The 833,317-nt window shown below is 54.4% G+C and carries 718 protein-coding genes, 6 tRNA genes and 5 pseudogenes; 350 read left to right on the top strand and 379 right to left on the bottom strand.

What is annotated here, in order from left to right:
• Nucleotides 1-14,770: DUF5801 repeats-in-toxin domain-containing protein (locus tag ACOSDM_RS03645; protein WP_420723119.1), on the bottom strand; the 14,770-nt coding region annotated here is incomplete at its 3' end.
• A gap of 689 nt (nucleotides 14,771-15,459) precedes the next feature.
• On the bottom strand, nucleotides 15,460-17,340 hold the full coding sequence (locus ACOSDM_RS03640) for a TolC family outer membrane protein (protein WP_420723118.1): 1,881 nt from the start codon (nucleotides 17,338-17,340) through the stop codon (nucleotides 15,460-15,462).
• A 564-nt stretch (nucleotides 17,341-17,904) separates the two neighbouring features.
• Here ACOSDM_RS03640 and ACOSDM_RS03635 point away from each other — a divergent pair.
• From ACOSDM_RS03635 to ACOSDM_RS03615, 5 genes are all read left to right on the top strand, one after another.
• Nucleotides 17,905-18,681, top strand: coding sequence for an ABC transporter ATP-binding protein (locus ACOSDM_RS03635; protein ID WP_420723117.1), 777 nt, complete (start codon nucleotides 17,905-17,907; stop codon nucleotides 18,679-18,681).
• 152 nt (nucleotides 18,682-18,833) lie between these two features.
• Complete coding sequence (locus tag ACOSDM_RS03630) at nucleotides 18,834-19,595, top strand: ABC transporter substrate-binding protein (RefSeq protein WP_420723130.1); 762 nt, start codon at nucleotides 18,834-18,836, stop codon at nucleotides 19,593-19,595.
• Nucleotides 19,596-19,680: 85 nt separating this feature from the next.
• Nucleotides 19,681-20,373 (top strand): ABC transporter permease, encoded by a 693-nt coding sequence (locus ACOSDM_RS03625; protein WP_420723116.1) that lies wholly within the window; start codon nucleotides 19,681-19,683, stop codon nucleotides 20,371-20,373.
• Nucleotides 20,374-20,382: 9 nt separating this feature from the next.
• Nucleotides 20,383-21,099: an ABC transporter permease gene (locus tag ACOSDM_RS03620; protein WP_420723115.1), complete on the top strand. Its 717-nt coding sequence runs from the start codon at nucleotides 20,383-20,385 to the stop codon at nucleotides 21,097-21,099.
• Nucleotides 21,100-21,359: 260 nt separating this feature from the next.
• On the top strand, nucleotides 21,360-21,716 hold the full coding sequence (locus tag ACOSDM_RS03615; protein ID WP_420723114.1) for a hypothetical protein: 357 nt from the start codon (nucleotides 21,360-21,362) through the stop codon (nucleotides 21,714-21,716).
• 1 nt (nucleotide 21,717) lies between these two features.
• Here ACOSDM_RS03615 and ACOSDM_RS03610 read toward each other — a convergent pair whose 3' ends face one another.
• The 3 genes from ACOSDM_RS03610 to ACOSDM_RS03600 all read right to left on the bottom strand — a co-directional run bounded on the left by ACOSDM_RS03610 (nucleotide 21,718) and on the right by ACOSDM_RS03600 (nucleotide 24,295).
• A complete protein-coding gene (locus tag ACOSDM_RS03610; RefSeq protein WP_420723113.1) occupies nucleotides 21,718-22,899 on the bottom strand; it encodes an MFS transporter in 1,182 nt (393 codons plus the stop codon).
• 39 nt (nucleotides 22,900-22,938) lie between these two features.
• The gene (locus tag ACOSDM_RS03605; protein ID WP_420723112.1) at nucleotides 22,939-23,649 is read right to left on the bottom strand and encodes a FadR/GntR family transcriptional regulator; all 711 of its coding nucleotides are present in this window, start codon (nucleotides 23,647-23,649) and stop codon (nucleotides 22,939-22,941) included.
• 94 nt (nucleotides 23,650-23,743) lie between these two features.
• Nucleotides 23,744-24,295, bottom strand: a complete 552-nt coding sequence (locus tag ACOSDM_RS03600) for a hypothetical protein (RefSeq protein WP_420723111.1) — start codon at nucleotides 24,293-24,295, stop codon at nucleotides 23,744-23,746.
• Nucleotides 24,296-24,403: 108 nt separating this feature from the next.
• On the opposite strand from ACOSDM_RS03600, the gene ACOSDM_RS03595 reads away from it, so the two are divergent.
• From ACOSDM_RS03595 to ACOSDM_RS03585, 3 genes are all read left to right on the top strand, one after another.
• Nucleotides 24,404-25,222: an N-formylglutamate amidohydrolase gene (locus ACOSDM_RS03595; RefSeq protein ID WP_420723110.1), complete on the top strand. Its 819-nt coding sequence runs from the start codon at nucleotides 24,404-24,406 to the stop codon at nucleotides 25,220-25,222.
• 13 nt (nucleotides 25,223-25,235) lie between these two features.
• Nucleotides 25,236-26,393, top strand: a complete 1,158-nt coding sequence (locus tag ACOSDM_RS03590) for a carboxylate-amine ligase (protein WP_420723109.1) — start codon at nucleotides 25,236-25,238, stop codon at nucleotides 26,391-26,393.
• Between the two features lie 352 nt (nucleotides 26,394-26,745).
• The gene (locus ACOSDM_RS03585; protein ID WP_420723129.1) at nucleotides 26,746-27,042 is read left to right on the top strand and encodes a DUF1244 domain-containing protein; all 297 of its coding nucleotides are present in this window, start codon (nucleotides 26,746-26,748) and stop codon (nucleotides 27,040-27,042) included.
• Nucleotides 27,043-27,052: 10 nt separating this feature from the next.
• On the opposite strand, the gene ACOSDM_RS03580 is transcribed toward ACOSDM_RS03585, so the two are convergent.
• From ACOSDM_RS03580 to ACOSDM_RS03570, 3 genes are all read right to left on the bottom strand, one after another.
• A complete protein-coding gene (locus ACOSDM_RS03580; protein WP_420723108.1) occupies nucleotides 27,053-28,372 on the bottom strand; it encodes an MFS transporter in 1,320 nt (439 codons plus the stop codon).
• Nucleotides 28,373-28,478: 106 nt separating this feature from the next.
• Nucleotides 28,479-29,924 carry an aldehyde dehydrogenase family protein gene (locus ACOSDM_RS03575; RefSeq protein ID WP_420723107.1) on the bottom strand — a complete coding sequence of 482 codons (1,446 nt, stop codon included), beginning with the start codon at nucleotides 29,922-29,924 and terminating at the stop codon, nucleotides 28,479-28,481.
• 117 nt (nucleotides 29,925-30,041) lie between these two features.
• The gene (locus ACOSDM_RS03570) at nucleotides 30,042-30,392 is read right to left on the bottom strand and encodes a DMT family protein (protein WP_420723106.1); all 351 of its coding nucleotides are present in this window, start codon (nucleotides 30,390-30,392) and stop codon (nucleotides 30,042-30,044) included.
• Between the two features lie 599 nt (nucleotides 30,393-30,991).
• Here ACOSDM_RS03570 and dapD point away from each other — a divergent pair.
• Genes dapD through ACOSDM_RS03555 form a run of 3 tightly spaced genes read left to right on the top strand, consistent with a single transcriptional unit; the run spans nucleotide 30,992 to nucleotide 33,591 of the window.
• On the top strand, nucleotides 30,992-31,837 hold the full coding sequence (gene dapD, locus ACOSDM_RS03565) for a 2,3,4,5-tetrahydropyridine-2,6-dicarboxylate N-succinyltransferase (RefSeq protein ID WP_420723105.1): 846 nt from the start codon (nucleotides 30,992-30,994) through the stop codon (nucleotides 31,835-31,837).
• Nucleotides 31,838-31,843: 6 nt separating this feature from the next.
• Nucleotides 31,844-33,016, top strand: a complete 1,173-nt coding sequence (dapE, locus tag ACOSDM_RS03560; protein WP_420723104.1) for a succinyl-diaminopimelate desuccinylase — start codon at nucleotides 31,844-31,846, stop codon at nucleotides 33,014-33,016.
• A complete protein-coding gene (locus tag ACOSDM_RS03555; RefSeq protein ID WP_420723103.1) occupies nucleotides 33,013-33,591 on the top strand; it encodes a hypothetical protein in 579 nt (192 codons plus the stop codon). The genes dapE and ACOSDM_RS03555 overlap by 4 nt, the downstream gene beginning before the upstream one ends.
• Here ACOSDM_RS03555 and truA read toward each other — a convergent pair.
• From truA to ACOSDM_RS03540, 3 genes are all read right to left on the bottom strand, one after another.
• The gene (gene truA, locus ACOSDM_RS03550; RefSeq protein WP_420723102.1) at nucleotides 33,588-34,331 is read right to left on the bottom strand and encodes a tRNA pseudouridine(38-40) synthase TruA; all 744 of its coding nucleotides are present in this window, start codon (nucleotides 34,329-34,331) and stop codon (nucleotides 33,588-33,590) included. The genes ACOSDM_RS03555 and truA overlap by 4 nt on opposite strands.
• Before the next feature lie 65 nt (nucleotides 34,332-34,396).
• The gene (locus ACOSDM_RS03545; RefSeq protein ID WP_420723101.1) at nucleotides 34,397-34,903 is read right to left on the bottom strand and encodes a copper chaperone PCu(A)C; all 507 of its coding nucleotides are present in this window, start codon (nucleotides 34,901-34,903) and stop codon (nucleotides 34,397-34,399) included.
• Between the two features lie 451 nt (nucleotides 34,904-35,354).
• Nucleotides 35,355-36,275, bottom strand: a complete 921-nt coding sequence (locus ACOSDM_RS03540) for a homoserine O-succinyltransferase (RefSeq protein ID WP_420723100.1) — start codon at nucleotides 36,273-36,275, stop codon at nucleotides 35,355-35,357.
• Nucleotides 36,276-36,512: 237 nt separating this feature from the next.
• Here ACOSDM_RS03540 and ACOSDM_RS03535 point away from each other — a divergent pair, with 237 nt between their 5' ends.
• The gene (locus ACOSDM_RS03535) at nucleotides 36,513-37,397 is read left to right on the top strand and encodes a chorismate mutase (RefSeq protein WP_420723099.1); all 885 of its coding nucleotides are present in this window, start codon (nucleotides 36,513-36,515) and stop codon (nucleotides 37,395-37,397) included.
• Nucleotides 37,394-38,491, top strand: a complete 1,098-nt coding sequence (hisC, locus tag ACOSDM_RS03530; protein WP_420723098.1) for a histidinol-phosphate transaminase — start codon at nucleotides 37,394-37,396, stop codon at nucleotides 38,489-38,491. The genes ACOSDM_RS03535 and hisC overlap by 4 nt, the downstream gene beginning before the upstream one ends.
• A gap of 12 nt (nucleotides 38,492-38,503) precedes the next feature.
• Here the strand turns inward: hisC and ACOSDM_RS03525 are convergent, their stop codons facing one another.
• Nucleotides 38,504-39,670, bottom strand: a complete 1,167-nt coding sequence (locus ACOSDM_RS03525) for a DUF2125 domain-containing protein (protein WP_420723097.1) — start codon at nucleotides 39,668-39,670, stop codon at nucleotides 38,504-38,506.
• An 82-nt stretch (nucleotides 39,671-39,752) separates the two neighbouring features.
• On the opposite strand from ACOSDM_RS03525, the gene ACOSDM_RS03520 reads away from it, so the two are divergent.
• Together ACOSDM_RS03520 and ACOSDM_RS03515 are read left to right on the top strand one after the other, a co-directional pair.
• Nucleotides 39,753-40,409, top strand: a complete 657-nt coding sequence (locus ACOSDM_RS03520; RefSeq protein ID WP_420723096.1) for a gamma-glutamylcyclotransferase — start codon at nucleotides 39,753-39,755, stop codon at nucleotides 40,407-40,409.
• Entirely contained in the window at nucleotides 40,406-40,699 is a 294-nt protein-coding gene (locus ACOSDM_RS03515; protein WP_420723095.1) for a cupin domain-containing protein, read from the top strand. The genes ACOSDM_RS03520 and ACOSDM_RS03515 overlap by 4 nt, the downstream gene beginning before the upstream one ends.
• A gap of 3 nt (nucleotides 40,700-40,702) precedes the next feature.
• Here ACOSDM_RS03515 and leuD read toward each other — a convergent pair whose 3' ends face one another.
• The 8 genes and pseudogenes from leuD to ffh form a co-directional block, all read right to left on the bottom strand.
• Nucleotides 40,703-41,326 carry a 3-isopropylmalate dehydratase small subunit gene (gene leuD, locus ACOSDM_RS03510; protein ID WP_420723094.1) on the bottom strand — a complete coding sequence of 208 codons (624 nt, stop codon included), beginning with the start codon at nucleotides 41,324-41,326 and terminating at the stop codon, nucleotides 40,703-40,705.
• Nucleotides 41,327-41,343: 17 nt separating this feature from the next.
• Entirely contained in the window at nucleotides 41,344-41,514 is a 171-nt protein-coding gene (locus ACOSDM_RS03505) for a hypothetical protein (RefSeq protein ID WP_420723093.1), read from the bottom strand.
• On the bottom strand, nucleotides 41,511-42,917 hold the full coding sequence (leuC, locus tag ACOSDM_RS03500) for a 3-isopropylmalate dehydratase large subunit (RefSeq protein WP_420723092.1): 1,407 nt from the start codon (nucleotides 42,915-42,917) through the stop codon (nucleotides 41,511-41,513). The genes ACOSDM_RS03505 and leuC overlap by 4 nt, the downstream gene beginning before the upstream one ends.
• A 255-nt stretch (nucleotides 42,918-43,172) precedes the next feature.
• Nucleotides 43,173-43,571 carry a 50S ribosomal protein L19 gene (gene rplS / locus ACOSDM_RS03495; protein ID WP_420723091.1) on the bottom strand — a complete coding sequence of 133 codons (399 nt, stop codon included), beginning with the start codon at nucleotides 43,569-43,571 and terminating at the stop codon, nucleotides 43,173-43,175.
• Between the two features lie 33 nt (nucleotides 43,572-43,604).
• Nucleotides 43,605-44,336, bottom strand: coding sequence for a tRNA (guanosine(37)-N1)-methyltransferase TrmD (gene trmD / locus ACOSDM_RS03490; protein WP_420723090.1), 732 nt, complete (start codon nucleotides 44,334-44,336; stop codon nucleotides 43,605-43,607).
• A 4-nt stretch (nucleotides 44,337-44,340) separates the two neighbouring features.
• Nucleotides 44,341-44,877: a ribosome maturation factor RimM gene (gene rimM / locus ACOSDM_RS03485; RefSeq protein WP_420723089.1), complete on the bottom strand. Its 537-nt coding sequence runs from the start codon at nucleotides 44,875-44,877 to the stop codon at nucleotides 44,341-44,343.
• A 201-nt stretch (nucleotides 44,878-45,078) separates the two neighbouring features.
• Nucleotides 45,079-45,435, bottom strand: a pseudogene (rpsP, locus tag ACOSDM_RS03480) (30S ribosomal protein S16); the annotation flags it as partial.
• A gap of 86 nt (nucleotides 45,436-45,521) precedes the next feature.
• On the bottom strand, nucleotides 45,522-46,985 hold the full coding sequence (gene ffh / locus ACOSDM_RS03475) for a signal recognition particle protein (RefSeq protein WP_420723088.1): 1,464 nt from the start codon (nucleotides 46,983-46,985) through the stop codon (nucleotides 45,522-45,524).
• A gap of 302 nt (nucleotides 46,986-47,287) precedes the next feature.
• Here ffh and ACOSDM_RS03470 point away from each other — a divergent pair, with 302 nt between their 5' ends.
• The 4 genes from ACOSDM_RS03470 (at nucleotide 47,288) to ftsY (ending at nucleotide 51,024) form a co-directional block, all read left to right on the top strand.
• Entirely contained in the window at nucleotides 47,288-47,674 is a 387-nt protein-coding gene (locus ACOSDM_RS03470; protein ID WP_420723087.1) for a helix-turn-helix domain-containing protein, read from the top strand.
• Nucleotides 47,675-47,821: 147 nt separating this feature from the next.
• A complete protein-coding gene (gene dapF, locus ACOSDM_RS03465) occupies nucleotides 47,822-48,646 on the top strand; it encodes a diaminopimelate epimerase (protein ID WP_420723086.1) in 825 nt (274 codons plus the stop codon).
• Nucleotides 48,643-49,929, top strand: a complete 1,287-nt coding sequence (mtaB, locus tag ACOSDM_RS03460) for a tRNA (N(6)-L-threonylcarbamoyladenosine(37)-C(2))-methylthiotransferase MtaB (protein WP_420723085.1) — start codon at nucleotides 48,643-48,645, stop codon at nucleotides 49,927-49,929. Before dapF ends, mtaB begins: the two co-directional genes overlap by 4 nt.
• A gap of 162 nt (nucleotides 49,930-50,091) precedes the next feature.
• Nucleotides 50,092-51,024 (top strand): signal recognition particle-docking protein FtsY, encoded by a 933-nt coding sequence (gene ftsY / locus ACOSDM_RS03455; protein ID WP_420723084.1) that lies wholly within the window; start codon nucleotides 50,092-50,094, stop codon nucleotides 51,022-51,024.
• Here the strand turns inward: ftsY and ACOSDM_RS03450 are convergent.
• Nucleotides 51,021-51,488, bottom strand: coding sequence for a GNAT family N-acetyltransferase (locus ACOSDM_RS03450; RefSeq protein WP_420723083.1), 468 nt, complete (start codon nucleotides 51,486-51,488; stop codon nucleotides 51,021-51,023). The genes ftsY and ACOSDM_RS03450 overlap by 4 nt on opposite strands.
• A 108-nt stretch (nucleotides 51,489-51,596) precedes the next feature.
• Nucleotides 51,597-52,616 (bottom strand): ketol-acid reductoisomerase, encoded by a 1,020-nt coding sequence (gene ilvC, locus ACOSDM_RS03445; protein WP_420723082.1) that lies wholly within the window; start codon nucleotides 52,614-52,616, stop codon nucleotides 51,597-51,599.
• 234 nt (nucleotides 52,617-52,850) lie between these two features.
• Here ilvC and ACOSDM_RS03440 point away from each other — a divergent pair, with 234 nt between their 5' ends.
• Entirely contained in the window at nucleotides 52,851-53,897 is a 1,047-nt protein-coding gene (locus ACOSDM_RS03440; protein ID WP_420723081.1) for an alcohol dehydrogenase family protein, read from the top strand.
• An 11-nt stretch (nucleotides 53,898-53,908) separates the two neighbouring features.
• On the opposite strand, the gene ACOSDM_RS03435 is transcribed toward ACOSDM_RS03440, so the two are convergent.
• Nucleotides 53,909-54,169, bottom strand: coding sequence for a hypothetical protein (locus ACOSDM_RS03435; protein WP_420723080.1), 261 nt, complete (start codon nucleotides 54,167-54,169; stop codon nucleotides 53,909-53,911).
• 99 nt (nucleotides 54,170-54,268) lie between these two features.
• Here ACOSDM_RS03435 and ACOSDM_RS03430 point away from each other — a divergent pair, with 99 nt between their 5' ends.
• The 25 genes from ACOSDM_RS03430 (at nucleotide 54,269) to ACOSDM_RS03310 (ending at nucleotide 85,201) form a co-directional block, all read left to right on the top strand.
• On the top strand, nucleotides 54,269-54,877 hold the full coding sequence (locus ACOSDM_RS03430) for an inner membrane-spanning protein YciB (protein WP_420723079.1): 609 nt from the start codon (nucleotides 54,269-54,271) through the stop codon (nucleotides 54,875-54,877).
• Nucleotides 54,878-54,902: 25 nt separating this feature from the next.
• Nucleotides 54,903-56,018 carry a methyltransferase gene (locus ACOSDM_RS03425; protein WP_420723078.1) on the top strand — a complete coding sequence of 372 codons (1,116 nt, stop codon included), beginning with the start codon at nucleotides 54,903-54,905 and terminating at the stop codon, nucleotides 56,016-56,018.
• A gap of 42 nt (nucleotides 56,019-56,060) precedes the next feature.
• A complete protein-coding gene (locus ACOSDM_RS03420; protein WP_420723077.1) occupies nucleotides 56,061-57,848 on the top strand; it encodes a tetratricopeptide repeat protein in 1,788 nt (595 codons plus the stop codon).
• Nucleotides 57,849-58,260: 412 nt separating this feature from the next.
• Entirely contained in the window at nucleotides 58,261-58,731 is a 471-nt protein-coding gene (locus tag ACOSDM_RS03415; RefSeq protein WP_420723076.1) for a division/cell wall cluster transcriptional repressor MraZ, read from the top strand.
• The gene (rsmH, locus tag ACOSDM_RS03410) at nucleotides 58,728-59,702 is read left to right on the top strand and encodes a 16S rRNA (cytosine(1402)-N(4))-methyltransferase RsmH (RefSeq protein WP_420723075.1); all 975 of its coding nucleotides are present in this window, start codon (nucleotides 58,728-58,730) and stop codon (nucleotides 59,700-59,702) included. The genes ACOSDM_RS03415 and rsmH overlap by 4 nt, the downstream gene beginning before the upstream one ends.
• On the top strand, nucleotides 59,699-60,079 hold the full coding sequence (gene ftsL, locus ACOSDM_RS03405; RefSeq protein WP_420723074.1) for a cell division protein FtsL: 381 nt from the start codon (nucleotides 59,699-59,701) through the stop codon (nucleotides 60,077-60,079). The genes rsmH and ftsL overlap by 4 nt, the downstream gene beginning before the upstream one ends.
• The gene (locus tag ACOSDM_RS03400; RefSeq protein ID WP_420723073.1) at nucleotides 60,076-61,860 is read left to right on the top strand and encodes a peptidoglycan D,D-transpeptidase FtsI family protein; all 1,785 of its coding nucleotides are present in this window, start codon (nucleotides 60,076-60,078) and stop codon (nucleotides 61,858-61,860) included. The genes ftsL and ACOSDM_RS03400 overlap by 4 nt, the downstream gene beginning before the upstream one ends.
• Nucleotides 61,861-61,900: 40 nt before the next feature.
• Nucleotides 61,901-63,352, top strand: coding sequence for a UDP-N-acetylmuramoyl-L-alanyl-D-glutamate--2,6-diaminopimelate ligase (locus tag ACOSDM_RS03395; protein ID WP_420723072.1), 1,452 nt, complete (start codon nucleotides 61,901-61,903; stop codon nucleotides 63,350-63,352).
• Entirely contained in the window at nucleotides 63,349-64,797 is a 1,449-nt protein-coding gene (locus ACOSDM_RS03390) for a UDP-N-acetylmuramoylalanyl-D-glutamyl-2,6-diaminopimelate--D-alanyl-D-alanine ligase (protein ID WP_420723071.1), read from the top strand. Before ACOSDM_RS03395 ends, ACOSDM_RS03390 begins: the two co-directional genes overlap by 4 nt.
• Nucleotides 64,798-64,801: 4 nt before the next feature.
• The gene (gene mraY / locus ACOSDM_RS03385) at nucleotides 64,802-65,887 is read left to right on the top strand and encodes a phospho-N-acetylmuramoyl-pentapeptide-transferase (protein ID WP_420723070.1); all 1,086 of its coding nucleotides are present in this window, start codon (nucleotides 64,802-64,804) and stop codon (nucleotides 65,885-65,887) included.
• A 4-nt stretch (nucleotides 65,888-65,891) separates the two neighbouring features.
• The gene (gene murD / locus ACOSDM_RS03380) at nucleotides 65,892-67,256 is read left to right on the top strand and encodes a UDP-N-acetylmuramoyl-L-alanine--D-glutamate ligase (protein WP_420723069.1); all 1,365 of its coding nucleotides are present in this window, start codon (nucleotides 65,892-65,894) and stop codon (nucleotides 67,254-67,256) included.
• The gene (ftsW, locus tag ACOSDM_RS03375; RefSeq protein ID WP_420723068.1) at nucleotides 67,256-68,371 is read left to right on the top strand and encodes a putative lipid II flippase FtsW; all 1,116 of its coding nucleotides are present in this window, start codon (nucleotides 67,256-67,258) and stop codon (nucleotides 68,369-68,371) included. The genes murD and ftsW overlap by 1 nt, the downstream gene beginning before the upstream one ends.
• Nucleotides 68,368-69,519, top strand: coding sequence for an undecaprenyldiphospho-muramoylpentapeptide beta-N-acetylglucosaminyltransferase (gene murG, locus ACOSDM_RS03370; protein ID WP_420723067.1), 1,152 nt, complete (start codon nucleotides 68,368-68,370; stop codon nucleotides 69,517-69,519). The genes ftsW and murG overlap by 4 nt, the downstream gene beginning before the upstream one ends.
• On the top strand, nucleotides 69,519-70,919 hold the full coding sequence (gene murC / locus ACOSDM_RS03365) for a UDP-N-acetylmuramate--L-alanine ligase (protein ID WP_420723066.1): 1,401 nt from the start codon (nucleotides 69,519-69,521) through the stop codon (nucleotides 70,917-70,919). Before murG ends, murC begins: the two co-directional genes overlap by 1 nt.
• Nucleotides 70,916-71,848, top strand: a complete 933-nt coding sequence (gene murB / locus ACOSDM_RS03360) for a UDP-N-acetylmuramate dehydrogenase (RefSeq protein WP_420723065.1) — start codon at nucleotides 70,916-70,918, stop codon at nucleotides 71,846-71,848. Before murC ends, murB begins: the two co-directional genes overlap by 4 nt.
• Entirely contained in the window at nucleotides 71,845-72,750 is a 906-nt protein-coding gene (locus ACOSDM_RS03355) for a D-alanine--D-alanine ligase (protein ID WP_420723064.1), read from the top strand. The genes murB and ACOSDM_RS03355 overlap by 4 nt, the downstream gene beginning before the upstream one ends.
• Entirely contained in the window at nucleotides 72,738-73,637 is a 900-nt protein-coding gene (locus ACOSDM_RS03350) for a cell division protein FtsQ/DivIB (protein ID WP_420723063.1), read from the top strand. The genes ACOSDM_RS03355 and ACOSDM_RS03350 overlap by 13 nt, the downstream gene beginning before the upstream one ends.
• An 85-nt stretch (nucleotides 73,638-73,722) precedes the next feature.
• Nucleotides 73,723-74,955: a cell division protein FtsA gene (ftsA, locus tag ACOSDM_RS03345; RefSeq protein ID WP_420723062.1), complete on the top strand. Its 1,233-nt coding sequence runs from the start codon at nucleotides 73,723-73,725 to the stop codon at nucleotides 74,953-74,955.
• Between the two features lie 149 nt (nucleotides 74,956-75,104).
• The gene (ftsZ, locus tag ACOSDM_RS03340) at nucleotides 75,105-76,880 is read left to right on the top strand and encodes a cell division protein FtsZ (protein ID WP_420723061.1); all 1,776 of its coding nucleotides are present in this window, start codon (nucleotides 75,105-75,107) and stop codon (nucleotides 76,878-76,880) included.
• Between the two features lie 463 nt (nucleotides 76,881-77,343).
• Nucleotides 77,344-78,267, top strand: coding sequence for a UDP-3-O-acyl-N-acetylglucosamine deacetylase (gene lpxC / locus ACOSDM_RS03335; protein ID WP_420723060.1), 924 nt, complete (start codon nucleotides 77,344-77,346; stop codon nucleotides 78,265-78,267).
• 129 nt (nucleotides 78,268-78,396) lie between these two features.
• On the top strand, nucleotides 78,397-79,221 hold the full coding sequence (locus ACOSDM_RS03330) for an outer membrane protein assembly factor BamD (protein ID WP_420723059.1): 825 nt from the start codon (nucleotides 78,397-78,399) through the stop codon (nucleotides 79,219-79,221).
• An 11-nt stretch (nucleotides 79,222-79,232) separates the two neighbouring features.
• Nucleotides 79,233-80,906: a DNA repair protein RecN gene (gene recN / locus ACOSDM_RS03325; RefSeq protein ID WP_420723058.1), complete on the top strand. Its 1,674-nt coding sequence runs from the start codon at nucleotides 79,233-79,235 to the stop codon at nucleotides 80,904-80,906.
• Nucleotides 80,903-83,068 carry an NAD-dependent DNA ligase LigA gene (ligA, locus tag ACOSDM_RS03320; protein WP_420723057.1) on the top strand — a complete coding sequence of 722 codons (2,166 nt, stop codon included), beginning with the start codon at nucleotides 80,903-80,905 and terminating at the stop codon, nucleotides 83,066-83,068. Before recN ends, ligA begins: the two co-directional genes overlap by 4 nt.
• Nucleotides 83,065-84,318 carry a S8 family serine peptidase gene (locus ACOSDM_RS03315; protein WP_420723056.1) on the top strand — a complete coding sequence of 418 codons (1,254 nt, stop codon included), beginning with the start codon at nucleotides 83,065-83,067 and terminating at the stop codon, nucleotides 84,316-84,318. Before ligA ends, ACOSDM_RS03315 begins: the two co-directional genes overlap by 4 nt.
• A gap of 85 nt (nucleotides 84,319-84,403) precedes the next feature.
• Nucleotides 84,404-85,201: a L,D-transpeptidase family protein gene (locus ACOSDM_RS03310; protein WP_420723055.1), complete on the top strand. Its 798-nt coding sequence runs from the start codon at nucleotides 84,404-84,406 to the stop codon at nucleotides 85,199-85,201.
• On the opposite strand, the gene ACOSDM_RS03305 is transcribed toward ACOSDM_RS03310, so the two are convergent.
• Nucleotides 85,202-85,489, bottom strand: a complete 288-nt coding sequence (locus ACOSDM_RS03305) for a DUF2312 domain-containing protein (protein WP_420723054.1) — start codon at nucleotides 85,487-85,489, stop codon at nucleotides 85,202-85,204.
• 138 nt (nucleotides 85,490-85,627) lie between these two features.
• Between ACOSDM_RS03305 and hemN the strand changes: the two genes are divergently transcribed.
• Nucleotides 85,628-86,974, top strand: a complete 1,347-nt coding sequence (hemN, locus tag ACOSDM_RS03300; protein ID WP_420723053.1) for an oxygen-independent coproporphyrinogen III oxidase — start codon at nucleotides 85,628-85,630, stop codon at nucleotides 86,972-86,974.
• 5 nt (nucleotides 86,975-86,979) lie between these two features.
• On the opposite strand, the gene ACOSDM_RS03295 is transcribed toward hemN, so the two are convergent.
• The 5 genes from ACOSDM_RS03295 to ileS form a co-directional block, all read right to left on the bottom strand.
• Nucleotides 86,980-88,380: a M16 family metallopeptidase gene (locus ACOSDM_RS03295; RefSeq protein WP_420723052.1), complete on the bottom strand. Its 1,401-nt coding sequence runs from the start codon at nucleotides 88,378-88,380 to the stop codon at nucleotides 86,980-86,982.
• Nucleotides 88,377-89,747 (bottom strand): M16 family metallopeptidase, encoded by a 1,371-nt coding sequence (locus tag ACOSDM_RS03290; RefSeq protein ID WP_420723051.1) that lies wholly within the window; start codon nucleotides 89,745-89,747, stop codon nucleotides 88,377-88,379. Before ACOSDM_RS03290 ends, ACOSDM_RS03295 begins: the two co-directional genes overlap by 4 nt.
• 200 nt (nucleotides 89,748-89,947) lie before the next feature.
• Nucleotides 89,948-90,550 (bottom strand): DUF3035 domain-containing protein, encoded by a 603-nt coding sequence (locus ACOSDM_RS03285; protein ID WP_420723050.1) that lies wholly within the window; start codon nucleotides 90,548-90,550, stop codon nucleotides 89,948-89,950.
• A gap of 73 nt (nucleotides 90,551-90,623) precedes the next feature.
• On the bottom strand, nucleotides 90,624-91,097 hold the full coding sequence (lspA, locus tag ACOSDM_RS03280; protein ID WP_420723049.1) for a signal peptidase II: 474 nt from the start codon (nucleotides 91,095-91,097) through the stop codon (nucleotides 90,624-90,626).
• Nucleotides 91,098-91,123: 26 nt separating this feature from the next.
• Entirely contained in the window at nucleotides 91,124-94,006 is a 2,883-nt protein-coding gene (gene ileS / locus ACOSDM_RS03275) for an isoleucine--tRNA ligase (protein WP_420723048.1), read from the bottom strand.
• 361 nt (nucleotides 94,007-94,367) lie between these two features.
• Here ileS and ACOSDM_RS03270 point away from each other — a divergent pair, with 361 nt between their 5' ends.
• On the top strand, nucleotides 94,368-94,691 hold the full coding sequence (locus ACOSDM_RS03270) for a hypothetical protein (protein WP_420723047.1): 324 nt from the start codon (nucleotides 94,368-94,370) through the stop codon (nucleotides 94,689-94,691).
• On the opposite strand, the gene ACOSDM_RS03265 is transcribed toward ACOSDM_RS03270, so the two are convergent.
• Nucleotides 94,683-95,675, bottom strand: a complete 993-nt coding sequence (locus ACOSDM_RS03265) for a succinylglutamate desuccinylase/aspartoacylase family protein (RefSeq protein WP_420723046.1) — start codon at nucleotides 95,673-95,675, stop codon at nucleotides 94,683-94,685. The two genes, ACOSDM_RS03270 and ACOSDM_RS03265, sit on opposite strands and share 9 nt — an antisense overlap.
• Nucleotides 95,676-95,843: 168 nt before the next feature.
• Between ACOSDM_RS03265 and ACOSDM_RS03260 the strand changes: the two genes are divergently transcribed.
• On the top strand, nucleotides 95,844-96,371 hold the full coding sequence (locus ACOSDM_RS03260) for a PAS domain-containing protein (RefSeq protein ID WP_420723045.1): 528 nt from the start codon (nucleotides 95,844-95,846) through the stop codon (nucleotides 96,369-96,371).
• 7 nt (nucleotides 96,372-96,378) lie between these two features.
• Here ACOSDM_RS03260 and betA read toward each other — a convergent pair whose 3' ends face one another.
• Nucleotides 96,379-98,085, bottom strand: coding sequence for a choline dehydrogenase (gene betA, locus ACOSDM_RS03255; RefSeq protein WP_420723044.1), 1,707 nt, complete (start codon nucleotides 98,083-98,085; stop codon nucleotides 96,379-96,381).
• A 237-nt stretch (nucleotides 98,086-98,322) separates the two neighbouring features.
• On the opposite strand from betA, the gene ACOSDM_RS03250 reads away from it, so the two are divergent.
• A complete protein-coding gene (locus ACOSDM_RS03250) occupies nucleotides 98,323-99,591 on the top strand; it encodes an MFS transporter (RefSeq protein WP_420723043.1) in 1,269 nt (422 codons plus the stop codon).
• Nucleotides 99,592-99,608: 17 nt separating this feature from the next.
• Here the strand turns inward: ACOSDM_RS03250 and ACOSDM_RS03245 are convergent, their stop codons facing one another.
• The 14 genes from ACOSDM_RS03245 to epsC form a co-directional block, all read right to left on the bottom strand.
• On the bottom strand, nucleotides 99,609-99,959 hold the full coding sequence (locus ACOSDM_RS03245; RefSeq protein ID WP_420723042.1) for a HesB/IscA family protein: 351 nt from the start codon (nucleotides 99,957-99,959) through the stop codon (nucleotides 99,609-99,611).
• 50 nt (nucleotides 99,960-100,009) lie between these two features.
• Nucleotides 100,010-100,471, bottom strand: a complete 462-nt coding sequence (locus ACOSDM_RS03240; protein WP_420723041.1) for a DUF59 domain-containing protein — start codon at nucleotides 100,469-100,471, stop codon at nucleotides 100,010-100,012.
• A 10-nt stretch (nucleotides 100,472-100,481) separates the two neighbouring features.
• On the bottom strand, nucleotides 100,482-101,735 hold the full coding sequence (locus ACOSDM_RS03235) for an aminotransferase class V-fold PLP-dependent enzyme (RefSeq protein WP_420723040.1): 1,254 nt from the start codon (nucleotides 101,733-101,735) through the stop codon (nucleotides 100,482-100,484).
• Nucleotides 101,732-102,952, bottom strand: a complete 1,221-nt coding sequence (sufD, locus tag ACOSDM_RS03230; RefSeq protein ID WP_420723039.1) for a Fe-S cluster assembly protein SufD — start codon at nucleotides 102,950-102,952, stop codon at nucleotides 101,732-101,734. Before sufD ends, ACOSDM_RS03235 begins: the two co-directional genes overlap by 4 nt.
• On the bottom strand, nucleotides 102,949-103,704 hold the full coding sequence (sufC, locus tag ACOSDM_RS03225) for a Fe-S cluster assembly ATPase SufC (protein ID WP_420723038.1): 756 nt from the start codon (nucleotides 103,702-103,704) through the stop codon (nucleotides 102,949-102,951). The genes sufD and sufC overlap by 4 nt, the downstream gene beginning before the upstream one ends.
• Nucleotides 103,705-103,837: 133 nt before the next feature.
• Nucleotides 103,838-105,304 (bottom strand): Fe-S cluster assembly protein SufB, encoded by a 1,467-nt coding sequence (gene sufB, locus ACOSDM_RS03220; protein ID WP_420723037.1) that lies wholly within the window; start codon nucleotides 105,302-105,304, stop codon nucleotides 103,838-103,840.
• Between the two features lie 6 nt (nucleotides 105,305-105,310).
• Nucleotides 105,311-105,799 (bottom strand): SUF system Fe-S cluster assembly regulator, encoded by a 489-nt coding sequence (locus ACOSDM_RS03215; RefSeq protein WP_420723036.1) that lies wholly within the window; start codon nucleotides 105,797-105,799, stop codon nucleotides 105,311-105,313.
• Between the two features lie 78 nt (nucleotides 105,800-105,877).
• Complete coding sequence (locus ACOSDM_RS03210) at nucleotides 105,878-106,717, bottom strand: phosphodiesterase (protein WP_420723035.1); 840 nt, start codon at nucleotides 106,715-106,717, stop codon at nucleotides 105,878-105,880.
• 204 nt (nucleotides 106,718-106,921) lie between these two features.
• Nucleotides 106,922-107,125 carry a cold-shock protein gene (locus tag ACOSDM_RS03205; protein WP_420723034.1) on the bottom strand — a complete coding sequence of 68 codons (204 nt, stop codon included), beginning with the start codon at nucleotides 107,123-107,125 and terminating at the stop codon, nucleotides 106,922-106,924.
• 415 nt (nucleotides 107,126-107,540) lie between these two features.
• Nucleotides 107,541-107,858, bottom strand: coding sequence for a ferredoxin family 2Fe-2S iron-sulfur cluster binding protein (locus tag ACOSDM_RS03200; RefSeq protein ID WP_420723033.1), 318 nt, complete (start codon nucleotides 107,856-107,858; stop codon nucleotides 107,541-107,543).
• A gap of 88 nt (nucleotides 107,859-107,946) precedes the next feature.
• Nucleotides 107,947-109,110 (bottom strand): cysteine desulfurase family protein, encoded by a 1,164-nt coding sequence (locus ACOSDM_RS03195; RefSeq protein WP_420723032.1) that lies wholly within the window; start codon nucleotides 109,108-109,110, stop codon nucleotides 107,947-107,949.
• Between the two features lie 9 nt (nucleotides 109,111-109,119).
• On the bottom strand, nucleotides 109,120-110,253 hold the full coding sequence (locus ACOSDM_RS03190; protein WP_420723031.1) for a cysteine desulfurase family protein: 1,134 nt from the start codon (nucleotides 110,251-110,253) through the stop codon (nucleotides 109,120-109,122).
• A 66-nt stretch (nucleotides 110,254-110,319) separates the two neighbouring features.
• The gene (locus ACOSDM_RS03185; RefSeq protein ID WP_420723030.1) at nucleotides 110,320-110,778 is read right to left on the bottom strand and encodes an Rrf2 family transcriptional regulator; all 459 of its coding nucleotides are present in this window, start codon (nucleotides 110,776-110,778) and stop codon (nucleotides 110,320-110,322) included.
• 211 nt (nucleotides 110,779-110,989) lie between these two features.
• Nucleotides 110,990-111,745 (bottom strand): serine O-acetyltransferase EpsC, encoded by a 756-nt coding sequence (gene epsC / locus ACOSDM_RS03180; protein ID WP_420723128.1) that lies wholly within the window; start codon nucleotides 111,743-111,745, stop codon nucleotides 110,990-110,992.
• A gap of 260 nt (nucleotides 111,746-112,005) precedes the next feature.
• Between epsC and ACOSDM_RS03175 the strand changes: the two genes are divergently transcribed.
• Nucleotides 112,006-112,656 carry an alpha/beta hydrolase gene (locus tag ACOSDM_RS03175; RefSeq protein WP_420723029.1) on the top strand — a complete coding sequence of 217 codons (651 nt, stop codon included), beginning with the start codon at nucleotides 112,006-112,008 and terminating at the stop codon, nucleotides 112,654-112,656.
• On the opposite strand, the gene ACOSDM_RS03170 is transcribed toward ACOSDM_RS03175, so the two are convergent.
• Nucleotides 112,653-113,738: an anhydro-N-acetylmuramic acid kinase gene (locus ACOSDM_RS03170; RefSeq protein WP_420723028.1), complete on the bottom strand. Its 1,086-nt coding sequence runs from the start codon at nucleotides 113,736-113,738 to the stop codon at nucleotides 112,653-112,655. The two genes, ACOSDM_RS03175 and ACOSDM_RS03170, sit on opposite strands and share 4 nt — an antisense overlap.
• A 104-nt stretch (nucleotides 113,739-113,842) precedes the next feature.
• Between ACOSDM_RS03170 and tyrS the strand changes: the two genes are divergently transcribed.
• Nucleotides 113,843-115,093, top strand: a complete 1,251-nt coding sequence (tyrS, locus tag ACOSDM_RS03165; RefSeq protein ID WP_420723027.1) for a tyrosine--tRNA ligase — start codon at nucleotides 113,843-113,845, stop codon at nucleotides 115,091-115,093.
• Between the two features lie 24 nt (nucleotides 115,094-115,117).
• Here tyrS and ACOSDM_RS03160 read toward each other — a convergent pair whose 3' ends face one another.
• Nucleotides 115,118-115,708, bottom strand: a complete 591-nt coding sequence (locus tag ACOSDM_RS03160; RefSeq protein ID WP_420723026.1) for a TetR/AcrR family transcriptional regulator — start codon at nucleotides 115,706-115,708, stop codon at nucleotides 115,118-115,120.
• 138 nt (nucleotides 115,709-115,846) lie between these two features.
• Between ACOSDM_RS03160 and ACOSDM_RS03155 the strand changes: the two genes are divergently transcribed.
• On the top strand, nucleotides 115,847-118,084 hold the full coding sequence (locus ACOSDM_RS03155) for a xanthine dehydrogenase family protein molybdopterin-binding subunit (RefSeq protein WP_420723025.1): 2,238 nt from the start codon (nucleotides 115,847-115,849) through the stop codon (nucleotides 118,082-118,084).
• Nucleotides 118,085-118,172: 88 nt separating this feature from the next.
• On the opposite strand, the gene ACOSDM_RS03150 is transcribed toward ACOSDM_RS03155, so the two are convergent.
• The 7 genes from ACOSDM_RS03150 to panB all read right to left on the bottom strand — a co-directional run bounded on the left by ACOSDM_RS03150 (nucleotide 118,173) and on the right by panB (nucleotide 124,301).
• Nucleotides 118,173-118,970, bottom strand: coding sequence for a sterol desaturase family protein (locus tag ACOSDM_RS03150; RefSeq protein ID WP_420723024.1), 798 nt, complete (start codon nucleotides 118,968-118,970; stop codon nucleotides 118,173-118,175).
• Between the two features lie 110 nt (nucleotides 118,971-119,080).
• Complete coding sequence (locus ACOSDM_RS03145) at nucleotides 119,081-119,950, bottom strand: phytanoyl-CoA dioxygenase family protein (protein ID WP_420723023.1); 870 nt, start codon at nucleotides 119,948-119,950, stop codon at nucleotides 119,081-119,083.
• A 37-nt stretch (nucleotides 119,951-119,987) separates the two neighbouring features.
• Nucleotides 119,988-121,331, bottom strand: coding sequence for a TRAP transporter large permease (locus ACOSDM_RS03140; protein ID WP_420723022.1), 1,344 nt, complete (start codon nucleotides 121,329-121,331; stop codon nucleotides 119,988-119,990).
• A gap of 4 nt (nucleotides 121,332-121,335) precedes the next feature.
• Nucleotides 121,336-121,857 carry a TRAP transporter small permease subunit gene (locus tag ACOSDM_RS03135; protein ID WP_420723021.1) on the bottom strand — a complete coding sequence of 174 codons (522 nt, stop codon included), beginning with the start codon at nucleotides 121,855-121,857 and terminating at the stop codon, nucleotides 121,336-121,338.
• 80 nt (nucleotides 121,858-121,937) lie between these two features.
• Nucleotides 121,938-122,999 carry a TRAP transporter substrate-binding protein DctP gene (gene dctP, locus ACOSDM_RS03130; protein WP_420723020.1) on the bottom strand — a complete coding sequence of 354 codons (1,062 nt, stop codon included), beginning with the start codon at nucleotides 122,997-122,999 and terminating at the stop codon, nucleotides 121,938-121,940.
• Nucleotides 123,000-123,086: 87 nt separating this feature from the next.
• The gene (locus ACOSDM_RS03125; protein WP_420723019.1) at nucleotides 123,087-123,395 is read right to left on the bottom strand and encodes a DUF6166 domain-containing protein; all 309 of its coding nucleotides are present in this window, start codon (nucleotides 123,393-123,395) and stop codon (nucleotides 123,087-123,089) included.
• Nucleotides 123,396-123,431: 36 nt separating this feature from the next.
• Nucleotides 123,432-124,301 (bottom strand): 3-methyl-2-oxobutanoate hydroxymethyltransferase, encoded by an 870-nt coding sequence (gene panB, locus ACOSDM_RS03120; RefSeq protein ID WP_420723018.1) that lies wholly within the window; start codon nucleotides 124,299-124,301, stop codon nucleotides 123,432-123,434.
• 125 nt (nucleotides 124,302-124,426) lie between these two features.
• On the opposite strand from panB, the gene ACOSDM_RS03115 reads away from it, so the two are divergent.
• The 18 genes from ACOSDM_RS03115 to ACOSDM_RS03030 all read left to right on the top strand — a co-directional run bounded on the left by ACOSDM_RS03115 (nucleotide 124,427) and on the right by ACOSDM_RS03030 (nucleotide 139,616).
• Nucleotides 124,427-124,801 carry a hypothetical protein gene (locus ACOSDM_RS03115; protein ID WP_420723017.1) on the top strand — a complete coding sequence of 125 codons (375 nt, stop codon included), beginning with the start codon at nucleotides 124,427-124,429 and terminating at the stop codon, nucleotides 124,799-124,801.
• 34 nt (nucleotides 124,802-124,835) lie between these two features.
• Nucleotides 124,836-125,024, top strand: coding sequence for a hypothetical protein (locus ACOSDM_RS03110; RefSeq protein ID WP_420723016.1), 189 nt, complete (start codon nucleotides 124,836-124,838; stop codon nucleotides 125,022-125,024).
• Between the two features lie 118 nt (nucleotides 125,025-125,142).
• The gene (locus ACOSDM_RS03105) at nucleotides 125,143-125,841 is read left to right on the top strand and encodes a GntR family transcriptional regulator (RefSeq protein WP_420723015.1); all 699 of its coding nucleotides are present in this window, start codon (nucleotides 125,143-125,145) and stop codon (nucleotides 125,839-125,841) included.
• Nucleotides 125,842-125,939: 98 nt separating this feature from the next.
• A complete protein-coding gene (locus ACOSDM_RS03100) occupies nucleotides 125,940-127,160 on the top strand; it encodes a threonine synthase (RefSeq protein WP_420723014.1) in 1,221 nt (406 codons plus the stop codon).
• A 109-nt stretch (nucleotides 127,161-127,269) separates the two neighbouring features.
• Nucleotides 127,270-127,500 carry a hypothetical protein gene (locus ACOSDM_RS03095; RefSeq protein ID WP_420723013.1) on the top strand — a complete coding sequence of 77 codons (231 nt, stop codon included), beginning with the start codon at nucleotides 127,270-127,272 and terminating at the stop codon, nucleotides 127,498-127,500.
• 148 nt (nucleotides 127,501-127,648) lie between these two features.
• Nucleotides 127,649-128,062: a hypothetical protein gene (locus ACOSDM_RS03090; protein ID WP_420723012.1), complete on the top strand. Its 414-nt coding sequence runs from the start codon at nucleotides 127,649-127,651 to the stop codon at nucleotides 128,060-128,062.
• Between the two features lie 184 nt (nucleotides 128,063-128,246).
• A complete protein-coding gene (locus ACOSDM_RS03085; protein WP_420723011.1) occupies nucleotides 128,247-128,843 on the top strand; it encodes a TetR/AcrR family transcriptional regulator in 597 nt (198 codons plus the stop codon).
• A 171-nt stretch (nucleotides 128,844-129,014) separates the two neighbouring features.
• Nucleotides 129,015-130,052: a hypothetical protein gene (locus ACOSDM_RS03080; protein ID WP_420723010.1), complete on the top strand. Its 1,038-nt coding sequence runs from the start codon at nucleotides 129,015-129,017 to the stop codon at nucleotides 130,050-130,052.
• A gap of 30 nt (nucleotides 130,053-130,082) precedes the next feature.
• Nucleotides 130,083-130,544 (top strand): CoxG family protein, encoded by a 462-nt coding sequence (locus tag ACOSDM_RS03075; RefSeq protein WP_420723009.1) that lies wholly within the window; start codon nucleotides 130,083-130,085, stop codon nucleotides 130,542-130,544.
• Nucleotides 130,545-130,549: 5 nt separating this feature from the next.
• Nucleotides 130,550-131,422: an FAD binding domain-containing protein gene (locus tag ACOSDM_RS03070; protein WP_420723008.1), complete on the top strand. Its 873-nt coding sequence runs from the start codon at nucleotides 130,550-130,552 to the stop codon at nucleotides 131,420-131,422.
• Entirely contained in the window at nucleotides 131,419-131,889 is a 471-nt protein-coding gene (locus ACOSDM_RS03065) for a (2Fe-2S)-binding protein (protein ID WP_420723007.1), read from the top strand. Before ACOSDM_RS03070 ends, ACOSDM_RS03065 begins: the two co-directional genes overlap by 4 nt.
• Entirely contained in the window at nucleotides 131,886-134,207 is a 2,322-nt protein-coding gene (locus ACOSDM_RS03060; RefSeq protein WP_420723006.1) for a xanthine dehydrogenase family protein molybdopterin-binding subunit, read from the top strand. The genes ACOSDM_RS03065 and ACOSDM_RS03060 overlap by 4 nt, the downstream gene beginning before the upstream one ends.
• The gene (locus ACOSDM_RS03055) at nucleotides 134,197-135,027 is read left to right on the top strand and encodes an alpha/beta hydrolase (protein ID WP_420723005.1); all 831 of its coding nucleotides are present in this window, start codon (nucleotides 134,197-134,199) and stop codon (nucleotides 135,025-135,027) included. The genes ACOSDM_RS03060 and ACOSDM_RS03055 overlap by 11 nt, the downstream gene beginning before the upstream one ends.
• A 69-nt stretch (nucleotides 135,028-135,096) precedes the next feature.
• Complete coding sequence (locus tag ACOSDM_RS03050; protein WP_420723004.1) at nucleotides 135,097-136,263, top strand: amino acid ABC transporter substrate-binding protein; 1,167 nt, start codon at nucleotides 135,097-135,099, stop codon at nucleotides 136,261-136,263.
• Between the two features lie 74 nt (nucleotides 136,264-136,337).
• Nucleotides 136,338-137,225 (top strand): branched-chain amino acid ABC transporter permease, encoded by an 888-nt coding sequence (locus tag ACOSDM_RS03045; RefSeq protein ID WP_420723003.1) that lies wholly within the window; start codon nucleotides 136,338-136,340, stop codon nucleotides 137,223-137,225.
• Entirely contained in the window at nucleotides 137,222-138,163 is a 942-nt protein-coding gene (locus ACOSDM_RS03040) for a branched-chain amino acid ABC transporter permease (RefSeq protein ID WP_420723002.1), read from the top strand. The genes ACOSDM_RS03045 and ACOSDM_RS03040 overlap by 4 nt, the downstream gene beginning before the upstream one ends.
• The gene (locus ACOSDM_RS03035) at nucleotides 138,160-138,906 is read left to right on the top strand and encodes an ABC transporter ATP-binding protein (protein ID WP_420723001.1); all 747 of its coding nucleotides are present in this window, start codon (nucleotides 138,160-138,162) and stop codon (nucleotides 138,904-138,906) included. Before ACOSDM_RS03040 ends, ACOSDM_RS03035 begins: the two co-directional genes overlap by 4 nt.
• On the top strand, nucleotides 138,903-139,616 hold the full coding sequence (locus ACOSDM_RS03030) for an ABC transporter ATP-binding protein (RefSeq protein ID WP_420723000.1): 714 nt from the start codon (nucleotides 138,903-138,905) through the stop codon (nucleotides 139,614-139,616). The genes ACOSDM_RS03035 and ACOSDM_RS03030 overlap by 4 nt, the downstream gene beginning before the upstream one ends.
• Before the next feature lie 55 nt (nucleotides 139,617-139,671).
• On the opposite strand, the gene ACOSDM_RS03025 is transcribed toward ACOSDM_RS03030, so the two are convergent.
• Nucleotides 139,672-139,746: transfer RNA gene (locus tag ACOSDM_RS03025), tRNA-Gly, on the bottom strand.
• Nucleotides 139,747-139,952: 206 nt separating this feature from the next.
• On the opposite strand from ACOSDM_RS03025, the gene ACOSDM_RS03020 reads away from it, so the two are divergent.
• The 5 genes from ACOSDM_RS03020 (at nucleotide 139,953) to ACOSDM_RS03000 (ending at nucleotide 142,953) form a co-directional block, all read left to right on the top strand.
• Nucleotides 139,953-140,468: a prolyl-tRNA synthetase associated domain-containing protein gene (locus ACOSDM_RS03020; protein WP_420722999.1), complete on the top strand. Its 516-nt coding sequence runs from the start codon at nucleotides 139,953-139,955 to the stop codon at nucleotides 140,466-140,468.
• A gap of 92 nt (nucleotides 140,469-140,560) precedes the next feature.
• Nucleotides 140,561-141,484, top strand: a complete 924-nt coding sequence (locus tag ACOSDM_RS03015; protein ID WP_420722998.1) for a tetratricopeptide repeat protein — start codon at nucleotides 140,561-140,563, stop codon at nucleotides 141,482-141,484.
• A 118-nt stretch (nucleotides 141,485-141,602) separates the two neighbouring features.
• Nucleotides 141,603-142,268: an LON peptidase substrate-binding domain-containing protein gene (locus ACOSDM_RS03010; RefSeq protein WP_420722997.1), complete on the top strand. Its 666-nt coding sequence runs from the start codon at nucleotides 141,603-141,605 to the stop codon at nucleotides 142,266-142,268.
• A 50-nt stretch (nucleotides 142,269-142,318) separates the two neighbouring features.
• Entirely contained in the window at nucleotides 142,319-142,546 is a 228-nt protein-coding gene (locus ACOSDM_RS03005; protein ID WP_420722996.1) for a Trm112 family protein, read from the top strand.
• Entirely contained in the window at nucleotides 142,543-142,953 is a 411-nt protein-coding gene (locus ACOSDM_RS03000; protein WP_420722995.1) for a gamma-butyrobetaine hydroxylase-like domain-containing protein, read from the top strand. The genes ACOSDM_RS03005 and ACOSDM_RS03000 overlap by 4 nt, the downstream gene beginning before the upstream one ends.
• On the opposite strand, the gene ACOSDM_RS02995 is transcribed toward ACOSDM_RS03000, so the two are convergent.
• Nucleotides 142,937-143,581, bottom strand: a complete 645-nt coding sequence (locus ACOSDM_RS02995) for a glutathione S-transferase family protein (RefSeq protein ID WP_420722994.1) — start codon at nucleotides 143,579-143,581, stop codon at nucleotides 142,937-142,939. The two genes, ACOSDM_RS03000 and ACOSDM_RS02995, sit on opposite strands and share 17 nt — an antisense overlap.
• 243 nt (nucleotides 143,582-143,824) lie before the next feature.
• On the opposite strand from ACOSDM_RS02995, the gene ACOSDM_RS02990 reads away from it, so the two are divergent.
• Nucleotides 143,825-145,120, top strand: a complete 1,296-nt coding sequence (locus ACOSDM_RS02990; RefSeq protein WP_420722993.1) for a GAF domain-containing sensor histidine kinase — start codon at nucleotides 143,825-143,827, stop codon at nucleotides 145,118-145,120.
• A gap of 21 nt (nucleotides 145,121-145,141) precedes the next feature.
• Here ACOSDM_RS02990 and ACOSDM_RS02985 read toward each other — a convergent pair whose 3' ends face one another.
• Nucleotides 145,142-146,371, bottom strand: coding sequence for a UbiH/UbiF/VisC/COQ6 family ubiquinone biosynthesis hydroxylase (locus tag ACOSDM_RS02985; RefSeq protein ID WP_420722992.1), 1,230 nt, complete (start codon nucleotides 146,369-146,371; stop codon nucleotides 145,142-145,144).
• A gap of 397 nt (nucleotides 146,372-146,768) precedes the next feature.
• On the opposite strand from ACOSDM_RS02985, the gene ACOSDM_RS02980 reads away from it, so the two are divergent.
• The 5 genes from ACOSDM_RS02980 to ACOSDM_RS02960 all read left to right on the top strand — a co-directional run bounded on the left by ACOSDM_RS02980 (nucleotide 146,769) and on the right by ACOSDM_RS02960 (nucleotide 153,036).
• On the top strand, nucleotides 146,769-147,107 hold the full coding sequence (locus ACOSDM_RS02980; RefSeq protein WP_420722991.1) for a P-II family nitrogen regulator: 339 nt from the start codon (nucleotides 146,769-146,771) through the stop codon (nucleotides 147,105-147,107).
• Nucleotides 147,108-147,121: 14 nt separating this feature from the next.
• Entirely contained in the window at nucleotides 147,122-148,432 is a 1,311-nt protein-coding gene (locus ACOSDM_RS02975) for an ammonium transporter (protein WP_420722990.1), read from the top strand.
• Nucleotides 148,433-148,692: 260 nt separating this feature from the next.
• Entirely contained in the window at nucleotides 148,693-149,928 is a 1,236-nt protein-coding gene (locus ACOSDM_RS02970; RefSeq protein WP_420722989.1) for an aminotransferase class I/II-fold pyridoxal phosphate-dependent enzyme, read from the top strand.
• A 23-nt stretch (nucleotides 149,929-149,951) separates the two neighbouring features.
• The gene (locus tag ACOSDM_RS02965; RefSeq protein WP_420722988.1) at nucleotides 149,952-152,336 is read left to right on the top strand and encodes a DNA translocase FtsK; all 2,385 of its coding nucleotides are present in this window, start codon (nucleotides 149,952-149,954) and stop codon (nucleotides 152,334-152,336) included.
• Entirely contained in the window at nucleotides 152,281-153,036 is a 756-nt protein-coding gene (locus ACOSDM_RS02960; RefSeq protein ID WP_420722987.1) for a LolA family protein, read from the top strand. Before ACOSDM_RS02965 ends, ACOSDM_RS02960 begins: the two co-directional genes overlap by 56 nt.
• 9 nt (nucleotides 153,037-153,045) lie before the next feature.
• On the opposite strand, the gene ACOSDM_RS02955 is transcribed toward ACOSDM_RS02960, so the two are convergent.
• Nucleotides 153,046-153,852, bottom strand: a complete 807-nt coding sequence (locus ACOSDM_RS02955; RefSeq protein ID WP_420722986.1) for a DODA-type extradiol aromatic ring-opening family dioxygenase — start codon at nucleotides 153,850-153,852, stop codon at nucleotides 153,046-153,048.
• Between the two features lie 494 nt (nucleotides 153,853-154,346).
• Between ACOSDM_RS02955 and ACOSDM_RS02950 the strand changes: the two genes are divergently transcribed.
• The gene (locus ACOSDM_RS02950; protein WP_420722985.1) at nucleotides 154,347-156,365 is read left to right on the top strand and encodes an aminopeptidase P family protein; all 2,019 of its coding nucleotides are present in this window, start codon (nucleotides 154,347-154,349) and stop codon (nucleotides 156,363-156,365) included.
• A 6-nt stretch (nucleotides 156,366-156,371) separates the two neighbouring features.
• On the opposite strand, the gene ACOSDM_RS02945 is transcribed toward ACOSDM_RS02950, so the two are convergent.
• The 6 genes from ACOSDM_RS02945 to ACOSDM_RS02920 form a co-directional block, all read right to left on the bottom strand.
• Complete coding sequence (locus ACOSDM_RS02945) at nucleotides 156,372-156,932, bottom strand: DUF6980 family protein (RefSeq protein ID WP_420722984.1); 561 nt, start codon at nucleotides 156,930-156,932, stop codon at nucleotides 156,372-156,374.
• Between the two features lie 184 nt (nucleotides 156,933-157,116).
• Nucleotides 157,117-158,094 (bottom strand): colicin E3/pyocin S6 family cytotoxin, encoded by a 978-nt coding sequence (locus ACOSDM_RS02940; protein ID WP_420722983.1) that lies wholly within the window; start codon nucleotides 158,092-158,094, stop codon nucleotides 157,117-157,119.
• A gap of 236 nt (nucleotides 158,095-158,330) precedes the next feature.
• A complete protein-coding gene (gene thpR, locus ACOSDM_RS02935) occupies nucleotides 158,331-158,891 on the bottom strand; it encodes an RNA 2',3'-cyclic phosphodiesterase (RefSeq protein ID WP_420722982.1) in 561 nt (186 codons plus the stop codon).
• Between the two features lie 45 nt (nucleotides 158,892-158,936).
• A complete protein-coding gene (locus tag ACOSDM_RS02930) occupies nucleotides 158,937-159,989 on the bottom strand; it encodes an NADP(H)-dependent aldo-keto reductase (protein ID WP_420722981.1) in 1,053 nt (350 codons plus the stop codon).
• A gap of 44 nt (nucleotides 159,990-160,033) precedes the next feature.
• A complete protein-coding gene (locus ACOSDM_RS02925) occupies nucleotides 160,034-161,182 on the bottom strand; it encodes an FIST signal transduction protein (RefSeq protein WP_420722980.1) in 1,149 nt (382 codons plus the stop codon).
• Nucleotides 161,179-161,793 carry an arylesterase gene (locus ACOSDM_RS02920; RefSeq protein ID WP_420722979.1) on the bottom strand — a complete coding sequence of 205 codons (615 nt, stop codon included), beginning with the start codon at nucleotides 161,791-161,793 and terminating at the stop codon, nucleotides 161,179-161,181. The genes ACOSDM_RS02925 and ACOSDM_RS02920 overlap by 4 nt, the downstream gene beginning before the upstream one ends.
• Before the next feature lie 88 nt (nucleotides 161,794-161,881).
• Here ACOSDM_RS02920 and ACOSDM_RS02915 point away from each other — a divergent pair, with 88 nt between their 5' ends.
• The 4 genes from ACOSDM_RS02915 (at nucleotide 161,882) to ACOSDM_RS02900 (ending at nucleotide 167,445) form a co-directional block, all read left to right on the top strand.
• A complete protein-coding gene (locus ACOSDM_RS02915) occupies nucleotides 161,882-162,613 on the top strand; it encodes an ABC transporter ATP-binding protein (protein WP_420722978.1) in 732 nt (243 codons plus the stop codon).
• Between the two features lies 1 nt (nucleotide 162,614).
• Nucleotides 162,615-165,134 carry an ABC transporter permease gene (locus ACOSDM_RS02910; RefSeq protein WP_420722977.1) on the top strand — a complete coding sequence of 840 codons (2,520 nt, stop codon included), beginning with the start codon at nucleotides 162,615-162,617 and terminating at the stop codon, nucleotides 165,132-165,134.
• 177 nt (nucleotides 165,135-165,311) lie between these two features.
• Nucleotides 165,312-166,046, top strand: coding sequence for a Bax inhibitor-1 family protein (locus tag ACOSDM_RS02905; RefSeq protein ID WP_420722976.1), 735 nt, complete (start codon nucleotides 165,312-165,314; stop codon nucleotides 166,044-166,046).
• Nucleotides 166,047-166,227: 181 nt separating this feature from the next.
• Nucleotides 166,228-167,445, top strand: a complete 1,218-nt coding sequence (locus tag ACOSDM_RS02900; protein WP_420722975.1) for an MFS transporter — start codon at nucleotides 166,228-166,230, stop codon at nucleotides 167,443-167,445.
• On the opposite strand, the gene ACOSDM_RS02895 is transcribed toward ACOSDM_RS02900, so the two are convergent.
• Nucleotides 167,442-169,403: a KAP family P-loop NTPase fold protein gene (locus ACOSDM_RS02895; RefSeq protein WP_420722974.1), complete on the bottom strand. Its 1,962-nt coding sequence runs from the start codon at nucleotides 169,401-169,403 to the stop codon at nucleotides 167,442-167,444. The genes ACOSDM_RS02900 and ACOSDM_RS02895 overlap by 4 nt on opposite strands.
• A 668-nt stretch (nucleotides 169,404-170,071) precedes the next feature.
• On the opposite strand from ACOSDM_RS02895, the gene ACOSDM_RS02890 reads away from it, so the two are divergent.
• Nucleotides 170,072-170,602 carry a class I SAM-dependent methyltransferase gene (locus ACOSDM_RS02890; RefSeq protein WP_420722973.1) on the top strand — a complete coding sequence of 177 codons (531 nt, stop codon included), beginning with the start codon at nucleotides 170,072-170,074 and terminating at the stop codon, nucleotides 170,600-170,602.
• Between the two features lie 18 nt (nucleotides 170,603-170,620).
• On the opposite strand, the gene pobA is transcribed toward ACOSDM_RS02890, so the two are convergent.
• Nucleotides 170,621-171,817 (bottom strand): 4-hydroxybenzoate 3-monooxygenase, encoded by a 1,197-nt coding sequence (gene pobA / locus ACOSDM_RS02885; RefSeq protein WP_420722972.1) that lies wholly within the window; start codon nucleotides 171,815-171,817, stop codon nucleotides 170,621-170,623.
• 153 nt (nucleotides 171,818-171,970) lie between these two features.
• Here pobA and ACOSDM_RS02880 point away from each other — a divergent pair, with 153 nt between their 5' ends.
• The 7 genes from ACOSDM_RS02880 to ACOSDM_RS02850 all read left to right on the top strand — a co-directional run bounded on the left by ACOSDM_RS02880 (nucleotide 171,971) and on the right by ACOSDM_RS02850 (nucleotide 180,324).
• Nucleotides 171,971-173,305, top strand: a complete 1,335-nt coding sequence (locus ACOSDM_RS02880) for a Rieske 2Fe-2S domain-containing protein (RefSeq protein WP_420722971.1) — start codon at nucleotides 171,971-171,973, stop codon at nucleotides 173,303-173,305.
• Nucleotides 173,306-173,313: 8 nt separating this feature from the next.
• Entirely contained in the window at nucleotides 173,314-174,738 is a 1,425-nt protein-coding gene (locus tag ACOSDM_RS02875) for a glutamine synthetase family protein (RefSeq protein ID WP_420722970.1), read from the top strand.
• Nucleotide 174,739: 1 nt separating this feature from the next.
• Nucleotides 174,740-175,516 carry an IclR family transcriptional regulator domain-containing protein gene (locus ACOSDM_RS02870; protein ID WP_420722969.1) on the top strand — a complete coding sequence of 259 codons (777 nt, stop codon included), beginning with the start codon at nucleotides 174,740-174,742 and terminating at the stop codon, nucleotides 175,514-175,516.
• Between the two features lie 290 nt (nucleotides 175,517-175,806).
• Nucleotides 175,807-176,412, top strand: a complete 606-nt coding sequence (locus tag ACOSDM_RS02865; protein WP_420722968.1) for a helix-turn-helix domain-containing protein — start codon at nucleotides 175,807-175,809, stop codon at nucleotides 176,410-176,412.
• Between the two features lie 56 nt (nucleotides 176,413-176,468).
• A complete protein-coding gene (locus ACOSDM_RS02860; RefSeq protein ID WP_420722967.1) occupies nucleotides 176,469-177,668 on the top strand; it encodes a glycine C-acetyltransferase in 1,200 nt (399 codons plus the stop codon).
• A 24-nt stretch (nucleotides 177,669-177,692) separates the two neighbouring features.
• Nucleotides 177,693-178,721, top strand: a complete 1,029-nt coding sequence (gene tdh / locus ACOSDM_RS02855) for an L-threonine 3-dehydrogenase (protein ID WP_420722966.1) — start codon at nucleotides 177,693-177,695, stop codon at nucleotides 178,719-178,721.
• 46 nt (nucleotides 178,722-178,767) lie between these two features.
• On the top strand, nucleotides 178,768-180,324 hold the full coding sequence (locus ACOSDM_RS02850; protein ID WP_420722965.1) for a trimethylamine methyltransferase family protein: 1,557 nt from the start codon (nucleotides 178,768-178,770) through the stop codon (nucleotides 180,322-180,324).
• 24 nt (nucleotides 180,325-180,348) lie between these two features.
• Here ACOSDM_RS02850 and dgcA read toward each other — a convergent pair whose 3' ends face one another.
• Complete coding sequence (gene dgcA, locus ACOSDM_RS02845) at nucleotides 180,349-181,332, bottom strand: N-acetyl-D-Glu racemase DgcA (RefSeq protein WP_420722964.1); 984 nt, start codon at nucleotides 181,330-181,332, stop codon at nucleotides 180,349-180,351.
• Nucleotides 181,333-181,336: 4 nt separating this feature from the next.
• Nucleotides 181,337-182,332: an N-acetyltransferase DgcN gene (gene dgcN / locus ACOSDM_RS02840; protein ID WP_420722963.1), complete on the bottom strand. Its 996-nt coding sequence runs from the start codon at nucleotides 182,330-182,332 to the stop codon at nucleotides 181,337-181,339.
• Between the two features lie 151 nt (nucleotides 182,333-182,483).
• Here dgcN and ACOSDM_RS02835 point away from each other — a divergent pair, with 151 nt between their 5' ends.
• Nucleotides 182,484-183,851 carry a DUF1800 domain-containing protein gene (locus ACOSDM_RS02835; protein WP_420722962.1) on the top strand — a complete coding sequence of 456 codons (1,368 nt, stop codon included), beginning with the start codon at nucleotides 182,484-182,486 and terminating at the stop codon, nucleotides 183,849-183,851.
• A gap of 7 nt (nucleotides 183,852-183,858) precedes the next feature.
• Entirely contained in the window at nucleotides 183,859-185,067 is a 1,209-nt protein-coding gene (locus tag ACOSDM_RS02830; protein WP_420722961.1) for a DUF1501 domain-containing protein, read from the top strand.
• 7 nt (nucleotides 185,068-185,074) lie between these two features.
• Here the strand turns inward: ACOSDM_RS02830 and ACOSDM_RS02825 are convergent, their stop codons facing one another.
• The 7 genes from ACOSDM_RS02825 to rfaD all read right to left on the bottom strand — a co-directional run bounded on the left by ACOSDM_RS02825 (nucleotide 185,075) and on the right by rfaD (nucleotide 191,538).
• Nucleotides 185,075-185,521 carry a VOC family protein gene (locus ACOSDM_RS02825; RefSeq protein ID WP_420722960.1) on the bottom strand — a complete coding sequence of 149 codons (447 nt, stop codon included), beginning with the start codon at nucleotides 185,519-185,521 and terminating at the stop codon, nucleotides 185,075-185,077.
• 105 nt (nucleotides 185,522-185,626) lie between these two features.
• Nucleotides 185,627-186,502 (bottom strand): hypothetical protein, encoded by an 876-nt coding sequence (locus ACOSDM_RS02820; protein WP_420722959.1) that lies wholly within the window; start codon nucleotides 186,500-186,502, stop codon nucleotides 185,627-185,629.
• 81 nt (nucleotides 186,503-186,583) lie between these two features.
• On the bottom strand, nucleotides 186,584-187,735 hold the full coding sequence (locus tag ACOSDM_RS02815; RefSeq protein ID WP_420722958.1) for a M24 family metallopeptidase: 1,152 nt from the start codon (nucleotides 187,733-187,735) through the stop codon (nucleotides 186,584-186,586).
• An 11-nt stretch (nucleotides 187,736-187,746) separates the two neighbouring features.
• A complete protein-coding gene (gene pgeF, locus ACOSDM_RS02810; RefSeq protein WP_420722957.1) occupies nucleotides 187,747-188,553 on the bottom strand; it encodes a peptidoglycan editing factor PgeF in 807 nt (268 codons plus the stop codon).
• Nucleotides 188,554-188,556: 3 nt separating this feature from the next.
• Complete coding sequence (locus tag ACOSDM_RS02805; RefSeq protein WP_420722956.1) at nucleotides 188,557-189,705, bottom strand: class I SAM-dependent methyltransferase; 1,149 nt, start codon at nucleotides 189,703-189,705, stop codon at nucleotides 188,557-188,559.
• Nucleotides 189,706-189,713: 8 nt separating this feature from the next.
• Entirely contained in the window at nucleotides 189,714-190,538 is an 825-nt protein-coding gene (gene lgt, locus ACOSDM_RS02800) for a prolipoprotein diacylglyceryl transferase (RefSeq protein WP_420722955.1), read from the bottom strand.
• Nucleotides 190,539-190,554: 16 nt separating this feature from the next.
• Complete coding sequence (rfaD, locus tag ACOSDM_RS02795; RefSeq protein WP_420722954.1) at nucleotides 190,555-191,538, bottom strand: ADP-glyceromanno-heptose 6-epimerase; 984 nt, start codon at nucleotides 191,536-191,538, stop codon at nucleotides 190,555-190,557.
• A gap of 163 nt (nucleotides 191,539-191,701) precedes the next feature.
• Between rfaD and ACOSDM_RS02790 the strand changes: the two genes are divergently transcribed.
• A complete protein-coding gene (locus ACOSDM_RS02790) occupies nucleotides 191,702-192,058 on the top strand; it encodes an accessory factor UbiK family protein (RefSeq protein ID WP_420722953.1) in 357 nt (118 codons plus the stop codon).
• Here the strand turns inward: ACOSDM_RS02790 and ACOSDM_RS02785 are convergent.
• Entirely contained in the window at nucleotides 192,055-192,672 is a 618-nt protein-coding gene (locus tag ACOSDM_RS02785) for a LysE family translocator (RefSeq protein WP_420722952.1), read from the bottom strand. The genes ACOSDM_RS02790 and ACOSDM_RS02785 overlap by 4 nt on opposite strands.
• A gap of 85 nt (nucleotides 192,673-192,757) precedes the next feature.
• Between ACOSDM_RS02785 and ACOSDM_RS02780 the strand changes: the two genes are divergently transcribed.
• Nucleotides 192,758-194,287: a trimethylamine methyltransferase family protein gene (locus ACOSDM_RS02780; RefSeq protein ID WP_420722951.1), complete on the top strand. Its 1,530-nt coding sequence runs from the start codon at nucleotides 192,758-192,760 to the stop codon at nucleotides 194,285-194,287.
• An 8-nt stretch (nucleotides 194,288-194,295) separates the two neighbouring features.
• Here ACOSDM_RS02780 and ACOSDM_RS02775 read toward each other — a convergent pair whose 3' ends face one another.
• Nucleotides 194,296-195,204 carry a helix-turn-helix transcriptional regulator gene (locus ACOSDM_RS02775; protein ID WP_420722950.1) on the bottom strand — a complete coding sequence of 303 codons (909 nt, stop codon included), beginning with the start codon at nucleotides 195,202-195,204 and terminating at the stop codon, nucleotides 194,296-194,298.
• Between the two features lie 170 nt (nucleotides 195,205-195,374).
• Here ACOSDM_RS02775 and ACOSDM_RS02770 point away from each other — a divergent pair, with 170 nt between their 5' ends.
• The 6 genes from ACOSDM_RS02770 to ACOSDM_RS02745 all read left to right on the top strand — a co-directional run bounded on the left by ACOSDM_RS02770 (nucleotide 195,375) and on the right by ACOSDM_RS02745 (nucleotide 199,777).
• Nucleotides 195,375-196,055 carry a hydrolase gene (locus ACOSDM_RS02770; protein ID WP_420722949.1) on the top strand — a complete coding sequence of 227 codons (681 nt, stop codon included), beginning with the start codon at nucleotides 195,375-195,377 and terminating at the stop codon, nucleotides 196,053-196,055.
• 61 nt (nucleotides 196,056-196,116) lie between these two features.
• On the top strand, nucleotides 196,117-196,401 hold the full coding sequence (locus tag ACOSDM_RS02765; protein WP_420722948.1) for a XapX domain-containing protein: 285 nt from the start codon (nucleotides 196,117-196,119) through the stop codon (nucleotides 196,399-196,401).
• A 29-nt stretch (nucleotides 196,402-196,430) separates the two neighbouring features.
• A complete protein-coding gene (locus ACOSDM_RS02760; RefSeq protein WP_420722947.1) occupies nucleotides 196,431-198,296 on the top strand; it encodes an amidohydrolase in 1,866 nt (621 codons plus the stop codon).
• A complete protein-coding gene (locus ACOSDM_RS02755; RefSeq protein ID WP_420722946.1) occupies nucleotides 198,277-198,720 on the top strand; it encodes a DoxX family protein in 444 nt (147 codons plus the stop codon). Before ACOSDM_RS02760 ends, ACOSDM_RS02755 begins: the two co-directional genes overlap by 20 nt.
• Nucleotide 198,721: 1 nt before the next feature.
• A complete protein-coding gene (locus tag ACOSDM_RS02750; protein ID WP_420722945.1) occupies nucleotides 198,722-199,408 on the top strand; it encodes a YoaK family protein in 687 nt (228 codons plus the stop codon).
• Nucleotides 199,409-199,600: 192 nt separating this feature from the next.
• The gene (locus tag ACOSDM_RS02745) at nucleotides 199,601-199,777 is read left to right on the top strand and encodes a hypothetical protein (RefSeq protein WP_420722944.1); all 177 of its coding nucleotides are present in this window, start codon (nucleotides 199,601-199,603) and stop codon (nucleotides 199,775-199,777) included.
• Nucleotides 199,778-199,850: 73 nt separating this feature from the next.
• Here ACOSDM_RS02745 and ACOSDM_RS02740 read toward each other — a convergent pair whose 3' ends face one another.
• On the bottom strand, nucleotides 199,851-202,193 hold the full coding sequence (locus ACOSDM_RS02740; RefSeq protein WP_420722943.1) for a sulfotransferase: 2,343 nt from the start codon (nucleotides 202,191-202,193) through the stop codon (nucleotides 199,851-199,853).
• A gap of 362 nt (nucleotides 202,194-202,555) precedes the next feature.
• Here ACOSDM_RS02740 and ACOSDM_RS02735 point away from each other — a divergent pair, with 362 nt between their 5' ends.
• Complete coding sequence (locus ACOSDM_RS02735) at nucleotides 202,556-202,975, top strand: Tat pathway signal sequence domain protein (RefSeq protein ID WP_420722942.1); 420 nt, start codon at nucleotides 202,556-202,558, stop codon at nucleotides 202,973-202,975.
• 25 nt (nucleotides 202,976-203,000) lie between these two features.
• Here the strand turns inward: ACOSDM_RS02735 and ACOSDM_RS02730 are convergent, their stop codons facing one another.
• The 3 genes from ACOSDM_RS02730 to ACOSDM_RS02720 are packed head-to-tail and all read right to left on the bottom strand — an operon-like array spanning nucleotide 203,001 to nucleotide 207,169.
• Nucleotides 203,001-204,149, bottom strand: coding sequence for a PepSY-associated TM helix domain-containing protein (locus ACOSDM_RS02730; RefSeq protein WP_420722941.1), 1,149 nt, complete (start codon nucleotides 204,147-204,149; stop codon nucleotides 203,001-203,003).
• 47 nt (nucleotides 204,150-204,196) lie between these two features.
• Nucleotides 204,197-204,877, bottom strand: coding sequence for a Fe2+-dependent dioxygenase (locus ACOSDM_RS02725; RefSeq protein ID WP_420722940.1), 681 nt, complete (start codon nucleotides 204,875-204,877; stop codon nucleotides 204,197-204,199).
• A gap of 57 nt (nucleotides 204,878-204,934) precedes the next feature.
• On the bottom strand, nucleotides 204,935-207,169 hold the full coding sequence (locus tag ACOSDM_RS02720) for a TonB-dependent receptor (RefSeq protein WP_420722939.1): 2,235 nt from the start codon (nucleotides 207,167-207,169) through the stop codon (nucleotides 204,935-204,937).
• A 304-nt stretch (nucleotides 207,170-207,473) separates the two neighbouring features.
• Between ACOSDM_RS02720 and ACOSDM_RS02715 the strand changes: the two genes are divergently transcribed.
• From ACOSDM_RS02715 to ACOSDM_RS02700, 4 genes are all read left to right on the top strand, one after another.
• Nucleotides 207,474-208,178, top strand: a complete 705-nt coding sequence (locus ACOSDM_RS02715; protein WP_420722938.1) for a Crp/Fnr family transcriptional regulator — start codon at nucleotides 207,474-207,476, stop codon at nucleotides 208,176-208,178.
• A gap of 113 nt (nucleotides 208,179-208,291) precedes the next feature.
• On the top strand, nucleotides 208,292-208,504 hold the full coding sequence (locus ACOSDM_RS02710) for a YgaP family membrane protein (RefSeq protein ID WP_420722937.1): 213 nt from the start codon (nucleotides 208,292-208,294) through the stop codon (nucleotides 208,502-208,504).
• A 17-nt stretch (nucleotides 208,505-208,521) separates the two neighbouring features.
• Nucleotides 208,522-209,406, top strand: a complete 885-nt coding sequence (locus tag ACOSDM_RS02705; protein ID WP_420722936.1) for an MBL fold metallo-hydrolase — start codon at nucleotides 208,522-208,524, stop codon at nucleotides 209,404-209,406.
• Nucleotides 209,407-209,420: 14 nt separating this feature from the next.
• Nucleotides 209,421-209,753, top strand: a complete 333-nt coding sequence (locus ACOSDM_RS02700) for a TIGR01244 family sulfur transferase (RefSeq protein ID WP_420722935.1) — start codon at nucleotides 209,421-209,423, stop codon at nucleotides 209,751-209,753.
• Nucleotides 209,754-210,009: 256 nt separating this feature from the next.
• Here the strand turns inward: ACOSDM_RS02700 and ACOSDM_RS02695 are convergent, their stop codons facing one another.
• Entirely contained in the window at nucleotides 210,010-210,192 is a 183-nt protein-coding gene (locus ACOSDM_RS02695) for a HigA family addiction module antitoxin (RefSeq protein ID WP_420722934.1), read from the bottom strand.
• Between the two features lie 242 nt (nucleotides 210,193-210,434).
• Here ACOSDM_RS02695 and ACOSDM_RS02690 point away from each other — a divergent pair, with 242 nt between their 5' ends.
• The 8 genes from ACOSDM_RS02690 to ACOSDM_RS02655 all read left to right on the top strand — a co-directional run bounded on the left by ACOSDM_RS02690 (nucleotide 210,435) and on the right by ACOSDM_RS02655 (nucleotide 221,061).
• The gene (locus ACOSDM_RS02690; protein ID WP_420722933.1) at nucleotides 210,435-210,947 is read left to right on the top strand and encodes an RNA polymerase sigma factor; all 513 of its coding nucleotides are present in this window, start codon (nucleotides 210,435-210,437) and stop codon (nucleotides 210,945-210,947) included.
• 112 nt (nucleotides 210,948-211,059) lie between these two features.
• Nucleotides 211,060-212,037 carry a FecR family protein gene (locus ACOSDM_RS02685; protein ID WP_420722932.1) on the top strand — a complete coding sequence of 326 codons (978 nt, stop codon included), beginning with the start codon at nucleotides 211,060-211,062 and terminating at the stop codon, nucleotides 212,035-212,037.
• A gap of 159 nt (nucleotides 212,038-212,196) precedes the next feature.
• Nucleotides 212,197-214,575 (top strand): TonB-dependent siderophore receptor, encoded by a 2,379-nt coding sequence (locus ACOSDM_RS02680; protein WP_420722931.1) that lies wholly within the window; start codon nucleotides 212,197-212,199, stop codon nucleotides 214,573-214,575.
• A gap of 221 nt (nucleotides 214,576-214,796) precedes the next feature.
• Nucleotides 214,797-215,612 (top strand): ATP-binding cassette domain-containing protein, encoded by an 816-nt coding sequence (locus ACOSDM_RS02675; RefSeq protein ID WP_420722930.1) that lies wholly within the window; start codon nucleotides 214,797-214,799, stop codon nucleotides 215,610-215,612.
• A 44-nt stretch (nucleotides 215,613-215,656) separates the two neighbouring features.
• The gene (locus tag ACOSDM_RS02670) at nucleotides 215,657-216,574 is read left to right on the top strand and encodes an ABC transporter substrate-binding protein (RefSeq protein WP_420722929.1); all 918 of its coding nucleotides are present in this window, start codon (nucleotides 215,657-215,659) and stop codon (nucleotides 216,572-216,574) included.
• Entirely contained in the window at nucleotides 216,465-218,579 is a 2,115-nt protein-coding gene (fhuB, locus tag ACOSDM_RS02665; protein WP_420722928.1) for a Fe(3+)-hydroxamate ABC transporter permease FhuB, read from the top strand. Before ACOSDM_RS02670 ends, fhuB begins: the two co-directional genes overlap by 110 nt.
• On the top strand, nucleotides 218,576-219,397 hold the full coding sequence (gene fhuF / locus ACOSDM_RS02660) for a siderophore-iron reductase FhuF (protein ID WP_420722927.1): 822 nt from the start codon (nucleotides 218,576-218,578) through the stop codon (nucleotides 219,395-219,397). Before fhuB ends, fhuF begins: the two co-directional genes overlap by 4 nt.
• The gene (locus tag ACOSDM_RS02655; protein WP_420722926.1) at nucleotides 219,394-221,061 is read left to right on the top strand and encodes a cyclic peptide export ABC transporter; all 1,668 of its coding nucleotides are present in this window, start codon (nucleotides 219,394-219,396) and stop codon (nucleotides 221,059-221,061) included. Before fhuF ends, ACOSDM_RS02655 begins: the two co-directional genes overlap by 4 nt.
• 27 nt (nucleotides 221,062-221,088) lie before the next feature.
• Here the strand turns inward: ACOSDM_RS02655 and ACOSDM_RS02650 are convergent.
• From ACOSDM_RS02650 to ACOSDM_RS02635, 4 genes and pseudogenes are all read right to left on the bottom strand, one after another.
• Nucleotides 221,089-221,151: pseudogene (locus tag ACOSDM_RS02650) on the bottom strand (hypothetical protein); the annotation flags it as partial.
• 276 nt (nucleotides 221,152-221,427) lie between these two features.
• Nucleotides 221,428-221,601 (bottom strand): hypothetical protein, encoded by a 174-nt coding sequence (locus tag ACOSDM_RS02645; RefSeq protein ID WP_420723127.1) that lies wholly within the window; start codon nucleotides 221,599-221,601, stop codon nucleotides 221,428-221,430.
• Between the two features lie 251 nt (nucleotides 221,602-221,852).
• Nucleotides 221,853-221,928, bottom strand: a tRNA-Gln gene (locus ACOSDM_RS02640).
• Between the two features lie 107 nt (nucleotides 221,929-222,035).
• Nucleotides 222,036-222,323 (bottom strand): hypothetical protein, encoded by a 288-nt coding sequence (locus tag ACOSDM_RS02635; RefSeq protein WP_420722925.1) that lies wholly within the window; start codon nucleotides 222,321-222,323, stop codon nucleotides 222,036-222,038.
• Between the two features lie 237 nt (nucleotides 222,324-222,560).
• On the opposite strand from ACOSDM_RS02635, the gene dnaG reads away from it, so the two are divergent.
• From dnaG to ACOSDM_RS02600, 7 genes are all read left to right on the top strand, one after another.
• Nucleotides 222,561-224,489, top strand: coding sequence for a DNA primase (gene dnaG, locus ACOSDM_RS02630; protein ID WP_420722924.1), 1,929 nt, complete (start codon nucleotides 222,561-222,563; stop codon nucleotides 224,487-224,489).
• Between the two features lie 50 nt (nucleotides 224,490-224,539).
• Nucleotides 224,540-226,642, top strand: a complete 2,103-nt coding sequence (gene rpoD, locus ACOSDM_RS02625; protein WP_420722923.1) for an RNA polymerase sigma factor RpoD — start codon at nucleotides 224,540-224,542, stop codon at nucleotides 226,640-226,642.
• 331 nt (nucleotides 226,643-226,973) lie between these two features.
• The gene (locus tag ACOSDM_RS02620; RefSeq protein ID WP_420722922.1) at nucleotides 226,974-227,240 is read left to right on the top strand and encodes a helix-turn-helix transcriptional regulator; all 267 of its coding nucleotides are present in this window, start codon (nucleotides 226,974-226,976) and stop codon (nucleotides 227,238-227,240) included.
• Nucleotides 227,241-228,530 carry a type II toxin-antitoxin system HipA family toxin gene (locus tag ACOSDM_RS02615; protein ID WP_420722921.1) on the top strand — a complete coding sequence of 430 codons (1,290 nt, stop codon included), beginning with the start codon at nucleotides 227,241-227,243 and terminating at the stop codon, nucleotides 228,528-228,530. It abuts the gene before it with no gap.
• Between the two features lie 154 nt (nucleotides 228,531-228,684).
• Entirely contained in the window at nucleotides 228,685-229,812 is a 1,128-nt protein-coding gene (locus ACOSDM_RS02610; protein WP_420722920.1) for a peptidase C39 family protein, read from the top strand.
• A 23-nt stretch (nucleotides 229,813-229,835) separates the two neighbouring features.
• Nucleotides 229,836-231,311, top strand: a complete 1,476-nt coding sequence (locus ACOSDM_RS02605; RefSeq protein ID WP_420722919.1) for a RimK family protein — start codon at nucleotides 229,836-229,838, stop codon at nucleotides 231,309-231,311.
• Nucleotides 231,312-231,396: 85 nt separating this feature from the next.
• Nucleotides 231,397-231,473: transfer RNA gene (locus tag ACOSDM_RS02600), tRNA-Ile, on the top strand.
• 294 nt (nucleotides 231,474-231,767) lie between these two features.
• On the opposite strand, the gene ACOSDM_RS02595 is transcribed toward ACOSDM_RS02600, so the two are convergent.
• Complete coding sequence (locus ACOSDM_RS02595) at nucleotides 231,768-232,619, bottom strand: IclR family transcriptional regulator (RefSeq protein WP_420722918.1); 852 nt, start codon at nucleotides 232,617-232,619, stop codon at nucleotides 231,768-231,770.
• A 151-nt stretch (nucleotides 232,620-232,770) separates the two neighbouring features.
• Here ACOSDM_RS02595 and ACOSDM_RS02590 point away from each other — a divergent pair, with 151 nt between their 5' ends.
• From ACOSDM_RS02590 to ACOSDM_RS02560, 7 genes are all read left to right on the top strand, one after another.
• Nucleotides 232,771-233,538 (top strand): enoyl-CoA hydratase/isomerase family protein, encoded by a 768-nt coding sequence (locus ACOSDM_RS02590; protein WP_420722917.1) that lies wholly within the window; start codon nucleotides 232,771-232,773, stop codon nucleotides 233,536-233,538.
• Between the two features lie 3 nt (nucleotides 233,539-233,541).
• Complete coding sequence (locus ACOSDM_RS02585; RefSeq protein ID WP_420722916.1) at nucleotides 233,542-235,149, top strand: AMP-binding protein; 1,608 nt, start codon at nucleotides 233,542-233,544, stop codon at nucleotides 235,147-235,149.
• Nucleotides 235,150-235,361: 212 nt separating this feature from the next.
• Nucleotides 235,362-236,252 (top strand): TauD/TfdA dioxygenase family protein, encoded by an 891-nt coding sequence (locus ACOSDM_RS02580; protein ID WP_420722915.1) that lies wholly within the window; start codon nucleotides 235,362-235,364, stop codon nucleotides 236,250-236,252.
• 68 nt (nucleotides 236,253-236,320) lie between these two features.
• Nucleotides 236,321-237,385, top strand: coding sequence for an ABC transporter substrate-binding protein (locus ACOSDM_RS02575; RefSeq protein ID WP_420722914.1), 1,065 nt, complete (start codon nucleotides 236,321-236,323; stop codon nucleotides 237,383-237,385).
• A gap of 40 nt (nucleotides 237,386-237,425) precedes the next feature.
• Nucleotides 237,426-238,526, top strand: coding sequence for an ABC transporter ATP-binding protein (locus ACOSDM_RS02570; protein ID WP_420722913.1), 1,101 nt, complete (start codon nucleotides 237,426-237,428; stop codon nucleotides 238,524-238,526).
• A gap of 2 nt (nucleotides 238,527-238,528) precedes the next feature.
• Nucleotides 238,529-239,401, top strand: a complete 873-nt coding sequence (locus tag ACOSDM_RS02565) for an ABC transporter permease (protein ID WP_420722912.1) — start codon at nucleotides 238,529-238,531, stop codon at nucleotides 239,399-239,401.
• Between the two features lie 12 nt (nucleotides 239,402-239,413).
• Nucleotides 239,414-240,190, top strand: a complete 777-nt coding sequence (locus tag ACOSDM_RS02560) for an ABC transporter permease (protein WP_420722911.1) — start codon at nucleotides 239,414-239,416, stop codon at nucleotides 240,188-240,190.
• Nucleotides 240,191-240,245: 55 nt separating this feature from the next.
• Here ACOSDM_RS02560 and ACOSDM_RS02555 read toward each other — a convergent pair whose 3' ends face one another.
• From ACOSDM_RS02555 to ACOSDM_RS02535, 5 genes are read right to left on the bottom strand one after another with little or no spacing between them, the layout of a single operon-like run.
• Nucleotides 240,246-240,683 (bottom strand): MaoC/PaaZ C-terminal domain-containing protein, encoded by a 438-nt coding sequence (locus ACOSDM_RS02555; protein ID WP_420722910.1) that lies wholly within the window; start codon nucleotides 240,681-240,683, stop codon nucleotides 240,246-240,248.
• Nucleotides 240,676-242,235 carry a class I adenylate-forming enzyme family protein gene (locus tag ACOSDM_RS02550; RefSeq protein ID WP_420722909.1) on the bottom strand — a complete coding sequence of 520 codons (1,560 nt, stop codon included), beginning with the start codon at nucleotides 242,233-242,235 and terminating at the stop codon, nucleotides 240,676-240,678. The genes ACOSDM_RS02555 and ACOSDM_RS02550 overlap by 8 nt, the downstream gene beginning before the upstream one ends.
• A gap of 17 nt (nucleotides 242,236-242,252) precedes the next feature.
• Entirely contained in the window at nucleotides 242,253-243,203 is a 951-nt protein-coding gene (locus tag ACOSDM_RS02545) for an NAD(P)H-dependent flavin oxidoreductase (RefSeq protein WP_420722908.1), read from the bottom strand.
• Between the two features lie 4 nt (nucleotides 243,204-243,207).
• Complete coding sequence (locus ACOSDM_RS02540) at nucleotides 243,208-244,071, bottom strand: SDR family oxidoreductase (protein WP_420722907.1); 864 nt, start codon at nucleotides 244,069-244,071, stop codon at nucleotides 243,208-243,210.
• Nucleotide 244,072: 1 nt separating this feature from the next.
• Nucleotides 244,073-245,293, bottom strand: coding sequence for an acyl-CoA dehydrogenase family protein (locus ACOSDM_RS02535; RefSeq protein ID WP_420722906.1), 1,221 nt, complete (start codon nucleotides 245,291-245,293; stop codon nucleotides 244,073-244,075).
• Between the two features lie 283 nt (nucleotides 245,294-245,576).
• Here ACOSDM_RS02535 and ACOSDM_RS02530 point away from each other — a divergent pair, with 283 nt between their 5' ends.
• The 15 genes from ACOSDM_RS02530 to bktB all read left to right on the top strand — a co-directional run bounded on the left by ACOSDM_RS02530 (nucleotide 245,577) and on the right by bktB (nucleotide 261,736).
• Entirely contained in the window at nucleotides 245,577-246,359 is a 783-nt protein-coding gene (locus ACOSDM_RS02530) for an enoyl-CoA hydratase-related protein (protein WP_420722905.1), read from the top strand.
• A 5-nt stretch (nucleotides 246,360-246,364) separates the two neighbouring features.
• The gene (locus tag ACOSDM_RS02525) at nucleotides 246,365-248,215 is read left to right on the top strand and encodes an acyclic terpene utilization AtuA family protein (protein ID WP_420722904.1); all 1,851 of its coding nucleotides are present in this window, start codon (nucleotides 246,365-246,367) and stop codon (nucleotides 248,213-248,215) included.
• Entirely contained in the window at nucleotides 248,212-248,919 is a 708-nt protein-coding gene (locus ACOSDM_RS02520; RefSeq protein WP_420722903.1) for a TetR/AcrR family transcriptional regulator, read from the top strand. Before ACOSDM_RS02525 ends, ACOSDM_RS02520 begins: the two co-directional genes overlap by 4 nt.
• 2 nt (nucleotides 248,920-248,921) lie before the next feature.
• Nucleotides 248,922-249,713 (top strand): ABC transporter ATP-binding protein, encoded by a 792-nt coding sequence (locus ACOSDM_RS02515; protein WP_420722902.1) that lies wholly within the window; start codon nucleotides 248,922-248,924, stop codon nucleotides 249,711-249,713.
• Nucleotides 249,710-250,474: an ABC transporter ATP-binding protein gene (locus ACOSDM_RS02510; RefSeq protein WP_420722901.1), complete on the top strand. Its 765-nt coding sequence runs from the start codon at nucleotides 249,710-249,712 to the stop codon at nucleotides 250,472-250,474. The genes ACOSDM_RS02515 and ACOSDM_RS02510 overlap by 4 nt, the downstream gene beginning before the upstream one ends.
• Nucleotides 250,475-250,476: 2 nt before the next feature.
• A complete protein-coding gene (locus ACOSDM_RS02505; RefSeq protein ID WP_420722900.1) occupies nucleotides 250,477-252,318 on the top strand; it encodes an AMP-dependent synthetase/ligase in 1,842 nt (613 codons plus the stop codon).
• Nucleotides 252,319-252,328: 10 nt separating this feature from the next.
• The gene (locus ACOSDM_RS02500) at nucleotides 252,329-253,201 is read left to right on the top strand and encodes a branched-chain amino acid ABC transporter permease (RefSeq protein WP_420722899.1); all 873 of its coding nucleotides are present in this window, start codon (nucleotides 252,329-252,331) and stop codon (nucleotides 253,199-253,201) included.
• Nucleotides 253,201-254,247, top strand: a complete 1,047-nt coding sequence (locus tag ACOSDM_RS02495) for a branched-chain amino acid ABC transporter permease (protein ID WP_420722898.1) — start codon at nucleotides 253,201-253,203, stop codon at nucleotides 254,245-254,247. Before ACOSDM_RS02500 ends, ACOSDM_RS02495 begins: the two co-directional genes overlap by 1 nt.
• Before the next feature lie 50 nt (nucleotides 254,248-254,297).
• The gene (locus ACOSDM_RS02490) at nucleotides 254,298-255,473 is read left to right on the top strand and encodes an ABC transporter substrate-binding protein (protein WP_420722897.1); all 1,176 of its coding nucleotides are present in this window, start codon (nucleotides 254,298-254,300) and stop codon (nucleotides 255,471-255,473) included.
• Between the two features lie 70 nt (nucleotides 255,474-255,543).
• Complete coding sequence (locus tag ACOSDM_RS02485) at nucleotides 255,544-257,034, top strand: acetyl-CoA carboxylase biotin carboxylase subunit (protein ID WP_420722896.1); 1,491 nt, start codon at nucleotides 255,544-255,546, stop codon at nucleotides 257,032-257,034.
• A gap of 4 nt (nucleotides 257,035-257,038) precedes the next feature.
• Entirely contained in the window at nucleotides 257,039-257,533 is a 495-nt protein-coding gene (locus ACOSDM_RS02480) for an acetyl-CoA carboxylase biotin carboxyl carrier protein subunit (protein WP_420722895.1), read from the top strand.
• Nucleotides 257,526-259,133, top strand: coding sequence for an acyl-CoA carboxylase subunit beta (locus ACOSDM_RS02475; protein WP_420723126.1), 1,608 nt, complete (start codon nucleotides 257,526-257,528; stop codon nucleotides 259,131-259,133). Before ACOSDM_RS02480 ends, ACOSDM_RS02475 begins: the two co-directional genes overlap by 8 nt.
• A 10-nt stretch (nucleotides 259,134-259,143) precedes the next feature.
• The gene (locus ACOSDM_RS02470; RefSeq protein WP_420722894.1) at nucleotides 259,144-259,755 is read left to right on the top strand and encodes a 2-hydroxychromene-2-carboxylate isomerase; all 612 of its coding nucleotides are present in this window, start codon (nucleotides 259,144-259,146) and stop codon (nucleotides 259,753-259,755) included.
• The gene (locus ACOSDM_RS02465) at nucleotides 259,752-260,522 is read left to right on the top strand and encodes an enoyl-CoA hydratase/isomerase family protein (RefSeq protein WP_420722893.1); all 771 of its coding nucleotides are present in this window, start codon (nucleotides 259,752-259,754) and stop codon (nucleotides 260,520-260,522) included. Before ACOSDM_RS02470 ends, ACOSDM_RS02465 begins: the two co-directional genes overlap by 4 nt.
• Before the next feature lie 29 nt (nucleotides 260,523-260,551).
• Nucleotides 260,552-261,736 carry a beta-ketothiolase BktB gene (bktB, locus tag ACOSDM_RS02460; protein WP_420722892.1) on the top strand — a complete coding sequence of 395 codons (1,185 nt, stop codon included), beginning with the start codon at nucleotides 260,552-260,554 and terminating at the stop codon, nucleotides 261,734-261,736.
• A gap of 15 nt (nucleotides 261,737-261,751) precedes the next feature.
• Here the strand turns inward: bktB and ACOSDM_RS02455 are convergent, their stop codons facing one another.
• From ACOSDM_RS02455 to ACOSDM_RS02440, 4 genes are all read right to left on the bottom strand, one after another.
• The gene (locus ACOSDM_RS02455) at nucleotides 261,752-263,779 is read right to left on the bottom strand and encodes a DEAD/DEAH box helicase (protein ID WP_420722891.1); all 2,028 of its coding nucleotides are present in this window, start codon (nucleotides 263,777-263,779) and stop codon (nucleotides 261,752-261,754) included.
• A gap of 206 nt (nucleotides 263,780-263,985) precedes the next feature.
• Entirely contained in the window at nucleotides 263,986-264,714 is a 729-nt protein-coding gene (gene pxpA, locus ACOSDM_RS02450; RefSeq protein ID WP_420722890.1) for a 5-oxoprolinase subunit PxpA, read from the bottom strand.
• A 21-nt stretch (nucleotides 264,715-264,735) separates the two neighbouring features.
• On the bottom strand, nucleotides 264,736-265,500 hold the full coding sequence (locus tag ACOSDM_RS02445; protein WP_420722889.1) for a pyrroline-5-carboxylate reductase dimerization domain-containing protein: 765 nt from the start codon (nucleotides 265,498-265,500) through the stop codon (nucleotides 264,736-264,738).
• Nucleotides 265,500-267,269 (bottom strand): cobalamin-dependent protein, encoded by a 1,770-nt coding sequence (locus ACOSDM_RS02440; RefSeq protein ID WP_420722888.1) that lies wholly within the window; start codon nucleotides 267,267-267,269, stop codon nucleotides 265,500-265,502. Before ACOSDM_RS02440 ends, ACOSDM_RS02445 begins: the two co-directional genes overlap by 1 nt.
• A gap of 295 nt (nucleotides 267,270-267,564) precedes the next feature.
• Here ACOSDM_RS02440 and ACOSDM_RS02435 point away from each other — a divergent pair, with 295 nt between their 5' ends.
• Nucleotides 267,565-268,365, top strand: a complete 801-nt coding sequence (locus ACOSDM_RS02435) for a phytanoyl-CoA dioxygenase family protein (protein WP_420722887.1) — start codon at nucleotides 267,565-267,567, stop codon at nucleotides 268,363-268,365.
• Here the strand turns inward: ACOSDM_RS02435 and ACOSDM_RS02430 are convergent.
• From ACOSDM_RS02430 to ccoN, 9 genes are all read right to left on the bottom strand, one after another.
• The gene (locus tag ACOSDM_RS02430; RefSeq protein ID WP_420722886.1) at nucleotides 268,349-269,017 is read right to left on the bottom strand and encodes a TetR/AcrR family transcriptional regulator; all 669 of its coding nucleotides are present in this window, start codon (nucleotides 269,015-269,017) and stop codon (nucleotides 268,349-268,351) included. The genes ACOSDM_RS02435 and ACOSDM_RS02430 overlap by 17 nt on opposite strands.
• A 68-nt stretch (nucleotides 269,018-269,085) precedes the next feature.
• On the bottom strand, nucleotides 269,086-269,247 hold the full coding sequence (gene ccoS, locus ACOSDM_RS02425) for a cbb3-type cytochrome oxidase assembly protein CcoS (protein ID WP_420722885.1): 162 nt from the start codon (nucleotides 269,245-269,247) through the stop codon (nucleotides 269,086-269,088).
• Nucleotides 269,244-271,472, bottom strand: a complete 2,229-nt coding sequence (locus tag ACOSDM_RS02420; RefSeq protein ID WP_420722884.1) for a heavy metal translocating P-type ATPase — start codon at nucleotides 271,470-271,472, stop codon at nucleotides 269,244-269,246. The genes ccoS and ACOSDM_RS02420 overlap by 4 nt, the downstream gene beginning before the upstream one ends.
• Before the next feature lie 80 nt (nucleotides 271,473-271,552).
• Complete coding sequence (locus ACOSDM_RS02415; RefSeq protein WP_420722883.1) at nucleotides 271,553-272,059, bottom strand: FixH family protein; 507 nt, start codon at nucleotides 272,057-272,059, stop codon at nucleotides 271,553-271,555.
• Between the two features lies 1 nt (nucleotide 272,060).
• Nucleotides 272,061-273,614: a cytochrome c oxidase accessory protein CcoG gene (ccoG, locus tag ACOSDM_RS02410; RefSeq protein ID WP_420722882.1), complete on the bottom strand. Its 1,554-nt coding sequence runs from the start codon at nucleotides 273,612-273,614 to the stop codon at nucleotides 272,061-272,063.
• Nucleotides 273,615-273,624: 10 nt separating this feature from the next.
• Nucleotides 273,625-274,500 carry a cytochrome-c oxidase, cbb3-type subunit III gene (ccoP, locus tag ACOSDM_RS02405; RefSeq protein WP_420722881.1) on the bottom strand — a complete coding sequence of 292 codons (876 nt, stop codon included), beginning with the start codon at nucleotides 274,498-274,500 and terminating at the stop codon, nucleotides 273,625-273,627.
• Nucleotides 274,501-274,503: 3 nt separating this feature from the next.
• On the bottom strand, nucleotides 274,504-274,653 hold the full coding sequence (locus ACOSDM_RS02400) for a cbb3-type cytochrome oxidase subunit 3 (protein ID WP_420722880.1): 150 nt from the start codon (nucleotides 274,651-274,653) through the stop codon (nucleotides 274,504-274,506).
• A gap of 11 nt (nucleotides 274,654-274,664) precedes the next feature.
• Nucleotides 274,665-275,396, bottom strand: a complete 732-nt coding sequence (gene ccoO / locus ACOSDM_RS02395; RefSeq protein ID WP_420722879.1) for a cytochrome-c oxidase, cbb3-type subunit II — start codon at nucleotides 275,394-275,396, stop codon at nucleotides 274,665-274,667.
• A 12-nt stretch (nucleotides 275,397-275,408) separates the two neighbouring features.
• Nucleotides 275,409-277,043, bottom strand: coding sequence for a cytochrome-c oxidase, cbb3-type subunit I (gene ccoN, locus ACOSDM_RS02390; RefSeq protein WP_420722878.1), 1,635 nt, complete (start codon nucleotides 277,041-277,043; stop codon nucleotides 275,409-275,411).
• A 221-nt stretch (nucleotides 277,044-277,264) separates the two neighbouring features.
• On the opposite strand from ccoN, the gene ACOSDM_RS02385 reads away from it, so the two are divergent.
• Nucleotides 277,265-277,774, top strand: coding sequence for a hemerythrin domain-containing protein (locus ACOSDM_RS02385; RefSeq protein ID WP_420722877.1), 510 nt, complete (start codon nucleotides 277,265-277,267; stop codon nucleotides 277,772-277,774).
• Between the two features lies 1 nt (nucleotide 277,775).
• Here the strand turns inward: ACOSDM_RS02385 and ACOSDM_RS02380 are convergent, their stop codons facing one another.
• The 12 genes from ACOSDM_RS02380 to ACOSDM_RS02325 form a co-directional block, all read right to left on the bottom strand.
• Nucleotides 277,776-278,513: a Crp/Fnr family transcriptional regulator gene (locus ACOSDM_RS02380; RefSeq protein ID WP_420722876.1), complete on the bottom strand. Its 738-nt coding sequence runs from the start codon at nucleotides 278,511-278,513 to the stop codon at nucleotides 277,776-277,778.
• Between the two features lie 177 nt (nucleotides 278,514-278,690).
• Complete coding sequence (locus ACOSDM_RS02375) at nucleotides 278,691-279,077, bottom strand: hypothetical protein (RefSeq protein ID WP_420722875.1); 387 nt, start codon at nucleotides 279,075-279,077, stop codon at nucleotides 278,691-278,693.
• A gap of 100 nt (nucleotides 279,078-279,177) precedes the next feature.
• On the bottom strand, nucleotides 279,178-279,969 hold the full coding sequence (locus tag ACOSDM_RS02370; protein ID WP_420722874.1) for a glycosyltransferase family 2 protein: 792 nt from the start codon (nucleotides 279,967-279,969) through the stop codon (nucleotides 279,178-279,180).
• A 52-nt stretch (nucleotides 279,970-280,021) separates the two neighbouring features.
• On the bottom strand, nucleotides 280,022-280,474 hold the full coding sequence (locus tag ACOSDM_RS02365) for a hypothetical protein (protein ID WP_420722873.1): 453 nt from the start codon (nucleotides 280,472-280,474) through the stop codon (nucleotides 280,022-280,024).
• Entirely contained in the window at nucleotides 280,474-281,253 is a 780-nt protein-coding gene (locus ACOSDM_RS02360) for a beta-ketoacyl synthase chain length factor (RefSeq protein WP_420722872.1), read from the bottom strand. The genes ACOSDM_RS02365 and ACOSDM_RS02360 overlap by 1 nt, the downstream gene beginning before the upstream one ends.
• Entirely contained in the window at nucleotides 281,250-282,452 is a 1,203-nt protein-coding gene (locus ACOSDM_RS02355) for a beta-ketoacyl-[acyl-carrier-protein] synthase family protein (RefSeq protein WP_420722871.1), read from the bottom strand. The genes ACOSDM_RS02360 and ACOSDM_RS02355 overlap by 4 nt, the downstream gene beginning before the upstream one ends.
• Nucleotides 282,453-282,465: 13 nt before the next feature.
• Nucleotides 282,466-284,784, bottom strand: coding sequence for an MMPL family transporter (locus tag ACOSDM_RS02350; RefSeq protein WP_420722870.1), 2,319 nt, complete (start codon nucleotides 284,782-284,784; stop codon nucleotides 282,466-282,468).
• Nucleotides 284,781-285,368, bottom strand: a complete 588-nt coding sequence (locus tag ACOSDM_RS02345; RefSeq protein WP_420722869.1) for a LolA-related protein — start codon at nucleotides 285,366-285,368, stop codon at nucleotides 284,781-284,783. Before ACOSDM_RS02345 ends, ACOSDM_RS02350 begins: the two co-directional genes overlap by 4 nt.
• Nucleotides 285,352-286,263, bottom strand: a complete 912-nt coding sequence (locus ACOSDM_RS02340) for a hypothetical protein (protein WP_420722868.1) — start codon at nucleotides 286,261-286,263, stop codon at nucleotides 285,352-285,354. The genes ACOSDM_RS02345 and ACOSDM_RS02340 overlap by 17 nt, the downstream gene beginning before the upstream one ends.
• Nucleotides 286,260-287,840, bottom strand: coding sequence for an AMP-binding protein (locus ACOSDM_RS02335; RefSeq protein WP_420722867.1), 1,581 nt, complete (start codon nucleotides 287,838-287,840; stop codon nucleotides 286,260-286,262). The genes ACOSDM_RS02340 and ACOSDM_RS02335 overlap by 4 nt, the downstream gene beginning before the upstream one ends.
• Nucleotides 287,837-288,469 carry a hypothetical protein gene (locus ACOSDM_RS02330; RefSeq protein ID WP_420722866.1) on the bottom strand — a complete coding sequence of 211 codons (633 nt, stop codon included), beginning with the start codon at nucleotides 288,467-288,469 and terminating at the stop codon, nucleotides 287,837-287,839. Before ACOSDM_RS02330 ends, ACOSDM_RS02335 begins: the two co-directional genes overlap by 4 nt.
• Before the next feature lie 5 nt (nucleotides 288,470-288,474).
• Nucleotides 288,475-288,744: a phosphopantetheine-binding protein gene (locus ACOSDM_RS02325; protein ID WP_420722865.1), complete on the bottom strand. Its 270-nt coding sequence runs from the start codon at nucleotides 288,742-288,744 to the stop codon at nucleotides 288,475-288,477.
• Nucleotides 288,745-288,901: 157 nt separating this feature from the next.
• Here ACOSDM_RS02325 and ACOSDM_RS02320 point away from each other — a divergent pair, with 157 nt between their 5' ends.
• Complete coding sequence (locus ACOSDM_RS02320; RefSeq protein WP_420722864.1) at nucleotides 288,902-289,744, top strand: YdcF family protein; 843 nt, start codon at nucleotides 288,902-288,904, stop codon at nucleotides 289,742-289,744.
• Here the strand turns inward: ACOSDM_RS02320 and ACOSDM_RS02315 are convergent.
• Together ACOSDM_RS02315 and ACOSDM_RS02310 are read right to left on the bottom strand one after the other, a co-directional pair.
• Complete coding sequence (locus ACOSDM_RS02315; RefSeq protein ID WP_420722863.1) at nucleotides 289,737-291,020, bottom strand: NAD(P)/FAD-dependent oxidoreductase; 1,284 nt, start codon at nucleotides 291,018-291,020, stop codon at nucleotides 289,737-289,739. The two genes, ACOSDM_RS02320 and ACOSDM_RS02315, sit on opposite strands and share 8 nt — an antisense overlap.
• 139 nt (nucleotides 291,021-291,159) lie before the next feature.
• Nucleotides 291,160-292,395, bottom strand: a complete 1,236-nt coding sequence (locus ACOSDM_RS02310) for an EAL domain-containing protein (protein ID WP_420722862.1) — start codon at nucleotides 292,393-292,395, stop codon at nucleotides 291,160-291,162.
• A gap of 40 nt (nucleotides 292,396-292,435) precedes the next feature.
• Here ACOSDM_RS02310 and ACOSDM_RS02305 point away from each other — a divergent pair, with 40 nt between their 5' ends.
• Nucleotides 292,436-293,539 carry a DNA-binding response regulator gene (locus ACOSDM_RS02305; RefSeq protein ID WP_420722861.1) on the top strand — a complete coding sequence of 368 codons (1,104 nt, stop codon included), beginning with the start codon at nucleotides 292,436-292,438 and terminating at the stop codon, nucleotides 293,537-293,539.
• Here the strand turns inward: ACOSDM_RS02305 and ACOSDM_RS02300 are convergent.
• Nucleotides 293,476-294,732 (bottom strand): HDOD domain-containing protein, encoded by a 1,257-nt coding sequence (locus ACOSDM_RS02300; protein WP_420722860.1) that lies wholly within the window; start codon nucleotides 294,730-294,732, stop codon nucleotides 293,476-293,478. The genes ACOSDM_RS02305 and ACOSDM_RS02300 overlap by 64 nt on opposite strands.
• A 189-nt stretch (nucleotides 294,733-294,921) precedes the next feature.
• Between ACOSDM_RS02300 and ACOSDM_RS02295 the strand changes: the two genes are divergently transcribed.
• From ACOSDM_RS02295 to hemP, 3 genes are all read left to right on the top strand, one after another.
• Nucleotides 294,922-295,446 carry a molybdopterin-dependent oxidoreductase gene (locus tag ACOSDM_RS02295; protein WP_420722859.1) on the top strand — a complete coding sequence of 175 codons (525 nt, stop codon included), beginning with the start codon at nucleotides 294,922-294,924 and terminating at the stop codon, nucleotides 295,444-295,446.
• A gap of 3 nt (nucleotides 295,447-295,449) precedes the next feature.
• Nucleotides 295,450-296,919, top strand: coding sequence for a sensor histidine kinase (locus ACOSDM_RS02290; RefSeq protein WP_420722858.1), 1,470 nt, complete (start codon nucleotides 295,450-295,452; stop codon nucleotides 296,917-296,919).
• A 207-nt stretch (nucleotides 296,920-297,126) separates the two neighbouring features.
• On the top strand, nucleotides 297,127-297,309 hold the full coding sequence (hemP, locus tag ACOSDM_RS02285) for a hemin uptake protein HemP (protein WP_420722857.1): 183 nt from the start codon (nucleotides 297,127-297,129) through the stop codon (nucleotides 297,307-297,309).
• Nucleotides 297,310-297,340: 31 nt separating this feature from the next.
• On the opposite strand, the gene ACOSDM_RS02280 is transcribed toward hemP, so the two are convergent.
• Complete coding sequence (locus ACOSDM_RS02280) at nucleotides 297,341-298,081, bottom strand: GntR family transcriptional regulator (protein WP_420722856.1); 741 nt, start codon at nucleotides 298,079-298,081, stop codon at nucleotides 297,341-297,343.
• A gap of 130 nt (nucleotides 298,082-298,211) precedes the next feature.
• On the opposite strand from ACOSDM_RS02280, the gene ACOSDM_RS02275 reads away from it, so the two are divergent.
• The 5 genes from ACOSDM_RS02275 (at nucleotide 298,212) to menC (ending at nucleotide 304,000) form a co-directional block, all read left to right on the top strand.
• Nucleotides 298,212-299,783, top strand: a complete 1,572-nt coding sequence (locus ACOSDM_RS02275) for a hypothetical protein (protein ID WP_420722855.1) — start codon at nucleotides 298,212-298,214, stop codon at nucleotides 299,781-299,783.
• Between the two features lie 112 nt (nucleotides 299,784-299,895).
• Nucleotides 299,896-300,969, top strand: a complete 1,074-nt coding sequence (gene dctP, locus ACOSDM_RS02270) for a TRAP transporter substrate-binding protein DctP (RefSeq protein WP_420722854.1) — start codon at nucleotides 299,896-299,898, stop codon at nucleotides 300,967-300,969.
• Between the two features lie 6 nt (nucleotides 300,970-300,975).
• On the top strand, nucleotides 300,976-301,530 hold the full coding sequence (locus ACOSDM_RS02265) for a TRAP transporter small permease (protein ID WP_420722853.1): 555 nt from the start codon (nucleotides 300,976-300,978) through the stop codon (nucleotides 301,528-301,530).
• Between the two features lie 14 nt (nucleotides 301,531-301,544).
• Nucleotides 301,545-302,885 (top strand): TRAP transporter large permease, encoded by a 1,341-nt coding sequence (locus tag ACOSDM_RS02260; RefSeq protein WP_420722852.1) that lies wholly within the window; start codon nucleotides 301,545-301,547, stop codon nucleotides 302,883-302,885.
• Nucleotides 302,882-304,000: an o-succinylbenzoate synthase gene (gene menC, locus ACOSDM_RS02255; RefSeq protein ID WP_420722851.1), complete on the top strand. Its 1,119-nt coding sequence runs from the start codon at nucleotides 302,882-302,884 to the stop codon at nucleotides 303,998-304,000. Before ACOSDM_RS02260 ends, menC begins: the two co-directional genes overlap by 4 nt.
• Before the next feature lie 4 nt (nucleotides 304,001-304,004).
• Here the strand turns inward: menC and ACOSDM_RS02250 are convergent, their stop codons facing one another.
• The 8 genes from ACOSDM_RS02250 to ACOSDM_RS02215 all read right to left on the bottom strand — a co-directional run bounded on the left by ACOSDM_RS02250 (nucleotide 304,005) and on the right by ACOSDM_RS02215 (nucleotide 313,821).
• The gene (locus tag ACOSDM_RS02250) at nucleotides 304,005-305,096 is read right to left on the bottom strand and encodes a DUF1513 domain-containing protein (RefSeq protein ID WP_420722850.1); all 1,092 of its coding nucleotides are present in this window, start codon (nucleotides 305,094-305,096) and stop codon (nucleotides 304,005-304,007) included.
• A 4-nt stretch (nucleotides 305,097-305,100) separates the two neighbouring features.
• Nucleotides 305,101-306,204 carry an imelysin family protein gene (locus ACOSDM_RS02245; protein WP_420722849.1) on the bottom strand — a complete coding sequence of 368 codons (1,104 nt, stop codon included), beginning with the start codon at nucleotides 306,202-306,204 and terminating at the stop codon, nucleotides 305,101-305,103.
• Nucleotides 306,204-307,739: a di-heme oxidoredictase family protein gene (locus tag ACOSDM_RS02240; protein ID WP_420722848.1), complete on the bottom strand. Its 1,536-nt coding sequence runs from the start codon at nucleotides 307,737-307,739 to the stop codon at nucleotides 306,204-306,206. The genes ACOSDM_RS02245 and ACOSDM_RS02240 overlap by 1 nt, the downstream gene beginning before the upstream one ends.
• Nucleotides 307,740-307,970: 231 nt before the next feature.
• Entirely contained in the window at nucleotides 307,971-309,239 is a 1,269-nt protein-coding gene (locus ACOSDM_RS02235) for an imelysin family protein (RefSeq protein WP_420722847.1), read from the bottom strand.
• Between the two features lie 92 nt (nucleotides 309,240-309,331).
• A complete protein-coding gene (locus ACOSDM_RS02230; protein WP_420722846.1) occupies nucleotides 309,332-310,411 on the bottom strand; it encodes a porin in 1,080 nt (359 codons plus the stop codon).
• Between the two features lie 227 nt (nucleotides 310,412-310,638).
• On the bottom strand, nucleotides 310,639-312,141 hold the full coding sequence (locus tag ACOSDM_RS02225) for a DHA2 family efflux MFS transporter permease subunit (RefSeq protein WP_420722845.1): 1,503 nt from the start codon (nucleotides 312,139-312,141) through the stop codon (nucleotides 310,639-310,641).
• Nucleotides 312,138-313,346 (bottom strand): HlyD family secretion protein, encoded by a 1,209-nt coding sequence (locus ACOSDM_RS02220; RefSeq protein WP_420722844.1) that lies wholly within the window; start codon nucleotides 313,344-313,346, stop codon nucleotides 312,138-312,140. The genes ACOSDM_RS02225 and ACOSDM_RS02220 overlap by 4 nt, the downstream gene beginning before the upstream one ends.
• Entirely contained in the window at nucleotides 313,327-313,821 is a 495-nt protein-coding gene (locus ACOSDM_RS02215; protein ID WP_420722843.1) for a MarR family winged helix-turn-helix transcriptional regulator, read from the bottom strand. The genes ACOSDM_RS02220 and ACOSDM_RS02215 overlap by 20 nt, the downstream gene beginning before the upstream one ends.
• Before the next feature lie 176 nt (nucleotides 313,822-313,997).
• Between ACOSDM_RS02215 and ACOSDM_RS02210 the strand changes: the two genes are divergently transcribed.
• Genes ACOSDM_RS02210 through arsH form a run of 5 tightly spaced genes read left to right on the top strand, consistent with a single transcriptional unit; the run spans nucleotide 313,998 to nucleotide 316,644 of the window.
• Nucleotides 313,998-314,330 (top strand): ArsR/SmtB family transcription factor, encoded by a 333-nt coding sequence (locus ACOSDM_RS02210; protein WP_420722842.1) that lies wholly within the window; start codon nucleotides 313,998-314,000, stop codon nucleotides 314,328-314,330.
• Between the two features lie 25 nt (nucleotides 314,331-314,355).
• Entirely contained in the window at nucleotides 314,356-314,853 is a 498-nt protein-coding gene (locus ACOSDM_RS02205; RefSeq protein ID WP_420722841.1) for an arsenate reductase ArsC, read from the top strand.
• On the top strand, nucleotides 314,850-315,530 hold the full coding sequence (locus tag ACOSDM_RS02200; RefSeq protein ID WP_420722840.1) for an MIP/aquaporin family protein: 681 nt from the start codon (nucleotides 314,850-314,852) through the stop codon (nucleotides 315,528-315,530). The genes ACOSDM_RS02205 and ACOSDM_RS02200 overlap by 4 nt, the downstream gene beginning before the upstream one ends.
• The gene (arsC, locus tag ACOSDM_RS02195) at nucleotides 315,527-315,931 is read left to right on the top strand and encodes an arsenate reductase (glutaredoxin) (protein WP_420722839.1); all 405 of its coding nucleotides are present in this window, start codon (nucleotides 315,527-315,529) and stop codon (nucleotides 315,929-315,931) included. The genes ACOSDM_RS02200 and arsC overlap by 4 nt, the downstream gene beginning before the upstream one ends.
• Nucleotides 315,928-316,644: an arsenical resistance protein ArsH gene (arsH, locus tag ACOSDM_RS02190; protein WP_420722838.1), complete on the top strand. Its 717-nt coding sequence runs from the start codon at nucleotides 315,928-315,930 to the stop codon at nucleotides 316,642-316,644. The genes arsC and arsH overlap by 4 nt, the downstream gene beginning before the upstream one ends.
• On the opposite strand, the gene fumC is transcribed toward arsH, so the two are convergent.
• Nucleotides 316,637-318,046, bottom strand: coding sequence for a class II fumarate hydratase (fumC, locus tag ACOSDM_RS02185; RefSeq protein WP_420722837.1), 1,410 nt, complete (start codon nucleotides 318,044-318,046; stop codon nucleotides 316,637-316,639). The genes arsH and fumC overlap by 8 nt on opposite strands.
• 150 nt (nucleotides 318,047-318,196) lie before the next feature.
• Here fumC and ACOSDM_RS02180 point away from each other — a divergent pair, with 150 nt between their 5' ends.
• Nucleotides 318,197-319,453, top strand: coding sequence for a D-amino acid dehydrogenase (locus tag ACOSDM_RS02180; protein WP_420722836.1), 1,257 nt, complete (start codon nucleotides 318,197-318,199; stop codon nucleotides 319,451-319,453).
• 19 nt (nucleotides 319,454-319,472) lie between these two features.
• Here ACOSDM_RS02180 and ACOSDM_RS02175 read toward each other — a convergent pair whose 3' ends face one another.
• On the bottom strand, nucleotides 319,473-320,432 hold the full coding sequence (locus ACOSDM_RS02175) for a LysR family transcriptional regulator (RefSeq protein WP_420722835.1): 960 nt from the start codon (nucleotides 320,430-320,432) through the stop codon (nucleotides 319,473-319,475).
• Between the two features lie 100 nt (nucleotides 320,433-320,532).
• Here ACOSDM_RS02175 and ACOSDM_RS02170 point away from each other — a divergent pair, with 100 nt between their 5' ends.
• The 8 genes from ACOSDM_RS02170 (at nucleotide 320,533) to ACOSDM_RS02135 (ending at nucleotide 328,988) form a co-directional block, all read left to right on the top strand.
• A complete protein-coding gene (locus ACOSDM_RS02170; protein ID WP_420722834.1) occupies nucleotides 320,533-321,399 on the top strand; it encodes an ABC transporter permease in 867 nt (288 codons plus the stop codon).
• A complete protein-coding gene (locus ACOSDM_RS02165) occupies nucleotides 321,399-322,184 on the top strand; it encodes an ABC transporter permease (RefSeq protein ID WP_420722833.1) in 786 nt (261 codons plus the stop codon). Before ACOSDM_RS02170 ends, ACOSDM_RS02165 begins: the two co-directional genes overlap by 1 nt.
• 46 nt (nucleotides 322,185-322,230) lie before the next feature.
• A complete protein-coding gene (locus ACOSDM_RS02160) occupies nucleotides 322,231-323,370 on the top strand; it encodes an extracellular solute-binding protein (protein ID WP_420722832.1) in 1,140 nt (379 codons plus the stop codon).
• Between the two features lie 84 nt (nucleotides 323,371-323,454).
• A complete protein-coding gene (locus ACOSDM_RS02155; RefSeq protein WP_420722831.1) occupies nucleotides 323,455-324,540 on the top strand; it encodes an ABC transporter ATP-binding protein in 1,086 nt (361 codons plus the stop codon).
• Nucleotides 324,537-325,892, top strand: coding sequence for an aspartate aminotransferase family protein (locus ACOSDM_RS02150; RefSeq protein ID WP_420722830.1), 1,356 nt, complete (start codon nucleotides 324,537-324,539; stop codon nucleotides 325,890-325,892). Before ACOSDM_RS02155 ends, ACOSDM_RS02150 begins: the two co-directional genes overlap by 4 nt.
• A gap of 13 nt (nucleotides 325,893-325,905) precedes the next feature.
• Nucleotides 325,906-326,832, top strand: coding sequence for a 3-keto-5-aminohexanoate cleavage protein (locus ACOSDM_RS02145; protein ID WP_420722829.1), 927 nt, complete (start codon nucleotides 325,906-325,908; stop codon nucleotides 326,830-326,832).
• A gap of 36 nt (nucleotides 326,833-326,868) precedes the next feature.
• Nucleotides 326,869-327,891, top strand: a complete 1,023-nt coding sequence (locus tag ACOSDM_RS02140) for a histone deacetylase family protein (protein ID WP_420722828.1) — start codon at nucleotides 326,869-326,871, stop codon at nucleotides 327,889-327,891.
• Nucleotides 327,888-328,988, top strand: a complete 1,101-nt coding sequence (locus tag ACOSDM_RS02135) for an NAD(P)/FAD-dependent oxidoreductase (protein WP_420722827.1) — start codon at nucleotides 327,888-327,890, stop codon at nucleotides 328,986-328,988. The genes ACOSDM_RS02140 and ACOSDM_RS02135 overlap by 4 nt, the downstream gene beginning before the upstream one ends.
• Nucleotides 328,989-329,022: 34 nt before the next feature.
• Here ACOSDM_RS02135 and bhcA read toward each other — a convergent pair whose 3' ends face one another.
• Complete coding sequence (bhcA, locus tag ACOSDM_RS02130) at nucleotides 329,023-330,189, bottom strand: L-aspartate--glyoxylate aminotransferase BhcA (RefSeq protein WP_420722826.1); 1,167 nt, start codon at nucleotides 330,187-330,189, stop codon at nucleotides 329,023-329,025.
• A 171-nt stretch (nucleotides 330,190-330,360) separates the two neighbouring features.
• Nucleotides 330,361-331,254: a LysR family transcriptional regulator gene (locus ACOSDM_RS02125; RefSeq protein WP_420722825.1), complete on the bottom strand. Its 894-nt coding sequence runs from the start codon at nucleotides 331,252-331,254 to the stop codon at nucleotides 330,361-330,363.
• A 158-nt stretch (nucleotides 331,255-331,412) separates the two neighbouring features.
• Between ACOSDM_RS02125 and ACOSDM_RS02120 the strand changes: the two genes are divergently transcribed.
• Complete coding sequence (locus ACOSDM_RS02120; RefSeq protein WP_420722824.1) at nucleotides 331,413-332,861, top strand: MFS transporter; 1,449 nt, start codon at nucleotides 331,413-331,415, stop codon at nucleotides 332,859-332,861.
• Here the strand turns inward: ACOSDM_RS02120 and ACOSDM_RS02115 are convergent.
• From ACOSDM_RS02115 to ACOSDM_RS02080, 8 genes are all read right to left on the bottom strand, one after another.
• Nucleotides 332,858-334,504 (bottom strand): hydantoinase B/oxoprolinase family protein, encoded by a 1,647-nt coding sequence (locus ACOSDM_RS02115; RefSeq protein WP_420722823.1) that lies wholly within the window; start codon nucleotides 334,502-334,504, stop codon nucleotides 332,858-332,860. The genes ACOSDM_RS02120 and ACOSDM_RS02115 overlap by 4 nt on opposite strands.
• A 25-nt stretch (nucleotides 334,505-334,529) precedes the next feature.
• Nucleotides 334,530-336,611, bottom strand: a complete 2,082-nt coding sequence (locus ACOSDM_RS02110; protein WP_420722822.1) for a hydantoinase/oxoprolinase family protein — start codon at nucleotides 336,609-336,611, stop codon at nucleotides 334,530-334,532.
• 225 nt (nucleotides 336,612-336,836) lie between these two features.
• The gene (locus tag ACOSDM_RS02105) at nucleotides 336,837-337,820 is read right to left on the bottom strand and encodes an Ldh family oxidoreductase (RefSeq protein WP_420722821.1); all 984 of its coding nucleotides are present in this window, start codon (nucleotides 337,818-337,820) and stop codon (nucleotides 336,837-336,839) included.
• A 63-nt stretch (nucleotides 337,821-337,883) separates the two neighbouring features.
• Nucleotides 337,884-338,627 (bottom strand): class II aldolase/adducin family protein, encoded by a 744-nt coding sequence (locus tag ACOSDM_RS02100; protein ID WP_420722820.1) that lies wholly within the window; start codon nucleotides 338,625-338,627, stop codon nucleotides 337,884-337,886.
• A 228-nt stretch (nucleotides 338,628-338,855) separates the two neighbouring features.
• A complete protein-coding gene (locus tag ACOSDM_RS02095; RefSeq protein WP_420722819.1) occupies nucleotides 338,856-340,250 on the bottom strand; it encodes a purine-cytosine permease family protein in 1,395 nt (464 codons plus the stop codon).
• Between the two features lies 1 nt (nucleotide 340,251).
• On the bottom strand, nucleotides 340,252-340,407 hold the full coding sequence (locus ACOSDM_RS02090) for a hypothetical protein (RefSeq protein WP_420722818.1): 156 nt from the start codon (nucleotides 340,405-340,407) through the stop codon (nucleotides 340,252-340,254).
• Between the two features lie 45 nt (nucleotides 340,408-340,452).
• Entirely contained in the window at nucleotides 340,453-341,964 is a 1,512-nt protein-coding gene (locus ACOSDM_RS02085) for an aldehyde dehydrogenase family protein (RefSeq protein WP_420722817.1), read from the bottom strand.
• Nucleotides 341,965-341,980: 16 nt separating this feature from the next.
• Nucleotides 341,981-344,431 (bottom strand): GcvT family protein, encoded by a 2,451-nt coding sequence (locus tag ACOSDM_RS02080; protein ID WP_420722816.1) that lies wholly within the window; start codon nucleotides 344,429-344,431, stop codon nucleotides 341,981-341,983.
• 174 nt (nucleotides 344,432-344,605) lie between these two features.
• On the opposite strand from ACOSDM_RS02080, the gene ACOSDM_RS02075 reads away from it, so the two are divergent.
• Complete coding sequence (locus tag ACOSDM_RS02075; protein WP_420722815.1) at nucleotides 344,606-345,259, top strand: helix-turn-helix domain-containing protein; 654 nt, start codon at nucleotides 344,606-344,608, stop codon at nucleotides 345,257-345,259.
• A 44-nt stretch (nucleotides 345,260-345,303) separates the two neighbouring features.
• On the opposite strand, the gene ACOSDM_RS02070 is transcribed toward ACOSDM_RS02075, so the two are convergent.
• The 4 genes from ACOSDM_RS02070 to ACOSDM_RS02055 are packed head-to-tail and all read right to left on the bottom strand — an operon-like array spanning nucleotide 345,304 to nucleotide 348,686.
• Nucleotides 345,304-346,074: an amino acid ABC transporter ATP-binding protein gene (locus ACOSDM_RS02070; protein ID WP_420722814.1), complete on the bottom strand. Its 771-nt coding sequence runs from the start codon at nucleotides 346,072-346,074 to the stop codon at nucleotides 345,304-345,306.
• 45 nt (nucleotides 346,075-346,119) lie between these two features.
• A complete protein-coding gene (locus ACOSDM_RS02065) occupies nucleotides 346,120-347,013 on the bottom strand; it encodes an amino acid ABC transporter permease (RefSeq protein ID WP_420722813.1) in 894 nt (297 codons plus the stop codon).
• On the bottom strand, nucleotides 347,014-347,883 hold the full coding sequence (locus ACOSDM_RS02060) for a transporter substrate-binding domain-containing protein (protein ID WP_420722812.1): 870 nt from the start codon (nucleotides 347,881-347,883) through the stop codon (nucleotides 347,014-347,016).
• A gap of 50 nt (nucleotides 347,884-347,933) precedes the next feature.
• Nucleotides 347,934-348,686 carry an acetoacetate decarboxylase family protein gene (locus ACOSDM_RS02055; RefSeq protein ID WP_420722811.1) on the bottom strand — a complete coding sequence of 251 codons (753 nt, stop codon included), beginning with the start codon at nucleotides 348,684-348,686 and terminating at the stop codon, nucleotides 347,934-347,936.
• Nucleotides 348,687-348,984: 298 nt separating this feature from the next.
• Here ACOSDM_RS02055 and ACOSDM_RS02050 point away from each other — a divergent pair, with 298 nt between their 5' ends.
• A complete protein-coding gene (locus tag ACOSDM_RS02050) occupies nucleotides 348,985-349,557 on the top strand; it encodes a helix-turn-helix domain-containing protein (RefSeq protein ID WP_420722810.1) in 573 nt (190 codons plus the stop codon).
• 59 nt (nucleotides 349,558-349,616) lie between these two features.
• Here ACOSDM_RS02050 and ACOSDM_RS02045 read toward each other — a convergent pair whose 3' ends face one another.
• The 8 genes from ACOSDM_RS02045 to ACOSDM_RS02010 are packed head-to-tail and all read right to left on the bottom strand — an operon-like array spanning nucleotide 349,617 to nucleotide 357,391.
• Nucleotides 349,617-350,183 carry a GNAT family N-acetyltransferase gene (locus ACOSDM_RS02045; RefSeq protein WP_420722809.1) on the bottom strand — a complete coding sequence of 189 codons (567 nt, stop codon included), beginning with the start codon at nucleotides 350,181-350,183 and terminating at the stop codon, nucleotides 349,617-349,619.
• Between the two features lie 51 nt (nucleotides 350,184-350,234).
• Nucleotides 350,235-351,032, bottom strand: coding sequence for a class I SAM-dependent methyltransferase (locus ACOSDM_RS02040; RefSeq protein ID WP_420722808.1), 798 nt, complete (start codon nucleotides 351,030-351,032; stop codon nucleotides 350,235-350,237).
• Between the two features lie 51 nt (nucleotides 351,033-351,083).
• Entirely contained in the window at nucleotides 351,084-351,983 is a 900-nt protein-coding gene (locus ACOSDM_RS02035) for an aldo/keto reductase (protein WP_420722807.1), read from the bottom strand.
• Nucleotides 351,980-353,128, bottom strand: a complete 1,149-nt coding sequence (locus ACOSDM_RS02030; RefSeq protein ID WP_420722806.1) for a hypothetical protein — start codon at nucleotides 353,126-353,128, stop codon at nucleotides 351,980-351,982. Before ACOSDM_RS02030 ends, ACOSDM_RS02035 begins: the two co-directional genes overlap by 4 nt.
• A complete protein-coding gene (locus tag ACOSDM_RS02025) occupies nucleotides 353,122-353,967 on the bottom strand; it encodes an SDR family oxidoreductase (protein WP_420722805.1) in 846 nt (281 codons plus the stop codon). Before ACOSDM_RS02025 ends, ACOSDM_RS02030 begins: the two co-directional genes overlap by 7 nt.
• The gene (locus tag ACOSDM_RS02020) at nucleotides 353,964-354,671 is read right to left on the bottom strand and encodes a cytidylyltransferase domain-containing protein (protein ID WP_420722804.1); all 708 of its coding nucleotides are present in this window, start codon (nucleotides 354,669-354,671) and stop codon (nucleotides 353,964-353,966) included. The genes ACOSDM_RS02025 and ACOSDM_RS02020 overlap by 4 nt, the downstream gene beginning before the upstream one ends.
• 4 nt (nucleotides 354,672-354,675) lie before the next feature.
• Complete coding sequence (locus tag ACOSDM_RS02015; protein ID WP_420722803.1) at nucleotides 354,676-355,881, bottom strand: hypothetical protein; 1,206 nt, start codon at nucleotides 355,879-355,881, stop codon at nucleotides 354,676-354,678.
• Complete coding sequence (locus ACOSDM_RS02010; protein ID WP_420722802.1) at nucleotides 355,871-357,391, bottom strand: MBOAT family O-acyltransferase; 1,521 nt, start codon at nucleotides 357,389-357,391, stop codon at nucleotides 355,871-355,873. Before ACOSDM_RS02010 ends, ACOSDM_RS02015 begins: the two co-directional genes overlap by 11 nt.
• A 330-nt stretch (nucleotides 357,392-357,721) precedes the next feature.
• Between ACOSDM_RS02010 and ACOSDM_RS02005 the strand changes: the two genes are divergently transcribed.
• Entirely contained in the window at nucleotides 357,722-357,844 is a 123-nt protein-coding gene (locus ACOSDM_RS02005) for a hypothetical protein (protein ID WP_420722801.1), read from the top strand.
• 390 nt (nucleotides 357,845-358,234) lie between these two features.
• Here ACOSDM_RS02005 and ACOSDM_RS02000 read toward each other — a convergent pair whose 3' ends face one another.
• The 7 genes from ACOSDM_RS02000 to ACOSDM_RS01970 all read right to left on the bottom strand — a co-directional run bounded on the left by ACOSDM_RS02000 (nucleotide 358,235) and on the right by ACOSDM_RS01970 (nucleotide 370,716).
• On the bottom strand, nucleotides 358,235-358,438 hold the full coding sequence (locus ACOSDM_RS02000; RefSeq protein WP_420722800.1) for a hypothetical protein: 204 nt from the start codon (nucleotides 358,436-358,438) through the stop codon (nucleotides 358,235-358,237).
• Between the two features lie 18 nt (nucleotides 358,439-358,456).
• The gene (locus ACOSDM_RS01995; RefSeq protein ID WP_420722799.1) at nucleotides 358,457-361,735 is read right to left on the bottom strand and encodes a DUF499 domain-containing protein; all 3,279 of its coding nucleotides are present in this window, start codon (nucleotides 361,733-361,735) and stop codon (nucleotides 358,457-358,459) included.
• Between the two features lie 10 nt (nucleotides 361,736-361,745).
• Complete coding sequence (locus ACOSDM_RS01990; RefSeq protein ID WP_420722798.1) at nucleotides 361,746-364,664, bottom strand: DUF1156 domain-containing protein; 2,919 nt, start codon at nucleotides 364,662-364,664, stop codon at nucleotides 361,746-361,748.
• Between the two features lie 16 nt (nucleotides 364,665-364,680).
• Nucleotides 364,681-365,508, bottom strand: a complete 828-nt coding sequence (locus ACOSDM_RS01985; protein ID WP_420722797.1) for a hypothetical protein — start codon at nucleotides 365,506-365,508, stop codon at nucleotides 364,681-364,683.
• A gap of 111 nt (nucleotides 365,509-365,619) precedes the next feature.
• A complete protein-coding gene (locus ACOSDM_RS01980; protein WP_420722796.1) occupies nucleotides 365,620-366,300 on the bottom strand; it encodes a hypothetical protein in 681 nt (226 codons plus the stop codon).
• Between the two features lie 61 nt (nucleotides 366,301-366,361).
• Complete coding sequence (locus ACOSDM_RS01975) at nucleotides 366,362-367,204, bottom strand: hypothetical protein (RefSeq protein WP_420722795.1); 843 nt, start codon at nucleotides 367,202-367,204, stop codon at nucleotides 366,362-366,364.
• Nucleotides 367,201-370,716 carry a helicase-related protein gene (locus ACOSDM_RS01970; protein ID WP_420722794.1) on the bottom strand — a complete coding sequence of 1,172 codons (3,516 nt, stop codon included), beginning with the start codon at nucleotides 370,714-370,716 and terminating at the stop codon, nucleotides 367,201-367,203. Before ACOSDM_RS01970 ends, ACOSDM_RS01975 begins: the two co-directional genes overlap by 4 nt.
• A 485-nt stretch (nucleotides 370,717-371,201) precedes the next feature.
• Here ACOSDM_RS01970 and ACOSDM_RS01965 point away from each other — a divergent pair.
• The 5 genes and pseudogenes from ACOSDM_RS01965 (at nucleotide 371,202) to ACOSDM_RS01945 (ending at nucleotide 384,491) form a co-directional block, all read left to right on the top strand.
• Nucleotides 371,202-372,107: pseudogene (locus ACOSDM_RS01965) on the top strand (IS481 family transposase).
• Nucleotides 372,108-372,197: 90 nt separating this feature from the next.
• Nucleotides 372,198-375,431 carry an STY4851/ECs_5259 family protein gene (locus ACOSDM_RS01960; protein WP_420722793.1) on the top strand — a complete coding sequence of 1,078 codons (3,234 nt, stop codon included), beginning with the start codon at nucleotides 372,198-372,200 and terminating at the stop codon, nucleotides 375,429-375,431.
• 2 nt (nucleotides 375,432-375,433) lie between these two features.
• Entirely contained in the window at nucleotides 375,434-381,499 is a 6,066-nt protein-coding gene (locus ACOSDM_RS01955; RefSeq protein ID WP_420722792.1) for a DEAD/DEAH box helicase, read from the top strand.
• A gap of 292 nt (nucleotides 381,500-381,791) precedes the next feature.
• On the top strand, nucleotides 381,792-383,711 hold the full coding sequence (locus ACOSDM_RS01950; protein WP_420722791.1) for a DUF262 domain-containing protein: 1,920 nt from the start codon (nucleotides 381,792-381,794) through the stop codon (nucleotides 383,709-383,711).
• Between the two features lie 60 nt (nucleotides 383,712-383,771).
• On the top strand, nucleotides 383,772-384,491 hold the full coding sequence (locus tag ACOSDM_RS01945) for an IS6 family transposase (protein WP_420722790.1): 720 nt from the start codon (nucleotides 383,772-383,774) through the stop codon (nucleotides 384,489-384,491).
• A 1,800-nt stretch (nucleotides 384,492-386,291) separates the two neighbouring features.
• Here ACOSDM_RS01945 and ACOSDM_RS01940 read toward each other — a convergent pair.
• The 8 genes from ACOSDM_RS01940 to ACOSDM_RS01905 form a co-directional block, all read right to left on the bottom strand.
• On the bottom strand, nucleotides 386,292-386,480 hold the full coding sequence (locus tag ACOSDM_RS01940) for a helix-turn-helix domain-containing protein (protein ID WP_420722789.1): 189 nt from the start codon (nucleotides 386,478-386,480) through the stop codon (nucleotides 386,292-386,294).
• Nucleotides 386,481-386,574: 94 nt separating this feature from the next.
• Nucleotides 386,575-387,246: a hypothetical protein gene (locus ACOSDM_RS01935; RefSeq protein WP_420722788.1), complete on the bottom strand. Its 672-nt coding sequence runs from the start codon at nucleotides 387,244-387,246 to the stop codon at nucleotides 386,575-386,577.
• Nucleotides 387,243-388,487: a tyrosine-type recombinase/integrase gene (locus ACOSDM_RS01930; protein WP_420722787.1), complete on the bottom strand. Its 1,245-nt coding sequence runs from the start codon at nucleotides 388,485-388,487 to the stop codon at nucleotides 387,243-387,245. The genes ACOSDM_RS01935 and ACOSDM_RS01930 overlap by 4 nt, the downstream gene beginning before the upstream one ends.
• Before the next feature lie 155 nt (nucleotides 388,488-388,642).
• Nucleotides 388,643-388,730: transfer RNA gene (locus ACOSDM_RS01925), tRNA-Ser, on the bottom strand.
• A 97-nt stretch (nucleotides 388,731-388,827) separates the two neighbouring features.
• Complete coding sequence (gene hydA / locus ACOSDM_RS01920) at nucleotides 388,828-390,294, bottom strand: dihydropyrimidinase (RefSeq protein WP_420722786.1); 1,467 nt, start codon at nucleotides 390,292-390,294, stop codon at nucleotides 388,828-388,830.
• Nucleotides 390,295-390,301: 7 nt separating this feature from the next.
• Complete coding sequence (locus ACOSDM_RS01915; RefSeq protein ID WP_420722785.1) at nucleotides 390,302-394,093, bottom strand: AAA family ATPase; 3,792 nt, start codon at nucleotides 394,091-394,093, stop codon at nucleotides 390,302-390,304.
• Between the two features lie 137 nt (nucleotides 394,094-394,230).
• Nucleotides 394,231-394,938 (bottom strand): DsbA family protein, encoded by a 708-nt coding sequence (locus ACOSDM_RS01910; protein ID WP_420722784.1) that lies wholly within the window; start codon nucleotides 394,936-394,938, stop codon nucleotides 394,231-394,233.
• A gap of 82 nt (nucleotides 394,939-395,020) precedes the next feature.
• Nucleotides 395,021-395,602, bottom strand: a complete 582-nt coding sequence (locus ACOSDM_RS01905) for a DUF721 domain-containing protein (RefSeq protein WP_420722783.1) — start codon at nucleotides 395,600-395,602, stop codon at nucleotides 395,021-395,023.
• Between the two features lie 75 nt (nucleotides 395,603-395,677).
• On the opposite strand from ACOSDM_RS01905, the gene mutY reads away from it, so the two are divergent.
• From mutY to leuA, 3 genes are all read left to right on the top strand, one after another.
• A complete protein-coding gene (gene mutY / locus ACOSDM_RS01900; RefSeq protein ID WP_420722781.1) occupies nucleotides 395,678-396,748 on the top strand; it encodes an A/G-specific adenine glycosylase in 1,071 nt (356 codons plus the stop codon).
• A 38-nt stretch (nucleotides 396,749-396,786) separates the two neighbouring features.
• Nucleotides 396,787-398,184: a mechanosensitive ion channel family protein gene (locus ACOSDM_RS01895; RefSeq protein WP_420722779.1), complete on the top strand. Its 1,398-nt coding sequence runs from the start codon at nucleotides 396,787-396,789 to the stop codon at nucleotides 398,182-398,184.
• A gap of 427 nt (nucleotides 398,185-398,611) precedes the next feature.
• Nucleotides 398,612-400,288 carry a 2-isopropylmalate synthase gene (leuA, locus tag ACOSDM_RS01890; protein ID WP_420722778.1) on the top strand — a complete coding sequence of 559 codons (1,677 nt, stop codon included), beginning with the start codon at nucleotides 398,612-398,614 and terminating at the stop codon, nucleotides 400,286-400,288.
• A 280-nt stretch (nucleotides 400,289-400,568) separates the two neighbouring features.
• On the opposite strand, the gene ACOSDM_RS01885 is transcribed toward leuA, so the two are convergent.
• Together ACOSDM_RS01885 and ACOSDM_RS01880 are read right to left on the bottom strand one after the other, a co-directional pair.
• A complete protein-coding gene (locus ACOSDM_RS01885; RefSeq protein ID WP_420722777.1) occupies nucleotides 400,569-401,300 on the bottom strand; it encodes a hypothetical protein in 732 nt (243 codons plus the stop codon).
• Nucleotides 401,297-401,671, bottom strand: a complete 375-nt coding sequence (locus ACOSDM_RS01880; RefSeq protein ID WP_420722776.1) for a DUF4170 domain-containing protein — start codon at nucleotides 401,669-401,671, stop codon at nucleotides 401,297-401,299. The genes ACOSDM_RS01885 and ACOSDM_RS01880 overlap by 4 nt, the downstream gene beginning before the upstream one ends.
• A 100-nt stretch (nucleotides 401,672-401,771) precedes the next feature.
• Here ACOSDM_RS01880 and ACOSDM_RS01875 point away from each other — a divergent pair, with 100 nt between their 5' ends.
• The 3 genes from ACOSDM_RS01875 (at nucleotide 401,772) to msrA (ending at nucleotide 405,108) form a co-directional block, all read left to right on the top strand.
• The gene (locus ACOSDM_RS01875) at nucleotides 401,772-403,283 is read left to right on the top strand and encodes a UbiD family decarboxylase (protein ID WP_420722775.1); all 1,512 of its coding nucleotides are present in this window, start codon (nucleotides 401,772-401,774) and stop codon (nucleotides 403,281-403,283) included.
• A gap of 102 nt (nucleotides 403,284-403,385) precedes the next feature.
• Nucleotides 403,386-404,345 carry a methyltransferase domain-containing protein gene (locus ACOSDM_RS01870; protein WP_420722774.1) on the top strand — a complete coding sequence of 320 codons (960 nt, stop codon included), beginning with the start codon at nucleotides 403,386-403,388 and terminating at the stop codon, nucleotides 404,343-404,345.
• A gap of 100 nt (nucleotides 404,346-404,445) precedes the next feature.
• On the top strand, nucleotides 404,446-405,108 hold the full coding sequence (msrA, locus tag ACOSDM_RS01865; RefSeq protein WP_420723125.1) for a peptide-methionine (S)-S-oxide reductase MsrA: 663 nt from the start codon (nucleotides 404,446-404,448) through the stop codon (nucleotides 405,106-405,108).
• Here the strand turns inward: msrA and ACOSDM_RS01860 are convergent.
• A complete protein-coding gene (locus ACOSDM_RS01860) occupies nucleotides 405,083-405,352 on the bottom strand; it encodes a helix-turn-helix domain-containing protein (protein WP_420722773.1) in 270 nt (89 codons plus the stop codon). The two genes, msrA and ACOSDM_RS01860, sit on opposite strands and share 26 nt — an antisense overlap.
• A 245-nt stretch (nucleotides 405,353-405,597) precedes the next feature.
• Here ACOSDM_RS01860 and ACOSDM_RS01855 point away from each other — a divergent pair, with 245 nt between their 5' ends.
• A complete protein-coding gene (locus ACOSDM_RS01855; protein ID WP_420722772.1) occupies nucleotides 405,598-405,837 on the top strand; it encodes a hypothetical protein in 240 nt (79 codons plus the stop codon).
• A 2-nt stretch (nucleotides 405,838-405,839) separates the two neighbouring features.
• Here ACOSDM_RS01855 and ACOSDM_RS01850 read toward each other — a convergent pair whose 3' ends face one another.
• The 3 genes from ACOSDM_RS01850 to ACOSDM_RS01840 form a co-directional block, all read right to left on the bottom strand.
• The gene (locus ACOSDM_RS01850) at nucleotides 405,840-406,166 is read right to left on the bottom strand and encodes a hypothetical protein (protein WP_420722771.1); all 327 of its coding nucleotides are present in this window, start codon (nucleotides 406,164-406,166) and stop codon (nucleotides 405,840-405,842) included.
• An 80-nt stretch (nucleotides 406,167-406,246) separates the two neighbouring features.
• Entirely contained in the window at nucleotides 406,247-407,494 is a 1,248-nt protein-coding gene (locus tag ACOSDM_RS01845) for a PQQ-dependent sugar dehydrogenase (protein WP_420722770.1), read from the bottom strand.
• Nucleotides 407,495-407,551: 57 nt separating this feature from the next.
• Nucleotides 407,552-408,739, bottom strand: a complete 1,188-nt coding sequence (locus ACOSDM_RS01840; RefSeq protein WP_420722769.1) for a phosphoglycerate kinase — start codon at nucleotides 408,737-408,739, stop codon at nucleotides 407,552-407,554.
• Nucleotides 408,740-408,894: 155 nt separating this feature from the next.
• On the opposite strand from ACOSDM_RS01840, the gene ACOSDM_RS01835 reads away from it, so the two are divergent.
• Entirely contained in the window at nucleotides 408,895-409,941 is a 1,047-nt protein-coding gene (locus ACOSDM_RS01835; RefSeq protein WP_420722768.1) for a class I SAM-dependent methyltransferase, read from the top strand.
• A gap of 10 nt (nucleotides 409,942-409,951) precedes the next feature.
• Here the strand turns inward: ACOSDM_RS01835 and ACOSDM_RS01830 are convergent, their stop codons facing one another.
• From ACOSDM_RS01830 to ACOSDM_RS01810, 5 genes are all read right to left on the bottom strand, one after another.
• Nucleotides 409,952-413,158, bottom strand: a complete 3,207-nt coding sequence (locus ACOSDM_RS01830; RefSeq protein WP_420722767.1) for an ABC transporter substrate-binding protein — start codon at nucleotides 413,156-413,158, stop codon at nucleotides 409,952-409,954.
• Between the two features lie 71 nt (nucleotides 413,159-413,229).
• Nucleotides 413,230-421,203, bottom strand: coding sequence for a LamG-like jellyroll fold domain-containing protein (locus ACOSDM_RS01825; protein WP_420722766.1), 7,974 nt, complete (start codon nucleotides 421,201-421,203; stop codon nucleotides 413,230-413,232).
• A gap of 305 nt (nucleotides 421,204-421,508) precedes the next feature.
• On the bottom strand, nucleotides 421,509-422,804 hold the full coding sequence (locus ACOSDM_RS01820; RefSeq protein WP_420722765.1) for an HlyD family type I secretion periplasmic adaptor subunit: 1,296 nt from the start codon (nucleotides 422,802-422,804) through the stop codon (nucleotides 421,509-421,511).
• Nucleotides 422,805-422,832: 28 nt separating this feature from the next.
• Entirely contained in the window at nucleotides 422,833-424,569 is a 1,737-nt protein-coding gene (locus ACOSDM_RS01815; RefSeq protein ID WP_420722764.1) for a peptidase domain-containing ABC transporter, read from the bottom strand.
• Between the two features lie 85 nt (nucleotides 424,570-424,654).
• On the bottom strand, nucleotides 424,655-426,514 hold the full coding sequence (locus ACOSDM_RS01810) for a TolC family protein (RefSeq protein WP_420722763.1): 1,860 nt from the start codon (nucleotides 426,512-426,514) through the stop codon (nucleotides 424,655-424,657).
• Nucleotides 426,515-426,879: 365 nt separating this feature from the next.
• On the opposite strand from ACOSDM_RS01810, the gene ACOSDM_RS01805 reads away from it, so the two are divergent.
• From ACOSDM_RS01805 to ACOSDM_RS01790, 4 genes are all read left to right on the top strand, one after another.
• Nucleotides 426,880-428,661 (top strand): tetratricopeptide repeat protein, encoded by a 1,782-nt coding sequence (locus tag ACOSDM_RS01805; protein ID WP_420722762.1) that lies wholly within the window; start codon nucleotides 426,880-426,882, stop codon nucleotides 428,659-428,661.
• Between the two features lie 9 nt (nucleotides 428,662-428,670).
• Nucleotides 428,671-429,537 (top strand): 4-(cytidine 5'-diphospho)-2-C-methyl-D-erythritol kinase, encoded by an 867-nt coding sequence (locus tag ACOSDM_RS01800; protein ID WP_420722761.1) that lies wholly within the window; start codon nucleotides 428,671-428,673, stop codon nucleotides 429,535-429,537.
• A gap of 4 nt (nucleotides 429,538-429,541) precedes the next feature.
• Nucleotides 429,542-429,907, top strand: a complete 366-nt coding sequence (locus tag ACOSDM_RS01795; protein WP_420722760.1) for a (2Fe-2S) ferredoxin domain-containing protein — start codon at nucleotides 429,542-429,544, stop codon at nucleotides 429,905-429,907.
• Nucleotides 429,908-430,011: 104 nt separating this feature from the next.
• Nucleotides 430,012-430,971: a peptidoglycan-binding protein gene (locus ACOSDM_RS01790; protein WP_420722759.1), complete on the top strand. Its 960-nt coding sequence runs from the start codon at nucleotides 430,012-430,014 to the stop codon at nucleotides 430,969-430,971.
• Between the two features lie 37 nt (nucleotides 430,972-431,008).
• On the opposite strand, the gene ACOSDM_RS01785 is transcribed toward ACOSDM_RS01790, so the two are convergent.
• The gene (locus ACOSDM_RS01785) at nucleotides 431,009-431,293 is read right to left on the bottom strand and encodes a coiled coil domain-containing protein (protein WP_420722757.1); all 285 of its coding nucleotides are present in this window, start codon (nucleotides 431,291-431,293) and stop codon (nucleotides 431,009-431,011) included.
• Between the two features lie 584 nt (nucleotides 431,294-431,877).
• Here ACOSDM_RS01785 and ACOSDM_RS01780 point away from each other — a divergent pair.
• Complete coding sequence (locus ACOSDM_RS01780; protein WP_420722755.1) at nucleotides 431,878-432,075, top strand: hypothetical protein; 198 nt, start codon at nucleotides 431,878-431,880, stop codon at nucleotides 432,073-432,075.
• A 67-nt stretch (nucleotides 432,076-432,142) separates the two neighbouring features.
• Here ACOSDM_RS01780 and ACOSDM_RS01775 read toward each other — a convergent pair whose 3' ends face one another.
• The 3 genes from ACOSDM_RS01775 to ACOSDM_RS01765 all read right to left on the bottom strand — a co-directional run bounded on the left by ACOSDM_RS01775 (nucleotide 432,143) and on the right by ACOSDM_RS01765 (nucleotide 433,491).
• Nucleotides 432,143-432,766 carry a class I SAM-dependent methyltransferase gene (locus ACOSDM_RS01775; RefSeq protein ID WP_420722754.1) on the bottom strand — a complete coding sequence of 208 codons (624 nt, stop codon included), beginning with the start codon at nucleotides 432,764-432,766 and terminating at the stop codon, nucleotides 432,143-432,145.
• Nucleotides 432,767-432,834: 68 nt separating this feature from the next.
• Nucleotides 432,835-432,908 (bottom strand) — tRNA-Gly (locus ACOSDM_RS01770).
• Between the two features lie 82 nt (nucleotides 432,909-432,990).
• Nucleotides 432,991-433,491, bottom strand: a complete 501-nt coding sequence (locus ACOSDM_RS01765) for a GNAT family N-acetyltransferase (RefSeq protein ID WP_420722753.1) — start codon at nucleotides 433,489-433,491, stop codon at nucleotides 432,991-432,993.
• Nucleotides 433,492-433,871: 380 nt separating this feature from the next.
• Here ACOSDM_RS01765 and ACOSDM_RS01760 point away from each other — a divergent pair, with 380 nt between their 5' ends.
• From ACOSDM_RS01760 to folE, 6 genes are all read left to right on the top strand, one after another.
• Complete coding sequence (locus ACOSDM_RS01760) at nucleotides 433,872-435,086, top strand: ABC transporter substrate-binding protein (protein WP_420722752.1); 1,215 nt, start codon at nucleotides 433,872-433,874, stop codon at nucleotides 435,084-435,086.
• A complete protein-coding gene (locus ACOSDM_RS01755) occupies nucleotides 435,076-436,812 on the top strand; it encodes an ABC transporter permease (protein WP_420722751.1) in 1,737 nt (578 codons plus the stop codon). Before ACOSDM_RS01760 ends, ACOSDM_RS01755 begins: the two co-directional genes overlap by 11 nt.
• A complete protein-coding gene (locus tag ACOSDM_RS01750; RefSeq protein ID WP_420722750.1) occupies nucleotides 436,809-437,453 on the top strand; it encodes an ATP-binding cassette domain-containing protein in 645 nt (214 codons plus the stop codon). The genes ACOSDM_RS01755 and ACOSDM_RS01750 overlap by 4 nt, the downstream gene beginning before the upstream one ends.
• Before the next feature lie 301 nt (nucleotides 437,454-437,754).
• Complete coding sequence (locus ACOSDM_RS01745; RefSeq protein WP_420722749.1) at nucleotides 437,755-438,621, top strand: OmpA family protein; 867 nt, start codon at nucleotides 437,755-437,757, stop codon at nucleotides 438,619-438,621.
• A 193-nt stretch (nucleotides 438,622-438,814) separates the two neighbouring features.
• Nucleotides 438,815-439,210 carry a Co2+/Mg2+ efflux protein ApaG gene (gene apaG / locus ACOSDM_RS01740; RefSeq protein ID WP_420722748.1) on the top strand — a complete coding sequence of 132 codons (396 nt, stop codon included), beginning with the start codon at nucleotides 438,815-438,817 and terminating at the stop codon, nucleotides 439,208-439,210.
• 111 nt (nucleotides 439,211-439,321) lie between these two features.
• The gene (gene folE, locus ACOSDM_RS01735) at nucleotides 439,322-439,954 is read left to right on the top strand and encodes a GTP cyclohydrolase I FolE (protein ID WP_420722746.1); all 633 of its coding nucleotides are present in this window, start codon (nucleotides 439,322-439,324) and stop codon (nucleotides 439,952-439,954) included.
• 36 nt (nucleotides 439,955-439,990) lie between these two features.
• Here folE and ACOSDM_RS01730 read toward each other — a convergent pair whose 3' ends face one another.
• The gene (locus tag ACOSDM_RS01730) at nucleotides 439,991-441,766 is read right to left on the bottom strand and encodes an EAL domain-containing protein (RefSeq protein ID WP_420722745.1); all 1,776 of its coding nucleotides are present in this window, start codon (nucleotides 441,764-441,766) and stop codon (nucleotides 439,991-439,993) included.
• Between the two features lie 216 nt (nucleotides 441,767-441,982).
• On the opposite strand from ACOSDM_RS01730, the gene ACOSDM_RS01725 reads away from it, so the two are divergent.
• The 3 genes from ACOSDM_RS01725 to ACOSDM_RS01715 all read left to right on the top strand — a co-directional run bounded on the left by ACOSDM_RS01725 (nucleotide 441,983) and on the right by ACOSDM_RS01715 (nucleotide 445,399).
• Nucleotides 441,983-443,431 (top strand): TrkH family potassium uptake protein, encoded by a 1,449-nt coding sequence (locus ACOSDM_RS01725; protein WP_420722744.1) that lies wholly within the window; start codon nucleotides 441,983-441,985, stop codon nucleotides 443,429-443,431.
• Between the two features lie 19 nt (nucleotides 443,432-443,450).
• Nucleotides 443,451-444,602 (top strand): acetylornithine deacetylase, encoded by a 1,152-nt coding sequence (argE, locus tag ACOSDM_RS01720; protein ID WP_420722743.1) that lies wholly within the window; start codon nucleotides 443,451-443,453, stop codon nucleotides 444,600-444,602.
• A 269-nt stretch (nucleotides 444,603-444,871) separates the two neighbouring features.
• Nucleotides 444,872-445,399: a peroxiredoxin gene (locus ACOSDM_RS01715; protein ID WP_420722742.1), complete on the top strand. Its 528-nt coding sequence runs from the start codon at nucleotides 444,872-444,874 to the stop codon at nucleotides 445,397-445,399.
• Between the two features lie 9 nt (nucleotides 445,400-445,408).
• Here the strand turns inward: ACOSDM_RS01715 and ACOSDM_RS01710 are convergent, their stop codons facing one another.
• From ACOSDM_RS01710 to ACOSDM_RS01685, 6 genes are all read right to left on the bottom strand, one after another.
• Entirely contained in the window at nucleotides 445,409-445,798 is a 390-nt protein-coding gene (locus tag ACOSDM_RS01710; RefSeq protein ID WP_420722741.1) for a hypothetical protein, read from the bottom strand.
• Between the two features lie 336 nt (nucleotides 445,799-446,134).
• A complete protein-coding gene (locus ACOSDM_RS01705) occupies nucleotides 446,135-447,106 on the bottom strand; it encodes an MBL fold metallo-hydrolase (protein ID WP_420722740.1) in 972 nt (323 codons plus the stop codon).
• Between the two features lie 99 nt (nucleotides 447,107-447,205).
• Nucleotides 447,206-448,363 (bottom strand): alpha/beta hydrolase, encoded by a 1,158-nt coding sequence (locus ACOSDM_RS01700; RefSeq protein ID WP_420722739.1) that lies wholly within the window; start codon nucleotides 448,361-448,363, stop codon nucleotides 447,206-447,208.
• 209 nt (nucleotides 448,364-448,572) lie between these two features.
• The gene (locus ACOSDM_RS01695) at nucleotides 448,573-449,136 is read right to left on the bottom strand and encodes a chloramphenicol phosphotransferase CPT family protein (protein ID WP_420722738.1); all 564 of its coding nucleotides are present in this window, start codon (nucleotides 449,134-449,136) and stop codon (nucleotides 448,573-448,575) included.
• A complete protein-coding gene (locus tag ACOSDM_RS01690; protein ID WP_420722737.1) occupies nucleotides 449,137-449,844 on the bottom strand; it encodes a UTRA domain-containing protein in 708 nt (235 codons plus the stop codon). It abuts the gene before it with no gap.
• Nucleotides 449,844-451,208 carry a formimidoylglutamate deiminase gene (locus ACOSDM_RS01685; RefSeq protein ID WP_420722736.1) on the bottom strand — a complete coding sequence of 455 codons (1,365 nt, stop codon included), beginning with the start codon at nucleotides 451,206-451,208 and terminating at the stop codon, nucleotides 449,844-449,846. The genes ACOSDM_RS01690 and ACOSDM_RS01685 overlap by 1 nt, the downstream gene beginning before the upstream one ends.
• Nucleotides 451,209-451,310: 102 nt before the next feature.
• Between ACOSDM_RS01685 and hutI the strand changes: the two genes are divergently transcribed.
• From hutI to hutU, 3 genes are read left to right on the top strand one after another with little or no spacing between them, the layout of a single operon-like run.
• Entirely contained in the window at nucleotides 451,311-452,528 is a 1,218-nt protein-coding gene (gene hutI, locus ACOSDM_RS01680) for an imidazolonepropionase (RefSeq protein ID WP_420722735.1), read from the top strand.
• Complete coding sequence (gene hutH / locus ACOSDM_RS01675) at nucleotides 452,525-454,087, top strand: histidine ammonia-lyase (protein WP_420722734.1); 1,563 nt, start codon at nucleotides 452,525-452,527, stop codon at nucleotides 454,085-454,087. The genes hutI and hutH overlap by 4 nt, the downstream gene beginning before the upstream one ends.
• An 11-nt stretch (nucleotides 454,088-454,098) precedes the next feature.
• A complete protein-coding gene (hutU, locus tag ACOSDM_RS01670) occupies nucleotides 454,099-455,784 on the top strand; it encodes a urocanate hydratase (RefSeq protein ID WP_420722733.1) in 1,686 nt (561 codons plus the stop codon).
• Nucleotides 455,785-455,941: 157 nt separating this feature from the next.
• Here hutU and ACOSDM_RS01665 read toward each other — a convergent pair whose 3' ends face one another.
• Nucleotides 455,942-456,241, bottom strand: coding sequence for a 4a-hydroxytetrahydrobiopterin dehydratase (locus tag ACOSDM_RS01665; protein WP_420722732.1), 300 nt, complete (start codon nucleotides 456,239-456,241; stop codon nucleotides 455,942-455,944).
• 63 nt (nucleotides 456,242-456,304) lie between these two features.
• On the opposite strand from ACOSDM_RS01665, the gene ACOSDM_RS01660 reads away from it, so the two are divergent.
• On the top strand, nucleotides 456,305-456,682 hold the full coding sequence (locus ACOSDM_RS01660) for a metallopeptidase family protein (RefSeq protein WP_420722731.1): 378 nt from the start codon (nucleotides 456,305-456,307) through the stop codon (nucleotides 456,680-456,682).
• Nucleotides 456,679-457,968, top strand: coding sequence for an RsmB/NOP family class I SAM-dependent RNA methyltransferase (locus ACOSDM_RS01655; protein WP_420722730.1), 1,290 nt, complete (start codon nucleotides 456,679-456,681; stop codon nucleotides 457,966-457,968). Before ACOSDM_RS01660 ends, ACOSDM_RS01655 begins: the two co-directional genes overlap by 4 nt.
• Nucleotides 457,969-458,098: 130 nt before the next feature.
• Here the strand turns inward: ACOSDM_RS01655 and ACOSDM_RS01650 are convergent, their stop codons facing one another.
• Nucleotides 458,099-459,508 carry a sigma-54-dependent transcriptional regulator gene (locus ACOSDM_RS01650; protein ID WP_420722729.1) on the bottom strand — a complete coding sequence of 470 codons (1,410 nt, stop codon included), beginning with the start codon at nucleotides 459,506-459,508 and terminating at the stop codon, nucleotides 458,099-458,101.
• 160 nt (nucleotides 459,509-459,668) lie between these two features.
• Here ACOSDM_RS01650 and ACOSDM_RS01645 point away from each other — a divergent pair, with 160 nt between their 5' ends.
• The gene (locus tag ACOSDM_RS01645) at nucleotides 459,669-460,415 is read left to right on the top strand and encodes an SDR family oxidoreductase (RefSeq protein WP_420722728.1); all 747 of its coding nucleotides are present in this window, start codon (nucleotides 459,669-459,671) and stop codon (nucleotides 460,413-460,415) included.
• A 57-nt stretch (nucleotides 460,416-460,472) separates the two neighbouring features.
• On the opposite strand, the gene gabD is transcribed toward ACOSDM_RS01645, so the two are convergent.
• Together gabD and ACOSDM_RS01635 are read right to left on the bottom strand one after the other, a co-directional pair.
• Nucleotides 460,473-461,948, bottom strand: a complete 1,476-nt coding sequence (gabD, locus tag ACOSDM_RS01640) for an NADP-dependent succinate-semialdehyde dehydrogenase (protein ID WP_420722727.1) — start codon at nucleotides 461,946-461,948, stop codon at nucleotides 460,473-460,475.
• A 197-nt stretch (nucleotides 461,949-462,145) separates the two neighbouring features.
• Nucleotides 462,146-465,409 (bottom strand): hypothetical protein, encoded by a 3,264-nt coding sequence (locus tag ACOSDM_RS01635; protein WP_420722726.1) that lies wholly within the window; start codon nucleotides 465,407-465,409, stop codon nucleotides 462,146-462,148.
• A gap of 204 nt (nucleotides 465,410-465,613) precedes the next feature.
• On the opposite strand from ACOSDM_RS01635, the gene upp reads away from it, so the two are divergent.
• The 3 genes from upp (at nucleotide 465,614) to ACOSDM_RS01620 (ending at nucleotide 467,673) form a co-directional block, all read left to right on the top strand.
• Complete coding sequence (gene upp, locus ACOSDM_RS01630; protein ID WP_420722725.1) at nucleotides 465,614-466,264, top strand: uracil phosphoribosyltransferase; 651 nt, start codon at nucleotides 465,614-465,616, stop codon at nucleotides 466,262-466,264.
• Between the two features lie 15 nt (nucleotides 466,265-466,279).
• Nucleotides 466,280-467,068 carry a dienelactone hydrolase family protein gene (locus ACOSDM_RS01625; RefSeq protein WP_420722724.1) on the top strand — a complete coding sequence of 263 codons (789 nt, stop codon included), beginning with the start codon at nucleotides 466,280-466,282 and terminating at the stop codon, nucleotides 467,066-467,068.
• A 113-nt stretch (nucleotides 467,069-467,181) separates the two neighbouring features.
• Entirely contained in the window at nucleotides 467,182-467,673 is a 492-nt protein-coding gene (locus ACOSDM_RS01620; protein WP_420722723.1) for a DUF2937 family protein, read from the top strand.
• A 23-nt stretch (nucleotides 467,674-467,696) separates the two neighbouring features.
• Here ACOSDM_RS01620 and ACOSDM_RS01615 read toward each other — a convergent pair whose 3' ends face one another.
• Nucleotides 467,697-469,202: a Ppx/GppA family phosphatase gene (locus tag ACOSDM_RS01615; RefSeq protein ID WP_420722722.1), complete on the bottom strand. Its 1,506-nt coding sequence runs from the start codon at nucleotides 469,200-469,202 to the stop codon at nucleotides 467,697-467,699.
• Between the two features lie 97 nt (nucleotides 469,203-469,299).
• Complete coding sequence (locus tag ACOSDM_RS01610) at nucleotides 469,300-471,558, bottom strand: RNA degradosome polyphosphate kinase (protein ID WP_420722721.1); 2,259 nt, start codon at nucleotides 471,556-471,558, stop codon at nucleotides 469,300-469,302.
• Between the two features lie 199 nt (nucleotides 471,559-471,757).
• Here ACOSDM_RS01610 and ACOSDM_RS01605 point away from each other — a divergent pair, with 199 nt between their 5' ends.
• Nucleotides 471,758-472,282 (top strand): SixA phosphatase family protein, encoded by a 525-nt coding sequence (locus ACOSDM_RS01605; RefSeq protein ID WP_420722720.1) that lies wholly within the window; start codon nucleotides 471,758-471,760, stop codon nucleotides 472,280-472,282.
• Between the two features lie 10 nt (nucleotides 472,283-472,292).
• Here ACOSDM_RS01605 and ACOSDM_RS01600 read toward each other — a convergent pair whose 3' ends face one another.
• Nucleotides 472,293-472,865: a tetratricopeptide repeat protein gene (locus tag ACOSDM_RS01600; RefSeq protein WP_420722719.1), complete on the bottom strand. Its 573-nt coding sequence runs from the start codon at nucleotides 472,863-472,865 to the stop codon at nucleotides 472,293-472,295.
• A 159-nt stretch (nucleotides 472,866-473,024) separates the two neighbouring features.
• On the opposite strand from ACOSDM_RS01600, the gene ACOSDM_RS01595 reads away from it, so the two are divergent.
• From ACOSDM_RS01595 to glcF, 5 genes are all read left to right on the top strand, one after another.
• Nucleotides 473,025-473,960, top strand: coding sequence for a DUF2817 domain-containing protein (locus ACOSDM_RS01595; protein WP_420722718.1), 936 nt, complete (start codon nucleotides 473,025-473,027; stop codon nucleotides 473,958-473,960).
• 71 nt (nucleotides 473,961-474,031) lie between these two features.
• Entirely contained in the window at nucleotides 474,032-475,519 is a 1,488-nt protein-coding gene (locus ACOSDM_RS01590) for an FAD-linked oxidase C-terminal domain-containing protein (protein WP_420722717.1), read from the top strand.
• A 4-nt stretch (nucleotides 475,520-475,523) separates the two neighbouring features.
• Entirely contained in the window at nucleotides 475,524-476,228 is a 705-nt protein-coding gene (locus ACOSDM_RS01585; protein ID WP_420722716.1) for a hypothetical protein, read from the top strand.
• Nucleotides 476,225-477,445, top strand: coding sequence for an FAD-binding protein (locus tag ACOSDM_RS01580; protein WP_420722715.1), 1,221 nt, complete (start codon nucleotides 476,225-476,227; stop codon nucleotides 477,443-477,445). Before ACOSDM_RS01585 ends, ACOSDM_RS01580 begins: the two co-directional genes overlap by 4 nt.
• Before the next feature lie 9 nt (nucleotides 477,446-477,454).
• The gene (gene glcF / locus ACOSDM_RS01575; RefSeq protein ID WP_420722714.1) at nucleotides 477,455-478,756 is read left to right on the top strand and encodes a glycolate oxidase subunit GlcF; all 1,302 of its coding nucleotides are present in this window, start codon (nucleotides 477,455-477,457) and stop codon (nucleotides 478,754-478,756) included.
• Nucleotides 478,757-478,837: 81 nt separating this feature from the next.
• Here glcF and ACOSDM_RS01570 read toward each other — a convergent pair whose 3' ends face one another.
• The 4 genes from ACOSDM_RS01570 to ACOSDM_RS01555 form a co-directional block, all read right to left on the bottom strand.
• Nucleotides 478,838-480,529 carry a M48 family metalloprotease gene (locus tag ACOSDM_RS01570; RefSeq protein WP_420722713.1) on the bottom strand — a complete coding sequence of 564 codons (1,692 nt, stop codon included), beginning with the start codon at nucleotides 480,527-480,529 and terminating at the stop codon, nucleotides 478,838-478,840.
• Nucleotides 480,530-480,603: 74 nt separating this feature from the next.
• The gene (locus ACOSDM_RS01565; RefSeq protein ID WP_420722712.1) at nucleotides 480,604-481,056 is read right to left on the bottom strand and encodes a hypothetical protein; all 453 of its coding nucleotides are present in this window, start codon (nucleotides 481,054-481,056) and stop codon (nucleotides 480,604-480,606) included.
• Nucleotides 481,057-481,171: 115 nt separating this feature from the next.
• Nucleotides 481,172-482,998 carry a CHASE2 domain-containing protein gene (locus ACOSDM_RS01560; RefSeq protein WP_420722711.1) on the bottom strand — a complete coding sequence of 609 codons (1,827 nt, stop codon included), beginning with the start codon at nucleotides 482,996-482,998 and terminating at the stop codon, nucleotides 481,172-481,174.
• 104 nt (nucleotides 482,999-483,102) lie between these two features.
• Nucleotides 483,103-483,666, bottom strand: a complete 564-nt coding sequence (locus tag ACOSDM_RS01555) for a TetR/AcrR family transcriptional regulator (RefSeq protein WP_420722710.1) — start codon at nucleotides 483,664-483,666, stop codon at nucleotides 483,103-483,105.
• Nucleotides 483,667-483,974: 308 nt separating this feature from the next.
• Between ACOSDM_RS01555 and ACOSDM_RS01550 the strand changes: the two genes are divergently transcribed.
• The 8 genes from ACOSDM_RS01550 (at nucleotide 483,975) to ACOSDM_RS01515 (ending at nucleotide 493,779) form a co-directional block, all read left to right on the top strand.
• A complete protein-coding gene (locus ACOSDM_RS01550; protein ID WP_420722709.1) occupies nucleotides 483,975-485,996 on the top strand; it encodes an AMP-dependent synthetase/ligase in 2,022 nt (673 codons plus the stop codon).
• 74 nt (nucleotides 485,997-486,070) lie between these two features.
• Nucleotides 486,071-486,865 (top strand): ABC transporter ATP-binding protein, encoded by a 795-nt coding sequence (locus tag ACOSDM_RS01545; RefSeq protein WP_420723124.1) that lies wholly within the window; start codon nucleotides 486,071-486,073, stop codon nucleotides 486,863-486,865.
• 16 nt (nucleotides 486,866-486,881) lie between these two features.
• Nucleotides 486,882-487,829, top strand: coding sequence for a branched-chain amino acid ABC transporter permease (locus tag ACOSDM_RS01540; protein ID WP_420722708.1), 948 nt, complete (start codon nucleotides 486,882-486,884; stop codon nucleotides 487,827-487,829).
• A gap of 14 nt (nucleotides 487,830-487,843) precedes the next feature.
• Nucleotides 487,844-488,923 (top strand): branched-chain amino acid ABC transporter permease, encoded by a 1,080-nt coding sequence (locus ACOSDM_RS01535; RefSeq protein WP_420722707.1) that lies wholly within the window; start codon nucleotides 487,844-487,846, stop codon nucleotides 488,921-488,923.
• Between the two features lie 104 nt (nucleotides 488,924-489,027).
• A complete protein-coding gene (locus tag ACOSDM_RS01530) occupies nucleotides 489,028-490,371 on the top strand; it encodes an ABC transporter substrate-binding protein (RefSeq protein WP_420722706.1) in 1,344 nt (447 codons plus the stop codon).
• A 49-nt stretch (nucleotides 490,372-490,420) separates the two neighbouring features.
• Nucleotides 490,421-491,260 carry an ABC transporter ATP-binding protein gene (locus ACOSDM_RS01525; RefSeq protein ID WP_420722705.1) on the top strand — a complete coding sequence of 280 codons (840 nt, stop codon included), beginning with the start codon at nucleotides 490,421-490,423 and terminating at the stop codon, nucleotides 491,258-491,260.
• Nucleotides 491,261-491,264: 4 nt separating this feature from the next.
• Nucleotides 491,265-492,509 (top strand): phenylacetate--CoA ligase family protein, encoded by a 1,245-nt coding sequence (locus ACOSDM_RS01520; RefSeq protein WP_420722704.1) that lies wholly within the window; start codon nucleotides 491,265-491,267, stop codon nucleotides 492,507-492,509.
• A 100-nt stretch (nucleotides 492,510-492,609) separates the two neighbouring features.
• Nucleotides 492,610-493,779 (top strand): M20 aminoacylase family protein, encoded by a 1,170-nt coding sequence (locus ACOSDM_RS01515; protein WP_420722703.1) that lies wholly within the window; start codon nucleotides 492,610-492,612, stop codon nucleotides 493,777-493,779.
• Nucleotides 493,780-493,932: 153 nt separating this feature from the next.
• Here ACOSDM_RS01515 and ACOSDM_RS01510 read toward each other — a convergent pair whose 3' ends face one another.
• The 3 genes from ACOSDM_RS01510 to ACOSDM_RS01500 form a co-directional block, all read right to left on the bottom strand.
• Nucleotides 493,933-494,262, bottom strand: coding sequence for a YnfA family protein (locus ACOSDM_RS01510; RefSeq protein WP_420722702.1), 330 nt, complete (start codon nucleotides 494,260-494,262; stop codon nucleotides 493,933-493,935).
• A 155-nt stretch (nucleotides 494,263-494,417) separates the two neighbouring features.
• Nucleotides 494,418-494,738, bottom strand: a complete 321-nt coding sequence (locus ACOSDM_RS01505; protein WP_420722701.1) for a DUF2218 domain-containing protein — start codon at nucleotides 494,736-494,738, stop codon at nucleotides 494,418-494,420.
• Nucleotides 494,739-494,815: 77 nt separating this feature from the next.
• Entirely contained in the window at nucleotides 494,816-495,421 is a 606-nt protein-coding gene (locus ACOSDM_RS01500) for a PadR family transcriptional regulator (protein ID WP_420722700.1), read from the bottom strand.
• 183 nt (nucleotides 495,422-495,604) lie between these two features.
• Between ACOSDM_RS01500 and ACOSDM_RS01495 the strand changes: the two genes are divergently transcribed.
• From ACOSDM_RS01495 to ACOSDM_RS01460, 8 genes are all read left to right on the top strand, one after another.
• Nucleotides 495,605-496,249, top strand: a complete 645-nt coding sequence (locus ACOSDM_RS01495) for a LysE family translocator (protein WP_420722699.1) — start codon at nucleotides 495,605-495,607, stop codon at nucleotides 496,247-496,249.
• A gap of 262 nt (nucleotides 496,250-496,511) precedes the next feature.
• Nucleotides 496,512-496,826, top strand: coding sequence for a hypothetical protein (locus ACOSDM_RS01490; protein ID WP_420722698.1), 315 nt, complete (start codon nucleotides 496,512-496,514; stop codon nucleotides 496,824-496,826).
• An 87-nt stretch (nucleotides 496,827-496,913) separates the two neighbouring features.
• Entirely contained in the window at nucleotides 496,914-497,336 is a 423-nt protein-coding gene (locus ACOSDM_RS01485; protein WP_420722697.1) for an HPr kinase/phosphorylase, read from the top strand.
• A complete protein-coding gene (rapZ, locus tag ACOSDM_RS01480) occupies nucleotides 497,333-498,292 on the top strand; it encodes an RNase adapter RapZ (RefSeq protein ID WP_420722696.1) in 960 nt (319 codons plus the stop codon). The genes ACOSDM_RS01485 and rapZ overlap by 4 nt, the downstream gene beginning before the upstream one ends.
• A 3-nt stretch (nucleotides 498,293-498,295) precedes the next feature.
• The gene (locus ACOSDM_RS01475) at nucleotides 498,296-498,691 is read left to right on the top strand and encodes a PTS sugar transporter subunit IIA (RefSeq protein WP_420722695.1); all 396 of its coding nucleotides are present in this window, start codon (nucleotides 498,296-498,298) and stop codon (nucleotides 498,689-498,691) included.
• Nucleotides 498,688-498,957 carry an HPr family phosphocarrier protein gene (locus tag ACOSDM_RS01470; RefSeq protein WP_420722694.1) on the top strand — a complete coding sequence of 90 codons (270 nt, stop codon included), beginning with the start codon at nucleotides 498,688-498,690 and terminating at the stop codon, nucleotides 498,955-498,957. The genes ACOSDM_RS01475 and ACOSDM_RS01470 overlap by 4 nt, the downstream gene beginning before the upstream one ends.
• Nucleotides 498,958-498,963: 6 nt before the next feature.
• A complete protein-coding gene (gene ptsP, locus ACOSDM_RS01465) occupies nucleotides 498,964-500,727 on the top strand; it encodes a phosphoenolpyruvate--protein phosphotransferase (RefSeq protein ID WP_420722693.1) in 1,764 nt (587 codons plus the stop codon).
• 225 nt (nucleotides 500,728-500,952) lie between these two features.
• Nucleotides 500,953-501,501 carry a hypothetical protein gene (locus tag ACOSDM_RS01460; RefSeq protein ID WP_420722692.1) on the top strand — a complete coding sequence of 183 codons (549 nt, stop codon included), beginning with the start codon at nucleotides 500,953-500,955 and terminating at the stop codon, nucleotides 501,499-501,501.
• A gap of 129 nt (nucleotides 501,502-501,630) precedes the next feature.
• Here the strand turns inward: ACOSDM_RS01460 and ACOSDM_RS01455 are convergent, their stop codons facing one another.
• From ACOSDM_RS01455 to ACOSDM_RS01445, 3 genes are all read right to left on the bottom strand, one after another.
• The gene (locus ACOSDM_RS01455) at nucleotides 501,631-506,523 is read right to left on the bottom strand and encodes an NAD-glutamate dehydrogenase (RefSeq protein ID WP_420722691.1); all 4,893 of its coding nucleotides are present in this window, start codon (nucleotides 506,521-506,523) and stop codon (nucleotides 501,631-501,633) included.
• Between the two features lie 240 nt (nucleotides 506,524-506,763).
• The gene (locus ACOSDM_RS01450; protein ID WP_420722690.1) at nucleotides 506,764-507,270 is read right to left on the bottom strand and encodes an Hpt domain-containing protein; all 507 of its coding nucleotides are present in this window, start codon (nucleotides 507,268-507,270) and stop codon (nucleotides 506,764-506,766) included.
• An 11-nt stretch (nucleotides 507,271-507,281) separates the two neighbouring features.
• A complete protein-coding gene (locus ACOSDM_RS01445; protein ID WP_420722689.1) occupies nucleotides 507,282-507,797 on the bottom strand; it encodes a response regulator in 516 nt (171 codons plus the stop codon).
• 147 nt (nucleotides 507,798-507,944) lie between these two features.
• Between ACOSDM_RS01445 and ACOSDM_RS01440 the strand changes: the two genes are divergently transcribed.
• Nucleotides 507,945-508,346 carry a DUF2306 domain-containing protein gene (locus ACOSDM_RS01440; protein ID WP_420722688.1) on the top strand — a complete coding sequence of 134 codons (402 nt, stop codon included), beginning with the start codon at nucleotides 507,945-507,947 and terminating at the stop codon, nucleotides 508,344-508,346.
• Nucleotide 508,347: 1 nt separating this feature from the next.
• Here ACOSDM_RS01440 and ACOSDM_RS01435 read toward each other — a convergent pair whose 3' ends face one another.
• The 3 genes from ACOSDM_RS01435 to ACOSDM_RS01425 form a co-directional block, all read right to left on the bottom strand.
• Nucleotides 508,348-508,743, bottom strand: a complete 396-nt coding sequence (locus ACOSDM_RS01435; RefSeq protein ID WP_420722687.1) for a response regulator — start codon at nucleotides 508,741-508,743, stop codon at nucleotides 508,348-508,350.
• 15 nt (nucleotides 508,744-508,758) lie between these two features.
• Complete coding sequence (locus ACOSDM_RS01430) at nucleotides 508,759-511,830, bottom strand: ATP-binding protein (RefSeq protein ID WP_420722686.1); 3,072 nt, start codon at nucleotides 511,828-511,830, stop codon at nucleotides 508,759-508,761.
• 143 nt (nucleotides 511,831-511,973) lie between these two features.
• On the bottom strand, nucleotides 511,974-512,441 hold the full coding sequence (locus tag ACOSDM_RS01425) for a MarR family winged helix-turn-helix transcriptional regulator (protein ID WP_420722685.1): 468 nt from the start codon (nucleotides 512,439-512,441) through the stop codon (nucleotides 511,974-511,976).
• Nucleotides 512,442-512,571: 130 nt separating this feature from the next.
• Here ACOSDM_RS01425 and ACOSDM_RS01420 point away from each other — a divergent pair, with 130 nt between their 5' ends.
• The 4 genes from ACOSDM_RS01420 to ACOSDM_RS01405 are packed head-to-tail and all read left to right on the top strand — an operon-like array spanning nucleotide 512,572 to nucleotide 515,970.
• Nucleotides 512,572-513,270 carry a fumarylacetoacetate hydrolase family protein gene (locus ACOSDM_RS01420; RefSeq protein WP_420722684.1) on the top strand — a complete coding sequence of 233 codons (699 nt, stop codon included), beginning with the start codon at nucleotides 512,572-512,574 and terminating at the stop codon, nucleotides 513,268-513,270.
• The gene (maiA, locus tag ACOSDM_RS01415; RefSeq protein WP_420722683.1) at nucleotides 513,267-513,908 is read left to right on the top strand and encodes a maleylacetoacetate isomerase; all 642 of its coding nucleotides are present in this window, start codon (nucleotides 513,267-513,269) and stop codon (nucleotides 513,906-513,908) included. The genes ACOSDM_RS01420 and maiA overlap by 4 nt, the downstream gene beginning before the upstream one ends.
• Before the next feature lie 29 nt (nucleotides 513,909-513,937).
• Nucleotides 513,938-515,146, top strand: a complete 1,209-nt coding sequence (locus ACOSDM_RS01410; RefSeq protein ID WP_420722682.1) for a 3-hydroxybenzoate 6-monooxygenase — start codon at nucleotides 513,938-513,940, stop codon at nucleotides 515,144-515,146.
• A gap of 44 nt (nucleotides 515,147-515,190) precedes the next feature.
• On the top strand, nucleotides 515,191-515,970 hold the full coding sequence (locus ACOSDM_RS01405) for an MBL fold metallo-hydrolase (RefSeq protein ID WP_420722681.1): 780 nt from the start codon (nucleotides 515,191-515,193) through the stop codon (nucleotides 515,968-515,970).
• 1 nt (nucleotide 515,971) lies between these two features.
• On the opposite strand, the gene ACOSDM_RS01400 is transcribed toward ACOSDM_RS01405, so the two are convergent.
• From ACOSDM_RS01400 to ACOSDM_RS01370, 7 genes are all read right to left on the bottom strand, one after another.
• On the bottom strand, nucleotides 515,972-516,991 hold the full coding sequence (locus ACOSDM_RS01400) for an agmatine deiminase family protein (protein ID WP_420722680.1): 1,020 nt from the start codon (nucleotides 516,989-516,991) through the stop codon (nucleotides 515,972-515,974).
• A gap of 40 nt (nucleotides 516,992-517,031) precedes the next feature.
• A complete protein-coding gene (locus ACOSDM_RS01395; protein WP_420722679.1) occupies nucleotides 517,032-519,140 on the bottom strand; it encodes a dipeptide ABC transporter ATP-binding protein in 2,109 nt (702 codons plus the stop codon).
• A 9-nt stretch (nucleotides 519,141-519,149) separates the two neighbouring features.
• Complete coding sequence (locus ACOSDM_RS01390; RefSeq protein WP_420722678.1) at nucleotides 519,150-520,301, bottom strand: ABC transporter permease; 1,152 nt, start codon at nucleotides 520,299-520,301, stop codon at nucleotides 519,150-519,152.
• Between the two features lie 9 nt (nucleotides 520,302-520,310).
• Complete coding sequence (locus tag ACOSDM_RS01385) at nucleotides 520,311-521,348, bottom strand: ABC transporter permease (protein ID WP_420722677.1); 1,038 nt, start codon at nucleotides 521,346-521,348, stop codon at nucleotides 520,311-520,313.
• A gap of 134 nt (nucleotides 521,349-521,482) precedes the next feature.
• On the bottom strand, nucleotides 521,483-523,138 hold the full coding sequence (locus tag ACOSDM_RS01380; RefSeq protein ID WP_420722676.1) for an ABC transporter substrate-binding protein: 1,656 nt from the start codon (nucleotides 523,136-523,138) through the stop codon (nucleotides 521,483-521,485).
• A 367-nt stretch (nucleotides 523,139-523,505) separates the two neighbouring features.
• Nucleotides 523,506-524,705, bottom strand: coding sequence for an aminotransferase (locus ACOSDM_RS01375; protein WP_420722675.1), 1,200 nt, complete (start codon nucleotides 524,703-524,705; stop codon nucleotides 523,506-523,508).
• A 58-nt stretch (nucleotides 524,706-524,763) separates the two neighbouring features.
• Nucleotides 524,764-526,041 carry an O-antigen ligase family protein gene (locus tag ACOSDM_RS01370; protein ID WP_420722674.1) on the bottom strand — a complete coding sequence of 426 codons (1,278 nt, stop codon included), beginning with the start codon at nucleotides 526,039-526,041 and terminating at the stop codon, nucleotides 524,764-524,766.
• A gap of 137 nt (nucleotides 526,042-526,178) precedes the next feature.
• Here ACOSDM_RS01370 and ACOSDM_RS01365 point away from each other — a divergent pair, with 137 nt between their 5' ends.
• Nucleotides 526,179-526,433: a hypothetical protein gene (locus tag ACOSDM_RS01365; RefSeq protein WP_420722673.1), complete on the top strand. Its 255-nt coding sequence runs from the start codon at nucleotides 526,179-526,181 to the stop codon at nucleotides 526,431-526,433.
• Here ACOSDM_RS01365 and dusA read toward each other — a convergent pair.
• Nucleotides 526,430-527,458: a tRNA dihydrouridine(20/20a) synthase DusA gene (dusA, locus tag ACOSDM_RS01360; protein WP_420722672.1), complete on the bottom strand. Its 1,029-nt coding sequence runs from the start codon at nucleotides 527,456-527,458 to the stop codon at nucleotides 526,430-526,432. The two genes, ACOSDM_RS01365 and dusA, sit on opposite strands and share 4 nt — an antisense overlap.
• 175 nt (nucleotides 527,459-527,633) lie before the next feature.
• Here dusA and ACOSDM_RS01355 point away from each other — a divergent pair, with 175 nt between their 5' ends.
• Nucleotides 527,634-531,023 carry an EAL domain-containing protein gene (locus ACOSDM_RS01355; RefSeq protein WP_420722671.1) on the top strand — a complete coding sequence of 1,130 codons (3,390 nt, stop codon included), beginning with the start codon at nucleotides 527,634-527,636 and terminating at the stop codon, nucleotides 531,021-531,023.
• A gap of 258 nt (nucleotides 531,024-531,281) precedes the next feature.
• On the opposite strand, the gene ACOSDM_RS01350 is transcribed toward ACOSDM_RS01355, so the two are convergent.
• Nucleotides 531,282-531,872, bottom strand: coding sequence for an HD domain-containing protein (locus ACOSDM_RS01350; protein ID WP_420722670.1), 591 nt, complete (start codon nucleotides 531,870-531,872; stop codon nucleotides 531,282-531,284).
• Between the two features lie 208 nt (nucleotides 531,873-532,080).
• Entirely contained in the window at nucleotides 532,081-532,440 is a 360-nt protein-coding gene (locus ACOSDM_RS01345; RefSeq protein WP_420722669.1) for a zinc-ribbon domain and TM2 domain-containing protein, read from the bottom strand.
• Between the two features lie 322 nt (nucleotides 532,441-532,762).
• Between ACOSDM_RS01345 and clpB the strand changes: the two genes are divergently transcribed.
• The 4 genes from clpB (at nucleotide 532,763) to ACOSDM_RS01325 (ending at nucleotide 537,956) form a co-directional block, all read left to right on the top strand.
• Nucleotides 532,763-535,360: an ATP-dependent chaperone ClpB gene (gene clpB / locus ACOSDM_RS01340; RefSeq protein WP_420722668.1), complete on the top strand. Its 2,598-nt coding sequence runs from the start codon at nucleotides 532,763-532,765 to the stop codon at nucleotides 535,358-535,360.
• A 106-nt stretch (nucleotides 535,361-535,466) separates the two neighbouring features.
• Nucleotides 535,467-536,249 carry a hypothetical protein gene (locus ACOSDM_RS01335; protein WP_420722667.1) on the top strand — a complete coding sequence of 261 codons (783 nt, stop codon included), beginning with the start codon at nucleotides 535,467-535,469 and terminating at the stop codon, nucleotides 536,247-536,249.
• Between the two features lie 232 nt (nucleotides 536,250-536,481).
• Nucleotides 536,482-537,245 (top strand): IS5 family transposase gene (locus ACOSDM_RS01330; RefSeq protein WP_420722666.1). Its coding sequence is split into 2 segments (ribosomal slippage): nucleotides 536,482-536,800 and nucleotides 536,800-537,245, totalling 765 coding nucleotides; the frame shifts between segments, so codons are not numbered across the junction.
• Nucleotides 537,246-537,368: 123 nt separating this feature from the next.
• Complete coding sequence (locus tag ACOSDM_RS01325; protein ID WP_420722665.1) at nucleotides 537,369-537,956, top strand: hypothetical protein; 588 nt, start codon at nucleotides 537,369-537,371, stop codon at nucleotides 537,954-537,956.
• A gap of 150 nt (nucleotides 537,957-538,106) precedes the next feature.
• Here the strand turns inward: ACOSDM_RS01325 and recQ are convergent, their stop codons facing one another.
• Together recQ and ACOSDM_RS01315 are read right to left on the bottom strand one after the other, a co-directional pair.
• Nucleotides 538,107-539,900 carry a DNA helicase RecQ gene (gene recQ, locus ACOSDM_RS01320; protein ID WP_420722664.1) on the bottom strand — a complete coding sequence of 598 codons (1,794 nt, stop codon included), beginning with the start codon at nucleotides 539,898-539,900 and terminating at the stop codon, nucleotides 538,107-538,109.
• Nucleotides 539,897-540,673 (bottom strand): alpha/beta fold hydrolase, encoded by a 777-nt coding sequence (locus ACOSDM_RS01315; RefSeq protein WP_420722663.1) that lies wholly within the window; start codon nucleotides 540,671-540,673, stop codon nucleotides 539,897-539,899. Before ACOSDM_RS01315 ends, recQ begins: the two co-directional genes overlap by 4 nt.
• Nucleotides 540,674-540,727: 54 nt before the next feature.
• On the opposite strand from ACOSDM_RS01315, the gene ACOSDM_RS01310 reads away from it, so the two are divergent.
• On the top strand, nucleotides 540,728-541,465 hold the full coding sequence (locus tag ACOSDM_RS01310) for a sulfite exporter TauE/SafE family protein (RefSeq protein WP_420722662.1): 738 nt from the start codon (nucleotides 540,728-540,730) through the stop codon (nucleotides 541,463-541,465).
• Here ACOSDM_RS01310 and ACOSDM_RS01305 read toward each other — a convergent pair.
• Nucleotides 541,436-542,377: a LysR family transcriptional regulator gene (locus ACOSDM_RS01305; RefSeq protein ID WP_420722661.1), complete on the bottom strand. Its 942-nt coding sequence runs from the start codon at nucleotides 542,375-542,377 to the stop codon at nucleotides 541,436-541,438. The two genes, ACOSDM_RS01310 and ACOSDM_RS01305, sit on opposite strands and share 30 nt — an antisense overlap.
• Before the next feature lie 113 nt (nucleotides 542,378-542,490).
• Between ACOSDM_RS01305 and ACOSDM_RS01300 the strand changes: the two genes are divergently transcribed.
• Entirely contained in the window at nucleotides 542,491-543,465 is a 975-nt protein-coding gene (locus ACOSDM_RS01300) for a fatty acid desaturase (RefSeq protein WP_420722660.1), read from the top strand.
• Nucleotides 543,465-544,298, top strand: coding sequence for a hypothetical protein (locus ACOSDM_RS01295; protein WP_420722659.1), 834 nt, complete (start codon nucleotides 543,465-543,467; stop codon nucleotides 544,296-544,298). The genes ACOSDM_RS01300 and ACOSDM_RS01295 overlap by 1 nt, the downstream gene beginning before the upstream one ends.
• 10 nt (nucleotides 544,299-544,308) lie before the next feature.
• Here the strand turns inward: ACOSDM_RS01295 and ACOSDM_RS01290 are convergent, their stop codons facing one another.
• The 6 genes from ACOSDM_RS01290 to ACOSDM_RS01265 all read right to left on the bottom strand — a co-directional run bounded on the left by ACOSDM_RS01290 (nucleotide 544,309) and on the right by ACOSDM_RS01265 (nucleotide 549,876).
• Entirely contained in the window at nucleotides 544,309-545,562 is a 1,254-nt protein-coding gene (locus ACOSDM_RS01290) for a nucleotide sugar dehydrogenase (protein WP_420722658.1), read from the bottom strand.
• A gap of 224 nt (nucleotides 545,563-545,786) precedes the next feature.
• Nucleotides 545,787-546,809, bottom strand: coding sequence for a polyprenyl synthetase family protein (locus ACOSDM_RS01285; RefSeq protein ID WP_420723123.1), 1,023 nt, complete (start codon nucleotides 546,807-546,809; stop codon nucleotides 545,787-545,789).
• Between the two features lie 129 nt (nucleotides 546,810-546,938).
• Nucleotides 546,939-547,340: a VOC family protein gene (locus ACOSDM_RS01280; RefSeq protein ID WP_420722657.1), complete on the bottom strand. Its 402-nt coding sequence runs from the start codon at nucleotides 547,338-547,340 to the stop codon at nucleotides 546,939-546,941.
• An 18-nt stretch (nucleotides 547,341-547,358) separates the two neighbouring features.
• Nucleotides 547,359-547,883, bottom strand: a complete 525-nt coding sequence (locus tag ACOSDM_RS01275; protein WP_420722656.1) for a DUF3299 domain-containing protein — start codon at nucleotides 547,881-547,883, stop codon at nucleotides 547,359-547,361.
• Nucleotides 547,883-549,226, bottom strand: a complete 1,344-nt coding sequence (locus ACOSDM_RS01270) for an ABC transporter permease (protein WP_420722655.1) — start codon at nucleotides 549,224-549,226, stop codon at nucleotides 547,883-547,885. Before ACOSDM_RS01270 ends, ACOSDM_RS01275 begins: the two co-directional genes overlap by 1 nt.
• Nucleotides 549,223-549,876: an ABC transporter ATP-binding protein gene (locus ACOSDM_RS01265; protein WP_420722654.1), complete on the bottom strand. Its 654-nt coding sequence runs from the start codon at nucleotides 549,874-549,876 to the stop codon at nucleotides 549,223-549,225. The genes ACOSDM_RS01270 and ACOSDM_RS01265 overlap by 4 nt, the downstream gene beginning before the upstream one ends.
• Nucleotides 549,877-550,133: 257 nt before the next feature.
• On the opposite strand from ACOSDM_RS01265, the gene ACOSDM_RS01260 reads away from it, so the two are divergent.
• The 6 genes from ACOSDM_RS01260 to ACOSDM_RS01235 all read left to right on the top strand — a co-directional run bounded on the left by ACOSDM_RS01260 (nucleotide 550,134) and on the right by ACOSDM_RS01235 (nucleotide 557,631).
• The gene (locus ACOSDM_RS01260) at nucleotides 550,134-550,892 is read left to right on the top strand and encodes a class II aldolase and adducin N-terminal domain-containing protein (protein WP_420722653.1); all 759 of its coding nucleotides are present in this window, start codon (nucleotides 550,134-550,136) and stop codon (nucleotides 550,890-550,892) included.
• A 40-nt stretch (nucleotides 550,893-550,932) separates the two neighbouring features.
• Nucleotides 550,933-552,171 carry an NAD(P)/FAD-dependent oxidoreductase gene (locus ACOSDM_RS01255; protein ID WP_420722652.1) on the top strand — a complete coding sequence of 413 codons (1,239 nt, stop codon included), beginning with the start codon at nucleotides 550,933-550,935 and terminating at the stop codon, nucleotides 552,169-552,171.
• Nucleotides 552,172-552,283: 112 nt separating this feature from the next.
• Nucleotides 552,284-553,444: an ATP phosphoribosyltransferase regulatory subunit gene (locus tag ACOSDM_RS01250; RefSeq protein WP_420722651.1), complete on the top strand. Its 1,161-nt coding sequence runs from the start codon at nucleotides 552,284-552,286 to the stop codon at nucleotides 553,442-553,444.
• Nucleotides 553,445-553,476: 32 nt separating this feature from the next.
• A complete protein-coding gene (locus ACOSDM_RS01245; RefSeq protein WP_420722650.1) occupies nucleotides 553,477-554,769 on the top strand; it encodes an adenylosuccinate synthase in 1,293 nt (430 codons plus the stop codon).
• Nucleotides 554,770-554,903: 134 nt separating this feature from the next.
• The gene (locus tag ACOSDM_RS01240; protein WP_420722649.1) at nucleotides 554,904-556,931 is read left to right on the top strand and encodes a hypothetical protein; all 2,028 of its coding nucleotides are present in this window, start codon (nucleotides 554,904-554,906) and stop codon (nucleotides 556,929-556,931) included.
• 55 nt (nucleotides 556,932-556,986) lie between these two features.
• Nucleotides 556,987-557,631, top strand: a complete 645-nt coding sequence (locus ACOSDM_RS01235; RefSeq protein WP_420722648.1) for a hypothetical protein — start codon at nucleotides 556,987-556,989, stop codon at nucleotides 557,629-557,631.
• Between the two features lie 88 nt (nucleotides 557,632-557,719).
• On the opposite strand, the gene rpoH is transcribed toward ACOSDM_RS01235, so the two are convergent.
• Both rpoH and ACOSDM_RS01225 read right to left on the bottom strand, forming a co-directional pair.
• Complete coding sequence (gene rpoH, locus ACOSDM_RS01230; RefSeq protein WP_420722647.1) at nucleotides 557,720-558,607, bottom strand: RNA polymerase sigma factor RpoH; 888 nt, start codon at nucleotides 558,605-558,607, stop codon at nucleotides 557,720-557,722.
• Between the two features lie 236 nt (nucleotides 558,608-558,843).
• The gene (locus tag ACOSDM_RS01225; protein WP_420722646.1) at nucleotides 558,844-559,908 is read right to left on the bottom strand and encodes an RluA family pseudouridine synthase; all 1,065 of its coding nucleotides are present in this window, start codon (nucleotides 559,906-559,908) and stop codon (nucleotides 558,844-558,846) included.
• Nucleotides 559,909-559,956: 48 nt separating this feature from the next.
• Between ACOSDM_RS01225 and ACOSDM_RS01220 the strand changes: the two genes are divergently transcribed.
• Entirely contained in the window at nucleotides 559,957-560,310 is a 354-nt protein-coding gene (locus ACOSDM_RS01220) for a hypothetical protein (protein WP_420722645.1), read from the top strand.
• Nucleotides 560,311-560,325: 15 nt separating this feature from the next.
• On the opposite strand, the gene ACOSDM_RS01215 is transcribed toward ACOSDM_RS01220, so the two are convergent.
• From ACOSDM_RS01215 to moaA, 4 genes are all read right to left on the bottom strand, one after another.
• The gene (locus ACOSDM_RS01215) at nucleotides 560,326-561,240 is read right to left on the bottom strand and encodes a pirin family protein (protein ID WP_420722644.1); all 915 of its coding nucleotides are present in this window, start codon (nucleotides 561,238-561,240) and stop codon (nucleotides 560,326-560,328) included.
• A gap of 96 nt (nucleotides 561,241-561,336) precedes the next feature.
• Nucleotides 561,337-563,364, bottom strand: a complete 2,028-nt coding sequence (locus ACOSDM_RS01210) for a 4Fe-4S dicluster domain-containing protein (protein WP_420722643.1) — start codon at nucleotides 563,362-563,364, stop codon at nucleotides 561,337-561,339.
• A 30-nt stretch (nucleotides 563,365-563,394) separates the two neighbouring features.
• Entirely contained in the window at nucleotides 563,395-563,655 is a 261-nt protein-coding gene (locus tag ACOSDM_RS01205; RefSeq protein WP_420722642.1) for a hypothetical protein, read from the bottom strand.
• Nucleotides 563,656-563,662: 7 nt separating this feature from the next.
• Complete coding sequence (gene moaA / locus ACOSDM_RS01200) at nucleotides 563,663-564,664, bottom strand: GTP 3',8-cyclase MoaA (protein WP_420722641.1); 1,002 nt, start codon at nucleotides 564,662-564,664, stop codon at nucleotides 563,663-563,665.
• 275 nt (nucleotides 564,665-564,939) lie between these two features.
• On the opposite strand from moaA, the gene ACOSDM_RS01195 reads away from it, so the two are divergent.
• Nucleotides 564,940-565,878: a hypothetical protein gene (locus ACOSDM_RS01195; RefSeq protein ID WP_420722640.1), complete on the top strand. Its 939-nt coding sequence runs from the start codon at nucleotides 564,940-564,942 to the stop codon at nucleotides 565,876-565,878.
• Here ACOSDM_RS01195 and doeB read toward each other — a convergent pair.
• The 4 genes from doeB to ACOSDM_RS01175 form a co-directional block, all read right to left on the bottom strand.
• On the bottom strand, nucleotides 565,859-566,848 hold the full coding sequence (gene doeB / locus ACOSDM_RS01190; RefSeq protein ID WP_420722639.1) for a N(2)-acetyl-L-2,4-diaminobutanoate deacetylase DoeB: 990 nt from the start codon (nucleotides 566,846-566,848) through the stop codon (nucleotides 565,859-565,861). The two genes, ACOSDM_RS01195 and doeB, sit on opposite strands and share 20 nt — an antisense overlap.
• A 49-nt stretch (nucleotides 566,849-566,897) precedes the next feature.
• A complete protein-coding gene (locus ACOSDM_RS01185; protein WP_420722638.1) occupies nucleotides 566,898-568,268 on the bottom strand; it encodes an aspartate aminotransferase family protein in 1,371 nt (456 codons plus the stop codon).
• Nucleotides 568,269-568,273: 5 nt separating this feature from the next.
• Entirely contained in the window at nucleotides 568,274-569,767 is a 1,494-nt protein-coding gene (locus ACOSDM_RS01180; RefSeq protein ID WP_420722637.1) for an NAD-dependent succinate-semialdehyde dehydrogenase, read from the bottom strand.
• A gap of 223 nt (nucleotides 569,768-569,990) precedes the next feature.
• The gene (locus ACOSDM_RS01175) at nucleotides 569,991-570,494 is read right to left on the bottom strand and encodes an Lrp/AsnC family transcriptional regulator (protein WP_420722636.1); all 504 of its coding nucleotides are present in this window, start codon (nucleotides 570,492-570,494) and stop codon (nucleotides 569,991-569,993) included.
• Between the two features lie 105 nt (nucleotides 570,495-570,599).
• Here ACOSDM_RS01175 and doeA point away from each other — a divergent pair, with 105 nt between their 5' ends.
• The gene (gene doeA, locus ACOSDM_RS01170) at nucleotides 570,600-571,784 is read left to right on the top strand and encodes an ectoine hydrolase DoeA (RefSeq protein ID WP_420722635.1); all 1,185 of its coding nucleotides are present in this window, start codon (nucleotides 570,600-570,602) and stop codon (nucleotides 571,782-571,784) included.
• Nucleotides 571,785-571,842: 58 nt separating this feature from the next.
• Here doeA and ACOSDM_RS01165 read toward each other — a convergent pair whose 3' ends face one another.
• The 8 genes from ACOSDM_RS01165 to ACOSDM_RS01130 form a co-directional block, all read right to left on the bottom strand.
• A complete protein-coding gene (locus ACOSDM_RS01165; RefSeq protein ID WP_420722634.1) occupies nucleotides 571,843-572,739 on the bottom strand; it encodes a nucleotidyl transferase AbiEii/AbiGii toxin family protein in 897 nt (298 codons plus the stop codon).
• Nucleotides 572,729-573,646 carry a type IV toxin-antitoxin system AbiEi family antitoxin domain-containing protein gene (locus ACOSDM_RS01160; protein WP_420722633.1) on the bottom strand — a complete coding sequence of 306 codons (918 nt, stop codon included), beginning with the start codon at nucleotides 573,644-573,646 and terminating at the stop codon, nucleotides 572,729-572,731. Before ACOSDM_RS01160 ends, ACOSDM_RS01165 begins: the two co-directional genes overlap by 11 nt.
• A gap of 238 nt (nucleotides 573,647-573,884) precedes the next feature.
• Nucleotides 573,885-574,976, bottom strand: coding sequence for a mandelate racemase/muconate lactonizing enzyme family protein (locus tag ACOSDM_RS01155; protein ID WP_420722632.1), 1,092 nt, complete (start codon nucleotides 574,974-574,976; stop codon nucleotides 573,885-573,887).
• Between the two features lie 72 nt (nucleotides 574,977-575,048).
• The gene (locus ACOSDM_RS01150) at nucleotides 575,049-575,465 is read right to left on the bottom strand and encodes a F0F1 ATP synthase subunit epsilon (RefSeq protein WP_420722631.1); all 417 of its coding nucleotides are present in this window, start codon (nucleotides 575,463-575,465) and stop codon (nucleotides 575,049-575,051) included.
• 48 nt (nucleotides 575,466-575,513) lie between these two features.
• Nucleotides 575,514-576,932: a F0F1 ATP synthase subunit beta gene (gene atpD, locus ACOSDM_RS01145; protein WP_420722630.1), complete on the bottom strand. Its 1,419-nt coding sequence runs from the start codon at nucleotides 576,930-576,932 to the stop codon at nucleotides 575,514-575,516.
• Between the two features lie 30 nt (nucleotides 576,933-576,962).
• Nucleotides 576,963-577,853: a F0F1 ATP synthase subunit gamma gene (locus tag ACOSDM_RS01140; protein WP_420722629.1), complete on the bottom strand. Its 891-nt coding sequence runs from the start codon at nucleotides 577,851-577,853 to the stop codon at nucleotides 576,963-576,965.
• Nucleotides 577,854-577,924: 71 nt separating this feature from the next.
• Nucleotides 577,925-579,454, bottom strand: a complete 1,530-nt coding sequence (gene atpA, locus ACOSDM_RS01135; RefSeq protein ID WP_420722628.1) for a F0F1 ATP synthase subunit alpha — start codon at nucleotides 579,452-579,454, stop codon at nucleotides 577,925-577,927.
• Between the two features lie 4 nt (nucleotides 579,455-579,458).
• Nucleotides 579,459-580,013 (bottom strand): F0F1 ATP synthase subunit delta, encoded by a 555-nt coding sequence (locus ACOSDM_RS01130; protein ID WP_420722627.1) that lies wholly within the window; start codon nucleotides 580,011-580,013, stop codon nucleotides 579,459-579,461.
• A gap of 389 nt (nucleotides 580,014-580,402) precedes the next feature.
• Here ACOSDM_RS01130 and ACOSDM_RS01125 point away from each other — a divergent pair, with 389 nt between their 5' ends.
• The 4 genes from ACOSDM_RS01125 to ACOSDM_RS01110 all read left to right on the top strand — a co-directional run bounded on the left by ACOSDM_RS01125 (nucleotide 580,403) and on the right by ACOSDM_RS01110 (nucleotide 585,727).
• The gene (locus ACOSDM_RS01125; RefSeq protein ID WP_420722626.1) at nucleotides 580,403-581,596 is read left to right on the top strand and encodes an MFS transporter; all 1,194 of its coding nucleotides are present in this window, start codon (nucleotides 580,403-580,405) and stop codon (nucleotides 581,594-581,596) included.
• Between the two features lie 277 nt (nucleotides 581,597-581,873).
• Nucleotides 581,874-583,631: an ABC transporter transmembrane domain-containing protein gene (locus ACOSDM_RS01120; RefSeq protein ID WP_420722625.1), complete on the top strand. Its 1,758-nt coding sequence runs from the start codon at nucleotides 581,874-581,876 to the stop codon at nucleotides 583,629-583,631.
• Nucleotides 583,632-583,708: 77 nt separating this feature from the next.
• Nucleotides 583,709-584,758, top strand: coding sequence for an agmatinase (gene speB, locus ACOSDM_RS01115; RefSeq protein ID WP_420722624.1), 1,050 nt, complete (start codon nucleotides 583,709-583,711; stop codon nucleotides 584,756-584,758).
• A gap of 192 nt (nucleotides 584,759-584,950) precedes the next feature.
• A complete protein-coding gene (locus tag ACOSDM_RS01110; RefSeq protein WP_420722623.1) occupies nucleotides 584,951-585,727 on the top strand; it encodes a hypothetical protein in 777 nt (258 codons plus the stop codon).
• Here ACOSDM_RS01110 and ACOSDM_RS01105 read toward each other — a convergent pair.
• Entirely contained in the window at nucleotides 585,710-586,732 is a 1,023-nt protein-coding gene (locus ACOSDM_RS01105; RefSeq protein ID WP_420722622.1) for a 2-dehydropantoate 2-reductase, read from the bottom strand. The genes ACOSDM_RS01110 and ACOSDM_RS01105 overlap by 18 nt on opposite strands.
• Complete coding sequence (locus ACOSDM_RS01100; RefSeq protein ID WP_420722621.1) at nucleotides 586,732-588,246, bottom strand: acyl--CoA ligase; 1,515 nt, start codon at nucleotides 588,244-588,246, stop codon at nucleotides 586,732-586,734. Before ACOSDM_RS01100 ends, ACOSDM_RS01105 begins: the two co-directional genes overlap by 1 nt.
• A gap of 446 nt (nucleotides 588,247-588,692) precedes the next feature.
• Between ACOSDM_RS01100 and ACOSDM_RS01095 the strand changes: the two genes are divergently transcribed.
• The 5 genes from ACOSDM_RS01095 (at nucleotide 588,693) to ACOSDM_RS01075 (ending at nucleotide 596,318) form a co-directional block, all read left to right on the top strand.
• The gene (locus tag ACOSDM_RS01095; RefSeq protein WP_420722620.1) at nucleotides 588,693-589,670 is read left to right on the top strand and encodes a Bug family tripartite tricarboxylate transporter substrate binding protein; all 978 of its coding nucleotides are present in this window, start codon (nucleotides 588,693-588,695) and stop codon (nucleotides 589,668-589,670) included.
• Between the two features lie 43 nt (nucleotides 589,671-589,713).
• Nucleotides 589,714-590,244: a tripartite tricarboxylate transporter TctB family protein gene (locus tag ACOSDM_RS01090; protein WP_420722619.1), complete on the top strand. Its 531-nt coding sequence runs from the start codon at nucleotides 589,714-589,716 to the stop codon at nucleotides 590,242-590,244.
• Nucleotides 590,245-590,295: 51 nt separating this feature from the next.
• A complete protein-coding gene (locus ACOSDM_RS01085) occupies nucleotides 590,296-591,819 on the top strand; it encodes a tripartite tricarboxylate transporter permease (protein ID WP_420722618.1) in 1,524 nt (507 codons plus the stop codon).
• Nucleotides 591,820-592,071: 252 nt separating this feature from the next.
• A complete protein-coding gene (locus ACOSDM_RS01080; protein WP_420722617.1) occupies nucleotides 592,072-593,187 on the top strand; it encodes an efflux RND transporter periplasmic adaptor subunit in 1,116 nt (371 codons plus the stop codon).
• The gene (locus tag ACOSDM_RS01075) at nucleotides 593,184-596,318 is read left to right on the top strand and encodes an efflux RND transporter permease subunit (protein WP_420722616.1); all 3,135 of its coding nucleotides are present in this window, start codon (nucleotides 593,184-593,186) and stop codon (nucleotides 596,316-596,318) included. Before ACOSDM_RS01080 ends, ACOSDM_RS01075 begins: the two co-directional genes overlap by 4 nt.
• Before the next feature lie 31 nt (nucleotides 596,319-596,349).
• On the opposite strand, the gene ACOSDM_RS01070 is transcribed toward ACOSDM_RS01075, so the two are convergent.
• Together ACOSDM_RS01070 and ACOSDM_RS01065 are read right to left on the bottom strand one after the other, a co-directional pair.
• Nucleotides 596,350-597,750, bottom strand: coding sequence for a hypothetical protein (locus ACOSDM_RS01070; protein ID WP_420722615.1), 1,401 nt, complete (start codon nucleotides 597,748-597,750; stop codon nucleotides 596,350-596,352).
• A 1-nt stretch (nucleotide 597,751) separates the two neighbouring features.
• The gene (locus ACOSDM_RS01065) at nucleotides 597,752-598,660 is read right to left on the bottom strand and encodes a hypothetical protein (RefSeq protein WP_420722614.1); all 909 of its coding nucleotides are present in this window, start codon (nucleotides 598,658-598,660) and stop codon (nucleotides 597,752-597,754) included.
• 468 nt (nucleotides 598,661-599,128) lie between these two features.
• On the opposite strand from ACOSDM_RS01065, the gene ACOSDM_RS01060 reads away from it, so the two are divergent.
• The 7 genes from ACOSDM_RS01060 (at nucleotide 599,129) to ACOSDM_RS01030 (ending at nucleotide 608,976) form a co-directional block, all read left to right on the top strand.
• Complete coding sequence (locus ACOSDM_RS01060; RefSeq protein WP_420722613.1) at nucleotides 599,129-599,992, top strand: FAD binding domain-containing protein; 864 nt, start codon at nucleotides 599,129-599,131, stop codon at nucleotides 599,990-599,992.
• Nucleotides 599,989-600,477, top strand: a complete 489-nt coding sequence (locus ACOSDM_RS01055) for a (2Fe-2S)-binding protein (protein WP_420722612.1) — start codon at nucleotides 599,989-599,991, stop codon at nucleotides 600,475-600,477. Before ACOSDM_RS01060 ends, ACOSDM_RS01055 begins: the two co-directional genes overlap by 4 nt.
• The gene (locus tag ACOSDM_RS01050) at nucleotides 600,467-602,749 is read left to right on the top strand and encodes a xanthine dehydrogenase family protein molybdopterin-binding subunit (protein WP_420722611.1); all 2,283 of its coding nucleotides are present in this window, start codon (nucleotides 600,467-600,469) and stop codon (nucleotides 602,747-602,749) included. The genes ACOSDM_RS01055 and ACOSDM_RS01050 overlap by 11 nt, the downstream gene beginning before the upstream one ends.
• 8 nt (nucleotides 602,750-602,757) lie before the next feature.
• Nucleotides 602,758-603,003, top strand: coding sequence for a MoaD/ThiS family protein (locus ACOSDM_RS01045; RefSeq protein ID WP_420722610.1), 246 nt, complete (start codon nucleotides 602,758-602,760; stop codon nucleotides 603,001-603,003).
• A 5-nt stretch (nucleotides 603,004-603,008) separates the two neighbouring features.
• Entirely contained in the window at nucleotides 603,009-603,698 is a 690-nt protein-coding gene (locus ACOSDM_RS01040) for an RluA family pseudouridine synthase (RefSeq protein ID WP_420722609.1), read from the top strand.
• Between the two features lie 221 nt (nucleotides 603,699-603,919).
• Nucleotides 603,920-605,269 (top strand): hypothetical protein, encoded by a 1,350-nt coding sequence (locus ACOSDM_RS01035; RefSeq protein WP_420722608.1) that lies wholly within the window; start codon nucleotides 603,920-603,922, stop codon nucleotides 605,267-605,269.
• 293 nt (nucleotides 605,270-605,562) lie between these two features.
• Nucleotides 605,563-608,976: a glycosyltransferase gene (locus ACOSDM_RS01030; RefSeq protein ID WP_420722607.1), complete on the top strand. Its 3,414-nt coding sequence runs from the start codon at nucleotides 605,563-605,565 to the stop codon at nucleotides 608,974-608,976.
• 18 nt (nucleotides 608,977-608,994) lie between these two features.
• Here ACOSDM_RS01030 and ACOSDM_RS01025 read toward each other — a convergent pair whose 3' ends face one another.
• The 17 genes from ACOSDM_RS01025 to ACOSDM_RS00945 all read right to left on the bottom strand — a co-directional run bounded on the left by ACOSDM_RS01025 (nucleotide 608,995) and on the right by ACOSDM_RS00945 (nucleotide 628,625).
• Nucleotides 608,995-611,076 carry an acyltransferase family protein gene (locus tag ACOSDM_RS01025; protein ID WP_420722606.1) on the bottom strand — a complete coding sequence of 694 codons (2,082 nt, stop codon included), beginning with the start codon at nucleotides 611,074-611,076 and terminating at the stop codon, nucleotides 608,995-608,997.
• Between the two features lie 40 nt (nucleotides 611,077-611,116).
• Nucleotides 611,117-612,244, bottom strand: coding sequence for a DegT/DnrJ/EryC1/StrS family aminotransferase (locus ACOSDM_RS01020; protein ID WP_420722605.1), 1,128 nt, complete (start codon nucleotides 612,242-612,244; stop codon nucleotides 611,117-611,119).
• A 42-nt stretch (nucleotides 612,245-612,286) separates the two neighbouring features.
• Nucleotides 612,287-612,859, bottom strand: a complete 573-nt coding sequence (locus tag ACOSDM_RS01015) for an acyltransferase (protein WP_420722604.1) — start codon at nucleotides 612,857-612,859, stop codon at nucleotides 612,287-612,289.
• Nucleotides 612,859-614,229 carry a glycosyltransferase family 39 protein gene (locus tag ACOSDM_RS01010; protein WP_420722603.1) on the bottom strand — a complete coding sequence of 457 codons (1,371 nt, stop codon included), beginning with the start codon at nucleotides 614,227-614,229 and terminating at the stop codon, nucleotides 612,859-612,861. Before ACOSDM_RS01010 ends, ACOSDM_RS01015 begins: the two co-directional genes overlap by 1 nt.
• Complete coding sequence (locus ACOSDM_RS01005; protein ID WP_420722602.1) at nucleotides 614,198-615,313, bottom strand: glycosyltransferase; 1,116 nt, start codon at nucleotides 615,311-615,313, stop codon at nucleotides 614,198-614,200. Before ACOSDM_RS01005 ends, ACOSDM_RS01010 begins: the two co-directional genes overlap by 32 nt.
• A gap of 148 nt (nucleotides 615,314-615,461) precedes the next feature.
• Nucleotides 615,462-616,151 (bottom strand): PIG-L deacetylase family protein, encoded by a 690-nt coding sequence (locus ACOSDM_RS01000; RefSeq protein WP_420722601.1) that lies wholly within the window; start codon nucleotides 616,149-616,151, stop codon nucleotides 615,462-615,464.
• On the bottom strand, nucleotides 616,148-616,621 hold the full coding sequence (locus tag ACOSDM_RS00995) for a GNAT family N-acetyltransferase (protein WP_420722600.1): 474 nt from the start codon (nucleotides 616,619-616,621) through the stop codon (nucleotides 616,148-616,150). Before ACOSDM_RS00995 ends, ACOSDM_RS01000 begins: the two co-directional genes overlap by 4 nt.
• A gap of 2 nt (nucleotides 616,622-616,623) precedes the next feature.
• Entirely contained in the window at nucleotides 616,624-618,699 is a 2,076-nt protein-coding gene (locus tag ACOSDM_RS00990) for an aminotransferase class III-fold pyridoxal phosphate-dependent enzyme (RefSeq protein ID WP_420722599.1), read from the bottom strand.
• Nucleotides 618,696-619,739 carry an ATP-grasp domain-containing protein gene (locus ACOSDM_RS00985; protein WP_420722598.1) on the bottom strand — a complete coding sequence of 348 codons (1,044 nt, stop codon included), beginning with the start codon at nucleotides 619,737-619,739 and terminating at the stop codon, nucleotides 618,696-618,698. The genes ACOSDM_RS00990 and ACOSDM_RS00985 overlap by 4 nt, the downstream gene beginning before the upstream one ends.
• A gap of 40 nt (nucleotides 619,740-619,779) precedes the next feature.
• Nucleotides 619,780-620,781, bottom strand: coding sequence for an N-acetylneuraminate synthase family protein (locus tag ACOSDM_RS00980; protein WP_420722597.1), 1,002 nt, complete (start codon nucleotides 620,779-620,781; stop codon nucleotides 619,780-619,782).
• Nucleotides 620,778-622,457 (bottom strand): hypothetical protein, encoded by a 1,680-nt coding sequence (locus ACOSDM_RS00975; protein WP_420722596.1) that lies wholly within the window; start codon nucleotides 622,455-622,457, stop codon nucleotides 620,778-620,780. The genes ACOSDM_RS00980 and ACOSDM_RS00975 overlap by 4 nt, the downstream gene beginning before the upstream one ends.
• A gap of 235 nt (nucleotides 622,458-622,692) precedes the next feature.
• Nucleotides 622,693-623,868: a UDP-4-amino-4,6-dideoxy-N-acetyl-beta-L-altrosamine transaminase gene (pseC, locus tag ACOSDM_RS00970; RefSeq protein ID WP_420722595.1), complete on the bottom strand. Its 1,176-nt coding sequence runs from the start codon at nucleotides 623,866-623,868 to the stop codon at nucleotides 622,693-622,695.
• 10 nt (nucleotides 623,869-623,878) lie between these two features.
• Complete coding sequence (locus ACOSDM_RS00965; protein WP_420722594.1) at nucleotides 623,879-624,838, bottom strand: hypothetical protein; 960 nt, start codon at nucleotides 624,836-624,838, stop codon at nucleotides 623,879-623,881.
• A 14-nt stretch (nucleotides 624,839-624,852) separates the two neighbouring features.
• Entirely contained in the window at nucleotides 624,853-625,860 is a 1,008-nt protein-coding gene (pseB, locus tag ACOSDM_RS00960; protein WP_420722593.1) for a UDP-N-acetylglucosamine 4,6-dehydratase (inverting), read from the bottom strand.
• A 19-nt stretch (nucleotides 625,861-625,879) separates the two neighbouring features.
• On the bottom strand, nucleotides 625,880-626,869 hold the full coding sequence (locus ACOSDM_RS00955; protein WP_420722592.1) for a hypothetical protein: 990 nt from the start codon (nucleotides 626,867-626,869) through the stop codon (nucleotides 625,880-625,882).
• Complete coding sequence (locus ACOSDM_RS00950) at nucleotides 626,866-627,462, bottom strand: DapH/DapD/GlmU-related protein (RefSeq protein ID WP_420722591.1); 597 nt, start codon at nucleotides 627,460-627,462, stop codon at nucleotides 626,866-626,868. The genes ACOSDM_RS00955 and ACOSDM_RS00950 overlap by 4 nt, the downstream gene beginning before the upstream one ends.
• Nucleotides 627,463-627,473: 11 nt before the next feature.
• On the bottom strand, nucleotides 627,474-628,625 hold the full coding sequence (locus ACOSDM_RS00945) for a DegT/DnrJ/EryC1/StrS family aminotransferase (protein ID WP_420722590.1): 1,152 nt from the start codon (nucleotides 628,623-628,625) through the stop codon (nucleotides 627,474-627,476).
• 170 nt (nucleotides 628,626-628,795) lie between these two features.
• Between ACOSDM_RS00945 and ACOSDM_RS00940 the strand changes: the two genes are divergently transcribed.
• Entirely contained in the window at nucleotides 628,796-629,821 is a 1,026-nt protein-coding gene (locus ACOSDM_RS00940; protein WP_420722589.1) for an SDR family NAD(P)-dependent oxidoreductase, read from the top strand.
• Between the two features lies 1 nt (nucleotide 629,822).
• On the opposite strand, the gene ACOSDM_RS00935 is transcribed toward ACOSDM_RS00940, so the two are convergent.
• The 21 genes from ACOSDM_RS00935 to ACOSDM_RS00835 all read right to left on the bottom strand — a co-directional run bounded on the left by ACOSDM_RS00935 (nucleotide 629,823) and on the right by ACOSDM_RS00835 (nucleotide 651,060).
• Nucleotides 629,823-630,554: a hypothetical protein gene (locus tag ACOSDM_RS00935; RefSeq protein ID WP_420722588.1), complete on the bottom strand. Its 732-nt coding sequence runs from the start codon at nucleotides 630,552-630,554 to the stop codon at nucleotides 629,823-629,825.
• A gap of 107 nt (nucleotides 630,555-630,661) precedes the next feature.
• Nucleotides 630,662-631,675 (bottom strand): (2Fe-2S)-binding protein, encoded by a 1,014-nt coding sequence (locus ACOSDM_RS00930; RefSeq protein ID WP_420722587.1) that lies wholly within the window; start codon nucleotides 631,673-631,675, stop codon nucleotides 630,662-630,664.
• Nucleotides 631,597-632,373, bottom strand: a complete 777-nt coding sequence (locus ACOSDM_RS00925) for a class I SAM-dependent methyltransferase (protein WP_420722586.1) — start codon at nucleotides 632,371-632,373, stop codon at nucleotides 631,597-631,599. Before ACOSDM_RS00925 ends, ACOSDM_RS00930 begins: the two co-directional genes overlap by 79 nt.
• Before the next feature lie 35 nt (nucleotides 632,374-632,408).
• Entirely contained in the window at nucleotides 632,409-634,115 is a 1,707-nt protein-coding gene (locus ACOSDM_RS00920; RefSeq protein ID WP_420723122.1) for an ABC transporter ATP-binding protein, read from the bottom strand.
• A gap of 154 nt (nucleotides 634,116-634,269) precedes the next feature.
• Nucleotides 634,270-634,971 (bottom strand): cytidylyltransferase domain-containing protein, encoded by a 702-nt coding sequence (locus ACOSDM_RS00915; RefSeq protein WP_420722585.1) that lies wholly within the window; start codon nucleotides 634,969-634,971, stop codon nucleotides 634,270-634,272.
• A 7-nt stretch (nucleotides 634,972-634,978) separates the two neighbouring features.
• Nucleotides 634,979-636,226 (bottom strand): N-acetyl sugar amidotransferase, encoded by a 1,248-nt coding sequence (locus tag ACOSDM_RS00910; RefSeq protein WP_420722584.1) that lies wholly within the window; start codon nucleotides 636,224-636,226, stop codon nucleotides 634,979-634,981.
• Nucleotides 636,227-636,228: 2 nt separating this feature from the next.
• A complete protein-coding gene (locus tag ACOSDM_RS00905) occupies nucleotides 636,229-637,293 on the bottom strand; it encodes a sulfotransferase family protein (protein WP_420722583.1) in 1,065 nt (354 codons plus the stop codon).
• Nucleotides 637,294-637,311: 18 nt separating this feature from the next.
• Nucleotides 637,312-637,911: an imidazole glycerol phosphate synthase subunit HisH gene (hisH, locus tag ACOSDM_RS00900; protein WP_420722582.1), complete on the bottom strand. Its 600-nt coding sequence runs from the start codon at nucleotides 637,909-637,911 to the stop codon at nucleotides 637,312-637,314.
• Entirely contained in the window at nucleotides 637,908-638,732 is an 825-nt protein-coding gene (gene hisF / locus ACOSDM_RS00895; protein ID WP_420722581.1) for an imidazole glycerol phosphate synthase subunit HisF, read from the bottom strand. Before hisF (ACOSDM_RS00895) ends, hisH (ACOSDM_RS00900) begins: the two co-directional genes overlap by 4 nt.
• A 64-nt stretch (nucleotides 638,733-638,796) precedes the next feature.
• Nucleotides 638,797-639,957 carry a UDP-N-acetylglucosamine 2-epimerase gene (gene neuC, locus ACOSDM_RS00890; protein WP_420722580.1) on the bottom strand — a complete coding sequence of 387 codons (1,161 nt, stop codon included), beginning with the start codon at nucleotides 639,955-639,957 and terminating at the stop codon, nucleotides 638,797-638,799.
• A gap of 40 nt (nucleotides 639,958-639,997) precedes the next feature.
• Nucleotides 639,998-641,011 carry an N-acetylneuraminate synthase family protein gene (locus ACOSDM_RS00885; protein ID WP_420722579.1) on the bottom strand — a complete coding sequence of 338 codons (1,014 nt, stop codon included), beginning with the start codon at nucleotides 641,009-641,011 and terminating at the stop codon, nucleotides 639,998-640,000.
• Entirely contained in the window at nucleotides 641,008-641,580 is a 573-nt protein-coding gene (locus tag ACOSDM_RS00880; RefSeq protein WP_420722578.1) for a hypothetical protein, read from the bottom strand. The genes ACOSDM_RS00885 and ACOSDM_RS00880 overlap by 4 nt, the downstream gene beginning before the upstream one ends.
• Nucleotides 641,577-642,716 carry a DegT/DnrJ/EryC1/StrS family aminotransferase gene (locus ACOSDM_RS00875; protein ID WP_420722577.1) on the bottom strand — a complete coding sequence of 380 codons (1,140 nt, stop codon included), beginning with the start codon at nucleotides 642,714-642,716 and terminating at the stop codon, nucleotides 641,577-641,579. Before ACOSDM_RS00875 ends, ACOSDM_RS00880 begins: the two co-directional genes overlap by 4 nt.
• Before the next feature lie 52 nt (nucleotides 642,717-642,768).
• Nucleotides 642,769-643,836 carry a sugar phosphate nucleotidyltransferase gene (locus ACOSDM_RS00870; RefSeq protein ID WP_420722576.1) on the bottom strand — a complete coding sequence of 356 codons (1,068 nt, stop codon included), beginning with the start codon at nucleotides 643,834-643,836 and terminating at the stop codon, nucleotides 642,769-642,771.
• 3 nt (nucleotides 643,837-643,839) lie between these two features.
• Entirely contained in the window at nucleotides 643,840-645,390 is a 1,551-nt protein-coding gene (locus ACOSDM_RS00865; protein ID WP_420722575.1) for a hypothetical protein, read from the bottom strand.
• A 26-nt stretch (nucleotides 645,391-645,416) separates the two neighbouring features.
• Nucleotides 645,417-646,622, bottom strand: a complete 1,206-nt coding sequence (locus tag ACOSDM_RS00860; protein ID WP_420722574.1) for a hypothetical protein — start codon at nucleotides 646,620-646,622, stop codon at nucleotides 645,417-645,419.
• A 32-nt stretch (nucleotides 646,623-646,654) separates the two neighbouring features.
• Nucleotides 646,655-647,446 carry an imidazole glycerol phosphate synthase subunit HisF gene (gene hisF, locus ACOSDM_RS00855; RefSeq protein WP_420722573.1) on the bottom strand — a complete coding sequence of 264 codons (792 nt, stop codon included), beginning with the start codon at nucleotides 647,444-647,446 and terminating at the stop codon, nucleotides 646,655-646,657.
• Nucleotides 647,440-648,078, bottom strand: a complete 639-nt coding sequence (hisH, locus tag ACOSDM_RS00850) for an imidazole glycerol phosphate synthase subunit HisH (RefSeq protein WP_420722572.1) — start codon at nucleotides 648,076-648,078, stop codon at nucleotides 647,440-647,442. Before hisH (ACOSDM_RS00850) ends, hisF (ACOSDM_RS00855) begins: the two co-directional genes overlap by 7 nt.
• Before the next feature lie 43 nt (nucleotides 648,079-648,121).
• On the bottom strand, nucleotides 648,122-649,270 hold the full coding sequence (locus ACOSDM_RS00845) for an N-acetyl sugar amidotransferase (RefSeq protein WP_420722571.1): 1,149 nt from the start codon (nucleotides 649,268-649,270) through the stop codon (nucleotides 648,122-648,124).
• A gap of 66 nt (nucleotides 649,271-649,336) precedes the next feature.
• Nucleotides 649,337-650,353, bottom strand: coding sequence for an N-acetylneuraminate synthase family protein (locus ACOSDM_RS00840; protein ID WP_420722570.1), 1,017 nt, complete (start codon nucleotides 650,351-650,353; stop codon nucleotides 649,337-649,339).
• 5 nt (nucleotides 650,354-650,358) lie between these two features.
• Entirely contained in the window at nucleotides 650,359-651,060 is a 702-nt protein-coding gene (locus ACOSDM_RS00835; RefSeq protein ID WP_420722569.1) for a cytidylyltransferase domain-containing protein, read from the bottom strand.
• 163 nt (nucleotides 651,061-651,223) lie between these two features.
• Here ACOSDM_RS00835 and ACOSDM_RS00830 point away from each other — a divergent pair, with 163 nt between their 5' ends.
• The 8 genes from ACOSDM_RS00830 (at nucleotide 651,224) to ACOSDM_RS00795 (ending at nucleotide 658,710) form a co-directional block, all read left to right on the top strand.
• Nucleotides 651,224-652,177 carry an aldo/keto reductase gene (locus tag ACOSDM_RS00830; protein WP_420722568.1) on the top strand — a complete coding sequence of 318 codons (954 nt, stop codon included), beginning with the start codon at nucleotides 651,224-651,226 and terminating at the stop codon, nucleotides 652,175-652,177.
• Between the two features lie 235 nt (nucleotides 652,178-652,412).
• Nucleotides 652,413-653,306, top strand: a complete 894-nt coding sequence (cysD, locus tag ACOSDM_RS00825) for a sulfate adenylyltransferase subunit CysD (protein ID WP_420723121.1) — start codon at nucleotides 652,413-652,415, stop codon at nucleotides 653,304-653,306.
• Entirely contained in the window at nucleotides 653,306-655,213 is a 1,908-nt protein-coding gene (gene cysN / locus ACOSDM_RS00820) for a sulfate adenylyltransferase subunit CysN (protein ID WP_420722567.1), read from the top strand. The genes cysD and cysN overlap by 1 nt, the downstream gene beginning before the upstream one ends.
• 23 nt (nucleotides 655,214-655,236) lie before the next feature.
• The gene (locus tag ACOSDM_RS00815; RefSeq protein WP_420722566.1) at nucleotides 655,237-655,908 is read left to right on the top strand and encodes a dienelactone hydrolase family protein; all 672 of its coding nucleotides are present in this window, start codon (nucleotides 655,237-655,239) and stop codon (nucleotides 655,906-655,908) included.
• Between the two features lie 99 nt (nucleotides 655,909-656,007).
• The gene (locus ACOSDM_RS00810) at nucleotides 656,008-656,313 is read left to right on the top strand and encodes an ArsR/SmtB family transcription factor (protein ID WP_420722565.1); all 306 of its coding nucleotides are present in this window, start codon (nucleotides 656,008-656,010) and stop codon (nucleotides 656,311-656,313) included.
• On the top strand, nucleotides 656,300-657,241 hold the full coding sequence (locus ACOSDM_RS00805) for an alpha/beta fold hydrolase (protein WP_420722564.1): 942 nt from the start codon (nucleotides 656,300-656,302) through the stop codon (nucleotides 657,239-657,241). Before ACOSDM_RS00810 ends, ACOSDM_RS00805 begins: the two co-directional genes overlap by 14 nt.
• Nucleotides 657,242-657,274: 33 nt before the next feature.
• Entirely contained in the window at nucleotides 657,275-658,168 is an 894-nt protein-coding gene (locus ACOSDM_RS00800; protein ID WP_420722563.1) for a VOC family protein, read from the top strand.
• A 29-nt stretch (nucleotides 658,169-658,197) separates the two neighbouring features.
• Nucleotides 658,198-658,710, top strand: a complete 513-nt coding sequence (locus tag ACOSDM_RS00795) for a hypothetical protein (protein WP_420722562.1) — start codon at nucleotides 658,198-658,200, stop codon at nucleotides 658,708-658,710.
• Between the two features lie 19 nt (nucleotides 658,711-658,729).
• Here ACOSDM_RS00795 and ACOSDM_RS00790 read toward each other — a convergent pair whose 3' ends face one another.
• Both ACOSDM_RS00790 and ACOSDM_RS00785 read right to left on the bottom strand, forming a co-directional pair.
• Nucleotides 658,730-659,209 carry a hypothetical protein gene (locus ACOSDM_RS00790; protein ID WP_420722561.1) on the bottom strand — a complete coding sequence of 160 codons (480 nt, stop codon included), beginning with the start codon at nucleotides 659,207-659,209 and terminating at the stop codon, nucleotides 658,730-658,732.
• A 32-nt stretch (nucleotides 659,210-659,241) separates the two neighbouring features.
• The gene (locus tag ACOSDM_RS00785; protein WP_420722560.1) at nucleotides 659,242-659,847 is read right to left on the bottom strand and encodes an FMN-binding negative transcriptional regulator; all 606 of its coding nucleotides are present in this window, start codon (nucleotides 659,845-659,847) and stop codon (nucleotides 659,242-659,244) included.
• 212 nt (nucleotides 659,848-660,059) lie between these two features.
• On the opposite strand from ACOSDM_RS00785, the gene ACOSDM_RS00780 reads away from it, so the two are divergent.
• Entirely contained in the window at nucleotides 660,060-660,380 is a 321-nt protein-coding gene (locus tag ACOSDM_RS00780) for a hypothetical protein (RefSeq protein ID WP_420722559.1), read from the top strand.
• Nucleotides 660,381-660,484: 104 nt separating this feature from the next.
• On the opposite strand, the gene ACOSDM_RS00775 is transcribed toward ACOSDM_RS00780, so the two are convergent.
• The 4 genes from ACOSDM_RS00775 to sdhC are packed head-to-tail and all read right to left on the bottom strand — an operon-like array spanning nucleotide 660,485 to nucleotide 663,950.
• Nucleotides 660,485-661,267 (bottom strand): succinate dehydrogenase iron-sulfur subunit, encoded by a 783-nt coding sequence (locus ACOSDM_RS00775; protein ID WP_420722558.1) that lies wholly within the window; start codon nucleotides 661,265-661,267, stop codon nucleotides 660,485-660,487.
• 29 nt (nucleotides 661,268-661,296) lie between these two features.
• Nucleotides 661,297-663,090: a succinate dehydrogenase flavoprotein subunit gene (gene sdhA, locus ACOSDM_RS00770; protein ID WP_420722557.1), complete on the bottom strand. Its 1,794-nt coding sequence runs from the start codon at nucleotides 663,088-663,090 to the stop codon at nucleotides 661,297-661,299.
• A gap of 57 nt (nucleotides 663,091-663,147) precedes the next feature.
• On the bottom strand, nucleotides 663,148-663,528 hold the full coding sequence (sdhD, locus tag ACOSDM_RS00765) for a succinate dehydrogenase, hydrophobic membrane anchor protein (protein ID WP_420722556.1): 381 nt from the start codon (nucleotides 663,526-663,528) through the stop codon (nucleotides 663,148-663,150).
• 35 nt (nucleotides 663,529-663,563) lie between these two features.
• Nucleotides 663,564-663,950: a succinate dehydrogenase, cytochrome b556 subunit gene (gene sdhC / locus ACOSDM_RS00760; protein WP_420722555.1), complete on the bottom strand. Its 387-nt coding sequence runs from the start codon at nucleotides 663,948-663,950 to the stop codon at nucleotides 663,564-663,566.
• Nucleotides 663,951-665,080: 1,130 nt separating this feature from the next.
• On the opposite strand from sdhC, the gene ACOSDM_RS00755 reads away from it, so the two are divergent.
• Nucleotides 665,081-666,112, top strand: a complete 1,032-nt coding sequence (locus ACOSDM_RS00755) for an amino acid ABC transporter substrate-binding protein (protein WP_420722554.1) — start codon at nucleotides 665,081-665,083, stop codon at nucleotides 666,110-666,112.
• 214 nt (nucleotides 666,113-666,326) lie between these two features.
• The gene (locus ACOSDM_RS00750; RefSeq protein WP_420722553.1) at nucleotides 666,327-668,264 is read left to right on the top strand and encodes an ATP-binding protein; all 1,938 of its coding nucleotides are present in this window, start codon (nucleotides 666,327-666,329) and stop codon (nucleotides 668,262-668,264) included.
• Nucleotides 668,265-668,363: 99 nt separating this feature from the next.
• Here the strand turns inward: ACOSDM_RS00750 and ACOSDM_RS00745 are convergent, their stop codons facing one another.
• From ACOSDM_RS00745 to ACOSDM_RS00715, 7 genes are all read right to left on the bottom strand, one after another.
• Complete coding sequence (locus ACOSDM_RS00745) at nucleotides 668,364-669,284, bottom strand: DMT family transporter (protein ID WP_420722552.1); 921 nt, start codon at nucleotides 669,282-669,284, stop codon at nucleotides 668,364-668,366.
• Nucleotides 669,285-669,293: 9 nt separating this feature from the next.
• Nucleotides 669,294-670,166: a 3-hydroxybutyryl-CoA dehydrogenase gene (locus ACOSDM_RS00740; protein WP_420722551.1), complete on the bottom strand. Its 873-nt coding sequence runs from the start codon at nucleotides 670,164-670,166 to the stop codon at nucleotides 669,294-669,296.
• Between the two features lie 98 nt (nucleotides 670,167-670,264).
• Entirely contained in the window at nucleotides 670,265-671,062 is a 798-nt protein-coding gene (locus ACOSDM_RS00735; RefSeq protein ID WP_420722550.1) for a maleate cis-trans isomerase family protein, read from the bottom strand.
• 44 nt (nucleotides 671,063-671,106) lie between these two features.
• Complete coding sequence (locus tag ACOSDM_RS00730) at nucleotides 671,107-671,418, bottom strand: hypothetical protein (RefSeq protein ID WP_420722549.1); 312 nt, start codon at nucleotides 671,416-671,418, stop codon at nucleotides 671,107-671,109.
• A 104-nt stretch (nucleotides 671,419-671,522) separates the two neighbouring features.
• The gene (locus ACOSDM_RS00725) at nucleotides 671,523-672,158 is read right to left on the bottom strand and encodes a LysE family translocator (RefSeq protein ID WP_420722548.1); all 636 of its coding nucleotides are present in this window, start codon (nucleotides 672,156-672,158) and stop codon (nucleotides 671,523-671,525) included.
• Between the two features lie 3 nt (nucleotides 672,159-672,161).
• Nucleotides 672,162-673,340, bottom strand: a complete 1,179-nt coding sequence (locus ACOSDM_RS00720) for an NAD(P)/FAD-dependent oxidoreductase (protein WP_420722547.1) — start codon at nucleotides 673,338-673,340, stop codon at nucleotides 672,162-672,164.
• Nucleotides 673,340-675,013, bottom strand: a complete 1,674-nt coding sequence (locus tag ACOSDM_RS00715; RefSeq protein WP_420722546.1) for a thiamine pyrophosphate-binding protein — start codon at nucleotides 675,011-675,013, stop codon at nucleotides 673,340-673,342. Before ACOSDM_RS00715 ends, ACOSDM_RS00720 begins: the two co-directional genes overlap by 1 nt.
• A 180-nt stretch (nucleotides 675,014-675,193) precedes the next feature.
• Here ACOSDM_RS00715 and ACOSDM_RS00710 point away from each other — a divergent pair, with 180 nt between their 5' ends.
• On the top strand, nucleotides 675,194-676,090 hold the full coding sequence (locus tag ACOSDM_RS00710; protein WP_420722545.1) for an NAD(P)-dependent oxidoreductase: 897 nt from the start codon (nucleotides 675,194-675,196) through the stop codon (nucleotides 676,088-676,090).
• 103 nt (nucleotides 676,091-676,193) lie between these two features.
• A complete protein-coding gene (locus ACOSDM_RS00705) occupies nucleotides 676,194-677,735 on the top strand; it encodes a sensor histidine kinase (RefSeq protein WP_420722544.1) in 1,542 nt (513 codons plus the stop codon).
• Nucleotides 677,736-677,750: 15 nt separating this feature from the next.
• Here ACOSDM_RS00705 and ppdK read toward each other — a convergent pair whose 3' ends face one another.
• The 5 genes from ppdK to ACOSDM_RS00680 all read right to left on the bottom strand — a co-directional run bounded on the left by ppdK (nucleotide 677,751) and on the right by ACOSDM_RS00680 (nucleotide 684,840).
• Nucleotides 677,751-680,420, bottom strand: coding sequence for a pyruvate, phosphate dikinase (ppdK, locus tag ACOSDM_RS00700; protein WP_420722543.1), 2,670 nt, complete (start codon nucleotides 680,418-680,420; stop codon nucleotides 677,751-677,753).
• Nucleotides 680,421-680,474: 54 nt separating this feature from the next.
• Complete coding sequence (gene glyS, locus ACOSDM_RS00695) at nucleotides 680,475-682,682, bottom strand: glycine--tRNA ligase subunit beta (protein WP_420722542.1); 2,208 nt, start codon at nucleotides 682,680-682,682, stop codon at nucleotides 680,475-680,477.
• Complete coding sequence (locus ACOSDM_RS00690; protein WP_420722541.1) at nucleotides 682,675-682,902, bottom strand: hypothetical protein; 228 nt, start codon at nucleotides 682,900-682,902, stop codon at nucleotides 682,675-682,677. Before ACOSDM_RS00690 ends, glyS begins: the two co-directional genes overlap by 8 nt.
• Nucleotides 682,903-683,201: 299 nt before the next feature.
• Nucleotides 683,202-684,080: a glycine--tRNA ligase subunit alpha gene (locus ACOSDM_RS00685; protein ID WP_420722539.1), complete on the bottom strand. Its 879-nt coding sequence runs from the start codon at nucleotides 684,078-684,080 to the stop codon at nucleotides 683,202-683,204.
• A gap of 169 nt (nucleotides 684,081-684,249) precedes the next feature.
• Nucleotides 684,250-684,840, bottom strand: a complete 591-nt coding sequence (locus ACOSDM_RS00680) for a hypothetical protein (protein ID WP_420722538.1) — start codon at nucleotides 684,838-684,840, stop codon at nucleotides 684,250-684,252.
• Between the two features lie 219 nt (nucleotides 684,841-685,059).
• Between ACOSDM_RS00680 and ACOSDM_RS00675 the strand changes: the two genes are divergently transcribed.
• Both ACOSDM_RS00675 and ACOSDM_RS00670 read left to right on the top strand, forming a co-directional pair.
• Nucleotides 685,060-685,623: a peptidylprolyl isomerase gene (locus ACOSDM_RS00675; RefSeq protein WP_420722537.1), complete on the top strand. Its 564-nt coding sequence runs from the start codon at nucleotides 685,060-685,062 to the stop codon at nucleotides 685,621-685,623.
• A gap of 135 nt (nucleotides 685,624-685,758) precedes the next feature.
• Nucleotides 685,759-685,947, top strand: a complete 189-nt coding sequence (locus ACOSDM_RS00670) for a hypothetical protein (RefSeq protein WP_420722536.1) — start codon at nucleotides 685,759-685,761, stop codon at nucleotides 685,945-685,947.
• A 453-nt stretch (nucleotides 685,948-686,400) separates the two neighbouring features.
• Here the strand turns inward: ACOSDM_RS00670 and ACOSDM_RS00665 are convergent, their stop codons facing one another.
• Nucleotides 686,401-687,858, bottom strand: a complete 1,458-nt coding sequence (locus ACOSDM_RS00665) for a DEAD/DEAH box helicase (protein WP_420722535.1) — start codon at nucleotides 687,856-687,858, stop codon at nucleotides 686,401-686,403.
• Between the two features lie 593 nt (nucleotides 687,859-688,451).
• Between ACOSDM_RS00665 and sucC the strand changes: the two genes are divergently transcribed.
• The 7 genes from sucC to ACOSDM_RS00630 all read left to right on the top strand — a co-directional run bounded on the left by sucC (nucleotide 688,452) and on the right by ACOSDM_RS00630 (nucleotide 697,261).
• The gene (gene sucC, locus ACOSDM_RS00660) at nucleotides 688,452-689,648 is read left to right on the top strand and encodes an ADP-forming succinate--CoA ligase subunit beta (RefSeq protein ID WP_420722534.1); all 1,197 of its coding nucleotides are present in this window, start codon (nucleotides 688,452-688,454) and stop codon (nucleotides 689,646-689,648) included.
• Nucleotides 689,648-690,523, top strand: a complete 876-nt coding sequence (gene sucD, locus ACOSDM_RS00655; protein WP_420722533.1) for a succinate--CoA ligase subunit alpha — start codon at nucleotides 689,648-689,650, stop codon at nucleotides 690,521-690,523. The genes sucC and sucD overlap by 1 nt, the downstream gene beginning before the upstream one ends.
• Before the next feature lie 82 nt (nucleotides 690,524-690,605).
• Nucleotides 690,606-693,683: a 2-oxoglutarate dehydrogenase E1 component gene (locus tag ACOSDM_RS00650; RefSeq protein ID WP_420722532.1), complete on the top strand. Its 3,078-nt coding sequence runs from the start codon at nucleotides 690,606-690,608 to the stop codon at nucleotides 693,681-693,683.
• Between the two features lie 105 nt (nucleotides 693,684-693,788).
• A complete protein-coding gene (gene odhB / locus ACOSDM_RS00645) occupies nucleotides 693,789-695,084 on the top strand; it encodes a 2-oxoglutarate dehydrogenase complex dihydrolipoyllysine-residue succinyltransferase (RefSeq protein ID WP_420722531.1) in 1,296 nt (431 codons plus the stop codon).
• A gap of 126 nt (nucleotides 695,085-695,210) precedes the next feature.
• Nucleotides 695,211-695,954 (top strand): AzlC family ABC transporter permease, encoded by a 744-nt coding sequence (locus ACOSDM_RS00640; RefSeq protein ID WP_420722530.1) that lies wholly within the window; start codon nucleotides 695,211-695,213, stop codon nucleotides 695,952-695,954.
• A 2-nt stretch (nucleotides 695,955-695,956) separates the two neighbouring features.
• Nucleotides 695,957-696,289: an AzlD domain-containing protein gene (locus ACOSDM_RS00635; RefSeq protein WP_420722529.1), complete on the top strand. Its 333-nt coding sequence runs from the start codon at nucleotides 695,957-695,959 to the stop codon at nucleotides 696,287-696,289.
• 180 nt (nucleotides 696,290-696,469) lie between these two features.
• A complete protein-coding gene (locus ACOSDM_RS00630; protein WP_420722528.1) occupies nucleotides 696,470-697,261 on the top strand; it encodes a methyltransferase domain-containing protein in 792 nt (263 codons plus the stop codon).
• Between the two features lie 6 nt (nucleotides 697,262-697,267).
• Here the strand turns inward: ACOSDM_RS00630 and sppA are convergent, their stop codons facing one another.
• On the bottom strand, nucleotides 697,268-699,112 hold the full coding sequence (gene sppA / locus ACOSDM_RS00625; protein WP_420722527.1) for a signal peptide peptidase SppA: 1,845 nt from the start codon (nucleotides 699,110-699,112) through the stop codon (nucleotides 697,268-697,270).
• A gap of 129 nt (nucleotides 699,113-699,241) precedes the next feature.
• On the opposite strand from sppA, the gene ACOSDM_RS00620 reads away from it, so the two are divergent.
• Entirely contained in the window at nucleotides 699,242-700,204 is a 963-nt protein-coding gene (locus ACOSDM_RS00620) for a response regulator transcription factor (protein WP_420722526.1), read from the top strand.
• A gap of 18 nt (nucleotides 700,205-700,222) precedes the next feature.
• Here ACOSDM_RS00620 and ACOSDM_RS00615 read toward each other — a convergent pair whose 3' ends face one another.
• The 9 genes from ACOSDM_RS00615 to ACOSDM_RS00575 all read right to left on the bottom strand — a co-directional run bounded on the left by ACOSDM_RS00615 (nucleotide 700,223) and on the right by ACOSDM_RS00575 (nucleotide 709,018).
• Entirely contained in the window at nucleotides 700,223-701,527 is a 1,305-nt protein-coding gene (locus ACOSDM_RS00615) for a c-type cytochrome (RefSeq protein ID WP_420722525.1), read from the bottom strand.
• 123 nt (nucleotides 701,528-701,650) lie between these two features.
• Nucleotides 701,651-702,688 (bottom strand): formate dehydrogenase subunit gamma, encoded by a 1,038-nt coding sequence (locus ACOSDM_RS00610; protein WP_420722524.1) that lies wholly within the window; start codon nucleotides 702,686-702,688, stop codon nucleotides 701,651-701,653.
• 77 nt (nucleotides 702,689-702,765) lie between these two features.
• On the bottom strand, nucleotides 702,766-702,993 hold the full coding sequence (locus tag ACOSDM_RS00605) for a hypothetical protein (RefSeq protein ID WP_420722523.1): 228 nt from the start codon (nucleotides 702,991-702,993) through the stop codon (nucleotides 702,766-702,768).
• 144 nt (nucleotides 702,994-703,137) lie between these two features.
• Complete coding sequence (gene fdh3B / locus ACOSDM_RS00600; protein WP_420722522.1) at nucleotides 703,138-703,731, bottom strand: formate dehydrogenase FDH3 subunit beta; 594 nt, start codon at nucleotides 703,729-703,731, stop codon at nucleotides 703,138-703,140.
• A 13-nt stretch (nucleotides 703,732-703,744) separates the two neighbouring features.
• Complete coding sequence (locus tag ACOSDM_RS00595) at nucleotides 703,745-706,624, bottom strand: formate dehydrogenase subunit alpha (RefSeq protein ID WP_420722521.1); 2,880 nt, start codon at nucleotides 706,622-706,624, stop codon at nucleotides 703,745-703,747.
• Between the two features lie 103 nt (nucleotides 706,625-706,727).
• On the bottom strand, nucleotides 706,728-706,937 hold the full coding sequence (locus ACOSDM_RS00590; RefSeq protein ID WP_420722520.1) for a hypothetical protein: 210 nt from the start codon (nucleotides 706,935-706,937) through the stop codon (nucleotides 706,728-706,730).
• A gap of 58 nt (nucleotides 706,938-706,995) precedes the next feature.
• Nucleotides 706,996-707,628, bottom strand: a complete 633-nt coding sequence (locus ACOSDM_RS00585; RefSeq protein ID WP_420722519.1) for a TorD/DmsD family molecular chaperone — start codon at nucleotides 707,626-707,628, stop codon at nucleotides 706,996-706,998.
• A 48-nt stretch (nucleotides 707,629-707,676) separates the two neighbouring features.
• A complete protein-coding gene (locus ACOSDM_RS00580; RefSeq protein ID WP_420722518.1) occupies nucleotides 707,677-708,378 on the bottom strand; it encodes a DUF3306 domain-containing protein in 702 nt (233 codons plus the stop codon).
• A 40-nt stretch (nucleotides 708,379-708,418) separates the two neighbouring features.
• A complete protein-coding gene (locus ACOSDM_RS00575; protein ID WP_420722517.1) occupies nucleotides 708,419-709,018 on the bottom strand; it encodes a DUF3305 domain-containing protein in 600 nt (199 codons plus the stop codon).
• A gap of 197 nt (nucleotides 709,019-709,215) precedes the next feature.
• Here ACOSDM_RS00575 and ACOSDM_RS00570 point away from each other — a divergent pair, with 197 nt between their 5' ends.
• Genes ACOSDM_RS00570 through ACOSDM_RS00560 form a run of 3 tightly spaced genes read left to right on the top strand, consistent with a single transcriptional unit; the run spans nucleotide 709,216 to nucleotide 711,541 of the window.
• Nucleotides 709,216-709,944: an ABC transporter permease gene (locus ACOSDM_RS00570; protein WP_420722516.1), complete on the top strand. Its 729-nt coding sequence runs from the start codon at nucleotides 709,216-709,218 to the stop codon at nucleotides 709,942-709,944.
• Nucleotides 709,941-710,711 carry an ATP-binding cassette domain-containing protein gene (locus ACOSDM_RS00565; protein WP_420722515.1) on the top strand — a complete coding sequence of 257 codons (771 nt, stop codon included), beginning with the start codon at nucleotides 709,941-709,943 and terminating at the stop codon, nucleotides 710,709-710,711. The genes ACOSDM_RS00570 and ACOSDM_RS00565 overlap by 4 nt, the downstream gene beginning before the upstream one ends.
• Nucleotides 710,705-711,541, top strand: coding sequence for a substrate-binding domain-containing protein (locus ACOSDM_RS00560; RefSeq protein WP_420722514.1), 837 nt, complete (start codon nucleotides 710,705-710,707; stop codon nucleotides 711,539-711,541). The genes ACOSDM_RS00565 and ACOSDM_RS00560 overlap by 7 nt, the downstream gene beginning before the upstream one ends.
• A 40-nt stretch (nucleotides 711,542-711,581) precedes the next feature.
• Here ACOSDM_RS00560 and ACOSDM_RS00555 read toward each other — a convergent pair whose 3' ends face one another.
• The 5 genes from ACOSDM_RS00555 to ACOSDM_RS00535 all read right to left on the bottom strand — a co-directional run bounded on the left by ACOSDM_RS00555 (nucleotide 711,582) and on the right by ACOSDM_RS00535 (nucleotide 716,066).
• The gene (locus ACOSDM_RS00555) at nucleotides 711,582-712,925 is read right to left on the bottom strand and encodes a class-II fumarase/aspartase family protein (protein WP_420722513.1); all 1,344 of its coding nucleotides are present in this window, start codon (nucleotides 712,923-712,925) and stop codon (nucleotides 711,582-711,584) included.
• A gap of 22 nt (nucleotides 712,926-712,947) precedes the next feature.
• A complete protein-coding gene (locus ACOSDM_RS00550) occupies nucleotides 712,948-713,298 on the bottom strand; it encodes a RidA family protein (protein ID WP_420722512.1) in 351 nt (116 codons plus the stop codon).
• A gap of 82 nt (nucleotides 713,299-713,380) precedes the next feature.
• Nucleotides 713,381-714,244, bottom strand: a complete 864-nt coding sequence (locus ACOSDM_RS00545; RefSeq protein ID WP_420722511.1) for a TauD/TfdA dioxygenase family protein — start codon at nucleotides 714,242-714,244, stop codon at nucleotides 713,381-713,383.
• Nucleotides 714,245-714,265: 21 nt separating this feature from the next.
• Nucleotides 714,266-714,757, bottom strand: a complete 492-nt coding sequence (locus ACOSDM_RS00540) for a YtoQ family protein (protein WP_420722510.1) — start codon at nucleotides 714,755-714,757, stop codon at nucleotides 714,266-714,268.
• Nucleotides 714,758-714,824: 67 nt separating this feature from the next.
• The gene (locus ACOSDM_RS00535) at nucleotides 714,825-716,066 is read right to left on the bottom strand and encodes a mandelate racemase/muconate lactonizing enzyme family protein (RefSeq protein ID WP_420722509.1); all 1,242 of its coding nucleotides are present in this window, start codon (nucleotides 716,064-716,066) and stop codon (nucleotides 714,825-714,827) included.
• 155 nt (nucleotides 716,067-716,221) lie between these two features.
• Between ACOSDM_RS00535 and lepA the strand changes: the two genes are divergently transcribed.
• Nucleotides 716,222-718,027, top strand: a complete 1,806-nt coding sequence (gene lepA / locus ACOSDM_RS00530; RefSeq protein ID WP_420722508.1) for a translation elongation factor 4 — start codon at nucleotides 716,222-716,224, stop codon at nucleotides 718,025-718,027.
• Nucleotides 718,028-718,100: 73 nt separating this feature from the next.
• Here lepA and ACOSDM_RS00525 read toward each other — a convergent pair whose 3' ends face one another.
• Nucleotides 718,101-718,427: a hypothetical protein gene (locus ACOSDM_RS00525; RefSeq protein WP_420722507.1), complete on the bottom strand. Its 327-nt coding sequence runs from the start codon at nucleotides 718,425-718,427 to the stop codon at nucleotides 718,101-718,103.
• Between the two features lie 208 nt (nucleotides 718,428-718,635).
• Between ACOSDM_RS00525 and ACOSDM_RS00520 the strand changes: the two genes are divergently transcribed.
• The 7 genes from ACOSDM_RS00520 (at nucleotide 718,636) to ACOSDM_RS00490 (ending at nucleotide 726,292) form a co-directional block, all read left to right on the top strand.
• Nucleotides 718,636-718,725, top strand: a tRNA-Ser gene (locus ACOSDM_RS00520).
• 96 nt (nucleotides 718,726-718,821) lie between these two features.
• The gene (locus ACOSDM_RS00515) at nucleotides 718,822-720,540 is read left to right on the top strand and encodes a tyrosine-type recombinase/integrase (RefSeq protein ID WP_420722506.1); all 1,719 of its coding nucleotides are present in this window, start codon (nucleotides 718,822-718,824) and stop codon (nucleotides 720,538-720,540) included.
• Between the two features lie 30 nt (nucleotides 720,541-720,570).
• Nucleotides 720,571-721,638 carry a hypothetical protein gene (locus ACOSDM_RS00510; protein ID WP_420722505.1) on the top strand — a complete coding sequence of 356 codons (1,068 nt, stop codon included), beginning with the start codon at nucleotides 720,571-720,573 and terminating at the stop codon, nucleotides 721,636-721,638.
• A 553-nt stretch (nucleotides 721,639-722,191) separates the two neighbouring features.
• Nucleotides 722,192-722,914: an O-methyltransferase gene (locus ACOSDM_RS00505; protein WP_420722504.1), complete on the top strand. Its 723-nt coding sequence runs from the start codon at nucleotides 722,192-722,194 to the stop codon at nucleotides 722,912-722,914.
• Nucleotides 722,915-722,919: 5 nt separating this feature from the next.
• The gene (locus ACOSDM_RS00500; RefSeq protein WP_420722503.1) at nucleotides 722,920-723,588 is read left to right on the top strand and encodes an HAD family hydrolase; all 669 of its coding nucleotides are present in this window, start codon (nucleotides 722,920-722,922) and stop codon (nucleotides 723,586-723,588) included.
• Between the two features lie 546 nt (nucleotides 723,589-724,134).
• Nucleotides 724,135-725,337 carry a hypothetical protein gene (locus ACOSDM_RS00495; protein WP_420722501.1) on the top strand — a complete coding sequence of 401 codons (1,203 nt, stop codon included), beginning with the start codon at nucleotides 724,135-724,137 and terminating at the stop codon, nucleotides 725,335-725,337.
• Nucleotides 725,324-726,292 (top strand): site-specific integrase, encoded by a 969-nt coding sequence (locus tag ACOSDM_RS00490; RefSeq protein WP_420722500.1) that lies wholly within the window; start codon nucleotides 725,324-725,326, stop codon nucleotides 726,290-726,292. Before ACOSDM_RS00495 ends, ACOSDM_RS00490 begins: the two co-directional genes overlap by 14 nt.
• On the opposite strand, the gene ACOSDM_RS00485 is transcribed toward ACOSDM_RS00490, so the two are convergent.
• Nucleotides 726,284-726,607, bottom strand: a complete 324-nt coding sequence (locus tag ACOSDM_RS00485) for a hypothetical protein (RefSeq protein ID WP_420722499.1) — start codon at nucleotides 726,605-726,607, stop codon at nucleotides 726,284-726,286. The two genes, ACOSDM_RS00490 and ACOSDM_RS00485, sit on opposite strands and share 9 nt — an antisense overlap.
• A 354-nt stretch (nucleotides 726,608-726,961) precedes the next feature.
• Between ACOSDM_RS00485 and ACOSDM_RS00480 the strand changes: the two genes are divergently transcribed.
• The 12 genes from ACOSDM_RS00480 to ACOSDM_RS00425 all read left to right on the top strand — a co-directional run bounded on the left by ACOSDM_RS00480 (nucleotide 726,962) and on the right by ACOSDM_RS00425 (nucleotide 747,898).
• A complete protein-coding gene (locus ACOSDM_RS00480; protein WP_420722498.1) occupies nucleotides 726,962-727,384 on the top strand; it encodes a hypothetical protein in 423 nt (140 codons plus the stop codon).
• A gap of 515 nt (nucleotides 727,385-727,899) precedes the next feature.
• Nucleotides 727,900-732,279 (top strand): NACHT domain-containing protein, encoded by a 4,380-nt coding sequence (locus tag ACOSDM_RS00475; RefSeq protein ID WP_420722497.1) that lies wholly within the window; start codon nucleotides 727,900-727,902, stop codon nucleotides 732,277-732,279.
• Nucleotides 732,279-733,727 (top strand): hypothetical protein, encoded by a 1,449-nt coding sequence (locus ACOSDM_RS00470; RefSeq protein ID WP_420722496.1) that lies wholly within the window; start codon nucleotides 732,279-732,281, stop codon nucleotides 733,725-733,727. Before ACOSDM_RS00475 ends, ACOSDM_RS00470 begins: the two co-directional genes overlap by 1 nt.
• Nucleotides 733,728-733,984: 257 nt before the next feature.
• A complete protein-coding gene (locus tag ACOSDM_RS00465; RefSeq protein WP_420722495.1) occupies nucleotides 733,985-734,371 on the top strand; it encodes a tyrosine-type recombinase/integrase in 387 nt (128 codons plus the stop codon).
• A 112-nt stretch (nucleotides 734,372-734,483) separates the two neighbouring features.
• Nucleotides 734,484-735,755 carry an FAD-binding protein gene (locus ACOSDM_RS00460; RefSeq protein ID WP_420722494.1) on the top strand — a complete coding sequence of 424 codons (1,272 nt, stop codon included), beginning with the start codon at nucleotides 734,484-734,486 and terminating at the stop codon, nucleotides 735,753-735,755.
• Nucleotides 735,752-736,243 (top strand): hypothetical protein, encoded by a 492-nt coding sequence (locus ACOSDM_RS00455; protein WP_420722493.1) that lies wholly within the window; start codon nucleotides 735,752-735,754, stop codon nucleotides 736,241-736,243. The genes ACOSDM_RS00460 and ACOSDM_RS00455 overlap by 4 nt, the downstream gene beginning before the upstream one ends.
• Nucleotides 736,240-738,111 (top strand): hypothetical protein, encoded by a 1,872-nt coding sequence (locus tag ACOSDM_RS00450; protein ID WP_420722492.1) that lies wholly within the window; start codon nucleotides 736,240-736,242, stop codon nucleotides 738,109-738,111. Before ACOSDM_RS00455 ends, ACOSDM_RS00450 begins: the two co-directional genes overlap by 4 nt.
• Before the next feature lie 1,165 nt (nucleotides 738,112-739,276).
• Nucleotides 739,277-743,809, top strand: a complete 4,533-nt coding sequence (locus ACOSDM_RS00445) for an NACHT domain-containing protein (protein WP_420722491.1) — start codon at nucleotides 739,277-739,279, stop codon at nucleotides 743,807-743,809.
• Nucleotides 743,810-744,073: 264 nt separating this feature from the next.
• Complete coding sequence (locus ACOSDM_RS00440) at nucleotides 744,074-744,949, top strand: hypothetical protein (protein WP_420722490.1); 876 nt, start codon at nucleotides 744,074-744,076, stop codon at nucleotides 744,947-744,949.
• Nucleotides 744,950-745,280: 331 nt separating this feature from the next.
• Nucleotides 745,281-745,637: a plasmid mobilization protein gene (locus ACOSDM_RS00435; protein ID WP_420722489.1), complete on the top strand. Its 357-nt coding sequence runs from the start codon at nucleotides 745,281-745,283 to the stop codon at nucleotides 745,635-745,637.
• Nucleotides 745,634-747,070: a relaxase/mobilization nuclease domain-containing protein gene (locus ACOSDM_RS00430; RefSeq protein WP_420722488.1), complete on the top strand. Its 1,437-nt coding sequence runs from the start codon at nucleotides 745,634-745,636 to the stop codon at nucleotides 747,068-747,070. The genes ACOSDM_RS00435 and ACOSDM_RS00430 overlap by 4 nt, the downstream gene beginning before the upstream one ends.
• 279 nt (nucleotides 747,071-747,349) lie before the next feature.
• Nucleotides 747,350-747,898 carry a TIR domain-containing protein gene (locus tag ACOSDM_RS00425; RefSeq protein ID WP_420722487.1) on the top strand — a complete coding sequence of 183 codons (549 nt, stop codon included), beginning with the start codon at nucleotides 747,350-747,352 and terminating at the stop codon, nucleotides 747,896-747,898.
• A gap of 40 nt (nucleotides 747,899-747,938) precedes the next feature.
• On the opposite strand, the gene ACOSDM_RS00420 is transcribed toward ACOSDM_RS00425, so the two are convergent.
• From ACOSDM_RS00420 to ACOSDM_RS00405, 4 genes are read right to left on the bottom strand one after another with little or no spacing between them, the layout of a single operon-like run.
• Nucleotides 747,939-748,613, bottom strand: coding sequence for a uracil-DNA glycosylase (locus tag ACOSDM_RS00420; protein ID WP_420722486.1), 675 nt, complete (start codon nucleotides 748,611-748,613; stop codon nucleotides 747,939-747,941).
• A gap of 5 nt (nucleotides 748,614-748,618) precedes the next feature.
• Complete coding sequence (locus ACOSDM_RS00415) at nucleotides 748,619-749,779, bottom strand: nucleoside triphosphate pyrophosphohydrolase family protein (protein WP_420722485.1); 1,161 nt, start codon at nucleotides 749,777-749,779, stop codon at nucleotides 748,619-748,621.
• Complete coding sequence (locus ACOSDM_RS00410) at nucleotides 749,743-750,381, bottom strand: hypothetical protein (protein ID WP_420723120.1); 639 nt, start codon at nucleotides 750,379-750,381, stop codon at nucleotides 749,743-749,745. The genes ACOSDM_RS00415 and ACOSDM_RS00410 overlap by 37 nt, the downstream gene beginning before the upstream one ends.
• 8 nt (nucleotides 750,382-750,389) lie before the next feature.
• Nucleotides 750,390-750,863: a TIR domain-containing protein gene (locus ACOSDM_RS00405; protein WP_420722484.1), complete on the bottom strand. Its 474-nt coding sequence runs from the start codon at nucleotides 750,861-750,863 to the stop codon at nucleotides 750,390-750,392.
• A 99-nt stretch (nucleotides 750,864-750,962) separates the two neighbouring features.
• Here ACOSDM_RS00405 and ACOSDM_RS00400 point away from each other — a divergent pair, with 99 nt between their 5' ends.
• Together ACOSDM_RS00400 and ACOSDM_RS00395 are read left to right on the top strand one after the other, a co-directional pair.
• Entirely contained in the window at nucleotides 750,963-752,207 is a 1,245-nt protein-coding gene (locus tag ACOSDM_RS00400) for a hypothetical protein (RefSeq protein ID WP_420722483.1), read from the top strand.
• 3 nt (nucleotides 752,208-752,210) lie between these two features.
• Nucleotides 752,211-753,068, top strand: a complete 858-nt coding sequence (locus ACOSDM_RS00395; protein WP_420722482.1) for a hypothetical protein — start codon at nucleotides 752,211-752,213, stop codon at nucleotides 753,066-753,068.
• Nucleotides 753,069-753,280: 212 nt separating this feature from the next.
• Here the strand turns inward: ACOSDM_RS00395 and ACOSDM_RS00390 are convergent, their stop codons facing one another.
• On the bottom strand, nucleotides 753,281-753,886 hold the full coding sequence (locus ACOSDM_RS00390; RefSeq protein ID WP_420722481.1) for a recombinase family protein: 606 nt from the start codon (nucleotides 753,884-753,886) through the stop codon (nucleotides 753,281-753,283).
• Nucleotides 753,887-754,213: 327 nt separating this feature from the next.
• Here ACOSDM_RS00390 and ACOSDM_RS00385 point away from each other — a divergent pair, with 327 nt between their 5' ends.
• Nucleotides 754,214-754,774 (top strand): hypothetical protein, encoded by a 561-nt coding sequence (locus ACOSDM_RS00385; protein WP_420722480.1) that lies wholly within the window; start codon nucleotides 754,214-754,216, stop codon nucleotides 754,772-754,774.
• Nucleotides 754,775-754,779: 5 nt separating this feature from the next.
• On the opposite strand, the gene ACOSDM_RS00380 is transcribed toward ACOSDM_RS00385, so the two are convergent.
• Nucleotides 754,780-755,706 carry a hypothetical protein gene (locus ACOSDM_RS00380; RefSeq protein ID WP_420722479.1) on the bottom strand — a complete coding sequence of 309 codons (927 nt, stop codon included), beginning with the start codon at nucleotides 755,704-755,706 and terminating at the stop codon, nucleotides 754,780-754,782.
• A 172-nt stretch (nucleotides 755,707-755,878) separates the two neighbouring features.
• Here ACOSDM_RS00380 and ACOSDM_RS00375 point away from each other — a divergent pair, with 172 nt between their 5' ends.
• Entirely contained in the window at nucleotides 755,879-757,087 is a 1,209-nt protein-coding gene (locus ACOSDM_RS00375; RefSeq protein ID WP_420722478.1) for a hypothetical protein, read from the top strand.
• 43 nt (nucleotides 757,088-757,130) lie between these two features.
• Here ACOSDM_RS00375 and ACOSDM_RS00370 read toward each other — a convergent pair whose 3' ends face one another.
• The 3 genes from ACOSDM_RS00370 to ACOSDM_RS00360 are packed head-to-tail and all read right to left on the bottom strand — an operon-like array spanning nucleotide 757,131 to nucleotide 758,437.
• Nucleotides 757,131-757,430 (bottom strand): type II toxin-antitoxin system RelE/ParE family toxin, encoded by a 300-nt coding sequence (locus ACOSDM_RS00370; protein ID WP_420722477.1) that lies wholly within the window; start codon nucleotides 757,428-757,430, stop codon nucleotides 757,131-757,133.
• On the bottom strand, nucleotides 757,430-757,663 hold the full coding sequence (locus ACOSDM_RS00365) for a type II toxin-antitoxin system ParD family antitoxin (RefSeq protein ID WP_420722476.1): 234 nt from the start codon (nucleotides 757,661-757,663) through the stop codon (nucleotides 757,430-757,432). The genes ACOSDM_RS00370 and ACOSDM_RS00365 overlap by 1 nt, the downstream gene beginning before the upstream one ends.
• A 57-nt stretch (nucleotides 757,664-757,720) precedes the next feature.
• The gene (locus tag ACOSDM_RS00360; RefSeq protein ID WP_420722475.1) at nucleotides 757,721-758,437 is read right to left on the bottom strand and encodes a hypothetical protein; all 717 of its coding nucleotides are present in this window, start codon (nucleotides 758,435-758,437) and stop codon (nucleotides 757,721-757,723) included.
• Nucleotides 758,438-758,626: 189 nt separating this feature from the next.
• Between ACOSDM_RS00360 and ACOSDM_RS00355 the strand changes: the two genes are divergently transcribed.
• The 8 genes from ACOSDM_RS00355 (at nucleotide 758,627) to ACOSDM_RS00320 (ending at nucleotide 765,667) form a co-directional block, all read left to right on the top strand.
• Nucleotides 758,627-759,121, top strand: coding sequence for a hypothetical protein (locus ACOSDM_RS00355; RefSeq protein ID WP_420722474.1), 495 nt, complete (start codon nucleotides 758,627-758,629; stop codon nucleotides 759,119-759,121).
• Nucleotides 759,118-759,447, top strand: coding sequence for a hypothetical protein (locus ACOSDM_RS00350; protein ID WP_420722473.1), 330 nt, complete (start codon nucleotides 759,118-759,120; stop codon nucleotides 759,445-759,447). Before ACOSDM_RS00355 ends, ACOSDM_RS00350 begins: the two co-directional genes overlap by 4 nt.
• Nucleotides 759,448-759,450: 3 nt before the next feature.
• Nucleotides 759,451-761,058 (top strand): type IV secretory system conjugative DNA transfer family protein, encoded by a 1,608-nt coding sequence (locus ACOSDM_RS00345; RefSeq protein ID WP_420722472.1) that lies wholly within the window; start codon nucleotides 759,451-759,453, stop codon nucleotides 761,056-761,058.
• Complete coding sequence (locus ACOSDM_RS00340) at nucleotides 761,055-761,372, top strand: hypothetical protein (protein ID WP_420722471.1); 318 nt, start codon at nucleotides 761,055-761,057, stop codon at nucleotides 761,370-761,372. Before ACOSDM_RS00345 ends, ACOSDM_RS00340 begins: the two co-directional genes overlap by 4 nt.
• Before the next feature lie 12 nt (nucleotides 761,373-761,384).
• Nucleotides 761,385-761,717 (top strand): hypothetical protein, encoded by a 333-nt coding sequence (locus tag ACOSDM_RS00335; protein ID WP_420722470.1) that lies wholly within the window; start codon nucleotides 761,385-761,387, stop codon nucleotides 761,715-761,717.
• A gap of 132 nt (nucleotides 761,718-761,849) precedes the next feature.
• Nucleotides 761,850-762,230: a hypothetical protein gene (locus tag ACOSDM_RS00330; RefSeq protein ID WP_420722469.1), complete on the top strand. Its 381-nt coding sequence runs from the start codon at nucleotides 761,850-761,852 to the stop codon at nucleotides 762,228-762,230.
• Entirely contained in the window at nucleotides 762,223-763,884 is a 1,662-nt protein-coding gene (locus ACOSDM_RS00325; protein WP_420722468.1) for a recombinase family protein, read from the top strand. Before ACOSDM_RS00330 ends, ACOSDM_RS00325 begins: the two co-directional genes overlap by 8 nt.
• Nucleotides 763,885-764,044: 160 nt before the next feature.
• Nucleotides 764,045-765,667 (top strand): DUF6538 domain-containing protein, encoded by a 1,623-nt coding sequence (locus ACOSDM_RS00320; protein WP_420722467.1) that lies wholly within the window; start codon nucleotides 764,045-764,047, stop codon nucleotides 765,665-765,667.
• A gap of 404 nt (nucleotides 765,668-766,071) precedes the next feature.
• Here ACOSDM_RS00320 and ACOSDM_RS00315 read toward each other — a convergent pair whose 3' ends face one another.
• Nucleotides 766,072-767,337: an amidohydrolase/deacetylase family metallohydrolase gene (locus ACOSDM_RS00315; RefSeq protein WP_420722466.1), complete on the bottom strand. Its 1,266-nt coding sequence runs from the start codon at nucleotides 767,335-767,337 to the stop codon at nucleotides 766,072-766,074.
• A 252-nt stretch (nucleotides 767,338-767,589) separates the two neighbouring features.
• Here ACOSDM_RS00315 and ACOSDM_RS00310 point away from each other — a divergent pair, with 252 nt between their 5' ends.
• Genes ACOSDM_RS00310 through ACOSDM_RS00290 form a run of 5 tightly spaced genes read left to right on the top strand, consistent with a single transcriptional unit; the run spans nucleotide 767,590 to nucleotide 773,680 of the window.
• Nucleotides 767,590-769,968, top strand: coding sequence for a xanthine dehydrogenase family protein molybdopterin-binding subunit (locus tag ACOSDM_RS00310; protein WP_420722465.1), 2,379 nt, complete (start codon nucleotides 767,590-767,592; stop codon nucleotides 769,966-769,968).
• Nucleotides 769,965-770,792, top strand: a complete 828-nt coding sequence (locus tag ACOSDM_RS00305) for an FAD binding domain-containing protein (protein WP_420722464.1) — start codon at nucleotides 769,965-769,967, stop codon at nucleotides 770,790-770,792. The genes ACOSDM_RS00310 and ACOSDM_RS00305 overlap by 4 nt, the downstream gene beginning before the upstream one ends.
• A complete protein-coding gene (locus ACOSDM_RS00300) occupies nucleotides 770,789-771,955 on the top strand; it encodes a 2Fe-2S iron-sulfur cluster-binding protein (protein ID WP_420722463.1) in 1,167 nt (388 codons plus the stop codon). Before ACOSDM_RS00305 ends, ACOSDM_RS00300 begins: the two co-directional genes overlap by 4 nt.
• A 36-nt stretch (nucleotides 771,956-771,991) precedes the next feature.
• Nucleotides 771,992-772,492, top strand: a complete 501-nt coding sequence (locus ACOSDM_RS00295) for a MarR family winged helix-turn-helix transcriptional regulator (protein WP_420722462.1) — start codon at nucleotides 771,992-771,994, stop codon at nucleotides 772,490-772,492.
• Between the two features lie 39 nt (nucleotides 772,493-772,531).
• Nucleotides 772,532-773,680, top strand: a complete 1,149-nt coding sequence (locus ACOSDM_RS00290) for a DUF1116 domain-containing protein (RefSeq protein WP_420722461.1) — start codon at nucleotides 772,532-772,534, stop codon at nucleotides 773,678-773,680.
• A gap of 7 nt (nucleotides 773,681-773,687) precedes the next feature.
• Here ACOSDM_RS00290 and ACOSDM_RS00285 read toward each other — a convergent pair whose 3' ends face one another.
• Complete coding sequence (locus ACOSDM_RS00285; protein WP_420722460.1) at nucleotides 773,688-774,080, bottom strand: Rieske (2Fe-2S) protein; 393 nt, start codon at nucleotides 774,078-774,080, stop codon at nucleotides 773,688-773,690.
• Between ACOSDM_RS00285 and ACOSDM_RS00280 the strand changes: the two genes are divergently transcribed.
• Nucleotides 774,071-774,817, top strand: a complete 747-nt coding sequence (locus tag ACOSDM_RS00280) for a phosphoribosyltransferase (RefSeq protein ID WP_420722459.1) — start codon at nucleotides 774,071-774,073, stop codon at nucleotides 774,815-774,817. The genes ACOSDM_RS00285 and ACOSDM_RS00280 overlap by 10 nt on opposite strands.
• Before the next feature lie 35 nt (nucleotides 774,818-774,852).
• Here ACOSDM_RS00280 and ACOSDM_RS00275 read toward each other — a convergent pair whose 3' ends face one another.
• The 8 genes from ACOSDM_RS00275 to ACOSDM_RS00240 all read right to left on the bottom strand — a co-directional run bounded on the left by ACOSDM_RS00275 (nucleotide 774,853) and on the right by ACOSDM_RS00240 (nucleotide 783,004).
• Nucleotides 774,853-775,569: an ABC transporter ATP-binding protein gene (locus ACOSDM_RS00275; RefSeq protein ID WP_420722458.1), complete on the bottom strand. Its 717-nt coding sequence runs from the start codon at nucleotides 775,567-775,569 to the stop codon at nucleotides 774,853-774,855.
• Nucleotides 775,562-776,320: an ABC transporter ATP-binding protein gene (locus tag ACOSDM_RS00270; RefSeq protein ID WP_420722457.1), complete on the bottom strand. Its 759-nt coding sequence runs from the start codon at nucleotides 776,318-776,320 to the stop codon at nucleotides 775,562-775,564. The genes ACOSDM_RS00275 and ACOSDM_RS00270 overlap by 8 nt, the downstream gene beginning before the upstream one ends.
• On the bottom strand, nucleotides 776,317-777,291 hold the full coding sequence (locus ACOSDM_RS00265) for a branched-chain amino acid ABC transporter permease (protein WP_420722456.1): 975 nt from the start codon (nucleotides 777,289-777,291) through the stop codon (nucleotides 776,317-776,319). Before ACOSDM_RS00265 ends, ACOSDM_RS00270 begins: the two co-directional genes overlap by 4 nt.
• On the bottom strand, nucleotides 777,291-778,151 hold the full coding sequence (locus ACOSDM_RS00260; RefSeq protein WP_420722455.1) for a branched-chain amino acid ABC transporter permease: 861 nt from the start codon (nucleotides 778,149-778,151) through the stop codon (nucleotides 777,291-777,293). Before ACOSDM_RS00260 ends, ACOSDM_RS00265 begins: the two co-directional genes overlap by 1 nt.
• A 112-nt stretch (nucleotides 778,152-778,263) precedes the next feature.
• Entirely contained in the window at nucleotides 778,264-779,478 is a 1,215-nt protein-coding gene (locus ACOSDM_RS00255; protein ID WP_420722454.1) for an amino acid ABC transporter substrate-binding protein, read from the bottom strand.
• 337 nt (nucleotides 779,479-779,815) lie between these two features.
• Nucleotides 779,816-780,649 carry a phytanoyl-CoA dioxygenase family protein gene (locus ACOSDM_RS00250; RefSeq protein WP_420722453.1) on the bottom strand — a complete coding sequence of 278 codons (834 nt, stop codon included), beginning with the start codon at nucleotides 780,647-780,649 and terminating at the stop codon, nucleotides 779,816-779,818.
• 16 nt (nucleotides 780,650-780,665) lie between these two features.
• Nucleotides 780,666-781,874: an amino acid ABC transporter substrate-binding protein gene (locus tag ACOSDM_RS00245; RefSeq protein WP_420722452.1), complete on the bottom strand. Its 1,209-nt coding sequence runs from the start codon at nucleotides 781,872-781,874 to the stop codon at nucleotides 780,666-780,668.
• A 530-nt stretch (nucleotides 781,875-782,404) separates the two neighbouring features.
• The gene (locus tag ACOSDM_RS00240; protein WP_420722451.1) at nucleotides 782,405-783,004 is read right to left on the bottom strand and encodes an AMP-binding enzyme; all 600 of its coding nucleotides are present in this window, start codon (nucleotides 783,002-783,004) and stop codon (nucleotides 782,405-782,407) included.
• Nucleotides 783,005-783,032: 28 nt separating this feature from the next.
• Between ACOSDM_RS00240 and ACOSDM_RS00235 the strand changes: the two genes are divergently transcribed.
• Nucleotides 783,033-783,263 carry a hypothetical protein gene (locus tag ACOSDM_RS00235; RefSeq protein WP_420722450.1) on the top strand — a complete coding sequence of 77 codons (231 nt, stop codon included), beginning with the start codon at nucleotides 783,033-783,035 and terminating at the stop codon, nucleotides 783,261-783,263.
• Between the two features lie 691 nt (nucleotides 783,264-783,954).
• Here ACOSDM_RS00235 and ACOSDM_RS00230 read toward each other — a convergent pair.
• From ACOSDM_RS00230 to ACOSDM_RS00155, 16 genes are all read right to left on the bottom strand, one after another.
• On the bottom strand, nucleotides 783,955-784,638 hold the full coding sequence (locus ACOSDM_RS00230; RefSeq protein ID WP_420722449.1) for a GntR family transcriptional regulator: 684 nt from the start codon (nucleotides 784,636-784,638) through the stop codon (nucleotides 783,955-783,957).
• A gap of 11 nt (nucleotides 784,639-784,649) precedes the next feature.
• Nucleotides 784,650-785,537, bottom strand: coding sequence for an alpha/beta fold hydrolase (locus ACOSDM_RS00225; protein WP_420722448.1), 888 nt, complete (start codon nucleotides 785,535-785,537; stop codon nucleotides 784,650-784,652).
• 95 nt (nucleotides 785,538-785,632) lie between these two features.
• Entirely contained in the window at nucleotides 785,633-786,235 is a 603-nt protein-coding gene (locus ACOSDM_RS00220) for an amino acid synthesis family protein (RefSeq protein WP_420722447.1), read from the bottom strand.
• Between the two features lie 139 nt (nucleotides 786,236-786,374).
• A complete protein-coding gene (locus tag ACOSDM_RS00215) occupies nucleotides 786,375-787,412 on the bottom strand; it encodes a glycosyl hydrolase (RefSeq protein WP_420722446.1) in 1,038 nt (345 codons plus the stop codon).
• Nucleotides 787,413-787,456: 44 nt separating this feature from the next.
• Nucleotides 787,457-789,400: a TRAP transporter permease gene (locus ACOSDM_RS00210; protein WP_420722445.1), complete on the bottom strand. Its 1,944-nt coding sequence runs from the start codon at nucleotides 789,398-789,400 to the stop codon at nucleotides 787,457-787,459.
• A gap of 235 nt (nucleotides 789,401-789,635) precedes the next feature.
• Nucleotides 789,636-790,808 (bottom strand): TAXI family TRAP transporter solute-binding subunit, encoded by a 1,173-nt coding sequence (locus tag ACOSDM_RS00205; RefSeq protein WP_420722444.1) that lies wholly within the window; start codon nucleotides 790,806-790,808, stop codon nucleotides 789,636-789,638.
• A gap of 482 nt (nucleotides 790,809-791,290) precedes the next feature.
• Nucleotides 791,291-793,672 carry a 5-amino-6-(D-ribitylamino)uracil--L-tyrosine 4-hydroxyphenyl transferase CofH gene (gene cofH, locus ACOSDM_RS00200; protein WP_420722443.1) on the bottom strand — a complete coding sequence of 794 codons (2,382 nt, stop codon included), beginning with the start codon at nucleotides 793,670-793,672 and terminating at the stop codon, nucleotides 791,291-791,293.
• Nucleotides 793,669-794,340 carry a 2-phospho-L-lactate guanylyltransferase gene (cofC, locus tag ACOSDM_RS00195; protein ID WP_420722442.1) on the bottom strand — a complete coding sequence of 224 codons (672 nt, stop codon included), beginning with the start codon at nucleotides 794,338-794,340 and terminating at the stop codon, nucleotides 793,669-793,671. The genes cofH and cofC overlap by 4 nt, the downstream gene beginning before the upstream one ends.
• Nucleotides 794,340-795,305 carry a 2-phospho-L-lactate transferase gene (gene cofD, locus ACOSDM_RS00190; protein WP_420722441.1) on the bottom strand — a complete coding sequence of 322 codons (966 nt, stop codon included), beginning with the start codon at nucleotides 795,303-795,305 and terminating at the stop codon, nucleotides 794,340-794,342. The genes cofC and cofD overlap by 1 nt, the downstream gene beginning before the upstream one ends.
• Nucleotides 795,302-796,063 carry a coenzyme F420-0:L-glutamate ligase gene (gene cofE, locus ACOSDM_RS00185; protein ID WP_420722440.1) on the bottom strand — a complete coding sequence of 254 codons (762 nt, stop codon included), beginning with the start codon at nucleotides 796,061-796,063 and terminating at the stop codon, nucleotides 795,302-795,304. Before cofE ends, cofD begins: the two co-directional genes overlap by 4 nt.
• A 12-nt stretch (nucleotides 796,064-796,075) precedes the next feature.
• Nucleotides 796,076-796,747, bottom strand: coding sequence for an NADPH-dependent F420 reductase (gene npdG, locus ACOSDM_RS00180; RefSeq protein ID WP_420722439.1), 672 nt, complete (start codon nucleotides 796,745-796,747; stop codon nucleotides 796,076-796,078).
• Nucleotides 796,748-796,875: 128 nt separating this feature from the next.
• The gene (locus tag ACOSDM_RS00175; RefSeq protein WP_420722438.1) at nucleotides 796,876-797,796 is read right to left on the bottom strand and encodes an LLM class F420-dependent oxidoreductase; all 921 of its coding nucleotides are present in this window, start codon (nucleotides 797,794-797,796) and stop codon (nucleotides 796,876-796,878) included.
• Between the two features lie 15 nt (nucleotides 797,797-797,811).
• The gene (locus ACOSDM_RS00170) at nucleotides 797,812-798,798 is read right to left on the bottom strand and encodes a cyclase family protein (RefSeq protein WP_420722437.1); all 987 of its coding nucleotides are present in this window, start codon (nucleotides 798,796-798,798) and stop codon (nucleotides 797,812-797,814) included.
• Between the two features lie 118 nt (nucleotides 798,799-798,916).
• Nucleotides 798,917-799,594, bottom strand: a complete 678-nt coding sequence (gene gstA, locus ACOSDM_RS00165) for a glutathione transferase GstA (RefSeq protein ID WP_420722436.1) — start codon at nucleotides 799,592-799,594, stop codon at nucleotides 798,917-798,919.
• Nucleotides 799,595-800,635: 1,041 nt separating this feature from the next.
• Entirely contained in the window at nucleotides 800,636-802,009 is a 1,374-nt protein-coding gene (locus ACOSDM_RS00160) for an MBOAT family O-acyltransferase (protein WP_420722435.1), read from the bottom strand.
• Nucleotides 801,996-803,063, bottom strand: coding sequence for a hypothetical protein (locus ACOSDM_RS00155; protein WP_420722434.1), 1,068 nt, complete (start codon nucleotides 803,061-803,063; stop codon nucleotides 801,996-801,998). The genes ACOSDM_RS00160 and ACOSDM_RS00155 overlap by 14 nt, the downstream gene beginning before the upstream one ends.
• 427 nt (nucleotides 803,064-803,490) lie before the next feature.
• On the opposite strand from ACOSDM_RS00155, the pseudogene ACOSDM_RS00150 reads away from it, so the two are divergent.
• Nucleotides 803,491-803,757: pseudogene (locus ACOSDM_RS00150) on the top strand (hypothetical protein); the annotation flags it as partial.
• Nucleotides 803,758-804,133: 376 nt separating this feature from the next.
• On the opposite strand, the gene ACOSDM_RS00145 reads toward ACOSDM_RS00150, so the two are convergent.
• The 3 genes from ACOSDM_RS00145 to ACOSDM_RS00135 are packed head-to-tail and all read right to left on the bottom strand — an operon-like array spanning nucleotide 804,134 to nucleotide 808,150.
• Nucleotides 804,134-805,543, bottom strand: a complete 1,410-nt coding sequence (locus ACOSDM_RS00145) for an FGGY family carbohydrate kinase (protein ID WP_420722433.1) — start codon at nucleotides 805,541-805,543, stop codon at nucleotides 804,134-804,136.
• Nucleotides 805,540-806,754 (bottom strand): NAD(P)/FAD-dependent oxidoreductase, encoded by a 1,215-nt coding sequence (locus ACOSDM_RS00140; protein ID WP_420722432.1) that lies wholly within the window; start codon nucleotides 806,752-806,754, stop codon nucleotides 805,540-805,542. Before ACOSDM_RS00140 ends, ACOSDM_RS00145 begins: the two co-directional genes overlap by 4 nt.
• Nucleotides 806,744-808,150 carry an NAD(P)/FAD-dependent oxidoreductase gene (locus tag ACOSDM_RS00135; protein ID WP_420722431.1) on the bottom strand — a complete coding sequence of 469 codons (1,407 nt, stop codon included), beginning with the start codon at nucleotides 808,148-808,150 and terminating at the stop codon, nucleotides 806,744-806,746. Before ACOSDM_RS00135 ends, ACOSDM_RS00140 begins: the two co-directional genes overlap by 11 nt.
• A 162-nt stretch (nucleotides 808,151-808,312) precedes the next feature.
• Here ACOSDM_RS00135 and ACOSDM_RS00130 point away from each other — a divergent pair, with 162 nt between their 5' ends.
• From ACOSDM_RS00130 to ACOSDM_RS00110, 5 genes are read left to right on the top strand one after another with little or no spacing between them, the layout of a single operon-like run.
• Nucleotides 808,313-809,074 carry a DeoR/GlpR family DNA-binding transcription regulator gene (locus ACOSDM_RS00130; protein ID WP_420722430.1) on the top strand — a complete coding sequence of 254 codons (762 nt, stop codon included), beginning with the start codon at nucleotides 808,313-808,315 and terminating at the stop codon, nucleotides 809,072-809,074.
• Nucleotides 809,075-809,121: 47 nt separating this feature from the next.
• Nucleotides 809,122-809,634, top strand: coding sequence for a TRAP transporter small permease subunit (locus tag ACOSDM_RS00125; protein WP_420722429.1), 513 nt, complete (start codon nucleotides 809,122-809,124; stop codon nucleotides 809,632-809,634).
• A complete protein-coding gene (locus ACOSDM_RS00120) occupies nucleotides 809,631-810,962 on the top strand; it encodes a TRAP transporter large permease (protein WP_420722428.1) in 1,332 nt (443 codons plus the stop codon). Before ACOSDM_RS00125 ends, ACOSDM_RS00120 begins: the two co-directional genes overlap by 4 nt.
• Nucleotides 810,963-811,015: 53 nt before the next feature.
• Nucleotides 811,016-812,089, top strand: coding sequence for a TRAP transporter substrate-binding protein DctP (gene dctP / locus ACOSDM_RS00115; RefSeq protein WP_420722426.1), 1,074 nt, complete (start codon nucleotides 811,016-811,018; stop codon nucleotides 812,087-812,089).
• A gap of 18 nt (nucleotides 812,090-812,107) precedes the next feature.
• On the top strand, nucleotides 812,108-812,335 hold the full coding sequence (locus ACOSDM_RS00110; protein ID WP_420722425.1) for an aspartate dehydrogenase domain-containing protein: 228 nt from the start codon (nucleotides 812,108-812,110) through the stop codon (nucleotides 812,333-812,335).
• Nucleotides 812,336-812,426: 91 nt separating this feature from the next.
• On the opposite strand, the gene gloA is transcribed toward ACOSDM_RS00110, so the two are convergent.
• From gloA to ACOSDM_RS00095, 3 genes are all read right to left on the bottom strand, one after another.
• Entirely contained in the window at nucleotides 812,427-812,969 is a 543-nt protein-coding gene (gene gloA / locus ACOSDM_RS00105) for a lactoylglutathione lyase (protein ID WP_420722424.1), read from the bottom strand.
• Between the two features lie 12 nt (nucleotides 812,970-812,981).
• Nucleotides 812,982-814,514 carry a class I adenylate-forming enzyme family protein gene (locus ACOSDM_RS00100; RefSeq protein ID WP_420722423.1) on the bottom strand — a complete coding sequence of 511 codons (1,533 nt, stop codon included), beginning with the start codon at nucleotides 814,512-814,514 and terminating at the stop codon, nucleotides 812,982-812,984.
• Nucleotides 814,515-814,613: 99 nt separating this feature from the next.
• Nucleotides 814,614-815,048, bottom strand: coding sequence for a cupin domain-containing protein (locus tag ACOSDM_RS00095; RefSeq protein WP_420722422.1), 435 nt, complete (start codon nucleotides 815,046-815,048; stop codon nucleotides 814,614-814,616).
• Between the two features lie 149 nt (nucleotides 815,049-815,197).
• Here ACOSDM_RS00095 and ACOSDM_RS00090 point away from each other — a divergent pair, with 149 nt between their 5' ends.
• Nucleotides 815,198-816,193, top strand: a complete 996-nt coding sequence (locus tag ACOSDM_RS00090; RefSeq protein ID WP_420722421.1) for a helix-turn-helix domain-containing protein — start codon at nucleotides 815,198-815,200, stop codon at nucleotides 816,191-816,193.
• Nucleotides 816,194-816,406: 213 nt separating this feature from the next.
• Here the strand turns inward: ACOSDM_RS00090 and ACOSDM_RS00085 are convergent, their stop codons facing one another.
• The gene (locus ACOSDM_RS00085; protein WP_420722420.1) at nucleotides 816,407-817,441 is read right to left on the bottom strand and encodes a YeiH family protein; all 1,035 of its coding nucleotides are present in this window, start codon (nucleotides 817,439-817,441) and stop codon (nucleotides 816,407-816,409) included.
• 42 nt (nucleotides 817,442-817,483) lie between these two features.
• Entirely contained in the window at nucleotides 817,484-818,215 is a 732-nt protein-coding gene (locus ACOSDM_RS00080; protein WP_420722419.1) for an SDR family NAD(P)-dependent oxidoreductase, read from the bottom strand.
• Between the two features lie 154 nt (nucleotides 818,216-818,369).
• Here ACOSDM_RS00080 and ACOSDM_RS00075 point away from each other — a divergent pair, with 154 nt between their 5' ends.
• Nucleotides 818,370-818,960 (top strand): nitroreductase family protein, encoded by a 591-nt coding sequence (locus ACOSDM_RS00075; protein WP_420722418.1) that lies wholly within the window; start codon nucleotides 818,370-818,372, stop codon nucleotides 818,958-818,960.
• On the opposite strand, the gene ACOSDM_RS00070 is transcribed toward ACOSDM_RS00075, so the two are convergent.
• The 8 genes from ACOSDM_RS00070 to ACOSDM_RS00035 all read right to left on the bottom strand — a co-directional run bounded on the left by ACOSDM_RS00070 (nucleotide 818,927) and on the right by ACOSDM_RS00035 (nucleotide 827,373).
• The gene (locus ACOSDM_RS00070) at nucleotides 818,927-820,387 is read right to left on the bottom strand and encodes an MmgE/PrpD family protein (RefSeq protein ID WP_420722417.1); all 1,461 of its coding nucleotides are present in this window, start codon (nucleotides 820,385-820,387) and stop codon (nucleotides 818,927-818,929) included. The two genes, ACOSDM_RS00075 and ACOSDM_RS00070, sit on opposite strands and share 34 nt — an antisense overlap.
• The gene (locus ACOSDM_RS00065) at nucleotides 820,335-821,231 is read right to left on the bottom strand and encodes a fumarylacetoacetate hydrolase family protein (RefSeq protein ID WP_420722416.1); all 897 of its coding nucleotides are present in this window, start codon (nucleotides 821,229-821,231) and stop codon (nucleotides 820,335-820,337) included. Before ACOSDM_RS00065 ends, ACOSDM_RS00070 begins: the two co-directional genes overlap by 53 nt.
• A gap of 31 nt (nucleotides 821,232-821,262) precedes the next feature.
• Nucleotides 821,263-821,832 (bottom strand): VOC family protein, encoded by a 570-nt coding sequence (locus ACOSDM_RS00060; RefSeq protein WP_420722415.1) that lies wholly within the window; start codon nucleotides 821,830-821,832, stop codon nucleotides 821,263-821,265.
• Between the two features lie 13 nt (nucleotides 821,833-821,845).
• The gene (locus ACOSDM_RS00055) at nucleotides 821,846-822,286 is read right to left on the bottom strand and encodes a hypothetical protein (RefSeq protein WP_420722414.1); all 441 of its coding nucleotides are present in this window, start codon (nucleotides 822,284-822,286) and stop codon (nucleotides 821,846-821,848) included.
• Nucleotides 822,273-823,505 (bottom strand): aromatic ring-hydroxylating oxygenase subunit alpha, encoded by a 1,233-nt coding sequence (locus tag ACOSDM_RS00050; RefSeq protein ID WP_420722413.1) that lies wholly within the window; start codon nucleotides 823,503-823,505, stop codon nucleotides 822,273-822,275. The genes ACOSDM_RS00055 and ACOSDM_RS00050 overlap by 14 nt, the downstream gene beginning before the upstream one ends.
• A 1-nt stretch (nucleotide 823,506) precedes the next feature.
• Nucleotides 823,507-824,328: a peroxiredoxin family protein gene (locus ACOSDM_RS00045; protein WP_420722412.1), complete on the bottom strand. Its 822-nt coding sequence runs from the start codon at nucleotides 824,326-824,328 to the stop codon at nucleotides 823,507-823,509.
• A 40-nt stretch (nucleotides 824,329-824,368) separates the two neighbouring features.
• Nucleotides 824,369-825,505 (bottom strand): acyl-CoA dehydrogenase family protein, encoded by a 1,137-nt coding sequence (locus tag ACOSDM_RS00040; protein ID WP_420722411.1) that lies wholly within the window; start codon nucleotides 825,503-825,505, stop codon nucleotides 824,369-824,371.
• Between the two features lie 269 nt (nucleotides 825,506-825,774).
• Nucleotides 825,775-827,373 carry a rhodanese-like domain-containing protein gene (locus ACOSDM_RS00035; protein WP_420722410.1) on the bottom strand — a complete coding sequence of 533 codons (1,599 nt, stop codon included), beginning with the start codon at nucleotides 827,371-827,373 and terminating at the stop codon, nucleotides 825,775-825,777.
• Nucleotides 827,374-827,540: 167 nt separating this feature from the next.
• On the opposite strand from ACOSDM_RS00035, the gene ACOSDM_RS00030 reads away from it, so the two are divergent.
• The gene (locus ACOSDM_RS00030; RefSeq protein ID WP_420722409.1) at nucleotides 827,541-828,332 is read left to right on the top strand and encodes an IclR family transcriptional regulator domain-containing protein; all 792 of its coding nucleotides are present in this window, start codon (nucleotides 827,541-827,543) and stop codon (nucleotides 828,330-828,332) included.
• Nucleotides 828,333-828,352: 20 nt separating this feature from the next.
• On the opposite strand, the gene ACOSDM_RS00025 is transcribed toward ACOSDM_RS00030, so the two are convergent.
• Nucleotides 828,353-830,314 carry a TRAP transporter permease gene (locus tag ACOSDM_RS00025; RefSeq protein ID WP_420722408.1) on the bottom strand — a complete coding sequence of 654 codons (1,962 nt, stop codon included), beginning with the start codon at nucleotides 830,312-830,314 and terminating at the stop codon, nucleotides 828,353-828,355.
• A gap of 32 nt (nucleotides 830,315-830,346) precedes the next feature.
• On the bottom strand, nucleotides 830,347-831,288 hold the full coding sequence (locus ACOSDM_RS00020; protein ID WP_420722407.1) for a TAXI family TRAP transporter solute-binding subunit: 942 nt from the start codon (nucleotides 831,286-831,288) through the stop codon (nucleotides 830,347-830,349).
• A gap of 559 nt (nucleotides 831,289-831,847) precedes the next feature.
• Here ACOSDM_RS00020 and ACOSDM_RS00015 point away from each other — a divergent pair.
• A complete protein-coding gene (locus tag ACOSDM_RS00015) occupies nucleotides 831,848-832,351 on the top strand; it encodes a flavin reductase family protein (RefSeq protein WP_420722406.1) in 504 nt (167 codons plus the stop codon).
• A 357-nt stretch (nucleotides 832,352-832,708) separates the two neighbouring features.
• On the top strand, nucleotides 832,709-833,056 hold the full coding sequence (locus tag ACOSDM_RS00010) for a hypothetical protein (RefSeq protein WP_420722405.1): 348 nt from the start codon (nucleotides 832,709-832,711) through the stop codon (nucleotides 833,054-833,056).
• 147 nt (nucleotides 833,057-833,203) lie between these two features.
• Here the strand turns inward: ACOSDM_RS00010 and ACOSDM_RS00005 are convergent.
• Nucleotides 833,204-833,317, bottom strand: a pseudogene (locus ACOSDM_RS00005) (IS5/IS1182 family transposase); the annotation flags it as partial.

Below are 833,317 nucleotides of genomic sequence, written 5' to 3'. Positions count from 1 at the left end.
CATCGGTATAGGTGAACGATGTCACTTCAGCGCCATCGGCCCCTTCCGTGTCGTTGCCCATCACATTGCCGGTGACCGTGTTGCCACCTTCTTCCAGCGTCAGCGTCGCATCATCCACCGCAACCGGAACATCGTCGACGACATCAACCTTAATCGTTGCATCGGTGGCATCGCCATCGGCATCGGTCACCGTCACGCCAAAGGGGAGGCCGGAGATGACATTCGCGCCATCGCCTGTCGGGTGATCAATCTGACCCGTCAGGTCAAACGTCCAGCCAAAGCCGTCCGCTTCATTCCCGGTCACATTGACCGTGAAGACCTGCGATCCATCCGCCATGGCGGTGATCGTCTGGCCATCTGTCGAGACGCTGTAGCTGATCGCTTCACCGCCGGACGTCAGCGCCATGTCTTCCAGTGCCTGCGGCACCGTCAGGGCAATCGACCCAAAGCCATCATCACCGGTATCAATGCCAATCGTGCCACTGACCGAAGATGCACCGCTCTGGTCGCTGCCAAGAGCAACGTCCCCATCTTCGCTGCCCAGGTCATCTTCATTCACAACACCCGCCGTCGCGTTCGCTCCTGGATAGTCAATCGTCACCGTCGGGACATCATCATCGGTCACCTCGATGCTCAGCACCGCCGTATCCTGATCGCCATCCCCATCGGTCAGCGTATAGGTGAAGTTCTCGAAGACAGACTCCGAGCCTGTAACCGCATCGTCACCCGTCGTGAAGGTATAGCTGCCATCCGCTGCAATCGTCAGAACGCCGGTATCCACCGTGATCGTCGCGCCCGTCACCGGATCAACCGTATAGGTTACGGTATTACCCGACCCATCCGTATACTCCACCGACGTCACGCTGGCACCATCGGCACCAACCGTATCATTGGCATCAACAACATTGCCGCTGACAGACTGGCCCTCTTCTACAGGACCCGCACTGTCGTCAATCGCGGTGGGCACGTCATCGACAATCTGAACCCCGAATTCATGCTGGAAGACCAGACCATCCAAAGCAGCCGGATCAAGGTCATAGTCGGTTCCGGCACCGTCTTTCGGCGTTCCCAGAATATCGAAGTTCAGCGTAATCGTGTCTTCCGCCGTCGCCTGAGGATGATCCAGCGTATCGATCAGTTGGAACGTATAGCTGGCATCCGGATTCAGGGTAACTGTAAAGACCGGGCGCGTCGCACCAAGATCATCGGTCGCAATTGCTGTCAGGACACCGTTATCCTGAGTGAAGGTAATTGCATCGCCCGCTGAGGTCAGATCCGTCGGCAGCGTGGATTCATCGAAGCTGAAGTCCAGATCATCGTATTGCAGTGCTGTCGGGGCACCATCAGCAGGGCCATCCGCACCATAATCAATGGTGATCAAATCTTCACCTGCCAGGTTCAGATCGCCATTCGCGGACAGACCTTCCTTATCGGTATCCGACCCATCGGCCAGATCATCTTCATCCAGAATGACCGTCTCGCCGGTGACAGTAGTTTCTCCAGTGCCGCCGCCATTTGGATCGATATAGGTGAAATCAATCCCGGTGATCCAGTAGTCAGAGCTGTCTACGTTCGTGGTCTGCCCGTCCTCAGCATCCGGAATGCCCTGAGCATAAGGATTGGCGCTGAACACCAACTGATTGATCGTCACGCCTTCTGGCAGGTCCAGCGTATAGCTGCCCTGATTGTTACCCACATTTGCAGTGAAATCGCCCTCTGCGACCAACTGACCGTCATTATAGGCGGCCCAATGGCCTTCCTCGACACCTTCGCCCTGATTGAACTCGTTATTATACAAGTTGGCGACGGTGAAGCTGACACCGGTCACCGCACTGTCAAAGTCCACAACCAGTTGCTCAGAGATAACTTCGGTCGGGTCATACCCCAACTGACCCGCAACACCGGATTCCGGCGTTGCCTTAACACCAAGGCCTGGGCCCGCTGTTGAATTCCCAACCGAAACATTGTCAATCGACTGGGAGGTCAGATTACCACTGGCATCGATCTGGCGTGCCGAAACGGTAAAGCCCGTACCCGGGTCATTATAGGTTTCAGTATCAATGCGCCCGGTCAGAATGGTTGGTTCACCACCAGTCGTCAGGTCGTTGACAGTTGCCACCGGCACGTCGTCAACAACCGAGACCGAGAAGGTCTGCGAGACGCTGGCATCGGCCAAGCCGGAAATCGCATCGTGATCATAATCTGTCGAGGCCAAAGCCGCCGCACTGGGCACACCGGTGACGGTAAAGCCCAGATCCATCGCGTTTTCACCCTGGGCGTCAGTATGATCCAGGCTGTCCTTCAACGTGAAGGTATAGCCACCCTGACCGTCCAGACTGACGGTAAAGACTTCGCGGCCCCCCGCCATACCCGTCAAGGTATCGGTACCTGCATCATAGCTATAGGTTACCGGCTCACCCTGGCTGGTCAGATTTTCCGGTCCAGAGATAGTAAAGTCCAGATCCGCAACACCCAAGCCCGTCGACGCCGCTCCTGCAGCCGCGCCATCCGCGCCATAGTCAATGGTGATCAGATCCCCTGAGCCAAAGCCCAGATCGCCAGAGGCACTGAGACCTTCCTTGGTGTCATCCGTCCCATCGGCAAGATCGTCTTCGTCAACAATCGCATTGGTCGCCTGACCAACGCCACTGACATCAACAATCGCTTCAGGTACATCGTCGGTGACATCAACCCCAAAGGTCTGGGTGATCTGTGCAGAGGCCAGGCCATCGGCGGCATCGGCATCATAGTCACGCACCGCATCCAGTGCCGCCTGATCCGGCGTGCCGGTCAGGGTGAAGCTCAACTGGTCAACATTTTCGCCATTGGCATCGGTGTGATCAATGGCGTCCTTCAGTTCGAAGGTATAGGAACCGTCTTCATTCAGCGTCACCGTGAACACGTCACGACCACCGGCCGTTGCCGTCAGGACATCGCCAACCTGGTCGTACGTCACCGCATCGCCATGGCTGGTCAGGCCCGCAGGACCATCAATCGTATAGGTCAGATCGTCATAGCCCAGACCCGTCGGGGCCCCGGCAGCCGCACCATCCGCGCCATAATCGATGGAGACCAGATCGCCATTGCTGAGACCCAGATCACCGCCCGTCGTCAGGCCCTCCTTGGTCTCATCCGTGCCATCGCCCAGATCGTCTTCATCAACCGCACCCGTAACAGCCGTGCCAACCGCATCCTGATTGACCACTGCAACCGGCACATCATCGGTGACATCCACCCCAAAGGTCTGGGTGATCTGCGCAGAGGCCAGGCCATCGGCGGCATCGGCATCATAGTCACGCACCGCATCCAGTGCCGCCTGATCCGGCGTGCCGGTCAGGGTAAAGCTTAACTGGTCAACATTCTCCCCATTGGCATCGGTATGATCGATGGCGTCTTTCAGTTCGAAGGTGTAGGAGCCGTCTTCATTCAGCGTCACCGTGAACACGTCACGGCCGCCGGCCGTTGCCGTCAGGACATCGCCAACCTGGTTGTACGTCACCGCATCGCCATGGCTGGTCAGGCCCGCAGGACCATCAATCGTATAGGTCAGATCGTCATAGCCCAGACCCGTCGGGGCCCCGGCAGCTGCACCATCCGCGCCATAATCGATGGAGACCAGATCGCCATTGCTGAGACCCAGATCACCGCCCGTCGTCAGGCCTTCCTTGGTCTCATCCGTGCCGTCGCCCAGATCGTCTTCATCAACCGCACCCGTAACAGCCGTGCCAACCGCATCCTGATTGACAATCGCTTCAGGCACATCATCGGTGACATCCACCCCAAAGGTCTGGGTGATCTGTGCAGAGGCCAGGCCATCGGCGGCATCGGCATCATAGTCACGCACCGCATCCAGTGCCGCCTGATCCGGCGTGCCGGTCAGGGTGAAGCTTAACTGGTCAACATTCTCCCCATTGGCATCGGTATGATCGATGGCGTCTTTCAGTTCGAAGGTGTAGGAGCCGTCTTCATTCAGCGTCACCGTGAACACGTCACGGCCGCCGGCCGTTGCCGTCAGGACATCGCCAACCTGGTTGTACGTCACCGCATCGCCATGGCTGGTCAGGCCCGCAGGACCATCAATCGTATAGGTCAGATCGTCATAGCCCAGACCCGTCGGAGCCCCGGCAGCTGCACCATCCGCGCCGTAATCAATAGAAACCAGATCGCCATTGCTGAGACCCAGATCACCGCCCGTCGTCAGGCCTTCCTTGGTCTCATCCGTGCCATCGCCCAGATCGTCTTCATCAACCGCACCCGTAACAGCCGTGCCAACCGCATCCTGATTGACAATCGCTTCAGGCACATCGTCGGTGACGACTACCTGGAAACCATGATTGATTGTAACGGCACCAGCAGACGTTGTGTCGCCGTCGCCATCGGTCGCTTCAAAGGTGGTGTTGACTGTGCCAGTCAAACCAAAGTCGAGCGTGGTTGCGTTTTCATCCAGACCCGCCGGGTGATCGATGCTACCGATTAATTCAAAGGTGTAGCTGTCATCGCCATTCAGGGTAACGGTGAAGACTGGCTGTCCGTCGGCAGACGCCGTCAGAACATTGCCAACCTGATCATAGGTAATCATTTCCCCATTTGAGGTCAGACCGGTCGGCCCGGTAATCGTCAGGCCCGACGGATCAAAATCCACGCCGCCCGTGACGGTCGCGCCATCGGAATCCGCGCCTGCATTAGACGTGAACGTAATGCCGCTGAGACCCAGTGCACCAGTCGCGATGGGCAATTGGCTGCCATCTGTACCTTCTGTGGTATCGTCTTCATCTACCGTTACAGTGGTCGCAACAGACGGACCTGTGGCCTGGGTAACGGTCGGGACATCGTCAACGACATCGATATTAATAACACCCGTGGCAACAGAACCATTGCCATCGGTGACAACGACATTGATCGGAATATCATTGATGATGTTCTCACCATTACCGGTGGGATGATCCAGATTTCCAGTCAGATCAAAGGTATAGCTATAGCCATCAATCGGATTGCCCGACAGCGAAACGGTAAAGATATCTTCCGTACCATTCGACGCCGTGATCACCTGGCCATCGGATGAAACCGTATAGCTGAGTTCCTGATCGTCAGACTTCAGGTGCATGTCTTCCAGCGCTTGTGGCACTTGCAAGACGACCGGGTTGGTCGCAGCGGGTCCGTCATCGCCAAAATCAATCGTCATGCCCTGAGAAACAGAGGATGTGCCGGTGCCATCTGTACCCGTTTCCACATCGCCTGCTTCCAACCCCAGATCGTCTTCGTCGACAGCGCGGTTGCCGGTAGGAGAATCCGGCTGACCTGGTTCTTCCTTAAAGCTGATCGTCGGGACATCTTCGCCCACTTCGATCCGCTGGCTTGCGAAGTCTGTATCGCCATCCCCATCGACGATGGTGTAGGTGAACCCGTCCGCAACATTTGTTGCTTCGTTGTTGGGGATATCGCTGTCTGCCTGATAGGTCCAACTGCCATCTGAATTGACCGTCAGTGTCCCAAACTCAGTCTTTACAGTGGTTCCAGCGGCGGCACTTTGGGGCGTCCCGGCTGCGTCGTTATAAGTGAAACCGGTCAGTGTGATGCCATCGGCCCCGGCGCTGTCATTGGTCAGCACGTTACCCGTGACGGCATCGCCACCTTCCTGAGCAACAACGGTTCCATCATCAACTGCATTGGGCACGTCATCGCGCACATCAATTTCGATGGAGCCCTTAGCAACAGACCCGTCACCATCGGTCGCCACCAGTCCGAATGGGATATTCTCGATCAGGTTTTCAGCTTGACCCTGGGCGTGATCCAACGGTCCGACCAGATCGAATGTATAGCCAAATCCGTCCGTCGCATTGCCAGACAGAGACATGGTCAGAACCGTCGCGCCGTTGGCCGAACCGGTAATCGTCATACCATCGTTTGACAGGGTATATGTGACCGTCTCGCCGCCCGATTTCAGGCCGAAATTGGTCAATTCCGGTGTAATTTCCAGTTGAACCGGATCGGTTGTCGCCGGCCCATCTTCGCCAAAATCGATATCGACCGGGCGCGTGATTGACGAGGCCGAAGATCCATCCGATCCATCAACGCTGTCACCCGCGTCCATGGACAAATCATCTTCATCCACAAGGCCAGAGCCAATTGCCTGAGGTCCCTCATCCGTCGGGAAGGAGATTTCAGGCCCGTCATCACCGATCACCAGATGGACCGTCGCTGTATCGGAATCCCCATCCCCATCAGTCAACGTATACGTGAAGTCATCGCTGACATCCGCACCGCCGACATTCTGCACATCGCTGTCGGCAGTATAGCTCCAGGAGCCATCCGCATTGACGGTCAACGTCCCATTTTCGGTATCGACCGTGACACCATTGATCGGATCGACAAGAGCAGAGACAGCCGCACCGCCGCCTTCCGGCGTATAGCTGATTTCTGTGATAGATGACTTCGCCGCATCGGCGCCGGTGACATCATTTTCCGTCAACAGATTGCCGGTAACGGTATTGTCTACCGTTTCACCCGCCTGCTGCAGGCGGTACTCACCATCGTCGATCGCGTCAGGAACATCATCCCGAACATCGATATTGATCAGACCGGAGGTTACCGATCCATCGCCATCTGTCACGACCACAGCGAAGGGAATATCTTCAATCAGGTTATCCGATTGACCCGGGGCATGATCCAAATTGCCTTGCAGATCAAACTGATAGCTGTAGCCATCTGTTGGATTTCCAGATAAGGTCATGGTAAAGACCGGCGTGCCGCTGGGATCTGTAACAGCTGTTATCGTCGACCCATCGGTAGACAGTGTATAGGTCAGCCCTTCGCCATTCGATGTCAGCCCACGATCTTCCAGCGCCTGGGGAATTTCCAGAACGACAGGATTGGTCGCAGCAGGTCCATCCTCGCCAAAATCAATCGCAACTGGCCGGGTTACGCTGGACGCGCCTGTACCGACAGATCCGGTTGTGACATCCCCTGCTTCGCCGCCCAATGCAGCCTCATCCACCAGGCCATCGCCGGTGACCTGCGGGCCATCATCCGTCGGGAAGGAGATTTCAGGTCCGTCATCCCCAACCACCAGATGCACCGTTGCGGTATCTGTATCGCCATCGCGATCCTGCAATGTATAGGTGAAATCGTCTTCAACATCCTGACCGCTGACATTCACAATGTCTGTATCAGCGGTATAGCTCCAGGAGCCATCCGGCCCAACGGTCAATTCGCCATACTGGGTATCAACCGTGACGCCATTAACCGGATCAACAACCGCGCTGACCATCGCACCGCCGCCTTCAGGCGTATAGGTGATGGCCGTGATCGTGGCCCCATCAGAATCCGCCCCAACCGTATCATTGTCGGTCAGCAGATTGCCGGTGACGGAATTGCCGATGGAATCCCCGGCCTGATCCAGGCGATATTCGCCATCGTCCTTAGCATCCGGCACATCGTCCTGAACGTCGATCTTGATGTCGCCCTTGGTGACCGTGCCATCGCCATCGGTCGCAACCAGGGTAAAGGGAATATCTTCGATCAGATTGGTTCCCTGGCCTGACGCATGGTCCAGATTGCCCAACAGATCAAACTGATAGCTGTAGCCATCTGTTGGATTTCCAGACAGAGACATCGTGAACACAGCCTCTGTCCCCGCCAATGCGGTAATCGTTGATCCGTCGGTTGACAGCGCATAGGTCAAGGTCACGCCATTCGACGTGAGGCCCATATTCTCCAACGCTGGTGGAATTTCCAATACCAACGCGTCGCTGGCTGCCGGGCCATCCTGACCAAAGTCGACAGTAATCGGCCGGGTTACACTAGAATCGGGGGTTGGATCGGAACCGGTGACAGTATCACCGGATTCCAAGCCCAGATTGGCTTCATCAACCAAGCCATCGCCAACGGCCTGCGGGCCGTCATCGGTCGGGAAGGAGATTTCGGGGCCATCATCGCCAATAGAGACCGAAACATTGGCGGTGGATTGATCACCATCGCCATCCTGAAGGGTGTAGGTGAAGTCATCATGGACATCCGCGCCGCCGACATTCTGTACATCGTCGTCTGCGGTATAGCTCCAAGTCCCATCGGCATTGACCGTCAACGTGCCGCTTTCGGTATCAACGGTCACACCATTAACGGGATCAACCACCGCCGAGACAGCAGCCCCGCCGCCTTCGGGCGTATAGGTGATGGATACGACCGCGGCCCCTTCACTGTCGGCGCCCACAGTATCATTGTCGGTCAGCAGATTGCCTGTCACCGTGCTGTCGGTTGTGCCACCGGCCTGTTGAACACGGTATTCACCATCGTCCCGCGCGGTTGGTACATCATCAATGACATCCACTTCCAGCGTCGCAGACGCCTGAGAGCCGTCATTATCCGTCACTGTTACCGTGAACGGGATATTGTTGATTACATCTTCTGCGGTTGCCGTTGGATGATCCAGATTGTCCTTCAGATCAAAGGTCCAGCCATAGCCATCCGTTGCATTGCCAGTCAGCGCCACGGTGAAGACCGTAACCGTTCCCGCCATCGCGGTGATGGTCTGACCATCGGTGGAATAGGTCAGCGGCACGCCGCCGGACTTCAGTCCCATATCGGTCAGTTCGGTTGGAACAGACAGCGCAACACCACTGATTCCATCCTGTCCGCCATCAATCGTCAGCGTACCGGAAACGGCGCTGCTGCCGGTTCCATCGCTGCCAATCGCCGTATCACCCTGAGCAGAGGTGAGGTCATCTTCATCCACGAAGGCGCCGTTGACGTCCACATTCGGGTCGCCACTGGGCGGTGGGTTGATGGTAATCGTCGGCTTATCATCGCGGACGCGGATCGGCTGATCCGCCGTCGCCGTATCGCCATCCCCATCAACAATGGTGTAGCTGAAATTATCATTCAGCGCGGCACCACCTGTCGCGGTATGGTCGGCATCTTCATTGGGTGTATAGGACCAGGTTCCATCGGCCTGAACATTCAACTGTCCATACTGTGTATCGACGGTTGATCCGGCAGGCGCGGTGGCTGAATCGCCATTCACATCGGTATAACTGAAAGCGGTAACTTTGCCGCCTGCACTGTCTGCGCCAAAAGAGTCATTGGCCAGCAGGTTGCCACCAACTTCCGCGCCGCCTTCTGTTGCAAAGACAAGCGGATCACTGTTGGCGACAGGAATATCATCGGTGACATCAACAGAGAAACTCTGTGTGATCGTCGCGCCCGACAGACCCTCCACCGCATCACCATCATAGTCAGTCAGCGCCAGTGCATCTGCATTGGGAACGCCAGACAGGCTAAACTGCAGGTTCTGGGTGTTCTGACCATTGCCTGGCGCATGATCCAGCGTATCCTTCAATTCGAAGGTGTAACCGCCATTGCCGTCCAGGGTAACGGTGAAGACTTCGCGGCCATCAGCCGTTGCGGTCAGCACATCGCCGGTCTGACTGTAGGTAATTTCTTCACCCTGGCTGGTCAGACCTGTTGGGCCAGTGATCGTATAGGTGAAGTCATCATATTGCAGAGCCGTCGGCGCGCCCGCAGCAGGACCATCGGCACCATAGTTGATGCTGACCAGATCGCGGCCCGCAAGCCCCAGATCGCCGCTGGACACCAAATCATTGCTATCGCCATCGGCAACATCAACGGTCTGAGAATCCACGCCTGCAATAATGTCATTACCACCCGACAGATCATCTTCATTCACCGTTGCGGTCGTGGCCGTGCCAATGGCGTCATTGTTGACGGTCGCGACCGGCACGTCATCAACAACGGTGACGCCAAATGTCTGACTGACTGTTGCGGAAGACAGATCAACCGCATCGCCATCCCCATCGACAATTTCAACACCGTCTTTAACGGTGCCAGACAGACTGAAAGTCAGATCGGTCTGGTTTTCGCCCTGGGCGGTATCGTGATCAATATTGCCTTGCAGATCAAACGTATAGGTTCCGTCAGAATTCAGCGTGACGGTAAAGACAGTCTCGCTCCCCGCACTGGCGGTCAAGACATCGCCAACCTGATTATAGGTAATCGCAACCCCATTGGAGGTCAGATCCGTCGGCCCCGAAATGGTGTAGTCAAAATCACCATAGGTCAGCGTGGTTCCGCCCGTTGCGGAGTCAGAATCCGCCCCTGTATCGACCGTGAACAGATCTTTGCCAATCAGCCCAAGATCGCCGGTTGCAGAAGAAGAATCGGCGCCATCAGTGCCCCCCGTCGCATCGTCTTCATCGACCGTGACGGCGGTGGCAAGGCTGGGCGCGTCGCCCATTGCCAGAACTGGCACATCATCAACAACATCCACCTGAATGATATCAGACACCGCTGTGCCATCGCCATCCATCAGCGTAACGGTAAAGGGCAGATTGTTAATGACATTCTGACCTGCACCGTCTGGATGATCCAGATTGCCAACCAGATCGAAGGTCCAGCCGAAACCAGAGGATTCATCACCAGTGATCGATACGGTGAAGACAGTCGGACCGCCAGCACCCGCAGTCGCGGTCAGAACGTCACCATCTGAGGTATAGACCAGACCAACGCCATCAGAAGACAGAGTCATGGCATCCAGCGCAGCAGATCCCGCAATGGTCAGTGACCCGAAACCGGCATTTCCAACATCGATATCAATCGTACCAGATACAGCGGAGCTGCCGGTTCCATCCGTACCAACATCGCTGTCGCCTTGCGCAGCAGTCAGGTCATCTTCATCAACAAATGCACCATTGGCACCCAGATTCGGATCACCCGATGGGGGTAGATTAACCGTGATACCGGGACCGGAAACAACTGTCAGGTCCAGAACGGCACTGTCCGTGTCGCCATCATCATCGGTGATCGTATAGGTGATGCCCTCGGTCAGGGAGGTTCCGCCAGCAAAATCAACGCTGTCAGACGGATCAAACGTCCAGGACCCATCGCTGTTCAGCGTGAAGGAACCGTATTGCGTATCAACAGCCTCACCGATTGTACCAGTCTGGGTTGCCCCATTCTCATCGGTATAGGTGAAACTGGTGACTTCCAGGGTCGTACCATCATCATCGGCACCGACCGTATCGTTGGTCAGGACATTTCCAGACAGCGTGCCATCAACTTTCGTCTGGCCCCCATCGTCATCCAACGCAACGGGCACATCATCAACGATTTCAACAGCAAAGCCCTTGCTGACCGTCACATTCGACAGGTCAACCGGATCGCCATCACCATCCAGAATTTCCACACCGTCCTTCACCGTCCCAGACAGGCTGAAAGACAGATTCTGGGTGTTTTCCCCGGCACCGGCTGGATGATCAATCTGGTCCAGCAGGGCAACTGTATATGTCCCGTCCGCATTCAGCGTCACGGTCATGACATCGTTGCCACCGGCAACACCCGTCAATGTATCCCCACTTTGGGTAAACACGATTGGTTGACCATTGGAGGTCAGGTCGGTTGGGCCCGTGATGGTATAATCAAAATCATCGTAATTCAGGCTTGTCGGACCAGTCGATCCGGCGGCATCCGCGCCAAGATCGATGGTATAGAGCGCATGCCCGGCCAAGCCCAGGCTTCCGCTTGCAGACGCCGGCCCCGTCCCATCGGACCCATTGCCCAAATCGTCTTCGTCCAACGATACCGTATCGGCCGCAACGACCGTATCGGTTACGATGGCGACAGGCACATCATCGGTGACATCAACCGCCAGAGTCTGCGTAATCTGCTGGGACGCCAGACCATTGGCGGCATCCTGATCATAATCCGCGATATCCGCAATGGCATCAGCAGACGGCGTACCGGTCACGCTGAAGGACAATGCCTCAACATTCTGTCCATCAGCGGTTTCGTGGTCGATCTGATCCAACAGTTCGAAGGTATAGCTGCCATCGGAATTCAGCGTAACCGTGAAGATATCACGCCCGCCCGCCGTCGCGGTCAGCACATCGCCAGCCGGATCATTATAGGTGATCGCCTCCCCACCGGAGGTAAGACCCGCAGGACCTGTAACAACCCAGTCCATATCGTCATATTGCAAGGCCGTTGGCGCATTATCCGCCGCGCCATCCGCACCATAATCAATCGTGACCAGATCGCGGCCACCGGCCAGGCCCATATCGCCACCGGTTGTCAGGCTTTCCTTGGTCGCGTCGGTGCCATCGGTCAGATCGTCTTCATCGACCGCACCGGTGACAGCCGCACCAACGGCATCCTGATTATTCTGAACCTGGGGAACATCGTCGACAACGGCGACGCGGAATTCCTGCGTGACAGTCATCCCGTCCAGATTGCTAACAGCATCCTGGTCATAATCGGTCGACGCTAAGGCAGCCGCGTTCGGCTCCCCCGTCACCCGGAAGCCAAGTTCCGTGATGTTCTGACCCGAGCCATCCTGATGATCGATGCTGTCGAGCAGGTTAAAGGTAAATCCACCAGACCCATCCAGGGAAACAGTGAACACATCGCGACCATCCGCCGTGCCGGTCAGCGTATCTGTTGTTTCGTCATAACTGTAGGTTATCTCTTCACCCTGGCTGGTCAGACCAACCGGTCCTTCTATGGTGAAGTCCATATCATCGAAGCCAAGTCCGGTCGGAGAGCCGGCGGCAGGCCCATCGGCACCATAATCAATGGTGATCAAATCGCCCGCGTCGAACCCGATGCTACCAGAAACAGAGGGTGAGTCGGACTGATCCGTACCATCGTTCAGATCATCTTCATCCACTGTTCCGGCCAGTTCAGACGGATTCGTGGTATGGGCTACTTCCGCGACCGGTACATCATCGGCAATGCCGACATTGAACGATTGCGTAACAAGAACGCCATCAATCCCCGTTGCCGGGTCGCCATCGCCATCAATCGCAGCGGCTTGAGTGGCCGCATTTGGCGTCCCATTGATCGTGAAGGTCAGGGTCTCAGAGTTATAAGAATCGCCCGCGTCGTGATCAATGGTATCTTTCAGCTCGAACGTATAGGTTCCGTCTGAATTCACCGTCACGGTAAAGACATCACGGCCATCCGCCGTTGCGGTCAAAACGTCGCCGGTCTGGCTATAAGTGATCGCGTCGCCCTGACTGGTCAGCCCCGTTGGGCCGACAATGGCAAAATCGAAGTCTTCGTACGACAAGGTTGCAGGGGCACCCGCGGCCGGACCGTCTGCACCATAATCGATTGTCGCCAGAACGCCGCCTGACAGGCCCAGATCTGCCGAAGCAGACAAGGAATCCGACTGATCGCTGCCATCGGGCAGATCGTCTTCACTGACAGCAACAGAGGTCGACTGAACAATCGACCCGGACTCCAGCGTGATCTGAGGTACATCATCGCGGATACCGATTGCGAAACTGGCATTCGCGGTGGACCCATCACCATCGGTGACGACCAGGGTCAAAACGCCCTGTCCGGAACCGTTCACATAGCTCAGGACATCCTGCTCACCCGCTGTGGGATGATCCACGGTGCCAACAAGGTCGAACTCTATGTTGTAATTGCCAACTGTGCCGGAAACGCCGGTCGGAACCAGAGTGACAGTAAACACTGTGCCTTCAGACGTGCTGGCGGTCAGAACCGTGCCATTGTTTGAAAGCGCATAAGTCAATGCCTCCCCATCGGATGTCACACCCAGGGCGGACATTGCAGACGGCGTCCCAGCGCTGAATACAAGCGCATTCGTGGCAGCGGGGCCATCCGCACCGAAATTCACATTGACCGGCAATGTGCCCTGGCTGATCTGGTCGGCCGCTGTATTGGCAGCATCTGTGCCATCCACAAGGTCGCCATCTGCAATCGCCAGATCATCTTCATCCACGGTCAGACGGGGTACCGTCAAATCACCAGGCGCGGTATCCGCTGGCGGCAGCGGGGGCGGTGTGGGGATAGGCGGCGGCGCCGGAATCGGTGGCGGCGGCGGCGGGGGTGGTGGCGGTGGGGGCGGTGGTGGGGGCGGCGGAGGCGGTGGGGGCGATGACAGGAATCGCGGCACATCCGCAATGTCGCCTAGACCAATACCGCTGAAATCTTCTGCACTGCCATCGCCGTAATGGGTCACGGGACCGACCGACGAATTCCCAGCTGCAGAATCAACACCTTGCAAGGCATCTGCCAGGGCATTGATATCTGACCCTAGGCTCAACAATTCCTGCGCCGAGACAAGGCCCCCATCGGGCATCAACAAGATAGGCGGCGCATCAGAGAAGGCCGCCTCTACCATCGACTGGAATCGAACTTCTTCCCCGGTGGGGAACACAAGAACGATGTCATTGTCGGTTTGCAGGATTTCTGAAACGTCATCCAGGCTGAAAGTCAATTGCAGCGGCTGCCCGGGCAGAATTTCATAGAAGGCTGTACCGCCAGCCTCAGGGCGATCAACCGTGATCGCATCCCCTGCCAAAACGGCGTCATCTGACGACCCAAACTGGAATACATTATCGCCCGCAGCCTGCGTAAATTGCGTCTGATTGCCATTGCCATCCACGCCAAAGGTCTGCAGCGCCTGCTCAAAAGACCCTTGGGGCGTTAACAGTACCGGCGGATCCGCCGTGAAAGCGCCCGGCGTGGGTGACTGCAAGACAATCGTGCCGCCATTGGCAAGCGTCATGGTGATTTGAGAGCCATCCCCGGACACCTGCGCGCTTTCGACATCGAAATCGACCTGCAAGGCTTGCCCTGGAGTAACCGTCATTGTCTGCGTTTGACCGGGCCCGGGTTCTGGTACCGTCACCGCAGAGGAGGCTATGGGATTTTCGTCGCTAACGAAGTTGAACTGATCGTCCGCGCCGTTTTCGTAACCCATTTTTGGGATTTCGCCATCAACAGCCATGTTGCTTCCGTCCTTTGCAGTTCGCGCCAAGTCAGATCATTCTGTATCGCGCGTAGATCAAAATTTACTTTGGTTACTTACACTCGATCTTCTCTCGGCAGACCAAAACCCTGTATTCTCAACGCCAATTCGACCCAATCTCAAATCCAGCCTCTCAACCGGCAAACGCCCCTGGCGTTTCTTGAAATCAGACCTGACATCAGACAGACTTGTGGCCCGCGTACATCTCTCCATGCATAGAGTGCACACAGGTACAGGAAGATTTCCAGAAAAACATACAAATATTTAATTAAAAATTATCTAAAATTGTTACTATTTTGATAATACTAAGAAATTCGCACAGAACCTAAGTCATACAGGGACGCATGAAGCCTCATTGAAAGCTTGAACGAAAGGAGAATTTCGCAAAACAGACTCTCCATTCAGAGATCGCTGAGGCCTGAAAGCCATCAGAAACGAACTCTAAAGAAAGTGTTTGGAAACGCCCCCGGAATAGAAGGAAATGATCCAAGCACAGCACCATAACGGATGCCACGCACCGAATTCACCATTAGCCATTAGTATACCGGGGAATGATCTTATTCGACTAAAGAGCATCATACACTGGCATGAGCTCATACCTGATGTTCTTACATTTATTTTTTCAGCAAGAACGTCGTCGCACCGACTCCTTGTGCAACCTATATGCTCTAGTCAAACAGGCCGTAGGGCGTTCCCGTAACTTTTCGCGGCTCAACTGCCACGGGCTGACCAACCGGCTGGTCCGCCACCGTTGCCTGATAGGGCAGTTCCGTATCGCCCATTGCGTCTTCGGTGAATCCGACACGACGGCTACCAGTAGAAAAAGCGTCATAGGATACGACGGGACCTGACACGGCCTCCATCGGCGGAGGCGGCTGCACATCTTCGGCACGCACCAAAGGAAGTGGCTCTCCACTTTCTGACTGGGATGACGGATCCAAGGGTGCCAAGGGGTCCAACGGCGCCAAAGGATCAAGATTGGGATCCAACGGCGCCATCGGGTCGAGACTGGGAGCCAACGGCGATAAAGGATCCAAGGTTCCAGACGAATCAATCGGTGCTAATGGATCAAGATTTGGATCCAACACCTCACCGCCCGGAACACCAGTACCAGCGCCTGCGCCCAAAGATTTTTCCAGATCAACACCTTCAGGCGGCAACGGATCCAGGACACTGCGCCCTTCCCCAATTTGCGGCACATCCAGGGACGCCAGCAAAACACCACCAGTAGCCAGAATTCGATACACACTGAAAATCTCAAGAAATTCAGTCGTTACCAAATTTCCCTTGGCGATAAACAGTTCATTTTCTGCGTCCAGCAACTCCAAGAGATTGCGCCCGCCAACATCAAACTGTTGCTTATAGGTTTGCCGCACCCGGTCATTCGCCTCAACCTCACGCCGCTGGGCCGCCAAGCGATCTCGCGCACTGGTCAAAGCGTTCCACGCCAGGCGCATCTCTTCTTCAGTCAGGCGGATGGCGCGGTTCAGGCGTTGTCGGGACTCCCCAATCCGGTGAACCAGTTCGTTCACCCTGTTGGAATCCCTAAAGCCCCGGAATAAATTGTAATTCACCCGTATCAAAGCAGCCGCACTGAGATCAGCCCCGCGCGTCCCGCTTTCATTTCGCGTCGCATCGGCGTTCAGTTCTAGATTCACCGTTGGCCAGAATGCGGCCTTACCGGCGCGATATTCCTGTCGTGTCGATTCCAGATCTGCCCGCGAAACCGCAATCGTGGGATTGTTTCTCAGCGCAAGCTCTACGGCATCCTCAAGCGTTGCAGGCAAAGCCCAGGTCAGGGGCACCGGCCGCACCAGTTCTGTCGGTGCCTCCCCAATCACGCGGGCATAGGTCGCGTCCGCATCCCGCAGCCGCCCCTCTGCTTCCGTCAAGGTCGCCTGTGCCGCCGCAAGACGCGATTCCGCCTGCTGAACATCCGCCGTCGTCGCAGCCCCACCGGCCGCCTTTTGCTCAACAAGCTGCAAGGTCAATTCATGGCTGCGCACATTATCTTCGGCAATTGCGGCCAACTCCCGCTGCCGCAAGGATTCCAGATAAGCCTCAATCGCATCCTGACCAATGAATTCAGATGATTCCCGGACCCGTCGGGTCGCAGAGATAACGCGCCCCTCTTGCCGGGCCACATCCGCATCGGTCGCACGACCGTCAAACAACATCTGCGTCAACGTCAAACCCGACTGATAGGTCGGCATTCCAAGACTGCCTTCATTGGTACCACGCCCAAACGCAACACCGTCGCGCGTCGCCTCGTATCCGGCAAAGCCCGTATAATCCAAAACCGGAAGGTACTGACCGCGTGCCTGGTCCAACTCATATTCCACGGCACGCTTGTTTTCTGCCACGATCCCGACATCTGGATTGGTCTGCAGCGCAGAGCGAACAGCATCCTTTAGGGACGTCGCAGACGCTGACCCCGCCCCACCAGCAACCAACGCCGCCAGCATGACACCGGTCAACAGACGCGCCCGGAGCAGACCGCCCCGCGACCTGCCCTGCCCGTCGTGATGGTGTTCACTGCCAAGAATCATGTATTCTGCCTCCACCTTGCCGAAAGCCCTGTCGCCTAGCTGGACCACAAGCACTCGACCCCAAAAGCACTGCACGCTCTTTACTTTGAAACACACAGTCTAGCGATTAAACAAAGCAAAATCCGCTACAGCTAGTACTCAATACTAGATACAATAACGGCATTCCGTTTCACATGCAATGAAACCAACGAAGATTTATCAGTATTTAACTCTGGAGACTCGCTCAGCGGGAATACAGTTCTATGTTTACCCCGACCGTTTAAAAACACCCATCCTCAAGTGTCGACATTAACTATAACTGTAACACAAAAGTAAAATTCACCCCATTTTTGTTCCAGGAATGGCCGAATCACTGGTCAATTTCCTATGAACACGCGGTCAATCTGAAATATTTGCGTGTTGTTAGGCTGTTAAAAACATTTCATACTCTGATCAAGGGTGACACACGAAGTTCATATTTAGACCTATAAATATGACTTCACCAAATGGCCTATCGCCAAATTAAAGAGCCGAACAAGCGGCCAAAGGCGGGGGCAAGAACAGGGCCAGGGGTAATAAACGGGTATGTCTCAAGCCGATGCGACACTCGTCGTGGAAGATATTCATAAGAGCTTCGGGGCAGTTGAGGTTCTGAAAGGCATCTCGCTGACAGCTCAAAAAGGAGATGTGGTCTCCATTCTGGGCTCTTCCGGATCTGGGAAGAGCACGTTCCTGAGATGCATAAACCTGTTGGAAACCCCGAATTCCGGTATCGTCTCGGTGAATGGCGAAGTGATCGAAATGCGCTCTGGCAGCAATGGACAGCCAATGCCTGTCAGCAGAAAACAGGTTGAACGCCTGCGCACACGTCTAGCCATGGTCTTCCAAAGCTTTAATTTATGGTCCCATATGACTGTGCTTCAGAATGTCATAGAAGCCCCGATCCATGTGTTGGGCCTATCAAAAGCGGAAGCCACGGAACAGGCCAAAGCGCTGTTGGATAAGGTCGGGATCCTGGAACGGATGGACTATTATCCCGCGCATTTATCGGGCGGTCAGCAGCAGCGCGCAGCGATTGCGCGCGCTTTGGCAATGAACCCGGATGTAATGCTGTTTGACGAGCCAACCTCTGCCCTGGATCCGGAACTGGTGGGGGAAGTATTGAAAGTCATGCGTGACCTTGCGGATGAGGGACGGACCATGCTGGTCGTCACCCATGAAATGAGCTTCGCACGCGACGTTTCGAATAAGGTCATGTTTCTGCATCAAGGTCGCGTCGAAGAGGAAGGCGATCCGCAGCAAATGTTCAGTGCCCCTAAGACGGAGCGCTTTAAAGGCTTCCTGGCGAATACTCGCGATTAAGCGGTGCATTATTCGCACAGGAAATGCAGGGGACCATTGGGATGGCGGTCAAATACCGTGTCCTTGATGGCCAAAACCGAATCCATTGTTCGATAACCGCGATGGATCGACAGTGGGAAACAAGGGAGTGTGTGATAATGCGTTTTGCAAAAATTGGGTCTTTGGTCCTGGCTGGGGCCTTTTCGTTTGGTTTGGGCACAGCAGCCCAGGCTGAGGATATGCGCATCGGTGTGGAAGGGGCATATCCTCCCTTTTCCGAAAAAACCGCCAGCGGCGAGCTGATCGGTTTCGATATCGACATCGCCAATGCGCTGTGTGAGGAAATGAAAGTCACTTGCACGATGGTTGAACAGGATTGGGACGGAATGATCCCAGCGCTGCAGGCAAAAAAGTTTGATGCCATCGTCGCATCTATGTCGATCACGCCGGATCGCAAGAAAGTCGTCGATTTCTCCAATAAATACTATAACACCCCTGCAAAATTTGTCGCCAAGGAAGGGATGTTTACATCTGATACGCCCGAAGCTTTGGCTGGCAAGCGGATCGGTGTACAACGTGCGACAATCCATGACGATTTCCTGACCACGAAATACACCAACTCTGAAATCGTACGATATGCGACCCAGGATGAGGTTTATCTGGACCTTACCGCCGGTCGGCTGGATGCCATTCTTGCCGACTCACTGGCAATGGAAGAAGGCTTCCTGAGCCGGGATGCGGGCAAGGGCTATGCCTTCTTTGGCGTAGACCACAATGATCCGGAATTCTTCGGTGAAGGTGCTGGTGTGACGGTTCGCAAAGGGGATGATGCCCTGCGTGAGCGCCTGAACAAAGCCATTGCCGCCATTCGTGCCGATGGCACCTATGACAAGATCATGAAGAAATACTTCAAAATTGATATCTACGGCGGCTAATGCTGCTTCCGTTTAGGGCCCCAGGCAGAATACTGCCCGGGGTCCTTTTCTGACTTCCCACCCTTTTCGGACATCGGATCAGCCCATGGAAAACATCTGGGAATACAGGGATCTGATATTTATTAAAGGCGGACTGCTGACCATCCAGGTCGGGCTAGGATCCCTGGTTATTGCCACTATATTTGGCCTGCTGGGGGCGTGGGCAAAGCTTACCACCAATTTTCTTCTGAATTGGTTGGCCATGGGATACACGACGATTATTCGTGGTATTCCCGATCTTGTATTGATGCTGATTATTTTCTTCGAAGGTCAGATCTTTCTGAATTTCGCGGGCGAATGGACGGGGCTTTGGACCTATGTAGAAATCAGCCCGTTAAGCGCCGGGATTGGCACCATCGGTTTCATCATGGGTGCCTATTATACCGAGACATTCCGCGGGGCGTTTTTGTCGATTCCGAATGGTCAGATTGAAGCGGGCATTGCCTGTGGCATGAGCCGCCCCCTGATATTCCGCCGAATCATCTGGCCGCAATTAGTGCGCTATGCCCTGCCCAGCTTCACGAACAACTGGCTTGTGCAGTTGAAGACCACCGCCCTGGTCAGCGTTATCGGCCTTCAGGACATCGTTTATAACGCCAATTCAATTGGCCGCAAATTGCGCGAACCCTTCACCTTTCTTTTTGCCGCGCTGCTGTTCTACCTGGTCCTGACGGCAGTATCGGAAATCGTGCTGCGATCCATGGAAAAGAAATATTCCGCCGGCGTTCGGCGCGTATAGGAGAGGCCCATGGATTTCACCCTGATCAGCGATAATTATGATTTCCTGCTGCTGGGCCTTATCAACACGATCTGTCTGGTATCGCTGGCCTTGCTGTTTGGCGGGATAATATCGATCCCGCTTGCCATTCTCAGTGCGGATCGACATCGCATTTTCGGTCCCATTATTTGGGGATACACTTACTTCTTCCGGGGAACGCCGCTGCTGATCCAGGCCTATCTGATCTATTACGGCATGGGGCAATTTGAATTCGTCCAGAACAGCTTCGCCTGGCCGATTTTGAGGAGCGCCTGGTGGTGCGCCTTAATCGCCTTCTCTTTGAACACAGCGGCCTATACGACAGAGATTTTCCGAGGCGCAATTGAGGCGACCCCGTTGGGAGAAGTCGAAGCTGCCAAAGCCTGTGGCATGTCGCGGTTTACCATGATGCGACGCGTCATCCTGCCCAGCGCCTTTCGTCGCGCCCTTCCCGCCTATTCAAATGAAGTGATCTTCATGCTGCATGGTTCCGTCGTCGCATCCACGATTTCCGTGATTGATATTCTGGGGGCCGGGCGCGTCATCAACGGCAAATTCTATGTGTTTCGGGAAGGTCTCTACAGCGCCGCTGTGATCTATCTGGCGCTTGTCGTTCTGATCACACAGGGGTTCAGGATTTGGGAGAAGCACTGGCATGCCCATTTGCGCGCCCGTCCGACATCCGCCCCTAAACGCGCACCACACTAGAGAGAGGGCGGTCAGGGACTCCAGACTCAAATTGTTGAGTCCCTAGCGCCATATGGTGTTGATGCGGCACATGATGCCCATAATTTGTGGTTAACGACTCTAAAACATTGATTCTGTGACATAATTATCAACTCTCTATGATTCTATTATCTAATTTTTCAGTTTTCCATCGCCTTTGAGGTGAGGGATTCCTATGATTCAGCGTCCCCAGAAGGGGAGCGTTATCTGTCGGATCCACGAGGCCTAGGAGGGGCGCGCCGATGATTTGGAATTATGTCCGTGAGCAGAAGCCACGCGCGACAAACCGCAGGCGGTATCGTCGCCACACAGTCGCCCAGATGCGGGCGGAAATCGATCAAACAAAGGCCCGAATTCAGGATATTTCTGAAGCCTCAGTTCGTGTAATCGGAGCCCCGTCCTGGTTGGTTCCGGGACAAGGAATCGCCATGCGGTTGATCTTTCCGACGCCTAAGAAAGAAATCCGCATTCCGATCTACGGGCAGGTTCTGCGCCGCAGCGAGATCGGCTTGATCGTGATTTATTCACGCCCGCTGGATCACTGGAGCATTTCATTCAAGACGCTGATCGATGCGGGACATAATCTGGTCAGCGCCTGACTCACAGCCCCTTGTTTGCCCGAACGGGAGCAACAGTGCGATCAAACACTGAAATCACCCCGGTGAGCAGGAACAGCAGTGACAGGCCATAAGGCAAGGCCGTGCTGCCCAATTCCTGCATCGCGACGCCAAAACCCATTGGACCAACGGTGCCGCCAATACCCCACATAATGGCGAACAAGGCGCTGCCTGCGGCCAGTTTCTGACCCCGATACCGTTCCCCCAGGATGGATAAGGCCAATGTATAAGGCGCGAAAGAAACGCCTCCAAACACGGCCATTATAACCAGTCCGTGCCATTTGGTCAGATCCAATTCCGGCACCACCAGGCCAAAGCCAACCACGATGAACAAGATGATGGTCAAAAGTCTGGTTCGGGACATCCGGTCGCTTAGATATCCCAATGGAAACTGGAACAACACGACCCCCGCTGCCATGGCTGCCATTGGCAGGGAGGCATTGCCATCCCCAACCCCCTGTGACAGCGCATAGGACGGCATCAAGCCCAGCATCACCCCATCCAGAACGCCAAACAGCCCGACCACGACCATCAGAATCACGGCTTCGTAAAAGACACGGACCAAAACGCCCTTCCGGCCCGCAGTATCTCCTTCTTCCAACAAAGGGTCACGGCGATGAAAAGGAAGAATGGGTATAAAACAGACCAGGATCACTAAACTTGCCAGGATATAGGGGGTATATCCCTGATACCCAACCGCCTTTACCGCCAAAGAACCCGCAGCAAAGCTGGACGCCATCGCCGCGACATAAATCGCGACCGTGCGGCCCCGACTGTCATCCTCTGCAACGGCATTGATCCAAGCCTCACCCGCACAAAACAGCGCGGTAACCGCTGCCCCAAGAAAGAAACGAAGGCATAGCCACAGGGTGAAATTGTCGACCAGAGGAAACAACAGAAGACAGAAGACTGCCAGCAACGCACTGCCCGCCAACAGGGAAAATGTTCCATACGCACGGGCCAAACTGGGCACCATCAGGCCCGCGACCAGAACACCAATCCCCGTCGCCGTCGCGCTGATGCCAATCGCCGCCTCATCATAGCCTTTCGCCTCCAGGGCCAGGGCAATCACCGGATAGACGAACCCGACACAGAAAGAAAACGCACAGATCGTGCCGATCACCGCAACCAGTTCAAAACTTTTGGAATCACTGAGTTTCATCATGCACGCGACTTATCTCAAAGCCGGGGGGCAGGCAATCGGTTATCGATCCCGGTTCGATTTTGAGTAATGATCCCGCGCCCAATTGAGATGTTCACGCATGGCACGGGCGGCCCCTTCCGAATCTTTTGCCTCAATCGCTTCAACAATCGCTATATGCTGGGCAACAACCGTCGCGTCGTCCTGAGCAGACGCAAACAATTCCGTTCGGTGATAGGTCAGCATTTCCGCCAATGTTCCCCGAACAAGGCTGAGCAGATGCCGGTACACAACACTGTCCGACGCCTTAGCCAAAGCCATGTGAAAGGCAACATCCTGCGCCGCCTTGTCAGCCCCTGGCCTGGTCATTGCGACCACAGTTTCCCGCAACATAGAAACTGTTTCCGGGGTCATCGATTCCGCGGCCCGACGCGCGGCCCAGACTTCGATTTCGCACCGCAAATCCATCAGATCCAGCATGTTGCTGCGATCCAGGCGCACCAGTTCCGCCAGGGCTGGGTCTGCCCCGGATGCGCGGGAAACAACGCGCGTGCCGCCCCCTTGCACGGCGTCGATGAATCCCTGCGCCTTCAGCGTCTGCAACGCCGCGCGGACAGAAACGCGGCTGACCCCCAGCATTACCGATAATTTTCGTTCCGCAGGCAGGTTCGATCCGGGTTCAATATCGCCCCCTGCGATCAATTTCAGAATTTCCGCCGCCACACGGTCAGCAACAGATTCCCGGCGATCCGAAACACTCACGGCATCCGACACGATATGCTCCCTTAACCAACCACCCCAACCAATGAATTCCTCTGAATGGGCAAGAATAGCATCGCTGTCGGGGATATACCGCTTTTTTCGAGGATCAGCGTCGGGCACGCCCTTCCGCGCGCATCAGCATCCAAATCCGCGCGACTTCATTGGTCGAGACATCCGCCAGGTCCGCCGCCCGGCGCAGGCTGGCACCATCGCGTAACAATCCTGCGACCAACCGGAATCGGTCATCATCGGTCATGCGATAGTAGCTGCGGGTAAAGGTTTCAGGCCGACGTTGCTGGGACGGACGACGCGACGGCGTTTCTTTATCCAGCCCCCTTGCCTCGGCCTCTCGTTTCGCCTGTTCATAGCGATACCGATCGGCGCGCTCCTGCGCCTCTGTCATACGATTGCGCGCGGCTGCCCAGGCGTCGAAATCATCCCTCCGCGCCTTGCGTTCAGCGGCGCTCAGGCGGCCATCATCCCGTTCCGGATGCGATTCTTCGACCGCTTCTTCCAGGGTCATGCCGTGAATGGCGGCCATGCGCACCGCTGCCTCGCGCGCCGCCGCACGTTCGCCCTCAATCGTGGCGCGCTCCATCACGCCAACGATTTTCCGAAATCGCTCCCTATTCTTCTCATCAAAACCTTGCGCAGGCATGCTACTCACTTCCCTAAACAAACTGTATGGAGACCCATACATAATGGGGGATTCGCCCCCCGACCACCGAGCTTTTCAATCCCATCAATCCAACTATACTTCCACCCTATGCGAAGCCTCAGTAACCCTGCTGGAAATGACAATGCCCTGCTGTGTGCGGAAGACCCGCCAGCAGTAACCCTGCGCAATTCCCAAGGCACCGGCCCTGGTGTCATATTATGCGACCATGCGTCAAACGCAGTGCCGAAATCCCTTAATTTTCTGGGCCTTCCTCCCGCCGCCCTGAAACGGCACATCGCCTATGACATTGGCGCCCAGGGCATGGCGGAAGTAATCTCAGACCGACTGGACATGCCAGCCGTGATTGCGGGCTATTCCCGCCTGGTGATTGACCTGAACCGCCCCGCCGACGATTTCACCAGTGTGCGGGAAATTTATGACGGTGCCGTGATACCCGGCAACCGCCGCCTTTCCGCACATGCCCTTCAGGCCCGTATCGATGATTTGTTCCATCCCTATCACGATACAATACAGCAAGCGATTGTGCAAAAGTCCAAAAGCCAGCCGCATCCGGCCATCATATCCGTTCACAGTTGCACGGATGTTTATCTGGATCAGAAGCGCCCGTGGCATATCGGTGTCTTATCCAATCGCGACCGGCGCATGGCAGAGCGGGTGCTGTTGCGCCTGGCGGCGCATCGCCCTGACCTGACAATTGGCGACAACAAACCCTATTCGGGCCTTAATCCCTATGGCTTCACGGTGGAAACGCACGCCCTGCCCCAAGGCCGCCCGAATGTCCTGTTCGAGGTACGCCAGGATATTATCGCCAGCCCTGCGGGACAGCGGGAATTTGGCGAGTTGATCGCCACCGTCCTGGACGAGGTTTTGGGCGATCCAAGCCTTTTTACCCGCTATCCATCGTAATCAAAGGTGACCCATGGCCCGCTATGAACCACCCCCCTATACCGTTGGCATAGAGGAAGAATATCTACTCGTTGATCCTGCGACCGGCGAATTGGTCAGCGAACAGGAACTACAGGAAGCCATTATCGAAGAAGTGAAGGCCACCGTCTCAGAAGAAGATGTTGGGATGGTGACGCCGGAATTCCTGAAGGCACAGGTGGAAGTCGGCACAGCAATCTGTCATTCCATTCAGTCGGCACGGGACCGCCTGCGCATTTTGCGAACCGCCGTCGCGGAAGCTGCGGGCAAACGTGGTGTCGCCCCCATTGCGTCATCCACCCATCCAACTGCCCGATGGTCCCATCTGCAGCATACCGACAAAGAACGCTATGCGATGCTGGCCAATGATCTGCAGGAAGTCGCAAGGCGGCTGGTCATCAGCGGCATGCATGTTCATGTGGGCGTGGCAGATAATGAACATCGGATCGACCTGCTGGGTCAGATCGCCTATTTCCTGCCCCATCTGTTGGTGCTGACGACCTCTTCCCCGTTTTGGCAGGGCCGCAATACCGGGCTGAAATGTTATCGCCTGGCGGTATTTGATGAATTGCCCCGCACCGGATTACCGGAACATTTTGACAGTTGGTCGCATTATGAAAAACACGTCAAATCCCTGGTTGCGGCAGGCGCAATTGAAGACGGGTCAAAGCTGTGGTGGGACATTCGCCCCCATTTCAAATTCCCAACCCTGGAAATGCGCATCGCCGATATCTGCACGCGATTGGATGATGGGATCGCCGTGGCGGCGACGTACAGTTGCCTGATTTCCATGCTTCAGCGGTTGCGGCGCAAGAATCAGCGTTGGCGCAATTATTCCAATATGCTGATCCAGGAAAACCGTTGGCGCGCCCAGCGGTATGGGGCGGACAAGGGGTTGATTGATTTCGGTGTCACACAAACTGTGCCGTATCCAGACCTGCTGGATGAGATCCTGGAACTGATTGCCGAAGACGCGGATCGACTGAACTGCACAGAAGAAGTCGCCCATACCCGCACGATCCTGCAACGCGGCACCAGTGCGGACAATCAATTGCGTGTGTTCAATGCGGCTAAGGCCGCCGGAAAGTCAGACAGCGAGACATTCAAGGAAGTTGTTGACTGGCTGATCACGGCGACGGTGGCCGACCTCTAGCAATGGCCCGCCATTGAAAATCATTATGCGTCTATCAGATTAGTGTGGTGCGCGGTTATTTGGGATCGACCAGGACGCTGTTTGCGGTGCTCCGGTTAGGAGCGTTTCGCGAAGAGATGCGGGGCATCGCAAGCGGAAGGCGACGCGGCCCGGAGCGCCGCAAACAGCGCCTTTGGTCCCTTTATCGGCCCGTCGGACGGCGTCGAGAGCGCTTGACGATGAACCACATCGCCTGCACGCTCTCTTCTAACCGACAGGCCGATAAAGGGATCCTGGTGATCCCAAATAACCGCGCACCACACTAGGCATAGACCCATCATCCGACCGGGAGAATTCACTCATGACGCAGCAAATCGACGACCAAACCCGTCTGGAGCTTGAAGCCGCGGCTTTTCGCAGCCTGCGCGACCATTTGCGCGAGCGGACTGATGTACAGAATATCGATCTGATGAACCTGTCGGGCTTCTGCCGCAATTGCCTGAGCCGCTGGTATAACGAAGCTGCGACGGAACGGGGTATCGATATGGACAAGGACGAAGCGCGCGAAATCGTCTATGGCATGCCCTTTGCCGAATGGAAGGAAAAATATCAATCAGAAGCCACACCGGAACAGAAGGCCGCTTTTCAGGATAGCCATAAAGGCCATTGACCAAGCGGCCTTATTCGGTTTGAACATCCCGCATCGTCAGGGCTGTGCCTGCGCCCAAGAGCGCCAGAATCGACAGAACCGCAATTCCAAATTCCAGCCCCAGCGCCAGGGTCAGGCCGGAAAAAACGCCAAGGATCAGCAACAGCACGCCAATGATGCTGTTGCTGAGCGCGACATATTCCGCCTTTTTGTCTTTCCCCGCCATATCCACGATATGGGTTTTGCGCCCAATGCGGACGCCGGAATGGGAAACCCCCAGCAAGAAGACCAGACCAGCGTATAAATAAACCGTTCCGGCCACAGCCGGTGCCAGATACAGGATCAGCAAAGTAACCCCTCCCAACAGCCCGGCCCCACCGGCCGCATAGGCCATAGTGCGACGGCTGGAGATATCTGAGAACCAGCCCCAAATACTGGAACTGAGCGCGCCTGCCAGGCCTGTTGCCAGCATCAGCCAACCCAGGCTGGACAATTCCGTTCCTGATTCCCGCTGCGCCAGGGCGACGAATAAGGGGCCCATCAGGGCCGTTGAGATCATAAAGGTACGCGCCAACAGAAAACGCTGTAGGTCCCGGTCTGACATCAGGGTTCGCAGCTGATCGCGAAACACATCCTGTAAAGTCTGGCCCCCTTCTGTCGCGCCTTCATGTTCGTGCAGTTGTGCGTAGCTACCCGCTGCCAAAAGCCAGGTAACACTGGCCCCAAACAGCAAAACATACAGCATCCAATCGGGTCGAATTTCGGTGGGAGCAAATGCAAGATAGAACCCAACCAGACTGGCAGTCACGCCAGACACTGTTGCAGCATAGCCGCTGACACGACCCCGTCGTGTCTTGGATACCGTCTTCCCCAGAACATCCTTAGCAGCAATGGAGGCAACGCCGCGCGCCAAACTGAACAGGACCAACAAGGCGACAATTGCCCACCCGGCCGCATGTCCCTGCAAGCCTGAAAGACCCACCAACGCCATGCCAGCAATACAGACGCCTTCTACCAGACTGCTGATAGACCAGAAATGTTTGCGAATGGAAAACCGGCGCAACACGCCGCCGACCAGAATTTGCGGCAACAGCGCCAGGGATTCCCGGATCGGCACCAAAAATCCGATCAGATAGACCGGTGCCCCTACGGCCCCGATCAGCCAGGGTAACACAACCTTTGCATCGGCCAGCGCATCCCCAGTCTTACTGAGCGCCTGTGATACGATCTGCAACAGGAAATTGATCGGCTGATCATTGCACTGACTGTCTGGAATATCCTTACAGAATCGCGCGCCATCCTCTCCGGTGGCTAGGGTGTACAGCCGCGTGGCAATTGGCGTGTCGGACATCGAATTTCCTTGAAAGACAAGATCGGTGACTAAGGATATAGCAGATCGACCAAAGAAAAAGTGCGGAGCTTTCGCCCCGCACCTGATCTTAATCCTGTTTTAGTGTTTAGGCAGAAGGATCCCAGCCGCTGATGGCTTTCACTTCCAGGAATTCCAACATACCCCAGACGCCGCCTTCACGACCGTTACCGGACTGTTTGTAGCCGCCAAACGGGCTGCCTGCCGGACGGGAGGCTCCGTTCATGATCACCATGCCAGCACGCAATTGGCGGGCAACCTTCTGCGCCCGGGCCTGATTGCCAGACTGAACATACGATGTCAGACCATAGGCCGTATCATTGGCGATGCGGATGGCTTCTTCCTCATCATCAAAGGGCAGCATGGACAGAACCGGACCAAAAATCTCTTCCCGCGCGATGGTCATTTCATTGTTTACATCGGCAAACACTGTCGGGCGCACATAATAGCCCCGATTGACGCCTTCCGGACGACCAACGCCCCCTGCGACCAAACGGGCCCCTTCATCAATACCAGCCTGGATCAGGCCTTGAATCTTTTCAAACTGCGCCGCGCTGACAACGGGGCCGATGTGGCGCCCTTCTTCAGTCGGATCGCCAACCTGTGTTTTCGCTGCCGTGGCCGCAGCAATCTCTACGGCTTGATCATAGACAGAGCGTTCGACCAACATACGTGAGGGCGCGTTACAGGACTGACCGGAGTTATAGAACATGCCGATCGAACCACCCTTCACAGCCTTTTCAACATCCGCATCCGCGAAAATGATATTCGGGCCCTTGCCGCCCAGTTCCAGCGAAACCCGCTTGATCGTATCAGCAGCCGCCTTCGTGACCGCAATCCCGGCACGCGCAGATCCCGTCAGGGACATGATATCGATATCGGGGTGCACGCTCATCGCGTTACCAACCGTCGGTCCATCACCATTAACCAGATTGAAAACGCCTTTCGGGAAACCGGCTTCATCCATGAATTCTGCAAACAGCATGGAAGACAAGGGGGCGATTTCGGAAGGTTTGAGCACCATCGTGCAACCAGCCGCCAACGCCGCGCCTACCTTCAACGCAACCTGATTCATGGGCCAGTTCCATGGTGTAATCAGACCGGCAACGCCAATCGGCTCATGCACGATCCTTTCCTGGGGGTTTGCCTCATTCAGGGCATGTTCCCATGTGAAATTCTTCATGACATCGATAAAGGCGCGCAGATGACCGATACCCGCAGCGGCCTGGGCGCTGTTGGCCATAGAGATTGGCGCACCCATTTCTTTTGAAATCGCCTCAGCCATTTCACCGGACCTGCTCTTATAGACTTCAACCAGCTTTTCCATCAGCGCCATGCGTTCCTGGGGTGCCGTATAGCCCCAGGTCGCAAACGCAGCCTTAGCCGCAGCGACTGCCTTGTCCACGTCTGTGGCACCGCCCAGCGCAATTTGTGCACAGGGCTCTTCGGTGGCGGGATTGATGACATCAAACGGCTTCGCATCATTGGGCGAGACCCACGCGCCATCAATATAGAACTTCATCAGATTTGACATGCTGTATCTCCTACAGAGGTAAGGTTTGAATTGATCGGGGGCGACACTATCAAATGCATCCGCCTTGGAAAGCCTCTTGTTTCCTCAACACCCTTGCCTTGCAGGCACGGGTTATTGCTAGGGCTTAAAGAAGACCAGCGCCGCGCCTCCGGCGATCAGCGCAAACCCCAGCAATTGGCTGGGGGCCATGGGTTCCTTCAAGTACAAAAAGCTGAAAACGACGAATACGCATAATGTCACGACTTCCTGGATGGTTTTCAATTGGGCGGCGGAATAAACCGTGTGACCAATTCGATTGGCCGGGACCGCAAAGCAATATTCAAACAGCGCGATTCCCCAACTGATCACTATCACCAACATCAGAGGCGCAGCCTTGAATTTCAAGTGACCATACCAGGCAAATGTCATGAAAATATTCGAAATACCCAAAAGAATTGGCACTGCAATATAGGGAAGTAATCCGGTCATGGCATTACATCTTTCTCGCTGAATGCAGGATGGTGACAACATCAAAGCGAGTTAAGCCCCTGTTTGGCAACACTCTATTTTCAGACTGCCTGATGCCAAACCTACCCTCTTATCTGCAATTTCAGAATGATTGTTCCAAAAAATTTCACCATCGGTATGAATTTTTTAAAGGCCATATAAAATGTCACATTTCCCGATTAACATTTTCTTTACGCAAACCTGTCAGTATCCAAACAGTGATACCTTTGGATGAATAGGATCAGGCACAGCAGGAGCCGACGGGCATGGGTAAGGTGGACCGTGATGCCGCAGAATTACTTCGCGACCGGGGCGTCGCCGCAATCGCATTTGCGCAAGCCAGAGCCTTGGAATGCTTGTATTATTGCGACGAGCCGGGTCAGGCCTATTGGTGCGCAATAAGAAGTCGTCTTGCTGCCAACCGATCCTACCCTAACAATTGTCATGCATATCATACCTGACCCTGACAGCATCCAATCTCCGTCATACTTGACCGCCGCGTCGCGGTAGGTATTGTGCCGCTATTCCACGGCCTAGGTCGTGCTGTCTTACTATCCCAAAATATACAGGGGGCCCGGGCCATGGCACATGAAGCATTGCAAGCAACAATCGATACCGCCTTTGACAACCGCGATCAGATCACAACCTCCACCGGGGGCGAGATACGCGATGCTGTTGAAGAAGCATTGAACCTGCTGGACAGCGGACAAGCGCGTGTTGCGGAAAAAGGTGCTGAAGGCTGGACCGTCAATCAATGGCTGAAGAAGGCGGTTCTGCTGAGCTTCCGGCTGAATGACATGACGACAATTGCGGGCGGCCCTGGCGGCAACGCACCTTGGTGGGATAAGGTTCCTTCAAAATTTGAAGGCTGGGGCGAAACGGAATTCCGCGCCGCCGGTTTCCGCGCCGTGCCAAACTGCACCGTGCGCCGTTCGGCCTATATCGCCCCCAATGTCGTGCTGATGCCCAGCTTTGTTAATCTGGGGGCCTATGTCGATAGCGGCGCGATGATTGACACCTGGGCGACCGTTGGGTCCTGTGCCCAGATTGGCAAGAATGTTCACTTGTCTGGCGGCGCTGGCATTGGCGGGGTTCTGGAACCGCTGCAGGCCGGCCCTGTGATCATTGAAGACCATTGCTTCATCGGTGCACGCTCTGAAGTCGTCGAAGGCGTGATTGTTGAAGAAGGCTCCGTCCTGTCCATGGGTGTTTTCATCGGCGCATCCACCAAGATTATCGACCGCACAACGGGCGAAATCTTTATGGGTCGCGTCCCGGCCTTTTCCGTGGTTGTTCCAGGCAGCCTGCCCGGCAAGCCCCTGCCCGATGGCAGCCCCGGCCCGTCGCTTTATTGCGCTGTCATCATCAAGCGCGTGGATGAACGCACCCGGTCCAAAACCTCCATCAATGAATTGCTGCGGACCTAATCACTCATGACTGTTACTGCCCTTGATCCCGTTGCCCTGACCCAGGACCTGATCCGCTGTCCCAGTGTGACACCTGCGGATGAGGGGGCTTTGGACCTGCTGCAGCGTGTTTTGGAAGGGCTCGGTTTTGTCTGTACACGTTTGCCGTTTGAAGAAGATGGCACCGATCCAGTAGACAATCTTTATGCCCGTCTGGGCACGGAATCGCCCAATCTGTGTTTCGCTGGCCACACCGATGTGGTGCCGGTCGGCAGTGCCGATCAATGGACCGTCGATCCTTTCGCAGCGGACATCAGGGACGGTATGCTTGTTGGCCGCGGTGCGTCGGACATGAAGGGCGCAATTGCCGCCTGGGTCGCCGCTGTGTCTCAAAGACTGTCACAGGTCGGCCCTGTTCCGGGGTCGATCAGCCTGTTGATCACCGGGGACGAAGAAGGCCCGTCAATCAACGGGACCCAGAAAATGCTGCCCGCCCTGGCTGCCCGCGGGGAAGTCATCGACCATTGCATCACCGGGGAGCCGACCAACCCAACGGATCTGGGCACGATGATGAAGATCGGTCGCCGAGGCAGCCTGAATGGCTATATCACGGTAGAGGGCGTTCAGGGTCATACCGGTTATCCTCATCTGGCTGACAATGCCGCCCATCGCCTGGCCTTGATGATGGCTGCCCTGGTGAACTGGAAGATTGATGATGGGTCCGATCATTTTGAACCGTCTGTCCTGTCGATCACCCAGGCCCTGGTGGATAATGCGGCTACCAATGTGATCCCGGCCAAGGCAACCGCGCGGTTCAACATACGCTTCAATGATCTGCACAGCGGGGCCAGCCTGACCAAAGATCTGCAAAACCTGCTGACGGACGCTGCCGGTGAAGGGGCGAAGTTCAAACTGGATGTTATCATTTCCGGCGAAAGCTTCCTGACACCGCCGGGTCTATTGTCGGATCTGCTCAGCGAGGCGTGCGAATCCGTCACGGGTCATAAGCCGGACCTCAGCACCACTGGGGGCACATCGGATTCTCGCTTCATTAAGGATTACTGCCCTGTTGTTGACTTTGGCCTTGTTGGACAAACCATGCATCAGGTGGACGAACGTGTCGCCGTTTCCGACATCGCAGCCCTCTCTGAGATTTATGCCAGGGTCATAGATCGTTACTTCGCTCAAGGTGCAGCATGAAGCCGATCAGCCTTGCCGAAATGGCAGGGCGATTGGCAGCCGGCGCACAGGTTTTCATCGCCCGCAAGCCTGCCCTGTGGACCTTTGGCGATACACGCGATGATTTCCTGAAAAGCTTCTGGTGTGCAGCGCTGCTGTTTCCCTTCTTTCTGTGGGCAATCTATTCTGTCGAGAGCGCGCGCTATGGCGACGCCCAGTTTTTCATCCGCCTTATCAGCCATACGATTTACTACATCATCGCCTGGACCTATTGGCCGCTGATCATGGCCACCGTATCCCAAAACACCGCCCATCCGGAAAACTGGATACGTTATGTCGTAGCGGTCAATTGGATGATGGCGGTTCCTATCCTGCTGCAATGGATCATTATCTTAACCCTGGCCGACAATGATCCTGTTATGGCGAATGGGCTGCTGACCGGTCTTCGACTGTGGGCCTTGTTGGTGCATGGCTGGATTTTACAAACCCTGTTCAAAACCAAACTGGGCTTGACCATCGGTCTGGTCATTGCCGACTTCCTGATCAATCAGGTACTCAGCAAAATTGAGGATTTCATCATCCTCAGCCACGGCTAAGTGTCGTAAGATACCCGTGTCAGATACAGGCCCTGTGGTGGCGCGGTTGGGCCTGCCACCGCGCGGTCTTTGGCGTTCAGGATGTCGGTCACATCATCAGGGGTCCATTTGCCGCGACCGACCCGTTCCAGGGTTCCTGCGAAATTTCGAATTTGGTGGTGCAGGAAACTGCGCGCCTCTGCAACGATATGGATTTCCTCCCCAACACGGGAAACATCCAGCCTATCCAGCGTTTTGATCGGGCTGGCCGCCTGGCACTCTGCAGCGCGGAAGCTAGTAAAATCATGCAGACCTACCAGCCGCTGGGCAGCCGCGTGCATCGCATCCACATCCAGATCGCGGGGCACCGGCCAGACGCGACCGATATCCAGCGCGGCGGGCGCGCGGCGGTTTAGTATACGATACAAATAGGCGCGCCCCGTCGCGGAAAACCGCGCGTGAAAATCCTCTGTCACCGGCTCAACATGGGTGACGGCAATAGGGTTGGGCTTCAAATGTTGGTTGATTGCATCCCGTACTGTCCGCGCCGTGGTCTGTCGCGCAATATCGACATGGGCGACCTGAGCCAGGGCATGGACGCCGGTATCAGTGCGCCCTGCCCCCTGAACACCTGCTTCCTCACCACAAAAGGCGAACACCGCAGCCTCCAGGGCAGCCTGAATGGTCGGACCGTTTGGTTGCCGTTGCCAGCCCACAAACGGCCCGCCATTGTATTCGATTGTCAGCTTCCAGCGTTGCATCCCTGCGATTTACTGGATTGCGGGGATTAAGGAAAGCATGACAGGCACATCAGCGGTCTGACGGCTTACTGTTTCATCTTGCTGTGGTCCATTTCGCCCATCATGGCGCCTGGGGCCATTACCGGCACATCGACTTCAACCTTGCCTGCCTTTTCGAAAACCAAAGTCAGCGGCAATGTTTCCCCTTCAACCAACGGCGCCTTTAGGCCCATCAGCATCACATGATTGCCACCCGGTTCCAGTTGAATTGTACCACCGGCTGGAATTTCTATTCCGCCTTCTACTTCTTTCATGCTCATCACACCATTCGTCATCTCGGTCATATGGATCTGAACCATCCCGGCGGCATCCCCTTCTACCCCGATCAACCGATCAGGGGATTTACCGGTATTGGTGATGGTGACATAGGCCGCCCCGGATTTTGCAGCCGGAGACGCACTGGCCCGGGCAAAGGAGCTTTCAACATGGATCGGTCCACTATGCGCCTGCACAGGGGCATTGAATGCAAACAGAATGGCCGCAAGCAGGGTTAAGACCGCGCCATGGCGGATCGTCGTTACAGTCTTTATCATGTGATTGTACCTTCTTTGAACGCTGAATGAATAAGCTTAAGGAGCATTCAGGTCTTAAGAGGGGGGGCCCTGACTGGTGGTCGATGCGCCCTATAGGCAGCGATAAACCCGTTATCTACAGAGTCCCATGACACGCGGTACGCAGCGATCTGCACAGACCCCAGGGCGGTCGGAGGGATCGCCAGGACAGGGGCGACACAACACCCGCCTGGCATGGCGCATGTGTGCCAGGGAACAACCGGTTGGTCATCAGGATCGGTCTGAGGGGCCCCGCCTAGACATTGAAAGACGATCTGAGTATCAGAATGACCATCAGACAGGCCCGCTGCGATCGCGGTTCCAAGCGGCAATGTAAACTGAATCAGAAGCGCAAAAAGCGCCAGACATCGGGCAATGCTGCCAAGGGATCGATATCCGCGCCAATGCTGCACCCTAAGGACTCCCCACCCGTCTATACCATGCCAATCAAATCGAGATCGAATGGTGTCGACTGATACATATCATTGATCCAGTTTCCGATAAACAAATGCGCATGACTGCGCCAGATGTTTGCCGGATCCCGGCCTGGATCATTCTGTGGGAAATAATAGCGCGGAGGATCAATTTTCAAACCTTCATCAATATCGCGCTGATATTCATCCCTCAGGGTCCAGGCATCATATTCCAGATGATTGAGCATGTAGATGTGACGGTGGGCCGCATCGTTGATCACGCACAATCCGGCCTCTTCCGACTCAATCAGAACCTCCAGACCTGGCACTTTTGTTATATCTTCAAGCCGCGTTTCTGTATGGCGAGACACCGGAATGGACAATTCATCGGAAAACCCGCGCAACAGGCTGGATGTGCGGTTGACCACACGATGCGGGAAGACACCAAACATTTTCGATGGCAGTTCATGTTTGGGAATGCCATGCAGATGATACATCGCTGCCTGCGCCCCCCAACAGATATCCAGGCTGGAATGCACATTCGATTGCGTCCAATCCAGGATCTGTTCCAATTCGGCCCAGTATTTCACCTGATCGAAGGGCAGTGTTTCCACCGGCGCACCCGTGATGATAAAGCCGTCGAATTTTTCTTCACGGACTTCTTCCCAGGCGCGGTAAAAGGTCGACAGGTGATGGGCCGACACATTCGATGGCACATAGCTGCCGGTCGTCACCAGGGTCAATTCAATCTGCAGCGGTGTTGCCCCGATCAGGCGCGCCAATTGGGTTTCTGTCTTCTGTTTCTGTGGCATCAGGTTCAACAGGCCAATCTTCATCGGGCGAATATCCTGACGAATCGCATTCGCTTCAGACATCACATTCATACCTTCGCGCTCAAGCTCCAGGCGGGCAGGAAGATTATCCGGGATTTTAATTGGCATAACAGATCGCTCTCATTCACTTAAACAGACAGACATAATTTTCCCAGTGGGAGGCGGAGTATTAAACCCCACCGACCGGAATTTCCACAAAAAAGTCGTAAATTAAATCAACCCCGCGAAGTCGATGACGGTTTAGACAAAGACTCTTTTATTTTGATTTCAGGCAGTGGGCGCGCTACGTCCTAGCATCCAACCCTATATTGGTGTTTTAACGAGACGATCAAGCTGGGCAAGACCATGGCAAAACCGACACTGGATGAACTGCGCCAACAGATCGACGAAATCGATGATCAGATCCACGAACTGATCCTGAAACGTTGGGATGTTGTGCAATATGTCGCTGCAGCAAAGGGCAAAGGGGCAAAACTGCCAGTGCGCCCGACGCGCGAAGCATCCATGCTGCGCCGACTGGCGGAACGGCATCGCGGCCCCTTCCCTTTCGCGGCCCTGGCGCGTATGTGGCACGAAATGATCGCCGCTTTTACCATGTTGCAGGCGCATTATTCCGTCGCGGTGCTGGCAAATTCTGAGGAACACACATTGTGGGATCTGGCGCGCGACCAATTTGGCAGCCAGGTACCCATGACCGCCTATCCCACGGTGCGCGATACGCTGGCGCAGGTCTTTGAAGATCGCCACCAGATCGCCGTGTTGCCCGCCCCACGGGAAAGCGACGACGATCCCTGGTGGGTCAAGCTGTCGGGTGCCAACGCACCCAAGGTGATTATGCGCCTTCCCTTTGCCGGTGTCGGCAGCGTGCGCGGTCAAATGCAGGATGCCTTTGCCGTCGCCCGCCTAAAGCTGGAACCAACAGGCAGCGACCGCACCCTGGTCCTGATGGAAACAACGGAACCCCTATCACGCACAGCCCTGAATGCCATATTGCAACGGGCGAAGTTACATCCCCTGTTCACAGCCTCCGCGCCACAGGAAGAAAGCTGGGTCCATCTGATCGAATTAGGGGATTTCATCGACAGCAAAGACTCGCGCCTGGAATTGATCGAAGTGCGCGATTCCGTTGTAAGAGTGGAAATTGTCGGCGGCTATGCAGAGGTTCTAGGCCCTGAAAAGCGGCCCCCACTGCCCCTTCCGAAAGAAAATGAGGATGACAGCGCAAAATGACGAAGAGCCCGCTAATCCTGCGCCCCGGCATTGCGGAAGCGCCTATCTATGTGCCAGGCGCCCATGGCGACGACACAGCCGCCATTCCCCCCGCTGTCCTGTCCGCCAACGAGAACCCGTTGGGGCCCAGCCCAAAGGCAATTGCCGCCTATGGCGAAGCGATCCATCTGAACCGCTATCCCGACGGTGGCGCGACCCAATTGCGTCAGACTTTGGCCACCCAGTTCGGTCTGGATGTGAACCGCATTGTCTGCGGCGCGGGATCCGATGAACTAATCACCCTGCTGATCCGCTGCTATGTGGGGCCAGGGGATGAAGTCCTTCAGACTCAGCATGGCTTTCTGATGTATGGCATTACCGCGAAAACTGTTGGGGCCACGCCGGTTCTGGCACCAGAGACACCGGACCTGCATACGGATGTTGATGCCTTGCTTGCCTGTGTCACCGACAAGACCCGCATTTGCTTTGTCGCCAATCCCAACAATCCAACCGGCACCTATATCCCCGGCAGCGAATTGCGTCGTCTGCGGGATGGGTTGCGAGAAGATATCTTGCTGGTGATCGACGCCGCCTATTCTGAATATGTCGATGCGTCCGACTACTCAGATGGATGTGATTTGGTTGAAGATTACCAGAATGTCGTGATGTTGCGCACATTCTCTAAGCTTTATGGTTTAGCGGCATTGCGGCTGGGCTGGTGCTATGCGCCCGAAGCCGTAGTGGACGCGCTAAACCGTGTGCGCAGCCCGTTTAACGTCAACAACTCTGCTCAGGCAGCCGGTATCGCCGCCCTGGGGGATCAGGACCACGTTGAAATCAGCCTGGCGCAGAATGCAGAACAATTGAAGCGCCTGTGCGGGGCCTTATCCCAATTGGGACTGGGCTTCCCGCCATCCGTCTGCAATTTCGTGCTGATCCGTTTTAACGATGCCGACACCGCCAAACGCGCCCTCAGCCATCTGGCAGATCAAGGCGTTATCGTGCGATCCGTTGCAGGCTATGGGCTGGCCGAAAGCCTGCGCGCCACAATCGGCACCGCGGCGGAAAACGACCGCTTAATCGCCGGGCTGACAGATTTCATGAATAAAGGCTGAAGACCTGTCCGTTTATTGGGCCGGAGCCGGCGCAGCCTGTGGGTCGGTGCCTTGCATTTGATTCGATCCTGCATCCAGGGTCTCGTCACTGACGGTCGGCGGCGGGGCAAGATCGGGAAATGTGGTGATTTCACCCGTCTTTGGCGCGGGCACAGCGGGTGGCAGCGGTCCAGCCCCGGCGACAATGGGCGGTATTTCCGTCAATGCGACAGGTCCCAACGACAAAATGCCATCCTGTATTGTTACCGGAAAGCGGACCATTCCCGCCTGACCGGAGCCCAAGGATAACAGGCCGACCCCCATTTCGATATAACGCCGTATCTGCCGATCGATCAGACCCGCCTCTTCAAATCTTCGCGCGGTTTCAGAAAGCCCGGTCGCCTGCATGCCAAAAGCAGCCAGGGGGCGCAGATACTCATCCAGGCTAATCGTCCCATCACCGGACAGATTAAGGTCCTGCCACGCCAAGGCGATCTTGCTGACCTCAACACCGCCCCCGGCGTCCCGCCAATCAGACAGGCGCTTTGCCATACTGAATTCTGGATTGGGTTGGGGACCAGACACAGTGAAATCAAGGAACGCCGCCTCGATTTGTTCTGACAGGCCCTGCGGCACAAGACCAGGCATCTTAGCGCCGACCAACTCCAGATGCCCTGTCATAATATCCGCATCACGGTCCTGTGGCGCATGGAATGGCATTGTTCCAGAGACGCCAATCGTGTCGATGGTCAAACCATTGGGCCCAGATACATCTGCCGCGATCAGACGCAACTGGTGCTTGGCCCCATCTCTGTGAAACAGATAATCACCGGTTAAATCCTGAATCACCACCGGTGTTTTCTGGCTTTCCGGTATCATCACCGCAGAAAGGCGAAGAGGTTGATCACTGGAGATCTGATATCGATCCAACTGCCAGGGCTTAAACGTGACCGTCAGCGCATCGCCAGAGACTGTCCAGGCCCGCAGGGGGGCCGCGACACCAAATCGGGTCGCCGTTAAGGCCAGGGAGAAGGGGTACCCGCCGGTATCTATCCGCTGAAAGTTGATATCATAGCCTTGGCTACGCTGTTCCGATACCCAGTCCTGAAAGCTGGATATCGCCAGACGCGCGGAATAAAACCACCAAGCACTCCAGGCCCCGACCAGAAGCACCAGAATACCAACCACCAACAGAAGCAAAGATCTTTTTCCCATAAGTCCCGATGTACGCGCCAGAAACCGGCTTGGCAAGCTGGGCGCGCCTTGTCAGGATGAAAGGATCATGACAAAGCGGCCCCAGCATCCGATACCTCCCCTGCCAGATTTCGACCGCGCCTCGGACGACACGATCTGTCAACGGGCGGATGCCTGGATTGCCAGTATGCCGGACCCGCAGAATGTTTGGATTTTTGGCACCGCTTCGTTGATCTGGAACCCCGAATTTCCCTATTGTGACCGGCGGCGCGCAGCGGTTCAGGGCTGGCATCGGGCCTTGTGCCTGTTTTCAACCAGGTATCGCGGCACGCGGGAAAAACCGGGCCTGGTCATGGGGTTGGCCCCCGGCGGTACATGCGAAGGCTGTGCATTTAGAATCGATCCAGATCGCTTACAGGAAGCCGCCCGCGCAATTTGGCTGCGTGAAATGGGAAATTCCAGCTATGAAATCATTCAACTGACAGCCCAAACCGATATCGGTGAAATCCAGTGCTACAGCTTTGCCCCAGTATCTGGTCACCCGCAATGCGCCCATGGCCTGCCCCTTGATATGATTGAGGCAACCGTGCTGAATGCCTGCGGTCAGCGAGGGACCAATCTGGAATATGTTTTGAAAACGGTTGAGCATTTGGATCAATTGGGAATACACGATCCTGATTTGCATGCGCTGGCCGCCCGATTGATCCACCTGCAAAACCAAAATGAAGAGGAGCCAGAGGCATGAGCGAGCGCCCAAAAGCCATTCCCACGGTCCAGGTTGACGATGATCGCGTCCGCGTCACCCAATGGCATTTCCCACCCGGCGCAGAGACGGGACGGCATCAACATGAAATGGATTATGTCGTCGTCCCCATGACAACGGGGGCCCTGACAATTGAATTTCCGGACGGAAAAATCCTCCAGTCCGACCTGAAGGCGGGCCTGTCCTATGCGCGGCAAACCGGCGTTGACCACAATGTGATCAACGACAACGACTTTCCCTTCACCTTCGTAGAGGTGGAGATCAAGCAATAGCCCTTATTCAGCGGCGGCCGGGGTGGTCCAGGGTGCTGTGCGGCTGCGGTCATCTTCGTAGCCGTCGATGGCCGCCCCTTTCTGCAAGGTCAGCGCGATATCATCCAGGCCGTTCAGCAGACAATGCTTGCGGAACGAATCCACTTCGAACGGGATTTCCGTGCCATCGGGATCGACGATAACCTGACGGGGAAGGTCGATTGTGAACTGGGCATTCTGACCGCGCTCTGACTTTTCCATCAGCGACTTTACGGTCTCTTCCGGCAGCCGGATCGGCAGAATCCCGTTCTTGAAACAATTGCCGTGGAAAATATCGGCAAAACTGGGTGCGATGACACAGCGAATGCCAAAATCTTCCAATGCCCACGGCGCATGTTCCCGACTGGACCCACAGCCAAAATTGGCCCCGGCGATCAGGATTTGCGCATGGGTGTAAGGCTCTTTGTTCAGCACGAAATCTGGCTTGGGAGTGCCATTGTCATCAAAGCGCATTTCATCAAACAGATTCTTGCCCAGGCCGGAACGCTGAATGGTTTTCAAAAACTGCTTGGGGATGATCATATCGGTATCGATGTTGATCATATCCATCGGGGCAGCGATGCCGGTCAATTCGGTGAAGGGTTTCATGACTGTCTGATCCTCTCTTACCGCTTGCGGCGTTTAATCAGGGACATCAGGATGGCGGCATCCATCGCGCTGATCATGGCATCATCATTTGCAGGGGCCGGAACATCGATCTGCCAGGCGCTGTATTGCATATCGCGGCCAAACAGGCGGTCCAGATGATCCTTGGGCAGGGGCATTTGGTGGGTCATGACAGGAACTCCCGAACATCGGCCAGGTGGCCTTTCAAAGCAGCGGCAGCGGCCATGCCTGGGCTGACCAGATGGGTCCGACCACCCCGGCCCTGACGACCTTCAAAATTGCGATTGGACGTTGAAGCACAGCGTTCCTTCGGGGCCAGCTTATCGGCATTCATGGCCAGACACATGGAACAGCCTGGTTCCCGCCAATCAAAACCTGCGGCAATCAGGATTTTATCCAGGCCTTCTGCTTCCGCCTGCTGCTTCACAAGGCCGGACCCCGGCACCACCATAGCGCGGACACCGTCTGCGACCTTGCGGCCCTTGGCGATGGCAGCGACCGTGCGCAGGTCTTCAATCCGACCATTGGTGCAGGACCCGATGAAAACCGTATCGATTTTGACATCGGTCATCTTCATGCCCGCCGTCAGCCCCATATAGTCCAGGGAGCGTTGCGCGGCAGCAGCCTTACCCGAACCATAGGATTGCGGATTAGGCACCGTTCCGGTGATCGCAACCACATCTTCCGGGCTGGTGCCCCAGGTGATTTGTGGTGGGATATCGGCGACATCCAGGGTGACTTCCTTGTCATAAAGCGCGCCCTCATCGCTGGGCAGCGTCTTCCAATAGGCCACAGCTTTTTCCCAGGTCTCTCCCTTGGGCGCCATTTCGCGGCCTTTCAGGTAGGCGAATGTCGTCTCATCAGGCGCAATCAGACCAGCGCGTGCACCGCCTTCAATTGCCATGTTACAGACAGTCATACGCCCTTCCATGGACAAATCGCGGATCGCCTGACCGGCAAATTCAATGACATGGCCGGTCCCGCCCGCCGTGCCAATCTTGCCAATGATCGCCAGGATCAGATCCTTTGCCGTAACACCAGTGGGCAATGCGCCATTGACTGTGACACGCATATTCTTTGCCGGGTTCTGCTGCAGCGTCTGGGTCGCCAGAACATGCTCAACTTCCGACGTTCCAATACCAAACGCCAGAGAGCCAAACGCGCCATGGGTCGCGGTGTGACTGTCGCCGCAAACAATCGTCATGCCAGGCAGGGTGAAGCCCTGTTCCGGTCCGATGATATGAACGATGCCCTGGCGAACATCGCTCATTTCAAAAATCGGCACGCCGAATTCTTTCGCATTGGACGACAGGGTTTCGACCTGGATGCGGCTTTCCTCATCCTCGATCCCGCTGGCGCGGTTTGCGGTCGGCACATTGTGATCCGGCACAGCCAGGGTAAGCTCTGGACGCCGCACTTTGCGACCGGAAACACGCAGACCTTCAAAAGCCTGCGGGCTGGTCACTTCATGCACCAAATGGCGGTCGATATAAATCAGGCAGGTACCATCATCCTGTCTATCGACAATGTGGCTATCCCAGATTTTATCAAACAGCGTTCTTGGCTTCGTCATGCTTTCCTTACCCCTTTTCTGCCTCGCTTTGCTCAAGGTCAGCGGATCACGCCACAGCACCAGTTCTGAAAGGCCCTGATCCATTCATGCGACTTGCCACATTTCTGGACAGGTTTGCTACCACCCCGAAAGGCAATCGCATATCCCTTAACGGTCACAAGACTTCATCCGCCTCGTGAAAAGATAAAAGTACTCTTTCCAAAAGGCATCGACCTGCGCCTGTACCGACGTAATCCGGTACAGGCCCGATGGTCTTTAGTCGCCCTGATAGCGGCCGTTCTTCATGCCGCGACCGGTGGTGCGTTCGATGATACGGGCGGACTTACCGGTACGACCACGCAGGAAGTACAGCTTCGCACGGCGGACTTTACCGCGACGCACGACGTCAATGCCTTCGATCCGCGGGCTGTACAGCGGGAACACACGTTCCACGCCTTCACCATAAGAAATCTTGCGGACGGTGAAGTTGGAATTCACGCCAGCATTCTTGCGGCCGATGCAAACGCCTTCGAAAGCCTGGATACGCTCGCGCGTGCCTTCGACAACCTTCACACGGACAACGATCGTGTCACCCGGCGAAAATGTCGGGATCGCCTCGCCAGTGGTCAAACGCTTTTCGACCTGCTCGGCATTGATCTGTTCAATGATATTCATGACCTCGGTTCCTTTCTTCGCAAACCTTTTGCGTTACGCAACATGATTAGCCCCGGCGCTGATATAGCGGGACCATAAATCCGGCCGACGCCGCTGTGTCACGGCTTCGGCTTGGGCCCGTCGCCAGGCCCGGATGTTTTTGTGATGACCAGACAGCAGGACTTCCGGCACGTGCCGTCCCTCCCATTCCGCTGGCCGCGTATAGTGCGGATATTCTAACAATCCGCCTTCAAAACTTTCTTCGTCCAAAGACTCGCGTGACCCCATGACACCCGGCAGCAACCGCAGACAGGCATCCAGCATCGTCAGGGCTGCAGGCTCGCCACCAGACAGAACGAAATCGCCAAGGCTGACCTCTTCGATTTCCCATTTGTCCAGCACCCGCTGATCCACCCCTTCATACCGACCGCATAACACCCGCACCCCTGATCCTGTCGCCAGATCCCGAGCCCGTGCCTGATCAAAGACCCGACCGCGTGGCGACAGATACAGTAAGGGCCCCGGCTTATCAGCCACTGAGGCAATCGCTGCATCCAACACATCAGGGCGCATGACCATACCGGCCCCACCCCCCATTGGCGCATCGTCCACAGTTGCATGACGATCCGTTGCAAAGCCCCGGATATCAACCGTTTCCATCTGCCACAGACCGGATTGCAACGCCTTGCCTGCGATGGAATGACCCAGCACGCCCGGAAACATTTCCGGGAACAGGGTCAAGGCCGTCACATGCCAGGGCGTTGCGGAAGGGATGGTATGCGCCATGATATCAGGCCTCCTCCCCTTCTTCTTCACCCTGTGTCGCTTCGACTTCCGCCGGGGGCAGAATGGTCAGGCGACCGGCATCCAGGTCAACTTCGGGAACAACCGCTTCCATGAAGGGATACAGGACAACTGACCCGTCTGCGCCCACCACTTCCAGCATATCGCCGCTGCCAAAATCAAACACCGCCCGGACTGTTCCCATATGGGTTCCAGCCCCGTCCAGTGCAGCCATTCCGATCAGATCCGCGTGGTAGAATTCTTCCTTATCCGCCTGGGGCAACAAGGCCCGATCCAGATAGAATTCCGTTCCCCGCAAAGCTTCCGCAGCATTCCGATCCGTGCATCCGGCCAGGCTGGCGATCAATTGCCCCTTCACTTCCCCTTTCAGGGTCAGCTTATAGACAGTATCACCGGTCTGATCGGTCAGGGGTCCATATGCCGTTAAATCGGCGGGATCGGCGGTAAAGCTCTTCACGCGCAGTTGTCCGCGCACGCCATGGGCGCCCGTGACAACTCCGACGATCAGTTTGCTTTCTACCATCTGTCCGATTCCATCCGGCATGATGCGACCTCTGGGCCGATGCAATCCGTTACCGGATTACTCGGTCTTTGCTTCCTCGGTCGCTTCTGCAGCCGCTTCTTCAGCAGGGGCTTCTTCAGCCGGGGCTTCTTCAGCAGGGGCAGCAGCAGCTTCCGCCGCTTCTGCTTCCGCAGCAGCAGCAGCTTCGGCAGCTTCAGCCTTGGCAGCTTCCGCAGCTTCCTTGGCCTTCTGTTCACGCTCGCGGATACGTTCCTGTTCCTTGGCGCGCGGCAGATGCTGTTTGGTCTGCTCTGGGATCGACGCCTTTTCCATCACGCCGGCATCGGCCAGGAAACGGTGAACGCGCGGTGACGGCTTCGCGCCGACCGACATCCAATATTTGGCGCGGTCCAGATTGATGCTCAGGCGTTCTGCATGATCGCGGGGCATCATTGGGTTGTGGAAGCCGATCTTCTCGATGAAGCGGCCATCGCGCGGTGCGCGGGTATCCGCAACAACGATACGATAAAAGGGACGCTTTTTGGCGCCACCACGGGACATCCGGATTTTAAGGCTCATTCGTGTTCTCCAGTCCTAATTGAAACGCTGGTACTCGGTTATTATTTGATCGGAAAACGCATCCGACCGGGTTGTAGCTTTAAACGCTATTTCTTCGGAAAGCCGGGGGGGAAACCAGGGGGCATCCCTCCCAATCCTGGAAGCTGACCCGGGCCCTTGCCCATGGATCCGCCCCCCATATTCGCACCGCCCATCAGGGCGCTCATATCTCCACCCATGCCGCCGGGCATACCCATCATGCCCTTTTTGCCCATTTTGGAGACCTGCTTCATCATCTTGGCCATCGTTTGGTGCTGTTTCAGCAGCTTGTTGATGTCCTGAACACTGGTGCCCGACCCAGCAGCCACGCGACGCTTGCGCGAGGCGTGCAATACCTTCGGGTTGCGTCGTTCCTGAGGGGTCATGGAAGAGATGATCGCTTCCTGCCGGATCAACGCCTTCGGGTCCAGATTGGCACCGGCCATTTGCTTTTTCATTTTGGCAATGCCGGGCAACATGCCCATCAGACCTTCCATGCCGCCCATTTTGCGCATCTGTTTGAGCTGCTGGGCCATGTCTTCCAGGTCGTATTCGCCCTTCTGCATTTTGCGGGCGATCTTTTCGGCCTCGGCCTGATCAATAGACTCGGCAGCGCGCTCCACCAGGGAAACGACATCGCCCATCCCCAGAATGCGACCGGCAACGCGATCAGCCTTAAAGGGCTCGATCTCGTCCATCTTTTCGCCGGTGCCCAGGAATTTGATCGGCTTGCCGGTGATCTGACGCATGGACAATGCCGCACCACCGCGGGCATCGCCATCAACGCGCGTCAGGACGATACCACTCAGGCCCACGCGATCCTGGAAGCTTTTAGCGACCGTTACCGCATCCTGACCGGTCATGCTGTCGGCCACCAGCAGGGTCTCGCGCGGGACAGCCGCATCGCGCACGGCGGCGACTTCTCCCATCAATTGTTCATCGACATGCAGGCGACCCGCGGTATCCAACAGGACGATGTCATACCCGCCCAGTCGCGCTGCGTTCAGCGCCCGCTTGGCAATCGCGACGGGCTGTTGCCCTGCTACGATCGGCAAGGTCGCAACGCCGGTCTGTTCGCCCAGAATTTTAAGCTGTTCTTGTGCCGCCGGGCGATACACGTCCAGGGACGCCATCAGCACCTTCTTGCGGTCTTTTTCCGTCAGGCGCTTACCAAGCTTCGCCGTCGTCGTCGTCTTACCAGACCCTTGCAACCCGACCATCAGGATCGCAAAGGGCGGCTCCCCGATCAGGTTCAGGTCCTGATCGTCTGAACTCAGCAACGCAGTCAAGGCATCGCTGACGATCTTGACCACCTGCTGACCCGGCGTCACGGATCGCAGCACAGCCTCGCCAACGGCCTGTTCGCGCACGCTGGCAATGAAGTCTTTCACGACTGGCAGTGCGACATCGGCTTCCAGCAGCGCCACGCGAATGTCACGCATAGCGGCATCAACGTCGCCCGCCTTCAGCGAACCCCGTCGTTTCAGGGCATCGAATACGCCGCCCAGCCGATCTGACAATGACTCAAACATGCACGCTCCTGCTTCAGCAAAGCACACACAACGCAAAACGCGCCGGTGCGCGAAACTCGCGGACCGGCGGGACCCCTTAGGACCTTCTGCAGATGTGACTGCCTGATGTGAGGCGGTTTCTAAGGCGTTCCACCCCGCCGGTCAAGCACAACTGTCACACTTGCTTGGGGGCCGGACGGTTCAGCGGCAAACCCGGTGATTAAATTTCCCCTTTTACGTACAAATAATTTTTTGCGCCATTAAACATTGAATAACCGATTTCGGTGTGCAAATAATAGTTATACCATTAAAGAGGGAAATTCATGGCTCAGCAACACAAAGGCACGCGCCGACAGCCAACAGATGTCGATAAATTGGTTGGGGCGAATGTCAAACGCTTGCGCCGCGCCCAAAAAATCACACAGGCGCAGTTGGGTCAGGATATCGGCCTCAGCTTTAAGCAAATCCGTAAATATGAATCGGGAGAGAACAGAATTTCCGCCAGTGCGTTATTTCTTATCGCGCGCGCCCTGAATCACCCGGTGGAAACGTTCTATGATGGATTGGACTTGGTTGAAGGCACCAATCCGGATTCCGATGATGAAGCGCGCATGCTGGCCGGATATTTCAATGCGATTGAGGCCCCGTATCAACGCCGCGCCTTTTTCAGAATGGTCTTGGAAATCAGTGAGAGCGAGCTTTACGCATAACAACCTACCGAGAGTCGCCCCCTGCATTTGCCCTGAAACAACAGTCAAATTGCGTCAGCAGCCAACCCGTCTTATATAGGGCCCTGAAACGGGCACCCTGATTGCGGGTGGCGCAGCTATTTTAAGACTGTTTTGGCGAGGACGACCATGGTGGCGTTCAAGAAGATGCATGGGCTTGGGAACGACTTTGTCGTGCTGGACGCACGGGCAGAGCCGATTGACCTGCCGGAATCCCGCATCCGCCTGATTGGGGATCGACATTTCGGTATCGGTTTTGACCAGTTGATGGTGATACACCCGCCCCAGTCGCAAGACGCCGATATATTCCTGCGAATCTATAATCCAGATGGCAGTGAGGCAGAGGCCTGTGGCAACGGCACGCGCTGTGTCGCCAATCAGGTGATGACCGAACTGGGCAAAGCCACCTGCACCATCGATACGATCAGGGGGCGCCTGTTGGGGCGGCGTCAGGATGACATGGTCACCATCGATATGGGCGCTGCCTTGCTGGACTGGCAGGATGTGCCTTTGGCCTCTGCTATGGACACACTGCATCTCAACATTTCCCAAGGCCCCCTTTCCGACCCGGTCGCCGTGGGAATGGGCAACCCGCATTGTGTGTTTTTTGTTGAAGATGCCGAGGCGATTGACCTGCCAACGCTAGGACCGATCCTGGAACATCATCGGTTGTTCCCAAGGCGCACAAATGTCGAAATCGCATCCCTCTCTCCCGATGGGCAGTTGCGCCTGCGGGTCTGGGAGCGTGGCGCGGGAATCACGCTGGCTTGCGGATCTGGCACCTGCGCAACGGCTGTTGCCGCCCATCGACGCGGGTTGGTCGATGCAGCCTCTGCACCCGTCAAAATTCGCGTGGATGGCGGTGAAATGTCTATCCAGTGGCGGCAGGAGGATGGTCATGTCCTGATGACCGGGCCGACCGCCCTTAGCTTTATCGGGGAGATGGCGCTGTGACCAAGACCCCCGACACAACGAACGCCCTGGAAATCATCACCTTCGGCTGTCGCCTGAATGCCTTTGAGTCAGAGGCGATCCGTAATCTGGCTACGGCAGGCGGTCGTGAGAACCTGATTGTCGTCAATACCTGCGCTGTAACGGCGGAGGCAGAACGCCAGGCGCGCCAGACAATCCGCAAGCTGCGCCGGGACAATCCCGACGCTGAAATCATGGTCACCGGTTGCGCGGCCCAGATCGACCCAGGCACCTATGCCGCCATGCCGGAAGTCAGCCGCGTTGTTGGCAATCAGGAGAAGCTGCGGCCAGAAACCTATGGCGCCGCTGCTGAAGAGCGTGTCGTGGTCAATGACATCATGTCGGTCACCGAAACCGCCGGACATTTGATCGATGGATTTGCCGAGCGCACCCGGGCCTTCGTTCAGGTACAGAATGGCTGTGACCATCGTTGCACCTTCTGCATCATTCCCTATGGGCGCGGCAACAGCCGATCTGTGCCCGCCGGAGAGGTGATTGGGCAGATTCGGACCCTGGTGGAAAATGGCGTACAGGAAGTTGTCATCAGCGGCGTCGACATCACCTCCTATGGCGGGGATCTGCCGGGGGAACAGGGTTTGGGACAACTGGTTCGGCGCATCCTGAAGCTGGTGCCGGACCTACCCAGACTGCGCATTTCTTCGGTGGATTGCATTGAACTGGACCCGGACCTGTTCCGCGCCATGGCCGAAGAAGAACGCCTGATGCCCCACCTGCATCTGTCGCTGCAATCAGGCGATGATATGATCTTAAAACGCATGAAGCGACGGCATTCCCGTGCTGATGCGATCAACCTGATTGAAACCCTGCGCGCCAATCGGCCGGAAATCGTCTTCGGGGCGGATCTGATCGCCGGATTCCCCACCGAAACCGAAGACATGTTCCAGAACAGCCTGAACATCATTGAAGAGGCTGGCCTGACCTGGATGCATATCTTCCCCTATTCGGAACGCCCCGGTACGCCCGCTGCCCGCATTCCCAATCAAGTGCCCAAGGCGGACCGCAAGGCCCGCGCCCGCAAACTGCGCGAAGCAGGGGCGAAGGCAGAGGCGAAGTACCTTTCCTCTCTGCGCGGAACAGAAGCCAATGTTCTGATAGAGCGCAATGGCCTGGGACATAGCGAAGGTTTCGCGCCCGTGCGCCTGATCGGCGATATGCCCGATGGCACCCTGGTCCGCGCGCGATTGGGAGAGATCAAAGATGGTGTTATACGAGGAGAAGTCCTAAGCAAGCTGGCGGCGGCGTAGAACGTATTGATTTGTGCTGGCGGTCCTGGATTCCCGCCTGCGCGGGAATGACGTCTTCAAAAAATGATACCTTCAATGCGTCCCCCCCGGACTTGATCCGGGGTCCAGGGGCAACAAACCAAATGCGGAGCCTGAAATAGTAAAATCGAAAGACAGTGAGACATGGCGTTAGGGTGGTTTGAAAAACTAAAGCAGGGTCTGGCGAAGACCTCCGCACGGCTGACCGATGGTGTTGCCGGTATCTTTACTGGCAAGCGTCGGCTGGATGATGCTGCGCTGGAGGAATTGGAAGACGTCCTGATCGGCTCTGATCTGGGCCCTGGCATGGCGGCGCGCATGACCGCCGAACTGGCGCGCACCCGCTTTGACAAGGAAATCGGCGGCGATGAAGTGCGCGAAGCCTTTGCAGCCCATGTGACCTCTGTCCTGGAACCGGTTGCGAAACCGCTTGTGATCGACAGAACGAAAAAGCCGCATGTCGTTCTGGTTGTCGGGGTGAATGGATCAGGTAAGACCACCACGATCGGAAAATTGGCAAAGCATTATAAAGACCAGGGCCTAACGGTCATGCTGGCTGCCGGGGATACGTTCCGCGCCGCCGCCGTTGAACAATTGAAGATCTGGGGCGAACGCACCGGATGCCCCGTCATTGCCCGCGATACCGGCAGTGACGCCGCCTCCCTGGCGTTTGAGGCGCTGACCGAGGCCAAAGAGGCTGGCGTTGATGTCCTGCTGGTCGACACCGCCGGGCGGCTGCACAACAAGGCCGGCCTGATGCAGGAATTGCAGAAGGTTGTGCGGGTTCTGGGCAAACAGGATGACAGTGCCCCCCATGACACGATCATGGTGCTGGACGCCACCGTTGGCCAAAACGCCCTGCAACAGGTCAAGGTCTTTGGCGAAATGGTGAAAGTGACCGGTCTGGTCGTAACAAAACTGGATGGAACCGCCAAGGGCGGCGTTCTGGTCGCACTGGCCGACACATTCGGCCTGCCGGTACATGCCATTGGGGTTGGCGAACAAGCCGAAGATATGCGCCCCTTCGAAGCCCGCGATTTTGCCCGCAGCCTGATGGGCTTGAGCGTGACTTCCTAGAAGACATGCTCCAGCAAGGGCAGCATTCGGCCCGGAATACTGTCTGACGCAACCTCCCCAATCAGGACCGCGCCTCTGCTTTGATAGAACGGCACAGCATGCGGGTCAGATACGATTGTCATCCGTGTACATGCCTGCGCCTTTGCGCGTATCACAGCATCTGCATACAGGGCAGCCCCGACTCCCATCCCGATTGCGGTATCATCCACAAACAGCTTATCCAAAGACGCATCGGGTGGAGAGCAAATCACATGCTGGACACCCAGCAATCGTGAATCCGCATCAGAAACAGCGACAATCACTGTATCGGTCTCTATCACACGGCGCTCGATAAACAGGGTCGCAAGACAATGTTCCATGAACTCCTTTGAATAGCCCCAATGTGCCTTGGATCGCAGCATCAAGGCCGTGATCTCTTCCGCTTCTTCTGGCGCGGCTTGACGCAGGGTGACCCTGTTTTTCATGCAGATGTATCCACTGACGGGCCGGTAACTTGGAGGGGGTATAGTACAAAAAAACCCTCCCCCAGCAAGGCTGAGAGAGGGGCTTTGTAGTCGGTATGTCGGAAAGGCTTAGTTCTTGGTTTTGTCGACCAGGGCCTTTTCGGAAATCCAGGGCATCATGGCGCGCAGCTTGGTGCCGACTTCTTCAATCGGATGCGCGTCATTCAGGCGGCGGGTTGCCTTGAAGCTGGTCTGGTTGACCTTATTTTCCAGCATCCAGTCACGGGTGAATTTGCCCGACTGAATGTCATGCAGAACACGCTTCATTTCCGCCTTGGTGTCATCAGTGATGATGCGTGGGCCGGTGACATATTCGCCATATTCCGCCGTGTTGGAGATCGAGTAGTTCATGTTGGCGATGCCGCCTTCATAGATCAGATCGACGATCAGCTTCACTTCGTGCAGGCATTCGAAATAGGCCATTTCCGGCGCATACCCGGCTTCGACCAGGGTTTCAAAACCAGCGCGGATCAGTTCGATCAAACCGCCGCACAGAACAACCTGCTCCCCGAACAGATCGGTTTCGCATTCTTCCTTGAAGCTGGTTTCGATGATCCCGGCCTTGCCGCCGCCATTGGCGCACGCATAGGACAGCGCCAGTTCCAGCGCATTGCCAGAAGCATCGCGATCCACGGCAACCAGGGTCGGAACCCCACCGCCCCGCAGATATTCAGAGCGAACTGTGTGGCCAGGGCCTTTCGGGGCGATCATGAATACGTCCAGATCGGCGCGGGCTTCGATCAAGTTGAAATGAATGTTCAGGCCATGGGCGAAAGCAATCGCTGCGCCTTCCTTCATGTTGCCATGCAATTCGTCCCGGTAGATGTCGCCCTGCAATTCGTCAGGGGTCAGCATCATGACCAGATCCGCCCATTTCGCGGCTTCCGTTGCGGTCATGCATTTCAGGCCGGCTGCTTCCGCCTTTTTGCGGGTGGCAGAGCCTTCACGCAGGCCAACAACAATGTCTTTCACTCCGCTGTCCCGCAGGTTCATCGCATGGGCATGGCCCTGGCTTCCGAAACCGATGATCGCGACCTTCTTGGTCTTGATCAGATTAACATCGGCATCACGATCGTAATACACGCGCATGATTGGGCGCTCCCTTTTCAATCTGTCGTTCAAAATAGATGGCATTGACTGCCAAAACCGCGTCTCTCTAGCGGTCTTGGGCGGATGGATCAATGACAGAGTTGTGTCATTGCGATCATAAGGCTTGTGACGCAACAATCTGTCGCGAAAAATACTGAATGTTTCGCATCAGGACCCTTAAACCCGGTAATAGAGTCATACGATAGCGGGCGATACACGGCGAAGGAGCGTTACATGACCTTACCGCAGAAAATGAGCGGCGTTGTTCTGACCGGTCACGGCGGGCCGGAAATGCTGGAATGGCGCGACGACCTGACCGTCCCCACGCCCGGAAAAGGGGATGTGATTGTCCGTGTCAGCGCTGCGGGGGTGAATAATACCGACATCAATACCCGCCTTGCCTGGTATTCAAAGGGGGATGGCGATGCAGACGACGCCACATGGTCGGGCGCGCCGATAGCCTTCCCACTGATCCAGGGGATTGATGTCTGCGGCCAGATTGTTGCCACCGGTGAAGGTGTAGACCCCAAGCGCATTGGGGAACGGGTCCTGATTGAACCCTGTTTACTGGAAGCCAATGGGGAAAGGTTGAAAACGCCGTGGTTTCTGGGCTCTGAATGCAATGGCGGCTTTGCCGACTACACCCGCGTGGCGTCCCGTCATGCCTATCGGATTGTGAGCGATTTAACGGATGCGCAATTGGCGTCATTTCCATGCTCCTATTCAACGGCGGAAAATATGCTGACGCGCACCAATGTTGGTCCGGATGACACCGTGTTGATCACCGGCGCATCCGGCGGTGTCGGCTCTGCTGCCATTCAACTGGCCCGCGCCAGAGGGGCCACAGTGATTGCCGTCACAAGCCCGTCAAAAGCCGAGACTCTTAAATCCCTGGGCGCGATCAGAACCGTTGATCGCAGCAATGATCTGATCGCCGAATTGGGTCGAAACAGTATGGATGTCGTGATTGATCTGGTCGCCGGTCAGAAATGGCCCAGCCTGCTGGACGTATTGCGCCCGGCTGGGCGGTATGCGGTTGCAGGGGCCGTCGCTGGCCCGATTGTGGAACTGGATGTTCGGACCCTGTATCTTAAGGATTTGAGCTTTTACGGATGTACGGTTCTGGAGCCACAGGTCTTTGGCAATCTGGTACAGCGAATCGAGCGCAAGGAAATAGCCCCCCTGGTCGCGGAAACCTATCCATTGCGCGATATTGCCGCCGCTCAAAAGGCTTTTGGAGAAAAAGGCTATGTCGGGAAAATCGTGTTAACGGTGCGTTGAAACAAGAACCATCAGACAACGATATTCAGGTAAAACCCGCGCCGCACACCTTCGCGCGGGCCTTTGTCCCCATCGAAAGCCAACAAGGTGCGCAATCGATTGAAGGCGCCTTCCAGAACGGATGTCGAATCAACGGACCGCCCATCGCCTGGCGACGCATCCGAATTGCCCGACCGACCAGCGCCAGGACGAGTCAGCCCAACGCCACCGCCGATGCCTTCCTGCGGGCGTGGTTGAATGCGGGTACCAATGCCTGATCCAAAATCGCTCATACACAGAGTATACCGATAGAAACCCCCTTTTTGCAATGATTGGAAAAGGCTGAAATCGGAAGGGTGACGGCACTGGAACAATCGCTTATATAGGGTGCCATGACAGATCAACGCCCCCCTTCTTCGCGCACGCACCAGGACGCCAAGGCTCCAAAAGCCCCGGCCTGGCTGAAGCCAACAATCGAATTTGCCCCATTGGGGGCATTTTTAGTGACCTGGTTGACAACCAAAGACCTGATGCTAGCAACAGCGGTTGTCATGGTCGCCAGTTTCGTCGCCGTCATCGTCTCCTTTGTTGTGCAAAGGCAAATTCCATGGATGCCGCTGATGACAGCTGGAATTGTCGGGGTTTTCGGTGGATTGACGCTGTATCTTGAGGATGAGAGCTTCATTAAAATGAAGCCCAGCATGATCAATACCATGTTCGCCGCCATCCTGCTGGGCGGGCTGATGATCAAGAAACTACCGCTGCGGGCTGTGATGGGCCAAGCCCTGGAAATGCCTGAGCGGGCCTGGAAGTTATTGACCCTGAGAACGGCGATCTTCTTTCTGGCGCTGGCTGCCTTGAACGAGATTGTATGGCGCACACAAGCCACGGAAATCTGGGTCTATTTTCGCTTCCCGGGTCTGATGCTGCTGACCTTTGGATATTTCGCAACACAAATGCCATTCATGATGCGCCACGGTAAAGAAAAGCCAAGCGAGTAACGCGACAGGGGATTCCAGAGTTTCTATGGCTAAATTGGAAAAATTGATCGAAGACGCGGAAGAACATTATCGCCAGGGCCGATTGGATGCTGCTGTTGTCGCCTATGAAAAAGTCCTGAAACAAGAACCGGATCATTTAGAAGCCCTGGAATGGCGCGGGGAATTGGCCGTGCAACAGGACGACTATGAACGGGCCGTGGAAACACTGTCCCGGGCACGCCAATTGCGCGGCGATGATGCCTTTACCGAATATACCAATCTGGGCCTGTGCTATTACGAATTGAACATGCCGGAAGAGGCGGTAGAGACGCTGTGGCGCGCCGTGCGGCGCGACGCCGATGATCTGGTTTCCCATTCCAATCTGGGAAAGTCGCTTTACGATCTGTATGCCCATGACAGGGTGGAAGAAGCGGTCACCATCGCTGCGGAATGGATGCGGCGCTTCCCCAATGTGCCAGACGCCCAACATATCGGGGCGGCAATTTCCGGCCTGGGCCTGCCCGACACCGCCAACGCCGCCTATGTCGAAGATATCTTCAATGACTATGCACCGATCTTTGATGAGAAACTGGCTGAGCTTGGCTATCGCGCCCCGGCACTGATCCTGCAAGCCTTGCAGCCACATCTGCCAAGCCCCAATCGGGACCTGGTCATTCTGGATGCAGGTTGTGGCACGGGCCTGTGCGGCCCCCTGCTGGCCCCGTATTGCCAGCGTCTGGACGGGGTGGATCTGTCACCAAAAATGCTGGAAAAGGCCAAATCCAAGCAACTGTATGATCGCCTCAGCAAGGCGGAACTGACCGCCTTTCTGAACAATGCGCCTGACATGTATGATGTCATCGTTGCGGCAGATGTCCTGTGCTATTTCGGCGATCTCAGCCGCGCGGCAGCCGGCTTCCTGAATGCCCTGGTACCGACCGGGCGATTGGGATTTTCCGTTGAACGCATGGATGATGCCACCGCTGACGAACCTGGATATCGACTGGATCAAAGTGGTCGCTATAAGCATGACCCCGCCTATGTTGAACGCGTCCTGGAGGAATCAGGCCTGCTTATCATCGATATCACACAGGAAGACCTGCGCAGTGAATATGGTGTATCCGTCGGCGGCCTGATCATTACCGCAGCGAAGCCCGCGTAAGGATGCTTCCCCGACCCGGCGTTCCCAGTGTAAGCTTGCCCTATGGATAAAGACGATACGATAGGCGCACACGACGCAAGACCAGACCCGACGGAGTCTAAGACCCCGCAGACGGATGACCCAGTTTCTCCAAAATCCGACTCTGCAACGGCCCAGACAAATCAGAATAAGGCTGCGCCGCGCCGCGCGGTTGCAAAGGCGGTTGTTTCCAAGGCTGTCGCGAAACGCCTGCCGACAAAACAAGCCCCTGCTGCGCAGCCCGCATCCGCCCGCACTGTGGCGAAGGCAACCTTCACCAAACGCACCACGACCAAGCGCCCAATTGCAAAGGCGGTCATTAAGGCGGCTGCAAAAAAAGCGCCGGTGGCGATCCAGGATCAAAAACCCGACCCCCTTCCCCCCCCGGAACAGAAGAGACCGGCAAAACCGCCAGAAAAACCGGTAGCTCAAATTATCTCCCGCCCGGACCGGGACCCTAAACTGTTGCTCAGACAAGCGTTGCGCGCCCATCAGACCAATAAACTGGAAGAAGCCGAAGAGCTGTATCAGCGGACCCTGAAACTGGATCCTGACAATGCCGCAGCCTGGATTAATATGGGGGTATTGCTGCGCCGCCGCGGCCACCTGGAAACCGCTGTTACCTGTCTGAAACGGGGGATCGCACTGACCCCAAATGATGGTCCTGCCTGGTCAAATCTGGGCAATGCGTTGCGATCATCCAACAGATTAGACGATGCCCTGATGGCGCAACGCCGCGCCCTGGATCTGTCCAGCGATGTGGCGCGCATCCATTATAACTTTGGCCTGACCATGCGCGATAAGGGGGACCTGGAGCAAGCCGCCAGCGCCCTGCGTCGGGCGGATTTGCTGGGGTATGATGCACCCGAACTGGGATGGGACATCGCCTTGACGCATTTGTTGGCGGGCAAGCTGCGCGACGGTTTCCAGGCTTATGAGAACCGCTGGAATTTACCCGAATCCACAAAGTCCCATCAGTCCCTGCCCGCCTGGGATGGCAAACCCTTAAAGGGTCGCACTTTATTGGTTTGGGCGGAACAGGGTATGGGCGATACGATCCAGTTCTGCCGATATCTTACCGATGCTGTCGATGGTATCGGCAAATCGGGAGAAAAAATCGTGCTGGAAGTTCAGGCTCCCCTGGCGCGGGTCCTGCAACGATCCCCCAACTTCTCCAAGATCACCGTTATTCCGCGCGGCACAAAACTGCCCCGCTGCGATTTACAGGTGCCCCTGTTGAGCCTGCCCCGGCTGTGCGGCACAGAAATGGACAGCATCCCGGACCATTGTCCCTATATTATCGCACCAACCGACACCACCAAACCCAGCGGCCTTCGCCGGGACAGACTGAATGTTGGTCTGTGCTGGGCCGGAAAACCCAGCCATAAAAATGATCGCAACAGGTCCAGCGCCTTGCATCACTTCGCCAGCCTGCTTGACCTGCCTGGGACAGATTTCATCTCTCTGCAGAAAGGTCCCGCTGCGCAGGATATTCAGGACTTGTCCTTAGCACCATTGTTGCGGGACATGGGCAGCGGATTTCGGGATTTCGCTGACACAGCCGTCGTGCTGCGGGATTTGGACCTGATCATTACTGTTGATACATCCGTTGCGCATTTCGCCGGGGCAATGGCGCGACCGGTTTGGGTCCTATTACCCTATGCGCCCGATTGGCGATGGATGCTGCGCCGGGATGATAGCCCCTGGTATCCATCCATGACGCTGTTCCGCCAGACCAGCCCCGGCGATTGGCCCGAGCTTTTCACACGGGTTCGACAGGCCCTGATCCGAAAACTGCGCAGTTTCGGTTAACCTAATCGGGTTTCCCTTCCCCGAAAATCAATTGGCCCGATTTGTTCTCCTAAGTTAAATGGGAACAAAACAAGAAATAGCGCCTTCTTTGCTTGCCCGCGCGCGCTCAAATCATCGCCCTTCACTCTAAAGCGGTACCCGCTAACTTCCAGCGGCGGTTTTTATCTTGTCTTATTATTGGACAACAACTTGCTGTTTGCCTGTTTTTAGCACCATATTCGTTGACGGATAGCGTATTCCCATGATATCCCATAAATACCCATAACCGTAGTATCTGACATAGTATGCGTGATGTGTTTCTGAAGACATTCGCGGAAAATGGGCAACCCGTTGTTATCAAATGGGTTTTTTTGAATACGTACCGGAATCGCCCATCGGGGGAGATATCCAGACACAAGGGGTGGCCTTCAGCATGACGCTGTTCGCTGGCACATTCGAAAATAAAGTTGACCGGAAGGGACGTGTTTCCTTGCCGGCCGATTTTCGTTCCGAATTGCCGGAAGGGGGCGAGCGGATCGTCTATATCTACCCCTCTCCTCGCCACGAAGCGCTGGAAGCCTGTGACAAGGCCTTCATGAAGCGCATTGTTGAAGCGATTGAGGCGCGCCCGCTTTACTCCGATGACGAAGAAGACCTGAATCAATCTATCGTCGCGACGGCCCGCAAGGCGTTGCTGGATGAAACCGGTCGCCTGGTTCTGCCGCCGGATCATGCCGCCCATGCCGGGATTTCCGATCTGGCGGTCTTTGTGGGCCAGGGCAATCGCTTTCAGATCTGGGCACCAGAGCGCTTTAAGGATCACAGCGAAAAAGCCCGTGCCCGCGCGAAAAACAAAACCCTGACATTGTTGCCCGCTCGGGGCACAGAAGGCGGTGACGCATGATCGCCCCGTCTAAAGACCCTCATTTCCCTGTCATGCTGCCGGAAGTCCTGGCGGCATTGAAACCGGCGGCTGGTGAAGTTCACCTGGATGGCACTTTTGGCGCAGGCGGCTATACCCGTGGTATTCTGGATACCAGCGATTGCCGCGTCTTTGCAATCGACCGGGACCCGGATGCTATTGCCCGCGGCCAATCCCTGGTTACCACGTATGGTGATCGTCTGACGTTACTGACCGGCACTTTCGGGGATATGGAACACCTGTTGTCTGGCGTTGGGGTGACCCAGTTGGACGGCGTCGTGCTGGATCTGGGTGTGTCTTCGCCTCAGATCGACACACCGGAACGTGGCTTTTCGTTCCGGTTCGATGGCCCTTTGGACATGCGCATGGGGCTGGATGGTCCCAGCGCCGCCGATGTCGTCAATGAATGGCCGGAAGAAGAACTGGCCCGCATCATCTGGGAATATGGGGAAGAGCGTTTTTCGCGTCGTATTGCCAAGGCTGTCGTGCGGGTACGGGCGGAAAGCCGCATTGAAACCACCACACAACTGGCGAATATCGTCCGGGGGTGCGTCCCCCGTGCGAAAGACAAGATCGACCCCGCGACACGGACATTCCAGGCGCTGCGCATTCAGGTGAATGATGAATTGGGAGAATTGGACCGCGCCCTATTGGCCGCAGAACGCCTGTTGGTGCCAGGCGGGCGGTTGGTCGTCGTCGCGTTTCACAGCCTGGAAGACAAACGCGTGAAGGCCTTCCTGCGCGCCCGGTCCGGTCGGGCCGGCGGGGGTGGATCACGCCATCTGCCCCAGGGTCACGCGGAAACCCGCAGCCCGTCTTTCACCCTGATGACAACCGGTACCGTCAAACCATCCGCATCTGAAACCGCAGTCAATGCCAGGTCCCGCTCCGCGCGCTTGCGCGGCGCATGGCGCACCGATGCGCAACCTTGGACCGATGGAGGATCGCTATGAGAGTTTTAGTAATCGCCATTTGGATCATCATGGTGACGGTCACCGGCTATACGCTGTTTCATATCAGCTTTCAGGTTGAGGCGCTGGATGGGCAATTGGCTGAATTGAACCAGCAAATTCGCGACGAACAAGAAACGATCCATAATCTGAAGGCGGAATGGTCCTATTCCAGCCGCCCGGATTGGATTGAATCCCTGGGCAAAGAATTTCTGCCCGACATGCATTCGATGGAGCCATCCCAGGTGATGGCCATTGAAGATATCCCGTTTCGCCGCACCGATCCGCAAGAAGCGGATGCGGGCGCTGAAGCCGCCTCGGCGGCACCATCTGGCACGACAGAAGTTTTGCCAGCGACCCTAGTGAGGACCTCACAATGATCGGACCGTTCAGAAAGACACGGCGTCCGAAGCCACCGGAGTTCGCTCCGCCCCGGCATCGACCGCATTCAGATCGTCGCCCAGCTTTACCTTGTGCCCCCATTCGATCCGACGGCAGCTTCCGTCGTGCGATAGAGATGGGGCGCGCCCGGTTGCTGATCACCGGCGCGGTGATGGCATTCGCCTTTACCGCCGTCGGTGCCCGACTTGTTGATTTAGGGGCGTTCGCCAATCAGAACGTGGCCTCTGTCCAGACCCACGCCATCATCAACCCGGATTTAAGAACGGAAAAGGCGACCATCACGGATCGCAATGGCGTGATCGTGGCAACCAGCCTGACCACGACGGCGCTTGCCGCGCGCCCGGACCGCCTGTTGGATCCAGTGGATGCGGCCCGTCGCCTAGCCCAGCTATTTCCTGAGTTGGACGAGAGTGACCTGCGGGCAAAGCTGACGTCCGATTCTCCCTTCGTTTACGTGAACCGTAAATTGACGCCGAAAATGGAACAGGCCGTGATGCAATTGGGCATCCCCGGTCTGGAGTTTGAACGTGCAGAAACCCGCGTCTATCCCCATGGGCGGCTGTTGTCGCATATTCTGGGTTATACCGATGTCGACGGCAAAGGGCTGTCTGGCATCGAACGGGGTCTGGAAGATCGGCTGCGGGCCAGCAAAGAGCCGTTGCGCCTGAGCATTGATCTGCGTTTCCAGCATGTCGTGCATGAAGAATTGAGCAAGGCTGTCGAAGAATACAGCGCCGAAGGTGGTGCTGGTATCGTGATGGATGTGAATACCGGTGAAGTCATGGCGATGGTTTCCTTGCCGGATTTCGACCCGAACCGTCCTGCAAACACACCTGAAATCAATCGCTTCAACCGTGCGACCTTCGGGACGTACGAACTGGGTTCAACCTTCAAGATATTCAACACGGCGATGTCCCTGGATTCCGGTGCGGCAACCCTGAATGATGGGTATGACGCAACGAACCCAATCAAGATCAGCCGTTTCACGATTTCGGACTATCACGCCAAATCGCGTTTCCTGACATTGCCTGAAATCTTCGTGTACAGCTCCAATATCGGGTCTGCGAAAATGGCGTTGGATGTTGGTCCACCGGCACAGAAGGCCTTCATGGACAAATTGGGCCTGTTAGAGCCCATCGCGCTGGAAATTCCCGAAACCGGTCGTCCGATGTTTCCAAACCCCTGGAATCCGATCAACACGATGACAATCGCCTTTGGTCATGGATTATCGGTAACGCCGCTGCATTTGGCCAATGGTGTTTCTGCCATGCTGAATGGCGGAGAATTGCTGCCTCCCACGCTTCTGGCCCGGGACCATGCTCCCAAAGGGCGTCGCGTGATTTCGGAACGCGTAAGCTTTGACATGCGCCGTCTGATGCGTTTGAACGCCACCGAAGGATCCGGCAAGGCGGCGCTGGTACCCGGCTATATGGTCGGCGGCAAGACTGGAACGGCAGAGAAACCCAGCAGCGGTGGCTATAAGAAGCGGGCGCTGATCTCTTCCTTTGTCGCGGCCTTTCCGATGAACAGCCCCCGCTATGTGGTCTATGTCGTTTTGGATGAACCACATGGCACCAAGAAAACCTTTGGCTTTGCCACGGGTGGTTGGGTTGCAGCTCCGGCGGCTGGCGCAATCATCGAACGGGTTGGTGCCATTGCTGGCATCAAACCGATTCAAGAGAATGCGCCCGAAATTCAACACGTATTTGCCATAGACCTGCCAGAGGAAACCAAGAAGCTCGCCTCGCTGCAACAATAGGCGTTGGGGTGATGATGTGAATGAGGACACAAGGACGGAGATGACCGCAGACAGGATCCTACCGGATATCCCCCTCACCGGACTGACGGCTGACAGCCGCCAGGTCCGGCCAGGATACCTGTTTGCCGCAATTCCGGGCACCGTCGCTGACGGTGCCGCCTTCATTTCTGACGCCGTGGCAAAAGGTGCCGTGGCGGTACTGGCCCCGCCGGGCATTTCCGCCGGTCAAGTCGGGGCCAATGTGACCCTGATCACGGATGCAAATCCCCGTCGTCGTCTGGCCCGAATGGCCGCGGCATTCTATGGCCCGCAACCCGATACGATTGTTGGTGTGACAGGCACCAGCGGCAAAAGCTCAGTCGCAGGGTTCACCCGCCAGATATGGGCCGCGACTGGCCTGAAGTCGGCCAGCGTCGGTACCCTGGGCATTGAAGGGCCCGGCTATACGGGCAGCGAAGGGCTGACGACCCCTGACGCAACCGACCTGCACCGCGAACTGGCTGAAATGGCAAGGGCCGATATTGACCATGTGGCGATGGAAGCGTCCAGCCACGGCCTGGATCAATATCGACTGGATGGCGTCCGGTTCAGCGCAGCGGCCTTCACAAATTTAAGCCATGAGCATCTGGATTATCACCCAACCATGGAAGCCTATCGCCAGGCCAAGATGCGCCTGTTCGAAGACTTGCTGACACGCGGCGGCAGTTGCATCGTCAATACGGCTTCCGCAGAGCACGACCATATCGCCGCCATCGCTCAGGAGCGCGGATTGCGCATGCTGTCCTATGGCTTGGTCAATGGTTCAATCCGCTGCATAGATGCGATTGAAGGCCGCGGCGGCTATGCCCTGACGCTGGATGTGATGGGCGACCGGGTAAAAGTCGATTTTCCCCTGCCCGGCAAATTCCAACTGGAAAACGCCCTTGCTGCCTTGGGCCTGGTCATCGCCACAGGCACCGATGGTCGCCGCGCCGCCCAAATGCTGTCCCGCCTGGAAGGTGTGCGGGGGCGCATGCAACTGGCTGGAACCCGTCACAATGGCGCGCGGATCTTCGTTGACTACGCCCATAAGGCAGAAGCGCTTAAGACCGTCCTGAACACCCTTCGGCCCTTCGTGAAAGGTCGTTTGGTGGTGGTGTTTGGCTGTGGTGGCGACCGTGATCGGGGTAAACGGTCGGTCATGGGCAAATATGCTGCGGAATATGCCGATCAGGTGATTGTCACCGATGATAACCCCCGCACGGAAAATGCCGCCGCGATCCGCGCAGAAGTCATGCAGGGCTGTCCCGATGCCACCGAAATCGGTGATCGGGCCGTTGCCATTGCGCAAGCCGTGTCTGGTTTGACCGGTGACGACATTCTGCTGATTGCAGGCAAGGGCCATGAGACTGGCCAGAAGATCGGCACGACGATACATCCTTTCGACGATGTGGTTCAGGCGAAGACGGCAATAGCCCTTTCTGATGGCACGGCAGCGGGAGGGGGCGTATGAGCAACCAACCAATCCTGTGGACGTCTGAAACCGCCCATGCCGCCTTAAAAGCGCGATCCAACGCAAAATGGGTTACGACCGGTGTCTCCATCGACAGCCGCGCCGTCGCGCCAGGGGATCTGTTCATCGCCCTGAAAGGTCCGAACCATGATGCCCATGATCATATCGCCCAGGCGATTGCTGAAGGGGCCGTCGCTGCAATCGTAAATGCTGATTGGGCACAGGGCCAATCCTTGAATTTCCCCCATCTGATCGTCCCCGACACGATGCAGGCCTTGATAGACCTGGCCCGGTTCAAGCGGGACACGACGCAAGCCAAGGTCATCGGTATTACCGGCAGCGTTGGAAAAACCGGCACGAAAGAAGCGCTGGCCGCCGCTTTGGCAAAGATTGGCGAGACCCACAAGACAATGGGCAATCTTAACAATCACATCGGCCTGCCTTTGACTCTGGCGCGCCTGCCCGATACGGCGCGGTTTGCCGTCCTGGAAATGGGGATGAACCATTCCGGTGAAATCGATGTGCTGTCCCGTCTGGGTCGCCCTGATGTGGCGATCATCACGACGGTCGAAGCCGTGCATCTGGAATTCTTCAAAGGAATTGAAGACATTGCAGATGCAAAGGCAGAAATCTTCAGCGGCATGAATGCACAGGGAACTGCAATCCTGTTTCGTGACAGTCCGGTTTTTGACCAGTTACGGGACCGTGCAGAAACATCAGGCATTCGAAAGATCCTGACCTTTGGCGCGCATATGGATGCCACTATCCGCCTGATCGACAAATCCCTGCATTCAGCCTGCAGCGCAGCGACCGTCCAGATCAATGACAAGACCCTGGACTATTGTCTGGGGGCACCCGGTTTGCACTGGGTCATGAACAGTCTGGCCGTTCTGGGGGCGATTAAGGCCCTGGGCGAGGACCTGATTGCAGCCAGTGCCACATTTTCTGACATCCGCGCGCCGCGCGGTCGCGGGGCCTATCGCCAGATCACACTGTCCAATGGCGGCAGTTTCGGCCTGATCGATGAAAGCTATAATGCAAGCCCTGCCTCCGTCCGTGCCGCTATTGCCGTATTAGGCGGAACACATCCAAAAGACGGTGGACGCCGCATCGCCGTTCTAGGCGACATGCGAGAGTTGGGTGCGGCTGGACCAGACCTGCATGCGGCCCTGACCAAAGACCTGCAACAGGCAGACATCGATCTTGTTTTCTGCTGTGGCCCGTTGATGAAATCGCTGTGGGCTAAATTGCCCCCGGCGCAACGCGGCAGCTATGCCGAAATTTCCACCGATCTTGTTGATCCTATCTGTGCCGCCCTGAAGGCCGGGGACATTGTCACGGTCAAAGGATCCCTGGGCACAAATATGGCCCCAATCATTCGCGCACTGGATATGCTGGGCGCGGAAACCAGCCGGGCCGCAATCGCCCAGGCTGCAGGAGGATAATTCTATGCTCTACACCCTCCTGGCCCCGTTTGCCGATACCTTTCCCGGCATCAACCTGTTCCGGTACCTGACCTTTCGCACGGGTGGCGCGATCATGACGGCTTTGCTGATCAGTTTCCTGATCGGCCCAACGGTTATTCGCTGGCTAAAGTCAAAACAGCGCGGATCCAGCAATATTCGCGAAGACGTGCCTGAAGGCCATCTGGTGAAGGCGGGAACGCCAACAATGGGCGGCTTTCTGATCCTGGTCGCATTGGTTCTTTCCACCCTGCTATGGGCTGATATCAAGAACCATTATGTCTGGATCGTCCTGCTGGTGACGGTTGGCTTTGGCGCTATCGGGTTTGCCGATGATTTTCTGAAACTGACCAAGCGCAATTCCAAAGGGCTGCCTGGCAAGATGAAACTGTTGGCGCAGTTCATTATCGGAACTGCAGCCGCCTTGTGGTTTATGTCCGTGACCAACGAACCCTTATCAAGCGGCCTGGCGATCCCCTTCCTGAAGGATACATTGATCAACCTGTCCTGGTTCTTCCTGCCTTTCGCCTTGTTTGTCATGATCGGGGCGTCCAATTCAGTGAACCTGACCGACGGGCTGGACGGGCTGGCTATCGTGCCGGTCATGATTGCAGCAGGATGCTTTGGCTTTATCGCTTACCTGGTCGGAAACACTGTTTATGCCGGTTATCTGGGCATCCACTATGTTGAAGGCAGCGGCGAACTGGCGGTTTTCTGTGGCGCCGTTCTGGGCGCAGGCCTGGGCTTTCTGTGGTTCAATGCACCTCCTGCCATGGTCTTCATGGGCGATACCGGATCCCTATCTTTGGGCGGCGCATTGGGGGCAATCTCCATCGTCACCAAACATGAAATCGTATTGGCTATCATCGGTGGCCTGTTCGTGCTGGAGACCGTGTCGGTGATTGTTCAGGTGGCCAGCTTCAAGATGACCGGCAAGCGCGTCTTCGCCATGGCGCCGTTGCACCATCACTTTGAAAAAAAGGGCTGGAAAGAGCCGACCATCGTGATCCGGTTCTGGATCATCGCCGCCATCCTGGCCCTGGTCGGCCTTGCCACCCTGAAACTGCGGTGAGGCAATGACACACAGACCTGACATTCGCCCGCTGACCCTGTTTGCTGACAAGCCCGTCTATGTCGTCGGGCTTGGTGCGTCTGGCATGGCCGCCGCACATGGTCTGCGTGCCGGTGGCGCGAAGGTGTTGTGCTGGGACGACAATCAGGCGACCCGCGACAAAGCCTTGGCGCAGGGATTTAACATCGATGATCCGGCAACCTCTTCCCACCTGGAAGAAGCCGCCGCGCTGGTACTGGCACCAGGCATCCCCCTGACCCATCCAGCCCCCCATCCTGCCGTATTGGCCGCACAGACAGCCGGTATTGAGATTCTGGGGGATATTGAACTGTTGTTCCGGGCACAGCCGAAAGCGCGCTATGTCGGGATCACCGGGACGAATGGCAAATCCACCACCACGGCCCTGGTCGGGCATATCCTGCGCCAGGGCGGTGTGGATGTTGCAATTGGCGGTAATCTCGGAATTCCCGCCCTTACCCTGCCGAATGCCGCCGTCTATGTGCTGGAAATGTCCTCTTATCAACTGGAGCTGACTCCCAGCGCCATGTTCGATATTGCAGTCCTGTTGAATATCACACCCGACCATTTGGACCGCCATGGTGATCTGAACGGATATATTCAGGCTAAGATGCGCATCCTGCGACCACGCGACGCCGACAGTTTGGCAATTATTGGAATTGATGAGCCGCACAGCGCCAGCATCGCAGACCAATTGATGAAAGATGGGCGCGCAATCAGCCGCATCGCGCATACGACCCAGCCTGTGGCGGATATGATCGATGACGGGCAATGCCCTGCCCTGGCGGGTGATCACGGCAAGCAGAATGCCGCCGCAGCCTTCGCCATCGCCCAGGCGCTGGGCCTGTCACAGGAAAGCATCCTGGAAGGCCTGCGCAGCTTTCCTGGTCTGGCCCATCGCCAGGAGCGGATTGCAACACTGGATGGCGTCACATTTATCAATGATTCCAAGGCCACCAATGCGGAATCCGCTGCCCGCGCCCTGTCGGCTTTTGATGGGATCTACTGGATCGCCGGCGGCAAGGGCAAGGATGGCGGTTATGGCGCACTGGACGCCTATCTGACCCGCGTGCGCCATGCCTTCCTGATCGGGGATGCCGCGGCTACCATGGCCGATTGGATCGGCAATCGCGTCCCGACAACTCTTTCCGGCACGCTGGAAACCGCGATTGGTGCTGCCTTTCAAATGGCCCGCACTGAACCGTCCGCTGGACCGGTTATTCTGTCGCCCGCCTGTGCATCCTTTGATCAATTCCGAAACTTTGAGGTCCGGGGCGATGCCTTCCGTGACCTTGTGCTAGCGCTTCCTGCCAATTCCCGCACGGTTTTCTCAACAAGGGAGGCCGCGTGATGGCCATCGCACGTAATGATACTTCTGTCTTGGGTCGCTGGTGGTGGACCGTGGATCGGTGGACACTGGCCGCCCTGCTGACGCTGGCATTGCTGGGCCTGTTGATGACCCTGTCCGCCAGTCCCTCCGTGGCGGAACGCATTGGCGCGGACCCAATGCATTTTGTGCGCAAACAGGCGATCCTGTTGATCCCATCCCTATTGGCAATGATCGGCGTTTCCCTGATGGATCCCCGCGCCATTCGTCGCCTGGCCCTGTTGATGCTGGGCGGTTCCATCGTCCTTTTGGTCGCAACCCTTTTCATCGGCGCAGAAATCAAGGGCGCGACCCGATGGGTCTCCCTGGGCGGATTTACGGTACAGCCGTCAGAATTCGTAAAACCCGCCTTCGCAATCATCGCTGGCTGGATGTTCGCCTCTCAACGGATGGGGGAAACGATGCCCGGCTATGCGTTTGCCGGGCTTCTTTACCTGCTGGTGGTCAGCCTGTTGCTCTTGCAGCCCGATGTCGGACAGGCCGCCGTTGTGACCGCGATCTTTGGGGTGCAATTTTTCCTGGCTGGCCTGCCGATGATTCTGGTGATCATCATGGTCCTGGGGGGCATTGGCATGCTGGTCAGCGCCTATTTCGTCTTTCCCCATGTGCAGAGCCGAATTGACCGCTTTCTGGATCCCGCCGCAGGAGACACTTTCCAGATCGATAAAGCCCGGGAAGCTTTTATGAATGGTGGCCTGTTTGGACGCGGCCCCGGTGAAGGCATTGCCAAGGCGAACCTGCCCGACAGTCATGCGGATTTCGTGTTCGCCGTGGCTGGTGAAGAATTGGGCCTGATCGCCTGTTTGATCATTGTCGGTATCTTTGCCTTCATCGTATTGCGGGGCTTCTCTCGGGTGCTGCAAGACAATGACCTGTTCGTCGTCGTCGCTGCGACGGGTCTTCTGGTTCAGTTCGGCTTGCAGGCACTGATCAATATGGCCTCTACCCTAAGCCTGATTCCAACCAAGGGCATGACACTGCCGTTCCTGTCCTATGGCGGGTCGTCTTTACTGGCTTTGGGGATTGGTATGGGGATGCTGTTGGCGCTGACACGAAAGCGACCGGGGGTGCTGTCATGACATCCAATCCCTTGATCGTTCTGGCGACTGGCGGCACCGGCGGGCATGTCTTCCCGGCCCAGGCCCTGGCCGAAGAATTAAAGAAACGCGGTAATCGCCTGGCCCTGATCACGGATCGGCGGGGCGATGCCTATTCAGGACCCTTAGGGGAATTGGATGCCCATACGATCAGTGCTGCGGGTGTTTCCGGCAAGGGCCTGATCGCACGGTGTATGGCGGCCTTTCAATTGCTGATCGGATATTTTCAGGCCCGGTCCCTGCTGTTGCAGATGACACCATCCGTCGTCGTAGGCTTTGGTGGTTATCCAAGCGTCCCCACGATGATGGCGGCCAGTCACCTTGGCATTCGCACTGCCATTCATGAACAAAATGCCGTCCTGGGCCGCGCCAACCGCCTGATGGCGTCGCGCGTCGACAAGATTGCGCTCAGTTTCGATGAAACGGATGGATTGCGCCCCAAGGATCAGGACAAGGCGCTGCGCACCGGTAATCCCGTTCGCCCGGAAATCGCCGCCCTGTCCGGGCGTCCGTTTACACCGCCGGGCCCGCAAGACCGCCTGAATATATTGGTCGTGGGGGGCAGCCAGGGCGCACAGATTTTGGGGGAGGCTGTTCCCGCTGCCCTGACCGGATTATCCCAGGATTTGCGCAATCGCCTGTCTGTCGAACAACAGACCCGCGCAGAGCAATTGGATGCTGTAAAGGCTGCCTATCAATCGGCTGGCATTCGTGCCGATGTGCGCAGCTTCTTTGACGATATGCCCGAACGCCTGGCGCGGGCGCATTTGATAATCGGGCGCGCTGGAGCGTCGACCATGGCGGAAGTCGCGACCGTCGGCCTGCCCGCCATCCTGATCCCCTATGCCTATGCGATTGATGATCATCAGGCAGCCAATGCCGCCCGGCTCAGCGATGCAGGCGGTGGATGGGCTATTCCCCAGATGGATGTAACAGCCGCCGATTTAGGGCGCCGATTAGAGCAATTATTGGCCAACCCCTCCGTATTAAGCGCCGCCGCACAGGCTTCGGCACGAACCGGCATTCCAGACGCAACGGTTCGACTGGCAAATCTTGTTGAAAGCCTGGCGACAGGCGAAGGCAGTGTTGGCGCGGTTCGGGCCGGAAATGCCAGAAAGGAAGCCGCATAATGCAAATTCCACTCTCCCTTGGTCGTTTGCACTTTGTCGGGATTGGCGGCATTGGCATGTCTGGCATTGCAGAAGTCATGCACAATCTGGGCTATGCCGTATCCGGCTCTGATATGGCAGAAAATGCCAATGTTCTGCGCCTGCGCGGCCTGGGCATCGATGTGAAGATTGGACACCTGGCGGAAAATGTTGCTGGCGCAGCCGTGGTTGTCGTCTCCACCGCCGTTAAGCGTGAAAACCCTGAAGTCGCCGCCGCCCGCGCAGCCTTGATCCCGGTCGTGCGTCGCGCGGAAATGCTGGCGGAAATCATGCGCCTTAAATGGTCCATTGCGGTAGGCGGCACCCATGGCAAAACCACAACCACCTCTTTGGTCGCGCAAATGCTGGACAGCGCCAAAATGGACCCGACCGTCATCAATGGCGGCATCATCAATGCCTATGGCACGAATGCCCGCCTGGGTCAGGGCGACTGGGTTGTCGCCGAAGCGGATGAAAGTGACGGGACCTTTGTAAAACTGCCCGCCACGATTGCGATTGTGACCAATATTGATCCCGAGCATATGGATCATTACGGGACATTCGATGCCTTGCGCGATGCGTTCCGGACCTTTGTCCAGAACATCCCCTTCTATGGATTTGCCGCGCTGTGCCTGGACCATCCAGAAGTCCAAGCCTTGATCGGGCGCATCGAAGACCGTCGTATCATCACCTATGGCTTCAGCCCGCAAGCGGAAATTCGCGCGGTAAAGGCCCAGCCTGGACCAGATGGATATGACCTTACCGTCGAAATTTCTCCCCGTACCGGTAACAAGCGGCAGATACCCGATATCCACCTGCCGATGCATGGTGACCACAATGTTAAGAACGCCTTGGCGGCGATTGCTGTCGCGGTAGAAATGGGCCTGTCGGATGACACAATCCGCAAGGGTCTGGCTGATTTTACCGGCGTTAAGCGTCGTTTCACCAAAACCGGCACCTGGAATGACATCACCATCATTGATGATTACGGTCATCACCCTGTGGAAATTGCAGCCGTCCTGAAAGCGGCACGACAAGCAACCACCCACAATGTTATCGCGGTCGTTCAGCCGCACCGCTATACACGGCTGCATGATCTGTTCGAAGATTTCTGCACCTGTTTCAACGATGCAGACAGCGTGCTGGTCGCGCCGGTCTATACCGCAGGCGAAAACCCTATTGAAGGCGCAGACCGGGACCATCTAATCGAGGGCCTGCGCGCACGCGGCCACCGGTCCGTCGCTGGGATTGAGGGGGAGGACGACCTGCCCGCCGCGATCCGCAACCTGGCAAAGCCCGGCGATATGGTGATCTGCCTGGGGGCGGGTTCCATTACCTATTGGGCCAATGCGCTGCCGACAAAATTGGCGGGGGGTGCATGATGATGGCGCTGCGCACCGATCCATTTGGCGACGACCTGATCAGCCGCCTGCCCAGCACAATCGGGCGACTGAGCGAAGGCAGCCTGCTGTCGAAAGTCACCTGGTTCCGCGTCGGGGGACCTGCGGAGGTTCTGTATAAGCCCGCCGATCAGTCGGACCTGCAAACTTTCCTGGCCGCCCTGCCCAAAGATATCGCGGTAACCCCGATTGGGGTTGGTTCCAATCTGTTGGTCCGCGACGGCGGCGTCGCTGGCATTGTTTTGCGTCTGGGCGGGGCTTTTGCCGACATCACCGTAGAGGGAAATGAAATCGAAGTCGGCGCAGCTGCCCTGGATGCCAATATTGCAAAAACCGCCGCCAATGCCGGATTGACCGGCCTGGAATTCTATTCCGGTATTCCTGGCACGATTGGCGGGGCCCTGCGTATGAATGCGGGGGCTTATGGCACTGAAACCAAGGATGTTCTGGTCTGGGCGGAAGCACTGGATCGTTCAGGAACCCTGCATCGCCTCAGCGCAGATGAAATGGGCTTTAGCTATCGCCATTCCAGCATTGATGACGACTGGATCTTCGTGCGCGCCCGCTATCGCGCGTCCCCCGGTGATAAAACTGAAATCCTTGCCAAGATGGCGGAAATTCAAGAAAGCCGCAGCGCCAGCCAACCGATCCGCAGCCGCACCGGTGGCTCCACCTTCCGCAATCCCCCCAATGGCAAGGCCTGGCAGACGATTGATGCTGCGGGCTGCCGGGGCTTGGTCTGGGGCGGCGCGATGGTATCAGAACAACACTGCAATTTCCTGATCAATACCGGCACCGCCACTGCGGCAGACCTGGAAGGGCTGGGCGAAGAAGTGCGCCGCCGGGTGAAAGACAGTCAAGGCATTGACCTGACCTGGGAAATCAAACGCATCGGGAGGACCGCATCATGACAAAGAAAGTGACGGTCCTGATGGGCGGTTGGTCGGCAGAGCGGGATGTGTCTTTGGTTTCTGGCACAGACTGCGCCAATGCATTGGAACGCGCAGGCTATGATGTCACCCGTGTGGACATCGCGCGCGATATTGGTTCGATCGTGAAGGCCTTGGATCCCCGTCCCGATGTGGTGTTCAACGCCCTGCATGGTCGCTGGGGTGAAGATGGTACGATCCAAGGATTGCTGGATATCATGGCCATTCCCTATACCCATTCCGGGCGCGTCGCCTCCACTTTGGCGATGAGCAAGCCACTGTCGATCCAACTGTTCCGCGATGCCGGTCTGCCGACGGCCAATCATGTGACAATGCCAATCGAAAACCTGCGTGCGGGTGTTGATCCCCTGCCGCGCCCCTATGTGGTGAAACCCGCACATGAAGGATCCTCAGTTGGTGTCTATATCGTTGAAGAGGGCAGCAACGGTCCAGACTTCGGTAACTGGAAATACGGCCTGGCCATGGTCGAAGACTATATCCCCGGCCAAGAACTGACCGTCGGTGTTATGGGCGGCAAGGCCATGGGCGTTACGGAACTTCGTCCGCTCAGCGGCTTCTACAGTTACGAAGCGAAATACACCGATGGCAAGACCGAGCATCTGTGCCCTGCGCCAATCTCGGACAGTCTGGCACAGAACTGCATGAATATCGCAGAGCGCGCCCATGTTGCTTTGGGCTGTCGCGGCGTCAGTCGGTCTGATTTTCGATACGATCCAACGACGGAACGATTGGTGATTTTGGAAACCAATACCCAGCCCGGTATGGCCCCACTGAGCCTTGTACCCGAGCAGGCGCGGCATATTGGCATGAGTTTTGAAGAGCTGGTCACATGGATGGTGGAGAACGCGGAATGCGATTCATGACACGGGGCAAGAAACCAAAGGGACGCGCCGCAAAGGCGACGCCAGCCCGGCGTCGCGGCGAAGCGGCGAAGCAACGCACACGGTGCATCGATCATGATCGCCTGAAGCGGGGGCTCAGATTTGGCGCAGTCGCAGCGATGGCACTGATACTGGTCGGCGGCAGCGCCACCGCCTGGCATTTGAACCTGCCTGGACAGGTTGCAGCTTGGGCGGAAGCGAAAACAATGAACGCGACGGCCTCTATGGGTCTGGCGGTAAAAGAGGTCTATGTTATCGGTCGTCAGGAAACCGCACGGGAAGATCTGCTGACCGCGCTTAACATTCACGTTGGCGACCCTATTCTGGGGTTCAGCCCACAGGCAGTCAAACAGCGTGTTGAACAATTGGGATGGGTGAAATCAGCAGAAATTCGCCGCACCCTGCCCGGCATTGTCGTCGTGAAAATCGAAGAACGCCGCGCGGTGGCCATCTGGCAACATGAAGATGAGTTCGTGCTGATCGACAGCGAAGGGATAACCATTGGCGCAAAGGATGTGCATCGCCATGGTCATCTGAAAGTCGTCGTGGGTCCAGACGCACCGGAACATGCGATGGACCTGTTAAATATGTTGGCGCAGGAGCCAGAACTTGATGACCGTGTAATTGCCGCTGTGCGCATTGGCGCGCGTCGATGGAATCTGCGCCTCAGCGGCGATATCGATGTAAGCCTGCCGGAAGAAAATGCGGCAAAAGCCTGGCAACAACTGGCGATTTACCAGCGGGACCATGAAATTCTATCGCGCGCGATCCAGGAAATCGATCTGCGCAACATCGATCGCATGACCCTGGAATTGACGGAACCCGCCTTGCAAGAGGTTAGCGGACGCAACTTGGGTGAACAGACATAGCCTTTTAAAACACACGACCGACTGGCTCAGGAAAGTATATGGCATCCGGCCCAATGCCGGGGGATCAGGGTAAGGAAGAACGAAAGTGGCAACGCGCAAACTAACGGCTTTAGACATTGGATCTACCAAGATTTGCTGTTTTATCGCGGAAGTCTCGGAAGCGGGACGTATTCGCGTCACGGGGATGAGCCACCAGCAATCCGCCGGGCTGAAAGGCGGCATGGTGGTCGATATGGAAAGCGCTTACCGCGCCATCCTGTCTGCCGTGCATTCCGCCGAACAAATGGCCGGGACGACGATTGAAGACGTGGTCTTGTCCATCAATGGTGCGCGCCCCCACAGCACGACCCTGACGCGGGAAATGCAAATCGGTGGTGGCGCGATTCGCGATCCTGATATTTCAAGACTTTTGCAGGAAGCCCGTGAAAGCGTCGCTCTACAGGACCGGATGTTGCTGCACGCCATCCCAATCGGTTATTCCGTCGATGGCGGTCCATTGCTGAAAGAGCCACGCTCGATGCATGCCCAGACCGTGGGCGTAAAAATGCATGTGGTCACAGCGAATGAAAGTGCCGTTCAGAATTTGGTGAACTGTGTCGCGCGTTGTCACTTGACCGTATCCGATTTCGCTCTTGCCCCCTATGCCGCGGGTTTGTCCGCGCTGGTCGAAGATGAAAAGGACCTGGGCGCTACCGTGATCGACATGGGCGGCGGCACGACCAGCTTCAGCGTCTTTTATGAAGGGGCGGCGGTTTATGGGGACTGCATCCCGGTTGGGGGTCAGCATGTGACATCCGACATTGCACGGGGTCTATCAACCACCCTGCAACAGGCAGAGCGGTTGAAAACCCTGTATGGTTCCTGCCAACCCGCGCCGTCGGATGATCGGGAATTGATCGATGCGCCGCGTATTGGAGAGGAAGATGACACCTCTCCGAATCGGGTTCCCCGCAGTTTTCTGGTGTCCATCATTGCACCGCGGCTGGAAGAGACCTTCGAATTGGTGCGCAAACGCATGGAAGCGTCCGGGGCCAATGGCATGGCGGGTCAACGGGTCGTCCTGACCGGCGGGGCCAGCCAATTGCCAGGTGTTCGGGAAATGGCCGGACGGATCCTGAACAAACAGGTGCGTCACGGGCGTCCTTTAAAAGTTTCAGGTCTTGCGGAAGCGACCGGCGGCCCCGCTTTTGCGACCGCTGCAGGCCTTTTGCACTTCGCCGTAGACGATTGTGGGGAGGCCCGGGGCAGCACCTCTCAATCAACTGCGAATCAGAATGGACTCCTTGCCCATATAGGAAAGTGGTTTAGTGGCTTTTAAGCAACACTCAAACAAAAAAATGCAAATTCTGTCCGAAAATGCACCTGAAAAACGGTCCTTTTTCGGCGAATCACGTGAGACTCGCCTCAGCTGTCGCGTTTCACGAATCCAGTACGGCTGTTAGACACCATCGCTCGAAGGAGGCGAATATGAGCATTAACTTCCAAGCACCCCAGACGGATGCTGATCTTAAGCCGCGGATCGTGGTCGTAGGCGTCGGTGGCGCCGGTGGCAACGCCGTCAACAATATGATTCGCTCCAACCTGGAGGGCGTCGAATTCGTCGTCGCCAACACGGATGCGCAAGCCCTCAAGCACTCGCAGGCGGATCTGAAAATCCAACTTGGCGCGACCTTAACGCAAGGTCTTGGCGCCGGGGCCCGCCCGGAAGTCGGCCGCGAAGCTGCCGAAGAATCCATGGCCGATGCGATGGAACATCTGGCCGGGGCCAATATGGTCTTCATCACCGCCGGTATGGGCGGTGGCACTGGAACTGGTGCCGCACCTGTTCTGGCCGAGGCCTGCCGCGATCATGGTATGCTGACGGTGGGTGTTGTCACCAAGCCCTTCCATTTCGAAGGCGCACACCGCATGCGCGCCGCCGAACAGGGCATCGAAGAACTGCAACAGTTCGTTGATACGCTGATCATCATTCCAAACCAGAACCTGTTCCGTGTCGCCAATGAAAAGACGACCTTTGCCGATGCCTTTAAAATGGCAGACGATGTTCTGTATTCAGGCGTTCGCGGCGTCACCGACCTGATGGTCATGCCGGGCCTGATCAATCTGGATTTCGCCGATATTCGCACGGTGATGAGCGAAATGGGCAAGGCAATGATGGGAACCGGCGAGGCAGAAGGCGACAATCGCGCCATCATGGCCGCGGAAAGCGCGATTTCCAATCCGCTGCTGGAAGATGTGTCGATGGCCGGCGCGCGGGGCGTGCTGATCAACATCACCGGCGGTCCGGACATGACCTTGTTCGAAGTCGACGAAGCTGCAAACCGTATCCGGGAAGAAGTGGATTCGGACGCCAATATCATCTTCGGCTCGACCTTTGATGAAAATCTGCAAGGCATCATGCGCGTTTCCGTGGTCGCAACCGGCATTGAATCCGAATCCGCTCAAATGCCACGTCCACAGTCCAAGGCAACGGTTTCCCCGCTGCGCCCTCGCCATGTGGCCCCTGTTGCTGAAGAAGCCTCTGTTGAAGAAATCGCACAGGTTACAGCGGCAGAACAGGACGATATTGCCGCCCACAGCGATAATGCCGCCTATGACCAGGACACCTATGATCACGACGACGCAGAGGTGGATCCTTATGCCGATACAATGGCACAGGAATCTGACGTCGCAACCGAAACGGCAGCCGCTGACGATAATGCAGATCTGGAGGAAGACCTTCCAGAACCGGCCCTGTTCGATGCCCCTGCAGCAAAAGCCCCGGAAGCGGCACCTGCGATGCAGGCAAAAGAGACGGCACAGACCACGCCTCAGGCCGCCCCTCAAGCGGTTCGCCCTAAGGATGCCTTCATTCCACCACGCCCTGTTCGCCCGGAAGAACTGAACCGTCGCGCAACAGAACGGAATGCGGAACCATTTCGCGAAGCCGACCTGATGAATGCGGGAGAACACGCAGGAAAACCGAAAGAAAAGCAAAGCCTTTTCAGCCGCGTTACTGGCTTGGGTTTGAACCACACCGCCAAAGCGGCCCCGGCAAAGCCAAGTGAACCATCGCTTGTCCGATCCGAACGGACATCGCCGACGCCAGCCCCGGCCCCACAGCAGCAGGCCCCAACCCCAATGCAACGCCCTGCTGCGCCCCCTCAGGCGCAGTCTCACCCTGTGGAAAAGGATCTGGCGCCGTCCAAGGCGGAAGAGGAAATGCTTGAAATTCCAGCCTTTTTGCGCCGTCAGGCAAACTAACAAGTTTCGCATCCAGCGCCTGTATCAGGGGGTTGGATGCGTAAGATTTAATGCACCTGCATAGAAATTCCGGCCGCGACCAATAACAGGCGCGGCCGGAAATCTGTCTGGTCCCTGATCTTGTGTGGTACAAATCTTGCTCACACAAATTCTAGACGGAGCATCCTTGAAACAATACCCGTAACTGGCTAGAAGAATACACTGTGGAAGGAGCAAAAAAGCCAAACAAATCAAGCTGATATTTCTTCCGGATAGAAACAGAACAATGCAACAAAATGTAACACTAGTTGATTTGAGGCTTTGAGAGCACAGTGCTATCCATCGAACATACCGATCACCTGAGTTTAGCGTAGGCTTAGTCGCTGCGGGGGGATGGGTGAAGAATACTGGAATAAATGTTTGGGCACCGTCGGAAACCCAACACACGAGATAGATAAGGCCGGTGATAAGAATGTTGGATGGTATGAGCGACCTGATGGAAGCGTCCACCCGCTCGGTAACGACCGGGTTGTTACAGCGGACGCTGAAGGCACCGATCCATTGCAATGGTATCGGCCTTCATTCTGGGTCGACCATCAATATGACGCTTGTCCCCGCTGATCCCAATACGGGCATTCTGTTCCGTCGCATCGATCTGAAAAATGGCGCCCGGGATATTCGTGCCCGGTATGACGCCGTAGTCGATACACGCATGTGCACAACAATCGCCAACGATCATCATGGGTCAGTGGCAACGGTCGAACATCTAATGGCGGCACTGGCTGGTTGTGGTGTCGATAATGTGGTGGTTGAATTGGATGGACCAGAAGTGCCGGTTATGGATGGCAGTTCAGAACCGTTCGTCTTCCTGATTGAATGCGCCGGTGTGGTGGAACAGGCTGCCGAACGCTCCGTCTTGCGGATCAAGCGTCCCGTCGCGGTTGAAAATGGTCTATGCACGGCTGCGCTGGAACCGGGTCATCGCTTCACCATGGCAATGGGGATCGATTTTGACAGCCGCGCCATCGGTCGCCAGGATATTTTCCTGGAAATCAGCGATTTGACCTTCAAACGGGAATTATCCCAGGCCCGTACATTTGGCTTTCTGCACGAGGTAGAGGCCATGCGTGCGGCAGGTCTGGCGCGCGGCGGCAGCCTGGACAATGCCGTTGTGATTGATGGTGATTCGATCATGAATACGGATGGTCTGCGCTTTGATGATGAATTTGTCCGTCACAAGGCCCTGGACTGTGTCGGCGATCTGGCCCTGGCTGGTGCCCCGATCCTGGGCCATTTCAAGGGACGCCGCACGGGTCACGATTTGAACAATCGCCTGCTGCGGGCTGTTTTCTCAGATGCGGATAATTATGAACTGGTTCCCAGTTCATCCGTACTGACCAGCCTTTAATCCAATTCCGCATCCTGGTTCTTGATATGGCGCTAATCGGTCGCAGATTATCGCTATTGGCGTTTTGATCCCCCGCCCGGAATGCTATAGTCTGTGCGTTCGTTCCCACTGCAGAAATGAGCGGTCCCGATGCGTCTGAGAGAATTCATCTCACCCAATCGTCTGATTCTGTCCATCGCGGCCTTGATGCTGCTGGCATTGACGGCCTGTTCCGATGAAGAACCGGTCTATGTCGAACGTCCGGTTGAAGAATTGTACAACGAAGCCATGGACATGCTGGAGGTGCAAAACTATACCGGCGCCGTTGCTTCCTTTGAAGAAGTCGACCGTCAGCACCCCTATTCGGTTTGGGCGACCAAGGCACAGTTGATGTCAGCCTATGTGAATTACCGCGCCGATAAATATGACGAGGCGATCATCGCCCTGGACCGGTTCATAGACCTTCACCCCGGAAACCGTGACATTGGATATGCCTATTACCTGCGGGCAATTTCCTATTATGAACAGATTGTCGATGTTGGTCGCGACCAAAAAATCACCCGTCTCGCCCTGGACTCATTACAGGATGTCGTGCGCCGTTTCCCAAATTCTGAATATGCGCGCGACGCACAATTAAAAATCGATCTGGCGCGGGATCATCTGGCCGGCAAGGAAATGTCCGTTGGCCGATATTATCAACGCCAGGGGGAATATCTGGCCGCGATTAACCGGTTCACCACCACGATCCGGGACTATGAAACAACAACCCATGTACCCGAAGCCCTGCACCGGCTGGTCGAAAGCTATGTCGCCCTGGGTATCCGGCCGGAGGCTGAGCGCACCGCATCGGTTTTGGGGTATAACTTCCCGGGCAGCGACTGGTATTCAGACTCCTATGCGCTGCTGGAAGGAAAAAATTTGGATAAGCCGGAAGACAATTCCTGGCTGAGCTGGACCTGGTCCTGGATCTTTTAGAACGGCGCGCCATGCTGACGAGTCTAACCATCCGAGATATCGTTTTAATCGATAAACTTCGGCTGAGTTTTTCCAGCGGCTTGTCTGTCCTGACGGGCGAGACCGGGGCGGGTAAATCTATTCTTCTGGACTCACTGGGCCTTGCACTGGGCCGCCGATCAGAAGCCAAGCTGGTGCGCCCTGGGGCCGAACGCGCGTCCGTTACCGCAGAATTTGACCTGCCCCCTGATCATGCCGTCCACGCCCTGCTTCAGGAAAACGATCTTCCCAATGAAGACCGACTGCTGCTGCGTCGCACTGTATCCGCAGATGGGCGCAGCAAGGCCTTTATAAATGACGAGCCGGTTGGCATCGCCCTTTTGAAGCAAATCGGGGAGAGACTGGTTGAGGTGCAGGGGCAATTTGACCAGCACGGCTTAATGGACCCAAACACCCATATAGACCTGCTGGATGCCTATGGCCGCCTGACGATGGAACGCGAGGCCGTCGCCCGACACTATACCGCCTGGCAGGCGGCCCGAAAGGCGTTGGACCGCGCCAAGGCCGCTGCGGAAGCAGCACGACAGGAAGAAGACTATCTGCGGTTTGCGGCAGATGAATTGGACAAGCTGGCCCCCCAGCAGGGCGAAGAGGAAGAACTGTCTGAAAACCGCAGCATGATGCAAAATGCAGAACGCCTGACTGAGGCGATCACCAGTGCGGTTGAGTATCTGACCGGTCCCAAAGGGGCTGATCAAGGCCTGCGCCAGGCCCAGCGGGCACTGGATCGCATGGCGGACAAGATGGGCGAGCAACTGAATGATCCGCTTTCGGGGCTGGAACGGGCATCTGTAGAAGTGGCTGAGGTCATCGCGACGCTGAACCGCATTGGATCGCAATTGAATGCTGATTCCACGACATTGGAGAATATTGAGGAACGGCTGTTCGCCCTGCGCGATGTGGCGCGCAAGCATAATGTCCCCGTCGATGACTTGGCGCGCCTGCGGGATGATTTCTTTGAACGCATCGCCCTGATCGATGCGGGGGAAGAGAAACTGGCTGACCTGACGGAAAAGGCTGATCGTGCCCGTGCCGATTATGAAAAAGCTGCGGAGATCTTGAGCATTAAACGCCGCGCTGCTGCGGAAAAGCTGGATGCCGCCGTCAATGCGGAACTTCCGCCCCTGCGCCTGGAACGTGCAAGGTTCACCACTGAAATTGTCGAACTGGAGCCATCCCGCTGGGGGGCTGCGGGCCGCGACAGAACAGGATTCACGGTGACAACCAATCCCGGCATGCCGGGGGGACCCCTGGACAAGATCGCATCGGGGGGTGAGTTAAGCCGGTTTCTTCTGGCGATTAAAGTCGCCCTGGCAGAGGTTGGGACCGTACCGACCCTGGTCTTTGATGAGGTCGATGCAGGCGTCGGCGGGGCAACTGCTGCCGCCGTTGGTCTACGCCTTGGACGATTGGCGGAGCGCCTTCAGGTCCTGGTCGTGACCCATTCCCCGCAGGTCGCGGCCAAGGGTGCGGCCCATTGGCGGGTCGCCAAGGCGACCGCAGAAGATGGGCGCGCTGCCACATCGGTCGACAGTCTGGACCCGCATCACCGCCGGGAGGAACTGGCCCGCATGCTGTCCGGGGCGGAAGTCACCGACGAGGCCCGCGCTGCAGCGGACCGATTGATGGAAGAGACCCATCCATGAGCCAACAAAAGGACGTGTCTGAGCTGACTGAACGGGAAGCACGCGCGGAACTGGCCCGCCTTGCGATGGAAATCGCCTATCATGATGCGCGGTATCACAAGGAAGACGCACCGGAAATCACCGATGCGGATTATGATGCCCTGCGCCGCCGCAATGATGCGATAGAGGCGCAGTTTCCGGAACTGGTGCGCAAAGACAGCCCTTCCCTGAAAGTCGGGGGCGGGCTGAAATCCGGCTTTGGTAAAATCCGCCATGTGAAGCCGATGCTGTCCCTGGGCAATGCCTTTTCAGAACCGGATGTCGCCGAATTCCTGTCCCGCGTGCGCCGGTTTCTGGGCCTTGGCGATGCGGAAGAGCTTGCCATACTGGCAGAACCAAAGATCGACGGCCTGTCTGCGTCGCTGCGCTATGAAAAGGGGCGTTTGATCTATGCCGCAACGCGCGGCGATGGCACAGAGGGCGAAGATGTTACCGCCAATATGCGCACCCTGGCCGATGTGCCCGAAACCCTGGCGGGCAGTGACTGGCCGGACGTTCTGGAAGTGCGCGGTGAAGTCTATATGCGCAAGGATGAGTTTTTGGCCCTGAACGAACGACAGGAAGCGGCGGGCAATAAGACCTTCGCCAATCCCCGCAATGCCGCTGCCGGGTCCCTGCGCCAGTTGGATCCATCCATCACGAAACAGCGGCCCCTGCACTTCTTTGGCTATGCCTGGGGGGATTTGTCGGAACCGCTGGGGCCAACGCAATCGCAATCCAGAGACCGCCTGAAACAGCTGGGGTTCACATTAAACCATCCAACAACCCTATGCCACAGCCTGGATGACATCATGGATCATTACCGGCTGATCGAACATCAGCGGGGCGAACTGCCCTTCGATATTGATGGGGTGGTCTATAAGGTCGATCGGCTGGATTGGCAGGAACGCCTGGGTCAGGTCAGTCGCGCGCCACGCTGGGCCATTGCGCATAAATTTGCCGCAGAAAAAGCGGAAACAGTGATTGAAGAAATCACCATCCAGGTCGGTCGCACCGGGGCATTGACGCCTGTTGCAAATCTTAAACCCGTCACGGTCGGGGGCGTCGTGGTATCGCGGGCGACCTTGCACAATCATGACGAAATCACCCGATTGGGCGTGAAAGCGGGCGACACGGTGCGCATCCAGCGGGCGGGTGATGTGATCCCCCAAGTATTGGAAGTGACCGCCGATGGCGGCGGCGCGCCCTTCGAATTCCCGACCCATTGCCCGGTCTGCAACAGCGAGGTGGAACGCGAAGCGGGTGAAGTCGTCTATCGCTGCACCGGTGGGCTGATCTGTGATGCCCAAGCCGTTGAGCGCCTGAAGCATTTCGTCAGCCGAGACGCCTTTGACATTGAAGGTCTGGGCACCAAAAGCATTGAGGAATTCTGGGGCGAAGGCCTGATCAAGGAACCTGCGGATATCTTTAAGCTGGTGGCCTATCGCGATACCATTCTGGGGCGGGAAGGATGGAAGGAGAAATCCGTTTCCAACCTTTTCAATGCAATACAAAGCCGCCAGGAAATCCCCCTGGACCGGTTCCTGTTCGCCCTGGGCATTCGTCACATTGGTCAGACCACGGCCAAACTGTTGGCGCGCAGCTACACGTCCTTTACCGCATGGCGTGACGCAATGCAGGCCGTAGCATCCGAACGCAAGGCCAAGCCTGATGAGAAAAAGCCAGATCTGATCGGCCCACATTATGCCGAACTGGTAGCCATTGATACCGTTGGCATGGCCGCAGCAGACAGCCTGTCGGCCTTTTTTAATGAGGCCCATAACATCACCGTGCTGGACAACCTGGTTGCCGAACTTCACATCACCGATGTAGACGCCCCCCAGGCAGGCAATTCCCCCATCGCCGGAAAAACCGTCGTCTTTACGGGTTCCTTGGAAAAGATGAGCCGGGGGGAAGCCAAGGCGCGGGCGGAATCCCTGGGCGCAAAGGTCTCCGGGTCTGTGTCCAAAAAAACGGACTATGTGGTGATCGGTGCAGATGCCGGGTCCAAGGCAAAAAAGGCACAAGAACTGGGAGTAACCATCCTCAGTGAGGAAGAATGGCTGTCCCTGATCGACCAAACACCCCCCCTGGTATCAGAAGCACCAGAAGCCTCCGGCAGCCCGCAAGGAACCCTATTGTGACCCAATGGTCCATCCGCCTGCTGTATGCCCTAACGTTCTGTATCACGCTCACCACCACGGGCGCATATGCGCAAAATTGGAGCATCCTGGAATATGATAAGGACGGCAAAGTCACAGGGGTAAGGGAAGGGACGGACGATACACAAAGACCCAATGGCCTGGGTGAAGAAAGCCAGCGCGCAATTGAGCCAGGTGAAATCCTTGTGGTTGACCCGACAGACACGGATCTGGCTGCTATGGAATCTGCCGGTTTCAAACTGATGCGCAAAGACACCCTGTCAGGGCTTGAAATGATCCTTGCCCAATTCAAAATTCCAGAAGCAATGAGCGTACCCGACGCACTGGAATATTTTGCACGGCAATTCCCAAATTTGACAGTTGGAACAAATGACCTGATGGATTTGTCCGGCGGCGCGCGGGTGCAAACAGCGCAAGCATTTGATTATTCACGCAATCTGTCGGGATGGGGCATCGTTCCAGACACATGCGGGAAAGGCATTGTACTGGGCCAGATCGATGGCTTCGTGGACGAAAACCATCCCGCATTACGCGGTAAGAACCTGGTCTATAAAAGCTTCCTGAAATCTGGCCGCCTGCCAGCGGCGGAAAATCATGGGACCGCCGTCGCGATCCTGTTGATTGGGCGCAAACTCCCCAACTATGGTGGTGGCCTTTTGCCCGGTGCGAAACTGTATGCGGCCAATATATTTGAGCGTCGCAACGGCAAGGATGTTGGTAACCTTGCCGCCATGATCCGTGCCGTCGATTGGCTGGTTACACAAGGGGTGCAGGTCGCCAATTTATCGATTGCCGGTCAGGATAACGTCATCATGCGATTGGCGATCAAGCGTTCATTGGAAAAAGGCATACTGTTGGTTGCCGCCGCTGGCAATAATGGGGCGGGTGCGCCCCCTGCCTGGCCCGCCGCCCATCCTGATACGTTCTCGGTCACAGCGATTGATGATTCGATGCATCTGTATCAATTTGCCAATCAGGGAAAGTATATCGATTTTGCTGCACCGGGTGTGAATATACCAACCGACACCCCAAACGGGCTGATGGCCCAAAGCGGCACATCCTTTGCCGCACCCTTTATAACCGCCATGGTGGGCCTACATTTAAAGGCCGGGTTCAAATTGGACCCGGACCTTATTCGCCGCAGCATGCAGCGCTATTCGACCGATCTTGGGTTAGCCGGAAAGGATGACCTGTTCGGCTGGGGTCTGGTGCGGTTGCGCCCAGCCTGCTGATTGGGGCCTGCTGATTGGGAAATAGCCCCCAAATTGCCTAAATCCATCCGCATCACTGCCCAGAAGCACTGGCAGTGTGCTGGGCATGACATACCGCATCCTCCCTATGCTCGCCGTCAGCATGATCGGCATCGGATTGGCCATCGCAGCCCCGGTTGGGGCTTTCTTTTGGTCTCGCGACCCTGGTCCATCACAGAAAATGGAACGCCTGGCTGCGGAACGTCTGCTGCCAGAAGATATCAACCGTCCGCACACGGTCAAAAGTCGGCTGAACAGTTTTGGACCCGCGGCACGCAGTCGCCTGAAACAAGCGTTTCTTACCGCCCCCCTGCCCTATCCGCCCGCAGAAGTCGTTCTGTTGGGCCTGAAGCAGGAAAGGTTGCTGGAACTGTATGGCCGTGCGCCAGGGGATGAACTGCGCTTTATCAAGTCCTATCCCTTCGCCGCCTGGACCGGTCGATTGGGCCCGAAGCTGCACGAAGGAGACCGACAGATACCAGAAGGCGTTTACGGCATCGATTATCTGAACCCGAATTCTATCGCCTATGTATCTTTACGCATCGGCTATCCCAATGCGTTCGAACGCGCCCGTGGTAAGGAAGATGGACGTACAGAATTAGGGGGCGATATCATGATCCATGGCAAAACCGGCGGTTCTGAGGGCTGCATCGTCGTTGAAAATTCAGACATCGAAGAATTATTCACCCTGGCCGCCGATACCGGCATTCAGAACATCCGTGTTCTGCTGGCCCCAACAGACCTGCGGCGCAACCCCGCCCCGACCCATCCGGGAAACCCATCCTGGACAGACCATATCTATACCAATCTGATCCAGGAAATGGCAGAAATCCCGATGGGTAAGATACAGGTGGCCGGGGATTGATTAGCGCATACCCAGGGCGGACATATAGGTGTCCAGCAGGGCTTCTTCTTCCGCGCGATCATCCGGGTCCTTCTTGCGCAGACTGACGATCTTCCGGATGATCTTTACGTCAAAGCCATGACCCTTGGATTCTGCATAGACTTCCTTGATATCTTCAGCCAGGGCCTTCTTTTCTTCTTCCAAGCGCTCAATACGCTCAATGAACGACCGCAGGCGCGCGCCGGTGGCGGTTTGGGTCGCGTCTTCAGGACTGGTGTCATTGTCGGCGGTGGCGGCGATATCAGCCATGCGATCGGCTCCCTATTCATATCTTCGGGGTGAGGTGATGTTGGGGGGACTGTACCGGTGCGCCCCCGCTGCTTCAAGACGCAACAGCACTTTGATCAGGATCAAGGCACGCATTTTATGAACCGGCGATAACACGGCATGACACATGATCTGATCAGCCGCTATGGCGGCAACGCGCCGCGCTATACCAGCTATCCCACCGCCCCACATTTCAGTGCGGATATTGGGGAAACACCCTATCGCGCCCGCTTGGCCAGTCTGGCACCAGAGCCGATTTCGCTTTATGTCCATATCCCCTTTTGCGACACACTGTGCTGGTTTTGTGGGTGTCACACCAAAATCACGCGCCGGTATGAACCTGTCCTTGATTATGTTGATATTCTAATTCTGGAAATGGCTGAACTGGCACGCGCCGCCCCGCCCAATATGCAGATGAGCCACATGCATTGGGGCGGTGGATCGCCAACCCTGCTTACCGCCAACGATACGCTGCGCCTGGCCCGAGTCGCAAAAAATCTGTTTTCCCCCACCGAAGCATTTGAATTCGCGGTAGAGATTGATCCTAGAGAGACCGGCGAAGATCGGATCGCTGCCCTGGCAGAAGCGGGTCTGACCCGCGCCAGCATCGGTGTGCAGGATTTTGACTCCCAGGTGCAGCAGGCGATCAACCGAACCCAAAGTTTTGAAGAGACGGCCGCCGCCGCCCATAGCCTTCGAAACCATGGGGTTCAAAGCCTTAATCTGGATCTGATGTATGGCCTGCCCTATCAAACCCTAGAGCGAACCCTGCGCACCATTGAACAAGCCCTGACACTGGCACCAGATCGGGTCGCGCTGTTTGGCTATGCGCATGTCCCCTGGATGAAGAGCCATCAGCGGCTGATCCTCGAAGAGGCGCTGCCAGGCCCGCTAGAGCGCCGGGAGGCCGCCGATGCCGCTGCGGAACTGTTGATTTCTGCGGGATATCGCCAGATCGGGATTGACCATTTCGCCTTACCGGGAGACAGCCTATCCCAGGCCTGCGATGCTGGAATGTTACGTCGAAACTTTCAGGGCTATACGACGGATCAGGCAACCACCCTGTTGCCGGTCGGGGCCAGTTCCATCGGTCGCCTGCCCGATATGTTCATTCAGAATGAACCGTCCCTGAAAAGCCATGCCCGGCGGGTGACAGAAGGGCATTTGCCAATCGCTAAAGGGGTTCTGCTGAGTATGGATGATCAATTGCGCGCGGCGGTCATCGAGCGTCTGATGTGTGCCTTCTCCGTCGATCTTGCGGCAATCTGCACCCTGTTTGGTGCTGATATCGCGTGCCTTTCCGATGCCTTTCCCAGGCTGCGCGCAATGGAACAAGACGGGCTGCTGACCCATAACAGAAGCCAGATCACCGTGACCCCCGTTGGCAAGCCTTACATCCGCCAGATCGCCGCCTGCTTCGATACCTATTTCAGCCAAGGCACCGCGCGCCATTCCAGCACGATCTGATATCGTCAGCCTCCAGGTGTTGGCAGCGTTGCCTTCACATTTTCTGGCTTGCCGACAACGACAAAGGTCAGTGCGTCCGGGTCCAGCAGATCTTTGGCCAGAGCATTCACATCCTCCAGGGTTACCGACTCGATCAGGCCGTTCCGGGTTTCAAAATAGTCGATCGGAAATCCGAAATACTGCATGGATTCCAATTGCCCTGCGATGCGCGAAGAGTTTGTGAAGCGCAGTGGAAAGGACCCTGTGATATAGGTTTTCGCATCGGCAACCTTGTCGGCGTCCAGACCATTTTCCTTGAAGTCCGCGAAGACCTTCTTCACCAGATCAATTGTTTCCCCCACCCGCGCATTCTGGGTCCCAGCACCGCCACGCAACAGGGCGGCGTGATCCATGGACGCCATATAGCTGTACACAGAATAGGCAAGGCCTCGTTTGACACGGATTTCATCGGTCAGAACAGAGCTGAACGATCCACCCCCCAGCACATAATTCATCACCATGCCGGTATAATAGCGCGGATCATCAATCGACAGGCCGGGCTGCGCGAAGGCGATGGTGCTTTGGGGCACGTCCATATCAATCACAACCGTGCCACCTGGGGTCTTGCCATTAAAGGCCGGGACTTTGTCGGAGGCGCCGGTCTTGGGCAATTTGCCAAAAATCTTATCCAGCATAGGGCCCAATTCTTCCGGCGTGATCGCGCCAACAACGCCAATTTTCAACTTATCGCGCGTCAAGGCGTCGGCCATATAGGCCTTCATATCCGCCACCGTGATTTTAGGAACACTCGTCAACGTGCCTTCATCCGGGCGGCCATACGGGTGATCCTTGAATATCGTTTCCGCCATCGCCTTACCGGCAATCGCATCAGGGTCCGTCTGGGCCTGTTTCAACCCGATCAGAATTTGGGATCGAACGCGCTCCACCGGCTCTTCATCAAACCGGGGTTCTGTCAGGGCCAGAGAGAGAAGCTCAACCGCCTCATCCCGATAGCGATTGAGGGCATAGAAACTGCCTGAAAAGGCGTCCTGTCCGGCATTGAAGGAGATGGTGATGGACTGATCCGACAATTTCCCCTGAAAGGTCTTGCTGTCATAGGGGCCAGCACCTTCATCAATCGTGCTGGCTGTCAGGCGTGCAGTGCCTTCTTTGCCGGGCTTATCATGACCTGCGCCGCCCCCTTTGAAAGAAAACTCGATCGCGGTGACAGGCACAGTCTCGTCCCGAACCAGCCAGGCCGTGATGCCCCCGGGGCTGACCACTTCCTCCACCTTTACTTCCGCAAAGGCTGGACGCAGGGCCAGCAATAGAATTAACGAAGCCAGAGTCACTAAGACGGCGACTTTTGCCATCATGGCGGTGTTGAGGGTCACAGCGGCGGTCGTTTGGGTGCCAGATTGTCTCATTGCGTGACCTCCGCATCTGATTTCGGTAACAGAATATCAACCACCTCGCCCGGTGCACCCAGCACGCGCCGTGCAACCTCATTGACTTGATCCACGGTCACCTGCCCGATTTTGTCTGGCCAGGTTTCCACATCGTCCAGGCTGTAGCCCACCGACAAGGCGCGACCAATGTTCATGGCCGGCCCGCTTAAGCTATCGCGGGCAGTCGCCGCCGAATCCTGAATACGGGTGATCGCACGGGTTACCTCATCCTGGGTAACCCCCTCTTTCAGAACCAGGTCGACTTGCGCGCGCAGGGCGGCTTCCGCTTTATCCAGGGGGACATCCTGGGCAGGGCTGACATACAGGCCCATCATACCCGGACCCCGACCATCCCCGTCATACCAACTGCCAGCACTGATTGCGATGCCCTGATCGATGACAAGGGACCGATACAGGCGGCTGGTGCTATTGCCGCCCAGGACCTGCCCCAGAACCTCCAGCGCATAAGCGTCGGCCTTATTATCCGCCTGAACCCAACTGGGGGCCTGTTTTCGGATCGACAGGCTGGGCTGGCGCACGCGGTCATCGCGATAGGTCACACGGCTGGACACCAGAAGCGGTGGCTCACGCAGGTCGGGCCGATCCGGCAGGGCTCGCGATGGAATGGCGCCATAATACTTTTTCGCCAGATCAAAGACCGCGTCGGCTCCAACATCGCCTGAAACGACCAGAATGGCATTGTTGGGTGTGTAATAGGCATTGTAGAAATTAACCGCATCCTGCACTTGCAATGCTTCGATTTCGTGCCGCCACCCAATGATTGGAACAGCGTATGGGTGATTGCGATAGAAGGCAGAGGCCGCCTGCTCCCGCAATATAGAGCCTGGATCATTGTCCGTGCGCATGCTTCGCTCTTCCAGAACCACCTGTTTCTCTGGAACGAATTGATCCTCTGCGATATTCAGATTCGCCATTCGATCCGATTCCAGCTTCATCACCATTTCCAATCGATCACTGGCGACAGATTGGAAATAGGCTGTGTAATCCTGACTGGTAAAGGCGTTGTCCTGGCCCCCATTGCGGGCCACGGTCGCAGAGAATTCTCCCGGAGCGACCGTATCTGTGCCTTTGAACATTAGATGTTCCAGAAAATGGGCGATACCAGATTTTCCCGACGGCTCATCCATTGCGCCAACCCGGTACCAGACCATATGGGTCACGACGGGCGCCCGGTGATTTTCCACCACAACGACCTGCATGCCATTATCCAGGACCATCTGTTTCGCATCATAAATTTCTGCCTGTGCGGACCATAAGGTCACACCCCATAACAGCATAGACGCAGTGATTGTCTTCCCAAGATTGGCTATAAAGGGGAGTCTCATTAAGCCTCCTAAACCGGTGCGACGCGGGCATCCGGAGTCATAAATAAAGGAACCCATCTGGGTCCCGGAGCAGGATGTGGAGATAACATAGTGTCGACACTGCGCGTGTTCCACAGCCTGCGGTCATAAACCGGCACACTTTTCAGAATTCGCAAAAATGTCGCAGAACACGATTCGAAAAGAGAAAAACTCAGAACGCCCTAGAACGGCCATTCGAAGAGTGATTTTTCACCTTCACGGGTGATGATGGGCGTGTTTCCGTCGGTGACGGGTTGTCCAAGGGCTGAATTGCCTTGCAGACGGCGGGTTTCTTCCCCGGCGTCTACCACATCCCCGGCAGGTTCCTTGTCACGCCAGAAGACCAAAGTATCCACAAAGGATTCCTGTTCCGCGGTCAGGGCCGCCGTTTCCTGATCGACCACACGGCGTATGCTGGAATCCGCGTCCAGACCACCGGTGCGCGTCAACAGGGCGATTTCCCCCTGGCTGCTGCCGGCGCGGCGCATATCAGCTTCTGTCTCAAGGCGTCTCTGTACGGCGTCTTCACCAAACACGGCGCGCTGCGCTTCCAGCCCTGGCTTCAGGTCCTGGGTCCGCTGACCATTAGGATCTGGTGGACGCAAACCGAATTCCGGCGGCAGCGTTAAAGGTGCCCGGGTCACCACAGCAAATTCATCTGGAGTCTGACGATCCAGTCCCAGGATTTTGCCCGTTTCTCCACCACATGCTCCCAACGCAAAAAGCGAGGTCAGGATACATGCCGTGCCGACGTGACGCCGTATCTTATTAAGCCCAGCAACCATTCGTTTCCACCACTACTGCAATCACCCGTCGATTTTAACACATAAGACGTTGGATCGCATTATTTACCCTATCCTATTTAGGCTCTTTCGCTGTCCCAAACAAGCCATCGTATGCAATCAGAAAAGCCCCCACCACGATTGCGCAATCCGCTACATTGAAGGACGGCCAGTGATATCCCGCGACATGAAAGTCTAGAAAATCAACAACTGCCCCATATAACAGCCGGTCCAGCGCATTGCCAAAAGCCCCCCCGATGATCAGACCACAGGCAATGGCCATGATCCGCTTATCGGTTTTACGCAGCAGGAAATAGTATATCGCCACCGCAATCGCGATAGCCAATCCGGCCAGGATATAGGGCCCCAAACCACTGTCATTGGACAGCAGACCAAAGCTGACGCCCCGATTGTATACCAGCACCAGATTGAAAAAGGGCGTCACCTCGACAAACCGTACGCCCCCGTCGAAGACCGACAGAATCCAGGGCTTGGAGATCTGATCCAACCCAAAAATACATACTGCGAGAATTAGCCCAAGGCGCTGCATTATAGACCCGATACTTTCTAAAGGAGTTATTCCGCCGCCTGGGGCGAGGCTGAGACAGCATCCGCGCAACGTCCACAGATACCTGGTGTCTGGGGACGGCTGCCGACATCGGACAAAACCTTCCAGCAACGCTGACATTTCGCGCCATCGGCCAGCTTGAAAACAACCGCGATCCCTGGACAATCCGGCAAGGTGAACGCCCCTTCCGGCGGTGTTTCAAGGCTTAATGTGCCAGCAGACGTGATCAGAATATCGGCCAGATCCAGATCGGCAAAAGCCGCCTGATGCGCGGCATCGACATAGACCGTCGGGGCCGCATCCAGGTTGGAGCGGATGACTTTTTCCGTGCGTTTCTGTTCCAGGGCGGCCAACACAACACGTCGCACCCGACGCACTTTGCCCCACCGGGCAGCCTCAGCCTCGGGCAACAGCCAATCGTCGGACACTTGGGGCATTTGGCGCATATGTACGGACACATCCGGCCCATCGCCGTGCCGTGTCAGCCAGGCTTCCTCCGTCGTGAAGCACAGGATAGGGGCCAGCCACGCTGTCAGGCTGTTGAACAATGTATCCAGCACAGTCAATGCCGCCAGCCGGCTCGGGCTGTCCGGGGCATCGCAATACAGAGAATCCTTGCGGATATCGAAGTAAAAGGCCGACAGGTCCACCGCACAGAATTCATGAACTTCCCGGAATATCAGGGTGAAGTCATAGGTTTCGATGCCCTTGCGGACGATTTTATCGATTTCCGCGACACGATGCAGGGCCCAACGCTCCAATTCCGGCATATCGGCGGGATCGACCCGCTTTTCCGGCTGGTAATAGGCCAGGCTGCCCAACAGCCAGCGCAGCGTATTGCGGAACCGCCGATAATAGTCGGTCAGCTGCTTAAGCATGCTCTCCCCGATGCGAAGGTCACCGGAATAGTCTTCCGACACGACCCACAGACGCAGGATCTCCGCACCATATTTATCGTTTACAGTGGCCGGAACGACGACATTCCCCAGGGATTTGGACATTTTGCGACCGTCTTCCGCCATCACAAAGCCATGGGTCAGAACCGCGTCATAGGGTGCGCGCCCCCGCGTGCCACAGCTTTCCAGCAGGCTGGAATGGAACCAGCCGCGATGCTGATCCGACCCTTCCAGATACAGGGATGCCGGCCATTGCTGGTCTTCGCGCCCTTCCAGCACAAAGGCATGGGTGGAGCCGGAGTCGAACCAGACATCGACGACGTCGCGGACCTGCTCATACTCTTCAACATTATACTCATTGCCCAGGAATCGGGACGGATCGCTGGAGAACCAGGCATCGGCCCCTTCCTCCCGGAATGCGGCAACGACACGATCCACGACCGCCTGATCCCGCAAGGGCTCCCCGGTTTCCTTGTTCACGAAGACAGGAATAGGCACACCCCAGGCCCGCTGACGGCTGATGCACCAATCCGGGCGTTCCTTGATCATGGAATGCAGCCGGGTTTTGCCCTGTTTCGGATAGAAATCCGTGTCGTCAATGGCCTGCAGCGCCACATCGCGCAAACCATGGCTTTCCATGGAAATGAACCACTGCGCCGTATTGCGGAAGATCAAGGGTGCCTTGGAGCGCCAGCTATGGGGATAGCTGTGACGCAGGCTGCCCTTGGCCAGCAAGCGTCCGACAATGGCCAGTTCCCGCATGACGGATGGATTGGCATCGCCTTCCTTGCCTTCCTGCGTGATCACGACCTTACCCGCCATCAGCGGCACGAAGTCATAGAAGCTGCCATCCTCGCCAACGGTTTGCGGGATTTCGATATTGTTCTTTTTGCCCAACTGCCAGTCATCGGCGCCGTGGCCCGGCGCGATATGGACGAACCCCGTCCCGGTATCGTCGGTTACGAAATCTGCCAGCAGGACAGGCACGTCAAACCCATAGCCATCCCCCGCTTCCGAATGATCAAACCAGGGGTGACGACAGACAGACCCTGCCACATCCGCCCCTTTCAGGGTGGACAGGATCGTGTGTTCCGTGATCTTGGCCTGTGTGCAGACCGCTTCAATCAGGGATTTGGCGATGACCAACTTCTCCCCGACAACAGCGCCTTTAGCGCCCTCATCCACCGCATCGACCTGCATCACGACATAGTCGAAATCCTCGTGACAGGCGACCGCGCGATTGCCCGGTATGGTCCAAGGGGTCGTGGTCCAGATCACCACCGACGCGCCCTCCAAATCAGGGGACTTTGCCACGCTGACCGGGAATTTCACCCAGATCGTGGTGGATTTATGCTCCATATATTCGGCTTCGGCTTCGGCCAGCGCGGTTTTTTCGACCGCCGACCACCAGACCGGACGTGCGCCCTTATACAGGCTGCCCTGCATCAGAAACTTACCGATTTCCGCCGCGATCTGCGCTTCGGCACCATAGGCCATGGTGGTATAGGGATTATCCCAATCCCCCTGCACACCCAGGCGTTTGAACTGGGTGCGTTGCTTGTCGATCCATTCATCGGCAAAGACGCGGCATTCCTGGCGGAATTCGACGATGGGCACATCGTCCTTGTCCAGACCCGCCGCGCGATAACGTTCCTCGATCTTCCATTCGATGGGCAGGCCGTGGCAGTCCCAGCCCGGCACATAAGGCGCATCAAAGCCGGTCATCTGGCGGGACCGAACGATGATATCCTTCAGGATCTTATTCAGGGCATGGCCAATATGCAGGTCCCCATTCGCATAAGGCGGACCATCATGCAGGATGAATTTCTCACGGCCCTTGCTATCGGCGCGCAGACGGTCCCACAGCTTGGTCTGGGCCCAGCGATCCAGAATTTTCGGCTCAAGATCCGGCAATCCGGCACGCATCGGAAATTCTGTCTGGGGCAGATTGATGGTATCTTTGTAATCGACGCTCTGTGGCGTTTCAGCGCTCATCGTTTTCAGACTCTCTGTCTTAAATCTATAGAAGGTGGACTGGGTTCAAAGGGGTCGACCGAACCAAGTGGTGGCCGCAGCAACAGCAAACCTATCCCGACGCCCGCGAGCCCCGCCCCGCGAGGGCCGGGCCGATAATTCGAGTCCCAAAAGCGCCAAAGCGCGAAAGGCTGGTGAAGCGGTGTTTCATAGCGGCGCGACTGTATGGGCTAGCCTGCCTGAAATCAAGCATCTGAATGCCGCATTGATCGCTTTGTGCCTGTTTTAGGATCGGATCATTGTTAAGCAGTCCTTAATCTATTCCTGCTATCAAAAGATCATGCGCCCCGACCTGACAAATGCCTGGAAGGAAGTCCTGCGGATGGCTGAGTTAGAATCAATATCGCTGGAAAACCTGCGGGACCGTCGTGGGGAAACGCGCCTTACAGTCGTTCTTCCGGTATTGGAGCTGGATGGACATCAATACCGGTTGATGGATTTCAGCGACCATGGCTTTCGGGCAATCGTCCCAATGGAATACCGTGTCATGGGCAGGACAGGGTGCGCTATATTACACCTGCACGCGGCCGGCTATAGCGTCCATAAGCATGTCGACTTTACAGTCGTACATGTCACACGCTCTGAAATCGGCGTCACATATCAGACCGTTGAAACAATATCAGAACACAGCGCCAGCTTATTTTAAAGCGACATGGAACAGGCAATCCCCCCGAATGACCCGCGCGGGCACGCGGTGCGCCAAGGCAATGCTTGGCTGATCGAAATGAACATCCAACGGAGCCTTACCCGGCGTCTCGGGAAAATGAATGCGCGCGACCACTTGACCTGCTGCGATCTCTCCGCCTGCCAGAACCAGCGGTTCGTAAAGGCCGGGCTCTTGTGCGAAAATGTAGTCTTCCCTTTGAAAATCACGATATGTTGGGGACAGAACATCCCCTACAATCTGGCCGGTGTAAGATCCAACTGCGGCCAATGCCCGCAAGATGCCGGTTTGCGCGCCCTGTCGGATAGCGGGATCGACCGTTCCACCCCCGCCCAATTCCAGGGTGAAGCCCGCCGCCCCGGCCCGCCAGGATGCAGAGGACGAATACCACCCTTCAGCTTCCGGTCCATGACGCAGCACGAATGGCAACCCCAATGCTTCCAGAACCTTCAGACGCATGGAATTTCGGGCGTTTCCTTCAACCCAGGATGTCATGGCGAAGGGCACACAATACAAAGAGGATCCGCCTGAATGCAGGTCAATCATCATATCCGTACCGGCGATCAGATGGTGTTCGATATAGAACGCAATCATTTCTGTCGGTGCCCCCACCGCCCGACCGGGAAAGCTGCGGTTCAGATTGCCACTGTCCAGGGGCGATGTTCTAAGTCCAGCCTCTGCAGCCGGGAAGTTCGCCATTGGCAAAAGTGTCAGGCGACCACATATATCTGTTGGGTCCAATGTACGGATCAAATCCGACAGGATGACCTGGCCTTCGTATTCGTCCCCGTGATTACCCGACATCAGCAAGACAGTCGGCCCAGGCTTTGGCCCGACGAAAGATACAATGGGCACAGGAATATGCCCATACGCTGATCGATGGACTGAATGAGGCACTCTGAGAAACCCCAGATTACGTCCTGGGATGGTCAAATCAACGGTGCACTGAACCGGGGAAAGGGTCATAAACTTGAATCCATCACGTTTTTATAAAGATCTCAGACAGATAGAGTAGACGTCCCAATTCTACAATTGGCAAGAGGCGCCAATCACATTGGGCAATCGTGACAAACAAAATTGTAACTTTACGGTCGGCATGGGCCGAAGCGAATAAAAATGGCATCGGATCGGTTAATGACATCAACACAAGCGCACTTATCTGATGCAGATCCAAGAATTCTGGATTTTCTGAATGCTTGGCGTGCGGCACGACGGGGAAATGAAACCGTTCCCTTGAAGAAGAACTTCGACCCTATGAGGGCCCCAACACTTTTGCAATTTATGTGGCTATATCGCTTTGAACCCTCCAATGGCAATTTTTTGTGTCACTTGGCGGGAGAAGAAGTCAATGCGGCCTGGGGTTACAGCATTAAGGGCAAGAGCCTGGCGCAGATCGTTGGCCCCGTGGACTATCCAACGGTTCTTAAGCGCTGGCACATGATCACCAACACACCCCTTGTTCAGTATGGCACCGCCAGGGAAAGACTGACGGAACAAACCACGCAACAAGCAGAGCGGATGCTGGTTCCTCTGAAAGACACGTCCGGGGCAACGTCCTATGTATTAGGCGTCAGCCTGTATCGGTATGTGAATTTCGAACCCGTTCACATCCCGCCGTTATCAGGGAATATTGTAAGGATCGCCTGCGCGGATATCGGATAGCGCTGCTCTAACCCGCCGCCCGAACAGGTTCACCCTCCCGCTGTTTGGTTTCCCAATCCGGTGCAATCCAAACCGGCGCGTTTGAGGCAGGCAATGGGTCGCGCCCCCGCAGCAAATCCGCTGCCTTTTCTCCCACCATAATGGTTGGTGCATTCAAATTTCCATTGGGAATTGTTGGAAAGATCGAGCTATCCACGATGCGCAGGGCTTCAATACCGATCACGCGACAATCCGTATCGATAACAGCGGTAGGATCGTCTTTCGCGCCCATTTTACACGTGCAGGACGGATGATACGCGCTTTCAGCATTTTCCCTGATCCAGGCATCGATCTCCTTATCCCCGGCGATCGCTTCGCCTGGTTGGATTTCTGACCCCCGGAAATCATCCATTGCTGGTTGCGCCATAATCTCCCTGGTTAATCGAATGCAGGCGCGGAACGCCTCAATATCTTCCTGTTCTGTCATATAGTTATACAGGATCTCCGGCTTTGCGGCCGGGTCCGGGGATGTGATGTGAATATGTCCCCGGCTCTTGGGCTTGTTTGGCCCGACATGAACCTGAAAACCATGCCCGTCAAAGGAGGCTTTGCCGTCATAACGCATTGCGGCTGGCAGGAAGTGATATTGCAGATCCGGTGACTTCAGCCCTGGTTTTGATCGGATAAAGGCACAGGATTCAAAATGATTGGTCGCCCCCAGCCCGGATTTGAAAAAGAACCAGCGCGCCCCGATCATAAACTTGCTGAACGGATCCAGTTTTCCATTCAGTGTGATGGGCTTTTTGCTGCGGAACTGGAAATAGACTTCCAGATGATCCTGCAAATTACCCCCGACGCCCGGCAGGTCATGCACGACATCCACGCCAGCCTTCTTCAGAACATCGGCGGGGCCGATCCCTGACAGCTGAAGTATTTGTGGCGACCCGACCGATCCGGCGCTTAGGATGACTTCCCGATTGGCCCGCGCCTCTGTCACCTTGCCATTGACCTGATAGCGGATGCCAACGGCCTTCTTACCCTCCAACAGGATTTTCTCTGTCAGGGCTTTCGTTACAACGGTCAGATTTGGGCGGCCCATGGCAGGTTTCAAATAGGCATTGGCGGTTGACCAGCGAACGCCATCCTTCACTGTCATATGCATCCGGCCAAAGCCTTCTTGCCGATAGCCGTTATAGTCTTGCGTCTTGCCATAGCCAGCCTGCTCCCCCGCCTCAATCCAGGCGCGATAGAGCGGGTTTTTCATATTATTGCCATTGCAGGTCGATAAAGGGCCATCCGTGCCGCGATAGGCATCCTGCGGGCGATCGTCCGGGTCCGACCATGTTTCCGCCCGCTGAAAATAGGGCAAGCAGTGGCGATAGGCCCAGCCTTTGGCGCCCTGCTCTTCCCATTCATCAAAATCGCAGGCATGCCCGCGCACATAGACCAGACCATTGATGGAAGAAGAGCCCCCCAGCACTTTTCCACGAGGCGTGTGCATCAGACGATTATTCAATCCTGGTTCAGGTTGGCTTTCAAAGAACCAGTTGAACTTTTTCATATTCATTGGGATCGACAATGCCGTTGGCATCTGAATAAAGATCGAAGAATCACTACCGCCTGCTTCGATCAGCAGGACCCGCACATCAGACTCCTCAGTCAGGCGCGCCGCCAGCACACATCCGGCCGACCCGGCCCCCACAATGATGAAGTCATACGTCTGATTTTCCGGCATGTCCGTTCCCCTTTGTCACACCCTACGGGTTTGGGTCATCGCAACCCGATCGTCAAGGATGGCGAAAGGTGCGCACACAGAAAAAGTTAATCGGTGTTTTACATTTCGGAAAATCCGCTAGAGCATATCAGTCAGACCACGTTGGGGAGAAGTGTTCATGCGATTTGCCATATCTGTATCTATTCAATTCAACACCCTGGGCCTTGCCTTGGGATCTCTGTGATTGGGGATACTGTTATGACTGATGCTGTTCGCCGCCCCTCCCTCAGGGCCTGGGCTGCCTTTGCACTGGGATGCCTTTGTTTCGGCTATGCCTTCACACAACGTGTTGCCCCCAGCGTTATGACCGAAGACCTGATGCGCGCTTTCGCCGTTGGTGGCGGAGCACTGGGATCGCTGAGCGCATTCTATTTTTATGCCTATGCAGGCATGCAGATGCCGGTTGGTGTTCTGATGGATCGTTTTGGCCCCAGAAAATTGCTCAGCGGGGCCATGACGCTGTGTTTGATCGGCAGCCTTATCTTTGCCCTGGCCCACAGCCTGGGCATTGCCTCAATCGGGCGCGCAATTATCGGCGCTTCGGTTGCCTGTGGGTATGTCGGTACGATGAGCATTGCAGCCGCCTGGTTTCCGGCCCGCCGCTTCAGCATGCTGATTGGCATATTGCAAAGCGTTGGCATGACCGGGGCGATGGTCGGGCAAGCACCACTCAGCTTCTTCGTCTCGTCTTATGGATGGCGGGAAACGATCATCAGCCTTGGGGTGATCGGCGCTATCCTGGCGGTTCTGATCTTTTTTGTGGTCGCTGAGATTCCCAGATCCAAACCCCAACCTGTTACCGGAAAGCCTGCCACAGGAGGGGGGGCATTTCAGGATGTCCTGTCCCGCCGCGACAGTTGGGCCTGCGCGATATTGGGATTCACGTTGGCCGCGCCCATGCTGTCCTTTGCAGGCCTTTGGGCGGTTCCATGGCTGGTTCAAACACAAGGATTTACAAAGGCCGATGCCGCTGCCTGTACATCCCTGATTTTCCTGGGATGGGCCTGTGTGGGGCCCGCCCTTGGCATCATGACAGAGAAAATCGGACGCCGGAAACCCATCCTGTATGCCGGGTTCATAATGGGCGCACTGTCATTGGCAATCATGATTTATGTCCCAAATCTGTCGCCCACCGTGTTGGGGGTTCTATTCTTCCTTAACGGCGTTAGCGGCTGCACGATGATCTTATCTTTCACCTGTGTGCGCGAAACAAACCGACCCAGCCGAATGGGGGCCGGGCTTGGCTTTGTGAATATGGCTGTTGTGGGATCAGGCGCGCTGTTCCAACCGCTGCTTGGATTCATCCTGGATTTGCGATGGACCGGCCTGGAAGAAAATGGGGCCCGCATCTATGAAAATGCGGCCTATGTCACCGCTTTCTCAATGCTGATCCTGGCTTATGCCATTGGTTTTATTGCCTGCATCCTATTGCGAGAGACGCATTGCAAACAGCTTGTCCAAGAATAACCGGGATCGTTTAGAGCCTAAGACGCGACAGAGAAGCTCTCGCCACAGCCGCAGCGCGCGGTTTCGTTTGGATTACGGAAGGTAAACCCGGACTGAAGCTTGGATTCCTCGTAATCGATTTCCGCCCCGATCAGAAACATCGTTGCCGCCGGATCGATCAGCACCTTGGCACCATCGACATCGACTTCTTCCTCAAACTGTTTCTTATCCTTGGCATATTCGACAACGTAAGACAGGCCGGAGCAGCCCTTGGAGGATACACCAATCCGCAGGCCGATCACGCCGTCACCACCCTTTTCCATCAAACTGCGCACCCGTTCAGCGGCAGTATCGGTCAGGGTCACTATGGCTTTTCCAGTCCCAAACATATCAGTTCCTCGCATTCCTATAACGCACTGTACACTATATCATAACGCTGTCAGAAGAAATCCAGTGCCATTTTGGCATCTTCCGACATCATTTCCGGGCGCCAGGGTGGCGTCCAGGTCAGGGTAACACACACCACCCCGATACCTTCAACCGCCGCGACGGCATCGGCAACCTGTTGCGGCATCTCGCCCGCCACGGGACAAGCCGGGGCGGTCAGGGTCATGGTGATGTCGCAATCCCCTTTTTCATCCACCTCACAGGCATAGATCAGGCCCAGATCATAGATATTCACCGGGATTTCCGGATCATGGACCGTGCGCAAGGCCGCTTCTACCGCATCCGGGCTGGCAACAGCGGTGCCCTCTGGCAGAATATCACCTGACAGGGCCTGCATGCCCTCTTCAGCCTGTTTCTCGCCAAAGCCGCCCAGATAGGGATGCGCAAAATCCGCCCCCGTCTGTGGGGCCGGGGCGACTTCCAGCCGGTCTCGTTCGTTGGTACGGTCGTCCATATCGATCTTCCTATCCAAAAATCGCGTTCACTTTTTCCAAGGCCTGGGCCAAGGCATCTATTTCGCTGCGGGTATTGTACATGCCCAAAGAGGCACGAGCGGTGCCCACAACCCCCAAACGATGCATCAGGGGTTCGGCGCAATGATGTCCGGCCCGAACGGCAACGCCCTGTTGGTCGATGATTGTCGCAATGTCATGCGGATGTGCTTCGCCCATCACAAATGAAATCACCGCAGTTTTGTTAGGTGCCGTGCCAACCACGCGCAATCCATCAATAGAAGCCAGCCGCTGCATGGCATAGGTCAACAAGTCGTGCTCATGGGCAGCCACACGCTCAATTCCAACCCCGGTCAAATATTGAATGGACGCGCCAAGCCCGATGGCTTCGACAATAGGCGGTGTTCCGGCCTCAAATTTTGATGGCAATTCAGCCCAGGTCGATTTTTCAAAGGTAACGGACGAAATCATATCCCCGCCCCCCAGAAAGGGCGGCATGGCCTCCAACAGCGCTTCCTTGCCATACAGAACACCAATGCCTGTCGGGCCATACAGTTTGTGGCCCGTAAAGGCATAGAAATCGCAATCCAGATCCTGCATATCAACAGACATATGCATCACGGCCTGGCTGCCATCAAACAGCACTTTCGCTCCAACGGAATGGGCCATTTCCACAATTTTCTTTGCAGGCGTGATCGTACCCAAAACGTTGGACACATGGGTAACCGCCACCAGCTTCACGCTGTCATCCAGCATGTCGGCATAGGCATCCATGCGGAATTCGCCTTCATCGGTGATCGGCACGACCTTCAGCGCAACACCGGTGGCATCCCGTAACAACTGCCAGGGGACAATATTGGAATGGTGTTCCATCTCCGATATCAGAACCGTATCTCCTGCTTTCAGGATACCCCGACCATAGGAATACGCGACCAGATTAATGGCCTCGCTGGCATTCTTAGTGAAAATGATTTCCCGCTCGCTTTTGGCATTCAGAAAGCCGCGGATAATCTCTCGCGCGCCCTCATAGGCCGCCGTGGTGCGTTCCGAAAAGTCATAGGCCCCGCGATGCACATTGGCATAGCATTCCTCAAAAGACGCACGCATCGCCTCAATCATCGCCCGGGGCTTTTGCGCCGATGCGCCACTGTCCAAATAGACCAGCGGTTTACCATGGACGGTTTGGCTGAGGATCGGGAAATCCGCGCGAACAGCCTCGACATCATAGGCCAGGTCATCTGTCAGTCGGATTGCGGCGTCGTTCATACCAAATCTCCTTCCAACCGATGGGCCAGCGCGTCACGGAAGACATCCCGAATTGCCGGTCGGGCGATATGTTCTACCGCCTCAATCAGGAAAGATTGCGTCAACAAGGCACGCGCCTGAGCCTCTGGAATGCCGCGCGCACGAAGATAGAACAACTGGTCTTCATCCAGGGCGCCAACGGTTGCGCCATGGGCGCATTGCACATCATCGGCATAAATTTCCAATTCCGGCTTGGCATCGACCTCTGCCTGACCGGATAACAGCAAGGCCTTGTGTTGCTGTTGACCATCTGTCCCCTGAGCGCCTTCCCGCACCAGGACCTTGCCCTGGAAAACGCCGCGGGACCGGTCATCCAACACACCCCGGAAAAATTGTCGACTGGTGGCATTTTCTGCGACATGGGTGACAAAGGTCGTCGTATCGATCAGGGCATCGCCTGTTCCAAAATAAGCCCCGGACAAGGCAGCTTCGCCTCGTTCTCCGGCCATGGTTAAGCGTACTTCCCGCCGGGCCAGGCCCTTGCCGATCGACAGGATAAAGGAATCCAGCACCGCCCCTTTTGACACACCGATATCGGCAAGGCCGATCTGAGATGACCCCGCCTTTTCCATCAATGCCGAATACAGGCCCAGTCTGGAATTTTCACCCAGACTGACGCCCAGGCTTGGCACCGTAAATCCATTACCGCTGGCGGTCACATGGCTTTCCACAACGGTTGCCTCAGCCCCCTTGTCCAGCGTGATCGTGACTCGCGCCGCATGGGCGATGGCCGCATCGGCATCTGCCCCCCATGTGATATGATGGATATGAATGGGGGCCTCAATCACCTTGCCTGCATCAACCCGAAGGGTCAGTTCCTCCTGTGTCAGCGCGTCGCTCAACCGATCCGTAAAGCCATCACCATAGGCTTCAGAGGCCGGTCCAGCCTCCAGCGACAGGCCCATTGGCAGATGATCCAATGCGGACAGATCCCGATCCAGGAAACCGTTGACCAGAACAATATTGATCGCGCCTTCAATCTTAAGGGCCGCATCGGGTATCGCTGTCACGCCATGGCTGTCTTCCGCCAGCCAGACCGACCAGCCGAATTTATCCAGCCGTTTCAGGTCGGTATATTTCCATGCTTCCGCCTTGCGGGTAGGCAGCGCCTCCTTAGGGTCAAACCGCCCGGAGTCGCCCCGCTGGCGCAGCAGATCTTGCAGCAGGTTATCCGTCATGCCGCTTCATCCTCATAGGCTGCATAACCGGTCTTCTCCAATTCCTGCGCAAGCTCTTTACCACCGGTCTTCACAATCCGACCAGCGGACAGAACATGCACCTTATCCGGCACGATATAGTCCAAAAGCCGCTGATAATGGGTAATCACCAGGAACGAACGATCCGCGCTGCGCAGCACATTGACGCCATCGGATACCAGCTTCAGGGCATCGATATCCAGCCCGCTGTCGGTTTCATCCAGGATTGCCATGCGCGGCTCCAGGATGGCCATTTGCAGCGTCTCATTGCGCTTCTTTTCCCCGCCGGAAAAGCCGACATTGACCGGCCGTTTCAGCATATCATCTGGGATATTCAGCTCTTTCGCCTTTTTGCGCAGCGCTTTGACGAATTCCAACGCATCCAGTTCCGACTCGCCCAAATGTTTGCGACGCGCATTCAAGGCGTGTTTCAGGAAGGTCGTATTGGCAACACCGGGCAGTTCTACCGGATATTGAAAGGCCAGGAACACCCCTTCACAGGCGCGCTCTTCCGGGGCCATCTCCAGCAGGTTCTTGCCCTGATAGGTGACAGATCCACCGGTCACTTCGTATCCTGGGCGACCCGCCAGAACATAAGACAGGGTCGATTTACCTGAGCCATTGGGGCCCATGATCGCGTGCACTTCACCCGGTTGAATATCCAGGTTGATCCCTTTCAGGATTTCCTTGCCACCGACAGTCGCGCTCAAATTTTCAATCTTCAACAATGACATTACCGTTCTTTCCATTCCTCAAAAGACTCACCGTCTCCCCGGACTTGATCCGGGGTCCAGAGCGCCACGCTGGCTTCCTGCATTTGGCTCTGGATCCCCGCCTGCGTGGGAATGACGTATAACTTCTATCGACTTATCCAACGCTGCCTTCCAGTGAAATGCCGATCAGCTTCTGTGCCTCAACGGCAAATTCCATAGGCAGGGTCTGCATCACTTCCTTACAGAAACCATTGACGATCAGCGCCACGGCCTCTTCCTCGCCGATCCCACGGGACAGACAATAAAACAGCTGATCCTCACTGATCCGGCTGGTCGTTGCCTCATGTTCCAATTGCGCCGAGGGATTGCGGCTTTCGATATAGGGGATGGTATGCGCCCCGCATTTGTCGCCAATCAGCAGGCTGTCGCACTGGGTGAAATTCCGTGCGCCACTGGCATTGGGCAAGACCCGCACCAGCCCGCGATAGGTCTGATCCGCACGCCCGGCCGAAATCCCCTTTGAGATGATACGCGACCGGGTGTTTTTGCCGATATGAATCATCTTCGTGCCGGTATCGGCCTGCTGACAGTTATTCGTGATCGCAACGGAATAGAATTCCCCGACCGAATTGTCGCCTTGCAGAATGCAGCTTGGATATTTCCAAGTGATCGCAGAACCGGTTTCAACCTGCGTCCAGCTGATCTTGGAATTGCGCCCACGACAGGCACCACGTTTGGTGACGAAATTGAAAATCCCGCCCTTGCCGTTCACATCGCCGGGATACCAGTTCTGCACCGTCGAATATTTGATTTCCGCATCGTCCAGCGTGATCAATTCCACCACGGCGGCATGCAGTTGATTTTCATCACGCATCGGCGCGGTACACCCTTCCAGATAGCTGACATAAGATCCTTCGTCAGCAATGATCAGGGTGCGTTCAAACTGCCCGGTTTCCTGGGCGTTGATGCGGAAATAGGTGGACAATTCCATCGGGCATTTCACGCCCTTGGGGATGTACACAAAGCTGCCATCGGTAAACACAGCGGCATTCAGACAGGCATGTTTGTTATCGGAATACGGTACGACAGAGCCCAGATATTTCTTCACAAGGTCTGGATGCGTTTTCACCGCTTCTGAGATGGAACAAAAGACAATACCGTGTGATTCCAGCTCTTTGCGATAGGTCGTCGCAACCGATACGCTGTCAAAAACAGCATCCACGGCAACTCGAGGCGCACCCTCAACACCGGCCAGAACCTCTTGTTCCTTCAACGGAATGCCCAGCTTGGCATAGGTTTCCAACAACTTCGGGTCAACCTCATCCAGCGATTTCGGACCGTCCTTCTTCGGGGCGGCATAGTAGTAGACATCCTGATAATCAATCTGCGGCACATCGGGCTTCTGCCAGCCGGGTTCCGGCATATCCTGCCACAGCGCAAAAGCCTTCAGCCGCCATTCCAGAAGCCATTCGGGTTCTTCCTTTTTGGCGGAAATCAGGCGCACGATGTCTTCGTTCAAGCCCTTGGGCGCGAAATCCATCTCAATATCTGTTGAGAAGCCATAGCGGTACTTTTCCGCTTCCAGGGCGCTTACGCGTTCAACTGTGTCTGTCGTAGCCATGATAAATTACCGTCCTACTGTCGCCAGCCCGGAAGCGGGCGCATCTTCAAAATGTCGGATCATGCCACTGTCACTGATCAAATCCGCCAGACTTACATTGTCCAAAGCCGACTTCACGGCCAGGTTGATGCGGTTCCACCCCCCCGCCATCGGGCACAGGCTTTCCACCGCACAATTATCATCCGACCCGTCTACACAGGCCGTCAGCGCGACCGGTCCATCCAGGGCCGTAATAATCTCTGAAACGCTGATTTCCTGTGTGGGGCGGGACAGGACATAGCCCCCCAACGCCCCGCGTGTCGCCGCCAAAACGCCCGCTTTAGACAGGGATTTCAATATTTTGGCAACTGTTGGTGCAGGCAGCGTCGTGCGATCAGCCAATTCCGGGGCCGTGCATAACACATTGGGTTGCTGGGCCATATAGCTCAACAAAACCACACCATAATCTGTCATTCGTGACAGGCGAAACACACTGAAAACCTTTCGCTTTCTCATACTGGACTAAATAAGTCCTGTTTCTAGATGTAGCGGAAAAGGTCGTCTTTGCAAGGCCTGAAATGGGATTTGTGAAATTTATTCCGCTGCTGCGCCGGCCCCCAGGGCCTCGTGTGAGGTACCCACATCCGCAATTGCGATTTCATAGTCTTCACTGTGCGCCAAAACGCCGGTCGGCGTGGTCAACAGGATGCCATAGGCCGCCGGTTCATCCACCGACAGTGATACATCCATCGAATCCATATTCATCGGCATCTGGTGACAGGGACTTTTGAATATGCTGAACGGAACACCGCGATGAGACCCAGAAATCGTGCGATGCACATGGCCGGCAACAAGATGCTTCACACAATTGAAACGCCCGATCACGTCATACAGGGCCGGACCATTCTTTAACTTGATGGCATCCATGCCGGGAAACCCGATATCATGGGGTGGATGATGCAGGAACAGCAGCACCGGTCGATCCCCAGCTTCCCTTAGCTGTCCTTGCAGCCAGTCCAACCGGGCCGGACACAGATAGCCACTATACGTTTCCGGGAATTCATAGGGGGGCGCATTCAATGTGTCCAGAAAGACCAGACGCCAATCCCCAACATCCATCACGCTTTGGACAAAGCCATTTGGGTCGACGGACACGTCAGGGAAACAGGACAGGAATGTTTCGCGGGAATCGTGATTGCCGATCAACAGGCTGACGGGAATATGCGTCCGGTCCAACAGTTCCGCCAGGCGCCGATAAGAGTCTGCATCCCCCCGATGGGTTAAGTCGCCGGTACAGACAATACGGTCTGCATCTGGATGAATTTTGGTCGCATGGTCAATACCAGCAGCAAGACGCGCATAGGGATCCAGACCAATGATCGTCTTGCCGATGGGCAGGATGTGCAAATCCGTGAACACAATAATCTTCGACATGCCCGATCCTTAAGAAGCCCCTGTCTAAATCACACAAACAACCCTGCCAAACACACCGACATCTGGCGAGTGAAGATTGTAAGACGATGCGGACAGCAACACCAATCGGACAAAAAGAAAGGGCGGCGCCATTGGCACCGCCCCTCTTCACCGCTGCGCGGTACCGGTCTTAAGGATTACTCCCCAAGATCGGTTCGCGCGGCGTTAGGATGCGCGCAAATTCACCGCCTTCGGGCCGCGACGGTCGGCTTCGACCTCGAATTCCACGGCTTGGCCATCGCTCAGCGTGTCCATGCCGGAAGCCTGAACAGCAGTGATGTGAACGAAAACGTCCTTTTCGCCGCTATCTGGTGTGATGAAGCCGAAACCTTTGGTGGTGTTGAAAAATTTGACGGTGCCTTTGGCCATTTTCTCGTAGTCCTACTTGTTTGATTCGCTGGTCGGCCTTCCTTCATTGAAAGACCAAACCCGATATGCATTCCCGGACCGCGCTCGTGCGGAACCGGGGCGAGTCGCCCTGATTAGGATTTTTTGAGGAAGGTAGTCTCTAGCACGGTCGCAAGCGTAAGCTTAGTATCGTCTCTAAAGTCAAACATCACTCGCAAACCAGGTGCGGGGTCGTCACGAGGCGGACCATGCGCCGGAACCATACGGAATGCAAGGGGAATCTTGCGTTCCTGCTGTTTGCTGCGCGGAACAGCCCGATTTTTGTAACGGTTTGCCCACACAAGCCCTGGCAGTATTAACCATAATTCCCAAACAATGACCTATTTGTCAGAATACTGACCAAATCGGATCAAATGTAAATTGGCTGTCAAAGGGGTCAGGTTTCTTCCGGCACGCGCAAGCGAATGCCATCCAGCGCATCGGTTACGCGAATCTGGCAGGTCAGGCGGGATGTCTTGGTCAGGCCAAATGCCAGATCCAGCATGTCTTCTTCATCTTCACTGGGCGGATCAAGCTTTTCATACCAATCCTGATCTTCAACGACCATATGGCAGGTTGCGCAGGCCAGGGACCCTTCACAGGCCGCCTCGATCTCAACATCATTCTCGACAGCGGTTTCCATGACCGACAGGCCAGCTTTCGCATCAACAATGGTCTCGCTGCCGTCGCGGTGAATAAAGGTGATTTTTGGCATCCCGGTTTCCTTACGCCTGACTATTCTTCGCTAACGCGGTTATTTGGGATAAAGCCCCGGTGAAGTCAATCGCCTAACTCAGGCCGAGCTATTTCTTGCTTACAGCCGCCAATAGCATTTCAGCCGCAGCCGCGATGTCATTCTCTGTGGTAAACCGGCCCAATCCGATACGCAGGCCTGCTGCAACCTTGGCCGGATCGTGGCCCAGCGCCTGCAGAACATGACTGGCGGCCTGCGCCCCGGAAGAACAGGCTGAGCCACTGGAAACCGACAATCCGTCCAATGCAGCCAGCAATTCACTGCTCTCCACCCCCGGCACGGTGATGTTCAGATTGCCCGGTAAACGGTTGTCCATATCCCCATTCAAACTTAAATCCGCATCAGACTGTTGCAGCAGGTCCCACAACCGGTTGCGCATCCGGGTCAGTCTTTCAGCCTCCTGCCCCATTTCGGATTTGGCGATATCTGCCGCCGCGCCCAGCCCAACGCACAGGGGAACGGGCAAGGTGCCGGACCGCAATCCCCGTTCCTGGCCCCCACCATCCATCAACGGGTCCAGTTCCACCTTCGGTTTGCGGCCCCGTACATACAGCGCGCCGACCCCCTTGGGTCCATAGATCTTATGGCCGGAAATACTCATCATATCGATGCAGATAGCATCAACATCCAGCGGGTACTTTCCGAAAGCCTGTGCCGCATCGGTATGAAACCACGCGCCGCACTCCCGCACCATCGCACCGATATCCGCCAGGGGTTGGATCACCCCGATCTCATTATTCGCCGCCATGACAGATACAATCGCAACCCGGTCATCCAGCGCCTCTTTCAGGGTCGAAAGATCCAGCAATCCATTCTTCTGAATAGGTAAAATCTTAACGTTAAAGCCTTCCCGGCTTAACCGTGCGGTGCTTTCAAGGACGCATTTATGCTCACTGGCCAGCGTGATTACCGTGTCGCGACCGTCCGCCTGCCGTCGATGCCGGGCTGCGCCCTTAATTGCAAGATTGTTGGATTCTGTCGCACCGGACGTGAAAATGATGTCCCTTGGCTTTGCCCCGATCAGGGCTGCCACCTGCCCGCGCGCCGTCTCCACGGCGGCCTCCGCCTCCCAACCATGTCGATGATCTGCAGAATGAGGATTCCCAAAAATATCGCTGAAATAGGGCATCATACGATCCACGACACGGGGATCACACGGCGTTGTCGCCTGATAATCCAGATAGATCGGGCGATTTGGTCGATTAGCAGTCATTATAAGATCCTATCCCGCCACCTGGCCTGCATGGGGGGTGTCCTTCGGCAGCAACCGTTCCGCCATCGCAAGATAAGCGTTCACAAAAGCGTCTATATCATCTCCCGTGGTGCGCCATCCCAGACTGATCCGGATCGCTGACGCGGCGATATCGGCAGATAATCCCATTACCGTCAGGACAGGACTGCTTTTCACCTTACCAGAAGAGCAAGCCGATCCGGCGCTGACACAAAACCCCGCCAGATCCAGGCTAATGACTTGCTTTTCAGCGGGCGCGCCAGGCAACGACAGGCAAGATGTATTTGCAACACGCGGAAGACCAGCCCCAATGATCCGAAGCCCCGCACAATTCTGTGCAAGCCGATGTTCCATGTGGTCCCGCAGTCCTGAAAGGCGCTTTTGTTCCGATGCCATATGATCCAGAACCCATTCTGCCGCCGCCCCGAAACCAGCGATGCCGGCGACATTTTCTGTGCCGCCCCGTCGCCCCTTTTCCTGACCACCGCCCTTTGTCTGCGCGGTTATGGCAAGACCTTCATTAAAAACCAACGCCCCCACGCCGGTTGGCCCACCAATCTTATGGGCGCTGAGGCTCAGTGCTGCGAGGCCAAGGGCGCGTATGTCAAAAGGAAGCCGCCCGGCGGCCTGAACCGCATCAACATGCAACAGCGCCCCTGCCGCCTTCACAATTTCTGCGATTTCTTCAATCGGTTGGATCAGCCCCGTTTCATTGTTAACCGCCATAACCGATACCAGATCCCCATCGCACACAGACTGTCGCAAGGCGTTCAAATCTATCACGCCCTGCCCTGTGGCAGGTAAGACCACGGCGTCGGGGACGGCGTTTAGTACGCTGTCATGTTCTATTGATGAGACCAGAACACGGTGACGGGGAAGTCCGCGCAGGGCCAGGACATTTGCCTCACTGGCGCCAGACGTAAACACAACTGCGCCTGGGCGCGCCCCAACCAGGGCTGCAACCTGACGCCGCGCCTTTTCTATCAGGGCCCGTGCGGCCCGCCCCGCGCCATGTATGGATGACGGATTACCGCCAACAGCGATGGCGTTCCCGACGGCATCGGCTGCAACCGGTAAAACCGGGCTGGTGGCATTATAATCCAGATATATTTGCTGAGTTTGCATAAGGCATTTTTTGCATGCCTTTGACCTTAAGAAAAGGATGCTGACGACAGATCAACCAGCCCTGCTTTAGCGGCTATGCCCAACCATTGACTGGGGCCGTTGCTCTGGACTGAGGATATGCCCCTCGCAGACATCTTCCAGGCTGACCGATGACAGCGCCGCATCCATTTGAATCGTCAACATTTCCCATAAGGCATGGGTCGCACATCGTTGATTTCCAGGCATGCACTGATGCGGTGAACTGGGGGAACAGCGAACCGGGCGCGCGGAATCATCCACGGATTTTATGATGGTGGATATCAGAATAGTCGAGGCAGGAGCCGCCAACATATAGCCGCCGCCCGGCCCCCGCACACTTTTCACGACACCACCCTTTTTCAGCTTCGCGAAAAGCTGTTCCAGATAGGATAAAGAAATGTCCTGGCGCTCCGCTATATCTGCAAGTGGCACTGGTTGACCGGCGCTCATGCTGGTCAAATCCACAATAGCCATTACGGCATAGCGCCCTTTTGTCGATATCTTCACACCAAACCTCCAAACCCTGATTTTTGTAAAAACCAACAGGGCTGATCCCATGACAAGGGAGGCGCGACATCTGCACAGCACACAACAGTGCACGCCATACCCGTAAGTCTGTAAGCACTGTCAAACAAATATACGTTTGGGATACCCCTCGTAGATCAATACGAGGGGAGATTAAGGCTGGATCACATCAGTAACATTATTGTCGAAAATCTCATTTTTTCGCGGAACGCGCAGAATCATCTGGGGCATCATCAGCGCCAAAAGAAAAATTCGGGCGCTGTTCTGCATCCGTCAAACGACTTTCCAGATCACCAACCTGTGCTTTCAGGACATCCACTTGCGCCATCAAGGCTTCTATGGCGCGGGCGGCGGGATCTGGCAAATCTCCCAGCGGTGTCCCATAGGGCGCAAAGCTGGAATCCGCGCGATTGGCCTGGCCAGCAATAGGCTTTGCTGGAATACCGACCATAGTTGCCATTTCCGCAACATTCTTGATCACAACAGCATTTGCCCCGATGCGGGCACAGCGGCCCACCGTGATTGGACCCAGAATTTGAGCACCGGACCCGACAATCACATTGTCACCCAGTGTAGGGTGACGCTTCTGGCAGCGCTGACCGTCCGAATTTTCAGACGGGGAAACACCGCCCAATGTCACATCATGGTATAGGGTAACATTGTTGCCTATTTCCGCTGTCTCCCCGATCACAACGCCCATACCGTGGTCGATGAAGAAGCCGTGACCAATCTTTGCCCCGGGATGGATTTCAATACCGGTGAACAACCGGGCGACCTGGGATACGAAACGGGCGAAGAAAAACCACTGGCGCTGATACAACCAATGGGCCACGCGATACAGGATGATGGCGTGAAATGCCGGATACAACAGCGCAACTTCCAACCGCGACCGAGCGGCCGGATCACGGGAAATCATTGCATCAATATCGGACTTCAAAGTTTTAAACATCGCATCACCCGCTTGGTTAGGGTATTCATTCATCCCGCCGAAAAAGCCTAAGGCCGCCTGTTTCCGCCGGAATGAAACCATAAAGTCGCTCTTTAAAGACACGACTTCACGCCTTAGATATACTGCCTGTTTCGTCAGCGTCAAGCGACGCCCGGAACACAACACCGCGATAACGCTTGTATCTCAAGGTCTTGACGTTTACAGCCAATGGCTTGGTAACAACAGTTTTTCCATCCTCTCACTTCTACCGGGGATTCTTTATGCCTGAAGTTACAATTAACGGTCCAGAAGGTCGCCTTGAAGGGCGTTACACCCACGGAACCGACAGCAATGCGCCCATCGCCCTGTTCCTGCACCCGCACCCACAGCATGGCGGCACGATGAACAATCGTATCGTCTATGAAATGTATCATACTTTTGCCAAACGCGGGTTTTCGTGTTTGCGCTTCAATTTTCGGGGGGTTGGACGATCGCAAGGCGTGTTCTCCCGGGGCGAAGGCGAGTTGTCCGATGCAGCGACGGCATTAGACTGGCTGCAGACCTATAATGAAAATGCTCGCGATTGCTGGATTGCCGGATTTTCCTTCGGGGCTTGGATTGCGATGCAATTGCTGATGCGCCGACCGGAAATCAATGGGTTCATTTCCATCGCGCCGCCTGCCAATCAATATGACTTCACCTTCCTGGCACCCTGCCCCTCTTCCGGGCTGATTTTGCAGGGTGATGACGATGACATCGTCCCCCATGAAACGGTTGGCAAGCTGGTGGACAAGTTGCGGGCGCAAAAGGGCATCACGATCGATTACGAAGTCATGCCCGACACGAATCATTTCTTCACCGGTAAAGTCGATGATCTGAAGGACAGCGTCAGCACCTATCTGGATAAACGCCTCAGCAACGGCCCTTTCTAAGGTTTTGACACGAAGCGACCCCCCGTCAAAGGGGCTTTAACGCCAGTTGTCATTGGGAAACTGATCGGCAGCCCCAGGCGGCTGCGTACGGCCATATAGGCGAAAGCCTGTGCCTCCAGCACATCCCCGTTCCAGCCAACGGCCTCAACAGGTTGCACGGGCAGGTTCAGGTGGTCAGCCATGCCTGTCATAAAGGTTGGATTATGACGCCCCCCGCCGGTGACCAGGATTCGAACCGGCCGGACCGGCAGCAACTCGATACCTCTAGCCACGCTTTCAATTGTAAAGGCAGCCAGGGTCGCTGCACCATCCTGAAGAGACAAATCCGCCACAGGGCCGGGGTCAAACGCATTGCGGTCCAGGGATTTCGGGTAAGGCTGATCAAAATAGGGATTGCCCAACAACTGATCCAGCGCACCAGCATTCACCGATCCTGAACCGGATATCCGGCCATTTTCATCCATGTGGCCCGCACCATTTCGACTGATCCAATCATCCAGCAAGGCGCTGGCAGGACCAGTATCAAAAGCTATGGGATCGCTGTCGGGGCCTTCAAGGAAGGTGATATTGCCGACACCACCCAGATTCAGGATTGCCACAGGCATTTCCAGGGATTTTGCAAGGGCGCGATGATAGACCGGTGCTAAAGGGGCCCCCTGTCCGCCTGCCGCCACATCCGCGCGCCGAAAATCATAGACTGTATCGATCCCCACAGCCTTTGCCAGCCGCCCCCCCAGCCCCAATTGCCAGGTCCATCCCAGATCAATGCGATGATTGATGGTCTGACCGTGGAACCCAATCACATCAATGCAAGGGGCCGATAGCCCGGCACGATCCAGCAAACGGGTTACTGCAACAGCATGCAGGTCGGTCAATTCCCGCTCTAGGATATCAATTGCGGCATTGCGTTCCACTGCACCCAGAACCGACCGCAAGCGCGATCGAAATGCAGGGTCATAGGGCAGCGTCAGATACGGACCAAAGGACTGAACACCATCCCCGTCGGTTTCAATCAACGCGGCATCAATACCGTCCAGGCTGGTGCCACTCATCAATCCAATAGCGCGACTGTTTTTTGTCAATTTTAGGTTCCTCCCCAACCCGGTTTAAAGCAGCTTGGTTGCCGGGCCGTGACCGACATGCTATCTCGCGCTTCCTATTTTCTACAAACAGCAGTTTGCACACTATGACACAGATACGCTCGGAATTCCTGAAAGCCGTCCGTGACCGGGGCTTTTTGCATCAATGCACGGATATGGACGCCCTGGATGCGCGTGCCATGGAAGGACCAGTTCCCGCCTATATCGGTTTCGATGCGACGGCTGATTCGCTGCATGCTGGGTCACTGGTGCCAATCATGCTGCTGCGTCTGCTGCAACAGACCGGCCATAAACCCATCGTCCTGATGGGCGGCGGCACGACCAAGGTTGGCGACCCCAGCGGCAAGGACGAAGCACGCAAGATGCTGACCGATGCTGATATCGACCGCAACATTGCCGGCATCAAACAAATTTTCCAGAAGTTCCTGACCTTCGGGGACGGTCCAACTGATGCTGTGATGGTCAACAATGACGAGTGGTTATCTGGAATCAACTATATCGATTTTCTGCGCGATTATGGTCGGCATTTCTCTGTCAATCGCATGCTGAAATTCGACAGTGTCGCGCTGCGCCTGGAGCGAGAACAGCCGCTGAGCTTTCTGGAATTCAACTATATGATTTTGCAAGCCTACGACTTTGTGGAGTTAAATCGGCGTCACAAGGTCTGTCTGCAAATGGGGGGATCGGACCAGTGGGGCAATATCGTCAATGGGGTCGAATTGGGGCGTCGCACCGATGACAGTTCGCTTTTTGGCCTAACGGTTCCACTGCTAACGACATCTTCTGGCGCAAAGATGGGCAAAACAGCCTCTGGTGCTGTCTGGCTGAATGCGGATCGGTTGAGCCCTTATGACTATTGGCAGTACTGGCGTAATACTGAGGATGCTGATGTCGGGCGCTTCCTGAAACTGTTCACGGATCTGCCGCTGGACGAAATTGCACGTCTGGAAGCCCTGGATGGTGCAGAAATCAATGCCGCGAAAATTGTGCTGGCCAATGAGGCAACGCGCCTGTGCCATGGCGAGGATGCCGCCCGGGCCGCGCAGGAAACCGCCCATAAGACCTTTACTCAGGGCACGATTGGTGATGACCTTCCAACCATCGATGTGACCGCTGCGGAAATTAAGGCAGGCATCGGGGTTCTGGAAGCCATGACACGTGCGGGTCTGACACAAAGCAACGGGGATGCCCGACGCCAAATCAAAGGCGGCGCGGTGCGCATCAATGACGAAAAAGTGGACGATGATCGCCGCGTTCTGGGGTCGCTGGATGTTTCAGAGGGCGTGATAAAACTGTCTTTGGGCAAAAAGAAACATGCCCTGATCAGGGTTGCCTGATCAGGATTTGCCGCAGCGTTGACGTCAGGAAACGGGGGCCAATGCGGCGGCGATGGCCTGATCGGCGATCTGTCGCAGGGCGCGGGCATCCGGATTCACTTTCGAGATAACCTGCAGGCCCTGTATCGCGGCCAAAAGCAGCCGAGCGCGGGCGCGGGCATCAGCCTGTGCCGGCACCTCCCCCGTTTGCTGGCCCCATCGCAACAATCGATCAAACGCGTTTTCGACACCGGCCAGTGCTATGCGTGTATGCGCCAAGATATCGGCATCCTGACTGCCGAACTCCGCCACTGTATTGGTTATAAAACAGCCCCGGTTTCGCCCATCTGACATCAAGTCCAGGACCTGATCGATATAGGCCTGTAAGGCGGCTCGCACCCCACCCTTGCGGGTCGAGGGATCCAATTCAATGATCGGCCCTGTTTGGACATAAAGCTGAAGCGCTTTCAGAAACAGGTCCCGTTTGTCCCCGAACGCGCCATACAAGCTGGCGCGGTTGATCCCCGTACACGCGACCAGATCCTCAATGGACGTTGCCTCAAATCCCCGTGCCCAAAAGGCATGCATCGCCCTGTCCAAAACACTATCAGGATCAAAGGATCGCAACCGGCCCATGCATTATTCTCCTTTTCTTTACCAAAAACAGCTTATCAGCATTTACTGGAATGATCATTCAATAATTATGGGAATTTTGGTGTTTGTCCGGACCGTCTGGCATTGCTAAACCTAATTTAAGACAGGAAGGAACAGGCAATGACAGAATTTACAGGCACATCGGTACATCGGGTTGAAGATCAGCGACTGCTGACCGGCTTGGGGCAGTTTGTTGAGGATATTCAACTGCCAGATACTGCCCATGCCGTGGTCCTTCGTTCCCCCATTGCGCATGGTCGGATCACCAGCCTGGATATCAGTGACGCAATGGACATGCCGGGCGTTCTGGCGATCTATACGGGGGCTGATCTGGAACGGTTGGGGTGTCACCCCATGCCCTGTGTAACCGCCCATCCCAGCAGCGATGGCACCCCGTTCCAGGCACCAAACCGGCCCCTTCTGGCACAAGACACGGTGCGGTTTGCAGGCGATCCCGTCGCCTTTATTGTCGCCGAGTCAGAAGCCATGGCGATTGAGGCGATGGAACTGATTATGGTCGATTATGATGAAGAAGATGCCATCACAGAACCGACCCAATCACAGGATATCGCCTGCATCTGGGAGGAAGGCGACAAAGCGGCTGTAGATCAGGCGTTCGCTGGGGCCTCACGGGTTGTGGAAATCACCCAGCGCAGCGACCGTATTGCCGTTAGCCCGATTGAAACCCGCTCTGCCCTTGGCACGTTTCAGGACGGCCAGTACACATTGCATACCCAAAGCCAGGGTGTGCATTTCATGCGCGACATGATGGCAAAGACGATTGGCGCGGACCCGGCCACGATCCGCGTGATCACCGCCGATGTAGGGGGAAGCTTTGGCATCAAGATTACAAATTATCCCGAGCAGAGTCTGGTTCTGGTGGCCGCCAAAGACCTAGGTCGTCCAATCCGTTGGGTTTCCAGCCGCTCTGAAGCCTTCCTGACCGATGCCTATGGGCGCGGCCAGGCCAGCACAGCAAAACTCGCCCTGGACAGCGAGGGCGGTATTCTCGCCCTCTCCGTCGACTCCATTGGGGATATGGGGGCCTATGCCTCTGCGCTTGGGATCAGTGTCCTGACAAAAGGGTTCGGGAAGACGCTGGGCCATGTCTATGACATTCCCATGCTGCATTACCGGGTGAAGGCGGTCTATACCAATGCCGCCCCGACGGATGCCTATCGGGGGGCCGGTAAGCCCGAAGCGCAGTATCTGGTGGAACGCCTTATCGACAAGGCCGCGACTGAAACCGGGCTGGGGGCCATTGCCTTTCGCCAGAAAAACCTGATCCCGCCCAGCAAAATGCCCTACACAGCCGCCAACGGCTTCCCCTATGACTCCGCGCATTTTGAACAAGCCATGATGGCGGGGGTAAAGGCTGCGGATTGGGTTGGCTTTCCAGCACGCCGTGCGGCCTCCGAAGCAAAGGGTCTGAAACGGGGCATCGGTATTGGTGTCTATCTGCATCTAACTGGTGGAAGCCCTAAGGAAAAGAGCGAAGTTCTGTTGCAACAAGACGGATCAATCCTGATCCTGACCGGCGTCCAGGCATCAGGTCAGGGGCACCAAACCGCCTTCGCCCAGATGGTCGCCGACCGGCTGCAAATCCCGATGGAGCGCATTGATGTCGTCGAAGGCGACACCGCACAGGTCAAGACCGGTGGTGGGACTGGCGGGTCGTCGTCTCTGCCCATCGCCGGGGTCACGATCCTGAAGGCGACGGACGCCCTGATTGATCTGGCAAAGGCACAGGCAGCCGAGCAATTGGAAACGGCCATCGGGGATATTGAATATGGCAATGGGGGCTTCACCGTGATCGGGACCGACAAGCGCATCAGCTTGATCGAACTGGCAGCTGCCCAACCGACTGAGGGCGAAAAACTGTGTGGTATGGCCGACAGCGATCATGAAACCCAGACCGTGCCCCATGGTGCCTATATCGCGGAAGTCGAGGTCGACCCAGAAACCGGTCACGTTGCGCTGGTGGCATTAACAGCTGCCGATGATTTGGGACGCCGCGTCAATCCGATGATCGCGGAAGGTCAGATCCATGGCGGATTGGCCCAGGCAATCGGTCAGGCGATGTTTGAACGCACCATCTTTGATCCCGATACCGGGCAATTGCTCAGCGGCTCCTTCATGGACTATCAACTGCCCCGCGCCGGGGACCTGCCCAATTTTGATTTACATGATGTCGATATTCCTACGGACAATAATGTCCTGGGGATGAAAGGCGTTGGGGAAAATGCCTCCATCGGTGGCCCCGCCGCCGTCATCAATGCCATTGCAGACGCTCTGGGCACACAGGATATCGATATGCCCATGACCCCAGAACGGGTCTGGCGCGCGCTGTCGCGTTAAGTGATGTTTCGTTAAGGTTCCACAAAAGAACAGGACCTCAGATTTCCTGAGGCCCTGTACCAACTCCCACCCTTAACGAGATATGACTTTAGCTGGCCATGCTGGGCGCTGTGCTGGCAGGTGTCGCAACTTTCGGGGTCTTCGAGGTTTTGCGCATGTCCTTGCGGATATGTTTTGTGCTGTAGCCGTTGAAGATGTGCCCCAGCAAACCGCGATTGAGATCCGATGTCCCGAAGAACCAATCCGCAATCGGGAAGGTCAGGTTCATATTCCGCTCCATCATCAAGGATTGATCATGATGGGCGGTATGGTGGCGGCGGATCGTATTCACAAACGGCATGTTGCGCACGAAGGAATTTTCTTCCACATGGCAGCAGAAATGCATGAATTCATAGGTCAGATACATGCCGGTCGTGGTGCACATGACAAGCCAGCCCACCGTCGGTGAAATCAGCCAGCCCAGAACCAAGGCACCTGGAATGGTGGCCAAGATGAAGGTTACCAGCGCATAGGGCGGAAAAAAGGTGACACGCCAGTCACGTTGATCGGCAAACCGCATTTCATTTTCCGTGAAAAACTGATGATGCATCAGGGTGTGGCGCGTATAGATCGCCCGCAGGCCGATGATGTTCAGCGGCCGGTGCATAACATGGCGGTGCAGGAACCATTCAAACAGATTGCATAACAGGAACACGACCGGCACGGTCAACCATTCCCACCACAGCGGCGACTGCATATTGCTGATGTAAATGTATAGGGCCGCGATGCCGATCGTATAGATCACGGCGACATGCAAGAAACCATTGTACCATCCGGCAATACGATCCCGGTACTCACCACGATACTTGCGCTGGCGGTCCGACATGGGAGACGTTTGAAGTTCCATTGCTCTCTCCTTTAGATGCTCTGCTCGATGCCCGATGAGATAATCAGGTTCGCCCCTTCATCTGATATATCAGTTGCACATCATATATTCAATGGTAAACGCATATGACATCACATCTGTTCGCGCTGTTGTGTCGCAAAGATTGAGGTATAGCCGCCACTCCAATCCGGCGGAACGATGTAATCGCCATCCTCATGATGCGCCCAACGTGCCTGTTGGCCGCGAATAATCGCCTGCTCATAGCGCGATGGCAGCGGTTGCGAGGTATAGGGCAGTGAATCCGCTGCGGATACGACATTCAGCAGAAGGGGTCGCCCCCGCCCGGTCAGGTTCGGTTTGGACCCATGCACCGTGCGATAATTATGAAAGGTCACGGACCCGGCTGGACCGTGCAGATAGCGGACATTATCGACATCCAGCTTACCCAGATCCTTGTCCTGAATGTCGCCGGTCCAGTGCCCGTCTTCTGTATAGTGATCATAGATCGGGCCTTTGTGACTGCCCGGCAGGATGGCCAGCGGCCCCTGATCCATATCGCAGTCGTTCAGATACAGGCCACAGGTCAACACGCTGGTATTGGTGTGAGGAAAGAAGGGCGCATCCTGATGCCATTTCACCTCTGCCCCACCCTTGGCCCATTTGAAATTCAGTTTGGACTGATAGAATTTCACATTCGGACCCAGCAGATCTTCAAATGCATCCCCAATCTTGGAATCTGTCAGGAATTGCCAGAACACCTCATCCTGATCGCACGGGCTGGAAACACGACGCAAGCGCGGCTCTTCTGCGGTATGATCACGCTCCAGATCAAAGATTGAACCGCTTTTGGTTTCTGCGCGGCTCAACTCGATCTGCCGATCAATCGCTGCGCGTAGTTTTGCCAGCCATTCCGTACCAATCAAGGCCGGCACCACGACCGCGCCATCATTGAAATATTCGTCGCGTTGCGCCTGACTCAATACTTTGGCCGGACGGCTCATTATGTCTTCTTTGCGCATCGTCCCATCACCTCATCAGTTAGTTAAAGCCGAGAAGCTGCTTAGGCAGCCACAGCGTGATTTGGGGGAAAGTCATGACAATCGCCAGGGTTATGCCCTGTATGACCAGGAATGGCACAACGCCCTTATACATATCCTTCAGCGTAATCTCCGGCGGCGCGATGCCCCGCAGGTAGAAGATCGCCGGTGCCATTGGCGGGGATAGATAACTGGATTGGATCATGACCAGAATCAGCATGCAGAACCACACTGGATCGAAATATCCGCCATAGCCGGTCGCGGCCCAGCTTTCCCGAATGAACGGGATGAACAGAGGCACAAAGATCAGCAGGATCGAAATCCATTCCAGGAAGAAACCGGCAATAAAAACCAGGGCCAGGAACAGAAATAACAATCCCCATGGACCCAGATTTACCGCTTCAATCAGCTCGCGCATGATACTCATGCCGCCAGATCCGACAAAAACCCCGGTAAAGATGCTGCCGCCCAACAGGATCAACATGATCATCGCCGTCACGGTCAGGGTTTTTACAATGGCTTCTTTAAAGGTCTGCCAGGTGCATTTGCCATATAGAACCGTCAACAGGAACGCACCCAATGCCCCCAGGGCGGATGCTTCCGTTGGCGCAGCCCATCCCATCATGATGGAGCCCAGTACAGCGAAAATCATCGCAACCGGCGGCACCAGAGCCTTTGCCGTGATGATTAGTTTTTCGGCAAGCGGCAATTCGACTTCACCAGGTGCCAGAGTCCGGCGCGGGCCCGCTTCAGGCTTCAATATGCACAGGCCCAGAATGTAGACGATGTACAGGAAGGATAACAGCAAGCCGGGGAAGATCATCCCGACCATCAGGTCGCCAATGGATACATCGGCAATGGGACCCAGAACGACGACCACGACGGAGGGGGGAATAATTGTTCCCAAGGATCCGCCTGCACAAATCGTCCCGGAAATCAGGGATTTGTTGTATTTGTACCGCATCATCGCCGGGATCGCCAACAAACCGACCACGGTTTCCGTGGCCCCGACCACACCGGTCGATGCGGCGAAGATGATGCACATGATGATCGTCCCGATCGCCAGACCGCCTGGCAGTCGCCTTGTCCACAAATGGACGGCGCTGAACAGATTTTCGGCAATACCAGACCGTTCCAGCATAGCCCCCATAAAGACAAACATAGGAACTGCAGCCAGCACGAAATTACTGGCTATATCCTCAATCTTCTGGGTGTACAGAAAGAACGACGCCTCACCAAAGGCAAACAAGCCAAAGACAAAGGCAACCCCCATCAAGGCGAAGGCGACCGGCACGCCCATAAAAATCAAAAACAGCAATGCCGGGAACATCAAAAGGGCTTCCATTGCCTTATCTCTCCACGTCAGAATAGGGTCGATTGAGCAGGGTCAGCAGGCTTTTCAGGCATTCTGCGATGACTTGCAGTGCCAACAGGGTAAAGCCACAGGACAACAGCACGCGAAACGGCCAGATCGGCGGATTCCATGCAGAATTACCGGACCGCTCTCCACTGGCGAAGGCCGCCAATGCGTAATGCCAAAGCGCATCGTTCAACAAAACGAGGAAAGGAAGAAACAGCGCCACATAGAAAGCCAGGTTCACAAGCGCCCGCGACTTTAAGGACAGTCGATCATATAGGATATCAATTCGAACATGGCTGTCGCGCGCCAAGGTGATCGCTGCGCCAATCAGAAAATGCGTACCGGTGATCATGTACCCCAGTTCATAGGCCCAGATCGTCGGCGCGCCAAAAACATAGCGGGCGAAGACCTCATAAGTCGCGGTCAGCACCAGCGGAATAATGGTCAATGAGATCAAAAAGCCTGTCCGTGTTGTCAGGCTTTCGATCAGGCGAATGATTGAGTGCATCATAGCCCTCTTTGTAAAAAGATACCTAAGAAGGATTCGGTCGAGAGGCCTGTTGCACCTCTCGACCAAACTTATTCACAGTGCTATTCGCTGATAACGTTGCGATAGCGGTTGGCATCTTTCCAAAGGTCTGCGAAGGCTGCCTGATCATCCAAAACTCGTTTGAACCAGGCATTTTCCGCCGCGATTTTATTTGCCCAATCGATCCCCGCATTATGCGCGGCAATCTGGGTTTCTGCATCCAATTCAATGATTTCATTGCCCTGGGCCCGATAGAAGGCCAAGGCTTTGGCATCTTCCTGACCAATCGTCAGCCAGGAATTCATCGTTGTATCAAACGCAGCATCCCTGATCAGCTTCTGGTCCGCTTCGGACAAGGATGCCCAGGTCTCGCTGTTGATCACCAGTTCAAACGGGGCGGTCGGCTGATGCACACCCGGAATGATCACATATTTCGTGACACGGTGGAAACCAGGAGAAATGTCTTCCCACAAAGTGCCCCATTCCGTTGCATCGATTGCGCCGCGTTCCAGGGATGCATAAACGTCACCACCCGGCATCGTGACCGGAGCAGCCCCCATGCTTTGAGAGATTTCCAACCAGGCACCGGCCGTACGCAATTTCAGGCCCTGCAAGTCAGCCAGGGATTTCACAGGCTTGCGGGAATGCAGGAACACTTCCGCAGTCCGGATGAACAAAGGCATTGAAACAAGGTTGAATTTTTCCTTGCGCCATTCCGCCTGCAGTTCAGCACCACCGGCACGATACAGCCAATGCAGCATCCGTTCCGTGTCGAAGCTGCCGGCATAACCGCCGAACAACACAGCCGTCGGATCCGCGCCCCAGTCATATCCTGCCCAGGTGTGACCCATTTCCGCCACACCACTGCTGACTGTTTCTGAAACCTTCAGACCCGGGCCAAGCGTCCCGGCGGCAAACACTTCAACTTCAATCCGGCCATTCGATGCTTCTTTGACACGATCCGCGAAAGCCTTCGCGCCGATTTCCATCAATGGCCCACCGGCCCAACCGGTCGCCATCTTGAATTTATGCTCCTGCGCGAAAGCCGTGGTCGCCGCAAAGGACATCCCAAAAACTGCCGCACATAGGGTCGATACGACCCCAATCTTTTTCAGGTTAAACATAGCAATCCTCCCACTCTTCCTTGGGGCCCCGCTTGGCCACCTTGTTGATGAAATCTGGTGACTTTTTGTCACCTTATTGCGCGGTTGTTATTTCAGTGCCACCTGGTCCGACACGGCGTCTTTAATATCGCCTTCCGTCATGACCCATTCATTGGCAAAATTCGCGACCACCCTTTTCATCAGGGTGTCACAGACCTTCAGGGCCAGCGCGTCATCACCAAAAACATCTGCTGCCAGCGCCAGGGCCAGTTGTGTCGGGGCTGTTCCTTCATATCCCCATTCAAACCCCAATTCGCTGAGCGTTTTCAGATCAAATCTGGGGTCTAGGGGCGCGCCATCCACCATGACTTGTACGCCATCTATGGTGCGGTCTCCGGTATATGTTTTCACAGTCATTTCCCCTGGTCGTCCGCAGGTTTATCCCTGCGGTTTTCAATGTTGTTTACGCTTCTCAATCAAGGTCAGAAATTCCTCCAGCACACCATCGGCGACCGAATAGCTGTGATCGTCATCGGGGAACTGGCTTTCCTTAACCTCCCGCACATATTCTTTCAGACCCGCAACAGCGACATCGGTCAGATTGGCGTATCGTTTTGTGAATTTGGGTTTGAAGTCGGTAAAGACGCCCAGTAAATCGTAGCTGAGGAGAATTTGACCGTCGGTGCCAACACCGGCCCCGATCCCAATTGTGGGGATTTCCAACTGTTCAGAGATCAGCTTGGCAATCGGCGCGGGAACGGCTTCGAATTCCAGCATGAAACATCCGGCATCCTGAATGGCCAGGGCATCTTCCAGAATCACCATGGCGGTTTCCGCCGTGCGCCCCTGAATTTTGAACCCGCCAAACATGGCGATCGTGTGGGGCGTCAATCCGATATGGGATGCAGTGGGAATACCTGATTCCACCAACGCCTTCAGGATATGTGCTTGCGACTTACCGCCCTGGGGTTTGACCGCATCACAGCCTGCATCCTGCATGAAGCGGGTCGCATTCATCAGCGCCCGATCCACCGTGTTATAGCTTTGATAGGGCATGCAGCCCAATGTGAAAGTATTTGGTGCCCCCCGGCGCACGGCTGCGGCATGCATCACCATCATGTCCATCGTCGCGGGGATTGTACTGGGATATCCATGGGCGACCATCGCCAGGCTGTCACCAACCACACAAACATCGACACCAGCAGCCTCTGCCCAGCGCGCCGACGTATAGTCTGGCACGGATGTGTAGACCATTTTCTCGCCACTGGTTTTGGAATCTCGTATCTCCCCGATGGTCCGCTTCTTTTTTTCTTCGGCGGTCATCAAACTCTCCCTTTTCACAAACACGCAACTGATATATCTGTAATATCTGTAAGGGATATTGAAACAGCTGGTCAAGTAGTGATTTCACCAAAGTCCAACGAATTCACGGAAAGGACGCCCGAGCCGTGTTTGTGCAATTCCTTCCCGGTCTGATTACTCTGTTTGGCACGGTGGCCCTGTTGACGGCAGGCATCATTCTGTTGGCCGGGTTTCTGCCAATGGATATGTCAAAGAGGGATGGTGCCAGCATCGCGATGACCTTGCTGGTCTGTGCGACAGGCGTAGCGATTGCGGTCTGTGCCGTTTCTCTGATTGTGTGGTGCATAGACAGCCTGCCCGTCAGTTGGGCTATTGTCGCCGCCGGGCTGGGACTGTTAACCGGCCCTTTGGTGTTTCAAATACTCCCGAACCCGTTGCGCAATCAACCAATGGGGTTGATCTGTACAATGGGCGTAAGTCTGATAACAGGTTTCCTGCTACACGGGACCATCCCGGTATGATAGAAACAGAGCAAAAGAATTAGGAGGATTATTCATGCCAGTTCCCTTTAAAATTCTACTGACCGTCTTGGTCGCGCTAGTCGCAGCCACCGCCCATTTCTGGCAAATGGATATCGGGAATGTTGTGCCTGCCTGGGTAGTGCTGGGTCTGGGCGCCTTCATGATTTTTGCACTGTGGCTTTTTCCGGAAACCAAACGCCGCAGCCCAACCAGTCGCAAGTGAGCCCATCGGAACTAGGAATAGATGTATTCCATTGCCGCATGTCAGGGACTCCGCAATACTGAGCGAACGACAGTTTGATCACGCGATTGAACTGCACAGATTGCAGGACGGGTTTTAGATGGATCGTGGTTTGGAGCGCAAAGAAGGGGTACCTGTAAAGGCAGAGGCACGCCTTAGTCTGACAGAACAGGCCTATCGCCAGATAGAAGAGCGAATCGTGACGTTGCGCCTGGAGCCTGGTGAGGTTTTGTCCGAAGCATCGCTGTCGCTTGAACTGGGAATTGGCCGCACCCCGATCCGGGAGGCGCTGCAACGGCTGGCCCGGGAAGGATTGGTCAATATTCTGCCCCGTCGTGGCATTCTTGTATCTGATATCAATGTGCGTAACCAGTTGGAGTTGCTGGCCGTTCGGCGCGAAGTGGAACGACTGATGGCGCGTCTTTGCGCTGTTCGTGCCAGTCAGGAAGAGAAAGACGCCTTTCTGACCTTGGCCGCGAACCTGGAAGAAACGTCGCATACTGCCGATGACGTTGAGTTCATGCGCCTGGATCGTCGCATGAACGGTATGATCTCCCGTGTCTGCAGAAACGACTATGCGCGCAGTGCCATGGGCCTGATGCACGGGCTGTCGCGCCGATTCTGGTATCAACACTACAAGCAGGTGTTGGACCTGTCGCTATGCGCACGCCTTCATGCGGCGGTAGCCAAAGCCATTGGCAATGGCGATTCCAGCGGTGCGGCAGCGGCATCCGACACCCTGATCAATTACATCGAGAAATTCACCCGGGCGACCCTGGATCAATCGAATATCAACTGATCCTTCGTGAACAATCGACGATTCCCTTGCGCGTTGACCGACCAATTGAGGAGGCGTAAGTCTGCACTCCCTTCCCTTGGCATCGCAACGGAGCTCCCATGACCGACACCCCCACTTTCGTTTCCCATCTGGAATGTTCCATGACTGGCAAAACCTATCCGGCGGATACGGTGCAAGGCCTGTCAGAAGCTGGGCGGCCCTTGCTGGTTCGCTATGATCTGGATGCGCTGGCGAAAGCCGTGACCAAGGAAGACATCGCCAAGCGCACGGATGGCTTTTACCGCTATCGCGAGTTTCTGCCGATACGCCGGGATGAAAATGTTGTCAGCCTGGGCGAGGTTGTGACGCCCCTAATTCCCCTGCCCCATACAGCAAAGCGCCTGAATGCCAAGTCGATCATTGTCAAAGATGAAGGACGCCTGCCAACCGGATCCTTTAAAGCACGGGGCCTGGCGCTGGCGGTTTCCATGGCAAAGGAATTGGGCCTGACCCATTTGGCCATGCCAACCAATGGAAATGCAGGGGCGGCGATGGCGGCCTATGCCACCCAGGCCGGAATTCGCAGCACTGTTTTCTGTCCCGCCGATACGCCGGAAGTCAATGTCTCTGAAATAGAACTGCAGGGGGCGACTGTTTATCGCGTCAACGGGCTGATCAACGATTGCGGCAAGATTGTTGGCGAAGGCAAAGGCCCGGTCGGCTGGTTCGACCTATCCACGTTAAAGGAACCCTATCGAATTGAAGGCAAGAAGACGATGGGGCTGGAACTTGCCGAGCAAATGGGCTGGCAAGTACCCGATATTATCTTTTATCCGACAGGCGGAGGCACCGGTCTGATTGGGATGTGGAAGGCGTTTCAGGAGCTGGAAGCAATTGGCTGGCTGGGCCAGAAGAAGCCCAGAATGGTAGCCGTTCAGGCAACAGGCTGCGCACCAATCGTAAAAGCCTATGAGGCAGGCGAGGAGCACGCCCCCCTGTGGCAGGATGCCCATACATACGCGGCGGGCATTCGTGTCCCCATCGCCGTCGGCGACTTCCTGATCCTGCGGGCCGTGCGCGAAAGCGGTGGCTTTGCCATTGCTGTAGAGGACGAGGCCATTGCAGAGTCTCTGGACGAAGTGGGCAAACAAGATGGCCTGCTGTTATGTCCGGAAGGGGCGGCCACGATGGCGGCCTATAAACAAGCCCTGGCAAGCGGCCTTGTGGATCGTGATGAACGGGCCCTATTGTTCAACTGTGCAACGGGGTTGAAATATCCCCTTCCCAAAATTGACCGCGCCCTGGACCGACACCAGCCCATCGATTACACGCAGTTTTAAGACCGCGCGCCAGAAATATATATTTGCAGTGGGGCCTTGTCCGCCTCTGGAAAGTCCATTTGGGGCAACCGATATCCGGGCCTCACCCCTTCTGGAGTTTTCTGTCATCATGGCGGGCAAGCTTTCCTGGTATGTCACAGCAGCGGCTGCGTCGCTGCTGACTGGCATCGTGGTTTTTGGAACCATCACTGCCCTGGTCTGGGCGATCTTCAACAATTTCACCTTTTCTGTGCCGATACTGGATATTGCAATGCTGGTCGCAGCCCTGCCCAGCGTGGCATCGATATGGTTTCTGGCCGGCGCCGCCTATCGAGCGGAACAGCGGTTGGACCCGCTTTAGAGGTTGGAACCCTGTGCCTTGTTTGTGCAATTCAATCAGATTTGCCGGGCTGTATTCTAAAACAGAAGCGCAGATTTTGCATTCCTGGCCTGCTGTTTAGCCCCCTGCTCAAACGATCACAGTTGCCGAATCATAAAATCCGGCAGCGATGAAGACACAGCCTGTCTGCGCACTGCCCTCCTCTTTCTTAGAAAGAACCATCATGTCACCGGTGCTCATGGATTTCACGATCGCGTTGGGTTTTACTGGTTTTGCTGCCCTTATGCTGCCCTTGGCCTATGCTTTTTTTGAACGTGTCCCGGCCAACAGGGATATCAGCATCCAACTCTCACTTGTCGCCTTTGCGATCACAGTGATTCTGTCTTTTGCCCTTCTGTATTTCGTAACAGCAGCGTTTTCTGCTGAAACTGTTAGCGCCACTCTAACTGTTGCGACCCTCAGCCCAATTGCTGTGGTTCTGCTTTTAGTGGTGATCTGGAAGCTAGTGGTTCCGTTTCTTGTTCACGATACATCAAAGCGTATTGGCCTGATGCAAGCGCCAATCGGTCACCTGCCCGCCTGAGAACCAATAAGAAGCAGGCCTTCATCGAAAACCGTGCTGCGGGAGGTAACGTGATTTACCTCCCGCTTTGGCATGTCCAATTCTCATTTGAATTGCATCCCCCCTCGTTTGGCGGGTAAGAAAGATGGGGGAGGATTTTCATTGTCTGATGTTTAGATGACACAATTTTGAGGGTTGCACCGCAATGGCGCAGATAAAAAAGCCTGAAATTCAGCAAGCTATTCTTGATGCCGCAGGAAAAATGTTTCGGGAATACGGGTATCACGGTGCCTCAATGGCTCAGATTGCGAAACATTCGGGCGTTTCCAGTGCCAATATCTATGTCTATTTCGCCTCTAAGCTGGAAATCCTTTTTACCTTATTTGATCCATGGCAACGGGCCCGGCTGGAACAACTGGAAGCCGATGTCATGAAAATCAAAAACCCCCGCGAACGGTTGCGGTTTATTCTAAAGACCCTGTGGCATGAAATTCCGGGGGAAGAAAATTGCTTTGCAAATAACTTGATGCAAGCGCTGTCAACCGCCTCTCCAAAAGACAAATATTCACGTGAACTACTGTTTTGGGCCGAACAGAAATTATCCATGCTGATCGCATCCTGCCTGCCGGAAGACCGCCGATACCTGTGCGAAAGGGGCAGCATTGCGCATATATTGTTTATGGCCTTTGACGGATTTGCCATGAATCATAAATTGAATGGTCCGTCCAAACGGATAGATCACTCCGTTGATCTGATGGTCACCATGTTGGCGGGAAGCCATCCAGATCCAATTTCCGATTAAATAGAGTATTTTCGAAAATTTCTTAAAAAAATTATTGACGCTGAATTAAAACCGAATGATAGTCGGTAATAGAAATTCAAACGATCCCGCCACCCTGTGTTGGCGACAACCAAGAGAGAGAAACCAATGCACGTTGCTTCAATCCGACCTCAGGAAATGAACCCAGCCAAAATGGCGTCACTCTTTGAACGCCAATTCAAATTGTCCAATGTAAAAAAGGGCGAAACGATCTGTTGTGTCAGTGACTTGACGACACGCCGCGAATACATCCAGGCGTCCTTTGCCGCTGCCGATACATTGGGCGCTGATGTCTATGAAATGTGTGTCAATTCGATTCCCGGCTGGACCAAGGTCGGTGTTCCAACCATTGGCCAGTGCAAGGGCACATTGGAAGCAGCCAGAGCAGCCGATATTATCGTCATTTTCCATGTGCCGCTGTTTACCAGCTGGTTGAAGGACGTGCGGGATAATGGCACCCGGGTTTTGATGATCATTGATGCGCCTGATGATCTGGAACACCTGATTGCCCCTCCGGGATTAAAAGAAGCCTGCCAATACGCAGACGACCTGTATTCAAAGACGAAATCTGTTCGGGTTACGTCAGCCGCCGGGACAGATTTGACCTTCACCCGGGGAGAGTATCCAGTTATGACGCAATGGGGTTTTGCTGACGAACCCGGCCGTTTCGATCATTGGGGCGGCGGTCATATCCACACCTTCCCGGATGAAGGGTCCGCCAATGGCACCGTTGTTTTCGCACCAGGCGACATTATCATCCTTCCCTTCTGTCGCTATGTCGTGGATGAGGTACGCCTGGAAATCAGGGATGGCTTTATTCGCAAGATCGAAGGCGGCCTGGATGCAAAACTGATGCAGGACTGGCTGGATGACAACAAGGAAAGCCCGGATGACATGGACCCGTTTGCGGTATCACATCTGGGATGGGGCTTGAATCCTCAGGCGCTTTGGTATGGCCTTGCCCTGAATGGAGACCAGCCGGAGCGTAGCCGGGCAGCGGCGCGCACTTTCCCAGGCAATTTCCTGTTTTCAACCGGACCCAACACGCAAGGGGGCGGCAATCGCAGAACGCGCGGTCATTATGATGTCCCAATGCGCGATTGCACGATCTCCTTGGATAACAAGGTCATCATTGAAAATGGTAAGATTGTTGACCCGAAGATGATTGTGGAACGCGTCAAGATCGTGTGATGTCTATACGGTTCCCAAAAGGATCAGATAATGCAGATTGAACAATCTTTTACCGTCAATGCGCCGCGATCCAGGGTCTGGACTCTGATCCGCGATCCAGAGCAAATGATCACCTGTGTACCGGGCTGCGAATCCATCGAGGAAACCGGCCCGGACACCTACAAGGCAGCGGTCGTTGTATCGGTGGGGCCTATTAAGGCACGGTTCAGCATGACCATTAAGATAATTGAAGAAACCATAATGGAATATGTCCGGACCGAGTCAAAAGGGGAGGAAGGGTCCCGCGCCAGCGTCGTTCAGGCCATCAGCGATATGCGCCTGACCGACACGCCGGAGGGGGGAACAGAAATCCATTATTCTTCAACCGTTGAGATCAGTGGCAGATTGGGTCGATATGGGTCCGGCATGATGAAAAAAATCGCCACAAAATTGGCCGCGAAATTTGAAGACTCCTTCCGTGCCATGGCTGAAAAACAGGAAGAAGTGTGCTGACGTCTATGACGAAACAAGATTTTCATAAGCCAAAGACCGTAAAAGACGCCATAGCCTTGTTAAGGGAAGCTGGCGAAGATGCCCGCCCTATTTCAGGGGGCGCCACATTGGTCGCACTGATGAATGCAAGGCTGGTTCAACCATCACGGTTGGTCAGCCTTTCTGCTATTGAAGAACTGACACAATGCACGCATCAACCCGATGGGTCGGTTCGCATTGGCGCCATGCGCCGCCATCGCCAGACCGCCTTTGAAAGTGACCTGAAGGCGGCGCATCAGGTCGTATCCTGTGCGGCATCCCAAATCGCCAACCCGCCGGTGCGCAATATGGGCACAATTGGTGGATCCATTTCCTTTGCCGACCCGGCGGCGGATTATCCGCCATCCCTGGTCGCCGCAAATGCGGAAATTGAAATTGCCGGACCGGAAGGACGCCGCTGTATCCCGGCGGAGGAATTCTTTCTGGGCTGGTACGAAACCGCCCTGGAACCCGGCGAAATCGTCACCGCCGTCATCCTGCCCCCGGTGCCTGCAAGCTCGATCGGTCACTATGAAAAGCTGTGCCGTGTGGCCGGTGACTTTGCCCTGGCATCCGTCGCAGTGACGATTGATTTCGATGACAACAACACCGTCTCCAGCCTGCGCCTTGCCGTTGGGGGATGTGGCGGTGGCCCGGTTCGGGTTGAAGCCGCTGAAGACACCCTGATCGGCACCAAGCTGGAAACGGACGCAATCGCCGCCGCTGCGGAATTGTTGGTCGCGGAATTGGACCCGGTTGATGATGTTCGCGGCAGCGCTGAATACCGGCTGAAAGTTGTACCGCGCCTGTTACAGCGCGCCTTTAATAATCTTGTTGATATCCGGGAGCCCGCACAATGAGCCAACCCGTCACCCTGACCGTAAATGGAAAAGAAAATGAAGTGTCCTGTGGGGCGACGACCACCCTGTTGACCGTGCTGCGCGACACCCTGGCGCTGACCGGCAGCAAACGGGGTTGCAACCAGGGCGTCTGCGGCGCGTGTACTGTTCTGGTGGATGGCACCCCCGTGCGGGCCTGCCTGACCCTTGCAGCCAATACTGAGGGTCAGTCGATCACAACCATTGAAGGCTTACCAGACGGCGGTGACTTAAAGCCGATCCAACAGGCCATTATCGATTCTGATGCCGTCCAATGTGGCTTCTGCACGTCGGGAATGATCCTGACCGCCCATGAATTCCTGCAGCGCAACAGCAACCCATCGATTGATGATATCCGCACGGCGCTGTCTGGAAACATCTGCCGCTGCTCTGGTTATCGTAAAATTGTCGATGCTGTCGCCCTGGCGGCGTCCCGGGGAGGTGCATGATGGACGGTCTGGATTTTAACGGCGTCGGCAGCAGCCCCCATCGTCTGGAAATCATGGAAAAGGTAACCGGTGCGGCGGAATACATCGCTGATCTGTCGCGCCCGAACATGCTGCATGCGGCGATCACGCAAAGCACCGTCGCCCATGCGAAAATCCTGGGCTATGACCTAGAAGATGCGCTGTCAGTGCCAGGCGTTGTCTGCATCCTGACCGGGGAGGATTTCCCCGATGGGCGCATGGGGGCGTTCATCAAGGATGAGCACGCCATCGCCAAAGATAAAATCCGCTACTTTGGGGAACCTGTCGCCGTCGTTGCCGCCGAGACCGAGGCCATTGCCCGCGAAGCTGCAAAACGCGTCATTGTAAAATATGAAGAACTGCCTGCCATCCTGTCGCCCGAAGAAGGCCTGGCAGAGGGTGCTGCCATCATTCATGAAGAACTGGACGATTATATCAAGGTCTTTCCGGCGATCAGTTCCGGCAACATGGCATCCTATACAGAGTTAAACGAAGGAGATCTGGAAGCAGGCTTTGCGCAAGCGGATCTGATCGTTGAAGGCACCTATGACACAGCCCCGCAGGCGCATCTGGCAATCGAACCCTGCGGCGCGCTGGCGGATATCGACAAACAGGGACGTGTGACCCTGTGGTCGGCCAATCAATCCGTCTTCCGGGTACAGGCGAATGTCTGTGAAAGCCTGAAAATGCCCATGGGCAAGCTGCGCTGTCTGACACCGCGTGTTGGGGGTGGTTTTGGCAACAAGATGGAGCCCCACATCCAGCCGCTGGTCGTACAAATGTGCCAGGCGACAAAACGCCCCGTGAAAATGATCCTGAACCGAGAGGAAGATTTCGAATGCGTGCGCGCCCGCCATCCCTTCAAGGTGCGCTGCAAGACCGGCGTGAAGAAAGACGGGACCATTGTCGCGCGCGAAGTAGAAGTGTTGCTGGATTGTGGTGCCTTTGGGGACGATAGCCCCGGCGTGCTGGGCTACAGCCTGTTAATGTGCCTTGGCCCCTATCGCATTCCCAATTCCAAGGCGCATGGCAAGCTGGTTTATACCAACAAGCTGCGGTTTGGTGCTTTCCGTGGTTTTGGCAATCCACAGGTCGCCTTTGCAGGGGAAACTCAATTGGATCAGATCGCAGAAAAGCTGGGTATGGACCCGCTGGATCTGCGCCAGAAGAACCTGATTCAGCCAGGCGATCCTTGGTTCGGTGGCGGTAAAGTGGCCTCCAACGGGCTGCAGGAATGCGTGGATAAAGCCCGTGCGGCCTCTGATTGGGACAACCGCAAATCCCGCACCGCGCCCAAGGGCAAGCGTCGTGGCACCGGTGTAGCCCTGGCCGCCCATATCTCCGGCCTGCTGGGCACGGGGGCGATCATCCGCGTGTTTGAAGACGGCAGTGTCGCGCTGAACACAGGGGCAGTGGATATCGGTCAAGGGTCCGATACCGTGCTGAGCCAGATGTGCGCCGAAGCCCTGAAAATCCCGCTGGAAAAGGTCAGCCTGGCCAGCCCGGATACAGATGGCTCTCCCTACAACTGGGGCACCACGGCCAGTCGTGTCACCTATACCACCGGTCGCGCGGTTGTCGGCGCTGCGGCGGAAGTTGAAAAACAATTGAAGGAACATGCCGCACAGATGCTGGAATGTTCAGAAATGGACCTGGAACTGCGGCCCGGCGGCATTGTCGGAGTGTCCGGGTCAGACAAGGAAGTCTCCTTCCACCAGATATCCCTGCGTGCCCATTGGGCGGCGGGTGGACCGATTGTCGGTCATCACACCTGGGTCTTCAACCAGCCGACTGTCGATCCCAAGCGGGCTGTGTGCAGCGGCATTCCCTTCCCTCAGGTCGGTGTTTTCAGCTTTGGCTGTCTGATCGTTGATACCCTGACCGACGAGGCCAGCGGCAAGACAGAAGTGGTGGAAGCCTGGTCTGCAGTCGATGTTGGCAGGGCAATCAATCCGTCTTCTGTCGAAGGCCAGATCGTGGGTGGTTTCGTCCAGGGCATGGGCTTTGCCCTGACCGAAGAAATGGTCTGGGATGGTGCTAAATTGGCCAATCCGACATTGCTGGACTACAAAGTGCCGACCGCCCTGGATACGCCCTATGACATCCATTCGATCATTGTAGAGGCTGCCGAACCGGACGGGCCTTTCGGTGCCAAAGGGGCGGGCGAAATCGGTCTTGTCCCCGTCCCCGCCGCCATTGCCAATGCGATTGCCGATGCCATTGGCGGCCATGTGCACAGCCTGCCCATGAAACCGGAAAAAGTTCTGAACAAGATGTTGGAAATCGAAGATGCGACCTGAAGACTATCCACCGCAGGAGCCGTTCAGCGAATTGGGCGCGCGCCATCAAAAGGAAATCTCATCCCGTATCGCTGATATCGAGGGCGAAAACTTCATCATTGGTGAAAACCCCTATCAGTCCGTTGTTGTCTATCCGGCGGACCAGCCCTCAGGCGTGGTTATCGGCCTGATGCATGGTGGCGGATGGACCAATGGCTATAAGGAATGGATGGCCCTGATGGCACCGGGCCTGAACGCACGGGGTGTTACGGTGGTATCCATCGGCTATCGCCTGGCCCCGCACCATGTCTATCCCGCCTGTTTCGATGATTGCGCGGATGCTGTCGCGTGGATGTACAAGTCCATTGCAAAATGGGGTGGCGATCCGGACCGAATTTATGTCTGTGGACATTCTGCCGGGGGCCATCTGGCCGCCCTCCTGGCGCTGAAGACCGATTGGCAAAGCAAGCGCGACCTGCCCGCCACAGTCATCAAAGGGGCCTTACCAATATCTGGCACATTCCAGTTCGGTCCGGAATCGGGCCTGTCGATGCGCCCCAGATTTCTGGGCGATCCAGTCGGTAATGCTGAGGTGGATGCCTCCCCGCAAACGCATTTGCGCGCGGATGCACCCCCTTTTCATGTGTCGTACGGCACGAAGGATTTTCCACATCTGATCAAACAATCTGAAAAGTTTGCAGCGGATTTGGGAAATTTGGGCGTCACGGTGGAAACCTTGGCGCTGAATGAATGCGATCATCTGGGCGCAAGTTATGCGGCCGGGGAACAAGACGGACAATGGGTCAAGTCCGCGGTGAAATTTATGAATTCGGGGACGTAACAGGTGCATGGCGGATATTCCGCAGGCCTGCAAATCTAAGCCAAATGGCTTAAAATGGGAGAAGAAGGAATGTTAAAAAAGATTGCACAGGGACTGGCATTGGCAGCCGCGCTGTCGCTGCCGACCGCAGCACAGGCTGCTGATACACTGAAAATTGGCTATTCCATCGCCAAAACCGGACTGTTCTCACAAGCTGCGCCGTCACAGGTCAATGCCTATGACCTGTGGGCGGAACAGGTGAATGCTGCCGGTGGGTTGAATGTCGCCGGGGTGAAGCATCCAATTGAACTGGTCTGGTATGACGATGAATCCGACCCGGTCAAATCCGCACAGATTTACGAACGCCTGATCAGCGACGACAAGGTCGATCTGCTTCTGGCGCCCTGGGGCACCCCCCATCACCTGAACATCGCGGGTGTTTTGGAACAGCATGGCTTCCCTATGGTTGGCAACACTGCAGGCTCCGTCGCCATCCGGGAAGTTGAGCCCGGCAATATCTGGTTCCCAACCGCTGTGCTGCCCGACCGGATCGGCCCTGCGTTGGTTGATATGCTGGCGGCAAATGGCGTGAAATCTGTTTCGATCATCGCCAACGTCCTGCCCTTCAGCCAGGAAAACCTGCAATTCCTGGTCCCGGCCCTGGAAGCGGCGAATATCGAAATCAAAATGAATGAAAGCTATCCGCCGGATATCAAGGACATGACCCCCCTGCTGACGCAGATGAAATCCGCCAATGCCGATGCGGTGATCGCCCTGACCTATCCGTCCGATGCCTTCCTGTATACCGGTCAGGCAAAGGAATTGGGGATTACCACACCCTATCAGTTCCTACTGATCGGCCCGACGATTGCTGCCTATAAGGATGCTTTTGGTCCGGTTGCAGACGGGATCATCACCCTGGGCCATTGGTCACCTAAGCAAAAGGACTGGCCACGGGCACAGCCTTTCTTCGACGCCTATGTTGCAAAATATAACAGCGCACCGGATTACCTGGACTCCGCGCTGGCCTACATGTCCTGTGAAATTCTGCAACAGGCAGTGGCGAAGGCAGGACTGGACCACGACAAACTGCGTGAAGTCATTTCCAATGACACATTCGATACCATCAATGGTCCGGTGAAGTTCAAAGGCGTGGAAAACATCATCACCCCCAGCGCCTTCCTGCAGATCCAGAAGGGCGATATGGAACTTGTCTGGCCGAAATCGATTGCTACAGCCGATCTGATCAAACGCTAAGACCAGCGCGTTAAATCCCCAACGGCACATTTGTGTCGTTGGGGTCGTGCTGTTGCTTCATAGAAAGCCCCTCGATGGAGAGTCTTCTTTCAGGACAATTATTATTCGCCGCGCTTGTTCTGGGCGGGCTTTATGCGTTGATCGCCCTGGGCTTGAATCTGGTCTATGGGACGATGCGCCTTTTGAACATTGCCCATGGCGATTTGCTGATGATTGGCGGCTATGGTGCGTTCTGGTGTTTCACGCTGACCGGCATGTCCCCCCTGTTGGGCCTGCCCGTCATTGCGGCGATCACCGCCGGTCTGGGCATTGCCCTGTATTACCTGCTGTTTCGCGGCCAATTATCCTCAGGCAAGCCGATCCCACAAATTGAGGCAAACTCCCTGCTGTTGTTTTTTGGTGTTTCTGTCGTCACCCAGAATGTGATCGCGCTGGCCTTCAGCGCGACCCCCCGGGCCTATCGCTATCTGGACGATGTCTATCAATTCGGACAGGTTGCCATGACCGGTAATCGTATCGCGGCCCTGGCGATTTCTCTGACCTGTCTGGTTGCCATCATTCTGGTTCTGAACCGCACCATGTTTGGCATGTCGATCAAGGCCCTGATCCAGAACCGGGACGCCGCACGCATTGTCGGCATTAATGTGGAACGTGTGCAACTGACCAGCATCGCGCTTGGCTTTGGCGTGGCTGGCATCGCTGGTGGCCTGGTCAGCATGGCCGAACAGATCTCCCCCTTCATGGGATTCCCCTTCACCATTGCCAGTTTTGTGGTGATCATCATGGGGGGCCTGGGCAATGTGTTTGGCGGCATTATTGCAGGATTCCTGCTGGCCTTTATTGAGATTTATGCCGTTGCCCTGACTTCCGCCAATATGCGATCGATCCTTTTATACGGGATCTTCGTGGCTGTCTTGATCCTGCGCCCCCAAGGCCTTTTGGGGAAAGCCCGCCAGTCATGACCATTCCCTTTATCAGGACCAACAGCTCGCTTCCTGCTGTAAGCGCCACGCTGATCGGCGCCGCCCTGATTGTCGGCCTGGGGGTCACGATGGGGTCCTATTGGACAGTCGTTGCCCTGAACCTGTTCATGTGGATCGCGTTGACGCAAAGCTGGAGCCTGTTCAGCGGCATGACCGGCTATATCTCTCTGGGTCATGTGGTCGCCTACGGCATTGGCGCCTATCTGGTGGCAGTCACCTTTAAGATGATCCCCCTGTGGCTTTCCATCCCCCTTGGTGGATTGGCCGCCGGGTTGTTTGCCCTGATTGTCGCCATCCCTGTCCTGCGGGTGCGCGGACCCTATTTCGTGATCCTGACATTCGGCCTGGCGGAACTCGTAAAATATATCCTGCTCTACACAGAAACCACCTTCGGCAAATCCAGCCGCCTGCTGTTCGGGGCCCCGAAGACCGAAGTCCTGTTATACTGGGTCGCAGCCCTGGCCGTCATCGCCACATTGATCACCTATTTCGTCGGCCGTTCCCGCTTTGGGAAGGGACTGGCGGCGGTACGTGAAGATGAGACGGCGGCAGAAACCATTGGCGTCCCCGTCACCCGGTTGAAAGTGCTGGCCTTTGCGGCATCGGCCGTCATTCCCGGCATGATCGGTGGATTGATGGCGATGCGATCTACCTATTTCGATGTGCTGCAGGTCTTTAATCCAACCATCTCCTTCTCCATTGTGACCATGGCGATCATAGGCGGGGCGGGTGATGCGCGCGGCCCCATCCTGGGGGCGTTGTTCATGCTGGGACTGGCGGAACTCCTGTGGAGCACCGCGCCACAGCTTTATTTCATCCTGCTGGGCCTGTTCCTGATCGGCTTTGTCCTGTTCGCGCCCAACGGTCTGATCGGCTTGATCAAGCGGCGCAAACAGCAAAAGGGCGCTGTGTCATGAGCCTGTTGTCCATTAAATCACTCAGCAAGAATTTCGGCGGGTTGCAGGCCTTGAACCAAATCACCCTGGATGTGGCGGAAGGCAGCGTCCATGGCCTGATGGGCGCGAATGGGGCGGGCAAGACGACCCTGTTCAGCATCATCGCAGGCAATCAGCGGGCGACAACGGGCACCATTCTGTTTGCCGGACAGCCCATCAACGGACTGCGCCCGGATCAGGTCTGTAAGCGGGGGATTTCCCGAACCTTTCAGATCGTGCGCCCCTTTGCCGGTCTGACCGTGCGCGAAAATGTCGAAATCGCCATTCTATATGGCCGCCAGGCGCCCCCAAAAGTGTCTGAAGCTGCGGCCCTGGCCCAGGACATCCTGGCCGATATCGGCCTGGATGCCCTATCGGACCTGCCGGCCGGATCGCTGACCCTGTCCGGGCGTAAACGGTTGGAGGTCGCCCGCGCCCTGGGCACAGAACCGCGCCTGTTGATGCTGGATGAGGTCATGGCGGGACTGACGCCGGTGGAAGTCACCGACATGATCGCCAGCCTGCGCCGGGTCAAGGATAATCACGGCCTGACCATCCTGATCATCGAACATGTGATGAGCGCCCTGACCGATATGTCAGATACCATCACGGTCCTGCATCATGGCGAAAAAATCGCCCAGGGCACGCCACAGCAGATTGCGGATAATGCCGCGGTCCAGGAAGCCTATTTCGGCATAGCAGAACCCCTGGAGGCACCGGCATGACCCCATCCCTTCTGGTCACCGATCTGACGGCCGGCTATGGCGAGGTGCAGGTCCTGAAGGGTGTCTCCCTGACGGCCAGGTCTCAAGGGGTCACAGCGGTCATCGGCTCCAACGGGGCGGGCAAGAGCACCCTGATGCGCCGTCTGGCCGGTCTGCTGCCCCCCACAGGCGGACAGATTGAATTTGAAGGTCAGGATATCAGCACCCTGGCCAGCCACGATCTGGTGGCCCGTGGCGTCGTCCTGGTGCCGGAAGGCCGATTGATCTTCTCTGACATGACGGTTTTGGAGAATCTGACCATCGGCGCGGTCAATCCCCGCGCCAGGGCGGACCGGGACAATACGCTGGAAACCGTCTTCGACTTCTTCCCCCGCCTGAAAGAACGCCGCAGCCAGTTGGGCGGCACCCTGTCTGGCGGCGAACAGCAGATGCTGGCCCTGGGCCGGGGCCTGATGGCCAATCCAAAACTGCTGCTGCTGGACGAACCCACATTGGGCCTGGCCCCTGGCATCGCCAAACAGATCTTCCAGATCATCCCCGGCCTGGTCAAACTGGGCCTCAGCGTCATCCTGGCCGAACAGGACGTCCACAAGACACTGGCCATCGCCGATTATGTCTATGTCCTGGAAAACGGCACCATCGGCGCAGAAGGCCTAAGCCGCGACCTGCAAAACGACCAACGCATCAAGGATGCGTATCTGGGTGCATAAAGCGCAAAATATCCTGCGAACCGCAGCATACCTATCACAATTTGGGAAGAAAAACTGGAGCGGGCGAAGGGATTCGAACCCTCGACCCCAACCTTGGCAAGGTTGTGCTCTACCCCTGAGCTACGCCCGCTCCGAAGACCGTCCGCCGTCACTGGCGGGGTGGTCACGCCTTATCTCTAAGGCAGCGGTCGTATATACCCTTAGTCCCTTTCCTGGCAAGCCCGATTTCGTCAAAAATTTATCATATCTTGGAACACGCCGCTCTCTGCGGGTTTTCTAACGCTTGCGAATGGGTTAGCACAGCGCAACACTTGCACAGCGGGAGAGAGAATTGCCATGCCGAAACAGGATCACGACCTTTTTGCGCGACTCGATGACCTGGGAATCGCCCATGAGACCATCGAACATCCCGCCGTCTTTACCGTTGAGGAAAGCCAAAAGCTGCGCGGGCGGTTGACCGGTGCGCATATTAAGAACCTGTTCCTGCGCGACCGCAAAAAGCGCCTGTTCCTGTGCAGCGTGCTGGAAGACCGGGAGGTCGACCTGAAGGCCCTGCGCAAGCGGTTGGGGGCAAAGGATTCGCTGAGCTTCGGATCACCGGAGACATTGATGGAGGTGCTGGGCGTCCTTCCAGGCTCTGTGACGCCGCTGGCGGTAATCAATGATACAGACCGCCAGGTCACTGTCGTCCTGGATGAGGGAATATTCGCCCAGCCCGTCGTGAACTGTCACCCGCTGCGCAACACCGCGACCACCACAGTGGCGGTCGGTGATCTGCTGCGTTTTCTGGAGGCAGAAGGGTATCAGCCGGAGCGCATTGATTTTGGACAGGCGCTGTTTCCTGACAGCTAAGGACTTGAGGGAGACGGGCGGAACGCCTAAGTGATGGGACATCAATACGGCGAGCCGCCGAGCTACAACGAGACAATTGGAGTGATGCGTCTATGGAACCCTTAATTGGACAAGCTGATGCCCAAGCGGGCGCTGCTGCGATCATTGATGGCAGCGATGCGACCTTTCGCCAGGACGTGATGGAGCCCAGCCAGACGACCCCGGTTATAGTCGATTTCTGGGCCCCCTGGTGCGGCCCGTGCAAGCAATTGGGCCCAGCCCTGGAAAAGGCGGTCACGGCCGCTGGTGGCAAGGTCAGGCTGGTTAAAATCAATATTGATGAGAGCCCCATGATTGCCCAGCAATTGCAGGTTCAATCCATCCCTGCCGTATTTGGATTCGTCGGTGGGCGTCCGGTGGATGGCTTTGCCGGTGCACAGCCAGAAAGCGCTATCCGCGATTTCATTGCCCGCCTGTTAAAGGCAGCAGGCAATGATGACAGCCAGGATCCGATTGAGGCCGCACTGGAACAAGCGGATGCAGCCATTGAAGCCGGCGATTTCGCCATGGCTGCTGGCATCTTCGGACAGGTTCTGGAACACGACCCGGAAAATTTCAAAGTCGCGGCCAAGTTGGCACAGGCCTATATCAAATTGGGAGAGGTCGAGGCCGCCAAGGCCATTCTGGCGGAAATCCCTGTCGCAAAATCTCAAGACCCGGACGTCCTGTCAGCGCATGCTGCCTTGGAATTGGCAGATAAGGCAGCAGAGGCCCATAGCCAGTTGGCAGACCTGGAGGCCAAACTGGCCGCAGACCCGAAGGATCATCAGGCAAGACTGGATCTGGCGGAGGCACAAGCAGCCGTTGGACAGTCAGAAGAGGCCGTTGATAACCTTTTACACATTATTCAGGTCAACAAGGACTGGAATGATGGCGCGGCCCGCCTACAGTTACTGAAAGTATTTGAGGCGCTGGGACCGATGGACCCTGTCGTGCAATCTGGACGCCGTCGCCTGTCGTCATTATTGTTCAGCTGACACCATTGTATAGCTGACAACGACAGACACCAGCGCCTGAAGGCCGAAACAGGGCGGCAGAGACCAGTCCTGAGCGCGGGCCAGTATGCGAGGTGACTGAAACGATGTGTGGTCAAGTATGAGCCATTTTGATGTTAGTTTCGAAGATCTGCCAGCCAGTGTGCCGATTTTTCCCCTAACCGGGGTTTTGTTGCTGCCGCGCGGTATGCTGCCACTGAATATCTTTGAACCTCGCTATCTGAACATGGTCAAGGATGCGCTAGCTGGGGATCGGTTGATCGCGATGGCGCAACCCTGCCAGAAATCTGCCGCAGTTAAATGCGATCCCCCGGTATATCCGATATGCTGTGCCGGGCGGATTACGGCATTTGAAGAAACAGACGATGGGCGCATCCTGATCTCCCTGAAAGGTCTCAGTCGTTTCCGGATATCTGAAGAACTGGCGACCACACGCGGTTATCGGCGTGTGATGGCAGATTGGCAGGACTTTGAAGCCGATCTTCAGGAAGATGCGGGGGACGGCGTTGATCGTGACGCCTTGTTTAAAAGCCTGAAGGCCTATTTCACCGCCCAGGGCATTCAGGCCAGCTGGGATGCCTTATGCGGAACCCCTAATGAGCGTTTGATAAATTCTCTGGCGATGATCTGCCCTTTTGCGCCCCCGGAAAAACAGGCCCTGTTGGAGGCGACCAGCCTGGCCGACCGCGCCAGGGTCCTGACCACGCTGGTCGAGATGGCCGTGCTTGACACAGGCGGGGATGGCAGCGAGAAATCTAAGCAATAGTCTGATGCATGGGAACGGCAGCGATGCCGCAATAAGAGGAAATGGACGCGATGGCTGGCGATACGAACAAGGATGTTCCTGGGGGACCCCAGGCTAAAACGCCCGGCATTGACAGGAACCTGTTGGAGTTTCTGGTCTGTCCCGTCACCCGCGGCACCCTGCGCTATGACGCCGCCGCGCAAGAGTTGATCAGCGATACGGCGGGGCTTGCCTATCCAATCCGCGACGGCATCCCGATCATGCTGCCCGAAGAAGCGCGGGAGATTAAGGCTAAATGACCGCCGGTTCCGATAATGGGTCCGACGCAACTGCACAGGATCGCTTTTCCACCAAGGCCTGGCCGACAGAGGTCAAACACATCAAGGCGGAAAAGCGACTGGAAGTACAATTCGACGATGGGGTGCGGTTTTCCTATCCCGCAGAATATCTGCGGGTCGAAAGCCCCTCTGCCGAGGTGCAGGGCCATTCTGCCAGCCAGAAGCAACTGGTCCCCGGTCGCCGCCATGTCGGCATCATGAAGCTTGAGCCCGTCGGCAACTATGCCATGCGCATCCTGTTTGATGACATGCACGATACGGGCCTCTATAGCTGGCAATATCTGTATGAACTGGGCGTCGAATACGATGAACGCTGGCAGTCCTATCTGAACGCCCTGGATTCAAAAGGCCTCAGTCGGGATCCGTGAACAGGGGAACCGTCTCCATAACCGCCGGTCGCGCCGCCATATCCTGACGCCAGTGTTCCAAGCCGGGATATTGGCGGATCATTTCCGCCCCTTCGGGTACCATCGCCAGATAAGCCAGCATTGGATATAAATGGATATCTGCCAGGGTTATCGCGGATCCCAGCATCCAGGGGCCATCCCTCTTCAATGCGGCGATAACATGCAGAATGGCAGGGGCAGTCTTAAGCCCCGCCGCCAGGGCGTCCGGATCCACCCTTTCCCCGAACTGTGGCGCAAAAACCCCCTGTGCAAAGACCTGACGCACAAAAGGCCAATAGGCATAGCTGTCAATGATTGAGAGGATCTGAGACTGCCTGGCGCGATCAACGGGGGTGGACGGTTGCAGGTCGGGGCCAGCGAATGCCTCATCCACATAACGGGTGATGGCGACAGTCTCATACAGGCTGAAATCTGCATGCTGCAGCACAGGCACACGCTTGAACGGACTTAGCGTCAGGAATTGATCTGGCAGGTCTGCCGCAAAGGGATCTGTTTCAACCCACTCATACACAATCCCTTTTTCCACCAAGGCTAGCTTGGCAATCCAAGAGTAAACACTGTAACGATAACCAATCAGGGAAAGAATCATCCTGTCTGTCCGTTCAATCTAAAAACCCCAAAAAATGTTGAACTCAAACAACACCTTATACCATCACAACCGTTAGCAGTTAACGGCACACGAAACATCAACTGTACCAACAAAAAATTGCATAACCGACAAAAGATTCAAGCGACTCATAAAGCTTTTGTTAATCAAAATCCTATAGTAAATAGCGCGATGATGCATCATCAGAGGGTGGGAACCTGAAACTCTGTATGAGACGCATGAAAAATGGAAAATGTGAACGCCCTGAATTATCCTATCCCATTCGATGAGGACTATCGCCTCCAGGTTCTTCATGAATTGAACATTCTCGATACTGAGAAGCAGACAGAATTTGACAGACTCGTCATACTGGCCAGCAAGTATTTCTCCACGAAAATGGCGCTCGTATCGCTCGTCGATAAAGACCGTCAATGGCTGAAATCAGCCTGTGGCGTGAATGTCACGGAAATGCCCCGGGATGCCTCATTTTGCACCCATAGTGTGGCAAAAAGGCGCCCTTTGTTGGTATTGGATGCGACGGAGGACTCCCGCTTCTATGACAATGATCTTGTGACCGGACCACCACACATTCGATTTTATGCTGGTTTCCCGATTTTCTTTGAAAATGCGGCTATTGGCAGCTTCTGTATCATTGATGACAAGCCACGCGACAACTTTTCCGAAGAAGATCAGGCCGCATTGAAAAATTTTACAGAAATCGTGCAGGATCAAATCAAGTTATTTTCGATTACCCGTTCGAATTCAAAAACCGCAGCAGAAGCTTTGCAAAGTTCCAAACGCTTGACCAAGGCTGGTACCCTGGCAAAGAAGCAATTCTTAGCCCTTATGAGCCACGAGTTGCGCACCCCCTTGAATGCCGTCATTGGATTTGCCGATGTCATTCACAACGAGCTGTTGGGACCCATCGAGAATTCTGCATACACATCCTATGCGAAAGAGATATCCAGATCTGGGCATCGCCAGTTGGAACTTATAAATCGGGTGTTGAAACTCGTTCAAACCGGGTCCCTCGAACTGGAGAAAACCAGATTTGATCTGGTGGAATTGGTGAAAGACTGTGCAGAGATTTTACGCAGCGAACAACTGCACAAGAAAATTGAACTATGCTTAACCCTGCCGTCGGACCCGATTTACATCAAATCAGACCAGACGATAACGCAGCAAATTATCTTGGAGCTTTTTGCGAACTGCATCAAGTTTTCCCCGAACAACAGTAAAATTTACGCCTATGCGGCAACCGACAGCCTGGGCCAAACCGTTTTGACAACCAGAAATCCTGGAAGAATAGAACGAGAGCTGGAACCAGAGTCCGATATCCAAGAAATTGGGGATATCGGCGATGTCTATTCGAGAAAAAAAGACGGGATCGGGCTCGGCTTACCTTTGGTGCAGAAGCTCTGCAACCTGCTGGGCGCGAAGTTCTTCATCGAAAATGAGAACAACAATCTGGTCCAAACAAAGGTCTTTTTCACCAAGAAAAATCAGGCCCCCGGTGCCAGCGAAAGACGCCAAGCGAGTTAGACAAGGTCAGACAAAAGTGCTCTAAAGCGCTTCGCCCCGCACCATGCGAGGCAGGTCTCCAACGACCCCCATGGCGTGGCGCATCAGGAAGTTTTTGGCGGGGGGCAGCCGATTGACGGCTGCCAGCCCAATATCCCGGATGGTGCGCAACGGCGGTACATCATTGGAGAACAATCGAACCAATCCGTCCGTCACGACCGTCAACAGAATGTTATCAAACCGCCGCCGCCGCTCATAGGCGCGCAAGGTCGCCGCACTGCCAACATCCAGGCCCAGTCGATGGCTATCGACGATCACCTCCGCCAGGGCGGCGACATCGCGCAACCCCATATTCAGCCCCTGCCCTGCAATCGGATGAATGGCATGGGCGGCATCTCCGATCAGAGCGAACCGTGTATCAGTATAACGGTCGGCCTGAAGCAGGCTAAGCGGATAGGCAAAGCGCGGGCCCACCAGTTCCAGGTCGCCAAGCCAGTCGCCAAACCGCAACGCCAGTTCCTGCAGGAACGCGTGATCGTCCATCGCCATAAAGCGTTGCGCAAGATCTGTCTGTTCTGACCAAACAATGTTGCAACGATTTTCCGTCATGGGCAGCATTGCAAACGGACCACCGGGCAGGAACAGTTCCACAGCAACCCCGTCATGGGCGCGCTCATGGCGCACGGTTGCGACAATGGATGTCTGATTATACGTCCATCCACTGGTTTTGATGCCCGCTTCTTTGCGGCGCATGGAGAATTTTCCATCCGCAGCAATCGCCAATGACGCATGGATTTCCCGGCCATCCTCCAGAACAACCGTGGCACAATCTGCATCGCGATCAATGCGCACGACGTCGGCGGGTGCGATCAGGGTCAAACCGTCTGTTTCCGCCGCAACCTTCTGCAAGGCCGTGCGCGTGATCCGGTTTTCAATGATCCATCCAAAGGGATCATCACCGACATCGGCGTGATCATAATGCAGGAATAAAGGCGACACACCGCGCAACGGATGACCATCAGCGACACGGATATCCCATATCGGCGATGCGTCAGCGGCCATATGCTGCCACACGCCCGCTGCTTCCAGCACCCTTTTGGATCCCAGGGCAATCGCAGATGCGCGACCGTCATAGGCCAGGTTCAGCACGGATGCCGGGGGTTCCCGATCCACCACGACAACCGATAGGCCCGACCGTGCCAAGGCAATCGCCAGAGTCATTCCCACCATGCCGCCGCCCGCAAAGACAACATCAACACGCTTGTTTGCCATTCGGCCACCCTTCGTCAAACACCAAATCCTTCCGTCAAAGGTTGCGCCATACGACCCGGAAGTCCAGCGTTCGATTGTCGCATTATTTTGCCTAAAAAATATGCAAATTTTATTTTCGGCTATTAATTGGGCATGAAAACTGTATCAAAAATTACCTAACCCTAAATAAATTTTACCTTAATGTATTGATAATTAACAATATTTCAAATTCATGACGGTTTGGCACGCATCTTGTTATTACCAATGCGAGCCTCATGCGTGGTGCAGGGTTCGCGCAAGCGAGCCATCGGGGATGTCGGCCGGGGGGTCGGTGATCATCCGGATGTCCCGAAGACTGTAGCGGCGCGTGGGAGGGAGCAATATCGCTTCAATAGAGAGGGAGCCCTCGGGGAAATCTATGAAACTGATCATGGCGATCATCAAACCCTTCAAGCTGGACGATGTGCGCGAAGCACTGACCGGACTTGGTGTACAGGGGTTAACCGCTACCGAAGTCAAAGGCTTCGGTCGTCAAAAGGGGCAGACAGAAGTATATCGCGGGGCTGAGTATTCCGTGAACTTCCTGCCAAAAGTCAAAATCGAAGTGGTTGTGCCATCTGATTTGGCCGACCAGACCGTCGAAGCAATTCAGAAGGCCGGCAACACCGGTCGAATTGGCGATGGCAAGATCTTCGTCCTCGACGTCGCTCAAGCCGTGCGCATTCGCACCGGCGAGACCGATGCCGACGCGCTTTAAGGGGAGATAATTCGATGATGACCGCATCAATCAAACGTTATGGTATTGCAGGAGCTGTCGCCGCTGCGATCAGCTTTATTGCAATGCCCGCAATGGCGGATGTTCCGCTGGAAACGCAGTATATTTTCAACAGCCTTTCCTTCCTGATGCATGGCTTCCTGGTCATGTGGATGGCGGCAGGTTTCGCCATGCTGGAAGCGGGTCTGGTTCGCTCTAAGAACACTGCGGCGCAATGCCTCAAGAATATCGGTATCTATTCGATCGCCGGTATCATGTTCTACCTGATCGGCTACAACCTGATGTATATGGATGTCAGCGGCTATTTCGGCAGCTTCGCAATTTGGGATGCCGGAACAATCGCTGCTGCAGACACCCTGGAAGGCGGCGAGTATTCCGCTGGTTCAGACTGGTTCTTCCAGATGGTCTTCGTTGCGGCAACAGCCTCAATCGTCTCTGGTACAGTGGCAGAGCGCGTCAAACTGTGGCCGTTTTTCGCATTCTGTGTCGTGCTGACCGCAATCATCTACCCGATCCAGGGTTCCTGGACCTGGGGCGGTGGCTGGCTCAGCGAAATGGGCTTCTCAGACTTCGCTGGCTCTACAATCGTGCATTCCGTTGGTGGTTGGGCAGCTTTGGCCGGTGCCCTTGTCATTGGTGCCCGTAAGGGTCGCTATGGTGACGGCGGACATCCAATGCCCGGTGCGAACCTTCCCCTGGCCACGCTTGGGACGTTTATCCTGTGGATGGGCTGGTTCGGCTTCAATGGCGGCTCTCAGCTTGCTATGGGCACAATGCAGGACATCTCCGACATCGGGACGATCTACATCAACACCAACCTGGCCGCAGCGGCTGGCGTTGTCGTGGCGATGATCCTGACCCAGATCCTGTATAAGAAAATCGATCTGACGATGGCTCTGAACGGTGCTTTGGCTGGTCTGGTCTCTATTACGGCTGAACCTTTGGCACCAAGCCCGATGCTGGCGATCTTCATTGGTGCCGTTGGCGGTGCCTTGGTTGTCTTTGCCGTGCCTCTGCTGGACAAGCTGAAAATTGACGATGTCGTCGGCGCAATCTCGGTCCACCTGGTTTGTGGTATCTGGGGCACGCTGGCGGTTGTCTTCTCCGGTGCGGACTTTGTTGTCCAGTTGACCGGTATTGTTGCAATCGGCGCCTTTGTCTTCGTCACCAGCTTTATCGTCTGGACGGTATTGAAACTGGTGGTCGGTGTCCGCGTCTCTGAAGAGGCTGAAATGCTCGGCCTCGACAAGGCGGACCTGGGCATGGAGGCCTATCCTGAATTTGGTGCGGGTTCGGCTTCTAAGTAAGAAGCCTGACGAAAACAAGGAAACAACCCACACCACACTGTTTCCACCCCGCAAACCTTATCCCCCGAGGAGTTCGCTCTTCGGGGGCCTTTTTTTTGCTTTGCAGCTAGCTGCGAACAAGCGCTGTTATTTTCCTCAATATCTAGTATATGGTACCCTATACACGGATTGGCGCGCATATTGCTTCTAGGGCTAGAAGAGTGAGGTCCTAAGCGAGCGCCAGAAGACCTTGCGGCACAAACAGCAATACGGATCGCGATATGGCCGGGCATCGGCTTGATCAATTGAAGAATTTTCCATTTCGTCGCATCGACGAATTGCTGACCGGCCTGGCGCCGGGTTACCCCCCTGTATTCATGCAAGTGGGCGAACCACAGGCCGCCGTACCTGCCATCGTTGCCCAAACGGTTACACAAACAGCGGCACTGTTTGGCAAATATCCCCCCCCCGCCGGATCGCCTGGATATCGGGAGGCCGTTGCGCGCTGGCTGGAACGTCGATACGGATTACAGGCAAACGCGATCAATGCAGCAGCACAGATTTCTGCCCTGTGCGGATCACGCGAAGGGTTGTTTCAGGCAACCCTGATGGCGATCCTGCGTAAGCGGGACCGGCTGGGCGATACCAGCATCACGCCAACTGTACTGGTCCCCAATCCGATGTATCATGTCTATTTCGGGGGCGCGATTGTCGGCGGCGCGGAACCGATCCTGGTTGATACAGTGGCCGAAAATGATTTCGTCCCGAATTATGCGGCACTGCCGCTGGAAGTATTGGATCGCGCAGCCATCTGTTTCTTTTGCACGCCTGGCAATCCAACGGGTGCAGTTGCAACCCGGGCAGCATTGACAGAAATGCTGGCCCTGGCCCGAAAGCATGACTTCGTGCTGGCAGTCGATGAATGTTATTCGGAAATCTGGTTTGATGCTCCACCGGCTGGCGGCTTTGACGCGGCCCAGGATTTGGGGGGATCGCCCGATAATCTGCTGGTCTTCAATTCCCTGTCCAAACGCTCTGGTTCTCCCGGCTTGCGGGTGGGATTCGTTGCTGGGGACCCCGCCTTAATCGAGCCCCTGCTGATGCTGCGCAGTTATGGCGGCGCGCAGGTGCCAGGCCCCCTGATGGCGGCGGGAGAGGCCCTATGGCAGGATGAAACCCATGTGACCGCAAATCGCGCCCATTACCTCAATTTGGTCGAAATTGCCGACTATCATCTGGGGCGGCTCCCCGGTTTTCATCGACCGGAAGCAGGGGTTTTCCTGTGGCTGAACACGAAAGCCACAGTCGGTGACGGAGAAACGGCGACGCGCCTGCTGTGGCAGCATGCCGGAATCAAGGTTATGCCAGGGCGATACATGTCCCAAACCGACCCGAATACCGGAAAAAGCCCAGGGGATGACTATATCCGCATTGCGCTGGTTCATGATCCGAAAACGGTTGAAGACGCCATGGGGCGCATTGCACAAGTTTTAAGCACACATAACTCGATCAATTGACGACGACACAGAGAGAGTAAGAGATGGTGGCAAAGACACAGGAAAAAGCAGCCTTTCTTCCAGATGGGGCAACTGATTACCTGAAGAAGCGAGGCATTGAATGCCTTGGCATCGGGCTGATCATTCTTGCCTTCGCGCTGTTGACGGCGCTTGTCTCCTATAGCCCTGCAGACCCATCGCCGAATAATGCCACCAGCCAGCCAGTCAGCAATCTGTTGGGGTATCCCGGTGCAAGCATTGCCGATGTCGCGCTGCAAAGCCTGGGCTTAGCCAGCTTCCTGGGATTCCCGCTTCTGGCCGGCTGGGGATGGCGGCTGGTTATGGATCGCGTGCTACCGCGCGCCTGGATCCGACTGGCCCTGACCCCGGCCCTGGCGGCCTTGACCGCCCTGGCACTGGCAACGCTTCCCCGCTATGACGCCTGGCCTTTGGGGGCCGGATTGGGCGGAATACTGGGGGATGTTATCCTCTCTGGAATAAGACCCCTGTTGGTTGGCATTGACCTGTCCTGGATCGGGCTGGCGGCTGCGGTTCCGGCTGTGACTATCGCCTTGTATGGATTTGGCATCACGTTATCAGAATGGCGCACGGTCATTGTGAAATCCTGGGCCGGTGCCAGGCGGGGTGCCGGCGCGCTGCGTAATGCCGACCAACTTGCCCCTGCCCTGAAAGAACTGGTTCTGCGGCGGGGCGATGGCCGCGTAGAGCCAACCCTGGCCCCGGCGATAAAGCGCGCAACGCCGCCGCGCGCCGCACCTTCTGCTCCCCGCGCCCAGCGAGAAGATCGGGTTGAAACACCGGAAAGCCCAAAACCATCCAAACGCGCCACAGAAGAGCGTCAGATCAAACTGGCCCTGCCGCCGCAGGATGGGGAATTCCACCTGCCTCCGTTGGATATTCTGGTCGACCGCCACCCTGATTCAGAGGCACAATCCAAGAATTCTGAAGGATTGGAACAGAATGCCCGCATGCTGGAAGGGGTGCTGGAAGATTTCGGCGTCAAAGGAGAAATTACCAAAGTACGCCCCGGCCCCGTCGTCACCCTGTATGAGTTGGAGCCCGCGCCTGGAACCAAAACCAGCCGCGTGATTGGTCTTAGTGATGATATCGCACGATCCATGTCCGCAATTTCCGTGCGCATCGCAACCGTTCCAGGGCGCAGCGTTATCGGGATCGAACTCCCCAATGCGCGCCGGGAAATGGTGGGCTATCGGGAACTGGTCGCATCCGACACATATGATAAGTCAAAGGCGAAATTGCCCTTGATTTTGGGGAAGGATATTGGCGGCACGCCGGAAGTTGTTGATCTGGCAACCATGCCCCACCTGCTGATCGCCGGGACCACCGGGTCCGGGAAATCCGTGGGCATGAACACAATGATCCTGTCCCTGCTGTATAAGCTGACGCCCGATCAATGCCGCTTTATTATGATCGACCCCAAGATGTTGGAATTATCCGTCTATGATAACATTCCGCATCTTCTGGCCCCGGTGGTGACCGACCCGAAGAAAGCCGTTGTCGCCTTGAAATGGGCGGTGCGTGAAATGGAAGACCGCTATCGTTCCATGTCCAAGCTGGGCGTGCGCAATATCGAAGGATACAACAAGCGCGTTGCCGAGGCGGATCGCAAGGGTGAGGTCATCACAAGGCGCGTACAGACCGGATTTGATTCCGAGACCCATAAGCCGATTTTTGAAGAAGAGCCGCTGGACCTGACCCCCCTGCCCTATATCGTCGTATTGGTCGACGAAATGGCGGATCTGATGCTTGTCGCGGGCAAGGATATTGAGGCATCCATCCAGCGCCTGGCCCAGATGGCGCGTGCGGCGGGGATCCACCTGATCATGGCAACCCAACGCCCCTCCGTCGATGTTATCACGGGGACGATCAAGGCGAACTTCCCGACACGGATTTCATTTCAGGTCACCTCGAAAATTGACAGCCGCACAATTCTGGGCGAACAGGGCGCGGAACAATTGCTGGGCAAGGGCGATATGCTGCATATGGCAGGCGGTGGGCGCATCACCCGCGTCCATGGTCCTTTCGTCGATGACACCGAGGTTGAGGCCGTCTGTCAGTTCTTAAAAGCACAAGGTGTGCCGGCCTATGTTGAAAGTGTGACCGATGAAGACGATATGTCAGGGGGATTCGATACCGATGTCAGCGGCGCAAGCTCTCTTTCCGGGGGCAGCGGTGGTGACGACGGTGGTGAAAACGCGCTGTATGACCAGGCGGTTGCCCTGATTGCACGGGAAGGCAAATGCTCTACCAGCTTTGTCCAACGTCATTTACAAATCGGGTATAATCGTGCCGCCAGGATCGTTGAGCGCATGGAAAAGGAAGGGGTCGTCAGTGCGGCGAACCATGTTGGAAAGCGTGAAGTCTTGGTTGGTGATCATTCCCGGTAATCTTAAATACACTGCATCGCACCGCCGAAGCCGCGGCCTATTGGCCGCGCTGATTCTGGTGGCGGGGCTTGGTCTGTCCGGTCAAGTGAAGGCGGAAACCCAGGCCGTCGATCCCAACGCCGCGATTGAACGGCCAGAACAACACCAAATGGGCTCCGTCGAGCAGAAAATTCTGCTGTCAGAGATCGAAAGCTATTTTGACAAAATCAATACGCTAAAGGCGCGATTCCGCCAATTCAACATGGATGGAACTGTGTATCAGGGCGATGTCATGATGGACCGTCCCGGCAAGATGCGCATCGATTATGATGCCCCCCTGCCGTTCAAGATTATCGCAGATGGCACATTCTACATTTTCGTCGATGAAGATTTGAAAGAGGCGAGCCACATTCCTCTGGGGCTGACCCCGGCCTCCATGCTGTTGCGCCAGCCAATGAAACTTGGTGAAGAGCTTACAGTTCTGGATGCCGCCAAAGATAAGGGTTTCCTGCATATCACAGTTGCCCAGAAGGATGCGCCCGATGCAGGGTCACTGACCTTCACATTCTCAGAACAACCGTTGAGTCTGGTGCAATGGACTGTGGTTGATCAGCAGGGCACTGTCACCCGTGTCCTGCTGGAAAATGTACAAACCGGGATTGATTTGGATTCTGACCAGTTCTATTTCGTCAATCCGTGGATCACTAAAAACAATCGATAACCTGCGGTCTTACCCGAACGCATATGCATCCATGGCAAGAACATTATAGCATATGCTGTGATGCAATCTGCGCCCTTGAACAGCAGGATGCCCGCCCGCCATACCAGCCCCCAGGGCGACAAAGAAGGGCAGGAAATGTTCTGGTGTCGGATGGTTTTCGCGCCCCATCGGGGCCTGCATGAAATCCAATAGGGCCGGGATATCAGCGGCTGTTACCTTGTCATAGACCCAGTCCTGAAAGGTTGTAACCCAATCAGGCACTCCATCCTGCCCCAACTGACGCAGGCGCGCCCAGGCCCGCAGGTTATGGGTGATATTACCCGAGGCGAGGATCAGAATTCCCTCGTCGCGTAACGGAGCCAACGCCCTGCCCAGCGCCAGATGATGCGCCGCCCCAAGGTCTGTCTGGATGGACAATTGAATGACCGGAATATCCGCCTCCGGATAAATCAGGGTCAACGGCGTCCATGCCCCATGATCCAACCCCCGTTCTGAATCGCCATGGGTGGGGAAACCTGCATTTGAAAGCACATCTTGAACCTGCCGGGCCAGATCGGGAGATCCGGGCGCGTCATACCGCATTTGATACAGGGCATCCGGGAACCCATAGAAATCATGCAAAACTGTCTGGTCAGGCCGAGTCGTGACCGATGGTTCAGCGGTTTCCCAATGCGCAGAAACCGCCAGGATCGCCTTCGGCCGAGGCAAATCCTTGGCCATGCACGACAAGAATTCCCGTGCCGGAATGTCTTCGAATGGAAGGGTCGGTGGGCCGTGGGACACAAAAACGGCGGGTATAGTTTCCTGTAACGTCATCGGGCCTCTCCATCATCACCAGAACTGTATAGTTACGAGAAGGACAAGCGGACGATAAGCCCTGTTGAAGGAAACGCATCGTCGACAAACAAGTGGCAATAAGAACAACGCCATTGTCTTAATACAAGAGCGCCCCGTCTCAGGGGGAGGGGAGAGACGGGGCGCATGCCTGTTTAAAGGCATCCAGGGCAACCACCTAAAAGGTTTATGCACCTGGTAGATACGCCGCTTGGGGTTTGGGGGAGGAGGTCAGCGGCGCATCCTCTATACCAAGGATATGGCCCGAACCGAGGCTTCTTAAAAGGTGAACAATATGCACCCCCGCTATGTTACAGGTGCATAGCTATTGCTCATTGCCGCGGCGCGTATCTGCCGACTCTTGCTATTCATAAAGTGACTGGTGCGATATTTACAAGGTACTGTCGCTTGCAAATGGCCCACGGCCTTCATAGCTTATTCTAAGTATAGTTCCCCAAACACCAGGATCCGCTTCTATGACATCGGCCACTCTTTTTGATCTACAGAAAATACTCCAGGACGCAGATATCATACGGGATGAAGCAGAAATAGAAGCGCTGTTGCGCGGTGCCGCCGCCGCCCCGCCAGACTCTCAAGACCGCTGGACGGATTTGATTGCCCCAAATGCGACCACGGCTGTGCGCGCCCAATTGGCCCAGGCTGGTCGTGCTTACATGGACGGGCTGGGCAGCCCCTTTACCGATGGGCCAGCGCCAAAGGAACGCTTGGACGCCCTGCGCGTTGAAATGCGCAAACAGGGATTGGATGGGTTGGTCATTCCCCGAACCGATGAATATCAGGGCGAATATATTGCGCAAAAGGCGGAACGGGTGCTGTGGCTGACGGGCTTTGCCGGGTCGGCCGGGACTGTTGTAGTCGGCCTGGACAAGGCGGCAATCTTCATTGATGGCCGCTATACGTTGCAGGTTCTCGATCAGGTCGATACCAGCCTGTTTACACCCCAGCATATGATTGAAGCCCCGGCAACTGACTGGATCGCGGAGAATTTCAAAGCCGGGGACAAAATTGGATTCGATCCCTGGCTGCACACACAACATGGCGCAGGCCACCTGAATTTAGCGGCCCAGCGTGCGGGGGCCAGCCTTGTGCGGGTTGAGCCGAACCCCGTCGATACGGTTTGGCAGGATCAACCCGCCGCCCCCTTAACCCCTGTTGTGCCGCAAACCCTGGAGTTCGCGGGCGAGGCATCAGAGGATAAACGCGCGCGCCTGGGTGCCGCCTTGGCCAAAAAGAGCATCGACGCCGCCGCAATCACCGCGACCGACTCCATCGCCTGGCTGTTGAATATGCGGGGCGGCGATGTGCCAAACTGTCCCCTACCGCTCAGCTTCGCGCTGTTACATCAGGACGGTGCGGTCGATTGGTTCATTGACGAGCGCAAATTAACGCCGTCTGTCCGCGCCTCGCTGGGCAATGCCGTCTCCCTGCGCCCGGAAAGCGACTATGCTGATGCATTGGCCGAACTGGGTCGCCAGGGCAAAACTGTGCAGGCCGATCCTGCCACGGCCCCCTGCCTGATCTTTGATCGCCTGCAGCAATATGGTGCCAGGATCGTGGAGGCCCCCGATCCCTGCCTGATGCCGAAATCCTGCAAGAATGCTGTTGAGATTGAGGGTACCCGCAGCGCCCATAAGCGCGATGGCGCGGCCCTGTCGAAATTCCTGCACTGGATCGCTGAAACAGCGCAGAAGGGCGGGTTGACTGAGTTGGAAGCCATCGACCACCTGCGCAGCATTCGCGAAAAGGGAGAGAACTTCCGGGGTCTGAGCTTCGACACGATTGCAGGCGCTGGCTCTAACGGCGCGGTGATCCATTATCGCGCTGGCCCCCGCACCAATAAGGCCATTGAGACCGGTCAATTACTGTTGGTCGACAGTGGCGCGCAGTATCTGGATGGCACCACCGATGTCACCCGCACCATGGCGATTGGCACCCCAACGGCGGAGATGATCCACCGCTTCACGCTGGTCCTGAAAGGCCATATCGCGATTGCCACTGCCCGCTTTCCTGTTGGCGTGACGGGCAGTCAGTTAGACCCACTTGCACGATTGCCCCTATGGCAGGCGGGGCTGGATTTCGACCACGGCACCGGCCATGGCGTTGGCAGCTATTTGAATGTGCATGAAGGCCCGCAACGCATCGCCAAGGCCCATAACGCCGTCGCCTTGAAGCCCGGCATGATCCTGTCGAACGAGCCCGGCTATTACAAAGCCGGTGAATACGGCATCCGTATTGAAAATCTGGTCGTGGTGAAAGAAGTCGACACGCCCCCCGCTGGCGCAGAACGCGCCCTGCTGGAATTTGAGACCATCACGCTGGCCCCCATCGACCGCAGGCTGATCGATGCATCCCTGCTGTCAGAAGACGAGCGCACCTGGCTAAATGCCTATCACGCCCGCGTCTTCGCAGAAATCGCCCCGCAATTGGAAGGGGCAGAGAAAGCCTGGCTGGAATCAGCAACCGCGCCAATTTAGGGCACCTTAAAGCCCCGCCTCTTTCCACCAGGTGTCGGTCAGGAATTTGCCGGGCAGGTCTTCATCATTGGGACTGTGCCCAGCGATGGCGATTTGGCGCTGCCATTCTTGTTTCAGGCTGTCGGGCAGTTTTTCCCCGCACCAGGGGCAAAAATCAATCTTCACCATTCGGACGGGGTGTTCATCCTTTAGTCGATCCACCGCCAGACGCCGAATGCCATATTCCCGAGTCCAAGGGATGTAGCAGATCATCACCCTGATATCTTCCATAGCATCTGATAAATTGCGACACAGATGGGCAGGCTTTTCCCTGGACCGATATTTACCAGTTCCCTTTGGATCTTTTAGCAAAAAATGATACCGCACCATGTAGTATCCTTCAGGAACATGAGGACGATGAACCTTCGGGCGGCGGCGGCGGTCTATTTGGCGGGTTACCCACCATTCCTCTGATCCATAAAAGCCATCCGGCAAGTCAACGAGTTTTGGATTCCCCCAATAAGGAAGGTAGATACCATATTCCTCTTTCAAAACCTTGGACCGGGCATGCTTCAGATTCCCAGGCAAGACGCGTCCTGACCAGGGGCAATAATCAATCCTGGCCGTATAACTCCTAAAAAACTCATTGTTCGTGCCGTGGGAATAAAACTCCTTCCAAATAGCCTGATTCACAATATAGATGCCATAATTCCGCGTCCCAGGGTCATACATAAGGCACACTTCGGGGTCCGACGCCGCCGCCTGCAGCGCCTCATGCTGATCCTGAAGTTGTTTTCCCCGTTTCAATCTCATTTTCTGAAACTTTACCATCTTTGATCGTATCTGCCCTGTCGGTCCATTCCCCAGTGACACCATCAATCGCCCCAAGATGACGGCCACTTTTAGAATAAACTTCTATTTCACTATGACCATAATCCCATTCATAGTAGCGGGAGTCTTTGCCTTTGAGACCATTAGTATATTTTCCATCTTTCATTGGATTTTTCTTGATCTGAGTCCATAAAAAACTCTGAGACGGGGCAATTTTGAGGTTCTCGCGAATTTTCCGCTCTTCCATAAGACGTCCTCCCTCGCCTTTTAAATAGTTATCATAAGCGCGTCTCTGTCCCTCAGTCAGCGAGATATTCGGTTCTTGGGTCATTCCCTCCCTATCGACATCAAAGCCTCTAAAGCCTTTGGCAAAAGGTGTTCTTCCTCCATGAATAATATGACCGCCGGCACCGCCGGGTTTCACATAGGTTCCAGGCAGAGGTTTACTGGGAAGTAATGTAATCTGCGGTACTTCATCGGACTGATCAGGAAAAGGGGATGGGTTGTTAGGCCCTAAGACATCGGATTGATCAGGACGACCGGAGTCACTTGAGTTTTGATCGTCATGAGCCCGTGAACTATCTGGGTAGGTTTCAGGCGCATCCAGGCCCGCAGGCGGGATAGCGGGGAAGGGCGGCATGATCGGGGGAAGAGTTTGGTTTGGATCCAATTGACAGGATGGATTTCTTACCCAACCGAATGGAGCAGACCATAGAAACGCAGGCTGGCCATTCGCGTCTTTTGGAATTTTATTTGTGTGCGCATACTGAACAAATGGGGCCTCCTTTCGCTCATCTGAGATACCCTCATTATTCTCTACAGTCAGTTTCTCCACCTGCGCTCGAATGGGGGTGGTTTGGTCAAAGGCCGCAGCCTGAGCGGGAGAAACACCCAGCGCCTTTGTTACCAGCCCCAGCAATGGGGAGGGGTGGGCTGGTTTGTCATTGAGAGCCTTTGGTGTGAAAAGCTTGTTCCTGTCGCCGGCAGTCGGAGTCGGCGGGACTAGTCCCCCTGCGCATTCCAAAAGATTTCTTGATCAGTTGTCCCGCGAGCCTACCCGATAAAGGCTCAAGCATCTGGCGACTATAGTCCAGCATCCAACAATGCAGACGCATCAGCCCGCCGAGAGACAAACTTGCGGGGCGCGCCGGGGTGCTATTCCGCAGCGGCGTAGGCGGCCCAGCGGAGGTAGTAGTCGGCTTCTTCGGTATAGATCGAGCCTGTATGGGCCAGGAAGCTGGAATACAGCACGAAGCGGTCCGCCTCGAAGCTGCGATCCAGCGGCAAGCGCCGTTCCGCAACGAAGCGTTCCGCCTCCTGGATGCTGGTCGTTTTCAGGCGGGCCAGCGTCACATGGGGCAGGAACTTGCGGCTTTCAGGCTTGAACCCGCAGCGCACGGCGGCGGATTCGACCTTCCTTTGCAGGTGCATCAGCCCCTCATCCTTGCGGGCCTGGGCGATTAGGGCACTGGGTCGACGCTTGTTGCCGAACCAGTTGAGCTGGTCCAGCGTGACGTCGAACGCCGGTGCATCAATGCGCATCAGGTCATGGGCGAGATCTTCGGCAGCGCCGTAATCGATCTCTCCGATAAACCGCAAAGTGAGGTGGAAGTTATCCGGATCGGTCCAACGAGCCCCAGGGAGCCCGTTCTGTAACCCGGTCAGCGCATCCCGAATATGGTCTGGGATGGGCAGGGCGACGAAAAGCCTAATCATGGCGCGCCTCCACTATATCTGGGGCCAAAATCGACCCCTACCCCCTTAATACCCGATTGGCGTGGCTTTGTGAATGGTTTCTATGTCGGAAAGTACATCTTCCGACAATTTCATGTCCCCGGTGGCGATTGCGGCCTTTAACTGATCCATCGTGCGGGCGCCGATAATGTTGGCGGTGGTGAATTCACGGGTGTTTACAAACGTATTGGCCATCTGGGCCGGATCCAGGCCATGTTTGCGCGCAACGGCCACATATTTCGCCGTTTCTTCGACGGCGCGAGGCGAAAGGTAACGCCCGAAATACTTACCAAACAGGGTCAGGCGCGCCCCTTCCGGCCAGGCACCGTCCAGATACTTACCCGACAAAGTGCCCATTGCCAGGGGCGAATAGGCCAGCATCCCGACCCCGGTGCGGCAGGAAACTTCTGCCAGTCCGAATTCATAATCCCGTTTCAACAGATTATAGGCATTCTGCACGGAAACGATTCGCGGCAGGTTCATCGTCTCCGCCATGCGCAGAAATTCCATCACGCCCCAGGGGGTCTCATTGGAAACGGCGATATGACGAACCTTCCCCGCAGTAACCAATTCTTCCAGGGCGCGCAGGGTTTCTTCCAGGGCGACACCATCTTTTTCCGGCACATGCGTGTAATTCATCGTGCCGAATGTCGTGGTTTCCCGTTCCGGCCAATGCAGTTGATAGACATCGATATAGTCGGTCTTCAGCCGCTTCAGACTGGCGTCACAGGCTTCCAGGATCGATTGACGGTCCAGGCGGGTTTCCCCGTCATGCAAGTGCGGGCGCATCCAGGGCAGTCGATTGGCGCGACCGGCGATCTTGCTGGCCAGGATGACTTCGGACCGGCGGCCCGTCTTTTCAAACCAGGTGCCGATGATTTCTTCGGTCCGACCATAGGTCTCTGCGCTGGGCGGAACTGAATAAAGCTCCGCCGTATCCCATAAGTTAACCCCCTGATCCAGGGCATAATCCATCTGTTCATGGCCTTCAGCCTCGGTATTCTGTTGCCCCCAGGTCATTGTGCCCAAGCAGACAACGCTGACATCCAAATCAGTATGGCCAAGCTTATTGTAACGCATGTTAGATCAGGTCCCCTTTAATGGATTTCAGGGCACACGCCCCGTTATAGAAACAGTGTTAACACGCCCGTATAGGCATAAAGGCGATCCCGGCAGAATTCACCATTAGCGAAAAAGCCCGTGATAGGAAAGGTCCCTAAGGCCTCCGCAATCAATTGTGTTTCCTGACTGGGATCACTGAACTGGTTGGGGCCACGTGCCGCGCAGGACACATAAACTCCACCCCGAATGGGTTGCTTGCCAGTCCGGGATTTCAGTTCCGACAGCATGCGACGCATATCGGAAACGGCGGTGGTTGGATCGCGCCGACAGAACATCACCCGATCGCCCGGATTAAGATGCGCCGCAATTGCCACGGCCCCTTGATGCGGATCTATGGCCACCAGATTGCGCACGGTATAATCACCCAAATCGGACCCTTCCACCGGCAAGGCGGCGAAAATGTATCCCGCGCACCGATTAAGATCCCGCGCCAGAATTTCACCAATATCCTCCTTGAAGACCTCCAGCGCGGGACGGCCATTCAATTCCAGAATCACATGGTCCTGAGCATTGGTGACAGTGTGAGCGGGGCCAATCGGGCTGCATCCCTGGCTTAATGCTGTTTGCAGCGGGATATGTTCCAGCGACAGCAAGGCCCCGCTGAGGCCCTGCCCGTCCGGGCCATCTGCGATTTGGGAGCCTGGACCCTGAGCGGCGCTCAATCCCCCGATCAGGAAGCCATCCGTCTCCTGGACGATATCATCCATCAGGCCACCCAATAACCCATTCCCAGGATCGCCATGGGCCAGAATGACCGGCGGCACGTCAGAAGACAGCCAATCACTGAATTGCGCGCTGATCCGGTCACTTTCACCCCGCAGGCCAGAAAAGACCCGAAAGCCATCATTCTGGAACGGACACAGCATGACCGACAGGCTGGGGGTGCCGAAATTTTCTGCAAAATCTCCAGTCGCCGCATCCGTCCCAATCGTCCCGTAGCCAACAGTTCCCACCCAATGGGGAACACCCGTGGCCTGACCCAGCGCAGCCTCTATTTCTGCGGAATGCGTCGCATAGTGGGGCGTCATGTATATCAGGCCCAACTGGTGATCGGAATTCGCCCCCCGCAATACCGGTAACAGGGAGTCCAATGCCTCCTTCCAGGTTTGTCCGGTCCCTTGTGCTGATAAGAAGTCTGCACCCGCCGTCACGATGCGCCCTTTTGGCTTAAATCGGACAGGGCCTTTTCAACAATGGGCAGAATACGGGTCACGATCACGTCCACCCCCGCCCCTGTCGGATGCATGCCATCCCCCTGATTCAAGCTGGCATCGGCGGCAACTCCATCCAGAAAGAAGGGATAAAACAAAGTATCATATTCTGCCGCCAGGTCTGGGAAGACCGCATTGAATTCGTCGCTGTATTCCCGCCCCAGATTTGGCGGTGCCATCATTCCGGTCAGAAGAACCTTGACCCCGGCTGCCTGAGCTTTCTCAATAATAGCCGCCAGATTTTTCCGGGTCTCAGAAGGCGGCAATCCGCGTAATCCATCATTAGCGCCCAATTCCAGGATCATCAGGTCCGGCTTATCAGCAAACAGCCAATCAACACGGCTCAACCCGCCTTTCGAAGTATCGCCCGATACTCCGCCATTAACGACCCGAACGTCGTGACCGGCTTGATTCAGCGCAGCCTGTAATTTGTTGGGGAAACTTTCCGCCTTGGACAGGCCATATCCTGCCGTCAGGCTGTCGCCCAGCGCCAAAATGGTTGTTTCCGCTGAGGCTTGCCCAATTCCCAATGTCCCAAAAACTAAGGACATTGCGATCAGCAAACCATTGATTGTGCAGCGCAACGAGCCATATAGCCTTGAAACGCTGAAACGCACTCTATTGCAAGAAAGAGACTTCATGACATCCCGCGCTGAAACTGAAGAAAACCAAAACGGAGCATCGCCGATGATTGATCTGCGCGATGTCCACCTAACACTTGGGTCTTTAGCGGGCGAGGTCAACATCTTGCGCGGCATTGATTTGTCGGTTGGGCGTGGAGAGACGGTCAGTGTTGTGGGACCATCGGGGTCCGGCAAGACATCCATGCTGATGATCGTGGCCGGGTTGGAACAGGCAACTTCGGGCAGCGTCCGAATTGGCGACCAGGATTTCCGTGGCTTGAGCGAAGATGGTCTGGCAGAATTTCGCCGCGACAATCTGGGAATTGTGTTTCAAAGCTTCCATTTGGTACCCACCATGACAGCGGTCGAAAATGTCGCAATCCCCCTGGAACTGGCCGGGCGACGCGACGCCTATGAGCGTGCCGCCGAGGTTTTGGAACAGGTCGGCCTGTCACACCGGCTGAGTCATTATCCTGGCCAGCTATCGGGCGGGGAACAACAGCGTGTCGCCCTGGCGCGTGCTTTTATCGGCAGCCCTAAATTGATCCTGGCCGACGAGCCGACAGGCAATCTGGACGCCGACACAGGACAACAAATCATCGATCTGATGTTCAATCTGGCGCGCGATCATAAAACGACCCTGATGCTGATCACCCATGACGCGGATCTGGCGCAGGCCTGTGACCGAACCGTTGAGATGCGCGACGGACGCCTGGTCAAAGACGCCGCATTGAAGGCGGCAGAATAAGATGGTTTCTGCACGCATCGCACGACGCGAATTGCGCGGCGGCCTGAAAGGGTTCCGCGTCTTTGTCGCCTGCCTGGCGCTTGGTGTTGCCGCCATTGCAGGCGTTGGGTCCCTGGCTTCTGCTATCGAGGCTGGGCTGAAAGCTGATGGCCGCGTTCTGTTGGGCGGGGATATCGATCTGCGCCTGACCCATGTCGCCGCCGCCCCGAACGAACTGGAATGGCTGCGTGCCAATTCAGAACAGATTTCCCAGGTCGTGGAAATGCGCGCCATGGCCATTCGCGCTGATGGGACGGACCGACATCTGATCGAGTTAAAAACCGTCGATGAAGCCTATCCTCTATACGGCAAGCTGGTTCTGGAAGACGGCGTTTCGCTAAATGAACTGGACAAGCGCGATGGGGCATGGGGCCTGATCGCCGCGCCGCAACTGGTTGAGCGAATGGGGCTATCCCGGGGCGATAGACTGAAAATCGGGGAGGCAACATTTGATCTGCGTGGCACCTTCCTGTCAGAACCGGATAAAGGAACCCAAGCATTCGACCTGGGCCCCCGCGTCTTCATTCCGCGCGCTGCCCTGGCAGAGACCCAATTGGAACAGCCGGGCAGCCTGATCCGATACCATTATCGCATCGCCCTGGCACCGGGCACCGATGTCGCCGCCTGGACGGAGCAACTGAACACTACCTTCCCAGGGGCTGGCTGGCGCGTTCGAGCCCTGGATGATGCCGCGCCCAATATTCAACGTTTCGTTGACCGCGTTGGGCTGTTCCTGACGCTGGTGGGGCTGACCGCATTGCTGGTCGGCGGCGTCGGTGTCGGCAATGCGGTACGGGCCTTCCTGAACCAGCGGACCGCGACAATCGCGACGCTGAAATGTCTGGGGGCTTCCAGCAGCACGATCTTTTCCATTTACATGCTGCAGGTCGGCGCATTGGCGATTGTTGGCATCATCGCTGGTTTGATTATTGGCGGTGCGGGCCCTGCATTGATCATCCCCTTGCTGGCCGACCGATTGCCGGTCGAGGCGCGAATGGGTCTTTACCCCTTCCCCCTGATCCTGGCGGCGGCATTCGGATTGCTGACAACATTGGTTTTCGCATTGTGGCCACTGGCAAAGGCAAGCAACTTGCCCGCCGCGACGCTGTTTCGCGACCTGCTGAATCCGGTAATGGGACGACCCGGCCCCAGAATGGCCATAGCCCTGTCACTTTGCGCCATCGCTCTGGTTGGTTTGGCGGTATTGACCGCAGATCAACCCCTTGTCGCCCTGGCTTTCTGTGGTGGGGCGGTTGGCACCCTGTTGGCCTTTCGCGCCGCAGCCAGTGGGGCAATGACCTTGGCCAGGCGTTTGCCACGCGCGCGCAATATCCGCATCGCTTTGGCGGTCGCAAATCTGCATCGACCCGGCGCGCCGACAGCCAGTGTTGTCGTTTCGTTGGGCCTGGGCCTGACCGTCCTGATCGCCGTTGCGATGATCGAAGGGAATCTGTCCAAACAGGTTTCCGAAACCTTCCGGGGGGAAGCGCCAGGATTCTATTTCATCGATATTCAGCCGGATCAGATTGATGATTTCCGCACAGATCTGGACAATTTCAATGGATTGGATCGATATGACACGGTCCCCATGCTGCGCGGGCGTATAACCGCCTTAGCCGGGGTTCCTGTGGAACAGATTGAACCCCCGTCAGAGGTCGCGTGGATTCTGAGGGGGGATCGCGGCATCACATGGTCGCGCACGCCCCCAATCCAAGGAAGCGAAATCGTCGAAGGTGACTGGTGGCCGGAAGACTATTCCGATGCCAGCCGGACCCTGGTCAGCTTTGATGCAGAAGCCGCCGAACTGCTGAATCTCAAGATCGGTGATAAAATTACGGTTAATGTCCTGGGCCGGGAGATTGAGGCAGAAATCTCAAACCTTCGGGATATCGACTGGACCACTCTGGGGATCAATTTCGTCATGATCTTTTCCCCCGGTGTAATTGAAAGCGCCCCGCAGATGTATATCGCCACCGCCTATTTGCCTGCGGATCGCGAAGTCGCCCTGGAACAGGAACTGACCGACCAATTCCCCAATGTGTCAGCCATCCGGGTCAAGGAAGTCCTGGAAGGCGTCGATAAAATTCTGAAAGACCTGGGGACGGCTGTGACCGCCATCGCTGGCATCGCCATACTGGCCGGTATTCTGGTTCTGGCGGGTGCCGTGGCCGCAGGGCACAATCGGCGGATTTATGAATCCGTCGTGCTGAAGGTATTGGGGGCGACCCGCCGGGATATCCTGATCGCCTATTTGCTGGAATTTGGCCTGTTAGGGCTTATGACAGCGGTGATTGCCGGTGTGGTTGGGGGCATCGCAGCCTATGTTGTGATTGAATTTGTGATGCAGGCAGAATGGATCTTTGTGCCCGAAGCCGCTGCCCTGACAGTGGTGGTCGCCCTGATCGCAACCGTGTCTATGGGCTTTGTCGGAACATGGTCCGCCCTGGGCAAGAAAGCGGCCCCCCTGATGCGAAATGAATAAGCCAAAAAGATGAAATTTTTGGCACATCTTACTGTTGAAACAGTGTATAAGAATGTCCATATGAGTTAAGAAAATCGCGCTTCGGTGACCGGCATGGGCATCACCCTCCCCATACCGGCCACGACCGGGCGCGGCTGGAGAGTTTCACGGGGGTGACTACTAAAGGGGCAATGAGCCATGGCTCTCAATCCGAATCGTTATGCATCACAGACTGGTAGCGTCAGTCAGGCGGAAATCGACGCTGGCCTGCGGTCCTATATGCTGCGCGTCTATAATTACATGGCGCTGGGCGTCGCCTTCACAGGCGTGCTGGTCTTCGCATTGGCGCAAAATCCTGAAATCATGGTCACCATCGCCGTTGGGCCCATGAAATGGGTTCTGTTTGCGGCCTTGATTGGTATGGGCTTCTTCTCCCACCGCATTATCTCAATGAAATCCACTGCGGCTGCACACGCCTTCTACTGGGTCTATTGCGCGCTCTGGGGCGTGATGATTTCCCCCATGGTGGCCTATTTCCTGCAATCAACCGAAGGGTCGATGGATGTCGCGCGGGCGTTCTTCATCACCTCTGGCATGTTTGCGGGTGTCAGCCTGTTTGGCTACACCACCAAAAAGAACCTCAGCGGGTTCGCAACATTCTTCATGATGGCGATGATCGGCCTGGTGATTGCCATGGTCGTGAATATGTTCCTGGCCTCCACGGGCTTTGCCCTGCTGATTTCGTTTGCTGTCGTGGTTATTTTTGCCGGGGTTACCGCCTATGAAACCCAGATGATCAAGAACATGTACCACGAAAATCTGGGTGATGATCAGGTGACCAAGTTCGCCCTGTTCGGTGCCTTGGCGCTGTATGGCAGCTTCGTTACGCTGTTCATTCACATCCTGAACATCCTCAGCATCATGCGGAACTGATCCCGCATCATCTGAATAATGTTACGCCGCCCGGCAGGTCTCTGCCGGGCGGTTTTGCTTTTGGACAGCCCCATAAAGCTGATCCGTGATATCCAGGCGAAAAGCTCTTGCAGCGATTTCGCAAGACGAAGCCCGTCTTCACGTCTATGAAGAGCGCCTAATCTATTCTGGAGTGATCGATATGACATCGGAACGCAACGCCGCCCTGGTTCTATTCGCAGGCTTCCTGATTCTGGCCGTTGGCTTTGGCGCGAGAATTTCGTTTGGCGTTTTCCTGCCCAGCATGCCGGCAGAAACCGGTTTTACCATCGCCTCCCTGTCGCTGGTCCTGGCGGTTCAGAATCTGATGTGGGGTGCGGCACAGCCGTTTGCCGGTCGTTTGTCAGATCGATTTGGGGCAGCACCCGTCGTGTTCTTTGGCGCAGTTCTGTACGCTGGCGGCCTAGCAATGACTGCAATGGCGGAAAACTTTTGGGTCTTTGGGATGTCTGCCGGTCTGATCCTGGGCGTTGCACAGGCCGCCGTTGGCTTTCCTGTTCTGTTGGGTGCCATCGGGCGCACGGCGTCGGACAAACGCCGTGGTCTGTATCTGGGCATCGCAACGGCGGGGGGCAGCTTTGGACAATTGGTCTTCTCCCCCGTCAGTCAGTTATTTCTGCAAAGTTTCGGATTGATTGATGCATTTCTGGCGATGGCGGCTGTCTGCCTGGCTGCGTCGGCACTTGCCTTAGTCATTCGCCGCGAAACCAGGCCTACTGCCACGCAGCGGGCCTTTATCGCCGCACAGCCCGGTGAAAATCTGAAAGCCGTTCTTGGACGCGCCATGACTGATCGCAGCTTCCAGCTCTTGATCGCGGGATTCTTTGTCTGTGGCTTCCATTTGGCCTTCATCGCTGTTCATTTACCGAATTTCGCCCTGGTCTGTGGCCTATCCGCCGCCGCTGGGACGGCTGGGCTGGCGCTGATCGGTGCGTTCAATATCATCGGCACAATTACGGCGGGCCAGATCAGCGGCACATTTCGCCCAAAATACCCGCTGTCGATCATATATGCTTTGCGCGGTGTGGCCGCGATGGGCCTGTTGATCGTTCCCGTAACTGAAACCGTGCTGCTGGTGTTCAGTGCCGTCATTGGTTTGTTGTGGCTGTCCACTGTGCCGCTGACCAGCATGACAGTTGCCAAGCTGCACGGTCCGAACAATGTCGGCATGCTGTTTGGCATCGTCTTCTTCAGCCATCAGGTCGGCAGCTTCACGGGTTTGGTCATGGCGGGGGAATTCTATGAGATGTTCGGCAACTACGACGCCATGTGGATCGCCAGCGCGATCCTGGGCTTTGCCGCCGCCATCGTCCATCTCCCCATCGAAGACAACCGCAAACTGACCCCGGCAGGGGCTTAGGGCTTGGACTGATGATCACTTGACGTCGGCAGCCCTCGTGGCTGCCGACCAAGCAAACGATATAGGTCGTCCAATGCATCTGGGGAACCAAGCGCACTGGCCAGTTTATCCTGAAGGGATTGGCGCCCAGACAAGTCACCCAGACCAGGACGCGCGCGATAACTTTCCAGTTGCTCAAGGCGATAGGCGTCCAACCACACCCGATCCACCAAATCAGCGACCAGATACGCTGCCAACCGTGTTGCCTTTGCCGGGTCTTCAGTCGGAATATCGCCGCGCGCAGCCGCTATTCGCAGGTACAATCCAACTGTGTTGCGCAATGATTTGATGCGGCGCATGTTCATACCCATCGGCTGAACAAAATCCCGAATCATGATATCCAGGGTTTCGCTGGCAAGACGCTCATTAATCTGAGGGCGCAATTCAACGCCAACATCTTCTTCGGCTGGCTCAGCTATATTTTCTTCCACGCCTGATTTTCTCAGCACCATCTCATCAGGTTTGTCACCATTATTTCCCATGGACCCTAAGGATCCTGACTGTAGCAAAATTCCGTTCTCGTCCAGTTGCGCATCAAGGACCGGATCATCGATGTCCCCCCGGATCAGCCCCGCCTCTTGCACACCCTTTTCTGTCAAGGCTGGCATTCGAAATCCAACCTGCACGATTTTTTCCAGGAAACTGCGGCCAAACCCAATGCCATCTGGATGATGGGCAACGATTCTCTCATATTTCGCGTTCAGCGCGGCAGAAACGAATTCTTCATCGCAAGCAACTACCGTGACACATCCCGCCGTGGTCAGGTTATGAATGGACTCAACAAATTCAGCTACACGGTCCGGCGTGCATCGATCCAGATCATCAATAAAAAACGCCAGGGTGTGCCCAGTTTGCTTCCCGATTTCACTGATATCCGCATAAGTCTGTGCCAGGCGCTGCTGATCGCTGACCTTTACGACGCGACTTTGAAACAGGCCATTGATCCAGCTTCGAAGGCTGTCGCGAAATACGCTGGTGATAGCGCCAACAAATAACGTGACACCAGCCCCAATTTGGGCAGAAAAACCAGGGGCTGTAATGTCTACCGTTTCCGTGGATCGTGATACAAAGCCATGAAACCACGCCCAAGCGCCTGATGCGATCAGCACATAAAGCAGGGATCCTGATATCAAGACAAGCGGGACCAACGGCAGGACCACATTCTTGATGAATGCCATTGTTCCCCAATAGAGGCGATCAAAGCCCTGCTTTTTCCTGCGTGCCGCCTCTTCCAATTCCTTGCCCATCACATTGCGAAGCGTGTCAAGCATATGGGCATGCAAACTCTTGGACCCATCCCATTTCCAGGCATTCACTGGAATGATGACATAGCAGGCTTTGTCAGATTCTACGCTCAGCAGTGCCTTTTCCAAGGCCCCCATAAGGGTTGATTTGCCCGACCCCCAGGGACCAAACAGGCCTATCGTGATGTTGGCATCTACCCCTTTCTTTAAGGCATCCCGGCGCACAGACTCAATGGTGCTGCACAGTTCCTTCGCAATTTCAGGAAAACCCAGCTTGGGATTATGACTTGGCGCGTCATGGGTAGGAGCCAGATCATTCACTTGAACATCCCGTGCTGGCCCATCCCCGAAATACTGCGGCAGATGCGCATGAACAGACTGTGTGAACGTGGCGACTGTCGCCTTATCCTCGGCGCTATAGCCATACCCCACCATGAGATAGGGCGAGACTTGATCCTTTTCGCTAAGCGCATAATCGACCAACAGATACCAGCGCTTATGCGTCATGAAGGCGGCCCTGAAACGTTCCCTGACCCCCTCAGAAAGCCCTTCTTTCGCCAGCAATAATTGAGCAGGCGGCACCTTCACGTCACGATTGGGATGCGGCAGGATCAAGGCTGACCCGGACCAGAACCAATCTTGCGTTTCTGCATCAGGGCGTCTTGTTCGCGGCACAATCTGAATATTGGCGTCCCGCAGGGCCTCCCTGAATTCGGGGGGAAAGTCCCAATCGGATGACTGTAATATATCTTCACTTTCGTGCCACGGACGACGCAAAGGTATCGAAGATGGGGATACACTCAGAATTAAACGTGCAAACTCTGCAATAGGTTCCTCGAACTCCGTAAAAATATCACCCTCAATATTGATTGAGCCCGTAACAAAGACTTCACCATTTGGTAGTCTTGCAACATCATTCAAAAGGCATACGGGTAGTCCCTCAATAGAAGAAAAGAGTGACTTTTGATTTTCATTATCAAACCCTTTCCTAAAACCAATGATAACCTCTGGCGGGCCATCAAACCCAACTGTCAGGAATACATTCTGAAACCTAGGGATTTTAACAGTTTTAACTGAGATTTTTGGCAAGATTTTTTTCAAACCTCTTACCAGAATTCCCATCTGTTGCTGAGGACTAAAACTGTGCTCAGATTCAGGTTTGAAATTGGAAAGTTCCGTTTCATTGTTCATAGATCACCCCCTGAACATCACTATAAATTGCTTTAACAAATTTATGCACCCTGGTTCTCACCTCCTCGTGAGGTGGGGTTGGAATGTGCCGGTTTGGCCCTACATGAGTTTTGTATCGCTATGGTGCGATGCACACTTTAATGGGAATTCTCATGTCACGTTTAGACTCGGCTATCCGGCGGTTGCAGGCGCAGCGGCGGTTATTGGATCAGGCAGCGTCAGACATCCAGTCCTTGGAGGGGGTTGTTCTGGAACTGGGTCTTGGCAATGGCCGGACCTACGATCATTTGCGGCATATTCTGCCAAACCGCGACATCTATGTGTTTGAACGGGAAGTTCAGGCCCATCCGGATTGCGTTCCAGAGGATGACCACTTGTTTCTAGGAGATGTGATCGACGGGTTGCACCGCGCACAGAAAACACTAAGGGCCAGAGCTGTGCTGATTCATGCAGATTTGGGAACCGGCGACAGTCAGGCTAGCCGTGATTTCGCAAAGAATCATCTTAGCCCCGCCATCATTCCGTTACTGGCCGAAGGTGCACAGATACTCAGCGATCAGCCGCTCTCCCTCCCTGGCGCGACCAAGGTTCCTTTGCCCGAAGGAATGGATGCGGATCGATATCACGTCTACCGCGTGGATGGGCCAATAGAGGCGCACAAGCGCTTTCATAAGGCAGCCTGAAATCTCTGTCTGCCCCTCCTAAAAGGGCAGGCCCACGTAATTCTCCGCAACGACGGTCTGGGCCGCGCGCGAAGACATAAGATAGGCGATTTCCGCCTCCTGCATGCGATTTTCAAAGGCGCGATCATAGCCAGCCTCATTCGGGAACTTGTGTAACAGGCTGGTCATCCACCAGGAGAATCGCTCTGCCTTCCATACCCGGGCCAGGGCTTGATCAGAATATCGATCCAACAGATCAGACATGCTCTGTTTGTAAAACTGGACCAGGGCGCGGTACAGGTAATAAATATCTGATACCGCTAGGTTCAGCCCTTTCGCGCCGGTGGGCGGCACGATATGGGCAGCATCCCCAGCCAGAAACAGCGATCCATGGCGCATCGGTTCGGCGACAAAGCTGCGCATGGGGGTGATGCTTTTATCCAATAGGGGACCTTCATTGATGTGGTGCCCATCTGTATCGCCTATGCGATGGCGCAATTCATCCCAGATACGGGCATCCGGCCATTTCGACAGATCCTCATTCGGGCTGCATTGCACATAATGGCGGGAAATCGATTCCGAACGCATGCTGCACAAGGCAAAGCCCCGGTCATGGTGAGCATAGATCAATTCATCCGCCGCCGGCGCCGCCTTGGCCAATATCCCCAACCAGGCAAAAGGATAGGTCCGTTCAAATGTGCGGATTGCATTCTGTGGCAGGGACTGTCGGCACACCCCGTGAAAGCCATCACAGCCAGCAATAAAGTCGCAGTCCAACCGATGTTTTTGTCCCTGGTGGGAATACGTCACAAACGGCTTTGAACCATCGAAAGCATGCGGCGTTACATCCGCCGCTTCGAAGACGATCTCCCCCCCAGCCGCCAGGCGGGCTGCGATCAAATCCTTCGTGACCTCTGTCTGACCATAGACCGTGACAACCTTGCCATTGGTCAATTCATCCAGCGCAATGCGGTGGCGTCGCCCATTGCCTGCAATTTCAAATCCGTCATGAACCAACCCTTCCCGGTCCAGCCTGTCCGCAACTCCAGCCTCCCGCAGCAAATCAACCGTGCCCTGTTCCAGAACACCGGCGCGAATGCGGCCTTCGACATAGGCGCGATCTTTTCGCTCCAGTATTACCGACTCGATACCCTGTCGGTGAAGCAACTGTGACAACAGCAGGCCCGCCGGACCACTGCCGACAATGCAAACCTGCGTGCGACGTGATTTGCCCATGAAAAGGGTCTCCTGAAATAGCGCGTTTCCTTCCGACAGATTAGGCCTGCCCCGGTCAGGAACCCAGAAAATGAAACAGTTTACGCCCATAGATTCTTTTGGCATACTATATATCGAACAAATGTTCGATATTCGAACAAATTGGAGGATGAGATGATCAGTGCAGAGATGAACCGGAAACTGACCGAAATTGGCGCAGGGACAGAGGCCGGGGCCGTGCTGCGTCGTTATTGGCAGCCAGTCGCACTGGTCGATGAATTCGACGGGCCACGCCCGGTCCGCCCGGTCACTCTGCTGGGGGAAAAGCTGGTCGCCTTTCGCAACGAAGACGGAACCTATGGGCTGATCGATCGCCACTGCCCCCATCGCGGGGCAGATTTATGCTATGGGCGGTTAGAAGATGGCGGCATTCGCTGTCCCTTCCATGGCTGGAAATTTGATACGGATGGCCAATGTCTGGAAACCCCTGCGGAGCCAGAGGAAAGCCAACTGGCCAGCCGCATCAAGACCACGGCCTATCCGGTCGCGGTGCGCAACGGCATCCTGTTTGGCTATCTGGGCACGGGCGAGCCTCCAGCCTTTCCCGAACTGGATTGCTTCACCGCACCCGACAGCCACACCTTTGCCTTTAAAGGCCTGATCGAAAGCAATTGGCTGCAGGCGCTGGAAGTGGGGATCGACCCGGCCCATGCGTCCTTCCTGCATCGGTATCTGGAAGACGACGACCCGGCAGATGCCTATGGCAAACAGTTCCGCGATTATGTCGGGGATACTGATATCCCGATGACCCGCATTCTGCGTGATTTCCCGCGCCCAAAGATTGATGTGGAAACGACCGATTACGGCCTGCGCATCATGGCGCTGCGGGATCTGGATGGACAGGCGATGCATGTCCGCGTCACCAATCAGGTCTTCCCCCAGGCGATTACCATCCCGATGTCCAACGAAATGACCATCACCCAATGGCATGTGCCGATAGATGATGAAAACTGCTATTGGTATGCGATCTTTACCAGTTTCGGGAATGCCGTGGACAAGGCCAAAATGCGCCAACAACGTGAAGCCCTGTATATCATGCCGGATTATATCCCGAAGGTCGGCAAGCAGAATGGTTATGGCTATGACCCGGTAGAGCAAAAGATGCGCACCTATACCGGCATGGGCGATGATATCAATGTCCATGATCAATGGGCCGTCGAATCGCCCGGCCCCATTCAGGACCGGACCAAGGAACATCTGGGCCAGACCGATGTGGCAATCGCCGCCTATCGCCGTCTGTTGCTGCGGGCGATCAAAACCGTCGCAAAAGGTGAAGGAACGCTACCAATCCTGGATACACCGGGCGGCCCTGGCGCTATCAAGGGGCCAATCGCCATCGATACATTGGCCCCGCATGACACCTGGCGCAGCGCATGGCTTGCCAGCGAGCAAAAACGGCGCGAGGCTGCTCCCTGGTATTTCGGCACTGACAGCGTTGCTGCGGAATAGGGTCAAACATGAAGCTTTCATTTGAAACCGTCGGTCCATCGGACCGGCGCACCCGGATTCAGGATATCCTTGATCGCGTTTCCTCCGCCGGGGTCGAAAGTGTCCGGCTGTCCTTCGCCGATCAGCATGGATTGTTGCGGGGCAAGACCATCCCTGTTTCAGGGCTTAAAGACGCCTTGGAAAACGGTTGTGCCATGACATCCACCCTGCTGCTGAAGGACACATCCCACCGCACCGTCTTTCCGGTATGGACCAAAGAAGGCGGCTATGACTTGCCCGGCCTGAAGGGGGCCGGCGACATCTTGATGATGCCCGACCCCGACACGTTTCAAATTCTGCCCTGGGCGGAAAAGACCGGGTGGCTGTTATGTGACCTGGCGCTGAAGGACGGAACGGCCATGCCATTCTGTACCCGCTCACGCCTGCGCAATGCCTTAAGGCTGCTGGCAGAGGCCGGCTATGAGCATCGCACAGGGTTGGAACTGGAATTCACGGTCCTGAAATTGGAGAATAAGAAGCTTGCCTACCAGGATGCGGGCCATCCACCGGCCCCCGTTGAAACATCGCTGGTCACGCGCGGCTATCAATACCTGACCGAAAGTCAGGCAGATGAACTGGAACCGGTTTTCGAGACCATCCGAACCGTCTGTGAAGGCCTGTCCCTGCCCCTGCGCAGTCTGGAAGTGGAATTCGGCCCCAGCCAGGTTGAGGCGACGTTCCACCCCCAGGATACGATGAAGACGGCTGACTGTACCGTGCTGTTCCGCAGCGCCATCAAGCAGGCCCTGCGCCGCATCGGCTATCACGCGACCTTCATGTGCCGCCCGGCCTTGCCAGAAGTATTCTCCAATGGCTGGCATGTGCATCAGTCCCTGATCCATCGCGACACGGGCAAACCCGCCTTTGTCGATGCGCATGAGCCCTTATCCCCATTGTGCAAGAATTTCCTGGCCGGATTGCTGGACCACGCGGCCGCAAGCTGCCTGCTGACCACCCCGACAATCAATGGTTACAAGCGCTATCGACCCTTCGTCCTGGCGCCAGATCGCATTTTATGGGGCATGGATAACAAGGGCGCGATGCTGCGGGTTGTCGGTTCCCCAGGAGAGTCTGCAACCCGGATTGAGAATCGCGCACCGGAACCCGCCGCCAACCCCTATCTGTGCATGGCGTCTCAAGTCCTGTGCGGTATGGACGGCATGACGCGCCAGGCCGAACCGCCACCCCCGACCGAAGCCCCCTATGCCGAAGGTGTCTTGCTGCCCCGCACGATATTGGAAGCCATTGATGCTTTCAGCGGCAGCGCCTTCTATCGTAAAGCCTGGGGCGATGCCTTTGTCGATTATCTGGTCACCTTGAAAAAAGCGGAACTGGCCCGATTCTTTGCAGAAGTCACCGATTGGGAACAGCGCGAATATTTCGAGATTTTCTAGAATGAACGATGTCACGGAGGTCAAAGACAGCGAAATCGTCCAGACGCTGGCCAAAGGCCTGACGTTGATTGCTGCTTTCGGTCCAGACACCCAGACTATGACAATTGCGGATGCCGCCCGGTTGACGGGGTTCAGTCGCGCCGGGGCAAGGCGAATTCTGCGCACTCTTGAGGCAATGGGCTATGCATCCCAGGAAAATGGGCGGTTCAATTTAACACCCAAGATCTTAACCCTGGGATTTTCCTTCCTGCGATCCAGTGAGATTGGCGACCGGGTAAACCCGATCCTGCGTAAGGCGTCGAATGCCATGCGGGAAACCTGTTCTCTGGGTCTGCCCAGCGGCACGGATATGGTCTATGTTGCCCATGCTATTTGTGAGGATCGCCTGTTTTCCACACGGTTTACCATTGGCGCCCGGCTGCCCATGGCGGCCACGGCCATCGGGCGCGCCTATTTGGCCCATGTCAGTGAAACAGAGCGTGATCGTTTGATGGCCCAGATCGCCCCAAGATCAGAAACCCCCAACACCGTGATCGATCGCGGCGCATTAAAGGTGATCCTGGATCGCACTAGAAAGCAAGGTTATGCAGCCACCGATGAAGAATTTGAAATGGGGGCGCTTTCGGTCGCTGTCCCGGTCCTGGGTGTTTCAGGCACTGCGGTAGGGGCGCTGAATGTTGTCGTCAATAAGGGCCGTGTCGCGGTCAAGGACATGATCGAAGAATTCACCCCTGCCCTGAAAGAAGCCGCCCATGATGTGGGTCTGGCCTTAGGTTAGCGTCGCCTTCCCTTTGCCATTCCAACGCAGGCGTGACTCCAGAGCGGAACGCCCGACTCACGACCTGCCGCCCTGGACCCCGGATCATGTCCGGGGTGACTAAATAGAGAGGCCGTCATTCCCGCGCAGGCGGGAATCCAGAGCCACACGCACCAAATTCACCCGCCGCCCCTGAACCCCGCAACAAGTGCGGGGTGACGAAATGAGTAAAGACAACACTGTTCTATGTTTTTATTTCAGTTTTTCGATATATTGAACTTTCGGAATGCTTAGACTTTGGAGAACCCTGCGTGAAAGACAACCTGGTGCCACCGCCACAGCTTGGCGCAATCGTCCGCAAGGCGCGTAAACAGCACCGCCTGACCCTGGAACAGGTGTCAGAACGCAGTGGCGTGTCAAAATCCATGTTAAGCCAGGTAGAGCGCGGCACCGTCAACCCGACCTTTGCCGTGGTCTGGAACCTGATGCAATCGCTGGGGCTGGATATGGCCGATTTGACCGAAACGATTCAGGCGGAAACGCCGGTCATCGAACACAGCCACGCCTATTCGACACCCACCCGCAAGAGCCGCGATGGATTGGTAACATTACAGATGTTAAGTCCCTATCGCACCGTGCTGCCAATAGAATGGTATGAAATGCGGATGGAGCCCGGCGGTATCCTGGCTTCTGACCCCCATGCCATGGGCACGTATGAGCATTTAACCTGTCTGGATGGGTCTGTTGCCGTCGAAGTTGCCGACACGCGGGTTGAAGCCAGGGCGGGAGACACGTTACGCTATCAGGCAGATCGGGCGCATCAGATCATCAACACAGCCACCGGTCCATCGCGTGCGATCCTGCTGGTTGCCCTGCCCCAACAATATGATGCGCAGGCCAGGCAAATCATCCGTTGACAGTGAATTCCAGTATATCATACAAATTCCTGGATATCGAAAATAAAGGTAATGCCATGACACGCTCCCTTATCCAACATGCACAAGATGCCCTGTCACAAATTGATGCCGACGGGCTGATGAAGCGGGAGCGCACGATTACCAGCGCCCAATCCAGCGAGATTGATACCCTGGATAACGGGACTGCCCAGCATGTTATCAATTTATGCGCAAATAATTATCTGGGGTTCGCCGATGATCCCCGCTTGATCCACGCCGCAAAGGAAGCGCTGGACAGCCATGGATTTGGCATGGCGTCGGTTCGGTTTATCTGTGGCACCCAAGACCTGCACCGCCAGTTGGAAAGTCGTCTGGCAGATTTCCTGAAGACCGAAGATGCGATCCTCTTTTCCTCCTGTTTTGATGCCAATGCTGGGGTTTTCGAGGCATTATTGGGTCCGGAAGACGCGATTATCTCAGATGCTTTGAACCATGCTTCGATCATCGATGGGGTGCGGCTGTGCAAGGCACAGCGCTATCGCTATGCCAATAATGATATAGAGGAACTGGAAGCCCGCTTGAAGGAAAGTCAGGATGCCCGCCTGCGCCTGATCGTGACTGATGGTGTCTTCTCTATGGATGGCATTATCGCGGATTTACCGGCCATCTGTGCCTTGGCCGAACGCTATGACGCCACCGTCATGGTCGATGACAGCCACGCTGTTGGCTTCATGGGACCCCGTGGAGCCGGAACGCCCGACCACCACGGCGTCGAAGGGCGTGTGCAATTGCTCAGCGGCACATTTGGGAAGGCTCTGGGCGGCGCGTCAGGCGGCTATATCGCCGGCCCTGCCCCCATTGTCGCCCTGTTGCGCCAAAGGGCACGGCCGTATCTGTTCTCAAACGCGCTGGCCCCATCGATCTGTGCCGCGACCCTGGCCGCGCTGGATTTGCTGCAAAGTGGCGGGGAACTGCGCGAAACCTTGCGGCAGAATGCCAAACATTTCCGCCAGGGCATAATGCAGGCCGGTTTTGATCTGGTGCCAGGCGACCATCCGATCATTCCCGTCATGACCGGAGATGCCGTTCTGGCAACCAGGCTGGCGGCGGGATTGATGGCAGAAGGCCTGTATGTGACGGCTTTTTCCTATCCCGTCGTGCCAAAGGGCAAGGCACGAATCCGCACCCAGATGTCTGCCGCCCATACCCGTCAGCAATTGGATCATGCCATTATGGCCTTCACCAAAGTCGGTCGCGATATCGGACTGATCGCATGACCTTCGTTTCTAAGGACCCCAGCAATGCGCGCACTGTACAAATCTGAACGAGCCGTCGGCCTGTCTATGGGAACAGCGGATAAACCTGTTCCGGGCCCGCATGACGTGCTGATCAAGGTTCAGCGGGTCGCGATTTGTGGCACCGATTTGCATATCTATAACTGGGATTCCTGGGCACAGAAAACCATTCCCGTGCCCATGGTGGTCGGCCATGAATATTGCGGAATCGTTGAGGCCGTGGGCGAAGAAGTGACCCTGGTGAAACCAGGCCAGCGCGTTTCAGGGGAAGGGCATCTGGTCTGTGGGAAATGTCGCAATTGCCGCGCGGGGCGGGAGCATTTGTGCAATCACACCGTCGGTGTTGGCGTCAATCGCCAGGGAGCCTTTGCCGACTATCTGACAATCCCTGAACACAATGTCTGCGCCATTCCAGACGGCATTTCAGATGATATCGTCGCGATCATGGACCCGTTGGGCAATGCCGTACACACGGCCCTGTCCTATGACTTGGTTGGAGAGGATGTGCTGATCACCGGCGCGGGGCCAATCGGCCTGATGGCAGCCGCCGTCGCCCGGCATGTGGGGGCACGCCATATCGTTGTCACCGATTTGTCCGATGATCGTCTGCGCCTAGCAGAAAAAATGGGCGCGACCCTTGGCGTGCGGGCCGATAAGGAAAAGCTGTCCGATGTGATGCGGGACCTGGACATGACCGAAGGCTTCGATGTCGGGCTGGAAATGTCCGGGGCCGGGCGTGCCCTGAATGACATGGTTGGTGCCATGAACCACGGGGGCAAGATGGCGCTTCTAGGACTTTTTGCGACGCCGGTAGAGCTAGATTTAACCGCCGCGATCTTTAAAGGTTTACAGTTCAAGGGCGTCTATGGGCGCGAAATGTTTGAGACCTGGTACAAGATGATCGCCATGCTGCAAAGCGGCCTGGATGTCAGCCCGGTGATTACGCACCGATTGCCCTTTGAGAAATTCGAAGACGGTTTCACCGCCTTAAATTCAGGCCAAGCCTGCAAGGTCGTTCTGGACCTGGCCGCCTGAAATATCGCCTAGTTCTACAATCATCGGCCTTTGAAAAGGATCGTGTATGGCCCGCCCCGGACGCTCATCAGGACGCTCAACCCGCCTCCAAAACCGCGACACTGCCGATACGGCAAGCGCCCTGCATCAATTGCCCTGGGGACAGCTGACCTATATTGATAAACCCACCGAACCATTGGATGAAGAGGGGGTGAACAAGATCCACGACACCGCAATGCGCGTGTTGGAAGAGGTCGGCATTCTGTTTCTGAACGAAGAAGCCCGGGACATCCTGAAAGAGGCCGGATGTGACGTGGATCCGGTCACGTTCAATGTGAAATTTGATCGCAATTTTGTCATGGAAATGGTTGCCCGTGCCCCGGAAAGCTTTTCCATAACCCCCAGAAACCCGGCACGAAAGATTGAGATTGGAAATGGCCGCGCCGCCTTTGGCATGGTCGCCAGCCCGCCCAATACGATGGATCTGGAAAAGGGCCGCCGGGTCGGCAATCGCGCGGATTATCAGGATATGCTGCGCCTGTCACAGGCGTTCAACTGTATCAATTTCAATGGCGGCTATCCGGTGGAGCCCATCGACATCCATGCGTCGATCCGACATCTGGATGCGATTTTTGACCTGCTGACCCTGACAGATAAGGTTTTCCACGCCTATTCCCTGGGCCCGGACCGGGTTGAGGATGCGATGGAAATGGCCCGGATCGGGGCCGGATTGACCCATGCGGAATTTGACGAAGAACCCCGCATGTTCACCAATATCAATTCCTCCTCCCCCCTGAAACATGACTGGCCGATGCTGGATGGTGCCATGCGTCTGGCGCGTCGTCGCCAACCGGTGATCATTGCGCCTTTCACGCTGGCCGGTGCCATGGCACCGGTCACGATTGTCGGCTCCATTGTGCAGCAGACGGCGGAATGTCTGGCCGCTGTCGCCCTGTTGGAATACATCACCCCTGGCACACCGGTCGTATTCGGGGCGTTTACTTCCAATGTGGATATGAAGTCCGGCTCCCCCGCATTCGGCACACCGGAATATATGCGCGCCATGCAGATTTCCGGTCAGATGGCGCGATTCTATAAGCTGCCCTGGCGCGGGTCTAACGCCAATGCCTCCAACGCGCCGGATGGCCAAGCGATCTGGGAAAGTCAGAACTCGCTGTTTAGTGTTCTAAGCGGCCATTGTGGGGTGATATTCCATGCAGCGGGCTGGGTTGAAGGGGGGTTGAGTGCCTCCTTCGAAAAGGTCGTGATGGACTGTGAAATGATCCAACAATGGATGTATTACAACCGTCCGATTGATATGTCCGATGATGAATTGGGGCTGGATGCGATGAAAGAAGTCGGCCCGAACGGCCATTTCTTTGGCTGTCAGCACACGCAAAGCCGCTATCGCAATGCCTTCTATAACCCATTCCTGTCCGACTGGCGGAATTATGAGGCCTGGGCCGAAGCTGGGTCGCAGATGGCGCATGAGCGTGCCCATACGCTGTATAAGGAAATCCTGGCGGAATACACACCGCCCCCTATCGATCCGGCGATCAAGGCAGAATTGGAAGCCTTTGTCGCCCGTCGCAAGGAAGAAGGCGGCGCACCAACCGATTTCTAGCATTCTGCAGGCAGGAAGTCAGTATCACCCCCAAAGCTCAGGCTTTGGCGGATGCATCAGGGAGCCTTCGAATTCGAAGCCCGGTTCACGATCCACCGCCAACAGCAAGGGGCCATCCAGATCAACGAATTTGGCCCCCTGGGCGACCAGAAAGGCGGGGGCCATGCCCAGGGACGTCGCCAGCATACAGCCGATCATGATTTCCATGCCCGCCGCTTCCGCCTCTGCCCGCAACAGCAGGGCCTCGGTCAGGCCGCCGGTCTTATCCAGCTTGATGTTTATGACATCATATTTGCCGATCAGCGATTGAAACCCCTGGCGGGCATGGGCGCTTTCATCCGCACACAGGGGCACCGGATGGGCCAGATCCGCCAGGATCGCGTCCTGTGCGGCGGGCAAGGGTTGCTCGATCATTTCAACCCCCAACGCCCCAAGCTTCTCTGAAAACGGCTCCACCATTTCCGGCGACCAGCCTTCATTGGCATCAACGATCAAGCGGGTATCGGGGGCGGCGGATCGCACGGCAGCAACCCGGTCCAGATCGCCGTCGCCCGTCAATTTCAGTTTGAACAAAGGGCGCGCGGCGTTCTTTTCCGCCGCCTTTGCCATATTCTCCGGCGTATCCAGACTGAGTGTATAGGCGGTCACCAGGGCCTGTGGTGCCTGCTTGAAACCCGCTGCCTTCCAGGCTGGCACCCCACTGCGCTTTGCGTCCAGGTCCCATAGGGCGCAATCAATGGCATTGCGGGCCGCCCCGGCGGGCATGGCGGCATTCAAAGCATCACGACCCATGCCCTGACCCAAGGCACCTTCCATGTCCTGGATTTGCGCCATGACAGACGCGATGCTTTCCCCATAGCGGGCATAGGGAACGCATTCACCGCGCCCCGTTACACCATTTTCGGTCAATTCCACGACAACTACTTCCACCGTTGTCTTCGACCCGCGAGAGATCGTGAAGGTTCCGGCGATGGGAAAGCTTTCGTGCTTCGCTGTCAGCTTTATCATCGGGTTACAGCGCGTCTACCAACCGGCCCGCGCCCTGGCGGAAGGCATCGACCGTCGGCAGACCGACCTCCCATTCCACACTTTCCAGATAGTCGTCCTGACGATCCTTGGGCAGGCCTGATGTGTTGACCGAAACGCCGATCACGCGACAGGCCGGATTGACCATGCGCCCCATCTGTTCGTTGACCGCGATGCAATCCTTAAGAGACGGCAAGGCGAAATCAGGCAGGCCGCGCATATGGGTCCGCGTCGGTTCATGACATATCACCAAGGCATCGGGCTGTGCCCCATGCAACAGGCCAAGGCTAACCCCGGCGAAGGATGCATGAAACAAGGACCCTTGCCCTTCCACGACATCCCAGTGATCGGGTTCGTTGGCGGGGCACAGCTTTTCCGTCGCACCGGAAATGAAATCGGCGATCACCGCATCAACAGAAACACCGCCCCCTGCGATAAAAATTCCAGTTTGTCCGGTCGCGCGGAAACTGGCCTTCATGCCGCGTTCCCGCATCGTCTTTTCAACCGCCAGAGACGTGAACATTTTCCCAACCGAACAATCGGTCCCGACCGTCAGCAGACGCAGGCCGGGGCGCTTTGTGCCGCTGGCGACCTCAAAAGTTTCCGTTGGGTGGCGCACATCATACAGCTTGCGCCCATGTTCCTGCGCCAGGCTGGAAAGCGTTTCAATATCCGTCAGCTTGTTGTGCAGGCCGGATGCAACGTCAAAGCCCATGACCAGCGCTTTTTCCAGCGTCGCCCGCCAGGACGGAGGAATAACGCCCCCGCGATTGGCAACACCAACGATCACGGTCTTGCACCCAGCCGCCTGGGCCTGTTCCAAGGTCATATCGGGCAGGCCAAGGTCGGCCTTGCAACCATCCAGGCGCAGCTGGCCCTTGCACCAGTCCGGGCGCCATTTCGCAACACCATTGGCAACCTTTGCCGCCAGATCATCAGCAGCATCACCCAAAAACATCAGATAAGGATTCTCAATTTTCATGCGCGTGGAGCCTTTTCAATTTTGTGTATTTCACTGTTTCGTCGTTGCACCGCACTATAAAGAGGCCAATGCGGTGCGTCACGCCTTGTTGCAATCAGGAATCGCGCTAGGCTGAATTCCAGCGATAACAGAAAGCTTTTCGGCACCTGCCATGGTCCAGCCTTATCCGAAACAGTTCCCCCCCGGTTTGCGTGATGCTGCTATTGCCGCGTCACGGTTTGGATATGGCGCGCGCGCCGGGGAATTGCAGGGCATTTCCGCTGACCCACAAGGCTGGCTGTTGGCCCAATTGGAAGAAAGCGCCGTACCGACGGATTATTTCCAGGGACTGCCCGAAACCTCTGAAATCACGTCCCAATTGGTGATCGCCCAGGCATCAGGCGATCCTGCCTTACAAGCCCTGAGGCGCAGTCGCAGCACCGAATCCCAGGCGGAGGCAAAAGTGCATGCGGCTTATGCCATGGCAACCGGCGCGCCATTTCGCGAACGGCTGGTGCGGTTCTGGTGCAATCATTTCAGTCTATCGGCCCTGAATCCCCGAATTTTTCCGCTGACCTATGCCTTCGAACGCGATGTTATCCGTCCAAATCTAAGGGGCAGTTTCGTCAATCTGCTGACCGAAGCCGTGCGCCATCCGGCCATGCTGCTGAATTTTGAGAATGCCCGTTCCATCGGGGCCTATTCCTATGCGGGGCTGAAGGGGGCAGCGGCGCTGGATGATCGCCTGGCGCAAGCCATTCTGAAACTCTACACGTTTGGGCCACAGCGTGAACCCACGCCAAAGGATATCTTTTCCCTGGCGAAAATGCTGACCGGCTGGTCGGTCACCGGCCCGGAAGAACCCAATCCAGGCAGTTTTATCTTCCGACCGAAATGGCATGAACCGAATGCGAAATATTTCCTGGAACACAGCTTTCCCCCCGCGGGCGTTCTGGAAGCGGAGGCCGCCCTGGACAAGCTGGGCCGCACGGAACAGGCGGCGACCTATATCGCGACCCAAATGGCGCAGTATTTCATAACCGACACACCACCGTCTGAGTTGATTAACAGCATGCTGCGCGGTTTCACCGACGGCGCGAACAGCCTGGCAGGAATGGCCAAGGGCATGGTCACATCTGAAGCGGCCTGGTCGCCCATACAAAACAAGATAAAGACGCCGGAAGACCTGGTCCTGTCCACCGCGCGTGCGCTGGGGATGGGGGGAGAGGCTGGCAGCATGACCCTGCGGGCCCAGCGGGTTCTGGGTCAGTCCCCCAAACATGCCCCATCGCCCGAAGGGTGGCCCCAGCAGGCGGGGGCCTGGATTGCACCACAGCAGATGATGGATCGGTTGGCCTGGACAGGTGCCATAGCCAGACGCGGTGCCGCCCTGATGCCCGACGCACCGGTTACAGAAACCGCACTGGACATTCTGGGTCCCCTTCTGTCGCCGGTCACCTATCGGCGGATTGCGGTCGCAGCAGACCGGGGTGAAGGATTGGCCGTGCTGTTCGCATCCCCGGAATTCCAAAGGCGGTGAAGAGACGATGACACACGCCCCCCATCATTTCACCCGCCGACGCTTGCTGGCCCTGACCGGCGCGACCGTCGCAACCGCCGCGCTGGCGCCCCAGATCAGCTTTGCCGATGGACCAAAAGACAGGCCCCTGATCCTCATTCTGTTGCGGGGTGGGTTGGACAGTCAGGCCCTGTTCCCGTTATACACCGACCCCAATTACCGATCCCTGCGCGGGCCGCTGGCGCTGGCACCGCCTGGCAGTTATGGCGGATTGCTGGACCTGGATGGCAGTTTGGGACTGCATCCGGTTGCAGAACCGCTATTAGCCTATTGGCAGGCCGGACAGATGGCGGTCGCCCCAGCCGTCGCCAGCCCCTATCGCGGGCAATCCCATCAGGAAGCGCAGACCATCCTGGAATCAGGCCTGCAAAGCTATGACCCTAGCAACGCCGCAGGGGGATGGCTGAACCGTGCCCTATCGGCCAGCGGCGCTGGCGATGGATCTATTCGCGCCCTATCCCTGGGCACGACCGTTCCCCTGATTCTGTCAGGGGCAACACCGACCGAGCCATGGCTGCCATCGGAACTGGCCCCCAATCGGGCCGGATATCTGGAGCGGATTTCAACCCTTTATGCCAATGATCCGATCCTGTCAGAAGCCCTGACGACCGGCATTCGGGCGCGAAGCCTGCGCCATTCTGTCATGGGGCCTGATCATGTCGCCGCTGATACCGCAGGCATCGCCGCCCAGAATTTAAGCATTGCAACCGAAATGGTCGGACGCGCAGTATCGGCACCAGACGGACCGCGCGTGGCCGTTCTGGAATGCGGGGGATGGGACAGCCACCTGCAACAAGGGTCCCTGGAAGGACCGCTGGCCCGTGCGATGGCAGGGCTGGCAAGCGGCCTGAGCGCCCTGGCGGATGGGTTAGGGCCCGTTTGGGACAACACCATGATTGTCACAATCGGGGAATTCGGGCGGACAGTTCGCCCAAATGATCAGGGTGGCACGGATCATGGCACGGCAGGAATGGCGCTGATCCTGGGAGGGGCCTTAAAGAAATCCCAGCGGCTGGGCGATCTGCCAATGCTGCAAGCAGGGGGCCTGGACCCGACCCTGGACAGCCGCGCCCTGTTTAAAGGCATCCTGGCCCAACATTGGGGACTGACCCGATCCGTATTGGATAAACGTGTGTTTCCAGACTCCGCCAGCGTTGCGCCGATCAGCGGTCTTTAAGCGGTCATTAAATAAGTGGGACGGACGGCACCCAACAATACCAATCGGGATCAAAGATATAGCACTCGCGAAGGCCGTGGGGCTTGTCTATCGTGCCTTCCAGCATCTGATAGCCCCATTCCCGCGCCCGTGCCTCGGCTGCATCGGGATCGACACCATACAGGCGCAATTCCACCCCGGCACCGCGCCCCTGCACCGACCGCACCAGCCCGGAAAGACGATGCTTGTTATAGGTATGATCGGCATGCAAAAGCCATTGCGCGCCGCTGACCGGTTCCGCCATCACAGCAAAGTCTTCATCTTCATAGACGGCCTTGGCCCCCAGAACATGGCTGCAAAACCCGACAGAGGCGGCAACATCTTTCACCAGCAGATTGATGCCTAATCCCTTTGGAATAGATTTACCGAAATCCGCCGGCTCCATCCATGGCTCTTTAGTGCTTTTCGCTGTCATTTGCTGTGATCCAATCCTTAAACCTTTTGGGACTTTCGTCCCATGCCTTGCGGCCTATGACAAGCCGTGCCTCGATACAACGTGTGCCAGTCCACAAAGACAAACCTATTGAACAGACGGTTGCACTGATCGAACATTATCAATCTTGCCCAGAATATCTTGAATCGCCTGAACATTGGCCAGGGTCGCGTCAAAAGCAGCGCCGCCCCATTTGTCATTCAGGCTGCCTTCCGGCACACGGTTTGATTGTTGAAGGGTACCCAGAACCGTCCCTGTGGCATCCATCAACCACCAGCGGATGGTTATCTCCTGGAATCCATTCTCGGGCTCCCCCTGAAGGACCGATCCGGCCAACAGCAGGGTCGCGTCTTCGGGATTGTCAGCAATGGTCACGCCGGCCTCATCCAGCACGGTTGTCATGGCGCTTGCCAGGGCTGTGTTTCCATCCCCTGGTGCACCTTCCACCCCCATAATAGCAACACTGCGCGGTCCGGTCTGTTCTGTCAGAACCGTCGTATCCGGGCGCAGGGAGTTTGCCACCAGATCTGCCCCCGTATCGGCCAATTCCTGAACCAGCAAAGGATAGCCCTGATCATAGGCGGTGCGGGTCGCAGGCACTTCCGCCTGAATCAAAGCCACCTGATTGCCCAGATGATCCGTCAGACGCCAATCAACCAATGCCTTGCGGTCCCGCCAATGGGCTGTGCCTTCCAACAACAGGCCGTTGGTCAGCGCGCCCCCGGCTGTGGCAGGGATTTCGCGCGCGATCAATGCCGCAACAAGGGCCTCAGTGAGCGGCCCGGAAATATTAGGATTTGCCCCTTCTACCGGGGTTACAGTCACCCCGGCCCCATCCGGGATCGCCAGTAAGGGGTTGGATATCTTGGTCGCGGGGGCAGACTGAAACGGTTTTGGGATTGGGCCGCAGGCATTCAGCAAGCCCAGTATCCCAATGCAAATCAACCACTGGCGCTTATACAAGGCACGCCACCATAACAAGCAGCAGGCTGACCACCACCATCTGAATAATCCACGGCATCGACGCTGATCGCTTCCCTTATCCTACAGGCGCACCATGTCCAGGGGACTGCGTGACACGGTCTTTGACCCGGTTTCATCCAGGATCGAACTGCGCCCCAGGCACATGGCCAGTCCCTTATCGGAATTGACAATGATGATATGGATGAAAAACGCCATATTGGAAGCCAGAACCACCGGATTATCCGCATAGAACATTGGATAATCCATCCAGCACGGCGTGAAGCGTGCGCTCATCCCATAGCCACAGGCATTCAACCGATGTTCCCGCAAGCCATAGGAATCCAGCACCGTCGCATGGGCCTGAAACACATCGCCCATGGTATTGCCGGGCTTCAATGTCGCCTCGCATTCTAACAAGGCGGCCTTTCCGGCCTCGTACATATGCAGATGTTCCGGCTGGGGCTGACCAATGATAAAGGTATTCATCATGGCGGCGTGATAGCGGCGATAGGACCCCGCCCATTCCAATGTCAGTTGATCATTCGGCGACAAGGCGCGACGACCTGATTTATAGCGACACAGCAAGGCATCCCGGTCCGACCCGATGATGAATTCATTGCCCGCATAATCACCGCCGCCTTCAAAAACAGCACCTTGCATGCGAGAGAGAATAAGGCCTTCATCCACGCCAGCCGCAGTTACGGCAACCGCCGCGTCATAGGCATCATCCGCCAATTCCCCGGCGCGCCGGATACAATCCAGCTCAGCCGGGCTTTTCACAATGCGTTGCTGGCTGATCAGATCATTGGCAGGAACCAGAGTACAGAACCCGTCCAGCGCTGCCTCAACCTGTTTGCCGCGATGGGCGGTCAGGCCTGCGGCTTCATATTCCACGCCCAGCGTCTTGCCCTTCGCGCCATAACTGTCCAGCAGATCGCGCAATTGCAGGGCGGGTTGTGCGCCTTCCTTGTCCACCCAGATCTGAATGTCCTCGATGACACTGGTATGCTGGGCCTGGCGCAGGTCTGGCGCGCGGGTCAACAGGAAGAATTTCCCATCCGCACCCAGATAGAATGCCTGAAAGAAACAGAACCCAAATGTGTCATAGCCGGTCAGCCAATACATGCTTTCCTGAAGGAACATCAGCATGCCATCCAGACCCTGATCCTGCATCGCTGCACAGGCTTTGGCGCGACGGGCGGCAAGTTCTTCAACGCTGAAATGAACGGCCATGATGGGGTCTCCTATTTTGATACCAGGGCGATGGTTGACAGTAACCGGCCATAGTCAATGGAACCATCCGCGTTGCGCTCCTTTCGGTGCGTCGCGCGACGGAAGCTGTAAAAGCGATCAGGATCGGCATAGGTGTCTTCCGCGATATGGGCAAGACGCCCAACGCCGCTGGCGCGCATCTGGTCCAGCACAAATCCGGGCAGGTCGAACTGAAAATGTCCGGCCAGCAAAGAGGGCACAAAGAACCGATCCAATGCGGGATCCTGGGCCACGAACTGCGCCAGAAATTCAGGTCCAACTTCGTAGGAGGGTTGATGGATACAGGGGCCCAGAACCGCCGTGATATTGGATCGCTTGGCCCCCAAGCCTTCCATCGCCGCCACGGTGGCCTGGACGACGCCACCAATCGCGCCCTTCCACCCGGAATGGCAGGCACCGATAACACCCGCCCGGTCATCCGCAAACAATACAGGTGCGCAATCTGCTGTCGCGATCCCCAGGGCCAGGCCAGGCCTGTCGGTCACCATGCCATCCGCCTTAGGCAAAGCGTCTGGATCAAACGCCCGATCCACCACGACCACATCCGGGCTGTGGATCTGATACAATGTATTCAGGGCATGGGCTGGCAAATCCAGGGCCGCCATGGCCCGCGCGCGATTTTCCGCGACCACAGCCTGATCATCAGCAGACCCCAGGCCAATATTCAGACCCGCATATATCCCCTGGCTGATACCGCCCTGTCGCGTGAAAAAGCCATGCACAATCCCTGACAGTCCAGATAAAGCATCATCCTGCAAGGGGATCAGCGCATCGGTCATGGATCAGGCGGGCTCCAAACCTGGCAACAGGGGCGTCATTGGACCGGCAAGGCCCAGAACTTTGAACAGAGTGCCCATTCCATCGGCCCCGATCAAGCGATCGCGTGCACTTTCAATCTGTTTCGCCCCTGAACCGGATGCCACCTTCATAAGATTCTGGGCACGGATCTCAATGCCCAGCGCCCGCAGGAAATCCCCCTGGGTGCGCAAGGGCGAAACGCGCGCGCCTGCTTCTGCCGCAGCTTTTGCCAGGGCCGTGAAATCAACATGGGCGGTCAGGTCCGCCTCCCCCGGTGTTTCCAGAACGCCACAGGGCTTATGTGCCTTCACCGCCTGCAAGGTATCGCCTGTAGCGGGACCCGCATAGCCGTAATCGATGATCAGCGCCGCGCCGCCCTGGGCCGCCAAACGTGCCCCCAGATCCGCGGCTATACGCCAGGCCAGGGGGGCCAGTTCAACCACACGGCCCACCTTTGCGCGGTCCCTCAGCGTCTTATCGATCAAGGGCTCCAGGACGCTAGGGCCCGGCGAAAGGGTCAATGCCAAGGCATGGTTTCGGGGGTCAATCGCCAGCAAACGTTCCCGCCATCCGCCTTGAACGCGCTGAATCTGACGGATCGGTAAGGCGTCAAAGAACTCATTCGCGACGATCAACAGGGGCGCATCTTCTGGCAGGGTTGCGATATCACTGTGCCAGGATACAGGCACGGGTGCGCGTTCCAGACTGCGGGCCTGAACATCGCGCAGGACTGGGCTGGTTTCCACCAGATGCAGATCACTGGCCTTCAGGAAGCCCGGCAAACGTTTTCCCGCCCGCAGCAGATCGGCAGACAAGGTGCCGCGCCCAGGGCCAATTTCCACCAGATGAAGTTTATCAGGCGCCCCCATCTGTTGCCAGACTTCGGCGCACCACAAACCAATCAATTCCCCAAACATCTGAGAGATTTCCGGGGCCGTCGTGAAATCGCCTGCCCGCCCGAATGGATCGCGGGTGATATAATAGCCATGCTGAGGATGGCCCAACGCATCCCCCATGAAATCAGCGATGGTCAGCGGCCCTTCATGCAAAATGCGCCGGCGAAGATGTTCCTCGCAAGGCGTCATAAGGGCAGAGACTGGTGTCTGAGCGGGCATAGAATACGGTACCGTCACTTGCTTTGTTAAGCCTTCTTGGGGGATTTCGACAAAGGCGCTTGCTGCAAGGCCCGATAGACCAGATAGGCACCGCCCAACAGCATGGGAAGGGATAGCCACTGGCCCCATGTCGTGCCAAAGGGCAATGTCTGCATCAGGATTTCAGGCTCGCGGAAGATTTCCCCCGCCATTCGCGCACAGGCATACCCAATCAGAAACACACCAGATTGCAGCCCGGGGCGCGCCAATCCATTGAACCGCCGCTGGACGATGATCAGAATGGTCAGCAGCAACACACCTTCCATCGCACATTCATAGAGCTGGCTGGGATGGCGGGGCAGCAAGTCACCGGAATGAGGAAATGCGATTGCCCAAGGCACATCGGTAACACGTCCCCAATGTTCCCCATTGATGAAATTGGCGATCCGCCCCAGCATGATGCCAAAGGGCGCTACGGTGCAGACGATATCGGTCAGGGAAAACAAAGGAATCTTGTTCATCCGGGCGAAAATCAGCATCGCCACAAGGACGCCCAGCACCCCGCCATGGAACGACATCCCGCCCTTCCAGACCATTAGAATCTGGATCGGGTCCGCGAAGTAAGCCGCTGGATGATAGAACAAGACAACGCCCAAACGCCCGCCGACAATCACCCCGATTACCGCCCAGTTCAGGAAGCGATCAACATGATCGGGCTGAATGGCTTGCGGGCTTTTTGCGGCCAATCGCATGCCCCAGCGCCACCCGACGACCAGCCCTACGATATAGGCCAGGGCGTACCAGCGAAGATCAAATGGGCCGATTGAGAAAATCACCGGATCCAAATCATGTATCCAGACGCTTTGTTCCATAATCTGTCGCCTTTATTCAGCGGTACGGATCGTCTGTCGCCAGATAATCACGAATATAGCAGGCAACGCCCGATTCCAGTGTCGTTGCGGGCAGAGTATAGCCCGCCTGAACGATGCGGTCCATGCGCGCTTCTGTGAAATATTGATAATGGCGGCGAATTTCCTCTGGCGTGTCGCGCCAATCAATCGCCTCGGGCAAGCCCATGGCGGCAAAGACAGCCCGTGCGAGGTCCAGGAAACTGCGGGCCTTGCCCGACCCACAATTAAAAATACCGGAAACGGGTTCGTTGTCATACAGCCACAGCATCAAATTGACGCAGTCGTGGACCCAAACGAAATCGCGCATCTGACCACCATCCTCATAATCTGGATGGTGCGAGCGGAACAGCGTCGCGCGTCCTGTCTCCTGAACCTGACCAAACACCTGATGGACGACGGACCGCATACCGCCTTTGTGATACTCATTCGGGCCATAGACATTAAAGAACTTCAGCCCAGCCCATTGCGGCGGGGCCGCCCCTTGATCCGACAACCGTCTGGCATTGCAATCAAATAACTGTTTTGACCAGCCATAGGGATTTAACGGTCGCAATGCGGCCAGGGCCTGGGGGTCATTATCATCGTCAAAGCCCAGCGCCCCATTCCCATAGGTCGCCGCAGACGAGGCATAGATGAAGCGAACATCATTTTCCGCACACCAATACCACAGCTTCATAGACAGGTTCAGATTGTTTTCCAGAATCGCATCAACATCCGTCTCTGTCGTCGCGGAAATCGCGCCCATATGGAAGACACAGTGAATGCTGCCACCATTCTCCCCCAGCCAATCCATCAGGTTTTCCGGCAGGATCGTTGCGGCAATCTTATGCTTCGCAACATTCTTCCATTTGGCATCCGTGCCGAAGCGATCACAGACTGCGATCTGTCGCGTCCCTCGGGCAGCCAGGGCCGCCACAAGGTTGGACCCTATAAAGCCCGCACCGCCGGTTACCAGGATCATTCGGCTCTCCTAACCTGACACACTGAATACAGGGTTCCTTCATAATCCCCAAGACCGGGGCCCGCAACCATTGCCCCACCCGATTACCCCGCCCCATTGCCCTATAGGGGGATCAGGAATATGTATAGGGCAACTAGTCCTTCGCAATCAGGGAGCCTGTATCATGCAGACCAAAGGCAAATTCTTCGACGACGTCGCGAAAGTGGCCGGTGGTGCCATGGGCACCCTGGGCGGCATGAAACAGGAAGCGGAATCTGCGGTGCGGCAGCGGGTGGAACGCCTGTTGTCCGATATGGATCTGGTCCCCCGCGATGAATTCGACGCCATGGCCGCCGTGGCACGCCGTGCGCGGGAAGAACAGGAAAAGCTGACCGTTGTAGTGAAAGACCTTGAGGCCCGCCTGGCAAAGCTGGAAAAGGCATCAGGTACCAAGCAGGCGGCACCTGCCAAGAAAGCGCGCGTCAAGAAGACGACTGTGAAGGCGAAGGCTGCTGAACCGACGGCCAAACCCGCCTCTTAAGCTGATTTCGCTGCAACGACGACTGCGGCCCCGGTCAAGCATCCTGCTGCTGTGCGATTAAGCAATCGCAATGCCTTTGGTGTGCGCAATAAGGTCCGCGCTCGCCCGGCCAGAATGACATAGGGCAACAGGACAAGTATCAATACGACGAATGTAAGCCCAATCAGAAGACCTAAATCCAAGCCCGTAACGCTTCGCAGGTCGACAAAAGTCGGCAACAGCGCAAGATAAAACACAATCACCTTTGGATTTCCTAAGGAAATCGCCAAGCCCCCCAGAAAGCTTACAATTGGCCCTTGCGCTCTCTGCGTCTGGAACTGACTTGTCTCTGGCTTCGCCTGAAAGAATTTCCAGGCCAGAAACAGCAAATAGGCCGCGCCAAGATATCGAATGATCGTAAAGACCATCCCAAATGTGCTGGCAATATAGGCCAGGCCCAGCACCGCAGCGGTCAGATACACCACATCCCCCAGTGCCATGCCCATCATCATAGGCAGGGTCGGACGATAACCAGCCCCTAAAGATCGGGCCACAAGCGCGATCACGCCGGGACCGGGAATAGCCACAGCAATCCCCAGTGCAACCGCATACGTGATAAATCCAGAGACTTCCATCGCCACAAATCCTCTTTGAACTATGATCAGGCTATAGCGTATGGTCTCCCGATTGGGAAGATCAGTGCGACACTTAGGGGGAACAATGGACAGACGGCGCGGCGGCAGAAAATCAAGATCCGTAGCAGCAATTGCCCGGCAGCCAGATTACAGACAGCTACGCCATCCTTTTTCTCAACAATCTGTTTTCTCAGACGAAACCATCGCCGCCATTCATGACAAAGCCTTGCGGGTTCTGGAGGAATTGGGGATGAAAATCCTGCATTCGGAAGCCAGAGAGCTTTTGCAAAGTGCCGGTGCTCTGGTTGATTCTGACACGCATATGGTGCGGATCAGGCGCGATATCGTACAGGCGGCCCTGACCACGGCGCCTAAGTCCTTTCAAATGCGCGGTGCCAACCCTGCACGATATCAACAGTATGAACCTGGCGCGATGTTGTTCGCCGCCGGAGCGGGTTGTCCCAATGCCACAGACTTAACACGGGGACGACGCCCAGGGTCGCTGCGTGATCTGGAGGAGATCACCAAATTGGTGCAGTCCTTTGATGTCCTGCACATGTTCGGACCGAATGTGGAGCCACAGGATGTTCCCAGCAATTTGCGGCATTACGCCACGCTGAAAACGCAACTGGCCTATGGCGACAAGCTGATGTTCGTTTATGCGCGCGGTCGAGCGCAGGCGATGGAGAGTTTCGAACTGATCCGCCTCGCTCTTGACCTCAGTGACGCAGACTTCGATAGCGCTGTTTGGGCCTCCACCGTGATCAACACCAATTCCCCACGCCAGATCGATATCCCGATGGCCGAAGGGATTATCGATTTCGCCCGCGCCAATCAGTTGAGCATCATCACCCCCTTTTGTCTGGCGGGCGCCATGGCACCGGTCTCCATTGCCGGGGCGCTGGTGCTGCAACATGCAGAAGCCCTGGCGGCCATCACACTGGCGCAAGTCACCCGCGCTGGTGCCCCGGTCAGCTATGGTGGTTTTGGGTCCAATGTCGATATGAAATCCGGCTCCCCTGCCTTTGGCACGCCGTCGCATATGCAAATGACCATCGGGTCCGGGCAATTGGCGCGCCATATCGGCCTGCCCTGGCGATCGGCCGCCGGATCTGCCTCCAATGCCAATGACATGCAGGCCGCTGGAGAGAACCATATGGGCCTTTGGGCTGCGATGATGGGACATGCGACACTGACAGTGCATGCTGCAGGCTGGCTAGAGGGGGGACTGACCTTCGGCTATGAGAAATTCATCAACGATGTGGAAGCATTGCAAACCTTAGCCGAATTGTGCCCACAACTGGCCCAGGACGATGACAGCTTGGCCTGGGATGCGATCAGCGATGTCCAACCCGGCGGGCATTTCTTTGACACTGCCCATACAATGTCCCGGTTCAGCACGGCATTCTATGCGCCGCTGGTGGCGGACCTGCGAAACCATGGCACATGGGAGGAGTCTGGCGCGGTCCATTCTGCCGAACGGGCCACTAAAATCTGGCAACAGCGACTGGCACAATACACACCCCCACCGACCGCCGCCGGCGCCTGTGACCGCATCGCAGCCTATATCGAAAGCCACACTAAAGCGGGCGGTGCAGCGCCAGTTGGTGGGTAACGCCCGCCTTAATGCTCAGCATTTCGCAGCTTTGCGGGTGGCAATCCATATTCCTCTTTCAAGCGTCGTGTCAGATGGGATTGACTGGAAAAACCAACCTGAAACGCGATTTCCGAAATGGGCATCTGCGTCTCCCTCAGTAACTTAACGGCCTGGGAAAGGCGTATTCTCATCAGATACGCATTCGGGGTTTCACCGGTTGTGGCCTTAAACTTTCTGGCAAAATGATAGGGGCTGAAACCGGCAATCTCCGCCATGTCGTTCAGGCGAATTTTTTCGTTCAAACGGGACAGCAGGTATTGTTTGATTTTGCTTACTTCCCGTTCCTTCAGGCCCGCCTGCAAAACCGCAGTGTTCTGAAGAGCCGTTCCTTCAACAACCCGCAATAATCCCTGTATCAAAACGATGGCCCGCGCGTCCATTTCCAACGTTGTTGGTGGACACAGCGTGTCTTTGGCCCGTTCCAGATAGGTCATAATATCCCGCTGCCATGTGATATCTACCAGACCAAAAAAGTCTTCTTTTGGCTGCTTCTGAGACGTAACAGACACTGTCTCTAACGCCGCATCCAACAGGGATTGTTGGAAGTAAAGATGCGCATATTCAACCGCACCATTGCCTAAGGACCGGAAACTTCCCCCACTGCCTGGCAATTGCAACGAAATGGACCCGGTTCTGGCAAGCTGGGTTGATTCATTACGATCAGCACGCTGCACGGGAGACCCCGAAATATGATAGGTGAGCACATAGTGTGACACACCTGCGAAATCTGCCCCCTCCCCCAAAATGCTTCGGTGGCGCACAACGGGCATATCCCAGGCATCACCCAAGCCATAAATTCTCGGCAAAGGATCCACTGTGATCCGCCGATAGGCCAGACAATGTTCTGGATCTTCTGTGAAGGCGTGTTTTCCCATGCCGTTAAGCTCTTCGTGTACCAAAACCGTCACAAATTCTAGTCAGCTCAAAAAAGCAAAATCGTGCAAAACCAGATCGTGGGATTATAGAAGATATGGTTTGGGAAGTATGTAAAGACTTCGTCGGAAACAGTAACCCCACTTACCAACCGACGAACGGATAGCACATAATGACCAAAAAGCTGGAATTGCTGACCCCCCAGAATTGTCAAATCATCTTCATTGATCATCAACCGCAAATGGCTTTCGGCGTTCAATCGATTGACCGCCAAGTGCTTAAAAATAATACGGTTGGATTGGCGAAGGCTGCGAAGATTTTCAACATCCCAACGACCATTACCACCGTCGAAACAGAGAGCTTTTCTGGGCATACCTATCCTGAACTCTTAGCTGTCTTTCCTGAGACCCCTCTGTTGGAACGCACCTCCATGAATTCCTGGGATGATCAGAAGGTGCGCAATGCCCTGGCAACGAATGGCCAGAAGAAAGTCGTCGTGTCTGGTCTGTGGACGGAAGTGTGCAACAACTCTTTCGCCTTCTCCGCGATGCTGGAAGGGGGATATGAGATCTACATGGTGGCAGACGCCTCCGGCGGCACTTCAGCCGATGCGCATAAATATTCCATGGATCGAATGGTCCAAGCCGGCGTTGTGCCGGTGACCTGGCAACAGGTCCTGCTGGAATGGCAGCGCGATTGGGCGCGCCGGGATACCTACGATGCCGTTATGGACCTGGTGAAGGAACATTCCGGTGCCTACGGGATGGGCATCGATTATGCCTATACCATGGTTCACAAGGCCCCGGAACGGGTCCCCCACGGCGATCGACTGGCACCGGTTCCTGCGAAGTAACCGTCGCCCCTATCCTTGAAACAAGCCGCGCAGCATTGGCTGTGCGGCTTTTGGAGGCATCATGAAGATGTATATCATCGCAATCGCCGTTGGGCTTTTGGTTGGCATTATTTATGGGGTTTTGAACGTCCGTTCTCCCGCGCCGCCGATTGTGGCGCTGGTTGGACTGTTGGGCATTTTGGTTGGGGAACAAATCCCACCCCTGGTCAAGAAAATGATCAGCGAGCAATCAGTGTCCCTGTCAGTCATCAAAGAAACCTGTGCCAATCATATGTTCGGCGCCCTGCCTGACCGTCATGACGAAACCGATAAGAACGATCAAAACCCGCCTAAGGCCGTTGGTTGAGTGATCCATTGTTTTAAAGGGACGAAAACATGACAGCGCCTGACACAATCCTGATCAATGGCAAGTTCGCGACGTTGGACCCGGCAAATCCCGCGCCCGAAGCCGTCGCGATTACCAATCAATATTTTACAGCCGTCGGCGATGCATCCGAAATCCTATACAGCGCTGGACCATCCACAAAGGTCATCAATCTGGCGGGCCGTCGGGCCATTCCCGGCCTGTGCGACAATCACATTCATGTCATCCGCGGGGGGCTGAATTTTAACATGGAACTGCGCTGGGATGGCGTTCCCAGCTTGGCAGATGCCATGCGCATGTTGCGCCATCAGGTCGACATCACCCCGCCCCCGCAATGGGTCCGGGTCGTTGGCGGTTTCAGTGAACATCAATTTGCCGAAAAGCGGTTGCCGACCTTGGATGAAATCAACGCGGTCGCGCCCGATACGCCGGTCTTCATTCTGCACCTATATGACAGGGCCTTGTTAAACGCCGCCGCCTTACGCGCTGTCGGATATACCAAGGACACACCAAATCCGCCGGGTGGGGAAATCCAGAGGGATGCCGCAGGCAATCCAACAGGATTGCTGATCGCCAGCCCCAATGCAGGGATTCTATATGCGACCCTGGCGAAGGGACCGACTTTGCCGTTTGACTATCAGGTCAATTCAACCCGCCACTTCATGCGGGACCTGAACCGACTTGGCGTCACCTCCGTGATCGATGCCGGGGGTGGGTTTCAGAATTATCCCGATGACTACAAGGTTATCCAACAACTGCATGATGAGGGTCAGCTAACCTTACGGATTGCCTATAACCTGTTCACGCAGAAGGCAAAAGAAGAGAAGGAAGATTTCCTGCGCTGGACCAAGGAGAACAAATATCAACAGGGCGATGATTACTTCCGTCTGAATGGTGCTGGGGAAATGCTGTTTTTCTCAGCCGCCGATTTTGAAGACTTTCGCATGCCCCGCCCGGACATGGCCCCGGAAATGGAAGGGGAATTGGAAGATGTTATCCGCATTCTAGCCCAGAACCGATGGCCGTGGCGTTTGCATGCGACCTATGACGAAACCATCTCCCGCGCCCTGGATGTGTTTGAAAAGGTCGATAAGGATATTCCGCTGGAAGGAATCCATTGGTTCTTTGACCATGCCGAGACAATTTCAAAGCGCTCCATTGATCGGGTTGCGGCGCTGGGGGGAGGAGTCGCTGTTCAGCACCGGATGGCCTATCAGGGCGAATATTTTGTGGAACGGTATGGTGCCACCGCTGCTGAGTCGACACCGCCCTTTAAGGCGATTTTGGATGCTGGCGTGGAGGTCTCAGCCGGAACCGATGCAACCCGTGTGGCGTCTTACGATCCATGGGTTTCGCTGTCCTGGCTGGTGACGGGGCGCACCTTGGGGGGAACGCGTTTGTATCCCGATGCAAATTGCCTGGACCGCGAGACGGCTTTACGCATGTGGACAGAAAAGGTCACCTGGTTTTCAAACGAAATAGGCAAGAAGGGCCAAATCAAGATTGGACAACTGGCCGATTTGGCCGTTCTGGATCGGGACTTCTTTTCTATTCCCGGCGATGAGATCCGCCAGACGACATCTGTGCTGACGCTCTTGGGTGGGCGGGTGGTTTGGGGATCGGAAGAATTCGGCCCCCTGGCACCACCGCCACCCAAAGCCATGCCAGATTGGTCACCGGTCAATTCCTTCGGGGGTTATCACAAGGAAGCATCGGTCCCGAACAGTGTGCAACGGGCTGCCGTAGCATCCTGTGACTGTGACATTGGCTGTGCCGTACATGGTCATGATCATGCCCAGGCCTGGACAGCATCCGCCCCCGTTTCTGACCTGAAATCCTTCTGGGGGGCCTTGGGATGTGCCTGCTGGACGGTATGACATGGCGTCCTATTCGGTAACGTCTGCAATCAATACTCTGTTGGAAAACAACGTGCTGCGATGGGTCGCCCTGGTTCTTTTGACCTGTCCATACTGGACCAGCGGCATTGCCAAATTGACCGCCTTCTCTGATGCCATGGCAGAAACGGCAGGGCTGGGTTTACCAGCACCAATGCTGATCACGGCTCTGATAATTCTGGTGCAATTGCTGGGCTCGCTGTCTCTGATTATCGGCAGGTTTGTTTGGTTGGGGGCGGGTGCTTTGGGGGTCTTCACCTTCCTGGCAACCTTGATCGCTCATAATTTTTGGAACGCCCCACCGGAAGACACCATACGTCAATTCATTACCTTTACGGAGCATATGGGGTTAATCGGCGGTCTGATGGTTGCCGCCATCCTGGCCCGAATGAGGGAAATTCTCTGATATGCCCGCCTTCCGCGCAAATCTTCTTCTGTCTTTAATTCTAGCCTTTCTGTCGGGCTATATTGATACGGCGGTTTTCGTGCATATGGGTGGATTGTTCGTCGCCCACGTCACAGGCAACTTTGTTCTGTTGGGTGCAACTGTTGCGGGGTTGGAAAGTGTCGGACATGGCAGTTCAACCGTGCTGCAATTGATTTCCTTCCCCTTGTTCTTCCTTTCTGCCGCGCTTGCAGGCGGTGTTTCCGGGCGCCTTTCCAAAGACAATCAAACTCTGCTCCTGCTCTTCCTTTCTGCCCTGCTGATCACAGGGATTGGGGCCGCGTGTCTGAGCCCATCCATACCCGATACCATCGCCTCCATGGGCTTGGTGGTCGCGATGGCTTGGCTCAACGCGGCCCATCGGCTTGATAGTCGGCTGGGCGCGCCCTTTACAGTAATGACCGGCAATGTGACCAGCATTGCGTTAGAATTGGCCTATACGCTGAAGATCGGCAAACGTGAAGAGACTCCCAACACTACCAAGCCTAATGCTTCCCCACAATTTCGCATGCTGTATCTGGTTTTAAGTTTTGCAGTCGGTTGTGCCCTGGGCGCACTGTCTCAGCGTGCATACGGGTTAGAAACCATGCTGTTGCCCGGTTTCGTGTTGGTTTTGGGATTATTGAGTATAACCCTGCGCCGCCCCTGAACAATTTTTCACCATCGGGTAGATTCACAAGCACTTCCTTCCATAAAGTCGCGATTTTTTTACAGCAAACAGCTTTATTTGAGAATGATTATCATTATTATTGTGCAGCTTGATCCTTATCCCAGCCTTATTGGGACGGGTACATCACCACGAATTTAATGCCAGCGTGTAAATCGCCGGAAAGGAAAAGAAATGAAAAAGAGTCTCGCATCCGCGCTTCTTGCGGTGTCCATGTTAGCCAACACCCCAGCCTATGCTGCAGAACAGACGATCCATGTCGAACTGAACAAGACCGAAACCAAAGGGGATGCCTGCCGCGTTTATATGATCGTTGGAAATGAAAGCGGGCGGCGCAACGCCAGTTGGTGAATAGAATCAGCGATAATTCTTTGGTATTTGCAGCCCATCCGAACCATCAATCTGGTGCCTTCCGATAGGCCCGTTAACTTTGCACCGCTTTCTCATTTGCGGGGGTGATGATGGGAAACGTAGTTTGATCAGAGGGAGAATATGGAATTTTGAGATGTTTCGCCACCTGTGCAATCACAGTTTCAATCTCAGATTTCTCTTGCGCAACCAGGGAGGCGAAGGAAATCTTGACCAGACGATGCGGTGGGATCTGAGCAAGTTGTTCTGCGATGGCTATCTCTAGACCGCGTTGCTGTGCCGCAGCGGTTTCCTGCGCTTTCCCAACCGGGGCCACGCGAGGGAAATCAGGTGTGGGGCGTAATCCCCAAATAAATCGCACATCACCGTAGAATGCTTTGTTTGCAGTTAGAACCGATCGAATCACGGCGTCGGGGTCGCGCTCAACATAAACAAAAATTGCCTCAGGCAGAGCCAGGGCAAGCATTCCTGCTGATAATGTCGCCCTGTTATTCTTTGCGAGAACCGCTGTGTTGGCTGCATCTGCCAGACAGGAGAAGTAATTCTGGATGTCAACAGCAGCACGATGCCTGTCATCCGGCATTCTGGGATGGCTGTGATCAACACCAAACCAGCGGTCCCAGACCTCATAACAATCGCTTATTCCAAAAAAGCCCGCAGAAAAGCCGTAAAAGTTCTTACTGGTCGTCGCGACCGTGCCCTTTACGAACCGAAACAGGCTGTAGACGACCGGGGCGTTTGGAAACAGAATCGACATATTTCCCATGGGCGCCAGGGGCAGGGTGTTTTGCAGCACCTGAGCAAGGATTGTTGTCCCACTGCGGTGGTTTCCGATGACGATTACCGGACCAAGATGCCGCGCTGCCCTGTCATCGCGGGGGCCTTGCCAACTGAACCATGAAAGAATGAAATCTAACGGAAAACATACCATGCGAAGAAGCTTGAATAAGATTATCTGATACGCCACCGAATTGCGGCTTCCCAGAATGGTTACAGCGATCATGAGAACCTTGCGGGGGCTGCTTTGACTCCACCAGTCCCGGACATCGCGTCCGAGAGCGGACCATCCAAACGTAGCCAGCAACACTAGGGCGGCGATGAAGGGTGTCCGAAAGCGGGAATCCAATGAGGCACTGGATGACAGCACAATGAAATACGCAGACACAATAAACAGAACGAAGAAAAAGCTCTTGATGTCATTTGGCCAGCGGGGAAAGCGAAGAAGTGCCAGTATCGTCCCCATCGCGACACACAAAGTCAACGCACTGGAAAAAATCAGCACAAGAAAGAATCCAGGGACCTTCGCTATATAGGTTCCCCACAGGGTACGGGTTTCTTGACTGAACCCCAAGAAATCAAGGTTTCCCGCATTACCATCAAGTTCATCCGCAAAAAAGCGTTCCAATGGCCCTTGAGACGGAGCGAGTAACAGCTTTGCACCACCGACAGCGACATCGGTTACAAACGCCACCGGATACCGAGCAATGATTTTAAGGAATTCCTGGCGTTGATAGGCGTCACGGGCTGCGGGATCATCTCGGATATCTTCGGGAATGGCAGCTTCCATCTCAGCCCGGACAACCCATCGATCCTGGCCTGTTGCGCGCGACACAATTGACGGGCCGCGCCACAGATGCAGATGCTGCCCCACTGAGCGGACGCTCTCTATACCCAATTCCTTCTGGTTATAAGCGCTCCAGGCCGTGGCAACACCGATAGACGGGGCTGTCGCGATCACAAATACCAGAAAAGCCTCTCGCCACCGCATCGTTTTGGTAAGCGCATGAATTAGAAAAATAGCTGCGAGAACTGCGGGAAACATCAGCATGACATGCCGAACCGTCAGCGCCAGGGCCGCAATCCCCCCTAATACGACGGCATATAGGAACAGCTTTCTGCGGCTCCCCAATTCCAGCGTCAAAGGGACACACAGAATCCAAAGGATCAATGTCACCAGAAACGCAAAAAGCGTCTCTGTTAAGACCATCGTCTGGTAGTAAAAAAGTGTTGGATCGACACTGATGATCAAGGCGGCAACACACCCGATGCGCCAATGTCCGGCGCGACGCGCAATATCAAAAACCAGCAACGCCATGCCCAGACCAAGCGCCACATTGGCCAATACAAAATGGATTGACTGATCAAATCCCAGCAACCGCATTCCAGCCAGAAATGCTGGATAACCAGGTGCCCGAATTAAGTAGTCTGATGTGTACCAATCAGGACTTTCCTGTGCGATCAACCGCGAAAGATCAATGTAATCTGCGGCATCCCCAACTACTGAAAACTCCGGATTCTGCGTCAGGAATGAAAGAATGAACCCAACCTTAGCAAACGCTATGATCCCGATTGTTACTAATAACCACGCCGGTTTTATTTTTAGTCTACCTGTGTCCATAGGTCCCCAAATATCCAATTCTGAATTCATATCGATAAAATTCAACTCACAACATTATCTAAACAATTATTGAGGATAACCTTCCCATTTCATCGCAAGAAATAGCATGCAATTCAGTGCACGCATATCAGAAAACCCAGTTGCCCTAATGCTTCAATAAATCTGCATGTCACTAATCAGCATGCCCACGGCTCAGGCATTCTGACGCAGATCAATGTGAAAAAGTATTTTCTGTTTAAAGACTTTATTTGAGAATGATTATCATTATTATTGTGCAGCTTGATCCTTATCCCAGCCTTATTGGGACGGGTACATCACCACGAATTTAATGCCAGCGTGTAAATCGCCGGAAAGGAAAAGAAATGAAAAAGAGTCTCGCATCCGCGCTTCTTGCGGTGTCCATGTTAGCCAACACCCCAGCCTATGCTGCAGAACAGACGATCCATGTCGAACTGAACAAGACCGAAACCAAAGGGGATGCCTGCCGCGTTTATATGATCGTTGGAAATGAAAGCGGGCGGGCGTTGGAAACGTTGAAGCTGGATCTTGTCCTGTTTGATACAGACGGCGTTGTCGCCAAGCGGTTGGCAGTTGAAACGGCGCCACTGCCCATCGGCAAGACAGGTCTGAAGATTTTCGACATCGCCGACATGGCCTGCCCGACCCTGGGCCGGATGTTGCTGAATGATGTCCTGGCCTGTGCGGATGCCAATGGCCCTGTGGCCAACTGTCTGAGCTATATTACACCCACGGCAAAAGGGGACCTGACTTTTATCAAATAGCCGATCGCATAACGCCAGTGCGGGGTCAGGCAGCCCGCCCCCGCTTCTGGCGTGCGCGGCGTTTGATCCACCACATTGAAATGCCCGTAATCGAAAACAACAGCGGCAGAAAGCCAGAGATAAACACCAGACCATTCCAGATTGGTCCCAGTCCAACGCCCGCATGAAGCGGACGCTGCCATGCGACAGCCATATCCGTTCGGCCAAAGGCTCGGGGATCTTCGACTTTTACAACATCAATCTTCCAAGGATCGATCATCACCGTCACTTTTGGGGCGCCTTCTGCTGAACCAGGTACGTTATACTGAACGCGCAGGGGTTGTCCGGGGCGGAAGGGCATAATCGCCTGAACAAAGTCCACGTCAGACACAACCGTATCAGCCAGACGCACCGCATCCTGCAATCCCATTTCAGGAACGCCCTCAGCCGCCTTCACCGGGGGGCCTGGCGGGGATGAGCGTTCCTCCATCAAGACTGTTTCCATCAGGCTGGCGACCGGATTGGGAAATGCGATATAAACGCCCGTGAAGCTGACAATGGTAAAGACAATCAAGGTCCAGAACCCCACAGCGCCATGCAGGTCACGATGCAAACGCAAACCGCGCGCCCCCCGCTTTATGGTCAGGGCCGCCCATAATTTTCGGAGCTTGGGCCACCAGATAATCAATCCCGATCCACACAGGAACAGCATGATAACACCCAGCCACCCAACAATAGGGCGTCCAATTCCACCCGGAATCAGCGCATGACTGTGAATATCATGCATAATCCCTGTTAACAGGCTCCGCCCGCCAACGACCTCTCCCAAAACATCCAGAGTGACGGGATCAACGGCAATGCTTTTCGCACGGGGATCCCGAAAGCTTGCGCCATCAGGCCCAATGCGCGCGATGACAGGTTCCCCTGCCCCGTCTGGCATTCTGATCATGCGCAGACTAAAGCCCTGGGGCGCGGCGTCGGCGGCTACAGCGATAATCGCATCAACACTTTGGGGCACCCCCTGTGATACTTCAAAAGCCGGCCCCCCCGCCACTAGGGCGTCGAGTTCGTCATGATACATCAGATAACTGCCGCTTAATCCTAACAGCACCAGGGGTGCACATAGAATTAGTCCGAACCATAGATGGATTTCCGCCAACAGCCAGCGCAGCCCTTTGCCACTAACTTTAGTCATAAAGGACTTGCTTTCAGATTGCGTCGTATCAAGGTTGCTCATCTTGGCTAAAGCTCCGCCCATTGCCGCAAAAGGTTGTGATAAATCGCCGTCAATTCCATGATGCTTGAATGATCCGGGTGATCCCGCCCCAGGCGTTGAATGGACTGGTCCAGATCGAACAGGATTGTGCGATGCCCGTCGTCCCGGATCAGGCTTTGCATCCAAAAGAAGGAACACACACGTGCGCCGCGCGTGACGGGGCGGACATGATGCAGGCTGGTGGAAGGGTAGAGCACCATGTCACCCGCCCCCAGTTTTGCAGAATGGCTGCCATAGGTGTCTTCAACGATCAGTTCCCCGCCGTCATAGTCTTCCGGTGCACATAGAAACAGGGTGGCGGACAGGTCCGTTCTGATTCGCTCATTGGTGCCTGGAATCTGGCGAATGGAATTATCAACATGGCTGCCAAAGCTGTGCCCCCCGGCATAACTGTTGAAAAGAGGTGGGAAAATTCGCTTCGGCAACGCCGCAGAAATAAACAAAGGATGCCTGTTGAGGATCGACACAATGGCATCCCCAATCTGGCGAGCGACCGGGTGGTCTTCCGGTATCTGCTGATTTTTCTTAACCTGTGCGGATTGATGTCCCGCAGTCACCCGCCCATCAACCCATTCAGCAGCATCCAAATGCTTTCTGCATTCAGCGACCTGATCCAGGTCCAGAACATTTGGAATCTGCAACATCATGAATAGAGCCCTCCGACCGACCCCCCACAGGACGCAGGGGGTCGGGTATTTCCGTCGTTAGAATTTAAAGCTGGTGGACACTACGGCTGATCGACCTGTCCCTACCGTCGCAAAATGGGTCGCATACGGTTTCACATAATAGGTCGTATCGAACACATTGTTCACGTTCAGGCGCAGGTCGACATTCTCCTGGACGGTGTATGTCGCGACCGCATCGAACAACCAATAGGCTGGGACTTTCTTGTCATTTGACGAATTGGCAAAGCGATGGGAGACATAGGTGACCCCACCCCCCAGATTCACATCTGGAAGAATGTCATAGGTCGACCAAATGCTCATGCTATGGGCAGGAACATTGGGGATCTTGTTGCCTTCATCTGTCGAAACGGGGCCGTCATCGACAATTTCGGAATGCATGAAGGTATATCCCCCAAAGACATGCCACGCATCGGTGATATCCCCGGACACGCCAAGTTCGAGCCCATTGACTACCTGCTCACCTCCCAATGCCTGAGGTGCCCCGCGCCCCGGTGCCGTTGAATATCGCGCATTGGTCTTTTCGGTCCGGAAAACAGCCGCCGTTGCCGCAAGCTTTTGTTCGAACAGATCCCATTTTGTCCCGATCTCATAACTGCGGGATTCTTCCGGATCCAGGTCGGCATTGCTGGTTGAGATGTTATCACCCCCCTCTCCAGCGGTGGAACCCGGAGGTTCTGAAGACGTACCATAGGACACATAAATGCTGCCGTTAGACGCCGGCTTGTAGACCGCCCCCAACTGGTAATTAACGAATGTCGATTCATTCTCCAGCGCGCCGGATGTCGTTTTATAGTCATCTACCCGCAGACCAAAGTTCACCAGCCATTGCGGATCCAATTCGATCGTATCAAAGCCATAGATCGACCGCGTGCTGACCGTAGTTTTCGTAGAGTTTGCACTCGGCGTGATGGATCCGGTCCATGGATCGTTTGGATTCGGTGCGGCCAGGGTCGTACAATTGAACCCACCCGCAGCACCGACACCGCCAACAGAACAATCACGATTGCCGGTATCGACAACATAGTTCCGGTTGCGGCTGGTTTCATAGCTGATTTCAATCCCGGCATTGAAGCTGTGCTTCAGATTGTAGGTTTCAAAATCACCAGACAGATCGGTTTGATTGGACACGACTGTGGTGTCTGAATTGCGGCTTTTAATGGCGCGCCAAACACTGCCTTCAGAGATGTTATCCGCCGCACTGTCATTCGGGTTGGTAACGATATAATCATTCTCAGACCAGCTATAGCGCGACACGTTGCGCAGGGTCAGGCTGTCATTCAGTTCATGTTCAAAATCGAACGTGGCTGAATCAACCTGGGTTTCCTGAAAATCGCGGTTGGTCAAACCATAGAAGTTATCGCGATCAACATCGACAGGCTTTCCGGTTGCCGGATCATAGGGATGACCATAGTCAGGCATATCATCGGTTTGCAGGTGATACAGACTCACCGTCGCCTTGGTCGTATCATTAAATTGCAGGGCCATTGACGGGGCAAAGCCTAAGCTGCTGGTTGTCACCTCATCCCGGCCTGGGACTTCGCTGTCTTCTACCAGCACATTCAATCGAATTGCCGCATGTTCGGACAGGACATAGTTCGCATCCCCGGCCGCCCGCTTGCTGAAAGGCCATCCAACAGACACGTTCCCACCAAGGAAATCTTCATCCAGGGTGGCTTTCTTCGTCACCAGATTAATACTGCCCCCGGTAGAGCCGCGCCCGCTATAGGCGGATCCTGGACCTTTGACAATTTCCACTTGTTCCACATTGAACGTGTCGCGTGTTTGTGACCCGGTATCACGAATGCCATCGACAAAGATGTTTCCTTCAGAAGAAAACCCGCGAATATTCGGTCGGTCCGCACTGGGGATGCCCCCCTCACCCGCACCCAAGGTAATGCCCGGCGTGGTTCTAAGAACCTCATCAAGGCTGGTTGCATTCCGTTGTTCAATAATTTCCTGAGGAATGACGGTGACGCTTTTGGGTGTATCAACCAATGGTGCGGTAAATTTGCTGGACGCTGATTTATCCGTCTTGTAGCCGCTGTCTTCTTTCCCTTCGACAGCGATCGGCGCCAATTGAATGGGGGTGTCACTGGCCTGCGTTCCATTGGCGGGCTGATTGGTCGATTGTGCATGCGCCGGTGCGGCCATCATACAGGCCAATAGTGCCCCAATGGCTGTTCCCGCCTTAAGGCGATGACTAAAAGGGATGTCTGTTGCGGTAAGTCTATTCAGGGATAGGTCGTTATACATGTCTTACAGCTCCAATAGCTTCAGGTTTCGTTGAAATCCTGGCTGGCTATAAGAAGTGCAAACGCGCAGATCTTGGCTGGCTGGTTCCGTGTGTGTCACGCGCCCTTCACTGGCTGCGCGACCACAGCGTTCTGTAAAGAGCGAATGGGGTCATAGAGATGAAAAGATTAATATGCAAGTGATAATTATTCGCACCATTAAGTCTTAGGGAATATATACAGCGGTTTAGAACCGCAGGTTAATCTCCCCTCGCCATTCATCACATGCAGATATATCGTCGTAAGAAAGGGTGAAGGGTGAGCATATGCAAGAAAAAGACACCTCCCTGGAAACGGGAAAGCCTGCTGAGCTTTGGATCGAAAAGTTTGAAGGCCTTTCAAAACTGGAGGGCACGATCAAACAAACCCTGATGCGGGAAAGCACGATTGTAACCGTACCCGAAGGCACGATTATATTCGGTCCCGGCAAGCCCCCGGAAAATCTATTGCTGCTGTTGGAGGGGCGCGTTCGGGTGCACCAAACCTCAGAAGGTGGTCGCGAAATTGTGCTGTATCGCGTCGAAGCCGGGCAAAGCTGTGTCCTTACGACAGCGTGTCTATTGGCGTATGAGGACTATTCAGCGGAAGGCGTTGCGGAAACGGATATTCGGGCAGCCGCAATCCCCCGCCCTGTATTCGATACCCTGATTTCCCAGTCGGTCGATTTTCGAAATTTTATCTTCACCGCCTATTCAAAACGGATAACGGATCTGTTCCTGGTGATAGAAGAAATAGCCTTCCAAAGGCTGGATATCCGGCTTGCCCAGAAGCTACTGAATCTTGCGCGGGGGTCGGATCACATCAAGGTGACCCATCAGCAGCTTGCAGCAGAGCTGGGCACGGCACGCGAAGTTATCTCGCGCCAATTGGGTGAATTTCAGCGGCGTGGGTGGATTCTACAAGCACGGGGAACCCTGGGCCTGTTGGACAGAAACGGCCTGACGCATCTGGCTTCTTTAGATCCAGCATAGATTTCCACATTCAACAGATGATGCATCAAAAGCCGACGGTTTGGTGACTTCGTCACCGACAGCGTGCTTCCCGGGCGTTACAGTCAGGAACATTCTAACCGGAGGATCATTTTATGACAGTAAATGTTGGAGGTCTCGATCGATTGGTGCGTCTCGTAATAGGTGCCGCCTTGACCGCATGTGCCTTGCTCAGCGGCCTGGAGATTTTCGATGACGCATTCGTCAAATATGGTGCCGTCGTCGTCGGCCTGGTGCTGATCATCACAGGACTGGTGCGTCTGTGCCCACTGTATTCCATTCTGGGTATACGTACCTGCAAAACCTGAAATCTTAGGGGACGGAGATGACCTCCTATCCAATAAACATCACCATCAAACCCAAAGTCGCGGCTTTCTTTGACCCCGCAACCAACACCATCAGCTATGTGGTAGCGGATCCTGCCTCCCCGGCCTGTGCGTTGATCGATCCCGTATTGGATATCGACTATGCTGCGGGGCGGATCAGCTTCGACAATGCAGACCGGATCATCGATCATATCCGCCAGCAGAACCTATCGCTGGAATGGATTATCGAAACCCATGTGCATGCCGATCATCTATCGGCGGCCCCCTATATTCAGGGGCTCTTGGGAGGCAAAATCGGCATTGGCAGCAATATTACCATCGTGCAGGATACATTCGGAAAAGTCTTTAACGAGGGCACTGAGTTTCAGCGGGATGGCAGTCAGTTCGACGCCTTGTTCAAGGACGGGGATACCTATTCAATCGGGCAGATGCAGGCCATCGCCCTTCATACACCAGGGCACACCCCGGCCTGTATGACCCATGTCGTTGGCGATGCCGCCTTTGTCGGGGATACTTTGTTTATGCCAGACGGCGGGTCAGCCCGTGCGGATTTCCCGGGCGGTGACGCAGGAACACTGTATGACAGCATACAAAAGGTTCTGTCCCTGCCGGACGCCATGCGCCTGTTCATGTGTCACGACTATGGTCCAAACGGTCGTGACATTCAGTGGGAAACCACTGTCGCAGATCAGAAGGCACAGAATATCCATGTCGGCCAGGGCAATACCAAAGCTGCCTTCGTGCGGTTCCGGACCGAACGAGACGCAACACTGGGAATGCCGAAATTGATCATTCCCGCCTTACAGGTCAATATGCGTGCCGGAGCCATACCCACTGACAAAGACGGTCGCCGGATGTTGAAAGTGCCCGTCAACGCCCTTTAACCCATAGGAGCATCATGCAGCCCTATCCCGTATCCCCAACCCTGTCCGTCAGCCCCCAAATCTCACCTGATGATGTCATTCAGGCACAGAATCTGGGGTTTCAATCCATCATATGCAATCGACCCGATGGGGAAGAGTTGGGCCAGCCGACATTTCAAGAAATCGAAGCGGCTGCAAACAAGATCGGGCTGCCGATCCGTTATATCCCAATCTCACCGGTAGGAATTTCAGAAGTGGATGCCACAGCCTTCCGCACGGCAATGGACGACCTGCCCACCCCAATCCTGGCCTATTGCCGCTCGGGCACACGCTCCGCCACACTATGGAGACTTGTCGGAAAGAGCTAAAAGGGCAGCCAAACCTCGCTATTCAGATCTGATGTCAGATATACTTAAGAATGTCGCTGGGCGCCAGTTGATAGCCTGATATTTATAGCTAAGGCTGTCTGAATGTAACATTAGCGATGTCGTTAGATTGCATTTTTCATACTAACGATGTCCCTAGATTCCAGTATTATTTGTCTAGCATGCTATCCATTTTCTATTAAAAAATGCAATGACAGTCTATATTTTCAACTTTTGAGCGGTGGCGAGTTGTCCTCTACTAACCATGAACAAGCGGTTTGATACCGGAAACATCAATCTCTTTGGCTGCTTTTGACAGGTCAAAGTTGGTTTGCATGTTGAGCCAATAATGCGGTGTCGTGTTGCAGGCGCATTCCAAGCGCATAGCTGTGTCAGTTGAAATCGCAGCCGACCCTTTTAAAACTCGTTCAAGGCGCTGCATGATGGAAGCATATTGAAAAAACGTCTACCCTTGTGGTGCAACATTTACACCGGATGACCCAAGGACTCCCCCTGTGAATGGTGGATATTCGGGTCGCATGTCACTATTTGAGTGCGCTTGGAGATTATCCTGACAAATGATATTGAGAATTAGTCGCATATTGAATAATGTTTCTGGGATGTGACTGATCATGACCGGCCATGACAACAAAGTCGGTTCCATGATTTTGGGGAAAGCTTGGTATGCCCGACGAGAATCGGTCGAGATTGGTGTGTTTGCTCCTGGAGCATTACGACGACCTGACGCGTTATCTGGCGCGCCGGATCGGGTCCCAGGGAGCCGCGCGAGACGTGGTCCATGACACTTATCTGAAGCTTTCCCGGCTCGATACCGTACCGCCTCTTACCAATCCCCGCGCCTACCTTTACCGAATGGCGGACAATATCGCTCTGGACCGGCTGCGGGCGGACAACAGGCGTCAAAAAACCTTTGTTGGATCGGATATGGGGGAAGGCCGTCCGAGTGACATGCCTGGAAGCGAAGAAAGTGTTACGCAGCGGCAGAGAATTGCCCTTTTGTCCCGGGCGATTGATGCGTTGCCTACACGGCAGCGCCAGGTTTTCCTGATGCACAAAATAGATGGATTGAGCCACGCGGAGATAGCTCGGACACTCGGCATATCGAAAAGCATGGTCGAAAAACACATCATGCGTGCATTGGCGCAATGTCGTGATTCAGTGGAGAAAAACACGTAATGGAGTGGAAAAAGTTTCTATTAGGAGTGCGGTGCTCATGGCGGCGAAACGTCCTGCTAGGTGGAGACCGATCGCCCATGCGTAAAAGATCGCAACTGAAGTGCTGAGAGACATGCCCGAGCGAAAAGATCATGCCACGGCCGCACGGGACCAAGCCCTGCAGTGGTTCGTTCACCTGAATTCCGGCGGGGCAACGGAGTCGGACCACACCGCCTTCGGAGAGTGGCTGCGCACAGACAGCGCGAATTTCGAGGAATTTCGCCATCTGGAATGTGTTTGGTCGGACCTTGATCACATCCCGGATTCCCGATCGCACAACAGTAAGGTGACGCAATACGGATTTTGGACAACGAGACGGGCGGCACTTTTCGGTGGTGCAGGGTTGGCGCTCTCTACCGCATTGCTCACGGTCGGTATCGAGAGGCAGCAGATTGAAAGCCTCCTGTTGGGTGATTTCCGAACGGGCACGGGGGAGCGGCGCGATGTGTCGCTCTCGGACGGTAGCGAAGCCATGCTGGATGCAGGGACCTCAATCGCGCTGGATTTCACGCCCGCGCAAAGACAGATTCGTCTCATCTCGGGCCGCGCCGCCTTCACGGTCGTGCACGATCCAGCCCGGCCCTTCCTCGTTTCCTGCAACGGTGCAACCATTCGGGCGCTTGGGACCAAGTTTGTCGTGCATCGCCGTCGCAGCGGTATCGTGGTCGCCGTTACCGAAAACGCGGTCGAGGTCTCAATCAGCGAGCCAGCCAATGCGGCCCGTGGCATGGCCGTCGTGTCAGCCGGACAGCGGATTACCGTCGGGGAGCATATTCTGGGCGATGTAAAGCGCTCGGAGGATGATTCAGAAACCGCATGGCAACGGAACCGCATGGTTTTCAGAGACTGTCCGCTTGGGGACGTGGTTGCCGATCTCAACCGGTACCGGAAAGGCCGCATCGTCATTCTGGATGATGACCTGAACAATCTGAGGGTGGATGGAAGCTTCAATCTGGAGAACCCTGACTCCGCCTTCCGTGCTATCGTAATGACCCTTCCCGTGACCGAGATTAGGTTAACGGAGTACCTCGTTCTCCTCAACAAAGCATAACCCACAAATTTTTTTTCGTTTTTGGGTGAGGTCGCGGCCCCTGCCCGACGTCTTGGAGTCGAGAAGATGCAACTAAGACGCATTTTCACAATCTCAAGCGAGGGTGATATGATGAATTTTCGGGGAGAATGGAGGCCGTCTCGACGCAGCCGCCTTTGGATGACAACAGCTCTGGCGGTGACGGTTCTGGGGATGACAGCCACCGGATCAGCCGCATACGCAGCGGAGGGAGATGCCGTCAATACGGCCCTTCAGATTTCGCAGGTGCCACGCAACGAGGTTATGCAGTTCGACATTCCGGCCGGACTGATTCCCGATGTTCTTCTCACTTTCGGCGAACAGACCGGATATCAGGTACTCTACCCGACGGATTTGGCGCGGGACGTCGCCTCTCCCGGCGTGTCCGGTGAAATGACCCCGAATGAAGCCCTTGAACGCCTGCTGGGCGCATCCGGTCTCGTATATCGTTTCGCATCCGAAGACACGGTGACGGTCAGTGCACAGGAAGAAAAACAAAACGAGGGGATGTTGCTACCGCCTATCCTTGTGACAGACACCGCGACCAAGACCGATACGCGAATGGATGAAATTCCGGCGTCGGTATCGGTCATCACGCGTGAGGATATGGACCGGCGTGGCGTGGAGACCTTAAATGACGCGATGTCCTATACGCCGGGCATCCGCATCATCGATTATCCGGGGGGGCAAGGGAACTCCCAACTGTATCTTCGAGGATTCCGCACGCTCAATTTCGCTGGCGAGTATCATGATGGACTGCGCGGTGGTTTTAACGGTTACGATAATGACATCGAACTTTACGGGGTGGAACAGGTCGATTTTCTGCGTGGCCCGGCCTCGGTTCTCTATGGCCAGGGAGAGCCGGGCGGCCTGCTCAACCTGACGACGAAGCGACCGACACGCGACGCAGTCAATGAAGTGCAGATGCAGGTTGGGAATTTTGAGCATTTCCAGGGCGCCTTCGATGTGGGCGGATCCACCAACGAAAACGGCGACCTTCTATACCGTATCGTTGGACTTGCCCGAAGAAGCGGTACCCAGTTTGAACATATTCCAGATGATCGCGAGTATTTCGCCCCTTCCATCACCTGGAACGCATCGGACGACACCAGTGTGACTCTGCTGACAAGCTATCTGCACAAGAAAGGCGGCGGTGCCGAACAGAGCTTCCCGGCTAGTGGTACGATCGACGATAATCCGAACGGCTCCATCGATCATGACCTGTTTCTCGGTGAGCCCGATCACAATGACAGTGATGTCTCGAACCTTGCGACGACTGTGATCATCGACCACCGATTCAACGAGACTTTCGCCATGCATTCGGCGACACGCTACCTTTATGCCGACGCCGAATACAGCACCGTCGGCAGCCGCTCTGGAACGCTGACGGGGGATCGTCTTCTGTCCCGAAACTCGCAGTATCGTGAGCAGGAAGCGCACCAGATTCTGACGGATAATAACGTTGAAGTGACGCTCGATACGGGCCCTGTGTTTCATACGATCCTGGGCGGGGTAGATTACGCCGCCTATACGCGCAGCGAAACCCGATTTAACGGAAATAACACAACGCTGGACGTTTTCAATCCATCTTACGGAACGCCGATCTCGATTGGAACAACACCCTCCGTCGATACTAGGCTGACGATCCAACAGGTCGGTTTGTACGGGCAGGAGCAGGCACAAATCGGCGATCTAACGCTGACCGGGAACCTGCGCTATGACCAAGTGAAGTCGAACAGCAAGAACAAGCGGAACGGCACCACGACGAAACTATCCGACAGTGCGTTGACCTGGCGCGGCGGGGCAATATATGCATTCAACTCCGGCGTCAGCCCATATGCCAGCTACTCTACATCGTTCTTTCCTCAAGTCGCGGCGCCGGCTTTCGACGGCACCTCGTTCGATCCGACCGAGGGCGAAGAATACGAAGTCGGCGTTAAATATGAGCCGCGAGGATACAACAGCTCCGTCACTGCGTCCGTTTTCCACATTACCCAGACGAACGTTCTATCGGCCGATCCGTCTCATACCGGATACTTTCTTGCGGCTGGCGAGGTTGTTTCCAAAGGACTGGAATTGGAAGGGCGCATTGATTTAGCCGACGGTTTGTATACCAAAGGCTCCTATACATATACCGACGCGGTGATCACAAAAGACACGTCCCAAATCGGCGTGAAGGGCAACCAGATGGTGGCCGTTCCCAAGCATCAAGGATCAGTTTGGCTCGACTACACCCTCCAAGGTGGACCGTTGAGCGGCTTGGGATTGGGCGGCGGCGTTCGCTATGTCGGAAAGACCTTCGACGCGTCCAACACCAACATCGTCGATGCCTATGCTTTGTTCGATGCGAGCATTCGTTACGACCTGGGAGAGGTGCTGCCGTCCCTTGCAGGAACTGAATTGAGGGTCGACGGCAGCAATCTGTTCGATACCGAATACTACACGCCCGGATTTTCGCGGAACCTCGTTTTCGCCGGCAATGAACGCCGGGTAATCAGCACGCTGACGCATCGTTGGTAGGCGACTCGGCCGCAGTTTTCCCATCGAAGTGGACGGCGTTGCTGATACCAGGATGCGGAATGAAGAGTGATGTGATTGGCGGGGTCGAACTTAGGCTCCGCTATTTCACGTATCTAAAGGGTTGAATTGACGGTTGTGGAAGACCGACCCGTTTGGAGGAAGACCAGGTGGCCATGTCTCCATATCGGGGCGAGATCTATCGCGGGCAAAGGACGAGACCGATGTTGAAACAAGAAGGCAAGCAGCCTGAAGGCGAGGCACAAGGCAGCGTGTGTTTCGACCTCAACGGGGCCTCGTTCAGGATAGAAGACCGAGTGTTGGTTGAGCCGACGACGCTGTCGCTTACCGGAGGGCGTGTGTATGGGTTGATCGGCCACAATGGCTCCGGCAAGACAACGCTGCTGCGCCTTCTGGCCCGACAGCAAACCGTGAGTTCGGGACGTATTGATTTTCAAGGCCTTCCTCTGGATAACTGGTCCCATCGATGCTACGCGCGCAAGGTTGCCTATCTGCCACAAACCCCGCCTGCCGCAATTGGCATGACAGTTCAGGAGTTGGTCGCTCTCGGGCGGTATCCGTGGCATGGCGCTCTTGGCCGCTTCACCAACAAAGACCGACAGAAGGTCGAGGAGGCGATGGTCGCGACGGGTGTGGGCGCATTCGCAACGCGGTTGGTGGATAGCCTTTCAGGTGGAGAGCGGCAGCGGGCCTGGCTGGCAATGCTGGTGGCGCAGAATCCGGATTGCCTTCTACTCGACGAGCCGACTTCAGCATTGGATTTGGCGCATCAGATTCAAGTGTTGGATTTGGTGCGCCGCCTCGCGCGGAACGGCCCAACCGTTGTCGTGGTTCTGCATGACGTCAATATGGCCGCGCGCTTCTGTGATGAGGTGTTGGCGATGCGGGGCGGAAAGCTGATCCATGGCGGCCCACCCGCTGATGTCGTTACCGAAGCCTCGCTTAAGGCGATTTACAATCTTCCGATGGTCGTTCTACCACATCCGGAAACAGGCGACCCGATGGCATTCCCGCGATGAGAGAGGAGATTTCCCGTCGAAACCTGCTGGCGTGCTTGGGGCTCATGACAATACCCCCTGCCCTTACAACGAGTAAGGTCGCCGTTGGCACAGCGCATGCCGCCACCTCATCCGAGGGGGTGAACGGTCCACGTGTCGCCGCCCTTGGCTGGGCCACGGCGCAATCGCTGTTGGCCATCGGTGCCGAACCATTGCTGATGCCGGAGATCGAACGCTACAGCCGTCTTGTCGTCGAGCCGCCGGTACCCGAAAGCGTGAGGGAGGCGGGTCTGCGCTCGGAACCCAGCCTGGAACTCTTGGCCCAACTGCAACCGGACCTGATCGTGATTGATCCCTCGCTCGGCGGGGCCCGTGCCCGACTGGAGCGCATCGCGCCGGTGGAGGTTTTCGATATTCGCGCTACCGAGACGCATTCGGCCTATGAACGATCCGGTTTAGCGATACGGGAAATCGCCTTGCGCCTTGGGATGGAGGAGGCGTGCGAATCGTATTTGGCGCGCGTCGAAGATACAATCTCGGCAGCGGTACCAGGTTTCGCACAGTATCGCGGTGGGCCTGTCTATGTGGTCGGTGAGTTGGTTCGAAACGCCATGTTGGTATTCGGTGGGCGTTGTATCTACCAGGACTTGCTCGACCGGTTCGGCCTGCAGAATGCCTGGACCGGCCCGACAAGCGCGTGGGGCCATGCCACGGTCCCGTTGGAAGTCATGGCAGAAGTGCCGGAGGCCCGGCTTCTTTTATTAAGCCGCCAAGCCGCAGACTTAAAGGCAATGATCGAGGCACGACCGCTTACGCGCCGCCTCCCTTTCGTGCGCGACGGTCGGATCACGGTTCTGGACAACATGTTGTTCTATGGTGGCGTGCCGACCGCTGACCGTTTCACGCGGTTGTTGGTCGAGCGTTTGCCGCTGGACAAGTCGGGATCTGGCGCGGCTACCGGAGAGGAAACCGGACATGGTTGAGACCGTGACCGTCGATTCTCGGCGCTGCTCTGTCACCAAGCCTATGGCCCTCGCCGCCATGCTTCTCGCGATCGCCGCGATTTTGGCATGCCGCCAGTTGGAACTTCGATTGCCGCCGGAACGCTGGATTGACGCGTTATTCGGCCTGGATATCTCGGACGACGGCAACGCCTTGGTGGCGCACTACGTGCTCCTTCCGCGCATGGCGGTCGCGCTGATGAGCGGAGCGGCTTTGGCTTTGGCGGGAACAATCTGTCAGCAGGTTCTTCGGAACAGGTTGGCAGAGCCCACCACCTTGGGGGTCTCCGCAGGGGCGCACCTTGCTCTTCTCGCAGCAACGTTCTGGGCGCCCGGATTGCTGGCCGTCATCGGGCGGGAAGGGGTGGCCATGGCTGGGGCGAGCGCCGCTTTGATCGCGGTTTTCTGGCTTGCCTGGTCCCGCGCGCTGGCACCGCTGGCTTTGATTCTAGCGGGCCTGATCGTCAGTCTGTATTGCGGTGCATTCGGTGCGGCGCTGGCCTTGTTTCACCACGACTATCTACGCGGAATCTTCATTTGGGGCGCGGGCGAATTGGGCCAGCAGGATTGGAGCATCGCCGCCTTTCTGGCGCCCCGACTGGCGCTTGCGGCTGTCGCGGTGGCTTTCCTGGTTCGTCCATTGACCCTTCTAGGCCTTGACGACGATGTCGCTCGCAATCTCGGTCTCGGATTAAGTGGTGCTCGGCTGGCGGCGCTTGGGGTGGCGGTAGTTCTCAGCGCCTCCGTTGTAAGTGCCGTCGGCATGCTTGGCTTTGTCGGGCTGGCGGCACCGTCATTGGTCTGGCTGGCCGGGGCGCGGCGATTGCGCGACCGTCTGGTCTGGGCACCGTTTTGCGGTGCCGGGCTGCTATGGGTGACCGACCAGTTAGTGCAACTGTTGCCGCGCGGATATCATCATGTCCCGACCGGTGCGGTCATCTCGCTGATCGGCGCCCCGATGCTATTATGGTTGCTGCCTCGACTGGGCGGGGGGGCCGCAGTACGCGCAGGGGCCGCCATTGTCGTCGAGGTGCGCCGACGGCAACCGCTTCGTCTAATCGCAGTCTTGGTGTTGGTCCTGCTGTTCGCCGTCTGGATCAGTCTTGCGGTCGGACAGGGATCCGACGGGTGGCACTGGCTCGGTGTTCAGGGTATTCAGGAACTGTGGCCCTGGCGGGCTCCCCGGCTCTTCGCCGCGCTTGCTGCCGGTGTCATGCTGGCCTTCTCTGGGGTGATGCTGCAACGCCTAACCGGCAATCCGATGGCCGCTCCGGAAGTGTTGGGAATCAGTTCCGGTGCCGCCCTGGGTGTCATTCTACTGTTGTTTACCTTGCCCACTCCCGACCGGTCCTTGCAGATGCTGGCCGGAGCCGTCGGCGCCTTTGGGGTGTTGGTGATCATTCTGATGATGGGACGGCGCGCGGCCTTCAGTCCGGACCGCCTGTTGCTTGCCGGCGTGGCGACCAGCGCCGTTTTCGGAGCCGTCGTCGCGCTTGCCATGGCAACGGGCGATCCGCGTGTCGGTACGTTGCTCACCTGGATGGCTGGTTCGACTTATCAAGTGGATACCGATGAGGTGCTGCTGCCGGCCGGATTTGCCGTCGGGATGGTGTTGTTGTCCCCGCTCCTGGCGCGCTGGCTGGAAATCTTGCCACTCGGCAGCGGGCCTGCGGCCGCGCTGGGCGTGAACGTTCCCCAAAGCCGTCTGGTGATCATGGTTGCGACGGCTGTGCCGACAGCGATCGCAACTTTGTTGATCGGCCCTTTGAGCTTCGTGGGGCTTATGGCGCCGCATATCGCCCGCATGATGGGTCTGCACCGAGCCCTTCACCAAGTATTGGGTGCCGTGTTGATCGGCGCCCTGATCATGGTCATCGCGGATTGGATCGGCCGCACGATCCTGTTTCCCTTCCAGGTCCCGGCGGGCCTTCTCGCCACGGTGATTGGTGGCCCCTATCTGATGTGGCTGTTGCGGGCGCGGCCATGAAGGACGAAACCGTGTTTGAATCGCCGGATCAGCACGAGGCCCTTCAGCGGGACCTCGCAACCGTTTGTATCGGCCGCTTCGAACCGTATCGGCATAAACTAGCCATATCCACCTTGAACGCCCCGGGCCTGGTGTCCGGTCTCGATCTGGTATCGCCCGAGCATTTGGACCGCACCCTCGCCTTTTTGGCCAAGGAGCAGGAATGCGATGACCCGCGCGTGCTAGCCAGCCTCTGGACGAGATTGTACGGGGATGTTGTGATACCGGCGGTTCTCGTGGCCAACCTGATGTTCAGGCGCGACTTGCCGATTGCCCTGGACAGGATACGTTTCGCCGTCGACGCGGAGGGAAAGCCATCCCGCATCGTATTGGCGGATGCGGGCGGCATGCTCACGACCGAAAGCACCCCGACAGAGCGTTTCAAGACGCTGGTCAACGGCAATCTCGGCCCCGTCGTCGACGCGATCGCCCGTCACGGATCGGTCTCGCCACGGATGCTGTGGGGTAATCTCGCCAGCTATTTCGAATGGACCGCGCATGTGCTGATCGTTTTCTTTGATCAACCGCCGGAACCGTTCGAGCCTCTGGAAGCGCTGCTGAATGCGCATGATCACCTGGCGGGGCCGATGCGCGATCTGGTCGAAGCACTGAGCCCGCCAGGGCACGATCCGCGAGGACGAGACCCGAGAGGCCTACGGTGGCGACGCGTATGTTGCATCCGATACCTGATTCCGGCGCTGTCCGATGCCTATTGTATCAACTGCCCGATCCGCCGCCGCGACGACGGGCGCGTTCCGAGCAAGGTAAGCCCATCATGAAGACACGTCCTATGAGTGCGTTCCTTGAAATTTGGCGTCTGGTGCGGCCCTTTTGGGCGCTCTTGACCGCTTCGGCGGTATTCGGGGCCATCGGGGGGCTCAGCGTGACGGCCTTACTGGCTACCGTGAACTATGGCTTGCACGCGGAGCAAGATCAGCAGGGCACCTTGGCACTCGCCTTCGTCGCGCTATGCCTTTTAATGTTGATCGGTTCAATCGTGGCAGATGTAGGCACCAATTTTATTGGTCAGCGCGTTATCGCGCGCTTGCGCAACTCTCTAGCCGTTAAAATCCTGGCCGCCCCCATCGACCAACTGGAGAGATATCGCACCCATAAGCTGATGCCCGTGCTGACCCACGACATTGATACCATCAGCGACTTCGCCTTCATCTTTTCGTCCTTCGCGGTTTCCGTGACAGTTGCGCTGGGCTGCCTCGGATATCTCGCCTGGCTGTCTTGGCCGATGTTTTTGGTAACCGTGACAGCCATCGCAATCGGTTCAATTGTGCAAGGCTGGGCGCGCACGCGGGGCGTACGTGGCTTCATGGCCGCACGCGAATCCGAAGATGCGTTGCAGAAATACTACCGTGGAATCGCCGAGGGGGCAAAGGAGCTCCGGATCAATCGTCCGCGCCGCCAATGGCTTTATACCGAGCAGTTGCGACGGACCGTGAACGGCATCTGTACCTCACAAATTGCCGCAATCAACCTGTTCGTTTCCGCCAGGGCCTTCGGCACGTCGCTGTTTTTCCTCGTGATTGCTCTTACCCTAGCGCTGCGGGATGTGCTGATGCCGAATGCCGGTGCCGAGGTGGTAAGCGGCTTCGTGCTGGTGTTGCTTTACATGAAAGGGCCTCTCGACCAGATCATCGCCGCCATCCCGTCTCTGGCGCGGGTTCAGGTTGCACTCCTTCGGGTCGCCGATTTGTCGGAACGCTTCTCCAACCCCGAACCGCATTTAACCGCCGAAGGCGATATCAAGGCGACGCCGGAAAAGCCGATTCCAGCATTTTCAACCATAGAACTCAAGGGCGTGCGATATGCCTTTCCCGAGGCGGGAGGTGCAAAGGGCTTCGAGTTGGGGCCGATTGATCTGACGATCGAAGCTGGTGAATTGCTGTTCATCGTGGGGGAGAACGGCTGTGGAAAAACCACGTTGATCAAACTGCTTCTGGGCCTTTATACGCCGACGGAAGGGGAGATTCGTCTTGATGGAATATCCGTGGACGCGCCCAACCGTGACGATTATCGGCAATCCTTCACCACTGTTTTTGCCGACTATTATCTGTTCGACGAGGTAGCAGTTCGTGACCGTGAAGTTCCGGCAGAGGCAAACGAATGGTTGGAGCGTTTGGAGATATCCCACAAGGTTGCGATCAAGGGCGGCGCGTTTACCACCACCGACCTCTCAAGCGGCCAACGCAAACGGCTGGCTCTACTTAACGCGTGGGTGGAGGGACGCCCGGTCCTTGTATTCGACGAATGGGCAGCAGATCAGGATCCAACTTTCCGACACATATTTTATGTGGAATTACTCAAAGAGTTGCAGCGCCAGGGAAAAACAATCGTTGTCATCTCTCATGATGATCGATACTTCCATCTCGCCGACCGGGTCATCCGACTCGCCGACGGCCGGATAGCGGATGGAGTTAGCCCCTCTTGAATTCGCGAGCTTGATTTCATTACCTGCTAAGACGAGCTTCTGCGCCAGTGTTGCGCCGATATTTCCTACACCGACAATTCCGATCTTCATGAGGAGGAAGATGAAGGTGCTCTAATCGTTTTATGCTCTTCGCAAGACCAATCTATGTGAAAGATGACCTGAGATCTTATAATTCCACCAGGTTTAGGTAGAGTCCGTCGACGCTAAGGAGACGGATTTACGAAGCCCAGCCGGTTCACTGAAGAACAGATCATCGGGATATTGAAGGAGCAGGAGGCTGCCATGGATGTTTCGCGTTTTCAACAGTGCCGCCGATCAAAGAGCCGTGCCATCGGCGGAACGTGGAATGCTCAAGGCTGGTCATATTTATACCGGTCCGCTCTGCCAGATTGGCGAGGAACACATCGGGGGCGGCGCGATCCAGATCGCAGCGATACATCGGGCACCTGGCAAAGCGATCCGGTATAACTCGCGAGGAGTCAGGCCATTGCCCAGAGCCAATCGCGAGAACCACGACGAGAAAGATTCCCCCGGTTCCATGCGTGGACGGTATGGCCACAAACCGTTCGACAGCAACACGCCATCCTCCAGCAGAGAAAACTGCCGGAGTTTAGCAAGAAATTGTTACGATCACATGGAAGTTGGGTATTCGGATTACCGTGTTGTTTTTGTAGAATAAATTTGTTTTAAAATAATACTTAACGATGTCGCCAGCGACAAACTTAGCTATAAAACGACATTCTTAAGTATATCTGACATCTGACAACTATGTTGGATTGGGTGCAAGAGAGTGGCTGGGGCGCTAGGATTCGAACCTAGGTATGCCGGTACCAAAAACCGGTGCGTTAACCGCTTCGCCACGCCCCATTCGCCGCTCTTGCTGAGCGGGCCGCACTTTAATCGGAGCGTCCGGTTGGGGCAAGACAGCAAAATCATCAAAAGTGACGATTTTTGTCATGCGGCAAAATTAACTGCTATTTCTGCTTTGCCGCGATCATCAGCATAAAAGGCGCCGGATCTTCGCCATGTTCAAAATGCAAATCACCCATGGCGGTCACAACATGGCGCTGTTTGTTCTTCAATGCCGCGTTCAGTTCATAGTCGACATGCTGTGTCGGCAATACATCGCGATCGATATATTCCATAAAATGACGAACGATTCGCACTGGTGTTTGGCCCATAAGATCGTCTGGCCCTTCAAAATCATATACCCCTTCATTGCCGCTTTTCGCGTCCAAAAGACGGGCCGTATACATCGCCATAATTCCAACTCCTGCGTGAAAGACTGTTTCTGGGGCGCACTATCCACTGTATTCATGACGGTTGCGTGACACCATTCGGCCCCCCTATACCGACCTGGTCGACATGCGCCTTAACAGCCATTCGGGATGTACTAATTTCGCACGATATGTTATGATGCGCGACGCACGGTTTCGCCCGCCCATCCCGACCGGTCGCGCCCAAAACGACACACCCAAACGGACAGGTTCTCGCGTTCCATGGCTTTTCCGCAATCCTTCCTTGATGAAATCCGCGCCCGGGTTTCCCTGTCGCAATTGGTCGGCAGGCGGGTGCAGTTGAAACAGAAGGGACGCGGGGACTGGTGGGGCAATTCGCCCTTTACGAATGAAAAAACACCGTCTTTCCATGTCGTTGACGACAAAGGGTTCTATCATTGCTTTTCCACGGGGGAGCATGGCGATCATTTTTCCTGGCTGATGCAGGTTGAAGGACAGAGCTTCCCTGAGGCGGTCGAGATACTGGCAGGCCTTGCCGGGCTGGAAGTGCCAAAATCTTCGCCAGAGGAACGCCAGCGCGAAGAACGCCGCAAAGATCTGGGCGATGTCATTGCCTTTGCGCGGGATTGGTACACACGCCAATTGGAGAGCCCGGCTGGCAAGGAGGCCCGCACCTATCTGCAAGGCCGCGGGCTGGAGGCCATGACGATTGAGGCGTTCCAACTGGGCTTTGCCCCGGATGATAAGGACGCCCTGGCGACAGCGGCCAAGGAACAAGGCATCGAGATGGCGCAATTGCTGGAGGCCGGCCTGTACCGTGCCCCGGATGATGGCCGCGCGCCCTACCCGCTGTTTCGCAATCGCATCATGTTCCCGATCAATGACCGGCGCGGCCGCCCCATCGCCTTTGGCGGGCGTTTCATGGGCGATGCCAAGGCCATCGGGGTTGGGAAATACATCAATTCCCCGGAAACCCCGCTGTTTGATAAATCCCGCACCCTGTACAATCTGGACCGCGCAAGAGAACCCGCCCGCCAGGGTGAGCAATTGCTGGTCGCCGAAGGCTATATGGACGTGATCGGCCTTTGGCAGGCTGGCTTCCCTGCCAGTGTCGCCCCTTTAGGCACGGCGGTAACTGAATTACAGATTGCTGAACTGTGGCGTCATGCAGATGAACCGATCCTGTGCCTGGATGGCGATGTCGCTGGGCAAAAGGCCGCCATTCGCGCCGCAGAACGGGCTTTGAGCGGATTGGAACCCGGCAAAAGCCTGTCCTTTGCCTTTTTACCGGAAGGGGAAGACCCAGACAGTCTGGTCAGCGGCCATGACGGCATACGCACCATGAATGAGATACTCGGTGGTGCCCATCCCCTGGCGCAATTTTTGTTTGAAACCGAATCAGATGGGATGCGACTGGACACACCGGAGCGCCGCGCCCGTCTGGAGGCAGACCTTTTTCAACTCGTCTCAGGCATTCAGAATGATCTGGTGCGGAAGGAATATCAGCGCACATTTCGCGATATGCTGTTCAATCTGCATCGGAAACACAGCCAGACGCGGCTGAAGCAAGCCCGCCGCCAGGCTATCCGCGAATGGCGTGGAAACCGCGATACATCCTTGGGCCCGAAGGCGGAATCCCCGTTTGGCAAACGCCTGATGGACGATGCCGCGCGCCGCCTGGTGCGCCGCCGCCAAGAGATCGTTCTGGCAACCCTGGTCAATCATCCAGATCTGATTTCAGAGTTTGATGAGGTTTTAGACATCTTCGCCTTTGATGCCGACCTTGACAAGCTGCGCGCCGAACTCCAAAAACACGCTGTGTTGGGCATTACGCTTGACCCGGAGGCGCTTACACACCACTTGATCGCAAGCGGGGTGCAAGCGTCTTTGTCTGCTGTTACCGTTCCGGGCGTCTACAGTCTGGCTCCGCAGGCGAAACCCTCTGCCTCCTCATCGGAGGCGCGAGAGTTGCTGGAGCATATCCTGTTAATCCGGCAGCAAGGGGCGCTGCTGGGGGAATATCAAACAGCAGGCCGGGATCCCGTGGCGCAAGCGTCCTCGGGTCCTGACAGTTGGGGGCCGGGGGACTGGGAAAAGCGAGATGCCCGATTGGCGGCTTTGCGCCGATCGGTGGATGATGGAGAAGGCCAATTGGGCCAGGATCTGTCGGACTATAGTGACAAGAGCTAGGACGCTGGCGCATATCGCGTCAGGGTATCGGTGGAAGGAAGACGGGCAATATGGCGAGCAAAGCCGAAGCGAGTGAAGCGACCGAGACAACAGAAGAACAGGCAGACGGTCCGGTTCTTGAAGACGCGCACTCAGCGGTAAAGAAGCTTCTGCAAAAAGGCAAAGAGCGCGGGTTCATCTCAATTGATGAACTGAACGAAGCGCTGCCGCAGGAGCAGGTATCCTCTGAACAGATCGAAGACGTGATGACCATGTTAAACGACATGGGCATTAATGTTGTCGATGGTGAAGAGCCTGATAGCGACCCGGAAGCAAAGCCGGCGGAAGAGCGGACCACCGAAGCCTCGGGCGATGCCGGTAATATCTCGGATGATGAAGTCGGGCGCACCGATGACCCCGTGCGCATGTATTTGCGCGAAATGGGCTCTGTTGAGCTGTTGTCGCGCGAAGGCGAAATCGCGATTGCCAAACGGATTGAGGCCGGGCGCGAGAAGATGATCGGCGCCCTGTGCGAAAGCCCGCTGACCATGCGCGCGATCACGGACTGGCACGATCAATTGCTGGAAGGACAGATTCTGCTGCGCGATGTCATTGATCTGGATGCGACCATGTCGTCGGGTCCTGATGCCGATGATATGGCCGATATCGAATCCGGGGATGAAGAAGCCGGTGAATCTGAAGCGCTGAAAGCAGCAGAGAAAGCCAAAGAAGACGCCGAAGAGACGGAAGACGACGACACCGAAGAGGCCCCCAAGGTTGCGGCGAAACCAGAAATCGTCAAACCTGTCGAGGCCGCTAAAACAGCCGAACCCGCTGCGGATGGCGAGCCTGTCGATGGCGTTTCGCCATCAGGTGACAGCGATGAGGACGAGGACGGCGAAGAAAACAATATGTCGCTGGCTGCCATGGAGCAGGCCTTAAAGCCGACCGTCCTGGAGACATTCGAAAAGATTTCCGACACCTATGGCAAGCTGCAACGGGCGCAGGACAAGCGCGTCAGCAGCATGCAAAAAGGGGAATCCGTCTCCCGCTCTACTGAGCGTACCTATGACAAGCACCGCAAAGAATTGATCCAGTTGATGGATGAGGTGCGTCTGAACAATATTCGCATCGAGCAATTGGTTGAAGAGCTGTATTCAATCAACAAGAACATGATTACCCAGGAAGGCAAATTGCTGCGCCTGGCACTGGAATGCAAAATTGACCGCGAAGCCTTCCTGGAAAGCTATTACGGGCGCGAGTTGGACCCGAACTGGCTGGAAGAAATGGCAGACGTTTCCAACGCCTGGGCCAAGTTCGCTGCGAAATACGCGATCAAAATTGAAGAGCTGCGCGCTGGCATTGGCGAAATCGCTAATGAAGCAGGAATGCCCATACAGGAATTCCGTCGCATCACCTCGACCGTTCAACAGGGCGAGCGGGAAGCCAGTCGCGCGAAAAAGGAAATGGTTGAGGCGAACCTGCGCCTGGTGATTTCGATTGCGAAGAAATACACCAATCGCGGCCTGCAATTCCTGGATTTGATCCAGGAAGGGAATATCGGTCTGATGAAGGCGGTGGATAAGTTTGAATATCGCCGTGGCTATAAGTTCTCGACCTATGCGACTTGGTGGATTCGCCAGGCAATCACGCGGTCCATCGCGGATCAGGCGCGCACGATCCGTATTCCCGTGCATATGATTGAAACGATCAACAAGCTGGTACGCACATCCCGCCAGATGTTGCACGAGATTGGGCGCGAACCGACTCCGGAGGAATTGGCCGAAAAACTGGCCATGCCGCTGGAAAAAGTCCGCAAGGTTCTGAAGATTGCGAAAGAGCCGATCTCTCTGGAAACCCCAATCGGGGACGAAGAAGACAGCCATCTGGGCGATTTCATCGAAGACAAGAACGCACTGTTGCCGTCTGATGCCGCAATCCATTCGAACCTGCGGGAAACCACAACACGGGTTCTGGCCTCTTTGACGCCCCGTGAAGAGCGCGTGTTGCGCATGCGGTTTGGTATCGGGATGAATACCGACCACACATTGGAAGAAGTCGGTCAGCAGTTCAGCGTCACCCGGGAACGTATCCGCCAGATCGAGGCAAAGGCCTTGCGCAAGCTGAAACACCCCAGCCGCAGCCGCAAACTGCGCAGCTTCCTGGACTATTAGAGCAAATCCCGAGCAAACGGAATCGTTTGTGACGACGTATTTGCTTAGAAAACAAATGGTTAGAATATCCTGTCTGAGTTCATGATGCTCTAATGCCAATCGCTTCCTCTGCCCGGCGCATATCCTCATCATGGGGTCGCCGGGCCAGGGGGTGCTGAATTAGCCCCCAGTCAAATAGTGCAGTATAAATTGCAGCGACCCTCCTGTTGGGGCTTAGCTTATTATCCGATATTTCAATTAAATTCATTTATCCGAAATATCGCTTATATTGATTTATCCGTAAAACCGTGTAAAATAAACTGAGAACCAGGAGATAGGGACCGGACATATCATGACCCCTAAAGTAAAAACCCCTTTTGACATTGGGGCCATAATACGGGCGCGTCGTATGGCAATGGGCCTTACCCAAGCCAGCCTGGCAAAACAGGTTAGAATTCGACAACAGACCTTGTCTGGAATCGAAAACGGCGCGCAAGGAACGTCAATATCCACTCTGCTCGCCCTGTTCCACACATTAGGGCTTCAGATAACATTAGGGGATATTCCCCCCCCTTCTAACACTTCAGACACTATCAATCTCAGCGAGATCGTTGATTAAATGGCACGGGGGCAAAAGCTAGGTCGACTTGCGATCCTGATAGACGATACCTCCGTCGGCATGTTATTCAAAAGGTCAGGGTCTACAGTGTTCGTCTATGATGGAAGTTGGCTCGCCAATCCTAATGCCTATCCTTTATCGATCAGCCTCCCCCTCATTCGCGGGGAACACCCTGCACGAATATCAGAGGCTTTCTTTTGGGGATTGCTACCGGATAACGAGGCAATCCTTCAGCGAATTGCTGAAGACCATAACACATCTGTCCGCAGCCTAATGGGGTTGCTGCAGGCCATTGGCAGCGAATGTCCGGGTGCAATACGCATTCTGCCCGATTTGACCGATGCCGCCTTGGAGGCGGAACCAGAGAAAGTAACCTGGTTGTCGGAAACTGAAATCGCAGATCGCCTGCGAAACCTGGCGCGCCATCCATTAGGGCGCAAGACAACTGATCATGGACAGTTCAGCCTGGCAGGGGCGCAGCCCAAAACTGCCTTCATACGAGACTCCTCTGGCCGCTATGGCATCCCCAGCGGACGTATCCCAACAACCCATATCATAAAGCCTCCAGTATCCGGATTTGATGGTTTCGTTGAAAACGAGCATTTCTGCCTATCGCTTGCAAAACGATTAGGCTTATCAACCTGTGCAACTAAGGTGGAGCATTTTGGCGACCAGATTGCCATCGTTGTGACGCGGTTTGATCGGCGGTTTATGCCAGATGGACGCATTCTGCGCATTCATCAGGAAGATTTCTGCCAGGCTGCGGGCATTCATCCTGACAACAAATACCAGGTCTTGGGAGGGCCATCCCCAGAAACCTGCCTGGCTTTGCTGGACTCCTCGGATCGACCGGAGGTCGACAAAACCAACTTTATCCTGGCCTTGGGGTACAATTGGATTATCGGCGGCACAGATGGGCATGCAAAAAACTACTCCATGCTCCATACCCCGAACCAAACACGTTTAGCCCCCCTGTATGACATTGCCAGTGCGACAGCCTATCCTCAAAAATATGAGCGTCGCGATTTAAAGATGGCAATGAAAATAGAACAGAAGGCGGAATTTGATCAGGTCATGGGTCGACACTGGCAACGACTGGCGGAAAAAGCCCGATTGGACGGCGACTATATTCTACATCGCTTAAGGGAAATAGCAGACTCTGCCCCTGATCACGCACTTTCCGTTGCCACACAGTGCCAGCAAGAAGGTCTGGAACACCCGATCCTCCACAGACTTGTCGATGCCGTAACCCACGGTGCAAGGGCCTGCCACCATCAATTGACGCTGTGATACAAATCCCAGCCATGCATTCAGTGCGGGGATATGATCTAATTTTCGCAGCATGAATTCATTTTAAGTTTGCGTTGGTTTGCCCGATATAGCGTTCTGAACGCGCTGGTCCGCTCATCGGGAGTTAGACTAGGCGCGTTGGGATTTCCCCGTTATGGATAGTATTGTTTCCGAAGCAACCATTCGCCCTGCCGTTCTGGAGGACCTGGACGGCCTGGTGGATGTGGAAACCGCCTGTTTCCTGACCGACCGTATCAGCCGGCGCAGCTTTCGCCATTTGTTGATCAAGGGCCATCAATCGACCCGGGTGCTGTGTGACCCGACAGGGCAGTTGATCGGCTATGCGATGGTTCTGTTTCATCAGGGGACCTCTCTGGCGCGCCTGTACTCTTTGGCGGTCCTGCCGGATCGCCGTGGAAAGGGCTATGCACGGGCGCTGCTGGCGGCCGCAGAAGACGCCGCTGCTGACGGGGATGCGGCCTATCTGCGTCTGGAAGTCCATGCCGGCAACGAAGGGGCCATCGCACTGTATCGCCAGGCGGGGTACAAACCCTTTGGGCGAATTACCGGATACTATGAAGATGGCGGCGATGCCCTGCGTCTGGACAAGGCCCTGATCGGCAGCCGCCCCACATCCGCCGACCGCATTCCCTATTACGCACAAAGCCTGGATTTCACCTGTGGGCCAGCCTGTCTGATGATGGCGATGACCGCGCTTAAGCCCGAAACACCGATGACACGCCGGGAAGAATTGCGCCTGTGGCGGGAGGCGACGACGGTCTTTATGACCAAAGGCCCTGCGGGATGTTCCCCCTATGGCATGGCGCTGGCCGCTGCGGCCCGCGGCTTTGACGTGCGGGTGCATGTGCGCGATCCAGACGTGATGTTCATCGACTCCGTCCGCAGCCAGAAGAAAAAGGACGTCATTCGCCTGGTTCAGGAAGATTATCTGGCGCAATTGCAAGATCTTGAAATTCCCGTCGACAACCGGGCCCTGACATTGCCGGAGGTTCAGGAGGTTCTGGACAGCGGCGGTATCCCGATCGTGTTGATTTCGACCTATGCGCTGGATCGTGAAAAGGTACCCCATTGGGTTGTCGTGGTGGCGCTGAGTGACCGTTTCGTCTTTGTACATGACCCCTTTGTCGACCCGGATGTGATCCAAAGCCAGACGGATCGGATGGCCCTGCCCATCCCCCGGGAAGATTTCGAACGCATGTCCCGCTATGGCCGGGCCCGCCAGCGCGCCGCATTGGTGCTGCGCCTGACGGCAACAAGCTAACCTTACAGGAGTTTCAGCCAACAATGAGCAGAACCGTTTTCGTCGTTGATGATGCGACTGATTTCCCCTTCCCCGGTCCCGGACGCGAAGCCATCTCCGCCCATGATTACCTGACACGCTCCAAACCCTATCCCATGCGCACCCGTGTGGTGAATTTGTGCAGCGATTACAGCTATCTGGGTCTTGGATACTATTGCGCCCTGACAGCCGAAGCACGGGGCGACAAAATCATGCCCTCTGCCGAAGCGATGTTATGGGTGGGGTGGAAGCGGATTTACCGCCGCGCGCTCGGCGATATGGAACGCTTTCTGAATAAAGCAATGCGCTCGGCCGCCACCGATGCCCCGACACCATCGATCACAGTATGCTTTGGACTGACCGACGAGCTTCGTTTCAAAACCTTGGCCCGCGCCGTCTTTGATGCGTTTCGGTGCCCGATTGTGCGCATTCAATATGAACGCGGTGAAACCAAAAGGGGGGCGGCCCTGTATCGCATCAAGGATGTCAAAGTCCCCAATTGGAAGACCCTGCCCAATGCCGACCGCGCCTTGTTTGAGCGTGGCCTGGATCATTATACAAAGCGGCACCGGCCAATGCCCACCATTGGTAAATTACCGAAATATCATCTGGCGGTGCTGATCGATCCGAAAGAGGTCATCCCCCCCTCCAGCCCGCTTGCCATACAGCGGCTGACCCGGGTTGGCGCGACAATGGGGGTGAAGGTGGACACAATCGGTCAGCGCGACCTGCCTCGTCTGGCTGAATTTGATGCTCTTTTCATTCGCGAGACGACGGCGTTGGATCACCACACCTACCGCTTTGCCAAACGGGCAGATGCAGAGGGTATTCCCTGCCTGGATGACGCGGCCTCGATTCTGCGCTGCACCAACAAGGTCTATCTGGCGGAACTGTTCCGAACCCATAATATCCCGTCCCCCAAAACAGTGATCATCGATAGGACCAATCTGGAAAAAGTCTCAACCGACTGTGACTATCCCATCGTTCTGAAAGTGCCGGATGGTGCCTTTTCCAAGGGTGTGAAGCGGGCCGACACGCCAGCCCAGATGATCCAACTGGGCCGGGAAATGCTGAACCATTCCAGCCTGATCCTGGGCCAGGAATATCTGCGCACCGACTATGACTGGCGCATTGGCATCCTGAACAATCAGCCAATCTTTGCGTCGAAATATATGATGGCGCGCGGTCATTGGCAGATTATCAACCACGCCAAAAAAGGCGAACCGGATCAGGGAGGCTTTGAAACCGTTGAAATCGATGCAGTCCCGCCCAGCATCCTAAAGGCAGCCCTGGCCGCCGCCGCCCCCATCGGCAATGGCCTATATGGTGTGGATGCCAAATTGATTGGCGACCGCGCCGTGGTGATTGAAGTAAACGACAATCCAAACCTGGATGCAGGAGTCGAAGATAAGCTGCTGAAAGATGAATTATGGCGGATTATTTTGAATGATTTCATTCGCAGAATTGAGGCTGTGCGATAAAAACCTCAAAACACCGTCACCCAACTCTGGTGAAACCCCGAAAGCTTTGCTATAGCGCTCCCTACCGGTCACAGAACCGGTCGGTGGGCCTGTAGCTCAGCTGGTTAGAGCGGACCGCTCATAACGGTTTGGTCGCGGGTTCAAGTCCTGCCAGGCCCACCATTCTGTTTATCGGGGCCCAGCGCATATCCTCCCGCCCGGTAAATCAGAACCCCGGATTGGGGGGCAGTCCAGATTCGCGTTGATACATTTAAAACCCTTTGATCCCTTCGGGCGATCAGGGCGTCGCCCTTGTCTTTTACCCCCAGGGCCATGGCTACAGCCTGGATGTTCGACCGGACGTCTTCGAAACCTTCAGCGCGATGTAGGGATATGCCCTGCTTTGGCTGGTTTATTTATTGGGCGATTCAAACTGGCAAACAGTCGTCAAAAGACAGTTAAAGACGCTCCGAGGGCTCACGCCATCATTGCCGCAGGAGGTCGGTGGCTGGACGCCGCCTGAGCCGCTGCCGCCACCGCACCGGAAAATCGGGCCTCCGCCTCTTCGGGCGTGTATCGGGCGCGAGAGACAGCAACATTAATCGCGCCAACGGGAGCGCCGGTGCTGTCGATGATCGCCGATGCGATAGAGATATCACCCAGAAAATATTCTTCAAATGCGGTCGAATAACCGCGCTTTGCTGAAACCGCGATCTTCTGCAGCAACGCATCCCTGTCACAGGTCGTATGCTGCGTGAATGCCTTTAAGGACGATGCATTGATCACGTCTTCTGCTGCTTCCGGATTGAGCCGCGACAGCATCGCAATACCTGGCGCAGAACAATAGGCGGGCATCCGCGTTCCGATAACGACGTCGGTTGCCAAAACATGACGACTGGGATAGCGCGAGATAAAGACAATATCGGTGCCTTCCAGGATCGTAAGATTGACGGTTTCCTCCGTCTCTTTACTGAGATGTATGAGGTAAGGCTGGGTTCGCCGAATGAATTCATTGCTGTTCAGATAGAAGTTTGTCAGTTGCAGAACCTTAACGCTTAAAACCCAACTGTTCGTGTTTTGAAAGCGTTCAATATAGCCCAGTTTCGCCAGGGTATGCATAAACCTCTGCGCAGCGCTCTTGCCAATCTGAGTCTTGGCGGTGACTTCTGCCAGCGTACAGGGCGTGCCGCTGTTGCCGATCGCGTTCAAGACCCGAAACGCCTTTTCGACAGACTGAACCATCAGCAGATCAGGGTCCGATCCTGCTTCGTCACTCCCTCCCCCACGGTTGCCTGATGCCTTAACCATATTTCTAGATGGATTACTCAAAATGCGCGCTCCCTGACCTTATTCTCATCTCGGATTACTCTTCGCGGACTATATTCCATATTTGATACGTTGCATCGTATTGCGATATAATGTATCGAATTCAAATGCAAACTTTGTGCACCCAAACTCACCAGAGGTTACAGGTCCAATCATGACATTGCCAATACTAACAGAAGTCAGAGACGAAATCGGTTTCATCACACTGAACAAGCCGCATATTTTGAATGCGTGGGACAGGCCGATGCGTGACCTGCTGGTCAATAGTCTGGAAACCTTTGAGGCCGATCCGGCAATCAAGGCGATCATTCTGACAGGCGCGGGGGATCGTGCTTTTGGTGCCGGGCAGGACCTAAACGAGACCAAAACCTTCGATTCAAAAAATGCGGAAGATTGGATTGAAGAATGGCGACGCCTGTATGGAACGATCAGATCCCTAACGAAACCGCTGGTTTGTGCGCTGAACGGGTTGGCGGCAGGATCCGCCTTCCAAGTCACACTCTTGGCCGATCTTCGGGTTGGTCATGCGGATGTAAAGATGGGACAGCCAGAGATCAATTCTGGTCTGCCAACCGCAACTGGTTCGTGGATCATGCGAGAACTTATCGGTCTTTCCCGGACCATTGATCTGACCCTTACAGGCCGAATGGTCCCGGCTGACGAATGTTTGGCCATGGGCCTGCTGAGCCGCATTGTCCCAAAGGAGCAAGTCATGGACGCCGCGATAGCGCTGGCCCGGGAACTTGGCGAGAAAGCACCTATCGCCATGCGCCTGAACAAGCGGCGATTCCAGGAAATGACTGAGGCGTCGTTTCAGGAAACCATGTCCGCAGCCTCGCGCATTCATTCAGAAGCTTATGGTACCGGCGAGCCAAGCATGATGATGGAGCGCTTTCTGAAGAAGACAGAACGGAAGGGCTGAGTTATGGCGGGTGTCAGTGAATTTCTTCGTAATACCGGACCGATGAATGACGCGGAATCTACCGCAAATCCAGCCTCGGTTGATATAACATTGGGGGCGGCGTTCAAAGAAAAAGCCACTCAAGAACCAGATGCAGTTTATGCCGTATTTGAAGGCGTAACGATTACTTTTGGGGACCTGGATCATCGCTCTGATGCAATTGCGAAGGTGATCCGAGACAAGGGTGCTATCCCAGGTGATCGCATCATCACAATGCTTGTGAACAGTCCGGACTGTCTGGCGTTAATATTTGGCATTGTAAAGGCAGGCATGGTTTGGGTACCTGTTAATGTCAATCAGCGTGGCGAAGGTTTGAAAGCAATCTTCGAAAATTGTGATCCGCGCCTGGCTATCATAGAAACCGAATTGGCGGGCGTGCTCTCCGATAGCGGGATCGAATTAGGGCGGGACGCCCTTATACTTCACGATGAAGAGGTCGGGCTGGCGTTTGCTGAACAAGGGCAGACGGCATCTATGCCGTATTCGGTGCCGAATGCGAAACCGGATCAGCATTTCGCCCTGATGTATACGTCCGGCACAACGGGGCCGCCAAAGGGCGTTATCGTGACACATAGAATGTTCCGATTGGCCGCAGAATCCTCGATTCTGGTTTCCGATGCGCAGGATCATGACATTTTTTTTATGTGGGAACCTTTGTATCATATTGGCGGGGCACAGCTATTGTACCTCCCCGTCTTAAAAGCCATGCATCTGCATATGGTTAAACGCTTCAGCGCGAGCCGATTCTGGCAGCAGGTCCGGGACAGTGGGGCAACCCAGATCCATTATCTTGGTGGCATTCTTCAAATGCTGTTGGCCCAACCTGAAACCAATCAGGACACGGATCACAAAGTGCGCATAGCCTGGGGTGCGGGATGTCAAACCGACACATTCGCCCTGTTTACAAAGCGTTTCAATGTGGCAATCCGCGAATGCTATGGCATGACGGAAGCCTCAAGCATCACAACCTATTCCACGTCAACACAGCCGGGTGTCGTCGGCAAACCTGTGCCGTGGTTTGATGTACAAATCCGCGATGAACATGACCAGATTGTCCCAAATGGTCAGAAGGGGCAGATCGTTGTCTCCCAGAAAACATCAGGGGGGCTGTTTCCCGGATATTTTCGGCAAGCGGATGCAACCAGGAAAGCACTGCAGAACGGTACACTTTACACAGGTGACCTGGGATCCCTGGACGAAGCAGGCATGCTGCGATTCCATGGCAGACAATCCGACAGCGTGCGGTGTCGGGGAGAAAATATTTCTGCATGGGAAGTTGAACATGTCGTCCTGAAGCATCCCGCTGTTGAAGAATGCGCCATTATCGGTGTCGCGGCCCAGATCGGCGAACAGGATATAAAGCTGTTTGTGCGTCTGAAGGATGGGGAAAGTTTATCCCAGGATGCGCTGTGCGATTGGCTGGAACCCAGATTGGCAAAATATATGATGCCTCGCTATGTGGTCTTTGCCGATGACTTTGAGCGCACCGGCAGTCAGCGAATAATTAAACGCAAACTGTCCAGCGAGATAGCAGGATGTTGGGACCGTCTGGCCCTGTCGAAAAGTGCCTGAGGGCATGAGACCTTTCACATTGAATCGCACCACACCAATGAAAATCAAACAATGAGCAGATCAAGCAGACCCTTAGAAATTATATGAATTGCAGTTGCGCGATACATTGTATCGGTATACAGTACATTCCTATTGCGATACGTTGTATCGAAATACGGTGAAAATAAGTAAGGCAGCTATGTCTTATTTGACGTCAAACCTGGAGATATCTGATGAATACTCCCGCCTTCGAGATTCGGCCTTGCACCAACGTTCTTGGCGCAGAAATCCTTGGTATCGATTTATCCAAGCCTTTGTCTTCAGAGACCGTGGATCTGTTGCGGAAGACTTTGTTTGATCGCGGGGTGATTTTTTTCCGTGATCAGGACTTAACGCCAGAACAGCACATCGCCTTTGCACAGCGGTTTGGCGAAATCGACATCAATCGTTTCTTTACGCCCGTGGAAGGTTATCCATCCATTGCCGAAGTCCGAAAAGACCCTGATCAGGTATCAAACATCGGTGGCGGTTGGCATACGGATCACAGCTACGATCTTGCGCCGGCCTTGGGGTCTATTTTGTATGCGCGCGAGCTTCCCCCATGCGGTGGCGACACATTATATGCAAGCATGTATGCAGCCTATGATGGGCTATCTGATGGTCTAAAAAAGACACTGGAAGGCTTATGTGCGCTGCATTCAAGTCGGCATGTCTTTGGCGAAGGGCGGACACGCGAATGGGGTGATCTTAAAGGTCGCCTTCAGAATATGGGCGCTGCAACACAGGACTCCATTCATCCGATTGTGGTCCGTCACCCGGAATCCGGGCGCAAGGCACTGTATGTGAATCCAGACTTTACCGTTGGTATTCATGGTTGGACGCAGAAAGAGTCTGCCCCCCTGCTGGAATACCTCTATCAGCACGCCGCACGCCCAGAATATTGTTACAGATTTGTTTGGGGCCCAGGGTCCATAGCATTCTGGGATAACCGGGCAACCTGGCACTATGCCGTGAACGACTATTCCGGCGTCCGCCGACTGATGCATCGCATTACCCTGGCCGGTGTCACCCTGACACCAGACAGCATTGATCTGAGCGCCGAACAAAATCGGGCCTCAGCGTAAACCAGAACCGTCCAAACAAATGAACAAGAACGGTCCCCTTTATTCGACATTGAACAGGAGAAATGTACATGACCCGTTTTTCAAGACGTCAATTCCTTGCAACCACAGCAACCGCTTCCGCCGTGCTGGCGCTGCCAAATATCGCCCGGGCAGATGGTAAAACGCTAACCATCGTCTCATGGGGCGGAGCCTATCAAAAGGCGCAGAGCGAGGAAGTCTGGCAGCCCGCCGCCAAGAAACTTGGCATTGAGCTTATTGAAGAGACCTATAATGGTCTTGCCGACATTCGCCTGCGTGTCCGGTCCGGTGCGGTATCCTGGGACATTGTCAGCATCGGTGCTGGTGGCGCTGCCCGCGCCGCTGCGGAAGACCTGCTGACGCCCATTGACTATTCCGTCGTGCAGACAGAAAACCTGATGCCCGACTATGCCTCAAAGAACTGGTTGGGCGGGGATCTGTACTCAACTGCTCTTGCCTGGCGAAGCGATGTATACGGGGATAATGCCCCGCAAAACTGGGCTGATTTCTGGGATGTTGAAAAGTTCCCCGGAAAGCGCGCCTACCGAAATCAATCTCTAGGTCATCTAGAGCCCGCGCTGCTTGCGGAAGGCGTCGCCGCCGAGGATGTTTACAAAGAACTCTCAACCGATGCCGGTCTGAAGGAAGCCATCAACAAGATCGCCTCCCTTAAGCCGCACATTGCCACATTCTGGGCATCCGGTGCGCATCAGGCACAATATCTTAAAGACGGTGTGATCGATATGACCTCTGCATGGAGTGGCCAGATCATTCCGTTGATCGAAGCGGGCCAGCCTATTGATCTGACCTTCAACCAAGCCATTCTGGATGCGGATGCCTATGTTGTTCCAAAAGGCGCACCCAGTGAAAAACTGGCTATGGCGTTCTTGAATGAAATCTCCAAAGCGGAATACCAGGCGGCATTTTCAAACAGAATGCCTTATGGTGCAGTGAACGAACTGGCCTATACCAGCGGTGCTATTTCAGAAGAACGGGCTAAGCTGCTGCCGTCATCACCAAAGAATGTGGCAACCCAGTTGAGCCTGAATTCTGAGTGGTGGAAAGAAAATCAAACCCGTGCCGAAAAGCTGTATCAGGAAATGATCACCGCTTAAGGAATGATGTGAATTTGGTGGGGAGCAAGGACCGGGTTCTATGAAGGAAGATGTGTCGTTAAAATCTGCGATGTCGTTAAGCATCGTTGATATTGTTAAACAGTATGGCAGCTTCCGGGCCCTGGATTCGGTTTCTGTAGATGTTGCACCAGGAGAGTTTTTGACTCTTCTGGGGCCATCTGGATCCGGTAAGACAACATTGCTGATGGCAATCGCTGGGTTTGTGCGTCCCGACAGCGGGCATATTCATCTTACCGGCCAGGAAATTACGCGCCTTGCTCCCTATCGCCGCGGTATCGGCGTTATGTTTCAGAATTATGCGTTGTTTCCCCACAAGACAGTCGCTGAAAACATTGCCTATCCATTGTGGCTGCGGCGGGTTCCAAAAGACGAACGAAACAAAAGGGTCAAAGAATCCTTGGAACTGGTGCAATTGGCGGAATATGGGGATCGAACGATTGATGCGCTCTCCGGCGGGCAAAGGCAGCGTGTTGCCTTGGCGCGCGCAACCGTATTCAAGCCACGAATCCTTTTAATGGATGAACCGCTTTCTGCCTTGGACAAACGCTTGCGCGAAGAGATGCAGGTGGAATTGCGTAATTTGCACCGAAAACTGGAAATGACCACAATTTGCGTTACCCATGATCAGCGCGAAGCCCTGACAATGTCAGATCAAATCGCCATCATGGAAAAAGGGCGAATTGTTCAAAAAGGGGCGCCACGAGACGTGTACGAGCGACCCGTGAATGCCTTCGTTGCGAATTTCATCGGTGAATCCTGTCTGCTTCCGGTGGATATCCAAAATGGAAAAACTACATTCCGGCAGCACCCAATTCTCTTAAATGATCCACCAAAACTAGAAGGTCGTCACAACCTGCTGGTTCGTCCAGAAAAACTGCGGCTGTTGGGCCAGGAAACACCGGATGACGTGAACATCTTCAAGGGCAAGGTAGATGACCTTGTCTATGAAGGGGAAAGTGTCGTGTTTCAAATCAACATTGAAGACGGGTACTCGCTGCGCATTCGCATGTTGTTGAATGAACATGCCGCCCAAGGTTTTACTATTCCAGAAATCGGGTCGACAGTGCAATTGGGTCTGCACAAGAAAAACAGCGTTCTAGTACCCGGAAATGCGGGGTAACGATGTCGGTTGATCACGCCCTATCTGGTGTCGACAATGCCGCGGACCTGCGCAGCGACGCACGAATGGAGACTATTCTTCGATTTGGCCTGGTTTTTCCCGCACTGCTTCTGATCGGGGCCGTGGTTATGGTGCCCGTAGGGTTGTTAACTTTCCTGTCCTTTACGGATGATACGGGGGCTTTTTCATTTGAAAACTATATCAGGTTGGTGGACAGCCCCACTTATTTACGGGTGTTTCTGACGACCTTCAGGGTCTCATTGCTTACATCTGTGATATGTCTGATTCTGGGAACCCCTCTGGCCTATTTTCTCAGTCAGCTCAGGCCGCGCATTGCCAATATTTTGTTGTTGGCGGTTCTGTTGCCGTTGTGGACATCCGTTTTGGTGCGAACTTACGCATGGCTGATAATCCTGCAACGCAACGGGCTCGTTAATCAGGCTGGTATGGAACTGGGGATTTTGCAGGAGCCTCTGGCGCTGTCCTTCAATGAACTGGGTGCAGTTATCGGCACAATGCATATCATGCTGCCTTACATGGTTCTTCCAATTTACGCGGCAATGCGAAAGATTGATATGAATCTGGTACAGGCCGCAGCCAGCATGGGGGCACGGCCGCTGACAGCTTTCTGGTCCGTTTTCCTGCCGCTTGCAGCGCCTGGAATAGCCGCCGGTGTATTGATCGTATTTGTTCTCTGCCTTGGTTTCTACGTCGTCCCTGAAATACTGGGAGGCGGAAAAGTCGTAATGCTGGCCATGCAAATTGCCAGTGATGTGCAGCTTTTCTACAACTGGGGGGCAGCTGGTGCCCTGGGCGTTGTTCTGATGATCGCGACCGTGTTCATCATGGCAATTGCCAAAAAGCTGACCCCTTAAAGGAGCGGAACCGTGTTGCGCGTCCCCAAATTGCTGACTCTGTTTGCCGTTGTCATTTTGGCCTTCTTAACAGGCCCCACCCTGTTGATTGTGCCTATGTCATTTTCTGGAAATGCGTTTCTGGAATTTCCCCCCAACAGTTGGTCCATACAATGGCATGAACAGTATCTGAATTCATCGGAATGGATGTCAGCGACGCTTGTTTCAATACAAGTAGCCTTGGCCAATGTCGTCGTGTCCCTGGTTTTAGGGACTATGGCCGCGTACGGTCTGCAGACGGGGCGGTTCGCACAGCATAACATTATTTTTGCGCTGTTGATGACGCCAATCATTTTCCCGGTAATCCTTCTGGCGATTGGCAGTTTCTACCTGTATTCGCAACTCGGAATGCTCAATGGCAAACTGGCGCTTGTCTTGTCGCATGCGGCGCTATCGATTCCGGTTGTTGTTATTTTTATGAGCGCCGCCTTCAGAAGCTATGACTTCAACCAGGAACGTGTTGCCGCCAGCCTTGGTGCCAATCGGTTCATCGCTTTCTTCACGATTACACTGCCACAGATTAAATTTTCACTATTCTCCGCAGGACTGTTTGCGTTTCTGACGTCCTTTGACGAAGTTGTCATTTCCATTTTTGTCGCTGGTGGTAAAGCGACAACCCTCACCAAGAGAATGTTCAATTCCTTAAGAGATATTATGGACCCTACTGTCGCAGCAATTTCGACATGGGTGTTGGTACTGACATGCATTCTGCTGCTTTTGTCTCAAATCAAAACGGATAAGGCTAATTAGGAGAGTGTTCCCGAATGGGCTCCGGCATTCTCCTTCTCCCTTTTCGATAAGCGCGTCAATCCATGCGCATCATGACGGTCATGCGGCCCTGCTGCACCGAAACACCGTCTTGATTGAAAACATCGAAAAGAAACCGTGTGATTGCACGGCCTGGCTTCGACGTCGCGCGTGTATCTTCGACTGTCAATCTTGCTCGAATGGTATCGCCAATCTTAACCGGTTTGGCAAAATCCCAGTTCAAATTCAGCAGACCCACCACCCTATCCCCGAAGAATCCGGTTTGGGTAGCCATCCCAATCATTGCTGACATCGTCAATGGACCATGTGCGATCCGCGCGCCATATGGCGTGGAGTGTGCGAACACATCATCCATATGGATCGGGGTGAAGTCCCCCACCAGCCCGGCGAAGGTGTGGATATCACATTCCCCTATTGTCCTGCCGGCTGTCACAACGGTTTGTCCGACCGTCAGCATAGGTTTTAAGTCACTCATGTATCTGTCCCATCTGCACCATAACCTCAATCTCGTGACGCAGGATTTTACCGGTCGTGCTGCGAGGAAAGGCATCGTAAGACATAAAGTAAACACCCCTGGGGCGCTTATAACCAGCCAAAGCGCCGCGGCAGAGGGAATCAACGTCGGCCTCTGTCAATTCCTTGTCCGCGCGCGCGATACAGGCGATGGGAATTTCTCCCCAATGGGCATCTTTTCGCCGAATCACCACAGCTTCGCGTATGCGCTTATCTGATAACAGAACCCGCTCTATTTCTGCCGGATAAATGTTCTCGCCACCAGATTTGATCATGTATTTCGCGCGATCCACAAAATCGAAACCACCGTTGACGGATCGTTGAAACAAATCTCCCATTCGGAACCATCCGCCCTGAAAATCCCGCCGGTTCACATCATCAGCATTCCAGTAACCACTAAAGACAGTGGGCCCTCTTACAGCGACCTCGCCCGGGGTGCCATAGGGAACATCATGGCCATCCGGATCCAACAAACGCACATCACATAAAGAGCTTTGTATCTTAGAAAGGGTTTCAGGCATCTCCCCCGGCGGAATTAACATAGCCGATGCCGGCGCAAGTCCGGTTTCCGTGGCGCCAAAACTGTTCAAATAAGGCGCATTGGTCAGACGGGAGAGTTTTGCCGCCAAGCTGAGCGGGACCAGATCGATCATAGCCCCGACAGCCCGAATACTCTTGGCACATCGACCTGACTTTTCCAATATTTCCACTACCGGCTCAATGGACCCTGGCATCAGCAGCATCCATCCGATGGCGTGCTGTTCCATTATGTCAACGATCCGATCAGCGTTAAACCCATCCACAATATGGACGGTTGCCCCCGACATTAACGCCCCCAAAACTTGATCTGTGGAGCCCATATGGAACATTGGCGCCCAGGCGACAAAACCATCCTCGCGCGTAACATTCAGGTCCATGCGCAGGACGGCCATACGTGCGATTTCCGCGCGATGGCTGATTAAGGCGCCCTTGGGAAGGCCCGTTGTTCCGCTGGTGTAGAGAATGACCAAGCCATCTTCCGGATCAACATTCCCACTATTCGCCAACGGCTCAACCTGGCGCGAAGCCTGTTCATATGCATCACCCAGCGTCAGGCATGTCACCAAACCAGTATCCAAGCGGTTGATAGCCTCTTGATATCGTTCTGATACGATCACCAAACTGGGGGAGACCAGATTTATGCAATGACGCAATTCATCATCGGCCAATCGCCAATTCTGACAGGCAACAATTGCGCCGATCATGGCAGCGGCCAACTCGATTTCTGCATATTCGTGCCGGTTCTCAGCCATCAGGGCAATCCGCTGACCCGGCATGATACCCAATCCGCGCAGCATTGCTGCCGTGCGACGCACACGATCCTGAAGCACACTATATGTCCAGGTTTCGTTCAGCTGACTGATAGCAACTCCATTTGGGTTACGTGCAACCTGCGCGGCAAAAAGCTCATAGACGGACAAGCTGCCTGTCCGGATAACATCGTCGGTTACAGGACGCCCGTTTCGCGCTGCCACAGTCGTCCCCTCCTCGGTCAAGTCCAAGTTGCCGTCTCTGCAATGGCCGTACGATATTCCTCACCCAGCCGACGACACAGGTCAGCAGCGCCGGGCACATCTGTAATACTCCCGACCCCCTGCCCCGCCGCCCAAACCGTCTTCCAGGCTTTGACCTCGCTGGTGCCAAAGTTGTAGCCTTCTGGCTTTGTTAAATCATCTGGATCAATACCCGCAGCCCGAATGCTGTCGCGCAGAAAATTCCCATCCACGCCGCTGATCGCCGGCGTGTACATAATATCGCTCGCCTGAGACGCGCAGATCATTTCCTTTTGGGCTTCTGGTGCCAGACATTCCCGTGTCGCCAGGAAACGTGTGCCGATATAGGCCAGGTCGGCGCCTAACATCCGTGCCACGGCGATATGACGCCCGGTTGAGAGGGCACCGCCCAGAATGATCGTACCCGCAAATATTTGCCGGATTTCAGGAACCAATGCAAATGCGCTCAATGTGCTGGCATGCCCGCCAGCACCGGAACAAACCGCGATAATGCCATCCACGCCGGCTTCCACCGCCTTCCTGGCATGACGGATATTAATAACGTCATGAAAAACGAGACCACCATAGGCATGGACCGCTTCCACCACTTTATCATTCGCCCCTAGAGAGGTGATAACAATCGGCACCTTTTGTTCAACCGTGACGGCCAAATCAGCCTCTAAACGCGGATTACTGCGATGAACCACCAGATTAACGGCAAAGGGCGCAACCGGGTTTCCGGCCTGCTGCCTTATAACATCAAGTCTTTTTTGAATGTCCTTCAACCAGTCTCGGTACCCTTCTGTGGTGCGTTGATTCAAGGCAGGGAAAGATCCGATTACCCCCGATCGGCAGGTCTCCACAACCAGGTCAGGGCCAGAGCATAGAAACATCGGGGCGGAAATAGCAGGGATTGACAATTGGCCCTTTAGAGCGTCGGGCAACGGCATGCTGTTACTCCTTAAAATAGTCCGGCTTCCCGATTGTCCAGGTTTCTCCCCAATGCTGGCCACCACCAGCAACATGCAGGACCTCACCGGTAATATAGCTTCCCGAACTCCCTCCCAGATAGGCGCAGGCCTCGGCAATTTCCCAGGGGGACCCATTGCGCATCATCGGGTTGGAACGATGATACAAGGCACGGGCTTCGGGGGAATAGACCTTCCACCCCTCGGTCTCTATCGCGCCAGGGGCAATACAGTTCACCCGAATATCCAATGGGGCCCATTCCACAGCGAGATTCTGACTAAGGCCGATTACCCCAGCCCTGGCAGCAATGGTATGCGCAACACCATAAAGGCCATGGCGGGTTACCACCACGATATTAACAATGGAGCCCTTGGATTCAGTATCACGCCAAAACTGAGCAGCCGCCTGCATCATGAACCATGTGCCGGTCAGGTTAGTAGCGATTACGGCATTCCAACCCTTTTCAGAAAAGTCGATGGCCGCCTGCGGAAACTGTCCCCCCGCACTGTTGATCAGCAAATCAAGCTGCCCGAATTTTTCTCTGACATGGCGAAAAAGGTCCTGAACGTCGCCTTGCTGACGGATATCCAGGGCAATTGTTTCTGCAACAATCTCCTTTTCCGCCAGAGCAGTGGCAAGGGAGTCCAACCGATCCTGCTTGCGTCCGACAAGAATAAGTCTGGCTCCAAGTCGCCCCAGCAACCACGCCGCCGCCCGGCCAAGCCCTCCTGCCGCCCCGGAAATCAGAACCGTTTTGCCCTGAAATGAACCCGGCGCATAAACAGTTGGATGAACTGCCAGATCGGCATCGCTCATCCCGATCACGGTATCAGCTGCTTGCTCCGTCATTTCACTTCATATCCCTGAGCAATTCACCCGCAATAATCATCTTGCGCACTTCGGTCGTCCCCGCCCCAATCTCCAACAGTTTGGTTGAACGAAACAAACGATTGATTTCTGATTCCCAGATATAGCCGGATCCGCCATGAATTTGAACGCCAAGATCCAGGACCTTGTTCGTGGTCTGGGCCGCGAACATAACAGAGGCCGCCGTGAGCATATGGATATCACCACGAGGACCAGAACCGGACTCCAACCCCTCCGCTACGGCCAGCCCGCGATAGGAGAAGGTCCGCATGGTCTCTACATGCACATACATCTCTGCCAACATGGATTGAACCATTTGGAATGATCCGATCGGCTTGCCGAACTGCTTTCTAGTTTTTGCATAGTCAATCGAAAGCTCCAACGCCCGCTCTGCAACGCCAAGACACAGCGGTGAGATCATGGCCCGTTCGATATCAAGGCCACTCATCACAATAGAAACGCCGCGGTTCTCCTCGCCAACAAGATTTTCGACCGGCACGCGGCAATCGGTAAAGACCAGCTCCCCGGTCTGGCTGCCGCGATAGCCCATCTTTTCCAATTTCTGGGCAACTTCAAATCCAGGGAAATCTTTCTCAACAATAAAGGCGGAGATTCCGTGCGCGCCCTTTTCTTTATCGGTCTTGGCATAGACCAGAAGAACATCGGCCACTGGCCCGTTGGTGATGTATATCTTGCTGCCATTCAAAACATAATGGTCGCCGTCCCGCACTGCCGTTGTACGCATTGAACCTAATGCATCAGACCCCGCCCCCGGTTCCGTAAGCCCCAACGCGCCAATTTTTTTACCCGAACATAAATCAGGCAGATATTTCTTCCGCTGGGCCTCATTCGCGTTGCGATAGATATTGTTCAAACACAGATTTTCATGCGCAACCCAACTTAACGCCAATGCATGATTCCACCGACCAAAAGCTTGTAGCAACAAGCCAGACGTGAACAGGTCCATGCCGACACCGCCATATTCCTCTGGCACGGTGATGCCAAAGAAACCGGCCTCCCCCATCTTGGGAAATGCCTCCTCTGGCCACCATTCCTCGGCATCCATGCGATTGGCCAGCGGATAGAGCTCATTACGACCAAACCGATCCGCCTGGTCTAATATTTCACGTTGCGTTACATCGAGATCAAAACTTCCGCCATGGTCAAAATTCGCCAGGCGCCCGGATGGTCCATCACCGGTCATATCACGTCCTCCCTGATATCTGTCTTGCACGGTAGTTCCGGCATAGACGGTATTTTTATTGACATCAGGCTAATGAACGATTGTTCCGTTGTCCAGACTTTAAGTAAATCATACTCATTAACTTACTGTATCGAAAAAACCCATTTTATAGAGGATCAATGCAATTTATTATGCTGCAGCGCACACTAAAATTTTTCAATTGACATTTTTAATGAGTATGGCTCACTAAAGTGAAGAAGGCGGAAATCGAAACATAATCCGCCACAGGAACGGGAGGTAAATTGTGGAAGACGTTGTGCAGATCCGGACGGATGGCACGGTGCAAACCGTCACCATCAATCGGCCGGAACGGCGAAATGCGCTCAACGAATCTGTTGCGGAAGGCATCATCTCTGCGCTGGATCAGGCAGAGGCAGATCGACGCATTCGGGCCATCGTTCTGACTGGCGCCGGTGACAAGGCGTTCTGTGCCGGTGGCGACCTGCAACTAAATGCTGACGGCACGCCATTCACAATCGCTGCAGAAGATCCCCGTCATTACATTGCGCGTTTGCTGCGACGCATGCGCGATTGTCGTATACCCCTGATCGCACGCCTGAACGGCCATGCTCTGGCCGGTGGATTTGGTCTGGTTTGCGCCTGTGATCTGGCCGTGGCGCGGGATGATATTCTGGTTGGTGTTTCAGAGGTCAAAGTCGGGTTGTTCCCAATGATGATCCTGCCGCTTTTGCTGCGGGTGGTTCCCGAAAGAATTCTCATGGAAATGTGTCTGACGGGTGAGCCTTTTACGGGGGCAGAAGCCGCGGATATGCGGTTGGTGAATTATGCTGTACCCAAGGCGGATCTGGACCAGAAACTCAATTGGCTGGTAGAGCGAGTGGTATCGAAATCCCCGACTGGCATTCGATTGGGCAAACAATCCCTGACCCGCATTCGCGAAATGTCCTTCGATGGCGCGCTGGAATATGCGCAATTCATGCTGGCCAATATGGCAAGAACCCAGGATGCCCGTGAAGGTTTCACCGCCTTTGCAGAGAAACGCCCCCCAAACTGGACGGGGAGCTAGTCAGAATGGCGCAAACAGTCAGGATCGGATGTGGCACAGGGTTCTGGGGCGACTCGCCCGAAGGCGCGGCGCAATTGGTCCGGTCAGATAGCATTGACTACATGATTCTGGACTATCTGGCAGAAATCACCATGTCGATCCTGGCTCGATTAAAGGCGCGAAGCCCGGACCAGGGCTATGCAACGGATTTCATCAGCCATGTGATGACGCCCCTGGCACAGGACATCGCGACAAAAGGCATCCGCATTATCACCAATGCCGGCGGTCTGAATCCGCTGGCCTGCCGATCTGCCTTACAAACTGTGTTAAAGGCAGCCGGACTGGACCTGAAAATCGCAGTGGTATTGGGCGATGATCTGGCCGAAGACGCGATGACCCTGAGAGAAGACGGCGTGACAGAAATCGCGACTGGCGCCCCTTTGCCAGAGCGGGTTTCCAGCATCAACGCCTATCTGGGCGCCTTCCCTATTGCCGCTGCACTTAGAGAAGGGGCGGATATTGTCATCACCGGGCGCGTCGTTGATTCAGCGCTGGCATTAGGCCCCTTAATTCATGAATTCGGCTGGACAGAAGCGGACTACGATAAGCTGGCAGGCGGCAGCCTGGCCGGTCATGTGATTGAATGCGGCCCACAGGCGACAGGGGGCATCTTCACGGATTGGGATGCCGTTCGGGGATGGGATGAAATGGGCTTCCCAATTGCAGTCTGTGCGCCTGACGGCTCCTTCGAACTAACGAAACCATCGGACACGGGCGGATTGATCACGCCCATGACAGTGGCGGAACAGATTGTCTATGAGATTGGTGATCCTGCGGCCTATCTCCTGCCGGACGTTATCTGTGATTTCTCCCAGGTGACGGTAACGCAAACAGCAATCGATCGCGTTCATGTGGCGGGTGCACGGGGAACGGCCCCAACGCCATTCTACAAGGTCTGCGCCACCTATGCAGATGGCTATCGCTCCGTAGCAACAATGACGATTGCTGGTCGCCAGGCAGGCGCAAAAGCGCAAGCTGTCGGAGAGGCAATCCTTACCAGAACCGGCAGAATGATTGCGACAGCAGGATTCGCCCCCTTTTCCGAAAGCCTGATCGAAGTACTTGGCGCAGATGCCAGCTTTGGCATGGACCCGGTACAACAGGGTGCACGGGAAGTTGTACTGCGCATTGCCGTACGGCACGACCATAAAGATGCTCTGGGCATTTTCGCGCGGGAAATTTACCCTGCCGCAAGTTCTATGGCACAAGGCATTACGGGGTTTGCAGGCGGTCGCCCGGCACCCCAACCGGTAATTCGGCTTTTTTCCTGCCTCATTGAGAAAACCAAAGTAAACACCGCTATCGATATTGATGACCATGCCATCCCTATTCCGGTACCAACGGGGCAAAAAGAAACATCACGCGCTGTCAAAACCCAACGCACACCCTCGATAGGCACAGATGCTGATGCCCCAGACTCAAACGGCGCGATATCCATACCGTTAATCGCATTAGCCCATGGTCGCAGCGGCGACAAAGGTGATATCGCCAATATTGGACTGCTTGCGAGAGATCCGGATTTCCTGCCAATACTGCGCGCAAACCTGACGCCACAGCATGTAAAAGCCATATTCTCCCATGTCGCGAAAGGCGCGGTTGAGCGTTATGAATGGCCCGGCCTGAATGGATTTAACTTCGTTCTTCGGGACGCCCTGGGTGGCGGTGGCGTGGCTTCGCTTCGGAATGATCCGCAAGGTAAGGGATACGCACAAATCCTGCTCGATACCCCTGTTCGAGTGCCCGCTTCTCTTTTAAACGAATTTCCCGCACTGACCGAGTGGTCAATCCCTAAGACTCAACAGGAGGGTCTGGAATGAGCGTTGCGCCGGAAAAACGCAGCTTTGTCAGGCTGCCCCGTGAAAAGCGGATGCGCGATATTGAAAAAGCTGCTCGGTTGGTTTTTTCCCAGCATGGATTCGATGCCGCACCCGTAAACGAAATCGCCGCAGAGGCCGGCATATCCGAAGGATCAATCTACAAGTTCTACACCAACAAGCGCGATCTTTTGCATACCATTCTGCGCACCTGGTATCTGAGTATGATCGACGATTTCAAAGCAAAGCTGGAGGGAATCGAAGGAACACGGGCGCGCCTTCATATCGTTATCTGGCAGCATATGAAATCGATCAAAGAAAGCCCGGATCTGTGCCGCTTGTTCTATTCCGAAGTTCGCAATGCTCCCGATTACTATTCGACTGAATTGTATGAAATGAACCGGGAATATACCCGCGTGCTTATGGGCATTCTGGCGAAAGGCATAGCGAAAGGCGACATACGCCCGGATACATCCCCGGCCCTAGTACGCGATGTCATCTTTGGCGGCATTGAGCATCATGTAACCGCTTATCTGATGAACCGCGGGGATTTCGATTATGAACTCGTCGCGGGGCAATTGTCTCAACTGGTCTTTTGCGGAATTGCTGCCGCACCGCCGGAACCGCCACGTGACCTGAACGCCCTGATCGAACGCCTGGAACAAGTGACCGACCGCTTGGATCAAACGTCGTCTGAGAAGGGATAGCCATGCTGCAGCTTACCAACGTGCAGATCATGTATGACCGGGCCATAGAGGCCGTACGGGATGTTTCCCTGACGGTTGAAACTGGCACTATTGTCGCGCTGCTTGGATCGAACGGGGCCGGGAAATCAACGCTGTTGAAGGCTATTTCCAATGTCCTGTATCCGGAGGAAGGCGAAGTTCTGCACGGGGACATTAGATTCGATGGCGCCGATCTTCTGGGCTTACCCGCTGATGAAATCGTGCGGCGTGGCATCGTGCACGTCCCAGAGGGTCGCCGTCTTTTCCCGCTGATGAGCGTTGAAGAGAACCTGATGATGGGTGGCTTCCTGAAGTCAAACAAAGAACTGGGATCGGATCTGGAACGCGTATATGCGCTGTTCCCCCGACTGAAGGACCGCCGAACGGCGGTTGCTGGATATCTTTCCGGCGGAGAGCAGCAAATGGCTGCAATTGGCCGTGCACTGATGTCCAAACCAAAGCTGTTGATGTTGGACGAGCCGTCCCTGGGATTGGCCCCACAGATCATCGATCAAATATTCGAAACGATCATCGCACTGAATCGCGACGAGGGCATGTCGATCCTGCTGGTTGAGCAAAACGCTTCCCTGGCATTGGACATCGCATCCTATGGCTACATTGTAGAAAACGGACGCGTGGTGCTGGACGGCCCGTCTCAGCGGATTGCCGGGAATGATGATGTGAAGGAATTCTATCTGGGGTTTTCCGAAGCAGGCGCGAAAAAGAACTATCGCGAGGTCAAGCACTACAAACGACGCAAGCGGTGGTTATCATGAGCACACTTCTGTCCTTGAAGAATGTCACCAAGACCTTCGGCGGACTGACTGCGGTCAGCGATGTCGCCTTCGACGTACCGGAAGGGTCCATCTACAGCGTGATTGGTCCAAATGGTGCGGGCAAGACGACCCTGTTTAATCTGGTCACTGCCCTTTTCCCCCCAACCGACGGACAGATCATTTTCGATGGTCATGCGATTCACAAATCGAAAACCCATCAATTGGTGGAATATGGCATTGGTCGAACCTTTCAGAACCTGGCGATATTCTCCCACGCCACCGTGGTGCAGAACCTGCTGGTGGGACTGCACCATACGCTAAAAACCAATCCGATTACTGCCGCCCTGTTTTGGGGACCGGCCCGGCATGAAGAAATTTCGGCCCGAAAGCGGGTGGAAGAAATCATCGACTTCCTGGAAATTGAACATTTGCGCGACATGCCTGTCGGCCTGCTGTCCTATGGGCTGCAGAAACGGGTCGAATTGGGGCGCGCCCTGGCAACAGGGCCAAAAATGCTGCTGCTGGACGAAATGGTGTCTGGCATGAACAGCGAAGAAACAGAAGATATCGCCCGCTTCATCCTGGACATTCGTGAGGAACTAGGGATCACGGTGGTGATGGTTGAACATGACATGGGGATCGTCATGGATATATCCGACCGCATCGCCGTGCTGAACCACGGCGCCCTGATTGCTGAGGGCACACCATCTGAAATTTCCTCCAACGATGATGTCATACAAGCCTATCTGGGGAAGAAGTAACGATGCCGCGCGACGTAAAATTTGCCGAACAAACAACAATGCCCGGCCTGTTGCGGTATTGGGCAGAGCGCTATCCGGATCGACTTGCTTTTCGGGAAAAGGATCTCGGAATCTGGAACCGTTTTACCTATCGCGACTATTACGAGCACACGAAAGATTTCGCCTATGGTCTGCTGGCTCTGGGCGTAACGCCTAAGGATTTTGTCGCCGTCGCCAGTGAAGATACGCCGGAATGGATGTTCAGCGATCTCGCAATCCAGGCCCTGGGCGGGGCCTGCATCGGCATTTATCCAACCAATCCGTGGCCCGAATTGCGTTACATTCTGGAACATTCCCAAGCCCGTGTCATTGTCTGTGGTGATCAGGAACAGACTGACAAAGTCCTGGATGCCATAGAGCATGAAGGCACCCTGCCGCATTTGGAAAAGATCATCTGCGTCGATATGAAGGGACTGAATCACTATTCCCGCGACATGTTGATGAGCTTTGATGAAGTGTCCGAACTGGGCCGCACAAGGCGGGCTGACTATGGAGATCGCTTTGAAAAATCGATCGACGCCCTGTCGCCCGATGATACGGCCGTCGTGGTTTACACATCCGGTACAACCGGTATGCCGAAAGGTGCCCAACTGTCTCATCGTGGCCTTATCTGGGGCGCGCTGCGGGTTTCCGAGCGCTACGGGATCACAGAGACTAACTGGGAAGTCCTGTGTTACCTGCCGCTGTGTCACGTCGCGGAGCGGTTATGTTCAACCGTGATGCAATTGGTCAATGGAACCCCCGTGAATTTTGCGGAATCGATTGATGCCGTCGCCCAGAACCTGCGAGAAATCGCGCCGACAGGATTTCTGGGTGTGCCGCGCATCTGGGAGAAAATGCAGTACAGTGTCATGGTCCAATTAAAGGACGCATCGCCCCTGCAACAGCGCGTGGTAGAGACCTGTTTACGGATCGGTCGCCCAATTGCGCGCAGGCAAATGGCGAATGGCGGCGACAGAGCCTCATTACGGGATCGGCTGACTTTTTTTCTGTTATGGGTCGCTTGCTTTCGGGCTTTGCAAAAAGCGATGGGGTTGGACCGCGCCAAGACAATGTTATGTGGCGGGGCCTCAATCTCTCCGGAAGTGCTGGAATTCTTTTGGACCATTGGACTTCGGGTCTATCAGGTCTATGGCATGACTGAACTGTCAGGCATATCACACTGTCAGTATCCTGGGCACACCGCATTGGGGAATGCCGGCCCGCCGCTGGATACATATGAACAGAAGATTGCGGAAGATGGCGAAATTCTGGTGCGTTCCAAGGCGGTTTTTCCGGGCTATCTGCATAATGAAGAAGCGACCCGGGCCGCTGTCGTGGATGGCTGGCTGCATACCGGCGATGTCGGCCGAATTGCAGAGGACCAATCGATCCTGATCACGGATCGGAAGAAAGACCTGATCATCACATCGGGCGGTAAAAACATCACCCCGTCGCTGATTGAGAACCGGATCAAGGATTCAATCTATATCCGCGAGGCGGTCCTGATTGGAGAGCGGCGAAATTTCCTGACCGCCCTTATCCAGATTGATTACGAAACCGTTGGGAAATGGGCTCAGGAGCGCAATCTGGCTTATACGACATTCAAAAGCCTGGCCAGCCTGCCCGACATTCGCGATCTGATCACCGGGGAAATCAATACCGTGAACAAGGAATTCTCGCGGGTGGAGAATGTTCGGAAATTTGCACTGCTGGAAAAGGAACTGGACCACGACGACGGGGAAGTCACCGCGACAATGAAGGTGCGCCGGTCGGTCATCGAAACAAAGTTCAAACATCTGATCGACCAGATGTACGGGGGTTAAGGAGGGCGCTATGGATCTGTTTCTCAACTTCGCAGCATCTGGTCTGGTGATCGGTTCCATCTATGGCATCATCGCCATCGCTTTTGCGATTATTTTCAAAACCACCGGCGTCCTGAACTTCGCACAAGGCGAGGTAATGATGTTGGTCACCTATACCTCCTGGAGCCTGGGCACCGAGCTTACGCTGCCCTTCTATGCCTTGATACCCGTGTCAATTGTGGGGGCCGCGCTGATTGGGATCATCATTGAACGCCTGTTTATACGCCCGATGACCGGCCAACCGGCATTTTCCATCGTAATGGTAACCATCGGTCTGGCGGTTTTTCTGCGCAGTATGATCGTTATGATCTGGGGCCCGGACGCCGCTGCTTTTGATGCGTCCATAAAGGATGACATTGTAGAGATCGGGCCCGTCATTCTGTTTTCTGAACAGCTGTATGCCATTCTTCTGTTCTTCGTGATCAGTGGTGTGGTCTTCCTGTTCTTCCGCTTTACCCGCATTGGCGTCGCGATGCGCGCAACCGCGATGGACGAAACGGCCGCCCTCTTGATGGGGGTTGATGTCCGCCGGATATCGTCTTTGGCCTGGGCTATTTCTGCAGTTGTCTCTGGATTGGGCGGCATTGCCTTTGCGCTTATGTTTTCGCGGGCACCCGACCTTTGGTTCGAAGGGTTACGGTCCTTCCCCGCAACGATCCTGGGGGGGTTGGATTCCCCGCTGGGATCCGGCTTTGGCGGCCTGATCATCGGTGTAATCGGCGCGCTTTCCGAAGGCTATATCGGTCAGGGTCTGAAAGAGATTTCTGGCTTCTTCGTCATCATCATCGTCCTCATGATCAGACCTTATGGGCTGTTTGGCGATAAAGATCTGGAGCGCGTTTGATGCGGACTCACCATTTCATCGAAACCTATCAGAAACATGTCGCGTTAAGCGACAACCCGATCACCTGGGGCTGGGTCGGGGTTTTCATAATCGCGCTGTTCGTATTTCCTTTCTGGGCCAGCGGTTATCTGATCGCTATGCTGACGTCTGTCGGGATCATGGTGGTGGGTGCGATCGGCCTTAACATTCTGACGGGATCAACAGGGCTGATATCATTAGGTCAGGCCGGATTCCTGGCCGCTGGTTGCTATACGACGGGATTGCTGATCGCCGATTATGGCTGGCCTCCGGAATTAGCCTTGCCTGCTGCTGGGGTTGTTTCAGCGCTGCTGAGCCTGCTTGTGGGTATCCCCTCATTGCGGTTAAAAGGGCTCTATCTGGCGATCACGACGATGGCATTTTCGTTTATCGTCACCCATTTCCTACTTTACGCGGAAGATATCACCCACGGCCCCTATGGCGTTCGGATCGAAGATTTGAATTTCCTGGGTCTGGACCTTGCTGATCCGGTTCAGTTGTATCTGCTGGTGCTGGCTGTTGCGATCCTGACAGCATTGGCGGCGCTGAATATCTTACGGACCCGGGTTGGACGCGCATTCAACGCGATCCGGGATCATGATATCGCCGCGCGCGTCATGGGCATTAGCCTGACACGCTATAAGCTTTTCGCATTTGCAATCTCGTCTTTCATGGTTGGGATTGCAGGCGGTTTGATGGCCTTTCAATTCCGATTTATCAATGTCGACATCTTTAATGTCCTGCTGTCTATTGAAGCCCTGGCTGTCATCATTGTGGGCGGTCTGGGGTCGGTTGCAGGCGCGGTTCTGGGGTCGTTCTTCATTATTCTGTTGCCGGAAGCAACGCGCGAGGTTCTAGACCTTTTGCCCGATGGCGTCAGTGCAGCGCTATCCACCTATATCTATGAAATCCGCGGTCTTATGACCGGTCTCACGATCATAATTATGCTTCGCATCAAGCCACAGGGCCTTATCGGCCTATGGCGGGATGTGAAGCGTTACTGGACCCACTGGCCCCTGTCAAAATGACAAGAAGGGTAAAAAAAATGAGGGTCTTCACACCAGAGGAGGAAAAACTGATGCGTAGATTAAGGTTTGGCGCTTTATGCGCTCTTACATTGCTGATGCCGCTTTCCCCTGTATCAGCGGAAGAAGGCGTTACGAAAACTGAAATTGTCATTGGCAACGTCCTGCCAATGACCAGTTCAGCCGCACTTGTTGGTCGTGCAGCGCATTTTGGCACAGTCGTCGCCGCTGCGGAAATCAATGCCAATGGCGGCATAAACGGCCGGAATATTGTGATCAAAACAGAAGATGACGGATACGTTCCCGCCCGCACCGTTCAGGGGCTGCGCAAACTGATGGATGAGGGCCTGTTTGGTTTGATCGGCACCGGTGCGGGGGCTGGCACGACGGCGATCCTGCCAATTCTGGAAGATGAAAGCATTCCAGCGATCGTATCATTCTCTCCCGTTAAAGCTTCTATCGATCCGATCAAACCAAGCATTTTTATGATCGGAGCGTCCTATCAGGACCTGTTATTCGCACAACTAAAATACATTCATGACAATGACAGCCCCGAGAAAGCAAAATACGGAATCATTCGTCAGGATGATGACTTTGGCAATCAATTGGAAGAGGCCTTTACCCGCGCAATCGATGCATTCGGGGCGGATGCTGCAGAACCAATCCGCTATAAGCGTGGTCAGAAAGACTTCGGGGCGGAAATCCTGCGAACACGATCAAACGGCGTTAATGTTTTGATTGCCGGCGGTGTCACCACGGAAATTCCTGCCATGTTGAAAGAAGCCAGTAAATTTAAAATGGATCTGCGGATCTCTACTGTCCCAACCGCAACTTTGCCACCAATCATGAAGCTGTCGGCCCCATCCGGTTACGCCTATTACAGCGGAGATTACATCTCCCCCATGGGCTCAGAAGGATCGGCGCATTTTATGGAAATGGCGAAGGCACATCTGACAGAAGAGGAACAAGGTGCCCTGAACCGCTATTCCCTGACAGGATATGTTGCTGCTAAAATCATGATTGAGGCAATCCGTCGTTGCGGTGACGAGCCGACGCGTGCCTGTGCAGTTGATAAAATGACATCCGGGGAACCCTTCGATACTGCAGGGATCACCCTACCCCTGACATTCACACCGAACCGTCATATCTCTGCAACGGCGGTACGCGTTTTGAAGGTCGATCCAGAAGCCGGCACGGTGACCCCGGTGACTGAGTTCGAACAGTTTTAAGGTCTATGGCGATGGGCCGCGAAAGCTGTGCCCATCGCCATTTCTTTTCTGATATTTTGGAGCCTTTAGTATGGCGAGTGATACCCCTTATTTTGCAAAGGTCCTGATCGCAAATCGGGGTGAGATTGCGTGCCGGATCATGGAAACCCTCCGTCGTCTCGGAATCATATCCGTCGCAGTTTATCATGCAAGCGAGCGCCGCAGCCGCTTTGTCCAAATAGCCGATGAAGCCATTGAAATATTTGGCGATACGCCTGTCTCTGCCTATCTGGATGGGGCGCAGATCATACAGGCAGCCCAGACAGCCGAAGCGCAGGCCATTCACCCAGGCTATGGATTCTTATCGGAAAACAGCGGCTTTGCCCGACACGTCATAACAGCAGGCCTGGCCTTTATCGGCCCGACGCCGGATGCCATCGATTTAATGGGGGATAAAATTCGGTCGCGGGAATTTGCCCGCAAGCATGACGTACCAATTGCCCCTTCTGTACAAGCCGGCGACGACCTTGACCACTTTGTTGCGGCCGCCTGTGAAATAGGTTTCCCGCTGCTGATCAAGGCATCTGCCGGCGGGGGCGGTAAGGGCATGAGTATTGTGCGCAATCGCGAAACACTGGCATCGTTGGCAAAGACAGCCATGAATGAGGCGCAACGCTATTTCGCCAACAGCGCGATCTATGCAGAACGTTACATTGAGCGCCCACGTCATATCGAAGTACAGGTTTTTGGCGACGGCGCAGGAAACGCCATTCATCTTTATGAGCGCGAATGTTCCATTCAGCGCCGCTTCCAGAAAATTGTTGAGGAAGCGCCCGCGGCCAACCTGCCTGAGGACCTGCGGCAGGAAATCTGCGCAGCGGCGGTTCGACTGACAAAAGCGGCAAAGTATCTGAATGCCGGTACCGTTGAATTCATCCTGGCGCCCGACAACACATTTTATTTTCTGGAAATGAACACCAGATTGCAGGTCGAACATCCTGTAACTGAGATGGTGACAGGGCTGGATCTGGTTGAATTGCAAATCAAAATTGCCGCGGGGCAACCAATATCAATTCCCCAGGAAGCAATCGTTGTAAATGGCAGTGCCATTGAATGCCGGATTTGTGCAGAAGTGCCTGAGCGCGATTTCATGCCAGCAACGGGGCGCCTGTTAAAAATCAACATCCCGACAGGTGAAGCCATCCGGTTCGAGAATGGCTTGCTGGAAGGCCAGGATGTTACATTGAATTTCGATTCCATGCTGGCAAAGCTGGTTGTTCATGGTCATGACCGGACGGCTGCAACTGCGGCGATGCAACAGGCTTTGTCTAAAACGGTTCTGCTGGGGGTCGAAACGAACATCAATTATCTGGCGCGCATTATTGCACATCCTGCCTTTGCCAAGGCACGTCTCCATACAGACTTTATCGTCGAGCATAAAAAGTCCCTGGACGAGCCGGACCATGATGCGGCAACGACGGCAAAGGTTCTGCTGGCCGCCGCCTTGACCTTCCGAGAGTTCAGAAGACTCGCTTTTGAGGCACCGGACCCCTATGCCGCGATGGGCGCGTGGAGGAATTGATCCCATGACATTAAAGCTGAAGTTATTTGAAACCGACCACGAGCTGAACCTGAAACAGTTGCGCCCCGGCCTGACTGTTAACGTGGACGGGCGCGACCATGCCTTGACAGAGCGCAACGGCATAGGATCCGACCGCACCATTGAACTTGATGGAGAGACGATTTCCTATCAACAGGCCCGCGACGGCAATACGGTCCACCTGCATCTAAACGGTCGAAACTGGATTGTGGAATTCATTGATCCCAGGGATGCCGCCAAAGCTGAAGCGGCAGGAACAGATGCAATCCGCGCGCCCATGCCTGGTGTTGTCATCAACCTGGAAAAGAAACCGGGCGCCATTGTCGCGCGCGGCGAAACAGTTCTGACGATTGAGAGTATGAAGTTGCAAACAAATTTGGTAGCTCCCCGCGATGGCATCCTGGCCAATATCCTTAAATCGGTAGGAGAGACGTTCGAGAAAGATGAGGTGATCGCCATGATGGAGACAGATGATGCGTAGGATTCAATCGGCGATCAATACCTCCAGCCCCGAATTCCGCACGCGGTATGCCCATAATACCAAACTGGTCGAGGCCTTTCGCGAGAAACAGAATACGGCACGATACACGCGCCCGGAACGGGATTTGAACCGTCTGGCCCGTCAGGGAAAAATGCTGCCCAGAGAACGTGTCGAGAGATTGTTAGATCCCGGCACCCCCTTTCTGGAATTGTCCAGCCTCGCGGGAAATATGGACTATGACGGGGAGGCTCCCGGTGCCAGCATCATTACGGGCCTGGGGATCGTTTCTGGTCGGGAAGTTCTTATTCATGCTGATGATTCCTCCGTAAAGGGGGGGGCATGGTATCCATTATCAGTTAAGAAAATCATCCGCTGTCTGGATATTGCCCTGGAAAACCATATCCCTGTCATTCATCTGTGCGACTCCGCCGGTGGATTTCTGCCACTGCAGTCCGAAGTCTTCCCCGACCGTCATATGGCGGGTCGCATTTTTAGAAATCAGTGCCAGTTGTCCAAGCTGGGGATCAAGCAATTGTCTCTGGTCTTTGGTCAATGCACGGCGGGTGGGGCGTATATTCCCGCCCTATCCGACTATAATGTCATTGTTCAGGGCACAGGCGCAGTGTTTCTGGGCGGTCCCCCGCTGGTCAAGGCCGCAACGGGTGAAGAAGTTGGCGTTGAGGAATTAGGGGGAGCTGCGATGCACACCTCAATAAGCGGCACCTGCGACTATCGCGCAGAAACAGAAGACGAAGCCATCGCCATTGGACGGGAAATCGTCGCGCAATGGGAACATCCAAAGAAATGGGACTGTCAGCGGGAAGAGCCGGTCGAACCGTATTATGATCCCACTGAGTTATACGGCATTCTGCCCGATGACATTAAGAAGGGCTTTGACATACGCGAGGTGATCGCCCGCATCGTCGACGGCAGCAGGTTCCACGAATATCAACCGGATTATGGCACGACTTTGATTTGTGGTTACGCCAATATCTGGGGCTGGAAGGTTGGTATTCTGGGCAATAACGGTGTTCTGTTCAATGATTCCGCCCTGAAAGGGGCGCATTTCATGGAATTGTGCAATCAGAACAACACGCCGCTTGTCTATCTGCAGAATATCACCGGTTATATGATCGGAAAAGAATATGAACGATTGGGCATTACGAAAGACGGCGCAAAAATGATCATGGCGCAATCCTGTTCCCATGTGCCCAAATTCACTGTGATGTGCAATGGGTCTTTTGGCGCTGGAAACTATGGCATGTGCGGGCGGGCCTTTGACGCGCGATTCCTGTTCACCTGGCCTAATCATCAGATTGGCGTAATGGGGGGAGAACAGGCAACCAACACATTGGCAGATGTCAAAATTGCCCAGATGCGCCGCAATGGGGAAGAAATTGATGAAGCGGTGATCGAAGAATTACGCAAAACCACCCGCGCCGCCTATTCGGAGCAATTATCTGCGTATTATTCAACGTCACAAATCTGGGACGATGGCATTATCGACCCGGTCGACACGCGAAACGCCCTTGGTATGGCGATCACCAGCGCATTAAATGCCCCATTGGCCGATCCGGGCTATGGCGTATTCCGTTTTTAAAGAATGCACAATGGCAAAGACGGTCGACTTCTATTTTGATTTTGGATCACCCTATACATATTGCTGCCTGAACGAGGTTATCGGGTTGGGAGCGGCGCATGATTGCACATTTGTCTGGCACCCCATTCTTCTGTGGACGGCGCGCAAGCATTTTGGGATGACCCCACCGATGGAAGACGGCCCTAAGGCGGCCTATATCCGCAAAGACATGGAACGGTCCGCTGCATTTTATGGCGTGCCTTTCACTTTTCCCCGGACTTTTGGAAAATCAACCCATATCGCTGCACGGTTATTCTATGGGATACGACAATCCCATCCTGGTCTGGAAACCGATTTTGCCGTAATGGCGTTTAAGGCCCATTTTGCTTCAGGTCTTGATATCAGTGACGCTGCAGTATTGATCGAATTATGTGCGGATTTAAACATCCAGGCGCAAGAAGCACAGACCTTGCTATCCGCGCAGAACTCTAAAGATTCTCTGATCAGAGCAAATCAGCGTGCCATCGAGCTAGAGGTTTGGGGAGTACCCTTTTTCATTTTCAAGGGCGAGAATTTTTTTGGCGCAGACCGGATGCCACAACTAAAGTGGCGCCTGGCACAACAACAAGCGGGGAACCCATGACCTATCAAGATCTAACCGTAGAGATTGACGGCGCCATCGCCACGATCTGCGTAAACCGACCAGAGAAACTGAATGCCCTGCGTGATCAAACCGCAGATGAATTGATCGACGCGCTGCATTCCCTGGAACAAAGCGCTGGGGTCAAAGTTGTCATTCTGACCGGAAATGGGCGGGCCTTTGGCACAGGCTATGACCTCTCCACCGTGGATTTGGATGCGGGCTGTGATTTGTACACGGTACTGGAGGATCATTTCAATCCACTGATCTTGGCCCTGAGGCGCAGCCGATTGCTGATCATATCACGGGTCAATGGTCCCTGCGCCGGTGTATCGGTCGGCATCGCGCTGGCCTGTGACATCGTCATCGCCAGTCAGGATGCGTATTTCCTGGAGCCCTTTTCACAGATTGCCCTGGTGCCCGATGGCGGCAACACATTCTTCTTCCCCGCAGCGGCAGGACGCACACGCGCAATGGCCGCAATGTTGATGGGCGAGAAGATATCAGCACAAGACGCCCTGACATGGGGGCTTGTCTGGCAGGTACATCACGCTGACATGTTGGATGCAAAGGTTCAGGAAGCCGCGACCAGAATTGCCCGACTGGCCCCAAACGCCATCAAAAGAACCAAACAATTGGTCAATACCGCCTGTGAAACCGGCCTGGCTGCGCAGTTGGACCTGGAGCGAGATTATCAGGGCGAGCTTGGTGGCTCCCCAGAAATGGTTGCAGCCATTTCCCGCTTCGTCAAAGGTGGCAAAAGCCAATAACCGACGACCCTAACCAAATGGAGGCCATCATGGCAGAATCAGTTGTAATCTTAAGCGGCGCCCGCACAGCAATCGGGTCGTTCGATGGCAGCCTGAGCAGCATCCCACCCATCGAACTGGGGGCAACGGCGGCAAAGGCCGCGATTGACCGCAGCGGCGTAGATGCCGAAGAGATCGATCAAGCTGTCTTTGGCAACATCATCCATACCGAACCGCGCGACATGTATCTGTCCCGCGCGGTTTCCATCGCAGCCGGGGTGAAACTGGATACCCCTGCCCTGACCTTGAACCGCCTGTGTGGCTCTGGACTGCAGGCTATCATCAGCGGCGCCCAATCGATTATGTTGGGCGATGCATCGACAATGCTGGTCGGGGGCGCGGAATCGATGAGCCGATCCCCCCATGCCACACGATCTATCCGAACCGGCCATAAAATGGGCGACCTTGCCTTCACCGACATGCTGATTGGCGTTTTAAGCGACCCTTTCGATGGGGCGCATATGGGGGTGACAGCAGAAAATGTTGCAAAAGATAAGGGGATCAGCCGTGAAACCCAGGATAAGATAGCCGTAGAAAGCCATCGTCGGGCCATCAACGCCATCGACAAGGGCTTTTTCAAAGACCAGATCATCCCGATTGAAGTGAAATCACGGCGCGAAACCGTCTCCTTCGACACGGATGAACATCCCCGCCGGGATGCGACGCTGGACGGAATGGCAAGCCTGCGTCCGGTTTTTCAAAAGGATGGATCGGTTACGGCAGGCAATGCGTCAGGTATCAATGACGGGGCCGCCGCCCTGGTGCTGATGTCGGAAACAGCCGCCCAGAAAGCCGGTCGCACCCCCCTGGCGCGTATTGTTGGATATGCGCATGCCGGTGTTGATCCAACACGCATGGGCATTGGCCCGGTGCCGGCCGTCCGACGCCTATTGGAGCGAACCGGGCTAAAGATTGAGGATTTTGATGTCATTGAATCCAACGAGGCTTTTGCCGCACAGGCCTGTGCGGTGGCCAATGAGTTGGGATTCGACCCTGAAAAGCTGAACCCCAATGGCGGGGCCATTGCACTGGGTCATCCCGTCGGGGCGACAGGCGCTATTCTGACCGTCAAAACAGTGTACGAATTGCGCCGCACTGGAAAAAAACTGGGGCTGATAACAATGTGCATTGGCGGTGGTCAAGGCATCGCCATGGCAGTTGAATCGCTGGCCTAGAGCGTTTCCGAACTATCAGGGTTTCTGTTTCCGTTTCAACGGGCTGTGTGCGGCAGCGGGATGGGATTTTTCCTGCTTTTTATCCATCGCTCTGGCGGGTTTGGGTTTGAACATTTTGCCCTTCAGCTTTTTCGGCGTTTTGCTCCAGGGGCGCTTGTTATCGGATTTTTCCGACTTGCGATCCTGCGGGGCGTGGTCGGGGGAGTCCTTGGGTGGTGCGTGCCGGGCCTTTTCCTGGCGCGGCGGCGCCCCCAGGGGCTTCACATGACCCTGTGCAGGCGGGACAGATGGCGCCGCGACAGGGGACGTCGAGCCAGGGGGCGTTGGTCTGGATGTCATCGCAGAGGACGACGATACGCCGGATTGTTTGCGCGGCGATCGTGCCGGGCGGGATGATCCCCGATCTGATCCCCGGCCTAATCCACGACCCGGGGCATTTTGCACCGGTGGCGCGCCTTCCAGACGGATCACTGATATCGACTTTTCCAATGTCCCGTTCGGACCCAGGCCTCGCAGAAACTGATCAACGCAATGGGGGGCTAATTCTACATAGGTGATCCGGGGTTGGATACGGATCGGGCCAATATCTGCCTTGGTCAGATTGCCCGCCCGGCATAACAGCGGCAACAGCCAGCGCGGCTCTGCCGATTGTTCTCGCCCGACTGAGAGTGAAAACCAAACCCCATCTTTGAAGTCATCCCGTTGCTTTCGGTTCTGTTCTGGCACGGGGGCGACATCCTGCAATTCTTCAGGGGCGGCCATGGTTGAAAGCTGCTGGCGTATAAAAGCACCGGCAATCTGTTCCGGGCTGTGTCTGGCCAATAATTCCTGGGCGAATTGCGCTTCGCTTTCGCTCAAGACTTCGGTCAAGGACGGGTCAGACAACAAGCGTTCGCGATCCCGCGCAATGACATCATCCGCGGTCGGCGGTGTTTCCCAGGTGGCCTTGATCGACGCATTGTCCAACAACCGCTCTGCCCGTCGGCGCGCATTCTGGGGCACGATCAGCGCGCAAACACCCTTGCGCCCGGCCCGACCGGTGCGGCCGCTTCGATGCAACAGGGTCTCACTGGTCTTAGGAATGTCAGCATGGATGACCAGTTCCAGATTGGGCAGATCAATCCCCCTGGCGGCAACGTCGGTTGCGACACAGACCCGGGCGCGGCCATCGCGCATTGCCTGCAACGCATGGGATCGCTCATTCTGGCTCAGCTCCCCCGACAGGGCGACAACGGCAAAGCCGCGATTATTGAAACGGCTGGTCAGATGATTGACCGCCGCGCGGGTAGCACAAAAAACCAGGGCATTCTTGGCATCAAAAAAGCGCAGCACATTGATGATGGCGTTTTCCTGATCCTTTGGCGCGACCATCAGGGCGCGATAGTCGATGTCCAGATGCTGTTTCTGTTCCGAAACAACATTGACCCGGACAGCATCGCGCTGATAGCGCTTGGCCAATGTCTCAATGGATTTCGGCACGGTCGCGGAAAACATCAAAGTGCGTCTGTCCTTTGACGCCGAATCCAGTATGAATTCCAGATCATCCCGAAAGCCCAGATCCAGCATTTCATCCGCCTCATCCAGGACCACAGCTTTCAGCCCGGATGGATTGAAGGAGCCGCGTTCTATATGGTCGCGCAGACGACCCGGCGTGCCCACGACGATATGGGCACCGTTCTGCAGCGCGCGACGCTCGTCGCGCATATCCATTCCCCCAACGCAGGACGCGAAGGCCGCGCCAGTCATTTCGTACAGCCATTGCAGTTCACGTTTGACCTGTAGTGCCAATTCACGGGTTGGCGCGACGATCAGCGCTAAAGGCGTCGATGCACGCGCGAAACGATCCGCGCCCTCCAGCAGGTCACCCGCCATCGCCATTCCGAAAGCGATTGTCTTGCCCGAACCGGTTTGCGCTGAAACCAGCGCATCGGCCCCCACAAGAGCTGGGGCCAGCACCGCGTTCTGGACCGGGGTCAGTGTTTCATAACCGCGCTTCGTCAACGCCTGTGCCAGCATCGGAACGACGCTTTCGAACCCTATCATTATATCTCTTTCAGTGTGTTGGTCGGTCCAACATCTGCATTACCGTTAAGGATGCGCGCAACTGCGCAATCCAGGGCATGACCGAACTGCCCTGATCAGCGGTCTTGTACGGCGTGTCAGGCCCGGCGTAAAGCACCACAACAATCCGCCGCGAATCGCACCAGGCTTTTGACGTCGCAAAACAGGGTGGCGTTATATGCCGCAGATCACGCAGCCTTAAGCGCGGCCACCGCCTCTTGAACGGCCCTGGCGATTTCGACGGCATTTGGCGTATCAGAATGGATACAGACGGTTTCCGCCCGAACCTGCAAGGAAACGCCATTGACTGAGGTCGTTGTTCCACTGATCGCCGCATCGACTACGCGCTTAGCCGCGACTGCAGGATCAACCGCGTGGTGTTCCCGCGTGATCAACAGCCGACCGTTATCATCATAGTCCAGGTCGGCAAAGAATTCGGCCTGGAATTCAAGCCCCCGCGCGCCATAGACGGTTTCATGCAGTGTATTGGCAAGACCGAGCACCGGCACCTTATAAACATCCGCAGCATCCGCAACGGCGTGGGCAATATGCTCCATCCGCGCGGCCATACCGTATAAGGCACCATGGGGCTTTATATGGGACAGGGGCATGCCTGCCTGATCCAGGAAGCCCTTCAGCGCGCCGATCTGATACAGGATGATATTTGCCATCTCTTCGCGATCAATCTTCATTTCGCGTCGCCCAAATCCCGCCAGATCCGGCAAAGAGACATGCGCGCCAACTTTCACACCATGCTGCTGCGCAAGGTCCACCGTGCGGCGCATATGATTGGGATCAGAGCCATGAAACCCACAGGCAACATTGGCTTGGGAGATGAAGGGCATAACCCCTTCGTCATCCCCCATTTTATAGAGGCCGAAACTCTCCCCCATGTCACAATTGATTTCCACAGACATAAATTTGATCTCCCCAAAAGATTACCGATCAATAGAAAGCGCCTGTTTCAGGCTGGCGTCCAGCGCGTCGGACCAACTGGAAATTGCCTGTTTTTCCTCCAGTACCCGTAATCCTTCTTCGGTGATGCCACCCGGTGTCATCAGATCATCCAACAGGTCACGCGGGGGGCGTTCGCTGCTGTCGATGATAACAGCGGCGGCGGCCTGAACCATTCGGGCGGCAAGCTGCCGGGCGGCAACAGGTTGCAACCCCTGGCGTTCCGCCCAACCCGATGCCTCCCCAATAAAGGCATAGGACAGGGCGTAATAGGCCCCGAAGATACTGGCCGTCCCAAATTGTGATTCATCGTCAAAAGGATGCGCAGTGCCAATGCGGTTAAAGATATCGGCAACCATTGGATCATCAGGGAAAAAGGCTGTTGGGCTGTGACAAATTCGGCTGGCGGCGATGGGCATCGCGCGCACCGCCATCGCCGGCGCGACGGCGGGTTGGAAAGACTTCAGGCTGATACCTGCTGCAATGGAAACGACACGCTGTCCCTCGCGCCAGGGCAATCCCTGTGCGCTGGTGGCAATATCCCCCGGGCGGGTGGCCAGGAATACCAGGTCAGATCCTTCGACAACTTCCTGGTTGCTGGCGGCGACATCACAGCCAAAACGCTCCGCTAATCCAGCGACCCGCTGTGCATTGCGCGGCGACAGGATTGTTGGCGTCTGGGTGGCGGCCAATCCTTCCGCCAGACATTCCCCCAAATAACCAACTCCGATTATACCCACGCGAATCATCACTCTCTCCCTCTTATCGCTGCGGCCAGTTCGGACAGGGGGCCGTAAAGGTCCTCAATAGACCGACAGACAAACGCCCCCTCAGCTGCGATTTCACCGCTGACATCAACCGGAAGATTGGTGTTGGAGTCTGCCGGGACTTCATTGAGTTTTCCCCCCACAAAAACAGGGATATACAAATCCCTTGCGGCGAGTTCGGCCTTAAGAGACCGCATAAAACTGAGTGCCACACCGTTATACGTACTCAGGAATATGGCGTCGCTGCCCCGGGCAGCTTCTGCCAATTGATCCGGATCGGTGCTGACCTCTCCATCGATGGTCTCTATGCCCAGTTCCGAGAAGACTTCCTCCAGAAGGCGTTTGCCATATTCATGGACATCGGTGGTGGCGGTCACCACCCGCAGACCCGATGTTGCAAAACAGGCCCGGTCTGCATCAGACAAGCCGGACAAGGCTTGTGCGGCCCGATCGGAAATCTCTTTCAGGACGGGGGATGGTTGTATCGGAACATGGCCGTTTGGTGCGGAGATATCTTCCCTGCCCGGCCCGAATGCCTGTTCCAACCGCTTGGCCCCGATGCGACGCAGCGATAGAAAAAGCTCGAACGGGTCCTTAATATTGATGCCCGCCTGATCCAATCCGGTCAGCACAGCATCCTTAAACCGCTCCGCCCCTTCAATCATCCGGTCCGCCAGCAAATCCGCCTGCGTCACATCAATCAGGCTTTCCATCCCCTGTGACCGGCGGATCATTTGACCACAGAAAATTTGTGCCGCGACGACTTCTTCTATATCGGGAATTCGCATTGCCTCTGTAATCGGAACCGGGTTGATCGCATGACCGGTCGGGCCCGCCAATTGCGCCTGAATATCCACCATCAGATAGGCACCTAAGGCCGCGTAATTGGCCGCCTCATTCTCCCCAAAACCCGTCGTATTCCCATAGACCATGGTGCCTGGTGATCGGGAAACACGACCCAGCGCACGCTGAAAGGCAAACCGGGCCAGCGGGCCGGAAAAGGTATGCCCATAGCAATGACTGGCATGCCCCTCCAACAAATCATCAACGATATATATTTCCAGCATCACCGCGCCCAGGGCAGAGGCCAAGTCACTGAACCGCGCAGCAAAGCCATCATCGATATTGGAATGAATAAGCACCGGTTGTGGCTGGGCCGCCGCCAGCGCGATTGCAGCAACGGTGGCACGGGTTGTCGCCACATCGTCATGCCAGCCGGGCAATTCAAAGGTGAAATACTGGCCCAAATTACCGATTGAGGTCGATCCAGCGCGCAAGGCCGCCACCGTATTTTCCAGCGCTGAGGGCATGCCGATGACGAAATCCCCAAAATGCGGCGCCACCGGTGCGGCATTGGCCAGCTGTGCGAAATCATCGCTGTCATTCAGGATCAATCCGGTTCCCTTTGGTCGCCCGGCGCGCTGATCCTTTGGATAGCCCATGGACCAGTCCAGGCATATTCCATAGCGATCCACCCGGAATCCTGCGGTCGCGACATCGCGATGGATTGTTCGTGCCGCTTCAATGCTGCGCTGCAGGCTGCGATAGCCGATTTGGGCATGCTGCATGATCCGACCCTGGCCTGCCTCGCGTTGCTTGAAATCAGCTTCACACCCGACACCCTGTTCTTTCAGAAAGGCAGAGTCGCCGATTGTGACAGATGCGGCGTGGGCCTGCCCTTCGGCCACCACGTCTTTGAAACAGGGCAGACGTGTCTCTGGTAAAATCTTATCGCGATGAAATGATGTCATTGTGCGCCCCATGCACCCATGCTGTTTTGGCGGTCAGCCCTGAAACACGCCAACAATAGGGGCCCGGTTCTGACAGTGCAAATGACCTTCCCCCAATTTCGCTCCCCCTTGATTACATTGAGACGCGCCAGGCGTCATCTGTAACCACCGTCGCAGCACTTGTGCCCATCCCCCCTGTTCCTTTGAGGGTAAAAACAAGAGATCATTGGGACGGAAACCTTGGCAATTCGGGGCCGGACTGCCTAACATTCAGATATTAAGTATCCCAACCGACAGCAAAATCGGAGATCCCATCGTGAGCCAATCCATCCTATCCGACAAAGAACTGGCACAATTTCAGGAAAAGGGATGGATTGTGCCGAAATGGGAACTGCCCCAGTCCCTGATCGCGGACATGCGCCAAGAATATGCCACACTTTTGGAGCGCAACAGTCATCTAAAGTCAGATATCATGATGGCCCCGCACCAAACCAATGGCGGATCTATGGGGGTTGTCGGATCCAAGAAGTGGCTGGAATTTGCAACCCATCCAGAATTGATCAAAATTGCGCAACAGTTGATCGGTGACGATATCATCCTGTGGGGTACAACAATCTTTGGTAAGCCGGCATTCAGCGGCAAGGAAACCCCATGGCATCAGGACGGGGAATACTATCCTATCAAACCCCTTGAGGTTTTGACCGTCTGGATTCCCCTGGACGATGTAACCCCGGAAAATGGCCCGATGGAATTCATTCCCGGCTCTCACAAGGCCCACAAGCTCTATAGTCATTCCTGGATTGAGGGGGAGAACAAAACCATCAACCTGACATGTGACCCTGAACACTATGACGTTGCCACAGCAGAGCCATTATTGCTGCGCGCCGGGCAGGTTTCATTTCATGATGTGTATATGATCCATGGATCGAAACCCAACACCACAGATAAGCGCCGCGCAGCCTTTATCGTGCGCCTAATGCCTGCAACCAGCTTTTATGATCATGCGCTGGGCGCAGAAACCGGTAAGAAGCATCCCGCCCAGGGATATGGCGTTCGTCCGCTGTATCTGGTCAGCGGTACCGATAAGGCAAACAATAACTTCAGTATCGGTCACTGATTCCCACGGCGTTACAGGTCTTGGCGTCATAACCGGGAAATGTCTGGCGCTTTACCAATATCCCGGCCTCCTCAGGGGCCCCCAACGCCATCATGCAGGCAATCCTGACCAGATCATCCAATTGCTTTTGGGAACGCCGAAGGCGATTGGTTACAATCAAGCCGTCAAACGTCAAAATGACAAATTGGGAAAACTCTGTATTGCGCCCCAACAAGGCGCGGCGGTCTGCGGGAATACAATCCTGCAACATATCATTCAGTCGATCTTCCAGATATAAAGCCGCATTCTGGCTTTCGACATCGCCCGGCGAAGACATCGCGACGCCATGCACAAAATTCGCGGCAAGATTAAAGTTGGCCGCGGGAATGTTCCCCCATAATGCGTATAGAATATGTTCCAGCTTGCTTCTGGGATCTGTAATTTTCTGGATTTCCCTTTCCAGCTTATCCATTTGTGCAACCAGCCAAGGCTGCAGAACCGCCCAGAACAGATTTAGCTTTGAGGGGAAATAAACATACAGGCTGGCGGGAGAAACGCCCGCTTCACGGGCAATATCCACAAGCGACGTCGCAGCATAATCCTTTTGAGAGAACAGATCAAAAGCGGCCCGCATAATGGCGTCCCGTACGATTGCTTTCTTAACCTGTGCCATTCCTGTGTCCTCCATCATCACGTGACTCAAGATGAACCAACCGCACCGATACCATGAGTGGCGCGGCGTTAACGGCGTGTGCTTTCTTCATCCGGCTCTTCATTCAGGGCCCGCCATGCATCACCATCCAGATCGGTATATTGACCGGATTTCAGGGACCAAAGGAATGCCAGAAGGCCGATCAGGCCCAGCACCAAAGCGGCAGGTATCAGGATCACAAGGATGCTCAACCGACCTCTCCCGCAATCTCAGTGGAAACACGCGCCCCTGGGTGAGGATGTCCGACAGACACTTCGCGGGGGGATTTACCGCGCACTGATGGCAGATTCAGGCGCAATGCATTGGCGATCACCAGACAGGAAGAGGCCGACATCGCAATCGCGGCAACCAACGGCGTGGCAAATCCGGCAACAGCCACCGGAACCGCGATCAGATTGTACACCACCGCCAGTCCAAAATTCTGATAAATCAATGTGCGGGCCTGGCGCGAAATTGTAATCGCCATTCGCACCGCATCCAGGCTGTTGGACAGAAAGACAAATCCAGATGCACGCCGCCCGACATCTGATGCCGTAGAGGGCGCAATGGATGCGTCGGCCGCATTCAGCGCCGGTGCGTCATTGATGCCATCACCCACCATCAACACATGATACCCGTGTGATTGCAGTGCTTGAATCCGCTCAATCTTGTCGGCGGGGCTCATCCCCGCCTGAGCCTGAGAAATATCCAGAGTGTCGGCAATAAGCGCCACCTTGGCAGCAGAGTCACCAGACATCACTTCTGGCGCGAAACCCCGGTCGCGCAGCCAAGCGACGGTTTCCAGCGCACTGTCCCGGATTGTTTCATCGAAATAGTACAGATCCAGGGCGCATCCATCGCGGCTGAATACAACGCTGTCCTGACCGTCGTCCATTCTGTCCTTCAAGGCCCAGGATGCCTTCCCCAGACGATAGCGGCTGCCATCGCATTCCGCTTCTATGCCTTTGCCTGGTTCTTCCCGCACGCTTTCCCACGGTTCCTGTTCCACAACCAGCGACCGGTCTTCGCAGGCGGCCACCAATGCCCGTGAGTAAGGATGCCGACTGACCATTGCCAAAGATCCTGCACGGCGCAGTACTTTAGGATTATGGCGCTCTGCCTGGCGAAGGGCCGGGTTCCCCGTTGTCAACGTGCCGGTCTTATCGAACAGAACCTTATCGACCTGCGCCATTTTCTCCAGGGCTGCCCCGTCGCTGAGCAAAATTCCCTGTCGCGCCAACCGACCGGCGGCGACGACCTGCACAATCGGCACAGCAAGGCCCAAGGCGCAAGGGCAGGTAATGATCAGCACGGCAATGGCTGTAAAGATAGCGTGATGCCAGTCACCCGTTGCAATGACCCAGCCGATGAATGTCAGCAAGGCGGCCAGATGCACGGTGGGTGCATAAATCGCCGCAGCCCTGTCGGAAATACGCCGGAACCTTGGCTTTGCGCTTTCCGCGGCTTCCAACATAGAAACCATTTCAGCCAGAAAGGATTGCCGTGCAAGGCGTGTGGCCCGCAAGATAACCGGTGCCCCAACCGCAAGGGCGCCGGCGGGAAAGGCTTTGCCTGGTTTCGCGGCAACTGGATCACTTTCCCCGGTCGCAATCGCACAATCCACCTCGCCGTCCCCACTGACAACGATACCGTCAACCGGCAGGTATTGACCGGGGGCGACAAACAAGATCATACCTGGTACCACTGCATCCAATGGCACCCAATCGCGGCTTCCATCCTCTGCGATCACGGTCGCGCCGCTGGGTGCCATACGCCCCAAACTGGCAACAGCACCGCGCGCCCGTTCACGCATCACATGGTCCAGCACACGCCCGATCAACAAGAAGAACAGCAATGTTATCGACGCATCGAAATAGGCATTTTCGCCATGATTGGAAGTCTCATACACACTCATCCCCAGTGCCAGTATGACGGCCAGAGAGATCGGAACATCCATCGTCAAATGTCCGGCCTTTAGTGCACGCAGCGCTGGCCGAAAGAAGGGCTGACCGGCATATCCAACGGCTGGAATGGCGATCAGGGCCGAAATCCAGTGAAACATGTCCCGGGTCGGACCTTCCGCCCCGGACCAGATGGAGACGGATAACAACATGACATTGGCCGCAGCAAATCCAGCAACGCCCAGGGACAGCAACAACCGACTGAGCGTATTATCCTTGCGCGCCGTTGATCCGTCATCCAAATGCGCCTGGTATCCCAGCCCTGCCAGCGCATCGAAAACCGCATCAGGATCCGCGTCCTGCCGCGTCCAATGGACAACGACCCGTTTGGCCGACAGATTGACCCTAGCATGTTTGACACAGGGCAGCGCCCCCATTGCCTTTTCAATGGCCGCCAGACAACCGCCACAATGCATGTCAGGGACGAAAATATGGGTTTCCAGCAAGCCATCCCCGACATTGGTGCTGGCAAACAAGACCTCATCCCGGGACGGGTAGCCGTCGGACCTGCCCGATGGGTTTTGTTGGGATATCTGCGTAGGGACACAACAACTCATTACTGCGATGCTCCGACATCCGTATTCTTGACGGTGAAGCGATAGCGTTTCATCCAATCGGCCTGACCCGGGATTTCGACCCGCACATCCGCGGCCCAAACCCCCATAGCCAATTCATGCCTTAGGGTGAATTGACCGTCAGGCGTGGTCACAAGACGGACCTCATGATCCTGTTGTTCCGCCACCGGACGACGCAAAACAACATGCACTGTTTCACCTTTTACCGGCGTGCCAGCGGCGTCGGTCAATCGCAGGGTCAGAATACCGTTTTTATAGGTGAACTCATCTGACCACCCCAGGCTGGCTTGCTTTCTCTCGTTGGCCAGATGCTCATTGAAATGCTGGCTGGCGACATAGGAATTTTTAACCACCAACCCGGTCCAACTGTTACTGGCAAAATAAGCCAGGGTCAGATTCACAATAATGGTGACACCGAAGAACACCACCAGCACCCCCAGCATATGCCAACCCGTAAAGTGTCGCGATTTCAGGGTCAGTGTCGTCATTTTATCGGTCTCCTGCTTCGAAGCGTGCTTCATATTCGGCCCGTTCAGACCCGAAGATATCCTGTGCGATGAATTCAAAACCAATTACAGGGTCCGTCAGTAGTTCCGGTTTCACCCGTATATAGACCCGCTGGCTTTTCAATGTGTCTGGTTCAACATCGATATAAAACACATCCACCGTATGACCCGATGTGCCAGGAAGGGACATTTCGGCACCTGGCAATCCTGACAGGGTAACCCGCACAGTGCGGGGTTCCGGCATCATGTTCAGAATTTTCAGGGTATAGCCGTTTCGGATATCCCCATTGGCCAAAGTCACGAATAACGGGTTGCGATCATGCAGAACGTTCATTTCCAACCGGCCCCGATTGGCAACATGATACGACATCGCCAAACCGATCATGGCCCAGACGACGAAATAAGCGATTGTCCTGGGGCGCAGGATAGAGCGGATATTTGTGTGCTTCACAGAATCCGACAAACGCCCATCCGCCTTGCGAACGCGTTCCGGCTGAATGGCATTGTGACCATCGGGCATCGCCATGCGCATATTGTGATTGTAATCCGCCAGCGTTGCATAGGATATCAGGCCCCGTTCCCGACCGACCTTATCCATGACAGAGTTACAGGCATCGATACACAAGGCACAGGTGATGCATTCCAACTGCTGCCCATCGCGAATGTCGATCCCCATCGGACAGACGGCGACACAGGCATTGCAATCAACGCAATCGCCAATTGATTTCCCTTCCTCCGCCGACCGTTTTTGGTGGCGTGACCGGGGTTCACCGCGCCAATTGTTATAGGTGACGGTTAAGGAATGTTCATCCAGCATTGCCCCCTGAATGCGCGGCCAGGGGCACATATAAGTGCAGACCTGTTCCCGCATCAGGCCACCTAAAACATAGGTCGTGGCGGTCAGAATACCGACTGTCATATAGGCGACTTGCGGGGCTTCCCCAGCAAGGAACTCCATTGCCAGGGTCGGTGCATCGGCGAAATAGAAAATCCAGGCACCCCCGGTCGAAACCGCGATCAAAAGCCAGATAGAATGCTTTGTTGCCCGTTTCAGAAGCTTTGAAGCGGATAAGGGTTCTTTATCCAATTTGATGCGCTTGTTGCGATCACCCTCAACAGCGCGTTCGACAACCAGAAACAGATCAACCCAGACGGTCTGGGGACAGGTATAGCCGCACCAGGCGCGCCCGACCGACGATGTCACCAGGAACAACCCGATCCCTGCCATCACCAACATGCCGGCGACGTAGTAAAATTCCTGCGGCCAAATCTCAATGAAGAAGAAGTAAAAACGGCGGTTCGCCAGATCGATCAAAACCGCCTGATCCGGCGCATAATCCCCCCGATCCCAACGCAGCCAGGGGGTTACATAGTAAATTCCCAACGTGATCGCCATGACGAACCACTTAAACCGCCGGAAGGTGCCTTCCGCCCGCTTGGGATGAATTTTCTTGCGGGCGGTGTAAAGCGGCTGTTGCTTGTCGCGCCGATTTACCGGTTCGACATCATGAATAGGCGCAAGTGGTTCACCAGACATACTCATAAAATCATTCACCCCCACCCAGGGAATGAACATAGACGCTGAGCTTCTTGACTGTCACATCGCCCAAACGTTCCATCCAGGCAGGCATAACGCCATGCTTAGGCTGTTGGATTTGCGATGCGATGGCATCGGTATCAGAGCCATACAGCCAGACCGCATCGGACAGGTTGGGCGCCCCCAAATCCTGGTTTCCCTCTCCGGCTTCTCCATGACAGGCCGCACAGTTATCCGCAAAAAGCGTTACCGCCGCCTCCGCAGAGGCCGCATCATGGTCCTGGCCGGACAAGGATCGAACATAATTCGCCAGATCCCGGATCTCCGCCGCCGACAGAATTCCATCACGACCAAAGGCGGGCATTTCAGACAGGCGCGTGTCCTCGTCCTGATCATAACGAACACCATGGGCGATGGTGGTATAGATCTGATCGACCGATCCTCCCCATAGCCAGGCATCATCATTCAGGTTGGGATAGCCGACAAATCCCTGTGCGCCCGACCCATGACATTGCGAGCAATAGACCTTGAAAGCCGATGCGCCACCCGCAATCGCGAAACGCTCAAGCTCCTCGTTATTCGCAATTTCCGTGACATCAATGGATGCTAATTGTGCAACAAGCTGGCTGTTGGCGTCAGTTGCCGCCTGCAATTCCGCCGCCACTTCTGCACGACTGGAATATCCACTGATACCCTTCGTGGCCTCATTGACCAGAGGAATCGAGGGATAATAAATCGCATAGCCAATTGCAAAAACGATACAGCCATAGAAGGTCCATAACCACCAGCGTGGCAACGGATTGTTCAATTCCTGTATGCCGTCCCAAACATGACCTGTGGTTTCAACGCCACTGATCTCGTCAATATTTTTCTTGTCATCGCCCATCGCTTAATCGTCCTTCAAGGGAATGTTTGCGGCCTCATCTGCCTTCTTCTTGCCGGTTGGCCAGAATGTGTAGGTCAGGATGCCAACGAACAGGACAAACAGGTACACAAGGCCCCAGCTATCCGCGAAATGTCGAAACTCATTGTAATCCATAGCCCCCTCCTTCAGCGGTAGTTCTGGTCGGCCTGGTATGTCGAGAAATCGACCAACGTGCCCAGCATTTGAAGATAGGCAATCAGCGCATCCATCTCCGTAACCCGGTCTGGATTGCCGTCGAAGTCACCGACCACAGCCTTGGGATATCGCGCCTGAACGCCATCCCAGTCGCCATCGGGAGTCGCCTGTGCATACAGGTCTGCCGTGGCATTCTCGATCATCTCCTCGGTATAAGGCACGCCGACCATCTGGTTTGCTTTCAGGCTGTCGGCTGTCAGATCGGATTTCAGATCATTGTCCAACAGGAAGCCATATTTCGGCATCACCGATTCCGGCACGACAGAGCGCGGATCGGTCAAATGCTGAACATGCCAATCATTGGAGTAACGCCCACCAACCCGGGCCAAATCCGGCCCGGTTCGTTTGGAACCCCACTGGAACGGGTGGTCATACATAGATTCCGCCGCCAGTGAGTAATTGCCGTAACGCTCCACCTCGTCCCGGAAAGGGCGGATCATCTGGGAATGGCACAGATAGCACCCTTCCCGGACATAAACGTCGCGTCCTTTCAGTTCCAGGGGAGAGTATGGTCGCACGCCCTCCACTTTCTCGATCGTATTGTCGAGATAGAACAATGGGGCAATTTCAACGATCCCACCCACTGTGACCACCAGAAAGGAGAACACAAGCAACAGAGAAGCGTTAGTTTCCAGTTTTGTATGTTTATCCAGTATAGACATCTCTGGTTTCTCCTATTCCGCTGGCTGCGGCGCGAGGGAAACGAGCGGACGCTCGTCCCGCACCCGACCACGGATGGTCTGATAGATATTGTAGGCCATGATCAGGGCACCCAGGAGATACAGGCCCCCTCCCAGCACCCGCAGCGCATAGTAGGGATGCATCGCAGCGACTGTTTCTGCGAAGGAATAGACCAGGAAGCCCTGTTCATCATATTCCCGCCACATCAGGCCCTGAGTGATGCCCGAAACCCACATTACAGACGCGTAAACAACGATGCCCAGCGTCGCCAACCAGAAGTGCCAGTTGACCATGCGCAAGGAATACAGCTGTGTGCGGCCCCACAGTCTGGGCACCAGGAAGTACACAGCCGCGAAGGAGATCATGCCGACCCACCCCAAAGCACCTGAATGCACGTGACCAATGGTCCAATCCGTATAGTGGCTTAAAGAGTTGATTGATTTGATCGACATCATCGGCCCCTCAAAGGTCGACATGCCATAGAAAGCCAACGCCATGACCATCATCCGGATCAGCGGATCGGTACGCACCTTGTCCCAGGCACCAGACAGCGTCATCAGGCCGTTAATCATACCGCCCCAGGACGGCATCCACAGCATGATTGAAAACACCATCCCCAGGGTCTGCGCCCAATCCGGCAGCGCGGTATAATGCAAATGGTGCGGACCGGCCCAGATATACAGGAAGATCAGCGACCAAAAGTGCACGATCGACAAACGATAGGAATAGACCGGGCGACCTGCCTGTTTTGGCATGAAATAATACATCATGCCCAGAAAGCCTGCTGTCAGGAAAAAGCCGACCGCATTGTGACCATACCACCATTGGGTCAGCGCATCCTGCACTCCGGCAAAGGCGGAATAGCTTTTCGATCCCATCAAAGAGACCGGAACCGCCAGATTGTTGACAATATGCAACATCGCCACAGTGACAATGAACGAAAGATAGAACCAGTTGGCGACATAGATATGAGATTCGCGCCGGGTCATGATTGTACCCAGAAAGACCACCAGATAGGCGACCCAGACAACAGTCAGCCACAGATCCACATACCATTCAGGCTCAGCATATTCTTTGGATTGTGTTACCCCCATCACATAACCGGTCGCGGCCAGTACGATGAACAGCTGATAGCCCCAGAACACGAACCAGGCGAGGTCCCCGCCAAACAGCTTTTGGCGCGACGTGCGCTGAACCACCCAGAAACTGGTGCAGATCAGGGCATTCCCACCAAAGGCAAAAATGACAGCGGAGGTGTGCAAGGGGCGCAACCGCCCAAAATTCAGATAAGGTTCAAAATTCAGGTCCGGCCAGGCCAATTGAGCGGCGATGACAATGCCGACCAGAAAGCCAACGATACCCCAGAACAGGGTCGCGATGACACCATAGCGGATCGGCCCATCGATATAGTTAGGCGGTGCATCTTCTGCACCCCGAAGCGGTATTGCCCCCGCATCGGTCGAAACCGACAGAGGCGCACGGTTCAGAAGGAAAAACGCCGAAGCGGTCAGGACAAAAAACAGGATACCGGAATGCGCCCGGAATAAGTCGTCCCGCCCTAACGCCGCCCCGACCAAGGCTAAAACCGCAGCAACGGCTAATGCGATCACGGTTGCAGTATATTTCATATCTCTCACCCTTTTGCGGTAATCAGGCCAACACCGATGCCGACCAGCCCCGCCGCGATAAACTGAGGCTATCCAACATTTCGATTATGCAGCGCCGGAGATGGCGCGACCTTGATCTGGATCAACGTAAAAGAACTTTCTGGCGTTCATTCTGGTCGCTGTTTAGAGAGAAGGTCACTGTATCAAGTGACTGAGAATGCAGGGACAGGGATACCTGAAAGATGTCGCTAACAGACTCAACCGTAATCCAATTGAAACTGGCACAAATAGAGGGGGAAGAGTCCGCCCCGTCTGCCTGTCTGACGGCCATGCGCGTCTATCACGATTTGCTGTTATCGATGTGTGATCGCCTGGAATGCATTGCTGATACCCTGCCGGTTCCGCTGAACACCGCAGAATGTCAGGTCGTCACACAGGATCTTCTGCCATCCATGACGGCATCCCATCACTTCGAAGAAAACAGATTTTTTCGGGACGCTCGCCTTATCCTGAACGGCGGCCGCGCCCTGGACGATGCCATCGCGCGGCTTTGTGAAGAGCACCGGGAGGACCAGTTCTTTGCAGAGGAAATTTGCGAGGAAATGCGCAGTCTGATTACGGGCGGCAATCAGAGGAATGCGGAAGTTACGGGTTATATGCTTCGGGGATTTTTCGGACAAATGCGTCGCCACATCGCATTTGAACGCGACTTCTTATACATTCCCATGACCCAAAAACTGGTCAACCTTTAAGTCAATTGCCAGATATTTCCCGCAAGCGACTTAGATCCGGTATGATTATATGTCGATTGTTTTCGACCCGGATGACGTCTGCTTTACGCATTTTGGTCAATTGACGGCTGACAGTCTCTATCGTCAGCCCCAGAAAATCCGCAATATCTGTGCGTGTCAGGGGCAGATCAAACGTCACCTCGGTGGCGGCGCGTATGTCAATGGTCGGATCAATATGTCGGGCGATCAGATACAGGAAACTGGCCAGCTTCTCTTCCGCAGATTTCCGGCCCAATGTCAGCATCAGGTCCCGCGCCTCGTCCAGTTCTCCCAGGGCCTGACGCAGCAACCGCCGCTCCAACTCAGGTTGTTCCTTCAACATGGCCTCGATGGTATTTTTGGGGAAATAGCACAAAGTAACATTCGATGCCGCTTCGGCACATACCTGGCTTTCAGCATGAAACGGGCGACCTACGAAGTCGGGGGCAAATTGCAGCCCGACGATCTGCTGGCGACCATCGGCCATGGTTTTGCTGAGCTTTACCACTCCATTCAATAGATTTGCGTAGCTTTTCACCGGCTCTTCTTCTGTCACCAGAATAGTTTTGGCCGGGTGCTGCCTGATCGTCGTGTGCCGACTAAGCCGCGTCAGTTCATCAGGAGTCATGGCGCCGCATACACCTTTATGGCGCGCCTCACAGGCCTGACACAGCACTGGCACCGATGAATTATGTATATCCAGGCGTTCTTGATCTGCCATTACACCGCCGCTTTTGTGCTATGAACTCTAACACGAAGCATAATGAAACACCCGCCACAGCTATACAATCCTTGTGATCAGCGACCCCGCTTCAGGGCAAAGGAACAACGCCGACCTGGTGGGACCTTGCATTTCAGGCCTCCAACAGATCGGCGATAAGTCGCTCAGAATCAATCCTTAATAAACACTGCTGCGGGCAGTAATTGCGTTCTGCAAATTCTCGATCCAACCGTTGTAATTAGTATGAATCGTTGTGCCGTCATATTTCAGATTGGTGCTGTCCTTGTAGTGGATGCTGTAGCGTTCCACATCGAAATTAATGTCGATTACGGCCAAATGTGACCGGATCGGCAAACGGCCCAGAATATGCCCCGGGCCTTGTTCCTGCATCTGCCAACCCAGGCTGGAACCTGCGCTGCTTATCATTTTAGCAGCGGCGTCAAGAGAGGGGGCCGTTGTTGTAAAGGTATCATTTTCAACATTGTAAACGGGGGCCGTTCGGCACGCTGCTAAGGTGCCAGCGAATGCCAGAACCAGTAAAAATCGGATAATGGTACGAGGCATACTTTCCTCCTGTTTTTTTTAATTTGCGAATTTTATCAGTGCGCGTGAACTTGAAATAATTGCCCCTGTCTTACAAGGGGCATTATCCCAAGCGTAACACTCATACCTCTGGCTTCAGGGACCGATACAGCCCATACGGGTTCATACCACGGCGAATCAATGCCCAGGCAACCATCACCACTATCCGGGTGATATCCCGCACCGGCTTAAAGTGGCTAGGGCGAAACACCTCACCGTCATACAGCGCCGGTATTGGTACTGAAATGCTGGGGAAACCCTTATGCGCCGCGGCAATCAGCAATTCGCTTTCGAACACAAATCCGCTGCTGCGCAGCCTGGAAAAATCCATCATGTGCAACAGCGTGATCGGATAGTACCGGAATCCGCTCTGTGAATCCGATATCCGATGGCCTGCGGCCCAGGATATCCAGAAATTCGCGATGCGATTGGCCCGTAGGCGCGATTTAGGGAAATTCTCGGGCTGATGCAGGCGCGATCCGATCACAATCCGATTGCCAGCCACGAACCCTGCTTCTGAAATCTTGCCGATATCCCCCCATTGATGTTGCCCGTCACCATCCAGGGTTACGACGCCCCGGACGCCCAGGGTCATGGCATAGTGAAAACCAGTGATCAAAGCCGCCGCCTTCCCTTGATTTTCTGACAAACGCAGCACGACAACATCCAGTTGTTCCGCAATCAGGGCGGTGTCATCCTGGGATCCATCGTCCACGACAATCACATGCGGCGTCATGCGCCGCGCGCCTGTCGCAACAGCCGCAATTGTTGTGGCTTCGTTATACGCTGGAATAATCACCGCCAGGGCCGAGTTGGGTGCCCACGAGGCTGATTCTAAGGCTAATTCCGTGGCAACGGTCTTAGAGCAACCCATTAAAACCCCTCCCCCTCATCCACTGGGACGGTAGCTGACACAATGTGCAAGTTCAAGTTGATATGCTGGTATCATTCGAATCCAGCATCACGGTGATCTGACCTGACAACAGGCTTCTATGGGGGGCTGAAACAGACTCTTCCTCAATCACGATACGATAGATAAGCGCACCGTTCGACGCCATCAGCCGGATCGCGGAAACCAGCAGGGCACCCTGGTGGTCCGACAGGTATTTGGTATCCACCCGGCAATCCTTAACACTGACCAGATATCCCGCTGCAGATTGGCCCATCAACGCACCATGAACCGCCGCAGCCTGCGCGCCGTATTCTACGCCAGCGATGGCAGGAAGCGTGTCCCTTCTGCGCAATGGATTACCCAAAGAAAGATGGGAAGTCGTGCGGCATTGGACCCCCGTCGCATCCCAGTGCAAAACCTCCTGCAGCAGCACCATCGCCCCGGCATGGGGGATCAGATCCGCGATTGATGTACGGGGAGCATCCATCAGGAAACCTCAACATCCAGAAAATACCCAGATCCCGCTTCCACCACGATACGGGTTGGTGCGATAAATCCTTCCAGCAACGGTATTGCTTTAGCAGGCGGACAATCCTTCCATAAGGTGCGAACATCATCATTGCGGGGCGGGGTAGCGTCCTGCGCCTGACTGTATGTCACCTCCAGGCATGGCCCCAGCCCGGTATCATGATCCGGAGTAAGGACCAGCGCGACACCGAAGGGCGCACCTATCGGGCGCGTCGCATTCAATGGATCTGGAAACGGATAATCAACCGCAACCAGAATAGTGGGTCGTTTGTCCTGCGATACTGTTAACATCGCCTTTAACAATCCCGCACCAAAAGTGTAATCCCCCGCTGCCAGGCTGGTCGATGCCGCATAATTACCAACGCCGATACTCCAATATCCAGCCATCGCATTATGGACTGAGTTGTGGAACTGTGTCGGGGATACAGCTTTTTCAGGGGATGACAGCGCGGTCAGAATAGCATGTGCGACCTGGCCATCGCCCAGGGCACTGGCGAAAACACAATCCATATCCGCCCCGGATAGTCTGGCATCGTCACAAGCGGCCTGTGCAACACTCAGCGCCAGGCGCACCAGGGGGCTGGCCCGGCGGCGTTCATTCGGCGGCAGGACCATCGCCTTGGGCGGCACCAGGGGCTGCGCCTGCCAGCTTTGCGCACCAGACAGGATCGCCCGTGTTTCTGCCCAGGATCCAAAACCAGCGCCCAGTACCGCTATTCCCGCAACCCGCGCTTTCATACTGCCGCCTCCTGGCGACTGAAAATCAGGCTGCAATTGTTCCCACCAAAGCCAAAATTATTCGTCATGACATGGGTCAGCGGCCTTTCCTGACTGACGCGAACAAGGTTGCAACGGGACCGCGCATCGGGCTCTCGCATGTTCAGGTTACCGGGTATAAGACCGGCCTGTAAGCAGATCAGGGCAATCACAGCTTCGGTCCCACCCGCAGCCCCCAATGTGTGGCCAGTCCAGCCCTTAGTCGAACTGCAGGGCACATCCTGACCCAGAACAGCGGCGATGGCGGCATCTTCTATCCTGTCATTTTGGGCACTGCCGGTTCCGTGCATGTTGATGTAGCTGATCTGATCCGGTGCCAATCCCGCCCTGTCCAAAGCTTGTTGCATCGCCAGCCGCGCCCCCAAACCCTCTGGATGCGGCGAGGACATATGATAGGCATCCGAACTTTCCCCGTACCCGCTCAAGACGATATTTGCGCCAGGGCCTGTGCTTTCCTTTTCCAACAGAATGAAGCAAGCGGCCTCCCCAATACAAATACCCTTGCGGGCCCGATCATTCGGGCGGCACGGTTCCGGAGAGAGGAGTTGCAAGGCATTGAACCCCCGCAACGATGTCTCGCACAGGCTGTCGACCCCTCCGACGACGACCGCGTCACACAAACCAGCCGAAATCAACTGCGCCGCATCCACAAATGTCTTTGCACTGGAAGAACAGGCTGTTGAAATCGTGAAATGCGGCCCTTTCAGCGCCAGTCTTTCGCGAACATAATCGCTGAGTGACGCCAATTCGTGGGTGGTACGAAAATTGAAATCCTGAGGCAGGGTGCCATCATCCCGCTTGTTCTGATACGCGGATTCCGCACTGGCGATACCCGATGTGCTGGTCCCCAACAAAACACCGACCCGTGCCGCACCATAGTCCTGTCTGGCACGAGCGACCTGTTCCAGAAAACCTGGTTGCCCCAAAGCCTGTTCCGCAAGCCGGTTGTTGCGACAGTCATACTGCGACAACGCATTGGGCAGCGTGACATCTTCCACCCCATCGACCTGTCCCACAAAGGTATCCAGATCCGGCAGACAACCGTTCAGGCGACGCAATCCCCCCCTATTGTGCCTCAACGCCTGCAGCAACCCACCCACACCTAACCGGATCGCAGTAACGCAGCTATAGGCGGTTACAAAGGGTGATAACGTTCTCACAACTGAATCCTTATTACTCTGCGCAAAGCACGGTCAACAGGTAACTCAAACCAGTGCCCAGGGCCACGGTCATGCCCATTGCGGATAGAACCGGGATGCTGGACGTGGAAAGAATGCCAAAAACTGTCACGGTCGTAATGCAACACAATGTGACAGAACGAAAACCAAAGACCGCCGTTGCTTGGGCGGACTCGGTTCGCGCATGCAGGGCGTCGAGATTGCGATATGCGGGGAAAAACAAGCTGTAATCAACCCCTACACTGGCGATTAACAAAAAAGCCAATATGTGGAACAGATTTAGCGGCACATTAAAAGCCAGCAACAAGGTTGCTGTCAGAACCACCGCCCCAAAAGGCGGCACCGCGACCCGCAAGATCTTCCGTACATTGCGCAACCCGATTATCAGGATCATAAGGCCAATGCCCAGGCCAGCCACTAACAGGGTGACTGCCTGTTCGCGATAATCAGCAATGATTTGACCGGCGACCTGCATCAAATCAATCAGGTCCTGCGTCAAGCGAGGGTCCTGCAATTGAATGGGGGCGGATAGTGCGATGACACCCGCATATCCGCCCGACACAGGCCAGGGCGCCAAAAAGAACGGCCCCAGCGGGCTGTTCGCCAAAGCATCCGCATCTAATGTCTGCATGCTTTTCTGATCAAGCACATCATTGAGGAAAGGACCAAATGTCGCCGTAGAAACAGGCAAGGATCGCGTTGCCGTTTCCAGCCGCGCCATCAGGTCGCGCCGACCCGGCAAGATAGCCTGCCTTGCATGTTGTGCCGCCTGTGTAGGCAGGATCGTCGCGGCTGCAAAATATCGCCCCAACTGACCATTCGCGACGGCCTTATCCAATAGGGGCAGCAATGTCGCCTGACGTTCCAGAACCGATTGTGTATCCGGTCCTTCGATCAGCAGCATCTGCCGTACGTCGGGAAGTTTGAAACTGTGGCGAAGGTCTGCATCCAATTTACGCTCTTCCTGTTGCGCAACATTCAGGCGGGACAGATCCATCTCCCAGATTGGGGTGGTGGATTGCACCGCAAAGCCAACGGCCAGAATGAACAGGACACCAACAGCAATTCGAGCCCTGCTACGCAAATGTGGTCTTAGGCACAGCCAGCGCCAAATCGCCTGCATGTATCCAGGGTCCGGAGAGCACGCGCGATTTCCCACCAGATAAGGCAGGAAAACAAGGCTGCACAACAAGGCCGTAACCACCCCGACAGCGGCCAATGTGCCAATCTGGGCAAGACCGGGGAAGCTGGACCGGGTTAATGCCAAAAGCCCGACTGCCGTGGTTCCGGCCCCGATAATCATTGGGCGTGAAATACGACGTGCAACCGCGCGGGCAGTATCCCCCGGCTGCCGCAACCCCATCAAGTGTATGGGAAAATCAACGGCCACCCCGCTGAGGACTGCCCCAAAGGTCAGGGCGACCCCATGCACCGATCCAAAAAGTGCCTGGGTCACCAAAGCGCCCACCAGGATCCCCAGGCACACAGGCACGCCCGCCAGTAGAACAGGGCCAAGACTGCGGAATGCTGCGAGCAGGATAATCACAACCGCCCCGCCAGCCAGACTGGTCAGCACGGTCATATCCCCTTGAATACGCTGGCTGGCGCGCAGGCCAAACAGACCCGGTCCACTGGCTTCCCAGGTAAGACCTGCCTGTTCCACCGCCTGCCCAATTGCATCCTGGGCCACGGCCTGGGCCGACAAATCCCCAGCCGACGCGTGCAGCCGGGCCAGGATCAGCGCCCGCCCCTCCGCGTCCTGCCAAATTCCCGCCACACGATCTGACCCTTCCTGCCATTGCAGGCCGGATACGACCTGTCGCAAGCGCCCTGTCGGGTCCCTGGGAAAAAGATCCCGGAAGGCCCAGCCGGTAACAGTTGAAAGGCGGTTGATGCTGTCGGTAATGGATTCTTGTAGTCCACGGGTGGAAAAGGCAGATGGCGCAATGTCTGGTCCCAAAAGATATCGATGCGCCAACAGAAAAGCCTGAATATCCGGAGAGAGGAACGGGCGACCATTCTGCACCTGCACAAAGGCCGAATTCTCTCTTAATGCCTTTGTTATCTGGTCGCTGGCCTGCACCAGGTCTTTTGGATTGCTGCCCGTCACCCTGATCATAATAAAACTGCCGGGACGCTGCATCCCGACCGTCAGGGCCTGGGTTTGGGCCGTGCGTTCTGCAGGCAGAAAGAAGGACATATCTGTGACGACACGGACCCAGGATATGGCAAGCAGGGACAGCCCACCCATCACCGCCAGCAGGACGACAAAGGCAACCAACCGGCCCTTGGTAAGATCAGAAATCGGGTTCACGGTACAGAATGCTGCAGCGTCATAATGCTAGTATCCCCGTTTTCCCCCTCAATCTCTATCGTCTCCACAATTCCTTCCGCACCAGCCAGTGTCAGTCCCGGCAGGCTTTTCCGAACAGAATCGTCCAGCGGTACCAAATGCAATTGCCAACCAGAATCAGCACCAGACAGGGTTACATCAAACTGGTTGTCCAAACCGTTCAGATCGCCGGTCAACGTTGCCTTCAGCGCCATCGCCAGGCCTTTAATCAAACCATGATCATTGATATCAAAACGGTGGTGTTCCCCTTCCGCCGTATCAACCTGGACGGTGGTACCGTCAATTACGATACTTTCCTGCATGGGAGAGACAATGTGTTTTTCAATTCGATCGCCCTGACGCAGGACATAGCCTGACAACGTGATCGGCGCATCCAGATAGGAAACCGTCCGTGTTTCCGTAAAAGCCACGCGCCCTTCTGGTGCTTCCGCCAGCGCCTCCCCCAATTGGGTAAGCCCCCAAGCGCCAGGCCAATCCGCATGCAGCGGAGATGCCCCCCCAAAGAACAGGAGCACAAGACATAAAATTTTAAGCCCAAAAATCATAGAAATTGAACCAGTTATAGGGATGGGCACGAACCCAATCTTCCAATGTCCGGACATAGGTATCAACCTCCGTCTGGAAGGCTGTATCACGCTCGCCCGGGCCTGATATATTCCCTTCCGACAAAAGTCTGAATTTTACCTGATAGCGATTGCCACCCAGATAAACGCCGGCGAACATGACAACCGGCGCCTTAGAAACAGCTGCCAGAATCCAGGGAGACACGGGGAAATCAGCCGACTGTCCCAGGAATGGCACCGCGCGGGTCTTACCCTCCATTACAACACGATCCCCTAAAACACCGATCCAGTCACCCTGTTTCAAACATTCATTCACCCGAAGCATACTGCCGGATTGACCCAATGGGATGATCATTTCTTTCAGATGCGGATTCAACGTATGAAGAATTGCCGAAATCCTGCTTTCCGCGCCGACATGCATCAAAACCTTCAGTTTGAATTCGGGGCGACCGATGGCTAGGGCGCGCATGGCATCGAAACTGCCGAAATGTGCGCCCACCAGCACGGCACCGCGACCCTGCATACGCACCGCATCCAAGGCTTCAAGCCCCTGATACTCAACCTGTAAGAGGTCTGACCTGTCTGTCAGGAAGTAAACCCGATCCAGGATTGTTGAGGCAAAGCATAAAAAATGGCGATAGCTGTCCCCGATGCGCGCAGGCCGATCCAGCGCATGGTTCAGAAACGCCTGTGACTGCCTGCGCTGTCGCGGTGCACAAATCAGGAAATACAGCGCAATCGGATGCAATAATAGCCGCGTCGGTCCGCGCCCCACAGTAACCGCCAACCACGCGATGAAACGGATCAGAAACGGGCTGCCCCTTTCCTTACGATACAACCAGTCTTGTATCTTGGCGTTGCGCCCAAACGCGGTCATTGTTGCGCCGCCGCAAGCTTGGCAGTCATAATTTTTCGCACGCCAACCCGACATGTCACTGTAATCTGATTTTGTCCACGAACCACTGTTACATCACAGGGTTCCCCCCCTTTCAGGGTTGAGTAGAAACGAACCGACTGCACCATGCAGGGCACCTCAAAGTTGATCAGATTCAACATGTAATCCAAGGTTACGACACCCGGCACAATCGGATTACCCGGAAAATGTCCGGGCAAGGCGGGATGATCGACTGGAACTGAAAACCGCATACTGGATCTATCTTCTATCAGGCCCTTTAAGGCCTGTGCCTGCACTTTACCCAGACTTGTCCTGGGAATCTGGTCTGTAAAAATGATCCGCCGGGGTACAAAAGCACTGGGTATTTCCCGGCGCAAGGCATGTTGAATATCATGGGCAGACAGGGTCGGCGCAACAACAACCGCAATCGGGCGCGCCGGCGATCCGGGACTTTCCTCTTTGCCCATCGCAAAAACCCCATCCTTCACGCCTGGCAAGGCCGATAGAATAGCGCTTAATCCCGACATGGACGCACGTTTACCCGCGACCTTGATCATGTCCTGTCCCCGCCCCAGCACCTCAAACCCGCCTTGGGTTAATCGCAGGTGATCTTGCAGGGGCACCGGCTTTTTAAAATGGGGTGCATCGACCAAGGCTTCGGATCCCGAGTCTGCCAGGGTCACAACTGTATCGGCACGCACTGTGTAGGATGTTTTCTGGGCGGTATGTCTGGTTGCGATCATGCCTGTTTCAGTGCTGCCAAAGACCTCTATCACCTGTGCGCCACAGGCTGCCTCTGCGGCAATTGCCAATTCTGGAGCCAGCGAGGCTGTCGCCGTCACAATCCGATAAATCTCTGGCAGGGCAATCTTTTGCTCCATTAAGGCCCGTAAATGAAGCGGTGTTGTGATTAGAACACGGCGATTGGTGACAGAATTCAACACCCGCACGATATCTGCCGGATAGAATGGGCGTTCCTCCAGGATCGTCACCCAGGGGCACCCCAAAGGCAGCAATACGGTGGATTCCAGACCAAACATATGTTGACCGGGAACTGTTGAAATCAGCGTTGTGTGGCACGCATCGGGTACGATGGCATCGCGCCAGGCTGCCATTGCCGCCAGGATAAAATTACGACCGTGACAATGCGCAACCGGTCGTCCCGTTGTGCCCGACGTGTACAATATGACCGACGCATCATCGCGCCAAATGATATCAGGTGCGAATTGTGGTGAATCCAAAGACTCCATATCGACGATAACGGGCGCAAATTCGCGATAGTCTGTTTCATTTGGCGCAGATAAAACCGTGGCGCCCGGGTTATCAGCTATTACCATGCGCACCGCCGATGCAGCCTCATCATTTGGCAGGATCACAGCGCGCCCGACCTGTTGTGCAGCGATCAGGCCCACCATCAAATCCCCGACCCGACGAAACAGAGGAATGACTGGACCCGGCGGCAGAGCGTCAATAACCCGCGCCAGGGCATGGGATCGCCGGGCGATGTCATCCCGACTGATCGGGACACCGTCTCTCAGCACGATTGGATGTATGGTCACTGTGCGATCCAGGTATCAGGACGAAGCAGCGTGCGCAGCGTGTGATAGGGGGTATTCTTGCCCAGATGGTGATAGGCGATACCCCGATAGGCATGCTCCAACAAAAAGATACTGGCGGAAAAAACCGGCATTGCGATATTGACTGTCCAGGACCAGACAGGAAGCGGGGCGAACAGTCCTAACAACAGGGACACAACCGTCATGATCGTCAGCATGACGGTCCATATAACAGTCAGTCGCCGCGTATAAGTTTCCAATTCCGGTGGAAGTGTACCGCGGCTCAAGCGACTGAACCGGCGGATCAAGGGTTCGCGTCCGGGCAACAAGCTGCTGCCGAACATCCACGCCAACCAGCCATGGATCAGAACCGGCGGCAGAGCGACGATATTGGCCCAATCCTTCTGACCTTGCAGGATGATACTCTGAAGGACCAACAAGACCATTATGATCCCGATCAGAATGAAAAGTATCCGCCGATCAAACCCAGCCCGGTAGGATAGAAACAAATGTAAAGCCACTGCCACGGTCAGACACGATAAGGCATAAATACCATTGCCAGTTACGATACAGATATGAACACCAACGATCGTCAAAACTGGGATGGCAATCCTCAGAATCGTGGGGCCCATGGCATTTATTCTCCCCGACGGGTCTCGATCGCTGCTGTTAAGGATCGCAAGGACCCAAACAAGACGTCAATATCCGGATCATCTGATCGGATCATGCAATCGTAACGCTCTGATATTTCCAGGGACAATTCTAACGCATCGACAGAATCCAGGCCCAGACCGTCCCCAAAAAGCGGATCGTCCAAACCGATATCGTCTGCAGCAACATCTTCCAGATGCAAGGCCGTGACAATCAGTTCTGCAATCTCATGCTGAAATGGCGTTTTTTCCGACACAATTTCCCACCCATTTTTTCCACTTTATAACGTTATCTGGCGCGTCACTGAAAGTACTAATATTTTCAAGAAGCTAAAAACCACTGAGAAAGCCAATCATAGGGAAAATCATTCCCGTATGTTGCAGACGCTGACTATAGTGTTATGGGACTTAAGTATGATACAGTTCCTGACCAAGCAAGACGCGAAAATTCGAAAAACGGTTCATAGACTCTTGGCAGCGCGCGCCCCGTCCAATCCAACGCCTACACCCATTTCTCCAGCCACGTCTGTATCCTCAGACGGGGCCAGCCCGGCGGCATCAGATACGCCCCCTGAGAAATCAGCACAACCCCGCCATAAATCCATGGGCCCGGACGGCCTGGCGATGCTGTTGATCTCCAGTGTCGTCATTTTCCTGACAGTCGGGCTCAGTCTTCTGGTGTGTTTGATCCATGTCTTGCGAAAAGCCTGGCTGGCTTCAAGCAACCTCACGCCTACCCTGCAAGCGGACCGATCCCTCGTTGTTGTACTGGGGGTGTGTCTGAACGCGGATGGCAGTCTGCCGGATGATTACATCTTAAGGCTGCGCCGCGCAATAACGCTTAACATCCTGCCCATCCTGATCCTAGGGGGAGCGACTCGCGGGCCACATTTTCCGGCCGAATCGCAAGCCGGACGTGATTGGTTGCTGGCCCAGCATCAGGCCGGCGACACCATTCTTTGCGAAGATGGGTCCCGCAGCACTTTGGAAAACCTGACCTATCTTCGATCTGCGCTCGCCCCCGGAACTGACCGTCCCGTGATGATAACCAATCGCTATCACATGGCGCGTCTACAGATCATGGCGCGCGGACTGGGCCTGAACTATCCATTATGTGCCGCAGAGGACGAAATCCCCTGGTCCCTGTCGCAATGCGGGAAGCTGTTACTGGAAGCGGCCTATATCCATTGGTATTATACAGGTTATTGGATAGCCCGCCTGCTGCGCCATAAGGGCATGCTGGCAAGAATCAGCTAACGGTATGTTCCACCTTATCCAACCGTGCGCGATGTGCTTTTTGCTGACGCCAGAAGAACAAGCTGGCGACATGATACACCAGTCGAAACACCAGCAATTGCGGCCATATTCGGGTGCGACCATACACATCCCCTGACAGAACGGATATCACCGCCCGACGCAATTGGAACCGTCGCGTTGGATTTAAAAACAGATGGCGCAAAGCCGGATCGGTAAAGCGATAGATAAACCATGAAAACGCCCGCAACCCCTTTCTCACGCGCCTTTCATAGCGCCGCCGATGGCGCAGGGCGGCCTGTGGCTGGGTCAGAATACCCTCCACGGCCTCTGCCGCATACTCGGCACCCTGCATCGCCAGATAGACGCCGCTGGAAAACACCGGGTCTATGAAAGCATAGGCATCCCCGACAAGCAGAAATCGTTCCCCCGTCATTTCAGTCGATTGGTATGAGAAATTGCCGGTCCCGCGCATCTCTCCCAAAAGCTGGGCATTTTCCAGCCGTTGCGCCACGCCCTGAGTGTTGCTGACCGTTTGCCAGAACAAGTTTTGTAAATCCCCATCTCGCTGCTTCAGATATCCGGGATCAGACACCATCCCAACACTGGTGCAACCATCCTGCAGCGGGATCAGCCAGAACCAGCCCTGATCGAACCAATAAATGCTGATATTCCCGGCTTCTTCACCCTCTCGGCGCACCACGTTTGAAAAATGGCCAAACACAGCCGCGCTCTTATGGCGCTTGTTGCGTCGTTTCAGATCCAATCTCTGGCTCAGAAAAGTATCACGGCCCGATGCATCGACGACAAACCGGGCCGTTATCTGCCGTGCTGTGCCATCTGTGCCCAGGATTGACGCTGTAACAGGGTCCGCGTCCAATTCAATGCCCGTTACCCTGGTTTCCTGCACCACCTGAACGCCCCGTTCAGAGGCATTGTCCAACAGCATTTCGTCAAATTCAGCGCGCCGAACCTGAAAAGCAGAAGGTTCATCCGGGGCCATGGCTTCGGAAAAATCATAGACGACGTGGCTTTCCGCCTCATTGCCAGAGAAATCCGCCCCATGCTTGGTCACACCGATGTGACGCAGGCGGTTTTCAACCCCCAACCGCCGCAAAATAGGCAAATTGCGTGGCAACAGGGATTCCCCGATGTGAAATCTGGGGTGACGGTCCTTTTCCACCAGCAAGACTGAAAAACCACGTTCAACCAATAATGTGGATACAGTCGATCCTGCAGGTCCGCCCCCTATCACCAGCACATCGCATGAAAGCGTCATTTCACAGCCTTATGAAACTATCAGGAAATCAGCCAGCACCGCCGACCCGACCAACACCCTACACGGCGACACTTTAACAGCACAAGACTGCCGCCGTGGCGCACCATTGTTTCCTGAAAGCAACCATCGCTGTGAAAGACTATGCGCATTTGAGGAGCAGTGATTGTGGCAATTCTGTCGTTACATTGGGTATAAGCGCTGTTCTGCCCTCAATCCAAGGTACGATATCTTCTGCTAACAAGGGTTTGGCGAACAGATAGCCTTGCATCTCATCAATTCCGAGTTCGCATATTGTCTGTGCCTGGCGATCATTCTCGATTCCTTCAGCAACAGTTTTCAACCCCAATTGCTGCCCAAGATCCTTGACCGACTTTAAGATGGAATAATCCTTTGCTTTATCAGGCGCATGCGTCACGAAGGATCGGTCAATTTTGATACAATCGACATCCAGTGACTGAAGATAGCTCATAGAGGCGAATCCGGTTCCAAAATCATCAATAGACAAGTGCAGCCCTAGAGATTTCAGGCCTGCAATTTTATCCTGAACTAAATCATAGTCATGTAGATCCAGGCCTTCTGTGATCTCCAACTCTAACTTGTTGGGATCAATGCCGCTGCGCGAAATGGTGTTGCGAACCATGCCAACCAGCCCCGGGTCAGAAAACAGGACCGGTGATATATTCACGGACATCGCAACATCCATTGAATGCTGATACTGCCAGTCAGTCCAGGTTTGGCAGGCCTTGCGTAAAACCCATTGGGTCAATTCCCGGATCGACGACCCTTGTTCGGCAACAGGAATAAACTCCATTGGCGAAATGGGGCCATGTTCCGGGTGGTTCCAACGAATCAACGCCTCTAAACCGTGTAATACACCAGAACCAGACAGGACGCGCGGCTGATATCGAACAGTGAAGTCGCGATCAAAATCGGCCTTATCCAGTTCGGTCAGGATCCATTTCTGATCCAACTCATTCTTAGACATGCCCAACTGGCTTGAAACAGTGCGCGTATATTCCGTGACGCTTTCATTCAAACAATCGAAGAACTCTTTGCGAGAAAATGGCTTGTTTAAGAAGCGAAACACGGCAGCCCGATTAATCGACGCAGACAAGATTTCCTGATCCGCATATCCTGACATGATCACCCGCGTGGTCATGGGGGCCACAGATCGCGCCATTTCCAGAAATTCTATTCCAGACATGCCGCGCATGCTCACATCGCTGACGACAACCGCATATGGCCCATCCGCCGTCAGCATGTGAAGGCCTTCCTGACCGCTATTTGCGATGTCTACTTCAAAATTTTGTCCGGCAATGCGTTTTATCCCTTCAAGAATAAAGGCATCGTCGTCAACAATCAGCACCCTTGTCATCACGTTTCATCCTGCTGGTAAATTCATGGCTTCTTGTGTCATGTTAGCGTGGCTGCCTCTATCCGCATTTGAGGGCAATTTTTCCGATAACAGAGCGAAACAATCGGACTTTGGATGGGTGCTTATGAGTGTATTACCAAGTATCGCCTTCGTAGATGATGAACCAAAAATTCTGTCTGGTATTCGCAGAGGTTTAAAAAAACAGCGCCCGAACTGGGATTTAGCATTCTTTGAGAACCCCATTGAAGCGCTACAGAATTTCAAGGCAAAGCCACCCCGGGTAGTGGTTGTTGATATTCGCATGCCCCAAATGAATGGGCTGGATTTAGCGCGCGAGATTAACAAAAGCTGTCCTGGTACATTGTGTATCGTATTATCCGGATCTACCGATTTCGATATTGCCATCGCGTCCATCAACGACGGCAATGTCTTCAGGTATTATGTAAAGCCCTGCAGCCTGGACATTCTAATCGATGGCATTGAAGAGGCATTATCAACGCGCCGCCGGCGTGCTGACGACCAACCCAACACAGCCAGGATGGCTGGTTCAAAAATGGTCGACAGCCTGTCCGCAGGCGCTTTGGATTTGATTCGATATGGTGTACTGGTCGCGGATTCGGACGGACATGCCCTGTTCACCAACGCCAAGGCTGGTCGTATGCTAACAGAGCAGGTTGGACTGTCTTTGGATGCAAACGGATTCTGCCGGGCAGCGAATACGAAAGAGACCGAGCGCCTGCATCTGGCAATTGCCAAGGCAAGCAATCTTTCGGAAATGACGGCCCTGACGCTGATATCCCCGGACGGAACACCTTTGCGGGTGACTGTTCAGCCCTATGAAGCAGAAAGTGCCACCAATAATCGATTGGTCTGTTTGTTCTTGTTTTCAGATGATCAAGTGACCAGACCCAACCCAAAGTTACTGATGGATATGTTTTCGTTGACGGTATCTGAATCTCGTCTTGCAGCCGCATTGGCTGGAGGGATGTCATTGGAAGATGCCGCCCAGGAATGCGGACTCACACGCGCCTCTGCACGCACTTACTTAAAGAACATTTTTTCAAAACTGGATGTTACGCGTCAATCAGAACTGGTCCGGACAATATTGATTTCATTGGCTAATTCAACAAGCGATAATTCATGAAGACCTATTTCTTCTAGATAGGCCTTATCAAGACCGGGCATCCTTGTGTCATTTTGCGCCGGGTCGCCTTCTGCCACCGCATCAGACTCTATCGCATCGCCAGAGCATGCCAATGCCTGCGCTAGGTGGACCGCAGCCAGACAGCCCTTTTCATGCTGTCGGGCAGCAGTTGGGTTATGATGGAAAGCAACAGCTTCTACCACCGAGTTTGAGAAACCCCAAAGTCCAATCAGATAGGCCCCTAAAGCAGCATGTCCTGCCCCAAAAACCTCTGTTTCAATGTCATTAATTGATTTTTGCTGCTTTTCTGTCTGGATTTGAATCTGCTTAAAATCGACCTGGCGGTTAAGCCGAAGCACCACTGTTCCAATATGACATAACAGCCCCGCTGTTGCTGCATCTTCAACGACCTCCGAACTGCAGCCCATTTTTTCTGCTATCTGGCGCGCCATGCTGGCAATCTTTAAAGATCGCTGGGCCAAAGCCTGGCTTTCCTTAACCAAAGCTGGATCCATATCAGCCCGTAGATAGAACTCGCTGAGCGTGACCAGGGCGCGGATCGTCTCAAATCCTAATAATTCTACAGCATCCCGACATTTTGTAACTCGATAGGGTATGGCAAAGAACGACGAGTTGACGAGACGCAACACAAGCGTTGCCAGGCCTAAATCATTGTCAAGAACGCTGCCAACCGACTTGGCTGATGCAATCGGATGATCCAGTTCACGGATAAGCTGAAAGTATCGTTCAGACGGTATCGGGAGGATGGCAAGTTTTCCGACCAACTGACGCAGTGCATGAATGGGCAGCAAATCCCTGAGTGCCAGCGACGCTTCGATGGCCTTAATCAGGGTTTCAGAATCGCAGGGTTTTGGCAGAAACTGATGCGCGCTTGCCAGTCCGTCCAGCATTGCATCCTTTTCCGCAAAACCCGACAATATTATACGAATACTTTCTGGATATGCCTTCGCGGTCGCTGCCAGGACTTTCGCGCCATCAACATCGGGCATACGCATATCACAAACTAAAACATCGATGGCGCCCTTTTCAAGCCTGTTTAGGGCCTGTCTCCCGCCTTCTGCAAACTCCATAGACCAGATATTCCTTTGGCCACGCGTCGCACGACGAAGCCCCTGAAGAATATTAGGCTCATCATCTACTATTAAGATAACAGGCTTATGATCCGTATCCATCGCAAACATCGACCTTTAGTTTGTCCCGTGTGCCTTTCTGGCAAAAGGTTTTCTATCGCGCTATCCCTAAATGAGGACATGATGTGTTACGGCGAAAAATATATTTTCGCTAAAGTTGTCCCTATTTGAGGATATTACTTCTGAGCAGCACGCGTCATTTACAGGCCACACAAACATTAGGAGACGACCATGAAACAAAACTCCCTATATGGACTGATCGCCGCAACGCTGTTGCTTATTGCATCCGTCGGGGTTCAAGTCAGCCATGCGAAAGACCAGCTTCCAGCCCCAACGGGCAAGCAAGTTCTGGAAGTGACCGGAATGATCGATGCGACGACGGACGGTACCAGCGCCTATTTTGATATTGATCAGTTGATGGCACTGGGACCCAAACAGATTACGACGGCAACCCCATGGACCTCTGGCACAGTTAACTTTGTCGGGATTCCAGTGAAAGCCTTGCTGGATGCAGTAAAAGCCTCTGGTGAGACATTATCCGTCACCGCACTTAATGACTATACAGCATCCATGCCAATTGATGTTCTCACCGACGCGAATGCCATTCTGGCTTATGAAATGGATGGTCAGCGTCTCAAGATCCGGGACAAGGGCCCCTTATGGGTCATTTTTCCCTTTGATGATGACGCAAAGTATCGAACCGACGCTTATCTGGCCTATGCCGTCTGGCAGGTTAAGCTTATAAAGGTACAGTGAACCATGAATCCTGGACGCACCTTCAGTTCACCCATGCGAATTGGTTTGATCGGCGGCGGAATTGCCCTCGCCATTGTCTATCTGGTCTTTACCACTTGGTTTAGACAACAGATTGAAGAAGAAGCGATCGAATTCAGGGAAAATTTGCTGTGGGCTGTGTTTCAAGTTCAGAAGGAGTTGATCTCAACTCTTCGGTTATCTGAAGGTGCGACCAGGGACAATAATGTTTCAGCAGACGATTTGTTGCTGAATTACGAGATTTTGGTCAGTCGGATAAAACTGGTCCAACATGGCGATGGCTTTGAAGACTTACGCTTGCTCAACGACTTCTCTAACACCCTGGACAAACTGGAAAACAGTGTCGTGGTGATCGATCAGCAGATCGAAAAAGTCGGGAGTAATCCCCAGGCCATTGCGACCATATTACATCAGAATTTACAGCCATTTGAGGAGTTACTGCAAAGTAACAGCCTGCAGGCAATCAATTTCACTACAGTCAGAAACACGACCCGCAATGCTGATATCGCAAGAATGCTGAACTGGCTGCAGTTTCTGTTTGTTGTGAATATGCTTCTGATCGGTGGTGCGATATTCCTTGCCTTCCGGCAGACCCTACGGGCCTATCAGTCTGCTTTTAAGGTGGAAGAACAAGCCCTTGCGCGTCGTTTCGCGGAAGAAACGGCTGAACGCAGCAAACTTGAGGCTTTAGGGTCACTGGCGGGTGGTGTGGCACATGAAATTAACACACCGGCACAATTTGTTACCACGAATCTGGAATTCCTAAACGACGCCTGCGACGAACTCTTAACTGAAGATGCCAGCAAAATCTCCGCTGATGATTTGGACTATCTTCGAAAGGAAATCCCGCTGGCGATCCAGCAATCCCAGGAGGGCATGATCCGCATTCGGGATATCGTTAAAGCCATCAAACACTTTGCGCACCCGGAACAGGGCAAGAAATCCCTGATCTCAATTGAAGACGAAATCCGCAACGCCGTGCTTCTGACCAGCAATCAGACCAAAGCCAAAGTCACTGTGGAAACCAGCATTCAGGAAAACCTTCCCCCGGTGTTGGGATGCCCGAATGAGTTAAATCAAGTGATCATCAATCTAATTGTTAACTCTGCTTATGCATTGTCAAAACAACCGGCTAAAGATCCTGATCATGAAGCCTGTGCACAGGAAGATAGAATCAGAATTGCCGCGGCTTTGGACGGCAGCGAAATTGTAGTTACCGTGCACGATAACGGTCCCGGCATTGCAAAAGAGATTGCACAGCGCATTTTTGACCCCTTTTTCACAACCAAGGCTGTTGGGGACGGTTCTGGACAGGGCTTGACGATCAGCCAACGCATTATCACGAATACATTTCATGGTTCACTTCAGTTGGACGACACGGTAACTGAAGGGACACGCTTCCGTATTATTCTTCCAGTCGCGCAAAATGATGCTGACTATAGGGACCTTAACTAGCCCCAGCCAACATCTAGACCTTCTGCTTTTTGCGTTACTATTGGCCCGCCAAACCAAGCCTCTAAAACACTTTCATATTCAGTATCCTGACTGTGCTTGACATCAATCCGATTAACCATCTACAAATCACTTAAACAATGTTGCGAATAACTATCATTCGCGTTTATGAGTAAAGTTTGTAAAGAGCGAGGCGACTACAAGAAAATTATGGAAAAAGAAGACCCTATGTTCATCAAGTCTATCACACACAAAACATCCTCGGACTCTGATCCTCTGATCGTCACAAGCAACGCCCTGCTGCAGAACAGGAATGAAGTGGTGATAGAACATCGCGGGGAGCAATATCGTCTGCGCAGAACCCGCCAGGACAAGCTGATCCTAACAAAATAATCCGGCTTACAATTTAAGATTTCCACTAAAACTACGTATCACCAACACGCCGTACCAAGGCAATTCCGGGCAGGCTGGGGCTAAGGCGCGCATTTTGCAGCGCTTCAAAATTAACCCGCTTGTTGCGTCCACTGCGATAGGCATGTTCCCGAATGAGCGAAGCCGCACGTGTCCCCTGACGGTTTATGATCGCGTCCAGAATCTGGTGATGATCTTCTTCCGCAGCGCGGACCTGAAGCAAGCCTTTTTCAGGTTGGGCACTGTTAAAGACGATGGCCCTGGGCCCCGCCAAGGGGACACGACATATATTCCGTATCGCAGGAAACAACGCCTTATTAGATGCGGCTTCCAGAATACCGTCATGAAATGCCGCGTTCAAATCAATCCAGCGTGTTCGCGCGGCGACATCCGTCAGCCCCTGATCTGACAGGGCAGAGGCTTCTGCCAAAATCTTGCGCATCTGACGCTCCTGCGGGGCGGGCAGGCCACGCTCGGCTGCTTGCCGTGCCGCCAGGGCTTCCAACTCACCGCGCACCTCAATTGCGTCCGCAACTTCATCGACCGTGAACAAACGAACCCGAAAGCCGCGATTGGGCATTCGGATTAACAGGCCTTCCTGCTCCAATGCCCCCATGGCCAGCCGCGCCAATGTGCGCGACACCATCAAGCCATCGGCAACCGCAACCTCGCGCAAGGCCTCCCCCGGTTCATAGACCCCGGAAAGGACCGTCTCTCTAAGACTTTGGGTTACTTGATCCAACTGCGTCGCCATACCTCACCCTTACCTTATTCTGCATGCAATACAATCAGTCATAGTGAAAATACGCCGAATTCCTGCTTGAAATCCACTGATATTGCATGCAACTTTATCACAACAAACATTTTTAGGGAGTACGCGTCCAATGCCAGACAGTCTCGACCCCCGGTCCCGGCCTGTTCAAAAGCCCCATTTCGATACGCCGCCGCTGCAATCCAGCCGACCGCCGCGCTGTCCTCCCTTTGTGGAAATCACCAAGTCTGATCAATTGCTACCCTATTTGGAGCATGTCGCACAACGGCCCTATAACCACGGCCTGAATGCGTGCTGGGACCTCAAAGAGGGCGAGCGCGTGATGCTGCGTGTCGATAATTGGCACAGCGAACTGACGATTGAGGCCTGCAAAAAGATCCTTGAGAAGTACAAGGTCAAATACGAGATCAAATACATCGACCGCGGCCCGATCCCGCAATGGGTCGGCGCGGATGAAGTCGATTACTACCTGTTCCGCACCAAAGAGCTCGCTGAGTGGATGGACATGTGGGAAGAGGAAGAGAAGAACCAGAAATACGATAAAATCCTGATGGGCTATGGCGGTCCGGTATTGGCCGAACGCTTCATCAAGATTCAGCGCATGCCCTTCATCACGCCGGAAATCCTGGCCTCCCCGGCCCATGCCATGCCCATTGAAGTCATCAATGCCATGGACAAATGGACCTGGGACCGGATTCGCAATGCCAAACGGGCGCGGATCACCGATCCCGAAGGCACCGATATGTCCTTTACCAATCACGATGAATATTGGGACGCCAATCGCGAATTCTACAATCCGGAACTGACCGCGCGGACCTGGACCGGGAATGAGCATTTCGGCAAGACCTACCTGCCGGGCCACATTACCGGACGCCCCTGGATGTTCCATCCGTTCAAAGAAGACGGCTGTGGCATCATTGCGGGCACCACCAACCATATCGCGCCTTGTGACTGGACCCAGTTGGTCGTGGAAAACTCCAAAATCACACAGATCAATGAAGGCGGCGAATTTGGCCGCAAACTGCGCGATGTTATGGAGCAGACCAAGGACATCCAATATCCGACCTTCCCGGACAAGGGCATCATGCATTGGTGGGAAGCATCGATTGGCACGAACCCGCATATCCATCGCCCGCGCAAGGACTTCTCGTCAGGCTTTGTGAATTGCCTGTATGAACGGGTGCGCTCCGGCGTCATCCATATGGGCTTTGGCACCATCATCTCATCCATGGCAGAACGGGAAGCCGCCCGTATGGGTCATCTGGTGGGCCATTGGCATATCCATCTGTACTTCCCGACCTATACTTGCGAAATGGACGGGGATAACGAGAATATCATTGAAAACGGTCGCCTTCAGGCACTCGACGACCCGGAAATCCGCAAGATCTGCTCGAAATATGGCGATCCGGAACTGTGGATGGATGAAAGCTGGAACCCCGCTGTCCCCGGCATCAATATGGATGGGGATTACTGGGACCATTATGCCAAAGATCCGCTTCACTGGGTGAAGACGGAATTGGAAGTTTGCCGCAACTATCATCCGATGTTCATGAAGATGGTTGGCGCGGACGACAAATATTGCCACGGTGCCGGGGCCGATTGGTGGAAGGGCGGATGCTGTGATCACAGCGGCGTCTCTGCACCCGTCCTACCCGGAAACTGCTGTGGACATGACCACGACTGAACACAGCAAGGGGGCATCCCGCCCCTGGAGTTATCAGGGGCATGGGGCCCCCAATAAATGAGGGGCAAAAGCCTCCGAAGACAAAATTTATGAAACCCTGATGGGAGGAAGAATGATGAGTCGTATTACAAAACTGGCTGCCGTTACGCTGGCGGCCGCGACATTGGTTGCCAGCGCAAGCCTGGCTCAGGCGCAAACCCGTGTTTTGCGTTATGCAGATTTTGGCCCTGACCGCGGCAGCCGCGCCGAAGTCATTAAATGGATGGATTCCGAAATGCGCGCCCGCAGTGACGGTGCGTTGGGCCTGGACATCACCTGGGGCGGCACGCTGCTGGGCGCGAAGAATGCCATCGATGGCGTCGGCAATGGCGTGTCTGATCTTGCTTCCGTCGTTCCGGTTTACGAGCCCGGAAAGCTGACCGCGTGGCGCGTGTCGGATGTTCGCCAGATCGCTGATGAATATGTCGGCATGATGGCAACCTATGAGCTTATGACCCAGAATGAAGCGGCAATTAAGAACTTTGCCGATCAGGGCGTGCACTACGTATCCAACTTCACCACCGGCCCGACCCAGCTTTTAAGCCGCGAGCAGATCACGAACCTGGACGAGCTTAAAGGGAAGAAGATCCGGGCGACCGGCAGTTTTGGTAAAGCTTTTGAGGCAGAAGGTGCGGCGGCTGTATCGATGAGCCAGCCCGACGTTTACCAGGCGCTTTCAACTGGCACTATCGACGGCACCGCCAGCTACGCCTATGTCATCAATTCATACAAACAGTATGAAGTCGCCACCCATCTGACGACAATCGATATGGGTCAGAATCTCGGTTGGGGCATCGTGATGAACAGCCGTGTCTGGTCCAGCCTGACGCCAGAACAGCAAACGATGATGGCAGAGCTGGGTCATGATGCAACGCTGTATATGGCGCAGAAAATGTACGAAGACCGCACGCAAATCCTGGATAAACTGCGAGCTGGTGTTGACGGCATTACAATTGTCGAACATGACGGTGATCCGGCAATGAAAAAAGCCCTGATCGAAGCTGCTGAATCGGCTGGCATGGAATGGATGGGCGGTGCCCGGGATCAGGGTCTTCCTGCTGACGATCTGTTGGCGGCCTTTGATGCAGCCGTTGCTAAATACCACAAAGAAATGGAAGTACAGGGCTATCCCTGGGCTAAGAAGTAACCCACGATGAGCGGGACCCATGATGGCATGCCGGCCCTGCCGCCAGGCAGCAAGCTCGGCATCCTAGATCGTCTCCTTGATCGGGCAGAGCGCGTGCTCTCCTCCATCGCCAGCATCATCTTGCTGGCGATGGGGGTCCTGATCAGTGTCAGCGTTGCTGCACGCGAACAGATCAACGTGACCATACCGGATGATATCCTGATGGTTGGGTTGGCCATGGTGGCTGTTGTCGCCTTGCCGATGGCACATGTGCAACGCGACAAGGGTCAGATTGCAGTCACAGTGATCACAGACCGAATGCCACAAAGAGTTGGCGAGATCGGCCGTTTGCTGGGGAATCTGCTTGGCTGTCTGCTGTTTGGCGCTATTGCCCTGTTGGTCATGGACTCCATCCCCAAAGCATTTGCCGAAAATCACTATTACGACGGGCAGCTATCAATCCCCGTTTGGCCGACAAAAGTGATTTTCGGGATCGGCATGGGATTGTTCTCAATCCGGTTGGGCCTGTGCATGGTCGGTGACCTGGTGACAATGAAAAATCGGCCCAAGGCCGACCATTAGAGGCATTTCGAAATATGGACCCACATCTGATAGGATACGGCGGTTTCGCGGTTGTCCTCGTCCTTCTTGCATTTCGTGTTCCCATCGCCATTGCCCTTGGCAGTGTCGCGACATGTGGCATGCTGTTGGCCTATGCTTGGACGCCCTGGTTGCCCTTCTCCCTGTCCGCCGCCATACCACCGGTCAGTTCCCTGTTGGGCTCTACACCGCTGGATTTTGTTAACTCCTATGCGTTATCAACTGTTCCCTTATTTATTTTCGTTGGGCACTTAGCGTTTCAGGCTGGCTTTACCACCGACATTTATGCCGCCGCCCGTGTATGGCTGGCGCGTATGCCAGGCGGGTTGGCGATCGCATCGATCATTGGCTGTGGCGGATTCAGCGCCATCAGTGGTTCGTCCGTCGCCTGTGCTGCGGCCATGGGGCGGGTTGCTGTTCCAGAAATGCTGGACAGTAACTATTCCCGCGCATTAGCGACAGGATCCGTCGCCATTGGCGGCACGCTGGGATCGCTGATCCCGCCATCCATTCTGTTCATTATCTTTGGCGTCTTTGCAGAACAGTCCATTGCAAAGCTGTTTGTTGCCGCTGCCATCCCAGGCCTTATCTCGCTGATCGGTTACGTTGTGATCGTTATCATCTGGGTTAAACTGCGCCCGCAAGATGCCCCCCAGCCCAACCTTACAAATGCGCGTGAAGCGCGGGGTCAAGCCCTGGCGAAATGTTGGCCGATCCTGCTGTTATTCGCCGTCATCATTGGTGGGATTTATCTGGGTGCGTTCACACCGACTGAGGCCGCTGGCGTCGGTGCCATCGCAACGCTGATTCTGGGCATCGTTTTGCGCCGTCTGGATATTGCCAAGATCAAAGAAGCCCTGCGCGAGGCGGTCAGTCAGTCCGGCCAGTTATTTGCCATCGCCATCGCTGGCAAACTGTTTGTCAACTTCATCGCCCTGACCAATGTCGCAGCGCAGTTAACCGGCTGGATCGGGTCTGCGGAACTGTCTGTCTTCCTGGTCATGGGGTTGATCGTGCTGTTGTATTTGGTGTTGGGCATGATGCTTGACCCGTTGGGCATCATCCTGCTCACCTTGCCCCTGACCCTGCCAGTGGTGGAATCCTATGGGCTGGACCTGATCTGGTATGGCGTCATTGTTGTGAAACTGCTGGAAATGGGACTGGTAACGCCGCCTATTGGACTGAACGTCTTTGTCATAAAATCGATTGTCGGCGACAAAATCCCGCTGGAGCGTATATTCGCCGGGGTCAGTTTCTTCCTGATCTCTGATGTGATTGTGATGGGTCTGCTGTTGGCCTTCCCGATCCTGTCGCTGTATCTGCCCAGCCTGTTATGAGCGGCCAGCAGGATACCGGGTTGAGGGTTGACGCCGTTGAGGTCTGGACACTTACCCTGGACCGGCTGACGCCATTTTCCAGTGCGAATGAAACCATCCAGCGCGAAACGCACCCGATTGTGGCAATTCGTGCGGGCGGCCTGACAGGTTGGGGGGAAGCCCCCGTTCCCCAGGCCCCGCTATATTTGCCGGAAAGTGTTGCTACCGTTCTGGATGCCCTGAAGAACCATCTGGCACCAAGGCTGTTGGGCAAAATATTAACAGAACCAGATGATGCCGCTGTCGCAATGGGTCCGGTTCGCGGCAATCTATTTGCAAAGCATGCCCTAGAAACCGCCGCACTGAACCTGATCTGCAAGAACAGAAAAATCAAGCTGGCAGCCTTGCTGGGGGCGACCAGCGGCAGTGTCCCCGCCGGGGCAACCTTTGGTCTGCCCACGCACCCGGAGGACCTGTTCGATCAGATCGATGAAGCACTGGATCTGGGCCATACGCGCATTAAGGTGAAAATCGCGCCGGGACGGGATGCCACCGTGCTGAAGGCCCTGCGCGACAGATATCCCGGTATCGCGCTGACCGCCGATGGCAACAGCGCCTATAGTATCCAGGACGCCGCCGATTTGATTGCGCTGGATCGCTTTGACCTGACACTGTTGGAACAACCCCTGGCCTGGGATGATTTCGTCGATCACGCCGCCTTGCAGGCCCAGATGAAAACCCCGCTGGCCCTGGACGAGAGTTTGCAGTCAGACAGTGATCTGGCAACCGCGATCGCGCTGAAATCCTGCCGTGCCATTGTCTTGAAACCCGCCCATGTCGGTGGCCCCTGGCAGGCAAAGAAGATGCATGATCGTGCACACCGCGCGGACCTGCCCGTCATGATTGGGGGCATGCATGATTTCTGTATCGCACGCGCGGCAAATCTGGCCGTAGCCGCCCTGCCTGGGTGTATCGTGCCGGGCGATGTTGGTGGCACGGATCGATACTATGGAACTGATCTGGTGGATCCGCCGCTGCGCATGGCGGCAACCGGCATGCCCGTTCCCGGCCGCCTGGACGTCAATGAAAGCGAAATTCGCAGAATTGCTGAGTTTCAGTTCAAATCGACGCTATAGACAATCACGCCAATTCAGCCGGAATCGGAACCAGATGATTGTCATAGGCAATACCATCGATACTGCTGAGAATCCGTTGATCATTTGAAATTTGTCCAATCCCATCGGTGACCACAAAGGTCTGACCATCGGGGGCGGCGCCACAGACATCAGGGCGCATCAATGTGTCCTGAAGGGCCTGTGTCCGGGCGTCCCAGATTCCAACAATCCCGCCTCTGGGGCTGGTGGCAATTACGCGGCGCCTGTCACCGCTGGCAACGATTGCGCCAGTATAGTAATTCATGGCGTGAACCAGTGAGGCTTGCATTTCAACCGGGCGCATCTCTGCCCCCCCCTGATGGACCCCCAATAATCCGGGGCATTCTGACAAAGACCCTTCATATTGCCCAGCCACCCAAACCGTTCCGGGTGTCACTTCTGTAAGATGGCGAATGGATAACTTCTCATAACTGCGGGGCAGGCGTACCGTTTGCAGGATTTCCCCGTCCGATGCCCGCAGATAGGTCAGGCACGGGTCCATCTGTGCCAGATTCAATTTTTCGCGGGGATAATCCGGATGGGTAGCTATGCCGCCATTGGCGACGGCAATCGTTTCACCATCAGATAATAGGATTGCCTGATGACACCCAACACCACCGCCATCAAACTCTCCGACGCGCGCATATCCCTGTGTGGCGTCATAGATACCCAAAACGCTGCGCGCTTTATCGAAATCATTTTCGGCTGCAAATAACAGCTTTCCATCCGCGGAATAAAAGCCATGACCATAATAGAGGCGGTCGTCACGGGCAGCGATGTGATGGGTAACCGTCCGCCGCCGCACATCAAAGACCAGGATAAAATGCCCCGGTCGTCGCGCAAACAACACCGCCGACCGGCCATCAGATGACATCGCCCCATCATGGGCCCGCGCCTTTAAGGGAACACGATACAGCATGTCCCCCCGATCATTGATCAAGGCGGCGGCAAAGCCACCTGTGGCATCACGCATGGATGTCAGAAACAGGCTATGCTGCCCCGCAAGAGCATCACGCGCAGCCGCAGGGGCAGCCAACGCTGTCAGAAGAGCAAGTGCGTGTCGTCTGGACAGGTGCATGGCCTCAATCTCCATCCATCGCATTGAACCCGGCAATCAGACCCAGGGCCGCAGGAACATCGCCAGTCAGCAACGTGATCGCCCCGGTCAGGGGAAGGCTGGCATAGGTCAATCGATCATAATCCTCTTGCGTGCTTAAATGCCCTTCGAAGGTTCGGTCCGCCGACACTTCAGTTTGGTTCAAGGCATCGCGTGCCATGCCCAATTCCAGCGCCAATTGTTCGGAAAGATAATGCCGATCCGCCGGCAAGGCATTTTCCAGCGACCAACTGTCGACCAGATCCGCAATCCCTTCCACATTGCTGATCATCGACAGCAGGGTCAGGTCAGACCGCCAGAATGGGGCCAGCTTTGGCTTTGCCGTATCAACAGAGTCCTGCAAGGGCGGCATCAGTTTCGTGTCACGCAGGATTTGCAATTGCTCTCGCGCAGCGCGTAGAAATTCCTGCATCGCTTCACCGGTTGATTTATACCGCACATCTTCCGGACCGGCTGATTTCATCAGATCGCCGTAGCCGCCGGGCGCGCTCCACCCATCATACAGCGCATTTGAGATATGCAGGACGGATTGCGCCATAGTCGCGCCATACCGACACCGGAATGCTCCTTCAAGGGTGGCCTGAGCCTCATACCCGGTTCCGAACAAGACGAAATCCAGGGCCAATAGACCCTGCACGGCGACACTTTTCTGTTGCAGCGTTTCCAGACTGGTTGCGCTTTCATCCTTTTCCAGAAGAAGGGATTGTACCTGTTGAAGACCGCGCCCACGCGGGTCGGGCCAGAACAACAGTCGCTCGAACCGGTTATCGTCACGCGCTGGCCCGAAACGAAATGCTTCAATACGAGAGAATGTTTTGACCACATCAGCAAAACTGTTCTGGACATCCGCCAACGCCTCTTCGCTGGGAGCCGAACACAGCCGCGCATAGGCGTCGTTTTGAGACTCTGCTGCACTTTTAAACTGCCCATAGGCAGGGATCACGAACTGATCCACAGCCTGTGCGACCGACTTCTTCAAGGCATCCGTTGGAACCGGCGCCTGTGTATCGGCCTTGGCAAAACCACAGAAGGCAAAGGTTGTCAGTAAAACACACGCAAACTTTCGCATCACAGGCTCTCCAAAAACTGTATCAGGGCATTTCGGTCTTCAAGGCTTAGCTCCACAACCTTATCACGGGCGGCCTGCGCCTCGCCCCCATGCCATAAGATGGCTTCCAACAGGTTGCGGGCTCTACCATCATGCAGGAAGAATGTATGACCGCTAACGACCTCTGTCAGTCCAATACCCCACAGAGGGGGCGTACGCCATTCCTGACCTTGAGCGTCTCCGACCGGGCGGTGATCGGACAGGCCTTCGCCCATATCGTGCAACAACAGATCCGTATAAGGCCAGATCAACTGAAATCGGTGTTCTGGTTGATCCGCATTCCGACTGGTCACATATTTCGGCGTATGACAGGCGACACAACCGCTTTCATAGAAGACCTTCTTACCGCGCAGGACCGTTGGATCTGCCACATCGCGCCGGGCAGGAACCGCCAGATTGCGGGAATAATGTTCGACCAGACCCAGGATCGGATCAGGGGCTTCCGTATCGCCCAGATTGACTTGAACACCCGTCGCCATTTGACGACAGGCACTTTGAGCTTCGGTGCAATCGCCCCAGTGGTTGGGAACCATGGGCGTGGAAATACCGATATCCCCGGCGAAGGCGTCTGCTGCCTGTGCCTTCAGGGAAGCCTTGGACGCCTTCCAGCCAAACCGACCCAGCGCGATACCATCTGCGACCGGATCCCAAACCATGCTGGGCCGCCCAGAGATCCCATCCCCATTAAGATCATCCGGGTCCGCCTGGGACAGGATATCAGCGGGGGCGATAGCTTCCAGCAGACCCAGTCCGATCATGGGCGGAGCGACACGCGGTGATAGCATGACGTCTGGATCCATCGGACCATAGGCCAGATCCTTCACACTGTAGGTTGGAGCACGCAAGGAAACGACCTGCCCGCCATTCAGTGTTACAGGGCGCTCTTCATAAGTGACGACCATCTGGCCTTCGGCATCCAGGCCTGGCACGGCGAAGTCCTGAAACTGCCCGCCATAGGTTGGTTCCGGTATGCGCAACATTTTCTTGCTGGCAAGGGCCTGTTGTTCCGCCTCGGTCCGGGCCGGAACAGACAGGCGCAAAAACATGGTTGAAGCATCCGTATCACTGATGTCAGGGGGGTGACCACGCCCGTCCTTCAGATGACAGCGCTGGCAGGACCGCGCATTATAGATCGGGCCCAATCCATCCGACGCATTGGTTGAAGAAGGGCTGGACACCCAGATTTTCCGAAACAAGCCATTGCCAAGGTTAAACTGCTCCTGACCTGCAAAATCCAGATTTTCAGAGAAATGAGAAAACGCATTCCGGCCCGTATCAGATTGCAGGGTCCCTGCCCCGCCGGACATGTTTTCATACTTTTCTGCATCGGAGAAAATTTCCGTCGCCCGTGTGACTGCCGATACACGCGCCTGATCTTTGGCAGTCAGATCATTTCGCAAGATTGGCGCAGCGTCTTGCGCAGATGTTGGGGCACAAAAACCAAGAGAAAACAGAACAAACCCAACGGAAGCGGACAGAATGCGACTTCCTTTCATACTGGTAACCATCTCACGGCGTCTTTCTTATCAAAACGATTGGGACCCTAGAGCATCATGCGCTCGCATGAGCTCACACATGTTGCACTTACCACTTTCTTTTCAGCAAATACGTCGTCGGAAACAAGTCCGCTTGCGAAAGCTTTCTTCGAACGCGGTGTTAAACAAAACGAACCGGCTGATCGGACAATACGCCCAATCAGCCGGCTGTTACTTGCATGCTAACAGGCCTTACTGGAATACAGCGTTCGGATTGTCCAAGCTGTCGGACCCTTCGAAACTGGCCTGGCCCAGATTCAATTCGGCGACAGCCCGTTCAATGGGGCGTGTCTGGGCGACCAGACCGTCGACCACCGCTTGAATGATCGCATTGCCGGATTCATTCCCTTCCCCAATCATCTGATCATAGGCTTCGCCAGACTGTGCCCGCTGGCGCATCTGTTCCATTGCCGAAACGGTGGCGTCCAGCTTGGCACGCAACTCCTTATCCACGGCTGGAGATTTTTCCGCCACCAGGTCAGAGATTGACGGCCCGGAAACCATAGACCCATCAATCCGTTCATACTGCCCCAGATAGACGTTCCGAATACCCATCTGATCATAATAATGGGAATTGTAAGTATTGTCTGAGAAGCAATCATGCTCTTCTTCCGGGTCGTGCAGCAACAGGCCCAGCTTGATGCGCTCGCCCGCCAATTCACCATAGGACAGCGATCCCATTCCGGTCAGGATGGCCAGGAGGCCCGCATCAGGATTTTCAAGCAGCGCGGCGCGTGCGGCTCCTCCCTCTTCCCAATTGCCGACCATCTCCTGCAGATCGGCGATCAACAAGGTTGATGCCGCCTTCAGATATTCAGCACGACGGTCACAATGACCATTGGTGCAGTTCTGGGTGTCATAATCGCTGGCCGGGCGGTTACCGGCACCAGGGCCCGTTCCATTCAAATCCTGACCCCACAACAGAAATTCGATTGCGTGATAACCGGTTGCAACATTCGCTTCAACGCCACCCGCTTCCTGCAGCGTTTCTGACAATAGCTCAGGCGTAATATTGGTGGCATCCACATTCTGACCGGCAATTTTCAGTTTTGGATTTGCAATCACATTAACTGTGTAGAGAGGATTCTGATCCGATTCCATGCCGTAGGACGGATCGACATAGTCAATCAACCCTTCATCCAATGGCCAGGCATTCACCCGCCCTTCCCAATCATCAACAATCGCATTCCCGAACCGGAAAGCTTCCGTTTGTTGATAAGGCACGCGCGCATCCAACCAGGCTTCACGCGCAGCCGACAGGGTTTCCGCCGTCGGATTGGCGATCAAACCATCAATCGCAGTATCCAGTTTCTTGGCGGTGATCAGCGAATCTTCATAACCCGCATGGGCAATATTCGCATAATTGTTCAATATCCCAACAGGCTCTGCTGCATTCACAGAAACCACCGGGGCGGCCAGGACCATGGCACCAAAGGCGATGGCTCTTCCAAATTTCGACATGCTACTCTCCCATACAGTCGTTACGCATGATAATGATAGTCATTCTCATTCATCAGTCTGACGATGTCAAACCGCTGCGACAAAAAAACCACCTAGAACGAGACGGCGCTTCCAATCAGCACAACCGTCCCTTCATTTTCATTCGCGGCACCGCCAGCACCATTGCTGCTGTCGGCATGGACAACATCGCTGTAAACGAGCAGCCCTTCGGCAACTTGCGCATCAATTGAGATGTTGTAGACGGTCATTTCGTCTTTTGTACCGTCCGCATTGGTGTTTTCGCCATAAGCATAGCCGACCGCAAATCGACCCAGGCCATAATCATAGCCGACGCCGAACTGATAATTGCTGCCAGCATCCGCCAGGGTGCCCTTTTGAACCCCCGAAGAACCATTATCGCCATAGCCAGCGCCGATCTCTACCGGACCGAAACCAACTTTCACCCCGGCGCGCCAGGCGTTGATTTTCTCCAGGTTTTGATTGATGACGCCCTGATCCGCATCCGCATGGCGATAGCCCAATGAGCCCAGGATTGAAACATCCTGCAGATCAACGCCATAGGTCACTGAGGTTTCCAGGACATTATAGGCGGCCCCATCATCGGTCTGCTGTGTTTGCCCTTCCACGCCATTTTGCGGGGTAAACGAAATGCCCCCTTCGAATCCTCCAAAATTTGGCGTGTAATAGGCGATCTTGTTCGCATCGTCGCTGCTTTCCGACGTGCCTAGAAAGACGGCGTCGCCAATCTGGGTATAGTAATCACCGAATTCACCATCAAATCCTTCGCTGTGGGCCTGAACATCATGTCCGCCCGTTGCCATGTTATCGACGACATCGTCATCCGATCCCAGATGAATACGCCCCCAATCCCCGAAGAATTTCAAGTACATCTCGTCAAAGGCACCGGTGTTTTCTGTGGCAAAACCCCATTGGATATTGGCCCCATAATGCAAACCGGTATCGGTGACCGCATCAACATCCCAAACCAATTCTGACTGGTCAGAAACCGCAGAAATGCTCGCCCCTACGCCAGGGGCTTCTTGGTCCGCATCCGCGAATGCAAACTGATAATCCAACATGCCGGAAAAGGTAACCACCACGTCACCGGCATGGGCGGCAGCCGGAATAAATCCCGCCAGAACGGTGCCAGCCAACAACCATGATCTTTTCATTTTTTCATCCATTTCATACAGAGTGGGTTCTGTGGTTTGGCTGGCGAAAAGACAATAAATCTCTATCCTCGGAATCGAGGCCGATACGCTCTTCGTTGGCTGATGTGCCACCCCCAAGTGAGCCAGAATGTCGGCATTTACTGTGCAGACATCTTTATAAACCCAACTATTGATCAGGCGTTATCTCTTGTCAACAAAAATGCGAATGATTATTAATTGCAATGTTTTTACCGCTTGCGTTTGGGCCTGATTAGAAAAAGCATAGGGATCGCCGCCAGGGTAATCCACATCATGAAAATAAAGTTATTCAGATAACCAATCGTTGTTGCCTGCCGGGTCACCTCTCCGTTCAAGGCGGCAAGTCCTGACGTGGTGTGCCAATCCCAAGATTGCGGTAATAAAGGCTGATGCATCATTTCTCGGAACGGGTTCATCAACTCACCAATATTGGCATGATTGATCTGGGTGTTCTGGGCCAACAGCGTGACGACCACCGAAATTCCGATACTGCTGCCAATATTGCGCATCAAACTGAACATCGCCGTACCTTCATTTCGGTATTTCGCGTTCAGGGTGGAAAAAGCAACCGTGCTTAACGGCACGAAGATAAAGCCCAGACCAAAGCCCTGGATGATCCCGGTCCAAATCAGGGTAGCCATTGGGATATCGACCGTAAATGTGGATATTTCATAAAGCGAGACGGATATCAAACATATACCCAACAAAATCAGGGCACGGGCATCTATACGCCCGTTCAACCGACCGACGATAATCATCGCCACCATTGTCCCGATACCACGCGGAGCAAGAATGTACCCCGTGGTCAAAACTGGATACCCCATCAACGATTGCAAAAAGGGCGGTAACAGCGCCAGCGTCGCCAACAGGATAATCCCAACCATAAAGATGACAACCAGGCCTGCAGCGAAATTGCGATCCTTAAATAATCCGGGCTCGATAAAGGGGTTCTTTGCCGTGAACATCTGAACCAGGAACATGTAAAAACACAGGGCAGCAATGACAGTTTCGACAATGATTTCCGTCGATGAGAACCAATCCTGAGACTCACCGCGGTCTAGCATCATCTGCAATGCACCGATGGCGAGGCTTAATAGTGCAAAACCAAATATATCGAAACGACGGTCAAGATTCCGTACCGTTTCCGGAACGACTGTCAGGATACCCGCCAGGGCCAGCATCCCAAAGGGAAGGTTGATGTAAAACACCCAACGCCAATTGTAATATTCCGTCAGATAGCCCCCCAGGGTCGGCCCTAGAATTGGCCCGACCATCACGCCGACTCCCCAAAGAGCCATCGCGGACCCATGCTTTTCCCTGGGATAGCTGTCCAGCAGGACCGCCTGTGACAAGGGAACCAATCCCGCGCCAAATATTCCCTGCAACAGGCGAAAAACGACAATCTGTTCCAGCGAGGTTGCCGCGCCACACAGGATGGACGCAATAGTGAACCCTGTCACCATAGTCGCAAACAGACGCTTGCGTCCAAACCGCGCAGCAAGGAATCCGGTTGGCGGTGTCATGATCGCCGCAGCCACGATATAGGATGTCAGCACCCAGGAAATCTGATCCTGCGTCGCTGAAAGACTGCCTTGCATATGGGGTAAGGCAACATTGGCGATTGTCGTATCCAGGGCCTGCATGATCGTCGCCAACATAATCGACGCGGTGATCAACCCCAGATGAGCAGGTTTGCCCTCCGTCGACGTCATTTGGGCTGCTCTGTTTCCGCTGCAGTCGCCTGAGGCAACGCCCCCAGCCAGGACAGGGTGGAATGCACAAAATCGGGCATTTCGCGCTGATAACCGGTATCAACTTCCACCGAAACGCTCATCCCCGACCGCAAGGCAAGGTCCGCCTGCTCATTTTTCAGGGAAATACGCAATGGGATGCGCTGGACAACCTTGACCCAGTTTCCCGTCGCATTCTGAGGGGGAATTACTGAAAATTCAGAGCCTGTCGCTTGGCTGACACTGGTAACGAACCCCTGTAGGTCCTGATCTGGAAATGTATCAACCGTAATAACCACCGGCTGACCCGGCCTGATATGGGTCAGGTCTGTTTCCTTAAAATTCGCCTCAATCCAGACACCGTTGCTGGCAATCAAACTCATTACCGGGCTGCTGAAGGCGCCATTACCAACAACCTGCTGGCCCACTTCCGGTGTATTGCTGACCACCCCGGCGAAGGGCGCACGCACAACGGTCCGCTCTATATTCAGTCTGGCGCGTTCCAGATCCGCCATCGCTTGCTGGTAGGGGGGGTAATCCTCAATCTGGATATCAATCGATCCCCCCAGAGAGGCCAGTATCTGCTGCGCCTCTTGCTGAATGATCTGATTCTCCTGGCGCGCCACGGTCAGATCATGACTTACAGAATCAAACTTACTAGACGAGATTGTCTTGCTGGCAACCAACGGCTTTTGCCGATCATATTCACTTTTGGCATAATCAATATTGGCACGAGCCAGCGCTAGTTCAGATCGCTTTTCCTGATAGCTGGCCTTCAAACTGGCAAATTCGTTACGAAGCATCGACAGTTTAGCCTGCGCCTCATTCAGCGCGATGCGATAGGAACGATCATCGATTTGGAACAGCACATCCCCGGCTGAAACGGCCTGGTTTTCCTTTACCATGACGTCAGAAATCAATCCGGACACTTCTGCGGCGATCATTACCTTATCGGCCTTGATATAGGCGTTTTCCGTACCGACAAGCCGCCCGCCAGTGAAATAGGTATATCCCGCGACGGCGATTACGACCAACGGGCCCAGCACCAGAAGAAAAGTACGGATCCTGTTTCGCTTTCGCTGTTTTGGGATGTTATCATTCCTTGGCCCCGCACCGGGCAGCGCGGCGCCATCCGGCACCATATCAGCAGAGGTTGAGTTAGAGGCGCTAGGTGCTTGATTTGACATTGTCTGTGCCTTCGGGTGAGGACTTGCGGTCGACATCACAAGCCTCGTCATTTGATAGGAGATTAAGTTTGACGCGCTGCAACAGTGTCAACAGCGCGTCGTGTTCATTCTCTGGGATTCCATTCAGTGCGGCTTTTTGTGTTTCAGCGGCATGTTCCCATAAACGTGCCAGAACAGGCTCCGCCGCAGGGGTTAGATAAAGCTGAATAGCCCTACGATCTGTGGGATCTGGTCGTCGTTCGATTAATCCGCTTTCCTGTAGGTAATCCAATTGGCGACCCAATGATATGGGCTGTATTTCCAGGTATTCTGCCAGCGTCACCTGCCGTATCCCTTCATGATGGGACAAATACGCCAAGGCGCGCCATTGCGCCTGAGAAAGCCCTAAATTGACGGCGCGCTGATTGAAATCGCGCCGCAGCAACCGGGCTACTTCATGCACAATGAAACCAAAGCTCTTTTTGGGATGGCGCATAAACAAACTTTCTGAGGATTTAGTAAACATTATATATTATATAAGAAGCTGACAAACAAGACTGTCAGCAAATTTCGCAAAAACATCACAATTCTGTCCCCGAAATGGGCCATCTTAGCGCCAGAAGCGACGAGGCGGATATTGACAACAAATGATATATCCATTATTCATGAATTATGGATACAAACAAAGCACTCGCGGCGTTTTTCGCCCTCAGTCAGCAAACCCGCCTGGATGTGTTTCGGCTTTTGGTAAAGGCGGGATCAGACGGGCTGAACGCCGGGGAAATCGCCTCTCTGCTGGACGTGAAACAAAACACCATGTCTGCCAATCTGACCGTGCTGCTGAATGCCGGGATGGTGCGCAATGAACGACACGGCCGCACAATCCGCTATTTCGCAGATTTTGATGCCATGCGCGCTCTGTTGAGTTTTCTGATGGAAGACTGCTGCGGCGGCCGCCCTGAACTTTGCCAACCTGTTATCGACGAAATTGCCTGCGCTTGCTGAGCTCGGGCTTGCTGGGGAGGAAACCATGAGTGAACATGTCTACAATGTGTTGTTTCTGTGCACAGGAAATTCTGCGCGGTCCATTATGGCCGAAGCCCTTATGAACCGTCTTGGCCAGGGCCGGTTCAAGGCATTTTCAGCAGGATCAAACCCCAAAGGGGTGGTTCATCCACAAACCATCGACCTGTTAAAGCGAATGAATTTCGATACAAGTTTTGCGCGGTCAAAAGACTGGGCGGAATTTGCAGAGCCTGGCGCCCCGGAAATGGATTTTGTCTTCACCGTCTGCGACAATGCCGCTGCGGAAGTGTGCCCAGTCTGGCCTGGCCAACCAATGTCTGCACATTGGGGTGTTCCTGACCCCGCAGAAGCGGAAGGGACTGAGCCGGAGAAAGCCCTGGCCTTCTCTGACACCTATCGCATGTTGAATTCCAGGATATCAGTCTTCACCTCTTTGCCGATAAACAGCATCGATAAGCTTTCACTGCAGAAGAGGCTAAATGATATCGGAACGAAAGAGTGACCACGCTGTTTCGTAAGCTGGCGGCGGAGTTTGTTGGCACAGCTTTTCTGCTGGCTACAGTCGTCGGCTCAGGGATTATGGCGGAAACGCTAGCCGGTGGGAATGTGGCGGTAGCCCTTCTGGGCAACACCATCCCCACCGGTGCCATCCTGATCATTCTAATCACGCAATTCGGACCTGTTTCCGGGGCGCATTTTAACCCGGCCGTAACCCTGGTTTTCGCCTTAAAGCGAGAAATTTCCGTCCAACAGGGCCTTGGCTATGTCGGCATTCAGGTTCTGGGAGCCTTGGTCGGCGTTTGGGCTGCGCATTTGATGTTTGGCGAAGAGGTTTTGCAATTTTCCCAGAAAATACGCAGTGGCGGGGCGCAATGCTTTGCAGAAGCTGTGGCAACATTTGGATTGGTGATGACGATCTTAGGAACAATCCGAGTTAAGAAAGAAGCAGTTGCCATGGCTGTTGGTTTATACATCACGGCCGCCTATTGGTTTACTGCGTCAACATCCTTTGCGAATCCGGCCGTCACCATTGCGCGCGCCTTTTCCGATACCTTTGCGGGGATCCGTCCCGAAGATGTGCCCTGGTTTATTGCCGCCCAATTGGTGGCCGCCGTGTTGGCCTTGGCGTATTGCAACTGGCAATTCAATACTCCTAAAAGTGAGGCGAATGACGCATGAGTATTGTTATCCACCACAATCCAGACTGTGGGACATCCCGTAATGTGTTGGCGATTATCCGCGCCTTTGCGGAAGAGCCGATTGTCATTGAATACCTGAAAACTGGCTGGACCCGGGAACAGTTGCTGGGGCTGTTTGCTGCGGCAGACCTGACGCCGCGCGATGCGTTGAGGGTCTCAAAATCACCAGCGGAAGAGTTGGGGCTGACCGATCCAACCGTGTCTGACGAAACGATCCTGAATGCGATGCTGCAACACCCCATTCTGGTCAACAGACCCATTGTCTGCACGAAAATGGGTGTGAAGCTGTGCCGCCCGTCAGAGGCGATATTTCCCCTGTTGCAGGTTGCGCCCGGCACACGCTTTACAAAGGAAGATGGCGACATAATTATCGCGCCATGAACGACACGCTTCCCAACATTCAAAAGTCACAGTTGCACCCCATCGATATCGGGCGCTTGGCGCATCCGGGGGATCCGACCCACCCGCCCCGCATCCTGATGCTGTACGGGTCCCTGCGACAGCGGTCCTATTCGCGTTTATTGACGCAGGAAGCAGCCCGCATTCTGCAAACCTTGGGCGCAGAGGTCAAAATCTTCAATCCATCCGGCCTGCCGCTGGTTGATGATGCGCCAGACACCCATGAAAAGGTGCAGGAATTGCGCACCCTGTCGCTGTGGTCTGAAGCACATGTCTGGTGCTCGCCAGAGCGCCACGGGGCGATGACCGGCGTGATGAAGACACAGATTGACTGGTTGCCCCTGGCCCCGATTGGCGGCTTTCGCCCGACCCAGGGGCGTACCCTGGCCTTGATGCAGGTTTCCGGTGGCTCACAGAGTTTCAATACGGTCAATCAGATGCGCATATTGGGGCGCTGGATGCGGATGATCACCATCCCCAACCAGTCGTCTGTCGCCAAGGCCTTCCTGGAATTTGACGAAGACGGGCGCATGAACCCGTCCCCCTATTATAACCGAATGGTCGATGTGATGGAGGAATTGATGAAATTCACCATCCTGACACGGGGGCGTTCCGACTATCTGGTCGACCGATATTCCGAACGGGTTGAAAGCGCCGAAGACCTGTCCAAACGTGTCAACCAACAGTCTATTTAGCCACCGTGTCTGTCGGTCGGGTCATGGCCAAGGGGTCCACCCAATCGTCATATTGTTCGCCTGTCACCAGCCCTGAATTAAGCGCTTCTTCGCGCAGGGTCGTACCATTCTTATGGGCAGTTTTTGCAATCTTCGACGCATTGTCATAGCCGATATGCGGGGCCAGCGCGGTCACCAGCATCAAGGATTGCGCCATCAACGACGATATCCGCTGCCGATCCGGCTGAAGCCCTTCGATACAGTTTTCCCCGAAGGAACGACTGGCATCGGCCAGCAAGCGGATGGACTGCAACACATTGAAAATCAGCACCGGTTTGAAAACGTTCAATTCAAAATTACCCTGACTGCCCGCAACGGTGACGGTCGTATGATTGCCCATCACCTGGGCGCAGACCATGGTCATGGCCTCGCACTGTGTTGGATTAACCTTGCCTGGCATGATCGAAGACCCCGGCTCATTCTCCGGCAGGATCAATTCCCCCAAGCCTGATCGCGGCCCCGATCCCAGGAAGCGAATGTCCTGAGCAATCTTAAACAGACCCGCCGCGATTGTGTTCAGCACGCCAGAGACTTCAACCATCGCATCATGGGCCGCGATGGCTTCAAATTTATTTTCCGCGCTGATGAAAGGCAGGCCAGTCAATTCCGCGACATGCGCCGCAAAACGATCCGCAAAGCCCTGGGCAGAATTCAACCCGGTGCCCACCGCTGTTGCCCCCTGCGCCAGGGGATACAGCCGCGGCAGACAGGACTCCAACCGGTGTAATCCCAATTCAACCTGGCGGGCATAGCCGGAAAACTCCTGCCCCAGGGTCAAGGGTGTCGCATCCTGCAAATGGGTGCGGCCCAGCTTGACAATCTCCTGCCAGGCGGTCGCCTTTTCCGCCAAAAGGCGATGCAGATACGTCAGGGCAGGCACCAGTTCTGAGTGCAGCTGGCGCACCGCCGCAATATGCATCGCGGTGGGAAAGGTATCGTTGGACGATTGTGACTGATTGACATGATCATTGGGATGCACGGGGTCTTTGGACCCCAAAACCCCGCCCAATTCCTCAATAGCGCGATTAGCGATGACTTCATTGGCGTTCATATTGGTTTGTGTGCCAGACCCGGTCTGCCAGACCTTTAAGGGGAAATGCGCATCCAACGCACCATCGGCGACCTCTTTCGCGGCATTCACAATAGCCATTCCCAGACGCTTATCCAGCAAACCCTGTTCCATATTCGTCAGGGCAGCAGCCTGCTTAACAATGCCCAGCGCATGAATCAGCGGCAACGGCATGGTTTCCGTCCCGATCCGGAAATTCTGCAGGCTGCGTTGTGTCTGGGCACCCCAATATTTCGCGGTTGGCACATCAATACTGCCAAAGGCATCTGATTCCTGGCGCATCGTGTCGGTCATTGCTGCAGTCTCCCATCCGTCTGGTTTAGGCATTCAACCTGTCGCCTATTACATGGGGGTGCCCCTGTTCAAATCCACAGCGCTGTGCCATCTTCTGACAAAATCACACACGATTGATCCGCGCCAGCAGGCTGGATATCAGGGGATGTTATGCGTGTTATTGTTTTAGGGGCTGGGGTCATTGGCGTCACAACGGCCTATTATCTGGCCCGGCAAGGGGCGGAAGTCGTGGTCATCGACCGCCAGCGCGGCCCCGGTATGGAAACCAGCTTCGCCAATGCCGGGGAGTTGTCTTATGGCATGAGCAGCCCCTGGGCAGCGCCCGGCATTCCCCTGAAGGCACTGAAATGGCTGTTCATGCGCCATCGCCCCCTGTTCATCTGGCCGCTGATCAGTCCGACCATGTGGAAATGGTGCCTGCAATTATTGATGAATTGTAACGAGGCATCCTATGCCCTGAACAAAAGCCGCATGGTGCGGGTTTCAAACTATAGCCGCGATGCCCTGACCGAATTGATGGACGAGGTCACCATCGACTTTGATCAACGAGACCAAGGCACGCTGCAATTGTTCCGCACCGAAAAGCAGGTCAAGGCAGCGAAGGCGGATCAGGCCGTGCTGGATCAATTCAATTCGCCCTATGAAGTACTGGACCGGGATGGCTGTATCGCGGCAGAGCCGGGCCTGCGCCATGTCGCCGATAAATTTGTCGGGGGCCTGCGCCTGATGGCGGACCGCACCGGCGATTGCCGTGCCTTTACCCAGGCTTTGTCGGAAAAAGCCGCAGAGCTGGGTGTGGAATTTCATTACAATGTCGTGATCGATCGGTTCGTTTCCGAAAAGGGTAAGATCATCGGGGTGGAGACGGAACAGGGTCTGGAAACCGCCGACCGCTATGTCTGTGCGTTGGGTCCCTATGCACCGATCCTGTTAAAGACGATTGGTATTCGCCTGCCGATTTATCCGATAAAGGGTTATTCCATCACCCTGCCCGTCACGGATTCCGACGCAGCCCCGCAATCGACCATCATGGACGAAACGCATAAGGTCGCGATTACCCGACTGGGCGATCGCATCCGCGTTGCCGGGCAGGCGGAAATCATTGGCTATAACAAGCGATTGGGCGGGCATGCGACCGACAGTGTGCGCCATGTCGTCAGTGACCTGTTCCCCAAAGGCGGAGATGTCAGCAAGGCGGAAGGCTGGACCGGTCTGCGTCCCATGACGCCCGATGGCACGCCGGTGATCGGTCCGACACGGTATGACAATCTGTTCCTGAATACCGGTCATGGCACATTGGGATGGACCATGTCCTGTGGTTCTGCCCGTGCTGTTGCGGATCTGGTCATGGATAAAAAGCCGGAAATCGATATGGACGGCCTGACAGCTGCGCGTTTTGGGCAATAACGACCCGTCCTGAGATGTCCTATAAATAGGTGCGCTGCTCAATCGGCGTGATATTGATCTGTTCCAGTAAGGACTCCAGCAAGGCGCTTTCCGCCCTATTCATCTTGGCCTTTGGATTCCACAAGACATGAACGTCTATCGCCGGGGGATCCTCATAGGGGGGAATGCGCCACAGCAACCCGTCTTCGATATCCCGCCGCACAACATGAATTGGCAAGGGACCCACCCCCAGGCCTGCGACGATCATGCGTCGCACCTCTTCCAAATGGGCAGACGTCCCCACAACCCGCTCGTCCAATTGGGCAGCCGCCCGCATCAAGGTGACAGGGCGCAAGGCATCCCCCATCTGATCGGTCACGAAACTGACCGATGAATGGCCGACCAGATCCTGCTTTGTCAGATTAAGCCGCCCGAACAGCGGATGTGTGGGGCCGCAGAACAGTCCGAAATACTCACGATACAGCCGCCGATATTCAAGTTTCGGATTTGGATCTTTCACCAGACATACAGCCATGGATGCCCGGCGGGCCAGCACGGCGGCTGTCGCCTCCCGACTGGCAGAGACGTCAATTTGCAGCGTCGCAAGCGGATGATTGGTGTGAAATGCTGTCAGCGCATCATTAAACAGGGGGGAGATCACATGGCTGGCCATGGCAATGCGAACATGACCGCGCACTTGATCCGTGACATCGCGCATGACAGTTCCCAGGCGCAGGATCATGCCATGAATGTCGATTACTTCCCGCTGTAGCAACCGCCCCGCTTCCGTCAGTTCAAACCGCCCGGGGGAGCGCTCTATCAGTTTTTTCCCTATGCGATCTTCCAACCGTTTCAAAGCATTAGAAACGGTGGGTTGTTTCAGGCTGAGCCGTTCCGCCGCATCCGTGACACTGTTGGATTCCGCCAGGATCAGAAATGTCCGCAGTAGATTCCAATCAAGATCGCGGGCAAGCCGTTCCGGGCTGGGATACAGGGCCATATTACCATTCCTCAAATCTATAGTCATCATTCTAACTATCTATTTGCTGAATAGTAAACCGCATGCAACCTTTTCTGTAATAAGAAATGGAGGCTCAGGGATGTCGGTAGAAGCGCGCGAAGCGCGTCAGCCTTGGATTCTACTCTCGCCAGCGCTCACCGCTGTGGCGTTGCTGCTATTCGTACCTTTGCTGTTCATCGTGGTCTATTCCTTCTGGCTGAGAACCGCCACAGGCGCAGATCAGGTTGGCTTTTTCCTGGACAATTGGCGTGAGGCACTGTCGGACGCTTTTTATCGCGACATCTTGCTCTATACGCTGAAGATCGGGGTGATCACGACCGTTGTCTGTGCCCTGATGGGCTATCCGGCCGCCTATTTCATCGCCCGTTCCAAAGGTAACAAGGCGATCCTGTTGCTGTTGCTGATGCTGCCATTCTGGATCAGTTACATTATCCGCACGATGAGCTGGATTAACATTCTGGGCGTATCTGGCGCGTTGAATTCAGCGCTTCTTGCGATTGGCCTGATCGATGAACCGATCCAGATGCTGTATAATCAGGCAACGGTCGTTCTGGGCCTGGTTCACTTCCTGCTGCCCTTTATGGTGCTGAATGTCTATGTCAGCTTGGAAGGGATTGATGCGTCGCTGGAAGACGCCGCGTGTTCCCTGGGCGCGACACGCTGGAACAGCTTCGTGGAAGTTACCCTTCCCCTGTCGCTGCCTGGACTGGCGGCGGGCGGGTTGCTGTGCTTCGTGCTTGGATGTGGAACCTATATCACGCCCCTGGTGCTGGGCGGGCCGACCGATGCCATGTTCGCCAATCTGGTCTACGAGGCGATAATCACCCAATTGGACTGGCCGCTGGGTTCTGCGCTGTCGCTGATGCTGTTGGCCGTACTGGGCGCGCTGGTGCTGATCTATAACAAGTATCTGGGCATGGCGCAGTTGATGAAGGGGCTGGGCTGATGGGATGGTCATTGATCCGCCTATGGACCATTCTGGTCTATCTGTTCATGTTCCTGCCGGTCGCGGTGGTGGTGCTGTTAAGCTTCAACGCCAGCCAGTTCGGCAGCTTCCCGATGACAGGCCTGTCCTTCCGCTGGTTTATCGAACTGGCCAATAACGACGCGATCTTGCGGGCGTTTCAAACATCCCTTGTGTTGGGTGCACTGACGGCTGTGATATCGACGACATTGGGTGTTTTAGCCAGTCTTGCGCTGGTGCGCTACACGGTGCCGGGCAGCAACCTGATTTCCACATGCCTGATCGCGCCGATCCTGGTGCCAGAGGTCGTGCTGGCGGTTGCCCTGTTGCTGTTCCTGAATTTCCTGTCGATCAACAAGAGCTTCTTCCTGCTGTTGATGGGGCATGTGATCTTCACCCTGCCCTTCGTCATTCTGGTGGTTCAGGCCCGGCTGGTGGGCATTCGCCGCGATATGGAAGAAGCCGCCTTAAGCCTGGGGGCAAGCCCGATCCAGACTTTCTTTCAGATCACGCTGCCTTTGCTGGCGCCTGCGGTCTTCGCGGGCATGCTGTTTGCCTTCACGATCAGCTTTGACGACATCACGGGAACACTGTTCTGGAAGCCCGGTGGCGTAGAAACCGTTCCCACTCAGATTTTCGCGATGCTGCGCAATTCGATCTCTCCTGAGATCAATGCGCTGGGCAGCGTGATGATCGCCCTTACCGTTGGTCTGCCGCTGCTGGGTGCAGCGATTGCCCGACGCATGGCCATGAAACGCGGCGGCTAGAACCGCGTAAAGCTTAATGAACCCAACCTTGAACAGGAGAATGAGCATGGATAACACAACACGGTATGAACGCCTTCGCGAACGCTATTTAAACGGCGATTTGGATCGGCGCAGTTTCCTGGGTCTGATCGGTGCAGCCGGTCTGGCCTATGGTGTGCAAACCCCCTTCAACAAAGGGGCCCTGGCAGCAGTCAGCCAGGTGCGTTTCGATGGCTGGGGCGGTGTCGTCTCTGAAGCCTTCCGGGAATATGCGTTTGGTCCCTATACCAAGGCAACGGGCATTGAGGTTGTCGATGGCACCTTCGGCGGGGGCGATGAATATCTGTCCCGCGTGAAAGCCAGCCAGCCCGGCGAATATAACATCGCCCATCTGTCCGGCGTGTTTGACTATGCCCGGTACCACAATCTGGGCCTCAGCTCCGAACTGAATGAAGACAATATTCCCAACCTGCAATACGTCATTCCCAAATTATCTGACGTGTTCCGCAAGGTGTCGGACGGCAAGCTGTCCTGCGTGCCTTATGACTATGGCACGACCGGCCTGGCCTATAACCGCAAGCATATCTCTGATGAAGAGATGAAGGAAAAGGGTGCCAAAATCCTGATCGACGAAAAGCTGAAAGGCAAAATCGGCGGTTGGAGCGATTGGCGTACGCGCATCTGGATGGGGGCCCTGCAAACCGGTCAGGACCCGAATGACATCAAGGATATGGATGCCGTCTGGGATGCGGTGCGCAAACATCGCGACCTAGCCCTGAAATACTGGACTTCCGGCGCTGAACTGATGAGCCTGCTGGCAGAGGAAGAAATCTATGTCACCGAAGGCTGGTCTGGCCGCATTTATGCCTTGCAGGAGCAGGGTCATGACATCGGCTATATGGATCCGCCCAACGGCTTTGGCTGGCAGGAATGTCTGTTCGTTCTGAAAGGCTCCCCCATGGAAGCCTGTGAAGAACTGCTGAACTTCATGCTGGATCCGGCAACCTCCATCGCCGTCGCGGAAGGACAGAACTATCCGCCAGCGCTGGACCCGCAGAAGGTTGATCTGGGCAAGAAAATCCCAACTCTGCCCGCCTTTGACCCGACCGGCACCTTGTCCGGCCTGACCTTTGCCGATCCAGATTACTGGAACGGGAACGAGCAGGACTGGTCCAAGACCTTTGGTCGCGTCCAAAAAGGCTATTAAGCCTGAAACAGGTCCGGGGGTGGGTTACGATCCACCCCCGGCACCTTGGAATTCCTAAGTGAACCCGTAGATCGGAGACAGCCCGTGAGCGCCGTCACCCTAACAGATATCGTAAAACGCTTCGGCAGCTTTACTGCCCTGCATCAAACGTCGCTGGAGATTCCGGAAGGGAATTTCGTGACCTTGCTGGGGCCGTCTGGTTGCGGCAAGACAACGACCCTGCGCATGATCGCCGGATTGCTGGACCCCACCGAAGGGGAAATCAAGATCAAGGGCAAGCGCATGAATGATGTGCCGATCCACAAGCGCAATCTGGGTCTGGTGTTTCAGAATTATGCGCTTTTCCCCCACAAAACTGTCGCAGAAAACATCGCCTTCGGGCTGAAATATCGCAACATCTCGAAAGCGGATGCAGAAGAGAAAGTAAAAACGGCCCTGGATCTGGTGCAGTTGCCCCATGTTGGTGACCGCTATCCCAAGGCCTTGTCCGGCGGGCAACAGCAGCGTATCGCGCTGGCCCGCGCGATTGTCATCGAACCAGACGTCCTGTTGCTGGATGAACCCCTGTCCGCGCTGGACGCCAATCTGCGCGAAGATATGCGCGTGGAACTGAAACGCATTCAACACCGCATCGGTGTCACCACAGTCTTTGTGACCCACGACCAGTCCGAAGCCCTGGCGCTGAGTGATCATGTGGTCGTGATGTCCAATGGTCGGGTCGAACAGATCGGCGCGCCAGAAGAGGTTTACAACACGCCAGCCAGCGAATTCGTCGCCAGCTTTCTGGGCACATCCAACATCCTGTCGGCCCAGTGTCTGGACCTGGATGGCACGGAGGTTTCATTGGACGTGCCGGATCTGGGCCGGTTGAGCATTCCCAAATCCCGCGCCCCGAAGCTGGACAGGAAAGGTCCTGTCAAATTTGTCGTTCGGGCAGAAAAGGTAACCCTGTCGTCAGATGGTTCTGCTCCGCAGGACGGAATCACCGCGAAAGGCACCATTGAAGCGGTTGACTATCAGGGTCAGGCGGCGCGCTATTTCGTCCGTGTCGGCGCACATCAGATGCAGGTCATCAACATGATCGATCAGCATCCATTCGCCGAAGGAGACACAGTATCCGTTCATCTGCGCGGTCGCGATTGCACCGCCTTACCAGGAAACCAGGAATGAGCACACCGCCTAAGAGTCACCTGTTTTATCAAACCCGTCGCCGCCGCCCGGTTCTGGATCGGGCGCGGGGCGTTTATATGTGGGATGTTGATGGAAAGCGCTATCTGGATGGGTCATCCGGCGCGATGGTCTGCAATATCGGTCATTCCAATCCCCGCGTTCTGGAAGCGATGCGCGCCCAGATGGAGAAATCCAGCTTCGGCTATCGCCTGCATTTTGAAACGGAACCGGCTGAGCGCCTGGCGGCCAAGACTGCGGCCCTGGCCCCACCCGGCCTGGAGCGGGTATTCTTTGTCTCCGGCGGGTCCGAGGCGGTTGAAAGCGCCACCAAGCTGGCCCGGCAATACACTTTGGCGATTGGTCAGGCCCAGCGCTACAAGGTGATTTCCCGCATGCCCAGCTATCATGGCTGCACCCTTGGTGCGCTGGCGCTGACCGGCTATGCCCCGATGACCGCCCCTTTCGACCCGATGATGAAATCCATGCCAAAGATCCCGGCCCCTCGCGCCTATCTGGATGGATTGAACGCCGATGATCCAGCGACTGGGCTGTATTACGCCAATATGCTGGAGGCAAAAATCCTGGAGGAAGGGCCGGAAACCGTGCTGGCCTTCATCGTGGAGCCCGTGGGCGGCGCGTCGACCGGTGCGCTGGTGCCTCCGGCTGGCTATGCCCAGCGCATTCGTGAAATCTGTGACAAATATGGCGTGCTGCTGATCCATGACGAGGTCATGACCGGCGGCGGACGTACCGGGAAATTCTTTGCGGCCGAGCATTGGGACGTCGCCCCCGATATCTTGGTCGTATCCAAAGGGTTTGCAGCAGGCTATTCCCCCTTGGGCGCGATGGTTGCGCATGAGCGCCTGGTGGAACCTGTGCTGGACAAGGGCGGCTTTATCCATGGCTTCACCTATGCAGGAAACCCGCTGGCCTGCGCGGCAGGACTTGCGGTGATCGAAGAAATTGAAAGTCAGAACCTGATGGTCAATGCGACCGCCATGGGTGACCTGCTGAAGGCGGGCCTGACAAAGCTGATGGATCGGTTCCCCTTCATTGGTGATGTGCGGGGGAAGGGGTTGCTGCTGGCCTTTGAATTGGTGTCGGACCGCAGAACAATGCTCCCATTGCCAAAGCAATTGGCGGCGTTTGATCGGCTGGTTGAGATTGCCTATGACAAGGGACTGATCATCTATTCCCGGCGCACGCGCGGCGGATATGAAGGCGATCATTTCCTGGTCTGCCCCCCGATGACCATTACCGAAGAACAGGTCGGGGAAGTTCTGACAACCCTGACTGAAGCGCTGGGCGATTTTGCGAAAGAGGTGGATCTGCCCGTCTCTGCCGCAGCGTAAGTGAGGCCCCTTTATGAGTAAGATTATCATCACCTGCGCGGTTACGGGGTCCATACACACGCCCTCCATGACCCCCTACCTGCCCATTACAGGGGAACAGATCGCGGAGAATTCAATTGATGCCGCAAAAGCTGGCGCATCGATTTTGCATCTGCATGCCAGGGACCCGGCGGATGGTCGGCCTTCCGCCAGTGCCCAGCATTTCATGGCCTTCCTGCCGATCATCAAGCAACGCAGCGATGCTGTGATCAACCTGACCACCGGCGGCAGCGCGACCATGACCCTGGACCAGCGGCTGGAAGCCCCGTTGCAGGTGGAACCGGAAATGTGTTCCCTGAATATGGGCAGCATGAATTTCGCCCTGTATCCGGCTGTTGATCGGATCACCGACTGGAAATACGACTGGGAAAAACCATTTCTGGAAAACAGCGATGATCTGGTGTTCAAAAACACCCCCCGCGACATCGCTCATATCCTGACAGAAATGGGACAGAACCGTGGCGCACGGTTTGAATTTGAATGCTATGATGTGGGCCATTTGTACATGCTGCGCCACTTCGCCGATCGCGGTCTGGTCCAGGCACCTTTCTTCATTCAGTTCGTGTTTGGCGTGCTGGGTGGTATTGGGGCAGACCCGTCCCATCTGATGCATATGAAGCAAACCGCCGATGCCCTGTTTGGCACCGACTATCAGTTTTCGGTCCTGGCCGCGGGGCGTCACCAGATTCCCCTGACGACCATCGCCGCAGCCATGGGCGGGCATGTGCGGGTCGGGCTGGAAGACAGCATTTATCTGTCCAAAGGCGTCCTGGCGAAATCCAATGCAGAACAGGTTGCCAGAATTCGGGAAATCGTGGAGCGTCTGGGCAGAGATGTCGCCAACCCCACAGAGGCCCGCGCGATCCTGGGCCTGAAGGGCGCAGACCGCACTAGTTTTTAAGTTCACGCAAAGGCCACCCGGCCGGTGAGGAGCGTTATGAAAGCCATCTTCGACGAAACCCAACGCCAGCATGATCCCAAGCATTTCATGGCCAATGGGGTCGTTCTGCCCAGTCCGGAACAGCCCGCCCGCATTGATGCGCTGATGACCGGGGCAGAGAATGCCGGTTGCGCCTTCACCGCTGCGGAAGATCATGGCATGGGGCCGTTGTCGATTGTGCACAGTGTTGAATATCTGTCCTTTCTGGAAACCATCCACACACGCTGGTCCCGGATTGAGGGGGCGTCGGATGAGGTTATTCCAAACATCCATCCTGACCGTCGTTTTGCCAGCTACCCGAAATCTGCTGTCGGTCAGGCGGGATATCACCAGGCAGACACGGCCTGCCCAATCGCGGCAGGCACCTGGCAGGCGGCATATTGGTCGGCGCAATCTGCCCTGACTGCCGCTGATCTGGTGATCGATGGAGACCGCGCCGCCTATGCCCTGTGTCGCCCACCGGGCCATCATGCCTTTGCCGATATGGCAGGCGGCTTCTGCTTCCTGAACAATGCTGCGATTGCAGCGGAACAATGCGTGCGTGCGGGCATGCGCCCGGTCATTCTGGATGTCGATGTTCATCACGGCAATGGCACCCAGGGGATTTTCTATCACCGCAGCGATGTCTTCACCGTGTCGGTTCATGCCGACCCGATCCGCTTTTACCCTTTCTTCTGGGGCCATGCGCATGAGCGCGGTGATGGCCCTGGCCTGGGCTATAATCTGAACATCCCCCTGACGCGCGGCACCTCCGATTCCGATTATATGGAAGCCTTGGAACCTGGCCTGAATGCGATCCGCAGTTTTGGGCCAGATGTCGTAATCGTGGCCCTGGGCCTGGATGCCTATGAAGAAGACCCGCTGAAAGGTCTGGCGATCACGACGGAAGGCTTCGGTCGCATCGGAGCGGCGATTGGGGGATTGGCCCTGCCCACTCTGTTGATTCAGGAAGGGGGCTATCTGTCCGATGCCCTGGGTGCGAATCTGACCAGCGTGCTGAAAGGCTTTGAAAGCGTATGAGCAAGACCGCCGATATCATCGTCATCGGAGGAGGCATTGCCGGGATCGGCGCAGCGGCCATGATGGCATCGGATGCAAAAGTCATCGTGCTGGAAACCGAAGATGTTATCGGCAGCCATTCCACGGGACGATCCGCAGCGATCTATATCCGCAACTATGGCAATGCGACACTGCGCGCACTGAATGCCGCATCAGAGCCGCTGTTACAAAACCCAGAAAAGATTGGGGAAACGTCCGTCCTGTCCCCAAGAGGGGAAATGCTGGTTGCCCGGGAAGAAGAGATTCCAGAGCTTGAAGCCTATCTGAATGGGGCGGAAGGGATTGAACGCCTGTCCCCGGCCGAAGCCATCAATCTGTTCCCCCTGTTGCGGGAAGAGGCTGTTGCCGCCGCAGCGATTGAACGATCCGCCCAGGATATCGATGTGGACAGGCTGTTTCAGGCCTTTGCCCGCACCCTGCGCCATGCCGGTGGGGAGATTATCACCAAGGCCCCGGTTACCGCCCTGACACGCGCGGGGTCTGTCTGGCATATCAAGACACCACAGGGCACTTTTGAAGCCCCCATTGTTGTCAATGCAGCAGGGGGCTGGGCCGATACTATTGCCAGGATGGCGGGACTGAAGCCCCTTGGCCTGACCCCCATGCGGCGATCCGCAGCGCTGCTGCCCGCCCCGGATGGTTATGACATCACCCATTGGCCGCTGGTCGCCAGCGCGTCTGAGACCTGGTATGCCAAGCCGGAGGCCGGGCTGCTGATCGTTTCCCCTGCGGATGAAGACCCGGTTGAGGCACATGACGCCTGGGCCGATGATATGGTGCTGGCGGAAGGGCTGGACCGATTTGAACAATCAATGAAGATGACCGTAACCCGGGTGGAACGCAGTTGGGCAGGCTTGCGCACCTTCGCCCCTGATCGCACACCGGTCGTTGGATTCTCCCCACAGGCAGAGGGATTCTTCTGGCTGGCAGGACAGGGCGGGTACGGCATTCAAACCTCCCCCGCCCTATCCCAACTGGCCGCAGATTTGTGCCTGGGCCGTGATAGTGCCCTTGGGGCCACAGTCCTGGAAGCCCTGTCCCCGGCCAGACTGGCTTGATCTGACCGGGGATTGAAACGCTAGTGTGGTGCGCTTACCGACCCTTGCGATAGTATTCCTGGGCAGCGGCAACACCAGATCCCAACTGGATGGGGTAATCCAAATCCTTCATTGCCATTTCAATCGTCGCCAACCCAGACAGCATCAATGTATCCGTCAGCATGCCCAAATGACCGATCCGGAAGACCGTGCCAGCCACCTTCCCCAAACCGACACCATAGGAAACGCCATAAGTCTTATAGGCGTGATTGACCAATTCATTGCTGTCAAAGCCATCTGGCACGTATATCGCGCTGACTGAATCAGAATTGAATTCAGGTTTCGTCGCACACAGGCGCAGGCCCCAGGCCTGTACTGCCAAACGCACACCTTCGGCCAGACGATGGTGCCGGGCAAAGACCTGATCCAGTCCTTCTTCCAACAGCATAGCGACGCTTTCGCGCAATCCCATGATCAAGGGCACGGGCGGGGTATAGGGAAAATTCCCCTTCGCATTTGCGGTGGCCATATCACGAATATCGAAGAAACAGCGGGGGCATTTCGCGATCTCAGCGGCTGCGAATGCCTTTGGACTGACGCCAACAATCGCCATGCCGGTCGCCAGCATGAACCCCTTTTGCGAGCCACTAACCGCCAGGTCAACACCCCAATCATCCATACGGAAATCAATCGATCCCAAGGAGCTGACCGCATCGACATACAGCAGTGCTGGATGCTGTGCTGTGTCCATCGCTTTGCGTACCGCCGCAACATCACTGGTAACACCGGTTGCGGTTTCATTATGGGTCACCAGGACTGCTTTGATCTTGTGGTTGGTATCAGCAGCCAGGCGTTTGCCATATTCATCCGCCGGGGCACCTTCGCCCCAGGCGCAATCAATCACATCCACGTCCAGGCCAAGATGCTGGCACATCTCAATCCAACGATGGGAGAACATGCCAAAGCGCGCGATCAGAACCCTGTCACCGGGCGATAGCGTATTGGTCAGGGCCGCTTCCCACCCACCGGTGCCACTTGCCGGGAAGGTGATTACTGTCCCTGCTTCGGTTTTGAATATCTTCTTCAAATCCGCCAGCAACGGTTCCAGTATCTTAACGAAATCAGGGGCACGATGATCCATGGTAGGGACATTCATCGCATGGCGCAGACGTTCCGGAATGTTTGTCGGGCCGGGAATAAAGACAGGATTTTGTGTGGACATGGACGTTCCTCGGAAAAAGGTTTTTATGATTTTGAGCTTTTTAGGCAGACAATTAAATCAACACAATTATTCTACACACAGGTCTTGACTATCGACGGCAATACACTCGACAGCCAAATACATCGATAAAAATAAAAATCCACCCCCTGCACTAACCACAGTGATCAGACGTTAAACTTTATCGGGAATGGGGTCTTTGCAAATCTCTCTTATGCAGGAGCGCAGCCAACGATGCACCGGATCTGCATCCATTCGGGGGTGCCAGAACAAGGATATGAAAAAGCCAGGCATCGGAAACGGTAAGGGAAAGCTGAACAGGCCGTCCCGCAAGTGCTCCGTAAAACGCTCCGGCACCGTCGCGATCAGATCAGATTTCTGAACCAGAGCCAAAGCGGTCGTGAATTCCTCCACCACGATTGCGATATCCCGACCCTGCGTCATGGCTTTCAACATCTCATCTGGGCGCGATGCGTCGGGACTGCGCCGTGCAACCAATATATGCCGCCCCTTAGAAAATCGATCCACTGTCACGTCGCCTTGGCTCAAGAAATGACCGTGTCGCACAACACAGATAAATCGGTCTTCGTACAGGGACTGCATGCGCACTTCAGGACCGGTCAATATGTCCAGAACCCCGGTTTCCAGATCAACGGACCCATCACGCAGTGCCTCCGAATCCTTGTTGGATTTATGCACGAACCGAAGACAAATTCCCGGTGCTTCCTGCTGAATTCGCTCCAACAGCCTGAGGGCGTAACTTTCAACAAATCCACCCCGTGTGCGGATTGTGAAAGTTCTGGTCACGGTCTTTAAATCCGGCACTTCTGTTGGGCTGAGGACCCGTGCGGCCTCCTGCACCAATGTTGATACGGAATCGCGCATTTCTAAGGCGCGCGCGGTTGGGACAAGCCCCCTGCCCGCCCGAACCAGCAAGGGATCACCCGTTGCCTCCCGCAGTCGGGACAACGCCCGGCTCATCGCGGAAGCACTCAGATTCAAACGCTTCGCCGCCCGCGTGACACTGCCTTCCGACAGCAGCACGTCCAGCGTAATCAGCAAATTCATATCGGGCCGTATCATCGCAGAAGGATAACACAGTTCGATCCATTTGGTATGGCGTTAAACGCAATAATAAAATGTAAATGATGCACCTTCCGCAATACCAGGAAGCGGGTTAAATTTCACCAATAGCAAACACAATTCGTTCAAGGTCGGAGTCTTCTGTGAGTTTCAATTCACCATCCCCTACCACACCCACACCGCCACGCAGCACGTCCCCCTGGGCGCTTGTCGCATTGGCGGTCTCTATGTTGCTTGCATCGCTGGGTGTCAGCATCGCAAATGTCGCCCTGCCCGCAATTGCGGAAGCCTTCGATGCGCCCTTCCATACGGTTCAATGGGTGGTGCTGGCCTATCTGCTGGCGATAACAATCATGATCGTCACGGCGGGTCGCTTAGGGGATATTCTGGGTCATAAACGTGTCCTGACCGGTGGCTTGATTCTATTCACCCTGGCTTCCCTTCTGTGCGGGGCCTCTCCAACGCTGCCCATTTTGATTGCCGCCCGCGCGTTACAGGGTGTTGGGGCTGCCGTCCTTATGGCATTAAGCCTGGCCCTGATCCGCGACACGGTGCCGCCTGAAAAAATTGGCACGGCAATGGGGCTGATGGGAACAATGTCCGCTATTGGCACCGCATTGGGCCCCTCTCTGGGCGGATTGTTGCTGGCAGGCCCAGGATGGCATGCGATATTCCTGATCGTCGTGCCCTTGGGCCTTGTGAACACAGTGTTGGTTCTGCGCACGATCCCGGCACATGACGCACGGGTCAAAGATACGCGATCCAGACTTGATGGATGGGGAACACTTTTCCTCGCAGGGGCCCTGGGCACCTATGCATTGGCCGTAACAATTGGCAACGGAACGCTGGAATGGCTTAACATTGGATTGATTATAGCGTGTGCCATCACGATAGGATTGTTTATCCGGGTCGAAAAGGCTGCATCGGCCCCGTTGATCGAATTATCCGCACTGCGCGATTTAAGTCTAACCACCGGCCTGATTACCAATTTCTGCGTCGCGACCGTTATGATGGCGACCCTGGTCGTGTTCCCGTTCTATCTTTCGCTTGCCTTGGGCCTGAACGCGGCGCTGGTCGGATTGATCCTGACGGTTGGCCCGGTCCTGTCCGTAATCTGCGGCGTCCCATCAGGATGGCTGGTTGATCAATTGGGCGTATCCAGGATCATGTTCCTGGGGTTGTTTGCGATGGTTCTGGGTTGCCTGGCCCTGGCCCTTATGCCCACAGAGTTTGGCATCATCGGCTACATCGCCGCCATCGCAGTATTGTCGCCAGGCTATCAATTATTCCAATCAGCAAATAACACAGCGATCATGTCTCCCGTCCCGACCGATCAGCGCGGCGTTATTTCCGGTATGCTGAATTTGTCCCGTAATCTGGGGCTGATCACAGGGGCCGCTGTGATGGGGACGATTTTTACCTATGGCGTTGGCAGGTCCGATATTGTCAAAGCGGCCCCGACGGCCGTTGCAACGGGAATGCACACAACCTTTGCTGTGGCGACCCTTATAATTGCCTCTGCCCTGTGCCTGGCGATCATAACCTACAAACGCGCATCGGGTAGGGTCCCGTTAGAGACCCCGCAACACTAAGCAGCCCCGTCATACTCATAGGTTTCACGCGCTTGTTCAATGGTCAGAAAGCCATCTTCAATATCCTGGCGCACAGCATCCCGGGGCCGGTCTTTCGGGGAACCATACCCCCCGCCGCCTGCCTGTTTTAGGGTAAGAACGCTGTTGGGGGGCAGGCGGAAAGATCCCTGCCCACTGGTTTCCCGCCCGTCGATCAGATGCGCCCTGGGCGCGCCATTTCCACCCCCGAACAGTCCTTTCGCGGGGAAGCGGGTGCGGTTGGACATGGCATGTACGGTTACATCCTGACCAGTCATATTGCGCATGGATACGACCTGACCAACGCCGCCGCGATACTGTCCCACACCACCGGAATCGGGACGCAGGATCTTTTCTTCAACGCGCAGGCCACTCAGCGATTCAAACACTTCAATCGGGGTTGTGCCCATATTGGACGATCCAGGCGTTGTCTGTCGCCCATCCAACCCCTGCAACGCGCCAAAGCCCCCAGCAGCGCAATACGTCACCGACATGCCCGACCCGTCCGGCAAATGCCCTTGCAAGGTCAGGAAATCAATCAGGCCACTATCTGCCGCAACCTGATCGGGCAGAATCTTAGACACCGTGTCAAAGACCAGCGGCACCACGAAATGCCCGATTGCATGACGCCCTGCCGATGGGGCGGGCGGTACCGCATTCAGGATACAGCCGACCGGGGCGGAAACCTCAATCAGGGCAGAGGAGCCCTCATTATTGGGAATCATGGGTGTTGTCAGGCACTTTGCAGCATACAGCGCCATGGAGCGCGTATAGCAGATCGGCACGTTCGAGCCGAACCGAACACAGCCTTCCGTGCCGGTAAAATCAATAGACAAACGGTCGCCAAGCTTTTTCACGGTACAGACCAGACGCCTGGTTTCCTCCCCCGCTTCCACCAGCACTTCGCCGGTATGCTGTCCGTCCGGCCAGGCCAGCAAGGCCTGACGCAAGGCGTCTTCCGATTGTTGCAGGATCGCATTGGCCAGCGGCTCCAGAGAAGAGCAGCCGTAGGTTTCCATGAAATCCACCACCTGTCTGGTCACGACGGAGGTGCAACTGATATTGGCGTGAATATCGCCGATCACCTGATCGGGCACCCGCACATTCAGGCGGATCAGGTTCATGAAATCCTGATTGACCACACCGGCTTTCACCAGTTTTACGACGGGAAGCCGCAGCCCCTCGTGATAAATCTCCGTCGCGGAGGCGGAAAAGCCCATCCCCCCGATATCGGGCAAATGGCTGATGCTCATAGCATAGCCGACCAGATCACCCTTCAGATAAATCGGGCGCATCACCGCGATATCATACATATGACCGGTGCCAAATACCGGATCATTGGACACAACAACATCCCCTGCTTCCAGGCTTTCCGGTGGGATTTTGTCCAGCATATGGCGCAGGGTAGTTGATGCCGTTCCGATAAAAACCGGAATACATTTTGCGGATTGTGCGATGATCCGCCCCCGCAAATCAAAAATCAGAACAGACAGATCAAACCCTTCCCGAACCAACGTGGAAAAGGATGTACGCACCAGGGCCGCAGCCCCTTCATCTGTGATGGAGATAAGCCGATCCCACATGATGGAAAGATCGATAGCGTCGAAAGACTGAGGGGCAGACATTCCACCAAACTCCTAAAATAATTCGTTAAGCCTGACCGATTTCGGCCATCAAATGACCACTGGGATGAACCGAAGCCGTATCCCCCGCATCCAACAACACCGTGGATTCGTTTTCCTCGACCAGGCAAGGACCTTCCACGACATCCCCTGCGCGCAATAAATATCGATCATAGACCGGACAATCGATCATTCCACCGGCCAGTCCGAAATAGGCCTGGCGATGCCCCTTCAAGGCATCTTTCGATACGGTGCGGGAGGTTACTTCTCCCCCAATCAGGGGAAAATCAGGATCGGGGCCACGGGCCTCCACCTTCCAACTGACAATTTCCAGGGGCAGGTCCAGCAAGGTTTCGAAGACGTCACGATAGGCCACCTCAAACAAGGGGCGCAGCTGGGACACCAGATCGACTGATGAAACCCCATCGGGCAGGCGGATTTCAATATCATAACCCTGGCCGCAATATCGCATGTCCAAACGCCGATCCAGGGTAATCTGGGATCGGGACAGATTGTTTTCCAACAGGTAGGACATCGCCGACGTCTCAACCGGGGCCATGGCCGCATCGAAACTGTCGGCATCCAGGTCATCGATCTTCATGCGATTTGATCGAACGGTTTCAAATGCCATGGCACCAACCAGCATGCCAAAGGCGGACATGACACCAGCACCGGCTGGAAAGATCACTTTCGGCACCATCAGCTTCCGGGCGATCCGCGCGGCATGCAACGGTCCCCCGCCTCCGGATGCCGTCATCACGGCCCGACGATAGTCAAATCCCCGCTCTGTCGCATGAACGCGAAAGGCGCGGCTGATATCTTCGTTGGCGACATCATGGGCACCCCAGGCGGCGCGAATGACATCCAGATTCAAAGGATCTGCATATCGGGAAATGGCACCCTGTGCCGCCCCTGCATCCAGCGTCATGCGGCCGCCCAGAAAGCCTTTTGGATCCAGATATCCCAGCGTCAAATTGGCATCGGTCAGTGTTGCATCATGCCCCCCGCGCCCATAGCAGGCGGGACCGGGTTCAGAACTGGCACTGCGCGGCCCAACCCGAAGTCTGTTCAGGCTGTCGATTGACACGATGCTGCCACCACCCGACCCGATTTCACACATATCGATGACAGGAATACGCAACTGCAAACCACTGCCGCTTTTATGCTTATAGGTTCGCGCTGCCTCAAATTCATAGGTCTTATAGGGCAGGCCCTTCTTGACCAGGGCTCCCTTGGCGGTTGTTCCCCCCAGATCAAACGACAACAGATTATCAATACCAAGATCCCGCCCAAGACGAGCAGACATCAGAACCCCTGCCGCAGGCCCTGATTCCAACAGGCGGACCGGGAATCGTCGCGCTGTGTCCGGCGTCGTCAATCCACCACTGGAACCGATAATGACCAACTGACCGTGATATCCTAAATCCTCCAATCCCTGTTCAAGCCGCTTTAAATAGGCATCCACCAAGGGCTGCGAATAGGCGTTCGCACAGGTCGTCGTCCATCGTTCGAATTCACGGGCATAGGGGAAAACGTCTGAAGATGTGCCGGCGAACAGATTCGGAAACCGCCGGGCGACGATCTGGCGGCTTTGTTCTTCGTGATCGGGATTGGCATAGGAATGCATATAGCAAATCGCAATCGCCTCCACGCCCTGCTGTTCCACCAGATCTGCGACCTTCTGTTCGACCTCTGCCGGATCCAGGGGGGTTAGTACGCTGCCATCATGCCAAATCCTTTCGCCAATCTCCGCCCTCAGCGCCCGTGGCACCAGCGGCTCGGCAAATTGCAGGCGCAGGTCATACAGGTCATAGCGTTGTTCTTGACCAATATCGAATGTGTCGCGAAAGCCCTGGGTAACCAGCATGCCGACACGCGCGCCCCGCCGTTCGATCAGCGCATTCGTGACCAACGTCGTGCCATGCACGATTTCGGTGATGTCATTGATGGAGAGATCATTTTCCTGAACGATGGTCGCAGCCCCTTCCAATACGGCGCGGGCCGGATCTCGCGGTGTCGTCAGCCGCTTGTGAACTGCGGTCGCACCATCAGGTCGGATGAGGGCAAAATCTGTAAAAGTTCCACCAATATCAATGCCCAAGCGTGCCATAATGCCCCTTTTTATACTGTCAAAAAAGCGTGCCCTTCTGCCATTTCCCGAACCAGCAGATGCAGCGACCGTTATGGTCTATCCGGGGGCGGCAGAATGCTCCCTCTATACCATCGATCTGGCAACGTCCATGGTGAAGACGGAAGAACACTTTCAACTAAATGAGGGACCTTGCCGGAGCGCTAGAATCCTACACCAGTGTTTCTAAAACGACAGAATACAGGGTCAGGCGACCCCGGCAAGGGAACGGGCTTGATCCCAGATTGCATCGCTTAGATCGACGGGATCACTCTCTTCCTTGCCCTGTCCAGGCATCCGGGTGCCCTCGTCCAGGGCCACACCTTCCTGAACCTGGCGCAAGCGATCAAAAAATGCGCCTGAGACATCGGGATCCATTAACAGATAGTACTGCCCCAGATCATGCGGGGGACCATCGGGGGCCTTCAGCGGTTTGACATCCCGACTAACCACGCCGCCGGTCAGCCCGGCTGCCAGCAATTCAGCCATCAAGCCAAATCCCCAGCCTTTATATCCCCCTAGACTGACCAGTGAGCCGGCAATCGCCGCTTCCGGATCTGTGGTCGGTTGTCCGTCGGCATCCACGGCCCAGCCTTCGGGTATCCTCTGACCCGCAGCCTTGGCCATTGTGATCTTCCCCAATGCAACGGTGCTGGTGGACTGGTCAAACTGCATCGCCAGCCCCCCTATTCCATCCGGTACGGAAAACGCGATCGGATTGGTACCAATCACCCTAGTTTTACCCCCAGGCGCTGCCACGATAGGAGAGGCATTGGTAAATCCCATTCCAATCAAGCCTTTACGCGCTATTTGTTCGGTGAAGTATCCCAGTGATGTGCAGGTGTGGGCGTGACCAATTGCCAGGCTTGCGACGCCACAATCACGGGCTGCTGCAACCGCGACCGGAAGGCCGCGCGAAAAAGCCGGTTGCGCAAATCCAAAACAGGCATCCACGCTGACAGCGCCCGGACGTGGATGGGTGACGATTGGATCGACCGTGCCTTTCACGCGACCACTGGTGAGTTGCAGGCAATAGCTTTCCAGATAGTAGAGACCACAAATACGGTTTCCAACGGCCTCTGCCTTTCGAACCGCCCGCGCGACATCACCGGCTATCCAGGGCAAAGCACCATGCTTTTCCAGCGCTTTCCTGGTTACTGTTTCTATATCAGCCAGCGATACCAATGCCATTGTTTACCAACCCTTTTCTGAAATTCCAAACCGATCCGCTGCCAACCTTGTGTCCGCTTTGCCCTATTTACGCGCTGCGGCCGCCTCTTCGCGCCATAAATCCCAGGGGCGCTTCACCTGTGCCTCGATTGTGTCGGAACAGGTCTGGCATTCGCCCGGGGTCAGATAACGAACCGTTCCCATTTGCGTGGCTTGGATCTGATAGCGGGCATTCAATTCGGCATAGACCGCGCGATAGACCGCCTGTTGGATCGATCCGCCGACCACGGTTGAACCATGGCCCCGCATCAAGACGATATCTGAATTGGCAAAGCAATCCGCCAGGGCGCGCCCCTTATCGCGATCACTGATCAAAAGGCTGGTGGCATCGCCAAACTCTTCCCGAATTTCAAATATCGGGGCTGCCTGGCCAATAAATCCAGCCATATGAAACATGGCGCGCAGCGGTGTGGATTCCACCACCGTCAATGGGACAATGGCATGGGAATGACTGTGAACAATGGACTGAACATCGGGCCGCTGGCGATAGATTTCACCATGAATGAAGCGTTCCAGATAGACCCGGCGCGCTTCTGATCCGACAGGGTCTCCGTTCAGGGTGAATTCAACAATATCATCCTCTGTCACCTGACCCGGTGCCATGTTCCGCGCCAGCAGAAAATGGTCTGGATTGTTTTCATGCCGGACACTTATATGACCGAATGCATCGACCACGCCCTGATCATAAAGAATATGATTTGCCGCGACCAAATCCTCCAGAATGGCATTGGATATGCCGGAAGCATGTCGTGGTGATGTCTGTGTCATTGCAATTGCCTCTTTTTGATTGTTCCCACCCATTTAACCGCCACACAAGGGGATGACATCCCATCCGCCAATCATGTGCAAAAACGTGACCCTGTTCTAATGCATTAAAATCAGGAAGTCCAAATGCGATCATCATCCACCGATTATCAGAGATCGCCTGCCTTATGACAGAAAAGGGCCGCAGTCGACTGTGACTGCGGCCCCGGTTAATCGAATGCTTTCAATCGATCAGTAACCACCCTTTTGCGCGGGTTTAACCAACACCAGGGTTAGAACCCAGAACACCAGCCCCCCGATAACTGCGGAAGGCAAGGATGCTGTCAGCACTTCATAGGGTGTTTTGCTGACATAGGTCAGCGGGTCCAGCAGATAGACATAGGTCACGAAGCCAGCCGCCATGGCCAGCAAGGCCGCTGGATTGAACCCGCCCCAATAATAGTAAGGCGCTGTGCTGGATCCATCATACAGGCCCCGAACACTGAGACGCTGTTTACGCAGGATCAGATAATCAACAATCTGGATCCCACATAACGGCGCAAAGAATACCCCGATGAAGGCCAGGAAGGTTCCAAAATTGTTGAAGAACAGATCCGGCACCACCACCCCGATCAAAGCAACCGGCACCAATGCCAACAACAAGGTGACCTTCCAGGACAGTTTCCCAATGCCAGGTACGCTTTTCAGACCAACAGCGGTCGCATAAACTCCGATAATTGCCGTTCCCAGATTGGCCGCGATCACAAAGACAAGAGCGATGGTGCCATAGAATGTACCACCCAATTGGACCATCCAGGCGGAGGGGTCTGAGGTTTCCAACGCCAGGATCGCCGCAAGACCGATCAGGCTTAACAACGGAACGGGCAATCCCATACCCAACATGGCCGGCATGCTGGCCGTGCTGGCATTTGGCGCAACACGCACCATCGCACCGATATAGGGCCACCAGGACAACAGACTGACGATCCCGATTTCAATACCGGTCACATAGTCCCATTGGATATCGCCTGATGCATAGGCTGGCTTGGCCTCTGCCACCGCAGCGCCGTTTTGTGTCAGCAGCAGATAAACCATCCACAGGCCAACGCCGACAATGAAGAAGAACAGAATATTGGATGCCCGTTCGATGCCGCTCTTGCCGGTCAACAGAACACCATAGACAACGGCACAGGCCACCAAAGTGGCAACCGGAAGGATCACATCTGTGGCCCCTTCCCCGACAAGACCGGTTGTCAGCAACAATTGAACAACAGACTTACCAAAGAAGATCAGCAACAGAGAGTTCCATCCAATGATGGACGCATACTGAAGGAAGACCGTGATGATCCACCCACGCGACCCGAATTGGGGGCGCGCTGCCACGATGGAATCAATGCCATAGCGTGTTGCCGCAGGGACCACCGCTAGGGTCACCAACAACATGCCGATCATGGCACCGGCTGTCATGGTGGCAAAACCCTGTTTCAGGTTCAGATAGTATCCGACATATTCCCCAATGATATAGCACCAGGTAGCAGAAGCCGCGACCAGCAAGACAATGCCCAGTTCAATGCGGCCCCAGGTTCGTTCGGACTTTACCAATGGCCAATTGCTTTCATCAGCCGAATCTTTTGACGTATCGGTCATCTTACCACCCCCACAGCAATAACAGCACCGGGCCAATGATGCCGGTCAACGCCAGCAACAGCCAATCCACACCTGTGAACCCAGCCCCTTGATTTTCCGGTTGTTCCAATTCCTGAATCCGGCGCTCCAATTCCGCCGGTAACGGTTCATCTGACATCCCCACTCTCCCTCTTTATGCGGAAATCACATCCGCGTGTTGTGGCTATTTCCCCGGATATGATTCCGCATCCGCATAGGGGAACCACCAAAAATCCTGAGCCTCACAGCTAGGATCGATCATCACCATCTTGGTTTTGCGGAAGGTTTCGATACCCTCTGGACCCAATTGACGGCCAACACCGCTCATCTTGGTGCCGCCAAAGGGCCCGGCATCATTATCCAGCAAGGGCGCGTTCACCCAGACCATCCCCGCTTCGAAATCTTCCGCGGCGCGGATGCCTTCCTTCAGGTCGGTCGTATAGATATTCGCCCCCAACCCGTATTTGGAAGCATTGGCCAGGGCCATACCTTCCTCATAACTGGACACCCGACAGATCGGGGCCACGGGACCGAAACTTTCATTGTGGAACAAAGACATGTCTGGTGTGCAATCGACCAGCACGGTCGGTTCGACAAACCAACCGCGATTAAAATCGCTGGGGCGCCCGCCGCCGATTGCTGGCTTGGCCCCCTGAGCATAAGCGTTCTTCATCAGGGCTTCATAGCGGTCCCGCTCTTTCATCGACACCATGGGACCCATATCGACCTTGTCTAAACCATTGCCCAGACGGATCTTCTTCGTTTCTTCCACCAGCTTTTCGACAAAGGCATCATGGATTGCCTCATGCACATAAAAGCGTTCCGCCGAAACGCAGATCTGTCCGCAATTCATATAGGCGGAAAATGCGGCCGCCCGCGCCGTCAAATCCAGCGGGGCAGATGGCATCACCAGGAACGGGTCATTACCCGACGTCTCAATCAGACACGGCTTCATTAATTCGCCACAGGTCCGTGACACGATTTTTCCAACCGGAACGCTGCCAGTAAAGGCAACGACATGGGTATGATCATGTTCAATCAGATGCTTGCCGACATTTGCACCGCCACACACGATTTGGAACAGTCCTTTGGGCAGGGCCGAAAAAGCCTCAGCGAACAGCAGCGTCGTAATGGACGTGTATTCCGACGGCTTCACCACGACCGCATTGCCCGCCGCCAGGGCTGCCCCGGCTTCCCAGGCCAACAGCACCATTGGGTAGTTAAACGGCATGATCATCGCCGCCACACCCAGGGGCTGCTTCAGCGTATAGTGAAACTGTCCCGCCGTGGCCGGGCCCATCACGCGACCCATGTCATTGCGCCCAATCTCTGCACTATAGCGGAGGGAATGGACACACCAGTCCACTTCATCCAGAGATTCTTTATAGGGTTTGCCCATTTCGCGGGTCAGTGATTCTGCAAGAATGGGGCGCATTTTGTGGATTGCATCCGCTACTTCATGCATTGCATGGGCGCGATCCACGCCAGACCCGGCCCACCATTTCTTCTGTGCCGCATTGGCAACAGCGATAGCGTCGTCCAGTTCAGCCGCAGGGGTTTCCGGGATTTCTGCAATAACCTGCTCTGTCGCCGGGTCGATAATAGGGATCTGCGTCGTGGCTTTGCTGGCCTGAAAGGCGCTGTCGACGTAATTATGCCCGGAAAGCTTCTTCATCCGTGCCAGTACATCCGTCATAATCTTTCTCCAATCTTCATAGTCGAATACGGTCGTTTTTGGGGTCATAGAAGGGTTTGAACTGAACCTCCGCGCGGAACCGCTCGCAGGCGACTTCCACTTCAAAATCCCCACTGTTCAGGAAATCCAGAGTGACGCCATCTGCAGAACTGACATAGCCCATACCCAATGAGGCCTCGATCCGATGGCCATAGCCGCCGGATGTGATGGAACCAACGATCTGGCCATTACGAAGAATGGGCTCTTCGTGATACAGCAGGGGTGCATTGCCACCCCCCGCCAGTCGAACCTGAACCAGACGACGGTTCGGCACGCCCTTTTCCTTGGCCCGCAGCACTGCATCACGGCCGATAAAATCTATTGGCTTGTCATAGGCTACGGCAAATCCAAGGCCCGCCTGAATTGGGGTATCCTCTTCGCCGATGTCATGGCCCCAATGACGATAACCCTTTTCCATGCGCATGCTGTTGATGGCAAAGAAGCCCCCGTGTTTCAGGCCAAATGGCGAACCGTTTTTCACCAGCGTGTCAAAAACATGCAGAGCGAATTCTGCGGGCATGTATAGCTCGTATCCCAGCTCGCCAACAAAGGTCAGGCGATTGATCCGCACCCGCCCATACCCGATTTCGATTTCGCGGCTGTGGCCAAAGGGTACCATGTCATTCCCCAGATCTTCCCCGGATACAGCCTCCAGCAGGGCGCGGGATTTCGGGCCCATCAGCGCCAACATCGGCATGGCGGATGTCACATCAAACAGAATGGCATGGGCGTCATCCGGGATATGCCGGTGCAGCCATGAAAAATCCCTGGTCTGGGAGGTCGCAATCGTCACAATCAGGAAGGAGGTTTCCCCCAGGCGGGTGATCGTCACATCAGCTTCGATGCCCCCCCGCTCGTTCAGCCACTGGGTATAGACAACTTTCCCGACAGCAACATCGACATTTCCGGCTGATACCCGGTTCAAAACGGCACAGGCATCACGTCCTTCCAATCGAAATTTCACGAAACAGCTTTGATCGAACAAGGTCACATTTTCTGCGGTGTTCAAAGATTCCTGCTTTGCCGCCCCGAACCAGTTCTGCGGCCCATAGGAATACTCAATATGTGATGAAATCTGATCGGTTGAAAAATACCCCGGACGCTCAAACCCGGCGGCCTCCGTCATACTGGCCCCGATGGTCAGCAAACGGTCATGGAAGGGAGACCGGCGCACATCGCGGGCCGTGGCATATTGCCGATAAGGCCAATGCATCTGAAACAACAGGCCCAGTGTTTCCGTGGTTCTGTCATACAGATAGGTTTTGTTGGACTGGAATGGCTGCATGCGGCGGACATCCACATCGGCCAGTTCAAATGGCGCATGCCCGTCATGGATCCATTGCGCCAGAGCCTTGCCAACCCCACCGGATGACAGGATCCCAACCGAATTGAAACCACAGGCACAAAACAGATTCCGGACCTCTGGCGTTTCGCCTAACAGATATCGGTCATCCGGGGTAAAGCTTTCCGGCCCGTTGAAGAACAGTTGAATGCCGGTATTTTCCAGCGCCGGCATACGCTTGATCGCCATTTCAAGAATTGGTTCGAAATGATCAAAGTCTTCCGGCAGCGAATCGAAACAGAAATCTTCGGAGATACCATTATGGCCCCAGGGTTTCGCCTCTGGTTCAAAACATCCCAATAGCAGCTTTCCGGCGTCTTCCTTGTAATAGGAGCATTCATCCCCCAGGAACAGCACCGGCAGGTTGGGTTGCAATCCCTCCATCGGTTCCGTGACGATGTAGAAATGCTCTGCGGCATGCAGGGGCAGATTGACACCGATATCGGCCGCCAAATCCCGTGACCACATACCACCCGCGATCACAACCTTATCAGCCCTTAACAGACCACCATCAATTTCGACCCCGATCACGCGGCCGTTTTCCGTGACAATGCGCTGAACCTTTGTATTTTCCTGGATTCGCACACCCTTGTTCCGCGCGCCTTTCGCCATGGCCATGGTGACGTCTGCGGGATTGACCTGGCCGTCCTTGGGCATCCAGATGCCGCCGACAATGTCATCCACCGTGATCAGAGGATAGCGTTCCTTGATTTCGCCGGGCGTCATCACATCAGCTGCCAGCCCGAAATTACGGGCCATCGACACACCGCGCTTCAATTCCTCAAACCGCGCCGGAGTCTTTGCCAGACGAAAAGATCCATTCTGTTTGAAGCCCGTTGCCTGACCGGTTTCGGCTTCAAGGCTGGAAAACAGCTCCCCAGTATATTTTGCCAATTCGGTCATATTGCGCGTGGCGCGCAATTGTGTGACCAGCCCAGCGGCATGCCAAGTCGTGCCACTGGTCAGCTGCTTGCGTTCGCACAGAACGACATCGGTTATGCCTAATTTCGCCAGATGATAGGCGATTGAACAACCAGCGACTCCACCGCCGATAACAACCACATCTGCCCGTTCCGGTATGCTCATCAACCCCTCCAACTGACTCAATTGAGATATTTATATATCACGATAGTGAATTTTTATAGTAAAAATATCACTGCACTGCAGCATGACATCAGAATATTCACGGTCTTTGACATATCGAGACATGCTGCACTATTTATGGGATCATGGTTTGGTCCCAAACAGGAGTTTCTCTGCGTGAAAAAATTGCCGAAGCTTGTGCGTCCCTCAAACCAGATGGGTTTGGCCTCTTCCGCCGAAGACACGACTGTGGACCTGTCAGAGTTTTTAGATCTGGATGAGCGGGTCGGGAAAGAGATCCGGCAACTACGCAAGGCGCGTGACACGACAATCTCTGAACTCAGCGAGGCCACCAATTTGTCGCCAGGCTATCTCAGTCAGATAGAACGCGGCATTTCCAGCCCCTCGGTGAAGGCCCTACATTCAATCAGCCGGGCCCTGGGCGTAACCATAAGCTGGTTCTTTTCACCGGCGGCAGACGATGATGATGGATTGCGCGACGTTGTGGTGCGCGCCAATCGCCGTCGGCGCCTGACATTTTCCAGCGGTATCTCCGACGAATTACTGTCCCCAAATCTAGGGCGGGAGCTTGAGCTTTTGCGCTGCACCTTTGGGCCGGGGTCAGAAAGCGGGGCAGAGCCCTATCAACATCGGGGCGAGGAATCTGGAATCGTCATCTCTGGCACCCTGCATCTGTGGATCGGCGATAAGCATGTGATCCTGAATGAAGGCGACAGCTTCGCCTTTTCCAGTGACACGCCCCATCGCTATGCCAACCCGACGGACAACGAGACAATCGTCATCTGGGCGATCACGCCCCCGTCTTACTGACAGGTGCCCGTGGCTGGTCGCTTGTCAGCACATCGAAGATAGGGTTAACCGACGCTTTGCAGAAATTCTTTCGTTCGCGCCATTTTGGGGGCAGAGAGAACCTGTTCTGGATTGCCTTGTTCGACAACGACACCGCCATCCATGAATACCACCGTGTCCGCCACTTCACGGGCAAAAGCCATTTCATGCGTGACGACAACCATTGTCATGCCACCTTTGGCTAGATCGCGCATGACCTGCAGAACTTCCCCCACCAGTTCCGGGTCCAGCGCAGATGTAGGCTCGTCAAACAGGATCAGTTTTGGTTCCATCGCCAGGGCCCTGGCGATTGCGACCCGCTGTTGCTGGCCGCCGGACAGTCGGTTCGGGAAAACATCCGCCTTATCTTTCAGCCCCACCCTGTCCAGGAGCTCCATCGCCAGATCGCGCGCAGCGTCCTTCTTCATCCGCCGCACGGCAACAGGCCCTTCCATAACATTCTTCAGGGCCGTCTTATGGGCAAAGAGATTAAAATGCTGAAACACCATGCCGATATGGGCGCGACGCGCGGCAGCCTCTTTCTCTCGCAATTCAATCAGGTAATCGCCTTCACGATTATAGCCGACCAGTTCCCCATCCACCGACAGCCAGCCACCATCAATTTTTTCAAGATTGTTGATACAGCGCAGAAAAGTGGATTTGCCGGATCCGGACGGGCCGATCAGGCAAACCACCTGACCGCGATCCACCACAAGGTCGATGCCTTTCAGGACCTGAAGGGCGCCAAAAGATTTGATCACGCCTTCGGCCCAGACCATGGGTTCATTACTTGTCATGTCAGTACTCATAAACGTGTCGGGTCTCCACCCTTTGATTGTCGCTCAATTGGTGCTGCGGAAGCCGCGCCCCAGCTTGTGCTCAAGGAAATATTGCCCAACCGAAAGAAGCGAGCAGATCGAGAGGTACCAAAGGCTGGCAACGATCAGCAGCGGAATAACCTCAAAGGTGCGGGCATAGATTGTCTGGGCAGAATACAACAATTCCGGAAGGGCGATAACGCTGACCAGAGATGTTGTTTTCAGCATCAGGATCACCTGGTTCCCGGTTGCCGGTACGATAACGCGCAGCGCCTGCGGCAGGGTAATGCGCCAAAAGACTTGAAGACGACGCATGCCGATTGCTGTTGCCGCTTCGCTTTGCCCCTGACCAACGGCAAGGATTCCACCGCGAATAATCTCCGCCATATAGGCGCTTTCATGCAGGGCCAACCCCAGAAGCGCGGCCATAAAGGGTGTAATGGCATTCCCCGAAAGCGTGAAGAACGTCTCTCCACCGGGCAGGCCAATCTCAACCTCTGGATATAGGGCGGAAATATTGAACCAGAAGATCAACTGGACCAGCAGTGGTGTTCCCCGGAACAACCATTTATACGCAGCGACAAAGCTGCGCAGCCAACGATCCTCTGACAGCATCATAAGCGCCAGGAACACGCCAATAATCGTTCCCAGCACCATAGAAATGACCGTCAATTCGATCGTTGTCCAAAGCCCTTTGAGAATGATTGCGCTGGTGAGATATTTAAAGACCACATCCCATTGGAAATTTGGATTTGTTGCACTCATCCAAATCAGCCCAAAGACGAATAATGCCAAGGCTGCATCGGCCGCCAGACGCCCATAGGACGTCCGCTGAACGATCTTCAATGCGTCTCTCTCCGAACGCTTCCCGGCCCCTTGTGAGGGGGGCCGGGTCGCTTCTTTATTGGCCGTAGTCATTTATTCTCCGTTAATCAGCGGCGCATCCAGGGCCAATTCACCGATATGCCAATCGTCCAGAATCTTCTGATAGGTTCCGTCCGCAATCAGGGCTTCAGCGGCGGCCTTAAAGACCTGCGCCATCGGGTCCCCCTTGCGGAATGCAAAGCCTGACACACCCGACAGGTCTGCCGTCGGTGCCTTTTCAAACAGATCATCATTCAGGCGCACCATATACCCCGCATAGGGTGCTCCATCCAGCCAGCCATCGATACGACCGGTCTTAACCGCCAGGCTGCCTTCATTTGGACCGGCAAAATTCAGCACCTCAAACGCCTCTTTGCCATTTGCAGAACACTCTTCCTGAAGGCGCGGAACCAGTTCAAGCCCTTGTTTCGATCCTGTGGCTACCCCGATTTTGTGCCCACACAGATCATGCAGGTCCAGACCGCTTGGATTTCCCTTTTTCACCATGACCGCAGTGCCGGTTTGCTGAAAATCAACAATATCCATCTTTTCGCGGCGTTCCGGGGAATCATGAAAGTAAGACATGTCATAGCGTTCGCTCAGAATGCCCGCAATGATACCCGCGAATTTCGATGATTCCGACGTAACCGGAATCCCGAGCTTTACGGCGATAGCCTTTTGAAAATCCAGGACATAGCCAACCATTTCACCCTTATCGTCGATGAAATAGCTGGGGGGATATTGTGGGTCATAAACCGCCACGATCCCGTCCTTGTATGCCTCTGGCACTTGTGCATGCAGGGCCGCATCAGCGCCCGCCGGCAGATCCTGGGCAAATGTCGCCTGTGAGGACAGCATCAGGCCCGCAGCAATCGCGACCATCTTCGGGAACCAATAGAATTGTGATGGGTGTGTGTGCATCATTTTACCTCACTTCTGTTCTGAATGATTATGTTTATGGGAGTGTTCTCTGGTCAGAGAATACGGTCCACCAACCTGGCCCAGCCGTTTTCTTCCGTGGCATGCCAGTCCGACGTGGTGAAGGTCACCGAAACGATCTCTTTGATTTCCAGGTCCGCAAGACCGCAATAATCCAGCTCATGCTGTGGCCATTTATTGAATTTAACGCTGCCCTTGCCGATCTTCTTTTCCAGCAGGGTCACATCCGAAGATGTGTCGCGGTTCAGGACTTCCGCAAATCCCATCCCTTCCCGGGATGCGTCGGGCAGCAATCGCAGCAGGTAATGCGGCGTCAGGTTAAGCGGCTCTGCTTCGGTCACGGTGGCATCTGGAGTCCATTCCAGTTCAACCACCGGCGTCGATCCCAGTTTCACAACGGATCGAATGCCGCCATTTTCAAGCCTGTCGAACGAGATATCGCTGACAAGCTTTGGATACCCCCATTTCTCACGCCCCCCCATCACCAAGCGATTTAAGTTTTCAAACTCAACAATCGGATGTCCGCCTCGCTTCCCCTTATACTCCATCGGCACGATAACGATGATATCCTTGAAGGGAACGACGGCATTGTTGCTGTAATCCGATGCAGAAATGAAAATCCTGTCGCCAACGGGGGTGAACGGCGTGTTGGCGAGGTTCTGTTCAATCCAATCTGGATCGACACGAAGATCAAAGCTGATCGCGGGAAGGTTCGGACAATGACTGGGAACCGTCGTTCCATAGGGCAATCGTTTGTATAGTTGAGAGGACGTAAAACCTTCACGCATACCAGGTCTCCATAACGGATTGATTCAGGGGGATCGTTGACAAAAACTGTTGTGTACGGCATCCCTATAAAGTGTTCATTAAGATGAACGTTCATTTAAATGAACACCCGTGTCAAAAATGAGTCAAGAGCAATTTTACCCGTATTTTGTACGTTTCTTCCCTGGGCAGTGATGGGCGGCACGAATACTATTATGGATACCCTCACCCCTTTTCGAAGGTTGCCGCATATGCGCATTCATGAGTTCTGCTTTCATATCAGGCCCTGCTTTCCTCAGTTTCAGCTTGGGAAATAGCCGTATGAGCAAAGATGCAAAATCCACCGCGCAAGACAGCTTCGCCCGGCATGTGGGCCAGCGCATTCGGTATTTTCGGGGGCTTCAGGATATTTCACTCTCTGAGCTATCGCGTCGCTCCGGGATTGCGAAGGGCACGCTATCGAAGCTTGAATCCGGCAGCGGCAATCCGACAATCGTTACACTGGGCGCGCTGGCCGGAATCCTGAACATTACGCCCGGCGATTTTATGGAGCCGCGCAACGGGGCGCCGCGAGATCAAAGCGGATGGAAAAAACTGGCCGGTCCGGGCATCACCATGCTGTTTCTGCATAAGATCGTGGCGGCAAAAAGTTGGGATATATATGAAACCAACATCCCACAGACCGACGCCCCTATCTATTCCGCCACGCATGGGGGAATAGAGCATTTGATCATGATAGAAGGTGTTGCAGATGTCGGCCCCGTCGATGCACCAACCCGCCTTAACCCCGGCGAACGCGTCGCATTCCCCGGAGACAAACCCCACCTATATTTTGCAATCGGGGGGCCCTGCACGGCCCTGCTGATGATGGAGCACCCAGCCAAACGGGCATAAACACCCGTGTTTTCGTGTATCCAGACCTGATACAGCCAGCGTGACTATAATTCAAAAAATTACCTTATATCTTCTCGTAGTTTTCCATAAATCAAAGAATCTATTCTATTACCTTCGAACAATATCTGCTTGCGTCTTGTTCCCTCTATAGCAAATCCATTATTCTCCAATACTTTCGATGACGCCACATTATTACTGTAAGAACCGGCTGTAACCTTCATTAACCCCACTTCATTGAATGCTATCCCCACCACAGCATCGATAATCAGGGTTGCAATGCCTTTTCCCCAGTATTCCTTATCACCGATGAAATAACTGATATCGGAAACAAGGTGATGAAAATTAATCGGTCCCAGCTTGATGTTACCAATATGCTTGGAATTGTAAAAAATGCCAAAAAGCACATCCGTTTCAGAATTAAGCTTGCTCAGAACAAATCCTTTAACGTCATCCATCGTATGCGTTAGGAACTTTTGCTCGGTAAATCTGGTGATATCATAGTCGTTCATCCAGCTTACATAGTCATGCGTAACCTGCTGCGGCTCCAGCGCCTTTAATGAAACGTTTTCATCCGACAGAACATACACTTTGCGCTTAATCGCTGATAATTTGATTACTTCAGCCATCGCTGCAAACCCCAAACAGAATTAAACAGAACACTATCGCGCTACAGGGCACTAATCAGCACCGGACCTCGCCTGATCCAAATAGGTCTGTGATTCTGCCTCAGCCAGATTGTGATAGGTTCCCACAGAGGGGCCCTTCTGAATTACAAGAAAATACTCGTAGAATCTCTCAGGGGGTTCCTCAACATATGTGAAACTTGCGAAATCGCCCCGTCTTGGAAAATAATAACTGGCCAGAATCTCATGCCCATTATCCGCCAATTGCGCCCTTAGCTTCGACACATCTGTGAAATAGTTTGGATGCCCCTTCCGTCGGGCGCCAATTTCCGCATCCAGGGCTGGCTTATCATCCTTGTGATAAAAGTGCCCCTTACCTGTTAAGTATAGATGCCCTCCCGGCTTTAGAACCCGCAACAACTCCCCCAAAGCTTCATTCTGATAGGTCGCATCAAATACGGCCAGGATCGCGACATTATCGAAAAAAGCATCCTCAAACGGCAGAGATTCCGCCTCACTGACCTGTATACTTTTAACATCCGGGTCGTCGGACCAGGCACGCATCGCTTCTGCAATCATGCTTTCAGAGATATCAACGCCACACACATCGAGCCCCATTGCTTTATAGAGCGGGAACATACGCCCCCAGGCACAGCCCACATCCAGAAGGGAACCTGCTCTTGTTGGGGTCTTGGCGAACACGCGTTCATAGACGGAATCATCTTCCGTCTTAGGGTCGCCCTGGATCACACTGCTGGTGCCCCCCTCGCTTGCCTCTTCGACGCGCTTCTTCCAGTAAGCCGTATATTGGGCATCCCAATAGCGCTTCCTGCTGCTTCTATCTCCGGTCATGATGTCCTCTTTACCTATGCTGTAACATGCGTTCTGGAACTCTCTCTGGCATCACCAATCCCGCGGGTCCCGAAGATCTGCCGGAAAGGTGGTCATTGTTTCTCTTAGGGTTTCAATCGCGGTCTTGTCCATTTCATGTGCCGCGAGAAACGCCGTCTTAATTTCTTCCAACTGACTTGGGCGATTAACACCAATAACCATCGATGCAATACCCGGTACTGTATCCACAGCAAACAGTGCGGCAGACAATTTTGATATGCCCAGATCAGCACAACACTGACCAAATTTGCTCAAGCACGGCAAAGCAGGCTCAAACAATGCTGGCAAAGCTGCCGGTTCTCTGAGCAAGACGCCTTGCAGGAACACACTGCGTGCAAAAACCACGACGCCCTGAGCAGCCGCGGCGGCAATGATACCGGCGTCAACAAACCGTTGGTCTGCAAGGCTTATCGGTATTTGCAACGCCCCTAAATCTGGTACGGACAAAGCATCTTCTGCTTCTGATAGTGTATAGACAGATGCGCCGAAACAATCAATTTGTCCTGCAGATTGCAGGGCGCGCAGCGTATCTTGTATTTCCGGTCTCATAATATCGGGTGCATGATGGGCAAGGTAATATCGGAACGGGGCCCCGCCCAATGCAGCCTGACTCTCAGCATAGTATTGCCGCAGCGCCTGTGCCCCGGAAACCGCATCCGCAGGAAGCTCTGGAAACTTGGTCGCGATGGCCAGCGGAAGAGTCGTTTTGCCCAGCCAACGGCCGATACGCTCTTCTGAAAGTCCGTAAGTACGGGCCGTATCCACCGCGTTGATGCCCGCTTCCCATGCAGCCGAAAGCAGGTCTTGGGTTTCCACCTCATTGGGCATTGGTGACGTTGGAACCGCACCATAGGGCAACCCCAATTGAACAGCCCCAAGGGTGATCCGGGATACGTCAAATGTGTCGGTCATTGGGCATAACCCTGTGACAGGTCGGACAGTATCGTTTCCACGACAACACTGGACGGATCGCGATCTGGAACCGTCAAAGCACGCGCCCTTTCCCAGCACATCCGGCGTTCCGTTAAGGATGCCGCTGTCTGCAAAGCGACAGATAATTGAGAGACCTCATACACCCCTTGCCCAAAGCCATGTTGTACGCTCCAGGGCCCTTTTGTTAAACCGCCAACAGCACAGAGGCGCACCATATCAGCCTCAAACAACAGATGCACCGCTCCGCCCAGCGGATCCTTTGCGACACGATTTAGATAAATCAAATCCGTGCTGATGGTGGAATAGCAACTGATTACCAAATCACATCCACATAATGGGCCTTCAACCGCCAGCGCCAACGGATCTTCGTGCACGATGGTCCCTGCAGCGTCATTCAGGGCCGCAAGGGTGTTTGCCCGGTCCACCTTGTTCTCTTTCGGGTGCGCACGATAGACAACATGATCGATTACAGGGTCCGCAAGATCGCGAAGCGCAGATACTGCAGCACACAAACTGTTGCGATACCCCGGTTCCTGATTAAGGGGTTGACCAAACAGCACTGCGGTCGTGCCGTGACAGCCCATGGCCTGACGCCATTGTTGCGCCAGCTGTTCAGGGTGAAGGGCGCGATACCGCTCAACCTGGGGCGGCCCAATATCTATGCAGCGTGCCGTCTCTTCACTTTCCAGGAAATCAATGCCGGCGACGAATTGCGTGCGCGCGCGACTATCGAATCCGGGAACAATATAGCCTGGCGGATCCTGAATGCTGTAGCTTGGAATATCACCGGCATGCGCCAACAGCGCCTCGTCTATTCCAATACCTGGCGAGGATAGGCCTGCCAGCAACACATCCGGCTGCACCTTATCCAGAATCTCTCGCGCCTCTGCCAGCAATTCGGCAGCCCCCCCATCATCCCTGTGATTGAGGGGAGCAGATTGTACCTGCACGACATTCAACGACTCTTTTTGAAAAATCTCATAGGCCGGGTTTTGCGCAACAACATGTACGGTAACAGTCGACAATCCAGCCAAGTGCCTGACGACGGGCACCAGGGCGAGAGCAGCACTTGGATCACGGGCAGAAACCAGAATTACCCATGACTTGGCCAAGCCAGCTACCACGCGCTTAATCCCCCGTCGATGGCAAGACATTGGCCCGTGACATAACTGGCCGCATCAGAGGCGAGATAGAGCACGCCGCCCACGATTTCATGACGATTCGCCATTCGACCCATAGGCACACGAGCGCCATAGCGTTGGGCAAAAATGTCATTCTCGCCGGTGAACACGCCGCCGGGGGCAATGCTGTTTACCCGGATATTGTGCTTACTAAGATTGGCGGCCATCCAGCGTGTCATACCAATCACCCCAGCCTTTGCAGCCGAGTAACTAACGGGATTATTGATATTATTGCCGCGATACATAGCGCCTTCATAAATACGTTCATCCGAAGAAAGCAGGCCATAAATCGAGGAAATCTGTATGATGGAACCGCCGCTTCCTTGTGCAATCATCTGGCGCACAGTCTCTCGCGCCATCAGGAACATGCCATCCAGGGTTACGCCCATTTGCCGCCGCCATTCCTCAAGACTGAATGACTCAAAAGGCGCAAAGAACTCTGCCGGATCGGCGACGGGAGCTGCCGCATTATTAATCAGAATATCCACCTTGCCAAAGTGAGAAACAGCCTTCTCCACCACGGCCCGTGCATCCTCCTCAACAGCTACATCGGCACGCTGGAACACAGCCTGGCCTTTGCGGCGCTGGTCAAGGGCCGCAATCAGCTCCTCGCCCCGTGCAACGTCGATATCCGCGATTACAACACGCGCGCCATTCGAAACAAGACCATGCGCGAAACCTTCCCCAAGCGCACCAGCGCCGCCTGTAATGATCGCGACGCGGTCGGTAAGATCAAACAGACGTGCGCTCTCAAATTCTGACCAGCTTGGCTCATTACTCATTTGTCCGTCTCCAATCGCGTCGCCAGAAAAGTTGCAATCATCCAATCCAGCTCTGAATCAATATCCAGAGAACGCTCCTCAGGCATCACAAACACCCGGGTATCGTCTGTGAAAACCGGTGCATCTGGAAAAAATACATCCCGCCTCCATACATAGATAGACGCGTTCATATCATATGTTTTCGGCGCATCCTGCCGCCTCAACACCGCCTCTTTCAAGGGCTTGATCAAGTGGGCTGGACCGTCACCGATCGTTTCAACCATATTGAAATAAGGCGACCGGCGAGACGGGGTGACAGAGAATACATTTTTTGCACCGGTCCTGTTCAAAAGCGCGATGGCCCCCGCGATATCGTCGCTGGTCCTGAACGGAGCCGTGACATCCAGGTCCGTGAAGGTGTCAAAGCGTATGCCCATCTGTTCCTCTGCCTGACGCGCGCAATGGACGATCGCCGGGCTCTTATCAGCCTGATCCGTGGCCAGCTCTGCTGGACGGTCAACCGCCAAATCCGCCCCGGCATCCATCGCCGCCTGCAATATCCCTTGGGAGTCACTGCTGACGGCAATGCCGGTGAACAAGCCGCTGGCACGCGCTTGCCGGACAGTGCGCTCAATCAAGGATATGCCATTCAGGGGCCGAAGGTTTTTGTTGGGCACTCCTTTAGAGCCGCCCCGGGCACATATCGTACAAAGATGTTTGGTCAAACTGTTATCCACTTTTCATGACACCGGTTTTCGGGCAACCCAACCCCAAAAAATCCACTTCCCGCTCTGTCGGGCGGCGATAGATATCCAAAGCCATAGCCCGCCCCGAACAGCAATCAATCATTGCGTGGAGCAGATCAAGATCCAAGGCGCTGGACATTGAAGACTCTGCCCGTGCAATTGCCAGCAGCATCCGCGCGAAGACTAGCTGACCGCCGTGATATCCATCCAGAAATTCACAATCTTCTGCATCAAGCAGCGCAGGGTTCAGAAAATCAAAGTGATGCTGGTTGAGCTTTGTCATAAACTCCTGGAAGGCCCACACAGTAGCAAACCGTTCAGGCGCGTCGCGCATCGCCTTATAGACTGTTGGCGCGACAGGCGGCATCACGGTTATGACGGTGGTCCCGGCCTCCTCTAACCGCCGGATGGACTCGTATATGCGCTTAAGGCGCTCCAGATCAACCTGCTCTCCATCCCAATCCTCAAATGCTTCTGAAAGACTGATGGCGAAACCCACATCCCGGGCGGGAGACCTGCCATAGACCGTTTCTTGATCACTGCGAGAGCCGTCTGGCGCAAATCCGGTCCCTCGGGTGAGGCCGCGGATCCCAAGCACAGGAACATTTCCGTAAAGGGGAGGATCATCGGCCACCAATGTCCTCACGACCTCAGTCAGGGTTAACTTGCCTTCTACCAACCATTTCAATGGTGCCAGTAACGCTTCTGGACTTAAGCGTTGCGGCGGGGCGATATCGGTCGGAGAGACAGCTTCGTATGTCTCTGCATTGAGCCACCAGAAATCCAACATCATGACGACAATTTTCGGCGCGCCTGAAGCCAGAATGTCGTCAACGGCAATCTCTAAATGACGGGTCGAATTGGCCATGCGTCCCAAATTGGTGAAGGGGACACGAAACATTTGCTGCACGGCAGGCAGTGCACGCGACGAGCCAAGCATGACTAATTCAGCAGGACGGTTCAACAAAAGCACCTGCTTATAGGGGTGATCATCACTGTAAATGGCGGTGCCATACAGGGCATTTTGTTCTTCCTGTATCCCGACAATACTTTCAAGGGACCGCAACTCTCCCGAGCGCCACAGAAACAGGGCACTGACCAGTACCGCGAAGAAAAGCAGGACCAAAGGCAGAGCCCAGAACATCAAATAGCGCTTTGCAGCACTGTTTGGCAAAAGGTCAGAATGCATAATACAAAAACTCTCCTGCACTGTTCATATAGTAAAGTGCCAGGATAAAGGTGGCACTGATTCCCAATGCCCAGAGCGGCAAAGGACGCCACCCCGGCAGTGTCGGCCTGTCAGTGCACGGTCCGCCTTCGAACGTGTATCCGATGAATTTTACGCTGTTGGGCAACAACCATACAACAGCCAGTAAACCAGCGAAAACCATGAGCTGGTTTACGCCATGGAACAGGTGCGTATCGACAAATTGTATGTCCAGCCCCGCGACAAGAGGCAACAATGCCCCGAACCTGTCGGCGTAATTCTCTGGTAAGGCGATGCCGTTCAGACCAACCATGCCACGCCAAATCTCCACTGCAGATTCCATGTTTCCGGCGCGGAATGGCACCCAGGCAAAGATCACGAACACAAAAGTCAATAAAATGCTAAATTGGGCGGGAAGCCTGAACCGCGTCAAGCGAGTCCAGGCGCGATTGAGCATAAGTGCGACACCATGAAGTCCCCCCCAAACAACGAAGCTCCACCCAGCCCCGTGCCATAGGCCGCCCAGGAGCATCACAATCATTAGATTCACATATTGTCTTGGCCGACCCTTCTTATTGCCACCAAGGGGGATGTACAGATAGTCCCGAAGAAAAGAAGAAAGCGTGATATGCCAGCGACGCCAAAAATCAGTGATGCTGACAGCTTTATAGGGTGACAAAAAATTGATCGGCAATCTTAAACCAAAAATCAGTCCCAAGCCGATGGCCATGTCAGAATATCCCGAAAAATCGAAATAGATCTGGAACGTGTAAGAGATTGCCCCCGTCCAACTCTCAAGCAAAGGCAGATCAATCCCCTGTGATGCGGCATCAAAGACTGGCGTAGACCACTTGGCGATCTGGTCTGCAAACAAAACTTTCTTCGCAAGACCTAAGGTGAAGATCGTAACGCCCGCCGCAACCAAGGGCGCCTTGTATAAACCTGCAAGGCCGTGTCGCACCTGCTGCATGAAACCACGATGGTGGACGATGGGGCCCGCGATCAGCTGAGGAAAGAAGCTGATAAACAGCAAATACATGGGGAAGGATGACTCTGCCTCGGTCCCGTCATGCACATCAATCAAATATGCGATTTGCTGAAAAGTGAAAAAGGATATGCCGATAGGCAACAGCACATTAAGCAGCGGAAATTCCGTCGCCAGAAGGGAGTTCACACTGGCGAGCAAGAAATCCACATATTTAAAGTAACCAAGCAGACCTAAATTGAAAACAATGCCACCAATCAACAATGACTTCCGACCTGGATCTTTTCGGATGGCGCGATGTTCAAGGGCTCTGGCAATATGGAAGTTAACAATCGCCGAGATCAGGATCAGCGCCAGATATCGCCAATCGTACCAGGCGTAGAATCCAAGAGATGCGATCACGAGAACATAGCATCTGGAAAGTGAACCTGCCCTTTGAAGGGCAGCCAAAACCACCAATAAAACCGGCAAAAAAATCAGAAGAAAGGGATAGCTGGAGAAAATCATGTGTTAAAACATTGCGCGTACATTCTGCCCCACAATCCAATAACTCAATCGCAGCAAATCCTGGAATTTTGTCAGGATACTCCCCGCTTATTCTGGCGTGTATACATAAATGGTGTGGCCTTCGCAAGGCGCTTCAATTAAGGCGCTTCAATTGATGTTGTGACCTGATACGCAGGGGCACTCACGTCCTTCAGGCCACTCGCCTTATGGAGAAACCAGTCGATGGCATAGGTGAAAAACCTTATAAGCAACGCGATGGCGAAAGCTGGGAAGATTGAAATTTCTTAGTCATCATGGCGGATAAACTGACGGTGGAAAGGACCGGCACCTATGGCGAGCCTGGCAATCTTCGAAGGGCGGCAGCCGGAAGACCTATCGACGAGCAGGCTAATCGCCATGACCGACCTGCCGCTCGACTGGGTCGAGCAGCGCCGAGTTCTCGGCTTTGCTTGAGCCAGCAACTTCCCTGCATCATCTCTGCATCACAAAACCGTAAAGACGCACTGACCCTTAGGGCCGCAGAGACGGTTTCAGTAATTCATGTCAAATCTAGCGAGCAAAACGTCTCTAGAGACTCGTGTCGACACGCTCCACTGACACAAGGGTTTGAAAAGACGCTGAAATTCGGCCACCGTCTCCATGATACTCGTACTGCATTGAATTTTCGAGAGAGAATGGCGGAGGGAGGGTCCGCCTAATGACGTTGTAATATAAACAAAATTATCAATTTTTCTGATCTACCCATTTATTTACCCATATTAATAACACTAATAGAAAAGATGAAACTGACTTATGGATTTTCCTAAAAAATTGGCCGGACACTGAATTGGTTGATGCATTATCTTATTTAGTGGTTTTTTGCTTCAATCCAATTAGGCTTTCTGCAGTTACATACAGGCGACCATTGGTTTCAAACTGTATCCATTCAAGACTTCCATTTCCCATATAGTCTCGAACCTTATTGGCTGAAGTCTTAAGCATGCGGGCAGTCTCTGGAACGGAATAAAATACTTTTCCATCTCGAACTATCCGATCATGCTTTGCCATAACAATACACTCCAATCGTCATTTTATAGCCTTATCGACAAAGCCTAGTGTCGTGGCGTTCTCGATCAATGTTCTGACCTTCGCCTTGTCGATGCCAGAAGGAACCTGCGCATCGATCTCTAGCTTTAGTGAGACGTCGCTGCCGGGAAGCGTTGTCAGTTGCTCAATGATCGCTTCTACTATCTGATGAATGTCTCGTGCAGGTCGATCCGGTGAAATCATGACCGTTCCAACAAAGCGTGTGGGCAGCCTCTCCGTTACGCTAGGCATGGGCTCAGGTGTTAATGGATCTGGGTCCACCGGCCGGTCGCCTTCATCACCGGCCCCTGAGGGTGTTGGCTTCGGTCTATGGGCTTCTGCCACTTTTGGTAAGATGATCACGGAATCACTGTCAATGACGACTTGAACGTGACTGGCACCTGATATCACCAAGCCGAGATAGGTCTGCTTCTCTTGGTCCCATCGCTCCGCATAGGCAAACGGACCTGCAAGCATTCCGCCAACTGCTGACTGAACAGTCTTGGCAAGAACCCCTCGGTTTTTGACCCGCGGAAGATATGTATAGCGATTTAGATATTCCCAAAGATCTTTAAGGAATAGGTGCTCCTTGCCGTTCCAGATGTATTTCTGGAGTTCGCGATCAAGCCTTGCTGGCCCCAGTTCAGGTAGCAAGCCCTCATCACTTACCAGCTTCTTGCTAGCTCTCGCCAAAAGCCCATCCTGAGAAGGAACTTTTGCCGAAGTCCATTCCAACTCCGCTTGTGCACTCTCTTGGATGGGGTAGAGGAGATAACACCAGGCTTCTTTTATCCGAGTTTTGAGCGTCTCGTTGGCTTCGCTCAGCTTTGCCTTTGCCAACGCGCTATCGCTTTGCGTCAGATTCAGTCGATCTGTTTCCCGAACGATCTCTGCCCAAGCTAAGGCCGATCTTTGGGTGTCCTTTAAATTGTCGAGTTGGCGGTGTTCTGCCGCAAGGAAGACGAGCATGTTGCGATAGACACGAGGCGTGCTTCCGCGTTGCATCAGAATATCTTTTGCTTCTGTGAGGGCCTCCGACCCATCTCTTCCGGTATGGGAATGAGCAACACCGAGCACGACTGCTCGGACCCCTCCCGCTTCATCAGGTACGTCGGACGAATTACCAGGGGCAACCTGGATAGCGTCAAAATGCCCTCGATCACTGAGACCATTGATGTAGGTACCAAGCGCCTTATCAATTTCCATGAGGACCAGTGCTTCTTCAAACTGCCCGGCACGATCCGCTGCTATGCGATTTAGGCTGGCAGACATCGAGTACCAATAGCGTCCAAGGTCGCTATGCATAAATTTAGCTTGGTTGGTCAATCGGCGCATCGCATCACCAAAAATTGCGGGCCGTTCACCGGGCTGTACCACACCCAGGTTTATCTGCTTGTCATCCAGTCCTTTATTTTCTTGCCCAGCCGTAGGCGCCGTTCCCATGAAAATAGCGCGCGCGACACGGCGGGTTGCAGAATAGCGATTTAGGTTGGGGGCTGCCTGATCAATCTTATAGGGTGTCGACGTTACGCCATCGACGTCACCAGCAATGATCGACTGCCAGCTGACATCAAGATAGTGCAACAATTCGGGTTCAACTCGGGCCGTGCTGATAGCGACACTGCCAGGCATGATCATCACCGACGGATCACTTCCCATCCAAAGTTCGTGAATGACCTGTGCCATTAATCTCAATACGCCACGGGTACGCTGAAACTTCTCCAATGAACCCCAACTCGTATAGAGTTGATCAAATAGTTCTGGATGGATCGGGTACGCTTTTTCCAGTTTCCGGCGGTAATCTTCGTCCGCACAGCCCTGCGGAAAGTCGTTCGTGTTTTCTCGATAAAGTTTAGTGAATTGTTTCAGCGTGTTATCACGATGGTGAAACTTGTCGCCCGAAATCTCCTTGAATAATCGTCGACGAACGATTTCGTAGCTCTCCTCCTGGCTTGCCGGACGCCAAGAGGATTCCACGCGACTGAATGTCTGCTTCAACCGTGCAAGAGCTTCTTGCCCCCCTTCGCCACCAACCTCGATCTGTGAAGCAGGTAATGAAGCCACAAGCAGGGTGCCGGGGCTTGCCTTGACTGCCTCTGTCAAAGCCTGAACAAAAGAAAGGTTTGCATCGAACGTTCCGGATGGGAGTCCATCAACCTTGTAGACTTGCCGAAGATAGGCGACCCATTCATCGATCAGAATCAGGCATGGCGAGAACTTTTTGAACAGAGCTTCTAGCACGTTTGAACCAGGAGCGATTCCGCGCTCGTCATTTTCCGCTAACATGTCGTAGCCGTCAGCACCGCCGAGTTGCCAAGCGAGTTCACCCCACGTCGTGCGGATTTTGCGCCCACCTTCAAGGCTGATAACATCTTGCGGTCCTCGAGAGGTTCCGACCAGGACAGCTCGGCTTACCTTGGTTGGGACCGCAAGCTTGTTGCGTGAAAACAATTGATCTAGGCTTGGTAGATCCTGTACCGCTGCGCCTCCTACCATATGGTAGAGCGCCAACATTGAGTGTGTTTTCCCTCCACCAAAATTCGTCTGTAATTCGACAACTGGATCTCCACCGCTACTCGATAGGCGCTTGGCTGCTCCAATCAGCAGATTACTCAAACCTTCTGTCAGGTAAGTGCGCGCAAAAAACTCCGTCGGGTTCTTATACTCCGATGGCGCACTTCCATTGTGGACCTTAGCAAGATCAGCAGCGAACTCAGCCTGCTGGAACTCCCCGGTTGCAACATCTTGGTGCGGCTCGACGACTTCTCGCCAGGGCACCAAACCAGCAACCGTCTCGACTGTGATGTCGGAGCGTTGCGTTTTCTTTCGTTCCTCGTTTCTTGCAAGCTCCGCGTATTTCGTGCGCAGGATCGTATCGCGCGCCGCACTGATCTTATCTGCCACATCCTTGGCGCTCACCGCTTCAAGCAACCGCCGCATGGTATCCAAAGCGCGCTCGGCGTCGTCATAGGTAAAGTTCTCATTGTGCGAGAGCTTGTTGCGCACATCGAGAAGCTCAGAAACATAAGATCGCTCAGGATGCCCTAACACCATGGCAAAGGCGTCCTTCCAGAAGGCCATCATCACTTGCAGCAGACCCTGCTGGTCCCAGTTCACCTGACCGTCACCATTGGGCCGCAGCCCCCGGACACGTTCGAGGACTTGAACCTGCCAGTGCCCTTTGATTTGTGATTCCAGCCGCTTTTCGACGAAGGGGATCAATCCCTCCGGCAGCAGCTCCATGCCTTCGAATACGTGCTGGCGTGTGCTCTTTGCCATGATCGTCCCCTCAGAAATCCATACGTGTCTGGCCGGTGCCGCGAACATCGACAATCGCGGCGGCCTCTCGGGTCAGGTCCGACCAGTCGGCGATCAGCGCGTTGTAGGCGGTCGCCTCTTTCGCATCATGCCGCTTGTTGGCGCAGATGTCGTAGAGGCAGTAGGCGAGGTCTTTCACCGCCTCGGCCTTGTCGTCGATCTTTCGCAGCAGCAGCGCGGTATTGTACGAGATGCCGTCCTTCTCATGACTGCGCACGAGGTATTGCAGGCATTCCCAGACCGTCAGATGGGTGTCTGTCTGGGGCTCCCACTCGGGGTCAAGCTCGCTTCGTTTCAGGATGCGCACCTTGCCCGCCTGGCTTTCGACGATACCGGCATGCTTGACGCTTTCGACGGCGATACCACGGGCGCGGGCCAGGTTGTCGGCCACGCCATAGTCGCCCTTGCCCATGCCGTTCTGTTCAAACCAGCTGATCGCAAAGCGCGTGTCGGGGTCGAACTCGCCCTGAATACCGCCGAGGTATTCGTCGAGCTCGGCGTTGATGAGCTGAAGTGCGGTCTTTACGCTCATTGGGCTATCGTCGGATTCCAACACCGCTTCGTAGCGAGAGAAGACGCCCATGCCCGGCCCAATAGCCGATTGAGGCATGTCAGCTGGAGCAATGTTGGCGGCTTGAAGCTCTGCAATGGCAGGCGGGAGTTCGCGCTTAAGCGCCCGAATAAATTCGGCGCGGGTAATCACCTCGGCAGTATGTTGCTTCTTCCGACATACTAAGACTACTGAGTTTGCGAGGGCATTTGTTCCTTTTGCAATCAACCTTCCGGGACTTTCCGTTCGGACTGGCCATGTTCCAACCACCGAGAAACCGGCATCAATTATTGCCTGCAGAAAAGTAGCCCAACCCGTAGAACTAATTCCTTCTTTCTCAACTTCACTTTGCTTGAATGCATAGTAAATCGTTGCAGGGAAATCATCTGAGCTACCCTGCGCCATTCGACCGATGGCTGCAGTCATACCTTTTAAGAAAAAAGCCTCTGCTTGGTCGCTTCCGCCATGGCGATAAGTGCTAGCAATTAGCTCTTCTTCCTTCGGTGTGGCTAGGACCCCAAATATCTCTGGATATATTGATTTTAATGCAGGTCGCAGCCAACAAAAAAAGAAATCCGAAAGATCAGCGTAGCCAATATTGTCGTAATAGGGTGGATCTGAGGATATTATGGCTGAGGGCGGAAGCTCAACATCCTCAGCATTTCGCTGCTCTATCCCTCCGCCTGAAGAAGCTGGTAGCTCCGCAATTGTTTTGCTTATCTTGTCAATTGGCGTGAGCCAGTTTCCACCCGAATTTGAGAAGAAGTTTACCTCTGCGTAATCCCAAACCATTGGGATTGCTTGCCGTGCAAACGTTTCACGGAGCGCCCCTCGATCACTCATCCAAGTCGTGATCATCGAACCCAAGTTAGTGATCTTAGAGATTCCAAATGCCAGATAAACACTGAGCGCTTCGGAATAGGCCCTTGCCCCACGGCCACCACTATGGAGCGGCTCTGAATCCGCTACAAAGCCGCTTGCAGCGGCATCTTCTTCTATTTTAAATCGGACTTCGGAAATAAGATCACTAAAAGTTGTAATTCCAACAAGCTGTCTTTTGGAAAAGGCGTCGCCCCATGTCGGCATTCCGTACATTGGAAGGCGATCTACGTCATGTGATGGTGTTGGCACGCGCCCCTCGGGTTTCCACTTTGGATTCGCGCTAGCGGCAATCGCTTCGTGTTCATCAGTAGGTGCGAGATAGGCTCTTCCGCGACGCCCTTCGGCAACTATCGCAATAAGCTGCGAACCCAGATTACCACGTTGTGCTTGATCACGAACATACGAGATATCGATTGCAGCTTTTGACAAGAGGCAGAAAAAGTTACCTCTTCCGACCTTTGTTCCACTTTTTGCGGCATCAATCTGATCTTTAGTTCCACCGGAATGAATCTGAAAGGTAATCGATTTCGCCGATCTGTCCACAACCGGTTCTATCCAATACTCTTTTCCCTTTTTCGCACTGAGTAGAAAGCTGGATGTTATTGGCACTTGAACATCTGAAAACGCAGGATCTGGGCTTGGCACCGTACGCGCCCAGAGCCAGGCAATCACGTTTGCTTTGCCACCTCCATGGTCTTTCGGAAGCTCGACCTGCGGATAGAGATGACCAATACGCTCCCAAGCCTTCTCGCGCATCCATTCGCCGTAGTATTTCACATCCTCCGCAAGCCCTTCGGCATTGCGGTAGTGGTTGCGCTCTTTCAGCCCCGGATGGATTGGTTCCATGTCCTTGAACTTCGGCGGAATCTCGATCATCGCCTTGCCGATCATCACCGCCACCGGGTTCAGGTCCGACCCATAGGCGGGCAGGCCCAGCCGCTGCGCTTCGAGCGGGATCGACCCGCCGCCCGAGAACGGATCATAGACCGGGGGCAGTTCGCCGCCGCAACTGCGCCGGATTTCCGCCCGCGCGCGATCCAGCACTTCCTCGTTGGTCGAGTTCTCCCACTTCACCAGCTCTTCGATGATCTGGAACAACCGCTTGCGCTCAATATCCGCCGCACAATCCTCCAGCGTTGGTTCCGGCGTGTCCGGCACATTGCCATGCGCATCTGCCTTGCTGTCGCCCCACGCCTTGAGACGCTTGGCAAGGTCTGCTTCCGCCTGCGTGCGGATTTTGGGGTCATCCAGCAGCGTATCGGCATAGCCTGACGGATCGTCGACCAACTGTGCAAAGAGCACAGCCCGGCACGCCGCTAACGGCCGCCGCGCCCACCACAGATGCAGGGTGCTGGGGTGCCCATGCCGGATCGATTTTTCCCGCGCAGAGGCCACGTTAATCGCTTCCAGTGGGATCGCCACTTCGATGAGTTTCTTTTTATACGTAGCGGTTGTCATCTTTTTTCTCTTTCTTTCATTCGCGGGGCTGGGCAATCAATAGATCCATTCCCAGACCAACACGAACAAACTCTCGCAGGACTAGCAAGTCAGTTGAAACAGTGCGCACACGGTCATCGATGGAGGCCGAGCCATCAACGGTGCTGCGCCGTGCGTCGACACGCTGGCGGAACTCTCCCTCTGCACTGCGCAACTGCTGTGGTATCAATGGCAACACACCCTTCCGAATTTCGTGCACTGTGTCCTCAAGGGAGCTACCTGTCCTTTGCGTGAATGTTTCACTACCAAGATTCCTTATTGCCTCAAATTTCTGCGCCTTAACCTGCTTCGGTTCTGAGCATCGCCATGCAACACTCATGTTAGTGGCATAGGACACCGAATGTGTTTTATCATCGGGCAATGGTCCAATGTCAGTCGGAGAAAATAAAACAGACTCTACATGTACCTCTGCACGGCCATAAGCCCGATTGAAGCTAGCAGGACCATCGGCCTTAGACGATGTATAGAAAACTGAATTTGGAAATGTTTTTTCCAACTCAATCAGATGAGCGTGCTGATTAGAAAGGTCGCGCCGCATGAGTGGCATCCGAAAGAAGGGAGCAGCTAGCCCAGGAAGCTCAAAAATCTTTATTTCCCGCGCCGTATCGCGAACCATCAGTTCTGGTAATTTGAATTGGAAGAAATACGGAAGCCCAGGGAGATCAACTTTTACGTCATAGCCTAACTGTGCCTCCTGAATCAGGTTAGGAAATACAGGTGCTGTGGTTGGGCCAGCAGAACTGTTGCGAATAAGGTTCTCCGTGAATGCATAGCCATAGGAAAATTCAGTGTAACCTAGCTTCATTGAGTAATGTCCAAACGCTTGAAAATCGATGCGACATTGATCGCCTCCATCAGAATTGAGGCCTCGATCAGTTTTTCATTGATGGTTTTATTCATTCGATGGTTGTTCTTTTCATTCGAGAAGGCCCCAGCCCTCACGGCTGGCGAGTATTACCTCTGTCTCACATGGGATCCGATTACAAGCCGAGAGGCCTTTGGCCGTGCATCCACACGGCATTACAATTGGTATTTTTAAACCGCGCATAGGCTCGGCCTCAGGCTTGGCGAACTTTCTCAGATCATTTTCCTGGTTTTTCTCGAAAGCGTCACGCCAACCAGACGTCCAAGGAACTTCTGAGAACCGTTCAATCAGAGCCAGCGCAAGTTTGGACTCTGCAGTGTATCCTATTGGCTGGTTTTGATTGGTGAGTATCAACTGAACATAACGAACTAGGCTTGGACTCCAAACCCAGCTTTCAATCTCAGCGCGTAGCCACCGGAGCCAGAGGTTTTCATGTGTGGGTGGAACGAGCGTGTCGGGCTGACGTTCTAACCGCAGTTCGGATTGACGCAGGTCGTGCCTGAAACGCCAAGCCGCGGCCAGCAGGTCATGGGCAGGCTGTATGGTACGGTGATCAATTCGTTCTATAGTGCCCCATTCATCATGACTTTTATCATCCAGAAGCATTTTGGCAAAGCGAGCCAAACTATTGCAACTGTCTATAATTGTTCTCACACCTTGGTCATACACGTCATGCTGTTTCCAGGCGACTTCCATATCGTCATCACCCTCGTAATAGGTGCCTACAATCATACTACAACCTTTGTCCATACAGGATAGGATAGCTCAATCAGTCTTATTCTGCGGCTCATAGCTAGTGTGCCTTCTGCAAGCGTACTTTGTAGCAATATGGGCTGGTTTCTTCGACAGACACTGAGTCGCCGGCTTTGGCATTGTTCAGTTCAAAGAATGCCCGGATCCAACCTCGCGCGCGGAAGAACCTCTTCGATCCATCAAGATCCGTCTGGACAGTTTCCCCGCCGCCCCAGTCTAAGGTGACCTCTCGCGCGGCTTTCTCATGACGATTTGATCCACCCACGGCGTCATCTGGAAATAGGTCAAAGAATGAGCGCAGATAAATATGGTGGTTATCAATGTTCCCTTGGGTGATCTCAACCTTCCCAATTTGGGCACTAATCTCGGAGATCCTATGATTTATTGGCGCCTGTTTTGTAGAAAGTTGCTCTTTTAAGAAATTCAATATTGTTCGCTTTGGCTGGAGAATTGCTGGCTGTTCACGGTGACCTATCGTTGCTGCAACCTGCCCCTCCAACTGAACAGCAAGCGACTTCGACACGTCTTCGTCCAACTCAACCCAAGTTACGGCGCCATTCCGATGACGGTAAGGAACAGGAGACGAAAGCCGATGTATGTCAGCTAATTTCCATGGCGTATTCCACATCGCGACTTCACCAGATAAGATTTTATCCTTAGGAATCCGATGTTGTTCGAATGTTGCGATCATCTCTTCCTGAGAAAGAGGCGCACCGGTATCAACCAAACGCGCAACACCAAAGATAGCCCCAGAGCCCTTGCGAATTAGCCCGAACCAACCCCGATGAGAAGCTGAGGTTGAGCGCATCTCCCAAGTCTTGGAACCGTCAAGAATGTAGCCGATCCATGGATCGGCAATTATCAATGCTTTGCAAATATTCAACAGGGTACCTCCGCCCGCTCAAGCAGGCTTTTTAGATTGAACTGTATGGCGCTGTGGCCGAACGGGGGTTCGCGAGAATCAAGAGACCCACGAACGTATCGCGGCTCTCTAGCGAAACCATTCTCAACCTGAACAATGGCCAGGATGAATTTTTCTGGCTCGTGTAGTGATGTAATAACTTCCTGGCGGGTAATCATCACCGTATCCGCGCCATCAATACGGCCTTTAACCTCAATAAAGCGGAGATGGTTCGTCTTGGGATCGTATGATGCAATATCGTAGCCGACCTTCTGCGCAGATACATCTGTTGGTGTATTTCCCAAGGCTATTTCTGCTTTGATAACAGCTTCCATCGCTGCGAGTTCTATCAAACGGCGGGCAATTGGATCTTCTGACAAACCGATGGGGAGCTTGCCTGAAGTATCTGAAGATGGGGCTCGAGCCTCGAGTAGGCCTTTTGGAATTACGACCATACCGCCACGGACGCGCGGCGGTTGGGAAGATATAAATCGCTCCTGTTCCAGCAAACCCATTCGACGCTTCAATCGCTCTGCCAAGTCTTCTGCACGCCGTTGAGCATTTTTCCAGCTAAGGCGGGTCTTCTTACCGCCGCGCTCTTCTTCTTTCAGTTCGAAAGCGCGGGAATCCCAGTAGTTAATCTCTTTCTTCAGACGAGCTCGGACTTCTTGCTCAACTTTTTCAATTTCCGGCAGTCGGCGTGCTTTAACGTCCGTGACGTGGCTCTGAGCAAGTTCAACGGTCGCAAAATAAACGGCTGTCTTCTCTAGATCTGTGCGCAGCCAGTCTTCATCAAGCAAATCTTTGACCAACTCAACTTCGTCCTTTGTCGCTGGTCGAAGATTGAGATGAGGTGCAATGCCGGCGTTGGTCGCTGAGCCATCACGGTCAATAGCCGCGAATTGAAGTCTCTCAGAAATAACATGAGGTTTGCCAATTGCAGTGGTGCGGCCATCCTGAACACAATGCTCCAACAGAAATAGGGCTTCGATCTCCTCACCGCGTGCCGTATCATCAACAAGGATCGCGCCTTGCTTCATCAAATGATCGTAATGCTCGCGGATCAAACTAATCACGGCCTCCAGAAGCGGGTGGCCCGGACAGATGAATGCAGCGACCGGTTGCTGATTTATCAAGCTCTTTTCAAAACATATACGTTCGTATTTTTTTTGAATCGGAGCGCTTGAGCCAATTTGGCGGTCGCGTTCCCGAATGCTTACTGGAACATGCGTGATTTCCCACCGACCATCTTCTCGGCGTTTAATCTGTCCCCCTAGATGCTGAAATGCTTCGACAAAAAAGCTTTGGACGTGGTGTGGCTGGAGTCGTTGCGCTTCAGCCCGTTCCATCTCCAACCGAAGCTCATGAACTTTCGCTTGCGGCATCGTATCGTTCGTAAGAGACCTACGTTCCAACAATCTCAGCAGATGATCTTGGTCGACAGCTCCATCCACCACTTTAAAAAGCCGGGCTTTGACATGATCCTGTTCACCATACTGAATTGCTTCGAATAGCAAGTCTTTGAGGGCCGTCCCCTCAAAGAGTTCTCCCAGAACGTCGTAGACACGACCACCTAACGCTTCCCGTGCAGCTTCAAGTTTTTCCAAGAGGCGCCCATAGACTTCACCTTCGCGAGTATCTGCAGCGACCAGGTTCCATAAGTGACAGACTTCGGTTTGACCAATCCTGTGGATACGACCAAAACGCTGCTCAATCTTGTTAGGGTTCCACGGCAAATCATAGTTGACCATAAGATGGCCGCGCTGAAGATTCACACCCTCTCCTGCTGCATCGTTGGCAATGAGGACCAGCATGTCCCGGTCTTGCATAAAGCGTTCAACAATTTTGCGTCTTTCTTCGCGCGTTACGCCGCCATGGATAACATCAACTGCGTCAGGCTTCCCTAGTCGCGCCCGGACTTTGTCGGCAAGGTAGTGCAGGGTATCTTTAGGCTCCGTGAATATGATGAGCTTCCGACGGTGTCCGTCAGAATCGATCATCAGATCATCATCAAGAATACGATTAAGCTGGATCCATTTTGTATCCTGACCCGATCGCAGCACGCTTAGGGCCATGTTTTCCAACCCCTTTAATGTCTGCACCTCGATTTCTAATTGCTCGACGGTTTCCGCGGTAGTTGCCCCAGTCGAGATGAGTTCCTCGAGTTCATCCACCTCTTCTTGATCAAACTCCTCAATATTGCGCAGCATCTCATCATTGATACTCGGCTCACTAAATGAAGCTTTCCCGCCCTTACTCGCTAGCCTAGCCTCTGCAAGTTCATTCTCAAGCCGTTCACGGCGACGCTTCAATGATTGATAAATCGCAGCCGGCGAAGACGCGAGACGGCGTTGCAATATCTGAAGCGCGAAACCAACATTGTTCCGCTTCTTTCCGTCATGCTCCGCAAATCGTTGGACGCGGTTCATTTCATTTCGAACGTACTCGGTAACGGCGCTGTAGAGGGCCGCTTCTTCGGGCGACAGCTCATATTTAACTGTATAAGCACGCCGTTCCGGGAATAACGGTCGGCCATCAAATCGCAACAATTCCTCTTTGGTCAATCGGCGCATCATGTCTGCAGTGTCCGCATAATGGACACCGTCACGGAAACGCCCCTCGAATCGGTCCCCATCGAGCAGCGCCATAAAGAGTTGGAAGTCTTCCTCTTTGCCGTTGTGGGGCGTCGCAGACATTAGAAGAAAATGCCGACAGGCCTGACCAAGCATTTGCCCTAATTGATATCGCTTTGTGTACTTAACCTCGCCACCAAAATAGCTAGCTGACATCCGGTGAGCCTCGTCACAGATGATCAAGTCCCACTCAGTCGAACTTTTGAGCTTTTGCTGAAGCTCTTCATTTCGAGCCAGAACATCTAGCCGAGCAATCAAATGATTTCTATCATTGAAGGCATTTCCAGATCGAGACGTTTCGATCATATCCCGCGTAAGGATGTCAAACTCCAGACCAAACTTTTCACCCAATTCATCTTGCCATTGTTCGACCAGACTTCCTGGAGCGACCACTAGGCAGCGCTCGAGATCACTGCGGGCGATCAATTCCTTGATCAGAAGCCCTGCCATGATCGTTTTCCCCGCGCCTGGGTCATCCGCCAGCAGAAACCTGAGCGGCTGGCGTGGGAGCATTTCTCCATATACGGCAGATATCTGGTGGGGCAGAGGGTCAACAAGGCTGGTGTGGATAGCGAGATAAGGATCAAAATAATGAGCTAGCTTGATCCGATTAGCCTCTGTTACCAGCCGAACTAGTGCGCCATCCGCATCGAATGTCCAGACCCGTCCTCGCGCCTCAACACCCAAGCGATGTTCATCATCCCTGTAGATAGTGGTCTCTGAGACAGACCCTCCAGGGGCTCTATACACAACGTTGATCGCTTGATCGCCAATCCAAACCACAGAAACGACTTCGACGACTTGGCTAGGAACAACCCCATGAACAATGGCACCGCTTTTAATGTCTTCAAGTGAAGTCATGCCAATGTGTCCTATCTGTTTAGCCAAACGATATGATGATCTTACTGCTTGCGAAAAGATGGATCGGTATTCCGCCCCGGCAGCCGCAATGCGCTATATAACAGGGCTTTTCGAACGGCCTAGTCAGATTAAAATCTGCTTTGCCTGATATGCATTCTCAGCCTAGTTTTTTAGGATGAAAAAGTCCAATCCATTTCGCTGTTTCAAAACATCGCCCGAGATCATTCGACTGGGCGTGATGATGTACATCCGATTTCCGCTTTCTCATCGTAATGTTGAAGACGTATTGCATGAACGCGGTATCGATATCTGTCCTGAAACGGTTGGCTTTTGGTGGAACCGTTTTGGTTCGACACTCACGGCCGAGATCCGAAAGCGCCGCGTCAAAAACCATGCCTATTCGAACTGGCGTTGGCACTGTAGATATGCCGCTACTCGCGGAACATTTCCTTTAACCTCCCAGCTTTGGGAAGAAGGAGATGTTAATGAACAAGGATCAACGCGAGATCCAACGCAAGTTGCGCTTACTTCAATACGCTGAAGAGATTGGCCATGTTGCAAAGGCATGCAGGTTTTTTGGTGTTGGCCGATCCAGTTTTTACCGCTGGCGCGATCTGTACATCAAGCAAGGTGAAGCCGGACCGATCAATCGCCCATCCATTCCAAAGCAGCATTACAACAGAACGCTAATTGAGATCGAAGAGAAGGTCCTCCAACTGCGTCGTAAATACCATCTGGGTCCAATGAGGATCGTTTGGCACTTGGAACGTTATCACGAGATCAAGATATCTGACGCAAACGTTTCAAGGGGTCTAAAACGTAACGGAATGAACCGCCTTCCCAGAGGAACGCGTTTGCGCAAAGTTCACACCAAGCGATACAACAAACAAGTTCCCGGCCATCATATCCAAATGGTTGTCAAGTTCCTGACCTTCAAAGGAAAACACGGTGAGAAAGTGCGCCGTTTTCAATATACTGCGATTGATGATGCTACCCGCGTTCGGGCCTTAAAGGTTTATGAGAAGCACAATCTGGCATTCGCAATCGACTTCGTGGATCACATCATCGAAAAGTTCCCATTCCGCATCAAAGAAGTCCGCACAGACAACGGTCATGAGTTCCAGGCAAAGTTCCATTGACACGTCGAAGATCAAGGTATCCGTCACGCCTATATCAAGCGCGCAACGCCACAACCAAATGGTAAGGTCGAGCGCTCGCATCGATCAGATGAGCAGGAGTTTTATCAACTTCTAAGCTACAAAGGGGATGTGGATCTGGAGGCCAAACTTTACGAATGGGAACGCTTCTACAACTTCAATCGGCCCCGTGGTGCATTCAACAGAAAAACACCTTATGAAGCGCTCAGCGTTCAATATCCATTTCATGGTTGAACAATCCCTCGATTTCATGCGCACTATAGAAGAAATTGGTCTGCCGTATTTTCGCTGGTTTTTTTGGGCTCCGGTAATCAAAGGGATTTAATGAGAAATGTGAAAAGCTGGCCCGATTTGGGGATTACGAATATAGATGGCAGGCCGTTGCACGCCTATCGGGTTGATGAAGAAGCATATTCCCGGTTGCACGAAGAAGTGCGCAATCAAATCTTACGCCGTCAATTCCGCAGTTGCGCTGCATTATTTGTTCTCTGGGCGTCTGAGAGATACAGAAGAGAATACGATGGTGGTCCACTTTCATGGGAATTCCTGACAGAACCTTTGGGAATATCTCTTGAGCAAGAGGATTTGCGTGACATCACGCGAATGGGGCTTGCAGAGCTTTTGCGTCCGGCACAACGGAGCGGCGGCGGTACCCAATATCTACGAGCTATCGCGTCAGAGGGTGGCATCCCGGTTAGACTTTTGAGCGGACAAGGTGGCGGGTATCGTTCGGCTTTAGTTGGGCTTGTGGCCGATTTGGCACGGCTTGGTCTCAGTTGTCCACACGATGTCGCTTTGGCCTTTGCTGCACGCCGAACGCTTCGTCTCCCGATCGGCTATCGCACAGAGGAATTTCGTACTCTCTTCGTAAGGTTCGCGCTGGAAATAGTTGAGTTGCGTGTTTATGCGCCGGAGACTTTACCGCCGCATGATGTTGAGAAATGGTTGGATAGAGTGAAGCCAAACTGGCGAGAAGGGCTTTCTCTCCGCCTAGATGGAGATGCTGCTCGTAGTCTGTTGTCCGAGGCGGTTGCTGTTACGGCTCAGCATGGTCTTGTTACAGATCCAATAAGCCGAATGCTTTATCGCACAGATGCGGATCAATGGATTCCTTGGATTGAGGTCGAAGAGAACGCCGAAATTGCGTCTGTGCTCCTGCAGGACCTTGATGATGACCGTCGTCGGTTGCGTCTGGCGCCAGTTGACCAGCTGGCTGTAGCTGTTCCGGACCTTCTGCTTTCGTTGGAACGCGATGGTAAACAACAGCCATGGGCATGCCGACGGATAAGTGGGCGACGGACGTCTCGTTTTGCTTTCTCACTTGAAACCCCAGCAGTTCTGGTGGCGATTGCTGATGGGCAGTTCTTAGGCCGGGTGCGGTTGGCTGGTGGTGATGCAATCGAGATTGGTGCAGGACCTTCTTTTTGGCGTCTTGCCGAAATGGGTGAAAAATCGGCCAGGGCGCTATCTTACGCTGGAAACGCGTCATTGCGGACTCGCGACCCGTATGTCTGGGTGTTGACTGCACCAGACAGAGCGCCTCAGTGCACAGACGGTTTAACTGCTGAGCTAGATGGCGGTGTTTTGGGCGGAAACATTTGGCGCCTTTCTGGTCGGGGTAGAGTCCTGATTGCAGGTGGAAATGCTCGGGTCGAGACGGCCGCTGAAAAAGATGATAGAGATGAGATTCACGCTATTGGCCCGTTAGAGTATAGAGTCCTAGATAAACGAGGTACCCCCGTACATCGGGGCATGCCTGCGATTTTCTACCGCCAATCAGAGCGCGGATATCGACATCTGTCCAATCGGGAATTGCGTTTTCGTGCCGCGCGAAGCGGCATTTGGCACTCCGGAACGCCCAAAGATGCAACGCTCGGTCGGGTCGAAATAGCCGTAAAAGAAGATGGGGGTACGGGAGCGCGGGTCATCGTTAATATGGTACCGTCTAATTTTGCAGTAGATTACGCCTCTTCTGGGGATGAAACGACCCTAAGACTTCGGTTTAATGGTGTGCCGCCCGGATGGATTCTTAGTGTTGAAGGGGGCATTCCGCAAAAAGGTGACGAGGGTGGTGTGATCGAAGTGCCCTTCAATAACTCGGAGGCATCAAAGGCGCGTTTGTCCGTTACGTTCGCTGATTCAGACGGTGGTGTCCCACTGGCCTGGACTCTGGATCTGCCTCGTATGCGTGGCGAGATCCAGACACTTGAGGGTGAGACCCTTGCTCGTGACCGCGACATTACCATGCACGATATTCGAGCTTGGCGGATCGTTCCGGCTGAACAAAGCCGAACGGATTTGCGAATACGTCTGCATGGCGGCGCCAAAGGCGGAATTGCTGTGATTGGGCAGCCGATTGTAACTGAACAGCCGCTGTCTGCATTCCGACCCATCTTTGAGGAGATGCTTGTCGTGTGCGGCGCTGATACCGAGCTAAGGCTCAGAGCTGTTACTGGCGGGGTTCAAACGGCGCGACTTCGCTTGCGGCATGTTATGGGTGAGACCCGTCTTGTAGGCGACTCTGTTTTGGTTATGCATGGGCAGAAAGCGATTCAGGATCCTGACCTAAAGGTCACTGCGGTAGACATGGACAATCCGGCGCGCATCGAGCGCGCTGGCCCGATCGGTCTGAATCATTTGGGTAATGGACGCTGGTTCCTGCTTCCTCAGCTCGAGGGCGTACCTATGCGCCCGCCGCGTCCATTGATCCTGCCTGCGCCTTCTGAATCGACGGGTGCTAATGCGCCAAATCGCGCAACCCGGGTGGAGCATTTTGCACAAATGTTTCAGGAGGCCTTGGTTGAAACAGACCTTCAACGTCTCGCTAAACTTTGCGCTATTTTTCTGGAGAATAGTATTTCGCCATCGGCTCTCGATGAAATCCATGCATTGGCCAAAACACCCAGAGCGGCCGTCCGTTTGTTGACTCTAGTGGGGCCCGCGGAGATCGAGGATATTCTTTCGCTTGAATTGCATGGTGGTCCCCGCTGGTCCTTTATCCACCCTGGCGTATGGGCAAAAGGGATTGCCGAGTATGCGCAGTCCCTTCGAACAATCTTCGCGGCTATGCCGACGATTGCGGATAGGGCAGATGAGTTGGCGCGGGAAGCGCTTACTGCACGATTAGCAGAAATATTGCGCCTTCGACCTGCGCTGCAAGGTCATGTGGTGCTCGGTCTGTCCGAGGCGGATCCTTCGGCAATTCATGGGATTGCAGAACGCTTGGGTGGATTGACTCCCGGTTTGCAAAACCCTGATTCAGCGCTTCGTATGCATGCTAATCAGGTTGTGCAGCGCAATGCCACCACCGCCCCAAAGCTACACGATCTAGCCGCACTGCAAAGGCCTGCAGAATTTGATAATTTTCACACTGATATGCGCGGGTTGATCGATGCACCGCTCATCGTTGCGGAAATAGCCTTTGGGCAGCGCCCGCAGCTAGACACGCGCCAGCAAGTGGCGCTGATGCAGGCCATACTTTCTGATACTGCTGCTTTTGAGGCTGCGCTCCCCGCAGCGATCGCGTGGATGGACTCGCGCCTGAAGAAAAGGACCTGATCATGAAAGATGACATCGCGCTTCTCCGCTCAGGCTACGGGGAAATACTCACTCGCGTAAATGATCGAGCTGCGGATGCAGTGGTCGGAAAGGGCCGAGTTCGGTCTATCGCACTGCGGGCCGAGTTGATTCGCCGTTTGCATGGCGGGGCAGGTCGGCCCGACGCTTTTGTGGCTGATCCTGTTTTTGAGGCAGCACGTGTTTGGAAAAGGACTGATAAGAGCCTCGACGATCTTGCGGGGGAACTTTTGGAAGAAAGCCTTGTCGCTGCGCTCGACCGCGCGACCTTGGATGACGGTACACTTAACGTTCGCCGATTGTCTCGCAGAGGAACCGACTTCACACCTTACCTGCATCAATTGCTCGCATGGGAGGCTGGCGCGGCCGATCGTAGTTTCATGGTAACAAGTGGCACTGGTTCAGGAAAAACTGAATGTTTTATGATCCCAATGCTAAACGATTTACTTCGCGCGAGTCGCCCAGGGAAAGTCGGCGTGCAAGCAATTATATTGTATCCTTTGAATGCCTTGATCGATAGCCAGAAAGAGCGATTGGGTGCGTGGATGGACCCACTCGCTAATCGGATTTCTTACGCGTTGTATAACCGCCACACACCCGAAAACATAAAGGGTGCCAAACGGCTTGGGGCACAGATCCTCGACCGCAAGACGATACGCGACTCTCCGCCATCGCTACTTGTGACCAACGTTACCATGCTTGAATACATGCTAATGCGAGCACAAGATCGGTCTATTTTGGAAAAGTCCCAGGGGACATTACGCTGGATCGTGTTAGATGAGGCACACAGCTATGTCGGAGCTCAGGCAGCAGAAATGTCGTTGCTGCTGCGACGCGTCCGGGAAGCATTTGGTGTTTCACCAGAGGATGTGCGATTAGCTGCAACGTCGGCGACCATCGGTGAAGGTGAGGAGGCACGCGAAACTTTGCGTGGATTTCTCGCTGACTTGGCCGGGCTTGAGCCGTCACAGGTAGAAGTGATCGAAGGGCAGGAAATGACACCCGCCTTGCCCGCAATTGGGTCTAATAGCCCGCTCGACCCGGATACACTGCCCGATGACCCAACAGCACTTTGGGACAAACTGGCGGGTCATCCCAGAGTGCGCGATATCCGAGAAAAGATGCGCAATGGAGGGATCGGCTTATCTGATGCAGCTCATATGCTTGGCCGCAACCCGCGCGTCCTTGGCCAGACTGAGGCGACATTGCGTCTGCTCGAGTTAGCTGCGCAAGCGAAGGATCCTGCAACTGGGGTTGCGCTGGCGGCGTGGCGGCTGCATGTGTTCCACCGCGCGCAAGGAGGGCTCTGGAGTTGCATTGATCCGGACTGTTCGAAGCGGGGTGAGGCGTTATCTGAGGACGGATCTGATTGGCCGTTTGGGCAAATCTACTTAGCAGAGCGCGACCGCTGTGGTTGTGGATCTCCAGTTTTCGAGATTGGTGCCTGCGACGAGTGTGGATCGCCTTGGTTAATCGCAGACCTTATCAATCAAGGAGCAGATAGGATCCTTCGACGGGCGCAGGACAATGGCGAGGATGACGAATATATCCTTGATGTGGAACCTGACTTAGTCGAAGGCACTCGTAATCCGCAAGGCGTATCGGAGCGCGTACTGATTGGGCCGGGGAAACAAGACGCACTTGATTTTCTTCGTGTCGAGGATGCTTGTGTCTTTGAACGTCCTCTGGACGGTGACCGCGTGATCGCGCTGAGATTGGTGGACGAGCAGAGCCGAAGCTGCTGTGAACGTGCTAGCCACAAGGCTGTAACTGTCCGCCCGCAGCGGTTTGGAGCACCTTTTCTGATGGGTAACGCGTTGCCTCTTCTGATAGAGGCCTCAAAGCCCAACATATATGATCATCCTGTACCTTTTGGTGGTCGACGAATTTTGTCGTTTACCGACAGCCGCCAGGGGACTGCGCGCTTCTCAGCTAAATTACAGCAAGAAGCTGAACGAACCCTGACCCGAGCAATTGTCTATCACTCTGTACAGGATCGCCAGGGCGATCCAATGAAGGCAGCTGCGTTGCGGCTTGAAGTTGATGCGCTTCGGTCGGTTGCGAAGGATAACCCTGTCTTCATTAGTTTGCTCGAAGCAAAAGAGCCTGAGCTGCGCGAGGCCGAAGGTGGATTGAAACCAGTCCTATGGGCTGATCTGGTTCGGCGCATTGCGGAGAATGAAGAATTTCGGAATTTTGCAAGACCCGTCTGGCGCGATCGTCCTACCCGGGGCGATAATGCACTTGCGACCGATCCGATGGCTTTGGCGGAGCTCTTTCTATACCGTGAATTTTTTCGTCGCCCCAGATTGCAAAACAACGCTGAGACTATGGGTTTAGCTCGTCTCCAGTTCCCGAAACTCTTGGAGCGCGCTCGGTTGTCGATACCAGCCCCACTACTGGAGGCGTCTCATGATGCTGATGTCTGGGCTGACCTTTTGCACTCCGCTGTGGACATGGTTTTTCGGAACAACCTCGCCATTCGACTTCCAGAAGACCCAGCCGATGTTCGGCATTGGATTTCTCCTCGAAGTGCGCTCGCCGTGGTCCTAGAGCCTAACATGAAGAAAGAGGATGCCTCGGGCGTGAAGAACCCAAAGATCTTTCCTCATGCCTATGGCGATACAGGCCTAGTAAAACTTGTTTACCGTCTCATTGTCGGAGACCGCGATAATCGCAATGATGTCGAGCGCGCTGGAGATGTCCTAAAAGCGATTTGGGAAGCCCTACGTCAGACTGGTACGATCGTGCAGGTCGCGGCATCTTCGTGGCGATTGGAGATGAAGAATGTCGCTATTGCACCGATCGAAATCGCATTTGAATGTCCAGTGACGCGCCGCCTTCTGCCATTTGCTCCGGCGGGTATTTCGATGAACGCTGTGACAAACGTTGCATCGGTGCGCATTGTTCCATTGCCTAGACTTCCGATTTCAGCACATCAAGGTACATCGAACGCGCAGAGGCAAGAGTTGCGAGACTGGTTTGAAAACGATGAAAGAGTAACAGTACTGCGCAGCCAAGGCCATTGGACAAATCTTCATGATCGGACTTCTGAATTTCTGCCATATTTTCGGGCACAGGAGCATTCCGCACAAATTGATAGGCCCAGCCTTCAGATCTACGAATCCGAGTTCAAAAACGGTCAGATCAATGTACTGAACTGTTCCACGACCATGGAAATGGGTGTCGACATCCCTGATGTTGGTCTCGTTGTTAACACAAATGTCCCTCCTTCTGTAGCCAACTACCGCCAGAGGATCGGGCGAGCGGGGCGACGTGGTGAGCCATGGGCAATGGCTTTCACGTTTTGCAAGGATTTGCCGTTAGATAACATGATTTTCCGTGATCCATCTAAACTTCTGAGCGCACAGGTGGCCGCGCCACAAGTGCGGCTTGACTCTGCCGTCCTTGTTATCAGGCATGTGAACGCGTTGCTTCTGAGTCTTTTTCTGAGAGAAAGTGGCGGCGTCAACGTAAAGACCAACATGGCGTCTTTCATGGGGGCGACGGATAACTTGAAGGAACCATTTCTGGCAGACAGTGTAGCGGATGCCTTCCTGATTGCCCTCAACGGAGACTGGGGCGCGACGAATTTGGTCCAAAGCGCGGTTAAGATGCTAGTGCAACGTACTTGTCTTGATGAGCATGACGGTCTCGTTGCCCGGACAGAGCAAGACTTCGCAAAGATGCGGAACCGTTGGCGCGGGGAATATGAACAACTTCTAAAAGCCCAGTCGGCTTACCCCGATATGGAACCCGCACACTGGCTCTATCGAAAGCGTGCAAAGCGCATGCGAGAAGAGTTTATGATGAGCGAGCTTGCCCGGCGCGGTTTTACGCCATCATATGGCTTCCCGGTGGATGTAGTATCTTTCGACCATGCTGGTCGCGATGGCGCTCAGGAAGGACCATCTAGATCTATTGACATTGCCATTCGTGAGTATTCTCCGGGTTGTGAAGTCGTGATCGACGGGCTGGTACATAGGTCTGAGGGTGTTCTTCCCACATGGGGAAACCGCAATGATCCAGGATCAGTTGAAGACCTTCGTACGCTTTTCACCTGTCGAAAATGCAATGTTTTCACGACCACACGTCATGATGTCGCCGCTTGTTCTCGCTGCGGTTCACCCATGCAGCGGCAAGAACTGCTACGCCCATCTGGTTTCTTGGGCAGCCGAAAACCACACAGTGCTTACGAACAGCTGGCTTTTATCCCTCCGGATACGCCTCGGGTTTCCGCCGATCCAGAGCTGTGGATCGCGCTGCGCGATCCGGAGGTGGGCCGTCATCGAACCGCGCGAGAAGGCCGAGTGCTGGTCACCGCCTCCGGTGAGTTTGGCGAAGGCTACGCGATTTGTATCACATGCGGGCGAGCTGCTGCGGAGGCAGGCGGTGACGGCATTCCTCTGCCCAGCAGCATGGTCAACCATTTCCCGCTGCAGAGACTGGTTGACAACCCCCGCCATGATGGGCGTTGCCCCGCAAATGACGCGTCACGCAAGATTCGGCGTCATGTAAAGCTGGGTACGGAGATGATGACGGACGTATTTGAACTTCAGCTTGATGCCCTACCCAACTCTGACACTGGCAAAGCTCAATCCGCAGCTATTGCAGCGGCGCTTCGAGAGGCGCTTGGAGCGAACTTAGGCGTTGATGCTGAGACAATGGGGCTCACAGTTGCGCCTAGCCTGCGACCCGATGATGCTCGGCGCAGCGCGATTTTTATTTATGATAAGGCTGCCGGGGGGGCTGGGGTTTCTTCTACAGCTGATCGCGACTTGCCGGCGCTACTGCGCCAAGCCGCCATGCGACTTGACTGCCCCGCAGATTGCGATAGCGGTTGCCCGGAATGCATTCTTCGGCGTGACTTGCAATTTGGCTTCACTATGGACCGGCGCGGCGCGCTGAGTCTGCTTCAGACCAAAATTCTTACGCGTCTTGAACTTCCTAAGGCGCTGAGGGTGTTTGGTGAGGATACGCGCAGTGTTACCCATTCACTGGGGGATTGGATTACTTACCAGGCTAAAACACGCACTTTAAGGCGTCTGACTCTATTCCTAAATGATCCACCATCACGATGGGACATTGCAGAATGGCCGGGCTTACGAAGTGCAATTGAGGCCGCTCGATCAGGCGTGCCTGTCGCGATTGCAATGCGTCCAGGCGATGTACAGACGTTGGAAATCTCCCAGAAGTTAGACCTCGTAAGACTTGCAGCGCGCGGCAACGCAAAAGTGCACATTTGTGACGTGCTCCCAGAGCACAATGGTGCCTCGGTGCTGGCAGAAGCCAACTGGGATGGAGTAGACATAGCGATAGCGACTACGGATCCTGATGCTGCCCATATTGACCGTCACTGGGGCACTTTGGAAAGCGCACCACTCCTAAAGGGTCCCAAGGCACCAATTAAGCTGTCTGCTGCGCTCTCGCTTCAGAAAATTTTGGTTTTTGGTGAAGGGAACTCCGCTCAAAAGGAAGTGATCGCTGAGCTCGATGGCCCTGTCGCCACTTTTGGGGCACGGTTTTGGAGGATTATTCGAGCACTACGTCCGCAAGCTTTCTCAGAAGAGCGCAGAGTTACCCGTGTTGTTTACAATGACCGCTATCTGAGAGGACCGCTCACAGCGCGTCTGCTTTATGAAGCCTGGCTCGCCATGCCGCTGCGCACTGAAGCAACCCGGTTGGAAATAATGTCAGAGGCAGTCGGCCAGGATGGTCGCCGTGGATTCTTGCTCTGGCACAACTGGGAGAGCGATAACCTGCGCTATGAAACACTTACGGCTTTGTTTCCAGGAGCTTCTGTTACGCTCGGATCAAAAGCCGATTGTGCTCATGCACGATCTTTCACCCTATTCTTTGATGATGGGTCTGAAATCGCGGTGTTTTTGGACCAAGGTTTCGGAGCGTGGCGCGACGCCTCGCGTCGTGCGACGCCATTCGATCAAGGCGCACGATCAGCTATTCAGGCGAGGGCATTGAGCACCCTGCTCTTCGATGTTGTCTTGCAGGATGACGCTAAATTTCCTTCGCCAATTTGGGTTCGTTGGTAAGGTTGACGCACTAACTGAGAATTTTGCCAGAAAAGTGTTCCCAGACCAAAGGCTTTAAAGCTTAACGAGGGGCATTGTTAGACTAAATTCATCTGCTAGAATTTTTGCGTTGTTGAGTCCGCTTCGTCGCCCGCAGCTGCCCGGTCAAAGCTAGGCAAAATATAGTATTGCGCACTAAAACCCCCGAAAGGTGACGGGGAAAGACGAACTGAGTTTTTAATCTGACGATGCCGCAACATTAGTTTCGTGGATATCTACGCAATCTAGAAATCGATAAAACAAGGCCTCTCAAATGCAAGCTTCTCAAGAAACGTTCTCAAAAATCATTCAGTCTGACAATGGCAATGAACACTATCACGTTCCAAAATATCAACGTGCTTACAGTTGGCGACAAAACAACTGGACACAGATTTATGATGACATAGATGAAAACGATCCTGGCCACTTTATAGGATCTATTATTTGCGTAGATGAAAACAATAATCGCGGACCTGGTCATGACCGAATTTACGAGCTCATAGACGGCCAACAAAGAATGACAACCTTGTCTTTGATTTTGGCGGGACTATTCCAAAAGCTAAACGATTGCTCAGTTCTGATCGAAGCGAATGATGATTATGACAATGACGAGTTAGATGAAATCAAGGCAAAGCGTCGCGGCATTGGCCTTCAAATTATTCGAAAAATAAAATCGGATGTTGCAGACCAGCGGGGGTCCATAAAATTAGGAAGGACAGCTGTTTTGCTTAGGGTCCAGCCTTCAAGTCAAAATCGCAACTTAGATGACTATCTGTATATTCTTTCCGAGTGTGGCGTACTAACAGAAGAAATCAAATGCCCCAGCCATTTTGGTAATCGATTGATGGCCAAGGCGTATCGGTATTTTCTGGACCGATTACCTGACAGTATTGATGCTTTGCTGCTAATGGCAGATAAAATCAACCAATTACAATTGGTTCACATATCTGTAGATTCCCATTCAAACGCTTTTCGATTATTTGAGACATTAAACAACCGTGGTGTCCCGTTAACGGCTGTGGATATTATCAAAAATAAAATGCTGGCCGAAATGGAACGTCAGCATAAGATTTCTATCGATGATGCATACGAACTATGGCAGGAAATGCTTGAACACATCGAAGACGTCGAAGATCGGTTTTTGAGACAATTTTATAATGCCTTCAAACACGAAAAAGGTATTGGCCAACCGTCGTTCACATCTAAAGCCACATCATCCACTTTGATTGCTATTTATGAGAAAATTATCGATAAAAATGCTCAGTTTATTTTCGACGAGTTAACTGCCAAGGCTAAAATTTATGGAAGCCTCATACAGCCAGATGAAAGCACCTCGTTAGGAAAGGCATTAGTTGGTTTAAACCGTGTTGGAGCGGTACCATCTAATGCATTATTAATGTACCTGATGACTCTTAAAGATGAAAACTTTGCTACGGAAGGTACGCTTTTAACAATCATTAATTTTTTACAAAAATATTTTGTCAGAAGAAATATAACAGACACTCCAAGCACTCGAGACTTAGATCAACTACAGATTGATGTTATTGAGGCTTGTGAAGAACGTGTAAAAACCAAACAACCAATTGATCTTGATTTTCTTATCACCTCCTATTGCAAAGGCCGAGGTGAACCGGCATCTCTCAACACCTTCAAGGAGTCCCTCGCCAACAACCTATTTTATTACAACAAACAAATGGCCCGGTATGTACTCGTAAAACTGAGTGAGCGAGCTCATAACAGAGAATACCAGCCTGATTTTCGTGCTCACAATAATAAAGGGCAATATATTTGGACCGTCGAGCACATATTCCCGCAGGGTGAAAATATCCCCGATCATTGGGTAGATATGATTGCAGGCGGAGATGCTGCTCTCGCAAAAGAAATTCAAGAAGATTGCGTGCATAGCTTAGGGAACTTAACACTGTCTGGATACAACTCTCGTCTATCCAACCAAGATTTTCACCGCAAACAATCAAAAACGGAGGTTACTGCTGCAGGTCACAAAATTAATATTGGATACAAAAATGGCCTCTATTTAAACAGTTTAGATTTTGAAACGACCGACGGCACAAAGTCATTATCAAACATTTTGAATTGGTCAAAGGAAAGCATAGAATCACGAAATTCGAAGATGGTCACATTACTCTGTGATCAATACCGCTTTGACCATGAAACAGACAATGATGATCCATAACGGTTTTTTCTAATGAACAAATGAACGGCACTGTCAGAGGAAAATCGCCTTTGACCGAGAATGCGCCCTCCCCTAACTTTAAACCACAATCCATTTCGCTACTTCAAGACGTCTCTCGAAGTCATCCGATTGGCGGTGATGATGTATGTCAGGTTCCCTCTATCACTTCGAAATGTGGAAGATCTCCTGCATGAACGTGGCATCGATATCTGCCACGAAACTGTGCGGTTTTGGTGGAACCAGTTCGGGCCGATACTTGCTCATGAAATCCGCAATCGACGTACTTATTCCCACGAATATTCGAACTGGCGTTGGCATCTCGACGAAGTATTCGTGCGGATCAATGGCGAAACTCGCTATCTTTGGCGCGCTGTTGATCATGAAGGTGAAGTTCTGGAATCCTTTGTAACAAAACGACGGGATCGCAGAGCTGCCCTGGATTTTCTAAAGCGAGCGATGAAACGATACAGTGCGCCAAGGATCATCGTCATAGACCATTTGCGCTCATATCGAGCCGCAATGAATGTGATCGGTAATGCGACCAATCAGGAAACAGGCCGATGGTTGAACAATCGGGCTGAGCACTCTCATCTCTCTTTTCGACGAAGAGAGCGGGCCATGTCGAGGTGCAGGCTGGAACGGACCTTACAGAAATTCACCGCCATTCATGCTTCCGTTTGCAATCACTTCAACCATCAACGCCATCTGATCCAAAGAGACGATTTCAAAACAAAACTCAAAGCTGCGCTGATCGAATGGCAGCAGCTCGCTGCTGCATAAATCGTTCTATCTATCGGCAAACTGAGACGAGTTCGAATTCGTCTGACAGCATCCATTGACAGGTTATTCAAACAGTTGCTTGAAGCTCAATTGAGGGAGTTTCCAAAACATCGAATACCTTTAAATGCCCCACCAGAACGAGGCGTCTACGTAATTTACAGCCCGGAGAATTTGGTTCTTCACGTTGGCAGCACGCCTTACGCTAAGATGGGGGTCCATAAACGCCTTGCTCAGCGTCTTGCGACAAAGTCTTCATTTTCCATGCAGCACCTGAAAGGGGATGGATCAAAGCTTCGAGGAGGTTACAAGTTTCGTTCCCTCGTCTTAAGCAATGCGAGACAGCGTGCGCTTCTTGAAGCTTATGCCATCGGGCATCTATGCCCATCAGATATCGGCACAGGGATAGACGGCTAGTTCAGTATTTTTTAACTAAATTGATAATGAATCCAACGTCGCTCAATACGTTAACATAAAGCCTTTTAAAATTTGTAAGTATTGGATGATCTGTGCGCAGATCTATTCGCGCGGCGATATGGTCCCGTATGATGTGAAGTCGATCACAAACATGATGCCCGGCACGCCATACAAATCGGTCCAAAGGATCATCCAACAGCTTATCAACAAGAAAAAAGTACGCATAAAAGAGTCGATGGATGCCCGATCAGATGCCGATGAAGGTCCGATGCTGTATGTTTCACGCTGCCTTCGTGAGTTAGACAGAAGTAGTTCACGTATGGCAACCTTGCAGCACAACGGCAATAAAGGGGACGCCCTTCTAAAGAAAACAAAGGCTTAGCAAAACCAGATGGTTTTTCCGTTGGTTTACAGAAAGAAAAACCAAAAAGCGCCCTCGCGCGCGAACCATCAACCATCAACCAACAACCAACAACCAACAACGAACAGAAAAAAGATGGGGGGAGCTGAAGGATAAAGGTGACAAAGAGACACTCGAAATCCCTGCTTTCCTAGACAGGAGACCGGCGCGCAAATCGGACACTTCGGACGTCAAAAAAGGCATCTACGAAAATATTTGAATGCAGGCCAATCCGCTTAGTTCAAAAACTCTTCGCCTTCAGGCTCTTTGGAACTCATAGGATGGTGGTGACATTTTATTGGCCCCTGTCTCTCATAATTAGCTTCAAGAGCATCTCTAACAAATCTGCAGATTTGTTCAGGGTCATTACAGCAGAGACCATAGGCACTAAATTCCTCTGAAACAATCCTTCCAATTTGGCGACAATTTTTATCATAAGCCGTGGCACAAGATGTTTTGCAGAAGACCTGTGGTTTGCCATGCCGATGCTTAGGGACAAAAGGCGAAAAGCAGTTGCGGCAAATTTTAGATTCCATTCGAAAACACCTGTTGCTGTTTAATTGTGTCCACCTGATTTTCCTCCGGACCAACCCGCGTGCGGTGGATCTTCTTTTTTTCAGGAAGTATCTCTTGTTATCTCTTAGTTACTAGGGAATGTCCGTTGGTGAATCCAGAGTGAGGTGGATAGGGAGACACCCCGACATTCCACGAATGGAAAGTCGGGATGTCCCCATCTCTTAGGCATACTGACCGCTCATTAGACTATGTCCGTCGGAGCCATCCGTCGCTTTGGAGGCTGCGCTGTCGCCGGATAACCGTAGCTTCGCAGCGCAGTCGGTGCCAACTTACAACAGCAAGACTAACTGCTGGCGACCGCGCTCGCACCTTTAGGGCCACGCTTGAGGTTTTGGTCGCTTCCCCTGGTATCCTCATCCATCAACCGGTTCGCCAGCGTCTTAAATCTACCGCCCAAACCGATGATACCTTCAAACCTCTCCGTGTTGACGGAGACGCTCGATAAACTGATCGATACTTGAACAGAGAATGAGGCGGCGGCTTCCAAGGTGAACAGATTCTATTTCGCCACAATTGAGCAGCTCATAGAAACGTGTTCGCCCTATCCCCAAGCGATGGGCTGCGTCTCTTACAGAAACTAGGGATGGCTGGTTGCTCACGTCTCACGTCTCCTTTCGGTTGATCGCGAGCACTATCGGGCAACGGCGGTTCCCTAAAAAGGTGATAAAAATCCACTAATTCTGCCGATTTATATTACCGTCCGTTAAGTTCTGTTTCGCGACAACGTTTCCATGCCTGCGAAAGACTAGCTCGACTTATTGGCCGGGACGGTTGAAATGCCAAAAATGAGACTTCGAGAAACTTGATGAAACGAGCGTCAGCGGTGTAGGGAAGATCCTCAATAGGACCGGAAAAACCGATCCAATCCGCGTACAGATTCGCAAGAAACCATATAGTTGTGTATCTAGTACTATCTTGAGGAGCGCCCCGCTTTTTTGCTTTAGGCAAGTTAGACAGCTTTACCTTTTCTGCCGAACTTTGAAGAGCTTCAAGGATTAGTTTAACACGCTTTCTCTCTTCAAAATCGAGACTTCGTTCTCGCTTGGACCGCAATACCATGTTTAGTCCACCCTTGAACGCAGGGTTCTTGATCGCCTCCTGGATTATAGGAATGCTCTCTAATACATAATCCGCTTGTTTGACTAAGTCTGCTGGAGTGGAAACTTCACGTGAAAACTCAAAGAACGCCTTTCCATACTCATCGGATGGCTCAAGCAGACCAGTCGATAAAAATATAGACTCAATTTTGGAAGTCAGTTCTTTCACCTCGATCTGGGAGAGCTCATGTTTACGAGCCTTTCCAATTATCACCGCTGCTTTCTCAATCGCAGTATCTTGTCTAATCTGGTTCGGATCTTTGGTCATGATGGGCTGAACCCTGCCCGAATAGGAATGATATAGCTTTCAGCGTCCACAGATGGTGTCGCGATAAACCTTTCCCATTCCTCCATTAGAGCCCGCCGCTTCTCGAACAAGTCACCCCGTCGATAGGCCGCCTCGACCCGGGAGGGAATTGAATGAGCCAGAGCCATTTCAGCAACGTCACTGGGATAGGCTGTGCGCTCTGCGACCCAGTCCCGGAATGTGCTTCGGAACCCATGCACCGTAATCTCATTACGCCCCATGCGTTTCAAAAGCGTCAGAAAGGCCATATTGCTTAGGGGGCGACCTGTTCGTCCTCCAGGGAAAATGAAATCAGATTGGCGGACTGATCGCATACCATTGAGGATCGCCTGTGCCGACTCGGATAATGGGACACGATGCTCCTTACCCGCTTTCATGCGATCAGCTGGGATAGTCCAGATACTATTTGCAGCATCAATCTCTTCCCATCTAGCCCCAATAACCTCACCAGTTCGCGCCGCTGTCAGAATCAGGAACTCTAAACCACGGGCAGAGATACCATCCTGACCTCTCAAGTCACCCACAAAACTTCCAATTTTATCGTAAGACAATGCTGCTAAGTTTTGGACTGAACGGTTTTTGCGTTTGGAGAGCAGCTTATCAAGATGTCCTTTCCATCGTGCAGGGTTCTCCCCTTCGCGCCAGTTCCGGGCACGTGCCCAGTCTAACACGGCCTCAATGCGGCCACGTACCCGGCTCGCCGTCTCAGGCTTAGTTGTCCAGATCGGCTCCAGTACTTCCAGGACCAAGCCGACATCAATATCTCGAACCGACAACTTTCCCATAACCGGATACGCGTAGGTTTCGAGAGTTGATTGCCACTGTTTTGAGTGTTTTAGATTTTCCCACTCATCGCCTTTCGATCGCATCAAACGATCCGCGCATTCCTGAAATGTATGAACCTTGATCGTAGATAAATCTCTTGCGGCCTTTGTCGCCCTTCGCGCCTCAATGGGATCAATCCCCTCGTAGACCAACTTGCGAGATTGCTCTGCTGCACGCCTGGCATCTGAAAGTGAGATGGTTGTTAAGGAACCAAGGCCCATTTCGCGGGTTTTTCCGCCGCTAGAAAATTTGAATAACCAGGATTTTGAGCCTGCTTTAGAAACCTGCAGGTATAAGCCATTGCCATCTGCATGCAGCCCAGGCTTCGTGATTGAGATTACACCCCGTGCCGAAAGCCGATTGGTCGCGCGAGCCATCTAAAGCACCATTCATAACTTACCCATATTTCTACCCATAGACTATACGGGGTTCCGAGCGAACACAAGCGCACAGAACCGAACAGGTAAATCCCTAAGATCCTAGTGTTTCAGGGATTTTTTCGGATGCATACGAACTATCATGAACAGGATAGTGGCGGAGGGAGGGGGACTCGAACCCCCGCAACCCTTATCAGGTTGACGGATTAGCAATCCGCTGCATTACCGCTCTGCCATCCCTCCGCATTTGGGATCGACTGGATCGATCAGCGCAGCGGGAGATAGCGGGTTGGAGGGGGGCTTGTCAATGCGATATGGGCTGTGATCTGCAATCACTTTGTCATATAAGCCGGGCACCGCCATTTTCTGCAGGATTGGCTTCAGGATGCAGGCGCCCTGTAGGGATGGCCGAATCCGGTTTGGCACAGTCCAGAAACAGGCCCGACCCCGGCTGGGCGCACAGAGTCGCATTTTCAATGACCACCCGCCCCCGGCTCAACACCGTCTCTGGCCAGCCGGTCAGGTGCCGTCCCTCATAGGGCGTAAATCCGACATCATCGTGGATCATCGTCTCATACTGGACGGTGACTTTTTTATTGGGGTCCCAGATCGCCAGATCCGCATCAGCCCCGACCGCGATTGTGCCCTTTCGCGGATGCAAGCCATAGAGCTTTGCCGCATTGGTGGCGGTCAGGGCGACGAATTCGTTAAGGCTAAGCCGACCCTTGCCCACCCCTTCAGAGAAGAGCAGCGGCAGGCGCAATTCCAGGCCCGGCACGCCATTGGCAAGCTGGGTGAAGCTGGCATCCATGCCATAACGCAGCTTGCCCGTCTGGTCGAAGCGATAGGGTGCATGATCAGACGAGAAAACCTGAAACGTGCCATTCTTCAACCCGCGCCAGATTGCCTCCTGCCCGGCAGAATCCCTCGGCGGCGGGCTGCAGCAGTATTTCGCCCCCTCCAATCCGTCGCGGTCCAGATCAGCCGCGGTCAGGAACAGATATTGCGGGCAGGTTTCCCCAAAGATCTTCAACCCTGCGGTTTGAGCCGACCGGATCGCGCTGGTCGCGGCCTCGTCCGAAACATGGACAATCAACATGGGCGTATCGGTCAGGGACGCCAGGTCGATGGCCCGCCGGGTCGCCTCGCTCTCTGCGATGCGAGCATGGGCGATGGCGTGATATTTCGGGGCGCGATGTCCGCCTGTCGTCAGTTTCTCGCTGAGCCAGCGGATGATGTCATCGTTTTCCGCATGTACCATCATCATGGCGCCAAGGGTGCGCGCGGCCGATAACACAGTCAATAATTCATAATCATCCAGCTTGAACGTGTCATAGGTCATATAGACCTTGAAGGACGTAATCCCCTGTTCGATCATCGCCGGTAATTCCTGACCAAGAACCTGTGGATTGGGATCGCGCAGGATCAGGTGAAAGCCATAGTCGATGATCGCCTTGGGGCCAGCCAATGCGTGATAGGCGGCAACGGTTTCGCCCAGGGTCTTGCCGGGCTGCTGCATGGCGAAGGGCATCACGGTCGTGGTGCCGCCAAAGGCTGCCGACCGCGTGCCACTTTCAAAATCATCAGCGCATTCGACGCCATCCACAGTTTCCTGGGCCAGATGACAATGGCTGTCGACCCCGCCGGGCAGGATCAATCTGCCCGTTGCATCGATCTCTCGCGCCCCATCGGACAGGCTTTCGCCAATTGCCGCAATCCGCCCGTCCTGAATCCCAATATCTGCCTGAAAAGTGTCACTGGCGGTGGCGCAGGTGCCGTTTCGAAGGACCAGATCAAAGTTGACCATGATGGGATTAACCAGCCTCTTTCATGCGCTCTGCCTGACGCAGATCGACGGACACCAATTGTGATACGCCCCGCTCTGCCATGGTCACACCAAACAGGCGGTCCATACGAGCCATGGTCATACGGTGATGGGTGACGACCAGAAAGCGTGTGGAACCTGCGCTTGTGATCTGATCCAGCATCTTACAAAAGCGATCCACATTGCTGTCATCCAGCGGTGCATCCACCTCGTCCAGCACACAGATCGGGGCGGGGTTGGTTAGGAACACCCCAAACAACAGGGCGAGTGCGGTCAGTGCCTGCTCCCCCCCTGACAGCAGCGACAGGATTTGCATTTTCTTACCCGGCGGGCTGGCCATGATTTCCAGACCTGCCTCAAGCGGATCATCGGATTCGGTTAGCTTCAGATGCGCCTCACCGCCCCCAAACAGGGTTACGAACAGGTCCCGGAAATGTGTATTCACTTCATCGAAGGCCTTTAACAGACGCTCCCGGCCCTCGCGGTTTAAAGCATTGATGCCCTGGCGCAGACGGGCGATGGCGGCGATCAGGTCATCGCGTTCCACCTGCATGGAGGCGATCTGTTCTTCCAGTTCTGCCGCTTCCTGCTCTGCGCGCAGATTGACCGGGCCGATGGCGTCGCGCTCTCGCGCCAGGCGCTCTATTCGGCGTTCCACATCATCCTGGGGCGGCAGGGTCGCATCCGATTCCAGGCCGGATTGTGTCAGGGCCTCTTCCGGGGTGCAGTCCAGTTTCTCGCGCACCCGTTCGGTCAGGCTGGCAACGGTCTGCATCGCCTGCTCCACTGCCGCTTCACGCCGGACACGGGCCTCGCGGGCGGCAGCCAGGGCTGTTTCTGCCTGTCGCAGGGCAAAATCCATATCGCGTTGGGCATTCTCTGCTTCGGCCAATTTATCCGCCGCGGCCTGACGCTCTGCTTCACATTTTGCAATCGTGTCGCGCAGGAAACCAAGCTTCTCCTCAATCTCTGCCGGTCGGGCCTCCATAGCAGTCAAATCGCGCCCGGCTGCCAGTCGACGCTGTTCCAAATCGGCCATGCGTCGGGTCGCCCCTTCGGACCGGCTGGTCCAGGACTGCATTTCCGCAGAGATGGCAGCAAGGCGATCCCCCCGCGCCCTGGCATCGCGCTCTAACTGATCAAAGGCAGAGCGTTTTTCAACCTGACGGGCGCGCAACTCGGCAACCGTAGTGCGCAGACGGCTGAGGCGCTCTCGAAGGGCGCCTGCATCCTCCAGCACTTTCTGTGCCTGTTGCGAAGACGCCAAACGATCCTGAGCCTCGACTTTATCCGCCTCCAACCGGGCGGATTCTTCAACCAGTGCAGACAGACGGTTGCGGCTGTCTGAAACCTGCTGTTCCAACCGGGTCAGGGTGGCGCGGGCCTGACCGACCTGATCATAGGCGGCCTGCTGATCCTGACGGGCCTGTGTCGCGCGCATTGAGGCCTGCGAGAGGGCATCAGCCGCAACCTCAGAGGCTTTGCGTAAATCGTCCAGGCGTCCATGCGCTTTCGCTTCTGCATCCGACAGGGCCGCCTCATTGGCGCTGCGGGCTTCTGCAATCAGTGCGTCGGCGGCTTCATGCGCCTTGGCCTGATCCGCCTCTGCCTGCGCGCGGGTAGCTAAAAGGGCTTGCTCAGCGGCTTCGGTCGCACCAGCCAAGGTCTTCTCTGCGGCCTGCAATGCGTCTTCGACGACCGCCAGACGGTTTCGATATTCCAAACGCTTTGCCGCCGCCGTCGCGGTGCCCGGGCGAATGCGCAATCCATCCCAACGCCATAGCCCGCCGTCTTGCGTCACAAGGCGCTGACCAACTGCCAAATCCGCCTGCAGACGGGTTGCGATGGCTGCATCTTCGGCAACGCCAACCTGGCTTAACCGCCGCCCCAGAGACTCTGGTGCCCGCACATGCCTGGACAGTGGCACCACGCCACCGGGTAAGTCTGGACCGCCATTTGGCAAGGCACCCAAATCAATCCAATGGCGCGAAGCGGCCTCATCCAGGGCGGCATCCAGGTCATCGCCAAAGGCCGCCCCCAAAGCGGTTTCATAGCCGCTGGCTACATCCAATTGTTCCAGAACCGGCTCGGCCCCGTCATCATCCTGAGTCAACAGGTCCCGCAAGGCATTGGCTTCTGCCGCCAGGCTGGACCGCTTACTGCGCGCGGCCTCCACCTGTTCCCGTCCAGTGCGTTCCGCCGCCGATACGGCATCGCGTCCGGCGCGATCCGCCTGACTGATACTGTCACGGGCGGTGCGCTCTGCGGTACTAAGGGCGTCGCGTGCTGCATTGCGGGCGGCATCCAGTTCCGCGCGCATCGCAGCGTCCGCCTGATCCAACGCCCCGCGTGCAGTTTTGGCGGCTTGTTCCGCTTCGTCGCGCTGGCTTTCGGCGGTTTCAGCATCGTTGCGCGCCTGTGACAGGGCAGCATCTGCTTGTGTCACCGCCGCGCGGGCGGCTTCAACATCACCGGCCTGCGCAATCTTCTGGTTCAACTCTTCTGTTTCTTGAGAGATCGCACCAGCGCGCGCATCCAACGCCGCAAGACGACGGGTCGCTTCTTCCACCTGTCTGATCAGGGACGCCCGCTGTGCTTCTACGGCGGCGACATGCTCGTTTAACTCATCCAGCGCCTGCTCTTTTTCGGTAACGGCTGCATCTGCTTCATCCCGCTCCTGACGCAATCGGTCCGTGGTTACCTTCTCGCCTGCCTGCTGGGCCTCCAGCGTTTCCTTTTCCTCTTTCAGCCGAGCCAATGCCTCTACCGCGTCAGAGGCCAAGGTCTCTTCCCGGCTGGCATCGGTCGCGATCTGATCCAACCGGGCGCGCAGTTCCGTAATCTGCTCCCCCACCCGTTCGGCCTCAGACTGCAACTGTCGCTCCGCAATCACCTGCGCCTGCAGGCGTGCGGCAGCTTCCGCCTCGGCTTCTCTCAGTTTTGGGATCACCTCATGGGCATGGGTCTGCAAAGACGCTCCCTGAGCGGCGGCCTGTGTCCGCTCTGCCACGACCGATTCAGCCTCCGCCAGGGCAGCGCGAGCATCGGTCAGGGTCTGATCTGCCTCCAACCAGCGGATATGCAATAGAATCGCTTCCTGGGCGCGCAATTGTTCGGCAATCTTGCGATAGCGATTGGCCTGGCGGGCCTGGCGCTGCAATCCGCCAAACTGCGTTTCCAATGCCCCGATCACATCTTCCAGACGCTCCAAATTCGATTCGGCGGCTTTCAGACGTAATTCCGCCTCATGCCGCCTGGAATGCAGCCCCCGAATGCCTGCGGCTTCTTCCAGCAGGGTGCGGCGATCGGTCGGTTTCGCGCCGATCAGTGCGCCAACGCGACCCTGACTGACAATGGCCGTGGAATTCGCGCCCGTTGCCAGATCCGCAAACAGCAATTGCACGTCGCGGGCGCGGACTTCCTTGCCATTGATGCGATAGGTCGATCCCTGCCCTCGGTCGATTCGTCGGGTGATTTCGATTTCATCAGAATCATTGAAGGCTGCAGGCGCAATGCGATCTGCATTGTCCATGAAAACGGTGACTTCAGCATTATTGCGCTGTGGTCGCGTAGAGGACCCCGCAAAGATGACGTCGTCCATCTCGCCACCGCGCATCCTTTTGGCCGATGCTTCCCCCATCACCCAGCGCAGCGATTCGATGACATTGGATTTGCCGCAGCCATTGGGACCCACGACTCCCGTTATACCCGGTTCGATCATCAGTTCGACCGGGTCAACGAAAGACTTGAAACCGTGCACACGCAGCTTCTTGAAATGCACTTAGACTGGTCCGTTCTGGCCAAAACACGCAAGTATATCAGGATGAGATGCCATCCCTAACGTACTAGGCAATACGGATTCTGACGGAAGAGTCGAGTCGTTCCCGAAGGGGCTTGGAATCACGCCGTGATTCGGTATCAGTTCAGCGCCGCTTCAATCACTTCTTGAAACTTTTCGAACGGTTGAGACCCAACGATCTTGGTTCCATCAATGATGAATGTCGGGGTTGAGCCGATATCATCCAGTTCGGACCAATAGCTGCGCTGCTTCACAATCGCCGCATAGAGGTCCTGATTGTTAAAACACGCTTCAATACTATCGGACGACATACCCGCAAAGCTGCCCAGCTTTGCCAGATCCGCCAGCATGTTCTGGGACCCGCCCCAGGCCGGCTGTTGTGCGAACAGCAGGTTGACCAGCGGGAAATAGCGATCTTCAGGGGCACAGCGGGCCAACAAAGAACCAAGCGCCGCCCCTTCATTCAACGGATAATCACGAAATTCCAGCTTAACCTTACCGGTATCGATATAGGTTTTCTTCAATTCCGGCAGGGTCTCCTGATGAAAGGCCGCACAATGCGGGCATGTCAGGGACGCATATTCAATAATGGTCACCGGGGCGTCGGGATTGCCCAAAATACGGGGCGTAATCAGCGCCTGATTCTGCGCAGAGGGGGATTCAGCAGCTTGTGCCTCGGAAATCAGCGGCGCATTGGGTTGTACAGTGCTGGCATTGGGCAGGCTAGATATCTCTGTTCCACTGCGGAAGAACGCGACCCCACCCACAATAACCGTCAAGGCGACAATGATCGCCGGAACAGTGGCTTTATGCTGAAGAATGCTCATGAATGACAACCCCTTTAACAATCGTCCGACAGTGATGTGTCTTAGGTATGAATTTAAGACCCTTATGGCAAGGCTTGGTGAATTATTCCTGCGTCTTTTTCGCAGCATCCCGGCGCAGCACCGACTCCCCGATGCGCAACAAAACCGCCCGTAGCTCTGGATCCTCAACCCGTTGCAGGTCCAGTTTCATCTGCGCCAGACGTTCCGGATCAGCCGGCGTTTGGGGTGGTTTGGGCGCGGCCCCTAACCGGCCGGGCCCGGCCTTGCGGTTCGCCAGACGCGTGGGCGGCACCTGCATCAGTTTGATTCCGGAAATCGCCTTATAGCCGAAATGCATATTGATACGCGATACCAGCACCGGCTCCAGATGCTGCAATTCTGTCGCCATGGGCCCCAGCGCACGAATATGCAGCGTGCCTGCATCCCGGCGTCCCCTGGGAAAAGTCAGGCGGTCCGGATGCGCATGGCGCGCCAGATCGACCCCGACGATCTGATCCCATTCATTTAAAATCCGCGCATCCGTGAAGCCCCGCTTACCCACAGCCTTCTTCGTCAGACCCGGCACCAGAGAAGCCAAAGACCGTGTGCCGCCATAGCGCCTATCATCCTTCTTCTTAGCGGCCCAGCTATTGGATGGTCTGGCTGGTGTTTCGTCGTCAGACATGTGGATCTTTCCGAAATGTATAATCTTGTCGTCTGGGGCTGGATTTGCCGCGCGCGCTCACTACACTGTAACGCCATGAGCCACCTTTCTGAAACCGATATCGCCCCGCTGCTGTTACCTTGGTATGATAGACATGCGCGCCGCCTGCCCTGGCGGTCACTGCCGGGTGATTTGGCGGACCCGTATCATGTCTGGCTGTCAGAAGTCATGCTGCAACAAACCACTGTTGCAACGGTGGCGGATTATTTTCGCAAGTTTCTAAAGCTGTGGCCAACTGTGGGCGATCTGGCAGCGGCGGATCTGGACGACGTGCTGACCGCCTGGGCGGGTCTTGGCTATTACGCCCGGGCACGCAACCTGCACAAATGTGCCAAACAGGTCGCAACACAATTCAATGGCCGGTTTCCTCAAACAGAAGAAGCCCTGCTGGAACTGCCAGGCATCGGTCGCTACACAGCAGCCGCCATTGCCGCCATCGCCTTCAATCAACCAGCATCCGTGATGGATGGGAATATTGAGCGGGTGACGACCCGCCTGTTTGACATTGACACACCCCTGCCCGAGTCAAAGCCGATCCTGTATCGGCATGTATCGGATATGACGCCGACCCATCGACCCGGGGATTTTGCCCAGGCGATGATGGATCTGGGTGCAACCATCTGTGTGCCGGGCAATCCAAAATGCGTCTTATGTCCCCTGATTACCGCCTGCAGTGGCAAGGATCGTGCTGCCACCTTGCCAAGGAAACTGCCTAAGAAAGCAAAGCCTACGCGCCGCGGAACCGCCTTTTGGATCACCCGACCGGATGGGTCCATACTGTTGCGCCGCCGGGCAGAGACAGGTCTGCTGGGGGGGATGATGGAAATCCCTTCCACAGATTGGAAAGAACAGGAAAGTACGGATTTTGCCCAGACCGGCCTGCCAGAGGAACCATTTAACTTTCAGAAAGTGGGTGAAATCCGCCACACCTTTACCCATTTTCATCTGGAACTGAATGTTTATGCCTGCCAAGCAACAGAAGATTGGGCGAATGATGACAATGTGCCGGAAAACTGTATATGGTGCCTGCCTGATCGCTTGGACCAGGTAGCCTTGCCGACCGTAATGCGGAAGGTTGCGAAAGCTGCCCTGATGGTTGCCCCATAAACGCCACATAGCCGCCCCACCCCTGAGAGGACCCGCTTGTGACACCCCCAGCATCACCTCAAGACACCATAATCCTGGCCCAAAGCGATCCGGTCACCTCGGCGCTGGAAGTTGTATCCGACAACATCGATAGCCTGAACAAAGAAACACTGGTCGCATATTGGGACATGGTGAAGGACGTATGGAATTATGGGATCGGGGGAACCAGTCTAGGCGATATCCTGATCGCGCTTGGGATATTGATCATATTCCTGATTTTTCGGCAGTTCTTCAGCCGCTTTATCTTGCGCCGTGTCGAAAAAATCGCACAGCGAAGCGACAACAAACTGGATGATTCCTTAGCAACGGCGCTCAGCGAACCGGTTCGCTTTGTCCCCGCCGTCATCGGTGTGTTTTTCGCAACCGAGTATCTTAACCTCAGCGGCACACCAGAAGCACTGGCGACATCGCTGAACCGGTCCCTGATTGTCTTCATAATTTTCTGGACCCTGTTCAGGATGGTTGACCCGTTGTCCTTTGTCCTGGGAAAGGTCGAGCGTGTCTTCACATCCGCGATGGTCGAATGGTTGATCAAGGCGATCAAGGTTCTGGTCGCCTTAATCGGTGCCGCAACCGTGCTGGAAATTTGGGGCATTCAGGTCGGCCCTATCATTGCCGGTCTGGGACTGTTTGGGGTCGCCGTTGCGCTGGGCGCACAGGATCTGTTCAAAAACCTGATCGCCGGAATTTTGATTCTGGTTGAAAAGCGATTTTCTATTGGGGAATGGATTCAAGTTGACGGCGTTGTGGAGGGAACAGTCGAGTCAATTGGCTTTCGTTCCACCTTCATACGGCGGTTCGACAAGGCGCCCGTCTTTGTTCCGAATGCACAATTGTCAGACGTTGCGGTCACCAATTTCTCCCGCATGACGCACCGCCGGATTTATTGGGTCATTGGCGTTGAATACCGCACGACCACCGACCAGTTGCGCGAAATTCGCGATGCGATTGAGGATTACATCGTCAAAAGTCCTGATTTCGTGCCCGCAGACCAGGCGACCCTGTTTGTGCGCCTGGACAAGTTCAACGACAGTTCCATCGATTTCATGGTGTATTGTTTCACCAAGACAACAGTTTGGGGCGAATATTTGAAGGTCAAAGAAGACTTGGCCTATGCCGTCAAAGCGATTGTTGAGGATGCTGAAACCGGCTTTGCCTTCCCCAGTCGTTCCCTGTATCTGGAAACTATTCCTGGCTCTATGCCAGAATTGTTCTCGCCGCCTGGCAAAGCCAATCAGTCATCGACGGATGCAGATGATCAAGGGGGCTCCTCATCCGAAGCGGAATCTGCCTCGCGGGAGGAAGATCTGTCTACGGAGTCCAGCCTTGATGGTGGAAGCGATCGCAAGAGACAACCTAAACCCAAGCAAGGCGACGACGGGGGCGATGGTACCTAAAATACCTTTCACCAAGAGGCTTGACCCTCGCCGAAACCGGCTATAGCGTGCCAGCACGATGACGAAACGGACCACCCTTTCGCTCCTTCCGGAGCTACTACTAGGCCTCGCCCTTATTTGAGCGCGGGTACGGGTTTGTATTGACCCAATTCCGACAGCCTGATTGACCCTTTCCGGAAGACCATCGTGATGATTTCCAACACCTCAAAGTATCTCCAGAAACAAAATTCCATTCCGGCTCAATCCGGGATTAACACCCTGTCTGTAAGTCATAACGGCCTGCTGCTAGAGCGCCTTATCGGCGGTCCCGGTTTGCCCTGCGGCGCACCGGCGATCGTAACCCCTGCCGCAAACTCATTCAGCCCCCGGCGCGCCACCCAATAGAGGTCGCGCGCATCGAATAGACGAAGATAAGGAGTTCCAGACCATGAAACACATGCCCATTGAAAAATATCGCATGTTTGAACGCATCGACCTGCCCGACCGACAATGGCCAAGCAAGGTCGTCGACAAGGCCCCGATCTGGTGTTCGGTTGACCTGCGCGACGGCAATCAGGCCTTGATCGAGCCAATGGGCCCGGACCGCAAGCGCCGCATGTTCAAACTGCTGGTCGAAATGGGATTCAAAGAGATCGAGATCGGGTTTCCCTCCGCCTCTCAAACAGATTTCGATTTCACCCGGGAATTGATCGAACAGGATATGATCCCGGAAGATGTGACCGTTCAGGTCTTAACCCAGGCCCGCCCGCAACTGATTGAACGGACCTTTGAATCATTGAAGGGCGTCCACCGAGCCATCGTGCATGTGTATAATTCAACCTCCACCATTCAGCGTCGCGTCGTTTTCCAACAGGACCGCGCCGGAGTGAAACAGATCGCGCTGGATGGCGCCAAAATGGTGCGTGAACATGCAGAGAAAAATCCAGGCACCGACTGGCGGTTCGAATATTCCCCGGAAAGCTATACCCAGACGGAACTGGATTACGCGCTGGAAGTTTGCGAATCCGTGATGGATGTCTGGGAACCAACGCCCCAGAAGCCCTGTATCCTGAACCTGCCCGCGACGGTGGAAGTTGCCCCGCCCAATGTCTATGCGGATTCCATTGAATGGATGCATCGCCATTTCACCCGGCGGGACAGTTTGATCCTGTCGGTTCATCCCCATAATGACCGGGGATCGGGCGTGGTCGCAGCGGAATTTGCCCAAATGGCAGGTGCTGACCGCGTCGAAGGCACCCTGTTTGGCAATGGGGAGCGGACCGGCAATGTCGATATCGTAACCCTGGGCGTGAACATGGTCGCCAGCGGTGTCGATCCGATGCTGGATTTCAGCAACATCCCGGAAATGCGCAAAATTGTTGAATATTGCAACCAGTTGCCCGTCCATCCGCGCCACCCCTATGGCGGCGATCTGGTCTTCACCGCCTTTTCCGGCAGCCATCAGGACGCGATCAAAAAGGGCCTGTCGGCAATGGAAAATTCCAATACCGGCATCTGGGACGTCCCCTATCTGCCCATTGACCCGGCCGATGTTGGCGCTTCCTATGAGGCCGTGATCCGGGTGAATTCACAATCGGGCAAGGGTGGTGTCGCCTATATCCTGGAAAGCGATTTCGGGGTGCGCATGCCGCGCAATCTGCAGATCGAATTTTCCACCGTGATCCAAAAGATTGCGGATGAAAGCGGCAAAGAACTGGCACCAAAGATGATCTGGGAAAGCTTCTGCCAGACCTATCTGGATAACCAGAGCCCCTATGCCTTTGTGGACCATACGACCAAGGCGGAAACCCATGCTTCCGAAATTCGCTCAATCACCGCCAAGGTGAAAAAGAACGGCAAGGACATATCCCTAAAAGGGCGCGGCAACGGCCCGATTGACGCCTATGTGAATGCGCTGACGGCGGATTCCGGGGTGGAAATCTCTGTCATGGATTATTCCGAACATGCCATGGGTCAGGGTGCCAATGCCAAGGCGATTGCCTATGTCGAGGCCCGCACCGGAACCGGAAAGCGCATATACGGTGTTGGGTCGCACCCCAACATCGTCACCGCCTCTCTGAAGGCTGTCACCTGTGCAATGAACCGGGCGATTGCGATGGCATAGAGCCACACTGCGTTGATATTGTAGTGTTTAGCCTTATCCGATCCGGGGCAGGCGAGCATCCAGCACCAACGATGCCCGCCGCCCTAGACCCCGGATCACGTCCGGGGTGACGATAAAAAACACACAATTCTCATCCTGAGGAGGCGCGCCAGCGCCGTCTCGAAGGAGGGCTGCACATTCCGTGCTTCCAGCGAGTTCACCCTTCGAGACGCTCCGCTCCTCAGGGTGAGGGCACTTAAAGATTTGAGCCCCCAAAACCCGTCATACCCGCGCAGGTCGGCTACAGGGGTGGCAATCCGGTTTCATAGTTGAAAGGCACCGCGTCCTTGGACATCCGGGCCGTGATGTCTTCGCGATAGGTCTTATCTTCGACTAGTTTGAAGACAAATGCATCGGATTCCAGCTTCTGGGCGAAGCGTTGTCGCACGGTTTCCAGAACCTCCCCAGTGGCGCGACCTGAGCCTGACCGGCCTTTCGCACGCAGGGCCAGTAAAGGAATCGCCTGCCCATCATCGCCGCGCAGATGCCCGCGCGTGCTGACATACAGAAAGGCATGGTCCAACCGTTCCTTGCCATTCAGCCGCAATTCAATGCCATCCAACAGGCGAAAATCATAATTTGCTGCGCCAATCTCTGTGGCGTGCATAATGGGAAGCTGCGCCTGATCCAACCAGGTCACCGCCAGTTCGACCGTAACACCGGGTGAGAATTGCAGCATCGCCGGCACAGCACCATAGGCGGTGATATGCGCTGCATAGACGACATCAAAATCAGTCAGATGCGCGCGCTCCACCGGGATGATGTGATCCCCCAGATGCCCGAATTTCTGGGCCAGACGCTCTGGCGCGCGGTTGGACCCAACGGCCAGAACCGGCACCCGACCAACGCGGTCCTCCGGCTTGAACGGACGCTCCGCCCCGTTTTCCCAGGTATAGCTGTCAGTCGGGGCGGTATAGGGATAATTGCGCGCGCGATGCAGGATATCCGCCTGCTGTTCATACAGATCGCTCAAAGCTTTTCAATCCGAAAGCGGGCATAGGCATCGTCGATGGCGGCCATGGAGCGGGATTTCCACTCATTCTGTGCCGCTTCATAACTCTTGAACGGCCCGGTGCGGATTTCCTCGCCGCCATTAGCCAGTTTATGGAAATTGGTGTCGGTGTAGACGCCGCCGATGACCCAGAATTCGTCATGGCTTTCCTTTTCGATGGAAAACCGGGCATGGGCATCATCGACGGTTTCCATCGCCTTGGCGCGCCAGACAGCCTTTGCCTGATCATAGTCGTCAAAGGGCCCCAACCGGGTTTCCTTGACCCCATCGGCCACTTTCGTAAAGCTGGTATCGGTGTAGATACCGCCAACAACCCAATAGCGTGCGGACATGATAGTGTCTCCAACTCTCGACAGACCGTGATTAGCGCTCTATCTAACCCGTTAGCACCGTCCCGCCAAGCTTTGCACCAATTTTCAGGACCTCCACTTTATGCCCTATTCGTCATTGCGTGATTTTATGGACCGCCTGGAACAGGAAGGCCGCCTGGTTCGGGTGAAAGAGCCTGTGTCTACCGTTCTGGAAATGACGGAGATTCAAACGCGCCTGCTTAAGGATCGCGGACCGGCTGTGTTGTTTGAAAATCCGGTTGGGGTGGATGGCAAGCCTTGTGAGATGCCGGTCCTGGTCAATCTGTTCGGGTCGGTGGAGCGTGTCGCCTGGGGCATGGACCGGGAACCGAGCCAATTGCGCGAAGTCGGCGAAACCCTGGCCTTCCTGCGCCAGCCGGAACCTCCCGGTGGATTCAAGGAAGCCCTTGGCCTGTTGCCCCTGGTCAAACAGGTCCTTTCCATGAAGCCCAAGACGGTAAAGACCGCGCCGGTACAGGAAGTCGTTCTGACCGGGGATGATATCGACCTGTCGCGCCTGCCAATCCAGACCTGCTGGCCCGGCGAGCCCGCCCCACTGATCACCTGGCCGTTGATTGTCACACAGGGGCCCAACCCAAAGGGTGATAAAAGTGACGCGTTCAATCTGGGCATCTATCGGCTGCAGGTGACCGGCAAGGATACGACCCTGATGCGCTGGTTGAAACATCGCGGCGGGGCCCAGCATTACGCGCGCTGGAAAAAGGACCGCCCGGAGCCCCTGCCCGCCGCTGCTGTGATTGGGGCTGATCCGGGCACCATTCTGGCCGCCGTAACACCGGTACCAGACACATTGTCGGAATATCAGTTCGCCGGGCTGTTGCGGGGCAAGAAGGTCGAACTTGTCGACTGTAAAACGATCCCGCTGAAGGTTCCGGCAGAGGCGGAAATCGTTCTGGAAGGCCATGTCATGCTGGACGAGTATGGCGATGAAGGTCCCTATGGCGATCACACGGGCTATTATAATTCGGTCGAGCCCTTCCCGGTCTTTCGGGTATCGGCCATCACCATGCGTAAAAAGCCGATCTATCTGTCGACCTTCACCAGCCGCCCGCCAGACGAGCCGTCTATCCTGGGCGAGGCACTGAACGAGGTTTTTATCCCCCTGCTGCAACAACAATTCCCGGAGATTGTTGATTTCTGGTTGCCCCCCGAAGGTTGTTCCTATCGCATCGCGGTTATTTCCATGAAAAAGGCCTATCCCGGCCATGCCAAGCGGGTGATGCTGGGCGCGTGGTCCTATCTGCGCCAATTCATGTACACGAAATGGCTGATCGTGGTGGATGATGATATCAATGCGCGCGACTGGAAGGATGTGATGTGGGCCATGTCGACCCGCATGGATCCGGCGCGGGATATCACCATGATTGAAAACACGCCCATCGACTATCTGGATTTCGCATCCCCCGAAAGCGGGCTGGGGTCCAAGATTGGCCTGGATGCCACCAATAAATGGCCGCCGGAAACCAAACGGGAATGGGGCACCAAAATTCAGATGGATCAGGATGTCATCGATAAAATCGACCGCCTGTGGCCTGACCTGGGCCTACCCGGCGATGGCAAGAGTATCTGGTGATCCCAGGGTAACTTCCTGCTTGCCAAAAAATCATTTCAGGATCATTTAGGCGCTTAAGTCGTGCCCCTTGGCATGACTGCTCTTTCTAGGTCTTTAAGCATTATGTCCGATGATCGTCTGCGCGCCGAGCGGCGTTTGGATTTAGGCCTCGCCTTGGCGGGGGATGGTGACCATGCCGCTGCCGTTGAGGCCTTGCAGGCCGCTTGTGATTTGGCACCCGGTTGGGTGGAGGCCCACTTTGCCCTGGCCGAAAATCTGGAAAAGCTGCCCGGGCATGCGGCACAGGCTGAAGCCGCCTATCGCACATGCTTATCCCTGGAGCCCGCGGACCGAATGGGGGCACGCATTCGACTGACCCTGTTGGGGGCGGCCCCGACACCAGATCGCCTGCCTGCCGCCTATGTTGAGGCGCTGTTTGATCAAGAGGCGCGGCGGTTCGATTCCAAGATGAAGGACAAGCTGGATTATCGGGGGCCCGAAGCGATCGCCCAAGCGGTCCATAAAATACTGCCCGACCTGGCCCATCCTGCGCGGGTTCTGGACCTGGGTTGTGGCACGGGATTGATTGCGCCATCTTTACGGCTGGCTGCCGGTCGGCTGGATGGGCTGGACCTGTCATCGGGCATGCTGGTTCAGGCGGTGGCGACCGGCCTGTATGATTCCGTGCGCCAAGGGGACCTGCTGAACGATGCCTGGCTGATCGACGAGCAACCCTATGACCTGATCGCCGCAGGGGATGTTTTGAACTATATCGGGGACCTGGCGCCCGTCTTCCAAAGCGCGACCGCAGCATTGTCGCCGGGCGGTTTCTTCGTCTTCACCGTCGAGGCGGGCGAGGACACACAGATTGAACTGGGGGAAGGCCATCGCTATCGCCATGGCGATACCCGCCTGCGCCCCTGGATCGCCGCCGCCCTGCTTGACCTGGTCTCGTTGGAGCGGCGCGTTTTACGCCAGGAGAAGCGCCAGCCTGTCTATGGCCTGATTTGTATTACCCGCAAGCCGCCTCTACCGGTTGATATGGGCCTGCCTGTCCCCCATTTTGATCAAAAGACCGTGTGAACTGCCCCAGTCTGGACGATCCCCCTTTGAAGCGGCAGGCCTGAGCCCTATCTTAGAGATCACGAAGTGTGTTCTTTCTAAGGAGGCCACTATGTTTTTCATGAATTCTGCTGCGAAGGCGCAAAAATCCCAGATGGTCAATCCGAAGGATGCCCTGCCGGGTCGCCTGGAGAAGATGCGTGTGAACCCGATCCATCATGCATTGGGGACCCGCATTGTTGGCCCCTTCCCGGACGGCACGGAAACCGCCCTGTTTGGCCTGGGCTGTTTCTGGGGCGCTGAGCGGATCTTCTGGAAGACGCGCGGCGTCTACAGTACGGCGGTCGGCTATGCCGGCGGCTATACCGTCAACCCAACCTATCAGGAGGTCTGCAGCGGTCAGACCGGCCATAACGAAGTGGTGTTGGTCGTTTATGACCCCAGCCAGATTTCCTATGGCGATCTGGTGCGCCGGTTCTTTGAAGCGCATAACCCGACCCAGGGCATGCGCCAGGGCAATGATACCGGAACGCAATACCGGTCGGGCATCTATGTCTATGACGATGCCCAACGCACAGAAGCCGAAGCAATCAAGGGTGCCTATGAAAAAGCATTGCAGGCCAAAGGCATGGGACCGATCACGACGGAAATTGTCGACAAGCCCGACTTCTATTATGCTGAAGACTACCACCAGGCCTATTTGTCAAAGAATCCCGGCGGCTATTGTGGGCTGGGCGGCACAGGCGTGACCTGCCCTGTTATTCAGGAGCAACCGGCGGAATAGCATCCGGCACCGGGGAGTCGGGCGTCGCCTTCACCGGGATGTCTGGCCCATGATAATCCCGCACACCGGCGGAATAGGCGGCACAGGCCAGCCGGACGGTGAGCGGGATTTCTATTTTCTTCCCATCCCTTTCGCCCTTTTCATAATATTGCACGACACGGCGTTTTAACCCCAAAGCATGGGCTGCATCCTTTTGGGATAATTCGACGCTTTTGCGCCAACGCTTGAATTCAGCGGGTTTCACCGGTGTCATTCCTTTTTTCTGAGCAGGCTTAAAACAGTGTTAGTTGCGGTAACCAATTACCGTTTGTAACAATTCTCACATAAAGCGCACAAAGTGCGCGTAAATTTCCCTTGATCTGCGCACCAAGTGCGCCTATCTTCCTATCAGAAGCGCACGACGTGCGCAACCTTTAAACGATTGGTCTAGACAAAGTTCTGGGAATTCCTCCCAGCCCCGTCGGACCGGCCCGAAAGGAGGGTAGTATAATGACCACTCTGTATGTTGGTGAAAAGCACGCCTATCGCGACGAATTGTCCATTGCACGGGCAGAATCCGCGCGACAGGCTATTAATGCCCCCCGGGCCGAAACCCTGGACTGGGACGCGAAGCTGCTGTTTCGCGTGACCTGGGACGACCAAGAGCTTTACACGACCGACGATATTGCCGTGCGGCAGTTGGTTACAAAACATCCAAACTGTGATGTACGGGTAATTTCAGTCGCGTAAAGTTACGCGTAAAAACTGACAACAGAGCCGCGGCGCGGGGATGAAGAGTCCGCCTGCGGCGATGTTGTGACCAGCGCCCGGGCATCCGATTGCGCATCCTTAGGCAGAGTTTTGTTTTTCAGCGCCGTTGGTCCAGCATCATTTGCTGCAACAGCTGTCACAGCATTTTGCACTTGCGGCGCTTGCGTCTGCCGCCTTTGGGCGACATCTCCACTGTTAAACGCGCGATCGCGCTGGGCTGTGCCAGCGGGATCCTGTGCGATTTGCCGCGCACCAATCACGGACTGCGCCATGAGCAACGTATTTGATTCAACGCCTGCGACATTCATAGTGTAAGCATCCTGATGATAGTTAACGTATGCGGGGATACTTAACTGTGAGATGTTAATAAATTTCTAACGGCACAGAATTATTTTGAAATGCGCCAGATCGTTCCGCCTGTATCATCACTGACATAAATCGCCCCATCAGGCCCCACGGCAACACCGACAGGCCGACCCCAAACTTTTGCCGGTGACGGCGCATCTGGATTTGGGGCATCGACACGAAACCCCGTTAGAAAATTGATATATCGCCCGGTGGGGACACCTTCCTGAATCTCGACCCGAACCACCTTGTATCCAGTTGGCACTGCCGCATTCCAACTACCCCGCAGCGCGACCAGCGCATCATCGCGCCAGTCTGTTGGAACACCTGCATCCGCCAGAAAGGTCAGGCCAATTGGCGCGCTGTGAGACTCAAACAAAACATCCGGCAGTTTCGACTGGGCAACCAGGTCCGGGCGCCGGTCGGCATAATCCGGCTGTGGATATTGCCCGCTGTAAGCATAGGGCCAGCCATAAAAATCACCCTGTTGAACCTGTGTGAAGTAGTCTGGAACCAGGCCATCGCCCAGACCGTCGCGTTCATTCACCACGGTATAGAGTTGATCGGTGCCTGGCTTTATCGCGATTCCAACTGGATTTCGAAGGCCGCTGGCAAACGTCTCCCCGCCCTCTATCTTTCCATCTGACGCCACGGAAAACCGCTGAATCGTTGCGCGCGGGGACGGTTCTTCTGCGATATTTCCACGCGACCCAATGGATGCATACAGGGTCTTACCATCTGGGGAAAATGCAATATTGCGCGTCCAATGCCCACCGGTCCCGCCAAATACGCCGCGCGGACTCATCTCCTCAACCCGGCCCCATTGCTGTCCCCATTTCAGACGATAAAGCCGGTCCAGATCAGCAATCCATAAATACCCATCATGTAAAGCCAACCCGTGGGGGCGGTTGAAACCACTGGCAATTTCTTCACGCTGATCAGCGGTGCCATCGCCATTTCTGTCCCGCAAAAGGGTCACGACGCCCGCCCGGCTGCGCGCCACGATGACCGCACCGTCCTGATCCACGACCAGATTGCGGGCCCCCGTGATGTCCGCTGCAAACAAGGTGACCGTGTAGCCATCCGGCGCAATCGGGATACGCCCGTCCCTTGCAACGGTATCAGAACTGTTGCCAACAGACTGAGTGGCGAATGGGGCGGGCAGATCTTGGGCGCGAATTTCGAATACGTCGCCCGGCTGATCGGGTGTTTGCGCCTGCGCCATTGTTGCGCATAAGGCGATTCCCGCCGCGATAACGGATCGGCTAAAAAGCAATCGCGCTGGATACATTTTTATCTCCCATTCCATTCGTCTGCACAGGGCTTACAATCAGAATGGGGCTAAATCCTATTGCTTCAAGACCGACACACCCGGCAAATCGCGCCCTTCCATCCATTCCAGGAAGGCGCCCCCCGCCGTTGAGACATAGGTAAACTTGTCTGCCACACCGGCCGCCATCAGGGCCGCGACCGTGTCGCCCCCGCCTGCTACGGAGATCAGTTTCCCAGCCTCTGTCAATTCTGCGGCCTTCCTTGCCAGCGCCACAGTCCCGGCATCAAACGGTGGAATTTCAAACGCCCCCATCGGGCCGTTCCAGATCAAGGTTTTGCAGGATTCCAATTCTGCCGCCAGCGCGTCTGCTGTTTCCGGCCCGATATCCAGAATCATTTTATGGGCTTGAACCGCATCCAATGCGACAGATTCAGACTCTGCGCCAGACGCAAATTCCGAAGCTACCGTAACATCATGGGGCAAGCCGATCCGGCATCCAGCCGCATCCGCACGGGCCAGAATACCCCGCGCAACATCGGCCAGGTCCTTCTCGCACAGGCTTTTGGCGATGTCTTTACCCATGGCATACAGGAACGTGTTGGCCATGCCCCCGCCGATAATCAACAGATCGACCCGTTCCACCAAATGCTCCAGGACTGCTAGCTTGGTAGACACTTTCGCGCCGCCAACAATGGCAGCCACCGGGCGTTCTGGATTGCCAAGGGCTGCTTCCAGCGCTTCCAGCTCTTTTTGCATATTGCGACCGGCCAGAGCCGGCAACAAAGTGGCAATAGCGACCGTGGACGCATGGGCGCGATGAGCTGCAGAGAACGCGTCGTTTATATAAACATCACCCAGGGCAGCCAATTCCTTGGCAAATTCCATATCATTCGCTTCTTCGCCAGGATAGAACCGCAGATTTTCCAAAACGACGATTCCGTCCTTAGAGATGCTGTCGATTGCGGTTTTTGCCGTGCTGCCAATGCAATCTGTTGCAAAAGTAACAGAACGACCCAGAACCTTTCCCACGGACTTGGCGATTGGGCCCAGCGACATTTCCGGGACAGGCTTCCCCTTAGGCCGGTCGAAATGCGACATAAGAACCACGCGCGCGCCACGATCGATCAACGTATCGATGGTATCGCGCAGACGTTCAATGCGGGTCGCGTCACTGACGGTATCTCCCCGCATCGGGACATTCAGATCCGCCCGCACCAAAGCAACTTTTCCATCGAAATCAAAATCATCGAGCGTCTTGAACACGGGATACCCTTCCTGATTATGCTGAATTTTGCGACTCTCTACCCGATCGCGGCACAGGTTAAAAGCATTACCGGCGCGCATTTGTCGCAGAATAGCGATTGAGCCCGCGCAAATCCGCCCCATATCCTAAAGCGACGTATTTGGGGAGACAGCATATGTCACTATTCGGTCGCGCCCTGTTTGGGGCTGCTCAGACGTCACGGACCTTATGGTTCGGGGCGCAATATAGTCTGGCGCAACGCCTGGCCCCTCCGCTTGATGGCCCTTCTCCAGCGCCTGGAACGTTGCCCGGCTGGCCCTTAATTCTGAGAGACTTGCGCGGTTTGCAGCGCCAGGACTGGCAGAATGTGGAAAACGGCTATTACCCGCCCCCTGCAGATATTCTAGCGTCCCCGATCAAGATGCTACGCAATGCCGCACGGTTCATCAGGGATGTCCCCGCGGTCAATTTGCGGCGTCGTTTGAAAGCCAATAGTGACGTTTTTCAGGATGTCACCACGGCCCGACGCCCCCGATATTACATGCAGAATTTCCATTACCAATCTGGCGGCTGGCTGACCGATGACAGTGCCGCCCTGTATGACCATCAGGTTGAAGTTCTTTTCACAGGTGGTGCCGATGCGATGCGTCGACAGGCGCTTGTCCCGATTGGCGATTGGCTGCGCGTCCATAGGGCGGAAGGCCGGCAATTGATGGATGTCGCCTGTGGCACCGCCAGGTTCCTGCATGATGCCAAGCGCGCCCATCCCGCCCTGCACGTGATGGGCCTGGATATGAGTGAGAACTATCTGCGTAAAGCACGAAACAATCTGCGGCGCTGGCCCGGTGCGTTTTCCATGGTGCTGGGCAAGGGCGAACAGTTACCCCTGGCGGATAATATGGGGCCGGACCTGATGACCTGCATTTTTCTGTTCCATGAGTTACCGCGAAAGATACGCCGCCGCGTGATGGCGGAAATGGCCCGCGTCCTGCGACCGGGCGGGCGTTTGGTTATCGTCGATTCCATTCAGATCGGTGATCATAGCCCTTATGATAAACTGCTGGATCGTTTTCCCATGGCGTTCCATGAGCCCTATTACAGCGACTATATCCGCGACCCGCTGGAACAGTTGGGTATTGCGTCAGGCTTGCGCCACCACAACACGCGCCGCGCCTTCTTTGCCCGGGTTGTCACCTTTGACAAACCCGATAGGGCTTCCTGATCCTTCATCGTTATTTTGCCGGACCATCAGCGGTTATCGTCCGCCCGGCGGGTAAGGCATCCGCTTTTTCGTGGCGCATCAGCGAGATTTCCGTCGGCGCCGGTCCCTGTTCTATCCCATCAATACAAAACTGATCAAAAACAACGGCATAGACCGTATCGCGCACAATTTCGAAGTCGTCATATTCATCGATCCAGAAATCCACGCGATATCGATGGAACAGGCCCAGCTCGAACACCTTCACACCATCATACCGCCAGGTGTACATATCCAGCGCGTCGTTGCGGCCCAGGGCGTCTGACAATTTATCCCGGACCGGCTGTTCAGCTGCCTTGATTGAGCGTTCGACCTCATCTGGTCGATACCGTTCCGGCACAAAGAATTCAGCGCTGAACCGAACCATGTCGCCGGTGGAGAAATTCTGAATCAGGGATTCAGAGACCTGACCGTTTGGAATGCTGACATTATAGCCATCCCGGGTGCTGAGCCGCATCGTGCGCCAGGTAATGTCGGTGACCAGCCCGATCATATCCCCGACCATCACCCAATCGCCAACCTTAAAAGGGCGTTCAATATTCAACACGATGCCGGAAAAGATGTTTGCGATATTGGCCTGAATAGCCAGACCAATGATCATGGCCAGCAAGCCTGATGTCGCCAGCAGACTGGTCAATTGCTGATCAAAAACGAAGGCGATCACACCAAAGATGGCCAAAAGATAGATCGTGCCTGCCCCAAACAATCGCACCACATTGGGAATACGGCGACCTGATCGTTCCTCTATCGGAACCCAGACAAATCGCTCCAGGCTGATGACCAGAAGGCGCGCCGGTATCAGCCACCACAGGCAGTCGAAGAACAGCACGATGCCATCGGTAACCGCATCCGGCAGGGTTTGGGCGGAATAATCCAATAGCAGGGTTCCAGCAGAAATCAAAAGAACCGGCCAGCCAATCACGCGGATCCCCAAGGTCTGGAACCGCCAGAACTGACCCCGGTCCTTGCGGTCCATAATGGCTGCGAATAACAGCGCAACGACCGCAAATATAAACAGATAGACGAACCAGTTGTAAGGAATGGCATCGGCGGGATCCAAACCCGCCGGTCCCAGTATAACCCCCAGATCAATGCGCGTAAATTCAGCCGCCTGCTTTCCAAAGCCAACAAAGGCGGGGTCGCCTTCCCCCGTTCCCTGATAGACTTCCTGCGAAATCCAACTGCGCTCCGGTGCCCAATCCGGCAGGCTGGCAAAGACTCGCCGGGACTGCAGGCCATCCAGCAAAGGGTCACCGCTGGGCCCCTCACCAAACAAGGCAGCGATGTCCAGGGATGATTCATCAATGCCAAGCCACGCCAGCCAATCGGACGCCTCGTCCTCTAAGCCCGCTTCATTATTGCCGCCCGAATTGCTGACCACCAGGGGCTGTACGTCGCTGCGCGTCTTTACCAATCCCATGCCCAATACATCGGTCACATACATCAGATTGTTGCGACTGAGCAGACGATGATGGAAACCCAGCCCGGCCAAAACCGTGCCATAGGGATGCTTGATATTGGAAAACTCTGTCTTGAACTGGCCTGAGACGCGATATGACACATATTTAAGATCGCCATCCAGGCCTGTCTTGTCCGGATCGGTCAAATGGATCGGTTCAACCGCATTCAAAAAGACGACATCTTGAGGTTCGAATTCGCCGCGATATCTAAACCAGATCAGAAAATCGATCTTGTACCGATCTTCCAGTATTTGCTGATCATCACTGGGCCCTTCCCGAACCGGCTCAACATTCAACAATTGAACGCCGGTATAGACGACATTGGTCTTATACATGAATTTATCATTCACATAGAGAACCTTGCCTTCCTGAACCAGATCCAGGAAACCGGTCACGCCGCGTTCCAGAATAGGCTGTAACTGGGTCAGCGCGGAAATCATGCTGGAACCGTTATACAGACCAATCTGAACACTGGTTGTATTTGCCCCATTCTTTCCGAAATACCGTTCCCCTGCGACAACACGATGGCTGCGTTCCGGATGGTCCAGACCTGCCAGGAAATCCCGGACTGCACCCCGCAATGCACCGATATCCGCTGCATCCGCCGGGACTTCGTCAGACGGGCTTTGCCCAATATCTGCGATAATGCCATCCACGGCCATCCGGGCTGCGTCATAGGAGAATGCCGCGACCCAATCCGGGGCGGTGCCATATCGTGCCAAATGGTCTGTTCGGAAGTTCTGGGCAACTTCTGTCGCTGTATCAAACAACAGCGGTGTCGTGACAAAGATGCCATTGGTAATGGAGGCTGCGGGCTCCCCTTCCGGCAGGATCGACTGAACTTCGGAGACAAAGGCACCTGTCGCCATGTTGGAAAGGCCGACAATGCCATTGCGGACGCGGCCCTGCCGCAGCCCGGTCACGATCCGCGCGGCCTGGGGCGCACCGCCCTGAACGAAAATGTCGCCCGTCAGTTTCTTGTCGCGCATTTCTTGTGCAATGGCGGTTGCACGATCTGACAGGGCTCCCAAATCATTTGGATTATAGGACCAGAAATTAAGGACCTTGGTCCCAAACCGGCGATACGTCGCATCGAACGCCTCTGCCAGCATGCGCCCGCGCGCAGTGTCTTCATGAATGATAGACACCGTTTCCTGACCGATCACATTGCGCAAATAATTCGCCAGAAACCGCGTCTGGGACAATTCATCATAGACGGTGTGAAATACCCATTGGGTGTCAGATGCCGCATCGCTGTGCGCCGTCGTTGGCGCGGTGGATATCATCGGCACGCCAGCGGCTTCATAGATCGGTTCCGCAGCCGCGGTTGCCTGTGGGCTCCAATGACCAATGACCGCAACAACATCCGTGCGCGCCGCAAGATTGCGGGCGGCTTCAACAGCGTCGGCGACCGTATTCCCGTCGTTGATTCCTTCAACCACGACGGCGCGCCCCCGAATCCCGCCGGATTCATTCACCAGATCAGCGGCCAGTTCTGCGCCACGCACCATGGTCGCGCCAATCGCAGCATCTGGCCCTTCCATCGGGCCAACGACCGCCAGACGAAACGGATTGTTGTAATCCAGGTCCAGAACGGTGACCCGTGTTATCAAGGAAAATACCCCTGCGATCGTGGCCATCGCCAGCAAGATCACCAGGAACATATTCCGCTTGGTCATCGGCCAATTGCCGAAAACCGTTCGCCATACTGATTGAAACACGAGCCCGCCCCTAAAAAGTAACCCCAATTGCACCGCGATGGCTGGGGGCCAGTCTTACCTTGGAGCCCGTTTTAGACAACCGTCACGTCAATGTGCTGGGTTATTGTATCTGTTCCGTCGGAAATCTCCACCGTGAAGGTGTCATGACCTGTAGGCGACCCATCATGAGAATAGACAAAGGTGTTTCCATCCAGATTCAACGACCCATGATCCGGTCCCGCCGCAATCGCATAAGACAGATGATCACCATCCACATCGCCGCCCAACAGCAGACCCTTGTAGTTTCCAGCGCTGCTGACGGAAAAGTCTACCATATTCTCACGACCATCGTCCCCGGTCACCGTCCCGTGGATACCATTTACGGAATTATCCAGAACGGTATTGCCTGAATTCTCGTTGAAGGTCCAATAGCCGACAAGGCCATTTTCCCCGCCCGTCAATTCCCGTGTCATGGATTGTTGAATTTCCGCCTCACTGCGCGCCGTGTTCCAAACACGGACATCATCCAGCGCCCCTTCATAATTTTCACCCAGCCCATCGCTGCGGGCACCAAGTGCCAAGGGTTCGGCGGTAGTGATCGCGCCATTGTTGAATGTGCTGGAATAGCCCGGCTCGGTGCTCCAGCCCGATCCATCCCCATCCAGATACCCTCGAATTTCGCTGGTGGCGCCGGACTGATCAATGACCATGGCAACATGATGCCATCCCTCGTTCAGGCCGGTCAGGGAAATTTCGGATTCCCCCTTGCTGCCGGGATCGAGCGTCGCAGTGCGCACCAGCAATGTGTCATCGTTGATCAAGATAGAATAGCCGATATCATCAGAATTCTGCGTATTCCCCTTGGATACAAGGTAATCCAGATCATTGGTCGCAGCCGACCCGGCCCAGTAGAACCAGGCCTCTACGGTCAGGCTGCCATTGCCAGGATCCAGCGCGGCGTTGTGATCAATATAAACCGCATTGGTTCCATCAAAGGCAAAGGCATTCTGCGAATCAATCCCATCGCCAAAGCCGGGAATAGAGGCAATGTCGGAATCTACGTCATGGGAGACCCCATCAAACGTTCCCGCATGATCGGTGACCGGGTCTCCATTCGTAATGGGGTCTGAGAAATCATACAGCGCGCGAAGTCCACTTTCCGTACCATCCGCCTGTACCAGATAATTGTCCGCAATCTGTTGAGCCGTACGTGCCGTGTCCCAAATACGGAACTCAGCCAATTGACCATCCATATACTGCTGTCCACCATCCCAGATAAGAGCCCCGATGGAAGCATTATTCACCAAAGATTCCGTAACCGGCGGAATCGAAAATCCTATTCCGCCAGAACCGGCAAGAGTAGAGTCATGTTGTCCATCAATGTACAGATTTGCCTCAGCCGCCGTGAAAGTTACCGCAATATGGTGCCACTCACCGGTATTCAGTGACGACGAACTGGTGATGGTTCCGCTGCCATTATGGGATTTGTAGGTCACGGCGCCGTTTTCCACAGACAAGAGTGCCATCGTATTGGTGAAATTCGCCTGTTGAGAGAATATCCGTGCCTGGGTGTTGCTATCCAGATAGACCCAGGTTTCGATGGTTCCTGCTGTCATTCCGTTAACCAGCGAGGGGGGCACATCAACATAGCTATTTGCACCGGTAAAGTTGGCGCTGGGTACAACACTGTCACCATGACCCATCGGAGGTGTATTGTTGAGGAATGGGGTCGTGACATTGACCGCGATCTGTTGATTTGTGACGCCGCCCTGACCGTCCGATACCTGCAGGGTGAATTCATCCCCTCCGACATAGTTGGGATTGGGGGTATAGGCAAAAGTACCGTCCGGATTGACCACAACAAATCCATTGCTGGCATTGGTCAGCACAGAATAGCTGAGCGGATCGCCATTCCCGTCACTGGCCAGCAGTGAACTGTTTGCGACATCACCCTCTGCAACCGTCAACAAGGGCACGATGTTGCTGCCAGCGCTCAGGGCGACGGGATTGCTGTTGCCGGTCTGGTCCGGAACTTCGCCGTTAAACGACCCTTCAAAATTATACAGCGCCACCAGGCCCGGCTCATTTGGTGGATCGGCAATTTCAGCGCCGATATGGGATTGGATTTCCCCTTCAGACAAGGCCACATCCCAAACACGCAGATCATCGATAAGACCCTGAAAATCCCGGCTGCCAATATTGTCATCACCGATATTCCAGGGGCTGTCATTTGTCGGCCCCATGGTGAAGGGGGCATCGGACATCAGGATACCGTCGATGTAAATTTTCAAATTGGCCCCGTCATAGGTGACGCCAATATCATACCATGTGTTTGGTTGAAGTATGTTGGGAGGGGTCGACGGTTCAACACTGACATTCCAGACGCGAATGGCACCATCCGCCATATGCAGCCTAAAGGGTGAGGAATCGACCACATTGGTGTCTGACTTATCAAACAGGGTCTGCAACCTGTTCACATCATCAGAAGTCTTGATCCGTAATTCGACCGACATCGGGGTTGCCCCGCCGAAATCCAAGGCGGCCGAATGGGCGATGGTGGATTTGCTGTCGACCCCATCCTGTATAAGGGCCCCGGTCGAGTTCTGAACGGCCGTTACGATTGGCGCGACATTGGGGATTTCCTGAACCTGTACCGCAACAGTGCTGACAACCGGTGTCACGCCGCCATCATTAACGGTGATATCCACATTGGCCGTGCCAAAAAAGCCTGGATCGCCGGTAAAGCTGGCCGTATCCATCGCCGCGCGAACATCAGCTGCAAGGCCTGTAATTGAGACACCATTCCCCGACGGCACAATAAACGCGCCCCCGCCACCAGCATTGGCGGAAATCGATCCCTGAGCACTGGTCAGGGTTACCGTCAATACGTCGCCATCAACATTTGCGATATCGATATCCGCCAGAGAAATCGGCTGATCTTCCAATCCGGAAATCGCATCAACCCCACCAGAGGTCAGGCTGGCATTGTTGAGAACCAGGTCAGGGGCACCATCCACCGCACTGACCATAGAGCCGTCCATCCGGTAATCCGCAATCAGATCAGGATTGATTGCAGGATCCAATTCCTGCCCCATGACCGCATTGATTTCCGCCTGACTGCGCACAGAATCCCAGATGCGCACGCCATCAATCTGACCGTCCAACGCTTGCGACGACTGGAAGTCACCGCCAACCGCATCCTGATCTGCGCCCAACACTAAGGTTCCCCCCGCCTCTAGGGCTGCGGTCGCCGGAAGGGTCGCAACAGGATTGCCATCCACATAAAACACCGTGTCCCCGCCATTTGGCCCAAAGGACAGCGCCAGATGATGCCAGGCATCATCGGTCACATTGACGGTCGTGATCGTCTCAAGATTGGTATTGTTCAGCCAAATGTTGATATCGCCGCCCGTCAGGGTGATCCATAACTCATTGGCAGACCCCGGCACTGCATAGGAAGCAACAGCGCCTGCCTGGTCGGCTGTTTTCAACCAAAGCTCTACGGTCCCTTGCGCCGTCGGGAATGTGTTGAAATTTTCAGCTATGGCGAAGGAGAAACTGGCATCGTCACCATTGGAGCCACCACCGGTCACATTCAGGACTTCCGGCGCAGAAATGACCGTCGCATCCTCAATCGGGGCGACAATGATATCAAAACTGGAATTGGTCGTGACCGTCCCATCATTCACAGACAGGCTGACTGGAACCAATCCATTGGCATTGTCTTCTGGCGTATAGGTCAGGGTCGCCAGGGCCGCATTGATCTGCGCGGCAGTACCGGAAACGGTCACAGAAGTTGACCCACTGTTTTGCAACGTGGCCCCGGCCCCACCATCGGTTAAATCCAGGATACCGTCCGGAACATCAACCGTGACTGTCAGGTCGTCGCCGTCAACATCCCCAACTTTCAACCCATTGATCGCAATTACTGTGTCTTCAAAACCTGCTGCATTCGCCGAAACATTCGTGGATATCCGAAGGTTATCGACGCCCCAGCTTTCGTCACCAATTTCTTGGTTCAGCGTGGAACTGAAGCCCAGCGTAACGATCTTATTCCCCAGCCCGTCATCTGGGAACGCAGCCAATTGCGCCGCGCTCAGGCTAAATCTTACGCCGTAAACCTGATCATTAAATGCGGCCAGACCTAAATCCGCATCCTCAAGCGTCTTCAGCGTGAAATTCGCATCACTTTGATCCCCGACCTGCCCGAAGACTTTTTGAAGGATCGGATCGCCATTGATCGAAACCGTGAAGGTTTCATCATCCCAGGAATCCATCTCGTAGAAATCAAAGCTGAAGCTGACGCCATTTGCCCCATTTGGAATGATGAAGGCTTTTTCTGTCGCGCCGCCCTGACCGAAATTCCCCAGGAATTGGGTTAATCCATCAACCGTCGTTACGGTCGTATCCGACCAGCCATTCGCACCGGATTCAAAATTTTCATTGGTGATTGTAACACCCGTCGTCACGAAACGCGGTGCATCATTCGCCCCGGTGACCACCACACTGGCGATATTGGGCACGGAGCCCCCGTCACCATCAACTACGTTATAAGTGACAGACAGTGCCACCTGTTCCCCATCATCCAGATATCCGAATTGACTGGAATTAATCGTCAATTGTCCGGTGTCATTGTCGATGGAGAAAGAAACGATATGGCCATCATCGGATGTTACAGCAACCGAGGCTGTGTCCAGGTTTGTCCCATCGTCAATATCGCTGGCCCCTGTCAGCAGGTCGATTGCGAGCGAACCACTATCTTCAGTCACAGGTGCGACAGCAATCGGGCCAGCAACCAAGGGCACATCATTGCTGCCATTCACGGTCACATCGACGGTGGACACAGACGTCAATCCGCCGGGATCGGTTACCGTGTAGGAAATCTGCACGACCGTATGTTGACCAACCGCAAGGGATTCGAAGTCGGTGCCAGGATCGTATTGAATTTGATTGCCGACGATGCTGACCGTGCCTTGCCCCGGGGCGACGGAAGCCGCCGTCAAAGAAAGGGACGCCGTCGCATTATCAACATCCGTATCATTGGCGATAACATCAATCGTCTTGACCGTATTCTCAGACGTTGAACTGACATCCGCGACGGCAATCGGGCTGTCATTGGTCCCGGTGATCGTAACGGTGATATCCTGGAACGCTGTCGTTCCTTGATCATCGGTCACGGTGACACGGAAGACTTCCGTCGCCGTTTCGCCAGCGGTCAGATTATCAAAACTTCCCTCTGGCACTGTGTAATCCCAGGAAACAGTGCCCGTCGCACCCACAGCCGGTGTCGTAATCGCTGCAGTCAAAATCCCCGCGACGCCAAACGAGGGGGTGACATTTACTGTATGCGTGCCATCCGCATCCACATCGATGAATTTAAGCTCTCCAGCAGCGGTCAAATCGGGATCACCGGGCTCCGCATTATCGGTTGCTTCCGTCGCAGCACCTGTCACGGTGCTGTCCGCCAGATCAATTACCGGCACATCGTTTGTGCCCGTCACGACCACAGAAACGGTGCTGGAGGCAGACCCGCCAACCCCATCAGACACGGTATAGGAAATTGCAATGCTTTCCGTATCCCCGGCGTCCAGATCATCAAAATCGGTTCCGGGGTTGAATGTCACCACAGGTCCGGCGATTTGAACGGTACCCTTGCCTTGTGGCACACTGGCTGCGGTAATGGTTAAAGGTTGACCATCCGGATCGTAGTCATTGCTCAGGACAGACAGGGACAAGGTCTGGTTTTCGGTCCCGGCCCCGGTATCGCTGGTCACAATGGGATTCAGATTAACCGGCGTTGTGGTCTGGGTCGGTGCCGTATCCTGTGATGTTGTCTGGGATGTCGTCCGTGTCGGTGTGGTCGTTGTCGACGGGCCAAAACTGCTGGGCGTGTAGGACGGCGTGGTGTTGCCGAACGGTCCTGGATTGAGGTTATTCTCAAAATTTGGCCCACGCGGCGACGAATTATTGGTATTCGTATTCCCACCGGCTGCGGATTCAATCTCCTGCAAGGCCGCGATTTCTTCATCCGTTGGCTGATCCGACCCGCCCCCTTCCGGCGCAGGGTCTTCAGTCTGATTCTGGGTGTTCCCCTGTTCTTCGGTCCCGGTCCCGGCATCCGCCACCTGAATGGTTTCGGTCACGCCTTGACCCGTAGCCTCATCATCGCCGGTGGCGGTGTCGGAATTTTCGCCCTCGCCAGGGCCCTGGGCAACCTGTTCAACGGATTCCGCAGTATCGGACTCGGTTTGTGGATCCGCGCCATCTTCACCGGTCTCGGTCTTGGTATCCTCAGAGGCGACTTGCTGTTGCGTCTCCTGAGAGGGGGCAGCTTCTTCGTCACTTGTCGTCTGTTGAGGGGCGGTTTGGTCCGTGCTGGCCTGTTGTGATGTCGCAGGCCCGGTGTTTCCACCAGATGGCTGACCCGACGAATCTGCCGTTGTCGTCGCGGCAGGTTGCGATGTGCCGGTATCGCCAGTGGCTGCGCCATCCGCGGTTTGCTGTTGTCCAGCCTGATCTTGTCCAGCCTGTTCTTGTCCGGCCTGAGTCTGGCTGCCCTGATCCGTCGTTTCACCGCCGGTCGTGCCGGTCGCATCGGCGACGGCCTGGGCCAGATTAACATCTTTTGCGGCATCGCCCCCTTGCGCCAATGCGGTTGCGGCGGGATCAGAAGGCACGGATTGATTTTGACTGGTCGTATCTGCTGCCTGTTGCGCATCCGCTGCCCCGGCCAATGCATCGCCGGGTGCCTGACCATCCGCCAGAGAGGATATCAGTTCCTCCCCGAACGCATCGCCCTGACCGGCATTCGCCATGGCGTCATCGACATTATCACCAGAAGCCAGGGATGCCGCCAATTGATCCGCAGGGGACAAGGGCACGTCCTGGGCCTGCGCGACTGCTGCGGCTTCCTGTGCCGCTTGCTGGGCATCATTCATTGCATTGACGGGAGATTCCCCCGATGCAAGGCTTTGTTCCAGCGCATCCGCAAAATCAGAATTACCGCTTAATTGCGCAAGAGTTTCCGCATCCGCGCCATTGGCCAGGGCGGCGGCCAATTTATCAGCAGCCGACAGCGGAACAGATTGCGCATCCGCATTGGCGTCTTGCTGCTGTTGAGCACTATCGGCCTCCGCTAAAGCCTGCCCAGCGTCATTCCCAGCGGCCAGAGACTGTTCCAGCGTCGCGGCGAACGCCTCACCACCGCCCGCCTCTTGCAGCGCATTGGCAACATTTTCACCCTGCGCCAGGGATTGAGCCAACCGGCCCGCCGCATCCAGATCAACTTCTCCGGCCTGCTTTGCTGCTGCCGTATCCGTTGCGGCCTGTGTCGCATCCGCCAGTGCGTCATCGGCCCCCATTCCCTGAGACAAGGCGGCTTCCAGATTATCTGCAAAGGCATTCGCATCGCCACCGGCCAAACGGGCGGCATCTGACAGGGCGTCCCCAACATTGTCGCCATTGGCCAACGAGGAGAGGATGGAATTTTCAACTGGGACGGATGCCTGTTGCTGGCTGGTCAATTGCGCGTCGGCGGCAACAGAGGCCGAGTCCAGCGCCGCTTGCGGGCTGCTGCCTTGCGCCAGAGATTCCTGCAATTCGGACAAGAAGGCCGCCTCAATAGCGGCGGGGTCCTGGGGAGCATCGCCATTAGCAATCATGTCGCCAACGACCCGGGAAACGGCTTCTTCTACGCCCTGACCGGAAGCAATCGCCGCCAGCAGTGCATCTGCCGGAGACTGGCCCTGCGCAGCGTCAAATGTGTCAATCGATTGCTGCATCGCCTGTTCGGCATAGTCCACCGCATCACGGGGGGCTCGGTTCGAAAGAAATACTTCGTTCTGGAAGGTCTCAAGAAAAACATCAGCCGCCTGATCTGCTGCGGCAGTGCTGGCCCCGGCATCGATAGCGGCTTCGCGCATGGACTCGCGGACCGCATTCAGCGCTTCTTCAACATTCTCCCCAGCTGAGATCGCGATTAGAAGGTTGTCAAAAACATCTGTTGGCAGGCCAGCTATGCTGGACGCCCCCCCTTGAGCCTGAACATCCTCAATCGTATCAGCCATCGATTTTAGTCCCCGTTTCCCAGCGGAATCCGAATTGGAGCGCTTGGCAGTTTACATCAGTTACTAGCCCAATTCCCTACATTTTAGCCTAAAACACCGTAAAATTGCGACTCTTATATGGGAAGCCCAATTAACTTTGCCACATTTTTTATAATATTTTTCGTAAAATTTTATATAATTTTTTAAAACCGTGTTCAGAAAATTCTGCATTTTCTGATTTGAGCATATTTCCCAGAACGCATTACATAAATTGAAACAAGAAATTCTAAAATATTATCAAAGCGCTAGCACTACATCTGAAAAGTCTAGCGTTCTCGCAGTGCAGCCCGCATTGAGCGAACATAGGGGTCTAAAATATATTGGGCTATGCGGCGCTGGCCAATGATGATGCTGCTGGACACGCGCATCCCCGGATACAAACGATACTCTAAATCACCATCTTTGAACATCTGGGCTGCGGTTTCTATGCGCACCGAGTAGTAGGGAACACCGTCTTCATCCAGTAATGCATCAGGACTGACACCCACCACAGTTCCGTCCAATTTGCCAAATCGCGCCGCATCAGAGGAAGTAAGGCTGATCTGTGCCGACTGTCCGGGGCGGACGAATCCGATATCATCCAGCGGCATTCTGGCATCAATCACCAGCCGCTCTTCCATAGGCACAATTTCCGCCAGAACATCCCCGGCGCGCACCACGCCCCCGATCGTGCTGACCGCGATGGTCTTAACAATCCCCGCGACCGGCGAGCGAATGATCATGCGGGACTGGCTGTCTTCAAATTTCCGCAGACGTTCGCTCAATTCCTGAAACTCGCGTTCTGATGCGTTCAACTGCGCGCGGGCTTCTTCGGTAAACTTCTCGGCAATTTCCGTCAGCCTCGCCTGGGCCTCTTCCATGCCTGCGCGCGTGCGTTGCGCCATGGCACGGTCTTCCTTGACCCGCCCCTCCAGCGTCGCAAGATCCTTCAACAGGTTGATATGGGTCATGCGGTTGGTGATATTCTGTTTCAACAGCGTATCGGATATCTTGATCTGTTCCTGCAGAAACCCTCGGGTGGCCGCTGCGGTTTCAAGACGTGCGGATACTTCTGCGATTTCCTGACGACGCTGGGCGATCAACTGGCGCTGAACATTAAACTCCGCCGCAAGGCGCTTGCGCCGCGTTTCCATCAATTGGCGGGCCGCCTCAATTTGATCGGGCACACGTTCTATCAGGTCCTCTGGGAAATCGGCATCGCTTCTGCCTGCCAGTTCTGAATTCAAACGCGCAATTTCAATCCGCAGGCCAGTCAGACGTGCCCTCAGCTCTGCAACTTCCGCATCAATCTGGGTTGAATCCAGTACGAACATGATCTGTCCAGGTTCAACGATTTCACGTTCCTGCACTTGGATATCCGCAACAATGCCGCCTTCCAGATGTTGGATTTGGCGCACGCGGCTGGCGGGCACGACTTCCCCCACTGTGGCGCTGACGATGTCCAGGCTGCCAAACCAGGTCCATACCGCAAAGGCCACAACAAAGGCCCCCGCCAACACGATAAAGCCCACTGCCCCGGTGGCTGATTCAATTGGCGATTTATCCTGTTTCACAGTCATCATGCCGACCTGTTTCTACACTGTACCCGCGTCATTGCGCTGCTTTCGCCCGAGGCTTAGGCGCGGGATTTTGACCGCGCGCGCCCGCGTTCCAATCTTTCGATGCGCCGGGGTTTTCCTTGGACAGAACCTTAACGGTCGGCCGTGGCTTCGCATCCAGATCCACCAGTATCTGTGCCCCCCGAATGATCTGCTGATCGTGGGATGAAACGATGATTGTCCGACCCGCCCGGGCCAGTTGGATCAGGGATTCGTAGACCTGACGAATGCCCTCTTCATCCATCCCCTCGGTCGGTTCGTCAAAGATCACCAAACGCCCGCCAGAGGCCAGTGCGCGCGCCACGGCGAGCCTGCGGCGCACCCCCCGGGCCAGGGTCATCCCATTATTCGTGATCAGGGTATCAAGACCCTTTTCCGTCTCGTGAACGAACCGGGCGGCACCGCTGCGCTCCAGAATCGCCTCCAGCACTTCATCGGTCAGATCGGGCTTTAGCATGCGCAGATTATCGCGAATGGTGCCATTAATGAAGGTCGGTTCCTGTGGCAGATAAACCAGTTGCCGCCGCCACCATGCGGGCACCAATTGCCGCAGATCGACACCATCGGCCAGAATCTGCCCCCGATCCGGTTGGATCAGCCCCGCAATCAATCGGGCCAAGGTCGTCTTTCCCGCCCCGTTGCGCCCCACCAGCGCGACCACGGCGCCCGGGTCCAGGCGGATCGACAGATCCTCAAACAAGGGCGTCGGGGCGCCAGGGGGTGTATAGGCGACATCCCGAATTTCCAGTGCCCCACTGTAATCGCGCAAGGCGGATCCTTCACTGGGTTCCACCGGCAGGCCTACCAGCGCCCGTGCACGATCCATAGCCAGGCGGGATCGGACCAGCGCTTCTGACAATTGCGCAAACCGGGTGACCGGCTGCAACGCCCGCGCACCCAGTAAGTTGGCACCAATCATCGTGCCCACATCCAATTCTCCCCGCACCACCATCGCCGCCCCGACACCGATGACGGCAACACTCATAATGCCCTGCGCACTTTGTGTTAAAGACTGCAGCCCCCCCTGACGACGCGCCAAGCGCCGCCGCAACGCCTGCACCACCTGCAGGTTCTTTGCCCAATCTTCGATCAAGCGATGGCCCGCACCAAAGGCCCTGACACTTTCCGCTGTTGAAGTCGTTGTGCTGATCAGCCCATGCCCAATCGATTGATGTTCTGCAATTTTCTTACTCATGGGTCGCAGCACGATCTGATTGGTCACCCCCAGAATCGCAACGACACATATCGTCGTGAATACAATGCCCGCCAGAATAGGGCTGAACAGAAAGATCGCGCCCACATACAACAAGGCAAAGGGCAGATCGAAAATTGCTGTCATATTCGGGGCGGAAAATGCGCTTTCCACCTGCTCAACGCCTGACAATGCCTCCCGACGCTCTCCGGATGGAACTTTCTCCAAATCGCTGAGGCGCGCGGTCGTCAGGACGCCATAGGCGCCAACGCCCAGATTATGATCCGGTTCTCCAGACAAAGTGGCCGCAAGCTTCAAACGGCTCCATCGAAATCCGAGTTCGAAAAGAATCGCCAACAGCACGCCGCTGGTCAGCGTGAACAAGGTCGAATCAACGCCATGGGAAACGTAGCGATTAAGAACCTGAATGACATAAAGCGAAGAGGCCAACCCCAGAACATTCGCCAACAGTGATGCGATCAGGATCAGCATTGCCTGTGTGGGTCTGCGCTGCAACCGTGCCCAAAGCTCACCCATTTTCTGCGCGCCCCATTATGCGGACCTCCCAACAGGCCGAAAACCAAAAGTCCCTTCCATCATTCATACCGTGGTCGGGTCTGGGTCATTGTGCCCAATTAAACAGCGGGTTGTCGAGTTCCCCTTTTGGTGCAGCTTCCGCGTCCGGTATGGGGTCAGAATCCGTTGCAGCCCCACCCGTCGAGGACTCCGCCGGGGATGGGTCTGTCGGCTGCGGTATCGGTTCAACTGACGCGCGCGGCGGTTCATTGGGCGGATCAGGCCGCGGCAAGGATGGCGCATTGGCAGGGTCGGGAACAGGGTCGGTGTCCGTTTCGAAACTGGGAGGGGCCTCCAACATGCTGCGCAAGCCTTCCTGAGTCTGCGCTGGCGGTTCCGCTGGAACCTTTGGCGCATCGGGCGTCAGTGCAGAGGTTGGGGGTTCCGTTGGCGCGGTTAAGGATGATTGTGGGGCTGGCGGCGTAAAAACGCTGCCATCCTGGCCCGTTTCCTGACTGGAATTGATCTGGGACGGATCAAGCGGGGCCGACGGATCCAAGGTGCCCCCTTGACCGGTGGGGGACAGCAGTAAATCCATTGCCGGGTCTGGCGCCATCTGGTCAGACAGGGTCGCGATCGGCGCCAGCATTTCAGAGCGATCCGGGCGCGGCACTGTTTTGATCACATCATATTCCAGCGCGCCCGCAGCGGACAGCAATTCCACCATTGCCAATAACACCTCCGCCTCTGCAGCAACCGCATCACTTTGTGCATTGATCAGCGACGTTTCACCCGCCAGAACATCGATCAAGGATCGTTGACCCAGGCTGCGTTCCTGAATGGCGACTTCAAGGAAGGCGCGCGCAATGCCGGCCTGATCGAACAGATATCCAGACCGCAGGCGCGCCGTTTCCAATTGTTTCCAGGCATTGCGAACGCGCTCTTCAATGGTGCGTTCCAAATCCCCCATGGTCCGTGTCGCAGCCACTTCATCCGATTGCGCCGCCCGCAATGTATTGATGGAGGTGAATCCCAGATTAAAGGGGAAGCTGAGTTGCAGCTTAATCGACGATTCGTTCTTGCGCCCAATGGTGCCACCATCGTTTTTCAGCATGCTGCGCTCGCCGATCATTTCAAATGTCGGGGTGAAGTTTTCTGCTTTGGCGGCAATGCGATCCTGTTGCGCGATGGATATATCCAGACTGGTCAATCGAATTTGCGGGTTGCCGCTGAAAGCCTGCTGCAGCGCTGCATCCAGGCTTTCGGGAACAAAGCTGCGGTCGATATCAATGCCGGGCATAACGGCCAGATCACCGGGAACATCCCCGAATACGGCACGATATCGATTCAGCGCCAATTCGTAGTTACCCTCTGCATCGACACGACGGGCCTGGGCTCCTGCTAATTGCGTTTTCGCCTGCAGCAAATCAGTTGAAAGACCTGACCCCGCTTCGATGCGTGCTTCTTCCAGCCCGGTCTGTTTGCGAATGTTCTCTTCTGATCGTTGCGCAAACCCGACTATTTCAGCGCTGCGCAGAAGATTGATGTAAGCAGAAATCGCCTCTGCCGTCAGGTCCTGGCGGACTTGCACAAGTCCGATTTCGGATTGGGTGAACTCCAGCCGCGACCGCTCGATTGAGGCATTGCTGGCCCCGAAGTCCCACAGCAATTGCGTGATCGTGGCTGTGAGGTCCTGGCCTGGTTCGGTCTGGGTCGCCTGACCGGTGCGTTCCAATCGATAGCGTTCAACACCCGCCGTCAGGTTCAGATTGGGATACCAGACCCCCAAAGCGACCAGAGATCGTTGCCGCGCCGATTCCACCTGGGCCCGACTGGCCTGGACCCGATCATGATTTTCAACAGTTTCAGAGATCAATTGTTCGAGGGGTTCTGCGCGCGCACCTACGCTCCCGCCCAGGCAGGTTAAGATAAAAACCGCAATCCCAATGAAGCGCGCTGCCTTCATTCCCTCTATCCACGAGCAATCTTGCCCGCATTATATGGCACAGAGGGCGCTGCACCGTCAGCAAATCCGCGCCAGCCCCCCCAATGCCGATAAAGACGCAACCACCCCCTAGAGCGGATCGGTCCACATTCAATTCCTACCCAATGCGCGCAAGGCTGGTCCATTTGCCCGCTTCGTCCTTGACCCCACTGTAGGGCATACTATGCCCTTCTTACATGATTTTAAACAAATCCGAGAGAAAAGACCAAACCGTTGCACCTTATTTACGAGACATAGTGGCAAGAAACGACGAGTCTCTCTATCTTATGAGTCTAGTACTGTTGGGAATCCCTAAATTTCCCGCCTGTCGGACGAAAGAGATATTTATGACCCGCTATCAAGCACGCACTTACCCTTCCAATTCCCATACTGCGGGTTGCTCGCCGTGGAAATCCTTCCCGGCACGCGCACTGCTCAGCGGCCTGGGAATGATGATGGCCGCGACCATCACGGCCCCTGCCGCCAGGGCGGATGTTACAAATGACCCCTTACCGAAACAGATGCACAGCATCTATGGGGCCTATCTTGCCGCAGGCCAGGCGGAAACAGAGAATGATTTTTTACGCGCGGCTGATTTGTTGGACCAAATTCTTTCCAATGACCCAGATGATCCGCTGTTACAGCGCCGCGGGATGCTGGCGAACCTGCATGCCGGGCACATCGACCGAGCGATAGAATTGGCGCGCCCCCAGATTGTTGTCTATCCCAGTGAGGTTGATATCGCGGCGCTGACACTGGCGGTCGGTGCCATGATGCACGAAGACTGGGATCGTGTGTTGAAAGTCCTGAACCCGGCGCGTCGCATCGCAATGGCACGATATTCAACCCCGATCCTGGCGGCCTGGGCGGAATTTGGAAAGGGCGATGCCGATGCCGCGATCCTGATGCTGGATGGACTGAATGAGGACCCACAGGCCAAGGCGATCCATGACCTGCACGCCAGCATGATCTTTTTAGCGGCCAATCGTCCTGCCGAGGCAGAGGCGCTGTTATCCCCAACGGCAGATAATCTGGAGGCCGCCCCGAACGCAATCATCCGTGCCCTGGCGCGGGCGAAACAAATGCAGGGAAATATCCAAGGAGCCAGCGATCTTCTGAAAGGTTATCAGGCGCTGCATCCGGATAATGATCTGGTTGCCAATGACATTGCCCAAATGGATGAGGGAAAGACGCTGTCCCCTATCATGGCAACGCCGCAACAAGGGGCGGCGGAGGCGCTGATTGACCTGTCATCCCAGATCCAGCGACAGGTGCCCCTGGTCGCTTTGCGCTATGCCCGGCTGGGCGTTTATCTGGATCCCGAGAACGAATTCGGCCGTATGGTGGTTGCCGTGTTGCTGCAAGGCCTGAAACAGGATGATGCGGCAATCAGTGTCCTGAATGAAATCCCGGAAGGCTCCCGCTACAGCTGGGATGCAAAGATGCGGATCGCCGACAGCATGATCCAGTTAAAACAGGATGATGCCGTGATCGACTGGCTGGAAAACCTGGCTAAGGCCCGGCCAGATGACCTGACTGCCCTGAACAAACTGGGCCTGATCATGCGCATTCAGGGGGAGTTTGAAGATGCCAAAGAGTATTATATACGCGCCCTGGAGCGCGTGAAGACCGTAACCCCGGACGACTGGACCCTGTATTACTTCTTAGGCATCACCGAAGAGCGGACAGACAACTGGCCGGCCGCAGAGAAAGCCCTGAAACAGGCGCTGGAACTGTATCCGGATCATCCCGCCGTCCTGAATTATCTGGGCTATAGCTGGATTGATCAGGGGATCAATGTTGAAGAAGGCCTGGACATGATCGAACGCGCCGTAGCCCAAAGGGCCAATGATGGCAATATCGTCGACAGTCTGGGCTGGGCCTATTATCGATTGGGTGATTATGAAGAGGCCGTTATCCACTTGGAGCGGGCGGTTCAATTATTGCCTTCAGAAGCCGTGATCAACGATCATCTGGGGGATGCTTACTGGAAGGTGGGCCGATACTTCGAAGCCCGCTATCAATGGGGACATGCCTTGACCCTGGACCCGGAAGAGGACCTGCGCGCCACTGTTGAGGAAAAGTTGGAAAAGGGCCTGGATGCGGTTGATTCAGCCTCCAGCAAATAGCGCAGCCCGATGTCCACAGTCTCGCCGCCTCTCTCCGCCCTTGCGCCCGCGAAGGTGAATCTCAGCCTGCGCATCACCGGGCGCCGGGTCGATGGCTACCATCTGCTGGACAGCCTTGTCGCCTTCACGGATTTCGGGGACCGGATCGATGTTTCTGCTGCGGACCGGCTGACCCTGACCGTTCAGGGGCCTTTCGCGGATGCGGTTCCCAGAGACGAAAGCAATCTGGTGTTGAAAGCCGCACAACGCCTTGCCCAGGCGGCGGGCATAGAGGCCAGGGCGCAGATTACCTTGACCAAGACCCTGCCTGCGGCTGGTGGCATTGGTGGCGGGTCGTCCGATGCGGCAACGGCTTTACGCCTGTTGATCCAGCACTGGTCGTTGAGCCTGCCTTCGGAGGATCTGAACCGATTGGCCTTGGCGCTTGGGGCCGATGTCCCGGTCTGTCTGATCAGTAAGCCCTGTCGCATGACCGGGATTGGGGAGGATCTTTCCCCCCTGCCGCCCTTACCGCGCCTTGGCATCGTATTGATCAATCCGGGTCGCCCGTGTGAGACACCGGCTGTCTTTCGGGCAAGGTTCGGCCCGTTTTCTGAAAAAGCCCTGGCATTCAATCCGGGCAAGACCGCCCAGAGTCTGGCAGAGGCGTTGCAGCAGGAACCCAATGATCTGACCGAGGCAGCAATGCAAATCTGCCCCTCCATCCGTCAGGTTCTTGGTCATTTAGACGGGTCACCGGGCATTCTGTTATCCCGCATGTCGGGCAGCGGGGCCACCTGTTTTGGGCTGTATGACTGCCCCGACCAGGCCCAGAAGGCCGCCTCGGACCTGGCCCATCCCGGCTGGTGGGTCGCGGCTGGTGGCCTGGCAGGATAAGGTCATGACACAGCAGGACCCATCCCCGTATCGCCTGCTGGTCTGTGTTAATCCTGTTGGCAGCAACAAGCCCAGCTGTGGCGGGGATCGGGACTCGAACGCGCTGGCCGACACATTGGAAGCGGGCATTCGGGCGCGCCGCATCAATGCGCGGCTGTCCCGCATCATCTGCCTGAATCGCTGCCTGAAAGGCCCCGCCATGCGTATCGCGCCAGGCGGTGATTTCTTTCTGCAGGTCCAGCCCGATCACATTCCCACCATTCTGGACAGGCTGGAAGCATTGGCAGGGCAACTGCCAGACGGCATCGACCCGACAGACCCTGACACGGACGACCCGACCGGGTTTGGGCATTATTTTCCTGGTCAATAGTTTGTTTTTTGTTCTTATTAATATTGATATTTGAATTAATATTCATTATAAACCCCATGATTAGACGGTTTCCAGCATTATCATGACGGGTTGTTGGGGGGTATATGGGACAGATTTATGCAAGAAGGGCAGTCTCCGGCTTCATGCCGGTGCGCGGCGCGCTGGTGTTTCGCACGCAGGAAGGCCTGACACAGCAAGGATTTTCCACACGCGGCATTGATGGGATCTTCGGGCGCGGCACACAGGCGGCGCTGACCGCCTTTCAACACGACAGCGGATTGCCTAACAGTGGCGCTATGGATGAAGACACATGGCCGGTGTTGTTTCCAACCAGCGAAAAACCCACGGATTTCGACCTTGCGCTGGCGCTGACCAGCACCTTTGAAGGGCATGGATTTCAAAAGGCTGTTGGAAATTTTGACGGGGCGGGCGTCACCTGGGGCATCATCGGATTCACTTTGGCTGGCGGGGAATTGGCAAAAGTATTAAGCGCCATCGACTCCAATACATCAGACACGCTGGACCGGGCCTTCGGGGCGATGGCATCAGAACTGCGCGATGTTCTGACGCGTCCACGGGCCGACCAGATCACCTGGGCCGACGGTATCAGCCTGGGCGCACAAAAGCTTCATTTGCGGGAAGACTGGGCCAGTGGCTTTGCCAGGCTGGGCGCGACAGAGGCTGCGCAGAATGCCCAGATCGATCGCGCCCGCACCAAATACTGGTCCATCGCCCAGCGCGACGCGGATCGCTATGACCTGACCGACCCGCCAGGTCGGGCCTTGTGTTTTGACATCGCGGTGCAGAATGGTGGCATCAATGAAGGCCCCCAGATCCAAAAGGCCCTGGCCGAAGAGATCGACCCGACGCCCCAACGCCGCCGCGAAATCATCGCTGAGCAAGTCGCCCTGGGGTCCCGAAAACTCTATCAGGAGGATGTTCGCAGCCGTAAGATGACGCTGGCCACCGGACAAGGCACCGTCCATGGCGGTCGCTTCAACACTGCGGATTGGGGAATAACAGATCTGGTCTCAGATAATGATACGAGGACCCCCCCACTTTAGAGGAAGCCTAGATCGCAGGTCCGTTGTCCATGGCCCCCTAAAAGCGAGAGAGTGCTTTATTGGTTGAATCGCTGAGGTCGGTCCAAGCTTTTTCGACGCCCAATTTAATATCTTCCCAGGCACCATCCCCGGCATCGCGAAGATCATCTAGTTTATCGCGCACACTTTCCTGCTGTGCACGCAACGCCTCGATCTCTTTATAATAGGCTAACTGGGTGTCCCCTTCGGCCTGATCCGCCTTGGCTTTCAATTTATCTATGTCAGCACGCCATTCAGCCAAGCGACCCTTTAGTTTTTTTTCGTATGCATCCTTAGCGCTCATTCTGATCTCCTTCGATAGTATTCGTCGATGATTGTCGATACAGACGTATTGATCATTTGCGAAATTTCAATGTTATCTTTTAATAACGCTTCATTACAAAGTGGCTTTCTTTCAGTAATTTGTGGATAAAATAACTTATTATCGAATGATAATTCCCTAATTTCAGGACAAAAGTTAAAATTTAGAATATATTAAACGCATACTACGATTCGTACGATAACACCTGTTGACAGGGTTAATTTTGTTACTAAGTCTTTATTAAAGTTTTTATGACAAACCTATGAAAATTATTTTATTGGTTGTGTGAATTCTGAAAGGAGAGCCCGAAACATACTATCACCAGAAATACCATTTTTGTGAATTATAGTTATGTTTTGGTATGAAAGCGTATGCGTTTGACTGTCAGACTTTAAGGATCGCTTTCGCGCCTGGCGATATTCCAAGCGCAACCATGATCGGGGATGTCTTAACAGAGACGCACAGGACAACCTTGTTGGGTCTGCACAGACGGAAACATGGGAAACCGCCCGCAGAGAAGTCTAACAAGGGTGATCCCGAATTCTCAGAAAGGAAATGGAAGCATTATGAGCCAACAAAATGAAAATACGACGGAACAGCCTGACCCTAAAGATAACCGCGACCAGCCAGAAAAGCTAAGCGGTGTCGATGCGCGGCAAGGAAAGATCGTGTTGAAATCAAAATGGCAGCGGGGTCTCGTCATCGGAATATTTGCTGTCGGCATAGTGTTGCTGGGCATTGTGGCAGTCAGCATCGCACCGTAGGAAATTTACCACGCCTTGAATACCACTAGAAGCGACCGCAACTGCCATGATCACAAGAGGCTGGCTGTTACTGCCAATAGACCGATGGGTCGTTCAAATTCTTCTCAACCAGCGGCGCGATGAATTGATGGGCCTGCAACAGCGGGGCCAGCGCGGCTTGCTGTCGGCTTAACATGTAGACGCCAATTGATCCCTGCAAAAAGGCGGTCTGACTGTCAGGAAAGGTCGCAACCACTTCCTCATGTGACCAGTCGTCTTTGACATGCACTTCATAGGGGTTCCCGTTGATCTCGTCCTGCGGGTAGTGAACGATTGGGATGGAAACCAGCAGATAGCGCGTATGCGTCAGGATGCGATCAACCAGCGCTTCCGCCTCCTGCTTTTCCATATGCTCCAGAATATCGCCACAGAAGACCAGATCGATGGGCCCCTTTACCTGATCCCAATCAAACAAACGTGCATCGACCTGATGCACCGTGTCATAGCGGTCTGTCAGATTGAACTCATCAATATAGGGCTGCCACACTTCAACGGCGTGCCAGTCACAGTCTGGCATATGCCCGCGCAGCAATTCGCTATACGTGCCGCCCCCTGCCCCGATATCGACAACACGCCGGATCAGTCCGGCCTGATAGAGCTTCTGAACCAGGACAGCCGTGTACAGTTTCCCAAATTGCGACGAACCGCTCATGCCTTTTCCTTTGCACCCGATAAGAGCCGCAGCATGCCATAAGCGAGGGATTTGTCGAACCAGGAAACTGGAGCGGGTGAAGGGAATCGAACCCTCGTATGCAGCTTGGGAAGCTGCCGTTCTACCATTGAACTACACCCGCATGCGACCCTGACGCGCCGACAGTTCGGGTTATAGACGCGCCAGGGTGCCACAATCAAGCAGGATGTCGTGTTATCGGTTGGTCATTTGATCGGCACGGGGGTGACTGTGCCCGATTGGCGCGACAGGCTGCCATCTTCATATTCGATGCCCATCAGCGCCAGGGGAACGACGGGTCCGCCCATATCCAATTCCCGCACCGGTTCAACGCGAAAGCCAAACGGGGCGTAATAGCCGGGATCACCGATGATCAGGATCGCCGGCGCGCCGGACAGGCGCACCGCATCCATCCCCTTGCGCACCAGCCCGCGCCCAATGCCCAATCCGCGCAGTTCCGGGCGCACGGCCAATGGTCCCAGCAGGGGAACGACCTGACCATTGGGCAGGCAAACCGGCCAGAACCGGATGGAGGCCACCATTTCCTTGGATTTCTTGGCGACGAAACAGAATTGCGGCATCGGCGCGCGCTGGTCACGGAACCGCACCACATTGCGGGAATGACGACCGGGCCCAAAGGCCAGGTCCATCAGGGTTTCTATATCAGCCGCATCAGCGGCGGTTTCTTTGGTCAGGGCATATCTCATTGACGCTCTCGTCCTCTAATCAACATCATATTCAGGGGAAATCGAGGGCGTCAGGGGTGTGAACTGTAACGTTACCAAAAGGTTGCGTTCAACCGTCCCATTCCCCGCGCACCGTCGATATCGGCACAACGCAGGCCGCTCCGGCCCAGACAAGGGGCGGGTGCGGCGCAGCTTCGTCGCGCATCAGATCGGAAAGAGGATGGTCGTTGAGACACGGTTTTCTCGTCGCTTCTTAGTGTGCAAAACGACGCTATCACGGCTTTTGCCAGTGCACAATTCTGTGTTCACCCTAAATTGACCAGCCGTGCGCTGGTATCCAGGTCCCGCCTGCACTAGGCTTGTAGCAATTAGAAAAACACCAGTCCATAGGGGGTTCCAGAATGCTGTTTAGCGAAAGCGGTCTTAAGAAAATCATGCTGGCGGTCGGTTTGCTGGCCGCATTTCAGCTTATACCCCCTGCACAGGCACAGGAGTGGTCACAGATTGAACAAAAGGCGCGCGGTCAGACAGTGTATTGGAACGCCTGGGGCGGAGATGAGGCGATCAACGCCTATATCCGCTGGGTCGGGGAGCGTGTGGCGGCAGACTATGGCGTAACCGTTGAGCATGTGAAGCTGGCAGATACGGCTGACGCCGTGCGCAAGGTGGTTGCTGAGAAATCGGCCGGGCGGAATGACGGCGGGTCGGTCGACCTGATCTGGATCAATGGCGAAAATTTTAAGGCGATGAAGGATCAGGCCCTGTTACACGGCCCGATTACCGACACATTGCCCAATTACGCCCTGATCGATACCAAGGCCAATCCCGCCGTGGAATTGGACTTCACGATCCCGACCGAGGGGCTGGAATCCCCCTGGGGTCAGGCGAAGCTGGTCTTCATATATGACAATGCGATTGTTCAGGATCCGCCCAAGACGATGATGGCATTGCAGGCCTATGCCTTGGCACATCCCGGCCGCGTGACCTATCCGGCGCCGCCGCAATTCCTGGGCACAACATTCCTAAAGCAGGCTTTGTATGAATTGGTTGAAACGCCCGATGCCCTGCTGCAGCCAGCGGGGGATAACTTTGAGTCCGTAACCGCGCCGCTATGGGCCTATCTGGATAAAATTCACCCGGCCCTGTGGCGAGAGGGACGTGACTATCCCGATGGTGATGACGCGCTGATCCGTCTGCTGGATGAAGGAGCGGTTGATTTTGCCCTGTCCTTCCATCCCGGGCGCGCATCGTCGGCCATCACGCAGGGACTTTTGCCTGATACGGCACGGACATTCGTTCTGGATGGCGGCACGATCGGCAACACGCATTATGTCGCCATCCCCTATAACGCCGCCCATAAAGAAGGGGCCATGGTATTGGCCAATTTCCTGCTGTCCCCGGAGGCCCAGGCGCATAAGCAGGATCCCGATATCTGGGGTGATATGACCGTGCTGACCATGGACAAGCTGGCCCCAGAAGGACGCGCCCTGTTTGATGCCCTGCCCCGCGGCATCGCGACACTATCTCCTGCGGAACTGGGCCCGACCCTGCCGGAGCCGCACCCCAGTTGGATGACGCGGATCGAAAACAAGTGGCTGGAGCGGTATGGCAGTTGATGTCATCCCGGCGAAAACAGAGGCCGGGTGGTGGCGAAAAGGATTGAGCATCCGCTGCGCCCCACCCCTGACCCTGTTGATATTTCTGGGGCCGGTTGCCGCCGGGTTGATTGGGACACTGCTGCCCGCCTTTGGCTATCTGCCCGCCTTGGGGGGCGACCATTTTTCGTTTGACCCATGGCGCGCCCTGGCCGGCTATCCAGGCGTTGAAACGGCCGCGCTGCGCAGCCTGGTGACTGGGCTGGTAGCGACCGGTCTGTCGGTAGCCTTGGTCCTGTACTTCATCGCGGCCTTTCACGGCACGGCCTGGTTCCAATGGGCCAGAACCGTGCTGGCCCCGCTGCTGTCGATCCCCCATGCCGCGATGGCAATGGGGTTGGCCTTTCTACTGGCGCCCAGCGGATGGATCGTGCGGCTGATATCCCCCTGGGCGACAGGATTTGATCGCCCCCCTGATCTGGCCCTGGCACCGGACCCCTATGGCTGGAGTCTGGTGCTGGCATTGGTGATCAAAGAGGTACCTTTCCTGTTTCTAATGACCCTGGGGGCCCTGGGACAGATCCCGGCGCAAAAATCCATGCAGATTGCGCAATCCCTGGGTTACGACCGTCCGACCGGATGGCTGAAAACGGTGCTGCCGCAACTCTATGGGCAAATCAGATTGCCAATTTTTGCCGTATTGGCCTTTTCCGTCTCCGTGGTGGATGTGGCATTGATCCTGACGGTCACACCCTCGCCGACTTTGGGTGTTCTGATCCTGCGCTGGGCCAATGATCCGGATCTGTCGCAGAATTTTGTGGCCGCAGCGGGGGCCTGTATTCAGTGCCTGCTTGTCCTGTCCGCAATTGGCTTTTGGGTCATGGGGGAACAGATCGTGTCCTGGTTGGGCCTGGCCTGGATCCGAAAAGGCAGTCGACGCGCGCCACGCGGGGTAAAACAACTGACCCTGACTGGAATGAGTCTGGCAGCAGGTCTGGGAATTGCCGGGTTGATAGGGTTGGTGATCTGGTCATTTACCCAACGGTGGCGCTTTCCCGACACACTGCCCAGCACCTGGAGTCTGGACAATTGGGGACGCGGCTTCGGGCGGGTGGCGGAACCCCTGACGACAACACTATGGGTGGGGCTGGCGGCGGCTGGCGTGGCCCTGATTCTGGTCATTCTGTGCCTGGAAGCGGAACAAAGGACCGGTCGCCGCCCCACGCACAGGGCATTGTGGTTGCTGTATCTCCCCTTAATCGTGCCACAGATCGCCTTTCTATTCGGCGCTCAGATATTGATGGTGGTGGTTGGCATCGATGGCCATTGGGCCGGATTGATCTGGGCCCATCTGCTGTTTGTCCTGCCTTACATCTTCCTGTCACTCTCAGAACCCTATCGCGCATTGGACCCTCGATTTTCCAGAACGGCCGCCTGTCTGGGGGCCAGTCCATGGCGTATTTTCCGACAGGTCAAAATGCCCATGCTGCTGCGCCCGATTCTGATCGCCTTTGCGGTTGGCTTCGCCGTCAGCGTTGGTGAATATCTGCCCACAATATTTGCCGGGGCCGGTCGCCTGACCACATTGACAACAGAGGCTGTCGCCCTGGCGGGTGGGGGAGACCGCCGCCTTATCGGGACGCTGGTTGTTCTGCAATCCATTCTGCCGCTGATTCTGTTCGCGATTGCGGCGGCAGCACCCTTTCTGATCCACCGGTCCGCCTTTGCAGGGAAGAAACGCTTGTGACTGTGACAGAGGGATTGACCCTGAACCATGTAAGCCTGTCTGTCGGTGGCACCAGCCTGTTTGCCCCCCTATCGCTGTATGTGCCACCCGGGCAGGTCACGACAATCATGGGGGCCAGCGGGTCCGGGAAATCAACACTACTCTCTGCAATTTGCGGCACGTTGGATCCTGCCTTTACCCTGAAGGGCACAATCGGGCTGAAGGGGCGCGATATAACAGGCCTGCCGCCTCAGACCCGCAGGGCTGGCATTCTGTTCCAGGATGATCTGCTGTTTCCGCATCTAAGCGTCGCCGACAATCTGGCCTTTGGTCTGCCGGTGGGCCTTGATCGCAGGGAACGCGGCGACCGCATTCGCGCCGCCTTGGCGGATGCAGGCCTTGAAGAATTCGGGGCACGCAACCCGTCCACATTATCCGGTGGCCAGCGCGCGCGGATCGCCTGTCTTCGCGCCCTGCTGGCCGAACCCGATGCGCTGTTGCTGGACGAGCCGTTCTCAAAACTGGATAGCCAGTTGCGGGATCGGTTCCGACAATTTGTATTCGACCATGCATCGGACCAAAACCTGCCTGTTCTGCTGGTGACCCACGACCCTGCCGATGCAACCGCTGCGCGGGGTAAAACTGTCCATTTATCGCAATAGCCTATCTCTTATCAGTCTAGACAAATAAAGCGCATCGAAATTATGGCGCTTGGTAGCAAAAATACCACATAAATGCCCATATCTAAGTCTGGATATCCATCCCCAATCACTTTATACTCCTTGACATTATGGGGTTGTCCCACCACTTGCGTGTATTATCGCTGGTGAGTCAGCGTGTCATGAATTTCGGTAAACGAAGGATCGTGATACATAAAGTTTCAAGCGTCCTGTCCTTGCAATCCACCAGTGGGGTGAGAGAAAGGAAAGACGCTAGTCAGAATCCGCAAAGGGGGATTTTAAGATGTTAAAGCGTTTGATCGGCCTAATTGGTGGCGCCGCTCTTCTCGCCGGGTGCTCGGTTTATGGTAATCTGGAAGAACTTCAGAAAACCGAACCGCAAGGCACCGCCTTCACGAAGGCCTTGGCCAAAGAATACCAAGCATTCTCAGAATTCGAAATGTACGATATGCGCGATTATGTCGACGCGGATCATTTCGCACGCAAGGGCCTGCGGGCTGCTGCGGGTGAAGTGGTTCTGCCCGAAGAAATCGCAAATTGGAACGAACCTGCTGATCGCATCAAGGTTCTGGCCGCTGCACGCGAACGTCTGATCAAAGGCCTCGACAGTGGTGGACGTGAAAATTATCCGATGGAAGCCGCAACCGCCCAGGCCAAATTTGATTGCTGGGTTGAGCAGCAAGAAGAAAACCATCAGCCCGAAGACATTGCAGAATGCATGAAGGAATTCATCGCTGCGATGGAAGTTCTGGAAACCAAAATGGCTCCTGCGCCAGCACCGGCACCTGCCCCTGCTCCGGCACCGGAACCAATGATGGAACCGGCAAACTTCATTGTCTTCTTCGGCTTTGATATGGACAATGTGAACGAAGGCGCTGCACAGGTTCTGAACCTGGTCGGATCCAAGTTCGGCGATTACAAAGATGGTCAGATCATGCTGATCGGTCACACAGATACCGCAGGGTCCGCGACGTATAACGAGGCTCTCTCGCTGCGTCGTGCGAACAATGTCCGGTTCAAACTGATCGAACTGGGTGTTCCTGCTTCTGTAATCGGCGTTGAAGCCCGTGGTGAGAGCGAGCCTCTCGAAGCCACCGGTGACGGCGTTCGCAATCCTCAGAACCGTCGTGTGGAAATCACCATCAAGTGATTGACTGACGGGCTGTAAGGGTAGCCTGGCTGCCCGAAGAGACTGTAGCGTAAAGAAAGGCCGGGAGGTATTGCCCCCCGGCCTTTTTCTTTGTCTCACGTCGAACCTGTCGGCAGGGAACTCTTTTAGGGTTTTCAGGGCGCGTCTTCCCCGGCATGGTTTGACACCACCACCTCAAAACCTTGTGAAACGAATGCATTACGAATCCATCACAGAGAACATCAAAGTTGCCGTTGAGCCCGTCTATCTGGACAATCAATCGTCGCCATCGGATAGTCACTTCGTCTGGGCCTATACCGTCCATATCGTAAATTTAAGCGCCCAGCCGGTGCGCCTGATCAATCGATACTGGCGCATCACAAATGCCAACGGCCATACAGAGGAAGTCAGCGGACCCGGCGTTGTTGGAGAACAGCCCCTGATCTCTCCCGGCGATAGTTACGAATATACCAGTGGCGCGCCGTTGAGCACGCCGTCGGGGATCATGTCCGGACATTACGAGATGCAATCGGCAAATGGTGGACTGTTTAAGATTAATATTCCGGCATTTTCACTTGATAGTCCCCATCAGGCGATCCATCTGAATTAAATGAACGTACTGATGCATGGTGCACGGGCTGATTAACAGGTCGTGAGAAGCAAGACAGTCCGGGGCAGATCCCACCAAATCGCTGGGGCAATAAAAATTAAGGATTCTCTGATGAATGCCATTCAATCGGTTGATGGGACACGCACCAGCAAGGGTGACCCCGAGTCGCGCCCGTCTCGTGAAGAGGCGGAAGCTGCGGTTCGCACCTTGCTTTTATGGGCGGGCGACGATCCGGATCGCGAAGGCCTGCTCGGCACGCCGGATCGGGTTGTCCGTTCCTACGAAGAGTTCTTTGCCGGCTATGCAGAAAACCCAACAGACATGCTGTCGCGGACGTTTGAAGAAACCGAAGGCTATGACGAAATGGTGCTGTTGCGCGATATCCCGTTTGAAAGCCATTGCGAACATCACATGGTCCCGATCATCGGAACCGCGCATGTCGCCTATTTGCCGAAACTGCGTGTCGTTGGCATTTCAAAACTAGCGCGTACCGTAGAAATCTTTGCGAAACGCTTGCAGATTCAGGAGAAAATGACGGCCCAGATCGCCGATGCGATACAGCAGGCTCTGGACCCCAGGGGCGTCGCCGTTGTTGTGAACGCCCAGCATCAATGCATGACGACGCGCGGTGTAAAAAAACCCGGTGTTGGTATGATAACCAGCCGCATGCTGGGAGCTTTTAAAGAGGATCGTTCCTTGAAGGCTGACTTTATGGCATTGATAGGGAGTGGTGCGGCCCAGTAAACCCAAATCCCACCAATCCCAGTTATTGTCATAATGTCAGATTTCGAGATCCGATATCCCAATAGAGTTGGTTTTTGCAGCGGCTTGGACAAATTGTTCAAAGGCTGGCTTCTCCAGCGGACGTGAATAATAGTATCCCTGCGCCTCTGCACAGGGCAGTGATTTTACATATTCCGCCACTTCACTGGTCTCAATTCCTTCGACGGTAACCTGCAAATTCATATCCCGCATCAAATTGATAATATTGTTTAACAACCGATTGGACTTATCGTCATAAGGAACTCCAGTCAGGAACGAACGGTCCACCTTAGCCCGCGTGGCCATGACATCCCGCAGCATCCCCAGCGAGGAATTTCCTGTGCCGAAGTCATCTATGGCGATGGATATCCCCATTTTCTGAAGCGCCGCAACGGCTGCGAAAGCGACCTTGGGATTGCGCGTCAATGTGGTCTCGGTAATCTCAAACTCCAGAGAGGATGGAGAAATATCGAATGTCTCAAGTGATCGTTTTACGAAATCAACGAAATTACCGCGTTCCAATTGCTTGGGCGAAATGTTCACCGCCAGCTTAACTTTAGACAATACGGGATCACGCTTCCATTCCTGTACCGCAGCGCAGGCTTCCAGGAATATGAATCGACCAATTCCTTCGATCAGATCCGCGCTTTCCGCAACCGGGATGAATTGTCCCGGCGGAACCATCGTCCCATCGGCCTTTCGCCAGCGAATCAAACACTCCGCCGCGACACAGGTTTCATTCGGCAGACTTATTTTTGGCTGAAACACAGGATAGAATTCATGACGTTGCACCGCCTCACGAATTTGATGCACCATCGCGGACGTCTCCAGGACGCGGGAAACCACCTCTTCAGTCAACAAATAGACTTCGCCGCGATGCCAATTTTTGGCTTCATAATACGCCATATCGGCATACCGAATCGCCATGCCAGGTTCATCGGCCATTAAAGGAATTTCTAATCCCCCTGCCGTCCCACTGATCGCCACCCGCGCATTGCCAAATTCAAACGGATCCTCAAACGCGGTGGAGATAACCTTCTGCACCTCGATCACCTGAGAGGCGGCGGTTTCACGCGGGGGGATTTCAACAAGCGCAGAAAAGCGATCACCACTACCGCGCCCAAAAAACTCCCATTGGCTCGTAAGTTTCGCCAATCGGTCCCCAACCAGTCGAATAATGCTGTTACCATCTTCCATCCCAAATGTGGAATTGATGGCGCGCATCTGGTCGATTCCGATTTCAATCATCAGGAATCGGCGTCCTTGATCCACATACTGGGCGTAAACGGTGTTCAGACAGTGAACCAGCGCCTCACGTTTGGGCAGACCGGTCAATTGATCATAATAAATGGAATTATCAGCCGCCAGATTAAGGTCATTTGGAAGGCTAAGGTCCCGCAAAAACAGATAATGAATCAGATACCCCTTCACCGGATGCTCGGCAACACGCAAGTAAATATTAAAATGGGTGCCATCAGCGCGGCAGGCTACAACCTGACTTAAATGAGGATATCCAGCATCCGACGCAGTGACATCACTGCTTTTGCCCCTTTCGACGCCAGAAAGCCACGCATTCTTTCCCGGAAGAATTGTTCTAACAGGCTTGTCAATCAGATCGCTTTCCAACTGGCAACCAAACATGGTGACAGCCATTTGATTAGCAAAAACAATATGTTGTGCCTCATCAATTGCGATCACAGCGTCATGGCTTTGACTGAACAAACCACTCAGCCGCTTGATTTCATCTGCGAGCGTCGTACCACCCCCAGAAACTCGGCGATTTAAGTTTAGCATATGCCGGTTCAACTCCTCCCGACGGGTGCCCGAAAGCAAAACATCCTATAGAAGTACCGCACCAACTCTTAATTAAAGGTAAAGCATCAATAGTTTTCTGGTTCAGGGGCATTCGTCCCGATCCGCTGGTTTCTTAACGAAAAGAAAGCTATGGTCGGCGGATGTGAAGCAGACTGAGGATGCAACAATATTAACAAGCATCCGGTGGAGGGGTTGTTGCTAGATTTCCGTCCTATTTTCTTTGTGAACGGCATCTTGTTGACGACCTTGTCCGTGGCGATGGTGCTGCCTGCGGCTGTAGATATTATCGTGGACAACCCGGACTGGGAGGTATTTGCCGCAGCATCCGGTTTGACCTTTTTCGTTGGTGCGATGCTGACCCTGACCAATAGGGTCAAAACAATCGCACTTACCATCCGCCAGGCTTTCATCATGACCACCATCTCCTGGTGCTTGCTGCCGGCTTTCGCAGCGCTGCCGTTGAGCTTTTCAGATCTTAATCTGACCTATACCGATGCCTTCTTTGAAGCGATGAGCGGGATCACAACCACAGGGTCAACGGTAATCGTCGGGCTGGATTTCGCCCCGCCCGGGATACTGCTGTGGCGCTCTTTGCTTCAATGGCTGGGGGGAATTGGGTTTATTGTGATGGCGGTTTCGATTCTACCGATGCTGCAGGTCGGTGGCATGCAGTTATTCCGTATGGAATTTGCAGAGCGGGTGGAAAAGGCATTGCCGCGCGCGGCCCAGATCGGCGCATGGATCCTGATAATCTATCTGGTCCTGACTATGGTTTGCGCCGGACTGTATTGGTGGGCGGGGATGAGCGGGTTTGACGCCCTGAACCATGCGATGACCACCGTGGCGACCGGCGGATTTTCGACCTATGACAGTTCGATGGGGCTTTTCGGCAGTGCCAAGCTGGAATGGATTGCTACGGTCTTCATGATTCTCGGCTCCCTGCCGTTCCTGCTGTATCTACAGGCCATTCGGGGGGCGCCCTTGGTTCTATACCGCGACAGTCAGATTCGTTGGTTCTTTGGCTTTCTGTTAAGTGCTACGGCGATTATGATTCTGTATCTGGTGGCAGAACAGGACTGGACCCTGTCTGATGCGATACGCTTTGCCACTTTCAATGTGACATCGGTGATGACAGGGACAGGCTATGCAACCCAGGACTTTGGCAACTGGGGGGCCTTTGCACTGCCGTTGTTTTTTCTGTTGATGTTTATTGGCGGCTGCGCCGGATCGACCAGTTGCGGTATCAAGATATTCCGGTTCCAGGTCCTATACGCAACAGCGCGGGTTCAGATGAAACGCCTGCTTAGTCCTAACGGTGTTTTCATTGCCTATTATAACAAGAAGCCTATCCCAAATTCGGTTGAAGAATCTGTCATGAGCTTCTTCTTTTTGTTCATGGCAATATTTGGTCTTCTGGCTTTAAGCCTGGGATTACTGGGACTGGATTTCATCACGGCGACCAGCGGGGCTGCCACGGCGATATCCAATGTCGGACCCGGTCTAGGCGATGTGATTGGCCCGGCTGGGACCTTTGCGTCTTTACCAGATGCCGCAAAATGGTTGCTCTCTGGCGGCATGCTGTTAGGACGGTTGGAGATTTTCACCGTTCTTATTCTGCTTGCCCCCAGTTTCTGGCGTGGCTGACACCAAAGGATACCAGACTATGCCAACGCCACTTGAAATGCTTGAAACCTTGATCGGGTTCGACACGACCAGTGCAAAATCCAATCTGGATCTGATCCGTTTTGTGCAGACCTATCTCGCGGACCATGGGATTGATAGCACCCTGGTCCATAACAAGGACAAGTCCAAGGCAAACCTTTGGGCGACGGTTGGCCCTAAACAGCCGGGCGGCGTCTGCCTGTCGGGTCATACCGATGTGGTTCCCGTAGCTGGGCAACCCTGGGATACAGATCCGTTTCAAATGATAAAAAAGGGCAGCCGATATTATGGGCGCGGCACCTGTGATATGAAGGCCTTTCCGGCCACCGCATTAGCGCTACTGCCCGAAATGCTGGCCAGACCATTAGTGCGCCCGATCCATTTTGCGCTCTCTTATGACGAAGAAGTGGGCTGCCTGGGCGCCCCCGATATGATTCATGAAATTGGCAAAAGCCTGCCAAAACCATCCGTCGTGATCGTGGGGGAACCCACCGATATGAAGGTTGTGTCCGCCCACAAGGGAATGTGGTTCTTCCGCGTTGTCGTGACAGGGAAAGAGGCCCATTCAAGTCAGACCCATCGCGGCGTTTCAGCAGTCATGACCGGGGCCAGATTGATTGCAAAGCTGGATGAGATGGCAAAGGCGCTCAAAGCGGCTGCTGATCCGAATTGTAAATTTGTGCCGCCCTATACAACCATCCATGTTGGTCAGGTCCAGGGTGGCACCGCGCCCAACATCATATCCCGCCATTGTGAATTTGTATGCGATATTCGCAATCTTCCAGATGATTTCCCCGAAGATATCCAGCGGGAGTTTGAAAGCTGGATTACCGCAGAAATTTTGCCGGAAATGCAGGCTATTGATCCGAATGCTGGCGTTGCCGTCACCACAGAGAATGTCGTCGCAGGCCTGATGGAAGACCGGGACAGCGAGGCAGAACAACTGGTGCGACAAATCACCGGCGACAATGATACGACCTATGTCCCCTATGGCACAGAAGCGGGGCAATTTCAGGCCGCTGGAATGGCGGTCGTCGTTTGCGGGCCCGGATCAATTGATCAAGCGCATCAACCCAATGAGTATATTGAAGAAGCGCAAATTCATGCCTGTGAAGCGATGCTGAGAAAACTGATCACCCGCTGTCAGACATAACAGGTAACATAAATCCGGCCGCCTAGGCGGTCCCGGGCGGGCTTCCGCGATACCCCAAAAGACCCGCTGACGGCTTCACAAAAAATTCTTGTGCGACGCACCATTTTCATCTTGGAATAAGTCTAAAGAACACCTATATACGTTCTGTCTGCAAATTATTGGTGTTCTAAGGAACCGTGTAAGTCCCTTATGCACCTATATGCAAATCCGAATATCCTTGGGGTACCAATCAGGTATCTCAGACATGAAATCAAAAAAGGAGTCTCTAAATGACCCAGTTCACAAACATGAAGAATGTCGGCGACACAGTGCCCAGCGTTACCTTCCGCACCCGCGCGAACAGCGATTGGAAAGATGTCAGCACCGATGATCTTTTCGCGGGCAAGCGCGTTGTTGTATTCTCTCTGCCAGGTGCCTTCACGCCGACCTGTTCTTCAACCCACCTGCCGGGCTACATGATCAAATCCGGCGAAGTTAAAGGCTGTGGCGTTGATGACATCTACTGCCTGTCGGTCAATGACAGCTTCGTTATGAATGCCTGGGCAAAAGATCAGGGCGTTGATTCCGAACTGAAGGTTATCCCGGACGGGAATGGTGAATTCTCTGAAGGCATGGGCCTACTGGTTGGCAAGGAAGATCTTGGCTTTGGCAAGCGCTCTTGGCGTTATTCAATGGTCGTCAACGATGGCAAGATCGAAAAGATGTTCGTTGAGCCGGAAAAGCCTGGCGACCCCTTCGAAATCAGCGATGTCGACACCATGCTGGACTATCTGAAGTCCGCTAAAGTCAGCGCGTAAGGGTTTATACTAAATCGGTGCAGGACGGTTTGCCATCAGCATACCGTCCTGGACTGAAACCCGCTGGAGGAGGGCCATCGTGCCCTCCTTTAGTGTATCTTGGGCCGGTTCAAAGACCAATTGCCCTGAATACCAGTCCGCACGCACATCCCCTGTCGTATTGAACAGATCGGTGTGACGGATGCGCTTGCCGTCGCGCCATCCATGCAAATCAATCAACCACAGGGCACCCTCCCGAATTTCCCATCGACCGACATAGCCCCGAAGACAGGCGTCACTGCGTTGTTCAAACGCGATGGGTCCATTCTGGCGCAGCCATGCAGCAAGTGGGGCCGTATGCAGACGATACAGCTCATTCTCAATCCACAGCGTCTCTGGTAACTGCTCAACTGTCTCCATAGCCCCACCCAATCGATAAGAAACACCCCTGCCGAAACACATTAAAATGCCAAGGCAGGAGCAATCCTATTGGGCTAGTGTGGTGCGCGATTATTTGGAATCACCAGGATCTCTTTACCGGCCTGTCGGCTAGAAGAGAGCGTGCAGGCGATGTGGTTCATCGTCAAGCGCTCTCGACGCAGTCCGACGGGCCGGTAAAGGGACCAAAGGCGCTGTTTGCGGTGCTCCGGTTAGGAGCGTTTCGCGAAGAGATGCGGGGAATCGCAAGCGGAAGGCGACGCGGCCCGGAGCGCCGCAAACAGCGTCCTGGTCGATCCCAAATAACCGCGCACCACACTAGCAGCCTTCTGTACACATGCCGCCGCCATCAAACGCCATGGTCTTGCCACTGAGTGGCAGATGCACAGGAACGTTGACGGCCTGAGTGAAGATATCTGTTTTGGAGCCTGCAATCACATTCCCATCCTTCGTTGCCGGTTCATTGGCATGGGAGGGGATGACGGTGGCCGGTTTGATCAAATCGTTGATTACATAGGCTGCTTCAGTCGGTCCTGTCGTGAAGGTGTCGCCGATATTCATAACCACCAGCTTCGCCTTGTACTGATCCGCGACAACAGTCTTCTGTTCCGCGGTCACCCCGGTATCCCCTGAAAGATAGACCGACAGGCCGTTGCTGAAGGTCAGGACATATCCTGTCGGCGGACCGGCATAGGCTGTCAATCCAGCCTGTTCCAGCAACTCCCCCAACGCGCCATGAACAAACGCACCTGCAATACCATTGGAATGAACCGCCGGAACAGTGGTGATGGACACGCCCCCTACAGTCCGCGAGCCGCCAAACCGAACCAGTTGGGATTTGGATGGATCACCGCCCAGCGCTTTCAACTTGTTACCAAAGAACTTTGGCATTTCACTGCCGGTCACAATCAAGGCCCCGGTCTTCAGCGCAATATCGATTGTGTTGCTGTTGGGAACGGAGGCGACAGAAACATCGGGCTTGCCGCATTCCCCTGCATTCACGGAGGGGATATGCCGATCCCCTACATGATCGCCATGCATATGGCTGACCAGGATCACATCAATAGCCCCAAGGCGGGGATCATCCGGCCCGGCAACAGTACGACCGGCATCATACAGAATGCGCGTTCCATCCGGATCTTCAAAGATCATCGCCCGGTCAAAGACACAAAATTCCCCATCATGACTGCCCAGTGGGGTGATTTTCACAGTGCTTGCTTGAGCCATCGCGGCACTCAGGACAAGCACGACACCGGCTAGAGCCGTGTGTTTCAAAGCACTTAACACCATTAGACCTCTCCTTGATTTCCATCGAAACATATTCCCCAGAACGGAAGTCGTTCGATTCACTCTAATGGCAAGGTCTGGCCCGAGATGTTCACGAAATGGTTAGTGAATCCCCAATTCCTCAGCAATTTTCCATGCGATCTCAGGCGCATCGATATGATCGCTGTGATCGATCTTTCTTCCGGCTAGCTCCGTTGCATTAAGCGAACAAAAACCAGGCGCCGCATTCATCGGGGCGGGGGCCTCTCCCAGGCGCTTTTCCCAATGATAGTCCGGGTTTCTCTCCAGGAACTTAAACAAGCCAAAAGTGACAGTGTTCATTGTATCGGCAACGGACAGAGCAGCCTCTCTGGGCATTTTCTCAATATTAGAAATTGATAAGGCCCCATCAAACCGCGAATAAACATTAACTTTACGGCGAACAAGATGCTGCAGCCCTGAATAAAAAGGCCCCACATAGAGCGTTTCATGATGCTGATCGGGATCCTTGCACTTCGTCACATGACGTCGTTCCACGTCAGGTGCGATCATTACAAATGTATCGACAAACCAATCCTTGCCCACAACATCTTCCACACCGTCACCAGGGGCACGTTCTTTTCGTTCCAACAATGGGGTAAGCGTTTTATCCCCGACAACATCCGGGGGAATAACGACCTTATTGATTAAATCTTTGAATGTGTGGCAGGCGACATAGTTCCCCATAGAGTGACATATGAGGTTCAGCCTTTTACCTGTTTTTCGAATGCGAGCCAGCAATCCGCCAAAGGCCGCCGTTGATCCAATAGCTTCCTTTTGATCGGACGGATATTTAAGGGCGCTTCCATCCGAGGGCCAGGAAAATCCAATAAAAGCCGTCAAACTGCCCGCTTTGGCATCAACTAAGCAGTCCAAATCAGCTTTTGATGTTATGATTTTTTCGGATAGGCCGGGCTTGTGTTTCATTGTCTCCGTTAGGATACGAAACCAGGTAAACGCCTCAAAGAGCTCGACATTGAAGCCGTGAACACAAACCACAATCGTACCGATTCTGGGATCTTCCAGGAACTTATCGAAAACGACTTGAGATGAATCCTCAATCGCTGCGCCTCTCGGCATTTCTGAGGAATCCGTCGTTCCCATGTAGAATGCCATGTAGATATCCATATCAACAAAGTAGTACCCGCCCTCAGACATTTTATGTCGTAGCGTGCGATCTCTGTTTTCAACAGCTTGGCCCAGTTTCTCCATGTGCCGATTGGTTGCAAAATATTGAATCATGACGCCCTCCCAATGCAAAATTTATTTAAGGTTTTTTATTTTTAAGAATACAACTTAGATTAAAATACCACAATTATTATGATATATGAATACGAATGTTTTCTATCAGCTAACGACGCAGGAAAGCGCGACTGATCCAAGAGGTTTTAAGCGAAAGGCGCGTTTCGAAGAGGTTGGACCGTCAGCACTGCATCGATCACAGGCATAAATCAAAGATCGAATTTCTCGCAGATAAGGCGAGCGCAAGCTTCAAGGCCAGTTTGCTGACTATCAATCATAAGATCGTATTCAATGCCCCTATGGACGATATCAACTTGCGTTCGTGCGAGGCCAATTTCTCGATCACCACGATCGCGCTCCCGTTGTTCTAAAACCTCTACCGGCGCTGTTATTCCGACTTTTAGGAAACGATAAGGGGCGAGAATCTCATTGTATTCAGAAATCTCATTGCCCAACAGAACGTCATCCACGACCAAATCATTGCCAGCGTAGGCCAGCGCGGCAACGGCCCCGCGCATTCCATGCAATGTACGGGCAACAACCGGCCCAGACGTTATCTCCGTAGCAGGGTAACCATCCTTCAATACCGATTTAAAAACCAAGCCTTCTGGATGCCCTAAATAGCGTTCCGGGATCATATCCAGAAAAGAATCCATCGCGACATGTAACATGGGACGCCGAGCGATGGCCTGAAAGGCACGCGCGATGGAACTCTTACCAACGCTCCCCGGGCCATTAAGAAGGACTATGGTTGTTTCAGCGCGGGTCATCATCTAACGGGGCGCAAACGCGCTGCGCAGGCGGTGGGTGCGGCCTGGATGGTGGAAACGGACCGTTGTGACCGGGCCCTTGGCGTTCCAGGTGCGGCGCTCGACGATCAGAACGGGTTCTCCCTCTTTAAGGCCCAGCGCCGATGCGACAGTTCCGGTTGCAAGATCGGCGGAAATCACATGTTCCGCCTCGGTCCAGGGAACGTTCCTCAACAACCACGGATTGGGCCCGATCTGACCGAAGCCTTCTTCCAGGGCTTCTGGAACAGTCTGGGGATCAATCCAGCGATCTTCCAGCTGATAGGGGTGACGATCCGCATAATGCAGGCACAACAGATGCAGGGCCTCCTCTCCAGGGGCACGGTTCAAATGCGCTGCGACGGTCGGAGGCAAAGGAGCCAATTTGCGTTCCAGCAATTGATATTGATAACTGGCCCCGGTCGCCTTGATCTCATCTTCGACCAGCGAGATATCCAGCGCCAAACTGCGCCCGGTCGGATAGGCGACGCGGGTCCCTGTCTTGCGCTTCCGCTCCAGCACCCCCTCTTCCGCCAGTTCCCGCAGGGCACGGTGCACGGTGGACCTGGCACAATTGAAGTCCAGCGCCAATTGTTGCTCCCCCGGGATTGAATCCCCAGGCTGCCAGAGGCCGGAATGGACGCGTTCCAGCAGCGTATCCTTTATCCGCTGATAGGGGGCTGGATCTGGCATCAACGCCCCCCTTCCATCAAATGGGCAACGGTTTCTTTAAACGCATGGGCGATTTTCGCGCGGTGTATATGCCGCCCATCCTGCACCATCATCCGCCCCGCAGACCAGACCGTCCGAACCGCCCGATCACCAGCGACAAAGACATAGTGATCCAGCCATTCCTGATGGCCCGGCACGAAGGGCAGTATCTCATCGGCTTCCAGTGCGGTCAGGTCCGCCCAAGCGCCGACTTCAATGCGACCCGCCTGCCGCCCAAGGGCCTGTGCCCCGCCGTCTGCAGCAGCCTGATACAGGGCCTGACCAACAGAACCAGGGTCGCGGCGCATCACGGTTCGGTGACGGTCCTGGAACCGTTGGCTGTATTCCAGCACCCGCAATTCCTCCGTCAGATCAATTCGGACATTGGAGTCACTGCCAATGCCATAGCGCCCGCCTGCGTCCAGGAAGCACCGCCCATCGAATATGCCATCCCCCAGATTGCCTTCGGTGATCGGGCACAGGCCTGCCACCGCGCCAGTCTTGGCAAAAGCGACGGTCTCTTCCGGCTGCATATGGGTGGCATGGACCAAACACCAGCGGGGATCGACATCCGCATTGTCCAGCAACCAGGCAACCGGCCGCGCGCCATAGGCGGCCTGGACATCTGCGACTTCGGCGACTTGTTCTGCAATATGGATATGGACAGGTCCCCCGCCAAAATCCGATGCAAGCGGGGTCAGCATTGCCGGTGGCACAGCCCGCAGGCTATGGGCCGCAACACCCAGGACAGAATCCGCCGCCGAAAGCTTAATGGCCCCATGAAGCGTGGCATAGCGGTCCAGATCACAGCCGAAACGCCGCTGGCGGTCATTCAAGGCGCGACCATCCACGCCCCCTTGCGCATACAGGACCGGCAGCAACGACATGCCGATCCCACTGGTCTGCGCGGCGGCAATGATGCGCTGGGCCATCTCCGCCGGGTCATCATAGGAACCGCCATCAGGGCGGTGATGCAAATAGTGAAACTCCCCGATTGCGGAGAATCCAGCTTCCAGCATTTCCATATAGGCGAAGGCCGCAATCGCCTCCACATCCTCAGGCGTCAATTGCCCCAGAAAGCCATACATCGCCTCCCGCCAGGTCCAGAAGGAATCCTCTCCACTGGCTTTCTTTTCAGCATGCCCGGCCATGGCGCGTTGGAATGCATGGGAATGCAGATTGCTGAGTGCCGGGATCAGCAGGCGGTTGGCAAGGCGCGTATCGCCGGTTTGCGCATGACTGCCGGTAGAAACAGAGGCAATGCGCCCGGCGGGATCAATCTGTACCCGCACATTCGCGCGCCAACCCTGTGGCAACAGCGCCCAATCGGCAAACAGCGCAGTCATCAAATTCTCTCCAATTATGTCTGGACAAATAACCTTATAACCATATACATAATTTTCAGCACTTAATGCAAGTCCATACCGCCATTTCAGGAGCCCGCGCCTATGACCCGCGACACCGCCCTTGTGCTGACCAACCTGACCCTTGCCACGATGGTCGCAGGTAATGCGCCCTATGGCTTGGTAGAGGACGGGGCCATCGTCTTGGAGGGCGGGCGGATATTATATGCTGGGCCCAAAGGCTTGCTGCCGGACGATTTTAAAGGCTGGGAGCATGAAGACTGTGGCGGTGCGGTCGCCACCCCCGCTTTGATCGATTGCCATACCCATCTGGTCTATGGCGGGAACCGGGCGAAAGAATTTGAACTGCGCCTGAACGGGGCAAGTTATGCCGAAATCGCAAAGGCGGGCGGTGGCATCCTGTCCACCGTCACCGCGACCCGTGCTGCCAGCGAAGAAGCCTTATTCGAAGCCGCCCTGCCGCGCATTCATTCCTTCATTGATGAAGGCACCGGCACGATTGAAATCAAATCCGGTTATGGGCTGGACCTGGAAACCGAATTAAAGATGCTGCGGGTCGCCCGCCGTCTGGGCCTGGAATGCCCGATTGATGTCGTGACCACCTTCCTGGCCGCCCATGCCATTCCCCCGGAATACAAGGGCAATGCGGATGGCTATATCGATTGGATCTGCACCGAAATCCTGCCCGCCGCCCATGCGGAGGGGCTGGTCGATGCGGTCGATGCCTTCTGTGAGAATATCGCCTTTGATGCCGTTCAGGTCAGTCGCGTTTTTGAAAAGGCGGCGGCGCTGGGCATTCCCGTGAAACTGCACGCTGAACAATTGTCTAATTTGGGGGGGGCTGCCCTGGCCGCTGGGTTCAAGGCACTGTCTGCGGACCATCTGGAATATCTGGACCAGGCGGGCGTATCGGCCATGGCGGCCGCTGGCACCGCTGCGGTGATCTTACCCGGGGCCTTCTATACCCTGCGTGAAACTAAGTTGCCGCCGCTGCAAGAATTACGAGAGGCCGGGGTGCCAATTGCGATTGCAACCGACTGTAATCCAGGGTCATCACCGCTCTTCTCCCCCCTTTTGGCGATGAATATGGCGTGCACCCTGTTTCGCATGACGCCAGAAGAAGCCCTGGTTGGCCTAACCCGCAATGGTGCCCTGGCGCTGGGCAAACTGGAAGATCGCGGCACGCTAGAAGCGGGCAAGCGAGCAGATATTGCCCTGTGGGATGTCGAAAGTCCCGGAGAACTGGCCTACCGCCAAGGTTACAATCCTTTAATCCGTCGCTTTTATGGAGATGACGCATGACCCAATCTGCAAGCCCGCTGACGCTGATGCCTGGAAAGGTCGGGATTGGCACACTGCGCAAAATCTATCGTGACGGCATTTCGGTAGAACTGGACCCGTCCTGTCAGGCAAAGGTTCAGGCGGCGTCCGACATTGTGATGGCTGCGGCCAACGGCAAGGACCCGGTCTATGGCGTCAATACGGGTTTCGGAAAACTGGCCCAGAAGCGCATCGCGCCCGCTGATACAAAACGGCTGCAGCGCAATCTGATCCTGTCCCATGCCAGCGGCGTGGGGGAACCCCTGGCAGAGCCAATTGTACGCCTGATCATGTCCCTGAAGTTGATCTCTTTGGGACGCGGGGCATCCGGGGTGCGGTGGGAACTGATCACCCTGTTGCAGGATATGCTGCGCGCTGGCGTCACGCCTGTAATCCCAGGTCAGGGCTCCGTCGGGGCCAGCGGCGATCTGGCCCCCCTGGCGCATATGAGTGCCGTGATGATTGGCGAAGGGGAAGCGGTCTATCAAGGGGAGCGCATGCCAGGGGGCGCCGCCCTGCAAAAGGCTGGCCTGACCGCAACGGAGCTGGGTCCGAAAGAAGGTCTGGCGCTGATCAACGGGACACAGGTTTCAACCGCCCTGGCCTTGGCTGGCTTGTTTGATGCCCATCGCTCCTTCCGTGCAGCGCTGGCCTCTGGAGCCTTGTCCACCGATGCTGCAATGGGGTCCAGCGCGCCGTTTCATCCAGAGATTCATACCTTGCGCGGGCATCATGGGCAGATTGATTCCGCCCATACCCTGCGACAGTTGATGGATGGCAGCGCCATCCGCGACAGCCATGTGATCGATGATGAACGGGTCCAGGATCCGTATTGCATTCGCTGTCAGCCACAAGTCATGGGCGCGTGCCTGGACCTGTTACGAGCCTGTACGCGTACACTGACGATTGAGGCCAATGCGGTGACCGACAACCCGCTGATCCTCAGCGATGGGGCGGGCATTGTCTCTGGCGGGAATTTCCATGCAGAACCCGTTGCCTTTGCAGCAGATCAATTGGCCCTGGTCATTGCGGAAGTTGGCTCCATCACCGAAAGACGGATTGCCATGCTGGTTGACCCGGCCCTGAACTTTGGCCTGCCACCCTTCCTGACCCCAGACCCTGGCGTCAATTCCGGCTTTATGATTGCGGAAGTCACCGCAGCGGCACTTTATTCCGAAAACAAACAACGGGCCAACCCGACCTCCACCGATTCAACGCCGACCAGCGCCAATCAGGAAGACCATGTTTCCATGGCCTGTCATGGGGCACGCCGGTTGATCGATATGAACCGCAATCTGGAACAGATCGTTGGCATCGAATTGCTGATGGCAGCACAGGGCGTTGAGTTTCGCGCGCCTTTGACGACCAGCCCCCGCCTGACAGCCGTCATGGAGAGCATCCGCGCCGTTGTGCCGACATTGGGCGAGGACCGATACATGTCGCCAGACTTAATAAAGGCAGCCGAGCTTGTGCGATCTGGCGCGCCGGTCCGTGCCGCCGGTCGTGATATCTTTCCGCTCCTGACCGAAACGCTTTCTTAAGAGGACCGACCATGTCTGATGTGAAATCAAATCCCCGCCACAACATCCGCACGATCCGCGCGCCCCATGGATCGGAGTTATCCTGTAAGTCCTGGATGACCGAAGCCCCCTATCGCATGCTGATGAACAATCTGGACCCGGATGTTGCAGAAAACCCCAATGAACTGGTCGTCTATGGCGGTATTGGTCGGGCGGCCCGCACCTGGGCTGATTTTGATTCCATCACCGCAACCCTGAAAACATTGGGGGAGGAAGAAACCCTGCTGGTTCAGTCCGGCAAGCCTGTTGGTGTCTTCCGCACCCATAAGGATGCGCCGCGCGTGTTGATCGCCAATTCCAATCTGGTGCCCCATTGGGCGACCTGGGAGCATTTCAACAAGCTGGATAAGGTCGGTCTGATGATGTACGGGCAGATGACCGCCGGGTCCTGGATTTACATTGGAACACAGGGCATTGTGCAGGGCACCTATGAAACCTTCGCTGAGGCGGGACGTCAGCATTATGATGGCAATCTGACTGGTAAATGGGTTTTGACCGGTGGCCTGGGGGGCATGGGCGGCGCACAACCATTGGCCGCCGTGATGGCAGGGGCCTGTTGTCTGGCGGTGGAATGCAATCCAGATTCCATCGATTTCCGCCTGCGTACCCGCTATGTCGATGAACGCGCCGATACGATTGATGAAGCGCTGGAGATGATCGACCGCTGGACCAAGGCTGGGGAGGCAAAATCGGTTGGCCTGTTGGGCAATGCCGCTGATGTCTTCACGGAACTGGCAAACCGGGGCATCCGTCCAGATATTGTCACAGACCAGACCTCCGCCCATGATCCCATCAACGGCTATCTGCCGCAGGGCTGGACGATGGCGCAATGGAAGGAAAAGCGCGAAAGCGATCCTGCCGCCGTGGAAAAAGCCGCCCGCGCATCCATGCGCATCCATGTAGAAGCGATGCTGAAATTCCATGCCGCTGGTGTTCCAACGCTGGATTACGGCAATAATATCCGTCAGGTTGCAAAGGATGAGGGCCTGAAGAACGCCTTCGACTTCCCAGGCTTTGTGCCAGCCTATATCCGCCCATTGTTCTGTCGCGGGGTCGGTCCCTTCCGCTGGGTCGCGTTGTCCGGGGATCCGGAAGACATCTACAAGACCGATCAGAAGGTAAAAGAACTGATCCCGGATGACGCCCATCTGCATCAATGGCTGGATATGGCGCGCGAGCGTATCTCCTTCCAGGGCCTTCCCGCTCGCATTTGCTGGGTCGGCCTGGGCCAGCGCCACCGTCTGGGTCTTGCCTTCAATGAAATGGTTGCTTCTGGCGAGTTGAAGGCACCGGTTGTGATCGGTCGCGATCATCTGGACAGTGGATCTGTCGCCAGCCCGAACCGGGAAACTGAATCCATGAAGGATGGCTCAGACGCCGTTTCCGACTGGCCCTTGCTGAATGCGCTGCTGAACTGTGCGTCCGGCGCGACCTGGGTGTCCCTACATCATGGCGGCGGTGTTGGCATGGGGTTCAGTCAGCATTCCGGCATGGTCATCTGCTGTGATGGCAGTGAAGACGCTGCCCGGCGCATTGACCGCGTATTGTGGAACGATCCCGCCACCGGCGTCATGCGTCACGCCGATGCCGGATACGATATCGCCATTGATTGCGCTAAGGAAAACGGCCTGCGCCTGCCTGGCATTCTGGGGAACTGACGCCACCATCGCGCCTAATGACAATACCTCTGCGCCCACTCATCCTGAGGAGGCGCACCGCGCCGTCTCGAAGGATGCGCGGCACGTTTGGCGCTTCCAGAGGGCTCACCCTTCGAGACGCTTTGCTCCTCAGGGTGAGTGTACTTGGTGATTGCCATCACCCCATCGACGCGGCGGCCTTGTCCATGAAGCGTGCCAGCTTTGAATCGCGCTCCGACAGGCCATCGCAGTCATGGGTGGTCAGGGTGACATCCACCCGGTTGTAGACATTGAACCATTCCGGATGGTGATCCAGCTTCTCCGCCTGCATCGCAACACGGGTCATAAAGCCGAATGCCTGATTGAAGGACTTGAATTTGAACGACCGGGTGATCGCGTCCCGATCATTCGCTAACGTCCAATCCGTCAACTCCGACAGAAGCGCTTCGCGTTCTTCAAGACTCAGTTTTTTTATCATAAATGCTCTCTCCCTCTCGCGCTATCGGTGCCGCATCCGTATATCATAACCATGAACAAACATATGATCAGCCTGGATGCAATTGAAGAGATCGCCCAACGCCATCTGAATGAGCTTCCAGAAGAATTCCGCCAGTATCTGGGGGATATTGTCTTCCGGGTGCAAGATCTGCCCGATGCCGAAACCCTTGAGGCCCTGGACCTTGCCTCGCCCTATGATCTGCTGGGATTGTATCACGGGGTGGATATGGCGTCCAAATCGGTGATGGACCCTCACCCAGACATCGATATGATTTTCCTCTATCGATTGCCAATGCTGGACTTTTGCCAGAAAACAGGCGAAGACCTGAACAATCTGGTGCGCCACGTGCTGGTGCATGAGATCGGACATCATTTCGGTCTCAGCGATGACGACATGCAAGCCATAGAGGATGAAGAATGAGCGACGGCCTGCCCGCCCGCCGCGCCAGCATGGCGCTGTTAGAAGCCGTGTTGGAGCGCGGCCGAACCCTGGAAGAAGCCATCGCCGAATCCGTGTCCATGCGCGACCTTGAACCCCGTGATCGCGGATTTGCCCGCCTGACCGTGCTGACCGTCCTGCGACATATGGGCCAGATCGATTCCCTGATCAGCGGCTATATGGAACGCCCCCCGGTGGGGCGGGCACAACGGGCACTGAATATTCTGCGCATTGGTATCGCCCATTTGCTGTTCCTGAAGACGCCTGCCCATGCAGCGGTGGATGCCGCCGTGACCCTGGCAAAACTGGAGCGGTTGGATTCCATGGCGGGCCTGATTAATGCCGTGTTGCGCCGCGCCACCCGCGACGGGGCTGACCTGCTGGCGGTGCAGGATGCAGAGCGCCTGAACACGCCAGGCTGGCTGTGGCAGGACTGGATCGCGCAATATGGCGAAGAAACCACCCGCGCCATTGCCCGCGGCCATTGGATCGAGCCTGCAACCGACCTGACCGTCAAAACCGATATAGACCATTGGGTTGATGTTCTGGGCGCACAAAAGCTGACACAGACCAGCCTGCGCCTGGCGGACAGCGCGGATGTCACCCAATTGCCAGGCTTTGCTGAGGGGGCCTGGTGGGTGCAGGATGTCGCCGCAACCCTGCCCGCACGCCTGTTGGGCGATGTCGCTGGCCTGCATGTCCTGGACCTGTGCGCCGCCCCTGGGGGAAAGACCGCACAGTTGATTGCAGCGGGTGCCACGGTTACAGCGGTGGACAGATCCAAGCCGCGTTTGAACCGGCTGTCGGAAAACCTGACCCGATTGGGCATGACGGCAGAAATCGTGACGGCGGATGCGGTTCAATACCGCCCGCCCGAACCGGTTGCCGCAATTTTGTTGGATGCCCCCTGCAGCGCCACAGGAACCCTGCGCCGCCATCCGGAAATTGCGCAACGCAGGGGCCCCGCCGACATCGCCAAATTGGCCGCCCTGCAAAAGCGTTTGATCACAGCGGCCGCAGAGATGCTAGCCCCCGGAGGCTGCCTGGTGGTCGCGACCTGTTCGCTGCAACAGGCAGAAGGACCGGCCCTGTACCGGCACGCATTAAGCGTTCCCGGCTTGATTGCAGATCCTATTCGCCCTGAAGAAGTGCCAGAAATTCCAGAAGCCGTCACACAAGACGGCTGGATGCGCAGTCATCCCGGTCTGTGGGATGACAAAGGCGGCATGGATGGATTCTTCGCCATGCGGCTCCGCAAGCAGATGTAAAGCTCATGCGAGCGCATGATGCTTGTTTTGTCTAAGCTCATGCGAGCGCATGATGCTTGTGTATATTATTAAAGCTCATGCGAGCGCATGATGCTTGTTTTGTCTAAGCTCATGCGAGCGCATGATGCTTTTAGGACACATCTTTCCAGGACTGAATCTTGCGATACAGCGTCGAAGGGGCGACCCCCAGCGCCACAGCGGCCTGCGGGATATTGCCATCGCACTGATCTATCGCTGCTTCAATGGCGTCTCGTTCCACCTGATACAAGGGACGAATGGTACCATCGCGACGCGCATTCGGGGCATCGTTGTCCTGAACAACGGTGGTCTTGGCAGTTTCATACGCAACGGGCATTGATTGGGCCAAACCCGTATTCAAGGCAGCTGCAATCATCGGCCCGGTGACCACATCCCCATCATTCAGAACGACCACATTACGCACGATATTCTGTAACTCTCGAACATTTCCGGGCCATTGGTAATCCTGCATCTTGCGCAAAGCCGCTGGATCAAAACATGTGAAGCGTTTCCCTTCCTCCTCGGAAAAATGATTCAGAAAACGCAGGCTTATTGGCTCAATGTCTTCAACACGATCCCGCAAAGGCGGCATGCGGATGGGGATGACATTCAATCGATAGAACAGATCCTCGCGCAAATGTCCCTGTCGAATTGCCTCCAGTGGCTCTCGATTAGTGGCACAAACAAACCGCACATTGCCTTGACGTTCTGCGCTTTCCCCGATGCGCGTATAGGTCCCGGTTTGAATGAAGCGCAGCAATTTGGTCTGCAGGTCCATATCCATCTCACCGATCTCATCCAGGAACAGGGTCCCGCCATCGGCCAGATCTGCCGCCCCGGCCCGATCCGTAATCGCCCCGGTGAACGCGCCTTTGCGATGACCGAATATCTCTGCCTCCATCAATTCGCGCGGAATGGCCCCGCAATTCAGCGGAATGAAAGGTTCTTTCCGTCTGGGGCTTTCCGCATGGATGGCATGAGCGCACAACTCTTTGCCTGTTCCGGATTCACCCGTGACAAATACACTCGCCTTTGAGGCGGCGGCGGCCACGATGGTTCGATACACCGTCTGCATCGGGCTGGAATTGCCAACAAATTCGTGAAACCCATCGGTGATTGGGCGTGTCACGGACTGCACGATCTCCGCCAGTTCATGATGCTCAATCGCATTCTTCACAGTGACCAGAAGCCGTTGGCTGTCAAAGGGCTTCACCAGGAAATCATAAGCCCCCAACCGCATTGCTTCGACGGCCCAATTTACAGATCCATGAGAAGTTATGACCACAATCGGACTTAAATTCCCGGCACGTTTCAAACGACGCAGAACCTCGAACCCATCGATATCGGGCAATTGAATATCCAGCAGGATAACAGAGGGTTGCAACTGATTAGCCAGCGCCAATCCCTTTGTTCCGTTAGACGTCCGATGAACAACGGCGCTTTCGTCCGAAAGATGCGCCTCATAAAGTTCCGCCAGTCGATCATTATCTTCAATCAGCAGAACCTGCCGTCCCGAAAGCATTGTAATCTACTCCCCACCGAACACGCATCGACACCCAAGACCCGATTCTTAGATCATTTCGTGCCCAGACATGCTTGTCGCCACTCCCATAGCTCTGCGATAGTAGACGTGGTTAGTTAGAATTGCAAAATGCAAATAATCGTCTTTAAGGGAGAAAGAAATGCGCCTGAACAACAAGGTCGCCATCGTTACCGGGGCCGCATCTGGCTTTGGGGAGGGCATCGCCCGCCGGTTTGCAGCTGAAGGGGCCAAAGTCATCGTTGCCGATATTACCGAGGATGCTGGCCGGACCATCGCGGAGGATATCGGCGATGCCGCCCATTTTTTAAGGGCCGACGTCACATCCGCTGTAGACTGGAAATCCCTGGTCGATGGCACGATCGCACAATTCGGGCGACTAGACATCGTCGTAAACAATGCGGGCTATACCCACCTGAATCAGCCGATGCTGGACGTTGACGAAGCAGAATTTGACCGCGTCTATGCGGTGAATGTGAAATCCCTGTATCTTTCCGCCCAGGCGGCGGTGCCTGTGTTTCGCAAACAAGGGGGTGGGCAGTTTCTGAATATCGCCTCTACGGCTGGCATTCGGCCGCGCCCTGGTCTGGTCTGGTACAACAGTTCAAAATCTGCCGCCATCGGCATCACTCGTTCCATGGCAATCGAATTGGCTGCGGAACAGATCCGCGTGAACGCAATCAATCCCGTCGCCGGGGAAACCCCGCTGCTGAAACGCTTCATGGGTCAGGACACGCCAGAGAAACGCGCTGCCTTCAAGGCCAGCATTCCGATGGGCCGCCTGTCCACCGCACAGGATATCGCGGGCGCAGCGGTTTATCTGTGTTCTGATGACGCGGCCCTTGTTACCGGCGTTTGCATGGAAGTCGACGGCGGACGGTGTATCTAAAAAATACCCCCCGCTCTTGTAAGGAGAGCGGGGGGCGAATGCTCAAGCTATGGGGGATCAGACGCCGCCCATCAGAATGTATTTGATCTCGCAGAATTCATCGAGACCGTATTTCGATCCCTCGCGCCCCAGACCGGACTGTTTCACACCACCGAACGGGGCCACTTCCGTGGACAGGATGCCGGTGTTCAGGGCGACCATGCCGTATTCCAGGGCTTCTGAAACACGCCAGACACGGCCGATATCCCGGGCATAGAAATAGGAGGCCAGGCCGAATTCCGTGTCATTGGCCATGGCGATGACTTCTGATTCTTCCTTGAACCGGAACAGCGGGGCCAACGGACCAAAGGTTTCGTCCTTGGACACCATCATGTCCTGAGTCACATCCGCAAGAACTGTCGGTTCATAGAAGGAACCACCCAGGCTGTGGCGATGACCGCCGGTCAGGATCGACGCCCCCTTACCGGTCGCATCTTTCAGGTGTTCTTCCACTTTCTCCACGGCCTTCATATCGATCAGCGGACCGATGATGACGCCATCATCGACACCATTGCCGATTTTCATTTCGGCGACCTTGGCTGCCAGTTTCTTGGAGAATTCGTCATAGACGCCATCCTGCACGTAAATCCGGTTCGCACAGACGCAAGTCTGGCCCGCATTGCGGAACTTACACACAATCGCGCCTTCAACGGCGGCATCGATATCGGCATCGTCAAACACGATGAAGGGCGCGTTGCCGCCCAATTCCATGGAGACCTTCTTGACCGTATCGGCGCAATCCTTGATCAGGACACGACCAATTTCCGTCGAGCCGGTAAAGGACAATTTGCGCACGATCGGGTTAGCGGTCATTTCCCCCCCGATCTGGCTTGCCGATCCGGTCACAACCGACAGCACGCCCTTGGGCACACCAGCGCGTTCCGCCAGAACCGCCAGTGCCAGGGCTGACAAAGGCGTTTGAGAGGCAGGCTTTGCAACCGCCGTACAGCCAGCAGCCAGCGCAGGCCCAGCCTTGCGGGTGATCATCGCAATGGGGAAGTTCCAGGGGGTGATAAAGGCGGTGACACCAATCGGCTGTTTGATGGTGACGATGCGCTTATCCGCCTGATGCTGGGGGATGACATCGCCATACATGCGTTTGGCTTCTTCGGCGAACCATTCCAGGAAGGATGCGCCATAGGCCACTTCACCTTTGGCTTCCGCCAGCGGTTTGCCCTGTTCGCTGGTCATGATCAATGCCAGGTCATCGGCATTTTCATGCATCAGCTCGTACCAGCGGCGCAGGATCGCAGCACGCTCTTTCGCCAGTTTCTCGCGCCAGGCGGGCCAGGCTTCATTGGCGGCTTCGATCGCACGACGGGTTTCCGCCGCACCCATTTTCGGCACGGTCGCAACGACTTCACCGGTCGCAGGATTGGTGACATCGATTGTCTCACCGCTGTCGGCATCCAGCCATTCGCCATTGATATAGCCTTGCTGGCGCAACAGGCTGGGATCTTTCAGGCTCAGGCCTGCGGTTTTAATCTGATTCATCGGGTCCACCCCTTATCTGTGAAAAACTACGGGCCATCATTATGGCCTTATGAATTCGGTCCAATTCGTTACCCCGACATCCCGGACCTGGCAAGGCTCCCTTAAGGGATATCCGGTATTCAGGCTGCCGAAGCCGAATTGCGCTCTGCCCCTGATATGGGAAGCGAAACGCAAATTTTTAAGGTTTAGTGTGGTGCCTATTCCTCTCGCCCAGTCGCACGACACAGCAGGATGTACAGCTTGCCGACATCAGAGGTTACGAAGGTCGAGTGGATCAGGTGTTCTGGATCGGTTGCTTCGGAATCGATCAGCAATCGGTCAAACTGTTCAATGTATCGCAGCACATATTTGCGCGCATCGGGGTCATGGCGAATTTTATCCGATACGGTTTTCACGATAGAGGCCTGGCGCGTGCGCAACAGGGTTCTGGTGAAGACGGTGCGGTCGCCCTTCACATAGCGTCGCCAATCCGCCTCTGGCACTTCCCCCTGCAACACACGGGTCAGGTCGATAGAAATGGAATTCAACTCTTCCACGATATAGCGCGCGGTTTTCAGGAACAGGTCACGCCGCTGCTCATCTTCCTGAACTCGGATTTGTTCCGCCTGTTCTTCCGCACGCTTGGACGCCTCTGTCAGGCGCTCGATCTGGCTTTGGAATTTCTCCGCCGCCCGGTTGGAGCGAACTTCGGAGGCATCGACAGATTGCATCATCTGTTCGGTGCGTTCCGACAATGTTTCGACCAAATCTTTCAACTGCCCCTTGGACGCCCCCGCCGCGCGCTCCAGCGAGGATACCTGATCGCCCAATGTGCGCCCGATCAGGGCCAGTTGCTGGTTCGCCAGATCGCCCGCGGCGGCAATATCGCCAGATTGCGTCCGCAGCATCTCAATCAGGCTGCGCACCCGTTCCGCCGTGATTTCCGTGCGTTCCTCAACCCCTTCCGCCTGCTGGGCGAAAGCGTCCGAAATCAATTGCAATGACCGAGACGCACTTTCCGCTGCCGCGCCCAGGGCTTCCGCCTGACGCTTCAACCCTTCGCGATTGTCGGAAATCTGCATGCCCGCCTGCATAGAGGCGGTGGTGACCTGTTCGGCCTGATTGTGGAACCGACTGCCAACTTCTTCCAGCAAGGTCAGCGCCGTCTGGGTCGCCTTGCGCATTTCACCAGTCTCATTGCGGAACAACCCGCCCGCATCGCTCAGGCGGCGGGAAACCTCATCGGTAATGGCAGACATTTCCTGCACCCGGGCGCGCAGGGCTTCATCCACAGCGCCGCCTTTCTCCACCGCGTCGCGGGACGCATCAACAAGCGTCGCGGCCTGACTTTCCGCCATATTCTCCATCGCCTGATGCTGTTCGGCCAATTGCAGCGCAAGGGCGCGCAAAGCCTCTGCATCCGCCGCAAGACGTTCGCGAATGGCGATGGCATCACCGGCGGCCTTATCCGTTACACGATCCAATTCCGCCGTTTCATGCTGTAATCCGTGGCGAATTTCGCGAATCTGCCCGGTGGCCCGATCCGCCGCTTCCCGCAGGGCCGCGCTGTTCTGGGTCAGCACTTCTCCCAGAGATTGAGCATGTCCAGCAGACCAATCGGCGGCTTCCCGAAGCGCCAGGCTCTGCTTTTTCAGCATTTCCACCATGCTGCGCGTCTGCGCAATGGCAGGATCGAAGGTCTCGTCCAAATTGGTCATACCTTCCGCCATGGCTTCCTTAATCGCCAGGACACGCTGGGCCAAAAGGCTTTCAATTTCCCGTGCCTGTAGGGCGGAACTTTCCGAAGCCCCGGTCAGTTCCATAGTCTGCTGACGCAAAGAGGCGCGAATGGACTCGGCGCGGCTGGCAGCCAAATCGCTGGCCTTGGCAATTTCGCTGGCCTGTTCCCGCAGCGCCTGGCCCATGGCGCGCAATTGTTCGGTTGCCTGTTCGGACGTCGCCGCCAGACCCTTGCGCTGGCGATCCGTTTCCCCGTTCACAGCGGCGGCTTGTTGCGCCAGGCTTTCAGACAACAGACGGAATTCCTCCACCTCCCGGGCGACTGTCTGTTTCACCGCCTCAGAATGGGTGGTCAGGCCATCGGCGGATTTTGCCAGATCATCGGATTGCTGGCGCAAGGCCAGGGTGATTTCTTCCACCTGATCGCCGCTGCGGGCCAAGGCCTGGTTCAGGCTTTCGCGGCTTTGGTCCAATGCAGCAGTCAGTTGCACGCCAAAGCCTGCCGCCGTGGCATCCGCCGTATCGGCAATTCCATCGACCTGATCTGTCGCACGGTTCAAGCTGTCGGTCATGCCCGCTTCCAATCGCCCCAGGGACTGGGTGACAGCTTCTTCCAACAGGGCCCCTTGCTTTGTCAGAATTTCCGCCAATCTGGAAATGCGAGACTCGCTGCGTTCCGAAAAGCCATTCATGGCCGCTGTCTGGTGGTCATAGGCTTCTTTCAACCGCTGACCAACGCGATCCACTTCTTCCTTCAGATTGCGGGCGATCGCAGACGCGCTGTCGCGCGCATTATCAGATGCATCGGTTAAAGCCTGAATGCTGCCATCCAGTGTATCCCGGGCGGAGATGCTGCGCTTTTGCGCCTCAGACGCGGCATGATCCAGTTGATCGGTATAGCTTTGAAACAATCCACCTATTTCACGAATTTCCGATGCCGCCCGTTCCGATGCAGAAACCGTGTCTGACGCTTGAATCTTCAAGGATGCGGTTACTGAATCGGTGGTTTCCAGCACCGATTCTGCAGCCCGCATCAGCGCTTCAGTCTGATCGGTAACAGAGGCATCAATATCACGGCGGTGCCGCTCCAACCGTTCCGCCACGCTTTCAAGGCGGTCCGCCTGACCCGACAGGCCCTTGCGCATATCGCCCGCGCGGTCTTCGGCGCGATGGGCTGCACTTTCCAGAACACTTGTGGTTTCCCTGAGAGAATCCGCCAGTTCCGTCAGATTTGCGACAGCAACATCCCCCGCCTGAGTCAATTGATCGGCCTGTTTGCGCAACATATCGGAAACACGGCGTACTCGGGCTTCGCTCTCTTCCGCCGGATAGGTCAACAATTCCAATTGGCGGCGCAGCGTTTCGGTGTGCAGGCGCACCTCTTCGGACCGACGGAAATACAAAGCGAAAATCCAGATCAGGATCAGCGGAAAAGCCAGGCCGGTCGCAATGGCACCCACTTCATGGGGCAATAAAACATCGATCAGGCTCAACCCGCCCAGCCCCTGTAGATATGTCCCAGCCGCCCCCATCCAGAAGGCCGTCAATAAAGCGGCGACAAGTCCAGCCCATCGCGTGCGACGGCGCGCCTGATCCGACAAACGCTGAACATCTTCAGGCACCGTCACTTCCGCACGACGATCCCCGCCCGGAAAACGGGCAACCTTTACAGAATTGGTAGCGGCATTCGCGGCGGCATTTGAGTTTGCCGTCGCTGAGCCGCGATCTTTTTCGTCACTCATGCGGGCGGTCCTTGAAAAATGCGCCCTCTATGGAGGTGCGACCTATAGAATCACTGATTCTGTAAATTCTACCAGCGTATTCCACACTATAGAGTTTATCGCATAACATCAGCGATATCGATCATTGTCTGAAATCCTCCACCCCCTTATCGTGACGCCAACGCTTTAAGTTCGACATCACGACCCCACAGGATCGCGCGCCCTATGCAAGCCCATAAAGATTTTCCCAATCTGCACATCGTCGATCATCCCCTGGTCCAGCATAAATTGACCTGGCTGCGAAAGGTGGACACCCCGACCAATCTGTTCCGTACGTTGCTGAAAGAAATATCGCTGTTAATGGGATATGAAATCACCCGCAATGTGCCCCTGACAAAGGTCGATATAAAAACACCGATGCAGGCGATGCGCGCGCCGGTCCTGGCCGGGCGGAAACCTGCCATCGTGCCGATCCTGCGGGCGGGCCTGGGAATGGCCGATGGGTTGATTGAGTTGATGCCGTCGGCTCGGGTCGGTCATATCGGCCTGTTTCGCGATGAAGAGACCAAGCATCCCAAAGAATACTATGTTAACATACCAGAGCCGGGTGGGCGGTTGTTCATCCTGTGTGACCCAATGCTGGCAACCGGGAATTCCGCGGTACAGGCGGTGAAGATGCTGATTGATCGCGGCGTTGAAGAACAGAATATCCGCTTCTTAGCGCTGGTAGCTGTCCCGGAAGGCGTAAAGGTCATGCAAAAGGCCCATCCCAGTGTGGCAATTTATACAGCGGCCCTGGATGAAAAGCTAAATGATCACGCCTATATTCTCCCAGGATTAGGGGATGCAGGTGATAGAATGTTCGGGACACGATAAAGGGAGACATCAGTGATGTTGGCACGACGCGATGTGATCAAAGGTCTGGGCATGGGCCTGACCACCCTTCCGCTGGCAACCGTGCTGGCAAATCCGGCCCTGGTGCGGGCGGCGGCTGATACGGTGCAACAGGTTGAATCCACGCTGCCCAGCGGCAAGACGGTCGCAGCCGCATTGGCAATGCCCGCCACATTGCCCGCCCCGGCGGTCGTGCTGATCCACGAATGGTGGGGCCTGAATGATCAGATCAAGGCGGTTGCAGCAGATTTCGCTGCCCAGGGGTATATCGCATTGGCCATTGACCTGATGGACGGCAAGGTGGCGACCACACCAGAAGAAGCCAAAGCACAAACCGCTGCTGTTGGCGCGGACCCCCAGACAGCAATTGAAACATGCACATTATGGACCGACTGGCTGCGCGGGCATAAGGATTCAACGGGTAAGGTTGGTAGCTGTGGCTGGTGCTTTGGCGGGGGCTGGTCGTTGAACACATCCCTGGCGACACCGATTGACGCCACAGTCATCTATTATGGGCGCGTTACTCAAAGTGCGGAGGAATTGGCCGCACTCAACGGACCTGTGCTGGGCCATTTTGCGACCAAGGATAACTTTATCAATGCCGCGATGGTCAATGGATTCATTGAACAGATGGGCAAGGCAGGGAAAAGCCTGACGGTTTATTGGTACGAGGCCGACCATGCCTTCGCCAACCCGACCAGCAGCCGATATGATCAGGAAGATGCCGCAAGCGCCTGGGACCGCACAAAGGGCTTTCTGGCACAAAACCTGGAACTGAAGATTTAAGTTTCAAACTGAGCAGAATGAAATCCAGTCGCAGATTGCCAATGAATGGGCAAGTCGGGTTATACTGCATCACCCCGACTGATCTGTAATTCCGGGCGATTGGAGAAGACGGCATGCTGCGAAGCCTACATCTTGCCTTTGCGTTGCTTTGTGCGGCGCTTGGTTCTCAGTTACCCGCCTTTCATGATCAGTATTTACAGCGCGTTGGCGGCGCTCTGGACGAGGTCAACCAGCAGATCGAAGCAATGGATACGCGGGCCCAGGATGCCGGGCTGGGGCGATATGATTACATTCGCCGATTCTATGATAACTCAGACAGTGTCATACAGGGCGAAGGCCAGGCGATGCTGGCTACGCTGGCCCGTCAGGAACGCCTGATGGAGATTGAAGCCCGCCTGCAAGACGTTTCCTGGTATATGTTGGCGGTAGAGATGGTCTTCCATCTGGAACCCGATATCGCCCTGAATACCGCAAAGAATTTCGGCCCGGCAGTCCCGCTGTCGATCAGCGGTCTGGCCCATGCCTTTTTTGGCTTTTTCTTTGGATACCTGATCCCGTCGGCCATTCGCAGCCTGTTTCCGCGTAAAGAAATCGCACGCGGTTAAAACAGGTTCAGTCCGTCCCGGACCTATGCCCCGAAGCGATCAATCACTGTATTCAGGTTCAGTGCTTTACCTAAAGTGACAAAGCGGCGCTCTACCGCCTCTCCTGCCAAAAATGCCAGATCTGCTGGCATCTGAAGCGTCAGGGTGGTCTCTGTCCGAACCATGTTGATCCGCTCCAGGACCGATGAAATCCCACCGGTCAGCGTATAGGCCAACCGGATGGACAGACCTATCGCACGGGCAACGTCAATCCGATCGGGGTTGATCAGGTGTCGAACGATTTTCATCCCATTGTGTTCGTCATCAATTTGCGCATGGCGCGATGAAACCGCCAGGGCCAGAAATACCCGCTCGTGATGATCCACGCCAACGACAGGCAATCGTTTGACCCGGATAAGGGCATGTTCAGCGCGATAATCAGGATGTTCTCGCTTGGCAATATCCGACAGGATACAGGCCGCATGACGCAAACGACGATCCGCCGGGGTCTCGTTTGGAAACAGTGGTGTCATCCACCGAAACAGGTCATCCCCCGTAACAGCGGAATTGGGAAGCTCATGATCTGCATATCGGGCACAGGACTCCAGCAGCGGATCCAGCTTGCGCTCTTCCTGACTTAAATGGTCATACAGACAGCCTTCCCGCAAACCATTAGCGGAAAACACAATATCCTTGGGTGCCCCGGCCACCATCAGGCGGTGTAACAACATCGCTGCATAAGGCAGCGTATCCACGCGCCGCTTGGATACACCGGGCACGCGCTGCAACGCGCCAGGCGATTGCCGTGATACGACATCTGCCAATTCCAAGGCTTGAGCAGCGGGAATCCGATAATGATGGATGATATGGAGCGGATAATTGATATGGTCCATATGCAGCCGGGCAAGATTGCGCCAGGCCCCGCCGACCAGATAAAAGCTGCGCCCCTTGATGCGTGGCAACCAATCAATGGTGCTGAAATATCGATCCAGATCTTCCCGCGCTTTGGATGGTTTCGCCACGATCTTGGGGTCCAAACGCAAGGGTCCCAGCGGCAGGGTCGCCTGGGGTCCGGTCTGACCATCCTTCAGCTCGACCAGTTCCACACTGCCCCCGCCCAGATCGCCCATCATGCCATCAGCGTCCGGCGTACCGGATAAAACACCAAGCCCACTCAGTCGGGCTTCTTCTTCCCCGGACAGCACGCGAATTTCCTGGCCGCTGATCTGGCTGGCGCGCCGCACAAATTCCGCGCCATTGGTGGCATCCCGCGTCGCCGCCGTGGCCAGCATATCAATCCGCTGTACCCCCATTTCCTGGGCAATGCGGATGAAACGGGGCAACGCGCCCAGCGCTTGCTCTATACCTTCTTCGCTTAACTGGCCCGTCGCATCCAATCCGCGCCCAAGGCCGCAGAGCAGCTTTTCATTAAAAATAGCGATGGGGGAACGATCAGAGGTGTCATAGACCACCAAACGCGTTGAGTTCGAGCCAATATCGACCACTGCGGTCGGGGGGCTGGCAGTCGACATGGTCCGTTTTTCGGCCATGAGAATCCTTCCCAAACAAGACTTTCAAACAGTATTCGCTTCACCGCAATGGTCACACTGCGTGCGCGCGTGAAAATCGTGTATCGAGGCGGTCGCGTCAACCGCTCTTGCTGGATTTGGCCGCCGGAGTTTTCCGCGCCGCCTTTTTCGGACCCGAATTCTTAGCCAGTTTTGTTGAAAGTGCCATCTTTCCGGCCTTCTTGATCGCCTTACCCCGCCCGGAAAGACTGGGATTGGTCATAAAGAAAACATGGCAGTTAAAGCCTTCGCCCACCGGCTCTATGCGGTGATAACGCGCATCAGAGTCCATATGCCAGCTTTGCGCCTCGTCATTCAGATTGGCATACATAACCTGCTCCAGGATCTGACGCTTCACGGTCACATTTTCAATTGGCACCAATGATTCGACACGACGATCCAGGTTTCGCGGCATCAAATCTGCCGACGTGATATAGACCTTTGCATCCAGCGAAGGCAGACCATTTCCCGCCCCGAAACAGAAGATACGGCTGTGTTCCAGGAAACGCCCAACGATGCTCTTTACGCGGATATGTTCGCTAAGCCCCTTCACGCCGGGCCGCAGACAGCATATGCCCCGCACCACCAGATCAATTTCAACCCCAGCGCAGGACGCCTCATACAAGGTATCGATAATCTCGCCATCCACCAGATTGTTGACCTTCAACCAGATCTGGCCAGGGCGGCCGGCCTTCACATGCTCAATTTCATCCCGAATGGAGCTTAACACGCGATGGCGAAGCGTGATCGGGGCAATTGCCAGACGCTCCAGCGCCTCTGGCGTGGCATAGCCGGTCATGAAGTTAAACACCCGCGCCGCATCCCTGGCCAGCGCCGGATCACAGGTGAAATAGCTCAGATCCGTATAAATTTTTGCCGTGATCGGATGATAGTTACCGGTCCCGAAATGCACGTAAGAGCGAAGGCCACTCCCCTCACGACGGACCGCCATGGAGACTTTCGCATGGGTCTTAAGGTCTACGAAACCATAAACGACCTGCACGCCAGAGCGTTCCAGATCCCGCGCCCAACGGATATTAGCGGCCTCGTCAAAGCGGGCTTTCAATTCGACCAAGGCCGTGACGGATTTACCCGCTTCCGCAGCCTCGCTCAACGCCGCGATAATGGGGGAATCCTTCGAGGTACGATACAGGGTCTGCTTGATCGCGACCACGGCCGGATCTTGGGCCGCCTGGCGCAGGAACTGCACCACGACGTCAAAGCTCTCATAGGGGTGATGGACAATGATATCCTTGGCCCGGATAGCGGCGAAACAATCACCACCGAAATCACGGATACGTTCCGGGAAACGAATGTTGAAAGCATCAAACAACAAATCCTGGCGATCTGATACGATCATCTGACTGACATCGGGCATGCCCAGAATACCATCCAGCGGGAACACATCCTCGCTGTCTGCGCCCAGCTTGCCGACAACAAAATCGCGCAGGTCTTCTGGCATGCTGGCGTCAATTGTCAGACGGATGACACTGCCCCGGCGGCGGCGGCGCAGCATGCTTTCAAACGTGCGCACCAAATCTTCCGCTTCTTCATCTACTTCGACATCACTGTCGCGAATGACGCGGAACATGCCCTGACCAATGATCTTGAAGCCCGGGAAAAGGCGATCCATGTAAATCCTGAACACATCTTCCAACAGCAGGAAACGGGCCTTCTGGCCGGGCAAACGCACGAAACGGTCCAGGTTGCTGGGAACCGGCAACAGGCCATTCATTGTCTTATCGTCTTCCGCGCGGGTCAATTCCAGCGCCAGAACCAGCCCTTTATTGGGGATAAAGGGAAAGGGATGCGCCGGATCAACGGCCAACGGTGTCAGGGCCGGGAAAATCTGTTCCAGGAACCAGCCATCCAGCCAGCTTTTTTCCCGCGCTGTTAACTCATCCTGGGCCAGAAGCGTCACACTGACCTTGCGCAATTCGACCTGTAATTCTTCCCAGATCTTTTGCTGAAGGCGCATCAGGGAGCCCGCCTCATCTGCGATCAGTCGTAATTGTTCAGAGGGCGTATTGCCTTCCTGGCTGGGGGTGCTGATCCCCGCCCCAAGCTGGCCTTTCAAGCCAGCGACACGCACCATGTAAAATTCATCCAGATTACTTGCCGATATCGACAGAAAGCGCAGGCGCTCGAGCAAGGGATGGTGGATATTACTGGCTTCCTCCAGAACGCGCGTATTGAAGGCCAACCATGACAATTCCCGGTTAATAAAACGTTCTGCGCCCCACTCTTCCGGGCTTGTCGGTGTGGTCTTGGCCACGGCAACGGCGTTTTGATCCTGAGATGCGGACTCGTTCATCAGTGCGCCATCATTCTCTGTCATGCTCACCGCAACCTCCGTCTTTGGTATGGCCAGACTCTATCAAGCCCTTGTCGATACCCAATACATATGACCGTGTCACGGTGATTTTTGTTTCAAACTGGTTACAAGCCCCTGAATTCTGCGCCTTTTGCTTGAGCCTGCATGGGGAAGCGTGATAGCTCTCGCGCGGTTAGAATATGAGGGAAAGGAACCCGAAAGAATGCCGGTCCTGTATGTTTTTCGCCATGCAAAATCCAGTTGGAGCGACAGCACATTGGGTGACTTTGATCGACCGCTGGCAAATCGTGGCATAAAGGCAGCCAATAAAATGGGCGCCGTGATGCGGGATTCCGGCATATCCCCCGATTTCATCCTGTGTTCAACCAGCCGTCGCACCCGTGAGACATTGGGTCTGATCCTGCCCCACCTGAAAGGGGAATGTCGTATTCTGATGGAAGATTGCGTCTATAAAATGCAGGAAACCATAGAATTGATCGACCGCTTGCGCCGTGTGCCTGCGGGGGTAGGCCGCGTCATGGTGATCGGCCATAATCCAATTATGCAGGATATCAGTCTGTCCCTGTGTAAAACAGCCAACAATCCTGAAAATCTGGACGCCATGACCGAAAAGTTCCCAACCGCCGCCTTAGCAGTACTGGACCTGGGGGATGCGCCCTGGCCCGCCCTGTCGCCTCATTGTGCAACCTTGACCGACTTCAAAACCCCGAAAGAGACTTCGGCGTAACGAACACAGATCAAAGCTGACGCCCCTGTATCTGCTTCTTCAGTTGTTCGACGCGTTCCCGGATCTGGTCCATATGCGGATTAATCTCCAGTGCCTCATGAAAGGCCTGAAGGGCCGCCTCGGGTTCCTCCATTGCATCTAAAATCAGACCCAACCCGGATTTCGCCCCGAAATGACGCGGTTCGCGTTCCAGCGTCTCATAAATATCGGCCAGAGAATCCGAATAATTTCCCTGCATGAAATAAATTGTGGCCCGCTTGTTCCAGGCTTCTGCAAAATCTGGTTCCAGGGCGATTAAGGCAGAGAATGTCTTGATCGCCTGGTCCATATCGCCCTGGGACATCTGCTGTGTCCCCTGACGCATCAGGACACGCCCGCTGGCGGTTGGTGCCTGAACCCAAAGGACCCAGATGCCCTGTTGCGCGATATAGGCTTCCTGACTGTTCAGAGGTGCGGAGTGCAGGATATCAAACAGGGAATCCAGACGTTTGTCTTGCTGATCCGCAAGGCCGGGCATGGACAGAACAATCATCGCAAATGCAGCGACCAGCGCCATCGGGATGCGTTTAGAATATATGCCCATTGCAACTCTCCCCATAGAAATACCATCAGAAGGATAGCCCTGGTGCTTAAGTATGGGGTCAACAGCCAGTCAGGGCAACCATGCCCCCTTCTTGCGCTGACCCATCACAGCGTTCAATCTATGTCTTCCAGTGTAAATATATGTAATGCCGGGAGGCGCATGGCAGACTCTGTTTCCTGTTTCAGTGACGATATCGACCGCGCACGAGACCGGTTCCTGACCGCCTGTGATCGGATCGGGTTGCGCATCACATCCTATCCCGCCAGAGACGACCACACAGGTGCCAAGGCTTTAACGTGTGATGTGGCCCGCATGGGATCGCCTGATGCCAGCCGTGTCGCCGTTCTGTGCAGCGCTGCGGGTGGGGCGGCGGGGCTGTTGGGATGCGGGGCGATACTGGGCGTATTGACCGAAGGCGGCTTGCAAGACCTGCCTAGGGAAGTTGCCCTGGCCCTGGTCCATGCCGCCAATCCTGCTGGCCCGATCTGGCCTTATTTTGCCGAAGATGATGTGATATCGGCCAATAAACCTGCGCCTGATTGGTCCGATAGTGTCCTGGCCGCTGCCGAAGAACGCTTCGCCGCCTTTCAGGCAGAACAGGGCGTCGACTGGAACAAATTGGCCGGACAGACACTGGCATCCATGAAACCGCCCGCCTGGGATGGGTCTGTGCTACGCGCTATCGCTGCAACTCAGTTTGAAAATGCCAGACAGGTTTGTGTGATCGACCCCCGCACAGGACCGGGACTGTATGGCGCGCATGAAATCGTATCCTGCGACCCGCCGGAATCTGCCGGTCGATCCCGGGCGGAAAGCTGGTTCACCCTGAATGTCGCCCAGACCAGCGAAGCGATTGGCGCAGGCACGGCACCTTGTGGCGGGGGGCTGGGCGGCTTATTGCCCAAGGCCCAGGTCACAAATGTGGTCCTGGAGATTGGCACTTATTCACTGACACGACGGCTGGGCGGGGCAACGCGCGGGCCAAATGAACTGCCCCAATCCTACCCGTCTGATGCCATGTGGCGCGACAATGCCTGGCATGGGGTGCGCACAACCCTGCAAAATACCTATCGAGGCTTACTGCGGGACAACTGACAAGGCGCAAGAAAGGTTTACCAAATTGGTAATACCAATTATAAGAAACGCAGATTAAAGGAGACCACGCGATGAAAATGCCTGATCCGGATGCTGCTGTCATTGAGCGACGGCTGACCATTGCCGATGATCTGCGCGCTCTTGTGCCGGGTGAAGGCGTCATTGTGGACGAGGATGAACGCCGTGCCTATGAAAGCGACGGCCTGACCGCTTACCGTGCCCTGCCCCTGATTGTGGTCCTGCCACAGACCGTCGATCAGGTCGCCAATGTCCTGAAATACTGTAAAGAACACGGTGTTAAAGTCGTACCGCGCGGGGCTGGCACCAGCCTGTCTGGTGGGGCATTGCCGCTGGAAGATGGTATCCTGCTGGGTATGGGAAAGTTCAATAAAGTGCTGGAGGTCGATTACGACAATCGCTGCGCCCGGGTTCAGCCCGGCGTCACCAATCTGGCGATCACCAAGGCGGTAGAGGAAGATGGCTTCTATTATGCCCCGGACCCGTCCAGCCAGATCGCCTGCACGATCGGCGGGAATGTCGCGGAGAATTCCGGCGGGGTGCATTCGCTGAAATATGGCCTGACCACCAACAATGTTCTGGGCGTGGAAATGGTCACCATTGACGGGGAGATTCTGCGCATTGGGGGCAAGCATCTGGATGCGGAAGGCTATGACCTGCTGGGTCTGATGATCGGGTCCGAAGGTCTGTTGGGTGTGGTCACAGAAGTCACCGTGCGCCTGTTGCCCAAGCCGGAGACCCAGCGGGCCCTGCTGATCGGCTTCCCGTCCAGCGAGGCGGGGGGTAATTGCGTCGCCCAGGTGATCGCCAGCGGCATCATTCCCGGCGGCATGGAAATGATGGATCGCCCCGCCATCACAGCGGCGGAGGATTTCATCCATGCAGGCTATCCAGCCGATTGCGAGGCGCTGCTGATCGTCGAATTAGATGGCCCGGAGGCAGAGGTCAATCACCTGATCGAGGAAGTCCGCCAGATCGCCGAAAATCTGGGGGCATCCAGCCTGCGCATTTCTCAAAGCGAGGAAGAACGCGCCATGTTCTGGGCCGGGCGCAAGGCGGCCTTCCCGGCTGTTGGGCGGCTCTCTCCCGATTATTACTGCATGGATGGCACGATCCCCCGCAACCAACTGCCCCATGTGTTGAGCGAGATGACAAAGATGTCCAAGCATTATGGCTTGGGCGTTGCCAATGTCTTCCATGCGGGCGATGGCAATCTGCACCCCCTGATCATGTATGACGCCAACAATCCCGGCGAATTGGAGAAGGCGGAGGATTTTGGCTCCGATATTCTAAAACTGTGTGTAAAGGTTGGCGGTGTCCTGACCGGCGAACACGGCGTGGGCGTTGAAAAGCGCGACCTGATGCCGACCATGTTCACCGAAGACGATTTGAAGCAACAAATGCGCGTCAAATGCGCCTTTGACCCGGACGGATTGCTGAATCCCGGCAAGGTGTTCCCGCAACTCCATCGCTGTGCGGAACTGGGCCGGATGCATATTCACAAAGGCCAATTGCCCTTCCCCGACATTCCCCGGTTCTGATCAGATGGAACCGCATTTTACCAATCGCGAGTGCCGCGCCACCCCGGACTGCATGCAAGGCGCAGTGCAACCGGCAAAATCGTGCCATGCACCCCTGGATTCCCGCCTGCGCGGGAATGACGACATCTTTACAATCCAAAACACCGTCACCCCGGACCTGATCCGGGGTCCAGAGCAGCACGCTCATTCTCGACCACCCGCCCTAAAGTCACGCCTGCGCGGGAATGACGACATCTTCACAATCCAAAACACCGTCACCCCGGACCTGATCCAGGGTCCAGAGCAGCACGCTTATTCTCGACCACCCGCCCTAAAGTCACGCCTGCGCGGGCGTGACGACATCTTTACAATCCAAAACACCGTCACCCCGGACCTGATCCGGGGTCCAGAGCAGCACGCTCATTCTCGACCACCCGCCCTAAAGTCACGCCTGCGCGGGAATGACGGCATCGATACCCCCCGATCCACCGTCACCCCGGACCTGATCCGGGGTCCAGAGCAGCACGCTTATTCTCGACCACCCGCCCTAAAGTCACGCCTGCGCGGGCGTGACGACATCTTCACAATCCAAAACACCGTCACCCCGGACCTGATCCGGGGTCCAGAGCAGCACGCTTATTCTCGACCACCCGCCCTAAAGTCACGCCTGCGCGGGCGTGACGAAGGACAACCGCGAATCCCCATCACAGCCTCAGGACCCCGCCCATGACCGAAACCTTCCGCCCTGAAACGGAAGCGCAGTTGATTGATGTGATCGGCTGGGCAAATTCTGAACAGCTGCCACTGGAAGTCATTGGCAGTGGCACCAAACGGGGATTGGGGCGTCCGGTTCAGGCCGCCCATACGCTGGATCTTTCCGCCTTTTCTGGTGTGCATCTCTATGAGCCAGAGGAACTGGTATTGGGTGCAGGCCCCGCCACACCTTTGGCGGAGATTGAAGCCTTACTGGACGACAACAATCAGCAACTGGCCTTTGAGCCACCAGACCTTTCCGCTCTGTTAAAGGCGGGATCTTCCGGTACCATCGGGGGCGTCATTGCCTGTAATCTGGCAGGGCCGCGCCGCATCAAGGATGGCGCGGCGCGGGATCACTTTCTGGGCTTTGACGCCGTTTCCGGTCGAGGCATGGCGGTCAAATCCGGCGGACGGGTGATGAAGAATGTCACTGGTTATGACTTAAGCAAGCTACTCTGTGGCTCCTATGGCACGCTGGCGGCGATGACCCGACTGACCGTCAAGATCCTGCCGGTGGGACAGAAGGCCCGAACCATCCTGGTGGGCAATGTTGATGCGGCTCAAGGGGTGAAGGCGCTGGCGGCTGGATTGAACGGCCCCTTTGAAGTGTCCGGCGCGGCCTGGCTGCCCGCCAGCATCGCCGCACGGTCCCAGATTGACTATGTTGGGAAGGCCGGATGTGACATCGCCGCCCTCAGGGTCGAAGGCTTTGGCCCCTCCGTCAACTATCGCTGTCAAAAGCTGCGCGCCCTATTGGCCCCGTTTGGCGAGACGGAGGAACTGCACAGCCACAATTCCAAGACCTTCTGGCGGGACGTGCGCAATGTCACCCCCTTCTGCGACGATGATCGCGTGGTCTGGAAGCTGTCCGTCGCCCCAACCGCCGCGCCCGGCATCCTGTCAGCCCTGTCCCATTTGAAAGAGGTGGAGGCCTATCTGGACGCCGCCGGGGGTTTGATCTGGCTCGCCACGCAATCCCCTAAACAGGGTGCGTATGAACCCATTCGCGACGCCATTGCTCAGGCGGGTGGCGGGCATGCCACCCTGATCCGCGGCCCCGCAGGCTTGCGCAACGCCATCCCCGTCTTCCAGCCCCAACCCGGCCCCCTTGCCGCCCTGTCCCAACGCCTGAAAGACAGCTTCGACCCCAACCGCGTCCTGAACCCCGGCCGCATGACAGAAGGGCTGTGAGATCTCACTATGCAAACAACATTCTCAATTGCTCAGCTTGAAGATCCAGACGTCGCGGCGGCGAATGATATTTTGCGGAAATGTGTGCATTGCGGGTTCTGTACGGCGACCTGTCCGACCTATGTGACGCTGGGGGACGAGTTGGACAGCCCGCGCGGGCGGATTTATCAAATCAAGGATATGTTGGAAGGGGACAAGCCTGCCTCTTCCTCTCTGGTGAAGCATATTGATCGCTGCCTGAGCTGTCTGAGCTGCATGACGACCTGCCCGTCGGGGGTGCATTATATGCATCTGGTGGATATTGCGCGGGCGAAAATCCATGAGACCTATAACCGACCGTTTCAGGATAAATGGCTTCGGCGCATTTTAAGCTTTGTTCTTCCGCGCCCGCGTGTGTTTCGGCTGGCCCTGATCGGGGCCTGGCTGGGCAAGCCTCTGTTGAAAGGGCTGCCGGGTCCGATCGGCGCAATGTTCCGCATGGCACCGGCCTCTATCCCTAAACCATCGCCCTGGGATGTACCGCAAGTGATCCCCGCAGAAGGTCCGCGCAAGGGCCGCGTGGCGATGCTGACCGGCTGTGCGCAGCAGGTTTTGCAGCCACAAATCAATGAGGCGACGATCCGCCTGCTGACCCGCCATGGCATTGAGGTTGTCGTTGCCCAAGGGGCTGGCTGTTGTGGCGCGCTGGTGCATCATATGGGCGATACCGATACCAGCCATCAACAGGCCGCCGCCAATATCAAAGCCTGGGCGCGGGAAATGGATGGCGACGGGCTGGATGCCATTGTCATTAATGCGTCGGGCTGTGGCACGACGGTGAAGGACTATGGCTTCATGTTCCGCACTGATCCAGTAATGCAGGAAGATGCGGCGCGGGTTTCCACCCTGACGAAAGACATCACCGAATATCTGACGACACTGACCCTGATGCCCCCCACCCGCGACACGGATTTGACGGTCGCCTATCACTCCGCCTGTTCGATGCAGCATGGCCAAAAGATCACCGCCCTGCCCAAGGACCTGCTGACACAGGCAGGTTTCAAGGTCGTCAGCCCGGCGGAAGGGCATTTATGTTGCGGTTCTGCCGGAACCTATAACCTGCTGCAGCCGGAAATGGCCGACACGCTGAAGGCCCGCAAAGTCCGCAATATCGAAAAGACTAAGCCAGATTTGGTTGCAGCGGGTAATATCGGATGCATTCAGCAAATTGCCAGTGGCACGGATATCCCCATCACGCACACGGTTGAATTGCTGGACTGGGTGACGGGGGGCCCAATGCCGCTTGCCCTGGATGGCAAACTGCCTGCATGACAATTGCTGTAACCCACCCTTAGACAACAATCGCCTGATCGACAAAGACTGTTCCGTTTGAGCCGCGCCGCGCCGCTGGGGTCAGGATTGCGGGATGCCGCCTTGTTGCCAGAACCGGCACATCCGCGCGATGCGGGGATCAGATACCAGCCTGCACCCTGCCAGAAGCCCTTGTGTATCCTCCCCTTTGGCATGGGCCAGCTTTATTCGCATCGGATACAATATGTCATTATCCGACCCAAACTCTGCTTCTGCCGCAGCAAGGGTCTTGGTCGCGGCCTTATTATCCTTTGCCTGAATCTGACGGTCCATCAGCCCCTCATAAATGCGCAAGGGCGCGCCTTCCTGTTTCAGGGCATAGCGTTCGAACCCAATAATCGCCAGATCGTTCTTGCCCTGCATTTGCCGCAGCGACGAAAAGGCGATGCGACCGAAGGCATTGTTTTCCAACCAGGACGCGCCGGAGACACCGACCTTTGCCTTCGCCAGGAGAGTATCGACCGTCTCACCATCGCTCAATTCACTCAACGATCCAACGGAGCCTAAAGCATCATGAACTTCTTGTGCTGCCGCGAATGCCTTCAAAGCGGCCTGCAATTCGCGGTCGGCAACGACTTTTTTGTAATCAGGCAATGGAAATTGCTGATCCAGGCCCAGTTCCAATCGAACTTCTTCGAAGTCGTCATACTTAACGAATTCCGAATGGTCCAATAGCATGTCTTTACGCGCATCCGGGCTGGGATGGGATTCTTCCAGACTCTTCGCCAGGCTTTGCGCCATATCGCCACCGACACCTTTAAGGGCATCCATGATTCCATCCTTGCCGCCGCTGACACCCCCTTTGACTAGGTCACCGGCGATGCGTTCTTTGTCCTGAGCCAGGGCCAGCACACGGCTTTCAATTGTCGGCTGGTCCTTTAACTTATCCAGAAATCCACTTGCCCCGGCATACCCTTCGAATCCCGCCCGGGTGGCCAAATGAAGACCGACCATATCTGCTTCGTGTTCATCCTGACGACCCCATGAATATTCGAACAACACATCCATCGTGCGGTTGACCATCATCGGCGTCTTCAATTTGGAGGCTGCCTGAGCATCAGCACCATTATTGTTCAATACATCATCTGCAAGAAAGGCCGCTTCCAGCGCGGTACGGAAAATCCGGTTCCGCTTTTGCGTTGCCTGCCCCCGTTCATAATGCTTCAGCAGGATATGGCTGTATTCATGGGCAATTGTGAAAGCCAGGATATCGACGGCCTGGGGAGAGCCATCAAAGCTTTCCACCGATATTTCAATCAGACCATCCCGATAGACCCTGGCATCCCGCCCGGCCTTTGGAACGATCACAACAGTCGCAGGAACTGGATCGAAAGGCGAGCAGGCAACAATGCGATCCAAAATCTGATTGGCATAGTCTGTCGCCTTTTGAACCGGCCAAATCCCATATTCGGTTTCACGAAGTTCCTGCTGGCCCAGTGTAAAGTCGGACCGCAAAGATTTTTTGGTCGTATCACACGGGGCAGATGCATCCATCAGCGCCTCAGCATTTTCAACCTCATCCACATCAATGTCGCGTTGACGGGATTGCACCAGTACCATGGGGTGGATTTCTGGATCTGCGGTATCCCCGAACAGCCCTGCCACGCTGTCGGTAACGCCCTGCATCGCGGAAGACATCGATCCCTCACCAGAGCCATTGGTCGTGTTACAGGCTGCCAGGAACCCTGCCAGTATTAAAGAAAATGCCAGTCGTTGAAAATTGTACCGCATCATCGCCTCCCCCAAGTTTACCCCTATCAAAAATATGCCTGCTGTTCGTCATCAGACGCGCCCCCACAGCAAACTCTTCAGCAGGGTGGTTTCGCCCCAGATGTTGAGTAATTTCTTAATCCCGAAACATCCACCGCCGCGAGATCGCACACGCCACGTTCCAACACGGCATATCGGGGTTTCACATAATACAGGCTGCCGTCTTTGCCTTTGACGGGATAGAGTCCATCTTTCTGATCTTGCTCAAGAAAAGTGAACGGCAAATCAAATGTATCTTTAGAAAGCTTTTCCGATTTCGCCTCACCATCCTTCACCGCCGGCACCGAATCCCGCCTGAAATCTTTGATTGTAATGACGCTTACCTGTTCCTGGGCGAAAGCCGGGCGGGCCTGAAAGGGATGACCCTGAAACAGGATCAGGGCAGCGAACAAGGCGATCATCACCCCCCTTTGAAAACCGCCAAAAATGCGATTCGGGCCCGGCTTATCGCCTGTAATCGTGTTTTGGACTTCTACGGTATCCAGTGTCATCGTTCTGCCTCCAAACGGTGCAACCATTCGATGAATAGAGAGTAGGGTTAAGCTTTTTAAAACGCAACCGTGTTTGGGTTAAAAATACGAGAACAGATGTGCCTGGGCGATTGCACTAGAATTTCTTCATGTTGCTGGGAAAATGTTTTCTGAACAGAATCTTTAACCGGAACCAGCCATGCGCAATGTACCGGGTGCCAATCATCATGGCGACCACCACGGAAAACAAACCGCCGAAAAACCACATGACCGGTCGCGCGAGGAGGATGCTCTCGGCAAGCGGCAAAATCCCGCTTAATGCCGCCAAAGACAGGAAATCAACCGGCGCAATTTTCACGCCCCATAAAATGAATGCACTTAACACACCCATCATGGCGACGATAAAAATTGCATAATTTAGCCAGGTCCGGGTGTTTTTATGGACTTGAAGCGGTATTTCCCCTCGATCAAAGGCTTCATAGACACCGATCCGAACAGTTGCGAAAAGGGCAATGAAAAACCACAACAGCCCTTCCAGCACATGTGTCAGCACATTTCCGTGCTTGAAGTAATCGGTACCATAGGCGGACAGGTTTCTATAGGCGACGGCATGCAGTGCGACCCCCGGCAGCCTGTCATACAATGTCGTATCGACAATATCGGGATAGGCCTTGATGTAAGCGCCCAGGAAAACCACACGGCCTTCCACCATTTCAAAAACCTCACCAATCCCTCTTGAGGCAGTTGGCAGCAACCGCTCAGCACGAATTGTCGGGATTGGTCGACATTCCTGGATCGGGCTCTTTTCACCACTTTCGAACAGGGAATGATGCAGCATGCCCCCAGCGATGCTCACCGATTGGATGAGCTTCTGATAATTGATGCCCAATATTGATTTCGGTTCTGCAGCATAGGAACCGCAGTTATCCGTGCTTTGCACAAATTTTTGAAGGGGTGCATAGCCATACGGCCAGCGGATCAACATGCTTTTCTGTAAATCATCCGGGTTCAGCAAATCCTGGCGGGCAGCGGCTCTGGCGGCTTCATCGGCAAACCGGCCGCATGCTTTGGAATCAGATAAGGCCTTCCCAGGCTCAGGCATGCACAAATCCCGATAAATCTGTGATGCTGGTGATAAATACGAACCGCCCGGCCCGACCAGCATCGGATACCATCGTTCATTCGGTTCCCACCGCGTAACCGACTGATGGATATAATTGAATTGGGAACCATCTTGATCCGTTTTCATACGATCAAGCGCCGTTTCTTCGCCGGTCCATCTTTCCTCTGCGGCCGCAAAGTAAATCGGCGTTGTCTTATCAAACTCGGCCAATTGCACGGCCTGTGCCTTATGCACACGCTGACCAAAAGTGTCCAGGCTTAGGTCCCATCGTCGGGGCGCGCCATAGGTTATGTCCACCATAATTGCGGCCGGTTCCAGTTCAACCAGCTTGGCAATCAGATAGTCATGGATGCTGTACGCAATCGGCCATACTTCGGTGGGGTTATCGACCGGGAACCGGATCATCTGATCATTTTGCGAAAAAGATCCCCCCTGTTGCGACAAGGCCTGCAGGTCGCCAACGCAGGCTTCTTGCGCCATTTGCTTTCCCCGGCTGGCGCATTGCGGGCGGCAAACCGCCTCTGACTCTGACGTTTTAATTTCACACAGGCGCGTACAGGCTTCCAGGCATTGATTCACCCGAAGGGCCTTTAAGGTTTCATCTGTGATTTCCACAACGACGGCAGATTCATGATCTTTCTCCCGCCCATCCGGGGGGAAATACGGCGCGGCGATTGAAACGATAATCTCTTGCGTTTCTTCGTCCAGAGTATCAGACAATCCGAACGGCGAGGCATTAATCAGCCACAGCCCCACACCCCAGATAAGCACCAGCCTTAATGTGAACAGCTCAATCTTCTGAGATTTTTGAATGACCCGCCAGATTCTGTTTTCTGTCATCCCATCCCCAAACGCCTTGCCCAATGGCCAGCATACCCAAGACCCCACGCTCAAAGGGTATCATAGAACAATTTAAAATTAATAGTTAGAAACACACAATTGTCCTAATGCCCCTCGATCAAGGCGCGGCATTGGGTATGCAGGCGCTCCATCACAGCCGTGTTGCCTGCAAAACTGAGCAAGCCCTGGGCGAAAATATAGGAAAAGAGCAGCAAAGCGCGGGCATTGGCTTCCGCCGGGTCAAATCCCGCCTGCTGGAACAGGTCCGCCGTATAGGACAGCCTTTGCTGGTCAACAGACTCAACAACGGTTGCTACTTTCGGATCCTGACGCGCCCAAATGCGCATGGCCAGTTCCAATGAACCCCCGCGGCCCGGACGCTTGGAAGTTGCGACAATATCCAGCATGAACCGGATTTTATCGGCGGGCGAGCCGCCATTCGCTTCCGCCCGTGTGATCACCAATTGATCATGCCAGCGCAGCAGAATCTCATCCAATAGATCGTTGCGATCCTTAAAATGCCAATAAAAACTGCCCTTGGTAACGCCAAGCCGTTTTGCCAGGGCTTCGACGTTCAGGGACTTCCAACCACTATCCGAAAGAGTGCTATAGGCCGCCCGTACCCAGTCTTCCTTACGCAACCGAGACTCTTTCGTCGGACGTTTCATTTCTCTTGAAGCCGCCATCCATTCCCGCTCAATCAAGATTGACATTCGGTATTAATGTTGCGGTGCAACAATAAACCAAGACCAAAAATTTCAAAATTCTGCACGCTTGACGAACAATAATACCTTCGCTACAAACCATACGCAAGCGTATGGAGTTTTATCTGTGCTCTGTTAAAGCGAAGAACTTACGCAATCTATCGCTTTCAGTTTTGATTAAAACAATTAGAATGTTTTGCGTTGAGTGAGCGACCGGATCCAAAGAGATCAAACAGAACGGCGCTAGCAGGGAACAAGGGAGGATACGACGGGTGTTAACCGGGTCGAAAACCTATACGGCTGCACCATTGCCGCCGGCGCCGGATATGCCGGACATTGATGTCTATGACACCTTTCCAAAACTGCTGCGTTATAACGCCGTGCGATTGGGTGACCAACCCAGCATGCGCGAGAAAAGTTTCGGCATTTGGCAATCCTGGACGTGGTCACAGGTCAAGGAAGAAATCTATCGCTACGCCGCAGGGATGAAAGAGCTAGGCGTCCAGCGCGGTGATAAGATTGCGATCATTGGGGATAACCGCCCGCGCATGTATTGGACCATTTGTATGGCCCAGTGCCTGGGCGCAGTTCCAGTCCCGATCTATCAGGACTCCGTCGCTGAAGAAATTCTGTTTCCCCTGGAACATGCCGAAGTCCGTTTCGCCGTCGTCGAGGACCAGGAACAGGTGGATAAGCTGCTGATCATCAAAGATCGCCTGCCGAAGCTGGAAACCATCGTCTATGACGAAGAACGCGGAATTCGGGACTATACCGAAACCTTCCTGCACTCCTACCGGGACACACTGGCTTTAGGTGATTTGGCTCTGGCAAAGAATTCATTGCTAATTGACGACGAAATTGACCAGGGAACCACCAACGATATCTCCATCATCCCCTATACATCGGGCACGACCGGGAACCCGAAGGGGGTGCTGCTGAGCTATCGCAATGTGATGCGCGCAGCCTATAACGGGGCGCGGTTCGAAGGGTTAAAATCAACCGATCAAAGCCTAGCCTATCTGCCAATCGCCTGGATTGGGGATCACATATTCAGCTACGGACAGGCCTATATTTGCGGATTCTGCGTTGCCTGTCCGGAAAGCAGCGATACGGTGTTAACCGACCTTCGGGAACTTGGGCCCAGCTATTTCTTCGCGCCGCCTCGGATTTTTGAGAACATCCTGACCACCGTGATGATCCGCATGGAAGACGCCAGTGCGATCAAACGTAAGGTCTTCAATTACTTTATGGATCACGCCCGGCGCGTGGGTGTAAAGATCCTGGATGGTCACACGGTCGGGCTGTGGGACCGGTTTCTGTATGCACTGGGCGGGGTTCTAGTCTATGGGCCATTGAAAAATGTCCTGGGATTCAGCCGGGTCCGGGTCGGCTATACAGCCGGCGAAGCGATTGGCCCGGATATCTTTTCTTTCTATCGCTCCATCGGTATCAACCTGAAACAGCTTTATGGCTCCACTGAGGCTGCGGTTTTCGTAACCATTCAGCCCAATGGAGAGATTTATGATGACACTGTCGGCACACCCGCGCCAGAAGTCGAACTGCGCATAGCCGATAATGGCGAAGTGCTGTTTCGCAGTCCGGGCGTTTTTGTTGAATACTTCAAGAATGAGGCCGCAACGAAGGAAACCAAAACGGCTGATGGCTGGGTCCATACCGGCGATGCTGGGTTCATGGATGATCGCGGCCACCTGAAGATCATCGACCGCGCCAAGGATGTCGGAAAGCTGAACAACGGGACATTGTTTGCGCCGAAATACATCGAAAACAAGCTGAAATTCTTCCCCAATATCAAGGAAGTCGTCGCCTTTGGGAATGGTCGGGACTACTGCGCCTGTTTCATCAATATCGACCTGGAAGCCGTCGGCAGTTGGGCAGAGCGAAACAACCTCTCTTATGCTTCTTTCCAGGATTTGTCTTCTCGCCGTGAGGTCTATGACATTATCAAAGGCCATGTGGAACAGGTCAACCGGGACTTGGCACAGGAAGAGATGGTCGCGGGCTCTCAGATCACGCGCTTTCTGTTGCTGCCCAAGATGCTGGATGCCGATGACGGAGAACTGACCCGCACCAGCAAGGTCCGTCGCAGCTTCATTGCAGAGAAATACGCGTCCTTGATTGATGCCCTATATGACCCGTCGGCCAAGACAGGATCGATCAAAAGCGAGATCACGTTCGAGGATGGGCGCAAGGGAATGCTGGAGGCCACCGTCGATATTTATGAGGCGACACAGACCCCACCCAGCCATACCTCAACAAAAGTGGCCGCAGAGTAAGCGACGTGCCAAAAGGAGATGACAGGGTGAGTGATAGCCTAGCGCAAGAAACCAATTCCGGCCCATCGCGCAGCGTGCTTGCGCACCAATCACGTATCGGGGACGTCCTTTTGAAGGTCGAGAACATCACGCTGCGCTTTGGCGGGGTGAAGGCGATCAACGGCGTATCCTTTGACATTCGCAAGGGTGAGGTTCGTTCTATCATCGGGCCGAACGGGGCCGGTAAATCCTCCATGCTGAACTGCATCAACGGTTTTTATCAGCCGCAGGAAGGATCGATCTGGTATCAGGGTAAAACCTACAGCCCGATGCGTCCCTATGATGCCGCATCCAATGGTATCGCCCGCACATTCCAGAACATTGCCCTGTTCAAGGGGATGACGACCCTGGACAACATTATGACCGGGCGCATTCTGAAGCAGAAGGCAAGCCTGCTGGAACAGGCGTTTTACATCGGACGCGGCCGGTCTGAGGAAATTGAGCACCGGGAATTTGTCGAAGACATTATCGACTTCCTGGAGATCCAATCGATCCGCAAGACACCCGTCGGGCGCCTGCCTTATGGCCTGCAAAAGCGGGTTGAATTGGGCCGCGCCCTGGCAGCCGAGCCAACACTGTTGCTGTTGGATGAGCCAATGGCCGGAATGAATGTCGAAGAAAAAGAGGACATGTCCCGTTTCATCATCGATGTGAACGATCACTTTGGCACGACCATCGCGCTGATCGAACACGATATGGGCGTCGTCATGGACCTGTCGGACCGGGTTGTGGTTCTGGACTATGGGTCGCTGTTGGCAGATGGAACCCCCGATGAGGTCCGGGGCAATCAGGCAGTTATCGACGCCTATCTGGGCGTGGCGCACGACTGATGCGAGGGGGATCGGTATGATTGAGGCATTCGCAAATATTCTGGGCATCGACCCTTTCGAGATTTGGTTCTTTCTGGAAGTGCTGATCAGCGGCCTGATGGCCGGGGTGATGTATTCCCTGGTCGCATTAGGATTTGTCCTGATCTTCAAGGCCTCCAGCGTTTTCAATTTCGCCCAGGGCGTCATGGTGCTGTTCGCCGCGCTTAACTTTGTGGGCTTCATCGATCTGGGTGTTCCCGCTTGGTTGTCTTTCCTGATGACCGTCGGGGTGATGATCATTCTGGCCTTCGCCATTGAACGGGTTGTGCTGCGCCCATTGGTGAATCAGCCCCATATTTCCCTTTTCATGGCGACAATCGGGATCGGTATATTTCTGGAAGGCTTCGGTGAATTGATCTGGGGATCAAACGTCAAACCACTGGATATCGGAATCCCCAATGATGCTGTCTTTATGGGTGAGGCAATGATCCAGGAAGCCGATATGTTCGCCGCCGTTGTGGCCAGCATTCTAGTGGCAGTTCTGGCACTGTTTTTCCATTATACCCGCATCGGTCGGGCGTTGCGCGCGGTGGCGGATGATCACCAGGCGGCTCTTTCTGTGGGAATTCCCTTGAATACGATCTGGGTCATTGTCTGGTCCGTTGCCGGTTTTGTCGCGCTGATTGCGGGCATCATGTGGGGATCGAAGCTGGGGGTTCAGTTCTCCCTCTCCGTCCTGGCGCTCAAGGCCCTGCCTGTGCTGATCCTGGGGGGCTTCACCTCCATTCCTGGTGCCATCATCGGGGGCCTGATCATTGGGGCGGGCGAAAAACTGTCCGAAGTCTATATCGTCGATTTCATTCAAACATTCGACCCGACCTTCTCAGGCGCGATTGAAGAATGGTTCGCCTATATCCTTGCCCTGGCCTTCCTGTATTTCCGACCACAGGGGCTGTTTGGCGAAAAAATCATCGAGCGGGTGTAAGGGGAAAATTCACTATGTTCTATCGTGAGGCCGGACAGTTCAAAACCACCTATGCCGCCGATCAACAGATGCTGCCGATTCCGCTGGATCGGAATTTCATGATTGCCCTGATTGTGTTCGCGGTTGTGATCGTGCCCATGATCGGATCGCAATATTGGCTGGAATCCATCCTGATTCCGGTTCTGATCCTGACCATCGCCGCTTTGGGGTTGAACATCCTGACGGGCTATGCCGGACAGTTGTCCCTGGGAACCGGGGGCTTTATGGCGGCGGGCGCCTATATGTCCTACAAGATCGCAACCAATATGCCGGAATTCATGCCGATCTGGGTGCCTGTCATTGCTGGTGGCTTCTTTGCCGCCGCGATAGGGATTGTGTTTGGCATACCGTCCCTTCGGATCAAAGGCTTCTATCTGGCGGTCGCCACCCTGGCGGCACAGTTCTTTCTGATCTGGGCGTTTCAGAAAATCGGCTGGTTTGTAAATGACTCGATTTCCGGCGTTCCCTCCACCCCCCCCAGTTCACTATTCGGCTATGGCGTGACCGGGGCCACGGCCCTGCCGGAGGCGAAGTATCTCTTCGTGCTGGCCTTTACCATCGTGCTGGCGGTCATCGCGCGGAATCTGGCGCGGGGCCGGATCGGGCGATCCTGGATGGCGATCCGCGACATGGATATCGCCGCAGAGCTGATCGGTATCAGACCTTTGCAAACAAAGCTCAGCGCCTTCGCCATCAGTTCTTTTTATTGCGGCATTGCCGGCGCGCTGTGGTCCTTCTGCTATATCAATACGGTGGAGCCGTCAGCCTTTTCCATCACGCGGTCGTTCCAGATCCTGTTCATGATCATTATTGGTGGTCTGGGCTCCGTTCTGGGGGCGTTTCTGGGCGCGGCCTTTATCTTCCTGTTGCCCATTTTTCTGAACAATGCGCCGGCTTGGGTTGGTCTGGAACTGAGGACAGATACCGTCACCCATATCGAATTCATGGTCTTTGGCGCGCTGATCATCTTCTTCCTGATCGTGGAGCCCCATGGGCTGGCCCGCCTGTGGCGCATCGCAAAGGAGAAATTGAGATTATGGCCATTTCCTCACTAACAGAGGCGATGTGAATGAGCCGGCGAAAAGTCCGGCCCTGCCATGAAAACCCAAACCCTCGGGGATAAGAGGGCGCTAGAAAAAACCAAACAAGGAGAAACGTCATGTTGGTGAGTAATGTTGTGAAGAATAGCCCAAGAGCCTTGATGGGCTTGGCGCTTGGGACAATCCTGGGGGTCAGTGCCTTTGCCGCTGGCACCGCATCGGCACAAGAACAGGTCATTCCGTCCCTGGTCTATCGCACCGGCCCTTATGCGCCGGGTGGTATTTCCTTGGCAGATGGCTATGCGGATTATTTCACCCTGATCAATGAACGCGACGGCGGCATCAATGGCGTCAAATTCAAGGTCACGGAATGTGAAACCGGCTACAGCACCGACCGCGGCGTCGAATGCTATGACCGAACCAAAAATGAGGGCGGCGGGGCCACGGTTTATAGCCCCTGGTCCACCGGTATCACCTATGCGCTGATTGAAAAGGCAACCCAGGACAAGATCCCGGTCCTGTCCATGGGCTATGGCCGTACCTCAGCGGCGGATGGTCGATACTTCCCGTACATCTTCAACTTCCCGTCAACCTACTGGAATCAGGCAACCGCCATCGTTCAGTATATCGCCAATCAGGAAGGCGGGATTGAAAAGCTGAAGGGCATGAACTTTGCCTATATCTATCTGGATCACCCCTATGGGAAGGAGCCGCTGCCGACCATGGATGTCATGGCCGCCAAATTCGGCTTCTCCTTTGACCGGTATCCAGTTCCGCCCGCATCGATGACAGAACAGAAATCGATCTGGCTGAAAATCCGTCGTCAACGCCCGGACTATGCCATCATGTGGGGCTGGGGCGCGATGAACGGCACGGCTGTGAACGAAGCCGCCAATATCAATTTCCCGATGGACAAGTTTATCGGCAACTGGTGGGCCGCGGGTGAAGACGCCGTAGAAGCCGCTGGTCAAGGGGGCATTGGCTATAAGGCAGCAACCTTCCACGGGGCCGGTGACGATTATGATGTCTACAACGATTTGAAAAAATACGTGTATGACACCAATAAATTCGCCGGGAATGGCGATCAGTGGGGCCGTGTACTGTACAATCGCGGCGTCGCCAATGCGATCTATGTCGTGGAAGCTCTGAAGATCGCCCATGCAAAATATGGCACGGGCGTGATCACGGGTGAACAAATGCAATGGGCGCTGGAAAACCTGAACCTCACCGATGCAGACATTGCAAAGATTGGGGCTGCGGGTCTGGTGCCTGCCGTCAGCGTCACCTGCGCCAATCATGAAGGGCAGAACCCAGCAGTTCTGATCCAGCAATGGGATGGCAAGGAATACAAGATCATCACCGACTGGATCCCGGCTATGGCGGACCTAACCCGGCCGATCTTGGAAGAAGAAGCCGCGAACTATGCCAAAGAGCAGGGCATCACCGCCCGCAGTTGCTCTTAAGGCATTGTGACACAGTAGCCAAACGGTAAGCCGAACAGGGAGAGACCCGATGAGCGTACAGGCACAGGATCTTGCAGAGAAACCCGCAACAGCGGAAATTCTGCTACAGATCAATAATGTGGAAGTGATTTACGACCACGTGATCCTGGTGCTCAAGGGTGTCTCCCTCTCGGTGCCGAAGGGGGGGATCGTCGCCCTGCTGGGCGCCAATGGCGCTGGCAAAAGCACGACACTGAAATCAATCTCCAACCTGTTGCGCGCCGAACGCGGCGAGGTCACCAAGGGCAGCATCGAATTGGCGGGCGAGAAAGTCCACCAGATGACCGCCAATGATCTGGTCAAGCGGGGCTGTGTGCAGGTGATGGAGGGGCGTCATTGCTTCGAGCATCTGACGATCGAGGAAAACCTGCTGACCGGAGCCTATACACGCGGCGGCGGGTCAGAAATCAAGGCAGACCTGGAAAAGGTTTATGACTATTTCCCGCGCCTGCGTGAACGGCGCAAAAGCCAGGCGGGCTACACATCCGGTGGGGAGCAACAGATGTGCGCCATCGGGCGGGCGCTGATGGCAAAGCCCAAGCTGATTCTGCTGGACGAGCCCTCCATGGGCCTGGCCCCGCAATTGGTAGAACAAATCTTTGAAATCGTAAAAAAGCTGAATGAGCAGGAGGGGGTTACCTTCCTGCTGGCCGAACAGAACACCAATGTCGCCCTGCGCTATGCCGATTACGGCTATATCCTGGAAAGCGGACGTGTTGTTATGGACGGCAAGGCCGACGCCCTCCTCTCCAACGAGGATGTGAAAGAATTCTATCTGGGCCTCTCCACAGAAGGCCGCAAAAACTTCCGTGAAGTAAAGCACTACAAACGCAGGAAACGGTGGCTGTAAGACAATGTCAGATTTTTTCGATTCGCTTGAGACCGACAGCACCGATGCCCGCACTGCCCGACAATTGGCGCAATTGCGGGGTCAGGTTGCTTTGGCACAGGATAAGGCCTCGTATTTTGCGGAAAGTCTGAAGGGGGTTGATGCGGACAGCCTGACCAGCCTTGAAGCCTTAGCCGCCCTTCCGGTGGTACGAAAATCGGACCTGATGGACCATCAGCAATCCAATCCGCCCTTCGGCGGCATGACAGCAACCCCGTCAGAGGATCTGGCGCGGCTGTATATATCACCCGGCCCGATTTTAGATCCAGACGGACATGCCCCGAATTTCGATTGGTGGCGCTTTGGGCGGGCCGCCTGGGCATCGGGTTTGCGCAAGGGGGATCGGGTCGCGAATTGCTTTTCCTATCACCTGACCCCGGCGGGGCGCATGTTTGAAGAAGCCGCCCATGCCTGTGGTGCCGCCGTGATCCCCTGCGGCGTTGGCAATACCGAGGCTGTGGTCCAGGCCATGGCGTTATTAAAAGCCACCGCCTATTCCGGCACGCCCGACTATCCCAAGGCGCTGTTTGAGAAGGCCGTTGAATTGGGGTTGGACCTGTCTGGCGTTAAAACATTGATCGTAGGGGCAGGTCCGTTGTTCCCGTCGATGCGGCAGGACTATCACGACCGGGGATTGGTCTGTCTGCAAACCTATGGCACCGCCGATCTGGGCAATGTCGCCTATGAAAGCAAGGCGATGGAAGGTCTGATCACCGATGAAGGCGTGATCGTTGAAATCGTGCGCCCCGGCACCGGTGATCCCGTGCCAGAGGGTGAAGTCGGAGAGGTTGTTGTCACCCTGTTGACCAACCGGGACTATCCGCTGATCCGCTTTGCGACCGGCGATTTGTCTGCAGTGATGAATGGCACCAGCCCCTGCGGACGCACGGCGCCCCGCATCAAAGGCTGGATGGGCCGTGCCGATCAAACCGCTAAAATTCGGGGCATGTTCGTGCGCCCCAGTCAGGTTGCCGAAATCGTTGCCCGCCACACGGAAATTACCAAGGCACGGATCGTGATCTCTTCTGATTCAGCAAAAAAAGACATCATGACCATACGATGTGAAGCAACGGGCGATCTGGATGCCGCCCGACTGGCAGAAACGGTGCAGAGCGTCACAAAGCTGCGCGGTACCGTTGAGGTGGTAGAACCCGGCACCCTGCCCAATGATGGCAAGGTGATTGACGATACCCGGGATTTTTCCGCCTGAGTCATGGTCCCAGACCGCCACGGCAAGATCACTTTGTGCCCGGCATAAACCGACGCTAGAGTGGTACACCAGCACTATCCTTTTTCATCGGGAGACGACGATGTCCGATCCAACCACCCTTCACGCCGACATGGTGCAATGGCGGCATGATCTGCATGCCCACCCTGAATTCGGATTCAGTGAGAAGCGTACCGCCGCCTTTGTCGCCGCGAAACTGCGCGAATTCGGATTGGATGATGTCACCGAAGGGGTTGGCGGGACAGGCGTTGTTGGTACTTTGAAACGGGGCACCGGCAACCGTGCGATTGCCTTGCGGGCCGATATGGATGCGCTGCATATCACCGAACAGGGCAGCCTGCCCTATAAGTCGACCCATGACGGCTATATGCATGCCTGCGGTCATGATGGGCACACCATCATGCTGTTGGGCGCGGCCAAGACCCTGACCCAGCAGGAAGGGTTTGATGGCACGATCCGGTTTATCTTCCAGCCAGCGGAAGAATGGGGCCAAGGCGCGATAGCAATGATCAACGATGGCCTATTGGATCGCTTCCCGTTCGAAGAAATTTACGGTCTGCACAATATGCCAGGCTATCCGATCGGCCAATTTGTGACGAAGCCGGGCGCGATCATGTCTGCGGAAGATGTTTTTGAAATCACCCTGCGAGGCGTCGGGGGCCATGCGTCCAGACCGCATTCTGGCAGTGAAACACTGGTCGCCGCCTGCGCCCTGGTCACCAATCTACAAACCATCGTCTCTCGACGGGTCGATCCAACAGCAGTCGCGGTGGTATCGGTTACTGAATTGACCACCGACGGCACCCGCAATGTCCTGCCAGGCCAGGCACAAATCCGGGGTGATGCCCGCAGCTTTGACCCAGCCGTCAGCGCACAGATCGAAAAGCAGATGCGCCTGATCGCCGAAGGGACGGCGCTCTCCTATAATGTCAGTGTCGACGTCAATTATGCCCGGGAATTCATCTCTCTGTTGAATGACGAGGCCCTGACCCAGGAAGCCCTGAATGCGGCCAGGGATGTGCTAGGGTCGGATGCCGTTATGATTTCCGACGAACCCATCACCGCGTCAGAAGACTTCGCCCAGTTCCTGCGCCATGTGCCAGGATGCTTTGCCTTTCTGGGCAATGGGGAGGACTCCCTGCCACTGCACAACCCCAACTATGATTTCAACGATGCCAGCCTGACCGCCGGGGTCGCATTCCACACCGCCATCGCCCGCCGTCGCCTGCCCCTAGCGACCCCACGAGCCTAAAACACTTTCTTAGCTTTCGCGATTGCGCCAGAGCAAAGCCTGCGCAAACAGGCTCGAGTGCGACGACGTATTTACTGAAAAAACAGTTGGTAAGAGTATCATGTGTGAGCTCCTGCGAGCGCATGATGCTCTAACGCACGACGCGGGATATATTCAGGTGGGTGCCCTGGGGATCGCGATAATGATAATCGCCCCAACAAGACAAATAACAGCGCCGGTAATATCCCAGCGATCCGGTTTGATACCTTCGACAAGCCACAACCAGACAAGGGAGCATACAATATAGACCCCGCCATAAGCTGCGTAGGCGCGTCCAGCGGCGACGCTGTCGACCAGCGTCAACAGATACGCAAATAAGGCCAGGGATGCGATCCCCGGCAGAACCCACCAAATTGTCTTGTCGAGGCGCAGCCACGCCCAAAATGCGAAACATCCTGCGATTTCAGCAATAGCCGCGCCAATATAGGCAACGAGAGTCGGCATGTTGATTGTTTCTCCTTACAGCGATTACTATCAGAACCGACGCAGGCGTTATGGGCAGGGCTTCCGGCTAGCAGAGACCCTGCGCCACCTTAATCCGGTCAAGAAATGATGGCATATGGGGCCTATCTCTGCACGACTGAGAAACCTTTTCGCAATTAGGCGTTTTTCCAGTTGAAAGTCAAAGGAGCTTCCCGGAAAGCGAAGCGGTCCAGATGAGACGCAAGAACATCTTGCAATGCATCTCTCTGCCCCGTTTCACTGGCTTCGATCCGACATTCCAGATGCGCTGGATGGGCGGTCAGGATTACGGTTGCATCCTGTGACCAAGACCCGCTGCGGCCATCTTTTGGGAAAGTAATCCGCCCTTGCCCGGATGTGAAGTCGACCGTCAATTTATGCGCCCAGTGCTTGCATAATTGCTGCAGATCCCGGCTGCCGTTTTCGGTTGGTATTTCGGTGGTGCTGATGGTTTGCATAGTTATATTCTCCTGAATTTGGGGCTCTGCGTCCAAGCCGTGACGACGGCGCAGGGTGTCTTGAAGTGTCGGTCTCATCACAACCGCTCAATCCGCTGGGCTGTTTCGTCCAAGATCCCCGCGACCGTATGCAGCATGTCTTTATCCACATCATCATTGCCCAGTCGGGATCGTATGACGCGTCGCAAATTTTCTATGGCCCGGCGCACCGGCCCGCCATCCATCCGTTGATGGGTTTCTCGCATCGCAGACATACGGGCAATGATCCCGTCAATTTCCTTTACACTGGCTGTGATTTCCACCGTCCCCTGATCGGTCAGGGAAAATGCCTTGCGAGATCCCTCGGACTCCACTTCAGAAATCAGGTCCATTTCCTGCAACAAAGTCAGAGTTGGATAGACCATACCAGGGCTGGGCGCATAAGCCCCGCCCGTCATGGCCTCAATCTCGCGGATCAAGTCATAGCCATGGCGCGGAGTTTCCGACAACAGCTTCATCAGCAACAGGCGTAATTCGCCCGAATCAATGACCCGATGGCGACCATGGCGACGTTGATGTCCACCACCATGGTCGCGCTCATGATGATCTTTGCCAATAAAGTCATTGTCGTGGGCACCATGCCCTCTTCCGCGGCCAGATCGTCCACCTGGATGACGGGATCGCCCTTCAATAGGATTATTCATTTTTCTCTCCAATCTATTTTAGATAAGTTAAGATATATCATGAGTCTTTTAAAATACAAGAAACGTCGAGCAGAATTTTTGATTCAAGCATCACAAATGGCACTCTGCATCCGGTGAAAATTGCTCTTGCGCTGGGTGGAATGCCTGCTCAGGATGCGTCAGAAACATCGATAGGGTTCTGCTATGTCAAACTGGGATTTGTTGTTGCCGTTCCTTGCCGCCACTGTGGTTTTTGCGCTTATTCCCGGACCGGCACTGCTCTATACCGCCGCCCAGACATTAGCGCATGGTCGACGCGGGGGATTTATGGCGGCATTGGGTTTGCAAATCGGGGGATTGTTCCACGTTGCCGCCGCCGCATTGGGATTATCAGCCCTGCTGGCCGTGGTGCCGACGCTCTACACCGCGTTGAAGATCGTGGGGGCATTGTACCTTGTCTATATGGGGATATCGATTATCCGCACCAGACTTGCCACAGAAGAGGGCAATCCAGGAACCCTGAACGGCAAACTCCGGAAGCAGGGACGCTCCGCCTTTATACAAAGCATGTCGGTGGAGATGTTGAACCCCAAGACGGCCATGTTCTTTGTTGCCTTCCTGCCACAATTTGCAGACCCCAGTGCCAGTTTCCCGATCTGGCTTCAGATGTTGATCCTTGGGATTATTGTGAACCTGGCTGTCACCTTTGCGGATGTCGCCGCCGTCTTTCTGACCAACGCGGTAATGGCAGGCCTGCGCAAGGGACGGCACACGATGCGCATCGCCCGATGGGCCGGGGGGTCCATTCTGATTGGGTTGGGAGTCAATCTAGCGATCACGCAACGGTGAAGATTTGCCCTTAAAATGCCTTAATTGAACCTCTACAAAACCCTGTTTGCCACCCAATATCTAAACTGCTGAGACCTCCCCTCTCACCGGGGCGCCCCCAAACTGCCCCGGGACGACCTTCAACAGGTCGTTGCAACCGCGATAGACGGCCGTCGATACCCCCCCATCGGCGGCCGTCGTTTTTTGTGGTATCCCTTATTTACATTCGCTATCCAAGTGGCGTGATCCAATAAACCCCGACAGTGTGACGGCAGAATGATCAATGCGCCATATTAAGCCCCAGGATTATACCGGAACGCGCCCCTGGGATGCGCTGGATATCGAAACAATCGATACCGCCACCATTCGGCTGCATTGGACGGACCAGGCCTATATCTGGCATGTCAATGACGGGCCGGAGGTTTTCGTGTTGCTGGACGGGTCTCTGCGCATGCATTTCCGCCATCCCGATGGCCGGGAAGACAGCCTGATGATGGAACCCGGCGACATTGTGCATTGCCAGGCTGGAGATGCCCACAAGGCGGAACCCTTAACCGCCTGTCGCATTCTGGTGGCGGAACGTGCAGGGTCAATTTAACCTAAAATGACTGCACAGCCTCGCCATCTTGATTGACAGGTACCACGCTGCACCGCACGCTAATTCTGGATGGGAGTGACAGGGACCATGGGACTGGTGCACGGGACAACAATCGCCATCGATGGATGCGGCATTTTGCTGCGCGGCGCATCGGGTGCGGGAAAATCTGACCTGGCTCTGCGCCTGATTGATGCGGGCGCCGAACTGGTTGCAGATGATCAAACTGCGCTGACTGTCGATAAGGGCATTCTATACGCCCAGGCGCCAGATCAATTACGTGGACTGCTGGAAGTCCGGGGTATTGGCATAATGACCCTGCCCTATCGCAATCGCTGTGCCTTGGCCCTGCTGGCCGATCTGACATCTGGTCCGATTGATCGGCTGCCGAGCCCTGACCAGGATATTATTGAGGGGGTGAGCCTGCCCTGCCTGACAATTAACCCTTTTGAGATCTCTGCACCCATCAAGCTGAAACTTGCCTTGCACCATGGCTTTGGGGTGCCGGCATGACTGAGACGCCCTCTGCGAACGCCAATAATCGGGCTGATCTTGTGCTGGTAACCGGCATGTCGGGGGCAGGACGCTCCACGGCCCTGGCGGTGCTGGAGGATTTGGGGTTTGACGCGGTTGATAACCTGCCGCTCAGCCTGCTGCCACGCCTGGCCCAGTCGATACGCGAGAATCCCAGCGCCTCACCGGTCGCAATTGGGGTTGATATCCGCAATCGAGATTTCGGCATTGCCAGCCTTCAGGCGGAAATTGATACATTAAAGATGGCCGACGGCCTGAAGGTTACAACCCTGTTTCTGGATTGCAGCGACGATGAATTGCTGCGGCGCTTCACCGAAACCCGCCGCCGCCATCCCCTGGCTGCGGATCGCCCGGTCGCTGACGGCATTCGCATGGAACGGGAGGCGATCCTGCCTCTGGCGTCCCATGCCGATATGATGATCGATTCCACAGGGCTGACCGTGTGGGATTTCAAACAGCGGATGACATCCCTGTTTGCCGATGGCAGCCCAGTTGGGGCGGCGATCACGGTGATGTCCTTTTCCTTTCGCCGGGGTGTCCCCAGAGAGGCCGATATGGTTCTGGATGTGCGGTTTCTGAAAAACCCGCATTATGAGCCGACATTGCGGGATTTGACCGGCCTGGACCCAAAAGTGGGCGCGGCGATTGAAGCCGATCCAGATTGTGCGGGTTTCCAAAAGGACCTGCAGACATTATTGACCCGCGTGCTGCCGCGCCAGGAAGCCGAAGGAAAAAGTTATCTAACGATTGCATTTGGCTGTACAGGGGGCAAACATCGGTCTGTCTATATGGCAGAACAGCTTGCAGACTGGCTGACACAGCAAGGACGACCGGCCTACCGCTTTCACAGGGATATGCCAGCAAATGCCGACGGTGAAACCCCAACGGCACAGATAAACCACACTACGGATCAAAACGGGGCGAAAAAGGGATAACGCATGATTGGATTGGTCTTGGTCACCCATGGGGGGCTCGCGCGGGAATTCGTGTCGGCCATGGAACATGTTGTCGGGGCGCAACAGAACGTCACGGCCATTTGTATCGGCCCCGACGATGACATGGAACGCCGCCGGGTCGATATCCTGGAAGCGGTTAAAGCAGTCGATACCGGAGAGGGTGTCGTCGTCCTGACCGATATGTTTGGGGGCACACCGTCTAATCTGGCGATTTCGATCATGGATCAGGCCAAGGTTGAGGTTATTGCGGGCCTGAACCTGCCGATGCTGATCAAATTGGCGAAGGTGCGCCAGACGGAAAGCCTGGAGGCGGCGGTCGAACAAGCCCAGGATGCCGGCACGAAATACATAAACGTCGCCAGCAAGCTGCTGGGATGAGCGATGCCACATTAACGATTTGCAACAAGCGTGGCTTGCATGCCCGCGCTGCTGCAAAATTTGTGCAGACCGCGGAACGATTCGATGCCCATATCGAGGTATCCAAGGACGGTCAGACCGTAACGGGGACGTCCATCATGGGCCTTATGATGCTAGCCGCATCCAAAGGAACAACGATTAGCATCCGTGTCTCCGGTCCGGAGGCGAAAGCGGCAATGGATGAAATCACCGCCCTGGTCAATGCCGGCTTTTACGAGGAGACCTGACCTGCAATGTCGGTGAAAATGCCGCAGCATATTCTGACCGGAGTTGGGGTTTCCCCCGGTGTCGCCTTTGGGTTTGCGGCACAGATCGATGCGACGGGGATGGCTGTTTCCGAACACAGGATCATGGATGCCGACATTCCAGACGAGGTTGAACGGCTGGAAAAAGCGGTTCGCAAGAGCCGTCGGCAAATTTTGGCTTTGAAGAGAATACGTGGGCGCGTCACGGACAACACGGCCGAGGGATTGAATGAAATTCTGGAAGCCCATGTCCAGATGCTGCAAAACTCGCGCCTTGTGCGGGGGGCGCGGCAGCGTATCGAATCCGACCGCCTGAACGCCGCTGCCGCTATGAAAGCCGAAAGTGATGCGGTGATAACCGGGTTTCAGGCGATGGATAATCCCTATATCGCCGCCCGGGCGGAGGATGTGCGAGAAGTATCCCATCGGGTGCTGCGCAACCTGATGGATGTGCCCAAGAATGCCTATGCCGCCGCCGAGAAGGGTGCGATCATGCTGGCGGAATCGATCAGCCCTGCTGATACCGCCCTGATGGATCCAACCCGGATCAATGGCTTCGCCGCAGAGCAGGGCGGCGCGCAGGGTCATACCGCCATCATGGCGCGGTCCCTTGGAATCCCAGCCGTCCTTGGGCTGGCCGGTGCAGCCTCTGTCCCTGCCGGCACACCTGTGATCCTGGATGGCGGCGAAGGGGTCGTGATTGCCAACCCCACGCCAGATACCGAGGCGCGCTATCGTCAGAAACGCGCGAAACAGCTGCGCGAGCAACAGCGTCTGGAAACCCTGATCGGGGAAAGTGCCGCAACACGCGATGCGGTTATCATCTCTCTGGAGGCCAATCTGGAATTACCCCGGGAAGGGATCATCGCCCACCGACTGGGTGCAGATGGCATTGGCCTGTTTCGTACAGAATTCATGTTCATGAACCGCACCCTGCCCCCCAGCGAAGACGAACAGTTTGAAAGTCTTGCCACCGTCATTCGCGCCATGGCGGGCCGCCCCGTTACCATTCGCACGATGGATGTAGGGGGGGAAAAGCTGGCCTATTCCCTGGGGGATGATCTTACCCCATCGCCCAATCCGGCACTGGGCCTTCGCGCCATCCGCCTGTCCCTGAAACGCCCAAGACTATTGGAAACACAGCTTTGCGCCATTCTGCGCGCAGGGGCATTGGGTCCGGTTCGCATCCTGCTGCCAATGATCACAACAGCCGGTGAAGTTCGCACCGTTCGTGATATTTTGCACCGCATGGTCAAGCGCCTGAAACGTCGGGGCGTCGCTATCGCTGATCCGGTGCCACCACTTGGGGTGATGATTGAGGTGCCCGGCGCCGCCCTGGCCGCTGACTCCCTGGCGCAAGCCGCAGATTTCTTTGCCATTGGGACAAATGATCTGACGCAATATACGCTGGCCATCGACCGCACCGATGATCAGGTCGCGCATTTGTACAACCCGCTGCATCCCGGCGTTTTGCGACTGATGGATTTTGCCATTCAGGCCGCATTGCGCGCGCGCATCCCGGTATCAGTTTGTGGGGAAATAGCGGGCGACCCGAAGTTCACCGCCCTTCTGATCGGCCTTGGCGTGCGGGATTTGTCGATGGCGACGACAAGCCTGCTGCAAGTAAAAAATCGGGTTCGGCAGATTGAATTCACCGCAGCGGCTGCCCGCGCCCGCATGATTATGGAAAGCCATGACAGCGGTCGAATTCGCATGTTGCTGGAAGATTTGAACGGCATCGCACAGGGTTAGAATCGACCTTCGACTCCGGTCTGGTTGATTGTATCGAATATGACAATTCTGATAACCCAACCAACCCCTTGCGCCGAAAGGCCAAAAAAACTGGCCTTGATTTCTTTTCAAAGCGCTGGATACTGTGGCCACATTAAGGCAGCGTTCAATCTGAGTTGTGACGCGATCTAAGACTCATGGGCAGGGAGAGTGCATCCGATGCATGGTTTCAAGCAAGTTTTCAATGTGAGAAAATTCGTCAAGTCATGCATGGTCGCAACGGTATTTGCGGCGTCTTTTTCCGTCTCAGGCATTGCACAGGCCTGCCTTAGCACGGTCGCCCCGAAACACACATTGGCCCTGTCGGTGCGGACCTTACAGTCGGATATGATGGTTGCCGCTCTGTCTTGTAACGAGCGCGATCACTACAATGCCTTTGCGATCCGGTTTCGCCCGGAAATACAAAAACAAGGCGGCGCGCTGAAGAGCTACTTCAAGAGCCTGCACGGCCAGAATGCGACACGGGAAATCAACGCTTATGTGACGGATCTGGCAAATTATGCGGCCGTCCGCCATGCTGAGAACCGCAAGTCCTTCTGTGGCGGCGCAGCCAGCGCTTTCACGGCTCTGTTGGGAGATCCAAACTCGGATATTTACAAAATCGCGCTGGCATATTCGATGCGCGTCTCTCCATCCCTGAAACAGGAAATCGTTCTGGCCGCTGCCAGCGGTGGCTGTGATGTTATCGCCCGGGGCGATATGGTCGCTGCAGACGGCATCACGATTCTGAAATAATCCCCCACGAACAGTTTCCGCCGAAACACAGAAGCCGCCTGGACCCATTGGTTCCGGCGGCTTCTTCATTTTTGAATTGGATTTTGGGGGGAGTTGGCTTCTCCCCCCAGATCGATTTTACGTGCTTCGTCAGGAGGCTGTCAGATTACGCAGTTCGCGGTTCAGCACCGCCAGCATCGCCAGATCCAACTGTGGCAGGCTGTGCAGTTCCAACAGCAATGTGTCCAGCCGTTCTACCGTATCATTCCGCCGCGCGGACCATTTATCAACAGCGTCGACACCGGCCCCTTCCCTGGCAAGAACGCGGGACGTAATTTCCGACTGCAGGCCCCACAGATCATCAATAATCGCCCCCAGCGCCAAACGGTGCCATTGATTGTCCGACGGAATTCGATTTGCCGCAGACCGCAGCCAATCCAACCCGAACCGGGATCCGACGGTTGAATAAACCCGGCCCACATCCACGACCGGCGCATCGGCCTGACCGGCAAGGCGCACAACATCGCAGGATGAAGACAAGACCTTTAGTTGCGCAACCGACAAGGCCAGATCATCCGGCACACCGTTCTTCTGGAACCGTTCCAGACGTGCGGCTACATCATCCTTCGCAAATTTGGACAGGATTGTATCCAGATTCTCCTTCAACGTGGTCACACCGGGACGATAGGTCTCAATACTGGACTTCATATCAATGGGATGATCGCTGTTGCGCAGGAACCATTCTGTCATCCGTTCAATGGTGCGTTCCGTTTCCCGCAACATGCGGATCTGGATCTTGGCATCGGTCTTATTGTCCAGTGCCTCAATTGCAGCCCAGATGCCGCGAAGGCTGAAAACCTCCCGAACAACGGTATAGGCACGGGCGATTTCGGATTCGAACCGACCTGTGCGCTGATGCATTTCACTGACAAAGGCGGGGCCGGTCCGGTTGATCATGGAATTCGTCACCGCGGTTGCGATGATTTCCCGTCGCAGACGATGGTTCTGAATTGCATCGGGATAGTGTTCCTGCAGCGCTGTCGGGAAATAGCGGAACAAATCCGCCTCCAGCATCGGATCGTCCGGCAAATCGGAATCCAGCAATTCGCGATAGGTGATGTTCTTTGCATAGGCCAGGATCACAGCCAGTTCCGGGCGGCACAGTCCTTCTTTCTTCTGCATCCGCTCTGCAATGTCTTCATCATCGGGCAGGAATTCCAGTCGGCGGTTCAAATCCCCGGCCCGTTCCATCGCCCGGATCAAACGCTGGTGACGATCCAAAAGCGTTTCCGCTTGAGACAGTTCCACCGACAGCGATTGAGTCTGCTGGTAATTATCACGCAGCACCAGGGCGGAAACTTCGTCGGTCATTTTTTCCAACAGCGTATTGCGCTGCTTTTCCGTCATATCCCCGCGCTGGACGACATCCCCCAACAGAATCTTGATATTCACCTCGTGGTCGGAACAATCCACACCGGCAGAGTTATCAATGGCATCGGTGTTAATCCGCCCACCCAACTGCGCAAACTGAATACGGGATCGGTGGGTCACGCCCAGATTGGCTCCTTCGCCAATGACCTTTGCGTGCACTTCATCGGCATCAACCCGCAGTGCATCATTGGCGCGATCCCCGACATCCGCGTTGCTTTCATCGGTATGTTTCACATAGGTCCCGATACCGCCGAACCACAACAGGTCCACTGGCATCCGCAGCGCCGCCTTAATCAATTGCGCTGGTGGCATCGTATCTTCCGTCACCTCCAGCATTGCCTTCATTTCCGGCGTTAATTTAATCGACTTGGCGGAACGATCAAAAATGCCCCCTCCTTTGGAGATCAGAGAGGTGTCATAATCCGCCCACCCTTTCACCGCATCAAACAAACGTTTGCGCTCAACGAAGGTCTTCTTTGGATCTGGAGTCGGATCAATGAAGATATGCAGATGGTTAAAGGCGACCTTCAGGCAGATATGCTCACTGAGGATCATGCCATTGCCAAAGACGTCGCCGCCCATATCTCCGATCCCAACAACACTGAAATCCTGGGTCTGGGTATCGTGACCAAATTCCCGGAAATGGCGCTTAACCGCTTCCCAACCGCCTTTAGCCGTAATGCCCATCTTTTTATGGTCATAGCCAGCCGACCCGCCCGATGCAAAGGCGTCCCCCAGCCAGAAACCATATTGTTGCGATATCGCATTGGCAAAATCTGAGAATGTCGCCGTGCCCTTGTCTGCCGCGACCACCAGATACGGGTCATCCTGGTCATGGCGCACGACATGCGCCGGCGGGACGACTTCACCCGTCACCAGATTATCGGTAATGTCCAACATGCCGGAAATGAAGGTCTGGTAACAGGTAATGCCTTCCTGCAGATATGCCTGTCGATCGGAAGGGGGCGGTGCCTTCTTCAGCACGAAACCACCCTTGGACCCGACGGGCACGATAACAGCATTCTTTACCTGCTGCGCCTTCACCAGGCCCAAGACCTCTGTGCGAAAATCTTCACGCCGGTCGGACCATCGCAGCCCGCCACGTGCAACAAGACCAAAGCGCAAATGCACAGCCTCAAACCGGGGGCTATAGACGAAAATTTCCCGCAACGGCGCAGGCTGAGGGATTTCCAGAATATCCCGGCTGGCGAATTTCAAAGACACATAGGACTTTGGCCGCCCATCGGGTCCAGGCTGATAAAAATTCGTGCGTAGAGTGACCTGGACCATATTCAGGAAACGGCGGATGATCCGATCCTCGTCCAGATTGCTGACATCTTCCAGCGCCGCTTCGATCTGTGCAACATATCCTGCGCACACACCCTCGCGATCCCCTGAGAAATTCGGATCAAAACGGGTTGTGAACAGTTTCGCCAGATTGCGAACAATGTCGGGATTCTTCGCCAGGGTTTCGGCCATATAGTCCTGAGAGAAGGGAATACCGGCCTGACGCAGATATTTTGAATAGGCACGGCTGATCACCACATCCCGCCATGCCAGTCCGGCAGCCAGGACCAATCGATTAAAGCCATCGCTTTCGACTTCACCCGACAGGACCTGCAGGAAGCTGTCGTGGAAAACCTCGCGAACGCTGGCAAAGTCGATGTCGCGCCCGTCTTTACTTTCCAGAGCGAAATCGTGGAGATACAGGCTGTCCTCTGCATCACTCTCATCGGAGTCAGTCGTGTGGTCTGTGACCAGTCGACCGGGGACATTCTTTGACCCCGCCGGATGGATTTCATACAGCAATTCTTCCATCACCATGACACCCATATTCTCCAGCATGGGCATCACCGCCGAGAGAACCAGCGGTTTATTGGGGCTGTAGATCTTAAAGCGCAGTTGGTTCGCGCCAGCCTCAATCGGATGATACAGATTGACCTGCGGATTGTTGGTGGCAAGCGCCCGTTCGACATTCTCCAAGTCGTAACAGGCTGTTTGAACATTAAACACTTCGGCATAGGCATGGGGGAAGGCTTCGCGATAGCGATGGAACAGACCCATGCCACGTTCTTCACCCAGATTCTCCACCAGGGCCTGCTGTAGACGATCTTCCCAGGTGCGGGTCACATCAGCCAGATGCTCTTCCAACTCCTTCCGGTCGATGTCAGGCACATCACCGGGTTGGGTCTTGACGATGAATTGCACACGAGTAAGCGGTTCATCGGTCATGAAGGTATAATGCGCGGAAATATGGCCCTTGAATTCCTTGGCCAATTGCCGGCCGATCAGTTTGCGCAGGGATGAAGAGAAGCGGTCCCGGGGCACATAGACCAGGGCGGAGATATAGCGCTGGAACGGGTCTGGACGCAGAAACACAGCAATCCGCTGGCGTTCCTGCAGAAACAGAATGCCCCGCGAAATATCGCTCAACAGATCTACGGAAATCTGAAACAGCTCATCACGTGGATAGCTTTCCAGGACATGGGTCAGCGCCTTTGACGAATGGCCGCCGGGTTCAAAACCAGAGGCTTCAATCACCGCATTGACTTTTTGACGCAACAGCGGGATTTCGCGCGGCGATTGGTTATAGGCGACAGAGGTCAACAGACCGATGAACAGATGTTCCCCGACCACGGCTCCGTCCGCGTCAAACTTCTTGATCGCGATCGTATCCATATGGACACGACGATGAACGGTAGAGCGATTATTGGCTTTGGTGATACGGACCAGATCCGGCGCACGCATCTGTGCCTGAATCTGGGCCGGCAGAGCCCCCAGATTGCGCAACCCATCGAAAACAAGGCGTTGCGGGTCCTTCAGGATTCCCAGTCCGCTGTCTTGTACGATGTCCAGGCGCGCCTTTTTCCCGGTGCCGTGATAGTCGATTTCACGGTAGCCCATGAACGTAAAATGGTCATCATGCAGCCATTTCAGGAAGGATGCCGTCTCTGACACCAGGGTTTTATCCATGCCCTTTGGCGGCGTCTTGCTAAGTTGTTTTTCGATCTTCAGGGTCTGCGCCCGCATGTCACGCCAATCCGTGACCGTGGCGCGAACATCTTCCAGGATCGCCAGTATCCCATTCTCAATCGCTTTGAGGACCTCCGGACTGGATTGTTCATCAACTTCGATATGCATGAAGCTTTCGCGCGGAAAGTCTTCTGTTTTGGCCGATTTCGACGGGAAATTCTGGGCCTTGCCTTTTGAATCCCGGTCGACGCCAAAGACCGGGTGAACAACCAGATGCACCGTATACATCTGGCGCGTCAGTTCCATTGTCACACTGTCCACAAGAAACGGCATGTCGTCATTGACGATTTCAATCACCGTATGGGTCGCATGCCATCCGTGTTTTTCAAATCGCGGATTATAGGCGCGTATGCAAGGTTTCCCGGAAGGTCGCTCCTGACCAAATGTCCACATGGAGATCGCGGCACCATACAGATCTTCAGGTTCGCGGTTACAAATGTCTTCCGGTGGGACATTGCGGTAATAGTGTGTGGTGAAGACATGGGCGGGTTCGCGTTGCTCCTTCTTGATGCGATCATCAATCAGGGCGTGTACCTTTTCCAATAGTTCCTGTTTCCGAACGTCGATCCGATCAGCCATAACAAATCCCCCGCATGGTTCCATTCGCACTGTCCGCTGTAAGGAGAAGGGTGACTATCCCCCCACCCAAGCGCGTGACGTATTTTCATTCTCAATAGCTTAGACCTAAAACGCTAAGACGCAAATCCCGTCTGGACCGAACCGATCCAGAACCAAATCCGCATACAGGTTCTTAACGGTGAATTGTTACCGTTCATGTGGCATCCACATAGCTTTGAAAATTTGATTTAGACGCCCAGGTCAAATCAGTTCGCGACGAACGACTTCTTCCAATGCCGTTGCAACAGATACGGAAACCGCATCCCCTTCCTTTGCCTTGCGCTCTTTCAAGACGATACGCAGGGCCTGGATATGTTGTTCTATCAAAGACGGCTTTATCGGACGGTTTGGATTTCGTTCAATCATGTAAGAACAAAATGAACTGCCGATCCGGGTGATCAATGGAAAGCCCAAGGTCGTCCCCTGGCCCCGCAGATTGTGTACCCGACGGAACAGTTTGTTTAAGGTTTCTTCATCTTGTGATTTCTTGTAGCTGGACATAAGGGCATCCAATTCGTCCAATTCTTCCCCCAGTATGCCCTCAAATTCCTGAACCACCGCGGCAACGGCCTTGTCTGCACGTCGCATTGCCTCGTCGACAGAAGGCCCGCCGACGGCAGGAACCTTTTTGGCCAGCGATGTCGGCGTGAAAAACTCCGCCTTCTCTTTAGTCTTAGATTGTTTCGGCTCTTCCCCGTCAGCGGTCATGGCCTTTTCTTTCATCCAAGATCTGCATAATCTTCAGGGGCTCGTCGTTCTGCCCCCGAATAGCTTTCATTCGCAGCCCGGCGCCGATCCGGTCCAAAATAATCCCGCCCTACCCGCACAAAGGGGCGTGGGCGTTCCACCAATGCGACAAGGCGCGCATGCAGCGCCTTTGCAGAAACCGGCTTAGACAGAAACTCGGTGATACCAAAATCCCGCGCAGCGATGACGCGGCGCATTTCCGCATATCCTGTCAGCATAATGACATTCACATAGGGATCCGGGCTTTTGGGGTCATTACGCAACAAGTTAACCAATTCAGGCCCCTCGCCCCCATCCATATCCCAGTCGGAAATCACGACATCGGGATTATAGCGACAGGCCGCTTCGAACCCGTCGCGCCCGGACGTCGCGGAAAACACGGACCCGATCCCCAAGGCTTCCAATATATTAGAAACAACGCGGATCATGAACTGGCTGTCATCAACCACAAGCACCCGCAAATTGCGAAAATCATAGTTCTTGGCCACCGTGAAATCCCCCATTGACCCTGCTGAACGTCGCATCTTAGTGTGCGCGGATCAGGTTTCATGCAAACATGCATGTTTCGTATATAATACGCCCTTAAGGGAGCCCTGCAAACGGTTTAGTCTTCCCCGAATTAAAGGTGAAGCGACATGACGTTAACCCCCCTTTGGAATGATGGGATCATCATCTCAATCCATGCTATAGTAGCGATAGGCGCCCTGGTGCTGGGCGCATTTCAATTCATTTTGCCAAAGGGTACATCGACCCATCGCGGGATAGGAACCTTATGGGTGTCCCTGATGGCGATCGTTGCCGTAAGCAGCTTCTGGATACATGAGTTCAAGGTCTTTGGGCCGTTCAGCGCCATTCACCTTCTATCGATTATTGTGCTTTTCTATTTGTTCAGCGGAATCAGGGCCGCAAGACGGGGCGAAATTACAAAACACAAACACCAGATGACTCAGCTATACCTTTTAGCGCTGTTGATCACCGGGGCATTTACCCTGTTGCCGGGGCGCACAATGCACGCAGTAATATTCGGCGCCAGTTAGCCTACCGCGACAGCACGGCTTCAATCCGGTCTTTCAACGCATTCAAAGAAACAGGTTTGACCAGATACCCATCGACCCGCAAATCCTTGGCGGCAATAACCGTCGTACTGTCAGTATCTCCCGTTAGAAAAATAACCGGCTGGGCCGCATATTTCGGTTGGCTCAATGCCCGCAACTTTCGCAAAAAGGTGATGCCATCCACCGGTTCCATGTGAATATCGCACAAGATGACATCGGGCTGAACGCGCAGCAATGTCTTGAACCCTTCGGCCCCATCGGCTGCTTCATCAATCAGGCGATAGCCGATTTGACGCAACAATCGGCAGATGATTTTCCGAATGTGGATTTCATCTTCAATCACCAGAATCCGCGTTGTCTCATAATTAATTTCCGCCATGTTTAATCTCCCCAGCTACATAGCAAGAATCCTTGGTAGGATCGCATTAAACTCATCCAAAGAATCCGTCAGCACTTCTGCAAGCATACCGGCCATATCCATATCCCCCTCGTCCAGGGCATCCTGTATATCACTTGCCAATCGTCCCAATCTCTTTGCCCCAACGGACAGGGCCGCGCCCTTCAGGGCATGGGCCGCATGACGTGCCGCGGGCTGATCCCCCGCCGCTATAGCAGCCTCAATTTCCTCAATACGCCCACGCCATCCCTGTGCCGCATCCTTGATCAGGGCTTTTGCATCGGCATCAATGCTGCCAAACGCTTCTGTCATCTGCGTTGCGTCAAAGATCTCAGTATCCCAATCGGGACCAGCCGCTTCCGGCGGGTCAACAGGGTCCGGTGTCGCCATTACCTGGGTTTTTCGCAATGACAAGGCCTGGGGCAAAAATTCAGCCAGCGCTGCGCCTAATTTACGACTGTCGATCGGTTTGGTGAAGAACCCATCCATACCCGCGTCGCGACAAGCCTGTTCTGCGCCTGCCAAGGCATCCGCCGTCAGGGCCAAAATGGGCAAGTGCCGCCCTGTACCCATTTCCTGCGCGCGAACCGCACGACTGAGCTCAAACCCATCCATGACGGGCATGTTAAAATCAGTCAATAACAGGCCATAGCCAGGCCGCGCCAGCATATCCAGCGCCACTTGCCCATTTTCCGCCAGTTCACAGGCAAATCCCATTTTGCTGAGCATCTGACGGATGACGATTTGATTGGTTTCATTATCTTCCGCCACCAGAATCAGCGCGTTTTCACGGCGCGCATCCTCCACATCTGGGGGTCCAAAGGCGAGATCTTCTCGTTCCAGAAGAACTTCTGCCGCCTCAAGCCCAAGCGCGACGGCAACCACATGCCATAAGGGTTCCCGTGACAGTGGATAGGTCATTACACCGGACAATCTGGCCCGATCTGTCGCCGATAACTCCGCAATTGCACTGCGGGAACCGACTACAGCGATAGCAGCACTGACATCTGGCAATGGATAGGATGCATCAAGGATCAAAAGATCCGACGTCGCATCGATATCCCCTAGGCCCTTTGCAACCGTAACCTTTGTAACGTCTGTGGCATGCAGATAGCGCGTTGCGATATCGATTACCCGGTCCGGCAGACCAAGCAGACAAACACGGGCCGCTGACAAATCCGCAGGATATCGCAGGGCTTCATCTCCCTGCGGTGACAAGGGTAAATCGAACGTGAAGGTCGACCCTTCCCCAATGGCGCTGGTAACAAAGATATCTCCGCCCATCAGGGTGCACAGCCGTTGACAGATGGACAGCCCCAGACCGGTTCCACCGAATTTGCGGGATGTTGATGTATCTGCCTGCACAAAGGCCTGAAACAATTTGCCCTGCTGCTCTGGTGTCAGCCCGATCCCGGTGTCATGCACCTGAAACCGCAACCAGTCACCATCCTGCCCCCCTTCAGTCTCCGGTCTTTGGCCAACCACAATTTCTACGGAACCAGACTCCGTAAACTTAACGGCATTGCCCCCCAGATTCAGAAGAACCTGACGGATGCGCGTTGGATCTCCCAACCGGTGATCCACCAGTGCCGGGTCTATTTCTACAGCGAAAGCCAGGCCCCGCTCATCCGCGCGGGGGGCCAGAAGTTCGGCGCATCCATCAACCACTTCCGACAGGGAAAACGGGATCGTTTCAATTTCGATCTTTCCGGCCTCAATCTTGGAAAAATCCAGGATATCATTGATGATCGTCAGCAGGGCCATTGCAGAATTATTGATAATGCCCGCCATACGCCGTTGTTCCGTATCCAGGCGCGTCAACGTCAATAACTCTGCCATAGAGACAACGCCATTCATTGGCGTTCGAATTTCATGGCTCATCGTTGCCAGGAATGTTGATTTTGCCTTTGTCGCCGCCTCTGCAATTTCCTTCGCGTCGATCAGTTCCGCCTCGGCGCGTTCACGGGCCAATACCTCCACCCGCAGTTTCACGGCATACAGGCCAACAATGCCGAAAATCAAAATCGCGCTGAACAGCAGGATCACATTTCGCTGCATCCCGGCTTCCGCATCGGCCAATACGACATCAAGATCCCTGGCGATAAAGATATTCAGGGGCATCGCTTTGGCAGGGTCCAGAACGGCCTTGATCGCGATAAAGGACCGCTTATCCAGAGACAGCGGCACCACCTGACCGGGCGTTGTGACGGTTCGTTGTACGGTGCCTTCAAAACTGGTCGGTACACTGTAACGGGCAAAAAAGGTGGCGGTATCCCGCCTCATTTCTTCCGCCTGCTCCACAAAATCGGGATGGCCCAGCATTTTGTTTCCCAAATCGGTCGCAAACACAAGATTACCAATGCCAGCCAGATCGTCCGCAGTCTGCAGCATTGTCCGCGACAATGTATTTAACGACAGATCAATTCCCAACACCCCCCATAAAGCGCCGGTATCGTCGAAAAGCGGTTGGGCATAGGTAACGCCGATTTGGCCGCTGGATGCGAATACATAGGATTCCGTCCATACCGGCCCATTCGCTTCTAACGCGCTGGTGTACCACGGACGGGTGCGGGGATCGAAAGGTTCACTGCGTGTCTTGTCGTAAGCCCATTTCCGACTTACCGGGTTGTACAGTTCCCAATGCCCCTCTGGCTGATTTATCGGATCCCCGATTGTCCGCCGATGGATCGCAATTTTTTCCATATTCCGGGCACCCGACAATGTCAGGTTCTGGATATGAAAGAACCGCCCATCTGGAAATCCGATAAAGGCGCCGTTGAGATGTTCAAACTGGCGCACAGGTCCGGTTGTTAAGCTAAAGAACGAGTCAGCATTTCCGGCTGGATCTTCACGCCAAATTCCAGAATCAACAATCGTTCGCGACAAGACCAGGGCTGGCTCAAAAATATCATTCAAAGCACGGACAAAGGCATCCGCAGAAACATGTAGCTCTTTCGATGCCTGAGTGAAAAGGCTTTCTTTTTCATACTGATACGTGAAGTAGGAAACCAACCCACCCGCAATCAGAATCAAGCATCCCAGGGACAACAATATCGGCCGGCTGCTCATGCTTTTATTCAATTTCATAAATATGTTTTCTTTTCTGGATCAATCCACAACCACAGCAAGTTTAGCCACTTCATTTGTATCGCACTACAACTCTTTCGTCGGTACGTTAGATTCTTAATTCTGCGCCCTGATTGTCGATTTTGTTAAAGGGACTGAATATCAATAAAGGGGGCACGGCTGCGTTGGTTGCCTGCCTGCGTCGCTTTACTTAACAAAGCGATTAATTGAGACCGCTCCCCAGCGTCCAATCCGTCCAGCATGGCTGATTGAATTTCGGAAACCACCGGCTCCGCCAGGTCTGAAAGACGCCGCCCAGCCTGTGTCGCTGTCAATGCCCGGGCACGTCGATCCTGGGCCTTAGGAATACGTTTAACCAAAGCCTTACGCTCCAGTCGATCGACAACGCCCCCAATTGTCGCACGATCATAAGCAATTGCCCCGGCCAGGGTGGCTTGATCGATACCGGGATTGCGAAGAATCGTCTTAAGGGCGGCATACTGCACCGGGGTTAAATCAATCCCGGCTGCCTGGGTCATTTCAGCAAAAACCGACTGGGAAATCTGGTGCAACCTGCGGATCAAATGTCCCGGCATATTGGTAATATCTGCCATGGTATCTCCTGTCTTCCCGGAAAAGGACATACTTCGCTTACATTCTTATTTGACAGTATACTTATTAAATTAGAGAGTACACTTACATTTTATCCATCGGCACGCATCAAAACGATCAGGAGCCATTATCGTGAGCCTATTGTTTAGCATTGAAAATGAATTCTCTGTCCCCGTGGAACAGGAAACTGCGCATTATCCGGTTGGCCGGATATTCTGCGTTGGGCGCAATTATGCAGCCCATGCCGCGGAAATGGGCGTCGAAGTAGATCGGGAAGCGCCGTTCTATTTTATCAAACCTTCCTCTGCCATTGTAATGTCCGGTGCGACCGTGCCCTATCCTCCAGGTACGGAAAACTACCATTACGAAATGGAATTGGTGGTCGCAATTGGCGCGCCTGCCTTTCGGGCCCGTGTCGCCGATGCCGGAAAGGCCGTTTATGGCTATGCCGCCGGCCTGGATATGACACGCCGGGACCTGCAACTGGCCGCGCGGGCAAAACAGCGCCCATGGGATCTGGGCAAGGCCTTTGAGCAATCTGCCATCATCGCGCCAATGAAGAAGGCCACAGACTATGTCGCCGATCTGGCACCCCAGCGCATCACGCTGGCAGTGAATGGAGAGACTAAGCAGGAAGCCACCCTGGGTGATTTGATCCATTCGGTCCCGGAGCTGATCGCGGACCTATCGAAATACTATCATCTGATCCCCGGGGATCTGATCTATACTGGCACGCCCGCAGGTGTGGGGCCTGTCGTGCCTGGCGACAAAATCCATGGGGTTGTAGACGGCTTGCAGCCGGTTGACCTGACTGTTGGAGACCCGGAATGAAGTATTACGGATATTTCAGAAGCTCCGCCGCCTTCCGCCTGAGGATTGCTTTTAATCTGAAAAGCCTGTCGCCGGAGATGATTCCCATTCATTTGACGCGCAATGGTGGGGAGCAGAAAACGGATGCATTTCGCGAGATCAATCCCCAGGCCATGGTGCCAGCATTGGAGACGGATGGCACCATCCTGACCCAGTCCATGGCCATTCTGGAATGGTTGGAAGAAACCCACCCCCAACCACCGATCCTGCCCAACGATCCGATCCAGCGCGCCAAGGTTCGGGGTTTTGCACAGGTTATCGCCTGCGATATTCACCCCCTGCAAAACCTTCGGGTGCTGAGCTATTTACGGCAGGATTTAAAGCTGGACGAAGACGGTGTAATGGCCTGGATCCATCGTTGGCTGACCGACGGGTTGATGGCCTGCGAACAGCTGCTGGCTGATCAACCAGAAACGCGGTTCTGCTTTGGCGATGCGCCCGGTCTGGCGGATATCTGCCTGGCACCACAATTGTTTTCCGCCGCCCGCTTTAAGGTGGATCTGACAGATATGCCCCGTTTGCGCGCCATTCAAACACAGATGGACACCCATCCGGCCTTTAAGGCGGCGCAACCTGGCGCACAGCCAGACGCAGAATAACCGACAATCCGTTCTGGGAGGAACGCGAAATGACAGAGACAACGCGCATTCTGATCGCAGGCGGCGGCATTGGTGGTTTGGCCCTTGCCAGCGGCTTGGCGCAGAAAGGCATTCCATCCCTGGTCCTGGAACGGTCCGCCAAATTGGGGGAAATCGGGGCAGGTATCCAGCTTGGCCCGAATGCCTTTCACGCATTCGATTATCTGGGGGTCGGTGACACGGCGCGCAGTATGGCCGTTTATGTGGATAATCTGCGCCTGATGGATGCCATGAGCGGCGATCAGATCTGTCAGATCCCTCTGGATGAAGGGTTTCGAAAACGGTTTAAGAATCCCTATGCGGTCGTTCATCGCGGCGATTTGCATGGTGTTTTCCTGAAGGCCTGTCAGGATCATCCGCTAGTCGAATTGCGCACCAGCAGTGAAGTCGTGGATTATGATCAGGATGGCACCACGGCAACGGCAATCCTGGCCGATGGATCCCGGGTGACAGGGACGGCGTTGATTGGTGCAGACGGATTATGGTCTAAAATCCGCAAGAAGCTGGCTGCCGACGGCCCGCCGCGCGTTTCCGGCCACACAACGTACCGTTCTGTTATTCCAACAGACCAGATGCCCGAAGAGCTGCGTTGGAATGCAGCGACACTGTGGGCCGGACCGAAATGCCATATCGTGCATTACCCGCTATCAGGCTGGAAGGTCTTCAATCTGGTCGTCACCTATCACAATGATGCCCCGGAACCTGTTGCCGGCCTGCCCGTTACCCATGAGGAAGTCCGGCGCGGTTTTGAACATATCCATCCCCTGCCCCGCGAGATTATAGAACGGGGCAAGGATTGGAAGTTATGGGTCCTGTGTGATCGCGACCCAATCACCAATTGGGTAGATGGGCGTGTGGCCTTGTTGGGAGATGCGGCCCATCCGATGATGCAATATTTCGCCCAGGGCGCTTGCATGGCGATGGAAGATGCCGTTTGCCTGACCGCACAACTAGAGGCCCTATCCGGCAATGTGGAACGCGCCCTTGCGGCCTATCAGAACCGTCGCCTGTTGCGCACGGCGCGGGTGCAACTGCAATCACGTGCCATCGGAGACCATATCTATCATCCTGACGGGGCCCATGCGGCCCTGCGCAACGCGATCATGCGCGCCAAATCCACCGAAGATTGGTATGATGAGATTGAATGGATTTATGGGGGCAGTGGATTGAGCGAAGCCGCCAGCATTGATCCAACCTGAAATTGATCCAACCTGGAATCAATCTGGCCCAACCGGAGGACAGCATGGCCCTGAAGATCGCCGATCATTGGTTTGAACGCAAAACAATCGATGACGCGATTACCTTGCTTTGGGAACCTTATGTCGACCCGCTGATCCGCTGTAACATCTGGCATGTGCGCGGGCGGGATTTTGACCTTATGATCGATACCGGCCTTGGCATTGCCAGCCTGGCAGAGGCCGCACAGGACCTTCTGGAAAAGCCTGTCAAAGCCGTGGCAACACATACCCATTACGACCATGTCGGCGGACACCACGAATTTCAGGAATGCATCGTGCATAAGCTGGAGGAGGCGTCCCTGCGTAATGAGGATAAGAGCAACTTTGCGGGGCTGACCAAAGACACAATAGACCCCTATGTCGCAGAGAAGATCGAAGCGTCCGGCTATAAGTTAAAAGATGTTCTGGTTACCGCGATCCCGAAAAAGGGGTTCAATCTGGAAGACTATGAGTTGAAGGGCGTCCAGAACAAAATCACCACGGTTGAAGCGGGCGATGTCATCGATCTGGGCGATCGGCAGTTTGAAATCCTGCACCTGCCGGGCCATTCTCCAGGCAGCATTGGCTTATGGGAGGCGAAGAGCGGCACCCTGTTTTCTGGCGATGCGATCTATGATGGTCCGCTGATCGAAACCCTGCCCGGGGCAGACTTGGACCAATACATCGCGACCCTTAGGACACTGATGGATATTCCAGCAACCGTTGTTCATGCCGGTCACGACCCCAGCTTTGGCCGTGACACGCTGCAACAGATTGCCCGCAAATATCTGACTATGTGGGTCTGATCTAGGCGCGCGGCACCTGTTGGGTGATGCAATGAATACCACCCCCGCCCGTCGCTAAGGCATCAACCGACACGGCCACAATTTCGCGACCAAACATTACATCCTCGAAAACCTCGCGGGCGACATCATCGGCGGGAATGCCATATCGGGGCATGATGAAACCACCATTGGCGATATAGCCATTCACATAGGATCGGCAGAATTTATCGCTGTCCGATTCTGCCTCCAATGCTTCCGGGATCAGGGTCATATGGATTGAACGGCCCTGCGCATCCGTTTGCCCATCCAGTGCGGCAATGTTGGCGCGTTTAATCTCCCCCCAGGGATCGCCCGGCTCGTCCCCATCTTCTATCAGGACCTGGCCCGGCGCGACAAACATCGCAATGCCATCAATATGGCCATTTGTTTCTGTCTCTAACTCATTGCCCGGCAGCCAAATAACTTTCTTCACCCCCAGCATGGCTTTCAGTTCCGCCTCAATCTCATCGCGCGACCAATCCGGATTGCGGTTTGAATTGGGGAAACAGGTCTCGGTGGTCAGCAAGGTGCCTTCCCCATCGACGCAAACACCCCCACCTTCCGCAATCAGTTTGGAATGAAACTGCCGCGCGCCAGTCTTGGACAGCACGAATTCCGAAAACGCATTATCTGCATCATACGGGTGATAGGTTTCCCCCCAGGCATTGAAGGTAAAATTAACCCCCGCACGATTGCCTTTGCCATCGACCAAAAAACAGGGGCCTGCATCCCGCGCCCAGGAATCATCAATGGGTATTTCCGCCAAGGTGATATCGCTGCCAAGGCGATTTCGGGCATCTTTCACAGTGCCTGGCGGAACGGCCATGGTGACAGGTTCGAACCGTGCAATCGCATGAGCAATTGCAACATAATCCTGCTTTACCGCCTCAATATCGCTCCAAACTTCCTGGCGGCAGGGCCACATCATCCAACAGCCATCATGCGGTGCCCATTCAGCCGGCATATAAAACCCGCATTCCGCTGGAGTTTCAGCCTGTGTCACGGGATCAACACCCTTTGTCATTCTATCTATGAACGTCGAATTACGCGCTTGGTTGGCTTGAAGGTTTTGCCTTATCAGTCCGCTTTGAATTGACCACGATGACGGGTTCCATCTTGTCAAAGATTTCCTGCGCCAGATGACACTTTACATAATGCCCATCGCCCAGTTTCACCTGTTTCGGAACCTCAGTGTTACACCGATCATTCGGAACTGAGTCTCGGCGTTGGCATCGCGTGACGAAAGGACAGCCCTTTGGCGGATTCAAGGCAGACGGAATGTCGCCTTCCAGAACAATGCGACGTTTTTCAACCGATGTGTCTGCAATCGGCACAGCCGACAACAGGGCTTCCGTATAGGGATGATAGGGCGGGCTGAACACCTGTTCAGTCGACCCCGATTCAACGATATGACCCAGATACATAACCACAACACGGTCGGCCAAATAGCGAACCACAGACATATCATGACTGATGAACAGCATCGTCGTGCGGGACTGGCGCTGAATATCCATCAGCAATTCAGTCACCGCGGCCTGAACGGAAACGTCCAGTGCAGAAACCGGCTCATCCGCAACAACAACTTCCGGTTCGCCAGCAAAGGCCCGGGCAATCCCAATACGCTGTTTCTGACCACCCGATAACTGTCGCGGCATGCGTGTCGCGAATTCACGCGGCAACTTTACCAGATCCAGCAATTCCAGCATGCGCTCCTGTCGCGCCGCGGTATTCTCCCCAATATTAAACTTCTCCAGAGTACGAACAATCTGACCACCTACCGATTGGCTGGGATTGAGCGTATCGAACGGATTCTGGAAAATCATTTGAATTGACGCAACCGTGCGGCTGGTGCGCTGGTTGACAGCGACCCTGCCGATTTCCTGACCGCTGAGCAGCGCATCACCCGCAGTGGAGGTTTCCAAACCCAGAAGGATCTTGGCCAGCGTGGATTTCCCGCATCCGGATTCCCCAACGATGGCGACAGTTTCCGCCTCGCGTGCGTCCAATGAGATATCCTCATTGGCCTTAACCGTCAGATTTCGATTGCCGCCAAAGATCGAACCGCCGCCGACTTCATACCATTTCTTCAATTTCCGTACGTCCAGAACGACGTCACCGGATTTCACTGGTTCAGAAATAACATGTTCAACAGGCGGTGCTTCCCAATCGATCTCCTTGATCCGCTCGCATCTGCTGAAATGGCGATCATCCTCAGAAACCACAGACATATGAACATCACCGATGTCGCATATATCCGCCTTGAAATGATCACAGCGCGGTCCGAAATTGCACCCGCGTGGGCGCTGATGCGGCAGCGGCAACTGCCCGCGTATCGGCACCAATGGCCGCTGATTCTTATCAGCACCGGGCAACGGAATCGAATTCAACAACCCCTTGGTATAGGGATGGCGCATCTCATCAAACACACCTTTGATTGAGCCTGTTTCCACAGCCTCCCCGGAATACATAACCGTGATGCGGTCACAGGTATCCAGGATCAGCCCCAGATTATGGGACACGAAAATCATCGAAGTCCCGTAATTTTCCGCCAGTTCTTTGACCAATTCAACGATACCGGCTTCGACGGTGACATCCAGGGCCGTGGTTGGCTCATCCAACAGCAACAGTGACGGCTTGGACAACAGACCCATGGCGATCACCACACGTTGCTGCTGCCCCCCTGATAGCTGGTGCGGATAGGCATTGAACACACGTTGAGGATCGGGAAGCTTCACCGCCCCCAAAATTTCAATTACCATTTCCGCCGCTTCAGATTGGGACTTGCCCTCGTGAAGCATTGGCACTTCCATCAACTGTCGACCGATCTTCATGGCCGGGTTCAATGACGCCATCGGCTCCTGATAGATCATCGCGATCTCGTTGCCACGCAAATGGCGATATTCCTCATCCGAAATCTGGGTCAGGTCCTTGCCTTTGAACTTTATAGAGCCGCTCATAATACGACCGTTCTTGCCCAGATCCCCCATGATTCCCAAGGAAACGGTAGACTTACCGCAACCAGATTCTCCCACCAGTCCCATGGTTTCACCCGGCATCACAGTGCAGGAAAAATCCATAACGGCTGGAATTTCCCCAGCCCGGGTGAAGAACGAAATGTTCAGGTCTTTGATCTCCAGAATAGGCTCTACCATGGTGACCTCCTAATCCTTGAGCGACTGCTCGCGCAGCGCATCAGCAAGCAAGTTAAGACCCAGAACGAATGACATCAGGGCAATGGCAGGGGGCAGCGCAGGGTGATAATACAGGCGCAGCAATCGACTGCCTTCCTTGATCGTCGTCCCCCAATCCGGGCTTTCCGGCACCAGGCCCAACCCGAAATACCCCAAAGTTCCAAGCAGAATGGTCGTATATCCGATCCGAAGACAGGCATCGACGATCAACGGCCCGCGCGCATTGGGCAGAATCTCCCACAACATGACATAAAAGGGGATTTCCCCGCGCGTCTGTGCGGCAGCCACATAGTCACGGGTGGCGATATCCATCGTCAGCCCCCGCACAATCCGGAACACGCCTGGGCTGGAAGCAAAAACAACCGCCACGAAAATGTTCAATTCGTTGGGCTCCAGCGACAAGACACCGAACGGATCCGCATCAAACACCAGGCTGACATAAACCCAGCCGCCAAAAATCAGCACGAATGCAAGCTGCCAGACCAGTTTCTGCGGCCGTTCACGAAAGCGGCTGTAAAACAGCATGCCGAAAAACAGGATCGGGAAAATAAAGAACACACCGGCCATAGATTGCGGCAGGGCGGTCTCTCTGATCCCAGGTGTCACCAACAGGTAGAACAACAGGATGACCGGAAAGGCCAGAACCATATTGGCCAGAAAGGACAGAATGCTGTCGATCTTGCCCCGGTAATACCCTGCGGGAAGGCCCAGGGAGATACCGACGACAAAGGCAAACATTGTCGCAGCAGGCGCAATGACCATGACAATCTGGCTGCCTGAAATCATCCGGCTAAAAACGTCCCGACCAAATTTGTCCCCGCCCAGATACTGTACCAAACCGGTGGTCGGTTCGATAACACCGGGACCCTTATTCTTCAGAATTGCGAACTGCTCCAACGGATCGAACGGTGAAATCAGATCCGCAAAAAGCGCGCAGAACAGCCAGAAGAATACGATGAACAAGCCGATCAATCCCGCCGGGCTTTCATAAATTCGGCCATACAGCGACAGCTTGCGGTGAAAGGTCCAGCTGAGTCCCATCACGACAAAAATCGCGATCCAGACAGGAATCAGCTGCGTGAGAATACCAAGGACAATTTGTCCAAATCCGACATATTCCATAGCTGCCTCCTATCGCACGCGAATTCGAGGATTGAGGTAGGCATATCCAATATCGGATATCATCTGGGTCGACAGAACGACCAGAACCGAAACGATTGAACAGCTCAACAGCATATCGATGTCGTTGTTCCCTGCGGCTTCAACCAACACCCAGCCGAAACCTTGATAGCGGAACATCACCTCGACAATGACAACGCCCGTCAACAACCAGGGGAATTGCAGCATGATTACCGTGAATGGCGCAATCAGCGCGTTGCGCAACGCATGGCGCAGCACAACGGTGTGAAACTTCAACCCCTTCAGCCGCGCGGTGCGGATATACTGCGACGTCATAACCTCTGCCATAGAGGCCCGCGTCATACGCGCGATATAGCCCATGCCATATATCGCCATCGTCATCACAGGCAGGGCAAAATTATAGACCGACACCCCCTGTGTGGTGGCGGTCACCGCCGACCCGTTAAGCCATCCTAACCAGGAGGCAAATATAACCGTAAACACAACACCCGACACATATTCCGGTGTTGCCGTGGACGTGATGGACACGACAGACAGTGTGCGGTCCGTATTCGTCCCTTCACGCATACCCGCAAGTATTCCAATTACCAGTGCGGATGGAACCATCGTTGCCATAACCCAGAACATCAAAATACCGGTAGATTGTAATGCCGGGAGCAATCGTTCATGAATCGGTTGTCGAAACATCGTCGAACACCCCAGATTCCCTTGCAGAATCCCGGAATAGGTCGCAACTGGTGGCTCATCGCAGAAGGAGAATCTTGGCTTCGGTTCTCCCGTATCAACGTCACGCGCGGGTTGCTTTTTCATAACACCCAACCATTGCGCATAGCGTTCCAGGAATGGTTCACGATACCCGTTATAGTCCAACCAACGCTCAATCATTTCATCAGAGGCGCGCATATTGGTCTGGCTGATGGAAAGTTTCCGAAGGTTCGGTTCCAGATTGACCAGAAAAAAAACAATGAGCGTCAGGCACAGCATCGTCAGAAGCATGGCCCCAAAACGATTGGCTAACAAACGAAGCATCGGCTCCCCCCAACTGCGTGAAGTGCGGATAGGACCTGTATTAGGGACCGATTCGGCCCCTATCCCCTAAGCAAAAACGAATATAAGCGAAAACAGGAGGGGTCAGATAGACCCCTCCTGCTGAAAATGAACGCTTACGCTTCGTCTAGCCATGCATCATGGAAATGCTGTTCCATTGTCTGCTGCATTTTATAGCCTTTAAGGGCCGGGGTGTGGTGGCAATACACCGCACGCCAGTAAGGCTGAACAACGACACCGCTTTCCTGGAGCATCCGTTCGATGCCTTCCATAAGAACCTTACGTTCCTCAGCATCCGCGATGGTCAGCGCCTTGCCCAAAGCCGCATCAAACTCTGGGTTTTTATGGGCAGACTCGTTCCAGGCTTCGCCAGAGCGATAGGCCAGGCTCAAGACCTGAACACCCAGCGGGCGCATGTTCCAGTTCGTGATTGAATACGGATACTTGGTCCAATCGTTCCAGAAAGTGGAACCAGGCAGGATCGTCCGTTTAATCTGGAACCCGCATTCCCGCAATTGAGCAGCGATCGCATCCCCGGAATTCCGGCGATAATCATCGTCAATCGTGATCAGCTCGTGTTCGTAATCCATCATACCGGCTTCCGTCATCAGACGGCGTGCTTCTTCCGGATCACGCTTGAACGGTGTCAAAGGAAAGTATTCCGGGTGAATTGGCGCAACGTGATGGTTCTCAGCGACGGTACCCAGACCGGCATAGCCCAATGCCAGAACGACATTGTTATCAACACCCAACTGCAACGCCCGACGCACACGAACATCATCATAAGGCTTGTTGTCCGTGTTGGTGCGGCATGTGATCGTCGCTGCGGTGATCGCTTCAGACTTCACAAGCGTGCCCAGGCTGTCCAGGACTTCCACGAAATCTGCCGTTGATTCATAATTCAGCTGAACTTCACCGGATTCATAAGCGGCAACCATAGCGGAAGGATCGGTACCATAATCGGTCCAGGTGATGCCATCCAGATAGCATTCACCACGCCACCAGGTGCCATTGGTCCGACGCTTGACCTCGGCGCGCGCGCCAACTTCCAGCGAGACCAATTCAAATGCGCCCGTTCCAACCGGCCATTCGCCCAGCTTAGCGCCATTCTTGTCGAAATCACGGTGCACAATCAGCGCCGGATAGTCGACCATACCTGGGATAATCGTGATGTCTGGCTGATTCAGCGTCAACTTCACGGTATGTTCATCGACAATCGTAATCGCCCCTTCGGACGCCTTGCCGGTATCCGGGTCGATCAGTGACGACATACGGGCCGCCATTGAGTTACCTTCTACGGCCTTCTCGCACCAACGTGTAATGTTATGGGCAACATCTTCCGCGGTCAGCATGTCGCCATTATTCCAGGTCACACCCTTGCGGACATTCAGCACATATTCGGTCGCATCATCATTGACGGACCAGTCTTCCAGCAACCAGGGCTCAAACGTATAGTCGGTGGTGTACAGCACCAGAGGCTCGCAGAACTGACGCGCCACATTGGCCATTTCCGACCAGTCAAACGTGCGCGGATCGTCGATACGGCGCACATTCGCCCCAACCCGCAAAACGCCACCTTTTTTAGGGGTCTCCGCTTTTGCCTGTTTCGGCACAGCCAAGCCCAGCATGCCATAAGCAGCAGCAGTGGTCGCACCGAATGCTGTCGCCAAGGCGAGAAATTCCCGACGTCCCAGCGCACCAGAGCGCGCTTCTTCCGCCCACATGCCGATGGCTTTGTGTAGCGGCTTTCCATTCCGATCCCGATAATTCATTCACATTCTCCCAAGACGAGTTGCACGGTTGCACCTGCCTGCCGCAAATGCCTCCCGCGGTGACAGTGTAATCTTATTTGATGAAGAGTGTGACCCAAGAACCCCAACAACTCAATGGTAACCTTAATAATCCATCTAGGTGTTACAGTTCAGTGCCCCAAAAATCTATAGCCTGCCCTCTCCCTCAATTCCTCAAATCCCAGCAAAAGTCTGATTGCATCAGAATGCATCCGCCTGTGCCGTGGGATCATCACACCCTAAACACTGCGGGAAAAAATGGAAGCTGTATGGTCAAAATTTCACATAAATTGTACAATTAGCGTCATTCTGCGGCTCTTAATGACTGGAAACGATTCTAAATTTCATATTACTTTAAAATTCCACCGTCTCTGATTGAATGTGCCTTCAAACGCTCAGATAACGCATAAATCCCGGATTCATCCACATTGGCAAAAGCGGCACGCAAATATCGTTCCTGCGCAATTCCGAAGATTGGTCCCGGCAGCATGAATATCGCCTGATCCCGAACTAGCATACGTGCGACATCAGCCGCTGTCCTGTCGGGATATGGATGTTCCAGATAGGCAAAGAAGGCACCCCGGGATCGCAAACGGTACCCCCCTGGATTTCCATCGAAAGCCTGATCCAGCGCTGCGACGCGATTGATCATTTCATCCCGCCGCTGACGTTTCCATTGTGCCAAATTTTCAAGGCCATACAGCGCTGCCAATTGACCGATATGGCTTGGACAAATCGTCACCGTGTCCGCGATCTTGCCAATTGCCGCCATAATACGGGGTCCCGCAGTCAACGCGCCGACACGATATCCAGTCAGGCTATAGGCCTTCGAAAAACTGTACAAATGCACAAATCCATCCCGCCATCGGGGATCAGAGAAAAGGGCATGGGGAGGCAGTCCATCGGGCAGAAAATCCCGATATGTTTCGTCGATCATCAGGGCAATCTGTTTGCGGTGGGCCAGATCAAAAAATGCCTGCACCAATTCCGGACTGTAAACTGTTCCTGTCGGATTGTTCGGACTGACCAGCAAAATGGCCCGTGTGCGCGGGCCGATCAGTGCTTCCGCCTCCTTCGGATCAGGCAAAAGCCCTGCCGGTCCAGCATGACAGGGAAGCGGCACGACCCGGATTCCCTGCATCGTGCACCACATTTCGTGATTAAAATAACACGGCTGTGGAACAATGATTTCATCGCCGGGCCCCGCCAGAGCCATTACAGCCATGCAGAAAGCATGATTTCCGCCCGCACTGATCGCCACATCTTCTGGACCAACCTGCCCCTCATAATCCCGCGACAGCGTTTCAGCGAACCGTTCCCTCAGCGGTTCGATACCCAGAATTGGTGTATAAAATGCGGTCTCAACTTTTTGTGCCGCAATCGCCATGGCATCCCGCAAACTCTCCGCCGGAGGATAGCTTGGCACGGCTTGCGCCAGATTCAAAAGCGGACGCTGCGGCGTGATTCCGGCTTCCGCCAACCAGGACATGGCCTCTGGGATGGGGGGCTCCGCTGTTGCTAAAACATTGGGGTTTAGGTGGATCGGCATGGAAATACCCTAATAATTAGCCAGAAAACAACGCCTCGAACACGGCAATCGACGCACCTCATTCAGGGGTTCGTTCGGGCAAGAACAGCAACCCGATCCGAAAGAAGAATGTCATCAGCACCATGCTGCCAAGCCACCATGTCTGCCAGGCCCCATAGCTGATCGACGCAATGACAATCGCAGCAACCAGCCCTCCAAAGCAAACACTTCGATCCAGCGCCCCTGGCAGCCGAACAATTCGGCCAATGATCAAAACAAAAGCCAGCAGTGTCGCCGCAACACCCGGCAGCCCCAGCTCAAGCCGAATTTGCATAAGAATATTATGGGGATGAAGCGGAAGATTCTGTCCTAATCGGACGACGCCCTCATGCAACAGGGTGGTATCCAGACCCTGCAACCGATCAGGTGTATCCACAATTCTATCCGACCCGTGCGGCAAGAACCGCGCACTGTCCAGCCCCCATCCCAGAAACGGATGCTGGTGGATCTTTTTCAGGGCAAAATCCAATATAAGAACCCGATGTTGCAGGCTGGCATGATTCTGTGTCGCAGACAGCAGCGCATTGACGTTGGACGGGCTGTTGGCGAAGGGCACAACCATCATCATCACAAAAACACCGATTATGATTATGCCCCCAACAAGTTTGGGGGCCCACCGTCCGGCGATGGCGATACCCAGACCAATCAATGACGCCGCAATGGATGTCGCATGCCCCGACAACAATACCCCAAGCACGGCGACGCCATACAGCCCTGTCACCAATCTGGTACCAACGCCTTCGCTGGCGGCAGACTGATAAACCAGAAATGCAGGAAATATCAGAACAGCCAAAATCGTTGCAGGCGCCTTATAAAAATTCTCGTATCCCCCCGTATTTGGCGGACCGACAAAAATGGTGCCCAGGAATCCAATAAGGCCATTTTCAATAAGGACAACGGCCACCAGAGCGGTGCCGATAAGAAGTCCCATTGCGACTGCCCGAATCGTTATGTGCCCCAAAGGAACAGCCATAAGCAGGAACAGGGAAAACCCCATAGCAGCCAGCTTCCCTACGCGGTCGAATGGCAGCGGCTGTTGCGGAACAAACCAGAAAAGCGAAGCGCCCGCGACGACCAGAAAGAACAGACCGGCAGACAGGCCGATACGCCATTTCTTCCAACAAGCGGTTCGCCACGATGAATCCCTAGCCACCGACAGGACACCAATGGCTGCTATTGCCGCACCTGCAAAGACATATACGGACATGATCTTAGGTTGCACCAAACCACCAAGGCAGCAGGCAGCGACAAGAAGCGTCAACGGAATCCGCAAACCGGGCGTAATCAGCAAATGCATGAATCCTAATTGCCCTTTATAAAAGCGGCTGTCCATCTTGTTTCTTGCGCGACACGACCAAGCATTGCAGGACCAGAGTGCTTGCTCTGTTTACCCGAATCGAGCGGAAGTTTTTCCTCTATAAGGAAATGTCGCGCATGTCAGATGATATTCACACCATTATCGCCAAGGCGATCAAGCGGGCAGACCGAACTTTTTTCAATGAGAATTATACAAAACAGGCCGAGTCCGTGATCCGCGCGATCAACAATGCCGGATGGGGCATCGTACCGCTGGAGCCTGATCCTGAAATGCTGAAATCCGGCCGGGAAACAATAGAAATCGGGCGACACAAGCCGTCAGAAGTGGCCAAAGCCGTCTATGCAGCCATGGTGCGCATCGGCCGCCTTTAGGCCCGCAATCCAGCGTCATCCTGCTCTGGCACCAAGGCCATTGCCTGCTCAACAATTTCGGGCCCTGCATTTGTGCCATAGGCATTTTCACTCAAAAAACGCCGCCATCGCCTTGCCCCTGGCAGACCATTGAACAGTCCCAAAATGTGTCGGGTTATATGGTGCAGCGCAACCCCGTCGCGGCATTGCGCCTCAATATAGGGCAGCATCAAACGCACAATATCATGCCGACTTTTTTGTTGGCCTGGCGCATCTCCAAAAATCACAGCATCCGCCTGGGCCAGACAATAAGGATCCTGATACGCCGCCCGGCCTATCATGACGCCATCCAGATCTGATAGATGCACAACTGCGTCATCCAGGCTTTGTATCCCGCCATTCAAACTGATCGACAAGGATGGGAAATCCCGCTTTACCTGATGCACCACATCATATTGCAGCGGTGGGATTTCACGATTCTGCTTCGGGCTGAGCCCTTCCAGGATCGCGATCCGGGCATGGACGATGAAAGTATCGCATCCGCCCTGCCGAACGGTATCAATAAAGTTCGTTAAATCCTGATAACTGTCGCGGCCATTGATCCCGATTCGACATTTTACCGTTACGGGAATGGATACGACATCGCGCATCGCAGCCACGCAATCGCGCACCAAATGGGGATCCGCCATCAGACACGCCCCGAATTGCCCATTCTGCACACGATCCGACGGGCAACCAACATTCAGGTTCACCTCATCATATCCAGCACCTTCGACCATTCGGGCGGCTTTTGCCAGATCATGGGGCGATGACCCACCCAACTGACAGGCGACCGGATGTTCCGCACCGTCAAATGCCAGGAACCGCTGTGCATCGCCATGTAACAGCGCGCCGGTGGTTATCATTTCCGTGTATAACAGACTGTGCCGCGTGATGAGACGCAGGAAATACCGGTCAAACCGATCCGTCCAGTCCATCATCGGGGCAACACTCAGCCGCCGATCAATTGCGCGGCTGTTGCTGTTTATCGTCGGTTTCGTTTTCATGAACGGGCTTTTACACCAGGATTCCACAGCATCCAATCCCCGTGACACTTGACCAAACAATGCAAGACTGTTGGACTCCCCGCCACAAATAAGGCAGACACAGTATAAGTTCGTATTTTGGGAGATTTCGCCTGTGCGGCAACGCCTAGCCACTGGGTGGTACTGGTTTGCGATTATGATCGCAATTATTACCATTGGTGCGGGATGGATTGCAGCATGGCAAGTGGACCGACATGCCGCAAAGCATTGGTCCAACCTTGTTTCGCAAGAAGCCAATGACATCACGCAAATGGTGTCTGGCGCGCTACAGCGCGATCAACTGCAACTTTATGCATTTGCCCGCAGTCTCCCTGAAGGGTCTGAGCGCAGCAACATGCAGTTTGATGCTGTCTTCACCCTGGAATCCTCTTTGCTATATCGTCGTCAAAGGTCCATATCCTTTGATGGATTGGCCTATGCTGTTTGGGTTCCGGGGCAAGATCGTGATCGTTTCGAATCCCTCTATGGGATCGGAATTCTGGGCCCGGACCATCTGCCCAGCACGCAAACCGGGGATGGTTTTATCGTGCTTCACGCCGATGGCGCGCCTGATAGCCTTTTCTCTGGTCTTGATCTGACGTCAGTGCCTGCATTTGTCCAATCCGTTACCGAAGGCTTTCGGTCTGAAAATGATCCCATGATTGGTCCGGTATATAGCGGCAAGACGGGGATTATGGCGCCGGTTACCGTCTGCCAGGGCGACAACGGGATCGTGCTGGGCCTTCTGAACCTTACTAAACTTACCCGCAGCATTTTATTGCAGTCTCTGCCCGATGGTATTTCTGTTGCAATCGTCGATCGCAACAACACTATTCACAAAACCGGCCCGATTGAAGGGGCGCAAGTCACCCTGACGACACAGATCAACAAAGACAGCCTGAACATTTCCTTTAACTGGCAGGCCAATGAAAGATTTCAGGGTGGACCGTCCGATGAGTTGGGCAACAGCCTGCGGCTTGGCAGCGTTATTGTCAGCGGCCTGATTTTGGCCGTCCTATTTTCCGCCAGCGCCACGAACCGCAGAAAACATGCCTTAAGTCGTGAACGTTCCTTGATGCAGACCATGGTTGAACGCATGGCTGAAGGGATCACGATTATTGACCCGGATTTGACCCTGGTTGCCTGCAACGACCACTTCTACACCGTATATGATCTGCCGAAAGACCGGTTTAAAACACCGGTGCCGGTTGAACAGATACTGCGTCTGCGCCTGGAACGAGGAGAATTCGGAGCCGTTCGGAACCCCGAATACTTCATTGCAGACCGCCTGACCATGTTAAAGCGCGCGTCCACGGACACGACCGAAGAAACGCTTTCTGATGGTCGTTTAATAGAAATAAGACGGTTAAAATCTCCCGATGGAATGCTGATATCGCTGTATCTGGATGTCACCGACCGACGCCGGGAAGAGCGGGAAAAGGCGGCCTCCGCAGCCCTGATAAAGACAACATTCGATAATATGAGCGATGGCCTGACGGCATTGGATCATTTGGGGAATCTTCTGAATTGGAACAACAGGTTTCAAAACCTTTTCGCCATTGATCCTGACAAGATATCCGTTGGCATGTCGCTGCGTGATGTCATCCGGGTTTCTTTGACAGACCAGGACGCCGACGCTTTACGCGCGGCACTGGATCGACTGATGGAAGGTCAGGGTTCCCACAAAGCTGAAACCCATTCATCGCCCGACACCGAATTTGTTCGCCTTAGCAATGATCGCTGGGTGCAGGTCTCGTGCAGCACCATGGGCGATCGCGACATGGTTATCACCTATACCGATATCAGCGACCGTGAACGCACCAGTGAAGCCTTACGCCGCTCTGAAGAACGCTATGCGCTTGCCGCTGCCGGGGCGAATGACGGCCTGTGGGATTGGAATATCCAGGAAGACCATTTGTACACGTCGCCACGCTGGCGCGACATGCTGGGATTGGGCAAGGATCCAATTTCAGAACAATCGCACGACTGGTTTGATCGGGTTCATCCAAAAGATATTGAAGAATTGCAAATGGATATCGATGCGCATCTGGATGGTCGCACCGATCATCTGCAGTCGCGTTTCCGTATCCTGCATGCGAATGGGGATTATTTGTGGGCATTGGCCCGTGCCATCGCCGTGCGGGACGACACCGGGAAGGCGGTGCGCCTGACCGGCTCTTTGACCGATATAACAGAGCGCAAACGAACGGAAGAAAAGCTGATCCGCGACGCGCTGTATGATCCCGTCACAGGCCTGCCCAATCGTGCCCTGTTCCTGGACCGAATAGAACAGGAACGCCGGCGCCATCCAGAAACCGCCAAAGACAGATATGCGGTGCTGCTGTTGGACCTTGACCGGTTTAAAGTCATTAATGATTCACTGGGTCATGATCTGGGCGATGCCTTACTGATCAAAGTTGCGCGCAGATTGGAAACGGTATTGAAGGCCGGGGATTCCATCGCCCGCCTGTCTGGCGATGAATTTGGCATCCTGCTGACCAGTATCGCGTCGGAGGAAGAGGCTTTGGATACCGTGCATTGGGTCCAATCAGACCTGGCCGCAGCCTTCCAGATTGGCGATCAGGAAATCTTCACCTCTGCCTGCGTCGGGATCGCAACGCCCAGCAAAGGGTTTTCCGATGCCGAAGAAATGCTGCGCGCAGCCGATATTGCAATGTACAAGGCCAAGGCAAAGGGACAATCGTCAACAGCCGTTTTCGATTCACAGATGCAAACCCGCGCCATCACCCAGATGCAGTTAGAAAACGACCTGCGCCGTGCCGTGGATCGCGACGAAATTGAAATGTATTATCAACCGATCATCAGTTTCGAGACGGGTGAAATTGCCGGTGTCGAGGCCCTTGCCCGGTGGCGACATCCAGATCGTGGGACTGTTGTTCCGGCTGACTTTATTCCCCTGGCGGAAGATACAGGCCTGATCAACGCCATTGGCACGGCCGCCTTGCGCCTAGCCTGCCGGCAACTCAAGAAATGGGATGACACATTGGGGTCAAAAGCACCCAGGACAATCAGTGTGAACCTGTCGGGTCGGCAGTTACAGGACCCCGACATGGTGCGGGAGATTGAACTGATACTGGCCCGCGAAGGCATTGATGGATCACAGTTGAAGCTGGAAGTCACAGAAAGCATGATCATGATGAATCCGGAAATCACTTCTCGGATTCTGATGGACCTGAAAGAATTGGGCGTTGCATTGTCTATCGACGATTTTGGAACAGGCTATTCATCGCTAAGCTACCTGCACCGCTTCCCCTTCGACACATTGAAGATTGACCGGTCTTTTGTCGTCAGCATGGATGAAAAGGCGGAAAATATGGAAATCATTCGCTCGATTATCCTGCTGGCCCACAGCCTTGGCATGGATATTATTGCCGAAGGGGTGGAATCAGATCGCCACTTACGGAAGCTGAAGGCCTTGAAGTGCGAATATGGTCAGGGCTTCTTTTTCGCAACACCACAACCAGCCGAAAAACTGTCGGAAATGTTGTTAGCGGATACACGCTGGGACATTCCTGCAATTGATTAGTGTGGTACGCGCATATCTGGAATCACCAGGATCTCTTTATCGGTCTGTCGGCTAGAAGAGAGCGTGCAGGCGATGTGGTTCATCGTCCAGCGCTCTCGACGCCGTCCGACGGGCCGATAAAGGGACCATAGGCGCTGTTTGCGGCGCTCCGGTTAGGAGCGTTTCGCGATGCGATGCGGGGCATCGCGAGCGGAAGGCGACGCGGCCCGGAGCGCCGCAAACAGCGTCCTGGTCGATCCCAAATATGCGCGCACCGCACTAAAGCACGCGCATCAAGAGGGGCCGAAAGGTTTCAATATCAGGCAATGACAGATTGGGTACTTTTGCCCCCTCGTCACAGCGCCTCAATGTGACCGCGTCCTGTCGATAGGGATTGGCGGCAAAGGCTTCCAGCGCGTCGCCCTGCAGCGGGCCCCCCTGAAGTTCCAGGCTGCGAATGGATGCCTGCGACAGGCGATTGAAATAGTCAGGCTCAACTGCGCATAAATACCGCTTCGCATTCACATGCAGGCGCACGGGTTCACTGACGGCCGGAGGATAGAACCGGGCCAGAAAATCAGCACCATAATCTTCATGCTGCGCATCAATTCCATGATCGGCGCAATCTTCGGCGCGGGTATGCAGGAAATGTCCAAGGTCATGCAGCAGGGCCGCAGCGGTCAGTGTATCCTTGCTCTCCAGCTGATCGGCCATAATGGCGCATTGAATACCATGCTCACCCTGACTGATCGCTTCCCCCAGATAATCCTGGCTGCCCATATGGTGAAACATCTCAATGATGAAATCGACCACAGTATCCCGCGTTACCTGATCAGGATGCATCGGCAGGGTGTCACGAATGGCGATCATAGCAACGTCCTTCTACCAGTTTAACCGAAACCGGGATTCTAGATATCATCCTAAGAACGCACAGACGAACGGAGATTTCGTGACAATGACGCGCCCAATCTCAGCATTCATCAACCCCCGCATATCCAATATCCTAAGCAACAGAAAGGTTGCTTAGGATATATCTAAACAGAGAATAGCCGCGAACCAACGATTGGCGTTTTTCTTCTCATCCAAATTTTTCGGCGAATGCTTCATCCGTCATTGTCAGATAGATGATGAATTCAATAAATGCGATTAAAGCTGGAATAAATGTCCAGCAAAACAGCAGATACAAAACGCCCATTCCACCTTGCCCAAGATAGAATTTATGTATCCCGAGCCCTCCCAGAAAGAATGCCAACAGAGCGGCTGTGACCCTGCTCTTTGAGCCCACACCAGATTTGCCCTTTTGTGATACACCACATTTAGGGCAAACAACCGCCTCCAGATCGATTTGCGCTCCACAAGCGTGGCAGAATTTCGTTGGTCTTGAAGAAGCTCCGTTGTTATGCACAGCGGTAACGTTAGAGTTTTCTGACGAAGACATAGACCCCCCCAAATCTAATAAACCGACACACGCATTATTAGTATTACGGCTCACTATGCATATCAAGTATGGAGTTACTTCCAGAGCACCTTTGGATCTTCCAAGGTTGTTCTGACTAACGACAAATAATCAGAGTATGCTCCAGTCCTAAAAAGATGAAATTCTCTCTCAGCATAAAATAGCCAAACCTTGTGGCACAATCTGTGCTTACCCATATAGATTATGAAGGGATGCCGACACGCGGGTCCCGTCAAAAATGAACCAATAACTCCTATACCGATCTTGCCTCAAAGAGGGAGACGGAAACGAGAGGTTAGTGACCATGAATATTGAAAAATTCACTGAACGCGCGCGCGGATTCATTCAAGCGGCGCAAACAATAGCCGTCCGGGAAGACAACCAGCGGCTGACCCCTGAACACCTGCTCAAGGCCCTGCTGGACGACGAAGAAGGCATGGCAGCAAATCTGATCTCAGCCGCCGGTGGCGATGCCAAACAGGCCCTGACCAGTGTTACCCAGGCCATTGCGAAACTGCCAAAAGTGCAAGGCGCTGGCGCGGGGGGGCTGCATCTGGACACAGCCCTGGCGAAGGTTCTGGATTCTGCAGAAACGACCGCAGAGAAAAATGGCGACAGTTTCGTCACAACAGAGATTTTGCTGCTCGCCCTGGCACTGGCACAGGGGACAGAAGCGGCGAAAATTCTCAGCACCGCAAATGTGAAACCTCAGGCCTTGAACGCGGCAATTAAAGACATGCGCCAGGGTCGCACCGCCGATTCAGCCTCTGCAGAGAGCAAATACGACGCGCTGAAGAAATATGCCCGCGACCTGACACAAGTGGCGCGGGATGGAAAGCTGGACCCTGTTATCGGGCGTGACGAAGAAATCCGCCGCACGATTCAGGTCCTGTCCCGCCGCACCAAAAACAACCCCGTATTGATCGGGGAACCGGGGGTCGGTAAGACTGCGATCATCGAAGGCCTGGCCCAGCGCATTGTTGCCGGTGATGTGCCGGAAACCCTGCGCGACAAGCGCCTGATGGCGCTGGACCTTGCCTCCATGGTGGCGGGTGCAAAATTCCGCGGTGAATTTGAAGAGCGCCTGAAAGCCGTGCTGGAAGAAATTGAGGCCGCCGCCGGCAGCATCATCGTCTTTATTGACGAATTGCACACCCTGGTCGGCGCGGGCAGTGCAGAAGGGTCCATGGATGCGTCCAACATGCTGAAACCCGCCCTGGCGCGGGGGGCCTTGCATTGCGTCGGGGCCACGACCCTGAATGAATATCGCAAGCATATCGAAAAAGATGCGGCCCTTGCCCGCCGGTTCCAGACTGTCTTTGTCGCAGAACCTTCCGTGGAAGACACAATTTCAATCCTGCGTGGCCTAAAGGAAAAGTACGAGCTTCATCACGGGGTCCGCATCACCGATGCGGCAATCGTGGCGGCCGCGACCTTGTCCAATCGCTATATCACCGACCGGTTCCTGCCCGATAAGGCCATTGATCTGGTGGACGAAGCCGCGTCGCGCCTGCGCATGGAAGTCGACAGCAAACCAGAAGCCATCGACGAACTGGATCGGCGTATCATTCAATTGAAGATCGAACGCGAGGCCCTGAAGAAGGAAACCGACAAGGCGTCCAAGGATCGCCTGGAAAAACTGCAGACGGAATTGAGTGATCTGGAGGAGCAATCTGCCACCCTGACCGCCCAATGGCAGGCCGAGAAAGGCAAGCTGAATGCGGCCCAGGGCTTGAAGGAGAAGCTGGATTCAGCGCGCAGCGAATTGGCGACCGCTCAGCGGGAAGGCCGATATGACCGCGCGGGCGAATTGGCCTATGGCGTCATACCCGACCTGGAAGCCAAGCTTGCAGCGGCGGAAACCCAAGGCACAGGGTCGATGCTGGAAGAGGAAGTGCGCGATCAGGACATTGCATCCATCGTCTCGCGCTGGACCGGTATTCCTGTCGACAAGATGCTGGAGGGTGAACGCGAAAAGCTGCTGCAAATGGAAACCCTGCTGGGCAAGCGCGTGATTGGCCAAAGCCAGGCAATCACCGCGATATCCAGTGCGGTCCGGCGCGCCCGTGCGGGCCTTCAGGACCCCAATCGACCCATTGGCAGCTTCCTGTTTCTGGGCCCAACCGGTGTCGGGAAGACGGAGCTTACCAAATCACTGGCGAATTTCCTGTTCGATGATGATCAGGCCATGGTCCGCATCGACATGTCGGAATATATGGAAAAGCATTCTGTCTCTCGTCTGATCGGTGCGCCACCGGGTTATGTCGGCTATGACGAAGGCGGTGCCCTGACCGAAGCCGTGCGGCGCAGACCCTATCAGGTGATCCTGTTCGATGAGATCGAAAAGGCACATCCGGATGTTTTCAATGTGTTACTGCAGGTCCTGGACGATGGACGCCTGACCGATGGACAGGGCCGCACGGTGGATTTCCGCAATGTGCTGATCATCCTGACCTCTAATCTTGGTGCGGAATTCCTGGCCGACCAAAAGGACGGTGAGGATGTCGAAGCGGTGCGCCCACAGGTTATGGAAGTCGTACGCCATGCCTTCCGACCGGAATTTTTGAACCGGTTGGATGAAATCCTGCTGTTCCGCCGCCTGTCGCGGGAGAACATGTCGGGGATCGTGGATATCCAACTGGATCATCTGCGGGCCTTGCTGCAGGACCGCAAGATCACCTTGGCGGTCGATCCTGCCGCCCTGATGTGGCTTGGCAATGCGGGCTATGACCCGGTTTATGGCGCCCGTCCGCTGAAACGGGTGATTCAGAAACATCTGCAAAACCCTCTGGCCAATCTGATTCTGGATGGCAGCCTGAATGATGGGGATACCGTCACGGTGGGGGCCAGCAACGGGCATTTGGTCCTGAACGGGCGCGAGATCGAGGCCGAAGCCGCATAACAGCATTTGCTTGTTATTAAGAGAAGGCGCGGTGGTTTTAAACTTCCGCGCCTTTTCTTTAGGCACAAAGCCGAATACGATTCTGTGTCACAGCCGGAGACTATCGATGGGAAAAGCCAATTCGCATCTTGCCGCCGCAATCGCCGATGGCGCGCGCCTTTCTGTTTTTCTGGAACCTGAATTTGAAAAAAGCACCTTGGCGCATCCGCGCCCGCGCTATATCGAATCCTATCCCCTGCCGCATGTCTGTGTGAAGGAAGGCCAGGTTTGGGGCGCAACCCGCCGCACCCACCTGACCCACAAGCCCGGTGATCGCATCGATTCCGTGACCAGTTTCGCCTATACGGATTCCCTGCCCCTTTACTGCCTGTCCAGCTATAATGACGAAATGGCCGTGTTGAATAAACGGACCCTTTTGACGCGTTTGCTAAGCGCAAATCAATATCGACGTCTGAACCTGATCGCACGCCCCGCAGGTCCGTGCGTCTGGCGCGACACGCAACCCAACAACCTTAACGCCTTAAACGCATCTATTCAGGCAGGAAACGAACATTACATAACCTTCATCGATCAGAATGATATACTGCGATCCCATCCCCTGGATCTCGCCTTCCTGTTTCCAGACAGCGGGGCGGTGGAATTCAGGATAGAGCACGCCGCCTTGCCCGAGGTTTTCTATGATCCTGTCGCGTTTGAGACCAAACTGTCCAGGTCAGTTCCTGATCTGGACAAAGCCCTGGCCAGCCCAACCTTTGGGGGGCAAAGTGCAATGGCGGCGTATCTGACGTTTCGTTGTATTGACGGCAACGGATCTGCCTATGGCGTGGCCGATATCGTATCCAACACGCGCCATACCTGCACAGATGTCAGGGTCTATGCCGAGAGTTAGGTATTAGTAGTTAATGGTAATAGACATATATGTGCGCGCTCTAACGCATGCCGCTAGTCTTAAAACTCTTGGAGCAATAAGCAAAAATGGAATGGCTAAACGAAGACCGCATACCAGAGGGTAATTGGCCGTTTTTACATTCTATTCGGCGTGGACTAGAGGAACTAGGCTCAGGACCTATTAATTTGCATTGAGGAGCGAACAGTGATTCACAGTGGCAAAGGAGATTGCCATGACGGACCTGTTCCTTCTCTCATCCGATCAGATGTCGAAGATCGAACCGTTTTTCCCGAAGTCGCACGGTGTCGCTCGGGTGGATGATCGCCGGGTTGTTTCCGGGATCATTTACGTGCTGAAGCAAGGGCTGCAATGGAAGGACGCCCCGGCGGGCTACGGTCCGCACAAGACGCTGTATAATCGATTTCGTCGGTGGACCATCCTCGGTGTTTTCGATCGGATTTTCGCCAACTTGGCGGCGGCGGACGGGCGACCGGATACGCTGATGATCGATGCCACGCATCTGAAGGCGCATCGCACGGCGTCGAGCCTCCTAAAAGGGGGGTACTTTCCCGCCACATCGGGCGCACGAAAGGAGGGCTGAATACCAAGCTGCATGCTGTATGCGATGGCGAAGGCCGTCCCTTGGCCATGTGCCTGACGGCGGGGCAGGTCTCCGATCATATCGGTGCGAAGGTCTTGTATCCCGCGCTTCCCATAGGTGGCGGCGCGACCTTGATCGCGGATAAAGGGTATGACAGCGACGAGTACCGTGCCGCCCTGCGGGCAAAGCACATCGAGCCGTGCATCCCGCCCAGGAAAGGCAGAAAGGCTCCCGCGTCATTCTGCAAAACGACGTACAAACGACGCCATAAGATCGAAAACATGTTCGGCAGATTGAAAGACTGGCGCCGTATCGCAACCCGCTATGACCGTCGCGCCGACATCTTCATGGCCGCCATAACAATCGCCGCCATCGTCATATGGTGGATTCAATGAGTCCTGAGCCTAGAAAACTCACTTTCTAAATCGCATGATATAACGGAAGGTAACATCGATGCGATCACTATCACTGGACGCCTAACGGCATATCGGCAAGCTGTCATACGCCGTACACTGGATTTGACCCAAGCTATTGTTGTTTGTTGGAATTCGGGACATCTTGTCGGAGTGGTGGTGTGTGGGCGCGCTCTTTTGGAGACAATTGCAACCTTCCACTCCCTGCTAACAAGTTCACAGAATTCTTCTGATAAGCTCGATTGGCCTGCAATAGGTCGGCTTGTCGATAGCTACGCCTTTTCTGTTTCTTCTAATCAGAAGAACAAAGCATCAAATTATGTTTCACCACCTCGTGTAGGCCACATGGTAAAAAACTTTTTGAAGGAAATAGAGCCAGAATCTCTAGAATTCTGGAATCAAATTTGTGAAATTGCCCACCCAAACGGAAAAATGATGATGAGAGCCGGCGGACGTCTCCAGGAAGGAAGATATGACGCACCTAGCATTAACTCAAACGAGATTTGGTTATTTCCAGCAATACACAACTGCCTTCAATCCATAAACTGGCTTATAGCCACAACATTGGATTTTGATATTCTTCTTGAGGAAATCCGCAACGGTGGTCCGCTCCCAAGCGAGCACAAACTCGTGCGTGATCGTGCATTTTTGGATAGAGCCATGACTGAACTACTTAAAAAGGAGATCATTTAACTTCCGAGTAGCTCACTTGGCTATCTCTTTCTCTATGACTTTTTCAGATTTTCGAAATACCTTACGCCCTGAACATATTTGGGTTCGGTCGTGTCACTCTTAGTACTACCCTGCCGCAGCGGATTCCATACTCCTAGCAATGAGCAAGTATCAAACAGACACGTGGCTGATCGCGCGCAAAAACTGTGACCCGAAATCTTCCAGCTTCTTAGGACCCACGCCGCTGACCATTGCCATCTGGTCCAGCGTTTCGGGGCGCAGGCGGCACATGTCATGCAAGGTGGCATCGGCGAAAATGACATAGGCGGGGACATTGCGTTCCTGTGCCAGGTCCCGACGCAACGCCTTCAGGGCCGCCAGCAGATCTGGATCGACGCCTTCCAGCGAAATCGCGCGGCGTTCCGAACGCTCCGACTTCTTGGATTTTGGAATTTCGCGATACAGGAATGCTTCATCCCCGCGCAGCACCGCTTGCCCCTTGCGGGTCAGCACCAATCCACCAAAGCCTTCGATATTGATCGACAGATATCCGCCCGCAACGGCCTGGCGGATAAAGGCCTGCCAGTATTGCTTTGGATGTTCCGCGCCAATCCCATAAGTGGGCAGCTTGTCATGCCCGCGTTCTTCGATCTTTGCCGTCTTTGCGCCGCGCAGCACATCGATGATATGCGCCGTGCCGAAACTTTCACCCGTCCGCAGAATGGCAGACAGCAGCATCTGCGCTTCCCGCGTGCCATCAATCACGACCGGCGGATACAGACAGGTATCGCAATTGCCACAGGGTTCCGGATCCTCCCCAAAATAGGACAGCAGCGTCGCGCGGCGGCATTGTGTTGCCTCGCAATAGGCAAGCAGGGCATCCAGCCGCTTATGTTCGCGGCGCTTATGATCCTCGTCCTGGCCATCCTGATCGATGAATTGGCGGCGCATGCGCAGATCATCCAGGCCGTACAGCATCCATACATCAGACGGCAGGCCATCCCGACCCGCACGCCCGATTTCCTGATAATAGGCTTCCATACTGCCGGGCAGATTGGTGTGAAAGACATAGCGGATGTCCGGCTTATCGATCCCCATGCCAAAGGCGATGGTCGCGACCATCACGACGGCAGATTCCGACATGAAAATATCCTGGTTTTCCTTGCGCTGATCTGACGGCAGGCCCGCATGATACGGCAGGGCGCGATACCCTTCCGCCGACAGGGCTTCAGCGACTTCATCGGTCAGGCGGCGCGACAGGCAATAGACGATGCCGGACTGATCCTTGCGATCCTCCAGAAAGCTCAACAACTGCTTCTTCCAATGGGTCTTTGGAACCACGGTCAGGCTCAGATTGGGGCGATCAAAGCCATGCACCACGGTGTCCCCGCGTCCCCGGAACAGCTTTTCCGCAATATCCCGCCGGGTCGCCACATCCGCCGTGGCGGTGAAGGCGCTGACCGTCGCATTGGGGAAATGGTCCGGCAGCGTTGACAGCATCTCATAATCCGGTCGGAAGCTGGCCCCCCATTTCGAAATGCAATGGGCCTCATCAATCACGAAAAGGGCTGGATCCAGCTTTTGCAAGGCACCGATCATGCGCGGCGTCATCAGACGTTCGGGCGACATATACAGAATTTTCGCGCCGCCTTTCGCGACCCGCAGCCATTGCTCTACATTTTGATCCCGCGATTGCCCGGAATGGATACAGGCGGCATCAACACCATTCGCGCGAAGGCCTGCGACCTGATCGTCCATCAAGGCGACAAGTGGGGACACAACAAGGGTCGGTCGATCCAACATCAGGGCGGGCACCTGATAGCACAGGGATTTTCCCGCCCCGGTCGGCATCACCGTCAGGGTGTGGGTTCCCGACAGCAAACGATCAACAATCTCCCTCTGCCCCGGTCGAAAGCTTGGATAGCCAAAGACCGAGGACAGGACGTCTTCAGGCGACTGGGTCAAGACAGAAAACTCTCCACGGCTTCCAGAAACAAGGCGGGCTGTTCCGCATGTAACCAGTGCCCTGCATCGGGGATCGCTTCAATCTCTGAATTGGGGAAAAGACGCTCAATTTCGGCATGATGGCGCGGCAGCACATGGGTCGAGTTTGCCCCGGTCAGGTGTAGGCTGGGCTTTTCGAATGCATGATCGCTGTCAATATCCGGGAATCCTTCAATATTGGACATCGCCTTTTCGATCACATCCAGATTGATCTTCCAGGTCAATCCACCGCCCTCCGCCGGCGCCAGGTTTTGCGCCAGGAAGGTGCGGATCATCCTTTCCGGGATTGCCGGGGCCAGGGCTTCTTCGGCTTCCGACCGGCGCGTCATGCCGGCAACGTCCAATTCCTGCATTGCCGTGACATAGGCCATTAAACCGCTGTCGCGCGGCGCTGGCGGGATATCGACCACCACCAGTTTCTCTATCAGCTCCGGTTTTTCCAGTGCCAGAATCATCGACGCTTTGCCGCCCATGGAATGACCAATGACGCGGGCCGGGCCACCAATCTGTTTTTCAATCAAGCCCGCAATATCACCTGCCATGGCGGGATAGGTCATCTCCTCATCCCAGGGCGACTCCCCATGATTGCGCAGGTCGACCGATAGAACGCGATAGGTTTTCGACAGAACCTTGGAAATCGCCCCCCAATTGCGTTTGTTTCCGAACAAGCCATGCAGGATGACCAGAGGCGGACCCTCCCCTGCTTCTGAGAAAGATAGATCTAAAATCGACATTACCACTCCATAGAATTTGACCACTCACTCGACGAACCCTACCTTGCCCGAACGATGGAAGGAAGTGATCTCCTCATATTTGCGATTGGTGCGGGGGCGGCCGGTTATATTGGCGGCCTGACAGGCCTGGGCGCGGCGCTGATCGCGCTGGCCTTCTGGCTGCATGTCATGCCGCCCCAGGTCGCCGTCCCGATGGCTGCCTTAATCGGTGTCACCAGCCATTTGGTCACGTTGGGCTTTATTCGCCATGGCATTCGGGTCGGACGATTATGGCCCTTTATCCTGGGCGGCCTGATTGGGCTGCCAATGGGACTTTACGCCCTCTCTTATTTGAACGTGGATTTTGCCAAGGCGGGTCTGGGCATCTTGCTGGTTCTTTATTGCAGCTATGGGCTGATCGTAAAAACACCGCCGCAGATTCAGGGGGGCGGGCGACGGGCAGATGGCGTCATTGGCTTTCTGGGCGGCTTTTTTGGGGGCGTCGCCAGCATGTCTGGACCCGTCCCTACAATCTGGGCAGGTCTTCGCGGCTGGCCCAAGGATGAACAGCGCGGCGTTTTCCAGCCCTTCAATCTGGTCATACTGGGGATCGCCCTGATCGGGCACAGCTTTTATGGACGGTTTGATGTCTTAACGGGGCCCAATATATTGATCGCTATGGCCTGCGGTGCCGCCGGGGCTGTGTTGGGCATTTATACCTATCGCCACACCAGTGATCGCAACTTCCGCCGCCTTGTCCTGATCCTGCTGCTGATCGGGGGGTTAAGCCATTTGGGCAGCGTTCTGTTTTGATACTTCTTCGCGGTAGGTTTTCTGAAAGGCCTCAACCACCGGCGCGGGGCGCTTGGTGTCCCGGGTTACTAGGGCAAAATCCTGCTCCAACCGTGTTAGGTCCGGGCGCAGAGCACGAATCTCTCCGGCCGCAACCCAGGGGGCCGCACATTGATCGGGCATTAATCCCAGATACCGCCCGGTCTGTAACAGGATCAAGATCGCCTCCAGATTATTGGCACTTGCCGCAGGTCCGGTTCGAAAAGGCTTTTCGCGGGTTCTCAGCGTATCCTGAAACGTTCGTCCAACATAATCCGGTCGCGTCAGATCCTCCAAACGGATCAACTCATCGGGCTTGGAATACAGGGGGTGCAGCCTGCCACAATAGACAGACTGGACCTCTTTGGCGACATGGCTGTAGGCCAGTCCGGATTTTGGGCGGTGCATGGCACAGAAGGCAAGATGCACCGTACCATCCAGCAAGCGCCTTTCCATTTCATCCGTGCTCAACACGCTGATCGTAATATGGACATCCGGTGCCTTGGCACGAAACCGGGACAGGGTTTCCGAAATCGGGATTTCCGGCAGGGTCAGAATGCCATCAATGATCGCCAGGTTGAATTCCCCGACCAAACGCCGTTGCGCCGTCGATACCTGGGCGCGAAAGGAATCCAGTGCCGTCATCAGGCGCACGACTTCCTGAAAGACCAACCGCCCTTCCTCTGTCAAGGCAAAGCCGCCGCGCCCACGTTCACACAATCGCAACCCCAGGCGGGTTTCCAGATTGGCGATATGGGTCGATATCGTGGATCGGGCCAGACCAAGTTCCGCCTCTGCTGCGGTAAAGCCGCCACATTCCACCACGGTTTTGAAGACCCGCAACAGCTTGATATCGGCATCCCCGACCTGTCCCTGAAAACTTGGCTGTGCCATAACGTCGACATTTCCTAATCTTTAGATTGATACAATATGATTTTTCGACGTTATAGATTTGCTACAGTGAGAACAAGAAAGTCCTTCACACGCACTGAAATTGGGGATGAGAGATGGAAGATTTCGTTGGGCGCAAAAACCTGATCCCACCCGCCCGGATGCGGGAGCTTTGTAAACGATCAAACCTGAAAGGTGCGATACAGACGGCCAGCCATTTCGGCGCCATCGGCCTGACCGGCTTTGGTCTGTATATGACCTGGGGGACCTGGTGGGCCGTGCCGTTCTTTATTGCCCATGGGGTGCTGCTGAATTTCCTGTTCGCGGCCCAGCACGAATTCAACCACTACACGGCGTTCAAAACCCGCTGGGTCAACGATGTCTTCAACCGTATCACCGGGTTCGTTCAACTGTATCCCCGCGATTATGAGCGTTGGTACCATTTTGAACACCATCGCCATACACAGGATTGGGACAATGACCCGGAACTGATCAGCCGGGGCGGCCCCTATGATCTGGCCAGCTATCTGCCCTATCTGATCGGCATCACCTATTGGACCGGCCGCATCAAGCGCCTGTTCATCGTCGCCATGGGCAAAACCGCGCCCTATTTCACCGAAAAGCAGACCCGCAAGGTCGTGCTGGAATCGCGACTGCATCTGCTGGGCTATGCGGTAGTGATCGCCTTGTCTGTGTATTTCCAGACCTGGGCAGCGGTGATCTATTGGATCGGTCCCATGTTCACCATGAAGATTTTCCAGAACGTCCAGAACATTGCCGAACATACCGGTCTGACGCATGAAAATGACACCGTGCACAATACCCGCACGATCAAGACCTGGTGGATTTTCCGCTGGATGGCCTGGAACATGCAATATCACACGGCGCATCATACTTTCCCCGCCGTGCCGTTCCACGCCCTGCCAGCGCTGCATGCGGAACTGGTGAAACATGCCGGCTACGAGCCACCGACGACAGGCTATCTGGCATTCCAATGGCGTTTCATCCGCAAGCTGATGAAGGGGCCGGAAACCCGCGATGGCGAGGTTGAGATTGATCTGTCCCATACCCAACCGCAGGCGGCTGAATAATGCAAAAACTGGAAGTGTACCAATCCCGCTGGGCGATGGAACTGCGGCGCCCGGACGGGGTGGAGCGGTCTGACGAAGAAGCCTTTACCATGGTCGCGGAAGCTGGTTTCGACGGCATGTGCCTGGATCTGGCAAAGTCCGACCTGGAAACGATTGAGCGCACCCGCCCGCTGTTTGAACAGCACAAGCTGGGCTGCATGATCAACGCCTTCCCCAAGACGGTGGAAGGGTTCCTGCCAATCCTGGAGGCGGCGAAAGCGGCCAATGCCGTCGTCGTCAACATCATCGGGGAGGTTATGCCCTTCACCGTTGAGGAAGGCGTGGACGTGGTGCATCGCTGGATGGAGATGTCGGATCAAGTCGGCATGCCGATCCTGTTTGAGACCCACCGCAACTGCCTGACCAATGACCTGTTTTATACGCTGCAATTGATGGAGCGTGTGCCCGATATGCCAATCTGTGCGGACCTGTCCCATTATCTGATCGACCGGGAATTCTGGTATCCCTTAAATGAGCGGGACCAGGGCTATATCAGCCAGATCCTGGCCCGGGCAGATTGCTTCCAGGGGCGCGTATCCTCCCGCGAACAGGTTCAGGTCCCCCTGCACTTCCCCCAGAGCCAGAAATGGGTCGAATTGTATAAATCCTGGTGGGAAGAAGGCATCGCATCCTGGAAGGGCCGCCACGGCCCCGACGACACCCTGATCTTCCTGACCGAACTTGGCCCGCCCGAATATGCCATTACCGGCGCAGACGGCTATGAATTGTCCGACCGTTGGGAAGAATCCCTGCAAATCAAAGGCTGGGTCGAAGATATCTGGGCGAAGGTCTGAGGCGAAGGGCCTACAGCGTCCAATAGGTCATGCCATCGGGCACGCCCCGTTGACGCCAGATCGCCTTGATATCCGCGATCAGACCGTCTGGTTTAGCTAGCTTTCGCAAGGACAGCTGATCGAACGCGGAATGCGCAACGGCCCCGACAACGGCGTCATAGCCTGTGGCGGGTTCTGCAACCAAGTCGATATCATATTCATGTTTGGTTTCCGCTGCATCGGCCATCGGGTCGAAGACATCAACTGTGTGACCATGCACGGCCAAACGTGCGATCAGGTCTGCGACCTTGGAATTGCGGATATCGGGCACGTTTTCCTTGAACGCGATGCCCAGCACCAGAATTTTTGACGGGCCGGATAGTTGCGCGTCGATATTATCGGCGATCCGATGGGCCATGCCGTCATTAATGCTGCGCCCGGCCAGGATCACCTTGGGCTCAATATTCAACTGCTGTGCCGCATGGGCCAGATAATAGGGATCAACCCCAATGCAGTGCCCCCCGACCAAGCCCGGTGTGAAGGGCAGGAAATTCCATTTCGTCCCAGCCGCTTCCAGAACGTCATGGACGGAAATTCCCATTTTCTGGAAGATGGTCGCTATTTCATTAACGAAGGCGATGTTGATATCGCGTTGGGCGTTTTCGATGACCTTGGATGCTTCCGCCGTGCGAATATCACGGGCGACGAAGATGTTGTTCCCGTTCATCGTGCCATACAGGCGGGCCAGCAATTGGCTGACATTATGGGTCTGACCGGCCACAACCTTGGTGATCAAATCGACGCGGTGCACTTTGTCGCCTGGATTGATCCGTTCCGGGGAATAGCCCAGGAAAAAATCCTGGCCCGATGTCAGGCCAGACTCTTCCTCCAGGATTGGACCACAGAAATCTTCCGTAACACCCGGATAGACGGTCGATTCATAAACCACGACCGTCCCCATTTTCAAATGACGCCCAACCATCCGGCTGGCAGATTCAACAGCCCGCAAATCCGGCTTATTGTCCGGCCCGACCGGGGTTGGGACGGTCACAATGTGGATATGCGCTTCTGACAGGAAGCTTTCGTCAGCTATGTATTCCAGTTTGGAATCGGCCAATTCACCGACGCTTAACTCTCCGGTTCGATCATGACCGGCGCGTAATTCTTCAACCCGCTGTCGATTAGTATCAAACCCGATAACATCGAAATGCCGCGCCAGCGCGACCGCCAGCGGCAAGCCAACATAGCCAAGTCCAATGACCGATACAGTGGGATTCTCAAACATTATAGCTCGCGCCTTTTAGTGCCGTCATTCAATACGGCATATATCCGCTGAGCGACAGGGTGTGTCAAACAAAGTGCTGATATTGGTTTAACGTATCGGGGCCGATCAATCGCCGCATCGATCTCGGCGCCCAGACTTGGCTGTTTGGTATGCGGCCCAAGCCAAGCCCTGCAGGAATATTTTAATCAAAACATTCAATTTCACAAGAATAGATAATCCGCCGATCAATAGGCCCGATCAATGATAAAATCGACCAGATCGGTCATGGCTTCCTTGGTTGGTCCATTCTGAAAGATACCCAGGGCGTCGCGGGCGATGCTGCAATAATGACGGGCGCGATCCACTGAATCATCCAGTGTACCATGGGATGTCATCAGGCGCATGGCTTCTTCCAGATCGCCGTCTTTCTGGTCCATTTCGGCAATCGTTCGGTGCCAAAAGGCCCGCTCTTCTTCATTGCCCCGACGATAGGCCAGAATAACCGGCAAGGTCACTTTGCCTTCCCGGAAATCATCACCCACAGTCTTGCCCAGCTTTAGCTGATCTGCAGAATAATCCAGCACATCATCGATCAATTGAAAGGCGATGCCGATATTCATGCCATAGCTTTCCAGCGCCTCTTCCTCGGCCTGGGGGCGTTCGGCCACAACCGCGCCAATGCGCGTGGCTGCGGCGAATAATTTTGCAGTCTTCGATCGAATAACTTCCAGATAAGCCTCTTCCGTCGTTGTCGGCTCATTGGCCGTCATTAACTGCAGGACTTCCCCTTCCGCGATGACGGCAGAGGCATCGGACAATATGCGCAGAACCTGCAACGATCCATCAGCCGTCATCAATTGGAAGGATCGCGAAAACAGGAAATCCCCGACCAAGACGCTGGCCTCATTTCCCCAGATTGCGTTGGCACTGGCCTGACCGCGGCGCAGGTCGCTTTCATCGACAACATCATCATGCAGCAGGGTCGCGGTATGGATAAATTCCACACAGGCGGCCAGCCCAATATGGCGCTGCCCCGTATAGCCACATAAATTCGCCGACGCCAGGGTCAGCACCGGGCGCAGGCGTTTACCGCCGGACGCGATGATATGACCTGCCAATTGCGGGATCAGCGCAACGGGGCTCTTCATATTATCCAGAATATGCTGGTTGACCTTTTTCAGGTCGCCCTCAACCAGCCCCAACAGGGCGTCAAGCGACGGACGCTCATCCTGCTTGGACGCTGATTTCTTATCAGTAAGCGGTAAAATGGTCGCCAAGACCGTATCTCCAACTTGAAAGCAATTGACGCGCGTTCCCTTTCGAGGCCACTGCTCAAAATAGCCGAGACCCCTATAGGGTCAAGGGGTGTGCGTCGGCAAGTCAATTTCGCGCTGGCTTCAGGCTCCGGACTGATCTTCGGGCAAGTGACAAACGACCTGCAATTTGTTGCCATCCAAATCCCGGAAGTATGCGCCATAATAATTTTCATGATAGTGCGGGCGCAGGCCAGGGGCACCTTCATCCACAGCCCCCAGAGATCGCGCCATTTCATAAGCCCTTCGCACCATCTGGCGGGTCTGTGCCGCAAAGGCGAAATGCGTGCCATTGCCTGCAGTAGCCTGCTTTTCATCAAAAGGGGGAAAGACCCAGAATTTAGGGTCATCTGGCCTGCCCCATCCGGCATAGCCAGATTGAATATCCCCGCGATAACGCGGAATTCCCAGGACACTAAAGACGGCATCATAAAATCGAATTGCGCGGGAAACGTCGTTAGTCCCAACCGTGACGTGACTGAACATAGACTCCCCTCCAACCGTCTAATTGACCTTTCTGGCATCCTTTAAGCGATAAAAGACGCTGTATTCCTTATCCTCTGGCACCAGTTCCAGGGTTCCGGTCAATTGAACCGGGTCATAGCTGAAGGCGACGGGGTGATCCTGAGCATGGACTTCCAGAACCAGGGCCGGCCCGACATGATACTGATAGGGGCAGCTCATCGGAAATGGCCCAAAGAGAAACAGGCGCTGATCTTCTGTCACATCCAGGGGAAACATATATCCCTTTATGGTGATTTCTTTCCCGTCCAGCGCCATCACATCGGGTTGAAATTCCGGCTTTTGATAAATCAAGTCATAGCCATCATCGGTTTTCGTCTGAATCTGCACCTCATTGGTGGATCCTAGTACCTTCCAGTCCAGCGCACCGGGGGGAACATCAACATAATCGCCAATGTAATCCAGGATCGTCTTAGTGCCATGCAGGCTCCCTTCTTCCTGCGACAAGGCAAACGCTGGCGGCGACGCACATAGAAACATCAGCACTGCCAGGATTTTTCGCATCATCACCCTTTCGCCAGCAGCCCCGCAATATCCGTCCGCGCGGCTGAAATTGCGGGGATCAGGGAGGCTATCACCCCGATCATGAGGCCCAGTATCAGCAACACACCGTCAAGGAAATGCACCTGCAGGAACGTCTCTGGAAGAACTATGCCTTGAAGGGTATCGATATTCAATGCGGCGATATAGCCGACACCATGCCCGACCCCCAATCCGATCACTGTCCCGACACCGCTTAACAACACAGCTTCCGCCACGACGGTCAGCAGCAGTTTTCCGGGACTTGCCCCCAGAACTCTGAGAACCGCCAGATCGTATCGCCGCACCGCCAGGCTGGAGGCGAGAGAGGCCAGAAGAATAAGGGCCGAAAGTGCTACAAACCCGACACCCAGTGCAAGAATCAAGGTTTTCCCGATCCCCAGGCTCTTGGTCAACCGCGCCATTTCCAAGGAAGGCACGGCCGCAAGCATATCCGTGGACTGATTGATCTCACGCGGAAGGTTCATCCGATCAATCGGGCTGCGAGTCTTGATCAGAACGGCGGTAACCTGATGGCCCAGTGCTTCCTCTGCGGCTTTATCGTCATGCGCATCATGGTCGTGTGCTTCATCATGGTCGTGTGCTGCGTCATGTTCGTGTGCTGCGTCATGGTCGTGCGCTTCATCATGATCATGTGTGTCATGCGCATCATGACTGTCGTGTCCCTCTGCCTGCGCCTCATCATGGTCGTCATCATGATGGTGTCCGGAATGCAATGCCTGAACACTGTCCACACTGGTGACAATCAACCTGTCCAACACTGTTCCCGTCGGTTTTAATACACCAGTCACGGTGTATAGATAGGAATCATGGATATCGTCACTGTCTGCCGCGAAGCCATGACGGGCAGCAAAACTTTCACCAATTTTCATGCCGGTCGCCGCGCCGACAACCGCCTCAAACGGATGGTCAAAAACCTGGCCGTCAGCGAATTCAGCCTGATAAAGCTTCAGATAATCGGGCGTGCTGCCCACCATGCGCCAACCTTGATAATTGTCCCCGAGGGCCAGGGGGATTGCCTGACGCACATGGCGGTTATTCTGTAAGGCCAGATAATCCGACATTTCGATATTCCCGGCTGGAACATCGGCATGATAAACCGACGACAGCACCAATTGCAGGGGGCTTCCCTTCACGCCCGCGACGATATCAATCCCTTCTGCATTGCGCAGAAAACCTGACGCGATGGTTTGAGACAGTAGAAACAACAGGATTAATAGGGCGCTGCCCAACGTTGCAGACAGAACGCACAAAGCCGATTGCAGCGGGCGGGCGCGAATGGCCGCCACGGCAAGTGAAACCGCATTCATGATACAGGCCCTCCCTTCGTCTTAAGTGTCACCACGGTGTCGAAGCGATCCAAAAGCCTGGCGTCATGAGTGGCGATCATCAGCGCAGCCCCGGTCTCCCTCGCTTGATCCTGTAGCAGCGTGACAACTGCATTCGTATTGGCGTCATCCAGGGCAGACGTCGGCTCATCCGCAATCAGCAGTTTCGGGCGCAGCAAAACAGCCCGGGCAATGGCGGCGCGTTGCTGTTCGCCCTGGCTCAGGGCTGTGGGCTTTCGATTCGCCTTATCGGCCAGACCCAGTTTCGCTAAGAGGTCCTCCAAACGTCCGGGTTCTACCGCGACCTTCGCCATGTCTGCTGCCAGCATGACATTCTGCGCCAGGGTGAGTGAGGGCAGCAGATGCAATGTCTGAAAGATGAATCCGAACGTTTTTCCCCGAATGCGGTCCCGGGCAACAGACGATTGGGCGTATAAATTCTGCTGTTCCAGCAGGACGTCGCCTTCCGTAGGTGGCAGTAAACCGGCCAGTACGGACAGCAATGTCGTCTTCCCAGATCCCGATGGCCCCAACAGCAGAAGCTGTGCGCCAGGTGAAATGGACAGGTCCGGAAGGTAAAGCGGTCGCGACTCGCCTCGACGGACAACAATACTGTTTGATGCTAATATCACGGTCGGTATCCCAATCAATTGCTGCGAAATCATCCTATCCCCAGACTATAATGTTATATAGTTACACCAACAAGGTGGATTCTCACTAACCGGATGCGACATTTTCTTCAGGGGCAGGGCTGGCACTTCGGAAACTGAACAGCATGCCCATTCGTCAGGACCTTGCAGTATTGAATTTGATTGCGCAAAATGGGATGAACGATCACTCTTTTCGATGATATCTGAAATTCCGACCCTCAATGAGGAGGTTAAATTCCATGTCTGTCAGTGCATTCTCCGCCGCTAAAACCCAATCTCTGGCCTATCAGTCGGAACGGGAAGATTTGGCCTGCGCGTTTCGCTGGACCGCGCGGTTAAACATGCATGAGGCAGTGGCCAATCACTTCAGCCTGGTCGTGTCGGATGATGGCACGGACTTCCTGATCAATCCCTATGGCCGTCATTTCTCAAAAATGCGCGCCAGCGATCTGCTGCTGCTGAATACTGAGGTTGCACCGGAAAGCATGGGCGACGCTGTCGACCCGACCGCCTATTGCATCCATGGTGCCATGCACCGGAACAATCCCCAGGCGCGCTGTATCCTGCATGTCCATTCGAAATATTCGACCGCATTGTCGACCCTGAAAGATACCTCCATTCCGCCCATCGACCAGACCACGATGCGTTTCTATAACCGTGTTGCCGTCGACAACCACTATGACGGCATGGGCCTTGGGGATGAGGCAGAGCGTCTGTCCACTGTGCTAGGCGACAAGCGGGTCCTGCTGATGGGCCAACACGGCGTCATGACGGTTGGCAACACCGTTGCCGAAGCCTTTGATGAGCTGTTCTTCTTTGAACGCGCCTGTGAAACGCTGTTTCTGGCGCTGTCCAGCGGGCGAGAGCTTAACGTCGCCAGCCATGAAGTGGCAGAGAAAACCGCTGGTCAATGGGCCGCTTATCCAGGTGCCGCAGAAAAGCATTTCAATGCCCTGCGCGATATCCTGGACGAGGAAGAGCCCGTTTATCGCGATTGATCACTGGTCAAGCTTCGTTACCGTAGAAAAGTGAGAGTCTATGTCAGTTCAGTCTGTTGTTATCGTCGGTGCCGGGCAAAGTGGCGGCCGCGCCGCTGCCTTGTTACGTCAGGAAGGGTTTCAGGGGGACATCACCCTGATCGGTGCGGAAGCGCATCCCCCCTATGAACGCCCGCCACTGTCAAAGGCGGTTCTGAAGGGGGATAAGACGGCCGATCATTGCTTTTTGTACGAAGCTGACTTTTACCAACAACAGAACATCACCCTGATCACCGGTAAGACCGTTGAAGCAATCGATGCGGATGCCCATACGGTCACCCTGGACGATGGAACATCCCACAGCTTCGACGCGCTGATTTTCGCAACAGGTGGCGTGGTCAAACGCCTGCCCTTACCAGGCGCAGACCTGGCGGGCATTCATGTTGTCCGAACCCTGGATGACAGTGCTGAACTGGGCAAAGCCCTGACACCCGGCGCAAGAATCGTCGTTATTGGCGGTGGCTTTATTGGTCTGGAAACTGCTGCGACAGCGCGCCAGAAGGAATGCGATGTGACAGTTCTGGAAGGCGCGCCGCGCATTCTTGGCCGTTCCATTCCAGAAGTTGTCGCTGCGGCTGTTTCCCGCCTGCACGAAGAAAATGGCATCAAAATCGTCCTGAACGCGCGCATTCAGGCGTTTGAAGGCAGCGATCATGTCACCGGCATCCGATTCGAAGATGGCAGCGTTATGCCTGCGGATGCGGTCGTGATTGGCATTGGAATCGCCCCAGGCACAGACCTTGCCAAATCTGCCGGGGTTGAATGCGGTGATGGTATTATGGTGGATGAATTCGGCGCCACCAATATCCCCGGCATCTATGCGACTGGAGACTGTGCCTGTGGGAACAACCCGCGCTATGGCGCAGCAATCCGGTTGGAAAGCTGGCAGAATGCCGATATGCAGGCCCGCACGGTCGCCCGATCCATCTGTGGCAAGCCCGAAGCCTATGCACCTGTACCCTGGCTGTGGTCTGACCAGTTCGATTGGACCTTGCAAACCGCCGGGCTGCCCCATCGCGCTGAAAAGATTGTCACACGGGGACAGTATGAAGATGGGGCGCAGATCTTCTTCTGCCTGGAAGGCGATACGCTGATTGGGGTCGCAGGCTTTGGCAAAGGGTCTGCCATCGCAAAAGATGTTCGCATGGCCCAGATGATGATGGAACGGGGCGTTAATCCCGACCCCGACGCCCTGGCCGATGAAAGCATCCCGCTGCGCAAAATTATGAAAGACGGCTAAGGTTAAGCCACGCCACAGGTTTGGAAATCCGCGGGTTCCGCTTGCCCAAGGGGGACAAACCCGCTACCACAGTGCCGGTTTCTAAAAATTCCCAATGGTACATGTTTGAACAATGACTGACGGCCCTTCCAAGACGCTGCTTCCCGATGGCCTGCGCGATGTTCTGCCCCCAGAGGCAACACGCGAGGCGACGGTTATGCGCGGTCTGATTGATCGCTTTCGGGCATCCGCCTATCGTCGGGTCGACCCGCCCTTGGTGGAATTTGAAGACAGCCTGCTGGATGGCGCTGGAACGGCCACGGCCCCCCATACATTCCGCCTGATGGACCCGGTATCCCAGCGCATGATGGGGGTGCGCGCCGATATGACGGTTCAAGTCGCACGCATCGCCACATCCCGCCTGATCAAGGCCCCCCGCCCCCTGCGCCTGTGTTATGCCGGGCCAGTGCTGCGCGTGCGCGGATCGCAATTGCGTCCGGAACGCCAGGTGACCCAGGCGGGTTGTGAAATATATGGGGCGGATCAGGCAGAGGCGGATGCCGAAATTATCGCCGTTGCCGCTGATGCCCTGCATGCAGTCGGTGCCAAAGATTTGTCCGTGGACCTGAGCCTGCCAACAATCGTGCCTGCGGTATTTGACGATCTGGGTCTGGATGCCAAAACCCGAAAGGACGCCCGGTTGGCGCTGGACCGCAAGGATGCCCATGATGTGGCCGCCCTGGGGGGAGAGGCCGCAACGCGGCTGGGGGCGCTGTTGGATGCATCCGGCCTGGCCCGGCGCGCTCTGGAGAAATTGAATTCAATCCCGCTGCCTCCCGCTGCTGAGGCGGAACGCGCCCGCCTGGCACGGGTTATGGACCTGTTGGAAGATGCAGTGCCGGAGCTGGCCCTAACAGTCGATCCCGTTGAACATCGCGGTTTTGAGTATCAGACAGGGTTGAGCTTCACCTTATTTGCCAAGGGCGTGCGGGGCGAATTAGGGCGTGGCGGTCGCTATAGCGCCGGGTCTGATGGCACAACGACCGAACCGGCCACGGGGTTTTCCCTGTATCTTGATTCCGTACTGCGCGCGGTCCCTGCTGCGGCAAGACCGGTTACTGTCTATCTGCCCGCAAACACGGAACCCAAACAGGCGGCCGCCTTGCGACAGGCAGGCTGGTGCACATTGTCGGGGCTGATCACTGTGTCAGACATAAAGGCAGAAGCCCGACGACTGGATTGCACGCATTATTTTGATCCGGCACAGGGTGATGCTCCCTGTCCGCTCGACTAAACAACACCCGATCAGGCGCAAGGACAAACGCGATGACGAATGTAGTGGTTATCGGCTCTCAATGGGGCGACGAAGGCAAAGGCAAGATTGTTGATTGGCTGTCAGAACGCGCCGATGTGGTGGTGCGGTTTCAGGGTGGTCACAATGCCGGTCACACCCTGGTCATTGATGGCAAAGTCTACAAGTTAAGCCTGCTGCCGTCTGGCGTTGTGCGCAAAGGCAAGCTGTCAATCATCGGCAATGGCGTCGTGGTTGATCCCTGGGCCTTAATGGAAGAAATTGAGCGTATTCGCGCCCAAGGCGTTTCGGTCAGCCCCACAACACTATTGGTCGCGGAAAACGCCGCCCTGATCCTGCCGGTGCATCGTGAGTTGGACAAGGCGCGGGAACTGGCGCGCGGCGAGGGTAAAATCGGCACGACCGGGCGCGGTATCGGCCCGGCCTATGAAGATAAGGTTGCCCGCCGGGCCATTCGCGTTTGTGACCTGGCAGATCCCGCCACCCTGCCGGATCGGGTGGACGTGCTGTTATCGCACCACAACGCCTTGCTGAAAGGCATGGGCGTCGCCCCCGTCGATCCCGCACAAGTGATTGCGGAACTGGAAGAAATTGCGCCCAAACTGCTGCCTTATGCGGGCGTGGTCTGGAAGAAGCTGGACGATATGCGCCGGAAAGGTCATCGCATCCTGTTCGAAGGCGCACAGGGCGTTATGCTGGATGTCGATCACGGCACTTACCCCTTTGTGACCTCCTCCAATACAGGTTCGGGCCAGGCCGCGACCGGCTCTGGCATGGGTCCGGGCGGATTGGGCTATATTCTGGGAATCACCAAGGCCTATACGACCCGCGTCGGGTCCGGCCCCTTCCCAACAGAACTAACCGATGCGATTGGCGAACGCCTGGGCGAACGCGGCCGGGAATTTGGCGTGGTGACCGGGCGCAAGCGCCGCTGTGGCTGGTTCGATGCCGTTCTGGTCCGCCAGGCGATGAAGGTAGGCGGCGTGAATGGCATCGCCCTGACAAAGCTGGATGTGCTGGATGGTCTGGAGTCCTTGAACGTCTGTACCGGCTATCGCATCGATGGGCGTGAATACGACCACCTGCCCGCCTCCACAGCCCTTCAGGCGCGCGCTGAACCAATCTATGAGACGCTGGAAGGCTGGGAAGAAAGCACCTATGGTGCGCGCAGCTGGGCTGATTTGCCCGCCACTGCGATTAAATACATCCGACGCATCGAAGAACTGATCGAAACCCCGGTCGCCCTTCTGTCCACCAGCCCGGAGCGGGATGACACAATCCGCGTGCGGGATCCCTTCGAAGGCTAGTCGGACCAACCGCGATAGGCTGTTTCAGACCATCGCAGGCAAAGGGAACCTTTGATTCGACACGAATCGTGATAGCTGCTGTTATAGTGTCTGATCGACACGCGGGCAGGCTTTTCGATGGGGATTAATATACGATGGCGCTGAAGGTAAGCGGTGGCGGTGCGTCTGAACCTGCCATGACAACCGGGCGCATCATCGACGTCAGAGAGCGCTATGACGTCGATTCTTCAAAACCTCTGCCTGCCCTCGACTCCCAGCCTGCCGTTGCCTATCACTGCCTTCATAAACGGGATTCCAAGCGCGCCCTTTATGCCCTGATCTGTGACCCCAAGCTGCCACCCCGCCTTGAAGCAGTCGGCATGATGCGGCGCATCGATCATCGCAGTCTTGTTCGATGCCTAGATTGGGATGTGATCGATTGGCCGCCAGAGGGTAGACGGTGCCCTGTCGTCATCCTGGAACGCCCCGGCGGGGAGCGTGTTTTCACGAATTTGGAAACACCCCGCGCGCCTATGCAGGAAGAGCTTGTTACTCGAAATTTTATCGATCCTGCTACCCAGATCCTACGAGAAATGCATGGATTTGGCATGTATCATCGGATGCTGCGCCCGGACAATCTGTTTTTCCAAGGCCCTGAAAAGCAGGAAATGATGATCGGGGAGTGTTTCTCTTCACTGCCCGGCATTACCAATCCGACCCCCTACGAAACGCTGGAATGCTCGTTAGCGACAGCGGCGGGGCGAGGGGAAGGCAGTTCTGAAAACGACCTGTATGCCCTGGGTGTCACGATCCTGGCCCTGCTGACCGGACATAGCCCGCTGGTGGGATTTCCGGATGAGGAGATTTTGCGTCTGAAATTGACCATGGGGTCCTATGGGGCGCTGGTTCAGAACCACCGTGTCTCTTTAACCATGATGGAACCTTTGCGCGGGCTTCTGAATGACGATCCTGCGGAACGATGGACTTTAGACGAGCTTGGCCTGTGGTTGAATGGTCGGCGTTTGTCCCCGAAGCAACAGACCATGCCGTCAAAAGGATCACGTGGCCTGACGATCGCTGGAAAAGATTATTCGACGGCCCGTGAAGTAGCCAATGCCATGCACAAAAACTGGGATCAGGCCGCCATTCTGATCAACAGCGGTGCACTGGACACATGGCTGCGGCGATCCCTGGGGGAAGAGGATAGAATTGAAGCGGTCAATCTGGCGAAAAGCGGCGGAAATGAAAATCAGGACCGACTGATCGCCCGCATTCTGATTGCCCTGGATCCTGAAGGCCCGATCCGCCTGAAAGAACTTTCGGCAACGGTTGATGGTATCGGCACCTTCATCGCCTCTTTCTCCGAAGAATCGTCCGCGCGACAATTATTTAGCTCTGTGTTGTCGATGGGGCTTGTTTCTTTCTGGATGGAACAGCAAAAAAAATTGCAACCGAACCATCTACGCAACACCAACCGTCTGGACAAAATCCGCGCAGTATTGAACCAGACAACATTGGGGTTTGGCATTGAACGGGTTATTTATGAGCTTAACTCGTCAATGCCCTGCCAATCCACCTTGTTCGAGCGGGATTACATACCCTCGGTGGACCATCTGCTGCCCGCTTTTGAAAGATTGTGCATGGGGGAGACCCCGCCAAAGCGCCTGATTGATCGCCATATCGCCGCCTTCCTGGGAACCGGTTTCAAACGCGCCATTGGGGGCGAGTTGCGCGATATTGATCGCGGGGCCGATGAAGAAGAAGGTCGCTTGGCGCAAGTCAAGATCCTTGCAAGTCTGCAGGATACAATGCATCGGAATATCAAGTTTCCATATTTATGCGAGACTTCCGCGAAGATGCTAGAACCCGCAATCAACCGCTTCTTCAGTCGGGATCGGCGCAAAAAAGTGCGCGGGAAGCTGCGCAAAGCGGCGAAATCCGGGCGGATGCAGGAGCTTCTGGACGTCATTGACGATACCAAAGAAGTATCCGAGGACAAAACCGAGTTCGATCATGCGACCATGCAATACACCCGAACAACACATGATCTTATTGCGTTAATGCGCGACATTCATAACAAGGAATTACTGGCGGAAGAATATGGTGGTCAATTGGCCTCAGCGATATCCCTGTTATGCTGTGTTGCTGCAATTACTCTGACAGGGTTTTGGGCATTCTTATGAGGAGTCCGTGCGTCAACGAATCTCGATTGCAGTTTAGGGAGACCAGCAGGTAGCAATGGCACAGGCACCCAAGAAAAAAAATGCGGGCGCTCAAGACGACCCGGCAAAGGGCGCTGCTTCGGGAAAGCCAAAGCGGTCTGCAGGATTCTTCACGTTTGTGATGATCGGGTCGATCCTGATGACCGTCCTGTTCAAGGAAACTGTTCTGTTGCTGACCATTGGGATGATCCCAACTGGCGTCGCCTATCTGATTGATACTCATCCCAGACGCCATGCCACAAAAACGGTGGCCTGGGCCAATCTGGCTGGGGCATTGATCGTTGCCTTGGAATTATGGAAGGGCGAAATCAGTCTCTCGTCTGCGATTGATCTGCTTCAAAATCCGATGAACTGGTTAATCATGCTGGGGTCAGCAACAATCGGATGGATCATTCATTGGATCGTCCCGCTGATGGTCCTGCGTTATCTCAGCATGTCGATGGAGATGCGCCGTCGCACCATGCGCGAGAAACAGAAGGAAATGGAAAAAGAATGGGGTACCCAGGTGCGCGGCAAGGCCCCCTTGGAAGAGCTTGCGGAATTAGAGGCGGGGCCGATCATAGACGATGAGACCACTGAAACCGACGAGGAAGAAGCCATGGAGCGCGCACGTGAAGAGGCGATGGATGACGAGACCTACGCGGAATTCAAAAAACAATGAACCAAAATGAAACCGCCGTCGATCATTCAATCAACGGCGGTTCCTGAATTAAACCTGACATGCGCATCATTCTCAAAACACGACGGGATCACACCGTCTGGATGTTTTGATCTATGGCTTTGTTCCGCATTGAACGCTGTAACTTTTCAAAGGCCCGCACCTCAATCTGTCGCACCCGTTCGCGGCTGATGCCATATTCCTGGCTCAGGTCTTCCAGTGTTTTCGGCTCATCGCTTAGACGGCGTTCCGACAGGATATGGCGTTCCCGATCATTCAGGCCACTCATTGCCTCTTTCAACATGCCACGACGTTGGGTCAGTTCTTCACTTTCGCCCAGAACCGTTTCCTGGCTGTCCGTGTCATCTTCCAGCCAGTCCTGCCATTCGCCTTCACTGTCAGCCCGCAATGGCGCGTTCAGCGAGTTATCACCGCCGGCCAGACGTCGGTTCATGGACACGACATCCTGTTCCGGCACGTCGAGTTCCTGCGCGATTTTGGCAACTGTGTCGGGATGCAAATCCCCTTCATCAAAGGCCTGCAAGCGACCTTTGATCTTGCGCAGGTTGAAGAACAGTTTCTTCTGGGCCGCCGTCGTCCCCATTTTCACCAGAGACCAGGAATGCAGGATATATTCCTGGATCGCGGCGCGAATCCACCACATCGCGTAGGTCGCAAGTCGGAAACCACGTTCAGGATCAAACCGTTTTACGGCCTGCATCATACCGACATTGCCTTCTGAGATCAGCTCTGCAACAGGCAGACCATAGCCGCGATACCCCATCGCAATTTTAGCAACCAGACGCAAATGACTGGTCACCAATTGATGCGCTGCATCACGGTCCCCATGCTCCCGCCAGCTTTTGGCCAGCATGTATTCCTGTTCCTGTTCAAGCATTGGGAACTTGCGGATTTCATCCAGATAACGCTGAAGATTACCCTCCGGCGTTAAAACGGGAATATTCGCTGTATTGCTCATGTCTATAATCTCCCCAATGTACGGGCCCACAGGCCAATCTACCGCAGTTTACAGATAGGAATGCGCGCCCCTTTATTCAAGATGGGACGGCACGGATGTTTAATCATTCTCCATCACCTGTTCGTGAATGGCACGGATCATTTACTGTGAACATCCCCTATAATTTGCATTTTGGTCCGTTATTAAGGCGAAACTATGTCCCTGTGGCGACGATCCCATGACACCAAGGGCCCCCCTTAGGAAATGCCCAACACGCCCTGCAATTCGGTGAAATCCTTAGGCGGGGCGGCTTCAAATAACAAATCTTGCCCCGTGATCGGATGCGCAAACCCCAGCGATTGCGCATGCAGGGCCTGGCGGGGGAAGGCATCAATCGCTTCCCGCCGTTCGCGCGTCAACGCCGCCCGCCGGGTACGGGTAGTTTTATTATACAGTCGATCCCCGATCAAGGGATGACCCATTGCGGTCATATGAACGCGGATCTGGTGGGTTCTGCCGGTTTCCAGGGTACATTCCACCAGACAGACCGATAAGTCAGCCTGCCCCAGGACACGATAATGCGTGATTGCTGTTTTGCCGGAATGCGGGCCAACAGACGCGAAACGCACCCGGTCGGTTGGATGACGACCAATATTCTGATCAATTGTGCCGCGCAATGTATCCGGCACGCCAATCACCAGCGCCCGATAACGCCGATCAATATCATGGGCCGCAAACAAGGCCGCCAGACCGGCATGGGTCTTGTCAGACTTAGCCGCCACCAACAGACCTGACGTATCCTTATCAATGCGGTGCACAATACCTGGCCGCAGCACACCCCCAATGCCCTGCAGGCTTTCGCCGCAGTGATGCAACAGGGCATTTACCAGGGTTCCATCCCGATTGCCGGGGGCCGGATGGACCACCATGCCAGCCGGCTTATTGACAACAATCAGATGCTGATCTTCGAACACGACATCCAGAGGAATATTCTGAGCTTCCGGTACGGCCGCTTCAGGCGGTGGAACAGCAACACTGTAACGTTCTCCCATCTTCACACGACCAGAAGCATCGGTGACAACGCGGCCACTGCCCATGCGCACACAATCCGCGCGCAACAAGGCCTGAACGCGGCTGCGCGACAGGTCTGGCAATGAATCAGCAAGATAGCGATCCAACCGGGCACCGGCTTCCTGTTCTGAAACCACCAGATCGACCAAACTGCCGCCACTATCCGATACCGAACCGCTGAAGATCGCATTATCTTCATCCAAATCGCCATCAACCTCTGGCACTTCACCTTCTGTCTTGCTATCGATCACGGATACTGCCCTTTGGCCACGCCCTATCAGATTTAAGGATTATCACTTATGCCTGCCGATCCAACCACACCGCCTGACGAAAAGGCGGAAAGCGTCATCCGCAACAATCGCGGCATTGTCATCGTTGTTGCGACCCTTGGCGCATTAATCATTCTGGCGGTCGGTGCCATGATATACGGTATTATGACAAAGTCGGGCAAGCATAGTGATGCCCCGGCCATTGAACAGGCTGATGCCGCGCCATCAAATCCCCAGGCTGCGCCGATAACGGGGCTTGGAACAATCCTGGAAGTCAACAGCCAACCCGGTCGCCTGTATCTGCATGTTCGTACCAAATCTGGCGCAGAAATTCTGCGGATCTATGACGAAAACGGGATCCTGATATCAGAACTGGAACCGTAAGGATCAGGAGCGCATTCAGCCGGGCAGTGGAATGAAATCAACCTCTCCGGTGACGGGGGCAAACCGTCCCTCCTGCCAATCTGTTTTGGCTTGATCGATCCGATCCTTGCGGCTGGACACGAAATTCCAGAACATGTGACGCGGGCCGTCCAAAGGCGCGCCGCCACACAGCATCAGCCGGGTGTCCTGCTGAGCGGTCACACTGACCGACACACCAGTATGCAGAACAACCATACGGTCACTGTCAAACACCGTACCGGCAATATCAATCGATCCTGACAGAATATAAACAGCGCGCTCTTCTGTTGCGGTCGGCAGGTCGACCGTTGCGCCAGCATCCATACTGATATCAGCATACAGCGTTTCCGATGGCGTCTCCACCGGTGAACTGTGGCCCCAGGCATCCCCGACAATCAATCCAATACGATATCCGGGCCCATCGATCCAGGGAATATCCGTGGCGGCATAGTGCTGAAAGGATGGATCGATTTCTTCCTGATCTTTTGGCAGCGCGATCCAGGTTTGAATGCCATAGATTTTACTGCCCGCATGACGGCTTGCGTCGGGCGTGCGCTCAGAATGCACAATGCCCGATCCCGCTGTCATCCAATTGACCTCCCCCGGCCGAATGGGCTGAACATAGCCCAGACTGTCCCGGTGCAGGATTTCCCCTTCGATCAGCCAGGTGATGGTCGACAGGCCGATATGGGGGTGGGGGCGGACATCCAGATAGGTATCATTCTCAAAGACAGCAGGACCCATCTGATCAAAAAAGACAAATGGCCCAACCGAGCGGCGCTCCGCTGCGGGTAACACCCGGCGAACGCTGAAGGCCCCAATATCCTTAGCCTTTGGCACCAAAACGCAATCAACCGGGGCACAATCTGGAACAGCAACCTGGACACATTTAGCAGCATCAAGACGACTCACGGTCCCTTGTCCTTTCAAACATGCATTCATGAAAGCAGTGTAATTGCCGGGGATTCTATTGCGTCTCTGTAGGATTTGCCAGTGATACCGATTTGATTAGTCCAGATCACCCGTTTCTCCCCGATCGCGCGCGGCCAGATAGTCTTCGGTCGTGCGAACTTTCGGGCGCTGACCAGACGCCATTTGCGGGGAATCGTTAAAGACGGATTGAACACGGCAATCCTCGCACATTTTCAGGCGATCCGCACCGGCCCCTTCAAACATCCAATGTTTGCCGCTTAATGTCTCAATCATTTTCTCTATGGTTGATTTAGACGCGAACGCCTTGCCACAGGAGATGCATTCAAAGGGTTCCTCTTCCTTGATCACCACACGGTCGTTTGCTTTTTCTCCAAAGCGATACCGGGACTCCAGCGTGATCACCTTTTCAGGACAGGTATTCTTGCACAGGCCACATTGAATGCAGGCGCTTTCCTGAAAGGACAGTTGCGGCTTGTCTGGATTATCCGCCAGCGCATTGGTCGGACAGGCCCCAACACAGGCCAGACACAATGTGCAGCCATCTACATCAACATTGATGGTGCCAAAGGCGCTGCCGGGAGGCAGGCTGATCATATCCGTCGGGCCGGGTGCATCCTTGCGCAGATGTTCCGCAGCCAGACGCATATTCGTGCGCTTTTCCGGTTGAGGCAGGAAGGCAGACGGGGTTTTAAGCCCTTTCTTCACCTTCGGCGCATCATACAGCGCCGCTTCCAGAGCATCCGGGTCATCTTCCACCAGCACCGTCACCAGTCCGGATTGATAGTCCAGGCCAGACAGGATCGATTCTGCCAACCCAGCCTGTTGCGCCAGCCCGTCCAATTCGTCCCGACGCTTCTGTGGGACCAGAATGACCACACGATCCGCGCCAAAGGCAAAGGTGGATAACAGGAATTCAGCGCCAATCTGGGTCGGCTCATGCACCGCTAGCGGAACAGCGCGCGACGGCAGGCCACGTCCAAAACGGGCGCTGGCCTCCATCATGCCAAACCCATGCTCTGCGGCATGTACCACCAGAACTGCCCGCGTGCCACCTGCCTTCAGATAGGTGGATAACAATGTCTTGGCGCGTGTCAATAAATGCTGGTCACTGGGATAGGCATAGGATGCAGCCTGGGTCGGACAGACGCTGTTGCAACTGCCACAGCCACCGCACAGATAGGGATCAATTGAAACCGCATCACCATCTGGTGAAATAGCAGCAGCCGGACAAACATCCAGACATCGGGTACAGCCCGTAATCTGACTGCGGGAATGGGCACAAAGGTCACTGCGAAAATTGACATAGCGGGGCTTTTCAAATTCCCCGACCAGATCCGATGCGGCAAAGATCGCCTTCTGTACCGCAACCGGGTCTTTGGGGTCGGCGCGCAAATAGCCATCCCGCCGTTCATGGGCGGTAAACAGGGGCGCACGACCAGACAAATCCAGAATGACATCGCATTTCGCCGCAGCGCCATTGCTGTGCAGACCAAACGACATCTTATCCCGGGATGCCGGATTAAGCGGCGCATAGCTGTTCACATTGATTTCAAAGTCACCCAGATGCCCTGCCGCACTGGCAATCCGTCCGGTTGCGGTCATCAGGTCCATCATGCCCAGCGGCATCAGGTCCCCGACATCCGTCAGCAGCAGCGATACCGTCATGCGCCCATTCAACTGGCGCGCCGCATCCAAGGCGACCTGACCCGCGCCATATACCAGACAGATGCCCCCAGACTCCATGCTGACGGTCGATACATCCGGTGCTTTCAAAGCGGCTTCGGCCAGCAGGGCAGCAATCTTGGGGGTTGCGGATTTGGCTTCTCTGGACCACCCGGCAAATTCCCGGATATTGGCCAATTGAAGGTCCGGGGCCAGGCCCTGTTCGTCCAGGGCTTCGGTAAAGGCCGCCCCTTCCTGGGTACAGGCAACAATGACATCCCCGTTCCGACCGGCCTCTACAACCCGCCCGATCTGGTCCCGACATAACAGGTGATGGACGGTACAGCTTTCCGCACCACAGGCCTTCGCGATGGCTGCGCCATCCAATGGCATCGTCTTGGCGCAATCACAAACCAGAACCGTTTTGTCACCCAATTTCATTCGATATGTCGCTTTTCTATCGTTGTTGATTTATCCCAGCGCTTTGAATGCCGACCAATTGACGAATCCATGAACACCTGCCTGCATCCCCGGGGCCTTACGATGCTTTTTGCCCGGATGCAATTGAACAGCCTGATACTGGCTGGCATTCGGATGATCGAAGGCATGCTGTATCGCCATCTGCTCGCTGATTGCACAAACGATCATCACAACAGTTGGGTCGGCCTTTGGGTCTGGATAGCAATCCAGGGCATAAACCCTTATTTCACCGGGCAATGGCGGGATGGTCATCGATCCCTTACCCCCCGGTCACGCTCATATGCCGCGACACGCTTTTCGCACCACGGCGGCGGTCGATGATAAAATCGTGACCCTTTGGTTTACGGGTTATCGCCTCCCGGATCGCATCCTCAACCAGATGATTGGCTTCAGACGCCCGCAAAGGGGTCCGCAGGTCGGCTGCATCCTCTTGACCCAGGCACATATACAGGGTGCCCGTACAGCTCAATCGAACCCGATTACAGCTTTCACAGAAATTATGGGTCAGGGGCGTAATGAAACCGATCCGCCCACCGGTTTCCTTGACCGTCACATAACGCGCGGGTCCGCCCGTCGCATAATCGCTGTCTTCCAGGGTCCAGCGCTTGGCCAGATCAGCGCGCACCATGCTTAATGGCCAGTACTGATCAATCCGGTTTTCATTGCCGATGTCGCCCATCGGCATGACCTCAATAAAAGTCAGGTCGAAGCCTTCCCCACCGCACCAGGCGACAAGATCATGAATCTCAACATCATTGACGCCTTTCAGCGCGACGGCATTGATCTTGACCTTAAGACCTGCACGCTTTGCGGCCTGAAGGCCTGCCATCACCTGATCAAACTTGCCCCAGCGCGTGATTTCGACAAACTTCTGGGGATCCAGCGTATCAATCGACACATTCACGCGCCGCACGCCGCAGGCATAAAGATCATCGGCATATTTCGCCAATTGACTGCCATTGGTGGTCAGCGTCAATTCCTCCAGCGCACCAGTTTCCAGATGCCGCCCAAGAGACTTGAACAAGGACATGATGTTGCGCCGGACCAGCGGTTCTCCGCCCGTGATCCGTAACTTTCGCACACCCATGCCAACAAAAGCAGAAGACACGCGATCCAGTTCTTCCAGGGTCAGAATCTCCGACTTTGGCAAAAAGGTCATATCTTCCGACATGCAATAGACACAGCGAAAATCGCAACGATCGGTTACAGATATCCGGAGATATTCAATTTCACGCCCGAACGGATCGATCAGATCGGCCATATAAAAGCCACCCTTCCATTCCCTAATATGAGACCATTGTTCTTGTAGGGTCATCTTATTGCTGGCCATCCTAAGGCCTATACGATGTCCCTTCAACTGGTATTACCACTTAAAGATTTGTCCTGTTGCAGACATCGTGGCGTTGCTAAGGACCACTACATATACAGGGATATGGCATCTTAAGACCCAAACGCCAAGGGCCTGTGCCGCATTGATCATGGTGCTTTAGGGAAATTCTGGTAGAACGGGTTCAAGGTCATTCTTTAAGGCTTTTCATGTTGCGCCGCACCCTGACATTCCTTGCCCGAAAGGCGCCATTGCTGTTGGCATTGGGTGTCTGTATCGGGCTGATAGTGCCCGAGTTGGCGCAATTCTGTCGCCCGGCATTGGGCCCAGCGGTCTGGCTGTTGCTGTTTCTGGCCGCCCTTAGGATCGATATTCTGCGTTCCGTCACCCTGCTACGGCGACCAACGGCCCTGATTACGACGCTGGTTTGGCTGCTGGCGGTCTCGCCGGTTCTGGCCTGGGTAATTTTGACGGCGCTGCCACCCGGCGGGGGATTAATGATCGCCCTGATCCTGATGGCAGGCGGCGCGCCGCTGATGTCGACACCGTCTTTGGCCCAATTGATGGGGCTGGATGATACAATTGCGCTGTTGGTGATGATTGCCGCAACGGTCTTGGTGCCCTTCACTCTGCCTTTCATTGCGCTGCACCTGTTGGATTTAGATCTGGGCATCGATCCCCTCACTTGGAGCATGAAGTTGAGTGTTTTCGTCGGCAGCGCGGTTGGCGCAGCATTCATCCTACAGAAAATTCTAGGATCCCCCCGGATCGCCCGCGCGAAAGAGCCTTTGGACCTGGTGATCGTGTTCATATTGGTCCTGTTTGCGATTGCGATCATGGATGGGGTCACCGCGCGCCTGCTTTCTGAAACCGGCTTTGTCCTGCGCGTGATCGGCATTGCCTTCACAGCCTATTTGTTAATGCTGATCGTCAGCAGTGTTATGGGCCGGGTATTTGGCGCGCGAATTGGGGCCAGCATCGGTTTTATCTGTGCCAATCGCAATATCGGTATCGTCCTGGCCGTCTTGCCTGCAGGATCTCATCCCGATATTTTTCTCTATTTCGCAATCTGGCAGATGCCGATGTATATCATGCCGTCCCTGCTGGCCCCGTATTACCAGCGCATCTTCAAACCGGCACCGCAATAACCGCGACGATATCGCCCATCCCGATCATGCCAGGAAAGTGACGCCCGGTAAAAATTCCGGAAATGCCTGCGAAATACAGGGCAGGCGGACGCCCGGTTCGGGTGATTTCATGCACAACGGCGATCAGCTCACCTTCCTCAACAGTTGCGCCCAGATCGACCTTATATTCGATCAGGCCGGGCGTGTCGCAGGACACGTAACAGCGATTGTCTGGCATATCCAGATTGATCGTCGGCCCGATCTCCAACTCACCCGGCAGGATTTCCGCATGTTTCAGGAAATTCTCAATCCCCTTGCGCGCGATACCAACGGTGCGCGCGCTGGAAGACCCGCCACCACCCAATTCGGTAGAGACAAAGACCAGACCCAGATTTTCCGCCGCGGTATCATACATGCCAACAGAATCAATCTCCAACAGCATCAGGGAATAGGGCGCATTAAACGCCTTCATCGCCTCCACACAGCGGGCCTGTTGGGATTGGTCAGACAGAAAGTGAGCCGCCGCAAAGGGGACGAAATCCAACGTCTTGCCGCCGGAATGAATGTCCAGGACATAATCCGCCCGGGCCAGAATCTGGTTCTGGAAAAAGTCCGCGATTTTTTCGGTCACCGTGCCGTCTGCCCGACCGGGAAAAGTCCGATTCAGGTTCCCCCCATCAATCGGGGACGTTCGTGACTTGTTCAGAAAGGCCGGATAGTTAAAGGCCGGAACAATGATGATCCGCCCCGTTACATCCTGGGGATCAATGCGAGAGGCCAGGTCATACAGGGCAATCGCGCCTTCATATTCATCGCCATGATTGGCCCCGGTCAGAACGGCAGTCGGGCCGCTGCCATTCTTAACCACGGTGATGGGGATCATGATCGATCCCCATGCGGATTCGTCGTGGGAATAGGGTAACCTTAGAAACCCGTGCTGCACACCATCCTGATCAAAATCAACGGTTGGCGAAATTGGGTTGCTCGCCATACAGGTCCCCTTTTCCCAGACTTAATCTTACAGACTTAATCTAATAGACTTAACCCAGCACAGCTTTCACCGCCTCGACTGTCTTTGCAACAATCGTGTCGGCTTCGTCCTTGGTCACGCATAGCGGGGGGGCAAAGCCCAGAATGTCCCCCTGTGGCATCGCCCGCGTGATCAAGCCGCGCTCCAGCGCCGCAGCCGACAAGGCCGGGCCCATTTTCTTGGCCGGATCAAAGAATACCCGATCTGCCTTGTCATCGACGAATTCAACCGCGCACATCAGGCCTTCACCGCGCACTTCGCCAACATGGGGATGATCCGCCAATGCCTGTTTCATGGTTTTGTTCAGATAGGCCCCAACGGTTCCGGCATTTTCAACAAGGCCCAACTTGTCCACCAGGTCCAGATTGGCAACGCCGGCAGCGGCGCAAATCGGATGCGCAGAATAGGTCCAGCCATGGCCAATCGCGCCCATCTTGTCAGAACCCTGCTCCAGGATCGCCCACAACTTGTCGGAAATAATCGACCCGGACAGCGGCGCATAGGCAGAAGTCAGGCCCTTGGCGATGGTGATGATATCAGGCTTCATGCCGTAATGGGCGGAACCGAACATGCTGCCCAGACGTCCAAAGCCGGTGACGACCTCATCAGCGATCAACATGACATCATACTTGTCCAGGATCGCCTGAATTTTCTGCCAGTAACCAGGGGGTGGCGGCACAAGACCACCGGTACCCATCGCCGGTTCACCGATAAAAGCAGCAACCGTATCCGGGCCTTCCGCCAGGATCATTTCTTCCAGCTTATCAGCACAATGCTGCGCAAATTCTTCCGGCGACTGATCCAGGTTTTCCCGGCGATAGTAATAAGGGGCTTCGGTATGCAGGATCGGCGCACGCGGCAGATCAAACGCATTGTGGAACAGTGCTAGACCGGTCAGTGACCCCGTCATGATCCCCGACCCATGATAGCCCCGCCAGCGAGAGATGATCTTCTTCTTCTCCGGGCGCCCCATGATGTTATTGGCATACCAGACCAGCTTGATATTGGTCTCATTCGCATCAGAACCCGACAGACCGAAATAGGTGTGGTTCATGCCTTCCGGGGCGCGATCCGCAATCATCTTCGACAAACGAATGGCCGGCTTGGACGCATGACCGACATAGGCATGATAATAGGCCAGTTCATGCGCCTGTTCGGAAATCGCATCTGCGATCTCTGTGCGACCATAGCCGACATTCACGCAATACAGGCCCGCAAAGGCATCCAGGCAGCTCTTGCCATCCGCATCAGTGATGTAAACACCCTTGCCGGTTTCGATAATGCGGTGAGGCGTTTCGCCCCGCGCATGGGCACCCATTGCGGTGGACGGGTGAAAAAAGTGATCCCGGTCCCATTCTTCCAACGGCTCGTTTCTTAACATATCAATTACTCCACAAGGGTTAGGTCGCCGTAGTCGCGGCAGACATATTTAACATCAGTAAAGGCTTCCATGCCCTGGCGTGCGCCTTCGCGGCCAAGACCGGACTGTTTCATCCCGCCAAAGGGGATCGGTGCGCCTGTCACCTTCGTTCTGTTCACCGCGACCATGCCGTATTGCAGGCCGCGGCTCATGCGAAATATGCGTCTTGGATCGATCGTATGCATATAAGCGATCAATCCATATTCCGTGTCGTTTGCCCGTTCCAGAATGGCCCCTTCGGTGTCAAAAGGCGCAATCGCCGCGACGGGACCGAAGGTCTCTTCCTGAAAGATCAGGGCATCCGCCGGCACGTCGACCAGGACGGTCGGTTGATAGAATAGCGGCCCCTGCTCATGCCGGGCACCCCCCACCAGACAGCGCGCCCCTTTGGACAGGGCATCTGCAACATGGGCTTCCTGCTTAGCAACCGCGCGCTCATTCATCAATGCCCCGATATCCGGGTCATCCATGCCATACCCGACAGTAAGCGCTGCGGTGCGTTCCGCAAACCGTTCACAAAATTCCTTATAAACACCACGCTGCACATAAAACCGGTTCGCCCCCAGGCAGTCCTGACCCGACGTTGCGAATTTAGCGGCAATGGCGCTGTCCACGGCGCGGTCCAGATCCGCGTCATCAAACACAATGAAAGGCGCATGCCCGCCCAGTTCCAGCACCAGGCGCTTCACCGTCTTGGCGCTGCGGGCATACAGCAATTGACCGATTTCCGTAGACCCGGTGAAGGACAGGGCCCGCACGCGGGTATCGTCGGTCCAGGGGGTGACAACGGTCTCAGGCTCCCCCGTCACAACATTAAAGACGCCCGGTGGAATGCCCGCACGACGGGCGGTCTCTGCCAGGGCCAATGCTGAAAACGGGGTTTCCTTGGACGGATGAACAACAACGGTGCAGCCCGCCGCCAGGGCGGCTGTCGCCTTACGGGTGATCATGGCGCAGGGGAAATTCCAGGGTGTGATCAGGGCCGCGACGCCAACGGGTTCGCGCCACAATTCAACCTCTGCATCCGGCAGGTGAGACGTCACCCCCTCAATATTCGGGCGCTTGGTTTCTTCGGCATAGAATTCCATGAAGGACGCCGCATAGGCGATTTCGCCCCGCGCCTCTGAAATCGGCTTACCCTGTTCCATTACCATCAGGGTCGCCAGATCTTCCCGGGCCTCATTGACCAGATCAAACCAGCGGCGCAACAGGGCGGCACGATCCTGGGGCAGCATCACAGACCAGGCAGGGAACGCCCTTTGTGCCGCATCGACAGCCTTGCGGCTTTCAGCGGCGCTCATCGCAGACACATGACCGATCACTGCGCCATTGCCAGGATCGGTGACGGCGATCGTCTCCCCCGACGCGGCATTGACCCACTGGCCATCAATGAAGCTGGCAGTTTGGAACAGGGACGCATTGAACAAACGATCCCGCGGAGAAGACGACTCCTGCGACATGGCACCTCACTGATTCTAAAGAGCAACGGCCGAGCAGATAGTGACATCTGCGACGACGCGTTTGCAGAAAAACAACACGCTAGAACACCATGTGCGAATGGATACGCCCGCATGATACTCTAGAAAGCGGATGGGTAGACTATTCAGATGCCTGGATTATAGACCAGGATGAGGCGAAGAACCGATGTAAGCCACAATGATTAGGCGGTGTTTCGCCGATATTTCAGGCTGGGGACCGACGATTCTTCGGTTCACTCATGTCCAAAAGGTCAAGGGGAACGGCCGTTCGCTTGATGGATTTGGTGACGACATAGCTGTAGTAACGTTTCACCCCGATACCAGTAGATAGCATTCCATCAACCAGGGCTTGATAGGCGGCGATATCCTGGGTAACCACCCGCAGCATATAGTCTATTCCGCCCCCAACGGCCCAGCATTCAACCACTTCCGGGATCGCCTCTATTGCCTTCTCGAATGCCTGAAAGTCGCTGGAACGATGACTTTCCAGTTCCAAAGACATCAAGACTTCCGCTGCGCCAGTCAACAGTTTTGGATTAATCCTGGCCTCATAGCCGATGATGATTCCCGCTCGTTCCAGGCGCTGCAAGCGCTCCCAACAGGCGGCAGGCGACAGGTTCACACGCTCCGCCAGGGCCGCCTTTGTCAAACGTCCTTCGGTTTGCAGGATTGTCAGTATTTTTAAATCACGATCATCCAGACTGGTCATGCCGCTTTCCCTTTTTTGCCGATTGTGGCGTCGGCACGGGCACTTGTCACGCGTCACAAGTCAATGCACAGTTCCGTCCTCACCCCTTTGGTAAAGGAGCACTATATGCCGGGAACCGATCTACCCTTCTCTGCCGCTGAATATGCCACGCGCTTGGCCAAGACCCGCAAGGCCATGGAGGCGAAAGGCGTTGATCTTCTGTGGGTAACAGACCCATCAAACATGTCCTGGTTGACCGGATATGACGGCTGGTCGTTCTATGTTCACCAGGGGGTTCTGGTACCGCCGGACGGGCTGCCAATCTGGTGGGGGCGCAATCAGGATGCCAACGGTGCCTACCGAACGGTTTACATGAGCGACGATTACGTCCTGTCCTATCCCGACATTTATGTGCAATCGACAGAACGCCACCCGATGGATCAACTGTCGGGCATTATCGAAGAGCGGGGTTGGGGGTCGTTGCGCATCGGCATTGAGATGGACAATTACTATTTCTCCGCCAAGGCGTTTCAGTCCCTGCAACAACACCTGCCCAATGCAAAATTTGTCGACACGACAGGATTGGTGAATTGGCAGCGCGGCATCAAATCGGAAACTGAAATCGAGTATATGCGCAAGGCCGCGAAGATCGTGGATCGCATGCATGGCGTGATCGCGGCAAAGATGGAACCCGGCATCCGCAAGTGCGATATTGTGGCCGATATTTTTCATACCGGCATTGAAGGGACGCCAGAATATGGCGGCGACTATCCCGCCATCGTGCCCCTATTGCCGACCGGCCCGAATGCCGCAGCCCCCCATCTGACCTGGGATGATGCGCCAATGGAAACAGGCGCTGGCACTTTTTTTGAGATTGCAGGCTGCTATAAACGCTATCACACCCCGCTCAGTCGCACGGTTTTTCTGGGTAAGCCGCCACAGCATATCATTGATGCGGAAAAGTCCCTGCTGGACGGATTGCAGGCGGGTATTGAGGCGGCGGTGGCAGGCAACCGTGCCTGTGATATCGCCCATGCTCTGGCGGAAGAATTGCGCAAGGGCAAGATCGAACGCTCAGCCCGCTGCGGCTATGCGATCGGCATCAGCTATCCCCCCGATTGGGGCGAACGCACCATCAGCTTCCGCGAAACCGACCAGACCGAATTAAAACCCGGCATGACGTTCCATTTCATGCCCGGCCTGTGGATGGAAAGCTGGGGCCTGGAAATCACCGAAAGCATCCTGATCAAAGAAAGCGGCCCGGCAGAATGCCTGACCTCCTATCCCCGCGAAATGATCGTGAAGGAATAGTGAGGGTATAGCCGTGGCACTGCGGGCACCTGCACTCCATTCCAGGGGTTGCGAATAGCTAGTCGGGCCACGGTAGGCTTTCATAAAAGGTGACAACAACTGCGAAGCACATGTCGAACATTGGCAAATCACCAATTTCAAGCCGCATCGTGTTCCAATCTCGCTCCGCTCTGCGACGTACTTCTGGCTGCGTCAATGAGCTTCTTGTCGGCTCGATATCCCGGGCATGACATTTCTTAAGTAGAGTTTCGTAAACTTGCTTTCTTTCAGGGTCATTAAAGGTCGATTGATTGATTAAAATGCTGAGGTCATAGAAATCCTGCCGCCGGTATCGATTGCGGCTCTCTTGTTGCAACAAAGCGCGGATTTTCTCAGCGATAAGATCGGAAAGCGAATAGGCCCGAAACAAATACTCATCCGGCGCCATCTTTATGATTCGGACGGCGCAAATTGGTTCTCGAAAGCTGATATCGACCTCCAGCTTATCCGGAGAACGGCCCAGATGGAAGAGCCTCTCCTGATTTGAACCCCGTTTCGCATAGCCAATCCCTAGTTTGATGGCTGGACCGTCATTCTTTGGAAATGCCTCTCCCCTGGGAAAATATTTGTGCGATTGCACGCGACACATTAGGTCAGGATATCCTATTTCGGCCGATACATGCGGAAATGCGTCATTTAATGCCTGGGTGAATTCTTCCGCCACGCCTTGCTTAGGCTCCAGTATCGTTGTCAGATCAATATCACCCGTCTGGCGATGGCTTTCGTAAACCACCCCCATAAGAATCCCACCTTTTAGAAATGTACTGGTACGATACGGTTCGATTGTCGCCAGCGTCGCAAGAAACAACTCTGTCGCTTGACGCTCTAAATAGGCGACTGGATCCGTCTTTGCACGTTCGACCCAATCACCGACATTCACGACTATGCTTTCTTCGTAATCCGGTTCAGTCGACATTGATCGATATCATCCATTTTGCAGAATATCGATCAACATAAGCACGACTAGGATCAAGAACCCGACTGCCGCCTCGCTGCGCAAATTTTTGCCATGCGGCGACTCTCGAATCGGAAACTCCGAGCCTTTCCTCTAATATATAGCCGGCACGCACTTTATGGATGGATTTTGGCGCACCCGTAACGCTGTCGATGATCTCATCGAGATAGGTCTTCGCATGTCCCTCCCATACGGAAAGAATGTGATGTGTGCCTCCGCAGCGATCCGGCTGGTCTAACATGTCCAGAAAGGTCTGACCGATTGTGCCAATTCTAGACGGCGTACCTTTTATCTTCCGCCAATCACCATAAGTCACAGTAGCAAAAGGCGCCACCTTACGTCCTCTTACGACACTAGGATGCCGTACTATCTGCGCAGGTTCCTTGTACAAATTTGAAATCTCAAGCGCATCGCCATAGTCCAGTCTCATTTTCTCTTTAAGACTTTGGCGAACCATTTTTGTTGCAGGCACGGTGACGGTCAGCGTCTCCGGGCGACGGTTGGTCAAGCCATAGCGTTGCATTGCCGAGTAATGTGAAATGTAACAGTACGGATCAATAAAACACACAATTTCGTCGGCGGAGGCTTCCGGAACAGCAAGGATACGCCAACATCCCGCATAGTCTTGATCTTTGCGAATCACACCTTCACTTTGAAGAATTGCACGTACTCTATTGAACGACGCCTTACTTGGCCAATTGCTCCTTAAGTACTTAACGTTCCCTGCCTGATAGAATTCCAACAAGAGATGAAAGAAATTATAGTTAGATATTAAAGAGTAACCCGACTTATTCAAACGATGCATCAAAGCCTCGCTGAGTTGGGTCATGTCTTTTCGACGTTGAAACGGTACAAGAGATTTATTCATATCTATTGCTCACTATATCGTAGCAAGAACCTTATGTCCTGAGGACATAAGGTTCTTGCTACGAAGTAATTATATCAACATTTTCCAAACCGTCAATAGACTCGACATAACATATGTTAACTGCTATCAATTATCATATGTCCTTAGGACATATGATAATTGATAGCATGTAAACCTTAATAATGCATACACTTACCATTCTAGGTTAATGGCTTCCGTCTGCCTCAAACGACACTGATTAAAAAACCGGCGCGCCCAGTGCCGCCATATCCACCGTGACGCCCAGTCCCGGCCCAGGCGGTCCAAACAACATTCCATCCACAGTCGCTGGCATCCCCGTTGCGTTCTGTACTGTGACCCAGTTCATGAAATCAACAGTATGGGCGCGATGCGTTTTGGGGGTGGACAACATCATATGGGCGGTGGCGGCGGTGTTGATCGTGCTGCCGCCCGTATCTTCGATTGTGACTTTCAGGCCCAGAGAGACGGCGACATCGCGCATCAATCGGGTGGGACCTATGCCCCCGATCCGGGCAATCTTAAGGGTCGCGCCGGAAATCACACCATCCTGATGGGCACGCAACAGGTCGTCCAGCGTCACCAGTCCTTCATCCAGCACCATGGGCTTGCCGCAGCGCCGCGCAATCGTGTGATTATCCGCATAGGACATACAAGGCTGTTCCAACCAATAATCAATATCGCGCGTGTGATCGACAAACCGCAGCCCGTCTTCCAGTAACCAGCCACCATTGGCATCAGCATATAACGGCACATCGTCCGGTACAGCGGCACGCACGGCCTTCAGTCGTTCGACATCCTCTAAAGGATCAGCGCCAACCTTTACCTGCAGGCGTCGATATCCACGCGTCACATAATCCTTGGCCTTGCGGGCCATAGCATCTGGATCCGCCTGACCGATTGAGCGATAAAGGGGCACAGACTCACCATCGGCGCCGCCCAGCAAGTCACTCAGCGGGTACTTCATGACCCGCGCCGCCAGATCCCAGGCCGCCATATCAATGGCAGACTTTACGGCGGGCTGTCCCAACATGGCATGGTTCAGGGCATCCGCCAGCCTGCCGGGGGCTGTCGCGGAAAGACCGATAGTGACCGGCAACAACCGCTGAATCCCTGCCCGCATTGCTTCTGGAAAGGCCTCTGCATAAAAGGCTCCAAGCGGCGCGGCCTCCCCCCAGCCAATCGTCCCATCCTCTGCTTCCAGGGCGACGATGCAGCTATCAAATCCATCCTCGGTCTGGCCCCGACAAATATAGGGGCCATCCGCAAAGGGCTGATTCTGGCGATAGAGACGAGCGGTTTTGATTTTCATCTGCCGACACTACGCTGAAACGAAAACAGCCCGCAAGACTGCGGGCTGTTTCCAGATGATTGTGCCACCAAATTACTTGTAAGCGGGGCTTTGCGCAGCCTGGAGTTTCGCTTCGGCGGTTGCCAATGCCAGACGCGCCTTGGCCTGTGCATCCTCATCCTTAGCAGCCCCGACATCGTCGGTGCAATCTTTAACCATCTGCTGAGCGGCGGAAACATCAATATCTTCCACCGGTGTCGCGGTATCTGCAAGAACCGTGCAGCGTTCCGGTGTTACCTCCAGAAAGCCACCAGCGACGAACAAGCGCTTTTCAACAGTGTTGCCATTGAAAATGCAGATCGTGCCTGGACGAATTGTGGTGATAACCGGTGCATGTCCGGGGAGGATACCCATATCCCCCTCAGCGGCAGGCAGCACCACCATATCGACCTCACCAGAGAAAAGCAGCTTCTCTGGGGAGACGAGTTCGAAGGTCACCTTGTCCGACATATCTTCACTTCCTCTGCGGTAAAAAGAGCGTCTGAGTTAAAGCAGCGATTAGGCTGCAGCAGCCGCCATTTTCTTCGCTTTCTCAACAGCCTCTTCGATCGTGCCAACCATGTAGAAGGCCGATTCCGGCAGATCGTCATATTCACCGTTCACAATCGCCTCGAACCCTTTGATCGTGTCGGCCAGTTCAACGAATTTACCAGGGGAGCCGGTGAAGACTTCCGCAACGTGGAACGGCTGGGACAGGAAGCGCTGGATTTTACGGGCGCGCGCGACGGTCAGTTTGTCTTCTTCCGACAATTCGTCCATGCCCAAGATCGCGATGATTTCCTGCAGACCCTTATACTGCTGCAGGGTTTCCTGTACGCGACGAGCAACACGGTAATGCTGTTCGCCAACGGTCGCGGCATCCAGAATGCGCGAGGTAGAGTCCAACGGATCCACGGCCGGATAAATCCCAAGCTCTGCAATGGAACGAGACAACACGGTGGTCGCATCCAAGTGAGCGAAGGTCGTAGCAGGCGCCGGATCGGTCAAGTCATCAGCAGGCACATAGACAGCCTGGACCGAGGTGATCGATCCCTTATGGGTAGAGGTGATGCGTTCCTGCATCGCGCCCATGTCGGTCCCCAGAGTAGGCTGATAGCCCACAGCGGACGGAATACGCCCCAACAGCGCGGACACTTCCGAGCCAGCCTGCGTAAAGCGGAAGATGTTATCCACGAAGAACAGCACGTCCTGGCCTTCTTCATCACGGAAATATTCCGCCTGAGTCAGACCAGTCAACGCCACACGGGCACGGGCCCCAGGAGGTTCGTTCATCTGACCATAGACCAGCGCCACTTTCGAGTCGCCTTCCAGGTCGATAACGCCTGATTCCATCATTTCGTGGTACAGGTCATTCCCTTCACGGGTCCGTTCCCCGACGCCGGCGAAAACAGAATAACCACCGTGGCCTTTAGCGATGTTGTTGATCAATTCCATGATCAACACGGTCTTGCCCACGCCGGCACCGCCGAACAGACCGATCTTACCACCCTTTGGATAGGGGGTCAGCAGGTCCACAACCTTAATCCCGGTGACCAGCTGTTCCGTTTCGGTTGCCTGATCGACATAGGCCGGGGCTTCGCGGTGGATCGGGTAAGTCATCTTATTGCCGATCGGGCCACGCTCATCTACCGGCTCGCCAATCACATTCATGATACGACCCAGCGTTTCGGGACCAACCGGCACCTGAATGGAATCGCCGGTATCCAGCACTTCCTGACCACGAACCAGACCTTCAGTCGTGTCCATGGCGATGGTGCGCACCGTTTTTTCACCCAGATGCTGCGCGACTTCCAGCACCAGCGTACGATCGCCAATTTTGGTCGTTACCGCGTTCAAAATCGCGGGCAGGTCACCGTCAAAGGCAACGTCGACGACGGCACCCAGAACCTGCGTGATCTTACCGGTAGTCTTGCTCATGTCGTGCTCCTGTCTCGGACTTCTAGTCTGTTAGAGCGCCTCAGCGCCCGAGATGATTTCGATCAGTTCTTTAGTAATCATAGCCTGGCGTGCGCGGTTATAGGTAATGCTGAGCGAGTTAATCATATCGCCTGCATTCCGAGTCGCATTGTCCATAGCGGTCATCCGCGCCCCTTGTTCGGAGGCAAAGCTTTCCAGCAAGCTACGGTAAACCTGAACCGCAAGGTTCTTAGGCAACAAGGCTTCCAGGATAGCTTCTTCATCCGGCTCAAACTCATATTGAGAGTCACCGATGCCCGCATCCTGTTCATCATCATCTTTCTTACCGACCGATGTGAACGGGATCAGCTGCAACGGTGTGACTTCCTGAGTCAGCGCGGAAATGAACTTATTGTAATACAGGGTGCAAACATCGAATTCACCGGCCTCGAACATCTCAACGACCTTCGCGACGATTTCGTCTGCTTGCTCGAATGCCGGGTAGGGTTTCACCAGTTCTTCGAACGTGGCAACCAGCTTGTCCCGATGATCGCGACGCAACAGGGATACCCCCTTGCGACCAACCGCAATCACCTTCACCGTTTTGCCCTGGTCCGTCAGTTCAACGATCCGGCGCTTTACCGCACGAACGATTGAGCCGTTGAAACCACCGCACAAACCGCGGTCGGAGGTGATGACGACCAGCAAATGGGTCTTGTCATCCCCGGTTCCGGCCAACAGTTTTGGTGCACCCTCTTTGGACACGCCATCAGCCAGCGATCCCAGCATCCGCTCCATACGCTCTGCAAAGGGGCGTGCGGCTTCAGCCGATTCCTGACCACGTTTCAGTTTCGCCGCAGCCACCATCTTCATCGCTGAAGTGATGCGGCGGGTCGACTGAACGCTAGAAATGCGTGTCTTTAAGTCCTTAAGAGACGGCATGTCTTATCCCGATACCTGCAGTGTCGTTTCCAGGTCAGGCCGAGGCCTGCCCTGAGCGAGCGCCTTAATCCTTACGCGTATGTTTTCACAAAAGCGTCCAACAGGGCGACGATAGCCTTTTCCGTGTCTTCATCCAGAACACCGGTCGAGTCGATCTTGTCCAGGAGCTTCTTGTGTTCCGCCCGTGCATGATCCAACAGCTTGGATTCAAAGCGATTCACATCCCCAACCGGGATTTTGTCCAGATAGCCCTTGGTACCGGCATAGATGGACAGAACCTGCTCAGACACTTTCAGCGGTGAATACTGAGGCTGTTTCAGCAATTCTGTCAGACGGGCACCACGGGCCAGCAACTGGCGGGTCGAGGCATCCAAATCCGACGCGAACTGAGCAAAAGCTTCCATCTCACGATACTGGGCCAATTCCAGTTTGATCGAGCCGGAAACCTTCTTCATCGCCTTAGTCTGGGCGGCGGAACCAACGCGGCTAACCGACAGACCGACGTTAATAGCCGGGCGAACCCCTTTATAGAACAGGCTGGTTTCCAGGAAGATCTGACCGTCCGTGATCGAAATCACGTTGGTTGGAATATAGGCCGACACGTCATTTGCCTGGGTTTCAATAACCGGCAGAGCGGTCAAAGAACCAGCGCCATGCGCATCGCCCATCTTTGCGGCGCGTTCCAGCAAACGGGAGTGAATATAGAACACATCCCCCGGATAGGCTTCACGGCCTGGCGGGCGGCGCAGCAACAGCGACATCTGACGATAGGCAGTCGCCTGCTTGGACAGATCGTCATAGAAAATGACCGCATGCATGCCGTTGTCACGGAAATATTCACCCATTGCGCAACCGGTATACGGTGCCAGGAACTGCAAAGGCGCAGGATCCGACGCCGTTGCGGCCACAACGATGGTGTATTCCATGGCGCCCAGATCCGTCAGGGTCTTAACGACCTGCGCAACCGTGGAGCGTTTTTGACCGATAGCAACATAGATACAGAAGAGTTTCTTCGTATCATCATCGCCCGCATTGGTCGGCTTCTGATTCAGAATGGTATCGACGATCACCGCCGTCTTACCGGTCTGGCGGTCCCCAATGACCAATTCGCGCTGACCACGGCCAATCGGCACCAGGGCGTCCAGCGCCTTCAGTCCGGTTTGAACCGGCTCGTGCACGGATTTACGCGGGATAATGCCAGGGGCTTTCAATTCAGCCAGGGCGCGCTCTGTCGAGTCGATCGGCCCCTTGCCATCAATTGGATTACCCAGACCATCGACAACACGGCCCAACAGCCCCTTGCCGACAGGCACGTCCACGATGGACCCTGTGCGCTTAACCGTGTCGCCTTCTTTAATGGCGCGGTCACTGCCGAAAATCACGACACCGACATTGTCGGTTTCAAGGTTCAGGGCCATGCCCTTCACGCCACCAGGAAATTCAACCATTTCCCCGGATTGGACATTGTCCAAGCCGTACACGCGCGCAACGCCGTCACCGACGGAAATCACTTGCCCGACTTCAGCAACATCGGCTTCGGCACCGAAATTCTTGATCTGGTCTTTGAGGATTGCAGAAATTTCTGCGGCCCGGAGTTCCATCTCTTTAAGCTCCCTTCATCGCAAGCTTCAAGCGCTGCAGTTGTGACGCGACCGACGTGTCGATCATCCGACTGCCGACTTTGACAATAAGACCGCCGATCAACGACGGGTCCACTTTTTGCGAGACGGCGATTTTGCCGCCCACAGCTTTCTTCAACGCCTCTTCCACGGCCGCCACCTGCTCTTTGCTGAGCGGCTTTGCAGAGGAGACTTCAGCGCTAACCTCACCGCGGCGCTTGGCCAATTCGGTCAGATAAGCCTGTGCAATTGGTTTGATCGCAGCCAGACGCCGGCTTGCCGCAGCATAGGCCACGAACCGGGTGGTCAGATCACTCAGCTTGGCCTTTTCGGCAACAGCCCCCATTGCCGCACCTTGATCAGCGCGGGAAATAACGGGGCTGCGCACCATGCGCCGCAAGTCGTCTGAACTGTCTATAAGAGAACTGAGCGTGCGAAGGTCATCCGCAACGACATCCAGTTGTTTGTTTTCATCGGCCAGATCGAACAGCGCTTTCGCGTAACGATCGGCGATTTCATTCACGCCACCTTTGGCTGCCACGGCTGGGAAACCCCCTAAAAAAAATTCGTTGCAGTCACGTCCAACGATTTCAGTCTTCCCTGTCATCCCCCACCGCATACATGCAACAGAGACAGTTCAGACTGAAATCCGACGGGAAACACCGAAACCAGCAGCAAATAGCCTTTTTGGTAACAGTACGCCCCAAGTCCGAGCGGGATTTAGCATAAGGGTCCGACCCGTGCAACAAGACTCAGGCATGGTTTTTCCGCTAAAATTGCTGCAACGCATAAAATCCGCAGAAACACAGGTAAAGTGGGGGTTCCAAAGGGCAAAAAAACAGGGGGCTTTCACCATCATCCATAAAGGATCACACTGAAATTCGAAATTGGGGTGGTTTCCAGGTTGATTTGAAGTTTGCGGGGGATACGGTGGCGATTGGTTCCGATGCTGTATGGCTGCGGCGCATTAAAGCGCCCGGTGCAGAAACTCTGGCTTTTTTATATGGACTTGAAGCTGTTGCACGAGGAACAGCATCGGCGGTTCTGCCCATCGATACAGTTCGGCTGTTGGGTTCGGATGAAGCGGTCAGCTTTTGCGTTCTGGCGGCCTCCGCCGTGGCGATTCCCTCAGCGCTGGCCGCCCCTGCCCTGGCCAGTCGGTTCGGCCGACCGGCCCTGCTGAGTGTTTTTTGCAGTGTTGGCGCCCTTTCGGCGATTCTGTTTTCACTGAATATCGCAGATGTCCAGGTTCTGGGCTTTATCCTGCGCGCCCTGGGTGTCGGGCTGGTCAGCATCTGCTTAAATTTGTTTGTCATGGATTATGTAAGGCGCGGCGATCTGGGCCGATCCGAGCCGATTCGAATGCTGGCGCTTGGGGTCGGATGGATCATCGGGCCCATGATTGGCGTCTTGCTGGCACGCTATGTCTCTCATGCGGCCCCCTACTACTTTTCTGCGGCATCGATGCTGACCCTGATGGCGGTATTCTGGCTGCTGCGATTCAAATCTGCGCCTGGTGTCCGACCAACGAAGAATCGTGCTTTTCGCAATGTCCTGGGCCATCTGGGTGAATTCATGCGGCAAAAGCGATTGTTGCATGCCTGGATCAACGCCACCGGCCGGGCCTTTTTCTGGATGTGCTTTTTTCTGTACACACCAATCTATGCGGTAAAGACGGGAATGGGCGAAGTTGTCGCCGGTGCCCTGTTATCCCTGGGTACATTTGGTATGTTGGCCATGCCATTCTGGGGCAGAATAGCCCGACACATTGGTATCCGGCGCATGGCGATGGCCTGCTTTACAATTGGTGCAGCCGGGTGTGCCGTGGCCTGCGCCTTTGTCAGCATGCCGATCATCGGCGCGGCGGGGCTGTTATGCGCTGCCCTGGCAATGTCGGCGAATGACAGCTATGGAAATTCTCTTTTCTTTCGGGCATGCCGCCCCAGTCGACGGACGGAAATGACCCCGGCCTTTACCACCTATCGCGATATTGCAGAACTGATCCATGCCGCAATTTTCTCAGTATTGTTAATTTTTTTCGATATTCAGGTCGTTTATCTGGTTCTGACCATTATCTTAATCGGACTGGCTATATTGTCGCGGCGCATCCATCCCAGGCTTTAGTGTATCTTGTTTGAGCTCATGCGAGCGCATGATGCGTATCTTGTTCGAGCTCATGCGAGCGCATGATGCGTATCTTGTTTGAGCTCATGCGAGCGCATGATGCGTATCTTGTTTGAGCTCATGCGAGCGCATGATGCTCCAGAAGCTTTGATTTTATGGTCGAAGGGGCGTTAGGTGTCGCCAATTAAGGTCGAATAAGAAGATAGGTTGAATCGTGGCAAGAGCAGCAGGTGGCCGGTTTTCCCCGCAAGGACCAGAGCGTCCCAAGGGACGTGATATGAAAGTCCTGCGGCGCACCCTTGGATTTCTAAAACCCTACAAAAAACAGGTGTTTTACGCCCTGACCGCCTTGGCAATTACGGCCGGATCGGTTCTGGCATTAGGTCAAGGCGTGCGTGTGCTGATTGATGGCGGTTTTTCCAGTGGCGACCCAGATGCGTTGAACAAATCGCTTTTGGCGCTTTTGGGCCTGTCCATTGTCATGGCGGTTGGCGGTTACTTTCGGTTCTATATGGTCACCTGGCTGGGTGAACGGGTTGTGGCGGACCTGCGCAATGCCGTATTCGACCGCGTATTGCGTCTTGACCCTGCCTTTTTTGAGATCACCAAAACGGGGGAGATCCTGTCCCGGCTGACGACAGACACCGCCTTGCTGCAATCCATCATTGGATCCAGTGCCTCTATGGCCTTGCGCAATGCGCTGATGCTGGTTGGGGGTATTGGCATGATGGTGATCACCAATGCCAAGCTGACCGCGCTGGTCCTGCTGGTCGTGCCAATCGTCGTGATCCCGATCATGACCATAGGGCGGCGTGTGCGTGTCCTGTCGCGGCACAGTCAGGATCGAATTGCCGATGTCGGTTCCTTTGCCGAAGAAAATCTGAACGCCATCCGAACGGTTCAGGCCTTCACCCATGAAGGTGTTGACCGTCGCCGCTTTGGCGATGAAGTCCGGAATGCTTTTGATACGGCGATCCAGCGCACACAGCTGCGCGGTGTTCTGACGGCTGTTGTGATATTGCTGGTTTTTGCCTCCATCGGCGTCATTCTGTGGGTCGGGGGCAATGATGTGATGCAGGGCGCGATCACAGGCGGCGAATTGGCAGCCTTTGTCTTTTACGCCACGGTCGTCGCCTTTTCCGTTGGTATTATTTCAGAAGTCTATGGCGAATTACAGCGCGCAGCGGGCGCAACGGAACGGTTGGTTGAATTGCTGGAAGCGGAACCGCAGATCAAGCCCCCCGCCAGCCCCATCGCCCTGCCCGAACCACCGCAAGGGCGGGTCGTATTCGATAATGTGACTTTCAAATACCCGTCTCGTCCAAAATCCGCGGCGCTGAAGAATTTCTCCCTGACCATCGAACCGGGCCAAAGCGTTGCCCTTGTTGGTCCATCGGGGGCCGGCAAAAGCACCGTCTTCCAACTGCTGCTTCGATTCTATGACCCGCAGGATGGCCATATCCTGCTGGACGGTGTGGATTTGTCCCAGACTGACCCTCAGGCGCTGCGTCAGCGCATGGCGCTGGTACCACAGGACCCTGTGATCTTTGGCACATCGGGCAGGGAAAACATTCGCTATGGCCGCCCAGAAGCCGGGGATGATGACGTGATGCAGGCCGCCCGAGATGCCGCCGCCCATGACTTTATCACCGCCCTGCCCGAAGGGTATGACACATTTCTGGGGGAAAAGGGATTGCGACTGTCCGGCGGCCAGAAGCAACGCGTCTCCATCGCCCGTGCGGTATTGCGCAATCCGTCGGTCTTATTGCTGGACGAGGCAACCAGTGCCCTGGATTCTGAGAATGAGCGCCAGGTCCAGACCGGATTGGAGCGTTTGATGCAGGGCCGCACGACACTGATCATCGCCCATCGACTGGCGACCGTTATCAATGCGGACCGGATCGCGGTTATTGAAGAGGGGCGCATCGTTGCAACAGGCACCCATGACGAGCTGATGACCACCAGCCCCCTGTATAAGCATCTGGCGGAACTGCAGTTTGCCAAACCAATCCTGGCGGGCAAGGAAGATGCTTGATTTCTGAAGTCCCGACAGGCTGAATTGCGACCACGCCGATTTACCCATTGCATGAACCGCCGGAAGAGGCCGCCATTATGAACATGTCCAATCTTGATCGTCTTCGCCAGAAATACCGGTCCGACTCCGCAGAAGCCTTTCATGATCCGGATTTCAAGAAAGTGGCCGCTACGATCTTTGATGATGCGGGCACGCGCCAGGCACCATTTGCCGGAGTCTCCACTTTTCTGGATGCGCCCTGGCATGAAGTTAATCCGAAATCACCGGATTTTGGGGATCTGCAGGTCGCCATGGTCGGCGTGCCGATGGATCTGGGTGTCACCAACCGCCCAGGCGCGCGATTCGGTCCCCGCGCCGTGCGCACGATTGAGCGGATCGGCCCCTATAACCACGTCCTGAAATGTGCGCCCGTATCGGAATTGCGGGTTGCGGATATCGGCGACGTGCCGTTCCGAAGCCGCTTCAGCCTGAATTCCTGTCACGAGGATATCGAAGACTATCTGGCAAAAATTGTTGCCGCTGGGATTATTCCCCTGTCTATCGGCGGCGACCATTCCGTAACACTGCCGATCATGAAAGCCATCGGCAAGGATGCCCCAATCGGGATGATCCATTTCGATGCCCATTGCGATACCGGCGGTGAATTCGACAATTCTAAATTCCATCACGGTGGCCCGTTTAGGGAGGCTGTGCTGGAAGGGGTGCTGGATCCGGAACGCTGCATTCAGATCGGAATCCGGGGACCGGCTGAGTATCTGTGGGAGTTTTCGGTCGATTCCGGGATGACCGTGATCCATGCCGAAGATGTCGCCGAGATGGGCCCCGCCGCCGTGATCAAGAAAGCACGGGACGTAGTCGGGGATGGCCCGATCTATGTCACCTTTGACGTCGATTGTCTGGACCCGGCCTTCGCACCCGGGACTGGCACGCCGGAAATCGGGGGCCTGACCAGCCGGGAAGCGATGACCATGCTGCGCGGGCTGGCCGGATTGAATATCATCGGTGGCGATGTGGTCGAGGTCGCCCCGCAATATGACAGCACCACCAATACTGCCCAGGTCGGTGCCCAAATTCTGTTCGAGATCTTATGCCTGATGCGCTTTAGCCCTGCCCTTTCAGGCAAATAGGATCAGCACAGGCAAGCTGACCCCTAACATCTCGCCCCCTTTTTAGATTGCGGCCACCAGAGCGTGTTCGTGATCTATTCCCGGCTGTATTTTCTGTACTATCCAAAACATATCAAAAAATTATAATGCAACCGTCATGACTCTACTTTAAAATGTTGTATCCATCAAAAACAACATAACAGGGAGGTTCTGATGCCAGTCAACGTCGAAATCGATGGAAATGAAGCCTATGATCAACTGATGAAGGATCTTTCGACTCTATTTTCCAACACGAAAGAGCCAAAAACACTCCAAACCAGCATCTACAATCGTACCAGCAACTTTGAAATTCACCCCTATTGGACCTGTTTGGGATCGACAAAATGTTTTGTTGTTCCAAATTTCCCCCAGGACATGGACATTTCCCTCAACCCACCAAATCCTGAGATACCCCAGAATGGTGAGGTTGAAGTCTGCGCCTATGAAGGCTCGACCCGCATTGTAACGGGGAACGCTTTCTTCATTGAAATCAATGATGGCAGCGACGACGCCCTGGCTCGGGAATTGATGCTGTTTGAAATCTATGCACTGGTTTCAAAGAATGAAGGGGGAGATACGATCTTCGCAAAAGCCACGCCCGTCTATGGGAGTTTGCTCAACATGCCCGGTATCCAGCCATTATGGGAACCCTTCCAGAAGTATCCGCCAAACATTCCCAAGGGCTGGTTAACCTCTTATGCCTCTTTCATGCTGCAGCAAGGTCAGCGACAAGGACGGCTGGAGAGCTTTGTAAGCAGTTGTTACGACACATTGGACCCCAGCTTGTCGGCCATCAGCAATGCCGACACATCCGGCGGGCAACGCTTCAACATTGCGGCAGAAATGTCGGGTAAAAATCAGTGTATTGTCGATGTCTATATCTGGGATGGCACCAGCCCAACGCCGCCACGCCCCATCGTGCCGGATCAACCGTCATCGCTTGAAAATTAGGGATTCCAGGGCTTCGTTATGCTGATATAGGCCCAGCACGGAGCCCTGCATCCGCACCAGGGCGGCAACGGCATCCAGGGTTGGGGTCGGGATGTCCAGCTTGCGCGCCAGTTCCAGAACCGTTGACGTCAGGGCGTCCAACTCCATTGGGCGCCCTTTCTCCACATCCTGCCGGGTGGAAGGCTTGTGCCCGATGATTTCCGTCCCGCCTTCAATCCGGCGCTCGACATCAACGGCAAAGCGCGCGCCGACAGCTTCCCCCACTGCCTTGCATTCCAGCATCATGCGACGCACGACGTCGGTACAGGCCGCATTTGCCCCGATCTGATCCAGGCTGGCCCCGGTCAGGGCGGAAACCGGATTAAACGAACAATTGCCCCATAGCTTGATCCAAAGCTCATCGCGCAAGCGCCCTTTGCGGGGGGCCTTCAATCCGCCCTTGATAAACAGGTTGGACAAGCGTTCCAGCCTCTCCGACTGGCTGCCATCCGGCTCGCCTAAGGAAAACCGATTGCCATATTTATGCTCTATCACGCCGGGTTCCGGCACATCCGCAGCCGGATACACGACACAGCCAATGGCGCGTTGCGGCCCGAATGCTTTCCATTGGGCAGCCCCCGGATCGACTGTCTCAAGCGGATTGTCATCCAAAACGGTCCCGGTATCCGCCTTATAGAAATACCACCAGGGAAGCCCGTTCACGGCAGGCACAATTGCCGTTTCCGGCCCCAGCAAGGGCGTGAACTGATCCACGATCGCCGGGACGGAATGGGCCTTTAACGTCACGATGACATAATCCTGCTGACCCAAATCGGCGGGATTACCGCTGGCTTTGATTTTATAGGTCGTCTCCTGACCATCCTTGCGCAGGATCATTCCCTTGTCCTGGATCGCCGCCAGATGTGGGCCGCGCGCGACCAGGGACACATCCGCCCCGGCCTCGCTTAAAGCCGCGGCCATCAATCCACCGATCGCGCCGGCACCATAGATACAAACCTTGGTCATTATGCCTCTCCCAGGCCCAGTTTTTCTGCCAGGCCGATGCGCTGCATCTTACCGGTCGCGCCTTTAGGGATTTCGTCTAAGAAAACAAACTTCTTCGGGATTTTGAAGGGGGCCAGAAGATCAGCGGCATATTCCTTCAAGTCCTTTTCCGTCACTGTGACCCCTTCCGCCAGAACGACGGCAGCGGCGACTTCCTCGCCCAGCATTTTATGGGGCATGGCGAAGGTCACGATCTGTTGGATTCCAGGATGTTCCATAAAGACATCATCCACCTCCAGGGGCGATACTTTCTCTCCCCCGCGATTGATGATCTCCTTTATCCGCCCGGTGATCTTCAGATAACCCTCATCATCCAGATAGCCTTGATCGCCGGTGCGGAACCAGCCATCGGTGAAGCTTTCCGCATTCGCCTTGTCATTATTCTCATAGCCGGGCGTGACATTGGCACCGCGAATACAAACTTCGCCCACCGTGCCGGCAGGCTGTTTCTTTCCACCCATGTCCAGTATGCAGATTTCCGGCCCGGCTGGCAGACCAACGAAACCCGGCTTCTGCTTGCCCGGTGGCAGCGGGTTAGAGGCCATCTGATGCGTCGCCTCTGTCATGCCATAAGCTTCGATAACCGGGCAGCCAAAGGTTTCCACCAATTCATTGAATACGGCAGGCGGCAGGGATGCAGAGGACGAGCGCACAAAGCGGAACTTCACCTGGGACAAGGCCTCAGGATTGCGCTTCGCCCGCAGCAAAATGGTCTGATGCATGGTTGGAACGCCTGAATACCAGGTCGGCTTTTCAGCAACCGCAAGGTCGAAAAACTTCAGGGCGTTAAAGCCTGGCGTACAGCAGACAGACGCCCCAGCCTTGATGGAAGACAGGACCACCGCGATCAGGCCATGGATATGAAACAAGGGCATAATATTCAGGCAATGATCCGCCGGTGTCAGGGCCAAGGTGCTGGCAATATTGCTGGCGGAGGCGAATAGGTTGGCCTGGGTCAGTGGCACGACTTTAGGGCGCGACGTCGTGCCCGATGTGTGCAGCACCAGGGCCTCATCCATCGGACCTGGCGCGGTGTCATCGGCCTCTTCCGCCCACAGGGTGAAGGCACCCGCAGGGTCTTCCGGCCCAACCAGGGCCTCAGCGACAGGAATATTCAGCGATCCAGCCGCAGCCCGGACTGGATTGTCACTATCCTGGGCAACGATCACCAGTTTTGGCTTCAAATCTTCCAGATAAAAGGCATATTCAGACTCTTTATATGCGGGATTAAGGGGCGCCGCAGACAGGCCAGAGGCAACCGCAAAGAAGGCACTGGCCATTTCCGGTCCATTGGGCAATACGATGGCAACCCGATCCCCTGGCCCGATATCGCGCGCCGCCAATTGCCGACGGATGCGCGCGCAATGCTGTCGCAAGGCCCTAAAGGTCATATCAGTGCGCCCCGGTGCTACCAGCGCCGCCGCATCGTCCGCCCCCTGCCCCAATAAATCAAATACCCGCCCTGTCACATCCATCTGTTCTTCCTCCCTTGATCGATTGTTTCGATCTGTCTCGTTTGATCCTGTTGTTATGGTCCCGTGGCAGAGATCAGGCAACAGTCCTGCGACCGGATGTCAGTATAGAAAAAGGCATCACTCCCTCAAGCCAACCGCATACTGAAAGAAACCGGGCAGAGGATTGAAAATCAAGTGAAAAAACTCAACCATGAATAACCATACGAAATTAATGGAAATAATAAAACGATATTTAATAATTTTATTTCGTAGACTCATGTGAATTTGTATGTAAATTACGTTTCATGTTTATACCCCTATCGACTCCAATGTCTGGTGATTAATCCCATTCATTCCAGGAATTCATCACAACGATAGCGGCATGGCATCAGGGTAGACCAAAAATTGGCACCCGATCCAACACCGGATACGCCGGTTCGGATTGTTTGATTGAAACGGAGGAAACCATGAACAAGCACATGCGTTCATTTCTGAACACGGCCGGGGCTTTAGCACTTTCATTTTCCGTCGTCACGGGACCAGCCCTTGCCTTTGAGCCGGACAAACCTGTGGAATTTGTAATTATGGCCGGACAGGGCGGTGGGGCCGACAAGATGGCCCGCTTGATCCAATCCATTATTGAAAAGGAAAATCTGGCATCGCGCCCGCTGATACCGGTAAACAAGCCCGGCGGATCCGGTGCGGAAGCCTTAACCTATATGAACAGCGTATCGGACCCGGACCATACGGTCATGGTGACACTGAATTCCTTTTTCACGACCCCATTGCGGCAACCGGGCCTGGGCGTCGATATCATGAAATTCGCGCCGGTTGGTCGCATGGCGGAAGACACATTCCTGCTATGGGTTCACAAGGATGAAGGTATCAAAACCTTCGAAGAGTTTGTTACCGCTGCCAAAGACCGCGGTCGTGGATGGGTGATGGGCGGCACCGGCAAGGCCGCAGAAGATGAAATCATCACAGACTATCTGAACAACAATTACGATCTTCAGATCAAATATGTCCCCTATAAGGGTGGCGGAGAGGTTGCCAAGCAACTGGCCGGTCGTCAGATCACGTCTTCGGTAAACAACCCGTCCGAGGCATTGGGCTTCTATCAATCAGGGGATCTGATTCCGCTGGTTGCGTTCACAGCGGAACGATTGCCCCTGTTCCCGGAGGTCCCGACGCTAAAAGAAGTGGGCGGAGACTTCGTCTATTCGATGCAACGCGCAGTCGTTGGGCCGCCGGGAATGTCCAAAGAAGCCCTGGCCTATTACACGGAGCTGTTCAAGAAGGCCTATGATACGGCTGACTGGCAGACCTATAAGACCAAGCAATCGCTGATGGGCAGTTTCATGGCTGGTGATAACCTGAGTAAATATTGGTCAGAACAGCTGGTGCGGCATGAAGCGATCCTGAAGGCTTCCGGCGCCATCAAATAATCCAACACACATCACCGTTAAACTGAGAGAGGAGCGCCAGGTTATGAGGCGAGCTGAAATCGTGACGGCCTTTTTCCTGGGGCTACTCTCTCTGTATTTTATGTGGAAAAGTGGGGAAGGACCGGGTTGGGACCCGGATGTCGCCCGGTTTGACAATATCGGCCTGATCCTGGACGAGGGACCGGGCAGTGGCTTCTGGCCCTTCTGGCTGTCCCTGATCATGTTGCTATGTTCGATCTGGATCGGGATTAACTGGCATCTGCGAAAATCCCCCCCGTCTCAATCCGAAGAACCCTTTCTGGACCGCCATGCAAAGCGCACATTTCTGCTGGTTGGGGGTGGTTTGCTGGGATTCCTGATCCTGATTGGCATTATCGGATTCTACGGGGCAATCTTTGTTTTCATGATCTATTTCATCGGGGGATTGGGGCGGCATCGCCTGATTCCAACGCTGATCATTTCCACCGCGATTCCGGTCTTCAGCTTCTTCTTCTTTGATATCGCGATGCGTATCGTGCTGCCAAAGGGATACCTGGAACCCTTGTTCCTGCCGCTATACGACCTGTTCCTGTAATACCGTTGATCCCGGCGACCGATTTGAGCCGCCCGGATTGGAGACTGCATCATGGATATCCTGTTAGCCCTGATTGACGGAATTGGCGCGGCAATGCAGCCCACAAATCTTGGCCTGGCCATTGCGGGCGTCATGGTCGGATTGTTTGTCGGCGCCATGCCCGGGCTTGGGTCAGTCAATGGCGTTGCAATTCTATTGCCATTCACCTTTGTTATTCAGGAATTTACCGGTTCAGCGACCTCCCCCATGATCTTTCTGGCGGCAATCTATTACGGGGCCATGTATGGTGGTGCCATATCCTCTATCACGTTGGGTATTCCAGGCGCATCGACCGCCGTGGCGACAACCTTTGACGGTCGACCAATGGCGCTGGCGGGACGGGCCGACCGGGCATTGGTAATTGCCGCCCTAGCATCCTTCGTCGGGGGAACGATCTCCAATATTCTGTTCACCGCATTCGCCCCACCGCTTGCCAGCGTTGCCCTGAAATTCGGTGATCCGGAAATTTTCGCACTCATGCTCCTGGCATTCGCGACATTCATAGGACTGGGGGGCGACGACATTCCCAAAACGATCTTTTCGATCTGCTTCGGCCTGGTTCTGGCCTCGGTTGGCTTTGACATCGTGTCGGGGGAACCGCGTCTGGTCTTTTTCGACATTTCCGGTTTCAGTCACGGCATCCGCTTTCTGGTGCTGGCCATCGGTGTCTATGGCATTGGAGAGATGATGTGGACGATGATGGCGTCCCAATCCCATTCGGCGATGAGCTATGTGAAAATCACGCGTCAGGGGCTTATTGCCGCCTGTAGAGAATTTGCCAGCGCCTGGCGCGGTACGGCGATTGGCTCCTTTCTGGGTTTCTTCGTCGGGTTGCTGCCTGCGGCGGGTGCGACCCCTGGCTCCCTGATGGCCTATGGCGTTGCCAAACTGACCGCGCGAGATCCAAAATCCTTTGGCAAAGGGAATCCCGATGGAATATCAGCGCCTGAATCTGCGAATAATGCGGCCTCGACCGGTGCCATGCTGCCGATGATGACGCTTGGCATCCCAGGCTCTCCCACCACGGCCGTGTTGCTGGCAGGAATGGTAATCTGGGGATTGCAGCCAGGGCCGTTACTGTTCTCCAGCCAGCCGGACTTTGTTTGGCCCCTGATCGGATCTTTCTATATTTCGAATGTGATCGCGGTGCTGGTTAACCTAGCCTTCATTCCCGTCTTCGTGTGGATGTTGAGAATGCCCTTCACAATCCTGGCCCCGGTAATATTTGTGCTGTCGCTGATCGGGACCTTTGCGGCCTATCAGGATATGTTTGATGTCTGGCTGATGGTCCTCTTTGGGTTCGGGGCCTTGTTACTGCGCAAGCTGGACTATCCTTTGGCACCGGCGGTTCTGGCCATCGTTCTGGGTCCAATTGCAGAACCGAAGCTGCGACAATCCCTGTTATTCTCTGATGGGGATTTCAGCATCTTTTTCACACGCCCGATTGCAGGGCCAATTACCATTGTGGCCCTGATCCTGATCCTTCTGCCCATTGTGAAATTCGCGTTGGCGCATATCCGTCCCGCCAATCGGTAGAACATCACCTAGAAATCCGGCATTCCCTGATCTGCCTGGACGGGCACATTTCCCCGAAATTGAGGCGGATTGCCCGTGATACGGACGGAAACGTAATTTATTCATAGCATTGCGACGGGTTCAGGGATATGAAACGTCATTTGTAACATTGGCTTATGTTCAAACTGGCAGGCTCACGAATTTGATCTAAGTAGAACATGCGAGACAGCGCCAATGTGACCCACATTGTTTTTGGATTGGATTTAATCAGACATGTCGCCTGCAAAGCAGATTATGATTTTGATCGCCATCGGCGCCATCGCATTAGGCGGTTATGAAGGCTGGCAACACTACGATCAGAAATTGGCGAAATCCGATGCCGCGCCAAACCGGTCCGCTGCCAGAGTAATCCCCGTCGAAACCGCCCCCGTTATCATGCGCCCGATGGAAACCACCATCGAAGCAGTAGGGTCGACGCGGGCGAAACGCACCGTTGAGATCAAACCCTTTGCCGATGGTCGTGTCGTCGAAGTCGCCTTTAAAGCAGGACAATCTGTCGAGGCAGGCGAGACCCTTTTGCGGTTGGATGACGAAATCGAACGGGCCGATCTGATTGAAGCGCAAGCCAGACTGAAAGACGCACTCAGCGCCCTGAAACGCGCCGAGACATTGCGTAAGTCCAATACTGTGGCCGAAGCGACCGTGGACACGCTGGTCGCCAATGTCGCCATAGCCCAGGCAGAGCGGGATCGCGCTACTCGACGCTTGCAAGACCGAACGGTCAAGGCCCCCTTTGCAGGCGTTGTCGGTTATTCGAATGTAGAGCTTGGCGCCCAGGTGGAAACCGGCGACACGATCACAATACTGGACGATTTGTCCGTTGTTGAAGTGGAATTCTTTCTGTCGGAAGACATGTTCGGGCGCATCACGCCCGGGCAAAAGGTAGAAGCCAATGCGGCCGCCTTTCCAGGTCGGAAATTCGATGCGGAAATTCTCTCGTTGGACAGCCGTATCGCGCCGATCTCGCGCTCATTTCAGGTCCGAGCATTTATCCCGAATCCAGATCGTACCCTACCTGCGGGAATGTTTATGCATCTATCCATCGTCCTGGATGCGGATGAGACTCTGACAGTCCCAGAAGAAGCCGTCGTTGTGGATGGCAATCAATCCTATGTTTTTGCCATTACCCAGCGTGATGATGGATTGCGGGCCTCACGGCGCAATGTCAGCATCGGGCGACGCTCGATTGGATATGTCGAGATATTGGGCGGATTGGCCCAGGGGGAGGATGTCGTTATACGTGGCGTGCAGAAAGTTCGGGAAAACTCTCTGGTGGCCCCAAAGTCTGCACGACAGGAAACGGTAACCAGTGAGGCTACTGGCACATGACCCTTTCCGACCTTTCGATCCGCAGACCTGTCCTTGCCATCGTTGCCAGCCTGTTGATCATCACGGCGGGCATTGCCTCGCTGATGTCCATTCCGGTGCGAGAACTGCCCGATGTCGATTCCGCCGTCGTGACGGTGACGACGACCTATACCGGGGCGACTCCACAGATTATCGATACGGATATAACGGAAATACTGGAAAGTTCTATTGCCGGTGTCTCTGGTGTGAAGACGATAACATCCCAAAGCCGCCGCGGGCGCAGTCAAACGGTTATTGAGTTCGAAACAGGCCGGGATATCGATCAAGCGGCAAATGACGTCCGGGACGCCGTCGGGCGGGTTCGGGGAAACCTGCCAGATGGTGCGGACGAGCCTCAGATCGTTAAGAATGACAGCGATGCCGATCCCGTAATGCGGCTGGCCGTATCGTCCACCAATCACACGCCCGAGGAAATTACCGATTATGTCGACCGTTTCGTTGTGGATCGACTGACAACTCTGGACGGTGTTGCCAGTGTCGATATCCAGGGGGGACGCCGCTATGCGATCCGCATCTGGATCGATCGGCGCGCATTGGCGGCCCGCAACCTGACGGTTGGGGACATTGAAGCGGCAATCAACCGCAACAATGTCGAACTGCCTGCGGGCGAGATTAAATCCAGTCAACGCCTGATCGATATCCGGTTGGATGGACGATTTTCAACAGTTGATGGATTCAAGAACATCGTTCTGGACACCGTTGACGGTTATCCGGTTCGCCTGAGTTCCGTTGCGACAGTAGAGCTTGGCGTGGAGGATGATGAAACCATTATCCGGGCCAACGGCCAGCCTGCTGTCGGCTTGTCCGTCATCCGCCAAAGCCAGGCCAATACGATGGAGATTTCCACCGCCATCCGGGCCGAAGTCGCAAACCTGGCCGACTCTTTGCCGCAGGGGATGACAATTATCGTGGGGTCCGATGACGCCCTGTTCATCGCCGCCTCCATACGCGAAGTGATGATCGCGCTTGGCCTGTCATTGGTTCTTGTTATTCTGGTGATCCTGCTGTTCCTGCGTTCTGTTCGCTCAACCCTGGTTCCAGCCGTTACCATCCCCATCGCGCTGATTGGCTGTTTTGCGCTGATCTCTGTCATGGGATTTTCAATCAATGTGCTGACACTGCTTGCACTGTTGCTGGCGATTGGTCTGGTTGTCGACGATGCCATTGTGGTGCTGGAGAATATCCAGCGCCGTATTGATGAAGGGGAAACCCCACTGGTTGCGGCGGTGCGGGGCACCAAGCAAGTAACCTTTGCGGTATTGGCCACCTCTATCACATTGGTTGCTGTTTTTATTCCAATTTCCTTCCTGGGCGGACAGGTCGGACGGCTGTTTAGCGAATTTGGCATGGTGATGGCCGCCGCTGTGTTGATTTCCACCTTTGTCGCCCTGAGCCTTGTGCCGATGATTTCATCGCGCGTTTTGCGCGCCGCGCGCAAGTCGGCCCGTTCGTCTGAAACGGCTCAGGATGGTGATACGGCCATGGCCCAATCGACCATAGGGCGCAGTTATCGATTTCTGTTACAGCGGGCCGTTGGGGCCCCCCTGATTGTCATCGCGCTATCCCTGGTCTTCGTTGCCGGATCCTTGGCATTGTATGAACAATTGCCGCGCGAACTGGCTCCTCAGGAAGACCGAGGTGTTGCCTTCGTGCCAATCACCGCGCCGCAAGGGGCAACCGTAAACTATACCGATGAGCAGGCGAAAATCATCGAAAAGGCACTTCAGCCACAGGTCGATAACGGCAATATCACAACCGTGTATTCCCTGGTGGGCTGGGGCAATCGACCTTACCGGGCCTTCGTCGTGCTGCGCCTTGCCCCTTGGGAAGAGCGCGAAGACAGTCAGGCAAAAATCGTCAGTTCTGTTCAGCCCGCTGCATTGGGCCTGCCGGGCGCCCGTGCTGCCGTGGCAAGTCCGGCGGGCTTGGGTCTGCGGGGTAATTCATCCCCGCTGCGGGTCGTTGTTGGCGGCCCCGATTTCGAGCAGGTGAAACAATGGGCGGCCGCCTTACTGGAACATGCCGAAGCCAATGATAGCCTGATCAACCCGGAAATTGACTTCGAAGAAAACCAACCGGAATTCAACCTGTCGCTCAATCGCGCTCAGGCGGATGATCTGGGCATCAGCGCCGAAACGGTCGCGTCCACATTACAGATCATGTTCGCGTCAGAAGAACTGACCACCTATATTGATCGCGGTCGGGAATATCCGGTGATCGCCCAGGCCCGCCTTGAGGACCGCCGGACTCCCAATGATCTGACCAATATCTTCATTCGCAGTCCCAATTCCGGTCAGGGTAGTCAATCCCTGGTCCCGTTGAGTTCTCTGGTCGGCATAGAATCCGGTGCTGCATCTGCAGAGTTGCGTCGGTTTGACCGATTGCCTTCTATCACTATTCAGGCCGCGCTGGCCCCGGGTTATACACTGGGAGACGCGCTGACTTATATGGAAGATGGTGCCGCCAGAATACTTCCCGACTCCGCCAAGCTTGGCTATGCAGGACAGTCCGCCACCTATAAGGATACATCCGGGGATATTCTGGTTACATTCGCCATTGCGCTGTTAATTGTCTTTCTGGTCCTGGCGGCTCAATTTGAAAGCTTCATTCACCCATTGGTCATCATGCTGTCGGTGCCCCTGGCCGTAGCCGGCGCAATTTATTCGCTGACACTTGCCGGCCTGTCATTGAATGTCTACAGCCAGATTGGGATCATTCTTCTGATTGGGCTGATGGCCAAGAACGGCATCCTGATTGTCGAATTTGCCAACCAATTGCGCGATGAGGGTAAATCTGTGCGGGACGCAGTGATTGAAGCCTCAGTCCTGCGCTTCCGCCCCATCGTGATGACAGTCATTTCAACCATTCTGGGCGCTGTTCCTCTGGTCATCGCCAGTGGCGCCGGGGCGGAAAGTCGTATCGCGATTGGCTGGGTCATTGTAGGAGGGCTCAGTTCCGCCCTGGTTCTAACGCTGTTTCTGACGCCTGTTCTGTATGACCTGATGGCGGGCCTGTCGAAACCACGCTCCGCAGTGGAGAAGGCGCTGAACGAAGCCCTGGCAACGCCCAAAGGACATCAGGCGGCAGAATAGGCCAAATCAAAGTCGGCTTGTTTGGTAACTATCAGCGCGCCAACCCCACAAACAACCGGTGTTTTGCATCCTTTGCGCGTTTGGATCCCGACACGATCTCTATCAGGCGGCAAAAATACAGGACGCTTTCTTCAGCCAGTTCCGGATTCGCCGCATGATGCTGATCCAGCCATAATTTCAGGCGGTTTTCAGACGCAATCAGCATCTTATCCAGTGCCTGGCGCTCCCGTTCAAAGGATGATTTTGCGCCAATCCGGTCGGCGATGCCATTCACCCGTTTGAAGGACAGAGCGATCCGTTCGGCATTTTCGATCATGTCCAGGACGTCGTCTGTTAGATCGGTGCCCGACTCCACCAAATTCAAAAGTGTTTCGATGGTCGGGGTAACCGTTTTCTTTGCAGACCGTATGACCGTTTCATCAACCAAAGCAGAAATGGACCGGATGTGCCGCAAGGCCGTCGCCCTGGTCGCATCGATATTCCCTTTTGATGCGCTGCCTTTCAATCGGTCCATTTCGTCCAGATAGGTTTCCAACTCGTTAAACAGGGCGTCGGGCGCGATACGGCCCCGCTTGATTGCTGTTGCCAGATCGTCAGCAGTTGAGTCCAATTCCTGCAGCAGGGATTTTTCGATCCGGTCCCGAACTTGCCGGATCCCGGAACACCAGACGGTTTTTGTGACATCCATAGACCGAAAGATGGTCATGATGTCCGTCTTTGTCTTCAATCGACGATGGATGGTCCAAACGACCATTTCCGCAGCCTCTGGCTTGTCGTTATTTGCCTGGCTCAATACAGAAACAAACGCTTCGACCATATCCTTCTTCAATCGGACAATAGGTCGATTTGGATACAGCAATCGCACATCACGGATGGAAGCCGCGACGTGCAGACATGCAGCGGCCTCCAGAATATCCTCGTAACGATCGGTGCCCCCCAATTCAATCAGCAGGGCCTTTTGTGCCTCACCAGATTTCTTGGCCGCAAATTCGGCGCGCCATGCCTCATCGGCGAGAGCCCAAAGCTCGGCCTTTCGTATCTCCAGATCATTCCAGCGCTCGGCCTTGAAATCCTCGATCATCTCCTTTTCAGCCGCATCCAGTTTTGCGCCTAACAGGGCTTGGCTCTTTTTAATGAAGGGCGCGATACTTTTGCGTTCTATCAATGCCTCACGCTTCACATCCGGCACATAACTGATGAACAGGTCCTCGCAGGGCTCGCATAAGACACGGTCGCGGGTGGGAATATGTTTGGGGCGGATTTCGACCAGGGCTGGACGAATCATCTCCAGAATTTTCGCTGCGGGTATATCCTGAAAATTGATAGACCGACCATATTCAATGGCGCGTGTCAGCGCATGCAGTTCGCCATCGCCCAATGTGACAAGATACTGCTGCAGCCGCTTTAACTTGTCTTCGGAAATCGATGTCATATCACTGATCAACCATTTTGAATTGTGTAAGCCTGCCCAGCATTTCCTGGTCCAACTGTTCAGTGCGCCAGTCTGTGTTGGCTTTCACCCATCCTTTCTGGGTGTCGCGAATACCATTCAATTTATCAATTTGATCGCCAATCAGAACACTTTTGGGAAGGATTGGAAGATTCTCGTAGATCATCTCCAACACTTTCCGACGCTCTCCCCTGAAACTCTCACTGGACTCATTCCAGGCTTCAATCAGTCGCGGCCATCCGTCAATGATCCAAGAGATCGTCTGGACGTGCTCTTCCATCAGTTTCATGGTTAGGTCGGCATGGGTCAGCGCAGTCCCGATATCATGCTCGAAAGACCAGCATTTTTCCATTTCACGATTGGCAATATCTGACGTCAGCTTGGCGCTGTCATTAATGCCGCGCCCCATAAACTGAACTTCCGGCGGTTCCTTCGACAAATACTCTTTTATATCCGCAGTCATCGTCTGCATATGAATATAGGTCTGGCGCAAATAGCCGGGATGGTCCGCATTCCGAACGCCAATTGTCCCCGTCAGACGCGCCCATCTCTCAAGCTTCTGCATAATTTCATCGGGCGTTGTGTTGGACTTTTCAGCATAGGATTTGAATTGCTCCTTTGCCAACTTCTGGCCTTCCGGCGTAATTAGAACTTTCAAGTCCAGATCCAGGGAATCATCGGCCAGCAATTTCAAAGCCCGAACGATCAACAGGCATTGATTGAACAAGCGCACATCTTCTGCATTCTTGATTTCACGCTTGGCCGCACGCGTTCGCGGCACGCCCCCATATCCACGCGCATCCATGTCCAAGACAACCTGACGCAAATCAAACGGTGTGATCGATGTCAGTTCACCCAAACTATCCAAAAGCGCCTGATCGTACATATTCAAGTCAACAAGACTGCTCAGTGCCTTGAAGGGGACAACATAAGTTCCCTCGCCTCCACTGAGGCCAGGTAAAAGAAACTCGCGATTTTTGGCGGTGCTGCCTCGAAGCCGGGCGTTACGCACCACCTCACTGGTGAAAGGCACGTTTACGCCGCGCTCATCAAAGGTACTTGGCAAATAGTGCATAAACGCTGCCTCACCCGACTTTGTGCCGTTAAGCTTATATTTATCAAAATATAGTATTATTCACTGGTCATCGAAAGAAAATACTAGAACCCTGCATATAGGGTTGTTTTAGAGGCGTTCACAATCTGGAAACGTAAAATTAGGCCCGTGAATATAGGAGATACTTCCCCTAAAGTTGACGTGAGAAATCTTCGGGTTGAAAGAAGCCGTCGGACACGACAGACTCCCTCCGATACTGGCGGGACATAAAAATCTCGCCTTCCTTCTTATGCCAGGAGTCCCTGAATGCGGTATGAAAGTCCGACTACAGTACAGGCAGCTGTCTCCTTGCTGGCCGATGCGGCTGGCAAGGCGCATATTTTGGCGGGGGGGACAGATTTGCTGGTTCGCCTGCGGTCCGGATTCATTGAACCCGACTTGATCGTCGACCTGAAGCGGATTGATGCCCTGAAATCAATCACAATGGAAAGCGATGGCCTGCGTGTCGGGGCTGCGGTTCCCAGCGCTATGCTGAATGAACATGCGCAAGCGGTTGCCGGATGGCCAGGCGTGTGTGAAGCCGCCAGCCTGATCGGATCGACGCAGGTTCAGGGTCGCGCGACGATTTCAGGCAATCTGTGCAACGCCTCCCCCGCCGCTGACAGCGTGCCCGCCATGGTCGCCGCCGGGGCTGTCGCCCGCGTCATCGGCCCAAAGGGCACCCGCGATGTTCCGGTTGAAGATATTGCAACGGGTCCTGGTAAAACATCCCTTGGGAAGGGAGAGTTTGTCGATTCCATTCTTTTGCCCAAGCGCGCCCCTGGAACTTCGGACGCCTATTTGCGATTCATTCCACGAACCGAAATGGATATCGCGGTCGTGGGTGTCGGCATCTGCCTGACCGTTGATAAATCAGGCACCTGCACCGCAGCCCGGGTTTCCCTGGGCGCAGTCGCCGCAAAAGTCATGGTGGTGGAGACCGCCGCCAAGGCCCTGATCGGAACCAAGATGGATGACGCCGCGTTGAATGCTCTTGCAGCAGCGTGTTCCGCCGCCGCTACCCCGATTGACGACAAGCGCGGAACCGTTGCGTTCCGTACCGATATTGCAGGCACACTGGCAAAGCGTGCCGCCAAAATCGCGCTAACCCGTGCGGAGAAAAATCTATGAGCCAGCTTCACGTCACCACGACTATCAACGGCGATCAGACAGAATATCTGTGTGACGCAGAAGAAACCCTGTTGGATGTCCTGCGGGACCGGTTACAAATGACCGGATCCAAGGAAGGCTGTGGCACAGGCGATTGCGGTGCCTGCACCATCATTCTGGATGGGCGTCCCGTCTGTTCCTGTCTGGTGCTGGGCGCTGAAGCGCAAGGCCGCAGTGTCGAGACCATCGAAGGCATGGCCGATGGCGAGGACCTGCACCCCTTGCAACGGCATTTCCTGAATGGGGCCGCCCTGCAATGTGGTATCTGTACGCCAGGCATCCTGGTCGCCGCAAAAGCCCTGTTGGCGCAAAACGCCAATCCGTCGGAAACCGAAATTCGCTATTGGTTGGCGGGCAATCTGTGCCGCTGTACCGGGTATGATAAAATCATCCGCGCCGTTCAATCCGCCGCTGCGGAGATGAGAGGAGAGACGCATGCCGCTTGATCGTGATCCTGCCGACCGCACCTATAAAGTCGTTGGTCATCGCCATAACCGCCCGGATGGTATCGACAAGGTAACAGGCCGCGCCAAATTCGGGGCAGATCTGGCCGCGCCGGGCCTGCTGCACGGGAAAATCCTGCGCAGCCCCCATGCCCATGCCCGCATCAAATCTATCGATACCTCCAAGGCGCTTGCCCTGGAAGGCGTAAAGGCCATCGTCACCGCGGCAGATTTCCCGGACCATCCGCAGGTCCTGGAAGATGGTGAACTGACCAATATCCGCTATAACGTCATGGCCCGCGAAAAGGCTCTGTATGATGGCCATGCCGTGGCAGCCGTTGCCGCCAGCAATCCCCGCATCGCCGCCAAGGCGCTGAAACTGATTGAGGTGGATTACGAGGTCCTGCCCCATGTTGTCGATGTAGAATTGGCGATGAAGGATGATGCGCCGATCCTGCACGACCACATCCGCACAGAAGGTGTGGAAGATGCGCCAGACCGCCCGACCAATGTCGCCGAGCGCATTGAATTAGGCTATGGCGATGTCGAGGCAGGCTTTGCCGAGGCTGATGTCGTGATCGAACGTCAGTTCCGCACTGGCGCGGCGCATCAGGGCTATATCGAACCCCATGCCTGTCTGGCCAATATTTCCGGTGATGGGTCAGGCGATCTGTGGTGCTGTACCCAGGGTCAATTCATGGTCCGGGACGTCTGTGCCCAGTTGAACGGCATGGATGTGTCAAAACTGCGCGTTACCCCCTCTGAAATTGGGGGGGGCTTTGGTGGCAAGACAACGGTCTTTATCGAACCTGTCGCGGTCGCCCTGTCCCGTAAGGCCGGAAAACCTGTGAAGATTGTCATGAACCGGGGCGAAGTTTTCCGCGCCACCGGCCCGACAGCCTCCAGCGCAATTTGGGTTAAGATGGGCTGTAAGAAAGACGGCACCATCACCGCAGCTCAGGCTGAATTGAAGTATCAGGGCGGGGCCTTCCCAGGCTCACCCGTTTCGATGGGGGCCATGACGGCCTTTGCCTGCTATCAGCCAAAGACCCTGAAGGCGATTGGGTGGGATGTTGTGACCAACCGTCCGAAGCAAGCGGCCTATCGCGCACCGGGCGCCCCAATGGCGGCCTTTGCGGTGGAAAGTATTGTTGAGGAGCTTGCGCATACAATCGGCATGGACCCGGTTGATTTCCGTTTGAAGAACGCGGCAACATCGGGCAGCAAATCCGCCTACGGCCCGACCTATAGTGATATCGGGCTGGTGGAGACGTTGGAGGCGGTGAAAGCGCATCCGAATTACGCCATTAAGCTGGGCCCCAATCAGGGACGTGGCGTTGCCAGCGGCTTCTGGTTCAATTTCGGCGGACAAACGGCGGTCACTCTGAACTTGAACATTGACGGCACCGTCGCTCTGTCAGTCGGCACGCCCGATATCGGGGGCAGCCGGGCGTCCATGTGTGCCATGGCAGCCGAAGAACTGGGCATTCCCTATCATCATGTTCAGACGATCATCGCCGATACCGGGTCCTTGGGCTTTAACGATGTGACCGATGGCAGTCGGGTGACCTTTGCCAGTGGATTGGCGACGATCGAAGCCGCGCGCAATGCGGCAAAGGTTCTGTGCGAACGTGCCGCAAAAATCTGGGGAATTCCTGCCGATGCTGTGACCTGGGAGAATGGCTGTGCCGTCCCAGCCGGTCCGAATGCGGGCGAGTTTCCCCCGATGACTATTAAGGAGCTTGCGAAGAAAGCAGGTGAAACAGGTGGCCCGATTGCGGGACATTTTGAGGTCAGCGCCGATGGTGCCGGCCCCAGCTTTGCCACCCATCTGGTGGATGCGGAAGTGGACCGGGAAACCGGGCGCATCACCATCCTGCGCTATCTGATCGTGCAGGATGCCGGAAAGGCCGTCAGTCCCGCCTATGTCGAAGGACAGATGCAGGGCGGCGCTGTTCAGGGCATCGGCTGGGCCCTGAACGAGGAATATATCTACAACGACAAGGGCGTGATGGAAAATCCGGGCTTCCTGGACTATCGCGTGCCCGTCGCCTCGGACCTGCCGATGATCGATACGCAGATCGTGGAAGTTCCCAATCCGGGCCATCCCTATGGCGTGCGGGGCGTTGGAGAAACCTCCATCGTGCCGCCTTTGGGCGCCGTTGCAAACGCGGTGGCTGCTGCGGTTGGCGCGCGACCGGAAGAATTGCCCATGTCCCCGCCGCGTCTGCTGAAACTGATGAAGGAGCAGGCCCAGCCGCTTGCTGCGGAATAGGAGGCACCATGGCACGGGTCAAACTCTGGGGATCCCTCAGCCGAATGGCCGATGGGCAGAAGGAATTTGAGATCGATGCCCCGAATATCGACCGCATGCTGACGGCCCTGGGTGAAGCGGCCCCAAAGCTGAAACCGATCCTGGCAAAGGGCGTGACCGTCTCAATCGACGGCACGCTCTATCGCCTGGACAAGTTCCAGGCAATCCAGCCCGACAGCGAAGTCTATATCCTGCCGAAAATGGCAGGAGGGTAAGCGCCTTGGAAACACCGGAAATACTCTATCGCGACGGGTTGATCCTGGTCGTGAACAAGCCCGCAGGCGTGAATGTCCATGCTGGACCGTCGGGGGGGCCATCCCTGGAGGATACGTTTGATGCCCTGCGCTTTGGCCTGCCCAAGCCGCCCGCCCTGGCCCACAGGTTGGATCGGGACACATCTGGCTGTCTTGTGCTGGGACGGCATGCAAAGGCTCTGCGACGGCTTGGGATCTTGTTTTCAGAAGGGCGAGCAAAAAAGACCTATTGGGCGGTCGTCCGCGGGCAACCGCCCCAGGAAACAGGACGCATTGATTTCCCCTTAACGAAGATTTCCAGTGCCGAGAAAGGCTGGCGCATGGTTGTTGCCAAGGACGGCGAAGGCCAAGAGGCGATCACCGACTATCACATACTGGGCACCAGCAAGACCGGCCTGACCTGGCTGGAACTCTCCCCCCATACCGGCCGCACCCACCAGATCCGCGTCCACTGTGCACAGTCAGGCTTCCCGATCTTGGGCGACCCCTGGTATGGCACGCCAGAGGACCGCTCAGCCACCTCAGAAATCCCCTTGCATCTGCATGCCCGCGCGATTGAATTGCCGCTCTATCCGAAAAAGCCCTCCATTCGCGTGGAAGCGGACGTGCCAGAGGCAATGAGGGAAGGATTTACATGCTGCCAACAAAACGCCTAAATCTTCAAAGGCACTTCGGTTCCCAAGAGAAGTAAATCCGAGATTTGGCCTCAAAACAGTCTCAGGCCTTGAAGCGCGACAGTGATCTGTTTACAGATACGGCACTCGCTTTGACGCACAATGACACGGTCGACAGGAACATCCTGTCTGCTCAGTTCCGGTCAGAATATGCTTTCGGGCAATAGGGGCAAATTTTAATTTTAAAGTGGATTTCCTAGATCATGAAAAAACGTGTCTATATTGTTCATAGCATCGATACAGAAGGTCCCTTGAATGAATCACTGGCCTCGACCTTTGAACGGCTTGAAGAACTTTTTGGGATCAAAAATCTCCCCAGAACCCGTGACACGCTGGCAAAGCTGCAGGCACGAGAGATTGATCTGGGAAAGGAGCTTACCGCAAAAATTGCGGAAGCACTCAGCGGGCATCGCCTTCGCATCAATGGTACATGGACGGAAGTCCTGGCAATGCTCGACAGAATTATGGATAATCGTTTCCGGCAGAAAATGCCGGATTCCCAGGGTAACGGGTGGGTCTACAACTGGCATTGCCTTGATCTGGTCGGCTACGAAAACAATCCGAGACGGCGCGATTTAGGATATCATAACATATTTGATCGCTATATTGAGGTGATGGGCGAGTATGCGGATTGCCCGGATGGACTTCATTTTCATTTTCACCCAATGTCTATCTATCGTGATGCCCATCGGTGCGCGACCTCCTACATCAACTCCCCGGAACTCTGGCAGATTATTTGCCGCAAAATCCTGGAGCGGAACTGGTTTCCAACGGTCTTTCGCGCCGGGTTCCAGGCAGAGCGTCCCGATAGCCACTGGATACTGGAACAGTGGATTCCGTTTGATTGTTCTAACATGGCAACCGATACGCCGGAAGAATTGGAGCTTTCTGTGGATTTCAGAAAGGGGCGCTCCGGCGACTGGCGGCGGGCGCCAGCGGATTGGTCAGTCTATCATCCCGCCCATGACGACTATCAGACACCGGGGAACTGCCGTCGGGCAATTTCCCGTTCATTGAATGTAATGAGCCGCACCGCCAGCATTGACCAACGCGAAGTCGACAAGGCTTTCGCGCGTGCAGACTCTGGCAAACCAACAATCATGGGCCTGTGCAGCCACGATTTCAGGGATATTGGAATTGAAGTGGATCATGTCCGTGACATGATTGCCAAGGCCGCTGAGAAATACCCGGAAGTCGAATTCGAATACGCCGAGGCACTGCATGCTTTCAGGCAGGTTCTAAACCTGGATATGAGCCAGCCCGCTCTCGATTTCACGATCAAACTTCATGCAAATCCTGAAGATGACGTCCCTTACCTGGAAATCCGCACACGCGCAGGCAAAACATTTGGACCGCAACCTTTCCTGGCGCTGGAAACCAAGGCCAGGCGGTTCATTCATGACAACCTTGATTTTGGAAACGAGCCTGGTGTTTGGTACTATGCGTTTCATGGGGATACCCTGCCGCTCGCCGACGTGCGACGCATCGGTGTTGCCAGCAACGATGCATTAGGAAATACCTGTATTCGGACAATTAATGTTGCCGATTCCTAAGGTTCCTTAAACACAGAATCCAGTTTTCCCCCCGGTGGATTTATAAAAGCCAAGCCTCAAGAACACCTTCAACCAATGCATTGATCGGTTGAACCCCTTTATAACTTGTCTTATTCTAAAACTGTGAGAGGTAGATAATTTCTAAGGTAGCGAGAATTTGTATCTTACTGACGCATATCAAAGATAAAATTCACAGAGCACATAACAGTTTTGAGTCCAGCATCCTGGACAGGAAATGCCGCTACCGTCCCGACATTTTTGCGAATATCCTCCAATAAACAGGTTTCCGAATTATGGCTTTAGGGACAAAGAAAATTAAACTACTCAATTTTCCCAAAAATTTACGGATGATTTTTCCAGCAATCATCAGCATAACATTAATTTTTTATTGTTACAAAATACTCGATTTTCAAAGTTTTATATCTTTTTACAAAGAAATAAGTTTTATTTCTTTTTTTTCCATAATATCATTATTGTGTATTAATATTATTATAGTTACTTTTCGTCTGGACAGACTTTTAAGCCACTTTGGCTACCCAATTGATTTCATAGAGACTCTGAAAGCGTCAGTGAATGGTTTTTTCTCCAGCCTGTTCATATTCTCATTTGTTGGATCAATACTAGGGCGTCAGTTCTTTTTGCATAGGAAGAAAGTCCCTCTCTCGGCATGCACTCTAATATCTACTTATGAGAGAATAATTATTTTCGCGGTCAGTTCAGTGCTTTTTGCACTTGGTGCGGTTTCTTTATTAGATTCAAGCGTGATTTTTAATACACTAAACAAGTTTCCTTTATGGCAGATTTTTTGTGCTTTAACCCTGATTATCATTACTGTTAGTTTTTTTACACGATCACCATTTGAGGCTGCGCTTTGGCGAAAAATCCGAACATTGAAAAACATTGTTCGTATTGGAGAAATATCCCTTCTTTCAGTAATTGCCCAAACACTTGTGTTATTTGCCTATCTTATAGCTGTACTACAAGTCGCCCCCGATGCTTCATTCTTAAAAGTCCTGGCCGCCTCGGCTGTAGTCAGCTTTGCCGCAAGTTTACCCATAAGTATAAACGGATGGGGTGTACGCGAAATCGCGGCAAGTATCGCATTTCAGAAAGTCGGATTAACAGGGACCGAGGCAATCGCAATTTCCGCCTTCATCGGGATATCTTCAACCGCTGTCATTTTAATTTTCTCCGCCTTTCTTCTTCGGCGCGTACAGGACAAGGAAAGGCAATTCTTTGAGGCAAACAAATCTCTCAAATCAAATAATAACTCAATTCTAACAACTGCAGCGGATGATTTTTCAGACCGAACACTCGCCTTAATTCTTCCATCAATCACAACTATCTTGGTCTTCTTTCAGATCCATGCTCAAATTGGATCAGGCTTAATTACCATAAATATTGCTGATGCATTTGCAATTCTTGGTTTGTTTTTGATTCCTATTATATATTTACTATCCAACTCTAAATTTCTAACCCTATCAGGGAATGTAAAAACCTGGCTTATTGCCATGACCTCCTTATTGATCTTCAGCTTCTTACACGGGTGGTATAATTATGGTTTACATAACTGGGCGCTTCAAAACAGACTGATCGGCTGGTTCGTATTATTGGGATATTTCTGTATTGGTGCACTCTTGGTCGAGAAATGGGGCACTCATGGCCTACGCCGAATGGCGGAACTTATCGTTGTCTCTGCAGCCATTATCACCACATTCAATCTGGCGCTTGTATTTATAGAATGGGTGCTGGGAATACCTGTTCTTTTTGAATCAAACTTTGAAGGGTTTTCCGCCAACCGGAACACATTTGCATTTCAGCTGACCCTGGCCCTTGTATGCGCCTTTACGTATTCAGACAGGCGTGGGAATGATTGGGCGGCTGTCTTCTGGACAATCCTTACCGCCGTCCTTTTATATGGTGTGTGGCAAACACAATCCAAAACGGGGATCCTTGTTAACTTTGTTCTGATCGCCACGTGTTTATTTTTTAATATCGGCAGCAGAAAAAGAATTATCCACGCTATTGCACTAGCGATCGCTGCTTACATGAGCATCCGGATGATAGGTTTGCTTTTGAGTCCCACAGCCGAGCTCGCATACCAATCACGAGCCCTGGCACCTAATCTAGAAACTTCAAGTGCAGCCACCTATATCGAAAGGCTGGAAAGCTTCAATCTGGCAATTAAAATCTGGTCAGATAACATTATCTGGGGGACTGGACTTGGTGGATTTCTGAATCATGTCCAGTCCACAGATATTAGCAAAACCCCACTTGTTTTACATTCTACTGTGCTTTGGATTCTTGTTGAGTTCGGTTTGTTTGGACTCCTTGTCACGGCTTCTTTACCCATCTATGGAATTTTTCTGATTGTCCGGCGCAAAGTGAGCTTAAGAGCCCCATCGGTTCGAATTATGCTGGGGGCGTGTTTATGCTTGCTTGCATTTGGTTTGGTCCATGAAATTTCTTTTCAGCGACTGTTTTGGCTCATGCTAGGCGCTTTGATAGGGGCGGCTAGTCTACAGACAAGACGGTATCTTCTTGGACAAAGCGAAGAAAATTCTCTACAGCGTCCTGTTATATTTCATGTAATTAACTCGTTGAATCGTGGTGGCGCAGAATCAATGCTGCTTGCCTTAGCAAATCATCAAAAGTCCGTTTTTCGACCTGTAATCATTTCGCTCATGAAAGAAGGTGCCCTGACAGAGCGTGTCCGGTCGATGGGAGTTGAATGTCATCATCTCAATTTCAGGAGAAACCATCCAGACATATTCGGAATGATAAAGCTAATACACCTTATCAGAACCCTAAAGCCAGCAGTGGTTCAAGGCTGGATGTATCATGGGGACCTGGCAAGCTTCTTGGCTTTGTTCTTCTCTGGTCGCCGCCGATGCACCAAATTGATATGGGGAATACGATGTTCCGACATGGACCTTTCTCAATATCGCCGCGCCTTGTGGTGGGTTATAAAAACATGCGTCTTACTGTCTCGTATTCCTGATTTCATCATCGCCAATTCGCAGGCAGGGGCACGGGTTCACAAGAATTTAGGGTATCGCCCGGAACGAATGGGTGTGATCCACAACGGGATTGATACAAGCGTCTTCTATCCAAGGCCAGAATTGCGTGAGAAAATGCGCCTTGAATTGGGATTACCTCAAGATGCCCGTGTGCTTTTTCACGTCGCCCGCGTCGATCCCATGAAAAACCATGCCGGGCTGTTACAGGCTGTGTCTGAGATACAGGACGTCTGGCTGGTCATGATCGGGAAGGGCACACAGGACCTGCCGCCTCAAGAGCGCGTTATCGCGCTTGGCCAAAGGGCTGATGTAGCTGACTTATTGCAAGCCGGTGATGGGGTGATATCAAGTTCACTCTATGGGGAGGGTTTTTCGAATGCTCTCTCGGAGGGGATGGCGTGCGGGTTAACACCCATTGCCACGGAATCGGGCGATTCCAGCATTATCGTCGGAGAGACAGGGTGGTCCATTCCAACGAATGATCCGGCTGCATTGAAAGCAAGTATTCGTGCTTTCTGCACTCTTCCAGAACAGGAGCTACGGCGAAAGGGAAATGCCGCATATTTAAGAATAATGGAGAATTTCGGACTGCCCGTCATGGCCCGCGCCTATGCCGACCTTTATGGGATTAAGAATCAAGAATCTCAGAAAATATCGCTTACCCAAATCACTGTATCGGAAACCTGATGGAAAACCACAACTGGACTAGTTTCCATCAACGGCGCCTATCTCGCTGAAAAGTTCTGATAGTGAGGGAGCAAGAACTAATTTCGCCCCATAATCAGATAAGTGATCATCATCGTAGTAAAGTGGTCTCTGCCCAATTTGAGCGACGCATCTGTTGGATACATATGTGTCACACAATACTTTCTCGGGACGAATGTATATTAACTTGGATCGGGACGGGGTATTTTCAAAAACATCATTCACAAAGCGATTACGCTTCTTAAAAACCTCATAGGAGATTGAAACAAATTCAGGCACCTTCAAACCAGATAAAACGAATTTTTTGAAATTGTAGTTTGGCACATGCCAGCCAATTTCCGGGACCGGCAAGACCACCCCAATCGGGTGCCCACTGTCTACTAACCGTGCCAAGAACTCATTCAACATATTCCGTTTTATAGTAGCGTCGTTGTTTAGCCCATTCTGATCAAACGTAAGATTCTCTCGATATCGCGGCCCGACCTCGACACCCCCTTCGCCATTATCAAACAGGAGAGTCTCTATCGAATTTTCAATTGGATACAGTTGGAATGACCATCGAACAGAAACGATAGCCATATCTGTTTTTTCTTTAAGGAATAAAAACAATACCTTGTAGACTTCCTGACAGAAGGGGCCAAGTGTTGGCCTTTGATCATCAACAAAACCAGGGATGGGATGACACTGCCCCGCAGCCAAACGAACACCACGCAACTTTCGATCCTTAAGTTCTTGATCTAGGGTCGAGAACAAGGCCTCGGCATGGGAATCGCCAATAAGTGCAACAGTTTTGTTCGCACTCTTATCTCCAAACTCACAGTAACTGAAACGCGTCTCCTTGCCATAGGGATAGTGCCAGTTGTCTTTGCAGGCCGTTTCCATATTTGTTTGCGGCGGTGCGATCTGTTCCTGAACATCCGAAAACCGCGCGGGGAATCCCTTCGCAATATACCCAGTCAATCCAACCACAAATAAAACAGCCCCTGTTACAGCTGATGCGACAAAGACCGTTCGTGTTTTCACCAGGCCTTTCTTCCTGAACGGCGTTTCAACATAGCGCCATGACGCCCATCCCAGGACCAATGCCAAAACACAAAGCCCAACCATCATCCATAGCGATGGTTCATTCAAACTGCGCAAACGGGCAAACGCAAAAACCGGCTGATGCCACAGATACGCGCTGTAGCTAATCAATCCGATACTGACGAATGGCCTGGCGCTCAAACAACGCCCCACCAAGGATGTGCTTGAGGTGCACGCGATAAGCGCAGCGGTACCAAGAACCGGTATGAGTGTGAAAAGGCCCGGCATCGGGGTGGATTCGTCAAATAAGAAAACACTTCCAATAACAGCCAAGAGCCCACAAAACGAGCCGATGGAAGAAAAAGTATTGGACCTGGGGCTGGGTATCCACAGGGCAATCAAGGCACCAACCATCAATTCCCATACGCGACCAAATGTCAAAAAGAACGAATTTGGTAAGAAGTTCAATCTCTCTAGGAATTGATTTTTACCGTCCGATGAAAAATTCAGATCCAAACCAAATACAGCAATGTACAAACTGGCCAGGAAAGCGATCAGAATCCCGACTGTTAGCGCTTTTAAAGATCGCCCCCTTAAGAGCAAAGCCATAAGGATTGGGAAGAACAGATAGTATTGCTCTTCAATGGCTAAGCTCCATGTATGCAGCAAAGGCACAAGTTCCCCGGCTTGCGCGAAATAACCCATTTTCAGATAAAAAAGGATGTTTGAAAGAAACAGCGTTGTTGCCGTTAAATTCTGAGAATGATCCCGTAACTGCTCAGGGGACATCCACATCCAGGCAAACGGTATGGTAACGCCCATAACCAGAAAGAGTGCAGGTATGATACGTCGCACCCGTCGATCATAAAATTTGATCAGCGAAAACTGTGCCGTCCGAATATCTTTCAGAAGTATCGATGTAATCAAATAACCGCTTATTACGAAAAAAACATCAACACCGACATAGCCACCTGAAAAACCCGAAAATCCGGCATGAAAGAAAATCACGCTCAACACGGCAATGGCCCGCAAGCCATCTATCTCAGGGCGATAATTCATACATAAATCCAATCAATATCGGGATATCGCGATTGCGTGGCTAGGCCTGGACAGCGGCGAGAACGGTTTCGCAGACCGCATTGATCGCCCTATCTGATAAATAGGGATGCATCGGCAAGCTGAGAATTGTTTCGGAAGTGTTTTCTGAAATAGGAAGCGATCCTTCTCCCAAGCCAAACTCACGATAGGCCGTTTGATGATGCATCGGTCGCGGATAATAGATGGCAAAGGGCAATCCCTTATGGCGAAACGCCGCCATAATCGCATCGCGTCGATCAGACCGGATCGAATATTGCGCCCATACGGAGTTCGTCCCGGTCGGGATTTCAGGCGTTATGACATGACCTCTCAGTCTTTCGGTATAGGCGTGCGCGATTCTTCGACGGGCATCGATTTCACCCTGAAAAATCTTCAGCTTCTCCAAAAGAATTGCCGCCTGTATCGTGTCCAGCCTGCTGTTTAATCCCACCCGGACGATATCGTATTTCTCATCCCCCTTTCCATGCGCGCGCAGAGACCGATAGAGCCTGGCCCGCTGCGCATCGTCGGTGAACAAGGCCCCGCCGTCGCCAAAACATCCCAATGGTTTTGCGGGAAAGAAACTGGTCGTTGTGACAGGCGCCAGAACACCGACATTGCGATGCCCCTGAGCGGCTCCAAAGGCTTGCGCGGAATCAGCAATCAGCAGCAATCCCTCCTGGTCGCAATAGGGGACAAGCCGCGCATAATCTCCGGGCAGTCCGAACAGGTCCACAGAAATGACCGCGCGGGGGATTAATTTTCCCTCCTTACGAACACGATCAACCGCGTCCTTCAAACTTTCCGGATCCAGGTTAAATGTGGCCGGATCAATATCGCAAAATACCGGTCGCGCGCCCAGAACAAGCACCGCTTCCGCCGTCGCCGTGAATGTAAAACCGGGAACAAAGACGGCATCCCCGGGACCAATGCCATCGGCCATCAGGGCGATTTGCAAGGCATCTGTACCATTACCGCACGTCACTGTATGAGGCGCGCCACAAAACTGGGAGAGCGCCTCTTCCAGTTCCACAACTTCTGGGCCCATAATGAACTGACCATGCGCCAAGACATCGGCAATCCGCGCTGAAATCTGCGCACCGATTGACGCCATCTGCGCCTTGAGATCAACCATCTCAACTTTGACCATTAAACACCTGCGCTTGGAAAAATTCGTAAAGAGGTTCTAACGTCACTCACAAAGCGAAAGACCAGAATCGGACAGCTGATATCGCTCGCCGGTTCGCGGGCAGACTAGATTTTCATCCAAACGATCGCCACTGCGACCGACCCATCCCAAGTGTCGGGCTGGATTCCCAACAACCAATGCATGATCCGGTATATCCTTGGTGACAACCGCCCCTGCCCCGATCATTGCATAGCGGCCAATCGTGACACCACAGATGATGGTGGCATTCGCGCCAATTGTCGCCCCCATACGAACCAGTGTTGGCAGGAATTCATCCTTGCGTTCAACAAATGCACGCGGTGTCAGGACATTGGTGAAAACACAGGATGGGCCGCAAAAGACATCCGCTTCCAGCGTAACACCTTTATACAATGAGACATTGTTTTGAATCTTGCACCCCGACCCAATGGTAACATTTGGGCCCGCCATAACATTTTGACCAAGAACACTGCCGCGCCCAATGCTGGTATTGGATAAGACATGCACAAAATGCCAGATTTTACAGTCCGCATTAACCACAGCGCCTTCGTCAACGATAGCAGAGGCATGCACAAATGCAGTCGGATCGATACCCATTAGACTTTTACCTCGCGCAACATTCGAAATCTATCCAGACCGCCCAGTATTCCCAAAGCCGTCCAGACAATAAGGACAGGATCAAAGGGCAAGGCGTATTTTGCCCCCAATACCGGGCCGGTCAGCACCAGATAGTAGGCACAATATCCCAGGCCCAACAGGGTCATTTTTGGATACTGACGCCCGGATAGTATAAGTCCCCACACGGCAAACAGGCTGCCAATAGCGACAATTGTAAGAGAGATTATTGTAATCGCTACATACCCGCTGGACTGTCGTTGAACAAAGCTTGTGACGCGATCTATAATGCCGGTCCCAGAAGAGTTGGAGAAAGATTCAGACTTCAGGTTTTGGACCACCGGATGCACCATAAGACTGGGCAAGATCAGGTTCATTGCAGCCGCGCGGCCCCAAGTGACGGCTATATCCAACGGCGCAATCTCTGAAAGTTTCTCCCATGCCAAAGCAACACGAATATCAGACTGTTTAAACGCAGCTGTGTTTGGAATATCCGCAGCACGATGGATCGCCTCCTGCTCGAATTCGCTGGCCCATTGGCCCCGGGTTCCTCCCCGACTCTCGGCATAAATCTCCGCCGTAACCCAGTTCAGTAAATGGGTCCCTTGCTGTGCTGTAATGCGATAGGTTCCAAAATTCTGCTCAATTCGTAAAACCTGCGGCATGAGAAACAATGCAGCAAATACAAGTGGCAAAAACCCGACAACGACCGCAAGAAAAGGGGATCGCAGCGTTCCGTACCAGAAGAAATACCCGCACAGAATCACGGATATGACTGGAACTAGGGGCAGTGCCGCCGGTCTGATCGCAAGCGACACTCCAAAGCAGACCGACATCCAGACCGCTTGTTTAACAGACCGTCGCTCCAAGGTGCGTACAAAAAAGAATATTCCCCCAACGCACGCTGCCAATGCCAGGGAATCTGACAGCAGAAGCGTTGAATGCAGCACCATATTCGGCCACAGAATGGCCAGAATGGCCGCCAAAAGACCAACCCGCCGCCCAATACGGGAGGCAACCGCCCCGATCAGGCACACTGTTACTGAATCGACAAGCGATTGAAAAATAACCGCAGGCAACAAGATACTGCCAAAGACTGACTTCAGTCCGGCCAGGACCAATGTATAGCCATAAACCCGTTCATAATCGGGTACGGGGGCACCTGCAGGGCCGAATAAAAACGCACCCGTTCGAAAAAACCAATCTGCCCTATCAAGATACAGACCTGAATCCGGTGCGGTCACGCCGACACCAATAGCGACCAAAAAAATAATATGTGCCCCGCGGATGATCAGGGCCGCCAAAAATATTTTAATGAAATCATTCCGTGTCAGCACGCCCGTGCCTTTCATGAAGCGCCTTTTCGACCAAAGACATAAACTGCTGTCGCACAACCGCGCCTTCAAAGGCGGCTGGCAACAGGGAGGGAGCTAACTCGTCAGACTTTGACCCTGAAATGGCCGATGTGGAGAGTAAATCCACCAGTTCTTGACTGTTTGGTGCCAGCAACACCGCCCCTTGTGCGGCCTGTTCTTGAATCTCTCCTAACCCGTCCACGCTTTCCAATCCATAAACTGGAACACCACATGCCAACGCCTCCAGCGCGACATTAGGCAGGCCTTCCCAACGTGACATCATGACAAGGCCTCGACTGCGCGCCAGGATTGCCCAGGGATTGTCCTGAAAGCCAATAAATCGCGCTTGGGGGGATACATTCATGCTTTTGGTCAAACTCTCTAACCGACTCCGTTCCGGCCCATCACCAATGAAAAGCACCTTTACCTGCGGCGGACACTCAGACAGGACCTCCAGTAATCGGTCAAAACCCTTTGCTGGCGTCAGCCGCCCGATAGCGACAAACCACCCCTTAGAGAATTCCTCCGATATCGGTTGTATCGCCTGTATTCGAAGTCCGGGTACATCGATGGGATTTACGATCAATTCGACCGACCGGCGCAATCCAGGGCACAGTGCCTCCAACTCATTAGCGACATGGCGGGCATTGCATACGACAAAATCCGCGCGTGGATAAAGCAGACGATAAGCCAGTTTCCCAACACCAATTGGCAACCAGCGCAGCGTGCTATCAACCGTATTGGCTTCACGCACGATTACAGAAGGGGGCTGAGACAAGGTCGCGCAAACGCCCAGCACGGCCAGATTCAGATAACCCATCGTGCTGACCAGAACATCCGGCTTCTCTTTGGAAATACAGTGTCTAAGGCGAAACAGAGCGGTTCTGAGACGGGACGCGCCAAGATCAATCAACCGAACTGATTTTGAGAGGGAGGCACGAAGTGGCCCTTCCCCCGTTAGGACGATAAGAACAACCTGATACTGTTCTGGCTTCAGGCTGTGCAAAAAGTGCAACATAACCCGCTCAGCACCCCCCCCTGCAAAAGAGGGCAGCACAAAAGCGATTTTTCGCGACGTCATCTATAGAAGTCCCCAAGGCCGATCATTCGCGATTGATCGCAACAAGGAAACCTCCATCTTAATCCGCTGGGACCATGTGCGAAGTGTCCTCTGACAAGACTTTCATTGATAATTTGAATCAGTCCTACGGACACGGATAATCCAGCGTTCATAATGTGATGACTTTACGGACAATACGAAATGCCTCAGCTGCGGAAACACCGCTCTGCGTGCCGCGCAGGGCTGCCTGCGCCCGAATGGCGTCCAGACTTCGGGGATGTGGAAAGTCTCTAAGCTCCTCTTTGTAGCAGGCCATAGCAGCAATCTTCACGTCCAGAGAGGATCCGAGTTCCACATACATGTTTGGCTGAATCTGATCTTCTGGAAGGGCATATTCCGTTGATGACAAAACCTCGCCATGAATAAGTGTCGGCGCGAAGCCAGGCAAGCTTCGGCAGGCTGTTTGGACGGCTTTGGCGGTTATCTGGTGATCCACATTCAGATCCCCCGCATGATGCGTGAAAACCGCATCTGGTTTAACCCCGTCCAGAAAGGCCTCCACCCGGTGAACCACATCCAGCAATGCTACCGTATCCATGCGGTTATCAGGAAAATCTGCGAATTGAAGGTCTCGCACACCCAGCAGGGTGTTAGCGCTTTCCGAGTGTTCCCGCAATTGCGCCAAATCTGAGGGGTCTGCGGCGCCAGAGGTCTGTCGCGCGGCAAGACCGGTTGCAAGTATCAGCACAGAAACGGCCCCACCCTTTGATGAGATGCGATGCATCGTGCCACCAAATCCCAGCACCTCATCGTCCGGATGCGCCGCAATGACGGCAATGTTGGTCAATCCCTCAATCATTTGATATCCCCTATTCGGACGAAAAAGGTGGAATAGTCTGGTCCCGCCTGTTCCATCGTAAAGCCCAGCCGATCAAATAGTTTCAAGGATGCTTGATTCACAGCCTTTACATCAGCCTGCAAGATGGCCGAAGGCTCTCGTAAGGCCAATAGGCCCGCAGCAGTGCGAATTGCATATTGCGCCGCGCCAGATCCACGGCACGCAGCATCTATATAGATATCAATATTCCAGCGCGAGCCATCCGTTTTCTGAAACCGAACCTGACCAACAGGTCTTCCTTCTGCTTCCAGAATCCATAGCAGGCAGGCTTCGCTTTCTAGCGCGCCGGCAAGCCATGCAGAGTGCTGATCCGCCTCTATTGGCTTTGTCGTCTTCAGTTTATGAGCCAGGGAATCTGATTGGTTAACCCAATCCAGCAATATCCCAGCATCATCCATTGTCGCAGGACGAAGAGAAATGGATGGCGGCATCCCTATTTCCGAACTGAGAATGTGGGCTGAATCATATCGCCTTTCAGGGCCATACTGGGATCAGGCAGGGCCATATGCTCCTTCACTTGCTCCATAGCCGCCCGCATCCCTTGTTCAACATGCTTTTGAAAGCCGTGATCCTCCTGCGCCAGACACAGATTAAAGGAAGCCCCCAGCAGTAAACCATTTGCGACAAATTCCTGCCGCATCAAACTGGTCAGTAACCCGCCCGAAATCGGTGCCTCAGAAAAACTCAATCGTGGCCACCAATCAATATCGGTGACCTGAACATAGTTATCCATGCCGACATCCCGGAAGATACCATTGGCCATTGTGGCAAAATTAGCTCCGACGGTCTTCAAGCGTGGAATGACATTCTGGCTTTCCAATTTATCAATTGTTGCAATCGCTGCCGCCAGAGAAATCGCCTCCCCCCCAAATGTGCCGGAAAAGAAAATATCCTCCATTAGGTCCATAATATCTGACCGCCCCACGACGGCTGCGATCGGCATCCCGTTGCCCATGGCTTTCCCGACACAGGCCAGGTCCGGCGTGACCCCATACACAGCCTGTGCACCGCCCAGATCCATCCGGAATCCGGTTACGATCTCGTCAAATATCAGCACAACGCCGTACTGTTCCGTCAATGCGCGCACACGCTCCAGAAATCCCGGGGCCGGATTCACTGTTCCAGCCGGTTCCAAAATGACAGCGGCAAATGCGTCGGGCTGCCCTTTCAGAATATCCTCCAGCTGATCGGCATCGTTAAAGGCGAAATTCTCTGTCAGATCTTGCACCACTCCGGGCACGCCAAGGCGGCGGGCGGTGGATCCAATATACCAATCATGCCAACCATGATAGCCACCGACAACGACCTTATCGCGACCGGTTTTTGCGCGGGCCAATCTGATCGCCGCTGTTGTCGCATCAGAACCATTTTTACCAAAACGAACCTTTTCGGCACAGGGGATAAGCCGAACCAAGCGTTCCGCCAATTCCATTTCCAGGCGCGTCGGCAATGAGAATGTTGCACCGCGTTCCATCTGGTCCATCATCGCGGCATTCACGTCCGGATCGGCATAGCCCAGAATGACGGGCAGCAAGCCCAGAACAAAATCCGCATAGCGATTGCCGTCAACATCCCAAACCCAGCCGCCCTGACCGCGATCCAAAAACAGGGGCGTCGACCCCTTTACCCATTGCTGGTAACTTTTGGAAAATGTCTGACTGGCCAGCGGTATTGTCTGGCGTGCGCGTTCAAACAGGCGATTGCTTTCCTGGTAACGCCCCCTCGACTCCTGCAGATCAAGGGTAGTTCCCTGATTATGGGGAATGGATCTATTGAAGAAAAACAGCGCTGGATTGGCCGTGCAATAGGCGATCACATCCAACCAGCCGCACTGTTCCGGCAGATCAGAAAACACCCTGCTCAGAAAATCAGCATCCGCTGCCTCATCCAATGTCCACCGCAAATGCCCATAATTCTGTGGCCATATGACTTGCTCCCGTTTGAAATCCCCCGCAGGGAAGCGGTCTTTTAAACGGCCATGAATGTACGGTGTTACATGCTGGCGTAAAAAGGGCTCTTGCGCCTTTGACGCGGCCTCATTCAAGGCAGCAACGGTGAAAACCTCTACATCCAGGCCATCAGGAAAGCTGCGGGTTAAAGTATTGGAGACAAAATCCGCATCGGAGGCCCGGAAATGCTGAATGATACTGTCGACAACAACCGGATCAATCAGCGGGCAGTCACCTGTGACGCGGACAATCGCATCGGCACCGCTTTTCTGGGCGACGATGGCGAAACGGGACAAGACATCATTCTCATCGCCACGAAAGACCGGGAAGCCCAGCCTCTCCACCAAAGCAACCAAAGGATCATTCTCACCCTTATCACTGGTTGCCACCCAAATCTCATCAACCTGGTGCGCCCGCGCCAGCCGGCTTAACAAGCGCTCTATTGCCGGCTTACCCGACAGGGGCAAAAGAGATTTACCTGGCAGCCGAGTGGACCCCATTCGTGCCTGAACAATCGCAACAACTTTTCCACGCATTGATGGCGAAGACGAAGACATCATTGGGCTCCAACCGGGAAAGAACAATCCATAAAGGGTACAATCCGCTGACCATCTTCTGGTATCGCAACAGCGCTTGGCACGATCCCGGCTGCCAGATCCATCAGCATTTCATAGAAAGGGATTCCGGCATGAATGGATGCGGCGATGCTGCCGCTTGGGCGGGGATTGAGTTCGATGACAACAGGATTCCCATCCGCATCACTCATCAAGTCAATGTCATAGAGCCAGGATAAGTTCAGGGATGCAACCACATCCTGCGCAATCCTGGTCAACGCATCTGTGTCCCGAAAAATACTGCCCCGGAAGGGAATGCCTGATGGATTCAGACGCTCTCTGGGGACCGCCTGTACGAGTTTTCCCTGCCAGGCCAGAACGTCGATATCCAGGGCTGGGAGAAACAGCCGTTCCATCATCATGACTGGCAGTTGTGCATTAACACCCTGGCGATAGGTCTTTTCAAACGTCGCCCAATCGGTATGACATTCCCGCGATCCATAATAATCGACCTGCCCAACAATATCATTCCGGATGACATAAACCTCTCGCCCACCACGCGATTGCATTGGCTTTATGACCAGTTCGGCATTGTCATGCATTGCCTTATCGATATCACGCTGCAGCGAGTCGACCGATTCAACGATATGCCATTTGGGAATCCGAATACCATGCGCCGACAAATGCCGCATCGAGGTGGCCTTGTTGCTCATCGTATGTAAGGACCACAGATCCGCGCAGGCAAGCAAAGCACCCGTTTGCTCAATGGTTTCACGATGTGTCGCCAGGGTGATTGCTTCTTCATCTGACCATGGCAGCACAATAGTCACGCCATACCGCTGGATCAGGGTAACAATCGCCGATACGTAACCTGGATCATTGGCCGGGGGAACAACGCTGAAGTGATCCGCGAAATCCTTGCCAGCCGCCTCAGGCCGCGAGTCGACGGCGACAACCGTCACCGCATGCCGACGACTTTCCCGAAGTAACCGGATGTTCAAGGGGGCCAATGTGCCCCCGGCCGCCGTCACAAGAATGCACGTCATAAAAGGATACCTTCTTTCACAAGGCAACGTAATTGGGCTGTCATTTCCAACCTTCCAAATGTTCTGGCCGCAGCACGGTTCCAGCCGTCAAGAATTGAGAGACACAGCACCCAATCACCCGCCGCAACTCTTTGGGAGGCAGACCGCCTGGCTCCACATCCTTGGCCGGCCGACGATAGGTGACGTCGCTGTCTAACAATGCGGTATGGGCATCAATATCCCGGGTGACGACCAGAACGCGATGCGCCCAGCGGCGCATTTCCAGTTCCGCGTCGCTCATTACACGACCGGGCGTACCAACCATTTTTTCCGCAACCCGTATCTTGCGGACCATTTCTTTGAAGGCGATCGGATCCAGGGATAAGTGATGATCGAAATCCGGTCGCGTCACATCCAACGTAAAGTGCTTCTCTATCATCGTTGCACCGAATACCACGGCAAGCATGGCCGCCTCGTCGCCCAGACTATGATCCGAAAAGCCGGGCCGTACATTCCATCGATCGGCCAGCCAGGGAATAGAAGACAGATTCAGCAGTTCAGGAGCGGCTGGATAAAGAGACGTGCAATGCAGCAATGTGATATCGGTTGCACCACCTGCCCGCGCCGCCTCCATTGCGTCTTGGATATCATCTTCCGTCGACATGCCCGTCGACATAATCAGAGGTCGCCCCTTGGAAGCAAGATAATGAACGATTGGCGTTGTCGTCAGTAGGCCAGAGGAAACCTTATGGGCGTCGGGGTCCAGTCTATCCACCCAATCAATGGTAACGGGGTCAACAGCAGTCGTGAACGCCGCCATCCCCAGTCTTCTGGATTGTTGGAAGATTTGCGCTGTCTCTTCCGGCGTCAAGGCACTGCGTTTGAATAGCGTGTAGCTTGGGCTGTTTTTATCGTAGCTGATATCAGCATCGACAGTCTGAAGTTTAATCGCGTCCGCCCCGGCCCATGCCGCCTGCGCAACCATTTCCGCACATGTTTCAACGCTTCCCTCATGATTGATGCCAATTTCAGCCACGACGACACAATGGGATCGATGGATCATGATGCTGCACCTTTTGAAACCTGCGCTAAGATAATATCCACAGCCCGCCTGCCCGCATTTCCTTTCGGGCCCGATATGGCCTGATCCAGCAATTCTTGGCGCGCATTCTTCTTCGCAGCATATTGTTGTTCGATATCCTTGATCGGTTGAGACAGAAACGCCCGCAATGTCTGATGCATATCAGGATCATCCCAATCGAACAGAAACAGACTGTCAGCAAAAGCCTGACGATATTCTTCCCGTAATGGTGCATGCGTCGGGTGATTGATGAACACAACTGGAAGGCCGGTCAGCAGACACCAGCTGACCGTACTGGTCGCACGCGCCGTAATAATGACCTTGTGATGATGCGCAATGTAACGCAAATCAATGTCCTGATCGAAAACCGTGATACCGGGTTCTTTAGAAATCGCCTCCAAGACTGGATCGCCATCCACGTAACAATCTCTCGCCGGATAGGGTTTGTACTTCACACCATGCGGCAGTTGACCGAAGACATTCCGAACCAGGCTTATTTCCCGGCGCGTCTTTTCCAGGTCCGACACGCCACCCGAAGCATGATTCACATTCCCAACAGGCAGCATGGTAGAGACATAAAGCAGAGGATGAGCACGATCCTCACCCGATGATCGCTGCATGCGTCGATATACTGCGGGCATGCCCACAGTATGAATTTGGGCCCTGTTGAAGGGGGTGTCATTTGATATGCGCGTGGCTTCCGGATTGAATGTCATAAACAGATTTGTTGCCGTATTCTCGAAATTGCACGTCAGTGCCTTATGAGAACCGGCAATTTCACGCGTTACGCCATGCTGAAAGCCAACAACCGGCACAGACAGGGTTTGTGCAATCCTTGCGGCGGCAATGGCTGAAGGGGCATTCGTAACGGTTGTCAGCACGACACTGTTTTTAGTGCCCACCAATTCTGGAAGCTTCTTTTCCCAATACTGCAACCCAAAGTCATACTCTGCCAGGGCCCGACTTAAGACTGAGTTAAAATGGGCCAGGGCCGGTGCAATAACAGAGGGTGTGAAGTGGGTTTTCAGGAAAGTGTCAAAAGGCTGCAACAGCCTCGCTGGAATTGCTTCTAACTTAAGACTCTCACCAATCGTATGTTTTGCCGACATTGTGCGCAGGGCATAGCCATGCCGCACCAATCCAAAAGCGGCTTCCTTCACAAACTCTGAGTCATGAAAAACCAGCGCAACTGGACGGTTTTTTATCGAGCGTGACCGCCAGAATCGCTCCACCAGCCGAAATCCGATATCCGCAAATCCGGACAGTACCAGTCTTTGACGCAGGGAGGGAATGGCCGTCCCGATCTTTGGCACAATTTCATGGGGCACAGCGATCCGCTGGAAGTCTGGATTGCCCTGCAACAGAACCGGCCATATAGCCTCCAACCGATGATCCAGGGCAGGCTGACCTGTCTGAGCCGCCAGATAGAGCCGGGGTTCCTTAAAATCTGCCTCTGTCAGGCACAGGGCACGGGTCAATTGATGATGGACAACGACACTGACACGGGCGGCGATCAGGGCTTGATCATGATCTTTCCCGGCATCACGCCAATGCGCGAATAGGGACGAAGCCAGATGGCCCGCCTGATACCAGTAATCATTCAGGGTATCTTCAGAGACCGGTTCCGGCTCAACCCCTGTCGTACCGGATAATAACACGGCTGGTGAAGCGCTGAATATCCGGGCCGTCCCAGGTAAATTGCAGCGTCTGGCGTACCTGATCGCCTCCAGACTGTCGCAAAAGACATGTCTGAAACGGCTGAAATCATGGTTGTTCATACTAAGATATCAATCCAGAAATAATCACTTGGAGTATTCGATTCTTGTCCGCGAACGGCATCTAACCTGAAAAGCATGCGTGAGTTTACAGCAAAATTGGCTGATTTCATGTGTTCTAAGGAGCAAGGCATTGCCGGACCTTATCGGCAATAAACTCCTGATCCTGTTCTGTCAGTTGAGGGTATAATGGGAGACTGAGTGTGCCGTCATAATAGCGCTGTGCCCCGGGGAGAACCTGCCCGCCCAAGGATTGGAAATAGGGCTGAGAGGAAACGGGTATGTAATGAACCTGTGTGCCGATCCCCACATCTGCCAGCGCGCGCATGACATCGCCCCGGCGGCGTTTCAGTCCAGAGAAATCAATCGACACGGCGTAAAGATGCCATGCATGAGACTCCGGATCATTGGGAATAAAGGGGGTCGACAGTCCCGGAATATCCGCCAGAAGGTCATTATACCGACGTACAAGGTCCCTGCGGATCTGCAACCCCTCAGGCAGTCGCTTCAGTTGGCTTAAACCTAGGCTGCAGGCCAATTCATCCGCCCGATAGTTCCATCCGATCTCCTGCATTTCATAATACCAGGGGGCGTTGGGCTCCGGCGCCTGTGTCCATGCATCTGCGTTGCGCTCTAAGCCATGGTTCCGCAACAGGCGCATTCTGACAGCCAAATCGGGATCATTGGTCAGTACAGCGCCGCCCTCTCCCATTGTCACATGTTTTATGGCATGAAAGCTGAACGCCGCCGCTATGCTATGGGAACAATCTCCGATACGATGACGCCCTGCCGTCGAATCATATGCGGCGCCGGGCGCATGACAGGCATCCTCCACCAAAAGAATGTTATGGGCCTCTGCCACAGCCTGCAGGGCAGGAAGATCCGCGACGCGCCCCCCAAGATGAATGATACTTGCTGCACGGACCGGAAAATCAGCGCTTTCTATGGCCCGTTGCAAGTCGTCTGGTGTCATCAATCCCGTTGTCGGATCAGTGTCAGAAAACGATACGGGCGCACCGCACATCCGGGCCGCATTGGCTGTTGCGACAAATGTCAACGGGGACGTCACAAGACCGGCCTGTGGTCCAAGACCTAACGCCATGTAGATCAGATGCAGCGCCGCAGTCCCTGAGTTACAGACAACCGCCTGTTGACCGCCAAGACACTCGCAAAGGGCCGTTTCGAACGCTTCCAAGGCCGGACCTTGGGTCAAAAACTGCCCTTTAAGGGAGGATACAACGGCCTGTATATCCGCGTCTGATACATCGGGTCTGGAATATGGATATTTTATCATCGCGCTGACATCATTTCATCATTTCCCGTATTAAATCGGCAATTCGCTTTGCCCCTGCCCCATCGACCAAACGCATCGCATTGCAACGCAGGTCATTGCGAAGGGCCGCACCGCCTATAAGCGCCTCTGTCCGTTCTGCAATTTCCTGTAAATCCGGTTTTGAAATCGATGCCGCATGTAAATCCGCCCAAGCACAACACAGTGGTTTCTGGGCCTCATTTTGCGCTATTAACAGGCTGGGTAAGCCACAAAAAGCGCGTTCTGCCTGGGAGATTCCGGGGGCCCCAATGGCCAGGTTATGGGTTGCGTAAAGCGGACCCATATCATGGACCCCCTCCATAAGAGACATATCCGCATGACCAACAAGCCGTTGGCGAATGTCATCACGATGCGGCGCATGATCGCCCAATACACATGTAACCGAAATGTTCCAACGCCTTCGCACCAATTCCAATGCGGACAGCACAAGCGCTGTTCGGTTGGACGAGTCCCGCGCGCCAAAGGAAACCAGAATACGTGCCGCATCGCCAATCTCAGCGACCGACTTTCCACGATAGGAAGAAAACCCAGCAGAGACAATCTGGTACTCAAGACCCCCGTAAATGTTGTCTTCAGACTTCTGGAATGCCTGGGGTGCCACAACCCGGTGGACATCCGGAAAAGGCGGATAATCGCATATCGCCAGACAAGGGACTGATCGGGAAAGAGTTGCAATGGCCTCTGGTTTAAGAAGATAGGAATCCAGCAGAACCATGCTGACACGCCCCGCGTTCACGGCGACCTTAAGCGCGTCAATACTTTCTGTTTCCCGCTCAACCTGCACCGTATCGTCGGGCCCCCCCAGATCATGAACTCCCTGCGGATCGGCAAACCAGGTCACAGATTCATTAAAATGCGCGCGAATGGCCTCGCATCGGGCGATATGACCACGACCGGCAGTGAAGGACGAGGCAACCCGAATACCAAGCATACCGCTGCAGAACCTTATCCAGCCTCTACCGACGCAACAATCTGCTGCAATTCGTCTGGTGTAACCCACCAGTCATTCGTGCCGCTGGCATATTCCCATCCTGGTGTGACCTCTTCGCCCAAGGAGCTTGCCCGCTCGGCGAAGGCTTTCATATCCCACCAGCTATGTTGCGGCTGAATAACGTAGTAATCACCGATCCGAATACAATTCCGTGATTCTTCCGCGGGGATCATGACTTCGTGCAGTTTTTCACCGGCCCGGATGCCAACAACGTCGAAGTCCTGAGAGCCGGTAATCAACGGAACGAGATCTGTTACCTTGATACTGGGCAGGCGCGGCACAAAAATCTCCCCCCCCAGCATATCGCTGAGGGCGCGCAGGACGAGGTCGACCCCCTTATCCAGAGTGATGACAAAACGGGTCATGCTAGGATCTGTGATTGGCAGTCGGGTAACACCCTGAGCGGCCAGCTTTTTGAAAAACGGGATGACGCTTCCCCGGGATCCGATAACGTTCCCATAGCGCACGACCGAAAAGCGGGTCTTAACCGTACCGGAAAGATTATTCGCCGCAACAAACAGCTTATCGGAACAAAGTTTCGTTGCGCCATACAGGTTGATTGGATTGGCAGCCTTATCCGTAGACAGAGCGACAACCTTGGAAACCTTATTGGCAATGGCTGCCTGTATGATGTTTTCGGCCCCCAGGACATTGGTCGCGATGCATTCCATCGGATTGCGTTCGGCCACCGTAATGTGCTTGATCGCCGCAGCATGGATAATGATATCGACGCCGGAACAGGCCATCATCAGGCGGTCCTTGTCGCGCACATCACCGATGAAATAACGTAACGCTGGATGCTTCTCCTCGGACCAACGCTGTGCCATGTCAAATTGCTTCATCTCATCCCGGCTAAAGATGATCAGCTTCTTCACGTCATATTTTTCTAGAACCGTTTCTACGAATTTTTGACCGAAGGACCCGGTCGCACCGGTTACAAGAACAGTTTTTCCATTTAACATTGGCTTCTCCAGCACACATTCATTTCAAAGTGACTTCAATATCATTCAATGCCGTAAGCACAGCATCCACCACCCGTTGTAAGCCGCACCGCGCAATCTGTGCCGTTGCGCGGCTGGACCTTTCATCACAGCCAGATGATGTCTTCCTCAAAGCCTGAAACAACGCCTCAGGGGAGATCGTCGACAAGAGGCCAGCATTCACAGCAAAACCAGCCTTCTCCAGAAGAGCGCCATACTCAGCCTGAAACGGCTTTTGCCCGACAACACAGACCCCAGCCCCCAGGGCCATCGCCTCATAAGCAAAATGCCCATAAGAGCAAAGGACAAGTTCTGATCCCGCGATCAGCGGAAAAACAGATGGCAACCTGCTCCATTCCCGGAATGTCTGATGCGCGGCCAAACGCCCTTCAGGGGAAACATAGTCCCCAACAGGCGATTGCAAGATATCAACATGATGGACGCTCGACATACCTGCCACAACGTCCAGCGCCATAAGCATGGCTGAATTGCCCTGACCACCGCCCAGGGCAATCAGAAGGCTTCCCTTCCTGGGATTAAACAGAATGTCCTGTGGAATATCTGTCGGTGCGAATTCCAACCCCCATTGCACCATCGGAGGGATGCTATTCTGACCAGACGGTTTGTAACCAATCACCATCGTATTCGAGGGGACGGTGTTTGGGGCAACCAAACCATTGGCCATAAAAACACATAACGTCGATCGCTTTGCAACTGCCTGAAGGGCAGACAGATCAAAAATTTGCGGATCTTCAGTGTTATCCATCGTGTCATAAATGGCGAGCGCCATGGGGCGTTGATCATCAATGGACAGAATAGAGCCGGAAAAGCCATTTTGCTCTATCCGGTGCTGTGCGCCCTCACTGTAATGGCCTTGAAACCAAACACGGAAGCCTTTTTCTGACAACATGCGACCAAGCTGCAGACACCGCGCCAAATGCCCAAAACCATGCTGAGGCGATGCATCACAGCGAAACAGCACATCTGTCATCGGGCCGGATTGCCCTTTACAACAGCGCCTGCGGGCACATCCTTTGTGACAACCGCGCCCGCGCCGACAAGTGCGCCGGCCCCTATGCTCAGTCCTGGCAGAACAGTCGCATTCGCCCCGATGTAACAATGGTCTCCAAGCGTGACCTTACCCAGGACAACAGCGCCAGGCCCTATTGTTACGAAACGCCCAACGACACATTCGTGCATGATGGAGCCGCCAATATTGACGCGCACACCTTCAGACAAGATGCATCCCTCTGAAACATTCCCCAAACGCTGAAGGAACAATCCAGATGCGGGTTCAGCGCCCAGACATCCCCCGGATACCGGAGGGAAATCAAGCCCGGCGTCTGTCAGGGTGCGATAAACCTGTTCGCGAATGCGTGAATTGTCGATCGCCAAAACCGCCGACGATGCATTGCTTTTCTGGCAGGCATCCAGGTCGTTCCCATATGCGGGCAAATCAAACCAGCGTGTCTGCCTGCCACCAAATATCGGATCACTGACCCCGGCCAGGGAAATCCCTAACGCATGACACAGGCCCAGAGCCTCTGGACTGGCACCGAAAAGAAGATAGGTCGGCTTTTCCATTATTGTACGTGCTACTTCTTGCAACCTGGCAATACGCTGGCGAGACGGTCACAGATGATATCAACTGCATCCTCTTCAAGGGACGGATACAGCGGAAGACTCATCGTTCGAGAGGCCACGTTCTCGGTTAAGGGCAGGCTCCAGCCAGCCTTGGCGTAATGACCGAAAGAATGTACCGGCTCGTAATGAATGCTGGTCTGAACCCCCAGCTCGTGCATCGCTAAACGCGCGCGATCCCGATCGTATTCTTCGTCGACAATGACTGGTAAAACATAATGCGCAGGCGTGCCGCGCGCGCCATGATTGGGGAGAGAAACCCCCGCTATCTGCGCCAATCGTTTCGCATAATGCGCCGCCAGCCTTTTCCGCATGGTCAAGGCCACAGGCAGGCGGGACATTTGCGCCAGTCCGATTGCGGAGCGAATTTCATCCAGGCGATAATTGTAGCCAAGCTCGGTAACATCATAACCCATCGCACCCTTTACACGGTCATATGTCGTGTTGGTCATTCCATGCGCCCGCAACAGGCGGGCCCGTTGCGCCAATGCGGCGTCATTGGTAACCAGCATACCCCCTTCCCCGGTGGTGATTGCCTTGTTGGAATAGAAACTGAAGCAAGCGGTCTGTCCGACGCTGCCGATCATTTTTCCGGATGCGATACTGCCACCCAGACCATGACAGGCATCCTCAATGATGGGAATGCCATGGGCCTGTGCCACCCGCTCAATAGCATCCATATCACAGCTATAGCCACCATAATGCATGACACATATGGCTTTCGTTTTTTTCGTGATCGATGCTTCAATCGCCTCAGCGGAAATAGTCCAATCGCTATCACTCACAATATCTGCAAAAACAGCCTTACCGCCACAATATGCAACGGCATTTGCCGTCGCCACAAAAGTCAAGGATGGCACGATAACTTCATCCCCCGGCCCCACATCCGCCAGCAGGTAAGCGATATGAAGCGCAGAAGTGCAGGAACTGAGCGCGACAGCATACTTCACACCAAGGTATTGCGCGAATTCCTCCTCAAACTGCTTACAGCGCGCCCCCATCGCCAGCCATCCACTGTCTAAAACAGACAAAACAGCGTCTTTCTCAATTTGACCAATATCAGGTTCAAACAAGTTGACCTTACGACCATCATCTGTCGAAGACATAGTACTGACTATCCATTCTCTATGTTGGAACGCTGTCGAAGCGTTGGCTATTAGTTGCTACTTGTTACGGCGTGGGGTCAGAACAGCTTGAGGAGATTAGACACTATGTTTGACAATCCTCTAATAGACAGAGATGTATGCGCAATATCACCATCTAGAAAGAGAAAACCATGCCATTAAGTGCCGAAACCTTTTTCACAGGAAAATCTGTTCTTGTTACAGGTGCCGATGGTTTCATCGGATCTCATTTGACGGAAACCCTGCTTTCGCAAGGGGCAAATGTCAGGGCGCTTGCGGCCTATAACGCTTTTGGCAGCAGTGGTTGGCTGGATGATCTGTCTTCCGACAATCGGGCTTCGATCGAAATCGTCCGCGGTGATATTCGCGACCCGGCCTATACCGATAAAATTGTGCAGGATATGGATATCGTTTTCCATCTTGCCGCGCTGATCGCCATTCCTTTTTCCTATGACGCCCCACAAAGTTACATTGATGTAAACCTGACCGGCACAGTCAATATTATGGAAGCTTGCCGGAGACACAAGGTCACAAGAATGGTTCACACTTCAACATCTGAAGTATACGGAACCGCATTGTTCACCCCCATCACCGAACTTCACCCGATGCAGGGGCAATCCCCTTACTCTGCTTCCAAGATCGCTGCGGATCATATGGTCGAAGCCTATGTAAAGTCTTTCGACTTTCCAGGCGTCATCCTGCGCCCTTTCAACACATATGGACCGCGCCAAAGCGAACGGGCAGTCATCCCAACGATTATTCGCCAAATGCTGGACCCAAACTGTGAGACCGTTAAAATCGGGTCATTGGATCCAACCCGTGATTTCAACTATGTAATGGATACCGTTTCCGCATTTTTGACAGCGGGGGGCCATCCCTCCATCGCCTATGGCACGGCTTATAATGCGGGTAGCGGCGTCGCCGTATCCATTGGCCAAACTGTTGACATTTTGAAAGAAATCATCGGCTGCAATAAGCAGGTTGTTACCGATCAGGGGCGATTCCGCCCTGCCAATTCTGAAGTCATGACGTTGCTTGCAGACTCACAAAAGCTGAACACGGCGACAAGCTGGAAGTCAGATGTGACATTGCAGTCAGGGCTGGAGATGACCGTCAACTGGTGGAAAGACCGCATTGCGAAAGGGCTTGTCCGACCGGATGCGAACTATCTCCTTTAATTCAACTAAGCCGCAACCCGGTTTCGCGCAACACCCGTCGAATAGCGTTTCGTGCAAATCCTGTCATTGTTGTTGATCGATGCGTCGCGCCACCACGCCACATGTCGGTGTGATCAATGTTAAACAGGCTGTATACATCATTGTATGCGTGGCGAATATCCCATAGCGGCAGCCGGTTGTTACCTGTTAACATCACAGTTTCCCAGCAACTGTCGCCCATCAATGGCTCAAGTGAAGCAATTTCCACCGAATGAGGCGCCACTTTATGTTTCATCTTCTTCCCAGCAGAAGAAGAAAAGCGCGTCAGGATGTCTTTTTCATAGGGGTTTACCAGAAAATAGGAATTTCCAACACCTGATTTAGGATCGACATGAGCGGACGTATGAACCGCACAGAATTTTCCTGTCGCTTTGACAGATTCAATAATAAGGGGCCGGGCGTATTTCATATCAGGAATCACAGTCATCCATGCCCCAGATGTGAAGGAAAAGAAGCCGTATCCTGGATCAATCTGCACGCGCTGAAACACAGGGCGATCCGCGCAATTGATCATAATTTCTACATATCCCAGATCTTCTGCCTCAAATTGCAGAGACAGAACTGCTGGGGTTGCCACACCATTTTGTACAAAAACAGTTTCTGCAGCATTTGATATCTCTTTACCCGCAACCCAGACTTTCGAGTCGATATCCAGAGTAAAAGACCCCCGATCCGGCACCCGCTTGTCGATCACAGACTGTATATCCAACCCAACAGTCAATCGCGCGACATCTCTGGGAAATAGCGGAAAGATATATGGCGTTACATAGTGAAACAGTTTTTCAGACGTCATCAGTGTGCCTAATTCGGAAAGTGATCAATACTAAGGCTGCCATTGGGCTGCTGGATGAGAATATGTTTTCTGGTATCGATATCGGACGTGACAGTAACTTGTAATACGCCTTCGACGGGGGCCTGTGGAAAAAGATCATCCAGATCTACTATCGTCGCATTGGATGCGCCTAAATCCAAAGCATGCTCCATCTTCCAAGGGCCATACATATCGTGCATTCGCACCGTTACTTTACCAGGGCGACTGTTTGCATTGATGACAGAGATACAACTCTGAAAGCCGCTTTTCGCATGATACACAGTAATTTTGTTACGCGCCCCATCCTTCGTGGCCATTGCCTGTGGTTGGGTATGATATGTGGACACCCAATTCGCACCTTCCAATGCAACCTGCGGGCGGATCGACCCAACCAACCCTCGTTGTTTTGGGTAAAGGCTCAACAAGAACCAGCCATCTTCAATGTGGGGGGGCAGCAAATCCGAGAAGGACACATGCATTGTATCATTAAGGTTTAAATCCTGCCGATAGGTTTTCACGCATTTACCAGCCGCACTGATAAGACGTAACGAAACAGAGTAGGGAACACCGTGATATTTGGACTCAAACAAGACGGGGAAGTTGGAAACTCGCAGTGAGGTTTTGACATTCTGCCTGTTTAAGAAAAACCCGGATGACGTCAAATCTGCGGTAATTGAAAGACCTTTTGTCTTCTGCATTCCCTGCCCTAATCTGGAGGCAACGGAACGCCGCAACGCGACGGTATCATCGATAATCAAATCAAGATCAAGCAGACACGCCGTACATTTTGTCCCGATCTCTGTCTGTGAAACCAGTGATTCAAGTGTATTTTGCGGGTCAGCCAGATGCGCGCGTATATCTGCTTCTGAAACCGAAAAGCAGGCGCATACGATCTTACTTTTTTCGTCCATCCGTGACATGGCGATCAGGCCGTTTGCTTTTTGGTGAGCTTTAAAACCTTTGATACTGGTGACTTTTTCCCATCTTCCAGATCGTCGTCCCAATCTGTTCGTTCTTCATAATCATATCCAAGGGTATCGAGCATGTCATATATCTCTTGTGCCGGATATCGAAAGTCTTTTATCGACGGCTGCTCCAATACATCTGAATACGACTTGGAATAATTGAAAATAAACATACCATCGTCTTTTAATACACGACGCGATGCCAAAAGTATTTCAATCATATCATCTTTTGGCATATGGGTGAAAACAGAATACGTGAATATCACGTCGATACTTTTATCATCCAGCCAGGATAGTTTATTGTCCGATTTTGTTAAGAAGACAGGGTTTTTCTGCCCTATTCCTTCTTTCTTCACCCATTCTTCGGCCATTTCAATTCGGCGTTCTGACAAATCAACACCGATATAGTTTCCAGCATCCAGGTATTTCGCCAGGGGAATCCCGGTGCGTCCATAACCACATCCGAAATCGAATACTTTGTGATGAGGCTTCAGTCCCAAACGCTGGAGAAACTCAACATGATACTCGCCGCGAGACCAATCGTACAAACCGCGCTCTTTACCTGAATTGGAGGGGTATTTTTCAAATATCTGCTCAAGCGAATTGTCACGTTCTAAGCGGTTTAACAGCCACGTATAGAAAGCATTCCAATCTTGACCGGTCAGACGAAACAGCCAGCGTACAAACGGCAATCCGTAGTTCCAGAATATTGACCGCATTGATTTCATAATGCCCATGACGAATTCCTTATGACTTAAAAAGTGGACAAAAACTATGAGTTTGCTGTTTCGACATCGCTATCTGAATGATCCTCTAGCGTGACGGCATATTTGTACCAGTTATCCCGTTTACGCATTTCAGCTGGCGCGCCGACATCAACAATTCTTCCCTTGTCCAGAATGACGAGAAGATCCGCGTTGCTGACCGTGGAAACGCGATGGGCGACGATGATGACCGTTATCTTTTGAACATGACTCATCTCTTCAACAGCGCGTTGAATCTTACGTTCAGATTCATAGTCCAACGAGCTGGTTGGTTCATCGAGGATCAAGACGCTTGGATGTACCAGAAAAGCACGAGCCAAAGCCAAGCGTTGCCGTTGACCGCCTGACAACATAACACCGCCCTCTCCCAGCATTGTATCATAGCCGTCCGGCATCAATTCCACAAACTCATGAGCAAAGGCGGATTTGCTGGCGGAATGAACTTCTTCCTGTGTCGCATCCGGGCGCGCATACAGAATATTTTCATAGACCGTATCATTAAAAATGAAGGGCACTTGCGAGGCATAGGCCACACGTTGGCGCAAGGAAGCGGTGGTAAAATTCTCCAATGGTGTATCATTAAAAGTGATCTGACCGCTTGTCGGATGAACAAAGCGCGACAGAAGATCCACCAGTGTAGATTTTCCAGCTCCGGAGGGTCCCATGATCGCGATCATTTTTCCTGCGGGAATATGTAACGTGACATCGTTCAGAACGGACTCATCTCGCCCGCTATATGTGAATGACACGTTGTTTAGTTTTATGTCCGCAGACCGCGCATCCATTACAATGTCGCCGGAACTAACATCTTTTTCTTGGCGTGCCTCCTGCAGAATAGACACAACATTGTTCAGGCTCATGCCAAAGGACGCGATTTGTTGACGCTGCGAGGCAAAGTTTTGGGCAACGGGGGTAAGTCGCAACAAAACAATCACAAACAAACTGATCTGTGAAATGGACAATCCAATGTAGTCCACCGATATATACAAAATTGCCAGGGCAAGGATGGACATAACCGGCGTAATGATCAGTTGTAGCCGCCCGGATATGCGAAACATATCAACAGACAGCGTGAAGAACTTCTGCGCCCATCGATCAAAACGCGCTTCCTCCCGCGACAAAGCACCATATGATTTAATCGTCCGCCATCCATGAAACCGTTCGGAAATAAACGATGAGAACTGCTGACGGTGCAAGACCGTGCGCATGCTAAGGTTTCGGCTGATCCGAATATAGTGATTCAGGCTGACCAGGATCAGAACCGTAAAACCCAACGCAATCGTGCTTGCCACCGGGGCTGCAATGAACATAACGCTGACATATAAAAAGAAAGTTATGAACTGCTGTATCAATGTGGCATAGGATCGGATCAAGGCAGCCGTCGCTTGAGCTTGAACATCAATCAGATTCAAGAATTTCCCTGACTCCATTCTTTGCAAATACGATGGCTTTGTCGCCAGAATAGCGCCGAACAGACGTTGAGAGAGATTCTTCCCAACCTTCTGCTTCAGGGAAATCAGGGTCATTGTACTGTGATAGTTCGACACCTGCCGCAATATCACCAGGCCAAGGATAATCAGGCAAAGGCTCAACAGGGAAATCGGCACATTGAGGAGCTCAGACCCCTTGATCAGAACGGACCAGAACCGGCCTTTTTCCGCCAGGACTTCAAGGTCTCTGTTATTCTCAATATACTCAAAGAGCGGCAGTATCATGGAAACACTGAATGCTTCCAACAATGTGGACAGAACAATCAGCCCGCCACAAAGGCACAGATCTCTCAGCGTCACCAAATTCATCGACCGAATGGTCCGGAGATGATTGCGCCATTCTTTTGGTAACAGGTAGCTTGATATTCGCAACGACGCCTTAATCATAATATCCTTCTTCAGCACTGCATAGCAGCGCCTCTGCAACCCGCCAGTCATAAGGCGTGTCTATATCCACGGAACAATCATCGGTCATGACAAGCGGCACGGTACGCTTTGGAAAGAATGTCTCTTCCGTGCGTAATATTTCGGTTCGTATCGCATAGAACGCGCCATTTGGCACAAATGCGTCTTGGACGCCATGACTCTTTACGTTTGAGATGGGGCCCAGAAAGCCATGATCGGCTTTCTGATAAATGGCGCGCAGTCCATGTGCCAACCGGGTCACACCAACAACTGCGTCCGCATCTGGTGTGGACTTTAACAGTGAAACACCCTGCTGCAGACAAGCCGACCCCCGTAATGGTGACGTAACCTGCAACAAAACAATAAAATCAGGATCCGCGCCGTGGTGGCTCTTTTGCCAGTCCAAGGCATGCAGCACAGTGCTGACCGTTGTTGTATCATCCTTGGCAAGGTCCGCTGGCCGTTCAAACGGGACATTCCAGCCTAGTCTTCGACCCTCTGCGGCGATAGCAGCATCATCGGTGGTCAACAGAACCGGCAGGCCCAGGCTGGATTGATCGATCCAATGGGCAGTCCATTCCAACAGTGTCTTATCGCCAAGTCGACGCAGGTTTTTTCCCGGCAACCGCTTTGACCCGCCGCGCGCAGGAACAACGATAAGCCCTGTTTCCAACACCAGGGGATTACTTCACTTTATGACGAAGAACCCATTCGCCATTGTCCTTGGCCCAAAGATGAGGAGACCTGAAACTATCGGCGATCTCCAGGAATTCATCCTTATCCATGCTCAAATACTCTAAAAATTCAGGCAGATATTTCTGCGGCAATTCACCGTCATACCGATGGACCAATGCAACGGCTTCATCCCGTTCGATATGGCGGTTTCGAACTTCCTGCGCGGCATCATAAGTTGCGCGACCGATGCCAAATTTTATAAATGTCGTCCAGTAATGGTACCCGTCTGTCTTATCATCAATGCTGTTGTACTTTGAATATGTACCTTCCGTTCGCTCTGAATTCGCCTCAAACCCTGTATGTTCTACCGCGTAATAGTAGCATTCCTGGGGAGTCCATTTCAGATAATAGCCCAGATAATGAACCTCCACTTTCCCGCGTTCCAACGCTTCTGCCGTGATCGGCAAATAGGGATCCAACTGGCCCGGAAGAATGCCATGTTCAGGCAAGTCTTCCATCGCGACACCGCCAAAATACATTGTCTCTCCAGCCGCCTGCTGCTGGGCAAAGTACGAAGCCTTTCGTTTGGCATTGATGTTTTCATTAATTGGATTGCCGTATTCAGCCTCATTCTCCCCATAGAATACCAGCGGAATACCAAACTGCGCCGCCATTTTAGGGGCATAGTTCTTCTGTCCGATGATAAAGGGCTGAAAGGGATGTAAGAGATTTCGATAAGCCAGTTCGGTTAGCTTGCGATGCACCTGCCCGTCCGGCGTGAACAGAAAATTATCCAACCCGGCCATATGCAGCCAATTCTGGAAATTCTTCCACCCAACATCTGTATAGAGGTGCGGTGCCCAGGTTACCGTCAGGGGGTTCATTTTATATTTGTGCTTCAGGATATGGGAGGCGAAGACAGAATCCTTGCCCCCACTTCCGGGCACAAGGATATCATAGGACCCGTTCCTGGATCGATATTTATCCAGAAGTTCACGCAGATGCGCCTCGCGTTGATCCCAATCTACTTCGCGCTCTTTCATTTCGGCATAGCGACAGGCGTCACAAATACCATCTTCTCCAAAGCTGATCGTGGTTTTCTTGGACTTGGCGTTATGCGCAAATTCAACCGAAGATGACGGGCGCTGATTTGAGATTACACATTTTTTGCAGAAGATAACATCCCGGGGAAGGCCGTATTTGACCTCAAGTTCTTCGGCTGGCGTATCGATTTTGAACATAGTGTTGTCTTTCATTTTCATTGTCCTGCCTGCTGCCCTTCAAATCGCTCTGGAAATACTATGCGCATTTCCGTCAGATAGGGGTCGGTGCGATATCCTTCGCTTCCCTCACCTGTTTTTAACAGTTTGGAGAAACGGTCTCGTATTAGCGGATCCTCAAGGAAATTATACATCTGTGACCATTCTTCCTTTGTTGGGGGAAGACCATCCGCGTCATACCCGAATTCTGAGAGATATGGTTGGGTAATCATCTCAACAAACTTAATCTCTGCGGCACTCATGTTCTTGCGCCAATATTCAGAGGGTGGGTGAAATCCTGAAAGAGTTCCTCGGAAAGACGTGTTCGATTTCCAGTCCTCTCCCAGGATCTCGCCAAACTTATCTGGCTGCATCATCCGGTCCGAGAAAGGAACATCCAGAAAGTCGCAGATTTCTGCAACATGATGTTCAGGATTCGTCAACAAATCCTCCGATTTCAACAGCAGTATCCGGTCCGGACCAAGTTCCTTTACGTACCGACGCACAGATTGAATGGCATGGACTGTATTGAAGGCCGCATCCAGATAGGTATATCCCGGTTCGTTGGTTATTTTCTTGTAAGATGCGCAGACGCTGCGGGGATCGCGCAGAATATGGATGACTTTTCCCTTTGGAAACATGGAAAGAAAGTCGGGAATCCGGCTCCACAGAACGGCAGTTTTATCAATCCATTCCCCATCGCCCCCCCCGTTATCAATCAGGATCTGGCGCATCAATGCGTCATAAAGGGATGCATAACTGACCCCATTTTTCCGGGCATACGCTAAAGCAGCGGCAGCATCAAAGGTGACATCCCACCGCTTCTTGACCCGCTGAAAGGCTTCATCAACCAGGCGTTCATGGTTCTCAGGCTCCTGTATCGGATCAAATCGATACAAACAGAAGCGCATAAACTTAACCAAAGACGATGTTGCGCGATACTGCTCGTGGCATCCGACAAGTGCTGCCAGAAATGTCGTACTGGATCGATAGACGCCAGAGATAAAGACAGGCCTAACGTCTGCAACGACACCCACATTCTGCTGGGTATTGGAAGATATCATAGGGTTAGAAAACTTTCTCTATTGCTTCAAAAACCAGGCCATCAGCCGAAGGCCGTCAGGGCCACTTTTTTCAGGGTGAAACTGACATCCAACAACATTGTCACGTCGGACAGCAACAGCGATTTCAACGCCATTCACCATAACCGTTGCCGCGACATCTTTGGGCATATCAGCCTCAAAACCATAGGAATGCACGAAGTACATCATACGATCGACCGGCATGTCCCCGGCAGTATCAGTGGGCATCATCTGACGCCAGCCAACATTTGGTATCCGCGTTTCATCGCCGGCTGGCAGACGCCTGACATGCCCTGGAATGATGTCCAACCCCGCATGCATTCCAAATTCGTCGCTGTCGGTCGCCAGCAGTTGCATTCCCAAACAAATTCCCAACAGGGGCGCACCTTTTTTCACCGCCTCGTGAAGGGCTTCGGGTAAGCCCTGACTGTCCAGTTTCGACATGGCGTCGGCAAACGCCCCGACCCCGGGCAAGATGATACTGTCTGCAGACGCTATAACCTGGGGATCAGAAGAAATCTGGTGGGGTTCATCCAAGTGCTTCAAGGCATGGGAAATACTGAAAATGTTCCCACGGCCATAATCAACAATCGTAATCATGGCCTTCCCTCTCCTGAGGCACCAGCCCCTACATCCTGCCCATGAGCCATATCGGGGGGCTCACGCACGGGAATGTCCTGGTCAGCAAGCCATTTCTTCAAAGATACGGGCGTTTCAATTTCATAATGAAACAGGCTGGCGCAACAGACCGCATCGACCTGATCTCCCTGCACCAGATTTTTCACATGATCCTTGCTTCCCGCACCGCCACACGCAATGACAGGAACCTGAACACAAGATCGGACCGCCTGCGTTAAAGCATGATCAAAACCTTTCTTCGTGCCCTCCATGTCAACTGAAGTCACCAGGATTTCTCCAGCCCCCAGAGATTCAGCTTCTTGAACCCATTCGATAACATCGCGCCCGGTCTGCTCTCGACCATTATCAGTCAACACTTCCCATTTCCCCGCGCCGCGACTCTTCGCCTCTATCGAGAGCACAATGCACTGACTGCCGAAGGCTTCGCTCGCCTGTCGAATGAATTGTGGGTTACGAACCGCAGCTGTGTTGATCGCAACCTTATCAGCGCCACTGCGTAAAGCCGTTGTGATATCGTCCAGGCTTCGCAACCCCCCCCCCACGGTCAGAGGGACAAAGATATCCGATGCGGCATCCTTTACTTCATCGAAAATGTTGTTTCGCCCATACAAGGACGCGACAACATCCATATAGATGATCTCATCAATGCCCTGATCATAATATCGTTGCGCCAGGCTCTTGGGCTTACCGACAATGCGCAGTCCTTCAAGGTGAATGCCCTTGATGACATTCGGTCCCTTGATATCCAATCGGGCAATTAATCGAACAGGCGGGCGGGTCATGAGGCTCCACTTTCTACTTCAGACACCATTCATAAAGCGCGACGAGAGAGACAGAGGAATGCTCTCACCAAGGGTTTACAAATTTCGCGGTATCATCTGCAAAACTTTTGTTCAAAAGAGACTTCAGATCATCCTGATCCAGAATTGCATTCGCTATGCGGCTGGCCGCCGCCCCATCGCCATACGGATAGGAGGCTGCATTTTGGTTTGGGTGACCTGCCAGTATCTCATTAAGCTGATCAATGATTTGCGGCACATCACTCTCGCAATTACGGACATTTGGTCCTTGCAGCCGACCCAATTGACGGTTTCCAACATTAATTACGGGCAGACCAAACAAGGGTGCCTCAATGATACCACTGGACGAGTTCCCAAGCATCACCGCGGCATGGCGCATTGCATTTACGTATAAATGTGCGCCCAGGGTTGCCCGAAAAACAGTATTGGGCGCTTGCTGACAAAACCCTGTCATAAGCGCCATCAGCTCGTTTCCGCCCGGATCCGAATTGGGGGCTGTTATAATCGTCGGTGGACCTGCCGTTTGGGTCAAAGCCTCCACAACAGATTTTCCAGCATGAAGCATGTCGGTTGAATTGGTTTCGGGATGAACTGTCACCAATCTTAAAGGACCATTATCCAAAAGACCCAATTCCTGAAAGAAGTCCACCTTGGGGATTTGATCGACCATCAGCATCGTATCCAGGCCTGGCGCGCCCGTGATCACAATACGCGAGGCTTCCTCCCCCATCTGACATACACGACCAGCCGCATCGGCGTTGGATACACAATGCAGATGTGACAGTTTGGTCATGGCATGGCGCAGCCTGTCATCCATCGCCCCCTCAGTCCTTTCCCCACCATGCAGATGAATGATGGGAATATTGAAGGGTATCGCCGCAACAGCTGTTGGAAACATATCCATGCGATCACCGGTCACAAGAATCCCATCTGGACGCAGTCGCGCATACAAGTCTGCACTGTTGGCTTGAATCTGGCTCATAGCCTGAACAACGTACGAACCATAATGACCGCCAATATCCGCACCAAACTGATGTGTTTGCGCGCCCTTGGGGATCTGGGACTTTACATAATCGCTGTTGGGGCAATGCATACCCGTAATTCCAACATGCAATTCGATGCGCCCGGTTTCAATCAGCGCCGACCAGACTGGCTTCAGAATGCCAACATCCGCCCGACTGCTGGTGATGCTCAATAATCTGATCATGAAACAGGACCCGCTTCACACCTGATGCAGAATTGTTTTCTCAAGTTGATTTCAAGTCCGTTTCCAAGAGAGCCTGCCCTTCTCGCACGTCCTTTAGCAGGGCCTTGCCCATAATTGGAAAATAGGGAGATAGGCCCGTATTGGGCCGCATTAAACAGATATCTGCTTCGGTTAAGACTGTTCCTGCTGCCAAAGGGCGACGCGCATGCCAGCTGCGCCGCACCAATGCGGCGACTTTCTCCTCTTCCACAGATGGTTTCTTCACCCCATCGCCAAGAGAATCCGCCGTGCGACGCACCGCCGAAATCATCTGACTTAACGAGTCCGGTTCCAAGGATGCAAGATGATCTGGTCCGGGCAAGCCACGATCCAGGGTGAAATGCTTTTCTATCACCGTCGCCCCCAACGCTGTCGCAGCAATGGGAATATGTATGCCATCCGAGTGATCTGAATACCCAACTGGCCGGCCAAACCGATCCCGCAGACTGGCGATCGCCCGCAAGTTCAGGACATGCTCTGGCGCAGGATATAAAGATGTACAATGCAGCAATGTAACCGGCCCCGAATCGGCGCGCGTCAAGGTCTCAAGCGCCTGCTCGATTTCATCGATTGTCGCCATTCCTGTCGATAGAATTATCGGCACTCCAAAGGATGCCGCCTGTATCAGCGCCGGTGCATTGGTCAATTCACCAGACGCGATTTTGATGCAATCCATGCCATTTTCTATGAAACGGGCTATACGCCGCTCATCAAACGCCGTGCACAGAAACTTTATGCCATGGGCTTTGCAACATTGCGCCAGATCATCAAATGCGGCTTCGTCCAGTTCCATGCTTTTAAGCAAGGTCCGCTGGTCCGACACACCGGTATTCCGGGACTGATAATCAGCCGTTTTGGTATCTGATGCCACCAGCGTTTGCGAGTCAAACGCCTGAAATTTTACATAATCCGCACCCGCCTTTGCGGCGGCGGCAACCATTTCCCGGGCGCGCTGCAAGCTGCCATTATGATTTACACCGGCTTCGGCGATGATGATGGGATAGTCTGATGTCATGTAATTGAACCACGGGTCAATGCAGCAACCATCGCGTTATCAGGCACGGTCGTATTTGGCAGAATGACGGAACCCGCCCCGATCATACAGCAGGACCCTATTTTTGCCCCCCCAAGAATGATCGCTCCCGGCGCAATATGGCTTCCGGCTCCAATCGCGCAATCATGTTCGATAATGGCTGCTGAATTCACAATAACCCCTTCACCCAGGGATGCCCCCACATTCACGACGGCGCCTGCAAAGACCAAGGCACCTTGCGCAACATTTGCATCCTGGCTGATACTTGCTGTGGAATGGCAGCGCGACAAAGCAACCAGGCCCAAAGACTTGCATTTCTCCATAAGCAGCCGACGGTGAAGCAATTGCGCTGGCGTAACGCCCCCCAGGCCAAGCACAAACGTGCCATTTCTGACCTGATTTGACCAATCCTGTTCCGTCAAATGCGGTGCAGAAATCCATGTCTGCGGTTTCAAATCGGAATAGGCGACGATACGATCCCCATTTAAAGTGAGAATCTCCGCCACCACACGGGCGTGTTGACCCGCTCCGACCAACAGGCAATCGGTCAAGAATGCGCTCCAACCGTTTTGTGCCATTCACCCAACAGGGCAATAACATTTTCCTGCTGTTCTTCCGTTAAATGGCTGCTGCAGGGTAAAGCGACAACACGGCCGGATATTTCGCGACAATTCTTTAAGTCTGATCTCTGAATATCTTGAAAGGCCGGTTCAGATGCCAAGGACCGCCAGAAAATCCGAACCTGAACGCGGTTCTTATCCATGAATTCAATCAGGCTGCAGGCATGAGCCTCAGATTTTGCCAGGCCACAATACATCCAACAATTCGACGTTGCCCAAGGCATATGCGGGATTGTTTCAAGACACCCTGATTGTTCCAGATAGGCGGTGTATCGATCTGAAATACGCTTTTTGCTTTCCAGCATCTCGTCCAGACGCTCCAACTGGGCCAAGCCAATACCAGCGGCCAGGTTCGTCATTCGATGATTATAGCCAATGACCTTGTAACGATAATTGGGTCCCTGACTATTAACGCTGTGCAAACGCATCACTTCGGCGATGTCATCATTGTCGGTAAGCACCATGCCACCACCGCCTGTCGTCAATGTCTTGTTGCCATTGAAACTGATCGCGGAAACTTTCCCGTGGCCACCAACAGGCTTTCCCTTATAGGAACTGCCAATTGCACCCGCTGCATCCTCTATCATGGCAATGCCATACCGATTGCAGACATCCATAAGCGCATCCATATCTGCCGGATGACCAAATGGGTGAACCGCGATCGCGGCTGTGATGCGGGAGGGACCCTCTCTATCCGCCTGCAGGATTTTTTCCAGATCTACCGGGTCCAGACCAAACCCATCACGCGTAACATCCGCAAGGATAATCTCCGCCCCAATATGGGCCACGGCAGAAGCTGTTGCCGCAAAAGTCCAATCAGGAACGACAACCTTATCCCCTGACTTTATGCCTGAACCGATAAGCCCCAGTTCTATAGCCGCGGTTCCGCTGGATGTCGCGACAGCGTGCTTCCGACCCAGCCGTTTCGAGATTTTTTCCTCGAACTCGCCGACAAAAGGTCCGGCAGAGGATATCCAGTTATCTGAAATACATTGACGGATATAGTCTTGCTCATTCCCCCGCAGATCGGGAGAACTCAAAAGAATATCATAGGGTCCCATTGTCATATTTTCACCGTTTTAGAGGGCTGGACCAAATGCTGACGGTCCTTTGAGAGTATCAGGCGTCATTCTCATTGATCGCTTTATCAGCCTTGGCAAAATCTTCTGGTGTTCCAACATCCGTCCAATACTCATGGATAGGAAAAACACCGACAGACATACCCAAACTCTTTCCGCGATGGATCAGATCAGGCATATCGATGACTTCATCCTTTGCCACAAGATTACACAGGTTCCGGCTGAAAATATTAATCCCAGCAGACACAAAATGGCGCAAAGTGGGCTTTTCATCTATGCTGTTAAAGCTGCCATTCTCCGCATATTGAATGACACCAAAAGGAATTTTGACTTCGTGCATTGCGGCCGCAACCGTTGCTTCATTTCCATGATCTTGATGAAAATTCATAAAAGTATCGAAATCCAGCTGGGTTAAAATATCGCCATTAACGACAAGCAGATCTAAAAAATCGTTGTCTGGAATCAAGCTTATAGAACCAGCTGTTCCCAACGGATACTCTTCGTGCAAAATATTGACCTGAGTTTTATTGTCTCGGTTTGCAACAAATTCTTCTATTTTTTCGGGCAGATAATGAACAGACAGCCAGACTTTCGATACGCCGCTTCTCTCCAGCCGCTCCAGTATGTAATCAAGAATAGGTCGGCCTCCGATAGGCAGCAGGGGTTTGGGAACATCTCGGGTTTTTGACCCCAATCGCTTTCCGAAACCACCAGCCTGAACCAATGCATGAACATTACGATGCAAGGCAGCATGCCGATTGCCAGGAACGATTATTTCGCACAACCGCCCGGTGTCATCGACGATCGGAAGGAACGGGACGTTGCTTTCAATCGCATTCAACTGTGCCAGATTTGCGTCATCAGCCCCCTGTTTCCCCAGGCGCATCGACACATGCATCGCGACTTCAACCGCGTCAGACAATGCATGCCCCCGCAAAAGCCCCCGTCTGATGTCACCATCCGTTACCGTTCCCAGAACCTGGTGATTATCATTTACGACAATCTGGAACTTGTCCCTGACAGGCAACCGATCGATACGGCTCATCACATCCCGGATGGGCAAAGTGGGCGGGCACACATAGAGCTGAAAATCTAAAATCGTGACCATGTCTTATGCCGCCGATTTTGCCTTGAAGCGACGAAGCTGACTGGCTCTGACTTCTGATAAAAGCTCAATCGCTCTATCGATCTCTTTCGGGTCAACCTCCATCACTTTACCCCCAAAATACGGAACGCCTTCGGCCTGATAGGATTTGGCGATCAAAGAACCATGGAAGCGTGCGGCATCCTTTTTGATCTGAAGCTTTTCTTCCTCATCCAGATCTTTGATAAGCCATTGCAGCTTCTGTGGCATATCCAGGAAGCTTTCAAATCTGGTTATGCTTGGAATAGGGGTGAATTCACTGTGCGATGAAAAGAGCATTGCCCGCTTCCCCATATAAGCCGCCTCAAGGCTGGCCGTCGAATTGAGGGACACTACGCCATTCGATTGACGCACAACATCAATTCCGCGCACCGCAGGATCGACAAAAACCACATTTGGCAATCGTAAAAGATCCTTATAGAAGGATACGGCCCGGGTGCCGATCCGCATATGCTCCTTCAGGGCCAGGGTCGCACCAACCGGCAGGGCCATGGCAACCTGTTGCACCATGGCTTTGGTATCTGAAAATTCCTTGGATAAGGTTTGGACCGTATATTCTGGATCCAATGACAATGGAAAGAAGAGGATTTTGCCTTTGATATCGGATAGGTCTGTCTTGTTACGCATCATAAACCGATAACATAGATACCCATTGATGCGCGCCTTGATCACCGCCGCGTAACTCAACCGTTTACCTCGTTTGCGCGCGCGCAGGTCTTGCAGCAGAAACTCGATCCGTATGATTGTGTTTTTCAGCAGATCAACTGCCACCGCCTTTAATCCATAGGTTTGACGCAGTTGGTCCTGGTGCTGCCGTGGCCCATCGGGCGTGACCAGCGCACTCTCGTCCACCAGAGGCATCTCTGGAGTCTGTGCGAATGTTTCCTGGTTCCATTCTGATCCAACATAGGCGTCACTGGCCCATGTCATACCCGCCTTGATCCTGGTTCCTCGTGCAAATGTAATAGGGATTTTCAGATCATTTGCCAGTTCGGCCAAAACAGCACCCTGCATGTCCATACTGCGGCTCAAAATCAGGTCCACCCCCTCCTGTTTCAGAAGAGTCTCATAGGTTTCCATATGCCGGTTCACAGATACGATATGCTCTAACAGGTCCAATCGTTCCGGATTACGAAACGGGCTATAGGGAGTCTGATTCACAAGATTAACCGCAACCCCGCGGTCCTGCTGCAAAATGTCCCGGATGTAACTGATCTGCATACGGGACTCATAGCCTTGCGCAATTGCTATTTCTTCTTCATCGGACCGCCGCGCGGATGATAATTCCAGAATATCTTCCATGGCCACATAACGATCATCCTCTGTCAGCCACTGGCGAATTTCTGCTTCCCTGGACCGCCCGCCCAAAACAAGAAATCTCGTCCCGTACGCCGCGCGCACACGATCAATCAGTGGACGGTTTAACCAATCGAAAACAACCAGTGTGTTAATTAGAATACATTTGGGCGGTAAATCAGAAAAAGAATAACCACCTGCCGTTGCGTTCACTTCTGTCATTGAAAACAGCTTCCTATCGAATGCAGTCAAACTGGCTGCGGGGTTTTGATAATATCTGAAACAGACGCATTGTGAGTGAGAAGGTCACACAAAGCCGGATCAATTGGATGCGTAACAGAATTGTTTCTCGCCATAGTATCAGACCGGGCAAGAACCGATTGCACAACATTACGAAAAGCAGTGCGATCCAGGTTTACGAAATGGTCGACCAATTCCGGTCGCATCGACCCATCCTTGGTCAATGCCAGGGCTTTATCAGTATAACCGGAAAACTCTATGGTCGGGACGCCCATTCCTTTGGCGATGGATAACGTCGTGCTGTAGTAACTGGCAACGAACAACCGGGACCGGGACGCAAGAACAGCTGGATGCAGATAGGATACGATGATGGATTTCCCCCGATAGCGCATCAACGCATCCTTAAGGACCTCCCTATTGGTAATAACATGCGGCTTCAGGAAAATCGGCCGTCCCTCCCCGACTTCCAGCAATGTTTCAATTGTCTTATGAAACAGTTCCAGTTGAATAGACTCTGAAATCAGGAAGTCCAGTTTCCCGAAATAACCCAGCATGAATGTCAGTATTTCTGATTTTGGCGCAACACTAGCCCGATCAAAATCCTGATTCAGATAACCATCTGAATGGGCCTCTACAAAATCTGTCCAGGCCTTTGTTCTGAACACTGGTGGATGGAAAAGGGTTGGGGGCGCGGTTTCAGAATCCAGAAGAATTCCGCTGGCTTCCATGTGCCGAAAACCGACGGACATACAGGCTGCAGGTTTGGCTAACAGGGGCTTCCGCACCCGTTCTATACTATCGATTTCTGACTCTTTCTGAGAATGACCAATAGGCGTTTGTTCGAACTTAAACGTCCTGTTGCGCGCAACATAGTATAGCATTCGAAATGGCCAGACATCCAGAATCCCAAAATGTATTATGGTCAATTGACCTATTCGTGCAGCAATGAAAAACTTAAGGATCAACGGCAAGAAAAGAAGTCGCGATAGCAGGCGTGCCGGTAGTGTGCGCGATTTCGCCCCGATGAAACAAAACTCTCCGACAGATTGAATGGCGTCATACAGCACCGTGTTCAGGCAAATTTCATCATAGGTGAACTGGCTGGACGTATAGAATCGTATTGGCCCTGTTTCAGCGGTGCGATGCAACTCCATAACAAGCGGTAATATCGTATCGGTACTGATCAATTTATTATTAATGAAAACGGCAATCATCTAAATACCTTTACTAGAATTGACTGATACCCCTAGCGAATATCGGCAAGTTTGCTTCGAAGAAAGGTCTTTGCCCGTGGGTAAGCATTCTCAGTGAAATGAAAGATGTTTCCGGCGGCAACAGCGCTGACCCCGGTATTTTCAAAGCAGCTTAAGAAATGCCGCTGATGCCCTGCACCGGAACAGGCAATGACAGGAATCGACACCGCATTGGCAACCCGGTCGATTGTTTCAAGATCATATCCCTGGGCGGATCCGTCTCTATCTATATCCGTCAGAAGAATTTCACCCGCACCCTGATCTTCAACAACGCGGACCCAATCCAACAACCGATGCTGTGTTCGCGTCTTGCCAAAATCTGTCCAGACGAACTGGTCATCATCCTGGGTTTTGTAGTCCACCGATGCAACAATCGCCTGACTGCCAAACACTTTGGCGCAGTCAGAAATCAACACCGGTTCCTTCAAGGCAGCACTATTAATGGTGACCTTATCCGCGCCATGCCGAATCCGCTGTGCAACCGCATCCACTGAATTAACACGTCCCCCAATCGTCAGGGGGATCCGGCAATCGACCGAAATCATTTGAATGAAATCCAGCAATGTAGAAACAGTCTTATGCCTGTAATCACTGCGGTGATGCTCAAATGCTGTTTCCGCGCCCTTGCTGATGTCGATAACAATCAACTCATCCACGTCCCATTGTACCATCCGCTCAACATGAGACACTGGCTCACCAATAATCTGATGGGTGCGGAATTCTTCAGACCGCACCATCCATCCATCTTTCAGGAATAGAACCGGAATCAGACGACGCTTTAACATGGTTGCCACGCCAGGAAATTGCGGATCAGCTGTTCCCCGACCCTGGAACTTTTTTCTGGATGAAACTGGACCCCAAGTACCGCCCCGTGACCGACAGCGGATGGAAATGCGTGCCCATACTGGGTTCGGGCCAGAACAACATTATCATCGCATTCTGCGGCATAGGAATGAACGAAGTAGAAGTCTGTCACACCGACATTTTCAAACAAAGGATGATTGCCTGAAGGTGTGACCGTGTTCCAACCGACATGCGGCAATCGCAGTGGGATTTGGCTATTGTCTTTTGTATCTTCCTTAAGTCGAACGACCCGACCGGGCAACAGGCCAAGCCCTTTATGGGTTCCAAACTCTTCTGCTTCCTGAAATAGCATTTGCATGCCAACACAAATACCCAGCAAAGGAATCCCGCGATCAAGAACGGCTTCCTTAAGGGCACTATCAAGCCCCCGTGCCCGAAACTCCTGCAACGATTTCCCGATCGCACCAACGCCGGGGAAGATCACGCGATCAAACTGAAAATGCGTCAAATCTTCATGCGTTTCAACGACCTGGGCATTGCCGCCGCTGCGGCGAACGGAATTCAGAACCGACTGAACATTGCCAACGCCATAGTCAATCAGAGCCACTTTCATAAAAGCGGACCAGGACCGTTTGCAGTCACATCAACCCGAAGTATCATTCCGGGTCCCACAGATTTTGCTTATGCCATTCGCCAGCATCATCCTGGACCCATACTTTTGAACTGCGAAAACCATTGGCGATTTCATCAAACCATTCTTCGTTTTTGCCAACATAGTCCAACCAGTAGTAAAGGTCAGAGGATCGCACTGCGTCATACTTGCGAACGACTTCGACACCTTCTTCCCGTGTCATATATCCTGATCGGATATCCTTACAGGCATGGTCGGTTCCACGGCCATATCCAAATTTTATGTATTTTAAGTAATCGTGAACGCCGTTTTCATAGCGGTCATCAAGATTTGAGAAACGCCGGTATGTACGTTCGAAATCAACCGGATTCTCTTTCCAGCCGTATCGATCCTTTACCAATTGCGTATGCTTATTGGCGTCCCAGGGGTCATAATTTCCAATAAATATACCGCGCAACCCAACCCGGTTGATTTCATCATCGGACGGATACTTGAAACACTCCAATTCATTTTCTGAAATTGGGTCTTCTTCGTCCCCCATCATATCGTACCAGTCATAGCCTCGGAGAAGCTGGTCCTTACGATACCGGGCAGTATACTCAACAAAGTCATTCATTGAATGCATTCCGCCGAGATCCGTCCAGCCATGCTCTCCCCAAAAGACCAATGGGATGTTGTGCTGAACAGCTGTCTTCATAGGAATGGTCGCGATACCGGCATGATTTTGCCAGTTCATATCGCCCATCATACGGAAGGCCAATCGGTTCATTCTGATCAGAAGGTCAACTGAGGGAGATACCATAACATGATCCACATTGAAGACTTCCTTCATGCGCATCAGGTTTTCCCAACCCTGATCAAGATAGTTGTTCCCGTTGTAAGTAACCAGCAACGGGTTCAGTCCCAGCACTTCCTTGACGAAATGGACCTGAAAATAGCTGTCCTTACCCCCGGAAACGCCGATCACGCATTCATAACCTGAACTGCGACGATATGGTTCTATTTCTTCAAGTAACCATTCGACGCGTTCCGCCCAATTTATCTTTTTCTTTTGTGCATGAACCCGACACCCACTGCACACGCCGGTCTCATCGATCACCAATGTTACGGCCGAGACGTTTGGATAAACACATTTGGAACAATACTGCACTTTTGGAATGTTTGGGACACTCATGTTACCTTACCCCGTTTTCAGAACTCTTTTTTGCGTAGCAGACCAACTGCGGGTTACCCCTTCGCCTTACTCTTCCAGCAGGTCCCAAGTAATAACATCATCTGCATCGATATCGGCTGCGGCCCGTTTTCCAATCACATTGGCGATATCTGCCGATTGAACACCAGTTCCGGGGCGTTTTACGCCCAGCATAGTCCTGGTAACGACCTCGCCCTTCTTAATTGGGCGCTCAGCAACCAAGCTGCGGCGGATCTGCATTACATGATCGGCACTTTCAACCGGTGCCTTCTTGTTTTTGCCAATCGACTCCCAGGCGACCATGACGTCCGCCACCAATCGTTTCATATCATCTGGATCCGCCGAAAGGGCGTGATCTGGTCCTTCCGCAGCGCGATCCAAGGTGAAATGCTTCTCAATGATATTTGCCCCCAAGGCGACAGCGGCCACTGCCGTTGCCGTGCCAAGCGTATGGTCGGAAAATCCGACAGGGCAATCAAAGGCGGCACGGATCGCAGCCATGCAGGCAAGGTTCGCTTCTTTCGGCTGTGTCGGATAATGCGACACACAATGTAGGACCGCCACGGGCAGCGCCGGTGAAACAGCACGCATTTCCCCCAGCCCCCGGGCAATTTCTATCATCGTGGCACCACCAGAGGATAAAATAACCGGGCGATCAAGCGCTGCGACATGACGCAACAATGGCAGATGTGTGATGTCCCCGGATGCTATTTTAAAAGCAGCCGCATTCAAATCATTCCACACATCAGCACTGGGCTCATCAAACACAGCGGAAAACAATGTCACCCCCAGCGTGGCCGCGTGTTCCGACAAAGCCTTTAAGTCCTTCGGGGATAATTCCGCAGCCGCCAGCACATCAAAATAGGCGCTCTTACGGCTCAGAAAACAGCCCGTCTTGAAGGTTTGCAGCTTAACCGCATCGACGCCCGTCGCAGCCGCCACAGATATCATTTCGCGGGCGACATCAGCGCTTCCGCCGTGATTAATGCCAATTTCCGCGATCACATAGGGCGGATTGCCAGGGCCGATCTGACGGCCAGCAATTTCTAGTCCCAACTGCGGCATGTCTTTTATTCTCCTGTGATGAAGGTGTAATCAGCGTTGAGACCGGCAATATCACTCATCCCAAAGGCAGGATTGCGATTGTAGAGTTTGTCAAATACGGGCGCCAAAAGCTGGTAGTCTTCTGGTGTATCGATGGTGAGCGAGGGGACGGCAAAAACAATATCCGAGACAATGGTGACCTGCGTATATGTATCTGGGGCCTGACGAATGTGCCAAGTGACATGTTCATGATCGTTAGGATCTGAACTTTCCAGACCCCTTTCAAGCGCATCCATACGAGCAACCTCTACATACAGCCCATAGGGATATCCTGACTGTTGTATATTGCTTGCATAGACACAATCGGGGCCCGCATCCAGCAATCCTTGGACGACGCGATCAATCAGGGAACCGTCAACAAAGGGATTATCCCCAGTCAATCGCACGACAATATCAGACTGCCCCGCCGCCCCGATCATACGCGCCAGAACATCATCCTCAGATCCGCGATAGCAGTTATATCCCCTTGCTAAACACATTTCCTGCACGGGATCGTCCTTAACCTCTGATGTCGTCGCGACAATAAGGGTATCAAGACAAGTTGCGCGACTGGCGCGCTCCACCAGCCGATGCAGCATGGGAGCCCCAGCCAGAGGCATCAGAATTTTCCCTGGTAGACGTCTTGACCCCATGCGCGCTTGTATAACAACGGCGACTTTGTCAGGCATTAATACCAACCAAGGGAGAGGGAGCGTCGTCTTGACACGGAAGCATTTATATAGCTACCGCACCGGAGGATCTTTAATCCTCTGGTGTTGCTGATCCTTTAGAACAGGCTTCTGGTCGTGTCAACAATGATGAAGCATTGCCCCAACGGTCGCTTGGAGTATCGTGATCGATACGAAGAAATGTACTTTCTGGATGCATATGCTGAATTCTGACCCGAATTTGTCCTTGATCACGCTTGGCACCGTCCAATTGGGGATGCCCTACGGGGTCGCCAATCTTCAGGGTCAACCAGATAAAGAGACAAGTTTTGCCGTCTTGGACGCAGCCTGCTCTTGCGGAATACGCGCCTTTGACACCGCGCGCGCATATGGCGAGTCAGAGTCGATTATTGGTGAGTGGTTAACGGAAAGGCCCCTTAAGGGAACCAACATTGCCCCGACTCTGATCTCAAAGATCCCAAAACTGCCCAAAGACTTTGGCAATGCCGCAGCCTGGGTGATTGAGAATGCCAATAAATCTCTACAGACATTGCAGGTGACTCACATCTGGTGCTTCATGCTGCACAATGCGGATGACATCGAAAATGCATCCGTCAGAAAGGGTCTCGAGTCACTTCTGGAATCAGGGAAATGTTCAGCAATTGGCGTTTCTGTGTATGAACCAGATCAGATCAAGAATGCATTGAAGCACTTTCCGATCACCGCGGTTCAAATGCCAGGGAACCTTCTGGATTCACGCTTCAAACAGGCGGGCGCTGTCGAATTATGCAACAACCATGGCGTTTCGGTTTTTTGCAGAAGTGTCTTCCTTCAAGGGGTGCTTGCAATGCCCCCGGAACGCCTGCCCCAACGTTTTATGGATCTGTCTCCCATTCTGGCCAAATTGAACCATATGGCGGGTTCGTTGAATATGTCAGTGCTCAGTTTGCTTATGAAAGCCGCGTTTGATGCGACAGGAGCAACCACACTTGTTTTGGGCGCAGAACGCCCGGAGCAGGTCATCGAATTTGCGCAAGCGGCAAAAACTGTGTCTCAATTGCCCGAAGAATATATTAAGTCACTGGATCCGTTTATCCGGCAATTGCCTGATTGCATTCGGGACCCCCGCCAATGGTGATCTGGTCGCAGCAAATTAAGCAAATGGGCGTCCCGATCCCACCATCTGCCACGATTGTATTATCGGGAAGATCATTTCCCTGGCGCAACCATATGAAAGATCAATAGTGATGGCGCGTAACAATACGGACCTGGTAAATGGCGCTGGACAGGGGCGCTGTGATACGTTAGTGAGCCTCTGTGTTTTGACATTATAAAAATGTGATTAGGGAATTTGTACACAAATGAATGATAGAATAACGCATCTTCGACGTCTGGAAGCAGAAAGTATCCATATTTTTCGCGAGGTTGCGGCCTCGTTTGAAAAGCCGGTGATGATGTATTCCATTGGCAAGGATTCGTCGGTGATGCTGCATCTGGCGATGAAGGCGTTCTATCCTTCCGTGCCCCCCTTTCCGATGTTGCACATTGATACGACCTGGAAATTTAAGGAAATGATCTCCTTCCGGGACCAGCGCGCTGCGGAATTGGGGATCGACCTGATAGTCCACACCAACCCGGATGGGCTGCGCGATGGCGTTGGGCCGTTTAGCCATGGGTCATCCGTCCATACCGATGTGATGAAGACACAGGCCCTGAAACAGGCGCTGGATCACTATAAGTTTGATTGTGCCATTGGCGGGGCCCGCCGGGATGAGGAAAAATCCCGCGCAAAAGAACGGGTCATGTCTTTCCGCAGCAAGGGTCATGTCTGGGACCCGAAAAACCAGCGCCCGGAATTGTGGTCGCTGTACAATACCCGCATTGCCCAGGGGGAAAGCGTGCGCGCCTTCCCCATTTCCAACTGGACAGAATTGGACATCTGGCAATATATCCATGCGGAAAGCATCCCGATCCCACCGCTTTATTTTGCAAAGGAACGCCCGGTCGTCCTGCGCGATGGGCAATGGATCATGGTGGATGACGAGCGCCTGCCCCTGCGGGAGGGAGAGACCCCACAGCAAAAAATGGTCCGCTTCCGCACCCTGGGCTGCTATCCCCTGACCGCCGCGGTGGAGAGTCCCGCGGACACGCTGCAGGCCATTATCTCCGAAACCCTGATTTCCCGGACGTCTGAACGACAGGGCCGCATGATTGACCATGATCAGGCCGGATCGATGGAGAAGAAAAAGCGGGAGGGCTATTTCTGATGAGCGCTGACACCCCCGCGACCCTGACACCCGAAGACATTGATGCCTATCTGGCTGCACAGGAACAAAAAGACCTGTTGCGCTTCATTACCTGTGGATCCGTCGATGATGGGAAATCCACCCTGATCGGGCGTCTGCTGTATGATTCCAAATTGATATTCGAAGATCAATTGACCGCCCTAGAGGCAGACAGCAAACGCGACGGCACCGTCAAGGACGGTCTGGATTTCGCCCTTCTGGTCGATGGGTTACAGGCCGAACGGGAACAGGGCATCACCATTGACGTCGCCTATCGTTTCTTTGCCACCGACAAGCGCAAATTCATCGTCGCGGATACGCCAGGTCATGAGCAATATACCCGCAATATGGCGACGGGCGCATCCACCGCTTCGGCTGCCGTTATCCTGATCGATGCCAGGCGCGGGGTTCTGACCCAGACACGGCGCCATTCCTTCATCGTTTCCCTGTTGGGAATCAAAACAATCCTTCTGGCGGTCAACAAAATGGACCTGGTCAATTATGATCAGGATGTCTTTGACCGTATCGTTGCCGAATATCGGAGCTTCGCGGCCCAGCTGTCGGGGAACCAGACCATATCCGCCATCCCGCTATCCGCCCTGAAGGGCGATAATTTGATGACCCCCAGCACATCCATGCCCTGGTATGATGGTCCAACTCTACTGAACTGCCTGGAAAGTGCGCCGCTTCCGGAAGACCAGCCCGGCGGTTCCTTCCGGATGCCTGTACAATGGGTCAATCGGCCGAGTCTGGATTTCCGTGGGTTCAGTGGCACTGTTTCCGGTGGACCGGTGCACCAGGGTCAACATGTCATCGCCCTGCCCTCTGGCAAGCCAAGCACCATAGCACGGATTGTCACATTGGATGGGGATCTGGATCGCGCCCAACCGGGTCAGGCGATCACCCTGACCTTGGCGGACGAGATTGATGTCAGCCGCGGTGACATCCTGTGCGATGCCGAACAGCCAGCCAGCGTTACGGATCAATTCGCCGCCCATGTCATTTGGATGGCCGATGCGCCCATGATCCCGGAGAGACAGTATATCCTGAAGCTGGGGACCCAAACTGTCGGAGCCGCGATTACCGAGCTAAAGCACAAGATCAATGTGAACACGCTGGAACACAATGCCGCCAAGACATTGGACCTGAATGAAGTTGCCCTGTGCAATCTGGCACTGGATCAGGCGATCACCTATGATCCCTATACCGATAATCCGCAGACCGGTGCTTTCATCCTGATCGACCGCTATACCAATGCGACCGTTGGGGCGGGCATGATCAGTTTTGGTCTGCGCCGGGCAACCAATCTGGTCTGGCAGGAATTGGATGTCACAAAACAGGTGCGCGCAGAACTAAAGCGCCAGAAGCCTGCAATCCTGTGGTTCACAGGCCTGTCAGGCGCCGGGAAATCGACTGTCGCAAATCTGGTGGAAAAGCATCTGCTCGCGATTGGACGACACACCTATATTCTGGATGGGGACAATGTACGGCACGGCCTGAACAAGGATCTGGGCTTCACCGAAACCGACCGGGTGGAAAACATCCGCCGCGTTGCAGAAACGGCGAAACTGTTCGTGGATGCCGGCCTGATCACGCTTGTATCCTTCATCTCCCCCTTCCGCAGCGAACGGGATTTGGCCCGGGATCTGGTCGAGGAAGATGAGTTCCTGGAAATTTTCGTCGACACCCCCCTGGCGGTCTGTGAAACCCGGGACCCGAAAGGCCTGTATGCCAAGGCGCGAGCCGGTCAGATCAAGAATTTCACCGGGATCGATTCACCCTATGAAGCCCCTGTTAATCCAGAGCTTCGGCTGGACACAACCACCGGAACCCCTGCAGAACTGGCAGAACAGGTAATCGGCTTCCTGAAACAGAAGGGCTTTATCTAAAAGCATCTTGCGGAGAGGTAAAAATGGGAAGCACGATCACGCTTAGCGCCATTGATGGGTTCACACTTAAAGCATACCGGGCGGATCCTGAAGGGGATGCTCGGGGCGGCATTGTGGTTATTCAAGAGATCTTTGGCGTGAACGATCATATTCGATCCGTTGCCGATGGCTATGCGGCACAAGGCTATAGCGTTATAGCCCCTCAACTCTATGACCGATCCGCCCCCGATATAGAATTGGGTTACACTCAGGGGGATGTCCAAAAGGGCCGCGACATTCGGGTTGAGATCGGGTTCGATAAACCGCTGTTGGATTTACAGGCTGCTGTTTCCTTGTTGAAATCAGAAGGGCTGGCTGTCGGTACCGTAGGATATTGTTATGGCGGTGCCCTGGCCTGGCGCAGTGCGGCCAAGCTGGATGGCCTGTCTGCGGCCATTGGATACTATGGCGGCGCCGCCACGTTTAAAGATGAAGCCCCTGAATGCCCTGTCCTTCTGCATTATGGCGAGAAGGACGCCATGATCCCCAGCACCGACGGCGCGATGCTGGCGGACCTGTATCCCAAGATGGTGGAGGCCTTTGTTTATCCAGCAGATCATGGGTTCAATTGCGACCAACGGGCCAGCTATGACGGGCCCAGCGCGGCCCTGGCCCTGGAACGCAGCCTATCCTTTTTTCAGGATTACATCGGTTAGGGTAATTTCAACTGAACTGAAGGTGTCCAAATCCTCTCTTCCCTTTAAGGTTAAACATGCGCATTGACATATAGCTATTTAACTATTTAATAATAGCGTATGATAGATCGACTGGAACAAACAAAAGCACTGGCAAGCGATACGCGGTTGTCCATTCTTGAATGGCTGGCTAGCCCGGATCGATATTTTTCGCATCAAGAGACAGGCAGGCCGTCTGAAATCGGGGTCTGTGTCACACTGCTGACCGAACGATTGGAGATGGCTCAGCCCACAGTCAGCCGACATCTGGAGTTACTGCGCCGCGCGCGCTTCCTGACCGTTAACAGAATTGGCCGATGGTCATTCTTTCAACGGGATGAAGCCGCAATAAACGATTATAAGGACTGGCTGAATGAGCATCTTTGAGGAGGCTGACGCAGCATTATTACCTGGTTTTCAGCGTCAATTCGTTGATATTGACGGGGCGCAGGTCCTCGCGCTAACAGGCGGCACTGGACCGGCTCTACTGATGTTGCATGGGGATCCACAGACCCATTTGTGCTGGCATCACATCGCGCCGCGCCTGGCTGAACGATTCAGTGTCGTTCTGACCGATCTGCGGGGGCGGGGCGAAACCCATAAGCCCGGTCACGCAGAAGGGCATGACGCCTACACAAAGCGTCAAATGGCCCGTGAACAGATCGCGGTAATGCGGGCATTGGGGCATGGTACCTTCGCGCTTGTCGGACATGACAGGGGCGCACGCGTCGCCCGGCGATTGGCCCTGGACCATCCGCAGACTGTCACGCACCTTGCCATCATGGACATCATCCCGGCCTTGGATTTCTATGAGGGTCTTAATGCCCAAATTGCGCAGGATTATTTCTACTTTTCTTTCCTGACTCAGGATTACCCGATTCCAGACACGCTGATTGGCAAGAATGCTGAGGCATTCATACGCCTGATTCTGTTCGGGTTGGTTGAGGAGGCCGATTGCTATGATCCGCTGGCGTTAAAAGCCTATCTGACGGCGCATATACAGTCAGCCTCCGTCACCGCAATGTGTGAGTGTTTCAGGGCTGGCTATCATATCGATCAGAAGCACGACGCCGCAGACCGTACATCGGGGAAAAAAATACAGTGCCCTACCCTCGTCCTCTGGGGGCAACATGGGGTTGTTGGGCGGCATTTTGACGTTAAAAGTATTTGGCGAGGCTGGTGCGAACACCCCCAATTCACCCCGATGCCAAGCGGGCACTTCATCCCGGAAGAAGCGCCCGAAGTGGCCTTCAACGCCCTAAATAACTTTTTAAGGACACGCGACCTAGATCAAAAGAACCAGAGTCAGCGTTAAAATCATACCTGATGTTAAAGATAGGACCCAATCATGACCCGCGAAACAATCTACCTTCCCGACCGGGGCTTGGACCACCTTGTCCTGGCTGTGGCTGCCCTGGAAAGAGCGCAGGAAACCTATGCTCAATTGGGCTTCACCCTGACGCCCCGAGCGGAACATAGCTGGGGCACGGCCAATCAGTTGGTTCAGTTGCAAGGCAGCTTTCTGGAAGTTCTGGAAGTCGCCGCACCGGAAAAGCTGTTTCCCCATGGGGGTCGAACTTTCAGTTTCGGTGCGTTCCTGAATGACTATTCCAAACATCGGGAAGGCTGTGCGATGGTCGTGTTTGAAAGCCACGACGCCCGCGCGGACCGGGATCAGTTTGCACAGCGGGGCCTGCCCGATCTGGACCCCTTTGATTTTGAGCGCCAGGCAAAGCTGCCGGACGGTAGTGCTGTGCGGGTCGCCTTTTCGCTGGCCTTCGCGCCACCACCCGAAATGCCGGACGCCGCCTTCTTCACCTGCCAGCAACACGCGCCGGAATATTTCTGGAAGCCGGATTATCAGAAACATCCCAACGGCGCGAAAACCCTGGAAGAAGTTGCCATCATCGCCAAGGATCCAGACTCCCTGCGACCCATCCTGGAAAAACTGCAGGCACCAGAAGCCGTTCATTCAGACCCGGATGGCCTGACCTGTGAGACCATGCGGGGCCGCATTCGTGTCATGACCCTGGACAACTATCAATTATGGTATGGGGAAGGGGCGGCCAGTTCAGCCCCGGCTACCCCGCATTTTGCAGCCATGCGCATTGGTGTTGCCGATATTCAGGCAACACAGGCTTTGTTAGATCAACGGAATGTGCACTATCATTGGGCCAGGGCGGGCTTGATCGTACCCTCTCTTTCAGTGCACGGTTGCTGTCTGGCCTTTGCCCAGATTTAGATCGGACCCACATGACGGCCTTTGGCTCTATGCTCACTACCCGCTCGATACGCCCAGGCTGGTTTGGCGTTGTTGTGCTGTGCCTGATCGCAGCGACCACCAGCGGCTGTCAGACGACGGGGACTGTGCCGCCCAGCCCGGCCCCTGCGACCGTCTATAGCGGTTATTTCATTTGGGATTCTGAGCGTCCCCATGGCGATGCGGCTTTGCAATGCATTCAACTGGTCTTCACAGACAGGGAGACATTACAGGATGGCCGCCTGCGCTTGACTGGCGTATCGCGCTATATCACCGGGCCGGATAATGAGATCAATTTCGTCGACACAGAATTAATCTATGACCCCTTAAAACACAGTTTCGAGCTGTGGGAGCGCAATGCCACCAGCGATAATTTTGTCGCGGACGGTCGCTTCAAGGGTCAGTTTAAGCCTGATGCCCTGTTTTTGAATGGTGTATGGGCAAGTGACTCTGGCGGAGAATCCGGCAGGCTTACTCTGCGCAAAGGGGCGGATGCCCCCTGCACCATGGCAGCAGATGTTTGATTAAAATCCTAGCTTCGGGTTATTGGCCGAACTGAGAAACCTGCGTTATGACAACGCTCGACACTATATCCGCCCCGAAGGCTTCTCTGATTTCCGTATCCAGCAAGGCCCGAACCGATTCAAATGTATAGGAGTCATGGGTTGCGAAGTAATCTGACAAAGCCCCAAAAACGATGGATTGAACCTTGGGCTTATTCGCGGTCAGATAGGCAGCATTGCTGGGATTGCTGTATTCCAGCTGATAGGAAACAGCCAGGTTTCTAATGCCACACTCGGTACCAGACATCTGAACCACAGCCTGCCCCATATCCAGATAACTGCCTCCTGCGGGTGCTTCACTGGCCTGAACAGAAGTTTTCACCGCCAAAAAACACAGCATTAGAATGGCTGTTATGCATGTCCAAACTTGATCATTCAGTCTCATTTCCAACCCCAATCGCCCAAGTCCCAAATCAACACCGATCTCGATGCGTGCATCACAATGACCACTTTGAGTCATATGGCATATTCAGTCATATCGATAAACGACGACTATTTGAATGTTTTGTGCATGGCGTCAGACAATTCGGTTTCCCCCTGATCTCGCAGTCGGTCTGCGACACTTTGCGCAACGTCCTGTGGTTTGTTCTGCGACAGCTTGGCCTTACCGTCGATCTGGTCAACGGTCATGTGAAAGGCAACAATGCCCCGGCGCATACCGGCCATGAAGGCAGGATCGGTGAGATCAGGCGCCCATCCCCCATCCCCTTCGTATTTGTGGGACAGCGTATTCATCAACCACGTTATTTTTGCGTCATCATCCAACACTTTTGGGCGCCCAATGACACGGGCCAGCGTATAGTTCCAGGTTGGAACGGACTTTGACGGATCCGGGTACCAGGTTGGCGAAATATAAGCATGCGGCCCCATAAAAACCGCCTGGGCCACACGCTCCCCGTCAAACAGCCGCCAATGTGGGTTCGCCCGTGCCATATGGCCGTACAAAACCGCACCGTCGATTATCATTGGTAAAGGCGTCGTAAAGGGAATGTGTTCGGCGGAATCTCCGGCGCTGATCAAGAGCCCAAAACTATTTTTCGCAATATCCGATAATATCCTTTCAGACTCTGTTAAATTAAATACTTCCGGTAGAAACATCTTATCCTCCAGCGGGTGTAATTGGACCAGAATATGATCTTATTTTCCATCGCAGCACAGGGTCATTTTCCTTAATTTTCTGGGGCCAATAGCTGGGTTGGGCGGCAAGATTCACGGTTCCGTCACACATCTATCTGTGGTATAAGGCGGCTGCCTTTTTGGGGTCGGCATATGACAAACTATAATCGCGCGCTTTAAGGATCATATCCAGCATGACGAGTCCCTATCTGGAAAGGCCAAGGAGGGAGCTTGGCCAGGCATTAAAGGACTGTGGCATAAACCGCAGTGACTTCGGATTCCATCCGCAACATGCCAAGTCTCACTCCCATCCGACGACCAGCCCTTGGACCCGAACAGGTATTACCGAAAAAACATGTTTACGATCCAGCAAATGGATCATTGCCGCTTTTGCCATCCTGATTGCATCTGCCGCCGTGCTGGTTGCGACCACAACACCAGGCCAACAGGTTGCGCAGGAACCAAACGCTGACGACGTCATCAATATTGCGCCAGCGGCAGGTGGGCCTCAGTAAGAATTCAACAGCGGCAGGCTTTTCTATGCATTGCCTTTTAAAGTCACAAAAAACGGAGCCTGAAGGCTCCGTTTCTTATTATACAAACCTGTTCGTCTACCCCATCACCCTTGCCGCGCGATCATCATCTTCTTGATTTCCGCAATTGCCTTGGCCGGGTTCAGACCTTTCGGGCAGGTCTTGGAACAATTCATAATGGTGTGACAGCGATACAGCCGGAAGGGATCTTCCAGATTATCCAGTCTTTCACCAGTCGCCTCATCCCGACTATCGACAAGCCAACGATAGGCCTGCAACAGAACAGCGGGGCCCAGATAACGCTCGCTGTTCCACCAATAGCTTGGGCAGGACGTGGCGCAGGAAAAGCACAGAATGCATTCGTACAGCCCGTCCAGCTTGCGCCGGTCTTCGGGTGTCTGCAGCCGCTCCTTGTCAGGCGGGGGCGGTGTTTTGGATTTCAGCCATGGCTCAACAGAAGCCAACTGGGCATAAGCATTATTCAGGTCTGGCACCAGATCCTTGACCACCTTCATATGGGGCAGTGGATAGATGTTCACCTCGTCCTTCACATCATCGATGAACTTGGTACAGGCCAGCGTGTTGGTGCCGTCAATATTCATCGCACAGGACCCGCAAATTCCCTCACGACAGGAGCGACGGAAAGTCAGGGTCTGGTCCACCTCATTCTTAATCTTGATCAGCGCATCCAGAACCATTGGGCCACATTCATCCAGATCCACCTCATAGGTGTCGACCTGGGGCGTCTTCCCATCATCCGGGTTCCAGCGATAGATATTGAACTTCCGGACATTCTTCCCACCGGATTTAACCGGCCAGGATGCCCCTTTACCAATCTTTGAATTAGCAGGCAGTGCGAATTCAGCCATAACCTATAATCCTCGTTTCACGAATGCTCTTAATAAACGCGGGCCTTGGGCGGGATGGCCTGAACATCATTGGTCATCGGGCTCATCGTAACGGGGCGATAATCCAGTTTCACCGTTCCGTCCTCATTCAGCCAGGCCAGGGTGTGTTTCATCCATTCCTTGTCGTTCCGCTCGGAATAATCCTCCCGGGCTTGCGCGCCGCGGCTTTCCTTGCGGTTTTCCGCGCCAACAATAGTGACCATGGCCTGGCCGATCAGGTTTTCAAATTCCAGTGTTTCCACCAGATCGGAATTCCAGACCATGCCGCGATCAGAAACAGAGATATCGTCCTTATCGGCCCAGATCTTCTTCAATTCATCAATGCCTTCCTGCAGGACTTCGCCGGTGCGGAACACAGCACAGTTATTCTGCATAACATGCTGCATACGCCCGCGAAGTGCCGCAGTCGTGGTCGATCCTTTGGCATGACGCAGCCGATCAAAACGATCAATTGCCGCATCAGTCGCATCCTTAGTCAAAGGCCGCGTCTTTTCCGTCGGATCCACGGTTTCTGCGCATCGATTGGCGACAGAACGCCCAAACACGACCAGGTCCAGCAAGGAATTGGATCCCAAGCGGTTTGCCCCATGAACGGATACGCATGCCGCTTCCCCCGCCGCCATCAGACCCGGAACGGGAGAATTCGGATCCCCGTCCTTCAGAGTGACAACCTCACCATGATAATTGGTCTGAATGCCGCCCATATTATAATGGCAGGTCGGGATAACCGGAATCGGCTCCTTGGTCACATCGACACCGGCAAAAATTTTCGCGGTTTCTTCAATGCCAGGCAGGCGCTCATGGATGACCGCCGGGGACAGATGTTCCAGATGCAGGTGGATATGATCCTTTTTCGCACCAACGCCCCGGCCTTCCCGGATTTCCATGGTCATAGAGCGGGAGACAACATCCCGGCTGGCCAGATCCTTAGCAGACGGCGCATAGCGTTCCATAAAGCGCTCGCCCTCTGAATTGGTCAGATAGCCGCCTTCCCCGCGCACGCCTTCAGTGATTAGACACCCCGCCCCGTAAATGCCCGTCGGGTGGAACTGAACGAATTCGCAATCCTGCAGCGGCAGACCGGCGCGCAGCACCATGCCACCGCCATCGCCTGTGCAGGTGTGGGCAGACGTCGCTGAGAAGAAGACGCGGCCGTAACCGCCGGTCGCCAGCACTGTCTGTTTTGCGTTAAAGCGATGCAGCGTCCCGTCATCCAGGTTCCAGGCGAGGACGCCCCGGCAAGAGCCATCGTCATCCATGATCAGGTCGATGGCGAAATATTCGATAAAGAATTCCGCGTCATGCTTCAGCGATTGTTGATACAGCGTATGCAACATCGCGTGTCCGGTCCGGTCGGCGGCGGCACAAGTGCGCTGTGCCGCCGGACCTTCTCCGAATTTCGTTGTCATGCCGCCAAAGGGTCGCTGATAGATCTTGCCGTCTTCGGTGCGGCTGAAAGGCACGCCATAATGTTCCAGTTCGACAATCGCGGGCGCGGCTTCGCGCACCATATATTCGATCGCGTCCTGGTCGCCTAACCAGTCAGACCCTTTGACAGTGTCATACATGTGCCAACGCCAGTCATCCGGGCCCATATTGCCCAGAGCTGCCGAAATCCCTCCCTGCGCTGCAACGGTATGAGAGCGGGTCGGGAACACCTTGGTGACACAGGCTGTCTTCAGACCTTTTTCTGCCAGTCCAAACGTGGCACGCAACCCGGCGCCGCCAGCCCCCACGACGACGACGTCATAGGAATGATCAATCACGGTATAGGCTTCAGTCATTCTCGGATCCCTCTTTCGGGTTAGTCCGTGTTTTCAACAAGCAGCGTTTTCCGCGCATCAGGCGGTAAAGGCCACCTTCAGCACCGCAAACACCGCAGCAACCGCCAGCGCGACAGAGGCCAGCTTGACCACCAGCATGACACCAACTTTTGCGGCTTCGCCATGGATGTAGTCCTCTATGACGACTTGCAAACCCAATTGCAGGTGATGGAATGTCGCACCGATCAGCAACACCATCATAATGGCGTTGAAGGGAGAAGCGAGCCAGTTAGCCATTTCGCCATGCTCTGCCCCGGCATGCCCCACCATTGAAAGGATAAACCACAGCGTCAGCGGCACCAGCGCCACCGCTGTCACACGCTGCATCCACCAATGATGCGTTCCACTGCGGGCCGATCCCAGTCCGCGCACCTGGCCAAGCGGTGTCTTCAAACTCATCTGTATATCCCCTGTTGTCTCTTACGCCACCAGCGTCAAATGGCGAAATACCCAATGATCCATGTTACCAATGTCAGGCACGCCGCCACGATGGGCACGGCATGTCCTGTCCTTTGGGCCACATCCAGATCAAATCCATGGCCTGTATCCCAGACCAGATGTCGAACACCATTTGCAAGATGATAAAACAAGGCAAAGGTCCAGCCGAACAAGAACAGTCGACCAAAGAAGCTGCCCATAACGGCTTGCGCACTCCCGAAGGCTTCAGGCCCTGTCGCCAGCGCCACCAGCCACCAGACCAAAAGCAACGTCCCAACCCCCAGCGCAATACCCGTCGCGCGATGAAGGATGGAATAGGCCATGGTCCACTGCCAACGATAAATCTGCAAATGCGGAGATAGCGGTCGATTTTCCGTCGTCATGCTTTGATACCTTTTTTGACTACTCGCCTCAGCGGCTGCGCACACAGTAAGGTCTCAGCCCGAACTGTCAAAATGTTTTGCATTGCAGCAGGATTACGGCACCTCAAATAGACCCGGCGCTATACAGAAAATCCAAACAAAACAGGCGGTTAAAAAACCGCATTAAACAATTGTGGATAAGTCTGTGAGTAAATTGTTATTAAATTGTTATTAAGTATAAATACACTCAACAACTTTTTTTACATTGTTATTACTTTTTTGTAGACTTCGTTGTAATGCGAACGCAAGATTTTATCAACGCGGTTGTTGTGACTTCAGTCTTTAATTTTTGTTCTTGTTACTGAACTTCTGGTTCAGTGAGAGCATAGATAAAGAGATGGAGGGGTGGCTCAAGGCCCTTTGGGATTTTGACCACAACAACGCCAGACGGTTCGAAACATCATTCTCGCGGATGGCGTTTCATGAAGGGCCGAATGGGGTGACTGTCGGCTGGACGGGCTTGCGATGTTTTGGGCAACCGGGACATTCTTGCATCCGGAAAGATCGGTGGTCTCTGTGACAGATACCCGCGCGGGCGACGCATCTCCCCCTTGGGAAACGCGACCGGCGTGGCGGCGAGTAGAATGACCCGAAGACCAGGTGCTTTGCCAGGGTGACCAGGACATCGGATCGGACCAAAAGCCGCACTGGATCGTCATTGATGTTCACGACACTGCGCTGACGCGTGGGAGGCCTCGCTCTCCGGAGGCTCCGTGAAGCCGCTACGGCTTTGGCTGTGGCAGCATCGTCACCGGGACGACGCCAGACGTCCTGACTGTCGATTCGGAGCCTCGCGCGCGTCCTTCAAGCCGCCGCATTCAGGTGAAAACCTCACCAGGATCGGCTAATCGAGGGTGAGACACACCACCCGGTGTGCTTCCCTCGACCAAGGGGCTTGAGAACAAATCGGGCGTTCGATCCACAGGGTCGAACGCCCGTTTTCTGTTCGCCGGATTCGCTGCTAACGATATTGTGAACACCAAATAATTGCGGCTTTCACAGTAGTTGTTATCGTTAACGAAGTTGATTAAAGTCTCTGTTCAAAAACATTACAAATGCGCGGTTTTTGCGCAAAAAACTGTGGGGGGTTTATGCCAGTCTGGCGCTTTAGCAGTATCATCGGCATTCTTTTTGCCCTTTCATTTGGTACTCAAGCTTCGGCCAACACACTGGAAACAGTTCAAGACAGGGGTCTGTTGCGCTGTGGCGTCGTCAACAGTGGGGTTGGGCTTTCAGAGATCGACCTGCAAGGGCACTGGCAAGGATTTTTCCCGGATTTCTGTCGATTCATGGCAGCTGCTATTCTGGGGAATGCCGATGCTGTAGAATATATTGAGGTTAACTACGTAACGCGGTTCGAGGCCCTTAATGCGGATGCGTTCGATGTCCTTATGGCCAATACGACCTGGACCGCCGGACGGGATATCGACCTGAAACTGGCCTTCACACATCCCCTGTTTTATGACGGCCAGGGCTTTCTTGCTCATCGATCCGTCGGCTTAGACTCTGTTGCGGATCTTATTGGCGATAAAACCTATTCCGTCTGTGTCAGCGATGGAACGACCACCATTGAAAATCTGCGTGATCTGGTTGCCACGAACAATTTGAACCTGAAAATCATCACATTCCAGTCCGTCGAAGGTGTTTATGACGCTTTTTTTGCACGGGTATGCGATCTGATGACACAAGACAGGGTGGCGCTGGTGTCACAGCGCTTGAACCGGGCTGCTGATCCCTCCAGTTTTGTCCTTTTCCATGACATCATTTCTAAAGAACCTCTGGGACCCGCCGTTCGGGAAAATGATCCACAATGGTATGACATCGTGCAATGGACGATTTATGCCACCATGATGGCGGAAGAAAATGGCATCACGCAGCAAAACGTCGATACTTTTCTGAATTCCGCGGAACCGGAAATTCAGCGCCTTCTGGGTGTTGTGCCTGATATCGGCGACTCACTGGGTCTGCCCCGGGATTGGGCCTATCAGGGATTGAAACAGGTTGGCTCTTACAGCGAGATTTATGATCGCACATTAGGCAAAAACTCTTCCATGGGGCTTGAAAGAGGTTTAAATGCCCTTTGGTCAGATGGTGGTCTTTTATACACGCCACCACTGCGCTAAAGTTGGACAAATTGGCTCCATACTGCGCATTATTGTACTTTGGCGCAGGGAACAAAGAAAGAGATTGAATGCTGTGCGGGGGGGCGTTGACACGCGGGGAACGCGCGAATTTGTTCAATGCTCAGTTTTCTGTGAACCCTTTACTGTTTTCTGACTTCCCTATTTCAATGGAAATGTATTCCAGCCTTCGCGCTTGTTTTGAAAGCCGATAGAAATGCGGTGGTCCCTGATTTCAGTTCGCCTGGTCATCGCCATATCCCTTTTTGGATTGGTGACATGCGGGGCTTTGCTGACGGCAGTGCTCAGTTTTGATGACATGCGGCGCGGCTATGACCACATCGCAACGACAACCGTCCCGGAACTGATTGCAGCGTCCCGTATTGGCCAGACAGCGCAGGCCATCGCATCCACGGCGCCCGCGCTCAGTTCCGTTGAAACCCATCTGCGCAAAGAGGCGGTAAATCATCGCATCACCGACCAGATCAAACTTCTGGACGCCTATTTGAACGATTTACAGAATCTGGTTGGGGTATCAGAAACGGCCGCCCAGTTGATTGATCGTATCCGACAAAGCCGTGATGCGCTGGTGCAAAACCTGGAAACACTGGATAAAACAGTCAGTGAACGCATTACGGTTGAAGGCAGATTGATCGAAACCTATGCCACCGCACGGTCCATCATGGACCGCCTGCAAGAGGCGCAGGATGACGCGATCTTAGCGATGGGTTCAATTGATCTGCATGCTGAATTGCCCGGGAACGGTACATTGCACCAGAAATGGTACCGACCAATGGAAGCAGCACTGATCAATGTCCTGGCCGTTCGCACCTTTGATTCTGATGTCCTTGTGGAACAGGCAAACGACAGGGCCGCCGGTTTTCTGGCAACCGCCCAAAACGCATCGGTGGTATTCGAACCTTATCTGACAAAGGATATGATTGAGAGACTGCGGGGCTTGGAAGGCGAGGCACGGTGGCTGATTGAAGGGGATAGGGGGATCTTTGGTCTGGTCCGCAAACGGCTGGAATTGTTAACCAATCTCAAAGGATTGCTGAATTCAAACATATTCCTTGCCAACCGGTTTGTCGGTTCTGTTGCAGACCTGACCTTAGTGTTGCGTGAAGATACGCTTAAAAGCTCTCTGGCATTCAAGGAAATCGCTTATTCAAAATGGCTGATTTTACTTGGCGTGATGGGGGGAAGCATTGCGGCTGTCATCATCCTGTCGCTCTATGTGCGCAAACGTATCGTCCGGCGCCTGAATGCCCTGCGGGACTCCCTGATCGCCCGGGTTAGTGGCCAGTCCGTGCCAATCCCTGTGGATGGTCAGGATGAAATCGCTGATATTGGACAGGCCGCCGCCTACTTTGCCGAAGCAGTCGCAGAGCGGGAACAAAGCCTGTATCGATCCAAGGAAGAAGCCGAACATCTGGCCCGGGAGGCAGAAGCCGCCAATCGCGCAAAATCCGTATTTCTGGCAAATATGAGCCACGAATTGCGCACCCCCCTGAATGCCATCATCGGGTTTTCAGAACTGATTGGCAGCGGCCAGATTAAACAGAACCGCAATCAGGAATATGCAATGGATATCAATGACAGCGGTCGCCACCTGCTGGAACTGATCAATCAATTGCTGGACTATTCCAAAATCGAAGCAGGCGAACGTGATCTAGCCATGCGGGCGATCAATGCGTCAGAAGAACTGACATCGCTGGAAAAACTGATTCACCAACCCTTGGAGCGCCGGAATCTGACGATTGCCAATATGCTGGATCCAGACCTGATGGTTTGGGCTGATCGCACTGCCTTCAGGCAGGTCCTGCTGAATCTATTGACCAATTCCTGTAAATTCGCCTACGAACATTCCACAATCACCGTTAGCGCCACCACGGAAAATGGCATGGTCGCCATTGAAATTGCTGATCGTGGAATTGGCATTGGTGAAACCCACCTAGCCAGGGTCATGCAACCTTTTCATCAAGAGACGGAAACCTATATTCGCCCGTCGGGCGGCACAGGTCTGGGTCTGGCAATCGTCGAATCTCTGGTTCAGATGCATGGTGGCGTCGTGACGTTGACCAGCGAGAAAGGGATTGGCACATCGGTTACGGTAAAGTTCCAATTAGCGCAAACCGATATACCACCAGCCTAAAGCATTATGTGCTCGCAAGCGCTCACACATAATGCTCTAACCATTTGTGTTTTCAGCAAATACGTCGTCGCACACAGATCCGTTCGCGCAGGTTTTTCTCTAACCAACTCTACCCATCTCCGCGCGGATTGCACACCACAGACCCACCAGGATTGGAACGCCGCCCAAAAGGGTCATTGCCGGGATTGCTTCGTTAAAATAGACCAATCCCAGAAAGCCGCCGATGATCGGCTCCCCCAACAGGCAAATCGCTACAAAAATGGGGGAAACCCGACCCAGGGAATGATTGTACGATGTGTGACCGATCACCTGGCTGACAAGGCCTAATGCCAAAATCGCCAACCATGCCTGTTGCCCCAGACCGGACACCGAAACGCCCATAACCAGGCCTGCGATGATCAGCGTGACAGCGGCACTGCCATAACACAGCGTCACGTATTGACTGGTTTCCAGATACTGACGGACATGTTTTCCAATCATCAGATAGCCCGCCATGGCCATGCCCCCCAGCGTGGCAAGGCACAACCCGACAGGATCCCCTTGTGGATTTCTAAGCCCGTCCCACCCGATCAGGGTCAATCCTACAAGGCATAACAGAATCCCGATCAGCACCCCGTTTGGCGGTCGCCCGCGACCAAGTGCTGTTTCAGCCACGACCACCCAAATCGGTGACAGGCTGACCAACAAAGCGCTTTCAGCAATAGTCAGGCGTTGGACAGATTCAATCCAGCTTGCGAAATGCACGGCCAGAAACAGGCCGGACACTAAAGAAAAACCGATCAACACCAAGCCTGATGGCCGCACGGCACGGACCGATCCACGCATTCCATACAAGGCAAAGGGCAGAAAAACCAATGTCGCAATTCCAACCCGCGCCGCGGCAATCAGCAAGGCTGGCGCATCCCCCGCCAATCGCACAAAGATAACACCGTGACTGACTGCCGCCAGTCCGATCAACGCAACCAGCACCATCATGCCACGATGGGGCTGAAGCATCGGGCTGTTAACCGGGCCTGTCATTTGTCAGGGTCAACGTGTCGGGCGGGGAATATCTTCCGCATAATCATAGAAACCCCGCCCGGTTTTGACACCCAACCAGCCCGCCTCGACATATTTGACCAACAGGGGACAGGGGCGGTATTTCGCATCCGCCAGATCCGCATGCAACACGGACAGGATCGCAAAACACGTATCCAGCCCGATGAAATCAGCAAGCTCCAATGGCCCAAGGGGATGGCGCGTCCCCAGCTTCATGGCGGTATCAATGGCGGTTACACTGCCTACCCCCTCATACAGCGTGTAAATCGCCTCATTGATCATCGGCAGTAAAATACGGTTGACGATAAAGCCTGGAAAATCCTCTGATACGGCAACAGTTTTGCCCAGGGCCTCTGCATAGGATTTAAACTTTTCAAAAGTTTCATCTTTTGTCGCCAGTCCCCGCACCAGTTCCACCAGCGGCACTGATGGAACTGGATTCATGAAATGACAGCCGCAGAAGCGATCCGGGCGATCGGTAATCGCCGCCAACCGCGTGATGGAAATCGAAGACGTATTGGTCGCCAGATAGGCCTGATCACTCATTGCCGCCGTCGCGGATTTCAGTATCTCGCGTTTGACCTCTTCATTCTCTGTGGCGGATTCAATCACCATTTCGCAATCAGACAGCATACCATAGTCTGTGCCAGTCTGAATAAGCGCAAGAGCCGGGGCGATTTCCGCCGCATCAATCAGGCCACGCCGTGCCTGTTTGTCCATGGACTCCTTGATTTTCTCCAGTGCGATGGACAATGCATCCTGTGAAATGTCCAATAAGCGCACTTTTGCACCGGCTAAGGCAGAGACATGGGCGATCCCATGACCCATCTGACCTGCACCGATGACGCCGATGGTCTTAAACATCGCCGTCTCCTTTCCCGCATGGCTGGCCGCCCCTCGTTTCGGGGGCGGTCCTTATGTTGCAGTGCAACTTTGAGCCGGACAGCTGCATTATGCAAGTGTCATAGTGTAAACAACCGTCCCCATTGCGCCAATTGATCCTGAATACCGGCAAGCCTCAGGCTGTGCCAGGCAAGAACCTGATTGGATGACAGGACGGGTTTGCCCAATTCCGCTTCCAGCGATGCAATAGCATCGGCCAATCGAACGCTGGTGCAGGAGACAAAAACGCAATCGACATCGTCGCGCTTGCCTAAAGCCAAGACGGCCCGGCGCAGACTGTCTGTCGTGATGCAGGCTACGATATTGTCATCGGGTTCATTGAAGGACCCGAAGACAGGAACTGTGTAGCCCCGTGCCTCTATATATCCACGCACAAGCTCGTTTACGTCACGCGTATAGGGGGTCAATACAGCAATTCGGCAGACATCCAACGAGTCGAATGCCGCAAAGGCAGCCGTTATTGGAGTATTGGGTCGCGCTTCCGGACGACCCTTTTTGATTTGACCGAAGACCCGATCTTCACCCAACACGATGCTGGCCGACGTGCAGGCATAGGCCAGCACATCCAATTGCGCATCGGGCAAAATAAGCGCGGCCTGACTGGCGATGGTGTCTTCCATCGCTGCCAGGGTTGTGGGCGTTATGATGGCTGAACTAGCAATACGGGTGAAATGGACCGCCACGCCGGGCTGGGCAACCATCTCCCAGAATTCATGCTCTACGGTGTGATCGCTGGCCAGAACCACGGCGCCAATGCGGGCGCGTGCAGCCAGACCGGCGCTCGCTTGAAAGGGAAAATCAATAAAGGACCTGTCTGGAGCATCCACCAGCGACTCATCCACCAGCGACTCGGGCACCCTACACCCCCTTCCCCACGGACTGGATCAACGATCCACTGCCGCTATTGTTTGACCCGCGATGGGCGACGGGTCATGCCTTCAGGCACTTCTTCCGACTTACTATCGATGAACACACGCTGCCAAACCATCGCCCCTTTGTCGGATTTCACCAGCATCCAGGTGCGCCCAAAGGCCGTATCGACCATTAATGTCCCAGGTTTGCCATCAATAGTCGTCGGCATGGTCAAATACCGACCAGGCGCGGTCAAAGACGCCCCGTCGTCCGATGATTGCGCCACAGCAATCCCTGAAAAGGTTAAGGACCCAACCAATAAACCTGTCACCAAGGCAGCAGTTTTCAAAAAGCGCATCATTGTGAACATCCCTCCAAACAAGATCATTTCGCACCAACAATCCGATGCGCTATCGGCACTGTACAGCGCAGAACGCTTGGGGGGAAGCATCTATGCGAAGGTCTTTATACAGGACGGCGGGCCAGGGCCAACCCGATGCCCGTCGCCAATAATAAAGTCCCCGTGATGCGGGCGCGCAGCACGGCCCGTTTCGCATCCATCAGATAGGGTCGAATACGCCCGGACATCAGGGCATAACTACCGTCCAACAAAATGGCCACGCCAATAAAGCTTGCCGTCATGATCACAACCTGTGGGGCTGGCGGCAATCCAGCGTCGATGAATTGCGGAAAGAAGGCGATGTAAAACACGATGGTTTTGGGATTGGTCAACCCGGTCAGGAAACCATGTATGAACGTCCGCTTGAACGATTTCCGCCGGTTCGCCTTGGCATCCTGCAAAACCGCCGCTGAGGATCGCCATTCCTTGATACCCAGGTAAATCAGATAGGCAGCACCCACCCATCGCACAATATCGAACAGTTCCGACATCAGTGTCAGGGCGGCGGTAAGACCGATCGCGCCCGCTATCAGCAATATCGCGGTCCCGAAATTCGCCCCCAGGCTGGTGCTGATACCATAGCGGGTACCATGCTTCAGGCTATTGGCAATAACCAGGGTCACGACGGGCCCGGGCATCAGAACCAGAAGTGCCGAAGCAAGCAGAAACGCACTGAACAATTCAATATTTAGGACTTCCATGATCTATATTACCTCTGTTTCTTCCAGCGGCCGCCCTGCCGCAATGCGTTCATATCCAAAAACGGATAAATCGATGCTGCGATATGCTCCATGGGTTATCATTTCCGCAATTCCACGCCCGACCGCAGGGGATTGCTGCATGCCATGCCCGCTGAACCCATTAGCAAAATAGAAATTCGTAAGGTCTGGATGGGGCCCTAGAATGGAATTGGCATCCAGCAAGCACATCGCATAATGACAGCCCCAGGCAGAAACCTGCCGGATGGCCTCAAAGGCGGGCACCCGATGCGCCAATGTGGGCCACAGATATTCTTCAAACTGATCATAGGCGACATCAAAGTCGGTGTTCTCTGGATCCTCTTCCCCGGGATTTGGGGAGCGACCGCACAGGAACCCCTTCCCTTCTGCCCGAAAATACGTGCCCGAACTATCAATCACCAACAGGTCTTGCGGCACTGGATCGCGGCTTTCACAGTAGAAAACACAGCGCTTGCGGGGAGAGACCGGAAGGTCCGCAATCCCTGCCATGTCCGCCACCCATCGGGCTCGGCCTCCGGCTGCATTTACAAAGGCACCGGCGGGCACAACTTCCCCCATGTTTGTAACCGCCGCAGTCAGGCGTCCGCCTTCACGCTTAAACCCTGTGACTTCCGCCTCGCGATATACGACCCCCATTGAAATGGCCTTTTTCCGAAAGGCGCGGGTCAAGGCATAGCCGTCGAACCATCCCTCTCGCGACAAACCGACATGGGCAACGACCAGATCCTGAGCGTTCAACCAGGGAAACTTCTTTGCAATGGCATCGGGCCCGACAAATCGATCCACTTCAGCGCCACTGTCACGCTGAATGGTCAGAATTTTGTCAAAAGCCCCCTGCTGAGACTCATCGCCTAGAAACAAATACCGGCCTTCATGAAACTGGATGTCAGGGGCGTCGCCCTCAATCCCCAAATGATAGCCAACCTGGGTTAGGAAATCATAGCCATAGCGGGAGATGGCGATGTTCTCCGGTGTTGAAAATTGCTGACGGATCGATGCGACAGACCGGGCAGATGTGGAAAATTCATAGCTGGGATCCCGCTCGAACACCGTCACGGTGCCTTGAAAATCAGGGTCCAGTGCAAGAAAATACGCTATTGCACTGCCAATCACGCCCCCACCAACGATTACAACGTCCGGCATCACGCACCGCCGCGCAATTTTGTTATCGTCGTGCCAAAGGAGATCGCTTCAGGCGATGTCATCAATTCGATCAATGCCGGCCCCTTATATGCGCGCGCCGCTGCAAAGGCGGCTGGGAAATCAGCCGTCCGCTCAACCCTTGTGCCCCAGGCACCATAGGCTTCCGCCAATTTCGCAAAATTCGGATTGCTGAGATCGGTCCCAGACACACGCCGGGGATAATCCCGCTCCTGATGCATGCGAATGGTTCCATAGGTGCTATTGTTGGAAACGATGATCGTGATATCCAGATTGTGCTTCATTGCTGTCGCCAGTTCCTGGCCATGCATCATGAAACAGCCGTCCCCGGCAAAACAGATCACCTCCTGATCCGGTGCATCCAGCTTTGCCGCCACGGCCGCAGGCAGTCCATAGCCCATGGAACCGGATGTGGGTGCCAACTGCGTCCGGAAGGACCGGAACTGATAATAGCGATGCACCCAGCCTGCATAATTGCCCGCCCCATTGCAGATAATCGCGCGATCATCTGTGGACGCATCGACATGTTTGACGACCTCTTCCATCTTCACGTCCCCTGGCGTTTCGATGGGTGTCAGGCTGCTTAAATACGCTTCATGCAATTTGCCAACACGGTCTTGATCCCGTTTCATGGGTGCAACATCAACCTGTGACAGGGCTTCGGCAAAACCCTGTGCGGTCGATACGATGGCTAGTTCCGGGCGATAGACCCGCCCGATTTCCGACGCGCTGGGATGGATATGAACAAGGGTCTGCTTTGGATTCGGACTTTCAACCAGACTATAGCCGCTGGTCGTCATTTCCCCTAAACGCGCCCCAACAACAATCAGAAGATCCGCATCTTCAATCGCTGACTTCAGGCTGGGAATGGGGCCTATACCGCTGTGCCCAACATAACTGGGATGGCGATTGTCGATGTAATCCTGTGTGCGGAAAGAGCTGCAAACCGGCAGTGCCGCACGATCACAAAAAGCCTCTACCTGTTGGCGGACCTGATTGGACCAACCGGGGCCTCCCACCATCATGATCGGTCGCTCCGCCATTTTCAGCAGATGTGCCAATTGCGACATATCATCCTGACCTGGTCGCGCCTTGGCAGGATTTGCCCGCACAGCATCTTTCACAACCACCGATTCCCGCAGCATATCTTCCGGCAGGGCCAGAACGACAGGGCCCGGACGCCCAGATTGGGCGATATGATAGGCCTGACTGACATATTCGGGAATACGATCCACCCGATCAATCTGGGCCGCCCATTTTGCCAGGGGCGCAAACATCTGGCGATAATCCACTTCCTGGAAGGCTTCCCGATCCACCATGTCGCTGCCAACCTGACCGATAAACAGAATCATGGGCGTGGAATCCTGATAGGCGATATGCACCCCGGCAGAGGCGTTTGTCGCGCCGGGGCCACGGGTGACGAAACAGACGCCGGGCTCCCCCGTCAGTTTCCCATGGGCATCTGCCATCATGGCCGCACCGCCTTCCTGGCGGCACACAACCGGTTCAATCTCCGGCACATCATACAAGCCATCCAGGACCGCCAGATAGCTTTCCCCCGGCACCAGAAACACCCGCCGGCACCCCTGTGCACGCAATTGATCCGCCAGAATGCGCCCGCCATGACGCATCGTGCATTGTCCGGTAACACTCATCTGATGTGATCCTTGTACTGAAACGAAATGTGACAAACCCTATGCGCCTCGGGGGTGGGTCGGCAAGCTCTGTGCGATGTTTTTATCCAAGGCTTCGGTTTGATCTGGAAAAACCCTTTGTCAAACGGCACAGTCCCGATAATCACTTAAGATGAAAACAAATCAAAGGAAGCGCGTAAAATGAAAGACGGCGGTATTATCGGCTTTATCGGCACCGGCATTATGGGTGCGCCCATGGCGAAGAACCTGGCCCGTGCTGGCTTTAAGGTCAGGGCGTGGAATCGGTCTTCATCAAAAACTCAGGCCTTGCTGGAATTTGGCGTGGAGACCGCCCCAACCGCCGCAGAGGTTGCACAGGATTGCGATGCCGTAATCATCATGCTGAGCGACGGCCCAACATGCGATCATGTCCTGTATGAAACGGGGGATCATGGCGCGCCGGTGCTGCCTGCGATGAAGATTGGCGCCAATCTGGTGGTTATGTCATCCATTCCTGTCGAAACCGCGCGGGATCAGGCAGAAAAAGCCACAGCGTGCGGGATTGGATATCTGGATGCCCCGGTATCAGGGGGGGAAAAGGGGGCAACAGACGGCACTTTGGCCATCATGGCGGGCGGCGAACAAACTGCTTTTGATGCCCTTGTCCCAGCCTTCAAGGCAATGGGTCGCCCCACCCGCATCGGACCCGCGGGCACCGGACAATTGGCCAAACTGGCAAACCAGATCATCGTTGGGAATACATTGGCCACTGTTGCAGAGGCATTGATCTTCGCGAAAATGGGGGGGGCCGATCCTGCCGCTGTCCGTGCAGCTTTATTGGGCGGATTTGCGGATTCAACGATCCTGCAACAACATGGGGAGCGGATGTGTGTTGGCAACTGGAAGCCCGGCGGCCTTTCCCGCTATCAATTGAAGGACCTGCGCACCGCAATGGCCTTTGCAGAGACAATCAACGCGACCTTACCCGTCTCTGAACTGACGACTGGTCTGTATGAGGACACGGTCAGCCACGGCGATGGCGACAAGGATCAAAGTGCTGTCTATCTGGAGCTCGCGCGGCTGAACGGCCTGATATAGGATGCCGGGACAAGCGGCCTAGCCTTAACAGTCAGATCGCCCTTGCTAAAAACCACAATCCTGTGGACGATGGTATTTTAAGACAAAGGAATTGATCTGGGTTATGCCGCAGGATGAGTCTCAACCTGCCTCAACAGGCATTCGTCGATCTGTTCACAGCCGGTTTCTGGGCGCCTATATTCCTGCCGTAATTGTGACACTGGCTTTCTTCATCGCCGTATTCGAAATTTTCACCTATCGCACCGCCGTCAGCGACCTGAGCCAGAAAGCCCAGCGTATCGGCACCAACCTGTCTGTTGTCCTGGCCCACCCGCTGGCGCGATCGGACCTGTCCAGTGTCACAGCACTTCTGAACAATGTCATTCAGGATGAAGATGTAGCAGAAGTCGCAGTCAGCCGCCCGGACAAGACGACTCTGCACCGGGAAATGAGGCCTGATGCACACCCAAACCCGTCCCTTTCCGTCAACCGTCCCATTAAATTGGGCAGTGACTTAGGTACCACTACATTAGGCACGGTTCATATCATTATGTCAGACTCCCGTGTCACATCTGCAAGGCGGAGTCGTCTGTATTTCATTGCGTTCCTATCAGTCCTGCTGCTGGTTGCGATGGCGATTGTCGGGTCCGTGGTCTATCGGCGCACCATCGGCACCTCCTTGAACCAGCTGATCCAGGTCATCAATCAAACGGAACATGGCAGCGACGCAAAAGAGTTAACTGTGCAGCGTAACGACGAAATTGGTGAAGTTTTTCGTGCCTTCAACAGGATGCGCGACCGACAACGGCAACATGATCAAGACCTGGATAATGTTCGCGCCGGGCTGGAAAAGCGGGTGCGGGAACGCACGATGGAACTGAAATCCGCCCATGACGCCGCCTTATCAGCGAACCGCACCAAGAGCCAGTTTCTGGCTAATATGAGCCATGAATTCAGAACGCCCCTGAACTCCATCATCGGGTTTTCGGAAATTCTTGCCAGCGGCATCGTATCCGATCCAAAAATGCTGACGGAATATGCCAATGATATCCGCGAAAGCGGGCAGCACCTTCTAACCCTGACCAACGATCTGTTGGATCTGTCAAAGGCTGAGGCGGGTAAACTGGAGTTGCATGAATCTCTGATGGATGTCACCAGCACGATAGAAGCCTGCACGAACATGGTGCGAAACAGCGCCCAGGAGAAAGGCCTTACAGTATCGATCAGTGTTCCGGCCTCCTCGCCCACGATTTCCGGGGATGAGCGGAAGATACGTCAGATGATCCTGAATTTGCTGTCAAATGCAGTGAAATACACGCCCCAGGGTGGAACCATCACCCTGTCCAGTCGCCCATCACCGGATGGCGGGTTGATTTTGGCTGTGCAAGATACCGGGATTGGAATTGCGCAAAAGGATCAGGAGCGGGTGCTGCAACCTTTTGTCCAGGTCAACAGCGCCTATACCCGCAAACAAGCTGGAACCGGATTGGGGCTGCCGCTGGTGCGCATTCTGGCCGAATTACATGGCGGCTATCTGACCCTGTCCAGCACGCCTGGATCAGGCACCCTGGTCAGCATTCACCTGCCCGCAAGCCGCGTTCAATACGACAGCCGCATCACCCTGACCGGTTCCCCGGGCAAGGTCTCTCAACTGGAAACAAAATAGGAGCAGAAGCCCGGCCTACTTTTGGTCCGCCTGTATAGAGGCTTGCGCGGCTGCCAGGCGTGCAATCGGCACCCGGAACGGACTGCAAGACACGTAATCCAGCCCCAGTTCCTCGCAGAAGGCGATGGAGGCCGGATCTCCGCCATGTTCGCCGCAAATGCCAAGCTTGATTTCCGGGCGGGATTTACGCCCACGCTCCACAGCGATACCGATCAATTCACCAACGCCATCCCGGTCAATGGTCTGGAACGGGTCATGCTCTATGATGCCATAGCGCTGATAATCGTTCAGAAAGGTGGCGCTGTCATCGCGGCTGATGCCAAAGGTCGTCTGCGTCAGGTCATTCGTCCCGAAAGAGAAGAATTCCGCCGATTGTGCAATTTCTTCCGCCCGCAATGCGGCACGGGGCAATTCGATCATCGTCCCGATCGTGTACTTCGGGGCGATGCCGGTTTCTTTCTCAACCTCTGCTGCGACCCCTTCGATGCGGCTGCGCAGCAGGTCCAGTTCCTTTTTGATGGAAACCAGCGGGATCATCACTTCACACAGCACCGCCTCTCCTGATTTATTCTGAACCGCAACGGCAGCTTCGAAGATCGCGCGGGCCTGCATTTCACAGATTTCCGGGTAGCTGTTCAGCAACCGACACCCGCGGTGACCCAGCATTGGATTTGATTCATGCAATTGGGAGGCGCGTGCCTGTACCAGTTTCGCATCCACCGCCAGGCTTGCGGCAAGCTCCTGGAACTCTGCTTCTTCCCGGGGCAGAAATTCATGCAATGGCGGGTCCAGCAGGCGAATGGTGACCGGCAGACCCTTCATGATGTCAAAAATCGCCTCGAAATCGCCGCGCTGCATCGGCAGAATGCGGGCCAGCGCTTTGCGGCGGCCGGCCTCGTCATTCGCCAAAATCATTTCGCGCACGGCCAAAATGCGGTCGCCTTCAAAGAACATATGTTCGGTCCGGCACAGGCCGATACCCTCTGCCCCAAAGCCGCGCGCGGTCGCAACATCTTCCGGCGTTTCGGCATTGGCGCGGATGGCCATGCGACGATGGCTGTCAGCCCATTCCATGATGCGCGCAAAATCACCAGACAGTTCCGGCTGAACGGTCGGCACGCGCCCTTTCATGATTTCCCCGGTCGACCCGTCGATGGTGATCCAGTCCCCCGCCGCGACAATCACGTCGCGTACACTGAACCGTCCGGACTTATAGTCGATGCGGATATCACCAGCCCCCGCAACACAGGCGCGCCCCATGCCGCGCGCAACCACGGCCGCGTGGCTGGTCATCCCGCCGCGTGTGGTCAGTATGCCTTCAGCGGCATGCATGCCATGAATATCTTCAGGCGAGGTTTCGATGCGAACCAGCATCACCTTTTCGCCCAACTGCGCCAGCTTTTCGGCTTCATCTGCTGAGAACACAACAATGCCCGACGCCGCGCCGGGAGAAGCCGGCAAACCCTTCGCGATGACATCGCGTTTTGCCTTAGGGTCCAGGCGGGGATGCAGGATCTGATCCAGGGATTGCGGTTCGACCCGCATCACGGCCTCGCGGCTGTCGATCAATCCTTCGTCTGCCATTTCACAGGCAATGCGGATCGCCGCCGCGCTGGTGCGTTTCCCAGACCGGGTTTGCAGCATATACAGCTTGCCCATCTGGACCGTGAATTCGATATCCTGCATGTCGCGATAATGGGTCTCCAGCAGAGTGCGAACCTCACACAGTTGCTGGAACACTTCGGGCATCACTTCTTCCATCGCTGGCAAATCGGACCCATGGGCCTTCTTGCCGGCAATTGTCAGATGCTGGGGTGTGCGAATGCCGGCCACAACATCTTCACCCTGTGCATTGACCAGATATTCACCATAGAACAGGTTTTCGCCGGTCGACGGGTTGCGGGTAAAGGCGACACCGGTAGCGCAGGTATTACCCATATTCCCAAAGACCATGGCCTGAACATTGACCGCCGTGCCCCATTCTTCTGGAATATCATGCAGGCGTCGATAGGTGATCGCGCGGGGCGTCTGCCAGGAATTAAACACCGCCCCGATGGCGCCCCAAAGCTGTTCCTTCGGGTCCTGGGGGAAAGGTTTACCCAACTGATCCGCGACCAGTTTCTTATAACGCTCTATCAAGGTTGTCAGATGCTCGGCAGTCAGGTCCGTATCTGAAACCGCGCCGGTCTCGTCCTTGATATCTTCCAGCGCTTCTTCGAAATGATAATGTTCTACATCCAGCACGACATTGCCGTACATCTGGATAAAGCGGCGATAGCTGTCCATGGCAAAGCGACGATCTCCGGATTGCTGGGCCAGGCCCTCCACCGTCTCGTCATTCAGGCCCAGATTCAAAACCGTATCCATCATGCCGGGCATTGAGGCCCGCGCCCCCGACCGGACAGAGACCAATAGCGGGTTTTTCACATCGCCGAACTTGGCCCCAACGATCTCTTCAACCGCAAGCAGGGCCTTTTCAGCCTCCGCTTCCAGATCAGCCGGATAGGTTTTGCCATTGGCATAGTAATGGGTGCAGACATCGGTCGATATGGTGAAACCCGGTGGCACCGGCAAACCGATATTCGACATTTCTGCCAGATTGGCGCCTTTGCCCCCCAGAAGATTGCGCATATCCCGCGCGCCTTCCGCCTTACCATTCCCAAAACCATAGACCCATTTGGTCATTGTATCGTCCAACCCTTTTCGTTTTGTATGTTCGTCGAAAGGAAACTCACGCAATTAACCTTCAATCTGTCCAAAGTCTGCAAGCGTACCCATCACGCTGCGGATGCGCGCCAACAGCAGCAGGCGGTTTTGTCGCAGGTCCGCCTCTTCGGCATTGACGATGACGGCCTCAAAGAACGCATCAACCGGCTGGCGCAACCCGGCCAGGGCAGCCATGGCCCCTGCAAAGTCTTCCGTTTTTATACAGGCTTTAACCTTGCCCTCAGCAGCATCCAAGGCAGCCGCCAGTGCCGTTTCTTCCGGCGTGGCAAACAATGCTGAATCCGGCTTGCCGAAATAGGTCGTACCGTCCTTCTTTTCCTCAGCCCGCAGGATGTTTGCGGCCCGACGATAGGCGGTCAGCAGATTGGCCCCGTCTTCGCTTTCCAGGAAGGCTTTCAGTGCATGGACCCGCGCGACAAGACGCACCAGATCATCCTCATCCCCAAGCGCAAACAGCGCCTGGATCAGGCTGTGCGAAACGCCCTCATCCTTCAAATGCACTCGCAAGCGGTCAGCGAAGAAGGAGAGGAGGTCGGATATTTTATCATTAAAACGTGTGTAAACGTGAGTAGCGGATTCATCCGAATGAAAGGCGACCTCATCTGCCATGTGAATTGGCAGGCGCGGTTTTGCAACTCCCGCTTCCAATTGCGCTTCTAAACTTATTCTGTCCGACCGAGCATCGCTCTCTTTAGACAAAATAATGAACTGATCCAAAAAAACTCGATTCAAATTAACTTTAATTCCATTTTCAAGAATCAAACGGATCACACCTAAGGCGGCACGGCGCAGAGCGAAGGGATCCTTCGATCCTGTTGGCTTCTCATCAATCAGCCAAAAGCCAACCAGCGTGTCCAGTTTCTCCGCTAGGGCGACGGCAACGGACAAGGGCGCGGTTGGACACGCATCATTCGGGCCGGCGGGCGAGTAATGATGGGCAATCGCGTCTGCAACAGCAGGTTTCTCATTTTGAGCCAGTGCGTAATAGCGGCCCATGATTCCCTGCAATTCCGGGAATTCACCAACCATTTCGGTCGTCAGGTCAGCCTTCGCCAGTTTTGCAGCGCGACAGGCATCTACCGGGTCACAATCAGGGATGTATTTCGACAGCTCTGCAGCAAGGGCAGCAATCCGCTCCACCCGCTCTGCAACCGTGCCCAGCTTGGCATGGAACACGACCTTTTTCAGGTCTTCAACGCGGTCTTCCAATTTGGTGGCGCGGTCCTGGTCCCAGAAGAATTTTGCATCGGCCAGGCGGGCGCGCAGGACGCGTTCATTCCCAGCGATAATCTTTGCGCCCCCATCGGCGGCCTTCATATTGGCAACCACGGCAAAGCGCGGGGCCAGACTGCCATCGGGCCGGATCAGGGAGAAATACTTCTGGTGCGCCCGCATGGAGGTCGACAGCGCCTCTGCCGGGACATCCATGAATTCATCGTCGATCTTGCCGATCAGCACATCTGGATATTCGACCAGATTGGTGACTTCCTCCAACAACGCCGGATCGTCCTTGACCGTCAGCCCTTCGCGATCCGCAGCCGACCGCAACCCATCCAGAATCGCCTGCTTGCGCTCTTCCGGGTCCAGCACGACATGGGCCTCGCGCAGCTTGGCGATATAGTCGCTGAAATTCAGAACCGTGAAGGGCTCCGGCGACAGGAAGCGATGGCCGGATGATGTGTTGGAAAAGGCAACAGTCGCACCGCCCAGATCAAAATCCCCTGCCAGGGCCGCGCCATCAAATACGGCAAGAATACGATGCAGCGGGCGTACCCAGCGGAAGCTTTGCGCGGCAAACCGCATGCTTTTCGGCCAGGGCAAGGCGCGGATCGCTGCCTCAATCAGACTCGGCAGCACATCAGCGCTGGCCCCACCCTTTTTCTCTACAACCGCGATCCAGACCGGGCCTTTCGGCGTGTCCTGCTGTTCGCATTGATCCAGACTGTCCAGACCGGCGGAGCGCAAAAAGCCCTGAACGGCCTGGTCGGGCGCGCCGACTTTCGGGCCCTTCTTTTCCTCCCGCAGATCGGGTTGGCGGGTCGGCAAGCCTTCGACGACCAGGGTTAAGCGGCGCGGGGTCCAGTAAATTCGGGTCTCGTCAAATGTCAGATTGGCCTTTGTCAGCCCATCCGTGACCAGACGCTGTAAATCGCCCGCAGCCTGACGCTGCATGCGGGCCGGAATTTCCTCACTGAAAAGCTCGATCAGAAGCTCAGCCATAATGGCGCCCCTTCACAGTGACACCATCGTCATTCCCGCGCAGGCCGGACTCCAAGGCCACACGCCCAACATTCTGCCGGTTGCCCTGGCCCCCGGACAACCGCTCCGCAGTTTCCGGGACAGTCTTGCTGCTGTCATTGGCCGCCCGGAACAAGGGCAGCGCACGATAGCCCAACCCGGATCCGCCACCGGTTAGTGGAAGCGAATGTTGAACAATCACTCTCTCCCTATTGGGGCGGGAGGATGGGTCTTTTACTCCCTCCCCCTTGAGGGGGGAGGACGGGTCTTTTACTCCCTCCCCCTTGAGGGGGGAGGGTTGGGGTGGGGGTGACAAGGCCGCAAGGCCTTCATCAGAAACCTGCTGTGATGCGGAGGAGAGAGAACCCCCCTCCCAACCTCCCCCCCTTGAGGGGGGAGGGGTAAGATATGGGGCTCCCCCCCTCAAGGGGGGAGGGGTAAAAGATGGGGCTTCCTCCCTCAAAGGATGGGTGACAGCTGTCTTGTTTTTCATGTCATTGCTCATGCGGGTAACTCCCCTTGGCTTTTCAGCCAGGCTTCGGCGCAGGCCTTTGCCAGGGCGCGGACGCGGCCGATATAGGCCTGGCGTTCGGTGACCGAAATCACGCCGCGCGCATCCAGCAGGTTGAACAAGTGACTGGCCTTCAGGCATTGGTCATAGGCAGGCAGCGCCACGCCACCGGCGATCAAACGGCCACATTCATCCTCTGCATCCTGAAAATGGCGCAGGATCATATCCGTGTCGGCCAATTCAAAATTATGCTTCGAATATTCGACTTCCGCCTGATGATAGACATCGCGATAGGTCATCGTATCGTTGAAGCGCAGGTCATAGATATTTTCCACACCCTGGACATACATCGCCAACCGTTCCAGCCCATAGGTCAATTCGGTGGAAACCGGGTTACAGTCAAACCCGCCGACCTGTTGGAAATAGGTAAACTGGCTGACCTCCATCCCGTCGCACCAGACTTCCCAACCCAATCCCCAGGCCCCCAGGGTCGGGCTTTCCCAGTCGTCTTCGACAAAGCGAATGTCATGTTCCAGCGGATCAATGCCAATCGCCTTCAGGGAGCCGAGATACAAATCCTGACTGTTCGCCGGGGATGGCTTCATAATCACCTGATACTGATAGTAATGCTGCAGCCGGTTCGGATTTTCGCCATAGCGGCCATCGGTCGGGCGGCGCGACGGCTGCACATAGGCCGCCTTCCAGGGCTTGGAGCCCAGCGAGCGCAAGGTGGTCGCCCAATGGAATGTGCCCGCGCCAACTTCCATGTCATAGGGTTGCAAGATCACGCAGCCCTGCTTGGACCAATACTGGTGCAGTGTCAGAATGATATCTTGAAAACTGGCGCCGGTGCGCTGTGATTGGCTCATAGATCCGCCGGGACTCGTGAATGGGGTTCGATTAAGTCTGGTCCTGTCGATGCCGCCGGTTCGCGGTGCGGCGCACAATAACGACGCGACTGTCCTGAATCAACGCCGGTTTTCGGGGAAATTACACGCCTGCGACAAAATGAAGACATTCTGTCGCCCAAGATAAAATTCAGTAGACCCGCGGAGCCTCGTAACAGGTTTGTAATCGCCCGATATTCTCCGCCAACAGGGCCAGTTGGAACTTATACAGATGGGATTGGCCGGAAACGTCCTTGAACTGAACAATCGCATGCTTTCCAAAGAAAAAATCTGCAATCAACTGGTTATAGATATTGTCGGTCCAATCGATATAGTCTGGATTAACCGCCCGAGTCTGTTCGTTAAAAACCTCAGGCGATTTGCCAAACCGGTCTTCATACATTTGCGCGGTACGGGCAAAAAACAGCGCGGATCGCATATTGGGCAGCACGGCGAAGTAATGGCGGCGCGTCTCGCCCCCATCGATGGTGACATCAAATGCCATCGGCTTGGTCGGTTTATTGATTTCCGCACCATGACCGAAAATCACACGCGGATTGGTGTTATCGCTGTCACACAGGAAAAACAGGAATGCTTTGCCATCTTCTGCAGCCAGACGCACGCCGATCAGATGGCTGTTATCAACGGGATCCTTACCATCCACCGGCACCAGAATCTGCTGACCCTGCGCCACAGCCAAGCCGGCATTGCAGAAAAGCAGGCCAAAAACCCCAGCCAGCATAGCAATCAGACCAAAAAAACATCGACCCTGTATCCGCATGGACGGAAGTGTATCAAGGCCCTGCCCGCTGGGAAAGATGGCAAAAGCCCCTATATAGCGTAATTCATCGAGGTCAAAGCAATGGCCTCAGGTCCATAGGGCCAGGGTTTACCGATGGGCATAGGCAGTCTATGTCTGCGCTTGAGACTTCTTAATCTAATGCCGGAAGGAAAATTGTTTATGACCACCCGTAAAATTCGCGCGCTTCGCTCTCTCGCCCTGGCCGTTGGCCTGTCGCTCAGCGCCTCAGCCGGTGCCAGCGCGGCCCCGGATCCTGAAAACACGCTGTTGATCGATATGGATGATGGCCAGATCGTCATTGAAATGCGCCCCGACCTGGCACCGAACCACGTTGCCCGCATAAAGGAACTGACACGCGAAGGCTTTTACGACGGCGTTGTCTTCCATCGTGTGATCGAAGGGTTCATGGCCCAGACCGGCGACCCGACGGGGACCGGCATGGGCGGGTCCACCTATCCTGATCTGGATGCCGAATTCACCCAGACCCCGTTTGTGCGAGGCACGGTTGGCATGGCGCGCACCAGCGACCCAAACACCGCCAACAGCCAGTGGTTCATCTGCTTTGACGATTGCTCTTTCCTGAACGGCCAGTACACGGTCTGGGGCAAAGTGGTCGAAGGCATGGACGTGGTTGACAAGATCAAACGCGGCGCAGGGCAAAGCGGTAAAGTAAATGATCCTGATGCGATGCTGAAAGTTCGTATCGCCGCAGACGCGAAGTGATCGTAATCAGATCATAACGCCCAAAGGATTGCATTCGGACCGGCTTTCTGTGTATAACAGAACCAGTTGAGGGCAGAATGTCCTTACAAAGCCGGTCCGAAGACCGTTTTAGTGTTCCATAATTGGGAGAACCCAATGGCTGATATCGCAGGCGTCCTGGCGCTTAACCAGGCTCAATTTCAGCAAAATCTTGCCATTGCGCTGACGAAGCAAAACTTCGACGCGCAAAAAGATGTGATCAATATGGTCACAGAAGCCGCCGGTACCGGCGCGCAACCCTTAAACAGCAGCGGCACCGGGCAAGTCGTCAACGTCGACGTTTGACGATTCCCAATATCCCGGCGTTCTGCAACCGGTCGGGGTCCTGTATTCCATCGGGGTGCCGAGTCTGCATCCCCTAATTTCAGTGGAATAGCCGCACCTTCATCCGTCGCTGCATGGTCCAGGAACCCACCTTCGATACCCTTCCCCTCCTTACAGGGGGCCTCTCATCTTTTGCCCCTCCACCCTTGAGGGGGGGAGGTTGGGAGGGGGTGATCTCTCCTCCGCAATCCATGCTGATTTAGGCGAAGGCCTTGCGGCCTTGTCACCCCCACCCCAACCCTCCCCCCTCAAGGGGGAGGGAGAAGAAAGACCCGTCCTCCCCCCTCAAAGGAGAGGGAGAAGAAAGATCCGTCCTCCCCCCAAGGGAGAGGGAGCAGATTGAGGGGCTCAAACACAAAAAGCCCGCCGCAGTCATTCTGCGGCGGGCTTTTTACGCAATTCTAAATGTAACCTTTAGCCGCGTTCGTTCAGATTGCGGACCCAGGCGGATTTTTCGCCGCTTTTCTGAGCGGGCTTTCCACCCGGACGCGCTGACTTACCGCGAAACGGCTTGTTATTGCGCTTTGGACCCGCATTCGATGTTGGGCCGGATGTGAACGGCTTTGGGCCATTCCCGCCACGACCACGGGACGGCTTGCTGCGACCCTTATTGCTGGGCGGGTTGCGGCTGAGCGCTGCCTGCGCTGCTTCCTGAGAATGATAGGTATGACTGTCATCCACCGGAATGCTGGTTTTCGTCAGCTTTTCGATCGCCTGCAGTGATTCCGCTTCATCTGCTGCACAGAAAGACAGGGCAATGCCGCTGGCCCCGGCGCGTGCCGTACGACCGATGCGGTGAACGTAGCTTTCCGCATCCACGGGCAGATCAAAGTTGATCACATGGGTGACGCCTTCAACATCGATACCACGGGCCGCAAGATCAGTCGCGACCATGACAGAAACGCGCCCCTTGGTGAAATCCGCCAAAGCCTGCTTGCGCGCGCCCTGGGTCTTGTCGCCATGGATCACGGCTGCACCGATCCCATCGGCTTTCAGCCCCTGACTGACCTTGTCTGCGCCCCGTTTGGTGCGGGTGAAGACAATCACACGGCCAACATTATCGCCTTGCAGAATCTGACGCAGCAGCGGTGCCTTGCGGGACCGGTCCACGAACAGAACCTTCTGGGCAATACGGTCCACTGTGGTGGACTGTGGGGTGACTTCAACGCGAACCGGATCGCGCATCAGCTCATTGGCCAACACGCGGATATCGGCTGGCATGGTGGCAGAGAACAATACGGTCTGGCGATTTGTCGGCATCGTTTTAGCAAAACGGCGCACTTCCGGGGCAAAGCCCATATCCAGCATGCGGTCGGCTTCGTCCAGAACCAGGATCTGCACATCTTTCAGGCTGATCGCATTGTCTTCCATCAGATCGCGCAGACGCCCGGGTGTCGCCACCAGAATATCGACGCCACGGGAAACGATGCGGGCCTGAGGCCCCTTGCCAACGCCGCCAAAGACACAGGCCTGAGACAGGCGCATGCGGCTTGCAAAAGCGGTGATGCTGTCATTGATCTGACCGGCCAATTCACGGGTTGGGGACAGAATCAGCACGCGGGTGGTTCGGGGGGCGGGCTTGCCCTGCTGTTTTGCCAAATGCTGAAGGATCGGCAGCGCAAAAGCCGCTGTCTTGCCGGTCCCGGTCTGAGCAATGCCCAAAACGTCACGGCCTTCCAGCATTGGAGGGATCGCCTGTGCCTGAATGGGCGTCGGAATTTTGAAGCCCTGGCTGCTCAATGCACCCAGGATTGGGTCGATCAGGTTCAGGTTTTCAAAAGTCACCGCATCATTTGCGGCAACCGGGGTGTTTGGTTTTGCTGAAACGGTATCTTCATCAGAAATCGCAACAGCTGCATTAATCGTCGTCATGTATAAAGCATTCCTATCGTCCGACCGCGCAACGCAGACACAGAGCAAATGCTCGGTCGCGTACGAGACGGGACGTTCTTTTTTGCGCCCTAGGTGCGCGCAACGCCTATGGGAGAAGGTTGAGACCTGCTCACGGGTTCCGGGTGTCGAGATTGGACACCGCTGCGCGATCGTTGAGAGGTCAGTGGCGATTAGCAAACATCTGCCACGCCATTTGTGCACTGCACATAAGACGTTGTCGCCGGTAAGTCAATTAAAACCCGCAAATAGTTGGAAAAATGGCCACCGAGAGGAAATGAGCGCAAAAATAGCGCGATTTCATGCGGCAAAACTGGTGCAACACGGTTGAATGGTCATGATTGCCTGATATTGTACGCGCATCCAAATGCCGCGCACCTTTGTGCTAATGAGAAATCGCGGCGCTTTGGGGGGACCTGTATGACCGGCGCTTGCGCTCAGAGAACGGCACAGAGATCACACCGGCGATCACACCGGCTAAAAGGCGATGCTTTTCGCCTCGCCGTGATGTTTTGCGCCCAACCGACCACAAGGCCTCTTTCATCTAACCCGCTTTTAAGGGATACCGCTTCACAATGAATATTCATGAATATCAAGGCAAAGAACTGCTGCGCCGATTCGGCGTTGCCGTGCCGGATGGCAAGGTCGCCTACACGATCGATGAGGCCGTCCAGGCTGCAAACGATCTGGGTGGCCCAATCTGGGTCGTGAAATCACAAATTCACGCAGGAGGACGCGGCGCAGGCCGGTTCGCCGACGACCCAGACGGCAAGGGTGGTGTCCGCGTTTCCAAATCCATTGATGAGGTCCGCGAGAATGCCAAAAGCATGTTGGGTCACACTTTGGTCACCAAACAGACCGGCCCATCAGGCAAACAGGTTAAGCGTCTGTATATAGAAGACGGCTGTGACATTGCACGGGAACTGTATCTGTCGTTGCTGATCGACCGTGCGACCAGCCAGGTCACGATCATGGCATCCGCAGAAGGCGGGATGGAGATTGAAGAGGTTGTTGAACACAATCCGGACGCCCTGCTGAAGGTCTCCATCGATCCAGCCTCGGGCATCTCTGGCTTCCATTGCCGCAAGATCGCCTTTTTCCTGGGTCTGGAAGGCAAGCAGATCAAGAGTGCGACCAAATTCCTGATGGCGATGTATCGCGCCTTTATGGAACTGGATGCCAGCATTGTTGAAATCAACCCGCTGGTCGTGACCGGATCGGGCGACGTCATGGCATTGGACGCCAAGATGAATTTCGACGACAACGCGCTGTTCCGTCATTCCGACATTGCCGATATGCGCGATGAAGATGAAGAAGACCCGTCCGAACTGGAAGCCGCCAAGCACGAATTGAACTATATCAAGCTGGATGGCACGATTGGCTGTATGGTCAATGGCGCGGGCCTGGCAATGGCGACCATGGACATCATCAAGATCAAAGGCGGGGACCCGGCCAACTTCCTGGATGTTGGCGGGGGCGCAACGCGCGAGCGTGTGACCAAGGCCTTTAAAATCATTCTCAGCGATCCGAATGTCGAAGGCATTCTGGTCAATATTTTTGGCGGCATTATGCGCTGTGACGTTATCGCCGAAGGCGTGATCGCAGCCAGCCGCGAGGTGAACTTGCATGTGCCCCTGGTGGTGCGGCTGGAAGGAACCAACGTGGAATTGGGTAAAAAGCTTATGGCTGAATCAGGCCTGCCGATTATCTCCGCCGACAATTTGGAACAGGCTGCGATTAAAATCGTCGCTGCCGTGAAGGAGGCGAACTGATGGCCGTTCTTATCGACAAAAACACAAAGGTAATCTGCCAGGGCTTTACCGGTGCACAGGGAACCTTTCACTCTGAACAGGCCATTGCTTATGGCACGAAGATGGTTGGCGGCGTAACGCCGGGTAAGGGTGGCACATCCCATCTGGATCTGCCCGTCTTCAACACAGTGGAAGAAGCTGTTCATACGACCGGCGCGAATGCGACCGTAATCTATGTGCCGCCTCCCTTTGCAGCGGATGCGATCCTGGAAGCCATTGATGCCAAAATCGCCCTGGCGGTTTGCATCACCGAAGGCATTCCTGTGCTGGACATGGTCCGCGTGAAACGCGCGCTGGTCAATTCCAGCACCCGCCTTGTCGGGCCGAACTGCCCTGGCGTGATCACCCCTGACGAATGCAAGATCGGCATCATGCCCGGTCACATTCACAAGCGCGGCAAGATCGGTGTTGTGTCCCGGTCGGGCACCCTGACCTATGAAGCCGTGGCGCAAACCACAGCCACTGGCCTGGGTCAGACAACCTGTATCGGGATCGGCGGCGACCCCGTGAATGGAACAAACTTCATCGACTGTCTGGAAATGTTCCTGGCGGATGATGAGACCCAGGGCATTATCATGATCGGGGAAATCGGCGGCACCGCGGAAGAGGAAGCAGCCGAATTCATCAAACGCTCGAAGGTGAAGAAGCCGATGGTTGGCTTCATTGCGGGTGTGACAGCCCCTCCCGGAAAGCGCATGGGCCATGCGGGCGCCATCATTTCCGGCGGGCAGGGCACGGCGGAATCGAAACAGGAAGCCATGCGCAGCGCTGGAATTACTGTTGCCGAAAGCCCGTCTGCGCTGGGGTCCAGCATGTTGAAAGTAATGGGTGGCTGATTTCGATGGCGGGGGCGGGCAATGGCTTCGCCCCCGTTGCACCGAAATTGCATATTTCTTTTAGAGTGGGAGCAGTCAGGGCATGACGTATATCGGCGAATCTTCCCAACTTTTCGGCGCGAATGAGACCTATATCGCCGAACTCTATTCAAAATGGGCCATCGATCCCAATTCGGTTGATCCCGGTTGGGCAGATTTCTTTGAAACCCTGGAACCAGGGGATGTGGATCTGCAAGATGACCATAAGGGGCCAAGTTGGACCAAGCGCAAGACCGCCGTCATGGGCCAGGCAACCTCCGGCCAAGGGGCAAGCCTTTCTGACTATCTCAGCGATCCTGATCTGAAACAGGATGCCCTGCATCAATTGCTGGCCGCTATCAAGGGTGGCGGCGTCGCCGCAAGCGGCAGCGACCAGATTCGTCAGGCGACCCTGGATTCAATTCGTGCCCTGATGCTGATCCGCGCCTATCGCATGCGGGGCCATATGGCCGCTAATCTGGACCCGTTGGGTCTGGAAAAACGGGGCGACCATCCGGAACTGGACCCGGCCAGTTATGACTTTGAAGAGCGGGACTATGATCGCCCCATCTTCATCAATTATTATCTGGGTCTTGAATCTGCGACCCTGCGTGAAATCATCAAGATCTGCCGCCAAACCTATTGCGGCAATATTGGCGTTGAATTTCTGCACATCCAGGACGCCGAAGAGAAATCCTGGATTCAGGAAAAGATTGAAAGCAGCCGGAACCGCAAGGATTTCACCGATCTGGGACGCCGCACGATCCTGGAACGCATGACCCATGCGGATATGTTTGAAACCTATCTGGACACAAAATATCGCGGCACCAAGCGATTTGGCCTGGATGGCGCGGAAAGCCTGGTTCCGATGATGGAGCAGATTTTCAAGCGCGGCGCGCAATTGGGCATGGAAGAAGTCGTGTTGGGCATGGCCCACCGCGGTCGGCTGAATGTTTTGGCCAATATCATGAATAAGCCCTATATGCAGATTTTCGCGGAATTCGAAGGGCTGGCATCGAACCCCTCCTCCGTACAGGGATCCGGTGATGTGAAATATCACCTGGGCACCTCTGCGGATCGCGAGTTTGAAGGCAAAACGGTCCACCTGTCGCTGACCGCCAACCCCAGCCATCTGGAATGTGTGAACACGGTTGTTCTGGGCAAGGTCCGCGCGAAACAGCACCAGCGTTCGGATAACAATCGCGACAAGGTGATGGGCCTGCTGCTGCACGGCGATGCCGCCTTTATCGGCCAGGGCGTTGTGGCCGAAACCCTGTTGCTGAGCCAATTGGACGGCTATGAAACAGGTGGGACCATCCATATCATCATCAACAATCAGATTGGTTTCACCACCGCACCGTCAAAATCCCGCTCTTCACCCTATTGCAGTGACATGGCCAAGACTGTCGACGCACCGGTTTTCCATGTGAATGGGGACGATCCGGAAGCATGCGTTCATGTTGCCCGTCTGGCGATGGAATACCGCCAGAAATTCAAGAAGGACGTCGTGATCGATCTTTGGTGCTATCGTCGCCATGGTCACAATGAGGGGGATGAGCCGATGTTCACCCAGCCCCTGATGTATAAAAAGATCAAAAACCACCCCCGCACCCGCGAGATCTATTCCAATCGTTTGCAGGAAATGGGTGTGATTGACGCTGAGGGTTGTGAGAAAATCCGGGACGACATCAAGAAAATCCTGGATGAAAGCTTTGAAGCCGCGCGGGCCTTTAAGCCCAACAAGGCTGACTGGCTGGAAGGCAAATGGTCCGGTCTGGCAATGGCGGAAGAAGGGGCCAGACGGGGTCACACCTCCGTGGATATGGACCTGCTGCGCGAGGTTGGTCATGCAATTTCCGAACCCCCGAAAAATTTCGCTCTGAATCCAAAGATCGAGCGTCAGTTAGAAGCCAAACGCAAGATGATCGAAACCGGCGAAGGGATTGACTGGGGCACAGCGGAAGCTCTGGCATTTGGTACTTTGTTGTGCGAATCCACGACAATCCGGCTCAGTGGGGAAGACTGCGAACGGGGCACTTTCTCTCAGCGCCATGCCGTCCTGTTGGATCAGAATAACGAAAATCGCCATGTTCCCCTGAACAATATCCGCATGGGCCAAGCCCCATTCGAGGTTATCGACAGCCCGCTGAGTGAATTCGGACTGTTGGGCTTTGAATACGGCTATGCTTCTGCAGAGCCGCATTCCCTTGTTCTGTGGGAAGCGCAGTTTGGTGATTTCGCCAATGGGGCACAGGTGATCATTGATCAGTTCATCGCCTCTGGTGAATCGAAATGGTTGCGCATGTGCGGCCTGGTGATGCTGCTGCCCCATGGCTATGAAGGTCAAGGACCTGAGCATTCTTCCGCCCGTCTGGAGCGGTATCTGCAATTGTCTGCGGAAGACAACTGGCAGGTCTGCAACATCACCCAACCGGCAAACTATTTCCATGCCTTGCGCCGTCAGGTTCGACGGAATTTCCGCAAACCCCTGATTCAGATGACGCCAAAGTCGCTGCTGCGCCATAAGGCGTGTGTGTCGAAACTGGAAGAGTTCGGACCCGGTACCAGCTTCCACCGCGTATTGTGGGATAATGCACAAATGCAGGGAAATCTGGCGGCGGATGAAGATATCCGGCGTGTCGTTCTGTGCTCCGGGAAGGTCTATTTTGACCTGGAGGCCGAACGGGACGCAAAAGGCATAAAAGATGTCTATATCATGCGCGTTGAGCAGATCTATCCGTTCCCCTTCCACGCGGTGACAACCGAGTTGAGCCGCTTCCCGAATGCCGAAGTGATCTGGTGTCAGGAAGAGCCTGAGAATAACGGCGCATGGTTCTTCGTTGATCGACGCATTGAGCGCGTGCTGGAGGAAATCAACCACAAGCCCAATCAGCGCCCCCGCTATATCGGTCGGGACGCGGCGGCCTCTCCCGCGACAGGCAGCGCAAAACGCCATGCGGCGGAGCAATCCAATCTGGTCGACGAAGCGCTGTCCCTGCCAGAACGGGCGCGCAAGGTTGCGGTATCAAAATCAACATCAAAGAAAGCCGAAGCCAAGAAAACGTCGGCGAAAAAGGCATCTGCTAAAAAGGCCACCGCGAAGAAGGCGACCGCTAAAAAGGCATCTGCGAAGAAGAAATAGCATTATCTGGAATACAAGAGCACTGGTTACAATCGGATGAGCGCCCTGAGACTACAGACAACGGGGCATTGAAAGACGGCGAAAGCCGGAAAGGCAAGAGGACACATGGCGACGGATATTACGGTGCCAACGCTGGGCGAATCAGTCAGTGAAGCCAGCGTCATTCAATGGTTCAAAAAAGTTGGTGATTCTGTCGCCAAAGACGAGCCCTTGGTCGAACTCGAAACCGATAAGGTAACGATTGAAGTTCCCTCCCCGGTCGCAGGCGCAATGGCGGAGATTATCGCTGACTCAGGCGCTGATGTCGAAGTTGGTGCCTTGTTGTGCCGCATCGACGAAGGCGCCACAGGCAGCGACTCGAAGAAGGAAGAGGCCCCCAAGGCTGAGGCCGCGCCAGAGCCCGCCAAAGAGGAAAAGAAGCCAGAGCCTGAAGCGAAGAAGCCCGCAGCGACCGCCAGCAATGAAACGCTGTCGCCTGCAGTCGCGAAAATGGTAGCCGAAAACGATCTGGATGCGTCCAAGATTCCGGCCTCCGGACCAAAGGGAAATCTGACCAAGGAAGATGTGCAGAATTTCATGAAATCCGGTGGCTCAGCAGCCCCCGCCCCGGCAAAGGCTGCGGCACCAGCGGCGGCAGTGGGCGGCGCAAAGCCTGCCACGCCAACCTATGAGCCGCTGCCGGAACGCACACCAGATCCACGCGGCGAAGAACATGTCAAAATGTCCAAGCTGCGCAGGGTCATCGCAACCCGCCTGAAAGAGGCGCAAAATACCGCTGCGATGCTGACCACCTTCAACGAGATCGACATGGGTCCGATGATGGAGGTCCGCAACGATTACAAGGATCGGTTTGAGAAGAAGCATTCCGTCAAGCTGGGTTTCATGTCCTTCTTTGTGAAGGCGGCCGTTGTGGCCTTGAAAGAACTGCCGGCTGTGAATGGCGAAATTTACGGCGATCAGATCATCTATAAGAACTACTATGACATCGGGATCGCCGTTGGCACCCCGTCTGGACTGGTGGTCCCCGTGCTGCGCGATGCTGACAAGAAGAGCTTTGCAGAAATTGAGGGCTCGATTGCCGATTTCGGTCGTCGCGCCCGCGATGGGAAGCTCAGCATGGCAGAAATGCAGGGCGGCAGCTTCACCATCACCAATGGCGGTGTCTTTGGGTCCTTGCTATCCACGCCGATCATTAACCCACCGCAGTCTGGTATTCTGGGCATGCACAAGATCCAGAAGCGCCCCGTCGTAAACAGCGATGGCGAAATTGTGGTTGGCAACATGATGTATGTCGCCCATTCCTATGATCACCGCATCATCGATGGACGCGAGGCGGTCACCTTCCTGGTTCGCATCAAAGAACTGTTGGAAGACCCCGCCCGCCTGTTGATCGACGTTTAGAGCATACTGTGTGAGTGCATGATGCTCTAAGGCACAGCTATTTAAACCAGCCTTCGCTTTACAGAAACGAGACCCGGTGGATAATCGGGTCTCGTTTTCTTTTTCATATGTTGAAAGCCCTCTCTGTTGCTGTTGCCCCATCCAGATACTGCACCGCCGGATCTCCCGCGCCCCTTGCTGCGTGGGATTCGCGATTGCCTGAACGTACCGGCCCTTGGCATAGGGCTGACAATGATCGGCTTTGGGGCCATGGCACAGGATGCGGGACTGGCGATCCTGCCCACATTGGGGATAACAACCCTGGTATGGGGCATTGCCGGTCAGGTTGCCCTGGTTGATATCCATGCCAGCGGGGGCAGCCTGCTGGCCCTGTTCGTGGCAGTAGCCCTGGCCAATCTGCGGATGTTCCCAATGGTGGTGACGGGCCTGTCTTCCGTTACCGGCGGGCGGAAGCTTTCCGTCGTCTCACGCCTGTTGCTGATGCAAACCCTGGCAATATCCTGCTGGACCCAGATGATGACACGCGCCGATCATGTGCCTGCACGCCAGCGGCTGCGATACTATATCGGATTTGCCGTAACCTTGATTGGCGCGGCTTTGCTGGGCACGACGATTGGTCATCAACTGGGACGGGTCGTGCCGCAAAGCGTGCTGATTGTCGCTATCTTTATGACGCCGCTTTATCTGTTGCTGTTGATCTGTGGTGCGCGGCAATGGGCCAATCGATTGTCAGTCCTGTTCGGAATTGCCGTGGGACTGGCGTTGTATCCCGTAATGGGGGATTGGGCCGTGATTGCAGCCGGACTGTTGGGCGGCACGTTGGGCTTTTTCAGCGCCCCCCATCTGTTTCGCAATAAGCCGGGGGAGTAATCGTGGGCGACACTGCAATTTGGATCGCTGTTCTGATTGGTGGGTTGGGCACATTCATGTGGCGAGCCCTGGGGGTCGCTGTGGAAACCCGCGTTCAAGAGGACAGCCCCCTGTTCAATTGGATCGGCTGTGTGGCCTATGCCATGGTCGCGGGATTGATGGCCCGTGTTTTATTGATGCCCGGTGGCGACCTGTCATTACAGCCCCTCACCTGGCGTGCAATGGCGTTTCTGATTGCCCTGGCGGTTTGGTATCGCAGTGGCAAATCCGTGCCCATTGGCCTGGTGGCAGGCGTTATCAGCTATGCCCTGATCCTGTATTTTCAAGGTTTATAGGCCTCTACCAGCCGATGATTGGAAAAGCCAGGGCATTCGCGCTAGTGTATCGGTCGGTGCAAACTTCAGGCAGACGGTTTGGTCCGCACCAACCGTTTACTTGAAAAGCTGTATGATCGCTGGTCCGATTGCACAATTGTCCAGCACTTAAAAGCTGTCAGGTAAGGCGATGTTAGTGTCATGAAAGACGAAGAAACTCTGCATTATCCGGATTCATTCATTAACGCGTTGCAGGCGATCTGGGGAGATGGCTTCCTGTCGCCCGGTGGCCCCGAAGAGATCGCTGCGATGCTGGATGGCACCGATCTGACGGGGCTGTCGATCCTGGATATCGGCTGTGGCGTTGGCGGTATCGACTGCCTGATGGTTGAAGAATATGGGGCCAGCCAAGTTACCGCGATTGATGTTGAACCCCAGTTGATCGATCACGCATCGCGACGGTTTAGCCAAAATGACCTGTCACAAAAGATTACGGCGCAATTGGTTGAACCGGGGCCTTTTCCGTTTGCAGACGACCAGTTTGACATTGTGTTCAGCAAGGATGCCATGCTGCATATCCCTGAAAAGCACAGCTTGTATAAAGAGGTCCTGCGGGTGCTGAAGCCAGGTGGGCGGTTGATCGCCAGCGATTGGCTGCGCGGTGGTGGTGAAAAGGACGCAGTACCCCCCATTCTGGTTGAATGGGGCAACCAGAATGGCCTGAAGGCAGATTTTGCAACCCCGGCGCAGACAGAAGACGCCCTGCGCAGGGCAGGTTTCCAATCACCCCGTGTGAAGGACCGCAATGCCTGGTATCGGGAAGAAATCAAAAAAGAAGAACTGCAGGTGACAGGCCCTGGTCTGCAACAATTGATTGCAGCAATCGGGATGGAGAATGCTGAAAAGCGGGTTCGTAGTTATGAAATCAGGCAGAAAGCGGTCGACGAAGGCGCGTTACGCCCCTGTCATTTATACGGCACGAAACCGGCTTAGATTGCCCTAATCGCCAAAGCGCATGGGCGGGGCGGAAAGCAGTCCACGTGGGCCCATGACACCATCCAGGTCCCCTATAACAGCCTCAACCCGTGTCATAATCCGACGCTCGGCAGCATCCGCAACCAGCGTACCGAATGCTAGAGAGAATTCGCCAGACTCAAAAGCCTCTGCAATCGCTTCAAAAGGCGATTTCGGCTTCGGCAGGACATGCAGATCAAGTTGCGCATCCGCATCCAGACTCAATAGGTCACGGATCGCAGCCAGTGCTTCTGAAAAGCCGCCCAACCGATCCACCAAGCCAACCTCAGCAGCTTGGCTGCCCAACCAGATACGCCCGCGGGCGACAGCATTTATCTTTGCCGCATCAAAGCCACGATCACGGGCGACCTTACTGGTAAAATCCTCGTAGACGAAATCGATTGATGTCGCGAAGCGTTCCTGTTCGGACTCATCGAAGCCGCGGTTGAAAGACCACATGCCGGCATTTTGCCCGGCGGTGACATGCTCCCAATTCACGCCCAATTGATTCCACAACTCGCTGGCGTCAAATTTCCCCCCATAGACGCCGATCGACCCTGTAATCGTGCTGGGATAGGCGACAATCTGATCCGCACTGACTGATACGAAATATCCACCGCTGGCGGCGACATCGCCCATCGATACCACAACCGGAATACCCGCGGCCTGAACCTGTCCGACCGCATGCCATACCGCATCAGACGGACCATAGGCGCCGCCCGGACTGTCGACGCGGAACAACACGGCCGCATAATCCTTGCGTTTCGCGATATCGATCAGGGTATCAATTAACCCCTGGCTGTTAAATCCGGGGTCACCAAAAGGCCCGCCCACTTGATCCTCCACGCCGATTGGACCGACCCCATACAGAACCGCAACTTTGGTCGGACCGGGGCCGTCCTCTGGCGGTTCTGCCTGTGTGGCAGCCAATAGGAAAGGCGCATCGATCCAATGTGCATCCGCACCGGTCAGGGATTTCACATGGGCTTCAAAGGCATCGGGATAATCCAAGCGATCGATTAATCCGGCTGCCACGGCCTCACGCCCCAAATAGGGGCCGCCATCGACCAGTTCCCGGACCTTTTGCTGTGTCATGTCGCGGTCTGCTGCGATTGAGGCGACGGCATGGTCCAATAAACCATCCACCAAGCGGGTCAAGGACAGACGAATCGGACCCGACATATCAGACCGCGTCATAGGATCCGCACCGCCCTTGAATTCATAGCGTTGTTCAAATTCAGCGGTGACCCCCACCTCTTCCAATGCTTCAGCAAAATAGGGTGTTTCCAGCGCAACGCCGGTCAATCCGACGGTCCCGGATGGTGCCATCCACACCTCATCAAAAGCCGCAGCCAGGGTCGTCAGGCGCGTTCCGTCCCCAAATCCACCCAGATCATCGGCATAAACATAGGCGGGCTTGCCCGAGGCACGGAAGCGCCGAACCGCGGCGGCAAGTTCTTCCGTGCGCGCAAAGCCCAGGGATGTTCCCCCGATCCGCACGACCAAGGCCTTAACGGCAGGAGACCCCGCAGCCCGGTCCAATGCCGTTACTGTATCCAGCAGGGTCGCGGGCGGGACGGGCTTAAACGAAGGCAGCGTGACATATCGTTCCTCCAGAACCTCATTCCAGTTCAGGGACAAAACGGCGCTGTCAGGCATTGAGGGTTTATCCGTGCGCATAGAGGCCGTGAACGAAACCACCGCCAGGGTGATCACGACAACCAGACCGCCAATGCCAGCCAGTAACCAAAGAAGTATTTTTCCGATCCATCGCATGGCCAGACTATGCCGGAACCGAACCAAAGGGTCCACTGCCTTAAACAGCGCCATAGTCAGATAAACTGACTACAGTCAGGGAATGGGACCGATATGTCACAAGTCGTATAAGAACAAACAAGTACCGTGATTTGAGTTAATTGCGCATTGATACGAACAATGTATAACTAAATCACGATGAATATGGGAAAAAGCAGTAACAATCGTGATATCCGAATTCTCTTCGGGGAGCCGCAGCAATCTTTGCGCGGCGCCATTCGTGCTGCGCTGCATCGTGAGGGATATGAGTCGGTCACGGATTATGACCGCGCGATCCCTCTTCGCGAAGCGATTAACAATACTGAGCCCGATCTGATCGTCATGGATTCCGAAATGGATGTCGGACATGCCGATGCCATGATAACGGAGCTTCGCAACAACAAACTGGGTAAGAATCCATTCGTTCCAGTCATCGTGACGATTTGGGAGCCAACACCGGACCTGGTGCGCCGTGTGGCGTCTTCAGGAACGGATGACCTTCTGGTAAAACCGCTGAGCCCGGCCCAGGTCTTTGATCGCATCAAGGCGCTGGTCAATCATCGCAAACCCTTCGTCGTGACCAGTGACTATATCGGACCGGATCGGCGCAAGGACGTCAATCGCGAGTCTGAAATCCCCACGATTGAGGTTCCTAACACATTACGGGCCAAGGCGAAGGGCGAACCTGTTGATACCGACATGATCATTTCTGCGATTAAAGATGCCCAGAATGGTATCAATGACCAGAGATTGAAGCGAAATGCGTTCCAGATTGGCTTTCTGGTCAAGTTGCTGCTGCCGGAACTGAAGAAGTTTGAAGTTACCGATGATCGGATCAAGACCGTAGAGCGCCTGATTTCCGTCGCCCGGGATACCGGCAATCGCATGAAGGGGACGCAATATGAGCATGTCACAAGCCTGTGCACGTCCATGATCCGGGTCGCCTCTTCCATCAGTGACAGCATTTCCCATCCAGACAGCAAGGATGTGGATTTGTTGAAACCCATGGCGGAGGCGATTATCTCCGCCTTCAATCCAGATCAGTCCTCGTCTGAGATGTATAATGAAATCAACAAGGCGGTTGAGAGCTTCAAGCAGAAGCAGCAGAAGAAGGGCTCTCCGCTTTAGATATCCATGCCGAGTGGATCACTTCGTGCTGATATCGCGGGTGGCTTGTTTCAGAAACTCAATCAGATCCTGACGGTCCCGGTAATTCGTCAATCGTTGTTCTGGCATTTTGGTGCCGGGGAACATCTGATTTGGGCCGATTTCAAACAAATGCGCAATCGTCTCTTCGTCCCAGACTACTGGGGTGTTCTTCAAGGCCTCCGAATAGGTGTATCCAGGCAATGTGCCTGCAGGTCGCCCGAATATTCCGGCAAGACTGGGCCCGGATCGATCCGGGCCGCCTGGTTTCAAAGCATGGCAGATCGCGCATTTTCGGAACTGATAACTGCCCCGCTCAACAGGATCGTCTGAGAAGGCCATTGAGCTTGGTACCCGCTCCACAGGCTGAAAGCGGGTTGACTGACCGATCACAGAGTCGCCGGTTGCCGTCAGCCAGCCCCGCACCACGGAATCTATGCCGCCCGCATAAATTCGGCTGCCATCGGGCGTGAAGGCCAGGGACCAAACCGCCCGATAATGCTCGACCTGCAGTGATATGCGGGGAACTTGCGATCCGATATTCCACAGATAGAGGCTGCCCCCCACCCCACCGGACGCAATCATCTTTCCATCCAGGGAAATTGCCACGGCCAGAACGGCACCATCATGCTGGTTGCCCAATTCCTGCTTCAAGGTACCAGACTCAACATCCCAAACGCGCACGGTCTGGTCCGATGACCCACTGACCAGAACCGTGCCATCCCCCGATAGGGCCAATCCATTGATAGGAAACCCGACTTTTGCAAAGCGATAGGATTCCGCACCCTCTGCCAGGGGCCAAACGCGGATATCACCGTCATAGCCAGCAGAAATCAGAGACTCTCCCTTGGGAGTAAAGACGACATCATTCACGCTGTTGGTATGGCCGGTGAAAATCCGCAGCAACTGCCCAGATGTCGCATCCCAGAGTCGAACAGTCCGATCCCAGGAAGCCGTGGCAACCTGGCGGCCATCGGGTGAAGCAGCGACCGCGACGACCTTTTTCTCATGCCCCTGTAAGATATGCAAAATAGTGCCGGTATCCCCATCCCAAATCCGGGCTGTTCCATCATCACTGACACTGATCACGCGCGGCCGCGCCGCTCCCGGCAGAGGTGGCAAAAAGGTGACGGCATTCACCCCGGCCTCATGACCATAAAAGCGCGCCAGTTGTGAACGATCCGCAAGTGACCACAGGATGGCGATGTCATCAAAGCCAGCCGTCGCTGCATAGCGACCATCGGGGGAGATTTCCACATCCCGAACGGGGGCCCCATGACCAACAAAATCAGCGCGGGCGGACACAGCCATCATCAAAAGTAAGGCGGTGGTAAGAAGTATGCCTCTTATTACCACCGCCCCATAAAACACCTAATTCCATATCGAAATCGGTCCAAGCAATCTGGTCATTCCTTCTCCGGCCAGGGACTATTCCGCCGGTGCCGTGCGCCCGGAATGCTGCTCTTTTTCCTGAACTTCATCGACCCACAGGCTGTGATGCTCCTTGGCCCAATTCAGATCGACCTGTCCTGATCCCATTGCGTCGAAGGCCCCTTCCATGCCCAATGACCCGATATAGATATGGGCCAGAATGATCGCGATCATGACCAGAGATACCGCTGCATGCCATAATTGGGCATATTGCTGTTCCTGCATCGGTGTCAGATCCGTTGGTAAGGCAAAGCCGATCTTGTTCAACAGCGCAAATGTATCGGCGAACATCGACGTCGTGAACGGATCCAGCAATGTCCAACCAGACAGGCTCAGCGATAATCCACCCAGGATCGTGACCCAGAATACGATCTTTTGGCCGGCATTGAATTTCTTCGCTGGCGGATGAACTCCTTTGGAGAACAGGCCGCCCGCCTGCAATATCCATTTGATATCGTGTCTATTGGGGATGTTGTGCAGGACCCACATCAGGAAGATCATGACCAGCCCCGCCATGAAGGCAAAAGCGATCCAGTTATGAGCAAATTTCCCTGCTGCCGTGATGACTGAAAACGCCTCTTTTCCGATCACGGGCAACAGGAAATACTTGCCATAAAGAATGTTCAGCCCGGTCACAGCCAAAATGACAAAAGATCCAGCCGTCAGCCAGTGCCCGATCCGCTCGATGAAGCTGAAACGCTCTATCGTGCGACCGGCCCAGCCATGTTCAATCTTAATCCGTCCACGCAGCAAGAAAAAGAGCGCCAACAGGAAGACCATCCCCGCCATAATCCATATGCCATAAGTGGACAGGGGCCCATTATGAAGCGCGCGCCACGTGCTGCCTTCCGCCTGGATCAGGTTACCCGCCCCCTGCCGAATTGCACGCCACAGATCCGCATCACTGGCATTGCCCAGGGCTTGCCCAGGCACTTGACCGGATTGTTGAGCTGCGGCGACAACAGCCATCAACTGCGTCAGTAAAACAGCAGCCAGTGCTGCGCCAGCACGCAAAGGGTATGTTAGCCGTTTCATCCCTAATCTCCTAAAGTTCCCGAAGACCCCTTTGTGTCAGCGCCGTGGACTATTCTCCCGCGCGACCGCCGGAACTCTTACGGAGTCTCTTGTATCGCTGCGCGACTGCGCAATTCATCCAATGTTTCCTGGCTCAACGGCGTATCTTTTTTGCCTTTGTATACGCCCGGATCAAAATCAATGATGCGATCTTGTTCCGACTCGCGACAGCCCGTCAGCCCGATCAGGATGGCCGCGCATGCAACCAGCACGACACGCCCCATTCGGGATTTGTGCGGGTGGCTTGTTGTTCTGTTCATCATCATTAGCACCGATCTTCCAAAGCAAGGGGCCATGCCCCTTTAGGGAAAAGGCCAAGTCCGGCGAAAAGATCGCCAGGTTTTGCGCCTGTACTGATCTGAAATCATCTCCTCCGCATGGACGGACGGTCCATGCGGAGGGGGGTGATTTTAGGTTCCCTTTTGGTCGTAGGCAGTACCCCAACCCCAGGCCCCAGAGCCGAAGCCACGGGACACGACACGCTCGCGATAAATATCGGAGACGGTATCACCATCCCCCGCGAGGAGCGCCTTGGTAGAGCACATTTCCGCACAGAGCGGCAATTTACCCTCTGCCAACCGGTTGCGCCCGTATTTCTGGAATTCGGCCGTGGAGTTGTTTTCCTCCGGTCCACCGGCACAGAAGGTACATTTGTCCATCTTGCCCCGGCTGCCAAAATTTCCAGCCTGCGGATATTGCGGTGCGCCGAATGGGCAGGCGTAGAAGCAATAGCCGCAACCGATGCACAGATCCTTGGAATGCAACACCACACCCTCATCGGTCTGGTAGAAGCAATCCACAGGACAGACCGCCATACAGGGTGCGTCCGAACAATGCATACAGGCAACGGAGATCGACCGTTCACCCGGCTTGCCGTCATTAATTGTGACGACACGCCGGCGGTTGATGCCCCATGGCACTTCATGTTCGTTCTTACACGCGGTGACACAGGCGTTGCATTCAATGCACCGTTCCGCATCACAGAGGAATTTCATTCTAGCCATTGTTCATCTCCTCTTATGCGCGTTCGACACGACACAGGGTGACTTTCGTCTCCTGCATCTGTGTCACCGAGTCATAGCCATAGGTCTGGGCCGTGTTGGTCGATTCCCCAAGGATGTATGGATCAGCACCTTCTGGATACTTGCTGCGCTGATCCTCTCCCTGATAGACCCCACCGAAGTGGAACGGCATGAAGACAACACCAGCGCCAACGCGCTCCGTCACCATTGCCATCACTTTGACCTTGCCGCCTTCCGGACCATACACCCAGACCATGTCACCATCCGCGATGCCGCCATTATTGGCGTCCCGCGTATTGATTTCGATGAACATGTTCTGCTGCAGCTCCGCCAGCCAGGGGTTCGACCGGGTCTCGTCCCCGCCGCCCTCATATTCGACCAAACGGCCGGATGTGAGAATGGTTGGGAAATCCTTCGAGAAGTCGTTCTTCTGGATGGAGGCATAGAGTGTCGGCAGTCGATAAGACTTCCGATCCTCATAGGTCGGGTAATCCGCCACCAGGTCCCGCCGCGGCGTATACAGTGGTTCACGATGCGTTGGCACGGGATCCGGGAAGTTCCAGACCACGCAGCGGGCTTTTGCATTCCCAAAGGGCGCACAGCCATGCTTGATCGCAACCCGCTGGATACCGCCCGACAGGTCGACTTTCCAGTTGGCCTTTGGACCGCCAACAGCATCAATGGCGGCCTTTTCATCGGCCGTCAAATCGCCATCCCAGCCCAGATCCATCAAACTTTGCATGGTGAATTCCGGATAGCCGTCGGTGATTTCCGACCCGACCGAATAAGATCCTTCGGCCAGCAGGTTTTCACCATCCCGTTCAACCCCAAACCGCGCCCGGAAGGTCAATCCCCCTTCGGCCACTGGCTTGGAAGGATCATACAGGATTGGCGTCCCCGGATGGTTCATTTCCGGTGTGCCCCAGGACGGCCAGGGCAATCCATAATAATCCCCGTCGCATGGGCCACCAACCGCCTGTAAGGTCGTACGGTCAAAGGTGTGCTGGTTTGCCATGTGCTTCTTCAGCCGCTCCGGTGATTGACCGGTATAGCCGATTGTCCACATGCCCCTGTTGAATTCCCGCGTGACGTCTTCGACAAGCGGTTCTTCCCCCTCGACAGCGATATTCTTGAACATTTCATCCGCGAAACCGAGTTTCTTCGCGAATTTGTACATGATCGTGTGATCCGGCAGAGATTCAAACAGCGGTTCGACAATCTTGTCGCGCCATTGGATCGACCGGTTCGACGCCGTAACAGAGCCATAGGTTTCAAACTGTGTCGCCGCAGGCAACAAGTAGACCCCATCCTTGCGATCATGCAGCACTGCGGAAACCGTCGGATAGGGATCGACCACGACCAGAAGGTCCAGTTTCTCCATCGCCGTCTTCATTTCCGGCAACCGGGTTTGAGAGTTCGGTGCGTGACCCCAGAATACCATGGCCCGAAGATTGTTCGGCTGATCCATATTGTCCTTGTTTTCAAGAACGCCATCAATCCAGCGCGATACAGGAATCCCAGAAGATTCCATCAGGTCCTTGGAGGCAAACCGCCCCAGCAGGTATTCGTAATCAACGCCCCAGACCCGGGACCAATGTTTCCAGGCACCCGCCGCCAGGCCATAATAACCAGGCAGAGTATGGCTGAGAACACCCAGATCGGTTGCGCCCTGAACGTTGTCGTGACCCCGGAAGATATTCGTTCCGCCGCCCGCTTTGCCCATATTGCCAAGCGCAAGCTGAAGAATACAGTAGGCGCGGGTGTTGTTGTTCCCGTTGGTATGCTGCGTTCCCCCCATGCACCAAATCACCGTCCCTGGCCGGTTATTCGCCAGAGTCCGCGCGACCCGCGCAAGCTGGGACCCCGGAACACCGGTTACTCGTTCGGTTTCTTCCGGGGTCCAGGCGGCTACTTCCTTGCGGATCTGATCCATACCCCAGACGCGCTGGCGGATGAATTCAGTATCTTCCCATTTATTCTCGAAGATGTGCCACAGCAGTCCCCAAATCAGACCGACATCCGTGCCCGGCCGGAACCGCACAAATTCATCGGCATGAGCCGCCGTGCGGGTAAAGCGTGGATCACAGACGATCAGCGGCGCATTGTTCATCTCCTTCGCCTTCAACAGGTGAAGCAGAGAAACAGGATGCGCTTCGGCCGGGTTGCCCCCGATCACGAAGATCGCACGGGAATTATGGATGTCATTATACGAATTGGTCATGGCGCCATAGCCCCATGTATTCGCGACACCCGCCACTGTGGTTGAGTGACAGATACGGGCCTGGTGATCCCCGTTGTTGGAGCCCCAGAAAGCGTAGAACTTACGGAAGAGGTAAGCCTGCTCGTTGCTGTGTTTCGCAGAGCCCAGCCAATAAACCGAATCCGGCCCCGACGTTTCGCGGATTTCCAGCATTTTATCGCCGATTTCCTCGATCGCCTGATCCCAGGAAACCTTGGTCCATTTGCCGTCGACAAGCTTGGTTGGATATTTCAGGCGGCGTTCGCCATGGGCGTGTTCGCGAACCGAAGCCCCTTTCGCACAATGCGCACCCAAATTAAACGGGCTGTCAAAGCCGGGTTCCTGCCCGATCCAAACGCCGTTATCCACTTCAGCCATCACGGTGCACCCAACAGAACAATGCGTACAGACGGATTTCACCATCTTCACATTGCCGCTGGCCTCGCCAGTTGACGCCGCTTCCGCGCGTCGGGTCATCAGACCCGCAGGGGCTGCAGTTGCAACTGCAATCCCCCCGGCTGTCAGGCCGGAACGCTTCAAGAAGGTACGACGATCAACAGCGTCACCGGATACGGTCCCGAAGGCCGCTGCCGAACGGGGGCCATTTGCAACCCCGTTGGTCTTTTTCCGGAGCATGTCTCTCCCTTTCCTTATCCTGGGCCCAATCCGTCGCCTTACTCTTATAGTCAGGAACGTCGAACCCGCGCTTTCAGTGCATTCTCAACACCAACCCGATCGCTTAAAAGCGGGCGAGTTCGTAATAGGTCTTCACATGGGCCGTTTCACGATAATCGCCTGTGGTCGCCGCTGGTTCTTCTGCCTGCGCAGAGGAAACACCGACTGCCGCGACCATCGCACCGGCCCCAGCGGCAACGCCCTTGGTGGCGGCACCGAAGAACTGACGACGGCTGACAGCCGCATCCCGGTTCTGTTGCTCTTGGTCACTCATTACACTCACTCCCTTATCTTAAGGGTTTCACAAACCCCTTTATGGCGTTTCAGGTTGGTCAGGCGCGGGCAATCATCCCGAACCCTTGTTCCTCAATCTCCATAAAGAGTTTCCCGACGCGTCCCACATGGCGGTAAACGTCGGCGGTTTTTGCCGATTCCAAATCAGCAAAAAACTTTCCCGCCCACGGTTTCAGATGGGCGGCAAAGAACTGATCCTGATCGTAAATATCGAATCCGCCCAGCGCGGTTCCTTCGATCAGGTGACTCATGATATCGCAGATCGCTGCGATATGATCTTCCGGCTCTTTCACATCGGCCGGGCGCTCAAAACCCAATCGCGCCATGTCACGGCGCAACTGAGCAAGCGGCTTTTCATTCAGGAAACCTGTCAGATAATAGGATGCAAATGGCAGCAATTCGCCCCGCCCCACCCCAATAAACAGGTTCTGATATTCTTCCGAGAACTGTACCGCCTCAGACGCCAGAATGGCGTCATGCAATGCGGTCGCAGCGGCCCCCAAGGCGCTGTCGGACCCAACGAACGGGGCAATGCTGTGCACTTCTGCGGGTGTCATGGGTTTCGCGAGCACACGCGTCAAAAAGGCATATAGCGACTGGCGCGCCAATTCCTCCGCAGACGCGACCTGATCCGGTGCGGGTGGATTATAAGTCTGTTGAGCGCCTGTCATACGTCATTCTTTCCAAACCGAAGAGTGTTTAAAGAGGCTGTATCCATATTAGCCGTGCCCCACTTTCTGTGGGGTCTCCTCTGCCATCTGCACCGCTTCATCCAGGGAGTCCTGATCGTTCGCGCTGTCTTCCTTCTGGATGGCTTCGCTGTCTTCCCCTTCACGTGCTGCATGATCATCTTCTGTCTCAGGATCTTGCGCTTCCTCATCCGACGCAATCTGATCCTGATCCATTCCATCCAAGTCTTCTTCGTCCAACGTATCTGGTACGGGATCACGTTTATAGCCGCGTCCGACCTGATAAGCGGTCTGCATATTGACAACCACTGTCCCGGCATCGGTAAAATCATCGCCATAATCGATTAGACCATCCAGATTCGCCAGAACCGGATTGCTGCGCCATAGTTTCTGAAGCGCAAGGTTGCGCAATTGGGCTGGCACCGTGCTGGCCATAAAGGCCTTGAAATCAGATCCAGGCCCCAGACTGTCCAGCGACGGAAGACCAAGCTCATTTGCCTTTTCGGCCAACTCCTCCTCACTTAACTCAGGCTCAAATTCGACCGGGGCCGCGTCCTGGACGACAGGTGACAACTCCTGAATATCATCCTCTTCGCGTAACGCTGTGTCTTCCAGAAAATCCCCCTCCTCGGGATATGACGCAACAGCCGCCGCTGAGCCCCCAATGCCACGCTGTGGGCGGGCTTTGGCCTTCATGCGGGACCATCGGTTCAGGAAGCGGTCATTGGGCACGGCGATTAATCTCCTTTCGAGCGGCCTTGTAATCTCAGCGTTAGTTCGGTTTCGCCTTGTCGTAAAATCGTTGTTCAATAGGATGCAGTTCCTTCCCGAAACGCGCTTCTTCCATCCTGTTGGGTGTGCGCTTTCGCTTTTTGAACGGCGTATCGGTGTGATGGCGATCAATGAATTCCTGTATCCAGGCGACCAAACCATCCGGCATTGGCACGGCCTCGACCGTATCCTCCGCACTGTCGGTAAAATCTTGCGCGGCATAGGGGGATGCGGTGGCGGCAACGGCATAAATCTCAGGTCCATCGGGATTATCATCGACATCCGCATCCCGCAAAACGACGTAAATCGCCGGCGTTTCATTGGCCAGATTGACCAGATACGCTTCTGTTTCTTTCCGGTGAAGGATCAGGGGAAGCGTTGCGATATGATACGTTTGGATTGATCCATCGTCGATCAACAGCTTCCAATCGGAAATAGGCGTTGCACCTGGCAGGACCGCGACAGGTTTCCAGACATGCGTGATCCACCGACTGATGGCCGGTCTTTTCTCGACGACAATGCCCAGTGGCATTTCGATTTCCCGCGCGGCGAAAGTATCATCCGGCGAGGTGTAAAATTCGCTAGAAGGGGCCTCTGGCATCCCGCTTGAAAGCCTTTCTTCCCTGAGCCCTCTTCTTTGTTAACGCCCTGATCTTTTTAAACGACCACAGCCGGAGGGTTTTATTGGTAAGACCATTCTTGCGCCCAAGCGTGAAAGATTCAATACTGTGAGTATTCTTGATATTACTGAATTATGTAAAAAAAACATATTAAGACATTAGAAAGCAGGGTAGCAGGATGGGTGCGAACGAGTCAGCAATTTTCTTAGCCATCAATCTGGTGTTGAGCGGCGACTATCAGCTGTATGGTATTGTGGCGTTGTCGCTAAAAGTTAGCTTGCTGGCGACACTGATTGCGACCTGTCTGGGTTTACCATTGGCTGCCCTGTTGGCAGTTGCGCGTTTTCCCGGCAGGGATGTCATCACGACGATCCTGAATGCCCTTTTGGGATTGCCGCCGGTCGTCGTTGGTCTATTCGTATATTTGGCGTTGTCCAGAGCAGGTCCGCTTGGCGAATTGGGCTTGTTATTCACACCAACCGCCATGGTAATCGCCCAAACAATTCTGATCACCCCGATTGTCGCCGCCGTTGCGCTGCGCAGTCTAGAAGATTTCAATTCAGAATATGCAGAACAGTTGCGCGCCCTGGGATTGACTGGATCTGAGCGCGCACTAACCCTGTTATGGGAAGCGCGATTCAGTCTGGCGACTGCCGTTCTAGCCGGGTTTGGAAGGGCCGTGGCAGAAGTCGGCGCGGTCATGATCGTGGGCGGTAACATCGCAAATGTCACCCGTGTCATGACAACCGCAATCGCCCTGGAAACCAGCAAGGGCGATCTAGCCTTGGCCCTGGCGCTGGGTATCATTCTGATTATGCTGGCCCTGGCGGTTAACATGTTTGCCGCCGCGGCGCGCGAAATCGGCCGGAAAGCCGCTGGCGAAGCACCCGCACGGGGGGAAGCATGATGCCCCGCGATGACGCCACAGCCAGCCTGATGCCCTCCGCACTGTCACCAGGGGCGGATGCCGTTGGGGACGCAACGCTGCAATTGCAGAATGTCATAGTTCGCCGTGCCGGTCGGGATATCCTGAACCTGCCTGAATGGTCCGTCCCGATATCGGGTGGCGTCACCGCCCTGATCGGCCCCAATGGAGCCGGAAAGACGACGCTGCTGCGCCTGTTACACGGATTAATCAAACCAGATGCAGGCACAATACGCTGGCCGACGGACACAATCCCGCCCAGGGCCATTCTATTGCAATCCCCTGTCCTGTTGCGCAGGACAGCGGCGGCCAATATTGATTTTGTACTCAAACGTCGTGGAATTTCAAAGCAACAGCGCGCCAAGCAGATCACCCAGATCCTAGCCAAGGCGCGTTTGGAAGACTGCGCAAACCGCCCGGCACGCCATCTCTCTGGCGGACAGAAAAGACGATTGGCGTTGGCACAGGCCCTGGCACAGGCACCCCGCGTGCTGTTGCTGGACGAACCAACGGCCGGGCTGGACCCCACAGCCGCGATTGGTGTTGAACATATGATCGCGGAAGCCTCAGCCGATGGCATCGCCGTCATTGTTTCCAGCCACGAATTGGGTCAGGTGCGCCGACTGGCGGATCGGGCCCTGTTTCTTCACGCGGGCAAGCCAATAGAGGCCGGCCCGTTCCCATCCCTGTTCGATAATCCAAAGAGCCGGGAACTCACAGCCTTCTTAAAAGGAGACCTAACATGGTAACCAGGATTAAGGCCTTCAGCCTGGGGCTTGTCGCCCTATTGGCACTTTCGCTGTCACACAGTCTACCGGGGCAAGCGGATGATCGGTTCATCACGGTGGCATCTACAACGTCGACTCAGAATTCCGGCCTGTTTGAATTCATGCTGCCGGTATTCACGAAGGAAACAGGTATTGAAGTACGGGTCGTCGCGGTTGGCACCGGTCAAGCAATCAAGCTGGCCCGTAATGGCGATGCGGATGTGTTGTTCGTACACCACAAGCCGTCGGAAGAAGCCTTTGTCGCAGATGGATTTGGCATCGAACGGTTTGACGTGATGTATAATGACTTTGTTATTGTCGGTCCTTCTGAAGATCCTGCCGATATCAAGGGCAGTGATGGCGTAACAGCCGCCTTAATGAAGATCGCAGACAGCAAGACGCCTTTCGCGTCCCGCGGCGATGACAGCGGCACCGACAAGCGGGAAAAGTCCCTTTGGAAACTGGCCAGCATTAAACCGGCAGGGGAATGGTATCGGGAAACCGGATCTGGCATGGGTGCCACCCTGAACACGGCCCACGGCATGGGGGCTTATGCCCTGACCGACCGCGCCACCTGGCTGGCCTATAAGAACAAAGACGGTTTCGAGATATTGTTTGAAGGGGATAAAAACCTTTTCAACCAATACGGCATCATCGCCGTCAGCCCTGAGAAATTCCCCCATGTCAAAATCGACGATGCGCAGGCATTCGTTGACTGGGTCATCTCCAAAGAAGGTCAGGCGGTGATCGCTGATTACAAGCTGAACGGCACCCAGTTATTCTTCCCCAATGCACCAGTGCAGGGGTCATAAAATATCACGCACTAAACCTCCCCCTAACCGGGGGAGGTTCTTACCGGTTTTGAAGCAAGCGCCGCACCATTTCGGGAGCTGAGCCGAGGTAATTTCCCGGTTCTACCAAAGCGGCGAGGTCTTCGCGACTCTTGACCCTCGCAATCTCTGGCACCGCACACAGCAAATCCAGAAACTTGCCTTTCCCGCCCAGCGCATCGCGGCAGCAGTCATAGACCAGATCATGGGCAACCTGACGACCCAGATCGATGGCGAGGCCCATCATGACTGCCTCCGCCACGATCAACCCGCCGGTGACGTCCAGCACCTTACGCATTGTGTCAGGCCGCACTTCCAGCCCTTGCAAAACGTCCCGCGCGGCACGCAATCCGCCTGAGGCAACGATAATCGCGGTAGGTAGAGCCTGCCATTCCACCTGCCATTGGCCGGTCGCCCGCTCATGATCCTGCACCATCGCATCCAGCATGGCGGAATGCTGTTCCCGCACGATCTTTGCACTGGCCAGCATCATTTCTGACGAGATGGGGTTGCGCTTTTGCGGCATGGTCGATGACGCGCCGCGCCCCTGAACAAAGGGTTCCAGGACTTCACCGGTTTCCGATTGCATCATCAACATGATGTCATAGCCGATTTTGCCCAGGGTCGAACAGGTCAGGGCCAGAAATCCGGTGACTTCAGCAAAGCCATCCCGTGCGGTGTGCCAGGTAATATCGGGCACGGCGAGATTCAATTCCTCAGCCAGGGCCGCCTGAACCTTAAGGCCATTTTCTCCCAGAGACGCCAGCGTTCCCGTCGCACCGGAAAAGGCAACCACCTCTATCCGGGGCCGCAATTGCACCAGGCGTTCGCGATGACGATCAATTGCCGCCAGCCAAGTCGCGGCCTTGTATCCAAAGGAAATTGGCAGGGCATGCTGTAAATGGGTGCGCCCGGCCATGGGCGTTGTGGCATGATCTTCCGCCAGCATTGCCAGTGCGGCCCCGACCGCATCCAAATCTGTTGAAATCAGATCCAGCGCATCGCGCAATTGCAGCACATCTGCGGTATCCATGATGTCCTGAGTGGTTGCGCCCCAATGGGACCATTGACCCAGGCCACCTTCCGCCCATTTCGACAATTGTTCGACCAGCGGCAGGATCGGATAGCCAACGATGCGCGTGCGCGTCGCCAGATGATCCCAATCCACACGCGACACCTGCGCCACACGGGCCAGGGCCTCTGCCGCTTCGGCCGGAATGATGCCCAGCCCGGCTTGCGCACGGGCCAGGGCAATTTCCACATCCAGATAGCGCTGAACCAGGGCCTCATCAGAATACAAGGCCCGCATTTCTGCGGTCCCGAACATATCCCCGAACAGCCGTGATTGCAGCACTATGGATGACATCCGCTTCGTCCCGCTCTTTGACTTACGCTTGCGCGGCGACGATGATCACTTCAAAGCGATAGTCTGGCGTTGCCAGTTTCGCCTCACCGGTTGCGCGGGCTGGCGTGTTGTCTTTATCGACCCAGGCATCCCAAACCGCATTCATTTCCGCAAAATCATTCATATCCGCCAGCCAGATCACTGCCTGCAGAATGCGGGACTTGTTGGACCCGGCCTTGGCCAGCAGGTCTTCGACTTTGGCCAGCGCGGTTTGCGTCTGAACAGTCACGCTTTCGCCAGCAGTTCCGGTCTGACCGGCCAAATAGACAACGCCATTGTGAATGACAGCACCGCTCATGCGGGCACCGGGATCCAGGCGGGTAATATCGCTCATAAAAACTTCCTCTCTCGATGGATTCAGGGTTAGGGCCCCTTATTGCACCATCCAGGACAGGTCATGCAACAAGTCCTGCACGTCAGATATGGGCGCGCATATCTTCCAACCCATCACGTGCTTGCAAGGAAACACAGCAACTGACCAGCTTTCGCGCCTGTTCATACGGCCAGGCCCGACCACGATGCAAGGTCGCGCGTTCATCCCAGACCAGCACATCATTGGGGCGCCAGACATGGCTGTAAATCGCTTCGGGCACTGTCATTGCGTCGACCAATTCATCGACGAAAGCCAGCCCCTCTGCCTCATCCATACCCGATACGGCGCAGACATGGGACGCGATATAAAGCGATTCCGTTCCCGTTCTCGGGTTGCGCCAGACCGCCTTCCATTCCTGATCTGTCCATTTGGTAAACAAGGCCTGCTTCGCCAGTTCCGGGTCAATCTTCGCGCGGGAATGGGCATAACGATGACGAAACACCGACTTTCGCAGACGTTCCTGAACTTCCGGTGCCAATCTGGCAAATCCAGCGCGGGTGGAAACCAATTCCGTTTCTCCGCCCTGATTGGGCAAAATGCGGGCCTGCAAGACATTCACCAGGGCGGGTACCGGCAGAAAAGTGCTGTCGGTATGCCACAGAAAGTTGGCCCGCAAGTTTTGCACATGTTTATCAGAGTCCGATGCGATCACTGCACCGGCCGCATCCAAATTGGCGACGGGGGAAATCTCAGGCTTCGGGCGATCATGACGATCTTCCAATGGCCCAAACAACGCCCCGAATTCCAACTGTGCCTCATCAGAAAGATCCTGATCCCGAAACAACAGCAAGGAATGCTCCTCAAACAGCCTGCGCAGTTCATCATATCCCTGCGTGGCTGTGATCTCTTTCAAAGAAACATCATGAACCTCAACCCCAAAGTCCCGGTGCAAAGGTGTTGTGCGCAATTTGGTTACTCCTGCGAGAGGTTATTCCGCCGCTTGAGCCTTCCTCGCAGCGGTCGGCATTGTGCCACGAATAATGTACGCCAGCGCTTGGACAACCTGTTCAGGCTCCCGCGCCACCGCATTGGCCGCGCCATCGACTTCCTTTAAGGCATGGTCATGTTCCGGCGGGTGCAGGGTGATGATGGGCTTGCCCTTGGCAACCGCAAAACCGGCATCAAAGGCAGCGTTCCATTGCTTGTATTTCTCGCCAAATCGCACGACGACGATATCTGCGGCTTCAATCAATGTCTGAGTACGCATGGCGTTCAACTGCGCGCCCTTGCGGTCATGCCAGACTTTATCCGTTTCCGGACCAAAGATCGCAACACCGCAATCATCGGAATCCTCATGCACAGTAATGGGTGCAGAGATATTGACCGGCAGCCCCGCCTCTGCAACGCCCTGGCTGATGCGTTCGCGCCAATCACTGTGGATCTCACCGGACAGATAGATATGCCAGCGTCGTTCGGTCATCGTCTCACTCCTTCTCAAACGTCAGATTTCCCCAGTATCGACAATCAGCGTGTGATAACAAGGCTCGTTACTCAATCTCCTGGATTGGTTTCTCATTGGCGGAGCTGAGCGGCGTCTGACACATTTCCAGATGCAGACGCCCGCCCGTTGTATAGGGATGGGCCAGAACCAGCTCTTCATTCAGTTCAATGCCCAATCCCGGTTCTGTCGGTGCATTCAGATATCCGTCTTCCCAGTCCAGGCGTTTGGTCAGAATATCCCGGTGGAAGGCCGTATCAATTGTCTCCAGCACCAGGAAGTTCGGACTGCTGAAAGCAACATGAGCGGCCGCCGCATGGGCGATGGGCCCGCAATAGATATGCGGCGCAATCTGGGCGTTGAAGACTTCTGCCAGTATGGCGATCTTCTTGGTTTCCCAAATCCCACCGCTGCGCCCGATATCCGGCTGCAGGATCGAAACACCTGCCTTCAGGGCCTGATGGAATTCAATCTTGGTTGTCAGACGCTCCCCCGTCGCAATCGGAATGGACGTCGCCTGCACCACGCGGGCCAGCGCATCCATCTGATCTGGTGGGCAAGGTTCCTCAAACCACAACGGGTCATAGGGTTCCAAGCGCTTGGCCAGTCTGATCGCGGACGAGGTCGTCATCTGACCATGGGTGCCAAACAGGATATCGGCGCGATCCCCAACGGTTTCGCGCAGGCGTTTCACATTCGCCTCGCTGCGGCTCAATTCATGCAGGGACAATTCCCGCCCGCCCTGAAAACTATAGGGGCCTGCCGGGTCCTGCTTGATCGCGGTATAGCCCATGGCGACATAATTCAGCGCCGCCTCTGCTGCCGCGTCGGGTTCATGATAGGGATCGCCCTGCCCCGTCCCCTGCCAGACCCAACCAGGGGGGGCATAGGCCTTTGGATACAAATAGCTGTAGGTCCGAAGACGTGGATGGAACCTGCCGCCCAACAGATTATAGACTGGCTGGTTCTGTGCCTTGCCCAGAATATCCCAGACCGCCATTTCAATGCCGCTGAACACCGCCATCATGGTGATGTCCGGGCGTTGGGTGAAACCACCCGAATAGACGCGGCGGAACATCGTTTCCACATTGTGCGGGTCTTCCCCGGCGATGAAACGTTCAAACGTGTCTTCCACCATACGACAGGCAATGTCGCCGGAAACCGGGATGCCATAGCATTCCCCGATCCCGTCTATGCCATTATCCGTGGTCAGTTTCACGATCACCCAGAAGGACCCGCCAATGCCGGTTGGCGGAACGGTGACAAAGGTTTTTATGTCTTTCAGTTTCATATTTTACGTGCCCCAAAATCCCTGAGAGTGAACTGAGGGGAGCGTATCAGAAACCGCCCCACCGACAAGGATTGCAAGCGACGCTTTTGAGCCCTATTTTGCGCTTCTTTCAGGGTCGGACCGATCCTCTGCTAAACTAGGCGAACCAAACCATTATGACTGACCAGAGCCGTATTCGTAACTTCTCCATCATCGCGCATATCGATCATGGCAAATCCACCCTGGCGGATCGCCTGATCCAGCTTTGCGGCGGCCTGACCGATCGGGAGATGAAGGAGCAAGTGCTTGATTCCATGGATATCGAGCGCGAACGCGGCATCACGATCAAGGCCCAGGCCGTGCGCCTGCTGTATACGGCCAAGGATGGTATCGAATATACGCTGAACCTGATGGACACGCCCGGCCATGTGGACTTTTCCTATGAGGTCAGCCGCTCGCTGGCCGCCTGTGAGGGGTCGCTGCTGATTGTCGATGCCAGCCAGGGGGTTGAGGCCCAGACACTGGCGAATGTCTATCTGGCGCTGGACAATGATCACGAAATCCTGCCGGTCCTGAATAAAATTGATCTGCCCGCCGCCGAACCAGACCGCATCAAACAACAGATCGAAGATGTCATCGGCCTGGATTGCAGCGAGGCGCTGGAAATTTCCGCCAAAAGCGGCCTGGGGGTGAATAACCTGCTGGAAGCGATTGTGAAGCGCCTGCCTGCCCCGCCGCCATCCGATGCGAAGGCACCGCTGCGCGCCTTGCTGGTCGATAGCTGGTATGATGCCTATTTGGGCGTGGTGACCCTGATCCGCGTCGTCGATGGCACGATCAAGAAGGGTCAGAAAATCCGCATGCTGTCCACCGGGGCGGCACATGAAGTGGACCGGGTCGGGATTTTCACGCCCAAAGGTCTGGTTGTTGACAGCTTGGGCCCGGGCGAGATGGGCTTTATCACATCGGGCATTAAGGCGGTGGCCGATTGTAAGATCGGGGATACGATCACCGAAGACAAGCGACCCACCGACAAGCCCCTGCCCGGCTTCCAGCCCACGGTACCTGTGGTCTTCTGTGGCCTGTTCCCGGTCGATGCCTCAGACTTTGAAGCCCTGCGCGACGCGATGGGCAAGTTGGCGCTGAACGATTCCAGCTTCCATGCAGAAATGGAAACCTCAGCCGCGCTGGGATTTGGCTTCCGCTGTGGCTTCCTGGGTCTGTTGCATCTGGAAATCGTGCAGGAGCGTTTATCCCGCGAATATGATCTGGACCTGATCTCCACCGCGCCGTCTGTGGTTTACAAGATCACGCTGAACAGCGGCAAAGACATCGAATTGCACAATCCGGCCGACTATCCGGACCCGACCCATATCGCCTCCATCTCTGAACCCTGGATCAAGGCGACCATTATGGTGCCAGATGACTATCTGGGCCCTGTGCTGACTCTCTGCACCGAAAAGCGCGGCGAACAGCGGGACCTGACCTATGTCGGCAACCGGGCGATGGCAGTGTATGAATTGCCGCTGAACGAAGTGGTTTTCGATTTTTACGACCGGCTGAAATCCGTTACCAAAGGCTATGCCTCGTTTGACTATGAGATGACGGAGTATCGCGAGGGCGATCTGGTGAAGGTCTCAATCCTGATCAATGCAGACCCGGTCGATGCCCTGGCGATGATCGTGCACCGCAGCCAGGCCGATTATCGTGGTCGGCATATCTGTGCCCGCCTGAAGGATCTGATCCCCCGGCAATTGTTCAAGGTCGCCCTGCAGGCCGCGATCGGTGGCAAGGTGATTGCCCGCGAAACCCTCAGCGCCATGCGCAAGGATGTCACGGCGAAATGCTATGGCGGTGACGTATCGCGGAAACGCAAACTGCTGGACAAGCAAAAGGAAGGCAAGAAACGGATGCGTCAATTCGGCAAGGTCGAAATCCCGCAATCCGCCTTCCTGGAAGCATTGAAGATGGGCGACAATTGACGCGCTGATCCAGGACCGCGAAGGCTGAGTCCGTTCAGGTGAGACGATCGAGTCGTCACCGGGGATAATTTTGTCAGTGGAATCCGCTGCGTCGGCGTCTACGACGGCCAATCAGCAATAGCAGACCGCCCAGGATCAGGAACAGGATCACTGGCCACAACAGTGCTTCCCAGGCATCGCGTTTCAGGTAAGGCAATGCCTTATCCTGCCAGAAATCCGGTGCCCCCAGATGGCGCGACACAATGACTTCTGCATAGCCAAGGCTGGGGGAATGGGTCTCAAACCAGACGCGACCGGCGGGCAGCGTCGCGCGCCCATCCAGCCAGACAAAAACCCCCAGCGCCAAAAAAATAAAGGCAAGCGCCATAAATATACGCCCAAAAAAATGCAGGACGGCCATGCCAATCCCCTTTTGCTAACGCATGGATACAAAGACACGCCTAATCGCGAGGTGACCTTAACACGATTTTCCTAAGAAACCATAGGCTTGGCAGCAGAATACACAATGGCTTTTTTTGTGATTCCAGAGCTTGCCCAGCCGCGCGCACTCGGTTATGGTCCGCCGCCTTGCGAAAGGAATACGACACCCGGCCCAGCCGGATGCCTGCGGAGAGATGGCCGAGCGGTTTAAGGCGCACGACTGGAAATCGTGTTGGGGTGAGAGCCCCTCGGGGGTTCGAATCCCCCTCTCTCCGCCAGTTTCATGATTGATCGTTTATGATCAATACGTTGCAGAATGCGGACCTAGGCGATTTCCGTGCTGGTACAGGATACTGGTACAGGAACCATACTGAATGGGATCGCTCAGAACTCGTTACCTCGTCCGGCGACGTGACAAATTTTACTTTAGAATGTGGATTCCCGTGCAATTTGCGCGATTGCTCCGCATTCCCGAAGTAAAGGTTTCACTGAAAACATCCGACCCAAAGAAGGCTCGGAAGCGTCTGCTTCTGGCCGAGCTCTTCTGGCGCGGACTGCTGGACAAGGTTGAAAAAATGACTGAGCATTCGAGCCTGTCTGAGGCTTTAATCAAGACAACCCTACAGGACTATTTCAATAATCTACGAGCCGCGTTTCAGGACGATTACGAAAGAAATCTTGAGAATTACGAACTGGATATTGACGGGCAGGTCGACGGGCTCGGTGAACTTTCCCAAATCCTCCGGGACCGGGCTGGGTGCGGGGACTATCCCGCCTGGGCTGTTGATACGGCGAGGGATTTGTTTTCGACAACGGAATTCGAATTCACCGAACTACCGATAACTGTTCAAGGGCGCATACTGCGTGGAATAATGTATGCCAAAGCCGAAAACTTTAAAGAATTGCGGGCTCGGTACCTTGGTGAATATGATGAATTTGTTTTCAATTCATCAGTTTCTAAGGGCGACATGGGGCTAAACCAGGTTAAAAAACCTGTCACTGTAAGTGAAGCCGTAGAACGTTACATGGTTGCAAAGAATTACAAAAGTCACAAAACAAAGCTAGATTACCAAAGAGTACTTCGCTGGTTTTCTGAACTTGTTTCAGCTGACTTTCTAATCAGTAACGTGAGCAAGGATCACGTCATCCAATTTCGGAACTTTCTTCAGATAGTGCCGAGCAATTACTCCAAGCATCACATATACAAAGACTTAACATCTCTTGAGATAGTATCAATTCAAAGTCCGGGCATCTCCCCAATATCAGATCGTACGGCGAACAAGTATCTCGGTATGTTTCGCAGCTTCTTAAATTGGTGCGAGGGTGAGGAAATCATCACCACTGTTCCTGGTTCAAAAATTGGGATCAAAGTGATCGGTGACCCCAGCGCAAGCAGAAACCCGTTTTCCAAGGCTCAGCTAAATAAAATTTTTACGGCTCCGCTCTATACAGGTTGCCACAGTCTTGGACGGCGCTCGAAACCGGGCAGCTTTGTATTAAAAGACAGTAAGTTCTGGATCCCCTTAGTCGCATTGTTTACCGGCATGCGGGCAGGTGAGATAATTCAATTGCACACGTCCGATATCTGCTTTGACGAAGGAATCCACTTTTTCCGACTAACCGACGAGGGTGCTACTAAGAGCGGAGTGAAGCTGGGAGAAAGTAAGACCTTCAAAACAGCCCAGTCGCAACGCTGCATCCCTGTGCATCGAAAGTTAATCAAGTTGGGGTTTCTCAACTATGTGGCGGAAAGAGGAAAAGAGGTCACCCCTAGTAAACGCCTGTTCTGGGATATCGCTGTTGGTACACGGGGTGATGTTTCGGATAATTTTTCAAAGTGGTTTCGCCGTTTTCTTATATCAAATGGAATTAAAACCGATAAGACAGCATTCCACTCCTTCCGCCATAATTTCAAAGACGCACTGGCAAATGCCAATATCGAGGATAGCATGCAGGATGCACTAATGGGTCATCTAGACAAACAGAAAGCCAAAAATATTTATGGATCTCAAGGCAAACCACTGCCTGCTCTATTTAAAGCAATAAACAAAACCGAATTTCCTGTCGAGTTATCGCATCTCATGGGGACCTGAGAAATGAACTTGTTGACCAAGGAGGGTCAAATGCCCGTTGTCTTCCAAAGCAAGGTTACCCCTTTGATCTTCTCCTCTAACAAGGCAGCGGTAACATTAGAAGGTGGGAATGAAGAAGTTGTTAAATATCTATACGTCTATGAATTTGGAGAAGGGCACATGGGATATGTCTCAAGACCATTCATTGACAAGATCGCGATAACACTAGCAATCACGGATTCCTGTCAGCAAGAAACAATCCGCGATTGTCTAATGGACACCGCCAACGAGCACATCGAAGGAATTGAGAATGCAAGCACTCATAGCGGCTACAAGCTTGAAATCAATTTCACACCAGCCAATAGCAAAGATAGCGTGCTTATCCAAGTGGACCCCAAAAAGGGCAAACATGGAAATCATTTCATTCGGCTAGAAATGAATCCCAACAAGCTTGGCAGTACAGGCTTAGAAAGTTTCAAGGCCGCTATACAACATATCACAGCCGGTGCCCTGGAATGGCCTATGTTCGTGTCATCTGGAAATGCGTCTCGTCTCGAAGTTGCTGTGGATATGTACAACGTGCCAACGGATGAACTTATTTGGGACTCAGTTGTAACTGGAAAATCTCATATTTACCTTAGTAAAACTGGCAGTGTTGAAACCGTCTATGCAGGCCTTCCAAAGCCTACAAAAGCCAGTGAACAATATTACTATAATAAGTGGGTAGAGAGCCAAGAGAAGGGCACCAAGCCCAACTTTGGTGGGGTTCACACTCGTGTAGAAATGATCAAGAAGGGATCCACTCAGAAGCTTAACAAAATCTGTAAAATCGATAACCTAATGTCGAGGCTGCTTATCGTACATCCTTCGGGACCACCAGATTCAATAGATCCGTTGACATGGGAACTCTTTCTGGACAGCTGCCGACTGCGGGGCATACCAAACGCTTTGGAACGACTTCCAGCCTCAGTAGCCGGTCATTGCAAAGATACACTGAATGCAAGAGCAAAACTCACATGGCGGCCCGATAAGATTTGGATGCACTGGCCAAACGCGGTCAAGCAAAGTGGATTATTAAAAAATGGACCTCCATCACTAAACCCACAACACATAGTCTAGGTGATACACTCATAAATCGCGGATAGCACACTCGTATTTCAGTTTTCAGTTGAATTCACAGAAACGAAGGGGGACACTAGCTCTAGCACGAGCTAGTGTTGGCCGGCTCTGGAGGCAAGGAAATGTGTGATCTACGTGACAGAGAATTTGAGGAAATCGCAAACAGCGTGCATCACTGGGAACGAATGCGTTGGGTGTCCATGACCATCTTCATGGCGGTAATGGCTGTCGCGATAACGGGCGGCTTTTCAACTGGACAGGGCAGCATCGGCATCCCAAAAATAGTCCTCTATTTGGGTGGATTATTGTTTTGTTTCATCTTTTGGATCCAAGACGAACGTATCGTTGTATACTGGAGTTCCTTTGTTCAGCTAGCGCGCGAGTTCGAAGAAAAGCACGAGATATGCGTATTCAGTCGAATGCCACCACGCCCTTTCATTTCTGCGGGCACTGCAGTTCGTGCGCTATATTTCGCTTTCACAGCGTTTTGGTCGATCAATTCTCTATTGGCTGTTCAAAGGCTCCTTTGTCAACCGTAGTTGGGCAAACGCATATGCAAACCAGACGCACCTCCGAAATTGAGACCATTGCTGAAATCCACCAACAGTTGGATCCAATTTGGCCAACCGGTCGAAGACAAGACGCGGTAGCTGGATCCGGGCCGAATTGGGTGCTGCGCGGTACAAATCGCCCTGTATCAGTAGATGAACTAGAAGGGAGGTTCCTCTGCGAGATAGTCTCGCAGACCAACCGAAAAAACGTCGTAGAGATAGGAACAGGGTTTGGTTATTCAGCATTTTGGATTGCACTAGGGCTTTTCCGGACTCCGAAATCTGCAGGCGAAGTGCATTCTTTCGACACGCTACAAGAAGGTGGAATAGGTCGAAAAGGGCATGAATTTGCCCAGTCAATCGCTGAAATGTGCAGCTTTGGTCAACTCATGAATTTCCATATTGGTTCAAGTCGTGAGATCGGAAAAAATTTCCTTCGCCCACGGTCTATTGATCTAGTGTTCATTGACGGGGATCACAATGACGGTCAGCCCTACCAAGACTATTTGTCGTTGAAGCCGTTTCTCACGGACGATGCAATCGTCGTATGGCACGATCACGACGACCGCTACAGCGTCCCAGACGATGTCAATCGCGTGTGTCGCGACGGATACGAAAAACTCATTTTCAGGTCCAGTTGTCAAATGGCAGTGACCGTACGTGACCCTCGTTGGTCTCAACCAGTCAAGGACGCCTTTCAGACCTCTTGCGAAGCGAAGGCGTGAATGCCATGGGTCGGTTCGAGGTTGCTATTTTTGATTTGGACGGGGTGATAATCCTGTCAGAAAAGCTCTATGCGGATGTAGCTTCGGAACTGCTCATCAGTCTGGGCATTCAACCTGAAAATGTCGACAGGGATCGCTTCGTAGGCGGGTCTGCGGAAAGAATGTGGTCGACCCTATTTGAAGAACACGGCGTAGACGAAGACGTCCATAGAATTTTAGCCGTTGAAAAGGAAATGCAGTTCAAGGCGGTTCAAAAAAATCTTACTGAGATAGTGAACCCCGGAATATTCGAAATGATTAACGAACTCCTTGAGTTGGGCTTTGAATTAGGGCTTGCAACGTCATCTTGGCGGAGGTCGGTTGACCAGATTCTTGAGAGGCTGGGAATCGGCGAGAAGTTCTCTGCAACCGTCTGCGGTGATGAAGTGACCAAAGGCAAGCCATCGCCAGAGATTTACAACACCATTCTGAGAAAGCTCGGGCAATCGACAAGTCGCTGTTTGGTATTTGAAGACTCGGAGAACGGATTGCAAAGTGCCACCGCTGCCGGACTGACCTGCGTTAGGGTTGCACTTGGAGCCCAATCAGACAAAGAGGCTTTGCGCATACCAGACTTTCGTTCCTCGGCTCGCCGAGACGTAATTGAGTATCTGAAGAGTGAGTTCATCATTTGAGTATTTCCAACGTCTAAATGCACCCTCTACCGAATCCGGCGGGAGGCACCTAAATCCGCACTGATACCCCAACGTTTCAAATGGAATGTGGCACCCTCAACTGATCCAAATCCAAATAATAGAGGGTTTATGCACTCAAATCTACCGCCTTTCCGCCCTCGGAAGTTGTGTTCCAACTCGCCATTTGTTCTCGAAAGCTGACATCTGCGCAAAGGCGGGTTTGTCCCGCAGAGCTGCCGCTCGAACTGACCGCAGCGAACGACCGCTTTCCGCCCGAAGTTGCCGTCAACCAAGACCGATGTTTTGGTCACTTTGTCCGCAGTGCAGTTATTCATGAGAGGTGGCTCGGGTGGGGGTTCGAAGCGTCGGAGTCAGACCACTAGGACGAAAGGAACCGGGGCGGATTTCTTCAAGAGAAATCTGTAGAAACATTTTTGTTTCAGTGCATTAAATGAATACGTCAGGGGGAAACGTTCGAGACTTTTATTAATCTGAACCATAAAAACTTCTCTCCCCCACTTCCGGGTTTGAAATCAATTTCAAAGTATGGCGCTTAGTCGTGCGTTTCCAATTTACAAAGAAGTTATCTCTTTTACGCTTAATAGTGGGATTGCAGTTTCCGTCCTCCCTTTGATCAAACTCAAGGAGGAGAAAGATATGAACGGTTCCTGCATATTGAATGATTTTCGGTTCAAACTTGCTCAGGCTATCGCCCTCGAAAACGCAAAAAATAAAATGCCTGAGCCACTCGCGATTTCTCCATGGATGGCGATGTCGCTGCTGCAAAAGGCAATCCGGCGAGGACATATTCAGTGGGCGTTGGCTGCCGCAGTGACACTACTCGATGTCTCACCAGATCGACTTTGGCGGCGTCTGTGCGTTACAGCTTATGAAGATATAGGAATCGCTGACCTGGACCTTGTTGCCTATGTCTCTGTGTCATTGAAAGGCAAGACAGTCCGGAAGGAATTGGGTGGTGAATGGAGCGTGGCAAATCATTTGATCCAACGCATGTGCGCTGCCCCAAAATGCCGCGCTGCTGATGACTTAATGATTGTCGCAGAAAGAGCATCACAACTTGATCAACAACGCTTCGATATGACGTTTATGCCAATTGCAGAATTAATGAAGATTGCCGCAGGCGCAGAGACCATTGAGTCTCGTGCTATTGCGCTTTGGTATGCCATTGGAACTGATCGATGTCCTTCAGACCGAATGCGTTTGCGTAAAGGCGATCCTGCGACTGCATTCGATATGCTCGCATACAAGGGTTATCCTGATACAGTGGTAGAGACGGCACGTGAAGCCTTCCGAAAAAGCAATGAGATGATGCCGGTTCTTCTCCCACTGCTTGTGCGAGAATGGCAATCCTCTGAATGCAAAATTATTCCTGATGAACTACCCCAAGAAACGATGATAGGACGCGTTCCTTGTTGGGTTTTTGATATGCATGTCCGTGAGGGAAATCGTGCAATGACCTTGCTTCTCAAGCGCGGCGGACGGTTTGCAAAATGGCATGATAAGCACGTCGGCAGTTCCAGAGGTGTTAGGGTGATAGGTAGCCTGTTGTTCCGAATTGAGAGTGGTCTCGTTGACCGAAGGATAAACTGGGAGATCGGCAATCGTGTGAGAGCGCAAGCGGATTATTGCTTCCCAGGCCTTAACCCGGACTTAGCAGCTGAAGGCCGAACCATCCTTCTTGAAGACCTCCCCCAACTAAACGAGGCGCGCGCCGATGTCATACTTTAATACCTCCGATAACTCTCACTTATCGGACCCAAAATCAGACGCCAATTTTAAGCGTGAAATTGATTTCACACCTAACCTAAAGGACTACATTCAAGCTTCAATCTCCGCCAATACCGTCCGAGCCTACCGATCAGACATGGAACACTTCTTGTCATGGGGTGGAACTGTCCCGGCTGAGCCAGGAACTGTCGCTGAGTATCTTGCCTCTCAGGCAGGTCATTTGGCTGTCTCGACGCTTCGCCGCCGAGTGGCCGCTATAAGTGCCATCCATGAGGCAAAAGGCCTACCCAACCCAACCAACACAAAACTTATCAAAGCCACTCTAAGGGGCATTCAACGAGCACATGGGGTTCCTCAAAATCAGGTCTCTCCTCTGCTAGTGGAAGACCTAACACACATCATCTGTTTGATGGGTAACGACGTAAAATCTTTACGGAACAAGGCCCTTTTGCTCATTGGTTTTGCTGGCGGTCTCCGTCGGTCAGAATTAGTCGCTTTAGACAGAGACGACATTGAGGTAGCGCGGCAGGGGATCATTGTTACAATCCGCCGGTCAAAGACAGATCAATTGGGAGAGGGTCGCCGTATTGGCATCCCCAACGCGAGAGGACCTCATTGCCCAGCCCTATCATTAGAGAAGTGGTTACAACGCATTCCTGATAGTCCTGGTCCGATCTTCCGGCCTGTCACCAAGGCGGGACAGATTCGAGACACGCGATTGTCCACAGAAGCCATCGCTAAGATTGTTAAAGGTGCCGTTACCTTGATAGGCTTAGATTCCGCAAGCTACTCCGGCCACAGCTTGAGGGCTGGCCTCGCCACCAGCGCCGCAATGCATGGCGTCAGTACCATTGCAATCCGCCGGCAAACCGGCCACGCTTCAGATAGCATGCTAGCGCGCTACGTTCGTTCAGGAGAGCTATTCATGAATAACGCAGTGGGGGCCTTACTCTGATCTGGCTTCGTACTTAGTATCGAGCCATGCAACAACAGCTGCGTCGGCTTCGAATGTGCTAGCGAAGCGATCCATGTCGTAAATGAAATACGCATATCCTGCTTTAGGGTGGCCGGATACAAAACCTGAATTCAATGTGTATTTGAACCCGGCCTCTCCAAGCGCCCTTTCGATTATCTTATAGTGGCGCGCAACTGTTTCTCTGTAAGGCGCGAAGTCGTGCTCGTCGGATACGAAGCCATTCATCCCAAGCGCTGAGTTGACTTGCTCAATAAAAACTTCCGTCAAATAGTCTTCAATTGGTTCGGTTACCATTTCCGCAACCCTTCATATTTGTATGGACAGGACGAAGTCATTTAAGCCGTTCAATAATTTATTTGGCACAGTTTACACAATTACCACTTCCAATATTCCCGTGTCTTTCGTATCGTTAGTTCAGAACCGAGACGCACGGTTCCGGGGCTTCATAACTCCGCACGAAGCGGTCTGGCGAGACCGAGAAATCGTCCTACGACCCTATGGTCGGGGAGCCTGTGACGTATGTCCAGGACCCCGTCTAAAGGTCACAGGGACCGTCTTCGTGCGGTTTATGAACTCCCCGATCACCAGGTCTTGAAACGTCACCTTGCGGCAGGCGTGCCGCGAGCTCTGACCGGGGAGAAAATGAAAATGAAGAAAATCACTACGATTGTGGCAGTGCTATGCTTCTCGCTGGTCACCCAGCCAACATGGGCGAAAAGCGTCAAGGAAGCGTCAATCGCCGTTTTCGAGAGCACTGCCAAACTCGGCAGTACGACTTTCACGGAGTTCAATGACGACGCCGCCAAGATTGAAGAGGCAAAGGCTGCAGTTTTAAGCGTTCTAAAAGACCCAGAGTCGGCTCAATTCCGGAACGTCTTTATCACTACCCCGACACAGGGAACCGCCGTATGTGGCGAGGTGAACGCGAAGAACAGCTACGGCGGCTTTACCGGCTTCCAATATTTCATCACCGGCGGCCTTCGCGGCTTCGGCACCACAATCGAAAAACCCAGCAGCGAGACGGGAATCTACATGATGGAATGGTGCCTCGCCAACGAGCCGAAGAACTGAATAGCATAGCTTGTGCCCGGCCAAATCGGCGGGGACAGACGTTCATTGCCGCCGCCCTCACCAGCATATATAAAAGGCAAGCTGGAACCGAAGGGCAATATACATTCAAGATCGAACCCGGAGCGAGCATCAAAACATCGAAAGACCCGCTCCAAGAGGCCGTGAAAGCGTCCTCAACATGACCAAGATGGCATTCACCCGAGGCTACACGCTGGTATGCAACAAGGGGGCATGAGTATGAAATTGTCGATGAAGTCGGTCGTTGGATCGTGACGTATGTTAATTGAACAGGGAAATTAACCCGAGCGGAAGAAGATTGTCTTGCAACATTAAAGGTGAAGCTTCGAAATTTTCAATCAACATTGCAGACGCCCCTCGCACTAATATGAACCCGTTTGCGAACATTTGAAACTGTCCACCGATTTACAGAATCTTCGCTTTATGTAGGAATCTCTGTTAGATACGAATCATAGTCTGATACGCAATTTAAAGCTTTGAAGGGCGCCGTTCTAACAGTGGCAAATAGTACGTTTAAAACTGCTGGAATTCCGAGAACAGGCTTCGACTATCAAGATTTGATGGGAATCGATGTTCTAATTCGTTTTTTTCGAGATCCCTCGTTGTTCGAATGGGTAGAGCTAGAGTCTGACGAACCAAAAGTCGGAAAACTTGATGACGTTGTTGCTGCCCGCACAGACGGCAAATTTGAACTGATCCAAGTCAAATTCACGGCAGATTCCGGTACGTATAGGTTGGGTTGGGCTTGGCTACTTGAACGAAAAGGCAAGGGCTCGTCTCTGTTACAAAAGTGGTCGGATGCCCTCCAGCGTGTCCTGGCCCTAGGCCCAGTCTTTTCCGCAAAGCTGAGAACAAATCGTTTGCCCGATAGCGATTTCCAAAAGTCGTTAGTAGGAAACTTTATCGACTTCAATAGTCTTGAACCCAATATGAAGCACAAAGTAGCTGACGAACTGGGGGGCGAAGATAGTGCTCGTTCGTTTTTTGAACGCTTCGAGTTCGGTCACTCGGAGAAACTCGTCGACGACCTTGAAACGGCGTTAAAACAGCAAATCGTACCTTCAGATACAGACCATTCCGGCTGGCTCCTGCTGCGAGACCACGTAAAAAAATGGGCTTCAAGGAAAAGTTTACCAGAGCCTGATGGAAAAATCCGGCACGATCATCTTGTCCAGATTATTACGAAACGCCGACCAAAGCCGATTCCACAGGATTTTGTCGTTCCCGAATCGTACCAAGTTCCGTCGGATGACTTTCACCGGGTATTAATGAGACGCATTCGCGCCAAATCTCATCCGATATCTGTCCTATGGGGGTCGCCAGGTCGCGGTAAGAGTACATTTTTGAGTTATCTGGCTAAATCGCTTAGGGATGAAGATTTACCCGTTATCCGGCACCACTATTTTCTATCGCTTGACGATAGTACCATCGACAGAACGTCCTTCCCGGAGATTGCGCATTCGTTGATGCATCAGATTTTTGCTTTGTACCCAGATGCAGTCCGAAGCTTAAAGAACGCGCCGGACCAGCTACGTGAATGGGTGAAATCTTGCGGTGCGCATTTTGCCAAAGAGAATAAGCGATTCTACCTAATCGTAGACGGTCTAGATCATGTCTGGCGCGAGCAGCAAAGCATTACACAGATGGAGCACCTGTTTAACTACCTGCTGCCATGTCCAGAAAATGTATGCCTGTTAGTTGGTACTCAGCGTGTTCCCTCAAACCAGCTACCGTTGAGACTTTCTCAAAAGGCAAAGCCGGATGACTGGATTGAAGTGCCTCCAATGGATCGAGCGGCTGTAGAGGCCTGGGTAACGGCACAGCATAGCGTTGGGCGACTATTACTCCGCCATGATGGAAAAAATGTAAGAAACGCAGAGCTGTCGTGCGTATGTGAAGCATTTTATGAAATATGCGGGGGGAATCCGCTACACCTAATTTACTCGTTGGAAGCTCTCGTCAGGCGAGGTTTAGCCGTTTCGAAGGAGGACATTTATGAAATGCCGTCCTGTCCTGACGGCGATATTCGCGAGTACTACGCCCGTCTTTGGGCTCGAATATCTGAAAGTGGGAAGAAAATTCTTCACGCTATCGCAGGCTGTGATTTTTGTTGGCCTTTAAATGGATTGCACCAATGCTTTGGGTCCACACATGAGATCGACCATCTTCTCGAGCATCGAAGAACCGGCCTGACCCCATTTCACGGCAGCCTGCTCGCTTTCGTGAGAGAGCAAACCAACCATCAATTTTTGGTTCAACTCGCCTTGCCAACGGTTGCTGATTGGTTAGAAAATCACGCATCTGATTACCTAAAGTGGGCGTGGCTATGGGTTGTGCGCGCGCGAAATGGAAATCCGGATTCACTTCTTAACGGCGTTTCAAGGCAATGGGCACTGGCCTCACTCGCTGTCGGTTGGCCTGCAAGTCAAATTGAAGTCATCCTCAGCGAGGCGGAGCAGATTGCATTTTCGATGCACGACTTTGCCAAGACCATGCAAATTAGATCACTTAAGACGCGGATTTATAATGGTCCTCAGTTCCAAACCAATCGGTTTAATGACTTCCAGGAAGCTGCGATTCGAACCGCCTCCAATCAGCAACAAATCTTAATTTTGGCGGATCAGCTTCCATTAGCAACGGATAACGAGATCATTACACTTGCCAGATGCCTAAATGGGACTGACTTCGACAGTATTGGAACTGACTGTGTTGAGGCGCTGCGCGATGAGGTGAATCGTCCAATCGCGTTGAAACACGCATTGCCAAATGATTTTTCCAATACGATTGAAGTCTTTGTTGAGGCGCTCGTAGAGTTTGGGCAGTTTGATCCAAAACTCTTGTTGAATTTTTTAGGTCAATTCCGAGATTATACCCGTTTGTTTCGCGCATTTTTTCAACATTCGGTACGAACCCAAAATTTTGATGCAATTTGTGATATGCTCCCGTTTCTAAATGGTGACGAATACTCAAACGTCCGAATTCTTGCGGAAAACGCAGCTGTCAGAGTCTCATGCCAACAGGGCATTGATCTTCATGTACGTCTATCGCCCTCCCAAGAGATCAGTCCGTTGCTATCGTGTTGGTATAGATTGCGTGGAATCATACCACCTCAACCATGCAGTCTCGCTGGTATTAGTCAGGATGCCATTCAAGAGCGATACGACTTTGGGCCCAACCCCGAGTTAGATCACTTCCTGCACAATTTGTTCTATCTGCTGCTCGATCTGTCCTTAGACACAGAAGGAGAATGTTCTCCAGTGTTGATAGGTGTCGATACGCTGAAAATGGGATGGCTTCGCGAAGCGATGGACCATTTCTGGGAAGCGGCGCTTCAGATATCAAAAGATCATAGTATGGTAAGTTTTGAAGGCCTGTTTCTTGGTGTAGCAGACCTGCCCACAGTTAAAGCTGAACAACGGCCTAGCGACCCGGAATCGGCACAATATCGTGCATTTCGCCACACCGTTGGAGAAATTGCGCTGGACCTCCATGCCCTAAAATGTGCGATTTCAACTCCAGAAGCCGTTTCTAGGGAAGAGTTCGAAGTGGCCCGCAGCTCAGTTCATTGGAAAGACGAGATATGGCTTGCGCGCGAACTAGCAGAGCGACGAAAATGGATTAGCCCTCCTGCTATTGAACTGCTTGTGCAAAATCTTGCGGATTCAGAGGCGAAGTATGTTACCGAGTTCAACGAAAGAGCCGAGAGATGGATCGAGCTCGCCCAATTGTCGTTACTTTATCAAGTTGGTGAAGCGGAAGAATATGTTCTCCGGGCGGCCGATTGCATAACGGGATACGGCTCGCATAAAGATGTTTGGATATTTGAAGTCCTATCTTCCGTACAGTACGCCCACCAAATTGGCGATGTGGATATCAAACCTTGGCTAAAGCAACTCGCCTCGATAATTGAGGAGATAACAAATTTCACCGATGGGGACGAAACCAATCACGCACCTTCCGAGTACGTCGATCTAGTTACATTTGCCAGCCGGGAGTGGCTGCCGTCACTTTACGCATACTTCGTGGCTCGTGATCGCAACAAACTCGCTGAGCAAACATTATCCGCCATTTTGAAACAATTGGACTACTCGGAGCCAGCTGCACGTGCCTTGGCAAACTCGCTTGTTGATGAGGTCGACATAAGAACATTAGAAGCCCTAGAAAATGACGGCGATCAGAACATTACAGGGATTCTGACCAAGCGCCGGGAGTTTCTAGGTACAAGGACGGCACAGGCAGTTTCCCTCGACGACACACAGGAGGCTCAGAACGATGACATTGGCTGGAGAGGCAAATCTCCTAATGTCTCTCGGTATGGTGCAGACGAACTTGAGAAGCTTCTCAATCGCGTTAACACACATACCGTTGGATTTGAACGGCGTGACGATTGCCTGATCCGCTGGCTCAAACATTGGGCCGAAAATGGAAAGGGTATAGAGGCGCTGCGTGCCATTGATTCCTATTTTAATAAAAGCGATAATCCAATGCTGCCAAACTCGCTGTACGACGCCGCATTTGAAGTCAGCCTAAAGTACGAAGGCAAAAAAAGGGCTTATGATTGGATTGTCCGTGCGCACGTAGAAGGTCATGGGTGGCGATCATTTTGGAACAACCGAGAAGATATAATCTCTCGCCTAGAATCCGTCGCAAAACATTACAGAAAGGATTGGAAAGAATTCATTCTAGACACATCGGTTCAGCCTAAATTTTGGGCCAAACGGCGCTTTAGCTTTGTTATCGGTTCCGAATGGCTCGTAATGTTTCTGTATTTGGTGGGAGAGCAAAACACGGCCACACAGTTAGTCGATGAGATGGTAAATCTCACAGTCGACTTAGCCCATGATCAGCCACTTTCGACGCCAGAATGGTTAAAGTGATGCTTGGCACCGAGGTCGCTATTCAAACTCTTTGCGAGCGCCTCAATTGGCCGGTTCGTTTTGCACGTTGGCAATCAGCTAGGCAGATCGCCGCGTTGTTCTCTTCTTCGCAACGAAAACAAGTTGAAGAGATTTGGCTGAATTGGTTGGGCGCAAGAAAGTTTGAATCTGAGGTAGTCGCGGGATTATCGGTGTTATTTGCGATTGAACCTGACAGTCTTCCACCTGCGGACGCAGTGCTAAATTCGATTCTAAAGCCTTCAATCTTGGCTGATCACATTGTCCACTTTTTGTATGAACGATCTCTGGAGAATTGGCACGATGCACACTCAGGGAGCGCTCCTTTTGGATACATTCCAGATGACTATTTTGAGTCGCACAAAACTCAGGTTGTGCCTCCAATTCTGGGTAACGAACTAGAACGCTTACAAAGAGAGACTGGTTTACCATTTTCCGAACAATGGGCATTTGAATGGCAATCATTAATGAATCAGACTAGCAGCATTTATTCTTCATTTCCGTACTACTTTGTTGATTCTGCACACAATAGACAAGGGATAGCATGTCAAGTTAGCCAGTCTCAGTGCAATGTCTTTCGCTCCGCGTTCCTACGAACTCTTGCGCACGCTACTAGCGAATGGGGAATGCCGAAGGAAAACGCAAAGGTTTTGGCATCGTTTTGCCTTCCGATCAGCAAAGATTTAATTTCACTTACACCAGTTATACGACCGCAATGGCTTGGAGATTTACCAGAACGATGTAGCGAGCCAGATGCTCCCATTGAATCGTTGGTACGCGAACTTATTAAACCAAATGCTGGCACCAATGGAATGCGAGCTGTTTCTCTTCGTATACCGCTCCGAAAGGATGTCGCCGAGTATGGAGAGCTAGTCGTAGAGAGCTTTTTCGCTTCAGACGATTTTGTTCCAAACACCAAATTCAGTAACCATCGTCCTTTAAGCCTTCTCCGCCCCAAATCGGATTTCAGTGCTGTTGAAGGAACGCTCTTCGTTCAAGAACCTGAAGACATATTCATTCCGGGCGACCGAGGTTCTTGCATCTCCATGTGCTCCGATGTGTGGCCTCAACACCTCGGATTTTGGCAATTCGATTATGGGCATTTGGGTTTTTCATTTCCGACCGCATTTGTTTGCGGCAAGCCCATAGAATCTAAGCTCGTTGAGGACCGGATCGAATTCTTATCGTCGGAAGGAACGCTAGGGCATTGGAAAACATGGAATGACGATTGGACAGTTGCATATCCCAAAGGAGGGCGAACGCGTTGCGGTGGTCTCACTGAGCTTAGCAATCAAGTTATCGAAGAGGCTTCTGGAAGGCTTGGCATGGAATTGTTCTGGCGCGTAAAATTAATTCTTTGGGACAAGCAATCTGATTATGAACCGCAAACAAGGACCGCAAGGTCGATCCTGTTTTCTGAGGCTCCCTAGCGCTTGAAGGGAGTCTTCAATTTTCGTCTCTGTAGACTCGGTCATTTTGTATGCTTTTACCTGTCTGTCGTGTCTGCAATTTCTATCTCATCTTCATTCCCCTTCGGGTCATTACGATGAACCAGAAATCCTCTCCTATGCAATTCCACTAATCTGCCCCTAGGTGCTGACGGCAGACAGTCGCTCTGAACCAGGAGAATGTCGAAACCGCACGACTGGGGATTATCGTCACAATTCGTCGGTCCAAGACGGACCAGATGGGCGAGGGGCGCCAGATCGGCATTCCCTACGCGAGAGGTCGTCACTGCCCTATCCGGTCTCTGGAAGCTTGGCTAAAGCTCCTGCCTGATAGCCCAGGTCCAATCTTCCGCCCGGTGATCAAATCGGGAAAAGTCGGGGACAAGAGGTTATCCACGGAGGCCGTATCGAAGATCGTGAAGGGCGCGGTCGCATCCATCGGCCTAGACCCAGCCAAATACTCCGGCCACAGCCTTAGAGCCGGGCTCGCCACTAGCGCCGCTATGCACGGTGTCAGTGCCCTCGCCATCCGCCGCCAGACTAGCCATGCGTCAGACAGTATGCTCGCCCGCTACGTTCACACTGGCGAGCTATTCGTGAACAATGCTGCCAGCCTACTGTTTTAAGGCTCTAGGAAACCAGATACTGAAACACTTTCAGTATTTGATTGAATTTTTCCCTAGATAATCGCTTCTCGAGTGTTCAGATTGTTAATTGTTAAAGGGGGGGTGAGCCGAAATGCGCTATGATGTTGCGATCTTGGGGGCTGGACCGGCGGGGCTTGCTGCCAGCGTGGCATGTAGACGCGCGGGCCTACAATTTGCTGTCCTAGAGGCCGGGGTTGCGATAGAACACAGAAATCACAAAGACCAAGACGCTCTTGGGAAAGGTATTGGCGGAGCGGGCCTATATTCAGATGGCAAGTTCTCTTTTTTTCCCTCTGCCACAAAACTTTGGAACCTCCAGCCAAAAGAAGATTTGTTAGTTTCATATGCGTGGATGACCGAATTGCTCGGAGCTTACGGCATCAATGCGCCAAACCCGCCAGAGCTCACACAGATTGAAGAAGTAGTAAATGCTCTGCCGCGTAGTGAGCATACCGTAAAAAAGTACCCTTCAGAGTATGCATCGTTTCAATCAAGAGAGAAAATCATCAGGAGCCTTCAAGAAGTTGTCTCTTCCCAAATTATTCAGTCAGCAACCGTAACCAGAGCAATCGTCAACGACAACGGATGCTTCTTGAACGTCCGACATGATCAAGGGCTCGAAACGACGATCGAATCACGGTTTTTAATAGTCGCTTCAGGCAGGTTTGGGCCTCTTCTTCTCACCAAAAAATCAAACATTCCATGCGTATTCAGGCGTTTAGAGGTTGGTTACCGAATTGAACAGCCGTCTGACAGATTTTTTCTAAATTCCAGGAGCGAACTCGACCCTAAGCTCATATTCTCCGATCTTGCGTCAGGTCTAGAATGGCGCACTTTCTGCTGTTGCCGGGATGGTGAAATTGTCTGTTTGAAGAGTAACGGCCTGTTGTCCCTTTCGGGCCGGTCAGATACCGTGAGAACCGGGAAGAGCAATATCGGATTTAACGTTCGTATCACCAACCCCGAACTAGGCGTAGAACGTTGGAATGATTTGCTTGACCTTTTGACTAGCAACACTTCCCCGGTAGCCATGTCTATGGTGAACTATATTTCTGCCGATAGCCTTGAGAATACCGAGCTCGGGCGCCTAGTGGGTCCAAAGGTTGCTCGTTTGATGGCGACAGGATTATCAAGATTAGTTGATCACTACGGAATTAGGAGCTTTGATGAAGCCATGCTTCACGGCCCGACAATCGAAGGGGTCAGTCTTTACCCTCTGGTCGGCGATGATCTACGTTGTGGTGCGCTTCCCGTATGGGCAGCTGGCGATGTCTCAGGAATCTTTCGGGGCCTAGTTGCGGCTCTGGTAAGCGGATACTTTTCGGGGGTGAGAGTGGGACGATATGCGAGACAAAAACTGTGAGTAAAGTTGACGCACTCCCTATCGTTTTTACTGCGCAGTCAAAAGCGTACTTCTATTGCCGTGACGCAATATGCGAGTTTGTATTTAATCAAAATTGCATACCACTCAATCCATTCCGTGTCTTTGAGTATTTTCTTGGGGACAGAGTTGATAGAGACTCTGTACGGCAAGCAAACAATAATATTATTAGAATATCGGATGAGTTATGGGTGTTTGGACATTTAATTGCGGACGGTGTTTTGTTTGAGATTAAGTATGCTCAGGAACTTGGAAAACCTGTAAGGTTTTTTACCGTTTCGAATAGGGCGAATGAAATCAAAGAGATTTCTGTATCCGACCTCAAATTTGAGCCGGAAGTTCACGCGAAAACAAGATTGACTAAAGAAGAGCTGTTTTCTCAGATAACTGAGTACCAGTGTTTGCATCCCTCAAAGACGCAATACTCGCCGCAACTTTCTCTCTTCATTGAGAGTGATCAGCCGAAATGATCAATCGAGACTCGGTCTATCTGCATTTTTTTGATAGGGAACTTTGGGAGTCGGTAGGGCGCTCACCAGAAAGTGAATCGATACAAAAAGCGCTTAAAGTGCTGGTTCTGGCGACTAATGCAAAGCTGTATTGCAGCCAATCTCTGCTCTGGGAAAATCCAATCCTATTTTCGGAAGGTGCGTATGCAGTTTCACTTGTACAAGCATTTGTAACCAATGGTGTCATTGAGCCGATTGGTAGGTATCCGACAATAGGTGAATACATTGAGTCTCGACGAGAGCTCTATCACCATGATCAAGAGAGATACCCTCTCTATTTCAGTAGCTCAGATAATCTTGCGTCTTTTGACTTGCATGCGCGGCAAATAAAGAAGAGTAGCGCAACAGACTTATTAGTTCGAAGGATGCGATCATGGGCAGAGGGTGGTGTCGAACAGATTTCCGGCGAAAAGGAACCCACGCACGCAGTGCGGCGTGCAGTATCACAGTCGCTAAGCAGTCGGGAAGAGCAGGCGATCACCTTCACTTTTTTTAAGCCGTTCCTTGAGAGCGCGGGGGGGTCCTCGGAACGTGCCGAGCATGACATTCGCCGCCAAATTTCTCGGGGCTATACGGCGCACTACATGAAGCACGCGAATGGTGACGTTGCGACGGGAATTAGGAGCTTGTCATATTTTGAGAGTTTGAGTGAAACATTCCCACAATATGATGTTGTCTTGCTCGAATATATTTTGAAGAGGCTTGGGCGTGACTGCTTCCTGACAGCCTCCCTGAGTGACGATGTAGAAATATGGAAGCAGCTTTCCCTCGCTCGGCACTACTCTGACAATTCAAATGTAAGTGGTATCAATATACGAGAGATTCTAGTTCATATTTTTTACTGGTACATTTGGCGGCACGGCGGCTCATCCCGATCCGACGACTTTTTCGGGTTCCGTAACGAGGCGATAATAAAATTACGTGAAGTGCTGAAAGAAGGGCTTTTTAGGAACACGAGCGTCGAACCTAGTAGTTACTTTCAAGACCTCGCCATTAAAAGCCAAGTTGCGTTGAATGCGGTGAAGGCAGACCGAGAAATCATGATGGCATACGAAAAGCGACCTCTCGCCAACTCTGGAACTAGAAATCATCTGCTTCTAGTCACCGCTACTGAGGTTGAAAGGGACACGGTTCTGCGTCTCGCGGAAAGCATTACTGCGAGGGAAGCTACAATCGATTTTGGAAATAGACGGACGTACTATCGGCTGGGCATCATTGGAAATGTGAACGTTAGCCTAGTTCAGTGCGAAATGGGGGCATCAACGTTGGGTGGATCTTTGATTACTGTTTCAGATGCGATTAAAGACACGGCCCCTTTGGCAGTGATTATGGTTGGTATTGCTTTCGGTGTTGATGACGAGAAGCAATCGATAGGGGAAATAATAGTCTCGAAAAACCTACTGTCGTATGAAATGCAAAGAGTAGGAACGAATAAGAAGGGCCGTCGGGAGATTGTTGCGCGCGGCGACCGTGTCACGGCATCGACCAAGATTCTTAGCAGGCTGCGAGCTGCAGAATCTGGTTGGACAGGCAAGAAAGTTCATTTTGGTATGATGCTAAGCGGAGAGAAACTAGTCGATAACATCGACTACCGCGACGAGTTAATGGCTCTTGAGCCGAGCGCGAAAGGCGGTGAGATGGAAGGTGCCGGTGTCTATGTTGCGGCGCAAGAAAGCAATACCGATTGGATGATCGTTAAGGCTATTTGCGATTGGGCAGATGGTAACAAAAGGAAAAAGAAAAAAGAACGACAGCAGAAAGCCGCCGAACAGGCTGTCGGATTTGTGCTAAGGGCCATTAGTCAAGGCGGCTTTGAGATGCTGAACTAGCTCTTGTATCTGTTGGTCAATTTGCCAGTAGGCCAAAATGAGACAATCAATCGTGCTTGCTGCGCTTCTAAAATCTATTCTCCAAATTCACGTTGCTTAAAGCATCCGACCGCACTTGCGCAGATTGTCGCCAGTTCGGTTCTATGACCCTCGAAATTATTACATCTTTCCCAATCCCCTGAATGTGAATAACGTGAGCCACAGAATCGAAACCCACGGTTCTGTGGCGTCGTAACCCCTGCACTGAGCGGTCTAACGAGACCGTGATTCGTCCTTCGACCCTATGATCGGGGAGCCTGTGACGTATGTCAAGGACCCCGGTCTAAAGGTCACAGGGACCGACTCAGCGCGGTTTACGAACTCCCCGATCACCAGGTCGATTTGCCAACTTCCAGCGGGCACGCTGGAGGCTCTGGCTTCGCTTTGGGTGGGGTTCCGAGATGATAAACAAATGGACGATGGTCGCAGTCTGGTTGGCCTTTATTGGCGTGGCTGCTGGGGGCCATGTTTGATATCGATGGTCGGACAAGCTTGAGATAACCAGTGAGGTTGTTGAACCGACTGAGAGACTATCGGTTTCACGCTGCGATGATCGTCGCATATTCAGTGATTGGCACAGCCAGTGTGAGTAAATCTTCTCCTTCGATGAGACACCACTGTACTACGAAGACGGTGTCAAAACGCGATTGACCCTGATCTATGATGGGCGGAACCTGAGGCTTGTGGCCATGGTGCCTGATTGGTTTCACAACCGCTTCTACACCAATCGCATGCCGACACTCGCTGTATTGACTCCCACAACCTATGTCGCCGAACGAGCGTTTTTCTCCGACCACAATCGATCCCCAATTTTGACTGTTGGAGATCGGTCATTCTCATCGTTTCGATGGATGAAGAACGATGAGCATTGAATTGCCTCCGAAACCGATACCGCGAACTTCATTGACGTACTTCTAGATTTAGAGCAGGCGTTCTAGAATCGGTAGTTTCGCCAAGACACTTGTTCCAACTTTCCGCGCTTGTCGTGGTGAATCTTTTCTGACAGAGCTTGAATTGGTCAAACGGACCAAATCCGTCTCCACGTCTTCATTCGACAACTCACAAAAAACTAAGAATCAGGGTAACAACTGAACGGAGTAGAGGCAAATCCAAGGGAACTGCTCGATTGCCGGAACTAGGTCTTACAGCTGTCATTGGGGCAAAGGTCGCTGATATTTTGGTCGGGTATGCCGTTGGCAAGTTTCTTGACCATGCCGCAGGCCGACCAATCGCGAAATACTTTGAGGATAGAGCGACGAAGCTCGCCTTCCGAGCGGCGGCAATCCATGCCGTCGAGCAAATGGCCGCAACCCATCCCGGTCACCAAGACTTCTTCGACGAGAGCTTTGTGGAGCATCGTCTTGCACCAGAGTTGGCAGTTTTACTCACCCGTAATGGACAGCCCGATCCAAAGGTTATTGCGAAGCAGTACAGCGGCTACTTCCAGTCGGATATCCCAGACGTAGAAGCAATCTCCGCTGACTTCGTTTCATTTCTCGATCATGCCATGAGGGAACAACCCCAGCTGTCGGCGTTGATGGACAGCCGACAGATCGATTCTATGTACGAGATGATGAGTGATATTCGTGACGCGCTCCGCTCGGCGGGTAACGCACCTGTATCTAATCAGAGCTACGCAGCATTGCCACCACCGATGGCAGGGCTGGAGCAAGACGCTGTAGTCAAATTGCTTGGCCGAGCGTCTCGTACGCTTCTATCGTGGCCACAAACGCTCGTCACTGGCACCTGGATTGAGCGGCGGGAAGTGGATGAACTCCTGGAAGCGGTGACTTCCAAGGATAATCGAATTGCAGTTCTGCTTGGGTCACCGGGTAGCGGAAAATCGGCGCTTCTCGCACACCTCGGCGAGCGACTGGAAGATACGACGCTACTAGCCATTAAAGCGGATCGTGTGCCACGCGAGGTTGCCAGTCTGGCCGATTTGGGGCGCTGGCTAGAGCTTAACGAACCTCCTGATGTTGTGCTCACGCGCCTTGCGGATCAGAGACCTGTTGTCGTTCTCTTGGACCAGATGGATGCTCTGTGTGAGTTGATCGATCAGCACACACAGCGTTTGTCAGTCCTGATTGAGTTGGTTCAAGCGCTGTCAGAGCACCCCAATATCCACATTGTCATGACGTGTCGTGGCTTCGAGTTCTCTCATGATATTCGGTTCCAGGGGTTGGGCGGTATGGAGGTCCAACTAGCATTACCTGAATGGGACAACGTTCAAGCGGTTCTCGTTGACCATGGGTTCCAGCCAGAAGGATGGCCCCAAAGTCTGCGTGACATGCTCTGCACGCCACAGCAACTCAATGTCTTCCTGCGCTTCATTGCTAAAGACAATGTAGGGAATTTCGACACCTATCAGCAGATGTTAGAAGAAGTTTGGCGGCAGCACGTGTTGCCACCAAAGGCCCCAGCGGGTTGCGTTCATCTGTTAGAAGACATTGCAACGCGCATTGCGGAAAGGGAGGAGCTTTGGGTTACTGTTGCGACGTTCGATGATCGTCGAGCGGATCTGGATCGGATGATTGCAGCAGGCGTTCTGAAGTTAACCGAGAATGCACGCCTTGTAGGGTTCTCTCATCAGACGCTTTTCGACTTCGCGCGAGCCCGCGCTTTCGCCTCGGAGAAGGTCCGATTATCTGATCATGTGCTTGAACGCCAAAACGGCCTGTTCATTCGCCCGACACTATGGAGTGCGCTCACATACCTTCGAGGCACAGATGCTGCAACGTTACGCGTGGAATTTGAACGCATATGGAATCAGGATGATCTCCGGGTCCATATCCGTGACCTTTTGACTGAGTTCCTAACGCAACAGTCTCAGCCAACTGATTGGGAAGCCGCGCTGGCACTCACCGAGCTTGAAGCTGGAGGCCAGTGTTCTAGTATCCTGATGGGTATGGCGGGAAGTCAAGGGTGGTTTGTGCGTTTGGCTGCCGGGCCTCTCCCAAAGCTAATGACAAGGGATCGTGAGATCGCCTTTGCAGCACGGCGAGTTTTGGGGGCTGCGCTTCGGTTTGAGATTGATACCGTGCTCAGCCTGATTGAAGCCCATTGGCTTCCTGATCCAAGTTGGGACGAGTTCACAGTGATCGTGCTGGACGATCTCCCGGCATGGGATGAACGATCCATCCGTATCGCCGAGACATGCTTTCGCCGCTCCGATATGATTGAGCACTGGAAGGGCACTCTCACCTCATCCCTATCCGTTGACATGCCGGAGGAAGCGTCACGTCTCATCAGAGCTTCGTTCGACAGAAGTCTAGAAATCGCCAAGACGCAAGTAGTGGAAACCCCTCCTCCACTAGGCGAAGATGCTGACGAAGTCGAACAGATTGCATATGCTTGGCAGGAGGAAGCCGCGAGATATGACAGGTACAAGAACCTAATCGAAGATACGACCGGATGGTCTGATATCGTCGAAATTGCTGAAGCGGCCCCCGTCGCGTTCATCGACAGGCTTTGGCCATGGCTACTGGAGATTCTGAACGCGGCCGCTAGAGACGAACACCCATTTATGGTTCGATATCGCGACGATCACTCACTTGCGACTTCTGACGATGAAGAGCGAGAGGGAATGAGGCTCGTGCATCCTGTGTGGGCATCGTTTCAGCATGCTGTCGACGGGTATGCCGACAACGAGCCGGAACGGTTCATAGCGCTAATTCAAACCTACCAGTGTTCCGATGTTCTGGCTGTACACAGACTCCTCATGCGCGGCCTGGTGCGGATTACCGAGTACCTGCCAAACGAAGTGCTGGAATACCTACTTGGTGATCCAAGACGGATGATTGTTGGTGACATGGGGAACGGACATCGAGATACACAGAGAGTTATTCGGGCGTTAGTTCCACATCTGACAGAGGATGGCTCGCAGCGGCTCGAACAAGCCATCCTATCGTGGTCTGCATACTACCGTGTGATGGAAGATTGGACGGCGAAAGACCGGCGGGATCGTATTCGGTGGGATCGTGAACACAGGTTGCGACTATTGAACTCGTTCCCTGAGAACCGATTGACGGAAGCTACGCGGCGGTTCCGTAAAGAGGAGAACCGGGCTCTCTTTCCGGTGGATGATAGAGATTCGTGGTCGACAGGCATGACTGAGATCGGTAGCCCCATGTCGACTGATCAGATGGCGCTAGCAAAGAACAGTGATGTCCTGAACCTGTTTGAAGAAATTCATGACGACACAGATTGGGACCATCCACGTCATTTTCATCGTGGTGGCAGCGTCCAAGCTTCTCGCTCACTAGCCGACTTATCCAAAAAGGAACCAGGGAAGGCTATAGAGATCATATCACAGATGCATCCAGGCAAGCATGAGCGGCCTGTCGGCTACGTCGTCGAGGCGCTGGCGCAATCAGCCGCGATCTCGATGCCAGACCTCATTCAGTTGGTTATGAATTTGAGCGAGAAGGGCTTCTCCTCCGATACCTTCCGCACCCATGCGGCCGATGCACTTAGGATTATAGCCAAGGAACCAGATGGCCTTCCAAACGACTGCTGCGAGCTTCTGGAAGCGTGGCTCACTGATTGGGAACCCCCTGACGCACAGCAACAGGATGACGATGGTCCAGCGGACGAAAGTGCAGAACCGGACTATCAACCGATACTGTGGGCTAGTGGTAGGCTTAGGTCGGTTCCGCGAGGGAACTATCCGACCTTGCAAGCTCTAACCATGGGCTACCTACTCAGAAGACCAAGCGACTTCAACGCATGGCTTGGTGTCCTGGAAAGGCACCTTGGGCGGAAGGAGAACCCTTATGTCTGGCGTATGCTTGGACGTGAACTCAGATGGTTGCGTAGTTCAGATCAAGGACGGGCACTTGAATTCGTTGACGCGCTGCTCGCTGCTCAACCGGGACTTCATTTCAGCGCGGAGGGCGCTGTTACACTTGCTTGGCTGCTTCAGTGGATACCCAAAGATTGCGCAGAGAACTGGTTGTCTGCATATTTGACCTCAGATTGGGAAAAGGCGTCACAGGCATTTGGAGAGCTAATTACCCACCGATACTTCTGCGTACCTAGTGATGCTTGCTTTGAGGAAATGGTAATAAGAGCCATCAATGATAAGGGCTGGAGCGGTTCGCAACTCACTTCCATCAAGATCGGTATCGCTCACTCTGCCTGCAACTACTACGTCGATAGATCGACACGAGAAAAGTCGGCGAACCTCCTATCAAAGTTGATGGTTGAGGCTGAAGGCGCGCTGGCTCGAGCGATAACGGATGTATTCCGGCTCACGAATGAAGGCGACGTGGATTCAAATCTAGTCCGGCTCCTGGACACGATGACCACCACGCCGGTGATGTTAAGTGAGGGATCGAAGACATTCATGATCTCAAGGTTGATCGATGCAATCTCAGTTGCTCCCGAAACCGTGTGCCGGTGCTGCGAACAAATCGTCGAACTCAATGTAGAGAAGCTGTCAGATATGAGAACTGGCTTTTCGGCCCACACCTCGGAACTTGTCGATGTAGCAATTACTCTCCAGCGTTACCCACTACTGAGGGACCGGGCGACGGATCTCTTTGAAAGCCTACAGAGGCTAAATGTTCACGGGGTAGCCGAAGCTCTGCATGATCTGGATAGGCATCCACGGTCGAACACCCGTGTACGGCGACGGCGGAGACGGAAGGCGCGTTAGTGTTGGGGCCGTTTCACGCCCCGGCAATAGCAGGCACGTGACAGCGCCCTGGAAAAACAGACGCTAAGGCCAAGCTTGATAGCGTTCGCTCACCTGAGGAAGCAGCATTTGCATGTGAAGTTTGGCGGTACCTTATGGCATGGAATTGTATGGGGTTTAAGGATAGACCTGAGTTTATAATTTTGATAGAGTAACGTTCTCCCAATACGGACAATACTTCGAATGGTTGCTTCATGCCGTATATTCGACGAAGGAAGCCCTGAAATGTCCGCGCCGGAAGTACGGTCGTTGCTTAAAGAATGTTACGCAGACTTTTGTCGAGTAGCCTTGTCCGACGCGGGGTACTCAATTGATGGCTTAGACCCATCAAGCCTAATTCTAGCCTACTATTCTGTCCTGCATCGATCTATCGAAGCGCGCCCGCGCAAGGTGCTAAGGGCTGCGTATGAAACTCCGAAACATTTGCTCGAAGGTGAAAAAATCCTGCTCCAAAAAGTCGAAGAAGGGGAGCCTTTAAGGCCGAACCAAAGCAGGAAGCTGGAAAAACGTCTTTATGACGATGCTATGTTTAACGATTGGGGGGTGCATCACTTTCACTTGGGAACAGTTCCCGATACGAAAAACAGCCGGATTGTTCGTGGGACAGAAGAGATTCTGTTCGCGACGGTAACGGAAAATGATTTCTATGCGATTGGCATCTTTGGGCATGACAGCTGGACGGAAGAAAGCGTCCTAAATATTGTTCATGAAAACTGGCCTGAATTACTCGAGTCTTTTGTCGTCCGGGAAATTATATTCCCCGAGAGCAATTCGCATGAAGGATCTAATCTTCCGCGGCAGGCTGGTGTCAATGCTGTGTCTAAGCGCTACGATGGGACCATTCATATGTCTCCAGGTGGGGGAGTTACGTGCTCGGGGCATAGTGAGCGTATCTTAGACAGTTTGATGAAGTTGGATCGCGACTTCAGACATATTGAAAAAAATGTCCCGGCTGAATTCGCTAGTATCGGCAACGAACTCTCAGAGTTGGAATCAGTTACATTTAGACTTGCAAAGTGTGCAGCAGGGATTGAAGTCTTTATCGATGAACTACCGAATATTCGCTTTTCAGTAAACTTTATATCCGTTCCAAAAATTTGAAGTTACTTCGACTGTACGTATTTGCAGTCTGTGTATAGGGCGTGTATGCGCCCCTACCATTCTGGCTAAGAGCGGGATAGCAAGGGCAGGCTCCGAACGAGAGCTCCCTTGGGATGCGTTTGGATGCCTTGCCGCATCGTGCCGTCAGATTGGCTGTGGTATTAATCCACCCACCCTCTTCGAGCGGCTGATATATGTTGTCCCCTGATGCGTTCATCTAGCTGCTCGAGGGAGAGTGTTTAAACACCGTTTTCCAAGAACTAGCAGACTGGGAAGCGCAACTGAAGGCGATTGAAGAAGATATCCCCAAGGAATGGGAGGAGCCGACGCCATGAGCTCCTCGACCGATACCAAACGCAAACGCCCCGCGCCGTTTCCGGTGCGCTTTAGCGCCGAAGAGTGGGCGCAGTTGGAAGCCAAGGCGGGCGATATGCCGCTCGGCGCGTATATCCGTGCAAAGGCTTTGGGAAAGCAAACCGCCGCCAAAACCGACTACGTGATGTTGGGGCGGATTCTCGGGCTGCTCGGCAAGTCCGAATTGGCCTCCAGTCTGTGCCTGCTCGCCGTCGCGGCGGAACAAGGGGCGCTGATGGTCGATGACGATGTTGCCGCCGACCTCAAATCCGCTTGCGCCGATGTTCAGGAAATCCGCCTCATCCTCATCAAAGCGCTCGGGCTGCACTCGTGATCCTGATCGGCAATCAGCGCGGCGGCGGGCGTGACCTCGCCTTACACCTCCTCAAGGAGGAGAACGACCATGTGCGCGTCCACGAGCTTCGGGGCTTTATCGCCGACGATCTGGAAGGGGCGTTCAAGGAAGCCTATGCGATCAGCCGGGGCACGCGCTGTAAGCAATTCCTGTTCTCGCTGAGCCTTAACCCGCCGAAACATGCCGACGTCCCCACAGAGGATTTTGAAAGCGCCATAGAGCGGGTGGAACAAAAGCTCGGCCTGACCGGGCAGCCGCGCGCCATCGTCTTCCATGAAAAGGAAGGCAGGCGGCATGCCCATGCGGTGTGGAGCCGGATCAAAGCCGAAGAGATGAAAGCGGTGCAGATGTCTTACAGCGGTGAAAAGCTGCTAGATGTCTCACGCGAACTGCACAGGGAGCACGGATGGAAGATGCCGCGCGGCCTCGTGGAGCGAAGCGAACGCGACCCGCGTAACTTCACCCTCGAAGAATGGCAGCACGCCAAGCGCAATGGCGTCGATCCCCGCGATATCAAAACCCACATTCAAGACGCATGGGCGATGTCAGATTCGAAAGCCGCCTTTATACACGCGCTCGAAGAACGCGGCTACCGCCTCGCACGGGGTGACAAGCGCGGCTATGTCGCCATCGACTATCGGGGCGAAGTCTATTCCGTCTCCAAATATGCAAGCGTGAAAACGAAAGAGGTGCGCGAACGGCTCGGCGATCCTTCCGACCTATCAAGCGTTGATTACGCCAAGGCGGCATGGGGCTCAGACCTTCTCAGGAAAGCACAAGACTGGCAGCGCGAGCTCGATCAACGCCGCGAAGCCGAACGCAAAGCCTTCGCCGTCAAACGCGCGGAACTCGTCACCAGACAGCGCGCCGAACGCGCCGCGCAGGATACCGCACTGAAAGCCCGCCAGATCGCCGAAGCTCGCGAAAGACAGGAACGCTTTCGGCCTGGTCTTAAGGGGCTCTGGGACAGGCTCAGAGGCGAGCATGGGCGCATCAAACAGCAGAACCTCCGCGAAGCTGCCGCAGCGGGCATGCGGGATAAAGCGGAGCGAGACAAACTCGTCTTCGACCACCTCAAACAGCGCCGCGATATCGTGAAATCGCACGCGCAGGAACGCGAACGCTATAAGGCCGAGTCGAAGGAACTGACAACTGATCGAGAGGCGTTTGCGGCGGCGGCGCAGGAACACAAGCCCGCGCCGAAACATGCGCCCGAACGACCGAAGTCGAGCCGCGCACCGCCTAGCGCTCCTGCACGTGCGCCGGATACGCTGCGCGAAGAATTCTCGCAGCAGGTCGCACCGAAATCTGAACCAACAGAACGCGACCAACGCCGTGAAGCCTTCAAGGCGCGGCGGCGGGAAGATGTGCGTGAACGTGGACGCGATAAAGGCCCGTCTATTGAGAGATGACTTTTTTCAAGTTCGACTGGGTTGCCCCTGCAACCCTGCCTTTCTGGCGAAGAACGGGGTAGCAAGGGCAAGGAGGCTCCGAACGAGGCTCCGCGCGCACTAGCAAAGTGGGCGTGGATACGTTGGGATGCCTTGCCCGCGCGAGGGCAGCGCCCTTAGTGCCTCATGATCAAAAGCTAAAACCATAGTGCAGCTCCCGCTACAGTATGGTAATCAATAGAAACTCAATCGGAGAGAATGTTGTTCGTGTGCGGAAGCTCAAACTCAAGGTGAAAAGAAATGTCTAATATCCGACACAAGTGTTTCATTTCCTATCACCACGAAGATCAGGATGAGGTAGATGAATTTATCCGAAAGTTTGACCATGACAAAGATGTATTCATCGCACGCGGTCTTGGCGAGGAAATGGCCTCGGATATCATAAATAGTGAAGATACGACCTATGTGATGAAGAGAATACGAGAGCTGTATTTGAAGGACTCCACCGTAACGCTTGTAATGTTAGGAAAATGCACCTGGGCGCGTCGCTATATAGATTGGGAAATCCAAGCATCTCTTCGAAATGGTGAGACCGTGACGCCGAATGGCCTGCTTGGTATCAAACTTCCAAGCTATTCAGAGACAAAAGGTATGTTCCCTAACCGGCTTAATATAAACTTAAAGCAGTCTGACGATCAGAAAGACTGCTATGCAAGGTATATGTCGTACCCATCTCGTTCGGATACTCTTTCTAAGGCAATTGACGCCGCGTTCGAGAGGCGATCAACGCACGTTAAGTGGATCAACAACCCGCGAGAAAGGTTCAAGAATAATCGGCATTGCGAATAAGACACGCGATAAATAAATTTAGAAGAACCCCTTCACCCGATCACAAAAGCCTCTCAGCTTTGTTTTGTACATCGATAGAATAAAGTTCGGAAGTTTGCCTGATAAAAACAGAATGACCTCCAAAACTAGGGTGTCTAATACTATGAATTTCCTGTTTCACTCCTAATTTTCCGGCCACCTTTGCAGCATCATTGCCGAGAGCGACGATAGCATTAGGGGCAAGCAGGTCGATAATCTTCTGTAAAATTCTTACACCAAACTTCCTTTCGACAGCATTGTGAGCTCTGTTCTCAAACACACTGCCTGACGGATAAGGATGGTAAGGAAACACATTCCATAAAAATATTGGATCGTCGATCTTTCTAAGAACGTCCCAAATAACCGAAGCGGTACGCTCTTTCATCGGATGGCCTGCAGATGGCCGTTCGGCAACCACAGACCAACGTTGTGTGTGTTCCCAAAAACTAACATCGTCCGTTAACGCAAGGCCGGTTCTTCGACCACCTCTGTGTCCTAAATCTCGCCCGATCCATATTGAATCCACGCCCCCAGACGAAGCGGCATATAAGATTTCTCGTAGTAGCTCCGCTCTAATCTTAGGGGCATCATTTTTGTCAAACACTTCACATCGATCTTTGTACGGATTAAAGGTATTCGGAAAACTAGTATTTTGGAGATCAGAAATTATGATATCTACTTCGTGTTTCTTATTCATGAAAACTAACCCTTAAACTCTAATCGTCGACGTTTTCGATCCCCGACTATCGTGCCACCTTCTTTTGCACGAACTTGTCTGAAAACGTCGTAACCTTGTAGTATCGCATCTTCCCATAATTTGTAGGGACAAACATCGACTTCGTAACCACGCACAAAATTTCGAACAGTTTTTAAAAGCCCGAGTGAAATCTTACCTTGGCCTTCAAAATAATTAAGGTCTTTTGCATATGAAAACACATATGCGGTCAGCCCTTCTTCGATTACAATTGGGCGTCCACTGTCCTCCGCCTCGTCAATCTCCGCTTTGCTCTTTCGCTTGTGTCTTATCAAGGCACGAAACACAGGAGACCAATGCAAGACTGCCGCATGCGCTAAGTGAAAGACGTCATGGAACCGATATCCGTCTTTATCTCTGTGATTATCGGTAAGCGGGTCCCCAATGTAGACGCCATTCATTCTGAGGTATGATTTTCCGCTCGCCCGTTGTGTAATCTCAATCTCAAAATTTTCTGGCAACTTTTCCTCAGATGGAAAATCTTCATCGAAAGTTGGCAAGCGTTCTAACGTGGGCTTCAAAAAACTGCCCCTCGCTTTTTCAACATTCTCCTTAATGATTTGAGCTAGAGAAATCTTGTTTGCCTGAACCGCCATCAGATATGAGGCGACAAACGAGACAATCCGGTCTTTTGCATCCGGATCGTCTAGTTCAATCGTTAGTAGGTTGGAAGCCGCTTGGCCCAATGAAACTAAAACTTCATCTATACTAGCCAAACTTGGAAATTGGCGAACTTCAGCAATTGGTGAATCTGCTGTACTGCCCGCAATTATTTTCTTATCAAGTTTATGACTGGAAATCACTTCTGCTACAATAGATTCCAAACTTATACCAAGTCTTCTACATAACGCAGCAAGGTACCAGAGTGTGTCTCCAAGTTCTTCGCGGGCCTCCCGCGTAAACGCAGTAAAGACGTCTCCGCCTTCGCGATGAAGTTTTTTAGAGGTTGCCATGATGCTCCCGACTTCACCGTAAAGACCCATTACAACCGGTCGGATTTTTTCGGGTGGGAGCTCATCGGTATCAACAATGGCCTTTTCATACTCAGAAATCGAAATATCGTTTAAGATCATTAGAAATACTTTCGTCTGTTGTTCCTGTGTAGCCAATCCCAAGGTTCTCCACGCAGCCCTGTCTCAGGAAGAGTTTCAAACCACTCCTCAAACGCCGCGATGATTTTTAGATTTTTTTTTCGCCTGTAACCGATCCCTGTCATTACAACCGGAAATTCACCATCTGGCTGAAATCGATCGGGAAGCCTATCGCCCTGGGCGCCGCAATATATGAAACGATCACTTACTAGTACGCGCTGAACACTAGTATCTCGCCTTATATGATCATGGTTTGGCGTACCGTTTGGGTTGCTATGGTATGAGTTTAACTGCTTCCACCCCATTTCAATTGGCTCGTATATGTTGTCGCCTGAGGCCACCATCAAACCACCGTATAAGGAGGCTCTTTTTCTCTTGAACCGCGAGTCGCTCCAATACTCCGCAGTCGACGGTGTTTCGGAAACGCGCATTGCGAAAACCAAATGACCTCCTCGATTGATCGCTTTACTCGCACTACCTGTTCCAACAATCCAGTCGCCCTTTTGCGCAGCTTTACGAATGTCTGGCTTGCAAGTCGCCAAGGTACAAAAGCCGAAAAAGGGATTGGGCGCGAAGCCGCTATCGTAGCGTACAACGTATGAAAACAGGCTTTTGGGCATATCAGTCACTAACACGGATGCCGTCGTATCGGGACTTGCTCACAGCGCGAACCATCGGGGTTTTGGAATTCGTTGAAGTCACCATTGAGTGCGTCAATGATCTTACCACTGTTCCAACCCACAATTGCATTTCCAAACTTTGTTAAGGCCTCTGGCACCTCACAGCCGTTGCTACCCTGCTCCCATACACCAACTACTGTTTTGTCGCATTTATTCGCATATTCTATTTCACGGTTAACCCACTCACTCTCTTTCGTGCCGGGCGTTATATAAACGATCATAGCACCTGCCCAATCTATGCGTGGTTTCAGGATACTATTCCAAATGTAGTCAGGATTCTTAGCATTGTTCGGCTTGTCAGAGTTTATTGATCCGTCACGAATATCTATTCCATTTTTATTCAAAAGGCTTTTTACATTATCGAGTCCGGCATCGTCTTCATGCCGATGGCTGATAAATACATTCTTGATTTCGTTCGGCATTTCTGCCCTCGCTTTTTCGAGAAGATGCAAAGTTAGATTAGCCTTAAGTTTACACTAAATTTGAGATATTATCGAGTCTTATGCACCAGGAGCGGTAAAATGTTGCCACCAGTCATAGAGTTGTATGTCCTCTGGCATCCAGGCGATGGAGAGGGAGAAAACGTTGCGAATATGCTCATTGAGCATTTCAGGGGGCCATGTTTCTCCGGGGTCATCGGTGGCGGAGTTCAAATTTCTACTAGAAGCGTAGGATGGACTGACGATGACTCACCGCCGCGACCAATTTACGGCAGACAGAATCCTGCGCCTAATGGAATACGACCTGCCGAATTTATTGCTGTTATTCCTGTCTTGGGGCTTGGCCTTGCGGAAGCTGTCGAGGACGAGAAGTCAGAGTGGCACGACTACGTTCAGAGTATTGTTGACTTTCAAAGCGCAGATCCGGATCGGTTTGCGATATTCCCTTACAGCGTTAGCCGACAGGCAACAAATGGCACTTGCTTGGGGAAGCTTGTTTCAAGGTTTCAAGCGTTGGCAGCCGGCAACGTTAACAGGTTCGGAGAAAGCAGGGAGAGTGCATTAAAACGCGACCTTACCCAGTCACTAGCCCAATTCTTGGGAAATCAGAAGGAGCGTCTTACCGTTTTTATTAGCCATACAAAGCACGGCTCGGACAAAGAAGGGGCTTCTGTAGAGGCCTTAATTGACCTTACACGAGATGTGCTCGCAAATACGCATTTGGCGGAGTTTTTTGATGCGAGTGATCTTCAGCCCGGCGAGGACTGGGATAAAGTGCTCCGGACGCACGCAGGAAAATCTTCTCTGCTTGCAATTCGAAGTGACCTCTATGCGAGCAGGGAGTGGTGTCAAAGAGAAGTCGTTATTGCAAAGAACTCTGGTATGCCTGTTATCACCATAGATGCCATTGGATGGGGCGAGGAGCGTGGTTCGTTCTTAATGGATCATGTTCCTAGAATTCCGGTTAGAAAACTAGAGGACGAATGGGTTGTTCTTGATGTCGTCGCTGCGCTTAATTTGCTCACAGACGAATGTTTAAAGCGTGCAATTTGGGTCCACCAACGACGATTGGCGGAGGAAGAGGGTGGCTTTCGTGTGGCATGGTGGGCACCGCATGCTCCGGAGTTGTTAACCTTAATTGAATGGATTGATCTCAATATTGAAGATTTAAAGAGGGCTAAGGGGGATTCATTAAGGATTCTCCATCCTGATCCACCTCTCGGGCCAGAAGAGCTAAAAATTCTACAAAAGCAGGCAAAACTCAGCGCGCTATCATGTGAAATTGACATAATGACCCCCCGATTGCTTGCGGCAAGAGGAGGATAGAGAATGGATGTTGATGAAGATAGAGAATTACTACCTCAAAATGCACTTAAGGGGGTATCTGTCGGGATCTCGGTTTCCGAAAGTGCCGACCTATCGCAGCTTGGGTTAGTCGAGAATCATTTTCGGCTTGCCATAGCTGAGATTGCTAGAACGGTATTGGTTTCGGGAGGTGATATCTTTTACGGCGGGCATCTTAGGCCGCACGGATACACTGTTTTCTTGTTAGAGGAACTTCAAAAATATGGGCGCCGAGATCGACCACTAAAGGTTTGCCTTAATTGGGCAGAGCATCAACTCTTGTCGGACGAAGAGTTGGAGGTTCAACGCGAAAACCTAGGTCTTTCTGGAGAACTTATCTTTCTGAGCGCCGATGATAGCCCGGTTCAATTGACGCGACGCACCGAAGATAGACCAACAGAATTTTCAGCCGATGAAAAGACTCAGGCACTCTCTGCCCTTAGGCGGTTTCTGGCAGAAAACACTAGGGCTCGCATTGTACTTGGTGGAAAACGTGAAGGCTTCCAGGGTGCTATACCAGGCCTTATAGAAGAGGCACTTTTCTCCGTAGAATCAGGGAACCCCTTATATTTGGCCGGCGGTTTCGGTGGAGTTACGCTTGATCTGCTCGAAGCTATCAATCCTGAATTGGTTTCATGGTTTCCGGCGCGAAACACAGAGCCCGACGAACGACTTCAAAAAGGAATTTCTAATTTGAGAGAAGCTATCGAACGCACCGGATGGCGACTTGATGGGAATGGATTAACCAATGAAGAAAATGCGCTATTGGCAGCAACCTACCGTCCGAGCGAGATAGCCGCTCTTGTAGGACTCGGATTAGGACGCCTAAATCTGCGCGATTGAGTGTCCTGAAAGCGCTTCAACGCTAAAATCATCTCGTCATTCAGTTTGTCCAATCATCTTAATCGGCGCGGGGGATGCAACGGGGGTGCGCAGCGACCCCCTTGCCGAGGATCGCGAAGCGACCGCAGACAAGAGGCGTGGGTATTACCCACGCACCTCTTGCGCGTAGCGTGTTCTTTCTAGTGTTGTCCTTTTGGGTCGTTTCTCATCCATCACGCCGCCTCCCGCACATCTGCCCGATCAAGCGCCCTGTCCACCGTGCGCGGATGAACGTCGTACCGCGCCGCTATGTCGTTCGCGGTGAGTTTACCAAGGGCGATCATCTGATGCGCGATCATGGCTTGTTCGATTGAGAGCTTTCTCGGCCTGCCTAGCCGCTTTCCCTTCGCCCGTGCGGCGTCGAGCCCGGCATGGGTGTTCTCCACGATAATCTCGCGGGTGAATTCGGCCACGGCGCTGAAGATATGGAATACGAGCTTGCCGCCCGGCGTGGTCGTGTTGATGCCTTCGGACAGTGAGACAAAATGCACGCCCATGTCCTGAAACCGCACCAGTAGGTCGGAGAGGTGAAGGACGCTCCGCCCCAAGCGATCGAGCTTGAAGACGATGACGCTGTCACCGGGGCGCAGCGCCTTCATCAGCTTATCAAGGCCGGGGCGGGAGCTCTTGGAGCCTGACACCCCGAAATCCTCAAACACCATATCACAATCAATGGCTTTCAGCGCCTCGCGCTGCATGCGGAGTTTCTGGTCTTTGGTGGAAACACGGGCATAGCCGAGCCTGCGCCCGGAACAGTCGATTTGCGGCCAAACGCTCATATCGCACCACCTTTCACGGCAGAGAGGGACGGGACAAAACCCATCCTTTTTGTCAGGCGGCGTTGAGTGCGGTTTTTCGGGGATGTTCGGATCGCCCGTAAATCACAGATTGGCGGATTTCCGCAATTTTTCAAGATTGTATTCTGTAAAATCATGATTAAATCTCCTCAATGACAATAACGATGGATTATGTCTGCCAAAATACACAGTCACGAACAAGATAAGAGTACGCAAGAATCCACACGTTTCTTGCATTTTTATTATAATAAGCGTATAAATTACGCATGTTTAATTTATTTGAGAGTCGGTTATTCAACCGAAAGGACAATGAGCATTGCAAGAAAGACATTTGAAGGTGTCAGAAACCCGATAGCCGCAGCCGTCGCGATGGCGGGCGTATCGCTAGCCTCCCTTGGTAGCGCCGCACAGGCGGGCGATGTGCAACCCGTGGCAGCAGGGATCGACCGCACCGCCATCGAGAAATGTGTCAATTACATGGAGAACGTGGACTATGAGAAGCGTGTCTTCGATTATCACTCCCCTTGTCGCAGTTTGACAGTAGGCGATGTCGCAAGTGGCATGAATCCGAACGAACGCGTTCTATTTACTTTTGATGAAGCCTCACGTCGTGTTTACGCGATTGGTAAGGCCAAGGGTAATGATGCCCTCCACTGCTTGGATAAAGAGTTCCTCAAGTTTCCAACCAAAGACGGGGAACGCGAATTCACACGCGGTTTCAAGGGACTGATCAAGATCATACACAGTGCCGCCAACAATGGTGGCTTACAGGACATTGCGGCGGCGCGTGTTCAGAATGGAGTCGATTGGGTCGCGAGGAAGGCCTGCGGCGTCGATCCGTCTGGTGTGACTACGGCGTCGTTGGAGTAATAGCTCTACATACCAAAGCCAGGCAGTTTAGGCGGCGTTAGGCTTGCGAGATTAAAGTCATCTGGTGATGAAGGTTCTAGATCACCTGATTTCGCAGCATCTACCTCGTGCTCGTGGGCAACCTCAAAATCATCACCAAAGAGTGATTCCATGTTGGCTGCGTCTTGATCAATGGCGGCAAGCTCTTCCAATTCACCACGTAACTCTGCTGCGGCTTCCGCAACTTCTGCATCAGAAAGGGCTTCTTGTGTCTGCGCATTGGCCTGGAGCTGTTTTTCAAAGCCCGTCGCCAAAGTCTTGTTTGAATCGAGCACATCCTGAAGGTCAGAGAGCGGTTTATCACTAGCAGCAACATCGTCGGTGGTATCCATGATGTCTTGGTAGTAATCCATACGGCGCTTGGCTTCGTCGATGTCGTCCTGACTGGCGCCCTCGACCTTAAGACGGCGGTATTCTTCGGCGGCCTCGTTGTACATCTCGGACGCCTTGTCGCGCACCTCGCCGAGGGTGGTGTCAGTCGGACCGTTCCCGAAGTCTAGTGCAATCGGCTGCGCGTAGGCAGCAGCAAGCGCCATAGCCATGAAAGTTGCACGCTCTGTGCGGTTCCGGTTTTCAGCGCGCGCGGCGGCGGCATCCTTTTCACGGCTGATCGCGCCTGTAATCTCGATGCGCCCGCTTCGTGTGCCCGCCAATTCCGCCATACGGTCTTCGTTGAGTTTGTGCCCGTCAGCCGTCAGCGCAGCGTTCCGGCGCTGAACCTCACTGGCTACGCCGTCCAACATCACTTCGTTACCATCGGCGTCGATGATGGCGATATCGTCTGCTTGTAAGGAAGACTCTGCAAAGCCCTGCGCAAGGACGGCGTTATCGGTTGGCCGGTACTGCTCCGGCACCGCTTCGCGTGCTCTTATCGCTTCGTCAGAAATCCCCATTTTGCCCCTGTACATCAAAAGATTTTTTGTTTGACCTTTACTGTACATATTGTAATAGTGGCACATTAATTCTGATATAAATTATGAAAAATACAAATAGAGATAAATTTTCTTAAAAGTTTATATACTTCTAATTTATCGCGACCTGATGTACTATTACGTCAGACCTAGTATGACTTCAGATTTTTGCGAAATTACCCCTGCGATCCGCCAGAAACTTCATGACCTCCAACGCGAGACCGGAGTTAGCCCCGAAGCGTTGATTGCCGAGGGAAAGCCCAAAGGCGCGCTTCCCGGCGCGCAGATCGTACGAAGTTGGATGACGGGTTATTGTACCCACGCTGATCGTCGGCAGCTTGAAAGATTGATCGCCGCGTGGAAAAGCCTGCCGCGCCTGGAGATGGTCAAGCTTGATGAGAGCCTTCGAGGGAGCCTGCGCGATTTGATCAAACGGAGCGGCACTCCCTTATCCACTTTGCTGCGCGGGCAGGATTGCCCCGTGCCTGAGCGATTGACGGCCGCAGGCCTCCGGCGCCTGCTTGGCGGATACGAAACCCTCGTCCGGAAGGATCGGTATGATTGGCTTGTATCGCGTTTGAACACCGTCATCGCGGAGAGGAAAGACATTATCGACCTCACCCCGGAGCGAATTGATGCCCTATGGAGGGAACGCGAGCGCACAGGGGTTAATCCGACGGTTCTGCTTAGCATTCCAGAGGACGGCGTTCCCGATGGTTTGAGCGTAGCGGTGGTATTCTCTTGGTTCAGCGAGACGACAAAATCGGCGCGGCGGGATCACTATGAGTTTATTCTGTCTCTCTGGACGTCCTTACCGCCGGAATCGGCCCAACGCTTCGGGCCAAGAATAGGCCGCGTGCCGCTTACACAGAACATCATGGGCCAGATGCAGGCGCTTCGTGATAAGACCGGGCTTGGTCCGGCGGCGATGTTGCGTCTAGCAAAGATGCACAGGTTCGATATCCCGAGGCATGCCACGCCTACGGTGCTGCATCGATATCTGACGGGGAAGGTCAAGACTGTGGAGCCGGAGGTGGTCGAGTTCGCCAAAAGGGTATGGACCTTCGCGCTTGAAAACCGAACCCCAAGGGTGTCCGGTTGGATGCAGGCACGAAGGGCAGCCAAGCGAGAGGCCCGCGCAATTGTGCGTGTCACAATTACCACCGCAAGGCGCGACGCGCTGATTGCTGAACGGGCGCGAAGCGGCGTCGGGCAGTCGGAGTTGCTAAAGACCGCGCAGGATGTTCCGACTGGGCTTCGGGCAGGCCTAATCTCGGCTTGGATAAATGGGTACGCGCAAAGTGCGCGGAAGGACTACTACGATTGGGTTCTGGCGCAGTGGCGGGATTTGCCGAATGCGTGACGGAAAATCATAAGGCAGCAGGGGTCACTGCTGCGTTTTCTCTTTATCCACTCGATAACTGCGCAGGCACGTCCATGCTTTCATGCAGCACCCGCACGATCAGGATTCCATCTTCCTGCGCCGTGTAGACGATCAGATGCTTTTCGTAGGGGTGAATGCGCACGGGCGGGTCGAATTCGCCCCGTTCTGCGGCAAGTAGGGGAGAGTCGGCCAACCGCTCGAACCGTGCCTCCATGCCTTGCAGATAGGCGCGGCGTTGTTCCTTACCCCATTGCTGCTGTGTATACAGGCCGATTTCGCGGATATCGCTCTGCGCCTTTTTCGTGACGCGATAGGAAGGCATCAGCGGCTATCTAAGTCCGACTGAACCGCCTCCATACTGAAATCCTCCGCAACGCCGCTTTCCAGTCCCTCGGTGATCAAGGCCTGCATCTGGGCGCTGCGCGCCGCGCGCTCTTGATCGCGGCGGATCAGATCGCGCACATAGTCGCTTGCGTTGCTGTAACGCCCTGTGCGGGCTTGTGCCTCAACCCAATGTTTCATCGGATCCGGTAAAGATACGTTCATGGTCGCCATGTCATCCTCCATATATTTTAGAATGACATATTTTGACAAAGATTGTCAATTTTCAGGTTAAAGCGGGTCTTTCAGTAAGTAGTGACGCAGCCCGGTCAGTAGGATGTTCTCGGGAAAGCGATGCAGCTTACTATGCGTTCTCAGCGCGAGCAGATCCTCCTTTTCTAGCAAGCGGGGCATTTGCTCAACGATGGCATCAAACCGGCTCAAAAAGGATGCCTGTTGTTCGAGAAAGCCTGCCTGATCGCGATTTGCGGCTATCCAGTCCGCGATCTCCCGAAAGATCAAAATCGCCTCGACGGTTTTAGGCGGATAGTGATCTTCCGGTTGCCCGTGCATGGCAAGCGTACAAAATGCCCGCACCGCGCATTCGAATAGCTCATCCGTGAACCGCTCGCCCTTCTTCAGTCGAAAATCATGACGCCGGACATGCGCGGCATAGGTTTCGCTTCTGGCGAGCTCAGCTAGGAACCTCCGCCCCCGATCACCCAACTTTCCACCGTCTAGAAGAAATCGCCCGGCACCGCCAAACTCATACGGGTCGCTTATCGTAGCGGCAATGAGACGATCTCGAAAACCACTGTATATAGTTCGGACGGTTTTTACGGAAATCCGGGTTTCGGAGGCCGCTAAAGCCGCAGGCTTGTCTTCCGAGAAGGCCTCTAGCACCTGCAAAAACTTGTACTCGGAAAGCTTGGAATGCCGATGAAATCGGTTGCGCGGCGGCTTCTTCGCGGCCCGCTTTTTAGATTTATGCAGGGCATTTTTTTTCATTATTTCAGAACCTTAAAACAAAGTTCTTCACGCTCATCTTCCCTAGTCGATTTTACAGCTTATTGAAACAGCGCTACATCAGAAAAACACCCTTTCAAATCTCCTTTCAGGTCAACGCCTATCGATTTTGCACGGGAATCCGTCTCGGCAAATCGGTGGACGTAACGGCCTATGAAAGGAGACAGGGTTATGAAGCGTCGCATGATAATGCTGACTTCCGTGCTCATTGCGGGGGTCATGCTGAGCGGGTGCAACTCCGAAGAAGAGCGCCAAAGAATCCGCGAACACGAAGCCCGCATCGCGGCGGAACAGGCGCGTCAGCAGCGGATTTTGAATCAGCACATCGCCGATCTGAACGCGGAGACGGCGCGCCGTCAAAACGTGCTCGCGGCGGAGACCAAGCGCGATTTCAACCGCCAAATGTCGATGTTGGGACGTTTCGCGGCGGTGGTCGCGGGGATCGGCGGGGTCGTCGCGTGGGTCGTCTACAGCGTCCGCCGCCTCGGTGAAAAACACACCGAAGAGCGCACCAAGCGTCACGAACAGAACCTCAAGGCGATTGTCAGCGATCCGCACATTTCGCCGGAGCAACGCGGCGAACTTTATGGCCGTGCCATTGAGGCCGCGAACAAGGGCGGCACGCCGCTCATCAGCTATCACCCCAATCAAGGAGGCGCAGCATGACCAATCCCTTCCCGAATTTCTCCGGCCCGCAAGGCGGCGGGGGCGAAAGCGGCCCGCCGGGACAAAACGCATTGGGCATCCTGCTCGCGGGGTGCGTGGCGTTTTTTGTCACGCCCTATGTCTTCGAATGGATCGGGCCATTTGTGGAGCGACTCGTCTTAAATGCTTACGGCTCACGTGAGCTTGCGGACCTGATGTATTGGTTGAGTTTCGGGCTGATCGGTGGCGTACTATTTACCGCCGCGCGCCTATTCTTCTGGTACGTGCTTGCCGCGTTTGTCGCCTACATGGCGCAGCGCGCGGTCATGGGTTCCATGGCGTTCTGATCCATGGCGGCCTTCGTCGACAACTCCTTGCTGCCCTTCGGCTCGTCGCGTTTCAGCGGGCCGGAGGAGGCAGCAAAGGCGGGGCTGTTTACCCGTGAGCCTCACTCTCTTCTGGTGGGGTTCATGGGCAATCAGCCGCTCTGGTATTCCGGTATGGGCGGGTTGCTCACCATTGCCGGGGCGCGTTCCGGCAAAGGTCGGGATTTGCTGCTCTACAACATCTGTCAGGGTATCCATGCCCCGACCATGATCATCCTCGATATCAAAGGCGGGGAACTGGCCGCGATATCGCGGAATCAGACAGCGGATCGCAAGTTCTGCATCTGTTGGAACCCGCTAAAGCAACACGGCCTGCCCGCGCACCGGATCAACCCGCTCGATTACATCTGCGCGGACAATCCGGTTCTGGTCTCGGACACGAAGACGTTTCTGGAAAACGCCATCCCCGACAGCGGCGCGCCGCACGGCCGCTACTTCGAAGGGCGGGCGAGAGAACTCTTGGAAGGCGTGTGCCTGACCAGCGTCAAACGCGATGGGGTGCTCACCTATCCGGCGCTTTACCACGCCATCAACCTGATGGTGCGCGGCGGCGATGACTGGCTCGATTTCGCCTTCGAGATGTCCGAATCCGGCTTCGATATCGCCGCGCGGGTCGAAGAAGAGATCGCCGCTTCGCGCAAGGACTCCTCCGGCGGCTTCAAGGGCATTCTGGGGGAGATCACCTCGGCCTTTTCCTGCCTCTCCGATCCGGTGCTTCTGGACTCCGTTTCCCCTCCTTATGACTTCTCCTTTTCCGATCTGGTGATCAGCGATCAGGCCTATAACGTCTATCTGATGCCTGATGCCAACTTCGTCGAGGCATGGAGCGCGGTCATCAAATCCATGGTCGTCGCCGCGCAGGTCTATAAATCCCGCGCGCCTTCCGCCCCGCGCCAGACATGGGTGATGGATGAACTCGGGCAACTCGGCAAATTCCCCCTCGCCGTGAAGGCCTATACCCGCGATGCCGGCACCGGCATCCGCATTTGGGGTGTGTTCCAGTCGGCGCAGCAGATGCGCGCACTTGCGCCCGATGGGGATACGATCATCCCGGCCTCCGCCGCCTATCAAACATGGTTCGGCGTGCGCGATAGCGGGACGGCCAATCACCTCTCCGCCATGATCGGCACTGAGACGCTGAACTTCGAAGACAAGCATGCCATGGAGGCCGCGCGGCACGCCCGCGCCCAGATGGCGCAAGCGGTCATGCAGGGGCGTGACCCGTTCCGCGCCGCCACGGAGCTCGCGCATCAAACCCGCCTCGCGCGCATCCCCAAAACCGTCGGCAGACCGCTCCGAACGCCCTCCGAGCTTTTGGGTATGCCGGGCGACAAAATGGTGGTCTTCGCCGATGGCCTTTCTCATCCCCTTTGGGCGGATCGCAAACCCTATTACGAACAGCCGCAAATGGCGGGGCGCTATCACCCGTCGCCGTTCTTCCCACCCGAAGATCGCGTTCAGATCATGACGCGGCGCGGCCCCGTCTGGCGGCCTGTCATCGTCGAGCCCGTGCCGCGCGCCTTCGCGCATTACCCGCAATACGCCAACGGATATTGGAGCCGTATCGGATGACCAGTTTCGCCAAAACCCAATCGCCGACGCCCATCGTGGCGCACTCGCCGCGTCAAAGCTTCGAAACCGCCCGCGAAAGCAGTTCGTCCGCGCCGGGGCGCGGTTCGCAGATGGTGCAGCAGGATCAGCCCGTACCCAAGCCGCGCCCGTCCCCCGACCTGGCCTTCGGCCCGGATGGCACCGCGTTCTCCGCGAAGTGGGACAAGGAGGCGCAGGACGCACGCGATGCCCGGAAAGCCGCCTTCATCAGGGAACGCACCGACCCTGAAACGGGCGGGCATATCCGCACGCTCAATAAAACCTTCAACCGCTAAAAGGAAGTTACGATGTCTGAACACGATAATGACAATACCTCCGGCCCGCGCCCCGAAGCCACCTTGCGCGATGGCAGGGTCAAAGCCTCGATCTGGCGCAATGAAGCCGAGGGCGGGCCTTTCCGCTCCACGACGTTCGCCCGCACCTACGAAGACAAGGACGGCAACACCCGCGATGCCCACAGCTTCTCGGGAACCGATCTTCTGAAGGTCTCGGAGCTTTCCCGGCAGGCCTACAACAAGTCCCGCATCCTCGACCGCGAAGAACGCCGCGAAGCCTTCAAGCAGCAGCGGGACGCGGAGAGCAAGGAGCGCCCGCGAGGGCGTGACGATCGGAACCGCTAATCCCGCACACGGATGTATGCGCCTATGGAATTCCGCCTCGAAATAGGATATTATTCCTGTTTTGTTCCAAACAGTCGCACGGAAAGGAGGCAAGGCGGAATAAGCAACACTGAACCATAAGGAGCCGCCGCCATGACCGCGCACAAAAACAAGACCGAGTTCAACACCAAGACCGCCAAGCAAGGCCCGCCCGCCACGGGCGGCGGGGCCATGGAGTTCGATCCGGCGGAGTTCTATCACTTCCTCGGTGAAACCGATTGGCCGGACGACAAGAAGGCCGAATACATCACCCTCATCTGGACCATCGTCTGCGAGTTCGTCGCGCTCGGCTTCGATGTCCATCCGGTACAACAGGCGCGAAATGCCTGTGGAAAACAACCCGAAACCCGCACAGAGTCCGCCTTTTCGGACGATGATCTGCTAGACTGTTCATACAGTGATCTGATTGGAAAATTCGTCCGCCTGAGCGGGGCTGAGCCCGGCGCGGGTGAGAAGGGAGTCATGGATGAATAGCCTTACCAGTGCCCGCCCAACCAAGGCGCTGATCTACTGCCGGGTCTCGGGCAAGAAACAAACGAAAGACGGGTCGGGGCTCGACAGCCAAGAATACCGTTGCCGCCAATATGCCGAGGCCAAGGGTTACGATATCGAAGCGGTATTCCCCGATGACGTCTCCGGTGGTGGGGATTTCATAAACCGCAAGGGTATGGTCGCGCTACTCGCCTATCTCGATGCCCGCCCGGACGAGCGCTATGTCGTCATCTTCGACGATCTGAAGCGCTATTCCCGCGATACGGAATTCCATCTTAAGCTCCGCCGCGAGATGAGCGCGCGCGGCGCGGTGCGCGAATGCCTCAACTTCAATTTCGAGGACAGCCCCGAAGGTCAGTTCAACGAGATTATCTCGGTGGCTGCCGGAGAGCTCGAACGCCTGCAAATGGGGCGTCAGAACAAGCAAAAGGCCATGGCGCGCGTCGAACAAGGCTATGCCGTCAAATCCGTGCCGCCCATCGGCCTCAAATACGTTCCGGCGAAGGGGGGCGGCAAGGTGCTCGTCCATGACGAGCCGCTCGCCTCCATCGTCCGCGAAGCCCTCGAAGGCTTCGCCTCGGGGCGCTTTCAAAGCCAGTCCGAAGTGAAACGCTTTCTCGAAGCGCAGCCGGAGTTCCCGAAGGACTTCCCGGACGGGCGTATCCGCCAGATGCGGGTGAAGCGCATGTTGGAGCAAATCATGTATGGCGGCTATGTCGCCGCGCCCGCATGGGGCATTTCCATGCGGGACGCCAAGCATGAGGGCATCGTCAGCAAAGAGACCTTCTGGCGCATCCAAGACCGCCTGAAAGGCCGTCCCGTGATGGCTGCGCGCAAGGATATGAACGCGGATTTCCCGCTGCGCGGCGCGATCACCTGCTCCTGCTGCGGCTATACCCTGACGGGCGGGTGGAGCAAGGGCAAGTGCAAGCACTACGCCTATTACTTCTGCCACCATCAAGGCTGCGATCAGCGCGGAAAAACCATCCCCGTGGCGAAGCTTCACGGGCGGTTCGAGGAGGTGCTAAAGGCGTTGCGGCCTTCCAAGTTCTCGCTCGGCCTCGTCATGACGCTGTTTGCCAAGGCATGGGACGACCAAACCGCCCGATTGGCGGAGACCACAAAACTCTACGCCACGAAAGCGCGGGAGCTCGAAGCCGAAATCGACAAGGTGGTGGATCGCATGATCGAGGTCACGAATCCCCGCGCCCTGAAAGCCTTCGAAGATCGGATCGAAACCTTGGAACGAGACAAACTTCAAGCCCTCGAAAAGGCACGGAAAAAGCCCGCGCCAACGCGCCCGTTCGCAGAGATGTTTGAACTCTCCCTGCGTTTTCTCGCAAACCCTTACGATTGTTGGGAAAAGTGCGGCCCGGACGCCCGCAATATCGTGATCAGATTAGCCTTCGACGGCCCTCTAAACTACACCCGCGAAACAGCCTATTTGAACACTGAAAAATCAAATGTTTTTCGGATGTTAGAGAGTTTCTGCACGTCGAGAGAAAGAGTGGTGCCCCCAGGGAGACTCGAACTCCCACTTCCGAAGAAAACAGATTTTGAGTCTTCTAGCCATTCACCTTTTTTCTGGACTCGCACAGGAATCTGGTACAGGTTTCAAACAGGTGCGGAAACCTAGAGTTCGCAACCCACTGATACTGCTAACTATTCGAAACGAGCGTTCTTCTCCCCCTCTCTCCGCCATACATCCTCTAAGCTCTTGAAACCTAAAAAGTGATGATAGTCAGCCACCTACAATAATTGCCGTTGGTACAAAGAGGTGGTACAAAGTCGCTCAAATGAGCGGCCTTACGAGACATCCAAAGACCCACGTCTACCTGCACCGACGAGCGGTGCCGAAACCGTTGAAGGCTGCCCTTGGTCGCGGCGAGATCAAGAAGTCGCTTGGAACCAAAGATCGACGAATAGCAGAGATTCGGAATCATCAGGTCGGCGCACTCGTTGCCGAGCTTCTTGAAGAGGCGCGAGACGCGTCGCGAGGCGCTCAGTTGAAGCAGGTTCTGGATGACTTCCTGACGGCCGAGCTCGGCGACTGGGACTACTCGGTATTCCAACGCCGATTGCATCGGGCTGTTGGTAAGGAAGTCATCTATCAGGACCAGATCGACCGATGGGCCGACAAATGGTTCGAGACACTTCTGACATCCGGTGATGTGAATGTGCGCTACATCAATCACGAACCAGGCATATTGATCGATGGCCTATCCAGAAGGCGGGCAGAGCAGCTAGTCGAGAGCTATGTGGAGGATACAGGCCTTAGCCGGACGTTCGAAACGGACGCCAATGCGGCATCGCGATTTCGCAGGGCGTGCTTCGGTCTCCTTAATGTGCACTGCGAGGCCGACTATGGTGGCTCTGCGGATTTCAACACGCCTGGTTCGTCTGCTCCGATCGGCCCCCACCAAACCCAGTTGCTGTCGGCGTCGGCGGCGCCGACACTCAACGAGGGCTTTAAGAAATACCTGGCGGATGCAAAAGTTCGCCCGCGGACGGAGCTAGACTGGTGGACGGCCTGCAACCGTTTCATAGCGTTCCTTGAGAAGGACCCACCTATCACGGCCATACGGCCAGAGGATGTCATCGCATTTCGGGATGCTTTGGCGAGTTTCCCACGCGCCCTGCCGGGCAAGATGAAGAATGCCTCGTTCCATAAAATCTGTGAGTATGCTGAAGCCTTCGATCTCCAGCGACTGTCACCAAAGACTGTCAACAAGAACCTCCACGCTATTGCCGCATGCTATAGCTGGCTGATCAAGAACCGATACGTCACGGACAACCCGGCACGCGGCATCCAGGCGACGGTGAGCAAATCCACCGAGGATGAGCGGCTTCCATTCTCGAATGATGACCTCAAGCTGATCTTTGACCCGAGGTATCCCAAGCGATCGGCATCCGCAGACTATTGGGTGCCCTGGATCGCCCTTTATTCAGGTGCACGCATTGAGGAACTCGCGAAGCTCAAGGTGGACGACGTCGAAGGTCTGGAGGAAATCCCCTTCTTCCACATCCGAGGTCTTTTGAAGAACAAGGTTTCCGTCCGGCGTTTGCCGATCCATTCAGCACTGATTGAGAAAGGATTGGTCGAACACGTTAGGAAACGCGGTGATGCAGGCCGCCTTCTATTCAACGATGTTGGGCCGGACAAATACGGAATCTACTCCGCGAAACTGTCGAAGCGGTTTGGGAAGCACCTGCGTGCTGTTGGAATCGCAGATGAACGTAAGGTCTTCCACTCATTCCGGCATCTTTTCAAGGATGCCTGTCGAGATGCAGGCGTCCCAATCCAGGTTCAGAATGCGCTCCTCGGGCATACATCAAAGGCCGTTGGGGAGGGCTATGGGCAGGGCTTTAGCGTTCGGAAGCTGTCAGAATGGATAGGGAAGATCAGATATTCAATATAGCGGTTCAACTCTCCCTGAAGTACGGCATTGCCCGTCTCAAAGGGGTTTCCGAGGTGCCTCCGAATTCCAACAATCGTGGTGGACCACCAGTACGGGGCATGCCAATGGTGGAGGACGACGATTTTCCTACCCCTATAACTGAGCTACATTTCCCAACTCTTGCTCATTATCAAACAGGGCATTTCCTACAATCCCAGCCTGATCGCTTGCTTCCTATATGCTTCCTAAAGCAAAAGCCCCTAACGTATTGAGTTAGGGCCTTAAAGTTTGGTTGCGGGGGCTTGCAATCAACTTTACTTGTTGGCTTTTAAGTCACTTGCTTCCCTAAAACCACCCGCCGTCTCTGTTTAGGAAACAAAGGCTGTAAGGCATTGGTTTGGATCGCCCAATTTCTAGGCATAGGCTTAAGCTACAATAGCATCGGGCACGAAGACTGAGTTCGAGTCGAACCGTGTGCCGGCGCGAAGGCAGAAAGCGGGTCGGACCAGTTTTTCTGCAACGACACTTTCACCGCTATTGTCTGACAGCTTAAAACGACCCGTCTCGATCTTAAGAACACTGATATCCGCCTCTCGACCCACAGCAATGCTGCCAAGTTGATCTTGCATCCGAATGAGTGTCGCGGGATTGCTGCTGACCATCGCGATCACCTGTTCCAGCGGAACACCCAGATGCAGCAATTCTGACATGGCAATTGTCAGATTAAACGGTGCGACCCCAAAGAAAGGATTTTCCGCGCGATCAGACCGGTCCGTGGAATCTGGAATAGCAACATTATAGCCATGCATATCCGCCCCTAAGGTGAAGGGGACGATACCGGCATCCAGAACACGTCGCGCCGTTTCAAAACTGAAATGTGATCCATGTCCAACATCTACTTTGATGTTCTTCTGATGTACTGCTTCCAATAGGATTGGATGAATTTCCCCGGTCTCAGAAACGAACCCTCCGGGATGACGCGTAAACGGATGCGCCAACACATCCCCTTCCTTCATCAGCGGTACCAGTTCGTGAATCAACTCATCGGGTGACGGCATTGGCGCTGTATCACTGGTCGGCCAAAGCTGACCAAGGTGGATATAAAGCGGCAGATTGGTCGCTGTTGCAATTTCTTGCCCGATCTTGATGACATCCATTCCCCACCGGGACTGTCCCCCAATCTCGGCATGCGCCTTCACGCCTTTAACCAAGTCCAGATTGTCGCGCGTCACCTTGATCGTATGGTCTGCATTCACGCCATTGGGGCCATAGAGTTCGGGATAAAGATGCCCCTCCAGACCGCCAACAAGATAGGTCGAGATGAAGGCCAGGACCCTGCTGATTGAAGGCTGAGCGATGAAGTTCCGAAAGCCACCAATTGTCATGCAACTGGGGCCACCCTGATCAATCAGGGTGGTCACACCCGAATAGACACCCACGAGATCCGGCGAGAGACCAAACTTTCCTGTCACATGTTCATATACATGCGCATGGGTGTCGATCATGCCTGGAATGACGTGATGTTCGGATACATCAATCCGCTCCGCTGTCGGGGCGGCGGCAAGAGTGTCGCTGACCGCTGCAATCACGCCGTCGCGGATACCGATATCATACCGCCCATTCAAGCCGGAAGCGGGATCAATCAAAGTCCCATTTTCCAATACGATATCATAGGGCTTCACATCGCTCATCGCGGGTATCCTTTATCCTTTTCCGACACGCTTTGGATGAAACATATCGCGCCGTGTTGCCGGGGAAAAGATAAAAGTAGTAATAGCGAAAATTATATCTACACATATTCTCTGAAACCCTTTACCGTTGCGATGTGCAGTGCAATATTTGACTGTATCAAAGATTGGCATCGAAACGCTTTGCAGAGCATTGATAGCACGATCAAAGCCCCTCAAACTCGAGGGTCCTAAAGATACAAGGAATGGGGTGAGATGGAGAAAAGTCTGGATGCCAAAGAGCAGGGATTGGGCATCGGCGCCCGCCTTGAGCGGAAAGAAGATGATCGCTATCTGAATGGCAAAGGCCGTTATATCGCCGACATGCGCCTGCCAGGCATGCTGGATCTCGCCTTTTTGCGAAGCCCGATGGCGCACGCACGAATTCTGTCACAAACAAAACCTGACACAACCAAAAATACCGTGTTCTTTGCCCGTGATCTGGAAGGCGTTTCGGGTATTCGGGCGGTGTCTGGCCTGCCGGGGTTTCGACCCTCAACACAACCCATTCTGGCCCATGATAAAGTGCGCCATGTTGGGGAACTGATCGCAGCCTGTCTTGCCCCGTCGCGCGCCCTGGCCGAAGATCTGACGGAGCAGATTGATGTCACCTTCGAGGAGCTGTCCGCTGTTCATGACATGACCAAGGCACGCGACAAGGATACCGCCCTGGTGCATGAAGACTGGGACGAGAACGTCTTTCTAGAAAGCGCTGTTGATATAAATTTTGAGGCTGCGGTCGAACAGGCGGATGTGATTGTCCGCCGCCAATTCAAAACAGCCCGGCAATGCATGGCCCCTATCGAAGGGCGTGGCCTGATTGCCGCCTGGGACCGAAACCTAGAAATCCTGACCCTTCATTCGGCAACGCAAATGCCGCATATCGTTCGCACTGGACTGTCGGAATGCCTGAAACTGGATCACGGCCAAATCCGGGTGATCGCACCCGATGTGGGCGGAGGGTTCGGGTATAAAGGAATCCTACTGCCGGAAGAGGTATGTGCCTGTTTTTTGGCCATGAAGTTGGACAAACCAATTCGCTGGATTGAAGATCGCCGTGAACATCTGATCGCCGGTGCCAATTGCCGGGAGCATAGCTATGAGATCACAGGCTATGCAAAAGCAGATGGGGAATTGCTGGCGGTAGACTGCAGCGCGATTGTTGATTCAGGGGCCTATTCTAGCTATCCCTTCTCCGCCTGTCTTGAGGCCGCCCAAGTCGCCAGTATTTTACCCGGCCCATATCTGATGCAGGGATACCGCTGCAAGACGTGGTCGGTCGCCACCAACAAGCCACCAATCCTGCCTTTTCGTGGCGTCGCACGAACGGGTGTTTGTTTCGCGATGGAGGTCCTGCTGGACAATATTGCGCGCGAATTGAAGATTACGCCTGAGGCCATTCGCCATCGAAATTTGGTGCGGCCAGAACAAATGCCCTTCACCAACATCACCAATAAGTTCTTCGACAGTGGGGACTATACCGAAGCCTTAAAGCGCGCCGTTTCCGCGATCGACATGACGGGCATCCGCGCCGAACAGCAGTCCCAGACCGGGCGGACACGGATCGGAGTGGGCCTGTCAATTTTTTGCGAACAAGGAGCCCACGGGACGTCTGTTTATCATGGTTGGGGCATTCCGATGGTGCCAGGATTTGAGCAGGCCATCGCGCGCCTGACGCCTGATGGCGGCCTGGAATTGCGCGTTGGTGTACACAGCCATGGCCAGGGTTTGGAAACAACCCTAGCGCAGATTGCCAATAGTGAAATCGGGATCGACCCGAAGAAGATCAAATTGGTCCACGGGGATACGGCCTACACGCCCTATTCCACAGGAACCTGGGGATCACGCTGTATTGTCATGGCAGGCGGGGCTGTTGGCACCGCATGCGTATCTCTGGGAGAGCGTATCAGCAAAATCGCGGGCCATCTGCTGCAAGCCGACCCTGCTGAAATTGTTCTAGAGAACGGCATGGCACGCGTCGGTACCAGCGCGATCAGCATCGAGGAGGTCGCAAAAACCTGGTACTTGAAACCGCAACTGTTGCCCGATGACGTTGACCCCAGAGGACTGGAAGTGGTTGAGGGGTATAAGACAGTCAAGGATACCGGAACATTTTCCTATGCCTGCCACGCAGTGAAAGTGGAGGTTGATCTGGATCTGGGCCATGTGCGCCTGCTGGACTATGTCATCGTTGAAGATGCCGGAACCATGATCAATCCCATGGTGGTTGATGGCCAGGTTTACGGGGGCGCGGCCCAAGGCATTGGCACCGCCTTGTTTGAAGAGATGTGCTTTGATGCATCGGGGCAGCCCTTAGCCTCGACCCTGGCGGATTATCATTTGCCGCTTGCCTCCGACCTTCCTGCAATCCGGATAGAACATATGGAAACCCCGTCCCCCCTGAGCCGATTTGGCCAGAAAGGGATTGGGGAAAGTGGCGCCATTGGGCCGCCCGCCGCCATTGCCAATGCGGTCAATGATGCCCTGTCTTTTCTTGGTGCGGAGGTGTCGGAAGTGCCGATCACCCCAGAACGGGTTCTGGCAGCAATTGGACACGCCCAAAGCGGCCAGACAAAATCAGGGGACGCAGCATGAAACCAGCCCCGTTCAATTATGCCGTCGCACACTCTCTGGACGATGCCCAGAAAGCATTGGCCGGGGGGCAAAACAAACTCGTGTCCGGCAACCAATCACTAGGCCCGATGCTAAACCTGCGACTCGCGCGACCGACAGGGCTGATCGATATTGCCCAGCTTTCAGACCTGCGTCAGGTCGAAGATTTTGGCGATCGCGTGCGATTTGGGGCAGCCACCACCCATGCCGAGATTGAGGATGGATTGGTGACAGATCCGACCGGCCATTGGATGCGCGATGCGGCCGCCAATATCGCCTATCGCGCGGTGCGCAACCGCGGCACGATTGGAGGCAGCCTGGCCCATGCCGACCCAGCGGCGGATTGGGTAATTGTGATGACCGCGCTGTGTGCGACAGTCCTGATACGCGGCCCGGATCAAGGCGCAGACTTGCGTTCCCTGCCCATCGAAGACTTCATCACGGGACCCTATAGCACGGGCCTAGGCCCCGATGATGTCCTGACCGCCATTGACGTGCCGCGGCCCGGCCAGAACGCGCGATGGGCCTATTGGAAATACACCAGGCAGGTTGGCGAGTTTGCCAAGGCCAGCGCCGCCATTCTGAGCGATCCAGAGAATGGGAGAGTGAGGGTAGCAATCGGCGCCCTTGGCCGTGAGCCTGCCATTTTGTCCCAGCCTCAGGCCCTCCTGGAGGGACAAGTATCCCCAATAGAGGCCCTGCAAGACGCGATCCCGGATCACCCCGTTGAAACACTGAACTTGCATGCGGTCGCCCTGTCACGGGCCCTCGCGCAGCTTGAAGAGCGCAAGGAGAACGACGCATGACTGACGCAACGATCCAACTGATGGTGAATGGAACGCCCGTCTCCCAAACTGCGGAACCACGTACCCATCTCGCTGATTTTCTGCGCGAGGAAATGCTGCTGACAGGAACCCATTTGGGATGTGAACAAGGGGTCTGTGGCGCCTGCACCGTGTTCGTAGATGGCAAACCGACACGGTCCTGCATCACCCTGGCCGCCGCCTGCACAGGCGCAGAAATTCGCAGTGTCGAAGGGTTCGACGAGGATCCCCTGATGCGTGCCTTGCGCACCGCGTTCAAAAAACATCATGGTTTGCAATGCGGCTTTTGCACCCCCGGAATGCTGGTCACGGGATATGATATCGTCCGGCGACTGCCCAATGCAGATGCGGCACGTATCCGTAAAGAACTGTCCGGGAATTTATGCCGCTGCACCGGCTATGCAGGGATCATCGCCGCGATCACAGACGTACTGGAAAACGCCCCGCCAGAAGCGTCGGTTCAACCGCATGCCAGGGCACAACAACCTGAATCGTCGGCTGCGACCAGTTTGCTAGATAGCCAGGATACGCCCTCACCACAGACCGCCAAGGGCGATGCGTCGACGACCATACCAGATCGACACTCGCTTGAAGGGTCACCAACCCTGTCGCGGACGCTAACCTTCGATACGCCGGCCGCCGATATTTGGAACATCCTGTCGGACCCCAAAAAAATAGTCTCCTGCATTCCCGGCGCGCGCCTAGACAGCGCGACGCAGGACGGCAAATTGCAGGGGCAATGCGCTGTCTCAATGGGGCCGATAAAAGCAGCCTTTGTCGGCACTGCAAAAATGGACCTGAAGGATGCAGAAAAATCGGGACATGTCATCGGCCGGGGCCGCGACAGCCTGAGCCGATCTCAATTGGATGGCATGCTGGATTTCCACGTCACACGGTCCGAAACAGGGGACACGGTCTTGAGCCTGGACATGACCTACAAACTTACCGGCACACTCTCTCAATTCAGTCGTCCCACTTTAGTCGCCGAAATTGCTGACCGAATTCTCGTGCAGGTGGCAAGCGCAATTGAGGCCCGCGCCCAGGGGAAAGAGCCCGATGCAACGGCACAAACCAGTCTGAATGGATTGTCGCTTCTCGCCTCCGTATTTAAGGGGTGGTTCAGAAGAGTCTTGTGGTTTCGCTAACTTCCATTCACTCTTTTGAAGGGGAAATTTATAACAATGACATTTCAATTGGTTCAAAAAATGCAACCCAATGACAATCAGAAAAGTTCAACAGATCCTTGGCGGGATGGCTCACTTACGTCCAGACCCGGTGTTTTAATTCGACGCCTGCATCAAATCCATACAGCGCTTTTCGCACTGGAATGCGGGGATCAAAACATCACACCGGTGATGTATTCCGTTTTATCCGCCCTGCAACAAACTGGCGCTGTCGACCAAACGACCCTGGCCAATGCGGTCGCGATCGACAAAACCAACATGACCGATATCCTTGATCGCCTAAAAAAACGGGGGCTTATCAAACGGCGCGTGTCGTCCAGCGATCGTCGCATTCGCCTGACCACGCTGACCGATGACGGCAAGGAAATGCTGGCCATTCTGGATGAGCGGGCAAAGCGCGCCCATGAGCGCACCATCGAGGCACTGGCCCCACAAGACCGTGTTCGGTTGATCGAGATGATGACGCAAATCATCGACGCAAACAGCCCCACAAGCTGACAACAGCCAGATCGCGTCAATCATTTCAGGAGCCTAATTGTGTCTCATTCTTCTGCAGCCACACAAAAATCCTATAAAAAGCTAATCGCCGTCGTGCCGATGCTGACCCGTATCGCACGGCTAAAAGAACTGGTGCCAAGCCTCCCGGACCGGACTCTGCTGCATGCCGGTCCCCCTTTCGCTGATCTGTCGGACCTACCGGCCCCCATGCGCAATGCCATCACGGCGACGGCGCAACTGGAAGGCTGGGCAGAATCTGAATCGGAAATGCTCACCCATTTGCGGTCCGGCCAATTGCAACTGCGCCCCGCGCAAGATTTTGGGGTGGTAACGCCCCTGGCCTTCATCGTTGGTCCAAGTGTCTTCTGCGTTGAGGTGACCGACCGTACCAGTCCCCAGAACAAGCGCGTTTCGCCCTTAAATGATGGCCCATTGCCCTATGCATTGCGGCTGGGCAACGGACATCCAGACGGCCTTGCCCTGCTGCGCCGACTGACGGATCCTATTGGCGCAACATTGGCAGCGGCGCTAACGGATGCGGTTCCATTGCTACCAATACTGGACTATGCCTTACGGCATGGCGATGACCTTCACGGCCAAGTTGCCGCCACGCAGGCCCAAATACGAGACATTTTCCCGGAGTCATTAGAGGATGAGGCCGCGTCCTATCTGGACAAGGCAAACCAGTTTGCCCTGAATATAATTATGGCCAGCAGTGCGCTGATGATCGGTGCTGGGGCCGGTGTTGCAGAAAGCAATATGCTGGTCGCCTGTGGCGGAAATGGCCAGAATATGGGGTATAAGGTAGCGTCGGATCCTGAGGCCTGGATCACGCGTCCCGCGCTGCCCCCGATTGGACCAAAATTTAACGGACAGGAATTCGCCAGCGCGCTACCCGCAATCGGCGACAGTGCCGTGATCGACGCACTAGGCTTTGGCGCGGCTTGCCTGCGGACAACGCCCAGCCTGGCGGAGTCCTACCGCGACCATGTACATCCAGATTATTTCACACCAGCCGCACATGCCCCTTTTATCGGGCCGCATCCCGCGCTTTCCGACCAAAGCGTTCATGTAGGACTGGATCTGACCCGCCCGCGAACCTGCCTAGGGATCAATCTGGGTATGGTCGAGAGCACCGGCAAAGCTGGTCTGATTGGACGGGGCGTTTCCCCCTGGCCCGAGGATTGAGTGATTGTCAGATAGAGGGGCGCTTTGTGGACAGAGGAGAGGCCAACGCAACGGTTCCTGCCGCATCAACCCGGAGAGTGTATTGGCGCAAGGCGGGCAACATCCAGCCGGGCCCACAAACCCCATCGCGAAGATCAAAACACGCCTTATGCTGGGGACAATGGATCGATCCTGCCGCGACATAACCCTGGGCCAGTCTGGCAAATTGATGCGGGCACAATCCTTGATACGCGACGACCTCTCCGTCCACCTTCAGCAGGATGACAACAGTATCTTCGACGATCACTTCTAGCGGCGTGTCGGGAGACAAATCCGCAAGGGATGCTACCGGGCACCATTCGCCATCACCATTGTCCATCACATCACCGAATTCTGAAAAGAGTGTATTCCATGAGCTCAACGCCATCACCAAAGTCAGATTTTATCATTCCAACAACCACATTCTGGCAAGACCTGATACCGGCTGGTGATCCGAAAGCCGTGCAGGCCGCACCGTATCGCTATGGCTATCCAGCCCTCATGCCAGACAAGCGGGCCTTGTTGTTGCCGCTGCGTAAACTGCCAGAGGGCGACCGCGCCGTTGCCTCCCTGATCGCAAATCAAGCCAGCTTCTCCGTCATCAGCGCACTGACAGACGCGATGGCCGATATTGCAAAATCAATCAATCCAGACCAGATCGTGGGCCTGCCCACCCTTGGCCTGGCCTTTGCGCCCATGATTGCTGAAAAACTGGGGCATTCCCATTTTATTCCTTTAGGCTATTCCCGGAAATTCTGGTACTCAGATGACCTGTCCGAACCGGTCTATTCAATCACTAGCCCCGACCGCAGCAAAAAAATATATCTCGATCCCAATATCCTGCCTCGCCTGAATAAAAAGCGTGTGATCATTGTGGATGATGCAATCTCCAGCGGGTCCACAATCCTCTCTGTCTTGAGACTGCTGCACCGTCAGGATTGCGAAGTCATCGGCATTCTGGTTGCGATGCGCCAAGGTGTTTTGTGGAAAACCACCCTGGAGCAAGAGTTCCATGGATCATCCGCCCTGGTCAAAAGTGTGATCGCCGCACCGCTGTTTGAACATCAGGCAGACGGCTGGTTCCCCATTCCCGAAACAATCGACACAACAGCCCAATAACATGGGCCTTTCAGAACCTGCTAACTCGAGGCGGGTTAGATTCCCATATAGGCTTCTTTGATTTTGGGATCATTGCCCAGTTCCGCCGTGGAACCCGAAATCGACACACGCCCGGTCTCAATCACAAAAGCGCGTTTCGCAATTTCAAACGCGGTCATGACATCCTGCTCCACCAACAAGATGGTCAGGCCCGACTTGTTAATTTCCAACAGCGTATCCCCCAAACGGTCAACCAATCGCGGTGCCAGCCCCAGTGAGAGTTCATCGATCATCAAAAGCCGTGGCTTTGACATGATACCACGACCGATCGCGCACATTTGCTGCTCTCCACCAGACATCGTTGTCGCATCCTGGGTGGAGCGTTCCTTTAGAATCGGAAACAGGTCATAGACAAAGGAAAGGTCTTCGCGAATGGATTCACGGTCATCGCGCAGATAGGCGCCCAGCATCAGGTTGTCCTGAACTGACAGGCCCTTAAACAAGCGCCGCCCTTCTGGAACATGGGCGATCCCTGTCTTCAAAACAGCATCGGGCAAACAGCCAACCAATTCCTGCCCGTCAAGCTTAATGCTGCCCGCCGTTGGCTTCACGATGCCTGAAATTGTATTGAGCAGCGTGGTTTTCCCCGCACCGTTAGAGCCTACGATACAGGCGATCTCTCCCTTCTCAACGGAAAGGGAGATATCCCAGAGAACCCGCACGTCGCCGTAACCCGCCTCTATTCCATTAATCTCTAGAAAAGATTCAGGCATGATGAGACTCCGCTTTGACTCGCGCTGCAAATTTGGACCCCAGATAGGCTTCAACAACTTGAGGGTCCTCAATAACCGTTCTTGGATCCCCTTGGGCAATCAATTCCCCATGGTGTAAAACCAGAATCCGTTGAGAGATCGAAAGCACGACCTTCATCAAATGCTCGATGATCAGAATTGTGACGCCTCGGGCGGCGATCTTACGGATCAAATCCAGCGCCCCATCGATTTCAGTGGCGTTAAGGCCCGCATTCACCTCATCCAGCAACAGAACTTTCGGGCGCATGGCTAGGCTCTTTGCCAGTTCCAGACGCTTGCGGTTTGGTAAAGCAAGAGAGGATGCCGCCGTATCGGCCACATGGTCCAGGCCAACGAATTCCAATTCTTTGCGTGCAAGCTCCATTGCCTCCTGCACAGAGGTGGATCCGCCCCCAAACAAGGCCCCGGCCGCAACATTCTCCAATACCGTCATTTTGGGAAAGGGTTGGACGATCTGAAATGTCCGTGCCAGGCCCCGTCTTGCGGCCTGAAAGGCCTGCTGGCGGCTGACATCTTCACCGGCAAAAATCACTTTTCCCGATGACAGCGGATGAACCCCGGTAATCAAGTTGACCAAGGTGGTCTTTCCCGCCCCATTGGGCCCTATCAGCCCAATAATTTCACCTTCAACGAGGCTGAAAGATACATCATTAACCGCGTGGATGCCGCCGAACTGCTTACCGACATTCTCCAGTCTGAGGATCTCAGTCATGAACCTTCTCCTGGTTTTTGAGACCGCGTGGGAAGCCTTTTCAAAATCGCGGCATAAAGCTCAAGATACTGAATTTTCAACAAACCGTTGGGCAGGAAGAAAATCAGGAAGACAATAATGCCGCCCAGGATCGCACGGTTCCATTGCAGGAAGTTTGCCCAGAAAACCTCTTCCAACAGAATGAAAACACCCGTGCCCAGGACGGGACCCAACAAGGTTCCAGCGCCGCCAAGGAGGACCATTACCGGCACCTTTAAGGTCAGCAAGATGGAAAAACTGTCCGTGGGATCGATATAACCAACCCAGGAGGCATAAACCGCCCCGACAGCGCCGCAAAACACAGCCGACAAGGTATAGGCAACAATCTTGAACGCTGTCGTGTTCACGCCAACCATATTCGCCGCGTCTTCGTTCTGGCTGATGCATTTCAGACCAAACCCTAAACGAGACCTGTCCACATAAACTGATGTCAGGAATGCCAGTACCAGAATTCCAAGCATCACATACAGAACAAGACCAGCGACCTCCTGCGGGTTTCCCTGCAGCAATGGAACATTCAGACCGTCGCCCCCACCTGTCAGACTGCCCCAAGACGATGTAATCAACCGTGTCAGTTCAACAATGGCAATGGACCCAATGGCGAAATAGTGACCCTTCAGGCGCAGAATGATGGCCCCCAGCAAGGCTGCAAAAACCGCAACGAGGAGTGTTGCAAACAACCAGGCCAGCACCAACGGCACCCCATTGCGCTGGGCAATGGCTCCTGCATAACAACCAATTCCAAAAAAGGCTGCCGTTGAAAAGGACGGATATCCCGTGAACCCGCCGATAAAGTTCCAAGAGACGGCCATGACGGAAAACATTGAAACAGATATTGCGATCCGGATCGTATAGTTATCCGCGAGAAGCGGCGTCGCGGCAATCATAGCCACCCACAACGCAAAGGCGCCGAAGCATAAAAGCTGTTTCATTACTCGTATCCCTTAACACCAGCAATACCGGTCGGTCGCACAATCAACAGAAACAACATCAAGAGAAAGCCAACTGTCGTCGCATTTTGCGGCCCGATCGTGAAGCCGGCGATGCTTTCAATCAGCCCCAGCGCGATGCCGCCAATCAGCGCACCGGGCACACTGCCCAAGCCGCCAATCACGCAAATGACAAAGGCTTTGCCAAGAAATGTTCCAGTCAGGTTTGTCGTGATGGGAAAGACCATAGAGAAAATCGCCCCGGCCGCCCCAGCCATCAAGGCCCCAATCCCAAAGGTAATGGCATAGACGTGATTTACGCGAATGCCCATCAATGTGGCGGCCTGACGATCCATGCGTACAGCGACAATGGCACGACCAATCTTGGATGCCCGCATCACCAAGAACAGGATGCCAGTCAACAACAGCGCCAACCCCATTCCCAGCAAGCGATCCACCGGCAGATAAAGGTCGCCTAAATTCAAGGTTCCTAAATCCAATGTCACACGGCGTGGTGTCGCCGTGAAAAACACCGTCATCAAGTTATAGAGGATCATGTCCAGACCAAAGGTCAGCGTCAGGGTGGTCAGAACCGGCGCCATAACGACCTTATTGATAAAGAAATACTGCAGCCCATAGCCCAGGCCGAATAGAATGATCGTAATGATCGGCAGGACCACAATGGGGTTCACCCCCGAATACTGCCACGCAAAGTATGTCAGGTAGCCACCGAGAATAATGAAAGACCCATGCAGCATATTGATGATGTTAAGCACGCCCCAAACCAACGAAAAGCCAATCGCGATGCAGGCATAAAGCGAGCCCAAGACAATACCATTAAGGAGGATTTGAAGAATATCCACAATGCACGTCCCGATCTGATCTTATGTGGCGAAAGAAAATTTAGCCCTTTGCGGAGAGGGGACGGTTTTGTCTCCAAAATCCGCCCCCAATCTGTCCCGCAAATTGCGCGCTTTAGTCGATCATTTTCAGATCAGCGTTTTTGATCGATTCAGGATACAGGACTTTAATTTCTTCGCCCTGGACCTGAATGATTGGCATTTCACGCCCCTGATTCATCCCATTATCACCGAAATCAATCGGGCCATAGAATGTCAGGATGTCGGTGGCTGCCAAGGCATCCCGAACCGCTTGCTTGTCTTTTGAGCCAGCAGCCTGAACGGCACTCACCAGAACATCCGCAGCGGCAGCACAGGAGGCATGAACATAGTCCGGATCGGACTCATAAGCAGCGGTAAAGTCAGCATAGAAGGAAGCTGTCGTGCTCCATGGGCCCACCGCATCGGTGTAGGCGGTTGAATGGTGCCACCAGGTCGAACTGGTCACGCCATCCGCAAGGTCGCCCAAACCTTCGGTGAATTCACGATAGGCAGGGCCCGTCACCATCGTGATGATCGGGGACGTTACGCCCATATCCGACAACTGCTTACGACCCAAAATAAGATCCTGGGTATAACCCGTCATGTACACCCAGTCCGGGTTCTCCGACTTAATGGCAGAGACTGCAGCCGAGTGATCCATTGTCCCAACGGCATAAAGCTCATTATAGACAACATCCAAACCGCCAGATTCAGCAGATGCGGCTAAGGCACTTGCCATAGCTTTCGGAAACACGTCATCGCGGCCATAGATCGCCACAGTCTTCAGATCAGGTTTTTTTTCCTTGAAAAATTCGACCATGGATTCGGTCATACCGGTGTTTGGCGCAAGCGTGCCAAAGAGATACTTAAAGCCTTGGTCATAGACCGACACTGAGGATGCCACACAGGCCAGCATTGGGACCTGATACCGTTCTGCAACCGCCGCAATGATCTTCGTATGACCAGAGCCAAATGGCGCCATCAGAACATCAACATTGTCATCGGTAATCAGTTTTTCGGCCAATTGCCCGGCGCGCTTTCCGTCCGTCTGATAATCATACTCGACGAATTTGACCTGCATTTTCTTGCCGTCGACATCAATGCCGCCAGCAGCATTGATTTTGTCCAGCCACAGCTTCCAAACATCCTGCTGCTTCTTACCTTCATCGGCCAGACCACCGGTCAGCGCCAAAGGCGCCCCAATGACCAGCACATCATCCGCAGCCACGGCTGGCCCAGCAGCACTCGCCATCGCAATGCCCAAGGTCAAACCCGCTATCTTCAATCCATTTTTGAGTGTCATAGTCATGTCCACCACATCCTTCCTGTTCAAAAAAATCCCAAGACAGCCTTTTGAAAACAGCTGTTCCGGGCTCAAATAAGCAAGGGTCATGCCAAAGTCGTAACTATAACTATTGTAACTACATTTTTAAAAATAGCTCGGAACAACCACCTGAATTTGTCTAATTTTTAACCACCAAAAACACAGCCGATTAAATATTAATCAATCTTTCGAAGCGAGAGAAGACAAAGAAAAAACCCATGCCAAAAAAAGAAGGGCGGTCGGAATAACGCCGAGCCGCCCTCTTTAATTTTCCCTGGAATACCTGTTGGTCAGGGAGTTCTGACGCCCGCCACCTGACTGTTTAAAGGCGACCAGCTTTCGCCGCTTGCTGCACCTCTTTGCTTTGATACTTCGACCACATACTGGTCAGAAAATCGAGCGAGAGCGGGTCGAGGTCATAACGGGGTAAAGGATCTTCATCCCAATGCCCATATGTGTCTTGTCCCCGCACACACAGCGCCGTGCGACGGCCCAGAGTCGAACCAACATGCGCCCCAATGTAAAAGAAGGCCAGTCCGATCCGACGATCGTCCGAGTAATTCCCCAAGCTGCCATGCGCGGTGCGTACATGATGCATGGAAAATTCACCGGGGTCTAATTCCAGGTATTTGGCCTGGTCATCATCGACACCGCGAATGGTTTGACCCTTAGCGAGCAGATTCTTGGGATCATAGGTTTCATCATGTTCAAAATCCTCCCCCAGATGAGAGCCCGGCAGCACCCGAAGGCATCCGTTCTCTTTATTGCTAGGGGTGAAGGCCAACCAAACAGTCACAGAGTCATTCGGTGTCAGGCCGTAATAGGCTGAATCCTGATGCCACGAGACGAACTTGTCACTGCGGGCCGCCTTCGCAAACATTGATGATCCAAAGAGTAAGATATCTGGTCCCAGAAGTGATTCAACGGCATCCAGGATCAACGGGTTCCTCGCCAAATCAACCATCCAGGGAGAGGCAATATGCGCTTTGATCTTCATGCGCTTATTACAATCCTCCTGGAGTGTCTCCTCCATCGCTTCCAAACGACGGCGGCAATCCTTCGCATGGGCCTGCGTGATAGCACGCCGCTTCAAAAAGTAGCCGTCTCGTTCGAAGTCTGCCACTTCTTCTGAGGTCAGATATCCACTCATCATCATGCTCCCAAATACCGCGTTATTGGTTCAAACGCATTTCTGCCGTCGCCAGATTAGCCGGGGATAGAATTACCGGTTTGCCATCCTGAATCTGAATGATCGGCAAGTTGCGGTTATCATTCAGACCATCTTCCCGGAAACTGATCGGCCCATAGAATGTTTCGATATCCAGGTTCTGCAATGCGGTTCGCACAGCATCACGATCCAACGTACCGGCCGTTTCAATTGCCTTCTGCAGGGCGATCAGCGCGGCAGCGGATGAGGCATGAACATAATCGGGTTCTTCGCCAGAGGCCTTAACAACCGCGTCATAAAATGCCTGTGTCGTCCCAAACACATCATCTCCAGAATAATCTGCGGAGTAATGCCACCAGGTCGCACTGGTCACATTTTCAGCCAACGGACCAAGGTTCTCAACAAATTCACGATAGGCCGGGCCCGTGATCATGGTCACGATCGGGGCATTGATGCCTTGCTCTTCCATTTGCTTGCGGACGAGAACCAAATCACCGGTATACCCCGTGACATAAATCCAGTCGGGCTTGGCCGCCCGCATACCAACCGTCGCTGCGGAATGATCCAGGGTTCCAACAGGATACAGCTCCTCGTAGACCACCTCAATGCCTCGGGCCGTGGCAGCTTTTGACATCAGGCTCGCCATGATTTTCGGGAAGACATCATCCCGGCCATAGATCGCCATTTTCTTCAGGTCAGGCTTTTTCGCCGTGAAGAGATCCAACATACCATCAATCAGACCGCCGGATGGGGCCAATGTACCAAACAGATTTTTGTACCCTTGATTATGCACCGGCTCCGAGGACGCCACAGCAATAATAGGAACGCCATACCGTTCTGCGACACCGGCCGTTATCTTGGTGTGCCCTGACCCAAACGGGGCTGTCAGGAAATCAACTTTATCATCAATGATCAGTTTTTCCGCCAACTGCCCGGCCCGTTTCCCATCGGTCTGGTAGTCATAGGTGATAAGTTCGACAGGCATCATCACGCCACCGACATCAATACCACCCAGCGCATTGATCCGCTCAAGCCACATATCATAGGCCAGTTTTTGCTTGGCCCCTTCCGACGCCAGGCCACCCGAAAGAGCCAAAGGCGCGCCAATTTTAATGACACCGTCTTCAGCACCGGCATGCCCCATCATTCCAAGGGTCATGACACTAAGAGCAATGGCGCCCCGCTGGAGCCGCCGCACAAAACCTTGTCCCATCTTTATCCCAACCTTCCTGTTCATTTTGTTTGGGAAGCAATCTTCTCGAAGCTTCCTCTGGACAAAATGACGCAAGAGATATGCCAAAGTCGTAATCATAACTATTGTAACTACTTATATAAAATTTTCAGGACGAACGACCGAGAAACTGTATAAATTCCAACCATAAAAAATCGGCATCGCTCAGAAAATAGACAGCGCACGCCATGTAAAAATCTGCGTTCTTTGGCGCATTCGATGATGTTTTGGAAAGTGCGTGAGACTGGACTTGTAACGGTTTGGTTCCGGTCACTTGAGATTATATACTTGAAAAACCCATACTATATACGGTACCGCGCGGACTAGCTCCTGAGTAAGGTCTAGCTTCTTAAGAAAATCTGCATGCAATGCCGGTCCTATACCCCCTCATGACGGAGTGTACTAAGATAATAATGCCATGGCTTACGAGTATCAGATTTGTTTAAGCCCCCTAGAGTGACGTTATCTGCCCAAGATTGGTGCGCACGAGACATCCTAAAACCTATGCGTGATCACCCATTATCATCTGGCAAACCTTTCAATAAAGCTTCCTTAACGTCCTTCTTTGTAATCTTTCCATATGCAGATTTTGGTAAGCTATCCCAAAATACGACTTTCTTCGGCATTTTGTACCGTGAAATTTTGTTTTCGAGCCAAGCGAGCAGATCAGCCTCTTCAAGCGAACACCCCTGCCGGCAAACACATACAGCGACACCTGACTCGCCCCAGGTTGGGTCGGGCATTCCAACGATCGCAACTTCTACGATGGAAGGATGGTTTAGTATCTTTTCCTCGATTTCCTTCGGGTAAACATTAGATCCACCTGAGATGTACATATCTGAAGCACGCCCCGTAATGTACAGAAACCCTTCGGCATCCTGATACCCAATATCCCCGGTGACAAACCAGCCGTTCCTAAACGCCTTCTGATTGGCTTCCGGATTATTGTAATATCCTGCAAAGACCGCCGGGCCACAGACGCAAATGTCTCCGGCTTCACCAGGTGGCAATTCCGTTCCAGTGGCATCTTGAATGCTAACCTGCATGCCCGTGCGTTCAAATCCACAGGTGCCAATCTTAACGTCTGTCCCATAGGCGCTGACGTCAAACATCTTAACGCACAAGGTGATGCCCGGTGTCGTGCGTATATCGACGGGGGCTTGGTATGATCCTGATCCTGAAACGGGACTGGAGCGTCATGGGAACCCCAATGTCTTAACCCTGGACCTTGGCACCTCTTCGCTGTCTCAAGGATGTTCGGCACATACATGTCTGGTTGAGGTGCGCGGCCCTGTAAAAGAAGCCATTGCAACACAGGCATTTGTTTTACCGGCCTTACAAAGTTCCAGGTTAAAAAGCAATGCGATCTGATATCTAGGAGCGTCATAAACTCACAAAGAACACCGATTTCCACCTTTTAACCTCAAGCCATGACAGCTTTCTAACACCCCTGTCTGACTGGACAAGAAAAGAGAACTGAGAAAATTCTTGATATTATTGTAAGCGAGCAAATTCAAAATGTATTGAATAATGGTACAAAAGGCTGGAAGGCGTGGTAAAAACCTAAACCTACAATAACACAACCACTTGATTTAATTTATATATTATCAACTCAATTCGAATCCCCCTCTCTCCGCCATTGCTAATCACAAGTTAAGAATATTAATCAATCTATTGGTTTCACGATTGGCCACGCCCAGTTTTCCATTGTCTGGCCAAGCCAAAGCCGTTGCGAAAGAAAATTCACTGATTTGTGGCGACTATTCAACCAAACCAAGCCAATTGAGTGGCCCAACAATCTACATTTTTGAAAAGTTCTTGCATTTAGAAGGCACAACACCTGCCAACAAATCCATTTCTGTCAGATTTGGCTTTTCATTGTTTTTGCTCCCCTATTACAACTATAAATGCAAGAACGGTCTAGCAGCAACAGTTCTAGGTCTTCGATTTTGGGTATGGCGCTAGGAGATTTTCCGCATTCCAGGTGTTTCCACCGTCTCTTCCCACATACCCTGTCACAGAAGAAACAACATCTTTGAAGCACTTTGCTACCTTTATCAAACTACCTGTTGTTTTTTTCCATCGCATCACGCGCAAATTCTCGGGCATTGTGGATATGCTGAACGGCGGCACCGCGCGCACGGTCTGGATCGCCGGTCTTTAGGGCAGTAAGAATGGCAGCCATTTCTTCCAGGCTCTGCTTTGGGCGTTCTGATAAAGACATCGACCGTGACCGCAGCAAATTGATGCGCGCCAGCAAGCCACGCAGCAGCTCCGCCAGCAGCGCATTCCCGCAGCCGTTTAAAATCACGTCATAGAATGCATTGGTGGAGTCCAGTAGTTCACGGCGATCATAGGATTCCGTCACGGCATGCTTAAAACGCGCCAGAGCGACTTCCATTGCAGTGGTTTCTTCAGGGGTTATCTTCTGGGCGAAAAGGCTTGCGGCCTCCCCTTCCAACAATTCGCGGACCGTATAGATCTCCTCAGCCTCGGCCCAGGTAAGCTTTGCGACAGAGGGTCCCTTATAGGGTTCAATATTGACCAATCGCTCCGCTTCCAACTGACGGAAAACCTCCCGAACAGAGGTTCTGCTGACACCGAGCCGAGTACACATGTCGCCTTCAACCAAACGCTGACCCGGCACCAATCCCCCCGTCAAGATTTCGTTGCGCACCGTCGTCAAAACAAATTCCCGAACGGTCCCAACTTTCTCATTTTCTTTTTTTGCTGAACTCGGCTTCATATTCTGGGTCCCTACCTGCCGGCGTTTTCTTCTAAAAATGGGTCAACTACTTTCATAAAGTCGGTCAGGTTATCGTCATGCACATAGTGACCCGCCGCCGCGATCTCGTGCATGGCAAACCGGTCGTTCCGTTCACAAACCGCCGTCGCCGTCTCCAATTTAAGATAATCAGATTTTGCCCCCCGCAATATAAGAGCCGGACAATCCACCCGATCAACACTGGGCCAAAGATCTGGTGCACCGCGCCCGTCCGCCGGAGAAATGCGACAGGCAGCAATCCCCGCCTGATCGTGTTTCCAGACCAACTCGCCTTCCAACTCCTTTAATGAGTTTTTTACACGAGATGCAATCGCCGCGTCACTAACATTCGGACGTGCCGTGCGCCAAAAGGCCTCTGCTTCATCCCAGCTAGAAAACGCCATTGGTGTTTTCTTCAACTCTTCAAAAATGCGCGCAACACCGGCACTTCCAGGATTTGCCGCACCAGGCCCGCTGTCTTCAAGGATCAGCGACACCACGCGATCTGGATGACGCCCTGTATACATAAGGGCATTTGCACCCCCCATGGAATGCCCCAGCAGATGAACCCGCTTGAAGTTCAGGGCATCAATAAATGCCTCCAGATCGGAGACATATTGGTCTGTATAATAGTTGCGGTCAGGGTCCCAATCGGTATCGCCCCGACCGCGCTGATCCAAGGCAACAACGTAGCACCGGTCCTGCATTTTGTGGGCAATCATATCGAAGGTTCTGGCATATCCACGCAAACCGTGCAGACAAATCAAAACAGGCAGGCTGGGATCCCCCCAGGTCACATAGTGGAATTGCATGCCCTTAATATCGACAAAGTGATCGTCTCCTGTGTTTTGCACATCATGGCCTTTTTGACCAATCGACATCGTTTCCTCCTAAATACTTCGAGACTTATAAATTTGAACCAGGCGCATGCTCGTTAGAACAGGCTATTTGCCCATGTCTGACCAAGCCATCCTGATCAGACCAAGCCATCCTGGCCCTGAACATCCGCAACATCCAGGCCACCCAATCGTGCATGTAGTCGGCCCCGGGTCGCAAATGCCCATATGATGATGACTTCATCAGCATTGGGACCATCATTGAACTGCGCGGAGACGGAGTCATAGTGAGACCGCACATAAAGTGCATCCTTATGCGCCAAAGGAACGTCAATAATCGTACCTGGTGCGCCGCGCTTTCCTGTGGACGGCACCCAGGATTTTGCACCCCCAATTCCGTCACGCACCGGATTGGCAGCCGGATTGGTCAACAGAGCATTGCCATGCTCATACTCACCAGATAGACCGACCAAACAGGCCTTACCATAACTTTCGATCTGATGACCTTGAGCGGCTTTTTCAATGCGGCGGGCAAACTCACGCCCAAGGTCCGGCGAAGGGTCGATAAATGGAGACAAGTCCTCAACATATTCCCCGGCAAAGGGATTGTGGAGGCAGGCGGCAAGAACAAACTTGCGCAATGGCTCACCATCAGCAGGCGCACCGTTCTCAGTGGCCAGCGTATCTTCCATTTGCAGATACCATTTACGAATGTGAAAAGCAGAAAAATTGGGCGTCTTCATTGACCGACAGTATCCTTCTTAGGGTCAGATATATCTCCGGCTGGAGATAGAAACAGGGGGTGCCAAGGTCCCTTGGCAATACGCTGATGTAACGGCTCCCCCTTTCCTCTTTGGGCAGGCATGGTTCCTTGAACCTGGATCAGGCAATCGATTGCGGATGGGCCTTTACCTCTGCAGCAAAGGGAGTCCAGGCAACCGCCGTGATTTCGCTGAAGTCACGCCATTCCTTAAACCAGCTTTTCCCGCCATCGACGGAGCGCAGCAGATGGCCATATTTTGTACCGGCAAACAGAAGATCTGGATTGCTGTCATGGGCCCCAAAAACCCATACCGTTGAATTGGGGGGCGTGTGCAGCGTTGACGACACCCAGCTTTCACCCCGATCCACCGACCGATAAATCTTGGTCCGCGTTCCGGGTGTGCCGTCGCCCATAGCCACCAGCATTGCGCTGCCCGCAGGATCCAGCAATTGAAGCGTGCGCGTATAGTACAGATTATCAAACCGGTCCTTAGATGCCTGACCACGCCATGTATTGCCATCATCGGTGCTTTCCCAAACAGAGTTGACCGTTGCGACGAAATACTGTGTGGGCGCCCCCTCTTTAGCCGCCGCTATAGCAATACAATGGATGTCAGAATTGCTGATGCCGCTTTCAGGGGTATCCACTCGGGACCAGGTTTCCCCGAAATCCGTGCTTCGCCAGGCACCGCCCTCTTCAACACCGAACCAAACCTCTCCATCTCGTTCGGGATGGGCGCAAATTGTTAGGATGCGCGGGCGGTTCACGCCTTGGCAGAATTCCGGCAATTCGACGCCAAGGTCTTTCCAGGACGCACCCCCATCGTCAGAGCGATACATTCTGCCCCGCGATGGCGCGCCAGTGCCCGCATAGACGACTTTGGGATCGGTTTTGCTATAAGCGATGGCCCAAACGGTCATGCCATCCATCGGCGACGATACTTTATCGAAATGAACGCCCCCATCGACGCTCAGGCACATGCCAACATCGGCCCCGGCCAGAACGCGTGTGGGGTTCTGAGGATCGACGGCGAGACTGCGGACGGTACCATCGAATTCAATGGCTTCCTTCAGGCCCAACCGATGCCACGTTGCACCATCGTCCGCGCTGCGCAGAATGCCTTGTCCGGCAGTAGCGACAAGAATTGTTCCGTCCATAGTCAATCACTCCTCTTTCTTCTCAATTATGCAGACGGCCTAAGTTAACGACCGCTGTTTTCTATTGTAGAGACCTTCGAAACCGTGAGTTTCAAATCCTGTGGCTCTAGCCGTGAAAAGCGGCTTGCAACGACGCCCAAGATGGCAAGCACAGCGGCAAAGCCAATTATCTCCCAATTTGAAAGGGCGATAACCACCGTGTCGCCAGGCAGCGCCATTGCCAAACCACTCAGGAACAGTAAGGCACGGGCCAACCAGCCCAACAGGCTGTTCTTTATCGTGCCGATCCAGAATAAATGCCCCTGCAACCCTGCAGAAATGAGACCGACTCCAATGACGGCACTGCAAAAGACAGTGGCAACCTCTGAAAATGACCCCTGCCCGATCAAAGCTGGATTCAAGACAAAAAAGAACGGCACGAAGTATATGATGCTCCCCAACCGCATCGCCTCAAGACCAGTCCTGAAGGGATTAGCACGCGCAACCGAGGCAGCGGCAAAGGCACCAATGGCAACCGGCGGCGTGATGAAGGAGATCATCCCCCAATACAGCATGAACAAATGGACGGCCAATGGGTCCAACCCATTGCTGGTTAATGCTGGCGCCAAAGTTACGGCCAGAAAAAGATAGGCCGCAGTAACAGTCATGCCGATGCCGAGTATAAAGCTGGTGATCGCCCCCATTACTAACAGCAAGATCACGGAATCGCCCGCTATTGCGACGAGTTGATAACTGAGACTGCCAATTTTCCCCGTCAACATCATGGACCCGATCACCAAACCAACACAGGCCAGCAAGGCGGTCAGTTCGGCAAACAAAGTACCCATTCCGATGACGAACGCTTCCAACCGTGCCCAAGTCCAGCGATGCTTTTTAGAGAACTGATTGATGATCAGAAGTAGAGCTGTCGCGACATAAGGTGCCTGTGATTCACGCTGAAAATAAACCAGCATGATAATCAAAAGGACAAATACAAAGACGAAGTACCAACCCTCCCGCATGACCTGTCCAAATTTTGGAACCTCTGCGTCCTCCAGACCTTTCAAGCCATTTCGAGCGGAATAGGCATCAATCTGAAGAAACAGTCCTAGATAGAACAGAAGGGACGGGATAATCGCGGCAACAACGATATCTGAATAGGGAATCCCTAAGAATGTGGCCATGACAAAGGCGGTTGTTCCCATGACGGGCGGCATCAAGACCCCCCCAGTTGACGCGCACGCCTCAACACCAGCGGCATAGCTACCACGGAACCCAACGCGCTTCATTGCCGGAATGGTCATCACGCCCGTTGTCATCACATTGGTAATGACACTGCCGCTCATCGAGCCCATGAGACCCGAAGCAAAAATCGCAACCTTTGCAGGGCCACCACGGCGACGCCCCAACAAAGAGAATGCCAAATTCAGAAAAAATTCACCACCCCCTGTGTATTGCAGCGCAACACCAAAAATCAAAAACCCAATAACGATCGTCCCCAACGCTGTCATTGGGATCCCAAGAATACTTTCACTGCCAAATATGTGGAATCCGGCAGTTGTCATAGGCGAGATATTAGGAGCTGACAGAAACCCTGGCGCAATAGATGAATACATCGGGTATGTCGAGGCCAGCAAACAGACGACGAAGACAGCGTTTCCGCCGGCCCTTCGACAAGCCTCTAACACGAGCCCCCACAGCACAAATGCAAGAATTTGTGCATATACGGGCGCATCATATTCCCAACCAATATCAACGATATCATTCGATAGAAATGTAAAGTAGGCGCACACGGCCAGCGTGACTGCGGCCAAGATCCAATCCCACCACGGAACGCGATGCTCCAATGCCCCAAACGCCGGAAACAACAAAAATACGAGAGGCAATAGTGCAGCAAGTAGGAAGTAAAAATACTGCGTCTCTAACGGCACATAAAGTCCGAGACGATTCCCCAGTCCAAATATGATGTAAATTGAGGCAAAGGCGGCGCCAATCGCAGCGGCGATCAACCACCAGCGGGTAAGACCTCTTAATTGGCGAACCCGTTCTGGGACTGAGTCTGATGAAGACGGTGCCAAGGAAGGGCTGGTTTTTACAGAGTGATCGGACATTTAAATTTCATCCTAACTTAGTCATTCCGCTGGCAGCGAATTATCTTCCGTTTCCAACATCCCACTAACCCCACCGATCAGGAGGCGCCAGACCGATCAAATCGGCCAAAGCACCTCCCGACAGGCCAGGGGATTACCAATCGCGGAAAGGAACATCCAAGCCGGCTGCATCCAACGCATTTGCACGCGTTTTCTTCCAAGCCTCAGTGAAAGCGTCGTCGTCCAAGCTCATGTCCATTGATGCCCAGGCATCCTGCAGAACCTCGATACGGTGCAGCAGCTTTTCATTGTGCTTGTCATTCTCTTCCGTCCACATGCCTTTTTCCCGGAAGTACTTGATCGCACCCGGCTGGAACGGGAATGCAAACTTCAGGGGCTGCTGAGACAGGCGATAGCCACCCATGCTAGGCGCGCCATCCTTGATGCCGTCATAGTTCTCCATGACCGCTTTGGTCAGGCTATACGCGGTCTGATCGTCAAGGTTTTCCGACCCCACAAAGATTGGATAGGGATAGTTAACACCTTCAAAAGGCACCTTGCCTTGCGAATTTGAATCAACCTCAATCCCCTGCTCGACAAGGGCTGGCGTCCATAGTGGCTGTACGGCACGCGCCCGCTTCCAACCTTCCTCATCATCCGCAGGAACCGAGACCCAGAAAATACCACGGGGCGACGCTGCAATCTGATTAAACACACTGGTAACAGTAGCACCCCATGTCGCATCAGCCTGGCCATTAATAATAGCATCTGCCGCTTGCTTCCAGCCTGGCACAACAACCTGTTCAACATCATCCCAGGTCAACCCTGCGAATGCCAAGAAAGCTTCAGCATTAATATTCTGAGCGGCCGCGCCCTTGATATAGACGATGCGCTTGCCGCGATAATCGGCCAAGGTTTTAATACCGGAGTCTTTCGTGGTCACCAATCCTTGACCAATCGTCGTGGTCAGATTGTTGAACAGATTATACATCTTCTGAGGGCCCCATTTCTTCACACCGAAGCCCATAGCGCCTTCTTGTGCGAAAAGAGCCGTGATCCCACAGGCGCAGATTGAGGTCTGCTTTTCCCGAATTGGAACCAAGCGCGCAATATCATTGTTGCCAGGGATAACACGCAGTGACGTACCATATTCCTTTTCCAACATCTGCCCGATCGCAACAGATTGCGCATAGGCTGAAGATGATGTCGTCAACGATGTCCAGGATAGGTTTTTTGGCAAGGTCACATCGTCCGCAAATGCGGTGCCGGATGCCACGGCAATCGAAAGAGAAAGAGCTGCTGTCGCAGCCTTCATGTACTTCTTCATAGTCTCCGTCCTCTCTGTTTAATGTGACTCGTCTTTCAACTATCTCAGAAAACCCGATGGGAGATTCTTGCTTTCGTGCCGCCGATCTGCCTTACGCCTGCAATGACATCCATGCGATAGAATCGCGGATTATGCCAATTCAGATGCTTGGATTGATCTTGCCGAATGCCCTAATTCCCCAAAAAAGTCTCCAGCACGGGGCTTTTTATTATCCCGCATTCTGTATGATTAAATTGTATGACAATTTTGAATTATGATTCAAGGGAAAACTTGGAAAGATCTAAAAAAACTTATAAAAGTGCTTTATCTTATTGAATTTAATAATATTTACTCCACGGGCACCCCAAAGAACCCTGGATGGAGACACAGCGAACACGATAGTTCTGATGTCTCCCCGGCTCTCTGAAAGCCTCAAAACGCTGTCACTTGAATTGGAAAATGATCATAGTGAGCCATTAAGGCTCCGATTCACGTCTTTATCCTCAACTGATTGGGAGCAATTCCGCAGCCTGAAAAGATGCCTCTATTCGATTGGTATCGGGCGCTGCGTACAACGTCGTGCGTTGTGCCGGCACACGACCCGCACGGCGAATCGTATCTTCCATTTTAGCGGGCGACATCTCTTGTCCGAAATCTGCTCCAGCAGCCCGGGAGATCGATTCATTCATCAAAGTACCGCCCATATCATTCGCCCCACTTGCCAAACACTGGGCCGCTCCATCTGGTCCTAACTTTACCCAGGACGTTTGGATGTTCTGAATGACCGGATGAAGAACCAATCGAGAGACGGCATGCATCAGCAGTGTCTCGCGCCATGTGGGACCTCGACGCACCGCCCCTTTCAGGTAGATAGGCGTCTCCATGTAAACGAATGGCAGAGGAACAAACTCTGTAATACCGCCGGTTCTCTCTTGCAGCATGCGCAGCCGCAGCAAATGACGCGCCCAATGGTAAGGACGATCAACATGGCCAAACATAATGGTGGACGTTGTGCGCAACCCTAGCATGTGCGCTGTTTCTACGACTGACAACCACCCCTGCGTCGACAATTTGTCGGGACATAAGATTGCGCGAACTTCATCATCTAGAATTTCAGCGGCCGTTCCCGGCAGGGTATCCAGGCCCGCATCGCGCAGTCGCTCCAAGTAGGATGCAACACTGAGCCCCAAGGTCGAAGCCCCTTGCGAAATCTCCAAAGGAGAAAAGGCATGGATATGCATTCCCGGAACAGCCTCGCGAACAGCCCTAACGATGCCAAGATATGTATCCCCGGTGTATTTTGGATGGATGCCTCCTTGAAGGCATACTTCGGTTGCACCACGGGCCCATGCTTCTTCTGCACGCGCCGCGATATCATCGACATTCAAATCATATGGCTTACCCCGCAGAACTTCCGAGGTCTTTCCTTTTGAAAAGGCACAAAACTGACATTTGAAAGAACAGATATTTGTGTAATTTATGTTGCGCGTCACAACATATCGAACAGTGTTCCCCACGGTCGAGGCCCGAAGAGCATCTGCCTCTTCCCGAATCAGATCAAACTCCCCCCCCCGCGCTTTGAACAGCCGCGTCACATCGCCCTCGCTCAAGGATGAACCGTAGCGCAGCGATGTTAGAATTCTTTCAACATGCCGACCTGCCAACAGGTCGGGTTCAATACTTGGTGATGGGATTTTATCTGCGCGCCCAGGCGACCATTCCTGCTCTCGCACGAATCCATCTGAATCGACACAATGCAAGGCAGTTTTTCGCATCGCTGGCGTCAGATTGGTCGCGTTTTGAAATAGATATTTCGGATAGACCGTCAGACGCTCAACAAGCAGCTTTCCAGCGGCTTTGGTTTCTTGAGACAAAGCATCCAGATGCGGCCAGGGCGCTTCTGGATTCACATGGTCCGGGGTCACCGGCGACACACCACCCCAGTCATTAATGCCTGCAGGAATCAGATGCTTCGCAGCATCAGGTGTCAGATTGGGCGGGGCCTGAATGCTGACCTCTTTGTCAAAAATGACGCGCGCTGCGGCAATTGTCCACCGCAGTTCATCGGTTGTCGGCTCTGTGGCGTCCGACATCAATGTGCCCTGCTTGGCGCGGAAATTCTGTACAATGATTTCTTGCAGATGCCCGTACCGTTGGTGAAGCGCGTGTAGCTCAAACAAGGCGTCCAGGCGTTCTGCGCGGGTTTCTCCAATTCCTATCAGAATGCCAGTGGTGAACGGCACATTCTGGCGACCGGCCTCAGCGATTGTTTCCAATCGTACCTGTGGGTCCTTATCTGGCGATCCATAGTGACATCCGCCCTTCTCCATCAGGCGATACGACGACGATTCCAGCATAATCCCCATACTGGCGGAAACGCCGCGCAGCATCTCAACGTCTTGGGCAGTCATCACGCCCGGATTCAGATGGGGCAACAGACCGGTTTCCGCGAAAACCAGTTTCGCCATGTCAGCAAGATACGCCAGGGTGGATGGATATCCCATCTCCGCCAATGCCTCACGCGCAACGCGGTAGCGAAGTTCAGGCTTATCACCCAGGGTGAACAAAGCCTCCCGGCATCCAACCGCCGCGCCCTGTCTTGCAATATCCAGGACTTGTTCTGCGGTCAGATAGGGACTCATCCCCTTCTTTGGCGGATGCGCGAATGTGCAATAGTGACACACATCCCGGCACAATTGGGACAGCGGAATAAAGACCTTGCGCGAATAAGAAATGGTTTCGCCCCAGGCGGAATCGCGAAGGGTCACAGCCTGATCAATCAGCGCGTCATCAGGCATGGCCAGCAACGATTCGGGTGTGACCGCGTTCGTTCGAGCCTTATCTGACAGAACGGGTTCCTGATGGTTTACGCTGGAGGTCATCATGGCTGAACCCTTTCAAACTCAAATGAACTGGAAAAGATGTGGCTCTGTCTTAAAAAACCGCCCGCAATCGTATCGGACCGAAGGGCGCGAAAATCGCGCAGGTCGTTAGGGGTATCGATGTCAAAAGCCAAACCGGGCAGCACGACGCACTCACAGGGGATACCGCTCTGCTCTGTGACATGCTGGTGACGTCGTGCACTGTTAAGACCGAATTGCGAGGGAATGGCATGTGCGGGCGATAAAAACAGACCATTTGTGCCCATACCATCGCGAGAGGGCGCGATACGAACCAGCCTGCCCTGAGCCTCTGCGACAAGCTGATCCACCTCCCAAGCGGTGAGGAGGGGAATGTCTGAGGGCAGAATGACAGCAGAAAGATCACCCTGAAACGGGGACAGGGCTTTAACGCCCGCCGCAACCGCATGATTGTACCCCCGGTTGGCCGTCTCTTGCAGGATGGAGACACCATATTCTGCACAAATACCGGCAACCTCGTCATTCTCAGCCACAACAAAGATCTGGTCGATTGACCGCGCATGCGTGACCGCGCCCAAAACATCGCGCAACATGGCCCTGGCCAGTCCGGCACGCTCCGCCGCTGCCAGAACCGGGGCGAGACGTTGTTTGGCCTGGCTGGTATTCTTAACTGGGATCAGGGCCGTGACCATTAACCGCCCCCATCCAAAACCACGTTTGCGGCTTTCAGACAGGCCCGCGCCAATGAAACCTTAGACAGCGCATCCGTCATCATCGTCTGTTCAACATGGGCCTCAATATCCAACGCCTTGATCTGCGGCGCGGTGGCAGCATCCACCTGATCCAGGACAAAGCCTGTCAGGATATCCTGATAATGCTGTGCGACGGTCAACGCAGAGCTGGGCAGGCCCAATTCCACCATCATTTTTGCCGCGGGTCCCTTGATCGCGTTCCCCCCAACGATGGGAGACACAGCAACGACCGGACCGTCAAAACCTTCCAGCATATCCGCAAAACCGCCAATGGCCAGAATGGGGTCAATGCTGACAAAGGGGTTTGAGGGCGCAATCAACACAGCCGCGACATCGTCATTTTCAAAACAAGTCCGCAGGCCGGGATTAAGGCGGGCCGTGTCCGCGCCTTGGAAGCTGAACCCTTTCACGCTGGGCTGGCACTGTTCCCGAACGAAATACTCCTGGAAGGACAGTTGGCCAGACTCTGTGTCCACCATGGTTGGTACCGGATCATCACTCATCGGCAGAATTGTGGTTTGCACACCCAAATTCCGACACAGAATTCGGGTTGCCTCTGTCAGTCCTTTTCCGGACTGCAGCAAATGGCTCCGCATTATATGCAGGGCTAAATCCATATCGCCAAGATTGAACCAGTCTTCACCACCAACCTGTTTTAGGGCGCGCATGAAATTCCAGGTTTCATCAACACGACCCCAGCCTCGCACCGGATCAGCAAGGTCAGATAAGGCATAGGTCAGGCTGTCAATGTCGGGGCAAATCCTCAGCCCCATATGGCTGAAGTCATCACCTGTATTGGCAACAACCAAAAGCGCGTCCGGCGGCAAAACCTTGGACAGGCCATAGACCAGCTTCGCGCCGCCAACGCCCCCAGAGAGAACGACAATCTTGCCCTGATCACTCATAGGAACAAATCCTCTGCCTCAGGCCGCAGCAAGACCGAAACATCGCTGTTTGGCGCGTCGAACTGCAACCCTCGGACCAGAACGACGGGCCGGGATTCCGCTGCTTGCCCCTGTACCAGGGAGGCAGCCCCCGCCACTTCATCCGCAATTGCCTGTTCGCTGACCTGCAAGGGACGACCAAAGAGGTCCGGGCGCCCCCGCAAATCTATTAAGGCAGGCAAACCATCGGACCCAATCGCTAATCCAACAGCGCCCATCCGCCAGGCTCGCCCAATGCTATCATTGATGACGACAGCGACATTTTTGCCTGTCTGTTTCAGAATTTGTTCGCGGATTCGCCGACAACTGGCATCTGGATCTAAGGGCCATAACAGAACCAGGTCTCCGGCCTCATCCACATTTGAGGCATCAATTCCGGCATTCGCCAACACTGTCCCTAAGCGATGGCGCACAATGATAACGCCCCGCCGGCAGCGCATCACGGTTTGAGACTCCGACAGGATCAACTCAACCAGTCTTGGGTCTTTATCGGCAACCAGCGCCAGCTCCTCTGCTTTGGCGCTGGGTGTTACGCTGCTCAGTTGGGCGACCCGTCCTTCAACCTTAGAAACAACCTTTTGGGCAAAAACCAGAATGTCGCCGTCTTTCAGACCGCCATTCAACTGGCCCATGGCTGCAAGCGTCGCCGTCACAAGATCATCACCGTCTTTGAAAAGCGGCAATCCCTCCAGGGCAGTTAACGTGACGGGCTGGCTCATCTCATCATGCGCCTACTGCGGATCCCCCAAATCGGCGGGGATGCCAGAAATCTGAATGCCCGCACCGGGGATCTTGTACTTCCCATTGATAAATATCAGCACGGAGGTCAATGCCTCTGCAACAACCGAGTTATCGATCACGCCAGCATGCCATGCCTTGATGCCAATTTCATTGGCCAGGCCAATAACGGTTTCGCGGGCATCCACATCATTTCCACAAACCAAGACATCGCAATCGATGGCATGATCCAAATCGGCAAGATGGGCGGCGGCGACATTTTGGAATGCAGACACCACCCGAACATTGTCGCCCAGGATGGTTTGGCTGGTCTTCGCAACGGGGCCGTCTTCTGGAAGGCTGACCGTGCGAACCTTTGGCGGCTTCAAGGGCACCGTGACATCAATCAAAATCTTGCCATCCAACGCCGACGCAATCTGCTTTAGGGATTCAGAATGGTTGGCATAAGGCACAGTCAAAGCGACGATATCAGCCTGGGATGCAGCATCCTGATTGGACGCCCCCGTGATGCTTGTCACGCCCGCATCCGTATTCATCTGTGCGGCCACCTCGGCTGCCTTGGCACTATCACGCGACCCAACGATCACGGAATGGGAGGACCGTGCCCAGCGCATAGCAAGCCCGCGCCCCAAACTGCCACTGCCACCAATTATTGCAATTTTCATTCTACCAGTGCCTTCCACTTTTGCGGTTACGGCCGACCATTCAAATTTGTCTGAACGGCCGCCGCCTTTGTGCCAATGCATTCTAGTGAGTGATTAGAGAGTCAGCAGATGTTAGCCGCCCCGCCCCGTCACGAGAATTTGGGCGCAATATCTTCAGCAAATTGCTGAATGACATCGAAGTTCTTTTGTCGGTCTGTCGAATTCACCGCCAGGACAAGATAGTCTATGCCCTGCTCTTGATAGGCTCCGATACCATCGACGATCTCATCGACACGTCCAACAAGTCGGAAGCGTTGGCCCAGGTCTTGATTGTAATCTTCAGCAAATTCTTTCGGTGACTCTTCGAGAATATCCAGGTCGCATCGCGCGGACATGACCAAGTCCTTGCTATCACGGCCTAGTGCATCCGCCTGATCCCGCACGTCCTGAATCGCCACCGCAAGCCCCTGCTCCGGCAGACGGAACAAGTGCCAACCATTTGAAACAGTCGCAACACGCCGCATGGCTGCCTTGCTGGACCCACCGATCCAGAAAGGGGGATGGGGTGTTTGGATTGGTTTTGGCGTAAAACGCATACCGGAGAAGCTATGGAACTTACCCTCAAATTCCGGGTCTTGCTTCGTCCACAACTCCTTCATTATGGCAATAGCCTCATCCGTGAAGGCCCCGCGTTTGGAGTGATCATACCCCAAAGCATCGAACTCTTCCTTAATCACACCGACACCGATCCCAATGGTCAAACGCCCCATGGAAACGGCATCGATTGTTGCAAGGTCTTTCGCCAGCACCATCGGGTTGTGATAGGGCAGCACCAGAATGGAGGTTCCAACCCGCACCCGTTCCGTCACCGCCGCAACAGCGCTGAGCACGGGAAGCGGCGCATAATAAGGTCGATCACCAAGGCGATTGGCGATATAGCCCGCATTGAAGATGTGCTCACTGACCCAGACCGAGTCAAAGCCCAAACGCTCAACCATCTGAGCCATTTCCAGGACATCCTGGATATTGTCAAAACCGAAATTGCTCGGAAGATGAACACCAAATTTCATTGATCAATTTCCTCGTTATACAGTCGCGATGGGTGACACTGGTGAACCAGCGGCTCCGGGCAGATTCAAAGGCGGGGCGGTCAGCAAGAACCGACTGCGCTTATTCGCACGAAGCCAACGGGACAACTCCCCCAGGCGCCACAATTCACCAAGATGGATACCGTTCTTGAAAAGACAGTGATTATGCAGCGGCAGCATGGCATGCCGCCCTTCGGATCGAAGAGATTTCGGCATAAGCTCAACCGCCATATTGTCGGATATCAAGGCTGCGATGCCAGTATCCGTTATCCATTGCAGCAAGCGCTCGTCACCACCATCAAGCCCCGCACAAGATGACAGCAATTTCTCACGGTCAGGATTCCCTGCCATCTGAAGAATTAGGTCGTCCAGGCCAGTATGAAAACACACCATATCGCCGCGTTCGACATCAACATTATCCTTCTTCAGGATTTCCATCAGCTCGTCATACGTGACCGCGTGGTTTTCTTCGCCATAGTGACTAAACAGATCAATCATGACGGCGCGACCCTGCACGCCATGATCTGCCAATTGCTCAATCCCCAGGGCATTGGCGCGGGGGGTTTCCCATGTATCCCAGGCCGCCTCCCCATCCGGGGAAGATCGCTCTGCGCGCACAACGTCTGTGTCCGCTCGGAAACCGTTATAGAAAACAATTTCCTCTACCCCGTCCCCATCGGCATCAAATTCTTGCCCCACATGGGCCAATCCATCCCATTGTGTGGAATATTGGGTATGCAGCAAAACCACATCGTCGCTGAAGACATCCGTGAAGTTTGGGTTTTCCCGAGACATCGCAAAACAGAAACACTGTTCGCCAGCATTCTTGCCACCCCGCAAGGTCGCAAACCGACGCGGCGGGTGCCGCGACGGATGCAATGCGGTCCCACCGGGAAGATCCAGTGGCAACGACAGATTAAATGTTTTAAGGCCTTGAATTTCATTCACGCCCTTTTGGAGTTGATCAGGCCCAACAAGGTTCATAGCCCCCCGTTGATCATCTTCCCCGAATTCACCCCAATTTGACCCGTCAGGCCTATTTACCCATCGCTGCGTCACGAACTTCCCTCTCAACTTCTAAAGTACAAGATATCTAGCTGCCTTAGGCTTCCAATTGCTTGCGCTCTGTTTCCAGCGCAGCCTGAACTGCCGGGCGCTGCTCAACGCGATCGAGATAGGCAACCAAATGCGGCCAGCTTGAGATGTCGACCTTGTGCATGTCGCTCCACTTTACAATTGTGAAGCAATAAGCATCAGCGGCGGTGAATGCGTCGCCGCACAAAAATTGTTGCTCAGCCAGAACTTCATCTAACCATGCAAAGCGCTTGTTCAAATTTTCAACGGCAATCGCTCTGTATTCAGGGGGCGTGGTCGGCCGAAACAACGGGGTAAACCCTTTATGCAATTCAGCACTGATAAAGCTCAACCACTCAAGCACACGGTAGCGATGAAGACCGAGTTCGCGCGGCAGAAGCGTATTTCCTGGAGTCGCATCAAGGATGTATTGGATGATCACGCCCCCTTCGGTGAGATACTCGCCGGAGTCGGTTTGAAGGGCTGGCACTTGGCCCTTTGGGTTGACTTTATAATAGTCGCCGCCATCCATCAGCTTCTTATTCCGAACATCAACCCAGACGAGATCTAGCGGAATCTTTGCTTCGCGCGCGACAATGTCCACGGCCATAGAGCAAGAACGCGGCGTTAGAAATAACTTCACAGGAAACTCCTTGTTACTGAGGTGCAGGATCATCTTGTTCGGCCTGTTATTCAGCGGAAGCATGATCCCTTTCATTTGATTGATGGACTATTTCATAACACAATATTGTATGACAATTACTAATTTTACAATAAAAATTTTCACCCTTTTCGTCACGCCAATGTGGGCATTAATATCTTCCTAAAGACGGCACGACACTAGTGGAACCTGCTTGATCCGATGTTCGCGGCAAAGATCTGGAAACACAGGGATTTCGTTGCTACGCTCATTGAGCGGCAGCAGGTTAGTGATGCATAAATCAAGCTATCAATCAGCAAACTAGGGCGTGTTTTAATTAATATGACAGCACCACAAAACACCCTCCTGCTCACTCTCGATGACGGATTTCATTGGCGATTGATTTAATAGAAACATAAAACTGCATTTTGTGATCAATAAATGTCGCGATACTTTACTTTTTGTCTCACCACCGATTACATTTCCATCTCGTATATAATAATCAAGTACGTTTCTATCGGACATTCTTAGCGACTGGGCGATATCGGTGATGCTGCGGATGATAAGGGCATTATCATGACTATCTGTCTGACGTCAGCGCCTATGGGACAGATTAGTGAAATTGCATAGGAGAGGATTTCTAGTTCATCGTAGTGACCCGAAGGGGAATGAAGATGAGACAGAAATAGGAATGCAACTCATTCGCAAGTGCATTTTTGTCTTATCAAAGTAAGCCTTTGTGATATTCAGCGTAAAAATTAGTGAAGGCTGTCACTCGATCAAAAAAGCCTTTCTCTAATGAGTCACAAATATCCATTAGGCGGTCACAAAGGTACAACTAACGATTCAAACTCTAAACATGAGTTCACCCGTGCCAGAAACCTAACATCCAAATGATACATAGAAAGAGTGCTGGATAGGTACAAAATACTGGAAGGAGTGGTACAAACTCAAAATTTAGGAATGTATAGTATATTGTTTTTATTATATTTTTATTCTTCTAGTGCGAATCCCCCTCTCTCCGCCATTATCTTTTTTTCAATACCTTACTGCTTCTCACCCTCAAAGCATACATAGATTTCATGCTGAAGGATTTCATCGTATTGTCTAAAACCTAAAATAGATAAATGCTTCCGAACGGTCCACGAACATGAGGGACATGAAAAAGGCAGCTCCCAAGACTCCGCCCCATGCGAACGACATTAGTGGCTTAGAAAAATCGATCGTTGCGAGTTTTTCGGCCTTAATGCGGAAACAAACCAATGCGGCTACAGCGATTATGAGCAGCATTTCATAAGTAATATCAACCCCTTCTGCATAGCCGCCCCGCACCATAGACGCAAATGCGGTGGAAAGGTCCTGAACTTCAAAAACAAACAACAACCAAGAAACGCTGACCAGGGAGAATGTCATCATCCATTGGAGGAATCTGGGCAATGCATCCCAAGCCTTCACATTTTGATTATAGAGTATCACAAACAAACCATGAAACAGGCCCCACACAATGAAGGAGAAGCCGGCACCATGCCACAATCCGCACACACCAAAAACAATCAGAATATTGCGTTTGTAGTTTTTGTTTCCCCTCAATGGAAGATAGAGATAATCGCGAATCCAATAAGATAACGTGATATGCCACCGTCGCCAGAAGTCTTTTGGATTTAGCGCCGAATAGGGTGCACGAAAATTTATAGGCAAAGAGAAGCCAAACAGCTTCCCAAGACCAATGGCAATTAGTGAATACCCATAAAAATCAAAATATATCTGAAAAGAGTATGCTGGAATTAGGTAGGCAAACCCAATTAAGCCAATTTCTTCTGGCTTTTCCAACATAGGCTTTAAACCATGATGCAAGCTGTCGGCAATCAAAACCTTGTAACTTAGGCCGATGGCAATAAACCCGAATGCATCGGCGATGTTCTGTCGTTTTGGTCGAAACGATGGCAGATTTTCAATGGCACTTGATACCTGTGCCAATCGAACAATGGGTCCTGCGATCAATTGGGGAAAGAAACTAATATACAGTAACATAGCCTTTAGTGTCGGAGGTTCTTTCACACTTCCCCGATATCGGTCTATGGCATAACCAATCAGTTGGAACGTAAAAAATGAAATGCCGGCAGGCAACACGACGTCGCGAAAAAGCGAGAACGCTCCCTCACCACCGCTACTTTCCAGTGACAGAACATCATAAAGAATGAAATTGGTATATTTTAAGTACACTAACGCAGCGACGGGAAATGCGATCGCCAGAACAAGGCGACAGCGTGATCCTATTGCCAATAATCCATGCGTGAAAAGATATACCCATAGGGTAGACATCAGCAGCAGAAGAGCATGCTCCCAGCCTGACATCCCATAAAAAATGAACGACGCAATAATCAAAACATGAATACGGAACTGATCTGGGACCAGCCACCAGGTCGTAATTGTCACCGCTGGTAAGAAAAGAATTAAGAAGTTGAGGTCATTGAACAGCAAAAGGGGTCACTCGCTTTGCTGACTCGATTAGTGACCCAATGTAGCGTCCCAACTGACCTGCAGGCGCATGACAGCAATCATGCCAATAGGGCCCCCCTTTCGGCGCAACGAGACTTGGGGCCTTCCTGCAGTCCAGTTCCACCTCGACACAGGTGGATAAAATGCGATTTTGCGTTTCCTTTGCATAGGGCCCACTGATGGCTTTCAAACGGCTGGCGATTTTCGGTTCAATGGGAGATTCATAAACGATAACGGTCAACCCGTAAGCCTTTTTTAAACGACCAAGCGACTTTACAGACTCCTCTAGATACCGGTTAGACATCTCCGATAATGGTGTCTTTTCGGTGAATTCATTCTTATGATACTCGAGCAAAGGCTTGATCGGTGTAGAGCCATCTGAAGCATATGGCTTGGCCCCATATTCAGAATAATCTGGCCAAATTTGCAAAAGCATAAACTTAAAATACCGTTGCGCAGCATCAAAGTTCCAAATTTGCTTTACCTGCCCCCACGCGACTTTAATCATGTTCTTGAGACTCTTTAAAAACTCAAGAGCTGATTCTTGTGACGGCACGTTGCCATTTGATAATCCCAAGGTATCTGTGATGATGCTTAATCGGTGCAGGGGACCGGGCCAATATGGGTAATTAAAAAACTGCATTTCCGGATGATCAAGGCTGATAATTGACACATCTGGCGCTTTACCTTCCTTTGCCAGTTCTTCCAAAAGGGTGACAGACTGCAAGAATGAAGTACCACCTATCCCGAAATTAAAGAATTCATCTTCCTGTAACCCCACATCATTGTGCCCAATCATCACAATTCGGCTGTTCCCAAACACACCAACCGAGTAACGAGGGTTACTGAGTGCGTGTTCATACTTGATCCTTAAGAGGCCGTCGATTGGGAGATTTCCATAGGAGGACACGACAGAACCGTTTGCGCCTTCTTGAAAAGGGTCGTACCGGATTGGAAAAAAGTAAAGGGTTAGCAGCGCTGCATGAAAACTTAGAAGCACAACAAAAAACCCTAAATTTCTTAGACCAAAAAACATGTAGTGATTTTCCAGAGTGAACGGTGAAATCAAACCGCAATAGTGTAGCTGAAGATTCATAGAATGTATTAAATTCGTGAGGGGGTCCATCTGTTCTGACGCCCCCCCCAGTTTCCTGCTTCCCAACTAACCCTCAAATCATCGAGTTGATAACGATAGTCAGCTGCGGACTAGAAAAGTGACCGTGATGATACTGGGCAAACTCAGCCCCCCTCCCCTGCATTTGAAACACAAATCCTGTCTATTCGTCTCTTACGAGAACACCTTGCTCTATCAGGGCCTCAATCTCCGCGTTTAACTGTCTGACGTCAGCGCCTAAGGGACAAATTAGTGGAATTGCATAGGCGAGGATTTCTGGTTCATCGTAATGACCCGAAGGGGAATGAAGATGAGACAGAAATCGCAGACACGACAGACAGGTGGCGACAAAGCGGAAGTCATTCACCGACGTGAGCCATGGAAGACATTGGAAGCCGTCGAGCTTGGGACCCTGGAATGGGTGGATTGGTTCAGTAACCGCAGATTGATGGAGCCTATAGGAAACGGTCCACCCGCAGAGGCAGAGCAACGCTATAACGCCATGCAGAACGATCAAACACTGGCGGCGAAATTCTTTACAAGCAGCCTCCGGCAATCCCGGGGCGGTTCATATCGTGAAGGTACAGAAGTATTGGCGAAGTGGTACAAACCTTAAATTCAAATCTAAATAGAACATTGAAATGATTGTGTTTTTATTCTTAGTTCGACCCCCCCTCTCCGCCAGTTTCATGATTGATCGTTTATGATCAATACGTTGCAGAATGCGGACCTAGGCGATTTCCGTGCTGGTACAGGAACCGTACTAATGGGGTCGCTCAGCACGCGTTACCTGGTCCGGCGATGGGACAAGTTTTACTTCAGGATGTGGCTCCCCGTGCAATTTGCGCGATTGCTCCGCATTCCAGAAGTGGAGGCGGCCTGCAGGGCGCATTTTGGGGCACTTGGGTAAAAAGCAGGTTCCAGGCACCCCATGCCACAATCCGCAACCACGTCAATCACCAGAGGCAGTTTCCTCCGTTTGGAGCGCCGTTCTATCCCCATTGTTGGGTGATCTTGCAGGCGGTTGCAAAGCGGTCTGGGTGCACAGCGGCATTTTTCCGGGGTGCAGTTGTATGCAGATCGAAGGCGGGCACGATGTCTTCTCCCATGCACCGGGCTGCCAATCGGGCGACGCCGATGGCGGTCAATTCCGTTTCGGTGCCAGCCAATACCTCTTTCCCGGTCACATCCGCCAGCAACTGGCAGAACCATGGGTTGGCAGACATGCCGCCATCAACCCGCAGGCTGGAATTCAGCGATATCTGAGAGTTCATGGCTGCGAGCACTTGTGCAACGCGATAGGCGATCCCCTCCAGAACAGCCTGCATCATATTGGCCTGCGTCGTGTCCAAGGTTAAGCCAAGCCAACTGCCCTTGGCATTGCGATCCCAATAGGGGCAGGCCAAGCCCGCCAGTGCGGGCACAAAGGCGAGACCACGATCCAGCATGCTGGACTCCTCAAATCGCATCAATTCATCAAAATCGGTGAACAACCCGATCCCTTTTGCCCAGTTCACCGCAGCAGCGGCCGCATATACACCGCCTTCCAAAGCATAGATCGGTGAGTGGCCGTCCTCCTGCCAGGCAACTGTTGGCAACGCCCCGCCGCTGTTTGATTTGATTGTGTCACCAGACAAGGCGAGCACGAAGGCCCCGGTCCCCAGGGTCACCTTCGCATCCCCAACATTCGCGGCACAATTGCCATAGAGCGCTGCTTGCTGATCAACAATGCTGGCCGTCAGCGGCAAGCCATCCACATCGCCAAAACGTCCATTGCAGGCCGTTATGCGCGGCAATGCCTCTATCGGCACCCCAAAAAGCGCACAGAGATCGGGATCCCAAACACCGTCTGCAATGTTAAGGAGAGCGGTGCGCGATGCTGTTGCAAGGTCAGTCGCAAAATCCCCGGTCAAACGGTCCCGAAAAAAGGCATCGGTGGTGCCGAGCCGCAATCGACCCTGTGCGGCGCATTCAGTGGCGGCTGGAATATTTTCCAATATCCAGCCCAGTTTAGACGCGGAGAAATATGGATCGAGTGGCAACCGCGCACGCTGCAAAACCGTGGCTTCAAAACCATCGGCGCGCAGGTGTTCTATTTTCGCCTGGGTCCGTGCGTCTTGCCATACGATAACGGGGGATAGCGCCTTTCCCGTCTTTGCGTCCCATGCAAGGCAGCTTTCCCCTTGGTTGGCGATGCCAACCGCACGGACGCCTCGCTCTCGCCCCAGATCGATACAGGCCAGAATATGGGTGAGCAACTCTTCTGGATCATGTTCGACCCATTGAGAATGTGGATATATTTGACGGTGTGATTTGCTGAAAATGACGTCCGTGTGTCCCTTTTCATCCACGATGAGGCCGCGCGTGCTGGTTGTTCCCTGATCAATTGCAAGAAATGTCATGTCGCCTCATCAAAACTTAAGGTCATTGGGGCATCACCCTGTAGCAATGGCACAGTGATACGACGTTCTGGGCGCGATTTTAAGCGATAAGACTTCGCCCCGAATCTGGCAGTGCCACGCGCGGACCTGCTGAAACGTAGCTGCACCGCCTCGAACGCGGGCGGCACCGTGCTGGTGACACAGAATTGCGGCATGACATAGGCAATCGGGTCGCCGGAATTGGATATGCGATGCGCGCTGCTGCGATCGGGAAGTCGGTCCTCCAGAGCCGCGAGGATTGCCGTGGCAACGCTGCGTCCCTCTTGCCAGCACCATCCAGCGGTTTCTATGGCGCGCAAAACATTCCCCGCCGCAAAGTAGGATGGATCTGAGCAGCGTCCATACTGGTCCACTTCCGGGCCATTGGTTGCGGCATCTACACGGATATGGGACTGGCGCAACAATGCATTTTCCGGTCGAAACTTGCCCGTAAATATGACGCTATCCGCCTCGATATCCCGCGAAACACCATCCCTGCGCAGGGTGACCGCTTCAACGCGGGCCTTGCCATGGATCTGCGTCAATTCGGTATTGAACAGTACCGGCGTGCCTAAAAGTTTCGGCATCCAATGCGCGGGCCACAGGGCGGTCGGGCGATTGCCAGCTTCTATCATCGCCACCGGCCTTGCCCCGGCATAGCGACAGGTCAAAAAGGCGGAAAATGACACAAGCTCGCTACCCACAATCAGCGGGCGACGGACAGGCTGCAACCCATCCAGATAGACCAGGCCTTGCAGGCTGCCCGTATTGAGCACGCCACCCGGTTTTGTCCCGCCGACAAATCGGGCAACGCGGGAGCTTTCGCGCGCCCCGGTGGCCAACAAGACAGCGCGGGCTTGAATGTCACAGAGACCCTCAGGACCAGACACCGAAACACGTCCCCCCGGATGAAGGGCCATCACGGTTACGTTGCAGTGAAGGGCGGCACCCGCCTGATATGCGCGTTCGGTCAGGCGCCTGGCATAACGGGCCCCGCCCATCAAACGGTGAAATTCGCGCATGCCATAGGGCGAGTGACCGCAATGTCGTGGAATCCCCCCCATTTCAGGCTCACGCTCAATCACATGGACATCCCCCGCGCCAGCCGCACGAAGGGCATAAGCGGCGGACAGACCGGCGGGCCCGCCCCCCACGATCAGGACATCACATGTTTTAGGAAGCTCAGTCGTCATGGCGGGCCCCTGCAATGGGGTGTGTAAGCTTACCCTTCGTGCACTCCGCCAGCGCAGCGGTGCAATAGAAGCCCTGACACCGTCCCATCGTAACCCGCGTTCGGCGTTTCAATCCAGCAAGTGAATTTGGTGCCAGTGGCCCGGACATCGCCACCTCTATCTCGCGTCGGGTGACCCGCTCACAATGGCATATAATGCCGCCATTGCCGGGCCGTTGCCAATCCCGCTCAAGATCCTCCGACATGTTTTCGATTGGCTGGTGCACAGGATCGACCAGCGGCGTGCATTGCAGACCCGCCTCTTGTCCAAGGTCGAAAACGTATTTCGCAATCCCCAGGGCCGCGCTTAGTCCAGTCGAGCGGATCGCGCCAACGGTGATCATATTGTGACCGGCATGCGCCCGAATTTGATATTCTTTTTGACCGCTGGCGGGACGCAACCCGGCATAAATTGCGGTGATATCCTCTGTCGCGAGAGCGGGCAGAATTTCAATGCCTTTCTGGTGCAGATAGTCCAGCGTTTCAGGCACCAGTTCTGCCGTTTCCCGATCACTTTGTTCTTCAGCGGTCGGGCCAACCAACAGATTGCCCCAAATGGTACGACAAACCACAATCCCTTTTGTCGTTTCAGTGGGAACAGGCAGCAGAATATGGCGGCTGAGCCGCGCCGCGGTTTTATCGAAAACAATAAATTGGCCTTTACGGGGACGGATTTCAAAATCTGTTCGTCCCAACAATGCTTTGTCTATGTGATCCCCAAAAAGACCGGCCGCATTGATTACAAACTTGGTATGGATCGTGCCATGACTGGTTTCAAGATGCCACTGCTGACCATCGAATTCGCCAGCCCGGACGGCACAATTGCGCTTTAGCATGGCACCATTCAACAGCGCCTGTTCCAGATAAGCATGGGGCGCAGACCAGGGATCAATCAGCGCCTCACGGGGCACCCGAAAGCTTGCCCGAACCTGAGTGGCCAGATTGGGTTCCAGCCCGACTGTTTCAGACCGTGACAACAGTTTGACATCATCAACAGCATTGTCCCGGGCTTGTTGCATGAGGGTCGGAAGACGCGCCTCCTGCTCTTCCGTCCAGGCCAGAACCAGGGCACCGCATCGATCAAGCGGCAGGTTCAACGCACCGCGAATTCTTTCATATTCCTGATATCCAGCCTGAATGCAGTGCGCCTCCCGCGACTCTGGTGGCGCATCGAACCCGGTATGCAAAATGGCGCTATTCGATTTTGAGGCCCCGTCCAGAATATCATGGCCTTTTTCAAGCACGATTGTTCGCGCGCCTTCCAAGGTAAAACGGCGCGCGATGGCACAGCCGACAACCCCCGCTCCAATCACGGCAACATCGAACACTTCGCCTGTATTACTCGCCGAGGGCGACATCTGGAGTCTTTCTGCAGGAAGAATTTTGACTATGTCCTGGACGATTTACGATCAAACACACCAAACAGTCAATAACTGGTCAAAAAGAATGACCGATTGGGCATTTTAGTGTTGACGAGCAAAGTGTGAAACCCGCTAATTAACACAAGAGAGGGGTGCTGGGTGTCAAAGAAAACATCAGATCGCAGAACAAGTATTATCAAGCTCATCGCCAGCGACGGCAGGATGAGCGTCGATTATCTGGCACAGGCATTCGGTGTTTCTCCTGAAACCATTCGACGCGACCTGAGCAATCTGGATGCGCGAGGGCTGGTGCGAAAAGTCCATGGCGGGGCGTTACCGCCCCTTTTGCATTCCGAAGGCACGTTCTCAGAGCGCATGGTCGAGGACCCGAAAGCCAAGCAGATAATTGCAAAGAAACTCCGGGACATCATTCAACCTGGCGACACTGTATTTATGGATACAGGGTCAACCACTTTGATCGCCGCCGAAGCATTAGTCATGACGCATGGATTGACAGTGATAACTAACTCACTCAGCATAGCGATGGTCTTCGGGCGTGCGGATGTGGATACTCACATATACCTTCTGGGGGGAAAGTATGCGCCTGGGAATGATCAAACAATTGGGCCAACAGCGCTCGAACAAATTACCCAATTTCAAGTCGACCATGCAATTATAACGGTTGCGGGTCTTGATGCAGACATTGGAGCAACTGACGCCAATGTGGATGAGGCACATATTGCCCGCGCCATGATGAAGCGCGCGAATAACACGGTAGTGTTGGCCACGTCCTCAAAAATTGGACGGCGTGCCGCCTTCAGGGTTTGTGAATTGGGAGGTATTGGAACCGTGTTGAGTGAGGGGCCGCCAGGCCCGGCAATGATGGAAGCATTCTTACGCGCGGGAGTTTCGGTACCTTAACAGCAGGTCCCGAGAAAATGAGGGGGTTACAGAATGGGGACTATCGAATGCAAAATGTAATGCGCAGCTATGTGCGTTTGGTTGATCGCGCGGCACAGTATGTCGGTATTGTTGCGATGTATCTGATCTTTTTGATGGTCGGGGTGTTACTGCTGGACGCCATCACCCGCAATATCATCGATATTCCACTGCATTGGTGTGTTGAGTTCGCGCAATTTACCTTGGCCGCCTACTATTTTATGGGCGGCGCAATGACCATCAAGGACGGTGATCATGTGCGCATGGACTTGTTCTATGAACGCCTATCGCACCGGGGCAAAACGCTGATGGATTTGGTCACGATTTCCTGCCTGCTGTTTTATCTTTCGGTGTTGCTCTACGGATCTATCTCCAGTTTAGACTATGCCATTGATACGAACGAAACGCGGTTTTCGATGTGGAACCCATCCATGATCCCGATTAAATCGCTGATGGTTGCCTGTATCGTGCTGATGATCCTGCAAACCATTTCCCAGATATTTAAACATATAAATGACTTACGTGGAGAAGCCGTTCAATGACCCACGAGTTGATTGCCCTTCTCATGTTCGCATCCATGCTGGTCCTGCTCCTGACCGGACAGCGTGTTTTTGCGGCCATTGGTTTTGTCGCGTCGGCAATGGTGCTGATGCTTTATGGAACGGGCGGTATCGAAATCCCGTTCTCTGCGGCTTTCAAACTGTTCAACTGGTTCCCGATGCTCACGCTGCCCTTGTTTGTCTATATGGGCTATGTCCTTTCGGAATCCGGCATCGCCGAAGATCTTTATAAGATGCTGCATGTCTGGTTCGGTCGCGTTGGCGGCGGTCTGGCGATTGGGACTATTTTCCTGATGGTGATCATATCGGCGATGAATGGATTGTCGGTCGCTGGCATGGCGATTGGGGCAACAATTGCCCTGCCCGAAATGTTACGCCGGGGATATGACAAGGTATTGATCACGGGTGTGGTTCAGGGCGGATCGTCGCTTGGTATCCTGGTGCCGCCATCCGTCGTCATGGTGCTCTATGGCATGATTGCCCGCCAACCTGTCTCTCAGCTTTGGCTGGCCGGGATGATCCCGGGGTTGCTGATGGCAACGATGTTCGTGATCTATGTCGTTGTCCGCGTGAAGCTCAAACCTGAACTTGCGCCGATTGTGTCAGACGAAGAACTCAATATGCCGATGCGCGAGAAGCTGAAGCTGTTGCGCGCGGGCATCATCCCATTCCTGATTTTCTTTGCGATGACAGGGCTCTTCATCATGGGTGTGACCAGCCTTGTTGAAAGCTCCGCTGTGGGTGCGTCTGCAGCGACGTTAGCGGCGGCCGTCAAGGGACGCCTCAGCTTCAAGATGGTCCATGAAACGGCGCGCAAGACACTGGGTGTGTCCTGCATGTTTCTTTGGTTGATCCTTGCAGCCTTGGCTTTTGGGGCGGTGTTCGATGGGATCGGCGCGGTGCGTGCGGTCGAAGACATTTTCCTCAACCGTTGGGAGCTGACGCCCTGGCAGGTCATTATCATGATGCAGGTTAGCTTTATCGTGATGGGCATGTTCCTGGATGATACCGCGATGCTGGTTATCGTGGCCCCGCTATACATTCCATTGGTCAAAGTCCTTGATCTCGGCTTTGAGAACCAATTGATCTGGTTTGGCGTGCTCTACACGATGACATGCCAGATCGCCTATATAACGCCCCCCTTCGGATATAACCTGTTCCTGATGCGGGCGATGGCACCGAAGGAGATTTCACTGCCCGATATCTACAGATCCATCTGGCCCTTTGTGGCTATGATGACATTCACAATCGCACTTGTGCTTTTGTTCCCGCAAATCGCGCTCTGGCTGCCCGAATTGGTCAGAGGTTAACCCCAGAATGGCCAGTGCAAGGCCATCATTTACCAACAGAGAAGGTGTAAAACATGTCTGAAGATACCAAAAAAAGTCCATCCGAGCAGATTCTCTCAACCCGGCGTAAATTCTTGGCCGGATCGGTAGTTGGGGCGGCATCCGCTCTTGCGGCACCAGCGGTCCATGCCCAAACCGGCCCGATCAAATGGCGTTTGCAGACCTATTCAGGTGCCCCTCTTGGTGCGCATGTGATCAAGCCACAGATCGATGCCTTCAATGCCGCCGCAAATGGCGAAATGGAGATCGAGCTGTATTATGCAGACCAACTGGTCCCAACGTCGGAGCTTTTCCGCGCGCTTCAGAATGGCACACTGGATGCGGTTCAGTCGGATGAAGCCACAATGGCCTCACCGGTGGATATCTCCGTCTTTGGCGGGTATTTCCCCTTCGCCACGCGCTACTCACTGGATGTGCCGGCGATGTTCAAATATTACGGGTTGAATGAGATCTGGAAAGAAGCCTATGACGAAGTTGACAATGTCACTTGGTTGTCTGCCGGTGCCTGGGATCCACTGCACATCTTCACGAAAGAGCCGATCCGCTCCCTTGCCGACATGAAAGGCAAGCGCGTCTTTGGCGTACCGACGGCTGGTAAATTCCTTTCCCAATACGGGCTGATCCCTGTCACGGTTCCTTGGGATGACGTCGAAGTCGCCCTTCAAACTGGGGAGCTTGACGGCGTTGCATGGTGTGGCTTTACCGAAGCCTATGAGGTCGGTTGGGCGGACATCTGTAACTATGCACTGACCAACTCAGTGACCGGCGCGTGGTTTGGGTCTTACTTCGCAAACTCTGCCAGTTGGGAAAAAGTACCAGCCCACCTGCAGGAACTGTTCAAAATCACCATCGACCAATCGCATTATTATCGCGCGACCTGGTATTGGGGTGGCGAAGCACGGTTGCGTGTTGAAGGTGAGAAAATGGAACTCACATCCATTCCACCACAGGAATGGGCCACGGTTGTCGCGGATGCGGAAAAGTTCTGGGATGAAATCGCAACTCAGGGCGACCGTCCAAAACGCGTTGTCGATGCGTTCAAGAAATATGCGTCCGTTATGCAGAAAGCAGGCTACCCATACCGCTAGTCTCTAGCATCGGGTAAATTGAAAGATCGGGGCAGGCCACGTGAAATTGGCCTGCCCCTTCTCGTTGCGACTGAGATTTGGTTTCCGGATTCGCCGGAAGCCGTGCTGATCGCGGGTCCAACTGCCCAGGGCGACCGCCACACCGTCAAAGCAAGTGGAGCCTTTGGGGCGATAGAAATCCAGTTGGAGGCTAAAAACCTCCCGGATAATCCAAAATCCTCTGCTCTGGGCGGCGATGGGCATTGAACGGCCCCTGCCCCGCGCGCTCCATCCGCGATGACCTGACACCTGTTCCCATGCCCCCTATATGCATCGGAGCAGCAGAAGGCTAAAGCTTTCAGCGCGTGCGCCCAAGCTCCCCAAGCAAATCCGGTTGGAGAATCTCAATCCAATAGCCATCGGGGTCCTTAATAAAGGCGATGTCTTTCATTTTTCCCTCATCCGGGCGTTTAACGAAAGCGATGTTGTTCTCGTCGAACCAACTGACGGCGGCGGCCAGGTCCGGGACGGAGACGCACAGATGCCCGAATCCCTGAGGCTGACGATTGCCATCATGGTAACTGAAATCAGGGTCCGTCTCAGTGCCCCAGTTATGGGTCAACTCAAGCACGCCTGACTGACCAAACAGCCAACAGGTGCGTTCGGCGCTATCTTGTGGAACAGAGTCCTCCGAGGTGCAGAACCGCAGGAAATAGAGAGAAAAACGCAGATCAGGAAAATCGATTTTTCTGAGCAAACGCATCCCGATGATACGGCAATAAAAGTCCAGCGATCGCTCTGGTTCCTTCACACGCAACATGGTGTGATTGAATGAAAAGCCGCGTGTCTGGTCGGGCGGTGTAACAGACTCCTCACGGATACTCTCAGTCTTCATGGTCATTTTGGCCTCAATTCAATCGGAGTCGAGCTGACGCAGGGCACGGCGCATGATCTTGCCGGTACTCGTCTTTGGCAGATCGGGCACCAGTTGGAATGCACGTGGCACCTTATAAGCGGCCAGATTCTCGCGACAATATCGGCGCAGGTCCTCAAGGTCCAGCTGAGCATCCTCTCTTTGGACAATATAGGCTTTTGCCAATTCGCCCTTGTCGTCATCTGCAACACTGCCCACCGCAACCATCGCGACGCCAGGGTAAGCAGCGATCACCCGCTCTAGCTCAGCAGGATAAATATTAAATCCGGCGGTGATGATAAGATCCTTGAGCCGATCAACGATGAACGCAAATCCTTCTGCATCGATATATGCGAGATCACCCGTCCTGAGCCAGCCGGACTCCAGCAGAACCTCTGCCGTGGCGGCGCTGTTGCCAATATATTCACGCATTGTGATGGGGCCCCGAACCTGCAACTCCCCTACCTGACCGGTCTCAATCGGTGCGGTCGGATCATCAACGGCGGCGATTCGGATCTCCACATGAGGCATAGCAATGCCAATCGATCCCAACTTATGCGGGCCATAAAAAGTATGTGTGGTACCCAGACCTCCGATTTCTGTCATACCCCAGAGTTCAAGTATCGGGCAGCCGAAAACCCGCTCGACGTCCTCTAGCTTGGAAACAGGCATCGTCTGGCCACCGACAGTGCAACGGGTCAATGAAGACAGATCGAACTGGTCGAGACGCCCAAAGTTAAGCAGATACATGTACATGGTTGGCACCCCCTCAAGCAGGGTGGCGCGATGCGTTTCGATGCTTTGTGCGATTCTCTCGGCATCGAACGCAGCATGCAGAACCAAGGTGCCGCCATGCGAGAACGTGCTTTGCATGACAACATTTCCATAGACATGTGAGCATGGCAGCGCCGAAACGATTACATCCTCATGAGTCCGCGCATGCATGACAGATGTCATCTCGACATTCATCAGGATCGCGCCATGAGTCAGCAAAGCGCCTTTCGGATGACCTGTGGTCCCGGATGTGTAGCTCACACTGCATGTATCGATTGCCTGCAGTCCTGACACCGGATATTCGGGTTCAACATCAGCGGGCCAGGTCTGCAGATCGGTAAACTGAATGGTAGCCTTTGGAACTGGCTCCCCCCAGGCGATTCTTGTGGCAGTCATTCCTTCATCGGCCAGACTGCTCAAAGCCGCCAGGTTCTCAGCCGCCCCCAAAATGGCTTTTGCACCGCAATCTTTCATTGCGTAAGCGACTTCCTTGGGTGTCAGCATCAGATTCAGCGGATTGACCACCCCCCCCATTTTGAGGATGGCGTAATAGCTGATGATCCACTCAGCGGAATTGGGCGCACACAGAGAGATTACGTCGCCCTTCTGAAATCCCATCTGCTCAAGATGAGCAGCCAGAATGGACGACTGTTCGTCAAGCGCAGCGTAACTATACGTTGCACCCCCAACAATGAGTGCAGTCTTCGCACCATAGCGACGAGCGGCCGCCCGAATGAGTCCTCCAACAGTGGTTTCCAATGCTCCCCCTATGGTCAATGACCTTATCGATTATTGAATGCTTCTCTCAAGCTGTGGCGGCCCAGAATGCCGCCACAGCCTGTATTGCTTGGGTGGGGACTAGGCCGACCAAGCAGCCCGGGCTTGCTCCCACCCGACAACGGCCATCACCGAGCCATCCGGGTTGGTGAATACAACGGGGCCATCAAACGTCATGTAGAATTCACTATCGATCGGGAAATTGGTGTGCTCATGGACGGCACCGTTAGACTCGTATCCATGGCTTGGAGCAAGAACCGTTGCTCCACCCTTCTCCGCTCCGCCACGAATGTCCATACGCCCTTTGGTCAAAAGATACTGACCGCTCGCAAAATGCGTGTGAGGGGCAATGCTGGATCCTTTGGGGCAGTCGAAGATGGCCGACCAGTCCCCGGTACCCGGGCTGGTGTGGAGAAGCTTCCAACGGATACCGCCAAAAGCGAAAGGCTCGGGAAATGGCTTCCAATCAACCTGGTCAAGTTGCGTTGCAACTTCGGGCAGTCGCGCGTTACTCATGTAAATCCTCCCATTTGTGATTATTGCAAGCTGCCGCCTTGGAGGCGATCTAACCGACTATAGCTAAGTTGCCTGATAGCTTTTTGCTCTTTTGTGCACTACGATTGGTCAAAATGTGCACATTGTGCAGAATAAGGGAGGAGGCAAGAATGCAAGGAACGATTCTATCGAGCGAACAGCATTGGTCCGCGTCCAATATACCCTTTGCGGACCGAACAGATGCATTGCAGCAGGCAATGGGCGCGGTGTATCGCCCCATCGAAATCACGAAGCGATTATCTGTTGGTTTCTCATCCAAAATTCGGTCGCGCGAGATCAATGGCCTGTCCCTCATAGAATGCCGCTGCGACCCCTGCTCGGGTCGAAGGGACAGGACGAAGGTCCATCATGAATGCCCCAGCTTTGGCATCCAGATCATCCAATCCGGAGTCGAGAAAATTCAGTTCGGGACGGAGCAGGTCATTGCGCGTGCGGGAGATGTAATCGCCTGGCGCAGTGACGTTCCATATGAGTTTGAAGTGTTGGAAACGATGCAAAAGACAACTCTGGTCGTGCCCTGGAGCGACGTTGCGTCACGCATTCCAAGAGCGGCCAGGTTCCGAGGCGCACGGACCACCACGAACAATGGTGTCGGCCTGTTGGTGGAAGGGCTTATGCAACAGATGGTCCGGCGCATCGATGACCTTCGTCAGGGAGAGCGCTCCAGTGGCGTCAAGGGCGTGTTCCTCGCCGCCTCCGCGGCGCTACTTGAAGGATCGGTAAAAGGCGAGAAAGAGTCCCTTGCTGAAATACACCTGGAGCAGATCCAACAATACATTCTCAGGAACCTTCATGACATTTCCTTGTCAGCCGAAACAGTAGCGCGGTCCCAGCGAATTTCCGTCCGATACCTTCACAAGCTGTTTGAACGCGCTGAATCTAGCGTCAGCGCTTATATACACAGGCTGCGCTTATCCCGCTGCAAAGAGGATTTGTTGGATCCGCAAAAATGCCACCTCAACGTGATGGAGATTGCAAGTGTCTGGGGCTATACCGATGCTTCTGTTTTCAGCAAAGCGTTTAAGCGCGAGTTTGGGATGAGCGCCACGCAATGGCGCGAAGGCTCTATAGCCGAAGGGGCCCCGATCAAGCGGCCCCATAATTAGCCCGCCCGCAAACCGGGAACGGCAGCTACAGAGGTTTCCTGCAGGCCGAGCGCCAATCTGGAAAGACATTCTTTAACGGGCGCAAGACATGTGCGCACCTTTCGCCATCGGAGATGAAACGGCTGCTTCAAAAAGTGAGATTGCCGCTGACAATGACCTGAGCGCTTCAAATAGCCGAGTTATAGCAGCGAAAGGACCTTGCGGCGACCCAGCCTATAGAGCAAGCCCGCCCAAAATGACAGCGGCCAGGAAGATCGTATCTGCTAGGATTAGAATCATAGCAGATCGGCCAATCCCCATAACCTCACCTAATGACGTTTTCATTCCAACGGCAGAGATGGCAATGATCAGGGACCAGCGGGAGATTTCGCCTAATCCGTCAGTGATCGCCACAGGGATCAGATCAAAAGAGTTAAGCGCGGCCAGAACAAGGAAACCCAGCACAAAACCCGGAAGTAGCGGGGGGCGTGAACCCATCGAGCCGGTGTGACGACCCAGACTTCGAACCGCGAGAGCAATCACCACAACCACGGGCGCCAAAAGTGAGACCCGGATCAATTTTACTAGGGTGGCAATATCACCTGTATTTTCGGACACCGAGAATCCGGCACCAACCACCTGAGCGACATCGTGTATCGTTGCCCCCAGGAAGAATCCAATCTCTGCTTCCGTGTCAAATAGCTGCCCGGCCAGGATCGGATACAGAATCATGGCTACCGTGCTGAGAACCGTAACTCCAACAACCGTAAACAATAGGTTTTTTTCAGAATCCTTATGACGTGGCAATACAGAGGCTATGGCCATCGCCGCCGACGCGCCGCAAATTGCGACGGCCCCCCCAGTCAACAATGCAAAAGTTTTTCGCACCTGCAGAAAGCGCCCTAGTAGCATGGCAAAGGCAATACACAGCAGCAGTGCCACACCAAGCAAGGCAATGTGCCAAGGCCCAACAACCGCCAAAAGGGATGCACTGATCCGCACCCCCATCAAGGCAACGCCAATGCGCAACACCGCCCGTCCGCAGAATTGGATGCCCGTCATACAGCGGCCTTCCACAGATAGAAAATGCAGGGCCATCCCCAGCAGCAGCGCCATCAGCATTACAGGCGCGCCGTAATGTTCTGATATGAACTGCGCCGCAGTCGCAACGACGACACAAACCAGAAAACCTGGGAAGTGATTGAATATAGACGCTGGCTTTAGGCGCTCCATTATGGACCGTATCCAGTCCATGATTGAGATTGGCATACTGATGAATCCGGTTTTAGATCATTGAGTGTGTAAAAGCGCCTATTTAGGATCTTCCAGGCGACCGCCACCATCAATTGCAAGGTTAGCGCCGGTAATATATTTGGCCTTACTGGACAACAGAAAGATGACAGCATTACTGACATCATCCGGTTGGCCAGCTCCGCCAAGCGGTGTTTTCGTGCTGGGTCCCTTGGCCTTTCGGATCGCTTCCAGTCGAGGCGATTCAATTGGCCCAGGAGAAACCACATTTATCCGGATCTGATCCGGCCCGAAACGCTTCGCCAGCCCCTTGACCACCAGATTTATTCCGGCATTCGCGACTGAACCGGGTAAATGTCGCAGCGACGGGTTGATCCCACCACCACCACTCAGCGCAACAATGCTGCCCCCACCCCGCGCCTGCATAGATGGGACGACCGCACGAATTAGGCGGATCGTGCCCATCATCTTCGTTTCCAGCACCGCCTCCCATTCTGCATCCCCAAGATCCATGAAGTCTCCAAAGATCGGTAATGTGGTTGTCACCACCAACCCATCGATGCCGCCGTGGTCCTTAACAATACGCTGTGCCACCATTTCCGTTGTTTCGAACTTTGTGACATCGACATTCATCGGATGGATTCCAGGGACCGGCACCCCCTTCCCCTCTATTTGCCGGGAAGAGGCAATGACAGTTGCCCCTTTTGAGGTCAATTGATTTACAATATCTTCACCAAGGGCGCCCGTCGCACCAACCACCCAAATTACTTTACCCGAAAATTCTTCGCTCACGCGTTCGTTCCTCTTTTCATGAAACCCGCCTAGGATGGCACTCGATATCCTGTCGGTTGACTTAAGTTAGCGCATCGTTCAATTTCATCTAATAAACATTAATGCGCTAGGCGCACATTGTCTAGATGCTTTTGTTAATAGATGGAGCCACTTCATGAAAAGAGCCAATGCCTCACCCCCCATCCATGACCTGCTGGCCGAAAGATGGAGCCCGCGCGCCTTTGATCCAAACGACAGTATGGAGGGAGCTGCGATTGATACCCTTTTGGAAGCAGCCAGATGGGCCCCATCCGCCAGCAACACCCAACCGTGGCGTTTTCTGATCGGAATTCGTGAAGACTCTACTTTCGCCGAAATTGTAAAATCGCTGAAGCCCGGCAATGTCAAATGGGCGCCGAATGCGGCCGTCCTCATTCTCGCCCTGGCAAAGCACGTGAAGGAGGATCAATCGCCCCTGCCCCACGCAGCCTATGACACGGGGCAAGCGGTCGCCCATCTGACGATTCAGGCACAGGCACTGGGGCTTTCAACCCATCAGATGGCGGGATTTGACTCAAAGATAGCAGATACTCTGGGGGTACCGGAGATCTATAAACCAATGACGGTTATTGCAATCGGTCGCACCGGCGACGCGGATCAATTGCTGGAGGAAGACCTGCTGGCGCGAGAAAAAACCCCCAGGCAACGTCGCGCGCGCGACCAAATCGCCATTCAGGGGCGCTGGTCGAAATCATTGGAAGACTGACCGACCGCCGCGAGAAACCCGGTCAGGTCTGTGCATTGATCTGACCGGTCGATCGCCTCAACAATTTCGTCTAAGCGAACAAGTCCCCCCTGCTCTGAAAAGCCGGGGATTCGATCCACACAATCCTGCAATTTGCCCTTGAAAGCAGCGTCAGAAAGCGGCGCCTCGACGCTGCCAGGCATCACAGAGACGCAGCGTTCCAACACACCTTTACTTCGGGTTTTCAAGCGCACCCGAGCGGGCGCAAGCTCACCGTCATTCTCCGGGTCAACGGTAATCTGAATGCGCGCCGCCCATTCCTGAATAGCCGGGTCACATATTGCCGCCAGATCAAGGTCCGCTAGGGAAACTCCACCGCGCAAGATGCAACACGCAAGGGCATAGCGAATGGAGAATTGCGCCGCGACCACCGGGTCTCGGGAGGGATCGAAGTCTCCACCAACCATATGCACCATGAAGGGGGTCACTGTAACTTCAACCTCGGAGATATCGGCCGGATCCAGGGCATTTATAGCGATCAGTTCCAAACAGGCGACAATGGCAGCATGACTGCAACTGCAGACCGGATACCCTTTCAGAATGGTTTCAAGAAAACGGAACTCCCCACCCAGATCCTTCAACAGCAGCGCCGGATCGCCTGCCTGATACAGGGACCACAGCCCACATCGTCCCTCAAGACTTTGCTGTGGCCCTGAGATTCCGGCCTCCGCCGCCAATGCTGCAAAGACACCGTTTCGTGCGGCCAAGGCCGGTTGCAAGCGTTTGGTAAGAACCTTCTCAACATTCGATTGTTGTGACCCGGCCGCCAGACTGAGCGCAATGCCTGTTGCATGGCCGATACGGGTTTCTGGCAACCCAATCAATCGGGCAACGGCCGCAGCCGCACCGAAAACACCGAACACACTGGTATGGGTCCATCCCCGTTGCGGCGGTTTGGCAGAGAAAGACAGCCGTGCTGTTACCTCGATACCCGCAATATAGGCCTCCAGTAGCTGACGTCCGGTCGCCTGCCTTGCCTCCGCCATGGCTAGGACCGCCGGAATAATGACCACATCGCCATGGACGGTATTGCACAATGTATCGTAATCCAATGCGGCAGCAGCATACGAATTGACCAGAGCCGCACCGGAAGGCTGCAATCTGTCACCAGCACCCCAGACAGCGCTGGGACCCTGGGCGTATTCAACCTTTGCAAGGGCCCGAATTTCGGCAACCCCTTCCTCGGAGCCGCCCGCCAATGCGAGGATCACGGTTTCCAGAATATGCCGCTTTGCCCGTGCTATAACTGTCGCCGGAAGGCGATCCAGATCAACATCCGCAACAAAACGGTGCAACTGTTTGCTTTCCCCGGTCATTGCGACATCCGGTCTTTCGTCAGCCTGAAACCCTGTTTCGGATCGTTCCAACGCCGGCAACGCTGGCCTCAACAATATCGCCATCCTTAAGCAGACAGGGAGGCTTCATCGCAAAACCAACACCACTGGGGGTGCCTGTCGCGATAATATCCCCAGGTTCTAATGTCATCCCCTGAGAGAGGACAGATACCAGGGTCGCCAGGTCAAAAATCATGTTCCGCGTGTTGGAGTTTTGTCGCATTTCACCATTCACGGTCAGCGAAATATCCAACGCGCCGGGATCGGAGATGTCACGCGACGGAACAATCCATGGTCCCATCGGGCAACTGCCATCCAACCCTTTACCCTTGAACCATTGGTCATGGCGGCGCTGAACGTCTCGTGCAGTGATATCGTTAATCACCGTATAGCCGTATATATAATCCAATACATCAGATTTCGGAATATTAACGCCCTTCTTGCCGATAATCACCCCCAGCTCGACTTCATAATCCAGATTATCAGTTACGTCGGCATGCAGCGGAATATCATCAAAAGGGCCGATCACGGTTGTTGGTGGTTTGGTAAAATACTGGGGATCCGTCGGGATCTTCATTTCCCGTCCACGGGCTTCAGATGCCTCAGAAACATGCTCCAGATAGTTTCGCCCAACGCAGAAAACATTTTTTCGTGGGCGGGCGATTGGTGACAATAATGTAACATCAGATAACGGCAGCGTTTTCTGTCCTGCATGATCTGCTTCAAAAGCATAGAGCTTATCCAGCACCCCATCGCCTTGTTCTATCAGGTCAATCATACCCGCATCTGAACCAAGCCCCGCCGCGCTGAGAATCTGAGCAACGTTCAGAACCTGATCATCGCCAAGCAAAAGACCGATTTGCGCAGATCCCTTATAATCATAACTTACGAGTTTCATACGATCTCCTTAATATTTTTATAGCGGCTTATTAAGTCGCCCCAGATTGCTGCGCGGCACGACCTTTTTCAATTTTAGCGGCCAAACGAGCACGCCAGGATTCAATCGGTTCAAACGTTGGATCTGCCTGACACATTTGCAGCGTCGCCGTGCGAATTTCTTCAGCCGGAAGCGTCAAATCCAAAGGCTCTGCAACAGGTTGCGCGATGTACCAGGGCGCATCTGCAAACAATTCCAGGCGGTTCAGTTCCGGATCCCGGAAATACAGGGTCCAGGATGTCCCATGATTGATACAGCGGAAATCACTAACGCCCGACATGTCCTGCAGGCGACGGTAACACTCCTGCAACTCCTCCAGCGACCCGACACGAAAGGAAATCTGATTGACCACTTTATCGGTCAGCTCGCCGGTGCGCCCCGTGGCCAGGACAACCTGATGATGCTCCCTGGGATCGCTGCTCATGAAAACCAGCGTGCGCCCTGGAAGATCACCGCGGTCTGTCACAACCAGATTTAATGCCTCCTGATAAAAGCTGGCCATAAGATCAATGTCCCTGACAAAGAGGCCCATATGACTGAAACTTATTGTTGGCCCGACCATGATGGCATCCTCCCTAGATCGGCAGATAGACCGTATCTTGAATGACATCGCCATCCAGAATAACAGTGCAACGCCGGATCTTCATTTGGCCCTGATCGTCCTGCACCAAACGCATCTCGTAGCAACCACAATTGGAAGGACGCCCATCAAGCCAAAGGGTGAAGCCAGCAAGTATGGACCCTTCCTCCTTTCCTTCGACAATCCAAGCAATACTGTGCAGCATACGGCGCTTATCGCGGCTTTCGCCTGATTCAAACCGGGCCCGCAAACGTCGCAAATCCTCGCCAACCAACAACACATTGTTGCCGGTTTCATACTCAGTGCGACGCAAGACCGCATAAAAACCTTCAGGATGATACAGGTTCAACCAAGCCTGAAAATCGCGCTGGTCAAGAGCGCTGATATAACGATCCAACAACAAGCGCGCCCCAGCGATTTGATTAGTTTTCGGCATAGGCTTGCTCCATACTTGCATCAATGGTTTGGCCATCAGCAGGTTCGGCGATATCCCCCATGAATTCCCGCCACCCACTCCAGAAGGCGCGTACAGCATGGTCTTCAGTCGGCCCACCATTCGGACCTGGCGTTTCATGCCCACGGGAAATGATGATCTTGCCCCCAGCCTTGGCCTGAAGGCCTTTTTGGATCTGTGCGAAGACATGAATGTCGTCGACACCCGCACGCCCCCCTGGCCCCCAAGAATAATGGAACCGTTCCCCAATCAGCCTGATTCTTTCAGAATCAGCGGATTTTGGTGCCAGAACATAATTGATCACCCGCGTGCGATCGACCGCTTCAGGGATCATGATCCGCAACCCGGTTACATCCCAGACTGGATTGTATAGGGCGATTAACGAGGGGAAGACATTCAGATAAACCCGGCGGCTGCGCACCTTTTGGGTAACAAGAGTTCGCTTGTCATCATGTTGATCAAATGCACCATGCCGTCCCAATTCAACGGAGAAATGACTTCCTTCCTCGGACATGAACCCGCCAGAATCTTCCATGCCGAACACTTTTGCCCGTTGAACAAAGGCATAGTCATGCAGATACTCCGCGTGATAGTCGTCGACTGTGTTCTCCATCAACAGCTTCCAATTACCGTCATAGACGTAATCGTAGGTTCCTATGGTGGTCATGTCCTCGCCAAGATACAGCGCGACATCCTTAAGGTAGGGAAGCGCGTCTCCGATATAGCGATCAAGCGGTTGGGCGTCGGGGTCCAGGCTGGCAAACACCAAACCAAAAACCTCCCCCATGCGCGGAACCTGAACAAGGCCCAGGCGCGTCATATCTAAGGCCCCGCCATATGCCTCATAACGGGGAATGGATTTCAGATTCCCTTCGGTATCATATTGCCAATGATGATACGGACAGCGAATTTTCTGACAGTTCCCTTGTTTTTCCGTCAACAACATCGTCGCCTTGTGACGACAACTGTTAAAGAAGACCCGGATTTCTCCGTCTTCACCGCGAATGGCGATAACAGGCTGTCGGCCAATCAGGGCGGTGCGATAGTCACCGATCTCAGCCAGTTCGCTCGCCTGGGCGATAAAGACCCAGGACTTCTCAAAGATGCGCTCGACTTCCTGATCAAAAATCTCCGGATCGGTATAACAGGCACGATCCACAATATAGGGACCGGCATGAACCCGCTTACAGTTCGATGTCATTTCATCCTCCCGTCTTCTCAGAATCGATACCGGGAATTGCGCCCATTGCTATCTGGGGCAGCCCGATATCGTCCATCAGCCGCTTGATCCGTTTGTTACAATTCACATCGTACGGTTCACGTAACGGCCGGATACGTTCGCTGTAGCTTTTCTTAATGGTTGCATCGGTCTGCGCCCTGCGGTCCCACAGCACTTGATCCTCCAGCACTTGCGGTAGCTCAGAAGCATCCAACCAAGCGGATTTATATGTAACTATTCCAGCGCGATTGATCAGAAAGACCGGATTGTTGAAATGCGGATGAACAAAGGAGCGCTGGATAGTACCCTCCACATCGTCGATTACGATTGGAAATGTAATCCCTTCCTCTGCTTTCAGGCGGCGCGCGTTCTGCCGCTTGTCTTCCATTGTGGTATGCGGAACAATTTTTGAGCCGGGATGCCCTTCCCTTGTATAGAGATACAAGAACTCAACTGCTTCCCCATAGGTTTCATATAACCCAACCAGATTTGGGTCATTGATGCGGATATTTGTCACACAGGGCGGGCAAGCCAGGGAACCAAAGACAATCAGTACAGACTTATGATCACGATAATCTGATAGCCGCACCGACTGCCCATCCAGCACCTCTCCCTTAAAATCAGGCGCCACACTGCCCAATGGCGCGCGGGAGCGAAATGTTGCAATCAGGTCCGGCCAGTGATCACTCAGCGCGCCGCCCATCGGGTCTGTCTGCCACGCTTTAGACCACGAGCCTGGTTGTGACGAATTATAAACACCGTCTGGTTCACCCAGATCCTCGGCGCCAGGATTTTTTTGTGTCATGTTCCGCTCCCCGGTTTATAGATCCGTATTGTGTCGGATCTCAGGATTTATTCAGATCATACGGCAGGCCCAGTTCTGCCTGACCAACGATACCGGCACCAACATGATGGCGACGGTGCAGCGTGTGGACCTGCAGGTCACGCACCAGACGTTCCACCGGATATTTTCTGAAAAAACCCGAACTGCCGATTAACTGTCCGATTTCTGTAATGAACTGGTTCGCGGTTTCGACGGCCAACCATTTAGCCTGATTGCTGGCGATCAGGGCCTTTTCGCAATCGACAGGCAGGATAGACGCTGCATTGTAGAAAAGCAGACGCGCCGCATCGAGCCGTGCCTTCATTGTACCCAGCGCGGTTTGATAGACCTCGTTGTCTTTTTGACCCCGATCCCTCAGATAATCCCGCGTGAATTCATACAGGCCTTGTACGCCCCCAAGGTAGTTCGCAGTGAAGCCAAAATTGATCTTACCCAGCCAAAGATTCTTAAAAAACCCTTCCGAATCCGCCATGATGCAATCTTCTGGAACAATGACATCCTTAAAGGTCAACAACGGGCTGACGCAGGCGCGCATACCTGTCGGGTCCCAGACACTGGCATCAATTGTCAGACCGGGACTGTTCGTGTTTACGACCAGCGTCTCCATCAACTCACTGATCTCATTGCGGACATGCACTGTCATCCACGTGCTGTGAGTTGCGTTTGTCGCATAGTGCTTAACGCCTGTAACTTTTAGGCCACCGTCAACAGGGGTGGCAGTAGAAGAGTGTCGCCCACCGCCGGGTTCAGACCCCGCCCCGACAAAAAGATGGCCTTTTTCAATCGTTGGCTGAATGAAGCGTTTAACCTGCTCGTCTGAGCCATATTCCCGTAAGATTTGCATGGCATTACAGTGAACTTGAAAACAATGTGCCGTTGCGGGACTGATGGCGGCAAGACGTTCCACAATTAGAAAAAATGATAGCGGATCTGACCCATTGACGCCAAACCCAAGCCCCCCATCCTTTTCAGGCAGGGTGCACAATAAAAAGCCTGCCTGGCGTAGATCCTCAATATCCTGAACCGGAAATGCAGCGTCCCTGTCGTACTGGGACGCCCGATCTGCAATCCCATCGTGTGCGACGGCGTTAACGCGCTCCACCAGTTCCATATGTTTAGACGACAACCCCAGAACCATTGGTTCGTTTCCTTTCAAAATTCTTATTATTTCACTATGCGCACGTTCGTGCGTTATTTGCTAAAATAATCATGATCCTTGCCAGTGTCAATGTTGAAACCCGCAGCCCGTACTTCTTAAAACAATTCCCGAATGAACAACCTATTGAGACATCACATCTGGCACATCTGACGCGAACTCATGCTAACGCATGCAGCTCTATCTGAAACGCGATCGGCTGAAGGCTGAGGAAGACAAGACTGATTGATCGCTTTCCGACCCAGGATAAATCAATACGGCAATCGGAAGCGCAAACCAGGCTCCCCTTTCAGCTTAGGGATAAGGCCTGTTTCCCACTCAATGTATTCGGCCATCGCCGCTTTACCGCCGCCAAATTCTGAAGAGGGCGTATGCCAAAGATCCGTCGGCGGTTCCAAGGTTTCCTGGAACCCCTTGTCCAGTGCCATCCCGCTCAACTGCCAGCCCTGCGTCCCGCCGGAAAGCAGATGAACCTTCCGCGGCCAGACCGCCGCTACTTCCGGCAAAGCCCAGGCCGCCAGGACGCCATCTGGCGACGTCAGAACAATGTCTTTCTCCGGATCCAGCTTCGACAAAGCGTTCATCATCCTGGAGCGGATACAAAAATGTGCCCCCGCTATATGACCGTTGAGAAATTCAGGACTGGTCGCCAAGTCTAATAACCATACTGAACCATCATCCAATTGGGCGGCCAATTCAGAGGGAGACATCACCCTGTCTTGAGAAATAGCTGGTGCCGGTCCAATCGGACCTGTCGCCGGAGCGTGACAAACTTCATGTGGCGCATCGGTAAGAATATAGACCTCGTCCCAACCGGCCTTCGCCAACCAGGTCGCAGCCATAATCGCCCGCACCTTCTTATCATCAAAAACAACAATCCGGCTTTTCAGCGTGCCAACATAGCTGTCTGTGGCCTGAACAAGTTGCCCCGCAGGGGCCAGCACCGCCCCCTCTGGAGTCCCCGCCTGATACTCTTCGATGTCGCGAACATCGAACAGATAGGTAGTCCTATCGGCATCCTGGCCCAGACGAAGATACGTGTCCCATGATATAGAACGAACAGCCTCACGCTCAGCCCATGCCTGCGCCAAATCCTTGGCCTGGGCCTGACCAGCCTTTCCCGGCATGGAGACGACGTTGTCGCGTGCCCGATCCACCTCATATCCGGCTAATTGCCACCCCATGGTTCCATTCCGCAACGCCATGACTGGATTAGGTATCCCGCCATTGATCAGTGTCTGCGCCCCAAGAATGCTGCGCGTCCGGCCCGCGCAATTGACAACAACAACAGTCTCCCGCGACGGCAATATCTCCGGCAGGCGCAACAAAAGTTCCCCACCAGGACAATTCACGGCACCAGGAATGCTCATACGGCGAAACTCTAACTTTGGGCGACAATCAAAAATCTTCACGTTATCACTGGACTGAACCATTCGGGCCAGGGCATCCGGGTCAATATTTGGCGTATCATAATAATGCTCTACAATTTCACCGAAGGCCTTGCTAGGAACATATATACCGGAAAACGTCCGATACCCGGCGTCCGACCATGCCACCACACCACCGGCCAATTGGTACAGATTCGTGTATCCCATCTGGGAAAGAACGACTGCCGCTCGAACCACAAGACCACCATCCCCCTGGTCGCATAGGACGATACGTGTGGATTTCCGAGGAATTGCGCGCTCAACTATCAGTTCCAAACGGGACAGGGGCAGCGATGACGCAAACAGCAAATGACCCTGCGCATAATCACCCTGTTCCCGCACATCGATCAGCGCAATCTCTTCCAGATCCTCCAACCAATCCGCCAATTCATTTGGTGATACTGATGCGATCGCAGCCGTCATACTCACTCCCCTTTGAAATCATTTATCTGCGCCATTTCAGAACAGTCACCTTGCTCTGTCTGAATTGGCCTTTATTGAAAGAACCTCTTATAATCACACTGGAACATTCTAGGATTCACTCTATGATTTCACTAAGCGCCCAATAGTTCTTCAGGAGAATTTTTTTGATGGCAGCAGATGATGTCAAGAATGAAAGCAATCGATCTCATGTTCGTTCCCTTGCCCGCGGGCTGGATACATTGAAAGCCTTGGGCACTGTCACGGATGGCGCAACGCTTAGTGACATTGCCGCCATCGTCGACCTGGATCGCGCCACGACACGTCGGTTCCTGTTGACCCTGTGTGATCTGGGCTATGTGCGACAAAGCAAAAAGCGGTTTTACATGGCCCCAAAGGTCCTGGAACTTGGCTATGCCTATTTCTCTACAATGTCGAAATGGGACGCGATCCAACCAATTCTGAATGAATTCTGCGATCAGACTCTCGGCACAATTTCGATTGGTGTCCAAGACAGTGATGAGGTCATCTATGTTGCCCGAGCTCAAAGTCATCGCAGTGTTTATGCCATTAATGTGACTGTGGGGTCGCGCTTTCCTATTTATTCTTCATCAATCGGACGGATCATCCTTTCCGGCCGGTCAGATGAGGACTTGCGGCACTACCTCTCCACACTCGATTTGATCAAAAGGACCCCCCATACAGTTACGGATATCGATGACTTCATGGCGGGCATCGCTACAATTCGCGAACAAGGTTACAGTATCTCTGATCAGGAAACCGAACTTGGAGTCCGATCCATTGCGATTCCAATACACGGTCCGAATGGCACCGTGATCGCTGGCCTGAATTCCAGTGTTGCAACCACCTTTGCGACTGTTGAGGATCTGATCAGCAAGTTTCTGCCCTTGCTGCATGAGGCCGTCCAGCAGATTCAACCTGCCATGCAAATTGATAAATAGTCTCTGGGTCCCCTCCATAACTAATCCGATCCTTGTTTTCGACCCGAGATACTCCTGCGCCAGATCGCACGGTCTGACAGCATTATCAGCGCCAGGCAGACCCCAGCGACGACATTGATCCAATGTGCATAGACGGACGCATCGACTGGTAACAACAACCCCAATCCAACCAGTAAATAAAGCACCCGACGGAACGTCGATAATTTCTGCCCCAGATAGCCAACGACTACACCCGATATTACCCAAACCCCCAGACTTGCCGTGACCAGGGTTAAGGCAATCTCAAACACAGACCCCTGCAAAAGAAGAGAGGGTGAATACACAAAGAGGAATGGAATCAGATACGCGACCCAGCCAAACTGAACCGCGCGCCATCCGGTTTGCATCATCGGTGCACCTGCCACCGTGGCTGCGGCAAAGGCGGCAATGGCAACAGGCGGCGTAATCATGGACATCATTCCATAATAGAAGACGAACATATGCGCCGCCATTGGCGAGACACCCATTTCCACGATTGAGGGCGCCACCAAGGTTGCCAGCAGAATGTAAACCGCTGTTGTCGGTAACCCCATACCCAAAACAATGCAAAGAATTGCAGACAGAACCAACAGGACAAGAAGATTGCCATTGGCTAAATCAACCAATCCCAAGGTCAACCCGAACCCCAGACCCGTTATGTTTAGAACCCCCATGATGGCACCGGCGGCGCAACCGATCATCAGCAATTCCAATGAGGCTTTGCCCGTATTGGTCAGCGCGGTCACAACCTTACCTACCGTTAGCTTTGTATCTTTATAGCCAAAGAGAAAACCAACAGGCAGTGTTATCAACGCGGCATAAAGTGCCGCCGTTTCAGGCTGTAAGTGCCATACGAAAAGACCAACGATTATCACGACAAAAGGTAAGAGGAAGACAAACCCTCGTTTTAATGTCGGTATCAAGAGAGGAATCAGTTTCCGGTCAACCGCCGTAATACCATCCCGAATAGCCTGCAGATCGACCATGAAGAACAAAGCAACGTAATACAGAAATGCTGGAATTATCGCCGCAAGCACAACCTCTGAATAATCAACCTGCAAAAGCTCCGCCATCAGAAATGCTGCAACCCCCATCATGGGCGGCATCAGCTGACCTCCGGTTGATGCAACCGCTTCAATGGCGGCCGCAGATGACTTGCTGTACCCGCCTTTGCGCATCATTGGGATGGTAATGGATCCCGTTGCGATAACATTGGATACGGCGCTTCCAGATATCGACCCGAAAAGTGTTGAGGCGACAACGGCAATTTTGGAAGATCCCCCGCGGAACCGGCCCATAAGAGCGGTTGACCCTTCGGCAAAAAACCGCCCACCGCCGCTTGGTTCCAACAAAAACCCAAAGAAAATGAAGGCAATCACAATGGTGGTTGAAACATGTATCGGAATTCCAAAGATACCATTTGGATCCAGCGTGACGTACGGTATCAGGCGATCCAGCGCTACATCATCCCCTTGCAATCGTCCCGGAATAAAATGCCCGACCAACGCGAAAGCCAGAAACGCCAACAGGAAGATCAGAAGAACAGTGCCTGCAGTTCGGCGTAACCCTTCTGCCACACCAATCAAAAGGATGGTCGCCGCAATCAACGTGCCGGTAGTGGCGCCGCCGTAATTCATAATGAAAACGGGAAACTGGACCATGATGTAAAGAGAGGTCGCCCCCATCACAATCGCGATCAGAATATCATACCAGGGCACATACAGCCGTTTACGTATTCCCGTTGCAGGTATTATCAGGAAAAGTGCCGGCATGCCCAGGGCAAGCATGCCGGCATAGAATTGCTCATTCAGGAAAATCAAACCAACCCGTCGATACAAGTCACCGGCCCAGGCCAATGATGCCAGCGTAATCAAAATCAACAGTGGCTTCCCGACCCATCGCACGATCCAGGGACTGGTGTACGACCCGGCTTCGTCGGCATCTGTATTATGATCGTCCGTCATAAGCTATATGTATCCCAACCAATATACAGATTCTATTGACCGATCTCTGCATAGAACTTTAAAGCGCCGGGATGATAAGGAACGCCCAGATCCATGCGCATATTTTCTGGATCAAACTCCGCCATCGCAGGGTAAGCGGCAACAAGGCTTTCTTTATTCTCGTACAATGCCTTTGTCGCAGTATAAACAGCATCTTCATCAGCGGAAGCATTGGTGACCAACAGATATTTTGACGCGATGACATTGATGGGCTTGGAGAATCCGGGATAGGCGGAAGAGGGCTCTACCGTTTCAATAAAGACACCCGGCATGGACTCGCTGGCCGCCGCCTTTGCTTCATCGGTATCTGGGATGGTGAGGAAACGAATACCGACAGAAGCATCCGCCTCTCTCGTCTTACCAGATGACAGAGAAAAATGCGTGATATCCAGTCGACCCGCAACCAGATCATCAACGGCTTTTGCGCCGCCCGCGACGGGCACCAGTGTCAGATTAGCCTTATCAACGCCGGCGGCGGCAAGGCCTGCATCCTGCATCAATCCTGCGGCGCGCTGGCGACCAAACCCTTCTGCGATACGTTTGCCGGCAAAATCAGCCGTCGAGGTAATGTCGGAGTCCGCTCGAACCATAAAGGCGGTCCGAAGCGTGCGCAGCACCGCAACAACGCGCACATTTTCCTGTTTAACGCCCTTATATTCTTCACCACCGGCCCAGGCCTGGATTAACGGCGGACTGGTCGCGATACCAAAAACCATGGCGCCTGCATGCAGGCGCGACAGGATGATTTCTGAACCGCCTTCTGGCACCACGCGCAGATTCAAATCTGTCGCCTCGGAAATTGCCTTGGCAACCGCAGACCCTGTCAGAAAGGACGCAGACCCCTGTTGGGATGTTCCGATCGTCATGTTCTGAGCTTGTGCGGATGTTGCTGTCATAAATACGCCGGCGATTGCGGCGATAAGAAGTTTTTTCATTCTATCCTCCCACGGATCGTTTTTGGCCGGAACCCCCGGTCCATTGTCAGTTCTGCACCCCTTGCCGTCTTGTTGGGCTTTTTGCAGGTGAGATCGGTTTTCCTCTTGCGAGGAATGCGCCCCTGTTCGGGGTTCTTATCGTAAAACATAATTTGTGCGCTTAGCGCATTTTTGTGCATTATTTGTCACATAATTTCTATGGCCTGTCAATAAGCGAGTTTTGCTTGATCGCCTTTTTGAGCCTGCGACCCGGATGAATCCTAAGGGAGTAACGTCTTTTATAACGCCCCTCTACAGCATTCACTGTCCCCACGCTCATGCGGTCGCATGATGCGTATATCTGCCTCGCTCATGCGGTCGCATGATGCGTATGTCTGCCTCGCTCATGCGGTCGCATGATGCGTATGTCTGCCTCGCTCATGCGGTCGCATGATGCGTATGTCTGCCTCGCTCATGCGGTCGCATGATGTTTTGGCAACCCCATTGACATAATTTTTAGTTTTCGTTTACTCTACGCACAAACATGCGCATATCGCACAACTATTTTGAGGAACACTTTATGCGACAGAAGTTTCTGGATGGAATGAGCAGGGCAGCCACCTCCGTATGTGTCGTCACGACGGATGGACCGGCGGGCATAAACGGCATGACTGTCAGCGCGATGACATCTGTCTCCGCCGATTCTCTCAGCCCCTCCCTTCTTATTTGTTTGAACAAGGCGAGCCTGACGGCCGCTATGGTTATTCGTAACGGTGTGTTTTGTGTAAATCTATTGCGGGAGGACCAGTCAGTACTTTCCGACATCTTCTCAGGACGAACGCGGGCCCCATCCACCAATAAGTTTGACCAGATCGATTATCAACAGCTCAGCACCGGCAGCCCTGTAATAAACGGGGTTGTCGTTGCCTTTGACTGTCGCATCGCGCAAACCGTGGAATATGGCACGCATTGGATACTGATCGGCAATGTTCAGGATATCCAGCTAAGCCCAAATCAATCCCCGCTGATCTATGCGAATAGATGCTATAGCAAGACTGCCCCGATCACGCAGCCACACCACTAACCGAAAGAACCTACTTAATGGCTTTGTCAGATGAAACTTGAGGCACCGACGAGAACTGGATAGCCTCCGGGGAGCAGGTCACCTACCCTGATCTCATTGGACTGCGTCCAACGGCGAATGTCCTTGATGGCCTTGTCGGCACCCGTTTGTCTTGTTTGCGATTTCTGTCTCATCTTCATTCCCCTTCGGGTCATTACGATGAACCAGAAATCCTCTCTTGTGCAATTCCACTAATCTGTCCCATAGGCGCTGACGTCAAACAAGTACCCTTTCAAACCGATGGACCTTAATCACAGGCCCTCTGAAGAGATTGTATGGCTGTTCCATGAGCTCTTTCGTCTTAAATTGGCTCAGCCTATGAGCTCGTTCAAATCATTCTGGAAAACCTTGGAGCAGGAGAAGGAAAAAATTGGTTCCCTCGACCAAGGAAACGGAAAAATGGCGTTGGCCCGGATAGGGAAGCAAAAAAGAGCCAAGATTGTTCCTTGTGTTTCCGGCCCATTGAATGACGAAAATCAAATCATTGCCAGAACTGCACCAGTCCCTCGATTTGGTCCATTCTTCGAACCTATTAGTTTAGTTAAGAATTACACAGAAGAGCCGAAAACCGGCGTTGGCAGGAATAATCTTCGCATATTGAACAACAGGAAAGCGGAAGCGCGTGCCGCTATGAAACGTAACATCAAAGCTCAGTCCGATAGGTGAAGGTTCCTAAAAGCATCGCGCGCGAAGCCGCGCCTTTAATGTTCACACTACTAGGCCAACTGTCCAAGACGCGCCCCAAACCGGAAGTGAAAGACTCTCAGGCGATTTAAAGTCTTCTGACCCTGACCGGCCTCCTAGGCTCAGGACTCATAACCAATAAATGACCGTCGCGGCGATAGCGATTGTGCTGAGGAAAGCGTGAGCGCATCTGTCGTATCGCGTGGCGACGCGCCGCCAGTCCTTGAGGCGTCCAAATAGTCG

The sequence above is a fragment of the Hwanghaeella sp. LZ110 genome, assembly GCF_048892525.1.
Classification (GTDB): domain Bacteria; phylum Pseudomonadota; class Alphaproteobacteria; order UBA8366; family Aestuariispiraceae; genus Pacificispira.
The sequence above is the reverse complement of the archived record's forward strand: the minus strand, read 5'-3'. Positions and strand labels throughout refer to the sequence as shown.

Coding starts and splice junctions, on each gene's coding strand:
- ACOSDM_RS03640 (WP_420723118.1), bottom strand. CDS start 17,340: ATGATTCTTGGCAGTGAACACCATCACGACGGGCAGGGCAGGTCGCGG.
- ACOSDM_RS03635 (WP_420723117.1), top strand. CDS start 17,905: ATGTCTCAAGCCGATGCGACACTCGTCGTGGAAGATATTCATAAGAGC.
- ACOSDM_RS03625 (WP_420723116.1), top strand. CDS start 19,681: ATGGAAAACATCTGGGAATACAGGGATCTGATATTTATTAAAGGCGGA.
- ACOSDM_RS03620 (WP_420723115.1), top strand. CDS start 20,383: ATGGATTTCACCCTGATCAGCGATAATTATGATTTCCTGCTGCTGGGC.
- ACOSDM_RS03615 (WP_420723114.1), top strand. CDS start 21,360: ATGATTTGGAATTATGTCCGTGAGCAGAAGCCACGCGCGACAAACCGC.
- ACOSDM_RS03610 (WP_420723113.1), bottom strand. CDS start 22,899: ATGATGAAACTCAGTGATTCCAAAAGTTTTGAACTGGTTGCGGTGATC.
- ACOSDM_RS03600 (WP_420723111.1), bottom strand. CDS start 24,295: ATGCCTGCGCAAGGTTTTGATGAGAAGAATAGGGAGCGATTTCGGAAA.
- ACOSDM_RS03595 (WP_420723110.1), top strand. CDS start 24,404: ATGCGAAGCCTCAGTAACCCTGCTGGAAATGACAATGCCCTGCTGTGT.
- ACOSDM_RS03590 (WP_420723109.1), top strand. CDS start 25,236: ATGGCCCGCTATGAACCACCCCCCTATACCGTTGGCATAGAGGAAGAA.
- ACOSDM_RS03580 (WP_420723108.1), bottom strand. CDS start 28,372: ATGTCCGACACGCCAATTGCCACGCGGCTGTACACCCTAGCCACCGGA.
- ACOSDM_RS03575 (WP_420723107.1), bottom strand. CDS start 29,924: ATGTCAAATCTGATGAAGTTCTATATTGATGGCGCGTGGGTCTCGCCC.
- ACOSDM_RS03570 (WP_420723106.1), bottom strand. CDS start 30,392: ATGACCGGATTACTTCCCTATATTGCAGTGCCAATTCTTTTGGGTATT.
- dapD (WP_420723105.1), top strand. CDS start 30,992: ATGGCACATGAAGCATTGCAAGCAACAATCGATACCGCCTTTGACAAC.
- dapE (WP_420723104.1), top strand. CDS start 31,844: ATGACTGTTACTGCCCTTGATCCCGTTGCCCTGACCCAGGACCTGATC.
- ACOSDM_RS03555 (WP_420723103.1), top strand. CDS start 33,013: ATGAAGCCGATCAGCCTTGCCGAAATGGCAGGGCGATTGGCAGCCGGC.
- truA (WP_420723102.1), bottom strand. CDS start 34,331: ATGCAACGCTGGAAGCTGACAATCGAATACAATGGCGGGCCGTTTGTG.
- ACOSDM_RS03545 (WP_420723101.1), bottom strand. CDS start 34,903: ATGATAAAGACTGTAACGACGATCCGCCATGGCGCGGTCTTAACCCTG.
- ACOSDM_RS03540 (WP_420723100.1), bottom strand. CDS start 36,275: ATGCCAATTAAAATCCCGGATAATCTTCCTGCCCGCCTGGAGCTTGAG.
- ACOSDM_RS03535 (WP_420723099.1), top strand. CDS start 36,513: ATGGCAAAACCGACACTGGATGAACTGCGCCAACAGATCGACGAAATC.
- hisC (WP_420723098.1), top strand. CDS start 37,394: ATGACGAAGAGCCCGCTAATCCTGCGCCCCGGCATTGCGGAAGCGCCT.
- ACOSDM_RS03520 (WP_420723096.1), top strand. CDS start 39,753: ATGACAAAGCGGCCCCAGCATCCGATACCTCCCCTGCCAGATTTCGAC.
- ACOSDM_RS03515 (WP_420723095.1), top strand. CDS start 40,406: ATGAGCGAGCGCCCAAAAGCCATTCCCACGGTCCAGGTTGACGATGAT.
- leuD (WP_420723094.1), bottom strand. CDS start 41,326: ATGAAACCCTTCACCGAATTGACCGGCATCGCTGCCCCGATGGATATG.
- ACOSDM_RS03505 (WP_420723093.1), bottom strand. CDS start 41,514: ATGACCCACCAAATGCCCCTGCCCAAGGATCATCTGGACCGCCTGTTT.
- leuC (WP_420723092.1), bottom strand. CDS start 42,917: ATGACGAAGCCAAGAACGCTGTTTGATAAAATCTGGGATAGCCACATT.
- rplS (WP_420723091.1), bottom strand. CDS start 43,571: ATGAATATCATTGAACAGATCAATGCCGAGCAGGTCGAAAAGCGTTTG.
- trmD (WP_420723090.1), bottom strand. CDS start 44,336: ATGGCGCATACCATCCCTTCCGCAACGCCCTGGCATGTGACGGCCTTG.
- rimM (WP_420723089.1), bottom strand. CDS start 44,877: ATGGTAGAAAGCAAACTGATCGTCGGAGTTGTCACGGGCGCCCATGGC.
- ffh (WP_420723088.1), bottom strand. CDS start 46,985: ATGTTTGAGTCATTGTCAGATCGGCTGGGCGGCGTATTCGATGCCCTG.
- ACOSDM_RS03470 (WP_420723087.1), top strand. CDS start 47,288: ATGGCTCAGCAACACAAAGGCACGCGCCGACAGCCAACAGATGTCGAT.
- dapF (WP_420723086.1), top strand. CDS start 47,822: ATGGTGGCGTTCAAGAAGATGCATGGGCTTGGGAACGACTTTGTCGTG.
- ftsY (WP_420723084.1), top strand. CDS start 50,092: ATGGCGTTAGGGTGGTTTGAAAAACTAAAGCAGGGTCTGGCGAAGACC.
- ACOSDM_RS03450 (WP_420723083.1), bottom strand. CDS start 51,488: ATGAAAAACAGGGTCACCCTGCGTCAAGCCGCGCCAGAAGAAGCGGAA.
- ilvC (WP_420723082.1), bottom strand. CDS start 52,616: ATGCGCGTGTATTACGATCGTGATGCCGATGTTAATCTGATCAAGACC.
- ACOSDM_RS03440 (WP_420723081.1), top strand. CDS start 52,851: ATGACCTTACCGCAGAAAATGAGCGGCGTTGTTCTGACCGGTCACGGC.
- ACOSDM_RS03435 (WP_420723080.1), bottom strand. CDS start 54,169: ATGAGCGATTTTGGATCAGGCATTGGTACCCGCATTCAACCACGCCCG.
- ACOSDM_RS03430 (WP_420723079.1), top strand. CDS start 54,269: ATGACAGATCAACGCCCCCCTTCTTCGCGCACGCACCAGGACGCCAAG.
- ACOSDM_RS03425 (WP_420723078.1), top strand. CDS start 54,903: ATGGCTAAATTGGAAAAATTGATCGAAGACGCGGAAGAACATTATCGC.
- ACOSDM_RS03420 (WP_420723077.1), top strand. CDS start 56,061: ATGGATAAAGACGATACGATAGGCGCACACGACGCAAGACCAGACCCG.
- ACOSDM_RS03415 (WP_420723076.1), top strand. CDS start 58,261: ATGACGCTGTTCGCTGGCACATTCGAAAATAAAGTTGACCGGAAGGGA.
- rsmH (WP_420723075.1), top strand. CDS start 58,728: ATGATCGCCCCGTCTAAAGACCCTCATTTCCCTGTCATGCTGCCGGAA.
- ftsL (WP_420723074.1), top strand. CDS start 59,699: ATGAGAGTTTTAGTAATCGCCATTTGGATCATCATGGTGACGGTCACC.
- ACOSDM_RS03400 (WP_420723073.1), top strand. CDS start 60,076: ATGATCGGACCGTTCAGAAAGACACGGCGTCCGAAGCCACCGGAGTTC.
- ACOSDM_RS03395 (WP_420723072.1), top strand. CDS start 61,901: ATGACCGCAGACAGGATCCTACCGGATATCCCCCTCACCGGACTGACG.
- ACOSDM_RS03390 (WP_420723071.1), top strand. CDS start 63,349: ATGAGCAACCAACCAATCCTGTGGACGTCTGAAACCGCCCATGCCGCC.
- mraY (WP_420723070.1), top strand. CDS start 64,802: ATGCTCTACACCCTCCTGGCCCCGTTTGCCGATACCTTTCCCGGCATC.
- murD (WP_420723069.1), top strand. CDS start 65,892: ATGACACACAGACCTGACATTCGCCCGCTGACCCTGTTTGCTGACAAG.
- ftsW (WP_420723068.1), top strand. CDS start 67,256: ATGGCCATCGCACGTAATGATACTTCTGTCTTGGGTCGCTGGTGGTGG.
- murG (WP_420723067.1), top strand. CDS start 68,368: ATGACATCCAATCCCTTGATCGTTCTGGCGACTGGCGGCACCGGCGGG.
- murC (WP_420723066.1), top strand. CDS start 69,519: ATGCAAATTCCACTCTCCCTTGGTCGTTTGCACTTTGTCGGGATTGGC.
- murB (WP_420723065.1), top strand. CDS start 70,916: ATGATGATGGCGCTGCGCACCGATCCATTTGGCGACGACCTGATCAGC.
- ACOSDM_RS03355 (WP_420723064.1), top strand. CDS start 71,845: ATGACAAAGAAAGTGACGGTCCTGATGGGCGGTTGGTCGGCAGAGCGG.
- ACOSDM_RS03350 (WP_420723063.1), top strand. CDS start 72,738: ATGCGATTCATGACACGGGGCAAGAAACCAAAGGGACGCGCCGCAAAG.
- ftsZ (WP_420723061.1), top strand. CDS start 75,105: ATGAGCATTAACTTCCAAGCACCCCAGACGGATGCTGATCTTAAGCCG.
- lpxC (WP_420723060.1), top strand. CDS start 77,344: ATGAGCGACCTGATGGAAGCGTCCACCCGCTCGGTAACGACCGGGTTG.
- ACOSDM_RS03330 (WP_420723059.1), top strand. CDS start 78,397: ATGCGTCTGAGAGAATTCATCTCACCCAATCGTCTGATTCTGTCCATC.
- recN (WP_420723058.1), top strand. CDS start 79,233: ATGCTGACGAGTCTAACCATCCGAGATATCGTTTTAATCGATAAACTT.
- ligA (WP_420723057.1), top strand. CDS start 80,903: ATGAGCCAACAAAAGGACGTGTCTGAGCTGACTGAACGGGAAGCACGC.
- ACOSDM_RS03310 (WP_420723055.1), top strand. CDS start 84,404: ATGACATACCGCATCCTCCCTATGCTCGCCGTCAGCATGATCGGCATC.
- ACOSDM_RS03305 (WP_420723054.1), bottom strand. CDS start 85,489: ATGGCTGATATCGCCGCCACCGCCGACAATGACACCAGTCCTGAAGAC.
- hemN (WP_420723053.1), top strand. CDS start 85,628: ATGACACATGATCTGATCAGCCGCTATGGCGGCAACGCGCCGCGCTAT.
- ACOSDM_RS03295 (WP_420723052.1), bottom strand. CDS start 88,380: ATGAGACAATCTGGCACCCAAACGACCGCCGCTGTGACCCTCAACACC.
- ACOSDM_RS03290 (WP_420723051.1), bottom strand. CDS start 89,747: ATGAGACTCCCCTTTATAGCCAATCTTGGGAAGACAATCACTGCGTCT.
- ACOSDM_RS03285 (WP_420723050.1), bottom strand. CDS start 90,550: ATGGTTGCTGGGCTTAATAAGATACGGCGTCACGTCGGCACGGCATGT.
- lspA (WP_420723049.1), bottom strand. CDS start 91,097: ATGCAGCGCCTTGGGCTAATTCTCGCAGTATGTATTTTTGGGTTGGAT.
- ileS (WP_420723048.1), bottom strand. CDS start 94,006: ATGAGCGCTGAAACGCCACAGAGCGTCGATTACAAAGATACCATCAAT.
- ACOSDM_RS03270 (WP_420723047.1), top strand. CDS start 94,368: ATGGCTGAGTTAGAATCAATATCGCTGGAAAACCTGCGGGACCGTCGT.
- ACOSDM_RS03265 (WP_420723046.1), bottom strand. CDS start 95,675: ATGACCCTTTCCCCGGTTCAGTGCACCGTTGATTTGACCATCCCAGGA.
- ACOSDM_RS03260 (WP_420723045.1), top strand. CDS start 95,844: ATGACATCAACACAAGCGCACTTATCTGATGCAGATCCAAGAATTCTG.
- betA (WP_420723044.1), bottom strand. CDS start 98,085: ATGCCGGAAAATCAGACGTATGACTTCATCATTGTGGGGGCCGGGTCG.
- ACOSDM_RS03250 (WP_420723043.1), top strand. CDS start 98,323: ATGACTGATGCTGTTCGCCGCCCCTCCCTCAGGGCCTGGGCTGCCTTT.
- ACOSDM_RS03245 (WP_420723042.1), bottom strand. CDS start 99,959: ATGTTTGGGACTGGAAAAGCCATAGTGACCCTGACCGATACTGCCGCT.
- ACOSDM_RS03240 (WP_420723041.1), bottom strand. CDS start 100,471: ATGGACGACCGTACCAACGAACGAGACCGGCTGGAAGTCGCCCCGGCC.
- ACOSDM_RS03235 (WP_420723040.1), bottom strand. CDS start 101,735: ATGAACGACGCCGCAATCCGACTGACAGATGACCTGGCCTATGATGTC.
- sufD (WP_420723039.1), bottom strand. CDS start 102,952: ATGACGGATAACCTGCTGCAAGATCTGCTGCGCCAGCGGGGCGACTCC.
- sufC (WP_420723038.1), bottom strand. CDS start 103,704: ATGTCATTGTTGAAGATTGAAAATTTGAGCGCGACTGTCGGTGGCAAG.
- sufB (WP_420723037.1), bottom strand. CDS start 105,304: ATGGCTACGACAGACACAGTTGAACGCGTAAGCGCCCTGGAAGCGGAA.
- ACOSDM_RS03215 (WP_420723036.1), bottom strand. CDS start 105,799: ATGAGAAAGCGAAAGGTTTTCAGTGTGTTTCGCCTGTCACGAATGACA.
- ACOSDM_RS03210 (WP_420723035.1), bottom strand. CDS start 106,717: ATGTCGAAGATTATTGTGTTCACGGATTTGCACATCCTGCCCATCGGC.
- ACOSDM_RS03205 (WP_420723034.1), bottom strand. CDS start 107,125: ATGGCCAAAGGCACCGTCAAATTTTTCAACACCACCAAAGGTTTCGGC.
- ACOSDM_RS03200 (WP_420723033.1), bottom strand. CDS start 107,858: ATGCCAAAAATCACCTTTATTCACCGCGACGGCAGCGAGACCATTGTT.
- ACOSDM_RS03195 (WP_420723032.1), bottom strand. CDS start 109,110: ATGACTGCTAATCGACCAAATCGCCCGATCTATCTGGATTATCAGGCG.
- ACOSDM_RS03190 (WP_420723031.1), bottom strand. CDS start 110,253: ATGCAAACTCAGCAAATATATCTGGATTATAATGCCACCAGCCCGGTT.
- epsC (WP_420723128.1), bottom strand. CDS start 111,745: ATGTTTAAAACTTTGAAGTCCGATATTGATGCAATGATTTCCCGTGAT.
- ACOSDM_RS03175 (WP_420723029.1), top strand. CDS start 112,006: ATGCCTGAAGTTACAATTAACGGTCCAGAAGGTCGCCTTGAAGGGCGT.
- tyrS (WP_420723027.1), top strand. CDS start 113,843: ATGACACAGATACGCTCGGAATTCCTGAAAGCCGTCCGTGACCGGGGC.
- ACOSDM_RS03160 (WP_420723026.1), bottom strand. CDS start 115,708: ATGGGCCGGTTGCGATCCTTTGATCCTGATAGTGTTTTGGACAGGGCG.
- ACOSDM_RS03155 (WP_420723025.1), top strand. CDS start 115,847: ATGACAGAATTTACAGGCACATCGGTACATCGGGTTGAAGATCAGCGA.
- ACOSDM_RS03150 (WP_420723024.1), bottom strand. CDS start 118,970: ATGGAACTTCAAACGTCTCCCATGTCGGACCGCCAGCGCAAGTATCGT.
- ACOSDM_RS03145 (WP_420723023.1), bottom strand. CDS start 119,950: ATGAGCCGTCCGGCCAAAGTATTGAGTCAGGCGCAACGCGACGAATAT.
- ACOSDM_RS03140 (WP_420723022.1), bottom strand. CDS start 121,331: ATGGAAGCCCTTTTGATGTTCCCGGCATTGCTGTTTTTGATTTTTATG.
- ACOSDM_RS03135 (WP_420723021.1), bottom strand. CDS start 121,857: ATGATGCACTCAATCATTCGCCTGATCGAAAGCCTGACAACACGGACA.
- dctP (WP_420723020.1), bottom strand. CDS start 122,999: ATGTTTAACCTGAAAAAGATTGGGGTCGTATCGACCCTATGTGCGGCA.
- ACOSDM_RS03125 (WP_420723019.1), bottom strand. CDS start 123,395: ATGACTGTGAAAACATATACCGGAGACCGCACCATAGATGGCGTACAA.
- panB (WP_420723018.1), bottom strand. CDS start 124,301: ATGACCGCCGAAGAAAAAAAGAAGCGGACCATCGGGGAGATACGAGAT.
- ACOSDM_RS03110 (WP_420723016.1), top strand. CDS start 124,836: ATGCCAGTTCCCTTTAAAATTCTACTGACCGTCTTGGTCGCGCTAGTC.
- ACOSDM_RS03105 (WP_420723015.1), top strand. CDS start 125,143: ATGGATCGTGGTTTGGAGCGCAAAGAAGGGGTACCTGTAAAGGCAGAG.
- ACOSDM_RS03100 (WP_420723014.1), top strand. CDS start 125,940: ATGACCGACACCCCCACTTTCGTTTCCCATCTGGAATGTTCCATGACT.
- ACOSDM_RS03095 (WP_420723013.1), top strand. CDS start 127,270: ATGGCGGGCAAGCTTTCCTGGTATGTCACAGCAGCGGCTGCGTCGCTG.
- ACOSDM_RS03090 (WP_420723012.1), top strand. CDS start 127,649: ATGAAGACACAGCCTGTCTGCGCACTGCCCTCCTCTTTCTTAGAAAGA.
- ACOSDM_RS03085 (WP_420723011.1), top strand. CDS start 128,247: ATGGCGCAGATAAAAAAGCCTGAAATTCAGCAAGCTATTCTTGATGCC.
- ACOSDM_RS03080 (WP_420723010.1), top strand. CDS start 129,015: ATGGCGTCACTCTTTGAACGCCAATTCAAATTGTCCAATGTAAAAAAG.
- ACOSDM_RS03075 (WP_420723009.1), top strand. CDS start 130,083: ATGCAGATTGAACAATCTTTTACCGTCAATGCGCCGCGATCCAGGGTC.
- ACOSDM_RS03070 (WP_420723008.1), top strand. CDS start 130,550: ATGACGAAACAAGATTTTCATAAGCCAAAGACCGTAAAAGACGCCATA.
- ACOSDM_RS03065 (WP_420723007.1), top strand. CDS start 131,419: ATGAGCCAACCCGTCACCCTGACCGTAAATGGAAAAGAAAATGAAGTG.
- ACOSDM_RS03060 (WP_420723006.1), top strand. CDS start 131,886: ATGATGGACGGTCTGGATTTTAACGGCGTCGGCAGCAGCCCCCATCGT.
- ACOSDM_RS03055 (WP_420723005.1), top strand. CDS start 134,197: ATGCGACCTGAAGACTATCCACCGCAGGAGCCGTTCAGCGAATTGGGC.
- ACOSDM_RS03050 (WP_420723004.1), top strand. CDS start 135,097: ATGTTAAAAAAGATTGCACAGGGACTGGCATTGGCAGCCGCGCTGTCG.
- ACOSDM_RS03045 (WP_420723003.1), top strand. CDS start 136,338: ATGGAGAGTCTTCTTTCAGGACAATTATTATTCGCCGCGCTTGTTCTG.
- ACOSDM_RS03040 (WP_420723002.1), top strand. CDS start 137,222: ATGACCATTCCCTTTATCAGGACCAACAGCTCGCTTCCTGCTGTAAGC.
- ACOSDM_RS03035 (WP_420723001.1), top strand. CDS start 138,160: ATGAGCCTGTTGTCCATTAAATCACTCAGCAAGAATTTCGGCGGGTTG.
- ACOSDM_RS03030 (WP_420723000.1), top strand. CDS start 138,903: ATGACCCCATCCCTTCTGGTCACCGATCTGACGGCCGGCTATGGCGAG.
- ACOSDM_RS03020 (WP_420722999.1), top strand. CDS start 139,953: ATGCCGAAACAGGATCACGACCTTTTTGCGCGACTCGATGACCTGGGA.
- ACOSDM_RS03015 (WP_420722998.1), top strand. CDS start 140,561: ATGGAACCCTTAATTGGACAAGCTGATGCCCAAGCGGGCGCTGCTGCG.
- ACOSDM_RS03010 (WP_420722997.1), top strand. CDS start 141,603: ATGAGCCATTTTGATGTTAGTTTCGAAGATCTGCCAGCCAGTGTGCCG.
- ACOSDM_RS03005 (WP_420722996.1), top strand. CDS start 142,319: ATGGCTGGCGATACGAACAAGGATGTTCCTGGGGGACCCCAGGCTAAA.
- ACOSDM_RS03000 (WP_420722995.1), top strand. CDS start 142,543: ATGACCGCCGGTTCCGATAATGGGTCCGACGCAACTGCACAGGATCGC.
- ACOSDM_RS02995 (WP_420722994.1), bottom strand. CDS start 143,581: ATGATTCTTTCCCTGATTGGTTATCGTTACAGTGTTTACTCTTGGATT.
- ACOSDM_RS02990 (WP_420722993.1), top strand. CDS start 143,825: ATGGAAAATGTGAACGCCCTGAATTATCCTATCCCATTCGATGAGGAC.
- ACOSDM_RS02985 (WP_420722992.1), bottom strand. CDS start 146,371: ATGGCAAACAAGCGTGTTGATGTTGTCTTTGCGGGCGGCGGCATGGTG.
- ACOSDM_RS02980 (WP_420722991.1), top strand. CDS start 146,769: ATGAAACTGATCATGGCGATCATCAAACCCTTCAAGCTGGACGATGTG.
- ACOSDM_RS02975 (WP_420722990.1), top strand. CDS start 147,122: ATGATGACCGCATCAATCAAACGTTATGGTATTGCAGGAGCTGTCGCC.
- ACOSDM_RS02970 (WP_420722989.1), top strand. CDS start 148,693: ATGGCCGGGCATCGGCTTGATCAATTGAAGAATTTTCCATTTCGTCGC.
- ACOSDM_RS02965 (WP_420722988.1), top strand. CDS start 149,952: ATGGTGGCAAAGACACAGGAAAAAGCAGCCTTTCTTCCAGATGGGGCA.
- ACOSDM_RS02955 (WP_420722986.1), bottom strand. CDS start 153,852: ATGACGTTACAGGAAACTATACCCGCCGTTTTTGTGTCCCACGGCCCA.
- ACOSDM_RS02950 (WP_420722985.1), top strand. CDS start 154,347: ATGACATCGGCCACTCTTTTTGATCTACAGAAAATACTCCAGGACGCA.
- thpR (WP_420722982.1), bottom strand. CDS start 158,891: ATGATTAGGCTTTTCGTCGCCCTGCCCATCCCAGACCATATTCGGGAT.
- ACOSDM_RS02930 (WP_420722981.1), bottom strand. CDS start 159,989: ATGCGTTACAATAAGCTTGGCCATACTGATTTGGATGTCAGCGTTGTC.
- ACOSDM_RS02920 (WP_420722979.1), bottom strand. CDS start 161,793: ATGTCCTTAGTTTTTGGGACATTGGGAATTGGGCAAGCCTCAGCGGAA.
- ACOSDM_RS02915 (WP_420722978.1), top strand. CDS start 161,882: ATGACATCCCGCGCTGAAACTGAAGAAAACCAAAACGGAGCATCGCCG.
- ACOSDM_RS02910 (WP_420722977.1), top strand. CDS start 162,615: ATGGTTTCTGCACGCATCGCACGACGCGAATTGCGCGGCGGCCTGAAA.
- ACOSDM_RS02905 (WP_420722976.1), top strand. CDS start 165,312: ATGGCTCTCAATCCGAATCGTTATGCATCACAGACTGGTAGCGTCAGT.
- ACOSDM_RS02900 (WP_420722975.1), top strand. CDS start 166,228: ATGACATCGGAACGCAACGCCGCCCTGGTTCTATTCGCAGGCTTCCTG.
- ACOSDM_RS02890 (WP_420722973.1), top strand. CDS start 170,072: ATGTCACGTTTAGACTCGGCTATCCGGCGGTTGCAGGCGCAGCGGCGG.
- pobA (WP_420722972.1), bottom strand. CDS start 171,817: ATGGGCAAATCACGTCGCACGCAGGTTTGCATTGTCGGCAGTGGTCCG.
- ACOSDM_RS02880 (WP_420722971.1), top strand. CDS start 171,971: ATGATCAGTGCAGAGATGAACCGGAAACTGACCGAAATTGGCGCAGGG.
- ACOSDM_RS02875 (WP_420722970.1), top strand. CDS start 173,314: ATGAAGCTTTCATTTGAAACCGTCGGTCCATCGGACCGGCGCACCCGG.
- ACOSDM_RS02870 (WP_420722969.1), top strand. CDS start 174,740: ATGAACGATGTCACGGAGGTCAAAGACAGCGAAATCGTCCAGACGCTG.
- ACOSDM_RS02860 (WP_420722967.1), top strand. CDS start 176,469: ATGACACGCTCCCTTATCCAACATGCACAAGATGCCCTGTCACAAATT.
- tdh (WP_420722966.1), top strand. CDS start 177,693: ATGCGCGCACTGTACAAATCTGAACGAGCCGTCGGCCTGTCTATGGGA.
- ACOSDM_RS02850 (WP_420722965.1), top strand. CDS start 178,768: ATGGCCCGCCCCGGACGCTCATCAGGACGCTCAACCCGCCTCCAAAAC.
- dgcA (WP_420722964.1), bottom strand. CDS start 181,332: ATGATAAAGCTGACAGCGAAGCACGAAAGCTTTCCCATCGCCGGAACC.
- dgcN (WP_420722963.1), bottom strand. CDS start 182,332: ATGAAAATTGAGAATCCTTATCTGATGTTTTTGGGTGATGCTGCTGAT.
- ACOSDM_RS02835 (WP_420722962.1), top strand. CDS start 182,484: ATGGTCCAGCCTTATCCGAAACAGTTCCCCCCCGGTTTGCGTGATGCT.
- ACOSDM_RS02830 (WP_420722961.1), top strand. CDS start 183,859: ATGACACACGCCCCCCATCATTTCACCCGCCGACGCTTGCTGGCCCTG.
- ACOSDM_RS02825 (WP_420722960.1), bottom strand. CDS start 185,521: ATGACAGCGAAAAGCACTAAAGAGCCATGGATGGAGCCGGCGGATTTC.
- ACOSDM_RS02815 (WP_420722958.1), bottom strand. CDS start 187,735: ATGGCCGTTCATTTCAGCGTTGAAGAACTTGCCGCCCGTCGCGCCAAA.
- pgeF (WP_420722957.1), bottom strand. CDS start 188,553: ATGACCGATGCGCTGATCCCCTTGCAGGATGATGCTTTATCTGGACTG.
- lgt (WP_420722955.1), bottom strand. CDS start 190,538: ATGGAACAAAGCGTCTGGATACATGATTTGGATCCGGTGATTTTCTCA.
- rfaD (WP_420722954.1), bottom strand. CDS start 191,538: ATGATCCTGGTAACCGGCGGTGCGGGCTTTATAGGGTCCAACCTTGTG.
- ACOSDM_RS02790 (WP_420722953.1), top strand. CDS start 191,702: ATGCAGACCAAAGGCAAATTCTTCGACGACGTCGCGAAAGTGGCCGGT.
- ACOSDM_RS02785 (WP_420722952.1), bottom strand. CDS start 192,672: ATGGAAGTCTCTGGATTTATCACGTATGCGGTTGCACTGGGGATTGCT.
- ACOSDM_RS02780 (WP_420722951.1), top strand. CDS start 192,758: ATGGACAGACGGCGCGGCGGCAGAAAATCAAGATCCGTAGCAGCAATT.
- ACOSDM_RS02775 (WP_420722950.1), bottom strand. CDS start 195,204: ATGGGAAAACACGCCTTCACAGAAGATCCAGAACATTGTCTGGCCTAT.
- ACOSDM_RS02770 (WP_420722949.1), top strand. CDS start 195,375: ATGACCAAAAAGCTGGAATTGCTGACCCCCCAGAATTGTCAAATCATC.
- ACOSDM_RS02765 (WP_420722948.1), top strand. CDS start 196,117: ATGAAGATGTATATCATCGCAATCGCCGTTGGGCTTTTGGTTGGCATT.
- ACOSDM_RS02760 (WP_420722947.1), top strand. CDS start 196,431: ATGACAGCGCCTGACACAATCCTGATCAATGGCAAGTTCGCGACGTTG.
- ACOSDM_RS02750 (WP_420722945.1), top strand. CDS start 198,722: ATGCCCGCCTTCCGCGCAAATCTTCTTCTGTCTTTAATTCTAGCCTTT.
- ACOSDM_RS02745 (WP_420722944.1), top strand. CDS start 199,601: ATGAAAAAGAGTCTCGCATCCGCGCTTCTTGCGGTGTCCATGTTAGCC.
- ACOSDM_RS02740 (WP_420722943.1), bottom strand. CDS start 202,193: ATGGACACAGGTAGACTAAAAATAAAACCGGCGTGGTTATTAGTAACA.
- ACOSDM_RS02735 (WP_420722942.1), top strand. CDS start 202,556: ATGAAAAAGAGTCTCGCATCCGCGCTTCTTGCGGTGTCCATGTTAGCC.
- ACOSDM_RS02730 (WP_420722941.1), bottom strand. CDS start 204,149: ATGACTAAAGTTAGTGGCAAAGGGCTGCGCTGGCTGTTGGCGGAAATC.
- ACOSDM_RS02725 (WP_420722940.1), bottom strand. CDS start 204,877: ATGATGTTGCAGATTCCAAATGTTCTGGACCTGGATCAGGTCGCTGAA.
- ACOSDM_RS02720 (WP_420722939.1), bottom strand. CDS start 207,169: ATGTATAACGACCTATCCCTGAATAGACTTACCGCAACAGACATCCCT.
- ACOSDM_RS02715 (WP_420722938.1), top strand. CDS start 207,474: ATGCAAGAAAAAGACACCTCCCTGGAAACGGGAAAGCCTGCTGAGCTT.
- ACOSDM_RS02710 (WP_420722937.1), top strand. CDS start 208,292: ATGACAGTAAATGTTGGAGGTCTCGATCGATTGGTGCGTCTCGTAATA.
- ACOSDM_RS02705 (WP_420722936.1), top strand. CDS start 208,522: ATGACCTCCTATCCAATAAACATCACCATCAAACCCAAAGTCGCGGCT.
- ACOSDM_RS02700 (WP_420722935.1), top strand. CDS start 209,421: ATGCAGCCCTATCCCGTATCCCCAACCCTGTCCGTCAGCCCCCAAATC.
- ACOSDM_RS02695 (WP_420722934.1), bottom strand. CDS start 210,192: ATGCAGCGCCTTGAACGAGTTTTAAAAGGGTCGGCTGCGATTTCAACT.
- ACOSDM_RS02690 (WP_420722933.1), top strand. CDS start 210,435: ATGCCCGACGAGAATCGGTCGAGATTGGTGTGTTTGCTCCTGGAGCAT.
- ACOSDM_RS02685 (WP_420722932.1), top strand. CDS start 211,060: ATGCCCGAGCGAAAAGATCATGCCACGGCCGCACGGGACCAAGCCCTG.
- ACOSDM_RS02680 (WP_420722931.1), top strand. CDS start 212,197: ATGACAACAGCTCTGGCGGTGACGGTTCTGGGGATGACAGCCACCGGA.
- ACOSDM_RS02675 (WP_420722930.1), top strand. CDS start 214,797: ATGTTGAAACAAGAAGGCAAGCAGCCTGAAGGCGAGGCACAAGGCAGC.
- ACOSDM_RS02670 (WP_420722929.1), top strand. CDS start 215,657: ATGACAATACCCCCTGCCCTTACAACGAGTAAGGTCGCCGTTGGCACA.
- fhuB (WP_420722928.1), top strand. CDS start 216,465: ATGGTGGCGTGCCGACCGCTGACCGTTTCACGCGGTTGTTGGTCGAGC.
- fhuF (WP_420722927.1), top strand. CDS start 218,576: ATGAAGGACGAAACCGTGTTTGAATCGCCGGATCAGCACGAGGCCCTT.
- ACOSDM_RS02655 (WP_420722926.1), top strand. CDS start 219,394: ATGAAGACACGTCCTATGAGTGCGTTCCTTGAAATTTGGCGTCTGGTG.
- ACOSDM_RS02645 (WP_420723127.1), bottom strand. CDS start 221,601: ATGGAACCGGGGGAATCTTTCTCGTCGTGGTTCTCGCGATTGGCTCTG.
- ACOSDM_RS02635 (WP_420722925.1), bottom strand. CDS start 222,323: ATGGCGATGTATACGGCCCGTCTTTTGGACGCGAAAAGCGGCAATGAA.
- dnaG (WP_420722924.1), top strand. CDS start 222,561: ATGGCTTTTCCGCAATCCTTCCTTGATGAAATCCGCGCCCGGGTTTCC.
- rpoD (WP_420722923.1), top strand. CDS start 224,540: ATGGCGAGCAAAGCCGAAGCGAGTGAAGCGACCGAGACAACAGAAGAA.
- ACOSDM_RS02620 (WP_420722922.1), top strand. CDS start 226,974: ATGACCCCTAAAGTAAAAACCCCTTTTGACATTGGGGCCATAATACGG.
- ACOSDM_RS02615 (WP_420722921.1), top strand. CDS start 227,241: ATGGCACGGGGGCAAAAGCTAGGTCGACTTGCGATCCTGATAGACGAT.
- ACOSDM_RS02610 (WP_420722920.1), top strand. CDS start 228,685: ATGGATAGTATTGTTTCCGAAGCAACCATTCGCCCTGCCGTTCTGGAG.
- ACOSDM_RS02605 (WP_420722919.1), top strand. CDS start 229,836: ATGAGCAGAACCGTTTTCGTCGTTGATGATGCGACTGATTTCCCCTTC.
- ACOSDM_RS02590 (WP_420722917.1), top strand. CDS start 232,771: ATGACATTGCCAATACTAACAGAAGTCAGAGACGAAATCGGTTTCATC.
- ACOSDM_RS02585 (WP_420722916.1), top strand. CDS start 233,542: ATGGCGGGTGTCAGTGAATTTCTTCGTAATACCGGACCGATGAATGAC.
- ACOSDM_RS02580 (WP_420722915.1), top strand. CDS start 235,362: ATGAATACTCCCGCCTTCGAGATTCGGCCTTGCACCAACGTTCTTGGC.
- ACOSDM_RS02575 (WP_420722914.1), top strand. CDS start 236,321: ATGACCCGTTTTTCAAGACGTCAATTCCTTGCAACCACAGCAACCGCT.
- ACOSDM_RS02570 (WP_420722913.1), top strand. CDS start 237,426: ATGAAGGAAGATGTGTCGTTAAAATCTGCGATGTCGTTAAGCATCGTT.
- ACOSDM_RS02565 (WP_420722912.1), top strand. CDS start 238,529: ATGTCGGTTGATCACGCCCTATCTGGTGTCGACAATGCCGCGGACCTG.
- ACOSDM_RS02555 (WP_420722910.1), bottom strand. CDS start 240,683: ATGAGTGACTTAAAACCTATGCTGACGGTCGGACAAACCGTTGTGACA.
- ACOSDM_RS02545 (WP_420722908.1), bottom strand. CDS start 243,203: ATGCCGTTGCCCGACGCTCTAAAGGGCCAATTGTCAATCCCTGCTATT.
- ACOSDM_RS02540 (WP_420722907.1), bottom strand. CDS start 244,071: ATGACGGAGCAAGCAGCTGATACCGTGATCGGGATGAGCGATGCCGAT.
- ACOSDM_RS02535 (WP_420722906.1), bottom strand. CDS start 245,293: ATGACCGGTGATGGACCATCCGGGCGCCTGGCGAATTTTGACCATGGC.
- ACOSDM_RS02525 (WP_420722904.1), top strand. CDS start 246,365: ATGGCGCAAACAGTCAGGATCGGATGTGGCACAGGGTTCTGGGGCGAC.
- ACOSDM_RS02520 (WP_420722903.1), top strand. CDS start 248,212: ATGAGCGTTGCGCCGGAAAAACGCAGCTTTGTCAGGCTGCCCCGTGAA.
- ACOSDM_RS02515 (WP_420722902.1), top strand. CDS start 248,922: ATGCTGCAGCTTACCAACGTGCAGATCATGTATGACCGGGCCATAGAG.
- ACOSDM_RS02510 (WP_420722901.1), top strand. CDS start 249,710: ATGAGCACACTTCTGTCCTTGAAGAATGTCACCAAGACCTTCGGCGGA.
- ACOSDM_RS02505 (WP_420722900.1), top strand. CDS start 250,477: ATGCCGCGCGACGTAAAATTTGCCGAACAAACAACAATGCCCGGCCTG.
- ACOSDM_RS02500 (WP_420722899.1), top strand. CDS start 252,329: ATGGATCTGTTTCTCAACTTCGCAGCATCTGGTCTGGTGATCGGTTCC.
- ACOSDM_RS02495 (WP_420722898.1), top strand. CDS start 253,201: ATGCGGACTCACCATTTCATCGAAACCTATCAGAAACATGTCGCGTTA.
- ACOSDM_RS02490 (WP_420722897.1), top strand. CDS start 254,298: ATGCGTAGATTAAGGTTTGGCGCTTTATGCGCTCTTACATTGCTGATG.
- ACOSDM_RS02485 (WP_420722896.1), top strand. CDS start 255,544: ATGGCGAGTGATACCCCTTATTTTGCAAAGGTCCTGATCGCAAATCGG.
- ACOSDM_RS02480 (WP_420722895.1), top strand. CDS start 257,039: ATGACATTAAAGCTGAAGTTATTTGAAACCGACCACGAGCTGAACCTG.
- ACOSDM_RS02475 (WP_420723126.1), top strand. CDS start 257,526: ATGCGTAGGATTCAATCGGCGATCAATACCTCCAGCCCCGAATTCCGC.
- ACOSDM_RS02470 (WP_420722894.1), top strand. CDS start 259,144: ATGGCAAAGACGGTCGACTTCTATTTTGATTTTGGATCACCCTATACA.
- ACOSDM_RS02465 (WP_420722893.1), top strand. CDS start 259,752: ATGACCTATCAAGATCTAACCGTAGAGATTGACGGCGCCATCGCCACG.
- bktB (WP_420722892.1), top strand. CDS start 260,552: ATGGCAGAATCAGTTGTAATCTTAAGCGGCGCCCGCACAGCAATCGGG.
- ACOSDM_RS02455 (WP_420722891.1), bottom strand. CDS start 263,779: ATGATAGGGTTCGAAAGCGTCGTTCCGATGCTGGCACAGGCGTTGACG.
- pxpA (WP_420722890.1), bottom strand. CDS start 264,714: ATGTCTGTGGAAATCAATTGTGACATGGGGGAGAGTTTCGGCCTCTAT.
- ACOSDM_RS02445 (WP_420722889.1), bottom strand. CDS start 265,500: ATGATTCGCGTGGGTATAATCGGAGTTGGTTATTTGGGGGAATGTCTG.
- ACOSDM_RS02440 (WP_420722888.1), bottom strand. CDS start 267,269: ATGACATCATTTCATCGCGATAAGATTTTACCAGAGACACGTCTGCCC.
- ACOSDM_RS02430 (WP_420722886.1), bottom strand. CDS start 269,017: ATGGCACAGGTTAAGAAAGCAATCGTACGGGACGCCATTATGCGGGCC.
- ACOSDM_RS02415 (WP_420722883.1), bottom strand. CDS start 272,059: ATGACGACACTGACCCTGAAATCGCGACACTTTACGGGTTGGCATATG.
- ccoG (WP_420722882.1), bottom strand. CDS start 273,614: ATGTCTGGTGAACCACTTGCGCCTATTCATGATGTCGAACCGGTAAAT.
- ccoP (WP_420722881.1), bottom strand. CDS start 274,500: ATGGGCGATGACAAGAAAAATATTGACGAGATCAGTGGCGTTGAAACC.
- ACOSDM_RS02400 (WP_420722880.1), bottom strand. CDS start 274,653: ATGGATTACAATGAGTTTCGACATTTCGCGGATAGCTGGGGCCTTGTG.
- ccoO (WP_420722879.1), bottom strand. CDS start 275,396: ATGTCTATACTGGATAAACATACAAAACTGGAAACTAACGCTTCTCTG.
- ccoN (WP_420722878.1), bottom strand. CDS start 277,043: ATGAAATATACTGCAACCGTGATCGCATTAGCCGTTGCTGCGGTTTTA.
- ACOSDM_RS02385 (WP_420722877.1), top strand. CDS start 277,265: ATGTCGCTAACAGACTCAACCGTAATCCAATTGAAACTGGCACAAATA.
- ACOSDM_RS02380 (WP_420722876.1), bottom strand. CDS start 278,513: ATGGCAGATCAAGAACGCCTGGATATACATAATTCATCGGTGCCAGTG.
- ACOSDM_RS02375 (WP_420722875.1), bottom strand. CDS start 279,077: ATGCCTCGTACCATTATCCGATTTTTACTGGTTCTGGCATTCGCTGGC.
- ACOSDM_RS02370 (WP_420722874.1), bottom strand. CDS start 279,969: ATGGGTTGCTCTAAGACCGTTGCCACGGAATTAGCCTTAGAATCAGCC.
- ACOSDM_RS02365 (WP_420722873.1), bottom strand. CDS start 280,474: ATGGATGCTCCCCGTACATCAATCGCGGATCTGATCCCCCATGCCGGG.
- ACOSDM_RS02360 (WP_420722872.1), bottom strand. CDS start 281,253: ATGAAAGCGCGGGTTGCGGGAATAGCGGTACTGGGCGCTGGTTTTGGA.
- ACOSDM_RS02345 (WP_420722869.1), bottom strand. CDS start 285,368: ATGATTTTTGGGCTTAAAATTTTATGTCTTGTGCTCCTGTTCTTTGGG.
- ACOSDM_RS02340 (WP_420722868.1), bottom strand. CDS start 286,263: ATGACCGCGTTTGGGCGCAACGCCAAGATACAAGACTGGTTGTATCGT.
- ACOSDM_RS02330 (WP_420722866.1), bottom strand. CDS start 288,469: ATGGGCCCCACGATTCTGAGGATTGCCATCCCAGTTTTGACGATCGTT.
- ACOSDM_RS02320 (WP_420722864.1), top strand. CDS start 288,902: ATGATACAGTTCCTGACCAAGCAAGACGCGAAAATTCGAAAAACGGTT.
- ACOSDM_RS02315 (WP_420722863.1), bottom strand. CDS start 291,020: ATGACGCTTTCATGCGATGTGCTGGTGATAGGGGGCGGACCTGCAGGA.
- ACOSDM_RS02310 (WP_420722862.1), bottom strand. CDS start 292,395: ATGACAAGGGTGCTGATTGTTGACGACGATGCCTTTATTCTTGAAGGG.
- ACOSDM_RS02305 (WP_420722861.1), top strand. CDS start 292,436: ATGTTAGCGTGGCTGCCTCTATCCGCATTTGAGGGCAATTTTTCCGAT.
- ACOSDM_RS02300 (WP_420722860.1), bottom strand. CDS start 294,732: ATGGATACGGATCATAAGCCTGTTATCTTAATAGTAGATGATGAGCCT.
- ACOSDM_RS02295 (WP_420722859.1), top strand. CDS start 294,922: ATGAAACAAAACTCCCTATATGGACTGATCGCCGCAACGCTGTTGCTT.
- ACOSDM_RS02290 (WP_420722858.1), top strand. CDS start 295,450: ATGAATCCTGGACGCACCTTCAGTTCACCCATGCGAATTGGTTTGATC.
- hemP (WP_420722857.1), top strand. CDS start 297,127: ATGGAAAAAGAAGACCCTATGTTCATCAAGTCTATCACACACAAAACA.
- ACOSDM_RS02280 (WP_420722856.1), bottom strand. CDS start 298,081: ATGGCGACGCAGTTGGATCAAGTAACCCAAAGTCTTAGAGAGACGGTC.
- ACOSDM_RS02275 (WP_420722855.1), top strand. CDS start 298,212: ATGCCAGACAGTCTCGACCCCCGGTCCCGGCCTGTTCAAAAGCCCCAT.
- dctP (WP_420722854.1), top strand. CDS start 299,896: ATGATGAGTCGTATTACAAAACTGGCTGCCGTTACGCTGGCGGCCGCG.
- ACOSDM_RS02265 (WP_420722853.1), top strand. CDS start 300,976: ATGAGCGGGACCCATGATGGCATGCCGGCCCTGCCGCCAGGCAGCAAG.
- ACOSDM_RS02260 (WP_420722852.1), top strand. CDS start 301,545: ATGGACCCACATCTGATAGGATACGGCGGTTTCGCGGTTGTCCTCGTC.
- menC (WP_420722851.1), top strand. CDS start 302,882: ATGAGCGGCCAGCAGGATACCGGGTTGAGGGTTGACGCCGTTGAGGTC.
- ACOSDM_RS02250 (WP_420722850.1), bottom strand. CDS start 305,096: ATGCACCTGTCCAGACGACACGCACTTGCTCTTCTGACAGCGTTGGCT.
- ACOSDM_RS02245 (WP_420722849.1), bottom strand. CDS start 306,204: ATGCGAAAGTTTGCGTGTGTTTTACTGACAACCTTTGCCTTCTGTGGT.
- ACOSDM_RS02240 (WP_420722848.1), bottom strand. CDS start 307,739: ATGAAAGGAAGTCGCATTCTGTCCGCTTCCGTTGGGTTTGTTCTGTTT.
- ACOSDM_RS02235 (WP_420722847.1), bottom strand. CDS start 309,239: ATGTCGAAATTTGGAAGAGCCATCGCCTTTGGTGCCATGGTCCTGGCC.
- ACOSDM_RS02230 (WP_420722846.1), bottom strand. CDS start 310,411: ATGAAAAGATCATGGTTGTTGGCTGGCACCGTTCTGGCGGGATTTATT.
- ACOSDM_RS02225 (WP_420722845.1), bottom strand. CDS start 312,141: ATGACGTCGACGGAGGGCAAACCTGCTCATCTGGGGTTGATCACCGCG.
- ACOSDM_RS02220 (WP_420722844.1), bottom strand. CDS start 313,346: ATGTCAAATCAAGCACCTAGCGCCTCTAACTCAACCTCTGCTGATATG.
- ACOSDM_RS02215 (WP_420722843.1), bottom strand. CDS start 313,821: ATGCGCCATCCCAAAAAGAGCTTTGGTTTCATTGTGCATGAAGTAGCC.
- ACOSDM_RS02210 (WP_420722842.1), top strand. CDS start 313,998: ATGGATACAAACAAAGCACTCGCGGCGTTTTTCGCCCTCAGTCAGCAA.
- ACOSDM_RS02205 (WP_420722841.1), top strand. CDS start 314,356: ATGAGTGAACATGTCTACAATGTGTTGTTTCTGTGCACAGGAAATTCT.
- arsC (WP_420722839.1), top strand. CDS start 315,527: ATGAGTATTGTTATCCACCACAATCCAGACTGTGGGACATCCCGTAAT.
- arsH (WP_420722838.1), top strand. CDS start 315,928: ATGAACGACACGCTTCCCAACATTCAAAAGTCACAGTTGCACCCCATC.
- fumC (WP_420722837.1), bottom strand. CDS start 318,046: ATGACCGACACGATGCGCCAGGAATCAGATGCCTTTGGCAGTATTGAT.
- ACOSDM_RS02180 (WP_420722836.1), top strand. CDS start 318,197: ATGCGTGTTATTGTTTTAGGGGCTGGGGTCATTGGCGTCACAACGGCC.
- ACOSDM_RS02175 (WP_420722835.1), bottom strand. CDS start 320,432: ATGGCCCTGTATCCCAGCCCGGAACGGCTTGCCCGCGATCTTGATTGG.
- ACOSDM_RS02170 (WP_420722834.1), top strand. CDS start 320,533: ATGTCGGTAGAAGCGCGCGAAGCGCGTCAGCCTTGGATTCTACTCTCG.
- ACOSDM_RS02165 (WP_420722833.1), top strand. CDS start 321,399: ATGGGATGGTCATTGATCCGCCTATGGACCATTCTGGTCTATCTGTTC.
- ACOSDM_RS02160 (WP_420722832.1), top strand. CDS start 322,231: ATGGATAACACAACACGGTATGAACGCCTTCGCGAACGCTATTTAAAC.
- ACOSDM_RS02150 (WP_420722830.1), top strand. CDS start 324,537: ATGAGCACACCGCCTAAGAGTCACCTGTTTTATCAAACCCGTCGCCGC.
- ACOSDM_RS02145 (WP_420722829.1), top strand. CDS start 325,906: ATGAGTAAGATTATCATCACCTGCGCGGTTACGGGGTCCATACACACG.
- ACOSDM_RS02140 (WP_420722828.1), top strand. CDS start 326,869: ATGAAAGCCATCTTCGACGAAACCCAACGCCAGCATGATCCCAAGCAT.
- ACOSDM_RS02135 (WP_420722827.1), top strand. CDS start 327,888: ATGAGCAAGACCGCCGATATCATCGTCATCGGAGGAGGCATTGCCGGG.
- bhcA (WP_420722826.1), bottom strand. CDS start 330,189: ATGTCCACACAAAATCCTGTCTTTATTCCCGGCCCGACAAACATTCCG.
- ACOSDM_RS02125 (WP_420722825.1), bottom strand. CDS start 331,254: ATGAATTTGCTGATTACGCTGGACGTGCTGCTGTCGGAAGGCAGTGTC.
- ACOSDM_RS02115 (WP_420722823.1), bottom strand. CDS start 334,504: ATGTCTGCCCCTCAGTCTTTCGACGCTATCGATCTTTCCATCATGTGG.
- ACOSDM_RS02110 (WP_420722822.1), bottom strand. CDS start 336,611: ATGGCACGCTTGGGCATTGATATTGGTGGAACTTTTACAGATTTTGCC.
- ACOSDM_RS02105 (WP_420722821.1), bottom strand. CDS start 337,820: ATGGCATTGGTATCGCTGGCTGATATAGAAACAGTAACCAGGAAAGCG.
- ACOSDM_RS02100 (WP_420722820.1), bottom strand. CDS start 338,627: ATGACACAGACATCACCACGACATGCTTCCGGCATATCCAATGCCATT.
- ACOSDM_RS02095 (WP_420722819.1), bottom strand. CDS start 340,250: ATGACCGATACGTCAAAAGATTCGGCTGATGAAAGCAATTGGCCATTG.
- ACOSDM_RS02090 (WP_420722818.1), bottom strand. CDS start 340,407: ATGTCAGATGAACCGTTACCGGCGGAATTGGAGCGCCGGATTCAGGAA.
- ACOSDM_RS02085 (WP_420722817.1), bottom strand. CDS start 341,964: ATGACGGATGTACTGGCACGGATGAAGAAGCTTTCCGGGCATAATTAC.
- ACOSDM_RS02080 (WP_420722816.1), bottom strand. CDS start 344,431: ATGAGCATACCGGAACGGGCAGATGTGGTTGTTATCGGCGGTGGAGTC.
- ACOSDM_RS02070 (WP_420722814.1), bottom strand. CDS start 346,074: ATGACAAGTAATGAACCCATGGTCTGGGCCGAAGGCGTGATCAAATCT.
- ACOSDM_RS02065 (WP_420722813.1), bottom strand. CDS start 347,013: ATGACTACGGCCAATAAAGAAGCGACCCGGCCCCCCTCACAAGGGGCC.
- ACOSDM_RS02060 (WP_420722812.1), bottom strand. CDS start 347,883: ATGATGCACACACACCCATCACAATTCTATTGGTTCCCGAAGATGGTC.
- ACOSDM_RS02055 (WP_420722811.1), bottom strand. CDS start 348,686: ATGCGTGAAGGTTTTACGTCCTCTCAACTATACAAACGATTGCCCTAT.
- ACOSDM_RS02050 (WP_420722810.1), top strand. CDS start 348,985: ATGAGCAAAGATGCAAAATCCACCGCGCAAGACAGCTTCGCCCGGCAT.
- ACOSDM_RS02045 (WP_420722809.1), bottom strand. CDS start 350,183: ATGGCTGAAGTAATCAAATTATCAGCGATTAAGCGCAAAGTGTATGTT.
- ACOSDM_RS02040 (WP_420722808.1), bottom strand. CDS start 351,032: ATGACCGGAGATAGAAGCAGCAGGAAGCGCTATTGGGATGCCCAATAT.
- ACOSDM_RS02035 (WP_420722807.1), bottom strand. CDS start 351,983: ATGACCGACACATTTGACGTATCCCGGATCACCCTTGGGGCTGTTCAA.
- ACOSDM_RS02025 (WP_420722805.1), bottom strand. CDS start 353,967: ATGAGTAATGAGCCAAGCTGGTCAGAATTTGAGAGCGCACGTCTGTTT.
- ACOSDM_RS02015 (WP_420722803.1), bottom strand. CDS start 355,881: ATGCATTCTGACCTTTTGCCAAACAGTGCTGCAAAGCGCTATTTGATG.
- ACOSDM_RS02010 (WP_420722802.1), bottom strand. CDS start 357,391: ATGATTTTCTCCAGCTATCCCTTTCTTCTGATTTTTTTGCCGGTTTTA.
- ACOSDM_RS02005 (WP_420722801.1), top strand. CDS start 357,722: ATGGCGAGCCTGGCAATCTTCGAAGGGCGGCAGCCGGAAGACCTATCG.
- ACOSDM_RS02000 (WP_420722800.1), bottom strand. CDS start 358,438: ATGGCAAAGCATGATCGGATAGTTCGAGATGGAAAAGTATTTTATTCC.
- ACOSDM_RS01995 (WP_420722799.1), bottom strand. CDS start 361,735: ATGGCAAAGAGCACACGCCAGCACGTATTCGAAGGCATGGAGCTGCTG.
- ACOSDM_RS01990 (WP_420722798.1), bottom strand. CDS start 364,664: ATGACAACCGCTACGTATAAAAAGAAACTCATCGAAGTGGCGATCCCA.
- ACOSDM_RS01985 (WP_420722797.1), bottom strand. CDS start 365,508: ATGAAGCTAGGTTACACTGAATTTTCCTATGGCTATGCATTCACGGAG.
- ACOSDM_RS01980 (WP_420722796.1), bottom strand. CDS start 366,300: ATGATTGTAGGCACCTATTACGAGGGTGATGACGATATGGAAGTCGCC.
- ACOSDM_RS01970 (WP_420722794.1), bottom strand. CDS start 370,716: ATGACTTCACTTGAAGACATTAAAAGCGGTGCCATTGTTCATGGGGTT.
- ACOSDM_RS01960 (WP_420722793.1), top strand. CDS start 372,198: ATGAGAAATGTGAAAAGCTGGCCCGATTTGGGGATTACGAATATAGAT.
- ACOSDM_RS01955 (WP_420722792.1), top strand. CDS start 375,434: ATGAAAGATGACATCGCGCTTCTCCGCTCAGGCTACGGGGAAATACTC.
- ACOSDM_RS01950 (WP_420722791.1), top strand. CDS start 381,792: ATGCAAGCTTCTCAAGAAACGTTCTCAAAAATCATTCAGTCTGACAAT.
- ACOSDM_RS01945 (WP_420722790.1), top strand. CDS start 383,772: ATGCGCCCTCCCCTAACTTTAAACCACAATCCATTTCGCTACTTCAAG.
- ACOSDM_RS01935 (WP_420722788.1), bottom strand. CDS start 387,246: ATGACCAAAGATCCGAACCAGATTAGACAAGATACTGCGATTGAGAAA.
- ACOSDM_RS01930 (WP_420722787.1), bottom strand. CDS start 388,487: ATGGCTCGCGCGACCAATCGGCTTTCGGCACGGGGTGTAATCTCAATC.
- hydA (WP_420722786.1), bottom strand. CDS start 390,294: ATGGTCAACTTTGATCTGGTCCTTCGAAACGGCACCTGCGCCACCGCC.
- ACOSDM_RS01910 (WP_420722784.1), bottom strand. CDS start 394,938: ATGAGCATTCTTCAGCATAAAGCCACTGTTCCGGCGATCATTGTCGCC.
- ACOSDM_RS01905 (WP_420722783.1), bottom strand. CDS start 395,602: ATGTCTGACGACGAAACACCAGCCAGACCATCCAATAGCTGGGCCGCT.
- mutY (WP_420722781.1), top strand. CDS start 395,678: ATGAGCCACCTTTCTGAAACCGATATCGCCCCGCTGCTGTTACCTTGG.
- leuA (WP_420722778.1), top strand. CDS start 398,612: ATGAAACACATGCCCATTGAAAAATATCGCATGTTTGAACGCATCGAC.
- ACOSDM_RS01880 (WP_420722776.1), bottom strand. CDS start 401,671: ATGTCCGCACGCTATTGGGTTGTTGGCGGTATCTACACCGATACCAGC.
- ACOSDM_RS01875 (WP_420722775.1), top strand. CDS start 401,772: ATGCCCTATTCGTCATTGCGTGATTTTATGGACCGCCTGGAACAGGAA.
- ACOSDM_RS01870 (WP_420722774.1), top strand. CDS start 403,386: ATGTCCGATGATCGTCTGCGCGCCGAGCGGCGTTTGGATTTAGGCCTC.
- msrA (WP_420723125.1), top strand. CDS start 404,446: ATGAATTCTGCTGCGAAGGCGCAAAAATCCCAGATGGTCAATCCGAAG.
- ACOSDM_RS01855 (WP_420722772.1), top strand. CDS start 405,598: ATGACCACTCTGTATGTTGGTGAAAAGCACGCCTATCGCGACGAATTG.
- ACOSDM_RS01850 (WP_420722771.1), bottom strand. CDS start 406,166: ATGAATGTCGCAGGCGTTGAATCAAATACGTTGCTCATGGCGCAGTCC.
- ACOSDM_RS01845 (WP_420722770.1), bottom strand. CDS start 407,494: ATGTATCCAGCGCGATTGCTTTTTAGCCGATCCGTTATCGCGGCGGGA.
- ACOSDM_RS01835 (WP_420722768.1), top strand. CDS start 408,895: ATGTCACTATTCGGTCGCGCCCTGTTTGGGGCTGCTCAGACGTCACGG.
- ACOSDM_RS01825 (WP_420722766.1), bottom strand. CDS start 421,203: ATGGCTGATACGATTGAGGATGTTCAGGCTCAAGGGGGGGCGTCCAGC.
- ACOSDM_RS01820 (WP_420722765.1), bottom strand. CDS start 422,804: ATGATGACTGTGAAACAGGATAAATCGCCAATTGAATCAGCCACCGGG.
- ACOSDM_RS01815 (WP_420722764.1), bottom strand. CDS start 424,569: ATGGGTGAGCTTTGGGCACGGTTGCAGCGCAGACCCACACAGGCAATG.
- ACOSDM_RS01810 (WP_420722763.1), bottom strand. CDS start 426,514: ATGAAGGCAGCGCGCTTCATTGGGATTGCGGTTTTTATCTTAACCTGC.
- ACOSDM_RS01805 (WP_420722762.1), top strand. CDS start 426,880: ATGACCCGCTATCAAGCACGCACTTACCCTTCCAATTCCCATACTGCG.
- ACOSDM_RS01800 (WP_420722761.1), top strand. CDS start 428,671: ATGTCCACAGTCTCGCCGCCTCTCTCCGCCCTTGCGCCCGCGAAGGTG.
- ACOSDM_RS01795 (WP_420722760.1), top strand. CDS start 429,542: ATGACACAGCAGGACCCATCCCCGTATCGCCTGCTGGTCTGTGTTAAT.
- ACOSDM_RS01790 (WP_420722759.1), top strand. CDS start 430,012: ATGGGACAGATTTATGCAAGAAGGGCAGTCTCCGGCTTCATGCCGGTG.
- ACOSDM_RS01785 (WP_420722757.1), bottom strand. CDS start 431,293: ATGAGCGCTAAGGATGCATACGAAAAAAAACTAAAGGGTCGCTTGGCT.
- ACOSDM_RS01780 (WP_420722755.1), top strand. CDS start 431,878: ATGAGCCAACAAAATGAAAATACGACGGAACAGCCTGACCCTAAAGAT.
- ACOSDM_RS01775 (WP_420722754.1), bottom strand. CDS start 432,766: ATGAGCGGTTCGTCGCAATTTGGGAAACTGTACACGGCTGTCCTGGTT.
- ACOSDM_RS01765 (WP_420722753.1), bottom strand. CDS start 433,491: ATGAGATATGCCCTGACCAAAGAAACCGCCGCTGATGCGGCTGATATA.
- ACOSDM_RS01760 (WP_420722752.1), top strand. CDS start 433,872: ATGCTGTTTAGCGAAAGCGGTCTTAAGAAAATCATGCTGGCGGTCGGT.
- ACOSDM_RS01755 (WP_420722751.1), top strand. CDS start 435,076: ATGGCAGTTGATGTCATCCCGGCGAAAACAGAGGCCGGGTGGTGGCGA.
- ACOSDM_RS01745 (WP_420722749.1), top strand. CDS start 437,755: ATGTTAAAGCGTTTGATCGGCCTAATTGGTGGCGCCGCTCTTCTCGCC.
- apaG (WP_420722748.1), top strand. CDS start 438,815: ATGCATTACGAATCCATCACAGAGAACATCAAAGTTGCCGTTGAGCCC.
- folE (WP_420722746.1), top strand. CDS start 439,322: ATGAATGCCATTCAATCGGTTGATGGGACACGCACCAGCAAGGGTGAC.
- ACOSDM_RS01730 (WP_420722745.1), bottom strand. CDS start 441,766: ATGCTAAACTTAAATCGCCGAGTTTCTGGGGGTGGTACGACGCTCGCA.
- argE (WP_420722743.1), top strand. CDS start 443,451: ATGCCAACGCCACTTGAAATGCTTGAAACCTTGATCGGGTTCGACACG.
- ACOSDM_RS01715 (WP_420722742.1), top strand. CDS start 444,872: ATGACCCAGTTCACAAACATGAAGAATGTCGGCGACACAGTGCCCAGC.
- ACOSDM_RS01710 (WP_420722741.1), bottom strand. CDS start 445,798: ATGGAGACAGTTGAGCAGTTACCAGAGACGCTGTGGATTGAGAATGAG.
- ACOSDM_RS01705 (WP_420722740.1), bottom strand. CDS start 447,106: ATGGTGTTAAGTGCTTTGAAACACACGGCTCTAGCCGGTGTCGTGCTT.
- ACOSDM_RS01700 (WP_420722739.1), bottom strand. CDS start 448,363: ATGATTCAATATTTTGCAACCAATCGGCACATGGAGAAACTGGGCCAA.
- ACOSDM_RS01695 (WP_420722738.1), bottom strand. CDS start 449,136: ATGATGACCCGCGCTGAAACAACCATAGTCCTTCTTAATGGCCCGGGG.
- ACOSDM_RS01690 (WP_420722737.1), bottom strand. CDS start 449,844: ATGCCAGATCCAGCCCCCTATCAGCGGATAAAGGATACGCTGCTGGAA.
- ACOSDM_RS01685 (WP_420722736.1), bottom strand. CDS start 451,208: ATGACTGCGCTGTTTGCCGATTGGGCGCTGTTGCCACAGGGTTGGCGC.
- hutI (WP_420722735.1), top strand. CDS start 451,311: ATGACCCGCGACACCGCCCTTGTGCTGACCAACCTGACCCTTGCCACG.
- hutH (WP_420722734.1), top strand. CDS start 452,525: ATGACCCAATCTGCAAGCCCGCTGACGCTGATGCCTGGAAAGGTCGGG.
- hutU (WP_420722733.1), top strand. CDS start 454,099: ATGTCTGATGTGAAATCAAATCCCCGCCACAACATCCGCACGATCCGC.
- ACOSDM_RS01665 (WP_420722732.1), bottom strand. CDS start 456,241: ATGATAAAAAAACTGAGTCTTGAAGAACGCGAAGCGCTTCTGTCGGAG.
- ACOSDM_RS01660 (WP_420722731.1), top strand. CDS start 456,305: ATGATCAGCCTGGATGCAATTGAAGAGATCGCCCAACGCCATCTGAAT.
- ACOSDM_RS01655 (WP_420722730.1), top strand. CDS start 456,679: ATGAGCGACGGCCTGCCCGCCCGCCGCGCCAGCATGGCGCTGTTAGAA.
- ACOSDM_RS01650 (WP_420722729.1), bottom strand. CDS start 459,508: ATGCTTTCGGGACGGCAGGTTCTGCTGATTGAAGATAATGATCGACTG.
- ACOSDM_RS01645 (WP_420722728.1), top strand. CDS start 459,669: ATGCGCCTGAACAACAAGGTCGCCATCGTTACCGGGGCCGCATCTGGC.
- gabD (WP_420722727.1), bottom strand. CDS start 461,948: ATGAATCAGATTAAAACCGCAGGCCTGAGCCTGAAAGATCCCAGCCTG.
- ACOSDM_RS01635 (WP_420722726.1), bottom strand. CDS start 465,409: ATGAGTGACGAAAAAGATCGCGGCTCAGCGACGGCAAACTCAAATGCC.
- upp (WP_420722725.1), top strand. CDS start 465,614: ATGCAAGCCCATAAAGATTTTCCCAATCTGCACATCGTCGATCATCCC.
- ACOSDM_RS01625 (WP_420722724.1), top strand. CDS start 466,280: ATGTTGGCACGACGCGATGTGATCAAAGGTCTGGGCATGGGCCTGACC.
- ACOSDM_RS01620 (WP_420722723.1), top strand. CDS start 467,182: ATGCTGCGAAGCCTACATCTTGCCTTTGCGTTGCTTTGTGCGGCGCTT.
- ACOSDM_RS01615 (WP_420722722.1), bottom strand. CDS start 469,202: ATGGCCGAAAAACGGACCATGTCGACTGCCAGCCCCCCGACCGCAGTG.
- ACOSDM_RS01610 (WP_420722721.1), bottom strand. CDS start 471,558: ATGACAGAGAATGATGGCGCACTGATGAACGAGTCCGCATCTCAGGAT.
- ACOSDM_RS01605 (WP_420722720.1), top strand. CDS start 471,758: ATGCCGGTCCTGTATGTTTTTCGCCATGCAAAATCCAGTTGGAGCGAC.
- ACOSDM_RS01600 (WP_420722719.1), bottom strand. CDS start 472,865: ATGGGCATATATTCTAAACGCATCCCGATGGCGCTGGTCGCTGCATTT.
- ACOSDM_RS01595 (WP_420722718.1), top strand. CDS start 473,025: ATGGCAGACTCTGTTTCCTGTTTCAGTGACGATATCGACCGCGCACGA.
- ACOSDM_RS01590 (WP_420722717.1), top strand. CDS start 474,032: ATGAAAATGCCTGATCCGGATGCTGCTGTCATTGAGCGACGGCTGACC.
- ACOSDM_RS01585 (WP_420722716.1), top strand. CDS start 475,524: ATGGAACCGCATTTTACCAATCGCGAGTGCCGCGCCACCCCGGACTGC.
- ACOSDM_RS01580 (WP_420722715.1), top strand. CDS start 476,225: ATGACCGAAACCTTCCGCCCTGAAACGGAAGCGCAGTTGATTGATGTG.
- glcF (WP_420722714.1), top strand. CDS start 477,455: ATGCAAACAACATTCTCAATTGCTCAGCTTGAAGATCCAGACGTCGCG.
- ACOSDM_RS01570 (WP_420722713.1), bottom strand. CDS start 480,529: ATGATGCGGTACAATTTTCAACGACTGGCATTTTCTTTAATACTGGCA.
- ACOSDM_RS01565 (WP_420722712.1), bottom strand. CDS start 481,056: ATGACACTGGATACCGTAGAAGTCCAAAACACGATTACAGGCGATAAG.
- ACOSDM_RS01560 (WP_420722711.1), bottom strand. CDS start 482,998: ATGACAGAAAACAGAATCTGGCGGGTCATTCAAAAATCTCAGAAGATT.
- ACOSDM_RS01555 (WP_420722710.1), bottom strand. CDS start 483,666: ATGAAACGTCCGACGAAAGAGTCTCGGTTGCGTAAGGAAGACTGGGTA.
- ACOSDM_RS01540 (WP_420722708.1), top strand. CDS start 486,882: ATGATTGAGGCATTCGCAAATATTCTGGGCATCGACCCTTTCGAGATT.
- ACOSDM_RS01535 (WP_420722707.1), top strand. CDS start 487,844: ATGTTCTATCGTGAGGCCGGACAGTTCAAAACCACCTATGCCGCCGAT.
- ACOSDM_RS01530 (WP_420722706.1), top strand. CDS start 489,028: ATGTTGGTGAGTAATGTTGTGAAGAATAGCCCAAGAGCCTTGATGGGC.
- ACOSDM_RS01525 (WP_420722705.1), top strand. CDS start 490,421: ATGAGCGTACAGGCACAGGATCTTGCAGAGAAACCCGCAACAGCGGAA.
- ACOSDM_RS01520 (WP_420722704.1), top strand. CDS start 491,265: ATGTCAGATTTTTTCGATTCGCTTGAGACCGACAGCACCGATGCCCGC.
- ACOSDM_RS01515 (WP_420722703.1), top strand. CDS start 492,610: ATGTCCGATCCAACCACCCTTCACGCCGACATGGTGCAATGGCGGCAT.
- ACOSDM_RS01510 (WP_420722702.1), bottom strand. CDS start 494,262: ATGCCGACTCTCGTTGCCTATATTGGCGCGGCTATTGCTGAAATCGCA.
- ACOSDM_RS01505 (WP_420722701.1), bottom strand. CDS start 494,738: ATGCAAACCATCAGCACCACCGAAATACCAACCGAAAACGGCAGCCGG.
- ACOSDM_RS01500 (WP_420722700.1), bottom strand. CDS start 495,421: ATGAATAATCCTATTGAAGGGCGATCCCGTCATCCAGGTGGACGATCT.
- ACOSDM_RS01495 (WP_420722699.1), top strand. CDS start 495,605: ATGTCAAACTGGGATTTGTTGTTGCCGTTCCTTGCCGCCACTGTGGTT.
- ACOSDM_RS01490 (WP_420722698.1), top strand. CDS start 496,512: ATGCGCCATATTAAGCCCCAGGATTATACCGGAACGCGCCCCTGGGAT.
- ACOSDM_RS01485 (WP_420722697.1), top strand. CDS start 496,914: ATGGGACTGGTGCACGGGACAACAATCGCCATCGATGGATGCGGCATT.
- rapZ (WP_420722696.1), top strand. CDS start 497,333: ATGACTGAGACGCCCTCTGCGAACGCCAATAATCGGGCTGATCTTGTG.
- ACOSDM_RS01475 (WP_420722695.1), top strand. CDS start 498,296: ATGATTGGATTGGTCTTGGTCACCCATGGGGGGCTCGCGCGGGAATTC.
- ACOSDM_RS01470 (WP_420722694.1), top strand. CDS start 498,688: ATGAGCGATGCCACATTAACGATTTGCAACAAGCGTGGCTTGCATGCC.
- ptsP (WP_420722693.1), top strand. CDS start 498,964: ATGTCGGTGAAAATGCCGCAGCATATTCTGACCGGAGTTGGGGTTTCC.
- ACOSDM_RS01455 (WP_420722691.1), bottom strand. CDS start 506,523: ATGGCTGATCGGATCGACGTTCGGAAACAGGAACTATTGGAAAAGGTA.
- ACOSDM_RS01450 (WP_420722690.1), bottom strand. CDS start 507,270: ATGACCGCTGACGGGGAAGAGCCGAAACAATCTAAGACTAAAGAGAAG.
- ACOSDM_RS01440 (WP_420722688.1), top strand. CDS start 507,945: ATGACGTTAACCCCCCTTTGGAATGATGGGATCATCATCTCAATCCAT.
- ACOSDM_RS01435 (WP_420722687.1), bottom strand. CDS start 508,743: ATGGCGGAAATTAATTATGAGACAACGCGGATTCTGGTGATTGAAGAT.
- ACOSDM_RS01430 (WP_420722686.1), bottom strand. CDS start 511,830: ATGAGCAGCCGGCCGATATTGTTGTCCCTGGGATGCTTGATTCTGATT.
- ACOSDM_RS01425 (WP_420722685.1), bottom strand. CDS start 512,441: ATGGCAGATATTACCAATATGCCGGGACATTTGATCCGCAGGTTGCAC.
- maiA (WP_420722683.1), top strand. CDS start 513,267: ATGAAGTATTACGGATATTTCAGAAGCTCCGCCGCCTTCCGCCTGAGG.
- ACOSDM_RS01410 (WP_420722682.1), top strand. CDS start 513,938: ATGACAGAGACAACGCGCATTCTGATCGCAGGCGGCGGCATTGGTGGT.
- ACOSDM_RS01405 (WP_420722681.1), top strand. CDS start 515,191: ATGGCCCTGAAGATCGCCGATCATTGGTTTGAACGCAAAACAATCGAT.
- ACOSDM_RS01395 (WP_420722679.1), bottom strand. CDS start 519,140: ATGGTAGAGCCTATTCTGGAGATCAAAGACCTGAACATTTCGTTCTTC.
- ACOSDM_RS01390 (WP_420722678.1), bottom strand. CDS start 520,301: ATGGAATATGTCGGATTTGGACAAATTGTCCTTGGTATTCTCACGCAG.
- ACOSDM_RS01385 (WP_420722677.1), bottom strand. CDS start 521,348: ATGCTTCGTTTGTTAGCCAATCGTTTTGGGGCCATGCTTCTGACGATG.
- ACOSDM_RS01380 (WP_420722676.1), bottom strand. CDS start 523,138: ATGAATTATCGGGATCGGAATGGAAAGCCGCTACACAAAGCCATCGGC.
- ACOSDM_RS01375 (WP_420722675.1), bottom strand. CDS start 524,705: ATGCCGATCCACCTAAACCCCAATGTTTTAGCAACAGCGGAGCCCCCC.
- ACOSDM_RS01370 (WP_420722674.1), bottom strand. CDS start 526,041: ATGCATTTGCTGATTACGCCCGGTTTGCGGATTCCGTTGACGCTTCTT.
- ACOSDM_RS01365 (WP_420722673.1), top strand. CDS start 526,179: ATGTCAGATGATATTCACACCATTATCGCCAAGGCGATCAAGCGGGCA.
- dusA (WP_420722672.1), bottom strand. CDS start 527,458: ATGAAAACGAAACCGACGATAAACAGCAACAGCCGCGCAATTGATCGG.
- ACOSDM_RS01355 (WP_420722671.1), top strand. CDS start 527,634: ATGATCGCAATTATTACCATTGGTGCGGGATGGATTGCAGCATGGCAA.
- ACOSDM_RS01350 (WP_420722670.1), bottom strand. CDS start 531,872: ATGATCGCCATTCGTGACACCCTGCCGATGCATCCTGATCAGGTAACG.
- ACOSDM_RS01345 (WP_420722669.1), bottom strand. CDS start 532,440: ATGTCTTCGTCAGAAAACTCTAACGTTACCGCTGTGCATAACAACGGA.
- clpB (WP_420722668.1), top strand. CDS start 532,763: ATGAATATTGAAAAATTCACTGAACGCGCGCGCGGATTCATTCAAGCG.
- ACOSDM_RS01335 (WP_420722667.1), top strand. CDS start 535,467: ATGGGAAAAGCCAATTCGCATCTTGCCGCCGCAATCGCCGATGGCGCG.
- ACOSDM_RS01315 (WP_420722663.1), bottom strand. CDS start 540,673: ATGTCGATTTTAGATCTATCTTTCTCAGAAGCAGGGGAGGGTCCGCCT.
- ACOSDM_RS01310 (WP_420722662.1), top strand. CDS start 540,728: ATGGAAGGAAGTGATCTCCTCATATTTGCGATTGGTGCGGGGGCGGCC.
- ACOSDM_RS01305 (WP_420722661.1), bottom strand. CDS start 542,377: ATGGCACAGCCAAGTTTTCAGGGACAGGTCGGGGATGCCGATATCAAG.
- ACOSDM_RS01300 (WP_420722660.1), top strand. CDS start 542,491: ATGGAAGATTTCGTTGGGCGCAAAAACCTGATCCCACCCGCCCGGATG.
- ACOSDM_RS01295 (WP_420722659.1), top strand. CDS start 543,465: ATGCAAAAACTGGAAGTGTACCAATCCCGCTGGGCGATGGAACTGCGG.
- ACOSDM_RS01290 (WP_420722658.1), bottom strand. CDS start 545,562: ATGTTTGAGAATCCCACTGTATCGGTCATTGGACTTGGCTATGTTGGC.
- ACOSDM_RS01280 (WP_420722657.1), bottom strand. CDS start 547,340: ATGTTCAGTCACGTCACGGTTGGGACTAACGACGTTTCCCGCGCAATT.
- ACOSDM_RS01275 (WP_420722656.1), bottom strand. CDS start 547,883: ATGATGCGAAAAATCCTGGCAGTGCTGATGTTTCTATGTGCGTCGCCG.
- ACOSDM_RS01270 (WP_420722655.1), bottom strand. CDS start 549,226: ATGAATGCGGTTTCACTTGCCGTGGCGGCCATTCGCGCCCGCCCGCTG.
- ACOSDM_RS01260 (WP_420722653.1), top strand. CDS start 550,134: ATGTCTGTCAGTGCATTCTCCGCCGCTAAAACCCAATCTCTGGCCTAT.
- ACOSDM_RS01255 (WP_420722652.1), top strand. CDS start 550,933: ATGTCAGTTCAGTCTGTTGTTATCGTCGGTGCCGGGCAAAGTGGCGGC.
- ACOSDM_RS01250 (WP_420722651.1), top strand. CDS start 552,284: ATGACTGACGGCCCTTCCAAGACGCTGCTTCCCGATGGCCTGCGCGAT.
- ACOSDM_RS01245 (WP_420722650.1), top strand. CDS start 553,477: ATGACGAATGTAGTGGTTATCGGCTCTCAATGGGGCGACGAAGGCAAA.
- ACOSDM_RS01240 (WP_420722649.1), top strand. CDS start 554,904: ATGGCGCTGAAGGTAAGCGGTGGCGGTGCGTCTGAACCTGCCATGACA.
- ACOSDM_RS01235 (WP_420722648.1), top strand. CDS start 556,987: ATGGCACAGGCACCCAAGAAAAAAAATGCGGGCGCTCAAGACGACCCG.
- rpoH (WP_420722647.1), bottom strand. CDS start 558,607: ATGAGCAATACAGCGAATATTCCCGTTTTAACGCCGGAGGGTAATCTT.
- ACOSDM_RS01220 (WP_420722645.1), top strand. CDS start 559,957: ATGCCTGCCGATCCAACCACACCGCCTGACGAAAAGGCGGAAAGCGTC.
- ACOSDM_RS01210 (WP_420722643.1), bottom strand. CDS start 563,364: ATGAAATTGGGTGACAAAACGGTTCTGGTTTGTGATTGCGCCAAGACG.
- ACOSDM_RS01205 (WP_420722642.1), bottom strand. CDS start 563,655: ATGACCATCCCGCCATTGCCCGGTGAAATAAGGGTTTATGCCCTGGAT.
- moaA (WP_420722641.1), bottom strand. CDS start 564,664: ATGGCCGATCTGATCGATCCGTTCGGGCGTGAAATTGAATATCTCCGG.
- ACOSDM_RS01195 (WP_420722640.1), top strand. CDS start 564,940: ATGTTGCGCCGCACCCTGACATTCCTTGCCCGAAAGGCGCCATTGCTG.
- doeB (WP_420722639.1), bottom strand. CDS start 566,848: ATGGCGAGCAACCCAATTTCGCCAACCGTTGATTTTGATCAGGATGGT.
- ACOSDM_RS01185 (WP_420722638.1), bottom strand. CDS start 568,268: ATGTTAAGAAACGAGCCGTTGGAAGAATGGGACCGGGATCACTTTTTT.
- ACOSDM_RS01180 (WP_420722637.1), bottom strand. CDS start 569,767: ATGTCGCAGGAGTCGTCTTCTCCGCGGGATCGTTTGTTCAATGCGTCC.
- ACOSDM_RS01175 (WP_420722636.1), bottom strand. CDS start 570,494: ATGACCAGTCTGGATGATCGTGATTTAAAAATACTGACAATCCTGCAA.
- doeA (WP_420722635.1), top strand. CDS start 570,600: ATGCCGGGAACCGATCTACCCTTCTCTGCCGCTGAATATGCCACGCGC.
- ACOSDM_RS01165 (WP_420722634.1), bottom strand. CDS start 572,739: ATGTCGACTGAACCGGATTACGAAGAAAGCATAGTCGTGAATGTCGGT.
- ACOSDM_RS01160 (WP_420722633.1), bottom strand. CDS start 573,646: ATGAATAAATCTCTTGTACCGTTTCAACGTCGAAAAGACATGACCCAA.
- ACOSDM_RS01155 (WP_420722632.1), bottom strand. CDS start 574,976: ATGAAAATCAAAACCGCTCGTCTCTATCGCCAGAATCAGCCCTTTGCG.
- ACOSDM_RS01150 (WP_420722631.1), bottom strand. CDS start 575,465: ATGTCGGACAAGGTGACCTTCGAACTCGTCTCCCCAGAGAAGCTGCTT.
- atpD (WP_420722630.1), bottom strand. CDS start 576,932: ATGAGCAAGACTACCGGTAAGATCACGCAGGTTCTGGGTGCCGTCGTC.
- ACOSDM_RS01140 (WP_420722629.1), bottom strand. CDS start 577,853: ATGCCGTCTCTTAAGGACTTAAAGACACGCATTTCTAGCGTTCAGTCG.
- atpA (WP_420722628.1), bottom strand. CDS start 579,454: ATGGAACTCCGGGCCGCAGAAATTTCTGCAATCCTCAAAGACCAGATC.
- ACOSDM_RS01120 (WP_420722625.1), top strand. CDS start 581,874: ATGAAAGTCCTGCGGCGCACCCTTGGATTTCTAAAACCCTACAAAAAA.
- speB (WP_420722624.1), top strand. CDS start 583,709: ATGAACATGTCCAATCTTGATCGTCTTCGCCAGAAATACCGGTCCGAC.
- ACOSDM_RS01110 (WP_420722623.1), top strand. CDS start 584,951: ATGCCAGTCAACGTCGAAATCGATGGAAATGAAGCCTATGATCAACTG.
- ACOSDM_RS01105 (WP_420722622.1), bottom strand. CDS start 586,732: ATGACCAAGGTTTGTATCTATGGTGCCGGCGCGATCGGTGGATTGATG.
- ACOSDM_RS01100 (WP_420722621.1), bottom strand. CDS start 588,246: ATGGATGTGACAGGGCGGGTATTTGATTTATTGGGGCAGGGGGCGGAC.
- ACOSDM_RS01095 (WP_420722620.1), top strand. CDS start 588,693: ATGAACAAGCACATGCGTTCATTTCTGAACACGGCCGGGGCTTTAGCA.
- ACOSDM_RS01090 (WP_420722619.1), top strand. CDS start 589,714: ATGAGGCGAGCTGAAATCGTGACGGCCTTTTTCCTGGGGCTACTCTCT.
- ACOSDM_RS01085 (WP_420722618.1), top strand. CDS start 590,296: ATGGATATCCTGTTAGCCCTGATTGACGGAATTGGCGCGGCAATGCAG.
- ACOSDM_RS01080 (WP_420722617.1), top strand. CDS start 592,072: ATGTCGCCTGCAAAGCAGATTATGATTTTGATCGCCATCGGCGCCATC.
- ACOSDM_RS01075 (WP_420722616.1), top strand. CDS start 593,184: ATGACCCTTTCCGACCTTTCGATCCGCAGACCTGTCCTTGCCATCGTT.
- ACOSDM_RS01070 (WP_420722615.1), bottom strand. CDS start 597,750: ATGACATCGATTTCCGAAGACAAGTTAAAGCGGCTGCAGCAGTATCTT.
- ACOSDM_RS01060 (WP_420722613.1), top strand. CDS start 599,129: ATGCGGTATGAAAGTCCGACTACAGTACAGGCAGCTGTCTCCTTGCTG.
- ACOSDM_RS01055 (WP_420722612.1), top strand. CDS start 599,989: ATGAGCCAGCTTCACGTCACCACGACTATCAACGGCGATCAGACAGAA.
- ACOSDM_RS01050 (WP_420722611.1), top strand. CDS start 600,467: ATGCCGCTTGATCGTGATCCTGCCGACCGCACCTATAAAGTCGTTGGT.
- ACOSDM_RS01045 (WP_420722610.1), top strand. CDS start 602,758: ATGGCACGGGTCAAACTCTGGGGATCCCTCAGCCGAATGGCCGATGGG.
- ACOSDM_RS01035 (WP_420722608.1), top strand. CDS start 603,920: ATGAAAAAACGTGTCTATATTGTTCATAGCATCGATACAGAAGGTCCC.
- ACOSDM_RS01030 (WP_420722607.1), top strand. CDS start 605,563: ATGGCTTTAGGGACAAAGAAAATTAAACTACTCAATTTTCCCAAAAAT.
- ACOSDM_RS01025 (WP_420722606.1), bottom strand. CDS start 611,076: ATGAATTATCGCCCTGAGATAGATGGCTTGCGGGCCATTGCCGTGTTG.
- ACOSDM_RS01020 (WP_420722605.1), bottom strand. CDS start 612,244: ATGGTCAAAGTTGAGATGGTTGATCTCAAGGCGCAGATGGCGTCAATC.
- ACOSDM_RS01015 (WP_420722604.1), bottom strand. CDS start 612,859: ATGGGTATCGATCCGACTGCATTTGTGCATGCCTCTGCTATCGTTGAC.
- ACOSDM_RS01010 (WP_420722603.1), bottom strand. CDS start 614,229: ATGAAAGGCACGGGCGTGCTGACACGGAATGATTTCATTAAAATATTT.
- ACOSDM_RS01005 (WP_420722602.1), bottom strand. CDS start 615,313: ATGACGTCGCGAAAAATCGCTTTTGTGCTGCCCTCTTTTGCAGGGGGG.
- ACOSDM_RS01000 (WP_420722601.1), bottom strand. CDS start 616,151: ATGATTGAGGGATTGACCAACATTGCCGTCATTGCGGCGCATCCGGAC.
- ACOSDM_RS00995 (WP_420722600.1), bottom strand. CDS start 616,621: ATGCCGCCATCCATTTCTCTTCGTCCTGCGACAATGGATGATGCTGGG.
- ACOSDM_RS00990 (WP_420722599.1), bottom strand. CDS start 618,699: ATGATGTCTTCGTCTTCGCCATCAATGCGTGGAAAAGTTGTTGCGATT.
- ACOSDM_RS00985 (WP_420722598.1), bottom strand. CDS start 619,739: ATGACGTGCATTCTTGTGACGGCGGCCGGGGGCACATTGGCCCCCTTG.
- ACOSDM_RS00980 (WP_420722597.1), bottom strand. CDS start 620,781: ATGATCCATCGATCCCATTGTGTCGTCGTGGCTGAAATTGGCATCAAT.
- pseC (WP_420722595.1), bottom strand. CDS start 623,868: ATGATAAAATATCCATATTCCAGACCCGATGTATCAGACGCGGATATA.
- ACOSDM_RS00965 (WP_420722594.1), bottom strand. CDS start 624,838: ATGCTTGGTATTCGGGTTGCCTCGTCCTTCACTGCCGGTCGTGGTCAT.
- pseB (WP_420722593.1), bottom strand. CDS start 625,860: ATGTTAAATGGAAAAACTGTTCTTGTAACCGGTGCGACCGGGTCCTTC.
- ACOSDM_RS00955 (WP_420722592.1), bottom strand. CDS start 626,869: ATGACAGATGTGCTGTTTCGCTGTGATGCATCGCCTCAGCATGGTTTT.
- ACOSDM_RS00950 (WP_420722591.1), bottom strand. CDS start 627,462: ATGGAAAAGCCGACCTATCTTCTTTTCGGTGCCAGTCCAGAGGCTCTG.
- ACOSDM_RS00945 (WP_420722590.1), bottom strand. CDS start 628,625: ATGTCTTCGACAGATGATGGTCGTAAGGTCAACTTGTTTGAACCTGAT.
- ACOSDM_RS00940 (WP_420722589.1), top strand. CDS start 628,796: ATGCCATTAAGTGCCGAAACCTTTTTCACAGGAAAATCTGTTCTTGTT.
- ACOSDM_RS00925 (WP_420722586.1), bottom strand. CDS start 632,373: ATGGGCATTATGAAATCAATGCGGTCAATATTCTGGAACTACGGATTG.
- ACOSDM_RS00920 (WP_420723122.1), bottom strand. CDS start 634,115: ATGATACTGCCGCTCTTTGAGTATATTGAGAATAACAGAGACCTTGAA.
- ACOSDM_RS00910 (WP_420722584.1), bottom strand. CDS start 636,226: ATGAAAGACAACACTATGTTCAAAATCGATACGCCAGCCGAAGAACTT.
- ACOSDM_RS00905 (WP_420722583.1), bottom strand. CDS start 637,293: ATGATATCTTCCAATACCCAGCAGAATGTGGGTGTCGTTGCAGACGTT.
- hisH (WP_420722582.1), bottom strand. CDS start 637,911: ATGATTACGATTGTTGATTATGGCCGTGGGAACATTTTCAGTATTTCC.
- hisF (WP_420722581.1), bottom strand. CDS start 638,732: ATGACCCGCCCGCCTGTTCGATTAATTGCCCGATTGGATATCAAGGGA.
- neuC (WP_420722580.1), bottom strand. CDS start 639,957: ATGATCAGATTATTGAGCATCACCAGCAGTCGGGCGGATGTTGGCATT.
- ACOSDM_RS00885 (WP_420722579.1), bottom strand. CDS start 641,011: ATGACATCAGACTATCCCATCATCATCGCCGAAGCCGGTGTAAATCAT.
- ACOSDM_RS00875 (WP_420722577.1), bottom strand. CDS start 642,716: ATGACAATGGGACCCTATGATATTCTTTTGAGTTCTCCCGATCTGCGG.
- ACOSDM_RS00870 (WP_420722576.1), bottom strand. CDS start 643,836: ATGGTCACGATTTTAGATTTTCAGCTCTATGTGTGCCCGCCCACTTTG.
- ACOSDM_RS00865 (WP_420722575.1), bottom strand. CDS start 645,390: ATGACAGAAGTGAACGCAACGGCAGGTGGTTATTCTTTTTCTGATTTA.
- ACOSDM_RS00860 (WP_420722574.1), bottom strand. CDS start 646,622: ATGATTGCCGTTTTCATTAATAATAAATTGATCAGTACCGATACGATA.
- hisF (WP_420722573.1), bottom strand. CDS start 647,446: ATGTTAAAGCGTCGTCTGATTCCGGTTCTATTCCTGAAAGATGGATGG.
- hisH (WP_420722572.1), bottom strand. CDS start 648,078: ATGAAAGTGGCTCTGATTGACTATGGCGTTGGCAATGTTCAGTCGGTT.
- ACOSDM_RS00845 (WP_420722571.1), bottom strand. CDS start 649,270: ATGAGTGTCCCAAACATTCCAAAAGTGCAGTATTGTTCCAAATGTGTT.
- ACOSDM_RS00840 (WP_420722570.1), bottom strand. CDS start 650,353: ATGCCGCAGTTGGGACTAGAAATTGCTGGCCGTCAGATCGGCCCTGGC.
- ACOSDM_RS00835 (WP_420722569.1), bottom strand. CDS start 651,060: ATGCCTGACAAAGTCGCCGTTGTTATACAAGCGCGCATGGGGTCAAGA.
- cysN (WP_420722567.1), top strand. CDS start 653,306: ATGAGCGCTGACACCCCCGCGACCCTGACACCCGAAGACATTGATGCC.
- ACOSDM_RS00815 (WP_420722566.1), top strand. CDS start 655,237: ATGGGAAGCACGATCACGCTTAGCGCCATTGATGGGTTCACACTTAAA.
- ACOSDM_RS00810 (WP_420722565.1), top strand. CDS start 656,008: ATGATAGATCGACTGGAACAAACAAAAGCACTGGCAAGCGATACGCGG.
- ACOSDM_RS00805 (WP_420722564.1), top strand. CDS start 656,300: ATGAGCATCTTTGAGGAGGCTGACGCAGCATTATTACCTGGTTTTCAG.
- ACOSDM_RS00800 (WP_420722563.1), top strand. CDS start 657,275: ATGACCCGCGAAACAATCTACCTTCCCGACCGGGGCTTGGACCACCTT.
- ACOSDM_RS00795 (WP_420722562.1), top strand. CDS start 658,198: ATGCTCACTACCCGCTCGATACGCCCAGGCTGGTTTGGCGTTGTTGTG.
- ACOSDM_RS00790 (WP_420722561.1), bottom strand. CDS start 659,209: ATGACTCAAAGTGGTCATTGTGATGCACGCATCGAGATCGGTGTTGAT.
- ACOSDM_RS00785 (WP_420722560.1), bottom strand. CDS start 659,847: ATGTTTCTACCGGAAGTATTTAATTTAACAGAGTCTGAAAGGATATTA.
- ACOSDM_RS00780 (WP_420722559.1), top strand. CDS start 660,060: ATGACGAGTCCCTATCTGGAAAGGCCAAGGAGGGAGCTTGGCCAGGCA.
- ACOSDM_RS00775 (WP_420722558.1), bottom strand. CDS start 661,267: ATGGCTGAATTCGCACTGCCTGCTAATTCAAAGATTGGTAAAGGGGCA.
- sdhA (WP_420722557.1), bottom strand. CDS start 663,090: ATGACTGAAGCCTATACCGTGATTGATCATTCCTATGACGTCGTCGTC.
- sdhD (WP_420722556.1), bottom strand. CDS start 663,528: ATGAGTTTGAAGACACCGCTTGGCCAGGTGCGCGGACTGGGATCGGCC.
- sdhC (WP_420722555.1), bottom strand. CDS start 663,950: ATGACGACGGAAAATCGACCGCTATCTCCGCATTTGCAGATTTATCGT.
- ACOSDM_RS00755 (WP_420722554.1), top strand. CDS start 665,081: ATGCCAGTCTGGCGCTTTAGCAGTATCATCGGCATTCTTTTTGCCCTT.
- ACOSDM_RS00750 (WP_420722553.1), top strand. CDS start 666,327: ATGCGGTGGTCCCTGATTTCAGTTCGCCTGGTCATCGCCATATCCCTT.
- ACOSDM_RS00745 (WP_420722552.1), bottom strand. CDS start 669,284: ATGACAGGCCCGGTTAACAGCCCGATGCTTCAGCCCCATCGTGGCATG.
- ACOSDM_RS00740 (WP_420722551.1), bottom strand. CDS start 670,166: ATGTTTAAGACCATCGGCGTCATCGGTGCAGGTCAGATGGGTCATGGG.
- ACOSDM_RS00730 (WP_420722549.1), bottom strand. CDS start 671,418: ATGATGCGCTTTTTGAAAACTGCTGCCTTGGTGACAGGTTTATTGGTT.
- ACOSDM_RS00725 (WP_420722548.1), bottom strand. CDS start 672,158: ATGGAAGTCCTAAATATTGAATTGTTCAGTGCGTTTCTGCTTGCTTCG.
- ACOSDM_RS00720 (WP_420722547.1), bottom strand. CDS start 673,340: ATGCCGGACGTTGTAATCGTTGGTGGGGGCGTGATTGGCAGTGCAATA.
- ACOSDM_RS00715 (WP_420722546.1), bottom strand. CDS start 675,013: ATGAGTGTTACCGGACAATGCACGATGCGTCATGGCGGGCGCATTCTG.
- ACOSDM_RS00710 (WP_420722545.1), top strand. CDS start 675,194: ATGAAAGACGGCGGTATTATCGGCTTTATCGGCACCGGCATTATGGGT.
- ACOSDM_RS00705 (WP_420722544.1), top strand. CDS start 676,194: ATGCCGCAGGATGAGTCTCAACCTGCCTCAACAGGCATTCGTCGATCT.
- ppdK (WP_420722543.1), bottom strand. CDS start 680,420: ATGACCAAATGGGTCTATGGTTTTGGGAATGGTAAGGCGGAAGGCGCG.
- glyS (WP_420722542.1), bottom strand. CDS start 682,682: ATGGCTGAGCTTCTGATCGAGCTTTTCAGTGAGGAAATTCCGGCCCGC.
- ACOSDM_RS00685 (WP_420722539.1), bottom strand. CDS start 684,080: ATGAGCCAATCACAGCGCACCGGCGCCAGTTTTCAAGATATCATTCTG.
- ACOSDM_RS00680 (WP_420722538.1), bottom strand. CDS start 684,840: ATGCTGGCTGGGGTTTTTGGCCTGCTTTTCTGCAATGCCGGCTTGGCT.
- ACOSDM_RS00675 (WP_420722537.1), top strand. CDS start 685,060: ATGACCACCCGTAAAATTCGCGCGCTTCGCTCTCTCGCCCTGGCCGTT.
- ACOSDM_RS00670 (WP_420722536.1), top strand. CDS start 685,759: ATGGCTGATATCGCAGGCGTCCTGGCGCTTAACCAGGCTCAATTTCAG.
- ACOSDM_RS00665 (WP_420722535.1), bottom strand. CDS start 687,858: ATGACGACGATTAATGCAGCTGTTGCGATTTCTGATGAAGATACCGTT.
- sucC (WP_420722534.1), top strand. CDS start 688,452: ATGAATATTCATGAATATCAAGGCAAAGAACTGCTGCGCCGATTCGGC.
- sucD (WP_420722533.1), top strand. CDS start 689,648: ATGGCCGTTCTTATCGACAAAAACACAAAGGTAATCTGCCAGGGCTTT.
- ACOSDM_RS00650 (WP_420722532.1), top strand. CDS start 690,606: ATGACGTATATCGGCGAATCTTCCCAACTTTTCGGCGCGAATGAGACC.
- odhB (WP_420722531.1), top strand. CDS start 693,789: ATGGCGACGGATATTACGGTGCCAACGCTGGGCGAATCAGTCAGTGAA.
- ACOSDM_RS00630 (WP_420722528.1), top strand. CDS start 696,470: ATGAAAGACGAAGAAACTCTGCATTATCCGGATTCATTCATTAACGCG.
- sppA (WP_420722527.1), bottom strand. CDS start 699,112: ATGGCGCTGTTTAAGGCAGTGGACCCTTTGGTTCGGTTCCGGCATAGT.
- ACOSDM_RS00620 (WP_420722526.1), top strand. CDS start 699,242: ATGGGAAAAAGCAGTAACAATCGTGATATCCGAATTCTCTTCGGGGAG.
- ACOSDM_RS00610 (WP_420722524.1), bottom strand. CDS start 702,688: ATGAAACGGCTAACATACCCTTTGCGTGCTGGCGCAGCACTGGCTGCT.
- ACOSDM_RS00605 (WP_420722523.1), bottom strand. CDS start 702,993: ATGATGATGAACAGAACAACAAGCCACCCGCACAAATCCCGAATGGGG.
- fdh3B (WP_420722522.1), bottom strand. CDS start 703,731: ATGGCTAGAATGAAATTCCTCTGTGATGCGGAACGGTGCATTGAATGC.
- ACOSDM_RS00595 (WP_420722521.1), bottom strand. CDS start 706,624: ATGCTCCGGAAAAAGACCAACGGGGTTGCAAATGGCCCCCGTTCGGCA.
- ACOSDM_RS00590 (WP_420722520.1), bottom strand. CDS start 706,937: ATGAGTGACCAAGAGCAACAGAACCGGGATGCGGCTGTCAGCCGTCGT.
- ACOSDM_RS00585 (WP_420722519.1), bottom strand. CDS start 707,628: ATGACAGGCGCTCAACAGACTTATAATCCACCCGCACCGGATCAGGTC.
- ACOSDM_RS00575 (WP_420722517.1), bottom strand. CDS start 709,018: ATGCCAGAGGCCCCTTCTAGCGAATTTTACACCTCGCCGGATGATACT.
- ACOSDM_RS00570 (WP_420722516.1), top strand. CDS start 709,216: ATGGGTGCGAACGAGTCAGCAATTTTCTTAGCCATCAATCTGGTGTTG.
- ACOSDM_RS00565 (WP_420722515.1), top strand. CDS start 709,941: ATGATGCCCCGCGATGACGCCACAGCCAGCCTGATGCCCTCCGCACTG.
- ACOSDM_RS00560 (WP_420722514.1), top strand. CDS start 710,705: ATGGTAACCAGGATTAAGGCCTTCAGCCTGGGGCTTGTCGCCCTATTG.
- ACOSDM_RS00555 (WP_420722513.1), bottom strand. CDS start 712,925: ATGTCATCCATAGTGCTGCAATCACGGCTGTTCGGGGATATGTTCGGG.
- ACOSDM_RS00550 (WP_420722512.1), bottom strand. CDS start 713,298: ATGAGCGATATTACCCGCCTGGATCCCGGTGCCCGCATGAGCGGTGCT.
- ACOSDM_RS00540 (WP_420722510.1), bottom strand. CDS start 714,757: ATGACCGAACGACGCTGGCATATCTATCTGTCCGGTGAGATCCACAGT.
- ACOSDM_RS00535 (WP_420722509.1), bottom strand. CDS start 716,066: ATGAAACTGAAAGACATAAAAACCTTTGTCACCGTTCCGCCAACCGGC.
- lepA (WP_420722508.1), top strand. CDS start 716,222: ATGACTGACCAGAGCCGTATTCGTAACTTCTCCATCATCGCGCATATC.
- ACOSDM_RS00525 (WP_420722507.1), bottom strand. CDS start 718,427: ATGGCCGTCCTGCATTTTTTTGGGCGTATATTTATGGCGCTTGCCTTT.
- ACOSDM_RS00515 (WP_420722506.1), top strand. CDS start 718,822: ATGGGATCGCTCAGAACTCGTTACCTCGTCCGGCGACGTGACAAATTT.
- ACOSDM_RS00510 (WP_420722505.1), top strand. CDS start 720,571: ATGCCCGTTGTCTTCCAAAGCAAGGTTACCCCTTTGATCTTCTCCTCT.
- ACOSDM_RS00505 (WP_420722504.1), top strand. CDS start 722,192: ATGCAAACCAGACGCACCTCCGAAATTGAGACCATTGCTGAAATCCAC.
- ACOSDM_RS00500 (WP_420722503.1), top strand. CDS start 722,920: ATGGGTCGGTTCGAGGTTGCTATTTTTGATTTGGACGGGGTGATAATC.
- ACOSDM_RS00495 (WP_420722501.1), top strand. CDS start 724,135: ATGGCGCTTAGTCGTGCGTTTCCAATTTACAAAGAAGTTATCTCTTTT.
- ACOSDM_RS00490 (WP_420722500.1), top strand. CDS start 725,324: ATGTCATACTTTAATACCTCCGATAACTCTCACTTATCGGACCCAAAA.
- ACOSDM_RS00485 (WP_420722499.1), bottom strand. CDS start 726,607: ATGGTAACCGAACCAATTGAAGACTATTTGACGGAAGTTTTTATTGAG.
- ACOSDM_RS00480 (WP_420722498.1), top strand. CDS start 726,962: ATGAAGAAAATCACTACGATTGTGGCAGTGCTATGCTTCTCGCTGGTC.
- ACOSDM_RS00470 (WP_420722496.1), top strand. CDS start 732,279: ATGCTTGGCACCGAGGTCGCTATTCAAACTCTTTGCGAGCGCCTCAAT.
- ACOSDM_RS00465 (WP_420722495.1), top strand. CDS start 733,985: ATGGGCGAGGGGCGCCAGATCGGCATTCCCTACGCGAGAGGTCGTCAC.
- ACOSDM_RS00460 (WP_420722494.1), top strand. CDS start 734,484: ATGCGCTATGATGTTGCGATCTTGGGGGCTGGACCGGCGGGGCTTGCT.
- ACOSDM_RS00450 (WP_420722492.1), top strand. CDS start 736,240: ATGATCAATCGAGACTCGGTCTATCTGCATTTTTTTGATAGGGAACTT.
- ACOSDM_RS00440 (WP_420722490.1), top strand. CDS start 744,074: ATGTCCGCGCCGGAAGTACGGTCGTTGCTTAAAGAATGTTACGCAGAC.
- ACOSDM_RS00435 (WP_420722489.1), top strand. CDS start 745,281: ATGAGCTCCTCGACCGATACCAAACGCAAACGCCCCGCGCCGTTTCCG.
- ACOSDM_RS00425 (WP_420722487.1), top strand. CDS start 747,350: ATGTCTAATATCCGACACAAGTGTTTCATTTCCTATCACCACGAAGAT.
- ACOSDM_RS00420 (WP_420722486.1), bottom strand. CDS start 748,613: ATGAATAAGAAACACGAAGTAGATATCATAATTTCTGATCTCCAAAAT.
- ACOSDM_RS00410 (WP_420723120.1), bottom strand. CDS start 750,381: ATGCCCAAAAGCCTGTTTTCATACGTTGTACGCTACGATAGCGGCTTC.
- ACOSDM_RS00405 (WP_420722484.1), bottom strand. CDS start 750,863: ATGCCGAACGAAATCAAGAATGTATTTATCAGCCATCGGCATGAAGAC.
- ACOSDM_RS00400 (WP_420722483.1), top strand. CDS start 750,963: ATGTTGCCACCAGTCATAGAGTTGTATGTCCTCTGGCATCCAGGCGAT.
- ACOSDM_RS00395 (WP_420722482.1), top strand. CDS start 752,211: ATGGATGTTGATGAAGATAGAGAATTACTACCTCAAAATGCACTTAAG.
- ACOSDM_RS00390 (WP_420722481.1), bottom strand. CDS start 753,886: ATGAGCGTTTGGCCGCAAATCGACTGTTCCGGGCGCAGGCTCGGCTAT.
- ACOSDM_RS00385 (WP_420722480.1), top strand. CDS start 754,214: ATGAGCATTGCAAGAAAGACATTTGAAGGTGTCAGAAACCCGATAGCC.
- ACOSDM_RS00380 (WP_420722479.1), bottom strand. CDS start 755,706: ATGGGGATTTCTGACGAAGCGATAAGAGCACGCGAAGCGGTGCCGGAG.
- ACOSDM_RS00375 (WP_420722478.1), top strand. CDS start 755,879: ATGACTTCAGATTTTTGCGAAATTACCCCTGCGATCCGCCAGAAACTT.
- ACOSDM_RS00370 (WP_420722477.1), bottom strand. CDS start 757,430: ATGCCTTCCTATCGCGTCACGAAAAAGGCGCAGAGCGATATCCGCGAA.
- ACOSDM_RS00365 (WP_420722476.1), bottom strand. CDS start 757,663: ATGGCGACCATGAACGTATCTTTACCGGATCCGATGAAACATTGGGTT.
- ACOSDM_RS00360 (WP_420722475.1), bottom strand. CDS start 758,437: ATGAAAAAAAATGCCCTGCATAAATCTAAAAAGCGGGCCGCGAAGAAG.
- ACOSDM_RS00355 (WP_420722474.1), top strand. CDS start 758,627: ATGAAGCGTCGCATGATAATGCTGACTTCCGTGCTCATTGCGGGGGTC.
- ACOSDM_RS00350 (WP_420722473.1), top strand. CDS start 759,118: ATGACCAATCCCTTCCCGAATTTCTCCGGCCCGCAAGGCGGCGGGGGC.
- ACOSDM_RS00345 (WP_420722472.1), top strand. CDS start 759,451: ATGGCGGCCTTCGTCGACAACTCCTTGCTGCCCTTCGGCTCGTCGCGT.
- ACOSDM_RS00340 (WP_420722471.1), top strand. CDS start 761,055: ATGACCAGTTTCGCCAAAACCCAATCGCCGACGCCCATCGTGGCGCAC.
- ACOSDM_RS00335 (WP_420722470.1), top strand. CDS start 761,385: ATGTCTGAACACGATAATGACAATACCTCCGGCCCGCGCCCCGAAGCC.
- ACOSDM_RS00330 (WP_420722469.1), top strand. CDS start 761,850: ATGACCGCGCACAAAAACAAGACCGAGTTCAACACCAAGACCGCCAAG.
- ACOSDM_RS00325 (WP_420722468.1), top strand. CDS start 762,223: ATGAATAGCCTTACCAGTGCCCGCCCAACCAAGGCGCTGATCTACTGC.
- ACOSDM_RS00320 (WP_420722467.1), top strand. CDS start 764,045: ATGAGCGGCCTTACGAGACATCCAAAGACCCACGTCTACCTGCACCGA.
- ACOSDM_RS00315 (WP_420722466.1), bottom strand. CDS start 767,337: ATGAGCGATGTGAAGCCCTATGATATCGTATTGGAAAATGGGACTTTG.
- ACOSDM_RS00310 (WP_420722465.1), top strand. CDS start 767,590: ATGGAGAAAAGTCTGGATGCCAAAGAGCAGGGATTGGGCATCGGCGCC.
- ACOSDM_RS00305 (WP_420722464.1), top strand. CDS start 769,965: ATGAAACCAGCCCCGTTCAATTATGCCGTCGCACACTCTCTGGACGAT.
- ACOSDM_RS00300 (WP_420722463.1), top strand. CDS start 770,789: ATGACTGACGCAACGATCCAACTGATGGTGAATGGAACGCCCGTCTCC.
- ACOSDM_RS00295 (WP_420722462.1), top strand. CDS start 771,992: ATGACATTTCAATTGGTTCAAAAAATGCAACCCAATGACAATCAGAAA.
- ACOSDM_RS00280 (WP_420722459.1), top strand. CDS start 774,071: ATGAGCTCAACGCCATCACCAAAGTCAGATTTTATCATTCCAACAACC.
- ACOSDM_RS00275 (WP_420722458.1), bottom strand. CDS start 775,569: ATGCCTGAATCTTTTCTAGAGATTAATGGAATAGAGGCGGGTTACGGC.
- ACOSDM_RS00270 (WP_420722457.1), bottom strand. CDS start 776,320: ATGACTGAGATCCTCAGACTGGAGAATGTCGGTAAGCAGTTCGGCGGC.
- ACOSDM_RS00265 (WP_420722456.1), bottom strand. CDS start 777,291: ATGAAACAGCTTTTATGCTTCGGCGCCTTTGCGTTGTGGGTGGCTATG.
- ACOSDM_RS00255 (WP_420722454.1), bottom strand. CDS start 779,478: ATGACTATGACACTCAAAAATGGATTGAAGATAGCGGGTTTGACCTTG.
- ACOSDM_RS00250 (WP_420722453.1), bottom strand. CDS start 780,649: ATGATGATGAGTGGATATCTGACCTCAGAAGAAGTGGCAGACTTCGAA.
- ACOSDM_RS00245 (WP_420722452.1), bottom strand. CDS start 781,874: ATGGGACAAGGTTTTGTGCGGCGGCTCCAGCGGGGCGCCATTGCTCTT.
- ACOSDM_RS00240 (WP_420722451.1), bottom strand. CDS start 783,004: ATGTTTGACGTCAGCGCCTATGGGACAGACGTTAAGATTGGCACCTGT.
- ACOSDM_RS00230 (WP_420722449.1), bottom strand. CDS start 784,638: ATGAAGCCGAGTTCAGCAAAAAAAGAAAATGAGAAAGTTGGGACCGTT.
- ACOSDM_RS00225 (WP_420722448.1), bottom strand. CDS start 785,537: ATGTCGATTGGTCAAAAAGGCCATGATGTGCAAAACACAGGAGACGAT.
- ACOSDM_RS00220 (WP_420722447.1), bottom strand. CDS start 786,235: ATGAAGACGCCCAATTTTTCTGCTTTTCACATTCGTAAATGGTATCTG.
- ACOSDM_RS00215 (WP_420722446.1), bottom strand. CDS start 787,412: ATGGACGGAACAATTCTTGTCGCTACTGCCGGACAAGGCATTCTGCGC.
- ACOSDM_RS00205 (WP_420722444.1), bottom strand. CDS start 790,808: ATGAAGAAGTACATGAAGGCTGCGACAGCAGCTCTTTCTCTTTCGATT.
- cofH (WP_420722443.1), bottom strand. CDS start 793,672: ATGATGACCTCCAGCGTAAACCATCAGGAACCCGTTCTGTCAGATAAG.
- cofC (WP_420722442.1), bottom strand. CDS start 794,340: ATGGTCACGGCCCTGATCCCAGTTAAGAATACCAGCCAGGCCAAACAA.
- cofD (WP_420722441.1), bottom strand. CDS start 795,305: ATGAGTGATCAGGGCAAGATTGTCGTTCTCTCTGGGGGCGTTGGCGGC.
- cofE (WP_420722440.1), bottom strand. CDS start 796,063: ATGAGCCAGCCCGTCACGTTAACTGCCCTGGAGGGATTGCCGCTTTTC.
- npdG (WP_420722439.1), bottom strand. CDS start 796,747: ATGAAAATTGCAATAATTGGTGGCAGTGGCAGTTTGGGGCGCGGGCTT.
- ACOSDM_RS00175 (WP_420722438.1), bottom strand. CDS start 797,796: ATGAAATTTGGTGTTCATCTTCCGAGCAATTTCGGTTTTGACAATATC.
- ACOSDM_RS00170 (WP_420722437.1), bottom strand. CDS start 798,798: ATGAACCTTGTTGGGCCTGATCAACTCCAAAAGGGCGTGAATGAAATT.
- gstA (WP_420722436.1), bottom strand. CDS start 799,594: ATGCTTCCGCTGAATAACAGGCCGAACAAGATGATCCTGCACCTCAGT.
- ACOSDM_RS00155 (WP_420722434.1), bottom strand. CDS start 803,063: ATGTTTTTTGGTCTAAGAAATTTAGGGTTTTTTGTTGTGCTTCTAAGT.
- ACOSDM_RS00145 (WP_420722433.1), bottom strand. CDS start 805,543: ATGACATTTCTTGCAATTGATCAGGGAACAACCAGCACGCGCGGCCTC.
- ACOSDM_RS00140 (WP_420722432.1), bottom strand. CDS start 806,754: ATGACGACTGAGCTTCCTAAAACATGTGATGTCCTGATCGTGGGGGGC.
- ACOSDM_RS00135 (WP_420722431.1), bottom strand. CDS start 808,150: ATGTCGCCCTCGGCGAGTAATACAGGCGAAGTGTTCGATGTTGCCGTG.
- ACOSDM_RS00125 (WP_420722429.1), top strand. CDS start 809,122: ATGCAAAATGTAATGCGCAGCTATGTGCGTTTGGTTGATCGCGCGGCA.
- ACOSDM_RS00120 (WP_420722428.1), top strand. CDS start 809,631: ATGACCCACGAGTTGATTGCCCTTCTCATGTTCGCATCCATGCTGGTC.
- dctP (WP_420722426.1), top strand. CDS start 811,016: ATGTCTGAAGATACCAAAAAAAGTCCATCCGAGCAGATTCTCTCAACC.
- gloA (WP_420722424.1), bottom strand. CDS start 812,969: ATGACCATGAAGACTGAGAGTATCCGTGAGGAGTCTGTTACACCGCCC.
- ACOSDM_RS00095 (WP_420722422.1), bottom strand. CDS start 815,048: ATGAGTAACGCGCGACTGCCCGAAGTTGCAACGCAACTTGACCAGGTT.
- ACOSDM_RS00090 (WP_420722421.1), top strand. CDS start 815,198: ATGCAAGGAACGATTCTATCGAGCGAACAGCATTGGTCCGCGTCCAAT.
- ACOSDM_RS00085 (WP_420722420.1), bottom strand. CDS start 817,441: ATGCCAATCTCAATCATGGACTGGATACGGTCCATAATGGAGCGCCTA.
- ACOSDM_RS00075 (WP_420722418.1), top strand. CDS start 818,370: ATGAAAAGAGCCAATGCCTCACCCCCCATCCATGACCTGCTGGCCGAA.
- ACOSDM_RS00065 (WP_420722416.1), bottom strand. CDS start 821,231: ATGAAACTCGTAAGTTATGATTATAAGGGATCTGCGCAAATCGGTCTT.
- ACOSDM_RS00060 (WP_420722415.1), bottom strand. CDS start 821,832: ATGGTCGGGCCAACAATAAGTTTCAGTCATATGGGCCTCTTTGTCAGG.
- ACOSDM_RS00055 (WP_420722414.1), bottom strand. CDS start 822,286: ATGCCGAAAACTAATCAAATCGCTGGGGCGCGCTTGTTGTTGGATCGT.
- ACOSDM_RS00050 (WP_420722413.1), bottom strand. CDS start 823,505: ATGACATCGAACTGTAAGCGGGTTCATGCCGGTCCCTATATTGTGGAT.
- ACOSDM_RS00045 (WP_420722412.1), bottom strand. CDS start 824,328: ATGACACAAAAAAATCCTGGCGCCGAGGATCTGGGTGAACCAGACGGT.
- ACOSDM_RS00040 (WP_420722411.1), bottom strand. CDS start 825,505: ATGGTTCTGGGGTTGTCGTCTAAACATATGGAACTGGTGGAGCGCGTT.
- ACOSDM_RS00035 (WP_420722410.1), bottom strand. CDS start 827,373: ATGACGGCTGCGATCGCATCAGTATCACCAAATGAATTGGCGGATTGG.
- ACOSDM_RS00030 (WP_420722409.1), top strand. CDS start 827,541: ATGGCAGCAGATGATGTCAAGAATGAAAGCAATCGATCTCATGTTCGT.
- ACOSDM_RS00025 (WP_420722408.1), bottom strand. CDS start 830,314: ATGACGGACGATCATAATACAGATGCCGACGAAGCCGGGTCGTACACC.
- ACOSDM_RS00020 (WP_420722407.1), bottom strand. CDS start 831,288: ATGAAAAAACTTCTTATCGCCGCAATCGCCGGCGTATTTATGACAGCA.
- ACOSDM_RS00015 (WP_420722406.1), top strand. CDS start 831,848: ATGCGACAGAAGTTTCTGGATGGAATGAGCAGGGCAGCCACCTCCGTA.
- ACOSDM_RS00010 (WP_420722405.1), top strand. CDS start 832,709: ATGAGCTCGTTCAAATCATTCTGGAAAACCTTGGAGCAGGAGAAGGAA.